At 43.7% G+C, this 805,866-nt stretch carries 800 protein-coding genes, 12 tRNA genes, 8 rRNA genes, 10 pseudogenes, 8 riboswitches and 4 other annotated features (2 of these 842 only partly in view); of the genes and pseudogenes, 225 read left to right on the forward strand and 605 right to left on the reverse strand.

Translation table 11 applies throughout. The features are described 5' to 3' along the window. The 12 genes from PGH26_RS12000 to PGH26_RS12055 all read right to left on the reverse strand — a co-directional run. A protein-coding gene (locus PGH26_RS12000) for a TolB family protein (RefSeq protein ID WP_323691293.1) crosses the window boundary here: on the reverse strand, positions 1-185 show its 5' end (the start). It extends 835 nt beyond the left edge of the window; 185 of the gene's 1,020 nt are visible here — the first part of the coding sequence; the start codon lies at positions 183-185; its stop codon lies off the left edge, out of view. Next, entirely contained in the window at positions 182-829 is a 648-nt protein-coding gene (locus tag PGH26_RS12005; protein ID WP_323691294.1) for a hypothetical protein, read from the reverse strand. The genes PGH26_RS12000 and PGH26_RS12005 overlap by 4 nt, the downstream gene beginning before the upstream one ends. A gap of 423 nt (positions 830-1,252) precedes the next feature. Continuing rightward, entirely contained in the window at positions 1,253-1,417 is a 165-nt protein-coding gene (locus PGH26_RS12010; protein ID WP_323691295.1) for a hypothetical protein, read from the reverse strand. Between the two features lie 143 nt (positions 1,418-1,560). Continuing rightward, positions 1,561-2,148 carry an ankyrin repeat domain-containing protein gene (locus tag PGH26_RS12015; protein ID WP_323691296.1) on the reverse strand — a complete coding sequence of 196 codons (588 nt, stop codon included), beginning with the start codon at positions 2,146-2,148 and terminating at the stop codon, positions 1,561-1,563. A gap of 94 nt (positions 2,149-2,242) precedes the next feature. After that, positions 2,243-2,659, reverse strand: a complete 417-nt coding sequence (locus PGH26_RS12020; protein WP_323691297.1) for a VOC family protein — start codon at positions 2,657-2,659, stop codon at positions 2,243-2,245. A gap of 66 nt (positions 2,660-2,725) precedes the next feature. After that, positions 2,726-4,651, reverse strand: a complete 1,926-nt coding sequence (locus PGH26_RS12025) for an FtsX-like permease family protein (RefSeq protein ID WP_323691298.1) — start codon at positions 4,649-4,651, stop codon at positions 2,726-2,728. Beyond that, a complete protein-coding gene (locus PGH26_RS12030) occupies positions 4,629-5,387 on the reverse strand; it encodes an ABC transporter ATP-binding protein (RefSeq protein WP_323693523.1) in 759 nt (252 codons plus the stop codon). Before PGH26_RS12030 ends, PGH26_RS12025 begins: the two co-directional genes overlap by 23 nt. A 414-nt stretch (positions 5,388-5,801) precedes the next feature. Next, complete coding sequence (locus PGH26_RS12035) at positions 5,802-6,824, reverse strand: sensor histidine kinase (protein ID WP_323691299.1); 1,023 nt, start codon at positions 6,822-6,824, stop codon at positions 5,802-5,804. Further along, a complete protein-coding gene (locus PGH26_RS12040; protein WP_323691300.1) occupies positions 6,824-7,525 on the reverse strand; it encodes a response regulator transcription factor in 702 nt (233 codons plus the stop codon). The genes PGH26_RS12035 and PGH26_RS12040 overlap by 1 nt, the downstream gene beginning before the upstream one ends. A gap of 16 nt (positions 7,526-7,541) precedes the next feature. Then, positions 7,542-8,063: a hypothetical protein gene (locus PGH26_RS12045; RefSeq protein WP_323691301.1), complete on the reverse strand. Its 522-nt coding sequence runs from the start codon at positions 8,061-8,063 to the stop codon at positions 7,542-7,544. A 36-nt stretch (positions 8,064-8,099) separates the two neighbouring features. Further along, complete coding sequence (locus PGH26_RS12050; RefSeq protein WP_323691302.1) at positions 8,100-8,594, reverse strand: GNAT family N-acetyltransferase; 495 nt, start codon at positions 8,592-8,594, stop codon at positions 8,100-8,102. A gap of 40 nt (positions 8,595-8,634) precedes the next feature. After that, complete coding sequence (locus tag PGH26_RS12055; protein WP_323691303.1) at positions 8,635-9,267, reverse strand: esterase/lipase family protein; 633 nt, start codon at positions 9,265-9,267, stop codon at positions 8,635-8,637. Positions 9,268-9,433: 166 nt separating this feature from the next. Here PGH26_RS12055 and PGH26_RS12060 point away from each other — a divergent pair, with 166 nt between their 5' ends. Both PGH26_RS12060 and PGH26_RS12065 read left to right on the forward strand, forming a co-directional pair. Then, positions 9,434-10,132 (forward strand): hypothetical protein, encoded by a 699-nt coding sequence (locus PGH26_RS12060; RefSeq protein ID WP_323691304.1) that lies wholly within the window; start codon positions 9,434-9,436, stop codon positions 10,130-10,132. Between the two features lie 110 nt (positions 10,133-10,242). Then, a complete protein-coding gene (locus PGH26_RS12065) occupies positions 10,243-10,458 on the forward strand; it encodes a hypothetical protein (RefSeq protein WP_323691305.1) in 216 nt (71 codons plus the stop codon). 45 nt (positions 10,459-10,503) lie between these two features. On the opposite strand, the gene PGH26_RS12070 is transcribed toward PGH26_RS12065, so the two are convergent. The 3 genes from PGH26_RS12070 to PGH26_RS12080 form a co-directional block, all read right to left on the reverse strand. Continuing rightward, positions 10,504-11,817, reverse strand: a complete 1,314-nt coding sequence (locus PGH26_RS12070; RefSeq protein ID WP_323691306.1) for a DUF4179 domain-containing protein — start codon at positions 11,815-11,817, stop codon at positions 10,504-10,506. Next, positions 11,810-12,328, reverse strand: a complete 519-nt coding sequence (locus PGH26_RS12075; RefSeq protein WP_323691307.1) for a sigma-70 family RNA polymerase sigma factor — start codon at positions 12,326-12,328, stop codon at positions 11,810-11,812. The genes PGH26_RS12070 and PGH26_RS12075 overlap by 8 nt, the downstream gene beginning before the upstream one ends. A gap of 143 nt (positions 12,329-12,471) precedes the next feature. Next, positions 12,472-12,927 carry a DUF1801 domain-containing protein gene (locus tag PGH26_RS12080; protein WP_323691308.1) on the reverse strand — a complete coding sequence of 152 codons (456 nt, stop codon included), beginning with the start codon at positions 12,925-12,927 and terminating at the stop codon, positions 12,472-12,474. A 160-nt stretch (positions 12,928-13,087) separates the two neighbouring features. On the opposite strand from PGH26_RS12080, the gene PGH26_RS12085 reads away from it, so the two are divergent. Next, positions 13,088-13,714 carry a YIP1 family protein gene (locus PGH26_RS12085; protein WP_323691309.1) on the forward strand — a complete coding sequence of 209 codons (627 nt, stop codon included), beginning with the start codon at positions 13,088-13,090 and terminating at the stop codon, positions 13,712-13,714. A 256-nt stretch (positions 13,715-13,970) separates the two neighbouring features. Here PGH26_RS12085 and PGH26_RS12090 read toward each other — a convergent pair whose 3' ends face one another. The 6 genes from PGH26_RS12090 to PGH26_RS12115 all read right to left on the reverse strand — a co-directional run bounded on the left by PGH26_RS12090 (position 13,971) and on the right by PGH26_RS12115 (position 17,465). Continuing rightward, on the reverse strand, positions 13,971-14,429 hold the full coding sequence (locus PGH26_RS12090) for a DIP1984 family protein (protein WP_323691310.1): 459 nt from the start codon (positions 14,427-14,429) through the stop codon (positions 13,971-13,973). Between the two features lie 95 nt (positions 14,430-14,524). Then, entirely contained in the window at positions 14,525-14,959 is a 435-nt protein-coding gene (locus PGH26_RS12095) for a hypothetical protein (RefSeq protein WP_323691311.1), read from the reverse strand. 131 nt (positions 14,960-15,090) lie between these two features. Further along, positions 15,091-15,747 carry a TIGR04104 family putative zinc finger protein gene (locus PGH26_RS12100; RefSeq protein ID WP_323691312.1) on the reverse strand — a complete coding sequence of 219 codons (657 nt, stop codon included), beginning with the start codon at positions 15,745-15,747 and terminating at the stop codon, positions 15,091-15,093. Continuing rightward, on the reverse strand, positions 15,734-16,243 hold the full coding sequence (locus PGH26_RS12105) for a sigma-70 family RNA polymerase sigma factor (RefSeq protein WP_323691313.1): 510 nt from the start codon (positions 16,241-16,243) through the stop codon (positions 15,734-15,736). The genes PGH26_RS12100 and PGH26_RS12105 overlap by 14 nt, the downstream gene beginning before the upstream one ends. Before the next feature lie 109 nt (positions 16,244-16,352). After that, positions 16,353-16,598 carry a hypothetical protein gene (locus tag PGH26_RS12110; protein WP_323691314.1) on the reverse strand — a complete coding sequence of 82 codons (246 nt, stop codon included), beginning with the start codon at positions 16,596-16,598 and terminating at the stop codon, positions 16,353-16,355. 216 nt (positions 16,599-16,814) lie between these two features. Next, positions 16,815-17,465: a GNAT family N-acetyltransferase gene (locus PGH26_RS12115; protein ID WP_323691315.1), complete on the reverse strand. Its 651-nt coding sequence runs from the start codon at positions 17,463-17,465 to the stop codon at positions 16,815-16,817. Positions 17,466-17,555: 90 nt separating this feature from the next. Between PGH26_RS12115 and PGH26_RS12120 the strand changes: the two genes are divergently transcribed. Then, positions 17,556-18,371: a MerR family transcriptional regulator gene (locus tag PGH26_RS12120; protein ID WP_323691316.1), complete on the forward strand. Its 816-nt coding sequence runs from the start codon at positions 17,556-17,558 to the stop codon at positions 18,369-18,371. A gap of 165 nt (positions 18,372-18,536) precedes the next feature. Further along, complete coding sequence (gene ric / locus PGH26_RS12125) at positions 18,537-19,235, forward strand: iron-sulfur cluster repair di-iron protein (RefSeq protein ID WP_323691317.1); 699 nt, start codon at positions 18,537-18,539, stop codon at positions 19,233-19,235. Between the two features lie 56 nt (positions 19,236-19,291). Here the strand turns inward: ric and PGH26_RS12130 are convergent, their stop codons facing one another. The 4 genes from PGH26_RS12130 to PGH26_RS12145 form a co-directional block, all read right to left on the reverse strand. Beyond that, positions 19,292-19,885 (reverse strand): class I SAM-dependent methyltransferase, encoded by a 594-nt coding sequence (locus PGH26_RS12130; protein WP_323691318.1) that lies wholly within the window; start codon positions 19,883-19,885, stop codon positions 19,292-19,294. Further along, positions 19,878-20,495 carry a class I SAM-dependent methyltransferase gene (locus PGH26_RS12135; RefSeq protein WP_323691319.1) on the reverse strand — a complete coding sequence of 206 codons (618 nt, stop codon included), beginning with the start codon at positions 20,493-20,495 and terminating at the stop codon, positions 19,878-19,880. The genes PGH26_RS12130 and PGH26_RS12135 overlap by 8 nt, the downstream gene beginning before the upstream one ends. Before the next feature lie 100 nt (positions 20,496-20,595). Then, entirely contained in the window at positions 20,596-21,882 is a 1,287-nt protein-coding gene (locus tag PGH26_RS12140; RefSeq protein ID WP_323691320.1) for a DUF4179 domain-containing protein, read from the reverse strand. After that, positions 21,875-22,420 carry an RNA polymerase sigma factor gene (locus PGH26_RS12145; RefSeq protein WP_323691321.1) on the reverse strand — a complete coding sequence of 182 codons (546 nt, stop codon included), beginning with the start codon at positions 22,418-22,420 and terminating at the stop codon, positions 21,875-21,877. Before PGH26_RS12145 ends, PGH26_RS12140 begins: the two co-directional genes overlap by 8 nt. 179 nt (positions 22,421-22,599) lie before the next feature. Further along, a riboswitch (purine riboswitch) is annotated at positions 22,600-22,699 on the forward strand. 53 nt (positions 22,700-22,752) lie between these two features. Between PGH26_RS12145 and PGH26_RS12150 the strand changes: the two genes are divergently transcribed. Further along, on the forward strand, positions 22,753-23,949 hold the full coding sequence (locus PGH26_RS12150) for an MFS transporter (RefSeq protein ID WP_323691322.1): 1,197 nt from the start codon (positions 22,753-22,755) through the stop codon (positions 23,947-23,949). Positions 23,950-23,995: 46 nt separating this feature from the next. Here PGH26_RS12150 and nadX read toward each other — a convergent pair whose 3' ends face one another. Next, positions 23,996-24,778, reverse strand: a complete 783-nt coding sequence (gene nadX, locus PGH26_RS12155; RefSeq protein ID WP_323691323.1) for an aspartate dehydrogenase — start codon at positions 24,776-24,778, stop codon at positions 23,996-23,998. A 35-nt stretch (positions 24,779-24,813) separates the two neighbouring features. Continuing rightward, a complete protein-coding gene (locus tag PGH26_RS12160; RefSeq protein WP_323691324.1) occupies positions 24,814-25,398 on the reverse strand; it encodes a TetR/AcrR family transcriptional regulator in 585 nt (194 codons plus the stop codon). A 96-nt stretch (positions 25,399-25,494) separates the two neighbouring features. Here PGH26_RS12160 and PGH26_RS12165 point away from each other — a divergent pair, with 96 nt between their 5' ends. Both PGH26_RS12165 and PGH26_RS12170 read left to right on the forward strand, forming a co-directional pair. Next, positions 25,495-26,043 (forward strand): hypothetical protein, encoded by a 549-nt coding sequence (locus PGH26_RS12165; protein ID WP_323691325.1) that lies wholly within the window; start codon positions 25,495-25,497, stop codon positions 26,041-26,043. Between the two features lie 84 nt (positions 26,044-26,127). After that, positions 26,128-26,391, forward strand: a complete 264-nt coding sequence (locus PGH26_RS12170; protein ID WP_323691326.1) for a hypothetical protein — start codon at positions 26,128-26,130, stop codon at positions 26,389-26,391. Positions 26,392-26,534: 143 nt separating this feature from the next. On the opposite strand, the gene PGH26_RS12175 is transcribed toward PGH26_RS12170, so the two are convergent. The 6 genes and pseudogenes from PGH26_RS12175 to PGH26_RS12200 all read right to left on the reverse strand — a co-directional run bounded on the left by PGH26_RS12175 (position 26,535) and on the right by PGH26_RS12200 (position 31,628). Continuing rightward, positions 26,535-26,861 (reverse strand): monothiol bacilliredoxin BrxC family protein, encoded by a 327-nt coding sequence (locus tag PGH26_RS12175; protein WP_323691327.1) that lies wholly within the window; start codon positions 26,859-26,861, stop codon positions 26,535-26,537. A 32-nt stretch (positions 26,862-26,893) separates the two neighbouring features. Next, positions 26,894-28,009 (reverse strand): annotated as a pseudogene (locus PGH26_RS12180) (flavin monoamine oxidase family protein). Between the two features lie 206 nt (positions 28,010-28,215). Beyond that, positions 28,216-28,437, reverse strand: a complete 222-nt coding sequence (locus PGH26_RS12185) for a small, acid-soluble spore protein tlp (RefSeq protein WP_323691328.1) — start codon at positions 28,435-28,437, stop codon at positions 28,216-28,218. 243 nt (positions 28,438-28,680) lie between these two features. Then, positions 28,681-30,324 (reverse strand): S-layer homology domain-containing protein, encoded by a 1,644-nt coding sequence (locus PGH26_RS12190; protein WP_323691329.1) that lies wholly within the window; start codon positions 30,322-30,324, stop codon positions 28,681-28,683. Between the two features lie 359 nt (positions 30,325-30,683). Further along, the gene (locus PGH26_RS12195; RefSeq protein WP_323691330.1) at positions 30,684-31,097 is read right to left on the reverse strand and encodes a GNAT family N-acetyltransferase; all 414 of its coding nucleotides are present in this window, start codon (positions 31,095-31,097) and stop codon (positions 30,684-30,686) included. A 111-nt stretch (positions 31,098-31,208) separates the two neighbouring features. Continuing rightward, on the reverse strand, positions 31,209-31,628 hold the full coding sequence (locus tag PGH26_RS12200) for an SWIM zinc finger family protein (protein ID WP_323691331.1): 420 nt from the start codon (positions 31,626-31,628) through the stop codon (positions 31,209-31,211). A 147-nt stretch (positions 31,629-31,775) separates the two neighbouring features. Between PGH26_RS12200 and PGH26_RS12205 the strand changes: the two genes are divergently transcribed. Then, complete coding sequence (locus PGH26_RS12205; RefSeq protein ID WP_323691332.1) at positions 31,776-33,476, forward strand: transglutaminase domain-containing protein; 1,701 nt, start codon at positions 31,776-31,778, stop codon at positions 33,474-33,476. A gap of 194 nt (positions 33,477-33,670) precedes the next feature. On the opposite strand, the gene PGH26_RS12210 is transcribed toward PGH26_RS12205, so the two are convergent. From PGH26_RS12210 to PGH26_RS12250, 9 genes are all read right to left on the reverse strand, one after another. Then, the gene (locus tag PGH26_RS12210) at positions 33,671-34,321 is read right to left on the reverse strand and encodes a DUF3885 domain-containing protein (protein WP_431312495.1); all 651 of its coding nucleotides are present in this window, start codon (positions 34,319-34,321) and stop codon (positions 33,671-33,673) included. 537 nt (positions 34,322-34,858) lie between these two features. Then, positions 34,859-35,443, reverse strand: coding sequence for a helix-turn-helix domain-containing protein (locus PGH26_RS12215; RefSeq protein ID WP_323691334.1), 585 nt, complete (start codon positions 35,441-35,443; stop codon positions 34,859-34,861). A gap of 100 nt (positions 35,444-35,543) precedes the next feature. Further along, complete coding sequence (locus PGH26_RS12220) at positions 35,544-36,146, reverse strand: class I SAM-dependent methyltransferase (protein ID WP_323691335.1); 603 nt, start codon at positions 36,144-36,146, stop codon at positions 35,544-35,546. Positions 36,147-36,670: 524 nt separating this feature from the next. Continuing rightward, a complete protein-coding gene (locus tag PGH26_RS12225; RefSeq protein WP_323691336.1) occupies positions 36,671-36,931 on the reverse strand; it encodes a hypothetical protein in 261 nt (86 codons plus the stop codon). A gap of 67 nt (positions 36,932-36,998) precedes the next feature. Next, the gene (locus PGH26_RS12230; protein ID WP_323691337.1) at positions 36,999-37,376 is read right to left on the reverse strand and encodes a DUF5412 family protein; all 378 of its coding nucleotides are present in this window, start codon (positions 37,374-37,376) and stop codon (positions 36,999-37,001) included. A gap of 468 nt (positions 37,377-37,844) precedes the next feature. Further along, positions 37,845-38,045 carry a cold-shock protein gene (locus tag PGH26_RS12235; protein ID WP_323691338.1) on the reverse strand — a complete coding sequence of 67 codons (201 nt, stop codon included), beginning with the start codon at positions 38,043-38,045 and terminating at the stop codon, positions 37,845-37,847. Positions 38,046-38,317: 272 nt separating this feature from the next. Next, positions 38,318-38,872: a GNAT family N-acetyltransferase gene (locus tag PGH26_RS12240; protein ID WP_323691339.1), complete on the reverse strand. Its 555-nt coding sequence runs from the start codon at positions 38,870-38,872 to the stop codon at positions 38,318-38,320. Positions 38,873-38,982: 110 nt separating this feature from the next. Continuing rightward, positions 38,983-39,441, reverse strand: a complete 459-nt coding sequence (locus PGH26_RS12245; protein ID WP_323691340.1) for a DUF4362 domain-containing protein — start codon at positions 39,439-39,441, stop codon at positions 38,983-38,985. Between the two features lie 194 nt (positions 39,442-39,635). Next, the gene (locus tag PGH26_RS12250) at positions 39,636-39,896 is read right to left on the reverse strand and encodes a DUF6199 family natural product biosynthesis protein (protein WP_323691341.1); all 261 of its coding nucleotides are present in this window, start codon (positions 39,894-39,896) and stop codon (positions 39,636-39,638) included. A 953-nt stretch (positions 39,897-40,849) separates the two neighbouring features. On the opposite strand from PGH26_RS12250, the gene ltrA reads away from it, so the two are divergent. After that, on the forward strand, positions 40,850-42,646 hold the full coding sequence (gene ltrA / locus PGH26_RS12255; RefSeq protein WP_323691342.1) for a group II intron reverse transcriptase/maturase: 1,797 nt from the start codon (positions 40,850-40,852) through the stop codon (positions 42,644-42,646). A 124-nt stretch (positions 42,647-42,770) separates the two neighbouring features. Here ltrA and PGH26_RS12260 read toward each other — a convergent pair whose 3' ends face one another. The 8 genes and pseudogenes from PGH26_RS12260 to PGH26_RS12295 form a co-directional block, all read right to left on the reverse strand. Further along, positions 42,771-42,893 carry a hypothetical protein gene (locus tag PGH26_RS12260; protein ID WP_323691343.1) on the reverse strand — a complete coding sequence of 41 codons (123 nt, stop codon included), beginning with the start codon at positions 42,891-42,893 and terminating at the stop codon, positions 42,771-42,773. 217 nt (positions 42,894-43,110) lie between these two features. Then, positions 43,111-43,710, reverse strand: coding sequence for a hypothetical protein (locus PGH26_RS12265; protein WP_323691344.1), 600 nt, complete (start codon positions 43,708-43,710; stop codon positions 43,111-43,113). A 47-nt stretch (positions 43,711-43,757) separates the two neighbouring features. Further along, on the reverse strand, positions 43,758-44,294 hold the full coding sequence (locus tag PGH26_RS12270; RefSeq protein ID WP_323691345.1) for a GNAT family N-acetyltransferase: 537 nt from the start codon (positions 44,292-44,294) through the stop codon (positions 43,758-43,760). Between the two features lie 100 nt (positions 44,295-44,394). Beyond that, positions 44,395-45,069, reverse strand: a pseudogene (locus PGH26_RS12275) (HAD hydrolase-like protein); the annotation flags it as partial. A gap of 79 nt (positions 45,070-45,148) precedes the next feature. Continuing rightward, a complete protein-coding gene (locus PGH26_RS12280) occupies positions 45,149-45,373 on the reverse strand; it encodes a hypothetical protein (RefSeq protein WP_323691346.1) in 225 nt (74 codons plus the stop codon). 133 nt (positions 45,374-45,506) lie between these two features. After that, the gene (locus tag PGH26_RS12285; RefSeq protein ID WP_323691347.1) at positions 45,507-45,917 is read right to left on the reverse strand and encodes a hypothetical protein; all 411 of its coding nucleotides are present in this window, start codon (positions 45,915-45,917) and stop codon (positions 45,507-45,509) included. Positions 45,918-46,051: 134 nt separating this feature from the next. Next, positions 46,052-46,207 (reverse strand): tRNA U-34 5-methylaminomethyl-2-thiouridine biosynthesis protein, encoded by a 156-nt coding sequence (locus PGH26_RS12290; RefSeq protein WP_323691348.1) that lies wholly within the window; start codon positions 46,205-46,207, stop codon positions 46,052-46,054. A gap of 74 nt (positions 46,208-46,281) precedes the next feature. Next, positions 46,282-46,938, reverse strand: a complete 657-nt coding sequence (locus PGH26_RS12295; RefSeq protein WP_323691349.1) for a tetratricopeptide repeat protein — start codon at positions 46,936-46,938, stop codon at positions 46,282-46,284. Between the two features lie 696 nt (positions 46,939-47,634). Here PGH26_RS12295 and PGH26_RS12300 point away from each other — a divergent pair. Next, positions 47,635-48,462 (forward strand): hypothetical protein, encoded by an 828-nt coding sequence (locus tag PGH26_RS12300; protein WP_323691350.1) that lies wholly within the window; start codon positions 47,635-47,637, stop codon positions 48,460-48,462. Between the two features lie 139 nt (positions 48,463-48,601). Here the strand turns inward: PGH26_RS12300 and PGH26_RS12305 are convergent, their stop codons facing one another. From PGH26_RS12305 to PGH26_RS12335, 7 genes are all read right to left on the reverse strand, one after another. Next, positions 48,602-49,660: a DUF4236 domain-containing protein gene (locus PGH26_RS12305; RefSeq protein ID WP_323691351.1), complete on the reverse strand. Its 1,059-nt coding sequence runs from the start codon at positions 49,658-49,660 to the stop codon at positions 48,602-48,604. A 338-nt stretch (positions 49,661-49,998) separates the two neighbouring features. Next, complete coding sequence (locus tag PGH26_RS12310) at positions 49,999-51,690, reverse strand: DUF262 domain-containing protein (RefSeq protein ID WP_323691352.1); 1,692 nt, start codon at positions 51,688-51,690, stop codon at positions 49,999-50,001. 291 nt (positions 51,691-51,981) lie between these two features. Further along, complete coding sequence (locus PGH26_RS12315; RefSeq protein WP_323691353.1) at positions 51,982-53,385, reverse strand: Sau3AI family type II restriction endonuclease; 1,404 nt, start codon at positions 53,383-53,385, stop codon at positions 51,982-51,984. A gap of 71 nt (positions 53,386-53,456) precedes the next feature. Next, the gene (gene dcm / locus PGH26_RS12320; RefSeq protein ID WP_323691354.1) at positions 53,457-54,719 is read right to left on the reverse strand and encodes a DNA (cytosine-5-)-methyltransferase; all 1,263 of its coding nucleotides are present in this window, start codon (positions 54,717-54,719) and stop codon (positions 53,457-53,459) included. Positions 54,720-54,805: 86 nt separating this feature from the next. Beyond that, positions 54,806-55,222 carry a very short patch repair endonuclease gene (locus PGH26_RS12325; RefSeq protein ID WP_323691355.1) on the reverse strand — a complete coding sequence of 139 codons (417 nt, stop codon included), beginning with the start codon at positions 55,220-55,222 and terminating at the stop codon, positions 54,806-54,808. A gap of 157 nt (positions 55,223-55,379) precedes the next feature. Next, complete coding sequence (locus PGH26_RS12330) at positions 55,380-55,571, reverse strand: helix-turn-helix transcriptional regulator (protein WP_323691356.1); 192 nt, start codon at positions 55,569-55,571, stop codon at positions 55,380-55,382. Further along, positions 55,572-55,874, reverse strand: a complete 303-nt coding sequence (locus PGH26_RS12335) for a hypothetical protein (protein ID WP_323691357.1) — start codon at positions 55,872-55,874, stop codon at positions 55,572-55,574. Positions 55,875-56,366: 492 nt separating this feature from the next. Between PGH26_RS12335 and PGH26_RS12340 the strand changes: the two genes are divergently transcribed. Continuing rightward, positions 56,367-57,353: a bile acid:sodium symporter family protein gene (locus PGH26_RS12340; protein ID WP_323691358.1), complete on the forward strand. Its 987-nt coding sequence runs from the start codon at positions 56,367-56,369 to the stop codon at positions 57,351-57,353. A 448-nt stretch (positions 57,354-57,801) separates the two neighbouring features. On the opposite strand, the gene tnpC (PGH26_RS12345) is transcribed toward PGH26_RS12340, so the two are convergent. From tnpC (PGH26_RS12345) to mntA, 7 genes and pseudogenes are all read right to left on the reverse strand, one after another. After that, positions 57,802-59,388, reverse strand: a complete 1,587-nt coding sequence (gene tnpC, locus PGH26_RS12345) for an IS66 family transposase (protein ID WP_323693489.1) — start codon at positions 59,386-59,388, stop codon at positions 57,802-57,804. 40 nt (positions 59,389-59,428) lie between these two features. Further along, entirely contained in the window at positions 59,429-59,782 is a 354-nt protein-coding gene (gene tnpB, locus PGH26_RS12350) for an IS66 family insertion sequence element accessory protein TnpB (RefSeq protein WP_323690673.1), read from the reverse strand. After that, positions 59,782-60,084: an IS66 family insertion sequence element accessory protein TnpA gene (tnpA, locus tag PGH26_RS12355; protein WP_323690672.1), complete on the reverse strand. Its 303-nt coding sequence runs from the start codon at positions 60,082-60,084 to the stop codon at positions 59,782-59,784. Before tnpA ends, tnpB (PGH26_RS12350) begins: the two co-directional genes overlap by 1 nt. Before the next feature lie 80 nt (positions 60,085-60,164). After that, positions 60,165-60,743: an RloB family protein gene (locus PGH26_RS12360; RefSeq protein WP_323691359.1), complete on the reverse strand. Its 579-nt coding sequence runs from the start codon at positions 60,741-60,743 to the stop codon at positions 60,165-60,167. Positions 60,744-60,762: 19 nt separating this feature from the next. After that, the gene (locus tag PGH26_RS12365) at positions 60,763-62,004 is read right to left on the reverse strand and encodes an AAA family ATPase (protein WP_323691360.1); all 1,242 of its coding nucleotides are present in this window, start codon (positions 62,002-62,004) and stop codon (positions 60,763-60,765) included. Between the two features lie 439 nt (positions 62,005-62,443). Continuing rightward, positions 62,444-62,917 carry a type VII toxin-antitoxin system HepT family RNase toxin gene (gene hepT, locus PGH26_RS12370; RefSeq protein ID WP_431312544.1) on the reverse strand — a complete coding sequence of 158 codons (474 nt, stop codon included), beginning with the start codon at positions 62,915-62,917 and terminating at the stop codon, positions 62,444-62,446. A 33-nt stretch (positions 62,918-62,950) separates the two neighbouring features. After that, a pseudogene (mntA, locus tag PGH26_RS12375) lies at positions 62,951-63,259 on the reverse strand (type VII toxin-antitoxin system MntA family adenylyltransferase antitoxin); the annotation flags it as partial. 182 nt (positions 63,260-63,441) lie between these two features. Here mntA and PGH26_RS12380 point away from each other — a divergent pair. Continuing rightward, positions 63,442-64,350, forward strand: a complete 909-nt coding sequence (locus PGH26_RS12380) for a D-alanyl-D-alanine carboxypeptidase family protein (RefSeq protein ID WP_323691361.1) — start codon at positions 63,442-63,444, stop codon at positions 64,348-64,350. Positions 64,351-64,421: 71 nt separating this feature from the next. On the opposite strand, the gene chrA is transcribed toward PGH26_RS12380, so the two are convergent. Next, entirely contained in the window at positions 64,422-65,606 is a 1,185-nt protein-coding gene (gene chrA / locus PGH26_RS12385; RefSeq protein WP_323691362.1) for a chromate efflux transporter, read from the reverse strand. A 355-nt stretch (positions 65,607-65,961) separates the two neighbouring features. On the opposite strand from chrA, the gene PGH26_RS12390 reads away from it, so the two are divergent. From PGH26_RS12390 to PGH26_RS12405, 4 genes are read left to right on the forward strand one after another with little or no spacing between them, the layout of a single operon-like run. Beyond that, complete coding sequence (locus PGH26_RS12390; protein ID WP_323691363.1) at positions 65,962-66,267, forward strand: antibiotic biosynthesis monooxygenase family protein; 306 nt, start codon at positions 65,962-65,964, stop codon at positions 66,265-66,267. After that, on the forward strand, positions 66,267-66,638 hold the full coding sequence (locus tag PGH26_RS12395) for a hypothetical protein (protein ID WP_323691364.1): 372 nt from the start codon (positions 66,267-66,269) through the stop codon (positions 66,636-66,638). The genes PGH26_RS12390 and PGH26_RS12395 overlap by 1 nt, the downstream gene beginning before the upstream one ends. After that, complete coding sequence (locus PGH26_RS12400) at positions 66,639-67,301, forward strand: cobalamin B12-binding domain-containing protein (RefSeq protein ID WP_323691365.1); 663 nt, start codon at positions 66,639-66,641, stop codon at positions 67,299-67,301. Beyond that, on the forward strand, positions 67,288-68,052 hold the full coding sequence (locus PGH26_RS12405) for an STAS domain-containing protein (protein WP_323691366.1): 765 nt from the start codon (positions 67,288-67,290) through the stop codon (positions 68,050-68,052). Before PGH26_RS12400 ends, PGH26_RS12405 begins: the two co-directional genes overlap by 14 nt. A gap of 302 nt (positions 68,053-68,354) precedes the next feature. On the opposite strand, the gene PGH26_RS12410 is transcribed toward PGH26_RS12405, so the two are convergent. Further along, on the reverse strand, positions 68,355-69,011 hold the full coding sequence (locus tag PGH26_RS12410; RefSeq protein WP_323691367.1) for a DUF4396 domain-containing protein: 657 nt from the start codon (positions 69,009-69,011) through the stop codon (positions 68,355-68,357). A 129-nt stretch (positions 69,012-69,140) separates the two neighbouring features. On the opposite strand from PGH26_RS12410, the gene PGH26_RS12415 reads away from it, so the two are divergent. Then, positions 69,141-69,821: a multicopper oxidase family protein gene (locus tag PGH26_RS12415; RefSeq protein WP_323691368.1), complete on the forward strand. Its 681-nt coding sequence runs from the start codon at positions 69,141-69,143 to the stop codon at positions 69,819-69,821. Between the two features lie 97 nt (positions 69,822-69,918). Here PGH26_RS12415 and PGH26_RS12420 read toward each other — a convergent pair whose 3' ends face one another. Both PGH26_RS12420 and PGH26_RS12425 read right to left on the reverse strand, forming a co-directional pair. After that, positions 69,919-70,251 carry a helix-turn-helix domain-containing protein gene (locus PGH26_RS12420; protein WP_323691369.1) on the reverse strand — a complete coding sequence of 111 codons (333 nt, stop codon included), beginning with the start codon at positions 70,249-70,251 and terminating at the stop codon, positions 69,919-69,921. Next, on the reverse strand, positions 70,248-70,739 hold the full coding sequence (locus tag PGH26_RS12425) for a hypothetical protein (RefSeq protein ID WP_323691370.1): 492 nt from the start codon (positions 70,737-70,739) through the stop codon (positions 70,248-70,250). Before PGH26_RS12425 ends, PGH26_RS12420 begins: the two co-directional genes overlap by 4 nt. A gap of 379 nt (positions 70,740-71,118) precedes the next feature. Between PGH26_RS12425 and PGH26_RS12430 the strand changes: the two genes are divergently transcribed. Beyond that, positions 71,119-71,622: a MepB family protein gene (locus tag PGH26_RS12430; RefSeq protein ID WP_323691371.1), complete on the forward strand. Its 504-nt coding sequence runs from the start codon at positions 71,119-71,121 to the stop codon at positions 71,620-71,622. A gap of 16 nt (positions 71,623-71,638) precedes the next feature. Here the strand turns inward: PGH26_RS12430 and PGH26_RS12435 are convergent, their stop codons facing one another. The 3 genes from PGH26_RS12435 to PGH26_RS12445 are packed head-to-tail and all read right to left on the reverse strand — an operon-like array spanning position 71,639 to position 72,703. Beyond that, a complete protein-coding gene (locus PGH26_RS12435) occupies positions 71,639-72,292 on the reverse strand; it encodes a M48 family metallopeptidase (protein WP_323691372.1) in 654 nt (217 codons plus the stop codon). 20 nt (positions 72,293-72,312) lie between these two features. Beyond that, the gene (locus PGH26_RS12440; protein ID WP_323691373.1) at positions 72,313-72,516 is read right to left on the reverse strand and encodes a hypothetical protein; all 204 of its coding nucleotides are present in this window, start codon (positions 72,514-72,516) and stop codon (positions 72,313-72,315) included. A gap of 16 nt (positions 72,517-72,532) precedes the next feature. Then, positions 72,533-72,703, reverse strand: coding sequence for a hypothetical protein (locus PGH26_RS12445; protein ID WP_323691374.1), 171 nt, complete (start codon positions 72,701-72,703; stop codon positions 72,533-72,535). 478 nt (positions 72,704-73,181) lie between these two features. Here PGH26_RS12445 and PGH26_RS12450 point away from each other — a divergent pair, with 478 nt between their 5' ends. Beyond that, the gene (locus PGH26_RS12450; RefSeq protein WP_323693525.1) at positions 73,182-75,149 is read left to right on the forward strand and encodes a methyl-accepting chemotaxis protein; all 1,968 of its coding nucleotides are present in this window, start codon (positions 73,182-73,184) and stop codon (positions 75,147-75,149) included. Between the two features lie 50 nt (positions 75,150-75,199). Here the strand turns inward: PGH26_RS12450 and PGH26_RS12455 are convergent, their stop codons facing one another. The 6 genes and pseudogenes from PGH26_RS12455 to PGH26_RS12480 all read right to left on the reverse strand — a co-directional run bounded on the left by PGH26_RS12455 (position 75,200) and on the right by PGH26_RS12480 (position 79,449). Further along, a complete protein-coding gene (locus PGH26_RS12455) occupies positions 75,200-75,781 on the reverse strand; it encodes a DUF4256 domain-containing protein (protein ID WP_323691375.1) in 582 nt (193 codons plus the stop codon). 67 nt (positions 75,782-75,848) lie between these two features. After that, positions 75,849-77,522 carry a beta-N-acetylhexosaminidase gene (nagZ, locus tag PGH26_RS12460; protein ID WP_323691376.1) on the reverse strand — a complete coding sequence of 558 codons (1,674 nt, stop codon included), beginning with the start codon at positions 77,520-77,522 and terminating at the stop codon, positions 75,849-75,851. Positions 77,523-77,816: 294 nt separating this feature from the next. Beyond that, positions 77,817-78,155 carry a DnaA N-terminal domain-containing protein gene (locus PGH26_RS12465; RefSeq protein ID WP_323691377.1) on the reverse strand — a complete coding sequence of 113 codons (339 nt, stop codon included), beginning with the start codon at positions 78,153-78,155 and terminating at the stop codon, positions 77,817-77,819. Between the two features lie 27 nt (positions 78,156-78,182). Further along, complete coding sequence (locus PGH26_RS12470) at positions 78,183-78,656, reverse strand: hypothetical protein (RefSeq protein ID WP_323691378.1); 474 nt, start codon at positions 78,654-78,656, stop codon at positions 78,183-78,185. Position 78,657: 1 nt separating this feature from the next. After that, positions 78,658-78,852, reverse strand: a complete 195-nt coding sequence (locus PGH26_RS12475; RefSeq protein WP_323691379.1) for a helix-turn-helix transcriptional regulator — start codon at positions 78,850-78,852, stop codon at positions 78,658-78,660. A 185-nt stretch (positions 78,853-79,037) separates the two neighbouring features. After that, positions 79,038-79,449: pseudogene (locus PGH26_RS12480) on the reverse strand (Lrp/AsnC family transcriptional regulator). An 11-nt stretch (positions 79,450-79,460) separates the two neighbouring features. Between PGH26_RS12480 and PGH26_RS12485 the strand changes: the two are divergent. Then, a pseudogene (locus tag PGH26_RS12485) lies at positions 79,461-79,865 on the forward strand (MBL fold metallo-hydrolase); the annotation flags it as partial. A gap of 436 nt (positions 79,866-80,301) precedes the next feature. Here PGH26_RS12485 and PGH26_RS12490 read toward each other — a convergent pair. From PGH26_RS12490 to PGH26_RS12545, 12 genes are all read right to left on the reverse strand, one after another. Further along, positions 80,302-82,713 carry a heavy metal translocating P-type ATPase gene (locus PGH26_RS12490; protein ID WP_323691380.1) on the reverse strand — a complete coding sequence of 804 codons (2,412 nt, stop codon included), beginning with the start codon at positions 82,711-82,713 and terminating at the stop codon, positions 80,302-80,304. Between the two features lie 132 nt (positions 82,714-82,845). After that, a complete protein-coding gene (gene copZ, locus PGH26_RS12495; protein ID WP_323691381.1) occupies positions 82,846-83,046 on the reverse strand; it encodes a copper chaperone CopZ in 201 nt (66 codons plus the stop codon). A gap of 76 nt (positions 83,047-83,122) precedes the next feature. Continuing rightward, a complete protein-coding gene (locus PGH26_RS12500; protein ID WP_323691382.1) occupies positions 83,123-83,410 on the reverse strand; it encodes a metal-sensitive transcriptional regulator in 288 nt (95 codons plus the stop codon). A 238-nt stretch (positions 83,411-83,648) separates the two neighbouring features. Further along, a complete protein-coding gene (locus tag PGH26_RS12505; RefSeq protein WP_323691383.1) occupies positions 83,649-84,131 on the reverse strand; it encodes an MFS transporter in 483 nt (160 codons plus the stop codon). A gap of 634 nt (positions 84,132-84,765) precedes the next feature. Continuing rightward, positions 84,766-85,323, reverse strand: coding sequence for a cysteine hydrolase family protein (locus PGH26_RS12510; RefSeq protein ID WP_323691384.1), 558 nt, complete (start codon positions 85,321-85,323; stop codon positions 84,766-84,768). Between the two features lie 124 nt (positions 85,324-85,447). Next, positions 85,448-85,732, reverse strand: coding sequence for a hypothetical protein (locus PGH26_RS12515; RefSeq protein ID WP_323691385.1), 285 nt, complete (start codon positions 85,730-85,732; stop codon positions 85,448-85,450). Between the two features lie 119 nt (positions 85,733-85,851). After that, complete coding sequence (locus tag PGH26_RS12520; RefSeq protein ID WP_323691386.1) at positions 85,852-86,163, reverse strand: hypothetical protein; 312 nt, start codon at positions 86,161-86,163, stop codon at positions 85,852-85,854. A 123-nt stretch (positions 86,164-86,286) separates the two neighbouring features. Beyond that, entirely contained in the window at positions 86,287-87,102 is an 816-nt protein-coding gene (locus PGH26_RS12525; protein ID WP_323691387.1) for an alpha/beta fold hydrolase, read from the reverse strand. Positions 87,103-87,187: 85 nt separating this feature from the next. Further along, complete coding sequence (locus PGH26_RS12530) at positions 87,188-87,472, reverse strand: hypothetical protein (protein ID WP_323691388.1); 285 nt, start codon at positions 87,470-87,472, stop codon at positions 87,188-87,190. A 92-nt stretch (positions 87,473-87,564) separates the two neighbouring features. Beyond that, a complete protein-coding gene (locus PGH26_RS12535) occupies positions 87,565-88,035 on the reverse strand; it encodes a GNAT family N-acetyltransferase (protein ID WP_323691389.1) in 471 nt (156 codons plus the stop codon). A gap of 97 nt (positions 88,036-88,132) precedes the next feature. Beyond that, on the reverse strand, positions 88,133-88,450 hold the full coding sequence (locus PGH26_RS12540; protein ID WP_323691390.1) for a hypothetical protein: 318 nt from the start codon (positions 88,448-88,450) through the stop codon (positions 88,133-88,135). Positions 88,451-89,524: 1,074 nt separating this feature from the next. After that, positions 89,525-89,737 carry a hypothetical protein gene (locus PGH26_RS12545; RefSeq protein ID WP_323691391.1) on the reverse strand — a complete coding sequence of 71 codons (213 nt, stop codon included), beginning with the start codon at positions 89,735-89,737 and terminating at the stop codon, positions 89,525-89,527. Between the two features lie 324 nt (positions 89,738-90,061). Between PGH26_RS12545 and PGH26_RS12550 the strand changes: the two genes are divergently transcribed. From PGH26_RS12550 to PGH26_RS12565, 4 genes are all read left to right on the forward strand, one after another. After that, positions 90,062-90,337 (forward strand): hypothetical protein, encoded by a 276-nt coding sequence (locus PGH26_RS12550; RefSeq protein WP_323691392.1) that lies wholly within the window; start codon positions 90,062-90,064, stop codon positions 90,335-90,337. A 172-nt stretch (positions 90,338-90,509) separates the two neighbouring features. Then, entirely contained in the window at positions 90,510-92,006 is a 1,497-nt protein-coding gene (locus PGH26_RS12555; RefSeq protein ID WP_323691393.1) for a phytoene desaturase family protein, read from the forward strand. Between the two features lie 87 nt (positions 92,007-92,093). Next, entirely contained in the window at positions 92,094-93,611 is a 1,518-nt protein-coding gene (locus PGH26_RS12560) for a phytoene desaturase family protein (RefSeq protein WP_323691394.1), read from the forward strand. A gap of 56 nt (positions 93,612-93,667) precedes the next feature. After that, positions 93,668-94,786 carry a glycosyltransferase family 2 protein gene (locus PGH26_RS12565; RefSeq protein WP_323691395.1) on the forward strand — a complete coding sequence of 373 codons (1,119 nt, stop codon included), beginning with the start codon at positions 93,668-93,670 and terminating at the stop codon, positions 94,784-94,786. A 69-nt stretch (positions 94,787-94,855) separates the two neighbouring features. Here PGH26_RS12565 and PGH26_RS12570 read toward each other — a convergent pair whose 3' ends face one another. The 5 genes from PGH26_RS12570 to PGH26_RS12590 form a co-directional block, all read right to left on the reverse strand. Further along, positions 94,856-95,590 carry an FG-GAP-like repeat-containing protein gene (locus PGH26_RS12570; protein ID WP_323691396.1) on the reverse strand — a complete coding sequence of 245 codons (735 nt, stop codon included), beginning with the start codon at positions 95,588-95,590 and terminating at the stop codon, positions 94,856-94,858. 152 nt (positions 95,591-95,742) lie between these two features. After that, complete coding sequence (gene rlmD, locus PGH26_RS12575; RefSeq protein WP_323691397.1) at positions 95,743-97,104, reverse strand: 23S rRNA (uracil(1939)-C(5))-methyltransferase RlmD; 1,362 nt, start codon at positions 97,102-97,104, stop codon at positions 95,743-95,745. Between the two features lie 561 nt (positions 97,105-97,665). Further along, positions 97,666-97,791, reverse strand: coding sequence for a cytochrome bd oxidase small subunit CydS family protein (cydS, locus tag PGH26_RS12580; protein ID WP_323691398.1), 126 nt, complete (start codon positions 97,789-97,791; stop codon positions 97,666-97,668). 12 nt (positions 97,792-97,803) lie between these two features. Continuing rightward, positions 97,804-98,829, reverse strand: coding sequence for a cytochrome d ubiquinol oxidase subunit II (locus PGH26_RS12585; RefSeq protein ID WP_323691399.1), 1,026 nt, complete (start codon positions 98,827-98,829; stop codon positions 97,804-97,806). Beyond that, complete coding sequence (locus PGH26_RS12590) at positions 98,826-100,175, reverse strand: cytochrome ubiquinol oxidase subunit I (protein WP_323691400.1); 1,350 nt, start codon at positions 100,173-100,175, stop codon at positions 98,826-98,828. Before PGH26_RS12590 ends, PGH26_RS12585 begins: the two co-directional genes overlap by 4 nt. Before the next feature lie 336 nt (positions 100,176-100,511). Between PGH26_RS12590 and PGH26_RS12595 the strand changes: the two genes are divergently transcribed. Together PGH26_RS12595 and PGH26_RS12600 are read left to right on the forward strand one after the other, a co-directional pair. Further along, positions 100,512-100,943 (forward strand): NUDIX hydrolase, encoded by a 432-nt coding sequence (locus PGH26_RS12595; protein WP_039044035.1) that lies wholly within the window; start codon positions 100,512-100,514, stop codon positions 100,941-100,943. A 155-nt stretch (positions 100,944-101,098) separates the two neighbouring features. After that, a complete protein-coding gene (locus PGH26_RS12600; RefSeq protein WP_323691401.1) occupies positions 101,099-101,695 on the forward strand; it encodes a hypothetical protein in 597 nt (198 codons plus the stop codon). Position 101,696: 1 nt separating this feature from the next. On the opposite strand, the gene PGH26_RS12605 is transcribed toward PGH26_RS12600, so the two are convergent. The 12 genes from PGH26_RS12605 to PGH26_RS12660 all read right to left on the reverse strand — a co-directional run bounded on the left by PGH26_RS12605 (position 101,697) and on the right by PGH26_RS12660 (position 116,057). Beyond that, on the reverse strand, positions 101,697-102,611 hold the full coding sequence (locus PGH26_RS12605; protein ID WP_323691402.1) for a diacylglycerol kinase: 915 nt from the start codon (positions 102,609-102,611) through the stop codon (positions 101,697-101,699). A 49-nt stretch (positions 102,612-102,660) separates the two neighbouring features. After that, complete coding sequence (locus PGH26_RS12610; RefSeq protein ID WP_323691403.1) at positions 102,661-103,227, reverse strand: thioredoxin family protein; 567 nt, start codon at positions 103,225-103,227, stop codon at positions 102,661-102,663. A gap of 187 nt (positions 103,228-103,414) precedes the next feature. Then, positions 103,415-104,845: an Asp-tRNA(Asn)/Glu-tRNA(Gln) amidotransferase subunit GatB gene (gatB, locus tag PGH26_RS12615; protein WP_323691404.1), complete on the reverse strand. Its 1,431-nt coding sequence runs from the start codon at positions 104,843-104,845 to the stop codon at positions 103,415-103,417. A 2-nt stretch (positions 104,846-104,847) separates the two neighbouring features. Further along, on the reverse strand, positions 104,848-106,308 hold the full coding sequence (gene gatA, locus PGH26_RS12620; protein ID WP_323691405.1) for an Asp-tRNA(Asn)/Glu-tRNA(Gln) amidotransferase subunit GatA: 1,461 nt from the start codon (positions 106,306-106,308) through the stop codon (positions 104,848-104,850). A gap of 24 nt (positions 106,309-106,332) precedes the next feature. After that, positions 106,333-106,623: an Asp-tRNA(Asn)/Glu-tRNA(Gln) amidotransferase subunit GatC gene (gatC, locus tag PGH26_RS12625; protein WP_323691406.1), complete on the reverse strand. Its 291-nt coding sequence runs from the start codon at positions 106,621-106,623 to the stop codon at positions 106,333-106,335. Positions 106,624-106,696: 73 nt separating this feature from the next. After that, on the reverse strand, positions 106,697-107,824 hold the full coding sequence (locus tag PGH26_RS12630) for a CamS family sex pheromone protein (RefSeq protein WP_323691407.1): 1,128 nt from the start codon (positions 107,822-107,824) through the stop codon (positions 106,697-106,699). 8 nt (positions 107,825-107,832) lie between these two features. Next, complete coding sequence (ligA, locus tag PGH26_RS12635) at positions 107,833-109,839, reverse strand: NAD-dependent DNA ligase LigA (RefSeq protein WP_323693526.1); 2,007 nt, start codon at positions 109,837-109,839, stop codon at positions 107,833-107,835. A 24-nt stretch (positions 109,840-109,863) separates the two neighbouring features. After that, positions 109,864-112,089: a DNA helicase PcrA gene (gene pcrA, locus PGH26_RS12640; protein ID WP_323691408.1), complete on the reverse strand. Its 2,226-nt coding sequence runs from the start codon at positions 112,087-112,089 to the stop codon at positions 109,864-109,866. Between the two features lie 48 nt (positions 112,090-112,137). Next, positions 112,138-112,836, reverse strand: a complete 699-nt coding sequence (pcrB, locus tag PGH26_RS12645) for a heptaprenylglyceryl phosphate synthase (protein ID WP_323691409.1) — start codon at positions 112,834-112,836, stop codon at positions 112,138-112,140. A 124-nt stretch (positions 112,837-112,960) separates the two neighbouring features. After that, a complete protein-coding gene (locus PGH26_RS12650) occupies positions 112,961-113,275 on the reverse strand; it encodes a YerC/YecD family TrpR-related protein (RefSeq protein ID WP_323691410.1) in 315 nt (104 codons plus the stop codon). Positions 113,276-113,293: 18 nt separating this feature from the next. Continuing rightward, the gene (locus tag PGH26_RS12655) at positions 113,294-114,328 is read right to left on the reverse strand and encodes a DUF3048 domain-containing protein (protein ID WP_323691411.1); all 1,035 of its coding nucleotides are present in this window, start codon (positions 114,326-114,328) and stop codon (positions 113,294-113,296) included. Positions 114,329-114,338: 10 nt separating this feature from the next. After that, positions 114,339-116,057: an adenine deaminase C-terminal domain-containing protein gene (locus PGH26_RS12660; protein WP_323691412.1), complete on the reverse strand. Its 1,719-nt coding sequence runs from the start codon at positions 116,055-116,057 to the stop codon at positions 114,339-114,341. Positions 116,058-116,193: 136 nt separating this feature from the next. Between PGH26_RS12660 and PGH26_RS12665 the strand changes: the two genes are divergently transcribed. The 5 genes from PGH26_RS12665 to PGH26_RS12685 all read left to right on the forward strand — a co-directional run bounded on the left by PGH26_RS12665 (position 116,194) and on the right by PGH26_RS12685 (position 121,044). Continuing rightward, on the forward strand, positions 116,194-116,886 hold the full coding sequence (locus PGH26_RS12665) for a class I SAM-dependent methyltransferase (protein ID WP_323691413.1): 693 nt from the start codon (positions 116,194-116,196) through the stop codon (positions 116,884-116,886). A 147-nt stretch (positions 116,887-117,033) separates the two neighbouring features. Next, a complete protein-coding gene (locus tag PGH26_RS12670; RefSeq protein WP_323691414.1) occupies positions 117,034-117,201 on the forward strand; it encodes a hypothetical protein in 168 nt (55 codons plus the stop codon). A 272-nt stretch (positions 117,202-117,473) separates the two neighbouring features. Next, the gene (locus tag PGH26_RS12675) at positions 117,474-118,838 is read left to right on the forward strand and encodes a spore germination protein (protein ID WP_323691415.1); all 1,365 of its coding nucleotides are present in this window, start codon (positions 117,474-117,476) and stop codon (positions 118,836-118,838) included. Continuing rightward, entirely contained in the window at positions 118,835-119,929 is a 1,095-nt protein-coding gene (locus PGH26_RS12680; RefSeq protein WP_323691416.1) for a GerAB/ArcD/ProY family transporter, read from the forward strand. Before PGH26_RS12675 ends, PGH26_RS12680 begins: the two co-directional genes overlap by 4 nt. Then, positions 119,926-121,044: a Ger(x)C family spore germination protein gene (locus PGH26_RS12685; RefSeq protein WP_323691417.1), complete on the forward strand. Its 1,119-nt coding sequence runs from the start codon at positions 119,926-119,928 to the stop codon at positions 121,042-121,044. The genes PGH26_RS12680 and PGH26_RS12685 overlap by 4 nt, the downstream gene beginning before the upstream one ends. Positions 121,045-121,098: 54 nt before the next feature. On the opposite strand, the gene purB is transcribed toward PGH26_RS12685, so the two are convergent. From purB to PGH26_RS12750, 13 genes are all read right to left on the reverse strand, one after another. Further along, complete coding sequence (gene purB / locus PGH26_RS12690; RefSeq protein ID WP_323691418.1) at positions 121,099-122,394, reverse strand: adenylosuccinate lyase; 1,296 nt, start codon at positions 122,392-122,394, stop codon at positions 121,099-121,101. Between the two features lie 32 nt (positions 122,395-122,426). Next, a complete protein-coding gene (locus tag PGH26_RS12695; protein ID WP_323691419.1) occupies positions 122,427-122,621 on the reverse strand; it encodes an NETI motif-containing protein in 195 nt (64 codons plus the stop codon). After that, positions 122,618-123,154 (reverse strand): DUF2179 domain-containing protein, encoded by a 537-nt coding sequence (locus tag PGH26_RS12700; RefSeq protein WP_323691420.1) that lies wholly within the window; start codon positions 123,152-123,154, stop codon positions 122,618-122,620. The genes PGH26_RS12695 and PGH26_RS12700 overlap by 4 nt, the downstream gene beginning before the upstream one ends. 532 nt (positions 123,155-123,686) lie before the next feature. Beyond that, a 5S ribosomal RNA gene (gene rrf, locus PGH26_RS12705) occupies positions 123,687-123,802 on the reverse strand. A gap of 79 nt (positions 123,803-123,881) precedes the next feature. Next, positions 123,882-126,813: ribosomal RNA gene (locus PGH26_RS12710) — 23S ribosomal RNA — on the reverse strand. Positions 126,814-127,106: 293 nt separating this feature from the next. After that, positions 127,107-128,658 (reverse strand): 16S ribosomal RNA (locus PGH26_RS12715). A 552-nt stretch (positions 128,659-129,210) separates the two neighbouring features. After that, a complete protein-coding gene (locus PGH26_RS12720) occupies positions 129,211-130,545 on the reverse strand; it encodes an NCS2 family permease (RefSeq protein WP_323693527.1) in 1,335 nt (444 codons plus the stop codon). A gap of 109 nt (positions 130,546-130,654) precedes the next feature. Further along, positions 130,655-130,756: riboswitch (purine riboswitch) on the reverse strand. Further along, on the reverse strand, positions 130,754-132,292 hold the full coding sequence (guaA, locus tag PGH26_RS12725; RefSeq protein ID WP_323691421.1) for a glutamine-hydrolyzing GMP synthase: 1,539 nt from the start codon (positions 132,290-132,292) through the stop codon (positions 130,754-130,756). It overlaps the preceding riboswitch by 3 nt. Before the next feature lie 136 nt (positions 132,293-132,428). Beyond that, positions 132,429-132,530: riboswitch (purine riboswitch) on the reverse strand. Positions 132,531-132,565: 35 nt separating this feature from the next. Then, positions 132,566-134,746 (reverse strand): DUF4129 domain-containing transglutaminase family protein, encoded by a 2,181-nt coding sequence (locus PGH26_RS12730; protein ID WP_323691422.1) that lies wholly within the window; start codon positions 134,744-134,746, stop codon positions 132,566-132,568. After that, entirely contained in the window at positions 134,743-135,948 is a 1,206-nt protein-coding gene (locus tag PGH26_RS12735; protein WP_323691423.1) for a DUF58 domain-containing protein, read from the reverse strand. Before PGH26_RS12735 ends, PGH26_RS12730 begins: the two co-directional genes overlap by 4 nt. Beyond that, positions 135,945-136,895, reverse strand: coding sequence for an AAA family ATPase (locus tag PGH26_RS12740; protein WP_323691424.1), 951 nt, complete (start codon positions 136,893-136,895; stop codon positions 135,945-135,947). Before PGH26_RS12740 ends, PGH26_RS12735 begins: the two co-directional genes overlap by 4 nt. Positions 136,896-137,042: 147 nt before the next feature. Further along, a complete protein-coding gene (nadE, locus tag PGH26_RS12745) occupies positions 137,043-137,870 on the reverse strand; it encodes an NAD(+) synthase (protein WP_323691425.1) in 828 nt (275 codons plus the stop codon). Positions 137,871-137,882: 12 nt separating this feature from the next. Then, positions 137,883-139,352, reverse strand: a complete 1,470-nt coding sequence (locus PGH26_RS12750) for a nicotinate phosphoribosyltransferase (RefSeq protein ID WP_323691426.1) — start codon at positions 139,350-139,352, stop codon at positions 137,883-137,885. Between the two features lie 282 nt (positions 139,353-139,634). Then, positions 139,635-139,742: riboswitch (SAM riboswitch) on the forward strand. A 101-nt stretch (positions 139,743-139,843) separates the two neighbouring features. Between PGH26_RS12750 and PGH26_RS12755 the strand changes: the two genes are divergently transcribed. After that, positions 139,844-140,593 (forward strand): cyclase family protein, encoded by a 750-nt coding sequence (locus PGH26_RS12755; protein ID WP_323691427.1) that lies wholly within the window; start codon positions 139,844-139,846, stop codon positions 140,591-140,593. Here the strand turns inward: PGH26_RS12755 and PGH26_RS12760 are convergent. Both PGH26_RS12760 and PGH26_RS12765 read right to left on the reverse strand, forming a co-directional pair. Beyond that, a complete protein-coding gene (locus tag PGH26_RS12760; RefSeq protein ID WP_323691428.1) occupies positions 140,492-142,279 on the reverse strand; it encodes an IS1182 family transposase in 1,788 nt (595 codons plus the stop codon). The two genes, PGH26_RS12755 and PGH26_RS12760, sit on opposite strands and share 102 nt — an antisense overlap. Positions 142,280-142,437: 158 nt before the next feature. Next, the gene (locus PGH26_RS12765; protein WP_323691429.1) at positions 142,438-143,013 is read right to left on the reverse strand and encodes an NADPH-dependent FMN reductase; all 576 of its coding nucleotides are present in this window, start codon (positions 143,011-143,013) and stop codon (positions 142,438-142,440) included. A 339-nt stretch (positions 143,014-143,352) separates the two neighbouring features. Between PGH26_RS12765 and PGH26_RS12770 the strand changes: the two genes are divergently transcribed. Beyond that, complete coding sequence (locus tag PGH26_RS12770; RefSeq protein WP_323691430.1) at positions 143,353-144,570, forward strand: glycosyltransferase; 1,218 nt, start codon at positions 143,353-143,355, stop codon at positions 144,568-144,570. Next, positions 144,539-145,267 carry an HAD family hydrolase gene (locus tag PGH26_RS12775; RefSeq protein ID WP_323691431.1) on the forward strand — a complete coding sequence of 243 codons (729 nt, stop codon included), beginning with the start codon at positions 144,539-144,541 and terminating at the stop codon, positions 145,265-145,267. The genes PGH26_RS12770 and PGH26_RS12775 overlap by 32 nt, the downstream gene beginning before the upstream one ends. Positions 145,268-145,345: 78 nt before the next feature. On the opposite strand, the gene PGH26_RS12780 is transcribed toward PGH26_RS12775, so the two are convergent. The 3 genes from PGH26_RS12780 to PGH26_RS12790 all read right to left on the reverse strand — a co-directional run bounded on the left by PGH26_RS12780 (position 145,346) and on the right by PGH26_RS12790 (position 150,273). Then, entirely contained in the window at positions 145,346-147,079 is a 1,734-nt protein-coding gene (locus PGH26_RS12780; protein ID WP_323691432.1) for a methyl-accepting chemotaxis protein, read from the reverse strand. 202 nt (positions 147,080-147,281) lie between these two features. Beyond that, complete coding sequence (proS, locus tag PGH26_RS12785) at positions 147,282-148,721, reverse strand: proline--tRNA ligase (RefSeq protein WP_323691433.1); 1,440 nt, start codon at positions 148,719-148,721, stop codon at positions 147,282-147,284. A gap of 68 nt (positions 148,722-148,789) precedes the next feature. After that, positions 148,790-149,012: a binding site (T-box leader), on the reverse strand. Between the two features lie 49 nt (positions 149,013-149,061). Next, positions 149,062-150,273 carry a CDP-glycerol glycerophosphotransferase family protein gene (locus tag PGH26_RS12790; RefSeq protein ID WP_323691434.1) on the reverse strand — a complete coding sequence of 404 codons (1,212 nt, stop codon included), beginning with the start codon at positions 150,271-150,273 and terminating at the stop codon, positions 149,062-149,064. A 226-nt stretch (positions 150,274-150,499) separates the two neighbouring features. Here PGH26_RS12790 and PGH26_RS12795 point away from each other — a divergent pair, with 226 nt between their 5' ends. The 6 genes from PGH26_RS12795 (at position 150,500) to PGH26_RS12820 (ending at position 155,516) form a co-directional block, all read left to right on the forward strand. Continuing rightward, positions 150,500-151,063 (forward strand): RNA polymerase sigma factor, encoded by a 564-nt coding sequence (locus PGH26_RS12795; protein WP_323691435.1) that lies wholly within the window; start codon positions 150,500-150,502, stop codon positions 151,061-151,063. Further along, on the forward strand, positions 151,056-151,811 hold the full coding sequence (locus PGH26_RS12800) for an anti-sigma factor (RefSeq protein ID WP_323691436.1): 756 nt from the start codon (positions 151,056-151,058) through the stop codon (positions 151,809-151,811). The genes PGH26_RS12795 and PGH26_RS12800 overlap by 8 nt, the downstream gene beginning before the upstream one ends. Positions 151,812-151,953: 142 nt before the next feature. Beyond that, positions 151,954-153,315 (forward strand): copper amine oxidase, encoded by a 1,362-nt coding sequence (locus PGH26_RS12805; RefSeq protein ID WP_431312496.1) that lies wholly within the window; start codon positions 151,954-151,956, stop codon positions 153,313-153,315. A gap of 61 nt (positions 153,316-153,376) precedes the next feature. Next, on the forward strand, positions 153,377-154,021 hold the full coding sequence (locus tag PGH26_RS12810; RefSeq protein ID WP_323691438.1) for a class F sortase: 645 nt from the start codon (positions 153,377-153,379) through the stop codon (positions 154,019-154,021). Between the two features lie 42 nt (positions 154,022-154,063). Further along, positions 154,064-154,969, forward strand: coding sequence for a catalase (locus PGH26_RS12815; protein ID WP_323691439.1), 906 nt, complete (start codon positions 154,064-154,066; stop codon positions 154,967-154,969). A gap of 124 nt (positions 154,970-155,093) precedes the next feature. Next, positions 155,094-155,516 (forward strand): YugN family protein, encoded by a 423-nt coding sequence (locus PGH26_RS12820; protein WP_323691440.1) that lies wholly within the window; start codon positions 155,094-155,096, stop codon positions 155,514-155,516. 71 nt (positions 155,517-155,587) lie between these two features. On the opposite strand, the gene PGH26_RS12825 is transcribed toward PGH26_RS12820, so the two are convergent. Next, entirely contained in the window at positions 155,588-156,046 is a 459-nt protein-coding gene (locus PGH26_RS12825; RefSeq protein WP_323691441.1) for a helix-turn-helix transcriptional regulator, read from the reverse strand. Between the two features lie 152 nt (positions 156,047-156,198). On the opposite strand from PGH26_RS12825, the gene PGH26_RS12830 reads away from it, so the two are divergent. Continuing rightward, positions 156,199-156,777: a YdcF family protein gene (locus PGH26_RS12830; RefSeq protein ID WP_323691442.1), complete on the forward strand. Its 579-nt coding sequence runs from the start codon at positions 156,199-156,201 to the stop codon at positions 156,775-156,777. A 148-nt stretch (positions 156,778-156,925) separates the two neighbouring features. Here PGH26_RS12830 and PGH26_RS12835 read toward each other — a convergent pair whose 3' ends face one another. Together PGH26_RS12835 and PGH26_RS12840 are read right to left on the reverse strand one after the other, a co-directional pair. Beyond that, a complete protein-coding gene (locus tag PGH26_RS12835; protein ID WP_323691443.1) occupies positions 156,926-157,363 on the reverse strand; it encodes a GatB/YqeY domain-containing protein in 438 nt (145 codons plus the stop codon). 173 nt (positions 157,364-157,536) lie between these two features. Beyond that, a complete protein-coding gene (locus PGH26_RS12840; RefSeq protein WP_323691444.1) occupies positions 157,537-157,770 on the reverse strand; it encodes a YkuS family protein in 234 nt (77 codons plus the stop codon). A 173-nt stretch (positions 157,771-157,943) separates the two neighbouring features. Here PGH26_RS12840 and PGH26_RS12845 point away from each other — a divergent pair, with 173 nt between their 5' ends. After that, positions 157,944-158,669: a hypothetical protein gene (locus PGH26_RS12845; RefSeq protein WP_323691445.1), complete on the forward strand. Its 726-nt coding sequence runs from the start codon at positions 157,944-157,946 to the stop codon at positions 158,667-158,669. A 37-nt stretch (positions 158,670-158,706) separates the two neighbouring features. Here the strand turns inward: PGH26_RS12845 and PGH26_RS12850 are convergent, their stop codons facing one another. Then, entirely contained in the window at positions 158,707-159,153 is a 447-nt protein-coding gene (locus PGH26_RS12850; protein ID WP_323691446.1) for a GNAT family N-acetyltransferase, read from the reverse strand. Positions 159,154-159,222: 69 nt separating this feature from the next. Next, a complete protein-coding gene (locus PGH26_RS12855; protein WP_323691447.1) occupies positions 159,223-161,175 on the reverse strand; it encodes an FUSC family protein in 1,953 nt (650 codons plus the stop codon). A 224-nt stretch (positions 161,176-161,399) separates the two neighbouring features. Here PGH26_RS12855 and PGH26_RS12860 point away from each other — a divergent pair, with 224 nt between their 5' ends. Next, the gene (locus PGH26_RS12860; protein ID WP_323691448.1) at positions 161,400-162,293 is read left to right on the forward strand and encodes a hypothetical protein; all 894 of its coding nucleotides are present in this window, start codon (positions 161,400-161,402) and stop codon (positions 162,291-162,293) included. A 47-nt stretch (positions 162,294-162,340) separates the two neighbouring features. Here PGH26_RS12860 and tatC (PGH26_RS12865) read toward each other — a convergent pair whose 3' ends face one another. Then, positions 162,341-163,261: a twin-arginine translocase subunit TatC gene (gene tatC / locus PGH26_RS12865; protein ID WP_323691449.1), complete on the reverse strand. Its 921-nt coding sequence runs from the start codon at positions 163,259-163,261 to the stop codon at positions 162,341-162,343. Positions 163,262-163,269: 8 nt separating this feature from the next. Beyond that, positions 163,270-163,467 carry a twin-arginine translocase TatA/TatE family subunit gene (tatA, locus tag PGH26_RS12870; RefSeq protein WP_317936188.1) on the reverse strand — a complete coding sequence of 66 codons (198 nt, stop codon included), beginning with the start codon at positions 163,465-163,467 and terminating at the stop codon, positions 163,270-163,272. A 621-nt stretch (positions 163,468-164,088) separates the two neighbouring features. On the opposite strand from tatA, the gene PGH26_RS12875 reads away from it, so the two are divergent. The 3 genes from PGH26_RS12875 to PGH26_RS12885 are packed head-to-tail and all read left to right on the forward strand — an operon-like array spanning position 164,089 to position 167,656. Next, a complete protein-coding gene (locus PGH26_RS12875; protein ID WP_323691450.1) occupies positions 164,089-164,838 on the forward strand; it encodes a DeoR/GlpR family DNA-binding transcription regulator in 750 nt (249 codons plus the stop codon). After that, complete coding sequence (gene pfkB / locus PGH26_RS12880) at positions 164,835-165,764, forward strand: 1-phosphofructokinase (RefSeq protein WP_323691451.1); 930 nt, start codon at positions 164,835-164,837, stop codon at positions 165,762-165,764. Before PGH26_RS12875 ends, pfkB begins: the two co-directional genes overlap by 4 nt. Then, positions 165,761-167,656: a PTS fructose transporter subunit IIABC gene (locus tag PGH26_RS12885; protein WP_323691452.1), complete on the forward strand. Its 1,896-nt coding sequence runs from the start codon at positions 165,761-165,763 to the stop codon at positions 167,654-167,656. The genes pfkB and PGH26_RS12885 overlap by 4 nt, the downstream gene beginning before the upstream one ends. A gap of 45 nt (positions 167,657-167,701) precedes the next feature. Here PGH26_RS12885 and PGH26_RS12890 read toward each other — a convergent pair whose 3' ends face one another. Continuing rightward, positions 167,702-168,403: an SDR family oxidoreductase gene (locus PGH26_RS12890; protein ID WP_323691453.1), complete on the reverse strand. Its 702-nt coding sequence runs from the start codon at positions 168,401-168,403 to the stop codon at positions 167,702-167,704. Between the two features lie 127 nt (positions 168,404-168,530). After that, positions 168,531-169,580, reverse strand: coding sequence for a permease (locus PGH26_RS12895; RefSeq protein ID WP_323693528.1), 1,050 nt, complete (start codon positions 169,578-169,580; stop codon positions 168,531-168,533). A gap of 437 nt (positions 169,581-170,017) precedes the next feature. Between PGH26_RS12895 and PGH26_RS12900 the strand changes: the two genes are divergently transcribed. Next, on the forward strand, positions 170,018-171,250 hold the full coding sequence (locus PGH26_RS12900) for an MFS transporter (RefSeq protein ID WP_323691454.1): 1,233 nt from the start codon (positions 170,018-170,020) through the stop codon (positions 171,248-171,250). A gap of 56 nt (positions 171,251-171,306) precedes the next feature. Here PGH26_RS12900 and speB read toward each other — a convergent pair whose 3' ends face one another. From speB to PGH26_RS12940, 8 genes are all read right to left on the reverse strand, one after another. After that, positions 171,307-172,188, reverse strand: coding sequence for an agmatinase (gene speB / locus PGH26_RS12905; RefSeq protein WP_431312497.1), 882 nt, complete (start codon positions 172,186-172,188; stop codon positions 171,307-171,309). Next, entirely contained in the window at positions 172,157-173,011 is an 855-nt protein-coding gene (gene speE, locus PGH26_RS12910) for a polyamine aminopropyltransferase (protein ID WP_323691456.1), read from the reverse strand. The genes speB and speE overlap by 32 nt, the downstream gene beginning before the upstream one ends. Further along, complete coding sequence (speD, locus tag PGH26_RS12915; RefSeq protein WP_317936180.1) at positions 173,008-173,442, reverse strand: adenosylmethionine decarboxylase; 435 nt, start codon at positions 173,440-173,442, stop codon at positions 173,008-173,010. Before speD ends, speE begins: the two co-directional genes overlap by 4 nt. Before the next feature lie 2 nt (positions 173,443-173,444). Further along, positions 173,445-174,935 carry an aminotransferase class I/II-fold pyridoxal phosphate-dependent enzyme gene (locus PGH26_RS12920; protein WP_323691457.1) on the reverse strand — a complete coding sequence of 497 codons (1,491 nt, stop codon included), beginning with the start codon at positions 174,933-174,935 and terminating at the stop codon, positions 173,445-173,447. Next, positions 174,935-176,116 (reverse strand): methionine adenosyltransferase, encoded by a 1,182-nt coding sequence (gene metK, locus PGH26_RS12925; protein WP_323691458.1) that lies wholly within the window; start codon positions 176,114-176,116, stop codon positions 174,935-174,937. Before metK ends, PGH26_RS12920 begins: the two co-directional genes overlap by 1 nt. A 511-nt stretch (positions 176,117-176,627) precedes the next feature. Further along, positions 176,628-177,071 carry a small multi-drug export protein gene (locus PGH26_RS12930; RefSeq protein ID WP_323691459.1) on the reverse strand — a complete coding sequence of 148 codons (444 nt, stop codon included), beginning with the start codon at positions 177,069-177,071 and terminating at the stop codon, positions 176,628-176,630. A gap of 353 nt (positions 177,072-177,424) precedes the next feature. Continuing rightward, on the reverse strand, positions 177,425-178,333 hold the full coding sequence (locus tag PGH26_RS12935) for an acetamidase/formamidase family protein (RefSeq protein WP_323691460.1): 909 nt from the start codon (positions 178,331-178,333) through the stop codon (positions 177,425-177,427). Between the two features lie 81 nt (positions 178,334-178,414). Beyond that, positions 178,415-178,951 carry a helix-turn-helix domain-containing protein gene (locus PGH26_RS12940; RefSeq protein ID WP_323691461.1) on the reverse strand — a complete coding sequence of 179 codons (537 nt, stop codon included), beginning with the start codon at positions 178,949-178,951 and terminating at the stop codon, positions 178,415-178,417. A 112-nt stretch (positions 178,952-179,063) separates the two neighbouring features. Between PGH26_RS12940 and PGH26_RS12945 the strand changes: the two genes are divergently transcribed. Together PGH26_RS12945 and PGH26_RS12950 are read left to right on the forward strand one after the other, a co-directional pair. Next, complete coding sequence (locus PGH26_RS12945) at positions 179,064-180,344, forward strand: MFS transporter (RefSeq protein WP_323693529.1); 1,281 nt, start codon at positions 179,064-179,066, stop codon at positions 180,342-180,344. Between the two features lie 13 nt (positions 180,345-180,357). Beyond that, entirely contained in the window at positions 180,358-181,347 is a 990-nt protein-coding gene (locus tag PGH26_RS12950) for an ornithine cyclodeaminase family protein (protein WP_323691462.1), read from the forward strand. Positions 181,348-181,417: 70 nt separating this feature from the next. Here PGH26_RS12950 and PGH26_RS12955 read toward each other — a convergent pair whose 3' ends face one another. Next, positions 181,418-181,858, reverse strand: coding sequence for an OsmC family protein (locus PGH26_RS12955; protein WP_323691463.1), 441 nt, complete (start codon positions 181,856-181,858; stop codon positions 181,418-181,420). 139 nt (positions 181,859-181,997) lie between these two features. Between PGH26_RS12955 and PGH26_RS12960 the strand changes: the two genes are divergently transcribed. Both PGH26_RS12960 and PGH26_RS12965 read left to right on the forward strand, forming a co-directional pair. After that, a complete protein-coding gene (locus tag PGH26_RS12960; protein ID WP_323691464.1) occupies positions 181,998-183,167 on the forward strand; it encodes an ABC1 kinase family protein in 1,170 nt (389 codons plus the stop codon). Beyond that, positions 183,168-183,623, forward strand: a complete 456-nt coding sequence (locus PGH26_RS12965) for a hypothetical protein (RefSeq protein ID WP_323691465.1) — start codon at positions 183,168-183,170, stop codon at positions 183,621-183,623. Positions 183,624-183,886: 263 nt separating this feature from the next. Here PGH26_RS12965 and PGH26_RS12970 read toward each other — a convergent pair whose 3' ends face one another. The 4 genes from PGH26_RS12970 to PGH26_RS12985 all read right to left on the reverse strand — a co-directional run bounded on the left by PGH26_RS12970 (position 183,887) and on the right by PGH26_RS12985 (position 187,642). After that, on the reverse strand, positions 183,887-184,474 hold the full coding sequence (locus tag PGH26_RS12970) for a histidine phosphatase family protein (RefSeq protein WP_323691466.1): 588 nt from the start codon (positions 184,472-184,474) through the stop codon (positions 183,887-183,889). Positions 184,475-184,561: 87 nt separating this feature from the next. Beyond that, positions 184,562-185,806 (reverse strand): amidohydrolase family protein, encoded by a 1,245-nt coding sequence (locus PGH26_RS12975; RefSeq protein ID WP_323691467.1) that lies wholly within the window; start codon positions 185,804-185,806, stop codon positions 184,562-184,564. Between the two features lie 15 nt (positions 185,807-185,821). Continuing rightward, positions 185,822-186,556 (reverse strand): peptide-methionine (S)-S-oxide reductase MsrA, encoded by a 735-nt coding sequence (msrA, locus tag PGH26_RS12980; protein WP_323691468.1) that lies wholly within the window; start codon positions 186,554-186,556, stop codon positions 185,822-185,824. A 111-nt stretch (positions 186,557-186,667) separates the two neighbouring features. Beyond that, positions 186,668-187,642 carry an aromatic ring-hydroxylating dioxygenase subunit alpha gene (locus PGH26_RS12985; RefSeq protein ID WP_323691469.1) on the reverse strand — a complete coding sequence of 325 codons (975 nt, stop codon included), beginning with the start codon at positions 187,640-187,642 and terminating at the stop codon, positions 186,668-186,670. Between the two features lie 183 nt (positions 187,643-187,825). On the opposite strand from PGH26_RS12985, the gene PGH26_RS12990 reads away from it, so the two are divergent. Beyond that, positions 187,826-189,175 carry a uracil-xanthine permease family protein gene (locus PGH26_RS12990; protein ID WP_431312498.1) on the forward strand — a complete coding sequence of 450 codons (1,350 nt, stop codon included), beginning with the start codon at positions 187,826-187,828 and terminating at the stop codon, positions 189,173-189,175. Between the two features lie 566 nt (positions 189,176-189,741). Here PGH26_RS12990 and PGH26_RS12995 read toward each other — a convergent pair. The 16 genes and pseudogenes from PGH26_RS12995 to PGH26_RS13070 all read right to left on the reverse strand — a co-directional run bounded on the left by PGH26_RS12995 (position 189,742) and on the right by PGH26_RS13070 (position 201,247). Further along, entirely contained in the window at positions 189,742-191,199 is a 1,458-nt protein-coding gene (locus PGH26_RS12995) for a WD40/YVTN/BNR-like repeat-containing protein (protein WP_323691471.1), read from the reverse strand. 137 nt (positions 191,200-191,336) lie between these two features. Further along, complete coding sequence (locus PGH26_RS13000) at positions 191,337-191,732, reverse strand: NUDIX hydrolase (protein WP_323691472.1); 396 nt, start codon at positions 191,730-191,732, stop codon at positions 191,337-191,339. A gap of 98 nt (positions 191,733-191,830) precedes the next feature. Then, positions 191,831-192,163: a DUF3221 domain-containing protein gene (locus tag PGH26_RS13005; RefSeq protein WP_323691473.1), complete on the reverse strand. Its 333-nt coding sequence runs from the start codon at positions 192,161-192,163 to the stop codon at positions 191,831-191,833. A 519-nt stretch (positions 192,164-192,682) separates the two neighbouring features. Continuing rightward, complete coding sequence (tnpC, locus tag PGH26_RS13010; RefSeq protein ID WP_323691474.1) at positions 192,683-194,254, reverse strand: IS66 family transposase; 1,572 nt, start codon at positions 194,252-194,254, stop codon at positions 192,683-192,685. 67 nt (positions 194,255-194,321) lie between these two features. Then, positions 194,322-194,675, reverse strand: a complete 354-nt coding sequence (gene tnpB / locus PGH26_RS13015; RefSeq protein WP_323691475.1) for an IS66 family insertion sequence element accessory protein TnpB — start codon at positions 194,673-194,675, stop codon at positions 194,322-194,324. Between the two features lie 397 nt (positions 194,676-195,072). Then, positions 195,073-195,426 carry a hypothetical protein gene (locus PGH26_RS13020; protein WP_323691476.1) on the reverse strand — a complete coding sequence of 118 codons (354 nt, stop codon included), beginning with the start codon at positions 195,424-195,426 and terminating at the stop codon, positions 195,073-195,075. A gap of 3 nt (positions 195,427-195,429) precedes the next feature. Continuing rightward, the gene (locus PGH26_RS13025; RefSeq protein WP_323691477.1) at positions 195,430-195,615 is read right to left on the reverse strand and encodes a hypothetical protein; all 186 of its coding nucleotides are present in this window, start codon (positions 195,613-195,615) and stop codon (positions 195,430-195,432) included. Between the two features lie 158 nt (positions 195,616-195,773). Then, complete coding sequence (locus tag PGH26_RS13030) at positions 195,774-196,382, reverse strand: CPBP family intramembrane glutamic endopeptidase (protein WP_323691478.1); 609 nt, start codon at positions 196,380-196,382, stop codon at positions 195,774-195,776. A gap of 143 nt (positions 196,383-196,525) precedes the next feature. Next, positions 196,526-196,951, reverse strand: a complete 426-nt coding sequence (locus tag PGH26_RS13035; protein ID WP_323691479.1) for a hypothetical protein — start codon at positions 196,949-196,951, stop codon at positions 196,526-196,528. A gap of 72 nt (positions 196,952-197,023) precedes the next feature. Further along, positions 197,024-197,431: pseudogene (locus PGH26_RS13040) on the reverse strand (stage II sporulation protein M); the annotation flags it as partial. Between the two features lie 465 nt (positions 197,432-197,896). Then, complete coding sequence (locus PGH26_RS13045; protein ID WP_323691480.1) at positions 197,897-198,274, reverse strand: LptM family lipoprotein; 378 nt, start codon at positions 198,272-198,274, stop codon at positions 197,897-197,899. 84 nt (positions 198,275-198,358) lie between these two features. Continuing rightward, positions 198,359-198,661 carry a DNA-binding protein gene (locus PGH26_RS13050; RefSeq protein WP_323691481.1) on the reverse strand — a complete coding sequence of 101 codons (303 nt, stop codon included), beginning with the start codon at positions 198,659-198,661 and terminating at the stop codon, positions 198,359-198,361. 112 nt (positions 198,662-198,773) lie between these two features. Then, positions 198,774-199,217 (reverse strand): GNAT family N-acetyltransferase, encoded by a 444-nt coding sequence (locus PGH26_RS13055; RefSeq protein ID WP_323691482.1) that lies wholly within the window; start codon positions 199,215-199,217, stop codon positions 198,774-198,776. A 218-nt stretch (positions 199,218-199,435) separates the two neighbouring features. Further along, positions 199,436-200,077 (reverse strand): DUF3885 domain-containing protein, encoded by a 642-nt coding sequence (locus tag PGH26_RS13060; protein WP_323691483.1) that lies wholly within the window; start codon positions 200,075-200,077, stop codon positions 199,436-199,438. Positions 200,078-200,106: 29 nt separating this feature from the next. After that, a complete protein-coding gene (locus PGH26_RS13065; protein WP_323691484.1) occupies positions 200,107-200,652 on the reverse strand; it encodes a hypothetical protein in 546 nt (181 codons plus the stop codon). 184 nt (positions 200,653-200,836) lie between these two features. Next, the gene (locus PGH26_RS13070) at positions 200,837-201,247 is read right to left on the reverse strand and encodes a hypothetical protein (RefSeq protein ID WP_323691485.1); all 411 of its coding nucleotides are present in this window, start codon (positions 201,245-201,247) and stop codon (positions 200,837-200,839) included. 255 nt (positions 201,248-201,502) lie between these two features. Here PGH26_RS13070 and PGH26_RS13075 point away from each other — a divergent pair, with 255 nt between their 5' ends. Then, complete coding sequence (locus tag PGH26_RS13075) at positions 201,503-202,417, forward strand: NAD(P)/FAD-dependent oxidoreductase (RefSeq protein ID WP_323691486.1); 915 nt, start codon at positions 201,503-201,505, stop codon at positions 202,415-202,417. A gap of 430 nt (positions 202,418-202,847) precedes the next feature. Here PGH26_RS13075 and PGH26_RS13080 read toward each other — a convergent pair whose 3' ends face one another. From PGH26_RS13080 to PGH26_RS13095, 4 genes are all read right to left on the reverse strand, one after another. Beyond that, positions 202,848-203,393, reverse strand: a complete 546-nt coding sequence (locus PGH26_RS13080; protein WP_323691487.1) for a hypothetical protein — start codon at positions 203,391-203,393, stop codon at positions 202,848-202,850. Positions 203,394-203,546: 153 nt separating this feature from the next. After that, the gene (locus PGH26_RS13085; RefSeq protein WP_323691488.1) at positions 203,547-204,512 is read right to left on the reverse strand and encodes a S66 family peptidase; all 966 of its coding nucleotides are present in this window, start codon (positions 204,510-204,512) and stop codon (positions 203,547-203,549) included. Positions 204,513-204,619: 107 nt separating this feature from the next. After that, complete coding sequence (locus tag PGH26_RS13090; protein WP_323691489.1) at positions 204,620-205,339, reverse strand: MerR family transcriptional regulator; 720 nt, start codon at positions 205,337-205,339, stop codon at positions 204,620-204,622. Between the two features lie 96 nt (positions 205,340-205,435). Then, positions 205,436-205,753 carry a hypothetical protein gene (locus tag PGH26_RS13095; protein ID WP_323691490.1) on the reverse strand — a complete coding sequence of 106 codons (318 nt, stop codon included), beginning with the start codon at positions 205,751-205,753 and terminating at the stop codon, positions 205,436-205,438. Between the two features lie 145 nt (positions 205,754-205,898). Here PGH26_RS13095 and PGH26_RS13100 point away from each other — a divergent pair, with 145 nt between their 5' ends. Beyond that, the gene (locus tag PGH26_RS13100; RefSeq protein ID WP_323691491.1) at positions 205,899-207,494 is read left to right on the forward strand and encodes an aspartate:alanine exchanger family transporter; all 1,596 of its coding nucleotides are present in this window, start codon (positions 205,899-205,901) and stop codon (positions 207,492-207,494) included. A gap of 24 nt (positions 207,495-207,518) precedes the next feature. On the opposite strand, the gene PGH26_RS13105 is transcribed toward PGH26_RS13100, so the two are convergent. From PGH26_RS13105 to PGH26_RS13120, 4 genes are all read right to left on the reverse strand, one after another. Continuing rightward, positions 207,519-208,700 carry an MFS transporter gene (locus PGH26_RS13105; protein ID WP_323691492.1) on the reverse strand — a complete coding sequence of 394 codons (1,182 nt, stop codon included), beginning with the start codon at positions 208,698-208,700 and terminating at the stop codon, positions 207,519-207,521. Positions 208,701-208,830: 130 nt separating this feature from the next. Next, entirely contained in the window at positions 208,831-210,522 is a 1,692-nt protein-coding gene (locus PGH26_RS13110; protein ID WP_323691493.1) for a DUF2207 domain-containing protein, read from the reverse strand. Between the two features lie 162 nt (positions 210,523-210,684). Further along, entirely contained in the window at positions 210,685-211,326 is a 642-nt protein-coding gene (locus tag PGH26_RS13115; protein WP_323691494.1) for an HAD family hydrolase, read from the reverse strand. A gap of 110 nt (positions 211,327-211,436) precedes the next feature. Beyond that, positions 211,437-212,570, reverse strand: coding sequence for an alcohol dehydrogenase catalytic domain-containing protein (locus PGH26_RS13120; protein WP_323691495.1), 1,134 nt, complete (start codon positions 212,568-212,570; stop codon positions 211,437-211,439). Positions 212,571-212,721: 151 nt separating this feature from the next. Between PGH26_RS13120 and PGH26_RS13125 the strand changes: the two genes are divergently transcribed. The 4 genes from PGH26_RS13125 to PGH26_RS13140 all read left to right on the forward strand — a co-directional run bounded on the left by PGH26_RS13125 (position 212,722) and on the right by PGH26_RS13140 (position 216,465). Next, complete coding sequence (locus PGH26_RS13125) at positions 212,722-213,381, forward strand: MOSC domain-containing protein (RefSeq protein ID WP_323691496.1); 660 nt, start codon at positions 212,722-212,724, stop codon at positions 213,379-213,381. A gap of 71 nt (positions 213,382-213,452) precedes the next feature. Beyond that, positions 213,453-213,562: riboswitch (TPP riboswitch) on the forward strand. A 92-nt stretch (positions 213,563-213,654) separates the two neighbouring features. Next, a complete protein-coding gene (locus tag PGH26_RS13130; protein WP_323691497.1) occupies positions 213,655-214,224 on the forward strand; it encodes an ECF transporter S component in 570 nt (189 codons plus the stop codon). Positions 214,225-214,310: 86 nt separating this feature from the next. Further along, the gene (locus PGH26_RS13135) at positions 214,311-215,723 is read left to right on the forward strand and encodes an ABC transporter ATP-binding protein (RefSeq protein ID WP_323691498.1); all 1,413 of its coding nucleotides are present in this window, start codon (positions 214,311-214,313) and stop codon (positions 215,721-215,723) included. Then, positions 215,701-216,465, forward strand: coding sequence for an energy-coupling factor transporter transmembrane component T family protein (locus tag PGH26_RS13140; protein WP_323691499.1), 765 nt, complete (start codon positions 215,701-215,703; stop codon positions 216,463-216,465). Before PGH26_RS13135 ends, PGH26_RS13140 begins: the two co-directional genes overlap by 23 nt. 630 nt (positions 216,466-217,095) lie before the next feature. Here PGH26_RS13140 and PGH26_RS13145 read toward each other — a convergent pair. The 4 genes from PGH26_RS13145 to PGH26_RS13160 form a co-directional block, all read right to left on the reverse strand. Further along, a complete protein-coding gene (locus PGH26_RS13145; RefSeq protein WP_323691500.1) occupies positions 217,096-218,409 on the reverse strand; it encodes an acetyl-CoA hydrolase/transferase family protein in 1,314 nt (437 codons plus the stop codon). Between the two features lie 113 nt (positions 218,410-218,522). Beyond that, the gene (locus tag PGH26_RS13150) at positions 218,523-221,138 is read right to left on the reverse strand and encodes a YfhO family protein (RefSeq protein WP_323691501.1); all 2,616 of its coding nucleotides are present in this window, start codon (positions 221,136-221,138) and stop codon (positions 218,523-218,525) included. Next, the gene (locus tag PGH26_RS13155; RefSeq protein WP_323691502.1) at positions 221,138-221,518 is read right to left on the reverse strand and encodes a GtrA family protein; all 381 of its coding nucleotides are present in this window, start codon (positions 221,516-221,518) and stop codon (positions 221,138-221,140) included. Before PGH26_RS13155 ends, PGH26_RS13150 begins: the two co-directional genes overlap by 1 nt. After that, complete coding sequence (locus tag PGH26_RS13160; RefSeq protein ID WP_323691503.1) at positions 221,496-222,467, reverse strand: glycosyltransferase family 2 protein; 972 nt, start codon at positions 222,465-222,467, stop codon at positions 221,496-221,498. The genes PGH26_RS13155 and PGH26_RS13160 overlap by 23 nt, the downstream gene beginning before the upstream one ends. Before the next feature lie 249 nt (positions 222,468-222,716). Here PGH26_RS13160 and yfkAB point away from each other — a divergent pair, with 249 nt between their 5' ends. Next, positions 222,717-223,829, forward strand: coding sequence for a radical SAM/CxCxxxxC motif protein YfkAB (gene yfkAB, locus PGH26_RS13165; protein WP_323691504.1), 1,113 nt, complete (start codon positions 222,717-222,719; stop codon positions 223,827-223,829). A 35-nt stretch (positions 223,830-223,864) separates the two neighbouring features. Continuing rightward, positions 223,865-225,226 (forward strand): guanine deaminase, encoded by a 1,362-nt coding sequence (gene guaD, locus PGH26_RS13170; RefSeq protein WP_323691505.1) that lies wholly within the window; start codon positions 223,865-223,867, stop codon positions 225,224-225,226. A 192-nt stretch (positions 225,227-225,418) separates the two neighbouring features. Here guaD and PGH26_RS13175 read toward each other — a convergent pair whose 3' ends face one another. Continuing rightward, entirely contained in the window at positions 225,419-227,365 is a 1,947-nt protein-coding gene (locus PGH26_RS13175) for a Na+/H+ antiporter (protein WP_323691506.1), read from the reverse strand. 171 nt (positions 227,366-227,536) lie between these two features. Here PGH26_RS13175 and PGH26_RS13180 point away from each other — a divergent pair, with 171 nt between their 5' ends. Continuing rightward, positions 227,537-228,031: a DinB family protein gene (locus tag PGH26_RS13180; protein ID WP_323691507.1), complete on the forward strand. Its 495-nt coding sequence runs from the start codon at positions 227,537-227,539 to the stop codon at positions 228,029-228,031. A gap of 73 nt (positions 228,032-228,104) precedes the next feature. On the opposite strand, the gene PGH26_RS13185 is transcribed toward PGH26_RS13180, so the two are convergent. From PGH26_RS13185 to PGH26_RS13195, 3 genes are read right to left on the reverse strand one after another with little or no spacing between them, the layout of a single operon-like run. Further along, entirely contained in the window at positions 228,105-229,229 is a 1,125-nt protein-coding gene (locus PGH26_RS13185; protein ID WP_323691508.1) for a DHHW family protein, read from the reverse strand. A gap of 38 nt (positions 229,230-229,267) precedes the next feature. Then, the gene (locus tag PGH26_RS13190) at positions 229,268-230,692 is read right to left on the reverse strand and encodes an MBOAT family O-acyltransferase (protein ID WP_323691509.1); all 1,425 of its coding nucleotides are present in this window, start codon (positions 230,690-230,692) and stop codon (positions 229,268-229,270) included. A gap of 58 nt (positions 230,693-230,750) precedes the next feature. Beyond that, positions 230,751-231,296 (reverse strand): DUF4358 domain-containing protein, encoded by a 546-nt coding sequence (locus PGH26_RS13195; RefSeq protein ID WP_323691510.1) that lies wholly within the window; start codon positions 231,294-231,296, stop codon positions 230,751-230,753. A 179-nt stretch (positions 231,297-231,475) separates the two neighbouring features. Between PGH26_RS13195 and PGH26_RS13200 the strand changes: the two genes are divergently transcribed. After that, complete coding sequence (locus tag PGH26_RS13200) at positions 231,476-232,006, forward strand: cupin domain-containing protein (protein WP_323691511.1); 531 nt, start codon at positions 231,476-231,478, stop codon at positions 232,004-232,006. A 22-nt stretch (positions 232,007-232,028) separates the two neighbouring features. On the opposite strand, the gene PGH26_RS13205 is transcribed toward PGH26_RS13200, so the two are convergent. The 7 genes from PGH26_RS13205 to hxlR form a co-directional block, all read right to left on the reverse strand. Further along, positions 232,029-232,868, reverse strand: coding sequence for a MurR/RpiR family transcriptional regulator (locus tag PGH26_RS13205; protein ID WP_323691512.1), 840 nt, complete (start codon positions 232,866-232,868; stop codon positions 232,029-232,031). A gap of 20 nt (positions 232,869-232,888) precedes the next feature. After that, the gene (locus PGH26_RS13210; RefSeq protein WP_323691513.1) at positions 232,889-233,800 is read right to left on the reverse strand and encodes an ROK family protein; all 912 of its coding nucleotides are present in this window, start codon (positions 233,798-233,800) and stop codon (positions 232,889-232,891) included. A gap of 100 nt (positions 233,801-233,900) precedes the next feature. Then, positions 233,901-235,394, reverse strand: coding sequence for a sodium:solute symporter family protein (locus PGH26_RS13215; RefSeq protein ID WP_323691514.1), 1,494 nt, complete (start codon positions 235,392-235,394; stop codon positions 233,901-233,903). An 82-nt stretch (positions 235,395-235,476) separates the two neighbouring features. Further along, positions 235,477-236,349 carry an N-acetylneuraminate lyase gene (locus PGH26_RS13220; protein ID WP_323691515.1) on the reverse strand — a complete coding sequence of 291 codons (873 nt, stop codon included), beginning with the start codon at positions 236,347-236,349 and terminating at the stop codon, positions 235,477-235,479. Between the two features lie 40 nt (positions 236,350-236,389). After that, positions 236,390-237,076, reverse strand: a complete 687-nt coding sequence (locus PGH26_RS13225; protein WP_323691516.1) for an N-acetylmannosamine-6-phosphate 2-epimerase — start codon at positions 237,074-237,076, stop codon at positions 236,390-236,392. Between the two features lie 216 nt (positions 237,077-237,292). Continuing rightward, on the reverse strand, positions 237,293-237,640 hold the full coding sequence (locus PGH26_RS13230; protein ID WP_323691517.1) for a hypothetical protein: 348 nt from the start codon (positions 237,638-237,640) through the stop codon (positions 237,293-237,295). A gap of 167 nt (positions 237,641-237,807) precedes the next feature. After that, positions 237,808-238,170, reverse strand: a complete 363-nt coding sequence (hxlR, locus tag PGH26_RS13235) for a transcriptional activator HxlR (RefSeq protein WP_323691518.1) — start codon at positions 238,168-238,170, stop codon at positions 237,808-237,810. Positions 238,171-238,358: 188 nt separating this feature from the next. Between hxlR and PGH26_RS13240 the strand changes: the two genes are divergently transcribed. After that, positions 238,359-239,345, forward strand: coding sequence for a Gfo/Idh/MocA family protein (locus PGH26_RS13240; RefSeq protein WP_323691519.1), 987 nt, complete (start codon positions 238,359-238,361; stop codon positions 239,343-239,345). A gap of 62 nt (positions 239,346-239,407) precedes the next feature. Here PGH26_RS13240 and PGH26_RS13245 read toward each other — a convergent pair whose 3' ends face one another. The 4 genes from PGH26_RS13245 to hxlA form a co-directional block, all read right to left on the reverse strand. Next, positions 239,408-240,220 (reverse strand): Cof-type HAD-IIB family hydrolase, encoded by an 813-nt coding sequence (locus PGH26_RS13245; RefSeq protein WP_323691520.1) that lies wholly within the window; start codon positions 240,218-240,220, stop codon positions 239,408-239,410. Between the two features lie 40 nt (positions 240,221-240,260). Next, the gene (locus PGH26_RS13250; RefSeq protein WP_323693530.1) at positions 240,261-240,878 is read right to left on the reverse strand and encodes a cyclase family protein; all 618 of its coding nucleotides are present in this window, start codon (positions 240,876-240,878) and stop codon (positions 240,261-240,263) included. A gap of 147 nt (positions 240,879-241,025) precedes the next feature. Next, positions 241,026-241,580, reverse strand: coding sequence for a 6-phospho-3-hexuloisomerase (hxlB, locus tag PGH26_RS13255; RefSeq protein WP_431312545.1), 555 nt, complete (start codon positions 241,578-241,580; stop codon positions 241,026-241,028). A 1-nt stretch (position 241,581) separates the two neighbouring features. Then, complete coding sequence (gene hxlA, locus PGH26_RS13260) at positions 241,582-242,223, reverse strand: 3-hexulose-6-phosphate synthase (protein ID WP_323691522.1); 642 nt, start codon at positions 242,221-242,223, stop codon at positions 241,582-241,584. 411 nt (positions 242,224-242,634) lie between these two features. Between hxlA and zwf the strand changes: the two genes are divergently transcribed. Genes zwf through gndA form a run of 3 tightly spaced genes read left to right on the forward strand, consistent with a single transcriptional unit; the run spans position 242,635 to position 246,959 of the window. Then, the gene (zwf, locus tag PGH26_RS13265) at positions 242,635-244,137 is read left to right on the forward strand and encodes a glucose-6-phosphate dehydrogenase (RefSeq protein WP_323691523.1); all 1,503 of its coding nucleotides are present in this window, start codon (positions 242,635-242,637) and stop codon (positions 244,135-244,137) included. Positions 244,138-244,172: 35 nt separating this feature from the next. Beyond that, a complete protein-coding gene (locus PGH26_RS13270; RefSeq protein WP_323691524.1) occupies positions 244,173-245,522 on the forward strand; it encodes a glucose-6-phosphate isomerase in 1,350 nt (449 codons plus the stop codon). 21 nt (positions 245,523-245,543) lie between these two features. Then, positions 245,544-246,959, forward strand: coding sequence for an NADP-dependent phosphogluconate dehydrogenase (gene gndA, locus PGH26_RS13275; protein WP_323691525.1), 1,416 nt, complete (start codon positions 245,544-245,546; stop codon positions 246,957-246,959). 66 nt (positions 246,960-247,025) lie between these two features. Here gndA and PGH26_RS13280 read toward each other — a convergent pair whose 3' ends face one another. From PGH26_RS13280 to PGH26_RS13290, 3 genes are all read right to left on the reverse strand, one after another. Then, positions 247,026-248,387, reverse strand: coding sequence for a dihydrolipoyl dehydrogenase family protein (locus PGH26_RS13280; RefSeq protein ID WP_323691526.1), 1,362 nt, complete (start codon positions 248,385-248,387; stop codon positions 247,026-247,028). Between the two features lie 198 nt (positions 248,388-248,585). Beyond that, positions 248,586-249,380 (reverse strand): YqhG family protein, encoded by a 795-nt coding sequence (locus PGH26_RS13285; protein WP_323691527.1) that lies wholly within the window; start codon positions 249,378-249,380, stop codon positions 248,586-248,588. A 25-nt stretch (positions 249,381-249,405) separates the two neighbouring features. Beyond that, complete coding sequence (locus PGH26_RS13290) at positions 249,406-250,926, reverse strand: DEAD/DEAH box helicase (RefSeq protein WP_323691528.1); 1,521 nt, start codon at positions 250,924-250,926, stop codon at positions 249,406-249,408. Between the two features lie 199 nt (positions 250,927-251,125). Between PGH26_RS13290 and PGH26_RS13295 the strand changes: the two genes are divergently transcribed. Continuing rightward, a complete protein-coding gene (locus PGH26_RS13295; protein WP_323691529.1) occupies positions 251,126-252,640 on the forward strand; it encodes an MDR family MFS transporter in 1,515 nt (504 codons plus the stop codon). 42 nt (positions 252,641-252,682) lie between these two features. Here PGH26_RS13295 and PGH26_RS13300 read toward each other — a convergent pair whose 3' ends face one another. From PGH26_RS13300 to PGH26_RS13330, 7 genes are all read right to left on the reverse strand, one after another. Continuing rightward, positions 252,683-253,528: a DUF817 domain-containing protein gene (locus PGH26_RS13300; protein WP_323691530.1), complete on the reverse strand. Its 846-nt coding sequence runs from the start codon at positions 253,526-253,528 to the stop codon at positions 252,683-252,685. Further along, positions 253,521-253,745 carry a helix-turn-helix domain-containing protein gene (locus PGH26_RS13305; protein ID WP_323691531.1) on the reverse strand — a complete coding sequence of 75 codons (225 nt, stop codon included), beginning with the start codon at positions 253,743-253,745 and terminating at the stop codon, positions 253,521-253,523. Before PGH26_RS13305 ends, PGH26_RS13300 begins: the two co-directional genes overlap by 8 nt. Positions 253,746-253,755: 10 nt before the next feature. Then, a complete protein-coding gene (locus PGH26_RS13310; protein WP_323691532.1) occupies positions 253,756-254,235 on the reverse strand; it encodes a DUF2975 domain-containing protein in 480 nt (159 codons plus the stop codon). A 228-nt stretch (positions 254,236-254,463) separates the two neighbouring features. After that, a complete protein-coding gene (glpK, locus tag PGH26_RS13315) occupies positions 254,464-255,957 on the reverse strand; it encodes a glycerol kinase GlpK (RefSeq protein WP_323691533.1) in 1,494 nt (497 codons plus the stop codon). A gap of 27 nt (positions 255,958-255,984) precedes the next feature. Next, positions 255,985-256,830 carry an MIP/aquaporin family protein gene (locus tag PGH26_RS13320; RefSeq protein WP_323691534.1) on the reverse strand — a complete coding sequence of 282 codons (846 nt, stop codon included), beginning with the start codon at positions 256,828-256,830 and terminating at the stop codon, positions 255,985-255,987. 178 nt (positions 256,831-257,008) lie between these two features. Next, a complete protein-coding gene (locus PGH26_RS13325) occupies positions 257,009-257,578 on the reverse strand; it encodes a glycerol-3-phosphate responsive antiterminator (RefSeq protein WP_323691536.1) in 570 nt (189 codons plus the stop codon). A 45-nt stretch (positions 257,579-257,623) separates the two neighbouring features. Next, the gene (locus PGH26_RS13330) at positions 257,624-259,267 is read right to left on the reverse strand and encodes a glycerol-3-phosphate dehydrogenase/oxidase (RefSeq protein ID WP_323691537.1); all 1,644 of its coding nucleotides are present in this window, start codon (positions 259,265-259,267) and stop codon (positions 257,624-257,626) included. Positions 259,268-259,709: 442 nt separating this feature from the next. Between PGH26_RS13330 and PGH26_RS13335 the strand changes: the two genes are divergently transcribed. Next, positions 259,710-260,351 (forward strand): metal-dependent hydrolase, encoded by a 642-nt coding sequence (locus PGH26_RS13335; RefSeq protein WP_323691538.1) that lies wholly within the window; start codon positions 259,710-259,712, stop codon positions 260,349-260,351. Between the two features lie 65 nt (positions 260,352-260,416). On the opposite strand, the gene PGH26_RS13340 is transcribed toward PGH26_RS13335, so the two are convergent. The 13 genes from PGH26_RS13340 to PGH26_RS13395 all read right to left on the reverse strand — a co-directional run bounded on the left by PGH26_RS13340 (position 260,417) and on the right by PGH26_RS13395 (position 268,519). Then, entirely contained in the window at positions 260,417-260,911 is a 495-nt protein-coding gene (locus PGH26_RS13340; protein WP_323691539.1) for a hypothetical protein, read from the reverse strand. Then, positions 260,901-261,116 (reverse strand): helix-turn-helix transcriptional regulator, encoded by a 216-nt coding sequence (locus PGH26_RS13345; RefSeq protein WP_323691540.1) that lies wholly within the window; start codon positions 261,114-261,116, stop codon positions 260,901-260,903. The genes PGH26_RS13340 and PGH26_RS13345 overlap by 11 nt, the downstream gene beginning before the upstream one ends. A 138-nt stretch (positions 261,117-261,254) precedes the next feature. Continuing rightward, positions 261,255-261,605, reverse strand: a complete 351-nt coding sequence (locus PGH26_RS13350; RefSeq protein ID WP_323691541.1) for a DoxX family protein — start codon at positions 261,603-261,605, stop codon at positions 261,255-261,257. 230 nt (positions 261,606-261,835) lie between these two features. Further along, entirely contained in the window at positions 261,836-262,948 is a 1,113-nt protein-coding gene (locus PGH26_RS13355) for a transposase (protein WP_323693531.1), read from the reverse strand. Then, positions 262,920-263,504: a transposase family protein gene (locus PGH26_RS16180; protein ID WP_431312499.1), complete on the reverse strand. Its 585-nt coding sequence runs from the start codon at positions 263,502-263,504 to the stop codon at positions 262,920-262,922. The genes PGH26_RS13355 and PGH26_RS16180 overlap by 29 nt, the downstream gene beginning before the upstream one ends. A 456-nt stretch (positions 263,505-263,960) precedes the next feature. Next, the gene (locus PGH26_RS13360; RefSeq protein WP_323691542.1) at positions 263,961-264,464 is read right to left on the reverse strand and encodes a hypothetical protein; all 504 of its coding nucleotides are present in this window, start codon (positions 264,462-264,464) and stop codon (positions 263,961-263,963) included. A gap of 46 nt (positions 264,465-264,510) precedes the next feature. Beyond that, on the reverse strand, positions 264,511-264,999 hold the full coding sequence (locus tag PGH26_RS13365) for a hypothetical protein (RefSeq protein ID WP_323691543.1): 489 nt from the start codon (positions 264,997-264,999) through the stop codon (positions 264,511-264,513). Positions 265,000-265,003: 4 nt separating this feature from the next. Continuing rightward, positions 265,004-265,315: a hypothetical protein gene (locus tag PGH26_RS13370; RefSeq protein WP_323691544.1), complete on the reverse strand. Its 312-nt coding sequence runs from the start codon at positions 265,313-265,315 to the stop codon at positions 265,004-265,006. 26 nt (positions 265,316-265,341) lie between these two features. Continuing rightward, positions 265,342-265,512, reverse strand: coding sequence for a hypothetical protein (locus PGH26_RS13375; protein ID WP_323691545.1), 171 nt, complete (start codon positions 265,510-265,512; stop codon positions 265,342-265,344). A 31-nt stretch (positions 265,513-265,543) separates the two neighbouring features. Then, entirely contained in the window at positions 265,544-266,293 is a 750-nt protein-coding gene (locus PGH26_RS13380) for a hypothetical protein (protein WP_323691546.1), read from the reverse strand. Next, positions 266,290-267,015: a hypothetical protein gene (locus tag PGH26_RS13385; protein WP_323691548.1), complete on the reverse strand. Its 726-nt coding sequence runs from the start codon at positions 267,013-267,015 to the stop codon at positions 266,290-266,292. Before PGH26_RS13385 ends, PGH26_RS13380 begins: the two co-directional genes overlap by 4 nt. 181 nt (positions 267,016-267,196) lie before the next feature. Continuing rightward, positions 267,197-267,592 (reverse strand): SET domain-containing protein, encoded by a 396-nt coding sequence (locus PGH26_RS13390; RefSeq protein ID WP_323691549.1) that lies wholly within the window; start codon positions 267,590-267,592, stop codon positions 267,197-267,199. 198 nt (positions 267,593-267,790) lie between these two features. Further along, the gene (locus tag PGH26_RS13395) at positions 267,791-268,519 is read right to left on the reverse strand and encodes a DsbA family oxidoreductase (RefSeq protein WP_323691550.1); all 729 of its coding nucleotides are present in this window, start codon (positions 268,517-268,519) and stop codon (positions 267,791-267,793) included. Between the two features lie 273 nt (positions 268,520-268,792). On the opposite strand from PGH26_RS13395, the gene PGH26_RS13400 reads away from it, so the two are divergent. The 5 genes from PGH26_RS13400 (at position 268,793) to PGH26_RS13420 (ending at position 273,646) form a co-directional block, all read left to right on the forward strand. Next, positions 268,793-269,875: an iron-siderophore ABC transporter substrate-binding protein gene (locus PGH26_RS13400; protein ID WP_323691551.1), complete on the forward strand. Its 1,083-nt coding sequence runs from the start codon at positions 268,793-268,795 to the stop codon at positions 269,873-269,875. Beyond that, complete coding sequence (locus tag PGH26_RS13405; RefSeq protein WP_323691552.1) at positions 269,868-270,908, forward strand: FecCD family ABC transporter permease; 1,041 nt, start codon at positions 269,868-269,870, stop codon at positions 270,906-270,908. The genes PGH26_RS13400 and PGH26_RS13405 overlap by 8 nt, the downstream gene beginning before the upstream one ends. Next, positions 270,905-271,936 carry a FecCD family ABC transporter permease gene (locus tag PGH26_RS13410; RefSeq protein ID WP_323691553.1) on the forward strand — a complete coding sequence of 344 codons (1,032 nt, stop codon included), beginning with the start codon at positions 270,905-270,907 and terminating at the stop codon, positions 271,934-271,936. Before PGH26_RS13405 ends, PGH26_RS13410 begins: the two co-directional genes overlap by 4 nt. Beyond that, entirely contained in the window at positions 271,936-272,754 is an 819-nt protein-coding gene (locus PGH26_RS13415; RefSeq protein ID WP_323691555.1) for an ABC transporter ATP-binding protein, read from the forward strand. Before PGH26_RS13410 ends, PGH26_RS13415 begins: the two co-directional genes overlap by 1 nt. Positions 272,755-272,992: 238 nt before the next feature. After that, positions 272,993-273,646: an SDR family oxidoreductase gene (locus PGH26_RS13420; RefSeq protein WP_323691556.1), complete on the forward strand. Its 654-nt coding sequence runs from the start codon at positions 272,993-272,995 to the stop codon at positions 273,644-273,646. A 267-nt stretch (positions 273,647-273,913) separates the two neighbouring features. Here the strand turns inward: PGH26_RS13420 and PGH26_RS13425 are convergent, their stop codons facing one another. The 3 genes from PGH26_RS13425 to PGH26_RS13435 form a co-directional block, all read right to left on the reverse strand. Beyond that, the gene (locus PGH26_RS13425) at positions 273,914-274,276 is read right to left on the reverse strand and encodes a hypothetical protein (protein WP_323691557.1); all 363 of its coding nucleotides are present in this window, start codon (positions 274,274-274,276) and stop codon (positions 273,914-273,916) included. A 281-nt stretch (positions 274,277-274,557) separates the two neighbouring features. Then, complete coding sequence (locus PGH26_RS13430; protein ID WP_323691558.1) at positions 274,558-276,330, reverse strand: GMC family oxidoreductase; 1,773 nt, start codon at positions 276,328-276,330, stop codon at positions 274,558-274,560. 8 nt (positions 276,331-276,338) lie between these two features. Beyond that, positions 276,339-277,142 carry a gluconate 2-dehydrogenase subunit 3 family protein gene (locus PGH26_RS13435; RefSeq protein ID WP_323691559.1) on the reverse strand — a complete coding sequence of 268 codons (804 nt, stop codon included), beginning with the start codon at positions 277,140-277,142 and terminating at the stop codon, positions 276,339-276,341. 408 nt (positions 277,143-277,550) lie between these two features. On the opposite strand from PGH26_RS13435, the gene PGH26_RS13440 reads away from it, so the two are divergent. Then, positions 277,551-278,435 carry a fructose bisphosphate aldolase gene (locus PGH26_RS13440; protein ID WP_323691560.1) on the forward strand — a complete coding sequence of 295 codons (885 nt, stop codon included), beginning with the start codon at positions 277,551-277,553 and terminating at the stop codon, positions 278,433-278,435. Between the two features lie 339 nt (positions 278,436-278,774). Here PGH26_RS13440 and PGH26_RS13445 read toward each other — a convergent pair whose 3' ends face one another. From PGH26_RS13445 to PGH26_RS13455, 3 genes are all read right to left on the reverse strand, one after another. Then, positions 278,775-279,188 (reverse strand): universal stress protein, encoded by a 414-nt coding sequence (locus PGH26_RS13445; RefSeq protein ID WP_323691561.1) that lies wholly within the window; start codon positions 279,186-279,188, stop codon positions 278,775-278,777. A gap of 152 nt (positions 279,189-279,340) precedes the next feature. Then, positions 279,341-279,631 carry a hypothetical protein gene (locus PGH26_RS13450; protein ID WP_323691562.1) on the reverse strand — a complete coding sequence of 97 codons (291 nt, stop codon included), beginning with the start codon at positions 279,629-279,631 and terminating at the stop codon, positions 279,341-279,343. A gap of 361 nt (positions 279,632-279,992) precedes the next feature. Beyond that, on the reverse strand, positions 279,993-280,931 hold the full coding sequence (locus PGH26_RS13455; protein ID WP_323691563.1) for a methyl-accepting chemotaxis protein: 939 nt from the start codon (positions 280,929-280,931) through the stop codon (positions 279,993-279,995). Between the two features lie 386 nt (positions 280,932-281,317). Here PGH26_RS13455 and PGH26_RS13460 point away from each other — a divergent pair, with 386 nt between their 5' ends. Then, positions 281,318-282,733, forward strand: coding sequence for an MDR family MFS transporter (locus PGH26_RS13460; protein ID WP_323691564.1), 1,416 nt, complete (start codon positions 281,318-281,320; stop codon positions 282,731-282,733). Positions 282,734-282,784: 51 nt separating this feature from the next. Here the strand turns inward: PGH26_RS13460 and PGH26_RS13465 are convergent, their stop codons facing one another. The 7 genes from PGH26_RS13465 to PGH26_RS13495 form a co-directional block, all read right to left on the reverse strand. Further along, complete coding sequence (locus PGH26_RS13465; RefSeq protein WP_323691565.1) at positions 282,785-283,315, reverse strand: GNAT family N-acetyltransferase; 531 nt, start codon at positions 283,313-283,315, stop codon at positions 282,785-282,787. A 453-nt stretch (positions 283,316-283,768) separates the two neighbouring features. Then, positions 283,769-284,080 carry a hypothetical protein gene (locus PGH26_RS13470; RefSeq protein ID WP_323691566.1) on the reverse strand — a complete coding sequence of 104 codons (312 nt, stop codon included), beginning with the start codon at positions 284,078-284,080 and terminating at the stop codon, positions 283,769-283,771. Positions 284,081-284,878: 798 nt separating this feature from the next. Next, positions 284,879-285,862, reverse strand: a complete 984-nt coding sequence (locus PGH26_RS13475) for a tRNA dihydrouridine synthase (protein ID WP_323693532.1) — start codon at positions 285,860-285,862, stop codon at positions 284,879-284,881. A 387-nt stretch (positions 285,863-286,249) separates the two neighbouring features. Next, positions 286,250-286,774, reverse strand: a complete 525-nt coding sequence (locus tag PGH26_RS13480) for a YceI family protein (protein ID WP_323691567.1) — start codon at positions 286,772-286,774, stop codon at positions 286,250-286,252. A 464-nt stretch (positions 286,775-287,238) separates the two neighbouring features. Continuing rightward, entirely contained in the window at positions 287,239-287,808 is a 570-nt protein-coding gene (locus PGH26_RS13485; RefSeq protein WP_323691569.1) for an SF0329 family protein, read from the reverse strand. A 335-nt stretch (positions 287,809-288,143) separates the two neighbouring features. Then, positions 288,144-288,845, reverse strand: a complete 702-nt coding sequence (locus tag PGH26_RS13490; protein ID WP_323691570.1) for a response regulator transcription factor — start codon at positions 288,843-288,845, stop codon at positions 288,144-288,146. Continuing rightward, positions 288,838-291,549 carry a sensor histidine kinase KdpD gene (locus tag PGH26_RS13495; protein ID WP_323691571.1) on the reverse strand — a complete coding sequence of 904 codons (2,712 nt, stop codon included), beginning with the start codon at positions 291,547-291,549 and terminating at the stop codon, positions 288,838-288,840. The genes PGH26_RS13490 and PGH26_RS13495 overlap by 8 nt, the downstream gene beginning before the upstream one ends. 266 nt (positions 291,550-291,815) lie before the next feature. Between PGH26_RS13495 and kdpF the strand changes: the two genes are divergently transcribed. From kdpF to PGH26_RS16210, 6 genes are all read left to right on the forward strand, one after another. Then, complete coding sequence (gene kdpF, locus PGH26_RS16185; RefSeq protein ID WP_431312546.1) at positions 291,816-291,896, forward strand: K(+)-transporting ATPase subunit F; 81 nt, start codon at positions 291,816-291,818, stop codon at positions 291,894-291,896. Positions 291,897-291,919: 23 nt separating this feature from the next. After that, positions 291,920-293,614: a potassium-transporting ATPase subunit KdpA gene (gene kdpA, locus PGH26_RS13500; protein WP_323691572.1), complete on the forward strand. Its 1,695-nt coding sequence runs from the start codon at positions 291,920-291,922 to the stop codon at positions 293,612-293,614. A gap of 15 nt (positions 293,615-293,629) precedes the next feature. Continuing rightward, positions 293,630-295,696: a potassium-transporting ATPase subunit KdpB gene (gene kdpB / locus PGH26_RS13505; RefSeq protein WP_323691573.1), complete on the forward strand. Its 2,067-nt coding sequence runs from the start codon at positions 293,630-293,632 to the stop codon at positions 295,694-295,696. A 13-nt stretch (positions 295,697-295,709) separates the two neighbouring features. Further along, entirely contained in the window at positions 295,710-296,348 is a 639-nt protein-coding gene (gene kdpC, locus PGH26_RS13510; RefSeq protein ID WP_323691574.1) for a K(+)-transporting ATPase subunit C, read from the forward strand. A 431-nt stretch (positions 296,349-296,779) separates the two neighbouring features. Continuing rightward, positions 296,780-297,109 carry a hypothetical protein gene (locus PGH26_RS13515; protein ID WP_323691575.1) on the forward strand — a complete coding sequence of 110 codons (330 nt, stop codon included), beginning with the start codon at positions 296,780-296,782 and terminating at the stop codon, positions 297,107-297,109. Further along, positions 297,075-297,152, forward strand: coding sequence for a hypothetical protein (locus tag PGH26_RS16210; RefSeq protein WP_488803658.1), 78 nt, complete (start codon positions 297,075-297,077; stop codon positions 297,150-297,152). Before PGH26_RS13515 ends, PGH26_RS16210 begins: the two co-directional genes overlap by 35 nt. Positions 297,153-297,300: 148 nt before the next feature. Here PGH26_RS16210 and PGH26_RS13520 read toward each other — a convergent pair whose 3' ends face one another. Together PGH26_RS13520 and PGH26_RS13525 are read right to left on the reverse strand one after the other, a co-directional pair. Continuing rightward, positions 297,301-298,281 carry a sensor domain-containing diguanylate cyclase gene (locus tag PGH26_RS13520; RefSeq protein ID WP_323691576.1) on the reverse strand — a complete coding sequence of 327 codons (981 nt, stop codon included), beginning with the start codon at positions 298,279-298,281 and terminating at the stop codon, positions 297,301-297,303. After that, the gene (locus PGH26_RS13525; protein WP_323691577.1) at positions 298,266-299,099 is read right to left on the reverse strand and encodes an alpha/beta fold hydrolase; all 834 of its coding nucleotides are present in this window, start codon (positions 299,097-299,099) and stop codon (positions 298,266-298,268) included. Before PGH26_RS13525 ends, PGH26_RS13520 begins: the two co-directional genes overlap by 16 nt. Positions 299,100-299,333: 234 nt before the next feature. On the opposite strand from PGH26_RS13525, the gene PGH26_RS13530 reads away from it, so the two are divergent. After that, positions 299,334-299,612, forward strand: coding sequence for a YrhK family protein (locus PGH26_RS13530; protein ID WP_323691578.1), 279 nt, complete (start codon positions 299,334-299,336; stop codon positions 299,610-299,612). A gap of 59 nt (positions 299,613-299,671) precedes the next feature. After that, on the forward strand, positions 299,672-300,469 hold the full coding sequence (locus PGH26_RS13535) for an arylamine N-acetyltransferase family protein (RefSeq protein ID WP_323691579.1): 798 nt from the start codon (positions 299,672-299,674) through the stop codon (positions 300,467-300,469). A 70-nt stretch (positions 300,470-300,539) separates the two neighbouring features. Here the strand turns inward: PGH26_RS13535 and PGH26_RS13540 are convergent, their stop codons facing one another. Next, on the reverse strand, positions 300,540-301,388 hold the full coding sequence (locus PGH26_RS13540; protein WP_323691580.1) for a helix-turn-helix domain-containing protein: 849 nt from the start codon (positions 301,386-301,388) through the stop codon (positions 300,540-300,542). A 93-nt stretch (positions 301,389-301,481) separates the two neighbouring features. On the opposite strand from PGH26_RS13540, the gene PGH26_RS13545 reads away from it, so the two are divergent. Continuing rightward, a complete protein-coding gene (locus PGH26_RS13545) occupies positions 301,482-301,634 on the forward strand; it encodes a hypothetical protein (RefSeq protein WP_323691581.1) in 153 nt (50 codons plus the stop codon). Positions 301,635-301,726: 92 nt separating this feature from the next. Here PGH26_RS13545 and PGH26_RS13550 read toward each other — a convergent pair whose 3' ends face one another. The 3 genes from PGH26_RS13550 to PGH26_RS13560 form a co-directional block, all read right to left on the reverse strand. Further along, positions 301,727-302,443: a toast rack family protein gene (locus PGH26_RS13550; protein WP_323691582.1), complete on the reverse strand. Its 717-nt coding sequence runs from the start codon at positions 302,441-302,443 to the stop codon at positions 301,727-301,729. A 265-nt stretch (positions 302,444-302,708) separates the two neighbouring features. Then, entirely contained in the window at positions 302,709-303,161 is a 453-nt protein-coding gene (locus PGH26_RS13555) for an Ltp family lipoprotein (protein ID WP_323691583.1), read from the reverse strand. 447 nt (positions 303,162-303,608) lie between these two features. After that, on the reverse strand, positions 303,609-304,319 hold the full coding sequence (locus PGH26_RS13560; protein WP_323691584.1) for a restriction endonuclease FokI C-terminal domain-containing protein: 711 nt from the start codon (positions 304,317-304,319) through the stop codon (positions 303,609-303,611). Positions 304,320-304,601: 282 nt separating this feature from the next. Here PGH26_RS13560 and tnpB (PGH26_RS13565) point away from each other — a divergent pair, with 282 nt between their 5' ends. Together tnpB (PGH26_RS13565) and tnpC (PGH26_RS13570) are read left to right on the forward strand one after the other, a co-directional pair. Next, entirely contained in the window at positions 304,602-304,955 is a 354-nt protein-coding gene (gene tnpB / locus PGH26_RS13565; protein WP_323691475.1) for an IS66 family insertion sequence element accessory protein TnpB, read from the forward strand. 67 nt (positions 304,956-305,022) lie between these two features. Beyond that, on the forward strand, positions 305,023-306,594 hold the full coding sequence (gene tnpC, locus PGH26_RS13570; protein WP_323691474.1) for an IS66 family transposase: 1,572 nt from the start codon (positions 305,023-305,025) through the stop codon (positions 306,592-306,594). Positions 306,595-306,659: 65 nt separating this feature from the next. Here tnpC (PGH26_RS13570) and PGH26_RS13575 read toward each other — a convergent pair whose 3' ends face one another. The 25 genes and pseudogenes from PGH26_RS13575 to PGH26_RS13690 form a co-directional block, all read right to left on the reverse strand. After that, complete coding sequence (locus PGH26_RS13575; protein WP_323691585.1) at positions 306,660-307,493, reverse strand: hypothetical protein; 834 nt, start codon at positions 307,491-307,493, stop codon at positions 306,660-306,662. Between the two features lie 631 nt (positions 307,494-308,124). Beyond that, positions 308,125-309,897, reverse strand: a complete 1,773-nt coding sequence (locus tag PGH26_RS13580; RefSeq protein ID WP_323691586.1) for a DUF262 domain-containing protein — start codon at positions 309,895-309,897, stop codon at positions 308,125-308,127. Between the two features lie 3 nt (positions 309,898-309,900). After that, positions 309,901-311,211, reverse strand: coding sequence for a DUF262 domain-containing protein (locus tag PGH26_RS13585; protein WP_323691587.1), 1,311 nt, complete (start codon positions 311,209-311,211; stop codon positions 309,901-309,903). Beyond that, positions 311,198-311,587 (reverse strand): annotated as a pseudogene (locus tag PGH26_RS16190) (DUF927 domain-containing protein); the annotation flags it as partial. The gene PGH26_RS13585 and the pseudogene PGH26_RS16190, both read right to left, overlap by 14 nt. Before the next feature lie 1,365 nt (positions 311,588-312,952). Further along, positions 312,953-313,927 carry an Abi family protein gene (locus PGH26_RS13590; protein WP_323691588.1) on the reverse strand — a complete coding sequence of 325 codons (975 nt, stop codon included), beginning with the start codon at positions 313,925-313,927 and terminating at the stop codon, positions 312,953-312,955. Positions 313,928-314,054: 127 nt separating this feature from the next. Next, complete coding sequence (locus PGH26_RS13595; RefSeq protein WP_323691589.1) at positions 314,055-314,564, reverse strand: helix-turn-helix domain-containing protein; 510 nt, start codon at positions 314,562-314,564, stop codon at positions 314,055-314,057. A 40-nt stretch (positions 314,565-314,604) separates the two neighbouring features. After that, positions 314,605-315,198, reverse strand: a complete 594-nt coding sequence (locus PGH26_RS13600) for an HIRAN domain-containing protein (RefSeq protein WP_323691590.1) — start codon at positions 315,196-315,198, stop codon at positions 314,605-314,607. 128 nt (positions 315,199-315,326) lie between these two features. Further along, entirely contained in the window at positions 315,327-317,294 is a 1,968-nt protein-coding gene (locus tag PGH26_RS13605; RefSeq protein WP_323691591.1) for a tape measure protein, read from the reverse strand. 1 nt (position 317,295) lies between these two features. Then, on the reverse strand, positions 317,296-317,619 hold the full coding sequence (locus PGH26_RS13610; RefSeq protein ID WP_323691592.1) for a hypothetical protein: 324 nt from the start codon (positions 317,617-317,619) through the stop codon (positions 317,296-317,298). Between the two features lie 40 nt (positions 317,620-317,659). Further along, the gene (locus tag PGH26_RS13615; protein ID WP_323691593.1) at positions 317,660-317,809 is read right to left on the reverse strand and encodes a hypothetical protein; all 150 of its coding nucleotides are present in this window, start codon (positions 317,807-317,809) and stop codon (positions 317,660-317,662) included. 58 nt (positions 317,810-317,867) lie between these two features. After that, positions 317,868-318,347, reverse strand: coding sequence for a phage terminase small subunit P27 family (locus PGH26_RS13620; RefSeq protein WP_323691594.1), 480 nt, complete (start codon positions 318,345-318,347; stop codon positions 317,868-317,870). Positions 318,348-318,566: 219 nt separating this feature from the next. Further along, complete coding sequence (locus PGH26_RS13625; RefSeq protein ID WP_323691595.1) at positions 318,567-318,716, reverse strand: hypothetical protein; 150 nt, start codon at positions 318,714-318,716, stop codon at positions 318,567-318,569. Beyond that, positions 318,713-318,994, reverse strand: a complete 282-nt coding sequence (locus tag PGH26_RS13630) for a hypothetical protein (RefSeq protein ID WP_323691596.1) — start codon at positions 318,992-318,994, stop codon at positions 318,713-318,715. Before PGH26_RS13630 ends, PGH26_RS13625 begins: the two co-directional genes overlap by 4 nt. Before the next feature lie 31 nt (positions 318,995-319,025). Then, positions 319,026-319,586, reverse strand: coding sequence for a hypothetical protein (locus PGH26_RS13635; protein ID WP_323691597.1), 561 nt, complete (start codon positions 319,584-319,586; stop codon positions 319,026-319,028). Between the two features lie 30 nt (positions 319,587-319,616). Beyond that, entirely contained in the window at positions 319,617-320,168 is a 552-nt protein-coding gene (locus PGH26_RS13640; protein WP_323691598.1) for a hypothetical protein, read from the reverse strand. Positions 320,169-320,182: 14 nt separating this feature from the next. Further along, positions 320,183-320,497: an RNA polymerase sigma factor sigma-70 region 4 domain-containing protein gene (locus PGH26_RS13645; protein WP_323691599.1), complete on the reverse strand. Its 315-nt coding sequence runs from the start codon at positions 320,495-320,497 to the stop codon at positions 320,183-320,185. Positions 320,498-320,501: 4 nt separating this feature from the next. Then, complete coding sequence (locus tag PGH26_RS13650; RefSeq protein ID WP_323691600.1) at positions 320,502-320,876, reverse strand: hypothetical protein; 375 nt, start codon at positions 320,874-320,876, stop codon at positions 320,502-320,504. Positions 320,877-320,882: 6 nt separating this feature from the next. Continuing rightward, entirely contained in the window at positions 320,883-321,158 is a 276-nt protein-coding gene (locus PGH26_RS13655) for a hypothetical protein (protein WP_323691601.1), read from the reverse strand. A 355-nt stretch (positions 321,159-321,513) separates the two neighbouring features. Beyond that, the gene (locus tag PGH26_RS13660; RefSeq protein ID WP_323691602.1) at positions 321,514-323,217 is read right to left on the reverse strand and encodes a DUF927 domain-containing protein; all 1,704 of its coding nucleotides are present in this window, start codon (positions 323,215-323,217) and stop codon (positions 321,514-321,516) included. Further along, positions 323,214-324,080, reverse strand: coding sequence for a bifunctional DNA primase/polymerase (locus PGH26_RS13665; protein WP_323691603.1), 867 nt, complete (start codon positions 324,078-324,080; stop codon positions 323,214-323,216). The genes PGH26_RS13660 and PGH26_RS13665 overlap by 4 nt, the downstream gene beginning before the upstream one ends. 184 nt (positions 324,081-324,264) lie before the next feature. After that, positions 324,265-324,573: a hypothetical protein gene (locus tag PGH26_RS13670; RefSeq protein ID WP_323691604.1), complete on the reverse strand. Its 309-nt coding sequence runs from the start codon at positions 324,571-324,573 to the stop codon at positions 324,265-324,267. A gap of 1 nt (position 324,574) precedes the next feature. Beyond that, a complete protein-coding gene (locus PGH26_RS13675; RefSeq protein WP_323691605.1) occupies positions 324,575-324,766 on the reverse strand; it encodes a hypothetical protein in 192 nt (63 codons plus the stop codon). Further along, positions 324,756-324,980, reverse strand: a complete 225-nt coding sequence (locus PGH26_RS13680; protein WP_323691606.1) for a hypothetical protein — start codon at positions 324,978-324,980, stop codon at positions 324,756-324,758. The genes PGH26_RS13675 and PGH26_RS13680 overlap by 11 nt, the downstream gene beginning before the upstream one ends. A gap of 19 nt (positions 324,981-324,999) precedes the next feature. After that, the gene (locus tag PGH26_RS13685; protein WP_323691607.1) at positions 325,000-325,344 is read right to left on the reverse strand and encodes a hypothetical protein; all 345 of its coding nucleotides are present in this window, start codon (positions 325,342-325,344) and stop codon (positions 325,000-325,002) included. 101 nt (positions 325,345-325,445) lie between these two features. Next, positions 325,446-325,754 (reverse strand): hypothetical protein, encoded by a 309-nt coding sequence (locus PGH26_RS13690; RefSeq protein WP_323691608.1) that lies wholly within the window; start codon positions 325,752-325,754, stop codon positions 325,446-325,448. A 163-nt stretch (positions 325,755-325,917) separates the two neighbouring features. On the opposite strand from PGH26_RS13690, the gene PGH26_RS13695 reads away from it, so the two are divergent. Further along, positions 325,918-326,418 (forward strand): helix-turn-helix domain-containing protein, encoded by a 501-nt coding sequence (locus PGH26_RS13695; protein WP_323691609.1) that lies wholly within the window; start codon positions 325,918-325,920, stop codon positions 326,416-326,418. Between the two features lie 27 nt (positions 326,419-326,445). After that, positions 326,446-327,618 (forward strand): site-specific integrase, encoded by a 1,173-nt coding sequence (locus PGH26_RS13700; RefSeq protein WP_323691610.1) that lies wholly within the window; start codon positions 326,446-326,448, stop codon positions 327,616-327,618. A 90-nt stretch (positions 327,619-327,708) separates the two neighbouring features. On the opposite strand, the gene groL is transcribed toward PGH26_RS13700, so the two are convergent. Together groL and groES are read right to left on the reverse strand one after the other, a co-directional pair. Then, entirely contained in the window at positions 327,709-329,343 is a 1,635-nt protein-coding gene (groL, locus tag PGH26_RS13705; protein ID WP_323691611.1) for a chaperonin GroEL, read from the reverse strand. Positions 329,344-329,395: 52 nt separating this feature from the next. Further along, complete coding sequence (gene groES / locus PGH26_RS13710; protein ID WP_025782799.1) at positions 329,396-329,677, reverse strand: co-chaperone GroES; 282 nt, start codon at positions 329,675-329,677, stop codon at positions 329,396-329,398. 188 nt (positions 329,678-329,865) lie between these two features. Between groES and PGH26_RS13715 the strand changes: the two genes are divergently transcribed. Further along, positions 329,866-330,618, forward strand: a complete 753-nt coding sequence (locus PGH26_RS13715) for a CPBP family intramembrane glutamic endopeptidase (RefSeq protein WP_323691612.1) — start codon at positions 329,866-329,868, stop codon at positions 330,616-330,618. Between the two features lie 74 nt (positions 330,619-330,692). Here PGH26_RS13715 and tatC (PGH26_RS13720) read toward each other — a convergent pair whose 3' ends face one another. From tatC (PGH26_RS13720) to PGH26_RS13730, 3 genes are all read right to left on the reverse strand, one after another. Continuing rightward, positions 330,693-331,532 carry a twin-arginine translocase subunit TatC gene (tatC, locus tag PGH26_RS13720; protein ID WP_323691613.1) on the reverse strand — a complete coding sequence of 280 codons (840 nt, stop codon included), beginning with the start codon at positions 331,530-331,532 and terminating at the stop codon, positions 330,693-330,695. 17 nt (positions 331,533-331,549) lie between these two features. After that, positions 331,550-331,747, reverse strand: coding sequence for a twin-arginine translocase TatA/TatE family subunit (locus tag PGH26_RS13725; RefSeq protein WP_039043679.1), 198 nt, complete (start codon positions 331,745-331,747; stop codon positions 331,550-331,552). 67 nt (positions 331,748-331,814) lie between these two features. Beyond that, entirely contained in the window at positions 331,815-332,465 is a 651-nt protein-coding gene (locus tag PGH26_RS13730; RefSeq protein ID WP_323691614.1) for a redox-sensing transcriptional repressor Rex, read from the reverse strand. A 128-nt stretch (positions 332,466-332,593) separates the two neighbouring features. On the opposite strand from PGH26_RS13730, the gene PGH26_RS13735 reads away from it, so the two are divergent. Then, a complete protein-coding gene (locus PGH26_RS13735) occupies positions 332,594-334,522 on the forward strand; it encodes an ABC-F family ATP-binding cassette domain-containing protein (protein ID WP_323691615.1) in 1,929 nt (642 codons plus the stop codon). A gap of 405 nt (positions 334,523-334,927) precedes the next feature. On the opposite strand, the gene tsaD is transcribed toward PGH26_RS13735, so the two are convergent. From tsaD to acpS, 29 genes are all read right to left on the reverse strand, one after another. After that, on the reverse strand, positions 334,928-335,950 hold the full coding sequence (gene tsaD / locus PGH26_RS13740; RefSeq protein ID WP_323691616.1) for a tRNA (adenosine(37)-N6)-threonylcarbamoyltransferase complex transferase subunit TsaD: 1,023 nt from the start codon (positions 335,948-335,950) through the stop codon (positions 334,928-334,930). Beyond that, on the reverse strand, positions 335,950-336,399 hold the full coding sequence (gene rimI / locus PGH26_RS13745) for a ribosomal protein S18-alanine N-acetyltransferase (protein WP_323691617.1): 450 nt from the start codon (positions 336,397-336,399) through the stop codon (positions 335,950-335,952). The genes tsaD and rimI overlap by 1 nt, the downstream gene beginning before the upstream one ends. Continuing rightward, positions 336,392-337,102 (reverse strand): tRNA (adenosine(37)-N6)-threonylcarbamoyltransferase complex dimerization subunit type 1 TsaB, encoded by a 711-nt coding sequence (gene tsaB / locus PGH26_RS13750; protein WP_323691618.1) that lies wholly within the window; start codon positions 337,100-337,102, stop codon positions 336,392-336,394. Before tsaB ends, rimI begins: the two co-directional genes overlap by 8 nt. Beyond that, positions 337,099-337,551, reverse strand: a complete 453-nt coding sequence (gene tsaE, locus PGH26_RS13755) for a tRNA (adenosine(37)-N6)-threonylcarbamoyltransferase complex ATPase subunit type 1 TsaE (RefSeq protein WP_323691619.1) — start codon at positions 337,549-337,551, stop codon at positions 337,099-337,101. The genes tsaB and tsaE overlap by 4 nt, the downstream gene beginning before the upstream one ends. Positions 337,552-337,686: 135 nt before the next feature. Beyond that, positions 337,687-337,762 (reverse strand) — tRNA-Asp (locus PGH26_RS13760). 18 nt (positions 337,763-337,780) lie between these two features. Then, positions 337,781-337,896, reverse strand: a 5S ribosomal RNA gene (gene rrf, locus PGH26_RS13765). Positions 337,897-338,043: 147 nt separating this feature from the next. Continuing rightward, positions 338,044-340,975, reverse strand: a 23S ribosomal RNA gene (locus PGH26_RS13770). A 394-nt stretch (positions 340,976-341,369) separates the two neighbouring features. Continuing rightward, positions 341,370-342,921 (reverse strand): 16S ribosomal RNA (locus tag PGH26_RS13775). 283 nt (positions 342,922-343,204) lie between these two features. Next, positions 343,205-343,278: transfer RNA gene (locus PGH26_RS13780), tRNA-Gly, on the reverse strand. A gap of 18 nt (positions 343,279-343,296) precedes the next feature. Then, a tRNA-Arg gene (locus PGH26_RS13785) sits at positions 343,297-343,373 on the reverse strand. Positions 343,374-343,395: 22 nt separating this feature from the next. Next, positions 343,396-343,482, reverse strand: a tRNA-Leu gene (locus PGH26_RS13790). A 90-nt stretch (positions 343,483-343,572) separates the two neighbouring features. After that, positions 343,573-343,648 (reverse strand) — tRNA-Lys (locus PGH26_RS13795). A gap of 90 nt (positions 343,649-343,738) precedes the next feature. After that, positions 343,739-343,813, reverse strand: a tRNA-Gln gene (locus tag PGH26_RS13800). 21 nt (positions 343,814-343,834) lie between these two features. Further along, positions 343,835-343,909, reverse strand: a tRNA-Glu gene (locus PGH26_RS13805). A 163-nt stretch (positions 343,910-344,072) separates the two neighbouring features. Beyond that, a complete protein-coding gene (locus tag PGH26_RS13810; protein WP_323691620.1) occupies positions 344,073-344,543 on the reverse strand; it encodes a SprT family protein in 471 nt (156 codons plus the stop codon). After that, positions 344,540-346,699, reverse strand: coding sequence for a Tex family protein (locus PGH26_RS13815; RefSeq protein WP_431312500.1), 2,160 nt, complete (start codon positions 346,697-346,699; stop codon positions 344,540-344,542). Before PGH26_RS13815 ends, PGH26_RS13810 begins: the two co-directional genes overlap by 4 nt. A 67-nt stretch (positions 346,700-346,766) precedes the next feature. Further along, positions 346,767-347,363, reverse strand: coding sequence for a PP2C family serine/threonine-protein phosphatase (locus PGH26_RS13820; RefSeq protein WP_323691622.1), 597 nt, complete (start codon positions 347,361-347,363; stop codon positions 346,767-346,769). Continuing rightward, positions 347,363-348,148, reverse strand: coding sequence for an RNA polymerase sigma factor SigB (gene sigB / locus PGH26_RS13825; protein WP_323691623.1), 786 nt, complete (start codon positions 348,146-348,148; stop codon positions 347,363-347,365). Before sigB ends, PGH26_RS13820 begins: the two co-directional genes overlap by 1 nt. Beyond that, positions 348,123-348,599: an anti-sigma B factor RsbW gene (gene rsbW, locus PGH26_RS13830; protein WP_323691624.1), complete on the reverse strand. Its 477-nt coding sequence runs from the start codon at positions 348,597-348,599 to the stop codon at positions 348,123-348,125. The genes sigB and rsbW overlap by 26 nt, the downstream gene beginning before the upstream one ends. After that, on the reverse strand, positions 348,586-348,924 hold the full coding sequence (locus PGH26_RS13835; RefSeq protein WP_323691625.1) for an STAS domain-containing protein: 339 nt from the start codon (positions 348,922-348,924) through the stop codon (positions 348,586-348,588). Before PGH26_RS13835 ends, rsbW begins: the two co-directional genes overlap by 14 nt. Before the next feature lie 88 nt (positions 348,925-349,012). Then, positions 349,013-350,014 carry a PP2C family protein-serine/threonine phosphatase gene (locus PGH26_RS13840; RefSeq protein ID WP_323691626.1) on the reverse strand — a complete coding sequence of 334 codons (1,002 nt, stop codon included), beginning with the start codon at positions 350,012-350,014 and terminating at the stop codon, positions 349,013-349,015. A 12-nt stretch (positions 350,015-350,026) separates the two neighbouring features. Continuing rightward, positions 350,027-350,428: an anti-sigma regulatory factor gene (locus tag PGH26_RS13845; RefSeq protein ID WP_323691627.1), complete on the reverse strand. Its 402-nt coding sequence runs from the start codon at positions 350,426-350,428 to the stop codon at positions 350,027-350,029. Positions 350,429-350,430: 2 nt separating this feature from the next. Then, a complete protein-coding gene (locus PGH26_RS13850; protein ID WP_040285620.1) occupies positions 350,431-350,793 on the reverse strand; it encodes an STAS domain-containing protein in 363 nt (120 codons plus the stop codon). A 1-nt stretch (position 350,794) separates the two neighbouring features. Continuing rightward, a complete protein-coding gene (locus PGH26_RS13855) occupies positions 350,795-351,622 on the reverse strand; it encodes an RsbT co-antagonist protein RsbRA (protein ID WP_323691628.1) in 828 nt (275 codons plus the stop codon). 141 nt (positions 351,623-351,763) lie between these two features. Next, positions 351,764-352,114, reverse strand: a complete 351-nt coding sequence (locus tag PGH26_RS13860) for a type II toxin-antitoxin system PemK/MazF family toxin (protein ID WP_323691629.1) — start codon at positions 352,112-352,114, stop codon at positions 351,764-351,766. 4 nt (positions 352,115-352,118) lie between these two features. Next, complete coding sequence (locus tag PGH26_RS13865) at positions 352,119-352,406, reverse strand: transcriptional regulator (RefSeq protein ID WP_431312547.1); 288 nt, start codon at positions 352,404-352,406, stop codon at positions 352,119-352,121. 146 nt (positions 352,407-352,552) lie between these two features. Beyond that, positions 352,553-353,677 carry an alanine racemase gene (gene alr, locus PGH26_RS13870; RefSeq protein ID WP_323691631.1) on the reverse strand — a complete coding sequence of 375 codons (1,125 nt, stop codon included), beginning with the start codon at positions 353,675-353,677 and terminating at the stop codon, positions 352,553-352,555. A 113-nt stretch (positions 353,678-353,790) separates the two neighbouring features. Further along, on the reverse strand, positions 353,791-354,798 hold the full coding sequence (locus PGH26_RS13875; protein ID WP_323691632.1) for a LolA family protein: 1,008 nt from the start codon (positions 354,796-354,798) through the stop codon (positions 353,791-353,793). 72 nt (positions 354,799-354,870) lie between these two features. Beyond that, a complete protein-coding gene (gene acpS / locus PGH26_RS13880; protein WP_323691633.1) occupies positions 354,871-355,236 on the reverse strand; it encodes a holo-ACP synthase in 366 nt (121 codons plus the stop codon). A gap of 66 nt (positions 355,237-355,302) precedes the next feature. Between acpS and PGH26_RS13885 the strand changes: the two genes are divergently transcribed. Further along, entirely contained in the window at positions 355,303-355,932 is a 630-nt protein-coding gene (locus PGH26_RS13885; protein WP_323691634.1) for a rhomboid family intramembrane serine protease, read from the forward strand. A 349-nt stretch (positions 355,933-356,281) separates the two neighbouring features. On the opposite strand, the gene PGH26_RS13890 is transcribed toward PGH26_RS13885, so the two are convergent. The 6 genes from PGH26_RS13890 to PGH26_RS13915 form a co-directional block, all read right to left on the reverse strand. Continuing rightward, positions 356,282-357,760: a PH domain-containing protein gene (locus PGH26_RS13890; RefSeq protein WP_323691635.1), complete on the reverse strand. Its 1,479-nt coding sequence runs from the start codon at positions 357,758-357,760 to the stop codon at positions 356,282-356,284. Then, positions 357,753-358,232 carry a PH domain-containing protein gene (locus tag PGH26_RS13895; protein ID WP_323691636.1) on the reverse strand — a complete coding sequence of 160 codons (480 nt, stop codon included), beginning with the start codon at positions 358,230-358,232 and terminating at the stop codon, positions 357,753-357,755. Before PGH26_RS13895 ends, PGH26_RS13890 begins: the two co-directional genes overlap by 8 nt. Before the next feature lie 132 nt (positions 358,233-358,364). Next, complete coding sequence (gene cshA, locus PGH26_RS13900; RefSeq protein ID WP_323691637.1) at positions 358,365-359,909, reverse strand: degradosome RNA helicase CshA; 1,545 nt, start codon at positions 359,907-359,909, stop codon at positions 358,365-358,367. 344 nt (positions 359,910-360,253) lie between these two features. Next, on the reverse strand, positions 360,254-360,964 hold the full coding sequence (locus PGH26_RS13905; protein ID WP_323691638.1) for an alpha/beta hydrolase: 711 nt from the start codon (positions 360,962-360,964) through the stop codon (positions 360,254-360,256). Positions 360,965-360,967: 3 nt separating this feature from the next. Further along, positions 360,968-362,347 (reverse strand): UDP-N-acetylmuramoyl-tripeptide--D-alanyl-D-alanine ligase, encoded by a 1,380-nt coding sequence (locus PGH26_RS13910; protein WP_323691639.1) that lies wholly within the window; start codon positions 362,345-362,347, stop codon positions 360,968-360,970. A gap of 12 nt (positions 362,348-362,359) precedes the next feature. After that, the gene (locus PGH26_RS13915; RefSeq protein ID WP_323691640.1) at positions 362,360-363,427 is read right to left on the reverse strand and encodes a D-alanine--D-alanine ligase; all 1,068 of its coding nucleotides are present in this window, start codon (positions 363,425-363,427) and stop codon (positions 362,360-362,362) included. A 214-nt stretch (positions 363,428-363,641) separates the two neighbouring features. On the opposite strand from PGH26_RS13915, the gene PGH26_RS13920 reads away from it, so the two are divergent. Both PGH26_RS13920 and PGH26_RS13925 read left to right on the forward strand, forming a co-directional pair. Further along, on the forward strand, positions 363,642-364,823 hold the full coding sequence (locus PGH26_RS13920; RefSeq protein ID WP_323691641.1) for an FtsW/RodA/SpoVE family cell cycle protein: 1,182 nt from the start codon (positions 363,642-363,644) through the stop codon (positions 364,821-364,823). Positions 364,824-364,920: 97 nt separating this feature from the next. Continuing rightward, entirely contained in the window at positions 364,921-366,102 is a 1,182-nt protein-coding gene (locus PGH26_RS13925; RefSeq protein ID WP_323691642.1) for an FtsW/RodA/SpoVE family cell cycle protein, read from the forward strand. A 40-nt stretch (positions 366,103-366,142) separates the two neighbouring features. Here PGH26_RS13925 and PGH26_RS13930 read toward each other — a convergent pair whose 3' ends face one another. Further along, on the reverse strand, positions 366,143-366,283 hold the full coding sequence (locus tag PGH26_RS13930; RefSeq protein WP_172643597.1) for an Lmo0850 family protein: 141 nt from the start codon (positions 366,281-366,283) through the stop codon (positions 366,143-366,145). Positions 366,284-366,490: 207 nt separating this feature from the next. On the opposite strand from PGH26_RS13930, the gene PGH26_RS13935 reads away from it, so the two are divergent. The 5 genes and pseudogenes from PGH26_RS13935 to cls all read left to right on the forward strand — a co-directional run bounded on the left by PGH26_RS13935 (position 366,491) and on the right by cls (position 369,361). After that, a complete protein-coding gene (locus tag PGH26_RS13935) occupies positions 366,491-366,643 on the forward strand; it encodes a metal-sensing transcriptional repressor (protein ID WP_431312501.1) in 153 nt (50 codons plus the stop codon). A 13-nt stretch (positions 366,644-366,656) separates the two neighbouring features. Then, positions 366,657-366,866, forward strand: coding sequence for a copper chaperone CopZ (gene copZ / locus PGH26_RS13940; RefSeq protein ID WP_323691643.1), 210 nt, complete (start codon positions 366,657-366,659; stop codon positions 366,864-366,866). Positions 366,867-366,991: 125 nt separating this feature from the next. Continuing rightward, entirely contained in the window at positions 366,992-367,372 is a 381-nt protein-coding gene (locus PGH26_RS13945; protein ID WP_323691644.1) for a copper ion binding protein, read from the forward strand. After that, positions 367,335-367,760: pseudogene (locus PGH26_RS13950) on the forward strand (HAD-IC family P-type ATPase); the annotation flags it as partial. The gene PGH26_RS13945 and the pseudogene PGH26_RS13950, both read left to right, overlap by 38 nt. Before the next feature lie 149 nt (positions 367,761-367,909). Then, positions 367,910-369,361, forward strand: a complete 1,452-nt coding sequence (gene cls, locus PGH26_RS13955; protein ID WP_323691645.1) for a cardiolipin synthase — start codon at positions 367,910-367,912, stop codon at positions 369,359-369,361. A 767-nt stretch (positions 369,362-370,128) separates the two neighbouring features. Here the strand turns inward: cls and PGH26_RS13960 are convergent. Further along, positions 370,129-371,775, reverse strand: a pseudogene (locus PGH26_RS13960) (IS1182 family transposase); the annotation flags it as partial. A 150-nt stretch (positions 371,776-371,925) separates the two neighbouring features. Beyond that, a complete protein-coding gene (locus tag PGH26_RS13965; protein WP_323691646.1) occupies positions 371,926-372,810 on the reverse strand; it encodes a M15 family metallopeptidase in 885 nt (294 codons plus the stop codon). Between the two features lie 187 nt (positions 372,811-372,997). On the opposite strand from PGH26_RS13965, the gene PGH26_RS13970 reads away from it, so the two are divergent. After that, positions 372,998-374,152, forward strand: a complete 1,155-nt coding sequence (locus PGH26_RS13970) for an MFS transporter (protein ID WP_323691647.1) — start codon at positions 372,998-373,000, stop codon at positions 374,150-374,152. 43 nt (positions 374,153-374,195) lie between these two features. Here the strand turns inward: PGH26_RS13970 and PGH26_RS13975 are convergent, their stop codons facing one another. From PGH26_RS13975 to PGH26_RS13985, 3 genes are all read right to left on the reverse strand, one after another. Then, positions 374,196-374,444, reverse strand: a complete 249-nt coding sequence (locus tag PGH26_RS13975; protein ID WP_323691648.1) for a hypothetical protein — start codon at positions 374,442-374,444, stop codon at positions 374,196-374,198. A gap of 90 nt (positions 374,445-374,534) precedes the next feature. Beyond that, the gene (gene yidC / locus PGH26_RS13980; RefSeq protein ID WP_323691649.1) at positions 374,535-375,389 is read right to left on the reverse strand and encodes a membrane protein insertase YidC; all 855 of its coding nucleotides are present in this window, start codon (positions 375,387-375,389) and stop codon (positions 374,535-374,537) included. A 301-nt stretch (positions 375,390-375,690) separates the two neighbouring features. Beyond that, positions 375,691-376,074, reverse strand: a complete 384-nt coding sequence (locus tag PGH26_RS13985) for a hypothetical protein (RefSeq protein WP_323691650.1) — start codon at positions 376,072-376,074, stop codon at positions 375,691-375,693. A gap of 180 nt (positions 376,075-376,254) precedes the next feature. Between PGH26_RS13985 and PGH26_RS13990 the strand changes: the two genes are divergently transcribed. Continuing rightward, a complete protein-coding gene (locus PGH26_RS13990; protein ID WP_323691651.1) occupies positions 376,255-376,752 on the forward strand; it encodes a GNAT family N-acetyltransferase in 498 nt (165 codons plus the stop codon). Between the two features lie 53 nt (positions 376,753-376,805). Here the strand turns inward: PGH26_RS13990 and PGH26_RS13995 are convergent, their stop codons facing one another. From PGH26_RS13995 to mntR, 5 genes are all read right to left on the reverse strand, one after another. Beyond that, positions 376,806-377,285 (reverse strand): DUF4064 domain-containing protein, encoded by a 480-nt coding sequence (locus PGH26_RS13995; protein ID WP_323691652.1) that lies wholly within the window; start codon positions 377,283-377,285, stop codon positions 376,806-376,808. Positions 377,286-377,412: 127 nt separating this feature from the next. Beyond that, a complete protein-coding gene (locus tag PGH26_RS14000; RefSeq protein WP_323691653.1) occupies positions 377,413-377,694 on the reverse strand; it encodes a GNAT family N-acetyltransferase in 282 nt (93 codons plus the stop codon). Between the two features lie 64 nt (positions 377,695-377,758). Continuing rightward, positions 377,759-378,643, reverse strand: a complete 885-nt coding sequence (locus PGH26_RS14005; protein WP_323691654.1) for a DUF1002 domain-containing protein — start codon at positions 378,641-378,643, stop codon at positions 377,759-377,761. A gap of 54 nt (positions 378,644-378,697) precedes the next feature. Then, a complete protein-coding gene (locus tag PGH26_RS14010) occupies positions 378,698-379,558 on the reverse strand; it encodes a CvfB family protein (RefSeq protein WP_323691655.1) in 861 nt (286 codons plus the stop codon). Between the two features lie 37 nt (positions 379,559-379,595). After that, positions 379,596-380,003 (reverse strand): transcriptional regulator MntR, encoded by a 408-nt coding sequence (mntR, locus tag PGH26_RS14015; RefSeq protein ID WP_323691656.1) that lies wholly within the window; start codon positions 380,001-380,003, stop codon positions 379,596-379,598. Positions 380,004-380,135: 132 nt separating this feature from the next. On the opposite strand from mntR, the gene PGH26_RS14020 reads away from it, so the two are divergent. Next, positions 380,136-380,291, forward strand: a complete 156-nt coding sequence (locus tag PGH26_RS14020) for a lmo0937 family membrane protein (protein ID WP_125101451.1) — start codon at positions 380,136-380,138, stop codon at positions 380,289-380,291. Positions 380,292-380,333: 42 nt separating this feature from the next. On the opposite strand, the gene PGH26_RS14025 is transcribed toward PGH26_RS14020, so the two are convergent. The 11 genes from PGH26_RS14025 to PGH26_RS14075 all read right to left on the reverse strand — a co-directional run bounded on the left by PGH26_RS14025 (position 380,334) and on the right by PGH26_RS14075 (position 393,523). Then, positions 380,334-381,440 carry a GNAT family N-acetyltransferase gene (locus PGH26_RS14025; RefSeq protein ID WP_323691657.1) on the reverse strand — a complete coding sequence of 369 codons (1,107 nt, stop codon included), beginning with the start codon at positions 381,438-381,440 and terminating at the stop codon, positions 380,334-380,336. Between the two features lie 27 nt (positions 381,441-381,467). Then, positions 381,468-383,576: a heavy metal translocating P-type ATPase gene (locus PGH26_RS14030; RefSeq protein WP_323691658.1), complete on the reverse strand. Its 2,109-nt coding sequence runs from the start codon at positions 383,574-383,576 to the stop codon at positions 381,468-381,470. Continuing rightward, entirely contained in the window at positions 383,569-383,925 is a 357-nt protein-coding gene (locus PGH26_RS14035) for an ArsR/SmtB family transcription factor (protein WP_323693533.1), read from the reverse strand. The genes PGH26_RS14030 and PGH26_RS14035 overlap by 8 nt, the downstream gene beginning before the upstream one ends. 880 nt (positions 383,926-384,805) lie before the next feature. Further along, on the reverse strand, positions 384,806-387,193 hold the full coding sequence (locus tag PGH26_RS14040) for a penicillin acylase family protein (RefSeq protein WP_323691659.1): 2,388 nt from the start codon (positions 387,191-387,193) through the stop codon (positions 384,806-384,808). Positions 387,194-387,708: 515 nt separating this feature from the next. Then, positions 387,709-388,110: a Na+/H+ antiporter subunit G gene (locus tag PGH26_RS14045; RefSeq protein ID WP_323691660.1), complete on the reverse strand. Its 402-nt coding sequence runs from the start codon at positions 388,108-388,110 to the stop codon at positions 387,709-387,711. Next, on the reverse strand, positions 388,088-388,372 hold the full coding sequence (locus PGH26_RS14050; protein WP_323691661.1) for a Na(+)/H(+) antiporter subunit F1: 285 nt from the start codon (positions 388,370-388,372) through the stop codon (positions 388,088-388,090). Before PGH26_RS14050 ends, PGH26_RS14045 begins: the two co-directional genes overlap by 23 nt. Beyond that, positions 388,372-388,854 carry a Na+/H+ antiporter subunit E gene (locus PGH26_RS14055; protein ID WP_323691662.1) on the reverse strand — a complete coding sequence of 161 codons (483 nt, stop codon included), beginning with the start codon at positions 388,852-388,854 and terminating at the stop codon, positions 388,372-388,374. Before PGH26_RS14055 ends, PGH26_RS14050 begins: the two co-directional genes overlap by 1 nt. A gap of 23 nt (positions 388,855-388,877) precedes the next feature. Continuing rightward, on the reverse strand, positions 388,878-390,374 hold the full coding sequence (locus PGH26_RS14060) for a Na+/H+ antiporter subunit D (RefSeq protein ID WP_323691663.1): 1,497 nt from the start codon (positions 390,372-390,374) through the stop codon (positions 388,878-388,880). Beyond that, entirely contained in the window at positions 390,367-390,705 is a 339-nt protein-coding gene (locus tag PGH26_RS14065; protein ID WP_323691664.1) for a Na(+)/H(+) antiporter subunit C, read from the reverse strand. The genes PGH26_RS14060 and PGH26_RS14065 overlap by 8 nt, the downstream gene beginning before the upstream one ends. After that, a complete protein-coding gene (locus tag PGH26_RS14070; protein WP_323691665.1) occupies positions 390,706-391,131 on the reverse strand; it encodes a Na(+)/H(+) antiporter subunit B in 426 nt (141 codons plus the stop codon). Continuing rightward, complete coding sequence (locus PGH26_RS14075; RefSeq protein WP_323691666.1) at positions 391,118-393,523, reverse strand: Na+/H+ antiporter subunit A; 2,406 nt, start codon at positions 393,521-393,523, stop codon at positions 391,118-391,120. Before PGH26_RS14075 ends, PGH26_RS14070 begins: the two co-directional genes overlap by 14 nt. Positions 393,524-393,878: 355 nt before the next feature. Here PGH26_RS14075 and PGH26_RS14080 point away from each other — a divergent pair, with 355 nt between their 5' ends. Next, positions 393,879-394,553, forward strand: coding sequence for a universal stress protein (locus tag PGH26_RS14080; RefSeq protein ID WP_323691667.1), 675 nt, complete (start codon positions 393,879-393,881; stop codon positions 394,551-394,553). 64 nt (positions 394,554-394,617) lie between these two features. Here PGH26_RS14080 and murB read toward each other — a convergent pair whose 3' ends face one another. Beyond that, positions 394,618-395,535, reverse strand: coding sequence for a UDP-N-acetylmuramate dehydrogenase (gene murB / locus PGH26_RS14085; protein WP_323691668.1), 918 nt, complete (start codon positions 395,533-395,535; stop codon positions 394,618-394,620). 219 nt (positions 395,536-395,754) lie between these two features. On the opposite strand from murB, the gene PGH26_RS14090 reads away from it, so the two are divergent. After that, positions 395,755-397,131, forward strand: a complete 1,377-nt coding sequence (locus PGH26_RS14090) for an FAD-dependent oxidoreductase (RefSeq protein ID WP_323691669.1) — start codon at positions 395,755-395,757, stop codon at positions 397,129-397,131. A gap of 132 nt (positions 397,132-397,263) precedes the next feature. Here the strand turns inward: PGH26_RS14090 and PGH26_RS14095 are convergent, their stop codons facing one another. Then, the gene (locus PGH26_RS14095; protein WP_323691670.1) at positions 397,264-398,190 is read right to left on the reverse strand and encodes a manganese-dependent inorganic pyrophosphatase; all 927 of its coding nucleotides are present in this window, start codon (positions 398,188-398,190) and stop codon (positions 397,264-397,266) included. 52 nt (positions 398,191-398,242) lie between these two features. Further along, the gene (locus tag PGH26_RS14100; RefSeq protein WP_323693534.1) at positions 398,243-398,689 is read right to left on the reverse strand and encodes an Rrf2 family transcriptional regulator; all 447 of its coding nucleotides are present in this window, start codon (positions 398,687-398,689) and stop codon (positions 398,243-398,245) included. Positions 398,690-398,850: 161 nt separating this feature from the next. Here PGH26_RS14100 and hmpA point away from each other — a divergent pair, with 161 nt between their 5' ends. Further along, positions 398,851-400,038 (forward strand): NO-inducible flavohemoprotein, encoded by a 1,188-nt coding sequence (gene hmpA, locus PGH26_RS14105; RefSeq protein ID WP_323691671.1) that lies wholly within the window; start codon positions 398,851-398,853, stop codon positions 400,036-400,038. Between the two features lie 52 nt (positions 400,039-400,090). Here hmpA and PGH26_RS14110 read toward each other — a convergent pair whose 3' ends face one another. The 7 genes from PGH26_RS14110 to PGH26_RS14140 form a co-directional block, all read right to left on the reverse strand. Next, a complete protein-coding gene (locus PGH26_RS14110) occupies positions 400,091-401,137 on the reverse strand; it encodes a YkvI family membrane protein (RefSeq protein WP_323693535.1) in 1,047 nt (348 codons plus the stop codon). A gap of 57 nt (positions 401,138-401,194) precedes the next feature. Then, a complete protein-coding gene (locus tag PGH26_RS14115) occupies positions 401,195-401,350 on the reverse strand; it encodes a hypothetical protein (RefSeq protein WP_323691672.1) in 156 nt (51 codons plus the stop codon). A gap of 149 nt (positions 401,351-401,499) precedes the next feature. Then, positions 401,500-402,015: a type 1 glutamine amidotransferase domain-containing protein gene (locus tag PGH26_RS14120; protein ID WP_323691673.1), complete on the reverse strand. Its 516-nt coding sequence runs from the start codon at positions 402,013-402,015 to the stop codon at positions 401,500-401,502. A gap of 74 nt (positions 402,016-402,089) precedes the next feature. Continuing rightward, positions 402,090-402,683 (reverse strand): DNA-3-methyladenine glycosylase, encoded by a 594-nt coding sequence (locus PGH26_RS14125; RefSeq protein ID WP_323693536.1) that lies wholly within the window; start codon positions 402,681-402,683, stop codon positions 402,090-402,092. A 173-nt stretch (positions 402,684-402,856) separates the two neighbouring features. Further along, positions 402,857-404,626, reverse strand: a complete 1,770-nt coding sequence (locus PGH26_RS14130) for an ABC transporter ATP-binding protein (protein WP_323691674.1) — start codon at positions 404,624-404,626, stop codon at positions 402,857-402,859. Next, entirely contained in the window at positions 404,616-405,332 is a 717-nt protein-coding gene (locus PGH26_RS14135) for a uracil-DNA glycosylase (RefSeq protein WP_323691675.1), read from the reverse strand. Before PGH26_RS14135 ends, PGH26_RS14130 begins: the two co-directional genes overlap by 11 nt. 94 nt (positions 405,333-405,426) lie before the next feature. Beyond that, positions 405,427-406,302, reverse strand: a complete 876-nt coding sequence (locus tag PGH26_RS14140; protein WP_323691676.1) for a MerR family transcriptional regulator — start codon at positions 406,300-406,302, stop codon at positions 405,427-405,429. Between the two features lie 229 nt (positions 406,303-406,531). Here PGH26_RS14140 and PGH26_RS14145 point away from each other — a divergent pair, with 229 nt between their 5' ends. From PGH26_RS14145 to PGH26_RS14165, 5 genes are read left to right on the forward strand one after another with little or no spacing between them, the layout of a single operon-like run. Then, positions 406,532-408,052: a phytoene desaturase family protein gene (locus PGH26_RS14145; RefSeq protein WP_323691677.1), complete on the forward strand. Its 1,521-nt coding sequence runs from the start codon at positions 406,532-406,534 to the stop codon at positions 408,050-408,052. 14 nt (positions 408,053-408,066) lie between these two features. Then, a complete protein-coding gene (locus tag PGH26_RS14150) occupies positions 408,067-408,924 on the forward strand; it encodes a phytoene/squalene synthase family protein (protein WP_323691678.1) in 858 nt (285 codons plus the stop codon). Positions 408,925-408,955: 31 nt separating this feature from the next. Continuing rightward, positions 408,956-410,461, forward strand: coding sequence for a phytoene desaturase family protein (locus tag PGH26_RS14155; RefSeq protein ID WP_323691679.1), 1,506 nt, complete (start codon positions 408,956-408,958; stop codon positions 410,459-410,461). Between the two features lie 52 nt (positions 410,462-410,513). Further along, complete coding sequence (locus tag PGH26_RS14160) at positions 410,514-411,641, forward strand: glycosyltransferase family 2 protein (protein ID WP_323691680.1); 1,128 nt, start codon at positions 410,514-410,516, stop codon at positions 411,639-411,641. A 24-nt stretch (positions 411,642-411,665) separates the two neighbouring features. Further along, complete coding sequence (locus PGH26_RS14165; RefSeq protein WP_323691681.1) at positions 411,666-412,157, forward strand: glycosyl-4,4'-diaponeurosporenoate acyltransferase CrtO family protein; 492 nt, start codon at positions 411,666-411,668, stop codon at positions 412,155-412,157. 50 nt (positions 412,158-412,207) lie between these two features. Here PGH26_RS14165 and PGH26_RS14170 read toward each other — a convergent pair whose 3' ends face one another. The 7 genes from PGH26_RS14170 to PGH26_RS14200 form a co-directional block, all read right to left on the reverse strand. Further along, positions 412,208-413,437 carry an MFS transporter gene (locus PGH26_RS14170; RefSeq protein WP_323691682.1) on the reverse strand — a complete coding sequence of 410 codons (1,230 nt, stop codon included), beginning with the start codon at positions 413,435-413,437 and terminating at the stop codon, positions 412,208-412,210. A gap of 94 nt (positions 413,438-413,531) precedes the next feature. Then, positions 413,532-415,478 carry a FapA family protein gene (locus tag PGH26_RS14175; RefSeq protein ID WP_323691683.1) on the reverse strand — a complete coding sequence of 649 codons (1,947 nt, stop codon included), beginning with the start codon at positions 415,476-415,478 and terminating at the stop codon, positions 413,532-413,534. Between the two features lie 206 nt (positions 415,479-415,684). Beyond that, on the reverse strand, positions 415,685-416,662 hold the full coding sequence (locus PGH26_RS14180) for a siderophore ABC transporter substrate-binding protein (RefSeq protein WP_323691684.1): 978 nt from the start codon (positions 416,660-416,662) through the stop codon (positions 415,685-415,687). Between the two features lie 22 nt (positions 416,663-416,684). Then, positions 416,685-417,446 carry an iron ABC transporter ATP-binding protein gene (locus PGH26_RS14185; protein ID WP_323691685.1) on the reverse strand — a complete coding sequence of 254 codons (762 nt, stop codon included), beginning with the start codon at positions 417,444-417,446 and terminating at the stop codon, positions 416,685-416,687. Continuing rightward, a complete protein-coding gene (locus tag PGH26_RS14190; RefSeq protein ID WP_323691686.1) occupies positions 417,443-418,393 on the reverse strand; it encodes an iron chelate uptake ABC transporter family permease subunit in 951 nt (316 codons plus the stop codon). Before PGH26_RS14190 ends, PGH26_RS14185 begins: the two co-directional genes overlap by 4 nt. Continuing rightward, the gene (locus PGH26_RS14195; RefSeq protein ID WP_323691687.1) at positions 418,386-419,336 is read right to left on the reverse strand and encodes an ABC transporter permease; all 951 of its coding nucleotides are present in this window, start codon (positions 419,334-419,336) and stop codon (positions 418,386-418,388) included. The genes PGH26_RS14190 and PGH26_RS14195 overlap by 8 nt, the downstream gene beginning before the upstream one ends. 262 nt (positions 419,337-419,598) lie before the next feature. Further along, on the reverse strand, positions 419,599-420,501 hold the full coding sequence (locus tag PGH26_RS14200; protein ID WP_323691688.1) for a DUF6612 family protein: 903 nt from the start codon (positions 420,499-420,501) through the stop codon (positions 419,599-419,601). A gap of 219 nt (positions 420,502-420,720) precedes the next feature. Here PGH26_RS14200 and PGH26_RS14205 point away from each other — a divergent pair, with 219 nt between their 5' ends. After that, on the forward strand, positions 420,721-422,439 hold the full coding sequence (locus PGH26_RS14205; protein WP_323691689.1) for an ABC transporter ATP-binding protein: 1,719 nt from the start codon (positions 420,721-420,723) through the stop codon (positions 422,437-422,439). 26 nt (positions 422,440-422,465) lie between these two features. Here the strand turns inward: PGH26_RS14205 and PGH26_RS14210 are convergent, their stop codons facing one another. The 4 genes from PGH26_RS14210 to putP form a co-directional block, all read right to left on the reverse strand. Beyond that, on the reverse strand, positions 422,466-424,178 hold the full coding sequence (locus PGH26_RS14210; protein WP_323691690.1) for an IS1182 family transposase: 1,713 nt from the start codon (positions 424,176-424,178) through the stop codon (positions 422,466-422,468). A gap of 159 nt (positions 424,179-424,337) precedes the next feature. After that, entirely contained in the window at positions 424,338-425,612 is a 1,275-nt protein-coding gene (hflX, locus tag PGH26_RS14215) for a GTPase HflX (RefSeq protein WP_431312548.1), read from the reverse strand. Positions 425,613-425,651: 39 nt separating this feature from the next. Next, a complete protein-coding gene (locus PGH26_RS14220) occupies positions 425,652-426,338 on the reverse strand; it encodes a VOC family protein (RefSeq protein ID WP_323691692.1) in 687 nt (228 codons plus the stop codon). A 90-nt stretch (positions 426,339-426,428) separates the two neighbouring features. Then, the gene (gene putP, locus PGH26_RS14225) at positions 426,429-427,913 is read right to left on the reverse strand and encodes a sodium/proline symporter PutP (RefSeq protein WP_323691693.1); all 1,485 of its coding nucleotides are present in this window, start codon (positions 427,911-427,913) and stop codon (positions 426,429-426,431) included. A gap of 160 nt (positions 427,914-428,073) precedes the next feature. On the opposite strand from putP, the gene PGH26_RS14230 reads away from it, so the two are divergent. Both PGH26_RS14230 and PGH26_RS14235 read left to right on the forward strand, forming a co-directional pair. Beyond that, positions 428,074-428,544 (forward strand): nucleoside deaminase, encoded by a 471-nt coding sequence (locus PGH26_RS14230; RefSeq protein ID WP_323691694.1) that lies wholly within the window; start codon positions 428,074-428,076, stop codon positions 428,542-428,544. Between the two features lie 22 nt (positions 428,545-428,566). After that, on the forward strand, positions 428,567-428,932 hold the full coding sequence (locus PGH26_RS14235; protein WP_323691695.1) for a DUF2188 domain-containing protein: 366 nt from the start codon (positions 428,567-428,569) through the stop codon (positions 428,930-428,932). Between the two features lie 34 nt (positions 428,933-428,966). Here the strand turns inward: PGH26_RS14235 and PGH26_RS14240 are convergent, their stop codons facing one another. Continuing rightward, a complete protein-coding gene (locus PGH26_RS14240) occupies positions 428,967-430,604 on the reverse strand; it encodes an AMP-binding protein (RefSeq protein WP_323691696.1) in 1,638 nt (545 codons plus the stop codon). A 150-nt stretch (positions 430,605-430,754) separates the two neighbouring features. Beyond that, on the reverse strand, positions 430,755-432,314 hold the full coding sequence (locus PGH26_RS14245; RefSeq protein WP_323691697.1) for an FMN-binding glutamate synthase family protein: 1,560 nt from the start codon (positions 432,312-432,314) through the stop codon (positions 430,755-430,757). Positions 432,315-432,387: 73 nt separating this feature from the next. Between PGH26_RS14245 and nfsA the strand changes: the two genes are divergently transcribed. The 3 genes from nfsA (at position 432,388) to PGH26_RS14260 (ending at position 434,963) form a co-directional block, all read left to right on the forward strand. Then, positions 432,388-433,119: an oxygen-insensitive NADPH nitroreductase gene (gene nfsA / locus PGH26_RS14250; protein WP_323691698.1), complete on the forward strand. Its 732-nt coding sequence runs from the start codon at positions 432,388-432,390 to the stop codon at positions 433,117-433,119. A gap of 45 nt (positions 433,120-433,164) precedes the next feature. Next, positions 433,165-434,325 carry a class I SAM-dependent methyltransferase gene (locus PGH26_RS14255; protein WP_323691699.1) on the forward strand — a complete coding sequence of 387 codons (1,161 nt, stop codon included), beginning with the start codon at positions 433,165-433,167 and terminating at the stop codon, positions 434,323-434,325. Positions 434,326-434,483: 158 nt separating this feature from the next. Then, the gene (locus PGH26_RS14260) at positions 434,484-434,963 is read left to right on the forward strand and encodes a hypothetical protein (protein WP_323691700.1); all 480 of its coding nucleotides are present in this window, start codon (positions 434,484-434,486) and stop codon (positions 434,961-434,963) included. On the opposite strand, the gene PGH26_RS14265 is transcribed toward PGH26_RS14260, so the two are convergent. Beyond that, positions 434,862-436,256 (reverse strand): L-cystine transporter, encoded by a 1,395-nt coding sequence (locus tag PGH26_RS14265; protein WP_323691701.1) that lies wholly within the window; start codon positions 436,254-436,256, stop codon positions 434,862-434,864. The genes PGH26_RS14260 and PGH26_RS14265 overlap by 102 nt on opposite strands. Positions 436,257-436,488: 232 nt before the next feature. On the opposite strand from PGH26_RS14265, the gene PGH26_RS14270 reads away from it, so the two are divergent. Further along, on the forward strand, positions 436,489-437,028 hold the full coding sequence (locus PGH26_RS14270) for a GNAT family N-acetyltransferase (RefSeq protein ID WP_323691702.1): 540 nt from the start codon (positions 436,489-436,491) through the stop codon (positions 437,026-437,028). A gap of 271 nt (positions 437,029-437,299) precedes the next feature. Next, positions 437,300-438,922 carry an MFS transporter gene (locus PGH26_RS14275; RefSeq protein ID WP_323691703.1) on the forward strand — a complete coding sequence of 541 codons (1,623 nt, stop codon included), beginning with the start codon at positions 437,300-437,302 and terminating at the stop codon, positions 438,920-438,922. An 82-nt stretch (positions 438,923-439,004) separates the two neighbouring features. On the opposite strand, the gene PGH26_RS14280 is transcribed toward PGH26_RS14275, so the two are convergent. From PGH26_RS14280 to PGH26_RS14320, 9 genes are all read right to left on the reverse strand, one after another. Beyond that, a complete protein-coding gene (locus tag PGH26_RS14280; RefSeq protein WP_323691704.1) occupies positions 439,005-439,580 on the reverse strand; it encodes a hypothetical protein in 576 nt (191 codons plus the stop codon). Between the two features lie 18 nt (positions 439,581-439,598). Beyond that, on the reverse strand, positions 439,599-440,261 hold the full coding sequence (locus PGH26_RS14285; protein WP_323691705.1) for a Dph6-related ATP pyrophosphatase: 663 nt from the start codon (positions 440,259-440,261) through the stop codon (positions 439,599-439,601). A 118-nt stretch (positions 440,262-440,379) separates the two neighbouring features. After that, entirely contained in the window at positions 440,380-440,886 is a 507-nt protein-coding gene (locus PGH26_RS14290; RefSeq protein WP_323691706.1) for a DinB family protein, read from the reverse strand. A gap of 284 nt (positions 440,887-441,170) precedes the next feature. Continuing rightward, a complete protein-coding gene (locus PGH26_RS14295; RefSeq protein ID WP_323691707.1) occupies positions 441,171-441,680 on the reverse strand; it encodes a PCYCGC motif-containing (lipo)protein in 510 nt (169 codons plus the stop codon). A gap of 84 nt (positions 441,681-441,764) precedes the next feature. Then, positions 441,765-443,147 (reverse strand): class II fumarate hydratase, encoded by a 1,383-nt coding sequence (gene fumC / locus PGH26_RS14300; RefSeq protein WP_323691708.1) that lies wholly within the window; start codon positions 443,145-443,147, stop codon positions 441,765-441,767. A gap of 129 nt (positions 443,148-443,276) precedes the next feature. Then, positions 443,277-444,599, reverse strand: a complete 1,323-nt coding sequence (locus tag PGH26_RS14305) for an ABC transporter permease (protein WP_323691709.1) — start codon at positions 444,597-444,599, stop codon at positions 443,277-443,279. Beyond that, positions 444,589-445,287: an ABC transporter ATP-binding protein gene (locus tag PGH26_RS14310; RefSeq protein ID WP_323691710.1), complete on the reverse strand. Its 699-nt coding sequence runs from the start codon at positions 445,285-445,287 to the stop codon at positions 444,589-444,591. Before PGH26_RS14310 ends, PGH26_RS14305 begins: the two co-directional genes overlap by 11 nt. A gap of 1,744 nt (positions 445,288-447,031) precedes the next feature. Continuing rightward, positions 447,032-448,585: a flotillin lipid rafts scaffold protein FloT gene (gene floT, locus PGH26_RS14315; RefSeq protein ID WP_431312549.1), complete on the reverse strand. Its 1,554-nt coding sequence runs from the start codon at positions 448,583-448,585 to the stop codon at positions 447,032-447,034. Between the two features lie 47 nt (positions 448,586-448,632). Beyond that, a complete protein-coding gene (locus tag PGH26_RS14320; protein WP_323691712.1) occupies positions 448,633-449,166 on the reverse strand; it encodes an NfeD family membrane protein in 534 nt (177 codons plus the stop codon). 253 nt (positions 449,167-449,419) lie between these two features. On the opposite strand from PGH26_RS14320, the gene PGH26_RS14325 reads away from it, so the two are divergent. The 4 genes from PGH26_RS14325 to PGH26_RS14340 all read left to right on the forward strand — a co-directional run bounded on the left by PGH26_RS14325 (position 449,420) and on the right by PGH26_RS14340 (position 453,702). Continuing rightward, on the forward strand, positions 449,420-450,040 hold the full coding sequence (locus PGH26_RS14325) for a DUF47 domain-containing protein (protein ID WP_323691713.1): 621 nt from the start codon (positions 449,420-449,422) through the stop codon (positions 450,038-450,040). A 12-nt stretch (positions 450,041-450,052) separates the two neighbouring features. Continuing rightward, positions 450,053-451,051: an inorganic phosphate transporter gene (locus PGH26_RS14330; protein ID WP_323691714.1), complete on the forward strand. Its 999-nt coding sequence runs from the start codon at positions 450,053-450,055 to the stop codon at positions 451,049-451,051. Between the two features lie 158 nt (positions 451,052-451,209). After that, entirely contained in the window at positions 451,210-451,410 is a 201-nt protein-coding gene (locus PGH26_RS14335; protein ID WP_025783780.1) for a cold-shock protein, read from the forward strand. 183 nt (positions 451,411-451,593) lie between these two features. Next, positions 451,594-453,702 carry an MMPL family transporter gene (locus PGH26_RS14340; protein ID WP_323691715.1) on the forward strand — a complete coding sequence of 703 codons (2,109 nt, stop codon included), beginning with the start codon at positions 451,594-451,596 and terminating at the stop codon, positions 453,700-453,702. Between the two features lie 46 nt (positions 453,703-453,748). On the opposite strand, the gene PGH26_RS14345 is transcribed toward PGH26_RS14340, so the two are convergent. Genes PGH26_RS14345 through PGH26_RS14355 form a run of 3 tightly spaced genes read right to left on the reverse strand, consistent with a single transcriptional unit; the run spans position 453,749 to position 455,078 of the window. Next, a complete protein-coding gene (locus PGH26_RS14345; RefSeq protein WP_323691716.1) occupies positions 453,749-453,919 on the reverse strand; it encodes a hypothetical protein in 171 nt (56 codons plus the stop codon). Further along, entirely contained in the window at positions 453,916-454,392 is a 477-nt protein-coding gene (locus tag PGH26_RS14350) for a hypothetical protein (RefSeq protein ID WP_323691717.1), read from the reverse strand. The genes PGH26_RS14345 and PGH26_RS14350 overlap by 4 nt, the downstream gene beginning before the upstream one ends. Positions 454,393-454,430: 38 nt before the next feature. Next, entirely contained in the window at positions 454,431-455,078 is a 648-nt protein-coding gene (locus tag PGH26_RS14355; protein WP_323691718.1) for a pentapeptide repeat-containing protein, read from the reverse strand. A gap of 342 nt (positions 455,079-455,420) precedes the next feature. Here PGH26_RS14355 and PGH26_RS14360 point away from each other — a divergent pair, with 342 nt between their 5' ends. Further along, positions 455,421-456,548: a CAP domain-containing protein gene (locus tag PGH26_RS14360; protein WP_323691719.1), complete on the forward strand. Its 1,128-nt coding sequence runs from the start codon at positions 455,421-455,423 to the stop codon at positions 456,546-456,548. A 44-nt stretch (positions 456,549-456,592) separates the two neighbouring features. On the opposite strand, the gene PGH26_RS14365 is transcribed toward PGH26_RS14360, so the two are convergent. The 9 genes from PGH26_RS14365 to PGH26_RS14405 all read right to left on the reverse strand — a co-directional run bounded on the left by PGH26_RS14365 (position 456,593) and on the right by PGH26_RS14405 (position 465,616). Beyond that, positions 456,593-457,147 carry a superoxide dismutase family protein gene (locus tag PGH26_RS14365; RefSeq protein ID WP_323691720.1) on the reverse strand — a complete coding sequence of 185 codons (555 nt, stop codon included), beginning with the start codon at positions 457,145-457,147 and terminating at the stop codon, positions 456,593-456,595. A 70-nt stretch (positions 457,148-457,217) separates the two neighbouring features. Next, positions 457,218-457,601, reverse strand: coding sequence for a hypothetical protein (locus PGH26_RS14370; protein WP_323691721.1), 384 nt, complete (start codon positions 457,599-457,601; stop codon positions 457,218-457,220). Between the two features lie 118 nt (positions 457,602-457,719). Then, a complete protein-coding gene (locus PGH26_RS14375; RefSeq protein WP_323691722.1) occupies positions 457,720-458,913 on the reverse strand; it encodes a class I SAM-dependent rRNA methyltransferase in 1,194 nt (397 codons plus the stop codon). A 291-nt stretch (positions 458,914-459,204) separates the two neighbouring features. Further along, positions 459,205-460,089, reverse strand: coding sequence for a DMT family transporter (locus tag PGH26_RS14380; RefSeq protein ID WP_323691723.1), 885 nt, complete (start codon positions 460,087-460,089; stop codon positions 459,205-459,207). Between the two features lie 101 nt (positions 460,090-460,190). After that, positions 460,191-461,678 (reverse strand): carbon starvation CstA family protein, encoded by a 1,488-nt coding sequence (locus tag PGH26_RS14385; RefSeq protein WP_323691724.1) that lies wholly within the window; start codon positions 461,676-461,678, stop codon positions 460,191-460,193. A gap of 132 nt (positions 461,679-461,810) precedes the next feature. After that, positions 461,811-462,542 carry a LytR/AlgR family response regulator transcription factor gene (locus PGH26_RS14390; RefSeq protein WP_323691725.1) on the reverse strand — a complete coding sequence of 244 codons (732 nt, stop codon included), beginning with the start codon at positions 462,540-462,542 and terminating at the stop codon, positions 461,811-461,813. Further along, on the reverse strand, positions 462,532-464,280 hold the full coding sequence (locus PGH26_RS14395) for a sensor histidine kinase (RefSeq protein ID WP_323691726.1): 1,749 nt from the start codon (positions 464,278-464,280) through the stop codon (positions 462,532-462,534). Before PGH26_RS14395 ends, PGH26_RS14390 begins: the two co-directional genes overlap by 11 nt. 86 nt (positions 464,281-464,366) lie before the next feature. Then, on the reverse strand, positions 464,367-465,386 hold the full coding sequence (locus PGH26_RS14400; protein WP_323691727.1) for an NAD(P)H-dependent flavin oxidoreductase: 1,020 nt from the start codon (positions 465,384-465,386) through the stop codon (positions 464,367-464,369). Between the two features lie 32 nt (positions 465,387-465,418). After that, on the reverse strand, positions 465,419-465,616 hold the full coding sequence (locus tag PGH26_RS14405) for a YwbE family protein (RefSeq protein WP_323691728.1): 198 nt from the start codon (positions 465,614-465,616) through the stop codon (positions 465,419-465,421). Between the two features lie 218 nt (positions 465,617-465,834). Here PGH26_RS14405 and PGH26_RS14410 point away from each other — a divergent pair, with 218 nt between their 5' ends. Further along, entirely contained in the window at positions 465,835-466,287 is a 453-nt protein-coding gene (locus PGH26_RS14410) for a MarR family winged helix-turn-helix transcriptional regulator (RefSeq protein ID WP_323691729.1), read from the forward strand. Then, positions 466,284-468,938 (forward strand): MMPL family transporter, encoded by a 2,655-nt coding sequence (locus PGH26_RS14415; RefSeq protein ID WP_323691730.1) that lies wholly within the window; start codon positions 466,284-466,286, stop codon positions 468,936-468,938. The genes PGH26_RS14410 and PGH26_RS14415 overlap by 4 nt, the downstream gene beginning before the upstream one ends. Positions 468,939-469,088: 150 nt before the next feature. On the opposite strand, the gene PGH26_RS14420 is transcribed toward PGH26_RS14415, so the two are convergent. The 6 genes from PGH26_RS14420 to PGH26_RS14445 form a co-directional block, all read right to left on the reverse strand. Continuing rightward, entirely contained in the window at positions 469,089-469,277 is a 189-nt protein-coding gene (locus PGH26_RS14420; RefSeq protein WP_323691731.1) for a DUF4083 domain-containing protein, read from the reverse strand. A 96-nt stretch (positions 469,278-469,373) separates the two neighbouring features. After that, entirely contained in the window at positions 469,374-469,700 is a 327-nt protein-coding gene (locus tag PGH26_RS14425; RefSeq protein ID WP_323691732.1) for a hypothetical protein, read from the reverse strand. A gap of 140 nt (positions 469,701-469,840) precedes the next feature. Further along, positions 469,841-470,419 carry a hypothetical protein gene (locus PGH26_RS14430; RefSeq protein ID WP_323691733.1) on the reverse strand — a complete coding sequence of 193 codons (579 nt, stop codon included), beginning with the start codon at positions 470,417-470,419 and terminating at the stop codon, positions 469,841-469,843. Between the two features lie 189 nt (positions 470,420-470,608). After that, positions 470,609-471,451: a tyrosine-type recombinase/integrase gene (locus PGH26_RS14435; RefSeq protein ID WP_323691734.1), complete on the reverse strand. Its 843-nt coding sequence runs from the start codon at positions 471,449-471,451 to the stop codon at positions 470,609-470,611. 302 nt (positions 471,452-471,753) lie between these two features. Next, entirely contained in the window at positions 471,754-473,709 is a 1,956-nt protein-coding gene (locus PGH26_RS14440; protein WP_323691735.1) for a PAS domain-containing sensor histidine kinase, read from the reverse strand. Positions 473,710-473,872: 163 nt separating this feature from the next. Continuing rightward, positions 473,873-475,447: an amidohydrolase gene (locus tag PGH26_RS14445; RefSeq protein WP_323691736.1), complete on the reverse strand. Its 1,575-nt coding sequence runs from the start codon at positions 475,445-475,447 to the stop codon at positions 473,873-473,875. Positions 475,448-475,544: 97 nt separating this feature from the next. Here PGH26_RS14445 and PGH26_RS14450 point away from each other — a divergent pair, with 97 nt between their 5' ends. The 8 genes from PGH26_RS14450 to PGH26_RS14485 all read left to right on the forward strand — a co-directional run bounded on the left by PGH26_RS14450 (position 475,545) and on the right by PGH26_RS14485 (position 485,727). Then, the gene (locus PGH26_RS14450; protein ID WP_323691737.1) at positions 475,545-475,985 is read left to right on the forward strand and encodes a YtoQ family protein; all 441 of its coding nucleotides are present in this window, start codon (positions 475,545-475,547) and stop codon (positions 475,983-475,985) included. A gap of 92 nt (positions 475,986-476,077) precedes the next feature. Beyond that, positions 476,078-476,890: a phosphate ABC transporter ATP-binding protein PstB gene (gene pstB, locus PGH26_RS14455; RefSeq protein WP_323691738.1), complete on the forward strand. Its 813-nt coding sequence runs from the start codon at positions 476,078-476,080 to the stop codon at positions 476,888-476,890. A 136-nt stretch (positions 476,891-477,026) separates the two neighbouring features. Then, a complete protein-coding gene (locus tag PGH26_RS14460; protein WP_323691739.1) occupies positions 477,027-479,834 on the forward strand; it encodes an ATP-binding protein in 2,808 nt (935 codons plus the stop codon). 13 nt (positions 479,835-479,847) lie between these two features. Continuing rightward, on the forward strand, positions 479,848-480,705 hold the full coding sequence (locus PGH26_RS14465; protein WP_323691740.1) for a ribosomal eL19 family protein: 858 nt from the start codon (positions 479,848-479,850) through the stop codon (positions 480,703-480,705). A gap of 155 nt (positions 480,706-480,860) precedes the next feature. After that, positions 480,861-481,826: a PstS family phosphate ABC transporter substrate-binding protein gene (locus tag PGH26_RS14470; protein WP_323693537.1), complete on the forward strand. Its 966-nt coding sequence runs from the start codon at positions 480,861-480,863 to the stop codon at positions 481,824-481,826. A gap of 36 nt (positions 481,827-481,862) precedes the next feature. After that, on the forward strand, positions 481,863-482,816 hold the full coding sequence (gene pstC, locus PGH26_RS14475) for a phosphate ABC transporter permease subunit PstC (protein WP_323691741.1): 954 nt from the start codon (positions 481,863-481,865) through the stop codon (positions 482,814-482,816). Position 482,817: 1 nt separating this feature from the next. Next, positions 482,818-483,702, forward strand: coding sequence for a phosphate ABC transporter permease PstA (gene pstA, locus PGH26_RS14480; RefSeq protein WP_323691742.1), 885 nt, complete (start codon positions 482,818-482,820; stop codon positions 483,700-483,702). A 333-nt stretch (positions 483,703-484,035) separates the two neighbouring features. After that, a complete protein-coding gene (locus PGH26_RS14485; RefSeq protein WP_323691743.1) occupies positions 484,036-485,727 on the forward strand; it encodes an IS1182 family transposase in 1,692 nt (563 codons plus the stop codon). On the opposite strand, the gene PGH26_RS14490 is transcribed toward PGH26_RS14485, so the two are convergent. The 14 genes from PGH26_RS14490 to PGH26_RS14555 all read right to left on the reverse strand — a co-directional run bounded on the left by PGH26_RS14490 (position 485,720) and on the right by PGH26_RS14555 (position 497,006). Next, complete coding sequence (locus tag PGH26_RS14490; protein WP_323691744.1) at positions 485,720-486,097, reverse strand: response regulator transcription factor; 378 nt, start codon at positions 486,095-486,097, stop codon at positions 485,720-485,722. The two genes, PGH26_RS14485 and PGH26_RS14490, sit on opposite strands and share 8 nt — an antisense overlap. A 31-nt stretch (positions 486,098-486,128) precedes the next feature. Then, a complete protein-coding gene (locus PGH26_RS14495) occupies positions 486,129-487,730 on the reverse strand; it encodes a diguanylate cyclase (RefSeq protein ID WP_323691745.1) in 1,602 nt (533 codons plus the stop codon). A 129-nt stretch (positions 487,731-487,859) separates the two neighbouring features. Then, positions 487,860-489,209, reverse strand: a complete 1,350-nt coding sequence (glmM, locus tag PGH26_RS14500; RefSeq protein WP_323691746.1) for a phosphoglucosamine mutase — start codon at positions 489,207-489,209, stop codon at positions 487,860-487,862. A 38-nt stretch (positions 489,210-489,247) separates the two neighbouring features. Further along, on the reverse strand, positions 489,248-490,609 hold the full coding sequence (locus PGH26_RS14505; RefSeq protein ID WP_323691747.1) for a CdaR family protein: 1,362 nt from the start codon (positions 490,607-490,609) through the stop codon (positions 489,248-489,250). After that, entirely contained in the window at positions 490,602-491,441 is an 840-nt protein-coding gene (cdaA, locus tag PGH26_RS14510) for a diadenylate cyclase CdaA (RefSeq protein ID WP_323691748.1), read from the reverse strand. Before cdaA ends, PGH26_RS14505 begins: the two co-directional genes overlap by 8 nt. Before the next feature lie 140 nt (positions 491,442-491,581). Next, positions 491,582-492,223 carry an anti-sigma factor family protein gene (locus PGH26_RS14515; RefSeq protein WP_323691749.1) on the reverse strand — a complete coding sequence of 214 codons (642 nt, stop codon included), beginning with the start codon at positions 492,221-492,223 and terminating at the stop codon, positions 491,582-491,584. An 11-nt stretch (positions 492,224-492,234) separates the two neighbouring features. After that, positions 492,235-492,798: an RNA polymerase sigma factor SigW gene (sigW, locus tag PGH26_RS14520; RefSeq protein ID WP_323691750.1), complete on the reverse strand. Its 564-nt coding sequence runs from the start codon at positions 492,796-492,798 to the stop codon at positions 492,235-492,237. A 207-nt stretch (positions 492,799-493,005) separates the two neighbouring features. Next, on the reverse strand, positions 493,006-493,914 hold the full coding sequence (gene rocF, locus PGH26_RS14525) for an arginase (RefSeq protein WP_323691751.1): 909 nt from the start codon (positions 493,912-493,914) through the stop codon (positions 493,006-493,008). 87 nt (positions 493,915-494,001) lie between these two features. Next, positions 494,002-496,110, reverse strand: coding sequence for a sensor domain-containing protein (locus PGH26_RS14530; RefSeq protein WP_323691752.1), 2,109 nt, complete (start codon positions 496,108-496,110; stop codon positions 494,002-494,004). A gap of 302 nt (positions 496,111-496,412) precedes the next feature. Beyond that, positions 496,413-496,487, reverse strand: a tRNA-Gln gene (locus PGH26_RS14535). A gap of 83 nt (positions 496,488-496,570) precedes the next feature. After that, positions 496,571-496,655, reverse strand: a tRNA-Tyr gene (locus PGH26_RS14540). 67 nt (positions 496,656-496,722) lie between these two features. Beyond that, positions 496,723-496,797: transfer RNA gene (locus PGH26_RS14545), tRNA-Glu, on the reverse strand. Positions 496,798-496,841: 44 nt separating this feature from the next. Continuing rightward, positions 496,842-496,917: transfer RNA gene (locus PGH26_RS14550), tRNA-Thr, on the reverse strand. A gap of 14 nt (positions 496,918-496,931) precedes the next feature. Next, positions 496,932-497,006 (reverse strand) — tRNA-Asn (locus PGH26_RS14555). A gap of 268 nt (positions 497,007-497,274) precedes the next feature. On the opposite strand from PGH26_RS14555, the gene PGH26_RS14560 reads away from it, so the two are divergent. Next, positions 497,275-497,847 (forward strand): hypothetical protein, encoded by a 573-nt coding sequence (locus PGH26_RS14560; protein WP_323691753.1) that lies wholly within the window; start codon positions 497,275-497,277, stop codon positions 497,845-497,847. 44 nt (positions 497,848-497,891) lie between these two features. Here PGH26_RS14560 and PGH26_RS14565 read toward each other — a convergent pair whose 3' ends face one another. Then, positions 497,892-498,569, reverse strand: a complete 678-nt coding sequence (locus PGH26_RS14565; RefSeq protein ID WP_323691754.1) for a KinB-signaling pathway activation protein — start codon at positions 498,567-498,569, stop codon at positions 497,892-497,894. A 139-nt stretch (positions 498,570-498,708) separates the two neighbouring features. Here PGH26_RS14565 and gerD point away from each other — a divergent pair, with 139 nt between their 5' ends. Next, positions 498,709-499,308: a spore germination lipoprotein GerD gene (gene gerD, locus PGH26_RS14570; protein WP_323691755.1), complete on the forward strand. Its 600-nt coding sequence runs from the start codon at positions 498,709-498,711 to the stop codon at positions 499,306-499,308. 17 nt (positions 499,309-499,325) lie between these two features. On the opposite strand, the gene PGH26_RS14575 is transcribed toward gerD, so the two are convergent. From PGH26_RS14575 to PGH26_RS14590, 4 genes are all read right to left on the reverse strand, one after another. After that, on the reverse strand, positions 499,326-500,381 hold the full coding sequence (locus PGH26_RS14575; protein ID WP_431312550.1) for an Mrp/NBP35 family ATP-binding protein: 1,056 nt from the start codon (positions 500,379-500,381) through the stop codon (positions 499,326-499,328). An 83-nt stretch (positions 500,382-500,464) separates the two neighbouring features. Next, positions 500,465-501,181 carry an N-acetylmuramoyl-L-alanine amidase gene (locus tag PGH26_RS14580; RefSeq protein WP_323691757.1) on the reverse strand — a complete coding sequence of 239 codons (717 nt, stop codon included), beginning with the start codon at positions 501,179-501,181 and terminating at the stop codon, positions 500,465-500,467. A gap of 102 nt (positions 501,182-501,283) precedes the next feature. Beyond that, entirely contained in the window at positions 501,284-501,580 is a 297-nt protein-coding gene (locus PGH26_RS14585; RefSeq protein WP_323691758.1) for a rhodanese-like domain-containing protein, read from the reverse strand. A 52-nt stretch (positions 501,581-501,632) separates the two neighbouring features. Beyond that, the gene (locus tag PGH26_RS14590; protein ID WP_323691759.1) at positions 501,633-502,484 is read right to left on the reverse strand and encodes a mechanosensitive ion channel family protein; all 852 of its coding nucleotides are present in this window, start codon (positions 502,482-502,484) and stop codon (positions 501,633-501,635) included. 252 nt (positions 502,485-502,736) lie between these two features. Between PGH26_RS14590 and hpaB the strand changes: the two genes are divergently transcribed. After that, positions 502,737-504,194 carry a 4-hydroxyphenylacetate 3-monooxygenase, oxygenase component gene (gene hpaB, locus PGH26_RS14595; protein WP_323691760.1) on the forward strand — a complete coding sequence of 486 codons (1,458 nt, stop codon included), beginning with the start codon at positions 502,737-502,739 and terminating at the stop codon, positions 504,192-504,194. A 118-nt stretch (positions 504,195-504,312) separates the two neighbouring features. Here hpaB and rpsI read toward each other — a convergent pair whose 3' ends face one another. From rpsI to PGH26_RS14920, 65 genes are all read right to left on the reverse strand, one after another. Next, a complete protein-coding gene (gene rpsI, locus PGH26_RS14600) occupies positions 504,313-504,705 on the reverse strand; it encodes a 30S ribosomal protein S9 (protein WP_116018306.1) in 393 nt (130 codons plus the stop codon). Between the two features lie 19 nt (positions 504,706-504,724). Then, positions 504,725-505,162 (reverse strand): 50S ribosomal protein L13, encoded by a 438-nt coding sequence (rplM, locus tag PGH26_RS14605; protein WP_025783833.1) that lies wholly within the window; start codon positions 505,160-505,162, stop codon positions 504,725-504,727. Positions 505,163-505,330: 168 nt separating this feature from the next. Then, positions 505,331-506,074: a tRNA pseudouridine(38-40) synthase TruA gene (gene truA / locus PGH26_RS14610; protein WP_323691761.1), complete on the reverse strand. Its 744-nt coding sequence runs from the start codon at positions 506,072-506,074 to the stop codon at positions 505,331-505,333. A 15-nt stretch (positions 506,075-506,089) separates the two neighbouring features. Next, on the reverse strand, positions 506,090-506,887 hold the full coding sequence (locus PGH26_RS14615) for an energy-coupling factor transporter transmembrane component T family protein (protein WP_323691762.1): 798 nt from the start codon (positions 506,885-506,887) through the stop codon (positions 506,090-506,092). Continuing rightward, positions 506,884-507,756, reverse strand: a complete 873-nt coding sequence (locus tag PGH26_RS14620; RefSeq protein ID WP_323691763.1) for an energy-coupling factor ABC transporter ATP-binding protein — start codon at positions 507,754-507,756, stop codon at positions 506,884-506,886. The genes PGH26_RS14615 and PGH26_RS14620 overlap by 4 nt, the downstream gene beginning before the upstream one ends. Further along, the gene (locus PGH26_RS14625; protein ID WP_323691764.1) at positions 507,732-508,577 is read right to left on the reverse strand and encodes an energy-coupling factor ABC transporter ATP-binding protein; all 846 of its coding nucleotides are present in this window, start codon (positions 508,575-508,577) and stop codon (positions 507,732-507,734) included. The genes PGH26_RS14620 and PGH26_RS14625 overlap by 25 nt, the downstream gene beginning before the upstream one ends. A 273-nt stretch (positions 508,578-508,850) precedes the next feature. Beyond that, complete coding sequence (gene rplQ, locus PGH26_RS14630; RefSeq protein ID WP_025783838.1) at positions 508,851-509,231, reverse strand: 50S ribosomal protein L17; 381 nt, start codon at positions 509,229-509,231, stop codon at positions 508,851-508,853. A gap of 32 nt (positions 509,232-509,263) precedes the next feature. Continuing rightward, positions 509,264-510,208, reverse strand: coding sequence for a DNA-directed RNA polymerase subunit alpha (locus tag PGH26_RS14635; RefSeq protein WP_323691765.1), 945 nt, complete (start codon positions 510,206-510,208; stop codon positions 509,264-509,266). 132 nt (positions 510,209-510,340) lie between these two features. Beyond that, complete coding sequence (gene rpsK, locus PGH26_RS14640) at positions 510,341-510,730, reverse strand: 30S ribosomal protein S11 (RefSeq protein ID WP_025783840.1); 390 nt, start codon at positions 510,728-510,730, stop codon at positions 510,341-510,343. A 24-nt stretch (positions 510,731-510,754) separates the two neighbouring features. Beyond that, on the reverse strand, positions 510,755-511,120 hold the full coding sequence (gene rpsM / locus PGH26_RS14645; RefSeq protein WP_039043301.1) for a 30S ribosomal protein S13: 366 nt from the start codon (positions 511,118-511,120) through the stop codon (positions 510,755-510,757). Positions 511,121-511,143: 23 nt separating this feature from the next. Beyond that, positions 511,144-511,257: a 50S ribosomal protein L36 gene (rpmJ, locus tag PGH26_RS14650; RefSeq protein WP_076758849.1), complete on the reverse strand. Its 114-nt coding sequence runs from the start codon at positions 511,255-511,257 to the stop codon at positions 511,144-511,146. Positions 511,258-511,296: 39 nt separating this feature from the next. Continuing rightward, positions 511,297-511,515: a translation initiation factor IF-1 gene (infA, locus tag PGH26_RS14655; protein WP_025783842.1), complete on the reverse strand. Its 219-nt coding sequence runs from the start codon at positions 511,513-511,515 to the stop codon at positions 511,297-511,299. A gap of 421 nt (positions 511,516-511,936) precedes the next feature. Continuing rightward, positions 511,937-512,590 carry an adenylate kinase gene (locus PGH26_RS14660; RefSeq protein ID WP_323691766.1) on the reverse strand — a complete coding sequence of 218 codons (654 nt, stop codon included), beginning with the start codon at positions 512,588-512,590 and terminating at the stop codon, positions 511,937-511,939. A gap of 49 nt (positions 512,591-512,639) precedes the next feature. Then, positions 512,640-513,932 (reverse strand): preprotein translocase subunit SecY, encoded by a 1,293-nt coding sequence (gene secY, locus PGH26_RS14665; RefSeq protein WP_323691767.1) that lies wholly within the window; start codon positions 513,930-513,932, stop codon positions 512,640-512,642. Continuing rightward, complete coding sequence (gene rplO / locus PGH26_RS14670; protein ID WP_025783845.1) at positions 513,932-514,372, reverse strand: 50S ribosomal protein L15; 441 nt, start codon at positions 514,370-514,372, stop codon at positions 513,932-513,934. Before rplO ends, secY begins: the two co-directional genes overlap by 1 nt. Before the next feature lie 32 nt (positions 514,373-514,404). Next, positions 514,405-514,587 carry a 50S ribosomal protein L30 gene (gene rpmD / locus PGH26_RS14675; protein ID WP_039043304.1) on the reverse strand — a complete coding sequence of 61 codons (183 nt, stop codon included), beginning with the start codon at positions 514,585-514,587 and terminating at the stop codon, positions 514,405-514,407. A gap of 13 nt (positions 514,588-514,600) precedes the next feature. After that, complete coding sequence (rpsE, locus tag PGH26_RS14680; protein WP_191688669.1) at positions 514,601-515,101, reverse strand: 30S ribosomal protein S5; 501 nt, start codon at positions 515,099-515,101, stop codon at positions 514,601-514,603. Positions 515,102-515,123: 22 nt separating this feature from the next. Next, positions 515,124-515,486 carry a 50S ribosomal protein L18 gene (rplR, locus tag PGH26_RS14685; RefSeq protein ID WP_039043306.1) on the reverse strand — a complete coding sequence of 121 codons (363 nt, stop codon included), beginning with the start codon at positions 515,484-515,486 and terminating at the stop codon, positions 515,124-515,126. 33 nt (positions 515,487-515,519) lie between these two features. Next, a complete protein-coding gene (gene rplF / locus PGH26_RS14690) occupies positions 515,520-516,059 on the reverse strand; it encodes a 50S ribosomal protein L6 (protein WP_323691768.1) in 540 nt (179 codons plus the stop codon). 30 nt (positions 516,060-516,089) lie between these two features. Next, a complete protein-coding gene (gene rpsH, locus PGH26_RS14695; RefSeq protein ID WP_025783850.1) occupies positions 516,090-516,488 on the reverse strand; it encodes a 30S ribosomal protein S8 in 399 nt (132 codons plus the stop codon). 28 nt (positions 516,489-516,516) lie between these two features. Then, entirely contained in the window at positions 516,517-516,702 is a 186-nt protein-coding gene (rpsN, locus tag PGH26_RS14700) for a 30S ribosomal protein S14 (RefSeq protein ID WP_025783851.1), read from the reverse strand. 20 nt (positions 516,703-516,722) lie between these two features. Further along, complete coding sequence (gene rplE, locus PGH26_RS14705; protein WP_025783852.1) at positions 516,723-517,262, reverse strand: 50S ribosomal protein L5; 540 nt, start codon at positions 517,260-517,262, stop codon at positions 516,723-516,725. A gap of 26 nt (positions 517,263-517,288) precedes the next feature. Then, on the reverse strand, positions 517,289-517,648 hold the full coding sequence (gene rplX, locus PGH26_RS14710) for a 50S ribosomal protein L24 (RefSeq protein ID WP_323691769.1): 360 nt from the start codon (positions 517,646-517,648) through the stop codon (positions 517,289-517,291). Between the two features lie 35 nt (positions 517,649-517,683). Continuing rightward, positions 517,684-518,052 (reverse strand): 50S ribosomal protein L14, encoded by a 369-nt coding sequence (rplN, locus tag PGH26_RS14715; RefSeq protein ID WP_039043309.1) that lies wholly within the window; start codon positions 518,050-518,052, stop codon positions 517,684-517,686. Between the two features lie 39 nt (positions 518,053-518,091). After that, entirely contained in the window at positions 518,092-518,355 is a 264-nt protein-coding gene (gene rpsQ, locus PGH26_RS14720) for a 30S ribosomal protein S17 (protein WP_025783855.1), read from the reverse strand. Between the two features lie 17 nt (positions 518,356-518,372). Then, positions 518,373-518,573: a 50S ribosomal protein L29 gene (rpmC, locus tag PGH26_RS14725; protein ID WP_025783856.1), complete on the reverse strand. Its 201-nt coding sequence runs from the start codon at positions 518,571-518,573 to the stop codon at positions 518,373-518,375. Next, positions 518,563-518,997 (reverse strand): 50S ribosomal protein L16, encoded by a 435-nt coding sequence (rplP, locus tag PGH26_RS14730; protein ID WP_323691770.1) that lies wholly within the window; start codon positions 518,995-518,997, stop codon positions 518,563-518,565. The genes rpmC and rplP overlap by 11 nt, the downstream gene beginning before the upstream one ends. Before the next feature lie 2 nt (positions 518,998-518,999). Further along, positions 519,000-519,656, reverse strand: a complete 657-nt coding sequence (gene rpsC, locus PGH26_RS14735) for a 30S ribosomal protein S3 (protein ID WP_323691771.1) — start codon at positions 519,654-519,656, stop codon at positions 519,000-519,002. Positions 519,657-519,659: 3 nt separating this feature from the next. Then, positions 519,660-520,004 carry a 50S ribosomal protein L22 gene (rplV, locus tag PGH26_RS14740; RefSeq protein WP_323691772.1) on the reverse strand — a complete coding sequence of 115 codons (345 nt, stop codon included), beginning with the start codon at positions 520,002-520,004 and terminating at the stop codon, positions 519,660-519,662. Between the two features lie 19 nt (positions 520,005-520,023). Then, a complete protein-coding gene (rpsS, locus tag PGH26_RS14745; protein WP_191688675.1) occupies positions 520,024-520,302 on the reverse strand; it encodes a 30S ribosomal protein S19 in 279 nt (92 codons plus the stop codon). A gap of 60 nt (positions 520,303-520,362) precedes the next feature. Continuing rightward, positions 520,363-521,193: a 50S ribosomal protein L2 gene (gene rplB, locus PGH26_RS14750; protein ID WP_323691773.1), complete on the reverse strand. Its 831-nt coding sequence runs from the start codon at positions 521,191-521,193 to the stop codon at positions 520,363-520,365. 27 nt (positions 521,194-521,220) lie between these two features. Beyond that, entirely contained in the window at positions 521,221-521,505 is a 285-nt protein-coding gene (gene rplW, locus PGH26_RS14755) for a 50S ribosomal protein L23 (protein WP_191688676.1), read from the reverse strand. Beyond that, on the reverse strand, positions 521,505-522,128 hold the full coding sequence (rplD, locus tag PGH26_RS14760) for a 50S ribosomal protein L4 (RefSeq protein WP_323691774.1): 624 nt from the start codon (positions 522,126-522,128) through the stop codon (positions 521,505-521,507). Before rplD ends, rplW begins: the two co-directional genes overlap by 1 nt. Before the next feature lie 25 nt (positions 522,129-522,153). Beyond that, positions 522,154-522,783, reverse strand: a complete 630-nt coding sequence (gene rplC / locus PGH26_RS14765) for a 50S ribosomal protein L3 (protein WP_323691775.1) — start codon at positions 522,781-522,783, stop codon at positions 522,154-522,156. A gap of 46 nt (positions 522,784-522,829) precedes the next feature. Further along, positions 522,830-523,138: a 30S ribosomal protein S10 gene (gene rpsJ / locus PGH26_RS14770; RefSeq protein ID WP_025783865.1), complete on the reverse strand. Its 309-nt coding sequence runs from the start codon at positions 523,136-523,138 to the stop codon at positions 522,830-522,832. Between the two features lie 1,240 nt (positions 523,139-524,378). Next, a complete protein-coding gene (gene tuf, locus PGH26_RS14775; protein ID WP_039043316.1) occupies positions 524,379-525,566 on the reverse strand; it encodes an elongation factor Tu in 1,188 nt (395 codons plus the stop codon). Positions 525,567-525,687: 121 nt separating this feature from the next. Beyond that, on the reverse strand, positions 525,688-527,766 hold the full coding sequence (gene fusA, locus PGH26_RS14780; RefSeq protein ID WP_323691776.1) for an elongation factor G: 2,079 nt from the start codon (positions 527,764-527,766) through the stop codon (positions 525,688-525,690). A 51-nt stretch (positions 527,767-527,817) separates the two neighbouring features. Further along, positions 527,818-528,288: a 30S ribosomal protein S7 gene (rpsG, locus tag PGH26_RS14785; RefSeq protein WP_025782820.1), complete on the reverse strand. Its 471-nt coding sequence runs from the start codon at positions 528,286-528,288 to the stop codon at positions 527,818-527,820. A 35-nt stretch (positions 528,289-528,323) separates the two neighbouring features. Next, complete coding sequence (gene rpsL / locus PGH26_RS14790; RefSeq protein WP_025782821.1) at positions 528,324-528,743, reverse strand: 30S ribosomal protein S12; 420 nt, start codon at positions 528,741-528,743, stop codon at positions 528,324-528,326. Between the two features lie 100 nt (positions 528,744-528,843). Continuing rightward, positions 528,844-529,092: a ribosomal L7Ae/L30e/S12e/Gadd45 family protein gene (locus tag PGH26_RS14795; protein ID WP_323691777.1), complete on the reverse strand. Its 249-nt coding sequence runs from the start codon at positions 529,090-529,092 to the stop codon at positions 528,844-528,846. Between the two features lie 121 nt (positions 529,093-529,213). After that, positions 529,214-532,810, reverse strand: coding sequence for a DNA-directed RNA polymerase subunit beta' (rpoC, locus tag PGH26_RS14800; RefSeq protein WP_323691778.1), 3,597 nt, complete (start codon positions 532,808-532,810; stop codon positions 529,214-529,216). A 100-nt stretch (positions 532,811-532,910) separates the two neighbouring features. Beyond that, positions 532,911-536,453, reverse strand: coding sequence for a DNA-directed RNA polymerase subunit beta (gene rpoB / locus PGH26_RS14805; RefSeq protein WP_323691779.1), 3,543 nt, complete (start codon positions 536,451-536,453; stop codon positions 532,911-532,913). A gap of 303 nt (positions 536,454-536,756) precedes the next feature. Continuing rightward, a complete protein-coding gene (locus PGH26_RS14810) occupies positions 536,757-537,359 on the reverse strand; it encodes a class I SAM-dependent methyltransferase (RefSeq protein ID WP_323691780.1) in 603 nt (200 codons plus the stop codon). Positions 537,360-537,457: 98 nt separating this feature from the next. Continuing rightward, positions 537,458-537,820 (reverse strand): 50S ribosomal protein L7/L12, encoded by a 363-nt coding sequence (gene rplL / locus PGH26_RS14815; protein WP_323691781.1) that lies wholly within the window; start codon positions 537,818-537,820, stop codon positions 537,458-537,460. 61 nt (positions 537,821-537,881) lie between these two features. Continuing rightward, positions 537,882-538,382 (reverse strand): 50S ribosomal protein L10, encoded by a 501-nt coding sequence (gene rplJ, locus PGH26_RS14820; RefSeq protein WP_323691782.1) that lies wholly within the window; start codon positions 538,380-538,382, stop codon positions 537,882-537,884. A 37-nt stretch (positions 538,383-538,419) separates the two neighbouring features. Continuing rightward, positions 538,420-538,568: a sequence feature (ribosomal protein L10 leader region), on the reverse strand. A gap of 42 nt (positions 538,569-538,610) precedes the next feature. Further along, entirely contained in the window at positions 538,611-539,309 is a 699-nt protein-coding gene (gene rplA / locus PGH26_RS14825; protein ID WP_323691783.1) for a 50S ribosomal protein L1, read from the reverse strand. Positions 539,310-539,426: 117 nt separating this feature from the next. After that, the gene (gene rplK / locus PGH26_RS14830; RefSeq protein ID WP_323691784.1) at positions 539,427-539,852 is read right to left on the reverse strand and encodes a 50S ribosomal protein L11; all 426 of its coding nucleotides are present in this window, start codon (positions 539,850-539,852) and stop codon (positions 539,427-539,429) included. A 175-nt stretch (positions 539,853-540,027) separates the two neighbouring features. Then, positions 540,028-540,564 carry a transcription termination/antitermination protein NusG gene (gene nusG / locus PGH26_RS14835; RefSeq protein WP_116018837.1) on the reverse strand — a complete coding sequence of 179 codons (537 nt, stop codon included), beginning with the start codon at positions 540,562-540,564 and terminating at the stop codon, positions 540,028-540,030. A 109-nt stretch (positions 540,565-540,673) separates the two neighbouring features. Next, positions 540,674-540,859, reverse strand: coding sequence for a preprotein translocase subunit SecE (gene secE, locus PGH26_RS14840; RefSeq protein ID WP_323691785.1), 186 nt, complete (start codon positions 540,857-540,859; stop codon positions 540,674-540,676). A gap of 54 nt (positions 540,860-540,913) precedes the next feature. Beyond that, complete coding sequence (gene rpmG / locus PGH26_RS14845) at positions 540,914-541,063, reverse strand: 50S ribosomal protein L33 (protein ID WP_191688690.1); 150 nt, start codon at positions 541,061-541,063, stop codon at positions 540,914-540,916. Between the two features lie 95 nt (positions 541,064-541,158). After that, positions 541,159-541,809, reverse strand: coding sequence for an RNA polymerase sporulation sigma factor SigH (gene sigH, locus PGH26_RS14850; protein ID WP_323691786.1), 651 nt, complete (start codon positions 541,807-541,809; stop codon positions 541,159-541,161). A gap of 69 nt (positions 541,810-541,878) precedes the next feature. Then, a complete protein-coding gene (locus PGH26_RS14855; RefSeq protein ID WP_323691787.1) occupies positions 541,879-542,394 on the reverse strand; it encodes an NYN domain-containing protein in 516 nt (171 codons plus the stop codon). Beyond that, the gene (gene rlmB, locus PGH26_RS14860) at positions 542,391-543,128 is read right to left on the reverse strand and encodes a 23S rRNA (guanosine(2251)-2'-O)-methyltransferase RlmB (RefSeq protein WP_431312551.1); all 738 of its coding nucleotides are present in this window, start codon (positions 543,126-543,128) and stop codon (positions 542,391-542,393) included. Before rlmB ends, PGH26_RS14855 begins: the two co-directional genes overlap by 4 nt. A gap of 10 nt (positions 543,129-543,138) precedes the next feature. Next, entirely contained in the window at positions 543,139-543,567 is a 429-nt protein-coding gene (locus PGH26_RS14865) for a Mini-ribonuclease 3 (protein ID WP_323691789.1), read from the reverse strand. After that, on the reverse strand, positions 543,564-544,964 hold the full coding sequence (gene cysS / locus PGH26_RS14870) for a cysteine--tRNA ligase (RefSeq protein WP_323691790.1): 1,401 nt from the start codon (positions 544,962-544,964) through the stop codon (positions 543,564-543,566). The genes PGH26_RS14865 and cysS overlap by 4 nt, the downstream gene beginning before the upstream one ends. After that, positions 544,964-545,629: a serine O-acetyltransferase gene (gene cysE / locus PGH26_RS14875; protein ID WP_323691791.1), complete on the reverse strand. Its 666-nt coding sequence runs from the start codon at positions 545,627-545,629 to the stop codon at positions 544,964-544,966. The genes cysS and cysE overlap by 1 nt, the downstream gene beginning before the upstream one ends. 44 nt (positions 545,630-545,673) lie before the next feature. After that, positions 545,674-545,897 (reverse strand) — a binding site (T-box leader). A gap of 64 nt (positions 545,898-545,961) precedes the next feature. Further along, positions 545,962-547,422: a glutamate--tRNA ligase gene (gltX, locus tag PGH26_RS14880; RefSeq protein ID WP_323691792.1), complete on the reverse strand. Its 1,461-nt coding sequence runs from the start codon at positions 547,420-547,422 to the stop codon at positions 545,962-545,964. A 65-nt stretch (positions 547,423-547,487) separates the two neighbouring features. Continuing rightward, entirely contained in the window at positions 547,488-547,964 is a 477-nt protein-coding gene (gene ispF / locus PGH26_RS14885) for a 2-C-methyl-D-erythritol 2,4-cyclodiphosphate synthase (RefSeq protein ID WP_323691793.1), read from the reverse strand. Further along, positions 547,964-548,656 (reverse strand): 2-C-methyl-D-erythritol 4-phosphate cytidylyltransferase, encoded by a 693-nt coding sequence (gene ispD / locus PGH26_RS14890; protein ID WP_323693538.1) that lies wholly within the window; start codon positions 548,654-548,656, stop codon positions 547,964-547,966. Before ispD ends, ispF begins: the two co-directional genes overlap by 1 nt. Positions 548,657-548,682: 26 nt before the next feature. Beyond that, entirely contained in the window at positions 548,683-549,783 is a 1,101-nt protein-coding gene (locus PGH26_RS14895) for a PIN/TRAM domain-containing protein (protein ID WP_323691794.1), read from the reverse strand. A gap of 136 nt (positions 549,784-549,919) precedes the next feature. After that, positions 549,920-551,293: a DNA repair protein RadA gene (radA, locus tag PGH26_RS14900; protein WP_323691795.1), complete on the reverse strand. Its 1,374-nt coding sequence runs from the start codon at positions 551,291-551,293 to the stop codon at positions 549,920-549,922. An 83-nt stretch (positions 551,294-551,376) separates the two neighbouring features. Beyond that, on the reverse strand, positions 551,377-553,824 hold the full coding sequence (locus tag PGH26_RS14905; protein ID WP_323691796.1) for an ATP-dependent Clp protease ATP-binding subunit: 2,448 nt from the start codon (positions 553,822-553,824) through the stop codon (positions 551,377-551,379). A 152-nt stretch (positions 553,825-553,976) separates the two neighbouring features. Beyond that, positions 553,977-555,062 (reverse strand): protein-arginine kinase McsB, encoded by a 1,086-nt coding sequence (gene mcsB / locus PGH26_RS14910; RefSeq protein WP_323691797.1) that lies wholly within the window; start codon positions 555,060-555,062, stop codon positions 553,977-553,979. Beyond that, entirely contained in the window at positions 555,052-555,606 is a 555-nt protein-coding gene (locus PGH26_RS14915; protein WP_323691798.1) for a UvrB/UvrC motif-containing protein, read from the reverse strand. Before PGH26_RS14915 ends, mcsB begins: the two co-directional genes overlap by 11 nt. Positions 555,607-555,636: 30 nt before the next feature. Beyond that, positions 555,637-556,107, reverse strand: a complete 471-nt coding sequence (locus PGH26_RS14920) for a CtsR family transcriptional regulator (protein ID WP_323691799.1) — start codon at positions 556,105-556,107, stop codon at positions 555,637-555,639. Between the two features lie 288 nt (positions 556,108-556,395). On the opposite strand from PGH26_RS14920, the gene PGH26_RS14925 reads away from it, so the two are divergent. Continuing rightward, on the forward strand, positions 556,396-556,983 hold the full coding sequence (locus PGH26_RS14925) for an N-acetyltransferase (protein ID WP_251661198.1): 588 nt from the start codon (positions 556,396-556,398) through the stop codon (positions 556,981-556,983). An 85-nt stretch (positions 556,984-557,068) separates the two neighbouring features. Here PGH26_RS14925 and PGH26_RS14930 read toward each other — a convergent pair whose 3' ends face one another. The 3 genes from PGH26_RS14930 to PGH26_RS14940 form a co-directional block, all read right to left on the reverse strand. Beyond that, positions 557,069-558,757 carry a hypothetical protein gene (locus tag PGH26_RS14930; RefSeq protein ID WP_323691800.1) on the reverse strand — a complete coding sequence of 563 codons (1,689 nt, stop codon included), beginning with the start codon at positions 558,755-558,757 and terminating at the stop codon, positions 557,069-557,071. Between the two features lie 129 nt (positions 558,758-558,886). Continuing rightward, positions 558,887-559,495 carry a biotin transporter BioY gene (locus PGH26_RS14935; RefSeq protein WP_323691801.1) on the reverse strand — a complete coding sequence of 203 codons (609 nt, stop codon included), beginning with the start codon at positions 559,493-559,495 and terminating at the stop codon, positions 558,887-558,889. Between the two features lie 125 nt (positions 559,496-559,620). Then, the gene (locus tag PGH26_RS14940; RefSeq protein WP_323691802.1) at positions 559,621-559,806 is read right to left on the reverse strand and encodes a histidine kinase; all 186 of its coding nucleotides are present in this window, start codon (positions 559,804-559,806) and stop codon (positions 559,621-559,623) included. Positions 559,807-559,945: 139 nt separating this feature from the next. Beyond that, positions 559,946-560,050, forward strand: a riboswitch (SAM riboswitch). 99 nt (positions 560,051-560,149) lie between these two features. On the opposite strand from PGH26_RS14940, the gene PGH26_RS14945 reads away from it, so the two are divergent. Continuing rightward, the gene (locus tag PGH26_RS14945) at positions 560,150-562,009 is read left to right on the forward strand and encodes a bifunctional homocysteine S-methyltransferase/methylenetetrahydrofolate reductase (protein ID WP_323691803.1); all 1,860 of its coding nucleotides are present in this window, start codon (positions 560,150-560,152) and stop codon (positions 562,007-562,009) included. Continuing rightward, the gene (gene metH, locus PGH26_RS14950) at positions 561,990-565,442 is read left to right on the forward strand and encodes a methionine synthase (RefSeq protein ID WP_323691804.1); all 3,453 of its coding nucleotides are present in this window, start codon (positions 561,990-561,992) and stop codon (positions 565,440-565,442) included. Before PGH26_RS14945 ends, metH begins: the two co-directional genes overlap by 20 nt. Before the next feature lie 62 nt (positions 565,443-565,504). On the opposite strand, the gene PGH26_RS14955 is transcribed toward metH, so the two are convergent. Continuing rightward, positions 565,505-565,834, reverse strand: coding sequence for a hypothetical protein (locus tag PGH26_RS14955; RefSeq protein ID WP_323691805.1), 330 nt, complete (start codon positions 565,832-565,834; stop codon positions 565,505-565,507). Positions 565,835-565,965: 131 nt separating this feature from the next. After that, positions 565,966-566,145, reverse strand: a complete 180-nt coding sequence (locus PGH26_RS14960) for a hypothetical protein (protein ID WP_323691806.1) — start codon at positions 566,143-566,145, stop codon at positions 565,966-565,968. A 220-nt stretch (positions 566,146-566,365) separates the two neighbouring features. On the opposite strand from PGH26_RS14960, the gene PGH26_RS14965 reads away from it, so the two are divergent. Continuing rightward, positions 566,366-566,758: a thiol-disulfide oxidoreductase DCC family protein gene (locus PGH26_RS14965; RefSeq protein ID WP_323691807.1), complete on the forward strand. Its 393-nt coding sequence runs from the start codon at positions 566,366-566,368 to the stop codon at positions 566,756-566,758. 35 nt (positions 566,759-566,793) lie between these two features. Here the strand turns inward: PGH26_RS14965 and PGH26_RS14970 are convergent, their stop codons facing one another. Next, a complete protein-coding gene (locus tag PGH26_RS14970; protein WP_323691808.1) occupies positions 566,794-567,150 on the reverse strand; it encodes a DUF779 domain-containing protein in 357 nt (118 codons plus the stop codon). A 24-nt stretch (positions 567,151-567,174) separates the two neighbouring features. After that, positions 567,175-568,716, reverse strand: a complete 1,542-nt coding sequence (gene adh, locus PGH26_RS14975) for an aldehyde dehydrogenase (protein WP_323691809.1) — start codon at positions 568,714-568,716, stop codon at positions 567,175-567,177. Between the two features lie 296 nt (positions 568,717-569,012). On the opposite strand from adh, the gene PGH26_RS14980 reads away from it, so the two are divergent. From PGH26_RS14980 to PGH26_RS15000, 5 genes are all read left to right on the forward strand, one after another. Next, positions 569,013-570,170, forward strand: coding sequence for a S1C family serine protease (locus PGH26_RS14980; protein ID WP_323691810.1), 1,158 nt, complete (start codon positions 569,013-569,015; stop codon positions 570,168-570,170). A gap of 121 nt (positions 570,171-570,291) precedes the next feature. Next, positions 570,292-570,987 (forward strand): response regulator transcription factor, encoded by a 696-nt coding sequence (locus tag PGH26_RS14985; RefSeq protein ID WP_323691811.1) that lies wholly within the window; start codon positions 570,292-570,294, stop codon positions 570,985-570,987. After that, on the forward strand, positions 570,984-572,396 hold the full coding sequence (locus PGH26_RS14990; RefSeq protein ID WP_323691812.1) for a sensor histidine kinase: 1,413 nt from the start codon (positions 570,984-570,986) through the stop codon (positions 572,394-572,396). The genes PGH26_RS14985 and PGH26_RS14990 overlap by 4 nt, the downstream gene beginning before the upstream one ends. Before the next feature lie 132 nt (positions 572,397-572,528). Next, positions 572,529-573,959 (forward strand): SulP family inorganic anion transporter, encoded by a 1,431-nt coding sequence (locus tag PGH26_RS14995; RefSeq protein ID WP_323691813.1) that lies wholly within the window; start codon positions 572,529-572,531, stop codon positions 573,957-573,959. 26 nt (positions 573,960-573,985) lie between these two features. Then, positions 573,986-574,405, forward strand: coding sequence for a universal stress protein (locus tag PGH26_RS15000; protein ID WP_323691814.1), 420 nt, complete (start codon positions 573,986-573,988; stop codon positions 574,403-574,405). A gap of 54 nt (positions 574,406-574,459) precedes the next feature. Here PGH26_RS15000 and wrbA read toward each other — a convergent pair whose 3' ends face one another. Both wrbA and PGH26_RS15010 read right to left on the reverse strand, forming a co-directional pair. Next, positions 574,460-575,071 carry an NAD(P)H:quinone oxidoreductase gene (gene wrbA, locus PGH26_RS15005; protein ID WP_323691815.1) on the reverse strand — a complete coding sequence of 204 codons (612 nt, stop codon included), beginning with the start codon at positions 575,069-575,071 and terminating at the stop codon, positions 574,460-574,462. A gap of 90 nt (positions 575,072-575,161) precedes the next feature. Next, positions 575,162-576,361 carry a DUF3238 domain-containing protein gene (locus PGH26_RS15010; RefSeq protein WP_323691816.1) on the reverse strand — a complete coding sequence of 400 codons (1,200 nt, stop codon included), beginning with the start codon at positions 576,359-576,361 and terminating at the stop codon, positions 575,162-575,164. Positions 576,362-576,451: 90 nt separating this feature from the next. Continuing rightward, positions 576,452-576,559: riboswitch (TPP riboswitch) on the forward strand. 117 nt (positions 576,560-576,676) lie between these two features. On the opposite strand from PGH26_RS15010, the gene tenA reads away from it, so the two are divergent. The 5 genes from tenA to thiW are packed head-to-tail and all read left to right on the forward strand — an operon-like array spanning position 576,677 to position 580,139. After that, the gene (tenA, locus tag PGH26_RS15015) at positions 576,677-577,366 is read left to right on the forward strand and encodes a thiaminase II (RefSeq protein WP_323691817.1); all 690 of its coding nucleotides are present in this window, start codon (positions 576,677-576,679) and stop codon (positions 577,364-577,366) included. After that, complete coding sequence (gene thiM, locus PGH26_RS15020; RefSeq protein WP_323691818.1) at positions 577,363-578,169, forward strand: hydroxyethylthiazole kinase; 807 nt, start codon at positions 577,363-577,365, stop codon at positions 578,167-578,169. Before tenA ends, thiM begins: the two co-directional genes overlap by 4 nt. Then, positions 578,166-579,005 (forward strand): bifunctional hydroxymethylpyrimidine kinase/phosphomethylpyrimidine kinase, encoded by an 840-nt coding sequence (thiD, locus tag PGH26_RS15025; RefSeq protein WP_323691819.1) that lies wholly within the window; start codon positions 578,166-578,168, stop codon positions 579,003-579,005. Before thiM ends, thiD begins: the two co-directional genes overlap by 4 nt. After that, entirely contained in the window at positions 578,992-579,645 is a 654-nt protein-coding gene (thiE, locus tag PGH26_RS15030) for a thiamine phosphate synthase (RefSeq protein ID WP_323691820.1), read from the forward strand. The genes thiD and thiE overlap by 14 nt, the downstream gene beginning before the upstream one ends. Beyond that, a complete protein-coding gene (thiW, locus tag PGH26_RS15035; protein WP_323691821.1) occupies positions 579,645-580,139 on the forward strand; it encodes an energy coupling factor transporter S component ThiW in 495 nt (164 codons plus the stop codon). The genes thiE and thiW overlap by 1 nt, the downstream gene beginning before the upstream one ends. Before the next feature lie 595 nt (positions 580,140-580,734). Here the strand turns inward: thiW and PGH26_RS15040 are convergent. The 10 genes from PGH26_RS15040 to PGH26_RS15085 all read right to left on the reverse strand — a co-directional run bounded on the left by PGH26_RS15040 (position 580,735) and on the right by PGH26_RS15085 (position 590,173). Further along, positions 580,735-581,277: a histidine phosphatase family protein gene (locus PGH26_RS15040; RefSeq protein WP_323691822.1), complete on the reverse strand. Its 543-nt coding sequence runs from the start codon at positions 581,275-581,277 to the stop codon at positions 580,735-580,737. A gap of 96 nt (positions 581,278-581,373) precedes the next feature. Then, positions 581,374-582,240 (reverse strand): dimethylarginine dimethylaminohydrolase family protein, encoded by an 867-nt coding sequence (locus tag PGH26_RS15045; protein WP_323693539.1) that lies wholly within the window; start codon positions 582,238-582,240, stop codon positions 581,374-581,376. Between the two features lie 159 nt (positions 582,241-582,399). Further along, positions 582,400-583,743 carry a D-serine ammonia-lyase gene (dsdA, locus tag PGH26_RS15050; protein WP_323691823.1) on the reverse strand — a complete coding sequence of 448 codons (1,344 nt, stop codon included), beginning with the start codon at positions 583,741-583,743 and terminating at the stop codon, positions 582,400-582,402. A gap of 34 nt (positions 583,744-583,777) precedes the next feature. Further along, on the reverse strand, positions 583,778-584,392 hold the full coding sequence (locus PGH26_RS15055) for a response regulator transcription factor (RefSeq protein WP_323691824.1): 615 nt from the start codon (positions 584,390-584,392) through the stop codon (positions 583,778-583,780). A gap of 7 nt (positions 584,393-584,399) precedes the next feature. Next, the gene (locus PGH26_RS15060) at positions 584,400-585,533 is read right to left on the reverse strand and encodes a sensor histidine kinase (protein WP_323691825.1); all 1,134 of its coding nucleotides are present in this window, start codon (positions 585,531-585,533) and stop codon (positions 584,400-584,402) included. Between the two features lie 86 nt (positions 585,534-585,619). After that, entirely contained in the window at positions 585,620-586,672 is a 1,053-nt protein-coding gene (gene desA, locus PGH26_RS15065; protein ID WP_323691826.1) for a Delta(5) desaturase DesA, read from the reverse strand. Between the two features lie 151 nt (positions 586,673-586,823). Beyond that, positions 586,824-587,564 (reverse strand): 3-oxoacyl-ACP reductase FabG, encoded by a 741-nt coding sequence (gene fabG, locus PGH26_RS15070; RefSeq protein ID WP_323691827.1) that lies wholly within the window; start codon positions 587,562-587,564, stop codon positions 586,824-586,826. 97 nt (positions 587,565-587,661) lie between these two features. After that, positions 587,662-587,985: a bacillithiol system redox-active protein YtxJ gene (gene ytxJ / locus PGH26_RS15075; protein WP_323691828.1), complete on the reverse strand. Its 324-nt coding sequence runs from the start codon at positions 587,983-587,985 to the stop codon at positions 587,662-587,664. A gap of 14 nt (positions 587,986-587,999) precedes the next feature. Continuing rightward, entirely contained in the window at positions 588,000-589,610 is a 1,611-nt protein-coding gene (locus tag PGH26_RS15080) for an aminotransferase class V-fold PLP-dependent enzyme (protein ID WP_323691829.1), read from the reverse strand. Further along, the gene (locus PGH26_RS15085; protein WP_323691830.1) at positions 589,607-590,173 is read right to left on the reverse strand and encodes a glycerol-3-phosphate acyltransferase; all 567 of its coding nucleotides are present in this window, start codon (positions 590,171-590,173) and stop codon (positions 589,607-589,609) included. The genes PGH26_RS15080 and PGH26_RS15085 overlap by 4 nt, the downstream gene beginning before the upstream one ends. A 103-nt stretch (positions 590,174-590,276) precedes the next feature. On the opposite strand from PGH26_RS15085, the gene PGH26_RS15090 reads away from it, so the two are divergent. The 4 genes from PGH26_RS15090 to PGH26_RS15105 all read left to right on the forward strand — a co-directional run bounded on the left by PGH26_RS15090 (position 590,277) and on the right by PGH26_RS15105 (position 592,482). Beyond that, complete coding sequence (locus PGH26_RS15090) at positions 590,277-590,933, forward strand: phosphatase PAP2 family protein (protein ID WP_323691831.1); 657 nt, start codon at positions 590,277-590,279, stop codon at positions 590,931-590,933. A 30-nt stretch (positions 590,934-590,963) separates the two neighbouring features. Further along, complete coding sequence (locus tag PGH26_RS15095; RefSeq protein WP_323691832.1) at positions 590,964-591,293, forward strand: MGMT family protein; 330 nt, start codon at positions 590,964-590,966, stop codon at positions 591,291-591,293. A 43-nt stretch (positions 591,294-591,336) separates the two neighbouring features. Further along, positions 591,337-591,780 carry a large conductance mechanosensitive channel protein MscL gene (mscL, locus tag PGH26_RS15100; protein ID WP_323693540.1) on the forward strand — a complete coding sequence of 148 codons (444 nt, stop codon included), beginning with the start codon at positions 591,337-591,339 and terminating at the stop codon, positions 591,778-591,780. Positions 591,781-592,092: 312 nt separating this feature from the next. Then, a complete protein-coding gene (locus PGH26_RS15105) occupies positions 592,093-592,482 on the forward strand; it encodes a VOC family protein (RefSeq protein WP_323691833.1) in 390 nt (129 codons plus the stop codon). A gap of 20 nt (positions 592,483-592,502) precedes the next feature. Here the strand turns inward: PGH26_RS15105 and PGH26_RS15110 are convergent, their stop codons facing one another. The 11 genes from PGH26_RS15110 to PGH26_RS15160 form a co-directional block, all read right to left on the reverse strand. Then, the gene (locus PGH26_RS15110) at positions 592,503-593,453 is read right to left on the reverse strand and encodes a hypothetical protein (protein WP_323691834.1); all 951 of its coding nucleotides are present in this window, start codon (positions 593,451-593,453) and stop codon (positions 592,503-592,505) included. Positions 593,454-593,568: 115 nt separating this feature from the next. Then, a complete protein-coding gene (locus tag PGH26_RS15115) occupies positions 593,569-594,045 on the reverse strand; it encodes an acyl-CoA thioesterase (RefSeq protein WP_323691835.1) in 477 nt (158 codons plus the stop codon). Between the two features lie 66 nt (positions 594,046-594,111). Further along, entirely contained in the window at positions 594,112-595,047 is a 936-nt protein-coding gene (locus PGH26_RS15120) for a C40 family peptidase (protein WP_323693541.1), read from the reverse strand. A 44-nt stretch (positions 595,048-595,091) separates the two neighbouring features. Continuing rightward, the gene (locus tag PGH26_RS15125; RefSeq protein WP_323691836.1) at positions 595,092-596,012 is read right to left on the reverse strand and encodes a S66 peptidase family protein; all 921 of its coding nucleotides are present in this window, start codon (positions 596,010-596,012) and stop codon (positions 595,092-595,094) included. Positions 596,013-596,155: 143 nt separating this feature from the next. Further along, positions 596,156-597,112 carry a DUF4003 family protein gene (locus tag PGH26_RS15130; RefSeq protein ID WP_323691837.1) on the reverse strand — a complete coding sequence of 319 codons (957 nt, stop codon included), beginning with the start codon at positions 597,110-597,112 and terminating at the stop codon, positions 596,156-596,158. A gap of 99 nt (positions 597,113-597,211) precedes the next feature. Beyond that, positions 597,212-597,994 (reverse strand): tryptophan synthase subunit alpha, encoded by a 783-nt coding sequence (trpA, locus tag PGH26_RS15135; RefSeq protein ID WP_323691838.1) that lies wholly within the window; start codon positions 597,992-597,994, stop codon positions 597,212-597,214. After that, on the reverse strand, positions 597,991-599,187 hold the full coding sequence (gene trpB / locus PGH26_RS15140) for a tryptophan synthase subunit beta (protein WP_431312502.1): 1,197 nt from the start codon (positions 599,185-599,187) through the stop codon (positions 597,991-597,993). Before trpB ends, trpA begins: the two co-directional genes overlap by 4 nt. A 2-nt stretch (positions 599,188-599,189) precedes the next feature. Next, entirely contained in the window at positions 599,190-599,807 is a 618-nt protein-coding gene (locus PGH26_RS15145) for a phosphoribosylanthranilate isomerase (RefSeq protein ID WP_323691840.1), read from the reverse strand. After that, on the reverse strand, positions 599,804-600,595 hold the full coding sequence (trpC, locus tag PGH26_RS15150) for an indole-3-glycerol phosphate synthase TrpC (RefSeq protein ID WP_323691841.1): 792 nt from the start codon (positions 600,593-600,595) through the stop codon (positions 599,804-599,806). Before trpC ends, PGH26_RS15145 begins: the two co-directional genes overlap by 4 nt. Next, positions 600,592-601,623 (reverse strand): anthranilate phosphoribosyltransferase, encoded by a 1,032-nt coding sequence (trpD, locus tag PGH26_RS15155; RefSeq protein WP_323691842.1) that lies wholly within the window; start codon positions 601,621-601,623, stop codon positions 600,592-600,594. The genes trpC and trpD overlap by 4 nt, the downstream gene beginning before the upstream one ends. Positions 601,624-601,676: 53 nt before the next feature. Continuing rightward, positions 601,677-603,053 carry an anthranilate synthase component I family protein gene (locus tag PGH26_RS15160; RefSeq protein ID WP_323691843.1) on the reverse strand — a complete coding sequence of 459 codons (1,377 nt, stop codon included), beginning with the start codon at positions 603,051-603,053 and terminating at the stop codon, positions 601,677-601,679. Positions 603,054-603,128: 75 nt separating this feature from the next. Next, positions 603,129-603,367: a binding site (T-box leader), on the reverse strand. Between the two features lie 214 nt (positions 603,368-603,581). On the opposite strand from PGH26_RS15160, the gene rluF reads away from it, so the two are divergent. After that, entirely contained in the window at positions 603,582-604,286 is a 705-nt protein-coding gene (gene rluF, locus PGH26_RS15165; protein ID WP_323691844.1) for a 23S rRNA pseudouridine(2604) synthase RluF, read from the forward strand. 45 nt (positions 604,287-604,331) lie between these two features. On the opposite strand, the gene PGH26_RS15170 is transcribed toward rluF, so the two are convergent. From PGH26_RS15170 to PGH26_RS15180, 3 genes are read right to left on the reverse strand one after another with little or no spacing between them, the layout of a single operon-like run. Further along, positions 604,332-605,057, reverse strand: coding sequence for an amino acid ABC transporter ATP-binding protein (locus PGH26_RS15170; RefSeq protein WP_323691845.1), 726 nt, complete (start codon positions 605,055-605,057; stop codon positions 604,332-604,334). A 14-nt stretch (positions 605,058-605,071) separates the two neighbouring features. Continuing rightward, positions 605,072-605,737, reverse strand: a complete 666-nt coding sequence (locus tag PGH26_RS15175; protein WP_323691846.1) for an amino acid ABC transporter permease — start codon at positions 605,735-605,737, stop codon at positions 605,072-605,074. 39 nt (positions 605,738-605,776) lie between these two features. After that, positions 605,777-606,610 carry a transporter substrate-binding domain-containing protein gene (locus PGH26_RS15180; protein WP_323691847.1) on the reverse strand — a complete coding sequence of 278 codons (834 nt, stop codon included), beginning with the start codon at positions 606,608-606,610 and terminating at the stop codon, positions 605,777-605,779. 310 nt (positions 606,611-606,920) lie between these two features. Here PGH26_RS15180 and mgtE point away from each other — a divergent pair, with 310 nt between their 5' ends. Continuing rightward, positions 606,921-608,303, forward strand: a complete 1,383-nt coding sequence (mgtE, locus tag PGH26_RS15185; RefSeq protein WP_323691848.1) for a magnesium transporter — start codon at positions 606,921-606,923, stop codon at positions 608,301-608,303. A gap of 59 nt (positions 608,304-608,362) precedes the next feature. On the opposite strand, the gene PGH26_RS15190 is transcribed toward mgtE, so the two are convergent. Both PGH26_RS15190 and scpC read right to left on the reverse strand, forming a co-directional pair. Further along, on the reverse strand, positions 608,363-608,980 hold the full coding sequence (locus PGH26_RS15190) for an NAD(P)-dependent oxidoreductase (RefSeq protein WP_323691849.1): 618 nt from the start codon (positions 608,978-608,980) through the stop codon (positions 608,363-608,365). Then, entirely contained in the window at positions 608,977-610,497 is a 1,521-nt protein-coding gene (gene scpC / locus PGH26_RS15195; protein ID WP_323691850.1) for a succinyl-CoA:acetate CoA-transferase ScpC, read from the reverse strand. Before scpC ends, PGH26_RS15190 begins: the two co-directional genes overlap by 4 nt. A gap of 354 nt (positions 610,498-610,851) precedes the next feature. On the opposite strand from scpC, the gene PGH26_RS15200 reads away from it, so the two are divergent. Beyond that, positions 610,852-613,272, forward strand: coding sequence for an EAL domain-containing protein (locus tag PGH26_RS15200; protein WP_323691851.1), 2,421 nt, complete (start codon positions 610,852-610,854; stop codon positions 613,270-613,272). A gap of 31 nt (positions 613,273-613,303) precedes the next feature. Here the strand turns inward: PGH26_RS15200 and PGH26_RS15205 are convergent, their stop codons facing one another. Next, a complete protein-coding gene (locus tag PGH26_RS15205; protein WP_323691852.1) occupies positions 613,304-613,909 on the reverse strand; it encodes a class I SAM-dependent methyltransferase in 606 nt (201 codons plus the stop codon). 19 nt (positions 613,910-613,928) lie between these two features. Then, positions 613,929-614,867, reverse strand: a complete 939-nt coding sequence (locus PGH26_RS15210; RefSeq protein ID WP_323691853.1) for a magnesium transporter CorA family protein — start codon at positions 614,865-614,867, stop codon at positions 613,929-613,931. Between the two features lie 273 nt (positions 614,868-615,140). Here PGH26_RS15210 and PGH26_RS15215 point away from each other — a divergent pair, with 273 nt between their 5' ends. Beyond that, positions 615,141-615,773 (forward strand): CBS domain-containing protein, encoded by a 633-nt coding sequence (locus PGH26_RS15215; protein ID WP_323691854.1) that lies wholly within the window; start codon positions 615,141-615,143, stop codon positions 615,771-615,773. 49 nt (positions 615,774-615,822) lie between these two features. Here the strand turns inward: PGH26_RS15215 and PGH26_RS15220 are convergent, their stop codons facing one another. Beyond that, the gene (locus PGH26_RS15220) at positions 615,823-617,007 is read right to left on the reverse strand and encodes an MFS transporter (protein WP_323691855.1); all 1,185 of its coding nucleotides are present in this window, start codon (positions 617,005-617,007) and stop codon (positions 615,823-615,825) included. Beyond that, positions 617,007-617,624 carry a TetR/AcrR family transcriptional regulator gene (locus PGH26_RS15225; RefSeq protein ID WP_323691856.1) on the reverse strand — a complete coding sequence of 206 codons (618 nt, stop codon included), beginning with the start codon at positions 617,622-617,624 and terminating at the stop codon, positions 617,007-617,009. The genes PGH26_RS15220 and PGH26_RS15225 overlap by 1 nt, the downstream gene beginning before the upstream one ends. A gap of 182 nt (positions 617,625-617,806) precedes the next feature. Between PGH26_RS15225 and PGH26_RS15230 the strand changes: the two genes are divergently transcribed. Beyond that, positions 617,807-619,480, forward strand: coding sequence for an ABC1 kinase family protein (locus PGH26_RS15230; RefSeq protein ID WP_323691857.1), 1,674 nt, complete (start codon positions 617,807-617,809; stop codon positions 619,478-619,480). A 161-nt stretch (positions 619,481-619,641) separates the two neighbouring features. On the opposite strand, the gene PGH26_RS15235 is transcribed toward PGH26_RS15230, so the two are convergent. Next, a complete protein-coding gene (locus tag PGH26_RS15235; RefSeq protein ID WP_323691858.1) occupies positions 619,642-620,670 on the reverse strand; it encodes a YeiH family protein in 1,029 nt (342 codons plus the stop codon). A 110-nt stretch (positions 620,671-620,780) separates the two neighbouring features. Between PGH26_RS15235 and PGH26_RS15240 the strand changes: the two genes are divergently transcribed. Further along, complete coding sequence (locus PGH26_RS15240) at positions 620,781-621,695, forward strand: LysR family transcriptional regulator (RefSeq protein WP_323691859.1); 915 nt, start codon at positions 620,781-620,783, stop codon at positions 621,693-621,695. A 340-nt stretch (positions 621,696-622,035) separates the two neighbouring features. Here the strand turns inward: PGH26_RS15240 and PGH26_RS15245 are convergent, their stop codons facing one another. Then, positions 622,036-623,412, reverse strand: coding sequence for an FAD-binding oxidoreductase (locus PGH26_RS15245; protein WP_323691860.1), 1,377 nt, complete (start codon positions 623,410-623,412; stop codon positions 622,036-622,038). A gap of 130 nt (positions 623,413-623,542) precedes the next feature. On the opposite strand from PGH26_RS15245, the gene PGH26_RS15250 reads away from it, so the two are divergent. Beyond that, positions 623,543-624,097: a YusW family protein gene (locus PGH26_RS15250; RefSeq protein WP_323691861.1), complete on the forward strand. Its 555-nt coding sequence runs from the start codon at positions 623,543-623,545 to the stop codon at positions 624,095-624,097. Between the two features lie 39 nt (positions 624,098-624,136). On the opposite strand, the gene ptsP is transcribed toward PGH26_RS15250, so the two are convergent. From ptsP to PGH26_RS15290, 8 genes are all read right to left on the reverse strand, one after another. Next, positions 624,137-625,846, reverse strand: coding sequence for a phosphoenolpyruvate--protein phosphotransferase (gene ptsP / locus PGH26_RS15255; RefSeq protein ID WP_323691862.1), 1,710 nt, complete (start codon positions 625,844-625,846; stop codon positions 624,137-624,139). Further along, positions 625,843-626,109 (reverse strand): phosphocarrier protein HPr, encoded by a 267-nt coding sequence (locus tag PGH26_RS15260; RefSeq protein WP_323691863.1) that lies wholly within the window; start codon positions 626,107-626,109, stop codon positions 625,843-625,845. Before PGH26_RS15260 ends, ptsP begins: the two co-directional genes overlap by 4 nt. Before the next feature lie 20 nt (positions 626,110-626,129). Next, a complete protein-coding gene (locus tag PGH26_RS15265; RefSeq protein WP_323691864.1) occupies positions 626,130-626,852 on the reverse strand; it encodes an SIS domain-containing protein in 723 nt (240 codons plus the stop codon). 5 nt (positions 626,853-626,857) lie between these two features. Next, complete coding sequence (locus tag PGH26_RS15270; RefSeq protein ID WP_323693542.1) at positions 626,858-627,580, reverse strand: GntR family transcriptional regulator; 723 nt, start codon at positions 627,578-627,580, stop codon at positions 626,858-626,860. 33 nt (positions 627,581-627,613) lie between these two features. After that, complete coding sequence (gene nagA / locus PGH26_RS15275) at positions 627,614-628,777, reverse strand: N-acetylglucosamine-6-phosphate deacetylase (protein ID WP_323691865.1); 1,164 nt, start codon at positions 628,775-628,777, stop codon at positions 627,614-627,616. A gap of 69 nt (positions 628,778-628,846) precedes the next feature. After that, entirely contained in the window at positions 628,847-630,754 is a 1,908-nt protein-coding gene (gene nagE, locus PGH26_RS15280) for an N-acetylglucosamine-specific PTS transporter subunit IIBC (protein WP_323691866.1), read from the reverse strand. Positions 630,755-630,958: 204 nt separating this feature from the next. After that, positions 630,959-631,501 carry a PTS sugar transporter subunit IIA gene (locus PGH26_RS15285; protein WP_323691867.1) on the reverse strand — a complete coding sequence of 181 codons (543 nt, stop codon included), beginning with the start codon at positions 631,499-631,501 and terminating at the stop codon, positions 630,959-630,961. Positions 631,502-631,565: 64 nt separating this feature from the next. Beyond that, positions 631,566-633,188 (reverse strand): M20/M25/M40 family metallo-hydrolase, encoded by a 1,623-nt coding sequence (locus tag PGH26_RS15290; protein ID WP_323691868.1) that lies wholly within the window; start codon positions 633,186-633,188, stop codon positions 631,566-631,568. 187 nt (positions 633,189-633,375) lie between these two features. On the opposite strand from PGH26_RS15290, the gene PGH26_RS15295 reads away from it, so the two are divergent. Next, the gene (locus PGH26_RS15295; protein WP_323691869.1) at positions 633,376-634,485 is read left to right on the forward strand and encodes a carbohydrate kinase; all 1,110 of its coding nucleotides are present in this window, start codon (positions 633,376-633,378) and stop codon (positions 634,483-634,485) included. Further along, positions 634,482-635,396 carry a pseudouridine-5'-phosphate glycosidase gene (locus PGH26_RS15300; protein ID WP_323691870.1) on the forward strand — a complete coding sequence of 305 codons (915 nt, stop codon included), beginning with the start codon at positions 634,482-634,484 and terminating at the stop codon, positions 635,394-635,396. The genes PGH26_RS15295 and PGH26_RS15300 overlap by 4 nt, the downstream gene beginning before the upstream one ends. A gap of 50 nt (positions 635,397-635,446) precedes the next feature. Here the strand turns inward: PGH26_RS15300 and PGH26_RS15305 are convergent, their stop codons facing one another. Next, a complete protein-coding gene (locus PGH26_RS15305) occupies positions 635,447-638,491 on the reverse strand; it encodes an efflux RND transporter permease subunit (protein WP_323691871.1) in 3,045 nt (1,014 codons plus the stop codon). A gap of 212 nt (positions 638,492-638,703) precedes the next feature. On the opposite strand from PGH26_RS15305, the gene guaC reads away from it, so the two are divergent. Beyond that, positions 638,704-639,687, forward strand: coding sequence for a GMP reductase (gene guaC / locus PGH26_RS15310; RefSeq protein WP_323691872.1), 984 nt, complete (start codon positions 638,704-638,706; stop codon positions 639,685-639,687). 96 nt (positions 639,688-639,783) lie between these two features. On the opposite strand, the gene PGH26_RS15315 is transcribed toward guaC, so the two are convergent. Next, positions 639,784-640,422, reverse strand: a complete 639-nt coding sequence (locus PGH26_RS15315; protein ID WP_323691873.1) for a YIP1 family protein — start codon at positions 640,420-640,422, stop codon at positions 639,784-639,786. Between the two features lie 76 nt (positions 640,423-640,498). On the opposite strand from PGH26_RS15315, the gene PGH26_RS15320 reads away from it, so the two are divergent. From PGH26_RS15320 to PGH26_RS15335, 4 genes are all read left to right on the forward strand, one after another. Then, the gene (locus tag PGH26_RS15320) at positions 640,499-641,452 is read left to right on the forward strand and encodes an alpha/beta hydrolase (protein ID WP_323691874.1); all 954 of its coding nucleotides are present in this window, start codon (positions 640,499-640,501) and stop codon (positions 641,450-641,452) included. A gap of 278 nt (positions 641,453-641,730) precedes the next feature. Next, entirely contained in the window at positions 641,731-642,228 is a 498-nt protein-coding gene (locus PGH26_RS15325) for a metallophosphoesterase family protein (RefSeq protein WP_323691875.1), read from the forward strand. Positions 642,229-642,295: 67 nt separating this feature from the next. Further along, entirely contained in the window at positions 642,296-642,646 is a 351-nt protein-coding gene (locus tag PGH26_RS15330) for a carboxymuconolactone decarboxylase family protein (protein WP_323691876.1), read from the forward strand. Between the two features lie 442 nt (positions 642,647-643,088). Further along, on the forward strand, positions 643,089-644,279 hold the full coding sequence (locus tag PGH26_RS15335; RefSeq protein ID WP_323691877.1) for a cation:proton antiporter: 1,191 nt from the start codon (positions 643,089-643,091) through the stop codon (positions 644,277-644,279). Between the two features lie 6 nt (positions 644,280-644,285). On the opposite strand, the gene PGH26_RS15340 is transcribed toward PGH26_RS15335, so the two are convergent. Together PGH26_RS15340 and PGH26_RS15345 are read right to left on the reverse strand one after the other, a co-directional pair. Further along, entirely contained in the window at positions 644,286-645,044 is a 759-nt protein-coding gene (locus PGH26_RS15340; RefSeq protein ID WP_323691878.1) for an ABC transporter permease, read from the reverse strand. Beyond that, on the reverse strand, positions 645,041-645,790 hold the full coding sequence (locus PGH26_RS15345) for an ABC transporter ATP-binding protein (RefSeq protein WP_323691879.1): 750 nt from the start codon (positions 645,788-645,790) through the stop codon (positions 645,041-645,043). Before PGH26_RS15345 ends, PGH26_RS15340 begins: the two co-directional genes overlap by 4 nt. 145 nt (positions 645,791-645,935) lie before the next feature. On the opposite strand from PGH26_RS15345, the gene PGH26_RS15350 reads away from it, so the two are divergent. Beyond that, on the forward strand, positions 645,936-647,267 hold the full coding sequence (locus PGH26_RS15350) for a TrkH family potassium uptake protein (protein WP_323691880.1): 1,332 nt from the start codon (positions 645,936-645,938) through the stop codon (positions 647,265-647,267). Between the two features lie 280 nt (positions 647,268-647,547). On the opposite strand, the gene PGH26_RS15355 is transcribed toward PGH26_RS15350, so the two are convergent. The 14 genes from PGH26_RS15355 to PGH26_RS15420 all read right to left on the reverse strand — a co-directional run bounded on the left by PGH26_RS15355 (position 647,548) and on the right by PGH26_RS15420 (position 663,004). Beyond that, complete coding sequence (locus PGH26_RS15355) at positions 647,548-648,252, reverse strand: CBS domain-containing protein (protein WP_323691881.1); 705 nt, start codon at positions 648,250-648,252, stop codon at positions 647,548-647,550. 99 nt (positions 648,253-648,351) lie between these two features. After that, entirely contained in the window at positions 648,352-650,175 is a 1,824-nt protein-coding gene (gene opp4A / locus PGH26_RS15360; RefSeq protein WP_323691882.1) for an oligopeptide ABC transporter substrate-binding protein, read from the reverse strand. A gap of 21 nt (positions 650,176-650,196) precedes the next feature. Next, on the reverse strand, positions 650,197-651,102 hold the full coding sequence (locus PGH26_RS15365) for an ABC transporter permease (RefSeq protein WP_323691883.1): 906 nt from the start codon (positions 651,100-651,102) through the stop codon (positions 650,197-650,199). 27 nt (positions 651,103-651,129) lie between these two features. Then, positions 651,130-652,098 (reverse strand): oligopeptide ABC transporter permease, encoded by a 969-nt coding sequence (gene opp4B / locus PGH26_RS15370; RefSeq protein WP_323691884.1) that lies wholly within the window; start codon positions 652,096-652,098, stop codon positions 651,130-651,132. A 3-nt stretch (positions 652,099-652,101) separates the two neighbouring features. Then, complete coding sequence (locus tag PGH26_RS15375) at positions 652,102-653,040, reverse strand: ABC transporter ATP-binding protein (protein WP_323691885.1); 939 nt, start codon at positions 653,038-653,040, stop codon at positions 652,102-652,104. Then, on the reverse strand, positions 653,027-654,046 hold the full coding sequence (locus PGH26_RS15380) for an ABC transporter ATP-binding protein (RefSeq protein WP_323691886.1): 1,020 nt from the start codon (positions 654,044-654,046) through the stop codon (positions 653,027-653,029). The genes PGH26_RS15375 and PGH26_RS15380 overlap by 14 nt, the downstream gene beginning before the upstream one ends. Positions 654,047-654,468: 422 nt before the next feature. After that, positions 654,469-655,074: a pyroglutamyl-peptidase I gene (pcp, locus tag PGH26_RS15385; RefSeq protein ID WP_323691887.1), complete on the reverse strand. Its 606-nt coding sequence runs from the start codon at positions 655,072-655,074 to the stop codon at positions 654,469-654,471. A 13-nt stretch (positions 655,075-655,087) separates the two neighbouring features. After that, positions 655,088-656,104 carry an ABC transporter ATP-binding protein gene (locus tag PGH26_RS15390; protein ID WP_323691888.1) on the reverse strand — a complete coding sequence of 339 codons (1,017 nt, stop codon included), beginning with the start codon at positions 656,102-656,104 and terminating at the stop codon, positions 655,088-655,090. A gap of 2 nt (positions 656,105-656,106) precedes the next feature. Continuing rightward, positions 656,107-657,225 carry a mandelate racemase/muconate lactonizing enzyme family protein gene (locus PGH26_RS15395; protein ID WP_323691889.1) on the reverse strand — a complete coding sequence of 373 codons (1,119 nt, stop codon included), beginning with the start codon at positions 657,223-657,225 and terminating at the stop codon, positions 656,107-656,109. 76 nt (positions 657,226-657,301) lie between these two features. Further along, positions 657,302-658,945, reverse strand: coding sequence for a peptide ABC transporter substrate-binding protein (locus PGH26_RS15400; RefSeq protein ID WP_323691890.1), 1,644 nt, complete (start codon positions 658,943-658,945; stop codon positions 657,302-657,304). Positions 658,946-659,178: 233 nt separating this feature from the next. Continuing rightward, positions 659,179-660,159 (reverse strand): ABC transporter ATP-binding protein, encoded by a 981-nt coding sequence (locus tag PGH26_RS15405; RefSeq protein WP_323693543.1) that lies wholly within the window; start codon positions 660,157-660,159, stop codon positions 659,179-659,181. A 134-nt stretch (positions 660,160-660,293) separates the two neighbouring features. Beyond that, positions 660,294-661,232, reverse strand: a complete 939-nt coding sequence (locus tag PGH26_RS15410) for an ABC transporter permease (RefSeq protein ID WP_323691891.1) — start codon at positions 661,230-661,232, stop codon at positions 660,294-660,296. Further along, positions 661,232-662,167 (reverse strand): ABC transporter permease, encoded by a 936-nt coding sequence (locus tag PGH26_RS15415; protein WP_323691892.1) that lies wholly within the window; start codon positions 662,165-662,167, stop codon positions 661,232-661,234. The genes PGH26_RS15410 and PGH26_RS15415 overlap by 1 nt, the downstream gene beginning before the upstream one ends. Before the next feature lie 12 nt (positions 662,168-662,179). Beyond that, a complete protein-coding gene (locus PGH26_RS15420) occupies positions 662,180-663,004 on the reverse strand; it encodes a M55 family metallopeptidase (protein WP_323691893.1) in 825 nt (274 codons plus the stop codon). A gap of 209 nt (positions 663,005-663,213) precedes the next feature. On the opposite strand from PGH26_RS15420, the gene PGH26_RS15425 reads away from it, so the two are divergent. Both PGH26_RS15425 and PGH26_RS15430 read left to right on the forward strand, forming a co-directional pair. Further along, positions 663,214-664,164 (forward strand): MJ1477/TM1410 family putative glycoside hydrolase, encoded by a 951-nt coding sequence (locus tag PGH26_RS15425; RefSeq protein ID WP_323691894.1) that lies wholly within the window; start codon positions 663,214-663,216, stop codon positions 664,162-664,164. Between the two features lie 299 nt (positions 664,165-664,463). Further along, positions 664,464-665,732, forward strand: coding sequence for an MFS transporter (locus PGH26_RS15430; RefSeq protein WP_323691895.1), 1,269 nt, complete (start codon positions 664,464-664,466; stop codon positions 665,730-665,732). Positions 665,733-665,849: 117 nt separating this feature from the next. On the opposite strand, the gene PGH26_RS15435 is transcribed toward PGH26_RS15430, so the two are convergent. Next, positions 665,850-666,914 (reverse strand): DmpA family aminopeptidase, encoded by a 1,065-nt coding sequence (locus tag PGH26_RS15435; protein ID WP_431312503.1) that lies wholly within the window; start codon positions 666,912-666,914, stop codon positions 665,850-665,852. Between the two features lie 72 nt (positions 666,915-666,986). Here PGH26_RS15435 and PGH26_RS15440 point away from each other — a divergent pair, with 72 nt between their 5' ends. Then, on the forward strand, positions 666,987-667,265 hold the full coding sequence (locus tag PGH26_RS15440) for a hypothetical protein (protein ID WP_323691896.1): 279 nt from the start codon (positions 666,987-666,989) through the stop codon (positions 667,263-667,265). Between the two features lie 8 nt (positions 667,266-667,273). On the opposite strand, the gene PGH26_RS15445 is transcribed toward PGH26_RS15440, so the two are convergent. The 12 genes from PGH26_RS15445 to fdrA all read right to left on the reverse strand — a co-directional run bounded on the left by PGH26_RS15445 (position 667,274) and on the right by fdrA (position 680,551). After that, positions 667,274-667,984, reverse strand: coding sequence for a hypothetical protein (locus tag PGH26_RS15445; protein ID WP_323691897.1), 711 nt, complete (start codon positions 667,982-667,984; stop codon positions 667,274-667,276). Between the two features lie 58 nt (positions 667,985-668,042). Then, entirely contained in the window at positions 668,043-668,825 is a 783-nt protein-coding gene (locus tag PGH26_RS15450; RefSeq protein WP_323691898.1) for a LamB/YcsF family protein, read from the reverse strand. Beyond that, entirely contained in the window at positions 668,822-669,832 is a 1,011-nt protein-coding gene (locus PGH26_RS15455; RefSeq protein WP_323691899.1) for a 5-oxoprolinase subunit C family protein, read from the reverse strand. Before PGH26_RS15455 ends, PGH26_RS15450 begins: the two co-directional genes overlap by 4 nt. Continuing rightward, complete coding sequence (pxpB, locus tag PGH26_RS15460) at positions 669,829-670,530, reverse strand: 5-oxoprolinase subunit PxpB (RefSeq protein WP_323691900.1); 702 nt, start codon at positions 670,528-670,530, stop codon at positions 669,829-669,831. The genes PGH26_RS15455 and pxpB overlap by 4 nt, the downstream gene beginning before the upstream one ends. Positions 670,531-670,697: 167 nt before the next feature. Continuing rightward, on the reverse strand, positions 670,698-671,954 hold the full coding sequence (locus tag PGH26_RS15465; RefSeq protein WP_323691901.1) for an MFS transporter: 1,257 nt from the start codon (positions 671,952-671,954) through the stop codon (positions 670,698-670,700). A 184-nt stretch (positions 671,955-672,138) separates the two neighbouring features. Continuing rightward, the gene (locus PGH26_RS15470; RefSeq protein WP_323691902.1) at positions 672,139-672,855 is read right to left on the reverse strand and encodes a response regulator transcription factor; all 717 of its coding nucleotides are present in this window, start codon (positions 672,853-672,855) and stop codon (positions 672,139-672,141) included. A 2-nt stretch (positions 672,856-672,857) separates the two neighbouring features. Then, on the reverse strand, positions 672,858-674,078 hold the full coding sequence (locus tag PGH26_RS15475) for a sensor histidine kinase (RefSeq protein ID WP_323691903.1): 1,221 nt from the start codon (positions 674,076-674,078) through the stop codon (positions 672,858-672,860). Between the two features lie 106 nt (positions 674,079-674,184). Further along, the gene (locus tag PGH26_RS15480; protein WP_323691904.1) at positions 674,185-675,474 is read right to left on the reverse strand and encodes a cache domain-containing protein; all 1,290 of its coding nucleotides are present in this window, start codon (positions 675,472-675,474) and stop codon (positions 674,185-674,187) included. 111 nt (positions 675,475-675,585) lie between these two features. Then, entirely contained in the window at positions 675,586-676,524 is a 939-nt protein-coding gene (arcC, locus tag PGH26_RS15485) for a carbamate kinase (protein WP_323691905.1), read from the reverse strand. After that, entirely contained in the window at positions 676,521-677,441 is a 921-nt protein-coding gene (locus PGH26_RS15490; protein WP_323691906.1) for an oxamate carbamoyltransferase subunit AllH family protein, read from the reverse strand. The genes arcC and PGH26_RS15490 overlap by 4 nt, the downstream gene beginning before the upstream one ends. Then, a complete protein-coding gene (locus PGH26_RS15495; RefSeq protein ID WP_323691907.1) occupies positions 677,441-678,703 on the reverse strand; it encodes a YlbE family protein in 1,263 nt (420 codons plus the stop codon). Before PGH26_RS15495 ends, PGH26_RS15490 begins: the two co-directional genes overlap by 1 nt. Positions 678,704-678,802: 99 nt before the next feature. Further along, complete coding sequence (gene fdrA, locus PGH26_RS15500; protein ID WP_323691908.1) at positions 678,803-680,551, reverse strand: acyl-CoA synthetase FdrA; 1,749 nt, start codon at positions 680,549-680,551, stop codon at positions 678,803-678,805. Between the two features lie 320 nt (positions 680,552-680,871). Here fdrA and PGH26_RS15505 point away from each other — a divergent pair, with 320 nt between their 5' ends. Continuing rightward, on the forward strand, positions 680,872-681,750 hold the full coding sequence (locus PGH26_RS15505; RefSeq protein ID WP_323691909.1) for an alpha/beta hydrolase: 879 nt from the start codon (positions 680,872-680,874) through the stop codon (positions 681,748-681,750). 31 nt (positions 681,751-681,781) lie between these two features. Next, the gene (gene allD / locus PGH26_RS15510; RefSeq protein ID WP_323691910.1) at positions 681,782-682,831 is read left to right on the forward strand and encodes an ureidoglycolate dehydrogenase; all 1,050 of its coding nucleotides are present in this window, start codon (positions 681,782-681,784) and stop codon (positions 682,829-682,831) included. A 308-nt stretch (positions 682,832-683,139) separates the two neighbouring features. Here the strand turns inward: allD and PGH26_RS15515 are convergent, their stop codons facing one another. From PGH26_RS15515 to PGH26_RS15525, 3 genes are all read right to left on the reverse strand, one after another. Then, the gene (locus PGH26_RS15515) at positions 683,140-684,372 is read right to left on the reverse strand and encodes a Zn-dependent hydrolase (protein WP_323691911.1); all 1,233 of its coding nucleotides are present in this window, start codon (positions 684,370-684,372) and stop codon (positions 683,140-683,142) included. 294 nt (positions 684,373-684,666) lie between these two features. After that, on the reverse strand, positions 684,667-684,912 hold the full coding sequence (locus tag PGH26_RS15520) for a glutaredoxin family protein (protein ID WP_323691912.1): 246 nt from the start codon (positions 684,910-684,912) through the stop codon (positions 684,667-684,669). Positions 684,913-685,147: 235 nt separating this feature from the next. After that, the gene (locus PGH26_RS15525; protein ID WP_323691913.1) at positions 685,148-686,401 is read right to left on the reverse strand and encodes a dicarboxylate/amino acid:cation symporter; all 1,254 of its coding nucleotides are present in this window, start codon (positions 686,399-686,401) and stop codon (positions 685,148-685,150) included. 269 nt (positions 686,402-686,670) lie between these two features. On the opposite strand from PGH26_RS15525, the gene PGH26_RS15530 reads away from it, so the two are divergent. From PGH26_RS15530 to pgeF, 3 genes are all read left to right on the forward strand, one after another. Continuing rightward, a complete protein-coding gene (locus tag PGH26_RS15530) occupies positions 686,671-687,099 on the forward strand; it encodes a hypothetical protein (protein ID WP_323691914.1) in 429 nt (142 codons plus the stop codon). Positions 687,100-687,112: 13 nt separating this feature from the next. After that, entirely contained in the window at positions 687,113-689,539 is a 2,427-nt protein-coding gene (locus PGH26_RS15535; RefSeq protein ID WP_323691915.1) for a molybdopterin-dependent oxidoreductase, read from the forward strand. A gap of 123 nt (positions 689,540-689,662) precedes the next feature. Beyond that, entirely contained in the window at positions 689,663-690,421 is a 759-nt protein-coding gene (gene pgeF / locus PGH26_RS15540) for a peptidoglycan editing factor PgeF (RefSeq protein ID WP_323691916.1), read from the forward strand. Positions 690,422-690,443: 22 nt separating this feature from the next. On the opposite strand, the gene PGH26_RS15545 is transcribed toward pgeF, so the two are convergent. Then, on the reverse strand, positions 690,444-691,529 hold the full coding sequence (locus tag PGH26_RS15545) for a CdaR family transcriptional regulator (RefSeq protein WP_323691917.1): 1,086 nt from the start codon (positions 691,527-691,529) through the stop codon (positions 690,444-690,446). A gap of 129 nt (positions 691,530-691,658) precedes the next feature. On the opposite strand from PGH26_RS15545, the gene PGH26_RS15550 reads away from it, so the two are divergent. Further along, positions 691,659-692,798: a glycerate kinase gene (locus tag PGH26_RS15550; RefSeq protein WP_323691918.1), complete on the forward strand. Its 1,140-nt coding sequence runs from the start codon at positions 691,659-691,661 to the stop codon at positions 692,796-692,798. After that, positions 692,799-694,145 (forward strand): GntP family permease, encoded by a 1,347-nt coding sequence (locus PGH26_RS15555; protein WP_323691919.1) that lies wholly within the window; start codon positions 692,799-692,801, stop codon positions 694,143-694,145. 156 nt (positions 694,146-694,301) lie between these two features. Here the strand turns inward: PGH26_RS15555 and dacB are convergent, their stop codons facing one another. Continuing rightward, complete coding sequence (gene dacB / locus PGH26_RS15560; RefSeq protein ID WP_323691920.1) at positions 694,302-695,825, reverse strand: D-alanyl-D-alanine carboxypeptidase/D-alanyl-D-alanine endopeptidase; 1,524 nt, start codon at positions 695,823-695,825, stop codon at positions 694,302-694,304. A 247-nt stretch (positions 695,826-696,072) separates the two neighbouring features. On the opposite strand from dacB, the gene PGH26_RS15565 reads away from it, so the two are divergent. Together PGH26_RS15565 and PGH26_RS15570 are read left to right on the forward strand one after the other, a co-directional pair. Continuing rightward, complete coding sequence (locus PGH26_RS15565) at positions 696,073-696,297, forward strand: hypothetical protein (RefSeq protein ID WP_323691921.1); 225 nt, start codon at positions 696,073-696,075, stop codon at positions 696,295-696,297. Between the two features lie 37 nt (positions 696,298-696,334). Further along, positions 696,335-696,595: a hypothetical protein gene (locus PGH26_RS15570; RefSeq protein ID WP_323691922.1), complete on the forward strand. Its 261-nt coding sequence runs from the start codon at positions 696,335-696,337 to the stop codon at positions 696,593-696,595. A 46-nt stretch (positions 696,596-696,641) separates the two neighbouring features. Here the strand turns inward: PGH26_RS15570 and PGH26_RS15575 are convergent, their stop codons facing one another. After that, positions 696,642-697,700 carry an LLM class flavin-dependent oxidoreductase gene (locus PGH26_RS15575; RefSeq protein WP_323691923.1) on the reverse strand — a complete coding sequence of 353 codons (1,059 nt, stop codon included), beginning with the start codon at positions 697,698-697,700 and terminating at the stop codon, positions 696,642-696,644. A 182-nt stretch (positions 697,701-697,882) separates the two neighbouring features. Here PGH26_RS15575 and PGH26_RS15580 point away from each other — a divergent pair, with 182 nt between their 5' ends. The 3 genes from PGH26_RS15580 to PGH26_RS15590 all read left to right on the forward strand — a co-directional run bounded on the left by PGH26_RS15580 (position 697,883) and on the right by PGH26_RS15590 (position 700,104). Continuing rightward, the gene (locus tag PGH26_RS15580) at positions 697,883-698,806 is read left to right on the forward strand and encodes an ABC transporter ATP-binding protein (protein ID WP_323691924.1); all 924 of its coding nucleotides are present in this window, start codon (positions 697,883-697,885) and stop codon (positions 698,804-698,806) included. Next, positions 698,775-699,719 carry an ABC transporter permease gene (locus tag PGH26_RS15585; RefSeq protein ID WP_323691925.1) on the forward strand — a complete coding sequence of 315 codons (945 nt, stop codon included), beginning with the start codon at positions 698,775-698,777 and terminating at the stop codon, positions 699,717-699,719. Before PGH26_RS15580 ends, PGH26_RS15585 begins: the two co-directional genes overlap by 32 nt. Before the next feature lie 220 nt (positions 699,720-699,939). Beyond that, positions 699,940-700,104, forward strand: a complete 165-nt coding sequence (locus PGH26_RS15590) for a hypothetical protein (protein WP_323691926.1) — start codon at positions 699,940-699,942, stop codon at positions 700,102-700,104. 137 nt (positions 700,105-700,241) lie between these two features. Here PGH26_RS15590 and bioB read toward each other — a convergent pair whose 3' ends face one another. The 3 genes from bioB to PGH26_RS15605 all read right to left on the reverse strand — a co-directional run bounded on the left by bioB (position 700,242) and on the right by PGH26_RS15605 (position 704,981). After that, complete coding sequence (gene bioB, locus PGH26_RS15595; protein ID WP_323691927.1) at positions 700,242-701,240, reverse strand: biotin synthase BioB; 999 nt, start codon at positions 701,238-701,240, stop codon at positions 700,242-700,244. Positions 701,241-701,439: 199 nt separating this feature from the next. After that, entirely contained in the window at positions 701,440-703,533 is a 2,094-nt protein-coding gene (locus PGH26_RS15600; protein ID WP_323691928.1) for a 5'-nucleotidase C-terminal domain-containing protein, read from the reverse strand. 236 nt (positions 703,534-703,769) lie between these two features. Continuing rightward, a complete protein-coding gene (locus tag PGH26_RS15605; RefSeq protein WP_323691929.1) occupies positions 703,770-704,981 on the reverse strand; it encodes a multidrug effflux MFS transporter in 1,212 nt (403 codons plus the stop codon). 46 nt (positions 704,982-705,027) lie between these two features. Here PGH26_RS15605 and PGH26_RS15610 point away from each other — a divergent pair, with 46 nt between their 5' ends. Beyond that, positions 705,028-705,456, forward strand: a complete 429-nt coding sequence (locus tag PGH26_RS15610; protein WP_323691930.1) for a hypothetical protein — start codon at positions 705,028-705,030, stop codon at positions 705,454-705,456. 68 nt (positions 705,457-705,524) lie between these two features. On the opposite strand, the gene PGH26_RS15615 is transcribed toward PGH26_RS15610, so the two are convergent. Then, positions 705,525-705,743: a hypothetical protein gene (locus PGH26_RS15615; RefSeq protein ID WP_323691931.1), complete on the reverse strand. Its 219-nt coding sequence runs from the start codon at positions 705,741-705,743 to the stop codon at positions 705,525-705,527. A 231-nt stretch (positions 705,744-705,974) separates the two neighbouring features. Then, a complete protein-coding gene (locus PGH26_RS15620) occupies positions 705,975-707,417 on the reverse strand; it encodes a protein adenylyltransferase SelO (protein WP_323691932.1) in 1,443 nt (480 codons plus the stop codon). A 149-nt stretch (positions 707,418-707,566) separates the two neighbouring features. Here PGH26_RS15620 and PGH26_RS15625 point away from each other — a divergent pair, with 149 nt between their 5' ends. Both PGH26_RS15625 and PGH26_RS15630 read left to right on the forward strand, forming a co-directional pair. Continuing rightward, the gene (locus PGH26_RS15625; protein ID WP_323691933.1) at positions 707,567-708,115 is read left to right on the forward strand and encodes a sigma-70 family RNA polymerase sigma factor; all 549 of its coding nucleotides are present in this window, start codon (positions 707,567-707,569) and stop codon (positions 708,113-708,115) included. Beyond that, positions 708,105-709,196 (forward strand): hypothetical protein, encoded by a 1,092-nt coding sequence (locus PGH26_RS15630; protein WP_323691934.1) that lies wholly within the window; start codon positions 708,105-708,107, stop codon positions 709,194-709,196. Before PGH26_RS15625 ends, PGH26_RS15630 begins: the two co-directional genes overlap by 11 nt. A gap of 60 nt (positions 709,197-709,256) precedes the next feature. Here the strand turns inward: PGH26_RS15630 and PGH26_RS15635 are convergent, their stop codons facing one another. From PGH26_RS15635 to PGH26_RS15670, 8 genes are all read right to left on the reverse strand, one after another. After that, on the reverse strand, positions 709,257-710,411 hold the full coding sequence (locus PGH26_RS15635) for a hypothetical protein (protein WP_323691935.1): 1,155 nt from the start codon (positions 710,409-710,411) through the stop codon (positions 709,257-709,259). Further along, positions 710,404-710,925 (reverse strand): sigma-70 family RNA polymerase sigma factor, encoded by a 522-nt coding sequence (locus PGH26_RS15640; RefSeq protein WP_323691936.1) that lies wholly within the window; start codon positions 710,923-710,925, stop codon positions 710,404-710,406. The genes PGH26_RS15635 and PGH26_RS15640 overlap by 8 nt, the downstream gene beginning before the upstream one ends. 114 nt (positions 710,926-711,039) lie before the next feature. After that, complete coding sequence (locus PGH26_RS15645; protein ID WP_323691937.1) at positions 711,040-712,173, reverse strand: ATP-binding cassette domain-containing protein; 1,134 nt, start codon at positions 712,171-712,173, stop codon at positions 711,040-711,042. Further along, positions 712,170-712,712, reverse strand: coding sequence for an ATP-binding cassette domain-containing protein (locus PGH26_RS15650; protein ID WP_323691938.1), 543 nt, complete (start codon positions 712,710-712,712; stop codon positions 712,170-712,172). Before PGH26_RS15650 ends, PGH26_RS15645 begins: the two co-directional genes overlap by 4 nt. A gap of 410 nt (positions 712,713-713,122) precedes the next feature. Further along, entirely contained in the window at positions 713,123-713,473 is a 351-nt protein-coding gene (locus PGH26_RS15655; RefSeq protein ID WP_323691939.1) for a rhodanese-like domain-containing protein, read from the reverse strand. 114 nt (positions 713,474-713,587) lie between these two features. Next, positions 713,588-713,743, reverse strand: a complete 156-nt coding sequence (locus PGH26_RS15660) for a hypothetical protein (protein WP_323691940.1) — start codon at positions 713,741-713,743, stop codon at positions 713,588-713,590. A 72-nt stretch (positions 713,744-713,815) separates the two neighbouring features. Beyond that, on the reverse strand, positions 713,816-714,499 hold the full coding sequence (locus PGH26_RS15665; protein WP_323691941.1) for a DUF1129 family protein: 684 nt from the start codon (positions 714,497-714,499) through the stop codon (positions 713,816-713,818). After that, positions 714,486-714,827: a PadR family transcriptional regulator gene (locus PGH26_RS15670; protein WP_323691942.1), complete on the reverse strand. Its 342-nt coding sequence runs from the start codon at positions 714,825-714,827 to the stop codon at positions 714,486-714,488. The genes PGH26_RS15665 and PGH26_RS15670 overlap by 14 nt, the downstream gene beginning before the upstream one ends. Positions 714,828-715,011: 184 nt before the next feature. Here PGH26_RS15670 and PGH26_RS15675 point away from each other — a divergent pair, with 184 nt between their 5' ends. From PGH26_RS15675 to PGH26_RS15710, 8 genes are all read left to right on the forward strand, one after another. Next, complete coding sequence (locus PGH26_RS15675; RefSeq protein ID WP_323691943.1) at positions 715,012-715,761, forward strand: GNAT family N-acetyltransferase; 750 nt, start codon at positions 715,012-715,014, stop codon at positions 715,759-715,761. An 80-nt stretch (positions 715,762-715,841) separates the two neighbouring features. Next, the gene (gene ytvA, locus PGH26_RS15680; RefSeq protein ID WP_323691944.1) at positions 715,842-716,612 is read left to right on the forward strand and encodes a YtvA family blue-light photoreceptor; all 771 of its coding nucleotides are present in this window, start codon (positions 715,842-715,844) and stop codon (positions 716,610-716,612) included. A 75-nt stretch (positions 716,613-716,687) separates the two neighbouring features. Beyond that, a complete protein-coding gene (locus tag PGH26_RS15685) occupies positions 716,688-717,179 on the forward strand; it encodes a hypothetical protein (RefSeq protein ID WP_323691945.1) in 492 nt (163 codons plus the stop codon). A gap of 61 nt (positions 717,180-717,240) precedes the next feature. Beyond that, positions 717,241-717,387, forward strand: a riboswitch (FMN riboswitch). 122 nt (positions 717,388-717,509) lie between these two features. Further along, the gene (gene ribD, locus PGH26_RS15690) at positions 717,510-718,625 is read left to right on the forward strand and encodes a bifunctional diaminohydroxyphosphoribosylaminopyrimidine deaminase/5-amino-6-(5-phosphoribosylamino)uracil reductase RibD (RefSeq protein WP_323691946.1); all 1,116 of its coding nucleotides are present in this window, start codon (positions 717,510-717,512) and stop codon (positions 718,623-718,625) included. Further along, a complete protein-coding gene (gene ribE / locus PGH26_RS15695; RefSeq protein ID WP_323691947.1) occupies positions 718,606-719,253 on the forward strand; it encodes a riboflavin synthase in 648 nt (215 codons plus the stop codon). The genes ribD and ribE overlap by 20 nt, the downstream gene beginning before the upstream one ends. A gap of 17 nt (positions 719,254-719,270) precedes the next feature. After that, on the forward strand, positions 719,271-720,464 hold the full coding sequence (locus PGH26_RS15700) for a bifunctional 3,4-dihydroxy-2-butanone-4-phosphate synthase/GTP cyclohydrolase II (protein ID WP_323691948.1): 1,194 nt from the start codon (positions 719,271-719,273) through the stop codon (positions 720,462-720,464). A gap of 12 nt (positions 720,465-720,476) precedes the next feature. After that, positions 720,477-720,944, forward strand: a complete 468-nt coding sequence (ribH, locus tag PGH26_RS15705; RefSeq protein WP_323691949.1) for a 6,7-dimethyl-8-ribityllumazine synthase — start codon at positions 720,477-720,479, stop codon at positions 720,942-720,944. A gap of 129 nt (positions 720,945-721,073) precedes the next feature. Then, positions 721,074-721,475: a GNAT family N-acetyltransferase gene (locus tag PGH26_RS15710; RefSeq protein WP_323691950.1), complete on the forward strand. Its 402-nt coding sequence runs from the start codon at positions 721,074-721,076 to the stop codon at positions 721,473-721,475. 56 nt (positions 721,476-721,531) lie between these two features. Here PGH26_RS15710 and PGH26_RS15715 read toward each other — a convergent pair whose 3' ends face one another. The 4 genes from PGH26_RS15715 to PGH26_RS15730 all read right to left on the reverse strand — a co-directional run bounded on the left by PGH26_RS15715 (position 721,532) and on the right by PGH26_RS15730 (position 723,619). After that, positions 721,532-722,038 carry a QueT transporter family protein gene (locus PGH26_RS15715; protein ID WP_323691951.1) on the reverse strand — a complete coding sequence of 169 codons (507 nt, stop codon included), beginning with the start codon at positions 722,036-722,038 and terminating at the stop codon, positions 721,532-721,534. 152 nt (positions 722,039-722,190) lie between these two features. Beyond that, positions 722,191-722,946, reverse strand: coding sequence for a 3-oxoacyl-ACP reductase (locus PGH26_RS15720; protein ID WP_323691952.1), 756 nt, complete (start codon positions 722,944-722,946; stop codon positions 722,191-722,193). A 55-nt stretch (positions 722,947-723,001) separates the two neighbouring features. Further along, on the reverse strand, positions 723,002-723,223 hold the full coding sequence (locus PGH26_RS15725) for a DUF2829 domain-containing protein (RefSeq protein ID WP_323693545.1): 222 nt from the start codon (positions 723,221-723,223) through the stop codon (positions 723,002-723,004). 21 nt (positions 723,224-723,244) lie between these two features. Then, positions 723,245-723,619, reverse strand: coding sequence for a winged helix-turn-helix transcriptional regulator (locus PGH26_RS15730; RefSeq protein WP_323691953.1), 375 nt, complete (start codon positions 723,617-723,619; stop codon positions 723,245-723,247). A 137-nt stretch (positions 723,620-723,756) separates the two neighbouring features. Between PGH26_RS15730 and PGH26_RS15735 the strand changes: the two genes are divergently transcribed. Further along, positions 723,757-724,383 carry a nitroreductase family protein gene (locus PGH26_RS15735; protein ID WP_323691954.1) on the forward strand — a complete coding sequence of 209 codons (627 nt, stop codon included), beginning with the start codon at positions 723,757-723,759 and terminating at the stop codon, positions 724,381-724,383. Positions 724,384-724,509: 126 nt separating this feature from the next. On the opposite strand, the gene PGH26_RS15740 is transcribed toward PGH26_RS15735, so the two are convergent. Further along, complete coding sequence (locus PGH26_RS15740; RefSeq protein ID WP_323691955.1) at positions 724,510-725,958, reverse strand: NAD(P)H-binding protein; 1,449 nt, start codon at positions 725,956-725,958, stop codon at positions 724,510-724,512. Positions 725,959-726,121: 163 nt separating this feature from the next. Between PGH26_RS15740 and PGH26_RS15745 the strand changes: the two genes are divergently transcribed. Genes PGH26_RS15745 through PGH26_RS15760 form a run of 4 tightly spaced genes read left to right on the forward strand, consistent with a single transcriptional unit; the run spans position 726,122 to position 728,076 of the window. Further along, positions 726,122-726,244, forward strand: a complete 123-nt coding sequence (locus PGH26_RS15745; protein WP_323691956.1) for a hypothetical protein — start codon at positions 726,122-726,124, stop codon at positions 726,242-726,244. Between the two features lie 16 nt (positions 726,245-726,260). Then, a complete protein-coding gene (locus PGH26_RS15750) occupies positions 726,261-727,016 on the forward strand; it encodes a GNAT family N-acetyltransferase (protein ID WP_323691957.1) in 756 nt (251 codons plus the stop codon). Between the two features lie 23 nt (positions 727,017-727,039). Further along, positions 727,040-727,486 (forward strand): hypothetical protein, encoded by a 447-nt coding sequence (locus tag PGH26_RS15755; RefSeq protein ID WP_323691958.1) that lies wholly within the window; start codon positions 727,040-727,042, stop codon positions 727,484-727,486. A gap of 50 nt (positions 727,487-727,536) precedes the next feature. Continuing rightward, positions 727,537-728,076, forward strand: a complete 540-nt coding sequence (locus PGH26_RS15760; RefSeq protein WP_323691959.1) for an ECF transporter S component — start codon at positions 727,537-727,539, stop codon at positions 728,074-728,076. A gap of 255 nt (positions 728,077-728,331) precedes the next feature. Here the strand turns inward: PGH26_RS15760 and PGH26_RS15765 are convergent, their stop codons facing one another. Together PGH26_RS15765 and PGH26_RS15770 are read right to left on the reverse strand one after the other, a co-directional pair. Beyond that, complete coding sequence (locus PGH26_RS15765; protein ID WP_323691960.1) at positions 728,332-729,966, reverse strand: hypothetical protein; 1,635 nt, start codon at positions 729,964-729,966, stop codon at positions 728,332-728,334. After that, the gene (locus tag PGH26_RS15770; RefSeq protein WP_323691961.1) at positions 729,959-730,753 is read right to left on the reverse strand and encodes an ABC transporter ATP-binding protein; all 795 of its coding nucleotides are present in this window, start codon (positions 730,751-730,753) and stop codon (positions 729,959-729,961) included. Before PGH26_RS15770 ends, PGH26_RS15765 begins: the two co-directional genes overlap by 8 nt. 70 nt (positions 730,754-730,823) lie before the next feature. On the opposite strand from PGH26_RS15770, the gene PGH26_RS15775 reads away from it, so the two are divergent. Next, the gene (locus PGH26_RS15775) at positions 730,824-731,294 is read left to right on the forward strand and encodes a hypothetical protein (protein WP_323691962.1); all 471 of its coding nucleotides are present in this window, start codon (positions 730,824-730,826) and stop codon (positions 731,292-731,294) included. Between the two features lie 4 nt (positions 731,295-731,298). Here the strand turns inward: PGH26_RS15775 and PGH26_RS15780 are convergent, their stop codons facing one another. Both PGH26_RS15780 and PGH26_RS15785 read right to left on the reverse strand, forming a co-directional pair. Next, the gene (locus tag PGH26_RS15780; RefSeq protein WP_431312504.1) at positions 731,299-731,808 is read right to left on the reverse strand and encodes a YoqH family protein; all 510 of its coding nucleotides are present in this window, start codon (positions 731,806-731,808) and stop codon (positions 731,299-731,301) included. A 58-nt stretch (positions 731,809-731,866) separates the two neighbouring features. Further along, a complete protein-coding gene (locus tag PGH26_RS15785) occupies positions 731,867-732,385 on the reverse strand; it encodes a methylated-DNA--[protein]-cysteine S-methyltransferase (protein WP_323691963.1) in 519 nt (172 codons plus the stop codon). 134 nt (positions 732,386-732,519) lie between these two features. Here PGH26_RS15785 and PGH26_RS15790 point away from each other — a divergent pair, with 134 nt between their 5' ends. Continuing rightward, entirely contained in the window at positions 732,520-732,864 is a 345-nt protein-coding gene (locus PGH26_RS15790; protein ID WP_323693547.1) for a DUF3889 domain-containing protein, read from the forward strand. A 153-nt stretch (positions 732,865-733,017) separates the two neighbouring features. Here PGH26_RS15790 and PGH26_RS15795 read toward each other — a convergent pair whose 3' ends face one another. Then, the gene (locus PGH26_RS15795; protein WP_323691964.1) at positions 733,018-734,613 is read right to left on the reverse strand and encodes a malate:quinone oxidoreductase; all 1,596 of its coding nucleotides are present in this window, start codon (positions 734,611-734,613) and stop codon (positions 733,018-733,020) included. 495 nt (positions 734,614-735,108) lie between these two features. Here PGH26_RS15795 and PGH26_RS15800 point away from each other — a divergent pair, with 495 nt between their 5' ends. Beyond that, positions 735,109-738,111 (forward strand): efflux RND transporter permease subunit, encoded by a 3,003-nt coding sequence (locus PGH26_RS15800; RefSeq protein WP_323691965.1) that lies wholly within the window; start codon positions 735,109-735,111, stop codon positions 738,109-738,111. 83 nt (positions 738,112-738,194) lie between these two features. Here the strand turns inward: PGH26_RS15800 and PGH26_RS15805 are convergent, their stop codons facing one another. Then, a complete protein-coding gene (locus PGH26_RS15805) occupies positions 738,195-739,934 on the reverse strand; it encodes an ABC transporter ATP-binding protein (RefSeq protein ID WP_323691966.1) in 1,740 nt (579 codons plus the stop codon). A 123-nt stretch (positions 739,935-740,057) separates the two neighbouring features. On the opposite strand from PGH26_RS15805, the gene PGH26_RS15810 reads away from it, so the two are divergent. From PGH26_RS15810 to PGH26_RS15820, 3 genes are read left to right on the forward strand one after another with little or no spacing between them, the layout of a single operon-like run. Further along, positions 740,058-741,479: an ABC transporter permease gene (locus PGH26_RS15810; protein WP_431312505.1), complete on the forward strand. Its 1,422-nt coding sequence runs from the start codon at positions 740,058-740,060 to the stop codon at positions 741,477-741,479. Between the two features lie 13 nt (positions 741,480-741,492). Continuing rightward, complete coding sequence (locus PGH26_RS15815; RefSeq protein WP_323691967.1) at positions 741,493-742,989, forward strand: ABC transporter permease; 1,497 nt, start codon at positions 741,493-741,495, stop codon at positions 742,987-742,989. A 27-nt stretch (positions 742,990-743,016) separates the two neighbouring features. Then, entirely contained in the window at positions 743,017-744,828 is a 1,812-nt protein-coding gene (locus PGH26_RS15820; RefSeq protein WP_323691968.1) for an ABC transporter substrate-binding protein, read from the forward strand. Between the two features lie 118 nt (positions 744,829-744,946). On the opposite strand, the gene PGH26_RS15825 is transcribed toward PGH26_RS15820, so the two are convergent. From PGH26_RS15825 to PGH26_RS15835, 3 genes are all read right to left on the reverse strand, one after another. Then, positions 744,947-745,120, reverse strand: coding sequence for an SDR family NAD(P)-dependent oxidoreductase (locus PGH26_RS15825; protein WP_323691969.1), 174 nt, complete (start codon positions 745,118-745,120; stop codon positions 744,947-744,949). Between the two features lie 146 nt (positions 745,121-745,266). Further along, entirely contained in the window at positions 745,267-746,253 is a 987-nt protein-coding gene (locus PGH26_RS15830; protein WP_323691970.1) for a LacI family DNA-binding transcriptional regulator, read from the reverse strand. Positions 746,254-746,431: 178 nt separating this feature from the next. Next, the gene (locus tag PGH26_RS15835) at positions 746,432-747,625 is read right to left on the reverse strand and encodes a DUF4317 domain-containing protein (RefSeq protein WP_323691971.1); all 1,194 of its coding nucleotides are present in this window, start codon (positions 747,623-747,625) and stop codon (positions 746,432-746,434) included. 230 nt (positions 747,626-747,855) lie between these two features. Between PGH26_RS15835 and PGH26_RS15840 the strand changes: the two genes are divergently transcribed. Beyond that, positions 747,856-748,278, forward strand: coding sequence for an organic hydroperoxide resistance protein (locus PGH26_RS15840; RefSeq protein ID WP_323691972.1), 423 nt, complete (start codon positions 747,856-747,858; stop codon positions 748,276-748,278). Positions 748,279-748,466: 188 nt separating this feature from the next. After that, positions 748,467-748,958 (forward strand): annotated as a pseudogene (locus PGH26_RS15845) (hypothetical protein). 67 nt (positions 748,959-749,025) lie between these two features. On the opposite strand, the gene PGH26_RS15850 reads toward PGH26_RS15845, so the two are convergent. The 4 genes from PGH26_RS15850 to PGH26_RS15865 form a co-directional block, all read right to left on the reverse strand. Further along, a complete protein-coding gene (locus tag PGH26_RS15850) occupies positions 749,026-749,775 on the reverse strand; it encodes an alpha/beta family hydrolase (RefSeq protein ID WP_323691973.1) in 750 nt (249 codons plus the stop codon). Positions 749,776-749,791: 16 nt separating this feature from the next. Then, on the reverse strand, positions 749,792-750,418 hold the full coding sequence (locus PGH26_RS15855) for an NUDIX hydrolase (protein WP_323693549.1): 627 nt from the start codon (positions 750,416-750,418) through the stop codon (positions 749,792-749,794). A gap of 152 nt (positions 750,419-750,570) precedes the next feature. Continuing rightward, positions 750,571-751,353 carry a TatD family hydrolase gene (locus tag PGH26_RS15860; protein WP_323691974.1) on the reverse strand — a complete coding sequence of 261 codons (783 nt, stop codon included), beginning with the start codon at positions 751,351-751,353 and terminating at the stop codon, positions 750,571-750,573. 11 nt (positions 751,354-751,364) lie between these two features. Then, entirely contained in the window at positions 751,365-752,429 is a 1,065-nt protein-coding gene (locus tag PGH26_RS15865) for a helix-turn-helix transcriptional regulator (protein ID WP_431312506.1), read from the reverse strand. Positions 752,430-752,664: 235 nt separating this feature from the next. Here PGH26_RS15865 and PGH26_RS15870 point away from each other — a divergent pair, with 235 nt between their 5' ends. Together PGH26_RS15870 and PGH26_RS15875 are read left to right on the forward strand one after the other, a co-directional pair. Beyond that, a complete protein-coding gene (locus tag PGH26_RS15870) occupies positions 752,665-753,849 on the forward strand; it encodes a YhgE/Pip domain-containing protein (protein WP_323691976.1) in 1,185 nt (394 codons plus the stop codon). Between the two features lie 46 nt (positions 753,850-753,895). Then, on the forward strand, positions 753,896-754,435 hold the full coding sequence (locus tag PGH26_RS15875; RefSeq protein ID WP_323691977.1) for a PadR family transcriptional regulator: 540 nt from the start codon (positions 753,896-753,898) through the stop codon (positions 754,433-754,435). Positions 754,436-754,515: 80 nt separating this feature from the next. Here the strand turns inward: PGH26_RS15875 and PGH26_RS15880 are convergent, their stop codons facing one another. Further along, on the reverse strand, positions 754,516-755,205 hold the full coding sequence (locus tag PGH26_RS15880) for a type 1 glutamine amidotransferase domain-containing protein (protein ID WP_323691978.1): 690 nt from the start codon (positions 755,203-755,205) through the stop codon (positions 754,516-754,518). A gap of 74 nt (positions 755,206-755,279) precedes the next feature. On the opposite strand from PGH26_RS15880, the gene PGH26_RS15885 reads away from it, so the two are divergent. After that, positions 755,280-755,615, forward strand: a complete 336-nt coding sequence (locus PGH26_RS15885) for a MerR family transcriptional regulator (protein WP_323691979.1) — start codon at positions 755,280-755,282, stop codon at positions 755,613-755,615. A gap of 66 nt (positions 755,616-755,681) precedes the next feature. Here PGH26_RS15885 and PGH26_RS15890 read toward each other — a convergent pair whose 3' ends face one another. From PGH26_RS15890 to PGH26_RS15910, 5 genes are all read right to left on the reverse strand, one after another. Beyond that, positions 755,682-756,512: a MetQ/NlpA family ABC transporter substrate-binding protein gene (locus tag PGH26_RS15890; RefSeq protein WP_323691980.1), complete on the reverse strand. Its 831-nt coding sequence runs from the start codon at positions 756,510-756,512 to the stop codon at positions 755,682-755,684. Positions 756,513-756,528: 16 nt separating this feature from the next. After that, positions 756,529-757,191 (reverse strand): methionine ABC transporter permease, encoded by a 663-nt coding sequence (locus PGH26_RS15895; protein WP_323691981.1) that lies wholly within the window; start codon positions 757,189-757,191, stop codon positions 756,529-756,531. Next, complete coding sequence (locus PGH26_RS15900; RefSeq protein WP_323691982.1) at positions 757,184-757,930, reverse strand: methionine ABC transporter ATP-binding protein; 747 nt, start codon at positions 757,928-757,930, stop codon at positions 757,184-757,186. Before PGH26_RS15900 ends, PGH26_RS15895 begins: the two co-directional genes overlap by 8 nt. A 144-nt stretch (positions 757,931-758,074) precedes the next feature. Then, complete coding sequence (locus PGH26_RS15905; protein ID WP_323691983.1) at positions 758,075-758,584, reverse strand: YehS family protein; 510 nt, start codon at positions 758,582-758,584, stop codon at positions 758,075-758,077. A gap of 192 nt (positions 758,585-758,776) precedes the next feature. Beyond that, positions 758,777-759,376 carry a VanZ family protein gene (locus PGH26_RS15910; protein WP_323691984.1) on the reverse strand — a complete coding sequence of 200 codons (600 nt, stop codon included), beginning with the start codon at positions 759,374-759,376 and terminating at the stop codon, positions 758,777-758,779. A gap of 378 nt (positions 759,377-759,754) precedes the next feature. Between PGH26_RS15910 and PGH26_RS15915 the strand changes: the two genes are divergently transcribed. Together PGH26_RS15915 and PGH26_RS15920 are read left to right on the forward strand one after the other, a co-directional pair. Beyond that, complete coding sequence (locus tag PGH26_RS15915; RefSeq protein ID WP_323691985.1) at positions 759,755-760,279, forward strand: RNA polymerase sigma factor; 525 nt, start codon at positions 759,755-759,757, stop codon at positions 760,277-760,279. A 139-nt stretch (positions 760,280-760,418) separates the two neighbouring features. After that, on the forward strand, positions 760,419-761,096 hold the full coding sequence (locus tag PGH26_RS15920) for a hypothetical protein (protein WP_323691986.1): 678 nt from the start codon (positions 760,419-760,421) through the stop codon (positions 761,094-761,096). A 117-nt stretch (positions 761,097-761,213) separates the two neighbouring features. Here PGH26_RS15920 and rlmH read toward each other — a convergent pair whose 3' ends face one another. The 3 genes from rlmH to PGH26_RS15935 all read right to left on the reverse strand — a co-directional run bounded on the left by rlmH (position 761,214) and on the right by PGH26_RS15935 (position 763,407). Continuing rightward, the gene (gene rlmH, locus PGH26_RS15925; protein ID WP_323691987.1) at positions 761,214-761,693 is read right to left on the reverse strand and encodes a 23S rRNA (pseudouridine(1915)-N(3))-methyltransferase RlmH; all 480 of its coding nucleotides are present in this window, start codon (positions 761,691-761,693) and stop codon (positions 761,214-761,216) included. Positions 761,694-761,772: 79 nt separating this feature from the next. Then, complete coding sequence (locus tag PGH26_RS15930; RefSeq protein ID WP_323691988.1) at positions 761,773-761,937, reverse strand: CxxH/CxxC protein; 165 nt, start codon at positions 761,935-761,937, stop codon at positions 761,773-761,775. A 165-nt stretch (positions 761,938-762,102) separates the two neighbouring features. Further along, positions 762,103-763,407: a S1C family serine protease gene (locus PGH26_RS15935; RefSeq protein WP_323691989.1), complete on the reverse strand. Its 1,305-nt coding sequence runs from the start codon at positions 763,405-763,407 to the stop codon at positions 762,103-762,105. A 183-nt stretch (positions 763,408-763,590) separates the two neighbouring features. Here PGH26_RS15935 and PGH26_RS15940 point away from each other — a divergent pair, with 183 nt between their 5' ends. Continuing rightward, positions 763,591-764,052 (forward strand): hypothetical protein, encoded by a 462-nt coding sequence (locus tag PGH26_RS15940; protein WP_323691990.1) that lies wholly within the window; start codon positions 763,591-763,593, stop codon positions 764,050-764,052. Positions 764,053-764,107: 55 nt separating this feature from the next. Here PGH26_RS15940 and PGH26_RS15945 read toward each other — a convergent pair whose 3' ends face one another. From PGH26_RS15945 to rpsF, 13 genes are all read right to left on the reverse strand, one after another. Beyond that, entirely contained in the window at positions 764,108-764,896 is a 789-nt protein-coding gene (locus PGH26_RS15945) for an MBL fold metallo-hydrolase (protein WP_323691991.1), read from the reverse strand. Between the two features lie 12 nt (positions 764,897-764,908). After that, a complete protein-coding gene (locus tag PGH26_RS15950) occupies positions 764,909-765,727 on the reverse strand; it encodes a two-component system regulatory protein YycI (RefSeq protein ID WP_323691992.1) in 819 nt (272 codons plus the stop codon). Then, positions 765,714-767,048 carry a YycH family regulatory protein gene (locus tag PGH26_RS15955; RefSeq protein ID WP_323691993.1) on the reverse strand — a complete coding sequence of 445 codons (1,335 nt, stop codon included), beginning with the start codon at positions 767,046-767,048 and terminating at the stop codon, positions 765,714-765,716. Before PGH26_RS15955 ends, PGH26_RS15950 begins: the two co-directional genes overlap by 14 nt. Continuing rightward, positions 767,045-768,874, reverse strand: coding sequence for a cell wall metabolism sensor histidine kinase WalK (walK, locus tag PGH26_RS15960; RefSeq protein WP_323691994.1), 1,830 nt, complete (start codon positions 768,872-768,874; stop codon positions 767,045-767,047). Before walK ends, PGH26_RS15955 begins: the two co-directional genes overlap by 4 nt. Before the next feature lie 4 nt (positions 768,875-768,878). Next, positions 768,879-769,589: a response regulator YycF gene (yycF, locus tag PGH26_RS15965; protein WP_323691995.1), complete on the reverse strand. Its 711-nt coding sequence runs from the start codon at positions 769,587-769,589 to the stop codon at positions 768,879-768,881. A gap of 234 nt (positions 769,590-769,823) precedes the next feature. Then, positions 769,824-771,113 carry an adenylosuccinate synthase gene (locus PGH26_RS15970; protein WP_323691996.1) on the reverse strand — a complete coding sequence of 430 codons (1,290 nt, stop codon included), beginning with the start codon at positions 771,111-771,113 and terminating at the stop codon, positions 769,824-769,826. Positions 771,114-771,237: 124 nt separating this feature from the next. Beyond that, positions 771,238-772,590 (reverse strand): replicative DNA helicase, encoded by a 1,353-nt coding sequence (gene dnaB, locus PGH26_RS15975; RefSeq protein ID WP_323691997.1) that lies wholly within the window; start codon positions 772,588-772,590, stop codon positions 771,238-771,240. 15 nt (positions 772,591-772,605) lie between these two features. After that, positions 772,606-773,052 carry a 50S ribosomal protein L9 gene (rplI, locus tag PGH26_RS15980; RefSeq protein ID WP_323691998.1) on the reverse strand — a complete coding sequence of 149 codons (447 nt, stop codon included), beginning with the start codon at positions 773,050-773,052 and terminating at the stop codon, positions 772,606-772,608. 2 nt (positions 773,053-773,054) lie between these two features. After that, complete coding sequence (locus PGH26_RS15985) at positions 773,055-775,025, reverse strand: DHH family phosphoesterase (RefSeq protein WP_323691999.1); 1,971 nt, start codon at positions 775,023-775,025, stop codon at positions 773,055-773,057. A 12-nt stretch (positions 775,026-775,037) separates the two neighbouring features. Further along, positions 775,038-775,976 carry a YybS family protein gene (locus PGH26_RS15990; RefSeq protein ID WP_323692000.1) on the reverse strand — a complete coding sequence of 313 codons (939 nt, stop codon included), beginning with the start codon at positions 775,974-775,976 and terminating at the stop codon, positions 775,038-775,040. A gap of 197 nt (positions 775,977-776,173) precedes the next feature. Beyond that, positions 776,174-776,410, reverse strand: a complete 237-nt coding sequence (gene rpsR / locus PGH26_RS15995) for a 30S ribosomal protein S18 (protein ID WP_323692001.1) — start codon at positions 776,408-776,410, stop codon at positions 776,174-776,176. Positions 776,411-776,452: 42 nt separating this feature from the next. After that, positions 776,453-776,974: a single-stranded DNA-binding protein gene (gene ssb / locus PGH26_RS16000; protein WP_323692002.1), complete on the reverse strand. Its 522-nt coding sequence runs from the start codon at positions 776,972-776,974 to the stop codon at positions 776,453-776,455. A gap of 44 nt (positions 776,975-777,018) precedes the next feature. Beyond that, positions 777,019-777,306 carry a 30S ribosomal protein S6 gene (gene rpsF / locus PGH26_RS16005; RefSeq protein ID WP_323692003.1) on the reverse strand — a complete coding sequence of 96 codons (288 nt, stop codon included), beginning with the start codon at positions 777,304-777,306 and terminating at the stop codon, positions 777,019-777,021. A 179-nt stretch (positions 777,307-777,485) separates the two neighbouring features. Between rpsF and PGH26_RS16010 the strand changes: the two genes are divergently transcribed. Next, the gene (locus PGH26_RS16010; RefSeq protein ID WP_323692004.1) at positions 777,486-778,058 is read left to right on the forward strand and encodes a DUF3267 domain-containing protein; all 573 of its coding nucleotides are present in this window, start codon (positions 777,486-777,488) and stop codon (positions 778,056-778,058) included. A 111-nt stretch (positions 778,059-778,169) separates the two neighbouring features. Here PGH26_RS16010 and ychF read toward each other — a convergent pair whose 3' ends face one another. Then, the gene (ychF, locus tag PGH26_RS16015) at positions 778,170-779,270 is read right to left on the reverse strand and encodes a redox-regulated ATPase YchF (protein ID WP_323692005.1); all 1,101 of its coding nucleotides are present in this window, start codon (positions 779,268-779,270) and stop codon (positions 778,170-778,172) included. Positions 779,271-779,362: 92 nt separating this feature from the next. After that, on the reverse strand, positions 779,363-779,566 hold the full coding sequence (locus tag PGH26_RS16020; protein ID WP_323692006.1) for a DUF951 domain-containing protein: 204 nt from the start codon (positions 779,564-779,566) through the stop codon (positions 779,363-779,365). A 131-nt stretch (positions 779,567-779,697) separates the two neighbouring features. Between PGH26_RS16020 and yyaC the strand changes: the two genes are divergently transcribed. Further along, entirely contained in the window at positions 779,698-780,339 is a 642-nt protein-coding gene (gene yyaC / locus PGH26_RS16025) for a spore protease YyaC (RefSeq protein ID WP_323692007.1), read from the forward strand. Here the strand turns inward: yyaC and PGH26_RS16030 are convergent. The 11 genes from PGH26_RS16030 to rpmH form a co-directional block, all read right to left on the reverse strand. Continuing rightward, positions 780,250-780,954 (reverse strand): DUF554 domain-containing protein, encoded by a 705-nt coding sequence (locus tag PGH26_RS16030; protein ID WP_323692008.1) that lies wholly within the window; start codon positions 780,952-780,954, stop codon positions 780,250-780,252. The two genes, yyaC and PGH26_RS16030, sit on opposite strands and share 90 nt — an antisense overlap. A gap of 63 nt (positions 780,955-781,017) precedes the next feature. Beyond that, positions 781,018-781,860, reverse strand: coding sequence for a ParB/RepB/Spo0J family partition protein (locus PGH26_RS16035; protein ID WP_323692009.1), 843 nt, complete (start codon positions 781,858-781,860; stop codon positions 781,018-781,020). Then, positions 781,853-782,614: a ParA family protein gene (locus PGH26_RS16040; protein WP_323692010.1), complete on the reverse strand. Its 762-nt coding sequence runs from the start codon at positions 782,612-782,614 to the stop codon at positions 781,853-781,855. The genes PGH26_RS16035 and PGH26_RS16040 overlap by 8 nt, the downstream gene beginning before the upstream one ends. Positions 782,615-782,760: 146 nt before the next feature. Beyond that, positions 782,761-783,624 carry a nucleoid occlusion protein gene (gene noc, locus PGH26_RS16045; protein WP_323692011.1) on the reverse strand — a complete coding sequence of 288 codons (864 nt, stop codon included), beginning with the start codon at positions 783,622-783,624 and terminating at the stop codon, positions 782,761-782,763. Between the two features lie 215 nt (positions 783,625-783,839). Then, the gene (rsmG, locus tag PGH26_RS16050) at positions 783,840-784,556 is read right to left on the reverse strand and encodes a 16S rRNA (guanine(527)-N(7))-methyltransferase RsmG (protein ID WP_323692012.1); all 717 of its coding nucleotides are present in this window, start codon (positions 784,554-784,556) and stop codon (positions 783,840-783,842) included. 56 nt (positions 784,557-784,612) lie between these two features. After that, a complete protein-coding gene (mnmG, locus tag PGH26_RS16055; RefSeq protein WP_323692013.1) occupies positions 784,613-786,502 on the reverse strand; it encodes a tRNA uridine-5-carboxymethylaminomethyl(34) synthesis enzyme MnmG in 1,890 nt (629 codons plus the stop codon). A gap of 56 nt (positions 786,503-786,558) precedes the next feature. Beyond that, complete coding sequence (gene mnmE, locus PGH26_RS16060) at positions 786,559-787,944, reverse strand: tRNA uridine-5-carboxymethylaminomethyl(34) synthesis GTPase MnmE (RefSeq protein WP_323692014.1); 1,386 nt, start codon at positions 787,942-787,944, stop codon at positions 786,559-786,561. Positions 787,945-788,340: 396 nt separating this feature from the next. Next, on the reverse strand, positions 788,341-789,129 hold the full coding sequence (jag, locus tag PGH26_RS16065; protein WP_323692015.1) for an RNA-binding cell elongation regulator Jag/EloR: 789 nt from the start codon (positions 789,127-789,129) through the stop codon (positions 788,341-788,343). Further along, positions 789,126-789,908: a membrane protein insertase YidC gene (gene yidC / locus PGH26_RS16070; protein ID WP_323692016.1), complete on the reverse strand. Its 783-nt coding sequence runs from the start codon at positions 789,906-789,908 to the stop codon at positions 789,126-789,128. Before yidC (PGH26_RS16070) ends, jag begins: the two co-directional genes overlap by 4 nt. Positions 789,909-789,982: 74 nt before the next feature. Further along, positions 789,983-790,327 (reverse strand): ribonuclease P protein component, encoded by a 345-nt coding sequence (gene rnpA, locus PGH26_RS16075; protein WP_323692017.1) that lies wholly within the window; start codon positions 790,325-790,327, stop codon positions 789,983-789,985. Between the two features lie 80 nt (positions 790,328-790,407). Then, positions 790,408-790,542: a 50S ribosomal protein L34 gene (rpmH, locus tag PGH26_RS16080; RefSeq protein WP_025784280.1), complete on the reverse strand. Its 135-nt coding sequence runs from the start codon at positions 790,540-790,542 to the stop codon at positions 790,408-790,410. Positions 790,543-791,062: 520 nt separating this feature from the next. Here rpmH and dnaA point away from each other — a divergent pair. The 9 genes from dnaA to PGH26_RS16125 all read left to right on the forward strand — a co-directional run. Beyond that, a complete protein-coding gene (gene dnaA / locus PGH26_RS16085) occupies positions 791,063-792,412 on the forward strand; it encodes a chromosomal replication initiator protein DnaA (protein ID WP_323692018.1) in 1,350 nt (449 codons plus the stop codon). 173 nt (positions 792,413-792,585) lie between these two features. Next, complete coding sequence (gene dnaN, locus PGH26_RS16090; protein WP_323692019.1) at positions 792,586-793,722, forward strand: DNA polymerase III subunit beta; 1,137 nt, start codon at positions 792,586-792,588, stop codon at positions 793,720-793,722. Between the two features lie 99 nt (positions 793,723-793,821). Continuing rightward, complete coding sequence (yaaA, locus tag PGH26_RS16095; RefSeq protein WP_323693550.1) at positions 793,822-794,061, forward strand: S4 domain-containing protein YaaA; 240 nt, start codon at positions 793,822-793,824, stop codon at positions 794,059-794,061. Further along, positions 794,051-795,175 carry a DNA replication/repair protein RecF gene (gene recF / locus PGH26_RS16100; RefSeq protein ID WP_323692020.1) on the forward strand — a complete coding sequence of 375 codons (1,125 nt, stop codon included), beginning with the start codon at positions 794,051-794,053 and terminating at the stop codon, positions 795,173-795,175. The genes yaaA and recF overlap by 11 nt, the downstream gene beginning before the upstream one ends. Before the next feature lie 79 nt (positions 795,176-795,254). Further along, on the forward strand, positions 795,255-797,177 hold the full coding sequence (gene gyrB / locus PGH26_RS16105; protein WP_323693551.1) for a DNA topoisomerase (ATP-hydrolyzing) subunit B: 1,923 nt from the start codon (positions 795,255-795,257) through the stop codon (positions 797,175-797,177). 80 nt (positions 797,178-797,257) lie between these two features. Further along, positions 797,258-799,810 (forward strand): DNA gyrase subunit A, encoded by a 2,553-nt coding sequence (gene gyrA / locus PGH26_RS16110; protein WP_323692021.1) that lies wholly within the window; start codon positions 797,258-797,260, stop codon positions 799,808-799,810. 111 nt (positions 799,811-799,921) lie between these two features. Next, complete coding sequence (locus PGH26_RS16115; RefSeq protein ID WP_323692022.1) at positions 799,922-801,034, forward strand: HD-GYP domain-containing protein; 1,113 nt, start codon at positions 799,922-799,924, stop codon at positions 801,032-801,034. A 448-nt stretch (positions 801,035-801,482) separates the two neighbouring features. Continuing rightward, positions 801,483-803,034, forward strand: a 16S ribosomal RNA gene (locus PGH26_RS16120). A gap of 394 nt (positions 803,035-803,428) precedes the next feature. Next, a 23S ribosomal RNA gene (locus PGH26_RS16125) occupies positions 803,429-805,866 on the forward strand (it continues 494 nt past the right edge of the window).

The raw sequence follows: 805,866 nt of genomic DNA on the forward strand, positions 1-805,866 counted from the left end.
ACGTATAGCGTCGGTTTCCCTCTTTCGTATGTGACATACGCGATATCTCCTTGTGCCGATACGTCAAATTGTCCCGTCAGCCCTTGCTGTTTTTCTTCATCTGGAATGCTGTAAGCGAAGCCCAGCAACAGACACGCTCCAGTTACGAGTACAATGATACTAGCAGGCAGAATCGTTTTCCTCAAAGTCCTCCCTCCCCTGCTACTGACTTCCAAATCAAAATCAGCAAAACTGGCATCAGAATCTGTATAACAGCAACCGTATACGCAATCCACCTGCGCTGTACTTTTAATGCCTTCATCTGAATGAGGTAAAGGATTCCATAAATCACAAGTGGGATAAACAACTTCCAAATCGAGCCGTTTCCATCTTCACTGAACAAAAAGAATATGTATAAGAAGTACAACGTACCCAATGTTACCGCAATGCCACTCGTAATGCTGAGAGCATGCAGCACCTTAGCAATAGTTGCCGATTCGGCACTCAGAGTTGTCTGATAGATGCCGAAGACGATACCAGCTAATAACAAATAACCAATGATCGTAAGAAAGCTTGAATACATATCATCCATACCAGATGCAAGAAATGTTCCGCAGCCCGCTGCTAAGCCCGTCAACACAAGCAATGTATTTTGCACTGCACGTGTGTTCATCCAACCCCTTGGATGGGTGGAGCTGAATAGAAGTGCGGAACTTATTAAAACACCAATGAGCAGCCACCTCATATAGGCATCTCCCAGTGTGAATAACCCAGCGAGATACACGGTGTACGTAAATAGAAGTGAACTGATGGACAGGCTAAATGGCAGCTTTAGTAAATAAGATCTCATGGATTGACCCCTCACAATACGTTGAACACATTTTTTTCAGATTACCATTACGTCCGGCTTGTGACAATGACACTTCTAGTTCAGCAAGCTGAATAAAATTGAATTCAAGCCAGTCGCTCTCTATCGGTGATTATCGAAATGCTGTTTCCGTTTATTTCTTCTAACAAGCAAAAATACAATTAAAACTATAATCATCACCGTGACACCTAAAGAAATCAGTGTGAAGATCATATCCCCTAAGTTAAACGTGCTATTTATGATTTCTATTTTTCTCTCCTCCTTTGATTGGACAAGGATTTTTATTTAATTGGATCAAGAAATTCTTTTATTGGTTAATATCTTTCACCAATTAGAGAACTAAATATTTTTCATTTTATCCATACTATAGCTTTCCTAAGTGAATGGAAGTTCTGCAAACTCATTTTACGACTGCTCATTGTCTTTATTATAGATCTTTTTGAGTGTCGTGTTGATGTTAATTAAAGCGATTAATATAAAGCCGAGCATGATGAACGTGACCAATTCCCCTGTAAAAAAGGATACAATCCCCAATAGTAAGGCATATGTTCCGTACCACTTGGTATTCATAGACAAACCCTCAATTCGTTTACTGACTGCAAAAACAATTGTAACATTTTTCTAAATAAACGTGAACTTCAATTTTCTATTGATTAATTGACTATAAAATCCCGTCGCCTGAAGTATCCAGGAGCAACGGGATTTCACGATAGTTACTGTGCTGATTCCAAAATATCCACGATTTCTAAGTATCCCTTATCCTTCGCATGTTGGAGAGGAGTGATGCCATCCTTATCTGTGATTGACGGATCCGCACCGTGTTTCAGCAGAATTTTAATAATTTCTTGATGCTGAATGCCCCCATCACTTAACACAATAGCTTCCATAAGGGCAGTCCATCCAAGATCATTCACATGATTCACATCCACCTTCGTCTCATTCAGCAGGGCATCTACCATTTCAACATGACCGCGCTCAGCCGCTGGAATGACGGCGACTCCGCCATACCGATTTGTGAGGGCAGCGTCCGCTCCTGCTTCGTTCGCAAAGCGCATAATATCGATATAGCCTTCTGCTCCTGCATAGAGGAAACAATTGTTTTGCATGTTGTCCTGTATGTCAACATCCGCCCCTGCATCCAATAGCGCTTTGACGGTGGGTGCGTCGTTATTGTACGTAGCAATCATAAGTGCGGTTCTTCCTTCGCTGTCTTGAGTATTCAACTCTGCATTTTGCTCTATCAGTTCCTTCACTTTCTTTGTATCCTGCTGATTGGCAGCATCTACTAGTTCAGTTGTCATTGAATCTCCTCCTTGTTTAGTCTCGGTATTCCCGTCTTTTCCGTCAGGCACCCATCCCGTGATGAGACTGGCTGCCAGACCTGCTAAGATAAGCCTACGCATCGGCAGTTCGAGATTCATTCGGAGCAACGATTTCTACCTTCATCCGGTCGGGATCTTCAAAATAGACTGCATAATGAGATTCACCGCCTGCAAACGGATGGGTATCCGGATAAAGAGTTCTCACGTTACGATTTTTCAGTTGACTGGTGATCAAGTCCACGTGCTCTTTCGACTCCGCATGAAATGCTAAATGATTCAATCCGGTACGGCACCGATGGTACGGAACATCCAGAAATCGCTCTTCAGTTTGAACAAAAACGAGATACGTTTCCCCAAGTTTCCAACTCTTCCCCTTCGGCCAATCCTGGTACACTGTGTAGCCCAGTTCTTCCAGCAGCCACCCCCAAAATTCCACAGAGCGTTCCAAATTCGAAACGTATAATTCAATATGATGAAGCACTCCTTTCACAAGCAGTTCCCCCTTTTGAAAAACGCCCGCTAATCTATTGAATAGCGGACGTTTTCGATATTTTTATTATAACGCAGCTTTGATCGTTTTCCGATAATAGCCGACGGTCAAGAACGCAAACACTAAATAGATTGCAATATATACAGACATTGCAATGACGGTCGGTACCGTAACATCACTCATGAAGATGAACGAAGCGGATTTCAATGCGAAAATCGAATGCACTAATCCTATCAGAAGTGGCAGTCCGAATACGAATAGTTGCTTCTTAATAACGCCTCTCATAATTTCCTGAACACTGAATCCTAACTGGCGCAACGTCGTGTAACTCGCTTTTTCTTGTTCTGCTTCCGTCATCTGCTTGAAGTAGAGAATACTTCCTGTTGAGATGAGGAACACGAGACCTAGGAATCCGGCAATGAAGATGAGCATGCCGCTAGACTGGAGCGTGTTTTGGTATTGCGTATAGTAGTCGAGTCTTTTTCCAGAACTTTCGATTTCATTGTAAAGTTCCGTTGCTTCTTTAAACTGTTCTTTACTTTGTAAATTGATTGCAACAGTATTGATTTCAGCGATTTCACCTGATTCTTTATATCCTGAACGGATCGTCTGGAATAGCTCATCTTTTACGACGATCATCGACGCAAAGTCATAATCGTTGAAGGCATTACCTTCTGCAAATCGTTCAATCGCAACGTTTTTGTTCAAACCTTCGGGTTCAAGTATAAGATTAACCGGAGTTTCCACAGACTTCAGCATCCAATGGGTGTAACCGGCCATCAAAACACCCGACTGAAGGTCATTCACTTCAATCGTCAACCCCGCTTTACTTAATTGACTTTCGCTTACGACTCGAAGTAGCACATCCTTATAATAAAGCATAGGATTCAGTTCCTTTTCATAGTCACCCTTTAATTCAATTCCTTCGATATCAGAAGCATGATATGAAATATCCGCCTTATCAAGCAATGTCAGAAACTGATCCGATGCGGAGGGATCACCGACGATCATATAATCGAACGGCTCCATTAAACGGCTTTCTTTTCCCGATGAATAGTAAGTTGAGTACGCAGCAGCAATCATGGTCAGCGTCATTGCAGATAACACCGTAATAATCGTCAACGAATTCGCATTGGCTTTCAACCGGTGAATCAATGGCGCCAGTGACAAACTGTTCGACAAACCGAGGTGTCCATTTTTGGATGTTCTGATTTGGAATAACGCCCAGCCAATCGTCACACGGAACAGCAGATACGTTCCGAGAATGACAGAAACTAATACGACAATTATATAGAAAAACAGCATGCTGTTAAGCATATGTCCAGATAGCCAATAACCGAAGCCAATTAAAACAATGCCTAAAATCCCGAATACAGCGTAAACAACTGTTTTCGGCTTTTTAATACGTTCTCCGGACTGATCCACCTTAAACAGCTCAAGCAATGTACTGCGTTTCACTGCGACTGCCATTTGCAGTGAGGTTAGCACGAGCAGCGTGACAAACACGAGGATCGTTTGCAGTATCGCAGCTCCGGAAAATGATAACGTCAACACGCCATCTATCCCTATAAGTTTCATCAACAGCAGTAAAAATACTCTGGAAACAAGCAAGCCGAGACCGATTCCAATAGCGAGTGCTCCTGTTCCAAGCAGCAAGTTCTCTGTCACCAACATCCGGGTTACTGTGAATTTCGACAAACCGATCAGCTGATAAAGCCCTACTTCACGACTCTTGCGTTTCAAGAAAATAGAATTTGCATACAGCAGGAATACGCCCGAGATGAACAGTAAGAGAATTCCTGCCGCTTTAAAGCCCGATGCCATTTTAAAAGAAGTATCCGTCTGCTCCAATACCGATGCGTCATGCTGCAGCGAAGCGAATACAAAATACAACACAACACTTAAAATCAACGCAAAAAAGTATAAATAGTAATGTTTCAGGTTTTTCCGCATACTGCGGACAACGAGATCAAAGAGCGTCAACGCTGTCACCTCCAAGAATCCCTTGCACTTTCAGGATTTCTTGAAAGAACTGCTGCCTCGTCTGTTCCCCGCGATACAGCTCGGAGTAAATCGTACCGTCTTTCAGAAATACAACACGGTTGCAGTAGCTCGATGCGACGGGATCGTGTGTCACCATCATAATCGTAACATCCCGCTCGTCGTTCACTTGTGCCAATGTTCCGAGCAGCGATGCGGCTGATTTCGAATCGAGCGCACCTGTCGGCTCATCCGCAAAAACAATTGAAGGTTCGTTGATCAAAGCCCGTGCAGCAGAAGTCCGCTGCTTTTGGCCGCCTGAAATTTCACCAGGGTATTTGCTCGCTAACTCCGTAATCCCTAAAGTACGAGCAATCGATTTGAAGCGATCTTCCGCCACGACACGTTTCACGTTCCCAACTGAAATTGGCAGTAAAATATTTTCTTTCACAGTCAATGTATCGAGCAGATTATAATCCTGGAAGATGAACCCGAGCTGATCGCGTCTGAACTGCGATAGTTTGCGGTCGTTCATTGATGAAATATCTGTTCCATTTATTTTAATCGATCCTTCCGTTGTCCGGTCGATAGTTGCCAAGACATTCAATAACGTCGTCTTTCCGGCACCTGAAGGACCCATGATTCCGACGAATTCGCCTTCCATCACACGGAAATCCAATCCTTTTAAAACCTGCTGCACTTGTCCGCGCGTTCCGAACGATTTCCGAATCGAAACCGCTTCTAACATAGTAGTTTTTTGTGACACTTAAAACGCCTCCTTGTTTCTATACACTTACTTTACGTCAGAAAATCAGTGGAGTCGTTCGATTTGAATGACAAACTGTACGCGCAACCTTACAGTTTTGTCACTTACGGGCTGCATCTAAGTTATTTTGCTTGAAGTATGCATAGTTATCCAAATTCTGGTGATGTCTAAGTATACTCTTAACCAAATAAAGCTAAATCCAGCTCATTAACCAGGAATTGTGATCATAAATCCCGGATTCCGCTCATAAACTAGGAAATGTGATCATAAATCTAAAATTCCGCTCATAAAACTGAAAATGTGATCATAAACCCCTATTTCCGCTCATAACCAAGAGAATGTGATCATAAATCCCGAATTCCGCTCATAAACCCGCGAGTGTAATCATAAACCACGTCACCTACGAGTTGCATCAAACTCATTCTCCGTTGGGAACGTCATAACCATCTGCGTCCCGGTTGCCCCGTCCGATTGTCCATACAGGTGAATCCCGATTTTTTGCGCCGCCTGTTTTGCTAAATACAAACCCAATCCGGTTGCGGCGTGTTGAATACGGCCCGCACTCCCCGTGAATCCACGGTCAAATATACGAGGCATTTCATGTGCAGGAATTCCCGGTCCTTCATCCGCCACAGTTATAGATAGATGCCCCGTTTCATCCACTGAAGTCTGGATGGCTATCGTTCCGCCGGCGGGGCTGTATTTCACCGCATTCGTTACTAATTGCCTGAGGATGAAGCGGCACCATTTTTGGTCTGTAATCACTTCCACAGATCCCTCTGCAATCTCAAACGCAATATTCTTCTCCAAACACCACGGCATCAGCTGGCGCACTTCTTCAGCAGCTATCCGGATCACGTCAGTTTCTTCCACTACGTAATCAGCTTCTAACGAAGGAAGCCGGGAAATGTAAAGCTGCTGGTCAATCAGCAAATGGACACGCAGCCATTCCGCTTCAATCTTCCTGAACTCTGGTACTTTGCGATTTGCGTCAATGATTAACTTCATTGCAGTTAGCGGCGCTTTCACTTCATGGACCCAAGCTGCGGTATCATTTTGTTCGGCAGACACAAATTCCTGCATGCGTGCCATCCGCTTTCGGTAAGAGGAATCGATGGATTGAAGCAGTTCAGACAGGATTTCCTCTTGGCGGAGCACTGCTTCAGGAAGTCCTTCTTGCCAGTCATCGGGCAGCTCATTTAACAGGTGACCAAGCGACTGCAAATAAGCCGTCTCTTTGCGGTAACGCCAACTGAAAAACACGATGAATATCGAAAGCAGCAGCACATTCAAATAGCCGATTGAAACAGGATTGACGGCCAGTCCTTTATCTAACACCAGCAATAAATCCGTTAAAAGCAGGGATCCTAAAAATAACGCAATCCAACTTTTCCGATCCGCAATATAGGCGCGCAGCATTACGTATTCTCCTGCAATGTAACTGCCATATAACCCATCCCTTTTTTCGTGACAATCGCTTCTCCCAGCCCTAGCTCACTGAGCTTTTGTCGTAGACGTGTCACGTTGACCGTAAGTGTATTGTCATTGACAAAGCGTTCATCGTCCCATAATTTCCGGATCAGGTCATCGCGTGAAACGATTTCATCATTCGCTTCGACTAATATGGACAGAATGAAAAACTCATTTTTCGTAAGCTCGATTTCTTGGGTTCCCCCTTGAATGACACAGCGTTTCAAATCGATGGTTGTTCCATTCCACTTCAACTCGTCCATCGGTTCCTCCGGTTCGGCATATGAATACGCACGGCGTAACGTAGCTTGAATCTTTGCGAGTAACACATCGGTATGAAATGGCTTTTGTATGTAATCATCCCCGCCCATATTCATCGCCATGACGATGTCCATCGGATGGTCTCTCGAAGAAAGAAAAATGATGGGCACATTGGATACTGCCCGGATTTCACGGCACCAGTGGAATCCATCATATGCAGGCAGTTGAATGTCCATAATGACGAGCTGCGGATTGAATTGCGTAAACGGCGTCATAATATCTTGAAAGTTTTCCGGACCTGCCACTTGAAATGACCATTGTTCTAAATGCTCTTTCAATGAAGAGAAAATTGCCGCATCGTCTTCTACAATGAAAATCTTTTCTTCCATGCCACGGCCTCCTTTGTTAGTGCTGCATACGATTCAACACATGCAGCGTATCAAGTACGTGCTCTAAAAACATCGATAATTCCTCCATATTTTCTTCAGTAAGCCTCGGTTTAAAAGCCGCTTCAATAGAAACCATCAGTTTTGGGTTCTCTTCCCCGTATATATACCGAATTGTTTGGGTGAGTTCAATATCTTGTTCCCAGATGGAGGCAATCACTTGTTCAATCCCTGCACATTCTGTTTCAGGATGCTGAATTCGTTTCTGAAAGCAAAGCGATAGGGAACACGCTGCATTCGCATTTGGACTTTCCATGATTTCTCCTGCAAGGTCGTGAACACTTGCACGTAAAATGACTTCAGCTTCAATTTCGGGATGACTGCGCAGGACAAAACGCAGTGCAAATTCCCGTGATAACACTGCGAAGTCCATCACATCGCGTCTGTTCTTAATTTCGATGTGTTCATCCAAATTATCTAAGTCATATAGTTGGTTTTCGAGAGCGACTTTCAGATTATCAAATATCGTTGGATCGTACATGGTCGTAATTTCCTCCTAATCGGATTAATAGCAAATTCATGATGACTTGTTTTCCCGGTCAATCCAAAACCTGCGGACCACTGTGCCATCTTCTTCAATCATACTAACGTCTTCCTTGCCGCCATTGTGCTGAATCGTTTTCGCGGATCCGATATTCTCTTCGTTACAAGTGACGAGTACAGATTTTATCCTCAGCGTATCCGTAACCTTCAACGCTTCTGCCAGCATCCGCGTCGCATATCCTTTACGGCGCTCTGACGGCCGGACTCCGTAGCCGATATGCCCGCCGAATTGGTGCAAATACTCATTTAAATCATGCCGGATATCAATCATGCCGACGACGCGCTCGGTGTCATCCACCAAGAAATAGTTCGTGCAGGGCAGCCATTTTCCATGACCGGCTTCTCGCTTGTGCAGCTCTTCCAAATAGTTTTCATAAGAAATCCCGCTGTCTAAATGAAAGCTGCTTGGGGTCATCCCCTCTTCATCCCACTCATCCATATACGCTTCATGTTCGTCTTTCCATTTCATACTCGGTCTTTCCAATCGCATAATAATCCCCATTCTCAGTCTAATGAAAACTTCCCGTGTTCAAAAATCGAGCTGTCAAAACCGCTGTTTCATAGTGATAGTGGATGTCTTTATGTCCAAATGGGAGTGTAGTGAAATCTGTTAGTTCGGGAATGTCCACAGAAGAAACTTCCACACGTCCATCATTTTCTCCTTTGATGAAACGCCCTAACCACAAATTACTAGTCGTGCCTGCAATCGCACCCATTTCAATTGCCGTATCATTTATTAATGATAGCTTTTCTATATAAGCTGTGTGTAAAGATTTTAACGTTCTGAACCAACTTGTGTACCCTTTAACGGTACCTGCTAACATAGCTAGTTGACTGCCTTTGTTCGGAGTCGCAAGTTGGACACAACGTCCGATGCGTTCTGCGGCACTGTGATCTGTCAGTAAATGCCGAATGAGTAAACCGCCTGTGCTGTGACCGACTAGATGAACTTTCCTTCCATTTAAACCTGCCAGTTCTTCCACCTCATTCACCACAAGTTGTGTAACACGATCGAATTCTTGTCTCGTTAATGGCAGTGTGAGCGAGTGACAGTGAAATCCGAATGTCTCCAGATACTTGGACAGCGCCGCCATATCTTTCGATGACTTATTAAAACCATGTAACAGCAGCACATGATCCATTTTATAGTCATACCTCCTCGTTGATTCACTTTTCAATTACCTATAGTGTATCATGCCAGTATCTGACGAATCGGGGATAATCCACAAGTTTTTCAATACACTTTTCCAAGACGGTTTTCACTTAAAATATGCTATAATTGTGGTACTGATGAAGGAGGTGAAAACAATGAGCGAGGTATTGCTGCAGCAAATACTTTCTGAGCTAAAAGATGTGAAAACAGGTCAAAAGCTTATGGAGAAACGGTTTGATAAGATTGATCAGAAGTTTATTGCGATTGATAAGCGGTTTGATGGGATGCAAGGTCAAATGGATATTATGCAGATTCAGATGAATGGCATGCAGGTACAAATGGACGGTATGGCAGGTCAAATGGGTGGCATGCAAGTACAAATGGACGGCATGCAGAGTCAGACGAATGGCATGCAAGTACAAATGGACGGCATGCAGAGTCAGACGAATGGCATGCAGGTACAAATGGACGACATGCAAGGTCAAATGGGTGGCATGCAGGTACAAATGGACGGCATGCAGAGTCAGACGAATGGCATGCAAGTACAAATGGACGGCATGCAAGGTCAAATGGGTGGCATGCAGGTACAAATGGACGGCATGCAGAGTCAGACGGATGGCATGCAAGTACAAATGGACGGCATGCAGAGTCAGATGGATGGCATGCAAGGTCAATTAAATCGTATCGAAAGTAAATCAGATGCCATTTTCAAACAAACAGGACAGCTAATCGAATTTCGTCAAGAGACACTTACAAAATTGGATGAAGTTGTCACGAAAGAAGATATGCATTACTTCGAAGCCAAAATGATGGAACACGACCGTGACTTATTTAATTTGAAGAAGCGGGCATAGCTGACTCCCCTATCACAGCTAGACAGGCCCGCCATTCCCCACTCCTAAATTTCTGCGAATGTATGATTCTCCCTCTTTCCACGCATCTTACCTATAGGAGGTGAGCCTGCATGGGGAACAAAAACAACCCAAAAACGATGAACGAACGAACGCACAACCCATTTGATACGTATCAAAACAAAGACCTAGATGCGAGTGCCAGCAACAGCAACAATCCGCTGGACAACGCAGATACGGAATTTGCTCCTGAATTTGATGCGAAAGTGAAGAACAAAAATAATAAAACCAATCACGACAAAAATCAGCAATCGAATAAGAAAAAGTAATTGTAAAAACCGCAGCGCTCTTCAAGAGAGCTGCGGCTTTTTCGATTACTTCACCTCGACTTTCACATCTCCTTCGATGTATGTCGGATATGCATGAAGTTCAAGACGGATTGGATTCGTATAGGAAGTTGTTTCAAATGCCGGACTCCAGTGAGTCGCGTCTCCTTCCCCATATAGGCTGAATGAAGAAATTGAAATTTCTTTTCCTTGAGCGTCTATTGCAGTGGTAAATGGATCATGATTAAAATCTTGTACCGATAGCAACAGGTCAATCCCATTTCGGTTCGCATCCACCAGCTGCAATTCTGGCCCATCTGGAAATGCCAGCAACTCTCTTGTATCCGTATTCACTTCGATAAAAGCTTGTTCTTGTTTGATTGCTTGCGCCTTATTGATTTGCAGATAAAGTTTTTCAGGTGTGGAGAAGTAGTTGCTCTGCAGGAAGAATGTGTGGGTCGTCTTTCCTTTTTCATTGCCAAAAGCTGTGACTCCGTTAGCAATTCTACCCCATACTTCTCCTTTTTCATCTACCAGCCGCATATCTTCAAATGACACTATTTTTTTCGTATTGTCCGGATCAAATGTTATTTGCACGCTTGCACGCATGGGAGAAATCACAATTTCATCGATGGTGAAGTGCTGTCCATCCAGTTCCATTACTTTGTTCAATACATAGGGCTTACTTGGTTTCGTTTGTTCAGGCACCTTAAATGGAATTGAAAATGGTTCTATTCTTCCATCAATCTTCATTTCCGCGTCTACGGTAAAATTCAGATCGTTAAAGACATTCCGTTTTGAAAATGTGATCTCCATATTTTCCTGATAAGAATATACATCATTTGCGTCCATCCCCCCATACGAGATCCCTGCTTCAGGCATAGGTCTTGAATTGGTGATTTCAATTGTATGGACACTCGCTGTTTTCATCTTTTTCCTTGATTCAATCGTATAATAGACATTCATCCCTGTTTCATCCAAAATAACGCCGTCAATGGTCATCGTGACATCCCCAACAGTTTGGGAGGCTCCGATTTCCTGATAATAGTCCTCTTTAAAAATCGCCTGCAGGCCTTTGTCTTGTTGAATCATGGCGACGAAAGGCTCCATTCCCGGAATAGACGCAACGGTGTTGGCAAACGCGGTAGACACTCGGATTGAAGTTACAAAGGTCAGGATCAGGATCGCTGCCAGTGCAGCCGTCCATGTGATTCGCTTTCTGCGTCGTTTCTGCTTGCTTCGATCAGCCTTTGCTTTTGCAATCCCAGCAAGAATCATTTGGTCGGCTTGTTCTAATGGGAGAGTCCCCTGTTCCATCTTGTGCTTCAATTCACGCAGTTTCTTTTCTTCCCGCTCATACATGCTCCTTTCCCCCTTCATCTTCAAAATAAGCTCGCAATGACCGCAGCGTTTTGTGCAGTCTGGACTTTACCGTGCCTTCCGGAATATTTTCGAGTATGGCAATGTCTTTAATTTTTACATCTTGAAAGTATTTAAGGTAGATGAGCTGTTGTTCTTTTTCAGGAAGGGCAGCAAGGGCTTCCTTTAGTTCAAGTTGTGAGGCATCTTCAATTCCCTGCTGGTCAATTGCAGTTTCTCTTGGATGAAACCGTTTTTGCCGTTTCAGCTGATCCTGACAATAATTCATCATGATCCGGATGAGCCACGTCTTCGCATACGCAGGCTCTTTCACAGTATGGATTTTATGGTAGGCTCGCACGGTCACTTCTTGAAGCGCTTCTAATGCATCGTGTTCATTTTTCAAAAATGCGAGGGCTGTTCTCAACAAATCCTCTTTATGCTGTCGCATAAGTGCAAGAAACGCTGTCTCATCCCCCTTAATTGCTTTACGACTGACTTCCATCTCATCCATGCCTTTACCACCTCGCTCCTGCTCTTGTTATTCATTAGACTCTGCTGCACGGAAATAGTTCATATTGAAAACCAATTTTTCAAAACCTTTTTATCGCACACAAAAAAGCACTGAACCCCGCGAACAGTTCAGCGCCTTTATGATTATTTCTTCCATGCCGCCTCATAATGGGCAATATACGCTTCAACTGAAATCTTCCTGCATAACTCAGCAATCAGCTCATATGGGATGTTTTCCATCTTTTTTAATCGAATGCAGCTTTTCCCCATATCCAGTTTTGTCTTCACGTACTTTGGATATTCTGCAACGAACCAATCATGCACTTCAGGAAATGCGTAGATCCCCATATGATAAAGACCGATGAAATCTTTCTGAGAGCCTATGCTTAGAAATGGCAGCGGTTCTTCCGGTTTGCAGTGATACCCATCCGGATAAATACGATGCGGGATAACATATCCAATCATGCCATAGGAGAGCGTTTCTTCAAATCCGACCGGCAAGTTTTCTTTAATCGTCAGACGCAGTTTTTCCATTGCTTGCTGTCGCTCTTCAGGAAGCTGTTCAACATATTCTTCAATGGTTTTCGCTTCAATTCTCATAGAAATCCTCATTTCTTTTTCTACCTGTTTATAGCTGCATTGGTACAACTTCATTAAGTTTTTCAGGCTTGCCATTTAATTAAGATTACGAAAATGTGAATCTTTCTGCAACCCGCTGTAGTACAGTAGAGAGTAGAGTTTAACAGAGAGGAGTTTTCCATTGAATCCGTTTTTATCCATTTGGAGTCGTCCGACAGAGACGATCCACTATGTACTCAATCATAAGACCCTATCGTATAGCTATCTCATTCTCATTTTAGCTTCACTTGCAATTGCACCGCTCACCATCACGCAGATGCTTTTCATAGAAGAGATTCCACTTTTAGTAATCCTTCCTATCGCGTTTTTCGGATTGTTTATCCTGACAACTGCCGGCTGGTTTTTGAATAGTGCACTCTATACATGGATCGGCAAGTGGCTGGGCGGTACAGGAACTTATAAAAAAATGCTTGCGGTTGTTCCGTTAGGTTCACTAACAGCGATCTACATTCTGCCTTTTTCCTGGGCTATGATGGTTGCGTTAATCATACTCAGATACGCAGAGTCCGATGCAGCTGCGACGGTGTTTGTCGTCCTTTTCGCACTGTCACCCATTCTATTTTTAGGATTGATGGGCCTATCCGTATATGGAACTGTGATCATGTCAAAAGCAATTGGGATTGTCCACAACTTTTCTGCCTGGAAAGGATTCGGAACGATTGGAATCCTGATGGGCATCGCTTTTGCACTAAGTTTCGTCGGATGGATCATCTTAATTGCCTTCTTCTTTATGCTAGCGTCCATATAGTGAAAAAAGCATCTGTTCCGCGTTCAACAGATGCTTTTTTTATGTATGCAGTCCCCGAACCCACCCTCGCGAAGAGCTGTAAATTAGTGCATGGTAGTTACATTGACAATCTAATTGTACTGGTGTCACTTTACTGGGCATCACTTTTCTGCGGTCATTAGCCGCAAAGCAGGCCCCGCTGCTTTTCGTGATCCAACTCTCCCTGTTGGCGGGTTTGCACTCACCTTTACAACCTCTCGCTACCGACTGTGTTGAGTTAGTTTAGTAGATCAATATTCCAGTTCATCCCCTGAATCTTCGTATCTATTTCCCGATAGGCTTTCGATAACTGATCGACTTGTTTTTGGAGTGCCTTTACGCTTACTGTACTAATGATTCGAATTTCAGACTGGCTGTATCGATCAACATGCTGGGATGCCTCTTCCACCACTTTTGCTAGGACCGATCGCTGATCAAAAAGCTGATCACGTTCAGTTAATGCATCCGCAAGTGTTCGGTCTTCATCAAATTTAATTTCGCAATTGGTTCGATTAATTCTTTTAATTAATGAGGTAAGCTCTTGACGGATTTCCGCGAGTTCCGATAGCATCTCATTCGGATCCTCATAAGGCGCATCGCCCTCTTGAACTTTCAAATTCATTAGAATTCGTTTTTTTAACTGTTCAATTCGTTTCTGATAATCCGCCCTTGCGATTAAAGCTTCTGCTAACTTCATGTTCGAAACCTCCTAAAGCCAATCTGTATAATATTGTTATTCTGCATCCAACTGATTACTCCTCTTTTTGGCACTATTCGTAAACGGAATCCGATCTAGTACTTGCTTCGACTCGTAAATCTGACGATCATTCCTGCCACAATCAGACTGAACACCAAATGACTCAATGTCCAGTAGAACCAAGCCATCCCGTCATCCGCAGCTGGAGGCTGATCGGTAAGCAGCGTCAAGAAATATAAAATACCGCTCCCTGCAGTATAGACCGCAACATACGGCCACATTTTGTATTGCCAGCCGAACAATTTCAATATGTAGAACAAACCGATGACACTCGCAATGCAAAAAACGAAGTGAAAGACGATGCCAAACCAGGTGCTGTCCTGCCAGATATGGATAATCGGAAAGTAGTCGACATTATACAGAAGGATATACGCTTCATTTCCTGTTAGTGTATAGACCAACTGCATGAGTGCCGCTAACACTGCGCCGCTTGCCAGTCCGATACCAATCAGCTGCATGAACTGTTTCATCCGCGTTCCTCCATCCTTTTCTTCCTGGTCATCTATTCCCTTTTCACCGGCCGCAGTAAACAGCAGCCCCTCCACTTTTGAAAAATAAAAACCATATCCATCTGTTTGGAATGGATACGGCCTTATCCTTCTCACCACAATGGTTCGTTCATCGGATCCTCCAGCTGCAATTCCACATAGAACGGAACCAAGCGGATGTTTAATAGAGTTAGGAATGCAAGGTAGATAAACACTCCATATATGCCATGTTCAAATAAGTTTGCTGCGATGATCATCACAGGAATGAAAAGTTGGAATAAGCTCATTTTTTTCCTGGACTTTCTCGTTTGGTAATTCATCTCACTGCAATTCGGACACGCAGTCTTTTCATTTCTGAATGCTTTTTTCAATGCCAGCTTCCGAGACCACCCAGCCCCGCAATTCGCACAGACAGGCAGCGTTCTTCCTTCTTTTCGAATACTGCGTTTACACAAGCCGTAGATGATGAGAAACGAGCTTGCCAGCAGCAGCGTCTTCACCGAGTCATATGCAAGTAAATCTATAATGGTCAGTGTCCCTCCGCCATCTGCTTGTGTAACGGTTGAAGGGTTCTCTTCGTTTCTGTTGATCCACACAAAAGCCATAGACAACAATACAAAGGACGAAAGCACAATTCGATATGTCCAAACAGAGCCGCGTGTTTTCGGTTTCCGGCTGTTTTTTACGTTGTGAATGAGCTCTTGTTTCCGTTTATTGTCGAAGATGATTCTTTGCAGCTCGATATTCAACTGTTCTTTAATCGAATCCATGAGAAAATCCCTCCTGTTCTTCTAATCGCTCTTTCAATTGAATGCGGGCACGTTGAAGCCGCGTTCGAATCGTTGGTTCAGGAGAATTTAACATCTGTGCAATTTCCACCGTTGACGATTCTTCGTAATAGTACAACACCAGCACTTCACGATAGATAAGTTTCATAGATAGCAGAGCAGTTAATACAGATTCCGTAGTTTCCTCTTCAATCAAACGTCTTTCCGGCGTTTTCATCGATTTCGTTCCAATAATCTTTTCTTTCAATAAAACTCGTTTATGTGTCCAGCTTCTTAAATAATCATGGCACCGATTCACAGTCATCTTAACCAAATAGGTTTTTAAAGAACTTTCTTCCCTAAACTGGTCTGACCGTTGGCAGTAACGAATGAGTACGTCTTGCACGATATCTTCTGCTGTACTTTTATTCTTAACATAGACATAAGCGACCCGAAGCAAATAATCGCTGTAATCGTCCACCACTTTTTCGATATTCACGAACGAATCCACCTGCCTTTCTTCTATAGACGGATGCCGCTTCATTTCCGATTCATTTTATTTCAAAAAAACCTGCAGCATCCCCTTCAGGATACTGCAGACTGCACGATTATGAACAAGAAGCGACTGCCATATCATGGTCCCGCTCTTGAATTAGAATATTCATTTGTGCATCCAGTTTAAACTCGATGCCCCTGTCGTCCAGACAATTTATTAAATAATCCCTGGATGTTTCACTCATGTTTTCATGGTTTCCATAGATGATAAATTCACTTGCCTCATCTGCACACGCACCTAAAGACATCAGCGTCACTAGAGTGACCAAAGGAATAAAAAACAACTCCTTTTTGTTCATATTGTTCTTCTCCCTTCACTAGTTTTCACTGACTCTCATTGTAAAATAGTGTCATGTATCTGCTGCTAATTTCAGTATACGAATAAACTAGATTTATAGCTATCTAATTTTGAGCATTTTTGACATTCTTCATGTTTATAAAGTAATTTCTTCACCTGTCTTCAATATGTAAAAACATGAAAATCCGGATCTCATTGTGAAATCCGGAAAATGCAGTTATGCCAGTTTTTCAGCTTTGGCTGACGCATGGTGTCCATATAAATAAAAGTTCATGTCCTCATCCACATACGGTTTCAAATTGCGGATTTCTTCCCCCATACGCACAAGGCTCTGATGCTCATAAAATCCAACATTGCAGTCGCTGTCGGTAAACAAATAATAATTTTCGATTCCGACGGCTTGTGTATATTGTAAAAATCTCTTGTACAGTTCGCCGCCGATTCCATTCCCCCGCTGATCACTGCCAACAATGAAAAAGGACAACTCCCCGTCAAATGTCAATTCACTCTGTTTCAACAGCTGCTGATTGAGCTTGTCAAAACCCTCAAAGAGACTTGCAATATGTCGTCCTTCTTTTGTTCGTTTTAAATTTCCGGTCGCAAACATCGCTTGAGTCGCATATCGCAATGGGGTTTGGAAGTTCTTTTCGACTTTTGCCATGATCACTCCAACCGCCACTCCATTATTTTCAGCAACACACGTGAACGTTTGGTTTGCGAGACAACCCGCAAGATAGAACGCCGCCATCTGTTTGGCGACTTGCGGTGAACAGTAGCTTTCATACTCCCACGTATCACTAATAATCTTCTCAAGAGATGGATAATCCTCTCGTTTAATTTCTCTAAATTGAATACTTGTCTGTCTCATGTTGACATCCTCCAAAAAGTTGTTGTTCCTCTTACTGATATTCATGATAAACTGTACAGTAACTGTAAGGTCAACAAGGAGGCTCCACTTATGAAAAAACAAGACCAGCTTCTGTTCACAGCTGGACAATTTGCGAAATTGCATAATCTTAACAAGAGAACACTCCATTACTACGACGACATCGGATTATTTTCTCCAATACATGTTGGAGAAAACGGCTATCGCTATTATAGTTATTCACAAAGCCCAACATTGGAAATGCTGCTGACGTTAAGAGAACTCAACATGTCCATTGAGGAAGTCACGTTGTTTATGAAGAACCGGTCTGCTCAATCATTTCAAGAAATCATCACAAGTAAAAAAAAGGAGATAGCTACCTCTATTGACCGTCTGCGCCAATTGAAAAGATTATTGACAAGCAAAGAAGAAATGCTCAACTTAGCCGCTCATTCAGAACTGACTCAAATTGAACTTATTGAATGCAAAGAAGAACTTCTAATTCTTGGTCCTTCCCTTTCAGGAGTTGAAGACGAAGACTATATGAGCATCCTACTCAAGGAATCAAAGAAGATTCGAGATTCCCGTTTCTTTAACAAAACCTATGGAACGATGATTTCCTCTGAGAAACTTAAGACACACAACTTTGATGATTATCATTGCTTCTTCACAAAAGTCGATAAGTTACCGAAAGATTTTAATGTGCACATCAAACCTGCAGGACGCTATATCCAAGCCTTTTGCAAAGGAAATTGGGACCATCTTCCTGAAACCTATGAACATATACTGAAATTCGCTAAAAAACAAGGAGTCACACTCACCGGATATTCATATGAAGTCGGGATTAATGAAATGGTCATCAATTCAATCGACGAATACGTTACACATATTCTTGTTCAATATGAATAACTGAACTGAACTAAACGATCTGAAAAGTAACGACAAAACGCAGTGAATCTCAGTCACTCGTATTCATTTTTAAAAGTAGGCATTTCCCTCATATGAAAACCTGCCAAGTATCAGTAAGATTAGATGTGAGAACGATTATCAATTAAACCAATAGGAGGAATTCCATTGTCACAAATAACGCTCGACCAACACGTCTCTGATATTGTCACGGCTATCCCGCAAAGTGCTGACTTGTTCCGCAGCTTACGCATCGATTATTGCTGCGGCGGTAAAATTTCATTGCAAGAGGCAGCTGCTCAGCGAAACCTAGATCCTTCCGACGTCTTAACACGTGTTCAAGAAATCGAAGAGAAACGAGAAACCCGTGCACAAATGGAGCCTTCCTCCTTTGGGGAGAAAACACTTATTGCACATATTCAAGAAAAATATCATACTGGCTTGCGTGAAGAACTTCCATTGCTTGCTCCGTACGTCACAAAAGTTGCACGCGTGCATGGAGAGAACCATCCGCATTTGCTGCGTGTGCAAGAAATCTTTAAAATACTGCGGACTGAACTGATTGATCATACAGACGATGAAGACCAAAATATCTTCCCGCTCATTCTTGAATTTTTAGCAAACCCGACACCCGAACTGAGAGAGCAGCTAAAACCTCATGTTACGGAACTGGAACAAGAGCACGATAATGCTGGCCGGCTCCTTCACGAACTACGGGAAATCACTGACAATTTCACACCTCCCGCGGAAGCCTGCGGCACGTACCGACTCGTGTATGCACGCCTTGAACAGTTTGAAAAAGATACCTTCCAGCATGTCCATTTAGAAAATAATGTGTTGTTTGACCGAGTACGCGAAGCAATTTGATGATTAAAAGCCGAGCACTGCGCAGTGTATAGCGCAGTGCTCGGCTTTTGCATTCCTTACTTTTTCCGTCCAACAAATTGAATGACTGAAGACAACCCGCTATGCCCGGCACCTTCTTCGCGCACGACTTCTTTCTTTTCAAAGTGTAAATGCTCCCAATCTGAGAACACATCAAAATCCGCCAGTTCATACAAATACGCAATATCTTTCGGTCCGCCTGTTCCGTAATCGATTTGCTCTTTTGCATAGACTTCCGTCACAAACAGTCCGCCCGGTTTCACGGCTTGACGAATGCCTTTCAATGTCTGCATCCGCAGTTCTGGATTGAAATGACCAAACACACAAATGACTGCGTCGTATTCATCTGTTGACCAATCCGCTTCCTGCAAGTCTTGAACCTTCGTCTTCAGCTGAACGCCCTTTTCCTTCGCAAGGGCCTGGGCTTTGTCTAATCCGGATTGGGCAAAATCCCAAATCGTGACGTCACACCCTTGTTCCGCTAAAAAGACTGCGTTCCTTCCCTCGCCTTCAGCAACCGCAAGCACATTCTTTCCAATTGTAAATCGCTCCGCTGCTTCTTGTATGAACACATTCGCCTCTTTGCCAAATACATACTCCGTCTGATTAAAACGCTCTTGCCATTTATTCATCATACTTCTCCCTTTCCGTCATTCCATTTATCCCTTCAATATACAAAAATAACTTTGCATAATATGATTCTATCTTCGCAACTTCAATCCCCGATTTTTTAATCAAATCCAGTGTATCTCGATTTAACTGGCATCCATCGCAAATCTTCTCCCACAAAGGATTCAAGAAATCTTGCGTCTTGCTGAGCAAGATGGGTTCCATCCGGACATGTTCGAAAAACAACAGGCGGGCTCCCGGTTTACTCACCCGCTGAATTTCCGCGAGTGCTTTCAACGGCTCCGGGATTGTGCAGAATACAAGTGTGGCAACGACAGTATCGAATGTATCGTCCGCAAACGGCAGGGATTCTGCACCGGATTCATGGATTTGAATCGGAACTTGTGCACATCTTAGCCGTTCATCCGACCGCTTGCTCATTGAGGGATTGGGTTCAATCGCATCCACTTGAAGCGCATTCTTGTAGTAGGGGAAGTTAATCCCCGTTCCTGATCCTATTTCTAATACCCGTCCTTCTGCCTTTTCAACGAGGTCCCTTCTAATTTTTTTAAACTGGGACGCTTCCAGCGGTTTCATCGCTGCATCGTATATTTTTGGAAACCAAGTTCCCATTGACTGAGCCTCCTTCTCACCGGCGTATGTCTTCCAATGTTTGCAACGCAATTCTATACATTATGGTAACACGAACAACAGAAAAAACCGTTGAAGGAATTTAGTTTCCTTCAACGGTTTTCTTATTGCCTATAATTTGAATGCGTTCTCCATACCTCTTAGCATAGTGCATGCCTTCAATCGAAAAAGTATCCGGCAATTTATCGGTATTAAAGAGCAAAACTCGCTCATTGTACGTTTCTCCATTTTCAACATCAAGAAGATCCGCCCGCAGTGTTGTCTGAAGAGGAGTGGATTTCCCTTTTGACTGGATGGAGACACCTTCTAATAAGATGTCTTGTTCCGTCGCAATCGTTACATGAATACCGTCCGTTCCTTTTTCGATTTTACGAATGATCAGCTTCTTACCATGGATTTCTTCAGATTGGTCATCGCCTCCGGATAACGCAATCGCTTCGTTGAGCGATTGGTAACCTGCAAATTTGTCCACCACTAACTCCAATGTGTCTAGATCCTTCGGCAACCGGTCATAGTAAAGTTCAAGATCTTGCCCGAAAATTGCAGACTTAGAGCTAGACCCAGTCAGATCAACCGGTTTTCCGTTCGCGAGTAATTGAACGCCTCCTCCCCCTAACTGAATGCGGTCAAAGTTATCCACATTCACTTTTGCTTTAATGGTAGTTCGGCTTGGTGTCGCTGTGATTGAGTCAAAACGGATCGTCCCCTGGTCAACGTGTACTTTTTTACGTATCGACTGTTTCAGTTCAGTTTGCATGGCTAGCTTAGGATTATAAGGAAAAGTAATTTCTTCCTGCTCAGTTCCTTCGTTGTATCTATACTCTAACGTTAGTTTTTTAGCAAACGGACTCACTGCTTCGAATGCTTGAATTCCTTTTATCTCTGTTCCATCTTCATTCTCAGAAGATGTACCATAAGTCGCAAACGCCTTGGTCCATGAACCGCGAATTAAGTCAAAATAAGATTCCTCCACTACCCCTTTTGGATTTTTCACTGTGTAATAGAGAATAGATTGGTTTTCATCTGTCAACAACCCATCCAAGTACAGCTCAGTCCCATCTGAGAGAATCACCTTTTTCTCGATCGCCTGGCCACTTCCTTTTTCATTCAATTGAGCTAGCGTTTCCGTCATTAATTCATCATAACCAAGCAATTTTTTGCCATAGTAAGCAAATGCATTGTAGTTATAGCTTACAAAAGAAAGGATCATGATCGCTGCCGCGAGAGCTATCCATTTGGGCGCTTTGGTTTTACGTCGCGGAGGTACTTGTTCTAATGCCAGGCGTAAACGCTCATTTAGTTCTTCAGGAGCTTTTCGACTCTCTAACTGTTCCTTTTCTTTTGCTAAATACTTTTCCACTTCATCCATTCCATTCACCTCCGAATTGGTCACGCATTTTCTTTAACCCTTGAAAAATACGGGATTTCACGGTTCCGATGGATACGTTTGTCATGTCGGCAATTGTTTGAAGGTCCAGATCATGCAAGTATTTTAATTCGATTGCTTCTTGCTGGCTCGCGTTAAGTGTACTCAGCATGTCTTTCAAATCCAGCCGCTGCTCAGCCTGTGTGAAAGAGTTAGTGTCATCGGAAAAGTTGATAGGTGTTTCTGAATTTTCTTCAGTGGTTTCCATAAGAATGACCCTGTTTTGCTGTTGCAGCAGTTTTTTGCAACGATTGACAAGAATCGTTTTGCTCCAGCTATAAAAGGATTCTTCTTTTTTCAGTTGGGGAATTGAATGATACAGGCTTACAATCATATCTTCCATGGCATCCATCGCGTCATGAGAATTGCCCATATACGATAAGGCCAGTCGATAGTAAGCATCTTGCTGCTCGCTAATAAGCTGCAACAGCGCTTCTTTACTTCCCTTTTTGGCTTTCTTGACCAACTTGACAATTCTCATTCGCTCACCTCTCCCTTATATGAGTTTCCAAGCGGATAAAAAGTTCATTTTTACACCTATGTATTTGCAACTTATACAAAAGAGGCCTTGCTTACGTGACAATCCAACATTTTTTAAGGTTGTCAGACGTCTTACCCTTGCCATCCACAATTTTTCGTGATAAATTAATGAGAAGGAAAAATTTCATACTAAAATCAATCTGTATAACCTCGATAATATGGTTCGAGGGTCTCTACCAGGATCCGTTAAGTCCTGACTACAAAAGAATTTTTGTAGTCGGGACTTTTTTGTATGACCAAATTTGATATTGAACAATAGCAGGAGGAGATCAGTTGGACATTCGCGTATTTTTATTGGCCATTTCGGCAATCACAGTGGGCTTGGTTGAGTTAGTTGTAGGCGGTATTTTGCCTGTAATTGCTGAAGACCTGCAAGTCTCGATTGCAACGGCCGGTCAACTCATTACAATATTCGCATTGGTCTATGCAATCGCAGGACCCGTGCTGCTGTCACTCACAGCTAAAATAGAACGGAAGAAGTTATATTTAGTAACATTATCGGTATTTTTCCTCGGAAACGTATTCACCTATTTCAGCACAACTTTTGCAATGATGATGACTGCAAGAATTCTGACAGCAGCAAGTGCTGCGTTAGTCATCGTGCTGTCGTTAACCATCACTGCCCGCATTTCTAAGCCGCATGTACGGGCAAAAGCACTAGGGTATATCTATATGGGAATCAGTTCATCCCTCGTACTCGGAGTTCCTATTGGAATTGTCATTACGAATGCATTCGGATGGCGCACGGTTTTCCTTGGTATCGCTATTTTAACCATCGGTACCCTTTTATTGATCAGCAAGTTTTTCGATAAAATCCCTACGGGTGACGTTCAGCCGCTTCGTGAACAGCTGAAAGCATTAGCGAACAAAAAAATCGTCTTTGCCCATTTAGCAACAATGTTTATGCTCGCAGGACATTATTCAGTATACGCCTATTTCACACCGTTTCTTGAAACGACGATGAACCTTAGCTCTTCATCCATTAGTGTGTTTTACTTCTTATTCGGAATCGCAGCAGTTGCGGGCGGAGCATTCGGTGGTGGACTCGCTACGCGAATTGGCTCTCAAAAGAGTATTTTAATCATCTTAGGTGCGTTCTCTATCAGCCTGTTCGTCTTGCCTTACTCAACATTTTCAATGCCTGTTTTCATCATCGTCATGATGATTTGGGGCGCGCTCAGCTGGGCTCTTGCACCAGCTCAGCAAGATTACATCATTCAAACGGATCCTGTATCTTCTGATATCCACCAGAGTTTTAACAATTCCGCACTTCAAGTCGGAATTGCGCTAGGCTCAGGAGTTGGCGGGATTGCATTCAGTCACACTGGAAGTGTTACGAGCATGCCGGCAGTCGGGGGGTTCATCGTCATTATCGCGTTTGTTTGTGCAGCCATTTCGTTATCCATGGCGGTGCACAAGAAAAAAAAGAACAACACTGCTGCTCAGCACGTTTCTGAAAGAACTCACTAAAAAAACCGTTCCATTTGCATATTGCAAATTGGAACGGTTTTTTCGTTCAGCTTCCGATTTTCACGGAATCCTCTTTGTTTTGCAGCGCTGCTAGAATACTTAAGGCTGCTAGCAGGCTCGTTTTTGGATTCGTCGGCATCGGATTATTCTCGACTTTCAGATGCATGTTGCCAAAACTTCCTTCCGCTTCGATCGTATGTGTATTTCGCGCGATTGCAGGATCTGCAATCACTCGCACTCTCGTCCTCTCAACACCGATACTCGCTAACGCTAAAACGAGCGCAACATTTACGTTTTTCGGGAATCGCTGTATAGCTTCACGAGCAGATCCTTCAAATAGTACCTCTTCCGGACAGTCCCCATCCATCCCGAGCGATGCAGGAGATTTCCGGGTTGTAATCTGGACACGCTTCAACCCGTTCAACGCATTGGCAGATTTCAGTAAATCCAAGCCGCCAATCGCCCCTGATGGAAGATACAAATGCCTGCCATTCTTTTTTGTAAGTGCGCTTATTTCGTCTAGAAATTGAATTTCGCTAAAAGCACCAACACTGCTGACAATTAAGTCTTTGTCACTTCCCAGAATGTCTTTTGCATATAATCTAACAGCTTCTCCTGTAGCTGCTTCAACGACAATATCCATTGGACTTTCCAAGAACTTTTCGAAATCCATATGAAACTCGACCCCGAAACGTTCACTCAATTGCATACCGGCTTCCTGATTCCGTCCAAAGATCGCAACAACTTCTCCATCAAAGTCGTTATTCTCTTTCACTTGATCCAGTAAAAACGTAGAAATGTTTCCGGTTCCAATGATTCCAATCTTCATCCGATTACTCCTTTCAACCTGTAATCCAGAACACCTTATCGACAAATCGAGTCAATATGATACTCAATCGTCTTCCTCACCCGATCCGGATCTAACCGGTCTGGATCCAATATGGCATGAATCGCAAGGCCGTCAATCAGGCCATATAACCGTTCTATCTCTCGTTCTAACTCACAATTCGGCTTCAATAACTGGTTCTCTTGTAAAAAGTACATCAGCTTTTCCGTCATTTGCAATATCTGATCGTCTGGCACAACAAGTGTATCGCTTCGATGTTTCACGTATGCGATAAATGCAAACCACACTTCCATCTCAATTCTTGTCGTTGTATTGACAGGCACAATTTCTAAAATCACGGCAATAACTAATTCACGGGGGGATAAAGACTGCTGCAGCACCGCTTCTATTCGTTTTGATGCGCGTTTTTGAACTAACTCCATCGCATATACGAGCAAGTCATCTTGGGTTTTAAAATAATACCGAAGCGCACCCAGTGAGAGTTTTGCTTCATCCGCTATATTTCGTACTGTCGCCCCTTCCATCCCTTTATCCAAAATGACACGCCACATTGCTTCAGCGATTGTTTTTTTCCGTTCATCATGATCTACAATTTTAGGCATATGTTTAGTTTATCAGTTTTTAAAAACAGTTGTACTAAAAAGAAGCAGCCTGTATAATTCTTTTTAATACAACTGTGCTATAAAGGAGAGTGACGCATGAACTGGATTGCGGCAATTATCATTGCGTGTGAAATTAGTTTTTGGGCAGTCATATTAGCAGGACTCGTTACCCGTTATCTATTTAAAAAGAAGAAACTTGGACTATTCATCCTGGCTCTGATCCCACTAATTGATCTCACGCTTTTTATCGTCACTGCAGCAGATCTATATCGCGGCGCCACTGCGACAGTCGCACACTCCATTGCACCGCTTTACATCGGAATTTCACTCGCATTCGGCAAAAGCATGATTCAGTGGGCAGACGAACGCTTTCAATACTATGTAACAAAGGAAGGGCCGAAACCGATTCGGAGAACAGGTTATGCCCATGCGATCCATTCCATGAAAGGTTCGTTACGGCATGTGCTCGCTTTCGCTATTGGAGCGCTCATGATTCTATTTGTTGTCTGGTATATCAACACTCCTGAACAGACAGCAGAGTACCAAAACACCTTGAAACTCTGGACTCTTATTTTAATCGCCGACATCATCATTTCGGCAAGTTATTTCATCTGGCCGCGAACCGCTAGAAAGCATTCGGAATGAACGATTTTTTACTCATACACTCCACTTCCTGTTGACGCAATAATCTAAAAACGTGATATACTGTTAACAGGAGGTGTATCCGTCATGAAAAAATTTTCGCTGTCACTGTTAGGCGGTGGTATGATTGGAATCATTCTTTCATTCCTATTTATGGATTACGACAAATCGAGTTATACCATCCTTGACCAAGCAGGGATTGCCAAACGGACCGTAAACGATATGGACTTTGAATTCGTATTTAACTCCTTCTTCTTGATTGCCGGTTTTACAATTGTCATTTATGTGGTTTGGACGTTTATCGAAAAAAGAAAAGATGATCGATTTTATAACGAGTTTGGCGGTAAATAATGATTCTGCTTGTTGTACGGAAGTCAACTAAATCCTTTACTATATCAAAAACCACTTAGCGCATTTCAAAGCTAAGTGGTTTCTTCGTTTTAAGTAGAAAGGCAGCAGTACTGGCATTCCCTCCATGATGCACTAGCGAATGCTCAACAATAAGACTCAATTGCATCTAGAACAATTGATTGTTTGATCTGATAGCGGGTCGCTTGCCAAATCGCTTTCTTATCTTGGATGATCAATACCTGCGGGGTTTCGTGTTTTACTCCTGTATCCGCTTCAACTGCATTGGAAACTTTCTTGTCCATTTGTACAATTACTACGTATCTCGGAAGGTCTGTTACTAAGGACTCCATTTCTTTCTTAGCTGTTACACTGCTTAAGCTCGTCACGCTCAATTTAAATAAAAGAAACGGCTGCTCATCGGAATTCTCCAATAACGCGTTCCACTCTTCTATAGATTTTAATCGGTTCATGATTAATTCCCCTCACGTATTGAAAATAATTTTCAAAGTTTTTCACGGATCCTATTTTTTTTAAGAACTTCAGCAACCGCCCTTTCTGCTGAACGTAATGCTCCTTCTATATGTCCGCCAGAATACGAACAATTTTCCGTACCTGCAAAGTGAATGGAGTCTCCCCATTCACCCGTGCTGCCCGGCGGTCCGTAAGCCGGGAAAAAATTTAACGGGATTGAATCCTCTTCAACAGACGTATTTGAATCGTTTGACCAATCTTTGAAAAAAACGGCAAGCGGATTTGCTGCTGCAGACCCGTACATTCTAGTCAGCTGCTCCACAACCATTTCGAGTATCTGTTCTTCTTCTAATTTCTGACGATTTTCTGGGGTCATACCGAAGAAGCCAAATAGTGCCCCGGCTCCAAGTTCAGGAGAAGCGTCATGTATCTCTTGCAGAGGCCCCACCCGGCTCATCCCTTGTCCCGATAACCCATCACTCCGTCAAAAAGGCTGTTCATAAATTGCAAGTGCCTTAGCTTGCCCTGCCATCCAAGTAGGCACACTCAACAGACTCGTTCTCAGCTCGTCTGAAAGTGCAGGTGAAAAAGTTATAGTACGGACTATAAGTCTAGGAGGAAGTGCAAAAATAACAGTTTCTGCTTGCAGATAATTTATACTTCCATCTTTTCGAATTACCTTCACCGTAATTTCTCCATTTTTTTCTTTTGAGATTTTAGTCACCTGAGCAGATAATTGAATGTTATTCGCCGGTATCTTTTGAGCGAGTGCTTCTGCAAGAGCCCCCATGCCGCCATGAATTCTAGTTGACTCTTCAATTGCTCCATCGGGTAATTGGTGACGTTGAACTAGCCCTGCTTCAGACTGTTCAAAAAGGATATCACCTTCTGTAAATTGTTCAAACGTCTCCAAATTGAGTTCATCTGCAAGTTTTTTAATAACAGGTTCCCGTTGAGGCCAAAACCAAGTCGGGCCCAGGTCAAACTGGCCCAGGTCAGGTCTTTGTTCAATTTCTTTACTAAGTATCCTTCCCCCAATACGATCTCTGGCTTCGAATACGATATATTCAACTCCCTGTGTTTGCAAGAGAGACGCTGCCCGCAAACCGCTTACTCCTGCACCTATTATAATAATTGGTTTGTTCATTTAAATGACCTCATTCATTTTTATAAGATAGCCGACTTATCTATGGGTAAGTTTGCACTATTGATCAAGGATTGTCACTCAAAACACCTAAACTTGCATGAAGATGCTCTTCGACAGCTTTCTTGCATTTTACCTATGTAGGATTCATTCGATGCTATTAAAAATGTGCGCATTTCTTAATAAGAAACGCGCACATTTCCTGACTTTCACGAATATCCATTAATACGTGACTGATCTTCTTCATGGATTTCATTTTTCAACTCTTCCATGCTTTCTTTTCTGCGTTCATTTTTCTCTTTGATTTTTTCAAATTCCTTACCTTCTGCAAACTTCATCGCTTCCACGGCAGCTTCCATATTGCCAATTGTTTTGTTGAGCCGTTTCTTATTGTCTGCAGGATCATTCGGTTTCGGATAGGTTCCAGTCATATCATACCCTCCATCTTTTTTTGTCATTCATTCGGAAGCTTTCCCTATATGCCAGCAATTATTTCAACAGAAACTTTTCTTAAGTTTTTTTACTTCCAGCGGCTATTCACAAAGCTGTTGTATAAGTTGAACTTGGTTCTCTAAGTGGCTACTGATTGCCAATCATCCTTTTCCACACAAAAATGCCCCCAGCGAGACGGTATATGACCGCTCATTGAGGGCAACAGCAGATGAGGTTCCATTCTACTGAAGGTACTTCGAATAACTAACAAGTATTTTTGCTGCTTGACCGCGAGTTGTTCCATCTCCAGGAAGGAATTTCCCGTTCGATCCATGTACAATGCCAAACTCATGTAACATCGCAATCGAATTTTGCGCTTCAGTACTATAGCCGGAAATATCTTTGTAGGGTGCTGGTGCTTTTGCAACGTATGGCTTCCCTTTCACCAGCGTATATGTTCTGTTCAGCATCGCTGCGAGTTGTACGCGAGTGACTGGATCATTCGGTTTCAACTCTCCGTTGACACCGTACACAATTCCAAATTGGGACGCTGCTGCAACTTCCGATTGAATCTGTTCTGAGAAATGACTAATGTCTTTAAATGGTGCTGGCGTTGTTGGTTTCAGACCAAGTGTCCGGACAATAATTGAAGTGGCTTGAACACGCGTTAACGTCTGATCCGGTTTGAATGTACCATCTGAATACCCCGAGACGATCCCTGCATCCACTGCTTTTTCTATATAGGACTTTGCCCAGTGATTTTGAATATCTTTAAAAAGAATCGGTCCTGGTGTTTCTGTTGCTTTCGTTGTAACCTTAGCCGTTGGTTTGTCAGCAGATGCAACCTTGTCTTCGTTTACAGCTACCACTTTAAACTGATAATCTGTGTTCGCTTTAAGATTCGGTACATCATAGGTGAGAACATCTGCGCCAACTTGGCCAATGAGTTCCTCATTCATATAAATGCCATACCCCATGATTTTTTTGGTATCCGTCGCTGGCTTCCATGTAAGTGCTGCTGTGCCATCGCCTTTAAGTTTTGCAGTTAATGCATCCTTAGGAACCCAAGAATAAGTTGCTTTCAGCTGAGTGCCAAACTCATCCGCAATCACTTTGTATCCGGCTTCGCTTAAGTGAATATTTGCTGGATTCGGCAGATACCTTTTGTAATCCTTAGCAATTTGCTCACTGGTTGGAACGAAAACAGCAGAAGTTCCTTGCATCCCTGCTTGAATCGATCCATTCAAACCTGCTAACAACTGTGCAAGTTGCGGCTGATAGTCTGCTGCAAGTGTTGGGAATGGATTGTAGTACCCCATGACATACACTTGAACGTTCGGGTTAATCTCATGAATTGCTTTTAAGATCTGATTATATTCCATTCCGACTTGTTGAATGGCACTTGTAATCTGTGCCATATCGAATTGCGGAACCCCTGTAGCAGGATCGATTTTAATATGCTTCAGCATATCGTTTGCACCGACACTAATTGTAATAAGGGTTGAATCCTGAATTGCTTGATGCAATGCGATGTTTTGGCCAGACTGATGGATGCCGGCACTTGGCTTAGTGACATTGTCATTTAAGTCTTTTAAAACATCTGTCGCAGTAAATCCAGGATAAGCAAATCCTTTGTTCGACGCGGACAGCATCTTCATGTCATCTAATGATTGTGCGAGAAAATCTGGATAGCCTTTCCCTGGCATTCCCTCAGATGATATACCATAAGCCAGCGAATCCCCCAGTGCTAAGTAATTCACTGGCTTGACCCAAGTAGGACCACCAGCGTCAGTTTCCGCCGCCTGGAATTGCAGAGGAAACGCAGTAAGCTGGAGCAATAAAGCTAAAACAAAAATAAAACCGAACTTCTTCATGAATCGATTCATAGACAACCCTCCTATTTTTTGTGATACTTTCGTACTGAACGATTCTAACTATTAGTATAGGTCACAAAATGAAAATAAGCTAGATTTATTATTGACATTTATGAATATTCTGTTACATTCGATTATTCTCTCCTTCCACAGTTTATATATGTTACAGCCATATACAAAAGCACTACCCGAGTTGTTTAAGAACTATTGTGTATAAATGCCAAAAACACACGATCCTAAAGTTGGAAAGTGTGTTTTACAGCTTACGCCCTATGCAGAGTAGTCTTCCAGACGAACTGTTTTTCTACTGTTTCCACAAAATTTGAAGGTGAAAATCCAGTTGAACTGGTCTCCTAATTTACCAGAGTACCTCAATAAGACTTTCTAAAACCATAAAACGTGCGATAGCCTTCATCTTCATAAAAGGTTCGGGATGATTCTGTTGCTAACAGCTCAATGCGCGTATTCGGATAAAGGTTATGTACAAAATTCAAGAATTCTGTACCAATACCCAAGCCTCTAAATTTCTTCTCTACAAGCATTTCACAAATAAATGCAGTTACAATAGTATCCGTATAACCTCTCAGGCACGCTACGGCTTCGTCCTCTTTTGTGACTGCTATGAACGCAATGGATGAATGGTTCCAAGCTGCTTTTGTATCCGAAACGTTTTCGGCGAGATTCCTCCATCCTTCTTCAATATACATTCTATGAATATCTGGATAGAAAGCTTCATCATAAGGAATAATTCTTATTCCACTATTTGCATCGTTGGAAGCTGCCATACTGTATACTTCCATTCATCTGTATACCATTAAATCAACTAAATGCCTCCGTTTGCTGACTTCAATAGGTATGTTAATTTCCTAATCATTTTGGAAGCTATTCGCTGACAATCAGCCTTCTAAAAACCGATGAATTTCCTTAAGTACTTGATCATCATTATCTCCTAGCGACAGCAGAAGGTCGACGAGGTCGGTTTTCGGCAAATCGAGCAATACACGGCGCATCCCGGACCCTGCTTTCTCTTCATCGTTTTTCACCACTTCAAGCGTGTCCCTTAAATAAAAATAGAACGCTACTTCGTGTTTGCAGACAGAACTCATATCATACGGACAGGTGCAGTATGAATAGATAATCGTTCCATTCGAATCCACTTTGCAGTCGACTTCATACACATCACTTCCTGCTACTTCGCCGGCGAATCGGTTTCCCGGCATTTCCACTACATCATCTACCCGGCCTTCGATGTAATAGGAGATTCCGCGTTCGAGAATTACCGACCTGACTTTCTTTTCAAACGTCAGCAGATTCATTGGGCATTCCTCCTGTTTGCTATCAAAGTTCCTATCAATTCATTGAAACTATTATACAACAGCTCTCGTATAGAGTTATAATTTGACAGAACATTTCTTTTTTCAGAACCATTCCTGGCAATCTTACTAAGGAGGGAATCCATTAACGTGAGAACTGTTTCTCTAATCCTGTCTTTACTAATCTCTTTCCTCATATTAAGCGCTTGTTCACCTGAGAACATAACTATCGGGGAGCAAACTGCAGATACTAAAGCACAACTTCTTGCACTGGAAACAGCGGTCAACTTAAAGAACGAACAACTTCAAGAAGAGCCTGTGTATCGCCAGCAATATGCAGATAAAATTGGAGTTGAGCTCACCCAGCCGGCCCATTCCAATTTTGCTGTAAACGGAATGCTTCACGTTGAAGGTATGATTGAAAGTAAGGAAAAGCTATCTGCTGATTACGCATGGATTCAAATCAGATTTTTTGATGAAAACTATTCAAGTCCCTTAGATGGCACGCAAGACCATTATGTCCCTTTAAAAGACGGAGCATTCAAACTCGAAACCCAGCTCTTCCGCGGAGAAGGCGAATATCGAGTAACCATTTCACTGCCTGCAAATGACCGCCCTGACGAATATTACTATGAAGCACTTAATTTCACAGTGTTTAACGTCAATCCGAGACAGCAGCGGGAAATTACGTATACTCCCCGAGCCATTCAAGCAGATTTAAAAATCTCGGAACCTGGAAGCGGACTGATAAGCGGAAGCAAGACAATTACGCTAAAAGGCAGTGTCAATTCTGATCAATTCTCCGTTCCGGATCTTCTATTCGAACTAAGAAAAGATGACTATCATTCGCTTCACTATGCTTCAGTCGAAAAAGGTAAGTTCTCTATAGAAATTCCGCTATGGTTCGGCAAGGGAATTCATGAATTGCTGGTCAGTCTTCCAGAGGACGATTATTACGAAATCGGTTCCGTTCTCTATATAGACAGCACGGACGATGAGGGTATTCAAACAGTCCAAAAAAGTTCCGTCTTCGACGAGTACGGCATCACCTTTAATTCACCGCAGAAAGGTGGCGAGACCGCAGATCTGTCTTATCGAATTTCTGGAACAATCGGAAAGTCTAAACCAGCTTCTGAAGAAATCCCAAACCTCTTTGTAACAGTGACGAAAGGAGTCGATTCCGCATCATCCGTCATTCCCATCACTGACTTTCAATTCGATGATGAAATCTATTTGCGGTTCGGCCCCGGGATATACACGGTGAACGTCTTGCTCCCGGATATTGAGAATTCGAACACGACAACCACTTCTTATTTTGAGATTGCACAATTTGTTGTAGAAAACACGGCTGCTGGAGATCAGCGTGATCTGCTTCCCTCTGTCAGCATACAGTCAGATGCTCCTGAAATTGAGTCATTGGTCAACAACCTCATAACGGACGGCATGTCTGACCTTGAAAAAGCTAAAGCCATCTATGAATATACAGCGAGAAACATTTCGTATGATGTAAACAAATCTCTCAACGTAGGAAACGAATGGGATGACAGTGCATTAAAAACGTTAGAGCTCAAAACAGGCATTTGTGTCGACTATTCTTATTTAGCCATCGCCCTCTTGCGTGCAGCAGGATTAGAAGCCCGATACATCATTGGAACAGCTGGAACTGAGTTAAACACCGAGAACCACGCATGGGTAGAAGTGAAAGTGGATCGGAAATGGCTGACCATGGATCCTACTTGGGGCGCTGGCTATGTGCAAAACGACGAGTTTGTCCCAGCATACACAGAAGATTACTTTGACCCGTCGCCAGAGAAGTTCAAAACCCATACACGAGGTTCTGTGCAATACTGAATTCATCTCGTTGAAGAAATACAGTCATTCTATAAATCGTAAAGTTCGAAAAGACTTTCAGCAGGGTTTAAGTTGTCCAATGTATAGCGGATTATAAAAGGAAAACAAAAAGCGGGCTCAACAAGTCATGGATCATGACGTTGCTGGGCTCGCCTTTTTGTACTGCAGTGTAGCGCATGTACACACGTTCTCTTTTAAGAACTGGCATCTGTCTGTTTAAATCTCGTGTCCATCAGCGTTCGATGATCATCTTCAATCCAATCCGTGTACATTTCATACAAAGGCCGAATCTGCTCAATATCAGAGGCGATAATGTCGCAGCCCCGTTCGCTGAACAAATGATAGATGATGTTGCGGGTTTTGTTCAGATAATAGAGTTGAAATCTGCTGTCAGGCTCTTTCATCAACCCCGTAATCGGTAATCTCTCCTGTTCAAAACATTTGGTTTCGAGCATGAGGTCATAGCGTAAATCACTTTTTCGACACGGTTGAAGAAAACGATGAGTGATCATCTCATCCCCATCCGAACTTCGCGGTTCTGTGATCAGTTCATGTCTCACCTGATCCAGCACTTCTTGAGTTTTGACAAACGTCCGATACGTCGTCAGCGGTCTCTTTTCAAAGAAATCATGACTTTTCTTTGTAAATACATCCGCCACAACAAGCAAGTCATCCTCATCCCGGAACACTTCATCAAATAGAGCAACTGAACGATGAATGGCTTGCTTCAGCCCGCTCGCATCATCTATGTGGGCTCCAGGTTCTGAAAGTTCAAACCTTAAGCCCTTATCCCATGCAGGAAACAAAGGTGATTGCAAAATTCCATTTTTGAAGTGCTGTTCCAAGTATGTTTCTAGAGTTACTATACGATTTACCCTCTTTCACTAGCTTTGTTACAGGTCTGCAAATTCAAACGAGTATCACCAGTTTATAAATTTGAAGCTTATATCATTCATGGTTCCTTATGTGTATAAGTAGTAATGATCAAGCATCTAAACCGAAATTTACCCGTTTTTCAATGAGTCGAATCCTATTTTGCCAGTGTTTTTGAGAAATATTTTAACATCATAGTTTATTCCAGTGAATAATTGGAACAAATGTAAGTCGCTATGAAAAAGAAGAGGAAATAATTGTGAAGGATAGAAGTAAAAGAGATGAGCGAAGCGATCTGGTTTAGCAGCTGCTGAGCAATCTTCGGAATGCAGAGCAGCTGTTATATGACTTATTTTAACGGCTCGGATTTCTGACCTGACGGGAAACGCGTGTCATTTTTCGAAAAGAGATTCTTTTCAATGTAGAAGGAGTTACTCTGAGACGAAAGAAGATGCCGAAATAAAGCTTTTTCCAGCAAGTCTTCCTATCTCTTCATAGCACATCTCCGTTTACACATGCTGATAAAACAAGCCATGCTCTGTGCAATAGGACAGCAGCATGCCATGTTTGCGATTTGCAATTCTTGCTTGCAGCGCCCATTCCGGGTACTGCTTGATCACTAGAACTTGGTCTCCGGTCGCAAATGCTAAGAAAGAAATATAATGATCCTTGTCCATTGGATGATCACTCGAAATATACAGTTCACCATCCACGGTTTCCGTGTTTAGCAAATGGGCATCTGAGGCCTTTTTCGCTGTTAACGGTGTGAGTTTTCTGCCGCAGCAAGAGACGGATGCGTTTCCAGTGTTCAATGAGATATTGCCGCATGAGTCGCAAACAAAGTAATTTGATTTTTTCATATTGCCTCCTACGAAGTCGTTAGCGTTTAGGTCGCCATCCAGAATTTCTTCGATATTCGCACCAAGAAGGATTGACAACTCAGTCAATAACGAGACATCCGGACATCCTGCCCCCCGCTCCCATTTTGAAATGGTCCGATCCGACAGATGCAGGCGATCCGCAAGTTCTTTCTGCGTCCACCCTTTTTCCTTCCGTAATGTTAAAATGACTTGTCCCACTTTCTCATAATCCAAGGCATGTCCTCCCCTTCCTGATAAGTTCATCTTACGCTCTGGTTTGTTTGACCCGCAACCAACGCTCCGTAGAGTCCGCTAAATAATGATTCTCATTGCTTCAGCCTGCTTTTACACAACTGCATAGGAACAAGGAGGCATCCTGGTTTACGAAAAGCTGACTGCCTTCATAAAACGTATGCCTCGAGATTGATGAGAACCCTGCTTGGGTCAACTTGTCATGCAGTTCTTCAGGTGTAAACCCATTGTGCACCTTCGGATGGCTAACTAACTCATTTTTGTCAAAATCGACGATGAGTAATGTGCCGCCATCCGATAAAATGGTATACAGCTGTTTCAATATCTTTTCAGTGTCCGGAATATGGAGTAGCACAAGTGACAGCAGCACAACATCCGCCTGAAGATCGGGCAATTCCTCCATGAAATCGGCATGTCGAACAGTTGCATTCGCAATTTCCCGCCGCTCGATTTTCGCTTCTGCCACTGCTAACATTTGTTTGGATGAATCCATCAGCTGCACCGACTCGGCTAAATCCGTCAGCTCCAGTCCGACCAGACCCGTTCCACTTCCATAATCGATAAGTGTCTTCGGTTGAACTCCCTCCAGCTCCGGACGTACTTCCTTCACAATCTCTTCCGCCAATTCTTTTCGAAAGGGCGTATCATATCTTTTCGCAAGCTCTTCAAAAACATTCGTTTCCATATAAGTCCTCCTCAGCTTTCGTTTCAAGTATTAGTGTATTAACATTCTCCTAGTCATCTGAACAACTGTCGTTCCATTTAGAAATAGCGACAGGAACAAGCTCCTCGACAGGTCTAGTATACAAATAGTGAAACCCATAAGCACAACATTGACTCTGAAAGTTTTTTCAAAATATAAAAACTCTCTCTTAACATAGAGAGAGTTTAAGTTGCTTATTCACTTGCTGTCTTTCACTAACTAGCCGCTCTGCCAGTGAAATTATTTATTGTGGTATGTCAATAGTATCAAACGGTACTTTCTCTATCAATTCCCTTGCCGCCAAAATGATTCCAACTATAATACGTTCCCCAGAAAGCAATGATCATCGCCAAAAGTGAGTAGAATTTATAACCAGCGGGTGTAAAAGAAACCAACAAGACACCTATTACAAAATAGGGCGGCAGCAGTATCCAAAATCGTTTGTTTTTAAAATGGCTAAACAACTGAAAAACTCCTTTCCTTTGCATTTCGGTAATTTGCCACAATTAAAAGTAGTATATAAGGAAAATCGCAACTGTAAGAATCGATAGTATCGATTTAATCCATAGTGCTTTTTTAGGTATGCCAGCTTTCTTTTCGAGGTAGTTTATATAAATCATGACTAAAGTGAAACCAAACAAAGTAAAACCGTAAGCCGTACTGCCCATAGCTTCATTGGCTTTCACGATCCCCCAAAAAATCATGAGCGGTCCTGCTGTACCAACCAACATATTTACATATAAAACGTCTTTATCTGTTTCCTCCAACATGCCACTTCCTATACGGGTGCATTTTTCACACAAAATCGTTTGTTAGTGCATCGACAAAAACGCTTCATTCATGTCTGTAATCATACGTATCGCCAGGCACTTTCAGTTTATGGCCATTTATAGTTACGAGACGATCATCAATCCATTCCACCGCTGCATGTTCTTCCATATCCCAATATATATTTTTACTCTTTTTGTCTTTTTCATTAAAAACAAGTTCCCCAATAATTCCGTCTTTGACGGTTGCACCATTCTTGCTTTTATACAAATTTATTGTGTAGCTGCCGTTCGGAGAAGTACTTTCAATCAATAATTCATCTTTACTGACTCTCTCTATATCATAAAATGCCCAGTTAACGATATAACTTCCCAAACATAGAAACAGGATGGCAAGAGCAGCCAGAAAGGATATGACGGGTCGTTTCTTTATGAATCCTACCACCCAAATCCCCCTTACATTTAATGTCCTTATCAACGCACAGATCTTATTCTCATTAGCAGTTGACTCACCAGAAGTTCAACTTGTTAACTCTACATATTAAGTATAACATTTCCATTTCTTAAACGTGTAACTTTTTCTCAATGTTCTTTTAATTCATTAGCGATATAGCAGATGTGAACCGCTGGTACAGTCCATAAACCTTAAAATTCTTACTCCCCTCTAAGGGATACAGCATAAACTAATTCCTTTTCATTTGCATGGCCTCAGGATGAAATCAATAAAAAACCCTTGCCAGCTGTTCCGGCAAGGATTCTTTTTTATTGATGAAATTGGAAGGATAACATGCATGCTGCACAGTGATCCATTAATTACAAAACGTTCCAAGAAAGATTTTTGACTCCAATCACACACGGAAAAATTTTGCGCAAAAAAAAGAGACCCTGCAAGCAGGATCTCTTTCCGCATTAATTATGCTTTTTGAACGTTTGAAGCTTGAAGTCCGCGTTGTCCTTGCTCGATATCAAATGTTACACTTTGACCTTCGTCTAAAGATTTGAAACCTTCGCTTTGGATAGCTGAGAAATGTACGAATACGTCTTCTCCTTCAGCGCGTTCGATGAATCCAAAACCTTTTTCTGCATTAAACCATTTTACTGTACCTTGTTCCATAGTTATTGCCTCCTAATGCGGATTTCCGCATAATTAGTTACTATACTTGCTCAAATACCTTAGACGAAAAACAAAATCTTTTTCTCAATCTGAAAAGAACAAAGATAATACTACCTAAAGAATAACATATGAATGTGGAAAAAGCAAATAGTTCTAAACTTATTTAAAATGATGTTTTTGTAATCTCTATTTTATCCTTATAATTGGCGTTATTAACATCTAGGAAAAAACGGACAATAATGCAGCCTTAATGCTTCAACTGGGACCGACCCTCAACTTTCCCTTCCCAGCCAGACATCCCTTGGTAAAGACATCAGGATCGAATTAATCCATTCTCCTTCAAATTCCAGATCATTCTCTTCAATTCCGCATTCGACGAATCCCAATTTTTCATATACGTGCCTCGCCCGAGGGTTAAATTCAAATACGCTTAACGTAATTCCGCACAGCGAAGTACTGAAAAACAGATAATCCAAGAACAGCTGGGTCGCTTCTGATCCTAATCCTCTATCTCTCCCACGAGGTCCAATCATGATTCTGAAGTTCATACTGTGATTTCCTGCATCGTAAGAATTGGCCACCGCTTCCCCTACTAAACAGCCTTGGACAGGGTCAACAATTGCCAGATCCAGACGATTGGTTTGTTCATTTCTTGTTGTATACCAGTGTAAAACGGTTTCGCGATTGTATACGGAATCGCTCCCGGTTAATTTCAATAGCTCCGGATCTTTCAAGCATTCTTCAATATAAGGAAAATCTTCGTCAACAAATGGTCTTAGAATTACTTTTCGTCCAACTATTGTGGGTTTTTGAAGTAAATCAATCATTTCCTTTGTACTCCTTTTTGGTCATCTGAACTGTCTGCCATACAAGTTCCATGCAGTTAAAAACCAATGCAAATTAAATTTTTCAAAAGGCCATCCCCATTTTTCACGCATTAAAATCCATGATCATGGTCATGCTCTTCCTCCTTAAAAACGTTAAGCAGATTGAAGGTGTCGGAACTATCACCTTGCTCGCATCCTTCTAGAGTATACGTGAATAATTGCTGCCCTTCCTCTGTTACCAGCTCCGTACAGGACATTTTCACTTTAGCAGGAGTATCTCCCCGCTTTTTATTTTTTGAGCTGTCGATTTCCAAATCAAAACCTGTCCCGTCAAACGTTAACTTATACAATGTCGGATTTCCCTCAAGTGTAAAATTGGAGATCTGAACAGCAGCGGAATCTTCTGCATGGACGCTTCCTAAAAACTGTTCAAATCGTTCAAAGTTATAAACAGGACCATTCATATTGATGACATCCCCATTTTCCATCGCTTTTTCACTGTCATACGAACAAGCAGCTAACAGGCATGTCCCAACAAGAATAAGTACAACGACTATACACTTTTTCATAAGATACCTCCTGGGGCGTAATAATGCTTCAGTTTCACTTTATGCAGCTCACTGTCATCTTATCCCAGCAAATCCTAATGGGGGGATGCCATCCATGCCTCGCTCTTCCGTAGACAAAAAAAATACCGTACGCTCCTATAAATAGGCGGGTACGGAAGGCATCTATAACTTCGGATGGGATTAGAAATTTTCCATTAGCGGCTCATGACTTGGATTCCAGGTAATGGAGGGTCAGGCGTAAAGGCATCAATAGCAGCACTAATCAATAATATGGTCCATACAATCATAATAACGATGCTCCCTATCCGAATCAGCTTGATTTGAATATCCGATAACTCCGGAATCTCTTTATATCTCCAGCGATCTAAAAAGAAAAAACTATCTTCCGGTTCATAAAGACTCCAAATAGAAAAGCCATACACAGGTATTGAAAATACTATAAAAATAAATAACATTAGTAGATTAGCACCTCTTCCGGCTGTCAAAATGACTTATTCGAAACTCCTGCAGACTGATTGACACAAACCCTTTATATCGTAAAAACTTAATTAAATTTGCATGGAGAAAATAATCCTTTTTTATAATGGAACTACCCAAACTTTATATCTAACAGATTCTCCAATTGTACTTTTGGTTAATACCCTAAACTCATTCATCTCAGCAAGTCGAAAGGCTAGGGAGACAGCGATTTTATAATCGGGTGTGCGCGACAAGTTCTGTGATAAATGCCTTCGGCATGAAAACACAGGGAATTTATAATACAAATTTCAACTTTACAACAGAAGATAGGAATGAGGAAACCATGTATTCCGAAACTATCTCACCGATACTCCTGCGTGCGTCATGAGTGACAGTTCATGGGGTTCGAAGCTCAGGTAGAGTCGGCAGAATGAAGGCTAGAGCCATTCGTTAGAAAAGGTATGCCAACGGATATGCCGGGTGGCTGAAAAACTAGATAGGGTGAGAATGTTCCAGTCTAAAGGAACTGACAAATTTCTGAAGGTACGGGTCTACAGATTGAACATAGTGAAAGCTATGGCCCATCCAACGATGGGGTGAGTGGTGTGGAGTAAAAGTGCGCCCTCTGAAATACGCTATACCGAACAAAGGCGGTATCCAGCTCACAGGCTTACAGGAAACACCTACGTCTAGAACGGAAAGCTATGTTGTAAGGGACTTGGAAAGCCAAGGAACGTTGAAATAAGGACTGTCATCTAAAACGGTTGCTATAAGGCGCAAGCCGAAATGCATTTATCCTTGTGAGGGTAGGGGCACGACTGATGAATCTTCTGTAATGGAAATGGAGGAACAGCCCCAAGTCTATCCATGAGAACGATTATTTTCTTCACGTGAATGACACCGATCGGGTAAGAATGTGGGAACATCACTCATTTGGAGGGATGCCACAGTGTCAACTTTGAGATATTGGGATTACTACAATATGACGGGAATCTTCACGGATTTATACGAAAGAGCTAGTCAACAGGATACGTTCAGTCGTCTTTACGAGACGGTGACTTCAAGAGAGAACATTCTCTTAGCTTTTCGAACGATTAAATCTAATAAAGGGTCAAAGACCCCTGGTACTGATGGGAAAACCATCAAAGATATTAAAGAGCTTTCGGAAAATGAATTGGTGAAAACCATTCAAACAAAACTAGAAAACTACCGACCTAAGAAAGTCCGAAGAGTATGGATTGAAAAGGAGAACGGTCAATACCGACCTCTTGGAATTCCATGTATTCTTGACCGCGTCATTCAACAGTGTTTTAAACAGGTTCTAGAGCCAATAGCTGAAGCCCATTTCTACAAACACAGCTATGGATTTAGACCATTAAGGTCTACTCATCATGCCATGGCTAGAGTACAACATTTAGTCAATACTGCTAATTTGCATTATATTGTGGATGTTGACATTAAAGGGTTTTTCGATAATGTGAATCATAAACTTCTAATCAAACAATTATGGAACTTAGGCATTCAGGATAGAAAAATATTGGCTTGTATATCCAAAATGCTGAAAGCCGAGATTGATAAAGAGGGCGTCCCATCTAAAGGTGTTCCTCAAGGTGGAATTTTATCGACTTTATTATCGAACGTGGTGCTCAATGACCTTGACCAGTGGGTTGCGGGTCAGTGGGAATTCTTCCCTCTTTCGAAAAACTATAAAACAAGAGAAGGTAAAGTGGTCGCTAAGAAGCGTACCGCTTTAAAAGAAGGATATCTTGTCCGTTACGCAGATGATTTTAAAATTCTTTGCCGAGATGGGAAAACAGCTCATAAGTGGTATCACGCAGTAAAGTTGTATCTCAAAGAGCGTTTAAAACTAGATATTTCACCTGAAAAGTCACAAATTGTGAACTTGCGGAAAAGAAAGTCTGAATTCTTAGGTTTTACAATAAAAGCGAATAAGAAAAGAAATAAAAGGGTTGCCCATACGGGCGTTAAAAAGAAAAAGCGGGAGAAACTCAAAGAACAAGCAAAAGTCCATATCTTACGGATAAAAGCCTCCCCAACCACTCAAAATGCTTTACGCTTTAATAGTTTTGTTTTAGGGATTCACAATTATTTTAAGGGAGCTACACATGTCAATCTAGAATTCTCACGTCTTGCTTACGATTTACAAGCCTTTCTGTATAACCGCCTTCGTCCTGTAGGGAAATACGGACGCCCAATCAGACCGAGTACTACTTATAAGAAGTACTTTAGCACAAGGTCTAAAACATTTGAGATTGCGGGGGTTCATCTTTTTCCCGTTGGAGATGTACGGACAGTAAATACGATGAATTTTAGTCCGACATTATCACTCTTCACGGAGGAAGGCAGAAAGAAAATTTACGATAAATTAAAGCCGGATGTTCGTTTGGAAATTAGTAATATAATGAAGGCTGTTCTTCCCAACCGAACGGTTGAATACATGGATAATCGCATTAGTCGCTTCAGTATGAAGATGGGGAAATGTGAACTTACAGGTTGGAATTTAACTGCTAGTGAAGTTCATTGCCATCATTATAGACCCAAACATCTTGGAGGAACGGATGAGTTTCGAAATCTCCGTATTCTTCATAAAGATATCCACCGGTTAGTTCATCGTATAGATACAGAAATCATCACATCTGAAATAAGGAAATTTGGTTTTACTTCTTCAATGATTAAGAAACTAAACCAATACCGAATGGAATGTGGGCTTGAAACGGTAGTATAATCTCACGTCAAAATGGAACGAAGAACTTATAATCAAGTATCCATCGATAGATGGAACGCAAAGTGCAAGGAAACTTGCACGCTTTGTGTGGAGCGGGGGAAAAGCTGGAGATGATTTCAAAGGCTTACCTATCGCAAACGTCATAGCCATCATACAATTTTGCATACATTTCATTTCCTATGGAGTCAGCCCAAACATCCGCTTCTTGCAAGCTATCGAATACAAAATTTTCTACTTTCCAGTTCAATGGAATCTCCTAACCTTCCTTTTCAAATCACTTACTGTAAAAACGATTAACTAACTCTCATTTAATCACTCTCTAGCATTATAATGGCCCGACTGCTATATCGTTTAATAATCCAGATACACACTTATACAGCAAAAAAACAAACGGTCTTAGCCAGGTAATTTGCAAAAGCTATCTAAATTCACGAACATTTCATTCCCTAGAATTCCCCCCTTTCTTAATCGGCCTTTAGCTTCTCGATTCGTTCCTGGTCAAGTGAAAAAGGAGTCGCACAAAAAAGCAAAAATCCCGCTAACAGATATAAAAAAATAATAAGTCCCAAGTTAGGATGTGCTTGTGTAAAGCGCAGCATTGCAGTGATTACAAGTCCCAACAGAACAATGACTGCAAGCACTTTCGGCAACTTGATGAGTTGCCTCCTTTTGCCGGGATTCACAAATACTGAAGTAATCCTCTCTTTCAATAAATGGCTGATTAAGAATAACAACACGGTACCAATCAGGAATGGCCAAAAAGCCAACGTGCCATATGTTGATCTAACAAAAGGCATCATTGCAAAAATAGAAGATCCGATAAGTGCCCAATACAATTGGAGGGAATTGTACCGCCTCGGTTCATACTTACTATACCGCTTCCATAATAGGAGAAGGCGGAAGATGATGAAAGTCTCAATTGCCAGATTGATGGGCAGCCAAAATAGAAAACGTCCTTCCGGTACGGCACTGGCACATAGCAGTAAAAAGACGTGCAGGAGAAAGGTAAAGAGAATAAGATTATCCGCTTTCACTGGCTTATTGGTATTTTGTTGTGAATTCATAGGATCCCCTACTTTTATATTTTACATAAGAAATAATAAAAAATAATTTAATTAATCAGCTGAAATATAGTCCTTATTTCATCCCAGCCATATACCAGTTCGGGAAGTTTCTTACCGCCTATCTCCACTTCAACTGTATCAATTTTTCTTCCGCCAAGTGATTCGTAAAACTTACGGGAATTAGTATCTTCCAAAACAAGAACAAGCATTGAGTTTATTCCAACGTCAATAATGTCTTTAATGATTGGCTTTACAAGGGCTGTTCCGATTCCTTTGCCCTGATACTTTTGTAAAATATAGATAGCGTATATCTCGCCATCATATCCTTTATACTTACAGCTTCTTTCTTTACCGCCTTTGGAAAATCCAACTATTTCTCCAATGCCGTTCTCCACTACATAAATATCGCCAAAAGGGATGGCATTGGTCCACATTTTTTCACGACTATCGTACGAAAGGTTAGATAAATATTCATCTGGAACTATATTGGAATATGTTGTTTTCCAACTATCGATGTGTACTGTAGCGATTCCGATAGCATCTGTTACAACTGCCTTTCTGATTTTAAAAAGGTCGTTATCCACTTATCTTCCCCCTTCGGATTCCTTAGTCTTGCCCGCTTCCTTAAGATCGGAAGCTGATTTTTGGTATAGATACGCCCCTGATAATTGAAGAACTGAGTAGTTAGATAGGTAAGTTAGGTAAAATTGTTTTTAATTCAATTAAATCATCTATGACTAGATTGGCCTGAGAAAGTTCATCTTCTTTCGCAAAATCAAAATTACATCCTATTGAAATTAACCCATTATCCTTAGCTGCTTTTATGTCTGATAGGCGATCCCCTACTACTGCTGCATTAGTAATCCCATACTTTTTTACAATACTCTGAACCAGGTCAGATTTATTTAATGATTCAATTTGCTGGATACTGAATGTCTCTGTAATCCAATTGTCCAAGTTATAATGACTCACTATGGCTTCTAGGTATACGGTTAACCCATTGCTTGCTATGTAGATTGAAAACTCATTCTCATGTAAATAACTTAAAACTTCCTTCGTATTAGGATACAAAGAACCGTTTCCATTTTTTATATTTCCAAGCAGTTTTTCAAGGAAATACGCATCTGTATATTCTCTTTCTTGAGTAGAGTGATCAGGTAACAGAGTTTCCCAAACTTGTGGCAAAGGAACTCCCATGATTTCACGATACTGCCGAATTGGCGTCGCTGCGTCCCATTTATCCATTGAACGTAAATGTTCAAAAGTATCATCCAGTGATATTTCTAATATTGTATCTGTTTGAAACAGTGTTCCATCCATATCAAAAATTACAGACTGTGACATTTCTTTTCCCCCCTTAACTATATGGCCTGATTCAGGCATACTGGATCTTCAATAACTGTCCCCAAGTGTGGAAGAAATAAAACTGATCTCACGATTAATTATATTCTACAAATCGTAACATTCCTTTTGATACAGATATAACATCCTCTTGATTGAAAATAAGACAAGCTATACCTCCAACATACTTCTCATGTTCAAATTCACCAAGAACTGTCACGTATCCTTTTTCAAAAAAGTAAATGAGTTCATGGTCATGTTCTTCAACAGCACTTAACGCATTAAACAGAAACGCTTTAAGTGGTTTATCGTAAAATCGCATTGCAAGATATCTCCTTTTCCTGGTCTGCTCTGTAAGATGGCCCGATAACAGAATACCAATTAGCTTACATCACCACAGTAAGACACTACGATTATGTACGAATGGCATCTTACGCCAGCAATCAAAATACGCGTTAGCCTTCTACAAGACCAGTGTATTTGATAAGCTTTCCGTCTGTTTCTACCAGTAAAATAGGTCCGCCAACTTCTGCTGACTCTTTAGCCGAAAATATTTTGGCTCCAACAGGTAATTGAGTCGCCATATTATTTTCAAAGTTTGTATGGGATTCATATCTTGCAGTTATTTCTCCAACCTGTTCGTTCTTTGTTAACGTCAGTTCTTCAATCCACTCAATTCCAGCTTGATAAATCATCCCTTCAAATTGAAATATGTCAGCATCAGGCTCTAAAGCTAAGACCTCTTCTGCATCAGGATTTTCAGTTGTATGAACTTCGAATGTATTTGTATCCAAGGGATTTGAACATCCCAAAGCATTCAATAAAATGACAGCAGTTCCACCAAGAATTACTTTCGACAGTTTCACACCATCGCCCCTTATAATCTGACATTATAAAGATTGGTCGTATTTACTTTATAAAACGTTTCATACCATGCCCCGATAAAAGTCATGTCCTTTTGCTGCAATTCTATGCTTAAAGCATAAAGCTCTGGACTGTGCTATTCTTTTCTCTCCGTTTTCCCGACACCATATCCTAAGAAAACGCCCAACAATAGAATGAGCAGGAAATCACCATCATAATTTTTTGTAAAGATACTAATCATGAACCAAGCAACTAAGATTCCAGCAACTAACCAGATTATATTTTTAGACATCTGTTATGACTACCTCATTTCGGAATAGAGAATTGTAACAAAAAAGGTCAATCTGTCTCTTTAAAAGTGCAGCTTTATCCATTACTTGAATCTGCTTGAAGAAGCAAGGAGCAGACGTCATTTACGCCAGCCTCATCATTCCCTTTTTCAAATGCTTTTTTAGATTTCAAGAAGTATAACTTCGCTTCTTCATTTTTATGCTTGGCTAAAAAAACCTCACCGAGCCCTCGATAGGCACATCCTAAACAAATCGCATCCTCGGACAATTTCGAGTTTTCAAGGGAGCTTGTCATAAGTGCTTCAGCTTCTTCTAACCTATGTCTTTTCAGCATGATAAAACCTTGTTCATAGAAATTCGCCGCAAAACCTAAGTGGAAATCAGGTTTGCAGTCTTCCAATAGTTTTAGTTCCTCATCGAAGAGCGCTTGTGCTTCGATAAAATTTCCAGCCATCCGCTCAACCATACCCAATTGGTGGATTGCTATGTGTTCCTCTTGTATGTCCGAATTTTCCCGAGCAATTTCCCTAAGTTCTTTGTAAACTTTCCGCGCCTTGTTATATTCCTTTTGTGACGCGTGAACAAAGCCTAATCCGTGTAAAGCAGTTTTGTATTTAGCAGATGATTTTTCAAGGGATTGAAGACAGTCTTTATAAAGTGCTTCTGCTTCCAAAAGCCTGCCCTCATCAAATAGCTCAAATGCGCGTGTCAACTTAATACGAATCGTTTCCAACCACTCCACCCCATTATGGCTGCATCATTTGGACTTGCTACAGCATGAAAACGGTGTTTCGAACTTATCATCTTCATATGTAAGTATAACATCTGGTTTTCTGAAAAGTACATCTATTTCCTTTAATTATCCAGTCGGTGCAAGAATGTAAAATTATACATCCTACTCTGATACCAGGTATTCCACTTTGTGGCATAACCAAGCCACGAGTCGTACTTTTCGTGGGAGGTTATCAGTAGCATACATGGTGCTCCGCCTGCCATCCTATCCAAACAATTTTGTTTTACCGTAATAAAAAAGAAGCATACCCATAAAACAGATATGCCTCCTATTCCCTTACCTATTCCACTTGACCTTGATTGGATCGAGTTTCATCTTTTCATATGCGCTGCCGGGTCACCTTAGAACTATTCCGCACGGTCTGACACAGAAAGAATCACCTTACTAACTACAACGAATGCCAGACTCCAGTATTCTCAACTAAAATTAAAACATCCCCTATACACTTGGTACAAGAGCTTCACTCAAAGAACTTCCAGGCGTTGCAGCGCCGCCATCAGACAAAGCAGAACAACCCCCATCACATTGTCTGCAAGACGATTGACAGCAGTTGCTTGTGCGAGTCAAAAAAATTCAATCCGACTGTCTACCTTTTGCCCTTTCGACTCTATATAGCGAGTAAAGGGGGATTTACAAATGACACACTACTTATCAAGCTACGCAAGATTCAGCAGTAAAGAAGAAATGGACGCAGCTGCAAGAATGCATCTCGACATCCACTGGAACAAGGTAAATAAAACCGATCGCGCGATACTTGAAATGATCCGTTGTTATTCAGTGAAATACTTAGCGGCACACTTGAAACACGAAACCATCGAAAAGAAATTAAACCTTTCCAATTCCACTGTACGCCGTACACTTCGCAAACTGGAAAAGCTGCAGATCATCGAACGAATTCATTATGTACGTCCTGTGATGAGTGGCCTTGGCGCTAACATTTACGTCATTTTGCCTGTAGATGACCAGGGGAATTTGGACAGGGGAACGAACGAGAAAGAAGCAGATGAGAGCGAGGATTCAAGGCCACATTTTGAAAACGAACCTTCTTTCTATCAATCTAAAAATCTTAAAGATCCTATAAAGACGTCTCAGCCTGCGGCAGAAAAGTTATCCACAACACTATTCGGGAAGATGAAATCCTTATTGTCAATCAGCGGAGATGCTTCCAAAGCACGAGAATTTTTCGGGATCCATCGAGTCCTATCCAGAAAAATGCTGAAGTTTGAAATCCATCAAGAGAAAGGTCCATTATTCGAGGAACTAGCTCACCGTGCCACTCGCATCGCGGTCATGGCACAGAAAACAAAAACAATCCGCAACTTGCCTGGATACTTCAAAGGTGTCCTCCGGCAGCTTATTAGTGATGAGCTGTTTTCGGATATCTATCAAGAGTATTCCGTTTCAGTTGATGACTTCTGTTTGCCTGGGAACCAGGATCTTTCGTTCACGGGAAATCTCCGATAATCCAGTAACGCTGTGTACCCCACAATTTAAACACGAATTCTATGAGTGCTGGTGTTGCGTGTTACACGGCTTTCGAGATTGAATACGCTTATTTCGATACGTCTGATTGAACTATCATGAAGTGATGAATTTAAACACTTCACTCCAACTCATCGACCAACCGGAATCCCTTCGTTTTCAAGTGATTCATATGATGTTCCATGCTTTCAATCAGTTTGGAAGCATCCATAATATCAAAAAGTACATCAGACAAATCTTCATGCGAAATTCTCGCAGAAACAATGCAGCCTTTTACAGGTGGCGCGTCGGCTTGGCTAACATCATAAGCATGGATAAGAATGCTGTCAGCTGGAAGGAGCGCAAATAGGTTTCTCGCAATTCCAATCATACAGCTGCACACATAATCTTGATAGAGTGCATAGTAATTAGTCTTGCCCATCTTTTTCCGGGAACAATTTCCTTTAGCGGTGAGGGACAACACTTCTTCAGGAACCGTTTTTTCTTCACCCATTTCCAGACTAAGGATCAGGGTTCCTTCACGAAACTGAACATGGACATGGTTGCCGAACTTCTCCACACTCTCAAAAGCGTCATAAGTTGTTAGTATTTCAAGCCATGCCTTTTCTTCATGTGCTAGCACCCTAGTCGTTAACTCATGAAGTTGCTGTTTCTCTGCGAGGAGCTTCTGATCTTTTACAATCGCCTCATTCAAGTGAATTGCTAACTCTTGTTTTTTCGCTTGTCCACGACGGAACAATCGATCCAACCAATTTGGTTCAAACTCCGCCAATTGCTGACGACTGTAGCGTGTATGAGGGCTCTCTTCTGTGAACTGCATAAGGTCCTCGTCCAAAATGGCTCCCCAATCCACCGGTTCTTTCGTATCCAGATGTATGGAGCGCAGCATTTGGACATAAGCATTGTACGCCTCCACTTCATGAGTGTCAGCCGAAGCAGGTAACGCATTCTTTGAACGGACGGGAGCCCTTGAACCTTGGGGACGTTTCGTACGCTTAGACGTCAATTGTTCTGAATACGAAATCCCAGTACCCGGTATGCCTACATTCGCTCGAACGCCGCGTTTCCCAACAGTAACGGATGCCCCGCGCGGACCAACGGAGGTACTAATTCCGCCTTTGCTAATATTTACACGTACCCCTGGAGCGATTTTGATGCGTTTTTGAAATCGGAATCCCATTGGTGGTCTCCTTTCGTTTTTTTGCGTAGTATAAAACGAGAACTCATTTAATAAGGGAGTCATAGCCTGTGTAAAAGAGAATTTTTCGCAGTTCCGAATGGTGTCCAAGTTGTATCTTACACAGGGAAATAAATATCTTTTCTTTCTGCTATATTTTTCAATGCGCCATAGCAATCAGAAACATTTTTTTGTGATCTTTTACGTATAATACGAATCACTGGCTACACATACAATATTATGGACAATGTAGCATTGTCCATTTGTGTAGTACATATATACCGAGAATTCCGAATAGTGTCAACCTTGTATTTTTACACAGAAAAAACATAAAAAAACATTTATCCTAACAAGTTGCGGATTCTTACTGCAAGTATGGATTTTCTTTCATTGTAAAACTTATCGAAGCTCTCTATTTCAAGCGAAATATTTTCTGGAATCATAGCTTGATTGTAAAAACTCTTTTTTTGTTCATCATTCATATCATTATAGTAGTCAACAAGTCTAATATCACTTTTACTACCGTTACTTCTTCCTTCAAGTAAATGAAGATTAGGTAGTCGATTACGTAAAGCCCTCCAATTTTTCCAATCCTCGATACTAACTGAGACTGGTTTCGCTTCACTAAATCTATTATCTGGATGTAAATGATCTTGCTCGTATTTGAAATTCCTGTTTGTCCAATCCAGATTCAAATAATAGAGAACCTCGCCTGCAACCCTACTACCTTTTTCCATGTTAAGAACGTCTTCAATTTTCCCCTCTGTGACTCTTAAATCATTCATCTGATCAAGCATTTCAACAGTAATTTTATAATCAAAGCTATTGATGTTACTTTTAATTTGTTGTAGTTTGCCCGTAGTACCTGACTGGAAATAAGTGAAGAATATCGCTCTTAACAAATAAGCACGTACTTCTTTAATATTATCTCCATATTCAGGATTGTAGTAAACGTAATAGATAATTGGCAGTAATACGTTCCAGCTACCTGAAAATCGGTTTACATCTATTTTCATTTCCCCGAGTAACAGTTCTGTGTTTTTTAAGGCATTTTTGAATCCGGTCCAATCATTTTTTAAATTCTCTGCAATTTTTTTATTAATACTTGATTTCACAACATCACCATATAACATAAGTGCCGCACGGATGATAAAATCTGTACCGAATTGAGCATAAGAGTCAACAAGAACTCGTCCAAACTCAGTTTTAGCACTCGGCCAGTACGCTTCAAGTATTGACATAGTTATTTCAGATTTCCGCAGTGCTTTACCACCACTATTAAATCTCACAAACATTTCAAGGGCGTCGTCTTGTTTCATATCCTTAATTTCAGTGTATCTGACTAACTTGTCTACAAATACTTTTTTATAAAGCTTCTCTAAGATATTTCTAGCATACTCTTTACTATCTGCTGGCACGTTAGTGATTGCGTCCTCAATCGCTTGTTGTCTTGTAGTATCGTCTCGAAATTTCTCATCGAGAATATTTTTAAGTTCAAATTGCGTAGGACTTAGTCGACCGACCTTTTCGCTAAACTTAATATCAAATTTTTTACTGTTGTATTCGTCCTCAACCACAGAAATCTTATTCTTATTTAATTCTATAAGTAGTTTTGTTATATGTTTACTACCAGTTTTCTTTCTTGCATAGTTCGGTCGGATGTAGGCTTCTCCAAACAAGGATAGAAATAATGAAGTTAAGCGCTGTTGTCCATCCAGTATTGCCGTGTTGGTATTCTTTACATCAATACTTGTTAATTCATAGTTCACACTGTCAGCCTGCTTTCTGCTGTCGAATGTCACCTCATGCAAAAAGCTACAAAAATATGTATCCCACGTCACGTTGGAATCATCTACATTCCAAAATAGAAAAGTAGCAATTGGATAATCTAACAAGATAGAATCCCATAGTTTTTCAATCTGTTCCATTCCCCACACAAATTGTCTTTGAAATGCGGGCATTACATATCTACCAGTCTTTATGTTCTCTAACGCTTCATATATTGATACGCTATTATCTTCTAACTTGCTCAATTTTATTCCTCCTAGTCATTTTCTGAACTATACCTTTCAAACGTTAGTTTTCAGAAGGGTTTGTAAATACATTGTATAGTACATATTACCACAAAGTTCTTATAACCCATAGGTCCCATGAAATCACTTCAAATAAATCCCGAGGCAATATTCGCCACAGGATAGTTATTATCCAATAATTGGACTGAAAACAGTTGCCTACGTGAAGTACATATTCATAGCAATTCCAAATAGTATCCTAGTTCTATCTTACATAGGCAAACATAGTATGGGATTACCTACCCATATCAGTTAATTGTTCCTAACATCCAGATTACTTGCTAATAATTCACCAATATATTCACGATCTAGCCAAAAACATTGCTTAGCAATCATTCTTCCATCTGGTAGTGGTACTTTATCTGAGCCATCGCGACCTTTTGGTCTGATATGGCAGAGCTGATTCGATTTGGCTTTAGGTAGGTTGTTCTTTACGACAATTCTTGTCTTTTGCTGAATAGGCGTTAATTCAATGCCATCACGAATCAAGTTCTGTACATCATGGAAAAACACTTTGAGTCTTCCTTCAATTTCAGATATCGGCATATTCCATAATTTGATCCCTTTAAAATACAGTTCCCTTGATTCATTTTCTTTTTTAGTATCTTTATATTCAAAGACAACAAATAACAGCTTTGTTTCAAGAAAATAATCATTCAGCCAACTATTTTCCCACTCTTCACACGCGAATTCCTGAAAATCTATATTCTTAAAAGACATATTCTCCTTAGGAATTCCGTTCGGTTCCAATCTCACAGTCTTCAATTGAATGTTAGCTTTTGCAAATTCATCGATATCATCCAATTTTGTTCCTCTGATGCCAAGAAGACCGCTTACAAACATCTGGAGGAAGTTTTTTGATTTCGGATTCAATTTAATTCCAGTCAATTCTGAAATTTCCTCCAAGGATTTCCCTTTAAAGGCATCGAACTTCTTATTTAGGATATCCAGCAGGCTCATACTTTTCAAATCGTCAGATGTAGCGATATGAGTCAAGTCTTCTTTAGAAATTATTTTACGTATCAAGGTGGTCATATAACTTTGCTTCAATGAATATGCACGTTGCATGGCTTGTATTGGACTATTCGGTTGATACCTTAGGGATCTACTATTGGCACCTTTTGTGCTGGCTGCCAGGTAGTTCGTGTCTGCTTCCGATAGTTCATGAGCTAATCCTTGACTTATTTTCTCATTGATCAATTCCCAATCCTGCTTGATGATTTCAAGATCTTCTGCGGCATAGGTATGCAAGTATGACTTGATAATCCTATAATCCGAACGCTTCACTTGTGGCAACCATTCATAGAACATTATCAGCAACTCTCTATTTTTGTGCCAAAAGCTGGAGTCCTCAAAACTCTTATTAACCTCTTCCATGTAATTAATAATATTCAATACTAACCGTTCTTTCGCAGACAACGTTCCGTTTTTATTCGATTTTACAGGCGTTACTTTAAGTTCGATACCTAAATTTGCAAAATCCGCTTCACTAGTGGAATTAATTTTATATTCAAAGAAACTCTCTTCCACTATTTGTCCTAATTGACCTTTTGCACGTTCGTTCTTAATCCTCCCGCTTTTATCGATTTCACCGAATGTCCGCCCCTCTGCTTGAGACGCTTTATCCATAAGTTCAGCTCTGCTCTTATAAATCATCTGCAACACTCTCCTAAATTCTTTACCAGAATTCTACCATATAAACAAAAAAACCGATACATAGGTATCGGTTAAATGGAGAAATTCATTTGTATTTCTGTCAGTTTGTCATTTGCTGTCGTTTCTATCTCTTCAATTCTTTTACCCATAATTTCAATTAAACTTACAACCAATGCATTTCCCATACAGAAATACCTCATGCGATCTGTCATCCCAGCAGTCCAATTATCAGGGAATCCGTTCAAACGTTCACATTCAATTGGAGAAAGTAATCTTTTCCTACCATTCACTTCAACAATGTGAGTACTTCTATTAATAGAGCCTTCACTTGTCAACATTGTACGACCCGGTTTGTCCAGCTCGTCAATGGGTGACATGCCACCTTCCGAGAAGTGGTACTTGTGACCATCCGCGGATGTCCGTTCAATTTTCTTAGGGCCTCTTAGATACTTGAACTTCGCTTCCGCCTCAGGAGCAAGATAATATTTCTCTTCAATCAAATCTTCGTCCAAAAGGATTTCTGATAGTGTAATGGGCTTTTTCAATTCCGGGACTAAATGCGCTGTATATATATAGCCTTTCCTCATTATTCCGGATGTATGGAAATTAAATGAGAATTCATCGGAAATCTTAACGATATCTTCAGGAAGATTTCCCATTTCAATACGGTTTTTGAATGGTTCTTTTTCAACTGGAAATGACTTCGCAAAGAATCCTTCCTTGAAAAGAATGCATGACTCGTCCAATTCCTTTTGTTGCTTCTCGAATGATAGTCCATTCTTATAAGCAAATATGAAAACTCTCCTGCGTCTTTGTGCAAAACCATATTCTGCAGCATTTATGACACGCCATTCAACTGTATAATCCAAATCACGGAATGTCGCAAGCATGACAGCGAAATCCCGTCCTCTTTGCTTTGATGGAGATTTAAGCAATCTATCTACATTTTCAAGTAGAACATATTTTGGATTCCCATTTTCAAGTATTCTTTTAATTTCCCAAAACAGGACACCTTTTTTCCCTTGAATTCCTTTTCCACCGGACAAAGATCGTGCAACCGAATAGTCTTGGCACGGAAACCCCCCTACAACGATATCTGGCGCAAGTTCCTGGAACGTATCATCGGGCACAGTGGCTATGTCCTCATTACTATGAATTCCTTTATCAAAATTCCGGACATAGCATTCAAAAGCATCCTGAGACTTTCGTGAAGGTTCCCATTGGTTACCCCAGACCACTTCGAAAAGGTCGGCATTGGCCTGTTCCAATCCACGACGGAACCCGCCAACGCCAGCGAATAGTTCAATTACTGATAGTTTGTTGCTGTCTGACATTTCCGAACATCCTTTCGGTCTATTTATTCCATTATACACTTTCAATAAAAAAATCCAAGGGGGAAAGATTGCTTATAATAGCAATATCATTCCTCCTTGGCCCGTGATATGAAACCTACCGTATCATCCACCGCTTTTTCTAAATCACTTCTTATTTCATGCTCCCAGACATGCTTCACATGCCACCCCTTGCACTTGTAGTAGTAATCTATTTCTCTATCTCTCTCCATATTCCTTTTGAACTTCTTATCCCAGAACTCTTGATTGGTTTTAGGCAGTTTAAAGTGTTCAGGACATACATGCCAAAAACAGGAGTCCACAAAAATCACTAATCTGTACTTTTTTATAGCTATATCCGGTGTTCCTTTCAGGGACCTGACATTCCTACGGAAACGTAATCCTCTTCTCCACAAGGCGCTTGCAAAAATGTCTTCCAGCTTTGACTTCGCCTTGATTTTACTCATGGTCTTACTACGTTGTTCCTTTGACATTATGTCGGCCATGGTAATCACCCTTTTATATAGGTATTCCCCGTTATAAATAGACAAAACCCTTCATATATAACAACTCTTTTCTAAGGTATACATATTTTTCAATGTAGATTTCAAGAAGGCAAGAAAGAGAGACAAATCAATTTCCAAATTCATATGTCTCTTTTGCTTACTCCTTTATAAAAAGTTCATCCACAGTAGTATTCAAAACTTCTGCTAGGTTAAAAGCTAACTGCAAGTTAGGATCGTATTTGTCATTTTCAATGGCATTGATTGTTTGCCTGCTTACTTTGCATCGGAACGCTAGCTCTTCTTGAGATAGCTTTGTCAGTTTTCGTAACTCTTTAATTCGGTTTTTCACTTAATCACCATATTTCTTTTTGAACGTCCGCAGCGTTACTAAATAGATCAGGGATACTGTAAATAGAAATGGGAGGGGGGTTATTCCGTAATCGAGGTCACCTTTAGCCAATGCCATATATGCTGATTTTGCTATATGGATAAGTATCATGAAAAAGACGACTATGAACGAAAACGATTGGGCTTTCATTTTAATTAGAGTTTTTCTTTCATCTCCGAGTTTGGTCAACGATATTAGTGTGAGTATAATAGCCAGTCCAAATAGTGCCAGCATGGCTATAAATAATACAACAATCCAATCCATTTCAACATCCCCTTTAAAAGTGTCAAATACTCTTTACATTTTAAATTATAACTTGCCATTCCGAGATGTCAAACTCTTTTTACATCTTTGAACGAGTCTCTGTTTGATGTTCTGATTTTCTCCGCTAAAATCTATCAGCGATATGAATTATCTGCAGTACAAAAAGCCATCGTGTGCATTTCAGATTAACTTATTGGTTAACTTTGCACATCTACTGCATAGCGCTTCAGCCCAGCGCTTTGCTGCCCTCGCTCGCAATTGTATTGAAATTCAATAACACGGCAATATGAAATATATCTTGTAATATTCAGATAGTTATGTATAATTGTTTTTATTGTTTCTAAATACCATATTTTTCACTATTTAGATTCCCCTTTAGAAACAAGGATAAGAGACAAAGATTAATTCTCGATAGTTAGCGAATGCTGCGCTGCATTCACTTAGGGATCGCTTTACCGACCACAAATCAAAATTAGCCAAGGGGGTTCTACAATGAAAGCACTAGAGTCAATTAGTTCATTTGCAGGAAAGTATTTTGCTGTATGGGTCATTGTCGCTGCACTTATGGCCTTTTTATTCCCCACACCATTCTTAGGATTAGGGGCTTATATTTCCATTTTGCTCGGGGTTGTCATGTTTGGCATGGGGCTTACATTAAAGGCGGTGGACTTCAAGATTATCGCTACGAAACCGTTGCCCGTAATTGTGGGCGTGGCTGCTCAGTTCCTGATTATGCCGCTTGTTGCGTTTGCGATTGCGTATGTCCTGAAGCTTCCGCCAGAATTGGCTGCTGGTTTGGTCCTTCTCGGATGTGTGCCAGGCGGGACTTCATCCAATGTGATGGTCTATTTGGCGAAAAGGAATTTGGCATTGTCTGTTGCGATGACTTCCCTTTCCACACTACTTGCGCCGGTTGTCACACCGCTGTTGCTGTTATGGCTTGCGGGACAGTGGATGCCGGTTGACCCGATGTCGATGTTTAAGTCCATCGTCCAAGTTATCATTGTTCCGATTGTATTGGGTCTGTTAATTCGCAAGTTTTTCCCGAAAGCTGTGGAGAAGAGTGTCTCTGTTGTTCCGCTTATTTCGGTTTTAGCGATCCTAATCATCGTGGCTGCGGTCACATCTGCGAATGCAGGCAATGTAATCTCTTCCGGTTTTGTCGTGTTTGCTGCTGTGTTCCTTCATAACGGCTTTGGCTTGCTGCTTGGCTACTTCACTGCTTTGATGCTCGGATTAAATGAGTCCGATCGACGAGCAATCTCCATTGAAGTCGGTATGCAGAATTCCGGTCTCGGGGTTGCACTCGCTACCGCACACTTTGGCCCGCTTGCTGCTTTGCCTAGTGTTTGGGGCGCGATTTGGCACAACATTTCGGGTCCAATTCTTGCGACGATTTGGTCGAAGAAACCTGCAGTAAAGTCTGAAGCTGAACAGGACTCAGATACGATTCCCGTTCGGACAATCGAGTCTCGATAATTAGGTCACGTTTTAGAGTGCTGTGAAAGATACTGGCATTCATCGAATAAAAGGAATAAAGAAAGAGAGCTGGAAATCATTTCTATTTCCAGCTCTTTTTATTGTTGTAACAGGTCACTATAGAACCCCTATATATAAACCACGCTCTGTTCGGGATGTTTGCAGTATACAACTGAGACTCACTAGACCAAGCATACGGTCTGTCTTACCTTCTAAGATAAGGTTTCATGTTTACTTTCAGTGCAAGATGCATTCGTGAATGTCTAAATATCAATTTTGGTTCTCGCACAAATTTCAATTTTGAGTTACACAAACCGATTTAATTCATTCACTAATTTATAAACAGTTGTACTGGGATTTCGCTTTGCAAAGTAAGCGTCCAATAAAGAACACCTGGTTTCTTAGAAAACAAAATGCCCTTCCGATTTTTTTTGGAAGGGCATTTTGTTCATTTTCTTTTCTGGATATAACAGTCCTTAGGAAGTTCTTTCGACCAAGGCATCAGATGATCGATTTGTAATTTGTCATTCATATCAAGCTGTGGAAGTTCTTCGAAAAGAAATTGCAGATAAAGAAATGGATTTAAGTTGTTCTCTTTGGCCGTCTCTACGAGACTATAAGCGATTGCGCTGGATTTCGCTCCAGTCGTCGAAACAGCGAACAGCCAATTCTTTCTTCCAATGACAAATGGTTTGATCGATCTTTCGGCACGATTGTTGTCGATTTCGATGCGCCCATCTTTCATAAAGGTCGTCAGTTTTTGCCATTGATTCAAGGAATACGTGATCGCACCGCCGGTTGCTGATTTGGGCGCAATGATTTCTTTCTGTTCCGTTAGCCAGACCAAATAAGCATCCAGCACAGGCTGACTGTCTTGTTGTCTAATTTTTAGGCGCTCTTCTGGATTTTTATCCTTGATCTTACGCTCAATCGCAAATAATTGATTACAGAAAGCAAGCCCCTTCTTCGCAATCGTCGAACGGTTCGAATCTGACGACGCACCTTTAGTTGCCTTGAGGGCTTCATCAAATTTCCGGCGTGCGTGCGCCCAACACCCCGAAAGTTCGACATTTTCCAGGGATTCATAACCCGCATACCCATCGACATGCAGATATCCCGTGAACCCGCTCAAGAACTTCTGTGGATTTTCTTTCGCGCGATTCGGACGGTAATCGAAGAGAACCATCGGTTTCTTTGAACTACCACTCGTGCGATAGAGCCACATGTAGGACTTGGATTGTGCCGACTTACCCGGCTCATCCAGTACTTGTACGCTGGTTTCATCAGCGTGAAGTAAGTCTTCCTGCATCAATTGCCGATGAAGGCACTCATAGACTGGAGTCAACCACCGTGTTGTGGCCGAGATCACCCAATTTGAGAGCGTCTGTCGATTCAACGGAATCCCCATGCGTTCCAGCTGCTTTTCTTGGCGATAAAGAGGCAGACCATCCGCAAACTTTTGGGTCATGATAAAGGCAATCGCTGAAGGAGAAGCCAATCCCTTCGGGATGACTGGATTCGGCATCTTTGCCTTCACGATCGGCGTCGTGATTGAATGGTTCTCGCAATGACGGCAACTGTAAATGTGCTGTATATGTTCGACGACCTTCACTTGTGCCGGTACAATCTTCAACTCTTGTCGAGTTTGAATACTCATTTCGTGGAGTTCGTGATCGCACGCCAAACAGACCTTCTCTTCGTCCAAAAGGTCATAATGAATGGTTTCAACCGGAAGATTCTTAAGTTTTTCTGCACGGTCGCCGACTTTTTTGCGTGCATAGCTAATCGTCTCCATTGTAGGTTCTGCCAACAAGACAGACGCAGAAACTTCAGCCTCGTTAAAGAGTGGAAGCGACAACTGATTGTCATCGGTCTTCTCACTCGATGAACCGAACCGTTTCTGCTGAGCCAGTTTAAACTGTTCTTCGTACCATTGCAGCTTCAATTCCAAGGTCTTCATCTTGTTCTCCAGCTGCGCGTTCTTTTTCTCAAGCTCTTCAATTGTGGGTGAGGTGTTTCCGTCCAGTGTTTTCATAGGTCTTAGAATAGCATAAATCTGCACGCTCTAATAGTATCTAAATAATTTTTTTCGCTGCCACAGAAGGATGCGCCTGGCGTTGGTTCAGTGGAAGACCATCAAGTAGCCAGTTCAACTGTCTGGATGTGATGGGAAGTGGTTGGCTAGAGCCAAAGTCTGGCCAATCAAACAATCCTTTTTCCAGCCGACGGTAATAGAGCCAAAAGCCATTGTGATCCCAAAATAAGATCTTGAGTTTGTCTTTCTTCCGATTACAGAACACAAAGAGCGCGTGAGAGAACGGGTCAAGTTCAAAAAGCTCTTGAACAATGACAGCCAGCCCATCGATTGATTTCCGAAGGTCAGTCGGTCCAGCAGCTAAATAGACCTGTTCGACTGTCCGCCCATTCATCATAGTTCTTCAAGTGTCCGAAGGACCCTGAGTAACAATTCGTCCTGGAAGCCACTCAATACTTCGATTTCTACATTTTTTATCTTTAGTGTAATAGAAGCACTTGAAGGTTCCTCGACCACGCAGGGAATCCAAGCAGTTTCTTGTGATTCGGCGGATACTGGCGACTGCTTCCGTAACCAGTATTTCATTGTGTAGATCTTAATTTCTTTCTTCTCGCACCACTCAATTAAGGATTCTCCACTTTGTCGATAGTCTTTTATTTGGTCTATCCAGTACAATTCTTTCTCTTTTCTTTTCAAAAAAACCCCTCCCAGAATTTAAATCTGGAAAGAGTATCTCATGCAAAACCTTCTATTAGTATGTGTTAGCTATTGGACGCTTACTTTGCAAATGGTAAGTCTTTCGTTTTCTCTTCTAACTTCATGGAATAAGAGATTGCTTGCTTTTCCTGACCGCCTGCTAGCATTAACCTATCATAAATAGCTGGGTCATTCTTACCGTAACTTCCTAGATACATTTTTAATTTAGCAATATATTGGTCACGATGAATAGCTGTTTGTAAATAATCAAAATGGAGCAAGTACCATAACTCAAAACTTTCAACGGAGTAAGCTAATTGAATACCTTCGTTTTGTGCGGCTTGGCACGCAGCATTAAATTGCTCATCTGAAAAGTCATCTTTGTCAAACACACACCACACTTGTGAGTAGTCGGGATTGGCCCTGTTTTTAAGACGAGTTGCTTCCCTAATCAGACTTTCCGTATTTTTCCCCTCACCAATTATTTCAATGTACACTGAATCTCTATGCTTTTGAATAATTTTATTTTTGAAATGATTAAAGTAGTTAGGTTCAGTTTTTGTCCCTTCACAGATAATTAAAAAACGGTCTGGCGCCACTTTTTTAGTAGCTTGCGTCCTTTTTAGCTTCCTTTTTTTAAAGAGATCATCTGAGCCCAAATCATCTCCCTCCTTTTCCTCATTGAATAAATGGAATGGCGTCAAACTTCCCTTGAAAATAATCTGTTTGAATTGTGGAATCTTTTCTCACACCTCTGCCATCTTCATCCTTATAGTCTGATAATGCATATAATGTGGAAGAGCCATCTTCTAACTTGTTAACAAACCAAATTTGGTCTCTTCTGAAAAAACGGAGTGACAACAACGTTGTATCGTGTGTGGCAAAGACTAATTGTGCATTGTTTGGATTCGAATCCACAGAATTGAATAATTGGACGATGTGTCTAGTGAGCAGTGGATGTAGTTTGGAATCTAGTTCATCTACTACTAGCACACCTCCACTTTCCAACGTATCCAAAATAGGCCCCGCCAATGCGAAATATTTTTTTGTCCCCTCGGACTCATCTGTTTCCATATTAAATTGCTTCAAGATACTAGTTCCGTCATTGGCAGTCGCTTTATGTGTTGTAAAAACTTCTAATTCATTCATTAGCAAATGACGCAATTCTTTGGGAAGAGACGTTGGTAAGTTATCCGCTTCAACATGTTTTGCGTCAATGGAGCAGATTCCCATATCTGCTTTTTGCATCATTTCAGATACTCTCATTTTAAACTCAGGGTCTTTCAAAATCTTTGATGCCGTGAATTCTCGGTAACCATCTGAGGCTAAACCAGAAATCGCATTAAAGTTTTGGAACCAGTTTAAAACGATAGCTGCTTGTTTACTGTTGAATTGAGCAGCAACTGTTAAAAATAATGCTCGTGTATTTGTTTTATCTTTAATTCCTTTAAATTCATCACTTGAATACTTTCCAAACTTATACACATCATTTGTTCTCTCAAACAATAAGGCTTCGCGACTATTTGGTACAAAATATAAATATTCTTTTGAAACTCGATCATTTAATAATTCAAATCCATATCTATACATTGTATTTTCAGCTGCAAAGATAACTTCAAAGATTGTAGGTTTCGTTTGCATTCTTTCATCTAAAGAGAAATGCCATGCTGGAAACAGTTCTTTTTGAGTAGAGTTTTGAACAGAGTTATGGACAAGATTTCTCATCACTTCTATAGCTGCAATAAAATTTGATTTTCCACTCGCATTAGGTCCGTAAATTACCGCACTTCGTAAGACGCGAAAATCTTGAAACGAAAAAAGGTTATCCTCTTCATGTCCTGTTAAATTTGCGGCAATCATGCTAAATGTTTGTTCCTCTTTAATGGATAAAAAATTACTTACACTAAATTGAAAGAGCATTTTCTCACACCTTCCTTAACTTTACTACTTAGTATACAATCTAATCATACTTTTATTCGATTTTATCACAAAAACACTTATTTCAGTGTTAAATATTACTTCTATCTATATAACGGAGGACGTATAGAATAAAAGTACTAAGTGACAAACTAATTCCTTTATACGTAACTTATAATTGAAGGAAAAAATTGCGACTCCATGGCAACTTAAATTCGTCGTGTTCTGCGGCAACGGCTGTATGACCTCCGTCTTTATGGCACGCGATTAGGGTAAGATCCAGCAATGAAGGGTGGCCGCCGAGGAGGCTAATGATACGCCCCAAGAAAGCGTGCCGAATGTAGACAATGTGTAATCCACTTCATTTCAAAACTCCCAGGGAGTCGACTTGGACTCCCTGGGGATTTGTCATTTCAATTTAGTGCAATCACACACCGTAGTTTCACATATATAAGATAATCTTCGAAAAACTTCTAAAATTCTCAATATGCTTCTCTAAAATCGCTTCTAAAATATCAAGATCGAGTTTCTGATAGTCATGTACAGCAATATTCCGGAAGCCGACCATATTCATTAAGGAACTAGCCAAGTCTTCCTCGATGAGATTCGCTTCCTGCAAGAATCTGAACGCCTCGCGACTTGCTTTTGGTACACCTAATTTACGTTCACTTACTACATGCATAGCTAGATCGATGCTCGCTTCACAAGCCCGCTGAATATTAAGAATGATACTGTCTTGTTTTGTATAATCCGTCAAGTTTTCTCGGTTTCCTTCGTATACTTCATGAATACGATTTAAACCTCGCTCAATGACAGCTGTTTTGTGAAGAATGACGTCATTCCTCCCCGAAGACACTCCTCTATTTTTAATACTCTCAATAACAGGAGCACGTTGCTCACTTAGCGCAGCGTACATGCTGTAAGCACGCATTTTCTGAAGCCTATATTCATTTTCATCTTGAGTATAAATCGGTATTCCCTGCTCGAAAATCTGCATCGAAAACACTGTATCGATTTGTCTAATATCTATTAAATCCACTTCATATCCTGTCATTTTTGCAAGCTCTGAAGCGAATATAAAACGTTCATAGGAGGACAGCTCTTTGTTACTGAGATATGCCAGATCAATATCGCTTCCTGCATGTGCTGTTCCCTTTGCAAAAGACCCGAATAGTACAATGAAAGACGGGTTCAGCCTCTCTATAATTTCATTGATTAAAAGAATTTTCATTTCTTCTTTAAGCATGTGTCTCACCATCCTGTTGAAATTACACTTTACTCGTTTTTAAGTTGTCCGGTTCGCTCGTTTATACCTCCACAAAGCAGTCTTAAGAAAAACTTCATTTTTTTCCTGTGCTTTCCTTCAGGTTTGTCCTTTATACTTAACCTCATAGAGAACGAAATGTGCGGAGTTGCCGCGGGATGAAAGGTAGATGCAAGATGAGGAAGTTGTGGGCAGTTTTAAAGGGATTGGTCCTTTTCACGGTCGTTCTGGTGATCGCTATGTATGTGACTGGTTGGAATTTACCCGATCCTGCAGAGATCACGGGCAGTCACCAGACGGATGACTACGTGAGTCCGTACATTTATATGGTCGACCGGGATACGGGAAAAGCGGTTTATGAGAAAAATGCGGATGAGAAAGCGTATCCCGCATCACTGACGAAAATGATGACAACGATTGTTGCGCTTGAGCATATTGAGGTTCTTTCTGCGAGTGCTCCGGTCGATACTGCGACATATCAGGAAATGGTCGCGAAAAATGCTTCGATGGCAGGATTCTTCGGCCGCGAAAAGGTCACGTACCGCGATTTGCTGTATGGCACGATATTGCCTTCGGGCGGTGAGGCATCCAACTCTTTGGCAATCCATGTGGCAGGAAGTACGAAAGCGTTTGTGAAACTCATGAACGATAAAGCGGCTGAACTTGGAATGACCCGGACTCATTTCGCGAATCCTGAGGGGCTGCATGACGCGGACCAATATACCACCGCTTCTGATATGGCCAAGCTGCTGGATTATGCCCTGGATAACCAGAACTTCAGAGCCATCTTTACGAAAGGGACCTTTCAAACAACGTCCACTGCGGATCATCCAAAGGGGATTGCGTTAAAATCGACCGTTCTTTCTTCATTAAATGCAGAAGTGCAAAACGGCTTCGAGATTCTCGGAGGAAAATCCGGGACTACGTACGAAGCCGGACAGTGCTGGGCCACGTTCGGCACTTCTGGAGACCGGGAATACATTAGTATTGTCATGGGAGCTCCGCTGGAAGACATTAGCCATCCCGACTATGCACAGAAAAAGGATACGCTGGAGCTGTTTGCAAACTTGAATACACTGCAGTGAGACAAGACGAGTTTACTTGTTCATCTGTGTATTACACCATTACTATGAATTATTTGGTGCGCAGCCGCAGCTTACAAAAGCATACCTCCAACAGCTCCCGCCACAACTGCCATCCAGGGGGGGAGTTTCCAGTATGTCAGCATACTGAACAACACCGCCGCTAAAGCAAAATCCGTTGCTTGTAAGACAGAACTGGACCAAATCGGGGTATAGAATGCAGAGATTAGAATTCCAATCACTGCTGCATTGACACCCATAATCGCCCCCTTGACCTTTAGATTGTTTCGTAACTGGTCCCAAAAAGGCAGCGCTCCTAGAATCAGCAGAAATGCGGGCAAAAACACAGAAAAAGTTGCGATGAGTCCGCCGGTCCATCCTTTCATGACCGTGCCTAAATAAGCAGCAAACGTAAAAAGAGGCCCGGGCACGGCTTGGGTTGCACCGTATCCTGCTAAAAAGGATTCTTTGCTAATCCAGCCGGTCGGGACAAATTCTTGTTCAAGTAACGGCAGCACAACATGTCCGCCGCCAAATACAAGTGATCCGGATCGATAGAAACTATCGATCATAGCAATCCAGACGGACCCTGTCAGTTCCCGGAGAATTGGCAGCAGCACTAACAATCCGACAAACAAGAGTAAGCAGATTGCAGAAACGCGCTTCGTAATGGGAAAGCTCGTTTTAGCTGACTCTTCTTCTTTATGCTGTTTGAACACTAAGAATCCAACGAGGGCTGCAATCAGGATAACCCCGACTTGAGTCCAAGCAGATGGCCACAGCAGTGTACCAATCAGCGCAAAAAGTGCCATCGTTTTCCTCGTGATATCTGGTGTCAGATTCTTAGCCATTCCGAGGATGGCATGGGCAACGACCGCCACTGCGACGAGTTTCAACCCGTGGATCCAGCCAGCGTTTCCGATATCCGTCGTCACTAGCAATCCAGCGAATAAGATAAGTGCGATCACTGACGGCAGTGTAAATCCGAGGAACGAAACGATGCCGCCAAGTACTCCTGCGCGCATAACTCCAATTCCGATCCCCACCTGACTGCTGGCCGGTCCTGGTAAAAATTGCGACAAAGCGACGAGATCTGCATAGCTTTTTTCGTCCATCCACTTTCTTCTGCGAATGTATTCCGCGTGAAAATAGCCCAAGTGCGCAGTGGGTCCTCCGAATGATGTGAACCCGAGACGTGTTGAGACTAGTAAGATTTCCAATAATGATTTCAATTTTTGTTTCAAATTTGCCGGCTTCATAGGAGCCTCCTTCTTTAAGAGTATCACTTAACTAATTTGTATCATTCATTTTCAAAGGTTCGTAACACCTATCATGAAGGTATCATGTCCCTCACTAGTTAGACAGCATCCCCAAAGAAATTTACAAAGTCTTAATAAAGTTTGTCCCATTGGGCTGCTGCTAAAGCAGAATTGTAAGCGGGAATTCACATAGGGTGGTGCACCATTAAGAGACCATGAATCCTAGGCAGAAGTCGCAATTCGTCCTTTTCCCGTCCGTACAGTGGATAGTTCAATGAATATTTTAATAGAGCAAATTATGATACACTTGCACAATACTACTTAGTCAATCGAACTACTTTTAAAGGAGTCTGCTATGTATATTGTCAATTCGACATTCCTCGTTCCGCAAGAAAAAGCTGAGGAAGTCATTCATATTTATAAAAGCCGCTCGAAACGGGTCGATCAGGCAGAAGGGTTTCATTCATTTCAATTGCTCCAAAACCACAAGCGCCCCGGCGAGCTTGTCGTCCATATGGAATGGGAATCACGTGAGCACTATCTCCAATGGGCACGCAGCGATGAATTCAAGGAAATCCACGAGCTTGAGAAGAAGTATCCCGATCAGGAACTCGCAGGAATCATTCCAAAAGTTGCCCAGTATAAGGTGGTGGCGGACTGATGGATCAGCAGATGAAAGAGCGTGCTGTAGAAGAAGTTGTCCAGCAAATATACGAAGCCTATCCTTGGTTGACGGAGAAATTCGGAGACAACGGACGGATGCGTACCGCTGAGGATAACTTCCATCATCTTGATCATTTGGAAACTGCTTTTCAAATGGACGACAGCGGATTTTTTATTGATTACACAAAGTGGCTCGAGCAAGTGCTTACGAGCCGGAACGTCGGGACAGAATTGATTGTCGATAATTTTGAACGATTGAGTGCGGTCCTTCCCGGTAAACTGGACGATGAAAGAGAAACCGCCTACATGGAGTATTTGCAGCTAGCACTTTCCGAGTTGCAGCAAGCAGGCGAACAAGGAGGGGTTTGAATGCAAAATCATGCTATCAAACTGGCGAACTTATTCTTGCACGGTGATGACCATGCAGCCATCGCTTATATAAATGAAGTCCTTTTGGAGAATAATCGGCTCATGCTGTATGAGGACCTTCTTACTCCAGCTATGATCCACATTGGCAAGCTGTGGGAGACGAACAAAATCTCTGTGGCGGATGAGCATCTGGCGACTGCTATTTGCGATTACGTCATTTCCGATTATGAGTTCCGTAGCGCTTCTTTAGAACCAACACACCAGAAAAAAGTGATGCTGTTCGGTGTGGAAGGCGAAGAGCATTATATCGGTTTAAAAATGGCAGCAGCGGTCTTCCAGGAGTTTTCTTGGAGTGTCCGATACTTAGGACCGAATCTGCCTCTGCAGCATGCAGAAACGGCTGTCAATGCGTGGAAACCTGACGTTGTCGCCATGTCTGCCGCTCTTTCGTATCGGCTCCCGATGCTTAAGAAGTCTGTTCAAGTTCTCGCCAGCACAGAGAATAAGCCAACGATCCTAATCGGCGGGCGTATGGCACCGCATGCCAATTTCGCTGAAGAGGCAGCCCCCGGTCAAGTCATTTCCATGCCCACATTACGCAATCTGCATGAGTGGTTGAACCATTCAGGAAAGGATACTGAAATCCGACATGTCATTTCCTAATTCATCTTTCCCACTGCCCATGTATGCTATAAATAAGGAGTTCGAAATCATTTCGGTCAATCAATCCGCCATAAATACGATGACTTCCGGAGTAAGCTTCCTTGAGCTATTTGAAACAGAAAGCCGCTCTAAAGTCGAAACTCATTTACGGTTATTCACAGCTGTTGAATCATTGGAAGTGAACGCAATTTCCTCATCGGGTGCTCTTTTACTTGTAGACCTTTATATATCCTGGACTGAAGAAGATATCGGAGAAGTAATCGTTGTCAGGAAAGACGATGCGATTGCAAGAGTCAGCGCGCAGCTGGACAAGCTGCGAACGCGCCTGGCTGATACCAATTTTGAATTGCTGACTGCGAAAGAAACTGCGGAGAATTTATTGAAAGAAAACATTAAACTGTCTTCTCCTTTTGTTGAAATTTCCGAAACGGCTGCCCTCGTACCGATTTTTGGCGAGCTGGATAGTGAAAAGTCGGATAGAATCGCGTTGACCTTGACCCAGCGCGCTTACAATTCAACTGTCGAATATGTAATCATCGATTTTACAGCAGTCGGCGAGATCGACCAGCAAGGTTTAAGCGGTTTTGAAAAACTCGTGAATATGTTGCAGCTGGTCGGTCTCACCGTTCTCGTTTCAGGACTGCACCCGAAACACGCAAAAGAATGGAGTACATTAGAGTCCGCTTCAACGATCAAGTTCGTGAACTCCTTACGATTAGCTGTCGAGAGTATTGTGAATTCGCCAAAGTAAGGAGCCAATCTGGGTAGTTGAGCGAGCAATGATAAGTGGTTTAACTGTACGTATCCAGTTGTTTTCGGCTCATAAACACCGGTCCACTATTACTAGCGTACGCTTTCTCATTGGAAGCCTGCAATTCCCCATTGCCTAAAAACAACACAAGCCGATTGTCCTGAATCGGACGATCAGCTTGTGTTGTTTTTTCATTTCATTTTGTATGATAACCGCTTGATTCTAGAAGCTGGTTCATCACCATCTAGTCACACTTTCTTCAGCTAACCGCATGCGTATCTTTTCTTTCAATCCGGTCAGGTTCACATCGCTTCCTTAATCCCTTTCTTTATCAGCCATGCATTCGCAGGATAACTCGTCAGGAATCCTAAAATCATCGCAATTTGCATCATGAACCAATAGACAGGACTTGTCGGTTCCGGCGGAGTTTGGAAGAGTACATAATGCACGATGGCCATCCAGCCGAACATTCCGATTTCAAAAGCAATGAGGGAGATGGTGTCTGCTTTGAAGGATTCAATGAGTGCGTGCATTTTACCTTTTTCTTTATTCATCGGGTAAATCGATGCAAATTGGAACAGGATGCCGAACAGATAGGCAAGTATGAATTCCACTGTGTAATGTGCAAACAGAACCGACCCTGCAACGGTAAGTCCAGTCAGCGCAACAATCGGGACACCCACTGCATCTCCGAATGAGCAGCCTGATGAACAGTGCGACGTGGATGTGAAGACTTTGGCTCCTTTTCCTCTCGTGTCCTCTTTCTTTGAGTCTTTTGTCTGGATACGTCCCCATTTGAAATAAGCAAACAACGCAATGGGTCCGAAAAACCAGCCGTTCAGCGGCCAGACGACGTTCATGATCGCCATTTTCTGTGGATGCCTTATGATATCCACTATGATAATCAGACTGCTGAGCAATCCGATTCCTAGTGCCATCCATGATATAATCTCGAGCATGTAAATCACCTCTATTTCGTGTATAACCTGTGTTTTTGCAGATGAAACTGCATAGTTTCTGCATATATAATGGAACTTTTCAGCTGAAATCCAAAAAGCACTGCACGTGGCAGCTCTTAGTTTGGTGAATTGCTGAACGGATCGAATGCCCGCAATTATTCCGTGTCCCTGAGCTCCGGGGATTCGTTCCAGCAAATCGCGACAGACGGCGGCATGCTGAACGAGCCGGTGGAAATGGAAACGCTGACGCTTACTCCTGCTGAACGTGCGGAAATTATCATTGACTTTGACCAGCTGCAAGATGTGCGCAATCTTGCGCTAGTGGATGAACAAGGAACAATTCTTCTGCCATTTGAAGTCAGCGAAAAGAAGACTTCCGATGAACTTTCTGCAGAGTTGAATTCGTTTAAAGTGACCGAGGAAGAACGAAATTTACCTGTGACAAAGCGACTTGAATTGTTCGGTATGATGGATATGGTGACGATTAACGGAAAGAAGTTCGATAAAGAACGCATTGACATGACTCAAAAAGTCGGTGAATCGGAAATCTGGGAACTGTCCAACAAGCCCGATCCGATGGGAGGCATGATCCATCCATTCCACATTCACGGCACACAGTTCAAAGTGCTATCGGTCAATGGCGAGGAGCCTGACGACAATCTGCAAGGCTGGAAAGATACAATTGCGCTGCATCCTGGAGATCGGGTGAGAATCGCGATTTCATTTGCAAATAAAGGGGTGTATATGTACCACTGTCATATTTTAGAGCATGAAGATAATGGCATGATGGGTCAGATTGAAGTGAACTAGACAACAGGAAAAGCCGTCCTGCTCATTTTGAGTGTGACGGCTTTTGCAATTTATTATAGTTGTTTCTTAAGTACAGTTAATAGATATATGCAACTGATCACCCCGTTGTGACAGAAAGCTCATCCTTACTTTTCTTTAGTTGAATCATGGCTTGGGCAATATCTTGAACGTCCAAATCTAAGGCATTGAATATCTTATCATAGGTTTCAGTAGAGAGATTATCAAATCCACCCTCGGCCCTAGAAATTGTTTTCAACCCTGTATGCGCTTTTCTGGATAATTGTTGTTGGGAAATTCCCAATTCCATACGTCGTGAAAAAATAATTCTTGCATATACAGGGGACAGTCCTTCTAATGACGCCTTTAATTCTGGGTGTCCTTCTTTTAACATACTGGTCGTCATATCTAAAAGATTTTTAGCTTTTCTCATGATTCCTCAACTCCTTCTATATAGTATTCAGGATTCCTTTTGACCCTCTCATACATTTCAAATGTTAAATCTCTCATCCTATCCGTGTCATCCACATTCGGATCTCTGGTCTTCAGAAAACATTTCACAAAGATGTAATTAGATTGTCCCTTATGTGCTATAGGAAAAAATAAAAATCGTAAATGTTCGTTACCGTTTACTGCATAGCGTAATTCATATATCGGCCTAACTCTCAGCGGCTTAATTAGTTGGTATGACTTCGTTCTTTCCTTTCCATCAATAGTAATTGTAATTTCAGTTTTTTCCTTCAGCAAATCTTTTAATAGATTCACACTCAATAAGTTGAAAGCACTATTAAGAAACATCAAGTGCATTTTAGCTTCCTTTGAAGTTTTTGATTTCTCCCCTAAACGAGTAAAGAATTCTTCTACTAAATTAATTCCATTTTCATCATCAATTGTTAGTATACTATGTTTTTGAATGTCCATTGTTCGATTACTATATCACGAATTGGTGTAATTATCTATCAATTGATGTCATATATGACATCAATAATAGAAATTAAGTCTATTCTTTTATCTTCGGTTCTATTCTTCGCATCACCGCTTTATCATACGTTTAGGGGCGGGATCAAAGTCTTCACTACTAACCTGATTCCTTATTAATTATTGCTCACTTGGTTAATACAACACTAATCCACAGACGTCAATCACTTGTCTGTTCGTCTCACAAAACTGTAAATTCCTGAGGCACCATCTTATACATGTCCCCACTTAATCTCATTGTATCTTGCAGTTCTTCCAACATACATATACAATAGAACAAATGTTCCGTACGGTAATTAATAAGTAGTTGAGGGGGAATAGAATGAAGGACTTTCACCGTTCCTTAACGTATGTTAATCGTCTTGTTTATCATCCGAATCATTTCACCATACAAGACATTCAAGAAGAGCGGCAGAACTCAGAATACGGGGCTGGCAGATTTCTTTTAAATACGAAGTCCATCCGTTTTCGGGTTGCTGCCATAACACCCAAAAAGATTGGTCAATTTGTCGCGTTGTGGGAAAAGGATGAAACCAATAAAAACCAGCCTTTCACTTATGACAACACCCCTGACTTCGTAGTCATCAATACCTTTACTGAAGATCATTTCGGACAATTCGTATTTCCAAAAGAAGTCCTGGCAGCCCGCAGCATTCTCAGATCAGATCATTCAAATGGAAAAATGGCATTCAGAGTGTATCCAAGCTGGGATACGCCTGCTAGTAAGCAAGCCATTGCTACACAAAGATGGCAGCTTCCGTATTTTATCGATTTAACCAATGCTCCCGCCGCAGCCTCAAAAAAAGTTTTAGAGATGTATGCTTGATCATTCTCTGAATTTCTTACAGCGTCATCAAGTGATTCATGCGTTCTAGATACGCTTCCTTCTCTTTATAATCCGGCATGATGCTGCCGACGCGGCGCCAGAAGGAACGGTCGTGATTCATGTGCGTTAAGTGGCAGAGTTCGTGAATGATGACGTAGTCGATTACGTCAACAGGTGCCATTGCAAGACGGTAGTTGAACTCTAGTTTTTTGTTGGAGTTGCAGCTTCCCCATTTCCGGTAGGACTCGATGATGTCGATGCTTTTAAATGTAACTTTAAGTTCTTTTTGATAGGGTTTAATGCGCGATTCGATGAGTGTTTTACATTGGGTGAAGTAGAACTTTTTCAAGTTGAGTTTCAACTGTTCTTCAGGTAATTGATCGGTGTGAATTAGTTCCTGTAAGGGGCGTTCTTCTCCAAGATAGAGGAATGTCCCGTTTGCCTCGTATTTACGGGCAAGCGGGCTTATCTTTTTATCATCCCGTTCTTTTTGTTTCTCAAGAATCCAGCTTCCCCACTTTTGAAGCTGTTCGGCAATCGTTTCTTCCGATGTTCCGTTTGGAGCTTTCACTGTGATGAAACCGCCTGCGTCAATCTGCAGTTGCAGCTTCTTCCCTTTTCCGTATTGCACGGTATAGTGGATTGTTTCATTGTCGATGATGATTTTCATGATGTCCCTCTTTTACTGGTTTATCTTCGCAGGAAATACTCAGAATACGTTCCTTGCAGCAGCAAGACGATCTCCCCGAATATCCCGATTGCTAGAAACAGAAAGTAATACGTTGCTTTCGTAATTTCTTTGCCAAATAGTTCTTTGAAGGCTTGGATGACGAGTTGTTCGAAGCTAAAGAGTGTCAAAAGCCAAGCGATGATGAGAAATGTAAGAATGGCCATATATAGTCTCACGCCCTTACTTAGGTTTCGGATTGGGTTTCAGTAACCAGATGATGAAAAGGAAAAATAGTGACATCACTGTTCGAATGATCATTTCCACAGTGAAACGATCTGTACTGATGAAATCATCCGGCAGTATATACGTCATCGCGAATCCTATGATGAATACAGCAATCCATCGAATCATCACAATCCCCTCCCGTTTTCGATTACTTTCATTATACCATGATTTCCAAGCATTCTTTGGTGCTTATTGGATAGCAAAAAGCAATTCCGCGGGAAGTATGGACCCTTGGAATTGTTTTTCAGGTTGGAGGTTACGTTCCGTCATCACTCCAATTATGCGCCAGTGATTATTTCTACAGATTGACTCCTATTCAAGATTTCCTTTAGGTTCCAGAGTTACGTGAGAACCAATGTCGATTTCCACTTGATCCTTTTAGAGGATCACACCAACTGCTCATTATCGGTAAAGGCGGCTCCGTATCCCTTTTAGAATAGTTGAAACCGATTACAAACTGAATTTATTGTCATCTAGTACTATTTTATCAATGTTAATAAAAGAAACTATCATTTCCTTGTTAAGACTAGTCCCATATAACCGAAGTAAGCATTAGGATAGAAAGTAACATAAAAATTACTTAGCAAGAGGGGATAGATTGTCTATGAGATTTCGATTTAAAAGCATTCGTACCAAACTGATTGTTGTATTCGCACTTATTTTAATTGTTCCTTCAGTCAGTGTCGGATGGTTATCGTATACATCTGCAAAAAATGCAGTAGAGAAGCAGATTATTACAGAAGCAAAAGACAGTACCGAAACATTGAATACAATTATTAATCAGACCATCTCTGCAAAAATTCATGATATCGAAACGTTAAGTAAACAGGTGCAAAAAAGTCAATATGACGGAAATGAAAGTCCTGAGTTAAGAAAAAAGCTGGAGCAGTATACGACACTCCATCCTGAAATTCTAAGTGTCTATGTCGGCACAAAAGACGGCTTTTTTGTACAAGATCCTGTCATTAACGATACGTCCACTTATGATCCGCGGACGAGGGATTGGTATAAAGAAGCACTGGAAAGTCCTAATGAGGTAATTTTGTCTAATCCCTACCCCGATGCGTCTGTCGATGCTCTGGTCGTAACCGTTTCGAGAATGACTGACGACCAATCAGGCGTCATCAGTGTAGATATTACACTGGACTATATTACTGAACTGACCGAGCAAGTGAAGATTGGCAAGGAAGGATATGCCTTTATGGTCGATGATGAAATGAACTTCATTTCTCATCCGATGCATGAAGCTGGTAGCGCAGCAGATGACGATTACTACAAGAAACTGAAAACCGAAGCGAAAGGCTACTTTAACTTTACGTCAAAAGGTCATGACCGTTTCACCACATTCTTGACCAATGACTTAACTGGTTGGAAAATTGGCGGCACGCTCGACTATGCAGAAGTAAAAGAGGCCGCTGCACCGATTTTAAAAACAACGATCCTCATTGTCATCATTGCGTTAGTTCTCGGTGCAGTGATTGCGTATTTCATTACCCATTCCATCATTCGGCCGATTGTTAAGCTGAAAGAGCAAGCTCAAACGATCAGTACAGGTGATTTGACCGAAACGATTGAAGTGAAGTCTTCAGACGAAATCGGTCAGCTAGGTGAAGCGTTCCGTTCTATTCAGGAAAGTCTGAAGAATCTCGTTGGCAGGATTGAGAAGAATACAGAGCTTGTCGCCGCTTCCTCAGAACAGTTAACTGCGAGTGCCGAACAAACGACATATGCAACCGAACACGTCGCAGATGCGGTACAAGAAGTCGCAGGAAATGCGGAAAACCAAATGAGCGCCGTTGAAACGAATTCAGAACTCATTCAACACGTATCAGATGGCATTGCGTCCATCAACGAATACTCAGCAAATGTATCGAAACTTGCTGTCCATATGACGGAGCAGGCAGAACATGGCGGACTTGCTGTGAATGATACAGTAAATCAAATGGCTTCTATTCAATCATCAGTCGCCGAATCCAATGATATGATCAGTTCTCTATCTGTGCGTTCTAAGGACGTCGGTTCCATATTGAATGTCATCACAGATATTGCTGAACAAACAAACTTACTTTCGCTCAACGCAGCCATCGAAGCAGCGCGGGCAGGGGAGCATGGAAAAGGCTTTGCGGTTGTTGCAGATGAAGTACGGAAACTCGCAGAACAGTCTCAGCAATCAGCTAAGGAGATCCACACAATCATCCAAGGCATTCAAGCAGATACCGATAACTCTGTGCAAATAATGGCGAAAGTAACGGAAGATGTGAAGCAAGGAATGACTATTTCGAAAGATGCCATTGAAAAGTTCGAACAAATCTTAACGAGTACGAAAGAAATCACTCCGCAAATGGCAGACATTTCAAGCATTGCGCAAAGTGCTCAAAAAGAAATCCACCAAGTGAACGAAACCGCGATTGCGTTAGAAGACATGGCGAAAAGCAACGCTGCTTCTTCCGAGGAAGTTGCTGCAACCACTGAAGAACAACTTGCTTCTATGGAAGAAATCACCGCTTCCGCTAAAACACTTTCTCATATGGCGGAAGAGTTACAAGAGTTAGTTTCAAGTTTTAAGCATTAAACCTAAAACAGTCTCCATCCTAAGTTAGGATGGAGACTGTTTTTTTGACCTTACACGTTCAGCAGACCACGGAATCCTCTGGCTGCATAATAAGACTCGACGCCATTGTGATAGACGAAGATGGTTTCGAAGCGGTAATCGCAAAATAAGCCGCCGCCGAGCTTCCGAATAGTTGAAGGGGTTTTGATCCATGTGGACGTTTTCTTATCAACCGTTTCGAGTTGCTGCAGTGCACGATACTGTTCTTCATCCAACAGTTCGATGCCCATTTCTGCCGCCATCCCGCAAGCGCTGTGTGCCGGTCTGTTCTTTTTGCGTGATTCGAGTGACTCAGGATCATAACATAGACTTCTGCGGCCTGAAGGGCTTTCTGCGGAACAGTCACAGAATGTAAACGTGTCAGTCTCGCTGTCATATCCAATGACATCGGGCTCTCCGCCGGTTCTTTCCATTTCGTTTAATGACCATAGTTTTTCCGTGTTGGCATCAAGCTTTGCCTGGACACTTTCCCACGTCACCCCTACATGCCGGTGCATATTATCTTCAAATCGAGTTTTCAAAATCGTTAGCAGTTCCTCGCATTGTTCCACTGGCAGCTCTTTTTTAGCAATGCTTTCACTTTTGTTTGTCATAGTAATTCCCCCTTATCGGTTCCCGGTTGTTGCATTAAATAATAGCATGGTTTGGCCGATTATAAAGTTATTTTTTTAACACACTGCAAATCTCTTTATTCAATTGTTCGACATTCACCTTGTGTGCAGGAGCATCAGACAGTTTGTATTTCAACTTCAGTTCCATAATCCTCATGACACTTTCGTCTATTCGCTGTTCGGTGATTTGTTTGGATGCTACCGCTTCTTTCAGCGCGTCAATGACTGCAATTGTTTTCGCCGGATCATGTGCGACGAGAATAACATCACTTCCAGCTTTTACTGATTGGACCGCAGCTTGCGCTATGCCGTAATGATTCGTAATTGCTTTCATCGTCATGTCATCGGTCATGATGAGGCCATTGTAGCCGAGCTGTTTGCGCAGCAGTCCGGTGATAATCGGCGCGGACATCGAGGCTGGATAGGTTTTATCCAACTGGGGCAGTAAAATATGCGCAACCATGACGACGTCTGCATGTTCTTCAATCGCTTTCTTGAATGGAATCAACTCCAATTGTTCAAGCTGCTGCAGCGTTTTGTTCACTTTCGGCAATTCCAGGTGCGAATCGACGGATGTATCACCATGTCCCGGAAAATGCTTGACGACAGGAATAACATGTTGTTTTTCGATCCCTTTCATCGTCTGGATACCGAGTGCGCTCACGACTTTCGGATTTGAGCTGAATGAGCGGTTTCCGATGACTGGATTGTTCGGATTGCTGTTGACGTCCAGGACTGGTGCAAAGTTCATGTTGAAACCGAATTGCGTCAACTGTTTTCCGAGTGTCTGTCCAATAGTGAAGGCGTAATCCGGATCGTTCGTTCTGCCAATTGCTGCTGCAGTCGGCAGCTTGGCGATTTGTTTTGGCAAACGGGCAACGCGTCCACCCTCTTGGTCAATACTTGTGAACAGCGGCAGCGGATTCGTTTGGTTGGCTGCTTTCAGACTGTTGACATAGTGTACGGTTTGTTCAGTAGTGTCCACGTTATTGGCATAGAAAATGACGCCGCCTATTTGATAATGTTCTATGAGCTGCCTGGATGCTTGGTTGATGGATGTACCTTCAATCCCCGCAATGACCAACTGACCGATTTTTTCTTCCAGTGTCATTTCAGACAGCATTTTCTCCTCCTTCGTTTCAACTTTTGTCCAGACCGCAATATGGTCAACTGTCGGATTTGGAGTCTTATCTGTCGGTTGAGGCAAGATCCATTTCAGCTGGTAATCGGGACTCACTTGATAGATCCAAATGACCCGGTCATGCGCAGCATCCTTAAACGTCTTGACTTTGTCTGGATTCCCCAGTTCTGCTTGAAGGTCTTCATAGTGAATCTCTTTCAGATCCTCTCCTGCATAACGCACGTCGAACACGATACCGCCGCGAGTGCCGATTGTTGCGTCATGATCAGGATAATTCGAATAGATTCCCGCTTCTGTTTCTGCAGGAGTGCCTGAAACGGCCCAATCTTCCCCGACTTCTTGAGATGTAGTTTTGCCTGCCGTGCCTTGGAAGGTCGGTGTTTTCCCTTGCTTCGCTTGTTCTACAATCATTGCGAGTTGCTCAGCGGTTGTGATGGAAGGTTCCTCTGGTTCAGTACTGTGTTCACTATTCGCAAGCGTATTTGACGCAGATTTCCTTCCTGAATTGTTTTTAAGTGTGAATCCCAGGATAACGAACGCTGCTATCATTATCGCGGTCACTATATAAAGTACTTTTTTCATCAGACATACCTTCTTTTCTAACGGCTGGATTGAATTAGCTGGATTGCGTGATACAGATTCCATCTAGTATGGACAAACGGTTCGCTTGCTAACACAGTTCATTGCTGACTCCTAGTGTTTCACCGATAAATAGAAAAAGCAACCGGACTGCAAGGTGAAATCTGCAGAAGGCTGCTTAACTAATCTAGGGCAATTCGGGAAATACTTGCTTGCATATTGTCCCGCTGCTTTTAAAGGTTCCACTTGGACCTCGCTTCCCTTTTCATAAAATTCTTCTTATGACGTTTCCACTCTCTATTCAACCAAAAAATCCAATTCAAATTGTTCCCCTGTTAATTCTTCCAGGATGTTTAGGATTAGCAGGCGATAGTGGGTTTTCAGCCATTCCACCTGAAAGCTATTGCGACACACAACACCAACATGCTGTCCCCCAAGTTGGATGGCAGTTGTATTTTTGAACCATGTTTTAAACTTTGTCGCACTCATTCCTCCTTGTACTTTCAACAATACATCATTCCAGAGCAAGAATTGGTCTTCCGCCTTAACAATTGCATCTGATTCCAGATTTCGCTGATTGGTTAGTTCATAGGCACAGATTCTAATGTTAGAAACGTCTTCAATTTCAGAATACACACATACAAAGTCACGATTAAAAATATGTTAGTCATCTAGCAATTCTCTGTTTTTACGATATGACTTTCTCAATGAAATATAACTTAAAAGAAAGAAGAATATTGCAGCTACTATCGCTGGCCCAATAACATCTATTACTTCTTGTAAGTTAGCTGGAATACCTTTAAAAACACCATAAACGATTATAAATAGAATTCCAAAACGTATCGATCCATAAGCTTTAGAACATTTTTCCTCTTTATACCTTGTCTTTGTCGCAATTTCAGGATATTCAATACCCGTCAAGGCAGATCTCAAAAGTATATATACACACAAAAACCCTAAAGTAATGAGTGCCATCATATCGCCAGAAACATTTAGATTAATAAAAAATGAATCAACTATTAAATATAGAAAGAGCAATGTACTTAGAATAAGTACTGACTCAGCTACAAAATACAGAAATCGTTTTTCTCTATACTCATCTGTCGATAATAAGTTAGCAATCCACGTTTTTTCCATTTCATTCTACCTCCCAAAATAATTCATCAAGTGTTTTATCCAATGCTTTTGCAAGTGCAATACAAAGATTCAGACTCGGGTTATAGTCACCCTTTTCGATTAAACCAATTGTCTGTCGTGTCACGCCAGTCACTTTTGCTAGTTCATCCTGTTTCATAGATACTTTTATTCGAGCTATCTTTACATTGTTTTTCATAGATACCTCTGCTTTCTTGTAATATATACATTCCATATGCAATTTATATATTACATGTTATTTTCTTAAAATCAATTTAAAAACGCTAAAGCGCACAGAATAATTTCTGTGCGTTTTAGCGTTTATAGCATTTTCTCGATAAACTGGCCCGATTTAAACACAAACGCTCAATTGTATGGAATTCTCTATTTTTCAATAACAATCGATAATTTATAGTTTGCATGCTCGTTTTTAGGCAGTCAAGAAATTATTTAATATTTCATTTGAAGGAAATTTGCATTCGAGAAGGTAACAACCTTCACCACTTATTTTATAATTATTGATTACGTATGGTTCTTGCGTTTTCACAAACGATAAATAAGGCTGGTGATAGGTGCTTTGTGTAATTATTGTAATGAATACATGTATAAAATATCCCAATTTAACTCGATTAACATTAATTGAATACCCCTCAATTACCCCATTATGCTCTAATTTCTCGACTCTAGATGAAACAGCTGGTCCAGTCAAATGGACTTTCTCCCCCAGTTCTTTCATAGTAATGCGACTATTCTTAGATAGTTCATCTAAGATACGCTTATCCGTTTCATCTAACATTTCTTTAACTCCTTTCAATAATAAAGTCAAAAGGACAGCATGGCAGAGGCGAGATTCTGCAACATGCGGGTCATACATGTGGGGTGATCTTTAAGCACGCAGGGGAGAAAACATTATACATTGCTGGAGATACAGTTTGGTATGATGCTGTGCAAGAAGTAATCGATACACATAAACCAGAAGTCATTGTCCTCAATGCTGGGGATAATAAATTCCTTGTGGGAGGTTCTTTGGTTATGGGTATAGACGACGTCTATGAGGTTGTGAAGGCTGCTCCAAATGCAAAAATCCTAACTGTTCATATGGAAGCTGTAAACCATTGGGGATTATCAAGAGCAGATTTAAAAAGCTTTATTAATGAAAAAGGAATTTCTAATGTATTCGTACCAGATGATGGAGAATCCTATTCATTTTAAGGAAATTGCTTAAGGAACTCTTCTATCCGCTTATTTTATCTTTGACGGTCAACGGACTGGTATCCCATTGTACAGTGTCCTTTCAACTGAAAAGACGCTATAGTTTCTCTTATGACTTTTATGTATTTCTGATGGTAACCTTATTGAGCAAAATCCTTTGTAGATGATGAAGACATCATACGACAACCAAAACTTTAATTTCAAATTGAATCGCATGGCCAGAGACCCTTTCTAGGGTTTCTTCTTTATATTCTCATTAAAATCTTCTACCATTGAAGCATTACTCCCCTATCAATTGCATCTTTGTCTTAAATCAACCAGTACTCTTCCCCTTACGCTTGCAATGCAGCTCATAAGAAGAAAGTGAGTTTCAAGTAAAAGCCCCCTCTCAAATTAAGATGAGAGAGAGTTTACCTATCTTTATTCAATTATATATTCAAAGTTTAACTCGCTGCAGTCTGAGTGCATTCAATACGACGGAAACTGAACTAAATGCCATCGCAGCTCCAGCTACCCAAGGAGCTAACAAGCCAAGTGCAGCGATTGGAATGCCAATTGTATTGTAGAAGAAGGCAAAGAACAGGTTCTGTTTGATATTACGCATTGTTTTCCGGCTCATGATGATGGCGTCTGCCACACTATTCAAATCGCCGCGCATGAGTGTAATGTCTGCTGCTTCTATTGCGACTTCCGTTCCGGTACCGATCGCCATTCCGATATCTGCAAGGGCCAACGCCGGGGCATCGTTAATGCCGTCACCGACCATCGCGACTTTCTTGCCTTGTGCTTGCAACTTCTTGATTTCATCGCTCTTTTGTTCAGGAAGAACTTCTGCGATGACATGACTCAGGCCGACTTGCTGACCGATTGCTTCTGCCGTCTGCTGATTGTCTCCAGTCAGCAGGATGACGTCCAATCCAAGTGCAGTCATTCGCTCAATTGCTTTTTTAGACGTTTCTTTTACAGTATCTGCGACTGCTACGATACCTGCAAGCTTTCCATCGACCGCGATGAGCATTGCTGTTTTCCCTTCGTTTTCCATTTTCTTCATTGCCAATTCAATATTCCCAATCACAACGGCCTGACTCCGCATAAGTTTCCGCGTTCCGGCAAGTATATGCCTTCCAGCAACCTCTGCTTCAATTCCATATCCAGGTAGCGCGTTAAATGACGTCGGTTCGATTAAATCGATTCCTTTTTCTTTGACGCCCGTTACAATCGCCTGTGCTAACGGGTGTTCAGATTGGTTTTCAGCGGAAGCTACCCATTCCAAAACCTCCCGTTCCACAAATCCTTCAGCTATCGAAACATCGGTTAACGCCGGTTCCCCTTTCGTTACGGTTCCGGTTTTGTCCAACACAACTGTGTCAATGGAACGTGTATTTTCAAGGTGTTCTCCGCCTTTGAAGAGCATTCCCATTTCAGCCGCTCTCCCCGATCCTGCCATGATGGAAGTAGGAGTTGCGAGACCGAGTGCACATGGACAGGCAATGACGAGAATGGAAATGGTCGGGATAAGGGATGATCTGAAATCTCCCGGAGTGACGACAAAATACCAGACGAAGAATGTCACGATCGCGATGCCGACGACAATCGGAACAAAGACGCCGGAGATCCTATCTGCCAAACGCTGAATATCCGCTTTTGAACCTTGCGCTTCTTCAACGACTTTGACAATTTGCGATAACGCACTATCTCTTCCAACTTTTGTCGCTTCGATCTGCAAGGATCCGTTTTTATTGATTGTTGCACCAATTACGGGATTTCCCGGTACTTTATCCACAGGGATACTTTCTCCAGTAATCATCGATTCATCGATTGCTGATTGACCTGAGACAATTTCACCGTCAACAGGAATTTTTTCACCCGGTTTTACTAAGATGATATCTCCTGTGACGACCTCTTCAATCGGAATTTCCTGTTCAATTCCGTCTTTCAACACACGTGCAGTTTTCGCTTGTAAACCAAGCAGTTTTTGAATCGCTTGGCTCGTTTTTCCTTTTGCTCGGACTTCGAATAATTTACCAAGCAAAATAAGGGTAATGATGACTGCCGATGCCTCAAAGTATAGCTCGGGCTCACCTGTGCTGCCGGCGTTCATCCATTCAAATGTCAAGAAGAGACTATAAAAGTAAGCGGCACTCGTACCAAGTGCTACTAGCACATCCATATTGGCACTTTTATTGCGCAAAGAGTTGTAAGCCCCTTTATAAAATTGAGCACCGACTATGAATTGAACAGGTGTAGCCAAAGCAAGCTGCACCCAAGGATTCATGAGAAACCCTGGTAAATAGATGAACGATGTGAACTCGAAATGCGCAACCATCGTCCATAAGAGCGGCAAGGTCAAAATTGCTGAGAAAATGAATTTCTGCGTTTGCTTTTTAATTTCCTGTTCTTTATGATCCATTTTATCGTTGTCATCTGTTTTGGGAATCAGCTCATATCCCATCTTTTTCACATTGGCGATCATTTCAGCAGAACTGGTTTGACTGCCATCGTAATGAACTGTCAGCGTCTCCAGCGCAAAATTGACAGCAGCATTCGAAACACCGTCCATTTTATTTATTCGTTTCTCGATTTTTGTCGCACAAGCCGCACACGTCATACCCGAAATATCGAATTCCACTTTATCTTCAATGACGCTGTATCCTATTTTTTCGATACGCGCCTTAAAATCTTCAACATTTGTTTGTTCGGGATCGTATAGGATTGTTGAACTTTCCAAAGCAAAATTGACATTCGCCTTTTCGACCCCTTCAATTTTCGATAACCCTTTTTCAATACGGTTTGCACATGCCGCACATGTCATCCCATTGATCTTCAATGTTTTTTCCGCAGTTGCCATTTGTATCCCTCCAATACTCAGTAGGGGTATGTTTTTTTGAAAAAAGAAGGATTATACGGTAGACGTATAATCACTTCTCAACCGCTCTATACCCCTACATGGTGTAAGCGGAAGACGATCTATCATTAGTAGTTAAGCAACTTCATAGCCTTGGTCTTCAATCGTTTCCTTTATTTGTCCCAATGTTGCTTCGTTATCGTATTCTACGGTTACTTCATTTCCCGCAAGATCCACTTTAACTGAAGAAACACCTTTTAGTTCACCGACGCTTGACTCGATTGAATTTACGCAATGACCGCAAGACATACCTTCTACTTTTAACACTTCTTTCATGATGAAAAACCTCCTGTTTTGTTGTTAATTAAAATATAATATACCCCATACCAGTATGTCAAGTAGAGTGCAGTGCTTATTTTGTCATTGTTTTCATGACGCTCATAAGCTCTTCTATAGCTGCCTCTCCATCTTGCCCTTTAATGGCATTGACGACACAGTGGTGGGTATGGTCTTCTAATAAGGCTAAAGAAACTTTGTTCATCGCGGATTGAATCGCGCTAATCTGATGGAGAATGTCTACACAATAGCGATCACTTTCCACCATTTGATGAACACCTCTTACTTGTCCTTCAATTCGTTTCAATCGATTTAATAACTGTTGCTTATTCGGCTGGACAGTTTTCTTTGCCGATTCAGTCATATGATCACACTCCCTCAATCTCAATGATACCCCGTACCCCTATATTAACACCTGCGAGTGAGAAGGGCAATGACCTTGTCTCGGCAATGCCCATACGCTACATAGCCAGCAACTTCTTCTTTTTGCGATGTCTGTGCACGAAACTTTCATGTTTGTTTGAACTTTCATGAGTGTTTTTTACAAAGGCACCTATCACTAATCATTCGAAGTGAAATGGCCCAACATCATTGGAACTTGTCTATTTTCCCCTCTTTGGTTTGCGGGTAAACAGGATTGCCAAGATAGCACCAACAAATGCTATGATGCCTCCCCAGAAAAATGCCTGTTGGAAACCATGATTCAGCGCAACTATCGGGGACTCTTCTGTACTAGAGGAAGTCGCTGCTCCTGCAATAGCAACAATTACAGCCAAACCAACCGCTGATCCTATTTGATAGAAAGTATTGTATAAACCTGATGCAATACCAGATCTATCTGGTTCAGCTTCCGACACTGACGCCGTAGTGGCTGGCAGGTAAGCAAGAGCATTACCTAAAGATGCTAGTAACGAAGCTAATAATACATTGGTCCAATAATTCCCGTCGACGGTAGCCGTTTGTGAAAATAAGACAGAACCGGCCCCAAGTAAGATAAAACCAGTAACCATCGTCTTTTTAATCCCGAATTTACCCATAACCTTTTCAGCTAAAAAGATCATGAAAAATGCCATGAATACAGGCATTGGGAGCATCCCCATAGCGCAGAGAAATGTGCAGTATCCACATGAAAACTGAGAATAAAGTGAAATTAGCGGTCAATGGTGGGATTTCAATCGGTGCAAAGTTAAATACTAAACAATTAATTGTCCTTGCTGACTGTATAGGTGATCCAGAGTTGGAGTTAACCACATTCCAATAATTATATAGAAGTATTAGAAAGCGATGTAGACTTTATCCAAAAGAAATTTATCGAGGTCGCACTATCATGCAACGCAGTAATGAATTACATAAAAAGCTTGCGTCATTTCAATTTTTGCAAAATGGGTTGGTCTAAAAGGAATATAAAAACTTGACCAGCCGTTATCTATCAATCCGATCCCTATCGAACAAAATGACCCAGATTGCGATATAGACGAAATCGCTTATAAAGCAATCGTACCCGTATCTAGAATAGCGTTCGGCACGTTGATTTGCGTTTCAGCCGTACGCTTTCCGGAGGGCGTGGCTTGAGCCGCTTCCTTCGCTTCGCTACGTCCAGGGTCTCAAGCGCACGCTAATCCTCTCGGAGTCGACGGCTTGCACTCCAATCAACTAAGTGAGTACATCAAATTTTATTCTTTAAACGCACCCGATTTGGGAAGATGATTTTATTAAAATTTATCGATAATCATCGTGATTAGGTATAAATAAATTTTCACTCACATTTCTAACCACTGAAAAATTATCGACATTGTAATGTCCATGTAGGACTTCATTATGATGGTCGATAATCTGCTCGGCAGTTATAGATTGGGAATCTGTTGTTGAGTGACCATCTCCAACTAAGGTCACGTCGAAACCATTTACTGTTGCTGTTCTAACTGCTGTATCAATACAATGCTCTGTTTTGCAACCCATAACAACCAGGTGTTTAACCACGTTATCTTGTAAAAAATCCAATAATGGAGTGCCGTAAAACGAATTTGTTGCCTCTTTATCAAATATCTTTGCCTCTTTAGGTATATCAATATCGGAATGAATCTCGAATCCTTTACCATGGCCTTCTGCAACATCTTTATCTCTTATGAAAATAACAAAACTATCTGAGTCTAATGCCTTTTTCAACACTGAATTAATATTATCTAACAGATTATCTGTATTCAAGACACTCTTCTCTTTTTCATTACCGTCAATCAATTCTTGTTGTGCATCAATGACTAGTAAAGCCTGTTTCAATAAAAAAACTCCCTTTGTATTTAGTATACTATTTTCGTTTATTCCCAAGATAATGGCCCTTTAACGGCATAATCCTTATTCAAGAATTGCGCCCGAATGTTGCAGACTTAATGGGCAAGCAATCTCATTCATCTTTTCTATTTTCCCTAAACAATACTTTGATAATGTAATCAATAATAACGCCATAGATTAACCACAAGAAAAAGTGCACCAAAAAACCTGGAAACAGGATTTTAAAATGTTCGTTATCATATAGAAAACCATTACTATCAAGCAATCCAAATATTTTTGCTAGCAAGGGATCGAAGGCGAAAATCATGTCTTTAACTGGGTTCCACAACAATTCAAATATGTAGTGAATGACTGCCATTACAGGTAACCAAAACGCAAAACGTTTTAACAGTGACATTAGATCCCCCCAACTTCTTGCATGATTTTTTCTAATAGCAATGGCATCGGTATTAAAGAAAATGGCCCTTTAACGGCATAATCCTTATTTCAGAATCGCCCCCGTTAGTTTCAATAAGATTACTCTTTAATAACCTTAATTTTGCTTGCAACATTCTGTCCTTCGATAACTTCTACCCACAATTTCACTTCTTGTCCGTTTTTAAAATTCACAATACTCTTGATTTTCCCTGTAACTTCCGTGTCTTTAGAGAAGTGAATTTCAGGAACATCATACTGTTTTGAAGGGTCAATTTTAATTGGATACAATACAAATTTACTTTCTTCTAAAAATTTTATTTCCCCATGAAAATCTGCTCTATTTAAATAGGGAATAGTTAAAGCAGTAATAATTGCTATTAGGATTAAAACCATTAACATCATTCTTTTCATTTTCACCCTCCAGTCATAGTTTTAAATAATTTAAAATCTTATTACCTGTTCAACTAACCTGCCCGTTAGTTTAAGTATGATTCCACAAAATGGCCCGTTTGCAGCAATAATCTAAATTTCTCGTTACAATTTACGGTTAATCCATTCATTTATTTTACAGGCTATTGTTTCCGGTGCATCCCGATAAATATCGTGGCTTGTGTTCGGAATTGCTTGAACCTCAGCTTGAGGGATATTCTTAACTAAATATTCGATTGCTGTTCTGCGGTCATCCTCTACTTCTACGGGAAGTGTACTACGAATTAACAACACTGGAAAAAGAACCTTAGGGAAAATGTTTGCTGTTTGCTCCTGATATATTCCTTTAGTTACTGCTTTGGCTGTAAAAGAAGATATAGCCAATCGGATTTCACCGTCAAATTCAATAACTTGTGCCAAGCGTCCTGCTTCAATCTCTTTGGACCAAGTCGGAGAATCCTCTTTTTCAGATTCAAGAAATGCCTCTCGCGAAGGATAGCGAACTTTCTCAGTGAATACATCAATATTTTCAAGTTGTTTTTCTAGGGAATCACCGACCGGATCTTGTTGAAAATACCCTCCGTCTAATAAAATCAGTCCTTTGACCTTTTTCGGATGAAGTCCAGCCAGATATAATGCAAGGTGTGCTCCCCATGAATGTCCGACGAGAATAACATTAGTTAAACCCAATGACTCAATTAATATACTTAAGTTTTCTACAATACTTGTTGGCAAATAATCTTTCTCATTAGGCAAAGGAGCTTTTCCACCATGTCCAGGTAAATCAAAAGAAACAATGTGATAATTATTCATTATAAGCTTTGCTAGTTCACCGAAACTCAGTCCCGCAGAACCCATTCCATGTAAAAAAACTAAAGTTTGATTATTTCTATTGCCCCACTCATAGTAATCTGATTCCATGACTTCATCCCCTTTAATCTGGCCCGTTTGCGATATTGGGGCGATTACTTGTGCGGCAAACGCCCCGATAATTGAACTTCATTGGTCAACCACCAAACTCATAACCAAAAATTATAACCAGATATAATATTAGTTCGATCACACCTAGAACAAGTACAACTAACGGTATGATTTTCTTATTTCCTTTTTCTTTCACAAGTCCTATTAAGCCAAATATAAAGAATATAGGCATTGTTATTAACGTTGTATAGAGAAGAACAATTATAGCGAGAAACCCATCTATAAAGCACACAACAATTAGTGAAATCACTTGAATCACAAAGAATATAAGCATTGCGAAAGAAACTTTACCCATAACTGTTCTTGGCAAATGATCACTCCTCTTAATTTAAATGGTCCGATTGCAGCGCAGTCCTTATGCCACAAATGCACCCTTTTGCAGAAGAATATTAACATCTATAGTTATTTACTTGCGCAGTCATACTTCATTTTCAAAAACTCAAAACGACTCCCATTTGTATCTTGCATAAAAGTTTCGCCAGGTTCAAATCCTGCTTTTTTATAGACCTTTATAGCCCTATCATTAAAAGTGGCAACGGAAAGTGTTATTTCATTAGGGGTGAATTGGGATATAGCAAATTTCAGCCCAGCTTTAAAGAACTCTAAACCAAGTCCTCGACCAGTCAATTCAGGTTGCATTCCTAACCCAATATCAACTGCGCCCGCCTTGTAATCAAAACTAAAGAACCCGATTTCTTCATCATCTTCCCTAACAATATAATAAATGTCCTCTCTTTGTTTCGGATCCAAAAATTCGATTAAATCCTCCTCATCAGCATCCACGTCATAAAAAGAGTATTCATCTTCATAGTGCCAATTTGATGCAATATTTTCCGCCTGCTGTTGTGACATTTTACTAAAGATAAAATTCATAATATCCCCCCCATAGTCTAGAACCAAGTCCACATAAAATGACCCGTTTGAAGCACAAACCTAATACCGTTAAAGCTTCTGATTCTAGAAGAACCTTTTACTTTTTTGGAAGAACTCCTTTTGTGATTTTCTTCATCACTTTATCCGATATAGTTCCAATAATAATAAAGACAAAGAATAATATGACCAGGAAAATAAAAGCTTCTAAAAAGGGACTAGGAAACTTTCCTTCAATCAATTTTTTACCGTAAACTATAAGGAAGGTTGAAGTACCTACTGTGAAAATAAAAGTTGTAATCACACCTATAAGTTGAGTTTTACCCAGTTTCTTATACGCTTTCAAATTCTCTCTATTTCTTACAAATGCACGTGTCATTAGTAGCACAAGTAATATAATTAATACATAGTCAACCAAGTTTAGCCTCCTCAAAATGACCCGTTTGAATCACAAGCCTTGCGCCGTTTAAGCGGAGAATACTTTAATGTCTATCATTAGTTGTTTTTAATTTTCTTTACATCAGAATATCCTAGGATTCCACAAATTAGGACCCCTAAGCCAAAGAATCCTACAAGTATCCAATTATTACCCAAGTTGATAATCATGCAATATAGACAAACTCCAGCCGTTATAAAGGCTCCATACTTATCTCGCCATTTATATGATTTTGAAGGAGTTCTATTGACTATGAACTTATCTCCTCTCTTGGAGGTATTTTTTGAAAAGCGAATTAATTCATGTTAAAAAATTGCCCGGTTAATGGAAGTTAGCAATCACTTGACTTTTTACGTCTTCTAAAGACTATAAAGATGAATAATGCATTAACGAATATAACTATGTAAGAAGTTAAGATAACTCCCAACCAGCCCAGATCCCTTCTTCAAAAAGGCTTACAACCCTTTTTGAAGATGGAATCAATCTGAACACAGTAAAGCTAAGAAAGCTCCCGATTCTAGTACAGCGTGTTATTTCATACGAAAAACAAAGAAAGTACTAACTATGAAATAATAAATGGCTAACATTGATAAAGAATCTGTTAACACAATCAATAAATCATTCATCCGAATAATAAATCGCCACACAAAGGAGCTAATCATAAAAATTGTTGGGAATAGCAGAAAATATCCCCCAAAATATTGCTTTGCTTTTGTCACTATAACTCACTCCCAGTGCTATGATTTGGCCCGGTCTGAAGCACAAGATTTGTGACGGTAAAGCCCACTTTCCAGGAACACAAAAAATCATTTATAGACTTTTTGAACTCCATCACACCTATGGTTAACATTGCTATAGCTGCAGGTATAAATAAAACAACAAAAAATTCATGGCTAATCTTCCTAGTAGATAATAAAAGTAGTACCAGAATCGTTATTACTGTAATAAAACTAAAGTATTTATTAGAAATATAAACCACCTTCTTCACATTTTTCTCAACGTCGAAACTTTCCATCATACAAGTGATCCCGATGATTGAAGTAGGAAAAGACAAAATCATTTGTTTTTATTATAGATAACCCGCTTTACATCAAAAAAACTAATTGTTCCACAGACTAAAACACCCAACCCTAAAATACTTGTAAAAGCCCAATTATTCCCCCAACCAATCATTACACCGATTAAGCAAGCGAATGCAGTAACCAAGGCTGCGTATTTCTCTCTCCATTTATCTAATGTTGAGGATTGTTTATTATCCGTTATAATCAACTCCTATTCTACTATCACTGTTAAATTTGCCCTTTTCAGGAGAATTCCTTTTTCTTGCTCAAAAATAACTGTTTCAAGGAAGGTCCTTCCAACTAACAGTATGAGATTTATCAATAACTTTAATGTGATACTCACCTTTTCGTTTGGCAGCACTCAACTTCATCAAGAGAATTGTGAACTGAACGTATAACTGGCAGACTCCTCAACTAATTCTGAATTATATTTGCTTTACAAGGAAAATCATACCATAATTAAAATATGGAATGAAAAGATTGTCAGTCCTAACTAGAACCTGTTTCTATACACATATCGATGAGGTGGACTATGTTTAGCTCCCAGGAAAGAGATGATTATTTCGATAGAACGCTTACCATGATTCATTCCGTGGCTGCAGTGGAAGGGATTGTGCAATTGGGTTCTGGTGTGACAGGCTACAAAGATGCTTATTCCGATATCGATCTTATGGTCTGTATCGCAAAAGAAAATGATACACAAACTGCAAAAGAACAAATTTACCAAGCACTCCTTACATGCAGCAAGATAATAGTAAGACTCGCCCGTTCCAGGTTCTTCTGGATTCGTATGTATCCGGTTCAGTAGTATTTGTTCTTCCCCCCTTCTTTATAAAGTAATGAAATCATAAAGTGCCACGGACGCATAGAACGAAACAGGATGCTATACTGAATTTTCTAACGGCTTTTATACTTTTTCGTTTACATAGTGACTTTTTCAATTGAATCACTTTCAAGAACTTACAAAGGAGATGGGATACATGGCAAATCGGAAAACTGTTTTAATCATCGGTGGCGGACTTGGAGGTTTGTCTGCAGCCATCTCACTAGCACAAAGTGGCTATAAGGTCTCGCTATACGAAAAGAATGGCCACATCGGAGGAAAATTGAACCGGTTGGAGTTAGATGGATTTGGGTTCGATCTCGGACCTTCTATCTTAACGATGCCGAAAGTGTTTGAACGATTATTTACCGGCAGCGGCAAACAAATGAAGGATTATGTGCCGACCGTTAAATTGAATCACCAGTGGCGCTCATTCTTTCCGAACGGGAACATCATTGATTTATATGAAAACCTGCATGACATGGAGTTTAAAAATCCTAATTTGAATAAAAAAGATATCCGTCAGTTCAAAAAATTGCTCAGCTATTCTGAGAATCTCTATAACACTATTGAAAAAGGGTATTTTAACAAAGGGCTGGACAGTACGAAAGAAATTGGAGAGTTTCACGGGGTCGCCAGCACATTTAAAAACTTCGATTTGTTTTCAACTGTTCACCAAGCTATCGATAAGCGGATCAGCAACAAACAATTCCGGGATATGCTGTCGTATTTCAGTAAATACGTCGGTTCCTCCCCTTATGATGCCCCTGCGTTACTCAATATGATGATTTTTATGCAGCAAGACCAAGGCGCCTGGTATGTACCCGGCGGGATGCATCTTCTTGGAAAAGGCATGGTACAGCTGGCTTCAGAAATCGGCGTGAATTTCCATACAGGACAAGCCATTACCCGGCTGACGAAAAACGATGGCAAGATTACGGGAGCGATTCTGGAAGATGGCACCACGTTGACTGCGGATTATTTCATTTCCAATATGGAAGTGATTCCTGTTTATGAACAGCTGCTGCAGGAAGACAAAAAGTATGTAAACAAACTGAAAAAGAAATTCGAGCCGTCCAGTTCCGGTTTGGTCATGCATTTAGGTGTTAAGAAAAAATATCCACAGCTGAGCCACCACAATTTCTTTTTCGCGAAAAATCAGAAGCGTGAAATGAAAAAGATCTTCCACCAGCACAAACTTCCGGATGATCCCGTCATTTATCTCGTGAATGTCAATAAAACGGATTCTTCACAAGCTCCTGAAGGGTGTGAGAATATTAAAGTTCTGCCTCATATTCCTCATATTCAAGAAAACCCATTGACTCAGCGCGATTATGAGAAGTTTGCGAACAGGGTGTTAGTTAAACTGGAAAAAATGGGGTTGACGGATTTACGCAAGAATATCGTGGCACAGGATATTTGGACACCTGAAGACATCAGAAGAATTTATGGATCAGATCGAGGAGCTATTTACGGAACGCTTTCAGATAAGAAGATGAACAAAGGATTCAAGCATCCTAAGCATAGTGAACGCTACGATAACTTGTATTTTGTCGGTGGAACGGTCAATCCCGGCGGCGGTATGCCGATGGTGACATTGAGCGGTCAGCAAGTACGCGACCAGATTGTTGAGAGAGATCAAAGATCTGACTGAATTCGGCGTGATTGAAAAACGCCAATGCTATGAATGCGTCTGATGACTTTTCTAAACGAATGGATTTGAAGAAAGGTGTGAAACGCGTTGGGGAAAAAGGTGATTGTGGTCGGTGCAGGTGCTGCCGGCCTGGCCAGTGCAATTCGGCTGCAGCATGCAGGATATCAAGTCGAATTATATGAAAAAGAAGCGACCCCTGGCGGTAAAATGAACCAGCTGGAAATGGATGGCTACCGATTCGATTTAGGACCGAGCCTCGTGATGATGCCAGATGTGTACCGGGAAGTCTTTCAACTATGCGGGCGTGATCCCGACGACTACATTCCTATGGAAAAGCTCGATCCGATGTACCGGGTTTACTTTAGCAATGATTCTTCTCGACCTATTAACGTTTCCAGTAATCTGGTTGATTGGACAAAAACGCTGGAGTCGTTCAGCCCGGAAGACGCGGAAGGCTTTTTCAGCTATCTGAGTGAAATCTACAAAGGGTTTAACATCGCTATGGACAGCATCATCCAGCGTCCTTTCCGTAAAAGCAGTGATTTTTATAATCTGTCCATGTTAAAAAAAGGGATGGGGATGAAAATCAGCGGAAGCGCCAATCAGTTCATCGGGAACTATATTAAAGATGAGCGGCTTAAACAGATTATTAGTTTCCAGACGCTGTACATAGGAATCTCGCCAATTAAAAGTCCTTCGTTTTACACGATGATTCCCATGATTCAATTCTTGTATGGAATTTGGTTTATCAAAGGCGGTATGTATACGATGGCGACAGCTATGGAGCGATTGTTCCAAGAACTGGGGGGGACAATTCATTACAACGCGCCTGTTGATGAGATCTTAATTGAACAAAAACAGGCCTTGGGGGTTCGAATAGGTGTGGAAGAAATCAAAGCTGACTATGTCGTCTGTAATGCGGACTTTCCTTATGCTATGAAACACCTGGTCCAGGACAAACGAGCTAAAGGCCGCTATACGGACCGTAAAATCGACAACATGAAATATTCTTGTTCCTGCATGGTCTTGTACTTAGGGATGGACCGTAAATACGAGACAATTGAACACATCCATAATTTTATCTTTGATGAAAACTTGGAAAAGAATATGCACGACATTTTTGAGGGAAATAAACTGACAAAGGCTTCGTTCTATGTCTATATCGCCTCAAAAATGGATCCATCCTTAGCCCCTGAAGGAAAAGACGGACTGTACATCATGATGCCTGTCTCAAATGCGGCCGATTCCAACTACGAATGGAACGAGGAAACGATTGCCGATTACCGCTCGTACTTGCTGAATACGCTGAAATCCATAAAGGGTTTTGAATCGATTGAAGACGAGATTGTTGTTGAAAAGTGCATGACTCCGCTCGATTTCGAATCTAAGTTCAATGCGTATAACGGTGCTGCTTTCGGGTTGCTGCCAACTCTGTTCCAGAGCAGTCACATGCGGCCGCAAAGCAAGGCGAAAGACTGTTCCAATCTATACTTTACAGGCAGCAGTACGCATCCCGGAGCAGGCGTTCCGATTGTTCTGCTGTCTGCAAAAATTACTGCACAAGAACTGATCAGTGACGATAAAGGGATTCTCTTTGGTTATTAACGGACATAACTAATGAGATGAAATCGTTAATCATGCATGTATGAGGGAGGGATGAGATGACGATTTCAGATGGAGTTAATCTTATAGCAGGTTTATTGGCTATTGTGATTGGCATACTCATGTTTTGGTCCCTGCCAGTTCCCCTGTCTCTGAAACGCAGTCAGACTCCTCTGCCATTCGTGTCTATTATCATTCCTGCGCGTAATGAAGCCCGTCGGATTCAACCATTATTGCATTCCTTGAAACAGCAAAACTTTCAAACATTTGAGCTCTTGGTGGTCGATGATGATTCATCCGACAATACGGCCGAAATTGCCGCTTCGTATGGAGCAGAAGTGGTTCGCAATCGAACGAAGCAAACCGGAGCTGGAAAGTCACTCGCTTGCTGGCATGGGGCCAAACAGGCAAAAGGACAATGGCTGCTATTTCTAGATGCAGATACGTTTTTCAGTGACGAAGACGGCCTTGAAAAACTAGTGCTTCTTTATCAAAAAAAAGGAGCGAAAGGGATTCTGTCGCTTCAGCCTTATCACACGGTCCATAAATTGTACGAAAACCTGTCTGCCGTATTTAACATCGTTGTCATTGTCGGAATGAATGTGTTTTCAGTCGGAAAACGATCATTTAAAACGGCGGGATCTTTTGGTCCTTGTATTCTATGCAATCGGGACGATTACTTTTCGACAGGTGGACATGAAAACATCCAGAGTGCCATTATGGATGACCTGGCACTTGGACAGGCTTTTCTGGACAAGGATTTACCGGTTCGCTGCATGGCAGGTAAAGGCACAATCTCTTTTCGCATGTATCCGGAAGGGTTTAAAAGCATGGTTGAAGGCTGGTGCAAGAGCTTCGCAATTGGATCGAAATCCACACACCCGGTCATTATGCTAATGGTCGTTATCTGGATGTCTGGCAGCTTTATCAGTGTTGGAGAGCTGATTTCCTCTTTACTTGCAGCAGAGCCTGTACGCATTCTGCTAAGCGGAGCGCTGTATATGCTCTTTGCTGTTCAAACTGGCTGGTTTGCACGAAGATGCGGAAATTTTAAGTGGCCGATTTTCATCGTTTTTCCTGTTCTGTTTTTATTTTTTACAGGCGTCTTTTTATATTCTTTGTTTCGCGTACATGTTTTGCGCTCGGTTAACTGGAAAGACCGTAAAATCAAGGTTTGACGTGCGTCTGTGACCTGCACAACTCTAGCTGACTTTTGAGTTGTGCGGTACACAGCCTGCACGCTCTACCTATTGTGATGAACCATAGATTGCAAACCATTGCTGCCAAACGGTAAACTTATGGCCATACCATTTTAATGTGTTAATGATATATCCAAACGCATCCGCGTGGTAAAGCCCGCTAATTTGCTGATACGCTTGGATTTCATAGACGCCATCCCGATCTAGGTCCACTGGATAAAACCCGCTGACCCCATCCGCCATTCCTGTAACCGGCTGCTTCAACTTTCCATTTTGATAATAGATTTGTGATAAATACTCTGCACCGCGATCACTGATATCCAGCAAATAAGATTTACCCGTTACAGGACTTTGAACGCTGACTTTGAAGAAGTCCAGATAATTGACGGTGTACTGGTTCTCCTGATTATATTGGTCAAAATCAAATAATTTCTTAGCTTCATTGTTCAGGAACGAATACACATAATCGAACGTAAATGCACCCGATCCTCCTGAATCTATGCTGACCAATATATCCGGAATGCGATCGCCCGTATAGTCCCCTAAAAAGATGGTCGGATTGTAACCCGAGTTCCCGTCTTCATTCAACGCAATCGTGTGTACTTGGTTCGTTGCCCCGTCTTGAATGTGCAGCGAAATTTGCTGCAAATAGGGACTGGATGGGTCAACTGACTTGACTCCCGTCAAATACACGACATCCACAATTCCATCTCCATTGACATCTCCATATGAACTTGTAATGATTTCCGGCTGTCTGTGCTGGTTGACATGGTTCAAATTCATTTTCTCCATCACTCCTACTTAGACGTTTGACTCAGTATATTCAAGCAGGCGAAGGAAGTGACTCGGATACATTTAAATCCCCTGCGTCATCGGGTTCTGAAATCGAAACAGACGCGGTTCACCAGTTGAACTGGAGAACCGCGTCTGTTTTTTTATATTTCCAGCCAAGCAACTGCTTCGATGTGTGTGGAGTGCGGGAACATGTCCACTGGCTGGACTTCTTGTGTTTTGTAGCCACCGTCTTCTAAGATACGGAGATCGCGTGCTAAGGTTGCCGGGTTGCATGATACGTAAACGACGCGGCCTGGTTTGTGCGTGAGAATCGTTTCAAGCAGCTTTTCATCGCAGCCTTTTCGCGGCGGATCGACTACTAGGACATCGAACGTTTTACCTTCGCTGTACCATTTCGGAATGATGTCTTCAGAAGCCCCTGTTTCAAAGCGGGCATTGTCGATGCCGTTCAGTGCAGCATTCCGTTTTGCGTCTTCGATTGCTTGCGGAACGATTTCAACTCCGTATACTTCTTTTGCCTGCTTTGCGAGGAAGAGCGAGATGGTACCGATTCCGCAGTACGCATCGATGACTGTTTCGGTTCCTGTTAGCTGGGCGAAGTTGAGTGCTTGGTTGTATAGCGTTTCTGTCTGCACAGGATTTACTTGATAGAACGAACGTGCCGAGATTTCAAAGTCAACGCCGCCGATTGAATCGATGATGACGTCTTTGCCATAGAGCGTTAAGGTTTCATTGCCAAAAATGACGTTTGTCTTTTGTGTATTGACGTTTTGCATGATGGACGTGACGTCTGGGACAACGCGTTTGATGGCTTGGATGACCTGCTCTGCTTCTGGGAATTTACGTCGTGCTGTAACGAGGACAACCATAAGTTCACCTGTTGCGCGGGCTTTTCGGACGACTAAGTGGCGCAAGAAGCCTTTATGTTTGTGTTCATCATACGCGTCGATTCCAAGTATTTGGAGTTCGCGCTTCAGCATCGCCATAAGTTCGTCAGCTTCTTCACTTTGGATGATGCAGACGTCAGTGTCGACGATATGATGCGTTTTCGAGCGATAAAATCCGGAGACAACTTGTCCATTGCGTTCGCTGAAAGGAATCTGGGATTTATTGCGATATCGCCATGGGTCTTCCATGCCAAGAACCGGATGCACCGGGACGTCCGGGAGTTTCGCAATCCGGTCGATGGCGTCGCGGACGGTTTTCTGTTTTTGAATGAGCTGCGCTTCGTACGTCAAGTGCTGGATTTGGCAGCCTCCGCATTCAGGATAGACGTGGCAAGGTCCTTCTATGCGCTCCGGTGAAGGTGTGATGATAGTGAGTAATTTAGCGAATCCGTAGTTTTTAAGGGTTTTGCCCACTTTGACTTCGACTTCTTCGCCCGGTAATGCACCGGGGATGAATAGCGGATAGCCTTGGACTTTTCCGACGCCCGAGCCGTCGTGCGTGAGATCTTCTATGTGAACGACTAAGCGGTCGTTTTGGTTTACTGCATAGGTCATGAGTTCGTGTCCTCCAGTTTTCGGTCTGTACTGTAGTTTACCATAGGTCAGGGCGAGTTGCTTGATCATATTACAGCTCGCTTGAGCGGATTCGCTGGTTGCTTGATCATATTACGGCTCGCTTGAGCGGATTCGCTGGCTGCTTGATCATATTGCAGCTCGCTTAAGCGAATTCGCTGGCTGCTTGATCACATTACGGCTCGCTTGAGCGAATTCGCTGGCTGCTTGATCACATTCCCAGCTTTAGTGGAATCTCCGCACGAAACTGCGACGCGAAGCGGCGCCACAAATTAATCTCGGTTTTCGTTCTTTGGCTGGGGAAGATGATCACTTTTCCCACTCGCTTGAGCTGAAATGAGGTGTCCTTGATCAACATGGATCGGTTAGCCCGGATAATGGATCGCTTAGCTCACATAATAGAGCGGATAGCCTGGCGATTGGATCGCTTCTCCAACACAATCGAGCGGTTCGCCCAAAGGATCGATCGCTTCCCCAACACAATGGAGCGGTTCGCCAGGATTTCATTCCACAAAAAAGAAGCTGCCTCGGCAGCCCCTTTCCTTATTTCTTCTTATCTTCTTTCTTCCGGTCAGTCACCCAGCCGTCCATTGGCGCGACGAAGAATGCGACGATGATTAACGCAATTAAGACAATGAATGGTGCGTAAAACATGATGAAGTTTTCCAAATGATCGCCCCCTTATGCATGATAATCTCCTTTGCCGCTCACGTAGTCTTTATCAAACAGGAATAGGCGCATGACGAGGATCAGTGACGGGATGAGCAGACAGAGCCCGAGTATGAACACCACGACGAGTGAGATGGCCATGGCCGGATTCGTGAAGCTGTCGTAAAGCGTCAAGTATGGATACAGCAAGTACGGATAATGCGATGCCCCGTATCCATAGAATGCAAACGCGAACTGACCTGCGAGCATTGCGAACGCCCAGCCATATTGGCGCTTTGTATAAAGCAAAATTACGGTACCGACAAACAGCAGGAATGAAATCAGGAACATTGGCCAGAAATTTTGGATGTTGCTGTAGTGCTCAGGCTGATGTCTTCTGAGTTCAACGATAATTCCTCCTGCTGCAATCATCGTCGGCAGTGCCCACGTGAGTGCATACCTTCTGAGCAGCCCCGTCGCTTCGCTGTCACGTGCTTTGTTCGCATACCACGTTAAGAACACGGCTGAAATATACAGTGTTGCGGAAATACTGAGTACTACGATGGACCATGTCAGCGGGCTCGTGAACAGTTTCCAATAGTCGAGTACCGGATTCCCGTCAATGAGTTCGATGAATCCTCCTTCGGATATCGTCAGCACGATGGATAAGGATGCTGGAATGAGGATCCCCGCAAGTCCGTACATGAACGAATACCCTTTATGGCCTCTGGATCCATACGTTTCAAACGCGTAGTAGGAACCTCGGATGGCCAGGAGAATTACTCCGAAACTGACAGGTACGAGTAAGGTCGTTCCGTAATAAAATGCGGTTTTCGGGAAGAACCCGATGATGCCTACGAAGAAAAACACGAGAAAGACGTTCGTGATTTCCCATACCGGGGACAAATAGCGCTGGATGACTTTTGTTAACACACGCTGTTTTCCAGTAATGACGGTGTAGGCATTGAAGAAGCCTGCCCCGAAGTCGATGGCGCCGACCATGATGTACCCAAACAAAAACGTCCACAAGACGGTGATTCCTAGTATTTCAAGGTTCATCGTACATCACGTCCCTTCATCGCATGACGGTCTTCCAGTTCTTTCTCCACTGGATTGCGACGGAACATGCGGCGTAATACTACGACACTTCCTACTCCGAGTACGAGATAAAGCAGACAGAACAATATCAGCATGGAACCCACTTGACCGCTTGTCGTTGCGGCTTCCGATACTTTCATAATGTCTCGTAAAATCCACGGCTGACGGCCTACTTCTGCAAACCACCATCCGAATTCAATGGCAAGAACGGATAATGGAGCTCCAAGCACAATGAGCCAGCGGAACCATTTCGATGCAATGAACTGCCATCCTCTCCACTTCCCGATTAGGAAAACGGCAGATAAGAATGCCATCCACATGCCGATGAACACCATCAAGTTAAATAAGTAGTGGATGTAAAGCGGCGGTACTTCATCCTCCGGGAACTGATCGAGTCCCGTTACTTCCGCGAACGGATTGTTTGCGGCGAGAATGGAAAGTCCGTATGGGATTTTGAGTGCATACTTGACTTCATTGTCCTCTGTCAGAATCCCCATTAAAATGAGCTCGGCTTTGTCGGTCGTTTCAAAATGCCATTCTGCAGCGGCCAGCTTTTCCGGCTGATACTCAGCTAAATACTTACCAGAGAAGTCTCCGATGATTGCTGCACCGATTGAGAAGATGAATCCGACTTTCATCGTAAGCAGAAGCGCTTTTTTGTGATAAACATGATCCGATCCGCGCAACAAACGGAACGCGGCAATTGCAGCCAGGATAAATGCAGCGGTCATAAATGCAGTGACGACAACATGCGCAACTTTCGTCGGCATTGCCGGGTTGAACATAGCAAGCAATGGACTGATATTAACGAGTTCTCCATTTACAATATCAAATCCGCGCGGCGCGTTCATAAACGCATTCACGATGGTAATAAATACGGCAGAGAACATCGCACCGAGTGCTACTGGGATGAGTAAGAGCAAATGCTTTTTCTGGTTTTCGAATCGATCCCATGTGTATAGATAAATGCCGAGGAAGATCGCTTCAAAGAAGAATGCGAACGTTTCCATAAATAACGGCAAAGCAATGACGTTACCGGCTAATTCCATGAAATTCGGCCATAATAACGATAGTTGTAATCCGATGGCGGTACCCGTAACGACACCGACGGCTACAGTGATAACAAACCCGCGGGCCCATCGTCTTGCGAGTAAAATATAGTGTTCATCATTTTTTCGGATTCCTACCCACTGTGCAATCATTATCATGAGCGGAACACCGACGCCAATGGTCGCGTAAATGATATGGAATGATAAGGTCGTTTCGGTCAAGACGCGCGAGAAAAATACCGCTTCTTCATTTCCCATCTGCGTTGCCTCCTTCTTCTATAAAGTATCTCGTTGGTGGTTGGGGGTTGGGTGCTAACCAAATATTCTTCCAACGATCGAGAGCAGCATTACGCCCGCGACGCCAAACGCCAACCACATGAGGACTCGCTCTTGTTTTTTGTACATCGGGACACATCCTTTCAAAAGTGGGATTTATCTTAACATCCATGATGTACTATCTACTTTCCCCACTTTGGATTAAATTACGCCTATTTGGGTAAATAAAAGTGATGGAGTTGTGACGGTTTATTACTTGAATACTTGAATTATTGTCAATTGTAGTGTATACTTGTACAATTAAGCGAGGTGAACGCAATGAAACTTAAACGGAAAGTACTTGCCTATATTACAAAAGGTGAAGAAGAAGACCGCCAACTTCTTGTGTTCGAGCATAGGGACTTCCCTGAAGCAGGACTACAAGTACCAGGAGGCACGATCGAGCGGGACGAACTATTGATCGATGCCTTATATCGAGAAATTGAGGAGGAATCTGGAATCCAACGGGATGAACTTGTGTTATGCGGTAAATTGCATAAAACGAACTTTTTCCCTAAAGATAAAGATGAAGTCCTCGAACGCAACGTCTTCCACTTCGATTATGTCGGTGATCACGAACGCGAGTGGGATTATAAAGTGCATGGAGATGGGAAGGATGAAGGATTGGTGTTCCAATTCAAATGGATTCCTGTTGAAGATCTTCCTAAACTTGCATCGAAACAAGATCAGGCTTTGGAGTTTATCGAATAACAGTGAGCGGTCAGCAGCGAGCCAAGTGCTCGCTGCTTTTTTTGTTGTGATGGGTGAGTGGGGATTTTTGAATGGAGCGGTTTGTGCGTGGTATGGAGCGGTTCGCTGCTCGAATGGAGCGCTTCGCCAGACGTATGGAGCGGTTCGCTGCTTGAATGGAGCGGTTCGCTAGCGGTATGGAGCGGTTCGCTGCTCGAATCGATCGCTTCGCCAGTGGGATGGAGCGGTTAACTTCTCGAATGGATCGCTTCGCCAGCGGTATGGAGCGGTTAACTTCTCGAATGGATCGCTTCGCCAGCGGTATGGAGCGGTTCGCTGCTCGAATGGATCGCTTCGCCAGGCGTATGGAGCGGTTCGCTGCTCGAATGGATCGCTTCGCCAGCGGTATGGAGCGATTCTCCTCCGGAACGGACGGGTACTCCCTCGGAACGAGCGGGTTCTCCTCCGGAACGAGCGGGTTCTCCTCCGGAACGGGCGGGTTCTCCCTCGGAACGAGCGGGTTCTCCTCCGGAACGGGCGGGTTCTCCCTCGGAACGAGCGGGTTCTCCTCCGGAACGGGCGGGTTCTCCCTCGGAACGAGCGGGTTCTCCTTCGGAACGAGCGGGTTCTCCTCCGGAACGAGCGGGTTCTCCTCCGGAACGGGCGGGTTCTCCCTCGGAACGGGCGGGTTCTCCCTCGGAACGGGCGGGTTGCTCCTCACCAAAACTCATCCCACGAAAAAAACTCCGCACAGTTCGGCGGAGTTTTCATAGATTACCAGGTACGATCTTGGTCGCGAAGCTTATCGAACGGTACATACATTTCGATATGGCATGAAAGGTTTTCGAAGACAGCTGGCGCTTTCCCGCCATATTCACCATCCAAATTCACGAGGACTTCTTCTTCAGATGTCACTTTGACGGTTTGGGCTTTGCATGAAATCACGAGCGGATCGTTTAAGTGTTCGCCTCGAACTGCGAGTGTCACGACACGGATGAATTCTGCGATGTTGCACTTTTTCAAGATCAGCAATGTGAATTTACCGTCGTTAATGCTCGACTCGGGGGCCAGCTTTTCAAAGCCGCCAACGGAATTTGTTAACCCAACTAAGAAGAGCATCGCTTCATCGTCAAATACTTGATCATCATATTCAATTTTCACGCGGCTAGCATGAATGGAAGGAAGCATCTCGATCCCTTTCAAGTAGTATGCGAGTTGACCGAGCATTGTTTTCAAACGGCTTGGGACTTCATACGTCAGTTCCGTCATTCGCCCGCCGCCCGCGATGTTGATGAAGAATCGGTCATTCATCTTACCGACATCGACTGGGATTTTTTTGTCTTCTAATATAATATCGAGCGCTTTGTTGATATCGCGCGGGATTCGAAGGGCGCGAGCGAAATCATTCGTCGTCCCCATTGGAATCAGACCAATCGGCGGACGCTCTTCGAAATCTGAAACGCCTGCGACGACTTCGTTCAGCGTACCATCTCCGCCTGCAGCGATGATTAAATCAAAACCGCGTTCCACAGCTGCAGCTGCAGCAGTTGTTGCGTCACCTTCGCACGTTGTTGCATGGGCAGATGCTTCGTACCCGCCTTGTTCAAGCCGCATGAGTACATCCGCCAAATTTTTGCGGAAAGCTTCTCTTCCCGCTGTCGGGTTGTAAATAATACGAGCACGCTTCATACGTTGTTTCCCTCTTTCTGTTCACTCAGCTCCAGGTGCACGAGCGCTTTTAAGCCTCTTGGACCACCGGCAGGAATGTAGTGCGAATGTCTTCATAAACCGTTAGCCAATGCTCAGGTTTCGTCGTGTACTCGGCTGTAATTTGTTTATGTACAGCACGTTGCTTTTCTTCAAAGTCCGGTGAATTTTTAGCCGGTATTTGTTGTTTCAATTCCATCACATGTTTTTGAATCGTTGCAGCACGAGGTCCCCATTTTGCAGAGACATTCCCATCCGCGTCAAGCAGTAAGTACACAGGAATTGAACGTCCTCCATTTGTTAAATGGCGGTCAATGAGTTCGGTGTCTTGATCCCGATACACAGCTCGAACGTCTAAATCCGCGGCTTCCGCAATTCTTCGTAAAATCGGATTGTTCATCATCGCGTCTCCGCACCAATCCTCAGTAATCACGAGAATTCGCGGCTTCACTTCTTTCAGTCGGGTAATGAATTCATCGTCTTTCGGCACGTCAAACTTTTCATAAATTGAAAAACTGCTGTCTTTCAGCTGCTCCATGCGATCCATATACTCTTTAAGTGAAATCGCTTGTTCAAAATACTCCAATTCAGTAGCCAACGAGCCTCACACTCCTTTTGATGATATAACTGATTCACCATAGTTTCAATGGAATCAAAATTACAAATTATCCTTTTACTCAGTGTACCTTTATCCGTACACGGAAATCAATTTCCGCGCAACACTCACGAAAACGCCCTGTGTAAGGAGCTTAAGCCAAGTCACAGGGCGTCTTCAAGGTGTCTAGTTATCGTTTGCTCATTTCATCGAGCAGCAGTTTGTTAACGAGCGGCGGGTTCGCCTGCCCTTTCGTTGCTTTCATGACTTGACCCACCAGGAATCCTACAGCACGGTCTTTACCGTTTTTATAGTCCTCGATGGATTGCTCATTTGCATCCAAAATCTCACCGATCACTTTGCGCAGCGTGCCTTCGTCGGAAATTTGGACAAGTCCTTTTTCCTTCACGATTACTGCAGCATCTCCGCCGTTTTCAGCAAGCTCTTTGAATACTTTCTTAGCGATTTTCGATGAAATCGTTCCATCTGATAGGAGCTTCACAAGACTCGCAAGCCCAGCAGGCGTAATAGGGGTTTCTTTCAACTCTTTGCCTTCAGCATTCAAGTATTCGGATACTCCGCCCATGAGCCAGTTGGATGCAAGTTTTGCATCCGCTCCAGCTTTCACGGTTTCATCGAAGAAATCAGACATTTCTTTCGTCAATGTCAGCACATGCGCATCGTATTCAGGTAAGTCCAGTTCATTAACGTAACGGTTTTTACGTGCATCTGGAAGCTCTGGAATTTCTGCGCGTACGCGTTCAATCCAATCTTCGTCGATAACAACTTCCGGCAGATCTGGATCATTAATGAAACGGTAGTCGTTCGCACTTCCTTTGATGCGCATTAACATCGTTTGACCTGTTGCTTCATCATAACGGCGCGTTTGCTGGACAATTTTCTCTCCGGAAAGCAATACCTTCTCTTGACGCTCGACTTCGTTAGCGATTCCGCGGCGCACGAAGTTGAATGAGTTCAAGTTTTTAAGCTCTGTTTTTGTTCCGAATTCCTCTTGACCATATGGACGCAATGAAATGTTAGCGTCACAGCGAAGTGAGCCTTCTTCCATTCGTACGTCAGAAACACCTGTGTATTGAATAATTGCTTTCAATTTCTCAAGGAAAGCATATGCTTCGTTCGGTGTACGAATGTCCGCTTCCGTAACGATTTCGATAAGCGGCGTTCCTTGACGGTTCAAGTCTACGAGAGAATATCCGTTATCAGAGTGCGTCAGTTTGCCTGCATCTTCTTCTAAGTGCACACGCTCAATGCGGATTTTCTTTTTATAGCCATCCACTTCAATTTCAATCCAGCCATTTGCGCCGACTGGACGGTCATCTTGTGAAATTTGGTACGCTTTTGGATTATCCGGATAGAAGTAATGCTTGCGGTCGAAGTTCATCACACGTGCAACGTCACAGTTTAACGCCATGGAAGCTTTCATCCCGAAATCGATTGCTTGTTTGTTCATCGTAGGCAACGTGCCTGGATACGCAAGGTCAGTCGGGTGAATGTTCATGTTCGGTGCCGCGCCAAAGTGGGCAGGTGCCGGTGAAAAGATTTTCGTATCTGTTTTCAGTTCTACGTGGACTTCAAGTCCGACAATCGTTTCAAAGTTCATAATCAGTTCCCCTCCCCAGCAGGCGGTGTCTGTTTGTGGAATTCTGTCGCTTGCTCGTAAGCATGCGCCACTTTATAGAGCATCGCTTCTTCGAAATGGTTTCCGATGATTTGCAAGCCGACTGGAAGTCCATCTGCAAAACCACACGGAACCGAAATTGCTGGAATGCCAGCAAGGTTTACAGGTGTAGTCAGTAAGTCATTTGCATACAATGTCAGCGGATCTTTAATGGTCTCGCCTAGTTTGTATGCGTTCGTTGCACTCGTTGGTCCAACGATGACATCATATTCTTTAAAGACATTTTGGAAGTCTTGAGCGATTAATGTACGTACTTTTTGTGCACGCTCATACAAGTCTTCATGATGACCGGCACTAAGCGCATACGTACCATAAAGAACACGCTTGCGCACTTCTTCTCCGAAGCCTTCAGAACGCGAACGCAAATAGATCTCGTTCAAGTTTTTAGCATCTGCCGGGTGGTAACCGTAACGGATGCCGTCAAAACGAGCCAGGTTTGAGGATGCCTCTGCAGACGAAATTACATAGTAAGTTGGCGCAGCATAGCGTGAATAGTGCAGGTCTACTTCATCCACATGTGCTCCTAGTGATTCAAGAACACCAATTGCCTTTTTAACAGCTTCGCGTACTTCTGGATCGACACCTTCACCTAAATAGCGGGCAGGGACGGCTATTTTCAAGCCTTTAATGTCTCCAGTCAATGACGTACGGAAATCTGGAACCGGCTTTTCAGATGCTGAAGCATCACGATAATCTGCTCCCGCAATTGCACCGAGCAGCATTGCGTTGTCTTCAACTGTTGTTGTAATCGGTCCGATTTGGTCTAAAGAAGATCCGAATGCCACAAGTCCAGAACGTGATACACGGCCGTATGTCGGTTTCATACCAACAACTCCGCAAAAAGCAGCTGGCTGACGGACAGATCCGCCTGTATCAGAGCCTAGTGAAAATAGTACTTGTCCAGCAGCAACTGCCGCTGCAGAACCGCCTGAAGATCCGCCTGGGACACGATCTAAGTCCCACGGGTTACGTGTAATCTTGAAGGCAGAGTGCTCAGTTGTAGAACCCATTGCGAATTCGTCCATGTTGAGCTTGCCAACGATAACCATTCCACTTTCTTTAACGCGTTCTGTCGCTGTTCCTTCATATACTGGTACAAAGTTTTCCAGCATTTTACTTGCACATGTTGTTTTGATGCCTTGAGTGATGATGTTGTCTTTAATTCCAATGGGCATACCGAATAGGCTGCCGCGTTTGTCATCAGGAAGGTTGTCCAACTGTTCGGCAGCAGCAAGAGCTTCTGGTCCAGTCACAGTTAGAAAGGCCTGAATGGTTTTATCTTTTTCTTCAATAGTTTGCAGTGTAGCTTCAGTTAGTTCTTTAACCGATAGTTCACGACTATGTAAAAGAGACTGAAGTTCAGACGCAGTTTTGTTTACTACCATAAGTCATTTCCTCCTCTATACAGGTCAATCTAGGATATTCGGTACTTTAATCAGACCATCTTCATGGTCTTCTACACTCTTCAGCATCTCATCACGGTCGAGAATGTCTTCAGGCGTGTCTTCGCGCAATACGTTTACGATTGCAAGCGGATGTGTCATCGGTTCCACATCTGCCGTATCAAGTTCCTTTAGTCGATCAGAAAACTCAAGCAGCGTGTCCAAACGAGTCGCGAACTTCTCCGCTTCTGCGTCTGGCATATCGATCCGTGCAAAATTCGCATAATACTGGATATCCTCTTTAGTAAAATTGGACATAGTCTCTCCTCCTGGCTTTTGTACAATACGATTAATCATAACACCTCAAGCAGATGATGAAAAGTTCCTATCCTCAATATGAGTAGATGTGTACAGTTGGTTCCTTTTCACCCGGCTTTTTCATAATTAATGCCTCCGGACCATTATTCGAAGTAATGCTTGCTTCGACTTCAATATCCGGATAATATTTCAACACTAGTGATGTCATATATTGCGTCAGTGCGACCACTTCGTTTTTGCCATAGAACTGGATTGGAATGCTGATTTTAAGCGATTTGAGATTGTTATCGCTATAAAATGCTGTTCCTACGATACTGACAAACCCCGGGAAATAATCGTTCACGTCTTGCTTTAAACTTTCAAACGTCAAGTTCGCATCGCGATAATTATTATCCGTCGATGCAGCAGGAAGCAGCACAAATTTCTCATTCACTTCTTTCCAGCCTGAAGGCGCATCTTTTCCTTTATCAACAACTGTGGTTGCGAAATACGTTCCAGGAACAATTGAACTGCGCGGCTGCTGTTTGAAGAGACCGATTGTAATCGGCACATCTCCTACTCCCTCAATCTTGCGCATTCGCTGGACAATGGTCTCAGCCATTTTCATCCCCTGCTCTTGAATCGTCTTGTCTGGAATTTTCGCTTCCGCGGCATCGCGCTGATAAAACACTGAGTTCATAGCAAGACCAATTGAAATGCCCGCCAGCCCCACTTTTTTATCACCCGTTTTCACGTAGTAGTCCTGCTCAACGATATGCGCCAAATAGACAGGCGCTTTTTCGCTAATATCTTGAGGGGACATCTTATCGTTGATCGGCGGGTTTAAGCCTTCATCGAACTTAGAACTTCTGGACAGCCAGCGAATCGCTGTTTTTTCATCAATGAACTGGCCTTCTTGGAAAAAGTGATCTTTTGGATCGAACTTTTTAGCTGACAATCGAAGGAGTCCCTCTTCAACCTCGCCAATATCATACTTGCTGTATACCTGGTTGACGATTAGTCCGCGGCTTGCACTCTTTTTAAATGGCAGCAGCGTTCGATAGTATGTCTCATTCAGCTGCACTTCTGGAATGAGGACGGTCTCTTGCTGGACGTCTTCATTTTCTTGAATGACTTCATCTTTTTCCGGTCCGATTGACGGGATGCACCCGCCAAGGAACAGGACAGAAGCGACTGCCGGTATTGTGAATAACCTTTTCATCTAGTTGTTTACTCCTTTACTTCCAGCACGTCAATGAGTTTCGCTTCGTCCCACACATCAATGCCGAGCTCTTCCGCTTTTGCAAGCTTAGATCCTGCGTCTTCCCCAGCAATTACGAGGTCCGTCTTTTTGCTGACACTTCCGCTCACTTCGCCGCCAAGCGCTTCAATTTTCTCTTTCGCTTCGCCCCGTGTCAAGATGGATAATTTCCCTGTTAAGACCACTTTTTTACCTACGAAAGGACCTTCATCCGGAATCTCCTGCTGGGTGCGGCCTTTGTAATCCATGTTGACGCCGTAATCTTTCAATTTCTGAATGACTTCTACTACGTCTTCGTTGGAGAAGTACGTTTCAATGGCATCTGTCACTTTTTCTCCGATTTCGTGAATCGCCAGCAGCTGTTCCGGTTCTGCCGCCATTAATCCATCTAACGAGCCAAACTCACGAGAAAGCAGTGTTGCCGCTTTCTCTCCAACGTGACGGATGCCGAAACCGAACAGCAGTTTCTCCAGCGAATTTTCTTTGGAAGCAGCAATCGCAGCGATAAGATTGGATGCCGACTTCTCCCCCATCCGCTCAAGCTGCAGCAGCTGTTCTTCTGTTAGTCCGTATAAATCCGAAAAGTCTTTGACAAGTTCCGCTGTATACAATTGGTCGACGACGCGCTCGCCTATCCCTTCGATGTTCATCGCATTACGCGAGACAAAGTGAATGAGCGCTTCTTTCAACTGGGCAGGACATTGCGGATTCACGCATCTGAGTGCGACTTCCCCTTCAATGCGCACGAGTTCCGAATCACAGACCGGACAATTTTCCGGCATGTCAAACGGCTCTTCATCCCCCGTCCGTTTGTCAACGAGCGGTCCGATGACTTCCGGAATGATGTCACCCGCTTTTCGAATCGTCACGTAATCTCCAATGCGGACATCCTTTTCATGGATTAAATCTTCGTTATGAAGTGACGCGCGTCCAACTGTCGTTCCTGCGACGCGAACCGGATCCAATATTGCAGTCGGTGTCACTGTTCCTGTACGGCCGACACTCAGCTCAATGTCGAGCAGTTTCGTTACAACTTCTTCCGCGGGAAACTTGTAAGCCGTTGCCCAGCGGGGGCTTTTCGCTGTATATCCCAGCTGTTCCTGATCTTCGAAACTGTCGACTTTAATGACAATGCCGTCAATCTCATAATCTAAATCGGAACGCTTCGCTCCCCAGCTGTTGACGTATTCAATCACGTCTTCGATCGACTTGCACCGTTTGCGTTCATGGTTTGTCACAAGGTCAAGCTTGTCGAGATAGTCGAGTGCTTCTGAGTGTGTTGCCTGACCGTATGCTTCACCGTCACCGCCAATTCCGTATAGGAACACAGCAAGATTCCGGCTCCCCGCAATTTTCGGATCGAGCTGGCGCAGTGAACCCGCTGCCGCATTCCGCGGATTCGCAAATGGTTCATCGCCCGCTTCGTCACGTGCTTCGTTCAAACGGACAAATGACTTTTTCGGCATGTAGGCTTCGCCACGCACTTCGATCTTGATGGCTTCACTCAGTTTCAGCGGGATGGAACGGATCGTTTTCAAGTTCGCGGTAATGTCTTCTCCAACAGTTCCGTCACCGCGAGTAGATCCTTGGACAAATCGACCGTTTTCATATTTCAATGAAACCGCAAGTCCATCAATTTTCAGTTCACATATATAAGACACTTTTTCGCCGACCGCTTCTTTCACGCGACGGTCAAATTCACGAATGTCTTCTTCGTTAAACACATTGGACAAGCTGAGCATCGGATAATCGTGCTCCACTTTTGTAAATCCTTCCAGCACGGTTCCCCCCACTCGCTGAGTCGGGGAATCCGGGTAGATTAAATCAGGGTTGTCTGCTTCAATCGCGAGCAGTTCCTGCATCAGTTTGTCGTACTCCGCGTCTGTAGCAACCGGTTTGTCGAGCACATAGTACGCTCGTCCATACTCGGTGAGCAGCTGATTTAATTCTTGCACACGCTTTTCAAGCTCATTAATATTGCTCACATTGCGTTCCTCCTCTTACACTTTTTCTATCGGTGCAAATTTCGCAAGCAATCGTTTAATGCCGACTTCCGGGAAGGCGATGTCGAGTTCAACGTCGTCCGCTGAACCTTTGACGCTGACAACCGTGCCTGTACCCCACTTTTTGTGCGCGGCTTTGTCGCCCGCTGACCATCCTAGCTTTTCCCCGCCTGTTGTTTTGTAGACAGGCTTTTTCACAGCCGCACGTTTTGGTTCATCATTGCGTGATCCGCCGATTGAGAAACCGCCAGAAGCGTTCTCTGTTTCGATGACTTCATCAGAAATCTCGTTAATAAATCGAGATGGATTGTTGTAACTGAATTTGCCGTACAGCATTCGGCTTGAAGCAGAAGACATGAACAACTTCTGCTCTGCACGTGTAATGGCTACATACGCAAGACGCCGTTCTTCTTCCATTTCCTCTTCGTTTCCAATCGAACGGGCATGCGGGAAAATATTTTCTTCCATACCAATTACAAAAACGACTGGGAACTCCAGACCTTTTGCAGAGTGTGTCGTCATTAAGACGATTTTTTCTGTCGATTGGTTCTCTTCTTTATCGAGAGAGTCGATATCTGCGATGAGTGCCAGATCCGTCAAAAACGCGACGAGTGATTTGTCGCCTTCATCTTCTTCTGCCCTTTTTTCAAATGCTTCTGTAACCGATAAAAACTCGTCGATGTTCTCTAAACGACTTTCCGATTCAATCGTTTTTTCGCGTTCGAGCATCGCGCGGTATCCGGTTTTATCCAACACTTGCTCCGTCAGTTCTTTGACAGACAAAAACTCCTGCATCTGGGTAAAGTTTTGGATCAAATCGCGGAACTTCGCTGATTCCACTGCTGCTTTTTTCGTCAGACCCATGAAGTCCAGCTCTTGCATCGCATCGAAAATGGACCGGTCGTTTTCAATCGCAAATCTGGCCATCCGTTCAAACGATGTGGCTCCAATGCTGCGCTTCGGTTCGTTAATGATCCGCGCAAGTGCAAGGTCATCTTCGTTATTCGCAATGAGCCGCAAGTATGCGAGCAAGTCTTTGATTTCTTTGCGATCATAGAACTTCGTGCCGCCGACAATCGTATATTCCAGATTCGACTTCACTAAGTATTCCTCAATCATCCGTGATTGCGCGTTCGTCCGGTAAAGAACCGCGAACTGGTCGAGTGAAAACCCCTGTTCCTGCTGCAGCTCAATGATTTTACGGACAACGTATTGCGACTCATCTTTCTCATCGGTCGCTTTATAAACGGTGATGAAATCCCCTTCATCATTATCTGTCCGCAGCCGTTTGTCATAGCGGCTTTCATTATTTTTTATGACATCGTTGGCTGCTTGTAAAATGTTTTGGGTCGAGCGATAGTTCTGTTCGAGTAAAATGACTTCTGCGTCTTTATAGTCTTTTTCAAACGACAGAATGTTGCCGATATCGGCGCCGCGCCACTTGTAGATGGACTGATCGGAATCACCGACGACACAAATATTGCGGAACTTCTCCGCAAGCATTTGTACCAGGCGGTATTGGGCATGGTTTGTATCCTGGTATTCATCGACATGAATGTACTGGAACTTGTCTTGATAAAACTCAAGCACATCTGGAACTTGCTCGAATAACCGCAGTGTCAGCATAATGAGATCGTCAAAATCGAGTGATTGGTTCTTCCGCAGTTTCTTTGTATAGCCATCAAAGACATCTGCGATGACACGGTCGTACGGGTTCGATTCGTTCACACCTGCCCGATATTCTTTTGCATCGATGCATTCGTTTTTTGCAGAACTGATAATGTTAAGCAATGTCCGCGGGTCGTATTGTTTTGGGTCTAGGTTTTGTTCTTTCAGGACTGATTTAATAGCAGATAACTGATCTGAGGAGTCCAAAATGGAGAATGTCTTGGAAAAGCCGATTCGGTCAATGTTGCGACGCAAAATCCGCACGCACATCGAGTGGAAGGTCGAGACCCACATGCGGTCGCCTGAACCTTCACCGAGTAATCCATCGATTCGATTACGCATTTCCCGACTCGCTTTGTTTGTAAAAGTGATGGCAAGAATCTTAGATGGATACACGTTTTTCTCAATGACGAGATACGCAATTCGATGCGTCAATACTCGTGTTTTCCCAGATCCCGCTCCCGCCATAATGAGCAAAGGACCTTCTGTTTTCTTCACCGCTTTCGCCTGTTCAGGGTTCATGCCCGTCAATAAATCTTGTGCGAGTTCTTTCATAATTTATAACCGCCTTTTAGGAACGTTTGTTCTTCATTATACACGAAATCACTTGGGACTGGTAACCGCTTTTACCGCGTCCACCGTTTCGAGTGCTTTCTTCAAATCATCATAGATAACATTGCCGATCACAACTGTATGGGCAATTGATGCCATTTCCGCGGCTTGTGCTGCAGTACGAATTCCTCCGCCATAAACGAGCCGGGTTTCATCCAGCACGGATGCTGCCGCACTGACAAGTTTAGGATCTCCATAGGTTCCGCTATACTCCAAGTAAAAAATCGGCAGTTTAAATAAATGCTCCGCCATCCGGGCGTATCCGACGACATCTTCCTTCGTTGGCACTTCTGTTGCCCCTGTCAGCTGGGCAGCTTTGCACTCCGGGTTCATGATGCAGTAGCCTTCTGTTGCGACTTCTTCCCATTTCATCATATGACCGAATTCTTTCAGCGCATCTAAATGGATGCCGTTCATCCACTTCACGTCAGTTGAATTTAAGACAGTCGGAATGAAGTAATAGTCAAAGCCGAATGTGACAGCATCCACGTCTGATACTTCCAGAGCCAGTGGCACTGCGTAACGCCGCAAGCGTGCGAGCAGATCGAGTACCCCTTCAAGCGTGATATTGTCAGTTCCCCCGATGATCATTCCATCTGTTCCCGATTCTGCGAGCTGCTCGAGCGCCTCGTCTGAAATGTCTTTTGCGGGATCTAATTTAAAGGCATGACGCCAAGTTCGATAGTCCATTTTCAGTCACCTGCATTTTCGTATTTATGTGTATTCATTATAGCAAAAAACACGTGCCGATTCTCGTTGGCGCCTATGACAAATGAAAAAACCGGTCAGCCAGTAGCTGTTCCCGGTTTTTTGGTTAGTTTTCTTCAGTTGTTTTTTCAGATTGCTCATTCATACGGTCGACAATTAAGTTATAGCCGCCTGATCCGTAATCGACACAACGCCGAATTCTTGAAATGGTAGCCGTACTCGCACCCGTCTCGTTCTGAATTTTGTCATACGTATGCTTCTTTTTCAACATGACTGCTACGTCCAGACGCTGTGCCAGGGATTGAACCTCTCCGATTGTGCACAAATCATCGAAGAACGCATAGCATTCATCCAAATCTTTTAACTCTAATATCGCGCGAAACAGCTGATCGGTCTGTTCGTCTTTTATTTTTTCCAGCATTAGAAACAGCCTCCGTCCTTAAGGGGTATAGGTCGTTGTATTGCCAATCGATTGTTCCCGAACGATATGGACCCACGTCTGACCAGGTACTAATTTTGCAGGTACCCCGTTCTGTACAGGTGTAATCACGCCATCAATCTGTTTCCACTCAAGTGTCAGCGCGACGCCATTCTGAAACAAAATCGCAGGACCGCCTTTTGTTAAATCCAGCGATTGTCTTCCTTCAGCATCTATGGTTGTATAAGGGGCTTCCATAACTAAAATATTTGCAGGAGTTACTTTTTTGTCGTCCGCCTTGTCTGTTGTAATGATTCCATTCACGGTACGCTCGTACGTTTTAGTTTCAGGGTCAAATGTATACGTGCTCGTGAAATTGGGATCCGGATGACCGACGACAATTGCAGTTGCAATCTCTCCTAGTTTAGCACTATCCGCATCAGGATGGAACGAAAGCGGCGGGACTTCTCGGAGCTCCGTGTCAATTGATAGGTCGTCCATTGCATCTTCGATATGCTCTTTTGAAATATAAGAGTTATGCGGCGCTTTCCGTTCTTTCGAGCGGATGAAATACGAGCCATCGTACTGCATGCCATTGATGTTGTCGACAACTCCCTCATTCAGCAATGCGTGAGCATCCGGACTATAGCCATGCGCGATATAGAACGCATCCAGTCCATCCGCAATTTCGATGAAATAATCACGGGCACTGCGAATCGGACCGATTTCTTCAGGAAGCTGGCTCTGATAAAGTGCAAGGAGCCGGGTAATATTCCCTTCAGCGAACACCTCATAGACAATATCCGCCTGGCTTAACCCCGACTGCGGACGTGCCAGCGGATGATTATTAACCGTCGCAAGAATTGGCCGCATATCCCCGGATTCCACTGCCATTCCAGAAAATGGAGCACTCGGTTGTGCGACAGTTTCTACTGTTTCGCTTGTTTCACCTGCTTCAACTTCAGTTGCGGGCTGCTCTTCTTGATCTTTTGAACAGCCGACGAGCATTATTTGTCCAACGAGTAAAGCGGTGAAAAGTACTTTCGATGCGTTCATAGCGGCTCTCCTATCGTTCTGTCATTGGTATTAAAACCTTGTTTCTCATTACATCTGCAACGCCTAGCTGCGTAACACGAACATATGGCAGATGGGTGGATTGAAGAAAGAGCAAGCTGTAAACTGCGTCTCCTTTTTCGTATCCTCTGTCGCTTAACGCCTGCTTGAATTCACGCTCTTGTTCACGAAGAACCTCAATAGGCTGATCGGATAGACTGCCGCCTATTGAAAGAGGCAGCTCGCATAGGACCTTTTCATCTTCAGCTAGAACGATTCCTCCGCCTATTTCTTTTAATTGGCGGAATGCTCGAAGCATTTCGTTCTTGTCCTTCCCGATTAAAATAATGTCTCCGGTATTGGAATACGAAGATGCAAGTCCTTGAACGGAGCGTGCGAACCCTTTAATGACAGCAGTCACCCGCCATTTTCCATTCCGGTCAATGAGCGCCAGAAACGATTCATCGTGAGCGTCTTCCAATTTCTCAGCGGACAGATCGACGGTAGTCTCGTATGGCTTCGTGATGACATCATTCAGCATATCGATGCCGATTGGTTCCGTTGCCGTTAAGTCTTCCTGGGTAAGCTCAAAATCTGGAGCGAAATTCAGGAAAACGGACCAATCCGCTTTGTTGAATTCCATACGTGCTTGTCCATCCCGCTTCAGCCAGACCCCTTTCGATAGCACGTCAGTCGGGTTCGGTTCCCGGATGTCGGATAAAAAGTTCAGTGTCGCAAAACGTCCAGGTGCTATTACACTATGTAAGTCATCGATATCATAGTACCTCGCGATATTATAGGATGCCATTTGGTAGGCATCAATCGGGTCTACGCCTGCTTCGAGTGCGATTCGGATGCATTTATCCATCACACCGTCCTCGTGAAACAGCGGCGGAGATCCATCTGTCGTCATCATAAGATGATCAAACACATTCAGTTCTTTTTCAAGAATGCCTTCAAGCAGCGGTTTTAAGTCCGGTCGAATAGATGATTCACGAAGTGTTACCGCGTAGCCTTGCAGCAAGCGTGCTTCCGCTTCATCTGCTGTCATCGATTCGTGGTCGCCGTTCACACCAAGCAGTCGCATCCGTGCAAGCGTGCGCTCGGACGCCCCCGGGAAATGTCCTTCAACTTTTTTCCCTAGTTGTTTCGCTTTTTGGAGCGATTCCGTCATGACAGGGTCGCCTTTTAGCAGGCGCGGCCATCCTGTTAACTCGCCACCCATAAGGACATCGTCGCGCTTAAGCCATTCCTCAACTTTTTCAGGCGCAAACACTTCCGCTTCGTTTTGCAAATTCGTCTGCGAATCCATACGCGCCCACCAGTAAAAGGAAAATGGCAATTCTTTCAATTCGTCAAGCAGCGTGAATGCTTGCTCCTGGCTGATGGACATCAGCAGCATTAAGTTATCTGCTAAAAAAGTTGTGGTCCCGTGCTGAGCCGCGAATTGCGCAAACGTTTCCGGGTTATACAGCTGAAACGGGTGTACGTGCGGTTCTATGTATCCTGGGACAATCCATTTGCCTGCTGCATCGATGAGTTCAGCGCCTTCAGTCAGCGGCGGCATGCGTTCACCAGTATAAAGAATGCGCCCTTGTTTAATCCAAATCGTACCGGTTTTCCATTGCTTTAAAATTGAATGTAAGTACGTGGCATTCGTGATGATTAAATCCGGCGCTTCTTTCCCGTCAATGACGGCAATCTGTGAAGCGATTTCTTCCGCGTTCCACATTAAGATCGTCTCCTTTATCGTCCTTTGCTACATTTATCCTACCATAGCTTGGAAAGTGTGAATAGATAGTGAATGAAGGAACTGCGGGGCTTCATAGCGAAAATGTAGAGCACTGAACTTTAGGGGAGTGATTTCATTGACAGAACGATTAACTTTCGATGCAGATACGGCAACCGAATACGATAGAGGCATTCGCAGAACACTGCCGACGTATGACGGACTCGTCCGGCTCGCGAATACGGCTCTTCGGATGCATACGAAAGAGAACGCTGAAGTTCTAGTGGTTGGCGCTGGCGGCGGCAATGAATTACTGGAGTTTGCCGAGAGCAATTCGGCTTGGTCATTTACAGCGGCGGATCCATCCGAACCAATGCTGAAAGAAGCGCGCGATAAAGTCCAGGGTCGATTTGGAACCGGGCGTGTGACCTATGTCGCGGGGAGTGCTGCGGATATACGTGCAGAGAACTTATATGACGCAGCATCGTGTTTGCTTGTATTGCATTTTATTGAGAGTGATGCGGCGAAATTGGAATTATTGCAGGAGATTCGGTTGAGGATGAAGCCCGGTGCACCTTTCGTAATCGCTTCTATGACAGGGGATCGGAATGATCCGTCATTCGATCAATTATTCGGATTGTGGCGGCAGAGTTGGATTGACCGATCTTCACTGTCCGAAGCTCAAGTGCTGGAAATGGAACAGACAGTTCGCGCGCTGTCATTCGTATCGCCTGGTGCGATTGAGGAATTGTTGCGCGAAGCCGGGTTCGGAAGGATTACTCGATTTTTCCAAACAACCTTTTTTAGTGCGTGGATGTGTATCGCAGAATGAGTCAGGATAGCGTCAGAAGAAAGTTACTCACGTCAATAAAACCATCTGGAAATCCCTTGCCCATTCGCGGACTGGGGAAATTTCCAGATGGTTTTTCTTTGTTATGATATAGGCGGTCAAAGCGGATCGAGCGCTGTGGAGTGATCGATGAATATGAACGAATCGTACCGGCTTCCGACACGGGAAGGAACAAAATTCCCACTTCTTCAGCTCCTTGACCGCTTCCTCGTTCTTCGCAACGAAGGCATTCATGGCGAAATTCAGATGCTCTTCATGATGCCGGTCGTACCTCTCCTGATTGCATTGGATCGATGAAAGCAGTGTCAATACTTCAGTGAAATACGCACTTGAAAGGGCGAAATGGTCGGGCAGCCGGTTATACGGTTCAAAACAGGATGCGGTTTATTGTTCCAGGGAATTCATGATGTTTTTTGCGTTTCAGAAGTTGTATCCAGCTTCCATAAGCAGAATATGTGGTTTATGAACTTTTTAATTTAGGTTTCCATCCATTCCCAGTCAGGAATAGATTCCCTGCTTTCTGGTTAAGCTGTGTACAGCATAAGCATGAAAGAACAGGAGGGATGGCAATGACAGACGGGAACGATACACAGGGAATGCCGGTTTTCATGAAAACATTGACTGAGGCACTGCCCTCTTCTTTCGATGTCCTGCACGTCCCGCTCGCAATTGAGGAAGCCAAAGCCCACCTGCTCTACATAAAAACAGTGGCCAACGGAGAGGTGCTTCAGCAAACGGTCATCAAACCCTTCTTCGAACTGGCCGATTCGAAAAAGTTCACAGCCTATATCAAAGGGCTGCCGAACCGTATTGACCTCCCTTCAACCGATGATGTCTTGACCATGCTCACTTCCGGATTCGTCCTGGTCTACGTAGAGGAAACATTCAACCTTCTCGAAATCCGCAGGCTCGGCAACACAATGCAAGGGCAGACCATCGCGGAAACAACCATACACGGACCTCAGCTGGCCTTAAGTGAAGACTTGGAAACGAATGTCAACATCATTAGGCAACACTACCATCAGCCCAGTCTTTTCGTCGAAAGCCAGCAGTTGAACGACAAGAGCAAAATGACAATCGCGATTATGTACGATGAAAAAGAAGTGAATATCGATGTATTGCGCCGCGTTAAGGAAAAGCTGGGTTCTCTGGATGAACCCCTTATTCAATCCGCAGGGGATTTAGCGGTCCGGCTGACAAGCCGTAAATTTTCGTTGTTTCCGATGTCGATCATAACCGAACGGCCGGACCGCATCGTCTATAACTTGACGGGCGGAAAAATCATTCTGCTCGTCGACAATACTCCTTTCGCCATCGTTCTGCCCGTAGTTTTTTTCGACTTCATGGTTTCCATGGAAGAAAACTATCATACTTATGCCGTTTCGGTGTACAACACGTTACTGGGCTGGGCCGGCCTGATGATGTGTCTGCTGCTGCCCGGATTATACGTGGCATTCACAGCCTATTCACCTGAAATCTTGCGCACTGAGCTGACCTTGTCGATTGCGGGCAGCCGGATCGGGGTTCCCTATCCTTCTTACATAGAAGCGATCATCATGCTGATTTTTGTGGAACTCTTAACCGAAGCCAGTGTCCGGCTACCGAGATCCATCAACGCCGCTGCCACTACGGTGGGGGGGCTGATTCTCGGTACGGCAGCAACAGAGGCAGCATTGGCATCCAATATCCTCATCATGGTAATTGCCATCGTTGCAATTTCCACGTTTGTCATCCCGATGATCGAGTTGGGGTCTGTCGTCCGGATCTGCCGGCTGCTTCTCATCTTTTTCACGACTTTCTTCGGTCTCATCGGACTGATTTCCGGCATGCTTCTGATTATTCTCCATCTGACGAATCTTGACAGCTTCGGTCAGCCTTATCTCCGGATTGGCTGGAGAAGCAAACGCAGTGAAAAGAAGGTGAGCAGTGAATGAGCCGTTTCCTGTACTATATGATCATCATAAATATGCTCGCCATCATCACGACACCTGTTCCGCGTCTTCTGTTGCTGCATTCGAACGATGGTGCCCTTACCGCCATCCTTCTCGGTGCTATCGCCGGGGTCCTTTTCACCTACATGACCGTAGCTTTCTTCATCCAGTTCCCTGGGCAGGACCTGATTGACTTATTGACGAAGCATACGTCCCATTGGGTCCGCATCCCTGTCACCATCTACTTAGCGGTCATCTGGTTCATCGCCGGGACGGTTACGCTGGTCATGACGGTGTTTTTACTGATTACATTCTTAACACCGCTCATGTCCATTTACATTATTACGTTGTCCATATTGGTCACCGTTTTCTTCGGTGTCCTCCTGAAGACGAAAAGTGTACTTTTCACGACGGAAATCATTTTCATTCTCATGCTGCCGATCGCCCTGCTGATGTTTTTCAAGCTATTCACAAGCAAGCAACTGGATTTTGATCAAGTCCGCCTGGCAGTTATGCACATCAATACGCTGCCGGACTACACATCATTCACGGCAAGCATGTTTCTGTTCATGGGATGCGCGAACCTGATTGTATACAACAAATACTTTAAAGAAAAACAGTACATTTCCAAGAGTTCCGTGGTTGTGATCAGTGCTGTCGGCATATTTATGCTGATCAATTCTTATTTCATACCTATCGGGTTTTCGGGGTTCGACCAAATCGATCAGCTCTTGTTCCCTTGGGCTTCGTCCGCTGATTCTGTCCGCATGAAATATGGTTTTGTGGAACGCGTCGTTTTCATCTTCATGTTCTTGTTCGTTACAATTGCATTCCTGAGCATCATCATCCATTGGCATGTCGCATATAGGCTGGTTTCGAGCCTTCTCAGGCTGAAAGTTTTACAATTCAAGCAACAGAACTTTACTCCTTTTCTGATTGTCACTATCTTCTGTGCACTCGGTCTTTGGATTACTGTCCAGCTAACGCAACACCAGCTATACCTCTATTCCATGTACTACTACAATACGCTCCCGATTTTTATCATTATCCTCTTTTTGACAATGCGGGCCATCAAGAAAGGAGCAGCCTCATGAAGAATGGAAGAAAAGGAGCCCTTCTGTTTTTAGCTGCGGTGCTTCTGTTCGTCCCCTTCCTGTCAGGCTGTGCATACAAAGGGGTCGATAAACGATCGTTTGTGGTAGGTATCGGGGTGGACCCGGGGGATGAGGATCCGGATAAATTCAAAGTGACTCTGAAAATCGCGAAACCCATAGCTTCTTTGAAATCGGTCACTAAAAACGAATATGCATTCATTACACATGAAAGCGACTCTGTAGCGGAAGCCATCCGTTATCTCGATACGAAAGCCGACAAAGTCCTGGACTTCAGTCAGACAAAGATTCTCGCATTGAACCCTGATCTCCTGTCCGGAGATCTGTTCCATTTGATGGATTATTTCGTTCGCCGCGGGGACGTCCAACCTCTCTTATATGTGATTGTTGCAAAACCAAACGCGGAAGAAGTGCTGAAAGTCCAGCCGACACTCGAATCTGCAGGCGAGAACTCGCTTTATAATTATTTTGACGGAACAGGAACCGAAAGTCCATTCGTCACGACCACGTTTCTGTTCGAATTCCGGAGGGATTATGATACGAAAGGTTTAAGCACCGTGCTTCCCATCGTTAAGAAGGATGGGGGCGGCACTGAATTAGAAGTGAATCATGCCCTTGTCCTGAAAAATAAACATGAACCTGTGGAGCTCAACCTCCTGGAGACCAAGTTATATAACTCACTGAAAAAAAATTCTGCCGGATATGGATATCAGATTGACAACGCCGGGTACAAATTCACCCTCACCATGGACCGAATCTCGATGAAAATCAAAATACAGGAGAAAGGTGTCCAAAAACCGCGTGCAGTCGTGAAGATAAAAGCGATAGGATCCGTCAATGAATCGAACAAGCTACTGTCCTTGAAAAAGTTGGGGACGTACGATAGAATCATCGAAGAAGAACTGTCCAAACAAGTGAAGACTCTCTTCAAGGACATGCAGGAGAAAAATATGGATCCCTTCGGTTTCGGTTTGAAATACCGGGCTTCTCGTTTGCACAATGAGCATGTGCTCGATGATTGGAAAGCGATTTACCCTGAATTGGAATTTGACGTGAAGGTTAAAATGGAATTGAAGTCCGTGGGTGCACTCCAATAAAAAAAAAAGTGGATTGGCTTTCGCCAGTCCACTTTTTCTATAAATTTCACCTCATCAGTTAAGTCCAATACGCTCAAAAATCAGATCGATCTTTTGCAGATGATAATTGTAGTCGAAGCACTCATCAATCTGTTCATCATTTAAATGGTCAGTAATCGTCTGATCCCCTTTAACAAGCTCTTTAAACGAACGCTGCTCGTCCCATGACTGAGCAGTCAAAGGCTGTACGATATCATAAGCGGCCTCGCGTGACATCCCTTGATCAATCAAAGACAACAGTACACGCTGCGAATAGATCAGGCCGTGCGTACGATCCATATTACGCTTCATATTCTCAGGATAAACCGTTAAGTTCTTCAAGATGTTGCCGAAACGATTAAACATGTAATTCAGCGTAATTGTCGCATCTGGGAAAATCACCCGCTCAGCAGAAGAATGGGAAATATCCCGCTCATGCCATAACGGTACGTTTTCATAAGCAGTCAACATATACCCGCGCATTAAGCGTGAGAGGCCTGCCATATTTTCAGAACCAATGGGATTACGCTTGTGAGGCATTGCAGAAGATCCTTTTTGGCCTTTCGCAAAGAACTCCTCAACTTCCCGAGTTTCAGACTTCTGAAGTCCGCGAACTTCGACCGCAAACTTTTCAATCGAAGTCGCAATCAATGCTAAAGTTGATAGGTATTGTGCATGGCGATCACGCTGCAGGGTCTGTGTAGAAACAGGTGCTGGCGTCAATCCCAACTTCTTACATACATACTGCTCGACAAACGGATCTACGTTTGCATACGTTCCCACAGCCCCAGAAATCTTACCTGCTTGGACAGAAGCAGCTGCTGCGTCAAATCTTTCTAAGTTTCGTTTCATCTCTTCATGCCACAATGCCAGCTTCAGTCCGAATGTTGTCGGCTCGGCATGGACACCATGCGTACGTCCCATCATGACCGTATATTTATGAGCTTTTGCTTTTTCAGCAAGAATATCGATGAATCTCACGAGATCCGCCCGTAAAATTTGGTTGGCTTGAAGCAATAAATATGAAAGTGCAGTATCTACAACATCCGTGGAAGTAAGTCCGTAATGAACCCACTTTCGCTCGTCCCCTAGCGTTTCAGAAACAGCACGTGTAAACGCGACAACGTCATGGCGTGTTTCTTTCTCAATTTCAAGGATCCGATCTACAGAAAAGCCTGCGTTCTGACGGATTTTCTCCACGTCTTCTTTTGGAACATCCCCAAGCTCAGCCCAAGCTTCACTTGCTAGAATTTCAACTTCCAGCCACGCATTGTATTTATTTTCATCCGTCCAAATCGCTCCCATTTCCGGGCGTGTATAACGTTCAATCATCGTCTAATTCCTCCTTGGATCCCTCGACTTAATCATTCACTATCCGTCAGAACACCCTTCAATTGGATGATCTGACGGATCGGCACATATTTGCCATCCTGCTCTTCAAATAATGGTTCTTCCCGCCGGCCTGCAGGCATGTAGCCTTCCGCTTTCATCCGGTCGAGACAATCTGAAATCGTCTCATGTTCTTCAACTTGAAACCACACTGTTTTTCGTTGACTCACTTAAATAACTTCCCTCTTTTAACAGACTTGACCAAAAATCCACCTCGTATTGTTTTAGGCTCATAGGAGATGATGAAAGCTTTAGGATCAAGCTCAGCAATCAAAGTATACAATTTCAGTTCATACTTACGCGGGGTCAAAATCTGCATCGCAGAACGATTCCCCCCTAGTCCATGGGCTGCCCAATCCGTTACACCATAACCTTTAGTGCGTAACGTCGATGCCAGTTCTTTATTAAGCTCATCTGTAATGACGTTAACGGTGATAAAGCCAAGTGCCATTTTCTCTTCAATTTTAGTCCCTACAACTACTCCTGATCCGAAACCGAGTGCATAGGCAACTAAGTTCTGTATCTGGTCAAGACTGTCTAATACTAAGCCCAGTCCAACTACGTAGACGACCACTTCAATCATACTAACGAGGGCTGCAAAATAGCGATATCCTTTTAACGTTAAAATCATACGCATGGTAGAAAAAGTTACATAAACAATATTAATTACAAAGATAATTAAAACCATTACCCAAGGATTCATGTGGCACCCCTCCATTCTACATGATTCATGGTACAGGGGAAACGTTGTGATTACAAGTGAATTCACCGTCTGCTGGTGAATCTATTGCCCAGCAGGCAGCTGGTCGGATTGGTTCTCCTGAAAAACGTCCTTTGTCAGGTGATTGGATTATGAATTGCGATTGGTGATCATAAGTCCGGGGATTCGCTCATAAGTCGTGATAAGTGATCATAACTCCAACATTCCGCTCTTAAATCACGGAATGTGATCATAAGTCCGAGGATTCTGCTCTTAAATCCTGCAATGTGATCATAAACGACTGGCTTCCGCTCATAACCCTACAATTATGATCAAAACCACGAAAATCCGCTCATAAACATCAAAACTCCATGAGAGAATTCTCAATCCAACACAACACATCAACGCCCTAAGTTTCACCCACTAATATTACCTACAAACAAAATACCGTCCAATCTATGTGTTCAGCAATCAACAAATGCTGCATGCAAAAAAGCGAGCCAAGGAATGAATTCCTCGACTCGCTTTATGAATTGCCCGGCAACGTCCTACTCTCACAGGGGGAAGCCCCCTACTACCATCGGCGCTGAAGAACTTAACTTCCGTGTTCGGTATGGGAACGGGTGTGACCTCTTCGCCATCATTACCAGACAACTTGAGCTTGTTCACTCAAAACTGGATAAAACCAACATTGAAACTCAAAACAATCACGCGATGCTTTAACTTATATTTGGGAAAGTCCTCGATCTATTAGTATCTGTCAGCTCCACATGTCGCCATGCTTCCACACCAGACCTATCCACCTCATCATCTTTGAGGGATCTTACTTACTTGCGTAATGGGAAATCTCATCTCGAGGGGGGCTTCATGCTTAGATGCTTTCAGCATTTATCCCGTCCACACATAGCTACCCAGCGATGCCTTTGGCAAGACAACTGGTACACCAGAGGTGTGTCCATCCCGGTCCTCTCGTACTAAGGACAGCTCCTCTCAAATTTCCTGCGCCCGCGACGGATAGGGACCGAACTGTCTCACGACGTTCTGAACCCAGCTCGCGTACCGCTTTAATGGGCGAACAGCCCAACCCTTGGGACCGACTACAGCCCCAGGATGCGATGAGCCGACATCGAGGTGCCAAACCTCCCCGTCGATGTGGACTCTTGGGGGAGATAAGCCTGTTATCCCCGGGGTAGCTTTTATCCGTTGAGCGATGGCCCTTCCATGCGGAACCACCGGATCACTAAGCCCGTCTTTCGACCCTGCTCGACTTGTAGGTCTCGCAGTCAAGCTCCCTTATGCCTTTGCACTCTACGAATGATGTCCAACCATTCTGAGGGAACCTTTGGGCGCCTCCGTTACTCTTTAGGAGGCGACCGCCCCAGTCAAACTGTCCGCCTGACACTGTCTCCTGCCCGGATCACGGGCAAGGGTTAGAAGTCCAATACAGCCAGGGTAGTATCCCACCATTGCCTCCTCCGAAGCTAGCGCTCCGGTCTCTCAGGCTCCTACCTATCCTGTACAGGCTGCACCGGAATTCAATATCAGGCTACAGTAAAGCTCCACGGGGTCTTTCCGTCCTGTCGCGGGTAATGCGCATCTTCACGCATATTATAATTTCACCGAGTCTCTCGTTGAGACAGTGCCCAGATCGTTACGCCTTTCGTGCGGGTCGGAACTTACCCGACAAGGAATTTCGCTACCTTAGGACCGTTATAGTTACGGCCGCCGTTTACTGGGGCTTCAATTCGAAGCTTCGCTTGCGCTAACCTCTCCTCTTAACCTTCCAGCACCGGGCAGGCGTCAGCCCCTATACGTCACCTTACGGTTTTGCAGAGACCTGTGTTTTTGCTAAACAGTCGCCTGGGCCTATTCACTGCGGCTCTCTCGGGCTATATACCCTACCAGAGCACCCCTTCTCCCGAAGTTACGGGGTCATTTTGCCGAGTTCCTTAACGAGAGTTCTCTCGATCACCTTAGGATTCTCTCCTCGCCTACCTGTGTTGGTTTGCGGTACGGGTACCTCCCACCTCGTTAGAGGCTTTTCTTGGCAGTGTGAAATCAGGGACTCCAGGGTATACACCCCTTGCCATCACAGCTCAATGTTAGAGAAACGGGATTTGCCTCGTTTCACACCTCACTGCTTAGACGCGCATGACCAACAGCGCGCTCACCCTATCCTTCTGCGTCACCCCATCACTCAAACGGTGGGGAGGTAGTACAGGAATATCAACCTGTTGTCCATCGTCTACGCCTATCGGCCTCGACTTAGGTCCCGACTGACCCTGAGTGGACGAGCCTTCCTCAGGAAACCTTGGGCATTCGGTGGAAGGGATTCTCACCCTTCTTTCGCTACTCATACCGGCATTCTCACTTCCAAGCGCTCCACCAGTCCTTCCGGTCCAGCTTCAACGCCCTTGGAACGCTCTCCTACCACTGACACCAAAGGTGTCAATCCGCAGTTTCGGTGATTCGTTTAGCCCCGATACATTTTCGGCGCAGCGCCACTCGACCAGTGAGCTATTACGCACTCTTTAAATGATGGCTGCTTCTAAGCCAACATCCTGGTTGTCTGGGCAGCGCCACATCCTTTTCCACTTAACGAATACTTTGGGACCTTAACTGGCGGTCTGGGCTGTTTCCCTCTCGACTATGGACCTTATCACCCATAGTCTGACTCCCAAACATAAATCATCGGCATTCGGAGTTTGTCTGAATTCGGTAACCCGGGATGGGCCCCTAGTCCAAACAGTGCTCTACCTCCGAGATTCTAACGTTTGAGGCTAGCCCTAAAGCTATTTCGGAGAGAACCAGCTATCTCCAGGTTCGATTGGAATTTCACCGCTACCCACACCTCATCCCCGCACTTTTCAACGTACGTGGGTTCGGGCCTCCAGTAAGTGTTACCTTACCTTCACCCTGGACATGGGTAGATCACCTGGTTTCGGGTCTACGACCCCATACTCATTCGCCCTATTCAGACTCGCTTTCGCTGCGGCTCCGCATTCTCTGCTTAACCTCGCATGGAATCGTAACTCGCCGGTTCATTCTACAAAAGGCACGCCATCACCCATTAACGGGCTCTGACAACTTGTAGGCACACGGTTTCAGGATCTATTTCACTCCCCTTCCGGGGTGCTTTTCACCTTTCCCTCACGGTACTGGTTCACTATCGGTCACTAGGGAGTATTTAGCCTTGGGAGATGGTCCTCCCGGATTCCGACGGAATTTCACGTGTTCCGCCGTACTCAGGATCCACTCTGGAGAGGATGAATTTTCGGTTACGGGGCTTTTACCCACTCTGGCGGACCTTTCCAGGTCGCTTCGCCTAACTCATCCTTTTGTAACTCCGTATAGAGTGTCCTACAACCCCAGGAAGCAAGCTTCCTGGTTTGGGCTTTTCCCGTTTCGCTCGCCGCTACTCAGGGAATCGATTTTTCTTTCTCTTCCTCCGGATACTTAGATGTTTCAGTTCTCCGGGTCTGCCTCGTATTTGCTATGTATTCACAAATACGTACCATCCTATTAAAGATGGTGGGTTTCCCCATTCGGAAATCTTCGGATCACAGCTTACTTACAGCTCCCCGAAGCATATCGGTGTTAGTGCCGTCCTTCTTAGGCTCCTAGTGCCAAGGCATCCGCCGTGCGCCCTTTCTAACTTAACCAAAAAGTTAACGTTCTTCTTTCAATCAGCGATGATTGAGAAGAAAGAACAAAAGAATCGCTGTTCGGCTCACAAAAATCGCGTCCGACTCGGTTGATTGTCTTGATTTGTTGCTTCAATGTTGTTTTATCCAGTTTTCAATGAACAAGTTTGAAGATATTTAGCACGCAATAAAAAACGCAACTATATAAACCTTCAAAACTGAACGCAAAATGTCAACGTAAGAACCAAAGGTTCTTTTCCGAATGTGCAGCTTCATCATCACGAGGATGTTCCACTGACATATATCCTTAGAAAGGAGGTGATCCAGCCGCACCTTCCGATACGGCTACCTTGTTACGACTTCACCCCAATCATCTGTCCCACCTTCGGCGGCTAGCTCCCCTAAGGGTTACCCCACCGACTTCGGGTGTTACAAACTCTCGTGGTGTGACGGGCGGTGTGTACAAGACCCGGGAACGTATTCACCGTGGCATGCTGATCCACGATTACTAGCGATTCCGGCTTCATGCAGGCGAGTTGCAGCCTACAATCCGAACTGGGAACGGTTTTCTGGGATTAGCTCCCCCTCGCGGGTTTGCAGCCCTCTGTACCGTCCATTGTAGCACGTGTGTAGCCCAGGTCATAAGGGGCATGATGATTTGACGTCATCCCCACCTTCCTCCGGTTTGTCACCGGCAGTCACCTTAGAGTGCCCAACTGAATGATGGCAACTAAGATTAAGGGTTGCGCTCGTTGCGGGACTTAACCCAACATCTCACGACACGAGCTGACGACAACCATGCACCACCTGTCACCACTGTCCCCGAAGGGAAAAACATGTCTCCATGCCGGTCAGTGGGATGTCAAGACCTGGTAAGGTTCTTCGCGTTGCTTCGAATTAAACCACATGCTCCACCGCTTGTGCGGGTCCCCGTCAATTCCTTTGAGTTTCAGCCTTGCGGCCGTACTCCCCAGGCGGAGTGCTTAATGCGTTAGCTGCAGCACTAAGGGGCGGAAACCCCCTAACACTTAGCACTCATCGTTTACGGCGTGGACTACCAGGGTATCTAATCCTGTTTGCTCCCCACGCTTTCGCGCCTCAGCGTCAGTTACAGACCAGAAAGCCGCCTTCGCCACTGGTGTTCCTCCACATCTCTACGCATTTCACCGCTACACGTGGAATTCCGCTTTCCTCTTCTGTACTCAAGTCCCCCAGTTTCCAATGACCCTCCACGGTTGAGCCGTGGGCTTTCACATCAGACTTAAAGGACCGCCTGCGCGCGCTTTACGCCCAATAATTCCGGACAACGCTTGCCACCTACGTATTACCGCGGCTGCTGGCACGTAGTTAGCCGTGGCTTTCTGACGAGGTACCGTCAAGGTACGGGCAGTTACTCCCGTACGTGTTCTTCCCTCGCAACAGAGCTTTACGATCCGAAAACCTTCTTCACTCACGCGGCATTGCTCCATCAGACTTTCGTCCATTGTGGAAGATTCCCTACTGCTGCCTCCCGTAGGAGTCTGGGCCGTGTCTCAGTCCCAGTGTGGCCGATCACCCTCTCAGGTCGGCTACGCATCGTTGCCTTGGTAGGCCATTACCCCACCAACTAGCTAATGCGCCGCGGGCCCATCCTGCAGTGACAGCCGAAACCGTCTTTCAGAGTTCCATCATGCGAAGGAACTGATTATTCGGTATTAGCCCCGGTTTCCCGGAGTTATCCCCATCTGCAGGGCAGGTTGCCCACGTGTTACTCACCCGTCCGCCGCTAATCAAAAGGAGCAAGCTCCAATTGATTCGCTCGACTTGCATGTATTAGGCATGCCGCCAGCGTTCGTCCTGAGCCAGGATCAAACTCTCCATAAGTTCTGAGCGGCGATGCAAGGCACATCACGTCGTCAGCTTCACTCTCTCAGTCGGTCACGTACCTGAGTACGCTCCCTTCCTCGATCGTTCGCTTCCTAGCGCTGCACCTTACCTCACCACTCAGACAATCACTCATCAAATGAATGAATTGTAGCAGAGAATTGATTGCTCAATTCGTACTGGCATCATTTAAGATGTCTATCAGATCGATTAAGATCTGTTGTGTTTGTTCCACCGGTAAAACCGGCTTCCCAAACGATAATTCGTTGACATTTCGCTGTTCAGTTTTCAAGGTTCATGGTGTCTGAAGCGTTTCAGTAAGTCTCGCTCCCGACTGCTTTATTACTATACCAAGCACGTCAATATAAGTCAACACATTTCGTCAATTAAATTACTAATCATTACTTTAACCCGCATACACGACATAAAACCTTAATTATCACATCTCCCTCCGCGCCTGTGGTTTCAAGGTTCATCACCCCTAATACTATCTATAAAGCAAAAGCAGCTGGCTTCCCTTGAAAGGAAAGCCAACTGCTTCAGAAGTCCAAGTTATTCAATGAAGATGAAGTACAGGATGAATAGCACCATCAAGATATACATAATAGGATGAATCTCTTTACGGCGTCCGCTGAGCAGCATCGTAATCGGATAGAAAATGAATCCAATCGCGATTCCTGTTGCGATACTATACGTCAACGGCATCGCGATGACAGTGAAGAATGCTGGAACTGCCATTTCGAAACGTGTCCACTCGATATTGCCCAAGTTCGAAACCATCAGTACTCCGACGATGATCAATGCAGGAGCAGTTACTTCCGGTGTAATAACAAACAATAATGGAGAGAAGAATAATGCTAGTAAGAACAAGAGTCCTGTAATAACAGAAGCAAATCCTGTTTTCGCACCAGCTGCAACGCCAGCTGTTGATTCAATGTAAGAAGTTGTTGTTGAAGTACCGAAGACCGCACCAGTAACAGTCGCCATGGAATCTGCTAATAATGCTTTACCTGCGCGCGGCAGCTTTCCTTCTTTCATCAAACCCGCCTGAGTTGCAACTGCCACAAGTGTTCCGGCTGTATCAAAGAAGTCTACGAACAAGAATGTAATGATGATGACAAGAAATTGTGTTGTAAACAACTCGCCTGGATTATTGAAGATTGCTTCAAATGCCGCACCAAAAGTCGGCGCCACACTTGGGACACTTGAAACGACTTTGTCCGGAACGTCAATAAGACTTACTAACATTCCCGCTACAGTCGTCAAGATCATTCCGTAGAAGATGGCTCCTTTAATTCCTCGGGTCATCATAATTACTGTAATTACTAATCCAAAGATCGCAAGTAAAACTGGCCCTTGTGATAAATCACCTAAAGCGACTAGCGTATTTGGATCTCCTACGATAATATTTGCGTTTTGCAGTCCCAGGAATGTGATGAACAAACCGATTCCCGCACCTACTGCATACTTGAGCTGCGCTGGGATTGCGTTAATAATCATTTCACGCAGTCCAGTTAATGAAAGAACAATAAAAATAAGTCCTGAGAATAAAACACCTGTTAAAGCGGTTTGCCAAGGGATTCCGTATCCAAGTACGACAGAGAATGCAAAGAATGCATTCAGTCCCATGCCTGGTGCTAACCCGATTGGATATCGTGCGATGAGTCCCATAAATAACGAACCGACTGCTGCCGCAAGCGCTGTAGCAACGAATACTGCACCTTTATTCATTCGCATTGCATCCGGAATATCCGGTACCCCGTCAAGAGATAAAACAAGCGGGTTTACAGCTAATATGTACGCCATTGCGAGGAATGTAGTTACTCCCCCAATGATTTCCCTGCGATAATTTGTACCTAGCTTTTCAAACTCGAAATACTTTTTCATCATCAACCGTCCTCATCATGTTTTGGATTTAAAAAGAGCATGCGACAATTTTTGTCGCATGCTCCTCCAAACTCTTCTAAATGGGGGACCCCTCTTGCACAATCTTTGCAAGAAGCGTTCCATTCATCGTAGTCAAAGCATTTACGGTGCTCTGGTAGAGACTTTTGGGCCTTATTCCCAAGGATATACGACAATCAGTTATTCTGTTTTATTCCCACTCGATTGTGCCTGGTGGTTTTGCAGTAATATCATAAACAACGCGGTTTACATGATCCACTTCTGCTGTAATACGTGAACTGATTTTCTCCAAAACATCCCAAGGGATACGAGCCCAGTCAGCACTCATACCGTCTGAAGAATGAACTGCACGAAGACCGATTGCGTGATCATACGAACGCTTGCCGTCTCTCACACCAACACTCTTGATGCCAGGAAGAATTGCAAAGTACTGCCAAATTGAACGGTCAAGACCAGCTAAAGCAATTTCTTCACGAAGGATATAATCCGCATCGCGTACAATGTTCAACTTCTCTTCCGTCACTTCACCAAGTACACGAACACCTAGACCTGGTCCAGGGAACGGCTGACGATTGTAGATATCTTCAGGCAATCCAAGCTCTTTACCGACATTACGTACTTCGTCTTTGAACAATGCTTTCAATGGCTCGATCAATTCAAAGTCCATATCTTCCGGTAATCCGCCAACGTTGTGGTGAGATTTGATGACTTCCGCAGTTGCTGTACCACTTTCGATGATATCCGCATAAATTGTACCTTGTGCAAGGAAATCAATGCCTTTTAGCTTCGCTGATTCTTCATCGAATACACGAATGAATTCGTTACCGATGATTTTACGTTTTTCCTCTGGATTTGTAACTCCTGCCAGCTTGTCCAAGAAACGTTTTGCAGCATCCACTTTGATGAAGTTCATATGGAATTTCGTGCTGAATGTATCGACAACACTTTCTACTTCACCTTTACGCAGCAAACCGTGATCCACAAAGATACATGTCAGCTGATCACCGATTGCACGGTGAATAAGTGTTGCAACCACTGAAGAATCGACACCGCCGCTAAGTGCACACAAAACTTTGCGTTCGCCGACTTGTTCACGGATTTTTTGTACTTCTGCTTCAATGAAGCTTTCCATTGTCCATTCGCCTGTCGGATTGCAGATTGTGCGAAGGAACGTGCGAAGAATCGTTTCTCCATTTTCTGTGCTGTCGACTTCTGGATGGAACTGAACGCCGTATAGTCCTTTATCAGCGTTTTCGATTGCTGCGATATGTCCATGCTCGTCTTTTACAGTTGCAGTGAAGCCTTCAGGAAGTTCTGTAATTTTTTCAGTACCGCCAATATGCGCTGCAAAAGATCCGCTGATTTCTGCAAATAATTTAGAAGATCCTTCAGCAGTTAGTGTAGACGCTGCACCATGTGCTTCCATAGATGCTGTCTTACCGCCAAATTGCTGTGTCATGATTTCTAAGCTTGAGCCAAGTCCAAGAACAGGGAGTCCTAATGTAAAGATTTCAGGATCAATATTTGCGTCCATTTTCGTATCTCCACCAGATAAGACAATGCCAGCTGCGTGCATGTTACGAATTTCTTCCGCTGTTACTGTGTGCGGATAAAGCTCGCTGTATACGCCTAAATCCCGGATAACTCGTGTAATTAGCTGGTTGTACGTGCTGCCTAAATCCAAAACTACGATTTTCTCTTGTTCTGACAATAATGGAGCTGCTGACATGAAATCCACCTCTTCTTCGTTTTATTTCAAGTATACCCTGTAAACAGAGAAAGACGCGTAAGAAAGTAAACTCTTTCTGCGCGTCTCCTGTTTCTATCGATATCTATGAAATAACGAAAACAGACCACGGATTTCCCGCAGCTGCATTCGCTATCATAGACAGGTCATTTGCGGTGACCAGGTAGAAACATCCGAACCCTATTATCGGACCTATATGAGAGCATTCAAGTATTTATATTCCTGGACTCATCTTACTGCGGCCTGAAGAAAAAATCAACCGGTTGTGTCAATGATTAAATCTTCCCAAATTTTACGTAATTCTGCCCAATCTTGATTTGTTTCTGTGCGCCCGTATAATCCTTTTTCATAAGCTGCCGTCAACGTACTCATTTGGGCATCCCCGCGCACTCGGTCTACTTCTTTTGCGAAGTTCATTAACGTCATCCCATCTGGTTTTTTAATCCCCACCCTGTTCAAGTGCTTCAATAATTGTTCATATTGAACAGCAAAGGTTTCCCAGCCTTCAGACTTATTCCGACTGTTACGTATCGCAAGGCGAGGCAGCCACTTTTTCCGTGTGACATAGAACCCTCCGGCAATCGCAACAACAGCGGCTCCGATAATGATACTGACAGCCGCCCAAGAACGCAGCCATTCCGGAATTATCCGAAGCAGCCAAGACTCCTGCTGGCTTTTACGTTTAGCAGCTTGTTTTTGTTGTTCTTGCTGCTTTTTCTTTTCCGGACGTTTGATTTGCTCCTGTTCTTTCACATCATCTTCTGCAGCTTCTATATCGAAATTGACATTCGATACGCCGTTAAACCCAATTGTCGGTTCGAAAGGCATCCAGCCTATACCAGGCATATACGCCTCCACCCATGAATGCGCCTGATTGTTGGTGATCGTGTAGTACTTCTGCCGATTATCATCACGATTCAACTCACCAGGTGCGAACCCTTTCACCCATCTCGCAGGTATTCCGACGGACCGAAGCATAACCACCATAGATGAACTGAAGTTATCACAGTAGCCGCGTTTCGTTTCAAACAAAAACTGGTCGACATAATCCTCATCCTCTTTCGGGACAGCCACATCTTCTCTCGCATAGACAAATCCGCTTCTTCCAAAGTACCGTTCAATAGCTTGTGCTTTTTGATAAACACTTGGCGCATCTTTCGTTAATTCATGCGCCAGTTCTTCTACACGTGACGGAACTTCCAGCGGTAACGTCAGATATGGATCCATTTCGTAACTTATAGAAGCGAGCTCACCCATTTCTGTTGCACGGAGTTCTTTCAAACTGTATTCCGGCTGAACGAATTCCGTCCGGTATGTCATATCTAACGGTTCACTGGAATTCAAAGACAGCTTCCCGGTATCCTCTTCCGTATTATACAAAAGTCCTTCTGCCGTCTGTAATTCTTCAAATCCATAAGGGTATGGCAAAATCGGCAGAGGTTCATACAGATCTACATCGGCACGCTGTCTTGGCGGGATTAATACCTGTCCTCCAATCAAGTTTGAAAAGCGTCCTTGGTGGTCTTGATAATCATCTCCAGAAGACTGGATCCATCCTTTCGTCGTATATGTATTCTTCGTCTCCATCTTCCAATATTGACGCGAGTCTACATAAGCTTCGAAAACGAGCGTATCATCTTGCTGAAACGCTCCTCCTAATTGCGTATCATCGGGATCATACCCAACTTTAGAAACTCCTTGTCCGCTTCCTGTGTTCCCTAAACCAGCTGCTGAGCGTATAAAGGGCACGGGATCCGGCCATACAGGCTCTTTAACAGGGACAAGAATTGCTACGATCGCAACCAACAGCAGTAAACCTCCTAAAGGAGCCAACACTTTAAAATAATTCGTAATCGGCAGCTTCGTATTCGTTTTCGCGGATAGCCGAAGCGGAAACAGCAGACCCATCAATAGCAGCCCGATCACCATTACGCGCACTATCGCAAAAGAAGCGTCAAACGGTGTAAATGTATCCACGACCGAGAGGAAGATTACCGTCATTCCGAAAAACAACATAATTGACTTGCGATATTCAATCCAAAATCGGATTAAATAAGCGAGCATCCACAGTAATATGAAGAATAATCCTGTTCGAAACAAATAGGAAATCTCCATCCACTCACCACTCCAAATGGATGCAAAGCTTTGCCCCACAGTTGACGCAGTCATGTTCAGCGCTTCTGCAGAAAGCCAGTCATCTCCATAAAAAACGTATTGGAGTGAGAGCGTTATATAAATAATCTTAATCGGAATGCCTATCCATCCTGGAAGACGGAACAAACCAAACATCAAGCACAATGCTATAAATCCATAGAAATGACTTATGTAACCCGTATCAGTCAGGTCCGCGACCGGTTTGAGCCACTCAATTGTCATGAAGAAGGCAAGCGTATACAAGAGAATTACGAGCCATCTATCCATTCGAATTTCTTTCACGCTTTAGCCACCCCCTGAAACGAGCGTTCAAACTGTTCATCCGTCAGCACTTGAACAGTCACACCCAGCGCTTTCGCTGCTTTTATGTTTTGATCAACAAAACTCGGTATCGGCTCCGATCCCTTTTTTACCACAAAGCAAAATACCGGCTGCGCTCGCGATGCGCTAAGGACAGCCCTCAAGAATAGTGCGTCTGGATTCCCCGAAATGACGACAATCGCTCCAGCGCCTTGCAAGGCAACCGAATAATTGGGCTGTTTCGCTAGTGTCTCATCAATTGGCTGCAGGCGGGCTAGCTGAGTAAGTGCTTTTCGAAGCTGCCCATCACCTGATATGGTGCGAATCACAGAATTGGCTGCATCTGTTGTTAAAAACGTTAAATCCGCCTTGCGCACAGAAGCTTCTTTTAAAATAGAGGCTGCGAATCGGATTTGTTCTTCAAATGCGCCTGATGACCTGGCATCCAGCAATAACGTGACATGCTCTCCCCGTTTGTTCTCGAATTCTTTTGTCATCAGATTTTGTGTCCTTGCAAATGACTTCCAATGAATCCATGACATTCGATCTCCCGGCTGGTAGTCCCTGACACTGGTCGCTACCGTCGTTTCTTTTATCAATGAAAACGGCGATCTGGTTGTCCCTTTGTCATGATAAGAACCGATTGGGACGTACTGAATCGACTTCGTCTCTGGGAAAATGAGCAGCGTGGATTCTCCTTCTGCGACAATCGTTTCACTCTTTTTCACCCACCCTAAAAAGTCTGCAATCTCAATTTGTACAGGAGGAAAGTTATGCTCTCCTCTTTGATTGCCTTTTAGTTCATATTGAAAAACAGCTTCTTTTCGAAACCCCATGACAAACAACCGGGAAGTTCCTCCTTGTGTAACGGAAGCAAACCCATCATTCACTGGTTCTTTAACGGAGAGGTACAGCAATGGATAGCGATTTGTACGCTCCACACGAATCTTCACGATTGTTGACTCGCCAATACCAAGCAGAGGTTGTTGGATCTCTCTTTTCACAGAGGTCTTATTTAAAGGGTAAAATACAATGGAAAGCGCATACAAAGAAAAAGGCACGATGAAGTAAAAAATCGTCCAGCTAACCATGCCGCCTTGAAACATTGCAAACGAATATGCTCCGCCTATTACGAGCAAAACAAAGAGCGTTTGAATGGTAAGTGTTGCACGTCTTCGTGTCATACAGAGTTCGCCCTTACAAACGGAACACGGACTTTCGCTAAGACGTCGATCAATACATCGTCTATGGAATGGCCACTATATTCAGCATCAGGATGCAGAATGATCCGGTGACTAAACGCATATGGGAGTAAATACTGCACATCGTCTGGCGTTGCATAATTACGCCCGCTGATGAGTGCATATGCCTGGCATGCCTTCATAAGACCGAGCGATCCTCGAGGACTGACACCAAGGTATACGGACGCGTGATTCCGTGTAGCCGTCGCGCAATCCACTATATACGATTTAACCGTTGCATCTACAATGACATTGGACGCAGCGACTTGCAGCCCAAGCAAATCCTCCAACGCAATAGCCGGTGCAGTGAGCTCAGGAGGGATTTGAGATTCTGAACGCGAGAGGACTTCAATTTCTTCATCCCTTGTTGGGTATCCCATTTTCAATTTGAATAAAAACCGATCCATTTGAGCTTCAGGAAGAGGATACGTTCCTTCATATTCAATCGGATTTTGTGTTGCCATCACGAAAAACGGCTGAGGAAGCTGCAAGGTCTTTCCATCAATCGTGATGGAGGATTCCTCCATCCCTTCCAGTAATGCTGCTTGGGTTTTTGGAGACGTCCGATTAATTTCATCCGCCAAAATAATATTGCCGACAATCGGCCCCGGTCTGAATTCAAATTCCATCTGCTGCGGATTGTAAATCGAAACTCCGAGCACATCTGAAGGCAGCAAATCCGGTGTAAATTGAATTCGCTTGAACTCAGCGCCAATGGAAGCCGCCAAGGATTTCACCATCACCGTTTTCCCTACACCCGGTACATCTTCGAGAAGTACGTGTCCACCTGCCAGCAGTGCTGTCAGACTAAGTTCGCTGATTTCCCGTTTTCCTACAATTGTTTGTTCGATGCGCGCTAGGATCGCATCGATTTTCTCTTTATATGACATCCTAATTCCCCCCATGCTCATTTGCTGGATGACTCTACAGTTCTTTCCATCATACCGGAATTCCTACAGTCCGACAAACAAATTTACAAAACAAACAGAATTAACCGGCAACAAAAAAACCTCTCAAGAAAAGAGAGGTTTCTACAATCATTTCCAAAAATCATCGAATACAGTAATTGGAAGATGCCGCTTGTGCTCGGAACGGAGGTAATGACGTTCGATCGTTTGACGGGTCGCGTCCGGTATTGACTTTCCTTCCAGATAGTCATCGATCTGTTCGTAAGTGACGCCAAGCGCTATCTCATCCGGCAACGCAGGCTTATCTTCTTCTAAATCGGCAGTCGGGACTTTGTTATACAAATGTTCCGGACATCCAAGCTCGCGAAGCATCTCCTTCCCTTGGCGTTTGTTCAAACGGGACAGCGGTGTAACATCGGCAGCCCCGTCGCCAAACTTTGTAAAGAATCCTGTAATGGCTTCTGCTGCATGATCCGTACCGATTACTGCGCAATGATGGAACGCCGCCATTGAAAACTGTACTTTCATGCGTTCTCTCGCTTTTTCATTCCCTTTTTCAAAATCGGATAAGGAAATGCCGGCTGCGTCCAATGCACGTCGGCTGGCATCTACTGCTTCTTTAATATTCACTGTATACGTAGCAGAAGGCTTTATAAAACGCAGAGCGTCTTGGCAATCTTCCTCATCGAATTGCGTACCGTATGGCAATCGGACTGCAACAAACTTATAGCGGTCAGTCGAGAGTTCTTCATTCAATTCATCAACTGCCATCTGCGCGAGCTTTCCAGCTAACGTTGAATCCTGACCTCCTGAAATCCCAAGAACATAGCCTTCTAAAAACGTATTTTTCTTTAAATACGCTTTTAGAAAATCTACAGAAACCCGAACCTCTTTTTGCGGATCAATCTTTGGCAGCACGTGCAACTCATGAATAATTTGCTGTTGTAATTCATTCATTTCCGGTCCCTCCTATTCGTGGATGAAGTCACTTACCATTTCCTGGACTTCTTGAATGTTTTTCATCTTATTGTCCCAGCATTTCTGACTCAAATCGACTGGATATTCTTCAGGGTTAAGTGAGCGTTTGTATTCATCCCATAACAGATCCAAGTTATCTTTTGCATACTGCCGGATTTCTAAAGTTGGCGGGACGTCATAGATGACTTGTCCGTGATCAACCACTTTTTCATGAAGGTTCCTAGCTTCAAAATTCGTTACAAACTTTGAGATAAACGTATGGACGGGATGGAACATTTTAATGCGCTTTTCGGCATTCGGATCTTCATCATACATAGTGATGTAGTCTCCTTCAGCTTTCCCATTTTCTTTATCAATAATCCGATACAATTTCTTACGTCCCGGTGTCGTCACTTTCTCTGCATTGGAAGAAATTTTGATGGTGTCGACCATTTCACCATTCTCTCCTTCAATCGCAACAAGTTTGTAAACAGCACCAAGCGCAGGCTGGTCATATGCGGTAATGAGTTTTGTGCCAATCCCCCAAATGTCGACTTGCGCCCCTTGTGCTTTCAAGTTAAGGATCGTGTACTCATCCAAATCATTCGATACCACGATTTTCGCATCTTCGAATCCTGCTTCGTCCAGCATACGGCGTGCTTCTTTCGATAAAAACGCGATATCCCCGCTGTCTAAGCGAATACCTATGAAGTTGATTTTGTCGCCGAGTTCTTTAGCCACTTTAATAGCTGTTGGAACGCCGATTTTCAGCGTGTTGTACGTATCTACAAGGAACACACAATCACGATGCCGCTTTGCATACGAGTGAAACGCTTTGTACTCGCTCTTATAGGCTTGTACCAGGGAGTGAGCATGGGTACCGCTAGCTTGGATGCCGAATAATTTACCCGCGCGGACGTTGCTAGTCGCTTCCACACCGCCAATAACCGCAGCACGCGCCCCCCAAACCGCCGCGTCCATTTCGTGCGCACGGCGGCTTCCGAATTCCATGACCATTTCATCTTTCACCACTTGCTTGATACGAGAAGCCTTAGTCGCAATTAACGTCTGGTAATTAACGATATTCAAGAGCGCTGTTTCAATAAGCTGTGCTTCAGCCAGCGTCGTTTCAACCCGCATGATCGGTTCGTTTCCGAATACCGCTTCTCCTTCTTTCATGGAATAGAGATCCCCAGTAAAACGAACGTCTTTCAAATACTCAAGAAAGTCCTCTTTATAATGCAATTCATTTTTTAAATAAGCGATATCGCTATCAGTAAATTTCAGATCACGTAAATAATCCAGCACGCGCTCAAGTCCTGCAAAAATGGCATACCCATTTCCGAATGGCAGTTTTCTGAAATACAGCTCGAAAATCGCCTTCTTGTTATGAATGCCTTCCGCCCAGTACGTTTCCATCATATTGATCTGATATAAATCTGTATGTAATGCCAAGCTATCATCCGTATAGTTTGTGCTCACACTAATTCGCCTCTTCCAAATAGGTTATGTAGATCGTTTATAACTGTGCTTTACCCGTTTTTCCAACAACTCTACCCTCAAAAAATTTTACTGCACATTTCTACCCGCAATCGCTTTCATTTGCAAGCGCAAATAAAAGCTCAGGTAACATCTTCTGAAGAATTTCCAAACTATAGACAAGTATATCAAATTCCCCAGAGAAAGAAATCATCAGAGCACTATTGCAATCAACATTCAAGCGTGATACTATCAGAATAATCACTTTACAAATAATTCAATACTTTCTTATCAAGAGAGACGGAGGGACTGGCCCTGTGATGTCTCAGCAACCTGCCCTAATGGCCGAGGTGCTAATTCCAGGAGGTGCATAAGCATCTCTAAAGATGAGAGCTGACTTCATGCGGATTGCATAGAAGGCCCTCTTAAGGTTTATCGAGGGCCTTCTTTTTGTATATAATAGCCGGAATTCGGCACAAAAAGGCGGGATTGAGATGACAACACAAACACAAACAGATTTGCTGGCTGCACTGACTGCATTGAAGGCAAAAGAATGGGTGGACCTCACTCATACATTCGGACCGGATTCTCCTCACTTCTTCATGTTTGAAGACGCTGAGTTCAAAACACTGTTTAACCATGACTATGGTTTCTTTGCACAGCAATTCAGCTTTGCAGGTCAGTACGGAACGCATATCGATGCCCCTATTCACTTCGTGCGGGATACACGCTTTTTAGAGGAACTGGAGTTAAAAGAGCTTGTGCTTCCTTTAGTCGTCGTAGATAAATCCAAAGAAGCAGAAGCAGACCATGACTTTACGTGCTCAAAGGATGACTTGCTGGCGTTCGAAAAAGAACACGGACCCATCGAATCGGATACATTCGTAGCACTTCGGACCGATTGGAGTAAACGCTGGCCCGACGCAGAACGTTTTTGCAACAAAGATGATGAGGGGAATAATCGAATTCCAGGCTGGGGCTTGGATGCCTTAACGTTCCTTTTTGAAGAACGCGGTGTAAAGGCAGTCGGCCACGAGACATTCGATACCGATTCTGCGGCAGACTTTAGAAAAAACGGTGCGCTCCATGGAGAGTACTATGTACTTGAACAAGATACGTATCAAGTGGAACTTTTAACGAATCTAGACAAACTTCCAGCAAAAGGCGCTGTCATTTTCAACGTCGTTCCAAAGCCTGAAAAGGCATCCGGATTTCCGGTACGCTCTTTCGCCATTCTTCCTTAACAAAAAAGAGGCTGGGACACAACCAGTCAGATTGAAGCAAAAAAAGCGAGTGTTCACCGATTTTTGGTGAGCACTCGCTTTTTTTCTCGTATTCTTTCCGTTTTCTGATGCCTGAATGTTGTTTATGGCCGTGTATTTCCTCAAATTCACGGCCATGAATGCGAAGCCCAGTTCATTTTTCACCTTATCATTTCCCCGCACAGAGAAACGAGTGAACGCCAAATTCGCCTTCAGAAATCCAAAAACTGGTTCTACGTCGATTTTCCGTTGACCGTAGAGTGAACCTGTTTTCTCTTCTGAAAGCTTCGCTCGAATGATTGTTTTATGCATTTCCCATTTTTCATTGATATACAATTTCCGGTTGTTGCCTTCCTGCGCTTTCGTACAAAGGGAGCGCAATGGGCAATCGGAACAATCGTCGCATTCATACGCTTTGTATTCGCGTGTGAATCCGTATTTGTCGGTTCGTTTTGAAAAATGGCTAAATCCTAGCCTGCGGCCATTCGGACAAGTGTAGGAATCCGCTTCCTCATCATAAGCCCAGTTCATTGTGTTGAACGGATCTTCTTTGTATTTCTTTGTCTTTTCCTTCCGATACTGATTATAGGTGATCAATGGTGTACGCTTTCTGTTTTCAAGGATATCTCCATAGTTCTGTTCACTGCCATAACCAGCATCTGCGACTATGTACTCCGGCAGCTCGAAATAGTCTTTCTCGATGAGATTAAGAAACGGGATGAGTGTTCGTGTATCCGTTGGGTTTGGGTAGATATCGTAAGCAAGCGCATACTGTCCTTCGGTTGCCACTTGCACATTGTAGCCTGCCTTGAGCTGGCCATTACTCATATGATCCTCCTTCATCCTCATGAAGGTGGCGTCATGATCCGTCTTGGAATAGCTGTTACGGTCTCCAAAAATCGCCATGTCGATCCGGTATTTCTCTTTGCGTTGTAAAAAATCCTGGAACTTTTTTCGATACTGTTTTGGTTCCTTGCGTTGCGACCGCAGCTCTTTTCGAACTTCTGTATCGTCGCTTTCTTCAATTTTTTCATCGTAGGTCTGTACCGTATCTTCCAGCTTGTTGAGGATGTTGGACAGTTCGTTCGTGGTAAGCTCGTCCGAACTTTCTCGTTCGATCTCCGGTATGATGTTCTTTTCCAAAAGCTCCTCATACATCTGATTCGATTTTTCGACCAGGCTCGCACTGTATCTTTCAACGGCTTTACGCCAGACGAAGGTGTACTTGTTAGCATTGGCTTCGAGTTTAGTCCCGTCTATGAAGATGGCTTCTTCTTCGATTTGCTTTTCTTCTACGAGTCGGCAGCGGAATTGTACAAAGCATTGGCGAAGAAGCTCTTTCACTTCGGGGTGGACCCGGAAGCGATTGATCGTACGATAGGTTGGTTCATATCCCTGAGCCAGCCACATCATCCGGACACTGTCTTTCAAAAGCCCTTCAATCTTTCTGCCAGAAAACACGGACTGGGTGTAAGCGCAGAGCAAAATCTTCATCATCATGCGCGGATGATAGGCAGGGCAGCCGGTTTCACGCAAAAAGCCTGTGAAGGCTTCTCCGGGGATCGACTCCACGAGCTCATTCACAGCGTAGGCAATATCATCTTTCTGTAGCTTCATTTCCATATCGAGCGGCAAAATTAGTTGATTCATGTTATACTCTTTAAACATAGGAAGACCTCCTTAAATGGTTTGTGGTGAATCTATTTTAACAGAGTGTCTTCCTATTTTCCTTTCTAAAATACCAAAAGAACGAATCCCTAGGATAATTCCTTAGGATTCGTTCTTTTTTAATTTACTGAGTTTTGTCCCAGCCTCTTTTTGCTTCCTTATGCTTTTTTCGCTGCATGCATTTCCGTCATGCGCTCATAGAAGTCAACGAAATTATTCACAACAGAATCCAAGAATGCAACTGTTGGTGCGTCAGTTAGTTCATCGTCATCGCTCAGTTTCTGATGAATAGAGCCAATGTACACTTCATTGTTTGGCAAAATCAATGGAGAAAGACCGGGATTGGATAGAATTTCACGTAAATGAATTTGAGCACGGACACTGCCGAAAACGCCCATTGACGATCCTACAATGAAAGCAGGCTTATCACGCAGCGTTGCTTCTCCTCCGCGTGATAACCAGTCCAACGCATTCTTCAAAGCGCCTGGGATGGAGAAGTTATATTCAGGAACTGCGAATAATACAGCATCCGAATCTTTTACATTTTCTTTAAATGCACGGACATTTGCCGGCGGTTCACTTTCATGATCAACGGAGAACATTTCTACATCATTGATTGAAACTAATGTAATGTCCAATCGATCAGCATAACGTTTTTTCATGAAATTCACTAATCTTCTATTGTAGGAAGTTGAACTTGTACTTCCAATGATTGCTTTTACTCGTATTGTCATCTTGAGGAACTCCTTTTATGTTCTTTTATTTCTTATACTTAGATAAGGATATCACTTTCATGCAGTTTGCTTAATTATTTTGCTCATAGTGATGTCCATTTCACCTTGCCTCCTTCTATCCTGCCCGCACTATTCCTTATCTGTTATTTACATAAGTACTTATTCATATGGTTCCCTGTTTTAAAAATGTATACCCGTAATAACCAGTCAGGTAAGTAATAGAAAGGTTTATAGATTTTTTGTACAGGGTAAATCCTAATCAAATCATTAAAATAGTTTATGAGATAGTTTACTAAATTACAGAGGTTATGAAAATATACTGAAAGAAGGAATTTATAAATGGAGAAAAAAATCTGTTTTATATCAGACCATGGTGATCCTTTAGCGCCTCTGGGGTCAAGTCAAGCAGGGGGTCAGAATAATTACGTGAAACAACTGGCACTGGCGCTGGAAGCTCGCGGACACTCTGTTGACGTATTCACTCATTGGTCAAATGCTGAAGCACCCCAAGTTGAAGGATTTGGTAATAAGTGCCGAGTTCTGCGTGTCCAGGCAGGACAAAAAGGTTTTGTTGAAAAAAATAAATTGTACCATCTTCTCCCGGCTTTTTATCGTGAAATGAAATTGCTTCAAGATTTTTCTCAATACGATATTCTGCATACACACTATTGGCTTTCAGGTCTGCTCGGTTTACAACTAACTAAAGACTTTGACTTGCCTTGGGTCCACACTTCACATTCTCTAGCTGCAGCTAAGCAGATGGCAACAGGAGTCAAAGAACCTCGCAGATTAAAAGCTGAGCAAATGATCCTGTCAAATGCCGATAAAGTGATTGCTACTTCTCTAACAGAAAAAGCTCTTATTCAAGCCTCTGTAAAACTTCCATCTTCTATTCGGGTGATTCCGATTGGTGTGGATTCACTATTTACTCCTGCTGCCAATCCCGTCCCTCAGCCCTTAACCATCACATTCGCAGGTCGACTAGAAAAGACAAAAGGAATCTATACCTTACTTAAAGCTTTTAAACTTCTTTGCAATTCCGAACTTCTTAAAACGCCCATACGCTTACAAATAATAGGCGGCGATTCTGATCAGGTAGATCCGATTAGAAACCAAGCCCTTTCTGCCGAATTGAGAAATGCAGTCAAAGGGATTGAAGAGCATGTAGACTTTCTCGGTTCTCTTCATCAAGAAGAGCTGGCTGCACATTTCAGAAACAGCTTGGCCGTCATTGTCCCTTCCTATTATGAATCGTTTGGGATGGTGGCAGCAGAAGCTCAAGCCTGCGGCAGTCCGGTGATTGCTTCAAAAGTAGGCGGATTAGGTGACATTGTCATTCACAAGAGAACTGGACTCCAAGTGGATCCAAAAAATATAAAAGATCTTGCCTCTGCAATTGGATTTTTGGCAAAACGTCCAGATATTGCAGAACAGCTTGGTAAACAAGCCGCTTCGTTCGCCAAGAAGAATTTTAATTGGAAAGTGATTGCAAAAAAAGTAGATACGCTGTATGAAGGAGTCAGTTATGAAGTTAAAGACGCATATGTTAGCAACTGATTTGGATAATACATTGGCAGGAAATGATTCAGATGTGAGAGACCTCATCACCTTGTTTCAAAATGCTCCTTATGATGTTGCTCTCGTATATGTGACAGGGCGTCATGCGGAGTCCGTCCGGCAACTCATTTCAGAAGCAAGCTTGCCAATACCCGATTTAGTGATCTCGGATGTTGGAACAAAGGTTTGGCATATGCCTGATTGGCAAGAGGATTTACTATGGAGTAAACAAATGGGAAAGGGCTGGCAGCCTGAACGGGTATTGGAAACAGCTTCCGGATTCCCAGGCCTGCACCGCCAAAAACTTCCTGAAGACTGTCGGATTTCTTTCACCCTGGAAGACGGCATCGATACGGTGAATGAGTTTAAAGATGCGTTATGCGCAAAACATATTCCTCACCATCTTGTTTTCAGTTCCAATAATGATGTGGATGTGCTTCCAAGAGGTTCGGGAAAAGGAAATGCACTTGAATATGTGATTCAACAATTCGCCCATCCCTCTGTCAATCTATTAGTGGCGGGCGATTCAGGAAATGATACAGATATGTTAAGCCGCGGCTGGCCCTCGGTAATTGTGGGAAATGCTTATGAAGAATTGAAGGGGATTCCGGATCACCCAAACCTTTATAGAGCTTCCCGCCATTATGCCGGCGGAATATATGAGGCTTGGCAGCATTTTTATGGGGCCTCTAATTAAGTTTTTTAAAATAAAAAAACAGCCGGACAACCATCCGCTTTAAGGATGCCGTCCGGCTGTTTTTAGTTTGACCGGTTGTTACAGTTGAAATTTCCGAACCGTTTCCTGCAGTTCTTCAGCCATATTAGCAAGAGTATCTGCAGCCGCTGCAATTTCCTCCATCGAAGCCGTCTGCTCTTCTGCCGTAGCGGCTATATTTTCAGTGTGGCTGGCCGAACTCATTGCAATCGCAGCTGTTTGCTCCATTACTTCCGCAATTCGTTCCGACTCTTTGCGGTTTCTTTCTGTACTGCTGGTTACTTCACCAATTTGTCCAGACATGCTGTTGATCGCATCAGTAATTCTTTGGAAGGTCTCACCCGTTTCCTGCACGAGATCAGCTCCTTCTTTTACTGCCTGATTTCCTTTTCCAATTGCCGACACTGAGTAGCCGATGTCTTTCTGAATTGCCTCGATGAGAGTTCCTACTTGAGTCGCTGCGTTCGATGATTGTTCTGCAAGCTTTCTCACTTCGTCCGCTACAACTGCGAAACCTCGTCCATTCTCGCCTGCCCGTGCAGCCTCAATTGCGGCATTAAGTGCGAGAAGATTAGTCTGTTCAGCAACATCCGTAATCATACCGGCGATTTTACCAATCTCTGCTGATTTTCCGCCAAGCTGATTGACATAATTGAATGCGGAATCCGTCTCTTGCTGAATGGATTCCATATGATTAACTACCCTGTTCACAGAGCTTGACCCTTCCTCTGCGAGCTGAACGGTTGTTCGAATCGTATTGCCGGCTGATTCCATTTCTTTCGTTACATGCTCCATGTCCATTGACAAATTGGCTGCTGCTTCATTGGCAGTTTCAGTCTGTTCCAGTTGGCCGTCGACTCCGCTCGCCAACTCTTGGATTGCCTCCGAAACGTGCTCCACTGATCTGCTCGTTTCTTCACTGCTTGCAGAAAGCTCTTCTGAAGTTGCAGCTACTTGCATGGATGCGTTCGATACTTGTTCAATCATATCTTTCAGATTTTCAGACATGCGGGTTGTATAAGATGCGAGTTCACCAATTTCATCCCGATTTTTCACTGGGCCGACCTCGCCGGACAAATCCCCTTCAGCTACTTGAGCGACATGATTCGTAATTCTTATAAGCGGCTTCGACAAATGGCCTGAGAACCAAATGATGACAACTGCGCCAGCCAGCAGTGAAACACCTAGAACTACCCCTAAAACCATCAGCAAAGTTTTAGATTCGCTATTGAAATCCATTAAGTACGAGCCAGCAACGACGTTCCATCCCCATTGCGGGAATACTTGGGCATAAACGATTTTAGGCGCAACCTTATCTGTTCCAGGAACAGCAAAATCGAATGTTAAAAACCCGCCGCCCTCTTGCGCTGTCTTTATTGTTTCCATTGTCGTCATCATGCCGTCTTTGGTCTTCGAACCGCTTAGGTCTTCCCCTTCTTTCACCGGGTGCGCCAGAGCCTTGCCATCATCCCCAAGAACGAAGAAATAACCATGCTCTCCCATATCCACTTCAGACTCAACGATTCGCGTTCCGTCTTCTTGAAGCGGACCTATCAGTTTTTCTTTCGCAACCTCTTGAGCTTCTTTAAGTGATATTGCGCCTTTGTCTACCTGTTCTTGTAAAGATTCCAATACATCGATTGCTAGTGACACATCATTTTTTAACCCTTGTGAACCAATATCATTTAAACTGTTTTTAGCTAATGTGTAGCCGCTCAGCCCAATAACCAAACTAGGTATTACTAACAAAATTGCAGATATAAGTATAAGTTTTGTACGAATTTTCATTTTCATGTTGATCCCTCCGTACTTCATATCGGTTGAAAAGGGAGAATTGTGACTAATTTAATGTTTTTGCAATACTCATCTTAAAAGAGTAAATCTAACTGTATTCCTTCTCAAACTGATCTATCTTCATTTATCGCGGAACTCTATATTTATTCGAATAAAAAACCCCATCGCATCCGAATTACGGACTCGATGGGGATTTATCATTTTAATAAGCGCGCGCAAACCAAACAGTATGCTTCGCGTCTTTGCCGCAGTTAATGCACGTATGCTTTTCAACTGGCGGGTTGAACGGAATGTTGCGTGTCGTGAACTTTGTTTCTTCTTTTACATGCTCTTCACACGCATCCTCGCCGCACCATCCAGCAAGGATCCAGCCAGGGATTACGTTGTTTTCTTGTGAAGTTGCAATATGTGCGCTGAGCTCTTCCAATGTCTCAATGTTTGTATGAGAGTTTTCATCACGGAATGTACGTGCTTTTTCCAACAAACGGCTTTGCATAGCAGTCAGCTGATTTTCAATTTCTGAAATCAATCCTTCCAATGCAAAGGCTTCTTTGCCTTCCTCGTCACGTAATTTCAACATTGCTTGTGCGTTCTCCAGATCACGCGGTCCAAGTTCAACGCGAACTGGCACGCCTTTTAGTTCCCACTCGTTAAATTTATATCCGGGAGATTGATCTGAATCGTCCAAACGAACGCGAATGCCTTTGGACTTCAACTCTGCATAGATTTCATCGAGCTTCTCCATAATCGCAGGATTCTTTTTCCAAGGACCTACCGGGATTAACACAACTTGAGTCGGTGCAACGCGTGGAGGCAGTACCAGACCTTGCTCATCGCCGTGAACCATAATGACAGAACCAATCAAACGAGTTGACGTTCCCCAAGATGTCGTGTGTACGAATTCATGTTTATTTTCTTTTGTCAGATATTTAATGTCGAATGCTTCCGCAAACTTCGAACCCAGATAATGAGACGTTCCGGCTTGGACTGCTTTTCCGTCCTTCATCATCGCTTCGATCGAATACGTATCCACCGCTCCTGCAAATCGCTCAGACGGTGTTTTTTGTCCATCGTATACAGGAATTGCCAGAAGCTCTTCAACGACTTCTTTGTAAATGTTCAACATTTGCATGGTTTCGTGACGTGCTTCTTCTTCATTCGCATGAGCCGTGTGGCCTTCTTGCCAGAGAAATTCAGACGTGCGGATGAATGGTAATGTCTTTTTCTCCCAGCGGAATACATTCGCCCATTGGTTGATAAGAACTGGAAGATCCCGGTAGCTTTTAATCCAGTCGGAGTACAAGTGACCAATCATTGTTTCCGATGTTGGACGAAGCGCAAGTTTCTCTTCAAGCGGCTCACCTGCAGCTTCAGTTACCCAAGGCAATTCAGGTGCAAACCCTTCGATATGATCTTTTTCCTTTTGGAAGAAAGATTCAGGTATTAACATCGGGAAATATGCATTGCGGTGTCCAGTCTCTTTGAATCGACGGTTCATCTCATCTTGAATGTGCTCCCAAATTTCAAAGCCATCCGGTTTGAACGCGATACACCCCCGTACTGGTGTATAATCCATCAAATCCGCTTTTTGAATCGTATCAATATACCACTTTGAAAAATCATTTTGCTGTGTGTTTGACATGTCTTTTCCTCCTGTTCAATGATTGGCCGCAAAGTCTTTATCCGCAAAAAAGCACAAAGACATCCTAATAAAAGGACGTCTTTGTGCTTTGGACGCGGTACCACCTAAGTTCGACTAATTAGCATAGATTGCAAATTAGTCCTCTATCGTTTCGTAACGGGACGAACCGGCCGTGTTTACACGGCATCTCGGTGGTAGGGTTCGAATAAGAAGAGGTGATAGAGCTTTCAGCAGTGCGCTCTATTTTCTGTTTCACGATTCCTATCTACTTAGCCACTTCATCGATCATTATTTCCTATACTATATCAAACAAACGAATAACCTACAACAGCCAATCATTTTATGTGTTATCACGAAGCTTCGAATTCGACGTGTTTAAAGAAAACATATAATTTGCCAGTCGTTCACAGTTGTTTCGATCTGTAAAGCTGAAGTAGTTTGATAAATCGGCAAAGCGGGGATTTTCTGTTTCGCCTTGTTCAAGTATCCTGGTTAGTGCATGTATAACCTCTGAAGCTGAATTCGCTTTCCATCCCAGTAAATCATGATTCAAATCCAAGTATGAACCCCGCATTTCCAAGAATTCCTTCTGGTCAAATGTATAGAAAACTACAGGCTTATTCATATAGACAAAATCCCAGAAAATACTGGAATAATCCGTGATCAGCATATCAGATTTTTGAATTTCATCTTGTATGAAGAGTTCTCCATATGTATAAAATTCGATGTTAGAGTGTATTGTACCCAGTTCAGTAAAGTAAGATTCAAATTTTTTCATGAAAGGATGCAAAATAATCTTTATCGTGACTTTGTTCACGCTCAGTAACTGATTCAGAACACTGTCAGTAATCAGCTTTTCGGTAGCTTGAAAATAAGAGCTCTCGATAAATTCAGTATCCGACAGTCCGAACAGTGTCTCACGCCAAGTCATCATCATTAGAATGGTTTTCACTTCTGAGACAGGCTGATTGTAAGTGAGATGGTCGAATCGAGCCATACCCGTAATCGGCAGCTTTTCTTCAGGCATCCCCCATTCATTTAATTTAATGTCTTTCTCGTAGGATGATGCGCAATTAAATACATCGCACCGCTCAAGTAAAGGGACATCCTCTGGCTGGATCAGTATTTTCTTAAAACATTCAATTCCGTGACTGATATGCACCATAATCGTATTTTTGTTCCAAAATATATACTTATCAATACTTGGCGCAATGTCATACATTAACGAATGTCCATGGACTGTGTAAGCCGCTTGAAAAAACAATACATAATTTTTAAAACTGCCCAGCATAACTGCGTTTTCGATTCTTTTTTCATGTACATAAGATGCAGATGGATCATACATCCAATGTACAGCATAGCTTTGCTGACAGTTTTTCATAAGATAGCTATGGAATGCAGCTGCATTATCTTCATATTTTTCACCTAAATTGCCGCCGATCAGAATAATCGGTTTGGACGGCGCAGGCAATACCTTAGACAGCAGACAAGCCACAACTACTTTCATCCAAGTTGTAATTCCTTGAAATGGTTTCTTCTTTTTTAACTCCATTATATCCTCCACCTAGTGATTTCTTATTACAGCTATACCCCGGCAGGCTAACAATTAAGCTTTAGGGATCCAATTTCAAACAGCAAAGAATAATGATTTTTTATAGATATAGTGATCGTTTATTCATTTCGTTTCGTTAGCTTAATATGAGTCTTCTGTTGTTCTAGAATACAGGTCTTGCGACTTATGGTATTCTTAGAAAAAAGCTTTTACAAAGGAGACTCGGATGAAACATACAGACGACGGAACCTTATATGCTCTTGCCGCCGCCAAAGATCGATCGGCTTTTGAAACGTTATATGATCGATACGAAAAACTAATCTTCTCCTTTGCATACCGATTAACGCAAGATCGTGAAATTGCAGAAGAAGTTGTGCAAGATGTATTTGTTAAGTTATGGAACGGCACGACTGCCTATCAAGAAGATAAAGGCTCTTTTTCGTCGTGGCTCCTCACTGTCACGCGAAACAAAGCAATTGACGAGATTCGCCGCTTAAAACGTCATGACCACGAACCGATGATTGAAAAGGATTCTCTCATTGAACAGCCGGGAAGTGTAGAGAATACGGTAGAATGGGGCGAACAGCGGAATGCGATACGCAGCGCAGTGCTCGAACTGAAACAAGACCAGCAAGAAATTATAGAACTGTTTTACTTTAAAGGGCTCAGTCAGCAAAAAATTGCAGATCAATGCGAGCTGCCTCTCGGGACTGTAAAAGGCCGTATCCGATTAGCACTGAAACACTTAAAAGGATTCATCACCCAGGAAGGAGGATACTCGAATGAATGAATCATGCATGCATCTCCTTGACTACTTCAACCGTTCTTTAACTGAGGAAGAAACACATGCCTTCGAACAACATCTCGAAGAATGTCCTTCCTGCCGTGCTGAACTTGAAGAACTCAATCTATTAACTGCAGATCTTCCTTATTTGACAGAGGAAATTGAAGTTCCTTCCGACTTAAAAGCTAAAGTCTTTGCAGCGATTGATGAGGAACCGATTTCAAAGGGCACTGAAACCAAACCTGCTATCAATAATGTGAAAACATTCCCGGAAAAGCCAAAAGAAACAAAACCAGCTAAACGAAAAGGCGTCGCTGTTCCAGTACTTGCAGCTGCACTCGTTGCTTCGTTAGTGACAAATGCTTATTTAGCAACGATGGATGGTTCTCCTCCAACTGAAGTCGCCGAAAATGACCTTCAACTCATCGGTAAAGCATTATTAGATCCCCAAGCTGGTATCGAAAATGCATCAGCCGTTGCGATGATGATCAAAGATAACAACGAAACTGTGTTATTAGTCGATGCGAGTAATTTGCCAAAGTTAAAAGATAACGAATTGTATCAGGTATGGGTAATCGAAAAAGATACCCCAAAACCAGCTGGATCCTTTAAACCGACAGATGAAGGCAGCGGATCAGTTTCACATCCGATGGATCAGCTAAAAGGTGAATGGGATACAGTAGCGATCACCATTGAAACTGAACCTGACTTGCCAGCTCCAGAAGGAACCTTGGTACTGGCAGGAAGTATTTAAGACCATAAAAACCCTTGAAGAATCGCTGTCATAGCGGTTCTTTTTCTATTTCATCCGAATCTTCCAAAGTTTTTTCGACAAAAAGTGATCCATTCTTTTTTTCGTTCCGTTAGCTTATTACAAAACCGAAAAGGAGAGATTCATGATGAACTACAAAAAACTCGCAGCAATTCCATTAAGTGTTTCACTGCTATTCCCAATGGGAGCCATCGCAAATGCAGCCGACCACTCAGGACACGGTACCTCTTCAATGGCCGTCTCTAACCCAGCTACAGATTTAAGAGCGACTCTGGATTCAATCCTTTCCGAACACGCATACTTAGCAATTATCGCAATGCAAAAAGGAATTGACGGTTCAAAAGACTTTGACGCGGCCGCTGCACAACTAGGAGAGAACACAGACGAGTTATCCGCAGCCATCGGATCTGTTTACGGGGACGATGCAGCAAATCAGTTCAAAGAAATTTGGGGCAGCCACATTGGATATTTCGTGGAGTATGTAAAAGCTACAGCCGCTAATGATGAAGAAGGACGAAAAAAAGCCGTTTCCCAATTAGATGGTTATCGAGTAACTCAAGCTAAGTTTTTGGACACTGCAACTGAAGGACGTCTTAAAGCAAAAGACTTAGAAGAAGGTTTAAAAATGCACGTTGACCAGTTAATCTGGGCATTTGACAATTACAATGCAGGAGAATATGAGAAAGCGTATGAAGGCATTACGGAGTCGATGATGCATATGTTTGGTACAGGCAAAGGGATCTCTTGGGCAATTACAGACCAATTCCCAGACAAATTCGATAAAATGTCTGTTGATACTCCCGCTGCAGACTTACGTGAGCAGCTGAATAACCAGTTCTCCACTCACGCAGCACTCGCTATCCTGGCCATGCAAAAAGGAATTGACGGTGCAAAAGACTTTGATGTATCTGCTGCAGAACTAAACGGCAATACAGAAGACCTTACTAAGTCAATTGAATCCGTGTACGGTGCTGAAGGTGCCAAGCAGTTTAACGAAATTTGGAGCAGTCACATCGGTTACTTTGTAGACTATGTTAAAGCTACAGCCGGAGAAGACGCTGAAGGACAAAAAGCAGCAATGGCAAATCTTGATGACTACCGCGTCAAACAAGCCGCTTTCTTAGAGACTGCAACAGAAGGACGTTTGAAAGCAGCTGACTTAGAAGAAGGATTGAAAGTTCACGTAGACCAGCTTCTAGCAGCTTTTAACAAGTATCACGATGGCGATTATGATGGGGCTTATGACGACATTCACGAAGCTTACAGCCACATGTTCGGAGTAGGTACTATGATGGCAGGTGCAATTGTCGACCAGTATCCAGACAAATTTGCAGGTTCAATGCCTTCAGATATGCCTAAAACAGGGTTAGGCGGCATGAGCCAAGAGTCGAATGATTCTACAGTTATGTGGATTTTAACTAGTTTGATACTGGCAATGGCTGCAGGGGCTGTTGTGATCCGCAAGACACGTACTGAAAACAACTAATTTGAAGGGGGCTAGTCCCCCTTCTTTTTCTTTACACTACTATTCCACGGAGGTGGTCACAATGAAAATTCCAGCACTCCTTACGTCAGGGCTTATCGCACTGTCTCTTGCCGGGTGCAGCAGTTCACAAGATTCTTCACCCCAATCAGAAGCTTCGCCGGAACCTCAATCTTCCCCGCCCTCAACACAAGAAGCTGCTGTTGAAAAACCTTCATCTGAAGGACTGTCACTAGCAGCAGAGCAAAAAGGGATTAAACCCGTCTCACTTGAAATACCTGCAATCGGGGTAACGTCTGACGTCGAAAATGTCGGAGAGTTAGAAAATGGACAGATGGGCGTTCCTGAAGGTGTTCATAATGTCGGCTGGTTCGAACCAGGTACATTACCAGGAAACCGCGGCAGCTCCGTGATGGCCGGTCATATCGATTCCCTTACTGGTCCTGCTGTATTTTATAAGCTTGACCAATTAAAAAAAGGGGATGAAGTTGTCGTGAAAGATGCCGAAGGGAAATCACTGACCTTCATCGTCACTAAAACCGAACGGTATCCTCGAAAAGATGCACCCATTGATGAGATTTTCGGGTTCTCTTATGGCAGTCGTTTAAATTTGATCACATGTACCGGAGAATTTAACCGTAAAGCTAAAACGCATGAAGAACGGTTAGTTGTCTATACAGAACTGGCAGGTCAAGATAGCGAAGGTTGACTTCACGGAGTGCGGGTATACTGCTACAAAGGAGTGAGATCTATGAAGTCATCACAACAGGAACCGTCAATTTCTCCAATTGAAGCTGTAGATATCATTGAACAAGTTGCCGGGACCCATAAGGGATACCGAAGAGCACACGCTAAAGGTATTGGATTCAATGCCGTATTTAAACCGAATAATAATGCGAAACCTTTCACTCAAGCATCCTTTTTACTTGGAAACGCGCAAAACGTCATCGTTCGTTTTTCTCATAGCTCCCCTATCCCAAACTCTTCTGAGCAACTGATCCCGATAAAAGGAATGGCCGTACAGTTTCCATCTTCTGACCACAATGCAATCTCTCTCGTAATGGCCAACGCACCAGTGTTCCCGACAAAAACACCTGAAGCATTCGTACGGCTTATCCAAGTATTCGGCGCAAAGAATCAGCCGTTAAAAGAAAAACTCGCAACCATTAGCAGCGATACCGAATTCAAAACCGTTCCTGCCCTGCTCAAGCAATTGAAAACACCTGCGAGTTTTGCCACTACCCGATTCTGGGCAATCCATGCTTATATTCTTACAACAGATTCAAGCGATCGCCAGGCGGTCCGTTTTTCCTTTGAACCTGCAGCAAAGGAAGACAAACTCCCCTTCTCAACAAAAGACATGGAGTTAGAATTATTGGAACGTATGATAGATTCACCAGTTCATTTCAGACTTCTTATGACTCTTGCAGCACCTGAAGATCCAATTAATGATCCTTCCATTTCATGGCCGGAAGATCGATTAGTGATTGATGTCGGTGAGTTGGTCCTAACTGAAAAACGAGAAGACCTTGCGGAAGATATTTTGTTTAATCCCACAAACGAAACGCCGGGCTTCAGCTGTTCAGAAGATCCAGTACTACATTATAGATCTGAAGTCTATGAAGAATCTTATCGCAGACGTTCATCTGGATTGTAGAGATACTCCTGACTGACATTGACCGATTATCGTAGATTCCCCTTTCTCGCGTTAACAGGTTTTGACAGAGTTTAATAGGGGTACCTATAGGTTAATTGAGCTATAAGAAGAAGGAGGAATTCCTATGATTGCTTTAAAAAGTAAGATTGAAGGAAAGACCGTCATATACGGAAATGCTTTGAAGCTTTTCAAAGAAGCAGGGATGGATATAGGCGGAGGATGGGAATACGATCACGGTATGTTTGATACGATTCTATATCAGCGCAAGGAAACGACCATCTATTTAAGAGTCCCTTTTCAAGTGCTGGAAGGCGAATTAGATTCTCCTAGAACCGTTATTCGTTTTCAAACGCCTTTCGTTATTAAGCATGTTATGAATATCGGCTTAGACGAAGAAGACAGCGCTGCGATGACCGTCGCGGGATTGGAGCAATTCCAGGCTCCACAAGATCCAGATGCTCCTATTGACCGGCAGCATGAATTTGCGCTGGATGCACAAACGAAACTCGACGAGATTACCGAAGACGTCATGTTTGCTTCTATCTAACCTCCAGCATACATACACTGCTACTTCCCTATGAAAACTGCCTGCTAATTTGGCAGTTTTTTTTTACGGAGTTATCTCTTGATTTGACTCAGTTCATGAAACCTCTCCAACACTTCTTGTTCGTCGAATGTACTGAACCAGACATAATCTTCTTTGTCTAATATTCTAAAATGCTGGCTAATCAGATTCTGCTGGATTCTAAACTCACTCTCGTTTTCTAGTTCCTTCCACCAAACTTTCCCGCCCAGTGTCTTTCCTTTTGGACGATCCAATCCATTATGGGCAATCGTACGGATCACCTCTAAAGGGGCATCTCCTAGAAGCGATTGAATGATTTCACTGTCCGAAAATAGAGCGATTATCGCTACAACAACAGTCCAGCTGGCAGCCGTCCGGTTTTTCTCTATTTGTACGAGCGTTTTTTTGGATATGCCAAGAATAGATGCCATGGTTTCTTGGGAATAGCCTGCTTCGGTACGTATGAGAATGGCACGCTGTGAGATTTGTTCAATGAGTTTTTCAGAATTCACGTGAAATCCCCCTTTCCTAATAGTGTAATACTACACTTCGAGAAGGAATTAAACAAAATAAATGATTGCTTCGGCAACTTGCATCTCCCATTTCCGTCTTGTTACTAACGGAGTAATAAGAAAAGTATGTACTAGGAAATGGAGCGACTTAGATGAAAAAGGGGAAACGTCTATTGTTTATAGGACTAAGCGGTTTGTTCATAGTTTTTGCGTGGTGGTTCTCAACAGGACATGCGATAAAAGAGGCTCAAAACAAGCGTGCTGATGGAACCTATACGATTGCAGTCGTTCTTGGCGCTAAAGTGAATGGAACTGCTCCGTCACTTGCACTCCGATACCGGCTGGAGGCAGCACTCTCCTACGCCAATAGCCATCCGGACGTAACGCTCGTTCTTTCTGGCGGACAGGGTCCAGATGAAGGAATTAGTGAAGCACAGGCTATGGTGAATTATTTATCAGCACACGGTTTCCCTGAAGATCGAATGATTGTAGAAGATCAGTCTACTTCCACATATGAAAACTTAGTCAACACCAGGAAACTGATCCCTGAAAGCATGACAGGAATCACCATAATCACTAGTGATTATCATGTCGCACGGGCCGGATACCTTGCTGAAAAAGAAGGCTATGAATGGGATGCCATTCCCGCCAAAACTCCAAAGGTTGTAGAAGCTAAAGTTCGATTCCGCGAGCGGCTTGCTCTATTGAAAACGTGGATTGCAGGAAAGTGAACAGGCGGATCATGCTTGAACGTTTGTATCAGTGGTCCTGCGAATTCAGTCGGATTCATTTCTTCCTCTCTGAACTAATAGCGTGCTACAAAAAGGACGATCCGAGAGTCATTTGACTCATCAGATCGTCCCTTTTATATAATTGACATTAGCTGTTCAGATATTCTTTCACAGCTTGTGACACGACTTTCCCTTCAGCGCTGCCAGCCGTTTCTTTCATCATCTGACCCACGACTTGGCCCATAGAACTTTCTTTGCTTATCCCAAGTTTGGCGATAAGTTCTTTTACTTCATCGACAGAAAGCTGTTTCGGTAAATAGTGTTCAATGATTGCAATTTTTTCAGTTTCTGCAGCAACAATGTCTTCGCGATTTGCTTTTTGACCTTCTTCGAGAGACTGTTTTGTTTGCTTTAACTCCCTCTGAACCACTTTCAACTCTTCCTCTTCCGTTAACTCGCGTTTAAGATCCAGTTCTTGGTTTTGAATCCCTGCACGCAATAAGTTAATAACACCTTTTTTGACAGTGTCCTTTTCTTTCATAGCTGTTTTCATATCAGCCATTAATGTCTTTTTAAGTTCTGACATTGCAATCCCTCATTTCAGAAAGTACGTTCAGTTCTAGTATACAAAAAAAATCTCTAATCCACACTCTCCATGCCTTCACGGTACCTCCCAGTTTAATGAACGTTGAAATTTCTACTCCCAGCACTCAAAAAAGAAGCCCGGACCTATTTTAGAGGCCGGGCTTCTTTTTGCTATTATCGAGCGAGTCTTTTTTCCACGTCATCCACGATATCTTGAACTGAGTTTCCTTCAATACTAACAACCGGAAAATCATATTTGTCCACATTGACATCACTTAACGCACGAACTACTCCGAAATCATAACCGCTAATGTTTTCATCGGATTCAAACATCTTCACTTCATGTCCTTTTTCCTCAAGCGCTTGTTTCACATCATCGAATGGTTTTTCAACTGCAATTTTAGCCAAAATAATTTCCTCCTTTTAGTAATAAAATCCTTGATGATTATATTATTATTATTCCCGACACCCCGCATCTTCAAACTAAACTTATTTAACTATTCCCCCATCCGAATCTCCTATAATCCGCCTCTATGCCCTAATAACGAGGTTCAAAGTAATTTTCTTGGGGTATTTCTAATATGACAGTACGTAAAGGAAGTGAAACAATTTTGTTTGGGATTTCAGATTTATTTGCGCTAATTATATCTTCTTTCATCATTATTCCTGTTACAGTTTTCATACGTGAATTTGGATATTTGCCTGTTACTTATTTATTTGGTGTGAAAAATCCCCGGATTACGATTGGTTCCGGGCCAAGTGTATACATGTTCGGAGTCTTTGATATTCGTAAATATTATCATATGTACAGCTGGTTCTCTTTCGATGATATAAAACGAAAAAGTAATTTTGCCTATATTATGGTATACGCTTCCCCTATTCTTACCAACACACTATTTGCTCTTACGTTGAACACGTTAATTGCAAATGGATTTTTGGAAGACCAAGCAAGGTTTTGGAACCGGTTTATATTTTACGCGTTTTTTTACGTTCTAATTGATGCAGTTCCTATGCTTATGACAAACGGCAAACCCAATAATGGAATGATTATCTATGAACTGATCCGCTATGGGAAACGTGTGGATTATTGTGAAGATGACATTATTCCTTCAACGACTCAAGTGGATAATGACTATGAAGAGGAAATGAAAATTATTGAAGAAAAGAAGGAGAAAATTGAAAAAGAAAAGCACGGAATAAGTGAAGAAACAAGTGAAAGTGTCGAAAAGGAGGCTGTACAGCGACAACTGGCAGAAGACGTTCAAGACGCTTCCGAAGAATTGTCAAAAGAAAAAGGATCTGACTAACAAAAAGGAAAGAGGTCCATTTCAGACCTCTTTCCTTTTATTGTGTTCTCATAATGTGTTCGCCGTTAATATCCCGTTCTTCAATGAACTTAAAACCTAGTTTCTGATAGAGCCGAACGGCATCTCCATTCTCAGGGTAAACACTTAAGTAAATGGGCTGCTCTCCGTATTCCATCGTTACTTTACTGATTAACATCTTCATGAATTGAGTCCCGTAACCTTTACCTTGGTATTGTTCATCAATCAGCAGCCGATCAATCCATAACCTGCCACTCGTACCTTCCGATTGGAAAAATCCATACATTGCAAATCCAACGAGCTCTTCATTCACATAGAGTCCGACAGGTTTGAACTGCTTCCATTCAACGGAATCCTCAAGACATTCATAAGGTGTTTCAATATACTCTTTTTGTGACTGGGCAACTTTCAACTGTAAGATATCACGATAATTCGTTGCCGTTACGTCATGAATTTCAAGATTCACGACTTTTCAACCCTTTCTGATGCACTGCATAAGAAATTCATGCTTACGTGCTTGTCAACAGAATTGACGTCATTTCATAATACTAGGTTTCATCTTTTCATCCTCTATACGGATTTGCTCAAATTCTTCAGCGATTTCCAGCAGCATACTCAGGATAATTTTATTTTCAAGAATCGGTTCATTTGCCAAGGTCAGATGTAACTGTCCAATCAACTCTGAGTAGGAAATGCCTGATAACCAGCATTCCTCCATATGATCTAAAATTGCGATTGACCTTAACGAAATTTCTTCTTTAATGCCATGGATTTCTTTCCACGACACTAGTTCGTAGAGTGTATTGCTTGCAAGACGTCTTGAAGCAAACAACTCGTCCGCCGCATCTGTACCCGCAGCCTGCAGGTTAACTCGCGCCCTCTCCTCTACCATCGTACTGATAATTAATAAGTTTTTCATGCTATGGCTGCCAATTGTGGCATTTCCGTTAATGGCATCCTTCGCTTCTTTTAGCATTTCAGTCAGTGTGTCATTCGACATTCTTCCTAAATTGACATTGGCATCGGTCAATTTATATGGAAGTACAAAGCGGTTAATGAGAAGAGCAATGCAAACTCCAGCCAGCACCATTACTAATCGTTCTACTGTTAGGAATTGAGTTTCTCCAGATATTAAGGCAACCGAACCGATTGCAGAGAAAGTTACTAAGATTGTACTGTAGCGATAGACTTTTACATAGCTCATCAAGTAACCGGCAAATAACAACAATCCTGTCCTAACTGCTGCTGCATGGAAAATAGAGAAGATTATCCACACAAGGGTGGCGCCTACAATTGTTGCAAATATGCGGTCTCGCATCTTTTTATGAGACTGTTCGTAAAACGGAATGATCACTGACAATACTGTGAACATCATCCATCTGCCTTCTGTTAAGTTAAAGAAGTCCATGATGAACCCTGAAATTGCAATACCCGTTGCCATACGAATCGCATAAGACATTTTCAAGGACGAGACGTGTCGAGGCGCTGACAATGTAAACTTCTTAAACTTCAATGGAATTTCTTCGATTTTACGAGTGATTTTACGTTTTTCAGGAGTTAACTGCTGCAAGGCAAGCAAGCTGTCAGTTAGATAGTCTACATTATTCAGCAGCCGTAACTGTGTGGAAGACTGTGGAGGTGCAGTGCGATAACTCTCCATCACTTCTTCAGACGCTTTACTTAGTTCTGCTGCATCTATTTCTTTGGAATCTCCTTCTATCGCTTTGTTTAGGATCATTCGTACATCCTGAATTACTCGGCCTTCTGCATGCCTTGGTTCCAGTGTATTTAAAAGTGAGTCAATTTTTTCAAGTGCAGCTGTGATATTTAACCGCAGCCGTCCTTCTTCAGTAAGATAATAATCTTCTTCTCGCTGATCATAAATCATCGAGCGGAGAGATCCAATCGATTTTCGGATTGCAGCGTCCATTTCAGATGTGTCTTCTCCCACTAGCTTCTTATCAATTTTCTCCATTAGTGACGTACAAACACTTTTCACTATAGGATCTCCATTTTTAGAAATCCGCTTCCGATTGACAATCATCTGCAATGCCATTATTGAAATCGCTCCAACTACAAGACCCGCTAAACGAAGCGGCAGTTCTGCCCCTGTTACAGGTATCGCTAGCAGAAACAAATATTGAAGTGAAAACGGCAGATATAGCGGGTTTTTTAAATTGAATATCAATGTGTAACTGATGATGAACATCATCACAAAGTGAATTGGAACAGCTGTCCACACCGAAAAGCCAGCAGTAAACGCAGCAATTCCCGTCAGTAAGTTCAACCCGGCAAATTTAACTGTGTTCTGTACTGGATGAATCGTCAGATCCCTTTCCAGCAGCATGAGCATTGCCGTGATTGTCGCAACACCGATTAAAATATTATTTTGTCCGAACAATGCCCCGAATAGTAAAATATAGGCCATCATCCCAACAAATAACAAGGTATTTCCAATTATATTCTTTTTAGTAAACGCTTCTTTCATTCATTTTCAAATCCAATCTGATAATTCAGAGTAAGTTTCATTTAATTATTTTAACACTAAATAATATCATTCACTAACAAATTCACTCAAAATGCGTCAATGAATTGCATGACTTTAGCCTGTCCGCAAAAACACTACAGAAGATTCATCTTCCATATTGTTGAAACCCCTATGGCGAAAATCCGTATCATACATAGCATACCCAATTAGGAGGTTCTTTACATATGAAGAAAACAACTCTTTTACTTCTTATACTTATTTTACTAACTGCATGCAGTTCAAAAAAGGAGGGTGCCCAGTTAGAGAACACCGGGGACACAAATGCGTCCACACAGAATCGCAAGGAATTGAGTAATCTCGAAGAAGAAAACACCCCGTCTTCTTCTGGAGGGACTATAGAAAGCGAAACATCTGATGAAGACGGCCAGTTGTATGATGAAGCGAAAATGCGGACTGTCAAGATTCCTTCCGTCTTTGACCAAGAAGGGAATTTTCCCAAGAATCTTACCCAAGAGGAATATGAACAACTTTCGAAAGAAAAAGGAATCGTTCGTTTTGCACTTGAGGATCATCCCGTCAGAGGCATTACGAGCCAGGGCGGCAAAGCGACAAATGTAACGAATCTAGCGGACGTCTTAATAGACATTACAGAAAGTTTAGCCTATCAATTGCCAGAGTCCGCAGTCCCTGAGGCCTATCAATTATTTCAGCAGACGCGAGCTGAGGAATTTAAAAACACACCAGATTCCGAATATCGTACTTGGAATGAAGCAACTAATTTAGAACGAAGTATTATGCAAATCGTCCTTTTAGCGGCTCCGTCTCTAAATGATCTTGGGTATCTCATTAAGAATGACGAATATGAGCACCCTGTGTTCCCGATTATTCAAGAAGACTTCTTCAACCTGGGTTCTCCAACTGTATTAGTCCCTGGTCCGCAGAGTGGCACAGATTTGGTGCTTTTCGATGAAATGATGAAGATAAAAACGATGTGGGAGGAAATCGGCAGGTTCGAAAGTCCTGCCGACCATAAAGAAGCGTTTGTAGAAACATATAATACACTTCGAAGTGAAACAAACAACTTAATCGTCCGTGTGAATTATGCACTTACTGAATAATGTATGAAAAAATCCCGTTTTGCACGCAATGTGCAAAACGGGATTTTTCAGGCTGCATCCGCAGCTGCCATACGTTTTTCAGTTCGTGTGACCAGGTATATACTTGCTTCGTATAACCCAATCATTGGAATCAGAATTATGAGCTGACTGAAAAAGTCAGGAGGTGTAATGAGTGCCGAGATGACTCCAAGCACTACATATGACCACTTTCTCACCTTTTTCATAGAACCTGATGTAAGAACTCCAATCGCGGATAAAAATAACGCAACGACAGGTAATTCAAACAGTAAACCAATCGGCATGGTTGTCAGTAAAAGAAAGCGTGCATACTCTTGTGCGGAAACCATCACGTCAAAGTTCGCCTTACCAAGTTCCACTAAGAAATTATAGCTTAGCGGATTTACCACATAGTATCCAAAAGCCAACCCCGCTACAAACAAAATCAGGATCGCCGGCGAGTAAAGACTTAGGAAGCGGCTTTCCCTTTCATTTAGACCCGGTTTGACAAATTGCCACAAGAAATGACAGAGGAATGGAACCGATAGTCCAAATGCAAGCGCAGCTGAAATGGTCGTGTAAAACGAAATCACTTCCATTGGGCTCAGAACAATCAGCTTGTGTCCCCGTGTAATATAAGGGAACCAAACATTAATAGTGCTGAATGCAGCTATGAAAAACAGCAGGAAAACAACAATACTCTTGATTAGCTGTTTTCGTAATTCAGTTAAGTGTCCAACCAGATTGGAATCTTCACCTTCAACGTCCTCTTCGACTGCTTCTTCTTTTTTTGACTTCTTTGGCGTGATATTCGTCGGATAACCGTTCTCATCCGTATAAGTTATTGGTGCTGGAGTCTTCAAGACTTCTTCATCGGCCGCATCAGACTTGGCTTCTAAAGATTTTTCAGCTTCAATTTTATTTGATTCATCCAATGGATTTATACTTTCACGATCACGATTAGGATCCATCTTCTCACCTACTTCTCTGTATCAGAAGTTTTTTTAGCTTCAGCTTTTTCATCATCATCCATGATGTCTTTTGCAGATTTCTTAAATTCTGCGAGTGTCTTCCCGACTGCTGAACCAACTTCAGGCAATTTACGAGGTCCGAATAAAATTAGTACAATCACAAGAATGATAATAAGCCCTGGTACTCCAATAGCTGCTAAGTTCATTTCTTTTATCCCCTTTCTAATTTGAAAGACTACTGCCAAGTTGACAGTGCAATTGACTGTTTACAGCAAAACGACGTACAAGTGGCTGACCTTTGCTGCAAGTGGCTAACCACCTTTGTAAGAAATCAGTCCCGCTCCATGACAAAAGAGATAGTTGTTTCTTGAATACCCTATTTCATAGGAATGAGAACCCTGTATGAAAAAAATTTCCGAACACTTCTAACATTTGTCTGGAGTTTGTACTAACGGCGGTTGAATACCTTCACTCACCTTCAGTTATGCCCAATCCCGTTACAAATAATCGAAGGCTGAAATTTTTTCACTATGAACTTAATCGTACAATTCACTGCTAGTCAGCAGTATCTTTGGCACGTTTTGTTAGCTGGTTGTGAAAACACAAACAAACACTGACAAATCCATGTCGAACATTGTCGATAAGACACCCTATTTTAGCAAAGCAAAATACAGCGGTCAATAACTATTTCGGATTTAGAAATAATTATCGTAAAATATAATCCTTTTTTAAATGAATTATTTTGAACGGTTTTGGAATGTTTTGATTGATATCAGAATACTCTAGGTATATGATGAAGGTAACGAGATTGGTTAGGAGTGAATCCGATGTTAGAAACCGAGCGCCATCACCTAATTTTAAAGATGCTGCAGCAAAATCAAACTGTACGTTTACAAGATATAACCGCTGAAACCGGTTCTTCAGAATCCACAATCCGGCGCGATTTAATAGAATTGGAGCGTCAAAGGAAACTGAAGCGAATACATGGGGGGGCTTCAAAACTTCAAGGAAAGCTTCAAGAATCTACCATGTCAGAAAAAACATCTAAAAACCTTCAAACGAAACAACAAATCGGTCAAGCGGCCGCTGCACTTATTGAAGAAGGCGACACTGTCTTTTTAGACGCCGGGTCTACCGTGTTTGAAATGATTCCATTTCTTCCTCCATCGATTACTGCAGTGACCAATGGAATCTCACATACAGATGCGCTGCTTGCACGGGGGTGCAAAACGATCCTTACGGGAGGAATTGCTAAACCTTCCACCAAAGCTTTAATTGGCAGAGGTGCTGTTCACAGTCTTCAACACTACCGCTTTGATAAGTGTTTTCTCGGTGTGAATGGGATTCATCCGGATTATGGGTTTACCACCCCTGATGAAGAAGAAGCTCACATCAAAGAACTCGCAATCGAATTAGCAAGAGAAGCTTATATTCTGGCAGACCATTCCAAGTTTCAAGAAGTGGCATTCGCAAAATTCGCGGACCTGTCCCAAGCACTTGTCGTGACTACGAAGGAAAGTTCCGAATCTTTACAAGCATTCCCGACTAATACGAAATTGAAGGTGATGAACGCATGATCTATACAGTGACATTGAATCCTTCTTTGGATTATCTACTGACTCTCGATTCCTTATCTCTCGGTGCGTTAAATCGTTCAACATCAGATCACTTTTTAGCTGGAGGCAAAGGAATTAATGTCTCTCAAGTATTAACGGAATTAGGTGTGCCGAGCAGCGCATTTGGTTTTACGGGAGGTTTTACCGGCCAGGAAGTTGAACGCCTTCTGCAGAAGAACGGTATTTCTACGAGTTTCATATCCGTTGAAGGTGAAACTCGGGTGAATGTAAAATTACGTGCCGCCGAAGAGACAGAAGTGAATGCAGCCGGCCCTATTATCGATGCACTTCGGTTTGAAAAATTGAAAGCACAAGTGAAAAACTTAGGAATACATGATGTCCTCGTTCTGTCAGGAAGTATTCCTGCTTCACTCCCTGAAGATACCTATGAACAATTTGCACGATTATGCAGCAAGTCAGGTATCCGTTTTGTTGTTGACGCTGAAGGTCCTTCTTTATTGAAAACATTGCCTTTCCGTCCGTTTCTTATAAAGCCGAATCATCATGAGCTGGCTGAGATGGTGGGTGCTGATATCCATTCGCTTCAAGATGCAGTGAAGCATGCGAAAACGCTAGTCCGTCTTGGTGCCGAACAAGTAATTGTATCGCTGGCCGGTGCGGGAGCCGTGTATGTAAGTGATTCCCTTTCACTCATTGCCAATGCACCTGAAGGCAGTGTTCAGGGATCTGTCGGGGCGGGAGATTCGATGGTTGCAGGATTCCTCGCAGCACTTGAACAGAACGCATCCATCGAACAGGCATTTCAAATGAGTATTGCTTCCGGAAGTGCCACGGCGTTTTCTGATCGATTGTGTACAAAACAGCAAGTTGAATCTTTGCTGCCTCAAGTCATAGTTACATCATTAGAAGGAGGGAACGAACAATGAGAATTACCGAATTGTTGACGGCTGAAACGATTTTACTGGGGCTTAAAGGTACTGACAAACCAACCGTTATCGATGAACTTGTTGATGTGCTCGATGCAGCTGGTAAACTGAATGACCGCTCTGCTTTCAAAGAGGCCATTTTAAACCGAGAGTCACAAAGCACAACGGGTATTGGAGACGGGGTCGCAATCCCCCATGCTAAAACGAGTGCAGTTAAAGTGCCTGCCATTGCATTCGGGCGGTCTGAAGTCGGTGCTGAGTATGATTCGCTCGATGGACAGCCAGCTCATTTGTTCTTTATGATTGCAGCTGAAGATGGTGCAAACCGAATGCACTTGAAAGCGCTCGCACGATTATCGACCGTTCTTATGAATGAAGACGTGCGTAAACAGCTGCTATCGGCTTCATCGAAAGAAGAGATTTTGTCTCTGATTGACGCGCATGATCAGCCGGATGAAGAACCCGTCAATTCAACGCCGCCGCCATCAGCTGATTCGTCTAAGCCATATGTAATTGCTGTAACTGCTTGTCCTACGGGGATTGCTCATACGTATATGTCCGCAGATTCGCTGAAAAACAAAGCCGCGGAACTTGGAATCCCATTCAAAGTTGAAACGAATGGTTCCGGCGGCGCGCAGAACGTGTTGACTGCTGAGGATATAGAACGGGCAACAGCTGTTATTGTCGCTGCAGATACGAATGTCTCAATGGGGCGTTTTGCCGGGAAGCATGTAATCGAAGTTCCTGTAGCAGAAGGGATCCGGAAGCCTAAGGAATTGCTTGACCGCGCGGTGAAACAAGACGCACCTGTGTATAAAAGCAGTTCAGGCACCAATTCAGAAGCTGGCGATGAATCAGCGACGTCCAAAGGAATTGGATCTACAATTTACAAACATTTGATGAGCGGCGTGTCGAACATGCTTCCTTTTGTCATCGGCGGCGGGATACTCATCGCCATCGGATTCTTGTTCGGACCAAACTCATTCAAACCAGATGACCCGTCCTATAATGCATTTGCTGCTGTATTGAATACGATTGGCGGCGGAAATGCGTTCGCGCTAATGGTTCCTGTACTTGCAGGATTCATCGCTCTCAGTATTGCAGATCGGCCCGGATTTGCACCTGGTATGGTCGGCGGATTAATGGCAGCATCAAGTGGCGCTGGATTCCTCGGCGGGATCATCGCCGGATTCCTTGGCGGCTATTTAGTCGTCGGATTGAAGAAGTGGCTCTCTGCACTTCCTCCTTCACTGGATGGCATTAAAACAATTTTGCTCTATCCATTACTCGGTATTGCCGGAACCGGACTTATCATGCACTATGTCGTGAACACGCCATTCAGCGCTCTTAATACCGCTATCTCCGCTTGGTTAACAGGTCTCGGTACTGGAAATGCAGTTATGCTGGGGGTTGTCCTTGGGTTGATGATGGCGATTGATATGGGCGGTCCTATCAACAAAGCTGCTTATTTGTTCGGTACGGGATTACTCGCTAGCGGAGTGTACGAACCAATGGCAGCCATCATGGCAGCTGGAATGGTTCCGCCTTTCGCGATTGCAATCGCAACAACAGTATTCAGAAACCGATTCTCCCTTCAACAACGGGAAGCTGGTAAAGTGAACTACATTATGGGGGCATCGTTTATCACTGAAGGCGCGATTCCATTTGCCGCAGCAGATCCGCTTCGCGTCATCCCATCAGTTATGGTAGGCGCAGGAATTGCAGGCGGATTATCAATGGCCTTCCATATCGGTTTACAAGCCCCTCATGGCGGGATCTTCGTCTTCCCTCTCGTTGACGGAAGTTGGATGCTCTATTTACTTGCCGTAGTAATTGGCTCGATTGTATCCGCGATTCTACTCGGAATTTTGAAGAAACCCGTAACGTCTTAACTAAAAAAGGCCGACTTCGTCTTATGCGAAGTCGGCTTTTTCTAGTTAAACAGGTCGTATAGTGATTTCATTGACGTTGACATAATCAGGCTGAGTGACGGCGTAAACAACCGCTTTTGCGATATCCGCGGTTTGAAGTTTCTTGCGATCGCCCCAGTCGTACTGTTCACCTAATCGAGTGTCGACCATTCCCGGTGAGATGTTGGTGACACGGACACCTGTTTTAGCCAGTTCTTTTTCAAGTCCCATAGAGATTGCGCGGACAGCAAATTTAGTTGCGCTGTAGACTGTGCTTGTTTTCGTCACTTCTGTTGCAGAAACCGAAGCGATATTAATAAGATGGCCAGCACCTTTTTCCAGCATAGATGGCAGGACGGCGTTGATGCCGAACAAAACGCCTTTAATGTTGACGTCAATCATTTGCTCCCACTCTTCCGTTTTACCGGAACGCACTTCCGCAGTGAGCACTTGCCCTGCATTGTTGACGTAAATATCGACGCCGCCAAAAGCATCTTTAGCTTTAGCCGCGAGTGCTTCGACATCTGATTGACTGGATACGTCTGTCTTCACAACGAGTACGGAGCCACCGTCGTCTGTAAGCTGCTTTGCTAATTCTTGTAACTTTTCTTCGTTGCGTGCGGCAAGAACAACGTTTGCTCCCTGTTCCGCAAGTTCTTTCGCAATCCCCGAGCCAATCCCGCTGCTTGCACCTGTAACAATTGCCGTTTTCCCTATCAATTGTTTCATCCAAAATCCCTCCTACTAGTCTTTGAAGTGAGTGTATCATACCCTGCAGCCACGAGCATGGTTGGCGATTTTTATTGTTGTTCAGCAAAAAAAGAACCGTTTCCAATTGGAGACGGTTCTTTTTGCTTCACAGTATATAATTCCCCGCAATCCCTGCAACAACGCCTAGTACAACGACAGATACACTGACGAAGACAAGTACGCGTTTTGGAAATGACTTTGAAACGAGCACTAATGATGGCAAGCTGACTGCTGGTAATGTTAGCAATAACGCAGCTGCCGGGCCACCGCCCATTCCGTACGCCATGAATGTCTGGATTATTGGGATTTCAGCCGCTGTTGGAATGACAAACAACATGCCGCCAATCGCAATAAGTACTAGTAACAGAATTGAACTTCCTGTCGCTTCCCCCAATTGAGGGAACAACCACCCTTTCACTGCACCCATCAACAAAACGGATAGGAAGTACGCCGGTAATATGAACAATGTCATTTTCCCTAGACTTTTCAGCCAACGTAGAAGGAACGAACCTTGCTCTTCTTGAGCAGCTTGCTGCAATAACTTTTCCGTATCCATCGGTTTAACCGCTGGTGCGAATCGGTTTGCTAAATAGCTCACGCCAAACGTCAAAATAATTCCGAACACTAGCCGAAGTGCAGTAAACTTCCAAGACAATACGAATGTCATGAACACGAGCGCCGCTGGATTTAACGTTGGATTTCCAATCCAGAATGCAAGCGCTGCACCAACAGATACGTTCTTTTTACGGAGTCCTACTGCTACAGGCGCCGCGCAACATGTACACATCATGCCTGGCACTGCAGCAAGGCCGCCCGCAGCTGTGCTTGCAAAAGAAGTTTTACCAAGGACACGAATGAGCCAATTTGCCGGCAGAAGCACTTGCAATAATGAGCCTAATAGAATTCCGAGTACGGCAGCTTTCCAGACGGAACCGAAATATGTCACTGCATACTCCCACGCTCCTGCAAAAGAAGCCGATTCCGCTTTGTCTGGATCCGTCCCCAAGATTGAATCTCCAATAGAATGTGTAGAAATTGCGGTCATGCTTTTATCCACATACGGCATCCATTTGACGTATGTCAGACCAATGACGGCAATTGCTAAAAAGATAATGATATATAGAAGAACTCGTTTAGACTGAGCCGGGTGATGCATTTCCTGCTGATTCACGATATAACCTCCATCTAAAAGCAAATGAACAACTGAATAATTATATCACTAATCGCGGTCCCATGTTTTTTAAATTATTAATCGAAAACTCTAACATTATTGTTACCAATAAAAATATCTTGTACAACTAAATTTCTTCTGGTAGGATAAAAACAATTAAATTGTTCCTTTAACACGGTCCAGAGAGGCCGGAAAGGGTACCGGATTGTAAGACTGGCTCTGCCGTGTCTTACGTGATTTGTCGTACTTTGCCCTGACTGTCCTCTTAGACGGTAAGGGCATTTTTTGTGCATATTTTGATACTGCACACTCTTTTAATAAGCGTTCTGTGAGACGCAAAAAGAGGATGGCAATCGCTGTGAATAACGGTTCCATTCTTCTTACGTTGAGCAACACCCTACAAAAGGAAGGCGGAACTTACGATGAATTATCAAAAGAAAACGGTGGTGGCTTCAGTCGCCGGTCTTACCCTGGAAGGCATGGACATTATGTTCATTTCCTTTGCAATGACGATGATCATTGCGGACTTCGGAATCGATTTTGCAACAGGCGGGCTGATTTCATCTGTTACAAATATCGGTATGCTCGTCGGTGGCGTGCTCTTCGGAATTTTAGCAGATAAATTCGGACGTGTTAAAGTGTTCACATATAGTATTCTACTGTTCGCACTTGGAACAGCCCTCACTGGACTTGCAACGAACATTGAACAAATATATATCTACCGCTTCATCGCCGGACTAGGAGCTGGCGGAGAATATGGAATCGGAATGGCGCTCGTGGCGGAAGCATGGCCGAAAAACAAACAAGGCCGCGCCTCTTCATACGTCAGTGTCGGCGCTCAATACGGAGTCATCTTAGCTGCATTGCTAAGCGCACTTATTTTACCGGCGTTCGGTTGGAGAGCATTGTTCTTCGTTGGAATCATCCCAGTCATCTTTGCATTCATCGTACGTCGTAATTTAGACGAATCCCCTGAATGGCTTGAGTCCCAGAAAGTGAAAAAAGCCGAGCAGAAAAAAGAGAATGCCGGGAAACTTCGGTTGCTCGTTGCTTCCCCTCGGATTGCTTTCACAACCATTACACTCGCCGTGATGGCGACTGTCCAAATCGCAGGGTACAACGGATTAATGATCTGGCTGCCATCGATGCTGCAGCAATCGCAAGGGCTTTCTGTTTCTAGCTCCGCTCTATGGACCATCAGTACTGCAGTCGGGATGATTGCCGGGATGCTCGTCTTCGGACAAATCATGGACAGACTCGGTGCGAAAAAAGCGTATGGTCTTTTCTTAATCGCATCAGCCATTGCCGTGTTCTTATACAGCTATGCAACAGGCAGTGCCGGAGTCTTAATCGGCGGGGCGATCGTCGGGTTCTTCTCTAACGGGATGTTCGCAGGATACGGAGCTTTGATCAGCAGTTTCTATCCGGTAGAAATCCGCAGTACTGCGACGAATACAATCTTCAACTTCGGACGGGCTGTCGGCGGATTCTCACCCATACTCGTCGGGTACATCTTGCAGCACTATGATATGACTGCCGCGATGATCTATCTCGCAATCCTGTTCTGCGTGTCGTTCGTCTTCATGTTGACACTGTCACATACACAGAAAGAAAAACCATCGAGTGTCAGCACACCAGCTGTCGACTTGAATTAATCCAAAAGAAAGCCGTCCCTCAACACTGGGGACGGCTTTCTTCTATTATATAGTGGTCACTCTGCAAGCGTCAGCAGCATCTCGCGAATGGTCTTACAAGCAACTGCTGTCGATGCACCTGACGGATCGTATTGAGGGGATAATTCCACGACATCCGCGGCAACGATGTTTTCAAGTGTTTGAAGGTGTCCAATCGCTTCCAGCAATTCCCGATACGTAATGCCGCCGGGCTCAGGCGTTCCGGTTCCAGGGAATGTGCCAGGATCCAGCACATCCAAGTCGATTGTGACATACACAGGGACGTCTTGCAGCGAGTTCACTACTTCAGGTAACGTCTCAAGTGTGAACTTTTCCAAGTGTGTATGCGTCTTTGCCCAGTCAAACTCACTTTTCAAGCCAGAGCGGATTCCGAACTGGAAGATCCGTCCGTCACCGAGAAAATCGTGGCAACGCCGGATGACGGATGCGTGTGATAGTGGCTCCCCCATATAGTCTTCACGCAAATCTGTATGTGCGTCAATGTGGATGACGTGCAGATTCGGGAATGTATCATAAGCCGCTCGGATGGAAGGCAAGCTGACTAAATGCTCTCCTCCTATCATGAGAAACTTCTTGCCATCCGCCAAGACTTGACCGCTGTACGTACCGATTTGCTGAAGGACCCGCTCTGTATTGCCAAATGGGAATTCCAAATCACCGTGGTCGAAAATACGAGCGTCCTCCAAGTCTTTCTCCAAATAAGGGGAATACGTCTCTAAGCCATAGGAGTCTGGACGAATGGCTTGACCCGCAAAACGAGTACCAGGCCGGAAGCTTGTAGTTCCGTCAAAAGGAGAACCGAATAATACGATTTCTGCCTCTTCGTACGCAGTTTCACAGCCTATGAATGCGTTCGTAGTCAATGCATTATTCTTCACTGTCAAGCGCCTCCCGTACATAACTCGGCAATGCAAATGCTCCGCGATGAAGGTCGGTATTGTAATACTTCGTCTTCAACCCAATTGCGTTCCACACGTCTGCATCTGCATCTTTTAACGGATCGAGTGACTTCGACGCAAATCCGAACAGCCAGTGGCCGGATGGGTACGTTGGCATATGGTATTGATAGACTTGTGCGATTGGGAAGATTTTTTTAATCTTTGTGCGCGCTTTCTTCATGTTCTCCGCATACTCCGAGAAATACGGTGACTCGTGCTGATTAATCAAGATTCCTTTGTCATTCAACACGCGATAGCATTCCTTGTAAAACGCAGTTGTGAACAACCCTTCGCCTACTGAAACCGGGTCCGTAGAATCCACGAGAATCAAGTCAAAAGAAGCGTCCGGTGCATTTTGTACATACGCAAGTCCGTCACCGAAAGCGAGTTCCATGCGCGGGTCTTCTTCTACACCTGCTGCTGTAATCGGCAAGTATTGCTGGCACAGACGGAATACTTGCTCATCTATTTCAGCAAGCACAACTTGTTCCACACCTGGATAGCGCAATACTTCACGCGCAGTTCCTCCATCCCCTCCACCGATCACGAGGACTTTCTTAATATCCGGATTCGTTGCGAAAGCCGGGTGGACAATCATGTCATGGTAGATGAATTCGTCTTTTTCGTTGACCATCATCAAGCCATCTAGCGTGAAAAACGTACCGAATTCTTTGCCTTCATAAAAATCGATTTGCTGGAACGGTGATTTTTCGCTGTGCAAGTGTTTTTCATATCCGACAGAAAACTTGCAGTCCTCACTCCATTGTTCTGTATACCAGCTCATGCGTTTGCACCTGCCAGTACGGGTTTCACAGTCACTTCTTCAATTTCTTTTTCTGCAAACTGACGGATCTTTTCGACCATGCCACGCGGCACTTCGAATGATTCAACTTTTTTCGCTTGCAGCTTTTCAGCTAAATAATCTGCCGCTTTCCAAGGGCTTACAGAATCACCGCATGTGTAAACATCTACAGAAGCAAAACCGTATTCAGGCCACGTGTGAATCGTCAAGTGAGATTCCGCGATGATCACAGCACCAGACACACCATACGGATTAAAATGATGGAACACCGATTCAACGATGGTAGCACCTGAATAATCTGCAGCCTCTTTCATGAACTGCTCAATCACTTTGTTGTTCTCTATAATTTCACTCGGGCACCCATAATATTCAATCAACACGTGGCGTCCAAGCGCCGATAATTCTAAACTCATCGTTAATATCCCCCTTTTACGACAGTCACGCTGCCTGTTTGTTTTGACTCTGCTAACACACTTCCAAATGCTTGCTCATAGTAAGCATAATGCTGAACCACTTCACACGTAATCCGTTCCCCGGGAATGACCAATGGAATCCCTGGCGGATAAATCATCAACGTATCTGCACTGATCCGTCCGATGGCCTCATCTATCGCAACCGACTCTTGTTCAGCGTAAAACGCATCCCGCGGTGTCATTGCAAGTTCATTGACTGAATCCACAACGGTCCATGCAGAGTGGAGAACGTTTGGCTTTGTACACGTTCGTTCGATATCCAGCAGAGCTGCTGTAAGACGGCCAATCGTGACTTCCGTATCCGGCGGTGTAATCACCGCCATCACTACATACCCTTCCGCAAGCTCCATCTGAATGCCGTACTGTTGTTTTAATAGTGAATAAACTTCGAAACCAGTCAGCCCGAGTCCATTCACTCGGATCACTAACTTCGTCCAGTCATGTGACTGAAGAAAGCGCGTGGTGACATCTTCATTTTTCAATACTTCATAATGACCGCCCGATTCGATTGTTTCGATTGCCGCTTCGACAATCGGCTTCAATCGCTGGAACGCATCTGTTCCATGAAGGACAAGTTCTCTGCGGGCTGCGTCCAAGGAGCTCATCAGCAGGTAGTTGGCGCTTGTCGTTTGCAGCATGCCGGTCACTTTCCGTACTTTATCTGCAGAAACTCGATCGCCTTGAAGCAATAAAAGCGAACTTTGCGTAAGTGATCCACCCGTTTTATGCATACTCGTTGTAACAAGATCTGCGCCTGCTTGTAGAGGATCGATCAGTTCATTTAACACTTTTAAATGTGCCCCGTGTGCAGCATCAACAAGTACTGTAACGTCATTTGCATGAGCCAGTTCACAAATCATCTTTAAATCCGTCATCGTTCCAAAGTATGTCGGATACGTAATGAGCAATGTTTTTGTCTCTGGATGTTCATGCAATGCTTGCACGACACTTCCAACCGAAACACCATGTGAGATCCCGAAATGGTCATCCACTTCAGGTTGCATGAATGCAGGAATAACACCACTTATAATCATTCCGTCGATGACTGATTTATGACAGTTGCGCGGTACTAGTAGGGTTTCACCTGGTTTACACGTTGCTAGAATCATTGCGTGGATGCCAACCGTTGTGCCATTGACTAGAAAAAACGCATGATCGGCTCCAAAACTTTGTGCCGCTAACTCTTGTGCATCTTTGATCACCGATTTCGGATGGCTTAACAAATCCAGCTCCGCCATCGAATTGACGTCCATTTTAAGCGCTTGTTCTCCGATTGCATCCCGAAACGGCGTATTCAATGCACCCATTTTGTGCCCGGGGACATCAAAGGAAACCGTTTCTGAGTTCGCATATCGAACGAGTGCATCGAATAACGGCGCATCCGTTTGGTGAGGGGTTTTTGTTGGAACTGTCGTCTCTTTGACGATGTTCATCAGCAGCCGGCTCCGACAGTGTCATAAACAGATTGCGTTAATGCATCGACTTTGTCTGTACGCTCCCATGGCAAATCCAGTTCCGTACGGCCAAAATGTCCGTAAGCAGCTGTCGCTTGATAGCGGGGAGTCCGTAAATCGAGCATGTCAATAATTCCTGCCGGCGTCAGGTTGAAGACTTCACGTATAGCACGAAGCAATTGCTCGTCTGCTGCCTTCCCTGTCCCGAACGTATCAATCGCAATACTGATTGGCTCACTGACTCCAATTGCGTAAGACAGCTGAATTTCACACTTCTTCGCGAGCCCTGCAGCAACAATATTTTTTGCGACATATCGTGCAGCGTATGCCGCGGAACGGTCGACTTTCGTGCAGTCTTTTCCAGAAAACGCTCCTCCGCCGTGACGAGCTGCGCCGCCGTATGTGTCAACGATGATTTTCCGTCCTGTTAACCCTGCATCTCCATGAGGACCGCCTGTTACAAATCGGCCTGTTGGATTAATGAGCACGCGGTATTGTCCTTGCAAGTTGAATTCCTCGACCGTGCTGAAGATGATTTCCTCTCTCACATACGCTTCGAATGCTTCTTTGTCAAAATCTCCATCGTGCTGGATGGACATTAAAATCGTATCGATCTTTGGCGTTTCTTTCGATGTATAGTCAATGGTTACTTGGGATTTCATATCCGGACGTGCCCAGCGGAACTGTCCGTTTTTTCGGAGGACAGACGCTTTCTTCACAAGCGCATGTGCGAGTTGAATCGGTAACGGCATGAATCCTGCTGTTTCATCCGTAGCAAACCCAAACATCAAGCCTTGGTCTCCTGCACCGATTTCTTTCGTATCACTTGAAGTATCTACGCCCATTGCAATATCCGGTGATTGTGTATGAACGAGAACTTGCACGTTGCATGAAGAGCCATCGATACCTAATTCATCATTCGTATACCCTATGTCAATCAGCGTTTGACGGGCGATTTTTTCAATATCCAACTCCGCTCCTGTTGTGATCTCTCCGCCAACAATTACGGTGTTCGTTGTCGTGAACACTTCACATGCAACCCGCGAAAATGGGTCCTGTGCGAGTGCTGCATCCAAAACTGCATCTGAAATTTGGTCTGCAATTTTGTCCGGATGTCCTTCTGACACTGACTCTGAAGTAAATAAAATCTTTTCAACCAATTAAATCCGCTCCTTACAAAAAATGTGTTTTGGAGCACAAAAAAAGCTCTCCTACAACCTAAGGAAAGCTTCGATCTGCATCAGCTGCTTATCCTCTTATTGTTCACAGTTCCATGACGAAACTGCGCTCAGGTTGGGCGCCCTATCCAGAAAAAATCACTGAATGGGTTTGCCACCGCATCGTCGACCCCTCGTCTCCGCGGCTACTAATAAGAATGACTTTATTCATGCTGAAAACAATAGTAAAGGATTGTGTTTTTCATGTCAATATATTTTCAAAATTTAATTGAATGAAAATTAAAATGGTTAAATAGTGTTATGAATTTATATATGAAATATGTCCAATTATGCTGGGCAAGAATCAAGATTCCATCATTGGCAGGCTGTGTACCAAGGTATTCTTGCCACCATGCAAGATGTTTAAGGTACACTAAATTCCAGCATACTTGCAGAGATTTTGTAATGGACAGCATTATTATCGAACTTTTACGTACATCCGTTTCAAAGTTGTTTAATCTTTAATAAAAAAAGTAAACCCCATTGCAGTGACGACACCAAAAACCAGCGACCATAGTGCGATACTGACTGTCATCCAAATGATCGTGTTCCGTTTGGATGCGCCGAAAAGAAGCGCAAAAAAAGCTGCAATGTGTGTACCGATTAGAATCGGCCCGGCTAATGCGAGTCCCGCCACTCCGTATTTATCCATAATCTTTCTGCCGCGAAGCTGACGTTTCGATTCCCCCTCCGCGTCTTCACCTTTTCGTCTTCTATACCATTGTTCAATTCGCTGGTACAAAAAGATCAGCAGCACTACGGTCAGCATATTCCCTGCAAACGCTAAAAGAATTACCCAAAACGGAGACAATCCTCTTACGATTCCAACAGGAATGACAATTGCAATTTCCAGTGCGGGTACAGCTGCTCCTAAAAATACAAGTATGTACTCAATCATTTTTTCTCCTTTCTGTCATGCAAATCTTATTTTTTTCGTTCGATTCTTTGGTCGAATCGTCTATCAGCATCACTTCAAGGCCGAGAACTGTTTTCCCTGAACCCGGAGGAGCCACTAAGTGAAGATGTTTGTTTTTTTAATGGGTATCCAACTCCTCTAGGATTCGCGCCTGATAGGATCGCCACGGATGGCAAAAGATTATGTTTTCGTCAAATACATTCATAAATTTGCCTCCTCTCCATTTACACTATCCTTAGTTATTATACGGAATCTTGCTATGAATAGTTTCAGCAATGTGTCCTGTTCCATAAGGAAAACCAGCTCCCTTCCTAGAAGCTGGTTTCGTTCCCTATCTATTCAGCTAAAAGTGCGGCACCGTAAGTTTCCAAGATGTAACGCGGAACAAAGAACCGGACGGTGACAAGGGGATCGACAACTTGACTCACTTGAACCTGCCCTACTGCGCTCAGCAGCATGGTCACTTCAGATAAACTGAGTTTGGTTCTTGCTGCCAATAAATCTGCTGTCTCTTCGACTGCAATCTTTACCGCTTCGTCCAATGTTTCCGCCGAAACTAAGAACGTGAATCCTTTTTCATTTTCAAGCAACGGATGATTAAGCGGCGTGTTTTTAATGACCTCCAGCGTGACGACAGCACTGCCCGGCACTTCAATTCCAGAAACACCGACTTCTCCATCTCCCATTGCCGCATGGAAGTCTCCTAGTGCAAACAGCGCACCTTCAGCGAAAACCGGGAAGTACAGGACGGCCCCTTCTGTGATCAGCTTCGTGTCCATATTCCCCCCATGCGTACCCGGAGTTCCGCACGAAATCGGTTCCCCTTCCGGAGCAACACCAATAACGCCAATCATCGGATTTAGCGGAATGGACAGCCGATTGTTAAATTTAGCAACACCGTTTTCGATTGGAATGATTTTAGATTCAAGCTCTGTTAGACGGTGCCCCATTACACCAAGATCCGGCCCTGTTGCCATAACGCCTTGGTCGCCAATGTTCAGCTTTTGGATGGTCACTTTCAAGACATCGCCAGCAGATGCGCCATTCACAAAAATGGGACCGGTTGCAGGATTAATGGCATCCCAGTCAATCCCGCTAATTTTCGTATCTGCTGACTGGACTTGGTTTTTAAAGCAGTCATATGTTTCAATTTCAATGGTTGTTCCGGAATCGATTCTCTTTACTGGCGGATGTGTTTTACTGAATGCGTAGATGACATCCTGGCACGACAATGTTTCGGTCACTATTCATCATCCTTCCGTTAGGTTTCATCCATTCTAGCAAAAGAGTCGGATAATTACACTTAGTAACCTTTTCTTATTGTGTTATATACCTGAACTAACACATAAGAACCGTGTTTCGTGTTCTCCATAGTTAAACCAATAATGCGGTCGTGCAGAAACATACATGATCCTTTCACCTGGCAGGAGCTCATGATCGATTCCCTCAATCTGAACGGTAAGTTTACCTTCAAGCACAAAAACGAACTCTTGACCTGCATGAACAATCGGACTTCCTTCCGTTTCACCCGGCTGCAGAGTGATAAGCATTGGAATGAAGTCTTTATTTACTAGATTGGTACCTAAATCTTCGTAAAAAATCCCGCTTTTTCTTCCTCTATTTTTAGTGATGTCAGAAGATGGCACCTCTCTTGCTTCTTGATTTTCTTCAAAAAAGCGGCTCGGGCTAACTTCAAGCGCAACCGCTATTTTTTTTATGGACTCAAGAGTAGCCGAAGATTTCCCTCTTTCCAATTGTGATAAAAAGCTGATTGAATACCCTGTTGATTCTGCTACATTCTTTAATGTCATTGCCTTTTCAATTCTTACTTTTTTAATTTCTTGTCCGATTTCCGTTGTCATTTGAAAGCGCTCCCAAAGTTTGTATTGACAGAATAATATCTTAACTCTATCATATTGGCAAGGGGAATTGAAGTGTCACTTCAATTATTAAAAAGGGGGAACATGTATGGAAATGAGTAAAAAGCAATTGAATAAAGTTCTGATTGCAAGTTTAGTAGGAAGTTCAATTGAATGGTTCGACTATTTCTTATATGGAACAGTAGCAGCACTCGTCTTCAACCAAGTCTTTTTTGTGAATGAAGATCCTACAGTAGGACTTCTTCTCGCTTATGCTTCCTTTGCATTAGCATTCTTCATTCGTCCATTTGGCGGAATCATCTTTAGTCATATCGGGGATCGTATCGGACGTAAGAAAACGCTTGTCATCACACTTAGTCTTATGGGAATTGCAACCATTGGCATGGGATTACTCCCTACCTACCAAGCCATCGGAATTTGGGCACCCATTTTGCTCATCACACTCCGTTTGATTCAAGGGTTGGGAATTGGCGGCGAATGGGGAGGCGCACTGCTGTTAGCTGTAGAATACGCACCAAAAGAGAAACGCGGTCTATTTGGGTCTGTCCCTCAAATGGGGATCACAATCGGTATGATGCTGGGAACTCTTGCACTATCTATCATCTCCCTGTTACCAGAAGATTCCTTCATGACTTGGGGATGGCGCGTGCCGTTTCTTCTAAGTGCCCTCCTTGTTGTGTTCGGTTTGTGGATTCGAAAAGGGATTGATGAAACACCATCATTTAAAGCGGTACAAGAGCGAGGGGAAATTCCTAAATTACCAATCGTGACCACATTAAAAACACATTGGCGGGAAGTCCTCATTGCAATAGGAGCAAAAGTAGTGGAAACAGCACCTTTCTACATATTCAGTACATTCATTGTATCTTATGCAACTACAAATCTAGACTACTCGCGCACAGCTACTCTAAATGCCGTTATGATTGCAACAATTGTTACAACGATTTTGATTCCAATAATGGGCAGCCTATCAGATAAAGTCGGCCGTAAAGTACTGTATATCTATGGGTCAGTAGCAATGATGCTATTTGCATTCCCCTATTTCTGGATGATTCATCAAGGGTCTGTTACGTTACTTGTAATTGCTACTATCATTGGACTGGGAATCATTTGGGCACCGATTACAGCTGTTCTTGGAACAATGTTCTCGGAGATTTTCTCAGCTGAAGTCCGCTACACAGGAATTTCACTGGGTTATCAAGTAGGTGCTGCCGTTGCAGGCGGTACTGCCCCACTAGTTGCAACTGCTTTGCTCGCGAAATTTAATGATTCTTACATCCCTGTGGCACTGTATATTATGTTTACTGCTGTCGTATCACTGATTGCTATTCTTGCTGTTAAAGATCGTCACAATCAAGATTTAGACGAATCATGAAAGGAAGATTTCTATGAAAATCATTAATGAAAACGAAATTAAAAATTGCTATCATATGAAAGACGCAATCCAAGATGTCCGAAATATACTCACTGCAATGGCTGCTTCAAAAGTTGAAAATCCACATCGTACAGTTATTGAGTTTCCTTCTAGAAGCGCGTCTGTTTTGTATATGCCCAGCGCGGATAAAGTCAGCGAAATCGCCTCTGTAAAGATTGTATCTATTTTCCCGGAAAATCCATCACAAGGAAAACCAACTACCCAAGGTGCTATGCTATTAACCGATACATCTGACGGAAGTCACCTTGCATTAATGAATGCCTCTTATTTAACAAGATTACGCACAGGAGCTCTTTCTGCAATCGCGACTGATTTGCTGTCTAAAAAAGATTCGAAAGTCCTTACGGTAATAGGCACGGGAGCTATGGCATTTGAACAAGTACTGGGTGTCCTTGAAGTACGTAAAATTGAAAACATCCATCTCGTGAATCCGACAATCGAAAAAGCAGAAGCGTTTAAAGAGCGCCTTCATACAATGGGCGTACAACCGGATATTACGGTCCACTCATTAGAAAGCTTATCTGCATTTGTTCAGCAGGCTGATATTATTTGTTGCAGTACCCGTTCAGAAACACCTGTATTCGATGGCAGCGACATTCAACCAGGTACACATGTCAATGGAGTCGGTTCCTATCTCCCTCATATGAGGGAAGTCGATTTCAATTTCATCGAACGATGCGACAAAATTGTTGTGGATGACTTTGCTGGAGTTAGTGAAGAAGCTGGGGAACTCATTCATGCAAACCAGCAAGATACATGGTCGTTCGACTCGCTCCACGGCGAGCTTAAGGAAATCGCATCCGGTGCAATTTCACCCCGTGAGAATGATGATGAAATTACATTTTTCAAATGTGTAGGGGCTGCTTACTTTGACCTGGCTGTTGGGCATGGGGTGTACAAAAAGGCAGACACTGCCGAAATTGGAACAGACATAGAACTCTAAGATCCATTTAAAAAGACGCATTCCTTCACAGAACGCGTCTCTTTCTAGTTCAATCCAAAGATATGGATCATTAGGATACTGTCGATTCAACTTCAATCTCCACATTGCCCTTAACTGCTTTTGAAATCATACAATTTTTTTCGGCTTCTACTATCAATACGTCTAGTTTTTCAAAATCAGCCGGGATCGCTTCTTGTTTAAGTGACACCATAGGCTTATGAATAATTTTCTTATACGTGAAGACACCCATTGTCACATCGACAAATCCGATAGATTCGAGCGACATGTTTTCGAGTGGCAAGCGGGCCCGCTCAATCATTGCTGCGAGTGTAATAATATAGCATGTAGCCGCTGCACCCAGCAGCATTTCATCGGGATTCGTCCCGACATTCGGCCCTTCCATCGCTGAAGGAATTGATATTTTAGTTTGGAGATTTCCCGCTTCAATATATCCTTCACTATTCCGGCCGCCTGGCCAAACCGCTTTCAAATGAAATTCATGTTCTGCCATGTTCACACCTCTTCTTCTGCAATTATACTTTAGGGCTTTACCCTATTGCACGTGCCTGTAATCCACTTTGTGACGGCAATGCACTATTCTCTGCTTTACGCCTCTTTCACAGTATACTAAGTAAAAAGGAGGCGTTCGAATGAAGCACCTTGCGCTATATCGATTCGCTCGAATTGTTTGGATGTCTATCGTATTTTTCGTTCAAGTAACTTTGTTCCAACGCCGTCACCGAGGAAGATTCACACCAGCCGTAAATGCAAAGTGGGAGCAGTTAGTAACGCGTCAAGCACGGATTTATAAAAAGACCGCATTGGAATTAGGCGGGCTGATGATTAAACTCGGACAATTTCTATCTGCACGGGCAGATATCATGCCTCCATCTTTCTTAGAAGAATTGGAAGGACTCACAGATCACGTGACTCCTGTTCCAACCGCGGAAGCGTTAGCCGTGCTGGATGAAGAATGGAATGCACCGCACAATGAACGTCTTTCTGAGATTAGCGACGCCCCCATTGCATCTGCATCGATTGGCGAAGTATACAAAGCGCGTCTGAACGATGGAACACAAGTTGCTGTGAAAATTCAACGGCCGAACATTGAACGGATTTTACGCGCGGATTTCAAGGCTGTCAAAATTGTAATTTGGCTCGCAAAGCGATTTACACGCTTCAGTAAACAAATAGACTTTGATTTGTTGTACACCGAGATGACAGATGTCATTGGCGCTGAGTTGAATTTTCTCCAAGAGATGAAAAATGGCCGCGGTTTCTCAAAACGTTTCCCCGAGATGAAGGGTGTTCGGTTTCCAGTCTATTTTGATGAATACACAACACGACGTGTGCTCGTGATGGAATGGATTGACGGAGTTCGCATTACAGATACTGATTTCCTTGAAGAACACGGCATTGATCGCCAGGAATTATCCGAGCGGCTATTTCTTCTGTTTTTAGAACAAGTGCTGGAAGGCGGCCAATTCCATGCCGATCCCCACAGTGGAAATTTGATGGTTCAAGCCGATGGAACACTTGTACTGATTGACTTCGGAATGGTAGTGACCATCAGTCCTTCCGAAGCAGATTCCATGTTTTTGATTGTCGAAGGAATTATATTCAAGCAGTATAATCGAGTACTGGATGGACTTGAGCAATTGAAATTTTTACTGCCAGACGCAGATCGCACTCTCCTGGCAGGTGCAATTGAACGTGTCGTCAAAGCCTATGAATCCGATGATTTAAATGATATGAACGGTTTCGTCGTAGAGCGGCTTCTTGAAGATTTGATGCAAATCGTCCGCACCCAGCCTGTATAAATGCCAGCTCAATTCGCCTTTTTAGGACGGGCTGTTTCTGTTTTTGTAGGGGTTCTGCATATTCTTGATCCGAACGTGGATTTACTCGGGCTCGGAAAAGAGCGAGTGGTGGAATGGGCAAAACAGAAAACTGGTGTTGGAGGAGGTAAACGTTTTTCTGGGAAAGACTTTTCCAATGCTGCTTTATCAGCAATTGGTCAAGTTCGTGCCCTGCCGCCTCGAATCTATGCATTTTTGGATGAACCTAAACGCATGCGCGAGTATACCGAACGGCATGATAAAGAAGTGGATCGTCAGAAAGTCCGCCTTCAGACGAGAGCCTTTGCAGGGGTTTTTGGTGCGATTTCTCTCACTGCTTTATTTTTCGGGATATGGGAGCAGCATATTCAGCTGCTTATTTTTTCGGGGTCTGTACTGATTGTTAGCTTTTGGATGTTTTGGAGGAAAGGGAAATGAGTTCGCAGAAGTCTCTTTTTATCTTTGTTGTGTAAGACTACGTGCGAAACGCCGCCAATTAACTCCTTAAAGCAGTTGAATTATGGGCTTTGGCTGATTCATGTGCTTATGTGGCCGATTGTTTGCGGTATATGGCCGATTCTTCCTGTCACGTGGCCGATTCACCCATCGATTTGGCCGATACTTCACACTATCTGGCCGATTCTCCATTGCCCTCCGTATCCCCCAACAAAAAAACCGGCTGCCCGAGAGGCTAGCCGGTTTTATGATTTCAATTGCTGTAAATGGTCGGTGCAGTTAAACAACTCACATAAGTTTTCATGTTCACCAATCTTAACAATCGTCAGTGACGTATTCCCAAGCGGTTCTTCGTACGTCGTTCCAGGCAGCAGCTCCGTCAATAAGCGTTTGATGAAGCCGCCGTGACTGACTGCGAGCACTCGTCCATCCGGATAGCGCTCCTGCATCTCTTCTATGAAAGACATGCCTCGCGTAATCACGCTTTCATGCGTCTCTCCTTGCAAATCCAGCTGCTTCCATTTCGGACCCCACTTCGCTAAACGATCCGCTTCAGTGGTCCCTTCGATCAATCCGCCTGCACGCTCTCGCAGTCGTCTGTCTTCAATCACTTCTGCATGCGTCATTTCCTGTCCAATCAATTCTGCAGTTCGTTTTGCACGCTGCCAAGGGCTCGTGTAAATGGCGTCCCAATTATCTGCTGCGAATCGTTCTGCCGCATGTACTGCCATCTGAATTCCCTCTTCATCCAACGGAATATCGGTACTCCCCTGCGCTCGTCCTTGTTTGTTCCAGGCGGTTACTCCATGGCGTACAAATCCAACTGTGGTCATCCAAGTCGCCTCCTCTTCAAACATTGTAATGTGTATTACTTTACCACATATCCATTAGTTTTCAAAACACTCTAACAATAATCTAAGTTATTCGACAGATTGCTGAATTGACTGTTCGACAATCACCCTGCCCGCTTTAATAACGAAGTTTGCAATCGGCTGATCTTGAATCACATCACTCAATTTCTTCGAATCAAATACAACCAAATCCGCATTTTTTCCTTCAGCTATCCCATACGTCTTTTCAATTCCCAAACACTTTGCTGCATTGTACGTAATCATATCGAGCACAGTGCGCTGCTGATCTGCAGATCCCATGAACTGCGTTTCCGCCAGCAGATACCCAATCAGCAGCAAATTCGCATTACCGAACGGCGTAAAGGCATTCCGGATATTATTCGATGCAAATGCTACATTTACCCCGTGTTCAAGCATCTGAAGAACAGGTGCCATGCCCCTGCGTACATTTTTTCCGTCTTTGCGTCCATTCAAATACACATCTGTTGCAGGCAGTGGCATAATCGTAATCCCAGCTTCTGCTATTTTCTTGAATAACGCGGAGGCTTCTTCAGGCTCAAGTGATCCAAGCGTCGTCACATGTCCGAGTGTCACCCTGCCCTGCATCGCACGTTCCACCGTCATATCGCAAATTCGCTCCGTCAGTAAATACCGGGGATCCTCCGTATGATCAGCGAAATCCACGTGTAAGTCGAGCGGCAAGTTATGCGTTATCGCTAAGTCAAAGACCAATTCTAAATGACGAATCGAGTCTTCAAGAGTCTTTTCATTATAGGGACATCCGCCAACAACGTCCGCCCCCATTTGAATACCTTGTTCCATTCGCTCAAGCGTTCCTTCTGATTTCAAAATTCCTTCTTGAGGAAACACGACAATTTGCAAATCGATTTGTTCCCTATAGACTTCTTTCAGCTCAAGTAGCACTTCCACACCCAGCAGCTTTTCAATATGATCGACATCAGGGTGTGCCCGCATGACAGTTGTCCCTTTCGCAATTGCCCATTTCAACACTTTCTCCGAACGTGCGTAGACGTCGTCATACGTGTATTCCGCTTTCAGTTCACCTGTATTTTTAATCGCTTCTTCAAGCGTCCCCGATACATTCGGTTTCCGTTCCTCTAAAAACGCTTTATCCGGATGAATATGCCCTTCCACCAAGCCTGGCAGAACAACTCTTCCTTCGCAGTCTATAAAACGGTCTGCAGGTTCCGAAAAGTTCATCCCGATTTTTTGGATGATCCCGTCTTCTATCCAGATGTCCTGCAATTCCTGATCATCCCGGATTCGTGCATTTCTAATCAGCAGCGTCTTCATCCAGTATTCCCTCCATTATTTCACAGCTTCGTCTTCTTGCGGTTTGCTCAACTGCTTTACAACCTCTTCATCTCGAATAATCGGCTGGATTTTCACATCATCTAGAGAATGCAGGTTGATATGGCAATACCCGTTCGGATTCTTCACTAAGTAATCTTGATGGAACTCTTCGGCATTGTAGAAGTTATCCAAGGGTGCCGCTTCCGTAACAATGTCTTTCTTATAGAACTGCTGTTCATCCTTCACGGCTTCTTTCACAATCTCTGCATCTTCTTCATCAGAATAATAAATTCCAGAACGATATTGAACCCCGGCATCATTTCCCTGCTTGTCTTTGGAAGTCGGATCAATCACTTGAAACAGATGGTCAATGAGGGATTCCAGTGATATCCGGTCAGGATCATACGTCAATTCTACAGTTTCCGCGAATCCCTGATCCCCATTTATGACGTCTTCATAACTCGGGTTTTCCCCAGTTCCGTTCGCATATCCTGAAACCGTATCTTGCACCCCGTAAAGTTTTGCAAAATAGGCTTCTACTCCCCAGAAGCAGCCTCCTGCAAAGTAAATCTTGTGCAATTCACTGTTGTCATAATTTAAATGTTCGTTAATATTGGTCACATCATCTTTCAATACGTATCCGTCCTCAGATTCTGGCTCCGTACTTGGTCTCCCAGCCTCAGCACCGCAAGAAGCTAGAAGAATACCTGTACAAATCAAAGAAAACAGCAGCATTCCACGTTTCATCATATTATCCCTCCTGTTCTGTCAATTTCATAACCTTCATATCGAACATTCTTTCTATTAGTTTATCACACAAAGCAAAAAGACTACCCAAAACGGGTAGTCGGATTCTCGCTATTAAGCTGTGCCGAGAACGACACCGCACTTTTTCAAATACTGACGATAGGCAATGCTGACTCTGTCTGAAATCAGAGATAGTTCCACTTGCAAATCGAGTGGCAATTCTTCAGGTTTCTGATTTTCAACAATCGGCTTGTCTTGAGCGAATATCAAATCCTGGAACGCTATAATCTCCTCATCTGACTGGCCTGTATCGTAGTTGAATGACAGGATTCCATAGGCAACCGAATGCGTTTCAGACATAGGACGAACCGTTAGTAAAATCGTCATCAGTGTATCATTCTCGGCATCTCGTTTCGTAAAACGAACTGTGAGCGGACGAACGATTTCATACGTATAGTAGACGTATTTCGCGACGCCGGTTCCGTCTGCATCCGGCTGGAAAATGCGGATTTCATCTGAATACATTCTTCCTTCTGCTTCATTCATCTTATACGGTTCAATTTCACGATGTGATTCTTCACCGAGATAACCTTGGTGAACGACCGCTAAATGACCGACATCCAAGAAGTTTTCAACAATTCTCGGCGGCAGAGCTTCTGCTTCTTGCGGCCCCCAAATCACATTTCTCCATTCATCCGATTCCATCTCTGGATACTTAAAGAACTCAGGTTCATTTCCTGCAAGGTTCACCCAGATCAGACCATATTTCTCGACACAAGAATAGGTAGTAGCTTTCGCTTTCTTCGGAATCGATTTTCCCTCAGGCAGCTGCGGGATTTTCACACAATCCCCTTTGTCTTCATACTCCCATCCATGATACGGACAGACAAGACAATCGTTTTTCACTTCACCGAGCGATAGGGCCGCTCCTCTATGTATACATAAGTCTTTAAATGCGTGAACGCCTTTGCTATTCCGGAAAATCGCCAGTCGTTCTCCCATTAGGATAACCTGAATGGGTGCTTCTTGAACGTCTTGCGACCGACATGCGACGAGCCACTCTTCTTGTAATGCCTGATCTTTCAACATGGATAGATCCCCTTCCACTTGTTTGATTACCACAAGTGTACGAAAGGAATTCATTTTGGTCAACCCAAAACACGAACTAAAATATAATTACTTTTAAAAACGTTCGTATTTACACTGTACAAACTAAATTTTATTCTTTATACTCCAATCTATACCGTAACAAAAACGAACTAGGGAGTGTTCATGTTGTCCAAGAAACGTCCAGATGGTCTGCTCATCGGTGTTGATGAGAAAGTAAGCTATCCTAAAGCAATCGCGCTAGGTTTACAGCACGTACTCGCGATGGATTTGTATATTGCGCCCATTATCGTAGCGGGCTTACTCTCGTTAAGTACAGAAAATACTTCGTTCTTCGTTCAAATGTGTTTCCTTGCAACTGGACTCGCAACACTCATACAAACTGGATTCGGTTTAAAACTTCCAGTTGTTCAAGGTCCTTCCTATGTACCAATCGGGGCAATTGCCGCAATTGGAGGCAAGCTCGGACTCGGCGCGATTGCAGGAAGTCTTATCCCAGGGGCAATCATGATTGCACTTCTCGGCTATCCATTAAAAGTTTTTGCAAAAACTGTCCGTAAGATTGTTCCGCCAATCGTTGGAGGAACAGTAATCATCATCGTAGGTATTGCGTTAATGCCTGTTGGCTTAAACAATATTTACTTTGCAGAAGGTACTATTGGTCAAAACGTAACAATCGCTTCAATCTCTGCAGGTATACTTGTCACGTGTATGGTTCTCGGTAAAAGATTGCCACGATTCGGCTCGTTTTTCCGACTCGTCTCTGTCATTCTCGCAATTGTTGGTGGTTCAATCGCTGCCAGCTTCTTTTATCCAATTGACTTTTCACCTGTAAAAGAGGCGGCATGGTTCTCGCTCCCGACACTGCTGCCATTCGGTAAGCCTGTATTCGATATGGGCGCTATCCTCACGATGATGCTTGTTTACTTAATCATCTTGCTTGAAACGACTGGAACATGGTTCGTCGTTTCAACGATTACAGAAGAAGAGTTGGATGAAAAGCGTTTAAATCGTGCATCATTTGGCGAAGGACTGGGATGTTTCGTAGGCTCTCTATTTGGAAGCACGCCACTCACTGGGTATTCTTCAAACGCAGGGTTACTTGCGATTACAGGAGTAGGAAGCCGGATGGTCATCATGGCGAGCGGTTTCATTCTAGTGTTGCTGGGGTTCATCCCCAAATTGTCTGCCATCATTATTTGTATTCCTGAATCCGTCATCAACGGGATATTCGGGATTGTCTGTGTGGCCATTGTCACCAATGGTATGAAAATCATTCAGCCGATTATTATCGACGACCGCAATATGATCGTCATCGGTGTTCCGATTTTGCTGACAATTGCAGTTACCGTGCTTCCAAAAGAAGTGCTGGCAACCGTCCCGAACTGGGCGAACTACCTTCTCTCTTCAGGAATTTCAGTAGGTGCACTAGCGACCGTGATTTTGAACTTAGTGATTCCTGTGGATAAATCTTTAGGACAACAACGAACACAAATTGAGCCGATTGAAAAATAACGACATGATTTCCACATCATGAAAAACCCGCGAATGAATAGATCATTCGCGGGTTTTTCCATACCTATATCTTTTAAAATCTACTTGGTTATGTTTACCAATCATTACCTGAATAGCATTTAGCCCATTGATTTACGTTCCAGCCAGACGCTTTCCGGAGGGCGTGGCTTCAGCCAAGCAAACAGCGAAGGGCTCGCTTTTCCGTATTTCTGAGAACTTCACAAAAATTAAAGCAGCTTTAACCCCAGGGCCTCAAGCACACGCTAATCCTCTTGGTGTCGACGGCTTGGAAGCCAATTAATCATAAGGGGATTACCAAAGAGTCGCAACCGTATTTAGAATAGCGTTAAGCACGTTGATTTGCATTCCAGCCATACGCTTTCCGGAGGGCGTGGCTTGAGCCGCTTCCTTCGCTTCGTGTCCAGGGTCTCAAGCGCACGCTAATCCTCTCGGAGTCGACGGCTTGCACTCCAATCAACTAAGGGTGTATTACCAAAGAATCGCACCCGTTAGTTTAAGTGACATGTTTCACAATATATTTTTTCATGGATATACACTTGCAGCTTTTATCGTCTCTGCAGAATCGGCATTTCTTCCCACGAATAATCTGGTGCTGTCGCAATCCATAACGTATCTCCCATGCTATCCATATCATAAATTACGATGGAATCCTCCGCATCAAACACTTTTTCAGATTTACTTTCACCTTGCTCGTTGATGGCATAAATCGCTACACCTCTATGTTGAATTCCGAATAATTTCTCTCTCTTTTTAACAAGTGCAACAATCGTTTCATCAACTTGAATTTTACTCCAATTCCCCTCTTGGAGATCCCGGATCCAAATTTCACTTTTCATAAGGATGAAGAGCCTATTATGAATCACTTTCATATTCCGGGGTACATCATTACGATCCGGCATGGTGATCTCGTTCCATCCATCATTTGTCTTCCGAAGTATTTTACTTTCTTCTGTAGATACCACCAAATCCCCATTATCCGAAATTTGAACATCATAAATTGGTTTGGGCACAATAGCTTGTTCCCAACTCTTCCCTTGATTGGTTGTATAATAAATCTTTCCATTTGCTAGCACCACTATATGGTTGTTCATTGAAGTATCGACTTTTTCGATTGGTTCTTCTAATGAAAGGATTTTTGTTCCTTTACTTTTTGTTGTCACACCTGCCCATAATTCTTTTTCCGTTGCTACGTATAATCGATCATTGCTGTCAAACCACGCATATGTGACATAAATATCGGCTTGGAGTTCTGTCCAGGTTTCTCCATTATTTTGGCTACATTCAATAAAGGGCTGCTTGGCTACACCAAATTGTGTTGGTTTTTTGTCACCCCATACGACTAGTGAACTGTTTCCAGCGACAACTCCCGTAATCGCCATCCCTTTTTTGGTCAGGTTATCGGTTCCATTCCGTTTAGATAGTAATCCCCCACCGTATGGCAATTTATGACCAGCGCTGACTACTTCTCCGTTTTGAGCATTGAATGAAACGGTAGCGAAACGGCTATTTGGGTCATTTCCAAACACTGTTAGAATGGGCTTACCATCGATACTATCGAGTGTAAAGTTATAACCTGTCGCCCAATCTTTTCCTTGTTGTAGGTCGTATATATCCTTTGCCCATTGGAGAACATCCGGGCTATCTAATTTAATCTCATCATAGGGGATTATCGTATCCGGCGTTTGCTGACCCGGTAGAAAAAATGCAATTTTCTTTTCAGAGATACCAATGATTACATAATCATCTGTACCTGGAACGATAAACGTCATTGTCCACCTATAGCGTTTCCCTGTTTCTCCTCTTGTACCTCCCATTTTTTCATCAACACTGGTTAATCTCGTTAATGCCGCATTTTCATTCCATTCTTTTGCCCTCTCCAATCCAATGTCAATCGCTTCTTTTAGTGTAACCTCACCATCTGAAGCACTTCCTTCATGACTGATCAAATTTATACAGATGAAAAAAACAACGAATGAACAAGCGATGATTTTAAAATACTTCAAATGACCACCATCCTATGCGTAATGAGTCTATTTAGGATGGAGTTAACGCCTCTTTATATACGCTCTTAGATCCAATATAACAAACAAAGCACTCCATTTATTAGATTATCCTTCTTGAACTAAAGCACCCGATTGCTCTATAACCGTTCAAGTTGTTCTAATATAAATATTAAGTCCTCTGGATAGGCGTGGCTAATTGTTTTAATTTCTGATATAGATTTCCAATCGGCTTCGGCTATAATTCCATCTGGATCATTTATTCCGGTACTTTCTCCAGTCTTTTCAACTTTAAAATAATAAGTCTTTACTTGTATACCGTTAATAATCGTTTCTTTAAGTTTTAATTGTTCAATGACTTTCACATCATATCCTGTTTCCTCTTTAACTTCCCTTACACAACATTCCTCTGGACTTTCACCTTCCTCAATACCACCAGAAGGTACTGCCCATCCCTCCGAATCGAAGCCCTTAATCATTAAAATCTTTTTGTGTTCATTGATACAAATCCCTGCTGAACCTGACCAACTATCCAAAATAATACCCCCATTTTATATAACTTGCTTTAAACTTAATGGTCCTTTAACGGCATAATCTTAATTCCAGAATTGCCCCCGATTACAGAACGGAAATATCATTGTTTCGGGTTTATAATTTCAATATTTAATGCTTGAGTGAATGCAGGTGAAGAAGTGTCTATTCCACCATCTACCCAAACAGCCACTTCTTGTCCTTCTTCATAATTTTTGATGTCATCATTTTCATGCAGTGCTACCCATGTTAAACCTTTTTGATTATCCTCAACCAAGATACTATTTTCAGTGCTATCTATTTCTACAATATTCCCCTTTATATCCATTTCGCCTTTAGCTTCTTCAACTTCGTTACTGCAAGCTACTAAAAGAAAACATAATAGGAATAGAAAAACAAAACCTTTTTTAAAAACAGTGTCATTCCACAGCTTCACGCAATTCACTCCTTTTTTTATTCACCCTAAGTACATCAATCTGGCCCGTTTGAAGCACAAACCTTATTCATGAAATCCATCTGAATATAGTTATGGTAGGCTTTCCAATCAAACTACATTACCTGAAATGAGCAACAATAAGATGAAGTTGTTATAAAAAATGCAAAAGTGAATTTTCACTTTTGCATTTTCAATATGAATACCTAAAGTCTACCGAATTGATTTGTAAAATAAAGTTATTCATCATCAAGATCAATTTCGAACGGTTTTTCTTCATATTTGGAAACATCGTATTTTCCAATCACTTGATAATTACTAGACGCTTCATCATCAGGCTTGAATTTATTGAATTCGACTATATCTAGTGCATCAGATATCATATTCAATAGATATTGTGGTTCTGGAGCTTCTTCTACTGTGGCAAGAACTAGTGCATTGTAAGCCCGTAATATAAAAAAGCACAGCCTTTCGGCATGCTCTACAAATAGCCCTTCTCTTCAATAATTTGAAGACGAAGGGCTATCTCAATTTACATGTTTCTTGAATTTGCGGCGACCACGGAAAATAAGCATCCAATAGTTCAGAAGTCTGCTGGAAATGAAGAGACGGCAAATCCGTTAATACTTTTTTCAAATATGCATAGAAATCGATTCCATGGATTTTTGCAGTCTCAGCCAAACTCAAACAGATCGCATTTGCTTGAGCACCTGCTTCACTGACAGAAAAAAGCCAGTTTTTCCGACCCAGAACATTGGGACGGATGGCATTTTCAGCTGGATTATTATCAATTTCAATCCGCCCATCGAAAAGAAAACGTTGGAGTTCATCTTTTCTTTTCAATGTATAGTCAGTTGCAGTGGCAATCGCATTCTTCCCATAGAAATGACTTTCTTCTATCCATTTAAAAAAGGCGGTCACAATCGGTTTGGAATACTTCTTTCGCATTCGTCGCCTTTTGCCAGGACGCATTTCTCTGAATTTGTTCTCAAGTCGATAGAGTTGATTGCAATAGTCGACGCCAATCCTACCATTCTTACTGTCGACTTTCAGCCAATAACGACGAACATGCGCCCAACAGTTGGCAAAGGTGACACCTGGTAAACCGCCGTATGCAGAATAGCCATCACAAATGATTGTTCCTTTGTAATCACCAAGGAAGTTCTTCAGAACTTCTCGTGCTCGCGATAGCGAACTATGGAAAAGCACCATCACAGGTCCTTGGCAGGGAACAGTTTTGTAGACCCAATTGTATGCCTTCGTGTTCCCAGGCTTTCCATCAGGCCGATAAATCACTTGCGCTGTTGTCTCGTCAACATGTAGGACAGTCCTTCGCATCGCTAGTGAAGTCATCCGTTGGTATAAAGGCAATAGCCACTCATTTGAAACCTTGATCACCCAGTTGGATAGATTTTTATCATTCGTTTCCAACCCATGACGAAGCCATTCTTTTACCTGACGATATAGAGGAAGATAAAGATTATATTTGTCTGATATGACCTTGGCTAGCACACTTGGACCTGCGAGACTCCGTTGAATCACCGGTTGAGGTGCCTTTCCGCGCACGATGTTGGCTGCTATAGAACTATCTAGTTTGCAGTGTTTGCATTCATAGGAGTGCTCCATATGCTGAATACGTTTCAGTTTGGCAGGGATGAATTCTGCTTCTTCTCGAACGACTATCCCACCGATTCTTGCCAAATCATTTTGACAACAGCTACAGGTGAGTAGGTCAGGATAATGATGAACAACTTCCGTTTCCACACCTTCATGAAAATGGTCATTCCGCTTCTTCTTCGATGCTTTACGAACAACAGTGTAAGAAATCACCTGTTGGCTTTGATCTTCTGTTTGCTCAGAATCGTGAAAAGGGTCCTCTTCCTCATCGAACAAAGAGCTTTGCCCGTCGGGCACATTGTATCTTGATTTCTCGGATTTTGATCCAAAAAGCATCTTCGTCAAGTGCTGAACCTGCTCAGTTAGTTTTTCGATTTGCTTGGACTGCTGTTCATTCTGTTGATTGGAATGCGCCAATTGCTCTTCCAACATACTGATGACTTTTTCCAATGCTTGTTCAGAGGTACGATTGGCCATTTCCTTCACCGCTTTCTTTCTTGTTGAACGTAGTATACCGGATAGCGGAGCCCATGAACAGAAGTTTTTAAAAGGAGCTTTTTAATGAAGGAGCAATCGCTCTTGGCTGCTGAATAGCTAACCCTTCGAGCAACCAACGAAGTTCTTGCTGCGTTAGATTTTTCACTTCCCGCTCACTACGTGGCCATTGAAGTTTTCCGGCATCGAGTCTTTTATACAACATAGCGAAACCATCACCATCGAAATATAGACATTTATATCGATCCTTTTTTCCACCTGCGAACAGAAAAATAGAATCACCATATGGATCTAAATCAAAGGAATCTTGAATGAGTGTAGCGAGTCCATCAATTCCTTTTCGCATGTCTGTTTTTCCGCAGACAATATAGATATTCTGAACATCTGTATAATCTTGCCTCATTGGTTCATCAGCTCCCGTATAATGACTTGGATAATCCGTTCATCCACGCCATTCTGGAGTGTGACTTCAGCGCTACCAATCTTGATTTGACAGTGACCGGAGGTCTTCGTTGGATTTGCTGGAGTTTGTTCACTTTTGGTGGGTTGTAAGGAAACGGGGACTATCGTTAAAGGGTTTAAAAACAAAGAAAGCACCTCCTGTTTGATACGAATATCGTACCAAGCGGGGTGCTGCGTTGCCTATGCGTTATTTAATTGGGGGCTTACAGTGCATTTCGTAAATATCCTGCATGTTGTGAAAGTAATTGAGCATTGAAGTCTAGCCTACTTGCTTCAGCAAAAAGCTTCATGAAGATCGAAACTGTTCTTGTATTTCCTTCGCGATAAGGATGAACGCGTCAAAGCTTTATCATAAATGCCGAAAAGACTTTCACGAGACTAGGATTGGAATAGCTCCATTGTTTAGATTCAGACCAACTGAAAACAGTTTTCAAATCAGATAGAATGTGATCTTTATCGCTATAAGTAACAGATAAACCGTTTAAAGCTTGTTCACTTTTAGATATATTGACTGTTCGGAATTTCCCAGCCCATGAATATAGCTCATGAAAAAGAAAGTGATGGATGATAGAAGTAATATCTACAATTGCAGCGATTAACAACTGTGCTTCAACATCAATTAATCTTTGTTCATCCCGAATGTCTAATTTGTTGATTAAAGTGTTAGTATTAGGATAAATATAAGGATCCATAAATTACTGTAAAGTCCTTGTATATTTTTCAACAATCGCTTGCTTCAATTGGCTGGATGTTACTTGACCATTTTCATATTGATTTAAGAGGTTCTTTGTAAATGCATTTGGTTTCCCACCGACAATTGCGGCCATTCCAACTGCAAATTCTACTTGCTTTTGGCGTTCTCGTCGTGAATTTTCATTCATAAATAACACCCCTCGTTTGTTGTTGCCTCTATTGTATCAGTCTTTATGTATCATAAGATAGTTCGTTCACATCATGAAATTTTTTAAAGTTTTATACAGGAGTTGGAACGATTCTAGGGGAAACTGTTACCAAACAAACGCACCCGTTAATGGAAAAATCATCTCTTAAAACTTATTAATTCATATTTAAATAATATCGTAATTCCGAAGTTCAATATAAAATGAACAAAAATCGGGACTAAAATATTGTTAGTTTTAAAATAGATCCAACCAAAAACTAAGCTTGGAATACAGATATTCAATAACATGATTGGCTTTTGAAAATATTGAATATGAAAGGCAATAAACAATAAAGCCGTTAATAGAATTGCAACCCATTGATGACCTGTAAATATCAAAAGTAGGTTTTGAATAATGCCTCTAAATAACGTTTCTTCAAATAATACAGCTACAAACATAAAAATGAAAACATCTGGCAATCTGTCATTTTGGTATGTTTTATTGGTGTCGTCAATGTAGTCCTCGGGAATAGTTAAAGTTAAAATGACTCCAAACAATAATAAAGCAACAGAAGCAACCCCTGAAATTATTATAGATTCTATTGGATTATCAAAAGAAAGTAAATTTGGGATTGCGAGTACATCGTAAACTACTAAAGCATAGATTACAGCAAAACAAATCAATGTAAGAGAAGAAAATGGGAAAATTGCGTTTTTTAATTTGAAATCGTGCTTTATATTTTTTGTTTTATCCTTTGCGTAATCCATATATGACTTCCCTATCTAATAATTTTAGTGTAATTTTTTTATTATTCAACTCGGCTAAATGGTCCGATTGAAGCACAAACCTTATACGAAAAATGCCTCCGAATCTGGAATAGTGTTAAATCAGTCAAATTATTGACATTGAATTATATTATTTTTTCATCACTCATAAATGTGCTAAATGCATTAAGCAATAAAATATATAAAGGATACAAGATTAAAAGTCCCAAAATCAGGAGTCCGTCACTAGGACCTCCTTTATCCGCAGGGTTATTAATTGGAAATAAAGAAGCGAATATAAAAGTAAATAGAACTAAATACGGCAACCATAGGAGAACAGACCAAAAAGATGATTTACGATTATTCATCCAAGTCTTAGTCAAGTAGCCAATAATTATGGAGAAAACTATAACGGAAATAATAGTGCTTATTCCTATAACTATAGCAGTAACATTAAAATTCCATCCTGTTAATCTACTTATGCGGGAACCATTTGTAAGAAGCTCCATAGGTATGAAAATCATTAAAGCATATAACACACTAATAACATTCAATCTCCAGAAAATAATCATTTATCCCCCCGTATATTTCATATTTCTGTCTCCTCAACAACTCTTTTAACTGGCCCGATTCTAGAAGACGAATTAAAATAGGCTTGATATAAAATCAGCGACATAAGTTTCTAGAAATGCAGCTAGTACGACTAAGGGCAAAGATAAAACAACATAAATACTTACTGTTTCAAAAACTTTTCTAAGAAGAGATACTTCTACTTTTTCCTTTTTAAATATATTCTTCATTTTTAGTCTTACAACTTGATTTAACTCGAAAAGAATAGCACCAAATAAACAAAAAGCAAAAATTTCAAATACATAATAAGGGGCAAAGGAAACTATTAACTCAAAAGCTGTTTTAGTATCGACCTGCAAAATAAGACCGAAAAGGATACCTGGCAATGAAACAGTAGAAATAATCATTACGAAATATAAAAATTGTATTGGAATTAAAGCCAGAATAAACATTTGTAACGGAACTTGAAACCCATTAATTACTACAAAAGCCCATACTTTCTATAAACCTACCGACTCACTCAGCTCAGTCGATGCTTTATTTTTTATTCCTTCGTGTATTCCTTGTAGCTCCGGGTTAACTATGTAAGTTATTATCAATGCAATAATTGTTATAGTTACTGCAATCAGGAAAAAGTTAATAGCTCTTTTGAATACAGCTTTATTCATTATATAAGGAATGGTATCACCTCACTAAGGATTAATTTATGTTCGTCAAATCGGCCAGATTCTAGAATACACTATTAATAACTACACTCCGTTGCTTGGAGCGCAAGACGGACGACTCCGAAGGGATCAGCGTGTGCCTTGAGACCCTGGACGGAGCGCAGCTGAGGAAGCGGCTCAAGCCACGCCCTCGGGAAAGCGTGCGTTGGAACGGATAGCAACAGTTCGTATGCTACTTTTTGGCCTGACGGCAGCACAAACATTCTGCGGTAAAAACCCGCGTTAGTTTATAATAGTCATAGGATATGGCGTTGATTCACCATTAACTTTGATATCAATTGTATCAACAGAATCGTCTGTTGTTAACGTGTATATATATTGCTTTAGTTCATTATCGCTTGCATCCTTTTCATCTAACTTGATAAGTGTTGTCTTATCCACGGATTCCAAACTGGCGTCAACATCTTCTTGTGATTGAAAAACAAAATAAGACACTTTACCATTTTTATTAATCATTTGAAGTTGATCATCAGGATTTATTGCTTCTCTTACTTTTTTAGGGACAGTATCCACTTCTTCAAAACTTAACTTTTTCTGTGCACATGCTGATAGAGATAAGAGTGCAAAAGCAGAGAATATTAGTAAAAATAATTTTTTCATCAATTTCACTCCCTCATCAGTTTAGTGTTATTTAAAGATTCTTGCACGTCACTGTAGGGTTCAAGCCTCCGAGTGCTGACTATCCTATTCTCCCAACTCAGATAACCATTTACGGAGTTTTGCTTTAGGATAATAAATTTTATTATTTATAAGAACATGTGGTATGTCTGGATGTTCTGAAATTAAGCTTTTTGTATCTTCTTTAGAAATCCCTATAAAGTAATGAACATTGTTTTCCTTTATCAATTCGTGTTCATTGTCATCATCTTCAAAAAGTTCACTAAGACTGTCTTTAGCATCAGGATTTTTAAAGTTTTTAAGCCCATTGCCTATAAAATACCCTGCAGCCGCAATTCCTATAGCAATCCAGATTAAATCAAACTCCATACTGACCTCCCTCCTGATTTTCTACAGAGTTCATTTGATTATTCGGCCAGATTAATGTACAAACCTTACGTGGCAAATGATCTCAAATACGGTAGATGCGATTAGATCCTAATTACATTAAACTTAATTCATAATGGAAAAATTGTGTATCTCGCTCATATCCGTTTTTTTCATATAATTTTTGAGCAGCATAGTTATCTGGTGCTGTCTCCAGAACAATACTTTTCGCACCAGTTTTAACAGCAAAGTCCTTCGCCTGATTTAAGAGCAGTTGTCCTATTCCTAGTTTTCGAGCTTCCAGGTCAACAAACATATCATTTAATATCCATGATTTTTTCATCGAGATTGAGGAAAACACGGGATAGAGTTGTGCGAATCCCAAATACTTTTGATCATTCTTCACAACAAGTATTACAGATTCTTCTTTTTCCATGCGCTCTTTTATATATTTCGCAGCACCCTCTAAATCTGATGGTTTTTCATAAAACATGCGGTATGAATTAAATAACTTTGATACCCCTTCTAAATCCTCAATCGCTGCTTGAAATGTTTCCATTTGAAATTCCCCTATTCGTTTTAAGTTATATTTTGTATCTCGTTTCGCTGAACAGCATTCCTTGAAATAGCCTGTGTGATGAAAGATTCATTTATCTATAAGAGGAAGAGCTTAAATTATTGGAGTGAAACCGGCACCGCCGATTGCTGTATTCCTATTCATTCAGTAACGCGTAATGATGTCCTAAACCAGCGCGGCAAAGTGTTCGTCTATCCAGGTTACTTAAACACCTCATCGATTTCTGTGCGGTCATAATCCAAAATCCAGGTGTTAAACTCGTTATACACTCGGCGAATTGCTTCCGGGTTCACTCCGAGCAAATCACAGCCTCTATCATCATAAACATAGTAGATTGTCCCCTTCGTTTCATTCACAAAGTAGACTGGAAAGTGAATGCTTGGACGTATTCCCATGTCCTGGTTGCAGATGGCCCTCAGAAGTGCCGCATACCGGAAATCCGAACGGCAGCATTTGAGACTGAAGCGATGTGTACGATAGGTCCCGTCTTCATCATCTTCGGGATAAATGTACGGCCGGTTCTCATGCCGCAGTCGGCGCAATGCCGAATTCTTTCCAACATATTTCGCGAACACATTTAACTTTCGCCGCAGCGCATGCCCTTTTCCAAAATCGTGGACATCGACCACAAGATAGAGCTCATCCTCAGGAGCATGCAAGGTTTCGAATAAATCGATTGCTCGTCGATAGACGCCCTGTAAATACAGGGGATTCTCATGAATACTGCCTGGGCTTTCATTTACTCCGAGTTCAAACCGAATGCTCGCATCCCATGAGTAGAACAGTGGCGATTGGAGCTCCAAGTCTGGAAAGTTATTTTTCATAAAATCATTTAGCGTCATCCTTCATCCTTCTTTCTGGAAACAGCCTCTCAAATTGTACGGACTTTCGCAGAGATACTGGCAATAAACATCACTTCTGCACCCAGCAAAATAATCATTAAGATGCTAGCAGCAGACGGCGCCGCAAAGAAGAGCACGCAATTCATCAATAATAGGATGAAGAGCATCACGGGCATCTTCTCAAGACTGCCTACTTCCGGAAATGCGGAACTGTCATCACTTCGGACTGCCGTGATTACCTCGTGGAGAATATAAAAAATCATTCCCATTCCCGCCACAGCAAGCAAAGCAAGCGATACCGCCAGAATAGCAGCCCAGCTGCCTGACAAGGAAATCGTCTGAATCGAATGGCCGGTGCCATTCAGAACAGCGAATCCGACACTATGCAGCACCATCACCAATACATATGGTGCAAGTCTTCGCAATGCCTGAAACTCTTCTCTCAACTGCCTGATCCCTGCATAGATCAGCAAATAGCCTGCAGCATTCGAGACATAGAAACACACACCCGTGTCCAACAACTGCAGATTTGTCTTTATGAAAACGAGAAATACTCCAAGAATAAATAGATTCAATAGATTCCCCCCTGTTCGCTCACCCAATATTCCTTACCATCCTGTCTGCGTTCCATGAATCGATAGTAATCATATCCCTGTGAATCAACCCAAAGTCCTTGTAGATCATTTGTATGTTCACATTCATTTACTTCCCAGAATACTGCACGTTTACGTCAAAATGCCCCGCGAACCGAAGGTCATTTTAGGCAGTATAGTTATTCGGTTTGAATCTCCTGAATATCCAACTGCACAGGCAAAAAAAAATCCCTGTGGTTGCAAAAAATGAGGTTGCCAGCGCAGATTGTTCCGAAAACAGCGCCTGACTGCCGAACGGAACAAAAATTAGAAACACTGGCAGAAATGAGATCAGAAGACAGGCTGCGGTAAAAAGAAGAAGCTTATTGCTGTTGAATCGGCGTTCAATCATGTAGACCGCGACAAAATAGACAGGTACCATGACCGAAAAAACCGCACTGCCCCAGAAGACAACCGTTCCTAATTCCGCACCAATCGTTTCATCCCATAACAGCTGAAGCATAAAACTGTATGACAGCAGTCCGCTGAGAAATGCGAGTACTGGTGTCAGCACGATATAACTTCCTGTCGCTATCATATGGATTCTTCCTGTAAGTAGTCTTACTATGCAATGGCAGTCAACTTGTAAAACTATCCATCCCAAAAGACTGAATTCTCTTTTCAATTATAACATGTTACGAAGATTCATCCATCTCTTTCCAGAAAAAATAGGTTGTCCCATTAAAAAATCTTTATGTTTCTTTTGTGTTTATCTACCATGCATGCAGACCTCATGCTTATTTGCAGTGCGTACGGGTAAAGTGAATGTATGTAGAAAGGATGAGTATTTAAGATGGACTATGACTGCATTATCATAGGCGGGGGACCGGCAGGATTGAACGCCGCGCTCGTTTTAGGAAGAGCCCGTAGAAATGTCATTTTATTCGATAGTAACGAAGCCCGTAATCATGTCGTCCGGGAATCGCACGGATTTTTAACACGTGATGGAATCCAGCCAGCAAAATTACGGCAGCTTGCATTGCAAGAATTGGAAGCCTACCCTTCCATCCAAGTGAAACACGAAAAGGTGTATTCCATTGAAAGATGTTCAGAAACACATTACGAAGTCACTGCAGAATCCAACAATGTCTATTCATGCACTAAGATTCTGCTGGCGACAGGGTTAAAAGATGAGCAGCCGAATGTACCGGGCATTGAACGATTTTACGGGACGAGCTTGTTCAGCTGTCCCTACTGTGACGGCTGGGAAGTTCGGGATCAGCCGCTCGCTGTCATTGCGGACAAAAATGTCTACAAACTCGCGAAAGAGATTTTCACATGGAGCCGCGATCTGATTGTTTTCACTAATGGAGAAGGCCGGCTCGAATTGGGAGATAGGGAGCGTCTGGAATCACATGGCATCCAAGTTGTCGAAGATATTATTTCCGGCCTTGAAGGTTCAAACGGTCAGCTGGAACGCATTCGTCTTGAAGACGGCACGCTCATTGAGCGATCCTATGGTTTCGTTACTCCGTTGTGGTCGCATCCAAATCATTTTGCCGAATACCTGGGCTGCACGTTAAACAAATACGGCGGAATCCAAACGGATGAATATGGGCGTACGAATATATGGAATGTGTACGCTGCTGGAGATATGGCAAATATCGTCCCTGCCCAGCTTATTGTCGCAGCAGGCAGTGGCAGTGCTGCAGCAATCGGGATCAATGGAGATTTAACGAACGAACTTTTTGACAAGACAATTGAATAGTCGTGTTTCATAAAAATGATAAGATCGAGAAGATTTCCACGCGAAAAGGCACTGCATGAAGCAGTGCCCGTCTGAGAATTAGTAAGTTCGTTAAAATCAGTTCAGTTCGATTAAATACCCTATATTAGCAAGATCTGCTGTGAACCATTTTTTCTTAACGGACTTCCAGCCGCCGAAAAGTTCTGCATACTTTTTTCTGGATATCTTCCATATCCCCATGCCTAGCAAAAAAAGATTGAGAAATATTGTTATATTTGTTTGATTCGATACAAAAAATCTGTTCTCAGTTCCTTTGAATGCCAATTCCACAGATTGAAAAAAGTTTGTTTCTCGTGTACAGCAATGGAATCTATAATTCCGGCTGCCATTCTAACAAGTTCACTATTTAACTTTGTTTAGACATCTTTTTAGAGCCGGTTCAGCAAGTCAGTTATAATTCTTCCCACGACACTGTCAGCTCAATAACACCGCCTGAATCCGTCAATGCTCCGCCGATCATGGACCAATACTCTGAGTAGGTTGGGCTTTCACCTTGAATGATGATATTTCTTTGATCTATAGTCTGGGCTGCGTCTTCCAGTTTTCTTTTTTCAAAATAATTCGTATACATGGAAGTGACAGAATCCATGCTTTCTTTAGAACGAATTCTAAAATAGACGTATTTTTTACCATCAGTCTGTTCTGAATGTATATGTGAAATTTCAGCATCAGAAGGCAATGGGAAATCTTCCGGCAAGTACTTTGGCAAATTGGATGCGGCTTCCCCATTACCATCTGTTGAATTTGCATTTGAAGACGTGTTCTCTTTTTCTTTAGAAGCATCTGTTTCAGAAGCTTCTGCTAAGCCTTCTGCACTCTTTTCTTTTTGAAACGCTTCTGTTTCACTCAATTCATTTGAACTGCAGGCACTTAACATGAAAGCGGCACCCAGTGCAACTCCACCAATGATCAGCCTGAATGTACTAAAATATTTCATGCACTCTGCTCCTCTTTTCTATAATTTTTTTGAACTTACATCAGACATATGTTGACTCCCGGGAAACTTGCTCAGTTAAGTTCACTTAAGCCATATACTATTCGTAATCAGCTGAGCTGTGAGGCAGTACTGAAGAATTCTATTTTTGCTTTGTCAAAAAACCTTTAAGTAAATCGATTTATCGTTACCATTCAGTTCTGCTACTCCACCAATCGGAAATGTGAACATCGGCTGGGTATGGCCAAAGTCAACGTCATGCAATACAGGGATGTTTTGAAGAATTGGATGCTTATCGAGTATATAGTGAAGTTGCTCATCCGTAATTTTGGAGCCGCGCTGAAAACGGCCAATCACGAGTCCATGAATTTCACTTGACGCTTGCAGCAGTGATGCAAGATCACGTGCAAACGTCTCAGGGATTGTCATATCATCGTCTTCTACGAATAGAATCGAACCTTGCAAGTCAGGCATGTATTCTGTTCCTTGAAGCAAGTTCAATGTACACAAGTTCGCCCCGAAGACTTGCCCTTGAGAGGTTCCTTCGTTGTAGACTTTCCACTCCGTCCTTTCAAACGTTCTGTTTTCCTGATCCAAATACCAAGGATCATCACTCCATTCAGCAGAAGCCTTGAGTGTAAAACCTTCCTTCTGCATCAGACACTTTTGAAAATACTCTGTCTGCCACTCCCGCCCGATATCCATCGAAAAGCTGGAAAAGTGAGGTTCCGAATACGTGACCATTCCCGTTTTAAATGTAATTGCTGTCGCAATTGCGGTAATGTCACTATATCCGCAAAATACTTTTGGATTATTTCCGATTAATTCATAATCCAGATACGGCAGCAATTCATTGCTGTTGAAGCCGCCGATTACTGTCAGAATCCCTTTGACAGAAGGATCTCTGAACGCTTCGTGAATATCCTCGATTCGATGTTCGATTGACGCAGAGTGATGAAGGTCTGACTCAAACGCATGCGTACCGAATGTAACGTGGAATCCAAGTGCTTCAATTCGTTTTGTTGCATTCTTCACTCCATCTTCAGACAATATTGCACCACTTCGACTCGGCGCGATAATACGAATTTCATCGCCTGTCTCTAATTTTGCAGGAACGATCATAGACTACCAACCTTTCATATGTCGTCAAACTATTTTGATTTATCATAAGGCAACTAGTTTGTTTGGTCAAACTAAAACAGGCACCCTGCATCGGTGCCTGTTCATCGTTAGTTCGATATTCGCGCGTACACTTTCATGGCATCGCACATGAAAGTTGCAAGCCCTCTCCCAAACTGATCAATGTTTGTTGTGAAACGCTCATCTGCAACATACAATTCTCCAAGACCTTCAAATGCATTTAACGAGTACGTACCAATCGTATTTAAAAACATATACCACTCAGCGATTGCTTTCTGAGCTTCCTTAGAATCCGGCGCGAGATGACGCACTTTCGCAAGTCTCCGGTAGATTTCATTCATCTTTTCCTGGTGTTCTTCCACCTTTTTGTTCGTTTCATCTACTGCTTCGTCCCCCCATCGATCACGGGCCTCTTGCTCATAAGGATTTTCGCTGAAATCAAAGCCTTTGAACCTTTCTTCGTGTGTCATCGTCCCTTTCCCCTTTCCTTCTTTTATAGTTCGTTCAATGGTTTCAATCATATCATCGAGTTGCGCTCGCTTCTGATGAAGCATCTGCCGCTGGCTCTTCAATGCTTCCATACGATTGAATGATGGATTCGCCAGCACTTCCTTAATTTGTTTCAATGAAAAACCAAGAGCTCTATAAAACAGAATCTGCTGCAGTTCTGCGAGGTTTTCATCTGAATACATCCGATATCCCGCTTCCGATGTCTCTGCTGGTTTCAACAGTCCAAGTTCATCATAGTGATGCAATGTCCGTACACTTATACCCGATAACGCTGCTACTTCTTTCACTTTCATACACATCCCCCTCTTCTGCATTCAGTGTAAAGGCTCACGTAACGTCAGAGTCAACAAAAATAAGACTGCTCAATGAAATAAGCAGTCTGGCTCCTTTTAAATTCATACTCCTGCAAACAAAAAGCCAAGTCCTCCTAATACAGAAACCGTTAAGAGTAACTTTCCAGCCAGTGCGTCCCGTTTTACAAAACTCACCGCTAAACCCGCGACCGCACTCATTCCAAGTATAAGTGAAATCACTTTCCCCGCAGTTTCATTTTCTCCTAACGAGGTGAACGCTATGTACCCAATGACTAGTCCAAGCACAGTATTTGCCGTACGAAGACCTAAATTCCTTTTGAATTGTTTCGTGTACATGACGCCTTGCAGAAGCAGTCCCGCTGCTCCTAATGCGACAAAGATGATTAATAAAATACTCACGTGAACACTCCTATCTTTTACAGCTGTTTTACGTTCATCGCATACCTCAATTATTCCCTTTTTTGCAGATCGACTAACCTTGAGACTGCACTCCGCCGATTGATTGCAGTATACTTGGGGTAGATTGTTTCTTAGAGGTGATTGGATGGAAGTACTGCGCTCGCTGCTCGACGAACCGCTGATTTTATTATTCGTTATCTTATTTCTGGGCTCTTGGTTTGGCTCTTTATCCATTAAAGGACTGAACTTAGGGGCGGCAGGAGTTTTGCTCGTTGCGATGGTATTTGGACATTTCGGCTATGCGATTTCGCCAGTGATCCAAAACTTCGGATTAAGTCTTTTCATTGTCGGGATCGGATTGCAGGCGGGTCCGAAGTTCTTCCGCATGCTGCGTTCCAGCGGCCTGATTTTCGGGATTTTGTCGCTGCTCATTATCATTTTTGCGGTCGCAACGACGATTCTAGTTGCGAAAGGGCTGGACCTCGACCCAGCACTCAGTGTCGGTCTCATGACAGGAGCCTTAACAAGTACGCCAGGTTTAGCCGCTGCCTTGCAAGCAACGCATGACCCGCTCGCATCAGTCGGTTATGGAATTGCCTATCCATTCGGTGTGCTGGCCGTTGTGCTGTTCGTCCAATTGCTGCCGCGTATCGGGAAAATCGACTTGCAAAAGGACTTGGAAGAAACCGCGAATCCAATCCGTACAGCAGGTTCACCTGTTCTAACGACACTTGAAGTGACGAATCCGATGCTTCATAAGAGCAGTTTAAGCGAGTTGAATTTTGCTCCTTATGACGCTGTTGTCAGCCGGGTTATCCGAGATGGACATACAATGATTGCACTTGGTGATACGGTTTTGCTGCATGGCGACAATTTGGTAGTTGTCGGCAATGAAACGAAGCTTGAAGGTTTGACCGCATACGTCGGTAAGCCTGTTGACACGGACTTAGAGAACCCGGACAATGTCCACCTTCGCAAAGTGACGGTCGATTCTGATGAAGTGATTGGGAAAACACTGAAGGAACTTCGATTACGCAAAGATCACGGAACCACTGTCACCCGTATTACACGCGAAGGGATTGAACTGACACAAAATCCGAACCTGCCGTTAATCCGAGGGGACGTCTTAACGATTGTCAGTACCGAACAACGGCTTGACGAAGTGGAAGAACTTTTTTCCCGCAAGAAACTCACCATCACAAATTTGGACATTTTCTCCATCAGTGTGACACTGTTGCTTGGAGTTTTGCTGGGGTTGCTTCCTATTCCGATACCAGGGCTTGGCACTATCAAGCTCGGAACTGCGGGCGGACCGCTTTTCGTGGCATTGATCATCGGACATTTTGGAAAGCTCGGTCCAATCCACGTCCGCTATTATGGTCCTTCCAATCACGTCATCCGCGAGCTTGGACTCGTCCTGTTCCTAGCAGGTGCCGGGACGACTGCAGGTGCCGGTATTGTCGAAGTGATTCAGACGGAAGGCGTGAAACTCATATTTGGCGGAGTGCTGATTACGTTAATCCCTATTTTCGCCGGCTATTTCGCTGCGCGTAAACTGTTGAAACTCAGTGTCGTTCACTCACTCGGAGGGCTTTCAGGAGGCATGACCAGTACTCCTGCACTCGGAGCGTTGAATCAGCTAATCGACTCAGAAGATCCCGCGATTGCCTATGCAGCTGCGTATCCATTTGCGCTAATACTAGTTGCCATCGCTTCCCAATTGATTGTGTTCTTCTTATAGAAAAAGACCCTGTACATCAGCCAATTACAACGGCTGGTGTATAGGGTCTTTTGTTACGTCAGGTCTGCGCATCCAGACGAATGCCAGTATAGCTCCTCCGATAAGTACAATCGTTGCGAAGTAAAACGGGTAGTCGAGGTCAATATCAAACAACATGCCGCCCACGATTGGGCCAATCATATTCCCAATGCTCGTAAACATGGAGTTCATCCCTCCGACAAAACCTTGCTCGTTCCCTGCAATTTTAGATAAGTAAGAAGTCGCCGCTGGACGGATCAAGTCAAATCCGACAAACACGACTATGGTAACTGCTAAAACCGCAAAGTAAGAATTTACTGCTGTCATCATTGCAACTAAAATTGCGGATAACACCAAACACAGGTAAATCAGCTTCTTTTCTCCCATCCGTTTTGCAAGCCGGTCGAATAGGACAACTTGTGCGACCGCTCCGACAATCCCGCTACCTGTAATAACGATAGCAATATCTGCAGGCGTGAATCCAAATTTGTGATCGACGAACAAACTGAAAATGGATTCGAACGATGCCAGTCCGAATGACAAGACAAAAATCAGAAGGAAAACGATGAAGTAGATGGGTGCAAAAATCCTTTTGAATCCAGGCTTTTTCGTACTCATCGTTTCTTCATAATTCCGCTCAGGTTCGCGTAACATGATCAGCGAGAAGATGGCTGCAAATAGCGCCAGGCCTGCTGCGAAGAAAAACGGAACACGAGTACCAAGAGTCGCGAGAAATCCGCCAACTCCCGGCCCCAGGATAAAACCGGTGGAAATTGCTGCGGACATATAGCCAAGTGCCTTCGCCCGAGTTTCATTGGTGGTGATATCCGCGATGAATGCTGTCACTGCCGGCATGATGAAAGCCGCACTGACCCCGCCGACAATACGGGATGCAAACAGGACTGATAGCGTTTGACCGACAGCAAATAGCAGTTCTGAGGCACTGAACATAAGCAGTCCAATGACAATCATTTTTTTACGGCCAATGGAATCGACCCATTTCCCTGATAATGGAGAGGCCAAAAGCTGGGCAACCGCAAAGAAAGCGACTAAGTAGCCAACTACTTTCCCCGATAGATGCAATTCGTTCATTAACGTTGGCATGACGGGAATTACAAGACCTATGCCTAAAAAGGCAATGAGCAAATTGGTTAGCAGCAACCATAAAGTTAGTGACGGTTTTTTCATTAAAATACGCTCCTACAGCCAGTATCGAACTAAAATAATATATTTCCTCATCTTATCACGGTTCCGGCAGGTTACCTAGCTAATTGTATTAAGGCAAGCATTGGTTGTGACCAACTTTTGTCATCGCATTTTAAAAGGCTCCGGCACCGCCGCCCCCGCCTCCGACTCCTCCTCCGCCGCCAGAAACGGATGACGAAGCTGTGCTGGAAGCGGCAACTGCACTATCCGCTCGATTCAATTGCGTATAGGCAAGCGTACCGATTGGGAAGTAGTACATAACCGGCGGAACGTATCCGCGTTCGTAAACGGACGGATCTGATGAAACCATCTTCTTTTCATCTAACGTCTTAGTACCAATTCCATAAATTACTGCACGCTTCTGCTCATCATCGAGCTGATCATTCAAATCTGATTCAGTCACGTCAGGCAATCGTTTTCTAAAAACATCCCACTGATTCTGGATTCCTAGCCCCTTGACTGTTTTCGGAGCGTACAAGAATCCAAATAGCACTAAAATCAAACTTGGGAAGATTAAAAACACTAACCACATCGGCTGATTATAAATTCCGAATACAATCATTGGGGCAATCAGTAAAAATCCTGCGATTATAGCTAGGATACGAACCCCCTTCGCTCCGCCTTTCAAATCATTCTGTCCTAATTCTTCTCTAATAGACTTCTCCCATGCACTTTGCAACGTATTGTATTTAGTGACTTCCTGCTGAACTGATAATTTGTCTCCTTCTAATACGTCTAAATCATTGTAAGAAAACGTTTCACCGTCGCCAAAACCGTCGAAGAGCCATTCAATGAGCAATCGTTCGTGCTCGTACTCCGTATCACGGCTGACTACGCGAAATGCATCTTCACCTTCTCTTTCAATGTATCCTTTTCGCAGTAAGTCCAATAATGCTGTTGTTTGAATTTGTGTGCTTTCTACATGAGGTACAGTGTATCTAAGTGTTGCAGGCAAACTCATACTTGCCTCTGGAACAAAATAGGCTTCTGGATAATCCATCGCTGCTTTCTCTCGGCGCTTGTTTTCTGTTCGCATGACATAAACACCTATTAGAAGCAACAGCAGTACAGCCCCGCCAACTATGAACGGCGCCGCCTTTCCAGACAACTTATGCATGTTGTCATAACGAGCTTGAGCAGCGGCAAGGGATGCTTGCTCTTTTTCCAATTCGGGCCGTATTTGCTGGTCATTTGTTTGTACGGCACCTGGAAACAGTGCTTCATCCACACCTATACGAACATCAGCATTCGTCCCGGCTGATACCTCCCCCAGCTTGTAGACTACAGTTCCTGCATCATCAGTCATTTCAGACCCTCGTGCTGCATCATACCCCATTGCAATTACATCGTTTGTTGCTTCAGGGGGGCGAATGGTAATGACCGTATTTCCAAAGTCTGTTTCGTTGCGATCGTCAAAAAATGGCCAGTAAAATTGCGCCATGTCAGCGTATTTTTCTACACCTCCAACAATCGTGTAGGATAATTCAATAGCGACAGTCTCATCTTTCGCTTTCCTATGAATTTTGTAACTCCCATTCTCCCCCTCGATTTTCAGTGACTTCCCATTCTCTTCTGCATGAAGGTCACTTATTTTACTGCCTTCTTTCGGAAAAATATCTCGGGTAATTCCATTAAATGAGCCATCAAATTCGTACGTTAACAGTTCCTTCACTTGTACATTCCCATCTGTTTCAAGTTGTGCATCAATCTTAAAATCCTTGATTGTAAAGTCATCTGCAAATGCTGGAATCGGAAAAACCATCAACAATACCAACATCACAGTACCTATCAATGTTTTTTTCACGTCAATCACTCCCTTCTTTCTAATACGAATGTTCCGTCATATAGTTTCAAAGTTCGAAAGACTTTTCTGTTTACAAGTCTCTTTCCCTAAATTCAAAAATCTAAAAGCGTTCCATCCATTTCGGACAGAACGCTTACTTATTTTGTATGGATTTGTGTTAAATCACTTCAGCAGCTCGTAGTCAAAATCAGCAAACGACTCAATGAGCTGCCCTTTTTCATGGAACGACAACGAACGTGTGACATCGTTCGGGATAATTAAGCAATGCACACCTGCGCTAATTGCCGCAATTGATCCGTTATAGGAGTCTTCCACTGCAATTGCTTCATCTGCCGTCACACCTAATCGTTTCAATGCTACGTTGTAAATGGCTGGATTCGGTTTTACTTCTTCAACATCTTCAGCAGACACAATAATGGGGAAGTACTCTATCAAGCCGTATTGCTTAAGAAACCCTTCAATCCAATTACGATTCGAACTGCTCGCAACTGCCAGGAGCATACCGCGTTCTTTCAACTCCTTCGCTGTTTCCAAAAACCCTTCACGCAACGCTAATTGTTCCCGAATGGTTTCAAATCTCGCATTGACTTGGTCATGAAAAGCAGTTCGATCCATTGGCACATCCAGCGATTGATCGATGAAGTCGAATAGGTCCCCATCTGTTGACCCTACAACTTTCACGAACTCCCCCAATGTTAAATTGAATCCATGCTGCTCTTTCAAAATTTCCTGATATATATCAAACCATGCTGACTCTGTATCGATGATCGTCCCATCAAAATCGAATATAACTGCCTTCTTCACAACTGATCCCCATTTCCTATACGTACTCTATCTTCTGTCTCATTATAGGGGGTGCGGCTCATTTGGTCGAACAAAAAAAGTGCGATGAGCAAACATCGCACTTTTCTAAATTATGGTTGGAATAAAACTTTGATACAGCCGTCTTCTTTTTTATCGAAAATGGAATACGCATCAGCGGCATCTTCAAGCTTCACTTTGTGTGTAATAATATCGGTTGGATCGAATTCGTTCTCTTCGATTTTTTTATAAAGCTCAGGCATCAAATGGATAACAGGAGCTTGCCCCATTTTAAGAGAAACGTTTCTAGTGAAGAAATCACCTAGCGGGAAATTGTTGGCGTCTGTTGCATAGACACCTGTAAGTTGGACTGTGCCGAACTTACGAACAACTTCTGAAGCCGTTACTATCGGGCTGATGGTTCCAAATTGGTTATCACCATTCGAACCGAATGTTTCACCCGGCTGAACAGTTCCATCCATTCCTACACAATCAATGACAACGTCTGCGCCGCCCTTCGTTTCTTCATGCAGCAGCTTACCGATTTCATCATGTTCTTTAAAGTTATAGGTTTCTACCTTGTTTGTCTTTTTGGCATGCTGCAAACGGTAATTCACATGATCTACTGCAATCACTCGTTTTGCACCTTTCATCCATGCAAATTTTTGAGCCATCAATCCAATTGGACCTGAGCCCATAATAATTGCCGTATCTCCCTTTTTCAATCCACTGTGGATGACACTCCAGTACGCTGTAGGGATGACATCTGAAAGCAGTGCGATCTGTTCGTCTTTCAGTTCGCTATTCTCCGGAACCTTAAAAGACGTAAAGTCTGCATATGGGACACGCAAGTACTCCGCCTGACCTCCCGGATAATTTCCATTCGGCTCCGCAAAACCGAAAAGACCGCCAACTTCTCCGTGAGGATTCGAGTTGTCACATTGACTCTCCATCTGGTGCTGGCAGAAAAAACATTCTCCACATCCGATATTAAACGGAATTACGACACGGTCGCCTTTCTTTAATGTTTTCACGTCCGAACCGACCTCTTCGACAATCCCCATAGGTTCGTGACCAACAACATAATCTTGTTCCGGTACAATTCCACCATGGTAAAGATGTAAGTCTGATCCGCATATTCCACTCGTCGTGATTCTGATAATCACATCGCTATTTTCTTGAATACTCGGTGCTTTCACTTCTTTTGTCACCATCGACTTTTTTCCTTGAAACGTCACTGCTTTCATATTTTCACATCCCTTTACTAAGTTGTTAAGTTTCTACCCTGCCGTTATGTGCATAAAACATAATGAAGAGAAAAAACTTTCATTCCAATGCTCAAACTATTCCTATTGTTTGCTATACTTAAAGGAAACTTTTGTGAAAGTAGGAATTCGGATGACGGCAGCTATACAGATGAGAACTCTCGCAACAGGTATCCCTCAAAAGATTGATACTGCTAAAGGAAGAGAATTGATTACGGGTATTTGTAAGGAAACAATCGAAGAAGTGTTATTGTCTGTTGATGGTTTCAGCGGGGATGATGTAGCGGATAAAAAACACCATGGCGGTCCGGATCGTGCAGTTTGTATTTATCCGCATGAACACTATGCTCTATGGAATAACGAATTTGAATGTGTGCTTCCGTCTGCTGCATTCGGTGAAAATATTACAGTTTCCGGAATGACAGAATCTGAAGTATGTATTGGTGATGTCTTCACACTAGGAGATGCTGTCATTCAAGTGACACAAGGAAGAATCCCTTGCAGCACTATTGATCAGCGGCTTGGTTTACCAGTTATGAAACATATGATTCAGACCGGATTTACCGGCTACTTATGCCGCGTTCTAAAGGAAGGGTTAGTTCGGTCAGATGACAGAATCGCTTTACACACAAGAGATCCCCTTGGAGTCACAGTACTTGAAGCCAATACAACGTATTTCCACAATCCTAAAGATGTGGAAGGGATACAGCGTGTGTTAGCGATTGAGGCTCTTGCTGACGATTGGCGCGACAAGTTCGGTAAACGGTTAGAAACAGCTGTGGCGACCAATTAATCTCTGAAACTAAAAGGTGTTAGAGAGGTTGCCAGAAAATTTCTACTGGTGTATACTCGAGTCACTTACATAACTGACCGTACGGGTGCTTGAGTGAATCAGGCTGAGATAGCAGACGAATCCGCTGCTGACCGCATCTGATCTGGATAATGCCAGCGTAGAGAGCCGTGATCTGAGGATCATTTGGGTACCCGGGAACCCACTCCTCGACCGTCTGCGCTTTCAGACGGTCTTTTTTTGTGAGAACAGAAGCAAAAAAGGAGTTGGAGTTCATTGAAAAAGTTAACATTCACCGATTTACTCATTACGATAATGGTAGGGGTCGTATTCGGGATTCTCATGAAGTTCTGGGATGATCTTTATACCGTCGTCAAACCGATGATTCCGGTTGCGAGACAGTTGCTTTATGGAATGTGGTTCATGAATGGTGTATTTGCATTCTTGCTTATCCGTAAGCCGGGTGTCGCATTGATTGCCAGTATTGCAGGTGCAGGTCTTTCTGCATTTATCGGACATGGCTTGGAAGTTCTGATTTATGGGTTTGCTCAAGGCCTTGCCGCAGAATTGCTGTTTGCCGCATTCCGTTATAGAAAGTTTTCGATGGTAATTGCGGGGGTTGCGGGAGTATTCTCATGTGCTGCAAGTTTCGGATTGGACATGTTTTACGGATATGCGGACTTGGAAACTTGGGCGCTCGTTGTAAAGTATGGGTTGCGTGTAATCAGTGCGTTCATCTTTACAGGGGTATTCGCAGTTCTGATCGTTCGTGCACTCGAAGCAACAGGTGTGACGCAATCCATACGACCCGTGGCGAAAGAAGAATATTCGCTGCTGGACAGGTGATTTGAATGGAAACTTTCATCACCCCACAACGAGAGGCTGCGTTCACTATAAGGAAGTTGCGATTGAAGTTTCCTGGAGAGGAATCCTTGTTATTCAAGGACCTCTCTTTCTCAGTCCGTAAAGGTGAAAAAGTGCTGCTGCTCGGTCCTAGCGGTTGCGGCAAGTCAACGCTGCTGCAAGTTGCCAGCGGCATCGTCCCGAATTCCTTTGAGCTGCCAATGAAAGCAGAAAAACTTGAACTTCCGGATTCATGGGGATTTGTCTTCCAAGATCCAGATACACAATTCTGCATGCCTTATGTAGATGAGGAACTTGCGTTTGTACTCGAAAACTTGAACGTCCCTCGCGAAAATATGCCAGAGTTGATTATTGACGTGTTGCAGCGGGTAGGGCTTCATCTGACAGACATTCACACGCCCATTCTCGAACTTTCGCAAGGCATGAAACAACGGTTAGCCTTAGCATCCGTATTGCTGATGGACCCTGAAGTACTATTTCTGGATGAACCATCTGCCCTTCTCGATCCTGAAGGAACAGAACAAATTTGGACCTCCATTCAAGCGGCAACAGCTGAGCAGACTGTTGTCATTGTGGAACACAAAATTGAACAGATTGCTGAGTGGATTGACCGTGTCGTTCTGTTTACGGATGATGGAATGATTTTGGCAGATGGTCCACCCGATTCGATTTTCAAAGTTTATAAGGAAGAACTCATTCAATATGGGATTTGGTATCCGGGAGTATGGGAAGACTATTTGGAGTCAAAAGCGTATAAGAAGTTGAATGAAAATCGTTCATCTACACGTACGTTTGAAGTTCTTCATGCCGAAGAATTTAACGGGTATCGCGGGCAGAAATCCGTTATTCACGTGCCAAGTGCATCGATCAGCCAAGGTGCTTGGGTGGCGATTCTAGGAGAGAACGGTTCCGGGAAGAGCTCGCTGCTGTTATCGCTTATGCAGTTATTAAAAACGTCAGGCGCGCTGCGTGTGAATGGCGAGCCCATTGTACAAAAGAAGCGCAGGAAAACCCTTCCTGCAGGGCTATCGCTCGTCTTTCAAAACCCTGAGCTTCAATTTGTCACGAATTCGATTATGGATGAGTTAACGATTTCGTTGCAAAAATCATCTTCGGCGGAAGCGAATCGCCATGCAGAGGAAATGATTGAGCTGTTCAACCTGCCCGTCTCAGGTGACCGCCATCCGTATCAGTTATCCGTCGGGCAAAAGAGACGATTGAGCGTTGCAACTGCGCTAACTTCTTCAACCGGCATATTGTTGTTGGATGAACCGACATTCGGGCAAGATGCACGTAATACGTTCGGGATGCTGGAAAAGTTGGAGTCGTTACGAAGGAATGGGATGACGATTGTGATGGTGACGCATGATTTAGAAATTGCATCGCATTTCGCGACAGATCATTGGACAGTTTCAGATGGCGAGCTCGTGTCATGCACGCGTCAAGGAGGTGTTGCGAATGCCCGCTTGGTTTACGCCTGATCGGGAAACATGGTTGTTTCGAGTGAATCCTGCGTTAAAATTCGCGCTATTCGTTTTGCTGCTGTTCATTACGCTATTTACTAGAAACTTGGCGTTTGTCACTTGGCTAGCTGTTCTATTCGGAATTCTGCTCTACGGATTCAGCGGATACCCGTTCCGAAAGTTAGCGTTGCTGTCGATTCCACTGGTTATCTCTTTTGCCTCTTCCGCATTCACCATGATGCTGTTCGGTAAAGGGGATACCGTAATCTGGCAATGGGGGCTTTTCAAGATTTCTGAAGAAAGCATCCAGCACGGATTGCTGCTCGGTACAAAGTCGTTAACATTCGGGTTTGTCGGGTTCACATTTCTACTCACAGTGCAGCCCGTACTGTTCTTTTATGCGATGATGCAGCAATTCCGGCTGCCGTCAAAGTATGCGTACAGTTTCATTGCATCGATTCGTTTGCTTCCTGTTGTAGTAGAGGAGATTCAAGTGCGGAGCAATGCACTGAAAGTCCGCGGCATTACGTTCTCCCGAGGGATAAAAGGGTGGGGCGAACGGATTCAAGCATACGCAGTCCCTCTGTTTGCCCAAAGTATTCGCCGTGCGCAAAGGATCGCCATTGCGATGGAGGCCAAACAATACCAGATGGGCGCCGCGCGAACGTACTTCTACCCGACTTCCTACAGTCGAATGGATGGGGTGTTTGTGGCTGTCCTTGCAGTGTGTATCGCAAGTATCGTCTTTCTTGCGGGTTGAATGAAATGCAAACAGGAGCCCCCGGCGCGGAGGCTCCAATTTTTGTGGTGGTGTTAAATCGAGTGCTTCGCGTCTGCGAAGCATTCCTTCTTATGACCTTAAGGGCTTGATTGGTCGCGAGATTGGGTGATGTGCGCGTTTTTTTCAGCTCCGCGGCAGGTGGAATGGGATCGCCGCACGCGTTTATGAGCGGATTTCCGCGGTTTATGATCACTATTTTTGGGTTATGAGCGCATTCGTGAGGTTATGATCACTTCTCGCGGGTTATGATCACTTTTCATGAGTTATGAGCGTATCCCCGATTTTATGATCATTCTTCCCGATTTATGAGCGCGGAGGCTCCTGTTTTTGTGGTGGTGTTTAATCGAAGTGCTTCGCGGCTGCGAAGCATTCCTTCTTATGACCTTAAGGGCTTGATTGGTCGCGAGATTGGGTGATGCGGGCGTTTGTTTAGCTCCGCGGCAGGTGGATTGGAATCGCCGCTTGCGTTTATGAGCGTATTTCCGCGGTTTATGATCACTATTTTTTGGTTATGAGCGCATTCGTGAGGTTATGATCACTTCTCGCGGGTTATGATCACTATCCATGATTTATGAGCGTATCCCCGATTTTATGATCATTCTTCCCGATCTATGAGCGGGCATCCATTTCTGCAGCTGCATATTCTTGTTCAGAAGGCAGTATTCCAGCAGCAATCGCTTCGCTGCGCAGCTCGTCCCGGAATTTCGGGTGAGCGATTGCGATTAAGGCTTCCGCGCGTTCGCGAAGTGACTTGCCGTGCAGCTTCGCAATCCCGTACTCTGTCACGATGCAATCGACTTCGTTTTTTGAAGTCGTGACGATAGATCCGGGCGAGAGACTCAGTTTGATGCGGGACATGGAATCATTCTTCAATGTTGAATACATGCAGATGAACCCTTTCCCATTTTTCGCGAGCTGGGCACCACGTGCAAAATCAGCTTGTCCCCCCGTGGATGAATAATAGTTTCCGCCAATCGTTTCAGAAGCACATTGTCCATACAAATCCACTTCGGTAGTGGCATTGATCGAAACCATGTTATCTTCTTTTGCAATCTCATAAGGGTCATTGACTGTACTTACAGGCAAAAATTCAACGCCTGGATTGTTATGGAGAAATTCATACAACCGTTGTGTTCCATATGCAAACGTCGTGATAATTTTCCCTTGGTGTGTGCGTTTATTCATCCCAGTCACAGCATCTGAAGCAACCAGGTCTACGATGCCATCTGTCAGCATCTCCGTATGGATACCTAAATTACGGTGATTTCTCAGCATACTCATCACCGCATTCGGGACCGCTCCGATTCCAACTTGCAGCGTATCCCCGTCTTGGATTTCTGATGTAATGTAGCTTGCAATCTTCTGGTCTTTTTCACTTATTACGGGACACTTCTCTTCTGTTAAAAGAATATCGTTTTCCACATAGCCTGCAATCTGGCTCATGTGGACTTGGTTCTTTCCAAATGTACGCGGCATATGCCGGTTCACTTCGAGGATGAACGGAATCTTGCCGATGAACTCTGAAACATAGTCTGCTTGAGTTCCAAGTGAAAAGTACCCATGTTCATCAGGCGGGGATGCTACCGCGATGACGACTGGATGTTTTAATGTGTCGCGAAGCAATCCCGGAACTTCGCTAAATACGTTTGGAATGAGATCGACAGCTCCGCTGCGAAAGGCATTTCGTGTGGCTCCGCTTAAAAAATAAGACATATGCGACAAGTGCCCTTTCATTTCCCCGCGGATATATGCACGTTCTCGCAAGGCAAGCATTTGATGAACAGTTACGCGATCCAGCTGTTCATAATTTGTTTCTAACAGGTCCAGTAACAAATGAGGTTCTCCATTTGCAATGGGGATAATGAGATCCGTGCCCGGGTGCATTAACGACATCAATTCTTGTTCACTCAAATGTTTCGTCATGGTTAGGTTAACAGCTCCCGCTCATATTGATACTCCGATTATAGCCCAGACTGAGCGCTCGCTCAACACGAAACTGACTGCATTTATTTCAATCCAAAAACAAACCTCCCGCATTAGTCTGCGAAAGGTTTGTTTCTTGTATTTCTCCACACCCATGCCAGCGTTCCGAATAACGCAAACACACTGATGATGAGAGATATCCATAAGTAGGGCGGCCGATATGTCATTTCAATCTGATTTGTGCCTGGTTCAATCGGTATTCCTGTAAACGCATAATTCGTTTTCAAAACGGATACTTTTTTGCCATTCACTTTTGCCGTCCAGCCCTTTTCAAACGGAATCGGCATCACAGCCAAGCTGTCTTCAGCTGGATTATCAAGCTGAACGTTTACATGACCGCCTTTCCATGCAACGGCAGATTCAGAACTTTGGTTGTTCTTCTGCTCAGCCTTTTTAAGTGTCGTATAATCTTCAGCGTAAAGCTGTAAATCACTTAATGTATAAGTTCCTTCTGGCACGCGTATCCGGATAACTTCTTCTGACGGCACCCGAATCGTTATATCATTAACACGTGTTCGATAAATCGAATCCCCGCGCTTACGGGTTGTTTTATAGTCATTTACTTTGAGATGAAATCCTATATCTGCAGTTGATCGTTCCAAGTAAAATGAAACATACGCGTCTTCTTTCAGCAGACGGACATCAGACACTTTCAAATCGATTCCGCCATTCTTTCCTGTAACGACTAGCTTGTCATCCTCATACACAGCCCGAACAGGTTGAACGGTTACTTGATCCATCAAATTTTCTTCAGCTGGTGACGGTTCTGACCGGCCATCCCAATCTTCTAACACCGCTCCAGTTAACATGGCGTGCTCGCGCGCAAGCACAGGACTATTTTTTAATTCTTTTTCTGTATAAATCTTATTCACAGTTCGAACAAACGGAAGACGGTGTTCGTTTTCATACGCTTTGAAGTCCCCGCTATCAGTAACTTCATCAAAACCAAACGGAATCGGATTTCCCTTCTCTGAACGAACCGCATACACTCCGTTCAGTAAGCTATAAAGGTTCGCACGTCCGCCGAATCCCGCATACCGACTGACACTCTCTCTTCCCATGTCAATTGATAAATCATCTAAGTAAAAATGCAGCAAATGCTGATTTAAAATGCTCGAGTAAATGCTCGTCCCTAAAAAGTCCTGGACAATCGGAGTGTTGTTGCGAGTACCAATCATCCAATCAATTCTTGCGAGAGGGTCTTTTTCAAGCGACGATACGCGGCGGACCAGTTCTCGTGACTCTTCCCCGTTGTAAGCATCGCTCGTGAAAAATGACTGCGGAATGCCTTGGCCCTGAACTTGCTCCACGTTCGGGTGATTTCCAGTAAGCTTCTCCTTTTGGAACAGGTTCACAGTCACTAAACTGGAACCGATGATCACGATCCACAGCGCGATATCCCAATGCTTAAATTGCCGAACGGCAGACAGAATTGCAACTGCACAAGTAATCAGTGCCATTACCACTAAACTGTCTGCATATAGACTCGGCTTTCCTTCCAATTCCATAATTGAAAAGAGATAGTAAACTGCGATTGTGCCGAGCACTGCAATTGCCGCATGCTTCAAGTGGATTGCCTTCCGATTCTGCAATGTGACCGCAGCCAATCCGCCCGCAGTCAGCATCAGCATGTGTTCCCATCGGAATTGCGGTGCAGATAACCCATTAAACACACTTCCAACCGCGGGGGATGCGTGAAGTACTGCCAGCACAACAGTCAGGATGGCAAACAACCGAAATCCTCTCTTTCTATACAGTGGAAATAGAAATAAGCAAAGGATTGCAATTGCAGGTAAGACCACCAGTTTCCCGTCGGATAAAATATTTTCCTTCATATCAAAAAAAGGAATGTCCCCTTCAAATGGAGGTCTGAAGTTATTCAAATACCCGTAAACAGCCGGAACGAAAAATGGACTGCTGATTGCTGCTCCAAGCAATCCGCCAGCTAGAAACTGTACAATCTGCTTCTTTTTCTTCAGCTCCCCTTTAACTAAAGGGATAAACCATCGGGCAATTATGTAACTAAATGTCAGCAAGAAGTTAATATAGGCAAAATAGAAATTGTCAATCATGCTGAGTGCGACTGCTGCAACGAACCACCCTGGTTTTCCATAACGCATAATCCGTTCCGCACCGATCAGTAATAGCGGTAAAAAAACCATCGCATCTGCAAAGAACTCCCAATACGTCACATGTCGGAAATATAAAATACTGATACTGTAAATAACTGCGGCGATGTAGGCAAATTGGGTTTTCAACCCGATTAAACGGAAAAAAACCGTGGTGATTAATAAAATTACAGTCACACGAATGATACTGACAAACACTGTTGCATCCGCCCAATATTGAAGCCCGGGAGCATTCAGAATCCCAATCCACCCTAACACCGCTGTAACTAAGGCGGTACCCAAGAAGATTATGGACGTTGAAAAATAATAGCCGAGCTGCGAAAACGTTCCGCCTCCTAAGCCAAAACGTTCTGAGTAGAAGAAATTTCCGTCACGCATGGATTCATAAAGAAAATGTTTGAAAGGAATCATTTGCGATAAGCCATCGTTCGGTCCTATTACGTAGCGTCCTTGTACCCACTCCGACAACATGAACCCGTGAGCCATGATAGCGGTGATTATACTTACGATAACAAGCCCAAGCCACTTTCTTTTCGTCATCACGCTGCCTTCAGCACCTTTCCAGTTACTATGAATGTCACAGGCACTGTAATGACTAATGCTCCGAGCGGCGCGATACTGCTGCTAATATGCAGCCCGTCTACTAAAATATAGAGCAAAACAGCAGTCACGATGATATTGACAAGTTGAGTGACAGGGTAGATTAAAAATTTCTTTAACGTCGGTTTCACTTTGTACGTTACATAGCTGTTTAAGAAAAAGGAAATGATCATGCTTAAAATGACTGCGCTGAAATGCGCAATCATATAAGCAAGGCCGATTCCTTTTAGTCCGAGCAAGTAGAACGCATAGTAGGTTCCTGTATTAATAACGCCGACAATGGCGAATGTGATGAATTCACGAATTTCCAATTTTGGCATGAGAGACTGGTTTTCCTTTCACCGCTGCGCTTGTCCTTCGAACTAAGTAGTGCGGGCGTTTTTTGGTTTCATTGTAAATCCGTCCAACATATTCTCCGATAATGCCGAGCGATAATAACTGAACGCCTCCAAGAAATAGAACTGCAGAGATGATCGTGAAGTATCCTGGGACCTCTACTCCGTTCCTAATAATTCCAATGAGTGTTATTGAAATATAGGCAATCGCAAGAAACAAACTGAGTAACCCTGCATAAAAGCACAGGCGCAATGGCTTGGTGTTGAACGATACAACTCCATCGACTGCATAATTCAGCAGTTGCTTGAATGACCACTTCGTCTCGCCATGCTGTCGTGTCACGTTCTCATAAGAAATCGTTTTCTGTTCCAGACCGATCCACGAATACAGCCCTTTCGAGAAACGATTTCCTTCACTGAGCTGCAGCAAAGAGTCGACAGCGCGGCGGCTGAGCAAACGGAAATCCCCTTCGCCGTCATGCAGCTCTACGTCAATCGTCTTGTTAACGCCCCAATAATATGCGCGCGACAACAAGGAACGAATGGGTGAGTCTCCTACTCGATTCCTTTTCGCAATAACTTGGTCATATCCCTCTTCATATCCTCGTATCAATTGGGGAATCAGTTCTGGCGGATGCTGCAAATCGGCATCCATTAATATGACTGCGTCCCCTTTTGCGTACTGCAGTCCAGCTAAAATAGCAGCCTCTTTACCAAAGTTCCGTGTAAAGGATACATATTCAACTTCTGGATAATCGATCAGCGCTCCTCGTATTTCATCCATCGTTTTATCATCGCTTCCATCGTCTACGAACAGCACTTCATAGCGAAGTCCACTTGGGGTCATCGTATCTTTCAACGCTTTCATCATAGTTAATATATTGCCTTCTTCGTTGTATGAAGGGATGACGAATGAAATAAACAAGTGTTTCATTCTGTGCACCTGCTTTCTGAATTTGTGCCAACGGCTCTCCTTCTAATACCCGTTTTCTACTGAAATATCACCTATCTGCAAGATAAATAGGAAACATAGTCATAAGTCTTTTAGTATAGCTGTAAGAAGACATGGAAATCCCCCTTCATGAAATTTTCAACGTGTTCTGCAAATTCCTTCTCTTATTGCAACGTCTTCTAATTCAGCGCATACTTAGTTACGTACATTCAGAAGACAGGAGTTTGACTAATGATTTCAACTAACGACATGATCTCCCAAGATCCTTGGGAAGCTTATTTAGACGTGGATACCCACGGACGCCAAGTTCTTTCGAGTATTGAATTTACAACGACATACTTATGCAATATGCGCTGTGAACATTGCGCCGTCGGCTATATGCTCCAGCCAAAAGACCCTGACGCTCTTCCAATAGAGCTGCTCATTCAACGTCTGGAAGAAATTCCTCATTTACGTACAATTAGTTTAACAGGCGGCGAACCGATGTTTTCGAAACGATCGGTGGAGCGATACGTTTTGCCTCTCCTCAAATACGCACATGACCGAGGCATTCGCACGCAGATGAATTCTAATTTGACGATGCCTCTTGAGCGATATGAAATGATCGCTCCTTACCTTGACGTTCTTCACATTTCCCATAACTGGGGGACCGTTGAAGATTTCGCGGAAGGCGGGTTCGCAAATATGGAACGCATGCCTTCATTTGAAAAACGCGCCGAACAATTTCAACGGATGATTGAAAACAGCCGTGCTTTAGCAGACTTAGGCGTAACGGTCTCAGCAGAAACGATGCTGAATCGCAGAACACTTCCGCACTTGCAAAAGATCCATGAACAAGTTGTAAACGAAATGAAGTGTGCACGACACGAAATTCACCCAATGTACCCGAGTGACTTTGCGTCAACACTTGAAGTCCTTTCGTTGGATGAAACCCGCAAGGCGATAAAAGAAATCCTTGAATTCCGCGACCCTTCCACATGGATGCTTTTCGGTACGCTGCCCTTCTATTCTTGCAGTCCAGCCGTTGCAGATCAGGAATTGCTGGCACAGCTTCAAGCGAGTCCTAACGTGTCTGTCCGCAATGATCCCGATGGAAGATCCCGCTTAAACGTCAATATCTTTACAGGCGATGTCATTGTGACAGATTTCGGCGATGTACCGCCGCTTGGAAATATCCAAGATGGAAATCTTCCGGATATGTATGATGCATGGCAGCAGCACTCACTCGCGAAGTCCGTTAGCTGTCACTGTCCCGCCGTACGTTGTCTCGGTCCCAATCTACTTGTGAAAAATGCGTATTATAAGAATATTGACTTTACAAATAGGAAAGCCGTACTGATATAACAGGCTCTATCACATAGATGAGGGGTATGAATGTTATGTATACAAAAGTTTTTTTAGCAACTGCTTTTTCAAGCACGTCACCAAAAGAGGTAGCCGTTTTGAAGGACTGCCTTTTCTGTATTGACGATAAAGGAATAATCGACCGTATTGTGCACCCTGAACATGATGATTACGATAGCATTCTCAACGAGTATGTGAATACGCATGCTTTCTATAAAATCGATGAAGGTTCCTATCTGCTTCCCGGATTTATTGACCTGCACATCCATGCGTCTCAATGGGCACAAGCTGGAACTGCACTGGATATTCCCCTTCATGACTGGTTAAGTACATATACATTCCCTTCTGAAGCGAAATTTGCAGACCTCGACTATGCGAAATTAGTCTATGAAGATGTAGTCAGCACGCTTCTCGCTAACGGCACGACGACTGCCCTTTACTTTGCTACGGTTCACAAAGAGGCGAGTGTTTTACTTGCAGACATTTGTGCGAAACAAGGCCAGCGCGGCTTGGTTGGAAAAGTTGTGATGGATTTAGCTCAAGAATGCCCTGATTTTTATCGAGACGCAGACACTCAGACTGCTTTGCAAGATACCGAGGAATTCATCCTTGAAGTAAAGAAAATTGCCGAAACGACGAAACAAGGCGTCTATCCGGTTGTCACTCCAAGATTCATCCCGACATGTACGGATGAAGTGTTAGAAGGTCTTGGCGCACTTGCCGCTAAATATGATACACACATCCAATCGCATTGCAGTGAAAGTGATTGGGCGCATCAGCATGTGCAGCAGCGTTTCGGAAAGAACGATGCGCAAGCACTGAATGACTTCGGATTGCTGCAAGATAAGTCCGTTATGGCTCATAGTAATTTCCTTTCAGATGAGGATGCAAAATTGTTCGCTGAAACCGGCAGCGCGATTGCCCACTGCCCTGTGTCAAATGCATACTTTGCGAACAGTGTAATTCCCATTGCAAAATTCGCTCGTATGGGCGTGGATATTGGTCTTGGATCAGATATTTCTGGCGGGTTTTCTCCTAGTCTATACGATAATTCACGGCAAGCAGTCATGTCTTCCCGCATGTTGGAAGATGGCGTAAATCCAGACTTGCCTACAGAAGAACGCGGGGTAAAAGATTCCCGCATTACGATTGCAGAAGCATTCCACTTGGTTACTGCTGGAGGCGGAGCAAGTTTAAGTTTACCGATTGGACGTCTGGAAGAAGGGTATGCATGGGATGTTCAGCGTATTGATACAACAATCCCAACTGCTAAGCTTCCATTGTTTGACCCTGACGAACCGTTACTCGATATTTTCCAAAAGATGATGTACTTGGTGCGTCCTGAAAATATTCGTGACGTTTGGGTGCAAGGTGAATTGGTCCATTCTCGGAACTAAAAACCGTGAATATACCGTTCAATTAATAAAACGGAATCGAACTGTGTCAAGTACTTGAAAGAACCTGATTTTCTGACACAGCCTAAAAAAGAAGGCGCAAAAGCTTAACCTATCTGATATAAAAAAGACTGCCGAGCAGCGATCGTTCGCAGTTCGGCAGTCTTTTTCATCATTTGTGCAACTGTCTTCCTTTTACAGCTGCAAGCTATTCTCAATCGCTAGAAGGTTTTCCCTGTATTGTTTCATTTCACTTCTTGTGATGTCTCCTTTTTCAAAAGCATTATGAATATACGTTCTCTCGGTTTGCAGTGCGTAGTCTATCCATTCATGCAAATGACCAAGTGCTTCCCTCTCAAGACCCTGTCCTCCCATCCTTTCATAATTCAGCAGGAAGGCTTCTACAAGCTCCGGTGAGAATTCGCCTTCTTCCAGTGCTTTCAGTTTCGCAGTGACGAACTGGCCATTACTCTGAAAAAGAATTCTTCTTTGTTCTCTCCTATGTTCTAAAGTGAGAGGTTTCAAATGCAAGTTTTTAAGCTGTCTCTTCAGCAATCTGCTGTAAAAAGAATTGAAACTATACTTCTTATCTTTAGTTATCCGATACAGTCTTTTATTTATCCTTCTCAGATAAGGAAACGCCAATTGTATACGTACAAGGCCTTGCTTAACTAATCTCTTTGTATTTTCCAATTGCCACTCTAAAATAAGTTGACGGATTTTGCGTTCACTTTTGTTCAAATCATTAAGACTCGTAAACGAAAAAATTCTGTCGTTGTACATTTTAATAACTCTCCCAATCACTTGTTTGTTTTCATCAGTCCGCTGTTTCCGCAATTCTTTTTTCACACTGCGCAACATGGCAATTTCAAACGTATGATCTTCTTTAAGCGAAACAGCTTCTGCTCTCGGTGCAAACAGATGCAGTGTGAAGTTTGCAAGCAGCAGCGTCAGCAATATGACGCCCGCGGCAATGAATAGCAGCAAGTTACGTTCTGCAAATGGTGTTCCATCTTTCAAAAATAGCGGGAGTGAAAGGACACTGACTAGCGTTATGGTTCCTCTAACTCCAGAGATGGTATACAGTAATGTGTCTACAATACGGCGCTTTCCACCAGACTCCGTCGTATTCTGGAAATTATTAAAGATTACAATCCAAGTAAATCTCAATGCTAATAGTGCGAATGTAATCGCAACAATATAACCAACGACAACAATTATCTGATTACTTGAATCATTAAGTATGGTCTGGACAATGTTAGGAAGCTGGGTTCCTAACAGCACGAAAACAATTCCGTTCAAACTAAACGTGATCACGGACCATGTGTTTCTAGATAGCAATCTTAACTGCGCAACTTCAGGATTGAATCGCTTATGGGTCATAGAGTGCACAATACCGCCGCTTACAACTGCTAAAATCCCATTCACCCCAACAGCTTCTGCGATAACGAAAATGAGAAAAGGCAGCAAAATTTCCATTAGAATGAACGATATACTATTTTCGATACCAAGCGTTCGCAGCCATCTCATCAGCAAAATTTTCAAGAAACTTAATAACGCACCGAGCAGAATCCCTCCGACTGAAATCAGCACAAACGTAGTACTCGCTTCTAACAGTGAAAATGTCCCTGTTAATAGTGCTGCCAATGCAAATTGAAAGGATACAAGTCCGGAAGCATCATTAATTAATGATTCCCCTTCAAGTGTATGCCGGATTTTATGGGGGACTTTCACTTTCTCGGCCAATGCGCTTACAGCCACAGCATCTGTCGGTGCAAGTGCCGCTGCTAAAGCAAAAGCAGCCGCCAGCGGAAGCGAAGGCAATAAAAGATGTATAAATCCGCCGAGCAGACCCACCGTTACAAATACTAGACCAAGGGAAAGGGAAAGAATCGACTTCCGTTCTTTCCACAAAGCATTCTTATCCACATTCACCCCATCGTTAAATAGAATGGGAGCAATGAATAGCAGTAAAAACAGTTCCGGACTCAACTTAATAGAATGATCCGTTAACGGGATAGCGAGTACAATACCAAGCACTACTTGAATGAGCGGCACTGCAATGGCTGGTAAAAAACGATTCAGCACGTTTGAAACAAAAACTGCACTCAGCATAAGTAATATGACTTCAAAAATTTCCACTTCTTCACCTTCTTGATGGTTGGATTACAGTCTTTTACAAAGTACCCTACTTAGTCAGTATGTACTCTGCATCCTACTATTATAAGGCTTCTCTGCTTCATAGCGATGCATAAAGGTTTGAAATCTTATATAGACGGTATAGTAAGGTATTAGGTATTAGGGAGTGAGTCGATGAAGGTCAATGAAGAAGCACGGGAAAAGTTATTAGAAGAAGTGGCTGGACTAACGGATGAAGAGGTAAATTGGAAACCCTCAGAGGAAAAATGGTCTGTAAGGCAAGTACTGGAACATTTATATTTAATGGAAGGCGGTATTGCGAAAACGATTCAATCTCAATTGCGTTCAGATGAGCATCATTCGACTCCGCACAAGCCAATTGAACGCACGGTCGACCGCACTCAAAAGGTTGAAGTTCCTGACTTCGCACGACCTGGAGATACATTTTATACATTGGATGAATTAAAAAGTAAGCTGCACGAATCTCATAACGCACTTCAAAAGATCGAAAATACAGTACCTGCTGATCAACTGGAAGTAAAGTCTTATCCCCATCCTGTATTTGGAGACATGAGTCTGGCTCAATACATTCCATTTGTGGGCTACCATGAGCTGCGTCATATCGAACAGATTCAAGAAGTAAAAGAAGCGATGATTGCTGCAAAATAAGCAACTGATTATGCAATCCAACGAGAAAAAGACCGAGATACTGTTAACGGTGTCTCGGTCTTTCTTTGCATTTTTATTGACGCAGCCAAATCAAGTTCTGGTCTTCAGCAAAATTAGCGATATTATACACAAACAACACGTCTTGAATGCCTTTCTCTTCAGCGACCCGGGCCATATTCCGATGGTCATATCTCAAATCGACCATATAGATTTCTTCAAAATGATTCGCTAAAAATGGAACTAACGCATGGGCGTATGAGTCTTTGATAATCATTAATTTCCGTCCATTTTCCACATTGGAATGGACCGTCACGGCGCGATGATTGCCGCCTAAAAACACTGAATACTGATCACGTTTTTTAAGAAACTCCCATGCATAGAGAGAATCCATTTTCGACTGGCCATCGTCAATATCGATATCATAGGATACATCGAAGTTCGGCTCGAATATGTTGATTTCATCTGCTGCCAAGAAAGGGTCATTCGCTTTCGCGTCATACGTTCCTCGGAAGTTTTCAGACACCTTTCGAATCGTAAACGCATCCAGGGAGTACGGCGTCATTCCCATTTTCTCCATCGCTGCCTGGTAAGCGATAAATGCACCATAAGGCGTCCAGTGATGATCTGTGTGAAAATAGATTTGCTTGTCTGTAGCTCCTTGTAATGCAGCTGCAGCATCTATCCAGTCGATATCCCCTTTCACTTGTTCTTCGACGCGTCGAATCGCTGCTGTTTCACTCGCTGTCGGGGCAAATTTCGGCAGTTTTTCAGGATACAGTTCGATAGAGGTCGGGGCAAGCAGCCCATACACTGAAATAATTTTTGTCTTCTGCAAGAAACGTGAAATACTTTCACTATTGGCATCGAGCTGCTCTGAAGGTTCTTCAAACTTCTCAAACAAATAGCCGTCTTCTCCGAAGTACACGCCATTGTTATCCTTTTTCAATACTCCTTTTTGAGCAGATGCTTTAATGCTTGTCCAAAACCGTTTATGGACGAACTGATCACTTAAGTACGTTTCTACATCTTTTGTAAATGCTCCTGAAGTAATCCTGTCCAGAGACACTTCGGGGAATTTCATCAACGGGCGGTTTTCAGCCTGAGAAAACGGCTGGTCTTCTGCCAGCAGATTCATACATGCAATCCCGGCAAGAAAAACGGCAAAGAGGACAATCATTATCATATTCAAGCGCTTCACAATTCTTCTCCTCCTGCCTTATTCGAATTCAATTGGTATTAAAAACGGAAGTAAAGGAATGGATTAAACGAATCATCCACTAAGAATGAAGTCGACAGGAACAGAATCGTCAAGAAAAAGAGCACTTGCAAAACTGTTTGAATCCACTCGTTTCGAACGATTTCACTTCGTTCCGCACACCGCTTCCAAAGTTTCTTAAACAGCGGAGTCGATAGAAGCCCGGCAATGAGCAGTAAAATACCATTCGTATAAACGTCATATAGAAATGCTGTATTGTAGAGCGGGCGGCCGCTCAAGCCGATCATCACCTGTGCGTACTGAATCCCTTCTCCAATATCTTCAAAGACGAAGAGCACCCAGCTGAACAGGATAATGATGAGTAAATACGCATGCTGAAGAAAACGCGGGAGCTTTTCAAGCCATTTCAGCAAGCCTGCACGTTCTATTCCTATGAGAACCCCGAAATACAAGCCCCACAGCACATAATTCCAACTGGCGCCATGCCATAAGCCCGTCAATCCCCAGACAATGAACAAATTACGATAGAGGATCAGCTGCCCTTTCCGATTGCCCCCAAGAGGAATGTAGACGTAATCACGAAACCAGGACCCTAGGGTAATATGCCAGCGCCGCCAAAACTCAGAAGCATTCTTCGCAATATACGGATAGTTAAAGTTCGTTGGAAAACTGAATCCAAACATTAGCCCAAGACCAATCGCCATGTCCGAATAGCCGCTGAAGTCAAAGTAGATTTGGAATGCAAATGCAATAATTCCCAGCCAAGCAGTTAATACGGTAAGGTCTGAAATCCCCTGGCTCTCTACACTAGCCCACAACTGACCGATTGTATTGGCGATTAAGACCTTCTTGCCAAGTCCAATGATGAATATCCTCACACCATCTGCAAATTGACTCAGTTGAAACGTCCGGTTCATCAATTCCTTCTCAATTATTTCGTAACGGACAATAGGTCCTGCAATCAGCTGAGGGAATAAGGAGACATAGAGTGCAAACGTAACGATATTTTTTTGCGGCCGCACTTTCCCCCGATACACATCAATTGCGTAAGACATCGTTTGAAACGTATAAAAGGAAATACCGATTGGCAGCGGTAACTCCAATGGTTCAATACCTGTCCCAATGAGGGAATTGACACTTCCAATGAGAAAATCTGCGTATTTGAAAAATGATAGAACGGCTAGATTTACAACGAGTGAAGATAGGAGTCCAAGCTTTGCATAAAGCGGCCGCTGTTCCCGGTACCGTCCGATAATGCGCCCATGTATGTAATCCGCCAGTGCAGAAAAAATCATTAACGCTATGTAAACAGGCTCTCCCCATGCGTAAAAGAATAGACTGACGCCAAGCAGTGTGACGTTTTTGATGGACCGCGGACTGATGTAATAGAGTATGAGTGCTAGAGGCAAAAAGAAAAATAGAAATGTTAAACTGCTGAATACCATGCATTGCCCCCCTTACTCATTCAATTAGAAAAAGGCACATAGTGTGCCTTTTCGTTTGTCAGAAGCTGTCGTTGAATGCTTTTTCAATTGCTTCTGGATTTGTATACGTCACATACAATAGGTATTTCCCTTTTGTGACGATTTTATTGTTCTTCACTTTTTCATATTGCTCCGGCAAGTATTGCTTCCATGTTTGATCTTGTGCAGCCAGTTCGTTTTCAAGCGTTGTCTTCAATTCATCGACCTGGTCTTCATTCTTTGCTTCCAGCAAGATGATCTCATCTGCATTGACGTTCATAAGCGCCGCCAGGACAGTCCCATTTGCAAGGAACTCCGGGTTTAACTTCATTTTTTCAATCCAAATATCCGCTGCAGAATCTTCTCCTTCTGGTTCCGTCAAGTTCGTTTCTTGATGGGTTTGACCCATATCATCGACGCCTTCATCTTTTAAATCTTCTGCAACTTGGTCCCTAATGTTCGACATAATATCTGCATACTCCACTTTTGAAACTTCATCCTTATTCGGTGCGTCCCCAGATTGAGTGCCGCATGCAGCCATCATAACTGCCATCATCATTCCTGCTAATCCTGCTAGCTTCTTCATAAAATCCCCTCAATTCACTAACTAATCGTTTCTATGAAAGTAGTCGGATGAACCCTGGAAAAGTTTCAATGCTATTTCGATAAAATGACTGACCAGCGAACGTTCAATAAGCGAGACGCATAACCTATATCGAGTCTATGAGAATAGAACATCATCTTCAGAAAGAAGGGGTGGAAAGAATGACTGCTGAAAATAAAAATAACGGGACTGCTGTTCATTATTTTGCAGACGTAACTAAAAATCCATTTTTTAAAAAAGACGATAAGAACTTCATTAATATCGTCAGCAGCGAGCAATTGAATTCACTGCAAGGCGTCTCGATGTTAGACATATATCTAAGCAAGGACAGTATTATCGAGCCGCATTATCATCCGAATGGTTCCGAGCTTACGTATTGCATCTCTGGTTCCGCCACCATTTCCATGATGAACATTCAGACAAAAGAATTTCAACATTACCGGATCACACCTGGTCAGGTCGTTAATATTCCCCAAGGCTGGTGGCATTACCAATTGGCAAATGAAGAGAACACGCACTTACAAGGGATATTCAACGTAGGAATGCCCGAAGTGGTCTTCGGATCAGATTTGTTAACTCAAACGCCCCCTGATGTAATTCCGTATGCATATGGTATTGATCGAAACCTCTGGGAATCCGTGATTTCAAATGTGAAACCGATGACCGTAATCGGCCCTTCTCCGATGAACTAACTTAGCGCGATTAAAGTTGTTATCAATAAAGCTTGTTAGAAATATTAGTGGAAATTTCAGTCTGAATTTCCTCTGCTTTTCCTACATCTTTCACGGCCAAACCAGTACACAGCACATCGATTAAAAACAATTGTGCAATTTTCGATACTAATGACCCGCTATCCAGCGGGTTTTCTTTCGCAGCTCCGAGGAGAATATGATCTGCATATTGGCTTAGCGGTGATTTCAAATAATTCGTTAACACAACAATAGCAGCACCTTTTTCTTTCGCGATTTTAACAGAATCCACGATATCTTTAGTCCCGCCAGATATACTGATTGCAATGACCACACTGTTTTCATTCAAGGAAGACGCAAGCATCACTTGAAAATGCGGATCGATGACTGCAGTTGCTTGGCGGCCAATCCGCATTAGTCTGCTTTGCATATCGAGCCCTGCAATACCCGATGATCCTACACCAAAGATAACGATATTATCTTTCTGTTTCATGACTTCTATCGTACGCTGAAGTTCTTTTTCATCAACAAGTCCTGCAGAGTCTTCTACAGCTCGTACCATATTCGTTCGAATTTTATCAAGATAGGTCCCTTGCTCTGGAACAGCAGTACCAGCTGAAAGCTCTTGTGCATAGGAATACTTAAAATCTTGAAACCCCTTATATCCAAGCTTCCTGAAAAAACGAAGTACAGTTGCCTCAGCTGCGCCGCTAGCCTCACACAGTTCTGTGAGCGATAGATAGATTACTTGGGTTTCGTTTGCTGTTAAGTACGTATAAATTTTATGCTCTGACTTTGTAAATTGAGGCTTATACTGTTCCATGAGGACTGAAGGTTTCATCCCTTTTAACGGTCCCGTCTGCATTCAAATCCTTCTCCTTTCTCTTAATCGTTTTGAACAGAATGGTTGTTCAAAAAGTGACGTACTGCTCCAAGCAGATTGGCATCATTCCCTTTTTCCGCAAGGGTAACAGTTAAACAGCTTTTGTGATTTGGCATGAGTTTTGAGTCAAGTGACGTTTGAATCGCTTCTAGTAAAAGAGAACCTTGTGCAGAAATCCCTCCGCCAATCACTACCATGGACGGGTTTAAAATGGTTACCAGTGACGCCAGTCCAGTTGTCAGATCATCCACCCATTTCTCAAACACGATGTTTGCTTCAACACTTCCCGAACGTATCATTTCAAAGAAGGCAGGAAGCTCCAACTCTCCAAACTTTTGATGAACAGCAACCGCAAGTGCTGCACTGGATGCATATCTTTCATAACACCCCGCTAAATTACAGGTACAAGGCTTTCCACCAGGATACAAGGTCATATGACCGATTTCACCGCCGGAAAAATTAAATCCTCTATATAAAAATCCGTTAATAAATAACGCTCCGCCAATTCCAGTCCCAAGTGTCACCGTTAAAAAGTCTGAGACATTCTTTGCGGCTCCTAACCATTGTTCGCCAAGTGCTGTACAGTTTACATCGTTATCCATCGTTGCTGGTATGCGGAATTTCTCAGTTATTTGCTCACATACATTCATTCCAGAATAGCCAGGTATTGTGTCATTCGCATAGATAATCGTTCCGGTCTCCGCGTCTACCTGCCCTGCAGAACTAATCGCAAATCCGCTCAGACTCTCTGCTGCATGCATCTCTTCACAGATCATTACAATTTTATTCATAAGATGCGCTCCGCCTTTTTCCGCTTCTGTCGGATACGCTTTAGCATTCGTCAACTGCCCATATTCATCTGAAATTGCAGTTTTGATAGATGTGCCGCCAATATCAATCGCACCAATATACACAGCGATTCCCCCTTATCTGTTCCATTTACTATATCATTTGAAATAGCGAAGGACAGCACCAATTATGCGGCGCTGTCCTTTCCTTTTATTTTTATAACTCTTACTTTTGATCGTAATAAGTAAGCCCTGCAGAACTATCCTCTGCCTTACTCTTTTCTTTGAACAGCAAGCTGAACAAGTAACCGAATACGAGAGAAGAGACGAGGTTAATAAGTGAATACGCCCATAGCGTCGTGTCCGTGAAATAAGAAACATAGATCGCGATAAGGGACGTCACGATGAAACCAGCAATCGCGCCTTTTGTATTCGCGCGTTTCGTCAACACGCCAAGTGTGAATGTACCACCGATAATACCAAGCACAAGACCCATCAGACCATTGAACCATTCATACGCAGAACTAACGTTAGAGTATGCGAGAACAATTGCAAAGATGATTGATAGAATACCTACTATGATGCTGACAGCTTTAGCTATTTTCGTTCCTTTTTCATCGGTCATATCCGGTCGCAATACTTTTTGAATATCCAATGTCCAACTGGTCGCGACACTGTTCAAACCTGTTGAGAGCGTCGATTGACCAGCCGCGAACAGACCTGCAATCAGTAATCCTGAGATCCCTGCCGGTAATTCAGTAACGATGAAATTCGCGAAAATGAGATCTTTTGCACCATCAGGCATCGCGCCGCCCGCTTGCTTGTAAAACACATAGAGAGACGTTCCGATAAAGAAGAACAGGGTTGCGGTACCAAGCGAAAGCACACCGTTCATGATCGTCATTTTGTTCATCTGCTTCAAATCTGTCGTAGTCAAATAACGCTGTACCATGTCTTGACTTGAAATGTACGAGAACAATGTAGACAAGCCAGCACCAAGGAAAATGATGAACAAGCTATCATTGAAAATATTCGGGTCAAAAATCACAGCTTCACTAAAGAACTTGTTGTCTTGGACACCGACCTTCATAATCTCCGGGAAGCCGCCTTTAACAGAAATTATAAGTACGATAAGAGCAAAAATCCCGCCGCCTATCAAGACAATCCCTTGGATGAAATCTGTCCATAGAACGGATTTAATCCCGCCAATTGAAGAGTAAATCGTTGCGATGACACCCATGAATAAAATGATAGCTACTGTATGAATGCCTGTTACCGCTGATAGTGCGAGTGCAGGCAAGTACATGATGATCGACATACGTCCGACTTGGTAGATGATGAAAAGAGAACTTCCCATAATCCGTAAGCCTTTGCCAAATCGTTTTTCTAAATACTCATACGCTGTATCGATGTTAAGATTGCGATATACCGGCAAGAAGAAGTAGATTGCCACCGGAACTGCGATGAACAATCCAATCTGACCTGCCCAAAGCTGCCAGTTTCCAAGATATGAATTTCCTGCGAGTGATAAGAATGATATTGGAGAAAGCAGTGTTGCAAATAGACTCACCGATGTGACCCACCACGGTATACTTCCATCACCTTTAAAAAACTCTTTGCCTTTCATTTCTTTCTTGGCAACCGCTATCCCGATATACAGAATCAGAAGCAAATACGCAACCAAAATCACGTAATCGATTACTGCAAATTTTCCATCCATCCCTTTTCCCCCTATCATCACTTTGTCTATAGGTAAGCGCTTACTTGCAAGCTAAAAGACTTCCGCAGAAGTCTTTCGTGCATCACTTAGTTAAGAAAGTTGCTGCAAGGTCTTGTGCCACTTTCACATTGTCTGCGGACAGCTGTTTCATTGGCTTGCGGCAGACTCCCGCTTCGACACCTTGAGTTTTCAACATTTCTTTGATTGTCTGGTAAAGGCCATTTGCCAAAATTCCTGAAATGAGATCATTTGTTACTTTCTGGATTTCACGCGCTTCTTCAATTTTCCCTTCTTGTGCAAGTTCAAAGATCGAACGGGCGCGTGCACCATTGACGTTAAACGTACTGCCGATTGCACCATCTACGTTCAAAACAGCTGCAGATAATAGCATTTCGTCGAATCCTGAATAGATCAGCTTCTCTGGGTATGCATGACGTAAACGCTCAAGTAAATAGAAATCAGGTGCTGTGAATTTAACTCCAATGATTTTCTCATTTTCAAACAGCTCACCGAATTGCTCCAGGCTCATGTTGACGCCAGTTAACGCAGGTATTGAATAGATAATCATCGTATTATCGACGCTGTTGATAATCGTATTGTAGTAATCTTTTACTTCTTCGAAATCGAATTTGTAGTAGAAAGGGGTAACGGCAGATAAAGAATCATAGCCAAGATCTGTCGCATATTTAGCGAGCTCAACAGCTTCATCAATGTTAAGTGCACCGACTTGAGCGATCAGCTTTACTTGGTCCCCGGCTTCGTCCTTGACGATTTCAAAGATCCGCTTTTTGTCTTCAGTTGAGATCAAGAAGTTCTCTCCTGTACTTCCGTTGACGTATAATCCGTCCACTTTAGAGACATCGATGTTGTGACGTACTAACTGGCGCAACCCTTTTTCGTGAATGTTCCCCTGCTCGTCAAATGCACACATTAGTGCTGTAAAAATACCTTTCATGCGAATCCGCTCCTCTTTTTCATATAGTGTTGTGCGTCTATTAGTTGTGATGAATAGCTGTTGCAAATTTTTCTGTGATTGTCATAGGTCGTGTAATAGCGCTTCCTACGACCACTGCATGGGCTCCAAGTTCAATGGCCTGCTTTGCCTTTTCAGGCGTATCAAAGTTCCCCTCAGCAATGACTGGGACGTTCACTTTTTCAACAAGCTGTTTCACTAGTTCCAGCGGTTTCACACCATGGGAATAAGGTGTATACCCTGCTAATGTCGGAGCGACAATGTCCGCGCCCGCTTCAGCAGCAAGCACCCCTTCTTCTAATGTAGACACATCCGCCATAAAGAGCTGTTCAGGATACTTCTGTTTTGCCTGGCTGAGAAGTTCTTTGAACGTCAGATGTCCGGGTCTCATTCGATCCGTGCCATCCAGCGCGATAATGTCGACACCTTCTTCAGCCAGTGCACTTATTTCTGTGATAGTTGGGGTAATGAAGACCGCCTCGTTCGGATAGTCCTTCTTAATGATTCCGATAATCGGGAGATTAACTTCTAGTTTAATCGCTTGGATATCTTCTACTGTGTTAGCCCGAATGCCAGCAGCTCCGCCAAGTTTTGCGGCGAGTGCCATTTTACTCATAATGAATGAACTGTGCAGCGGCTCATCCTCTAATGCCTGGCAAGAGACAATAAGCGAATGTTGTAATTGGTTTAGTAACTCTTGGCTGTTCATAAATAGTCTCCTTGCTGTTTGACGTTGAACGAGAAATAACTAGAAAGCGTTTTCAATCTAGTGGCACTATATCATTTATGAAAGTAAACTGTCAAATATTCATAATTAATGATTATTAAATTGTCATTATGTACATGTGCCGGCCAGTTTGGCAGATTCTGAACAAAACAAAAAAGCAATGACTCAACGCGGAGTCATTGCAAGATCGTGTTCTAGTCAGTTTTTGCGTGTAAGAAGAAACCCAGCGATTCCGGTAACGATTAACCCAATTGCGGCTAGCTTCCGATAATTATTTACTGGTTTGAAGCTGACGTGATCCGGTGTGATTTCATATACACCAACCGGTTTGACAGAAAAACTTCCGCCGGCCCCTTCTCCTCCGCCTCCAACAGCATACTTCATCTTAGCGACAGGAATTACTTTGTTTAGTCCTACTTCAACCGGTTCACCGTATATAAGCGATACATCTTTTTGAATCCCAAACTTTTTAAAGACCGCTTTTATCGGCGTTTCTTCAGAGTTCATGTCCAATTCAGCACGGTTATCGATTTCATTATAATTCACTTATTCTTCCCCTCATTTCTAAACAGAGTTTTGTGACGTGTTAGTATACTGTCTGTTACGGAGCGGCATGACACTTAGTTTCACTTCTGCCTTTTTCCACAAAAAAAGTCCTCATCTGCAAATTAAAATGAGGACGTTAGTTTTGTGAAATTCTCCTGCTTATACAATCAGTTTTCGTTTTTTTCTTCATCACTGGGTTCTAAATTGTTCGCAATATAGGTTTTCCCCCATTCGTACATCGCATCTAAAATTGGCATAAGCGTTCTTCCTTGTTCAGTTAATGAATACTCCACTTTTGGAGGAACCACTGGATATACTTCGCGATGGACAATCAAATGGTCTTCCAGTTCCCGTAATTGGTTAACAAGCATCCGCTGCGTAATTCCAGGCATCAGGTTCTTCAATTCCCCAAAACGCTTAGTTCCTTCTTTTCCTAAATGCCATAGGACTAACATTTTCCACTTTCCTCCGATAATCGACAGCGTTAATTCCTTTTCACAATTAAACTCTTTCTCACCTAACTTCGGCACGTTACCCCTCCTGAACCTTATAATTACCTATAGTATACTTTTCGACACTATGTATACTTTAATGTTGTAGTTTTAATTGGAACTTGTACACATTATAATGGAACTATCCCCATTCGTAAATTCTGTTGTTTTGAATAGGAATACATGGAATCGGAGGGTTTTTATCAACTAAAAACAGAGGTGACACAATGATTAGAATTGGTGTAGTCGGAACGAACTGGATCACAGAGAGATTATTGGGCGGAGCTGCACACGTGGAGACACTAAGCGTAACAGCTGTTTACTCCAGAACCAGTGAACGGGCAGAAGAGTTTGCGGGTAAGCATGGAATTCCCCATCAGTTTACGAATCTCGAAGAAATGGCGGGCAGCGACAAAATTGACGCGGTGTACATCGCTACCCCGAATTCTTTTCACGCAGAACAAGCTATCCTTTTCTTAAAAAATGGCAAACACGTTTTATGCGAGAAACCGCTCGCAGCCAATTCGAAGGAAGTCCAGCACATGTTTGAAACGGCGAAGAAACATAACGTTCTTTTAATGGAGGCTATGAAATCCACACTCATGCCAAACTTTAAAGTGATTCAAGACAATCTTCACAAGATCGGAACCATTCGAAAGTACTTTGCAAGCTTCTGCCAATACTCATCTAGATATGACCAGTACAAGGAAGGGATCGTGTTAAATGCGTTCAATCCAAAATTTGCAAATGGCGCATTGATGGATCTTGGGGTCTATTGTATTTATCCTTTAATTGCCCTGTTCGGAGAACCTCTTGAAGTGAAAGCGACGGGCACACTTCTAGCATCCGGTGTAGATAGTTCAGGAAGCGTTACATTAAAATACGAAGACAAGGACGCGGTGCTGATGTACTCTAAAGTTTCAAATTCCGCCTTGCCTTGGGAGATTCAGGGAGAAAAAGGCACTATGCTAATCACAAAAGTTTCATCTCCTGAGCAAGTGGAAATCCAGTATAACGATGGACGTGTTGAAACACTTACCGCCGAAATGCCTTATCCATCGATGGCCTACGAATTGCAGGAGTTTGCAGATTTGATTGACCAGGGTAAAACAGAATCGACTGTGAACACTTATTTCAATTCTTATACGACTATGAAAGTGGCGGATGCCATCCGGAAAGATATCGGTTTGGAATTCCCAAGCGATTTAGATTAACACAAACAAGGCTTGGGCTATGTGTACGCATAGTCCAAGCCTTGTCATATGAATACTGATCGTTAATTGTCATTTGTTACGGGGTTCAATACAAATTGTTCAAGTGCATGAAGCACACCCTCGTCATTGTTTGTCTTAGTAATGTAATCCGCGACACTTTTTAACGCCTCGACTCCATTCCCCATGACCACTCCTAAACCAGCTGTCATGATGAGCTCGAAATCATTATGATTATCGCCAATACCGATTATTTCAGAACGCTCGATTCCAAGTTGCTCAGCTAAGTAGAGCAGCGCCGTTCCCTTATTCGCTTCTGGGTTTGTAACTTCCAAGTAATGGGGTTTCGATTTCGCGATATGTGCACTTGCACCGAATTCCTGCTGTAACGTGATCTGAAAACGATCTAAATTCATCGGTTCTCCAATGAACAGCACTTTCGTAAAACCCTTTTCCGATAGGCTGTTTAAATCGTCTATAACAGTATAAGATACGTCGCCTTCTCTCGCGTATCCTTGTATCTCTTCGTTATCTACAGCTGAGTAGACGATATCGTCTTGATACACTTGAATGTGCACCTGATGCTCATGCGCTAACTCAATAAGCCTCTTAGAAATTGCTTCAGATACAGGCCGGTCAAACCAAACCTTTTTCTCTTCTGCATCTTTAATGACTGCCCCTTGATACGTAATGAGCGGGACATCCAATTTCAGCTGATCGGCAAACTTTTTTGCTGATGGAAACATGCGGCCTGTGGCTAACGTTACGACTACTCCACTTTCAATCACCTGTTGAATCGCAGTGATTGTATTAGGCGTAATCTCCAATTGATCCGTCAATAACGTTCCATCCAGGTCGATGGCAACTAATTTACACATAAAACTTCTCCTTTATCTCATGACCGTACTGCTGCTGCGGTTATTGAAGACCTTCAAATAACAATACTCTTGCAGGTGATGCGTCTGTTCCGACTAACTTCAGCGGAGCAGCAACCATGAAATAATCACCTTGCTCGACGTCTTTCAAACGAAGTCCTTCTATGATAATAATGTCATTTGCAAAAAGGGTTTTGTGCGTCGGGTGTCCTTCTTGGCTTCGTTCAATTCCAAGTGCATCAATTCCGATTCCACGCACTCCAATATCAGCAAGGTACTGCGCACCGTCAGCCGCCAAGTAAACAAAATCAAAGTCAAATTCTTCTTCAAAGGAGTTTTTAGTCTTCAATAAAACAAAATCGTTCTTCTGAAGGTTAAATCCTTCTAAGTCTGTTTTAGAAATACCAGACTCAACCGTTGTTACATCGATTACTTTACATTGCCCGACAAGATTCGTTAGCGGAAGTGTTTCAAAGGTATCGCCGTCTACGACCATATGAAGCGGGGCATCAATATGAGTACCTGTGTGGACATCAAGTTCCAAGCGCGTTTCTGACACGTATCCATTCGTCACCCGTTTCAATTCCGGCTGCTTTTCCGGCTTGTTTTTATAAACCGTCATTCCTTCATAAATCGAACTCGTTACATCATACATTTTCATCACTCATGACCACCATTCTGTATTAGGTTCTCTTTCAACTATACCGTCATCCTTGCATACTCGCCATCTCCCTGTCTACAGGCAGGACCTTTTAGGATAAAAAAGCCTGAGTCACCAAAATAATTGGGCTCAGGCTTTTCGACACTTCTATTCTAAATTCGCATGACGGCCGTACATGATATCGGAATGTGCGTCACTTTTCTCCATCACTCTCAAAATGAGTGCATCGTAAAATAGAAGCAGCGCCTGTTCAAAAAGGGATCCCATCGGCTGAATGGATTTTCCGCTCGCGCTGTCTGCCTTCGCTTGAGCATGGATTTCGATTGTATGATCCGCCAATCGCCCGATGGTTGAGGCCGGGTTCGTTGTGATAGCCGCGATCGATGCTCCAATGTTTTTTGCCTTTTCTGTCATGGACACTAGACTTTCCGTTTCTCCTGAACCCGAGCCTGCAATGAAAAGATCTTCGGATTCCAAGTTAGGCGTTACAGTTTCACCTACAACGTATGCATCAAGGCCGATATGCATCATGCGCATCACGAAGGCTTTGGCCATAAAACCAGAACGTCCCCCGCCAGCCACGAAAATCTTGTTCGCGTGAAGAATCGCCTCCACTAAGTTTTCAGCGGCTTCTTCTTTCACCATGGAAAGGGTGTGTTTCAGTTCATCCAGTATTTCCTGTGTGTAGGCAGCTGCGTTCATATTACACGACCGCGCCATGCTGGATCATCTGTTTGATTTGCTGCGCTGCTGCTTTCTTGTCAACCTTGCTAGTGATTCCGCCGCCTACAATGACGAGATCCGGTTGAGCTTGAATCACTTCTGCAAGTGTTTCTAACTTAATCCCGCCTGCGATTGCCGTTTTCGCATTTTTAACAACGCTTTTAATCGTACGGAGATCTTCAAATGAATCTTTTCCTTCTGCTTGGAGATCATATCCTGTGTGGACACAGATGTAATCTGCTCCTAATTGATCGAGCTCAGCCGCACGCGTTTTAATATCTTTGACTGCAATCATGTCCACTAAAATCTTCTTGCCTAGCTTTTTAGCTTCTTCAACAGCACCGCGAATGGATGAGTCTTCTGCTTGTGCAAGAATGGTAACGATATCTGCTCCTGCTGCAGATGCGTTCCCTACTTCATATCCTGCTGCGTCCATTATTTTCACGTCTGCAAGTACGTCCAAGTCAGGAAATGCCGCTTTCACTTCTTTCACTGCAGCGAGTCCTTCTTTGTTAATGACTGGCGTTCCGATTTCGACGATATCAATATACTCTCCAACTTCCTTCACCACTTCAATTGCTCCCGGGATATCGACAAGATCTAATGCTAATTGTAATTTCATATATGTGTTCTCCTTTTATATGTTTTTCAGTGCTCACTCAGTGTAAATCCTGAGTGATTATTTGAGAAGTACGCACTTTAAAATCACATACTGACAAGGAGTATACTGTGGAATGCAGTTATGCAGATGGGTTCTATTCCGCTTCATATATAGAGAAGTCAATCTGTATTGAAATTTTTAAAGTAAGGTTATCGAAACTATTCTAATGAATTTAATGCAGGTTCATGCGCACCCCTATAAATGGGTTACAACAAATCTGTTAGGGATCGTCGCCAATTGTTCACAGTATACTTTCAAACACTAACTGTTTTAAAACTGCGTACTTACATTTTTCACATGATAATCTTATACTAGGTACTGTTGCACTTTTAAATACACGAGTAATTATTCAACCAATTGGAGGGAAAACCTATGCAATTCAATAATTTCTCTTCACAACCAGAGGAGCACAGCGAACGAAATGCGCAAGGAATGACTGTTGTTTTGTTTGGTGCTACAGGTGATTTGGCCAAACGGAAGTTATTCCCTGCATTATATAATTTGTATCTTGAGAACAAAATGCCGGAAGCTTTTTCAGTTGTCGGCTTAGGCCGCACTCCGTATACCGACGACGTGTTCCAAACGAAGGTGGAACAATCGCTTCGGACATATTCACGGAGAACTGTTGAAGAAGAAGGATTGCACCAGTTCTTATCCTCTTTCCGCTACTGTACATTTGACGCAACAGAAACAACGTCTTATGTAAAACTAAATGGACTCATCGAACAACGGGAACAGGAATTGGAAATTCCGGAAAACCGGCTGTTTTACTTGTCCGTTGCCCCCGGCCTGATCGATGTCATCACATCTAATCTTAATACAAGCGGTGTCAGCCAGACGTCAGGATGGAAACGACTTATTGTAGAAAAGCCTTTCGGAAGTGATCTGGCCTCAGCCCGCGAGTTGAACCAAAAGCTGCGAATAGCATTTCATGAGGATGAAATCTATAGAATCGATCACTATCTCGGCAAGCCGATGGTCCAAAATCTCGAAACGCTGATCCTCGTCAACCCCGTATTGGATTCGCTATTCAATCACGAGCTGATCGCGAATGTCCAAATTACCGCCAGCGAAACTGTTGGAGTTGAGACAAGAGCCGCTTACTATGATCACGCAGGTGCGATTCGGGACATGGTGCAAAATCATATGCTGCAGCTCGTCATGATGACGGCTCTCCATCTGCCTAAGAAAGCACAGCCTGAAGAAATCCGCTCTAAAAAAGTTGAAATCATGGAAGCGTTACGTCCGATTCAAGGTGAAAACTTACAGACTGATTTGATCCGTGCGCAGTATGGTGAAGGCGACCTTTTTGGCATAGACGTTCCTGCCTATCGCGAAGAACCAGGCGTGCCCCATTCTTCCATGAACGACACATATATTGCAGCCCGATTATTTATCGATAACGAATTTTGGAAAGGGATTCCGTTCTATATTCGAACCGGTAAACGATTGGATAAAAAATCGACCCGTATTGTTTTTGAATTTAAAGAACGTCCTGCACAATTGGAAGACTACCGTCCAGAAGGGCTTGCCCCGAATTTGTTAATTCTTGAAATCAGTCCGAATGAGAGCATTTCGCTGCAAGTGAACATGAAAGACCCTTCTGCAAATAAATTCAAGCCTTCTACCATTACGTTCACAACGAACTCAAGCAATCAGCCAGAAGCTTACGAACTGCTGTTACATGACGCAATGCTTGGGAATGCGACGTTCTTTGCAAATTGGAAGGAAGTCGAATTGTCCTGGCAATGGATTCAGCCTTTGCTTGAGGCATTCGAGGAAAACCAATTACCGCTGGTCACATATGCCGCTGGCTCAACGGGACCCAAAGAAGCAAAACAGTTACTTGCAAATGATCACGCTAACTGGTGGTAATCAGACCATCTTTCAACTAAAAGGAGATACAGCACATGTCAGTTACATTTGAATACACAAACGCAATGTCTTTCATGAAGAGTACAGAGATGGATAACTTCAGTGAATTTGTAAAGTCCGCTCATAACCAGATACACGGCCAGCGCGGACCCGGATCGGATTATCTTGGCTGGGTCAATTGGCCAATAGAGTATGACAGAGAAGAATTCGAACGTGTAAAATCTGCGGCTTCACGAATTCAACAACAATCAGATGCATTAATTGTTATTGGAATCGGCGGCTCGTATCTCGGATCGAAGGCTGCAATTGAAGCTCTTTCCCATACATTCCATAACCAAATCGACGGCAATACGGAAGTATACTTTGCCGGGCAGAATATCAGTTCTATCTATATCGAGAACCTTCTTCATGTGTTAGAAGGAAAAGATATTTCTATCAATGTGATCTCGAAGTCAGGAACTACGACAGAACCTGCGCTGGCTTTCCGGATTTTCCGTGAATTCATGGAGAAAAAGTACGGAGAGGAAGAAGCACGGAAGCGAATTTACGTAACTACGGACAAAACAGAAGGCGCTCTTCGCACGCTCGCTACTGAAGAAGGATACGAAACGTTCGTAATTCCAGAGGATATCGGAGGTCGCTATTCTGTTCTCACACCGGTCGGACTTCTCCCAATCGCTGTTGCTGGACTTGATATTGACCAAATGATGGCTGGCGCTGAAGCGTCTTATCATAAGTATAATAATCCTGATATCGCGACAAATGGCAGTTATCAATATGCAGCCGTTCGCAATATTTTCAACAGTAAAGGGAAATCCATCGAGTTATTGGTTACCTACGAACCAGGCCTCCATTATGTTGCCGAATGGTGGAAACAACTATTCGGTGAAAGTGAAGGTAAAGATGTCAAAGGTCTCTTCCCTGCTTCTGTGAACTTCACGACAGACTTGCATTCAATGGGCCAATACGTTCAAGAAGGACGCCGTCTGTTCATCGAAACCGTACTGCAAATAAAGAAATCACCAGTTGAGCGGACAATTCAAGCAGACGCAAACAACATTGACGGACTGAATTTCTTAACTGGAAAAACAATGGACGAAGTAAACAAGATGGCAGCTCTCGGTACGACGCTTGCCCATATCGATGGAGACGTTCCGAACTTGCTGATCGAGTTAGATGAATTGAATGAATACACGTTTGGCGAACTCGTCTATTTCTTCGAAAAAGCGTGTGCGATCAGCGGGACCTTGCTGGGTGTAAATCCATTTGATCAGCCCGGGGTTGAAACCTATAAGAAGAATATGTTTGCACTCCTCGGTAAAGATGGATATGAGGAAGAACGCAAACAGTTAGAAGAACGCTTAGCAGAGATCACCAAACACTGAAAACCAGAACGGAGGATGACTATGAGCAATCAGCAAATCGGCGTTATCGGACTTGGCGTTATGGGCTTAAATTTGGCGCTTAACATGGAAAGCAAAGGATTCCCTGTTGCGGTCTACGACTATTGGACAGATCGTACGGATGAATTCATTGCGAATGAAGCCAGCGGAAAAAATATCATCGGGGCTTCCACTCTTGAACAATTTGTCGCATCCATCGCAACACCGCGCAAGATTTTAATGATGGTTAAAGCCGGAGAAACAACGGATTCGGTCATCCAATCCCTGCTTCCTCACCTTGAACCGGGAGATATTTTAATCGATGGCGGCAATACATTCTTTGAAGACACGAATCGTCGGACAGCCGAGTTGCAAGCTTCTGGTATACACTTCATCGGAACGGGCGTATCGGGCGGCGAAGAAGGGGCGCGCTTCGGTCCTTCTCTCATGCCGGGCGGGCCGAAGGAAGCGTATGAGCAGGTAAAACCAATCTTGGATGCCATTTCAGCAAAAGTGGATGGAACGCCTTGCAGCGCCCATATGGGGCCTGAAGGTGCCGGACATTATGTGAAGATGGTACATAATGGGATTGAATACGGGGATATGCAGCTTATTTCAGAAGCGTATTTCATTATGAAACACGCACTTGGGATGACAGCTTCCGAGCTGCATGACACATTTGCAGAGTGGAACAACGGCGAACTGAATAGTTACCTGATTGAAATCACTTCTGATATTTTTGCGAAGACCGATGATGAGACAGGTAAGCCGTTACTTGATCAGATTTTAGATAAAGCCGGGCAAAAAGGGACAGGCAAGTGGACAAGTCAAAATGCATTGGACTTAGGGATTTCACTGCCTATCGTGACAGAATCTGTTTTCGCACGGTTCATCTCTTCCATTAAAGAAGAGCGCGTTGCTGCGAGTCAATTGCTCACAGGACCTGAAGTTACTCCGTTTTCGAGCGATCGTACAGCGATGATCGAAGCGATTCGAAAAGCATTGTATATGAGTAAGATCTGTTCGTATGCACAAGGATTCGCTCAAATGCGAGCTGCTTCTGATGAGTATGGCTGGGACATTCCTTACGGCGAAGTGGCAATGATCTTCCGCGGAGGCTGTATCATCCGTGCGCAGTTCCTGCAAAACATCAAAGACGCGTTCGATCAAAATCCAGAGTTGCCGAACTTGTTAGTAGATCCTTATTTCACTAAAATTGTCGGGGACTATCAGTCAGCACTTCGTGAAGTATTGACACTTGCGATTGGGCAAGGTGTTCCCACACCTGCATTCTCCAGTGCACTCGCTTATTACGATAGTTACCGTACATCGACATTGCCTGCGAACCTGATCCAAGCACAGCGTGATTATTTCGGCGCTCATACATATGAGCGGATCGATCAAGAAGGTATGTTCCATACAGACTGGTCAAAGAAGTAATTTAAATTACCAGATAACCCCGCTCATCAATTAGATGGCGGGGTTTATTTATATGAAACTAAATCATTATTCGACTTCGTTCAACATGGAACCAATATCGGATGCTGCGGTAGGATAGGCAAAAATCGTCTTCTTCATTTCTTCAAACGTTAACTCCAGACGAATGGCCGTAGAGAAATGATTGATGAGATCATCTGCATTGTCGCCTAAAATATGCGCACCCAGGACTGTCCCTTTCTCCACATCAGTAATGAGTTTGAATGCGGCTGCCTGCTCGTTCGTCCGTTTAAATGTAAACCAATCTGTTATTTCTTGGTACGTCACCTTGGTTTTTTGTTTAGACTTTTTAGCTTCCTCTTCTGTCATGCCAACGGAACCGATTTTTGGGACCGTAAACGCAACAGACGGGACCACTGGATAGTCAATAGGCGTGCTGTTGTCATTGAGTAAGTTTTGGATGACTGCATCAGAATCTCTTGATGAAATCGGGGTCAGTGGAGGCGCAGAGGTTTCGGCTGAGTCACCCGCAGCATAGACATTCGAGTTGCTGACACTTTGCAGGTATTCGTTCACTTGCACGCCTCCCTTATCTCCAAGAGTAATGTTTCCTTTTTCAGGATTCACATCGAGTGCAGGAGCACGTCCCAATCCATGAACAACCAAATCAGCTGTAAAAGTTTGCTGCGTGTCGTCTTTACTGCCAGTTACAGTAAACGTATCTCCGTTTTTTTCTATGGACTCCACACGAGTGTTCAGATGCATGGTTATGCCAGCTTGTTCGGAACGCTTTACAAGCAAATCGACTAAATCGGGATCGAATTGCTCCAGAGGGCGTTCCCCGCCATGAATGATTTCCACTTCCGCGCCTGCACGGGCTGCAAGATGGGCAAATTCCATTGAAATATAGCCGCCCCCTGCAAAAATGATTTTCTTCGGCAATTCTTCAAGTTCAAGGAAGTCATCGCTATGAATCATCAAGTCCTCGCCCTCAAGCCCCAATTGTACAGGTTGTGCACCTGTTGCGAGTACGATTTTCCTGCCAGTAAGAACGTCTTTATCCACTTTAATTTGAGTTTCAGACTCAAACTTCGCTTCGCCATGATAACAATCGATGCCGAGTTCTTTGAATTTCTTCTCCGTCTGCTCGGGAACAGGTTCTGTGAAGGTTTTCTTGAATGCCATCAGCTCTTTCCAGTCAATATGGGCATCACCAGCGAGACCTTTCCCGCTCATTCGCTCTTTCCAATCCATCCACTCTGCAGCTCCGACCAATACTTTTTTCGGATCACATCCGCGTTGCGGACACGTCCCCCCGAACGTGCGTCTATCGATAATGGCAACATCCCATCCTGCTTTTTTACACGCTTGCGCAATACTGGAGCCCGCAGTTCCGGTCCCCACAACGACCAAATCATAGTTTTTTTCCATATGTAAATCCTCCTCTACTGATTATCTGGAATTCAATCACTACTTCTGAATTTACCCTTGTCCGGCGAATTTAATCTTGCAGAGGACAGGAATGTTCGTATGAAGACAGGATTGGATGGTTTGTGCCTGGAAACAGCTCATTTCAAACGTAAAAAGGATGCCGCACTGGCATCCTTTGGCAATTGTTTTTAAAAAATGTCATAGTAACGGCGTCTTCAAATAAAACAAACCGCCATTGATGATTTCAATTCGGATTGTCGTTTCATACTGTTCTTCAATCGCTTTTTTCTCTATATGATAACTTTCAGGTACATCCTCGACGCCCGTGTAAAAGTAATCCAGCACACGCAAATCTTTGACTTGGCGCTGCTTTGCTTCATCTACCCACGTATGATCATCCTGATTCACAACGTTTTCCATGACATCTTCTAGCCGGTCTAAGGCACGTACAGGCGGGATGATGTACGGCAGATAATACGTATTCGCGGATACGGACGGTGCTAACTCCAGTTTCCGGACAGATTCCTGAAACCCGTCAATCACTGCACCATTCATTAAATTCATCCCTAAGGAATAAAGGCTTTCTTTTGTCCGGTCACTGGAATACGTAATTTTATAATTTACACCAAGCCATGGCGTTAATGTTACTTGTGATGTCTGACCAGAACCGGGTTTTTCATAAAGCTGCACAAAAGCGCCTTGTTCTTTCGTCACTTGAAACAGCTGGTGAAGTCTTGGAGAACCGAAGTGGAGTCTTTCTCCTGCCATAGAGGTTGCGAACTGACTTGGATTGGTAATCAGCGTCAGCTTAGCAGGATTCGGTTCTACACCTCCGCTTTCTACATAACTCCAGTAAAACGGACGATTCATAATACGCTTGTCCATGTCGATCGTTAACTGGACCGTCAGATGTTCATCGCTTTCGTCAAGCACCCTGCATTTGTTTTCATTGAAAAACTGTTGGATGTACTGATGAATTTCTTGCTGACGCATAGACACCTTCCTTTCCCGGAAACACTTAAGAGATTGAACGCTTTTCATCGGTTAAAATATGATCCAATTCCCCGACCACTTTTTCAAACACGCCAATCTTCCGTTCGAGCAATTCCACCATTTTGTCTTCAACTGACTGTTCTACCGCTAAATTGTATATATGCACATCTTCGGTTTGTCCAAGTCTATGAACGCGTCCGATCCGCTGCTCTAACTTCATTGGATTCCATGGTAAATCGTAATTGATGACGTGGTGACAAAATTGCAGGTTAATCCCTTCACTTCCCGATTCAGTCGCGATCAGCACTTGCGCGTTGCCCTGGAATAACTGCTTCATCCACTCTCGTTTGTTTTTGCTGAACTTTCCATTGAACAGTACACTTGTGATGCCTTTCGCATGCAATACTGCTTGCAAATAGGCTTGTGTCGCGCGATACTCCGTGAAAATGATTACTTTGTCGTCCGCTTGTTGAATGAGTTCCACAGCTTTTTTTGCCTTTGAATGGATCCCGAGTTCCGTCAGCTTCAACAAAATCTCTTCTATCTGGAATCGGACTTCTGGTTGAGTCGCAGCCTGATGTAGCTTCTCTAATGTCAAGACTGCCGCCAGTTGACTGCTGCACATTTCACGCTGAAGGGTGAGCAGCGTAAACGAATCTGAAACTGGTAACTTTGAAATCATCGAGTAGACAGCTCGTTCTTGTTCTGAAAACTCCAGCGGCATAATTTGTACAAGACGATTCGTCCATTCAATTCCGGTCTCGTGTCTGATGTTGCGTACCATCACTTGCTGGATCAATTCTTTCAAAAACTCGTCTTCTTCTACATGATGCTTGCTCGCAGAAAACACACTTTGAAAAGTTTCTAAGTTCCCTAAATGGCCGGGCTTAAGTAAAGAGATCAAGTTAAACAGTTCGAACACATCATTTTGAATCGGGGTCGCAGTGAGGAGTAAGCAAAACTTTTTCTTCAATTGCTGAACGAACTCATAGTTTTTCGTTTTAGGGTTCTTGAGTTTATGGGCTTCATCTATAATGACCAAATCATATTCTTGTTGAATAATCATCTCTTTATGGGGGCTTCGCTTCGCCATGTCAATACTCATCACCACAATCGGGCAGTGATCTAAATTGTATTTTTTATTGTAAGCAATCGCAGGAATATAGAATTTCTGATTCAGTTCATCAATCCATTGATTCGTTAAAGATGCCGGGGCAAGTATGAGCGCTTTTTTCACAAGTCCGCGTATGAGGTATTCTTTTAAAACGAGCCCTGCTTCAATTGTTTTTCCAAGTCCCACTTCATCTGCTAAAATGGCTTTCCCGTTCATCCGCTCAATAACAGTTTCCGCAGCTTCCAATTGGTGTGCATACGGTGTAAGATTCGGTAAATGCTTCGGCGATTGAAGACCGTGAAATTCTGGAATCACTTTTGCTCTTTCCATGTCATAACACATTTGATAGAGCGTCCAATTGTCCCACTCCTTGCGATTCTCGAGACGTTCAATAAATCCTTCTTTCCATTCCGATGACCGCTCAATTCGCATACGTATCCCCTCATTCAACTTTGTCTTTTAAATTAGCATGCCCAAAGAATAGTGTTTTTATGTGTAGACTCTTTATAGTAAATCCTCTCCAGATTTCTTTATTTAAAATTCTAGATGCCAAGGCTTGAGAATAATGCTATTATAGGAAAGTTCATAAGCAGAAATGCTTGCGGGTACATGTGATTTAGGGGGAATTAGAATGGAAGAAAAACGTACATTAAGGCTTGTACTCGCTGGAATCTTGCTCGGTATTTTAATGTCTGCGATGGATAACACGATTGTCGCGACAGCATTAGGTTCGATTTTAGGAGATTTAGGCGGCGTCGACAGTTATGTATGGATCACTTCTGCTTACGCAGTAGCTGTTCTAGCGGGGATGCCGATTTTCGGTAAGCTCAGCGATATGTTTGGACGTAAACGCTTTTTCATATTTGGTATTATCGTATTCATGGTTGGATCCGCTCTCTGCGGTGTGGCACAATCCGTTCCACAATTAGCGGTCTACCGTGCAATTCAAGGAATCGGTGGCGGCGCATTATTGCCGATTGCCTTTACAATCGTCTTTGATGTCTTCCCTCCTGAAAAACGAGGAAAGATGACCGGCCTCTTAGGTGCTGTTTTCGGTGCATCCAGCGTCATCGGACCGCTGCTCGGTGCTTGGATTACGGAAACGTTCAGCTGGCACTGGGTATTCTATGTCAATATACCAATCGGGTTAGTGTCATTACTGCTCATCGTACGGTTTTACAAAGAAGCCACAAAACCTGTTAAGCAGGCAATCGACTGGCTTGGGGCAATCTCTCTTGTCACAGCGGTGGTCAGTCTAATGTTCGGCCTAGAATTCGGCGGGAAACAATTCGATTGGTCTTCATGGCAAATCATTTCCTTATTCAGCATTTTCGTGATCTTCTTCATCGTGTTCCTGTGGGCGGAAACACGAGCAAAAGAGCCGATCATTTCGTTCTGGATGTTCAAAAACCGTCTGTTTGCCTCTTCCCAAGTACTAGCCTTTCTTTACGGGGCAACATTCATCTGTTTGACGATTTTCATTCCAATATTCGTCCAGGCAGTTTACGGCGGATCCGCAACGAATGCAGGGATCGTATTAATGCCAATGCTGATTGGTACCGTTGTAGGGAGTGCACTTGGCGGAATTCTTCAAACGAAAACGTCTTATCGCAGAATCATGGTCATTTCTGTCATTGCCTATTCAATCGGGATGATTTTGATGAGCACAATCACTCCGGATACTGCACGTACGCTGCTTTCCATTTATATGATATTTGTCGGATTCGGTGTTGGTTTTTCATTTTCTTTATTGCCAGCAGCATCTGTTCACAAAATGGATTTCAGACATCGCGGTTCTGCCAACTCGACGAACTCGTTTTTCCGTTCTTTCGGTCTGGCACTCGGTATTACAATTTTCGGTGCAATCCAAACGAAATTGTTAGCAAGCGGACTCACCTCAGGATTTTCCAAAATGCCTGATAATGGTGCAGGCGGGGTTGAATCGTTTGGCAATATCCAAAACGTATTCCTGCCTGAAACGCGCAAATCCATTCCACCGGACATTTTGGACATCATCACGCATGCAATGTCCGCGTCCATTTCGACAACATTTTTATGGGCACTTATTCCAGTAGCGATTTCAATTATTGCTGTGTGCTACATGGGACCTGAGCGGTTAATCCCGAAAAAAGACGAAGAAAAATAACTAGTAAAGAGGCATCGACAGTGTTAACGTCGATGCCTCTTTTCAATTTCTGCCTTCATACTTCGAAACAGGCCGCTTTCGTTTTATCTGTTTTAGCGTTGCAACAATTAAAAAACTGACGATTACGAGCAATAACCAAGAACTCACTTTTCCTAAATGGACCAGACTCCATGTATCCGCCTGATTTGGATATTGCCAAGCGCCAAAAAACGTCGCGATATTTTCTGCAACCCATATGAAAAATCCAATGAGTGTAAAAGAAAGCGTAATGGGCATTCGGTATCGGCTTCCATTCACTTCGTAGGTTACCCATGAACGCCAAAAGATTACCAGGACCAGTGCAGATAGCCACCAGCGAATGTCTATCCAGAAATGATGTACAAAGAAGTTCAAGTAGATGGCCGCTGCAAGAGGGACTACCAATAGAAACGGCGGCCACTTTACCAGTTGAACATCGAGCCTTCTCCAGGCTTGACACAAATAACTTGCTACACTTGCATACATGAAACCGCTATAAAGAGGAACTCCAAGAATTTTCATATACCCTTCTTCAGGATACGACCAAGAACCCATATTCACTTTAAAAATCTCAAGAGCCAGTCCAATTAGATGGAACAATGTAATCACTTTCAGCTCATCTTTCGTTTCAAGTCCAGTGTGAACCATCCACCATTGCATCAGCAGGAAAATGAGAAGCAGCCAATCATATCTCGGCAGAAATGGCAGAGACAGGACTTGTGTCAGAGCCAATGAACCGAAAATGACGACTGGAAAAATGCAAGATAAGGCTTGCTCACGCCCAAAGTACAACAGTTGCGTGAGGAAACGCTTTAGAAGGATAAAATAACCAGCATCAAGAGACGGGACCTCTCTCCATCCATTAGCCATCTCGATGGTCCTTTTCACTTCGGTATTCTAAAATGTCGCCTGGCTGACAATCCAGCGCCTTACAAATCCCTTCTAACGTTGAAAACCGAACCGCTTTCGCCTTGCCGTTTTTTAAAATGGATAGATTCGCCATTGTGATGCCCACTTTCTCGGACAACTCCGTAACACTCATCTTTCTTTTTGCAAGCATAACATCGATATTTATAATAATTGACATAGAATTCACCTCACACCGTCAAGTCATTTTCAGATTTTATGACGATTGCATTCTGTAACAATCTCTGCAGGACAGCTGCAAAAACAGCGATGACTACGCAGCCAAAAATAATGCCCGTGCCAATTACGATAATTCCTGGCGCATCATCCGCATCCCCCATCTTGAAAAGCAGCGGCATGAATAACACATAAAGCGTTCCTATGGAGACCGCGCACAGTTTAATCTTTTTCAACACACTGACCGAAGCCTCTGAAAATGCAGTGTTCCTGTCGATGTAAGTTAAAAGTTTCATCGTCTGATAAAGTGCCGCGAAATAAATAAGAGCAGTTGCATACAATCCTACTAAAAAAGGATATTGCAAAACCGACCATTCCGGGACGAGTTCTACAAAGAATTTTGAAATCAGCGGCACTACAAAGATACAGAGTGCAAGAATAGGTAATGCCATAATCACAAGTGTCACCTTTAAAAATAACGTTTCTCGTTTCATAAAATACACCTCGTTTGTCTAGTATAGAAATAATAGATCCAGCTTATTTATCGAATATCAATAAATTATTACCGATTAATAATATAACATTACTTATTTAGACGATCAAGAGGCAAAAAAGCTCCTCAATTTTCGGAATAAAAGAGTGACTATATAATTGTTGACTTTTTGTTTCATAGACAGGTTAACAAAAAAGCAGCCGGAAGATTCTCCGGCTGCTTGCTCCATTTATTTAAACATAGTTGCCGCTTTAACAGCTTTCTGCCAGCCGCTATAAAGCTGGTCTCGTTCTTCTTGCTCCATCGCAGGCTCAAATGGGCGATCTAATGACCAATGAGCAGCGATTTCAGAACAGTCTTTCCAGAAACCGACCGCAAGTCCTGCTAAATACGCAGCGCCAAGTGCTGTTGTTTCGTTAATGGAAGGACGCTCCACTGGTACATTCAAGAGATCTGACTGAAACTGCATAAGGAGATTATTCTCAACCGCTCCGCCATCTACCCGCAACGTTTTCAATGAAATCCCCGAATCGATTTCCATGACATCCAATACATCCTTGGTTTGGTATGCAAGTGACTCTAATGTTGCACGAACGAAATGCTCTTTTGTCGTGCCGCGCGTTAACCCAAATACAGCACCGCGAACATCGCTGTCCCAATATGGAGTTCCGAGGCCTACAAAAGCAGGGACAACATATACCCCATCTGCTGATTCTACTCTTGCAGCGTACTGTTCGCTGTCTGAAGAATTACGGAACATGCGCAGTCCATCACGCAGCCATTGGATGGCAGAACCTGCAACGAAAATACTTCCTTCTAAAGCATATTGAACTTTCCCATCGATTCCCCAAGCAATTGTCGTCAGCAGTCCGTGATCTGATTTCACCGCTTTGTCTCCGGTATTCATCAACATGAAGCAGCCGGTGCCATAGGTGTTTTTCACCATGCCCGTTTCAAAACAGGCTTGACCAAACAAAGCAGCCTGCTGATCCCCAGCAATTCCTGCAATCGGGACAGCATGCCCGAAAAATTGTTCCGGATCTGCATGCGTATAGATTTCTGACGATGGCCGGACATCTGGCAGCATGGAAGCCGGAACCCCTAAAATTTCTAAAAGTTCTTCATCCCATTTCAATTCGTGAATATTGTACATTAACGTTCTGGACGCATTCGAATAATCCGTTACATGCGTCGTTCCTCCAGACAATTTCCAAACAATCCACGTATCAATTGTTCCGAATAACAGGTCCCCATTTTCAGCTTTTTCTCTGGCTCCTTCTACATTATCTAAAATCCATTTCACTTTTGTTCCAGAAAAATAGGCATCAATGAGCAATCCTGTCTTTTCTCTGAATAGGTCGTTGTAACCGCTTTCTTTCAACTCTTCACAAATTCCTGCCGTTTGACGTGATTGCCAGACAATCGCATTGTAAATTGGATTTCCAGTATGCTTGTCCCATACTACTGTCGTTTCCCGCTGGTTTGTGATGCCGATCCCTTCAATTTGTTCTGCTGAAATATTCTTTTCTGATAGAACACCAGCAATTACTGAAAGTATAGAGCTCCAAATTCCGTCAGCATTATGTTCCACCCAGCCTGATTTCGGAAAATGCTGTGTGAATTCCTGTTGTGCCGAGTGAAAGATTTTCCCCTTTTTGTCAAACAATATCGCTCGTGAACTTGTAGTCCCTTGGTCTAGTGCCATAATATATTTTTCAGTCATTGTCTCTTCCTCCTATACTTTTACTTCTTAAAACTTGTTGCTCGCCGCACGACTTGTTGACGTTTTGACATGCCCTGAAGTTGTCTCTTTACGAATTGAGTATTGTGCAGCTACTAACAATGCCAGCACAACAGCACCAACTACCCAGAATGCGATACTATTTTCGCCAATAAAGAATTGCTTATAAAATAGTGCCCCCATTGTTCCGCCTAAAATCGGGCCAACTACAGGAACCCATGCATAACGCCAGCCGGATGATCCTTTTTTAGGGATTGGCAGGAAAAAGTGTGCAATTCTCGGGCCAAGATCACGTGCCGGGTTAATCGCATAGCCGGTCGTACCGCCAAGAGACAGCCCAATTGCGATAATCAGCGCACCGACAATTAGAGGATTGAGTCCTTCAGTAAATTCATTGGCACCGATTGATAATAAACCAAGCAGCAAAATGAAAGTTCCGATGACTTCACTTGTCAGGTTGGATAGCGGATGCCGAATCGCTGGAGTTGTTGCAAATACATCCCGTTTTGCGATTGGATCTTCTGTTTCTTTCCAATGCGGCAGATATTGAAAATAAACCAATACAGCCCCAAGTATTGCACCGATCATTTGAGCAAGGATGTACGCTGGCACATCCGCCCAAGGGAAATCACCGATTGCTGCAAATCCAATTGTCACAGCTGGATTTAAGTGTGCCCCGCTTGCTTGGCCGACTGCATAAACGCCAAGTGCAACCGCTAATCCCCAGCCTACTGTAATCACAATCCACCCCGAGCCTTCTGCCTTGGACTTTTTCAGCGCAACGCCCCCGACTACACCGCCGCCGAACAAAATTAAAATCATCGTTCCAATCAACTCTCCTGCAAATGGAGTCATACAATTTCCCCCTAAATAATATTTGATAACATGGATCATTGAGGCAAGCGCACAAAAAAAGTCCACAATTAAAATCTTGCTGGGTGCAAGAAATTAACTGTGGACTCCTCAACTCAACCACGTTTTATGAACTTGTCCCCAAGTATAAAGCGGTTTCATGAGTCTGTCAACAATAGATTCAGAAAGTTCTCTTTTTCTTAAAAGACTTCCATAGTTCATGGTCTGAGGTCGTCACTGCAACAGCACCTGCTGCAAGCGCATCTTCGATATGCTTTTCAGTACGAATGAGACCGCCGTTAATAATCGGGATTCCTGTGCGTTCATAGACTTCTTCTATCAGTTCAGGGATAACACCAGGCAACATTTCAATGAAATCCGGCTGGGTCTGGTCAATCAGGGAATAACTTTTTTCCAAAGCAATCGTATCTAGCAAAAACATTCGTTGAATGGCAAGGATGTTTTTAGCTTTTGCCTTCATTATCATATTGGAACGAGTGGAAATAATACCTGCAGGCCGAATATCATTACACAAGAAGTCCGCAGCATAGTTATCTGTTTTCAGACCTTGAATAAGATCCGCGTGAATGATTAGCTTTTTGCATCTCTTATCTGCTTCACGCTTCACTGTTTTCAAATTACTAATATGCACTTCTAATAACACAACATATTCGAATGGACTGTCCAGCATCTGCTCAAACTGTTTTAACGTCCGGGCAGCTGGTAAGATTTTTTGATTGTGAAAAGGCATTTGTTAAAAACCCCCGTCTATCAGTATAGTATTATACTATCTTAATTAGACAACCGAAGTCGCTTTTATCATCTCTTCATCCAATTCTTTTTCATAATTTTGCTGCTCTATAGACGTCCAATTGAAAATCTGTGCCATCTCGTTAAGCACATCTTTCTTAGCATCTACAACATTTTTTATATTAAAATAAAGATCACCTGTCCGACGAATGAAGAAATCCGTTGGTTTCACGGTCATTTCCTTTTCAATGGCATAGCGCAGTTTCACGTACAAAATTCGCGGCATCGCCTGGTTTTCATCATACGGAATCATAAAGACCTCATCGACATTTGTGCCATATAATGCAGCCAAGTGTCTGCTTTCTCTTTCAGTAAATCCAAGCAGCTGTCCTCGCTTCACCGCTTGCTCCGTGTATCGATTATAATTAACAGATCCGCCGAAATCACCGCCAGAGATAGGAATCTTTTTCGTACTGCAACGTCTGAACGTCAACCCTTTTTCTTGTTGAAGGAGCTGGGCAATCTTGTTGACCACGGTCTCCGCCATTTTACGGTAGCCCGTCAGTTTCCCGCCGGCAATAGTAATTAACCCCCGTTCCGACTCCCAAATTTCATCTTTTCGTGAAATCTCAGAAGGATTTTTTCCATCTTCATGGATAAGCGGACGTACCCCTGCCCAACTCGATTCTACGTCTTTTTCAGACACTGATACTTCTGGGAACATGTAGTGGATCGCATCTAAAATGTACGTACGGTCTTCCTCCGTAATTTGCATTTCTTTTGGGTCACCGTCAAAAAATGTATCTGTGGTCCCGACATATGCTTTCCCATCACGGGGAACCGCGAAAATCATGCGCTTATCGGGGGTGTCAAAGTAAATTGCCTGATGCAGCGGAAATACACTTTGGTCGAACACTAAGTGGATACCTTTTGAAAGGATCAGCTGTTTTCCATTGGAATGTCCGTCAATTTCTTTCACTTCATCTACCCATGGACCTGCAGCATTGATCACTTTCGAAGCATGAATGGCTGTCAACTCTCCAGTCAGCATATCCCGCACTTGTACACCTTCAATTTTGTTGGTCTCGTCATATAGGAACGATTCCGCTTTTGCATAGTTAACAAGTGTCGCACCTTTGGAAGCTGCAGCTTTTGCCACTTCAATGGTAAGGCGTGCATCGTCCGTACGGTACTCAACGTAATATCCGCTGCCTTGAAGTCCCTGTCTTTTAATGAGCGGAGCTTTTTGAATTGTCTGGTCCAGGTTCAGCATTTTTCTTCGCTCTGAGCGTTTTACCCCAGCTAAAAAGTCATACACCTTTAGTCCAAGAGCTGTGGAATAAGGACCGAATGTGCCTCCTTTGTGGAAGGGCAGCAACATCCATTCAGGAGTTGTTACATGAGGTCCATTCTCATAGACAATTGCCCGCTCTTTTCCAAGCTCCGCTACTTCTTTGATTTCAAATTGTTTTAAATATCGCAGTCCGCCGTGTACTAGTTTTGTGGAACGGCTCGATGTACCTGATGCAAAGTCTTGCATTTCAACAAGCGCAGTTTTCATGCCCCGAGCGGCTGCATCTAATGCAATTCCAGCTCCTGTAATCCCCCCGCCGATTACTACCACGTCAAACTGATCTGAATTCAACTGGCTGAATTGTTCGTTTCGATTCAATGCTGAAAATGTTGTCATCTGTCTCGTCTCCTCTTTGTATGCGAGTTAAAACAACAAAAAAGAGACCCCAAGAAAATAATTGCATTAACTGCAATTATTTCTTGAGGTCTCTCAGTAGCTCAAACCCGATATATTAACTTGTTTACTAGTATAGCACATTAAAATTTAAATACAAAACGTCTGATTTACATGTATCTCTATATACTATTCCGTATTTCCTCAAACCCTAAGGCGCTATTGCTCTTGCAACTTTCTTTTACGCATAGACCTCATCGATAGAATCGATAATAATCTGCCATGGAATAGGTTGCAGTGCACCCCTTTTCCTTCTGCACGCTCCCATTTAGAAATTCCTTCTGGACTCTTTCAAATTATCGTTTATACTAAAAAAGCATCTTCATAGAATATACGTTCTATTACCGATTAGGAAATTCAAACTTACAGCTAAAGAGGGTTTCAGATGAAAGGCAGTTCACACTTAGGAATCGGGATTGCGGTTGGCGCAATCGCCGGGTACATCACACAACCAGACTTCATGACTGTCGCGATCTGCGCAGGCATCGGCGGCGCGTCTGGGGTGGCACCAGATTTAGATACAAATGGCCTCGCAACCAATCGCATCACCTTATCGAAAAAAGTGAGTAAAGTACTCATGGAAGTTGCCGGTATCGGGATTTTACTCATGCTCATTTATCAGGTGATGACTCAAGGAATGAGCCGTGAAATTTACATATACGGAGGAATCGGCCTGGTCCTGCTGATTGTCTCACGCGTTATTACCCAGAGACGGATGCTGACGATTACAGGAGTTCTAGTCATGTTGCTTGGATTTGTATTGGATAAATCCATTGGCATTTTGCTCGCGGGAAGTTATATTACTTTTGCTTCATTTTTGCCTCACCGGTCTTATACACATTCACTTATAGGGGTTGCATTTTATGCGCTGATTTTAAAGTATTTGTATATAGAATGGCCAATCGAAGGGATGATGGCTGCCGGACTGGCTGGTTACATTAGCCATTTAGTGGCGGATATGAAAATGCTTCCCGTGAATCGAAGAGGTGTGAAATGGTTTGCACCATTGTGGAAGCAGGTGTTCTGATTGACCAACAAAAAACGAGTATCCGTAATTAAAACGGCATACTCGTTTTGTGATCTATAACTTTGTCATACTGAAGATATAAACTTCTTAATGGTTCGATAGTAAATCCAGTATTGACCTGCTGCAAGAAGTAAAACCCCTACAGTCATCCACACCTTACCAATCGGAAGCATTAAATAGACACCCGCCATTATAGGTAACGCCCAAGCGAAATACGTGTAAACTTTTTTGGTCGCCTGTTTGGTTACATCTTGAAACAGCTCATCATCTTCTAAATACTCTTGTGGCTTATAGGTGGTCATTGAAATCTTGTGTTTAGGCATTCTTTCATTGTGTTTCTTGATGTTGTAAAAAAACAGAATCAAATAAAGGACGACTATCACCAACATTACATTCAGCAAGATGCCTGAATTCCCACTAATGCTAAATTCAAATCCAAATCCGCCATCTGAAAAAGTATTCACTGTAGCCGCATAGCCCACCAGCAAGACGAACCCCATAATAATAAAAATCCCAGCCATCTGCCAAAGCGGATAGGTAATTCGCATATCATTCTTCATGTTCTTCCTCCCCTTCCAGCCAAAAAATTTCATTAATATCACAGTTGAGCGCCTTCGCCAGCTTCAGTGACAGTGTAACGGATGGTGAAAACTCACCTTTTTCGATGAATCCAATCGTCTGTCTGGTTACACCGACTTGCTTTGCCAATTCTATTTGTGTGAAGCTGTAGCGCGCTCGCAGCTCCTTTAACCGATTTTTAAGCATCACGACACCTCTTCACTCAAATGTACACTATTCTTAACATAGTGTATAGTATTCTTAACATTATATTTCTAGTACATGCAAAAAACACTCAAATTGTCAGGGCATTTGAGTGTTTTTTGTATGTTAAATGTGATGTTACTATTTCCGAACTTTAAGTACCCACCAAATGAGCACAAGTTGCAATGGCAAACGAATCCATAACGCTGCTGGTGACAAATCAAAATTCTCAGGGGTCAGCGCCATATAGATGTTGACCGGAAACACAAGCACTAAAAAGATGGAGATTAACATGCCCGCTCGTTCCCGTGTTTGTTTTAGGAACAACCCAAGTGCCAGCAAGATTTCCATGATCCCTGAAATGTATACAATCGCAGGCCGGAACGGCACCCATTCGGGCATAGCCAAAATGAAAAATGAATCCAGTAAGAAGTGGCCAACTCCCGCAGCAGCAAAGAACAGACAAAATGCGTATAATGCAATTTTCTTCATTGATAAAACTCCTAACTTGGGTGCAAGTGAGTTTGTTAGTTGAGTTCCCCGGTTCAAGACTGGATTGTGCTCATAAATCACGAATTCCGCTCATAGGCCTGGACATACGCTCATAAATCCATAATTCCGCTCATAACCCTGGGATTACGCTCATAAATCCGGTTCTTACGCGAAAACGGGGAGTATCCCTCTAACCTATTACGTCTTAAATGATTACTTTTTGAAAATAATTACAGGTGATACAATACTCTCTTTTCCAAGACCCTAAAGCTTGCTCGACCATACATTAACCGCTTAAGTGTCTTTAACCGATTGACATTTCCCTCTGTCGGACCATTGCTCCAATGCAAACGTATCCCAAGCAGAATGGCATCTAAATCATTTTTCACTCCTTGGAAAAACGATTGGATAGATTTATTTTCAAAACCCTTATGATTTTCTATCCATTGTGGCAATTGGTCAGCTGCTTTTTCTTTGATCAATGATCGAAATGAATGAATCAATTTACTTAATTCTTTTATTTGAGGAAATGTAGACAAAAAATCTGGATGGAAGCTTTGTAGTTCTTCAAGAACGTCTTCATTATCAGGATTCCATAATAACCGTAAGGTCTTTTGCCGAAAAGACAGACCCGGGGTTTCCAAGTTAGCAGAGCGATTACGTGCGCTTGTAATCATTCCAGTCAATGTATCCAGGGATCCAGTATATCCTTGAGATCGGCATGTCTCCTCAATTTGGTCGGAACTCATTTTATCTTTCACCAGTGAAGAAACCAAGGGATAGTAGGCGGTATCGGGCGAAGCACGTTCCTCATAAGGAGACACTGTCTGATTTAAGTCGGAGTAGACAGTGTTCCTTACAACACCGAGTTTCCGTGCGATCGTTGCGACACGATATCCCTCTGAAAATAACTGCTGGGATTGTTGAATACGCTGCCATCTTTCTTCAGACCGGTTCCATGGAACCGAATCAGATTCTTGAGCTAAAGTCGTTTCAACTTTTTTATCCACGGTTATAGAAGATGCGTTCCACTTCCTAGGGATACACGAATAAATGGCTTTTTTTGACGCTTCGAACAGCTGATGAAGTACATGCCAGCGATCAGCCACCTGCTGAATAGTAGGCGAAGCATCATGAACTGCCTTGGCATACCCTCTTGATCCGTCCCGAGTAATAAGACAGATTTCCGGATGGCCTAAAAGCCACTTCGTTACTTCCGCTGAATCTCGTGTCGGTATCAACCCTAGCGGCTTGTTTGTCTCCAAATCAATAAAAATCGTTCCATAAGATAGACGCTTCTTGAACGCGAAGTCATCAATTCCTACAAAAGGGAGAGCCCTCAGGGTTCTCTGGGGTAAATGATTTGTTTTTTATGGATCGTAAAATCGTGTCATGACTGACTGGAATGTGAAGAGAGCGGCAGATCTTTTCCGCAGCTAGGCAACTCGTCGAAAAACCAATAGTCTCAATTACTCTTTCTAATCGTTCTGTTCTTCTGTGATAAGGTTGTAGCCATGGGATTCGCTCAGTGAAAACCCGTGCGTTACACTCGGTATTTTCGCAGAACCATTTACTTGTAATCACCTGAATTTCGACCGGAGTATCCGCATTAGCTAAATCTTTCACCAATCGAGTGTATCGGCTATGGCGACGATGGGAAGTTGCCTGGCACTTTGGGCATTTGGAAGAACTAGAACGAAGTTCAATAATAAGAAAAATCACATCATCTGTCTGTTTGAAATACAAGAGTTGATCTTTTTCTATGAACGGAAGTGTTAAATTCGTTAGCAATTCCATAGGGAGCCACCCTTTCGTTTTTTCTAAAACTATACCCAGAAAATGACGAAATGAAGCCTCCCCAAACCACCGTAAGAACCATAAATCCATAATTCCGCTCATAACCCTGGGATTACGCTCATAAATCCATGATTCCGCTCATAACCCCGGGCATTCGCTCATAAATCCATAATTCCGCTCATAACCCAGGGATTACGCTCATAAATCGATAATTTCGCTCATAACCCCGGGATTACTCTCATAAATCCATGATTCCGCTCATAACCCCGGGATTACGCTCATAAATCCATAATCCCGCTCATAACCCCCGGGCATACGCTCATAAATCCATGATTCCGCTCATAACCATGGGCATACGCTCATAAATCCATAATTCCGCTCATAACCCTGGGATTATGCTCATAAATCCATAATTCCGCTCATAAACCTGTGACGGTCACCTTTAAATTTCCCCCGTCGCACGCGGAACAGCTCAATTTGCGCAATCGGAACTCCCCCAAGCCATGATTATCCTACCCAATCACCAGTTCAACCGCTCTAACAAATCCCTCACTGCATTTATTCCCCTGCTCTAAACAGTTCCCTATCCATGTTTTCCGGAAACGTGCTCGTCACATACACCCTGAACACCGGACCGCTGGTAAGCCTCACATATACGTTCTCTAATTTAATAACGATTGATGTCAAAAATTCTTTTTCCTTATCTTTGTAACCATGCACAAACACACGTTGAACACGAGTATTTTCCAGATGAATTGACGAACTCACGATTACCGATTCACCAAACCCTTCCACTTGCTGGAATTGAGAAAGCGAGTCGGCATCATGCGTCTCGTCAATCAGCAATTGATCATCGCCTTCTTCTGTTTCTGCCCATGATAGAACCCAATATACCGGCCGCCCGAAATTTTTCAGGTGTTGAAAACGCAGAACTGGTTCTGAGCAGAGATATTCCCATCCCTCTCCTGTTTGATAAACCGTGAGCTGCTCCACTAGAATTGTTTTCAAATCCATTCCAATAATTGATTGCAGACTTGCTTTCTTCACCCGAGCACTTTCCATAAGCATCCCCCTTTATTTGTTATCCAGGAAAACGATTACTCACCAATCAGTCCAGCTCAACAACTTTACGCAGCGGAATTCCGAAGTATCGGTACTCAATATTCACGGTTTGAATCGGCAGATCATTCTTCACGGTCACCCCGTAAATCAAATCCTCTTTCGTAACCGTCCCCTCATCGTGTTTTGCAAATGTTTTGGCAGGAGACGTTCCTTTTTTAATCACAACATCTTTTAAATCACGAACCCCACAACCATTTAGCTCTTCTGTTCTATAATCGTCAGTAAGTGTGAATCCTGTTAGCGCATCACAGGTTTGAACTTTCGCTTCAGTTGGCGTTTCCTCCACATTCACGGTTACATTAACAAGTTGAATTGTACCCAGCCCACGGTTCCCGACTCCTACGAGGTACAATGTCTGATCTAAGTTTGAAGCGATTGTTCCTGTCTCTAATGGCGGATACAGCTTTAGAAAGGTATAGATTCCGGCAATCAGGACGAGTACGCTCACTATAGGTATCCATAGTTTTTTACTCATTCTTTCATCCCCCCAGCAAATAAGACAGCGCCGTCATTCCTAATGTAAGGAAGATTACTCCGAGAAACACTTCCCCGTAATACGTTTTAGGTCCTTCATACTCCGCTTTACTCATTCTCCAGCCAATGAACATTCCAATCAAAGTCCCCATCGCGCCATAGCGCAACACCGAAATCACATATTCATAAACTGGCAAGTACTCTTTCATTTCAACTCCATCTTCTAACGTAAGATGTTTGTAATTAGCAAAGAAAAGCCCCAGGGATAAGGAAATCATTAAACCATACAGTGCGCCATTGCGAATTCGTCTGTCCATCATCGCGCCTCCATTCTTTTTTAGTCTTAGTTCCACTTTAAATACCAATATAAAACGTCCGCACGTTCGCCTTTCAACCAATAAGTCGACTCAGCTGTCACTTTCGCCAACAGTCTTTCGCCTGAACGTAAAATCTCTATTCTTTCCGGCTGTAAATTATAGTTTTCACAGATCGCTGAAACTCTTTCAGTATTCATAATTCCTTCCTGAGTAATCATTTCCGTACACCTACTCTAATTCACGTTCGTTAATCACCATCATGAACTGATAATCACTTGATCCGTAAGAATATTGTGGACTCTTGAACAAGATTTCTTGTGAGACCGATTTACCATTTCCGTCCACTGCATCCCACCCGAATTCGAATTGCATAGCAGCTGACGAATAACCATCGAACCAAGAAAATGGTTCTGTCTCCTCTAGGCGAATAGCAGATTGCATCACTTCCAGCCAAGTTGGAGGAAGAGGCATTGCACCGAACGATTCTTCAGCTAACACGATTTCCCTGGACATTTGAACTCGCGGGCTGTAATAATTCTTCCCGTCCGTCATTCCATAATCTCTCCGACGGATGATATACGCATTCAATTTCTCTGCAGCTATTTCAGGCGCAATATTCCATGTTAAAAAATAAGAAGTCGGCTCGTTTCTGTCAATCATCCAGAGCCTGGGTTCTCCATTCGACTCCAAACTGGTTAACTCCCAATTCCACTTTCTCCAAGTCCAAGTACTCATCCCATAATTGCCATTCTCTGAAATATAAGGAACTGCAACGTGACGGCGATCTGCATGGATTACCTTTTGAATTTCAACTGCCTGGTCACTAGTCCCATATTGGTCCAGCGCGTCGTTCATTTCCCGCAGAAGCTGGCGCTCATCCGGAAACTGGGCAGGCGGAGAATAATTCCACCACATGAAGACTAAAAGGAGGACACTCGCTAAAGAACCCCATATCCACACTATGTGATGTCTGCTCATTTTTCCTCACCTCCCAAAACGAATGATTGAGTGGAACGGAAATACAGCGATTCAGACGGCGTTTGGATGAGCAGTCCTTTCCCGTCCTTTTCTACAAAAATCGCCGCACGTGCGCCACTTCCCCATTTCGGTTTCGCATCCAGTAACACGTATGGAAAACGTTCATATTTCGCTTTTTCTTGGTAAAACGTTTCCTCATACCAAGAATCATCGAAAATTTGTGACTGCTTCAATGTTTGAATTTCTGAATTCAACACCTTCACATTCAGTGCAGCATCCTCATTTCCAGTTGGATGAACAGATAGAATCGATGCTTCTCTCACATCCGATACAAACGTCTCCGCATGATCTGCCGGATAAACAAAATGTCCAATCATACTTGCCACGAGCGCGCTTAGTAAGAAAATATAATTTGCCCCGAACCCTAGCCATGCGAATTTACGATACCTCTTCCATCGCCCTTCTTTTCGATTAAGAATGAAATATAAAATCCATACACCCAGCGGTAAAACAGCAATTTGAATCGCTGTATTCGCCACCGTCCACGTGAATGAAAACGACAACAAGCCGATTACTAATATCAGAACGGCTTTCCAGCCAACCTGCTGGTCAGGATTTCTTCTATATAATTTGCAGGCAAGGGCAGCAATCACACCCCACGCTACAATGGTTGCTGCTGCAGATAAGAAATCAAAAGATCCATACTCGTCGATTTCGTTCACTCCTCTTCCTCTTTGTTCACTTTCACCTTTTTTAACTATAATTCAATTCAGTCAATTCATCCTATGATTATCATACACTATTTGGAAATCATTAGGGAATATTTTTTCAAATTGAAGAGACGCAAAAAAGCCACTTACAAACAGCGTGTAAGTGGCTTCTCTTCATCTATTCATTCAGTGCTTAATCTTCAGTCGGTGCATAATCTTTGTTAAACCACAATTGCTCCTGATCATCCACTTCACCATTGTAGTTGATGAAGATTTCTTCTCCGGCTGCAATTGCTTTATGAGCAAAGAAGTCAAATGTCTGGTTATCAAAGTTGATGTCATACCACGCATTCGGCTCATAGGAATGGTTGAACAGCATGCCATATCCTAAGAGGATTGCGGAGTGGTTCACTCCATATTCAAATGCGTAATCGCCAAGAATCGTTTTCTCAATATGCTCGTGCTGATCGTTCGGATAAGAAATGACTGGTGCCGCATGCAGCAACTGGCCTTTTTCAATATCACATGTGGCAAAAACGCCTCTGTTGAATTCGCCATCACTAATTTCTGAGGTTTTTACTTCTATCATTCATTCGCCTTCTCGCTTTTGTATTTACTGCCCCACTATAGCACAAGTGGTACATCCAATGCTTTGGATAGACACATATCCTGAATGGTTTTTCGTCTTCAAATAGTGATCTTTACCAAATAAGCAGAAAACATCGGCTTAACATCTCCTTTTAAAATAAACCGCCATCCGCTAGTAAAGATGACGGTTTCCTATGCATTACTTCTTTTCCTCAGGAACCGCACAACTGCCATCTGTACACGTTGCATCTACCCCATTATCAGGTGACAAGTTTTCAAATGCGGAAACTGGCTTTTCTTCTTCCAGGATTTTCTCCATTGTTTGTAAAAATGCTTCTGGGGGCTGCGCACCTGAGATTGCATATTTCCGATTGAACACGAAGAATGGAACGCCTGTGACACCCAGCTGTTTTGCTTCTTCGATGTCTGCCCGTACTTCATCAGCATAAGCTTCCGGGTTACTGGCAACAGCAAGTGCTTCCTCTTTGGATAAACCTGCTTCAACCGCAAGTTCAACAAGAATCACTTCGTTGCCTACGTCTTTGGATTGTGTGAAATTAGCATAGAGTAATTTCTCTGCGAGTACAGCATCTTTGCCGTGCACTTTTGCAAACTTCGTCATGCGATGTGCATCAAACGTATTTGTCGGTTTCATCGTGTCAAAATTGAACTCAAGACCGACTTCTTTCGCTTGATCAGTAATTGAAACCATCATCTGTTTCGCTTTCTCAGCACCGCCAAACTTTGCCCCCATACTTTCGTAGAAGTCCTGCCCGCTATATTTCGGAGAGTCCGGGTCCAATTGGAAACTTTTAAACTCGATCTCTATGCGGTCCTTCCCTCTGATTTCATCCAGCGCCAGTTCCAACTTTCGTTTTCCGATGTAGCAGAACGGGCATACAAAATCCGACCAAATCTCAATTTTCATGTGTGTTCTCCCCTTTTATTGAAGTTTGTTCATTGTGACAACTATACCACTCTATAATCTGGAAACGAATTAGTACGCCCCATGAATTTATACAATTAGCTGACTATGTATAGAGGATTATTTTAAAACGCTTTCAATTTTTCATTGACAATACCTTGAAACTATTTTAAATTAAAGAGAATGATAATCATTATCAGTTAGTTTAGGGGGCCATTGGTTCTACATGACTATCATGCAAACCCAAATATCAGATCAGAAAAGGAAGGTACAATCATGCATTCAAAACGCAAACTCTCAATTACCGCTTTACTCATTTCAGCTCTAGTAATGCTTATGCTGGCAGCATGTTCTGGAGGAAAATCTACAGATTCTAAATCCGATGAAAATGCAGCATCTGATAAAGACACAAATTCAACAGATTCATCTGCTTCAGAAAAAGGAGAATACCCAATTACTATCAAGCACGCTTTCGGAGAAACGGTCATTGAAAGTAAACCGGAACGAGTAGCTACTGTACAATGGGCAAATCATGATGTTGCTCTTGCATTAGGTGTGGTGCCTGTAGGTTTCTCAGCTGCCAATTACGGTGTGCAAGATGACAGCGGCATGCTGCCATGGACTGCTGAGAAGGTGAAAGAACTTGGTGAATCTGATCCGAATATCTATCAGGACACGGATGGTCTCGATTTTGAAGCCATTTCTGACTCTAAGCCGGATGTCATTCTGGCAGCATACTCAGGAATTACACAAGAAGACTACGATACTCTTAGTGAAATCGCTCCAGTCGTTGCTTACCCGGACAAGCCATGGGCTACCACTTGGCGTGAACAAGTCCTCATGAATTCTGAAGCAATGGGCATGAAAGCTGAAGGAGAACAGTTGATTAAAGACACAGAAGAGGAAGTTAAAAAAGCAGCAGAACAGTATCCACAGCTTGAAGGCAAGAAAGTTGCCTGGGTTAACTTCTCTGCACAGGATATGTCAAAACTGCACCTTTACACACCAGCTGACCCCCGCGGTGCGTTCCTGAACGAACTTGGCATGGAGTATCCTAAGAGCATCACGGATGAAATCACTGATCCTGCGAGCTACTCATTTGAATTCAGTGCAGAGAACGCAGATCTTTTGAATGATGCGGATATCATCGTCGGTTATGGCAGTGATGAGCTTTACAAAGCTGTAAAAGCGGATCCGCTGTTTGGTAAGATTCCTGCGATTGAACGCGGTTCTGTCGTATTCATCGGAGATAATACGCCACTTGCAGCATCTGGTAATCCGAATCCCCTATCCATCTCATACACTCTCGATGAGTATGTGAAATTATTAGGGGACGCTGCGGATAAGGTCAATGACTAATCCAGTCATTGCAAAGCAAAAGCCGCTCAATTTCCACTTCCCTAAATACTTTTGGGCCGTATTGGCAGGCAGCCTGGTTCTGATTGCATTAAGCTCTATCGCCTCCCTGGCCTATGGATCAAGATCAGTCGGCCTTCAGGAGATCATGGATGGTTTGTTCCATCCTGAAGTTCACTCTTACGGAGCGGATGTTGTCCGGAAACGAGTATCCAGAACTGTGTTCAGCTTATTCTGCGGCGCAGCTTTAGGCGTATCTGGTGCTCTCATGCAATCTGTCACTCGTAACCCTATTGCTGACCCGAGTATACTGGGCGTCAATACGGGCGCTTCCCTATTCGTTGTATGCGGAATTGCATTTCTGCACATCAGCACTGCAAGCCAATACATCTGGCTTGCGCTTGCTGGTGCTGCGATCACAGCGGCGTTTGTTTTCGGTATCGGTTCACTCGGAAGAAGCGGAGCCACCCCTATAAAGTTAGTCCTGGCAGGAGCCGCCACCAGCGCGGCCCTGTCTTCGCTCGTTTTAGCTATCCTGATTCCGAGATCGAACGTCATGGACCAATTCCGCTTTTGGCAGGTCGGAAGTGTCGGGTCCGGTTCATGGAGTGCAGTTTCCACTTTCGCTCCTTTTTTGATTGTCGGTTTGTTTCTTGCCATCATTTCAGGTCCGGCACTGAATGCCTTGGCACTTGGTGATGACGTTGCGACCAGTCTAGGTGTACGAACCGGATTCCTTCGAGTGATTGCGGCTCTGGGTGCAGTTTTGCTGTGCGGGGCCTCGACAGCGCTTGCAGGACCTATCGGTTTTATCGGACTGCTTGCTACTCACGTCATGCGGCTCATACTCGGGCCGGATCTTCGTTTTGTAATTCCGATGTCTGCCTTAGCCGGCGCCATTATTCTCACCTTTTCAGACGTCGCAGGCAGGCTGCTTGGAAGTCCGGGTGAGTTGGAGGTCGGTGTCATAACAGCGTTCATCGGCGCTCCGCTTCTAATTCTATTAGCTATGAAATCGAAAGTGCGGTCATTATGAAAAGTGAATCTTTGAAGTTCATACAAACAGGAAGAAAGAAAAGACAGCTTCGCTTCCGTCTCGTAACAGTCAGCCTTGCCGTTTTGGCAATTCTGCTGTGCGGAGCTATGCTGATGCTTGGAAATACAATTTATCCGGTTGGAGTAGTACTGCGCGCTTTGTCGGGTGAACAGATTTCCGGAGCTTCGTTCGCTGTATCGACAATCCGGCTGCCGCGTATGCTTGCCGGTCTATTCGCAGGCTTTGCTTTCGGACTTGGGGGCACCGTCTTCCAGACAATGCTGCGCAATCCTCTTGCCAACCCGAATGTGATCGGAATCACGTCAGGGTCCAGTGCAGCTGCAGTTTTCTTTATTGTGATTCTGCATACAAGCGGGGCGATCGTTTCTGCTGTGTCAGTAGCGGCTGGCCTTGTTACAGTTCTGATTATCTATCTTTTATCTAGAGGAAAATCGTTTTCAATCGGCCGGCTGATTTTGGTTGGAATTGGGATTCAAGCGATGCTCGATGCGATGATTTCGTACCTGCTGCTCATTGGAGCAGAGCAGGATTTGCCAGCTGCATTCCGCTGGTTAAGCGGAAGCCTGAACGGATCTAAAATGGACCAGCTGCCTCCTCTTTTCATTTCGGTTCTTATTTTGACACCCGTTGTGCTGATGCTCAGCAAGCAATTGAACATCTTGGAATTGGGCGAACAGGCCGCGACTTCTTTAGGCGTCAGAACGGACATGACTCGTGTGCTGCTCATCCTCAGTTCAGTCATTATGATTTCAATCGCTACAGCGATGACTGGCCCCATTGCATTTGTCGCATTCCTATCGGGACCCATAGCAAAACGACTGATTGGTGCCGGATTTTCAAGTGTCATTCCCGGCGGACTGGTCGGGGTGAACTTGGTATTAGCGGCAGATCTAATTGGCCAGTTTGCATTTACAGTACGATATCCAGCAGGCATCATCACAGGGATTTTAGGTGCACCTTATTTGATTTACCTGCTCATCCGCATGAATCGAAAGGGGGAATTATGATGAAACCCATACACCGTTTCCAAGCGGACCAGCTTCATGCTGGCTATGACCATAAAACCATTCTTCACGGAATCAGCTTGGAGATCCCAAGCAACAAAATCAGCGTAATCATCGGTTCCAACGCTTGCGGGAAGTCCACGCTTTTGAAAACATTGGCAAGACTCATCAAACCTTCAGCAGGCACTGTTCTGCTGGATGACGAACCCATCAGCAAGATGCCTTCGAAGCAATTGGCACGTGTCCTCGGGATGCTTCCGCAGTCCCCCATTGTCCCAGAAGGTATAACGGTTGCGGATTTAGTCGGCCGCGGGCGTTACCCTCACCAATCATTGCTTAGCGGATGGACAACATCGGACTATGAAGCCGTTGCAGAAGCGATGGATATTATGGACATTACCGAACTTGCAAACCGCAACATTGATGAACTCTCAGGCGGACAAAGACAGCGTGTCTGGATTGCCATGGCACTTGCACAGCAAACGGATATCTTATTTCTCGATGAACCTACTACTTTCTTGGATATCACGTATCAGGTTGAAATTCTCGATTTGCTGACAGATCTTAATCGGAAGCATGGAACGACGATTGTCATGGTTCTCCACGACATTAATTTGTCCGCGCGCTATGCAGATTATATTTTTGCACTTAAGTCCGGCAAACTGCTTTATGAAGGCGATCCTGAAGATGTCATCACTGCAGATTCCATCTTAGATATCTTCGGACTGGACTGTATGGTCATTAAAGATCCCATCTCAGGATCACCCTTCACTATTCCTAAAGGCCGATATCATGTGAATGAAGTTCCAGCGACTCGATAATCGCATACTGCAATCCCCTTCTTTTGCTTCTGGGCAATGAAGGGGATTTTTGATGGTCTGCATATCCTGTAAAAATGCTGCTAAATACGATTTTGCAGCTGTTCCCTATCCCCCTGTTAGGATAAAAAGGTTAGTTAGACTGTATTTCCGGGTATAGATTATATAGATATAATTTCTTCCCAGCTGATAGTGAACTGTGGAAGATTTTAAAACGTGATCTATAGAGAGGTTGGATAGTGTGAAAGTACTTGTTATTGGAGCAAACGGACAAATCGGTAAAGAACTGGTTTCATTAATTCAGAAGAGTGATTCATTGACAGCCAAAGCAATGATCCGGAAACAAGAACAGGCTTCTTATTTTGAAGACATAGGAGCCGAAACAGTTTTAGTGGATTTAGAAGACGACACGAAGAAAATTGCAGAAGCGGCTGAAGGCGCAGATGCGATTGTATTTGCAGCCGGATCCGGACCGAAAACCGGACCGGACAAAACGATGCTCATTGACTTGGATGGCGCAGTGAAGTCAATCGAAGCTGCAAAACAAGCGAACGTAAAGCGTTTCGTATTGATCAGTTCGTATGATACGACTCGTGAAGCAATCCAAGAAGCGGATTCTTCATTCGCTCCTTACGTTGCAGCGAAACATTATGCAGACGACTGGCTCCGCAGAACGGATTTAGATTATACAATCGTTCACCCAGGTATGTTAACGAACGATGACGCAACTGGTAAAATCGAAGCTGCTGAGAAAGTCGAAGCAAACAAAGTACCTCGGGATGACATTGCTCAAGTACTGCTTGCTTGTTTAGAAGACAACTCAACAATCGGTAAGGAGTTCCAAGTAATTGCAGGAGACACTCCTGTGAAAGAAGCGATTTCCTCACTTAAATAATTCACTTTAAAAGCCGTATTCCAAGTTCACAACTTTGGAATACGGCTTTTGAATGCTGACTTCTAAATTTCTATTACTCCCTGTACAGGTTCATTTCAATCACAGCGCCAGTTTCATAACAAAATCGAATGATTCCTGCATTGAAATCTCATTCTCGGTCGGCAGAATTCGTTTTAACGATTATCCCAACATCCACTTTCGGAGCAGTACTCTGTTTTTTGATAGTGACATTAACGGGCCTAACAGTCTCTTGAAATGGCTGGTATCTCACTCTGAGCTAGGAATAATATGCATGCTCTCTAACAGCGCCCTAGCGTCCTGATTCAAATATGTAAGTGTATCTTCTCTGCTGACTAGTCCTGCATGATCTTTTACCATCAGTTTAAAGGATCGAATGTTAAAGTGAATCGCATAATCATTAATCGCTTGGATTACTTTTATTTCTGATTGCGTCAATCGTCTTCCATCCGAATTCAAAACAAATTCCAATAGATCTTGTGAGTTCCGCTGAAGATGGTGCTTATGCGCTTTTACGACCTCTAAATTATCTTCCATATACTTTCTAGCAGTTATAAAATCCATCTCTTCCACACATTGATTAATCATTTTAAACAATTCATGAGAATTCATAAAACCGCTCCTTTACTTTGCCATCACTACCACTATACCATTTCACTATTAGTTATACGCAAATCCCACAATCTCATTGATATAATAGCTCTTTTTGTCTCTCATATAATAACCTCAAGATTGCCTGTATATCATGAAAACTTCTTTGTTTATAATTCCCCCCATAGAAAAACACTTTCGATTGCAGATACATTAAGTGTATCACTTCGAAAGTGTTTTAGGTTTGAATCATTTAAATCGACAATCATTTGACTTCTTATTTCGCCGTGCTCGCAGCATTCTTATGCATTTTTCTTAAGTTCTGCTTGTGTAAGCAAGCCGCCGGATTTCAGATACTTATTCATTCCTTCTGCTGCCAGATAGGCGAACGCCCCAATTGTTCCAGTCGGGTTGTAGTTACTGTTATGAGGGAATGATGAACCTCCCACAACAAACAGGTTTTCCATATCCCACATTTGTGAATACGTATTGACCGCAGAGTTGTCAGGACCATCTCCCATAATGGCACCGCCAAAGAAATGGTCTGTATAAAACTTATGATCGAACTCGATATCATCCTTTACTACATCGACGTTCATCGTATCAGCGCCCATTTCTTTCATAATTTCTGCACATCGAGCGACACCGGCTTTTGCTCGTTCACGATCCTGCTGATCATAAGTAACTGTTACCCGCAGAAGCGGATTTCCCAATGCATCTTTGTATGTGGGATCCAAATCCATATACGTATCTTTGTTCGGCAGGAACCCGCTTTGGGCGGTGATGAATAAATTACGATTTGCATATTTCAGCGATTTTTTTTTGAACTCTTTCCCCCAGGCAGGCGTTCCTTCTGGCACTTGGTTATTCGCAATGGGGCGAGTTCCCAGCTGGCCATAGTGAACTTCGTATCCATGCAGGAATTTCAAATCAGTATGATCTTCGTTATCCCCGCTAAAATCGTCAATCGTAGCACCCAATGCTCCAGTGCCCATAAAATTATTAAATTTCTTGTCCTCGAAGAAACCGCGCGCACCAATATAGGTCGATAAGTTATTATAATGGCCGGTAAAGTTTTTTCCGATGATGCCTTGTCCTGTTTTCGGATTATAAGGTTTCCCGATTTTTGAAACTAGCAGCAATTTGGTATTTGTGAATACAAATCCTGCAAGCACGACAATATCAGCAGGCTGCTCAAATTGCTCACCAGTCATCGTATCGGTATAAACCAGTCCTCTCGCACGTTTTCCATCATGAGTTACTTGCGTGACGTTCGAGTTATTCCTAAGTTCCAAGTTTCCTGTTCTCCCTGCAGTCTTAAGAACGGTTCCGATTGGATCGGCTTTTGCTCCAAAATCGCAGCCATATTCTTCACAAAAAGCACAGTAAACACAGCCATTTAATTTTTCCCCATCCGGATTTTCATAATTCTGAGAGAGATTTGCGGATGGCATATGATATGGATGATAGCCTAAATCAGTTGTCGCTTTTTTGAACAGCTTAATCGTCGGTGTCTCTTTCATAGGGGGGTTCGGATATTTATCGGATCGCGGTGGTCCAATCGGATTTTCCTCCCCTGAAATTCCTGCTGTTTTTTCATACTTGTCATAGTAGGGTTCTAACTCGTCATACGTAATGCCCCAGTCCTGCATGGTAGATCCTTTAGGTATTTTATCTTTACCATATCGTTCTACTGTCTTACTGTAAATTTCGAAATCATACGGCAGCCAGCGGAACGACATCCCATTCCAGTGGACACCCGCACCTCCCGTATTATTTCCCAATCTTGCCTTTGAATTGTTTCTAACGGGAAGTGCTGTCTTGTCCATGGAATTCCTGGAAGTAATGGTTTCCTTATTAAGATCTTGCATCAAGTCATAGCGTTTAGAATATCTAAGCTCATCTTTAGTTCCGATAAAGTCTTCATGTTTTTTATCACGGCCACGTTCAAGTATCACTACCCTATGTCCCGCTTTAGTAAGTTCAGCCGCAGCAATCCCTCCCGCCCATCCTGACCCTACAATAACCGCATCTACTTTAGGCAACGTTTTAACTAATGCAGTTCCTCCTCCCAATTTTTAGTTTAGTGTCCTTGATAGTCCCTTAAACTGACAGGTTCCAATTTCTTGAACTCATCTTGTTCGATATAGCCTGCGTAAGAAGCTTGCGCGCCAGGGAACTCTTTCATCTTCCATCCTTCCATATTTTTGTTTCCGCCATAAACCGGATCGGAGTATGCCCCTTCCAATGTGGATTGGATCAGCAATGCCATAAATTCAGATGCGACTAGTCCGGTCATTTTCACTTTATCGTTTTCAAAATCCTGTAATATTTCTATTTGCTGCTCTGCTTCAGCTTTGTCAAATGTCGTCTTAAACCGTTTTTGACTTTCATCATCCATCTTCCTCAATCCTTGAAGGAAAATGTCGCCCCGATCCAAAATGGATTGTTCTCCAGCAGGGCCTGCAGATTTATCAGTTGCATCTAAAACGGCTGTATATGGACCATGTCTGTAATCTCTTCCGTTGATTCCCCAACGGCCAGCCAATTGTTTGTCAATATAATAAGGGACATCTAATTTAATAGCCCCTGGTCCATCCTCGTCCTCAGGATAGATTTGTTCCGTTGCAGCCATCAATACCATAAAATCCTGATGCCGAGTAAAGAATTGCATCGCTTCATGTACGTCAATTTGTGCATCCTTACTCTGCGCAATCTGTTGTTCTTTTTTAGAATCAAAACTATTCGTCAGCAAGCCTCCAAATATGGAACCTCCGACTAATCCACCCGCCACTAAACCTGAATTCTTCAGGAACTTCCGGCGACTCATATCTTGCTGCTTTTGTTTTTCTGCATTCGCATCATCGCTTGGATTATTTTCCGCCATGTTAAGACCTCCCCAATTCTATGGTTTTTTGTACTTGTTAAGCATTTAATTTAATTACAATTCTGCAAATACAGACATTCACAAGTATGCATCCATAAAAAATAGTGAATTATGATTTCGAACAGAGTATTGACGAGTCTTAACAAAACTAGTCATTAATTTACAGCTAGCATTCACAGCATTCTAGGAACTTCATGGATATCCCATGTCGATCCTTTCGCTATTTTCTATAAGTGGACCTAACTGGTTTGTACTGCTGGCAAAGTCGTTTTTCCATCTGGACCCGTTTGCTTTATTAGCGCAAATGGCACAATTCATGATAGAGTATTAGATAATACGACTGGCTTTGTCAGTCCATCTTTATGATTTTTTCAGGAAGTTACACACTATGAAAGAGGAGTGAGTGGAATGAATGAAAAACAATTTGACAAGGTGAAAAACGGAAAAGGGTTCATTGCAGCGCTTGACCAAAGCGGCGGCAGTACTCCTAAAGCACTTGCAGCATACGGTGTGAATGAAGATGCGTATTCAAACGAAGATGAAATGTTTACACTGGTGCATGATATGCGGACAAGAATCATCACCTCATCCGCTTTTGACGCACAGCACATTCTAGGTGCGATTCTTTTCGAACAAACGATGGATCGTGAAATTGACGGTATGTATACCGCTGATTATTTAGCTGAAAAGAAAGGAATTGCTCCTTTCCTTAAAATTGATAAAGGTCTTGCAGATGAAGCAAATGGAGTCCAGCTCATGAAGCCTATTACTGATTTGGATGACACATTAAAACGTGCAAACGAGCGTCATATTTTCGGGACAAAAATGCGTTCTGTCATTAAAGAACCAAATGAAGAAGGCATTAAAGCTGTTGTCGATCAGCAATTTGAAGTCGGGAAGCAAATTATTGCTGCCGGTCTCGTGCCGATCATCGAACCGGAAGTGGACATTAACAGCGCAAACAAACCAGCTTGCGAAGAATTATTGAAAACGGAACTTCTTAATCATTTGGATCAGTTGAAAGATGATGAAAATGTCATGTTGAAACTGACGATTCCTACCGAGGCAAACTTGTACAGGGAACTGATTAAGCACCCTAGAGTGGTACGAGTTGTCGCACTTTCTGGGGGGTACTCGACTGATATTGCCAATGAAAAGCTGAAAGAGAATGAAGGTCTGATTGCCAGCTTCTCAAGAGCTCTCAGCCAGGACTTGAATGCGAACCAATCAGACGATGAGTTCAATGATGCTCTCGGAAAAGCGGTTCAATCGATTTACGAAGCATCTATTTAAGTGAAAAGCCTGTGCAAAGACCAATTCTTTTGGTTTTTGCACAGGCTTTTAAGGTTACTTTGTTCTTTTGATGAAACCAGCTATCTCGTATTCAGCGTCCCAAGCCTATTTCCAGAACCGTCGTTTGAAGCATCTTTTGTTGGATTCACTGTATTCCCTCCAGTTTTTAATCTTCCAAAATGTGACGAACTATTTTCCAAATTCAACGATTCATTTATTCGAGATTTTTTTAACCTTATAATAGTTTATCAAACGGATAGGAAAAAGATCCGCATCTGATAAGTTCAGCAGACTGCGAATCTTCAAGGGAACTATACAGGGATGACCATGGAGTCTCCTTTACTTCACAAGTGTCACAGGACAACTCATGCGCTTAACTACTTTCTCACTGACACTCCCAAATATAAGCCCTTTAAACGCCGTCAGCCCCCGGCTCCCGAGTATTAGCTGATCAACTTCACTTGCATTCACATATTTGATAATTGCAGGGCCCGTCTGCCCTTTCAACAACGTAACTTTCGGTTCTACCCCGGCTTCACGTGCTAATTTCACAACAGGCTGGATATTTTTCTTTTGATACGCAGCAAGATTTTTAGGACTTTGCGATAAAAGCCGTTCGTCTTCCACCTTACTAAAATCGGTTACAAAAATAATTTCCAAATGCGTCTCCGGCAAATACTGAACAAGCATCAGTGCGTGTTGCGTCGCACGTAATGCACTCTCCGAGCCATCCACAGCCACTGCAATATTCATAATCACCCTCCTAAAATTTGCTCGCTAGTCAAAGAGTCATACAAGTAATACCACCGATTCTACCAGACCTTAAACAGAATACAATGAATGTGCTAGTACTTTTTCAGTTTAACTTAAACTATTTGTTCAGACGGGGTGAGCGCTAAAAAATGTCATTGTACTTCTTCTGCACAAACAGCCAATGTTTTTCTAATTTCAGCACGCACATCATCTTCTTGATACTTTATAATCGGCATCGTTTCATTGGGGTCAATAAAGGCTTCCCGATTTTGCATTTCAATTTGTTTTCCTAAATGAATTGCAAGTTCTTTTCCTTTTGCTGCGACCCTTTTATCCATTTCCAGTGCTGAGGGTTTCAGTTGGTTTACTGGCACTGTCACGATTGTCGTTTCAGTTTGACCTAAGCTCTCCGCAATCATTTTATAAAATTCGTCATATTTCATATATTTGTTCATCGGTCATTTTATTAATGTCTCCGGTCTTTCACTCGTTCCGGCATTACATCCTCCATCACTTACTTGTTGCGTGAAATTGTAGTAACCTCGTAATATTTACGGAGCAACACTGTGATGGTTTCAAGCCCAAGCAACCCGGTCCGCCTAAAACAAATACTTTTTCCATTTTGAAAAACGTCCCTTCACACAGTGTCCAAGTATTCTACCCTTTCGCTGAACGGAGTAATCTATCTGCGAAATAGTTTCAAAGCATGGAGGGGATGAATAGGACCTTTCCATTAGAGATGAAAAACGTTCACAACGAAAAAAGACACGACCCGTTGATAGGATCGTGTCATCGATTACATGATTATTTTACAGACAATTGGCGAATACCGTTTTCAAGACGCTTGTCGACTTCCTTGGCATCTTCAATATGGTCAATGATGAGTCCATGTGCTTGTGAGAAGAGTGTTTTAGCATCCAGCAATTCGCTTTTCACTTCAGCAGATAATTGTTTTTGCTCTTCAATCATTTTCTGAATCGAACCTATATCGCCTTGGCTCTTTTCGATTGTAGTTAAAATACGTTCAATTTTCTCAGCTGTCGCGAGACTGACTTGAACGCCTTTATCTACAAGTTCAGCACTTGTTCTTGTAGAATCCAAAGCTTCTTTAATCTCTTCACGCAATGACGAAGTGAGCGTTTGGATGCTTGCTGTACTCTTCGCTGTACTTTCTGCCAGATTACGGACTTCCTGTGCAACAACCGCGAATCCTTTTCCAGATTCCCCGGCTCTAGCTGCTTCGATGGACGCGTTCAAAGCCAGTAAATTCGTTTGTGTCGCAATTCCATCGATAACACCTACAATCGATTGAATCTCATCCGAACGCTCACTTAAGTTGGTCATATTTTTCTCGGATGCCTGGATTTGTTCCCCAAGAGTTTTGATGACTTCTGCTGTAGCGTTGACTTCTCTTGTACCTTCAGTAGCTTCAGTAACCATCACATTCGATTGATCTTCCAAAGAACGGCCTTTTTCATATAGTTCAGTTGACTTTTGGGTCGTTTGTGCACTTAGCTGGTCAATGTTCTCAAACCGATCTTCGATTCGGCCAACCGCATCACCTAGTACATCATGCTGGCCATTTACTTTCTCATGCTGCATTACAGCAGCCGCTAACTCGTCTCTTAACTCCAGCAAACGGACCTGATCTTGCTCTTCTTTTAAAGCTTGGCTTTCTTTTAAGGCCGTTAACTCTTCTTGGAAATTATCTATTTCTGCTGGTCTGCTTTTACTTTTAAACATATGAATTCCTCCAAGTTATCTTTATGTTCATAATTATAGCACAGAATGACCTATTCTCTTTAACTATTTTAGGGTCAGAAGTCATGTTTCGGACTTTTTGTGAACGTTGACATCCGTAAATAGGTTCATGCTTGCAACGAGATACTGAACAAATTTCCCTGACACTGTTTTTTTGTCCAAAGAACGTTTGATATAATCATAGAAAGGTATGGTTTAAGTATGACTTTCAATTCATAAGGCAACACTTCAATAATAATCAGATTCATCAAACAGTAAAATTGAGATGAAGACGAGAAACCTCTATTATATAAAGAATGTCAGGTCCGGATTTCATTTTAAAACGTGTTTTAGGATTTGCTAATCCAAAATGAGGTGATGAGAAGCTAATGGTCAATTCACAAACGCTGGGTGATTCCCAGTCGTTCGATTTAAAAAAACATATCCCGCTGCTTGCTGTGTTATTGTCTGGTGCGTTCATTACAATCTTGAACCAGACGCTTCTGGCAACTGCACTCCCCCCGATAATGAGAGATCTCAAAATTAATGAAAGTACTGTTCAGTGGCTGCAGTCGATTTTCATGCTCGTGAATGGGATCATGATTCCGATAACAGCTTTTTTAATCGGGAAATTTTCTACTCGAAGTTTGTTCCTGACGGCTATGGGGACATTTGCCGCTGGGACACTTATTGGTGCCCTCTCCCCTAACTTTTCCTTCTTGTTAGTGGCGCGGGTGTTACAGGGCGCGGGCGCTGGAATTATGATGCCGCTCTTGCAGACCATCATGTTCCTTATCTTTCCGGTTTCACAACGCGGGAAAGCAATGGGGATGTTTGGCCTCGTAATTGCATTCGCTCCCGCCATCGGTCCAAGTTTGTCCGGCTATCTCGTCGATCACTACCCATGGCGCAGCGTATTTTACGTAGTATTCCCTATCGCTCTTGTGATTATCATCGCTGCATCCTTCTTGTTGAAAAACGTAACAAAGCAAACAAATCCAACAGTGGATTACCTGTCAATCGTTCTTTCCACATTAGGATTCGGCGGCCTTCTATACGGTTTCAGTGTTGCAGGCAACTTAGGCTGGCTAAGCCCTAACACACTTATTTCACTCGCAGTCGGCGCAGTTTCACTTTACCTGTTCATCACCAGACAGTTAAAACTGGATGAACCCATTCTTGAATTCCGTGTATTCAAATACAGCATCTTCTCACTTGCGACAGGACTCGGAATGATTGTATTCGCATCGATGATTGCAACAACTGTCATACTGCCGCTTTTCATGCAGAACTTACTTGGGTTCAACGCACTGCATTCAGGGCTTATGCTGCTGCCAGGTGCGATTGTAATGGGCTTCATGAATCCATTAACCGGTACATTGTTCGATAAGTATGGAGCAAAATGGCTTCTGCGCATTGGATTCACGATTTTAACCGTTACTACATTCTTCTTTGCGAATTTGTCGCAAGACACGACATTTACGTATTTGGCAGTTCTGAACGCCGTTCGTATGGTCGGAATAGCGATGGTCATGATGCCTTCAACAACACTCGGTCTGAATCAGCTGCCAAATCACCTGATTTCTCATGGTACGGCGATGAATAACACCTTCCGCCAAATTTCTGGAGCTGTCGGAACCGCAGTGCTCGTTACAATCACCATCACTGCAGCAAGCAGTAATTCAGTTGCCGGCGCTATTCACGGTGTCAATATCGCCTTCTTAGTAGCAGGCTTCATCGCAGCATTTGGATTGCTGCTGTCGTTTGCCATCCGCGATCCGAAAAAACAATCGGCGGATGCCTGACTTCACGCAAAAAGACTCCCACATCATTTGAATGCGGGAGTCTTTTTCGTTTCATAAGAATAACGCCATACTTAAGCTGTCATAGTAAGTTCCGCCGTCGTAAAAGTCTTTGCGGAAAAGCCCTTCCCGCTCAAATCCTAGACTCACATAAAGTGCGATGGCATGCTCATTATCAGCACGCGTGACAAGCGAAACTTTTTTTGTTTGTCCATTATCTTTGGACCAGTCAATCAGTGCATTCATCAGCATGCGGCCAAGTCCTTTTCCTGCATGCGATTGACTTATCACAATTCCTAAAGTTCCCACATGACGAAACCTGCTTTTCGAACTGGACTCAATCGTACCAATTCCAACGATTTCTTCTCCATCCATCATTAGAAGCATACAGTTTCCATGTGAATCTTTCATACCTTCTATGGTGTCAGCCATTTCTTCAGCGGATAGAGGGTATTCATCTTGACCGAAAGACAAGTAATCCGTCTCCCCGCCGACCTTATTGTAGAACTTGACAATCTGACTGGCATATAAGGGCTGGGCGCTTAGGATTCTAGTTCCTTCTATTGACGCTGATTGCATGGACATACTCATTCCTTCTTTCATAATCACGGGCAGTTCGTTTCAAAGTTCATTAAATGGACATGCCTTTAGTTGTTCTGCATTTGAAATCATCGTTATCTTCATCAAATTTCATTTGCAGCTACTTTGATTGCACTTTTAATTATATTAATTTAATCAAGTGAATTCACCTTACACATCTTACTGAATTGCGTATAATTAGAAACAGCTGCTCGTGTGTATTGCATAACTATTTTTAAGTACTGCAAACTACAGTACAGGGGGTGTTCAGATTGAACGAAATTTATGATTTTCATTGCGGGTACCGCATGGTCTGCGGTTCTTCTTGGAATGCTTTATCATCTATATGTTAATTTTAAAAGGTACCGTAAAATAGGATAAGATAAACTCCAACTTACCGCACATTAAGGAGTGCCAGGCATTATACAGGTTTCCGGGTTAACAGCATAACCGGATAGACTAGCCTCGGAACACTTTCACTTCCATTATCGCGAATTCAATGTTTGGATGATCATTGAGTTGAGGCAAGACCTTTCGCTGCAACGCTGTTTTCACACGTGTACCATGCTGGTAATCCACCAAATACCGTAAAATCAATACAATGCCTGCATCATTGGTATCTACTGAAAAAACAGGTTGCACTGCTGCTTGATCCCCTGGCAAATGACCATTGGTCTCATACAGAGTCTCTTCAAAATATGCCTGTCCAGCTTCAGTCATAACCTTTTCAGCTGCATGCCAGTCGCTATCGAAAGACAGTACGTACTTCAATTCATGCCAGACAAATGAATTCGTTGATGGCCTGAACCCATATAAACAGAAATGAAAGTAATGTCAGCGTTGACAGCGTATTTTTCAGTACTTTGCGCGTTCTAATCCGTCTTTTAAAATCTTTTTCATTTCTGGTTACAATCTTTTTCAAGATCATATATATGAGTACACCAATGAGAATCTGGCATACGGTCACACTCCTTGTAAATCCTTAGGTGTAGTATACCTTATCTACCGATACTATGACGGCAGATTCACTTGGTAGAAATCTAGATACATAACAGCAGGAGAGGAAGGTGTTTTTTGTGAAAATCATCGCTATGGCAATTTGGAGCGTTCTAGTTCTTTATTTATACAATACTCTTCATCTGGAAAAATCTATTTTTAATTATGTAATCCTTTTCCTGATTCTTTTAGTTGGATCATCTGCGATCGACTGGCTGGGTAATCGAAGTAAAAGAGACCAGAAGAAGTCCTGACACTGCGTTGAGTTTTTGAGAGGGTGCAGGGGAATATAAACAGAATCCTATTCACCCTTTAGCTTTCGCAGTCCAATTGACGAGAAAAATTCCCGAAAAGATACATAAACCGTCATTCATGAGTGTCGGTCCAATCGTTTCATTCAGCAGCAGCCAGCCTGTGAGAACGCCAAAAAATGGACGGATGTATTTGAGGAAGTATGGATTCAAAGTGATTCAGAAGAATGGATGAACTGATAATAAAAGCGCACTCGCAATGTTTAGGTAAACAGTGCGAGTGCGCTTTTTCGTTCCAAACTAAAGGCCGTTATAACCACCTTTATTCGGGTAGTTCTTCCGTATTCTGCAGCTCAAATTCATTGAGTATTTTACGTACTTCGTCGGTCGTTTCCGTGCTCATCAATTGGTTTCTCAATTCGCCTGCTCCCCGCATGCCTTTCACATAGATCTTAAAGAAGCGGCGAAGCGGTTTGAAAGGAAGTTCCTCGATCTCTTGTGAATATTTATCATGAAGGTCGAGCTGCAGCCTTAAGAGATCCATCAATTCCTTACTGCTGTGTTCTTTGGGCTCTTTTTCGAAAGCGAACGGATTTTTAAAGATGCCTCGTCCAATCATGACGCCATCGACACCGTATTTCTCGACAAGTTCTAATCCCATTTGACGATCGAGGATATCTCCGTTAATCGTTAATAACGTATCCGGGGCAATTTCATCACGCAATTTCTTAATTTCCGGGATAAGCTCCCAGTGCGCTTCGAAATTACTCATTTCTTTTCTTGTACGCAAGTGGATCGACAAATTGGCGATATCTTGTTCAAGTACATGCCGCAGCCACCCATGCCATTCTTCTATATCCGTGTAGCCAAGTCGTGTCTTCACGCTGACTGGCAATCCGCCTGCCTTCGCAGCTTGGATGATTTCCGCCGCGTTATCCGGATAATTGATCAGCCCGCTGCCTTTTCCTTTCGCAGCGACATTCGGGACAGGACAGCCCATGTTAATATCGATGCCTTTAAATCCTTGTTCTGCCATTCCGATACTCATGTCCCGGAAGTGTTCGGGCTTATTTCCCCAAATATGTGCAACCATTGGCTGTTCGTCTTCCGTAAACGTCAAACGTCCGCGCACGCTGAAGATTCCTTCAGGATGACAATAACTTTCCGTATTTGTAAACTCCGTAAAAAACACATCGGGTCTAGCTGCTTCCGCCACAACATGGCGAAACACAACGTTCGTCACATCTTCCATGGGTGCTAATATAAAAAACGGCCGTGGTAATTCACGCCAGAAATTCTCTTTCATGTTCAAATTCCAATCCTCTCATTGTGGAATGCCAGTCCATTCCTTTATCTAAACATCTTAGCGCAGTAATACTGGGAATCTAATCAGGCAAGTTTCATTTCCCAACTATCCATTATTTCTTACCGTTCACTATTTTACATGACTAAGGGATATGTGGGAAGAGACAGGTTCTTATTAGGCAGTATCCATAGAGAAACCATTTTAAGTTGGAGGCCGGTTCCAAAGTAAACCACTCTTAACAAAGTGAAGGTTTCGGGATGATACCTGGCTCATCTGCCTCTAATTCTAAGATACAAAAGCACGCCTGCTGATTCCATTTTTCGAAATCGGCAGGCGTGCTTTGCAGTGCTTAGGTTAAGTATCCTCTTATCTATTTCAACCTTCTATTTATACAGGATTTACTTCCAATTCAACTTTGATTTTGATGTCTTTGCCGACGAGTACCCCGCCAGTTTCAAGAGCAGTATTCCAAGTCAGACCAAACTCTTCTCGGTTGATCTTCGCTTCCGCTTCAAAACCATATACTTCTACACCCCATGGGTTTGTTCCTTTGCCGCCAAATTCCACGTCAAAAGTTACTGGTTTGGTGATTCCCTTAATTGTTAAGTCACCCGTTACTTTGTAATCGTCACCTTTTTTCACAATAGAACCAGATTGGAATGTGATGTTCGAGAAATTCTCTACGTCAAAGAAATCTGCTGCCTTCAAGTGATTATCCCGATCTGCTGAATGTGTATTAATGCTTGAAACGTCAAAATCGAAAGCAATTGAAGCCGTTGTAAGATCCGTTAAGTCGGCCGCTTCTACTGAAGCTGTGTACCCGTCAAACTGGCCTTTCACTTTAGATACCATCATGTGTTTCACTTCAAAACCTACTGTTGAGTGCGATTGATCTACTGACCATTTTGTCATTTGTATTTCCTCCAATTTATAGTTGATTCTCTTGAATCCTTACTGAAAAATTTGTTCATACCAAGGCTTTGCTGACTCTACTTCGACCATTCTCACCCAGTGAAATATCTCGAATTCAAGATATATAAGCAAAAAATAAATAGCTCGAATGTACAAGCTAATTTCTCTGATTATTTAACTCATGCACGCACAAATGGGTTGCCGCTCTTATGTGTAAGTAATTATCCAGCCAAATTTATACGAACTCGATGTGGAGGATGAATTACCTTGAATTCAAAGTAATAATAACACATCATTTTTTCTCGGTCAATTAGTTTGTTTACCTTGTTGCAGGGAGATAGTTTTCAGAAACTGGCCAGAAGCACAAAAAGCGTAACCCCCACAAAGGAGTTGACGCTTTTTAAGTTTGGACGGCTGACTTCCATCATCATCCTCCTGCTATGAAAGTGTGTACGAGCTGTTTATCACACCGCACTGAGCCGCAGCTCATAAAAATACTGCACAATTGGATGCTTGTACTTTATCTTCTCGGCCATGTTTATGATCCGTTTTTTTCCTACCCGTCTGTCCACCAAAGCTAAAATATTCAATAGGAGCTCATTGCTCTCTAAACTCTCCTCTATAGGAGTAGTTAAAAACGTATTCGCTGCAACAGTAAAATTAGATTTACTTAATGATGATTGAGCTGACATAAGCTCCTTAGCATATTCTGATAATTTTCTGCTCCTCGCAATTACTTGCAGCCGCTCTTCGGGAACCATCCCTTTCGTTTCGTTTCTTACCGCTTCAATCTCCTCAGTGCTGATTGGAATTTGGATAGTTGAATCATTCTTAATTTCCTGCTCTGTCTGATACCATCTGATTAAAGTAGTTCGATCACTCATTTTGAATACATTCTTTTTATCAACCGCAATATAACAAGTTCCCGATTTATCAGGTAAATAACGATAGCTGCTTGCACGGTATTCAACCCGGTCCTTTAATGCAGGGCACAGAAAACTCTCCAGATTTTTCTTCAATTTGCTCCAGGTCATGGTATTCCCCTTTACGTTCATATTAAAAATATTTATTTCGGCAGATGTTCTATTATCCATCTTACAATAACCGTCACAACGGGCCTACTAAATACATGGTTTAGGTGTAACTAGTTGCATAGGTACCTTTCAAATTCAATCCAGTTTGTAAGGATTGTGTGATGGATCATTTGTTGGTATCAGTGAATTCTGGAAATAAAGTTACGTATTTGTCAAAACTCACTGGTAAGTACCCTATTCTGTCAATTTATAGTTATGTACTGCTAGTGGATCCCCCAAACACCAAGTTAAACGAGCACGAAGTTATCCAAGATACCGGGATGTCCTCTCCTTTTTTATTCATCCCCATATCTCAACATACGATACCCCACACGTATATGCGTTTGAATAATTGTTGGCTTCGCGGGATCATCCTCTATTTTTTTGCGTAACGTGGCCATGAATACTCGCAAACTGGCTACGTCGGATTGTGATACATGTTGCCACACCTCCTTCAATAGGAAGTTATGTGTCAGAACTTTACCGACATGGTGTGACAGGGCAACCAATAACTTATACTCAATCGGTGTCAAGTGAATGATTACATCATGTTTAAACACCGTATTCGCCAAATAATCAATGCGTAAATCGCCGTTTATGAATACAGCCTCTTTGCTATCCAACTGGCTATCACTCGCAATTCTTCTGAACGCCACACGAATGCGCGCTAATAGTTCGTCTACACTAAACGGTTTCGTTACATAATCATCAGCCCCCGCGTCCAATGCGCTGATTTTATCGCGCTCCTCGTTCCTTGCACTTACTATAATAATCGGTACGTTCGACCAGCTGCGAATTTTAGCAATAACATCGATACCATCCATATCCGGTAACCCAAGATCTAAAATAATCACATCGGGTTGCATCGATAACGCATTTTGTAAAGCGGTTTGACCATCCAATGAAATCACATATTCGTACTGATTCATACTCAATGCCATCTTGATTAAGTTACCGATCGCGATATCATCTTCCACTACAAGAATGCGGTTACTCATTTACATGGACATCTCCTTTTTCTAGCGTAAAACTAAAGATCGCACCTGTTGGCACATTGTCTTCAACTGTGAGCTCACTGCCATGGACTTTGACGATAGCTTGGCACAGTGAAAGTCCGAGTCCAAGACCACGCCGACTGTCACTACGGTAGATTTTATCCGTTGTGAAGGGTTCAAACAATCGATCTTTTATTGTGTCACTAATTCCAGGTCCATTATCAGCTATTCTAATACGCACAAAGTTGCCTTCTTCCTGCGCTGTCATTGTGATTTCACTTCCAATAGGTGTATAGGTCAATGCGTTATTAATAATATTGATAATTGCCTGGATCATAAGCCGCGCATCCATCACCGCAAATATCAAATCAGGCTCAACTTGGCAGTGAATATGATGCGTTTTGTCGTTTTGGGTCACATGCAAAAGTGATTCTTGCAAAATCTCTTCAACTAGCTCCGGCTGCATTTCAATTGACAGTTCTCCTCCATCTAATCTCGATACAGCAAGCAGATTTTCGACCATCTGTAAAAGCCACTTTGAATTACTATTTATATCGCGATATAGCTGAACTTTTTGTTCTTTATTAATTTGATCCCCGCTAGTAAGCAACATATCCGAGTTACCTGAGATACTCGTTAGTGGTGTTCGTAAATCATGCGAAATCGCACGTAAAAAGTTGGCACGCATTTGTTCAAGCTCGGCTTCACGAACGACTTCTTCATTCGACTTTTGTAAATACCATTTATCAAGCGCAAATGAGAATTCATTAATGAGGGCATCTAGAATATTTCGTTCAAAAGATGGGATCGGATCACTTTTTGTTAGCATAATTCCAACAACCCCTTCAACGTTCCCACTTGATATGACAGGTATATAGTACGCACTTGCTTCGGGGAAAGTATCTGTCGAAACGCCGGCAGTCTGCTTGTTTTTTGCGACCCATGTTACTACGCCCCGTTCGTTTACATTATCAAACAGTGCTTCCATCGACATGTTTTCTGCAGAGGTCATAACAGTAGTTCGGAAATACACTTTCTTCATGATTAATTGATTGTCCAGATGAAAAAATACGGCTGGTTTTTCAACGAGTTTGACAATTTGTGTCATTCCTTCTGAAATGATTTCCTCAAGTGATTTCGCATGCTGTAATTTACGATTTGTCTCAAGTAGCACTTCCATCCGATAAGACTTGCGTACTGCACCAACAGCTTGCTGTTTTACTTTCCGTGCCAAGCTACTCGTAATTAACCCGGAGATGAACATGATCAGAAACGTCATAGGGTAATCCCAATGATAGGCTTCAAATGAAAACCTCGGTTCAGTGAATAAAAAATTGAAAATCAGCACCGCAACTAACGAACTAACAATGCTGATTTCCCATCCCGTCGACCATATTGCAAGTACAAGCACACCTAAAATATAGATAGTAACGATATTTGTTTCACTCACACCAAGCATAAAGAAGAACATTCCTATCAATGATGCTACGAAAAATATAATTGCCATTTTCAATAAGTCCATCCAATGGAACTTAGGTCGAGGGATCATTCCCTGAAAACGGAGCGGTTCGTTTTCCCTATCAGGCACAATGTACATTGCCAAGTTTGGCATGTACATACTAAGTCGATCACTTACTTTGGAATTCGACCTCCACCATTGAGATTTCGTCGCAGTTCTTCCGATAACTAGCTTCGTCACACCACTTATTCGGGCATAATTGGCTAGGGCAGCCGCTACATCTTCCTCCTGAACGCTTACGACATGGCCACCAAGTTGCTCTGTTAGTTTGATGTGCTGTTGCAATCTCTCTGAATTCGCATCACTACCGAGATTTATTCCTGATTTCTGTACATATAACGCTGTGAACTTACCGTGTAACGCTTGGGCCAGTCGTGCGGCGGTCCGGATAACTTTTGCATTTGTCGGTGAACTACTAATCCCCACTAGCAAATGATCCTCCACTTGTGTGCTTTGAGTTAGAGACATATTCTCTAGCGTTTTTTTGTGATAAATCGTATCAGCTGTTCGGCGTAATGCAATTTCGCGGAGCGCGACTAAATTCGATTTTTGAAAAAATTGTTCCATCGCCCTTTCGACTTGTGGTGCACGATATATTTTCCCTTCCTTTAAACGCTGGATTAAATCCTCCGGTTCAATATCAACGAGTTTAATTTGTGCTGCGTTATCTATTAAATAATCCGGTATATGCTCACGCACTTTCACGCCGGTGATTTCCTCCACCAAATCATGAAGGCTTTCAATATGCTGGATATTTACAGTTGTGTAAACGTGAAACCCTTTGGCAAGCAGTTCCTCGACATCATTAAATCTCTTTGAATGGCGCATTGACGGTACATTGGTATGTGCCAATTCATCAATCAAGACAAGTCCAGGTTTTCGTTCAAGCACTGCATCGATATCGAATTCTTCAAATGTCTTTCCTTTATAAAGAACTTTCTTAGTAGGTATCTTCTCAAGCCCTTCAAGTAAGGCCGTTGTTTCAGGGCGGGCATGTGGTTCAACATAGCCGACGACCACATCTATACCCAGTTTTTTTGCTTGTTGGGCAGCGTCAAGCATGGCGTATGTTTTTCCGACTCCTGCTACATACCCCAGAAATATTTTCAACTTGCCGATTCCGGCTCTTTTTTCTAACTGTTTAATTTTCTCTAAAATCGCATCTGGACTTGGACGACTATCTACCATGATCCCTCACCCCCACCTCATTATAGTCCCGATTCACATTAAGACGGCATTAAGATTTTCCGTCTTAATGCCACCTTTATAAGAATCCAATTTCTCTAATACTACATTAATCTAAACTTCATTATGATGAAACTACTCGCTAAACAGAAAGGATGGGACACATGATGGATGTAATTATGATTGGTGTATTAATCATAAGTTTTGCAAGCCTATACGGACTCACAATCTGGTGTTACAAACTAGTAAACAATTAAGGAGGAAACGTTATGTGGATCGTATTGTCGATTGTCCTAGTATTGTTATTTGGCTATCTAGTTCACGCATTACTCTATCCTGAAAATGATTAATAAGCCTGTAGGAGGTAACGGATATGTGGCAAATTGCCTTGGTGATTGGAATTTATCTACCGATAGTCATTGTTGCTGGTCATTATTTATACCACGTAACCATGCAACAAAAAACTTGGATTGATCCGGTCATGAACCGGATCGATCATGTCATTTACAACGTATGTGGCATTAAGCAGGGCAATATGACTGGGAAACAATATTTGCTGGCATTGATTTTATCAAATGCCATAATGGTGTTCATTGGATACATTATTTTACGTATTCAGTCAGCGCTGTTTCTTAACCCGAATGACGTCGGGAATATGGAGGCGACACTGTCATTCAATACGATTATTTCTTTTATGACGAATACAAATCTACAACACTACAGTGGTGAATCAGGGTTAACTTATTTAGGACAGATGCTTGTCATCACGTTTATGATGTTTACTTCAGCAGCAACCGGCTATGCGGCATGCATGGCGTTCTGCCGTCGTTTAGTTGCTAATACAGATACACTTGGTAACTTTTTTGTAGACTTTGTGCGTGTGACGACACGTGTATTGATTCCAATTTCTTTTATCGTAGCCCTGTTTTTAGTATCCCAAGGTTCGCCTCAAACGTTCCATGCAAACGAAACCATCCAAACAATAGAAGGGAATATGCAAGATATTGCACTCGGACCTGTTGCCTCACTCGAGTCAATTAAGCATGTGGGTACAAATGGAGGCGGTTTCAACGGTGCCAATTCATCAACACCTTTTGAAAATCCAACCGTCATTACAAACATCGTGGAAATGCTCTCCATGATGCTACTCCCTGGTGCTAGCGTTGTGACATTTGGTCTAATGGTCGTTAATCGAAGGAAGAAAGCACTTTTCGGCAAACAAGGATTCGTCATTTTTGCAGCGATGGGTATTCTTTTCCTTATTGGTCTAACGACTTGTTATCTTGCGGAACGTGCAGGAAACCCTATTATTGATGAGCTTGGTATTACACAAGATCTAGGCAGTATGGAAGGTAAGGAAATGCGATTTGGCGTACCACAATCTGCTTTATTCACGGTTGTGACGACAGCTTTTACGACAGGAACAGTCAATAATATGCATGATACCTTAACGCCGATTGGGGGCATGGTGCCCCTGTTCAACATGATGTTAAACGTCGTATTCGGTGGTAAGGGAGTCGGTTTGATGAACATGATGATGTACGTCATGTTAACGATTTTCATCGCTTGTTTAATGATCGGTCGTTCCCCCCAGTTTTTAGGGAAGAAGATTGAAGAAAAAGAAATGAAGCTAATTGCGCTTTGTATTTTAATCCATCCTGCCATTATTCTAGGGTTCTCAGCGCTCGCTGCTTCGACTGTTGCGGGAGTTCAAGGAATCACGAACCCTGGTTCACATGGATTATCGCAAGTACTTTATGAATACGCCTCATCATCAGCAAACAATGGCTCTGGATTCGAAGGGCTCTCTGATAATTCAACTTTTTGGAACGTCACGACTGGTCTGGCGATGTTCTTTGGGCGCTATTTATCAATCATTATTCAACTTGCCATCGCCTCCCTACTTGCGAAAAAGGTATGGCACAGTGAATCAGTTGGTACTTTGAAAACTGACAACGCGATGTTCACATTTTTGCTTGTCTCAATTGTATTAATGATTGGCGCATTGACATTTCTACCTGCGTTAGCACTCGGTCCGATTACAGAACATTTACAAATACGTTCTTGACGAGGAGATACGAAAATGGAAACCACATCAAAAAAAAGTTTAATAACCGGTGAAGTTATGAAAAGTTCAATCTTAGGAGCTTTTAAGAAATTAAATCCCGTCTACATGGTGAAAAACCCGGTAATGTTTGTTGTAGAAATTGGGTTCATCTTTGTCCTTTTGTTAGCCATTTTCCCAAATTTAATGGGCGATGGTACAGGGTCACATTTACGCCTATACAATTCAATTGTCGCTGTGATTCTGCTAGTCACACTTTTATTTGCGAACTTCGCTGAATCCATCGCGGAAGGCCGGGGTAAAGCACAAGTCCAGACGCTTAAGAAAACAAAAACTGTGACAGAAGCTCGTGTACTCCTTTCTGACGGAACTCAAATAATGAAACAGGCTAATGAGCTTGTTAAAGGGGACATCGTAATCGTTCGTACGGGCGAAGTCATTCCGAATGATGGTGAAGTGATTGAAGGAATAGCAACTGTGGACGAATCGCCAATCACTGGTGAATCAGCACCCGTCGTGAAAGAAAGAGGCGGTGACTTTTCTTCAGTCACGGGTGGTACTACGGTGACAAGTGACTGGCTGAAAATTGAAATCACCTCGCTACCTGGCGAATCGTTCTTGGATAAGATGATTGCGCTTATAGAAGGTGCAAGCCGTAAAAAAACACCAAATGAAATCGCCTTAAATACGCTATTAGTCAGTTTAACGATTATATTTTTACTAGTCGTTGTCACACTTTACCCTATGACTACGTATCTGAATGTAACCATTCCAGTTGCGACACTTATTGCATTGATAGTCTGCTTAATCCCTACCACAATTGGCGGTCTGTTGTCAGCTATCGGGATTGCTGGAATGGACCGTGTCACGCAATTCAATGTCATTGCAATGTCTGGAAAAGCTGTCGAAGCTAGCGGAGATGTGGATACATTGATTTTGGATAAAACAGGAACCATCACTTATGGTAACCGGATGGCAGAAGAATTCAAACCGATAAAAGGGGTAAAAGAAATTGACCTCATTCGTGCGGCATGGTTGAGTTCTTTAAAAGACGATACACCAGAAGGAAAGTCGATTTTATCGCTTGCCGTCAAATTAAACGTCGATTCAACTGATGAGAAAAGAATTGTCGAGACCAGTGAGGATATTCCATTTTCAGCCCAGACACGCATGAGTGGACTGGATATGCAGGACGGAACAAAAATCCGAAAAGGTGCTTATGATTCTATTAAAGATCGAAGTATCGCTGCAGGCCGGGCTTTACCAAAAGATTTGGAGGAGCTAGTGCATCAAGTATCATCACTTGGCGGTACACCTCTAGTAGTGGCTGAAGACGATCACATCCTTGGCGTCATTTATTTAAAGGATATTGTAAAGCCGGGTTTGAAAGAACGTTTTGAACTGCTTAGGTCGATGGGGATTAAAACAATAATGTGTACAGGTGACAATCCGCTAACTGCCGCAACAATCGCCAAAGAAGCAGGTGTTGACGGATTTATAGCTGAAAGTAAGCCGGAAGACAAGATTAATGTGATAAAAGAAGAGCAATCGCAAGGTAAAATTGTTGCTATGACTGGTGACGGTACGAACGATGCACCCGCCTTGGCTCAGGCAAACGTTGGTATGGCTATGAATTCTGGAACAAACGCAGCGAAAGAAGCGGCGAACATGGTCGATTTAGACTCAAACCCGACCAAAATCATTGAAGTTGTGGAAATCGGAAAACAATTGCTGATGACACGCGGTGCGTTAACAACATTTAGTATCGCAAATGATGTAGCTAAATACTTCGCAATCATTCCTGCGATGTTGATGGTAGGCGTACCTGAAATGAGAGCGCTCAACATCATGCATCTAAATTCACCGACAAGTGCCATTCTCTCGGCATTGATTTTTAACGCCATCATCATTCCGCTACTGATTCCAATCGCTATGAAGGGTGTTCAATACAAACCCATGGCCGCTTCGAAATTGTTGAATCAAAACTTACTAGTTTACGGACTTGGCGGGATCATCACCCCCTTTGTTGGAATAAAACTTATCGACATGATTATCGGGCCTATTTCACAGATGACAGGACTATAGGAGGGAACTTTGTATGAAGGGATTTTTCCAATACACGAAACAGGCAATGCTCGTTACTTGTACAATGTTCGTATTATGTGGTTTGATATACCCATTTGCGGTGACAGCGGTGGCAAAAATGGTATTCAACAAGCAAGCGAATGGCAGTTTAATAGAAGTGGACGGTCAAATTGTTGGATCTGAAAAGATAGGCCAACGTTTTAATGCCCCAGAGTATTTATGGGGACGGGTATCTGCCGTGAATTACAATACCTATACAAAAGAAGATATAGTAGCTGATGTAAATGGGAAAACAGCATACAGCGGAGTCAGCTCAGGTTCGTTCAACTACGCTCCTTCCAATCCGGAACTACTAACACGAATTGAAACAGATATTGAATCTTTCTTAAAAGCGAACCCAGATGTGAAACGTGAACAAATCCCGGCAGACTTGTTGACCGCCTCTGGATCAGGTCTTGACCCACACATCAGTGTAGAGGCTGCACGCATTCAGATGAACCGCATTTCACAAGCGAGCGGTATCCCGCTGGATAAGGTTGATGCAATTGTGAAAGCCAATACAGAAGACCGAGTATTTGGGGTGTTTGGCGAAGACAATGTCAATGTTTTGGGTACGAACCTTGCAATTTATGAAATAATGAATGAGAAATAACTGATAGATGTTGGATACTTAACAATCATGTGTCGTTAAGAAATATCGTTAAAGCTTTATTTTCGTGCAGAAGACTTTACTCTTTCACAAGACCGTTAATCGAAGTAGACGATAGCAATTCCGGAGCGGAGGAATTAGCGAAGATCCTGGACTGAGCGCAGCGAGGAAATCTGCTGAGGACGAACCCTTCGGAAACATACTAACATTAGTAGCACAAACCATGGCCATGGTTTGTGCTACTATTTTTTATGGTAGAAGTGAAGCGAAGTCATGCGGACGCTGGAATCTAAGAATTTGTTTAAGGAAATCGACTCACTTCACATCCTTAGTTGAAACAGTTTAGTATGTTGAATCTTCGAGATCGTGTATAAGAAAATGGAATCGATAAGGCGCTGTGAAGGCTTCTATAAACCAAATGAGGAGGAGACATATTGAATTATGTAATTGCGTTTAACGTAAGCATGGGGAAAAGTACAATGGTCATATATGATCACAGCCAGCGTTGTTTGTATGAAGGTGAACTGAAACCTACAGCGAATGGATACAGCTGGCTCAAAGAGAATAGTAAATTCATCAAAGGACAAGCCTGCCAATTATCTGAAATTGTATTCGAAGCGACGGGTATCTTTTGGCATCGGAAGATCACTAAGTATGAAAGGATGCCCGTACGACAATACGGTAGCAGAATCGATGTTCAATGCGGTCAAAATAGAGTTCATGAAGCATATGACCTTTTCTTCTATCAGCCAGTTAGAGCGTGAACTACAGGATTATGTGAAGCTTCGTCAATTAGTTGATTTTTAAATTCCTTGGTATAGGTCTACCTTACTCGTTTTTCAGTCATGTAGATTCTCCTCATCTCTATGGTTGTATTCTACAAGACCTTAATTTTATTGTCCAAGTAAGTGTAGCCTACACAAAAAGGATAAAGGTTGCTTCACGTTGGAAGACATTACCCTATCTCCTGATAGTGAATCGAGCAATTGCGGCCATTTTCTTTCGCCCTATAAAGCGCCAAATCCGCGCAATTTAAAATAGTGACTTCTGTGTCGCTTTCTGAGAATGTAGACGCTCCAATACTCACGGTTAATCGATCGATAATTTCCCAGTTGGCATTTTCTACTGCCTTATTAAGCTTAACAGCAAGTTTAAGTGCCTCTTCAGCATTTGTTTCTGGCAGAATGATGACAAACTCTTCACCGCCCAAACGTGCTACCCGATCGTCAGGACCCATTTCTTGTGTCAGCAGTCCCGCCAGTTGAACCAGAACGCTATCGCCAGCCAGATGCCCATATGTGTCATTGACCTTTTTGAAGTGATCAATGTCCACCATCAATAACGAAAATACACTTCCCTCTTTTGTATATCGATCAATATGACGTTCCAATTCTTCCTGGAAAAAGCGTCTGTTCGAAATATTCGTCAGCTTATCTGTATTGGATAATTTCAAGAGTTCATTATTCATCTCTAAAATCTCGTTTTGCTTCCTAGCAATTTCCGCATACACTTTTTCTAGTTGAACAAATGCCTCTTCCCGGTCTTGATACGCCTTTTCAGTTGTCTTCTGAAGCGAACGCAGTTCCAGTTCATAATCGATTCGCTGTTTCATCTGGATGAACATACAGTCAATGACAGCTAGACCCTCTTGCATATACCGTCTCGCATTTAAAAGAAACGGTATGGATTCACCCGCCGCCGTTGTTAGATTGATATAAAATTCTTCCACAGAGTTATGCAGCTGTATCGTTGGAAAAAAGTACGTATGGATGAACATACGATTGACTCGCGTTAAGAAAGTCTCCATGTGCTTTCCAACCACTTCATCTTCCTCATAGCCCATCCATGTAAGGAAGCGATTATTGACTTCAAGGACACAGCCGTTTTCATCAATACTAATAAAACCGCATGGTGCTTCTTTTAACCGTTCTTCCACTGCCATTCATCCTCTTCAGTATTAATTAGAAAAAATTCTTCTATCAGTTGTCTCGTTTCTGTCGGTTTGCTCATATGAGGGTAATGACCTTTTACTTGCATAACGTGCAGCGTGCTCGCTGGCAAATGGGCATGCAAGTAGTCGCCTACTTCGATAGGCACAATGCTGTCATCCGAACATTGAATAATAAGTGTCGGCACAGTCATCGATGCTAACCCTTTGCGATGATCGGACATAAATGTCATTTCAGCAAATTCCCGTGCAATTTGAGGATCTACTGAAACAAAACTCTGCTCCATGTTTTTTGTCAGCTGAGGATCTTTCGCCGGATCCGTTACGACAGGCGCTAAATAGTTTGCCCACCCGGTAAAATTCATCTCCATCATCGTCAGCAATTCTGCAATGTCACTCGCTTCGAACCCGCCCGTATACCCTGGCTCATTGATGTAGCATGGTGATGGACCAATCATGACAAATTTCTTAAAGCATTCCGGTCTTTCAATAGCAGCGAGCATGCCGATCATTGAACTTACTGAATGCCCCACAAAATGGATGTCCTTCAATTCCAACTCGTCAATGATGTCTAAGATATCTTTCTTATAGCCATGGGCCGAACTGTACTTTTCTGATTGATAAGCGGTAATATCAGAATCCCCTGCACCCACATAATCGAAAAGTATGACCCGGTAATTCTCTGCTAAAGCAGGGGCTATGTACTGCCACATACTCTGATCGCACCCAAATCCATGAGCTAGTAGGATGGTTTGTTCACCTTTCCCTATTACCTTCACGTTATTGCGCTGCTGAATGGTTTTCATAATAATCCGCTCCTTTACTAATCTCTACCCTCATTATAGATTTAAAAGTGATTAGTTGATAGATATAGATTGAGTGAAATACTGCAAAGACAGCCTATACCGTGTCTATCGGGTTCTTTGCTAATATTTCATATGGGATTTAGGAAGTTTTTATGATTGTTTGCAGGTGCTCGTGGAAAGAAGTTCGTTTACTTGGAATTGTGAAGGGAATGAGGGAATAAGAAGGAGATGGAGATGCCTAAGCTAGTGAATAAGCAGCAAGAATATGAAGTAAAAGTCGGCAAGCATATTATTTTCTTCAATAAAAATTATCAATATATCTTTATCGTCAATGAATTACTGCTGGGATTGGAATTCGTCCTCGGCAGTGTATTCTTCTTTTTCGAATCCCTTAAGACAGCCGGAATTATTCTCTTTATAATCGGAAGCACACAGCTTTTCATAAGACCTGTGCTGAAAATTGCACATGCAGTTTCCTTAAAAATCAGTTCGCAGCATTCTTCGGAGCAATGACAGGCGAGCATTTCCAGTATACTTTAGCGTATTTTTAAATAGAAAGGACGTTACGACATATGACCGACTCATTCATTGGACAATTGAAACTGAAAGGCTCCATGCTGGAAAAAATTAGCCACGTTCAGAAGTTCTTCGCACAGCAATTCGAATTTGAGAACCTTGACGTCTTGCTGGCGAACGAAGAAACGATTTCCGAGCAATACCTTCGAGATAAAATGCTCAAACAAGGTCGCGGCGGTCTCTGTTACGAGCTTAATGGGCTGCTTTTTATCGTTCTCAGAGATCTTGGCTTCCCTGTCCGGCTCGCCGCCGCAACGATTTGGGTACAGCCGCAAGAAAGCTACGCGCTTGACCGCACGCATGTCGTCAACTTGCTTGAACACGAAAATGTATGGTATCTGATCGATAGCGGTTTTGGCAACAATCTCGCGCTGCAGCCTGTCGCATTGGATGGCGATTCCGTCACTTCACCAGCCGGTACATTCCGCTTGCGGACGGAAAAGACGGAAAAAGGCAGGATGGTTTTCGAACAGCTGACGGACAGCGGTTGGGAACGCCGTTATGGCTTGTATCCGGATGAGATTGACTGGGCGCATTTAAATCATGTGAAACAGCAGATCCACCATAGCCCGGAGTCTTCATTCAACAAAGCGTTGCTCATTGCCAAAGTGACAGACGATGGCACGTATTCCATTAACGACAAACGCTACCACAGCAAGCATAGCGGCACTGAAGAAACGCTGCCGTTTCAATCCCCGGATGAATTGCTGGAACGAGTCAGGCAGCATTCGGCGCCTGCTGTGTATGAATCAGTCAAAGAATATGTCCAGCGACAAAAATCTACCCGCGACTAAATATTAGGTATCTTCGCAACAAACCTTTGTGTTTGGTCAACCATTCATAGTTGTTTGTTGTACAGGTGCCTTATATCACCTTGACATAAAGAGAACGAAAGATATCTTCCAGCCTAACCGCATCTGCCAATCTCATCGCTTGCAGCGCTTCATTTACCATTACGGTCCCTTGCTCGACTTTCCCACTTTTTAAGTTGACTAATCCTTTTGTAAATTTCAACAGCACTCTTTCCAGGATAAAAGTTTCGTCTATAGGAAGTTCATCTAGCACAATAATGAAATCTTCAGCAACTCTCACTCGCGCTTGCTGGATACAAACCAACGTTATGTTGATTAAGGTATTAATGAGTGTTTCAAAACTTTGTCGATCCTTATGGAACAGTTCTGTCTTTCTAATAAGTTCTTTCGATAAAACAATAGACGTTTCAATAGGAAGATAAGATATGGAATTTCCGAATAACACCAAGTCAAATTGTGTCCATAATTCGGACTGAAACGAGTAATCCGTTAAATAGTTAATATCACTTTCGTTTATTTCTTTCTTATTACCAGCAAGACTTTTGAAATGAGCGTCTAATACAATCGCGGACAACTTCGAATAACTGCTGCCGGTTTCGTTAAACTGCTCCCATTCTTCACGCGCTAGTTTCTGTAAGCCTTCCGAGTCATTATTTATTACAGCTTGGGGCAGCAGCTCTAACGAAGGGACAGTGCCCTCGACTGTATTCGTTAGAAATACAAATTCCCGCATCGAAACCTTTACTTTATCCAACATATGAATTAGTTTTTCTAACGTTATATCTGCTTCAGATCGTTCAAATCTAGATATTGTGGACTTGGATACATAGTCATCCGCCAAGTTTTGTATTGTAATCCCTCTCGCTGCTCGTATCTCTTTAAAAACTTTTCCACCCTCCACTCGCACACCGCCTTTCCCTTATACGGGAATAATTCTGTACTATCAGTTTACTTATGTAATGATGATAATACAACAATACTAAGGAGGAGAATTATGCTAAAACATTTGACGTCAGTGATTGGTTATATCTTTTCGCGGATTGAGATTATTAATCCGACGAATGCTACTAAGGATGAGATGTTTAAAGAGATGAAGAAAGAGTTGCAAGAAGAGGTTGCGGAGATTAAGCAATTAAAAGGGCGATAAATACTTTCGTGCAAGAGTGAATGTATGGCAACAAAAAACTCTCTCCTTTAATAATCAGGAAGAGAGGTAAAATAATTTCATCGTTTTCTTATTCAGTTTACAAGTTTAAACTTCAAATCGCCCACTCCAACATCAACTTTCATATCAATCATAACATCACTACTCGCATAAGCATCATTCACGTAAATGCCTTTTCCTTGTGATGTAAAACCTTTCGTCTCAAGGTCTGTAATCCCTTTTGAAACGAACAGTTTGACACCAGTATCAGCGGGAAGAAGGATCGTCGCATCGCCGACTCCAAGGTCAATATCTGCCTTGAAGCTATCTTTCCAGTCCCCACTTAAATCGATGGTTGCATCGCTTACACCTGCATCGATCGATAACTGGCTGAGTTGGATACCTGATAGGTTTAGTGTCGAGTCAGAGACGCCCATTTCAATATTCAAGTTAACAGGCACCTCATTTGTCAGCTGAAGGTTCCAATCGTTACGTACGTTTCCTAACCCTGAAAGCATTTTTCCTTTTTGCTTTATGTCAGCGGTGCCGACAGTTCCTTTCTTCTTATAAGAAACTGTCGGTCTCAATTTCTTCTTATTCGTATCAACTGTGCCTCTGATCCACGCATCCTGACCATCTTTAATAGTCACATCCCCGTAACCGGTCTGTATATTGGCATTTAGTGATTTCACGTCATCTTTTTCAATTAAAATGTCACTGACCCTATTCTCCGAAAAAAACCAATTATATCCCCAAACCCCAGCAGCACCTAGTATGCCCACTGCCATTATAACTACAATAATCTTCCGCATATAGAACACCCCTTTCCCTCTGACTTCATCATATCCAATTCCTTGCACAAATTTGCCAGTCGTTTGCCTGAAATTCAAATCAAACTTAAGTCTTAGTATACTTAGATCATGCAATTAAATGGAAAGTAGTTTTTGTGTAGACTTTGTTGTCCGCTGTTTTCCTGTAGCTGTGCAAAAACTTTCAAGATTGTTTTATGAACAGGTATCTAATATCCAGGACCCTATACCATATATAAAAAGACACCCTGGATAGGATGCCTTGGTGTTACTTATCTAAGTTATCAATCGCGTATTGTGCTTGCTCTTGTGTATACTTATCACCTGCGTCTGACGTAAGTTGATTTAATAGCTCTTGGTCAGACATTGGCATTATACTTTGATAGTTTTTAGCAGCTTTTAGCGCTTGCTCGTTATAGTCTACTTTTACGTTATCTATTGCATATTGTGCTGCATCATCCGGGTACTTGTCTCCAGCTTCAGAAGTGAGTTGTTGGTATAAACTTTTCTCCGAGAATGCCATGATGTTCAAATAGTTCTGTGCAGATTTCAAAGCGTTTTTATGTTCACGCGGTACATCATCTTTCTTTTCTTCTTTCGACACCGTCACTTTTTCCGTTGTATCCGCTTTAGTAGAAACATCTTCCTTCTTATTTACTTCATTGTCGCTACACGCGGTTAATAATGATGCTGCTATTATTATAAATATTATTCGTTTCATGTTTTCCCCTCCACTTTTCAGTATACTATTATTCCCTTTTTTTAATGAACCCAATTTTTCAGACCCGCCACATAATCTCATCACTCTTGTAACCGGGTGTTCTATCTTCATTGCTTATTGCCTGGTCTTGCATGAATGGCTGCTTGACGAAGTCTATAACCATATTTTTTACTTATCAGTAAGTCAAAATGTTGATATTGTTGAGCGCTACGGTGCCCGATTAGTTTATTAAATATAGCTTGACGATACCCTTCAAATTCTTTCATTATATCAGTGTCATATTGGATAAAATTTGTAATGACGATTCATTTCTTATCTTCCAATTTAATTAGTAACTCCTTGCGTTTCAGCACCAAGTACCTGAGCACCAAGCTTTCATGTTTGTTAAAACGTTCATAACTGTTTTACACACAACGTTTCACTAACCTCCCTTAACTTTATGTCCTATCATCTTTTCCCCATACCTTTAAGCGCCCACTCCATCCGACTGAGCAACATGTTCCTCGTTAATTCCCCTGTCATATTAAACACTTGTAAGCTGAATAAAGGCTGTTTTTGATCAGAGAAGTTCTCCCACTGATCAGCCACGTATTTTAAGTCTGAAGCTTTAATTAATGCTATATCTGTATCTTCTTCAGAAAAGGCTTTTAGTTTTTGAGCCTGTGCCACTGCTTCTTTCGTATAGTCTTGAACCACGATTAAAAACAATGTAACTCTCATTTTCTCTGAACGAATGTATCTTAAAAATTGATTGAAATGATTATCGGGAAAATGGTAAGGAGCCTCTGTACTTTTATTATCCCATAAGACCACTTCCTGTTTGCTAAATGGCAATTTTCCGTCGGCATGCCTGGTACCTTCCATAGGCAGAACATCTAATCCAAATTTCCGTTCAAAAATATAACGTGTCGCTTCCTCAAAGTAATTATCTACCTCAATATCTTTATCAATCACTTTATTTACTCGGAGTGTTTTATAATCTCTAGCCGCTAATTCTTCATAAAAATCAAATAATCGAGATCTGTCATCCGTTGGATCTGAAGACATAGGTGACGATAGCATTTCATAATAATCAATGATGTTCTGAATTTTTTCTTTCTTAGTGCCACTTACTTTTGCTCCTTCTAACTTTCTCAGTACATCTGATAACTCTTTCATACTAAAAACTTTTAAAGTAAGCCCCCAATTAAATAACGCATAGGCAACGCAGCACCCCGCTTGGTACGATATTCGTATCAAACAGGAGGTGCTTTCTTTGTTTTTAAACCCTTTAACGATAGTCCCCGTTTCCTTACAACCCACCAAAAGTGAACAAACTCCAGCAAATCCAACGAAGACCTCCGGTCACTGTCAAATCAAGATTGGTAGCGCTGAAGTCACACTCCAGAATGGCGTGGATGAACGGATTATCCAAGTCATTATACGGGAGCTGATGAACCAATGAGGCAAGATTATACAGATGTTCAGAATATCTATATTGTCTGCGGAAAAACAGACATGCGAAAAGGAATTGATGGACTCGCTACACTCATTCAAGATTCCTTTGATTTAGATCCATATGGTGATTCTATTTTTCTGTTCGCAGGTGGAAAAAAGGATCGATATAAATGTCTATATTTCGATGGTGATGGTTTCGCTATGTTGTATAAAAGACTCGATGCCGGAAAACTTCAATGGCCACGTAGTGAGCGGGAAGTGAAAAATCTAACGCAGCAAGAACTTCGTTGGTTGCTCGAAGGGTTAGCTATTCAGCAGCCAAGAGCGATTGCTCCTTCATTAAAAAGCTCCTTTTAAAAACTTCTGTTCATGGGCTCCGCTATCCGGTATACTACGTTCAACAAGAAAGAAAGCGGTGAAGGAAATGGCCAATCGTACCTCTGAACAAGCATTGGAAAAAGTCATCAGTATGTTGGAAGAGCAATTGGCGCATTCCAATCAACAGAATGAACAGCAGTCCAAGCAAATCGAAAAACTAACTGAGCAGGTTCAGCACTTGACGAAGATGCTTTTTGGATCAAAATCCGAGAAATCAAGATACAATGTGCCCGACGGGCAAAGCTCTTTGTTCGATGAGGAAGAGGACCCTTTTCACGATTCTGAGCAAACAGAAGATCAAAGCCAACAGGTGATTTCTTACACTGTTGTTCGTAAAGCATCGAAGAAGAAGCGGAATGACCATTTTCATGAAGGTGTGGAAACGGAAGTTGTTCATCATTATCCTGACCTACTCACCTGTAGCTGTTGTCAAAATGATTTGGCAAGAATCGGTGGGATAGTCGTTCGAGAAGAAGCAGAATTCATCCCTGCCAAACTGAAACGTATTCAGCATATGGAGCACTCCTATGAATGCAAACACTGCAAACTAGATAGTTCTATAGCAGCCAACATCGTGCGCGGAAAGGCACCTCAACCGGTGATTCAACGGAGTCTCGCAGGTCCAAGTGTGCTAGCCAAGGTCATATCAGACAAATATAATCTTTATCTTCCTCTATATCGTCAGGTAAAAGAATGGCTTCGTCATGGGTTGGAAACGAATGATAAAAATCTATCCAACTGGGTGATCAAGGTTTCAAATGAGTGGCTATTGCCTTTATACCAACGGATGACTTCACTAGCGATGCGAAGGACTGTCCTACATGTTGACGAGACAACAGCGCAAGTGATTTATCGGCCTGATGGAAAGCCTGGGAACACGAAGGCATACAATTGGGTCTACAAAACTGTTCCCTGCCAAGGACCTGTGATGGTGCTTTTCCATAGTTCGCTATCGCGAGCACGAGAAGTTCTGAAGAACTTCCTTGGTGATTACAAAGGAACAATCATTTGTGATGGCTATTCTGCATACGGCGGTTTACCAGGTGTCACCTTTGCCAACTGTTGGGCGCATGTTCGTCGTTATTGGCTGAAAGTCGACAGTAAGAATGGTAGGATTGGCGTCGACTATTGCAATCAACTCTATCGACTTGAGAACAAATTCAGAGAAATGCGTCCTGGCAAAAGGCGACGAATGCGAAAGAAGTATTCCAAACCGATTGTGACCGCCTTTTTTAAATGGATAGAAGAAAGTCATTTCTATGGGAAGAATGCGATTGCCACTGCAACTGACTATACATTGAAAAGAAAAGATGAACTCCAACGTTTTCTTTTCGATGGGCGGATTGAAATTGATAATAATCCAGCTGAAAATGCCATCCGTCCCAATGTTCTGGGTCGGAAAAACTGGCTTTTTTCTGTCAGTGAAGCAGGTGCTCAAGCAAATGCGATCTGTTTGAGTTTGGCTGAGACTGCAAAAATCCATGGAATCGATTTCTATGCATATTTGAAAAAAGTATTAACGGATTTGCCGTCTCTTCATTTCCAGCAGACTTCTGAACTATTGGATGCTTATTTTCCGTGGTCGCCGCAAATTCAAGAAACATGTAAATTGAGATAGCCCTTCGTCTTCAAATTATTGAAGAGAAGGGCTATTTGTAGAGCATGCCGAAAGGCTGTGCTTTTTTATATTACGGGCTTACCTTTTAAAGCAGTTGAAGGTAGGATGTTATGCTTAATAATTCTTGCAACTATAGCTTCTTTTACTCCACTTACGTTAAAATCGAGGTGAAGCAAAATTTCTCTTAGCTGGCTTACACTTAAATCATTCAACAATGTTTCGTATACTTCATTTCTTAGTTCTCCACCCATTTGGTAACGTAAAACACGAGCGATATCTGTTGGAATTATGTAGTAAGAGGCATCATCTTTAAACCTTAAAATAAGTCCGCGGGTCTGCAAGTTAATTAACGACTTACTAATTTGCTGGTGCGTATGCAATACATTATTCTTTTGTGGGAATCTGCCAATTCTGCTCTCTATTAAATAATGATCGCGCTTCGTTAAATCAAGCTCTCTTCTTAACACTTCCAAAATGTTAATCTCATGCTCATTTAAAGATTCATCTTTTTTCCATGCTTCATCAAGTACCGCACTGTAGATTCTATTGACATCTTGGGGGATAAACCGATTCATGTAACTATCATCTTTACTTTGTTTCAAAATCGCCTTTTCCATGTCTTCTACCTCTTTGTAGAGATTAGCTTCTGTTAGTAAATAGCCTTCCTTTTCCATTAACGCCATTAGTATAAGTTCATTTAACAATGCTAAGTCACGTGGTTCACGACTGAAATCCAAGTAATTTTTTACACGCTCTTTGTTTTGAAACTCATCAATATTCTTCAGAATCACTTCGCGCATTTCTTCCTCTGTCTCCATGTGGACATCTTTCAAAAAGCTATCTACAATCCTTCCTAGATAAAGCTTTGACATCTTTGGTAATATATCTTGTAAATACATTTTCCATCCCCCTCATTACATTTTTGCAAGAGACAAAATTGAGTTGTATAATTAAATAGATGATAAATAATTCAGATATTTCAAATCAATTATGTCACACAAATATTGGAACATGTAAAGAATGGATGAATTTGAATTGAAAGTTTAGTAAATCTTGAATATCAAGTGTTTTATCCAAATTTTTTCAGGCTTTTTACTATATTATTTAACAAAAAACGCCAACTCCATCTTCCGGAGTCGACGTTTTTCTATTTCAGACGGATGACTTACATCATGCCGCCCGTAAGGTGAAATCGTGTAATATCATTTACGAGAGTTGCAAAAAGTGCGGTACATCAACGTTTTCGGGGTTACGTTCTGTAACATCTTTAACGGGGATTTACCGCTTTTTATGGGATTGCGTTAGCAAAATGTTAGCGATTCATGCAGATAGTCTGCACGGATGTTCACGCTCTCATGGTGTGCGGTGTGTATGTGGCAACACATTGGTGCTGGTGGGTTTAATTATTTTGGCTCAAGTTCCAGTTTATATGGAATGAAGCCACCGATATGATTTTGACGATTACTCGAAAGGACTCAATGCTACTAAGCATCAATTGTATTACTCATCATTCACGCAAGTTCCTACCTGTTATTTTTTTAGAATTCTGAACATTTCCTGTTGATGTTTTTTAGCTTTGATTTTTGTCCAAGTATCTCCGTTCGTCATTGCTTTCATAATTTTCAGCTTTAAGCTTTGACTAACAATGTAATCATATTTAATTTTACCTTCAGGAGGCATATTAGAAAACTTAGAGTTCCCTGAAACTGTAATCAAAGCCAAATTTCCAAAGCAGTTTAAATCTTCGCTATCCCATACTTCAGTAGCATCTGGATGTTGAGGATAGAAATGTTCAATTGAACTTCTGAATTGGAACTGCCAATCATCACGCAATGGTGATATTATCTCTTTTCCATCAAAACTGTAACCATCACGATAGAGCAAATAATCTAAATATGAAAATACAATTCGTTCAATTCCAAAATCACTTTGATTTCGATAATCAGAAGCAATAACTTTTTTCTTACAATATCCTTCAAGTAAACAAATCAAATTTACAGATTCATTATTTAACAATTCAGCTAATAAAAAAGTTATCCAATGCATTGTTTTTGGTGACGTATAGGTGATACGTAACGCCGATTGTAATGTTCGAAGCTGCTTATTTATGCTGTCTTCATCGCCAAATGTGCCAACGTATTTAGGCTTACTCCCTTTTTTATCAGTGTATTTTTCCAAGCGTTGAAGTGACCATTTTCCTATTTCTTTATAATCACGTGCAAATTCGCGTTTCAAAATATATTTATCAAATAAAACTCTACATTTAAGCAAATAATATAAAAACTCTTTTGCTTTTTCAGTTGTTGACCACGCCCAGGATAAATTATCTAAAAAGTTTTTATCATCTAAACTAGAATCCTCTTCTCCTAATTCACGTACTACAGCACTGACCTGAAGTAAAAAGTTTGGAAATGAAACCGTTGATTCGAATCGTTCATTTTCCATATCGGTACCTTTGCTAGGATCATTTAAATTCAATAGTTTATTTTCAACGAGTATATCCTGTAAAGTCTTCTTATCTGAATTACCTCCATCACCAGTTATCTTTTCTTTGACTGCATCGAAGCCTTGCAATTCATTTTTTAAACTAGTCCAATCATTAGTAAACAAATTCATACGCACGGATGCATCAAAATTCATCTGTACGTATGAATTCATGTCAGAACACTTTTCCCAAATCTCTGCTGCCGCCTTCTTCTCATCATCGTTCGATAAGACTTCCAGAATTTTCGCTTTCGCAATTTCATGCAATTCCAACTGTTCACCACGCGTATTCATGATTTCAAAGTAATGATTCAAATCAATATTTTGTGGTACTTGAACCCTAATCAAAAATACTTTTTTCAACTTTTTAGCGAATTCCGTTTTATCAAATTGTTTATTGTTAAAGTAGTCATTTATAATTTGAAATCCTTTGGTAATCTCTTTTGCAGTCAACTCTTCCAATAAATCATTGTCACCAGATTCACTCACAATAGCTAACGTTCTTGCGTATTTTTCACGTGCTTCAAATTTCAAAGCCTCTTTCGCGAATGGCAACCCAAGAAATCTTTCGAGAAGATAAAGAGTGGTTAATCGTTGTTGCCCATCAATCACTTCATATAGATTGTTGTCGGTTTGATTTACAATTAAATTCCCCAAAAAATAGTTCTCTTTTCCGTGACCGATTGCTCCATCAATATCCTCAATCAGCTGATCTATTTGCTTTTCTTCCCAAGCATAATTTCTTTGATAGATTGGCACTATATAATTGTATTTCATAAAAATATCATAAACAGGTATTATTTTTAAGTCACTAGCCATTCTCTACCACCTATTCCAAATACAAAGCTTTTCGTATATTTTGTTGTATTTTTCTATACTCTTTTCATCAGCTTCTGGCCGTTCTAAAACAATTAGTTTCAATTCTTCAGGTCCCATCATCTCATTAATTTTTGAAAACATATCAAGACCTGCATTAATTCGGTGGTGATTTCCTCTGGCATATTTATTTATGGTTTGTGGATACACAGCATTCATAGACAGTCGCAACGAGTAACTCCAAGAATAAAACTGCTGTAATACTGGTTTTGTAAGACTATCTATGCCAAATCTGTCAGCAAAGAGAAGTAACACACATTTGTACAGCTGCTTAATATAGATGTCTCCAGATCGTTTGCTTGGCAATTCAGTTTCATCATGAAACTGATTAATCACCTTTTGGACTTTCTCAAGCAAATCTCCGTAATGCAATGTATAATAAAAAAATCGCTTTCCGGCAATCAACGGTTGCGTCAGTTGAAACTGATTTAACTCATTTGATGATAACAGCTCATTACTTCCGCTAGAATTGAACTGTTCTATAAATAAATTACTCGCCTTATGATAGATGGCATAATTGAAAATATTTGAGCTTTTAATTCCCTTAAAGGCATCAATTTTGTTTGATGAATAACCTAATCCTTCTTTACGCTTGTACCACTGAGTCACAGGGTATAAGTAATTTCTAAATAAATCTCTAAGATCATTCTGACTCAAATCTTCCCAACGATTAATTATTTTCATTTTTACATATTCATCGTCATTTACCATCTCACGCAAATGATAGGATTTTAATAAATCATGTGGATCTAATTCTTTTCCTCGAGAATTTTGCGAATCAAAGAATTGGAATGCTTCTTGTTCACCATCAGTTACAATTTGAACTGTCGTGCATTGATTCATAAGATATTCTTTATAGTTTTCAAGTTCATCTTTATCAAGTTCACCAGTACGCTTAGCTAAAATCCTATAATTCATTACAATGGCGTCATTGGACAATTTATTATATTTCTCTTGAAGCAGGCTTTGTGTTACGTCACCTAGACAGTACAACAAGATAGACAAAGATGTTAAACGCTGTTGTCCATCTACAATGTTGTACTTTGCACCTCCGCCTTTTATTTCCTTATGCAAGATTACAGATCCAAGTCTATATTCATTTGTACCTTCTTTAAATGCTCCATAGGTGTCTAAAAACAATGTGTTTGTTGATTGAACACTCCAACTGTATGGGCGTTGATATGATGGCAAGGTTAATTCTTTATCGAGCAATTCTTGGATTTTCACAATCTTTAGTTCTTCTTCAATTAATGGCATAGCCGCTCTCCCTCGAACCAAGTATTACTATAATTATATCATTAGATAGATGAATGAATTTTAAATTAGTCATCGGAATAACTCGTGCTGCACTTCCTTGTGAGCTCGTATATTCTAGGATGTTGTTTTCTCCAGTCGTAATGAACACAGATTGCCAGTTACTCGTACACCTACTACCGTCTAGACTGCCCCTCATCTTGCCTGTACCTTTGCCAAACATATAGATCATTTGCTGTAGCGCTTTTGGATCGTGCGCTGTATTCGTGTCATCAAGGATTAAGGGGAATACATTTAAAAATGCTGCCATTCGCTCAATCGCTATTTTTGTTGTTAACATAGAACTTATATATTCATTCGGCTTACCCCAAACACTCGCACATGCTTTTAAACGCTTGTTTTACCACTCGATGATACACCAGAAATATCTACAAGTACCGGCGTTAGATCATGCGGTTTGAAGAGAACAGATGCAAACGATGATACCTACAGGAAATAATGCTTTTGGATTGTCGGAAAGTGCCGCCATGACGTTTTCTATCCTCCCCTGAACACTACCACTTCATTGTATGGCATTTAATCGCTGTACTTCCCCCTCGTCTGGGGGAACAATACGAAAATTCGATTCCAATAAGGGATGAATGAAGTTCTTCCCTACATAACCAAGATGAACGACAACAAGAGTCTAGAAATAAATCGAAATACTTGGATTTCACATGCCCGTGCACAAAACTTTCGTGTTTGTTTAAACATTCATGTCTATCTCACAATTAGATACTGCTATCGTTAAAACTTATTTTAGTGTAAAAGACTTTAATCTCTTCTTAAATCCGTTGAACGAAGCGGAAGGTGGCGACTCCTGCGGAATAAGCGAAGCGCGAAGACCCCGCAGGAGCGAAGCGACGAGGAGACTGAGGGCGAGCCCGCGGAAAGCGTCCACCTGCAGCGCAGATCAACAACCGTCAACTCCCCCCCGATTTTATCCAAACAAAAAACGCCAACTCCCTCTTCCGGAGTTGACGTTTTTCTATTTATGGGGATGACTTACATCATGCCGCCCATTCATTAATTGGTTTTATATCATGTTATGACAGGTTTAAAACGTTGATTTAAAAGTATTCCCCAATTATTCACCATATAGTTTTATGCAATTCAGCAATTGATTGTTGCCCGATTGTTGCCCCACTCACGATGAGGTAGTTAGTAACGACCCCATCGCTATGTTCTAACTTCAATTCAGGAAAACCGGATGAGGTGATTAGTAATCACTCCATCGGAAGGACGTATGTGCCGCATACTCCCCTAGTGAGGACGTGATTAGTAGTCATCCCTTTTGCATGGAACTTTATCAGTATGTCCAAAATTGGACAGACCTTTGTTACTACAGAAAATTAAGCAGTGAGATCAGCTCAAAACTGGACACATCTTTTTCGCGGCTCACTTTTGAGCCGTCAGATTTCACTCCCGGATTTTCGGTAGTGAGGTTTCCTCATAATTGAGGACACACTTTCAAACCTCACACAAGCCATACAGTGAAGCAGTGAAGCGTTAGTTCTTTACCCAGCATTGAAACTAGTGTTACAACCGTAAAAAAACACCCCCTCCACAGTGGAGGGAGTGACGTATCGCATTTTTAAAAGGGAACCAGACGCATCCGGTTCCCTCAAGTGCTAGCCTAAGCTATGCACCGCTATTAGTTAACTTTATGTTAACACTTAACGTAGTATGTGTAAAGTATTTTTAACTATACATATCTCAACAATCTAGTTATCTTTGTTCTAAAATCCGTACCTAAAATTGCCGAGTATGCTTCGCGAGGAATAACTTCCCCAAAATGTTCACATTCTCTAGAGAAATCTTTAATGATTTTTTTCAGCTCTGTTTTAGTCGCTCCGAAATTCTTTTTTAAATAAATCACCAGTACCAGATAATCAACAATATTGTCGAATGTAACATCTCTTACACCTGTCTCGGAGGATAGAAAAGCTTTTAATTCGGCAGCTGGTTCCCCTTGTTTAAACCTACAATCAAAAATCACTGAGTTGTGTGCTACAGCATTTCTCAAGTCTTTAATTGCGAATACCATCTTTTCAACCAATCTACCATTATGATTATGATTAGTTGATTTGAGTCCTATTTCATTCGCTATTTCCAACCTAGTTTCTTCATTCAAACAATGGACGAACGATCCAAAACTCCCCAATGTAATAACTTCAAAAATCGCCCACAAGGGGATTGGTTCATTCTTGTGAAAGAAGTGCTGAATAACAGGCTTATCACTCGCAAAGCTTCTGGAAATAGTATCATATATATGATCTCGTAAATTCAACCTACTTTTCATCTTCTTCTTATATTTCTTGCTCCCCGCATTTTCTTTTTTATAGTCATTTAATAGATTCGTGAACACGTGTTCAAAATCGGCAGACCCTTTTTTTATAATAACTTCGAGTACATGGTTCTTCAATGCTGTTTCAAGCATCATTAAATTAGGATAAAAAATAGTTTTCAGCATCATATCAAATTCATATATAGCGACTACCTCACTGAAACTTTGAAACTCTATCGTATTTTGTGGAATTTTTATGTACCGATATCCCTTGTAACCGTGGTAATACCCCATATTCATGAGATTTTTCTTATCTTTGCTACCTTGGATATCTATATTATGGTTATCTCTTAAATGACGCATTAAACTATTCGTATTCTTTCCTTTTACCATTGCTTTCACCACCCCTGCATAATTCTTAGCAATAAATACATTATAACCTAAAATATGAAAGTATGTATGACACATAAAAATTAAACAAGAAAAACACCCTACCCATAGTGGATAGGATGCTATCTGTTTAATCATCCTGAAACAAGTCATTCAGCGTGCAGTTGAAGTATTCCGCTAACTTCTTTGCTTCACTGAGAGTGAAATCATGAACACCACGCTCTTTCCTTGAGTAACTTGTCCAGTGGATATTTAACAACTTCGCAAGCGCCTTTTGTTCTATTCCAAGCTCTCTTCTCGCAGCGTACAAATTAATAACATGGACTGGTTTCCCTGAAGAACCTCCCTCGTTCTTAACAGTACTCCCTTCATTAAATATTTTAAATTCATCACTACTTGAATCCACTGACCTGCGGGAGCTACCTAATTCCACAGCACCTTCTAACTTCTTCACATTGTATGGATCAGTTAAATCTTTTCCTGCATTCCTTTGTAAGAAATCCTCTATCTCAATAGTAGATACTTTCATACGACCAAGTTTTAATCCCATGAGCTGACCGCTTTTTATTAATTTGCACACGATATCTGGATTAACTTTCAGCAGCCTAGCCACTTCTGAAACTTCTAATAGTTCATGCATGGTTATCCTCCCTAATGGATAGGGTGTTAAAAAGGTTTTCTCAACTAAGAATAATAACAACAATCATAATCAAAATGAATACCATAAGTCCGCAGCCTAAACGGCCAGCCATTTTAGCTTTAGGTGATCCGTCGCCGGCTTTTAGGAATGGATTGTTCTCAGTCAGTTCCACAACGTCTACAGTGTGTAGAATAACTCCATAGTTTTCTGAGTAAGTGTCAATGTATTCATTCTCGTCATCATCAATATCTATTGCCTTGTATTGACCACCTGTAAACTCAACATCAATCCGGTTCAGGGTTTTCATAAGTCGTGATACTTCAGCAGTTTTCTCTTTGGGGATGTAACCAACATGGTGTTTCTTTCGTTCAGCATCAATTAGAATTACCTTAATTGCATTTGGATCATGGGGATTATTCGGTTCTTTCACTAATCGCGCAGCTGCTTTCACCACTTGATTTTCGTACTCATGCCCTTCTGCACCATCCGCTATAATTTGTTCATCCGTTAGGTTATCCCACGGTTTGAGTTTACCTTTGGATTTATAGGAGTTAATTACGTGTCGAATAACTTCTTGCCTGTTGGTTCCGTCTGGATTGTCGTAAATCACACCCACTACATTAAGTTCAGGCACAGCTTTACCTCCCTGATTCTAATTTTCAGATAATTATACCATGTGTTATCTATTTTGCGGCATTTAAACTGTGAATACTTGTAAGGAAAGGAATAAGCACCCGTCCATTTAGGATAGGTGCTTTTTTCTTATGCCATATTGAAGTTTGCTCTTTCAATCTTTCTTACCATCTCGTTCATGATTTGGTCAACTGTTAGATTGTGACCGTTTATATTGATGTTAAACACGTTGTTACTGCCTTTGCTGCTACTCGACTTAACTTGCACCGGTCGCACTGGACTTTCTTTCTGCTTGTCGATGTTGTTAATGTTTATACCTTGCTTACGAGCGTTCCGAGACTGTACGGCTGGTACAATCATTTCATCCTTGTGGATTTGCGCCACTTGGTCATGAGTTACACGGTTTGTACCCACGGCGAAAGAATCCATAGGCGCTCTACCGCCGGCGATACCTCTTACTTTTTCTGCTGCACCAGCTAGTGTTTTACCAATTGTGGCAACCCATTTAGGTAATACGAAATTCTTGATAGTCTCTTTGAACGCATTGAAAGTCGCCTTGATTTTGTCGAAGTTTTTATAAAGTGTTACACCAGTAGCAACAAGCACGCCCATTGGACCTAATGCGAGCGCCATTAGAGGGTTATCTTGCAACTTCTGCCATAATTCAGCGGTTTTCGCTTTGACGGTGTCCCAATTCTGGTAGAGTGCAATACCGGCAGCTACCACTCCACCAATAGCGAGCGCTACCCATCCCAATGGAGAGAGTGTCAACGTACCATTTAATAATGCTGTTGCGACTTCTACCGCGATGGTTGCGGCTTGCCACGCTTTCATTGCTCCCTCGACTAGAACGACTGCCCCCTTAAACGCCAGCACTGTGGTTGTGACACCAGCGACAATCGGAGTCAGAAGCGGCAAATTGTCTTTCACAAAATTATATAAATCCGTGAATCCTTCAACGACTGTTTTTGCGGCTTCCACAATCGCCGGGAATGCATTATCTTTAATCCATTCCAAAACCGGGCGGGATGTTTCAAACGCACTTTGCAATTCAGTTTTAATAGCCGGGAATGCTGTATCTTTCAACCAATCCAATCCTGGTTTAACAGCGGTGTACATTCCCACAATTCCACCGGATAGCAGAGGAATCTTATCAGAAGCACTCAAAAGTACACTTTCAAACTTCTTACCAAAATTACTTACCATCGAACGCATATCTGGCAATCCATTTGATACGAGCATTTTATCAACGTTCTTTATAATATCTTCCACTCCGCGAGTTACACTAGCCCGCATATTAGTCCATGTATTCCCCCATGATGCACCAGCTTCCTTGGCAGCACCGGCAACCTTCTGAACACCGTTCGTTCCTTCCATCATGGCTGTTCCAACAACATCGAAAAATTCTTCTGCGGAAATCTTACCTTTGGATAAATCCTTTGCTACAGATGTGGAATCTCGTCCAACTGCTTTCGCATACATATCTGTTGCGTTAATTCCTACGTCCGTCAATCGGTTTAATTGATCTAACGAAACTTTACCGGATGAATACATCTTACCAATAGCATCCGAAACAGTTTCAAACTGCTCGTTACTACCATCACCATAGAACGCTACTGCATCGCCCCATTGCGCGACTGTCTTCGTTGCCTTGTTTATATCCATCCCACGGGTTACGAAGTTCTGAACGCTTTGTGCCGCCGTATCTAGTCCGTATCCCGTACCTGTTACTGCATCACGAGTTGCTTCAAGTGCCGCCTTTACTTGCTCTGAAGAACCTGTGATAGTGGTCATAGTTCGTTCAAATCTTTCCATCGTATCGATTCGGTCAAACGCTGACGTAACCGAAGACCTCACCATATTGAACGCACCGGATAATGCTTTGGTAACTCCGATTGCAGCAACGATACTGCTCGCTCCAGCTGCTACGCCTTTCAAGCTAGCCGTTGCAGATTTACCAAATTTAGATATGGTGTTACCAGAGTGTTTCGTTTTACGTTCTAAATCCTTCATTGCTGATGCAGATTTCTGTGCGGTTGTTCCGAAGTCTTTATCTTTCAGCGTTAAAACTGCGGATATAACTCTGTTTCCTGCCATACTAACTCACCTCCTTCACTAATAATTTTTCTACCTGTACGAATATGTCATATGGAGAATGACCGACAAACTGTTTCATCCATGTTTTTGGCCGTTTAATCTTCGGATCAGCAGATTTTGCAAACGCCCAAACAATTTGCAATGCTTTGATGTGATATTTCCCATGGTCGAATGTACCCTGTGTTGCTTGCTCACCAAACTGCTGTAAGTCCTTGTCCAAACTGCGTTTAAAGTTTTTCTGATACAAGTACAGAGTTTCCATACCAAACGCGACTGGGAACTCTATACCTTCTGATTTCACTATGCCGATTTGCTTAGTTTCCATGTTCTCACCCCCTTTCTTGGAAAGTCCGAATAAAATAGTTCTATCTATTTTCCTTTTGTGTTTTGTTTTGTGCAGACAACATATACTTATCTCGTTTTAATCTTTGCATCATCAAGTAAACTTCATGCTTTTGGTTCTCTACTAAATTAGCTTGATGTGAGCCTGATCTAGTGCTTTTGATTTTAGCCACCATCTACACATCCTTTTTTATAAAAAGATAGAGGAAAGGTCGCCCAATCCTCATTAAATTAGTCCCCGCTTAACAGTTCAGCGAATGGATCCATTCTTTTATCGTCTTTAGGTAGAACAATCCGCATTCGACTGTCAATGGTTAACCCTAATCCTCCAGCTACTGAACGAAGATTACGTGCAGCGTCATTCATTGCGGTAAATTCGGGATTCACCTTTCTTCTGTCGTTACCTTGTGCATCTAATTCCGTGATAGTCCGTCCCTCTTCTTCTACTGCTATAGATGCCGCTTTGTATTTTGAATAGTAATCGCAATACATCGTTAGGGATGCAAGGTCCAAATCCGCAATGGGTAACTGATTGACTAATTGAATGATTCTCTTGTATTCCGCTTGCGCATCCTCACTCAACCAAGATGGAGGACGCTTAGAAATCTTTTTAAATTCATGTAATGCTGACTCATCTTTCTCTCGTTCTGCAATTTCCGCTTTTGTGTAGTTTTTCGTTGTTGCGCCTAATAGTTTTCTAGGTCTGGCCATATTTATCACCTCCTTCTTGTTTTGGCGAAATAGTTTAGGGAGAAACCCTCAAAAAAGACTGGCGAACGGTCAACGGCGTTTCCGTCCGTATGGGTCGTTTCGAGTCGGGGGGAGTTGTTTCTGATTTTTATTTTTCATTCTTCTTTGAGAAAGAACAGGACAATAAAAACAAAAATATTTTCCAGAAAAACTTACACCGCACATTCGCCAGCAATATAATTAAATTCCTTCGTGTTCAAGTATCATTGCCACCATTACCATTGCTACGCCCAGCCCTATCACGCCTAACGCCGAGTTTATAACGAACAGCCCTGCACAGATCAGCAGCAGACCGAATACAAAAAGAATTGCTTTCGCGTTCGCTATCACAGTAATAAACCCCTTGTTTCCCTTAATACAGAATTGATTTCATCAGCACTTAACTTCATCGTAGGTGTGGCCAGTCGTGCTATGCGCGGGTCAGGGTGTAGCATCATCCGTAGATGAATGCGCTCATCACACTCTCGGTCAGTCATTCCCTCGCGTTTCATCTGGTCCCTCTCCTTACCCTCATAGAACTTGAGCAGTGGATGATTCATCCGCGCAACCTCACGCTGCTCTGGTGTTATGGTTCCATGGTAGAACGCTCTCACTTCTTGGTTTCTCATATCATTCAACTCCTTTTATATATGTGTGTAATCAGTCACGCTCTTTGTACCCCAGCATCTTTGCCACGTTCACACCGCGGTCAGTCAGCTCCTTAATTTGTGTCTCTCCCCAATTCAGCATTGTTTCTAGTTGACGTTCAACTTTAGTAATGTATGGATCTATTGAGTTGTATTGATAAGTAGTTGAATTGGTAAACGTTCCTAGTGTTTGCTGGTCTGGATATTCATACTGGAATTGTTTATAAGGAAGAAAGATTCTTCGAATGTTTTGTTTTAAATCCAGTGCTGTTCGGTTTGCATGCGTGTACCAACTGGAGCTGTGCTTCTGTAAATACGTGAACACATCATTCTCTGTCTTAATTGCATGAGGATATTTGCTCTTAACGAGTTCAACCTCTTCGTTATAACTGAATGTATAATCATTGAACTCTTGAATCTTACTTAACATATCTTCAATCAGCGCCTTGTCAGTCTTAGAGATTAAAGGATGCTTTCTCTTCTTCTGCTCGATCTCTGCGTTGGCTGCATTCAGTTTCTCACGATAATTCTTTCTGAGTCGTTCACCTTGTTTGATGTCGTTGAGTGTGTACATAATTGCACTTCCTTTTTCTATTAGTAGTTGTCATGCCAGTTGTCCAATCAATCTTCCGCCTTGTAATACCATTAACCCTTTGGGTCTGTATGCTTGTCCTCTAGTAGCTTTCAATTGCTCTTGATACTCTTCATAAGCTTCAAAGTCTTTCGCCTTACCATTAGCCTCCTGGTAGCTGTCATGTAGTTCCCCTGCCTGTGTGAGTAAGCGGTCTATAGTCTGTATAGGTATTGGGTCACCATCTTCAAAGTAACGTATAAGTATCTCTGCATCAGCTTCCGAGAAGTCTTGCAAGTACCCACGCCATGTTTCATACTGTGCTTTCGCTTTAAAGATACGAGCATCGTAAGCGTCCTTCATATCTATAATCTTGAGTGCCTGGTGCGCTGTATCGGGATTGCCATTGCCAGGATCTAGCGGGTCAATCTTCACAGATGGATAGATAATATCGTCATACAGTGAAGCGAAGTAAGAAGACCGCCTATCAATTAGCCGCTGTGCTTCTTTCCGACTGCGTGCCAGTTGTTTGAGTTCGTAAGTATATAGGTTTAAACTCTCCTGCTTTGATTCAAAATGAAGCACTTTCCCCACCTCTTTCACACCCAGCTAATGCGTTCAGCTGTATCTGCAAGTAATGCCCGTTGCATCCGTCTTACTTTACTTACAGGCATGTGCAGGACAGCTGATACTTCACTTAGGTTTTTTCCTTCCCACCAATTCAGTTGAATGATTGTCTGCATATCCTCGCTGGCGTCATTGAATAGAAACTCGATCGATTCTGTTATTAGCTTCATTCGTTCTACACGATATGGATTAGGACTTTTCTTTGATTCCAATTCATGAATGAACTTACTGTAATTCTCCCAGTAGGTTCGTAGCTTGCCATAATCATATTCCTGTAGCGGAAACACCTTCTCACCCCACTTCTCTTTGTTTAATCCATTTCTCATTTGCCATATCAGGTATGGGCACATCTAAGATAATTTGTATTTGTTTCAGTCGAACAATCTGTTCTTCTTTCATGCGGTCAATTTCCACAAAGTCGAAATCGGCATATTGATCCGCGTCCATAAATCGAAGCAACTGTTCAAACTCGCTTATCATTCGTTCAAATTCATGATATTGGAGTACCATCGTTCTCACGGTTTCGGTCAAACTCTGCATTTGATATTCAATCTTCATGACTTTTGCTCCGAAGTGATTGGACAAATTCGACATTTTCCTTTGTTTGTGGGCAATTGAACGATAGATTATATTTAATTCCTCATTTGAATACTTGATCTCATACATGCAGCATCAACCTCTTTCAGAAATTAGTTTGTCATATCGCTGTTTCAATTTCTTATGAGCTGGAACAGACCAATCGATTTCTAAGTAGTAGCTGATTGACGCCATTTTCTTTCCTGTCTTTCGATTGAAGCAATCCGATACTCGCCACCCTTCTCCCGGACCATGATTGTGTCGCTGACCACATTTAGGACACTTCACAGTTAGTTGGATGTAGTCATTGCGTTTGGACGCCACGAGTGTTGGATGAACGATGTTCGGATTTGTGTGTACTTGTAATTGCATGGAAGCAACCCCCAATGTTTGTTTTTAGGCGGCTGTGCCAATGTAATTCCCCCGATTTGTTGCTTATTAATGTAATATGTCGTTACACTTTCAACATTTGTAACGACAGAGCGTTACACCCGAACCCTTGGTATATATGACTTTAAGACTGTTGTAACGAATGTAACGTGTAACGCAGTGAAACATACCTATTTATTTCAGGAAGAGTAATAGTGGTGTATTTATCATTCCTATGTAAGTATGTTTTTTTGTCGTTACATTCGTTACAGTGTTACAAGTACCTATAAATGCTATTACCATAAGGTTTCTAAGAATAAAAAGTGTAACGAATAGATTTTATAAATTGTTACGTTCGTTACACATGATTGTTTACATTAAAGTCAAAGCCCAATTCCTCTACAACATGTGGATGAATTGCCACCACTCTATGCACACTACCTTTATGTCGAAGTGTTCGTGAATCTGTTTTCTTGCCTTTCTCCAGACCGGATATTGAAATTTCTCTTCTTAGCCATTCACTTCTTATAGAACTTTGTTCCGTTTTAAGGAACTCTTTCAAATAAGACGGAAGCAGATAAAGCGTTTGGTCTTTATAGATAGCCTTTAGATCATGGAACACTCGATTATCAATTGCGATTGACTCCCTAGAGGAATCCAAGTCTGTTAGAACGGCTTCAAGCATCTGCATAGGCTTATCCACGGCTTTATTTTCGTCCATGATTTCGTTAAACATAACTTCTAACCAACCTAGATCTATTGGAGCATCAAAGAAGTCCATAACGAGTGTTCCGGCAAAATAGATAGCTGCATAATGTCTAGCAATCCTTGAAACTACTTCATTTCCTCTTGCCTTCTTCTGGAACATGGAATTGTATTCTTTGTACTTCGGAAGCAATTCGTGCTTACGTTCTTCCCATTGCTTAATAAATTCAAGCCCTATTTCTCCATGGTTGTGCTCCATTGCTTCATATAGTTCATCAAAGAACTCGTAATCTGCATCCTTAAAAGGTAGGCCTTTTACTGGAAGAATTCGTGCAGCTGCTCCACCTGCTCGCTCTGCGTATTCAGTGAGTGGTACTTCTCCAGTGGATAGCATCAGGTTGTTCCAAGTAAACTCGCGTTGCGAACCGGTAACAGATCCGCGTCCTTTACTGCGGCCGCCTGAGAAGTTATATACAAACCGCTGTAACTGTTTTTCGTCTGCTTTCATTGAATCGTCTAACATAAGCGGGAAACTGTTCAGAAATGCCGCCTTACGCTCGAAACTTACAGCAGTACCATTCCATTCAGAAACTAGATGGTCTGTCCCCCACACTGTAGCTGCTGTCTTCAAAACGGTTGTTTTTCCTTTAGAAGTCGCACCGGAAAGGTCAATTACAAATGGGCCAAGATTCAAGTCTTTCAGTAAGACCGAAGCGAATGATGCTAAGAGTATAAGTAACGCCTTCGGGTGTGCTTCAACCGGTTTTAACACACCGTTTATCCAACCTTCTATAGTTCCAGAGGATTCAAACGCTTCCAACATCTGCTTTTCCCCACCATCAGCAGGCAATATCTGAACCTCTTTAGAATAGAGCGGATGAATAAACCCACCTTCTATATGTCCAAGTCGTTCAACCATCTTTTCTCTCGGTATATCATTAATCATAAGTAACCTATCAAAAAAGTTAATAAGGTCACGTGCGTTTACATCATTAACAGCTAGCGAATAATCAGATAGGGAAATAATATCTTTGCGAGTCGAAACAAAGCCTGCAGTGACCACTTCCTCGTGTAAACGCCCGTCTGCTTTCCAAGACAATTCATAGTACAGTTGTGAGCGCTCAATATTGGAGAATGATTTTGTAATCAAAGGAACTTGTCTACATAGATACTTAGGAACTATTTCTTTGTTTTCACCGCTACCTTTTTCAACAAGTATATAAAGATTGTTGTTTTGAACTTCAAATCCACTTGGTAACTTAAATTCTTTCCCACTGGCGTGTGTGTACAATTGAGAAGAAGGGGATTTCTTCTTTTCAGATAACGCTATGATGTTGCTTGTCGGTTGTCGTTTCATCGTCTTCCCCCTCTTCTCATTTCTGTTGCTGCAATACTATCGATCACTTTGTCTAATTCCTCAACTGATAGAGGCGGATCGTTACGTTCAGCATTCCAAAGATGCATAATTTCATAGGCTAGTAATGGTTCAACTTTGCGAATCAGATAACCCGCGAGTGAAGCTGCTGCCGCATTCCGTCCACCTTCTGAAACTCCGTTCATAATGCCCTGCCAGTGCGAAGATGGTTTAGCTTTTGGATGTTCTCCTACAACAAGCAATGGTGTGATAATCATGCCCGTAAGCCACTGTGGCGCTTTAGCAATAGGTACATCCATGATGTGACTACTTAACTCGTATTCGTACCGCCTACCACTCAGATGAAGGCTAGGTGCCGCTACAATAAATCCGTTATCCCCTCGACTATCAAGAGAAGGAGCGAAACCAACTTTATTGCCTATACCTTCTTCATATTGAAAGAAGTAATGCAGCCCCTGTGATCCTGTTATAGCGGTCACTGTTTCCGGTAGTTTTCCATATGCGCGTTCTAGTTCCGTCAGGGTCTCTCGTCCGTCTGTGCCTTTTGTATCTACATCCAGCACCCAGATTCCTGATTCTTTCCCTGTGCGAATCCCAACATTTGAAAAAGGGTATTTTGCCCATAATGTACGGATCTCGTTAACATCAGAAGTTGAATCCTTTACGCCGTTTCGAGTGACTGGATGTTTCCCTGGTGAATTGCATTTAATATATCCGCAAGTACATTTACCGTTGCGTATCGAGTGCAGCGGTAACACCTGAAAACCAAATTTCGTTGCATATATAAGCGCTGCCTGTAACAGCTTGTTTGTTTTTTCGTTTTGTGGTAAAATTATATTAACCATATGGCTAAACAGTCCTTTCGAGTGTGTATGCCATACAGTCGCGTAATCTAGTTGTGCAATCGACTGTAAAGCGTGTTATTAGTTGAGCTTGCCATTGTGTAATTCCTCCCTTTGGTATATTGCTGGAACCCTTCCCCAACGATTCCAGCAGGGTATATAGATATAAAAGTCTTTCCTAGACGGGTTAGGCTTTTTTTGTCGTCTCGTTTCGGACAACCTCTTCAAAGATGTAATCAGATACTGTATCTAATCTTTCAAAATCTCGCTTCATATCAATCTCTGCACTTTGTAATAACTTCGCAAATATACGTAACTTGGACTGTACTTCCACCATAAAGAGTTGTGCTAGTTCAGGATGTGCATTGTCCGCGTACTCCGAGAACTGTGAAACCTCATTTACAATGTCAGAAACCAGAATCTTGCTTAACAGTGCGCCTCCCTTCGCATCGTCCAAACCATAGGCTGCGTCTCTCATGTTTTTAATATCTCTCATTTCATTCACCCTCCATTAATTCATTAATTTGTTGTATCGCTACCTCAATGTGGTGCTGGAGCATTTCTTCCCGGTTAACTTCACGGTCCCACGTCTTTAATCCGTCAGAAGTTGTCATGATATATGGTCCCTCTTCTTCTAGAACAATCTCCAGTGCTTCGGAAACCTTCTGCAATTCCTGTTTATTTATCATTTACAATTCCTCCCTTTCTTTTTTTCAAATCTGATAGATATTCTCTTTCAGCTTTTAATGCCTGTGTAATTGCAAAGCTAACTAAGTATTCAAGGTTCCTGTCATATACTTTGGAATCAAGTCCAAGTATCAAAGAACCTTCTTTAAGTATTTTCTTGTACTCTTCTAGTTCAGCTATTGAATCCTTATAGAGTAATAGATCCATAGTTTCCACAAGTAACCCCTCCTTTTTATTAAATCCAACCAAGCTTAACTGCAATACTTTCGATAAATTCCTTTTTGATTCGTTTAGCAGTGCTTAGACTAGTAAACGTCTGTTCAGCGGCTGCCTGTATAGTAGGCGTACGCCCTTCTAGGAACAGCGTGGCAATGAATTCCTGCTTGTTCTCTGCTAACTCATTGAACACTTGCTCTATCGCCTGTGTGATACGTTGCAACTCTCTTAGTCTTACGTCCTGGAGATAGAGCGTTCTGTTCATACCGCCCAGCTTAATATCCTTCTGAATTTCCTTCTGATAGTCTGCCAGGTTATAGATGTGATCCTCGATAACTCGTGATAGATGATTAGTTAGTTTCATTCAGCGTTCTTCCCATTCAATTGTTCCCACGTTCTACCAACACCGAATGCCAGCACAATTGCAACAGGTCCCATGAATGTCCAAAGTGTTGTGAAGTCCATTTACACCACCTCTTTCTTACGTTTGTAAATATCTCCGCCGTTTGCTTGCGCTTCAGTGAAGAATTTGTCCAGGTATAAATCTAGTTCCGCTTTATTGAACAACCATTTTGAGCCTAATCGGATGCCGGCTTTAAACGCTGGGTCATGCAGGATGTTTTCTTGAAAGCTGTTCCAAGACATATTTACATATTTCAAAACCTGTTTTGTGTTTAAAAAGTAAATACTTTCATCCATTGACTTCAGTTTTTCTTCAATCGCTTCACGTGCCATCTGTTCTACAAGTGCTTGGTCGATTTGAATATCAATCATGTGATTTCCTCCTTATATATTACTGACAGGCATATTTTATAACAAAAGTATTCCTGTTAGATATATTAAAACACATCTTCGGTTGTTATGCAACATAAATATTTCTAATAGATATATTTTAGTGTATACTGGGATATATTAAGATGAGGAATGAGGCGAGAAGATGGAGGAAGATATTACACTAGGTGGCGTTATACGTAGTAAACGTAAGGCTCAAAAATTAACGTTAGTGGAAATGGGGAAGAAAACAGGACTGACTCAGGGTTATTTATCCAATATAGAGAACAATGTAAGAACCCGGCCGTCTGTAGAAGTTTTAAAAAAAATTGCAGACGCTCTTAATGTTAGTAGAACAGCTTTAATGACCATTGCCGGTTATGTCGAAGAGTCCGAACTGGAAGTTCAAAAAAATATCATTTTGAGGGAAAGGGAAATGTTTGGGGCAGCAAATACAAGTGAATTAAATACCTCCACTATTGTGTTGAACGATGTCATTGACGCGGCATATCTAAATACCAAGTTTATCTATTCAGGAAAAGAACTCAACATATATGAAAAAACATACATTTCCCAAATTCTTTACATGATACTAGAAAACCCTATCCCTGAAGAATTGACCGAAAGAAAAAAGATTATTGAGTTGTTAGAGTTTCTTTTGAAATGATTCACCTTATAAAAGGAGTGATTCACAGTGGCCAGCTTTCGTGAAAAGAAAGGTAAATGGGAATACATCGTTTCTGCCGGTCTTGATCCAGTCACTAAAAAGTATATAAAGATAACCAAGTCTGGTTTCCGCACCAAAACAGAAGCACGTAATGAAGCCAGGCGTGTGGAAGAAGAATTAAAGCAAGGAACGTATATAAAGGAATCAAAAACTACATTCGGGGACCTTTTAGACGTGTGGATTAAGCATTATGAGAAACGCGCAAAAGTAAGCAGTGTCCGCGCACGCTCCATAGCTGCTAAACAACTATTGAAGGAATGGGAACACTACCCAATTAGTTCTATTACAATGTCGATGTATCAGCAACATTTGGACAACCTAAGTAAAAATGTCAGCCCCAACTATTTGGATAGCATTCACACCACTGGGAGAATGATTTTTACCCATGCTGAAAAACTGAAGTTGATTACGAACAATCCTACTAAGCACTTTGAAAAGCCACGCATGGTGAAAGATGAAGTTATCGAAGAAGTGGACGTGCTGGAGAACTTCCTGGAGCGTGAAGAACTTCAAGAGTTTCTGTTGCTTGTTAAGAATGAAGGTTTACGTGGGGACCTTGTTATATTCGCTACTCTAGCCTATTCCGGTTTGCGTATCGGGGAACTGCTCGCATTGAAGGAATCGGATATAGACTTTAAAACAAATGTAGTCCGTGTAAGTAAGACTTATTACAACCCCAAAAATAATAAACGTGAGTATTCGCTGCTAACACCTAAAACATCGGGTTCTTTACGTACTATAGAGTTAGATCCATTTGTTATCGGGTTATTAAAGAGCCATATTAAGCAGATTAAAGAAGAAAAGTTGAAGAATCGAATGATTTATCACGATAAAGGCTTTGTATTCGTTGATGTACAGGGTTATCCGATGCCTATAAAGATGGTAGCTATTCGGTTGCAACGTCTTATGAAGAAAATGAATACAACTAAGCACATTACACCTCATAGCTTCAGACACACGAATATCTCTTTATTGATTGAAGCGCAAGTTCCAATTGGTGAGATACAGCGTAGGGTCGGCCACAATTCAATTGAAACAACTATGAACATCTACGCTCACATGACGAAACAGACCAAAGATCAAGCGGCTAATTTGTTCAGTAGTCACTTATCCAGTTTGACGGATAAACTGCAAAATTGAAGACAAATCATTTTCATTGTTGCCCGATTGTTGCCCTAAAACAAAAATAAAAGCACTAAACCCTATTAGATAAAGGTTTAGTGCTTATTTTTACATCATGCCGCCCATGCCACCCATACCGCCCATATCAGGCATACCGCCGCCTGCTGGTTCTGGCAGGTTTGCAACTACTGCTTCAGTCGATAAGAACATCGCTGCAACAGATGCTGCGTTTTGTAATGCTGAACGCGTTACCTTCGTTGGATCCACGATACCCGCTTGGACCATGTTGACCCACTCGCCGTTTGCTGCGTTGAAGCCGATTCCGACTTCTTCACGCTTCAAGCGATCTACGACGATTGAACCTTCAAGACCTGCGTTTGTCGCGATTTGACGTACTGGCTCTTCAAGTGCACGAAGGACGATTTTCACGCCTGTTGCTACGTCACCTTCTACGCCTTCAAGCAATGTTTCTACTTTTTTGTATACATTGATAAGCGCTGTACCCCCACCAGAGACAATACCTTCTTCAACTGCTGCGCGAGTTGAGTTCAGAGCGTCTTCGATGCGAAGTTTACGTTCTTTCAATTCTGTTTCAGTTGCTGCGCCGACTTTGATCACTGCAACGCCGCCAGCAAGTTTCGCTAGACGCTCTTGGAGTTTCTCTTTGTCGAACTCTGAAGTTGTCTCTTCCAATTGTGCACGGATTTGACCCACGCGTGCTGAAATTGTATCTGCATCGCCAGTTCCTTCAACAATCGTTGTGTTGTCCTTTGTGACAACAACTTTAGAAGCGCGTCCAAGTTGTGCGATGTCCGTAGATTTCAAGTCAAGACCGATATCTTCCGTAATCACTTCGCCGCCTGTCAGGATTGCGATGTCTTCAAGCATTGCTTTACGACGATCTCCGAATCCAGGAGCTTTCACTGCAACCGCATTGAACGTACCGCGGAGCTTGTTCACAACGAGGGTTGCAAGTGCTTCGCCTTCTACGTCTTCAGCGATCATCAACAACGGCTTGCCTTGTTGTACGACTTGCTCAAGTACTGGAAGAATTTCTTGGATGTTGTTGATTTTCTTATCTGTAATTAAGATATATGGATTGTCGAGAACGGCTTCCATCTTATCTGTATCTGTTGCCATGTATGCAGATGCATAACCACGGTCAAATTGCATACCTTCTACAACGTCAAGCTCAGTTGTGAAGCCTTTAGATTCTTCAAGTGTGATGACGCCGTCGTTTCCAACGCGCTCCATCGCTTCAGCAATCAGATTACCGACTTCTTCATCGCCTGAAGAGATTGCAGCCACTTGTGCGATTTCCTGCTTGCTTGAGATTTCATCAGAAATACTCTTCAGTTCAGTAACTGCTGTCGCAACTGCTGACTCGATACCTTTACGGATGCCGACAGGATTTGCACCCGCAGTAACGTTCTTCAAGCCTTCACGGATCATTGCTTGAGCAAGAACCGTTGCAGTAGTTGTCCCATCACCAGCGATTTCGTTTGTTTTAGAAGCCACTTCAGCAACAAGTTTCGCACCCATGTTTTCAAATGCGTCCTCGAGTTCGATTTCTTTAGCAATCGTCACTCCGTCATTCGTGATAAGTGGTGACCCGAAGCTTTTCTCAAGAACTACGTTACGTCCTTTAGGTCCAAGTGTTACTTTTACAGCGTTTGCTAATGTATCAACACCGCGCATCATTGCGCTGCGTGCGTCTTCGTTGAATTTAATTTCTTTCGCCATAATGAATAAGTCCCTCCTGTTTTTGGTTTGATTGTCAAAGTGATGCACACCCTTAGATAGTTGCTAGAATGTCGCTCTCACGTAAAATTAAGTAGTCATTACCTTCATATTTAACTTCAGTACCTGCATATTTTGAGAAGATGATGCGGTCGCCTTCTTTTACTTCAAGCTCGACGCGCTGGCCGTTTTCGAGAACTCGGCCTGTACCGACTGCAATGACTTTACCCTCTTGAGGCTTTTCTTTTGCGGAATCTGGCAATACGATGCCGCTTGACGTTTTCTCTTCCACTTCGATTAGTTCAATTACAATACGATCACCTAATGGTTTCAACAAATGAAACACCCTCCTCTAACGGTTCTTCTATTTTTTAGCACTCACTAAACAGGAGTGCTAATACACTACATATCATAATAAATCGACGAATGAATTGCAAGTAAAACAAATCACTTTTACTTACTCTTTGCGCTTCTTTTCTAAAACCGATACACTTATGAATACTTAGATGGAAAGGATCGATTCCTGTGAAGCAAAAAACGATGAAACCATGGATGCTCTATTTGATCATCCTTCTTTTATACATTGCGATGCAGTTTGCCAGTCTCCCGATTTCTAAAGGGATGATTGCATTCTTCACCGCCAATGGCTACGAGCTGCAAGCTGCAAAATATAATGGATTTGCGTGGGGCTTGTTCGTCACGAACATTCTCGCGATTATTGCGATTTTCCTCGTTACCCAATCCGATAAGAAGTTTTGGACCGTCTTTAAAGGAAAGAAAGAATCGATTTGGAAATCCGTTGTTTGGGGAATTCTCGGTTTCTTCTTGGCACTGGGCGGTCAAATGATTGCGGGATACATTGAAAGAGCAATCGGCATTACAGAAGGTTCAGCGAGTACTGCACAACTCACGGAAATTGCTGCTGTCGCTCCGATTTTAATCATCTGTATCGTCCTGTTCGCTCCAATTTTAGAAGAAACCGTCTTCCGCCGCGTGCTATTCGGCGGTATCTATACAAAAACAAACTTCTGGATTGCGACGATTGTAAGTGCTTTGATCTTTGCTGCCGTTCATAACGAACTCGAGCACATCCTGACATACCTAATGCCCGGACTTGTATTCTCTTACGTCTACTACCGATCCAAACGCATCTGGACCCCTATGATCTCGCACATGCTGATGAATGGGTTCGTCATGATTGTCATGCTCAATCATGACAAAATACTGGAGCTCCAAAAACTCCAGCAATCCATTATCACCTTCTTCCATTTCTTTTAATAGGAGATGTTCAGACGACAAACAAAAAAAGACTTGCCAGACCGTTTCCCGGTCAGCAAGTCTTTTTCAATTGATCAATCTTGATGATTCATCCGTGCATTCACTTCGTCAATCTGCCGCTGCTGCTCAGCCTTAGCCTCTGCAAACAACCGCAGCCGTTCCGCCTCTTCTTCTTCCACACGCCGTTTCTCTTCCGCCTTCAAGAACTTTTTATAGCCGACGCGAGCAATGATGATACTCACCTCATACAGCAAGAACAGCGGAACCGTCACGAACAAGTGTGACACTAAATCAGGAGGCGTAATGAACGCCGCAATGACGAACAATATGAAGTAAGCGACTTTACGGAACTTCGACAGCACATTAGGATTCAAGAACCCGAGTCTTGACAAGAACAGTAGAACTACAGGAAGCTGGAACACGAATCCGAACGGCAGTAAAATCTGGAATAAGAACGAAAAGTACTGATTAATGCCGATTGTCTGCGTAATTCCTAAATCTGCCGATAACGTCTCCATGAATTTGATGACATACGGCAACAATACAAAATAAGAAAACGCGATTCCTGAGAGGAACAAGACAAACGCAAAAGGAATATAACTGAGCGTCACTCGTCGTTCCGTATCCAGCAAGCCGGGGGAAACGAACGCCCAAAATTGGTACATGATAATTGGCAAAATAATAATGATTCCGATGAACACAACCACTTTTAAGTAAATGGCAATCGGATCGATTACGTTAAACGCGTTTAGCGGTAAATCCGCTGCCGGTCCATTTGACTGCAAAAACTTAATGAGCGGTTTCGCTAGTAAAAAACCGCCAATGACTGAAACTGCAAAGAAAACGACGATCGTAATCAGCCGTTTTCGAATTTCTTCTATATGCTCAATAATGGTTAGCGTACGTTCTTCCATTAGACAGACATCCTAACTTATTGCACTTCTTTCTTATCTTCCACTTTTTTAACATCTGTTTTCGCGTCGTCGTCTTCTACAAGACCTTTAGTCGCGTTTTTAAATTCGCGCAGTGAAGAACCGAATGCTTTGCCGATTTCAGGCAACTTTTTCGGTCCGAAAATGAGAAGGGCAATGACAGCAATAATAAGCAGACTTCCAATACCTGGTGACATTCCGGACACCTCCCTTTGAATATGTCTATTCTACACCATATCACACGAAATGACTATTCGTGCAACCCTATAATTGTGAATCTTTTACGTCATTTTTTATGAAGTAAATAAGAGATTGCAGTTCAACAGACAAGTCGATTGTATGGACCCGAATCGATGGTGGAACGGTTAGCCGGATTGTTGTGAAATTGAGAATCCCTTTAACACCTACAGCCGCGAGCCGATCCGTTAATTGCTGAGCAGCACGGGAAGGCACCGTTAAAATGACAAGGTCAATTCCGAGTTCCGTTAACTTTTCTTCAATCATATCTGGATGATAAACAGGTATATCCGAGATGATTTTGCCGTCATGGGGCGCTTTAGGATCAAACGCTATGACGATGCGTGTATTATGATTCTTATGGAAATTGTATTTCATGAATGCATGTCCAAGACTGCCCACACCGATTAGCGCGACATCCGTGGCTTCATCTTGGTCGAGTGTTTTTCTAAAAAAGCTGACGAGGTAATCTACATCGTAACCATAGCCTTTACGGCCGAGTGCACCGAAGTGCGAAAAATCACGACGTATCGTCGCTGCATCGATCTTCATCGCCTCGCTCAGTTCGCTTGAAGAAACCCGTTTCTTCCCGCTATTCGCGAAATTTTGTAAGAACCGATAGTACAACGGCAAGCGTTTGGACGTTGCCTGGGGGATTTTAACCGTTTCTTCAGCCATCGTAAACCTCCTGCTGCTGTATCGAATCGCTTCTATCGTACAGGAGAAGCGTGCTGTTGTAAAGCCGGTGATTGCACCCTTCTCCCCATTCCAGTAAACTGAAGTAGAATGAAAATAGAGGTGAAACGATGATAATCTTGCAAGTGAACGGTGTAACGAAGTCGTTTTCAGGCACTGATATATTGGAGAATGTAAAATTAGAAGTGCAGCATCGTGATCGCGTAGCGCTCGTTGGCCGTAACGGCGCGGGTAAATCCACATTACTTAAAATCATTGCCGGGGAATCTGCTGCAGACACTGGCGACATTATTGTCCCTAAAGGAATCCGCATCGGGTATCTCGAACAGCATAGCGGCCTCGAAACAGAACTATCTGTGTGGGACGAAATGATGACAGTCTTCGAACCGCTCCAAGCCATGGAACGCCGGCTGCGCGGATTGGAAGCACAAATGGCAGATCCAGATGTCTATGGAGACCCCGCAGCTTCAGAACGTGTAATGGGCGAATATGATTCTCTTCAAGTCGAGTTCAAAGATCTCGGTGGCTATCAGTACGAATCGGATACCCGCTCCATATTGCACGGAATGCGGTTTTATCCCGCTGACTATGAAAAGCCTGTTGATTTACTATCAGGCGGACAGAAGACACGCCTTGCTTTAGCCAAAATGCTGTTAAGCAAACCTGATTTGCTGATTTTAGATGAACCGACGAACCATCTGGACATCGAAACACTTGGCTGGTTAGAAAACTATTTGAAGTCCTATGAAGGGGCTCTGCTAATCGTGTCGCACGATAGATACTTCCTCGACCAAGTAGTGACATTAGTATATGAGGTCTCACGACGCAAAGTCTCGCGCTTTACAGGCAATTACAGTGCGTATTTGGACGAGAAAGCAAAGAACTATGAGAAAGACCGTAAGATGTTCGAAAAAGAATCGAGTGAAAAAGCGAAGCTCGAAGATTTCATCCAAAAGAATATCGCTCGTGCATCCACAAGTAAAATGGCGAAAAGCCGCCGCAAGCAATTGGAGCGGACAGACTGGATGGACGCTCCTGACGGGGATGAAAAGTCCGCCAACTTCTCATTCACAATCGACCGTCCAAGCGGAAATGATGTACTTGCTGTGGAAAAGGCTTCCGTAGGGTATGATGGGAAGCCTGTCTCAACGAATATTGACATGCGTGTCTATAAACAGGACCGCATAGCCATCCTGGGTCCGAACGGTGTCGGCAAATCCACGTTATTGAAAACCATCGTCAAACGCCAAGAGCTGCTAGCTGGAGATATTCGGTACGGTACTCATGTACAGTTCGGCTATTATGACCAAAACCAGGCAACGCTTGTTGGTTCCGGTACTGTGCTGCAAGAAATCTGGGATGACTGGCCACTTATGAACGAAAAAGATATTCGAACGCTGCTGGGACGCTTCCTCTTTACAGGAGATGATGTCGGCAAGCCTGTTCAATCTCTTTCAGGCGGTGAAAAAGCCCGCCTTTCCCTGGCAAAGCTCATGCTTGAGAAGTCCAATACACTCGTACTGGATGAGCCGACGAACCATTTAGATCTTGATAGCAAAGAAGTACTTGAGAATGCATTGGACGACTTCCCTGGAACCATCCTCTTTGTTTCGCATGACCGCTATTTTATTAATCGGATTGCAACTAAAGTCTTCGATTTAAGCGAAAACGGAGCTGTAGAGTACTTAGGGGACTATGATTATTTTGTCGAAAAGAAAACAGAGCAAGCTGAGCTTCTTGCCGAATCTCTCGCTGCAAAACAATCCACAGCTGTTATTAAAAGCCGTCCTCAGGAAGTGGATAAAGAACGTCAAAAGGCGGAACGCCGTTTGAAACGTGCAATTGAACAAACTGAATTGAAGATGGCTGAGCTGGATGAGCAAATTGCGTCCCTTCAAGAAGAACTGATTAAGCCCGAGTACGCGGATGATCATGTGAAACTCATGGAATTACAAGCAAGTATCGATTCCCTTCAAGAGACCCACGATACGCACGCTGAAGATTGGCTGATGATGCAAGAAGAACTGGAAACTGTTTAACTTCTCGTGAAGCAGCGGAAATCTCCGCTGCTTTTTCTTGTGCTAAAGCTGTGGTGTCTTCCAATGAAAGAAGCGTTCCGCATTAGACTATAAAATCCGTCACCAGTCAACAGATGTCCACCTCAATTCGACATCGGTCTAAACTTGTTTTCCACAAACTTGTCCACACTAACAATCCCGGTTTTATCACTATTCACAAAGTTATCCACGTTGTCCACATAAAACATCTTTTTAATCCACAAAGTTATCCAAGTGCACATCCTAACTTATCAACTACACACCATCTTATACACATGTTATCCACAAATTGTGCATAAGTACGAATGTTCTCTATTGACAAACCAAATTCGCTGAGTATCAAAAAAACATGGAAATCGTCTGAATTTGACGAATTCCATGTTACTATTATTGGTTCCATGATACGAGCTGCATGCCAGGTCTTCCGTTCATCGATAGATCTCCCCGCACGTTACTTAAATACATCTGTGTGCCTGCAGCCGCAATCATTGCTGCATTATCTGTGCACAGCGCAATAGGCGGAACACTGAATGGGATATGCTCTTTGGCGAACGTCGACTCTAATGAATTTCTAAGCCCTCTATTCGCTGAAACACCGCCTGCTGCAATTACTTGCTTCACGTCATATTCTTTAGCGGCTCTTACTGCTTTCACTGTCAGAACTTCAACTACACTCTGCTGGAAACCTGCGGCAACAGCCTCAGCATCCAGTATACCGCCACGCTGTTCCAAGTTATGCTTATAGTTAATGACGGATGATTTCAATCCGCTAAAACTGAAGTCATAAGAGTCTGCTTCCAGCCAAGCTCTTGGAAACTCTACTGCGGACTCACTCGCAAGTGCCAGCTTATCAACGTGAGGGCCTCCCGGATATGGCAGTCCCAACACACGCGCCACTTTATCATACGCTTCACCTGCAGCATCGTCTCTCGTCTCGCCAATGAGCTCAAATGATCCATGCTCCCGCATAATTACCATTTCCGTATGTCCTCCAGAAACAATCAGTGCAAGGAGCGGGAATTCCATCGGCTGGACGAGCTGATTCGCATAAATATGCCCTGCGATATGATGTACTCCGATAATCGGCAGCGCGTTTGCGAATGCAAATGCTTTTGCTGCATTGATTCCAATTAGAAGAGCCCCGACAAGTCCTGGTCCTTCCGTGACAGCTACAGCATTTAACTGACTTGGAGCCAATCCTGCATCATCGAGCGCTTTCTCGATGACGAGTGTAATTTCCTCTACATGATGCCGGGAAGCAATTTCAGGTACGACCCCGCCGAAGCGCTTTTGACTTTCAATTTGCGAAGCAACAACGTTGGAAATGATCTCATTTCCATTCTTCACGATGGATGCTGCAGTTTCATCGCAACTCGTTTCAATCCCTAAAATATAAACGTCTCTTTTCATCATAACTCCACCCACATGACGAGCGCATCTTCATGGTCGTCAGAATAATAGTTTTTCCGAATTCCACCTTCTTGAAAACCTAGCTTGCGATACAAATTCTTAGCTGTCTCATTGCTCACCCGGACTTCAAGTGACATAGCTGTCACGCCATTATTTCGGCAAAGCTCCATTGCTTGGCGCATTAACGCTTCCCCAATACCTAATCCCTGACGATGTTTCCGGACAGCTACATTGGTAATATGACATTCATCAAGGATGACCCACATCCCTACGTGGCCAATCACTTCATTCTCACATTCAGCGACAATATAGGTTGCATAATCGTTGCCCGTCAGTTCATGGGCAAACACTTCTGCAGACCATGGTGTTGTAAAAACTTCGGTTTCAGTTGCCACAACGTCTTCAATATCTTTTGCTGCCATTTGACGATATACAATTGAGTCAATCATGGGACTTCACCTGTTTTTGCTCTTTAATCCAATTTGCTTCAGCTTCTGGAATTCGACGATAATTCGGAACAAACTGATGAACGTCTGAAGCAGGTATGCGTTGCTCTGCAAGACTGATTAATTGCGATGCACGTGGAAGTTGTTGTGGAAATGGTGCAAATACAGCTTGGTCTCCAAGCGTTGCACTGATTTTTGTTTTATGAATCTCTACATCTGCCCCTATAAACAAAACAGGCTGCTTGATAAAAGCAACGTCCTCTAAGAACTGTTCGAGAGTCCCGTGACGGTCTTCCCAAATGCGATGCAATCGATCCCCCTTTGACTGATAAAGACCGCAATAGACATTTTCTCTCCGCGCATCAAACAACGGGCAGATAACGCCTTCAAATGGAATTGCATTCGCCGCGATGACTTCCAAACTGGAAACGCCGACTAATGGAATCTTCAGCGTCCATGCAAGAGTTTTAGCGAGTGTTACACCGATTCGGACACCTGTATAAGAACCCGGACCTTCGGAAACGGCAATAGCCTCCAAATCGGAAGGCCGAAGATTCGCTTCATATAACAAACGTTCAATCGCTGGCATCGCCTGAATAGAATGAGTACGTGCAAACGTCGAAGTTTGCTCACACAAAATCCGGCCGTCTTCTACGAGCGCAACAGATAGAGGTGAATTCGCTGTATCAATTCCTAACCATATCATTGAGTAATCGCCTCACAAATCTTTATAAAATGACTTCCTGCCGGTTCAAGTTCAATCATTCGTTCCGTATCGCCTGTCCGTATAATACGGATTGCCAAGCGGTGATCTGGTAACTCGTCTTCAATAAATTGGGCCCACTCCACGATTGAAATGGCATCCCCATAAAATAATTCATCCCATCCTAGATCTTCATCGCTATTTTCTAAGCGGTAGACATCTAAATGGTTGAGCGGATAGATTCCTTCATATTGCTTAATAATTGTGAAGGTCGGGCTGCTGACCGTGCGACTCACCCCAAGCCCTTTAGCGAGGGCTTGAGTAAATGTCGTTTTCCCGGCGCCCAAGTCACCTTCGAGTGTAACGACGTCAGGCGGTGAAAGAAGTTTGGCTAATTGTTCTGCAAGTTGCACGGTTTCCGCAATCGAGGTGACATGTATGTGTTTCTTCATAAGATAATCCGATCCTTTTCAAGTGATGTACTTAGTGTACCGGAAATTGCGCAGAACCGCACACGGTACGCATAAAGACCATAAAAAAACCGACTCAGGGAAAATCCCCAAATCGGTTTGTAAGTTTAAATTAAATGGCGGTCCCGACCGGGGTCGAACCGGCGATCTCCTGCGTGACAGGCAGGCATGTTAACCACTACACCACGGGACCAATTAATTAGATGAAACTGCCTGGCAACGTCCTACTCTCACAGGGGGAAGCCCCCTACTACCATCGGCGCTGAAGAACTTAACTTCCGTGTTCGGTATGGGAACGGGTGTGACCTCTTCGCCATCATTACCAGACAATCAAACTAGTTTTTTAAGACCTTAATCATTATACAACAATCATTATGTATAAGCAAGACTTTTTAGTATGAACTTTTGTTCATTCAAAACTGGATAAAACCAACATTGAAACTCAAAACAATCACGCGATTCTTTAACTTATATTTGGGAAAGTCCTCGATCTATTAGTATCTGTCAGCTCCACATGTCGCCATGCTTCCACACCAGACCTATCCACCTCATCATCTTTGAGGGATCTTACTTACTTGCGTAATGGGAAATCTCATCTCGAGGGGGGCTTCATGCTTAGATGCTTTCAGCATTTATCCCGTCCACACATAGCTACCCAGCGATGCCTTTGGCAAGACAACTGGTACACCAGAGGTGTGTCCATCCCGGTCCTCTCGTACTAAGGACAGCTCCTCTCAAATTTCCTGCGCCCGCGACGGATAGGGACCGAACTGTCTCACGACGTTCTGAACCCAGCTCGCGTACCGCTTTAATGGGCGAACAGCCCAACCCTTGGGACCGACTACAGCCCCAGGATGCGATGAGCCGACATCGAGGTGCCAAACCTCCCCGTCGATGTGGACTCTTGGGGGAGATAAGCCTGTTATCCCCGGGGTAGCTTTTATCCGTTGAGCGATGGCCCTTCCATGCGGAACCACCGGATCACTAAGCCCGTCTTTCGACCCTGCTCGACTTGTAGGTCTCGCAGTCAAGCTCCCTTATGCCTTTGCACTCTGCGAATGATGTCCAACCATTCTGAGGGAACCTTTGGGCGCCTCCGTTACTCTTTAGGAGGCGACCGCCCCAGTCAAACTGTCCGCCTGACACTGTCTCCTGCCCGGATCACGGGCAAGGGTTAGAAGTCCAATACAGCCAGGGTAGTATCCCACCATTGCCTCCTCCGAAGCTAGCGCTCCGGTCTCTCAGGCTCCTACCTATCCTGTACAGGCTGCACCGGAATTCAATATCAGGCTACAGTAAAGCTCCACGGGGTCTTTCCGTCCTGTCGCGGGTAATGCGCATCTTCACGCATATTATAATTTCACCGAGTCTCTCGTTGAGACAGTGCCCAGATCGTTACGCCTTTCGTGCGGGTCGGAACTTACCCGACAAGGAATTTCGCTACCTTAGGACCGTTATAGTTACGGCCGCCGTTTACTGGGGCTTCAATTCGAAGCTTCGCTTGCGCTAACCTCTCCTCTTAACCTTCCAGCACCGGGCAGGCGTCAGCCCCTATACGTCACCTTACGGTTTTGCAGAGACCTGTGTTTTTGCTAAACAGTCGCCTGGGCCTATTCACTGCGGCTCTCTCGGGCTATACACCCTACCAGAGCACCCCTTCTCCCGAAGTTACGGGGTCATTTTGCCGAGTTCCTTAACGAGAGTTCTCTCGATCACCTTAGGATTCTCTCCTCGCCTACCTGTGTTGGTTTGCGGTACGGGTACCTCCCACCTCGTTAGAGGCTTTTCTTGGCAGTGTGAAATCAGGGACTCCAGGGTATACACCCCTTGCCATCACAGCTCAATGTTAGAGAAACGGGATTTGCCTCGTTTCACACCTCACTGCTTAGACGCGCATGACCAACAGCGCGCTCACCCTATCCTTCTGCGTCACCCCATCACTCAAACGGTGGGGAGGTAGTACAGGAATATCAACCTGTTGTCCATCGTCTACGCCTATCGGCCTCGACTTAGGTCCCGACTGACCCTGAGTGGACGAGCCTTCCTCAGGAAACCTTGGGCATTCGGTGGAAGGGATTCTCACCCTTCTTTCGCTACTCATACCGGCATTCTCACTTCCAAGCGCTCCACCAGTCCTTCCGGTCCAGCTTCAACGCCCTTGGAACGCTCTCCTACCACTGACACCAAAGGTGTCAATCCGCAGTTTCGGTGATTCGTTTAGCCCCGATACATTTTCGGCGCAGCGCCACTCGACCAGTGAGCTATTACGCACTCTTTAAATGATGGCTGCTTCTAAGCCAACATCCTGGTTGTCTGGGCAGCGCCACATCCTTTTCCACTTAACGAATACTTTGGGACCTTAACTGGCGGTCTGGGCTGTTTCCCTCTCGACTATGGACCTTATCACCCATAGTCTGACTCCCAAACATAAATCATCGGCATTCGGAGTTTGTCTGAATTCGGTAACCCGGGATGGGCCCCTAGTCCAAACAGTGCTCTACCTCCGAGATTCTAACGTTTGAGGCTAGCCCTAAAGCTATTTCGGAGAGAACCAGCTATCTCCAGGTTCGATTGGAATTTCACCGCTACCCACACCTCATCCCCGCACTTTTCAACGTACGTGGGTTCGGGCCTCCAGTAAGTGTTACCTCACCTTCACCCTGGACATGGGTAGATCACCTGGTTTCGGGTCTACGACCCCATACTCATTCGCCCTATTCAGACTCGCTTTCGCTGCGGCTCCGCATTCTCTGCTTAACCTCGCATGGAATCGTAACTCGCCGGTTCATTCTACAAAAGGCACGCCATCACCCATTAACGGGCTCTGACAACTTGTAGGCACACGGTTTCAGGATCTATTTCACTCCCCTTCCGGGGTGCTTTTCACCTTTCCCTCACGGTACTGGTTCACTATCGGTCACTAGGGAGTATTTAGCCTTGGGAGATGGTCCTCCCGGATTCCGACGGAATTTCACGTGTTCCGCCGTACTCAGGATCCACTCTGGAGGGGATGAATTTTCGGTTACGGGGCTTTTACCCACTCTGGCGGACCTTTCCAGGTCGCTTCGCCTAACTCATCCTTTTGTAACTCCGTATAGAGTGTCCTACAACCCCAGGAAGCAAGCTTCCTGGTTTGGGCTTTTCCCGTTTCGCTCGCCGCTACTCAGGGAATCGATTTTTCTTTCTCTTCCTCCGGATACTTAGATGTTTCAGTTCTCCGGGTCTGCCTCGTATTTGCTATGTATTTACAAATACGTACCATCCTATTAAAGATGGTGGGTTTCCCCATTCGGAAATCTTCGGATCACAGCTTACTTACAGCTCCCCGAAGCATATCGGTGTTAGTGCCGTCCTTCTTAGGCTCCTAGTGCCAAGGCATCCGCCGTGCGCCCTTTCTAACTTAACCAAAAAGTTAACGTTCTTCTTTCAATCAGCGATGATTGAGAAGAAAGAACAAAAGAATCGCTGTTCGGCTCACTATAAATAGTGTCCGACTCGGTTGATTGTCTTGATTTGTTGCTTCAATGTTGTTTTATCCAGTTTTCAATGAACAAGTTTGAAGATATTCATCATAATCCAGCTCCGACTCCCTGATGCTCGAGATCATAAGCCAACTCGTCTACGTGGCAAAAATCGCCACTTCGTCGATCTGTCTTATGCTTGTCGCATCAAAACGGTCGTCTCCGCTTTTTGATGAACCTTCAAAACTGAACGCAAAATGTCAACGTAAGAACCAAAGGTTCTTTTCCGAATGTGCAGCTTCATCATCACGAGGATGTTCCACTGACATATATCCTTAGAAAGGAGGTGATCCAGCCGCACCTTCCGATACGGCTACCTTGTTACGACTTCACCCCAATCATCTGTCCCACCTTCGGCGGCTAGCTCCCCTAAGGGTTACCCCACCGACTTCGGGTGTTACAAACTCTCGTGGTGTGACGGGCGGTGTGTACAAGACCCGGGAACGTATTCACCGTGGCATGCTGATCCACGATTACTAGCGATTCCGGCTTCATGCAGGCGAGTTGCAGCCTACAATCCGAACTGGGAACGGTTTTCTGGGATTGGCTCCCCCTCGCGGGTTTGCAGCCCTCTGTACCGTCCATTGTAGCACGTGTGTAGCCCAGGTCATAAGGGGCATGATGATTTGACGTCATCCCCACCTTCCTCCGGTTTGTCACCGGCAGTCACCTTAGAGTGCCCAACTGAATGATGGCAACTAAGATTAAGGGTTGCGCTCGTTGCGGGACTTAACCCAACATCTCACGACACGAGCTGACGACAACCATGCACCACCTGTCACCACTGTCCCCGAAGGGAAAGACATGTCTCCATGCCGGTCAGTGGGATGTCAAGACCTGGTAAGGTTCTTCGCGTTGCTTCGAATTAAACCACATGCTCCACCGCTTGTGCGGGTCCCCGTCAATTCCTTTGAGTTTCAGCCTTGCGGCCGTACTCCCCAGGCGGAGTGCTTAATGCGTTAGCTGCAGCACTAAGGGGCGGAAACCCCCTAACACTTAGCACTCATCGTTTACGGCGTGGACTACCAGGGTATCTAATCCTGTTTGCTCCCCACGCTTTCGCGCCTCAGCGTCAGTTACAGACCAGAAAGCCGCCTTCGCCACTGGTGTTCCTCCACATCTCTACGCATTTCACCGCTACACGTGGAATTCCGCTTTCCTCTTCTGTACTCAAGTCCCCCAGTTTCCAATGACCCTCCACGGTTGAGCCGTGGGCTTTCACATCAGACTTAAAGGACCGCCTGCGCGCGCTTTACGCCCAATAATTCCGGACAACGCTTGCCACCTACGTATTACCGCGGCTGCTGGCACGTAGTTAGCCGTGGCTTTCTGACGAGGTACCGTCAAGGTACGGGCAGTTACTCCCGTACGTGTTCTTCCCTCGCAACAGAGCTTTACGATCCGAAAACCTTCTTCACTCACGCGGCATTGCTCCATCAGACTTTCGTCCATTGTGGAAGATTCCCTACTGCTGCCTCCCGTAGGAGTCTGGGCCGTGTCTCAGTCCCAGTGTGGCCGATCACCCTCTCAGGTCGGCTACGCATCGTTGCCTTGGTAGGCCATTACCCCACCAACTAGCTAATGCGCCGCGGGCCCATCCTGCAGTGACAGCCGAAACCGTCTTTCAGAGTTCCTTCATGCGAAGGAACTGATTATTCGGTATTAGCCCCGGTTTCCCGGAGTTATCCCCATCTGCAGGGCAGGTTGCCCACGTGTTACTCACCCGTCCGCCGCTAATCAAAAGGAGCAAGCTCCAATTGATTCGCTCGACTTGCATGTATTAGGCATGCCGCCAGCGTTCGTCCTGAGCCAGGATCAAACTCTCCATAAAACTGGCAGTCGATCTGCAGCACATTACGTTGTCAGCTTCACTCTCTCAGTCGGTCACGTACCAAAGTACGCTCCCTTCTTCGCTCGATCGCTTCCTAGCACTGCACTACATCTCGCCAGCCAGCATGAGAATTGATTGCTCAATTCGTACTGGCATCATTTAAGATGTCTATCAGATCGATTAAGATCTGTTGTGTTTGTTCCACCGGCAGAACCGGCTTCCCAAACGATAATTCGTTGACATTTTGCTGTTCAGTTTTCAAGGTTCATATGGTTAAAAATTATGGAGCGGGTGAAGGGAATCGAACCCTCATCATCAGCTTGGAAGGCTGAGGTTTTACCACTAAACTACACCCGCGATATTATTATTATATTATGGCGCGCCCGGCAGAAGTCGAATCCACAACCTTCTGATCCGTAGTCAGACGCTCTATCCAATTGAGCTACGGGCGCTCGCTGAGATTTGAAATGTGTTTGGTGCGGTAAAGAGGACTTGAACCTCCACGGGTTATTCACCCACTAGGCCCTCAACCTAGCGCGTCTGCCATTCCGCCACTACCGCTTATTTATTATTTTTGCGACATCCTCTATTATACATGATAAGTAAAGTTTGTCAACACTTAAGTTTCGGAAAAATAATTTAAGTAGTAAATGGTGAGCCATGCAGGATTCGAACCTGCGACCCTCTGATTAAAAGTCAGATGCTCTACCAACTGAGCTAATGGCTCGTACAATTTCGAGATTAGATAGTGTTTAGAGTAACTCCAAACAACTTGCAATGTCTCGCGCTAAGTTTTTCAAACATCGTTTGAAAAACTTGGCTGGGGTAGCTGGATTCGAACCAACGAGTGACGGAGTCAAAGTCCGTTGCCTTACCGCTTGGCTATACCCCATTATTATTAAGTGAAAGAACATGGTGACCCCTACGGGATTCGAACCCGTGTTACCGCCGTGAAAGGGCGGTGTCTTAACCGCTTGACCAAGGGGCCATCTATAATGTATTGCTTTGTCGTTTGCTGTCGTTGTTTCTTGTCGACTTTTATTATTATAGACAGTCTTTCACTATTCGTCAACAGTTTTCTTGAAAGTTTTTTAAAAAACGTTCAACCCCTTGATATAACTAGGGTTGAACGTTTTGAAAAGCTAGCACTATTACGCTTCTTTAAGGCTGCCGTGACACTTCCCGCATCGAAATCGTTTTGTGTCTACTCGTCGTTTCCGATTATATTGAAGCCCACAATTTGTGCAAATGTATATACGGATCTTCCTAGTAGAAGTTTCACGGTCCTTCAGTGGTTTGCAATATCTTGGTGACTTTGTCTTTAGCAGAAGGTCTTTAAAATCACGATCACCGTGCTTATATCCTTTACCTTCTATATGAAGATGATAATGACACAACTCATGTTTCAAGACGCCTGCCAATTCTTCCAATCCATATATCTGTTCAACTCTTGGATTCACCTGTATGGAGTGATCCGAAAGCATATACCTCCCGCCAGTCGTTTGAAGACGGCTGTTGTAAACGGCATCATGAAGAAATGGTTTTTGAAACCACTGAAGAGATAGACTTTCAGTAAGTGCTTGCAAGTCTTCAACTGAAAGAATCGTCCCCTTCACTGTCATTTCCGGGCAGACGTCAGCATCGTCAAGGCAATTCTGCCTTTTGCTTTATCCACAGATTCTACCCAAACCGTTACGATGTCCCCTGATGCCACAACATCTAATGGATGCTTTACAAATCCTCTTTTTAACTTAGATATATGAACGAGACCATCTTCATGCACACCAATATCGACAAATGCTCCAAAGTCTACAACATTCCGAACAGTCCCTTGCATTTCCATGCCTTCATGAAGGTCTTTCATATCAAGGACATCTGCTTTCAGGAGAGGCTGCGGGTATTCATCACGCGGATCTCGATTCGGCCGCTTCAGCGTTTCAATCACATCATTAACAGTCACTGTTCCAACATCCAGTTTGTTTGCTAATTCTGTACTATTTAAAGCATCGAGTGCAGCAACCGCTTCTGCAGATCCAATTTGTTTCTTAGAAATTCCTGCTTCTCTTAAAATCTCTTCAGCAAGTGAATAACTCTCTGGGTGAATGCCTGTTCCATCGAATAATTCCTTCGCATTCGGAACTCGTAAAAATCCGATTGCCTGTTCATAGGTTTTTGCGCCCAATCGAGGTATTTTCTTTAACTGTGTTCTCTTTTCAAATTGGCCGTCTTCTTCACGCTTCTTGACAATATTTTCAGCAACTGTTTTAGAAAGCCCTGCGACATATTGTAATAGCGATGCGGATGCGGTATTAACGTTTACACCGACACGGTTAACTGCGGTTTCAACGACAAATGAAAGAGACTCTGCCAGTTGCTTCTTTGCCACGTCATGTTGATATTGCCCAACCCCTATCGATTCAGGATCAATTTTCACTAGCTCTGACAGCGGGTCTTGAAGTCTTCGCGCAATCGAAATCGCACTTCTTTGTTCTACTTGCAAGTCCGGGAATTCAGATCGCGCTTGCGCAGATGCAGAGTAAACACTTGCCCCTGCTTCATTAACAATGACATATGCTACATCTGAATCTACTTCTTTAATCGTTTCTGCGATGAACTTTTCAGTTTCCCTGGACGCCGTCCCATTCCCAATCGCAATTAGTTTAATATCGTATTTCTTCAGCAATTGTAAGACAGTCTGTTTAGAAGCCTCTTTTTGAGGTTTTGGCGGGTGCGGGTAAATGACTGAGATTTCAAGATTTTTTCCAGTCTCATCGATTACCGCTAACTTACAGCCTGTCCGAAAAGCCGGATCGACTCCAAGTACCATCCGTCCTTTCAGCGGCGGCTGAAGCAATAGGCTTTTCAAGTTTTCCGCAAACACATGAATTGCCTGCGCTTCTGCTTTCTCTGATAAGGAAGCACGGATTTCCCGTTCCACAGAAGGAGCGATTAAACGCTTGAACGAATCTTCCAATGCTTCTTTAACATACTGTGCAGCCGGAGAAGATTCTCGTTTAATGACGCCTCTTTCCAGATCCCCAATAATTCTATCTGCAGGGAATCCGACAGTAACACGGAGTACGTCTTCCTTTTCACCGCGATTTAAAGCTAGTACACGATGCGGAACAACCTTGGACAACGGTTCTTCATACTCGTAATACATTTCATAGATACTCTTTTCATCTTCAGCGTCTTTTCGCTTTGATGATATGAGTGTTCCTCTAGACCAGCTGATTTTGCGGATTTTATCGCGCAACGAAGCATCATCTGCAATACGCTCTGCAATAATGTCCTGCGCACCAGTCAACGCATCCTCAACTGTATTCACTTCTTTTTCTTGGTTGATGAACTCTTTGGCCAGACCTTCAACAGCATCATTTGTAAACTGCAGAAGTTTGTCAGCAAGCCCATTCAATCCTCTTTCAATCGCAATCATTGCCCGAGTACGGCGCTTTTGTTTATAAGGACGGTAAAGGTCTTCAAGTCGCTGCAAGACGTCTGCTGCTGCAATCTGCTGTTCCAATTCAGGTGTCAGCTTATCTTGTTCACCAATCAGACGAAGAACTTCCTCTTTACGCTGTTCCAAGCCTTTGCTGTATTGATATGCATCTTCAATATCTTTAATTTGAACTTCATCTAACGAACCGGTTGCTTCTTTCCGATACCGGGCAATAAATGGCACTGTATTGCCTTCATCCAATAATTCAATGACTTGTTTAGTTTGTTTCAACGGAAGTGCTGCACGTTTTGCGGTCATTTCTAAAATTCGTTCTGACATTTCCATTCCCCCATTCATTACATCTTAGTTTACCATGAAAGTGCATACAAAAAACCCCACTTCTAGGTTATAGAAGCAGGGTTCCTGCGATAAACGTCGCATCGTCGCCAGGTTTCACCGTTTCGCGCACCGTTTCAGCTAACGCTAGCGGATCATCACTTTGGCATAGATAAGATTTAGGACTTCTAAGTTCAACACCGTCTGAATGCATGAAGAACAGATCTCCATTTTGATAAGCATACTCTTGTGTCTTCATTTTTTGAGGACGACCGGATAAGTACCCCATGACGGGAAGCGGATAAAGCATTTTGCCGTCTTGCTGCCGGATATATAATCTGACATTCCCAACACAGCTATGCTGAATCGTTTTTTTAACATAGTCAACTTTTACAATTGCTACAGCTGCACCGCGTTTTTGCACCATATGCTCATTAATGCGGCTCAGTAATTCTTCAATCGATTCAGCATGATGCTCTTCTAATATACGCGGCATGACTTCTGCAGATTGGCGTGCGACGATTCCGCTGCCAAGTCCGTCTGCGATTGCACATATAAAGTAATCCTCTTCAGCGTGGAGAAAGTACACATCCCCAGAATCACGATTTCCACCTTTGGCCTGCTGATAAATATATGCCTCGATATGATCGTTTTTAAAAGCTTCCATCAAGAGATACCGCCCGCGGCGACTATGGCTTCTTGTAATTTTTTGATTGCTTTGCGCTGCAGTCTGGACACATGCATTTGAGAGATGCCAAGAAGTTCGCCGGTCTCCTTCTGGCTAAGTTGTTCAATATATGTATATTGGATAATCTGTTTCTCTCGGTCCGACAATACATCCAGCGCATTTGCAACGAGTAATCGCTGGTCCGTCTTTTCATAACCGTCATCTTTTGCTCCGATGATGTCAAATAGCGTGACCGTACCGCCTTCAGAATCTGCTTCGAGCGTATGATCCATAGAGAGCGCTTGATAACTGCGGCCCATTTCCATCGCTTCTAATACAGATTCCTCGTCCACTTCCAAGTACTCTGCAATTTCACTTACTAAAGGAGATCGCTGGAGTTCCGTAGTAAGAGTTTCAACCGTCGCTTTTATTCGCGGTCCAAGTTCTTTTATACGTCTAGGGACATGTACTGCCCATGTTTTATCGCGCAAGAATCGTTTGATTTCCCCGATAATGGTCGGCACTGCGAACGCTTCAAAACTGCGGCCGAATTCAGGATCATATCGGCGTATCGCTCCTAGCAGACCTAGCATTCCAACTTGTGCAATGTCTTCATGGTACGACTTGCCTTTAGAATATTTGCGTGCGATTGACTGAACAAGGCGTTCATAATGCATGACGAGATGAGTTTGTGCCTCATCATCCTCATTTTCCTGGTAGCGTCGAATCCATTCTAAAACTTGTTCCTGAACTTGCGGATCACGAGTAGGCTGTTTGCTTGACATCCGCTTCGCCCCGCTCTCTGCCCAGGTATTTGGTCATGAAAACAGTGACTCCTTCTTCATGATGGACTTTTACGTCATCCATAAGCGTTTCCATTAAATAGAGTCCAAGTCCTCCTTCGCGTAAAAGTTGAACGTCAGACTCTTGTTCTGTATAAGGACCAACCTGTTTTTTAGTTTCTTCAAAATCGAAACTCTGCCCATGGTCAGCTACCATAATTTCCAGCTTATCTTCATACAAAGCACACCCTACGATGATTTCACCCTCTTCATCTTCATCGTAAGCATGGCGTACGGCATTTGTAATGGCTTCGCTAGATGCAATCTTCAAGTCTTCAATTTCATCGTATGTAAAACCAAGGCGGCTTGCCAGCCCTGAAATTGTTAACCTCGCTACACCAACGTACTGCGGTTTGGCAGGAACTTTTATTTCAATGTAATCAAACGGTGCCATTCGGGTCCCCACTTTCCATTTCAATCTCAACCACGTCATCGAGACCTGTAATTTCAAATAGACGCTTCAGTCGTTTGTTCAAACCGACAATTTTAACTGAGCCATTGACAGCTTTCACTTTCTTATAGAATGCTACAAAAACACCCAGGCCGGTACTATCCATATAATTTACTTCCTTAAAATCAAGTACAGCTTGACACTCAGGCTGATTCGCAACCTTTTCGAGTTGTTCTTTTAATGTAGGGGCAGTAAATGCATCGATCTCCCCTATGATTTTAAATACATGGACACAGTCCTTCTCTTGTACATCAACTTGTAAATTCATTTATCCACACCCCATATTTTCTGTTGTAAACTGAAATTAGACCTCTAAAATTGTGTTTACCCAAATTCCGTGTGAACAAAACATCTTTTTAATCTTTCTTGAAAAGTACAAGTGTAAAGTCATCATGAAGCATGTAATTTTGCATCTTAAACAGTTGTGTATACAGGTGATCTGCGATTTGCTGCGCCGGTAAACGCTTTACATCCCGCAGCATATCCAAAATAACCTCTTCTTCGATGAACCCTTCAGCATTCCTGCCTTCAGTAACGCCATCCGTCATTATAACGATGAAATCACCTTCAGCCAGTTCTACTGATTTCTGCTGAAATTCTACGTCTTTGCGAATTCCAAGCAGAAGCCCTTTGGCATCTAATTCTATAAAACGATCCTCTGAAGCACGATAGAGCAATGCAGGCTCGTGACCTGCGGAGCCAAATGTAAATGTGCTTGTGCTTTGAGCATATTTTCCGTAAAACATAGAGATGAACATGGAATCATCCATGCTTTTCTCGACAATCTGGTTAATGACTTCTAATACGTGATGCGGCTCAGTGGCCTTTTCGCGCAAGCTATCCATTCCAAACTTAATCATTGACATACAAAGTGCAGCGGGTAGCCCTTTTCCCATTACATCAGCTACAGCAACGCAAGCTTCCTCGTTTCCTTGCTCGATAAAATAGACATAATCCCCGCTCATCTTTTTCGCCGGCTTACTCACGATTCCGATGTCCAGGCCATCCACTTCAGGTACAGTGGTCTCCAGGAGCATGTCTTGCACTTTCACGGCAACATCCATTTCGATTTGCATCGCCTCTTGTTTACGCACGAGGCTTTGATGCTCCATCAGTGCAAGCCCATAGTGGATCATTACTTCTATTAAAAAATCATAAGAGGGACCAATCCGTGAAGCAAGATCAGGAAAAATTTGCTCCACAGACGTTTTATGAAGACTAATCACATCTTCAGGTGATATTTTCTTCTCGATAAACTTCCGGCTGACTTGCTGTGCGGCATATAAATCGGTTTCATCCTCATGAGTTATATATTTCTGTAGCAGTTTCGAGTACTGCTTTCCAACTTCGTGCGGCATTTGTTACTCTCCTTATCGTAGCCATTTTGTTGCGGTTATTGTAGTTCCCTTGCCAACCTCTGACTCGACCTTGAAATCGTCCATCAAACGCTTTACTCCAGGCATTCCTGCCCCAAGTCCCCCCGATGTTGAAAATCCATCTTCCATTACTTTGCGCAGATCCGGAATTCCCGGCCCTTCATCTGATGCAATAATGGTCATTCCTTTCATACCATCAATCGACAGCCGTTCGATTTCTATCTTTCCTTTTCCAGCGTACAAATAAATATTACGTGCGAGCTCACTAATCGCGGTTGTAATTCGTGCTTGGTCCACTGTTCCAAACCCCGAGTTTTTCGCTTCATTACGACCAAGCTGTCGTGCAGCAACAATATCCCATTCCGTGAAAATCTCTACAGAAGACCGATTGTCCATATTCAGGCCTCCAATTCTTTTCGCAGCTTCGTAAGTCCGTTTTCAAGATCCAGGGCTGTCATTACATTTTCCAGACGGATGCCGAGTTCAATTAATGTAATTGCAACGGCAGGCTGGATTCCTGTAATGACCACTTTTGCTCCCATGAGACTTGACATACTGATTACGTCACCTAGCACTTTTGCGATAAATGAGTCAATAAAATCGATAGAGGTCAAGTCGATAACGACGCCCCTGGCAGTTGTTTCATGCATTTTGTTGAGCAGATCTTCTTGAAATTGAATCGCTGTCTGGTCATCTAATTCCCATTGGATAGAAACTATGAGTACTTCATCTAATTTTAAAATAGGTATCCGGACATTCATATTACTCTACCTCCACTATTTCTCGGTTAGTAAGACTTAATGCTTCCTGCATTCCTCTGCGCAGTGTGCTCGTTGTTGTGAAATCACTTAAGTTAATGCCCAGTGCAACAATTGTTTGTGCAATTTCAGGTCGAATTCCGACTAACATACATTTCGCGCCCACAAGCCTAACGGCATCTGCAGCCTGGATGATGTGATGAGCAACCATTGTATCGACAACAGGAACTCCTGTAATATCAAGCAATACAACTTCCGCTCGCTGCTGAACCACACCTTCAAGTAAATTTTCCATAATTAACTTCGCACGCTCAGTATCGATGGTCCCGACCAGCGGCATAATGGATACTTTGTCCACTACGGGGATGAGTGATGCGGAAAGTTCTTGTAAAGCTACTTTTTGCAGCGTATCAGTCTGCTCCCATTTGATGGCATAAGCTTCTATGATGCTTTCTCGCAAAGGGTTGATCCACCCTGTGAAAACGCCCATAAAGATTCTAAGATTCTGTTCTGTGATCACTTCTTCGTCTTCCAGCATTTCAAATACAACGGAAGCAAAATTGTCGATTGCTTTGTTGACGAACTTGATAGACCATCCGAAGCGAATCACTTTCTCCGTGAAGTCGTCCAAACGTTCATTGTTCACAGCGTTTTCACCCTCGTTAATATTAGAGGTCATTAATGCTGTAAATTCACGGCTTGTCTTTTCAACAAGGTGCTGAGGCATGAAATGGAAGAAACGCTCGCCCTTTTCTTCTTTCATTTGTTCAATCCATTGTTCTATGATGGCATCCATATGTTCGTTGACTACTATCCTCATTTTACTGTTCATAATAATGTATTTTCCTCCTTATGGTGAAAGCGCGACACAACTTTGTACTCTAGTATAACGGATTAATGGATATTGAGCATCTTTTCTGTACAAAAAATCCACTCCGTCGGAGGACAGAATGGATTTCTTTGCTATGTATGCCTATAAGTTAGTGAGACCGAAACTGACTTCCAGCGCTTCGTCCACTTTCTGCATGACGTGATGGTCTAAGTGAGTAATTTTATCTGTAAGCCTCGATTTGTCGAGTGTGCGGACTTGCTCGAGCAGGATTACGGAATCCCGCTCGAATCCGTGACGTGCCGCATCAATTTCGACATGTGTCGGCAACTTTGCTTTTTGTATCTGGGCAGTGATGGCCGCCACAATCACTGTTGGGCTAAACCGGTTCCCGATATCGTTCTGAATGACGAGAACGGGACGAGTGCCGCCTTGTTCAGATCCTACGACAGGCGACAAATCCGCAAAAAAGACATCTCCGCGTTTAATTGCCAACTTTTCATCCTCCGCTTACGATTCGTTCCACCGTATGCTGGGCTTCGAATTCCGCATGCAGACATTCAGCGGCAATTCCAAGATTGATTTGGGACATTTCCACGTATCCGCGCATCATCTCTTCTCTGATTGCATTTAACTCACAATCAGTCTTATACCGCGTAGCCGAGTAATATACGAAATCTCCCTGCTGCTCCTGATGGACGATCGTCTGTTCATTTTGTTTCAGCATTTTTGTGGGGATTTCCATTAGCAGTTCTCTTTTGTTTTTGTTAGCATCCAACTCTAGCACCTCCGACAAAACCCGATCCTCATTTCTATACATGTTTATCTTACCATTGGAGTTCGACAATGAAAAGACAAATAAGGTAATATAGCGACAAGTTGTGCAGTCAGGTTTGGTAGTTTGTCGAAAGTGCGAGAAGTGGAAGGTGCCGGCTAATCCCCAAAATACTGTCTTTGTACACGTCTGGCAATCGTTACGGTAATCTCATAAGGAATTGTACCGATACGAGTTGCCCATTCTTCCATCGTAATTTCTTCATTTCCTTGTTTCCCTAATAATACAACCGGTTCCCCTGCAGGGAGTTGTTCAGGCAAGCGGATCATGCACTGATCCATACAGATTGTTCCAACAATCGGGACGCGTTGTCCGCGAACCAATACGTGCTGATTGCGCAATCCGCGCTTCAATCCATCTGCATAGCCGATCGGCAGCGTCGCGATCCATTCACCAGGCCGTGACACATAGGTGCCCCCATAACTGATTGGTTCTTCCGCAACCATTTGCTTCACAAATGCAATCTCCGTTTCCAATCGCAATGCACGCTCGAGCGGAAATGGCAGTTCCCTTGCGACCACTTCAGATGGCGCTATGCCATACATACCGATGCCAAAACGAACAGCATCGAGCGCAAAATCCGGAAACCTCAGTGCCGCTGCGCTATTTGCCGCGTGAATAAGTTTCGGACGTTCCGGAAAGCATGCTGCCAGCCGATTAAATTTCCGGAATTGCACCTTCGTACTCTTCGTATCTTGTTCATCAGCAGTAGCGAAGTGCGTAAATATACCTTCCACTTCGATAGCGGAAGTTCCTTCAAGAATTTTGAGTAATTCAATTATTTCTTCTTCACTTCTTACTCCTATCCTACCCATTCCCGTGTCAATTTTTACATGAGTCTTCAAAGTTTCCTCATTTCCCTGAAGTTCGGCTGCAGCAGCTTGCGCCCATTGTACCCCTGGAATTGTCACGGTAATATCCTGTCGTATCGCTTCTTTCAAGAATGGGATAGGGACAGGTCCAAGCACTAGAATCGGTTGTTGAATACCTGAATCGCGTAAATCCAATGCTTCGTCAGGCGTTGCAACCGCCGCCATTATGGCACCCTCTCTGAAAGCAGCCCGTGCACTTTCAGCTGCTCCATGTCCATAACCGTCTGCTTTTACGACTGCTATTACACCGGTCTCTGCGGGCAGCTTCTTTCTTAACTTTCTAACATTCGTCCGAATCGCACTAGTATCTACTACAGCACGGGTCGGTCGGTAGTTCACTCTGCCTGTCACGCGGATCACCTCTTCAGAATAAGTAGTCCTATTATCATCCTGAAAGGCATCACACGTCAATTCAGATAAGAAGCGGGTACCCAATTGTTCGGCACCCGCTTGTTTCGTATCATTTACTTAACTACATCTGGCTGCATCGATCCAGCTACTTGAATGAGTTCACCCTTACTGAGCGATTCAGAAGCTACATAAAACGCAATTCCATCTTGCTCCCAGCGAATCGTATTACCTGAAAGTGCTGCGACAGCGAATCCTAAATCTACTGGATCTCCATCAATGGATACGGGCACTTGGCTATCCACTGCAGCTGCCGGTTCTTGAACAACGACGTACTCTTTTCCAGCACCGCCATAAGATAAGAAGAGACGCGTTCCAGTTTCTGTTGCGACCGGTTCTTCGCTTATCAATGTAACACCTTCAAAGGAAGCGGAAGGATAGAAGGTTTCAAGCTGCGCATTTTTGTCCTTTGGCTTTTCTTCTTTTTTCTCGTGATCCATATTTTCCGTCTCCACTTTATAGTCATCCGCTTTACGCTTTACGCCTAAAGTGATTTTCTTGAATGTCACACGGATTTTCTCTTCCTTGTTTTCATCTAACAACGAAACGTGCGTTGGAAGCAATGTCTTTTTGTCGATGTGAATCTGTTGTTTCGGCAATACTGCCTTATGATTATTTCGTGTTGCCGTTTCAAATACATACGTCTTATCTTTCTCTGTCATCGTTGACTTCTTATCTGCTTTAATATCATCAGATAGTGTGCTGATTAAGTACGCCTGGCTATTTTGTGCCGGCCAGTCACTTTGGAATTTGTACGTCTTGTTCAATGACGGTGTGACGACAAAAACTCCCTCTTCGTTGCGGACAATCATTTGAGACTCATCTTTCTCTTTTTGGGAAACGTCCACTTTGTAAAAATCAGGCTTCGTGTGCCAAACCGTCACGTCATAGAGACGCGGTTCTTCTCCGGTCTTAATCTCCATCGTTGCTTGAAGATCGTACCCGTTGGAATCATTCCATTTCCCACTCAGTTTCTTGACGACATCTTCCTTCGATGGTGCTCCGCAAGCAGTCAGTAACAATAGAACCGCACCCAACAACAGTAATCCAATTTTGCTTCGCATTCAGGTCATCCTCTCCTATTTCAATCGGGTAGGTCATCTTATGAGGAGGGACAGTCATTTATGCAAAGGTGTTTAGAAACGTTCCATTTTTTGAAGGATTACTTGCGCAGCAGCTACTGTCTTCGTATGTGTAATGGAAACAAACCCGTCCACGGGAAGTCCTTTAAAGTATAGAATCGGTGCGCCTTTTTCATTCGGTAAAATTGCAACATCCAGAAAACTGCATTCAGGCCCAATTCCCGTTCCAAGTGCTTTGGCGTAGGCTTCTTTCGCTGCAAAACGGCCGGCAAGGAACTCAATGCGGCGCTGATTCGAAAGATCTGCGTAAACGTGCTGTTCTTCAGTTGTAAGAATCCGATTCCGGAATTTATCGGATTTGCTGTCCAGTTCCGCGATCCGGTCCAATTCCGTAATATCCAAACCAATTCCTGCGATCACACAGTCACCTTCTTTCCATATAGTGTTGAAAAATTGTATACTTACTTTAAAGATCGGGGGAGAGACATGTTTATCCGTACTGAAAGTTTTTCTCAATACATTCGGCAATACCCAGTGGTGTCCACGCTTATCGCACTAAATGTGGTCATATATTTACTGTCATTATTGCCCTTCATAGGCGACCCTATCCGCAACTTCGGAGTAGGCTCGAATTACATGATTGCGCAGGGTGAATATTGGCGCCTAGTCACGCCCATGTTTTTACACGCCGGAATCATGCATTTGTTGTTCAATATGTTTTCCTTATTCATCTTCGGACCTGAACTGGAGAAGGTGGCTGGGAAAGCACGATTCCTAACTGTCTATTTCTTGGCAGGTATCTTCGGTGACATCGCGACGTTCTTCGTCTACGATTCCAGTTATTTGCACGTTGGCGCTAGTGGTGCGATCTTCGGGATTTTCGGTGCATTTGGAGCACTTGTGTATTATACAAAAAAGATGCTGCCTCAGCTTCGCCAAATTATCCTGCCCATTATCGTACTGAGCGTGGTCATGACTTTTATCGGGCCTAATATTAACGCAGCTGCACATATTGCGGGGCTGGTTGTTGGGTTCTTAATCGGATTAAGCATTTTCCATCCTAAGCGAATCATTAGCTGGCGCAAGCCGAAGCTCAAAGTTGTTCAGAAAAGATAAAGACTGCTAGAAAGTCAGTGTTGCTGACTTTCTGACAGTCTTTTTTTGGTTTATGGAGGGTGCTATTTGGTGGGTTATGATCACTTTGGGGGATTTATGAGCGCTTCCAGTGGGTTATGATCACTTTCCGCGGGTTATGAGCGTTGCCAGTGGCTTATGATCACTTTCCCTGGGTTATGAGCGTTTCCGCTGGGTTATGATCACTTTCCCAAGTTTATGAGCGCAACCCATCAGGTTATGATCACTTTCCCAAGTTTATGAGCGCAACCCATCAGGTTATGATCACTTCCCCCACAATGCATGACCAATCCTCACTCTTATAACCACTACCCCCAACCAATTACAGCACCTAGCCTTGCGAAGGTTCATACCAATCCAGCAGTTCCTCCGCTTCATCCACATCCATTTGCCGCAGTCGGACGTCGTGAACGCCTATACCTGACTTTACGTTCAAGTGAATGGATGCCACACGTTTGCGCCGCTGGAAAATGGTTTGACGCAAATGCGCGGATTGAATCCGTTTTCGCATCGTGTAAGAGGTTTCCAGACTAATGCCTCGCGAGCGCATGGTGACTTGATTTCCACTGATTCGATACGCCGCCGAGCGATGCTGCCACATTCCAAACACCATTACGATCGGCACAATGAGCAGCGACAGCAGTCCATATGGATAGAAAAACCAGCTCACTAGCGCAATCACGGGAATCATCCATAGAAAATCGATTCGATAGTAAAACTTGCGGCCGCGCTTCGGCAGTTTCTCCAGAGGTTCCCGCAAATCCAATTCCGGAAAAATTGCTTGAAGCGGTTCGTACAACTCTGACTTTTTCACAAGCGGGAACAGCTGGATTTTGGATCCATCTCCTGCAGCACCTGCGCTATGAACAAGGACACGGCCATATCCAAACATTTGCCGCAATGGATTCTCCACAAAACTAATGCTTTGAATACGGCTAAGCGGAATCGTTGTCCGTTTTTTCTCTAGCAGGCCGCGTGTAATGATCAGCTCTTCATCCGAAACACGAACTGTAAACCCGTAATAGGAAAAGAACGTCATTGCAACAGATACTAACCACGCCAAAAACAATCCTGCTAAAACTAAAATCACAATTATAAATACACCAAACTTAATAAGACCCGCGAGCTCATCGCTCACTTTATCAAGCGGTAAAAACTCACCGAACTGGGACAGGAAGATTGCAACCCCTGAGAAAATAACACCGATTCCCCCAGACGTCGTAGCAAGTAGAACGAGCTGTTTCGGGTTCAAAGAAAACACACGTTTCTCAACAGATTCTTCATCAATCGGTTCTGCACTTTCTATCCCCGCCTCAATTGCATCTCCTGTTTCCTCAACTTTTCGTTTCTTCCCATCGGCAATCCTTTTCTTGATCAAATCCGCATCTTCACGGGTGACAGCTGTTAACTCTGCCTCCGCTTGATCTCCAGAAGAAGCAGCGGTTTCCACTTGCACGTTTACAAGTCCGAATGGGCGATGAAAAATTCCTTCTGTATAATTCAAACTTTGAATGCGTTCAAAAGGGATATAGCGTTTCTTCCGAACGAACAATCCCGATTCAATCCGCAGCTCACCATCTTCAAACCAGTACGAAAATCGTCTCCATTTGATAAATCCGCTGAATAGTAAATAGACGACGAGCACTGAACCTATGATCATCGACCAATTATCGAGAAACCAGTTGCCGCTGTCGTTATTTCTGCTCCCCGAGATAAAGACGACCACTAAAGGCAGAATGGCTTCCTTTAATGTTTTCAGACTTTCCACGATAATCGTAACCCAATGCAATTTGTAACGCGGTTCAGACATCGTCTTCCGCCACCTTTGCCAGCGCCGAAATACGATTTCGCAGTTCATCTGCTTCCTCAGTTGCCAGTGCTGGGATTGAGTGAACCGTCGCTGCAGAAGAAATCGATATCGCGGACAAATCATATTTCTTCAATATCGGACCTTGAGCTGTATCCACATGCTGGACACGCACCATCGGAATTAGCGTCCGTGTGACGATGAAAATGCCATGCTGTAATTCAATTTCAGACTCTCTCACTTCATAGCGCCACCTGGACCATCTGATCTTAGGGAACAGATAGATGAATAACCATCCGTATAATACAACAACAGAAGCAGCAATTATGTATACCCACCAGGGCCAATCAAAGATAACAGTCAGCGTACCCGCACCGATTGCAAGCAGCAGCACAACAGCCGTTTGCAGCCACCCATAGAGACGCCAAACAGTTAAGCCTTTCCTCGATAGTCTGTTCGCAGGTTCTTTTCTCACATCGATTCCTCCCTATCTATTACTAGTGTATACGATTGAAGAAGATAGATGTTTCAATAAATTAAATAAAAAGCTCGGGAAATGCACATTTTCCTGTGCACGTCCCGAGCTTTCCATTTATATAGTTAGTGATTAGCGTTCAGACCGTCCGCCACGTGAGCGATCCCGGTTTCCGCCTTCACGACTGCCGCCGCTGCTGCGTCCATCGCGACTTCCACCGCTGCTGCGTCCGTCACGGCTTCCACCGCTGCTGCGACGCTGACCGCCGCTGAATCCGCGGCCGCCGCCGTGTGAGCGATTGCCGCCACTGCGATTGCCTTTGTATCCGCCACGGCCACCGCCGCTGCCACCGCGTGATGGCAATGGACGTTCTTCTGTAATGGATACAGGAGTAGCGTCCGGCTCATTTGTTAGGTGTTTCAAAGCAGCTGCAACTAGATCTGTTGCATCGTACTTTCCAAGTAAATCTGTTGCGAATTGAACGTAATCATTCAGCTCATTCTTTTGAACAGCTTCAGCAAGCGTCTCAACTGCAACTTTCTGCTGGCCAAGAAGTGCTTCGTCAGATGTTGGCGGCTGAAGTGGATTCATACGCTTTTTCGTTGTTTCTTCAACAATACGAAGGTAACCCATTTCACGTGGTGTTACAAACGTAATCGCCATACCGCTCTTACCAGCACGACCTGTACGGCCGATACGGTGAACATAGCTTTCAGGATCCTGTGGAATATCAAAGTTGTAAACGTGAGTTACTCCAGAAATATCAAGTCCGCGAGCCGCAACGTCTGTTGCAACTAGAATGTCGACTTTACCCTCTTTGAATTGACGCAAAACAGACATACGTTTTGCTTGAGTCAAATCACCGTGGATTCCTTCTGCAATGTATCCGCGAATGTTAAGTGCATGTGAAAGCTCGTCAACACGGCGCTTTGTACGACCGAAAACGATCGCAAGTTCAGGCTGTTGAACGTTCAACAAACGAGATAGAATATCGAACTTTTCACGTTCTTGTGATTTCACGAAGAACTGTTCAATGTTTTCAACAGTCATTTCTTTTGACTTGATCTTAACCATTTCCGGATTCTTCATGAATGTTTCCGCAATTTTACGAATCGGTGCAGGCATTGTAGCTGAGAATAGCAATGTTTGGCGCTCTGCAGGAACATTCTCAAGAATAGAGTTAATGTCCTCGATGAAGCCCATGTTCAACATTTCATCTGCTTCGTCCAATACAAGTGTTTGAACGCCGTCAAGCTTCAATGTTTTACGCTTAATGTGATCCAAAATACGTCCCGGTGTACCGACAACGATTTGTGGATTGTTTTTCAATGCACGGATTTGGCGTGAAATTTCTTGTCCGCCGAATACAGAAAGAATGCGTGCACGTTTTCCGTAACCGATTTTATAAATTTCTTCAGAAACCTGAATCGCAAGCTCACGAGTTGGCGCGATGACAAGTGCCTGAACTGCCGGGTTGCTTGTATCGATTTTTTCGATCATAGGGATACCGAATGCTGCTGTCTTACCAGTTCCCGTCTGTGCTTGACCGATGACGTCCTTGCCTTCCATTCCAAAAGTAACCGTACCTTCTTGAATTGGAGTAGCCTCTTCAAAGCCCATTCTCTTTAGAGAGTCTTGTGTAGATTTACTGATATTAAGTTCTGAAAATTTCGTCAAACTTCTCAATCTCCTTTGTGTTTTCCATTTGACAATTGGTTACATTTGCAAATGAAAGCGCGGCAAATCGGAGCCTTATGCTTCTGGGTATGTTTCCGAACGTATACAAATCTAATATAGGAAATCATCCTGATGATCTCGACTAGTTAGATGTAGTGGATGAAAGGAAAGCCCGGTCTTTGCCGAGCGGTTCGATAGAGGATTCTCCTCTTTAGCGGCAGTGCCGTCAAACCGTTTTATTCAAAAAAAAGCACTCTCCACAAAAGGAAGAGTTCTGCGTAAATGTATCCAATGCTCAGGCTAGTTTACCACAACAAAAACGACATCGCAAGCTATACACTCGCTTAAACAAGTCCGCGTTCATCTGTTTGACACATAAATGCGAGTACCTTTTCAAACCACTCCGCACAGTCATCGCTGTAACAAATATGATGTTTCCCTTTATCTGAAAAGATCAGCTGTTTCGTTTCGGAGCCAAGCGAATGGTAAAGCAAGTGGGCACTTGAGTAAGGGACAATTCCATCCAGCATGCCTTGTACAATACAAACGGGAACGGTGATCCTGCTATAATACGGTTCGACTTGCTGAACAATCCGTGTAAATTGGTACGCGGAACGGATAGGTGTATTGGCTAATTTATAACGATACAAATGATAGAACGTATTCGGCGGGAAGTGCCGAATGACTGGCTCTGCCAGTAAAATTGCCGCGTCAGCCAAAAGCAGCCTTGGTGAAATGTACTTTGCAGCAGCACTCAGTAAGACGAGCCGTTCAACTGGATACCTAAGCGCCAGGTATAGCGCAATCAGCCCGCCCATTGAAAATCCGACTACAAAAATTCGATCCACTTGCTTACTCATCCGTCTGTAGGCGAGTTCCGCTTCCATGAGCCAGGCTTCTGCAGTGATTTCAGCGAGTCTGCCTCCTGGTTCATGCCCAGGCAATATCGGAATATCGATCAGCCAGTTCGTCTTGTCCTTTATATACTGGACGAAAGGGCGGACTTCAAATGAGCCGCCCGTAAATCCATGCAGAATAATTACACCTGTTTTCACGGATTACGCCTCCGTTTCCAATACACCTTTCAACACGTTTTCAAGTGCCATCCCGCGTGAACCTTTCAACAGAATAATCGATTGATCATTGATGGATTCAAGCAATTTGCCGACGATAGGTGCATAGTCGTTCTCTGTCCAAATTAGTTCCACATCTGTTTTCCGTGCCAGAAGTTCGTCATATAACCAATGCATTCTAGGTCCGTATAAGGCTATTCCCTTCAACTGTAGGTTGGCAAGCTGGTCAGCAACTGATTCATGGAAATGTCGTTCATCTTGTCCAAGTTCCAGCATATCGCCCAGTACTACCCACTTATCATGACGGAGTTCTGTTTGGCCAATGAATGTCAATGCTGCACGCAGCGACGTAGGAGCGGCATTGTAGGCATCATTGATGAACAATGCTCCGCTTTTTGCTGTTACAGGCTGCATGCGCATCGGTGTTAATACCGCATTCAGCAGAGCACTCCGTATTGCATCTTCCGTCATGCCGAGCTTTTTAGCCACAAGCATTGCAGCCAGTGCATTTTTCACTTGGTGCTCTCCGTAGACCGGGATAACAAAATGACCCTCGATTTGACCTGAAACCGTAAATCGACTGCCTTGTTCAGTCACTTGGATATCTTTTGCCGACAAGTCACACGCATCTCCGCAGCCGAATGCATGCGCATCGAGTTCCGGATGTTGATTTACTAAGGCTGTCAAAAGCGGCTCGTCGCCGTCATAGTAAAACGTTCCATTCTGTGAAAGTCCTTCTATAATTTCAAATTTCGCCTTCGCAATTCCTTCCCGGCTGCCAAGATCTTGCATGTGGGCTTCACCGATATTTGTGATGATCGCTATATCAGGCTTTGCTAATTTAGAAAGAAATGAAATCTCTCCGAAACCGCTCATTCCCATTTCGAGAACCGCCACTTCCGTCTCTTCTTCTAGGGCTAGAATCGTCAACGGCATACCGAGTTCGTTGTTGAAATTCCCTTCTGTTTTACGGACCGTAAATTCTTCACCCAGCACACTTGCAAGCAAATCCTTTGTCGATGTCTTCCCGTTCGAACCTGTCACACCAATCACTTTGCATGTGAGCTGTTCACGATAGCTCCGAGCCAGCTGCTGCAACGCAATCTCTGCATCTTCCACAAATAGGAGCGGAATGTCTTCAGGCGGATTTGGTTCATCTGACAGCCAAAGGGATGCGGCTGCACCGTTTTCAAACGCTGAACGGACATACGCGTGCCCATTCGCATGTTCGCCACGGAATGGGATGAACAACTCTCCTTTTTTGATATTCCTCGAGTCAATAGTTGCACCTGTCACCGTGATATCTTCTAATAATTGGCCAGAAGCCTCCAGCCAGCTTGCCAGTTCAGTCAGTTTTCGTTTCATAAGTTATCCCACTCAATCCATTGTGTATTGTATCTGTTGTTTTTCTGCATGACGCGCAATGGCCAATTCAATTAGTCGGTCAATCAATTCTGGATAACTGACGCCAGTATGCTGCCAAAGCAGCGGGAACATACTCGTCGGTGTAAATCCAGGCATCGTGTTAACTTCATTGATCAGCACTTCATCGCTTTCTGTTACAAAGAAATCTGCGCGAACAAGTCCTGCACAGTCGAGTACTTTAAATGCGCGGTATGCCATGTCTTTCATATGGGTTGCGACGTCCACAGGGATATGCGCTGGAATGACTAATTCCGTGTTACCATCTTGGTATTTTGCTTCGTAGTCATAAAATGCCGCAACAGGCTTGATTTCCCCTGGAACGGAACACGCAGGCTCATCGTTTCCGAGCACACCCATTTCAATTTCCCGCGCAGTGACGCCTTGCTCTACAATGATTTTCCGGTCGAATTTCAATGCAAATGCAATCGCTTGTTTCAAACTTTCCCGATTGTCCGCTTTGCTGATCCCCACACTTGAGCCCAAGTTCGCTGGTTTTACAAACACAGGGTATTGAAGTGTTTGTTCTGCAGCGTCCAACAGCCGTGCTTCTTCTTTTTCCCACTCCGAACGTATGAAGTGGACATAAGGTACTTGCGCTAGACCCACTTGGGCAAACAGCTGTTTCATGACGACTTTATCCATCCCCGCGGAAGATGCGAGGACGCCATTTCCCGCGTATGGGATATTCATGACCTCGAATAAGCCTTGAACTGTGCCGTCTTCCCCATTCGTACCATGCAATAATGGCAAGATGACGTCCGGCTTATTTTCAAGTTGAAGGAATTGGGCAATGCTGTCAGGCTCACTGCTGCCCTGACCGTCCAAACGCAATTCCTCAATGGTATCCACAGGTGCCGTAAGTGATGTGCCGGTACGCCACTCTCCTTCAGGCGTTATGTAAATCGGCATCACTTCGTACGTGTCAAAATTGATAGCCTGTGCAGCAGCGCGTGCAGTAGATAAGGATACTTCGTGTTCTGCTGATTTTCCTCCGTAGACTAACCCTAGCTTTTTTTTCATAATAATCCCTCTCGATCCGTTAGTTTTCGTTTCACTAGTTTACCATGAACCGCGGGTGAAGCTAGAAAAAACCTTCCTTTTCATCTATCGTTACCGTAATAAGTTTTTCACTGAAGAAACTTATTATTCCGCAGTCACGTCTTATGAACTACGTGAACCTTTGACCTAACTACGGTATACTTTACCAATCATTTCCTTAGGGAGGAGAAACGCTTTGAAACTTTCAACCAAGTGGACAGATCGATTTGACTGGACACTTGCCTTTTATCTTTTATGTTTTTGCATCGTCAGTTTGACGGCGATTGGCTCAGCCCAAAACTCCGGACAGTACAATACAAATTTCATTCCCTTGCAAATCCGCTGGTATGTTCTTGGTGCATTCATAGTCTTTGTAATGATCCAGCTCGAACCGCAGCAATATAAAAAATTGGCATGGCCCCTTTATGGTTTCGGAATCTTCTTGCTGGTATTTCTAATGCTGGCACCGGGCGGACAAGACCAAATTGCCGAAACCCGTTTAGGTGCAAAGCGCTGGCTGCATTTACCTGTCATCGGAACCATTCAGCCTTCAGAGTTCATCAAAACGTTTTTCATCCTCGGATTAGCTCGTGCAGTTAGTGTTCATCATGAACGCTATCCAGTTAAGTCGCTTAAGATAGATCTGATGCTGCTTGGTAAAATCGGCCTGATGCTGCTAGTTCCGCTTGCTTTCATATTGAAACAGCCTGATTTAGGGACGTCTCTTGTATTCATCGCGATTACGGTAGCTGTTGTCATTGTGTCCGGAATCTCTTGGAAATTGCTCACCCCGTTAATCGCTGTCGGCGCGACACTTGGTGCAGCACTTTTATGGATGGCAATTTATGCACAAGATTTTTTGCAAAAGCTTGGTTTTGACCCCTATCAATTTAAGCGTGTCTATTCGTGGCTGGATCCTTATTCGTATCCAGGGGAAGAAGGATATAACCTGATTCAGGCGATGACTGCAATTGGTTCTGGGGAGTTCACTGGAAAAGGATTTAAAGAGAGCATCGTCTATATTCCCGAAAACCACACAGACTTCATCATCAGTGTGATTGGAGAAGAGTGGGGGTTTATCGGCACAAGCTTACTGATCACACTATTTTTCGTCTTCATTTACCATTTAACTAAAATTGCATTAACTCTTAAAGATACGTTCAGTGTATATGTGACAGCCGGTGTTATTGCAATGATTGCTTTCCATGTATTAGAGAATATCGGAATGAATATCCAGCTGCTGCCGATAACAGGAATCCCTCTTCCTTTCATCAGTTATGGAGGAAGCTCATTGTTTAGTAATATGTTTGCGATTGGCTTGGTTTTCAGCATGCGCTTCCACCAGCAAAATTACTTATTTGAAACAGAAGACGAGTAACCTGACAAAACAGGAACAATTCCTCTTGTGAAATCAGGTGCGTTTTCGGTTATAATGAGTGACTGTAACTCTTATGAAACGATAAAGGTGACATTATATGAAAATAGAACAAAAATCTGCTGATCGATTCGATTGGCCTTTAGCCTTTCTTTTGCTTATGTTTGGAGCCATCAGTCTAGTTGCCATCTCCTCTGCCCAGACCACTGGACAATATGGCATTAACTTCATACCTTCACAAATTCAATGGTATGTCGTAGGTTCAATTATTATCGCGATTACGATGTATTTCGAACCTGAACAATATAAGAAAGCGGCATGGCTCATTTATGGTGCCGGTATATTCGCCTTGTTCGTGCTTTACATCTTGCCGGAAAGCCTGGATTTAGTATCCCGCCGGAATGGTGCAAAAAGCTGGTTCCACCTGCCGGGTGCAGGAAGCATTCAGCCTGCTGAGTTCATGAAAACGTTTTTCATCATAGGACTTGCCCGGGTGATTACGAAACACCACGAGAAATTTTCTGAGAAAACATTGCAAACCGATTTCATGCTGCTGATGAAAATCGGGGTCGTACTGATTGTTCCATTATTCTTTATTATGATGCAGCCCGATCTTGGTACAGCATTAGTTTTTCTGGCAATCACTGCGGCTCTTGCTGTAGTGTCAGGGATAACCTGGAAAATACTGCTTCCGATTTTTGTAGGCAGTGCTTCAATTGGCGGTACCATGCTCTTTATGGCATTATATGCCCAGGATTTCTTAACGTCACTTGGATTTAAGCCCTACCAGTTCCAACGGATCTATTCTTGGCTCGATCCCTATTCGTATTCATCCAATGAGGGGCTGCATCTAATTACTTCATTGAACGCGATTGGTTCAGGAGAGATTTTCGGAAAAGGGTTTAAGGATCGTGAAGTGTATGTCCCTGAGAGTCATACGGACTTCATCTTCAGTGTGATTGGGGAGGAATGGGGGTTCTTCGGCGCTAGCGTCGTGATTTGCCTATACTTCTTCCTGATTTACCATTTGACGAAAATTGCATTGGAATTAAAAGATCCGTTCAGTACGTATATCGCTGCGGGGATTATCGCAATGATCACATTCCACGTATTCGAAAACATCGGAATGACGATTCAGTTGCTGCCGATTACAGGAATTCCGCTTCCCTTCATCAGTTACGGAGGAAGTTCTTTGATGGGCAACATGCTCGCTATCGGTCTGATCTTCAGTATGAAGTTCCATCATCGAACGTATATGTTCAAATCGGATGAAGAAGACTAAAAAACACGTCCACAGGATTTCCTGTGGACGTGTTTTTTAGTTATGGTTGGATTTGCGGGTCTTGCTGAGCAGGCGGTGTAAGGGCCTTCAGCATATCTAGACGCGATTTAGTCATTGTAGCGGAAACACCTAACTTCGCTAAGTTTGTGATGATCTTCTTCAAATCGATTTCTTTCGCCATCTGGTTCCACCTCAACCTTTCTATAGTGCAGGACGCACAAATTGGATGTAAGGTTCTATTTTGTTCAAAACGTGATGTTTTCTTTGTCTAACTTTATTATACCACAATTGTCAAGTTTTTAACCTTTCAATTATGTTACAAAATCACTTTCTTCGTAAATTTTATTTCACACGTTCGAATCATTTACATACCCCCATACAGTACATTATGTTTGCTGCTACGCAATCCGCATTGAATGACGCGGCAAAAGTATTGCTGGACGTTCACTTAAAAGGATGCGTGAAAGAACGGCTGGATGAAGGTGATGATGCCGTTTTGGATGAATTGCTCATGACCGTTTCGAAATTGATGAGAAAATAAGGAGGAATTTCAAATGGAACAAACACCATTAACAGTCAAAGGCATGTCTTGCGGGCATTGTGTGAAAGCGGTTGAAGATAGTGTCGGGAATCTTGCAGGCGTTGAATCCGTTTCCGTTAACCTTGACGCAGGAACTGTGCAAGTTTCTCATGACACGACTGCTGCAGACCATAAAAAGATTGAAGAGACGATTGAAGACCAAGGGTACGACGTCGTTCAGTAATTTTTCTGAAACCGCATGCCTAGGCTGTGCGGTTTTCTTCATATTATCCCAAAACACGATGGCAGCTGCCATTTTTATTTTCGTTAAAATATACCCCCGTCAGGTACTAGAGGAGGTCAAATCTGATGAGTGAGAAACGAATAGATATCCCGATCACCGGCATGAGGTGTGCCGCTTGTGCAAATCGGATTGAAAAAGGACGTTTCAGAATGGATGGCGTGAAGGAAGTCGCCGTCAATTTCGCAACGGAAAAAGCCGCTGTGACAGTCGAGTCGGACGCTGCTGATTTGCCTGCCATCCGAGCTAAAATTCAGTCACTTGGTTATGAAGTGACCGAACGTGATCTGCATTTACAGCTCACAGGCATGACGTGCGCAGCTTGCTCTGCTCGAATTGAAAAAGTACTTTCCCGTATGTCCGGTGTTTACAACGTGAATGTCAACTTAGCACTGGAGACAGGTCGCGTAAGTTGGGATCGATCGAATTATCACAGGTGTACTGCCTGACCAAAAAGCGCAAACGATCGCGGCATTGCAAGCTGAAGGAAAACGGGTTGCGATGGCAGGTGACGGCATTAACGATGCTCCTGCGCTGGCCGTAGCGGATATTGGAATGGCGATGGGGACTGCTACTGCAGTCGCGATGGAAGCAGTGGATATTACTTTGATGCATGGCGATTTGCTGCGTGTTCCAGATACGCTGAAGATGAGCTGGCTGACTGTAAGGAACATTAAACAGAACCTGTTTTGGGCACTTGCCTACAACTCAATCGGCATTCCGATTGCGGCGGGTGGCTTACTCGCTCCTTGGGTAGCAGGGGCGGCTATGGCATTCAGTTCTGTATCCGTCGTGTTGAATGCACTCAGATTGCAGCGGGTGAAATTGCGTTCATAATTACAATTACTTGCTGAGCCGAAAGAAACGGGTGGCCCCTGTTCTTTCGGTCTTTTTGCAGATTGACGAGCATTAGTGTTTTCAGGGACAAATTCCTTTGTTCATGTATACTATAGAAATACAATACATTCCCTGAAAGGCGGGATACAATGGCAGGAATCATCGGCTTTCTCACGATTGCATTACTTATTCTAAACATCCTGCTTGCGGGAGTTCTAATATTCTTGGAACGGCGTGACGCCGCATCTACGTGGGCTTGGCTGCTTGTCCTGTTTTTCATTCCTCTTCTTGGATTCATTATCTATCTGCTTTTTGGAAGACAGCTCAGGAAGCGTCACTTATTCCGCTGGTCAGGGCGGGACCGCATTGGAATCGAGTCTTTAATCGATTACCAAATGGAAGCGATTGAAGATGAAACCTTTGAATTCCAACTCGATGATACCGCTCATTACCATGATATGATTTATTTACATTTAAGAAATAATCATGCGCTGTTGACCCAGGATAACGATATGGAAATCTTTAATGATGGCGCTGCTAAGTTCGAGGCACTTATTGAAGACCTGGAAAACGCCAAGGATCATATCCATTTCCAGTATTACATTATGCGTCTCGACAAGCTTGGCAGCAGAATTATGGAAGTTCTCGTGCGAAAAGCGAAGCAAGGCGTAAAAGTGCGTGTACTTTTTGACGATATTGGATCTCGGGGATTGCACGTAAAACACCTGAAAGAACTGACAGATGCAGGTGGAGAAGCTGTATCCTTTTTCCCAGCTGTGTTACCGCTCATTAATCCGCGTATGAATTACCGTAACCACCGTAAAATCGTCGTGGTCGATGGGCGGATCGGGTATGTTGGCGGATTCAACGTAGGAGACGAGTATCTCGGAATGAGCAAGAAGTTTGGCTATTGGCGGGATACGCATTTACGTATTGAAGGCAGTGCCGTGCATCCGCTGCAAACCCGTTTCTTATTAGATTGGAATCAGGCATTGGCATCGAGTGAAGTTCAATACAACGACCGCTACTTCCCTGTCATTCCCCGTAAAGGTTCTGTGGGCATGCAAATTGTTTCAAGCGGACCCGATGCAGAATGGGAACAGATCAAAGACGGCTATTTAAAGATGATTTTCATCGCGAAAGAATACATTTACATTCAAACGCCCTATTTCATTCCTGATGTCAGTTTCTTGGACGCGCTGCGAATTGCGTGCTTGTCTGGAATCGATGTACGGATCATGATTCCGAATAAGCCAGATCACATGTTTGTTTATTGGGCGACGTATTCGAATATCGGCAGTTTGCTGAAGGCGGGGGCCCGCGTCTACATTTACGAAAACGGATTCATTCATGCGAAGCAAATTGTGGTGGATGATGAGCTATCGACTGTGGGGACTGCCAATATCGATGAGCGGAGTTTCCGTCTTAACTTTGAGATAAATGCATTCATCTACGACCGCGAGAAGTCACGTGAGCTCGCGGAGCTGTTTGAACAGGATATCCACTTGTCGACGGAACTGACGTACGATATGTATTTGAATCGTTCTCGTACGATTAAGATTAAAGAGTCCGTTTCACGGTTGTTGTCTCCAATTTTATAAATGGTTCAGTGTTGGGATATCTCCTTTTTGGGAGGTATCTTTTTTTGGGGTGGAGGTATGGGGGTGCTTGAGGGAATGAGCGGGTTGACCGACTGAACGGGCGGGTTCCTCGACGAAACGAGCGGGTTGACCGACTGAACGAGCGGGTTCCTCGACGAAACGAGCGGGTTGACCGACTGAACGGGCGGGTTTCTCACCGGAACGAGCGGGTTCACCGACTGAACGAGCGGGTTCACCGACGAAACGAGCGGGTTCCTCACCGGAATGAGCGGGTTGACCGACGAAACGAGCGGGTTCCTCGACGAAACGAACGGGTTGACCGACAGAACGAGCGGGTTCCTCGACGGAACGAGCGGGTTCCTCGACAGAACGAGCGGGTTGACCGACTGAACGAGCGGGTTCCTCGATGGAACGAGCGGGTTGACCCACTGAATGAGCGGGTTCCTCGACGGAACGAGCGGGTTGACCGACTGAACGAGCGGGTTCCTCGATAGAACGGGCGGGTTGACCGACTGAACGAGCGGGTTCCTCGATGGAACGAGCGGGTTCCTGGATGGAACGGGCGGGTTCCTCGACGAAACGAGCGGGTTGACCGACAGAACGGGCGGGTTCCTGGATGGAACGAGCGGGTTCCTCGACGAAACGAGCGGGTTGCCACACGAAACGTGCTCTCCCCCCTCCCTTAAGTCCCCACAAAACTCCCATTGCACCAGCGGAACTGTCGCGAATAAAAAAGAGGCTGGGACACAACCAGTCAGATTGAAGCAAAAAAAGCGAGTGTTCACCGATTTTTGGTGAGCACTCGCTTTTTTTCTCGTATTCTTTCCGTTTTCTGATGCCTGAATGTTGTTTATGGCCGTGTATTTCCTCAAATTCACGGCCATGAATGCGAAGCCCAGTTCATTTTTCACCTTATCATTTCCCCGCACAGAGAAACGAGTGAACGCCAAATTCGCCTTCAGAAATCCAAAAACTGGTTCTACGTCGATTTTCCGTTGACCGTAGAGTGAACCTGTTTTCTCTTCTGAAAGCTTCGCTCGAATGATTGTTTTATGCATTTCCCATTTTTCATTGATATACAATTTCCGGTTGTTGCCTTCCTGCGCTTTCGTACAAAGGGAGCGCAATGGGCAATCGGAACAATCGTCGCATTCATACGCTTTGTATTCGCGTGTGAATCCGTATTTGTCGGTTCGTTTTGAAAAATGGCTAAATCCTAGCCTGCGGCCATTCGGACAAGTGTAGGAATCCGCTTCCTCATCATAAGCCCAGTTCATTGTGTTGAACGGATCTTCTTTGTATTTCTTTGTCTTTTCCTTCCGATACTGATTATAGGTGATCAATGGTGTACGCTTTCTGTTTTCAAGGATATCTCCATAGTTCTGTTCACTGCCATAACCAGCATCTGCGACTATGTACTCCGGCAGCTCGAAATAGTCTTTCTCGATGAGATTAAGAAACGGGATGAGTGTTCGTGTATCCGTTGGGTTTGGGTAGATATCGTAAGCAAGCGCATACTGTCCTTCGGTTGCCACTTGCACATTGTAGCCTGCCTTGAGCTGGCCATTACTCATATGATCCTCCTTCATCCTCATGAAGGTGGCGTCATGATCCGTCTTGGAATAGCTGTTACGGTCTCCAAAAATCGCCATGTCGATCCGGTATTTCTCTTTGCGTTGTAAAAAATCCTGGAACTTTTTTCGATACTGTTTTGGTTCCTTGCGTTGCGACCGCAGCTCTTTTCGAACTTCTGTATCGTCGCTTTCTTCAATTTTTTCATCGTAGGTCTGTACCGTATCTTCCAGCTTGTTGAGGATGTTGGACAGTTCGTTCGTGGTAAGCTCGTCCGAACTTTCTCGTTCGATCTCCGGTATGATGTTCTTTTCCAAAAGCTCCTCATACATCTGATTCGATTTTTCGACCAGGCTCGCACTGTATCTTTCAACGGCTTTACGCCAGACGAAGGTGTACTTGTTAGCATTGGCTTCGAGTTTAGTCCCGTCTATGAAGATGGCTTCTTCTTCGATTTGCTTTTCTTCTACGAGTCGGCAGCGGAATTGTACAAAGCATTGGCGAAGAAGCTCTTTCACTTCGGGGTGGACCCGGAAGCGATTGATCGTACGATAGGTTGGTTCATATCCCTGAGCCAGCCACATCATCCGGACACTGTCTTTCAAAAGCCCTTCAATCTTTCTGCCAGAAAACACGGACTGGGTGTAAGCGCAGAGCAAAATCTTCATCATCATGCGCGGATGATAGGCAGGGCAGCCGGTTTCACGCAAAAAGCCTGTGAAGGCTTCTCCGGGGATCGACTCCACGAGCTCATTCACAGCGTAGGCAATATCATCTTTCTGTAGCTTCATTTCCATATCGAGCGGCAAAATTAGTTGATTCATGTTATACTCTTTAAACATAGGAAGACCTCCTTAAATGGTTTGTGGTGAATCTATTTTAACAGAGTGTCTTCCTATTTTCCTTTCTAAAATACCAAAAGAACGAATCCCTAGGATAATTCCTTAGGATTCGTTCTTTTTTAATTTACTGAGTTTTGTCCCAGCCTCTTTTCACTCCACTCCAAGGTATTCTTCGAGTGTGATATTTTTCTTGAAGATTTCTTCGGATAGCGGCTTTCCCACATAGCGGTAGTGCCAGGCTTCGTGCATATATCCTGTGATGTCTTCTTTGTGATCCGGGTAGCGCAAAATGAAACCGTACCGGTGCGCATTCGCAAGCAGCCACTTGCCTGCTTCTGTAGTACCAAACGAAGAGGACGCCCAGTGCTTTTCGTGATTTACTTCACCAATATCAAATGCTAGACCTGTTTGATGTTCAGAGTAGCCAGGTCGTGCGCTGTAGCGGTCTGCCGCCTCTACTCCATCCCGATCCGCATAGCGGTTGTATAGCGTCACTTGATAATCATAAGAGCGATATGTGCTGAACGCCGTTAAGTTAAAGCTGGACAGTTTCGCTTCTGCAGCCATTTCTTCAAATGCAGCACGTGCTTCCTTGCTCTCACCTGGGGCAAAGTCTTCTGGCAGCGGAAATTTTTTGTTGGCAATTAAGATGTTGTTCACATAGTGAGGTTGAGTTGGCAATTTCTGTCCCTCCACATATCCTCCATCAAAAGGCTGATTGCCGTTGCTTGGTTCTACGGGTTTTTCCGGAAGTGCCGGCTCTCCTTTTTCGACAGGAGGGAGATTTTGTTTATCGTTTTCTTTCTCTTCTGCACTCGGTTTAGATGGATCTTCTTCAGTCTCAGTCAAAAATTCTGTTGATTCACTGGAAGAATTCGAAATGCCTGCTTGCTGCAGCGTTTTCTCAACATCCCAATCATTAACCCCAACCCATACTGCCAGCCCTGCCATCGCGGCTGCGATTAATAATAGCGCCGCTTTGAGCCCCTTGGATTGTTTCTTACTCGCACGCCTTCTGTCTTGTCTTCGTTTCATTAGAGAATTGCCCTCTTTCATATCTATATCTTACTGTCTATTTTCAGTTTTTTGAATGTTACAGGATTATTACAAACAGTCCATTTCATAGTCTACCATCATTTCTGTCCCAGGACTACTGTGCCTTTTTAAAAGTGTGTGCTATGATTACTTTTTCAGCATGATTCTTTAACTAAGGATGATTTTAATGGCTAATCAACGATGGCTTTCTGCCAGTTTTTTTGTATTCTTCTTTACGTGGGGTATCTTTCTTCCCTATTGGACCGGATGGTTAACCATTGAAAAAGGTCTTGCTGTTTCTACAGCCAGCGTCATCATGGGAGTCGGAATGGCCGCAAGAGCGCTCACTACGTTCCTCGTCTTTCCTGTATTGACGAATAGGTCCGCTCTCAGAAGAGTGATCCAAGGGCTAGCAATTCTCTCCTTGCTGCTCACCATTCTTTATTTGCCCGATTCACCACTGTGGGTACTGGCAGCCATTACGATATTATTCAGCGCGGTCTATCCGATGGTATTGCCCGCTGTCGAGAGTGGTGCCACTCTATTAATGCAGTCTGAGCACATCCATTACGGAAAAAGCCGTTCTTTTGGGTCCATCGGATATACAGTCGCTTTACTGCTCGTCGGTGCAGCAACGTCCATTTGGAGCGAACAATCAATTTTGTATTTGATGATTGCCGGCCTTGCTGCTGCGGTTCTATTTTTCATGAGAAGTGCACCAGCTGTTCTTGATAAAACTCCTGAACGCACATCAGCTAGTATTTCTCAGACTAAGTTAAGGACGTTGTTCCAAACAAAAGGGTTTCTAGTCATAACACTGCTAGCCGTTTTACTGCAAGGGGCCCACGCTGCCTATTATAGCTTTGGGTTTATTTACTTAGATGATTTGAATGTTTCAGGTTTTTGGATTGGCGTAATTTTAAACGTTGCCGTGTTATTCGAGATTCTTTTCTTCCGCGTTTCAGACCGGATGCTGGCAAATGTAAAGATTTCAACGATGTTCTTAATTGCCGCAATTGGTTCAACAGTTCGCTGGATTGTTGTTTTTCTATTTCCGATTACGTCCGTATTTGTGGTTACGCAAATGCTGCATGCCATATCTTTTGGTATTGCACATTATGCTTTCATCCAATATATATCCACTCGTCTTCCAAAGCAGCAGATCGCTTCTGCACAAGGAATGTACGCAGCCTTCGCAATGAGCTTGAGTACCGCATTTTTGACGATTCCTGCAGGATATTTATACGACATCACTCCTGGACTTGCGTTTTTAGGAATGGCAGTGTGTACAGTTCCTGCTATCTTTATTGTACTTTTCACTCGACGAAAACTTGCATACTAAAAAAGGAAACGGTACTGCGCAATGCGCGCTGCCGTTTCCTTTTTTATCCTAGTAATCTTAAAAATAAGACGACCGCCAAGGCGATTGCAAATAACGTGGAAAGCCCTTGCATCCACCTTGCCTCCCGAATCATTCCTTGGCTCTTGAATTGTCTCGCTCGCGCACTGTTCGTAAGTGCAAACAGCGCAATCATGCCGATCAATGCATTTTGTAAATCTAGCTTGACGATAAAATAGAGTGAAAATGCGCCGGCTAAGACGATGCTTATTCCATAAATCCATTTACTGTTCATCAGCATATCCCTCCATTTCACGGTCAGGCCTATGTTCTATAGTTAAAAAAGAAGCCGGAGTAAGCTCTCCGGCTGGGGCAGTGACTATAATTACTTACCTTTTTTCTTGCTGTTCTTATGCTTTTCATCTTCCGGATCAACGATCTCTACATCGACATGACCGTCAGCTTCAACAGCAAGTTCTGCTGCTGTGTGTTTATAGTAGAATTTACGTCCAAGGTACGTTTGGAAGATCATGAACAGACCCCCTACAGCCCAGTATAATGGTAAGGCTGCCGCCACTCGATACGAGATGAACATGATCATAATCGGTGAAATGTAGACGAATAATTTCATTTGAGCTTTCTGCTGTTCCGGCATCGTCCAAAGTGAAACTCGCGCTTGAACGAAATACACAGCACCTGCAATAAGCATCATAATAATATCAGGTTTCCCTAGCTCAAACCAGAGAAATTGATGGCTTTTCACTACATCATCGGCATACAAAATCGCGAAGTACAGACCCATGATGATTGGCATTTGAATCACTAATGGAAGACATCCCATATTTAATGGATTCACATTATGCTTGGAATAAAGGCCCATCATTTCTTGCTGCAATTTCATCTGTTCTTCTTTGTTGCCTGATTCTTTAGCAGTTTTCATTTGCTTCTGAATCGTTTCCATCTCAGGTTTTAACGCATCCATTTTCACTTTCATCTCTTGCTGTGATTTGTAGTTCTTTAACATAAGCGGCATTAAGATTAAACGGATTCCCATCGTAATGACGATAATTGCAAGTCCATAACTTCCGCCAAATGCTTCTCCTAAATTGTGAAGCAGCCATTCCATCGGCTTAACAAACAGTCCGTAAAAGGTACCTGTTTTTTCTTGTACACTCGTACAGCCACTCAGTAACACGGCGGCTGTAGCCAACATCGTTATAAATCCAATTCTTTTTTTCACGAAATCCACCTTCACTATTTTTCAAACTATTAGCAACCCTGATTTTTTATAGAGAAAACATAGAGTGACTAACGGGATTTTTTCAATTACAGACGGTCTTCGTCTCTTCAAAAAGTATACCCTAATCCCCTTTACAATTACAATGAAACCTATTGTGAAAAATACGATTTCGTCGGGACAATATAAAAAAACCTGCATTTCGTGACAATTTAGACACTTTGCAGGTTTTAGTTTGCAGCACGTGTGTGCACACATGCAATTAAGTTTGATAGTCAAAGGTCAATGACCTAAGAGAAGACAGTTAATTCGTTTTCGATTTATCTGAGTCGGATTTTGCTTCTTTTGACTCCAGCTCGTCCGTGATTTCTTTGTCCACTTTTTTGTGATAAAGGCCATCGTCTTTTGCATCTTTACTCTTATCTTCGACTTCCTGGTTGTAGTAATGAACGCTCGTTTGCGCACCTTCACTCACCATCTTGTTGTCTTGGAAATCATAAGGGTCTGACATTCCTGTTTTTGTTTGATCTGAGTAATCTGCTTTTTTAGATTGAACGAAAGAATCGACTTTCGTAACTAAATTATTTACAGCTACTTGTGCTTTGTCACGATTCTCTTTTTTACTGAAATACGCATAAGCCCCAGCTGCAAGGGTTGCAAGTAAAATACCATTACGTTTTTTAGCCATGAAAATCAAACCTCCAAATTTTTACTTATGTTTTAGTATGTGTCCTTGTAACAAGTATACCCCACTTATTCATCGCCAAACGCTCATAACATTTCATTTTCATGACAAGTCTGACTATCGCTAGTTTTCAATACATGCATTTGTTATGATGAGAGAAAGGAATGATGAGGTGAAAGCGCAATGATTCGACAAATGATTGAGGAAGATATTGCTGCCGTTCAACACATTGCCCGTGAGACTTGGAAAGCAACGTATAAAGAACTTTTACCTGAAACTGTGCAACAGAAATTTCTCGATAGCGCTTACTCAGCACCTATGCTGTTGAAGCGAATGGAAAAGACGGAAGTTTTAATCGCCGAACGCGATGGCCGCGCTGTTGGATTCTTTAACATGACACGGATAGATGAAGATGGCGACTCGGAATTGACTGCACTTTATATACTCCCAGACTACCAGCGCCAAGGAATTGGCATGGAGTTATTTCAAGGTGCATTAACGCTGCTGGATGATGCTGTGAAACTATTTGTTTACGTTGATGACTTGAATGATCCTGCTAAAGCATTCTACGAGAAACTTGGTTTTGAGTTGCTTGAAGTGTTCGATGAAGACTTTGAAGGAGTTCCGGTTGAAACGGCACAATATGTTTATATGATTCGAGAAGCCGCATTATGCATCTGATACAAAAAACGTCCTGTTCAGCAACTTGCTGAACAGGACGTTTTTGCATTGTCTTACAATGGACGCATTCCGCCGTCTTCAGGCGGTGTGTCGGTGATAATTTGGTCATCCTGATACACAGTTGTCTGTTTCTTAGTCAGACAGAGAATACCAGCGATATAAAGCAGGATTGAAGTAAGAGATAGAATACCACCCGTTAATCCTCCAAGGATAAACATGATTCCTGCAAGTTTCGGATTTTTGTTCTTCCAAATGTTGACTAACCCAATGATCGTCAGCACTAAGCTGATAACTAAGAATATAACTCCTAACCATATGAAGCCGCCAATTCCATCAAAAATGTTAAAAATTATATCAATATCTGCAGGTGTCATTGTTGGATCTGAATAGAACTCCATTTCCATTTCTGTACGAAAATCTGGATTCGAGCTGAACATACTAAATAGAACTGCACCAAAGATGGATGCGATAACTCCTAATGCTGTAAAGACTAATCCTATGATTCCTAATACTTTCTCTGCCGTTCGGTTCAAATTACATCGCCTCTCTTTTCCTAGTTGATAGTCTACTATACGGCTGAATTCACGAAACGTTTCAACTTTTGATGATTTCGTAAAAAGAGCGGACCGCCTAAACGCTGCGTTCCGCTTTTAAATTTGGTTATGCTTTCACATCGTTATATTCTTCGTATCGATTGAACGCGGTTACTACGTATGAACAAACCGCTTCCATTTTCAAATTGTTCTCACGCGCATAATCAGCAGCACGATCTAGAAGTTTTTTCGCAACGCCTCCGCCGCGGAGCTCTTCAGAAACGTACGTATGGTCCATCACCATTACATCGCCAAGAAGTGTCCACGTAATTTCAGCCAGCGCTTTGCCATCTTTCTCATTGCGAAATGCATAAGCATCTCCGCCGAGATCTTTGAATTCAAATTCCATGAGAACAGCCTCCCTTTTAATTGGGTGATACGAATAGTTGAATCGTTCAACAATCCTTGCTTATTTATTGAAACACGGATTTAACTGAATCCACAAGTCCTTTGAAGAATTCTTTGACTTTATCCCAAAAACCAGGATCGATTTCGCCTAATTTGTCTTTAACTTTTGAAGCCATGTCATCCAATTGCTGGGAAAACTTCGAGAAATCGATATCGAGTTTACTAATTCTGTCCATCAGGTCAGTCAGTAGTTGACGATCTGCATCGCTCAGCTCAATTTTGTGTTTCTCTAATTGTTCTTTGACAATTTTTTCGACGTCTTCTTTAGTCGCAGGTTTTTTGTCTGAAATCTGTTGTTTAATATCGGTTAACAATTCAGCGACTTTATCTTTGTCTACACCTTTTTCAGACAGTTTCGTTGCAACGTCCAGTTCGTCATTGGCGACGTCAGTCCGCTCTTTATCCAACGTTTCACCGCTTACTTCATACGCTTTGTAGATCCCGACTAACGCAGAATGCCCTGTTACTTTTTTAGGTGCTGCCACTTCTACTTTAGCATCTTCAATCCCTGCAGTCAGCATTGCTGTTGCGTACATATCTGGAGTAACTTGAGTTATATTATCTTGCGTGACGATTGAAATCACGAGCCCTTTTCCCGCATCCTGTCTCATGATTTTCGCTGAAGAATACATACGGGCATTCGGATCACCGTCTTTGATATACGTAACCAAGTCTTTACCTGTCACTTCAATTTCTTCAACTTCCGCTTCCTCGTCAACTTTCAGACTTTTTTTCACGCTCGCCTTTTCGTCATCGGAAAGGTTGGCACCGTAAACTACAATTGGCACTCCCAGCTTCTCATTAATCGTTGAATCCGCTGAAGCAATGTTCGGTAATAGCAGTCCTACAGAGAGCATCAATGCAAGACTGGCAGTAAGCGTTCGTTTCATCGTCTAACCTCCTTGTTTCCAATACATACGAAATCTGCAGCAAAAAGGTTCCCGTTACACTTTGAGGGATGTCCAGCCATCACGCTGTTCGATTTTGCCGTCTTTCATCAAACGGCCTAAAGCACGTTTAAAAGCACCTTTGCTTAAGCTGAACATTTCCTCGATTTCCTCTGGTGACGATTTGTCGGTGAACGGCATTTTCCCGTTCGTCTCCTGCAAGTATGCAAAAATCATTTCTGCATCGTCACCCATGCGCTCTTGCTTTCGCGGCAGAAGCGATCCGTTTAACGTGCCATCTTCTTGTACATCAATGATTCGGACTTTCAGTTCTTCTCCAAGACGGGGCTCTGCAGCCATTTCGCTAGCGTGTATGAAGATCCGGAAATTATCCGGAACGCTCAGCAGGAAAGCACCTACAGGCAGCAGACGATACGGACGAGCGGTCAAGTTATCATTCATGCGCCATTGTTCAGCAACACCGATAACATCCAGTACGCGTTCTTCCGTTGCCAGACGTCCGAAAATCGTTCCAGCCGGATCCGTGCGCAGTGTCATATAAAGCGCATCATCAATCTTCGGCCATAGCTTGCGGACATGCGGCAGATCCGCTTTGTTCACAAGCACTTCAAAGGCTGCACCAATATCAACATATGCTCCGTATTGGTCGTCTACCCGCAATACGCGTGCCCATCCGTATGTTCCCATCGTCATGTGCGGCAATTGCATCGATGCGGCAAGTTCCCCGCGTCGGTTCATGAAGAGGAAAACATCCGGAGTATCTCCTGCTTGTAGTGTTTCAGGTGCTTCAGAAGCGTTCATATACAATTCGGTTCCATCTAAATCGAGTGACCAGCGTGAGCCTTCAAGCTCCAGTACGCGAACTTTTTGAACTGTTCCTGCAAGTGTATTTGTCATCTTATTCTCCCATTTCCTTAAATAATTGTTAGTAAACTTATTCGTTGCGCTGTTTGAGTGCAGTCACGAAGCCTTGGTCTTCGTTCATGGCCTGTACAAGATCGGTTATTCGATCCATCGCGTCCCAGCTCAGGTGATGTTCAATTCCTTCAACATCTCCATATATGTTTTCTTCCTTCACTCCGATAATCCGCAAAAATTGTTCCAGCAATTCATGCCGCTGCACGAGACGTTCACCAAAATTACGGCCGCGAACGGTTAAGCTGATATCTTTATAGCGTTCATAAAAGACGTAGCCTTCCTTATGCAAACGCTGCGCCATTTTTGTGACGGATGAAGGGAGGACAGCGAGTGATTCTGCGACGTCAGAAACTCTGGCCTGGCCTTTTGCTTCAATTTGCAAGTAAATTTGTTCAATGTAGTCTTCCATACTCGGTGTTGCCAATCCAAGCACCTCCGGTAACATTTTATAGCCCATTATCCTCAAATAATTTTTTCTGTGTTTAACACATTTTATTGCGGGGTATCTAAACAACATAACCAATTCAATCACAATCTCGAAAGGAGTGAACGACACATGGGTAAATTACTTTGGATTATCATTGTAGCACTAATTGCATTCTGGGTGCTCGGCCTAGTTTTCAAAATCGGTGGTGGACTTATTCATATCTTGCTCGTCATCGCACTAATCGTATTTATTCTTAATATGATTTCAGGTAGACGGTCAGTTTAAATAAAGGGATGTCGGGTTTTCTCCGACATCCCTTTATCACGTTTACTGGCTGATTTTTGCATAAACAACTGTGTTCCTCAAATGTGTGCCATCAGCCGACCGATCATCATTTTTCAATACAGCTTCCTGTTCAAAGCCCGACCGTTCTGCAACGGCACGGCTTTTTTTGTTGAGCTCATCGCATCTGATTTCTACGCGCCTGGCACCTAGTTCATCGAACGCAAACTCCGTAATCCGTTCTACAGCCTCTGTCATGTATCCTTTTCCTTCATATCCATTAGCTAACCAGTAGCCGATTTCAACTTTGGGAATGGTCCAATCGATTCGATGCAACCCCGATGATCCAACGAAGTCACCTGTTTCTTTCTCGAACAAATGCAGCCTTAGATCTTTTTTCATGATGAAATCTGCAATGCTCTGGCGCATCCGCTGTTCTGTGTCCGCCAGATTCTGCGGCTGATACGCCCACGCCATCCATTGCCGCAGAGTCGGCAGTGTCTGCAAAATTGCATTATTGACATCAGAGACGTCATTTAATGACGGCATGCGGATGAGTAACCGTTCCGATTCAAATTGGTCTGGGAAATCCGGAATTTCTTGAACTATATGAGAATCCTCGTGATCTTCCCAAACGACGGGTGTTTTCTTTCCGGCCATATAGTCTTCACGAGTGATTCCGTAAGTAATGGCATCATAAAAACGGTCTTCTTCAGGAGAAAACCATGCTTGCCGCAAGTGCCCCTCTTTTACAAATCCTGACCGTTCAAACGTTTTGCGCATCGCCAAATTGTCATGACGTGTATGTCCAGCCAATCGGTTCTTTCCTTCCGGCAGGCCGAATACATAGTCCGCCATAAGCCGTAACGCGCTGGCTCCATAGCCTCTCCCGCGATACCGGTCTGCGATACGCAAGTCGAATAAAGGGACATCGTCTTGTAAATCATGAATCTTTGCGATGCCCACTTTTTCACCATTGTCATTGACGAGCCAAAATGTTTTAACTTCATCTGACTCGTAACCGCCTTCTCGTATCGCCTTTTCAATCAATTCACGACCTGAGTTTTCTTGCATATGAAATGGCCATGTATTCGTTGTCATGAAGTGGATCAGCTGTTCCTGTTCCACCATTGTCCATTCTTTAAGTTGCATTAGGAAGTTCCTCCAAACGACTGCTTCTTACTTTTGAATTCTCATTAATCGAAGTGAATTCAACACTACTAACAGTGTTGCCCCCATATCTGCAAAGATTGCGATCCATAGCGTCAGCCAGCCTGGGATGACGAGAAGCAGTGCAGCAATTTTTAGTCCTACTGCAAACATAATGTTTTCTTTGATAGTACGCAACGTTTTTCTACTTAATTTCACGGTATATGGCAATTGTTCCAGGTCATCAGCCATTAGGGCAATGTCCGCAGTTTCAAGTGCCGCATCCGTTCCGGCACCTCCCATTGCGATACCCACTGATGCTGCAGCAAGTGCAGGGGCATCATTAATGCCATCTCCAACCATTGCCACGCGCTTTTTACCTTCACTCAATTCACGGATTGCAATGAGTTTATCTTCCGGCATAAGCCCTGCACGCACATCGTCAATTCCTAAACGGGCAGCAATTGCTTGCGCCGTTTTCGGGTCGTCCCCTGTCAGCATGACAGTTGTATCTACACCGATTTCTTTCAAACGGTCAAGGACGAGTTTACTTTCCACTCTAACGGGGTCCGCGACTGCAAATAATCCGGCAAATACACCGTCGATCACAGCGCCCATTACAGATTTACCTTCTGTCTGCATAGTAGCGGCAGTTGTTTTTGCATCTTTCGGCAGTTCTGTCAGTTCCTCCATCCAGCGGAGACTTCCGACAGACACTTTCTTACCACCTACATCCGCGACTGCGCCCTTACCTGTGACAGATTGGAAGTTTTCAGCTTGCATCACTTCGAGGCTGCGCGCCTCTGATGCATTGACAAGTGCACGTGCCAGGGGGTGCTGTGAGAGACGCTCTACTGCTGCGACTGACTGCAGAAGTTGCGCTTCTTCCACTCCATTTGCGGTGATAATATCCGTTACCTCTGGATATCCTTTCGTCAATGTACCGGTTTTATCGAACGCAACGGTCTTGATGTGACCCATTTCTTCTAAGTGGACGCCGCCTTTAATGAGCACACCTTGACGCGCTGCATTGCCAATTGCTGTGACGATCGCAACAGGGGTGGATACGACTAATGCACACGGACAACCTACGACTAGAACTGCCAGCCCTTGATAAATCCACGTTTGCCAATCCGCACCGAGAAGTGGCGGAATAACGGCTGTTAGCGCTGCGATAACGATAATCGCCGGCGTATAATATTTTGCGAATTTGTCGATGAATTGTTGCGAAGGCGCTTTTTCAGCTTGTGCATCTTCAACAAGATGAATGATTTTAGCAATCGTCGTGTCTTCGACTAATTTGGTTACGGTAACTTCAAGGGACCCTTCTTCGTTCAGTGTCCCTGCGAAAACGGTATCATCTATTTCCTTGATGACGGGTACAGATTCGCCGGTAATGGCGGCTTGGTTTACGGTAGAATACCCGGATTGGACCGTACCATCCATCGCAATTTTCTGACCCGGCTTTACAATTAGGACGTCTCCAACTCGAATATCTTCTGTTGGCAGCTCAAACGTTTCTCCGTTTCTTCTGATCGTTGCTGAAGGAGGCGCGATGTCCACTAAACTGCTAATGGATTGCCGGGCTTTGTTCATGGAATAGGATTCCAGTGCTTCACTAATTGCAAATAGAAGTACGACAACAGCGGCTTCGCGCCATTCCCCAATGATTGCGGCGCCGATAATTGCAATGGTCATCAGGGTGTTCATATCAAATTCCAGGCGTACGAGGTTTTTGAGCCCATCGATGAACATGGAAGTTCCGCCGACTACTATTGCGATTGCAAAAAGAGCGATTGCCGTTACGTTCGTTTCTCCGTATTTATTGGATAAAAATAAACCTGCCAGAAGAAACACGAGAGAAATAAGTGAAACAATGTTTTCTCTCCGTTTGAAGAATGGTGTTTTCTGAGTCGGTTTCCGCTGGGATACCGGGACAACCCGAATGCCGTCAAATGCACCAGCTGATTCAAGTTCACCGACGGTCGCGTCCCCTGCAAACGAAAGTTTACTGGCACCGAAGTTCACAGTCGCCGCTTCAACATGAGGAAGACGGCTGACGTTTTTTTCAAATTTCATCGCACAGTTCGCACAGCTCAAATTCTCCAGCCGATATTCTGTTCTGTCCGTTTCAGCCATTCTTTTCACCTTCCATCGTATGTTCGTGCGCAATTTTAACAAGCTGCAGTACGTGATCATCCGCGAGTGAGTAATAGACCATCTTACCCCTTCGTTCCGAGTGTGCTAATCCATTTTCTTTTAAATAGCGCAGATGATGAGAAGCGGTTGCGTTGGAAGCGCCGATGATCGCTCCCACGTCACATACACAAAGCTCTTGTTTCAATGTGAGTGAAAAAGCAATTTTAAGCCGCGTTTCATCTGCCAGCGCTTTAAAGAGCTGCACCATATCCCCAACACGCGGTAATTCTTCTTGAATTTCAACTACTAGCGAGTCATGAATTATCTGTTCATCGCACGTATCGATCATTTTCAATATCATCCGCCTCCTCATCATTCAAATGTCCGTTTGATTGTAAGGTTAGTATATGCGATATTCTGACGATTTGCAACTAATATCAAACGGCGGTTTGAATGATCGTGAATTCTGTTTCCACTTTCTGCACTGAATTGCTTCGCAAAGCGAAGCACACCAATTAAATCCTGGTTTTGATTGGTGAAGTGCACTTTTTTCGCGATTTTGGGAGTTGTGAGAGGAGTGGAGTGCCGCGGGCAGGATGGGGCTTGGTGGACACGGTGGGTGCGGTGTTTATGAGCGTATTTTAAGTTTTATGAGCGGAATCCGTTGGTTATGATCATATTTCATGGTTTATGAGCGCATTCCTGGGGTTATGATCAGTTTCGGGGATTTATGAGCACTATCTCTGTTTTATGAGCTTTTATTGAGTTTTATGAGCACATGGTAAGCCATGAGCCTTTTCTATCTCCGCCACTTGCAATCAACTACACTTTCGTCCCCACTTTCCGTACTGAATCGCTTCGCAAAGCGAAGCACACCAATTAAATCTTGGTTTTGATTGGTGAAGTGCACTTTTTTCGCGATTTAGTGAGGTGTGGGAGGAGTGGAATGCCGCGGGCAGGATGGGGCTTAATGGGCGCGGTGTTTATGAGCGTATTTTGAGTTTTATGAGCGGAATCTGTTGGTTATGATCATATTTCATGATTTATGAGCGCATTCTTGGGGTTATGATCAGTTTCGGGGATTTATGAGCGTTATCATAGTTTTATGAGCTTTTATTGAGTTTTATGAGCATCTGCTGTCATAAAGGAGGCCACAACTGCAGCACACTCGGTCGCTTATCCGAACCCAAACAAAAAACAGGGGCAACTAACACCCCTGCTTCATCCGCTTATTTCGCTTCCAGTGTCAACACGTGCCCGTCTTTCACATCACCCGTCAAAACAGTCTCATGGAAATCTCCTCGGACCCAATCATCCGCTTGGTCATGGAACCATTGCGACTTTACGTGGCCGCTTTGTCCTGGCCCTACAATATGGTAGGCCTTGGATAAGTCATCCATATCAGCAACGAAACGCCATGAAGCCCCGTGATTGGCACTGCCATCGTCTTTGAAAGAAGCAGCTTGAACGGTAATCCCTGATCCGCCAACAGGCTGCTTTTTCGGATCCAGGAAACGTGCTAATATCGGTGAAGCGCCAGATAACGGATGCGGGAATACGAGCTGATGGAAATCTCCCCACTTCCACTTCTCCGACTTATCTCCATACTCTTCTTTTAAACTTGCGATCGTCTTTTCAAATGCATCAAATACCCATTGGTCAACTCCTCCATACTCAGCCACCCAAGAAGAGGGGTCTCCTTTATACGCACTTCGAAGAAACTGATCCGTCAATTGCGGCTTCCCTGGCATGAATTCGTAAACGTCCGCAGGCATATCTGAGGCAAACATGGTAACTGGTAATTGTTTCATAAGTTTATGGAAGATTAAAGGCTGTGGTGCGTCTGCTGAATCCACTTGATCCCATTCTTTCATCTCATCTAAAACTTTCGTGTAACTCCCTTTTCGATCCAGCTTTTCAATGGATCCAATCAGTGAGTCTAAAAATTCTCCAGCATGTAAATTCTTTTGATCCATTTGTAAGTTCATCATGTCTTTTGCAGTAAAGTCATCCCCATCGCGAAGCACTTCTGCAATCCGCTCATAGCGGTAAGGCTGCGCCCAAAACTTCGTAATGTGGTACGGATATTTTTCATCTACAACTTCATTGTTTGCGGTAGCAATGAATCCTTCGTCAGGGTTCACTAGAGTTGGCAATTCATCATACGGAACATAGCCATCCCATCCGTATTCAGATGAATTCCCTGGAACCGGCAGCTGGGCATCGCCCTTTTTACGGATTGGGATTTTCCCATTCGCTTTGAATGCAATCGTTCCATCTGTTGAGGCGAAGACAAAATTTTGTGCAGGTGCACTGAACGATTCCAAAGCTGTTTCAAAGGACTCCCAATCGTCCGCTTTGTTCAAGTCCATAATCGCTTCAAGCTCATTACTCGGTTCCAGTGCCGTCCATTGCATCGAGAACACCGCATCCGGTTTTTCATCCTCATAAATGATGTCAGTAATGATTGGTCCGTGCCTAGTGACGACAACTTCGAATGGTACATCTTCTTCGTCTTTCACTCGGATGGTTTCGTCACGGACTTCGGCTTGCTCCCATTCATCATCGTATTGGAATTGAGTTGGATCGTCGGGATTTGGTATTTCGATATAGAGATCTTGAACGTCCGGACCCACGTTTGTTACGCCCCATGCAACTTTCTCGTTATGACCGAGAATGATGCCAGGAATCCCTGCAAAAATGACACCGCTGACATTCTGTTCCGGTGACTTCAAGTGAATTTGATGCCAAATCGACGGTGTACTGAGTCCTAAATGAGGATCATCCGCCAGCAGCGGCATTCCTGATTTTGTTTTATCCCCCGATACAACCCAGTTGTTGCTTCCGTTAAATTCATGTGGAAGTAATTCGGGGTCAAACTGCCCTGTCACTTGAACGGGATTTTTTAGATTTGCTTCCATAATGGATTCTGCATTTTCCGGATAGGTAATGAACAAATCTTGTGCTTTTTCTTCAGAATAATGATTAAGCGCCCAGTGTCTCATGGCTTGCGGCGTCCACTTTCCACCTAAGTCATATGCCATATACTTTCCAATCGTCAGCGAGTCAATCGGCGTCCATGGTTCTGGTTCATAGCCAAGCAACTTGAATTCATAGGACAACTTTCCATTGTCTTTGACTTCGTCCATGAATGCATTCACGCCATCTGCGTACCATTCCAACACTTGCTTGGCATCATCGCCGTATGTGTCAAATGATTTCTCGGCTGCGTTTCTCAGACTGAATGTGCGGAATTGTTTGTCGGTGTCAATCGCTTTCGCACCAACTACTTCAGAGAGTCTGCCACTCGCCTGTCTCCGCGCGAGATCCATTTGAAACAGTCGATCTTGTGCATGAACATACCCTTGCGCGCGATATAAATCGGCGTCGGACGTTGCCTCCAAATGAGGGACACCATTTTCATCTCGGGTCACGGTTACGTCTTCGTCCAGAACAGAGAGTTGAACGTTTCCTTCAATCAGCGGCTTCGATTTTCCTATGTAAACGTTTACAAAGATAAGTGCAGCTGCAACAATGACGACTAGTGCCGCGAGAATCCATAGAAGAATCTTCAGTGGTTTGCCCATTCTCTTTTGATGCTGTGCATGTTTTGCCATGGAACTCTCCCCCAATCCTAATTTTTCACAGTACTTTATCTATATTCGTTGCAAAACTAAAAAATCCCTTTCAAATTTGAAAGGGATTGCTTGGTGTGGATTGGATTAGGTATGAGCGGGTGTGCTTGTTTATGAGCGGATTCATGAGTTTATGATCACTTCTCGAAACTTATGAGCGGATTCCGCGGTTTATGATCACTTCTCACGTTTTATGAGCGTTTCCACTGGTTTATGATCACTTCTACAGCTTTATGAGCGTTTCCACAGGTTTATGAGCACTTCTCCAGCTTTATGAGCGTTTCCACAGGTTTATGAGCACTTCTCCAGCTTTATGAGCATTTCCACTGGTTTATGAGCACTTCTACAGCTTTATGAGCGTTTCCATTGGTTTATGAGCACTTCCCATGCTTTATGAGCGTTTCCACAGGTTTATGAGCACTTCCCACGCTTTATGAGCGTTTCCACAGGTTTATGATCACTTCTACAGCTTTATGAGCGTTTCTACACCTGTATGATCACTTAGCGTCGTCTATCCCGTTATCTTCCTGATCATCCCCCTTAAGGCGATCGCCATGAATGACTTCATACAATTCATCTTCCACTGAAATCTCCGCGAGTTCTACTTTTGAGCGATACGCGGCGCGGATAATCAGATGGCCTGCGACAGGGGCTGTTAGGAAAACGAAGACGATTCCCAGCAATACACGGACACTGACGAAATGGTCGTGGAACAAGAAATACAGGAACACGCCGATTAACGTCAGCAGCACTGATAGCGTTGAGCTTTTCGTTGCGGCGTGTGAACGCGTGTAGACATCTGGCAAGCGAATCAGCCCGAATACACTGATCACACTGAAAATACTACCGAAGAGGATGAGCAGGGCCCCAATGAATTCACCGATCTCGTTTTCGTTCAACGATAACCCCCCTCTCGATGTATTTGGAAAAGGCAATCGTACTGATGAACGACAAAATCCCTAGAATCAGAATGACTTCCAAATACGCTTTCGTTCCGTAAACAATTGACACGACTCCGATTGTCGCAAGCAGATTCACGCCAATGACGTCCATCGCGATTACACGATCCGGCATCGAAGGACCGATAATGAGGCGGAGAACTGCAATTGCAATCGTCACTGCAAACAGCACAACAGATATCGCAAGCATTGTTTGTATCATTATCGGGTCACCTCCATAATCGCTTTTTCGAAGTTCTTCAATTGTTTGATCAACCCATCACGGGATTCTTGGACATCCATCGCGTGTATGTATAACGCATCGCTTTCCGGCGTCACTTCCATGACGACCGAACCTGGCGTCAATGTCAGCAGCATCGACAGCATCGTGATCTCCACATCACTGCGCAATATCGTTTCGTACTTGAAAATCCCCGGTTCAATCTTCAATCGCGGACTTAAGATTTGACGCAATACGACCGCACTTGATTGGATCAATTCCGAAACGAAGATAAACAGTAATTTCACCACAGCATAGACACGGCGCAGATAGAAGCGTGTACCGAAAAAACGGTGCATGAAGAACAGGATTCCGATTCCTACGAGAAAACCTGCGTAGAACGTGGAAAAACGCAATTCGTCTTCATCGATAAGCAGCATCCATAAAAATGCGATGAACAAGTTCAATAACAGCTGACCTGGCATTCTCCTGTCCCCTTTCCTCCACGCTAGTTTTTGAGCAGCGCTTCTTTATCCAACACGGCATTGATATACGATTGCGGATCAATCAAAGTTGCAGCAGCATCATTCACAAACGGTGCAAGCACATCCGCACCGATTCCAATCGCGAGCGTCAAAATGCCAAGCAGCACAATCGGCAGCAGCGTCCGTTTCTTCAATACAGCTTGTTCCTCGCTTCCGATAATCGCTTCCCCCATGAAACAATTAAGGAAAATACGCAATAGCGAATACAGCACAAACAGACTCGACACGAACGCGAGGGTCAGCAATACAAACGTTTCCGCTTCAATCAGTCCTTCTCCGAGCAATACTTTCCCGATGAAGCCGCTGAACGGAGGAATCCCAGTCAGTGACAGCATGGCGACGAAGAACAGCCAGCCGAGTGCGGGATAGTTCCGCAGCAAACCGCTGATCTCTCCGATTTTCGCTTTTCCTGTCAATGAGATCATCAAACCGCCAGCGAGAAATAGCATCGCTTTGACCGCCATGTCATGCAGCACATAGTAAATCGAGCCTTGTAGCGCGACTTCATTGCCAGCTGCCAGTCCCACTAGGATGAAACCAACTGCAATGACAACATTATAGGCAATGATTTGCCGGATATCTCTTGATGAAAGTGCTCCGATGCTTCCGCCAATCAGTGTTAACGCCGCCATGATTCCGATAATCGACTGGGTAATCTCAGGAGAATGATGGAACACGAGCGTAAACATGCGGATCAGCGCATATATCCCAACTTTTGTGAGCAGCGCGCCAAACAATGCAGCAATGGCGGCTGGAGGTGCACTGTATGAACCTGGCAGCCAGAAGTAAAGCAGCAATCCCGCCTTCAAACTGAAAACAAGTAAGAAAATCAGACTGATCAGCGTCAGCACTGGCCCCTGGCCACTTTCAGTAACACGCACTGCGAGCTGCGCCATATTAAGGGTTCCTGTTGCGCCATAGAGATACGCAATCGCGAGCAGGAAAAACCATGAAGCCAGCACATTAATCGTAATATAAGTGAATGCTTCGACCAGCTGAACTTTGCGCCCTCCCAATATCAGAAGAGCGTAAGACGCGAGCAGCATCACTTCAAAGCAGACGAACAAGTTGAAGATATCTCCCGTTAAGAATGAGCCGTTGACGCCTGCCAGCAAGAAAAGCATGAAAGGATAGACATACATCCTTTCGAATGCTTCCCCAATTGTTGAAAATGCGTACAGCAGAATAATACTCGTCACGGTTGCAGCAGCTGTCACCAGCAGCAGTGCGAACGAATCTCCTACAAATAGAATGCCATATGGCGGCTTCCATCCCCCGAAGTCCAATCGCAAAATTCCTTCAGATTGAATTTTCAGCAACAAGTACACACCGATTCCCGCAGAACCTGCTGTCGCCAAGAAGCTGAGTGAACGCTGCATGATGAACGAATTGCGGAAGAATGTCAGCACAATCGCAGTAAGAAGAGGAATAAGAACAGGCAATACAAGAACATTAGTCATCGAACTCTCTCCTTACATCATCCAAATTATCAGCACCCGTTTCGCGGTAAATCCGGTAAGCCAGCACGAGGAGAAACGCCGTAACAGCAAAACTGATGACGATTGCAGTAAGGATGAGCGCCTGCGGAAGTGCATCCGAATACGTCGAACCTTCTTCTGTCAGCAATGGAGCATCTCCCTTTTTCAAACCGCCCATCGCGAGTATCAGCAAGTGAATGGCATGAGAAAGAATTGCGGTCCCTAAGATGATTCGCACAAAATTGCGGGAGAGCAGTAAATAGACTGCCACCATAACGAGAACGCCTACCAGTAATGTAATTAAGGTCTCCATTTAATTCACATCCTCACTGATCGTCAGCAGAATCGTCACGACGACGCCTACTACAGTTAGTGCGACACCTGCTTCAAACACCAGTACCATCGAAAGTTCGGTCATTCCGAAAACAGGTAACGCAAACTCCCCTTTTTCTTGTGTCAGGAATTGGTTACTGAATAACATAGGAACTAAACTGCTCCCTACAGCTAGAAATACACCGAGCCCGGCAATCTTTTTGAAATCGAATGGGATTCCTTTATGGACCGTTTCGATATCATACGTCATATACAGCAGCAGCAATGCTGATGCGAGGACGAGCCCCCCGGAGAATCCGCCGCCTGGATCGTTATGACCGGAGATGAAGAGCTCGACACCGAACGTCAGTATGATGAATACGACGATTTTCGTAACCGTGCGCAAGATGACGTCATTGATTTTCATTGCCGTCACCGTCCTTTTTATCTTTCAACTTGATGAGTACATACACACCGAGTCCGCCGATCAGAAGAACGACAATTTCGAGCATCGTATCGAACGCACGGAAGTCCCCTAGAATCGCGTTGACGATATTGCCTCCGCCGGTCAGTGTTTTTGCATCCTCAAAGTATTTGGAAATCGGTTCGAACAGCCGGTTTCCCTGTACAATCAGCGCTGTCACGATAACGATTAGTCCTGATGCAACTGCGATGAACGCATTCAGCGCTTTTACTGGACGGCGTGGTCTCTCTTTCTCCCAATCCGGCATGAAGCGGAATGTGAGCAAGAATAGAACAGTAGTTACCGTCTCTACGACGATCTGCGTCAATGCCAAGTCAGGGGCGCGCAAAACAACGAACAGGAATGCAACTGTAAATCCGAGGACCCCATTCAGCAGAATCGCAATCAACCGGGAATTTACGAATAGTATGGAGATCGCCGCAGCCATCATGACGGCGATGAGGATATACTCGTTCATAGTCACCGTTGCATCCCCCGAAAAGTTGAATGCGAGACGCCAGACAAAACTCAATGCAGTCCCCATCATGGCAATGAAAAACAGCAGAATGTACGTGAAATAACGATGCAAATGCCCCGTCATGTACTTATTGGTCAGATGATAGGAGTTCCCTTCCAGCTGAATCAGCAATAACGTGTAAATGTTATCAATCTTCCAGCTAAATGGAGATATCGTATAGATTCTTCTCCACTGATGAAGGAAAATGTACAGGATCGTACCCACTAGGATAATTCCGATCGTCATCCATAGAGCAGGACTCAGACCGTGCCAGGCGGCGATATGCGGAACAAGTGAATCAGAATCCCCAAACGATGGATAAACCGCAGCCATCGCTGGTTTTAAAATCCATTTGCCTAAAACGTTCGGGAAGAAGAACAATCCGACAATCAACACACCTAAAATAGATGGCGCAACGAGCATCCCGGGTTGAGGGTCATGCGCGCCGCGATCGACCCAGGCAGGCTGCTGCTGCTGGCGTCCGAAAAACGTTTGGAAAACGATGATCATGCAATAGACGAATGTTAAGACACTTGCTATCCAAGCGACAATCGGAATCCACACGTGGACACCCGGCAGCGCTAAGTGCTGGACAGCGAGACTTGCTTCTAAAAAGAGTTCTTTACTTAAAAACCCGTTAAACGGAGGCAGTCCTGCCATAGAAAAACTGCCTGCAAGCGCAATACTGAATGTAATCGGCATGAATACAGCCAGTCCGCCAAGTTTTCGAATATCCCGCGTCCCCAGTTCATGGTCAACAATCCCGATAATCATGAATAACGCGCCTTTGAATGTTGAATGATTGATCAAATGGAAAAGGCCTGCAAATGCGGCAGCGGTGTAAATGGTTTTATCCGCCCCTGAAATTTCTAACATCGCAGCTGAACCGATCCCTAGTAAACTCATAATGAGACCAAGCTGGCTGATGGTTGAATAGGCAAGCAGCGCCTTCAAGTCATTTTGACGGACCGCGTTGAATGATCCCCATAATAAGGTCAATAAACCGATGAACGTCACCGAATAGAACCAAAGTTCACTTTCTCCAAATACAGGAATGAAGCGTGCGACAAGGTAAATCCCCGCCTTAACCATCGTAGCGGAGTGTAAATAAGCACTGACCGGCGTGGGTGCTTCCATCGCATCCGGCAGCCAAATATGGAACGGGAACTGAGCAGACTTTGTGAAGGCACCTAGTAAAATAAGCAGCATCGCCGGGATGAAAAGATCGTACGCTGGCAGCGTTTCCGCCATACCGATCATCTCTTGAATGCTGTACGTCCCTGTCATATGGTGCATCATAAGAAAACCGACAAGCATACCGATTCCGCCGGTCACTGTAATCAGCATCGCCTTCTTTGCGCCAGCACGGGAGTTTTTCCGCTGATGCCAAAAAGCAATAAGCAAGAAGGAAGAAACACTTGTCAATTCCCAAAACACATAAAGGACCAGGATGTTGTCTGAGAAGACGACACCGAGCATGGAACCCATGAACAGCAATAGATACATATAAAAACGGCCAAGCGCTTCTCGTTCAGATAGATAATAGATGGAATACATAACAACGAGCGTCCCCATGCCTGTAATGAGCAAACCCAAAATCATGCTGAGGCCGTCTAAGTGGGTAGTGAAGTGGATACCGGCGGAATTCAACCACCGGATTGTGTGGAACAGATTCTCGCCTGAAGCGAGGTTTGGAATCTGAAGGCTGAGAATTACAAACAACATCAATGGAACCGGTAATACCATCCAGCCGATTCTCTTACTGCGTACATATGTATAAAGCAACGGAACAAAAAGCGATGCCAAAAAAGGCACCAGAATAAGTATTGGAATGATCATTTCGTCGTACCCCCTATCAAAAAAAGAAAACACGGGTCCTATCATCAGAGTCTTCACATGTATGGTTAATCCATAAATTGCAGCAGCAATACTGGTACGGGGATTTCACGAATCCGAAGATATTCTCTGTGACGGCTTGACTCGGATGGAAAAGCCGGCGATAATGAGTGCCATATGAGTACAGTGAACAAGCCCGAAACTTGTGTTTAGTTTCAGGATTAGCGTTCAACCATTGACGGTTGTGTTTTTGGATTCACTATAAAGTATACACAACATTTACTTCAATCGCACTTGAAGCGATACGGTCAAGCAGGTGATCGCCTGGTATTCGGATTCTCAGGAGGTGGAAGACTACATGGGTAAAGTGAAAGGACGCATGGACGAAAGCATCCTCGTCTGTGTATATTACGGACCTAACGGAGAGCGGCTCATTCGCAGAGGCCACCAGATGGCAAGCGCAATGGATTGCCCTCTATATATATTAACTGTGGATCCGCGGCCGCTTGATGATATGGATGCAGATAAATCGGATTACATCGATCGGTGGCGTGAACTTGCGGAGGAGTTGGAAGCGGATGAATTCATCGTACGCGATGACGAAAACAGACCCACCGCAAAAGTGATTAAACAAGTGGCGCACGATCGGAATGTCACTCAGATCATTATCGGACAAACCGCACAAAGCCGTTGGGAAGAAATTACGAAAGGTTCTTTCATGAATGTGTTGCTGCGTGAAATTACATTTGTCGATTTTCATGTAGTTTCCGTAGCACGTTCCATCAAGCATGATGTAGAAGGACTGTTCGAAAAAGGACTGCGCGCCTATTTGACGGATGACGGAGAAGGTTTCCGGATTACGTTCAACTACACTAAGGATGCCCGATTCGAGGGGATTTTCTTCAAAGAGACGGGGACCGATTTTAATAACGGCATCTTTAAATTCATGCATGACGGCAAAATGTGTCAAGTGAGAATCACAGATGACCGTGTTGAAGATCCGTCATTAGTCAGCTGCAAAATCGACGTTTAATGTTAAGTAAAAGCAGGAAGTGCCGAAGCACTCCCTGCTTTTTGTTTTGCTGCATGTTATACGATTACTCCGCTGATTCCCCGACAATTTTCACTTCACGTTCAAGATCTACACCGAAACGTTTTTTCACTTCTGCTTGAACCATCTCAATTGTTTGGATGTAATCCGTGGCAGTAGCGTGATTTTTGTTGATGATGAATCCCGCGTGCTTCGTTGACACTTCTGCGCCGCCGATTCCTTTTCCTTGAAGACCGCTGTCCTGAATCAGTTTCCCTGCGAAATAGCCTGGAGGACGTTTAAATACACTTCCTGCCGAGGGATACTCTAAAGGCTGCTTGGATTCACGTTGAAACGTCAAGTCGGCCATTTTGGCATCGATGGCCTCTTGGTCTCCGTATTCCAAGTTGAAGTCTGAAGAAATAACGAAATATCCTTCATCAGCAATAATACTTTTCCGATACCCGAGTTCCAGTTCGTCTTTCGACAAAACAAAGATTTCTCCCTTGCGATTCATAAGAGTGGACTTCACGATGATGTCGTTAATCTCTCCGCCATATGCCCCGGCGTTCATCGCCATTGCCCCGCCGACTGAACCCGGAATACCGCAGGCGAATTCAAATCCCGTAAGTCCGCCCGCTGCAGCAGCTCTCGAAACGTCGATAATATGTGCACCTGCTTCAGCATGGACATGCGTTCCATTCACAGAAATCATATCCAATTTAACAGGATGCAACACGATACCGCGGACTCCTCCATCACGAACGACCATGTTCGATCCATTCCCGAGCAATAATAAAGGGATATCGTATTCATATGCATAACGGACAGTCGATTGCATCTCTTCAACTGTTTCAGGGATCACCAGCAAATCAGCATGCCCGCCTAATTCTGTTTTTGTATAATTGGAAAGGGATTCATCCAGCAAAAGCTGCCCCTTAGTAATTGTTGTTTGTAACTCATTGAGCCATTGTTGCTTAGCCATTCCACCCAATCCTTTCGAATGTACGTACCACTATAACAGTATGCTGTGAATCTAGTGATTTGACAAGAGGTACGGACATGTTTTCTTTATCGTTTCATTCTACTTGCTGAACATTAACAATCCCTGAGAGTCCGTGTATTTTTAATCCGCTCTGTTAAATCTTTTGGTTTCTGGCGAAGATGGACATATATGAACTTAACGAACACGGAGGGATGCACATTGTTGAACTCACTCTGGCTAGAAACAGCCTATCCGCGTGACACCTATCCCCCGCCTGCTTCTGATACAATCTGCGATGTTTGTATTATTGGAGGTGGATTATGCGGTCTCACTGCAGCGTACTTACTAGCTAAAGCTGGTAAAAAAGTGTTATTGCTTGAAAAGGATCGTGTGCTTGAAGGTGCGTCAGGTAATACGACCGGAAAACTAACGACGCAGCATGATTTAGTCTATGCAGACATACTTAAGAAATTCGGCACAGAATCTGCAAAAGTCTATTATAGGACGAATGATGACGCGATTCGGTTCGCGCAGTCCATTGCCGAAGGAGACGAATTGCGCACAACGAATTCCGTGTTATTCGCACGCACCCCTGCAGGAGTGAACGCTTTAAGGGAGGAAGCCGATGCTTATCAAGCACTTGGAATTCCTTTCGATCGACGGTTGAATTGCGAATTACCTCTTTCTTTAAAAGAAACGCTTACGTTCACGAATCAGGCACAGCTTCATCCCGTTCGATTTGGTCAGCACATTTCAAAACTGGCTGTTTCTGAAGGCGCGCAATTATGTGAAAAATCCGATGTGCATTCGATGGATTTGAAAGCAAAGTCCCTCCAGCTTTCATCCGGCATCGTCATTCACTTCGACGAACTTCTATTATGTACACATTATCCAATTGAAGCGCTGCGGGGCATGAATATTCTGAAGCTGGAAGTGAAACGGTCTTATCTCTTATCTGCGCCTGCGGATATGCCGCTGCAGAATCAATACTTATCTGTGGATGAACCGAAACGCTCAATACGGACGGTATTCATCGACGGGCGACCGCATTTTTTACTCGGTGGGGAGGATCATAGAGCCGGTGTTACAAGCAATACCGACCTTCATTACAATCGCTTGGCCGAAGAGCTGCAATCCGTCTATCATCTCGGGGAACCGATCCATAGCTGGTCGGCGCAAGATCCGTCGACTCCGGATGTAATTCCTTATGCAGGCCCGATTTCAAGAGCGATGCCTTATGTCCATATTTGTACAGGTTTCCGCAAATGGGGCATGACGAATTCGCTCGCAGCCGCACAAATTGTTACGGACCAGATTACAGGCCAGCCGAACCCTGCCGCATCTCTATACGCACCTGACCGTACAGGCTTTGGTACATGCTTGTTCCAGGCTTTGAAAACAACGGGATTTGTGCTGAAGGAATTCGCAGGAGGTCATGTGACTCGGACAGGTGCACCTATTTGTACTCATATGGGATGTCGAACCCGCTGGAACAAAGGGGATGAAACGTGGGATTGTGCATGTCATGGTTCCCGTTTCAGGAAGGACGGTTCTGTGTTAGAGGGACCCGCTTCACGTCCTCTCGATTTACAGTAGAAGCCATGATGCAGCATTGTGGAATCAACGGTTTTAAGAAATGAATCGAAAACTGCGGGCAATTTGCAAGCCATTCCTATTAAAAAAGCTGCGAGGTGATTGAACAAATCACCCCGCAGCTTTTTATCATTTTTACTTAAATGCTTCTGTCAATACCGGAACGATTTGCTTTTTACGCGATACAATTCCGTTTAATATGGCCATGTCATTCGCTGGTACAACGTTGAATGCCGTCATTGCCGAGAATGCTTTTTCACCAATTGCAATGGCAATCGAATCATTGTTAATAATATCCGTGATCACAAACAAGAATAAATCAAGTTTCTTCACAGATACTACATTCGTCAACAGCTCTGTCAACTCTTCCTTGCGATTCAGGACGTCGCTCAGATCCACCGCGTTAACTTGCGCAATTTCCATCGTCACATCATTGACCTCGAACGTTTTCGCATCGAGTGAAATGAGCTCTTCCAATGTTTTGCTGCTAAGGTCTGCACCCGCTTTAAGCATGTCCAAGCCGTAAACATTTGGGTCTACGCCCGCGATTTCTGTAAGTTCGTCGGCTGCTTTTCGATCTTCTTCAGTAAATGTAGGAGATTTGAACAGCAGCGAATCGGAAATGATTGCCGATAGCATAAGTCCGGCAATATTTTTCGGTATCGCTACGCTATGTTCTTTAAACAACTTGTTCAAAATCGTTGCTGTACAGCCAACCGGCTCTGCACGATAGTAAAGGGGGTCGCTCGTTTGGAAATTAGCAATTCGGTGGTGGTCGATGACTTCTAACACTTGCACGTCTTCAATATCATCCACACTTTGTTGCTTTTCGTTATGATCGACTAAAATTACTTTTGACGCTTCAGATGCTGCGCGGTCGATTTGTCTAGGTGCTTCAAAACCGAATGTTTCCAATGCAAACGCAGTCTCTTCAGAAACACTGCCAAGTCTAACTGCTTCTGCATCCACTCCGATTTGTTGTTTCAAATATGCGTATGTAATCGCAGAAGCGATTGAATCCGTGTCAGGATTTTTGTGGCCAAATACAAGTACTTTGTTCATGAGTGAATTCCTCCTTAATGTCTTTACCTAATGCATCTTTCCTATCTTACCATCACGACTGGGGCCGCGGAAACAGAAGCAGCCCGATTTCATCTTTATTTTGTACAAAGTCTTCAATCGTATACCGGTCCAATACCGCAAGATACGCTTGCAAAGCTTCTTGCAACACCCCTTTTAAGCGACACGCGGGTGCGAGCACACACATATTGGATTCTCGATTAAAGCATTCCACCAATTGAAAGTCGTCTTCCGTTTTACGGACAACGTTTCCTACATTAATATGCTTTGGCGAAACCTTCAAACGGATCCCGCCGCCCCTGCCCCGGACCGTTTCAATAAAGTCTGCCTTGCCGAGTTCATGCACGACTTTTGTTAAATGATTTTTAGAAATCGTGAATGCCTCAGATATTTCTGCTATCGTCGATAATTCGTGTTCAGGCTTAGCAGCCAAAAATATCAAAACACGCAACGAGTAGTCTGTATAGAGCGTTAAACGCATCTCGTTCACCATTCCTTCTATGAGTTGCTGTATTTTTTGTCTAATCCTTGAATGAATTGTGACTAAAACTCGAACAGTCTTTAAAGATGTATTTTTTATATAGCTTTTTGAATTCATTAGGATTACGATTAATTCATCAACTACGAGAGGTCGTGTCAATTATGTTATCCCAAGAAAAAATTGATATTATTAAATCCACTGTACCTGTTCTCGAGCAACATGGCAAAACAATAACAACTGTGTTTTACAAAAATATGTTCGAGGCGCATCCTGAACTATTGAACGTGTTCAACCACGTGAACCAAGCACAAGGACGCCAGCAAACGGCATTATCTAATACTGTACTTGCAGCAGCAAAACATATCGACAATTTAGGAGCAATCATTCCTGCAGTTGTCCAAATTGCAAACAAACACGTTTCACTTGGTATCGTTCCAGAACAATATCCGATCGTTGGAAAGTACCTTCTTGGTGCCATCAAAGAAGTGCTAGGCGATGCAGCAACTCCGGAAATTCTTGGAGCATGGGAAGAAGCGTACGGCATCATCGCTGACGCATTCATCGGCGTAGAAAAGTCCATGTATGATGAGATGGAAGCTGAAGAAGGCGGCTGGAAGTTGTTCAAAGGTTTTGTCCTTGCTGATAAAATCAAAGAAAGCGATGTTATTACATCGTTCTACTTTAAACCAGTCGATGGCGGTAAAGTGCCAACATACAAACCAGGACAATTCATCAGCATTAAACTTGAAATTCCAGGCGAGAAGAATACGCTGATCCGTCAATACAGCCTTTCTCAAGCACCGAACGGCGAGTCATTCCGTATTTCTGTAAAACGTGAAGGAGAAAACAATCCGAATGGTAAAGCATCTGTTTTCCTTCATGATAAGTTAAACGTAGGAGATATCGTTGAGCTTAGCGCTCCTGCAGGAGACTTCTACCTAGACGTAGAGAATGCTTCTCCTGTCACACTCATCAGCGGCGGTGTTGGAGTCACTCCAATGATGGCAATGTACGAAACAATTGCTACAACTACACCAGAACGTCCTGTAGCATTCTTGCACTCAGCTCGAACTCGCAGTCATCAGGCATTCGACAAAGTCGTTCGTGAAATGGATGAATCTCTTGCAACTTCCAGCTATGCAGCGCTTTACTCTGAAGAGGGTGACGGGTTCATCAACCGTTCATTCCTTGAGAAGAATGTTTTAGAAGGAAGCGACGTATACGTCTGCGGTCCGACTCCGTTCATGCAAGCTGTTATCAGCGAATTGTATGCAATGGGCATCGACAAAGAAAAAGTACACTTTGAATTCTTTGGTCCTGCGGTACAACTTGAACTTGCACATGCTTAACTAACAAAAACAAGCCGTCATCGTTAGCGCGATGACGGCTTGTTTTTTAGTTTTATTTTGAACTTCGCATAGCTTTTTTAGGTAATTTAAACGATGCGATGAGCAGCGTAAGCATAAGGAACAATCCGATATTCCCGATGAATGGGTACATGAGGTCCAGTAACTTGGAGAAGCCGAAGAAACTGAGCCCGAACCCAATTACCAGTACGATGAATACAAACAAACGAAAACGCGATGTACCGCGCTGTACAAATCGTGCTCCAAATGAGTAAAACATACTGACTGCCGTATTAAAAATCATTCCGTATAAAATAATCGCCATCAGAATCGCCAAAATCGGTGAAATGTCATTGATGATTGCAAGCATTGGCAAGTCTGCATCTTTGACTACATCTATTTTCGAGAAGATGGCTAAATGACTGAGTAGTATCATGATTCCAAGCCCCAGCCCGCCAACAAGACCGCCAAGTGCTGCTGCTTTTTCATCTTTCTCAGCTCCGCCCATGACGAGCGCCATGGAAGCCCCCACAGCCATATTGAACGATACGTAGTTAATGGCAGAGAACCACCAATTCGGCAAAGGGGTTTGAACGGCTGTAGCAACACTATTCAAGCTTGAGAAAGATTCCGTCATAGTTGTCAGACAATAAACTGAAATGATGACAATCGCAAGTATGAGAAACGGTGTAATGCTTCCGATGACAGACACGACCCGATCGACTTTCAATAAGACCGTTAAAAATACCAAGACGACCATAAGCAGACTTCCTATGAATGGCGGCAGTCCAAATTGCTGATTCAAGTTGGATCCCGCACCAGCAATCATGACAACACCTACAGAAAACAACGTGATGACTATCACGGCATCGACAATGAACCCAAGGTATTTCCCGCTGATTGTATAGACCGCTTCTTTATGGGAAGTCGTTTGCATACGGCTCCCAATCCGAGTTAGAACCATACCGAAATACGCAAACAAAACAGTAGAAATGATTGCGCCTATGATTCCAAGCAGTCCGAAACTGGTAAAGTACTGAACAATCTCTTTCCCCGAAGCAAATCCAGCTCCGACGATAATTCCTATAAAAGCGCTTCCCATCTTTAAAACTTTCAAGCGTTTTCCCCCTAAATCGTAAACAAGCTAACACAAAACAGTTTATTTCATTCTCTTCAAATCTTCTGAAATCTCATCGAGTATTCCTTCGAGTCTTTTCAGTCTTGCTGAATTGTCAATTGCATTCCGCACCACGAAGTAGAGCATAAATGAAAATAGGACAAAGCTGATGACAAGCACTAATAACCATTCTCCCAATGCTTCAGCCTCCCATCCCGCCACTTTCCAGGCTATTCTCTATGTATATTGCTTTGTTTAATTTACCACTCCTTTAACGTGTTTTCAACTCACTCAAAAAAGAAGACCCGCATAAGGGGCCTTCTCAACAATACGTCAATTTTCATTAATTATGCTTCGAGTAACTTAAGGGCTTCCCGATTAAACGCAGGAATATCTTCCGGCTGCCGGCTTGTGACAAGCTGGTTATGACAAACTACAACTTCTTTGTCATGGAATTTAGTGCCTGCGTATTCCATGTCAACGCGAATCGATTTATAACCTGTTGCGTCACGGCCTTCTAATGCTTTCGCAGTGATTAAGAGCTGCGGTCCATGACAAATTGCGAAGACAGGTTTGTCTGCATCCATGAAAGCTTTTGCGAAGTTAACGAAACGTTCGTCAGCACGGAGCTGATCTGGTGAAAATCCGCCTGGAATGAAAAGCGCATCAAAGTCTTCCGGCTTCACTTCGCTAATCCCTTTGTCGATTCTGACAGGTGTGCCCTTTTTCATGCCTTTAACGACAGTACCTGCTTCGTTTTCTATAGTAACTACTTCATGACCGGCGTCTTGGAAAGCTTTTGCCGGATCTGCGTATTCTGAGTCCTCAAACATATTCGTAAGTACAGTTGCAATCTTAGCCATTTTCACATGCACTCCTTTTAATTAATTAAGTTTGTTTACCTTCATTATTTTCCACGTCCCTGCCAAAACTAAACCTAAGGACGGAATTTAGATACAAAAGCATTGTCCTTTTCAAAAAAGCGCCAAGGGTAATGAACTGCTTCACCAGCGTTCGAAATACCGATTCGGGGGCTTGTAACCACTTCACCTACAGCATCAGAATTTGCAATATACAGCGGTTGTTTTGTCCAATGATGACCATAGTACTTCATTGTAATGCCAAGTGCTTTTGTCAACTTACCCGGTCCGTTTGTCCAATCTTTCATCGCCAGGTTTTCACCGCGCTGCTCTCGCATGAACTCCAGTCCCTCCACTGGTTCCCCGGCGCGTATTAACACCGCATGCGGAGTACCTGCAGGTCCGCTGACAACATTCATAAGAGTATGTGTGTGCATTTGATACGTATAAACACTGCCTGGTTCACCAAACATCACTTCTGTCCGCTTGGTCCTTCTGCTTTTAAAACTATGGGCAGCTTGGTCCTCCGCTCCATGATAGGCCTCCGTTTCGACTATGCGGACAACGACTGTGCCTGTCGGGAGTTCATGAACAATCAGTTTCCCAATCAAGTCTTTCGCAAGTTCCAATACGGGACGCTCAAAAAATTGCTGTTCAACCGGCTGATGGATAGGGCATCCCTCCTTTTATCATTCAACAACTGCAGATTTCAATTCACTTTGTCAGCCAGCTGGAAATGGATTCATTGTATTTAAAGGTCTACCCAAGTTTCACAGGTTGCAATCCATTTAAGAATCAAAAGAGACAAAAGAAATAGGACCCTTCAAAACGAAAGGTCCTTTTCTTACAACAAATGATTTGCAGTAAGTCCCTGCCCTGCTGCAAATTCTTCATACATTTTATGTGTTTTCAATAATTCGGCATGCGTTCCAACGCCAGTAATTGACCCTTTTTCTAAAAAGATTAATTGGTCCGCATCGATAACTGTTGATAATCTGTGCGCAATTATTAGTGTCGTACGCCCCATCATTAGCCGCTGGAGTGCTTCTTGGACATGTGTTTCAGATCCACTATCCAAATTCGATGTCGCTTCATCCAGCAAAAGGATCGACGGGTTATGCAATAATGCCCGGGCGATAGCAATCCTCTGCCGCTGTCCGCCTGAAAGTTTCATGCCGCGTTCACCGACCAGTGTGTCAAAACCGTCTTCCATCTCTTCGATGAACCCAAGTGCATTCGCTGCGGCCGCAGCGTTCCGGATTTGTTCAAGCGATGGACGCACCGCCAGTCCATAAGCAATATTATCAACAATGGTACCGCTTAGTAAGGGACTCTCCTGCGAAACATAGCCTATTCGGCCGCGCCAGTCCGATAGTTCGATTTCTTCGACAGGTCGATCGCCAAGAAGGATCGAGCCTGATACAGGTTTGTAAAATCGTTCAATAAGAGAAAACAGCGTCGTCTTACCGCCGCCGCTCGGACCGACAAATGCAGTAACCGTCCCCGGAATGGCACGGAAGGTTACGTTTTTCAGAACAGGCTTCTCGCTCTCATAAGCAAACGATACCTCTTGAAAGGCAAGTGCCGATTCAGGATCGTCCGTTATCCCTTCGGTACGTTCACTGTTCATGCCTAATATCTGTTGAATGCGTTCCGTAGCTCCCACCGCTTTTTGGAATACTGTAAACACTTGAGCCATTTGAGCAAACGGGACAATAATCTGGAACATTAGAAAAATGATTGCGACCAGTGTACCTGCGGACAATGCACCTTTTGAAACTTGTGCTCCTCCATACCCTAGGATTGCGACTAAAATCCCCATCATAATCAGGGTCATAACTGGTGATATCACTGCTTGAATTTTAGCTTCCCGCAATCCAAAACCGAATAACGTGCGAATAGCAGCAGACCCTTTTTCCTGTTCGTACGGTTCTGCACGATAGGCTTTCACAAGACGTATATCCCCAAGCACACGACCTAAGAGCCCAGAGAATTTTGCCATTTCAGCTTGAGTCGCTTTGGCAATTTTGTGCATGACGCGGCCCAAAGGAAAAATGATTGCCATACTGATTGGAATGCTGATCAGCATGATGAGCGTCATCTTCCAATCCAAATACAAGAGAATCGCAATCGCTCCGATAATGGAAATGATTCCAGTAATAAGCGACACCAAATGATCGGAAACCAGTTGCTTCAAAATCGTAGTATCCTGAGTAATCCGGCTCATTGTTTCACCGGTTTCGGTTTCATCATAATAAGGGACTGGCAGACGCAGGACCTTTGCCCAGAGTTTTGTCCTCAGATCCGCAACAATCGTTTCACCGATATAGGCAAGCATGTAATAAGACATCCCGCCAAGCAGCGCCTGGATTAAAAATACAGCAAAGAGGAAAATAGCTGTTTTCCAATTAAACAAGTCGCTTGTCAATGAATCAACGAGTTGTTTGGTCACTAAAGGGATTGCCAGACTTGCCAGTGTTGAAAAGAGCGCCAATACTAATGCCGCAATTGTGACACCTTTCGGCCAGTCCAACTGTTTAAGTAATCTGGAAAACTCTTTCAATGATCCTTTTGTTTGTTTCGGTTCCTTAACTGTATCCAAGTTACGTCCCATCTATATTCCTGCTTTCACTTATAGTTTCACTAGATTGTTTTTGTTCGTTTCGTTCCTGAAGAATCCGTCCGATTTCGAGCCAATCTGATTCCAGTGATGGTCGATGGGAAGGCCGATAAAAAATAGAGGCTGGATGAAAAGTAGGGACAATGGTGTAGAGTTCATCCGTCAGTTCATACTTCACGTCCTCTAAATCACGTAAAAAATGCACAGATTGACTCAGCGGTTTCCCATGCATTTCCGTCACTTTAGCATGTTTGCCAACTAATCTTTGCAGACTGACATTCCCCAAAGTAACGATGAGTTCCGGCTGGACGTTCGCGATTTCATAATCCAAGAGAGGCGCATGTGCAAGAATTTCATGTTTTGTAGGAGGGCGATTGTATTTACGCTCAGTCAGGGTGCCGTCTCTCTCATTTCGATGACCATAACGATATGGCCGGCTTCTAACTGCACTTGTTATATATACATCTTCCCTTGTAAGTCCAATGGAGTCCAGTGATTTCATAAGCTCTTTTCCCGCTCTTCCTGTAAACGGAATGCCCCCAAGCGCTTCCGTCTCACCAGGCGCTTCACCAATTAGCATCAGTTTCGGATGACGGGGTCCTTCGCCATAAACAAAACCTTCCACAGGGAATCCTTCAATCCGTTTCTTTCCGAGATCTGCAACAAACTCCGGTATTCTGAATGGCTGACTATTGTCCATGTTCTTCACCTCTTTTTAGTTGTTCACAATCTTAGTGAGACTTAACAGTTCCCTTTACTACTAATACGAACTTCATCTCATCCTGTTTCAAGGTTCAATTTAAAACATCTTCCATGGAATATGCAATCCGGATTCTTTTAGGAGCTAAAAAAACTTCGTGACTAAATACACCATGACCTCCTATAAAAAACTCAGTGTATGGATTTCTCGCTGCAATTTCTTCCAGTTTCTCAAACAAGCATGGATCCTGTTCAAATGGAATGGTCGTTGTCGCTGATAATAACAGTTTTTTCGGTTTCAAACGCTGCACTAAGTATTCTATCGACGACAGCTTAGGGGAAGGTCCGGCTGCAATCGTTTGCCAGCCATGCATCATCGTTTGAAGCAAGATGATATGCAGCGGAATTTCATGCGTTTCGTTTGGCAAACAGCTGCCAAGTATAATCGGGGCGCCATCCTCCAGTTCAAAATTCCTTCGAATCTGAACTAGGAAATCACGAATCACCAGGCTCGTAATCGTCTCTTGGCTTTCATCCCACTCTCCGTTCTCCCACAACTTTCCGATTTCCAGCATTAGCGGCTGAATCGTATTACTCAAAAAGTTTTCCAATCCATGTCTGTGATGTGCTTGTTTTAAAAGCAGTATCAGGCCAGCTTCATCATAATTAGATCCTTTTTCCAAAAGCTCCAGGACATATTCACTTAACGGTTCTTTAGGAACAGCTTCTGGAATATGCTGAGAACGAACAAGATGCAGCGATTCTTTAAGTGTATGTCCTTTCTCCCGCAACCCGCAAATTTTCATAAGCGTTGAAACATCCTCAAACGTGTACAGCCGGTAGCCATTTTCATGTCGTTTAGGACATATGATCCCATATCGATCTTCCCATTTACGAATAACTTGTCTCGACAAACCGGTCATTTCAGAAACATCTTTTACAAGGAGCCCTTGTTGTTGATTTGTCTTCATTATGCGTGCCTCTTTCCCTAAAAATCATTTTGCAATGTTATTGCTAAACTATTATAAGTTTCAACGATAAACGTTGTACAAAATATATTCGTGTACAATGTTTAAAATCATGTATAATGGGAATTAAATCTTTAATTAAGGGTTTTTTATACAACTCTTGTACAATGTTATCACAAAACGTTATACAAGTAAATTTATTTACGACTAATAGAGAACTGGGGAGATAAATTTGAAGAAAAGCGTTATAGTCATCGGTGCCGGAGTTGCCGGATTAGCAAGCGCATGCAGGCTGCAGCATGCTGGGTACGACGTCACGCTCTATGAGAAAGAGAAGTTACCAGGCGGGAAAATGAATAGAATTCAACAAGACGGTTACCAGTTTGACTTAGGACCCACGATCGTAATGATGCCTGAACTTTATCAGGAAGTATTTCAAGTTTGCGGTGTGAATCCGAATGACTATATACCGATGCAGCGCCTGGATCCTATGTACAGCGTCTACTTTGGTGATCAAGACGATGACCACTATGAAATCAGTTCCGACCTCATCGAATTAACCAAAACACTCGAGTCTTTTGGTGATGAGGATGCTCAAGGGTTTCTGGAATATCTTCAAGTTATCTATAAACGTTTCTTAGTTGCTAAAGAACATTTTCTTCAAAAGCCCTTTCGTAAACCATCGGATTTCTACAATCCGTCCATGCTGCGTCAAGGTCTGAAATTGAAAACATTTGATAACGCAGATACATTCATCAGTAAATACATTAAGAACGAACGGCTGAAACAAATGATTAGTTTTCAAACATTGTACATAGGTGTGTCCCCTTACAGCGGCCCTTCGCTTTATACAATGATTCCAATGATCGAGTTCTTGTATGGAGTATGGTTCATCAAAGGCGGTATGTATACGCTGGCTCAATCGCTGGAACGGTTATTTAAGGAATTAGGCGGTACGGTTCATTACAATTCACCAGTTGACGAAATTGTCATTGAAAACGGTCAAGCGACAGGAATTCGGCTGAATGGAGAAATAATTTCATCAGACTTTGTTATGTGCAATGCAGATTTCCCTTATGCGATGAAAAATCTTGTTAAAGAACCAAAAGCTAAAGGAAAATATACCGATAAAAAGATTGATAATATGAAATATTCTTGTTCCTGTTTCCTTATGTACCTCGGAATGGATAAAAAATATGAAGAAGTGCCAAATGCACATAACTTCATATTCAACGAAGAGCTTGAACAGAACTTAAATGACATCTTTACCGGAAAGCGTCTCGATACCGCCTCTTTCTATGTTTACATCGGTTCTAAGTTAGACCCGACTCTTGCACCGGAAGGAAAGGACGGTCTTTACATTCTCGTTCCTGTGTCCGACAAATCTTGTTCCCAATATGAGTGGAATGATGAAACGATTCAACACTACAGAGGCCATATATTAGATGCGTTAGAAAAAGTCAAAGGGTTCGAAAATGTTAAACAGGAGATTGTCTCTGAATCGTATATGACTCCGCCTGATTTCGAACAGCGTTTTAATGCATATAATGGCGCTACTTTCGGCCTTCAGCCTACACTGGCACAAAGCAATCATATGCGCCCGCAAAGTAAAGCTACTCATTGTGAGAACCTTTACTTCACAGGAAGCAGCACACACCCTGGTGCTGGCGTTCCAATTGTCTTATTGTCTGCACGAATTGCCACGGAAGAACTTTTGCATGATGATAAGGGAATTCTGTTCCATACCCGTTGAAAGGGGGACTTTGCATGACTGCTTTCCTGTCTGTCCAAGACGATTTTGCGTATTGTGAACAGATTATTAAACGACATTCAAAAAGTTTTTACTATGCGTTTTCGAGACTTCCCGAAGAGAAAGCCCAAGCTGTCTACGCAATTTATGCATTTTGCCGGACAGCAGATGACAGCGTCGATGAAAACCGCGAAGGAACCGATCAATTAGTTGCATTGGACAAGTTAACAGAAGAGCTCAATCTCTTCTCGAGCAGACAAGAAATCGATCATCCATTGTGGCGTGCATTAAGGATAGTCTTTAACACGTACGAAATGGACTTAGAGCCGTTTTTCGACCAGCTGCAGGGCCAGCGCATGGATATCTCTTTTTCCACTCCGAAAACGCTGGATGATGTTGAAACGTACAGCTATTATGTTGCAGGTTCTGTTGGCCGGATGCTGCTTCCAATTATCGCTTCCAAATCAGAACGAGACTGTACAGATGCAGCGATCAGTCTGGGCGTGGCTATGCAATTGACGAATATTTTAAGAGATGTGGGAGAAGACTATCGCGAGAAAGGGAGAATCTATCTGCCTGCAGATGAACTTCAGCGGGCGGGATATCGCACAGACCAATTAGCTAACGCTCAGATTACTGATAGTTTCATTCAAGTGTGGGAGCTGCTCGCTAGTCGTGCTGAACACTTGTACGAAGAGTTTCTTAGCTGTATTTCAGACTTTGATAATGATAGCCAGTTTGCTGTTCTTGCCTCCGCACAGGTCTATCGGGGAATTTTAACAAGTGTGCGGCAAAATGACTACGATTGTTTTGCTCGGAAAAACTTTGTAACCAAACGGGAAATGATACGAATTTTAGCGGATTCGATTGTGTGAATAGAATTTTCGAAAGAAGGACGATGCGTGTATGATGAATGCTAACAAATCCGTAATCGTTATCGGGGGAGGACTTGGCGGATTGTCTGCTGCTATATCCCTCGCACAAAACGGTTACTCTGTTTCTTTATATGAAAAGAATACACATTTGGGCGGCAAATTAAATCGCCTCGAGCAAGACGGCTTTGGCTTTGATCTTGGGCCATCCATATTAACAATGCCGCATATTTTCGAGAAACTATTCCGCGGAAGCGGAAAACGGATGTCTGATTATGTTCCTATAACCCGGCTTAGCCGTGAATGGCGTTCTTTTTTTCCAGACGGTACAGTTTTAGATTTGTATGGGGACCTTCGTTTAATGGAACGCGGAAACCCTTCACTTACCCGTGACGATATAAAAGAATATTATTCGTTTTTAAAGTATGCAAAGCGTCTCTACGATACAACTGAACATGGGTACTTTGCTGAAGGTCTGGATACAACGAAAGAAGTCCTTGCACATCACGGCTTAATTTCGTCCTTAAAAGGATTCGACCTAACCTCTACGATGTATGAAGCGATTTCAAAACGAATTAGTGACCCGCATTTACGTGATATGCTTTCGTATTTCATCAAATACGTCGGATCTTCTCCCTACGAAGCCCCGGCAGTTCTTAATATGATGATTTATATGCAGCATGTTCAAGGCTGCTGGTATGTCCCTGGCGGTATGCATAAATTGGCGGAAGGTTTAACAAAACTTGCTGCTGAGACTGGAGTTCAATTACATACGGGGATGGGTGTTGTACATGCACGAACAGATAAAAACAGAAAAATAACAGGGGTTGAACTGGACGACGGATCCTTGAAGACAGCTGATTATTACGTTTCAAATATGGAAGTCATCCCTTTTTATAAAAAGATGGTCGATACTGACAAAAAATTTGTTCGCAAGTTGGAAAAGAAATTTGAACCATCCAGTTCAGGTCTCGTCCTGCATCTCGGTGTGAGCAAGTCCTACCCTTGCTTAAATCATCACAACTTCTTCTTTTCGGATAATCTGCATGAACAGATGGATAAGGTTTTCAAACAACATGAGCTGCCGGATGATCCAACACTTTACGTTGTCAACACAAACAAAACCGATCCTTCCCAAGCACCTCCTGGGCACGAAAACTTAAAGATTTTGCCGCATATTCCTTATATACAAGACAATCCATTTACAGCAGATGACTATTTGAAGCTGGAAGCACGCGTCCTGGATAAGTTGGAACGGATGGGCTTGCATGGATTGCGGGAAAACATCGTGACACGAGATGTATGGACTCCCCACGATATCGAGCAGACTTATGGTTCTGATCGCGGAGCCATTTACGGGACCGTCTCTGATAAAAAGAAAAACAGCGGTTTTAAGCACAAAAAACAGAGTGAACTATACGACAATCTTTACTTTGTCGGAGGTACAGTAAATCCTGGCGGCGGTATGCCGATGGTGACGTTGAGCGGCCAACAGGTAAGCGACAAAATCGTAAGGCGTGATCGGCTCCGTCAAAAATGACGAAATTAGTGTCAGTTGAGCGGACTTCAGGATTCAGAGAGGGGAATTACACATGCTAGACGCAGTTTTTGCAGTTGCAGCGCTCATTTCAACAGTCGGACTAGCAAGCGGTCTGCTTATGTTTTGGCGATTGCCGGTTCCTTCTACTGAAGGTTCCCTTAAACAGCAACCCTCGTCTTTCATTTCCATTATTATCCCAGCCCGTAATGAAGAACAGCGGATCGTTCCATTACTAGAGTCTCTCTCCCGGCAACAAGGTGTTTTGTTTGAGACAATCGTGATTGATGATGATAGTGAAGATCGGACAAGCGAGGTTGCCCGGTCGTTCAATGCACTCGTTATCCGGAATACTGAACCCGAGGACGGCTGGATTGGTAAATCTGCCGCTTGCTGGGCAGGTGTTCAAGCCGCTAAAGGCGACATCCTTCTATTCCTGGATGCAGATACAGCATTTGACCGGTCTGACAGTTTGCTGCGTTGTGTCAATTCTTACGAGAAGATGGGCGGGACAGGGATTCTATCGCTTCAACCCTATCACCAAATGAAGCAAGTATATGAGAACGCCTCTGCGATCTTCAATATTATTGTCATGGCAGGCATGAACGTTTTCACGCCATTCGGCGAGCGGCTGAAAAGCGCCGGATCATTCGGACCTTGTATTCTGTGTGCCCGCGCTGATTATAAAGCTTCAGGCGGTCATGCGGCAATTCGCGGAGCTGTCATGGATGACTTGGCACTTGGGGAAGCATTCCAAGAACAAGGACTCCCGGTTCACTGCTATGGAGGACGCGGACTCATACATTTCCGCATGTATCCGGAAGGTTTCCATCAGTTGCTCGAAGGGTGGACAAAGAACTTTGGAACCGCTTCAAAATCTACCCATCCATTCGTGATGATGCTCGTGAACTTTTGGATTACTGGCGGATTTGCGGCTCCTGTATTTCTGGTACTCTCCAGCCTATTCGGTTCTATGCCTTGGATTTTGGCTGCCGGAATTCTTTACCTGCTAAATGTCTGTGAGATGGCTTGGCTGGCACGGAGGACCGGTAACTTCTCGTGGTGGATTTTACCGTTCTATCCCGTTTTATTGCTTTTCTTCACCGTTATTTTTTTGTACTCACTCTATCTGACCCATGTTCGCAAAACGGTTAAATGGCGCGGACGTGACGTACAAGTATAATCTGACTGTCGAGGTGATTCTGAAGTGCCTTTAATTGAATTGCCTATCGTTTGGGTCGTCTTGTTAGATGCTGTTGCATGGACTTTTTTTCATCTTTCAATTTCATTCTGCACCGTTCGAATCCCTTACAACTGGTTCGTTCATCATGAGCGACTATTTCAACCTTTCCGTTTTGAGCGGCGCGGTGAGCTGTGGCACCAGCTCTTTCGAGTGAAACGTTGGAAACAGCTAATTCCAGACGGTACGATGTTCATCAAAAATGGATATAACAAACAGTCCCTTCATGGAAATGATCCAGCATCTTTGGATGAATTCATCATCGAATCCAGAAGAGCTGAATTGACTCATTGGGTATCGATAATCCCCGCAGCTCTTTTCTTTCTCTGGAACCCTTTATGGGCAAGCTGGTTGAACGTTGCGTACGCGATTCTATTCAATGGACCGATTATTATTGCCCAACGGTATAATCGTCCGCGTCTTGAACGGCTGGTCTTTAGAAAACAAAACAAGCCTTAATGGGAAGTATTTTCCGATTAAGGCTTGTTTTTGCATTCTCAAATGATGGGTTATTCCAGTTCCATTTGTTTCGTTTCTGTACCTAAAAATACAACCGCAAGTACACCTATTAAAATAGCACCGCAGAAAATACCGAATATCAGACCAAATCCGTAACCAGCTGTCAGCATGGATCCCACTAATAGCGGACCGAAGATTCCACCGATACGGCCAATCCCTGCAGCCATTCCAGTCCCCGTCCCGCGGATTGACGTAGGATATTGTTCAGGTGAATATGCATATAGCGCGCCCCATGCACCTAAGTTAAAGAACGATAGCAGTGCACCAAACAATAGCAGCATTGCCAATGTATCTGCATTCCCAAATGCAAATGCACTTAACGCCGTCCCGATTAAGTAGGTTGAAAGGACAAACTTTCGTCCGGTTCGTTCAATCAGCCAGGCTGCTGAGAAATAGCCAGGCAGCTGAGCAAGTGTCATCAGCAGGACGTAGCCAAAAGTTTTGATCATCGCGAAGCCTTTAATGACCATAACGCTAGGTAACCATAAAAACATTCCATAATAAGAGAAAACGACTGTAAACCATACAATCCAAAGCATTAATGTGCGTCTTCTATAAGGCTTCGCCCACAGAGCCGCCATCTTTTCACCGATGGATTGTTTCTGGACACTGGCTTCTAGAAACTTCGGCGAGTCTGGTAAATTGCGCCGCAAATAAATTGCGTAAAATGCAGGTAATGCTGTGATGATCAGTGCCGCCCTCCAGCCAAGAGACGGAATGACGAAGTATGCGATTAATGCTGCGATAAGCCAGCCCGCTGCCCAGAAGCTCTCTAATAGGACAACGATTCGTCCTCTTTCCTTTGCTTCTACACTTTCTGAAACTAATGTAGAGGCGACCGGAAGCTCACCCCCGAGTCCAGCCCCCACGAAAAATCTTAGTATAAGAAATGCTGCAAGAGTCGTTGTAAGTGCAGATAAACCGCTTGCCACAGAGAATAATACGAGCGTCAGCATGAACACTTGTTTTCTTCCGATTCGATCAGCTAATAAGCCAAATCCAATCGCACCGAACATCATTCCTAATGAGTTAATGCTTCCAACCCAGCCAATTGCTGCAGGGGCCAGATTCCACTCCACTGCAATTGCTGCAATCACAAATGATAAAATTCCTACATCCATTGCGTCAAACATCCAGCCCGTTCCCGATATGACCAATAATTTATTACGGGAAATCGTCTTCTGAGGTTTCGAAGCCATACGCTCCATAGTATTTGCCATTGTCTTTTCTCCCATTCTATCCAAACTACTGTCATGACACATGTCATTATACAGTTATTTAAGGATGGGGTAAAGAACAATTTAGAGAACACCTTTATCGGACAATCAGCATTCCATCTTGCAATTTAGCCGTGACTCCGATGAGCGTTTCCGATAAATGATACGATTGGTCACCCACTATGAGCACCGTTCCTGAATATGCAATTCCGATAACAATGGATCCTTCTTCTTTTGTACGGACAATCGTTTGCCCGCCTCGTTTCGAACCGCATTCGCGAATGGATACATGACGGTCAGCAGCAAGCTCCCCGCCTCGGCAAACCCCTTCAGCCAGGAGATCCAATTGTGCATGGACATTGCATTGAGCAAGGCCATTCCCAGTGATTTCAACCGTTCCTGCACAATTCAAAGTACTGTTTACAGCATATGGAATACGCAAACGTCCAGTAGTTAGTGTTGCTTTCGGAAGATGGCGCGCTGTCATCTCTTGGGCTTTGGAAATCAGTCCTAGGAACTCTACTCCGTCTTTCACCCCTGGATTCATCGTATTTACAAAAATACTGTACAGCGTTGTTTGTAACTCACTCCAGTCAGGATCCGTGGCAATCGGCTCTCTGCGCTGGGTAAATGTTTGAAGCTGTTCCTGGAAAGAAGAGTACTTTTCTCCGAACCCGATCCGGAACAGTTTTTTTAGTTCTTGTCCATCTAACGCTGACAATTCCACCTCACGAAATGCTCCAATATCTTGGATGAACGACCCAAGCTTGCAGAGAATAGGAAGCAAGGTTTCCAATTCAGCTGCATACTTCGCATCCGTTGTTAGCTGTTGGCCCACTACAATCGTCGAAGAAGAAACGTGGCCATTTGCAAACACCGCTTTCTGCGCATACACCTCAGCCTTACGAACTTCTCCTCCTATTTCAACAGCACCTGTTACTTCTAGAAGACAGCCATGGCTAACACTTCCTTTGACCGTTACATCACCGTCAAAATGGATATTGCCGCTTGAAAAATTCACTTCTTCTATTTCTAAGGTGTCAGCGATATCGATAAAAACCCCATTATCCGTACGTTCTAAAACAAGATTTCCAGAACAACTTGCAAAGATATGGTTTCCTGTTTGCGTGACATTCTTACCAAGACGGATTGCAGCCGTTTGCCCGTCTTCCGCAATAATTTCATTTCCGAACACGTCTTCTCCGGATTGTCCGGGAATCGGAGGAAGAACAGCTGCCACTAGTTGACCGTTCTGAACCAGCTGAACCGATGTTTGTTCCCGGTAATTCACTTTCCCCTCATCTGCGAGTGTGCTGCCGTCTACATCGATTTGAACTTCAACATCTCCATCAAGTCCAGGTTTCGGAAAAGTTCCCCGTGCTACAATCGCTTCATAAGGTACTACCGTCTCACACGCTTCCCACAGCACTCGTTTGTCTAAAGGAGTGCTGATTCCCAATTGCGTACAGGCATCCCGAATCATTCGTTGGGAACAATCATTTACAACCTCATGTATTTCTTCAGCCACCACCGTCAAATTGCGCTCATACTTCGTGTCTTTTACAGTTCTTGTAACCTTTTTACCCGGAGAAACAGTTAACAGCGCAAGCGCTCCTTGTTCACGAACCGTGATGGATAACTGTGCACGTGTCAGCTCGTCAATCGTTCGGATGTGTACAATATCCGATTCCGTAATCTGGCGTCTTCCATCTAATTTCTCACCATTTACAATTATGGACACGCCATTGCCCGCTTCAATTGTCGGGTACGAGTTTGCAGATGTTTCGTGAATCTCAACATGTCCGTCACGAATCCGGACACCCGCTTGTCCTGATTCTTCTACTTGCAAATCCAAAGTAGGCGCATGATAGCGGACTGGAGTTACTGTCACTTCTGCAAATCTAGAAGTTCCTGTAAAACTGCTGGACTCCGCAGTTCTATTTACTTGGATATGCACATCTGATAAATCAAGGCATAAGATATTAAGTGCTGTCTCTACAGCTTGTTCAACCGACTTCCCTCGCACTGTAATCGCTTTTCCCATACCATTTCCCACTCTCTTCGTTCTTGTGCTTACGCTTAATCACAATTATCTTTTTATAAGTTTATCCGTGGATTGGAGCGGAAAGCGTCCGCCTGCAGCGCACATCAACACCGTTTAACCGTTGCTTAAAGTGTAGCATAGCGGAGACTCATTCGGCAGACACCAAAAGACCGATTCCACGTATGGAATCGGTCTTTTTCATAAAATTATAGTCCTGCTTCAACCTCTTTGATCATTTCTTTCATTGACTTCAATCCGCCGCCAGAAAGGTACCAGTATTCTCCGTCAAGATAAACAATCTTACCATTCTTGAAAGCATTTGTTTTCTTTACAAGATCATTTTCAATTGTCTTTTTAGCATTCGCGCCTTTACCAATTGCAGCATCGCGGTCAATTACGAACAGAATGTCCGGATTTGTTTCTAGAATATATTCAAATGTAATATTCTGTCCGTGTGTAGAAGCCTCAATTCCTTCATCCGCCGGTGTAAAACCAAATACATCGTGGATCAACCCAAAACGTGAGCTTGGCCCGTATGCACTTACTTTTCCTTCAGTCGCAAGCGTAATCAATGCTTTGCTGTCTGTTTCAGAAGCTTTTGTGTGAATGTCTTCAATTAGCTTATCTACATCAGCAAGTTCTGACTTCATTTCATCTTCTTTATCGAAGATTTGAGCGATGATGTCCATGTTCTTCTTAAACGAATCCATGTAGTTTGCAGTGTCGATTCCCATGTAGATAGTCGGTGCGATTTCTTCAAATTGATCGTACAAGTCTGCTTGACGGCCAGAGATGAAAATTACGTCCGGCTTCATCGCATGAAGTGCTTCAAAGTCAGGCTCTTTCAAGCTGCCTAGGTTTGTGTAATCGTCACCAGCATATTTCTCTAAGTATGCAGGCATCGTTGCCTGTGGCACACCGGCAACTTCAACACCTAATTCGTCTAATGTATCAAGCACACCGAAGTCGAATACTGCAACTGTTTTCGGAGTATCTTTCAATGTTGCTTCGCCAAGCTCATGCTTGAACGTCATTTCTTTTGTTTCTGCTGCTTCACTGCTTTCAGATGCATTGTCTGATCCTGAGTTGTTTGCTTCTGGTTTCTTTTCTTCATCTTTAGATCCGCATGCTGCTAGAACGAGCATCAATGCGAATGCCATAAATAGCACTGTAAGTTTTTTCATGACTATCTACCATCCTTTTGTTTTATGAGTTGAAGTACACACAGATGCGACAATTGTTCATCTGCTGGATCGGGATATCCATGTCATAGATTTCCCGAAGAGATTCTGAGTTTATAATATCGTTCGTCGGACCATCTTTGACGACGCGACCTTCTTTTAAAGCGACAATACGATCTGAGTAAACAGAAGCAAAGTTGATGTCGTGAAGAACGATGACAACTGTTTTGCCTAGTTCATCTACAAGGCGGCGTAAAATCTTCATAATTTGGACGGAGTGCTTCATGTCCAAGTTATTTAACGGTTCATCCAGTAAGATGTAATCTGTATCTTGCGCGATGACCATTGCGATGAACGCTCGCTGTCTTTGACCGCCCGACAGTTCTTCTAAGTACATGTCTTGCATACTCATTAAGTCCATATAGTCGAGTGCTTGGTTTACGATTTGAATGTCTTCAGCTTGCAGACGTCCTTTAGAGTGCGGGAAACGGCCGAACGATACGAGTTCACGGATTGTTAAACGAACGTTCATGAAGTTCGATTGTTTCAAAATGGACACTCTTTTAGAAAAGTCATTGGATTTCATCTTTTTAACGTTGGTGTTGTCGACGAGCACTTCACCTGTATCTGCATCCAGCAGCCGGCTTACCATGGACAAAAGCGTCGACTTGCCTGCCCCGTTCGGTCCGATGAAAGAAGTAATTTTACCGGGATGAATATCCACGCTCACTTTTTCAACGACTGCTTTATTCCCGTAGGCTTTTGTCAATTCTCGAACCTGGATCATGCAGATCGACTCTCCTTTAATAGTAAGTAGATGAAGTATGCTCCACCAACGAAGTTAATGATGACGCTTAGCGTTGTGGAGAAGGTGAACACTCTTTCAACAACCCATTGTCCGCCAACCAGCGCAATGATACTCATGACGGAAGCACCCGCGATTAAAATAGAGTGCTTATATGTTTTGAAAGACTGATAAGACAGATTGGCAACGATGAGCCCGAAAAATGTAATCGGACCAACGAGCGCTGTCGATACAGCAATCAGAACTGAAGATAGGATGAGCATCGTTTTAACGATACTATCGTGATTGACACCCAGGTTAATGGCTGTATCACGACCGAGTGACAGTACATCCAATTCGTTGAACTTCCGCCATCCAATGATAAGTGTAATAATCAGGATCCCCAGGGACCACCAGACAAGATCTCCATTAATGTTATTGAAGCTGGCAAAGGATTTGTCTTGCACCCGCAAAAACTCGTTCGGGTCTATCAGTACTTGCAAAAACGTCGAGATACTCTGGAAAAAGGTACCGACGATAATCCCAACGAGTAACAGAAAGTAGATAGGACGCTTTCCTGCTTTAAATAAGAACTGATAAAGCAGCAGGGCGAAGACGACCATTGCACCGACAGATAACACAAAGTTCACTTGCTTATTTACAATTGTGACGTGAGTTGACCCAAGGAAAAAGATCAGCACGGTTTGCAGCAAGATATACAGGGAATCGAGTCCCATAATACTAGGTGTCAAAATGCGGTTGTGCGTAATTGTTTGGAAGATAACTGTCGAATACGCAATCGCTACACCAGTTAATGCCATGGCAACGACTTTAATTCCACGTCGCGGCAACGCATAATCATAACTCCCATTCAATCCTTGGAACAAATACAGTCCGCAAAACACTAAAGCAGCAACAGCGAGTATAAGCAATTTTGTACGATTACGCATAGACTTTCCTCCTAAACAGCATATAGAGGAAGATTGCGCTGCCGATAACGCCTACCATTAAGCTAATTGAAATCTCATAAGGATAAATAATGACCCGTCCGAGAATGTCACACACGAGTAAAAAAATCGCGCCTAGCATAGCTGTATGCGGCAATGTTTTTTCCAAATTGTCTCCTTTAATAATGGAAACAATATTAGGGATGATGAGTCCTAGGAATGGAATAACACCGACAGTCAAAACAACAGTCGTCGTAATTAATGCGACTAGTATCAGCCCGATGTTCACAATCCTTCGATAAGCCAGCCCCAAATTTTTAGAGAAGTCCTCCCCCATTCCCGCTACCGTAAACCGGTTTGCATAGAAATAGGTAATGATGAGAACGGGGATACTTATGTATAACAATTCGTAACGGCCTTTCATAATGAGGGAGAAATCTCCCTGAAGCCAGGAGGACATGTTTTGAATCACATTTGCTTTGTAAGCAAAAAACGTAGTGATCGACGATAATATATTACCGAACATGAGACCTACAAGCGGGATGAAAATAGCATCTTTAAATTTAACTTGGTCTAAGATTTTCATGAACAGCAAGGTGCCGCCTAGCGCAAACGCAAATGCGACGAGCATTTTCTCGATGGTTGATGTATCCGTAAATAACAACATTGAAACGAGAATTCCAAGCTTAGCAGCATCCAAAGTACCCGCCGTTGTCGGGGATACGAATTTGTTGCGGCTGAGCTGCTGCATAATCAGACCCGTAATACTCATTCCTGCACCTGCAAGCAAAATCGCAAGTAATCGCGGCAGCCGGCTAATGAGAAAAATTTCGGTTTCCTCAGAGCGGAAGTCCAGCAGGTCTTTCGGTGAAATATGGCTCACTCCCACAAACAAAGAAAGCAGCGAGAGGAGAATTAGCGCAACCATCAAATAACGTTTCTTCATGAAGAACTCCGATATCTAGATATTTGCGGACTTGAGTTGTTTAAATGAAAACAATTATCAGTTAGCCGCAAATCCCATTATAGCAAACGCAAATTGGAAGTCAACAGATAACTGACAATGATTCTCACTTAATCTCGAACAAGGCGGGAATGGGTTTGTAATGAGAATGAGGAAAATACTAGGTGTCCCAAAAGAAAAATCAGACGCAAAAAAACAGGAAGGAGAATCAATTATATTCTCCCAGCCTGTTTTATCAGTACCCTTATTCTCCGACCTTATTTCCAGACATATCATATGCGTTGCTGCGCACTTCGTCTGGAATTACGACTTCCTTCAGCTCATTGACTTTGCTCATCTTAGCATTGATATTCTGGATGGTCACTGTTCGATAGCCGGCTATATCCATAATCGCGTCCAGTTTCATGTCAAACGAATTCGTATAGTACGTTTCTTTGTCCAAGTGAAGAGTGAGGTCAATCTTTTTCACCTCTATGTTTTCAAGCGCTTCCTCATCTCCCATTTCCTGACCGGCTACGGAAGTTTGGTCCATGAGTTCTTTTAAGAGTCCGCTGAATTTCTCCCCTGCAGCGGATAAGTTCAAAATATATTCATCACCTGATTCTTCAAGCGTAAACTCTTCCGTAAAGTCTTTGAACACTTCCAAGTCCATCATTGCATTGGAGCTGTCCATCCCTGCAAGCATTTCTTCTTGCATTTCAACCGGAACGAAAATCCAATCACCCTCCATATCTGGTGTCTGAAGGTATAGTTCATCCCCCGATCCATACATTTCAAGATCCATGTTTTCCTCTGCATCTCCAACCATCTCCATTTTCTGATGAAGAGACATCGGCTCTGTTACCATATCCATCGTTATTGAAATAGTATTCTTCATGCTCATTGGTTCTTCATCGGTGGTCTTCAAATTTTGTTCGATTGCAAAATCTGCATGCATGCTTTTAATTGATTCAGCGGCTTCTAAAGACTTTTGATAAACTTCTTGAGCAGTGAGTTCATTTTTTTCAACTTCCTGACCCGTTTCTTTCCCCTTACTAGCCGTATCTGTATGTGCATCCGCTTTTACATTTGGCTCTTCTGCTGATCCACACGCACCAAGTGCGAGAACGAGCAAGCCCGCTGCAATTCCTTTTGTCCATTTTTTCATGAAATCTTCTCCTTTATTAGAAACTATATTACATATTAGTCTACGACAGTAACTGCGTTCAGTTTCAGAATTTTTTTAAAAGTCCTTAAAATCCTCCTTTTCATCCATACCCTATATTCCCAACAAAAGTCCCGGGTGGAAGAATATTCGGAGAGTTATGTCGAACTTTTCTATTAAACCATGTATACTAGCTCTAAAATTGCAAAAAGGACGGATATCATGCTGAAACAGTTTTTCTCCTATTACAAACCGCACAAAAGACTTTTTATAATCGATTTCTCGAGTGCTGTATTTGTCGCGCTGCTTGAACTGGCATTCCCTCTCGCCGTTCAAGGATTCATTGACATACTCTTGCCTGATCGTGATTGGGGCTTGATTACTACAATTGGTATTTTGCTGCTCGTCATCTATCTATTCAGCACATTCCTTCAATACATTGTCAGCTACCTTGGACACAAATTGGGCATTAATATTGAAACCGATATGCGCGAAAAACTGTTCAACCATGTTCAAAAGCAGTCGTTCCGATTCTTTGATAATACCAAAACGGGACATATTATGACGCGGATCACAACAGATCTCTTCGACATTGGAGAGCTTGCCCATCACGGACCCGAAGACGCGTTCATCGCAATCATGACCATCATAGGTGCGTTCATCCTCATGTACTCCATCAATCCAGAACTGGCTCTCATTGCAATTGTTATGGTGCCTTTCCTGATTGTCTTAGTCGCTTTCTGCAACAAAGCTATGAATTCAGCCTGGCTTAATATGTATGGGAAAATTGCAGAAGTGAACGGGCGTGTAGAAGACTCAGTATCAGGCTCAAGAGTTGTAAAGTCATTTACAAACGAAAGTTTTGAATTAGCTCGTTTCCAAAAAGACAACGGCAACTTCCGGATTGCCAAATTAGTCGCATATAACGTAATGGCTTGGACGACTTCTTCCATTTACATGATGACACGGCTTGTCACTCTCGTTATTTTGGTGGTGGGTGCGTGGTTTACAATCCAGGAGAAACTAACTATTGGAGAATTGGTCAGCTTCATTCTATTCGTCAATATCCTCATTAAACCCGTAGATAAAATCAGCGCATTGCTGGAGCTCTATCCGAAAGGGATGGCTGGATTCAGCCGGTTCCAGGACTTGCTGAACCAAGATCCGGAAATCATCGATATCCCTGACGCGATAGACGTCGCACACTTAAACGGAGATATCACATTATCGAATGTCACATTTGGTTATGATGGCGGAAAGCCTGTGCTTAACAACCTGAGCTTGTCGATACAATCTGGACAAACTATTGCGTTTGTCGGACCCTCCGGCGCTGGGAAGACTACGATTTGTTCATTGATCCCGCGGTTTTACGATGTGAATGAAGGACAGATTACAATCGACGGAATGGATATCCGCAATATGAGTCAGCGTTCGCTGCGCCGTCAAATCGGGATCGTCCAACAAGACGTTTTCCTCTTTACCGGCACCGTCAAAGAAAACATTGCGTACGGTGATTTAAATGCTCCGGACGAAGCAATCTATGAAGCTGCGAAGCGTGCCCACTTAGAAGAATTCATCTCCAATCTCCCTGATGGTTATGAAACGCAGATTGGTGAACGCGGGTTGAAATTGTCCGGCGGCCAAAAACAGCGTCTCGCAATTGCGCGTATGTTCTTAAAAAATCCTCCGATTCTTATTTTGGATGAAGCAACTTCCGCCCTCGATACAGAAACCGAGCGCATTATCCAAGAATCTCTTACAGAGCTTTCTGAGAACCGAACGACACTCGTCATCGCTCACAGACTTGCGACAATTCGCGATGCAGACCGTGTCGTTGTTGTCACACCTGAAGGGATTGCAGAAGATGGCGGGTACGCTGAACTCGTTGCTCAGAACGGAATCTTCTCAAAATTACACGCAAATCAGTTTCAGCAGGTTTAAGAAATCGGGAAGCGGGCATACTACTACTATCCCACCCCCTTTCTCTTATAAAAAAAGAACGAGGCTGGGACACAACCAGTCAGATTGAAGCAAAAAAAGCGAGTGTTCACCGATTTTTGGTGAGCACTCGCTTTTTTTCTCGTATTCTTTCCGTTTTCTGATGCCTGAATGTTGTTTATGGCCGTGTATTTCCTCAAATTCACGGCCATGAATGCGAAGCCCAGTTCATTTTTCACCTTATCATTTCCCCGCACAGAGAAACGAGTGAACGCCAAATTCGCCTTCAGAAATCCAAAAACTGGTTCTACGTCGATTTTCCGTTGACCGTAGAGTGAACCTGTTTTCTCTTCTGAAAGCTTCGCTCGAATGATTGTTTTATGCATTTCCCATTTTTCATTGATATACAATTTCCGGTTGTTGCCTTCCTGCGCTTTCGTACAAAGGGAGCGCAATGGGCAATCGGAACAATCGTCGCATTCATACGCTTTGTATTCGCGTGTGAATCCGTATTTGTCGGTTCGTTTTGAAAAATGGCTAAATCCTAGCCTGCGGCCATTCGGACAAGTGTAGGAATCCGCTTCCTCATCATAAGCCCAGTTCATTGTGTTGAACGGATCTTCTTTGTATTTCTTTGTCTTTTCCTTCCGATACTGATTATAGGTGATCAATGGTGTACGCTTTCTGTTTTCAAGGATATCTCCATAGTTCTGTTCACTGCCATAACCAGCATCTGCGACTATGTACTCCGGCAGCTCGAAATAGTCTTTCTCGATGAGATTAAGAAACGGGATGAGTGTTCGTGTATCCGTTGGGTTTGGGTAGATATCGTAAGCAAGCGCATACTGTCCTTCGGTTGCCACTTGCACATTGTAGCCTGCCTTGAGCTGGCCATTACTCATATGATCCTCCTTCATCCTCATGAAGGTGGCGTCATGATCCGTCTTGGAATAGCTGTTACGGTCTCCAAAAATCGCCATGTCGATCCGGTATTTCTCTTTGCGTTGTAAAAAATCCTGGAACTTTTTTCGATACTGTTTTGGTTCCTTGCGTTGCGACCGCAGCTCTTTTCGAACTTCTGTATCGTCGCTTTCTTCAATTTTTTCATCGTAGGTCTGTACCGTATCTTCCAGCTTGTTGAGGATGTTGGACAGTTCGTTCGTGGTAAGCTCGTCCGAACTTTCTCGTTCGATCTCCGGTATGATGTTCTTTTCCAAAAGCTCCTCATACATCTGATTCGATTTTTCGACCAGGCTCGCACTGTATCTTTCAACGGCTTTACGCCAGACGAAGGTGTACTTGTTAGCATTGGCTTCGAGTTTAGTCCCGTCTATGAAGATGGCTTCTTCTTCGATTTGCTTTTCTTCTACGAGTCGGCAGCGGAATTGTACAAAGCATTGGCGAAGAAGCTCTTTCACTTCGGGGTGGACCCGGAAGCGATTGATCGTACGATAGGTTGGTTCATATCCCTGAGCCAGCCACATCATCCGGACACTGTCTTTCAAAAGCCCTTCAATCTTTCTGCCAGAAAACACGGACTGGGTGTAAGCGCAGAGCAAAATCTTCATCATCATGCGCGGATGATAGGCAGGGCAGCCGGTTTCACGCAAAAAGCCTGTGAAGGCTTCTCCGGGGATCGACTCCACGAGCTCATTCACAGCGTAGGCAATATCATCTTTCTGTAGCTTCATTTCCATATCGAGCGGCAAAATTAGTTGATTCATGTTATACTCTTTAAACATAGGAAGACCTCCTTAAATGGTTTGTGGTGAATCTATTTTAACAGAGTGTCTTCCTATTTTCCTTTCTAAAATACCAAAAGAACGAATCCCTAGGATAATTCCTTAGGATTCGTTCTTTTTTAATTTACTGAGTTTTGTCCCAGCCTCGTTCTTTTCTGTTCAATGGCTGACGATGAATTCCTCAAGTTTCTTTCGCTCACGTTCGTCCATCTCCACAACCATCAAAGTGCCCTCTTCTTCATACTCTGTCGACTTCACATAGGTCTCTTCATTTAAATAAGATACCAAATCTCCACGGTCAAATGGAATGAGGAGTTTACACGTAATATGTTTTTGATAGACTTTGTGCTCGATCAACGTCACTAATTCATCAATTCCTGCACCAGTCTTCGCTGAAAGCCAAATCTGGTCATCTTGTACGCGTGGGAACTCCACGTCATTTGCTAAATCCGATTTGTTATAGACATACATCGTCGGGATGTCTTCCACACCAACTTCTTGAAGTGTCTTGTTCGTGATGTCAATCATATGACGGTACTCTGGATTTGAAACATCTACCACGTGCAATAGCAAATCTGCTTCACGGGCTTCCTCCAATGTAGAACGGAAGGCTTTTACGAGATGGTGAGGCAGCTTTGCCACAAACCCAACTGTATCGGTCAGGATGAATGGTTTCCGATCTATCAGCGTTACGCTTCTTACTGATGTGTCCAGTGTTGCAAATAACATGTCCTTCTCCATCACAGTTTTCGCTTCGTTTCCATCCGCTTCAGAAAGAATTCTGTTCATCAACGTGGATTTCCCGGCATTCGTGTAGCCAACGATTGAAACGACAGGTGTTCCGCTGCGTTTCCGCTGTTTCCGCTGGACATCCCGCTGTTGCTTCATACCTTCTAGTTCTCTTCTCAACTTCGCAATCTGTTCTTCAATTTTACGGCGATCAAGCTCTAATTTAGTCTCACCCGCACCTTTGTTTTGGAAGCCTCCGCCAGTGCCCCCGCCTTGCCGGCCGAGTGATGCTCGCAAGCCTACAAGTCTTGGCAATGTATATTGCAATTCTGCAAGCTCGACTTGCATACGCGCTTCGTGGGTTCTCGCTCTTCTCGCAAATATATCGAGGATGAGCATTGTCCGGTCTATGATCTTTACTTCCAGGTCACGCTCCAAGTTCCGTAACTGCGAAGGAGACAGCTCATCATTAAAAATGATTAAGTTTGCCCCGGCTTCATCTGCAAACAAACGCACTTCATCAATTTTTCCTTTACCGATATAGCCTGTCGGGTGCTTCCGCTCCAACTTTTGGACAACACTTCCAACAACCTTCACCCCTACAGCCGCTGCAAGATTGCCAAGTTCCTCTAACTCGTATTCAAAATGGTCATCGTTTTGCTCTTCTACCCCAACGAGTATGGCGATTTCTTTTAGTTGTTCCATTTCATCCATTCAAACACCTTCTTCCACTCATTTACCTTACTATTCAGCTTGCCCCGTCTTAACCGCAAGCATACGATTTCGTTCCCCGGGATTTTCCATGAAACGAAACCGGACATCATTTAATTTCAGACTATCTGTATTTTCAGGCGTGATACCAAGAATCGTGCACCATCGTTCAAGTGTCCGCTCAACGTCATTCGTTACTAGCACGCATTCCTCGATTCGCTCTGCATTCCTGTCATCCGTGATCGCACCTTCTGCACGCAATGAATCGCGTCTAGTTTCTTCACTTTCTTCCCATTGAATGAAAAACGGTGCCGGAAGATCTGTAAAATCCTCCTCAAGAATAAATAACATCTTCCACTTTTTCAGGTTGCCTGATGAGGTAAGTCGAGATGCGTCAAGCACGCCAGACGTCTTCATGTTCATGTCCAGAAGTCTGTCATTTAGCGCTAGTATATCATCTGTAGAAACACATAATGTGCCCCATCCTTCTCCAAATGTTGATAAGTCGTATTTCAACAGTTCGACTAACGGATGAGAGGAGGATTTAGCTTTATCTGCGTTTTCAATTGCCAGCCATTCCAGGTAAGCATTTTGCATGTATAGCAGCGCATTGTACGTACCCCATTGCTCGTGTCTCCCGCCAACAATTGCCCCTGGATTTTGTGAAGCCACTGCTTCAGGAGTGCGTTCTGTAAACCACACGACATGATCGAGTTTCATAACGAATTCCCCCTTTACTAGTATCATACCGTAAGAGCAGTAAGAAACCATGTAAAAAGCCGCCCACGTTAAATGGACGGCTTTCTAAAATCAGCTATCGCGTTTCAACAGGTCCAATGACTCTGTAAATTCGCGTTCGATTTCTTTGTTTTCTTTATACGTTGCAAGACTTACAAAGTACGTAACAAGCAGACAAACGATGAATCCAGGAATGATTTCATATAATGTGCCCGTAAGTGCTGGAACGTTGCCCCATACACCTACAACAATCGCACCCGCAACCATTCCGAACAATGCACCTTTAGCTGTCAGTTTACGCCAGTACAATGATAAGAGAATAATCGGACCGAATGCTCCGCCGAAACCAGCCCAGGCGAATGATACAAGTTTCAAGATGGACTCATTGTTAGGCCAAGCCAGCACCATTGCAATGAGGGAGACGACAAGTACCGCCATACGGCCAAGGAATACGTATTGCTTATCCGAAGCGTCTGTTTTATAGATCGCTTTATATAAATCTTCGATCAATGCAGAAGACGTTACAATCAGCTGAGAAGAAATTGTACTCATGACAGCCGCTAAAACTGCTGCAAGCATGATTCCTGCAATGAATGGATGGAAAATAATCTGCCCCAGTGCAATGAAGATTGTTTCTGAGTCTACTAACTCTGCTCCAGGATTCTGCTGATAGTAGGCAATCCCGACGAGCGCTGTTGCGACTGCGCCGAGCAAGCTTAAAATCATCCAGCTAATCCCGATGCGGCGGGCACTTTTTGTTTCTTTCACTGATTTAATCGCCATGAAACGCACGATAATGTGCGGTTGACCGAAATATCCGAGACCCCATGCAACCGATGATATGACACCAAGAACAGTGGCTCCTTTAACAAGACTGAGCATATCCGGATTTACTGCACGGATTGACTCAGCAGTTTCAGGAATTCCACCTGTTACAAACACAGCGACTACAGGAACTAGAATAAGTGCCAGGAACATGATCAAGCCTTGTACGAAGTCCGTATAACTTACAGCAAGGAATCCTCCGAACAATGTGTATCCTACAACAACGACAGATACTATAATCAGTCCAACGTGATAATCCAATCCGAATGAGCTGAGGAAGAACTTACCGCCTGCAACCATTCCAGAAGATACGTAAAATGTAAAGAAGATTAGAATAATTAGTCCAGATGCAATTCTCAATAGTCTCGATTTATCTTTCAATCGGTTTTCAAGAAAACTTGGAATCGTGATTGAATCATTTGTTACTTGGGTATATACCCGTAGACGAGGCGCTACAAAGTACCAGTTCAGATACGCTCCGGTAGTTAAACCGATTGCAATCCAAATCTCTGGCAGACCTTTGTCAAAGATTGCACCCGGCAATCCAAGCAGCAGCCAGCCTGACATATCTGCAGCTCCGGCACTGAGTGCTGTAACTGCTGGTCCAAGTGAGCGTCCACCCAGCATGTAATCTGTTAAGTTAGATGTACGGCGGAACGCGTACCACCCTATGAACACCATGGCCGCCATATAAAGTATAATAGAAATCAGTTTGTAAACATCAGCTGACATAGTTTAATCCCCCTTTAATTTGTTCTCTATAACCGCAAACGCTTTCATTAATATACGCGAGCCCGGTCAAATTCATTATAGGCAAGTTCGGTGTATTACGCCATACCTATTTTCGATTTATTTCCCGGGAAATAGCTACTATTCGACAGGAGGAATTGATTTGGATCACGAGAGGTTTTTAAATGATGCGATTCGACTAGCAACAGATAGTGTCTTACAAGGAGGAGGGCCCTATGGCGCCGTCATTGTGCGCGACGGAGAAATCATTGCGAGCGGGGTCAATTCTGTAGAGACAGACCACGACCCGTCAGCCCATGCGGAATTGGCTGCAATTCGAGAAGCGTGTCGAACTTTGGCTTCTACAGACCTATCGGACACCATTCTATATGCAAGCGGTGAGCCGTGTCCGATGTGTTTAGCGGCTTCTTACCAGGCACGCGTTGGAGAAATCTACTACGCTTGCAGCAAAAAAGAAGCGATGGAAGTTCTGCCAAAGCCTGATAAAACAGAGCACTTTTACAGTGACCAGGAAAAACCTGGTGCCATGCGGGATGTTCCCTTCATCCGTATTGAAACCAGACATAAGCTGGAACCCTTTATTACTGCTGCCAATCAGCAAACCCGTAAGTAAAACTGCAGAGGAGGATGTACACATGCCTTGGACAAAAAATGATTATCCGGATTCTTATAAAAACCTAGATGCGGATGTCCGCAGTAAAGCGATTGAAATTGCAAACGCCTTACTGCGAGAAGGTTATGAGGATGGCCGTGCAATTTCCATCGGGCTTTCCCAAGCCAGGGAATCGATTGAAGGCAACGCAGAAGACCGTCCGCACTTTGAAGTCCGCAAACGCGAAGATGACTGGGCTTTCAGTAAAAAAAACGCTTCATCTATTATTTATAAAGAAGAAACGAAGAGCGCCCTTCTTGATAAAGCAAAGCCATACACAACAGAGCATGATGGAGTGTTGACCATTTATCATGAAGACGGAACAAAAGAACAAACCCTTTATGAATGATTAAGACGCATGCCCAATTTGGACATGCGTCTTTTTAAGAATGGATCGCTTTTTCTTCAGACATTTCGCGCAGCTTGAACTTCTGAATTTTTCCTGAAGCGGTCATTGGATACTCATTCGTAAATTCAATGTAACGGGGTATTTTGTGGTGTGAGATAGCTCCCTTACAGAATGCTCGGATTTCGTCCTCATCCAATTTCGCTCCTTCTTTCGGGATGACCCACGCCATGAGCTCTTCTCCGTACCGCTCGTCTGGCACTCCTACAACTTGAACGTCAGAAACCCCGGGATAGGTGTACAAAAACTCTTCCACTTCACGAGGATAAATATTTTCTCCGCCGCGAATGACCATGTCTTTCATACGGCCGGTGATATCCAGATATCCATCTTCGTCCAGTCTCGCAATATCCCCCGTATGCAGCCAGCCTTCTGAGTCAATCGCTTCACGCGTTGCTTCAGGGTTATTATAATAGCCTTTCATGACATGATACCCTCGTGTACAAAGTTCCCCTGAATCTCCAATCGGAAGTTCATCGCCAGTTGCAGGATCTATAATTTTCACTTCTACATGAGGATGCGGTTTACCGACAGTAGACACCCGCTTTTCAATCGGATCATCTGTCTTCGTTTGAGAAATGACAGGTGAAGCCTCTGTCAATCCATAACAGATCGTAATTTCAGCCGCTCCCATTTCCTCAATCACTTGCTTCATCACTTCAATCGGACACGTAGATCCTGCCATAATCCCCGTTCGCAAGTTGGAAGTGTCATAGGTTTTGAAATCAGGATGATTCAATTCCGCGATGAACATTGTTGGGACGCCGTGCAATGCTGTACATTTCTCATCCTGAACTGCACGCAGCACGCCAGCAGCATCGAATTGCTCAACAATGACCATTGTCGCCCCATGCGTAACCGCTGCAAGCGTCCCTAAGACGCAACCGAAACAATGGAAGAATGGAACTGGAATGCATAACCGGTCGTTCTCCGTTAACTTCATCGTCTCTGCAATCATATTTCCATTATTGACAACGTTATTGTGAGTGAGCATGACCCCTTTAGGAAAACCTGTCGTTCCAGAGGTGTACTGGATATTAATCACATCGTCTGGATGCAGCGTTTGCTTGCGCTGCTCCAGCTCTTCATCCAATACCATTTCTGCGTGCTTCAGAAATTCAGACCAATTATAAATGCCCGCTTCATTTTTCTCGGTCATCAAAATCACACGTTTTAAATTAGGCAGCGCCGGACAATGGATATGCCCGCCATCACTTTCCCGTTGGGATGGACAAATGGAACGTAAAATTTCCAGATAACTAGTACCTTTAAATCCCTCGTCCAAAATGAGAGTAGTCGCTTCAGACTGCTGCAGTAAATACTTCAACTCTGCTGCCTGATAATTCGTATTGACCGTAACTAGAACAGCGCCCATTTTACCGGTCGCAAATTGACTCAGTAACCATTGTGGTTTGTTATCTGACCAAATCGCAACGTGTTCTCCTTTTTGAATTCCAATTCCCATAAATGCTTTTGCCAGGTGATCCGTTTCTTTGTCGAATTCGGCGTACGTTTTTCTTAAGTGTCTTTCCGGATACACATACGCTTCGTTTTCCGGGTGTTGAATTGCTTGCACACATAAAATTTCTCCGACTGTTTTGTTCATCAGCTCCATTTCTCCATCCCCCTATCTAATTCTAAGTTCCTTCTATACTATCACATTTTTCTGATTGAAATGAATAATTATTAAATTTAAAAAACTATTTTTTCGACAAAAAGCAAGCAAGGGATGACTCCCCTTGCTTGCACACTCTTGCTGCTGGAGTTACTCAATCGGAGTAACTCTTCCGCGTTCGTCTTTATAAAATACATGATGTCTTTCTAACTTCGTGGGCGAATCCAGTCCTGCTGCTGCGGCGATTCTGAATAACCCCTCACGCATGGTTAAAATATAATTGGTGACTCGATACTTTTTCTCTTCAACGACCAGACCGCGCTGTAAGTGAGGATCCGTCGTAGCTACACCTGCCGGACATTCATTGGTATGACAGCGCTGCGCCATAATACAACCGACCGAAATCATGAACCCGCGGGCAATTTGAACGAGATCTGCACCCATTGCAAGCGCAATCGCTGCTTTGTCTGGTGTGGTCATCTTTCCTGAAGCAATAATTTTCACTCGATCCCGTACTTCATACTTTCTTAAGGCATCGTCAAGAATGATTAAAGCAGACCGAATCGGAAGGCCCACTGAATCTGCTAAATCCTGATACGTCGCACCCGATCCGCCCTCTGATCCATCTACGGAGACAAAGTCCGGTCCCATACCCGTCTCTTTCATAAAAGATGCCAATTCTTCTGCATCAGAGATTCCGCCAATAACAATTTTAATGCCCACAGGTTTTCCTGAGTGGCTCCGAATTTGTTCGATAAATGAAAACATTGATGGAAAGTCATCAAACTGATGGAAACGGTTCGGACTATTAATCGTCTTAAATGGGGTCACATTACGAATCATGGCAATCTCTTCCGTCACTTTGGAACCTTCAACGTGCCCCCCGCGCATTTTAGCGCCTTGTGCCAGTTTCAGTTCAAATGCACGGACTTTTGGATTTTCCGCCTTCTCTGTCAGCAGGTTCCAATCGAATTCACCCTCACTTGTGCGGAATCCAAACAATCCGGAACCGATCTGTGCGATAATATCCGCATCTCCAGCTAAATGGTGGGGAGATAAGCCGCCCTCTCCTGTATTCATCCACGCACCCGTTGCCATACCAATTCCCTTGGAAAGCGCCGTAATTGCATTCTCACCAAGTGCTCCATAACTCATGGCTGATTGCCCAAGCAAGCTGTGGACACGAAAAGGATGCTTACAGTCCGGTCCGATGACAACTGCATCTTCATCAGGCAGCAGCCATGGGTCTGCCGCTACTTCTTCACGGTGTTCTCTGCGTGAGAATAACCCTTCTCCATCTACTATATAACGCATTGAATCGACTTTACGCTGGTTATCAACGCGCATTTCTTCGTTCTGTTTCGTAAACATCGAATTCCGCAAATAATAACCAGGCGCGTCAAAATCACGTTTTGAACCGAATCCGATAACGCTTTTTAAGTATTTTCCCGGTAAAACCATATGCAAATAATCTTCCCGGCTGAACGGTTTACCATCGTTATCGTTATCAAATAAATACTGTCTGAATTCCGGTCCCACTTTTTCAATCATATAGCGAATCCTGCCGAGTATAGGATAATTCCGCAAAATAGCATGCTGTTTCTGCTTTCGATCAAATAGGTATACATATAAAATAGCTAAAATTGGAATGACAATTACTGCAGAAATGATCAGCATGGTGGTGAGCGACAGTTCTTCTAAAAAACTCATAAGCTCCACTCCTTTTCTATAATCTCAATCTGGTGTACCATTAATCACAATCACTTGTTGGAGGCGATTCATAATGGTCATTGACTTACTTAAATCCCATTCGTCTGTTCGCTCCTATACAGACGAACGGTTATCAAAAGAAACAGTCCGCGAATTGGTTTCAGCCGGGCAGCATGCTGCAAGTTCACATTTTGTCCAAGCCTATTCTGTTATCCACGTAACCGATGATGCCATTCGTGAAAAACTTGGAGAGTATTCAAAAAACCCTCATCAATTTAATGGCGCCGGGGCGGCATTAGTCTTTTGTGCGGATTTCCACAGGTTAGAAGCTGCAGCCGCATTACATAGTCGGTCAATCGACTTTTCTCATGCAGAAGCTATGCTTGTCGGAACCATTGATGTGGCGCTGTTTGCACAAAATATAGCCATCGCAGCCGAGTCAAAAGGATACGGCATCTGCTATATTGGCGGCGTACGCAATAATCCGGCTGATATTAGCAAGTTGCTGAACCTTCCGAATGGTGTCGTTCCTATGTTCGGTATGACCATCGGCGTCCCTGCTAAAATTAATGAAGTCAAGCCGCGTCTGCCAATGGATGCAGTACTTCACGAGAATATGTATGATGCCAGCAACTATGAAAAGGTTCTTCGTGACTACGACGCAACAATGGCGGCCTATTATGAAACGAGAAGCTCCAATCAGAAGCTCGCCGGCTGGACGGAACAGATGGCCGACTTTTTGGAAGCTCCCCAGCGTCCCCATATGAAACAATTTTTAAGAGAACAAGGATTTAAGTTTGAGTAAGACAGCTCTTTCTTCCCTACCTCTCTTGTAAAGGAGTCAAACCTAATGGAGTTTGAAAATTTGATTACCGACTTAGCACACCGCCTCACGGATGGAACTTTTGTGCGTGCAACGTTCAGTCAGCCTCGCACGAAAGCTGATGGGCTCATGCGTATTAAGGCGAAGCCTATAGAGTTGAAGGGTGAATTGCACATCCAGTTTGAAGAACAGTTTGAGCGGGTGCTGAATCACCATAATATTTCCGCTGCAGGCGTCGAACTATTTTTAACGAATGTTTTAATGCGTTTCAAACAAGTTCAAGCTGAATTCACAGGTGAAACGATTCAAATACAGCTGACTAAGAAGTTTAAAGTTTCCTGGAAGTCCAGTGTCACAGAATCATCCCGGACTGCTGACTTATCTCACAATCGCAAAAAGAATTATTTGCTGGAAGAAGGCACTCCCTATCCGTTTTTAATTCGACTTGGCGTACAGACCGCAGATGGACGGGTTAAGAAACAAAAGCACGATAAGTTCAGACAAATTAACCGGTTTATCGAATACATCGACGATGCACTGAGTCACCTTCCAAAAGATCGGACTGTCCGGATTCTGGACTTTGGTTCAGGTAAGTCGTATTTGACGTTCGCCTTGTATCATTATCTTCATATTGAAAAGGGACTCGATATCCATGTAACTGGACTCGATTTGAAGAAAGAAGTCATTGAAGAATGCTCAGAGATTGCACGCGACCTAAACTACGATCGCTTGGAGTTTTTAGTTGGTGACATTAATGATTATGAAGATGAGACCTCAGTTGATATGGTAGTTACGCTGCATGCGTGCGATACGGCGACGGACATGGCGCTCGCCCGTGCGGTCCGTTGGGGAGCCAGTGTCATTCTAAGTGTGCCTTGCTGTCAGCATGAATTGTTCAGTCAAATCCAGTCCCCCGTATTGGATGTGATGTTGCAGCACGGACTCGTGAAAGAACGCTTTTCAGCGCTGGCAACAGATTCAATCCGCGCTGAGCTGTTGACGCTGGCCGGATATGAAACACAGTTGCTGGAATTCATCGACATGGCACATACCCCAAAGAACATTTTGATTCGCGCGTACCATTCAGGGAAACAACCCTCGCCGGAATCGATTGCGCGGTACAAAGCATTTCGGGATTTGTTGAATGCGAAACCGTTTTTGGAGAATGAATTGAAGTTGGATATATAGAGTGAATGAGTTAAAGGAAAGCACCTGCGTTTGCGGGTGTTTTTTTGTGGTGTTTTGGGTGGGGTGCTGCTGGCTTGAGCGGATTTACTTCTCGCTTGATCACATTCGCCTGGGCTTGAGCGGGTTCGTCTTACGGAACGAGCGGGTTGGCATCCGGATTGAGCGAGTCGCCTTCCGGAACGAGCGGGTTGCTCCTCGAATTGAGCGGGTCGCCTCGCGGAACGAGCGGGTTGCTCCTCGAATTGAGCGGGTTCCCTCGCGGAACGAGCGGGTTGGCGTCCGAATTGAGCGGGTCGCCTTCCGGAACGAGCGGGTTGCTCCTCGAATTGAGCGGGTTCCCTCGCGGAACGAGCGGGTTCACGTCCGAATTGAGCGGGTCGCCTTCCGAAACGAGCGGGTTGACCCTCGAATTGAGCGGGTTCCCTCGCGGAACGAGCGGGTTCGCATCCGGATTGAGCGGGTCACCTTACGGGTCGCTCCAATCCTCATCCACACAAAAAAACATCCGCCTCTCAATTCAAGAGGCGGACATCTGCTTACAATTCAGATACAGTTGTTTCCCGCGCCATGACTTCATCATACTTCGCGTTATCAAGTTCTCCTGTCACGCGTGCTGTTGTGACGCCCGCTGTCATTGATCCGCTGACGTTCAATGCTGTACGTCCCATGTCAATGAGCGGCTCGACAGATATCAAAATTCCTGCAAGTGCGATTGGCAGATTCAATGCAGATAACACAAGAATCGCTGCGAACGTTGCGCCTCCGCCAACACCTGCGACACCGAACGAGCTAATTGCAACAATCGCCACGAGTGTCAATATGAATTGAAGATCGATTGGCTGACCGACTGTCGGTGCAATCATGACAGCAAGCATCGCCGGATAAATCCCTGCACATCCATTTTGACCGATCGAGAGTCCAAATGACCCTGCAAAGTTTGCGATCCCGTCAGGTACACCCAATCGAGTCGTCTGTGTGTTGAGTGTCAACGGCAATGTCCCCGCACTGGACCGTGACGAGAATGCGAACAGCAATGTGTCTCCCGCTTTCTTCACGTACGTAATCGGGTTTAATCCGCTTACTGCAAGAATGACTAAGTGCACTAAGAACATGACGATCAGTGCAGCGTAAGAAGCTGCTACGAACTTACCTAAATTCACAATTGCTCCGTAATCCGAGAGCGCAACGGTTCTCGCCATGATTGCGAGAATTCCATACGGCGTCAGTCGCAATACAATTTTCACAACAGCCATGACCAATGAATATACGGCATCTATCCCTTTTTGTACGACTGCCGCTTGTTCAGGTTCTTTTCTTCGAATCGTCAAAAATGCGAATCCTAAGAACGCAGCAAAAATTACCACACCGATTGTCGATGTCGGACGAGCACCGGTAAAGTCAAGAAATGGATTGGCGGGCAATAAATCCAATAACTGTTCTGGCAGCACTTTATCTGACACACCTGCAGCCGTTTCCTCCAGCGATACTCCTCGGGAAATCTCTGCATCGCCCTGTACGATTTGTTCAGCGTCCAGACCGAACAAGAGTGCAGAACCGATTCCGATCAGCGCTGCAATGGCAGTCGTTCCAATGAGCAATCCTAAAATCAAGGCTGCCTGTTTTCCAAAGTTTTTCCCTGCTGCCACTTTAGTAAAGGCAGTCAAAATTGAAATGAAAACGAGTGGAACAACTATCATTTGAAGCAGTTTAATATAACCTGTGCCTAAAATGTTGAACCAAGGTACTGATTGCTGCAGTGCGCTAGACTCCGCTCCATAACTGACATGTAAAATAACCCCATATAAAATACCTAAACCTAATCCTGTGAACACCCGCTTTGAAAATGAAACATGTTTGCGGTTCATCCAAAACAATATTGCTGCTAAAAGAAGCAGCCCTGCCACATTCAACAAAACAAATCCTGTATCCATCCCAATGTCCCCCTTTGTAAGTAATCTATGATTTTTTGATTCACTTTAGTTTATGTACTTAATCCCGATATGTCAACTAGGGATTAAAGTTTTTTTAAAAAACAAGAAAAATTCTCGAGTCAGAATTCCTAAAACAACGCCATTACGCCAGTCTCTTTTGTTTAAACATATTCCAACGGGTCATAATTTTTGCTACAATAAACAAAATCTACTACGTAATTGGGGGACTTAGATGTTTACCTTACCTGTTTCAGAAACGGTTTCACTGAAGTTGCTAGAACAAGAAGATGCTGCAGAACTGTTCTTTCTGGTCAATGAATCAAGGACGCATTTAAGAGAATGGCTTCCATGGGTAGACGGCGCACTCTCTCCGGAAAGCTACCGCCCGGTTATTGAAATGTGGCTGAAACAGTTCGCAGAGCACAATGGCTTTCAGGCTGGGATTCTTTATAATGGAGAAATCGCCGGGATGATCGGATTCCACAAAATTGATTGGATGAATAAAAGTACCAGTTTAGGTTATTGGATCGGGGAACGTTTTCAAGGGAATGGCATCATGACAGACGCAGTTCGCGCAATGATTGACTATGCATTTTCAATCTATAAACTAAATCGCGTTGAGATTCGTTGCGGTACAGCGAACGCAAAGAGCCGTGCCATTCCAGAAAGACTCAACTTTCATCTTGAAGGAATACAGCGGGATGCTGAGTTTCTGTATGATCATTTTCATGATTTGGCTGTTTACAGTATTCTTGCGCGGGATTGGAACTAATCTATCTTTATCAGCTATTTCGCTTATACAGGAAGTAGCTGTTTTTTTATGTAATTTGTTTGAGAAACCGGGTTCATTCCTTATCGACTCGGGTATTTTAAGTACGTGTTACTGGTTTTTCAGAATCACCAGTTACCGAACTTTCCAACCATGCAAAACACGGACTGCATAGTTTAGTTCTGTCATCTTTAGTTCATGTAAAGTTCAGGTACTTAGGATACACTGTTTAAATAGTTTATTAACATAGACGTATTGTAAAGGAGGTCACACTATGGCAGCAGAAAAAACATCCAAAGTGAATATTGGCTTTGTTATTTTGTTGGTAGGTGTGTTCATGGCAGCACTTGATAACGGGATTATCAGTGCGGCGCTAACAACCATCAACACCTCATTTGACGTAAGTGCTACACAAGGATCTTGGGGGATTACTCTATATACGCTGGGTCTCGCTGTAATGACACCTATTGTCGGCAAGCTCGCTGACCGGTATGGACGAAAAAAACTTTTCCTCATCGAAATTGCGATTTTCACCGTCGGATCACTGGGAGTGGCACTTAGCCCGAACTTCGAGCTATTCCTCGCAGCCCGCTTATTCCAATCATTTGGAGGCGGCGGTATTTTCATCATCGCAAGTTCTCATGTACTAAGTACATTTACGAAAGAAAAACAAGGCAGCATGCTCGGACTTTTAGGAGGCATGAACGGGATCGCATCCGTTGTCGGACCTAACATCGGGAGCTTCCTTATCGATATCACAGGAAACTGGCATTGGCTGTTTATCATCAACGTTCCTATTGGAATCGCGCTTGTCATAGTCGGCTTCTTCTCATTGGAAGAAACAAAATCGTATGTAATGTCTAAAATTGACTTCCTCGGAATTTCGCTCTTGTCATTTTCTATATTGAGCGTCATGTTCGCCATTAATAACGTTGGCCGCGGGGGTTCCTTCACAGAAGCAATTGTAAAATGGAGTGTACTTGGACTTCTAGTTCTCGGCATCCTAATTTTCGCAGCGCTCATCTTTGTTGAAAAACGGAACGAACAGGGTGATACAATCGACCCGATCCTTCCCTACAGCTTACTTCGCAAGCCTACGTATGCGATGACTATGGTGATGGGATTATTATCAGGGACATTTATCGGTGCGATTATTTTCATTCCCTCATTTGCACAGCAGATTCTCGGGATTTCAGCGGCGAAATCAGGTTATTGGATGACACCGCTTGCTTTAGCGTCAGGGATCGGTGCAGGTGGCGGCGGTTATTTTGTGGATAAAAAAGGACCTGTTCCCACGCTGATATTTGCTGGAATTGTCGGGATCATCGGATTTGGCGGACTTGGATTTTTTGTAGATACTAAATTACTATTCATTGTATTCTCTGTCATTGCAGGGATTGGTTTCGGGTTTGTTCTCGGTGCTCCATTAACCGTCCTGACTTCGAATGCTGCAGGCAATCAAAAAGGTTCAGCGATTGGAACATTATCTGTAGCCAGGCAAGTCGGATTGACGATTTCACCGGCATTTTTTGCAGCCTTCATTCAAATGGGGTTCAGTAAAATTGGAGATCTCATTCCACAAAAATTGCAGGACCACGGAATTGACCCGAACACGCTTCCTGAAGGGGCACTGGAAGACTTGCAAGGTTCAAGTTATGGAGAACTTCAATCGAAAATCGATCAAATCCCTGCGCCAGAAGTTCGTGACGCACTTCATGAGGCATTCCAGCAAGCTGCCCATTCAGCCTACCAGCCAATCTATTTAACAACCGCTGTCATGGCACTGCTCATTATCATCATTGCCGTCGCATTCAGTAAGCAATATAAAAAAGATGCCATTGAAAGTGACCGGTTAGAAGAGCAATCTCAACACCCATCCGACACAGTTAAAAAATAAAATGTGAATGAAAAGCCGTTCTGGAATTTCCAGAGCGGCTTTTTTGCATAAAAAATCCTGAAGGCGACAAACAACCTTCAGGTTATTGAACCCATTCTGCTTTTAAAAGCAGACAGCGATCATACTCTTTCAGATGCTCCAGCTGTTCTTCTTCGTTCACTGGAAGTGCTTGCACTCTGCCGCTGGCTGAGACAATATAATACGCAAGATAGACGGCCTTCCCTTGTTTCAGCTTCAGTTCACCTTCAAATCCCGGCAGTAACGTAGAACCTCCCGGGACAGCTTCCAGTTCCGGCTGCAGCATTTCACCAGGCCCGCTGAATAGAATTCGATCTGCTGATTCCCCTTCCGTTGGCTGAACTCCAAAGGCAATGTGTGCGTGTGTGCCTTCTGCTGAACCGTTCCACGGCATTTCTGCCAGTGTACCGATAAACTCGCCCTGTTCAAACTGCTCAACGGAAAGCTGGATTGTTCTGCCAGCTGATAATGGATCCTTCGAGCTGAAATGCAGAGCGTCAATTCCGCCTGAACTGTAGATTAACTGCCGCTCATCTTCCGTCAATACCCGCTGCGTCAGCGTGATGGATTTACCGCCAAGACATCCTGAAAGCAAAAGTGCGACTAGTATCAGGATTCCACTTACACCTATTCGTTTCACGTGCATCCCCTTTGTCTGTCAGCGTTTTACCTCACAACTAGTTGGCAGAAAAACATAATTGTCTTTTTCAATTCGGTTTCCGAACGTTAATGGGACCCGTTCACTGAAAATCGGTCCATTTGCAACGACTGTATGGAATTCTCCGGACTCTCCACAACTATCGATTCCAAGAGCGTCAAGTTCATCCATCACTTCAATCGTAAATCGCTCTCCAAGGAATCGTTCCGGCATCCGATTCGTGTCGACTACAATAATATACGCTTCAAATCCTGCGGCGATGAATTCCTCAAGCAATTGTCTTCTTGGAATTAGCCATAGCGGATGCCACGCCGTCATGCCTGCCTTTTCGCACGCCTGCTGTACCCAAGTCCGATGGTCTTCTAAATCGATATCGCCAAAGACACCGCAGTCAATACCTGCTTGCGTGCTTTCTTTCATCGCTCCGATAAACTCTTGTTCATAGGTTGCCCAGGACGCTTGCCGCTTCATGAAAGGTACACCCATGCGCTCAGCTTGTGCACGGATCACTGATTCTGGCAGGGCATGCGATCTAGAACGATCGGCCTCTTCCTCAAACATCGTCCAGACCCGTGTGAGCTTGCCATCATTCTGTCCTGCTTTGTACACAGCCATCGCAGAGTCTTTCCCTCCGCTCCAAGAAGCTACGAATTTTTTGTTCATGCGATCCACTTCCCTTTTCATAGACTTGCAGACAGTATAGCATTTAAGAGTCGCCAACAAAAAACTCCCTAGGCGCACATGGCCTCAGGGAGCTGACTTCTAAACTGAATTTTCCAAGTTAGATTGCTTTTTTTAATTGCAGCGATTCAATCGTATCGCGCAACTGTTTCAGGTGGCGCTTCTCATGCAATCCTACGAATGGGAACCATTGACACAATGGAATTTGTCCAAAAATCGGATGCTTGAATGACTTTTTCATAAGTGATTCTTTGTTGCTGCTGTCATATACATCGAGTAAATATAACCGGGAATTGTGTAATTCCTGCTTCATCTCGCAAAGCGTCTTAAATGTATCAGAAGGAACTGTTCGTCCTGGAGCTTCTACTTTAATAATACGGTTGGTTGAAATGGAAATCGGCTTTTTCATCGCTTTTGGGCTTTCTGGATTCTTTAATTCCTTTGCCACATTTGAAGCGATGAGCGCTTCCATGAGCGAGAGATGCTCGAGGATTTGTTTCGGTGACCAGCCGCCATTGGCAGGTTTCCGATTGAGTTCCTCATTCGTCAGTCCTTGGACTGCTTGTAAAATTTTCTTGCGTATTTTATTATTGCCTTCAAAAACCATGGTACCCCTCCTACGCAGTTTTCGCGTCTGCATTCTCTCTGAAATATATTTGAATCATACGCCCATATTCTTGAAAAAGAAACCCTAAATCCAACTGTCAGAATAGTAAATTCCCGTCCCTTTTACACCTCATCTGACACCGATCATAGACCACCTTTCAAAAGAATACAACCTTTATGGGTTAATCCTATTGTGAAAGGGTTTCCAGCGGTTTTTCATGCAAAAATAATGAATGGTTTTATTCAAAAAAACAGGCCCTCCTAGGAGAACCTGTTTTCCTCATTTTATGATGGCATTGGCGTATCAGTTGGACGCGCGTACCCTGTTTTATAATCTGAATCGATTGTCGCTCGAATCTCTTTTAAAGATTTACCTTCTTGCGCCATCTTCACAGACTTGATTGCGATTTCTACACAGACGTCACAGCGCGTGCCATGGTCATCCCAGACGACAGAACCGTCTTTGCGGATTTCATCCACAAAACAGTTCAAGTTGTTGTCGTGATCTGCACTGTCTGCACACCCGCAATAGCAAGGCATGTATTTCAAAATATCTTCTGCATGACCTGCTACTTGATAAACAAGTTGAAGATTCTCCGATTTGTCATCGAGAAATTCAGGCTGTTGTTCTGCAGAAGCAGTGACTTGCTTTAAGTCACCATTGGGAAGCTGCTTCTCTTCACCTACAGCAAGCGCTGGAGATTCATCGTGGTGCTGTTCTGTAGCCGTTTTCCCACTGCATGCAGCGAGAACCATCATAAGTATCGCTAAGATCGGCATGAGACGTTTTTTCATGGGCATGTCGACTCCTTTTCTTAAAGGTTGTCCATTAAGCATACCCGATGGAGAGCGTACGCACCGTTACAATATTGTGACGACTTACAGGCCGGTCATTTTTGAAGGGTCAACCCACTCATTGAACTGATCTTCAGTTAGAAGTCCTGTTTTTAGTGCAGCTTCCTTCAAAGTTGTACCTTCTTTGTGAGCCATTTTCGCGATTTTCGCGGCATTTTCATACCCAATATGCGGATTCAGAGCAGTTACGAGCATAAGTGAGTTTTTCACTTTGTTGTCGATTTCTTCACGATTCGGTTCAATTCCAACTGCACAATTGTCATTGAAGCTGACCATACCTTCTGCTAACAATTTTGCTGTTTGCAAGAAGTTGAAGATGATGACCGGTTTAAATACGTTGAGCTCAAAGTTACCTTGGCTCGCTGCAAACCCGATTGTTGCGTCATTCCCCATGACTTGAGCAACGACCATCGTCAACGCTTCACTTTGTGTCGGGTTCACTTTACCTGGCATAATTGAACTGCCTGGCTCGTTTTCAGGAATCGTGATTTCACCGATACCTGAACGCGGACCGCTTGCTAACCAGCGAACGTCATTGGCAATCTTCATAAGATCCGCTGCGAGTGCTTTCATTGCCCCGTGTGTGTAAACGACTTCGTCATAGCTTGTCAATGCGTGGAATTTGTTTTCAGCTGATGTGAATTCAATCCCGACAGACTTGGAAATTTCTTCGGCTACTTTGTCTCCGAATCCTTTTGGTGCGTTCAGTCCCGTACCTACAGCTGTTCCGCCGATAGCAAGTTCTTTCATCGACTGCACGCTGTCTTTTAACATTTTCTCAGTTTTCACAAGCATTTGGTGCCAGCCGCTCATCTCTTGTCCAAGTGTAAGCGGGGTTGCATCTTGCAAGTGTGTACGACCGATTTTGATAATATCCATGAACGCTTCAGATTTATCGCCCAGCGTCTTTTTTAGTTTTTCGAGTGCTGGAATAAGTTCACGCTCCACTGCAATTACGCCTGACACGTGAAGGGCTGTCGGGAATGTATCGTTTGAACTTTGTGACTTGTTCACGTCATCGTTCGGATGCAAACGTTCTTCCTCGCCCCACTGTTCTAATAACTGGTTCCCGCGGTTTGCGAGTACTTCGTTCATATTCATGTTGGATTGCGTTCCACTGCCTGTTTGCCAAACGACGAGCGGGAAATGATCGTCCCATTTGCCTTCTAGTACTTCATTGGCTGCAGCTGCGATCGCTTTCATCTTCACTTCAGAAAGGTTTCCGAATGAGTGACTTGCAATGGCTGCAGATTTTTTCAAATGTGCAAAGGCTTGGATGACGCCAGTCGGAATGCGCTCTCCGCCAATTTTAAAGTTTTGTTTACTGCGTTGTGTCTGTGCGCCCCACAGTTTGTCCGCCGGGACTTGAATTTCACCAAACGTATCGTGTTCAATGCGGTATTCCATCCTGAAAACCCCTTTTCGCAATTAAATTCACTCTCTTCTAATCTATCATGACGGATTCCGCATGCAAAATCAAAGATATTTGAATTGATTGAATGAGAAAAGATCCGCCACATTGAGCGGATCTTCCTTTTACAATTCGCGGCGAAGCGCATCGATGACGTCAATTTGTGTTGCTTTACGTGCGGGACGCCAGCCGGAGACCATCGCAACGCCGATACTGATGGCTGATGCAATGACAACGAGTTGCCATGGAATGATGGAGAATGTGACGTTCAATTCCTCAAAATCTCCTTCTCCAAGCGCCGCTCCTACTATGAGCGGCAAAATGTAATTCGCAAGGATGCTGATGGCGTAAGACAGAATAACCGCGATTACGGTTCCAATGATTCCAATCCATGCACTTTCCAGTAAAAATAGACGCTGAATCAATTTCGGCTTCGCTCCGAGTGCTTTCATGACACCGATTTCACGCGTACGCTCCGTAACCGCCATCGTCATCGTATTGAATATACCGATGGATGAAATTAAAATTGCGATGGTTCCGACAAAGATCAGTCCCGCTTTTAAAGCTAGGAAAAAGACATCAATCTGTTCCAATTCTTCAGAAATGGAATAGACAGAATACCCATCGTTTTTGAGTGAAGTCGTGATGCCTTTTACATTTTGCAGTTCATCCGCGTAAACGTTCAGGTTCGAATTGAGCAGCGAGTCTTCGCTTCCTTCCGCCTTATGCCGGTCATAAATGGCTTCCAGCTCTGGAATTAATGAAGCATCTGCATATAATTTTCCGTCAGAGATGAAGTCTTTTGAAGGGGCCTTTGCTATTCCGACAATCGTGAGTTTGATCGGCTCTTTGTAAAATTCATTCGTTTCATAGCTTCCGAATTCATAGGTGATTTCCTTTCCTAGTAATTCGCCTTCATAGTGCGGCAACTCGGCTTCCGCTTGATCTTCATCGTTCGCTTGAGTGTCTCGTTGTTGATTTTGAAATTTCTCAACTTCTTCTTCATTCATTAAATTCTTAGCAAAATCATATCCAACTACGATTTCAGATTTTGTCTTTGGCAATCGTCCTTCTGCTAAAGCGAATCCTGCCTTTTTTTCCTCGTTAAAGTCAGTAACGAGAAGACCGCTCTGGCTCGTATATTTATCCAGCGCGGATTCCTGCGCAGCATTCACTTCTTGTCTGAGAACTACGGCTTTCACATGATCGAGTTTTTTCATCTTGTCCGCTTTCTCTATATCTAAATCTGCAGCGTAGACTTCCACTTGAGTCACAAGACGGTTATCGAGAATCTCTCTTTTCAATGTATCCTGTATTCCAAAACCGACAGAAGCCAGGATGATAAGGAAAGCCGTACCCATGGTTGCGGCTAAAATCGTCATGAAGACGCGAAGTTTATTCTTTTTAATGTGCTGGCTCACAAAGTCCAGCTGATCTTTAAATTGCATGATGCATACCTCCTGCTTTCAAAACGCCGTCATGCATTTGATAAATCTCATCTGCAATCGAAGCCACTTCATCGTCATGTGTAATAATGACGAATGTAATTCCGCGGGATTCGTTCAGTGAACGGATGAGCGCAAGGATTTCCTGTTCAGTTTCTGAGTCCAGACTGCCCGTTGGCTCGTCCGCAAAAATGATGGGCGGATTCGTAATCAGGGCACGGGCGATACTGACGCGCTGCTGCTGTCCGCCAGACAACTCATTCGGATAATGATCTTGCACTTCTTTCAAACCGACGTGCTGAACGAGTTGCCTTACGAGTTTTGTGCGTTCCGTTTTTGAGACACCTTTCAGTTTTAAAGGAAGTTCAATATTTTCGAATGTCGTGAGACCGGGCATAAGTTGAAAGTTTTGGAAGATGAATCCGAATTGGTCGAGGCGGAATTCTGCACTTTGGGTTTCAGTGAAGTCAGAAGTCACCGTCCCATTGACCGTAATCCGTCCGCTTTCAGGCTTCAAGAATCCAGCCATAATATGCAGCAGTGTTGACTTCCCTGATCCACTTCTGCCGACAATGGAGATGATGGATCCTTTTTCGACTTCGAATGATAGGTCTTTCAGGACGGGCACGGGGCGCTCTTTTCCTTTTTTACCGATTTTGAATGAATGCTGAATATGTTCTACACGAATCACGTTGTTGTCCTCCTCTAAATTGCTGATACGTTGAGTATGACAGCCAAATCTTTAGAAGAAGTGTATGAAAATATGAAGAGTTTCTTAAGATGTTGAATTTTTTCACAGAGAGGGCTTCGCAAGGCGAAGCACACCCATTAAATCTTGGTTTGGATTGGTTAAGGGCACTTTTTCGCGAGCGGGTGTGCTGCTGGCCTGGGAAAACGGTCCGCGGGCGGTGCGGTTATGATCACTTTTCGAGTTTTATGAGCGCGTATCCTGGTTTATGATCACTTTTCTAGATTTAAGAGCACATCTCAGGGATTATGAGCGATTTTAGAGTTTTATGAGCGCAATTCCGTTTTTATGAGCGATTCCACAGTTTTATGACCGCTCTCTCAACCCAATGGCTGCTTTAAGACCCCCCCAGCCTCACAACTCGCCGCACTAAATGCTTCGCATGGCGAAGCACACCCATTAAATCTTGGTTTTGATTGGTTAAGGGCACTTTTTCGCGAGCACGTGTGCTGCTGGCCTGGAAAACGTCCGCGGGCGGTGCGGTTATGATCACTTTTGAAGTTTTATGAGCGCATATTCTGGCTAATGATCACTTTTCCTTATTTATGATCACATCTCAGGGGTTATGAGCGATTTTAGAGTTTTATGAGCGCAATTCCGTTTTTATGAGCGGTTCTACAGTTTTATGAGCGCTCTCCCAACCCAATGGCTGCTTTAAGACCCCCCCCGGCCTCACAACTCGCCGCACTAAATGCTTCGCATGGCGAAGCTCACCCATTAAATCTAGGTTTGGATTGGCTAAGGGCACTTTTTCGCGAGCGGGTGTGCTGCTGTCCTGGGAAAACGTCCGCGGGCGGTGAGGTTATGATCGCTTTTTGAGTTTTATGAGCGCATATCCTGGTTTATGATCACTTTTCCTGAGTTATGAGCGTATCTCAGGGGTTATGAGCGATTTTAGAGTTTTATGAGCGCAATTCCGTTTTTATGAGCGATTCCACAGTTTTATGAGCGCTCTCCAACCAATGGCTGCTTTAATTCCCCCAGCCTCACAACTCGCCGCACTAAATGCTTCGCATGGCGAAGCACACCAATTAAATCTTGGTTTTGATTGGTTAAGGGCACTTTTTCGCGAGCGGGTGTGCTGCTAGCCTGGAAAACGGTCCGCGGGCGATGAGGTTATGATCACTTTTGGAGTTTTATGAGCGCATATCCTGGCTTATGATCACTTTTCCTGATTTATGATCACATCTCAAGGGTTATGAGCGATTTTGTAGTTTTATGAGCGCAATTCCGTTTTTATGAGCATTTCCACAGTTTTATGAGCGCTCTCCCAACCCAATGGCTGCTTTAAGACCCCCCAGCCTCACAACTCTCCGCACTAAATGCTTCGCAAGGCGAAGCTCACCAATTAAATCTTGGTTTTGATTGGTTAAGGGCCACTTTTTCGCGAGCGGGTGTGCTGCTGTCCTGGAAAACGGTCCGCGGGCGATGAGGTTATGATCACTTTTGGAGTTTTATGAGCGCATATCCTGGCTTATGATCAGTTTTCCTGAGTTATGAGCGTATCTAAAGGGTTATGAGCGTATCTAAAGGGTTATGAGCGATTTTATAGTTTTATGATCACAATTCCGTTTTTATGAGCGGTTCCACAGTTTTATGAGCACTCCCCTAAAGCCCGCCCACACACAACAAAAAAAACCGTTCTCCCCAGTCACCTGGAGAGGACAGCTATCTGTATTCAATATTATTACTCTTTACCCGAAGCTTCATCAGTTGCGGATTCTTCTGTAGATGCTGCAAGTGGCGAACGTGGTTTCTTGAGTTCTTCTGCAAGATTATCGAGGCTCGGGCGCAATGTCCCTTTGCCTGCGTAACTTTCCAGCATTTCTTTAATGTTAAGACCTGTTGTTGCGCCAAGCGATTCCTGCATCGTAGCCATAAGATCCGTTGCGTAGCCAGTTACTTTATTGGCACCGCCGCCTTCTCCGCTGCCTGTGTCCACAACTGTAATCTTATCGATATTCGCAAGTGGACTTGCAACTTGTTTCGCGTATTCCGGTAGCATGCCGACAATCATATCAAGCATTGCTGCCTGACCATAATGTTCAAATGCTTCTGCAATTTTGCGCTTCGCTTCTGCTTCCGCGAGACCTTTAAGACGGATGATATCCGCTTCAGATTCACCTTGGGCCCGCTGGGAATCCGCACGTGCCGTACCGTCTAAACGAACTTTTTCAGCGTCTGCAGCTGCACGGGCTTCAATGCGGTATTTCTCAGCATCCGCTTCAGCAAGCTGGCGGGACTTATCAGCTGCTGCATTTTGCTCAATTGCATAACGGTCCGCATCTGCCTTTTTCTTAACTTCAGAATCGTATTGACGTTCACGGCGTTGAATCTCTTTTTCTTCAAGTTCAATTTGTTTCTGACGCTCGATGATGCGGATTTGCATTTCTTGTTCCATAACTTCCTGCTTGGAACGGGCTGTTTGCAATTCGTACGCTTGGTCGGCACGGGCACGGGCTGCATCTTGCTCCAAACGGTACTCCGCAACTTTCAATTGGTTTTCTTTTTCGGCTTCTGCAATTTCAGTCGCACGCTCAATTTCAGCTTTTTGCGCTTCTTTAGAAGCCTCAGCGTTCTTAATCCGCGTTTCTTTTTCCGAAATGGCAGTTGCAATATCGGCATCCCGCTTCACTTGTGCGATACGCGGCTTACCTAGGGAATCGAGGTATCCGTTTTTATCACGAACGTCTTTAATCGTGAACGATACGATGACTAATCCCATTTTGGCAAGATCTTGTGACGCTACACGCTGTACTTCTTGAGAGAATTTGTCACGGTTTTTGTATATTTCTTCGACTGTCATTGACCCTAAGATAGAACGTAAATGACCTTCCAGCACTTCCTTCGCTTCATTCTCCCGGTCTTCTTTCGATTTCCCTAGGAATTGTTCGGCAGCTGTAGCGATTTCAGAGATTGATCCGCCTATCTTAATGATTGCTGTCCCATCTGCCATGACTGGAACCCCTTGCTCTGTGTACACTTCAGGCGTCGTTACTTCCAATTTACTGGAAAGCAGACTTAGTGGCGCTGCCTGTTGGAATACCGGCAAGACGAACGTACCGCCTCCGCGTATAATTTTGACTTTGTTTCCGGAGTCGTCAGTATGGACATTCTTCGTCCCAATATAGCTTCCTGTTACAATTAATGCCTCATCCGGTCCTACAGTACGGTATTTCGTCACGTACACAAGGATTACAGCTAATACAACAAATACCGCGATTGCAATGGCAATCCACATTCCTGGTAATTCAACTGGCATTTCATTTCCCCCTTATACTGGTAAGATTATTTGAAACGGAAAGGTTCATATTCTTTGACGATGAACGTTCCTGAATCGACTTCGATAATCAGTACTTCTTTCCCGTAGTCGATTGGATGATTCTCATAGCCTGATGCTCGCTTTGACAATATGCCGTTCACTGTTTCGATTACAATTTCACCAAATCCATCTGCAGGAATCGGGACGATGACTTTAGCCACTTTCCCGGCAAGCGAATCATCCGTATACGCAATTGAAACCTCCGCAGACTTTAGTGGCAGTAAAATGAAGAAGTATAGTAAAAAGTCGAGTATTGCGCCGGCAGCCAATGAAATAATTAGAATAAGACCGCTTCCAAGTTCTGTAGCGAGTTCCAGTACGTATCCCCACGTTGCCGTTAACGTAACGAATGGCAAGAGCACAGCTGGATCGAATAAAGGAAACAAATCGCCGGCTCCATCTGTTAAATCACTGAAGAATAAGTACAGCATGGTTGCAATTCCGGCGATAATCAATATTGGTAAATACAGTTCTTGAATCGTCATGCCGAACAGTTCCATTTCAAACACCCCCTTATGTCTATTCTATACGAATGACTGTTAGAAAGGATTCATTTAAAAGAATATTTTGTTACCTATTACGCAATTTGTATGGTTCTTCCTATAGTTGTGAACAATTGGTGGAGTGTAATCTGTTCAAAGTTACTTTTTTTGTCGATTCCGGTCAAAATATGTTCCTATTTTGCAATTGAATTTGCTATGATAGATAAGTTATTAACCAATACACTTTCCGTTAATCGGATGGAGGTCAATCATGTTCAGTCCAAGAAAAACAGATCCTTTTTTTGCAGCGTTGCTGACAATTGCAGAACACGTGCAAGAAGCGATGCATTACGCAAATGATTATAAAGTGACATCCGTTGCAGACTTAAAAGAAGTCAGCATTCGTTTAAAGAAATATGAGACGGATGGGGACGACCTGATTCACGAGCTGATTTCAAAGTTGAACACTTCGTTCATGACACCTATTGAACGTGAGGACATTTTACAGCTTGCTATTAAAATGGACGATATTTTAGACGGAATCGAACATTTCGCCGCTAATTTAGAAATGTTTTCATTGATAGAAATCGATGAATACGTTCAGACATTCATGGATAACATCGTGAAAAGTTCTGACGAAATTGTAAAAGCTATGAAGTTGTTAGAACGCAGAAAACTTGTAGAAATGCGCGATCATGCCGTTACCATCAAAGAATACGAACGAATTTGTGATGAAGTGCTGCGTACTTCCATTAAACAATTATTCATTCGCGAAACGGATCCAATCCGCATCATCCAATTTAAAGATATATACGAACTGCTGGAAGATATCGCAGATTACTGCCAGGACGTCGCCAACACGATTGAGACGATCATCATGCGTAACGCGTAAGGGGACAAACTGATGGATACAGTATTGCTTTTAACGATTTTGATCGTAGTTTGTGCACTTGCATTTGATTTCATCAACGGCTTCCATGATACAGCGAATGCAATTGCCACTTCTGTCTCAACGCGCGCGCTTAAGCCCCGTGTTGCCATTTTACTAGCAGCAACGATGAACTTTGCGGGTGCATTAACGTTTACCGGAGTCGCAAAAACCATTTCAAAAGACATCGTCGATCCATTCACACTGGAGAATGGATCGCTCGTCATTTTAGCCGCTCTTCTGTCTGCGATTATTTGGAACTTAGTAACTTGGTATTTCGGTATACCTTCAAGTTCATCACATGCTTTAATCGGTTCAATTGCAGGTGCTGCAATTTCAGCGGCTGGATTTGGAATTTTGAACTATACTGGTTTCATAAAGATTATGGAAGCACTTCTAATTTCACCGGTCATTGCCATTGTCGGCGGATTCATCGTCATGAATATCCTGCGTGCTGTACTGAAAAACCGAAATTTGTTTAAAGCAAACAAACGAATCCGGTATTTGCAGATTCTCACTGCGGCCATCCAATCGTTTACGCACGGAACAAACGATGCTCAGAAAGCGATGGGAATTATAACGATGGCTCTCATTGCTGCAGACCTTCAAACAGGCGATGATATTCAAATGTGGGTCCGCATTGCAGCTGCAACGTCAATGGGTATCGGGACATCAATCGGCGGCTATAAAATCATTAAAACCGTCGGCGGTAAAATCATGAAAATCCGGCCGATTCACGGCGCTGCTGCCGATTTGAACTCAGCGGCGATTATTTTCGGTGCCACGCTGCTTCACTTGCCCGTCTCGACAACACATGTCATCTCTTCTTCCATTATGGGAGTAGGCTCTGCGCAACGTGTAAAAGGCGTCAAATGGGGCACTGCAAAGAAGATTGTCATCACTTGGGTGATCACAATGCCGATCTCTGCATTGGTAGCTGCAGTGCTGTATCAATTGCTGGCCTTGTTTTCCTAATTTGAAGCGAATGGGTTGCTTTGCCAACAGCCCTCTGTTATGATTAAAGAGAATTATTTTTGTTCGACGCGATGGTTAAGTTCACTTAACACTTTCAAGATTTGAGCAAGGATAGTAACACAGTGTATGCGAAATCCGCATACGAGGAGGAAACAAACATGGAACATGGTAAAGTAAAATGGTTTAACGCAGAAAAAGGTTACGGCTTCATCGAACGCGAAGATGGCGATGACGTATTCGTTCACTTCTCAGCAATCCAAGGCGAAGGCTTCAAGACTCTTGAAGAAGGCCAGGATGTAACTTTCGAAATCGAGCAAGGCCAACGCGGTCTTCAAGCTACAAACGTTGAAAAGAACTAATTAACTTCAACCTTTCAAAACCGTTTCCTCCTAGGGAACGGTTTTTTTATGCCTTCTTTCCTCCTCCAATTGACATCGCTTCTATACTAAGAATACGAATTCTTCCAACGAAACAGTTCCATTCTCCCTGACTACCCGATATGATGAACATAATGAAACTTACATATGAAAGAAGGTCACGACATGAAAGCATTTTCCGGCTTCGTCGCCGCCCGGTATAAGTGGATCATCGCCTTCTGGCTCCTGATGCTAGTCGGCTTTGCTATTTTTGCTATCCGCCTCCCAGGCCTTCTAGAAGGTGATGGATTCCGAATGGACGGAGAACAAGAAGACGTCTCTAAGACGTTGACACAAGACTTTGATCAGCCTGACGAAACCATGTTTCTCGTCTTCGAAGGGAAAACAGACGACGAGATTTCAGATGCCCTAACCTCTATCGAAAAGCTCGATATCGCGAAAGATATCATTTCACCATTGGATGAATCAGGCCAATACAAGAACGATATCTCATATGCGATGCTTCAATTTGACGATAGTGAAAGCGACAAATCCGGTCTTGTCACTGAAATTCGTACAACGGTTGGAACAGATGACGGCATCACTCTAACTGGACAATCGCCGATTACCAAAGATATAAATGCAGCCAGTCAAAAAGATTTAATGGTCGCAGAAGCAATCGGTCTGCCGATCGCACTCATTGTACTCCTATTTGCATTCGGCACAGTAGTCGCTTCGATAGTTCCTTTACTTATCGGAGCAGCTACCATCGTGACATCGTTCGGGATACTCGCATTGTTCGGCCAAAAAGTGGATCTGTCCATCTTTGTACTGAATATCATTCCGATGCTTGGACTCGCACTCAGTATCGATTTTGCTCTTTTATTCATCAGCCGGTATCGGGAAGAACGTAAAATCCAGTCGATCCCTGAAGCAGTTCGCACCACTATTGAAACCGCTGGACGCTCTATTATTTTTTCAGCTTTTTGTGTATTTATTGGCCTTGGTGCGATGTTGCTCATTCGAGTGGATATCTTCCAAAACATAGCGCTTGGCGGCATGATTGTCGTTTCAATGGCTGTTCTTGCTTCGATTACGTTATTGCCTTCGGTACTACTGGTCCTGAAAGAACGGATTGACAAATGGAAAGTTCTTCGAGTTAAAACTGAAACAGACCGCTGGCGCACTTTTGCAGAGGGTGTCATTAAGCGTCCAGTCCTGATTACGATTGCAGCACTCGTGATACTTGGAATTGCGCTGATTCCCGTCCGCAATATGACGTTGACAATTCCTCAGATTGACTCTCTGCCTCTTTCCTATGACACGCGTTCTGCCTATGAACATATGGAAGACGCTTTCGGGATGCGGAACGAATCTACCGCATTTGTCATTGCCGAGCGTCCGGGCGGCTGGGAAGATGAAGACGGATTGAATGCCCTGAAAGAAGTACAAGATGCACTCGAAAAAGATCCACTCACTGGTAAAGTGACGACGGTTTTCTCTGAAAGCGGGATCGGCCAGCCTGAAGATTTTGCTCAAGCCCTTCAGCTGCCCGAGCAATCTGCACAGTTGCAGCCTTTGCTCGATGCGTTTATCGAAAAAGACCAGCTCATGATTCCTGTAACGCTTGAAGCAGACGGGGCATCCAGTGAAGCGCAGAAATGGGCACGAAATTGGTCTGAAAAAGAGACTCCGTGGAATTTACAAATCGGAGGGGAAGCAAAATTCAACCAAGAAATATTCGATGAAATTGCAGATAATATTGTCTTTGCTCTGCTCATTATCATCGTATCGACGTTCATTATCCTAATGATTGCGTTCCGTTCACTCCTTATTCCGTTGAAAGCGATTCTTATGAATATTATTGGACTGTCCGCATCATTCGGACTGCTCGTCTATATTTTCCAATACGGTCATTTCGGACTTCATCCTGGTACGATTGCATTGATCATTCCCGTTATCGTATTCAGCCTTGTGTTCGGATTAAGTATGGACTACGAAGTCTTTTTAATCTCCCGTATGCAAGAATCTTATTTAGCAACGGGTGACAATGACAAATCGACGGTCGAAGGTCTTGCTTCAACAAGTAAAGTCATCACCTCCGCCGCGCTCATCATGATTGTGCTGACAGGTGCATTCGCATTTACGGATGTTATGCCAGTAAAGCAAATTGGTGTTGGCATTGCGATTGCGGTAGCGATTGATGCGACCATTATCCGTTTGCTGCTCGTTCCAAGCCTTATGAAACTGTTCGGAGACTGGAATTGGTGGCTGCCGTTTCGCAAGAAGAATTAATCTCAAAAAAGAGACACACGCTCCGTTTTGGAGTGTGTGTCTCTTTTCATCGAACGATAACGGACTGTTCTTTCAGCTCAATAGAAACAGGGGCACCCATCGATGTATCTGCAGGATGCTGGTCGTGTTTAAATGTCGCCATAACTAGGAAGTAGATTGCTGCTACTGCTGCAATTGTCAGGACAATCACGGCAATCGCAATGGATTTCCCTTTCATCGGACGATCCCTCCGTCCTCCACTTTCTTAAATCCTTCTTCTCTCAAATAGTCCGCAGCTTCTTGGTAATCCCCGAAGCTGTCTTCTAAATTCAACCCGTGATAAATATTCCAAGCTCCGATCTCTTCTTTCAACTCAAGTTTAGAATTGTGTCCGTCTAACCAGACTTCTTCAACCGGTTCTGCTTCAGTCTTTTCTTCCGCCAGTCCTGCAATTGCATCTTCAATCGTCTTTCGCAATTCTGCTTCAGACGCTTCTCGCACATTCACGAGACCGCGGCTGTCCGGCTCATAACCAGGCACGTCCGCAACATAGATAAATGCGTTGCCATTCGGATGTAAATGTTGAACGACAACAGTTTTATCGAATTTACTATCCGCATAGTGATAGTTGACGCGCTTCATGGAAACGTCTTTACGCGACAATTCCGGGAAAGATTCAATGATGGTTTGTTTTTCTTCAAATGTAAGCATAGGTGACACACACTCCTCGTTTGGTTCGTTTCAGTATATCATGATTCTTCGTGTATCAATAACCCGAACATCCGTGCGAATCCGATTGCTTGTTCCTTTGAAACTGTGCACGCTGCAATTTTGGACGGGGTTACTTCCAATCGCTCGAACGTACACTCAGCTAAATTCACTCCCGCTAGATCCGTTTCTCTAAAATTCGCATTCTCCAATTGACTGCGGGTCAGCTTCATATCTTTTAATATGCATTCAAAGAAGTCCGACTCCGAAAACTGGGAGTCTTCAAGCTGAACCGCCTGCAGCTTACTGAAGCTAAAGCTGCTGTAACGTGCGTCGCATTCCTCGAATCGTACATGTTTGACCCCTGAATGATCGAAATTTGCTCCTGTCAGTTTACAGTTTCGGAATTCACATCGCAATAAGTCTGCATGTCCTGCCGCAACGTTCGAAAAATCACACCGTTCAAATACAGTGTCAACAAATGAGGCGCCGGATAAATCCATTTCCGCAAATGTACAATCGGTGAATACTGCATCATCCGCGGCAAGCTGCATTCCACTCGTAAAACGTAAATCTCCATACTCCATTTCAACACTGCGAAGCGTTCCGGGATCAGTTGGGATCTGCTCAGTGCTGAGCGGTTCCCTTCTCGCTGATAACTTAGGTTTCTGAATGACCATCTTTTTCATATCTGCACTCCTATCTCGTTTTCCATTCCGTGATTACTACAATTAAAATAACGACTGTAAATGCTATTAGATAAAACCAATTGGGGATTGTGCTTAGACCGCCAAACATTTCACCAGCTCCTCGTTATGTAAGTACCTTCAACTTTCCGTCCACCTAACCCTCTTTCCCAAAGTATACCTTCAATCCACTCTGCTGGAAACTATCACCCCTTTAACAATCTGCGGCATACATCAGAGGCTTTAACTTCATCGGACAGGAACTATCTGCCATATAAAGTTAAAGGGTTCACGCTGTATTCAATCGGCTTCAGCAAGGTATACTAAGAACAGGAGGCGAATTATTTGAAACGACTATTTCTATTCTTGCTGCTTCTCGTTGCCCTCTTTCTTTCAAAGCCTTACTGGGAAGAACCGGTCTCTAAGTATGTCGATCTATCCTTCTTAGATTCTATAGATGAAAAACTTGAAGACGTTGTGAACAAAGATACGATTGAATCGACAATCGATACATTACGAACTGCCACACATGATTTAGCAGGCATCATCTCGGATAAAACTGAAGGAATGCGGGATGCAAAACAAACTGTCGATAAGCCTGCCCTCGCAAAGCCAACTGCCACCCCCATCTCCATTAACAATCTAGAGATCGGGGCTTCTGCTGAACAAGTAACGGCTGAACTTGGTGAACCAAAGAGTCAATCTCTCAACGAATACGGAGCCGAATGGCAAACGTATCATACTGATTATCAAAACTTCGTCATGGTCTCACTCGACGAATCGAATCGCGTCGGTGCCATTTATACGAATGACGACCTGATCTCATCCACAATCGGAATTTCGTATGGCGCTTCAAAAGCAGATGTCAGAGCAGCACTCGGCCAGCCCCTGACTAAGATGCGAAAAGGGCTGAACGTTTTTGTCCTCCAAGATGATGAAGGCATGGATCTTTTCAAACTCGGAGACGTTTACGCCTATGTATTTTATGATATCCATCAAGATACTGCCGTAACCGCCATTGAACTTGTGTCTGTTGAGCTTGAAAACAGCAAAAAATCACTCTATGCAGATCGCAGCGAGGCACTTCGTAATGGGTTTGAACGCCAGTTGTTCGATCTTACGAATGCAGCTCGGGTGCGGCACGGCCGCTCCATCCTTTCTTGGGACAGTGCAGTTTCAGGAACCGCGCGGAAACATAGTACGGATATGGCAGACAACGACTACTTTAGCCATGATAATTTACAAGGGTTGTCCCCTTTTGATCGTATTAAGGAAGATGGGATTGGATTTAAGCGTGCAGGTGAAAATCTAGCCTATGGTCAGTCCAGCAGTATATTTGCACACGAAGGACTGATGAATTCGAAGGGCCACCGCGAAAACATACTTTTAAAAGATTATAGCAGCCTTGGTATCGGTGTGAGCTTTAACCAAGACATGCAACCGTATTATTCCGAAGAATTCTTGCTTAGATAAAAAACAGTCAGACTGCGCGAACAACGCTCAGCCTGGCTGTTTTTTCACTTATTTTTAAGTTCTGCGCATGCAATCCGTTCTCCTGAATTGCCCGAAGGATCTGTTTTATAATCATCAGGATCTGCGTGAATCACGAGAGCACTGCCATCCCCATCCATTAGTGAGTTGGGCTTCCCCGGCTGCAGTGTAAGATTATGCATGGTCACTTTTACTGCCACTTTCCCTTCGTCATCCACATCTAAATTCGGTAAATCTCCTAAGTGATACCCTTTCGGATTGTCAAAACCATGCTGCTTATCTGTCGGATTAAAATGACCGCCCGCTGATTTGAAATCTGGCGGTGTACAAACTGCCTTTTCATGAAGATGGATGCCATGTATCCCAGGATTCAGCCCTTCAGCTCTCAAACTAATCGTTAAGATTCCATCTGCATCTGTAAAATGTGCTTCCCCAATCTGCTTCCCCTTGGTGTTGATTAATCTCGTTTCAACTGTCTTCACAGTGTCTGCATTCACCGGGATTTTTTCATTCATTCCCCCGCAGCCGCTTAAGACCAGTAGCAGTGTCGCCATAATCATTCCTTCAAAAAGACGTTTCATATCGTTTTCAAACCTCCTTATGAGAAGGATGGCTGAAAACCGGTAAATTATGTGTCTTTATGTGATGTTTTCAAAGCTTGACTTCGTCGCTCATTTCAAACACGTCAAAAACATCACGCTGGATAATGAGCGACATGATTTTTCCGTTCTTTTTGAAGTAGTGGACATTCCCCACACGTTCATCCAGCATCTCGGTCCAGCCCCATTTTTCAATTTCCTTTAAATATTCAGGGGGCGGCGTGCCTTCTTCGTCACCAATGTTATTCATTTTATATTTTGCAGACTTCGCAATCTCTGTCGTGCAATCTTCCGGTTTTACTTCGTACGCATTGTTCGGTACAGGGAATCCTTCGTTAATGACCGCCATCCGGTAGCCGTCTTCGTGTGCAAATGTATACGAACATCCCGACAGCAGCCATACGCCTATGATGAGTATTCCGGCAATCCGTTTCATCCGATCAACCTCCCGAATCGTTCTGTTACTTCAAGAATACTTCATAAATTCAGTTGTGTCTTCAACGGTTTTGTGACAAAAAACGCCTAAGTGCACGAATGCACTTAGGCGTTTTCACTTATTTCAATTTCTGGATGATGCATACTTTCAAGTAGTTGAATTCAGGATAGTCCCGATTCGTACGGAAATCTTTTGGCAAAGAGGATTCTTCTAAAATTTTATATTTCGTACCTGTTGCTTTAAATGCTTCGTCGATGAATGTTTTAAACTTCTTCATGCTGAAGCTTGCGTTATTCGTCGACGCGACGATAAATCCTTTTTTCTCAGTAATTGCGATTGCGTCCTGCAACAATGCTGTATAGTCTTTTGCTGAGCTGAACGTGTACTTTTTAGAACGTGCAAAGCTAGGCGGGTCTAATACGACCACATCGAACTTCAGCTCATGGCGCTTCGCATAACGGAAGTAATCGAAGACATCCATTACTTTGATATCCTGTGCTTCATAGTCGATGCCGTTTACGCTGAATTGTTCAATCGTTTTCGCTAAACTGCGCTTTGCTAAGTCTACACTTGTCGTCTTCACAGCACCGCCGCTTAACGCCGCGACTGAGAACGCACCTGTGTAAGAAAATGTATTCAGCACGTGATTGCCTTCAGAATATTTGTCGCGCAGTGCTTCACGGACGTCACGCTGATCCAGGAATACTCCAGTCATGGCACCGTCATTCAAATCGACCGCAAAGTTCATGCCGTTTTCTTTGACGATGATTGGAAAATCTCCAGGAGTTCCTGATACGTAATCGTCTTGGTCGATATACTGACCCTTTGTGTCAAAGCGTTTTTTCTCATAGATTGCTTTTGCATTGACGATTTTGTCTAACACGCCATAGACGTGATGTTTCATCGAGTAAATCCCTTCGCTATACCAGCTTACCATGTAGTAGCCGTCGAAGTAATCGATGGTTAATCCGCCAATTCCGTCGCCTTCTCCGTTGAATAGACGGTATGCAGTGGTTTGGGTGTTCATTTTAAAGTTACTGCGGCGTTCAATTGCTGCGCTTATGCGGGATTCGAAAAATTTGAAGTCGATGGCTTCTTCTTCTTTTCTCGTTAATACCCAGCCGATTCCTTTGTTTTGGTTACCGTAGTAGCCTTTGGCAATGAATCGGCGGTTTCGGTCGATCAGACGAAGCAAGTCGCCTTCTTCTTTTAAGACTTCCGGGTTCATGACAGCGTCTTTTAAAATAAGCGGGTAGCCTTTCTTTAAAGCAATACCGCTTTTATCATTTACGAGTACATCAATTGTTTTCATGTTTTCATCCTTTTCTACGGATAGTTATGTCCGTTCGCGCATTTTCTTTATTATCGCACGTTTGGCTTCGAATTGCGATTCCTTCATAATATTAGTTGCAGCATAGCACATCTTGATACCGTTGTTTTACGCTTCAGGCGGACGCTTTCCGCGGGCTTGATCTCAGCCTCCTCGGCGCTACGCTTCTGCGGGGTCTTCGATCTTCGCTTATTCCGCCGGAGTCGCCGCCTTACGCTTCAAACAACTACTGAAATAAGGAAAATAGATTTACCACTTTAAATATATTAGAATTTACAAAATGGACTTGCGGATTTTTCTTTTCACTAAAAAAGAAGGCTTTGTTTCTGCGAGCAGGATGGCCAGTAAAATGAGTGCAGCGCCTGCGATCATCTGGCCTGTGACAATTTCGCGAAGCATGAGAATGGAGAAGATCATTCCCCACAGTGACTCCATTGAGAGCAGGATGGCTGCTTTTGTTTCAGAGACGTGCTTTTGTGCAACAGTTTGCAATAGGAATGCAAGAGTTGTCGAGAACACACCTAAATAGAGTAAAGAAGTCGCAGACGCTGTTGTGATGGGGAGGGCTGCTTCTCCTTTGACCCCGATAACAATCCAGGCAATCACAGCAGCAACGGTCATCTGAACAAGCGTCAGTGTAATTGCATCCTCTTTGCGGACAAATTGACCTGTGTAAAAAATATGGAATGCAAAGAACACCGCACACATAAGTGACAGCACATCCACCGGATTAATGGAAAGCGTCCCATTTAAAGATAAAAGCGCAATTCCAGCCATCGCAAGAACCGCACCGACGAGCTCAAACGGGCTTACTTTTCTACGATAGAGCACGAACGCAATGAAAGGAACGATCAGTACATTCACCGCTGTTAAAAAGGCGTTATTGGACGGCGTGGTAAATTGTAAACCGACCGTCTGAAACGCGAATGCTCCGTACAGAAACACGCCGAGCAAGCCACCCTTCAAAAGAACAGACTTTGATAGGTTCAATATTTTTTTATAAAACACAACTCCCAGCAATACGGCGCCAATCACAAACCGTCCTGCAAGAATTTGATAGGGACTAAAGTAGTCTAACGCAATTGCACTGACAGGAAATCCTGTACCCCAAATAACGGCCGTCACGAGCAAACCGATTTCCCCAATATATTTTCGCATTCAGCATCCCCCTGTCTAAGACTAGTATACAAGGGAAAAGAGTTTGACGTATAGAGGAACATGAAAAAGACCTCCGGAGTATTAGCCGAAGGTCCTGACTATTATTCTTTAGGTACGGACGCTGCAGTAGCTGCTCCTGCCAATGCATCATCCCAATCCGGAGCTGTGACTTCCAGCGGGATATTCTCTTTGCGTGCTTTGAGAGCTGCAAAGAAGAACAAAGCCACCAGGAAGATCGAAATCACACTCGCACCAATCAACGATACTTCCATCGGTAATCTAAAGCCTATTTGCGCATTTAAAATATAAGTCGTGGTTGCCATGAGCATAAATGTCCCAGGAACCAGTGCAATCCAGTAATTCTTTTTGGCAATGAATAAATACATGGCTGCGACAAAGAGTGCAATTACCGCAGTGGACTGGTTCGCCCAAGAGAAATATCTCCATAGGATATTGAAGTCGACAAATGTTAACGCGATAGAGACTGCAAATAACGGAAGTGCGATCCAAAGACGGCTTAGAATTTTCACTTGCGGCAGCTTGAAATAGTCAGCAATAATCATTCGGGCACTCCGGAATGCAGTGTCGCCTGAAGTGATTGGCAAGATGATAACCCCAAGGATTGCGAGCGTCCCGCCGACAGCGCCAAGCATTAAAACAGATGCTTCACTAACGATCATTGCAGGACCGCCAGCAGCAAGTAATTCGTTCAATCCAACTGGTCCATTGAACAGCGCCATACCAGCAGCTGCCCAGATCATTGCGATAACTCCTTCAGCAATCATCATACCGTAGAAAATTTTACGGCCTTGTTTTTCACTTTGTGTCGTACGTGAAATAATTGGTGTTTGTGTCGCATGGAAACCTGACAGTGCTCCGCAAGAAATCGTCAAGAATAGAAGCGGGAAGATTGGAATATTATCCGGATGCAAGTTTGCAAACGATAATTCAGGAATTGGAGCTCCTGTAAACAGCATCCCGCCTCCAACGCCCAATGCACTGATGATGAGCAGCAAACCGAAAATCGGATAGAAGCGCCCGATGATTTTATCAATCGGAAGCAGCGTTGCGAGAATGTAATAAATGAAGATTGCTGCGACAATAATGCCCATTGCAACCCAACCATTCATCAAGTTGTAAAGCAATCCTGCAGGAGCAGATACAAATACCGTTCCGACAAGCAGTAATAGTAAAATTGCGAAAGCGTTTACAAGATGCTTCATGAATTTACCCAGGAATTTACCTGCAAGTTCCGGTAAATGTGCTCCACGATTTCGAATGGAAATCATGCCTGTTAAATAGTCGTGTACTGCACCCGCAAAAATGGCTCCGAGTACAATCCACAGAAACGCAACAGGTCCGTAAAGCGCTCCCATAATCGGTCCGAAGATCGGGCCAACGCCTGCAATATTCAGCAGCTGAATCAATGAATTTTTCTTTGTGTTCATTGGTACATAGTCAATGCCGTCTGCGTTCGCATATGCAGGAGTCTGACGTTCTTCCTTCACCCCGAAAACGCGCTCCACGAATTTCCCATACGTGAAATAACCGACAACGAGCAACACTACCCCAAATAGAAATGTATACATGCATTTCCCACCCCTTTGTCTTTTTATAATCTGTTATCAGTTTAGATTAATTATTCTAACAAATGGCGGGTTCTGTGCTAACATGTCAGTTTTCGAGTGTAAGAAGCATGTCAGAGATATTAACGTGCTGTGTCAATGTTCAAGTTTTTTCCTTAATCCTTTTACATAGTTGCGGCTTACAGATAATTTCTCTTTGCTTCCATCAATTTCGAGCTGATAAGCACCGTTGAACCAAGGCGATAATCGGGTGACATGCAGCAGATTCACCAGATAGCTTTTATGGATGCGATAAAACGAAAAGGGAGTAAGTCGCGTCTCCAGCTCTTTTAACGTCAGTTTCACTTCATATTCTTCTGTCTTTGTTACGATTCGGGTCAAACTATCCTCACGGCAAATATATAAAATACAACTAATAGAGACGTAGACAATTTCGCCATCCCGTTCTATCGCTAATTTCCCAAGCTGATGAAAAGACTCTTGACCATTATCTGGTGTTTCTTTGACTTGAATTCTCTTTAATGTTTGCAGAATCTGATCCTCTTCATATGGTTTCAATAAGTAATCAATTGCATTTACCCGGAAAGCATCCGCTGCAAATTGAGGATAAGCGGTTGCAAAAACAATTTGGGGCGGATTCTTCAATTCTTTCAAAACGGCTGCGACTTCCATCCCGTTCATCTTCGGCATTTCTACATCTAAAAAAACAACGTCCGGCTGTAAACGGATCGCCTGCATGATTGCAGTATCCCCCGAATCTGCTTCTCCCACAATTTTCACATACGGATAACGTCCAAGCAGAAATATGAGTTCTTCGCGTGCATACCGTTCATCATCCACAATAAGTGCTTGAATGTTAGATGGCATGGTGACTCACCTCTTCTTTCGGAATCGCGAAACGCACAACTGTCCCTTCTCCGCTTGCTGTTGTAAATTGAAGTCCCGCCTGATCACCAAACGTCATCATTAAGCGGCGATGCACATTAAACAGTCCCATTCCAGTACCTGATTCCGATTCAACGGGATGTTCCCCTAACGTTTTCAAACGCTCTGTTGTAATGCCCTTGCCATTGTCCTGAACTGTAATGACGGTTTCTCCGTCTTGTGCAGCAATCATCACTTTCACGACACTTCCCCTCGCCATATCTGCGATACCATGTTTAACCGCATTCTCGACAATCGGCTGGAGCGTGAGCGGCGGGATGAGCTGCGAGAGCACAGTCGGGTCAACTTCAAAGTCAATTGTTAGTTTATCCACAAAACGAGCTTCTTCAATTTGAAGATACGCGCGGACGTGACCCAATTCTTGTTCAAGCGTAACCCGTGCAGCAGTCGTTCCCTCAACGTTTTGACGCAAGAATTTCGATAAAGAAGTCAACAGCTGCCGTGCCTGGTCAGGATCCGTTCGTATAAGAGAAATAATGACATTCAGTGAATTGAAGAAGAAATGCGGACTGATTTGTGCTTGCAATGCTTTTATTTCCGCGTCTTTTGCCAACTCGTGTGCTTGTTCCGCAGCTGCAATTTCCAACTGATCGCTCAATAAGGAACTTAGACCATCAATCAGTTCAATCGTGACATCTGTAATCGCTTTTTCAGAAGGATAATACAGTTTAAGAGTTCCGACCACTTGATCGCGCTGTTTCAGTGGAGCAATGACTGCGGCACCTAGCGGACAATCGGATTGAACGCAATGGATGGCCCGGTCATTGGCGACCACACGATTTCCATGATGAAGCACTTCTTTTGTTATATGTGTTTGAATCGGGCTGTAAGAACGGTGATGATCACTTGCCACCCCTACGTGCGCGAGAATTTCATTTCGATTTGTCATCGCAACCGCACTCGGGGAGAGCTCGTTGAAAAGAATCTGGCATACTTCACTGCACGTTTCAGGAGTCATGCCTTTTCTCAGGTGCGCCAGTGTTTGGTTCGCAATTCGCAACGTTTTTTGCGCTTGAAGGGCGGTTGCACGATCCTGCTCACTCATTACGTTGTATACAATTAGCAGAAATATCGCTGTGCCCACGCCGTTTGCGATAATCATTGGCAGACCGATAGCTTGAACGAGCGCCCAAGCTTCTGAAAAAGGTTTCGATAGCATAAGAATAAGACCCATTTGCATAGACTCCGCAAGTGCGCCGATTGCAAAAGCAGTGAGCGGTTTAACCGTTTTTCCTTTTTTATAGAAATAGCTCGCTAAAATACCGGACAAAATCGTAGATAGCCCGCAAGAAAATGCAGTAAATCCACCAAGGGTCATCCGATGAATCCCGGCAATTAGGCCGGCCCCGATACCGAAACGGTAGCCTCCCAGTAAACCAGCAACTACAATTCCAATAACCCGTGAATTGGCAATAGCCTCATCTCCGGCCAAATTCATCGTCACACTATTGAAATGGAAGGTTTCCGTATTAAAAGCAACGCCCAAATACGTCCCGATTATTCCAAAAAATCCAAAGAACACAATTGCACTTACAGTTTGACGGCGATCTAGAGTATCATGATGAACAAGCTGTTTGAAGAAACGAAACCGCGTCAGGATGAATGCAACCGCCACAATCGTACCTACGCGCTCCAGCATGATGATTAATAAGTCCAGCATGACACCATCCCTCCATCCCCTATTCTTTCAAGTATACTGTATTTTCCGTCATCTAAAAAGAGGAGAATGCACAAAGACATTCTCCTCTACTGCTCTTTCGATAATAATTGAGCTACAACACTATGAACCGTGCCTGCTTGCACAAGGTGGACAGCAGTTCCTGCCCACAGCGATAAAAACTCCGCATTGTTTTGGACAGCTGCTTCTTTTCTAATCCGCTTCGTTAAATCATTTTGATAAGGATAGGGTGCAATCGGAGACTGGTTCATCTGTTCAATGAATCGATTGTGAATCCCGCGTGCGGGTCTGCCTGAGAATACGTTTGTAATTACCGTATTGTCCGAATCCGCATTCAAAATTGCCTGTTTATAGGCATCCGCTGCTCCACTTTCTTCCGTCGCCAGAAGTGCTGTTCCAATCTGAATAGCAGACGCACCGCTTTTCAGCAGTTCGGTCATACGCGCATTCGTAGCAATCCCGCCAGCGGCAATGATTGGAATTCGAATAAGTTCCCGGACTTCCGCCAACAAGCCATCCATTGAAATCAACGGCCCGTCAGGATGAAATGAGCCTCTATGTCCACCGGCTTCTGAACCTTGGATGACAACCATATCCAACCCTGCTTGTTCCACCGCCATTGCCTCATCCACTGTGGTCGCAGTACCTATCAAAACGATTCCAGATTCGTGAAGTTTTTCAACAGACTCCGCATCCGGTATTCCAAATGTAAACGAACAGACTGCCGGCTTTTCTTCTAATACAACATTGATCTGGCTTTGTAAATCCGGTTCAGACAGCGGAGCTTTCCAGAACGGCATGCCAAGCTGTTCCCCTATTGGCTGAAGTGCTAAATAGGCTAATCGCAACTCTTTTTGATCAAACGGTGTATTGTCCGGTACAAATAGATTCACAGAAAAAGGTCTCTTTGTAAGTAACTTCACCTGCTGAATTGCGGTACGTGTGTCTTCAGCAGATAAATACCCCGCTCCAAGAGATCCTAAAACACCAGTTTCTGCACATGCCGCAACGAATTCAGGTGTCGTAACCCCTGCCATAGGAGCTTGAATAATTGGATGTTGAATACCTAGAGTTTGTTTGAACTCCATGATCTCCCTCCTATTCATAGTAATAGAGCTTTTTAGTTATCTAAAATGTCACATACTCTGCCGACTTGTCCATCCTCAAGACGAACTTTGATACCGTGAGGATGATGAGCTGAATTTGTCAGCAAGTCTTTGACAACGCCCTCTGTTTTCACACCGCTTCTTTGGTCTTTCTTTAAAATGACTGCCACTTTTAATCCCGGATGAATATCACTTCTGTTTTTACCGTCCATCGTTCCCACTCCTTTTCTATTAGTTTGTATACCAGTATGGATTTCCGCTGCAACCAGCGGAACTAATTAAAATATACACTACTCACATACGTGTCTCTGTAATAGTTTATCACATCTGAAGTAAGCACTAATATGGGCAGAACCAATTCAAAACTTTCTAGTTGACGTTCGATAGTTTATCCCCTAAACTAGTGAATAGTTTAGGGGGTGAACTGGTTATGAAAGAGACGTTATTAGAAGCGATTGAGTTATTCGAGGAAGTGATCATTTATGGAACTGAGCATTTCCTAAAATCAGTTCAATCGCCAATATGGAAAGAGTATTCTCCAGAGCAAATTCAAACATTGAAGTTTTTAGCTGCGTATGGCTCCTTGTCGAATAGTAAACTCGCTGATTTACAGGGTGTGCACAAAAGTGCTATTACAGCTCGATTGAAGAAACTCGATGACAAAGGATTAGTGCGGACAGAACGTTCCGAACAAGACCAGCGCGCAAAAGTGGTACGTCTGACAGATGCCGGCCAAGACATACTTGCTGCGTCCAATACGGCTATAAATGAAACAATCGCTAACCTATTTACGGATGAAATTTCGGAAGAGGAATTGGTTCAATTCGTTAGCACGTTCCGCAAACTGAAAGATATTTTACAAATGAGGGAGTATGACCAATGAAAACGATATTGAAATTCAGATGGCCGATCTTCATCGTCCTGCTCGGTCTTGCGATCGGATTACTGTTCGTTGCTCCAGATCTTGCGAAACAGGCAGAAGAAGCCGGCTCTTTCCAATTGGCCGATGACGCCGATTCACAAAAAGCTGCGGATATCTTAGAAAAAGCAGGTGCTTCAGAAGATACGCTTTCACTCGTCTATGACTTTGACAAAGCCGTTTCAGATGAAGACAAGAAAGCAGTCCAGACCACAGCGAAAGAGATTTCAGATTTAGGAAAGCCCGTGACTGCTGTCATGGATCCGTTTGAAAGCAAAGAGATTGAAGACCAACTCGTCTCTGAAGATAAAAAGACGGTGCTCGTTCCGATTACAGTAGATGGTTCAGAAGAAGAAATCATCGATCTGAGCGATAAAATCCGTTCTGAAATGCTGCCGAAAGACACAACTGTCTATTTAACGGGCGAAGCCATTATCAATAATGATGTGAACGACAGCGCGCAAGAAGGATTGAAGAAAACGGAAGTCATTACCGTTGTCCTCATCTTTGCTTTGCTGCTTATCGTGTTCCGTTCAATCGTGACCCCAATCGTTCCATTGATCGCAGTTGGGATTACCTACTTACTGAGCCAATCTCTCGTAGCATTCTTTGTGGATTGGTTCGGATTCCCGGTCTCCAACTACACGCAGATTTTCCTTGTTGCGATTCTATTCGGTCTCGGAACCGATTATTGTATCCTGCTCTTGAGCCGGTACAAAGAAGAATTGATTGAAGGGCATGAAATCCAGGAAGCGATTGTGAATACGTACAAAACCGCTGGCCGAACATTGTTTATCAGCTCACTTGCGGTATTCATCGGATTTGCCGCAATCGGATTCGCGGATTTCCCAATCTTTAAATCCGCAGTTGCGGTTGCAGTCGGAATTGCGGTTCTGATCATCGTGTTATTCACAGTTGTTCCATTGTTCATGATGCTGCTGAAAGACAAATTGTTCTGGCCAGCAAAACAAGCTACGACTCACAATGACAGTAAATTGTGGATCCGTTTCAGCAAGCTGTCGGTTTCACGTCCATTGCTCTCGATGGCAATCGTCGCTGTCATCACAGTGCCATTATTGCTGACATACGACAACGACCTTTCTTTTAATACTGTGGATGAAATTGATCAGTCGAAAGAATCCGTGAAAGGGTTGAATTTGATTTCAGAAGGATTCGGGAAAGGGGATTCTCTTCCAGTTCAGGTCATTTTGAAAGACAAAAATTCAATTGTTGATGAAAAAGACATCCCTTACTTAGAGACAATCAGCCGTAACTTGGAGAAAGTGGATGGAGTGAAATCCGTCCGTACGATTACTCGTCCAACGGGTGAACAGATCGATGATTTAAATGTCGATAAGCAGTTAGGGTTAATCTCCGATGGCTTAAAAGAAGCGAACGACGGCATTAAAAGCGTTCAAGACGGATTGGGTCAAGTCGAAGGTGGTCTGAACGATGTTGCAAGCCAGCTGCCGTCTGGAACTGAAGCATCGTCAGGCGGTGCCGGATTACGTCAGGCTGCACAAGGGATTGGGCAAATCAACGACCAGCTCGGACAAATTGCTGGAGGACTGTCGCAAGGAATGCCGGCTGCCCAGGCTGCAGGCGGTTTGAACGCACTAAGTACAGAACTCGGTAAGATTTCATCAAGTTTGAATGGTGCTGCAGGCCAGATTGAAGGGTCCGGTTCTCAGATCGGGCAGCTGAGCGAAGGACTTGGTCAACTTGCCAAAGGCGTCACTGATTCTAAAAATGGTCTCACTGAAATCAGCAAAGGCCTCACAGAAGTGACAGATATGCTGAAAGATATGAGTGAAACACCAAGTATCCGCGATACAGGAATCTACATTCCCGCAGGCACACTCGGCGAAGAAGAGTTCCAACCAGTCATCGATCGGTATACGTTTGGCGATGAAACCGGAATTCTCATGGAAGTCATCTTGAAAGATGATCCTTATGCCCGCGAATCGATTGCAACCGTACATGCGATCAAGGACAGCGTAAGAACTTCTGTCATCGGCACGCCATTTGAAGATACGGAAGTTGCATTCGCAGGGATTTCCAGCATGAACTCAGACCTTGATGATATTTCATCACAAGACTTCACCCGGACTGTGGTTATTATGCTGGTCGGACTGTTCGTCGTATTGACGATTCTATTCCGCTCCGCAATCATGCCGCTGTATATGATCGGGTCATTGCTGCTCACATACTACACAGCAATTTCCGTGACGGAATTGATTTTTGTGAATGGTCTCGGTTATGACGGCATCAGCTGGGCAGTTCCATTCTTCGGATTCATCATGCTAATTGCTCTCGGTGTCGACTATTCGATCTTCCTGCTCGACCGTTTCCGTGAAGAGAGCATCAAAGGAAGTACGATTGCCGATGCATTGAAGATTTCCATGGCGAAAATGGGGACAGTCATCATCACCGCAGCTGTCATCTTGGCCGGTACGTTCGGTGCAATGATGCCATCCGGCGTCTTGAGCCTCGTGCAGATTGCAACAATTGTCATTACAGGTCTCTTGCTGTATGGCCTCATCATTCTGCCGCTTCTGATTCCGGCGATCACCGTATCGTTCGGCCGTGGTGTCTGGTGGCCATTCCGCGGGTGATGAATAGTTAGAACATCAAAAGAATCCATTCTGAACAGTTCGTGTTCAGAATGGATTCTTTTTGTTGATTCATAGCTGGGCTATAGAAAATTCGATCATGTTGGCAAATCGATGTTCCACAAACGCGCCCGATAACTGCATTAAGCGGTTTTACTTACTCACTTTTTCGTTCTCTAACAGTTCAATAATTCTATCTAATTTTTCTTCCATATTTGCACTTTGATTTGCTTTAGTTCCCGAATTTATTAAAGTTCTTCTGATAAATAGCATAAACGATATGAAAAATAATAGTATTAGCAGAACCACAATTCCCATTAAGACAATGTTTCCTATACCCATTTGATTTCTACCTCCTACACAGTCTTTACTTCTCAAATTGGCCCTTTTGCGGTATTTGAGCGATTACTTGTGAAGCAATCACTCCTGTTAATGGATTTACTGCTTAATTAAATGGCCGTCTAATAATTGATTGCACAGTTCCACACAAAAGCCTTGTGTTTTATATCTAATCAATACTTCATTTATATCAATAAATATTCCGTTATCACATAACAAACTCTCAAATTGCAAAAATGTTAAATTCGGATCAATTTCGGCTTTTTTGTCAGGGAATGACTTGTAAACTGTTTGATTAATCTCCGTCAATTTATTACCAAGAATTTTAGCAGTAGATGTAGAAGTTAGTATTGTCTCAATAAAATCAATTTCTGTATAAGATAATCCTTTATCTTCCAACCATTCACTAGCAGTTTTGTGCGTCATATTATCGCCCCTTTTGGATGTAGATCTTAATCAATTTGGCCAGATTCTGCAATAATGGGCGCAGATCCTAATTCAAGAAAAGCGCCCGATTGCTAAAATTTTGCCCAACTAGCAAGCGACGCTTATTCATAATCAAACAACTATAAACTGGAAGATATAGATATTTTTCCTTTCGTTGCTTTAGATATATTTTTAAGCATTTCCATTACTTTATCATTTTGCAACAAACTTATTATTTTCGGATTTTCTTTATTACTAGAAGGGTTTTCTTTATTAGTGAAATCAATTACTACCTTATCTTTAGACAAAGTTTCTTCTTTATGTTTTTCGTACTCTTGCAAGTGATCTAGAAGTGTCATTTGTGATCTTTTCGCTGCTGCCTTTTCTTCCTCACTTAATGGAGTTTCAAAACGTTGTCCATTTACAACTATCCAACGCTTTTCTGAATCAACTCCTATTTCACTCCACCGACAATCAGGATTATTTGTAGTATATTCTGCGATTCTTTCAAAAGTAGATCTATCCACATAAAGCGTTGTGTCAGCCGCTGTCCCCTTATCTATGCTCAATATGTTTGTACTAATTTTATTCTTATTAGAAATTTCCACCTTATCCATTGGTGAATTTTTACTCCCGTTAGATTCCTTCGTATTATGATACATGGTATTTACATTTAGTTTATTATAATTCACGGTACTTCTCTCAGTATTAATATACATATTATTCCCCCTATGTAGTAAGAAATTATCTAGAATTGTTCGATATAAAAACTAAAATTATTCTTTGATCTGGCCCGTTTGCGGTATAGTGACTCCTTAAAGTTCTACACCGCAACCGTCATTTATACTATTCATTCAATTTTAACACATCTGCCAATAATTGAAATACTCTCCAGGTAAAAATACCCTTTAAAAGTATTTGGTGTAGAGATCGTAACTCAGTTTCCCACTTAGTTGAGCATATATTCTCGTGGTTTCACTTTTTTCGTGCCCCAGCAGGCTTTGAATCACTTCAAGCGGAGCCCCGGTATCGATCATATGCGTCGCATAGCTGTGGCGCAACTGATGGGGATGAATCGTCTTTTTAATGTCCGCCCGATTCGATATCTGTTTCACTACGTATCTTAACGAATCTATGCTCATTCGCTTAATCGGATTCCGTTCTGTAGCAAATAAGCAGGGATCCTCGTCTTTGCGTTCGTCTAAATATCGCTTTAACCAGATGGCACAGCGAACATTAAAATACACTTCCCTCTCTCTGTCCCCTTTCCCATGGACAATGACCGAGTTTCCCGCGAAGTCAATATCATCCCGGTTCAATTTTGCCACTTCACCGATTCGACAGCCGGTCGAGTAGAAAAATTCAAATAAGGCATTCTCCCTGGATGTCTGGCAGCTTTCACGGAGATGTTCAATTTCATGTTTGGTTAGGAATCTCGGAACACGCTTTCCTATCTTTGGCTCCTTTAACTTAGACGCCGGATTTTTCACAATATAGCCTTCTTCATGGGTCCATCTGAATAGTGATTTTACAAATCGTACACGGTGGCCTAAACTGGATGGTTTCAAATGTTCCGCAGCTTCTCCTAAATACTGTTTCAAGTTATCTGTTGTGATCTCTCCCATGTGGACATCTCCCAAATAGCGCGTTAACAGATCATATTGATACCCGTATGTTTTCAACGTTAAAGTTGAATAGCCTTCAATTCTTTTATCGGATTTGTATTTTTGCCACGCTTCCGATAGTAACATCGTAACCACGCTCCCCGATTATGAATTAGGTATGAATGTGTTCAAGCTGTGAAGCAATGACACCTTTTCTTTTCGGCCACATTGCATGTATGATTGCTTTGAATTATTTCCGATTATGCTCCCTCATCTTTTTAGCTTAATCCAAAATCTCTGCCATGACCATCCGGCTTGTCCATAGATGATGCTTTGTCTGAGATTTTAAAAACACTTGCAAACGGAATTCTCATGGCTGCCTCTCATACATGTCCACTTTGTAGCTGCTGCATTCCTATCAGGTCTTCTATTACACATCACACTTTCTTTTATAAATAAATATCTGAGAACTCATATTTTATCAATTCATCTCTATCCATGCTGCTCTTTCGGAATTGAGTATCATTTCTCTTATCGAATCTCTTAATAGGAAGTTCTACGGTGAATGTACTCCCTACGTCTAAAGTACTCTCTACACTTAAATTGCCTCCATGAAGTTCGGCTAAAGATTTAGCTATGGGCAACCCCAGTCCGGTCCCTTCCGCTATACGATTTAAGTTCCTATTCAGTTGCGTGAATTTATCAAAAATCGCTTCTAAATTCTCTTGCTCTATTCCTATGCCTTCATCTGTTACTGAGATCCTTACAGTGTGGTTGTCTTTTTTCACTAGCCTTATTAATATAGCTTTACCCGGAATCGAGAATTTAATTGCATTGGAAATCAGATTAAGCAGAATCCTATCAAATATATAAACATCTACTGCCATAATCAGCTCTTCGATGTCGGGGTCAAATATAATTTTTATACCTTTCGACTTTGTGTATTCTGAAACTGATTCCACAATATCATCTACAATTTCGACTACGTTGTAATTAGTTACGTTTAATTCATGAAGTCCGGAATCTAATTTTGCAATGTCCAATATATTATTTATGAGTCTGGTCAGCCTATAGCAATTTCGTATTGTGCTTTTATTAATAGATAGAATATCTTCTTTACAGTCGTCTAACGTATCATTTTCCAAATATAAATTTAACAATTGAGCACCACTGAATATTACAGTTAAGGGGGTTTTGAGTTCATGAGAGGTATTGATGAATAGTTCTTCTTGAGCTTTCAGGAGTTTCCCCATACTTTTGTTCGCTAGTTCTTCATCCGATATATCGATTCCTAAAGCAATGATCTTTTCTACCTCATTATTTTGATTGATAATTGGCTGAAAAATTGTTTTCGTATGATAGGTGATTCCATCTTTAATAAACTCTAATTTGTGCAGATACGAGGATTCAGCTTCAATCGATTTATTAATATCGCGGATTAAGTCCTCTAAATCCTCGGCTCTGTAGTAGTTAAAAAAGTTTTTACCGATTATATCCGACTCTGTTTTTATCTCTGGCCATTCTTCTTTAAATGCTTGAAATGCAAACTGATTGAGATAATTTATTTTATAGTCCTTGTGAGAAAATGACGCATAGTACATAGAAATTTCTTCTACACTTTCTTGCACCGCTTTATATTCTTCTACTTTCAATTTACCATCCTTATCTATACCATTTACGACATCTGACATATTGTTTAATATGAATTCCATTTCGCTTTTTTGCTTTTCGAGAAGTTTTCTTTCTTGAGTTTTCTCCGTAACATCATAAAAAGAAGTGACTGCATATCGTTTGGTTTCATCTTCCTTTATCACTTTTACATGGATGTCCCAATAAGTCGCTGATCCGCCAGGTCCGTTTGATTCCACCTCAAATTCATGAAATGAAGTCCCTTGTTTTAGTAAGTCCGAAATATTTGATGGGAAAGTTGGACAGTTCCCTATCGGATTCGGAGAGTCAATATCCATTAAACGCAATGTTGTGAGGTAATTTTCATCATGGCTGAGCAGTATACAATCTGGATAGCTATAGATTGCTGTAGATCCATTATCATTTGTTCCGCTGCCGCTATAATTAGTCAACAAGAATTCTAGCGCTGAATTATTCTGTTCTTCAAAGTAATAAACTTTATGGTTTTCTTCATCTAAGGTTTTAACACTGACGTTAACTTCGATTGGCATATTATCGTTATTAAAAATATAAAAATAATGTTGATTTTTCAGGTTCTGGAATGATAGCTGATGTTCAGATTTTAATAACTCGTCTAATTCTATTAGAGATATCCCTTTTAGTTCACACTCGTTATATCCTGTTAAATCCAGTAACCTTTCGCTCACTTGATAAATTTTGTTGTTTATCGTATAGAAAAATAATTTCTTTGATAAACTCTCCAAACTTTTTATCATCATAGATCACCTGCATATTTTTATTTTTTAGTTCTAGGAAAAAATAATATAGACTGCTTTTACTTATCATACCACCTCGTTTGAACTATCTAATAGTAACCAAAGAACTTAATAGTAAAAACTTCTAGTCTCATTTAAAGGCATGAGTCTAGAAGTTCAAGTTTTATTTCCCTTTATACATGATCTCTCCCGCCACAACAGTCATAACGGTTTTCGCTTTCAGCATGTCTTCACTGTCCACAGTTAACAGATCACGATCTAAAATGGTAAAATCGGCATCGAAGCCTTTTGCGATTTTCCCGCGGCTGTCTGCTTTGTCCATGGTTGCTGCACTTCCTGAAGTAAACAGTGCCACAGATTCATAACGGCTCAATTTCTCTTCCGGCAAATAGCCTCCGTGCGTTTCTCCTGGCTTGCGCCGGTATGCAGCTGCATAGATTCCGAGCAGCGGGTCCACTTCTTCAACTGGGGCATCTGATCCCCCTCCGCAGATAAAGCCGCGGTCGATTAGCTTTTTCCATGCGTATGCCCAGGCCATCCGTTCTTCTCCGAGACGGTCTTTGACCCATGGGAAATCAGATGGCACAAATACTGGCTGAATGTCGAGAATGACCGGAAGTTTCTCCAGGCGATCGACCAGCTCGTCACTCAGTACATTGACATGGATGATTCGGTCCCGCTTCCCTGCTGCCGGCGGGTTTACTTCAATTACATCCAGCAACTTTTCCAATGCTTTATCACCGATTGTATGCACGGCGACCGCTTCACCATAATGCCGTGCAAGCTCAACGTTTTTCCGGATTTCTTCATCTGTCAGTACTGCCATCCCTGAATTCTCTGGGTCATCTGAATACGGCTCGTTCAACAGTGCTGTTCGCCCCCCAAGCGCCCCGTCGATGAAGAATTTCATTTCCCCGCCGTGAATCCAAGGTTCATCATACGTCGCTTCGTCTTCCATTAGTAATTGAAAGACTGTGGAACGACGCAGCAAATGTGCACGGAATTTCAGCTTGTCCTCACCGATCACATTCCGAAACGCCTGAAGCGGGTTGCGATAGTCTTCATAATACCCAAGGTCATCCGTCACAGCGCCTGTAATTCCGCGAGCTAGCAAGTCTTCAACGGACGCCTGTAATGCACGAGTGAGTACCGCTTCATCCGGCACCGGAATAACTGCTTCTACCAGATCCGCAGCCCCTTCAAGTAATAGTCCCGTCGCTTCTCCCGACTCATCCCTCACAATCGTACCGTTACCCGGATCAGGTGTGTCTTTCGTAATACCCGCCAGTTCTAACGCTTTCGAATTGGCAAGAGCAGCGTGACGGCATGTGCGCTTTAAAAACATTGGAGACGTACTGATTGAGTCCAACTCTGAGCGGGTCACAATCCGACGGTCTAAGAAGTTATTTTCGTTCCATCCGTCCGCAGTGAACCACTCGCCTGCCGGATGATCTGCACTTGCCTCTTTCAGTCTGCCAAGCATATCTTCCGCAGAATTCACATATGACAGGTCCAATTGCAGCAGCCGGCTCCCATGCCCAATCATATGCATATGGCTATCGATGAACCCCGGATACATGACAGCCCCATGCAAGTCCACTTCATTATCTGCCTGCGTTCGTAACGTATCGAAGCTCCCTGCTTCAACAATTGTCCCATCTTCCGTTAATACAGCGTCTACCGTCTCACCCACTTTTTCCATCGTATAAATCATGCCATTATGCCAGATTGTTTTCATATCCCCATCGCACTCCTTTTCCTTATTGTACTCGCCGCGACAATTTGAGGCAATATTCTGCTACAATGAAATCACTAGACTCAAGGGGGAGATTCAAATGGAATTATCGATTTACTTAGCAGGTGAAATTCACAGTTCGTGGCGTGATGAGATTAAGGAAAAAGCAGCGGCTCTGAAGTTGCCTGTCACATTTTACGGACCTATGGAAGACCACGACCGTTCGGACAATATCGGTGAAGAAATCCTAGGCAAGCAGCACGATGCCGTTGCTAAAGATGCTGCAGCCTCGAGCTTCAATAACTTGCGGACTGAATTGCTGCTTAAGAAAAGTGACTTGGTCATCGCGTTATTCGGTGAAAAGTATAAGCAATGGAACACAGCCATGGATGCAAGTACAGCAGTTGCACTCAACAAACCATTGATATTAATACGTCCGCATGAGCATCATCATGCACTTAAAGAACTTTCTAGAAAAGCTCATGCGACTGTAGAAACACCCGACCAAGCATTAAAAGCTCTCAAATACATTTTCGAGTGATTCAACTTTACACAATCTTTACATTGCCTTCACACGCTCTCAACAATTCTTCTCTATACTGATGGAGAAGTTACAAGAGAGGGGCAGCGAGCATGACAACATTAACGAATTACCGACCCACCACTCGGTTGCGGGTTGTTGAACGAACTGAAGCGCCCGCAGCGATTTTTACAACGGCAGATTTGAATGTTTGGTATGGAGACACTCACGCACTGAAAAATATCGATTTGACCATCTTTCAAAACGAAGTAACGGCAATCATCGGACCATCCGGATGCGGGAAGTCCACGTATTTAAAAACGCTAAACCGCATGGTGGAAACCAATCCTGCTGTACGTATTTCCGGATCTGCCCAGTTTAAAGAAATGGATTTGCTGAATGCCACCGTGGAACGCTTGCGATCTGAAGTTGGTATGGTATTCCAAAAGCCAAATCCGTTTCCAAAATCAATTTATGACAATGTAGCCTATGGACCCAAATTACACGGGATTCGTAAAAAGGCGATGCTGGATGAAATCGTAGAAAACAGCTTAAAAAAAGCTGCACTTTGGGATGAAGTCAAAGATCGTCTTTCTGCCAGCGCATTCGGGTTATCCGGCGGCCAGCAGCAGCGGCTTTGCATTGCCCGTTCACTTGCAATTGAACCTTCTGTCTTACTCATGGACGAACCCACTTCCGCACTGGACCCTGTATCGACGAACAAAGTGGAAGAATTGATTGGCGAGTTAAAAAAAGATGTCTCTATTGTCATCGTTACGCACAATATGCAGCAAGCTGCACGGATTTCCGATCGCACTGCCTTTTTCCTGCATGGAGAAGTCGTCGAATATGACCGGACCGAAGTCATTTTCGAGCGTCCTTCCAGCCGCTTGACCGATGATTATGTAAATGGAAGATTTGGATGAATGATGAACAGGCTGTTCCCTTCTTACGTGAGGGAACAGCTTTTTTTATATTTTTAATTTGCAGAAAAATTCCCTACGCAAAACGTACTAGCATGGTAGAATAGGAATATCAAATTAGAAGATGACGAGGTGTACCGTGCGCAAGAAGAGCATTCGTACCTATTATATGAGAATCATTGCAGCACTTTCGATCGGATTGCTGCTATTACTTGGGGCAGCGTATTTCTACAGTACCTCCATGTTCGAGCAGCGCAGTGAAGAACTCGTTGCACAAACTGAAAAAGCAGAGGTCATCAGCGAACTCTCCGACAGCATCTCGAACCTCTTTTTTCGCACACGGGGATTTTACGCATTTAAATTCGAGCATGAATTGAAATTGGCCCATGAAGAACTTCGTAAAATCGATGCCTTAAACAATCGATTGAATTCGATTGAGTTAACAGAGGAGGAACAGCAATTCACCACGGAGATTCATGGATTCATTTCCAACTTTGAAAAGGTTGTCCTTCCGAAAGCCATAGAATTTGTAGACAACGACGACTACGAAGGCTTGCGGGAATTGTCTGGGGCTGGAACTAACCTTTCAGTCAATCAGTTCATTAAGTATGCAGACCAGTACGAACAGCAAGCACAGAACGCTCGAGATGACTTTTATCAAAAATCTGAGCGGCAGCTAAACCAGCTTTATGCAGCCATTCTATTTGTAGGCATCGCTGCACTTCTGTTCCTGATTTTCTTTAACTGGCGAGTCGTCCGTAAACTTATTTCTCCCATTGAATCCATGACAACTGCAACAGAACGCTATATGACCGATCAGGACGTCAATTACGAACCCATAGTCCGTGAAGATGAGCTCGGATCACTATCCCGTTCATTTGCTGGAATGATGGGAACAATTCAAGTGAAAGAACAAGAATTGCTGGCGCAAAACGAGGAGCTTTTGTCTCAACAAGAAGAATTGCTATCCCAGCAGGATGAATTATTCGTTCAGAAAAATCAACTTGAAGAAGCGCTCGCTGAAGCGAAACTGGCTAAAGTCCGGTTGGAGCGCTATAACGGACTGAGTCATCAGTTATCTTTCTCAGACGATGCAAAAGGAATTGCAACCTCAACTCTCAACTATTTGGATACATTGTTTGTCATTGACCAAGGCATGATCTATCTGCCTTCGACAGATCAGCACGTGTTACAAGGGTTTTCAGAAGAGGCTTATGCGAGTTATCCTGATGACCTTGCCAAAGAAGCACTTGAACGATTAAAGACAGAACCTTACTTCCAGATTGAACGGGAAAGTGAAGACGGGACGATTGCTTATGACTTTTACACAGCACCCCAGTTTACTGGACATACCTTTAAGGCCTTGTTTGTTCTAAGCAGCTCAACACGAGAATTTTCACCGGAAGATCAGGCGGATTTGTTTGCGCTTGCGAATCGAGTTTCGTTTGCTATCGACCGAATCGATCAGCATGAACTCATTAGCAGAGAGCGCCAATTGAATCAGACAATATTGGATAACCTGGAAGAAGGCATTCAATTCATTTCTATGGAAAGCAGACCTGTCCAAGTGAATCAGGCCCTTTCATTCTTAATTAATCAGCAGGCTGAAACACTTGAACAGCAGGACTGGAAAGAACGTATGGCTGAACTATCTACGAATCCAGAAGCCCTTACAACCTTCATCAATGCTTCACTCGAAGACGAGAGTACTGGGCTTGCTGAAACTGTCTATACAGTTGAAGGATCAGAGCCAAAAGTAATTACACTCTACGGATCTCCTGTACATTATGAAGGACAACGGATTGGAACGCTGTTTGTCCACCGGGATATCACCCAAGCTTTTGAAGTCGATAAAATGAAAACAGAACTCGTCTCAACAGTCAGCCATGAATTGCGCACACCTTTATCAAGTATTCTCGGATTTACCGAATTGTTGATTGGCAAAGAAATGGATAACACTCGGCGCTCCCGATATCTGGATGCAATTTATAAAGAAGCAAAACGTCTCACCTCTTTGATTAATGACTTTTTAGATGTGCAGCGCATGGAATCTGGAAACCAGGAGTACACGATGCAAGAAGTAAATATTGCAGATATTGCTCAACAGACGATTCACAATTTCCCGAACCACGAGAACCATTCGATTACGCTAGAGGCAAACGAGCATCATCCTATATGTATGGGGGATCCCGACCGTCTCATCCAAGTCTTTACGAATTTACTGAGCAACGCCATTAAATTCTCTCCTGACGGCGGGGATGTTCTTGTAAAGCTTAGCGAACAAGGGGATCATTTAAAAGTCACCATCCAGGATCAAGGTATTGGGATACCCGCGGATGAATTGAAGCATATGTTTGAAAAGTTTTATCGGTTTGACAATACGTATAGAAGAAAAATCGGAGGTACAGGATTGGGGCTTGCGATTTGCCGTAAAATCGTTGAAAAACATGGCGGCGAGATCACGGTGGAGTCGGAAGAGAATGTGGGGACTGCAGTGAGTTTTACAATTCCTATAAAGCCTGTTCAGAACCGATTGCCTGAGCGCTCTGACTTACCCGCCATCGTGGTGGTCGAGGATGATCCAAGTATCGCTTTGTTGTTAGAAGAAGAATTGAAAGCACATGAGTATGAAGTTTTCCAATTCCAAGATGTAGCCAGTTCGTTTGCCTACGCGAAAAAGAATAAGCCCGATTGTATGGTTATCGACTTAATGCTGAAAGAAGAATTGAAGGGCTGGGATTTAATCGGCATATTGAAGGATGATGCGGAGACACGCCATATTCCGATCATTATCTCTTCCGCGTTGGAACGAGAAGAAGAATTGACACGCAAGTTCGGGATCAGTCATTATATGACGAAGCCGTATCCGCTTCGTACGCTTTCTGAAACTGTTGCAACGACGTTGAAAGCAGAAGACGGGCGAATTTTATATCCAACCGTTGAGTAACGTGAGTCACTGGGTGTGCAGGAAGTTTCCTGCATCGCCTGGCGGCTTTTTTTGTGGTCGGTTACCGCGCGGGACGGGCGGGTTCGTCTCGGGAACGAGCGGGTTTGCCGCGGGAACGGGCGGGTTCCCTCCCGCAACGAGCGGGTTCGGCCCGGGAACGGGCGGGTTCCCTCGCAGAACGAGCGGGTTCGTCCCGGGAACGGGCGGGTTCCCTCGCAGAACGAGCGGGTTCGACGTCGAAACGGGCGGGTTCCCTCCCGCAACGAGCGGGTTCGGCCCGGGAACGGGCGGGTTCCCTCCCGCAACGAGCGGGTTCGTCCCGGGAACGAGCGGGTTCCCTCCCGCAACGAGCGGGTTCGTCCCGGGAACGGGCGGGTTCCCTCCCGCAACGAGCGGGTTCGGCCCCGGAACGAGCGGGTTCCCTCCCGCAACGAGCGGGTTCGTCTCGGGAACGGGCGGGTTCCCTCCCGCAACGAGCGGGTTCGTCCCGGGAACGGGCGGGTTCCCTCCCGCAACGAGCGGGTTCGTCCCGGGAACGGGCGGGTTCCCTCCCGCAACGAGCGGGTTCGTCCCGGGAACGGGCGGGTTCCCTCGTGCAACGAGCGGGTTCGTCCCGGGAACGGGCGGGTTCGGACCCGGAATGAGCGGGTTCGACCCCGGAACGAGCGAGTTCCCTCCCGCAACGGGCGGGTTCCCTCCCGCAATGAGCGGGTTCGTCCCGGGAACGGGCGGGTTCCCTCGCACAACGAGCGGGTTCGTCCCCGGAACGAGCGGGTTCCCTCCCGCAACGGGCGGGTTCGTCCCGGGAACGGGCGGGTTCCCTCCCGCAACGAGCGGGTTCCCTCGCACAACGAGCGGGTTCGTCCCCTGAACGAGCGGGTTCCCTCTCGCCGCACACCCCGGCTCCCCACCTCCCCCTCATCTTTACACAGTCTTTACACTTCTCCCATACTGCCTTTACACTCCATCCCTATACTAAAAGTTGAAAGGCACACAAAACATAAACAAAGGGGAGAACATTCATTGATCAAATCCATTAAAAACTCCATTCTTATCGGAGTGGCGGCTCTCACACTTACTGCTTGTAACGCAAAGAATGAGGAAAGCGGCACAGCTTCCGCCAATGCATCTGCGGAACTTGAAGGCAGTGTTCTCATCGATGGCTCTGGAACGGTTTATCCGCTCATGGCGAAACTCGCTGAAAACTACATGTTAGAAGAACAAGAGGGTGTATCTGTAGAAGTGAGCCGTGCTGGAACAAGTGCTGGATTCAAGAAATTCCTTGTGAAAGATGGAACAGATTTCAATGATGCTTCTCGTAATATAAAAGATGAAGAGACTCAAGCGGCAGAGGATGCGGGAATTGAAGTGAAAGAACTCAAACTCGCACTGGATGGTCTCACATTCGTTGTCAACAAGGACAATGACTGGGTGGATCAGCTGACACCTGAACAACTCATTAGCATTTTCACAGCAGACAGTGACATCACTAAGTGGTCGGATCTGGACCCTTCTTGGCCAGACGAAGAAATTAAAGCCATGGGACCTAATGAAAACCACGGAACTTACGAATTCTTCTATGAGAAAGTTTTAGAAGAACAAGATTTAAAGCCTTCTGTCAATTTGCAGCAAGACTACTCGACTCTCGTCACACTTGTCTCTGAAGACAAGAATGGTATCGCATTCTTCGGATTTGGATACTATGCAGGCAACCAAGAGAAGCTTCAAGCAGTACCTGTCGACTTTGGGAACGGTCCCGTTGAACCATCCCTTGAAACAATTGCTGAAGATGGCGATTATGCAACTTTCACTCGCCCCGTCTTTACGTATTTGAATGTAGGGCATGCAAAAGAAAAGCCTCAAGTACTTGATTATGCTAAATATGTGTTAGAGAATGCCAACAAGATGGCTGGGGAAACTGGGTTTGCTCCAATTCCTGAAGCTGAAAGTAAAGAGAACTTGGATTTCTTGAATACACTGGGTGATAAGTAAGATACCGCCATTCATCGCAGAAAAGGAGGAGAGGCTATGACATCTCCATTCCCAGCAGGCTCAAGCAGCAACAGTATCCGTGACCTCATCCGTCACAATCAAAACCAGAAGACCTTCAGAAAAACGCTTGAAACGTATATTCCGCGATTTCTGTTCTTGCTTGCTTCCCTATCCGTCTTTACGACGGTAGGGATTCTCATCATTCTGATGACCGAAACCATTGAGTTTTTCAAAGCAGTTCCGATAATCGAGTTCTTTACAGGAACTGTGTTGAAACCACTGAGTCAAACACCGGAATACGGGATACTCCCGCTTGTAATGGGGACCCTTGTTTCATCTGGAATTGCAATCTTGGTTGCAGGACCAATCGGTCTTATGGCAGCCATCTATTTGAGTGAATATGCGTCTAAACGAGTTCGAAGCATTCTAAAGCCTTCACTAGAACTATTGGCCGGCGTCCCTACGATCGTCTACGGATTCTTTGCATTCACATTTGTTACGCCTTTGCTCCGTCAATGGATTCCCAGTCTTGAAGCAACGAATATCTTAAGTCCCGGTTTGGTAATGGGTGTGATGATCATACCGATGATTGCTTCGCTTTCAGAAGATGCGATGCGGTCTGTACCTGAAGCTATGCGTGAAGGTTCTGCAGCACTTGGTGCCACTAAATTAGAAACGGCAGTGAAAGTAGTCGTGCCGGCTGCGCTTTCCGGTATTATCGCTTCCTTCGTTCTCGGTATATCACGTGCACTCGGGGAAACGATGATTGTTGCCATTGCCAGCGGCAGTTCCAAGAACTTTACGTTCGATATTACAGAGTCCATGCAAACGATGACCGCCTATATCGTTGAAGTCACTAGCGGTGATGCAGCAGCAGGTTCTACTGTTTACTACAGTCTTTATGCGGTCGCAATGACTCTATTTGCAACAACATTACTGATGAATTTACTTGCAGGAAAAATCGCACGCAAGTTTCGGGAGGTCTATTAAAATGCTCCATACCCGACAGCCGTCCAGTCCATCCAGAATTCGTTACCGACTGCTCGCAGACCGTTCGGCTAAAATTCTCTTTGGTGCAGCTGCTCTGTTTGGAATCCTCATCATGGGGATCTTGCTGGTCAGAATCACATCTGAAGGATTAAACTGGCTTTCACTGGATTTTCTAACAGGACGTTTTTCCACCTCTCCTGAAAAGGCAGGAATTATGGGAGCCGTACTCGGTACATTTTGGCTGCTTGCCGTTGTTGTTCCTGTAACCATGGTGGTCGGAATCGGTTCAGCCGTTTACTTGGAACTCTATTCAAAAAGCGGCAGGATCCGAACGTTTATACAAACCAACATCGGCAATCTCGCAGGCGTCCCTTCCATCGTCTATGGAATTCTAGGATTAACCGTTTTTGTGAGAGCCCTCGGGTTCGGAAGTGTTGTGCTAGCGGGAGGACTGACTTTATCACTGCTGATTCTTCCAATCGTTATAGTCGCCGCACAAGAAGCGCTTCGGTCTGTACCCAGTCAGCTTGGTGATGCCTCTTATGCGCTGGGGGGATCGAAGTGGCAAACCATCCAATCCGTCATTTTACCCGTTGCACTGCCTGCTATTCTAACTGGAGCCATTTTAGCCCTATCCAGAGCCATAGGAGAGACGGCCCCACTTGTCGTTCTTGGCATACCGGCGTTACTCATTCCGTTTCCAGGAGGAATTTTAGATCGATTCACGGTGCTGCCGATGCAAATCTACTACTGGACTTTGGATGCAGCACTCGTCGCAGATTATGCGCATCTTGCCGCAGCTGCCAGTATTGTATTGCTCATCAGCTTATTCATTTTGAATGGATCTGCCATTTACTTAAGAAACAAATACAGTATGAAAGCATGAAAAAAACGAGGCTGGGACAAAACTAAAATATAGTCCGTTCCCCTGCGCTCCAAAAGGCACGCTTTCCGCGGGGCGCGCTTGAGCCTCCTCGTACGCTATCGCTTCCTGCGGGGTCTCAACATTCGCGCTAAATCCCACAGGAGTCGGCCTTTTTCTGCTCCGGTACACTCTGATGGTCTAAAAATAGTTGCTAACAACTGATATAGTAAAATAAAAAAGAACGAATCCTAAGGAATTAACCTGGGGATTCGTTCTTTTGGAATTTTAGATAGGAAAATAGGAAGACACTCTGTTAAAATAGATTCACCACAAACCATTTAAGGAGGTCTTCCTATGTTTAAAAAGTATACCATGAATCAATTAATTTTGCCGCTCGATATGGAAATGAAGTTACAGAAAGATGATATTGCCTACGCTGTGAATGAGCTCGTGGAGTCGATCCCTGGAGAAGCCTTCACAGGCTTTTTGCGTGAAACTGGCTGTCCCGCCTATCACCCACGCATGATGATGAAGGTTTTGCTCTGCGCTTACACACAATCTGTGTTTTCCGGTAGGAAGATTGAAGGGCTATTGAAAGATAGTGTCCGGATGATGTGGCTAGCTCAGGGATACGAACCAACTTATCGCACGATTAATCGCTTTCGGGTTCACCCCGAAGTGAAAGAACTTCTACGTCAATGCTTTGTGCAGTTCCGCTGCCGACTTGTCGAAGAAAAGCAAATTGATGAAGAAGCCATCTTCATAGACGGAACGAAGCTCGAAGCGAATGCGAATAAGTATACGTTTGTTTGGCGCAAAGCCGTTGAAAGATACAGTGCGAGCCTGATGGAAAAATCAAATCAGATGTATGAGGAACTTTTGGCAAAGAACATCATTCCGGAAATCGAACGAGAAAGTTCGGACGAACTTACCACGAACGACCTGTCCAACATCCTCAACAAGCTGGAAGATACGGTACAGATCTACGATGAAAAAATTGAAGAAAGTGAAGATACAGAAGTTCGAAAAGAGCTCCGGTCGCAACGTAAGGAACCAAAACAGTATCGGAAAAAGTTCCAGGATTTTTTACAACGTAAAGAAAAATATCGGATTCACATGGAAATTTTCGGAGACCGTAACAGCTATTCCAAGACGGATTATGACGCCACCTTCATGAGGATGAAGGAGGATCATATGAGGAATGGTCAGCTCAAGGCAGGCTACAATGTACAAGTAGCAACAGAAGGACAGTATGCGCTAGCTTACGATATCTACCCAAACCCAACAGATACACGAACACTCATCCCGTTTCTTAATCTCATCGAGAAAGACTACTTCGAGCTGCCGGAGTACATCGTCGCAGATGCTGGTTATGGCAGTGAACAGAACTATGGAGATATCCTTGAAAACAGAAAGCGTACCCCATTAATCACCTACAATCAGTATCGGAAAGAAAAGACAAAGAAATACAAAGAAGATCCGTTCAACACAATGAATTGGGCTTATGATGAGGATGCAGATTCCTACACTTGTCCGAATGGCCGTAGGCTAGGATTTAGCTATTTTTCAAAACGTACCGACAAATACGGATTCACACGCGAATACAAAGTATATGAAAGTGATGATTGTTCCGATTGTCCATTGCGCTCCCTTTGTACGAAAGCGCATGAAGGCAACAACCGGAAATTATATATCAATGAAAAATGGGAAATGCATAAAACAATCATTCGAGCGAAGCTTTCAGAAGAGAAAACAGGTTCACTCTACGGTCAACGGAAAATCGACGTAGAACCAGTTTTTGGATTTCTGAAGGCGAATTTGGCGTTCACTCGTTTCTCTGTGAGGGGAAATGAGAAGGTGAAAAATGAAATGGGCTTCGCATTCATGGCCGTGAATTTGAGGAAATACACGGCCATAAACAACATTCACGCATCAACAAATGGAAAGAATACAAGAAAAAAAGCGAGTGTTCACCAAAAATCGGTGAACACTCGCTTTTTGTTTCAATTTGACTGGTTATGTCCCAGCCTCGTTTTTTTCAGTTAGATGGACTATCCAATACTTGTTTAACCAGCGTCACAAGTTCAGAAGGGCTGAAGGGCTTCGGCATGAAGTAATCCGCTCCGAAATGGGCAGCTAAATCACGATCTGATTGTTGCGCTTTGGCAGTCAGCATAATAATCGGAATTCCAAGATTGAGCGGCTGTAAGCGTTCCAAGACCTCTGGCCCTGTTAACCTCGGCATCATATAATCTAGCAAAATGGCATCGAATTGGCCAGTTGCCGCCTTATCAAACCCTTCCTGTCCATCTTGAGCTTCTTCCACCGTATACCCTTCAAAAGCGAGCGTATCAGCGATTAACATCCGTAAAATTTCTTCATCATCGACCACCAATATCTTCTTGCCATCTTCCATGAGCAATCCCCCTGGTGCAGTCAATTTTGTATTAAAACATTCTGGATGATAAGTTTTGAATCCGAGATAGAATCTCATTATTTTGGAATGGCTTCATCATATAGTCATCGGCACCAAGCCATAGCGCAGACTTAATGTCTTCATCGCTTGTTCGGGCAGTCATCATCGAAACCAGGATATTATTCGTATCAGGCCTGCGCTTTAAGCGCTCCAATACTTCCAGTCCATCCATACCTGGCATAATACCGTCTAGCAGGATAATGAAGTTTGTATCCGGATCATACCAATCTGCAGCTAAAAACGTAACCCCATCCTCAAACAGTTTGATGGATAACTCAATATCTGGAATATCCCATCCGCTCAGTTCTTCTTCCAGCATGGTCCGAATCAGTAGATCATCGTCGACAATGATCACTTGCAGTTTACGTTTTACTTGTACAAGATTCTTATCAAACAGGATGCTTTGATTACGCCCAGTGCGTTTTGCCTGATAAAGTGCTTGGTCAGCCTCCATCAGCAGCGTTTCCGTTCTGCTGTCATACTCTGCGATTCCGGCAGAGAACGTAACTGAAAACGTACGATCTCCTTCTTCAAAAACAATTTCATTAAACGACTTATGCACTCTATCCACTAAGGTATAAGCTTCATCCTTATCACCGGAAATGACCATGACAAACTCTTCTCCGCCATAACGGAAGATATGATCCGTTTCACGTTTTTCTTTAAGTGCAACTTGGCTGAAGGTCTTCAGCACTTCATCTCCTGCAGGATGTCCATATGTATCATTTACACTTTTAAAATGATCCAAGTCCATCATAACGACAGAGAATGGAATCCCAGAGCGCTTCGTTAACCGTTCACTATATTTAAGTATCTCATCTAAACGTTTCCGATTGCCTACGCCTGTTAAACCGTCCGTCGTAATGGATTGGCTAATCGACTTCTGCAGCTTATCCCGATTGAATAAGTAAGGCAAAAACAAATCTAATTCAAATGGCTTCTGAATGAAATCCATCAAACCTGCTGCATACGCTTGTGCAACGACCTCATTCGTTTGGTGACTGCTCATTAAAATGGAGATGACATGACGATCACTTGCAGTATCTTTGATTTTTTCAAATACATCCAACCCTGTCATATCCGGAAGCTGAAGATCGATCAATACGATATTGGGCTGCATGTCGTAAAATTGCTGAATCCCTCGCGTACCATTCATCGCTACAAGTACTTGGGCCCCCAATTGTTCCAGCAATTCTTTGACAAACGACACAAATTCCAAATCATCATCTATGATTAAGATGAAGGTCTCTTGATCGAACTTATTTACATATAATTCCGGCAGCACGAGGTCCCGCCTTTTCTTTTTGTTCCCGTTGGCAAGTAATCGAATGTTCTTTTTAAAATTCTTTAATGATGAGATAGGAATACCGGCTTCATCATCTGGAGACAAAATTTCTAAATGTGCACTGCAAAACTCCGCCAGATCACCGAGACCAATCGTGCCTGCAGTTCCCTTCAATGTATGAAGAAACGCATAGAGTTCGGACTCCTTCACCATTCTCTGATGGTCCCATTGCGTAAAAGCATTTCCTATTTTTTCGATGAGCAGCTTTTGATACTTATCATAGTCCACCCCTACACCTCCCCATTCCCAACTACGGACGAACTTCTCTTTATCCCCAGCAACCCTTCAATTTCTTACTTTTGAAAAAGAACTGAAGTCCTTTATAATCCAGGAACCCCAGTTCTTCATAAGTTGCTGTCAGTCCAGTCCCATTTCTTGTGTGACCACATTGACAATTCGCGTGCTATAACTTTCACATGCTTCAGTTGTAGGTGCTTCGACCATTACCCGAACCAATGGCTCAGTACCGGAAGGTCTTACGAGAACACGTCCTTCTCCAGCCATTTCAACTTCCACTTCTTTGATAATTTCAGCGACTTTTGCATTGTCCGTTACTGCATGTTTATCCGTCACTCGGATATTAACAAGTTTTTGCGGATAAATCGTCATGCCGCTCGTAAGTTCGGACAGTTTCTTACCTGTTCGCTTCATAATATTGACAAGCTGCAGCCCCGTGATGAGGCCGTCGCCTGTTGTATTGTAGTCCAGTAAAACAATATGTCCTGACTGTTCGCCGCCAAGATTGTAGTTTCCTTTACGCATTTCCTCAACAACATAACGATCACCCACTGCTGTTTGAGCACTCTCGATTCCTTGTTCTTCTAACGCTTTATAGAATCCGAGATTACTCATTACCGTTGAAACAATCGTGTCTGAATTCAATGCGCCTTTAGAGTGAAGATAACTTCCGATTACATACATAATCTGATCCCCATCTACAATTGTTCCTGTTTCATCAACTGCGATTAAGCGGTCTCCATCCCCGTCAAATGCAAGTCCGATCTGCGCATTTTTCTCAAGGACAAGTTTAGCAAGTTCTTCAGGATGTGTAGAACCAACGCCATCATTGATGTTTAAGCCATTTGGAGATGCCCCCATTGTTGTGAGGTCAGCTTCTAAATCTGCAAATACATGTGTCGCAATTGTAGAAGTTGCACCGTGAGCACAATCGAGTACAACGTGCATCCCTTCAAAATCACCATCGATTGTCTGTTTCAAATACTGATTGTATTTTTGGCAGCCTTCGAAGTATTCTGTAATGGTTCCTACGTCCCCGCCAGTTGGACGCGGTAATGTATCTGTTTCTGAATTGAGCAGCTGTTCAATTTCGGATTCAAGATCATCCGACAGCTTAAAGCCATCTGCTCCAAAGAACTTAATGCCGTTATCTTCGACTGGATTATGTGAAGCTGAAATCATTACACCCGCTTGAGCATTCATAGCTCGAGTCAAGTAGGCAACACCTGGTGTACTGATAACTCCCAACGTCATCACTTCGACTCCTGTTGATAAAAGCCCTGCTATCAGTGCACTTTCAAGCATTTGGCCTGAAATACGAGTATCTTTTCCAACAAGTACACGTGCTACATCCGTTGAATGCTGCGTGAGGACATGACCGCCGAAACGACCTAACTTAAACGCCAATTCCGGAGTCAATTCTGCATTTGCAACGCCTCTTACACCATCCGTACCGAAATACTTAGTCATTTTCATTCTCCCTTTCGATCCTATCCATTCTGCGTAATTTACGCTTGTTCAACCATTACTGTAATATCTTTAAAATTCACTTCATACTGAACGTCCGGAGGCACCCGCACAAAAATTGGTAAAACGTGTTCTCCTGAGTGGTTCACACTTTTTGCATCAGCAAAAACCTTAACGTCCGACTCAGTAAGTGCATCGATAACTTTTTCTTCACCTGTTAACGTAATTGCCGCTAAACCATCTGAAGGTTTTATGATATTCCCTGTAAAGCTCTTATCTAGATCTTGTAACCCAATCATTATACCAGTGAATTTACGAGTCTTTTTAGTAACGGTTGCAGGTTCCTGTCCATTACTGGAAGGCTCCTCCGCTGCATTGTCAGAATTTGAACCGCTCTCAGAAGGCGGCAGACTGGCTTGATCATCATCCTGTTTCTCGTCAGTAGTATCGGTTTCTGCCTCTGAAGATACTTTGACGTCAATATTAACGTTCACTTTGTCCACCGACATTTTCAAAATTCCTTTAGGTTTAGGCAATTCAACCGATTGCTTCCCGCTTCCAGATAGCTCACTTACATCTACATCCACGTTTAGCTGATCAATTGCATCCACCGTTTTGCGGGGTCCATATAACGTAACCATTTTTTCGTCAGATGTTAAGGAGTTGACGGTAACTCCATCTTTCGTTTTTCCTTTTTGCTTTACCGAGATGGGTACTTCTTTATGATACGCTTCTACATCCACTTTTACAGTGACTTCTTCTGGTTCAATTGAAACATTCAACTTATTCAAGTCCCGATCGAGTACCCGAACTCTTCCTTTTTGCTCAAACGACTTATCAATTCCATTATCGCCGGTGACAGAGACTTTTACAAAACTGATAGCATCTACAATACTTTTAGCACCTGTTACTTCGATCGTCGATGGATTCACTTCCATCTTCACGAGTTCGTAATCTTCAGCCAGCAGCTTATCGTTCATTTCCGGATCGACTCTAAACGACTGTGTAATTTTTTCTTCTATATTTACCTCAATTGTTGCTGGATCCAGTTCGACATTAATTTTATCTGAAATGTTTTCTGTTTGAATTTGAACTGTGTGGCTTCCCATCGGCATACTTCGCAAATCAACTTTTAAAGTAAAGTCTTTTATCAACTTTGTTGTTTGAACTAGATTAGCCGGTCCTGAAATCGTCATGTTGACAGTTTCAGGAACTCCCGTAACCACCAGGTTCTCGTTGTCGTAGTAAACTTCAACAGGCACATCCCGAATGATCCCCATTGAGTCTCCTACATTTGCAAGAGATGATTTGTCTTGGTCTGCACGGACAGAAAAGAAGAGAAATAGTGCAAGTGCGAGTGCTGTCAGTCGCAGAAACCAAGGACTATCCATAAATTTATCCATTTTTTCTCTTCCCCCATTTCCAAATGGAGTTTACAGCGCTAACGGCTGCAGTGTCTCCGAACCATGCGAGACGTACAATCTGTTCAAATTCTTCCATTGTGACATTCCGATTGATATCACCGTCAATTGTCACACTCACTGCTCCAGTTTCTTCTGAAACAATAATTGTAAAGGCATCTGTCACTTCACTAATTCCCAGTGCTGCCCTGTGTCGGGTTCCTAGTTCCTTAGAAATGAATGGGCTTTCGGAAAGCGGTAAATAACATGCTGCTGCAGCAATTTTATTTTTTTGTACAATGACTGCCCCATCATGCAGCGGTGTGTTCGGAATAAAGATGTTAATAAGCAATTCGGATGAAATATCCGAATTCATGGCAATCCCAGTCTCAATGTATTCACTGAGTCCAGTTTCTTTTTCCACTGTGATCAGCGCACCGATTCGTCGTTTCGCCATATAACTCACAGATTTAGTAAATGCACTGATTAAGCGGTCCCGCTCTTCTTCCTCCTGCATTTGAGTCCGAGCAAACAATCTTCCGCGTCCAAGTTGTTCGAGCGCTCTGCGCAGTTCCGGCTGGAAGATAATGATAACCGCCAGGAAACCAAACGTCAGCACTTGTTCTACCATCCATTTCAACGTATCCAGACCAAGCAGTTCAGTTAGAATCCGGACAATTAAAATGACAAAGATTCCTTTTAACAGCTGTACAGCTTTTGTACCTTTAATAATTGTGATCAGTTTATACACAACAAACCAAACGAGAAGCACATCCAAAATGGCTTTCAAGACTTCAACGGCATTCATATTTGTAATTATTCCCCAATCAGGCATGCGCTTCCCCTACCTTTACAGACAATTTTTCGCTTATTTAAGTATACCATAGAGCATACTTTACATGCTGTACTTAGACGGGAACAGATCCTTTCAAGTTCCCGTAACAGCTGAAAAAGCGATCGCCATATGCGCGTCGCTTACTCAGACTCTTCTTTTTCAGTTTTATCAGGGGTGAGTCCTTTAAATGCGGTTTTAATCTTATACCACATCCAGTCGAACAGCTCATCAATTTCCTCAATATTCCCCGTTACTACCGCTGTAGAAGCCATGTACTTTTCTCCTCGGATAACGGTTACGTTCCCATCCACCTGTCCTTCGATACGCAGATCTCCGTTCTTCACAACGAGGTCTCCCTTAATCACTTCACCAGCTGGGACAACAACTGTATCGCCTTCAATGATAAGGTTCGGCTGCATGGTCACTGAAAATTGTTCGTTTGTATTGTAACTTGAAAAAAGTGCCGCACTCATCAAAATGAGAAATAGCGCTGCTGCAGACAATAACGGATGTTTGCGTAACCAGCGATTTACACCTTTTTTCTTTTTTTGCTGTATGCTTTGCGGCAAACGTGCCATTACTCCTTCTGCAAAACCATCAGGTGCCTGCATGGGTTCTGCATGTTCGAGAAGCGCGACCGCATCACTTAATTCATCGAATAGCTTTTGACATTCCCCACATGATTCTAGATGCTCGTTCAATACCTGTTCTTCGTCAGGAGAGATTTCTCCATCCAGGTATTCGTGCATATATTGGACAACTTCAATTGGACAGTTAGTCATCCTTACCCCTCCTACATAGTACCTATCTGTTTTCGTAAAGCATCCCGCCCTCGATGCACACGTGTTTTAACGGTGCCAAGCGGAAGATCTAATATGTCGGCAATCTCTTGGAGTGGCAGTTCTTCCATATACCTTAATGTGATTACGGAACGGTACTTTTCTGGCAGACGTCCGATTTCGTATTGAACACGTTCTTGCGTCTCCATGCGTTCGACTTCCTCTTCAGGCAAATCTTCAGCAGCTGCAATTTGTGAGTACATGTCGAGCCCTTCCGTACCAGGAACTTGCGCATCCAAGGAATAGTCTGGTTTCTTTTTCCGGATCCTGTCAATACATAAGTTCGTTGCAATTCGAAAAATCCAAGTTGAGAACTTACGCTTCTGGTCAAACGTATGCAAATTTGAATACGCTCTTACGAAAGCTTCTTGCGCGATATCTTGCGCCTCCTCCCGACTGCCGAGCATTCGGTAACAGACATGATATAAGCGGTGCTGGAACAGTATTACAATCTCCTCAAAAGAATCTTGATTCCCTTTCAGCACTTCATTTATTCGTTTATTAATCAATTCATCCAAAGACTCTCATCCTCCGCTTCTGCTGCGGCTGTCCCTTCTATACGGATGAAGGGGTCTACAGGTTTCATTAAATATAAATTCATTTTACCAAATTACTGAAAATATTGCCCTACTTTTAAAAATACATTTAAAAAAGAGGCATGCAACGGGATGCATGCCTCTTTTTCCTTACAATATATTCGTTTCAAACACTTCGATTATTCCCTATCACAGTAGTTTTTCGCCGAATAATGAACCAATCAGACCGACTGCTACGTCAGCTGTTCCATTCTTATCGTCCAGAATTGGATTCACCTCTACAAACTCCGCAGAAGTAAGCAAACCGGAATCTTGAAGCATTTCCATCGCTAAATGACTTTCGCGGTAACTGATTCCACCTGGAACCGGTGTCCCAACTCCCGGCGTATAGAGCGGGTCTAAGCCGTCTAAGTCCAATGACAAATGCAGGCCGTCAATATTTTTAGCTGTTAAGTATTCAATTGCCTGGTTCATGACAGACGTCATTCCATCGCGGTCGATTTCATGCATCGTGAATACTTTAATCCCCAATTCTTTAATCAATTCACGTTCCCCTGGATCGACAGAACGCGCTCCGATAATCACAACATTTTCGGGTTTAATTTTTTTACCGTCTTTGTAAATGTTGACTAACTGCTCGTGTCCCATTCCAAGACTGACTGCAAGCGGCATCCCGTGAATATTGCCCGAAGGAGAAGTTGCCTCTGTATTGATATCTGCGTGTGCATCATACCAGATGACACCTAGATTATCGTATTTCTCCGAAAGCCCTGCGAGTGTACCGATAGCCATACTATGATCACCGCCGAAAACAAGCGGAAACTCTTCAGCTTTTGTTAACGAAGCCACACGTTCAGCAAGATCTGTGCATGCGTTCGTAACTTCATCTAAGTTTTTCAAACCTTCTTGGTCTTGTCCAACCCGTTCCCCCGTTGGAACAGCAATATCACCCGTATCCGTTACTTGGTGGCCAATTGCTTCGAGACGAGCTACCGCACCTGCATAGCGGATTGCACTTGGCCCCATATCAACGCCTCTGCGGCTCTGTCCATAGTCAAGCGGAACCCCTACTAATGAAATATTTAAATTCTTCTCCATATCTTTTTCCCCCTGATGTTTTCAATTTCTACATTCCTATTGTATCCGCTTTAAACTAATGGCTCAACTCAGCAATATACTGAATATTTATTCACCCTGTCTTCGTGTTCCCGTAAACTTTTCAATCAGTTCTGGAATGTCAGTTGCCGGGATCGGCCGGCTGTAATAATAGCCTTGTCCTTCTCTGCACCCTAACCGTTTAACGATTTCAGCCTGCTCAGCATTTTCAATTCCTTCTGCTATCACATTCATGCCCGCAATGTCCGCCATTGTAACGATTGCTTTAATGATAGCTCGACTATTTTCACTTGTTTCAATATCCCGGACAAACGACATATCAATTTTCAGTGTTTCTGCAGGGAATTCTTTTATATAGCTGAACGAACTGAATCCTGTCCCAAAGTCATCAATCGATACAACAAATCCAAGATCCCGCAGCCTGATTAGTGCAGCACTCATCTCTAACCGATCCGCAAAAGCACTCTCTGTCACTTCCATTTCAATGGTTGCAGGATCGATTCTTGTCTTGTCTATAAGAGATTGAACAAACGGAATGAGATCAGGACTCTCTAACTGGACCGCTGAGAGGTTTACTGCGATTGTTGTCGGCAACACTCGTATAGCCTGAAGCTGCTTTGCCTTTTTAAATGCCTCTTCTAAAATCCATTCACCTAAAGGAATGATAATTTTCGTCTCTTCTGCAAGAGCTATGAATTTGTCAGGAGGTATTCTTCCTAGATCCGGGTGCTGCCATCTTACTAATGCTTCAAACCCGACGATTTCTTCTTTCGCTAAATTCACTTTTGGCTGATACTCCAATAAGAAATGACCTTCTTTGACGCTTTTGCGAAGCTCATTTTCCAAAATTATTCTATCCAGTGATTTAGAGTACATATCCGGAACAAAAATAGCGCTTCCTGAACCGCCTTGTTTTTTCACGTACTGCATCGCCTGCTCTGTTGTTGTGATCCAGCCAGGCACTTCAGTAGCATGGAGCGGATATACAGACAGTCCGCAGCTGACGGAAGGATTATACAATTGTCCGCCCACTTCAATAGGTGTTTCGATTATTTTTTGCAGTGCGCACGTACATTCGAATAGTTCATCTGCTGACTGTCCGCTCTTTATTACAAAAGCAAACTCATCTCCAGCGATTCTTCCGCATATCTTTCCATCTAGATACTCAGTAAGGCGCTCAGCAATCTTTCCTAGGATTTCATCGCCGCGATCATGACCAAACGTTTCATTGGCATAGCGCAGCTTGTCAATGTTGAGGTGCACTAACCCTAATAATTCATCCGTATTTTTCGCACGATCGATTTCAACAAACAGCTTTTTTAAAAATGCTCTTCGATTGAGTAAGCCCGTCAGCTGATCAATAGATGACAAATCCATAATGAGTTGTTCTTGCTCTTTCGCAGCAGTGTTATCCTGCATAACTAAAACACTGTACCCTGCAAATTCGCCCTCTGTCGTAATTCGAGAGATGCTACCGCTCATCTGCAGCACACAATTTTGGTTCACTTTTAAACTGAATTCCACAGATACTTCGTGTTCATCCGTCTGATTGACGAGTCGAAGAGCCTCTTTCATCTTCACTTGGTCTTCATCTGTCATGGCATCCAAAACGTTTGGACTTGGTCCGCCCATCAGCTTTTCTACCGAAGGTGATTGGTAGTGGACGATGCCTTCAGCATCCGCCACGGCTATGTAGTCACCCGAGTTTTCCGTAATGAGCCGATACAATTCCGCCTGCTTTCGCAAGGATGCTTCGATGTTCTTCTTTTCAGTTAAGTTGTGTCGGATGGAAATATATTGTTCCGGAATTCCTTTGTCATTTAAGAACGGAACAATCGTTGTATCCACCCAATAAAGGGAACCGTCCTTAGCACGATTGCAGATTTCACCCCGCCAAATCTGTCCCTTGCCAATCGTTTTCCACATTTCTTTAAAAAATGTTTTTGGATGAACGCCTGAATTGACAATTCGCTGGTTTGCACCGATAAGCTCCTCTTGAGAGTACTTGGAGAGGTCGGAGAAAAACTCATTTGCATACGTAATTTTCCCGGTTTTATCGGTAACTGCCACAATAGCAGAATTATCAATCGCAAAAACAATGTCGTTCAATAACTGAGAGACTTCTAAGTGCTGTTGACGATTCGCTAGGTTATGAATCATATCTCGATGGTTCGTCATAGGTCACCTCTTTCATCCCGGGTCTGCCCGGGCATTCTGCTACTGCATACAAACAAAAAAACCCTTTCCCTAATTCAGGGAAGGATCAAGAAGGTTCTATATAAAGTTATCGGTTCATTCTTTTACGTATTTATTAAAGCATTTTTTCGGATTATTCGATTGAAAGTTTTTTAGGTTAGATGTTTTTAATAGTAGCAGGTTTCAAGCTTGCATTTCCAAGCAGTGTTTTCTTTTCTTGCATGGTATTGCTCCAAATACCTTGCGGTATTTCTCGCAAATTTTTCAAACAAAGTTTGAAAAATTGGCTGGGGTAGCTGGATTCGAACCAACGAGTGACGGAGTCAAAGTCCGTTGCCTTACCGCTTGGCTATACCCCAGTAATTAAAAAAATCGGCTCATCTCTGCGCCGGAGTCCTACTAATTATACTAACCACTATTATAAAAATCTATACATAAAAAATGGTGGTGGGGGACGGATTCGAACCGCCGAACCCGGAGGGAGCGGATTTACAGTCCGCCGCGTTTAGCCACTTCGCTACCCCACCATTGGTTTATGATTGATAAGCGTGCATGGCGACATCGCTTATCGACTATGTATTACTGGAACAAACATGGTGACCCCTACGGGATTCGAACCCGTGTTACCGCCGTGAAAGGGCGGTGTCTTAACCGCTTGACCAAGGGGCCATTTATAACTGCTAAACTGTCGCCTGCTGTTCAGCACAGCTTACTGGAGCTTCCAACCGGATTCGAACCGGTGACCTCTTCCTTACCATGGAAGCACTCTACCTACTGAGCTATGGAAGCATAGGCATGGAAAATGGCTCCGCAGGTAGGACTCGAACCTACGACCGATCGGTTAACAGCCGATTGCTCTACCACTGAGCTACTGCGGAATACTAGTATTTGCTTTTATCGAACATCAAAAATTATACCATAACTTTAAAAGATAGCAATAGTTTTCATAAAGATGTTCTTTCGTCTGTTGACGACTTTTACATAATAGCATGGGGTGCGCATAATGGTCAAGCCTTCATCATAAAGTACAGTAAACATGTTTGAAAGGAGCTTTTTGTGCTAAAAAAAATCGGTTCGATTCTCATCATCTGCACGCTAATTCTCGTATTATGGCCATCTTCCATTACAGCTCCTAAAATCTTAAGCGTGTTCAAACTGACACAAGAACCTGATGTGGTGGTCAGGGGCACTTCCGGTTCAGCACTGACTTTGGATATTTCGTTTGGTGATACTGCTCTTGAAGATTGGATTGCAGAAATTGAAGCACCTTACCCTTTGTTACTGGTGGATACCGCATGGGCAAAACGCTTTCCTGACTCAGCTGAGCTCATTCAAAAAAAGAATATCCCGGTTGCTCTTTTAGGAAATGAAGGCGCCGCCTATGAAAAAGATGCTGAACTCTTCACGAAGCAGCTAGAAGATTTCACACTTTTATTCAAGAAAAAACCTCTTTGGTTCCGTACAAGCGATGAAACTTTTCCAAAAAAACTCCAAGAGACCTTATGGAAGTATGAAATAAATGCCCTTGGTTCCACTTTACGCTGGAAAGGCGGGAAGCTGCCGCCTCATAAGAGAGGTGAAATTTTGACCGTTTCCCTGGAACGAAAGGGAAAAACTACCTTGGATGATATCGATCGCTTACGAGCCAGCCGTGAATTCCAATCCGTAGAAGATGTATTATTCGCGACAGACGTTAAAACCAAAAAAATTCCTGAATAACAAAAAACGCACAACTAACGATTTTCGCTAGTGTGCGTCTTTTGTTATTTTGCATTCGCAGCTTTTTGCTTTCTGCGCTCTGCTTTTCGTGCATCTAATTTTACCTTGTCCTCATCTGACTTCCGATTGTACTTCGGCAAGGCGAGCAGTTGATAAGAATTCACTGCAATAAGCGGGAATAACATAATTGTCACCCACGTGTCGACATCTCCATTACGGACCATCAAAGCCGGCAGCCATTCAATTGTTGTAATGACAATCATGAAAAACAATGCTGAGATTAAAATATGTTTTTTTGTCCACTGCGCTTTGAACCAAGCCGTTACTGCTGCGGTACCAACTAGTATTGCAAGCAGCACCATATAGAGAACAGTCCGTCCTGTATCCTCAGAGGTCAGGCGGAACCTGAAGAATACGAGGTCAAAAAGAACAACGACAATTAACAGCAACTGTATCCAATTCCAGAGTGTCAACGTTCTAAACAAATTGACTCCGAACTGATGAATGGTCAAATACGCGAAGAATCCCATTTGTGCGATTACACTCATCGTAAATCCTAGGAATACCATCCATAAAAAAGCACCTAAAAACTGAAAATATTCTCCTGTTGATAAGTACGAGTAAAAAAAGTTCCAACGAACAATCAGTCCGACAATTCCAGTAATGGCCCCGCCTAAAAGCAGAGCGCGTATGAAAAATTTCATCCAATTTCGTATAGTCACAGCAGAGTTCCTCCGTTTTAATTACTGCTTCTAGTGTAACAGCCATTTATCGAAAAATCTATTTCATTCAACAGTCTTTGCATAATCCGCGCAAAGTTGTGAACAATAATTGAAAAGCCAGTGGAGGGATTCCAAATTCATGAAAAAATTAGCGATGTATCTGCTCCCTGTCCTATTCGTCTTATCTGCATGCAGCAACGGACCAAATGCAGCTCCTTCTTACGATGAAACAAAAAAGATGATGACTGATGCAATACAAACGGAGGAAGGAAAAAAGGCAATCAGACAGCTGCTGACAGAAGAAGAATTTCGTAAACAGCTTGTCCTCGAACAGCCTGAAGTAACTTCCGCTATTGAATCGACGCTGCTTTCAAAAGAGGGGAAAGACTTCTGGAAAGAAACGTTCGATGATCCGAAGTTCCAAAAAACGATTGCAACGAGTATGAAGGATCAGCAAAAAGAAATTATGAAAGCTTTGATGAATGACGCCTCATTCCAAAAAGAGCTTGAAGAATTTTTTGGGACGCCAGATATGCAAAAACAGTTAGAAAACATCTTACACTCGGGTTCTTTGAAGAAAGAATTCGAAAAAGCGATTGAAGAAACGATTAGCAGCCCACTGCTCCAAGCAAAGTGGCAAGAACTTATTTTGCAAGCGGGTGAAGTGAAGCCTGTTGAAAAAGATGATAAGAAAAAGAAGAAGGACGATGAAAAAGAAGAAAGCGGAGGGGGCAAATAACCCCACTCCGCTTTTTCTTATTTCTGGATTTTATCCACAACGTTTTGGGCGATTTCCAAGTAAATTTTTCCGATCGGGTGATCCTCTGCATATACAGAAGGCGCGAAGTCCTCTTCATCCCAATCCGGCTGGCCTAGTGGAATTTGTCCGAGTAATTCTGTGCGAAGTTCTTCTGCAAGCCGCTTTCCACCGCCAGAACCGAAAACAAATTCTTTCTCGCCCGTTTGTTTAGACTCAAACCAAGACATGTTTTCAATAACTCCGAGCAACGCGTGATCTGTTTGCAATGCCATTGCACCTGCACGAGCCGCTACAAATGCAGCTGTTGGGTGCGGTGTCGTCACAACGATCTCTTTAGAAGCTGGAATCATCTGATGAATATCGAGCGCCACATCGCCTGTACCCGGCGGAAGGTCAAGAATCATATAATCCAGATCGCCCCACTCGACGTCTCTGAAAAACTGATCGAGCACTTTACCGAGCATCGGTCCGCGCCAGACAACAGGTGCGTTGTCTTCAACGAAGAAGCCCATTGAAATGACTTTAACGCCTTTGCGCTCAACTGGAATTATCCGATCCCCGCGGATTACAGGTGATTCTGTAACTCCCATCATATCTGGAACGCTGAAGCCGTAAATATCTGAGTCGATCAGACCGACTTTTTTACCAAGACGCGCCAGACCCACTGCCAAGTTAACGGAAACTGTCGACTTTCCGACTCCGCCTTTACCGGACGCAACAGAGATGAACGTCACGTCATTAATTGGAGAAAGTAAATCTTGTGCTTCTGCAGCTGTTGCAGTTCCACGGAATTTCTCCAATGTCTCTTGCGGCAATTCTTCAAATCGAATGCCGACTGAATCAGCACCCGCAGCCTTCAGCACTTCAACGATCTTGGTTTGAAGTGTCATTTGTTCAGCTGTGTTCACTTTAGCGATCGCTATTTTCACGCTTACATGCGCTTTTTCAGGCTTGATGGTAATGCCGACGATCCCATCTGTCTCTGCTAATGTTTTATGTAAAAATGGATCGCTCATACCGCCTAGTAATTCGCGTACTGTTTCTTCATTCATCACAACGGAACACTCCTTAGAGGTTTAGTAAATTCACCTCCAAGTATAGCATAGTACACCTTTTGCGTAAGGGGATGCGCTTATCACTTTTGTTCCATAAGCTGGTGTCTTACTACTCCTTCAACAATTGCATCTGCCACCTTCTTGCGATATTTCGGATCCGCCAGCAATTTGTGTTCCTCGGGATTGGAGATGAACCCTGTTTCTACAATTACAGAAGGAACTTGGATATTTTTCAATAAATATATTCCTTTAATCTTCATGGCTTCACGGTCAGTATTCTTTAGCTGGTCTTTAAACGCACCCTGAATCGATTTTGCGAGCGCTTCCCCGCCTTCATGACCTTCTGGGTGATAAAACACTTGGGCACCCCTCCATTGCGTCTGCGGTATTGCATTCACGTGGACACTTAAGAACAAATCAGGCTCTTCGTTTTCTGCAATTTGAACACGCATCTTCAAATCTTCAAACTTCCGTTCACGCATCGATGAAAATTCCTTGTCTGGCGCATGTTCAGCCATTGCATCTCCAGGTTTTGTGCGCGTCATGACAACGGTAGCGCCTTTTTGTTTCAGCTTCTTTTCCACTTCTTTTGTAATAGCAAGATTGACGTCACTTTCAATAAGCTCATCCGTAGAGGCGCCGCCATCTTCTCCTCCATGGCCTGCATCCAGCAGCACTTTAACCCCCGCGAGCTCAGCCGGCATGAAAAATGCTCGATCCGAAGCATTCACTCCATACCAGACAACACTTAAAGAACACACTAGTAATAAGGTAATAATCATTACACGCTTCTTCATATGACACCGCCTTTTTCATCCACTATACGCGGAGACAGTTTTGAATATGACCAAGCATAAAAAAGACGCCTTCCCTAAGCGGAAGACGTCTTTAGCATTCAATTATTCGATGGGTCCCTGCCAGCTCAGCATGCCGCCGGTCATATTGGTTACATCATAACCTTCTTCTTCTAAAAACTCAGCTGCTCGGCCGCTCCGGCCTCCTGATCGGCAAATGAGCGTATAAGGCTTGGTTTTATCAAGCTCGTCTAGACGGGCTGGTATTTCCCCAAGTGGAATGTGGATTGCACCGATAACTTTACCTGTCGCAATTTCATCGTCTTCCCGAACGTCAATCATGTTGACGTGCTGACCTTCATCCAACCGTTTTTCCAATTCACTAGCAGTAATTTCTTTCATCTTGTACGCCTCCTGTACGCTTGGCTTTCTAAGGGTATCATATACGTCTAACTCACTTACGTCCATTGCTTTCGCCTATTTGCTCAGGTTGATGGATGACTTGATAATTCAGAGGAAGCTCAATATTTGCATCATCGAACGCGACCTTGACGGCTTTACGGATATCCCGTTCACATTCCCACTGAAGGCCATTTTCCACTTGCCCAATTATGCGGAGCACAACATTTGTACCGTCGATGTTTTGGACACCAATCGCATTCGGACCGTCTTTAAATCGTTCGTCTTGCTGAAAGTCTTCGCATACCCTTTCCAACACATGAATGGCCTGGTCCACGTCATTATAGTAACTGATCCCGATATCGACAAGGGCACGCATATTGCCGCGTGTATGGTTCGCTACATTTTCAATAATCCGGTTCGGCAAGTAATTGAGCGTACCATCAAACGCCCGTACTTTCGTCGTGCGCAGCCCGATTTCTTCTACGACTCCGTCAATACCTGCTACCGTTACATAGTCATCCACTTCCATCTGCTGCTCAAGGAGAATGAAAAACCCGGTTACAACATCACTTACAAGGCCCTGAGCCCCAAATCCGATGGCAAGGCCGACAACACCAGCACCTGCAATGAGCGGACCAATGCTGACACCGAATAGCGACAGCAGTGTACCGATGAATATGAAAATCATTACATACGAAAAAATATTCAGAAGTAATTTGTCCAGTGTCTTAATACGTCCCGGTTTTGTTTTTCTAGTCAGGGACATCTTATGGATCGTCGCACTGATCATTTTCTTTCCTAATGGAAGGAAAATTGAAAAAGCAACAATCAACGTGAGCAGTCTTAAAACCAGCTTAATTATTTTCTCAACTTCAATATCAAAATGCAAACCGAAAATGTCCATTTATAATTTTTACCTCTCTTTCATTCACCTGCATTGCAATAGCATAACGTATATGAAAACGCAGTTTCAAGCAATCCGATGCCGTGTTAATAAGATAGAAGATTACTTTCAACTTGAAGATTTCACCTATATAGATAAATGAACTAGAAGGCTTTCTGAATTCATCATTCTGCCTGACAAACTTTTTCTAGGCAAACACATTTGATGGGCGATTAATAGACTATACAAAACAGCAAATGTAGGAGGAGTTCTATGGGAGCTAAAAACGGTCAGGAATTCATTAGCCGTATTGATCAGTTGAAACCGGAAATATGGTTGGATGGCCGTCAGTTGGAAGGGCCTCTATCCAAATGTCAAGAATTTAAGGGGCTGTTAAAAACAAAAGCGGCCTTGTACGACTATCAGACGCTGCCCGAAAATAGTGCTGAAATGACATACCGTTCTCCCGTATCCCGTGAAAAAATAGGGATTTCATTTTTACAGCCGACAACAAAAGCGGACTTAACAAAGCGGAGAACGATGATTGACAAGTGGGCACGCCAGACTTGCGGACTGATGGGCAGAAGCCCGGACTATTTAAATACAGCACTTATGAGTTTTGCAAGCTCTGCATCATTTCTAGAGGGAAAGGAAAATTGCTTCCCTGAGAATATTCAATCTGCATATGAACGCGCAAGAGAACAAGACTTAACCTTTACTCACACCTTTATCACTCCCCAAGTCAACCGTGCAAAATTCTACCTCGAGTCTTCTGAAGAGCCGATCTCTGCGAAAATCGTTAAAACGACAACAGAAGGGCTCGTTATTAAAGGGGCGAAATTGCTTGCGACACAAGGCGGACTGACAGATGAAATCCTTGTGTTCAGTGCGCCAAAGCTGCTTCCCGATCCGGATGAAGCCTTTGCATTCACTCTTCCTTCAGATACAGAAGGGGTACGTTTCATATGCAGAGAATCCTTTACAAACGGGGCTTCCACCTTTGACTACCCCCTAAGCTCACGGTTTGAAGAGATGGACTCCATTGTCGTGTTCGATAACGTACTCGTGCCATGGGATCGGGTATTTTTTTATCAAAACCCAGAAGCAGCTTCTCAATTTTTCTCTATAAGTTCGTTCCATCCATTCACGCTCCATCAAGTGATTACGCGTCAAGTAGTCAAAACTGAATTCATGCTAAGTGTTGCGAAACTACTTGTAGAAACCATCAATATAGGCGAGTACTCGCACATTCAAGGTAAGGTTTCGGAAATTATCATTAGTTTAGAAACGTTAAAAGCGTTATTGGAGAAATCCGAGCATGATGCACAACCCGATCAATGGGGCTATATGCGGCCCAGTATAATCCCGCTTCAAGTAGCGAGCAACATCTACCCGGCAGTCTATCCGCGTTTCAGCGAAATCATTCAGTTAATAGGAGCCAGCGGAATGGTCACCATCCCTACAGAAAAAGCGTTCCAATCGGACATTCAACAGGACTTAGCACAGTATTTGCAAAGCGCTACTAAATCGGCAGAGGACCGCGTGAAAATCTTCAGACTGGCATGGGATTTGACAATGAGTTCTTTCGGCACCCGGCAAACTCAATATGAGCGGTATTTCTTTGGAGATCCTATCCGCTTAGCCGGTCAATTGTACCGGTCCGTCTGTTCTGACAGTTCCTACTGCATGATTGAGTCATTGCTGGGTCCCTTAGAAAAATGTCCAGAGTAATCACCCATAGAATGCTCAATCTTCATAGAGAAAAGAGCCGAATCATTTTCAAAGATTAATTTTCTCCAAACAAAAACAGTCCACTCCGGTAAGGGAATGGACTGTGAATAGTTGATGATTAACGCTTCGAGAACTGTGGTGCACGACGTGCGCCGCGAAGACCTGGCTTCTTACGTTCTTTCATACGTGGGTCACGTGTTAGAAGTCCTGCAGCTTTTAGAGCTGGACGGAAATCAGGGTCTACAGTAAGCAATGCACGAGCTACGCCGTGACGGATTGCGCCTGCTTGGCCAGTGTATCCACCGCCATTAACGTTTACGTGAATGTCATAGCTTCCAAGTGTATCAGTTGTTACAAGTGGCTGCTTAATGATTTCGCGAAGTGTTTCGAATGGTACGTATTCTTCTGCATCACGTTTGTTGATGATGATTTTACCTTCACCAGGAACTAAACGTACACGAGCTGTTGAACTTTTACGTCGGCCAGTGCCGATATATTGTACTTGTGCCAAAAGTGTTTCCTCCTCTTAATTACCCGCGAAGCTCAAATGCTTCAGGTTTTTGTGCTGCATGAGTGTGCTCTGCTCCAGCGAAAACGTGAAGCTTTTTAGCTGTTTGACGACCAAGTGGACCTTTTGGAAGCATTCCCTTGATAGCTAGTTCAAGCATTTTCGTTGAATAGTTTGTGCGCATTTCAAGCGCTGTACGAGACTTAAGGCTACCAGTGTAACCAGAGTGACGGTAATATTTCTTGTCTTTCAACTTGTTACCTGTAAGTTGAATTTTTTCAGCATTGATGATGATCACGTGGTCACCAGTGTCAACGTTTGGTGTGAATGTCGGTTTATGTTTACCGCGAAGCAATGTAGCGACTTCTGAAGCAAGACGTCCAAGCGTTTGGCCTTCAGCGTCTACTAGGAGCCATTTTCGCTCTACTTCGTGGCCTTTAGCCATGAATGTTGTACGCATAGTTTCATATCCTCCTAAATGAATATCAGTCTGTTCCGTTTTCTCTATCCCTAAACACAAATAAACTTTCGGGGCTTTTTGTGGGGTTATTGAAATACCAAAGATTATCTTACCGGTTATCATCGAGAAAGTCAAGCAGTTTTCATAAAAACACCTGGAAAAGTTGCTTTACTCTCCGTACGTAACACTCATCAAATACAAACCGTGTGATGGCGCGGTTTTTCCAGCTCGTTTGCGATCTCGGGCTTCTAGAATTTCAGCAACTTGGCAAGGCTCATCCCAACCGATACCGACTGCATAAAGAACACCTGCAATCGTACGGACCATGTTATATAAAAAACCATCCCCTTCGATGGTCAGAATGAGGTCATCGTTTTTTTCTTCGATTTCAAGCATACGAATCGTCCGTACTTTGTTGGATGTTGCAGTTTGAGATGAACAAAAGCTGGTGAAGTCATGTGTACCCAGCAGATGCACTGCACCTTCCTGCATCCGCTTAAGATCCGGATTCCATTTTCCTAAATGAACCGAATAATTACGTTCAAATGGACTTTGGATGGGTTTCCTTGTCCAGCGGTATTGATACGTTTTCCCTTTTGCTGAATAACGGGCATGGAATTCTTCACTCACCGGATGTGCAGAAAGGATTCGTATATCCTTAGGCAGCAATACATTCAATGCCATTAGCCAGCTATCTTCTGTCAGATTAAGCGGCGTGTCAAAATGGATTACTTGTCCCCATGCATGCACCCCGGCATCGGTTCTCCCGCTTGCTACACTATGAATTGAATCATCTTTATGCATCTTACGAAGTGCCTTGTCGATCTCTGACTGCACGGTGCGCATTTTAGGTTGGGATTGATAACCGGAAAATTGAGTACCGTCATACGAAACGGTAGCTTTAATACGCATTTAATGTGTCCTCCTTTACCCTCTGAAATACAGCATGACAGCTGAGAGTACGCCTAACAAAACAAGAACCATTGTGTCGCTCGTCCGCCACTGCAGCTTCCGGAACCGTGTCCGGCCCTCTCCGCCGCGATAACCGCGAACTTCCATCGCAACCGCTAGATCTTCAGCTCGTTTAAACGCACTGACAAACAATGGAACGAGTAAAGGGATCACAGCTTTCACACGTTGTTGAATACTTCCTGAACTTATATCCGAACCCCGTGCGAGTTGAGCTTTCAAGATTTTATCCGTTTCATCCATTAATGTAGGAATGAATCTCAAAGCAATTGACATCATCATAGCAAGCTCATGCACGGGGAGCTTAAATCGTTTTAACGGATTCAGCAGCGTTTCCACGCCATCTGTAATCGATATAGGCGAAGTCGTCAATGTAAGTACAGTTGTCATCAGTACTAAAATCAAGAATCGCAGCGAAATGTAAATACCTTGCCGCAATCCTTCTTCATAAATCGTGATGAACTTCCAGTGGAAAAGGACAACCCCTTCACGCGTGAGAAATAAATGCATGAGCAGCGTAAAGACAACGAGAAATAGGATCGGTTTCAGTCCGCCTAACAAAAAAGGAATCCGGATTTTTGACAACAGAATAACGAATACTGTAAATCCAAGTAAAATCGCATAGGTCACCGTATTATTCGCAAGAAAGACTGCGAAGATGAACAAAAATATGAAAATAAGCTTGGATCTCGGATCTAGACGATGCGTAATGGAATTTCCGGGTAAGTAGCGGCCAAAAATCATCTTCTCCATCATTTCGGCTCACCCGCTTCTTTAGCAAGCGCTGCAATCATTTCAGCAAGCTTTTCTTCCGTAAGAGCAGGTTGCGGCAGCTGTTGATGGACCAATCGTTCAAAGTCCTTTTGGAATCGCACAGAACGAGGTAATTCCAAGCGGTACGCTGAAAGTTGCTCAGCATCCGTCAAGACCTCTTCAGGCGGCCCTGCAAGCACCGCACTGCCTTCATGCATCACAATGACATGCTCTGCATAGCGTGCAGCGTCTTCCATGCTGTGGGTCACTAAAATCGTTGTCAGGCCCTCTTCTTTGTGGAATCTCTCAAAAAGCTCCATAATTTCACGGCGTCCTTGAGGATCAAGGCCCGCGGTCGGTTCATCTAAAATTAAAACGGATGGTTTAAATGCAAGCACACCTGCAATCGCAACCCGTCTCATCTGACCTCCAGATAGTTCAAACGGTGATTTGTTCGCTACATCAGCCGGCAAGCCCAGCATTTCTATCAGTTCGTGTGCACGTTTTCTAGCTTCGTCTTCAGGGATGCCAAAGTTCAACGGACCGAACATAATATCTTTCTCCACCGTTTCCTCGAATAATTGATGCTCAGGAAACTGAAAAACAATCCCGACATTACGACGTACATTTCGCAGTGCTTTCCCTTTAGTTTCAGACGTAATGAGCGTGTCACCAATTCGTACCGTGCCTTCAGTTGGTTTTAATAACCCATTCAAGTGCAAAAGCAATGTGGATTTACCTGAACCGGTATGACCAATTACCGCTGTATAAGAACCCGTTTTAATCGAAACATTGATATCATGCAAGGCCTTTTTTTCAAAAGGAGTATTCGGTGCATATGCAAAATTTACTTGCTGAAATGAGATGTCCATAACTCGTTCACCAACTCTTTTTCTGACATATGGTCGCCGGCTAACGGCAATCCTGCATTCCTCAGTAACTGTGAAAGACGAAGGGCAAATGGCAAATCGAGTCCATGCTCTTGAAGTTTACTTCCTTGTTCAAAAATAGAAGTCGGCGTTCCAGAGGCAGCAAGCCTCCCCTGGTTCATGACGAAAACACGATCTGCTAGAAGCACCTCTTCCAAGTCATGTGTAATGGAAATGACAGTAAGTCCAGTAGTACGTCGCAACGAAGTAATCAATTCAATAACTTCACTGCGGCCTTGGGGGTCCAGCATCGATGTCGCCTCGTCTAATATTAAAATCTTTGGATTCATCGCTAGAGCCCCTGCAATAGCAACACGCTGTTTTTGCCCTCCCGATAAATGATGGGGTTCATGACTGTGATAGGAAGACATCCCGACATCAGAGAGTGCCTGCTTTACACGTGTCTGCATTTCATCATAAGGGACTCCATTGTTCTCTAAGGCAAATGCAACATCATCTTGCACCGTTGCACCGACAAACTGATTATCCGGATTTTGAAACACAACACCAAGCTGTGAACGGACATCCCATAGATTATCTTCCGTCAATGGATCCAAAAAGACATTTACGATTCCATTAGCAGGAAAGAGCAGCCCGATCATCAGTTTGGCAAGCGTCGATTTGCCTGAACCGTTATGTCCGACAATCGAAACCCACTCTCCGTCACGGACTGTGAAGGAGACGTCTTGGACGGCTTGTACGAAAACATCTTCTTCTGTTTCATAAGCAAATGATACGCCGTCCAACGACAAAACTTCCTTCATACACGACCGCCTCTTTTCTTGTGAACATATGTATGGATAACTAGAAACCCTAAATAGATTTCTATAAATAAAAAAAGCGCGCATCTCATCCGAAGAATGCGCAGCAAAATGTTTCGATGCCGGGTGCTCAAGCCGTCATCGCGGATGAGATGCGTAGAGCTAGACCAATCAGAAACAATGTCTGTCGATCGTAACACTCAGCTTTTCATATTGTCGTATAAATCATTATGTGGAAAGAGGGTGTGGCTGTCGCCAGTCACACCCCCAAGTTCCTTACACGAGTTCGATGACTACAACAGGTGCTCCGTCTCCACGGCGCGGTCCCATCTTCATGATTCGTGTGTATCCGCCCTGGCGTTCTGCATAGCGCGGTGCAACATCGTCAAACAATTTCTGAATGGCAAATGTCTTTGTTTCTTTACCTTCATCATCAGTGCCAAGAATTACTTCACGGCGGATGAATTCAGCTACCTGACGGCGTGCATGCAAGTCCCCACGCTTACCAAGTGTGATCATTTTTTCAACAACTGAACGAAGCTCTTTCGCACGTGCTTCCGTTGTTTGGATGCGTTCGTGGATGATTAGGTCTGTTGCCAGGTCCCGCAGCATCGCTTTACGTTGTGAACTTGTGCGTCCAAGTTTTCTGTAACCCATAGAAGATTCCCTCCTTCAATCTAATTCTGCTTTCAATCTTCAGAGCGTAATCCTAGATTCAACTCTTCCAACTTCAGCTTTACTTCTTCAAGTGACTTTCGGCCAAGATTTCGCACTTTCATCATTTCGTCCTCGGACTTGTTAGCAAGTTCCATAACGGTATTGATGCCTGCACGCTTCAAGCAGTTGTAAGAACGAACAGAAAGATCTAATTCTTCGATAGTCATCTCAAGAACTTTTTCTTTTTGGTCTTCTTCTTTTTCTACCATGATTTCTGCAGTTTGGGCTTCATCTGTCATGCCGACAAAAATATTTAAATGTTCCGTAAGGATTTTAGCACCCAATGAAACAGATTCTTTAGGACCAATACTACCATCTGTCCAAACATCCAGTGTTAACTTATCAAAGTTCGTGCTTTGACCAACCCGAGTATTTTCAACTTGGAAGTTTACACGAGATACAGGTGTGTAGATAGAATCGATTGGAATTACACCAATCGCAAGGTCATCACGTTTGTTTTGTACCGAAGGAGCATAGCCTCTTCCTCGTACTGCATACATGCGCATGCGGAGGTGACCGTTTTTCCCAAGTGTCGCAATATGAAGATCCGGATTCAATACTTCAACATCACTATCATGAGTAATGTCAGCAGCAGTTACCTTCCCTTCGCCCTTAACATCTATTTCAATAACTTTTTCGTCATCCGAATAGATTTTAAGTGCTAATTGTTTCACGTTTAGAATAATAGTCGCTACGTCTTCTACGACACCCTCGACTGTTGAGAACTCATGAAGAACGCCATCGATTTGAATCGATGTTACGGCAGCTCCAGGCAGAGAAGACAACAAGACGCGGCGTAATGAATTCCCTAAAGTATTTCCATACCCTCGTTCCAATGGTTCGATAACAAACTTACCAAACATGGAATCATCAGCAACCATAACGGTTTCAATCTTCGGTTTCTCAATCTCGATCATTCATTTACCCTCCTTCAAAACGTCTGTGTGGGTCGTTCCTTATTGAAATCGATTTTTATAGACAGCAAAATGCAATCGCACAATTCATTCTTACCAAAAATTGTGTTTCTCAATCAATTGGAATAGAAACCATTAAACACGACGACGTTTTGGAGGACGGCATCCGTTGTGCGGAACAGGCGTTACGTCACGGATTGCTGTGACCTCAAGACCAGCAGCTTGCAGTGAACGAATCGCAGCTTCACGACCAGCACCAGGACCTTTAACAGTAACTTCCAAAGTTTTAAGACCGTGTTCCATTGAAGACTTTGCAGCTGTTTCTGCAGCCATTTGAGCCGCAAAAGGAGTCGATTTACGTGATCCGCGGAAACCAAGTGCACCAGCACTAGACCATGAAAGTGCGTTTCCGTGAGTGTCAGTAATCGTTACGATTGTATTGTTGAACGTCGAGCGGATATGTGCAATACCGGATTCAATATTCTTTTTTACACGACGTTTACGAGTTTGTTGTTTACGTGCCATGTTCGAAAATACCTCCTTTACCTATTATTTCTTTTTGTTTGCTACAGTCCGCTTAGGACCTTTACGTGTACGTGCATTGTTTTTTGTGTTTTGTCCGCGTACGGGCAATCCACGACGGTGACGGATTCCACGGAAGCTTCCGATTTCCATCAAACGTTTGATGTTAAGAGAAGTTTCACGGCGAAGATCCCCTTCTACTTTCAATGCATCTAGTTGTTCACGGATTTTGTCGAGTTCCGCATCAGTTAAATCACGAACGCGTGTCTCTTCTGAAACGTCAGCTGCAGCAAGAACTTTCTGTGCTGTCGTTTTCCCAATTCCGTAGATGTAAGTCAATGAAATTACAACGCGCTTATCGCGCGGTACGTCTACACCAGCAATACGTGCCATATAGGTTGCGCACCTCCTTTATATTATCCTTGACGCTGTTTGTGCTTTGGATTTTCACAGATTACCATTACTCGGCCGCGTCTGCGAATAACTTTGCATTTTTCGCAGATCGGTTTTACAGATGGTCTTACTTTCATCTTACCCAACCTCCTTCATTAGTCCGGAGTTGCAAAATTTTATTTGAAACGGTATGTGATGCGACCACGTGTTAAGTCATAAGGCGACAATTCGATTGTCACTTTATCACCAGGCAAAATGCGGATGAAGTGCATACGGATTTTACCGGATACATGTGCAAGCACAGTATGTCCGTTTTCCAATTCCACTTTGAACATCGCATTCGGCAACGTATCTATTACAGTACCTTCAATTTCGATTACGTCATCTTTCGCCATCAGCTCAGTCTCCCTTCTATATCCTATAAAGGCCCTCACCTTCCGAGCGGCATCAGTCGCTTTACAAGCTCCTTCAACATATGTCCGGTATGCGCGAGTGATGTTCGAAAAGACGCAAATCACAATTCATGCCAGTTTGCCGGTCCCGAAATGTTGTTTGGAACTTCAAATCGGATCAAACATCACCGACAGTGCGCTTCTGATCTGTCTGTCCTAAGACAACAAACCCACTCACAACAACACATTATACTCCGAAGAGCCACAAAATGCATGCGTGAAGTACCGAGCGTTTACCTGCCGACTGTTACCAATTTCCACTTAGCATCAACTGCTTTTGCAGCTCAATCTAATCAATTGCTCCTTCCGTACAGCAGAACGCTGCCGGACGTGATGCCCTGACGTCTGCATGCTTCGGAAAGGCTTAGTGAACCTGAGTTGTTAACACAGCATCCACGTCGTGAAATACGTCATTAATGTCTTGTTGACCATCAATGTTTGTCAGCACGCCTTTTCCATCGTAAAACGACAGCAGCGGTGCAGATTGTTTCATATTTACTTCCAGACGGTTTGTGACAGTTTCCGGATTGTCATCAGCTCTTTGATAGAGTTCGCCTCCGTCTTTATCACATACGCCTTCAACCTTTGGCGGGTTGAATTCGAGGTGGTAAGACGTTCCGCAAACTTTACAGATCCGGCGACCCGTCAGCCGAGCAACAAGGAGTTCTTTGTCTACCTGGATATTGAGTGCATGTTCGATTTTCCTAGACATTCCTTCGAGTATGCCGTCAAGCGCTTCCGCTTGAGGAACAGTACGCGGGAAACCATCTAATAGAAAACCGTTATCACAGTCAGGTTTGCGAAGACGCTCACTGACAATACCGATCGTAACTTCATCAGGAACAAGTGCGCCCTGATCCATATACGATTTAGCTTTGACTCCAAGTTCCGTGCCTTCTTGAATCGCAGCACGGAACATATCGCCTGTAGAAATATGAGGGATTCCGTACTTTTCGACAATTTTGTCGGCCTGAGTTCCTTTACCGGCACCAGGCAGACCCATTAATACGATGTTCATACGCCTTGCCCTCCATCGATATTCAAGTGGAGAAAGTCTTCACTTAAATTTATTTCATAAATCCTTTGTAGTGACGCTTAACCAATTGTGATTCAAGCTGCTTCATCGTTTCAAGGGCAACCCCGACAACGATCAGCAAGCTGGTACCACCGATTTGAGCGGACTGCGGCAGATTTGCAATTTCAATAATAATAATCGGCAGAACTGCGACGGCAGCAAGGAATATCGATCCAACAAATGTGAGTCGATAAAGCGTGCTTGTCAAATAGTCCTGTGTATTCTGACCAGGACGAATCCCGGGGATATAAGCCCCTTGTTTCTTCAAGTTATCTGCAACATTCTCAGGATTAACCTGAACAAATGCATAGAAGTACGTGAAGGCAACGATCAGACCGATATACAGTGCCATGCCGGCTGGATGCGAGTAGTTGAGCACTCGTGTAACAGCTGCAACAGTACTGTTGTCACTGAAGAACGTGCCAAGTAATTGCGGCGTTGTAAAGAACGCAACCGCAAAAATGACTGGGATAACCCCTGCAGCGTTCAGTTTCAATGGGAGGTGCGTTTGTTGTCCGGCAGAAGTCTGCCCGCGACCCGTCACCCGTTTTGCATATTGAATCGGAATTTTACGCAATGCTTCCTGGAAGTAAATCACGCCAACTGTAATTGCAATTACTGCAACCAGTAACAGAGCCATCATTGCAATACGGATGAACAAAGCATCCCCTGCATCTTGGATCTGTGATACATACAATTGGTTGACTGCATTTGGAATAGCAGCAACGATTCCGGCGAAGATAATGATTGAAATACCATTACCGACACCTTTCGCTGTAATCTGCTCACCCAGCCAGAGAAGGAAAGCGGTACCTGCTGTTAACACAAGAGCAATGACAATATATGTCGAAACTCCATTATCTTCAACAAGTCTTCCTTGGAACATTTGGTTAAATCCAAATGACATTGCGATCGCTTGGATAAACGCAAGAATCATGGTGAAGTAGCGAGTGAATTGTGCAAGCTTCCGTCTTCCGACATCCCCTTGTTTCGCCCACTCTGCAAACTTCGGCACGACGTCCATCTGCAAAAGCTGCACGATGATTGACGCTGTGATGTACGGCATGATTCCCATGGCGAAGATTGAGAACTTAGAAAGTGCTCCTCCACCAAAAATGTTCAAAAATCCAATGAATTGATTGTCCGATTGCTGGAGCGCAGTCGCATCCACGTTCGGTACCGTTATAAACGTTCCGAGACGGAATACGATGAGCAATAGCAGTGTGAAAATTATTTTAGACCGTATCTCTTTTACTCGCATGAAGTTTGAGATTGTCTGAAACATTAAACCACCTCGACTTGCCCGCCCGCTTTCTCGATCGCTTCTTTAGCAGAAGCAGAGAATTTATGAGCTCTGACAGTAATCTTCTTCTCAAGAGTCCCATTACCAAGAATCTTAATACCGGATTTTTCATTGCTCACGATTCCTGTTTCAATCAACAATTCTGGTGTTACTTCTGTGCCTTCATCAAAACGATTTAACGTTTCAAGGTTTACGATGGCATATTCTTTACGATTAATGTTCGTAAATCCGCGCTTAGGCAGACGTTGGAATAGTGGAAGTTGTCCACCTTCGAATCCAAGACGTACACCGCCGCCTGAACGTGAGTTTTGACCATTGTGACCTCTACCAGACGTTTTACCTGATCCAGATCCCATACCGCGACCAACACGTTTGCGTTCTTTACGAGCACCTTCTGCAGGTTTCATTTCGTGTAATTTCATCTTTCGGCACCTCCTTATTCAAGAATAACTAATTATTGTTCGTTTACAGTAACCAAATGGCTGACTTTGTTGATCATGCCGCGAATAGCGACATTATCTTGGTGCTCAACCGTTTGGTTCATTTTGCGAAGCCCAAGAGCTTCAACTGTTTTACGTTGTGCTGGCTTAGCGCCAATCACGCTTTTAGTAAGGGTGATCTCAAGTTTATTTGCCATTGTGTTTCCCCCCTTAACCTAACAGTTCTTCTACGGATTTACCACGCAGCTGTGCTACATCTTCAGCACGCTTCAAATTCGTCAATCCCTGGATTGTAGCACGAACCATATTGATTGGTGTGTTAGAACCTAGTGATTTAGAAAGGATATCCGTGATTCCTGCAAGTTCAAGTACCGCACGGACTGGTCCGCCGGCGATAACTCCTGTACCTGGTGCAGCCGGTTTGATGAGAATGTTGCCTGCTCCGAAATGTCCGATGATCTGGTGAGGCGTTGTGCCTTTGACCATAGGTACTTCGATAAGGTTTTTCTTCGCATCTTCGATTGCTTTACGGATTGCATCTGGAACTTCTTGTGCTTTTCCAGTACCGAAACCAACGCGGCCGTTTTTATCACCAACAACGACTAGAGCAGTAAAACGGAAACGACGTCCGCCTTTTACAACTTTAGCTACGCGGTTGATGGTAACTACGCGCTCTTCGAATTCACTTTTGTTTTGTTCATTACGACGCATGGAATATGTCCCTCCTTCTTAATTAAAATTCAAGTCCATTTTCACGTGCAGCGTCAGCTAGTGCTTTGACGCGGCCGTGGTACAAATAGCCTCCGCGGTCGAATACGACAACTTTGACATTCTTTTCTGCACCTTTTTTCGCAATCATCTCGCCCACTTTAACAGCAGCGTCTGCATTAGAAGAAGAATCCGTTGAGAATTCTTTATCCATTGTAGATGCGCTAGCAAGTGTTACACCGTTTGCATCATCAATAAGTTGTGCATAGATGTGTTTGTTTGAACGATATACGTTCAAGCGAGGACGCTCAGCAGTACCGTTGATCTTTGTACGGACACGTGCATGCCGCTTTCTGCGGGTAGCATTCTTATCTTGTTTTGTGATCACTCGAGGTCACTCCTTCCGGATGCCTATGCGGCATTATTTACCTGTTTTACCTTCTTTGCGTCGAACAACTTCGCCTTCGTACTTAATACCTTTACCTTTATACGGCTCAGGCGGGCGTACTTTGCGGATGTTAGAAGCAAGAGCACCAACGCGTTCTTTGTTAGTACCGCGAACGATAATTTTTGTGTTAGCAGGCACTTCAACTTCAATGCCCTCTTCCGGTGTGAATTCAACCGGCTGTGAATAACCGACGTTCAATACAAGTTTCTTACCTTGCATTTGAGCACGATATCCAACACCAACTAGTTCAAGCGCACGCTCGAAACCAGCTGATACACCAGTGATCATGTTCGCTAAAAGCGAACGTGTCGTACCGTGCATCGAACGGTGTTCTTTCGATTCAGATGGACGTGTCAATGTGATCACGTTACCTTCTTGTTCGATCTTTATGTCTTTAATAAATGTATTTGTAAGTTCGCCTTTCGGTCCTTTAACAGTAACGAAGTTATTCTCATCGATTGTAACTGTTACGTTTTCAGGCACCTCAATTGGACGTTTACCAATTCGGGACATTTGTTTGCACCTCCATTCAATTGTTACAGATTACCAAACGTAAGCGACGACTTCTCCGCCAACTTGTTTAGCACGAGCTTCTTTATCAGTCAAAACACCATTAGATGTTGAAACAAGGGCGATACCTAGTCCGTTCAACACTCTTGGTACTTCTGTTGATTTAGCATAAACACGAAGACCAGGCTTAGAAATACGCTTGAGTCCAGTGATTACGCGTTCTTCGTTTTTACCATATTTGAGGAAAATGCGGATGATGCCTTGTTTGCTGTCTTCCACATATTCTACGTCGCGGACGAAACCTTCACGTTTGAGGATTTCTGCGATCTCTTTTTTAAGGTTTGAAGCAGGTACTTCAAGCTTCTCGTGACGCACCATGTTGGCGTTACGGATGCGAGTAAGCATATCTGCGATCGGATCACTCATTGTCATTACATTAACCTCCTTCCCAAAATAGGGTTTACCAGCTTGCTTTTTTAACGCCAGGAATTTGTCCTTTGTATGCGAGTTCGCGGAAACAAATACGGCAAAGTTTAAACTTCCGATATACTGAGTGCGGACGCCCACAGCGCTCACAACGTGTATATTCTTGAACTTGGAACTTTGGCGTACGTTTCTGTTTTGCGATCATTGATTTTTTAGCCACGTTTTACGCCTCCCTTATGTTTACTTTTGGAACGGCATGCCGCACTGCGCTAGCAACTCACGAGCTTCCTCGTCTGAGTTGGCAGTCGTAACGATGACGATATCCATTCCGCGTACTTTAGACACTTTATCGAAGTCAATTTCCGGGAAAATAAGTTGCTCTTTCACACCAAGTGTGTAGTTTCCGCGTCCGTCGAATGATTTATTCGATACGCCACGGAAGTCACGTACACGTGGAAGTGATACAGCGATCAATTTGTCCAGGAACTCATACATGCGTTCTCCACGTAGAGTAACTTTTGTTCCGATAGGCATTCCTTCACGAAGACGGAATCCAGCGATAGATTTCTTCGCTTTAGTTACGACTGGTTTCTGACCTGAAATAATTGTCAAGTCTTCAACAGCAGCATCAAGTGCTTTTGTGTTTTGAACCGCGTCGCCAACACCCATGTTGATAACGATCTTATCAACTTTCGGTACTTGCATTACAGATGTATAGTTGAACTTGCTCATTAGAGCAGGAGTAATTTCTTTTTGATATTTATCCTTTAATCGGCTCATTCAGAAGAACCTCCCTTCTTAGAGAGTTATTTTTTGAGTTCTTTTTTGCTAATTTCATCGATAACTTCGCCAGACTTCTTCGCAACACGGGACTTAATACGGAATGTCTTATCGCCCTCGGTTTTTTCTTCGAACTTGTAACCGATACGTGTTGGTTCGCCAGACTTAGGATCAACAAACATTACGTTAGAAACGTGAATTGCAGCTTCAAGGCTTACAATACCACCTTGCGGATTCGCTTGGTTCGGCTTTGTATGCTTTTTGACGATGTTCACGCCTTCAACGAGGATTCGTTCTTTGTTCGGGAAAACTGAAAGGATGACACCTGTCTTTCCTTTGTCTTTCCCAGAGATAACTTTTACTTTATCGCCTTTTTTAATGTGCATTCTGTTGCACCTCCTTGATTGGCACTGCTCTGTAATTAAAGTACTTCTGGAGCAAGAGAAATGATTTTCATGAAGTTGCTGTCGCGTAATTCGCGTGCAACTGGTCCGAAAATACGTGTTCCACGAGGGCTCTTGTCGTCTTTAATGATGACACAAGCATTCTCGTCGAATGAGATATAAGATCCGTCTTTACGACGCATACCGCTCTTAGTACGAACGATAACCGCTTTAACGACTTCACCCTTCTTAACAACGCCACCTGGTGTTGCTTTCTTAACTGTAACAACGACTACGTCGCCGATGTTTGCAACTTTACGGCCTGAACCGCCAAGAACTTTAATTGTAAGCACTTCACGTGCGCCAGAGTTATCTGCGACTTTCATGCGGGATTCCTGTTGAATCAATTTGGTTACCTCCCCTCGGATACTGTGTTCCGAACGTTATTAGATGATGACCGCTTTTTCGACTACTTCAAGAAGGCGGAAACGCTTTGTAGCTGACAACGGACGAGTTTCCATGATACGGACTACATCGCCAATCTTAGCTTCGTTCATTTCATCATGTGCTTTATATTTCTTAGAATACTTTACACGCTTGCCATACAAAGAATGCTTTTTGTGTGTTTCTACCATTACCGTTACCGTTTTGTCCATTTTGTCGGATACAACACGGCCTGTGTATACTTTGCGTTGGTTACGCTCAGTCATGGGTGCAACCTCCTTCATCAGTTATTTGCACTGATTTCTCTTTGACGTATTACTGTCTTCATGCGCGCAATCGATTTGCGTACTTCACGGATGCGTGCAGTGTTTTCTAATTGTCCTGTCGCTAACTGGAAGCGAAGGTTGAAAAGCTCTTCTTTCAGTGATTTCACTTTTTGCTCGATCTCTGCAGTTGTCAAGTCACGGATTTCATTAGCTTTCATTAGATTCACCACCAATTTCTTCACGTTTTACAAACTTACACTTAACAGGAAGTTTGTGTTGTGCAAGGCGGAGTGCTTCACGAGCGACTTCTTCAGAGACGCCTGCGATTTCAAACATAACTCGGCCAGGTTTTACTACTGCTACCCATCCCTCAACAGCACCTTTACCAGAACCCATTCGAACTTCGAGAGGCTTCTTAGTATACGATTTGTGTGGGAAAATATTGATCCAAACTTTACCGCCACGTTTCATGTAACGTGTCATTGCAATACGTGCTGATTCGATTTGACGATTCGTAATCCATGCAGCCTCAAGAGACTGAAGGCCGAACTCACCGAATTGAACCGTTGCGCCGCCTTTTGTCTGTCCGCGCATTTTGCCGCGGAATACACGACGATGTTTTACTCGCTTTGGTACTAACATGATTAGTTGCCTCCTTCCCCAGAGTTCTTCTTCACTGGAAGGACTTCTCCACGATAGATCCATACTTTAACTCCAAGTTTACCGTATGTTGTATCGGCTTCAGCATGTGCATAATCGATATCTGCACGAAGTGTATGAAGTGGAACAGTTCCTTCGCTGTAATGTTCTGCACGTGCGATGTCGGCTCCACCAAGACGTCCGGATACTTGAGTTTTGATACCCTTTGCTCCAGAACGGATTGTGCGTTGGATCGCCTGTTTTTGTGCACGGCGGAATGAAACGCGGCTTTCTAGTTGACGTGCGATTGATTCTGCAACCAATTTCGCGTCAAGATCAGCACGCTTAATTTCAACGATGTTAATGTGTACACGCTTGCCAGAGATATCGTTTAGTGATTTACGAAGTGCTTCGACTTCAGTACCACCTTTACCGATAACCATACCAGGCTTAGCAGTGTGAATTGTAATGTTTACTTTTTTCGCAGCGCGTTCGATTTCTACTTTAGAAACTGATGCATCTGCTAGACGTGTTTCGATATATTTGCGGATTTTAAGGTCTTCGTGCAAGAGAGTCGCATAGTCTTTTTCTGCATACCATTTCGAATCCCAGTCACGAATTATACCGACCCGCAGACCGTTAGGATGTACTTTTTGACCCACGAATTATCCCTCCTTCTTTTCAGATACCACTACAGTGATGTGGCTTGTGCGTTTGTTGATTGCGCTCGCACGGCCTTGTGCACGTGGACGGAAACGTTTCATAGTAGGACCTTCATCAACGAATACTTCGCTAACAATTAGGTTCTCTAGATCCATTTCGTAGTTGTGCTCAGCGTTTGCGATAGCTGAATTCAATACTTTTTCTACGACTGGTGATGCCGCTTTCGGCGTCAAACGTAGAATCGCTACAGCTTCACCGATTTTCTTGCCCCGGATAAGATCAACGACTAATCGGACTTTACGAGGAGCAATACGGACTGTTTGCGCAGATGCTTTAGCTTGTTGCATCAGAAATTCCTCCTCTCAATTAGCGTTTCGTTTTCTTATCATCGGCACCGTGGCCTCTGTAAGTACGGGTAGGTGCGAACTCACCTAGTTTGTGACCGACCATGTCTTCAGTGATGTAGACAGGTACGTGTTTGCGTCCGTCGTATACAGCGATTGTCAATCCGATGAAGGATGGGAATACTGTAGAGCGGCGTGACCAAGTCTTAATGACTTGTTTCTTTTGTGCATCTTTTTGAGCATCAACCTTTTTAAGCAAATGATCATCTGCGAAAGGTCCTTTTTTCAAGCTGCGGCCCATTTCGTTACCTCCCTTTGTGTTCGTACTACGGCCCAATCATTGAACCGCAGTGCAATCACATTATTTTTTGCGACGACGAACGATAAGTTTGTCGGATTTGTTTCTCTTAGAACGAGTTTTGTAACCAAGAGTTGGCTTGCCCCAAGGTGTAACTGGGCTTGGACGACCGATTGGAGTACGTCCTTCACCACCACCGTGTGGGTGATCGTTCGGGTTCATGACAGATCCACGTACAGTTGGGCGTTTACCCATCCAGCGTGAACGTCCTGCTTTACCGATGTTGATGAGTTCGTGCTGCTCGTTACCAACTTGACCGATTGTAGCGCGGCAAACTGACAAGATCATGCGAACTTCACCAGATTGCAAACGGATGATGACATACTTGCCTTCACGACCGAGCAATTGTGCAGATGTACCAGCTGAACGAACTAATTGTCCGCCTTTACCAGGCTTCATCTCGATGTTGTGGATTGTAGAACCCATTGGGATGTTTTCAAGTGGAAGTGCGTTCCCTACGCGGATATCCGCTTCAGGTCCTGACATAATTGTCATTCCAACTGTCAATCCTTTAGGAGCTAGGATGTAACGTTTTTCTCCATCAGCATAGTTAATCAATGCGATGTTAGCAGAACGGTTTGGATCGTATTCGATCGTAGCAACGCGTCCTGGTATGCCATCTTTCCGACGTTGGAAGTCGATGACACGGTATTGGCGCTTGTGACCGCCACCTTGGTGACGAACTGTAATCCTACCTTGGTTGTTACGGCCGCCTTTACGTTTGACTGGCTGAAGCAAAGATTTTTCTGGTTTGCTAGCAGTGATTTCCGCGAAATCAGAAGTCGTCATGTTACGGCGTCCGTTGGAGGTAGGTTTGTATTTCTTAATCGCCATTTGTGTTCCCTCCTTCGTTTATTGTAATTAGATCTCGAATAATTCGATATCTTTAGAATCAGCTGTTAGTGTAACAATCGCTTTACGGCGCTTATTAGTATAACCAGCATGTTTACCCATGCGCTTGAATTTACCTTTGTAGTTCTGGACGTTCACTTTTTCCACTGTTACTCCGAAGATTTCTTCGACAGCTTGTTTGATGTGCGTTTTGTTAGCACGAGTGTCGACTTCGAAAGTGTACTTGTTGAATTCCATTGCTTCAGAAGATCGCTCGGTAATGACCGGACGCTTCAATACATCACGTGCTTCCATTAACCAAGCACCTCCTCGATTTTTTTGACAGCATCTTTAGTTAAGATTAGCTGATCGTGACCAACTAAATCTAAAACGTTAATACCGTTAGCTGTAACTACGCTGATGCCAGGGATGTTACGAGCAGACAAAGCTACTGTTTCATCAAGGTCAGCTGTTACGAATAATGCTTTTTTGCTGATTGACAAGTCTTTCAGCACTTTTGTGAATTCTTTTGTTTTTGGTGCATCGAAAGCTAACGCTTCTAATACGACCATTTCTTCGTCACGTACTTTTGAAGACAAAGCAGAACGAAGTGCAAGACGACGGACTTTTTTCGGCATCTTGTAGCTATAGCTACGAGGTGTTGGTCCGAATACGATACCGCCTCCACGCCATTGTGGAGATCTGATTGAGCCCTGACGAGCACGACCTGTTCCTTTTTGACGCCATGGTTTGCGACCACCGCCAGCTACTTCAGCGCGTGTTTTTACTTTATGGTTCCCTTGACGCAATGACGCGCGTTGTTGAACCAATGCTTCGAATAGGACTGCTTCATTCGGCTCAATTCCGAATACAAGTTCACTCAATTCGATTTCGCCTGCTGCAGATCCTGTTTGATTCACTACGGATACTTTTGGCATTAGTGTTTCCTCCTTCCTTCGTTAATTAGTTCCCTTTAATCGCGCTTTTCACTACTACTAGTGATTTGCGTGATCCTGGAACGTTACCTTTTACTAGCAACAAGTTGCGCTCTGTGTCAACTCGTACAACTTCAAGGTTTTGGATTGTAACTGTTTTGCCACCCATACGGCCTGGCATTTTTTTACCTTTGAATACACGTTGAGCATCAACCGAACCGATTGAACCTGTTGAACGGTGGTGTCGAGATCCGTGGCTCATTGGTCCACGTGAGAAACCGTGGCGCTTAATTACACCTTGGAAACCTTTACCTTTTGATACTCCTGTGATATCGATGATTTCGCCTTCTGCGAATGTATCGACTTTGACTTCCTGACCAACTTCGTACCCAGCTACGTCGACTCCGCGGAATTCGCGAATGAAGCGCTTAGGTGTTGTTTCAGCTTTCGCAGTATGTCCCATTTCTGGTTTGTTTGAAAGCTTTTCACGTTTGTCTTCGAATCCAAGCTGAATTGCTTCATAGCCGTCTGTTTCGATTGTCTTCTTTTGAAGAACCACGTTTGGAGCAGCTGCAATTACAGTTACAGGGATTAGATCGCCGTTTTCAGCAAAGATTTGCGTCATACCGACTTTTCTTCCTAAGATTCCTTTGGTCATTTGTCACACCTCCTGGTTAATTTGTTTTTAGTTTTATAGTTTGCCATTAAAGTTTGATTTCAATGTCAACGCCTGATGGTAAGTCAAGCTTCATCAATGCATCAACAGTTTGTGGTGTCGGATTGACGATATCGATCAGACGCTTGTGAGTACGCATTTCGAATTGCTCACGTGAGTCCTTGTATTTGTGGACCGCACGAAGAATTGTGTACACCGAACGTTCTGTCGGCAATGGAATCGGACCTGAGACACTAGCTCCGGAACGCTTTGCAGTTTCAACAATCTTTTCAGCTGACTGATCAAGCACGCGGTGATCATAAGCTTTCAAACGGATACGAATCTTTTGTTTTGCCATTATTTTCCCTCCCTCTCGCCTATTTTCTAGACATTCTCCACGAAAATTTTCCCACACACATGCCATGGCAAAGCGGCCGGGTGTGTCGGTAACCTCTCGCTTCATCGCAGTCAAAGACCAACACTAAACATTATACACATAAAAAAAGAATGTCGCAATAGGTTTAGCGATATTCTTTAACAACTTTTATAGTATAGAACGAATTGGAGATAGATGCAACTAATTTGTGGTGAATGTTTGCAAGTTTTTTGGATTATTTTTGAGTGATGTTTCAGGAACTAGGTTCGGAAATAAAAGAATTTAATTTTGATATTCTGTTTTTGTGCTCTTTATATTTTAAGTGGAGTGGTGTTTTGCCGGGGTGGATTTTTCGCCGGGTTGTACTTTGTGTAAATTAATTTGATATAGGTTTCTACTGCACTGGAATGTTTTTTTGCGGAGTTTGTGATTAGTTGTATAGAGTCTATGAACAAAATGCAGAGTCAGGGAATCAATCTTTGCTTAGCGGGGGTGATTCTTAGCGAATGTCATTCCGCTGCAGTTAATGGGTTTGTGAAACAAAGCAGACAAATTCATCTTGGTTTTGTTTGTTGGATTAGAATTGAGCGGACTTTGCAGCAGCGGCAGGGATAGCAGTTGAATCATATAATTACGAGGTTTCTTTGGGGTTATGATCATTTCTATATGGTTATGAGCGGTTCTTCGGGGTTATGATCATTTCTACACGGTTATGAGCGGTTCTTTCGGGTTATGAGCGGTTCTCCGAGGTTATGATCATTTTCACACGCTTATGAGCGGTTCTCTGCGTTTATGATCACTTCTTCACGGTTATGAGCGGTTCTCCGAGGTTATGATCACTTCTTCACGCTTATGAGCGGTTCTCCGTGGTTATGATCATTTCTACACGGTTATGAGCGGTTCTCCGAGGTTATGATCACTTCTTCACGTTTATGAGCGGTTCTCCGAGTTTATGATCACTTCTTCACGCTTATGAGCGGTTCTCCGAGGTTATGATTACTTCTTCACGTTTATGAGCGGTTCTCCGAGTTTATGATCACTTCTTCACGTTTATGAGCGGTTCTCCGAGTTTATGATCACTTTCACATGGTTATGAGCGATCTCCAGAGTTCACGACCGCTACTACACGTTTATATTCATTCCTAAAGATTCACAGGACGCTTGGCCGACCTGGCAATTAAAAGACATAAAAAAACCCGCCACAAGGGCGGGTTTAAAGGTATTACTTAACGATTGTAGCTACAACGCCAGCTCCAACTGTACGTCCACCTTCACGGATTGAGAATTTAGTACCTTCTTCAATCGCGATTGGAGAGATCAGTTCGATAGTCATTTCAACGTTATCGCCAGGCATAACCATTTCTACGCCTTCTGGAAGAGAGATGATTCCAGTTACGTCAGTTGTACGGAAGTAGAACTGTGGGCGGTAGTTTGAGAAGAATGGAGTGTGACGTCCACCTTCTTCTTTTGATAGAACATAAACTTCAGATTTGAAGTTTGTGTGCGGCGTGATAGTACCTGGCTTAGCAAGTACTTGTCCACGCTCGATGTCTTCACGTGCTACACCACGAAGCAATGCTCCGATGTTGTCGCCAGCTTCTGCATAGTCAAGAAGTTTACGGAACATTTCTACACCTGTTACAGTAGTAGCTTTAGGCTCTTCAGTCAAACCAATGATGTCAACAGTATCGCCGACTTTAACTACTCCACGCTCAACGCGTCCAGTAGCAACTGTACCACGTCCTGTGATTGAGAATACGTCCTCAACAGGCATCATGAATGGCTTGTCAGTGTCGCGCTCTGGAGTTGGGATGTAGCTATCAACTGCGTCCATAAGCTCAACAATTTTTTCTTCCCATGCTTCTTCGCCTTCAAGTGCTTTAAGTGCTGAACCTTTGATAACAGGAATGTCATCGCCAGGGAAGTCGTATTCAGAAAGAAGATCACGAATTTCCATTTCAACAAGCTCAAGAAGCTCTTCGTCGTCTACCATGTCACATTTGTTCATGAAGACTACTAGGTAAGGTACACCAACTTGACGTGAAAGAAGGATGTGCTCACGAGTTTGTGGCATTGGGCCGTCAGCTGCAGAAACAACAAGGATTCCGCCGTCCATTTGAGCAGCGCCTGTGATCATGTTTTTAACATAGTCGGCGTGTCCTGGGCAGTCTACGTGTGCGTAGTGACGAGTTGCTGTTTCGTATTCAACGTGTGAAGTATTGATTGTGATACCGCGTTCTTTTTCTTCTGGTGCGTTATCAACGTCAGCGTATGAACGTGCTTCACCGCCGCCTTTTTTTGCAAGTACTGTTGCGATTGCAGCAGTCAAAGTTGTTTTACCGTGGTCAACGTGACCAATTGTTCCAACGTTTGCGTGTGTTTTGGACCGATCGAATTTTTCTTTAGCCATTTTGGAGTTCCTCCTCTAAATTGAGTATGATTTTAGTTTTATAGATATGGAACGAAGGCCGCGCGACCTCCGATTCCATAGCTTACAAGGTAGTTATACTTGATTGAAAGCCAAATTTCAATTATTGGCCTTTATTTTTCTTAATGACTTCTTCAGCAACTGATTTCGGCACTTCTTCGTAGTGGTCGAAAGTCATTGAGAAGACGCCGCGTCCTTGTGTGTTCGAACGGAGAGATGTCGCATAACCGAACATTTCTGCCAAAGGAACCATAGCACGAACGACTTGTGCATTACCGCGTGCGTCCATTCCTTCTACGCGACCGCGACGAGAAGTGATGTCACCCATAATATCTCCCATGTATTCATCTGGGATGATGACTTCAACTTTCATTGTTGGCTCGAGAAGAACTGGATCACATTTAGATACTGCATTTTTCAAAGCCATAGATGCTGCGATTTTGAAGGCCATTTCGTTTGAGTCAACATCATGGTAAGAACCGTCGAATAGACGAGCCTTAATGTCGATCAAAGGATAACCTGCAAGAACACCGTTATTAAGGGAGTCACGCACACCTGCTTCGATTGCTGGAATGTATTCACGAGGAACTACACCACCAACGATGTTGTTCTTGAATTCAAATCCTGCGCCCTCTTCGTTTGGTTCGAATTCGATCCAAACGTGTCCGAATTGTCCGCGTCCACCAGACTGACGTACGAATTTACCTTCGACTTCAGCGCCTTTGCGGAACGTTTCACGATACGATACTTGAGGAGCACCAACGTTTGCTTCCACTTTGAATTCACGGCGCAGACGGTCAACGATGATATCCAAGTGGAGCTCACCCATACCTGCGATAATGACTTCACCAGTTTCCTGGTCAGTGTGTGCACGGAACGTTGGATCTTCTTCTTGAAGTTTACCTAGAGCTTGTCCCATTTTGTCTTGGTCAGCCTTTGTTTTCGGCTCGATCGCAACAGAGATAACCGGCTCAGGGAATTCCATAGATTCAAGAATGATCATAGCTTTGTCGTCACAAAGCGTATCGCCAGTTCCTGTATCTTTTAGTCCAACAGCAGCAGCAATTTCTCCTGCGTGAACTTCGGAAATTTCTTCACGGTGGTTAGCGTGCATTTGCAGGATACGACCTACACGTTCACGCTTGTCTTTAGAAGAGTTCTTGATATAAGAACCCGACTGCAAGACACCTGAGTAAACACGGAAGAATGTAAGTTTACCGACATAAGGGTCAGTCATAACTTTGAACGCAAGTGCTGAGAATGGTGCTTCATCGCTAGCTTTACGCTCTTCTTCTTGTTCAGTTTCAGGGTTGATCCCCATCATTGGCGGTAGATCAGTTGGAGCTGGCAAGTAGTCGATGACAGCATCTAGTACAAGTTGAACTCCTTTGTTTTTGAAAGCAGTACCACAAACAACTGGGTAGAATTCTACAGCCAATGTTGCTTTACGGATTGCATTTTTAAGTTCTTCGACTGAGAGTTCTTCTCCGCCAAGGTATTTTTCCATGAGAACTTCATCGAAATCTACAATAGCTTCAACCAAACGCTCGCGAGCTTTTTCTGCTTCCGCGCGGTATTCTTCAGGAATTTCTCCGACTTCAACATTCATACCAGTATCATCTGGATAGAAGTTAGCTTTCATTTCGACTAGGTCGATGATTGCTTCGAAGTCATCTTCCGCACCAATTGGTAATTGGATTGGGTGTGCATTCGCTTGAAGACGCTCTTGGAGTGTGCCAACCGAATAAAGGAAGTCAGCTCCAGTTTTGTCCATTTTGTTGACAAATACGAGACGTGGAACGCCGTATGTTGTCGCTTGACGCCAAACTGTTTCTGTCTGTGGCTCAACACCAGATTGTGCATCAAGAACCGTTACAGCACCATCAAGTACACGAAGTGAACGTTCAACTTCAACTGTGAAGTCTACGTGTCCTGGAGTATCGATGATGTTAACACGGTGGCCTTTCCAACTTGCTGTTGTCGCAGCTGAAGTGATCGTGATTCCACGCTCTTGCTCCTGCTCCATCCAGTCCATCTGAGACGCACCTTCGTGCGTTTCTCCGATTTTGTGGATACGACCTGTGTAATAAAGGATCCGCTCAGTCGTTGTTGTTTTACCAGCATCGATGTGAGCCATGATACCAATGTTACGAGTATTCTCTAAGGAGAACTCTCTACCCATTTTGTATTGCTCCCTCCATATAGGAATAACGAATTGATGAACGAGTGGATTTTACCAGCGGTAGTGAGCGAATGCTTTGTTCGCTTCTGCCATCTTGTGCATTTCTTCACGACGCTTAACAGATGCGCCTGTGTTGTTTGATGCGTCAAGAATTTCGTTCGCAAGACGTTCTTCCATTGTCTTTTCACCGCGAGTACGTGAATAGTTCACAAGGTAACGAAGACCAAGAGTCGTGCGTCGCTCTGGACGAACTTCAACTGGTACTTGATAGTTAGCTCCACCTACACGGCGTGCGCGAACTTCAAGAACTGGCATTACATTGTTTAGTGCTGCTTCAAATACTTCAATCGGATCATTTCCAGAACGTTCTTTAACAAGTTCGAACGCACCGTATAAAATTTTCTGAGAAGTACCTTTCTTACCGTCTACCATCATTTTGTTGATGAGGCGGCTGACAAGCTTCGAATTATAAATCGGATCTGGCAAAACGTCACGTTTTGCTACTGGACCTTTACGAGGCATGGTGTGTTCCTCCTTTCAAAATAGTTGCTGATTTATTATTTTTTCTCTTTTGGTTTTTTCGCACCGTAGTGTGAACGGCTTTGCATACGGCCAGTTACACCAGCAGTATCAAGTGCTCCACGTACGATGTGGTAACGTACACCCGGTAAGTCTTTTACTTTACCTCCACGGATTAGAACAACACTGTGCTCTTGAAGGTTGTGACCTTCACCAGGGATATAAGCGTTAACTTCCAATGTGTTTGTCAAACGAACACGAGCATATTTACGAAGAGCCGAGTTTGGCTTCTTCGGAGTCATTGTGCCCACACGTGTGCAGACACCTCGTTTTTGTGGCGAGTTGACATTCGTCATTGACTTTTTGAAACTGTTATACGTTTTTCCAAGTGCCGGGGCTTTTGAACCGCTAGTATTCGACTGGCGAGGTTTGCGGACCAATTGGTTAATTGTAGGCATCGGTTTTTCCTCCTTCCAACTTCTTTTTAAGACCACACATCCAGGTGGTTCATTTTTTGGGTAAAAACAAAGGCTTTGCACATTTTTTGCGCAAAAACCGTTAATCAGTGATGACGACCACTGATGCAGCTACTTGAATGCCACATGCTTTTCCAAGTTCATCCCGAGAATCAACATATGATAATGGAACTCCTTGACGAGCTGCTTCTTCAATTACAGGAGTGGTTACCCGCTCTTCTGCATCTTGTGCAATGAAGACTTCATGCGCCTTATTCAGACGAATCGTTTTCACTGCTTGCTTTGTACCGATGATCAGCTTCTTTGCCTGAATGACTTTATCATAAGACATAAGGACATCCTCCAAAGTACAGACATTCAACTATCAACCTTTTGTATAGTACCATCTGCAAGACTGCATGTCAACAGTAAAAAGAAAAACGGAAGGAGAACTTCCTCCCGTTTTAGTTTTATTACTCTGCTGGTACTGCATCCTCTTCTACTTCGTCGCGATCCATTTCAATTCCGCGATAACGCTGCATGCCCGTTCCTGCTGGAATGAGCTTACCGATGATAACATTCTCTTTCAAGCCGAGAAGATCATCTGTTTTACCTTTGATGGCAGCATCCGTCAATACACGTGTTGTTTCCTGGAACGATGCAGCAGATAGGAATGATTCTGTTTCTAGCGACGCTTTTGTAATACCAAGGATTACAGGACGCGCTGTCGCTGGAAGTTTGTTGGCTTTAAGAACTTTTCCGTTGGCATCCGCAAACTGATGGATGTCGAGCAGTGAGCCTGGAAGCAAGTCTGTGTCGCCCGCTTCAATGACGCGGACTTTACGCATCATCTGACGAACCATCACTTCAACGTGCTTATCCCCAATTTCAACACCCTGCATCCGGTATACTTTCTGCACTTCTTTCAGAAGGTATTCTTGAACAGTTGAAACGTCTTTTACAACAATCAATTCTTTTGGATCAATCGAACCTTCAGTCAATGCTTGACCGCGTTCAATCTCATCTCCTACCTCAACTTTCAAACGACCATTATATGGAGCAAGGTATTTACGTGTCTCCACGTCACCTTTAATCGTCATTTCTTTCTGTCCTTCACGGATCTCATCGATATCTGTAACGATACCTTTGATTTGTGAAATAACAGCTTGACCTTTAGGGTTACGAGATTCGAAAATCTCCTGGATACGCGGAAGACCTTGTGTAATGTCGTCTCCTGCTACACCGCCTGTGTGGAATGTACGCATTGTAAGCTGTGTTCCTGGTTCCCCGATTGACTGAGCCGCAATAATACCAACTGCTTCTCCAACTTCAACCGCTTCTCCAGTAGCCAGGTTAATGCCGTAACATTTCTTACAAACACCGTGTTTTGTATTACAAGTGAACGCCGAACGAATCGACATAGTCGTAATACCTGCACCGATGATCGCCTGAGCGATATCCGCTGTAATAAGCTGGTTTTTCTCTACTAAGACTTCTCCCGTTTCAGGATGAAGCACTTTCTTCTTAGCGTGACGGCCTTCAATACGCTCATCTAGCGGTTCAATCATTTCAACGCCTTCAGTAAGGGCTGAAATTTCAAGTCCGCGGTCTGTGCCACAGTCGTCTTCACGAACAATGACATCTTGCGCAACATCAACGAGACGACGTGTAAGGTACCCTGAGTCAGCAGTTTTAAGGGCTGTATCAGCAAGTCCTTTACGCGCACCGTGAGTGGAGATGAAATATTCGAGAACTGTAAGTCCTTCACGGAATGATGACTTGATCGGCAATTCAATGATACGTCCTGCCGGGTTGGCCATCAGTCCGCGCATACCTGCGAGCTGTGTAAAGTTAGACGCGTTACCACGGGCTCCAGAGTCACTCATCATGAAGATTGGATTTGTGTTTTCCAAAGAGTCCATCAGCTTGCCCTGGATGACATCTTTTGCATGGCTCCAGTAAGAAATAACACGATCGTAACGTTCTTCGTCTGTAATCAGACCGCGACGGAACTGCTGTGTCACTTTATCTACTTTCGCTTGTGCCTCTTGCAAGATTTCATGCTTATCCGGAAGTACCACGATATCAGCGATACCAATCGTAATTCCTGCACGTGTCGAGTATTTGAATCCAAGGTTTTTCATGCGGTCAAGCATTTTTGAAGTTTCAGTAATGTGGAATCTACGGAAGATCTCAGCAATGATTTCACCAAGGATCGCCTTCTTGAATGGTGACACGACTTCTGCGGCTTGGATGTACTTAGGAATATCCGTTGTGCCTGGCACAAAGTATTTAGCAGGTGTTTCAATTTGAAGATTGTTCATTGACGGCTCGTTAATATAAGGGAATGACTCAGGAAGAATCTCGTTAAAGATTACTTTACCTACTGTCGTAATTAACAATTGGCTATTCTGTTCTTCTGTAAACGTAGGGTTCTTGAGAGAGCTTGCCGCAATCGCAATACGGGAGTGCAAATGCACATGTCCGTTTTGATACGCAATCAATGCTTCGTTCATATTACTGAACGTTTTACCTTCTCCAACAACACCTGGACGTTCAAGAGTTAAGTAATAGTTACCAAGTACCATATCCTGTGAAGGAGTTACAACCGGCTTACCATCCTTAGGATTCAAGATGTTCTGTGCAGCAAGCATTAGAAGACGCGCTTCCGCTTGCGCTTCTGCTGATAAAGGTACGTGTACAGCCATTTGGTCACCATCGAAGTCAGCATTATATGCTGTACATACAAGTGGGTGAAGCTGAATAGCGCGACCTTCAACAAGCATGGGTTCGAACGCCTGAATACCTAGACGGTGAAGCGTAGGGGCACGGTTCAAGAGAACTGGATGCTCCCGGATGACTTCTTCAAGAACATCCCATACTTCCGAATGCAATCGCTCGATTTTACGTTTCGCGCTCTTAATATTGTGCGCAAGACCGCGTTCAACGAGTTCTTTCATAACAAATGGCTTGAATAACTCAATCGCCATTTCTTTAGGAAGCCCGCACTGATACATTTTCAAGTTAGGTCCTACGACGATAACTGAACGACCCGAGTAGTCAACACGTTTACCAAGTAAGTTCTGACGGAAACGCCCTTGCTTACCTTTCAACATGTGAGAAAGTGATTTCAACGGGCGGTTACCCGGTCCAGTTACAGGACGTCCGCGACGGCCGTTGTCCACGAGAGCATCAACAGCTTCTTGAAGCATACGTTTCTCGTTTTGAACGATGATTCCCGGCGCACCAAGATCCAATAGACGCTTCAGACGGTTGTTCCGGTTAATAACTCGACGATACAGGTCATTCAAATCGGAAGTCGCAAAACGGCCGCCATCTAATTGAACCATCGGACGCAGTTCTGGAGGAACAACAGGAAGTACTTCAAGAACCATCCATTCAGGATGATTTCCAGAGTTACGGAATGATTCCACAACTTCCAAACGACGGATCGCACGTGTACGGCGCTGTCCTTGAACTGTCTTGAGCTCTTCTTTCAAGCTCTCTGTTTCCTTATCCAAATCTATAGCAGATAGAAGTTGTTCAATAGCTTCAGCACCCATAAGTGCTTGGAACTTGGAACCGTACTTTTCGCGGTACAACCGATACTCTTTTTCAGAAAGCAGCTGTTTGCGCTCAAGTGGCGTATCCGCTGGATCAACTACTACGTAAGATGCAAAGTAAATTACTTCTTCAAGTGCGCGTGGAGTCATATCCAGGATAAGTCCCATTCGGCTAGGAATCCCTTTGAAGTACCAAATGTGTGTTACTGGCGCTGCAAGTTCGATGTGGCCCATACGTTCACGGCGAACTTTCTGACGTGTGACTTCTACGCCGCAGCGATCACAAACGACACCTTTGTAACGAACACGCTTATACTTACCGCAATGACATTCCCAGTCCTTTGTAGGTCCGAAAATACGTTCACAGAACAACCCATCTTTTTCAGGCTTCAATGTACGATAATTGATTGTTTCAGGCTTCTTTACCTCACCATAAGACCAAGATCGGATCTTATCAGGAGAAGCTAGCCCTATTTTCATATACTCAAAATTATTAACATCTACCAAGGAGCCTACCTCCCTCTTGTCTAGTCGCTGACTTGCCGGCCCTGTTATACCATTTAAAAAAGGGGGACAGTGCCCCCATTTATTAACTTTCGCTTACGAATCAGACTGGCTGGTCTTCCTTCATAAGGTTTAACGCATCCGTTGGCTGCATATCATCGTCTTCTTCTAAGTCACGTAATTCAATTTCCTCGAAGTCTTCGGATAGCATTTTAACATCCAATCCAAGACTTTGAAGTTCTTTAATTAGAACTTTAAAGGATTCTGGTACGCCTGGTTGTGGAACGCTGTCGCCTTTTACAATAGCTTCATACGTTTTCACTCGACCCACCACGTCATCCGACTTCACAGTCAAAATCTCTTGTAGTGTGTAAGCTGCACCATAAGCCTCGAGTGCCCAAACTTCCATCTCTCCGAAACGCTGTCCGCCGAACTGGGCTTTACCGCCAAGTGGCTGTTGCGTAACCAGTGAGTATGGTCCCGTAGAACGGGCGTGAAGTTTGTCATCAACCATGTGGGCAAGTTTGATCATGTACATGATTCCGACAGAAACACGGTTGTCGAACGCTTCACCAGAACGACCGTCATAAAGAACAGTCTTTCCGTCACGATCCATTCCCGCTTCTTCCATCGTATCCCATACATCTTGTTCGTTCGCACCATCAAATACAGGAGAAGCCATGTGAACGCCCAGCGCACGGCCAGCCATTCCAAGGTGCATCTCAAGTACCTGTCCGATGTTCATACGTGATGGTACACCCAGCGGGTTAAGCATGACATCTACTGGTGTTCCGTCAGGCATGAATGGCATATCAGATTCAGGTAGAATCCGTGAGATAACCCCTTTGTTACCGTGACGACCGGCCATCTTATCTCCGACAGAGATTTTACGTTTCTGAACGATGTAAACACGAACCAGCTGGTTCACGCCAGGTGCGAGTTCATCGCCATCTTCACGATTGAACACTTTCACATCAAGAACAATTCCGCCCGCTCCGTGTGGTACACGAAGTGATGTATCACGAACTTCACGCGCTTTCTCACCGAAGATCGCATGCAGGAGCCGTTCTTCTGCAGTTAGTTCCGTTACACCCTTAGGCGTTACTTTACCAACCAAGATGTCTCCATCATGTACTTCAGCACCAATACGGATAATACCGCGATCATCTAAGTTGCGCAGTGCATCTTCACCGATGTTCGGAATATCACGTGTGATTTCTTCAGGCCCAAGCTTTGTATCACGAGCATCTGATTCATATTCTTCAATATGAACAGAAGTGAAGACGTCATCCTTAACCAAACGTTCGCTCATGATGATTGCATCCTCGTAGTTGTAACCATCCCATGTCATGAATGCAATTAGGATATTTTGACCAAGGGCCATTTCTCCTTTTTCCATTGACGGTCCATCTGCGAGAATATCTTTCTTAGAAACCCGGTCCCCAACGCTTACGATTGGACGCTGGTTGTAACAAGTTCCTTGGTTTGAACGAATGAAGTTCGATAGACGATAGACGTCAAGGTCACCCTTAACTTCTTTTCCTTCTACCATGTTGATACGGCGAACGCGGATTTCTTTCGCTTCTACGTGTTCAACGATTCCTTCATGCTTCGATACTACAGCAGCTCCTGAGTCACGTGCAGAGACGTGCTCCATTCCCGTACCTACGAAAGGTGATTTCGGGTTTAGAAGAGGTACTGCTTGACGTTGCATGTTCGCTCCCATAAGCGCACGGTTTGAGTCATCATTTTCCAAGAATGGAATACATGCTGTCGCCGCAGAAACAACTTGTTTAGGAGAAACGTCCATGTAGTCAATTTGCTCGCGCTTGAATACAGTGTTATCCCCTTGGAAACGACCTACTACCTCTTCGTTAACAAACGTACCATCATCGTTTAAAGGCGCATTGGCCTGTGCAACGACATAGTTATCTTCCAAGTCAGCAGTTAGGTAATCGATGCGTGACGTAACTTTTCCCGTATCCGGATCTACCTTACGATAAGGAGTCTCAATAAATCCAAACTTATTTACTTTCGCAAATGTAGAAAGGGTGTTAATAAGTCCAATGTTCGGTCCCTCTGGAGTCTCGATTGGACACATGCGGCCATAGTGGGAGTAGTGAACATCACGTACTTCCATTCCAGCGCGCTCACGTGTCAAACCGCCTGGTCCTAATGCAGATAGTCTGCGCTTATGCGTTAACTCTGCTAAGGGGTTCGTTTGGTCCATGAACTGAGATAGCTGGGAACTGCCAAAGAACTCTTTAATAGACGCGATAACAGGTCTGATGTTAATCAATTGTTGTGGAACAATCGATTGCGTGTCATTAATAGACATACGTTCCTTAACTACACGTTCCATGCGTGACAAACCGATACGGAACTGGTTTTGCAGAAGTTCACCGACAGAGCGGAGACGTCTGTTGCCTAAGTGGTCGATGTCGTCTGTATCGCCCACTCCATGCAGCAAGTTGAAAAAGTAGCTGATGGAAGCAATAATATCAGAAGGTGTAACGTGTTTAATGGAATCGTCAATAACGCCATTAGAAATAACATTAATGATTTGTCCTTCTTCACCTTTAGGAGCATAGATTTTTACAGATTGAATACGAATGTCGTCTTCTAACACTCCGCCTACCTGTTTCAAATCTTCTACTCCAATGCCCTGTTCGAAATAAGGAAGTAGTTTATCCAACGTACGGCGATCGATAAGCTGTCCCTTTTCAATCAGAATTTCTCCTGTTTCAGGGTCTGCAATTGTCTCTGCAATCGTTTGGTTGAATAAACGATTTTGGAGGTGAAGCTTTTTGTTCATTTTATACCGGCCGACATTTGCTAAGTCATAACGCTTCGCATCAAAGAAACGAGAAAACAGCAAGTTTTTCGCGCTATCTAATGTTGGTGGTTCTCCTGGACGTAAACGCTCATAAATTTCAAGAAGTGCTTTCTCCGAGTTTTCCGTGTTATCTTTTTCAAGAGAGTTTCGAAGGTATTCATTATCACCAATTAAATCGATAATCTCTTGATCAGTTGAAAAGCCAAGTGCACGTAAGAGGACTGTAATTGGCAGCTTGCGCGTACGGTCAATACGAACGTGGACAACATCTTTTGCGTCCGTTTCGTATTCAAGCCAAGCACCGCGGTTAGGGATGACAGTTGCACCAAATCCGCGTTTACCATTTTTGTCTGTCTTATCGTTGAAATATACGCTAGGTGATCGGACGAGCTGAGAAACAATAACTCGTTCAGCACCATTAATAATGAAAGTACCATTTTCCGTCATTAACGGGAAATCACCCATAAAGACATCTTGTTCTTTAACATCATCTGTTTCTTTATTGTGTAAACGGACTTTCACCCGAAGTGGCGCAGCGAATGTTACGTCCCGTTCCTTTGACTCATCCACAGGATATTTAGGTTCGCCAAGCTGATAATCGACAAATTCCAATGACAGATTTCCGGTGAAATCTTGAATAGGAGAAATATCGTGGAACATTTCTCGCAATCCCTCTTCCAAAAACCACTCATAAGATTCCGTCTGAATTTCAATCAGATCCGGCAGATCTAGTACTTCGCTAATTCTCGCGAAACTTCTGCGCTGACGGTGTTGACCATAGTGAACTAACTGCTTTGTCAACTCTTTCACCCCTCATAAGACATTAATAGAGCTCGTTTGGACTCCTGGCAATTTCAGGCCGGCATGAAATTAGCGCCACGCGTGTCCAAGCATCTCATAAAAAGTCTTTCCGAAATCAAAAAAATAGTGTATGATATCGAAAAAACAAAAAGAAAACGAGTTCCGGCTAGAGCTCATTTTCGATTTACCAATCTTTTATCCAACGTCAGTATACCTAACATTTCCATTACTTATGCAAACGCATAAAAAGGCACACGAATGCAGTATATTTATTGTTGCATTTTATAATGCTATCACAACGCTTTAACGGAGTCAATGTTTTTTTGATTTAATAATATAATACCCCTTGCTTTTCTCTACAATTTCTGCATTGCCGAATAATTCCTCGAGTCTCGCAATTGTTGAAGGGGCTCCCTGCTTTTTCTGAATAACCACCCAGAGATCTCCGCCGACAGCTAAGTGTTCATATGCTTGGTTGTAAATTTTAAAGACTGTTTCTTTTCCTGCCCGTATAGGAGGGTTTGTCAGTATTGACGCGAACTCTTTTGTTTCAACTTCATCTAAAGCATCACTGGCATAGATCACGACGTTTTCAATATTATTTTTTTGGGAATTGGTCCGAGATAGAGCTAATGCACGTTCGTTCACATCCACCATCTGGATTGTCCGTTCTTTTAACAATGAAGCTATGGAAAGCCCTACAGGTCCGTATCCACATCCCACATCAAGAATATCTCCTTCAACATCCGGAGCTCGGAATGCATCGATGAGCAGACGTGAACCAAAGTCCACTTCCCCTTTACTAAACACACCTGCATCTGTAACAAAAACAAAGCTAGTCCCGCGCAAATTCGTTTGCCATTGTTTCGGCTCACTTTTCACATCGGGATTTTTCGAATAGTAATGCTCTGCCACACGAAAACCCCCTACTGTTCACTTAATTAAATCCAGGTATAAAAAAAACGAAGAAAAACCCGTCGACAAAGACGAGGTTTTTCTTCGCAGTTTACGAATTACTTAACTTCTACAGAAGCGCCTACTTCTTCAAGCTTAGCTTTAAGTTCTTCAGCTTCAGCTTTTTCTACGCCTTCTTTGATAGCTTTAGGTGCGTTATCAACAACTTCTTTCGCTTCTTTCAAGCCTAGGCCAGTGATTTCGCGAACGACTTTGATGACTTTGATTTTTTGGTCTCCAGCAGATGCTAGAACTACGTCGAATTCAGTCTGCTCAGCAGCTGCTTCTCCGCCACCAGCGCCAGCCATAGCTACAGGAGCTGCAGCAGTTACGCCAAATTCTTCTTCGATTGCTTTTACTAGGTCGTTAAGTTCAAGAACTGTCATTTCTTTGATAGCGCCTAAGATTTGTTCGTTAGTCATTATAGTTCCTCCTAATGGGTATGTTTTGCGAGTTAACTCGCTGATTGGTCAAGATGCGATATTACGCGCCTTGTTCTTCTTTTTGGTCTGCAACGGCTTTTGTAGCCAATGCGAAGTTGCGCATTGGAGCTTGAAGCACGCTGAGCAGCATAGAGAGAAGTCCTTCGCGTGAAGGAAGAGTCGCCAATGCTTTCACTTCTTCAACAGAAGCAAGTGCACCTTCGATGACACCGGCTTTGATTTCCAAAGCTTCGTTGTCTTTAGCGAAGTTGTTGATGATTTTTGCGGGTGCGATTACATCTTCAGTTGAGAACGCAATTGCGTTCGGTCCTGTAAGATGTTCGTTAAGTCCTTCAAGACCTGATGCTTCAGCCGCACGGCGAGCCATCGAGTTTTTGTAGACTTTGAATTCCACGCCTGCTTCACGAAGTTGCTTACGAAGTTCAGTTGCTTGTGCAACGTTAAGACCACGATAGTCAACAACGACCATTGAAGCTGATGCTTTCATCTTGTCCGCGATTTCAGTTACTACTGCTTGTTTCGCTTCTAATACTTTGCTCATCTTGACACCTCCTGTTAAGTGTAGGGGCATTTATACCATATGCATAAAAAACCCTCCGATCTGACTAGCAGACGGAGGGTTGGAAAGTCGTCATCTTTTTACTGTTAAAAAGAGCGTCTTGTCCCTCGGCAGGATTATTAAGTGGTCACCCACTCCTGCTGTCTGCGGTACAAATCGTATATTGCAACAAACGTTATCCTACCAAAAGATAGGGCGCGTGTCAACTAATTATTTTACGTTTACTGAAGAAGGGTTGATCTTTACAGCAGGTCCCATTGTAGTTGTTAAGTTAACAGACTTCATGTAAGTACCTTTAGCTGCAGCCGGTTTAGCCTTCTGAATTACTTCAAATACAGTTGTAAGGTTTTCTGCAAGCTTTTCGTTATCGAAAGAAACTTTACCAATTGGAGCGTGGATGATTCCAGCTTTGTCCGCACGATATTCTACCTTACCTGCTTTGATTTCTTGAACTGCTTTTGTAACGTCGAATGTCACTGTGCCAGTTTTCGGGTTCGGCATAAGACCTTTTGGTCCAAGTACACGTCCGATTTTACCAACTTCACCCATCATGTCCGGTGTCGCAACGATTACATCGAAGTCAAACCATCCTTGTTGGATTTTAGTGATGTATTCTGCATCGCCTACAAAGTCAGCGCCTGCTGCTTCAGCTTCTTTAAGCTTCTCACCTTTAGCGAAAACGAGAACGCGTTGTGTTTTACCAGTTCCGTTAGGCAGTACTACTGCTCCACGAATTTGCTGGTCGTTTTTGCGCGTGTCGATTCCAAGACGGAAAGCCACTTCTACTGTTGCATCAAAGTTTGTTGTGCTTGTTTTTTTAGCGAGTTCGATCGCTTCTGTTAAGTCGTATGCCGCTGTGCGGTCGACAAGCTTTGCAGCTTCTACGAACTTCTTACCTCTTTTAGCCATCAGATATTTCCTCCTCGATTGTGGTTTTAGCGGAATAAACCTCCCACGATTAAGGGTTGCGTGTTCTATAGAACGACCGCAACCCCCATAAAAACATACAATGAATTAGGTTTCAGATCAGTCTTCGATCGTGATTCCCATACTGCGAGCAGTACCTTCAACCATTGCCATCGCTGCTTCAACTGATGCAGCATTCAAATCCTGCATTTTTTGTTCAGCAATTTCTTTAACTTGATCACGCTTCACGACAGCAACTTTATTCTTGTTCGGTTCGCCTGAACCCTTTTGGATTTTAGCTGCAACCTTCAACAATACTGCTGCTGGCGGAGTTTTTGTGATGAATGTAAATGAACGATCTTCGAATACAGTGATTTCAACAGGAATAATAAGACCTGCTTGGTCAGATGTACGCGCATTGAATTCTTTACAGAATCCCATGATATTGACACCTGCCTGACCGAGCGCCGGTCCGACTGGCGGTGCTGGATTTGCTTTTCCTGCTGGAATTTGCAATTTCACAAGCTTGATTACTTTTTTAGCCACGAGACACACCTCCTTAAGTCCGTGATGTGGTATTTGGGTTGCCCCTCCCACTCAATATGTGCCTGCCGGCAAATGCCGGTAGAATTTTGTTAAGACGTTCAGACATTTCTATGTCTGACCTTTGAAATAATATCACTATTTCACATGTTTTGCAAGAGGGAACGAATTAATTTTTTCAGCTCGTTCTTTCAACTTGTTCAAAGTCAAGTTCCATATTCGTTTCGCGGCCGAACATGTCTACAGATACTTTAACTTTCCCCTGGTCCAGTTCAATCTCTTCAACTTTACCCTGGAATCCAGCGAACGGTCCCTCTAACACTTCCACCATTTCGCCGATTTCGAAGTCCACTTCCAATTTGCGATCCTTCATACCCATTTGCTTCAGGATGAACGTCACTTCTTCAGGAAGAAGCGGCGTAGGTTTTGCTCCGCCGCCCGAAGAACCGATGAATCCAGTGACGCCCGGTGTATTGCGGACGACATACCATGAATCATCTGTCATGATAATTTCAACTAGGACGTAACCAGGAAACGTTTTCCGCATCACTGTACGTTTTTTACCTTCTTTGAAATCCGTTTCTTCTTCTTCTGGAACAATCACGCGGAAAATCTTGTCTTGCATACCCATCGTTTCCACGCGTTTTTCAAGGTTTTCTTTCACCTTGTTTTCGTACCCTGAGTACGTATGGACGACGTACCAATTTTTCTCCATTTCCATATCGATGAGGACTGCGCGTCCGTCCCTCCTTTTTTGTTCAAATGAAAAAACCCGCTCTTTCAGTTAGACGGGATATTTTCAGTATGCGATTCAACGTGCTCTATTATAACGAAACATACCATTCCATTACTCGTGATAAGCCAAGATCCACAAGACCAAAGTATACGGCCATGAATACTACTGTACTAAGAACCACGATTGTGTAGCGGGTCAGTTCTTTACGTTTCGGCCAGCTGACTTTCCGCATTTCCGTGACAACATTTTTAAAGAAACTTGTTATCTTGCCCATTCTTTTGCAAACCTCCGAATAGTAGATATGACGGCCTAAAGTCTAGCCAGACCCTCACGCTGTTTGTCTGTGTAACGTATGCTCATTGCAATGACTGCAGTGTTTCTTCAGGACCAGCCGTTCAGTTGTTTTGTTGCTGCCAGCTGGTAGTGAATAGTTTCTGGAGCCGCATTTTTCACAGCTTACTACAATTTTTTTAGACATATCTAGTGAACACCTAGTCTTTCCATAGTCTTGATAAAGAGTACCACCTAACCTATTACCTGTCAATGCAAGGATAGTCAGAAAATTGCTATGCTTTACGTAACGACATCTACTTGCATATACCTTTCAAGCTTTCGTTTAATGCGCTGCAATGCATTGTCTACGGATTTAACTTGACGGTTCAGTACTTCAGAAATCTCCTGATAGGACTGCCCGTCCAGATAAAGGCCAAGCACTTCCTTTTCAAGACTGCTTAAAACTTTGTTCATTTCTACTTCCATTTGAACAAAGTTTTCTTTATAAATCATTAAGTCTTCCGGATCATCATTGGCAGAACCCGTAAGCACATCTAACAAAGTACGGTCGGATTCCTCGTCGTAAACAGGCTTATCCAGCGATACAGATGAATTAAGCGGAATATGTTTTTGCCTGGTGGCTGTTTTGATAGCCGTGATGATCTGCCGCTTAATACACAGCTCTGCAAACCCTTTAAACGAGCTAAGCCGGTCTTCGCGGAAATCGCGAATGGCTTTATATAATCCAATCATGCCTTCTTGAATTATATCTTCCTTGTCCCCGCCCATCATGAAGTAAGAACGCGCCTTCATTCTAACAAATGATTGATATTTGGTAATGAGAAAGTCGAGTGCATCTGTGTTTCCTTCTTGAATGATTCCGATTAGCTGTTCATCGGAAAAGGTACTGAAGTCTGCTGTTCTAGGTGCATAAGCTGTCTTTTCCGCCATTCCCCATCACTCCGGTTTATCATACTAGTTAGTCAATTATAGCTTAAGGAATTTTTTTGCGTCAACCGCTCACCTGTTCCCCCTGCGCCATTTCTCGAAAACTTCCGCTACTTCTTGTGATAATTGTATTTTGGAAAAGGAACGATTCTCCTGAATTGCCCGCACTTTTGCAGATATAATCTTGTCGATTTCCTGCATTTCAATCTCTAGTTCCCGTGCAGAAATTCTTAATGCCCCTTGTCCAAAAATAATCCATTGTTCAGTAAGATCTGAAGTCGCGACATGAAGTTGCACAGTACGTTTCGATAGTTCTGAAACCAGCTTCTCAATACGTTCATCTGCCGTTTCGTTTTCCCTCGTAAACACAATTTCAACTTGAGAACGCTTCTCTTTATTTTCAATCCCCGGAACCAGGTATGCATCGAATACAAGAATCACGCGCCACCCCTTGAAAGCTTGATATTCTGCCAGCTGATCAATTAAACGGTCCCGCGCCTCGGCAAGTTTAAGTCGTTTTAACTCCCTCAGTTCCGGCCATGCACCGATAATGTTATAACCATCGACTAGCAGGATGTCTTTTTTCATGGTGTGGAAGGATTCGGCAGCCGCTTGCGCAATACTTCATACATAAGCAGCGAAGCCGCGACAGAAGCATTAAGTGACGTGACATGGCCACGCATCGGCAAGTGGTACAGAAAATCACATTTCTCTTTCAATAGTCGCGACATTCCTTTTCCTTCACTGCCTATAATGACAGCGAGCGGAAGCGTTGCATCCATTGTCCGATAATCAGCAGATCCTTTTGCATCTGTTCCAGCGATCCAAACGCCTTTTTTCTTCAATTCATCGACGGTTTGACCCAAGTTCACCACGCGAACAACGGGAACGTGTTCAATCGCACCTGTAGAGGCTTTTGCAACCACACCTGTAAGTCCTACCGAACGTCTTTTTGGAATGATAATTCCGTGTACGCCGACAGCGTCTGCAGTACGCAGGATCGACCCAAGATTATGGGGATCTTCGAGTTCATCCAACAGCAGGATAAACGGATCTTCTCCGCGTTGTTCTGCAACCGCAAAAATATCGTCCAGCTCCGCATACGTATAGGCTGCTACAGACGCGACGATGCCCTGGTGATTTACATCGAGCAGCTGGTCCAGCTTCTTTTTAGGGACAGCTTGTACAACCACACCCGCCTTTTTAGCAAGTGTTGTAATCTCTCCGATACTTTGCTTATTCAATCCTTCGGCAATCCAGATTTTGTTCAATTCTCTTCCTGAACGCAGTGCCTCGACAATTGGATTTTTGCCGCCAATCATTTCAGTTCCTTCAGTTTCTGACACGGTCTTCTCCTCCTTCAATACATTCAATCGCTTTACGGATGAATTCAGCCGTTCTCTCGCTATCTTCTAACAAATACAAATAGCCTACGACTGCTTCGAATGCCGAACTGTGATTGTAAGTTAATACGTCTGTGTTTTTCGGCACGGAACCAGATTTTGCATTTCTGCCGCGTCTCATAACAGCCATTTCTTCTTCAGTTAAAAAGTCTTCATCTATCATCGAGCGCAGTATCGACGCTTGCGCTTTGGCGGAAACGAATTGCGTCGCTTCCTTATGAAGGATATTCGGTTTCACGCGTCCTGATCGCAGGAGATGCTCTCGCACCGCCTGCTCATAGACCGCATCCCCCATATAAGCCAGGGATAGTGCTTTTAGTTGCCGGACGTCAGCTGGACGCAAGCTGTATTCACTCATGCTCGTTTCCACCGAACCCCTTGTGCAGTATCTTCCAGCAAGATTCCTTGCTCCTTCAATTCACCACGTATTGCATCCGCACGGGCGAAGTCACGATTTTTACGTGCTTCTAAACGTTCTTCAATCAACTGATCAACCGCTTCATCGTTCAATTCATCCTTCTCTTTGAACGGCAATCCCAGAACATCCATCAACTGATTGAATGTTTTCAAAAATGCTTCCAACACTGCTTTTTCTGTATTCTTTTCGAGCAGATAAACATTCGCTAAGCTTGCTAACTCAAAAATTACCGCAATCCCATTAGCTGTATTGAAATCGTCATCCATTGCTTCTTCAAAAGCTGTCTGCTGCTCTTGGATTTTATGAAGCCATATATCGTGCTGGTCTCCATTATCGGCAGAAACCTCTAGACGGTGTTCGATATTTTGATAAGCGGTACGGATACGATCCAATCCATTCGATGCACTCTCTACTAAATCCTGAGAGAAGTTGACTGGAGAGCGGTAGTGAACGGAAAGCATGAAGAATCGCAGCACTTGCGGGTCAATCTGCTGAATGATGTCGTGAACTGTTACAAAATTCCCAAGTGATTTAGACATTTTTTCATTATCAATATTGATATAGCCATTGTGCATCCAATAGCGTGCAAACGTTTCGCCGGTCAGCGCTTCTGACTGGGCGATTTCATTTTCATGGTGCGGAAATGTCAAGTCCTGCCCGCCAGCGTGGATATCAATTGTATCGCCCAGCAATTGCCTCGCCATCACTGAACACTCGATATGCCAGCCCGGACGGCCTTCTCCCCAAGGACTGTTCCATGAAATCTCACCAGGTTTCGCTGCTTTCCATAAGACAAAGTCAAGCGCATCCTGCTTGCGTTCACTCGCTTGGATACGGGCTCCCACTTTTAGTTCGTCTATTGATTGGTGCGATAACTTTCCATATCCATCAAACTTTCGAGTACGGAAATAGACATCCCCTTCTGACTCATAAGCATATTCTTTTTCGATCAATAAAGAAATGAAATCGATCACGTCTTGAATATGATCGGTTACGCGGGGATGCATATCCGCTTTCTTACAGCCAAGCGCCCCTACATCCTCAAAAAATGCTTGAATAAAACGTTCCGTTAACTCCGGCACTTCCTCGCCAAGTTCGTTCGCCGCTTTAATGATTTTGTCATCCACATCTGTAAAGTTAGAAACGTACGTCACGTGATAGCCCCGGTAATCCAAATATCTGCGGACTGTATCAAAAACGATGACTGGACGGGCATTTCCGATATGAATGTAGTTGTAGACAGTCGGACCGCACACGTACATTTTCACTTCTCCTTCAGTAATTGGAACAAACGGTTCTTTCTTGCGTGTCAGCGTGTTGTATAACTGGATTGTCATTAGAGTTCATCCTTTTCATCACGAATTTGTTTTTCTATTTTCAAATCACTTAGCTGCTGTTCTAATTGCAGAATCCGGGCTTCCATCGAAGAACACATTTCCGAGACAGGGTCAGGCAAAGTGTGATTCAATCGGTCTTTTACACGAACGCCGTTGGAAATAACAACTTTCCCGGGGATTCCGACAACAGTGGATTCTGCCGGCACATCTTTCAACACAACAGAACCCGCTCCCACTTTGCTGTTTTCACCAATAATAATATTCCCAAGTACTTTAGCACCTGTAGCGACCAGAACTTTATCATGAAGGGTCGGGTGTCTTTTCCCTTTTTCTTTTCCCGTTCCGCCTAACGTGACACCTTGGTAAATGGTGACGTCATCACCAATTTCACATGTCTCCCCAATTACAATACCCATTCCATGGTCGATAAATAGACGTCTCCCTATTTTAGCCCCGGGGTGAATTTCAATCCCAGTGAAGAATCGGCTCATTTGGGAAAGCACCCTGGCTGCAAAGTGCATATTCTTTTTAAACAGTACATGCGCAATACGGTGTGACCAAATGGCATGTAATCCTGAGTAGGTCAGCACGACCTCAAACGTACTCCGTGCGGCGGGGTCTTGGTCGAAAATACAACGGATGTCTTCTCTCATTCTTGAAAACACGTCAATCCCCCCTTTTCTGTAAAAAAAATACGCCTCTGTCTAATGACAGAGACGCATTTGAAGCGTGGTTCCACTCTTTTCGAAAGGGATTAAAAAAATCCCCTTTCACTCGACGTCTGTAACGCAGACGATACGTCCGGCTTACTCAATTTCAGCCTGGCGCTCAAAGGTGCATTTCTGTAAAACGGATGACCCAGATCTCTTTCAGCCGGTGGAGATCCTCTCTGAAGGGCGTGTTTTACATACTTCTCCTCTTCAACGCTTTAGTTATAAGTGATACGTTCTTAGATTACTCTTATTGTACACGGCTGTATCCGCTTGTCAACAAAGGCTTACTGAACGAACTTCTCAACGCGCGCAATGATCTTTTCGCGGCCAAGCAATGCAATGGATTCCGGTAATTCCGGACCGTGCGCCTGACCAGTTGCAACTACGCGAATCGGCATGAACAAGTTCTTTCCTTTGTGCCCTGTTTCTTTTTGAACCGCCTTGATTGCTCCTTTGATGGATGGCGCATCGAACGTTTCAAGGTTCTCAAGCTGCTGCTTGAAAGAAGTCATGACTTCAGGAATTTGTTCCCCAGCCAAGATTTCTTTTGATTGTTCATCATACTCAACTGCATCACTGAAGAATTGGGCAGACAACTCAACAATTTCAGCACCATAGCTTAACTGGCTATGATAAAGTGCAATCAAATCATGAATCCAAGCGCTTTCTTCTGCCGTCATGTCCTCACTCACGCGACCCGCTTTTACGAGGTGCGGCAAAGTTAACGCAACAACTTCATCAAGGCTCAATTTTTTAATGTATTGGTTATTCATCCACGTCAATTTCTGCTTATCGAACATAGATGGTGATTTGGATAGACGGCTCACGTCAAACTGTTCGATGAGTTCCTCTTTTGTGAACAACTCTTCTTCCCCGACAGGAGACCATCCGAGAAGCGCAAAGAAATTGAACATAGCTTCCGGTAAGAACCCAAGCTCCTTATACTGGGAAATGAACTGGATGATGGACTCATCACGTTTGGATAACTTTTTGCGATCCTCGTTAACGATGAGCGTCATATGTCCATAACGCGGTGCTTCCCAGCCAAATGTATCGAATACCATAAGTTGTTTCGGCGTATTCGTCAAATGCTCTTCCCCGCGGAAAACGTGAGACATTTTCATCATATAGTCGTCAATAACTACCGCGAAGTTATATGTCGGAATGCCATTCGCTTTCACAAGCACCCAATCACCAATGTCTTTAGATTCGAATTGGACACTGCCGCGAACAAGATCGTCAATTGTGTACGTTACGTTTTCAGGAACACGCATACGAATTGTAAATGGAATGCCTGCTGCTTCTTTTTGTGCAACTTCTTCTGCGCTTAAATGACGGCAAGTCCCGTTGTACATAGGAGCTGCAATTCCTGATACTTTTTGCTTTTCACGCTCTGCTTCGAGTTCCTCAGACGAACAGAAGCACTTATATGCTGCGCCTTTTTCGAGCATTTCTCCTGAGTACTTTTTGTACGTATCGAGACGCTCCATTTGGCGATATGGACTATAAGGCCCTCCGATATCTACAGATTCGTCGTGCTCGATACCAAGCCACTTCAAGTTTTCAAGTTGGGATAATTCACCGGCTTCGATATTGCGAACCGTGTCAGTATCTTCAATCCGCACTATGAATTTACCTCCGTGATGGCGAGCGAACAAATAATTGAATAATGCGGTACGAGCCCCCCCGATATGTAAATGACCTGTTGGACTCGGCGCATAGCGCACACGTACTTCTGCTGTCATGACTAGACATCTCCGTTCTGTTAGTTCAAATAATAAATACTTGTATAGACTAGTTTACCAAAAATTTAAGCTTTCACCAAAAGAATTGTCGCAAGAGAGGCAATCCCTTCTTCTCTTCCAACAAACCCTAACTTTTCTGTAGTAGTTGCTTTAACATTTACTTGACCGGGCTCTGCATGCAATAAGTCAGCTATGCGCTTTTTGATTGTTTCAATATGAGGTGCCATCTTTGGCTGCTGTGCCATAATCGTACAATCTACATTACCTAAGACAAATCCTTCTTCTTCAACTAGCTTCCATACATCTTGAAGCAGCACTGCTGAGTCTGCGTCTTTAAACGCTGCATCTGTATCCGGGAAGTGATGTCCGATATCCCCTTTACCGATTGCTCCTAAAGCAGCGTCAGTAATCGTATGCAATAGGACATCTGCGTCCGAATGGCCGACTAAGCCTTTTGTGTGAGGAATTGTAATTCCGCCAATGATTAAAGGGCGACCTTCTGCAAATTCATGTACGTCAAAACCTTGTCCAATTCGTATCATCATACCGTCTCCTCTAGCCTTTTTTTCAGCAAGTATTCACCATAAGCAAGATCCTCTGGTGTTGTCATTTTAATATTATCGTACGTACTTTCAACGATCCGGACTTCAAAGCCTGCATGCTCTGCAAGCATGGCCTCGTCGGTTCCTAAAAAGTTTTCTTGTTCTGCTAGTTGAGAAGCCTCTTTTAAAACTTCATAGCGAAACGCTTGCGGCGTCTGGATGACCCATAAGCGTTCTCGATCTGCCGTTTCTTCAATAACCCCATCCGTGACATATTTCATCGTATCTTTTGCCTTCACGCCAGCAACTGCCCCGCCGTGACGAGATGCATTAATTACAAGTTCGTGAATGACATTTTGTTTGATGAAAGGACGAGCTGCATCATGCACGAGAACAATCCCTCCGGCTTCACTTGCCTGCAGACATGCTTTCACACTGTGCTGACGTTCAGTTCCACCTTCAGGCAGCGCGCATACTTTCGTAAGTTGTTCTTGCTGAATGATTGTTTTAATTTTAGTGCGCTCTGAATCTTTCACAGCTAAAATGATCCCTGTACACCAAGGATCCTGCTGGAACACCGCAAGCGTATGGGCTAAAATCGACTTCCCTTCAAGTTCAAGAAAGAGTTTGTTATGCCCTGCTCCCATCCGCGTTCCGCTTCCGGCAGCAGGCATCATTACCGTATAGTCCATCATGACTCCTTTCCACTGAATGTTTTTCAGTGGGCTTTGGTTTGTTTACCGTTTTTAGGCTTCGCAAAAATCATACGGCCTGCGGAAGTTTGCAATACACTCGTAACCACAACTTCTATAGCATTTCCAATATAATTGCGACCATCTTCAATAACAATCATTGTACCGTCATCTAAGTATGCAACGCCTTGATTGTGTTCTTTCCCGTCTTTAATGACGACTACATGCATTTCTTCACCTGGAATGACAACAGGTTTGACAGCATTGGCCAGATCATTAATATTCAATACGGACACGCCGTGCAAATCTGCAACCTTGTTTAAGTTGAAGTCATTTGTGACAACGAGTCCGTTCATCTTTTTAGCAAGTTTTACTAGCTTCAAATCGACTTCTGCTACATTTGGGAAATCTTCATCCGTAATGAGGATTTTCTTTCCATCCCCTTCTTGCAAACGGCGAAGCACATCCAGACCGCGTCTTCCTTTTGTCCGCTTCAGCGTATCCGCAGAATCGGCAATGTGCTGAAGCTCAGTTAAGACAAACTGAGATACGACCAACACACCTTCCAAGAAGCCCGTATCAACAATATCCGCAATTCGTCCGTCGATGATGACACTTGTATCGAGCACTTTATATACCGCGTCTGATGAGGCATCCACATCTGTTTCAGGCTCTTTTTTCCGGCCTACATTGCGGATAGAGAAGATAGCCGTCAAAAACTCATCTCGTTTTTTAAACCCGACTTGGAATCCTAAGTAACCAAACAACGCGGATAACAGGATTGGCAGTACAGATGTGACAACGGGGATTTGAATATTGCTTAATCCCCATCCCGCTAAGAATGCGACGAATAAACCGATAATCAGCCCAATTGAACCGAATAGTAAATCCAGTATGGGTGCTTTCAAAAGTAAATCTTCCAACCATTTTATGAAATTAACAATTGGATCTGTTAAAAACGTGCTGAACACGAAGAGGAATAGTGCTCCTAAAATGGCTGCGACATATGGGTTATTAATGAACGGGGTTGCTGTGAAGGAAGATAATTGGAATAAGTACGGAAGAAACAATACACCAAGTGTCCCACCAACCAATAAGAACATAATTTGCACAACTCTTTTCAGCATTCAATCCACCTCCTTTTAGTAGTCCCAGTATACATGTATTCCCTATTGATTGCTTTCTTGAACCTTAAAATAAGGGAATCCCGGACCTATAGAACAGGACTCCCAAAAACACATAAAAGTTCCTATCTTTGCAAGTTTACTGCGGCAAACAAAGATCGAGTGCATCTCGGACAGTTTCAACTCCGACGACTTGGATTCCTTCCGGATAGTCCCATCCGCCAATATTGGAGGCTGGTATGACTGCCCGCTCAAATCCAAGCTTCGCCGCTTCTGCCACTCGTTGTTCGATACGGGAAACTCTTCGGACTTCACCAGTCAGCCCTACTTCCCCCATATAACAGTCTGAAGCCCTGACAGCGACATCACGGTAACTGGAGACGATGCTCATAAGGACTGCCAGGTCTATCGCCGGCTCATCCAGTTTCACGCCTCCGGCTACTTTAATATACGCATCCTGGGCCTGTAATAGCATGCCCATTCGTTTTTCCAATACGGCCATCAGCAGCGAAACTCTGTTTTGGTCCAGCCCCGTCGCCATCCGTTTTGGATAATTAAAACTAGATGGTGTAACCAGCGCCTGAATTTCCACTAAAATCGGACGCGTCCCTTCCATGGATGCAACGATTGTTGATCCCGCACCGCCTTGCGAACGTTCTTGGATGAACATCTCCGATGGATTTAGCACTTCCTTCAATCCCGCTTGCACCATTTCAAAAATCGCAATTTCATTTGTTGAGCCAAAACGGTTTTTCACACTGCGCAAAATCCGGTACGTATGATGGCGCTCCCCTTCAAAATAGAGCACTGTATCTACCATATGCTCGAGTAATCGCGGTCCCGCGATTTGGCCGTCTTTCGTTACATGACCGACCAAGAAGATTGCAATTCCTTGCGTTTTCGCGATTTTCATCAGCTCTGCTGTACATTCTCTAACTTGCGAAACACTCCCAGGCGCAGAAGCCACTTCCGGGTGATGAATCGTCTGGATTGAATCCACAATGACAAACTTCGGCTTAACATTATCAATCGTGTCGTGAATGAGGGCAAGATCCGTTTCAGCGTAAATGTAAAGTTCATCCGACAACACACCCAGCCGCTGTGCACGAAGCTTCGTTTGACGGATGGACTCTTCTCCTGAAATGTATAAAACGCGCTGCTGCTGGTTCGCCAGGAGTGCGGATACTTGAAGTAACAATGTAGATTTACCAATCCCCGGGTCTCCGCCAATTAGCACTAGTGATCCCGGAACAATTCCGCCGCCTAACACACGGTTCAATTCTTCCATTTCAGTATGAACTCTCGGTTCATCCTCTACGGCAACATCATTGATAGGCATCGCTTTCTGTTTCACAGCATCGGAATGCTGGAATGCTCCGCGCGGTCCTTTTTGTACAATTTCCGTCTCTTCATCCATTGTGTTCCATTCACCGCAGCCCGGGCACCGTCCCATCCACTTAGGCGACTCATATCCGCAAGTTTTGCACATGAATTTCGTTTTCTTTTTCGCCATGCATGTCCTCCAAACGACGAAGAGGACAGCCCCTCCCTATTTTTTATAACTAGGGATGGACTATCCTTTTCCTCTGCTTCTTATTAATTTTCGACCATTTCTTCTTGCTGTGTATTTACCGTGAATTCACCATCTGCATAGTCGACCGTCACTTTTCTTCCTGCAAGTGCAGTCCCTTTCAGCAGTTCTTCTGACAAGCGATCTTCCACATGTTTTTGAAGTGCGCGGCGAAGCGGACGTGCTCCATATTCAGGATCGTATCCTTCATCCGCAATTTTCAACTTCGCCTCTTGAGTTAATATCAGTTCGATATCTTGTTCAGCGAGGCGTTTGCTCAACTCATCTGCCATCAACGAAACGATTTGCTGCAACTGGTCTTTCTCAAGTGAATGGAAGACGATCATTTCGTCTACACGGTTCAGGAATTCAGGACGGAAGGCTTTTTTCAGCTCTTCCAGCATCTTTTTCTTCATGTCTTCGTAGTCCTGTTCACCATCTTGAAGATTGAATCCGACGTATTTGTTCTTTCTTAGCTCTTGTGCACCTACGTTCGAAGTCATGATGATTACCGTGTTGCGGAAATCGACCGTACGACCTTTCGAATCGGTCAAGCGTCCGTCTTCCAGTACTTGCAACAGAATGTTGAACACATCGGGGTGCGCTTTTTCAATTTCATCCAGCAGGATAACAGAGTATGGTTTTCGGCGTACTTTTTCAGTCAACTGTCCGCCTTCTTCATAACCTACGTATCCTGGGGGTGAACCGACTAAGCGTGATGTCGTATGTTTTTCCATGTACTCTGACATATCGATACGGATCATCGAATCATCGTCACCGAACATCGTTTCTGCAAGTGCTCTTGCAAGTTCAGTTTTACCAACTCCAGTAGGTCCAAGGAAGATGAATGAGCCAATTGGACGTTTTGGATCTTTCAAGCCTGCTCGCGCACGTCGTATTGCCCGGGAAATAGCGGCAACTGCTTCTTTTTGTCCTACAACACGGTTATGCAGCTCTTCCTCCATGTTCAACAACTTCGAGGATTCTGTTTCCGCAATCCGCGCAACTGGAATTCCAGTCCACATCGCTACAACTTCCGCTATGTCATTTACCGTTACTTCAGACTCTGTTTTTCCTTGCTTTTCTTTCCATTCCGTTTTCGTTGTTTCAAGCTCTTCTTTCATCTTTTGCTCTTTATCGCGATAAGATGCTGCTTTTTCAAATTCCTGACTTTGAACCGCTGCATTCTTCTCGGAACGGATGGCTTCAAGCTTTTTCTCAAGTTCCCGCATGTTTGGCGGTGTCGTATATGAACGTAATCGAACTTTTGAACCCGCTTCGTCAATCAAGTCAATCGCTTTATCAGGTAAAAACCGGTCCGAGATGTAGCGGTCGGACATTTTAGCTGCTGCATCAATTGCTTCATCCGTAATCTTCACGCGGTGATGTGCTTCATAACGGTCACGCAATCCTTTAATGATCTGAACCGTTTCATCAACGGATGGTTCATCCACTTGAATCGGCTGGAAACGACGCTCAAGTGCAGCATCCTTTTCAATATATTTACGATACTCATCGAGTGTGGTTGCCCCAATACATTGCAACTCTCCGCGAGCGAGTGATGGTTTTAAAATGTTAGATGCATCGATTGCACCTTCTGCACCGCCAGCGCCAATGAGTGTATGCAGCTCATCGATGAATAGAATGATGTTGCCAGCCTGGCGAATCTCTTCCATCACTTTTTTCATGCGGTCTTCGAATTCACCACGATATTTTGTACCGGCAACGACAGTACCCATGTCGAGTGTCATCACACGTTTGTCACGCAGGATTTCGGGGACTTCGTTGTTAACAACTTGCAACGCAAGACCTTCAGCAATTGCTGTTTTACCAACACCCGGCTCACCAATCAAAACTGGATTGTTCTTTGTGCGACGCGCTAACACTTCGATCACACGTGTAATTTCTTTACCGCGTCCAATTACAGGATCGAGTGTTCCTTCACGTGCGATTTCAGTCAAATCACGAGCTAAACCGTCCAATGTCGGAGTCGCAGCTGATGCTGATGCATTTTGACCGCTTGCGTTTGCAGCGTCGTTACTTCCAAGAAGCTGCAGCACTTGTTGACGCGCTTTGTTCAAGCTGACGCCTGCATTATTAAGTACTCGAGCAGCTACGCCTTCTCCTTCGCGGATTAACGCAAGCAAAATGTGTTCTGTTCCGATATACGAATGGCCGAGTTTACGGGATTCATCGACAGAAAGCTCAATAACCTTCTTTGCGCGCGGTGTGTAATGTACGATTGGTCCGACTTCTTTACTGCCTGTTCCAACAAGTGTTTCTACGCCTGTTTCAATTGTCTCGAAGCTTACGCCGATTGCTTCAAGTGCTTTGGCTGCAATGCCGCCGCCTTCACGTATTAGTCCAAGTAGAATATGTTCTGTTCCAATTGCTTCGTGTTTCAAACGGATAGCTTCCTCTTGAGCGAGTTGGAGTACTTTTTGTGCGCGTTGTGTGAATCGATTAAACATCATTAACATTCCTCTCCTTCTGCAGAGAATAATTTTCATCGTACTACTTCTATCTATATTCTTCGGAACCGTTAAACAATCGGTTTCCGGGTGAATTGATTTTGACCATCTTTGACCATTTTACCGAATGGGTTGCACAGACGCAAAAGAGATGCTCAAGGACGGTCTGTCTGTTCATCTGCTTTTGACGGTCCATTTTTCAATCGTTCTCTAAAAAGTTTAGCGCGGCTAATATCTAATTCTTCAGACGTTAGCTCTTCTCCTTCATAATGTTGGAGAAATCCGGACTGCATGAAAATCATCAGCTCATTTAAGATCGACATTTCCACGTCTTCGATCAATTCAAGATCGATGCCAAGCCGGACGTCTGATAGACATCGTGCCGCTTCTGCGGAAGGGAGCAGCCGAGCATACGAAATTGTTCCAAGTGAACGGAACACCCGATTTTCAAGTGCAATTCGAGACTTTTCGAGAAGCAATTCACGAGACCTGCGTTCATGCGCAATCAGTCTGGAGACGATATTTGCAAGTTCCGCTAAAATCTCATTCTCAGATTTACCGAGCGTCAACTGATTGGATACTTGATAAACGTTCCCTGGTGCCTCACTGCCTTCTCCGTAACTTCCTCTAACGACCATTCCAAGCCTTGAAACGGCTGGGATAATCCGGTTAATCTGCCGCGTAATCGTGAGCGCCGGTAAATGAAGCATGACAGACGCGCGCATTCCTGTTCCCGTATTTGACGGACAGCTTGTGAGATAACCAAACTCTTCATCGAATGCATAAGGAAGTTTCTTTTCCAGTGCACTATCGGTTTCATTCGCCTTTTGATAGGCATTTTCGAGCTGCAAGCCCGGATAAATGCACTGGATTCGCAAGTGATCTTCTTCATTGACCATAACGCTGATTGTTTCATCTTCAGATAGGAATACCGAACCGAATTGTTCCGCATCTGCCAGCTGCGGGCTGATCAAGTGTTTTTCAACGAGAACTTGACGGTCCAGTTGAGGTAATTCTTTCATTCTCGTATAGGAATACCCTTTTTCAACCTCGCTAAGCAATGCTTCTGAAACAATTTCCCCCACTTCCTCAGCCTGTTCATCAGAAAAGGCAATCGGGAATCGAAATTCACGAAGGTTACGCGCAAGCCGGATCCGAGTCGACATCACGATATCGGCGTGCTCTCCATGGGGCACCATCCAGCCTGTGACAGCGTTCTGCATAAACCGCTTATTCCCCATGCGCACTTCCCCCTTCCTCTATTTCAGCTGCCAGCTTTTGTTTCCAGTCTTTTATTTCATCCCGCAGCACAGCAGCTTGTTCGAACTGTTCTTCTTGAATGGCTTCTTGCATGTTTGTCCGAAGCTCTTCTATTTTCTTTTTAATGGTCATCTTTTCATTGAAAGATGCAGGGATTTTACCTTTGTGGTTTGTATTGCCATTATGCAATTTCCCAAATACTTTCGGCAGCCGCTCACGGAATGTTTCATAGCATGTCGGACATCCAAACTTCCCGATTTCTAAAAAACGATGGAAGGTCAGACCGCACTCTGGACATTCCGGCATTTTCTGAACCTCGCGCGTTTGCTGATGCAGCGATTCGCTCCCGCTCAGCCATTGCGACAAGAATTGTTGAATGGACATCGGTTCCTGATTCGGACTGATTGAAAACGTCTGTAAATTAAATGCGCACTTCTCACACAGATTTCGTTCAATCGGTCCATTTTGTGTATCTTGCATCAAGATAACGGAAGCTTGACGCTCTTTACAGTTTTCACATAGCATCCTTTACCACCCCATCGTTTAGATAACTAGTTACTCCGATTGTTCGTACAGGAGCGAGAATAACATGGCCTGCAAGATTCGCGCACGAATCAAATCTCTCTCCGGCAACGGATAATTTAAAACAGCCGGCTCGACAGCTGCTAGCATTAGTCGGGCTTCCCTTTTGGAAATCACTTGTTCTGCTATCAATCGATAGATCACATCTTCTGCCATCGTAAACGAAGCACCTTGCTGTACGCTTTCTAAAACATGATCCAGCAGCTCCTTGCGGGAATTCGTTTGAACCCGATAAATACGGATATACCCGCCGCCGCCGCGCTTCGATTCCACTGCATAGCCGCGCTCCAATGTAAATCGTGTTTTAATGACATAATTAATCTGCGAAGGAACACATTGGAACTTTTCCGCCACTTCGTTGCGCTTGATTTCCACGATTCCATTATCTTCATGTTCGATAATCGATTTTAAATACCCTTCTATGATGTCGGAAATATTACGCATCCTCTCACCTCTTTTATTGGCACAGTCACCGTGTTGACTTTGACTATCTTTGACTTAATTGTACCGTATTAAACAATACCCGCGCAAGAAATTTGCAAATCGGCCATTCAGTCGTTTAGCAAGGTAGAAAAAAGTAAAATAGTTGAATCTTTTATGTTTAGTATGTTTATAATAGGGGTATAGAATAAAGTCGAGGATTTTTTTCTGACCTCTTTTTTCCTCTCTCTACGTTTGACCCCCAAACAAAAAGCTCCGGGTACACCCATACCGACGGAGGAGATTAAATTAATGAACTGGTACGAGAAACTAAGTGAGTATTTTCCCATCGAAGAAATGAAGTCAAAAGAGCATATGGATGCGCTTTTAAAGGATAAACACAATGTTTATCGTAAAGACGAAGGTCCAAAACACGTGCTCATGTACGTTGAGACAGAATCGTTTGTGTTTGTAGATTATTTGTTCGTGTCGTCCGCTTCACGAGGTGAAGGTCTTGGAAAAAAACTGCTGACACAGCTGAAGGAAAAAGGTAAGCCGATTTTGTTAGAAGTGGAACCCGTCAATTATGAAGACACAGATACTGAAAAACGCTTGCGCTTCTATGCTCGTGAAAATTTCCACCACGCATCTCGCATTGGCTACAGCCGTCGTTCACTCGCAACTGGAGAACAAACTGACCTCGAAATCCTTTACTGGTCTCCTGAAGATGCAGAAGAAGAAACGGTATATGATGCCATGAAAATGACGTATGAAGAGATCCATACGTATAAGGATGACGAATTTTACGGTGAATCATACGACCCGATTGACAAAGTATTGACATTCCGTACAGAAGGTAAAACAAATATCCTAAAACCTTTTGCTACAGTTAGTGCTTAATCAGTCATATCCCTCATTTAAATCAGAACAAAAGCGGAAGCCGCTACTATGGCTTCCGCTTTTTTCTGGTTATGCACTCAATTCGTTAATCCGCAATCGAGAGGTTTGTGAGTTCCTTAACAGGCAGGAACAGCTCCCCTGTTTCTATATACATAATCGATAATTTGTCGTCTTCTTGAATATAAACTGCTTCCGGAATTGTTTCAGATGAAATCAGGAAGTTCCGTCCGTCCTCTGCTTTTACAGAAACAATTGTAAAGTCCCCTGCCCGTTCTTTGTACACACGTTTGACCGTGATCGCGGCTTTCACTTCTTCAGCTCCTGAGCTTCCGTCCACAGAACTGCCTCCGCGCTGCAACGCTGTTTTATACAATTTCAGCGCATCATTCGGAGAATTGCCAAACACTGAGATTTCCGGATTTGCAGCCGAGACGATGAAGTAGTTTTGCAAGAAACCATTCGAATCTAACACGGGTGTCAGCCAGCTTGCTTCTCCGTAGAAGTTATAGAGAACAGGCATTTCACCAGACCACTTTTTCTCGATGAATTTCTTTTCGATAATTTGCAAGGCTCCTTGTGAGTCCATGTAGGATTCTTCCAGGTCTCCCGTGTAGTACGTCGCTTTTCCCGTGCGCCCGTCTGTCAGCGCATACCCCAGCATCGAATCGACGCCTTCTTTCGGACTTGTAAAGTCTGTGAAGTAATACATATGACCGTTTTCATCGAAAATTGGACTGACGTTTGCCTCCGTTCCTTCATCAGATGGCAGTTTGACATCTTTTTTACCAACAAACGAATTCCAGAACCCATGAACGTACTTTCCGAAGTAACTGTTTTGCAGACTGACGGCCTCCGGAGACACAGCTCCATCGATGTAATCAGGAATATCGGCAAGCGCGAACTTTTCTACTTTCCCTGTCATCGGATCCGTCATGACAATTCCTTTTACGTCGAATCCGTTGCGTGCAGATATGAATTTCCCGTAAGAACGAATGTAGTGCGGATTTCCTTCATCGTCAATTTCCAACTGGACGTCTCCATAAAAGATCAGTTCAGGAAATTGCAGGCGCATATGGCGATCTACCTGTTTGTTGAAGTAGGAGGTCTCCGTGTAAGTCATTTCCGACGCAATGAATTTTGGATTATCCGCGGAATCCGTAGCGCTCATTCGAAAATAGCCAGGTGTCGTCTTGCCATTCCACCACTTGAAAAACCCTGAAAACTCGACCGGCGCTATATACACATAGTCGTCTTTAACTTTTTGAATTTGCAGATGCCCCAAATCGTAGTAACTCGTATTCGGAACTTGCCCGAATGCTTTTTTCATTTTGTTGCGGGCAAATTTCGGCGGTACGCTGGCAGGCGTCTGAGTTTCGTCAAAAGCCTCGATTTCAACTTGCTGATCCATTTCAACCGCTTTAAATTTAGTGTTCGCATTTAATAGAGGTGCGGATAAAATGTAAATCCCTGCGAGGACTGCAATTGCGGCTGCAGCAATTTTACCCTTTCTGAAAACACCTCCGTCTAAAATAGCTCCTAGTATCGCGGCTGCGAGTAACAGGACCCATACGGAAGACCAATGCTGATCTAGGTTCGTTGTGTAATAAAAAACAGCTGTCCCTAATGCAATTACTATAGCAGTACTGATGACAGCAGCTGCCCTATAATCGGAGTTGCTTTCTTTTTCTTCTCCAAGGCCATTTTTGTGCAGCGGCACCGCTAACAAGGATGCCGCAATCCCGGCAATTAGAGAAAACAAGAGTAAGTGAATCATAATAAAGCCATCCTTCCTTTTGTTAAGTACTTACCTCTGTATACGGATGAGGGGACAGAAATGTTTCAGCTTTTTAAACCGGACATAGAAAAACCGATTTCCCTTTTCGAGAGAAACCGGTTTAATGAATTAAATAGAACGGCGTGTTCTAAGAATGCGCGCCATTCGATGGCCGAACACTCCCGCCAATACAGAAAGAATAATGTCTTTCGGTAATGGCGGCAGCATCCAAATCCATGCTATTTTGTACGTGAACGCATCCGGTGCTGCTGCCCATAGCTTGTACGCAGCAAACATCCAGTTTGTCCCGATGAGATAATTGACGGCACATCCGACAAGTGCTGCGATTACAAATCCTGCCACGGTGCTGTTTTTTTCAATGATTTTTCCGACGATATATGCAACGAAAATAAATGATAAAATAAATCCGAACGTCGGGCTGACGATTGCACTGATGCCACCGCTGAACTTCGCAAATACTGGTGCACCTGCAAGACCGATAGCCATGTAAACTGTCATCGAAATTGCTCCATAACGGCTTCCCAGCAGCAGTCCTGCTAAAACCGCAAAAAATGTTTGCAATGTAATCGGCACGCCGCTTACTGATAAAGCCGGTAAGAAATATGTAATATTTGCTCCAATCATCATTAATGCAGCGAACATCGCTGAGTAGACAAGCCCAAGCGTTCCGTTGATTGTTTTAGAACGGTTTGGTTTCAAAGTTGCTGTTGCTCCCATTTATAACACCCCTTTTAACTATATAGTTATAGAATAAAAGGAAGGAGCCATTGTGTCAACCTCATTATATTTTCGGTTAACACAAATATAAGCAATAATAAAACTGACAGCTGATTCCTGTCAGTTTATTGTCTTTTCCCTTCATCTTTAGGGAAGAGGAAAAAGGAAATAACTCCACTTAAAAACATTGCGCCAAGTGTAATATAAAAACGAGACATGACAGGCACATCTGTAAAGTTTTTGTTGAGCATAACCCAGGCCACTCCGCCGACTAATAACACCATCGGGATAACAAATTTGAACGCCCTCATAGCAATCCCCTTTCTTTGCATGTCCTAACAGTTTACCACATACACTTAGTAACTCACAGTTCACCAGTTACATTGTCTATTGACGGAACTATCAAACAACGGTATGATGTGTTAAATTATTCACACAACTTAATAGTCATTCTTATCAAGAGAAGCGTAGGGATCTGGCCCGTCGATGCTTCAGCAACCAGCCATATGGTCAGGTGCTACTTCCAGCGGATTTTTATTGTCCGGCAGATGAGGAGGAGACAATCATTTAGATGACAAAGCCTTCTTCGTACGTTAGAAGGCTTTTTTATTATTCTCTGCTTCATTGCTCTGCCGCAAGAAAGGATGATTGAAAATGAAATTACTGGAACGATTAAAAACAGAAGTCCTGACAGCGGATGGTGCAATGGGGACGCTTCTTTACGCTGAAGGACTGGACTTTTGCTATGAACAATTAAATGTTGAAAAGCCGGGTGTCATTCAAGGGATCCATGAACAATATATACAAGCCGGAGCGGATATTATCCAAACCAATACTTATAGTGCTAACTCCTATAAACTTGCTCGCTACGGTCTGGAGCATCGAGTACAGGAATTTAACGAGGCTGGTATTCAGATTGCTAAACAAGCTGCAGCAGCTGGCGGTCAATACGTGCTCGGTACAATCGGAGGAATCCGGAGTATCCGTAAAAGCGATGCAACGATTGATGAAGTGCTATCGATTGTTCAACAGCAGGCGGAACCGCTGCTTGCAGGTGATCCAGACGGATTATTACTGGAAACATACTACGACTTTGAAGAGCTGTCTGCAGTGGTGAAGCACCTTCGAAACCAAACGGATATTCCACTTATTGCCCAAGTCTCCATGCACGAACCTGGTGTCTTGCAAAATGGGCTGCAATTGAACGATGCCCTGCACCGATTGGACGATTTAGGAGCCGATGTCGTCGGGGTAAATTGCCGACTTGGTCCATATCATACAATTCAAGCATTTGAAGGCGTTGAACTTCCCGAGAAGGCATTCTTATCTGCCTTTCCAAACGCTAGTTTGTTAGATGTCGAGGATGGCAGGATTGTTTATGTATCTGAAACCGATTACTACGGGCGAGCAGCTCGATTGTTACGGGACGAAGGTGTCCGGCTGATTGGAGGATGCTGCGGAACAACCCCTGCCCACATTGTCGCCGTGAAATCTCAATTGGCTAATCTGCCGCCCATTACTAAGAAAACTGCAGTTCCGCATAAACCGATTGTTATTCGGGATGCCGAACCGGCACGTTATGAACCTTTGCACACAAAGGCAAAACGTGAGCGCACAATTCTCGTTGAGCTGGATACACCGCGTCACTTGGAAACTGAAAATTATTTTGAGGGGGCTCGTCAGCTTCAAGAAGCGGGAGCGCATGCTGTGACAATGGCTGATAATTCTCTCGCTTCCCCGCGGATTAGCAATCTGGCGATGGCGTCTATTGTGAAGCATCAAGATGATATTCGGCCACTCGTCCACATTACATGCCGGGATCATAATTTGATTGGATTGCAGTCTCACTTGATGGGATTGGACGCATTAGGAATCCACGACATTTTAGCAGTGACTGGCGACCCTACTAAAATCGGAGACTTTCCCGGGGCAACAGACGTTTATGATGTTTCTAGTCTTGAACTCTTCCAGCTGATTAAAAAGCTGAATGAAGGAATTTCATTTTCCGGCCGTCCATTACGCAAAAAGGCAAACTTTTCAGTCGCGGGTGCGTTCAATCCGAATGTCCGAGTCGTAGAACGCGCGGTGAAGCGTCTTGAGAAAAAGATCGAATGCGGTGCTGATTATTTCATAACACAACCGGTCTATACAAAAGAGAAGATTATTGAAATCTATGAAGCCGTCAAACATTTGGATACTCCCATTTTCATCGGCATTATGCCGTTAACAAATATTCGAAACGCCGAATTCCTGCATCACGAAGTTCCTGGTATTAAGTTATCTGATCAAGTGCTCGAACGCATGAGAGCCTGCGGGGATAATCGGCAGGCATCGACTGCTGAAGGGATTCGAATTGCTCAAGAATTAATTGATACAGCTGCATCTTTATTTAATGGCATTTACTTGATTACCCAATTTTTACGTTATGACATGACGGTAGAGCTTGTACATTATATTAACCAGATTGATGCTGAAAGAGAAAGAGAGGTGCACCATGTCACAACAACTTATTAAAGATGAACTAAAGAAACGAATTCTCGTGATGGATGGTGCGATGGGAACGATGCTGCAAAATGCAAATCTAACGGCAGAGGACTTCGGCGGTGAAGCATATGAAGGATGCAACGAATATTTGAATCTGACAAAACCCGACGTTTTGACTCGGATTCACCATGAATATCTTGAGGCAGGTGCTGATATTATCTGCACGAATACCTTCGGCGGTACGCCTGTCGTGCTGGACGATTACGACTTAGGCAGTGAAGCGGATATCATTAACCGACGCGGTGCAGAACTTGCACGCGTTGCAGCGGATGAGTTCTCGACAGCTGAACATCCACGATTCGTCGCAGGAGCAATGGGTCCAACGACCAAAACACTGTCTGTAACAGGCGGAATTTCGTTTGACCAACTGGCAAATGATTTCTACGTCCAGGCGAAGGGATTAATCGACGGCGGCTCGGATCTTCTATTAATGGAAACCAGCCAAGACATGCTGAATGTTAAAGCTGGCACGATTGGGATCCGCCGGGCTTTTAAAGAAACTGGCCGGGAACTTCCAGTGATGATTTCTGGAACGATTGAACCGATGGGAACAACATTGGCTGGACAAAGTATTGAAGCCTTCTACGTTTCCATCGAGCACATTAACCCTCTTTCAGTCGGTCTTAACTGTGCAACGGGACCTGAATTCATGACGGATCATTTACGTTCTTTATCAGAACTCGCAACAGGGTTTGTCAGCTGCTATCCAAACGCCGGGTTGCCAGATGAGGAAGGTCATTATCACGAATCTCCGGAATCGCTTTCGAAAAAACTGGAAGGTTTTGCGGACAAAGGCTGGCTCAATATAGTCGGCGGCTGTTGTGGAACAACGCCTGCTCATATTCAAGCAATCCGCTGTGCTGTGGATGGAAAAACTCCACGTCCTCTCCCTGCAGTAACTCATGGACATACCGTCTCAGGTATTGAACCGCTTTTGTATGATCCGAGCATGCGTCCGATTTTGATTGGGGAACGGACCAACGTTATTGGTTCACGTAAGTTCAAACAGTTGATTGTCGATGGGAAAGTGGAGGAAGCGGCTGAAATCGCACGGGCTCAAGTTAAAAACGGCGCCCATGTCATTGACGTTTGTCTCGCTAATCCAGATCGTGATGAGTTAACAGATATGACAGATTTCATGAAGGAAGTTGTGAAAAAGATCAAAGCGCCTCTGGTCATTGACTCGACCGACGAAAACGTTATAGAAGAAGCACTGAAGTACTCCCAGGGCAAAGCAATTATCAACTCCATCAACTTAGAGGATGGCGAAGAGCGCTTCGATGCAGTAATGCCGATTGTTAAGAAGTACGGAGCAGCAGTCGTGGTAGGGACAATAGATGAAGTCGGTATGGCTGTTACACGGGAACGTAAATTGGAAATCGCCAAAAGATCGTATGATTTACTTACAAACAAGTGGGGACTCGCACCTGAAGATATTATTTTCGATCCGCTTGTATTTCCTGTGGGAACAGGAGATGCACAGTATATCGGCTCTGCTGTTGAAACGATTGAAGGAATCCGGCTGATTAAAGAACACTTGCCGCGGGCACTCACCGTCCTAGGTGTCAGTAACGTTTCGTTCGGACTGCCTCCTGTAGGGCGTGAAGTATTGAACGCTGTCTATTTGTATCACTGCACGCAGGCCGGACTGGATTATGCCATTGTAAATACCGAAAAGCTTGAACGCTATGCGTCGATCCCTTCAGAGGAAAACGATATGGCAAATGCGCTGTTATTTACAACAACCGATGAAACACTCGCAGCCTTCACTGATTTTTACAGAGGAAAGAAGAAAGAAAAAACAGAAGATGATATTCCGAAAACCGTTCCTGAACGTCTTGCTTATTATGTTGTGGAAGGAACGAAAGAAGGACTGATTCCCGATTTAAATGCCGCACTGAGCCAGTATGATGAGCCTCTCGACATTATAAACGGTCCACTTATGAAGGGAATGGCAGAAGTCGGCAGACTGTTTAATACGAATCAGCTGATTGTTGCTGAAGTGCTTCAAAGTGCTGAAGTCATGAAAGCCTCCGTGTCTTATTTGGAACAGTTCATGGAGAAAAAAGAAGACGACAATGGGAAAGGAAAAATTGTGCTCGCAACTGTAAAAGGGGATGTCCACGATATTGGGAAAAACCTTGTGGAAATCATATTAAGCAACAATGGGTTCAAAGTTGTGGACATTGGAATCAAAGTAACACCTGCACAGCTGATTGAAGTCATCCGGAATGAGAAGCCGGATATTATCGGACTTTCCGGATTACTCGTCAAGTCAGCCCAACAAATGGTGCTGACTGCTCAAGACTTCAAGTCTGCAGGAATTGATTTGCCGGTAATGGTAGGCGGCGCTGCACTCACTCGTCGATTTACGGATACTAAAATCGCACCGGAATACGATGGACCTGTCATTTATGCAAAAGACGCGATGCAAGGATTGGACCTTGCGAACCGTTTACAAGGCGGGGAAAAAGATGCGCTTCTTCTTGAACTAGATCAACAGCTGGAAAAGCGGGCCGCAAATGATGCTATTAAAGCAGCTAAGGCTGCTGATAAGGAAACCTCTGCGGTTGCGGTTGCAATCCGTCCTGTGAAAACAGTCCGTTCAGATGCTCCTATTTTCATTCCGAATGATTGCAGAAAGCGAGTGCTGCGGGATTACTCCATCTCCCACCTCTCCCCTTACGTCAACATGAGGACACTGATTGGACATCATCTGGGACTTCGCGGGTTTACGGATTCGACATTGAAAAAGCGGGAACCGCGCGCAGTGGAACTGCATGAAATGGTGACTGGATTTTTAGAGTCTGGAAAACTAGGAGCGTCCGGCTTGTACCAATTCTTCCCTGCTCAAGCGGATGGAGATGACGTCATCATTTATGATCCGCGAAACCAAAAAACTGAAATTGAGCGATTTACATTCCCTCGACAACAGCAAGATCCATTTCTTTGTTTGGCTGATTACTTGAAGCCGGTGGATAGCGGTGAAATGGATTACGTTGCGTTCATGCAAGTAACGGCTGGCCACGGAGTCCGTGCAGAAGCGGAACGGTTGAAAGCAGAAGGTAAGTTTTTGGAAAGCCACGCGTTTCAAGCGACTGCCCTTGAGCTTGCAGAGGGCTTTGCAGAACGGGTTCATCAGGAAATCCGTGATCAATGGGGATTCCCAGATGCCACTGATTTCACGATGAAAGACCGGTTTGCAGCAAAATATCAAGGACAGCGATTCTCCTTTGGCTATCCTGCCTGTCCAAACTTGGAAGACCAGGCGAAACTGTTTGGGTTATTGAAGCCAGAGGACATTGGAGTTCACTTAACAGAAGAATTCATGATGGAACCTGAAGCTTCCGTATCCGCAATCGTCTTTGCTCATCCAGATGCACGTTACTTCAATGTTGAATAAAGAACGAAAAAGATCCTGCAGGAGAGTGAATTCAGTCTCCTGCAGGATCTTTTGTTACATTATCATCTTCCCCAAGGCATTGGTCCAGGTCCCATCGGAGGTCGTTGAGAACCCCATTGCCCCATTCCCGGTCCTGGTCCGAAACCAGGTCTAGCTTGAACCGTCTGCCCCATCATTGTTTCATTCACTTCTGTGTAATAATGGCGAGGGATTTGAACGGTATGTTGGCGGTTTACGTTGACGAACGGATGAACTACTGGCAACTCCTGCGGCGAGAACGTATCGTGGTAGCGGTACTGCGTCGGACAGATTACCGGCTGTGCCTGATTATTGCAAGGTTGCATGGGTGGCATTGGTTGTGGCTTCATGCAGCGATTGTGATTTTGTTGCATCATCTTCATCACCTCCTCCCTCCATTACATGCAAGTTCCCGTGTATAGAACGGGCTCTCGCCTTGAAGGGAAAAAAATTGATGAAAGACTTTTCTGCTTTAAAACAAAAAACCTTCCAAATCGGAAGGTTTTTACTGATAATCCCGAGGGAGTTCGTGCTCGTCAAACCCCATTTCCGACGGGTGTTCTGGGGAATGGTCTAGAAATCTGCTAAGGTCTGGAGCACCTTCTCCAATCATGTGCAGCATGGCGATGTAATCCATGTTGCTCCGTAAACTCATTTCATCTGGATGAATGTTTTGACGTTCCACTTCGATCACCTTCCCTTAATGTAATTACAGATGGGACTTTCCACGGTGAAGCGTATAGGACCAAACAGACAACGTTTTCTCACCTACAGTCTATCATATGTTCAATAGATTGTAAAGATTATTCAGTCTACTCAACCACTGCATTAACAGAATTGTATTGTTTCAGCAGTTTTGTTTTCGGATATAGTATAGATACGAAGTTATTTAAGGAGGTTCCCACATGAAGCGAATAGTACTATTCGACGGTGAATGCAACTTTTGTGATGCGAGTGTTCAATTCATTATTAAACGTGATCCATATGAGTATTTTCAGTTTGCTTCCCTTCAAAGTGAAACTGGCGCGCAACTTTCTAAAGACTTCGGGGTCCCGGATGATGTAGACAGCCTCGTACTCATTGAAAAAGGAAAAGCGTATACGAAATCAGGCGCCGCACTCCGAATTGCCAAGAAACTGGATGGACTTTGGCATCTTGCCTTTTTGTTCATCATTGTGCCTGCTCCCATACGAGACAGTGTTTATGACTTTGTTGCTCGCAACCGATATAAATGGTTCGGAAAAAAAGAAGAGGCTTGTATGCTTCCAACTCCTGCAGAGCGCAAGCGTTTCATATAACAAAGACGGCACCCGGATAACGGGTGCCGTCTTTGTTATGTTTGGAGCTGTTCCACCTCTTCATTGGTAAATGCACGTGAACGGGTGAGAAATCTTTTGCCTTCTACCCCTTCGAGTGAAAACATCCCGCCTCTTCCGTCCACAACATCTATAATCAGCTGTGTATGCTTCCAGTACTCAAATTGACTTCGTAACATGTAAAATGGAACGCTGCCAATAAATCCAAGAAGCACATCCTGATCACCTATTAGTAAATCACCTTCCGGATAACACATGGGTGATGAGCCGTCACAGCATCCTCCTGATTGATGAAACATCAACGGACCGTGTTTCTGTTCGAGTTGCTTGATCAGTGCCAGCGTTGCTTCTGTCGCAATAACCCGCTCTGTCATTTGCTGCTCACCTCTCTAATTCGCTTAAAAGAATCCTTGTTTCTGTTCACTGTAGCTGACGAGCATGTTTTTCGTCTGCTGGTAATGCTCGAGCATCATCAAGTGGTTTTCCCGGCCGATTCCGGATGCCTTATAACCGCCAAATGCAGAGTGCGCCGGATAAGCATGGTAACAATTCGTCCAAACGCGGCCCGCTTCAATACCGCGTCCGAAACGGTATGCCGTATTCATATCACGTGTCCAGACACCTGATCCAAGTCCGTACAGTGTGTCATTTGCGATTTCCAGTGCTTCTTCTTTTGTCTTGAACGTTGTAACTGCAACCACTGGTCCAAAAATTTCTTCTTGGAAGATCCTCATCTTATTGTGACCTTTGAAGACTGTCGGCTTCACGTAATATCCATCCGCCAAGTCGCCCTCCAGCTTATTCTGCTCGCCGCCCGTCAGACACTCAGCACCTTCTTGCTTTCCGATGTCGAGGTAAGACAAAATCTTCTCGAGCTGTTCTGTAGATGCTTGTGCGCCCATCATGACTGTTGGATCGAGTGGATTACCAACTTTGATAGCTTCAACACGCGCCAATGCTTTCTCCATAAATTTGTCGTAAATGGATTCTTGGATTAGCGCACGGGAAGGGCATGTACATACTTCTCCCTGATTCAATGCAAACATGACAAACCCTTCTACCGCCTTATCCAGAAAGTCATCGTCTTCTGCCATAACATCTTCAAAGAAGATATTCGGTGACTTTCCGCCAAGTTCAAGTGTTACTGGAATGATATTTTGGGAAGCATACTGCATAATCATCCGGCCTGTAGTAGTTTCTCCTGTAAATGCGATCTTACCAATTCGCGGGTTGGATGCAAGCGGCTTCCCTGCTTCCAGACCGAATCCGTTCACGACATTCAATACACCTGCGGGCAATAAGTCTTCAATCAATTCAACAAGTACTAGAATCGATGCTGGAGTTTGCTCCGCTGGCTTAAGAATCACACAGTTTCCTGCAGCCAGTGCAGGTGCGAGTTTCCAAACTGCCATAAGGATTGGGAAGTTCCATGGAATAATTTGTCCGACAACGCCAATAGGCTCGTGGAAATGATAAGCAACCGTATCGTTATCAATCTGGCTGACACCGCCTTCTTGAGCACGAATTGCCGAAGCGAAATAACGGAAGTGATCAATAGCTAATGGCAAGTCCGCATTCAGCGTTTCACGAACGGCTTTCCCGTTTTCCCACGTTTCTGCTACGGCGAGCATTTCCAAGTTCTCTTCCATCCGGTCTGCAATCTTCAATAAAATGTTAGAACGCTCCGTTACTGATGTCTTCCCCCAAGCATCCTTGGCAGCATGTGCAGCATCGAGTGCAAGTTCGATGTCTTCTGCAGTGGAGCGTGCCACTTGCGTAAATACCTTCCCCGTAACTGGAGTCGGGTTGTCAAAGTATTCTCCATTAATTGGAGCTGTCCATTTACCATTTATGAAATTATCGTATCGTTCCTTGAAATTCACCTTTGCGCCTTCTGTGTTCGGGTTTGCGTAAGCTGAGTTCTCGACTTTTTGTACCATTTCCATTCCTCCCATTTCTGCAAGTTTAGTAGAAAATCAATGCATGTACTTTGCACACATGAACACTCTATGCCGGGTTGTCCTCGAGCATGAATGATGTATGCGCTTTCATTCAAAAAAACAAGAAAATTTCATTTCACTTCAACTATATCTGACTAGTTTGATTATTACAATTTTATTCTACTATAGAATTCATTCTTCTAACTATTAATAACTTGTTAACGTCTCGGTAATAATTTGTTCATAATTTCGATTTACACTTACTTTATCAACAATAGATAAAGGAGCGATGGACAATGAATACATCAAAAAGCAAATGGCTTTTATCCACAGTCGGCGCAGGAGTTCTTGGATCTGCATTAACACTTGGTGCAGTTACAAATACTGATATTTTAAAGCAAGATAGTGGAACTCGAGCGGCAGTGCAGTCAGACAACACTGCCCCTTACAACGTCCAAACTACCGGTTCAACTTCTCAAAGCACGTTGTCCGATATGGTAGCGGATGCATCAAAAGCTATAGTCGGTGTGGATAACTATCAATCGGCTGGAAATCGTTTTGCGGGTTCCTCCGAATCTCAAAAAGTAGGAACAGGTTCAGGAGTCGTCTTTAAAACGGAAGGGTCCGATGCGTATATTATTACGAATAACCACGTGATTGAGGATGCCTCTAAAATTGGAATTACAACAGCAAGCGGTAAAGAGACTGAAGCTGTTCTAGTCGGTACAGATCCTTTAACAGATCTAGCTGTTCTCAAGATGGATAAAAAATATGCGGAAGGTACATTGGCTTACGGAGACTCTGAACAACTGCGTGCCGGTGACGCAGTTGTTGCAATCGGCAATCCGCTCGGACTCGACTTCTCAGGTACCGTGACACAGGGAATTGTAAGTGCACCTACCCGCTCCATTGACGTCGATACATCTGCTGGAAAATGGGAGATGGACGTGATTCAGACAGATGCCGCCATTAACCCTGGCAACAGCGGCGGCGCACTGTTAAATGCATCCGGTGAATTGATTGGCATTAACAGTTTGAAAATCGCTCAAAATGGCGTTGAAGGTTTAGGTTTCGCAATCCCAAGTAATGATGTCAAACCGCTGGTTGAAAAACTAATGAAGGATGGCAAAATCACACGTCCTTATATCGGCGTTGGTCTCGTAGACCTTGCAGATGTTCCTGAAATGTACGTACGTGATATACCGGACAGTGTAAAAGGCGGTGTTATGGTCGGGAATGTAGACCCTGATTCTCCCGCTGGAAAAGCTGGTTTCAGAGAAGAAGATGTCATCACTGAGGTCAATGGGAAAGCTATCGATTCTTCAACTGCTTTGCGTAAAATTCTATACACAGATTTGAAAGTTGGAGATCAAGCGAAGTTCACTATCTACCGGGAGGGCAAACAGCAAGTTGTGAATATAACACTCACAAGTAATGCGGATGTCAAAAAGTAAGTGTGAGTTCAGCTGTCCGGACACCTGTTAGTTGGGTTCTGGACAGCTTTTTGCATTGGACAAATGAGTTGCATGAATAGACATTTCCCGATAGCTTTAAAAGCAAAGGAGGCGGACTTCGTTGAAGATTCTTGTCATTGAAGACAATGAGAGTGTGTCACAGATGATTGGGTTGTTTTTTGAAAAGGAAGGTATTGACGGCGAATTCGTCTTGGACGGAAAAACTGGCTTAGCACGAGCCGAACAAGATACTTGGGACTGCCTGATTATCGATTGGATGCTGCCTTCGATGGATGGCGTCACAATATGCAGATCACTCCGCAAAGCCGGAGATGACGTCCCGATTATTATGCTCACGGCAAAAGATGGCGAGTCGGATCAGGTGCTCGGGCTGGAAATGGGAGCTGACGATTACGTAACGAAACCTTTTAGTCCTCTTGCGTTAATGGCACGTATTAAAGCGGTCACACGCAGACGTCCGGCAAAAGAACTCACAGTGAATCCTATGCTTGAAACTGTGCATTTCCGTGTAGATGAAAGCTCCCGTGAAGTGTTTGCAGACGGGATGGCCATCGAGAACTTAACACCGAAAGAATATGATTTACTCGTCTTCTTCATCCAGCATCCGAAACAAGTTTTCTCACGGGATCAGCTTCTGGAACATGTCTGGGGATTCGATTTTTATGGCGACGATCGGACGGTAGACGTTCATATTAAACGGCTTAGAACGAAGATAGCTGGTATTGGAACGTCAGTACTCCACACTGTTTGGGGAGTCGGATACAAGTTTGATGAATCAGAAGAGGCATCCTCATGAAAGTTAATTACTTTACTCAGCAGTTAGTCAGTCACGTGAGTGTGATTGTTGCTGCAATTCTTTTAGTCGGGCTGCTTTTCTCCCACTTTTTCGAGCAATACGTATATGATACGAAAACCGATGAGCTCGCACAATATGGACATGCCCTTCTGACTGACATCGATCGCAGTCCCAAGCCTTCGCAGCAAACGCTTCAATCGTTCGGACAAGTGCTGAACAGCCGGGATATCCAGTACAGTCTGTTCGATGAGGAATCGAAAATCATCTACTCCACTGGACTTAAGACTCCACTCATTGAACTTAACGAATCAGAGTGGGCTCAGCTTCAAAGCGGGAAAGCCGTTTCTGTGCGCCAGGAGCAAAGCCGCTTCGATCAGGCAGTGACATTTGTGCTGCTCCCTTATTTCCAAGGTCCTCAGTTCGTCGGCGGTATTCTCTTAACCTCCCCGATTGAAGGTCCAAGGGAAATCATTTCACAGATGAATCGATATTTAGTCTACGCTGCCCTTACTGCACTTGCGGTAGCTATTGTTCTTAGTGGATTACTTTCCATCTATCATGGACGGCGCATTAAGAGATTACGCCTGGCAACTGCCGCAGTTTCTGCTGGTGATTATACCATTCGTATTCCGGAAAGCGGCCGGGATGAAATCGATGCATTGGCAACTGATTTCAACACAATGGTTCGCGACTTGTATACTTCGCACGAAGAGATTGAGAACCTGGAAAACCGGAGACGGCAATTCATGGCCGACGTTTCTCATGAACTTCGTACGCCGTTAACGACCATTCGCGGAACGATTGAAGGGTTGCGGAGTGATTTGATTTCAGAAAAAGAAAAAGACAAAGCACTGCAACTTGCGAGCGGAGAAACGAAACGGCTGCTGCGCCTTGTTAACGAAAACCTGGATTATGAAAAAATCAGATCGAACCAAATTACGTTGATCAAACAGCCGATTCGGATTATAGAATTATTCGAGGTCATTCGCGAGCAATTAGAACCCGCAGCACAACAGCGCGGAACAGCAATTCGTTTAGAGTCTCCTGAGACACTAACAGTTTTTGCTGACTATGATCGTCTCACACAAATCTTGCTCAACATTACGAAAAACAGTATCCAGTTTACGGAAAGAGGAGAAATTTCGTTACTGGCGAAAACAGATAGTCAGCACGTCATTTTAGAAATTCAAGATACCGGTATCGGAATGGATTCGGAAGAGGTCGAAAAGATTTGGAGCCGTTTCTATAAAGCAATCGATTCCCGCACGTCCAATCCATACGGAGAATTCGGACTTGGGCTTTCCATTGTTCGCCAGCTGGTGACGATGCATGGAGGAACAATTGAAGTCTCCAGTCAAAAAGGGCATGGAGCATTGTTTACAATTCAACTTCCTAAAGAATCGATCTAATTCGAAAATGTGTTGAGATTTATTGTACAGATTTATGAATACCCATTTATTGTCGTGACTCCCCGTGATACACTAAAACGATGCAGTACACCAAGAAACTCTGCAACTTTTTATATAAGGGAGTCCACAATAATGGCAACATACTTAAAACAGCATTGGTTCTCGAATGTGCGGGCTGATGTACTCGCAGGTATTGTCGTAGCCCTCGCACTCATTCCTGAAGCCATTGCGTTTTCAATCATTGCAGGCGTTGACCCAATGGTTGGGTTATATGCTTCATTCATCATCGCTGTTGTCATTTCTTTTACAGGCGGGCGCCCTGGCATGATCTCTGCAGCAACCGGTTCCATGGCATTGCTCATGACTCCGCTCATTCGTGACTATGGGCTCGATTACTTACTAGCCGCCACAATCCTAACGGGTGTGATACAAGTTATCTTTGGCGTCTTCAAAGTTGCGAAGCTGATGAAGTTCATTCCGAATGCTGTCATGATTGGGTTTGTAAATGCCTTAGCCATTCTTATCTTTATGGCGCAAGTTCCCCATTTTCTGGGCATTTCTACAATGACGTATGTTTTTGTTGCCATCACATTGCTTATTGTTTATATCTTACCTAGATTTTTCACAGCAATCCCTGCGCCGCTTATTGCGATTGTAATTTTGAGTATCGTCGCAATCTACTCAGGTGCAAACTTACGAACTGTAGGTGATCTCGGTACAATTACAAAATCATTACCGAACTTCATCATTCCTGACGTGCCTTTTACACTTGAGACTTTGATGATTATACTGCCTTATTCTGTTGCTTTAGCAATTGTCGGTTTGCTGGAAACTCTTCTAACTGCCACGATTGTAGACGATATGACCGCTACAGATAGTGAAAAAAACAAAGAAGCCCGCGGACAAGGAATTGCCAATTTCATTAATGGCTTTTTCGGAGGAATGGCTGGCTGTGCAATGATCGGTCAATCGGTCATTAACGTCAAATCAGGCGGCAGAACGCGACTGTCAACGTTTGTGGCAGGAGCGTTCCTAATGTTTTTAATTATCGTGCTGGGCGACTTAGTTGTTCAGATTCCGATGCCTGTTCTCGTCGGGATTATGATTATGGTTTCAATTGGAACATTCGACTGGGGCTCTTTCACATATATTAGAAAAGCACCTAAAGCAGACGCTTTGGTCATGCTCACAACAGTCGTTATTGTGGTAGCAACAAATGATTTGTCTAAAGGGGTCATTGCCGGAGTTGTATTGAGTGCTGTTCTGTTCGTTGCTAAAATCTCCAAAATCCATGTAGATCGCATCGTTGAGGATGATTCCATACGCTACGCTGTGAAAGGTCAATTATTCTTTGCATCCGTTGAGAAATTCCATGATTCGTTTCATATGGATGAAACCACTGGTACCATCATCCTCGATTTTACAGATTCACAAGTATGGGATGATTCGGCAGCTGTCGCTGTTACGAAAGTGACGGAATCCTATCGCAGCAAGGGTTTGAATGTAACAATTATCGGATTAGGGGAATCCAGCAGGCGTCTGCTCAACGAGCTCATGACCTGACTCTATTGATCAATGAGGTGGCAACGATGTATCAGACAATCATGCTCGCTGCAGATGGATCTGAAAACTCCATTCGCGCAGCTAGAGAAGCTGCCCGGCTTGCTAACTGTTCAGATGACTGTACGATTACAATTGTATTTGTCGCTGATTTTGACAAGGCTAAAGAATCTGTCCTGCACGCAGAAAGTAAGGACTCGCTGGACCTGACACGCCGAAAGCAACTAAAACCTGTGGAATTGGTCCTTCGTGAATACGATGTCCCTTACAACGTACAAATTCTGCATGGCGAGCCTGCACCTGCGCTGATCGACTATGCGCATTCAGAGTCGTTCGACCTTGTTGTAATCGGAAGTCGAGGGCTTAGTTCTTTCCAAGAAATGATTCTCGGCAGCGTCAGTCATAAAGTGATGAAGCGCTTAAGATGTCCTGTATTACTCGTGAAATAGCAAAACCGTCACCCGGGTGGGTGACGGTTTTGTTATTTTCTAGAACGATCTAACTCATTCCATATGCTGAAGTGCTTTAGCAACAGTAACTGTTCTCTTCGCTTGATAGTCCACTGCCGCTTTAATGGCTTGTCGATCTGTTTTCATTTCGCCGTCTTGTGCAACCGCAACACTTGTTCCGTAAGGGTTTCCTCCCGCTGCAAATAACACTGGATCTGTATAGCCCGGTGCCGCGACAATTGCTCCCCAATGGTACATCGTCGTATAAAGCGATAAAATTGTTGCCTCTTGTCCGCCGTGTTCGTTTTGTGCGGACGACATTGCACTCACTGCTTTGTTTGCAAGTTTGCCTTGAGCCCATGATCCCCCAACAGTGTCGATAAAACTTTGTACTTGTCCAGGAATATTTCCAAATCGTGTTGGCACACTAAAAATAATCGCATCTGCCCATTCCAGATCTTCCGGGGTCACTTCTGGAATATCCAGCGTCGCGTCATGATGTTTTTTCCATGCCGCGTTGGATTCGATTGCCGCTGCAGGAGCCGTTTCCTTCACTTTTAATAACTTTACTTCAGACCCCGCTTCTGCTGCCGCTGCTGCCGCCCATTCTGCCAGCTGATGATTCGTACCTGTTGAACTGTAATAAACAATCGCTGTTTTTGTCATATTCGTCCCTCTCCCTTTTATCTTGAATTCAAGATAAATATAATTGATTACCCTATCATTGTCAAAAGTGCTGCCTAAACACGAGTTGCCTTAATTGATATTGGAAAAACGCCAATACTGATATGCTGTAACACCGCTCATATAAGCAAGTCCTTCACTGCGACTTTGGTGAACAGGAATCCATCGATGGGTCTCCCCTTTTTTTAGATAAATTTCATGATTTGGAGACTGGTCATGGAAACCCGTGAGGTCAAACGTACCATTCCTCCTCAATACGGCCATCACCTCGTAGTTGATATCGGGTGCAGTTGTAAGAGGATTGCCAACAGCGTGTTCCAAAATGAATCGCGACTCGTTTCGATTATAATTTGACTGCTTTAAAAAAATCCCTTCATCTGTAGCTGTTTCAGAATCCCGAATTTCTTTATCTAATCCATAAGCAACACTTTCTCCGACCTTCTTTGTGAAAGTGATAGGCTGATCCGGATTGTTTGCAGTGATCTCTATATCTACAAATGTCCGATAGTTATCTGATTCGGGGTCGAACTTTCGATTATCCCCTTTAAAATATCGATTCGGGGATAGGACGTTCGGATTCTCAAGGATGTCATCTTCCAGAAAAGTTTTGTAACGGAAAGACCAATGGTTAACTGGTTCAGGTTTATGATAATCACGAATTGAAGCCAATAATGCTGTGGGCTTGTCAATAGATTTCATTATCGTGAAACCTTCAATATTAGCAGGCCGTTCATTCTCTTCTGGCAAGAAGACCCCTAACGCTTTGGCGATGAAAGAGCGGGCGTTGTTAAAAGTTTCTTCAGATTGAGCAATTGGTCTTTCACAGTAAACTGCGTACGTAATTGGCTCATCTATATTGAAATCCCGATCGATGTATCGATTTGAATCCACTTGAGCAAGCTGTTCACCATTACGATAAATCGTATACGTTTCAGTATTACTCAGTCGTTCCCAAGACAAAGCAATCTGTGTACGTGCGATGATGGTGGTCATGACAAGTGATTGAAGAGGATTGCTTTTGTTCTTCTCCACGGAAAACGTGGACGTCTGCATGACGATTACATCTTTCACTTCATCATTTACATGCCGTTCAATTGTATATTTATAAAATGTATCCGCTAAAATGTCTGTATCTTGAAAGTCAGGGGATGTACCTTCGTAGATGTGCTCGCCGTCTTTATACACATGATACGTTCCGCCTGCATCGTCCCAATCAAACGCAATCCGCCCAACTTCGTGGGTAACAGATGTAATTTCAAAACGCTGCGACATTACATAGCCTCCTTTTTACGTAGTAATTGTATTTTGCCCTTATTGCCAATTTTTAAAACTATGGTATAGTGAGGGGGAAAACTGAAAACGATTGCCCACTGGGGGAGTCTTTGTAAAAGACTGAGACGCGTATAGATATGCGGACCCTTGGAACCTGATCTGGCTCATACCAGCGGAGGGAAGTGGATCGCAAATGGACACGTCTTTTTTCGGGCAGATCCCTGAAAACTTCCTATAACGCGAGCCGCTCCTTCGACTGATGAGTCGATTGGGGCGGCTTTTTTTCGGTTCATTCATCGAAAGGGGCGGTTTTAAATGACATTTTGTGAAGAAGTTCGTAAGCTTTGTAATGAAAGCTGGGAGGCTAGTTTCAATCATCCATTTGTCCAGCATTTAGCGGCAGGGACACTGCCTGAAGACATTTTCAGATTTTACGTTCTTCAGGATTCCTATTACTTGAAGCATTTCGCAAAAGTCCATGCACTGGCTGCAGTCCAAGCGAAAGATTTACCGACCACACAACGCTTTGCGCAACACGCTGAAGAAACATGCGGTGCTGAAATTTCACTTCATGAAGGGTTCTTTGAATTGCTTTCTGTTTCGGATAAGGATCTCTCATCTTTTCAGGCTGCGCCAACAGCGTATGCCTATACTTCACACCTCTATCGAACCGCAATGACTGGAAATCTTGCGGATACACTAGCGGCATTACTTCCTTGCTATTGGCTGTATTACGAGATTGGTGAACGATTGAAAAACGCTGAGCCGAATCATCCGATCTACGATAAATGGATTGCGACTTACGGGTCAGAATGGTTTGAACAAGCCACACGCGAACAAATTAACCGCATGAACGAGCTGGCGGATTCTGTTTCTGCTGAACACCGTGAAGAACTGAAAGCACATTTTGTGAAAAGCAGTCATTACGAGTTGCAATTCTGGGAAATGGCTTGGACGAAACAACAATGGGAAACAGATGGTGTAACGGAGGTTTCAGTTTCATGAGACAACAAACTATTCTTAAGAACCTCAGACAGACAAAACCATTAGTCCATTGCATGACAAATAGTGTAGTTGCTAATTTCCAAGCAAATGGCTTATTAGCTCTTGGAGCTTCTCCCATCATGGCCGATTCCTTGGAAGAATCTGCGGAAATTGCTGCCATTTCTTCTTGTACTCTTTTGAATATAGGAACACTGGATCCAACAACAGTCAATTCCATGATTGCAGCTGGAAAGAGTGCAATCCAACATGGTCACCCTCTCATTCTCGACCCTGTTGGAGCAGGCGCTACTGCGTTTCGCAAGCAAACTGTGAATCATTTATTAGATACCTTGGACTTTTCGTTAATTCGAGGAAATGCGGGCGAAATTGCAGCTATTGCTGAAGTTGCATGGAATGCAAAAGGAGTTGACGCTGGAAGCGGTGACGTTGATATTACAGATGCAGCGAAGCAAGTTGCTCTGCGGAATAACTGTTTAGTCGCTGTTACTGGCGAGACCGACCTAGTTACGGATGGAGAGCGTGTGATTCGGATATCAGGCGGACATGAACTAATGCCGCTCGTTACCGGTTCCGGGTGTCTTCTAAATGCTGTCGCCGGAGCGTTTTTAGCAGTTAGTCAGGCGGATGCTCTTCATACAGCAGCGGAAAGTCTTGCGTTTTATAAAAAGGCTGGTGAAATCGCAGCAGAGCAATCATTTGGACCTGGTGATTTTGCTATGAATTTCTTAAATACGCTTCATTCCACAGAATCCTCTGATGTTACCGATGATCAATTCCAGTACGAACAGGAAGTGATGTCATGACATCAGCAGCGTTAACGATTGCCGGTTCCGATAGCGGGGGCGGTGCGGGAATTCAAGCGGACTTGAAAACGTTCCAGGAACTAGGTGTATTTGGCACATCGGCATTGACGGCAATTACAGCTCAAAACACATTAGGCGTCCATGCTGTACAGCCTGTGGATGCAAGAATTGTTGCAGCTCAAATACAGGCGGTTCTCGATGATTTACCCGTGAAAGCGATTAAGACCGGAATGTTATTCTCCGCGGAAATCATTCAGTCCGTTGCGCATGAACTAAGAGCATATTCAGCAATCCCGCTTGTTATCGACCCCGTCATGATTGCAAAAGGCGGAGCGTCATTATTGCAAAACGAAGCCGTGGCTGCTTTGAAAGATCAGCTGCTCCCTGCAGCGACACTGATTACACCAAACATTCCTGAAGCTGAAGTATTAACCGGTCAACTGATTCGTTCAGAACGCGACATGGTACTTGCCGCAAATACGCTGCTGTCCATGGGGTGCTCTGCAGTTCTATTAAAAGGAGGGCATCGTGAAGATGTCCCTTATGCAGAAGATTTGTTCTTGACGGCAAACGGTGAGCACTTTCTAATGCGATCAAAGCGAATTGAAACACGACATACACATGGAACAGGATGTACATTTGCTGCTGCGATTACTGCCGAGTTGGCGAAAGGTCATTCATTGGAAAAAGCAGTTGTGACTGCAAAACATTTTATACAACTGGCAATTGAAAACGGAATTGAACTTGGGCAAGGTCACGGTCCTACCAATCATGGTGCTTTCAGGAACAGCGGCTATTTGAAGACACAGGAGGTAGAACTCATTGAAAGACGTTGATGTACGTGTGTATTTCATAATGGGGTCGTTTAACGCAGCATATGGAGAGCCCTTAGAAGTGTTAGAACAAGCACTGCGCGGAGGGATTACGTGCTTTCAGCTGCGGGAAAAAGGACCGAATGCATTACAAGGGGATGAAAAGCTGGCGTTCGCAAAAAGCTGTCAGCAATTATGTCAGGCATTTGGTGTTCCCTTCATAGTGAATGATGATGTTGAGCTTGCATGTCGGATTGACGCGGACGGGGTACATGTCGGTCAGGATGACTTGTCTGCTGCGGAAGTGCGCAGACAAATCGGTGAAGACAAGTTGTTAGGCGTTTCTGTACATTCTATCGAAGAGGCAACCGCCGCGCTTGCCGCGGGTGCGGATTACATAGGGATGGGACCCGTGTATCAAACCGGTTCCAAGCCGGACGCGAAGCCCGTGGCAGGAACTTCCCGGATTTCTGAAGTAGCTGCACTTTTCCCCGAACTCCCGATTGTTGGGATTGGCGGGATTACTGCTGCTAATTTGGATAGTGTGATCAAAAGCGGCGCGGACGGAGTTTCCATCATCTCGGCAATCGCGGGAGCTGGAAATCCCGAAAAGACGGCTCGCTCGATTGTTAAAGCAGTTCAGTATATTGGGGTGAATCTATAATGGGGACACGTAAACTTGCAATTATGGCGTTGCTCGTTTCAATCGCCGTGGCAGGATCCGTATTTGTTTCCTTCCCTGCTGGAATTGCACGGGCCTATCCGATTCAGCATGCGGTTAACGTGGCTGCTGCAGTGTTTCTCGGCCCAATCCCTGCAATTATGATTGCTTTCGTGACTGCAGTTATACGAATTTTAACAGGCACAGGATCATTGCTCGCTTTTCCAGGCGGGATGATTGGTGCAGTTTTTGCTGGACTGCTGTTTCAAAAAACAGGTAGAGTTTGGACAGCAGCTTTAGGGGAGATGATTGGAACCGGCCTAATTGCTTCCTTGTTCGCAGTTCCATACGCGGCGCTTTTAATGGGGACATCGGTCGGGGCGTTCTTCTTCCTCCCGCCTTTCCTTGTTTCTAGTGTGAGCGGAGCGTTGATTGGCGGGGTTCTGGCTGCCCGATTACTGCATCACCCTGTGGGAAGACGATTGCAGCATATGTGATGTATGGACTGTAGGGCTGTGGCTGGTGATTCTGCAGTTTGGCGGGTTTTTTGAGGCTGGCGCTTGGGGGTATGAGTGCTTTTTGTGAGTTTATGATCATTTTGCTAGGGTTATGAGCGCTTTTTGTGAGTTATGATCACTTTGCCTGGGTTATGAGCGCTTTCAGCAGGTTTATGATCACTTTGCCTGGGTTATGAGCGCTTTTCGTGAGTTATGATTACTTTGCCTGGGTTATGAGCGCTTTTCGCGAGTTATGATCACTTTGCCTGGGTTATGAGCGCTTTTCGCGGGTTTATATCACTTTGCCTGGGTTATGAGCGCTTTTCGCGAGTTATGATCATTTTGCTAGGGTTATGAGCGCTTTCCGCGGGTTTATATCACTTCGCCTGGGTTATGAGCGCTTTTCGCGAGTTATGATCACTTTGCTAGGGTTATGAGCGATTCTCACAGTTTATGATCACTTCATCTGAGTATAAGCAACCCAGATGATTTATGAGCACTTCCACTGCCCAACAAATGTTCCCTTACGCTCTCCCTGTGACCATCACCCAATATTAAAAGCGTCCATGAAACCCCATGGACGCTTTCATTTGTTTTATTCATGTTCCCACAAATGGGTGATTTCTGCACCCGCATCGGTCATGCGCATCTCGTAGACGTCTGGATGCTTAATGGCCTGCCACTCTTCAAATCCAATGCGTTCATTAAAACAGCGCATGAGCAGTACGAGTAACAAGCTGTGTGTTACCAATACCGTGTGACTGTTATCGGGGAGCTCATCAATGACTTCACATGCCCGCTGCATCGCATCATTTGATGTTTCACCGTCTTCATAAGAAAGATTCAAATCTAAAAATGTATCTTCCACTTTTAATAACCAGTCCTCGAAAACTTGTGAACTCATTTGCCGCTCCGCCAACCTGCTGTCTTCTTCAGTATGAATTCCTAGTTTGTCCCCAATCGCATTTGCCGTCTGACGTGCGCGCATGAGCGGACTTGTGATCACCCGCTCAATTGGATAACGTTCTAAAAACTGCGCAAGCTCGGATGCATGCAAAACACCTTCAGCCGTTAATGAGTCCTGCGCTGTAAATCCTTCCGCCTCACCATGGTTTATGAGATAAATTACTTTCTCCATAGAATACCCTCCTCTTCACTAGTACTGATTATTAACCTATATAATCAGGTAGAAATTGAAAAAGCCGCTTCTGTAAATAAGCAGCGGCTTCATCAATTAATCGTTTCGTACTACTGGCATCGAACAGCAACGGAACGAGCCGCCGGATTTAATAATTTCTGAGAAGTCGACTTCAATTACATCGAAACCATTACTGCGCATCGCTGCATTGACTTGGGGATTCTGCGGCAAACTAAACAGCTGTCCTCTTCCAATCGACAATACATTTGTACCCATTGTGAATTGTTCTTCTTTGTTAACTTCAATCAGTTTATACATCGACTCTAATTTGCTGCGGGTTTCATCATCAAATGCTTCAGGGAAGTACAATCCGGTATCAGGGGATAGTACGTTAAATACACAATCTAGATGTAAGTATTTTTCATTAAAAGGAACCTTGATCACTTCGTGGTCAGGGAGAGACTGTTCTAAATGTTTTACAGACTCTTCACTCGTACGGCTGCTAATTCCAACAAACACACGATTTCGGTCTACAATCACATCTCCGCCTTCAACTCTGCTTTCTGAGACACGGAAAGGGATGTTTTCTTTTAGCAGCCAGTTTTGAAGGGCTGCTTCTTCTCCTTTACGAATATCACTTGCCATATCCGCAAGAAATAACCTATCTCCAAGTGTAAAACCGATGTCTCTAGTGAATACCTGCTCTGGGTAACGCTCGGAAGAAGGTAACTTTATCACTTCCACATTGTGCTCTCTCAGTTTTCTTTCAAATTCCTCATGTTGCTTCATAGCTTTTGTACGGTCAATATTTTCATCTTTATATTTCTTTTGTACATCATTGATTATATCTTTAATCGCCATATACTTAGGTTCACACAAAACGACCCGGCGTAATGTACCATATTCTGTTGCACATTTTGCTGCTGGTGTCGAAGAATGGGATTGATCTTTCTGGTTGTCCATTGCTTGAGTAACAGGGGAGTTCATAGTTGTTCATCCTCCAGTTAATTGAGTATCTGCTTTAAATATTCCCCTTACGTAAACCTTTCAAACGGATTCTCGGCGCTAATATCCATTCAATTTGATGAATAAAAAAACAGCATAATAAATGAATCCGTTAAATTACTCTGCACTTTTTGTCGATTTCCCGGGAAATAATTCGACATTTCTGCCTTTCTCATAATACTCGTTCATCACAATATCCGGCACCATTCCGCCGCCCGTGGACCAAACCAGATGCCGCGCATCCGCAGAATTTGCTACATTCATACCTGAAGCTGCTGTATGAAGTGCCCCCATCATCCCTGCAAGTGCAGATGGTTCCGCATATATCGACTCTGCATCTGCAAGCTTGCGCAGCAATCCAAACAATGTACGATCTTTCACCGTGTATATCCCTTCGAGTAAAGGCTTCATCACAGTCCCAACAAAGCCTGAAGGCCGGCCGACAGCTAGCCCGTCCGCTGCGGTTTTGTTATCCAGTCCAATTTCCTGAACGCTGATTTTCTCCTGCAGACCTGTCATCATACCAAGCAACATGCATGGTGAACTCACTGGCTCTGCAAAATAGCAGTGTACGGCATCTCCAAAAGCCATCTTCAGACCAAAGGCAACGCCGCCTGGTCCTCCGCCAACTCCGCATGGCAAGTAAACGAAAAGCGGGTGCGCTGCATCGATTGTGATATCTTGGTCTGCAAACTGTTCTGCAATTCTCTCACCTGCAACCGCGTAGCCCAGGAATAGATCCCGGGAGTTTTCATCATCCACAAAATGGCACTTTGAATCCTGTTCTGCTTCACGCCGCCCTTCTTCCACCGCCTTACTGTAGTCATCCTCATATTCAATGACGGTGACACCTTTACTGCGAAGCAATTCCTTTTTCCAGCGCTTTGCGTCCGCTGACATATGGACAGTTACCTCAAATCCAAGTACAGCACTCAAAATCCCAATGCTTAATCCTAGATTTCCTGTTGAACCTACAGCTATTTTGTGAGAAGCGAATAACTCTTTGAACGCTTGGTCTGAAAACTGACGATAGTCACGCTGTTCTTGAAGAAGGTCGTGGTCCACGGCCAGCCCTTCTGCATGTTTTAATATTTCATGGAAGCCGCCGCGGGCTTTTATTGAGCCCGATACAGGTAACGCATTGTCTTGTTTGATAAGCAAAGTGCCTTGGAAATCGATACTGGATGTATCGATTAGCACCCGCTTCATATTCGGAATTTCGGTAAGGGGAGATTCAATAAGGCCGTTGTTAGTTCTCGTTTCAGGAAATACCTCTGCAAAAAATGGTGCAAATCGCTTTAAGCGATCTGATGCGTCTTTCACATCAGCTGCCGTCATTCCAGACGCACGAATGCCTTCGTCTGAAGCGGAAAGATCCGGATTCATCCATAAAACTTCTTCCTTGTCTGCCATCTTTTTGATTAGCGGAAAGTCAGCTATCAATCCCTCCATTTTCTGCATGAAAACTCCTCCTCTATCTGATTTCAATGGATGATTATCTCTTTGACCAGCCTTTTTCCTGGAATTTTTTCACCGCTTCAATTCGATTGCCTGCAGACATTTTGTCTAGAATAATAGAGATATAATTTCTAACTGTTCCAGGGGTCAAATACAGGACACTGGCTATTTGTTTTGTTGTTTTCCCCTCTGCAATCAATTCCAGGACCTCTGCTTCCCGATCCGTTAAAGGATTTTCAATTTCCCGATTATCGCCATATGCAATATCTACAAGTTCAGGCGCATAAATACGGCGTCCTGACATAATTGAGCGAATCGAGCTTACGAGTTCTTCAATTGGACTATCTTTTAACAAGTATCCGCGTACTCCCGCTTTCCGTGCACGCTCAAAATAGCCTGCCCGTGCAAAGGTCGTTAAGATTACAATTTTGCATTGTTCCGTATGTAATTTTTCCGCGGCCTCAAGACCTGTAAGCACTGGCATTTCAATATCCATAATACAAATGTCAGGTTGTAATTCTTGGACAAGCGTTACCGCTTCATCTCCGTTTCTTGCCGAACCGACAACCTCCATATCATCTTCTAAACTAAGTAACGAACCGAGGGCTCCTAATAACATGCCCTGATCTTCAGCTAATACAATCCGTATCATGTACCGCTCACTCCTTTACAATATTTTTCAAGATAGATGGGATAATAAATGTCATTGCCGTTCCGCCGTCCGATTCCTTTTGGATTTGAAGTTTTCCGTTTACAAAATCCAGTCGCTCCCGCATGCCATTTAACCCGTTTCCGGGCAGTGCATCCGTCCCTTCTAATAATCCGATCCCATTATCTGCAACTGTAATCGAAAAGTTTTCTGATACCGGATGGAACGTAATTGTGCATTTAGAAGCGAAACTGTGCTTGACTACATTGGTGACCGCTTCTTTCAAACACATGCTCAGTACATTTTCTACGATTGGCGTAATCTGTTGATACCTTGTCTCTCCTTCAACCGTAAGTTCAATTTCAGCTGCACGCAAAACTTGCTGCACTCGCGCCAGCTCTTCTGGAAGACGCACTGCTTTCATATTGGAAACCAATTCTCGAACTTCATTCAGTGCAACGCTAGCCGTTTGACGAATATCCTGTAATTCTTTTGCGGCGCGTTCAGGGTCACGTGTAATCAGCTTCCCGACCAAATCACTTTTCAGTCCAATGAGGGATAGTTTTTGGCCAAGGGTATCATGAAGATCACGTGCGATTCGCTGCCGTTCTGCCACCACGGTCAATTCAGAGATCCGTTCTTGCGCGTAAACCAGCTGTCCTTCAAGCTTCTCTTGCTTGTTGCGATTATACAAATTGAACGGAAGCAGGACAACACCAATTAACGTAAGGATTAAAAAATGTACTTGAGGCAGGAACAACTCTATTTCAATGAAGAACCCTGCAACAATTGCTCCGATAGTCAGTGCGATATGAATGCCATACATTATGAAAAAACCAACTGGACGCCGGATATTCCCGATAAAAAACGCTGTAAATAAAGACATATAGACATAACCAAACAATAATGTCAGCCCAATATTAAGGGCCATTTCAAAGGCAAGCCACATATAGACTAGACCGCTCTTGGATTTAAATGAATAGCGATAGCAAAGTAAAAATAGGAACACCATGACAATACCAATTGCGATATTAATCGGTTCAGATGTCCGGAAGATAAAGAAAAATGGCAGGACACAAAAAATAACCCAAATATAAGTGCTGATCCATGGATTACGGGGAAATAAATTATACCAGCTGCTCACCCGCACACCTCCCATTCCATTTCTTTCTAGTGTACCGGTTCAAAAGTAAAAAAGCCATCTCTCAAAGAGACGGCTGCTGGCCTTAATTATTCTGTGTCAAATGAAGTCTTTTTCGGTTTCAAATCGATCGAAACATTTTTCAGCTTAGCTGCTTTTTGAATACCGCGGAACGTTACAAATGTTTTATGTTCAGGATCATACAACTTATATCTCAGTGACTCAAAACTCTTTTTCATGTTAATTGTCGTCGCTTGCTGGAGTGGCGGCGTCAATTCATGAGCCATTTCTAAGTTATAGTTTGGTACACGCGGAGCTAAGTGATGAACGTGGTGGAAACCGATGTTTCCTGTTGCCCACTGAAGAACTTTCGGCAGTTTGTAATAAGAACTGCCTTCAACTGCCGCTTTTACATAATCCCATTCAGTTTCCTCTTCGAAATATGAATCTTCAAATGTATGCTGGATGTAGAATAACCAAATACCGAGAGCACCCGCTGTAAACATTGTTGCCCCTTGGACAATGACGAATGCCTTCCAGCCAACTAGTAAAATCATTCCTGTATATAGAACGACTAAACAAACGTTAATAAGGTACGTATTCATCCGTTCTTTTTTACGTGCATCTTTTCTATTGAATCTGCTTGATATGAGGACAAGATACAATGGGCCAAATCCAAACATGACTAGTGGATTGCGGTAAAAACGATAGGCCAAACGTGTCCAGAAAGATGATTCTTGATACTCTTGAATTGTCATGACCCAAATGTCACCAACGCCTCGCTTGTCGAGGTTTGAGCTAGTCGCGTGATGGATCGCATGTTCACGTTTCCATTTTTCATAGGCAAACAAAGTAAGAACTCCTGTAACCGTTCCAACAATGTCATTTGCTTTTTTATTCTTGAAGAATGAGCCATGTGTGCAATCATGGAATATAATGAATGTCCGAACGACAAATCCTGATGCTACCACACAAATCGCTAGTGTTAGCCATATGGATACTGACAGCGCTTGATACGCAGCGAACCATAGAATGAGTAGCGGCGGTACGGTATTAACAAGTTGAATTACGCTTTTCTTTAAATCTGATTTAGCAAATGGGGCAACATTTTTGTGTAGCTGTTTTGTTTTTTCTTTACTCATGACAGCCTCCTGATAAGCGGTCCGAATTACTCGGCCGTTACTTAGTACATTAATCGTACAAGGAAACTGTCCGCTTAAATAGGCATGAATGTCATGACTTTCAACATGATAAATGTCACATTATGTGAAGTGGTTCACAAGGATATGCAAATTATTTAAGCATTCCACCATCTACTTCCAAAACGGTTCCGTTGATGAACGATGCTTCATCAGACGCCAAAAACAAATACGCATTTGCGATATCTTCCGGTTTCCCGAATCGTGGATATGGTGTCAGCTGGCGAATCTGCGCAATTACCTTTTCCGGGATTGTTTTAATCATTTCGGTTTCAATGAATCCAGGCGCAACAGCATTTACAGTAATTCCTTTAGGACCGAACTCTTTTGCCCACGTCTTCGTCATGCCAATAATAGCTGCTTTTGAAGCGGCGTAATTTGCCTGCCCTACATTTCCTCCTGTGCCTGCAATCGATGATGTGCTGATTATGCGGCCCGCGCCTGCTTCGACCATACATGGCAAAAATGCTTTCGTACAATTGAATACCCCTGTCACATTCACATCGAGTACACGGCGGAATGCACTGGTTTCCATCTTTAACGTCATCGCATCCATCGTAATTCCTGCATTATTAACTAGAATATCAATCTTTCCAAATTGCTCAATAATCGTTGAAGCTACAGTATTCACATCATTTTCATCTGCTACATCCGCTTTAAAAAAAGCGGCGTCATACCCTTCCGCGTGGAGCTGTTGAGCTAGCGCTTCACCGGCTTGCTCATCGAAATCGATGATGACAACTTGAGCCCCTTGTTCACAAAATATGCGTGCGGCTGTCGACCCAATTCCTTTTGCTCCGCCTGTGATTACAGCTGTTTTTCCGGATATTCGCAAACACAGCACCCTCTTCCTTTTAGACTATCTGAATACTCATATCGTATCACAGTTAAAGAAAACAGGCATCGCTATTTGCGAGTGCCTGTTCGTAATTTCAATTTGCATTGACTGCTGTTTCCAAGGAGGCTTGCTGGATATCATAGTGTGAAGCATTCCAGACAGCTTCCCCATTTTTTATGAACATTGCCTGTGGAGATTCGTGCTTCACTCCGGTATCTTCAGCAATTTTCTGAGACACATCTTTACTTGTCTGGACGATTACACAGTATTTCGGAATGTCCGTTTCAAAAGATTGAAATTCCTTATATCCTGCTGCACTGATCGGACATGTCGTGCTGTGCTTAATGACAAGCACAGGTTCAGTACTTGACTGTTCAACGATACGATTCCAGTCGTCTATTGAATGAAGTTCTTGCATGTAATCCACTCCTCTTAGTTATATATGTTCATTTCCCCCATTTGTTCCCGGTTAAACGATGTCAAACACTCCAGCACGTGCAAAAAACGTTTCACTTCAATGTCTTTCATATCGTTCATCGCAGCAAGTTGAAGCCAGTTCCGTTCACGTAAATACTTGCTTTCATAATGAGTTCGATATCCATTTAAAAATAAATCTTCTCCCAACTGCAGTGCAGATTCGCCCGCTTTTGGTACGATTGTTAAAATTCCAGGACTCGCATCCGTTTCGATTGCCAGGATTGGATAGCCCATTTGCTCGATCGCAGACCGAAGCATGTCCGATCGTTCACGAATGGCTGCGAAATGACTTTCGGGATTGGCTGTTATCCGTTGAACCGCCTTCTCCAGAGCTTGAAGAAGGTTTGAAGATTGTGTATAGGGTATTCCTTTTGCAGCGGTATAATTGCCAAGGTCCAGATAACGCGGTATTTTGCCATCGGGTTGAACATCCTGTTTATGGAACACAAGTGCCAATCCTGAAAAACTGCCCAGACCTTTTCCGCTGCCTGATGAAGCAAAGTCAATGTTCTTTAAGTTAATAGGAACAGTTCCAAGTGAACTCGCACAATCGATTGCAATACGGATACCCCGCTCCATACATAGTTCACGCATCAATTCCATATCGTTCAGCATGCCTGTGGAAGTCTCACAATGAACAAACCATACCCAGGAAACTTTCTTATCTTCTAACAAAACTTCTATTTCATCGCTGTTAAACGGCTTCCCCCACTCCGTTGCCAGGGTGTTATATTCCAATCCGAATCGGGAAGCATGATCACAGAGACGCTCACCAAATTCTCCATTCACTAGAATGAGTCCCTTACCAGATAGTCGACTGAGTTGTGCGGCTACCACGTCATTGGCAAGTGTCCCTGTTCCTTGCAGCACTTGTACGTACTGGGCTTTTGTCAATAGCTTCAGTTCGTTTTGTACAGATTCCAGTGTACGGGAATGGGCTGCTGATCGATGAGATACTGAATCTAAAGTTAAGGCCTTACGTACATTTTCTGAAATCTCCGTCGGTCCGGGGAGGAAATTTAACATCTGTTTTGCAATTCGGCCTGCTATCCCATCTTCATAGGTTTTCTGCGTCAATATCATTGGTACATAACCCGCTTCAGCTGTTCCGGTTTTTTCGGCAAAAGGAACAAAACCAAGCTGGCCATATAATTTCAACTCCCGGACAGTGCCAGAAATGACCGCAGCATCATACCCTTCTTTCAAACACCAATTCACGAGTGCTTGCAGCATCCCCAGAAAAGGCCGCCCCGTACGATATTGTGCTTCTATGGACAGCAATCTGATTTCTACTGGATATCGTGGAGGATCAGATAGTTTATCTTCTACGGGACCAATCTTTTTATCTAAAGAAAACGGTCTGGTTGAACGTACAGCAATCATGCCTATAACTTTGGAATCTTTCATGCATAATAAATACGTATTCTCGTGATGGAATTGATCCGTCAATTGCCTGGTATCGTTCGGACGATGTTGAGGAATTTCTTCCACGAACGTCGCGTAATTCAGCCTATGTATTTGTTCTTCGTCTTGTTTTGTTCTAGCCATTCTGTAAAAGTAAGTCATCTGGTTTGTTTCCTTCCTTTTGAGGTTTGCAGATTTTCGCGATGCGTCCATAGCAATAATGCAACAATGCCTAACGCAATCAGTGTTTCCTTTATGTCATATAGCCAAAAACAGCAAGGAATAATTGTAATTGTTGAAAGAACACTCGCCGCCGTGAATCTCTTGACTGCCGGATATAGGACGGCAAAACCTAACAAAATAGGAAGCAGTAATACGGGATTAAAAATGAGCAATCCCCCTATGAACGTTGCAGCTCCTTTACCTCCTTTAAAACGATGAACGATCGGATAACAATGACCGAGCATCACGGCTGCTAAAGACATCAGCTGGATAGCAGCGCGGCCATCCAGAGAAAGTGCAGCCCATACGGCCAGCGCCCCTTTACCTGCGTCAATCAGGAACACGAACACAAATGCTTTTTTTCCAAATACTCTTCCAGCATTCCTAGCCCCTGGGTTCCCACTGCCATTGGCTGAAATTGCCGCACCAGAGCGTTTGCCTATTTGCAATGCCGGCAGATAGTTCCCTGCTATGTAAGAAGTAAGCAATAATAAAAGAGTCATTCAACTGCTCCATTTCTAGAAATTCAGCTATATTGCTTGCAATTCATAATCAGCTTCGTGAAAATCAATAAGAATGTACTTGATAAAGAAAGGTTTGAAATCTATGCGTGAATTATCAGGTCGATTGATAACGGCCCTCGTTTCCTGTCTCGTTCTTGCTGCTGTTTTTGGATATGTTGCTTCCTCCATTGGAAATGGAAGCATTGTTCAGTTTGATACACCGATTATTAACTTCGTTCAAGGTGCAGAAGCCCCTTGGCTCACCAATGTCATGAAACTATTTACTTTCATCGGCTCGACGAAAGCCGTTCTGGCGATTTCCCTAATCACGCTGGGTTTATTATTATACTTTCGACAAAAGGCACAAACAATCCTGTTTCTTATTGTGATTAGTGGTACCGCTGCACTCAATTTAGTGTTGAAGTTATTCTTCCAGCGGGCACGTCCGGATTTGAACCGGCTAATCGAAATCAGTGGTTACTCGTTTCCTAGCGGACATACGATGATGGCGACTAGTTTGTACATCATTCTTGCATTCATTTTATGGAGAAATGCAAAAAACTCCGGCCGTATTCTCTATGTAATTGCTTCATTTTCCATGATTTTCATGATTTGTGTAAGCCGCATCTATCTTGGTGTACATTATCCAAGCGATATTGCGGGTGGAATATCCGCAAGCACATTTTGGTTGCTCCTTGCAACAAGTGTCTACACGATTTACATGAACAAAAAACAAGCTGGATCTCATTCCGTTCGCTGATTATCCAATTGCAGTCAAGGAGGACAAGCCGTGAATCCATTTACTGAAAAAGCGATAAAAGCCATTCAATCCATTCCGCCGGGATACGTCATGACCTACGGACAAGTAGCTGCTGCTGCAGGAAATCGCCGGGGTGCACGCCAAGTTGTACGTGTGCTCCACTCCATGAGTGGAAAGCATAATTTGCCTTGGCATCGGATTATCAATGCTAAAGGCGGAATCTCGGCCCCCGCAGATGCAAAAGAAAAAGGAAATCGTCAGCGCCAGTTGCTTGAAGCAGAAGGAATTCGATTTCTGCCTAATGACACAATTGACTTGTCTACCTATAGATGGTTAGGCTTCGATGGAGAAGAGGAATAAAAACATGAACAAAGCTATTTTCAAAAAGGAGTGTACAACTAGTATGTGGAAAGACTTTAAAGAGTTTGCATTCAAAGGCAACATCTTCGACTTGGCAATTGCTGTCGTTATCGGAGCTGCATTTGGAAAGATTGTTTCTTCACTTGTTGAAAACATTATTACTCCTTTAATCGGTTTAATATCTGGCGGAATTGACTTATCCAGTATGAAATATCCTGTGCCTAATACGGACACAGTCATTACTTATGGTGTTTTCATCCAATCTATTATTGACTTCCTCATCATCGCTTTTTCGATTTTCATGGTTATTCGGCTGCTGTCAAAGTTTAAAAAGAAGGAAGCTGATCAGCCCGATGAAACACCTTCAATTGATCCTAAAGAAGAACTGCTGAAAGAGATACGTGACTTGCTGCAAACACAGCAATCCGGAACACTCGATACATCTGCTGCAGAAAAACACTTGCCGCCAAATGACTCTGCTCGGTAAAGGAGATCAACCCCTAATCCTTCTAGGTAAATTGACATTGCTGTAAACTACCCAGCATGGTACAGTAATGGCATGACATGGTAAAGGAGGGGCTTCTTCATGTGGTTCATTTATATTATGTTTGCGTTGTTTGCGTTCGTTCTAGTTGGCAGCGTTGCCGGAGTAGCGCTATCATATACAAATCATAAATAAGTACTTCAGCCACTTCTGAATATGGAGTGGTTTTTTTATGGACATTCGGTCATTGGAAAAACCAAACACCTGTCTTTGAATACTCCGACTATTCACCCCTTAGATAGAGAGGTATAGTAAATGAAAGGAGATGTGATGGCGATGATCCCGATAATTAAAGGGATTGACCATGTGCAACTTGCAGCACCTGAAGGTTCTGAAGAAGAAGCTCGTTTGTTTTATGGAGAGCTGCTGGGTATGCAGGAAATTGAGAAACCTGAAAATTTGAAAGCACGGGGCGGCTGCTGGTTCCTCTGCGGCTCACAAGAAATTCATATTGGGATTCAGCAAGACTTCATCCCGTCTAAGAAAGCACATCCCGGTTTTATGGTTGAACACCTTTCCGTATTGAGACGCCAATTGGAAAATGCAGCATATCCGATCAGTGAAGAGCCTCCTATTGCAGGACGTGCCCGCTTTTTCACTAACGATCCATTTGGAAATCGGATTGAATTCCTTGAATACGCGTGAGTGCTGTTCCAGTTCCTTTGTTAGGACAGCAGGATCCCCTTCTCCTGTGCATCTAGGGCTTCACATTCAGCCTCCGCCTCTTCCAGTTTCCGATTCAGCTGCGCTTGTGTATGGCGAACGTCTTGGAGTACTCCATTCAACTTACTTTTTCCTTCTGTAATACGTGAGTGGACTGCAAAATCCGAAAATATATTATCGAAGAACAAGTCTGTGAATGTGAAGATATCGTTTTTGTTCACTTGGAACGATGCAGTGGCAGCTTCTTGTACATCTGATAATTCCGTTTCATAATGCCGCAGTGCTCGCTGCGCTTGGTGAACGAGGTCATCTGAGCTGTTCACTTCAGAATACTTAAGTGCCGAGACGAGCAGACCGCCCCCGAGAAAGGTATCCCACATCGACAATCCTTCCGCGCTGCTTAATTTATCGATTGCTTTATCAAGTGCACGAATCGCTTTTTCTCCTGCATCTCTTGCTTCCTTCACTTCTCGGATCATGGAACGGACTCGCACTCGGTCATCTGCGATTTTTTGTAAAGTTGCTTGAGAGGCCGAGTCATTCTGTCGGATCCACAGCTCCTTTTCTTGCAGGAATTCATCCCAATCTTCTTGGAGGTGCACATAATCCGGGTTGAGAGATGCTTCTTTTAAAATAGCTACTTCCTCTTTTAAATCCTCTGCATGCTTTTGGGATTCATTAAATGCGACTTCTGCTGATGCAGCTTCTGAAATTTCCTTTTCCATCTGCTGGTCCCATGATCCCGTTAGTTCTTTGAATTTGTTTAAAAACGAAAACTTGCCAAGCTTCATGACGTCCTGCTGCTCTTTTGTCAGCTGGAGTTCCAGTCGATTGCGCTCAGCAGTCGCTTTTTGCAAACGTTCTTCTGCATCTTTCAGTCTCCTGCTAATCCGGTTCGATTCGTTTTTCAGTAGGGTAAGCGCCATTTGACGCTGTTGCATCATTTCTTTCATTGTAAAAATCCCCCTTTTTCTGTTTATACGGATTCGTTTAACAGAAGGTTTCATTGTTTCGGGGGTTTAACTAAAGACACAAAAAAACGACCGCCAAAAAGAGCGGTCGCTGTGATTAGTGTTCCAATTGAATACGTTGTTTACGGTGAAGACGGCGTGCCGGCGCGGAATCGAACAATCTTTTTTCGCCTTCACTCTCTGGTACAACACTTGGTACAGGAGTCGGACGATTATCGGGCCCAATTGCGACCATCGTTAAGAAGGATTCCGTTGTGAGTTTACGCTCATTTGTCAATAAGTTCGCAGAGTGCACCATGACAAACACTTCCATCGACGTACGACCCGTTGATGTAATATTTGCTTCTAGCTCTAACACATCCCCGACGACCGCAGATGATAAAAAGTCAACTGAATCTATGGATGCTGTTACTACAGGCATTTGCGCGTGTTTCATTGCCGTAATTGCTGCAATTTCATCTATATATGCGAGAACTTTACCGCCAAAAATTGTTTCCATATGATTGGCGTCTGGAGGAAGTACCAGCTTTGTTTGAATCGTTCTCGACTCACTCATTTTTCTTGATTCGATCATCTTAATCTTCCTTTCCGTGACTGCTTTCGATTACTGCGTATTTATTATACACCTATACACCATGTCTTACAGGCTTCCCGCTTCTTCACTGTATCGGCGGACGGCACATAATCGGTTCCCGTAGGACGTTTCTGAAAGGGTACACAACTCGATGGCACCCTTTTTGGAAGCAGTCGCGTGTATCATCTGTCCCTCTCCATAGTAAAACCCTACATGATCGACATTGCCCGATTGTTCATCTGCAAAAAACAATAAATCACCGCGCTTCCAAGCAGCCGGATCATCCAGTCGAATACTTTCACCTTCAGCTGCTTGCTCTCCTGCATCTCTTGGGATGAAAAATCCGCATGCTTTAAACATGTTATATGTTAATCCGGAACAATCATACCCGTATGAAGACATTCCGCCCCAGAAATACGGTAAATCCAGAAACTCTATAGCTCGTTCAGCCGCTGCTGAAGCGGATTGTTTTTTAAAGTGATGAATAGATGATGCTGTACACACATCCTGTTCTCTCACAAGCCGTTCGCCGTCAGGGGTCGCAGCGGAAATCCAGTTTCCTTCTTTTTTAATCATCGGTAAAGTGGTGTTGAACGGGACAACTAAAGATGCCGGCGAACCGTCCGGATGCCATAATTGACACTTTGGCACATCAATTCGAACGACTCCTTCAGCATTATCCAAAGGCTGCGATTCTTTTAGCTGTGCAAGCGGAACCCATCCCGGATAACCGCGCACATCCTTATCAGTTTTCTGCCACACTGCAAGGATGCTTGCCCAGCCGTTTTTGACAGACTCTACAATTACTGGCTCTCCGTACAGAAGCTGACTTTGTATCCGCTTCTCCTTACACAACGCGAACCGTTCATCAACTGTCATCGCTGCGATCCATCTGTTCATACTTAACGGATTCGCTGTTCCTTCTTCATCCAGTTCTCTAACAGACTCAGGTGATGTCCAGATTGTCGCAACTGGCACTGCACATACATACATTGACTCCATCTGCTCCACTATTCATCGATCCCCTTTCTGGTTTGTACTGCTTTTCACTCAACACCCGGTAAAATCGTCAATGTTTTCTGGTCTGCGTCCAGCCGGGCATCCGCGCCAAGAGGAACTGCAAAATGAGGCTCACAATGACCGATTTTAAAACCACTCACAACAGGCTTTCCAAGATCTGCTGTATAATGCTGGAATACCTCATCGAGCGTTAAAGAAATCTCTTTTTTCGGTTCTGCTTTTGCAAAGTCCCCGATGATGATACCTGCAGCATCCGAAAACTTCCCCGCGAGCCGCAGCTGATTCATCAAATTATCGACCCGATACGGTTCTTCTCCCACATCTTCAATGAGGAGCAGTTTACCTTTTGTATTCACTTCAAATTTCGTTCCAATGCTGCTGGCAAGTAACGATAAATTCCCGCCTGTCAGTTCGCCAGATGCAAATCCGGGAGAAAGGGTTTCAAGGGGACTAATCGCTTCAGAATAATGCAATTCCATCGGTTCAAATAGCTGGCGGAACATTTTTGCTGATAACTCGTGAAATGTTTCTTTCCCTACACACGACGCAAGCATCGGACCATGAAACGTTATTAAATCCGTATAGTTTGCAATGGCGGTATGAAGGTATGTGATGTCACTGAATCCCCAAAACACTTTAGGGTTTTCTTGAATAAGCTGGTAGTCCAATCTTTCTGCGAATCGTGCAGATCCGTAACCTCCGCCTGCACAAATAATTCCGGCAATTTCCGGATCAGCAAACATTTCTTCCAAATCCGCCAGCCGGTCTTCATCTGTTCCCGCAAGATATCCATTGACATCTTTCACGTGCTTCCCTAGTTTCCACTTCAATCCCAAACTTTCTAAAAATGCAAACGAACGGATTAAACTTTCCTGATTAGGCGGACTCGCCGGTGCAACAATTCCAATCGTATCTCCAGCTATTAGTCGTTTAGGTGAGATTTTCAACAAATTTTCCTCCTCGTAATTCCTTCTGTTTCTTTCAGTCTATCACACTCTGTACAGCATGAAGTATGGGACCGATTATTGGGTAGACGACACGCCAAAAACCCAGCAGATACAGCTGCCGGGTCCGTTAACTATGTAGTGAATCAAGAGAGGGCTGATGTAGTTTTGGAGGCAATCGTTGCAATCGTAGCAGCCATAATGGCTTGCTGGATTAGAACCGTCAATTCTCTGGAAAATCCAGGAACCCCTCTATTATCAATCATTTGCTGCAAAAAGTATCCTGAAGCAAAGGAAAATGCCAAGGTTTTATGCCACTTAAACAAATCACTTTTAGCAATGAAGTTTGAGAAGCCAATCAGCTCTTCTACTTGGTCGTCTTCGCATCCAAGTATGGCCAAGAAGCCTATTACAGGGTAGTGCATCGGTTTTAAATTGACACGTTTACGAATATGGGTCATCAGCTGCTCTGCACGAGTTACTCTCTCGTTTTTATATGAGCAGCAATCCATCGTCAATACTTGAGATAACCACTGCAGCTCGTTACCTGACTTAAATCCAACTTTGTTTAATTCGTCAAAGTAACGGCGCATGAGTGTTGCTTGATGGACTGGATCATTATTTGCTTTGCCTAACAGCATGGCATAGGAATAATCCTCATCCGACGTTAGCAGAAAGTGCTGCTTTTTCATAGCATCGTACAACCGCTTCGCTTGTTTGGCTTCGACTTTGGAGGTTGCAGGATCAGACGTCATTAACATCGCTGCTAAATAAGAATGCACAGTATTTTTAAAACCTGTCTTTCGGATTGTCTGCTGCTTTGTGAACAAGAGTTCAACGGCATCATCCGCTGAAAGTGGTAAACTGTCCAAAAACGAAGCAAGCATCGGCACAAAGTTCCCGCGAACCGGCGATAGCCATCCTGTACGGCTTGTCAGTGCATCCATTGTGCGTAAAAAACTTTCTGGATTAAAGTCTTTTTGCGAGAGAACATAATATACTGCAATCGTAAGAACTGTTTCTTCATCCACAGACCAGCCAGCTAACGACGTTACCTTTTCATGTGTCCATTCCATTTCTATGTTAACGGTTTCCCAATCCATCCCGCATCCCTCCCTTCATCAGTTGTACGTTTTCTAGAGGTAAAAGTTTCAATTGCATGCACAATTGACCAATATTCCTTATTCGCAAATGAATTCAAATTACTGACGTACAGTGGTTCTTCCCGCCTCAATTAGAGGTTGTATCGTTTCAAGATTCCCTTCATGAAAAGCTGAGACAATTGCACTTCCTACAATCACTCCGTCTGTAATTTGACTGAATTCACGGACTTGTTCAGGCGTTGAAATTCCAAAACCAGCCAGTACCGGCACATTGGATACTTGCTTCAAGTCTTCTAAATGATTCATCAAATTCGAATCGAATCCGTTCCTGACACCTGTTATGCCATTGACCGTCACTGCGTAAATGAACCCTTCAGCAGCCTGCGCAATTTTTTCAATCCGCTCGTTTGAACTTGTTAACGATATCAAAGGGACGAGCGCAATATCTTTGCCAATGAGCCCATCGGATAGCAAACCGCGTTCCTCATGCGGCAGGTCCGGGATGATCAAGCCTTTAACGCCTGCTTGTTCACACACCTCTGCAAATCCAGAAATTCCATAAGCTAAAACCGGATTCAAATAAGTCATTACGATTAAAGGGACTTCGTGCGGCCGGGCCTGCAATTCGCTCATCACTTTACGCAATGTAACACCTATTTCAAGCGCCCGGCTCCCAGCCTCCTGGATCACTTCGCCATCAGCAACAGGGTCAGAAAAAGGAATGCCAATCTCAATCGCATCCGCCCCTGCCCTTGCGAGGAAGGAAATGCGTTTATGCAGGATATCCAGCCCGCCATCCCCCGCCATCATGTACGGGATAAATGCCGGCTGATTTTTTTCATTCCGTTCACGGATGACCGCTGTCAATGTGAATTCGTTCATTGAACGCCGCCTCCTAACGCATCGCGCACCGTCTGCACGTCTTTATCTCCCCTGCCCGAAAGACAAACGACGAGAATTTCTTCAGGACTCATCTCTTTCGCCAAACCGAAGGCAAAGTGAATCGCATGTGCACTTTCAAGCGCTGGGATGATTCCCTCTTTCTGTGCAAGCAGCTGTACTCCTTCGAGCGCTTCAGCATCCGTTGCAGATGTATAGTGAACCCTTCCTATATCATGGAGATGGCAGTGTTCTGGACCGACGGCAGGGTAATCGAGACCTGCAGAAATTGAATGCGCTTCTTGAATAAACCCATCATCATCCTGCAGCACGTACATATATGCCCCGTGCAAGACGCCCTCTTTTGCTTCAGCAATCGCAGCCGCGTGCTGCCCCGTCGAAATACCCCCACCTGCTGCTTCTACTCCATATAGTGCAACGTCAGCCTCTTCTATAAATGGGTGGAACATCCCGATTGCATTACTGCCGCCGCCAATACACGCAACAACCGCGTCAGGCAGACGACCCTCTTTATCCAGTATCTGACGCTTCGTCTCTTGTCCGATCACTTGCTGAAAGTCCCGGACAATTTTAGGGAATGGATGCGGTCCAAGTGCAGATCCGAGAATATAATGCGTATCTTCCACATGTGCAACCCAGTACCGCAGCGCCTCATTCACTGCATCTTTCAACGTTCCCGCACCTTTATCGACAGACTCTACCCGTGTACCAAGCAGTTCCATCCGGAATACGTTCAGCTCCTGACGGCGAATGTCTTCTTTCCCCATAAACACCACACATTCCAACCCAAGCAGCGCGCACGCAGTAGCTGTCGCGACACCATGCTGCCCTGCTCCTGTTTCCGCGACAATTTTCTGCTTACCCATACGTTTTGCAAGTAACGCCTGGCCGAGCGCGTTGTTGATTTTATGGGCTCCTGTATGGTTCAAGTCTTCACGTTTCAAGTAGATTTTTGCTCCGCCTGCAGCTTTTGTAAGCCTCTCTGCATAGTAAAGCGGATTCTCTCTGCCAACGAAATCTTTTAAGTATCCATTCAACTCTTCTATGAATGCAGCGTCCTCCATTGCTTCCCCGTGTGCTTCCTCCAGTTCCGATAACGCACCCATCAATGTCTCGGGGACGTACTGCCCGCCAAATCTTCCATACCTTCCTTTACCCTCTACTGCCTGAATCATGCTCATCTCTCCTCACTTTTCAGCTTAACCGTTTTGATGAATTCTCGGATCAGCTGCTCGTCTTTTCTCTTCTCAATCTCAACACCACTCGAAACGTCAACCATTACCGGCTTTACTTGATTAATCGCTTCTCCTACATTTCCTGCATTCAACCCGCCGGCTAGTATGAAAGGGCGCTCTTTAAATCCTGATTGCGTTAAGATGTCCCAGTTGAACGTTTTTCCGCTCCCCCCTTTAAATTCAACGCCAGGTGCGTCAAACAACGGAGTCACATTATAACTAGCCGCTCTATGGACATCTTCCGAACCTTTGATTGAAAAAGCCTTAAAGGCAGGCAAACCGACTTTTTCGATGAATTCCGGGGTTTCATCTCCATGGTATTGCACAATGTCTAGTGGAACTGCTTCATAGATCTCTTGAATATCAGTCGGAACCGCATTGACAAACACACCTACTTTCAGAACGGATGAAGGGACATGAATCGCCAGCCTTGCGGCCTGGTCTATAGATACTTGTCTGCGCGAAGGGGCGAAAACGAAACCGATGGCATCGGCTCCTGCATCCACGGCCGCTCGCACATGACGTGCTTCCATCAGACCGCATATCTTCACTTTTGTCATTGTTCATTCACCTCAATGTCAACTTGAATTGAATGAATTGCCTGATTGGGTGAGGTACTTCTCATGAGGGTTTCGCCTACTAGCACGGCCCTTGCACCTGCTGCAGATACACGCTGTGCATCAGCTGTCCCGCCAATTCCACTTTCACTTATAAGGACCCGATCGGATTCAAATGGAAACAGCGAAGCGATTTCCTCAGTCTTCGCCAGGTCAACTTGAAACGTCCGTAAATCTCTATTATTTACTCCAATCAGCTGTGCGCCTGCTTCTATAGCTCGGTTTAACTCGTCAGCATCATGAACTTCGACCAGTACTTCCAATCCAAGTGAGGCAGCATAGACATGCAGCGCTTTCAACTCCACATCGGGCAGTGCTGCAACAATCAGCAAGATAACGGATGCCCCTGCAACTAGCGCTCGGTCGACTTGTATGGGGTGAATGATAAAATCTTTACAAAGCACCGGGATGTGAACCGCTTCCGCCACCATTTTCAAATCTTCAAATGATCCTTTAAAAAACGGCGTATCCGTCAAAACGGAAACACATGCAGCGCCTGCATGTTCGTATATCCGGGCTTGTTGGACAGGGTTTACGGTTTCTTGAATAACTCCTTTCGATGGCGATGCCCGTTTTATTTCCGCAATCACTTGGAGCTGATTCGAATTTTTAATGGTATCCAACAATGAAGGCCGGGCTGCGATTGTTGGAGTCGGTTGTACAGCCGTTTCTGCTAACAATCGGGAAACTTCCTGTTCCTTCTTGCGCAAAATATCATCGAGAATAGTCATAACACCACCACCCTATCCGTGCACTGTTGACAAAAGGCAGCCGTTTCTTCTAATTTATGTTTGGCTCTCCCTGTAAGAATGCTGTCTTCTGCAAGCCGAACTCCCTCTTGAACGGTTCTAACGATGCCTTCTGTAAATAATCCAATGCCTGCGTTGAGGGCAACCGTATCGAACTGCGGCCCGCGCTGCCCCTTCATAACAGAACGAATGATGGCAGCATTACATGCTGCATCGCCACCACGGATTGCTTCCAGACCAGCTGGCTGCAGCCCGACATCTCCGGCTGTTAACGTAAACGGAATCAGGTCACCGCGATCTGCAAGGACGAGTGTATTTCTGCCTGCAAGTGTTGCTTCGTCAGGACCTCCTGCCCCCGCAACAACTACTGCCCGCTTCCTGCCAAGCATCGTTAGAACAGAAGCATACTCCATAACGAAATCCTTACGATTAATGCCCGTGTATTGTGCGTGCAGCGGAATGGGGTTTGTCAACGGACCGACTAAGTTAAAGATTGTCGGACTGCCAATTTGTTTGCGTATCGCTCCAATACGTTTCATCTTCGGATGCACGTTCGGCGCGAACAGAAATGCAATGCCACACTGCTCCATCATGGCAGTTGTTTCATTCGCTGTCAGATCATTTCGTATTCCCAGCTCTTCGAGTACATCATGGCTTCCAGCAGCGCTTGAAATTTTACGGTTGCCGTGTTTTGCAACACGCACTCCGGATGCTGCCATAACGAACGCGGATGCTGTGCTGATATTGAAACTGTTGGAACCGTCCCCTCCTGTTCCACAGTTGTCAATATACGATACTTCAGGAAACTCGGGGCGAATTGCATTGGCAGATATGACAGAAGCCAATGCCGCCACCTCCTCTGCAGTTTCTCCTTTTTGTGCAAGGGATTTAAGAAAAACGGCAATCTCCTTCTCATCTGTCTTATCATTAAACAGCAGACCTGCTGCACCTTCCATCTCCTGAAACGTTAAATTCTGATTTGCTTGAACGGCTTGTATATAGCTCTTCATAACTGATCTCTCCTCTTCTCTACTGTTCTCGTCTCTTTTTCATCTTACCTATTCTAGTGTGTTTCCTCCATGAGGCTAGTTAGTGATTTGGCTTTATTAACGGTCTCCAAGAATTCCGAATGCGGATTGGACGCTTCCACAATTCCGGCGCCTGACTGGACACTTACAACGCCATCTTTCACGACCATTGTGCGGATTGTCAAAGCAAAATCGATATTGCCGTTCAAGCCGATATATCCGATTGCTCCGCCGTAGATTCCTCTCGGCTCTGGCTCTAGTTCATCAATCATTGCCATCGCCACAGGCTTTGGACTGCCAGTGACTGTTCCCGCTGGTAAACTCGTTTTAAGAGCATCTAACGCGTGCAATCCTGGCGCAAGATTACCTGCTACTTCTGATACAAGATGCATCACATGTTCATATCTGACCGTTTCCTGATACGCAGTTACTTCAACACTATCCGGATCACAGAACTGCTTCATTTCACTTTTACTCAATTCAACAAGCATGTCATGTTCCGATAACTCTTTTGGATCTGCCCGCAGTGATTGTTCCAGCCTCTCATCTTCTGCCAGAGTGATCCCCCGTCTGCGCGTTCCTGCAATCGGATTCGTTTGCACTCGCCCCTCTTGGACACGTACTAGACTTTCAGGAGATGCACCAATAACAAGGTGATCATCAAATTCCATATAATACATATAAGGTGATGGGTTCCGTTCACGTAATCGTCGATACAGCTGGAAAGGATCTCCTTCAATATTCGCTGTTAATTTACGGGAAAGGACGACTTGCTCTGCTTTTCCTTGCCGTATGTCATGAATTACTTGCTGTACGTTTTCTTCAAAGGCTTGTTGCGATACCTCACTGCGATATTCGGAAACCATTACATCTGTTTCAACATCGGCAAGACCTGTTAACAGTGTTTCAGCGAGTTCATCTAAATCAGGTGATTGATTAGTAGGATGAATTTCTGTATGCAGCAATGTTACTTCCTCTATCTGGTGGTCATATATAACGATTGTGTCGTAAATATTAAAGGCTGCATTCGGGAAATCCGGGTTTGGTGCGCTGACTCCTTTTCTTCCTGAGTCATACCCGAAATAGCCGACAGCCCCTCCAGTAAACGGGAATTCACTTTCGTCTGTCACCCTCGGCATAAGCCGCTTCAGCAGTGTAAACAACTCTCCTTCATGAACAAACGAAGTGCCGTCCATATAATTGGTTTCTTCCACACCTTCCGGATGTCCTTTGTACGATTTCAAAGGATTCGCGCCTATGAACGAATAGCGGCCATTTTTCGCATGGCCTGACGAACTTTCCAACAAAAATTTATGGGTACTTTGCAATCTTTGAAAAAGTAAAGCAGGTGTTAACGTTTCTCCATTGAACCGTTTAGCGGTTACTCGTAATCCCATTTTCTCGATTGTCATTCGATTCTCTCCCATCTCGTATAAGTTCCTGAAAACGACAAAAAGCCCCCTGCATCCAGACAGGAATGTCCGGTTGCAGAGGACGGAAAAATCCGCGTTGCCACCTCAATTGGGATAGAATGATATCCCCACTTCGCGTGCGGTCAAACCGCACTTCCCGTAACGCGGGAATGGCGTCCTTAAGAAACCTGTTACAGGTTTCCATTAGGCTCTCATAAGTCCATTCACACCGCGAGACAGGCCGGTTCTCACCATCCACCGGCTCTCTGGATCTGTCTAACGCGATGCTACTCTTCTTATTTCAAAGATTTCTCAGCTATGCTCTTCTCGTCTCATCTCTGCTCTCCGCGGGCGGCGTCGCTCTCGACACCAGCTACCCATCTGAAAGTTGTATCCAATCTTACAACCTATCGTTCCTCGTGTCAATCATTATCTTTTCTGAAAACTAATTTTAATTTTAGAAGCTTTGATTGGCAGCTAAAAAGAGGCTACAATAAGAAAAACGGTATTCAGACAAGGTGGGACCTCATGCGTATTAACAAATTTCTAAGTGAAGCAGGAATTACTTCACGGCGCGGTGCTGACAAATGGATAGAAGCCGGACGTGTCGTCATTAACGGGACAACCGCAGAACTTGGCAGTAAAGTGGAAGACGGCGATCTCGTTGAAGTAGACGGAAAACCGGTATCAGTGGAAGAACAGCTCGTCTATCTGATGTTGAACAAGCCTGTTGGAATCACAAGTACAACAGAACGTCATGTCCAGGGGAATGTCGTCGATTTTGTAAATCACCCATTGCGTATATTCCACATCGGGCGATTGGATAAAGATTCCGACGGCTTACTTCTTCTTACGAATGACGGCGACATTGTGAATGAAATTTTACGTGAAGAACATGGTCACGAAAAAGAGTACATCGTAACCGTAGATCGCCCGATTACAGATCAATTCATACGCGAGATGGAACAAGGCGTTCCGATCCTCGATACTGTAACGAAACCTTGTAAAGTACGAAAACTCGGATCAAAAAAGTTTAATATTATATTGACCCAAGGGTTGAATCGTCAAATACGCCGCATGTGTACGGCACTCGGTTACAACGTCGTCAACTTACGAAGAATGCGCATCATGAATCTGACGCTCGGTAATCTCCCAGTGGGGCAGTGGCGAGATCTAACAGACAGCGAGCGGAAGGGTCTGTTCAAGGAACTGAATTATACACCTAAACGTTAAAAAACCTCTATCCTGTCGATTTTGACGCGGATAGAGGTTTTTCTATTACACATTCACCATTTCTAAGAATTGACGCGTTCGTTCGTTTGTAGAGTGATTGAAGAATGTGTCAGGGTCAGCGTCTTCAATAATGACACCTTCGTTTAGCATGATGACGCGGTCTGCGACTTCTTTGGCAAACTTCATCTCATGAGTAACGACAACCATCGTCATTCCTTCGTCTGCCAAGTCTTTCATAACTTGCAGCACTTCACCAACCAGCTCAGGATCCAGAGCGGATGTCGGCTCGTCAAACAGCAGTGCCTTTGGTTCCATTGCAAGCGCCCGGGCGATAGCAACCCGCTGCTTTTGACCGCCCGATAACTTATTTGGATAGACGTCTGCTTTGTCAGACAGTCCTACTTTACTCAGAATTTCAATTGCTGTTTTTTTCGCAGTGGCTTTGGCTACTTTTTTGACCATGATCGGCGCTTCCATCACATTTTCAAGAACCGTCTTATGAGGGAATAAGTTGAAATGCTGAAACACCATTCCAACTTCAGCACGGACTTTTGAAAGATCATCTTTTTTCTGATCCACCTGTTTCCCATCGATCGTAATCACGCCTTCATTGGTCAATTCCAAAAAGTTCAAACACCTGAGAAACGTACTTTTCCCCGATCCGCTGACACCGACAAGCACAACAACTTCTCCTGGATGCACTTCCATGTCAATCCCTTTTAACACTTCAAGTTTTCCAAATGACTTATGAACGTTTTCTGCTTTGATCATCGTATCTGCCTCCATTATTTATCCACGTCCAATTTGTTCTCATACCACTTCAGCAGCGCAGTAAAAATCAGGACGAGAATGAGATAGTAAAGACCAACTACGAGAAACGTTTCAAATTGCTTGAAGTTTGAGGCAGCCACACGATTGGCCAGACCGAACAATTCAGATACACCAATCACATAAACGAGTGATGAATCTTTCAATGTAATGATGAACTGGTTGCCAAGTGGAGGGATTGCGCGCCGTAATGCTTGTGGAAATACAATACGTCTCATTGTCTGTGAGCGATTCATCCCTAAAGCAAGACTCGCTTCTCGTTGACCTCGGTCAATTCCTTGAATCGAGCCACGGAAAATTTCTGCAATATAGGCTCCATTATGGACACCTAGTGCAATTGCACCTGCCCAGAAGTTTTCCAGGACTATAATCGAGGTAATACCGAAATACAAAAACATAATCTGAACAATTAGCGGCGTTCCTCTAATCAGTGTAATATACAAGTTTGCAATGGTTTGTAAAATTTTAGAATTGGAAATCTTCATCAGTGCGAAGATGATCCCAAGAACGGTTCCTATTACGACTGCAATTGCTGTAATTTCTATGGTCAATAGACCTGCTTCTAAAAATCCTTTATAGGTCTGGATGAATACGTCGTAAAAAGTTTTAAAGATTTCAGGCACCGGCACACCAACTTTCCATTAAATAGGTGGGAAGTTCACTCATTCTAATAACTCGACACCTTCCAAATCAATGTCAAGAAGGTCGCGGCCAAACCACTTCTCTGAAATCTCTTTGTACGTTCCATCGTCAATCAGTTCTTGGAGTGCCTTATCCAGCGCTTTTGTCAATTCGGGATTGTCTTTGTTCACGGCAATCGAAGGTTGTTCCACCCACATCGGTTTTCCAACTTCTTTTACTTCAAACCCATTATCAATTGCTTCAAATCCAACGATATCTGCTGTGATGACCGCATCCAAACGACCCTTCACCGTTAAATCTTTGAGTGCTACTACGTCACTGCTGTAGTACTGGATGTTATCGGAAAGTTCTTTTGCAGGTGCTTCATATGTGGATTGTGCAACAACACCTATTTTTTTCCCTTTCAGATCGTCTGGTCCTTTGACTTCGTCATTGTCCTTAGCGACAAAAATCATTCCGCCAGAATAGTAGTAAGGCTCTGTGAAATCTGCTTGTTTTGCACGTTCTTTCGTATATGCCATGGATCCGATAATTGCATCAAACTTTTTGCCGACCAGCCCTTGCAAGATGGTTTCGAACGGGTTTGTTACTGGGTTTGGCTCGAGATCCATTTTTTCAGCTAACGCTTTGCCAATTTCAATATCGAAACCTGTCAGCTCTCCGTCTTCTTCAAAACTGAATGGTTTATATACACCGCTTGCTGCGTATGTGAATTTCCCTTTTTTAACTAAATCGTACCCGGAATCCCCAGTTTCCCCGGCACTGCCTGATGACTTTTCATCATCCTTACCGCATGCTGCCAACAGTAATACTGATGCAGCAAGCATCAACAACATCATCTTCAATTTTCCCATTCTATAAAACTCCCCTTTTGTGTTAGCCGATTGGCTATTTTTTTAACCCTACTATACCCACTTTCCCTAGTAGAATTCATTTAAACATGAAAATTGAAAAAACGTAATGAGACTGTAATATTTCTCTTTTTTCAATACAACTCCTTTTTTAGTGTGAGTCGTTCTATTAAAACACAAGTTTGATAAAAAGTGAATATTTAATCTACAAAGTGTATAAATATTAATTCTCCTGCAATTAGATGAATTTTGTTTCTGACAGCCCCAGAGAGGGCATAACGGTAAGTAGAATGAACAATCGTGAGGTGAGGACATGGCATTGCTGCACAAAGAGAAGAAAAAAGAGAAGTTGGATAAAGCAAAAATGGAAAGAGCGATAATCAGAGTTTTGAACGAAGGGAAAAAAGAAACGTTTTGCGAGATGGTAAATGAGCTGGAGAAACACGAGCTGGCCGACCAGTATAAAGAGCTTCCAAGAAAACGAAAGTCTTTATTTTTAGCATGGTTATCGATCGATGAGCTGACTGAATTACTGAGATACCTAAACAAAGACGAACAACTTTCCGTGCTGGAAAAAATCGGTCCGGACCGCTCCACTGAAATCTTACATAAAATGCAAAATAACGATTTGGCTTTTTTACTGACGGGGCTTTCCAAAAGTAAACTGGATGACTTAATTGCAAAGATGCGCCGGGAAGAAATGCAGTCTATTTTGCATATCATGGATTATCCGCCAAAAACAGCTGGCCGCGTCATGACGGATCGTTACATTCCCGTCTCTCCTGAACTCTCTGTCATCGAAGCGGAGCAAAAGCTGAAAACTTTTGAAAACCTGGCTCACTATATCAATTACTTATATGTCATTGATGAAGGCCGGCGGCTAATCGGAGTCGTTACGTTCAGAGATTTACTGCTGGCGGATGATGATCAGCAAATTACTGACATTATGAGGACAGAACCGGTTCACGTCGATGCGCTCACCAAGCAAGAAGACGTTGCTAAACTAATTGGACGGTACGATTTTGAAGCGATTCCAGTGACAACAGATGATCGTGTTCTGGTTGGAACCATCTCTGGTGATCAAGTGCTCGATATTATCGTTCGGGAGGCAGATGAAGATATTGAAATGCTGCTGGCTTCAGGAAAATCCATAGATTTCAGAACAAAACCCTTTGTCGCAGCACGCAGAAGGCTGCCCTGGCTCATTTTACTATTGTTCATAGGTCTTGTTTCAGGCAGCATTATTTCAAAGTTTGAAGAGACATTGAATGCAGTTGTTGCTCTTGCATTTTTCATGCCAATGATTGCAGGAATGACCGGGAATACAGGGACTCAGTCATTAGCGGTTGTTGTACGCGGACTGGCCGCTGAAGAAATGACTTGGAAGAAAGCACTTAAATTAGTAATGCGCGAAGTTTTTGTAGGACTGGTTATTGGGGTGACTTGCGGCTTGTTAATCGCAATCATCGCATTCTTTTGGCAAGGAAGCATGGTACTTGGATTTGTAGTAGGTGTTTCTCTGCTGGCAACACTCATTATCGGAACCATTGCGGGTACAATAATTCCTTTGGTTCTCAATAAATTCAATGTCGATCCGGCCGTTGCTTCCGGACCGCTAATTACTACTCTGAACGATATATTGTCGCTGCTCATTTACTTCGGCATCGCGACGATGTTCCTGTCACAACTGAGTTAACGTCAAAACCCCGATTCCTCAATAATTATTGGGAATCGGGGTTTTCTTCGTGAAACTTTTTAATAGGAGAGTCCTACACGTGCTTGAAGATGATTGCATGCAAACAGCTCATGTTCTGCAAAGTGTGCAGTATCTCCTGTAGAGATTTGTTTACCATCAACCGGAAGCCAATTTTCTTCCGTCCGATAGATGCCCGTTATTTCTCCGTCCGGCAAATACGTTGGGCAAACGATCGTCCAGTCCAAGTTCGAAGCGGAAAGTGCACGGAAAGCAGCATGATGCTCTTCGGCTGCTGTCGTTAATTTACGATTCGAGTCGCCCGCTTCATAACGAAGATGCTCAGGCTCATTCCGACTTTGCAAAATACCTGCTGTACCTATCGTCAGGATTCTTTTAATACATTCATCTTTCATAGCCTCGATCATATGGGGAATTGCTTCACTTAATGTTGTTGTCTTATCTGTACCAAGTGCGCTCACCACTGCCTCACTCCCGAGTATGGTCGCAGCAATAGCCGCTCCCTCCTTCGCGTCACCTTGAATGACGGTCAGGTTTGGGTGTACTGGCAACTTTTCAGGGTTGCGGGCTAGTGCCGTTACTCGATGGCCCCCCTCCAGCAATTGCTGCAGCAAAATTGAACCTACACGGCCTGTACCGCCGAATAGTGAGATTCTCATGATTGCATCACTTCTTCCTTCGATTCTCTCATAGTTCCGGTTTCCGACAAACGGATGTGCCAGCTCAATGCTTTTTCTAAAATGTGAGGGGTATGGCCGCCGCGAAGCGCTGCTTCATTGTAATAGGCACATAATTCCTCACGATAAGAAGGATGTGCGCAACGGTCGATAATGAGTTCAACACGCTCTTTTGGAGCAAGTCCTCTTAAATCCGCATAGCCTTGTTCCGTTACTAATATATCCACATCATGCTCTGTGTGATCGACATGTGAAACGAACGGTACGCAGCTTGAGATCGCCCCTTTTTTCGCAAGGGACTTCGTAACAAATATCGCCAAGCGCGCATTACGAGCGAAGTCTCCTGATCCGCCGATTCCATTCATCATTTTTGTGCCTGTCACATGGGTGGAGTTCACATTTCCATAAATATCAAATTCAAGGGCCGTGTTTATAGAAATTGTACCGAGACGGCGTATAAGCTCCGGGTGATTCGAAATTTCTTGTGGCCGCATAACAATTTTCTTTTTATAAAAAGGAAGGTTATTCCTTAATATATCCATTCGTTCTTCAGTTACAGTAATGGACGTGCACGAAGCTGACTTCACTTTGCCTGCATCAATGAGCTCGAAAACCGAGTCTTGAAGAACTTCGGAGTAGACTTCCAAATTTTCAAATTCTGAATCCAACAGCCCATGAAGCACTGCGTTCGCTTGAGAGCCAATTCCTGATTGTAAGGGAGCCAGCTCTTTTGTTAATCGGCCAGCAGCGATTTCAGATCGTAAAAACTCCAGCAAATGTCCTGCCATGACTTCAGTTTCTTCATCTGGCTGGTCAATTGTTGAAAACGAATCATATTCCTCCGTTAACACGATGCCGACAATCTTGTCTGGATCGACTGGGATTCCAAAGGTTCCAATGCGTTCGTCCGGATGCATCAACGGAATCGGCTCCCGATCTCCCAGGACTCCAGGATCATAAATATCATGTACGCCTTCCCATTCCTCTGAATGGGCAACGTTAATTTCTACGATAATTGATTTTGCGTGTTCTGCAAAAATCAACGAATTTCCAATAGAAGTTGAAGGGATGATGGACCCATCTTCCGCAATCGCAACCGCTTCCAAAACTGCGATGTCTACCTGAGGTAAAACACCGCCCCGTATCAGTTCAGACGTATTCGATAAGTGATGATCCACAAAGAGCAACTCGCCGTTATTAATGCCTTTTCGCATTGTCGCATCTGCCTGAAACGGAAGTCTTTTATTCACAATTCCCGCTTCCGTAAAGAGTTTATCAATATCATGACCAAGCGAGGCCCCAGTAAAAACATTTACTTTGAATGATTCTTTTTGTGCTCGTTTCACAAGTGCTTCCGGAATTGCTTTAGCATCTCCTGCTCGCGTAAATCCACTTAATCCAAGTGTCATTCCATCCTTAATCCAAGATGCGGCTTCTTCTGCTGAAACTACTTTCTGTTTTAATGATTCCCGTCTAATTCTGTCCAACTGTCCATTCATTTTCGACAGCTCCTTAATGAAATTGTAATGTATGGATTTTTGATTTTTCTGTGTAAATAGATTTATGTACGCCGATATAATTCTTGATAGACGATTCATCTTATATGATACCTTCGCCGTCAACTCCCTGCAACCTGTCTTGAAATGTGTCAAAAAAACGAGAACTATTGGTATATTCTAATGGTGCAAATAATTATCTTTTTAAAAGGCTAGAAGGTCTAAAGATACAGTGCTATAATCATCCTATATGAACTAGGAACTTATGCTCACATTTTTTTCAAATCACGACATGAACCATAGTATCAAACATGCTGATATATCTAAATTACCTATCCCAGAAAGGATTCTGACACCATGGTGTTAACAGAGGCAAGAAATATACATTCCTTATCAAGGTTGCTGGACGAAAAGTTCTGTGTCTCTATTGCAGATACAAACGGAACGATAACTTATGTCAACAAACGCTTTTGCGAACTAACTCAATTTAGTGAAGAAGAACTCGTAGGGAACACCTATCAAGTGCTGGCTCCAAGTCATGACCCGCAAAAAATTATAGATGAAATGAATCATTCAGATAATCAGCACCTGGTCAAACAACATATTGTTGAGGGACTAACGAAAGACCAAACGCCCTATTGGGTGAGCGCAACCGTTGTACCTGTTATGGACAATGAACAGAAAACTACTCATTACATTTCTATAGATTTAGATATCACGGCAGAGCAATTGACATCTGAAAGATACAACCAAACGTTAAAAGTACTGCATAACTTGGAATCGGCTCTGGATCATGCCTCTGTAATTGCAGCTACAGATGCAGCAGGCGTCATCAAGTACGTGAATGATAAGTTTTGTGAACTGTCCATGTATGCTGAAGAAGAATTGGTTGGCAGGACACATCGACTTATTAATTCCGGGCATCATCCAAAATCGTTCTTTGAGAATATGTGGAAGACCATCAAGAAGGGCGGAGTTTGGCGTGGAGAAGTAAAAAACCGCGCCAAGGATGGATCCTTCTATTGGATGAACACAACAATTGTACCTTTCTTAGATGAACACGATCAACCTTTTGAATACATCTCAATTCGGACGGATATTACTGCCCGGATTGAAGCGGAACAAGCGCTTGAAGCCGCGTTAAAAAATGATTTCCGGACGACTGTGAAGAACTTGCAAAATGCGATTTTTAAATACGAAGCAGATGAAAACGGACGAATTCTTATTACATTATTAGAAGGTCAGATTTGTGAAAAATTAGGGCTCACGAGCAAACTGTTAAATACTAGGGGGAATTCTAACCCCTTTAGCAATACGGAACTCAAACAGCTTCGTCCTTACGCATACGCGGCGCTCAACGGTGAACCTTGCCAATTTGAGCTCGATTACTTGGATCATTCATTTATCATTTATTTGTCTCCCGTAAGTGACAATGGAACTGTTATTGAAGTTGTGGGGACCTGCGTCGAAATAACAGAGCGTAAAACCGCTGAAAAACTAGTTGAGCATATGGCTTTCTATGATGCGTTAACAGGACTCCCGAATCGAAGATTATTTAAGTCTGAAGTTATCGAAAACATCAATCGAGCTGAAAACGACTTTTCAATTATGTATTTGGATTTGGATCGATTTAAGAATATTAATGATTCCCTGGGTCACTATATTGGTGATGAAGTATTGAAAGCCGTTGCAGAACGGCTCACACTTTGTCTTGGACCAAATGATTTAGCCTGCCGTCTTGCTGGTGATGAATTTGTCATTATGCTTCGTGAGACGGATAAGGAGAAAGTGAACGACATTTCTCTGCGGATTATTGAAGAAATTTCAAATTCTTTTATATTTAAATCGATTGAAGTTTACATCACTCCAAGCATCGGCATCAGTCGCTTCCCAACAGATGGTGAAGACTACGATACGCTCATGCGCAACGCAGACACAGCGTTATTTCTTGCTAAGGACCAAGGCAAGAGCACGCATCGTTTCTTCACACAGGAATTGAACAACGACATGATTGAAAAGACGTTGCTGGAGATGGATTTACGGCAAGCAATCAGCCGTGATGAAATAGAGCTGCATTACCAGCCTCAATATGACATGAAGACTGGCCGCATGACAGGCGTTGAAGCGCTGGCGAGATGGAATCATTCCAAAAAAGGATTGATATCGCCAGGACAATTCATACCCATTGCGGAGGAAAGCGGACTGATTCTGCCAATCGGATTATGGGTCTTAGAAACTGCGTGCAAACAAGCAAAACAATGGCAAGAACAAGGCTTGCTGACAATCCGCATGAGTGTGAACGTTTCAATTCGTCAATTCAAACAGCCTACTTTCATAGCTGATGTGCTTGGTGTTTTGCAAAGAACAGGATTGGATCCTGCTTATTTAAACATTGAAATCACTGAGAGTATGACGACAGACGTGCAGTATTCGCAAAAGATTTTGCAGCGGCTTCACGATGAAGGTATTCACGTCAGTATCGATGATTTCGGAACAGGCTATTCTTCATTAAGTTACTTAAGCAAATTCCCAATCACTCATTTAAAAATTGATCAGATTTTCTTGCAGGATCTAAGCAGCAGCAATACCGCGATTATTAAAACGATTATTGAGCTTGCAAAGAATCTGAGCATCGATGTCATTGCTGAGGGCGTCGAAACAGAGGAACAAGCCATTTTCTTAAGCACGCTGCGCTGTGATGAAGTTCAAGGATTTCTTTACTCGCGCCCATTGCCCAAGCTAGAAGTCGAGAAACTTCTGCAAACAATACCTGTTTAAAAAGCCAGCTCACTGTGTGGGCTGGCTTTCATTATTCATATCGATAGATTAAAATACGTTCATCGTCATTGTCGATTGATAACGCAGGGATTGGCAGTTCTTCAATTCGTTCAAACGGAGTCTGTTCTTCAAGATAGTATACGAACGCCGTCGTCGGATAATAAAGGATGATGTCTACTGGACGCTTATCACGCTCAACAGAATCTAATACGTTCCCAATGACTGTTTTAAAAATCTCCACAGAGAATGGGTTGAAAAAGTAGAACACATTTTGTTCAGCTTGAATCTCGTACGTTTCTGCTGTTGTTTGTTCAAATTCAATTGAGCCGCGAAAACGTTTCCGTGAAGCTCGAAAGTCCGCCAGGTTAATAAATGCTTCTTGCAGCAATCGACCATTCAAATCGATTCCTGTAACGAAATTCCCAAAACGGTATACGCTATAGATTGGCACACGCCCTTTTCCGCATCCAAAATCGACAAGATGGTCAGTTGAACGCAACGGATAGATGTCAAATAATGCATCCAGCACACTGTAGGGCGTTGCTTCATACCGGTTATAGTGAGCTGAACTTTGTAAAATTTCAATAGTTCCTTCCGTTCGTATGTGAAGGAGCTTGTCTGTTTCTTGATCAGTCATTGTTCTGCCCCTCTCTCATTCACTTAAACATAGACTGTTTCGATTTGGTTTTCAGAATTTCTCCCATCCAGCCCTTCTTTTTTAAGTAGAAGTAAAGACCGAACGTGGAAGACAGAATGACGGTAAGAGCAAAGGCATATCCATGTGCCCACTCAAACTCTGGAATCGACTTAAAGTTCATACCCCAGATCGCCCCAAATACTGCTGCAGGTGTAAAGATTGTCGTTATCACGGTAAGCGTCTTTATAATTTCATTCCCCCGCTGATTAGACACGAGCGTTTCCATGTCCGTTAGCGCTTCCACTTCTTTACTGTACTCGCTTATTAGCATCCGGATACGTTTTAATCTGATACATAACCTTTCATGTTCAATTGTCCCAAGTTGTTCATCTTCAAAAGTTTCTTCTATCGTCATATGAGTTTCCACTAGCGGAATGACTAAGTTATTCCAAATGATTAATTCATGTCTGCTCTGTGCAATGCGTTCCAGCAAATCCAAGTTATTATTGTCTTTGATTCCCCAAATCAGCTCTCGTAATCGATATTCGAACTGATCAATCTGTTCGAGGAACTTATGCAAAACGGCATTCAGAAGTACGATAAACGCTTGAACTGCATTTTCCGATACATCCAGTTTTTGTTCCATCTCCTTACGCGCTTCCTCTGGAAAAAGATTCTGATTCAACTGTGACGTTAACAGTGTATCTTTCGTTAAGAAAAATGAGAACGTTTTATTTTCATCTTTACTGCGCATGCTTTGTTCGTACGTTAGTCTTCCCCAAAGTGCTTCTTCACCTGAAACAGCCGTTGAGTTGCCGATGACGTCCTGCTTGTTCTTTTCAAGAGTTTCCAGCCACTTGCTGCTCATATGGGATTGATGGGAAAGTTCTGCTTTCAAGTCGGTTTGCTGCTCAACTTCAATCCACTCCCAATTGTTATGCTTAAAAGAAAAATACACACGGATTCCTCTCTTTCATACGGGTCTTACCTATAGTTTACCTGTTCTTTCTATTGAAGCAAACTTAGCAAAGAGGATTTACTTCCAAAGAAAACGGGAAGAAATAGATATCGTGTGACAACTTAGCTGTCAGCAAGACTTTTCCATATCAGTGTTATACAATAGAAGGTGAACAGCGCGACTGAAAATACCTTGCTCAATGCTTTCTGTTTCACTTATAATGGTATTTACAAAACATTTAGAAATGATTGAAAACAACTGGAGGGATTATGAATGCGCGTACGTGACTTACTTGTTTCAAGAAATTATGTAACGACAGTTAATGATCAAGATACCGTAACCGAAGCACTCGATAAAATCAGGAAAAGCGGCTTTCGCTCCGTCCCTGTCGTGGATGCAAATGACAATTACAAAGGTATGATTTACAAAATCCACCTCATTGAATATTTGTACGAACAGAATGGCGACGCTGATGCGACGCTGGATATGATTGTGAAGCACCAAGAAGATTCCATTGAGGAGACTTCATCCTTCTTGGATGCGCTCTTAAAAATCAAAGCACTGCCTTTCATCTCAGTAACCGATCATGGAAAACTCGTCGGTATTCTGACACACAACAAAATTGAAGGTGTGTTCCAAGATGCGTTTGGCGTTAACACAGGCGGGTTGAATCTAACAATCTCCTCTACAGAAGCACGCGGGATGATTGAAAAGCTGGCGCGCACACTGCGCGGTGAAAACATTGAAGGTATGCTGACACTTGATAACGGTTCTGTTCTCGTAAGACGTGTTGTGCTGACACTTGAAGGTGAAAAGTCAGAAGATGAAATCGAAACACTTCGTGCGAAACTTGAGAAAGCAGGCTTCCGTATCCTTCAGATGGAACGTCTCGAAAAACAAATTTAATGAAAGAAACGGACACGGCCCAAATAGGGTCGTGTCCGTTTTTTTCTCATTACGCTGCTGGATCTTCTGCTTTAAGTAAAGGTCCATTTTTTGATTTCAATATTATCGATACAATCGCTATAATGACCACACTTAGTACTAGCGCCGAACCAATAAAGAAATACTGGAAACGGATTGTCGGATGGCCCATGGAGCGGGCAATTGAATCCAGTACGAGCGGCGAACTGAATTGGCCTATGTAAATACAGCTGGATACGACTGCGATTACCCGATCACTGTTCAATGGATTGACTAGGCTGAGTGCTTTCACATTGATAAGCGGGAACATGATCCCTTGCCCGAGACCAACGAAACAAACAGCTGCCAGAATCACGGGAATAGATGATGTTAATGCAAGACTTCCGAACGCCAAACCCATAAACAATAGACTTACAGGAATAAGATATTTCTTTAACGCGTCCTGAAGCTGTGCGAGAGTTAAACTCGTAATCATTCCGCCAATCGTCGTAAATGATATAACAGCTCCCGCGACACTAGAGCCCCCAAGTTTTCCTTGTTCCAGGAATAATGCCATATTGGTCGCTATTCCATAATAGACGAGCATAATACTTCCTGAAGCAAGTGCATATCCATACACAGAAAGAGGCAGTTTCTTTTTAGGACCTGTTCCGTGAGGCTTGATAGGTTCATTTTTCGGTAAAAAGAAGTAAACCAACAGGAAGATAATTGCTCCCATCCAATAGACATTAAAAGGAACCTTCCAGCCAAACGTTGCCAGGAATCCTGCAAGCGTCATTGTGACAATTCCCCCGAGATTACTGAATGCAGAACTATACCCCATCATCTTCACTTGTTCTCTGCCTACAAAGTGATCACTTATAAGTGAAATGGATAGCGGCATGACGAGTCCGACTCCAGCACCAAGTACAAATCGGAAAGCGAGTAACGTCTCAATTGTGTTTGTAAATTGAGCTCCTACACCGCTAATGATATATATAGTCAAACCGATCATGACAATTGCCCGCTTAGAAATTTTGGTCGTTAAGTAACTGGATACAAATGAAAAAGGAATAATAATTAACGAAGGTGCTGTTAAAATCAGCTTAATAAGAATTGGATCTGCATCTGGGAAGTTTGAAGCGATTAATCCGACCGCTGGTGAGATTGCGGCACCTGCCATTACAGTTGCCATTGCAATCGAAATAATCGTTGGTGCTAACATTCTTTTGTTCATTAACAGGTTCCTCCATTCTCTGTTTTTTTCAGCTGTCTTAATACTTTATCTGTAGACAGCTGTACAGGTTTTTCTGTCCGCGCATTCCATAAGAGTAAACCGTGGGCTAATGACAAGTGATAGGTTGCCAGTTCTTCAGGATCCCCTTCTACGAATAGCCCTTCTTGCTGCCCTGTTTTAATAATGCTGCCAATCCCATCTACAGCTTCTTTGTACAGTGCAACAATTTCCCGTTTAGCGAGCTCATTCAAATGATCTGAATACAAAGCTTGCAATACTAGAATATGCCGATAAACTCCTTCTTTGATAGAACCGGAATGTGTCGCTTCTGTCAGCCACTCCATTTTCCCAAGTGCTGTCATTTCGAATTCAGCTGCTTGTTCTACCAAGTCAATGAAGTCATATAGAATATCCCGGATTACCTCTATATACAACTCTTCTTTTGAAGCAAAGTAGTGATAGAAAAGCCCATGGCTAAGTTGGGCATTTGAAGTGATGTCACTGATTTTTGCAGACGCAAAACCTTTTTGACTGAACATCTGAATTGCGGAGCGTCTCAATTCCTGCTGACGCTGATCGCGAATTTCCTTAAATTGCTCCTTATTTCTAGGGCTCATTTAGCGTATTCACCATCTCTTTCTTATTGGTTGACTGACTGACAAGTCAATGTTGAACAGTATATGTTTTAGAAAACTTGGCGTCAAGGGGATTCTTATAATTTCCATGTGAGCTTCCTTGGAAAAAGCGTTTAACAGAGAGGATTGCAGGGTACTTTAAGAGGTTGAATGGAGGTGTTGGAGTGATTAAGATTTCCATCAGGAGGACATATCGATTCCAAGAGATTGTAAATACGTTTTTAAAAAACGGCTTCAGCCATGTACTGTTTAGACTGGGCATTACAGAACGCAGGGCCGCTGCAACAATGAAAAACGAACCAATGGATATGAACCTTCAGCACATTGGACAAAAATTGAATCGGACTTTGCAAGAACTCGGTCCGACATTCATAAAGTTAGGTCAGATTGCAAGTACTCGACGTGATTTAGTGCCTGCTGAAATCATACGTGAACTGGAAAAGCTTCAAGACCATGCAGAGCCTTTTTCGTTTGAGGAAGTTCAGCAGATTATAGAAAAAGAGCTTGGCAAACCATTGAATGACCTGTTTGAATCATTCAATGACAAACCATTGGCAACCGCATCCATCGGCCAAGTACATGAAGCTTTTTTATATACTGGTGAGAAAGTTGCTGTAAAAGTTCAACGACCCGATATCCGGCAAACAGTGGACACAGATTTGTCCATCCTGAAAGAAATAGCGTCACTAATTGAAAACAACACAGACTGGGGTAAGTTATACGGTGTCCGCTCTATTATTAATGAGTTTGCGGATTCGCTGCTTAGTGAACTCGATTACGAAAATGAAGGCAGAAATGCCGAACGCATTGCCCGCCAAGCAAAAAAAGACTCTTCTGTATACATTCCAGAAATCCATTGGGATCTGACATCTAAGAAAGTGCTGACGATGGAGATGATCGAAGGAATTAAGTCTAATGATATTAATACTCTCGATGAACGAGGATACGATCGTAAATTACTTGCGCGAAGAATTGTAAATTCAATGTTTAGCCAAGTACTGGATCATGGTTTTTTCCACGGAGATCCCCATCCGGGAAATATATACATAATGCCCGGCAATGTAATTTCATTTATCGATTTTGGAATGATTGGAGTTATGGATGATGATCTCAAACTTCAATTCGCCAAACTTATTATGGAATTGGAACGCGGCAGCACAAAAGGAATTATAAAAGTGATGGATTCAATGGGGATTTTATCGGATGAAACCAATATCAAAAGTCTCCAAAAAGATTTAGGCATGCTCAAAACTAAATACTATGACGTTCCTTTGCAAAACATGAGCCTGGGAGAAATCTTCATGGATTTGTTCGGCGTTGCCTATCGCCATCAAATAAAAATTCCAAATGAAATCACAGTACTAGGAAAAACCATTTTAACGCTGGAGGGACTCATATCGAAATTAGACCCAGCAATGAGCATCATGGACGGCGTGGAACCTTTCGGCAAGAAACTCATTAAAGAATATTACAGTCCCTCTTCCCTTCTTAAAAATGCTTGGGAAAGTGTCAGTGAAAACGCAGAAATTCTAGCAAATATCCCGCGTGATTTTAAAGATATCAGTACAGCCGCGAAAAAAGGAAAACTGAAACTGGACATTAACTTGAGGCAAACCAGTTTCATACTCAGAAGAATGGATATCATTAGCAATCGGCTCGCTTTCAGTGTCATTCTTCTTGCTTTCAGCATTCTCATGACAGGACTGATTATCGGATCTGCAATCGCTGGAGAAAATAATATGCTGCTGAATCTGCCTGTCATAGAAATTGGTGCGATTGTTGCATTTTTGATGTTTGTATTTCTTCTGTTTTCGATTTTCAGATCCGGAAGAATGTAACGGCTGGTCTAGCTAATTAGATCTGGCTGCTATTCTGGATGCTCTGGCAAGCACTCGATTTGCCGACTTCTTTAAACCAAAATACTATTGATTAATTTATAAAAAAACCACGTAAAAGGGGGAATTCCTCTTTACGTGGTTTTTATTAGATAAGCATTCAATTAAACGATGAAGTATGCGATGACGGACAGTAATATCGATGTGACTGTCATTGCTGCAAGCGGACGAAGTGCCCGTGAGCGCAAATCACGCAAGCTTACATTCAACCCCAATCCAACCATAGCGGCTGTAAGGAACCAAGATGTTACAACGGCAATAACGTCATACACACCATCCGGAACAGGAATGATTGGTCCAAAAACGTAACTTCCCAGTACACTTAAGATGATAAAACCGACCAAGAACCAAGGGAATTCGATTTTCGCATCTGATTCTTCTGTCCCTTTACTTTTACGTTTCATAATTGCAATGAAAATAAAGCAAAGCGGAACGAGCAAGAACACACGGCCAAGCTTAGCAAGCAATGCGATGGCAAGACCATCTTCACCTGCAGGTGCTCCTGCCAGCGCAACGTGTGCAACTTCATGCAAGCTGATTCCTGACCACATACCGTAGTGGATGGCATCGAGCGGTAAGAAAGGACGTAACACAGTATATCCGACAGCAAAGACTGTACCCATCAATGCAATGATTCCTACACCAATTGCTGTATCTTCGTCTTTTGATTTTACGATGGGTGCGATCGCCGCAATCGCAGCCGCCCCACAAACTCCAGTTCCAACGCCGAGTAGTAGTGAAATATTTTTATCTGCCTTAAACATTTTAGCAAGCCATAGTGTCATGAAGATGGCAAAAATGATAACGCCAACGTCACGGGCTAGCAATCCGAGTCCGTCACTGAGTACGGTGTCGATGTTCAGTTTAATACCGTACAAAATTATAGCCGTTCTCAATAATCGTTTGGACGAAAATTGAATCCCAGAACGGATTGCTTCTGGATAACCAAAAAATTGCCGAAATACAACAGCGATGATGATCGCAGAAGCCATTTGTCCAATATGATCAAATCCCGGTAACTTCGCGAGTAAATATCCTAAAAGTGCAATGAAAAATGTAAATGCAACCCCGCCGATCCAAGCAGTCGATTTTGACAGCTTCTTAGGAGAGGGTGCTTGTGATGATGCATTCATGTGGAACACCTCCTGTCATTAAGTATACGCTCCGAGTTTTCATAAGGAAAATAACAATATATAATAGCTACCATAAGTAAATGCATATATGAGAATGGTGGGGACAGCAAATGGATCAAAGCTTAAACGTCTTTGTGACCGTCGCTGAAAAGAAAAACTTTTCGCGAGCGGCTGAAGAACTGCACATGACACAGCCCGCGGTAAGTCAGTATATCCGATCCTTGGAAGAGACGATGGATGTACGCCTGCTTGAAAGAACCAACAAATATGTACGGCTGACTAAGGCTGGAGAGATTGTTTACCACCATGCGAAAGAAATTGTCGGGTTATATGGACGCATGCATCACTTAGTGAACGACTTATCCCACGAGGCCAGCGGACAGCTGTCGATCGGTGCCAGTTACACATTTGGTGAATATGTACTTCCTCATATCTTGGCTCGTTTACTGGAGATCTATCCCCTCATTAAGCCTGACGTACGGATTGGCAATACTGCGGAAATTGCAGATCTCATTATGAGCCGGCAACTAGATGTTGGCATTGTAGAAGGGCGATTTAAGGAAAACCGGCAATTGACCGCCCAAGCATTTGCAGAGGATCAGATGATACTTATAGCGTCAGCAAAACATCCGCTCACGTTAAAAGAAGGAGCGATTAATTGGCAGAGGTTAGCAGAACAAACATGGATCATCCGCGAAGAGGGCTCAGGTACTAGAGAAGCTGTGGAAGCTGTCTTTGACCGTTATTCGATTTCTCCTGTTCGATCTATGCAATTCAGCAGTACTCAGCCCATCAAAGAAGCCGTAGAAGCAGGGTTAGGAATTAGTCTGTTGTCCAAGTGGGCAGTTCAAAAGGAAATTCGTTATGGTGATTTAGTCCAATTACCCGTAGAAGGCTTACCTTTTATCCGCCAATTTTCAATTGTAACCAGTTCGCAGTACCAGACAAAGGCGCTAAAAGTCTTTTTGGAGCTGCTGCTCAATAATCGGGAATTGACGTTGTTTCGGAAGAGTAATGGGATATGATTTCAATGCGTTAAGTGACTAATTGGAAGTGCTTCGCTTGTTGACTCGTTAGGAATTAGCTAATAGAAGGGTTTCTATGGTTTTAGATGGGTATTCTAAGGCAGTAAGGTGGACTTATGAGCGCAAATTGAGTTTTATGAGCGCGATTTATAGTTTATGAGCGTTTTTTTCTGGTTATGATCACTTTGCTGTGTTTATGAGCGGATCCCCTTGTTTATGATCACATTTCGAGTTTTATGATCACCTATCGAGATTTATGAGCATACTGCCAAACGCGTGAGCGTCATACTGTTTCATTCCAAGTAAAAAAGGGCTTTGCAAAAGCCCTTTCCACTTTCCATCACTTGATTAACTTCCCTGGATTCAATACATTGTCAGGATCCAGTACGTGCTTGATTTTCAACATGACGTCATATGCTTCCCCGTGCTCATCGCGCTGGTATTTCTGTTTACCTACACCGACTCCATGCTCGCCGGTACAAGTTCCGCCACATGCGAGTGCCCGACGGACAATCGTTTCGTTGTATTCGTCCGCGGTTTTGAGTTCTTCTTCATTTTCATGATCAATCATCAGCAGCACGTGGAAATTACCATCTCCAACGTGTCCAACGATTCCTCCTTCGAGTCCTGTACGGTCAAGTTCCTCACGTGCAAAGACAACAGCTTCTGCCAGTTTGGAAATCGGAACACAGACATCCGTCAGCATCATCTGTTTACCGGGGAATCCATGCGTATAGGCGTATGCGGCATTGTGGCGTGCTTCCCACAAACGATTGCGGCTAGCAGTTTCTGTTTCGAACAAGATTTCTTTGCATCCGAAATCAGTGACGATTTCTTCTGTGAACGCAACGTCCTGTGCAAGACCGGCTTCGTTGCCATGAAACTCTAAAAACAGCGTTGGCAGTTCCGCATAGTCCGTCTCGCTGTACGCATTCACTTGTCGGATGGATTCGGTATCGACCAGTTCCACGCGCGCAATGGGAATGCCCGCCTGCAAAATTGCCGGCACCGCTTCAATGGCATTCGTGATGGACGTGAAGGTTGCGCGGGCTGCAGTGGTCACTTCCGGTATTCCGAACACACGAAGTGTCAGTTCCGTAAAACATCCCAGCGTCCCTTCTGACCCGACAAATAATCCATTCAGATGATAGCCTGATGACGATTTAGCTGCTTTATTCCCCGTGTGAATCACAGTCCCGTCTGCTAACACCACCTCTAAGTCACGTACCTGATCACGCATAACGCCGTATTTTACGGATGTTGTACCACTTGCATTGGTTGCAGCCATGCCTCCGAGAGTGGCGTCAGCTCCAGGATCTACAGAGAAGAATAATCCATGCTTTTTTAGCTCTTTGTTTAAGACGGAACGTGTCACTCCGGGCTGTACAGTCACCAGCATATCGGACGGATTCACTTCGATGATTTGATTCATCTCAGTGAAGTCAATCGTTATCCCATGATCATATGGAATAACGTGTCCTTCCAGACTCGAACCGACTCCGAAGGGAATCACGGGTACATTTAGACTCCCCGCCGCCTTTACAATTCGGCTAACCTCGTCTGTCGATCGGGGATATACTACAAGATCGGGCAGGCTTGGCGTATGATAAGATTCATCCTTGCTATGTAGGTCACGTACTGTTTCGTTTTGCGTCACTTGTTCTTGGTCTAAAAATCCAGTCAGCTGGACATAAAGCTGGTCAATTGAAGCATTCATCCGATCAATCCCTTTCCAACTTAGTCTATTAACAATTCTTACAATTATAACTCATTCTAAACCCGTTTGGTATTCGATTTGCGGGGAACACTATAAGAAACACTAAGAAAAACAATAGGAGGTCTTCATCTTGAGAAAATCAGCATCTATAGCTGGAAGCGTTCTTGCGACAGCCCTGCTGTTAGGCGCATGCGGCAGCAATGATACCAGCACAGACAAAGACACAACAGGCACAACTGCGGAACCTGGTACCGTTACAGATGATTCTGCAGACACTAACACAAATGCCAATTCAAGCGATTCCACGAGCACGAATGGCTCAATGGACTCTGACAGCGATCAGGATTACATGAAAGAAAAAATGGATAAGCTGACCTACGATGAATTTGAGCTGGAAGTCGATTATGGAAAAGACAAGGAATATGAAATTGAAATCGAACAAGACAACGGCAAGGTGGAAGCGACTGTTGAGGACGAATTATCCAATACGGATTTAAAAGGCCGTGCAGCTTTTGATGAAATCTATCCTAACCTAGAGAAACTGGACATTACAGAAACCACATCAAAAGAACAAGCGATTCAACAAACATTAGACGCGTTTGGATTGAAAGATGACTACATGAAATTTGGTATTGAAATCACGATGCCGGATGGTCAAAAAATCGAGTTTGAAGACAAGAAATAAGTAAAAGCGGAACCGTTAATCGGTTCCGCTTTTCTATTTTCAGCTATGCGTTTTTACGAACTCGATAATCTTTTCAGACGTTTCCATCTGCAGAATTTCTGGGATATAGCCTTCCCACTCCGCTTTAGATAGGTCTGCAAACTGAGCTCGTGCTTTCAAAATGCTGGATGGGCTCATTGAGAACTCATCAAGTCCCATGCCAAGCAGCACAGGGATGGATAGCGGATCTCCTGCTACCTCACCGCACATGCCTACCCATTTTCCTTCTTTATGAGCAGCTTGAATCACATTGTGTATCAGACGCAAAATAGACGGATGATTCGGCTGATATAAATAGGAAACGGTTTCGTTCATACGATCAGCTGCCATCGTATATTGGATTAAATCGTTCGTACCGATTGAGAAGAAATCAACTTCTTTTGCAAATAAGTCTGCAATGACCGCTGCTGCCGGGATTTCAAGCATCATCCCAACTTCATACGTATCACTGACTTTAATACCTTCAGCTTGCAACTTCTCTTGTTCTTCCAGCAACATGCCCTTGGCACGACGGAATTCTTCCAATGTTGCAATCATCGGGAACATGATCTTCAAGTTTCCGTGCACACTTGCGCGCAGCAATGCACGTAACTGGGTACGGAACATTTCAGGGTGCTCGAAACAAAGACGAATGGCACGCTCGCCAAGGAACGGGTTCATCTCTTCAGGCGTGCTGAAATAGCTTAGCTCTTTGTCCCCGCCGATATCGAGTGTGCGGACAACTGTTGGACGTTCTCCCATTGAAGTGAGAACGGTTTTATAAGCATCGTACTGCTCTTCTTCCGTAGGGAAATCACTTTTACCCATGTAAAGGAACTCTGTACGGAACAGGCCGACACCTTCTGCACCATTTTTATCTGCTAATGGCAGGTCATCCGTCGACGCAATATTCGCGCCCACTTCAACATGATGCCCGTCCCTTGTAACCGTAGCCTCAGAAACAAAACGCTTCAACAATTCCTTGTCTGACTCGAACGACGTCTTCTTCGTTTCATAAGCCTGCGTTTCTTCATCAGTCGGCTCCAGTACTACCGTTCCGTCTGTTCCGTCAACAATCAGAGGAGTCCCCTGTTCAATCGAAGCCATAGCAGTCTTCGTTCCGACTACTGCTGGAATCTCCAGCATTCTGCCTAGAATTGCAGAGTGCGAAGTGCGCCCTCCAATGTCTGTGACAAATCCTTTGACGAATTGCTTATTCAGCTGGGCTGTTGCAGAAGGGGTTAAATCATCTGCAATAATAATCACTTCTTCATTAATTGTAGAAGGATCTGAAACATGAACGCCTAATAATTTTGCTAGAAGACGTTTCGTTACGTCACGAACGTCTGCAGCACGTTCTCTCATATATTCGTTATCCATCGCCTCGAACATTGCCGTGAACGTATCTGCAGCCTGCTGCAAGGCGAATTCTGCATTGACGCCCTGTTCAATACTGCCTTTAACGCTGCTCTCAAGCTCAGGATCATTTAACACGAGTAAATGCGCGCTGAAAATCGCTGCTTTGTCTTCTCCGAAGTTTTCGGCTGCTTTTGCTCGAATCGCTTCAAGTTCGACCGCCGCTTCAGCTTTCGCTGATTCAAATCGGACAATTTCCAGTTCCGGCTGCTCGACAGTTCGTTTTTCGACTGTTAGGTCTGGCGTTTCCAAACGGTACGCTTTGGCGATCGCTATGCCGTCGGATACACCGATGCCTGTAATGGTTTGTTTCACTCGCCGATACTTTCTGATTTCATAATGTCTTCCACTTTTGCGATCGCCTCTGACTCGTCAGCGCCGTCTGCTGCAATTTCAACTTGCGCACCGGATTCAATCCCCATGCCCATAACACCCATGATGGATTTCAAGTTAGCAGTTCGTTCTTTATACGTAATGGTTACGTCTGATTTGAAAGGCGTTACTGCGGATACGAGCATTGAACACGGACGTGCGTGCAACCCTTCGCTGCTTGTGATTGTGAATGTTTTCTTTTCCATAACTAAATCTCTCCTTTTAGTCAAAACTGGATGCGATCGCTGTAGTTGGCGACAAGAGCATCATTGTGTTGTTCGTTGCCTTCTAGATTACCGCTTTTGAATACAGGCGGTTCCATTCCATTCTCACTCATTCGTACGACAACCTCGCAGAACAAGGCGTGCAGCAATGCATTTCCGATCACTGAGGATGCCGGACCGCATTGAATTCCTTCCATGTCCATGATTCCATCGCCTGGAGGGACTTTTGTATCCAGCACAGCGGACACGGCCGATTCCAGTCGCTTGCCTGAAGAATGACGAGAAGGATGTTCTCTTTCAGTATACAATAAAGACTGGATGGAAACCGTATATGCGCCTTGTGCATTTGCATATTCCGCCATATCAATCGGAACCGGGTTACGTCCTGAATTTGAAATAATGATTACGGCATCTTCCGGCCGTATATCAAGGCTTGTTAAAAAGGTTTTGCTGAAGTCAGGATCTTTTTCGTTTTTAGATGAAAGCAGCGCTCCTTCGTGCAACATTAGCGGCCCAATAGAAATGGGCTGTACACACGCCAGACTTCCCGCACGGAAAAAGCCTTCCTGCGCCAGCAATTGAGAATGGCCTGATCCGAAAAGATGGATGATGCCGCCTCGCGTTATTCGATCAGCGAGCTGCCCGGCTGCCCGTTCCACTGTTTCTTTTGCTTCATGACCTGCTTCTGTTAAGAGAGTTGTGATCTCGCTGATATATGAATTCATGGCATTCACCTTCCGATTTCACTAATGAATTTATATCGATCTGCCCGATATGTGCTCCGGACGACTTCAAAGATGCGACCGTCCATAAGGGCACTCACTCTTTCAATAAGGACAACTGCTGCAGGAAGTGCGATTTGCAAATAACCTGCATCCTCAGTTTTAGCAAGAGCTGCCTCCATCCGCTGTGTTGCCTGCCCGATCACCAGCTTTTCCTGTTTTTCTATGAATGCATACAAAGAACCTTGCAATGCTTCTTCAGTGAGCGTTGGAAACAATTCCACAGGTAAATAAGATCGTTCAATCGCCATTGGCGTGTCATCCGCATAGCGGATACGGACCACCTTATAAACAAGTTCATCTGGAGAGATTCCGAGTCGGGCAGCAATCTGCGGTTCCGGATGGATTTTACTAAAGCTGATCAGTTTCGTCCCAGGCACCAATCCCCGCTCTTTCATGTCTTCAGTAAAGCTCGTTAACCCATTAAGCGGTTGTTCCATCTTCTCTTCCGCCACAAACGTACCGCGGCCTTTTTCACGATAAAGAAGTCCGTCCTTGACTAAGTTCGTAAGTGACTGACGAACAGTCATGCGACTCACACCGAACATGTCCGTCAATTCCCGCTCAGATGGAATTAAAGATTTTACAGGATACACGCCTTGAGCGATTTGCTCTTTTAAAAAATCTTCAATTTGAACGTAAATCGGGATGGCGGATTGCTTATCTAGCATGAGTGCCACCGCCAATCGCTTCCGTTGCACACGTTACGACTTCCCATTATGTTCATACCCGATTACACCGCCACAAATCGTATGCATAACCGTCCACTCTTTATCGAGAATGACGATATCTGCATCATTCCCAGCAATCAGACTGCCTTTTTTCGCAAGCCCCAGCTGGCGGGCTGCGTTCCCTGAAGAAACTTTCGCAACGTCAAGCGGGCTGATTCCTAATGTACGGACGACATTTTTGACCGCATGTTCCATTGTGAGGATACTTCCCGCAAGAGTACCATCTGAAAGGCGGGCATCCGTTTCAGTTACGTGAACAGGCTGTCCTCCCAGATCATATTCACCCGGTTCAAGTCCTTTCGCACGCATTGCATCCGTAATGAGGATAAGTCTATCCGCCCCCTTGACCCGGTAAGCGAGTTCAACTGCTTTTGGATGACTGTGGATGAAGTCTGCGATTACTTCTGCACATAATTCATCTACAAGAAGAGCCCCGCCAATCGCACCTGGCTCGCGGTGATGGAAGGGAGACATCTGGTTATATAGATGCGTAGCCTGTACAGCTCCTGCTTCTGCAGCTTCTTCCATTTGAGCAATTGTCGCATTCGTATGACCCATGGACGCAACAATGCCTTCAGCTGCCAGCTTTCGGATGAACGACATTCCGTTTTCTTCTTCCGGTGCGAGTGTAACCATGCGGATTTTGCCTTCTGCTGCCTTCTGCCAAGCATCAAACTGTTCTGCATCAGGAGGGCAAATGTATTCAATCGGTTGTGCGCCTGCACGCTTTGGCGATACGAATGGCCCTTCAAGGTGAACGCCCAGCATCTGTGCTTGTCCAGGTTTCGTTGTGAAGGCCGCTGCATTTTTTAATGCCGCTTCAATCGCCCCAGGAGCTTGTGTCATCGAAGTTGCTAAAAATGATGTTGTTCCTTCTTTAGGAAGGACATCGGCCATTGTTTGTAACGCCTCTTCCGTCGCATCCATCACATCCGCTCCAGATGCTCCGTGAATGTGCATATCGATGAACCCAGGCAATACATATCCGCCTTGGGCATCTATTTGTTGATTGGCTTGGCGCTTTATGGAAGTCCCGACTTCTTGGATCATCCCATCTTCTATGAACACTTCACCTTTTTCAAGAATTCCTTCTGGTGTTACAACGGTTCCGTTTGTCAGTAAAATTGTGTGTGCCATTGCTGTCCGCTCCTTAAGAAAATACGCCGGAAGAGTGACTGTCGTCTCTCCCGCCGGCGTAATCATTTATTATTCATCAACTTTAACAATTGAATCTGTTCCTTTACGTTGGAACCCTTTTTTCAAGATGTGCAGGTTGGCTTTTTCTACGTTTGTGAAAATGACCGGTGTTACAACGGACGGAGCATTTGCTTTGATGTAGTCTAAGTCAATGTTCAACAACGCATCGCCCCGCTGAATGAGCTGACCGTTTTCTACAAGCAATTCAAATCCTTTACCGTTCAACTTCACTGTATCCAGACCTACGTGAATGAGAACTTCTACGCCAGTGTCTGTTTCAAGACCGATTGCATGATTTGTCGGGAAGACACTCACGACTTTACCGTCAATTGGTGAATGAATCGTTTTCCCTTTCGGCATGATTCCGAAACCAGGCCCCATCATTTCCTTCGCAAACACTTCATCTGGAACTTCTGAAAGCTCAATGATGTCTCCGTCGATTGGCATATGGAAATCAGATTCAGGTAATGCTTTCACACTGTGCGGCTGTGTATCCAGTTCCATAGACTCTTCTGTTTTCGGAGCTGGATTACCGTTCTTCATACGTCGTTTCATCGCTTCAGCTAAGAATTCAACAGCTGTTCCGATGACAACTTGAACGTTTGTTTTACTAATTTTCATGTAACCCATTGCGCCATAACGCTTCAATTCTTTTTCATCGACAACATCAGAATTTTTAACAGTTAGACGTAAACGAGTTGTACAGTAGTCAATGGCTTGAATATTATCAAGACCTCCAAGCGCTTCAATCGTATGATACGCCTTAACTTCAACGATATCGTCGCTGTAGACAGCAGTATCTTCTACCATATCTTCGTCATCTTCACGACCCGGTGTTTTCAAGTCGAGCTTCACAATAAGGAAGTAGAAGACTACAAAGTAGATGACACCGAATACGAGACCTATCACTAACAAGGTCAATGGATTTTGCGCCAATCCATAGTTGAGGACATAGTCAATCGCACCTGCTGAGAATCCAAATCCGTGATGGACGTCAAACATATACGATACGATCATCGAAGCACCTGTTAACAATGCGTGAACTACATATAGAACTGGTGAAAGGAACATGAACGCAAATTCGATTGGCTCTGTAATACCAGTAAGGAATGAAGTGAATGCGATACTGAATAACATACCGCCGACAATTGCTTTCTTTTCCTTTTTAGCTGCCGCATACATTGCGAGACACGCTGCAGGCAGACCGAACATCATAATCGGGAAGAAACCAGACAAGAATGGTCCTGCTGTTGGATCTCCCTTAAGGAAACGGTTGATTTCCCCTTTAACTACTTCACCGCTTGCATCCGTGAATGTACCAAAGTCGAACCAAACCACTGTGTTAATAACGTGGTGAAGACCTGTAGGGATCAATAGACGGTTCAAGAATCCGTACGCGCCTACTCCAAGTGTTCCTGCACCGAGTACCCAGTTACCGATGCTGTCGATAACGTGTTGAATTGGCGGCCATGCAAAGAAGAGTACACCCGCAAGTACAGTCATTGCAGCTGCTGTAACGATAGGGACGAATCTTCGTCCTCCAAAGAATGCTAAGAAATCCGGTAATTTAATATTATAAAAGCGATTATAAAGAACGCCGGCTACAATACCGGAAATGATACCGCCGAATACACCCATATTAATGGATTCATCGACTGCTTTTAAAGCACTAGTCAGTACTAAGAAACCGACAGCTCCGGCTAATGCCGCACCGCCACTATTGTCATGCGCAAATCCCATTGCAATACCAATGGCAAAGATTAAAGCCAAGTTACCAATAATTCCATCTCCCGCTGCCGCGATTAGAGGAACGTTCAGCAGATCTGGCTGCCCGAGTCGCAAAAGCAATGCAGCTGCCGGCAAGGTCGCAATCGGAAACATTAGTGATTTACCGATGCGCTGAATAAAGTTCATCATCTTCTTCTCACTCCTTTTTAGTTATCTTACTATTCACTATACCGCTATACCGGTCTAGTTGTCTATACCAATTAAACCAGAAAACGAGAAGGAATGTAAGCGTTTTTATGAATTTATGTTGAAAAGTTTGCGATTATGCATAAAAAAGCGATTGCAGAGAGATCTGCAACCGCTCTAATTAGTGTTTCAACCTATTAAATAGACTTATGCATCAACACGAACGAGGCCAGTAGTCCCTTTCGTCAGCTGACCTTCTTTCAGCAAATGGATTTTCTCTTTTTCAGTGTTTGTAAAAATGACGGGTGTGATTGCGGACGGTGCATTTGCTTTGATGTATTCAACGTCAATTTTCAACAGCGCATCTCCGCGGCGAATTGCCTGCTCGTTCTCAACCAGTAAATCGAAACCTTCCCCGTTCAATTTCACCGTATCCAATCCGACGTGAATCAGAATTTCAACACCTGTTTCAGATTCCAGTCCAATTGCATGTTTCGTCGGGAATACGCTGACGACCTTACCGTCGACAGGTGAGCAAATTGTATCTCCTGACGGGTCAATCGCAAACCCCGGGCCCATCATTTCCTGCGCGAATACGGGATCCGGCACTTCGGATAAAGGAAGAACAGTCCCCTCAATCGGCATTGCGAAACGTTCTTCTCCAATTCCTTTTTCTGCAGATGTCTGCTTCTCTTCAGCCGGGCTTTCTCCTTTTAACGACTGGGCCATCTTTTTAAAGAAATTAGCCATTCTTCCACTCTCCTTCTATCCTGTTCATGTGTATTGTTCACTGAATTCATCTACACTATCCAAGTTACTTCCCGCAAAAGTGCATAGCAAGCGTCTCCAGCATTTGAGGAAGGCGCACAAAAGCACTTTCGATATGCAGTCTCTCTGTACGCTGGTGAGCATCCTTACCAAATGGACCGACGTTCAGAACTGGAGCGTCCAGGGCCTTCATTTCTTCAAATGGCATCCAATAGGTTGAGCCCCATACAGGTGTATTCCGTTCAAATGATTTCCAGCCTGTTCCTTCGTCTTCATAATGAACATAGCTCAAATCACTAATTCCGTTGAAATAGTGGATTTGTGATACTTCTGTCCCAAGTGAAGTTGCTTTGTCTTGCATCAGCTGTACAAGTTCCTGAACGAGTGCATCGTCCGACGTATTTACGGCAGGATAATAAGGCGGTGCAAACAATAGAACTGTTGCAGGAGCCAGCTCTTGGCATTCAATCATCAGGGTATCGACGATTTTGAACGATTTGTCGCGATCGTCAAGCTCCCAATCACCGGAAACTTCGGTAATAATCCTTTTTACTTCAGCTTCGCCCAATTTGTTAGTAGCGTAATCCATCAGCTCTTCAAATTTGAGAAGTTTGATTTCACCAATTTTAGAAATCCCTTCACGTTCACTCACTTCGGTATAGGCGGATTCACATGCACGGACTGCTTCTTTAGCAATGCCTTCAAATAATTCCATAACTTCCGCCGCAGTGCGTCTCATTGTGAAAACGTTATAAAGCGCGGTGGAACGATATGGTGTTTGCACAGAATAATGTGCTTTTAAATCTTTTTGCTGCAGCGTCACGGGCAGCGGTGTGGTTTCGCCATGATCCGTTTCTTCAAATACATTGTTCCATTCCATACGCTGTGTTAAAAAAGAAGCCATGAACGTTGATGTAATTCCTTTCAACGGTTCCCCTACATGTGTTTCTCTTCCATAAAACAAAGCAGCAGGCATAATCTTACCGATGGATCCCGAGTAAATGTATTCTCTTAGATCACCCGGCTCCTGAGAGAAAACAGGTTCGCCATTTAAAAACAACGTATACGTCAGATCATGTTCTTGCTTCATGCGAACGAGTGATTTCACCGCGGTACGCATACCGGCAGAGCTCACTTCTTCGTCAGGAACAGCTAGCAGCACTAAGTTTACTGGCCATTGTTCCGATGCCGCTTTTTCAATTAAGGACATATGCAATGCAAGTCCCATTTTCATGTCCATAGTTCCACGGCCAAACAAATATTCCCCAGATTCTAAATCGGTCAATGCCTCTTCAGGAAGCTCGTCTTTATATTCATGTAATTTCACGGTCAGCTCTTCAGGATGGAACGCAAATGGCTCAAGTGCGCCATATTCTTCTGTCCACACTGTGTCAAAGTGGCTAATCAGCACAATTGTATCCTGTGCTTTATGGTTTTTATACAATGCAGTGACTGAATTACGTCCAAGACCTGCATCATGCAACTCCAACTGTTCGGGATGTGCTTCGAAGTAAGGAACACTTTTCAACTTTTCAGCGAGTCGATGCGGGAAAGCTTTTTCTCCTTCGGTTGTTGTCCGACTCTCCCAATTCACAAGTTCGCACAATAGTGCGCGTAATGTTTCAGGTGTATTCCATTGCAGTTCTGTTTCAGTATGTTGGTTTGCCATGTAAAACCCTCCCCCTTAAATACGTACTGATGTACTGACATCCTGACAGCATAAACCTGTCATTTTTGAGTGTACGCTTTTTGTCGAAAAGAGTCACCCCTTACAGGTTAATCGTTTGACTTGCATACATTAAAACTTTTGTTTAAAATATAAACATAAGTTTATATTCCATTAAAAAGAACGGGAGGTGTTTACGCTGAACGAAAAAGAACAGCAGCTGATTTCATTAATCCGGCAAAATCCATACTGCTCCCAGCAAGAGCTGGCTGAAGGTCTTGGGCTATCACGTCCTGCTGTTGCCAATTTAATATCCGCACTGACGAAACGCGGATATATTTCAGGCAGAGCTTATGTATTAGCGCCAGAAGATGAAATAATTTGCATCGGCGGTGCAAACGTCGATCGTAAGTTTCATGTCACCGGACCGGTAGCTGCGGGAACCTCAAATCCAGCTGAACAGTCGGTTACGATTGGCGGCGTCGCTCGTAACATCGCTGAAAACCTTGGCCGTCTGGACCATCCCGTTCGGTTGATTACTACAGCGGGAAAAGATGCAGACTGGGACTTGATTGCGATGCATTCATCCCCTTATATGGACTTGACTTCGGTACGGTTACTGTCCAATGTCTCAACTGGCTCGTATTCTGCGGTTTTGGACAGTCAGGGTGAACTGGTGATTGCGATGGCAGTTATGGAAGTGTATGAGTCGCTGAACACCGAGTACATCGCTTCCCTCGAACGGCATTTGGCTCGCGCGAAGATGATTGTCATGGATCTTAATGTCTCAAAAGAAACAGCAGAAGCAATTCTTGATACAGCGGTCCGACACCAAGTTCAACTTGCAATCGTTCCCGTATCAGGACCTAAAATGGCACATTTGCCAGATACGCTTGACGGGCTGACATGGTTCATCTGCAATGAAGATGAAGCTGAAACGTTAACTGGAATTACGATTCAAAACGATGAGGACTGGAAGACGGCAGTTCATGCACTCTTAGACTCTGGAGCTGAACATGCGATCATTACTCGCGGAAAAAGAGGAATCATGGCTGGTGATCGAACTGCACGGATGATTCATCATCATGCGGCGATTCCTGGAGTTGCTGTAGAGGACGTGACCGGTGCAGGCGATGCGTTTGTGTCGGGAGTACTGCACGCAGCCGTAATGGAACGTACACTTAACGATGCAATTTCTTATGGCCTTGTGAACGCAGCTAAAACGTTAGCATCTACTTATACAGTCAGACCTGAACTGACCGCCAATGGACTAGAAAATGAACTGGAGGAATACAAATGAAATCTTATATCGTCTTCTCAGAAGAAGTTTTAAATGCTAAAGCCGCTGGACAACCAATCGTGGCATTGGAATCGACAATCATCTCCCACGGCATGCCGTATCCGCAAAACGTGGAAACCGCTCGTGCAGTAGAACAAATTATCCGTGATAACGGTGCGGTTCCCGCAACGATTGCCTTGATTGACGGGCAGATTAAGATCGGATTGTCTTATGACGAGCTTGAAATGTTCGGTAAAAGCGACAATGTAGCTAAAGTTTCGCGCCGGGATATCGGATACTTGCTTGCAACGAAACAATTAGGTGCGACTACCGTTGCCGCAACTATGATATGTGCAGATCTCGCTGAAATCCGTATGTTTGTAACAGGTGGAATTGGCGGCGTACACCGCGGTGCAGAGACTACGATGGACATTTCTGCAGATCTCGAGGAGCTTTCAAAAACAGATGTTGCTGTCGTTTGTGCGGGTGCAAAATCGATTCTCGATATCGGTTTGACAATGGAATACTTGGAAACGAAAGGCGTGCCGGTCATTGGGTACGAAACGGATGAGCTGCCTGCATTCTATACACGTAAGAGCGGATTCGGAGTAAACTTCCGTGCAGACAATCCTGAAGTAGTGGCTGAAACTCTTGCTGTAAAATGGCATCTTGGACTTGCAGGCGGAGCCGTCATTGCAAACCCGATTCCTGAAGCAGATGAACTGGATCCTGAAATGATCAATGGAATTATCGAGCAAGCGTTAACGGAAGCAAAAGAAAAAGGCATCAAAGGAAAAGACGTAACACCGTTCATGCTTGGGAAAGTTAAAGATCTTACAGATGGCAAGAGTCTAGTTGCCAACATCGCACTTGTGAAACATAATGCAGTTGTTGGAGCTAAGATTGCTGTCGCGTTAAGTAACGCACGTTAAATTGAATACAAAAAAATCCACAGCTGGATGGCTGTGGATTTTTCATTCTATTATACACGTTCTGCTTTCCGTCCAATTAGTTTGTAATACACCAGATACAACGAGGGAATCATCACCAATGTAAACAAACTAGAGAACGCCAGACCTGCAATGATGGTAATTGCCAGCGCTTCGAACAATGGGTCACCCGAGACAGCCACTGGAATCAAAGCTACAATTGACGTAAGAGTCGTCAAAATGATTGGTTTGATACGCGCGTAGCCTGATTCAATAATCGCTTCAATGACATCCATGTTGCCTAGGAGACGGCGCGCTTCTACGAAATCGATTAACACCACCGCGTTTCGCACAACAATCCCCGTCAATGAGACAATCCCCATGACACCCAGGAAGCTGAGAGGCGTCTGTGTGATGAACAATCCAAGTATCGCCCCAGAAATACCAAGATACACTGCGAACAGCACAAGGAACGGCAGACTGAACGACTTGAATTGGAACGCAATAACTAAGTACACGAGCAACAGAACGACTAAGAACAGAATACCGATTTCAGCAAAGAATGCCTGCTGATCTGAATTCTCTCCGCCAGTCGAGATTGTATAACCTTCAGGGAGATCTTTCTTTTCTGCATCCGCTGCGTCTAACATATCTGCTTTGAATCCGTCTGCATCGCCATAGGCTTTCAGCGTAATCGCACGCTCTCCTTTTTCATGAGGAACTTGAGCAATAAGAGATGTTTTTTCTGAAGAAAGCAATTCATCCAACGGAACGAGTTTAGGCGGGCCTTGAGTCGTCATGGAAGGAACAACACTTTGTGAAAGGTCGACTGCCTCCCCTTCGTTTACACCTTTTTCTTTTAATACGACTTGCTTTGAAATATCGCCTTCATACAACTTGAACAAAGGAACCCCCTGCGTCAGCAGTTGCAGCTGATTCGTCACTAAGCTTAAGGAAATTCCATTGTCCTCAAGCGCTTGACGATCCGGGACATACTGGATTGCCGGGATGGGTTCTCCTAAGTTATCCGTTACAATGTCGGCACCTTTTTTAAGCAAACGGTCTTTCAAATCATCTCGCAGCTGAGCGAGCTGATCGATATTATCCCCTTTTATCGTCACGGTCACCGGTGCACCCACAGGCGGTCCTTGAACAATTGTATCCAAGAAAATCTCCGCATCTCCAAAGCGGCTGCGTAATTCCGGTTCCCACTTGTCAATGAATTCAGAAGCACTTGTATGCTCTTTCTTAATGCGGAATACGGCTTGCCCGGTATTTTCGCCAGTATTATCCATAGAAGCAGCAAACAAATTCGGTAACCCGCTGCCTGTGAAAATTGCAGTTTCTTTTACATTTTTATCTTCACTTGAAACTTCGTCAATCATCTTTTGGATTTCGTTATTCGTTTCATCTATTGTCGTACCTGCTGCGAGTCGGACGTTCATGGTTACTTCTTCTTTATCCGCAGCCGGGAAGAATTCGAACGGTGTCAGCATCGCTAAGAATAACAGTCCTGTCGCGATAACCAACCCGCCTATTCCTACGAGTAAGGGTCGTTTTAAAACAGTGCGCAATACTTTTTCTGAATAGAATACAGCGATTTTCTCCAAAGGCTTTCCTAAGAATCCTGGAGTATCTGATATTTTTTTATTGCGTTTTTTTGTTTTGATGAATTGAAGCATGGGAACGAGCGTTACCGATAATACAGTTGAAGCAATGATGGTTGTGATTAATATACTTGGCAGTGCTTTAATGAATGCACCGTTTCCCCCCGAAAGCAATAGCAGCGGTGAAAACGTGACAACAATCGCCAAACTGGAAGAGATAATGGATGTATAAACTTCTTTAACGCCATTGACAGCCCCGTCCAGAGGTGAATCTCCAAGTTTGTACCGCCGCTGAATGTTGTCATTCACGACGATGCTGTCATCGACCAGAATCCCGATGGCGATAATAAGCCCGATTACTGAAATCTGGTTCAAGTCAACCCCCATCAATGGAATTGGAATGAGTCCGACAAGCACAGACGCGAGAACGGTCAATGCAACTGCAAACGAACCGTACAGTGTCAGTCCCGCTGTTGTCACTACAAGAACAGCAATAACTGCGATGAGTAATGAGATATACAAACTATTGAATATTGAGTTCACGTTATTGGCTTGAGATTCATACGTGTGCGCTGTTACTTCATTAGGGAGATCTTCAATATATTGATCCATCTTCTTTGCAATGGTTTTATCCATGGAAGGAATATCTTGACCCGGCTGAAGGAAAACCGTGTAGGAAATTGCAGATTGGCCTTCGAACGTGACAATGTCCTTTGCCTCTTTGGCTGCTTCTCCAATATCCGCTAACTTAGCGAGGGGAACTGCAGCATCTCCAATTTGTAATTGTTTCAGCTTTTCAATGCCCTCATCTTGTTTCACTGTCAAGACGAGACGTTCCTTGCCGTCATCGTGTGTACCGAGCGAAAGCGGCTGATTGGCTTGCTGCAGCACACTGAGTACGTCAAATGGCTGCAATCGATTTTCAGCTAATTTGGCAGGATCCAGCGTAATCATCACTTGCTTTTCTGCAAAACCTTTGACGGTTGTTCCCGCAACTCCTTCTATAGACTGAAGCTCATCTGACAATGTGCCAAACGAAGTTTCTAACTCTGCAAGAGCTTTTTCGTCCCCTGTGAACATGTACGAAACGAGCGGAAACGCCAAATCGAGTTTTTTCACTTCAGGTGTCTGTGCGTTTTCCGGCAACTCACTGGCTGATCGCTGAACTTCCTGCTGCAATTTGTTAATCGTCTGCTCGGAATCAATCCCATCTTTTAATGACAGGGTAATAATTGAAGCAGAGTTGGCAGAAACGGACTTCATCGTATCAATTCCATCTACTTTTTTCACAGCCCGCTCTAATGGATTCGTTACGCTCCTCTCCACTTCTTCCGGTTCTGCTCCTGGTAGAATGGAAGATACCATTACCAGATCTACAGGCGTTTCAGGAATTTCACGTTTCGGCAGCGTTAAGAACGTATAAACTCCAACTAGCATGAGAATGAAAATAAGGAAAATAAATAACTTGCTCCGTTTTAATAGATAGGCCATGGTTTTTCTTCCTCTCTTAATCCGATAGCGCTTACAGTGTATTATTGCTTCTTTCCTTTATCATGACATAGCCGTCTATCAATCACAATTGTGGAAACTCTGAATGAAGACCAATAATTGTTTGACAATGACTTTGTAATCTTGTACATTACATAAGGACGAACAATTACAGTTCGGCCAAACAAATTATTCGCTTTTAGGAGTGTTCAATAATGGATGTAGTATTCGATTATGAAGATATTCAACTGATTCCCGCAAAATGCATCGTTGACAGCCGTTCTGAATGTGATACTTCTGTCACACTGGGTAAGCATACGTTCCGTTTACCGGTTGTCCCTGCTAATATGCAAACAATCATCGATGAAAAGATTGCTATTCAACTCGCTGAAGGCGGTTACTTCTATATTATGCACCGTTTTGACCCTGCATCACGCCCGGCATTCATCCGTGACATGCATAGCCGCGGACTGATTGCTTCAATTAGTGTCGGTGTTAAAGAAGACGAGTATGGATTTGTTGAACAGCTCGCTGCAGATTCATTGATTCCAGATTATATTACAATCGATATCGCACACGGTCATTCAAACGCCGTGATTCGTATGATTCAACATATAAAGAAGCATTTGCCTGAGAGTTTCGTAATCGCAGGCAACGTCGGTACACCAGAAGCCGTTCGTGAACTTGAGAACGCTGGCGCTGACGCAACGAAGGTCGGAATTGGACCTGGTAAAGTTTGTATCACTAAGATTAAAACTGGTTTCGGTACAGGCGGCTGGCAGCTTGCTGCACTTCGCTGGTGTGCAAAAGCGGCATCGAAGCCGATTATCGCAGATGGCGGAATCCGTACACACGGCGACATCGCGAAGTCTGTCCGTTTTGGTGCAAGCATGGTCATGATCGGTTCACTATTTGCAGGTCACGAAGAGTCACCTGGGCAAACAGTAGAACGTGACGGCGAACAGTTCAAGGAATACTTCGGTTCTGCTTCAGAGTTCCAAAAGGGCGAGAAGAAAAACGTTGAAGGTAAAAAAATGTTCGTGGAATACAAGGGTCCTCTCCAAGATACGCTGACAGAGATGGAACAAGACTTGCAGTCATCGATTTCTTATGCAGGCGGCAAGAAGCTGGACGCGATCCGTACGGTGGATTATGCAATCGTGAAAAACTCTATCTTTAATGGAGATAAAGTTTATTAATAAATGATTTACTGTGCTGATTTGCCCTTCAGGTAAATCACTTGAATCATTACAAAAACCGGAATCCCTTTAAGGGGGGCTCCGGTTTTGTTGTGGTTATAGAGAGAAGATTGAGATGAAAATGATTCCGATTGTTAATGAAAGGACGACTGATAGGATAATGGCGATAACGACCGTAACAAGAACAACGCCAAGACCGCGCCATGCAGAGAATCCATGCACTAGACCGATTCCTTTGCATGAAATTACTGTACTGTAAATCCCGATTGCAAATGTCAGGAACATAGAGATTAAGTACACACCCATTGGCAAGTTCGTAATCGCAAATGCTTCAGCAGGCGGCGCTTCGAATGCTAATTTTCCGTAACCTAAAATGACTAGATAATTGACGGGTGCCAGCCAAATTGTTGGCAACGTGGTGCCCGGGACTACGCGGAGCATTTCAGCAAATGTACCAGTTCCCCCGAACATCCCTTTCCCTATCCAATGGTAAATGGCTGCACCAATCACCCATGAAATGAGGGCTCCGACAAATGTGAATAAGATGAACAGCGGAATGAGTGCACCTAGCGGTAAATTGCTAAGTAACCCCGAACTTCCCGCTTGGTATCCTCCCGAAGCAAGGGCGGCAATGGCAAAAATCAGGATTGCATAGCCTGTGGTTGTCTCGTCCCTCAAGTACCGTAACGTTTCAGTTGGTTTGCTCCAAATTGTTAGCAATGGTTTTAAATTCATGAATTGTCCTCCTTAGAACTTGTCACTCCCCTTTGATAGAAAAGATGGTACACTGACTTTTAGGGGGTGGAATTTTTTGAAAAGAAAAATTGCAATTACACTCAGTACGCTCATTGTTGTACTGCTTGTTGCGCTCGTTTTTGCAGGCAATTATTTTTACGACCAAGGAATTAAGCGCGGTACCGAGGTAAAACTTCATAGCGAATCCGAAGCTGTCAATGAACTTGCCAGTGAGTCGGACCAAGCGCTGCTAAGAGAAGCAAAAATCTGGTATGCCGAGCAGCCTAAAAACACGATTACGATGCAATCCTACGATAACTTAAAGCTGAAAGCTCAATTTATCAAAAACAATAAAAACACGAATCACAACGCTGTCATTCTGGCCCATGGTTTCCGCAATACCGGTGAAGATATGGGGAAATATGCGAAGTTTTACTATGACCAAGGATTTGACGTCTTGCTCCCTGATGCGCGCGGCCATGGAGACAGTGAAGGCGATTACATCGGCTATGGCTGGCACGAACGCCTCGATTACAAAGACTGGATTAAGTATCTCATTCAACAGCATGACGCGGAACAAATCATTTTGCAAGGAAATTCCATGGGGGCCGCGACTGTTTTAATGACGAGCGGCGAGCAATTGCCGAAGCAGGTGAAAGGAATTATTGCAGACAGCTCCTATAGTACGGTAAAAAAAGAACTTGCCCATCAGCTGAAGTCCATATACGGGTTGCCGGCATTCCCTTTACTTGATGTGACAAGTGTCATCGCTAAAATCCGTGCAGGCTATACGCTTCAAGAAGCGTCCGCGGTGGATCAGGTAAGGAAAACAGAGATCCCGCTCCTTCTAATTCATGGGGATGCAGATGATCTGGTCCCAACGGAAATGGCAACTGAATTGTACGATGCAGCCAAGGGCGATAACGAGTTATGGATTGTTCCGGAAGCCGGGCATACGAAAGCATTTGACAATATTACAGGTGAGTACGAAACAAAGCTCACACAGTTTCTTGAGAAAGTACTTAATTGAATATCGGATCGCTCTCCAAATTAGGAGGGCGATTTTTTATAATAGTTTATTCTATACCTTCTATTACGATAGCATCGCTAAAAGGTTTCATTGATTGGTAGGTTACTTTTCATTCTCTGCCATTCAGGGTACGCTACGAGTAATTAAAGAATTACAGAGCAAGTGATTATAAATGATTTATATGCAGGCAATGGTCGGTTACAACGTCTGGCAGACGTTCACGATGAACCGATCACCTGGACCATCTTGTCTAGTTGAACTCGAAAGGATGGATGCAGATGAAAGTAATCATTACAGGAGATACACATATCCCGGGCAGAGGAAGTAAATTGCCGGACCGTTTACTGAATGAATGCAAAGATGCAGACTGCATCATCCATACGGGGGACTGGCGCTCTCCTGAGGTTTTTGAATCGCTCTCTGCATTAGCGGACGTAATCGGGGTTTATGGAAATGTAGATGGCGATGAAATGCGTGCTCTTGTGCCTGAGCGGCAGCTGCTGGATCTGGGTGGAATGCGGATCGGCATCGTTCACGGTCATGGAGACAAAAAGACGACCGAACAGCGTGCAGTGGACACATTTTCCGATGAGCACGTGGATGCGATTATCTACGGCCACTCCCATATTCCCGTTATCAAATACTACAAAGGACTTCTCCTGATGAACCCTGGTTCGCCAACAGATAAAAGAAAGCTGCCGTTTTATTCGTTCATCACACTGGATATCGGAGACGAAATTCTCCCTGAGCTTATTCTATTTCGTGATAAATCATAATGCGGCTCACTGAATGATTCACGCTTCGATACATATACTACTGGCGAATTGAACAGGAGGAGTTTGAATGATGGAAGAGTATTCAGCAGATGGGGTACTACAAAGTTATAAAGAAAGCATAGGCCAGTTCACTGAACAAATGCCCGAGATTGGGAGCGGGTTCCACTCCTTTACCGAGAGCTGCTTTGCAGATGGAGCGCTGGACGGGAAACAGAAACAGCTGATTGCACTGGCAGTGAGTGTTTACGCAAACGATAAAACCTGTATGACTTTCCATGCAAAGGGATGTGTCGATGCTGGCTGCACCGAACAAGAAGTGTTAGAGGCATGCAGTGTAGCCGCTGCATTAGGAAGCGGTGCCGTGATGAGTCGGACGGTTACTTGTTTAAGCGGGATGTTCCAACAATTTCAGAAGTGATGATGATTGCTGCTCGTCGGACAACTTTACAGTTGTTGGCGGGTGGTTTTTTGTTGTTGGCTGCAGGGGTATGGGTGCTTTGTGAGGACGGGTTAGCGTTATGAGCAGTTTTTCGGGGTTTATGATCACTTTCCTGGGGGTTATGAGCGGTTTCCTTGGTTTATGATCACTTCCCTGCGGTTATGAGCGGTTTCCTTGGTTTATGATCACTTCCCCGCGGTTATGAGCGGTTTCCTTGGTTTATGATCACTTTCCTGTGGTTATGAGCGGTTTCCTTGGTTTATGATCACTTTCCCATAGTTATGGGCGGCCTTGGGGTTATAATCACTTTTCAAGAGTTATCATTAATCTGCATAGCTACCTTCCCCTCTCCAGCTTCAGCTGTTTCAATACGTGCCGCCTGTGGTACTAGATGGAGTAGGTATGCGAAAGGGTGAGGGCATTGATTGCTATACAAATTACAATTTTACTTGCGATTGGGTACACAGCACTCACAATTGACCGCTGGCAGAAGAACTTCCCGCTGCCCGTATTTCTTGTGCTCGTCGGCATCGGCTTGTCTTTCATTCCTTACTTCGCTGCTATGTCCGTCTCAAAAGACATAATCTATGATGTTTTTTTACCTGGACTTCTATTTATCTCAGCCTATCAGTACTCTGCAAGGGCTTTAAACGCTCATAAAGGTGTAATTGGGGTTCTGAGTACTCTTGGTCTCATCTTGACGGCCGTAGTGCTCGGAGCTTTCGTCTATGCGTTTGGCGGCCTGTTCATCAGCATTTCCTTTGTAGGCGCGCTTTTGTTTGCATCCATCCTGACCCCAACAGATCCTGTGTCCGTCGTTTCTATATTGAAGCAATCTACAGATGATCCCGCCATTGCTGAAATTGTGGATGGCGAATCGATGATCAACGACGGAACAAGTGTCGTGCTGTTCGGGGTTTTGATGGGGATGTTTACAATTGACAAATCGTTTCACCTTTTTTCATTTCTGGGAGAGTTCCTTTATGTATCTATCGGTGGTGCCGGACTTGGGTTACTCATTGGCTGGCTCTTTAGTAAAGCTCTCCACCTGGCTCCCCAAAAAGAAAACCAAGTACTGCTCAGCATCGTTATTGCGTACGGAGTTTTTCATCTAGCAGAGTTCTTCGAGTTTTCCGGTGTTCTTGCAACGGTGTCTGCCGGAATCATGTTATCTGCTGAACTTGAGCGCACAACGAACGAAAAAGAGTATCGGGCTGCACTTAACGGCTTTTGGGAAGTCGTTGAACCTGCATTGCTCTCCTTGCTATTCCTATTGATCGGCATTACATCTGCGAAGTACCTGCTATTTAATCATTGGATTCTGGCAATCGTCATCTTTGTTGTATCCATAGTTATTCGATTTTTGGTTATCGCCGGAACCATGCAGGTTTTTGATGGATTAAAACAGCGCATCAGCTTTAGCGACGCTTTCCTTCTCTCGTGGTCAGGCATTCGGGGTACGATGTCCGTCTTCCTGCTGCTCAGTTTGGAAGCAGAAGCTGATGGTCATGCTGACATCATCATTTCACTGGGATTTGCAGTCGTCTTTCTGTCTCTCGTTTTTCAAAGTATCGGGATTTATCCACTATCGAAACGATTGGCCCGTCACTAACTTCTGTTAGTCAGATTCTATTTTCAGCAGCTGCATTCGTTCTGTAAACAAACTTCTATAGGACAGGAAGCCAAGAAACACACTCGTCATCGCTGCTGTCGCAAGCAATAAAAACACAACGAGCAGTTGAAATTGAACCGCCTGGATTGGATCTGCTCCTGCAATGATTTGGCCGCTCATCATCCCTGGCAGCTGAACGATCCCAATTGTCTTCTGGCTTTCAATGGTAGGGATCATGCTCGCCTGAATTGCTTTCAATAATTGACGATTGATGGATTGTTTCGGGGTACCGCCCAATGATAAAATCAATTCACTTTCGTCTCGATGTGCTTCGACTTCTGCAGTGAAACGGTTTAAAAACAAGATTGCCAGCACCATCGAGTTGCCGATCACCATTCCGCTAAGTGAAATAATGTATTGAGCTGTTGCGGGAACAATATGTAATCCAAGCAATACGGTTTGCGTCAGCACTTCAATCGCAGCAAATGTGACAAACAGTTTCCAGGTGATTCCTTTAATCGCTTTCCCTTTATGGCGCGCATTCTGGACCGCTGCTACAATCATGAGCAGCACCATTAATAGGATGAATACAGGATGTTCGGAATCGAATACAAACTTTAATACGAATCCTACTGCTATGAGCTGAATCGTCGATCGAAGCGTTGCAACAATCGTATCCCGTTCCAGTCCCAAGTTCAGCGTTTTCGACAGCAATAATGGGATGAATACAAAGATCAGCGTTAAACTTAATGTCATCCAGCTCATGACAGCGCTCCTTTCACAAATCGCTTCACATGCACGTCTTCTGACGCATTAATCTCTTCTTTAGTACCGGCTTCACGCAATTCCCCATCAACCATTACCCAGTAATACTCCCCTATCCGACTTGCCTGTTCCAAATTATGAGTAATCCAAACGATGGTAATTTTCCCGGTATCATTCAATTTGACAATTAACTCTTCAATTTCCTGAAGCGATGCAGGATCGAGAGAAGCTGTGATTTCATCTAATAATAAGATTTTCGATTGATTTAATAGCGTGCGTGCAATGGATACTTTTTGCTTCTGCCCCCCTGAAAGTTCTCGGGCATCGCGTGCTAGAAGCGATAAGGGCAGGCCAACCTGTTCCATCGTGGCTTTTGCTTGTTCATCTGATAAGATTTGTCCGCGCAGTTGTAATGGAAGTGCTAAATTATCGCGGACCGTTCCCTGAACCATCGGAGAACTTTGCAGCACAATACCAACATGCCTTCTAACAGAAACTGGGGACTTTTCTTCAATTCGCTTTCCATCTATGTAAATTTTACCTTCTGTCGGACTAATAAGACCGTTGCATAACTTTAACAATGTCGTTTTTCCTGCTCCTGAAGGTCCGATTAATGCTGTGATTTTACCAGCAGGAAATTGACCGCTCACATCTTTAATAATGTCGGTATGATTGACACCATAACTTACATGATTTAACTCAAGAGCGATTGGTGAAGGTGGAATACTTCGCTTTTCTTGACTCATATGATTCAACTCCTAACGTATTGAATTGCCTATTCTTACACAACCTGATTCTTCCGATTTATTCCATCCAATGACCTATTGTAATTTTACCATTTCGATCAATAATCAAACCATACCATATCTTGTTCTCTAAGGAGGTCACACGATGTACATCTCGTTCATACACAAAAAAAGACGGGTTACCCCGCCGGTTCTCATTGCAAGCAGTTTTTTAGTTACGATAGTCATCGGGACCTTGCTGCTTAAACTTCCTTTTGCAACAACCATTCCAATCACTTGGACAAATGCGCTGTTTACTGCCACATCCGCGACAACGGTTACAGGATTAAGTGTATTTGATGTGGGTTCTACTCTTACGCTATTCGGCGAAATAGTACTTCTAGCTCTCATCCAAATAGGCGGCGTTGGATTAATGGCTTTCGCGGTTGCACTTTTAATGGTTCTTGGACGAAAAGTGGGGATGAAAAACCGGATATTTCTTCAAGAATCATTCAGTCAGCAATCGCTCGGAGGAACGGTTAAATTTTTGAGAAGCATTCTGGCATTCGTATTCGTAACAGAAGGTATCGCATTTATTTTATTATCATTTTTTTGGATCCCAGAGTTCGGTTTGAAACATGGTCTTTACTATAGTCTATTTCATGTCATTTCCGCTTTTAACAATGCGGGATTCTCTTTATTTCCTGATAACTTAATGGGATTTGCGGGCAGTCTACCTGTAACGCTCATTTTATCTTCACTTTTCATCATCGGGGGACTTGGTTTTACAGTAGTCATGGAGGTTATCGCAAAACGCTCTCCAAAACAATGGTCTCTTCATACGAAAATGATGCTGGCCGGAACACTCACGGTTAACCTGATCGCTGCATTTTTGCTGTTCGCGTTGGAATATCACAACACGAAAACTATCGGCAGCATGTCTTTCGGGGACAAAGTGCTGACCTCCTATTTCCAAGCTGTCACACCCAGGACAGCTGGATTCAACATGGTATCCATCGGTGATATGGAGAGCAGTTCCCTCCTTCTTACATTGTTGCTCATGTTCATCGGAGGGGGCAGCGCTTCTACAGCGTCAGGTATTAAACTGACAACGTTCATCGTCATTGTAGTGGCCACGCTCGCTTATTTCAGAGGGATGACAGAGCCCCACTTATTTAAGCGCACGATTAAATCGGAAATCATCTTCCGCTCACTTGCAATTGCGGCTGTTAGTTCTATGCTCGTATTTACAGCGTTCTTCTTGTTGACTGTTACGGAAAAAATGCCATTCATTGATTTGTTAATGGAAACGGTATCCGCATTCGGAACAGTTGGCTTGTCAGTTGGGATTACGGGTGATTTGAGTCCCGTGGGAGAATGGATTATCTGCGGAGTTATGTTTTTAGGCAGAATCGGCCCCCTCACACTATTCTTCATGCTGATCCGGCCTAAGAAAGAGACCTTCAAGTATTCTTACGACCGTGTTCATACAGGATGACAAAAAGATACCGCCCTGAGTCTGCCAGTGCAGATGCAGAGCGGTATTGTGTTAGGCATCGATTATTCAGACGGGGTTGAATGGTAACTTTTTAGTTATGATCACTTTTTAAGTTTTATGATCACTTCTCTCGAGTTATGATCGTCTTTACAGACTTATGATCATATTTCTGGTGTTGTGATCACATTCACAGGGTTATGAGCACTATTTGGCATTTATGATCATTTCCCTGTGTTTATGAGCAGATTATCACCTTTGCACGCCCCTCATTGCGATCCCGTTAGTCAATCTTCAATAAATCATAAGGAGTGATAATCCCGATCAACTTTTCATTATGTCCGGCATTCTCCGTAATTAGCAGCGCTTCGAGACGTGATCCTTTTGTAATTGCTCTCTTGAAATAATCTTCCGCTTCGTACACAGATAGATCTCTTTTGACAAATTCGAACGATTCCTTACGTTTTTCATAGTTGTAGACGTCAGAGAGTGTCGGTATTTCCCGGGAAATAGAATCTTCTGTCGATTGGCCAGCGAGCCAGTGAGTAATACCGGCAGCTGTAATGAGTCCTTTGAACTTTTCATTTTCGTAAATCGGAACCTGGCCAAATTTATTATCACGCATTAGCCTAAGGGCAGATGTAAGGGGATCTGATGCTTGCAATGTATGTACCTTACAACCGAACAAGGCACCCACATTCAACGGATTGCTTACTTTGCGTTCAATCAATTCAATCAGTTCCACGATATCATCATGCGGTTCGGCAATCACGTAGTCCAGCCCGGTTCGGTGATGAATAATCGCATTCCGTAAATCACCAAACTCCCGCAAGTCCTCTTCATAATTACGGACTACCGAGTTTTTGATTTTCGCTTTTTCAATGAGACGATAAAAAGGCAGAAAACCACTCTCATCTACTTTTTTAGAAAGTGTTTTTTCAATACGATTGTAGGCAATAATAAAGCGATCTGAATTTTTCACAGACATGTCTTCATCAACTCCTTACAATGAGTATACCCATTAAATTCGATTGAATCGCAAAAAAAGCCGTCCCTGTAGAAAGGGACGGCTTCTCCATTTGGTTGCTTATTCAGCAACTCCCCACTTATAACGATCAGATTCTGTACCTGGCTCGATTGAGTAGTTTACAACGCGCTTATTAGCTGCTTCAAGAGCGTAACGGTATACAGTTGGTGCAACCGGAACGTCTTCATACATTAGCTCTTGCCATTGATTGTAGATATCTTTACGGTACTCTAAGTCAAATGCTTTTTCAGAAGTACCAGCTTTCAACAACTCATCGTTCTTTTCGCTAGTATAGCGAGTGTAGTTGAATGATGCTGTACGGCCATATAGACCAGATGGATCTGGGTCAGAACCAGTTCCCCAAGCACCTTGGTAGATGTCAATCTTAGGATCATCATTTTCAACCATGTCGTAGAATGCGTTGAAGTCGTGCAGACGACCGTCAACTAGTTCAACTTTCAAACCAATGTCAGCCCAGTTTTGCATGTAAGCTTTTGCGATTGGCTCAGCAGTTTCTCCACCTGACATAGAAGCGAAGTTGATAACCAATTTTTCACCGTTCTGATCTTCACGGAATCCGTCGCCATCTTTATCTTCAAAGCCAGCGTCGTCAAGAAGTTGTTTTGCTTTTTCCGGGTCAAACATGCGTCCTTCAACGCTCTTATCGTGGAAGCTTTCAAATACAGGAATGATTAGTGATGTTGCTGGGAAACGAAGACCGTGGTAAAGTTTTTCACCGATTGTCGCGTTATCCATTGCATACCACATTGCCTGACGAAGTTCTTTGCTTGCCATTTTTGCATCTGGATCTGTTACGTTTTCTTTCTTAGCTGCATCCCACTTACCTTGTTTGAAACCGATGTACGTGTATGCATAGTCAACTTGAGCAAGAAGTTCAATATTATCTACGTCTTTTACTGTTTCATACTGGTCAGCAGGGATCGTAGCAATATCCACGTCACCTTTTTTGATTGATTCAACAATTGTTGCTGGACTTACTACTTTTTGAACGATTGACTTAAGAGCAGGCTTGCCTCTCCAGTAGTCGTCGTTACGAGAATAAAGAACTGACTCGCCTGGTACGATTTTGTCAATTTTGTAAGGACCGAAACCAATTGGATTTACACGGATTTTGTCTGAAGACTCAAGATCCTTAATCGTTGTTTCACCAGTCATAATATCTCCAACGTGGTGACGAGGAGTTGCATATGACCAGAATCCTGAAAGGATTGAAGGTGTTGCTTCAGTGAACGTAAACTTCATCTCTTGATCGTCAATGATTTCGATACCAGAGATTTCTTTTGTTTTACCTTCGTGATATTCAGGCATACCTACTACGTTTTCAATCATGAAATCATAACGGTTTCCTGCGTAATCAGGATGGCCGAGTAGTTGATAAGAGTAAAGAAGGTCGCTTGTTTTGACAGGCTCCCCATCATGCCATTTTACGCCGTCTTTGATTTTTAAAGTTAGTGTTTTGTTATCTTCTGAAAGTTCATATGTTGCAGCACCCTCGTTAGTGATCAAATAGTCACCATCTGTGTCAAGAAGTCCTTCATCGAAGAAACTAAGGATTTCCGCATCATACGTACCTGAATAGAAGTTACGGTTCAATGTTCCTTCGAATGGCTCTCCGGCAACCATGGCTACTGTCATTTCGCCATCTTCCATTGCTTCAGCGTCATTAGACACTGAAAGTGGAAAATCGATATCTGCTGCATTTTCACCAGAGCCTTGTTCTGTTTTTTCGTTATCTTTTCCTTTATCTTTCCCTTTGTCCTTGTCTTTTCCGCCATCAGCACTATCGTCGCCATTACAAGCAGCCAGGAACACGCTGAGGACGAGCATTAGACTTGCCAGCAACATAAAACTTCTTTTCTTCAATTGTCTTACCTCCCCTTTTTTTTAAGCCAATCTTTGTCTTGCATCCGACGCGCGTTTCACCGCTTGCCCGATGTAATTTATACACAGCATCATTACTAGAATCAGTAATGCTGCGGGTAACCAAACCCACCATTTGTTTTGAACGATATCCGGATTCGTCGCAAACGCGATCAATGTCCCAAGAGACGGTGTACTTGCCGGAAGTCCAAAACCTAGAAATGTTAAACTGGTCTCAAGACCGATGTTGATAGCGAGCGTCAACGTCATATTTACAATGACAAGTGAGCTAAGGTTAGGGAACATTTCAAAAACCATGATCTTCCAATTTGGGGTGCCGAGTGTTTTGGATGCATTGATATAATCCAATTCCCGTTCGGCAAGACCTTTAGATCGGATGAGTCTGGCCTTTCCAAACCAGGCGAACGCACTCATTATTAAGACGAATGTGAACACTGAGTAATCCGGAACGATTACGATAAATACAATGATGAACATCAAACTAGGCAATACCATTAAGAAGTCTATTATTCTCATAATGATGTTATCTACAAAACCGCCAAAATATCCTGCGATTAGACCGATTGTTAAACCAAACAAACCGGCAATAAGTGTCACGCTGAGTCCAATTGTAAATGAGTTTCTCGTTCCAAGAAGTAATTGGCCGAATACATCTCGTCCGCCATCATCCGTACCAAGCAGATGAGTTTCGGATGGTCTCTCCCATGTTTCTAAGAAATTAACACGCTGCAGTTGTTCCTGATCAATAAATAACGGTGAACTATACGCGGTGATAATAATACCAAGTAGTAAAACTAACGAAACCAGTGCCAGCTTATCGTGTCTAATTTCCCGCCAAATCGTTTTTAAAAGTGACGGGTTACTCGCTTTTTCTTTAGCGATTAATTCTTTTTGATTTACTGTAACCATCTCTTATTCCCTCCTCATCTGCTTTTTTTATTCAATTCGAATACGCGGATCGATGGCGCTCAATATGACGTCTGAGAGCATAGTTCCGACAATAACAGCCGCACCAGAAATCATGACGATAGCTGTTACGACGGTAAAGTCGCGTCCTGTAATCGATTGTATAAAGAGCTGACCGAGGCCTGGATAACTAAAGATGGTCTCTAAGAAAATCGAACCGCCAATCAATCCTGTTATTTCGTACCCAAGGAACGCAGCGATTGGCAATAACGAGTTACGCAAAATGTGCCGTGTGTAAACTTTACCTTCAGGAACACCTTTTGAACGCGCCGTTTTAACAAAGTCTTTTAACTTTGTATCGATAATATCATTCCGTAAATATTGAATTGTTCCGAAAGTTGCAAGCAGTGCACCGGACAATCCTGGCAGTACTAAGTGATGTAATTTACTCATGAATTGTGCAAAGGTGCCTGATTCGATTCGGATATCGACACTGCCGCCCGTTGGGAACCAGCCAAGTATGAAACCGAATACGAACAACATGAGTAATGCAAATACAAATAATGGGGTAGCGAACGAAAAGTAATTATAGGTGACAATCAATTTGTCCACCCAGGTGTCCGACCACCTTCCCGCTATAATGCCAAGCGGTATGGCGACTGCATAGGAAACAATCAGGACAAAAAGTGATAGAGTTATCGTGTTTGCTACACGACCTGCTAGCAATGATGTAACAGGTTGCTTGTGAGTATAAGATTGTCCTAAATCGCCTTTGACAGCTTTTCCAACCCATGCTCCGTACTGTACGTACCAAGGATCATTGAGTCCATATTGCTCACGTATCTTCTCCACTTGTTCAGGCGTTACGTTCGGATTCCCCATGAAGGCTCCTGTTACCGCATCACCCGGCATTTGCTTCGCCAATACAAAAATGATAAGACTTAACAAAAAGAGCTGTGGAATCATAACTAGCATACGACGCAAGATAAATTTAACCATCGTTTACATACCCCCCTGATGCACAGCTACCGAATGTGTGGGAGTAAGCGGTTTCAAGTCGAACATCCGACCGTCTTTATCGAAGTAGCTATCGTATTCCGTTCGATAAGCAACATTGATTTGTTCGCGCAATTCCATTTTCTCGAAACGTTTTACGGGGTCCATCTCGGGAATTGCTGCGATCAATCGCTTTGTATATAGATGCTGAGGATTCGTGTAGACATCTTCTGCAGTGCCTTCTTCGACAAAACGACCTTTATACATGATTCCGATTCTGTCGCAGATATGTTTAATAACACCAAGATCGTGGGATATGAATAAGTAAGTCAATCCGAAGTCTTTTTGAATTTCTCGCATGAAGTTCAATACTTGAGCCTGTACTGAAACATCCAGAGCAGATACAGGTTCATCCGCAATGATCAGTTTAGGATTAAGCATCAACGCCCGAGCAATCCCGATTCTCTGTCGTTGTCCCCCAGAGAACTGGTGAGGGTACTTGTAAATAGATTCTGGACTCAATCCGACACGCTCGATCATATTTTGAACACGTGTCAGCTCTTCTTTAGGAGACAGGCGCTCAAAGTTCCGCAAGGGTTCTGCAATAATATTTAAGACGTTCTTTCGACCATTTAATGAAGAGTAGGGGTCTTGGAAAATCATTTGAATATCACGAATATGTTTTTTACGATCATATCCGTTCATAGTCGCAAGGTTTTCTCCATTAAATAGTACTTCCCCGCCAGTTGCTTTGTTGAGTCCGATAATCGCGCGGCCTGTTGTTGTCTTTCCACACCCGGATTCACCAACTAGACCGTATGTTTCACCAGGCTCCAGTTCAAAGCTGACCCCATCCACCGCACGCACTTGATCGACCACTCGACGGAAGAAACCACCTCTAATTGGAAAGTGTACCTGTAAGTCTTTTACATTAAGTAGTGACATAGTTTTCATCCTCCACTCGTTCTTCGGGGAAGTGGAATTCCTTGTGACATGTACAGCGTACAAAGTGACCTGGTTCCACTTCATGGAGCGTCGGATTGTCTTCATGCGCATCCTCAGAAATCCACGGGATCCTAGGAGCAAATCGGCATCCTCCGCGATCTAGTTTTTGAATCGATGGCACAATACCTTCAATAACATGCAGTTCTTCTTTGTCTGTCATATTCGAAGGGATTGAGCTCAGCAGCGAGCGTGTATATGGATGCAAAGGATTCGCAAATAGTGTATTTACATCTGCAATCTCTACAAATTCACCTGCATACATAACTGCAACCCGGTCTGCCATCTCAGCAACTACACCCAAATCGTGCGTGATGAGGATAATTCCTGAATCCGTAATACGCTGAAGCTCTTTCATCAAATCCATAATCTGAGCTTGGATCGTCACGTCCAATGCTGTTGTTGGTTCATCCGCAATGAGCATTACTGGATTGCAGGCAAGTGCAATGGCAATGACGATACGCTGTCTCATACCCCCTGATAATTCATGGGGATATTGTTTGTAAACGCGTGGTCCATTTTTAATACCGACCTGTTCAAGTAACTCTAAAACTCGCTTTTTCTTTGCAGACTTGGATAGTTTCATATGGTAATCCATCGGCTCTTCAATTTGGCGGCCAACTGTTGCAAGCGGGTTCAGAGCTGTCATTGGATCTTGAAAGATCATGCCCAGGTCTTTTCCGCGGATTTTGTTCAACTTTTCCACCGGCAGACTTAGCAGATTCTGCCCTTTCAAGTTCACTTGACCTTCCAGTTTTGTCGTCTTCGCATTATGAAGACCTATGATGGATAGTGCGAGTGCACTTTTTCCACATCCTGATTCACCGACAATCGCCACGACTTCATTTTTATGAACAGTAAGTGAAACACCGTCCACAGCTGCGTAATAGTTTCCCTTGATGTTGAATGATGTTCGCAGGTTCTCAATTTCCAAAACTGTCTCAGCCAACGTAGTTCCTCCTTGCCTTTGGTGATATGTACAAAAAAAGGTTGATGTAATTTTCAGACTTTATAAGCTTTTTCAACTATACTACACAACTTTTAAGTTGGCAATACTATTTTTGCAGAATACCAAATACATAGACTATTTCAACTGTGACAAAACAATGACAAACTCTGTAACAAAGCGGATTCGGAACATTTAATTTCCGAATGCTTTTTTTAATTTTTTTAAACTCGAATAGAAATCCCTTCGCATCGCTAGTTATAAATCATGCGCACTTCGTTTTCATGATCCCACGCTACTGGAAATTGCCCCATTACTTTAGAAGCATATTCTCGGAAATCCTATTCCATCCAATTCATTTGCTCTCTATTTTACGACATTTCGCGACACGAAAATCCACTCTACTATAATAACTGGTGCAGTTTTTAGTCGGAAAGAGTTTCAATACAGAGCGTCACGCCTTTTACAAGATCATCTAACGGCCACCCTGGTATTTTGCCATGCTGAACAGCCAGCTCAAACGAAGCAGGGATGTGTAAAAACCCTGATGGCATATCCGGTCGATGCTGTGAAGCCCAATGAAGCCCCGCATACATGACGTTATTACACAAATAGGTTCCCGCTGAATTGGAGATTGCTGCAGGCAGTCCCGCATCTGATAATCGGTTCACCATCTCCCGAATAGGAAGCGTAGAAAAATAAGCAGGCGGTCCTCCTTCTTCAATCGTTTCATCAATCGGCTGGTGACCTTCATTATCGGGTTCGCCATCTTTCACATTGAGTGCAACTCTTTCCGGAGTCACTTTATAACGTCCTCCTGCTAGACCTAATGACACCACTGCATCCGGTTTTTCTTCATTAATATAAGTGAGCAGTTCTTCTCCGGATGCATTAAAATTCACCCATAGAACCTTTCCGCACACCTTATAATCTCCGATGACTGTTCCATCTAATCTTTCAACAACTTGCATCGTCGGATTCACTGGAAACGCAAGAAACGGTTCAAATCCTGTAAGCAGTAATTTCTTCAATTTTAAAACTCCTTTATACGTGTACCTGTTCTGCCTGGCTGCTAACTTCTTTCATTATCGAGTCATCGTGCAAGTGACACGCGACAAAGTGACCCTCATCTTTTTCAAGCCATGCGGGTTTCTGTGCAGCACATACGTCCATTGCATACGGACATCTCGTTCTGAACACACAACCTGAAGGAGGGTCAATCGGACTTGGCAGTTCCCCCTCTAATAGAATGCGTTCTCTCGATTCCTCAATATCGGGATCTGGAATCGGGATTGCAGAGAGCAACGCTTCTGTGTAAGGATGCAAAGGTTTTCCATAGAGCTGATCACTTGTCGTTAACTCTACTAAATGACCTAAATACATAACGCCAATCCGGTCCGATAGGTATTTCACCATCGATAGATCATGTGCAATGAATAGATAGGTCAGTCCTTTCTCGCGCTGCAGCCGCTGAAACAACATAACGACCTGTGCCTGCACGGACACATCCAGTGCAGAAATAGGTTCATCTGCAATAATGAACTCCGGGTCAAGTGCCAGCGCACGAGCAATTCCAATTCGCTGTCTCTGTCCGCCAGAAAACTCGTGAGGATATCGGTTTGCATGGTCACGATTTAACCCCACATCTTCCAAAAGCTCATTTACGCGTTCCCGCAATTCCTTTTTGGACTTGTACATTTTATGAATTTCCATCGGTTCAGCAATGATTTCATAAACGGTAGAACGCGGATTGAGAGATGCATAAGGATCTTGGAAGACCATTTGCATTTTCTTAAGAAAATGCTGGCGCTCTTTATCATTCATATCGTGAACGTTTTGCCCTTCATAAACGACCTCGCCATCTGTCTTATTATAAAGCCCTAAGATGGTACGACCTGCCGTAGACTTACCGCAACCCGATTCTCCTACGAGACCAAACGTCTCCCCTTTATAGATATCAAAGCTGAGTCCATCCACCGCTTTCAGCGTCTTCCCCTTGCCAACGTCAAAGTGCCGTTTCAAATCCTTTACAGATAACAATACTGATTGGGAATTAGTCATCGTTATTCCTCCTCGTTTCCAGACGTTCTATGATGAGTAAGCCTTGATGGGTCTATCTGTACACCGAGTCCAGCCCCCTCAGGAAGCCCAACGGTTTGACCGGAATACGTAACGCCGCCTATTACAGGATCGCCGCTTAACATGAGCGGTGCATCAAAATCACAGCGCGTAATATTCGGCTGGCTCGCTGCAAAGTGTGCGGCAGCCGTAATCCCAAGCTTTGTTTCAATCATACTGCCTGTCATACATTGCACTCCGTAACTCTCCGCAAGTGCATTTATTTTAAGGGCCTCATGGATTCCGCCTGATTTCATTAACTTGATGTTGATCAAATCTGCTGCGCCGCATTGTAAGACTCTTAACGCATCGCGCGGTGAAAAAACACTTTCGTCTGCCATAATAGGCGTTAATGTATTCTGAGTTACATACAGCAATCCATCGACATCTTCGGCATGGACAGGCTGCTCGACGAGTTCAATCGCGAGTCCGGCATCTTCCATTGCCCCAATTGTCCGGATTGCTTCTTTAGGATGCCATCCTTGGTTCGCATCCAGGCGGATTTTCACTGTATTGCCGACCCGCTTTCGAATTGCTTTGACACGCTCTATATCAAGCTCGGAGGAACCAATACCTACCTTTACTTTCAGCGTAGTAAATCCATCTTCTGCGTATTGGAATGCATCGTCCGCCATTTCCATCGGATCATTCACGCTCACGGTAAAGTTTGAATCGAGCTTGCATTTGTTTCCGCCTAGGAATTGATAAAGCGGCAGTTCTGCAAGTTGACCAAGTAAGTCATGGATTGCCATGTCAACTGCAGCTTTCGCGCTGGTATTTCGCACAATTGTTTTATGTAGAACAGCGAAAAGTCCGGTTCGGTTCCGAATATCCATCCCAATCAGTTTAGGCGCCATTATTTCCTCAATCACATAGGCTATACTTGCCATGGAATCACCTGTGATCACATGAGTTGGCGGCGCTTCCCCCCACCCAATTCTGCCATCGTCTGCCGTAATCTTTACATAAGTTGAATAGGCAGTATGGACAGTGCGCAACGCTGTTTTAAATGGTTTCCGTAACGGAACAGCGACAGTTGCCAGCTCAATCGATTGAATCTTCATAGACACCTTCTCCTTTCTCGCCTAAAACGAACAAAACTGTGTGCGTCGAACACTCGGCGCACACAGTCTCCCCTGCTTATTCTTTGTCAGCGTATTTCAGGTCGAGATAGCCGACTGGGTGACGTAGAATCCCTGTAACACCAGGCTTTTCTAATGTTGATTGATTGTAGTAGTAAAGTGGAATGACCGGCATTTCGTCCATAAGCATCTTGTCTGCATCTTGTAACAAACTCCAACGAGTGTTTTCATCTGTTTCGTTTTTAATCTTTTCGATTAGCTGATCATATTCAGGATTTGACCAAGTTGTACGGTTCATCGATGAATCTGTAATGAAACTTTCCAGCGCATTGACAGGGTCTGCGTAGTCATGCAAGAACGAAGAACGTGAGAACTGATACTTAAATTCTTTCTGATCTGCAAGGAATACTCCGGCTTCTACGTTTTGCAACTCGATATCGACACCAAGATTTTCTTTAAACATCGATTGCAACGCAACTGCAATTTTTTGATGAGAATCACTTGTTGAATACGTTAACGTTACTTTTGGAAGTTCTGTATAGCCTTCTTCTTTCATACCTTCTTCTAGCAATTTCTTAGCTTCTTCAGGATTAAATGAAACTAAGTCTCCTGCAGACTCACGGAACTCTTTGCCATCCGGACCAATGAATCCGTAAGTAACAAAACCATGTGCAGGCTTTTCTCCGTTTTTCGTAACAAATTCTACTATATCCTCTTGATTAACCGCTTCACCAAACGCTCTGCGGATTTTTTTGTTTGTAAAGGGTTCCATAGATGTGTTGAATCGGAAGAAGTAAAGTCCAGCCTGGTCTTCCATTTTAACTTCTGGATTGTCTTTCAAATCTTCTGCAATTTCAGATGGTACATCCGTGCTGTCTAGCTCATCAGACTGATACATTTGGTAAGCCGTTGTTGACTCACTCACCATTTCCCAGTTCACTTTGTCGAGCTTCACTTTGTCTGCATCCCAATAGTTTTCGTTCTTTTCAAAGACGAACTTTACGTCATGATCCCATGAAGCCAGTTTAAACGGTCCATTGGAAACGAAAGAGTCGGCTTCTGTAAACCATTTCGGGTTGTCTGTCGCAACTTTTTCATTGATTGGGAAGAAGCTTGGGTTGGTAATGATATTCAAGAACGCTTCGTTTGGAGCAGTCAGTTTTACGACAAATGTTTTCTCATCAGGTGCTTCGATTCCAATGTCTTCAACAGTGCCTTCACCGTTGTTGTAGTCCTCTGCGCCTTCAATAAAGTATGCAAGGAATGCCGCAGGAGATGCTGTTTCCGGGTCAAGCATATGCTGCCATGCAAATAAGAAGTCGTTTGCTGTGAGCGGATCTCCGTTTGACCACTTTGCGCCGTCGCGGATTGTGAATGTGTACGTCAATCCGTCTTCAGATACATCAATTTTTTCCGCAGAAGCTTCTTCTGCCAAATGATCTTCTGACAAACGAGTGAGTCCTTCCATTAAGTTGTTAAGCGCACTCCAAGAAACTGCGTTAAAGCCGACGGACGGGTCAAACGACGTTGGTTCTTCACCGTTGTTCAAGTAGAGAACTTTTTCTGCTGCAGGCTTGTTATCCTTGCTGTCTTTACCCCCTGTTTCGGCTTCCGGCTTCTTGCCTGCGTCTTCGTTTGCCGTACAAGCTGCGAGTACTGCGATTAGTGCAGTAAATAAGACAAATTTGATCCACTTCTTCAATGTGATTCCCCCTTTTATATGATGAAACCATTGATACCATATACACACTCTAGAGATGAACAGTGTTGACTTCCGCTACAGGTGGACGCTTTCCGAGGGGCTTGATTTCAGCCGCTTCCCTCGCTTCGCTCAGTCCAGGGTCTTCAATCTGCGCCGATCCCTCCGGAGTCGCCACCTTTCGCTTCACTCAACGAATATCACTGTAACTGCGGATATTTAATAAAGACTGGCGATCAAGACAATACCGCTTGTGCTCGCGGGTCTTGGAGCCAGCAGTCTACGGTATGCTGGCTGGTGAGCTGGGTAGTTGCTGGGTAAACGCGGTCACACACTTCCATAGCAAAAGGACATCTCGCTGCAAATGGACATCCTTCTGGCGGGGCGAATAAGTCTGGCGGTGTACCTTCAATCGGTTTTAACTCTTCTTCTTGCAGATCGAGCCGCGGCACTGAGTTTAGAAGGCCTTGCGTATATGGGTGCTGCGGGTTGTAGAAAATCTCCCGCTTATTCCCGATTTCAATGATTTTCCCTGCATACATGACGGCAATGCGATCTGCAATTTTCGCGACAACGCCAAGATCGTGAGTGATGAGAATAATCCCTACGCCGGTTTTACGTTGGATTTCATCAAACAATTCCAGAATTTGTGCTTGGATTGTGACATCCAATGCAGTTGTCGGTTCGTCCGCGATAAGTAATTCAGGTTCACAGATCAGAGCAATTGCAATAACAATTCGCTGCCGCATTCCGCCTGAAAATTGGTGAGGGTATTGTTTAAGACGCTCTTCCGGATTGGAAATCCCGACTAGGCTGAGCATTTCCACTGCTTTTCTCTTTGCTTCAGTACGTGACACCTTATGATGCGTTCGTAATCCTTCTATTAGCTGCTCTCCAATTTTCAATGTTGGATTCAGGGCAGTCATCGGATCCTGGAAGATCATCGAGATATCTACGCCTTGAATGTCACGCAGCGCTCTTTTGTTCAGTTTGGTTAAGTCCCGATTTTTGAATAGGACCTTCCCATTCCGAATTCTCCCTGGCGGTTGCGGGATAAGACCCATTATCGTGTTTGCTGTCACACTTTTTCCGCAGCCTGATTCTCCAACGACTGCAAGGGTTTCCCCTTTGTATAAATCGAACGAAACACCGCGGATTGCCTGTACTTCCCCTCCAAATGTTTTGAAGGAAACTTCCAAGTCACGAACAGAGAGCATTATTTCTTGTGAGATTGTTTTCTTCTGTTTTCTTTTCTCTTCTGTGGCAACGCCTGAACCAGAGTGATGCGCCCTTTCTAGAGTGGCATCTCCAAAGCTTGACGCATGTGCCAACTGTTGTCCTGTCACATCCATTACCCCCTCAATTTCGGATCGAGCGCATCCTGCATCCCATCTCCTAGTACGTTAAATGCAAACATCGTAATCGAGATGAAGAAGGCTGGGAAGAATAATCGCCACCAGTCACCAGATAGAATTACCGGGAGAGCGTCATTCGCCATTACCCCCCAACTTGCATATGGCGCCTGAATACCAAGGCCGAGAAAGCTCAGAAAAGCTTCTGCAAAGATCGCGCTAGGTACAGTAAGTGTCATTTGAACAATGATTGGACCCATTGTGTTCGGAAGCAGGTTTTTACGTATAATCCGAGGTGTTCGTGCACCAAATGACTTTGATGCGGTTACGAACTCAAAGTTTTTAATTTGCAGTACCTGGCCGCGAACAATTCGGGCCATTCCTACCCATCCCGTAATCGTCAGTGCAACAATGATGGTTGTCAGGCTTGGACCCATTACAACCATTAACAAAATAACAACGAGTAAATGCGGGAGTCCATAAAGAATTTCAATGATCCGCATCATGAATGAATCCGTACGGCCGCCTTTATAGCCGCTGACGCCTCCATAAACGATTCCAATGAAAAAGTCGATAAGCGCCGCCATTACACCTACAAACAATGAAATTCGGGCGCCATACCAAGTTCTTGTAAAGACATCCCTGCCCATTTCATCCGTTCCAAACCAATGTGCTGCACTGGGTGCCATGTTTTGGTTTCGTAAATCTGTTGCTGTTACTTCGTAAGGTGAGAATACAGGACCGAATATTGCAAGAAGTGTGAGGAGAACTAAAAATACTAATCCGCCCATTGCAAGCTTATTTTTCCTTAATCGTCTCCAAGCATCTTTCCAATAAGAAAGGGATGGACGCACCACGGCCTCTGCCTTTTCATGATCTTCTCCTTTTTTCCGAAACCACTCATCGGGTATGGAGACTCTCGGGTCTTTGGCTACCATTACACTTCACCTTCCTTTTTGTGAAGCTTAATGCGCGGATCTAAGAATCCGTATACGATATCCACTAAAAACAGCATGAACACTAAAAATGCACTGTAAAATACGGTAGATCCCATAATGACTGGATAATCTCGATTGTTAATGCTCTCTACGAAGTACTTTCCCATACCAGGGATTGCAAAGATTTTTTCAATAACAAACGTCCCTGTCAAAATCCCCGCAAGCATCGTTCCCATGATGGTAACTACAGGCATAAGCGCATTCCTAAGCGCATGCCTCGCTACAATTCGAAAAGGGGTTAATCCTTTTGCACGCGCCATTTTAATGTAGTCCTGGGTCAAGACTTCCAACATGCTGGCACGGGTGAGACGTGCAATAATAGCCGTCGGTCCTGTAGCGAGTGCAATCACTGGCAGAATCATATGTTTCGGACTGCTCCAGGTAGCTGGAGGCAGGATATGCCAGTTCACTGCGACTTGCTGAATGAGAAGTGTTGCTAACACAAAGTTCGGAATGGATATCCCTACTACCGCGAAGGTCATGGCTCCATAATCGATGATTCCATTATGCCGAAGTGCAGCAAACGTACCGAGAATAATTCCAGAAATGACAGCAACTATAATTGTTGCCATCCCTAGTTCAAAGGAAATCGGGAATCCTCGTGCAAGTAACGTATTTACAGATTCATTCGGCTTTTTTATGGAGGGACCATAGTCGAATGTCACAATAGATTTCAAGTAGTTCAAGTATTGAATCGGCATCGGCTGATCCAACTTATAAAACTTCTCCAAGTTCGCTTGGATGGTCGGATTGGACGTGCGCTCTTCATCAAACGGTGAACCTGGGATCGCCCGCATGAGCACAAATGTAAGCGTGGCAATTATTAAAACGGTGACAATCATCATGATGAAACGCTTCAATATGTATAGCGGCACACTGCTTCCTCCTTAACAAAACTTCGTTTGCATCGCGAGCTCCGTCATGACAAGCATTGCACGGTATGCTTCAACAATATCTTTTGCCTCGTAACGAACAATTGTCGTTCCTTCTTCCAGTACACACCCTGGCATCATAGCGGCCCACTCCGCTTCTCCATAATTCGTAAATTCGATACGCATAGTGGGGTTATCAGGTGCTTTGAGCGGTTTAATCTCGTTACGTTTTTCAAGTGCTTCTGCCATTTTTTCTTTCAGCAGCGCCTGCGCCTTTTGAGGATGCAATGTCCGGACGGATGAACGGGAAATGGACTGTTTCACTGCAGCTGTTACGACTCCAGGGATGAGTGCTTCCGCTTCACGGCACGCACCATCGTCACCTGCTACTAACAGGACTGGTACATCAAAATGACCGGCAACATAGGCATTGAACCCCAGTTCTCCGATAACTGCATCATTGATAAAAATGTTGCGAACCCCAAAGATCATCGTGTGACTCATGACTCCAGGTTGTCCCGCACGCGCGTGATACCCCGCAAAAACAGCACCTGTATAAGATTCGTCCAAAGACTGAACCATTGAAAGCGGTTTCACCTCTCCGGTTATTAACTCAACGTCTGGATGCATCTCTTCAACTAGTAAGTTATTCATTTTTGAATGACTATCATTTACTAGTACTTCTTGTACACCTGCTTCAAATGCTGATGACGCAATTGCATTTGCTTCCTCTGTCATAATACGTCTGGCACGCTCATAATTATGCCGGTGAGAGTCAACAAACGACTCGTCTGGCAAACCCGTAATACCTTCCATGTCAACGGAAATAAATAATTTCATAAAAACCTCCACATGCTTATCAGAAACTATATTTCTGATTTTATTGTCAATTAACAATACCAAAATATTTTCAAAATAACAAGATAATTTAGTATAATGAAATTATGTTTACTCTTTTTTTATGTTTTAGCAATACTATTGTGCCAAAAGTGAGAAATTCAAAGTCCAATAGTATACTAAAACCACTTTTATGAAAGAGGTGGTGCTACGTGAACAAGCGGCTGTTAATCGGAGGTATGGCTGCACTGTCAATTTTGCTTCTGTTCGCTGCTTATTTCCGTCTCAATGATGGACAACCTACATGGGTCTATCAACTTCAGGATGCTTCTATCGAAAGAATCGCACAGCTTCCCGTTTCCTATGCGGTGATCGATGCAACAAAAGACGGCCAAGAAAGATACAGCATAAAAGACATTACAACCCTGCGAGACAAAGGAATAAACCCAATTTCTTATTTAAGCATCGGAGAAGCAAGCAGTTACCTCCCCTACTGGCAACCAGAATGGGGATCCAAGCAAAAAGGAGTGTTAACGGTCACCGATTCTGCCCCTGAATGGGCAGGCAACGTCGCAAATCCCGATTGGCCGGAAAGTGTGAAAGTACGTTATTGGAATCCGGAATGGCAACAATATATGTTTGAGGAATTGAAAAAAATTCAAGACGCAGGGTTTAGCGGGGTATACTTAGACATCATTGATGCTTACGTTTACTGGGGAGATCCCACTACGTACGAAGAAGGCGGCGAACAATCAGTGCCGTTTGATCCTGTATCCGAAAAAGAAGCAGCAGAACGCATGATTTCTTTCGTCCGGACACTATCTGCCGTTGCGAAGGAACGTGATCCTGATTTCCTGATTATCCCTCAGAACGGTGAAGAATTATTGCAATTTGATAAGGGATCCTATCTGGATGCAGTGGATGGAATCGGTGTAGAGGACATTTGGTTCAATGGAAATGAAAAGAACCCTTCAGACGAAATTGAAGCGCGACTTAAGTGGCTGCGGCAGTTTACCGAAGCAGATAAACCTGTATTTTCAGTTGACTATGCAAAAGGCCGTTTCTCCATCAATCGATATTATAGAGCTTGCAGAAACGAAAAGTTTTACTGCTTTGCAGCTGCCCCGGATCGATCACTTTCTTCTATTAAAGCATTTGACTAGAAAACGTGCTATATGACGTCAAATTTAACGTCAAACAATTGTACACTCAAATCTGAAGGTTTAATCTTAAATAGTTTCTATTGACACATAACTGTCGATTAAGTATGCTCGATTAGTAGTTGATTTTCTCGCAGGACTCTGCTAGCCGATTATTCATACAAACTGATCTTCGTGAAATACCTCCTGATTTAGGTAGTACTTATAGATTGCAGAGGACGTATTGACGTTCATAAATCGTTATGACAGAGACCCACAAGATATTGATTGCAAAAATATAATAAAGAAAGCAGTGGGAATAAATGGCGACAGCTAAGAAGAAAATCCACTACGCTTGGTGGACGCTTGTAGCACTTTGTATTATTGTTGGTCTTGCAAAGGGTGCATTAAATAACTCTGCAGGACTATTCATACCTGGAGCTACAAAAGAGTTAGACATTTTGACTGGAAACTTGACACTATATTTCAGCATTTCTTCAATTATAACAATGATTTTCCTTCCTATCGGTGGTAAAATTCTGGCAAAATATGATATTCGTACAGTATTAATCACCGCGATTATTTTACAAGCGGGTGCATTTATTGCCTTTGGTTTCAGTAACTCAGTATGGGGCTGGTACATTTTCTCTATTCCATTAGCAGTAGGCGGGGTCTTTACAACGGTTATCGTAGGACCTGTTCTAGTTAACCAATGGTTTAAAAAGAAAAACGGAATGGCACTTGGTATTATTGGAGCATCCGGCGGCTTACTTGGTGCAATCGCCCAACCGATTGTTGGTCATACGATTGCAAACGAGGGATGGCGTACTGGTTATATTTCACTCGGAATAGCAATTATTATAATTGTAGTTCCTACCGTACTTCTACTAATTCGCAAATCTCCACAGGCTATTGGTTTAACACCCTATGGAGCAGAACTAGATTCAGCGTTAGGCGATAACGGCATGAAAAATGATTCTGATAAAGGGGTCACGCTTGCAATAGCACGTAAGTCTTCTGCATTCTACTCTTTATTCTTGTTCTTCTTGCTCATAACATCTATCGCCAGTTTCTCCATCCATATCCCTTCTTACATCCAATCTCGCGGATATGATGTAGGATTCGCAGGTAATGTCATGGGTGCTTATATGATTGGTGTTCTTTTAGGTGCTTTGGTTCTTGGTTATCTCGTCGATAAAATAGGCTCTCGAAATACTGTCTATTTGGCTATGGTGCTAGCAATCATCGCTGTTTTAGTACTTTTATTTGCTGCGAATAGTAAGTTAGCACTTACTCTTGCAACAGGATTGTTCGGATTTACTGTGTCCAACTCCGTCGGTACTCTTGCTCCCGCAATGACTACTAGTCTATTCGGCAGCCGTGAGTATAGTCAAATCTACTCTACTGCATCGCTTGGACTAGCGATTGCCGGGATAATAGCACTTCCAGCGTACGGATATATCTTTGACTTCACTGGCAGCTACACACCAGTATTATACGTAGTCTTAGTACTCCTCATTTTAAATATTATTCTTGTGACATACGCGTTTGAAGGCAAGAAAAAGCTTCAAAAAGATGGTCACTGGAACTAATTTCATGAATAACAAAAGCTGTTTCAGTACTAGTAACCCTGGTATTGAAACAGCTTTTTTAGTTGTTATCTTTCTGCCTATGTCGAAATCAGTCGGAAATTGTTTCACATGGAACAGTTAAGAAAATGGTGCTGGATAGACCGTTAAGCCCTTCCTCCCTGTCGTTTCAACCGCTTGGGACAGCGAATTTAAGATGGCTTCTTCCGTAACTTCAGCTGTTGCTTGGAATAGCTCATTCAATGCAGGATCACTATCCCGAAGTAAGTGAACACATTCTAAAGAGGCCGATTTCTCATGCGGGAATTTGTGAGCAGTTGAAAATGCAATTACGATATCTCCGCTTCCATTGCTGTAATGACTGCCAGTTCTAGCGAGTCCGATTCCCGCACGTTTTGCTACTCGTTTTAATTGACGATGATCCAAAGGCGCATCTGTTGCCAGGACGATCATGATAGACCCGTCGGCAGGCTTTGGCGCATTAGGCTGCGTGTCAGAAGCGCCTTTTATATATCGGGAGCTTTCGAATTCTTCCCGCTTGCCAAAGTTGCTTAGTACCAAGCAGCCTATCGTAAACGATTCGTTAGATTGTTTTGTGTGAATCACGCGTGAAGATGTCCCGATTCCGCCTTTATAACCAAAGCAAACCATGCCTTTTCCAGCACCCACTGCCCCTTCTTCTGACGGGTGTGCGGATGCTTTTTTGATTGCCTGCCCGGCATGATCGGCTGTAACAGACAGTTCTCTAATGGAGTTAAGCCGACTGTCATTGCACTCTCCAGTAACAATGTTAACAGTCCCTGTTGTGTCACCGATTTCTGGCGTCTGATCGAGCAGCCACCTAAGGGCTCCTTCAGTTACAGCTGGAACACCGAATGTATTTGTCAACATGATTGGTGACTCCAGAACTCCAAGTTCATCTAACTGAATGAGTCCTGTCGTCTTACCGAATCCGTTAATCACATAACTTGCTGCTGCTACTTTTTCTCGAAAAGGATTCCCTGAATGGGGCAAAATCGCAGTGACCCCTGTTGCAGCATACTCTCCATTCTCCAACGGTTCATCGAGAGTTACGTGGCCAACCCGTACATTGGCTACGTCTGTAATACAGTTGTTTTCACCCGTGGAAAGTGTGCCGATCTGAATACCGCGTGCTCTGACTTTCATTGGTTGTTGCTTCGACATTTTTCATGGCTCCCGTCTATGTATAGTCTTTCACAAAAGTTTCCACACTACGCAGTAAAAGGAGTGATCATTATGCTGACGGAGTTTCCAACGATTCACACCAATATATGGGATGCATTTTGGGCGGTCCCTGTGACATTTGTTGTCGTTCTAATTGCTAAATGGGTTTTTCGAGTACGGCCAACGTGGCTTTCTACAGTTGCCACAGTGGTTGCTCTCATTTTATCCATTTTCATCAGTCATCCTCATAGTCTTTCCGCGGGTATCTTTATGGGGTTTTTCTATAGCGGTGCAGCTATGGGCGTCCTGTATTCAATGAAGCAATCCTATTTAGCATTTCGGTCAAAATGAGGAACGTTCTACACTTTCAGCGGACAAAATCCACATTGCATGAGTCCTGGAACGTCTTTTGAAAGGCAACAAGTTTTTCTCACAGTTGTGTTTAGTAAATCTGCGGGTTCACTTCCATTCAAATAAGAAGAAAATCGCGAGTGCGAAGAGATTCCCGTCCAAAACGAATCGTCCTTAAGGTGATTGAAAACAATTCTAGCCTCGTCTGAACAGGTTGGATCATTCAGCATGACGTGAAACTGCCAAAGCCAGAAGCCAAAAACGTTTTCCCACAGCACATTCGGAGAAATCGAAGCTGCCGACCGGAGCGCCTCAATCACCATCTGGATTTGGACAAGGAGATTCCGAACGACGTCCGCAGCGTCTTTAATCGGGACATCTATCCAACCTTTGCTGTCTGGATAAGTACTGACGGTCATATTGCCATATTCATGAACAGCTCCGAATGTTAACTCGTTGTCCCCGCCTCGCCACAGCTCCTCATATTGGATGAACTGAAAAAGCTGCATAGCTGTAAACATTCCATAACGACGCATGAAAAAAGAGGCAGCCACTGTCGTATTCGGACTTTTGCTTACGGTTTGAAGAACGGTTAATAGCCTTTCTTTATCACTTGCAGATGTTAAAATATGCAACGTGAATATGGGATGTCCGGGTCGTGTCGTATACACACCATTACTATGAAGTTGACTGATTTGGTTTCCTGTAAGTGTTGTCATGAGATTAGTATATCAAAGATTCCGTCTTCATTCATGGTCCGCTTTTACTGAAAAGAAATTAGTACATCCGATGAATAAAATCCCCTGCTTTCGTGACCGAAATCCCTTTTAGTTTTAGATCGTTACTCATTCTTTTAACGAATGCCAATGATTGTTCATGATCTCCATGTATGCAGATTGTCTCCGCTAAAATCGGCGTCTCTTGCTGTATACCGGTACGGACAGTTCCATCATTCACCATATTCATTACTTGCGTAATTACTAAATTATAGTCTTGAATGACCGCGCCTCGTTGATTTCTCGGTGTTAGCGATAAATCGGATTCGTAAGTGCGGTCTGCGAATACTTCACTGGCAGTTAAGAGCCCCTGCGATTCACCTGCATGAATCAGTGCACTTCCAGACAATCCATATAAAATCGCTTCAGGCGACACTGCAGCAACTGCACGTGCGATCGCTTCGGCGGCTGCTTCGTTGTTAGCTGCCATATTGTACAGGGCCCCATGAGGCTTCACATGGTGGAGCGGTACGCCTGCTGCCTTTAAAAACCCTTGGAGTGCACCTATTTGATAAACCATCAAATCATATATCTCACGTTGCGTCAGATTCATTTCCCGTCTTCCAAACCCATTTAAATCCGGCAACCCGGGGTGAGCACCAATCGCAACATTATGCTGGGAGGCAAGATCAATCGTTGCATGCATTGTATTTGGATCACCTGCATGAAAACCGCAGGCGATATTCGCTGATGTAATGTACTTCATGACTTCCTCATCATTTCCGATCGTGTAGGCGCCGAAACTTTCTCCTAAGTCACAGTTGATGTCTATATGTACAGTCATTGAATCCCTCCATTGATAAACTTAAGTTTTATCCCTATACGCAATTCATTTATAGTTTCTTCAACTTGCTGCAAGAGCTTCTGTGCAGTATGTATAGAGACTTCCCTAAACTGAATAGAATCCCCTGGCTTCGCTTGAGCTAATAATGGCAGGTCTGCTGTTATCACTTGAGCAATTTTAGGATAGCCGCCAGTCGTTTGATGATCCGCCATCAGTATAATGGGTTGTCCATTCGATGGGACTTGAACAGAACCGAATGTGACGGCTTCAGATAAAAGCTCTTGAGGTTCAGATAGCTTAAGAAGCGGACCCTGTAATCTATAGCCCATGCGATCGGATTTCGAGTCTACCTTAAAGATAGAGGCTGCAAAGTCCTTTTGGCTTTGTTTGGTGAAAAGATTTATTTGAATACCTGGCAGCACCCGAATTGTGAAGGGCTCTTCTGCTAACGGCCGCAGTTTTTTGGCCACAGACCAAGTCACAGTTAAAAAAGGAAGCCGACCCTGCATCATATGCTCCATTCTCATAGGAGACGTTTCCCAGGGTCTTTTTACGGGCAACAGATCGTCTTTTTCTAGGCTTCTTCCCTGGAATCCCCCAAATCTTGCATTTATGTATGTGGAATGACTGCCCAGCGCTTCAGGCAAGTCAAATCCTCCAGCAACAGCCATGACAAGACGACATCCACGTGTTGCAGGACCAATCGTTAATACCGAGTTTTTCTTTATTGCGACAGGTCTCCACAACGGAACTGGAACCCCGTCTATTTCCGGGGTGAATTCGCCCCCGCATAAAGAGAGGAGCACATCTTTCTCGAACAGAAGCCTGGGCCCAAGGAGCGTCATTTCGAGAACGGCTTCACCTTCTGCATTCCCTACAAGGAGATTCGCAATTCGACTAGAAACGGAATCCATCGTTCCGCTATGGATGACACCAAATTGCTGGTAGCCGCTTCTGCCGCTGTCCTGAATCGTGTCTGACAAACCAGCCTTCACTACTCGAATCATACATTCCCCTCCTTATAGACATCATATTGCTCTTTCGTAATGGCAAAAAACTCGAGCTGATCACCCGCACGCAACAAACTAGGCGGCGTTTCGTCCGGCAAAAACAACTCAATTGGCGTCTGTCCGATTAGCTGCCATCCCCCTGGTGTTTCAATCGGATAGATACCGGTTTGCCCCCCTGCAATCCCAACAGATCGGGGCGGTATCCGCAGCCTTGGATCTTCTCTGCGAGGTGCCGCAATTTTTTGCGACATCCCTGCTAAAAATGGAAATCCTGGGGCAAAGCCTAACATTTGTACAGTGTAGACAGCAGACGTATGAATAGTGATTACTTCATTTATTGTCAGTTCGTTCAGTTCAGCAACACTTTGCAAGTCAGGGCCGTGGTCGCCGCCATACAATACTGGAATTCTAACCGTACGCCGTTCGGTTATCTTAATCGGTTCCAGACTGTCAAATAACTTTCGAATTTCCAAACAAACTTTTTCATAAGGAAACACATCTCTTGGAAAACAGTGAATATCATAAAGAATGGTAACGGACGTATAGGATGGAATGTATTCAATGAACCAAGCCGGCTGTTGTTCATCAAATACAGCAGTCACGGTTCTGATCTTTCTTTCCGTTTCTTCAAGATATGGTTCCCCGAATTCGAGGAGAACTGCCCGATCTCCTAAAGGAGAAATGATAAACTCCATTCCGCTCCTCCTTTACACGTTTTGTTTAGTATAAGGAAAAAACACTGTTCAGACAATTCTCGACTTGATGCAGTCAGACTGGATATAATCAGCATCCATTGTATAGTTCGATTTTCAAGTTAGAAAAACAGGCTGCCCTCACTAAGAGGACAGCCTGTCTAGATCACTTATTCAGTTACTGCTTTCGTGTCTGTTAATTTTGGTTTGTTATCTTCCTTAATCAACGCTGCGGCAATTGTACCGATGATAAGTAGGAAACCTGCAAAGTAGAAGCCCATATCCAGATTACCAGTTACATCAGCCAAGTAACCTGTGATGTATGGTGCAAGGATGGAACCACACATTCCGATGAAGTTGTACACACCGAATGATGTACCATATGCATTTTTAGGAGCGTTGTCTGCGACAACAGCAACCAAGACAGGGTTTGTACTGATTTTACCAAAGATCCCGTAACCGATTAGTGCTGCATAGAGAACATACATGTTGTCGAATGCAACGATGGAAACGAGAGAAATCAATGAAAGTGGAAGCATAACAAGCAGTACTGGACGGCGCTTACCAAGACGGTCAGCAATCCAGCTGAAAAGAATCGAACCTGGTACAGCTGCCCATGGCACTAGTGAAGATACAGTTGCAACCGCGCTGCCTTCAATCCCGCGTGCGTGCTGCAAGTAGTAAGGCATCCATGTTACGACTACAAAGAATCCGTAAATTGCACAGAAGATTACGATGTAAGACATAAGCAAGTTGCGGTTTTTGAACAACACACTGATCTTGAATGGCTCTTCATTCTCAATTTCAGCTTTAGCTTTCTTGCCATATGGATTTTCTTTAACAAGCCACCACATTAGCAAACCAATGAGTACGACCGGAATTGCTACAATGTAGAATGGTGCTCTCCAAGACATTCCAGCTTCAATTGTATAACTGGATAAGAAGTAACCAGCGGATAGACCGAACGCCATACCACTGTTGATAATTGCTGAACCGACTGTGATGTGTTTCTTAGGAATCGCTTCTGAAGATAAACCATACTGAGGTCCATAATAGAATCCTTGGAATACACCAACCATTAACCACATCAGTACGAATAAGAAGAATGTCGGCATAGACCCTGCAATTGCTGCAAAGATACCGAACATAATAATCCCTGGTACAAGCACTTTCTTTTTACCGATTTTATCACCGAGAATACCGGATGGAATGTTCAATCCCGCATAACCGATGAAGAAGATACTGCTGATCATACCGAGTTGACCAGCGGATAAGCTGAATTCATTTTGAATATCATCCATGACAGGGTTTAAGATTGCACGCGTTCCATAAATTGCAACCCAACCTAAGAAGAATACGATAACGGCTTTGATCCAATAAGGAATGAGTTCTTTTTTCTGGCCATTATCTTGTATTTGTTTCGCCATCGTTAGTTCCTCCTCAATTTTTTTATAATAGGTACTTAAGTGAAATGATCATTTACCTTACACTTGTATAATACTGCAGCTGGCATTGCAGACGAATAAAATCAAAACAGCTAACATTGCCAAAACATTAAATATCTAAAAGAATGTTTTCTGCCCTTCCTGACGGCGGTTCTTCAGGTACATTCTATTCACTAAGAGCGGCAACACTTTTCAACATGTACCCTAGACCCGGGTACGTAACAATGTACTCTTCCGGCTCTTTCAATCGCTCTTTGATTTTCCGTCTGATTCTTGCAATACCAACGCGCAGATACTCGACATCGTCTCGATATTGGGGACCCCATACTTCTGAAAGCAGCGATTCATGCTGCACGACTTTGTCTAGATTCAATGCAAGAATCTCCAATAATGAAAACTCGGTTTGCGTCAATTTCAATTCTTCATCGTCAATCCAAATCCGTTTACCCCCAACATCGACTTGCAGGGCTCCCGTCTGGATAACAGACGATGCACCCGCAGACGCATCTGTAAGGCTTGGCTGACTTCTGCGCAAAACCGCGTTGACGCGTGCGAATAACTCGTCTAACGAAAACGGCTTCGTCAGGTAATCATCAGCCCCTAAATTCAACCCATTCACTTTATCTTTTGGATTACTTCTAGCGGTTAACATAATAATAGGCGTATGAGAAAACTTGCGCAGTTCCTCCAAAACATAAAACCCATCTTTTCCTGGCATCATGATATCGAGTAATATTAAGTCCGGTGAAATGAGATCATACTTCTCCAGCAGTTCTTCCCCTGAGTCGGCAGTCACCACTTCATATCCAACAGATCGTAAATTCGCAGAGATAAAACGCAAAATCTTTGCCTCATCATCTACGACACATATTTTTTGTTTCATCTTCAGGACCCCTTTCGTATCGGAAAGTAAAGTGTAAATGTACTGCCTTCTCCAGGTTTGCTATCGACTTCGATTCTGCCTTCATGCGCTTCCATAATCCCTTGGCAAATCGATAATCCTAAGCCCGTTCCGCCTGATCGCCGGGTTGCAGTGACATCGACTTGGTAAAAACGGTTAAAGATTTTCTGTAAATGCTCTTTCGAAATTCCAATACCATTGTCCGTGACTGCAATCGTCAAGAAGTCGTCTTTTTTCTCCAACGTGATATCAATCTGCTTATGTGGGTGGTCGTTATAACGAAGTGCATTTGTAAAAAGATTCACCAGCACTTGTTGTACACGTGTTTTGTCCGCATAGAAGAATAAGTAATCCTCCGCTTTGTTGTGGAACGACAAAGTCGCCTCTTCTTTCAGGCTAATCGGGACAAGTTCGATGGACTTCTCGATAACGTGATCTGCCCGCACCATATTACGCTCAATGTACATGGATCCCGATTCGATTTTCGAGATATCCATCCAGTCATCGACTAAGTGCTGGATTCGCTCAATGTCCTCATGAACGCCTTCCAGCAATTCCTCCTGAAAGTCCGGTTCCCACTCCACGTCATCCCGCAGTAAAGTTTCAACACTTCCTCTAATGTTGGTAATCGGTGTTTTAAATTCATGGGAAGTTAACGATATCAAGTTGTTTTTCAACGTATCGATTTCTTCTTCTTTTGTGATATCACGGATTAGCAGTCCCTCACCGATTTGTTTCTCGTCTGATATAACCGAGAATTTATGAAGCATATAAAAATCGGCATTTCCTGATTTTGTTTTGTATTCAAGTTTCAAATCACTGGCTTCTCCTTCAAAAAATGAAGTAAGTTCCTCCGCTGTGCTTTCAAACAGAACATTAATCCGGTTAAGAACTTCAGACAGGCGCCCAAGGGGGACGTTTGTGCCGTCTCCGTCAATTACATTCAAGAAGAATTCATTTACATACTCGACTTCGTGATCGTTATTCAAAAGCATGACACCTTCAGACATGCTCTCGAGAACCGCATCCAGTTCAGCATGCTTATTACGATACCGTTCAAATAATAATTTGTTTTGCAGCATAATCGCGAGAGAACGAGAGAACGTTTGAAGAAATGCCTGTTCTTTCGCTTTGATGGTTTGACCGTCTTCTAAGTCCACAATCAGGTATCCGTTCGGCAGGCCATCCAGTACAATCGGTTCCATATGGTGATTCGTTCCTTGAACATTCGTCTTTAAATACTGTTGTAGACTGCTTTCCGGGTAAATTGCATTTCCTGTCACAGCCAATTCACGGAACCAGATGTGTACGTTAAACGGACTGTTTAATATTTTGCAGACACAGCTGTATGAAATGCGGTAAGTCCATCTTGGACGAAACTGGTGTTATCAGCTGGTTGACCGCTTGCAATTCTGAATTTCGCTGCTCCAAGTTTGCCGTCCGCTCTTGTACACGCGCTTCTAGTTGTGTATTCAATTCCATGAGCTCCACTCGATTTTCTTCAATTTCAGACATCATGTCATTAAAATGAGTAAGCAGATCTGTCATTTCTTGAGGTCCTTGAATATGGTCAGACAATTTTACGGGATGGTTCGTCTTATAACTCGCCGTATAGCTTTTTATTGTGTCCAGCAAATTACGAATTGTCCGTTCAAGGCGATTTGTTAAAAAGAAACTCGCCAGTATGACAAACAGGGCGGTGATTGGGATGAACCATAAAACTGTATTCGCTGCACTTCTTAGGGGCTTGTTGATCAAAGTGGATGGATTTGCTATCCACACAGTCCAGCCAAGCTCTTGAATTTTAGCGTACGTTATAAATTCTTTTCCGCTGTTATCCTCTTTGACGGTCAAGCTATTCATGGGCCGGTTCTCTTGCTTGGTAATCGTTTGTACAATTTGGGAGTTGGTTAAGTTGACCATTTCCGTTCGAGTATCCACATCTGGATGAACGATTACATTATTGTCCTGATCAAGAAGGACGGCATAACTGGCTTCACCGGAAATTCTGGTGGACACGTACTTTTCCAACGCATTTAAATCGATTGCACCTAAAATATAGCCTTGCATCTTGCCTTCACTGCTGAAGATTGGTGAAACAATTGCTACTAGGAGCGTATCCGTTCCTCCTCGTCCACGGAATACAGGTGAGATTACTTGTTCGTTCGTTTCCAGCAGTTCTTTGTAATACGAGCGATCGCTGAAATCTAAATGTTCCCGTGTCGCGCCATCCGTATAAGAAGCTGGAAAGAAGACGAGTGACTTTCCGTCTTTATCGCCCACATACAAGTTGACGAAACCAGGATAATTGAGTTTAATATCCCGAAGTTTCTCTTCAATTGCCTCTGTTTGATTATTTTCCAATAACGGTGCAATACTTGCAGACATCGTTTCGATGATTCTTCCATGCTGTTCCATATAGCCTTCAATATTGTCTTCCAAAAACTCGGTTACTTTCGTCTGACTGTCCTGATTGCCTTCAATTAACGAAGAGAGCTGGAAGAATTGAAAAAAACCGAGGAGGATAATTGACGAGAGCCCAATGGTAAGAAATGAGTAAATGAGTTCTTTTTTAAAGGAACGGGATCGTCTATTTTTCATCCGTATTCTCTCCTTCCATTTTCGCCCTTTTATGTAACTCGAAATGCCTGTGTACATACCAAAACGGTATTGGCTTGTGTTATAACACCATAGCCAATACCATCCAGTAGATTACTTTTTAATTTGTGTTCCAGCTTTTCCTTCAACTGCAAGGTCAGCCTGTCCGAGTGAACAAATAATTGCACGTCCGCCCATTTCAGCAAACTTCATCGCAGCTTCAACTTTAGGACCCATGCTGCCCGCAGAGAATTGACCTTCATCTGCATAGCCTTTTGCTTCTTCAAGTGTAATTGTGCCAAGTGCTTTTTGATCAGGTTTTCCGTAGTTAACAAATACGTTATCCACGTCAGTCAAAATCATAAGAACATCCGCTTTTGCCTCTTCTGCTAGACGGAACGCACTGCGGTCTTTATCAATAACCGCTTCAATGCCTGTTAAGCTGCCATCTTTTTCACGTACGACTGGAATTCCGCCGCCGCCTGAAGCGATAACAATAACCTTGTTATCTGTCAGCAGTTTAATTGTATCTGAGCTTAAGATTGACTTCGGATTTGGTGAAGCAACAACGCGTCTCCAGCCACGGCCGGCATCTTCTTTAACATCCCAGCCTTTTTCTTCTGCCAATTGCTTTGCTTCTTCTTCTGAATAGAAGACACCGATTGGCTTAGAAGGATCTTCAAAAGCAGGATCATGACGATCCACTTCTGTTTGCGTCAGCATGCTGACTACTTGGTTGTTAAGACCAAGCTTATTCAATTCGTTCTTCAATGTCTGTTCCATCATGTACCCGATGAATCCTTGTGATTCTGCGCTACATACGTCTAGTGGAAGTGCGGGAACAACATCTTTAGCTTCTTCGTTCTGACGAAGAATGTTGCCTACTTGCGGGCCGTTGCCATGCGTCACGATGACTTCATGACCGTTCTTGACAATTTTCGCAATGATTTCAGTACTAATCCGTACGTTTTCACGCTGATTCTCGTAAGTCGCTTCCTGCTTTGGCTGCAAGATTGCGTTTCCCCCAAGTGCAATTACTACTTTTTCTGTCATTCTGTTTTCCTCCTTAGCGCTAGTAAGCCGAGTAACATGCCAAAAACCGTATCTGTTCCAGAACTATGCCCCATTTCGAGCAATTCCAAAAGCAGTGGTTTTAGCATATAAATATCTGTCTTCCGTGTCAATGCCGAAGTTGCTTCTACTACTGTTGAACTGAAATGTCCATTCAATGCGTAAAGCAAGTACTCGCGGCCGATATCAGTCGTCAGAGCTTCTTGCACAACGAGCTGTCTTAAGGTATCCGTAAATGGATCCGATAAAATTCCCGTCGCTTCATGGATAGCAAGTAAACCGACCAAATGATCATCACCAGACGGGGTAAGTCCTTGTCCCCGTCCAATGATATATCTTAGATGCCGTTCAATTTCGTTCGTGTTTGAGGAATTCATTGATTCTAATAAAGCAGAAAGATGCTGCTCTGTCAGGCCATTAGCAAGACTTCCTTCCAACTGTCGGGTCAACCATAATTCAATATCGATGTCTAAGCCAGTCACTCGCGGTTCTTCGAGTAAGATGGATGCAAACATCGCTAAATTATCCGCCAGCCGCTCACTCGTTACGAGTTCTCGGGAAACCTTACAGTCAAAAGGGTCACCTCCAACTAGACTCACAACTGTTTCCGTCTCTCCAAATGACAGACTTCGATCATTTGGTTCCCAAGAGACGGCAGAATTCTCATTGATTCCATTTAACAGCCGGTCCAAATCCTCTTGTGACAGATGAATACCAAATGGCAGCCGGCCATTTTTTACCGTTCCGATGAAAAATAGACGATCACCGCTTTTGATATTTAACCCATTCTGAAACGTGCTGTGGACGGTGCACACTGGATGCTTTGCCAGATGGAAAGGTATTTGCTGCTGGTATTCTGTCGCATGCAGGATGGTTCGTCTTGCTTGCGGCCGAGTCATTAGATCAAGCCTAACTTCACAGCGTATGCTTCAATTGCTTTTTCAAAACATTCTTTTGGTGCACGAACTGTACCTGCACCTACTTGTCCCATACCAGCCTTTTTGTTCGCAATTCCTGTGTTGATAATTGGTTCGATACCAGTTTCAACAACTTTACGAGCATCGATTCCCAGACAAGCCCCTTGGAAATCCCAAGTAGGAATTGTAAAGTTACTGTTTTGAGAAACACAGATTTCTGTCATTTCGTTACTAGTTGCAAGTGCATCATCGAAACCGCCAGCACCCACGAAACGTGTTACACCAGGAGCAGCAATCATCGCCATACCGCCAACACCGAATGTTTCAGTAATTGCGCTGTCGCCGATGTCCGGATTCGCATCTTCCTGAGAGAATCCAGTGAAGAATAAGCCTTGTGGCGTATTTACTGGAGCTGTAAACCACTCATCTCCCATACCGCTAATGCGGATACCGAAGTCTTTACCGTTACGGCACATTGCAGTAACGACTGTTCCGTCTTGAATTGTACGGGCAGCATCCATAACAGCTTTACCAGTTGCCATTGCGATGTTCAAGAAGAACTGATCTGTATCGGCTAGGAACTGAATTACATCTTTACGATCGTTCGCATCCATATCCAGCTGGACGATGTACGGGCTGATCTCTTTTAGGAAAATTAATGATGCTGCAATGTTGCGCTGGTGGAATTCGTCACCCATTGTGATCGCTTTTGCAATGATAACGTTCAGGTTCAAACCATCTTCAGTAAGAGCGAGCGCTTTTGCGATTGTTGGTCCAAGAATATCTTGCATCCATTTTAAGCGATCAATTACTTCTTGTGAATTTGCTCCGAAACGAAGAACTTTACCGATTCCTTCGTTCATAATGCAATATGCCTCGTTCCCTTCTGAACGATTTTCTACAACGAATACTGGCATATTTGCTGATGTGATTCCGCCCATAGGTCCAACCGCATTTACATGATGGCAAGGAATAAATTTTACTTCTCCGCCAGCTAATTGCTTTTCAGCATCTTCTTCAGATGCTGCCCATCCTTCATAGATTGCAGCACCAATACATGACCCCTGCATTGGACCTGTCATGTCACTCCACTGAATTGGAGGGCCCGCATGAAGGATTACTTTCCCCTCGTTAAGCTCTTTGATTTTTTCTTTTGCTGGTACAACGTCGACTAGAAATGGAGCTGATCCGCTAATTTTATCGATAACTGCTTTGTTTGCTTCATCCATTGACTTGTAGTTCATAACGCACACCTCATTCGTCATATTTACAGATGTCTCCATCTGCATAGTAAAGGTCCAGTCCAGCGCGGATCTGGACCTTTTATCTTGATCAGTCTGAAATTACTTCAGTAAGCTTAAGATTTTTGCCATGCGTGCATTTCCGCCAGCAACTGGACGCCAGTCATATTGAACAAACTGTGTAGCAGTGTCTGAAAGTGCATCTGTAAAGCCTTTCAATCCGACGTTAATGACACGCGGACGTTCTGAAACGAGTGACGCGATGTCTTCAGAGACAGTGAGATCGAATTTCTTATCTGATTTTGTTCCTTCAACATGTTTCTTCTGGTTATCTTCCACTTTGAGCCCAACAATGCTGAGAGCAGTACGGACTGCTTCGTTGTTAGTTTCTTTTACAATCACACCAGCTTCTCTCAGCTGTTTCACGTGACCGTCATAGCTTTGCGGATCGTTTTTAGTACCGCACACAGTTGCGACGACATGCAATGTACGTCCGCTTTCTTTTGCCTGTGCAACCGCTTTGTTGATAGATGGCAGCAATGCGCTAGCCATGTCGTCATGTGAGCCATATCCAAGAACGAAGTCGAGCAAGATAACAGCCGTTGTTTCATCAGCTCCTGCTTGTTCGATGAACTTCGAACGAGTTTCCGGATCGATCATTGGGTGTGGTTTCCCTTGCGTATACTTATCATCTCCAAGGTCCACGATTTCTTGACCTTCGTGCTTCAAGACATAGCCTTCTTCGTTTTTAATATGTGTACCTAGACCTAATGCGTCAGAAATCAGAACAGCTGCTTCAGAAGCGAGTGTACCGCCTGAATACAATCCTTTAAGCGTCTTCTGTCCTTCTTTCAAGTCAGCATTCTCAACAGAGAAGTCTCCTGCATTATAGTCAGGTTTCACTTCGTTGCCGCGAGCGAGGTCCACTGCAATATGTGCAGTTTCTGCAAGGGTATATGCTTGGTACACATTGCCTTCGTACTGTTCAAGCTTTTCACCCAGGAATACAGCTACTACTGGCTTCGTCAAACTTTGAAGAAGTTCCATTACTTCGTTACGCACGTGTTCTGCAGGCGGCTTCGAAATAATTGTGATAATTTCTGTCTGACTATGGTTTTCAAGAGCGCGGATTCCATCCATCATCGTAATCGCACCAATCGGATCTTTCAGGTCACGTCCGCCTGTACCGATTGCGTGGCTTACACCTTCTCCTAAGCGATCGATAATTGTAGATACTTCCTGAATTCCTGTTCCTGATGCACCGACAAGTCCGATTCGGCCTTTGTTTACAACGTTTGCAAATGCCAAAGGTACACCGTCAAGAATTCCAGTACCGCAGTCTGGACCCATAACAAGCAACCCTTTGTCATGTGCTTTTTGCTTTAAGCGCAACTCGTCTTCTACTGAAACGTTATCACTGAACATGAACACGTGAAGACCGCGGTCCAAAGCTTTGTCCGCTTCATCTGCTGCATATTCACCTGGTACTGAAATCATGGCAACGTTTGCATTTGGCAGTGCATCCATTGCTTTGTCCCACGTACGAACAGTTTCAAATCCTTGCTTTTTGTTGCTGATGGATTGGTCATTCAAGTACTGCTCCACTTTTTCAAGAACCGTATCCATCATTTCTGCACTGTCAGTGTCGACAACAATCGCCATGTCGTTCGATTCTGCAGCTTCAAGTTCTGCTGTATGCAATCCTGCATCTTTAAAGATATCTTTATTTGCTGGTGTAGCCATCATGATCTGTACTTTGTTGAGACCTTCCATTGTTGCAATTGAGTTCGTCAGCAACATTAGGTTAATAGAGTCTTGGTACGAGTTCTTCTTGATAATCGTATGAAGCACAAAAATCACCCCTGTAAGTTTTTTAAAAAATCAGCACGCTAGCTCTTGCATGTGTTTCCCTAATCGGGATACTCAAAACTTGTGCGAAAGCTGTTTTTATTTAATCCAAATTAATTGTAACGCAATTTGCATTACAGACGAATAAAATACCGGAGCCTAACATTACAAAAACATAAAAGTATGAATCGAAAGCTGTATTCTTGACGTTTCGTGTCGTAAGATAGTGGCAGAAACGGTTTTCTTCAGAGTTTTTTTCGCCCATTAGACTCTGCTGTTTGTTTTGATGTACCGACAGATACTCGAGGAAAGAGGATGCAATTATGGCGGATACTTTTGTTTATAAAAAGACGGATGGTTGTGAAATTCAAGGGGTGCTTCATGAAACTGATGGAAAACAAGCACCTTTACTTGTCTACATTCACGGCGGCGGACTGATTTGGGGCACACGCGACGATATGAATCGGGAACAAATTCGTCGATACAATGAGGCTGGTTTCAATGTGTTCTCTGTGGATTATCGCCTTGCACCTGAATCTAGACTTCCTGAAATCCGGGATGATATTCAGGACTTGATGGTTTGGCTCAAGACAGACTCACCTGCTCACTTCGATTTTGACCGTGAACGGGTAGCTGTAATCGGCAGCTCGGCGGGAGGTTATCTAGCACTTTTATCAGGGACGTTTGACGTGAAGCCGGATGCGATTGTCTCGTTTTATGGATATGGACAAGTTACAGGCGATTGGTACCGCAATCCAAGTCCTCACTTTACTTCAATGACGACAGTGCCTGAAATACTTGCGAAACAACTGATTCAGTCAACTCCGATTTCATCCGCTCCAATCGAACGCCGGTATGCGATTTACTTGTATTGCCGTCAGCAAGGTACTTGGCTCGACTGGGTGACTGGTTCTGATGCTGCCGTTAAAGGCAGGCTGGGACATTATGCACCCGTTGAAACAGCGGATACAGAATTTCCAGCAACTCTTCTTATTCACGGGGATGCGGATGAGGACGTGCCTTATTCTGAGTCTGTAGCCATGAAAGAAAAGCTGGATTCCCTTGGTGTTCGAAACGAACTAATGACAATCACAAACGGAAAGCATAACTTTGATGCCAACATGGACGACCCCGATTCCGTACGTGCAGTGAATCACGGGATTAGGTTTCTGCAAGAACAGTTTCATATGAAGTCGCTTTAAATTACTAGTGAAGCCAAAAGGAGTGTCAGGGATGAATATATCGATTAATGAATTGAAAGAATTGATGGCGAACAAACTTACACAAGCGGGGCTGAAACGAGAAGATGCCGGTGTAGTGGCAGACGTACTTGCTCACGCAGATGCTCGCGGGATTTTTTCACACGGAGCAATGCGGACGGAGTATTATGCAGAGCGAATTGCGAAAGGCGGCATTACGGTAAACCCAGACGTTCAATTCAAGCAGACCGGTCCGGGTACCGCAGTGCTGGATGCTGATAACGGTGTTGGGCATGTTGCTGCAAAAGATGCGATGACCCGTGCGATAGAGATGGCTCGGGAGAATGGTACTGCCGTTGTTGGCATTCGCCGGATGAGCCATAGTGGAGCCATGTCGTATTTCGTTCAACAAGCTGCAGAAGCTGGAATGATTGGAATTTCAATGTGTCAGTCTGATCCAATGGTTGTTCCTTTTGGCGGAGCTGAGCCGTATTTTGGCACAAACCCCATTGCATTTGCCGCGCCTGGTGAAGGTGACGATAAAATCATCTTTGATATGGCGACAAGCATTCAAGCATGGGGGAAGATTTTGCACGCACGGTCGAAAGGTGAAACCATTCCAGATACGTGGGCAGTTGACAAAGATGGTGTTCCGACAACAGATCCTTTCAAAGTGACAGGGCTGCTTCCAATTGCCGGGCCTAAAGGATACGGTCTAATGATGATGGTAGATATCTTGTCCGGTGTGCTGCTGGGACTTCCGTTTGGCAAGCACGTTTCCTCGATGTACCATGACATGACTGCAGGAAGAGAGTTAGGGCAGCTCCACATCGTTATCGATCCAGGTGCCTTCACCAGCACTGACCTGTTCCGCGCCAATATTTCAGGCATGATGAAAGAATTGAACGAAGTGAAACCTGCTCCAGGATTCGACCAAGTGCTCTACCCCGGTCAAAACACTACGCTTCAAGAGAAGGAGTCTTTGAAAAATGGCGTTGAGATTGTGGATGAAATTCTCGACTACTTACGGAGTGATGTTGTTCATCATAACCAGTATGATCATAAAGATCCTTTTGCAAAATAAACTAGAGGACCCACTACGAGTGGGTCCTCTTTTTTGATGACTTTTCTACTTGTCGATCAGATTATGGGGATTGACCTTCATCTGGGAGGTTTTCTCCATCACTCGCGCGCGTTTCTCCTACACTTGGAGCGATTTCTCGATAACGGGGCACAATTCAAGTTCGTTAAGGGAGTTAATTAGCGGCGCTTTCCAGGCCTTTCGACGAGGTAACTCATCGATGGATGTATTTTAGAGGGAATGAGCAAAATCATATCCGCAAAAAAGCAGCGCAGCTAGACAATTTCTGTCCCACTGCACTACTCGGGTAGTTAAATCATTTTCGCTTGTCTTAACATGAATGCGCGTAACACTTCTGCCCCTTCAAGCAATTCTTCCATGGATGTGTATTCCGCAGGGTTATGACTAAGTCCGTCTTTAGATGGCACAAAAATCATACCTGTCGGACAGAATGCCGCCATATTCATGGCGTCGTGTCCCGCACCGCTTGGCATTTCCAGCCACTTCACGCCGCGTTCTTCACATACAGCTTTGAATTCGTTCACGATACCAGCGTCCATTTGAACCGGTTCTTCACTGGAGATGGCGTCCATCCAAACGTCTAACCCGCGCGCTTCAGCTACTTCTTTGACTGCCTTTTCAAGTGCAGAAACGACGCGGTGCCGTGATTCTGTGTTCGTTCCTCGAATGTCGACGTCCATTTCCGTTGCACTTGGGACAACATTCATCGCTCCAGGTTTTATTGAAAAAACGCCTACCGTACCAACTGTGCCATACTCAAGCTCTTCTAGTGCAGCTTGCTCAACAGCTAATGCAATTTCAGCACCGCCAAGTAATGCATCATGGCGATAATCCATTGGAGTTGTCCCTGAGTGGTCTGCGGTTCCCCCGACATGAACATGGAATCGAACAGGCGCTGCAATAGCTGAGACGACCCCGATGGATGCGTTTTGCTTTTCTAAAACCGGGCCTTGTTCGATGTGCAGTTCTACAAATGCTTTGAACTCATCTTGAAAACGCATCGCTAAATGGACTTCTTCTAAATCGAGTCCATTTTCTTCAAACGCCTGCATAAGGGTGATGCCGTTTCGATCCGTCAGTGACCGGGTGTATGCAGGATCCAATCGTCCGGACATGGCTTTGCTGCCAAGGGTGGAAGCTCCAAAACGTGATGATTCCTCGCATGCAAAGATAATGACTTCCATCGAATGCTCTGTTTTAATGTTTTCGTCTTCGAGGGAACGCATTACTTCAAGTGCAACAAGCACACCAGCTGTTCCATCAAACTCTCCTGCTGCGTAGACCGAGTCAATATGAGAACCCGTTGCTACGACAGGCAGCTCAGCGGTCATTCCTTCACGGCGTGCGATCACATTTCCCGCGTAATCTGTACGCACAGTAAGACCCGCATCTTCAAACTGGCGGATCATATACTCTCGAGCATTGCGCTCTGTTTCCGTGTAAGCAAGCCGGTTGATGCCTTCTCCTTCGTCTGTAAACTTCGCAAGTTCTTCAAATGACTGACGCAATCGATCCAGCTTCATGGCAATTCCCCTTTTCATATAAGTAGCGTGATGCAAAATAATTCACGAAAAATTCGTTCACTCCTACTGTAAAGTATCGCAATTTCATAGAAAAAAATCAAACCGGCGTTCCCTTTTCACTGCAGGGAACGCCGGTTTATCAGTTCATCCATTCCATAATCACAAGAAAAATACCAGTTGCAAAAAGTGCTGCGTGTCCTATGCAAAATTTCGGAAAGAGTTTTCGTGTCATTTCTTTCTCCGCATCTGTTTCATTCGAACATGTCATACAGCGGAATTTGTAAATAAAATGTTTCACTGAGATTCTCCACGAAGCGCTTTTTGAATACCCTCGGGATCAAAACCTAAAATCCAAACGTCATTCAATTTGGTTTGAGGCACCCCCATCTGTCCAGTCGTTTTTACAAGACGTTTTCCTGCTTCCGGATCTTGTGAGACATTAATTGTTTCATAGGTAATCTCTTGTTCATCCAAGTAATTCGTCATCATTGTGCAATAAGGGCACGTATTAGAAACATAAACGGTAGCTTGAGTTGTCATAACATACACTCCTTATGATGTGATTGACTTCATCATATACCCCCAAAGGTATTAAATCAATTATTCAGCTCTCTACTATTCCTATTCCTTTAACACCTCACTAAAAGTCTAAAACCTCAGATGGTTGTGAATGGACGTAACCTATCAGGCAACTTTGTTTCTTATAAAAAAGGCAGCTAACAAAGACGAAAATCTGTCTTTGTCCACTGCTTTTAGTAATCTATATGCAACTATTTTAAGATTGTGCGGCCGTTTCTTCTTGTTCTTTTAAAGTACTCTTTCGTTTTTCAGTCCGGCTGATAAGCGTCGTTCCTACAAGGTCACCTGTGACGTTCAGTGCTGTTGCACCCATGCCAATTAACGCGTCAATTGAAGTCAGCAAAGCGACCGCTTCGATAGGCAAACCGAGTTGTACAAAAACTGTCGCAATCATGACAATCCCTGCACCGGGAACCCCTGCAGTGCCAATGGAAGCTAGTGTCCCGATTAAAACCACCAATAACATATCCGTCAAGGACAAAGGGTTACCGGATATATTAGCTGCAAAGACGGCAGATACCGCGATTCGTATCGCAGCGCCATCCATATTGATCGTAGCGCCGAGCGGTAAACTGAATCCATATAAACTGCGCGGCAATCCTAAATCATGCGCAGCTGTTAACGACAAGGGCAATGCACCCGCACTGCTTTGTGTAACGAATGCTGTCGCAATCGGGCTCCGAGCGTGCTTGAAAAATGTAAGTGGATTTACTTTAAACAGCAGCATGGCAACAACATATAAAACAATTTGTGCAAACAAAGCCGCGTAGAGTACACCAATCATTCCTCCTAATGAGAGGAGTGTGTCTATCCCCTGGCTTCCCACTGTTTTCGCCATAATTGCAAATACACCAATCGGAACATATTGCAAAATCCCTTTTAGGATGAATAATGAAGCTTCGTTCAATGCACTGACCGTTTTCATCAGATGATTGCCAAGTTCGTTCAATCCTTCTGAACTGCGCATCGCAGAAATTGCAATCCCAAAAACGAGTGCTGTAAAAATAATTCCAAGCAAGTTCATTTCCGTAAAGGCAGTGACAATATTCGAAGGGACAATATTCAGCAAGACATTGACAATGCCAGGATTATCCGGCACATCGAACGACGCATTCCCATCCAGCTTCATGCCAGACCCAGGCTGGAATAGCGTGGCAACTGCGAGTCCTACCGTAATCGCGATTGCAGAACTGACCGTATAATAAATGAATACTTTCCCGCCCATGCGGCCCAGATTCGATAGTGTCGTTTGATTTACACCGACGATGAGTGTAAAGAGGATAAGAGGAATGATTAAGAACGTCAAAAGACGGATCAGCAGATCACCTAGTGGCGCAAACACTGCTGCTTGCTCGCCCATAAGCAATCCAACCACTATTCCAAGTATTAAAGCTATCGTTATTTTAAGGATTAAAGATGCGTTCGCATATCGGTTCCAGAGCGCTTTCATTGTATGTCGGCATCCCCTTTTCTCTATATTTCTGATTAATTCCTATCTGCATACTAGGGAATATAATAGTCTACAATAATGCACAAAAAAAAGCTTGTCAATGTCTCTGCTTTTACAAGCTAGTCATCTCCTTCATTATTCCCTAACGAGTCACCGCTTACACCCTAATCTTGATACTTCCGCATAAGTTATTGGAATTATTGTTTTACTCGCACGCAAGAGTGGTAGTTTACATATTAGTGAAGACATTTTATAAGGAGGGAAAACTAGTGACCACCCACTTGAAGAACCTTTTTTCAGAAGTTCAGTGTGAAAGCGCGCAAGCTATTGCTGCGATTGGCTCATATGACCATCCCCTGCTGGTATTGCTCAAGCAAACGCTTACAGATCAACAAGCGTCCCTTCGCCTGTTGCTGGATGAACTGACGGATCAGTCAAACCCGCCACTTTCATCCTTTAAAAAAGAGTGCACTCATGTTTATCATGCAAACGAAGTGGCTATGCCGTTCTATGAATCTTGGGCACGGGCTGTAAACTGGGTTCCAGATGAATCCGCGAAGATCGAACAGAAACTCGGAAACTCCATGCATGTGATCCATACAAAATTAGAAGAGGCTGCTGAAGTCCTTGAAAAGGATTATGGCCATATGGAAGTAAAATATGTGATTCCAACATTTTATCTACCCGCTACTAAATAAGGAGGAGAACACTATGTCCTGGCAAGAAGAACGGATTGACCAAAATGTTTACAGTCAAGGAGATCCCGATAAATGGGTGTACAGCACCTGCAATATTTGCTCCGTAGGCTGCGGCTGCTATATAGCTATAAAAGATGAGCAAATTGTAGGAATCAAAGGAAATGGAGATCATCCAACAAATCGCGGCAGACTAGGTCCTAAAGGCGAAAACCAATGGCAGGCCAACCAGGCTCCCGACCGGATCACTTCTCCCCTGATCAGGAATGCTCAAGGACTGCTTGAGAAGGCCACGTGGGATGAAGCTTTTGATTTGATCATCCATAAGGCAAAAGAGACCATCAAAGAACTAGGACCGAACAGTATAAGCATCTATTCGACAGGACAAGGCTTCTTGGAGGATTATTACACAACCGCTAAAATCGGACGGGCCGGATTACAAACACACCTTCTCGATGCGAATACACGTTTATGTACAGCAACAACCGAGTTTTGCCTCCTGCAATCATTCGGTGCAGATGGCACACCTGCTTCATACGATGACATTGACGAAACCGAAACACTCATGCTTTTCGGCCATAACGCTGCAGAAACCGGAACGGTCCTATTTGAACGGATCATGGATCGAAAAAAGCGAACAGGGAAACCGTACCTGATTGTTGTGGACCCGCGTGAAACGCTTACTGCCAAGGAAGCAGATCTTCATATTCCGGTGAAACCCGGTGCAAACCTGCCATTACTTAATGGGGTTGTTCGTGAGATACTGCAGAACGGCAAGCTCGACCAGTCATTCATCGATGAACACACTGTTGGATTTGAAGATATGAAGGATTCTGTCCAGGACTGGACACTGGAACGAGCAGCTAAAGTTACGGAAGTGCCAATTGAAAAATTACAAACGCTCGCAAACGTCCTCGGTTCCACGCCTTCTCTTGTCACGACTACGCTGCAAGGCGTTTATCAAAGTGCTGAAGCGACTACTTCGTGTGTCGCCATTAATAACCTGCATCTGATACGGGGTCTAATCGGAAAACCCGGATGCGGTCCTCTTCATATGGCGGGTCAGCCAAGCTCTTCAGCGAATCGCACTGCTGGCGGAGTGGGAACTTACCCCGCTCATCGGAATCCTACGAATCCTGTCCATATTAAAGAAATGGCAGAGCTGTGGAATGTGGAGGAAAAAACTTTGCCTGCTGGACCGGAAAAAGGGATTGAAGATATTCTGTCTTTGATTGAAAAGAAGAAAGTCGGTCTATTCTGGAATATTGGAACAAACCCTATGGTTTCCCTGCCAAATCGCGAAAGAGCACGCAAGGCCCTGGAAAGCACGTTTGTCATTGTCCAAGATCCATTTATGACCGAAACTTCTGCTGTTGCGGACGTCATATTGCCTGCAGCATTGTGGGGCGAAAAGGAAGGAACCATGGAGAATGCCGACCGAACCATCAATCTGTTGAGGAAAGCGGTGAACCCTCCTGAAGGCATCAAAACCGACTTTGAAATCTTATTGGAGTTTGCAAAACGGATGGACTTCAAGGACAAAGATGGACAGCCATTAGTGGCATACAATACGCCAGAAGAATGCTTCGAGGAATTCAAGGTTATTTCAAAAGGACGTCCATGTGACATGTCGGGAATCACCTATGAGCGTCTCGAGAAAGAAAACGGACTTCGCTGGCCTGTACCTGATGAACAATCTAAAGGTACACCGCGCCTTTACTCGGATTTCAAATTCCATACAAAACCGGATGATGCCCAAACATTCGGGAAGGACCAATTCACTGGCCGTGCCCTCTCCAAAGAGGAATTTGAGGATATCGGAGCAGATGGACGCGCAATCTTGCGTCCGACCCGCCACGTTCCTCCATTTGAGCAGCCGAATGATGAGTACCCATTATGGTTGACGACGGGCAGGCTCGTTTGGCATTGGCACACTCGGACAAAAACCGCTCGATCTCCAATTCTCCATATGGCTGCACAGCACGGTTATGTGGAAATCAATGAGCAGGACGCATCTGCACTCGGAATTTTGGAAGGTGAAGTTGTCCGTATTACGTCTCCGCGCGGTGTCATTGAAGTGCCCGCTCGTATCGGAACGGTTGTTCAAAAAGGACTGATTTTTGTCCCATTCCATTTTGGGAACTGGGATAAAAAAGAGGCGGCAAATGAGCTTACCATCGACTTAGTCGATCCACTTTCCAAACAGCCGCTGTTCAAACAGGCTGCCTGCAAAGTGGAAAAGTTGCGTGATACCCATCACGTCCAAAAAGATGAATCTTTAGAGTCCATCGCGGCAAATTACGGAATTACTGCTGCTGAACTATTGGCAGCAAATCAGGTGACAACACCTTATGAAATTCAAATGGGGACTTCTTTGGAAATTCCTGCTTCCATTATCAATACACCGATCCAGCCTTATTTGCCATATCGGAACAAGATGTAAATGTACGAAAGGGTTCGTCCTCAGGGCGGACTCTTTTCATTAACCTTTTCTTTCACTGCCATCCCGGCAGATTCTCCTTCAATTAGATGCCGGATTTCGGTATAGTGAAGTCAGGTGATGATTATGAAAAAAATGATGATCCGGACAAACGGAAATTGGTTCGGCGGGATAACGATGAAAGACATTGATGCTTGTGAACAAAATAACATGGCACTGCATGCCTGTCTTGATCGGACCGATGTCCTTAGAAATCGGAGAATGCTCGCAACATCCCTTGGTTATACAGCAGAGGACTTGGTATGCGCAAACCAAACCCACAGTGCTAACTTCTACAAAGTAACAGCTGCTGATAGAGGGAGAGGCGCATTAGACCAGGCAACTGCAATCCCGAATACAGATGCACTCTACACTAGCGAACGGGACATCGTTCTTGCCGGCTTCATGGCGGATTGTGTTCCCGTACTTCTTTCCAACGAACCCGCGGGCATCGTCGGTGTCGTCCATTCTGGCTGGCAAGGCACTGTCAAAGAGATTACGCCTAAATTGCTGAAGCATTTAATCGAGATGGAGATGTGCAGACCGGAAGATTTCCAAGTCTTTATCGGGCCCGCACTGAGCCAAGAAAAGTTTGAAGTGGACCGTGACGTCTACGAAAAGTTTCATAGTCTTGGCTACGCGGAACCGTGGATTTCGTTTAACGAAACTACCGGTAAATATCATATTGATAACCAGCAGACTGTGAAAGCCCAATGTGAACTTGCGGGCATTCCAAGTACTAATATTGAAATCAATCCAACATGTACATTTCAAAGTGACGATGGGTTTTCGTACCGGCAGGACAAAATGGCAGGGCGCCATTTGGCATTCATCGGATTAAAGTAACCGAGCAGATAGCGCTCGGTTTTTAAGTTTGTGCTCCTTCTTTAAGCACGATCGCATAATACAATTGGACCGCTGAGTTAAATCGAGTCGGGTCCAGCCCGGTGAGTTCAGAAATGCGTTTAAGGCGGTACGAGAGTGTGTGCCGGTGGATCCCAAGCTCTTCTGACGTCTTTTTTGCATGCTGATCATGGTCTAAATACGTTTTAAGTGTTTCCAGCAGCTGTTCATTCAGACTGCCCAATACCCTCTCGATGTATTGCCTATGCAAAGCTTGTTGATATGCTCCCATCAACGCCTGAACTTCTATTTTTTCAAAATCACTGATGAGTACTTCCGCTTCCCCGAATTGGATTGCCTGGCGGGCAGATTCATAGGCCAAAACGATATCCTCTTCTCCGCAAACCGTCTTACCGATTCCAATCTTCAGAATCGAACCCCTTTGCTGTTCACAAGCCCATTTCACTCTTTTGTTCACGTGTTCCCGATCCAACCCCCATATTAGAAATGGAATGGTATTCCCCTGGTCAGCTCCAGCCAAAACTGAACGAACTGCCAGCGTTTCTGCCAGCCAATCCGCTAGATGATTCGGCGTGCCCGTTGTCTTATTTTGATGAACGATCACAATCGTAAACGGGCCTTTCAGGGAAATCGATAACATGTTCATCCGATCCCGTGTAACACCTGAAATGGGAAGCCCGCTGACTACCTCTTTAAATACCAATTCTCCAGCCGTCCTTTTCCACTCCGATTCAGAGGTCAATAAAGACTGGTGAACCATCATTTCCGTCGTCAACTGGACGAGAGTCGCTACATCGCGCAACTCTTTTTCAAATCCAGATATTCCAATTACACCGACCAGTCGAGATTGATAGTGAATTGGTAAATTTACGCCAGGCTTGGAGCCCGGCCAATCCCTTAGATTAGTTGCGTCAATCCAAAGCGGCGTTCCCGTTTTTGCAACATGGGCCGCTCCTTCATGAATTCGATTCACCCGTTCTCTTTCACCTGAAGCCAAAATCATTCCGTTTGTATCCATCACATTCAAATTACGCGCCAATCTAAACATTGTCTGTTCTACGATATCCTCCGCAAGCCGTTTCGTCAGCACAACTCCACCCCAATGTATAAAAAATTCTTCAAATCTAATAGATTCTTATACACCAAGTCTAATGTATTTTGACTATTCTGTACATATAATGATAGACATCAACTACTACTTGATAGGAATGATGCATTCATGAAAATACTCGTAGCACCAGACTCTTTTAAAGGAAGTTTGTCTGCTCTGCAAGCAGCTGAAGCTATGGCTGAAGGTATCCGAGCGGCAGACCCGGACAGCACATCTGTTTTATTGCCTGCCGCTGATGGCGGAGAAGGGACGATGCAAAGTTTAGTCGATGCAACGAATGGGAAATTTGTATCTCTGCTCGTTGAAGGACCACTTGGCCGCCTCATCCCCGCACGCTACGGAATGCTCGGGGATTGCGCTGCCTGCGTTATTGAATTAGCAGAAGCTTCCGGTTTGATGCGTCTGACTGATCAAGAACGAAATCCACTTATGACCTCATCATTTGGAACCGGGCAATTACTCGTCCATGCGCTTAATGCAGGTTTCCGTGACTTTATAATCGGCCTTGGCGGAAGTGCCACAAATGATGGCGGCGCAGGAATTTTACAAGCCTTAGGCATGAGGTTGCTGGATTCGAATGGGGATGAACTTCCTAAAGGCGGGGGCGCGTTGCAAAGTCTGCATGCCATTGATTCTGCCTTTTTTGACCCGCGAATCGCTGAAAGCAAGTTTTTAATTGCGGCAGATGTTACAAATCCATTCATAGGACCAGATGGAGCTTCAGCCGTTTTCGGACCGCAAAAAGGGGCTTCCAGCGCTGATGTTGAACTTCTCGACAGCAGTCTTACCAACTTTGCAGACATTATAGAAAAGCATACAGGAATCTCTCTGCATCATGCTCCTGGTGCTGGTGCTGCTGGCGGAGCAGGAGGCGTGTTCCAAGTCTTTTTCTCGAGTACTTTCCAGCCAGGCATAAACGTCGTTCTGGAAACACTCCATTTTGATAAATACTTAAAAACCGCTGATCTCGTTATTACAGGGGAAGGCCGTTCTGACAGTCAAACATTCTCAGGGAAAACGCCTTACGGAATCGCACAGGCGGCTCAACAAAAAAGTGTCCCTGTACTGCTTGTATCTGGAACAATCATGCCGGAAAGTCACACCGCACTCGCTGACTTATTTGCAGGTGTGCACGCCCTCACTTCGGATAGCATTACAGCAGCTGATGCGATGTCGAATCCGTATAGTTTGTTAAAAGAAACCACTAAACAGGCAATTCTGCACTATAAAAATAAGGAGGAATGTTAAATGTTGTTTGCCATGATTATTTTAAGTGTCGTTCTTATTATCTTTTTAACAGCCGTTTTGAAAGTCCATCCATTCTTATCACTTCTTGCAGGTGCATTTTTCATTGGAATTACATCGGGAATGCCGCTATTGACTGTTGTAGATACAGTGAACGAAGGATTTGGCGGGCTCATGAAAGGAATCGGAATTGTCATCGTTGCTGGTACTATCATTGGTGTCATCCTTGAGAAATCCGGTGCCGCTTATAGAATGGCTGAAGTTGTTTTACGTGTTATTGGGGAAAAGCGCCCTCAACTTGCCATGTCACTCATCGGTTATATCGTCTCCATTCCTGTATTTTGCGACTCAGGATTTGTCATTTTAACAAGCCTAAAGAAAGCGCTTGCAAAACGTGCTGGGGTGACAATCGCATCTATGTCTGTTGCACTGGCGACAGGATTGTTCGCGACACATACTCTTGTCCCCCCTACTCCCGGTCCGATTGCAGCTGCCGGGAATATCGGAGCCGAAGGTTATTTAGGGGTTATTATTTTAATCGGTCTAATCGTTGCAATTCCAGCAACTGTTGTCGGATACTTATGGGCTGTAAAGGTCGGATCAAAGATTACTGTTCCTGAGGACGAAGAATCCGTTACATTCGACTATGATGAAATTGTAAAGTCTTTTGGGGAAATGCCTTCAGCGTTTAAAGCATTTCTTCCGATTGTCTTGCCAATTATCTTAATTGGAGCGGGTTCTGTTGCAAAGCTCACAATGGGAGAAAGCAGCTTCAGCTCATTCTTACAGTTCATTGGTTCCCCTTCCGTTGCATTGCTGTTTGGAGTGCTTGCAGCGTTCCTGCTGTTGCCAAAATTGAACGAAGAAACACTTACCGGCTGGATTGGCGAAGGTCTTAAGGAAGCAGCTCCTATCTTACTGATTACTGGGGCCGGCGGGGCATTTGGTAAAGTGATTGCCACTTCAGGTGTCGCTGAACTGATTGGTGAAATGAACTTCACTGCGCTTGCAGGCGGTGCGTTATTCCTACTCGTTCCGTTCTTCATATCCGCAGCTCTGAAAACCGCGCAAGGTTCTTCCACTGCTGCATTGGTTATTGCTTCCACCTTAGTAGCACCGCTGCTTCCTGCAATGGGGATTGAAGGAGCGATTCCGCTTGCACTGGTTGTGATGGCTGTAGGAGCCGGTGCAATGACCGTGAGTCATGTAAACGACAGTTTCTTCTGGGTCGTGACAGAATTCAGCGGCATGAAAGTGACAGACGCCTATAAAGCTCAAACGATGGCGACTTTACTGATGGGTGTTACGACCATTGCCGTTACGATGTTATTATGGCTGGTTCTTGTATGATTGAAATCTGAACAGCGAATGGAACATGGCGGGAGCGTTACTCAGGAATTCGTATTTATTAACTCTCGTAGATTCGATCTCGAAGACATAGTGACTCGCTTCCACTGAAAAAAACAGACCTGCTGGAGTTTACACTCCAGCAGGTCTGTTTTTTGATTATAAATCTGATTCTGCAAGTGCTGTGGCAATAGCGTCTTCTATTTGAGTTACGGGTCCCATAATGTAATTGTTTATTATAATCGAGAAAACCAGGGGTGTTCCTTTTTTAGTCGTTACATATCCCGACAGCGTGGAGACACCAGTGATGGAGCCTGTTTTTGCAGCCACGTTTCCTTTCGTAGAATCCCCTGTCATACGATTGCGGAGTGTTCCGCCAACCATGCGATCCCCTTCACCCGCGAGCGGCAGTGATTCTCTGAAAGCCGGATACCAAGGTTCGTCTTGAGCGCGTACGAGAAGTGTCGTCAGCGTTTCAGATGAGACTAAGTTTTTGTGGGACATCCCGGAACCGTCGCGCAGCAGAACCGTCCCCTTTGTGATTCCGAGCCTCTCAAGTGTTTCAGACATCACTGAGAGGCCTGCGTTCCAGCTGCCTTCGCCCTTTTCCACTCTTCCCATTTCTTTCACAAGCATTTCCGCATGCCCATTGTTACTCAGTTTCATGAATGGAATATAGATTTCATTCAACGGCATAGACTTTTTAGTTACAAGGGCTTTCGCATTTTCAGGGGCAACTCCACGCTGAAGTCCGCTTTTTCCAAGCACTTGAATTCCTTCTTTTTGCAACGCACTTCTAAATACATCAAGTACCAGCTCCGATGGCTGCCAAACGGCCGTCCATGAACGTGAACTTGAAGCACCTACTGGAATGGTACCTTCTACAATAATTCGATTCGTCCCATGTTCCCTATGGATGGAAATCTTCTTTTCTCCATCTTTCCCAACTGTTTTCGCCTCATTTACAATTACGGACGTTTCGGTTTTTGGCGTTAACGTGACAGCCGGCAGCTCACCCTTTTTTGCTCCCGGCTTCACTTCGACTATAACGGTTCCTGTATCATAATCTTCGTTCGGAGATAGCGTGAGAGCCGATACTTGTGCGCCAACATAGTTGAATTCATCCGACCAATTCAAGTCCTGGGAGTACCGATCATCATCATACCAGCTGTCATCTGCAAACAAATTTCCTTTGATGGTTTTAATGCCTTGTTGCTTCAACTCTTCAGCAAATTTCACGAGGTCACTTTGAAGAAGTGCAGGATCTCCTTTGCCCACTAAATAGACATCCCCTTGAAGAGCAGAACCCTTCTGCTTACTCGCAGTTACCACTTCGGTTTGGAATCGATAGTCAGATCCAAGAACATCTAATGCAGCAGCGCCCGTCAGAAGTTTCATGTTAGAAGCAGGTCTCAATCGAATATCCCCCATATGCGAATAGATCGATTTTCCAGTATCCGCCTTTCGAACACTGACTCCCGTTATTCCGCCCTTCAATTTTGGATCTGCTAGGAGGACGTCCAATTTCTTAGACAACGTTACGGATGCATTCGCTGGCGGCGTGATGAAAGCCGCTGAGGCAGCGAGTGCAGGGATGGTTTGTTCATAAGCGATGGGGAGATATGCAACGGCGAGTAAAATGGCAACTAAGAGTAGTTGTTTTCCAGTTCGTTTGTTCAGCATTCAATACCATTTCCCTTCAATTTTTCTTTAGTATATCAATTATCGAGTGGAATAAACTGTTATAATAGAGAATAATCAGAATTTGATGGGTTAGTTACAGAACCCTCGCATAGGTCGCCTGTCCCATAATATCAACTACCGATATAGTTTATGTATGTCAGTAAAGGTATATAACCCGGTTAAAAAATGATTTAGGTTGTGGAAAGACGGTTGAGCTACAGGTTAAACGGGCGGGTTCTGATGCTTAATGAGCGGGTACCAGATCTTAACGGGCGGGTTCTCCTCTGGAATGAGCGGGTTCCGACGCTTAACGGGCGGGGTCTCCTCTGGAATGAGCGGGTTCCGACGCTTAACGAGCGGGTTCTCCTCTGGAATGAGCGGGTTCCGACGCTTAACGGGCGGGGTCTCCTCTGGAATGAGCGGGTTCCGACGCTTAACGGGCGGGTTCTCCACTGAAACGGGCGGGTTCTAGCTCATGTACGAGCAGAGCTATGAAAGGGGCGTTTATAATGAGAGAAACAACTCAAGACGAAACCGTCAACGAACCTAACGACGGGATACATTTGGTTGTTATACTGGTCATTGCAAGTATTGGCGTGTGGCTGCATTTATCTGAATGGATTATTGGCTCAATTGAGGCAGCTTATTTTTCAATCATTTTCCTATTTGTTGATAAAAAAGGGTGGGGCAAATTTTTGAAACTAGCAAGTCTTCTACTCATTCTGTGGATTGTGCAGAAATGGCTAGTTAGTTTTTCATTCCTATCTTAACCCCCCCAAAAAAGAGCGGCAGTGGTTAACACCCTGCCGCCCTCTTTTATTCACCTCTAGATTCTGTTTCCCATTGCGCAATCGCTTCCCGTACTCTTGGTGCTACTTCTGCACCGAGCAAACGGATTGCACTCATCACTTCGTCATGCGGCATAGACCCTACTGGGACGTGGAGTAAGAACCTCGTAATTCCTACTTCTTTCCGCAACTTGATAATTTTTTTGGCTACATAATCTGGATCGCCTACATATAAAGCCCCTTCTGGACCTCTTGCATCATCGTATGCATCACGAGTATAAGGTGTCCAGCCGCGCTCTTTGCCAATTACATTCATGGCATATTGGGTAGACGGGAAAAATGCATCCGCAGCAGCCCGCGTTGTTTCTCCAACGAACCCATGGGAATGAGATGCAATTTTCAATTTTGATACATCGTGTCCTGCGGCTGCGGCTGTTCGCTTATACAATTGTACCAGTGGCGCAAATTGTGTTGGCTGTCCTCCGATAATTGCCAGCACGAGCGGCAATCCTAACTTCCCTGCGCGTACGACTGATTCTGGATTCCCTCCGCTGCCTATCCAGACTGGTAATGGTTCTTGCACAGGCCGCGGATATACACCCCTGCGATCGATTGCAGGTCGATGCTTTCCATCCCAAGAAACCACTTCTGACTCACGTAAATTCAATAACAAGTCCAATTTCTCATTGAACAACTCATTATAGTCCGATAGATCTTGTCCGAATAACGGGAACGATTCGATGAATGACCCTCGGCCAGCCATAATTTCAGCACGTCCATTTGAAATTCCGTCAAGTGTGGCAAAATCCTGAAACACACGCACTGGATCCGCAGAGGATAATACAGTAACTGCACTGGTTAGGCGAATATTAAAGGTTTGAGAAGCCGCTGCAGCCAGTAAAACGGCTGGGGAAGATGCCGCGTAATCTGCCCGATGATGTTCACCGACACCAAACACGTCAAGGCCAACACGGTCTGCCAGCACAATCTCCTCGACCACTTCACGCAGCCGTTCTGCATGACTTTTAATCTCTCTGGTTTCCGGATCTGGCGTTGTTTCAACGAACGTACTAATTCCTATCTCCATCGTTTGTTCCTCCTAAGCGCATTGTTGGTTTCTCTATTGTACTCGTGAATGCACAGAAATGGGGAAAGAATGATCTCATCATTTTTAGTTTTCAAAAATACGAAACTATACACACTTCAAAACGTATACCTTATTATGGACATTATTTTATTAATCACGTACGAACTAAAGGGGGAAATACCATGGAACCCACTCCAATCGTGGAACTGAAGAATTTAACAAAAGTCATCAAGGGAAAGAAGATTATCGATGATTTGAGTTTACAGCTTTACCCTGGTCAAATCACCGGCTTTCTCGGTCCGAACGGTGCCGGTAAAACGACAACCATTCGAATGATGGTCGGTCTGATGAAAAAAAGCGGCGGCGAAGTCGTAATCGACGGGCAAACGCTTTCCGCAGACTTTGAAGAAGCCCTTTCTAAAGTTGGGGTCATTGTTGAAAACCCGGAAATGTATAAGTTCATGTCGGGGTACAAAAACTTGCTGCACTTTGCACGAATGCAAAAAGGGGTAACGAAAGAACGTATCGATGAAGTCGTGAAACAAGTCGGGATGCAAAACCGTATCCATGAAAAAGTTGGGACTTATTCACTTGGGATGCGTCAGCGCCTGGGGCTGGCACAAGCTTTGCTGCACAGACCTAAGTTTTTAATTTTGGATGAACCGACAAATGGTCTGGATCCTGCTGGTATTCGTGAATTCCGTGACTATTTACGTTTAATCGCAAAAACAGAAAACGTTTCTGTTTTCGTATCCAGCCACATGCTTTCAGAAATCGAGCTCATGTGTGACCGGATTGCTGTCATTCAAAACGGTAAACTTGTTGATCTAAGGGATATGCGTGAAACTCAAGAAGCTCATTATTACGTAGAAGCTTTTCCTGCTGATCAAACCTTTGAACTTCTTGGAACTCTTGGATTCAAAACAGAGAGCGTTAATGAGGGATTTGTGATTCAAGCAGAAAAAACTCACATTCCAGAACTCGTTAAAGCTCTGGCAGCAGCAGGACTTGAACTATATGCAATCCAGCCGCATCGGAAAACACTTGAGGACCAATTCCTCGAATTGACAGGAGGTGGCCAGCTTGCTGAAACTGCTTCAAAATGAATGGATGAAACTGTGGTCCAAAAAAGGTACCTGGATTATGGCGGGCTTGGTAGTTGTACTCATTCTTGGAATGGCGGGAATCGTGAAGTGGTCTGATAGTCTAACAGGCGATGAACCCGACTGGAAAGTCAGCGCCAAAAGCGAATTGGAAATGGACAAAAACTCATTAGAAATGGATGTTCTAAAAGGAGAAAGTAAACGGCAGGCTGAAGAGAATGTTCAAATCCTGGAATATAGACTTGCAAACAATGTCGCTCCGCTGAAAGACACTAGTCGCGAGGGAATGATTTATAATCCATCAGTCGGCAGCATCGCATTGTTACTCACTGTTATTGTGGCAGCAGGAATCGTGGCAACCGAGTTTTCTCAAGGAACAATAAAAATGTTATTAACGCGTCCCGTTAAACGTTGGAAAATCATGACGTCCAAGTATCTGGCCATCTTGCTATTCGGTGTCTTGCTGATGATAATTGGCTTTGTAACGACGATTCTAAGTGCTTTCATTTTCTTCCCATCAGGGGGCGGGCAAGCCCTTGCGATATCAGGCGGCAACGTGGTGGATGTTTCGATTTGGGGCCACGGGCTATACATGTTACTGCTCTCGTTCGTCAACGTCATCATTACCGCAACGTTTGCATTCATGATTGGCAGCGTGTTCCGCTCAAGCGGTATGGCAATTGGATTATCCTTGTTCATCTACTTTACGGGTAACGTAATTGTTGTACTGTTAAGCCGCTTCGAAGTCGTTAAGTATTTACTTTTCACGCACATGGATGTGACCATGTACGAATCTAATTTCGTCATAAATGACGACATCACTTTGCCATTCTCGTTAGCCGTCTTAGCTGTGTATCTAGTTGTTTTCTTAATCGTCAGCTATTCAGTGTTTACTAAACGAGATATTACTGCTTAACTTATAAACACCAACTCTAATGGGCATCCTGTCTAAGAGTTGGTGTTTTTTTGTTTTGTAAGTTCCCAATACGTCCTTTTTGGATCAATGGGTTGAACGTTATTGCACGATATCAGTCATTGCTTTGTAACAAATATTACAGAATTTTACCTTGAATTCTTGGAAATTAGTTTATACCTTGCATCTACCGGGTAAAATTGCTTAAGAGGAGGGACAGAATATGCAGACAGAAAGTGAAAATTATGTGATGGTTCGTGAGTTACATCACCTCAACCAAGAATATCAACTTGCGCCCACTCCATTGAAATCCGTTATCCTCACTGACATCCGCCTGATTGAAGATGCCCTCAGCCTATTGAAAGTTGACATCACACCACCTATGTAAGTATTTCTTGATCCTTTTATCTCGGAAGCTAATGAAATGAGTACTATACCCCTTGCACAATTATAGAGTTTGGGGATTTTCATAAAAAACCAGCTCATTCGGTATTGATTAAGCCGACATAAGCTGGTTTTAATGTTTTATAAATGAGCAGCCAGCGCTTGCTTTTCAGTGAGCTCAATTTCGAATCCGAGATCTTCCAGCATATGAAAATCCGAATTGCGTTCCTGACCATCCGTTGTTAAATAATCCCCAACAAATATGCTATTGGCAGCGTACATTCCCATTGGTTGGAGCGATCGTAAGTTAACTTCACGACCGCCTGAAATTCGAATTTCCTTTGAAGGATTCATGTAGCGGAAAAGCGCTAACACTTTCAAGCAATACCGTGGATTCAGTTCATTCGTACCTTCAAGTTTTGTTCCATCGATCGCATGCAAGAAGTTTACTGGAATAGAGTCTGCATTTAACCTGCGCAGTGCACGTGTAATGTCAACGACATCTTCTTTTGTCTCTTTCATTCCGATTATCGCACCAGAGCAAGGAGAGATCCCATACTTTTTCGCAATTTCTACGGTGTCCACACGATCTTTGTACGTATGTGATGTTGTGATGAAATCATGATGACGCTCGGATGTATTCAAGTTATGGTTATACCGGTCAACCCCTGCAGTTTTTAGCTGCTCTGCTTGCTCTTCTTTTAAAATCCCCAAACACGCACAAACGGTTAACCCGTACTTTTCCTTGATCTCTTCAACGGCTTCGCTGACAACGCGTACGTCTTTTCGTGTGGGTCCACGTCCGCTTGCTACGATGCAGTACGTCCCGATATTGTTGTCAAATGCCCGTTTAGCCCCTTCTAGAATTTCCTCTTTGGAGATGAATGGATATTTTTCTATCGGAGCTGTCGATTTCGAAGATTGCGAACAATACCCGCAGTCTTCCGGACAGAAACCACTCTTAGCATTCATAATCATATTCAATTTCACTTTTTTCCCAAAATAATGTCGCCTGATGTCATAAGCCCCGTCCAGCAGCGCTAAGACATCGTCATCACTTGTGTTCAAAATCGACAGTGCTTCTTCATTTGAAATTTCTTTTCCTTCAATGACTTCTTGTGCAAGTGTTTTCCAGTTCATTTTGTCCGCCCCTTTTAATCCCTTTTTGCGTCAACCATTTTAAAAGTAATGTTAACACAAATACACCAACTAGTATACAATGTTAAAGAACTTTGATTTAAGCGTGGTTAATGCTTTAAAAGGTAGAAAAAAGTTTCCATTAGGCAAAAAAAAAAAACCAATCCCATTAGACTAACTCATGGGTTGGTTTTCTAATTATTTACTTCTTAACTGATATCAATCGGTCATCTAGAACTGCAGATGCATCAATTGTTGTTCCTGCAGCTTTCATTGCACGGAAATAGTCTGCGAATAATTCGCGTTGGAAGTCAGGCGTTGACGTCCATTCTACTTCCCCGAATGTATCAAAACCGTCCCCTTCACCAGTTCCAAGGAAGTTGTTTGTTACAACTTTCACCTTCGATTCTGAGAACTTACCATCTTTGTATAAAGATGTTCCATCATTGAGAGTAACGGATAGAATGCGATCACCGTGAGCTCGTTCTGCATCAAAGACTACTTTTAGTCCGCCATATTGAATCGTTAAGAAGTTTGATCCATCTTTCAATGGTCCCTCTAAAATCATCTTAATTTGCTGCGGCGTCATCTCAGAAACGACATTGTAGTTATCAAACGGAATGACACTGAATACGTCTCCATATGTGATATCGCCGCCTTCCATGTTTGCACGGACGCCTCCAATGTTTTGGAATGCCACTTGTGCATCTGCTTTTTGCATCATTGCGTCACTGATTAGGTTCCCTAACTGGCTCACGCCGTACTTCCCTTCTGAAGGTGTGCGTGTCAAATCTCCAGTTGTTTTGCTTACAACTTCTGCAGCAATTTCTTTAACTTGTTCTTGATAACCAGATACAATTCCTGCTACTGCATCGTCTTCCTTTGTAAGCCCAACTTTAGTTTCCAAGATCCCAGACTCAGAAGAGTAAACTTGCTTCGTCTTTTTGTCGATAAATAACTGGATATGTCCCATAGCTGCCGTATAACTTTGTGCTTCTACAACTGGAATATTGTTAACATGACCAGATACCCGTTTATGAGAGTGCCCGCCAACAATAGCATCCAAACTTCCCTTTGACTCCATTGCAAGATCCGTTAGCTCTCCAATGATTTCATCGGAATCTTTCGCATGCTCTCCCGGTAAATGTGATGTCACAATAACAAAGTCGGCTCCTTTTTCACGGAGTTCAGCTGCGAGTTCTTTCGCAATTGGTGCTGGCGTTGGGAAAGACAACCCTTCTACGTGCGTTGCAAGTGTTGTAGCAGGGGTTTGAGGAGTCGCAAATCCGATGATTCCGATTTTGTAGCCACCCTTTTCAACCATTGTATATGGTTCTGCCCAATCTACACGCTTGTTCGTTTTTTCATCATAAACATTGGCACCCATTACAGGGAATTTAGCCTGAGCAATCCGATCCTTCAGAACGTCTACGCCCCAATCGAATTCGTGGTTCCCGATTGCAGCCGCGTCATATTGAATCGCATTCATCGTATCAAATGTAGAAGCTCCTTCAAATGAGTTTGAAATGAGTGTTCCTTGGAAAATGTCTCCGCCATCTACAACAACTGTGCCATCCGGGTTCACTGAACGGAATGCATTCACCAAACCGCCAATGATAGCCATGCCTCCATTTTGGTACTTTTCGTTAAACTCAATGTTTCCGTGAATGTCGTTAGTTGTTAGGAAATCAATTACGTCAAAGACAACAGGCTTAAATGCTTTAGATGCCTCTGCACGTGTAATCTCTTTTTCGTACTCGAACGGTTTGCCATATTCGACATCAAAGGCACCGCCAAGTATCGCGTACGCAATATATGGCTTTAAATATGTTGGTATTTTTGATGCATCTGTATAGTTATTAAGAATGGATAAGTCGACTGAAGGTACTTTCCCGCCTGTTTCACTCAATGTGAAAATCGTAGCGAATTGTCCTTTTGTCAGAGAATGATTCGGTTTGAATGATTGCTTGGTAAAACCGCTTACTAACTTTGACTGTACTGCTTTTGACACAACGTCTTGATATTTTCCAGGTACATCTGTAAAGGACAGTTTAGCTTTAGATCCTTCAAGTTTCCCCGCACGATCTAACATCATCAACAACTCTACACGTTGAAGTGCGTCATTCACTTTTAGATCACCATTAGGCAATCCTAGTAAAATTCCTTGGTCCCGCATAAGTTCAGCAGGATCCTTCACTACCATATCGAAGTTAGTGTTCGCCTCTGCCTGTCCAGCCCCAAGTAACGATAATGCAGCAACTGGTGCCACTAACGCAGCAAGAACTTTTTTCTTCATTCCCTCTCCTCTTTCCCTTATAGGTTTGAATCACGCCATTGTCTATCTTATACACTTTTCAACATTGTAATTATGTAAGGGCTTACACAATATGCTGTATATACGGAAGAAAAGACAGTGGGCTATCCTGTTAACAGTACCAAGTATTCTCATTTTCGGCAATGAGATTATTTTAAATGAATACAAATGAAAAACACCCCCGGCCCTATAGAACCAGGGGTATTAGTAATTGTATTTTATTTTGCTTCAAATGGCTTTCGAACCAGCCCCATATAAATGATGAACGCCATTAGACTGCAGCTAGTAATAACAATTCCCAATGGCCACGCAGTTTGATCGCCTGCAATTCCGACAAGCGGTGAGACGATTGCGCCTGCGGCAAATGGCAATAAACCGAGGAATGCCGATGCACTCCCCGCTGCCTGACTTTGTCGATGCATCGCTAGTGAAAATGCTGAAGTTGAGACCATTCCCACACTTGAAACGACTAGGAAAAAGGCTGTTGCAACAATGAACAATGATCCTTGCTGCCAGATGGCAATCAGCAACACTATACTCCCTGCTAATGAAATAAGTACACCCGTCATGAGGAAGTTCATTTCAGATACTTTATGCGATAAACGCCCCGTAATTTGCGCGGCTAAAATTATTCCAATACCGTTTAACGCGAAGAATAAAGAAAATTGCTGTGGTGTGACGCCATACATGTTTTGCAGGACAAAAGGGGAACCTGCGATATAGGCAAACATAGACGCCATGACAAATGCTTGGGTGAGTGCAATCCCCATAAATTGACGATCCTTAAGTAACCGTGCGAACGTCTTGAATACCGATAAAATTCCCTTTTCTGCACGGTTCTCAATGGGCAGTGTATCCGGTAAAAAACCAGCCGTGCCAACGAACATCAGTAATCCAATTCCGCCAAGTACAAAAAACACAACGGGCCATGAGGCAAAGCTTAAGATGGCACCGCCAGCAATCGGTGCGAGAATCGGGGCTGCCCCATTGACGATGGAGAGCAGTGCCATGAATTTCGTAAGTTCATGCCCTGCATACAAATCACGGGCACATGCTCTTGCGATGACAATCCCTGCTGCGCCCGTTAACCCCTGAACAAAACGCAGGAGAATGAATGGCCATATCGATGTCGTGAACGCACACAGAACCGAAGCAACAGCATAGACAACAAGCGTCAGAACGAGTGGACGCCGTCTTCCGTAAATATCACTCAGCGGACCAAATACGAGCTGTCCCGCACCAAGTCCGATAAGACACGCGGTCAAACTTAATTGAACAAGCGAAGTCGATGCACTCATATCTGATGCTACTGCCGGCAATCCCGGTAAGTACATATCCATCGACAGCGGGCCGAATGCCGTCAACGTGCCGAGCAGCACGACGAGCCAAAGTGTGGGCAGTGGTTTCTTTATAGTGATTGCTTTTGTCATTTCCCCAAATCCTTTTCTATTAAATTCTACGGTGGAGTATAACATATTGAGATGGAATTGGGTTCGGCGGTTTGATGGAATGAGCGGGTTCCTCGTTGGAACGAGCGGGTTCTCCGATGGAACGAGCGGGTTTCTCGTTGGAACGAGCGGGTTCTCTGCCGGAACGAGCGGGTTCTCCGATGAAACGAGCGGGTTCCTCGCTGGAACGAGCGGGTTCTCCGATGGAACGAGCGGGTTTCTCGTTGGAACGAGCGGGTTCTCCGACGGAACGAGCGGGTTCTCTGCCGGAACGAGCGGGTTCTCCGATGGAACGAGCGGGTTCTCTGCCGGAACGAGCGGGTTCTCCGCTGAAACGAGCGGGTTCTCCGCCGGAACGAGCGGGTTCTCCGCCGGAACGAGCGGGTTCTCCGACGGAACGAGCGGGTTCTCCGCTGGAACGAGCGGGTTCTCCGCTGAAACGAGCGGGTACAAATAAGGAATTAATCCAACACTCAAAAATGCCTGACTCACCCTGAAATAGGATGAGTCAGGCATGGAAATCACTTACAGTTCACCAGCTTCAAAGTTCTCGGCATTGATTTCAGTGTCATTTATATTACTAATCACGAATTCGACGTAAGTATCTGAGTCCTTTGTGAGCAACTTGAACTTGTACTTCTTCCCATCTGATTTGTCTGTCTGATCCGTTTGATCATTCCCACACGCAGCAAGTGCCAGCACAATCAGTAATCCTTTGAACAATCCAGTCCATTTCTTTAACATATGTATCCAACACCTGTCAGTCATTTTTTCAACTTCCTCACTATAACTGCCAGATAGACTATAATATACTGTTTTTTAATGAAATGATCACTATTACCAAGTTACTAGAATTTCTTTTGATCCTCGTCACTAGAGTAAACATGGCTCCCAGTAGGTAATGGATCTTTCCTGCTTATTTTTTACCACAAAAAGACGAACGCCTCACTAGCGTTCGCAACTTTTATCATAAAATTATGTTCCACAATACGTTTGATAAGGTACCGACGCAGTCGACGGTGCCGTATAAGGAATCTGCTCTTTAGAATTAGAGTATGGCTCAGTGAGAACTTGGTTCAACTTGTGCAGCACACTAAAATCACCATTTTCTGCTGCTTCAATTGCTTCTTCCACCCGATGGTTGCGCGGAATCACTGCGGGGTTGCTAAGTCGCATTACTTCATTGGACTCTTCTATGGATTCAGTCTGTTGGCCCCTGCGAACCTCCCACTTATTCTTCCATTCGTTAAAAGCATCTTCTGCGAACCAACTTGGCTGTTCGGCACTGGCATCTGTTAATGCTCTGAATGTATTCGTGTAGTCCGCTTTCTTATCTTTCATGATCAGCAGCAACTCTTTCGAAAGGGCTTCATCTTCAGGCTTTTCATCCAGCAAACCGAGCTTTGCACGCATGCCATTCAACCATTCACGCTCGAAAACCTTACCGAATTGAGCTAGCTGTTTTTCCGCTATTTGTATAGCTGCATCCTGACTTTCATCAAGCAGCGGCAACAAAGCTTCTGCAAACCGCGCCAAGTTCCAAGATGCAATACCTGGCTGGTTGCCATATTTATAACGCCCATTTACATCAATGGAGCTGAACACGGTCGCTGGATCGTATACGTCCATAAATGCGCATGGACCATAGTCAATTGTTTCCCCGCTAATCGTCATATTATCGGTATTCATGACTCCGTGGATGAACCCAACAAGCTGCCACTTGGCAATCAATGCTGCTTGCCTCTCAATAACATTTCTGAGCAGAAGTTCATATCGATTTTCTTCAGATGCAACGTCTGGATAATGCCGTTCTATGGCGTAATCAGCAAGCATCATCAAATCCTCAGTTACTTGACGGGCAGCTGCATATTGGAATGTACCTACCCGCAAATAACTGCTTGCGGTGCGGACGAGAACTGCGCCTGGCAATGCGGCTTCCCGATGCACGTCATTCCCAGTCAGCGTAACAGATAGGCTTCGCGACGTAGGTATGCCTAATGCGTACATCGCTTCACTAATGATATACTCACGCAACATGGGACCGAGCGCCGCCAGACCGTCACCGCCTCGTGAAAATGCTGTAGGGCCTGATCCTTTTAATCCGATATCAATTCGCTCACCAGAAGGGGTTATTTGCTCTCCCAATAGAATTGCTCGTCCATCACCCAGCATCGTGAAATTCCCAAACTGATGTCCCGCATAGGCTTGTGCTATTGGCAAAGACCCATCCGGAATTTCATTTCCAGAAAGTGTTTCGGGGTTCAATTCTTCAACGTTCAGTCCAAGTGATTGCGCAAGACCATTATTCACCAATATCACTTTTGGAGAAATTGCCTTTTCAGGAATCGCTTCTGCAAAAAACACTTCTGGCAGCCGACTGTAGCTGCTGTCCAAATTCCATCCTGATTCTAAGACCACGTGATCACTCCCTTTACCTGTATACTACCCCTAGCTTGATCAAAAACGTTAGAAAAATGAATTCTTTGACTGATAAATGAAACGACAGTGCTTTTGCACTCGTCTTTAAGGTACACCCGGGTGGGGCTACTTGAGAAAGGATGGTTGGCATGCCTAGTGAGAACAAATCCTTTCCAGATCGGAAGCAAGAGGAATGGCTCGAACAATTGATGGACCAATACGGAAACCGGTTGACGAATCTTGCGTTCAGTTACCTCAAAGATTGGGGTCGAGCGCAGGAAGTTGTCCAAGATGTATTCGTGACATGTTTTCAGCGAGCGCATCAACTGGAGGAAATTCGTTCCATAGAAGCTTGGCTGTATCGGATTACCATTAATCGATGTAAAGATGTGTTGAAAAGTTCGTGGATTAAGCGTGTGATTGTGGGGAGTACGCTTTTTCAGTTTCTTCGATCTAAAGAGCCGACCCCACAGGATTACATGCTTCAAAACAGTAACGATGAACAGCTGGCGCAATGCGTGCTCGCACTTCCACTTACGTATCGAGAAGTCATTTTGCTCTATTATTACGAGGATCTGACAGTACCCGAAATTAGCGAACTGCTGAACGTCAACCAAAACACTCTTCGGACCCGGTTAAAAAGGGGCCGGGAAAAATTAGCGCAATTGCTGGAAGGCGGGGATCCGAATGAACGATAAGGAAAAAAAAATCCGTTCTGCTTTAGATAAAACCGTATTTCATAAAGAGTCATTTACCCAACAGGACAAACAAACTGTCAGACGAAAAATACAGCGCACACAACGTCCAGCGCGATTCATTCCTGCTATTGTCGGTACACTCTTCGCTGCGTCCTTAGTTTTCATTGGAATGTTTTTAATAAATGATGAACTGTTGAATTCCGCAAAACAAAACGGCCTATCCACTGAAGATTTGAATAGCACAGGGGAGTTTACGATAGCAAACCTTTCTTCAGGGCCTTTTCACTCCAATGAAACCTATTATATTGTCTTGCCACTGACTTGGAACGGGAACAGCACTGCAACCATTAAAGAGGTTGAATTGGTTAAAGTGAATGAGCAATCTCTACAGACGACCGATGGAATTTCTTATACATTCTACGGGGGGAACGCGACAAAAAAGTCCGGCGTTTATGCACGGAACAAAATTGGAAAAACTTTTGATATTCATGACTTTGTGATTGAAGATGAAAGCAGTTTAATTTTGAAAGCGCTACTGACAAATGTAGTCCCTGACAAAACCCGTGCCATTAAAATTCGATACTCTGTGAACGGTGAAGAAAAGGAACAGCTCTTGGCAGCAGGTATCATCCAAGGCTTGGAGACGTTTGCTGAAGATACGTCTAATGATCAGGCTGCTGTAAAGTTAAATACAGCTGAACAAAATGTATATACTGCATTTGAGGAAGATTTAGATACTCAACATTTAGTCGGGTTATCCCCTATGAGTGTTGCAAAGCTATACATTCACGCCTCTTATTCGGGAAATTACGAGGCAGTCTATGCACTTTACACTGACCGCAAAGAGTATATCCAATGGAGTAAAGAAGAGGACCAAGCGATTCCTGAAACTGACCGCGGTACCGCGGAACAATTGGCGCAGGAATTTCAAGATTTTGAACAGGGTCGTTTTCTTCAGACAAGTAAAATTGAAGGGTACATTGAATATTATCCAACTGGCAAAAACGAACCGCCTGCTGGATTCCAATTAATCAAAAACGAAGACGGCATTTGGCAAGTTGCATTCATGCCGACTCAGTAACAGAGAAAACCAGTGAATTGTCACGGAAGAGCCCTATACCCGCCGTCCAATCCACTGGTTTTAGTTATCCTGCAGGTTTTTGGTGTCTATAATGTAAAGTGGTGTTTTCTGTCCTTCTCCGTTTACAATGAGTTTTCCGGAGTCATTAAAACGCGGTTTCACAAGTCTTTCACCGACACCGTTCAACGTCTTAATCTCTTCTGCAGTGTCCTCTTTCAAGTGGAATAGCTTGACGGTATCGCTATCTCTCTTATTCACACTGAGCGCCAAAAAATCATCATAGATTGCATACGCGCTATTTCCAGGGACATCCAGCATATGAACTTTACCAGTATCTAAGTCAAGATAACCAAGTGAAAAATCGTTCCCATTATAAGAAAATTGACCATACATTCGATCGTCCTCCAATGTTAGATAAGAAACACTCTTATAAGGTATCTTGTAGGTTTGCCACAGTTTTCTGCTCTCAAGATTATAAATGGATACGTAAGCCGATGAGCCAGTTTCTCCTTCTAACTCTTCCACCATAGCTGTTCTGCTATTCCGTACATCCGTTACACTGATTCCATTCCCATTAATATCATGAAGTTTAATTTTAAAATTGGTTTCCAAATCATAAAGATAATAGACTGGATGGTCGGTGATCGCTAGATATAGAATTTGGTCACCTATCAATTGAACCTCTATATAATCCTCTAGCAGCACATGTTCTTTACCTGTTTTCCTATTTAAAATGTGAATTTCACTATTGCCCCAGACCACCCAGTTTTCACTTGCCTCTAGTGACACACTGGAGAATTCAATAGTCTCTGAAGGCGGCACCAGTACAGTCTCTGTTTTATCATTGATGGAATACGAATATATACCTCTTTCATCCGTGTGGATGATTTCATTATTCTCTTCAACATAAATGGAATTGATTAAATTCGGGTAAGCTACATTTGGTACGACAACTTTTTGGATTGTTTCCTCATAAAGGGCTTCCTGAAAAGCATGTTCTTGCTGCCCTTGCTCCACGTAAGGGACTGCGAGAACACCTGCCACAACAACAAAAGCCGCAGCCGTCATGAGGGGCTTCAGCGTTAATCCCTTCGGCACCGCTTCAGCATCGAGCCGTTGGTGAGCTTGATGAAGAATCCGTTGCTTTAACGCGTCTTCCAAAATTAGTCTTTCTGGCAATACTGCGTCTAATTGGTCCTGCATTTTATTAGTCATCGGTGTTCTCCTCCCTCAGAATTCCTTTTACAAGTTTTCGTGCACGCGCTAATCGGGTTTTCACTGTATTGACAGAACACCCCAGTACCTCTCCTACTTCAGAAACCTTCATTTCTGCATAATAAAACAGCCAAATTACTTCTTTGTACTTTAACGGAAGACGATTAATTAGCCGTTTTAGCTCTTCACTCGATTCCTCATTTAACACCTGTTCCTCCGTATTTTGAAGGGACACTAGTAATTGTCCAACTTGATAGGAAAGCTCTAGCTTTCGATAATGCCAGCTTTTAAAAAGATTGTGGCATTGGTTTATCGCAATTCGATATAAATACGTTTTAACGGAGGAACGATGCTCGAACTCTTCGATATGTATGTAGTATTGAATGAAAACCTCTTGGACGATATCTTCTGCTTTGGTCTTTTCTTTAACGATTGCGTACACAACCCGCAGAAGATAATCGCCATGTAGATCCATCGCTTCAACAAGCAGCCGGTCACGTTCATCTCTTTCCAATCCGCCACCTCCACTTTCTCTCTATCTGTTAGACAACACATAATGGAATACGGTTTCATTTTCATTCTACGGCAAACAAAAAAGCAGAGCACGGTGTCTCTGCTTCTTCTCATTCTAGCTTTTCAGCTGTCTTAACTGTCGGGATAGCTCAAAAAATCGCTGATCTAGTTTGCTGTATTCTGGATTCCCCGGTGTCAGCAGGCTCAACTTCCCTAATACTTCCTGCAATTGGGTTTCAATCCGAAGTTTTTCTTGTTCAGATGACGGAACGGCGGGAGAGGACTTTCTACTTTCCCACTCCTTCAAACTATACGGCACTTTACAAACTGTCCCATTTTCAAACAACAGCAGTCCGTCTGCTAGACGCTCCGTAAAATACCGATCGTGCGATGCAAATAACAACGTTCCCGGATACGTTTCCAACGTCCGCTCCAGTTCTTCACGTGAAGGAAGATCCAGATGATTCGTCGGTTCATCGAGCAAAAGTACATCTGTTTTTCTGCGGATGAAATCCAGCAGCTTCACTTTCAACCGTTCGCCTTGACTAAGTGCCCCGAGCGGAAGCTGCCACTGACCGGCCGAGAATCCTAAATTCGTCAGCTGAATTCGAAGAAACCCTTGTTCCTCGTAAGAAGGTGAATAAAAATATTCGCCCATCGTTTGCTCATCTGGTAAATCGAATGCGGTTTGACGCAAGTATCCGACAGTCAACCCTTCAGACAACCAGACCCCACCTTCAAAATCAGTCTCTCCTAAAAGCATACGGAACAGTGTCGTTTTACCGGAGCCATTTGGTCCGAACAGCGCAAGTCGTTCACCTGACTGTACTGTAAATGCAGCGTGATGAAAAAGTTGTCTATCACTAAAAGCTTTGCCAGCATCTTTCAGTTCAAGTACACGCTTTCCTTTCTTACGCAGCCCTTCCAGTTCGAACGAAACTGACGTCTCTGCCTCAGGTGCTTCTATTCGACTTTTTTCCAGTTCAGCTTCTAATCGAGTTCGTTTCGAACGGATTTGTACATTCCGCTTCTTTACTTTCTTTCGATAATATTCTTTAGCTCCCATGGCTCGGCCGCCTTTTTTCGCAGACTCAGCATGCCCTTTCTCAGACCACGTATCCAGCTGCTCAATTTGGCCTTCTATTTCGGCGATGTACTGCTGCTGCTCTTCATAATGTTTTTGCTGAACGAATCGCGCGTGGTCTTTCTGCTTGCGATAATCTGTGTAATTGCCTTCATAGACTGTCAATTCTCCGTTTTCGATTTCGAAAACGGAGTCCGCGAGACGGTCGATGAAATACCGGTCATGGGAGACAAACAGTACTGTTTCCTTACGTTCTTAAGTGTTTCTATGAGCCGCTCCACACTTTCAGCGTCCAAATGATTGGTCGGTTCATCCAACAGCAAGACTTCACGGTTTTCAGCGAGCGTAGCTGTAAGTCTCATTTTGACTCTTTCCCCACCGCTTGCATGAGCGTATTGTGCATCTTTCGGCACATGCCAGTGACTGCGATTTTGAAGGAGTCCGGCTTGCGTCCAATCCACGGCGTCCACTGTTTCAGCCTCTTGTTTGTAATATGAAATGGATGGCGTTCGACCAATCCAATCAATTCCTCCAGAAGAAGGTTCTCGTTCACCTGCCAGAATTGATAAAAGAGTGGTTTTCCCTGCCCCGTTCGGCCCGACTATTGCTATTCTTGCTCCTAAAGAAATTTCTGCGCTGAGTCCGTTAAAAATACTAACATCCCCATATCCAGCTGATACCTTGTTCACTATTCCACGTAACATCTGCATTCCTCCAGTTGGAAGGGAACATAAAAAAGATCCCTCCGTAAATTAATCGGAAGGATCGGTCCTGTCAGCATCTCAAAAAAGCCTCAACTCTATTGGTGAGCATCGTTGTATCGACTCAGCAAAGGTTGAAAGTGGCAATTATAAATGGACAGACCAATCCCGTTTTTCTACATAACGAATCATTCGTTTTGAGAATTTAGGAATTAGTTATCCATCAGCCACCCTCAGCCCTTTCTGTCAGTTAGTCTATTCATTATAGCAAGGATTAAATTGTTCGCAAGTGATTCCAATCACTATTTCCCGACAATTCTCCATTATTTCCCCGGAAATAATGGATATTCCGACAAGATATTTCCCGAAAGTTCGCGGTGAAACGGATCAGTTAAGCTGGTTTATTACTACCTTTACCGCCAGGCGGACATTCCGCCTTTAACATTGATCACATCACTGAATCCTTGTCTTTTCAGTATTCCAGCTGCACGCGCACTGCGCATCCCGCTTTGACAAATCACATACGTTTCTTTGTTTTTGTCCAGCTCTTCTAATCTCTTACTTAGATCGTTTAAGGGAATATTTTTAAATTCTTTTACGTGACGGCTTTGGTATTCGCCGAGTGTTCGAACATCTATAAATTGCTTCGATTTCTCTTTCGTTAATGCTTTTACCTCAATCGCAGACATCGTCCGAATTCCTTTTGCAGGTTTCATGCGCCACACAAAGACTGCCGCAATTAATAGGATTATGATCCAACTCATCGGTAACTCCTCCACTTGTTTTCTATTTTCTTAAATATACCTGTACGGGTATATAAAATCAATAAATTAGCCCATGTAAAAACGCAGATACTGAGGATCTGCGTTTACATAGGTTTACTTTTTCTCGGATAATGCTAGAAAGAAAGTCGCAACTGGTCCAAGCAAGAGTGAAAGCAAGAACCAGTTAAGACCCGATCGATTTTTCCCTTGTGCTAATACGGCATTGATCAACATAAGTGTTCCCCAACCAACAAAATAGCTTTCATCCATAGTGTATACCTCCCGATCCGTCGAGACTTCTATCTATACTACGTATCGAAAGTCTATTCGGTTTCATTTCCATCAAGAAGCTCCATCATTTTTACGGGCAATCCATTGACTCACAAGTAATAGGACGAACCCTGCCAGTAAAGAGGCTACCCAAGGTAATTCAATAACGGGGCCTTTATCTTTAAAGAAAAATGCTATTCCCATAAACAAACCAAATACCACTATTCCGGAAAACCCTCCGGCAATTGCAACTTTCCAAGTACTTTTCTTCTTTTCAAATGCAGTTTTGTTTACTACTTTCATAAGCACTATCACGCCTACTGCGACTATTAAAAGTACTGCTGCTAGCAAAGTGGCAGTTGAAACCAGATAGAGATGTTCGTCAACTGGTTGGAAAAATGACAATACGCCCAAAACAGCACCGCGTGCGAGAACCATCCAACTTAACACACTGATTGCTAACTGTATCCCAAACAACACCTGGTTTTTCTTTTTCTCTTTCGGCATCTGTCCAATCAATTCATCTGCATATGCTCTTGGATCTCCACCGAATATTTCTTCTGCGCTTTTTCCATCCTGTTGACCTTCTAACAGATGTTCAAGCATTTCCATAAGCAGCTCTTCCGTTGCCCGTTCAGAGAGGAGAAACTTTGAACGGATGTAAACGAGGATGTTGGAATAGTACTTTTCGTTTGCTTCAGTCAAGTGTTCACGTTTTTCATTATTTTCCTGAATCAATTCTTTAGTTGTCACCATGGTTTACCTCCCCTTTCAATAATGTCGTTACCGGTACTGCGAGTTTCCCCCATTCGGCGCGAATAAGTTCCAACGCCACTTTGCCGTCTGGTGTTAACGTATAATATTTCCTTCTTGGTCCAGATTCGGATGCACGCATTTCCCCTGAAATCCAATGATTCTTCTGTAATCTCAGCAAAACAGGATAAATAGTGCCTTCACTCACATCATCAAGTCCGACTTTCTGCAGTTTAGCGGAAAGCTCATACCCATACACTGTCTCGTTTTCAATGATGGCAAGAACACAGCCATCTAGAATCCCCTTAAGCAGTTCACTTCTAACTGACACGAGACCACTCTCCATTTAGTATATTGCCATACAAGGTAGCATTTCGAAAAAATAGCTACCTTGTGACGCAAAGTAGTAATAATGTTAGTGTATTCCCGCCAAATTAATATGTCAACCGGAATGTTCAGAAAAGTAAATTGCATTCTTGCATTATATGTTAGGATAGCAGAAGGAGGGATTACCAATGAATCCGGTCACATTCGAAGACATTTATAATGCTGGGATTGTCGCCTCATCTTCTGAGACATATATCCATTATCATCTGCCCGATATGCCGCTTTATTATGACAGTAATTATATTGCATTTAAAAGGATGCCTACAATCCGTGAGTTTCAAAAAGCAGAACAGGCTTTGAAAGTCTATCATACCGCACGAGATCAACATCACTTGAAATTCACATTCCCTCAGGATGAGCCTATTTCAAAAGAAGTGAACGCTTATTTGAACAGGAATGATTATGACACTGGCTTTCTAGAATTATATGTACTAAATCCAAAAGACTTTCCCGACGTTCCTCCATCTTCAGGTATTCAAGTGTCACCAGTAACTGAGAGCAATCTTGAAGACTTCCTCCACTTACAGCAAACAATTGATGAGCAATTCGGGAAAGAGTTTGCAGTTCAAAAACGGCTGCAGCATAAGAAGAATTTCTTTGATCCTCATGTTGTGCAGCTCGTCGCAGCCTTTGACGATGAATTAGCAGGCTCTGTAGATTTGATTGTTAATGAACAAACTGTCGAAATTGACGGATTACATGTATTAGAAAAAATGAGACATAAAGGTATTGGGAGTCAATTGCAGCGGTGGCTGATGGAACAGTATCCTGACAAACTAGTTATTCTCGTCGCTGACGGTGAAGATACACCAAAAGAAATGTACTTGCGACAAAACTATAAGTTTGCTGGCTACCAATACGAGACGGTAAAAGCGTAACTGTCATTTTGGAAACTATTGCCTGCCTCATGCTAAACTAATGATAGACAGTATTCTAAATAGGTCAGGACGTGAAAGTAATGAAAGATCTTGCACAATCTATACAGACTCAACTATTAGTTTCGATGTTGGATGGCAGTCGAGTAGCAACCCTAGTTACAGACCCCTCCCAACCGGACAATCCGATTATTTATGCGAATCGGACGTTTGAAACAATGACGGGGTACCCATTAAGCGAAACAATCGGTCAAAATTGTCGTTTTCTTCAAGGTCCGGGCACTGATCAGTTAGCAATTCAGCAACTACGCGATGCTATACGTAAAAAAAATGAAATTACCATAACACTAAAAAACTATAAAAAAGATGGGACATTATTCTGGAACCGCCTTTCGGTGACGCCCGTCCAAATTGAAGGGCATTCTTTCTTCATCGGGACCCAAACCAATGTCTCCGTTGAATACAGGCAGCGTGCCGAATTAACGAACAAGGAATCAGAAATCGAACAACTGATGCTTCCAATCATGACAATTCATGACAATATTGCTGCCGTCTCCCTTATCGGAGAAATGAGTCCGCAGCGTTTCAATTTATTGACACAAAAACTTAGTGAATTTGTTCAAAAAAGTGGTGTGGATCATGTCATTATCGACATAACAGGACTGTATTGGAATCATGAGTCCCCGCTAACCAGTTTGTTAGCTGTCCAAGATGTGTTAAGACTCATGGGAGCCCAGCTCTATATCACTGGTATCTCTCCAAAAGTAGCGCTGTCATTAACAGGAACGAACGTATCTGATGAGCAACTACAAACATTTTCAAGTATTCAGCAAGCACTTGCCAAAATCCAATAGACAATAGATTGAAGTATGAATTCCAGAAATATCTGCCGCTGATAAGTATCTCCATTCGATTTAAGGAGACTCTGGATGTTATCAAGAAAAATCTTGGCTGCTTCTGGTTCAGGAGTACTTTTTTTCATATTGCTCGGCTTCTTTATCCCTGTTCCTTTCGGGAAAACAATCACGTCAGTGCCCCAATATTTCGAGTCCGTGTTCCTGAGTATTTCCGGTTATTTGCTTTACGGTACTTCAATTATACTTTTTTACGGTATTACGTGTTCAATAATCAGTGAAAAATCAGCTGTGTTAATTAGTAAAAAAGTTAAATCTAACCGATTAGATTTACCTATTTCAGGATTGCTCCACGCAAGCTTCGGGTTCGTTTTTTCAGGATATGGACTCATTGCATCGTTGTTATTTTATGCTGTAGATCACTTGATTAAAAGTAGAAAAATAACCGTTTCACGGAAACAGCTAGTAACGGCTTTAGTGCTTCCCATTGCACTATATGTCCTCTGTATGGGAACACTTGCAACCGCAGATTTCTTATCAGGCGGATGGAAAGACCTGCTCGTTTAAAAATGAACATGCAGGTTGCAAGCTCACTAATAGCTGTGCTAGACTTTGAGACAATCGAATAATATTCCTTCGGGGCAGGGTGAAATTCCCTACCGGCGGTGATGAGCTTTGATGGCTCTTAGTCCGTGACCCGGATGCAATTTTGCAGACGGTGGATTTGGTGAAACTCCAAGGCCGACAGTTAAAGTCTGGATGGGAGAAGGAATGGTGCGTTTTTCAAATTTTTCTTTTGACTGACGCTTATTTTGTCATGCTTACCCAGCCCCGCACATCTGTTGCGGGGCTTTTTTTGTTACATGAGGAATCTATGATTCAGGAGTGTTGTTATCGTTGGAAATTGAACACTATATGCAAATTGCTTTTTCACTTGCACGAGGTGCAGCAGGTCAAACTTCACCCAATCCACCCGTCGGTTCTGTAATTGTGAACCAGGGAAGGGTTGTCGGAATGGGGGCTCATTTGCGCGCTGGCGAACGTCATGCAGAGCGGGTTGCTCTGGATATGGCAGGCAAAGAATCTGCTGGTGCAGATTTGTACGTCACTCTTGAACCATGTTCGCATACCGGAAAAACACCTCCATGCGCAGAAGCGATTTTGCAAGCAGGCATCTCTCGTGTCTACGTTTCAGCGTTAGATCCGAATCCGTTAGTTGCAGGGTCTGGAATCCAGCGGCTTCGAGATTCAGGTGTCGAAGTACAAATCGGAGTCTGTACAGATTTAGCACGCGAATTGTATGAACCTTTTTTTCATTTCATTCAAACCAAACAACCTCATGTAACGTTAAAAACAGCTATGACATTAGACGGTAAAATCGCAGCATTTTCAGGACACAGCAAATGGGTGACAAGCGAGCAAGCTCGACTTGACGTCCATCGTCTTCGCTATGTCCATGATGCCATTTTAACCGGAAGTAAAACGATTCTTCACGACAATCCCCTTCTTACCACCAGATTGCCCCAAGGTGGACTCCACCCTATTCGAGTTATTTTAGATACACACTTATCTACACCTGTTGCGAGTCAGGTTATTCAAAACACGGACGCCCCTACCTGGATTTTTTGTGGCAGCGCCGCTTCAAAAGAACGCGAATTGAGTTTCTTGCCGTATAATCACGTCGAAGTTTTTCGTATGGAGAAGCCTGCCATTGCAGTGTCTGACGTACTAGATCAACTTGGCGCGCGTGGCATCATGACCCTTCTTGTAGAGGGAGGATCTTCTGTAAATGCTTCTTTTTTACAAGGGGATGCTGTCGATCGGATCATTACGTACATTGCTCCAAGAGTACTTGGCGGTACAGATTCTCTCACACCAATCGGCGGGGAAAATCCTGCCTTGATGAGTGACGCGAAAGATTTTATTTTCGTAAAAACGGAACAGCTTGGTCCAGATTTAAAGGTAACGGCTGTACCAAAAGGATGTGATTCTAATGTTCACAGGAATCATTGAGGAAATTGGGACTGTACGAACAGTCCGCTCATCAGGTCACTCGATGGAACTTACTGTGGCAGCTGCAGAAATACTGAAAGATGTCCGTTTAGGAGACAGTATTGCTGTTAACGGGACTTGTCTGACCGTGACATCATTTACAACGGGTCAGTTTACCGCAGACGTGATGCCTGAAACGTTTCGAACGACGTCGTTACATAACGCAAAAGCCGGTACTTCAGTAAATTTGGAACGCGCTCTTCGCGCGGATAGTCGTTTGGGCGGTCATTTTGTTTCCGGTCATGTCGACGGAACTGCGATTGTCCAAAAGTGTCAGCACATCGAGAATTCGCTTGTCATGCATTTATCACTCCCGCCTGGCGGATTGAACTACGTGCTACCGAAAGGCTCGATTGCACTCGACGGTACGTCTTTAACAATTTTTGACGTGACTGATGAAAGCATTTCGATTTCACTCATTCCGCATACTCAAAAAACAACGGTTCTCGCGGCGCGCAAGCCGGGTGACTGTGTCAATGTGGAATTTGACATGCTCGCAAAATACATGTTCAACATGCTGCAGCGACGTACTCCTTCCGAAAAACGAACTTTGAACGAGGACTTTTTACAGCAAAATGGATTTTTATAAGGAAAGGGTGTTTGCTCATGTTTGATACGATCGAAGAAGCGATTCAAGACTTAAAACTCGGGAAACCGATTATTGTTGTGGATGATGAAAACCGTGAAAACGAAGGCGACTTCATCTGCTTAGCAGAACACGCGACCCCTGAGATGATCAATTTCATGGCAACGAAAGGACGCGGACTCATCTGTACGCCGATTACTGAATCGAAAGCGGTTCAACTCGGGCTCCCGATGATGACCATGCACAATACGGATGCACATGGAACGGCTTTCACAGTGAGCATCGATCATGCAGAATCCCATACAGGTATTAGTGCCTTCGAACGTTCGGAAACGATTTTAAAAATGCTTGAGCAGCGAGCAGCGCCAAGTGACTTTAAGCAGCCAGGTCATGTCTTTCCACTGATTGCAGAAGCTAACGGAGTGCTCAGCCGAGTAGGTCATACCGAAGCTTCCGTCGATTTAGCCAGACTTGCAGGAAGTGAACCTGCTGCGGTCATTTGTGAAATCATGAGCGAAGATGGTTCGATGGCTCGGGTTCCTGAGTTACGAAAGCTTGCAGACTCGGAAGGGCTGAAATTGATCAGCATCGAGGATCTGGTGCATTACCGTCTTGCCAATGAAACACTCATTACACGTGAAGCTCAGGTCATATTGCCGACGTCTCTTGGTCTATTTAAGATGATCGGCTATACCGAAAAAATGACTGGTAAAGAACACGTCGCTCTTGTTAAAGGTGATCTGACGAACGCAGAACCTATACTGGTCAGAGTCCATTCCGAATGCTTAACCGGGGATATTTTCGGTTCTACCAGATGTGACTGCGGTCCGCAGCTCCACGCAGCTTTGCAGCAGATTGAAGAAGCGGGGCGCGGCGTCCTGCTTTACATGCGTCAAGAAGGACGGGGAATCGGACTTATTAATAAGTTGAAAGCGTACGAATTGCAAGAGCAAGGACTAGATACTGTCGAAGCAAATAAAGCGCTTGGATTCCCTGACGATTTGCGTGACTACGGAATCAGCGCACAAATCTTACAAGACTTAGGGATTGCTGACGTGAGATTGCTGACGAACAACCCTAGAAAGTTAGATGGACTAGCGGAGTATGGACTCACAATTACAGAACGTGTTCCAATTGAGCTCCCTGCACTTCCTGAAAACAAACGTTATATGGAAACAAAAGTAGAAAAACTCGGTCATTTATTGACACTATAGGAGGCAGTCACAATGGGAACTGTATATGAAGGTCATTTAGTTGGTACAGGATTAAAAATCGGAATTGTAGTCGGCCGGTTTAATGAATTCATCACAAGTAAGCTGCTTTCTGCTGCACAAGATGCATGCAGACGCCATGGCGTTTCTGAAGAAGACATCGACCTGGCGTGGGTGCCGGGTGCTTTTGAAATTCCGATGATTGCTAAAAAGATGGCAGACTCTAGTAAATACGATGCGGTCATCACACTCGGCACCGTCATCCGTGGAGCAACCCCTCACTTTGACTATGTTTGCAGCGAGACCGCTAAAGGTGTAGCGGCAGCTGGCTTGCAATCAGGAATTCCCGTCATCTTTGGCGTACTGACAACGGATTCTATTGAGCAGTCGATTGAACGCGCAGGAACAAAAGCTGGCAACAAAGGCTGGGATGCGGCGGTCTCTGCAATAGAAATGGCGAACTTGAATAAGCAATTTTCTTAAGAACATCTGCTAGTTTCTTTTAAAGGTGGGTTAAGTTGTTCTGAAGTAGGATATAGGAATAACTAGAGGGATTGGTGCTTATAGAAATTGAGGTACTTATCCGCCGCTTGCTGAAGGAGGAATTCACAGATGTCACTCACATATACATTTAAAACAGATCAGTTAACGAAAGAAAATATCCAACAATTATTTCTGTCTGTAGAATGGGAATCTGCTTCTCATCCAAATGATTTGTACAATGCTATTCTTAACTCTCATTCTGTTGCAACTGCATGGGACGGCGGCCGGCTGATTGGACTTGCCAATGCAATGTCTGATGGATCTATGGCTGTCTACTTCCATTACGTCCTCACAGATCCAGACTGTCAAGGGCAAGGTGCAGGTAAAGAGATTATGAAGATGATGCTGGAAAAGTATAACGATATGCACACGAAAGTACTCGTTTCTTATCCAAAAGCGGTTGGATTTTATGAGTCTCTTGGCTTTGAACCAGAAGAAACCAGTACACCGATGTATGTATTTTCAAGCTAATTCTATTCATAATTAATGAATAAAAACGCATCCCTGTACAATCGGGATGCGTTTTTTCATTTTGTGAAATCTATTTTTTTCGCTAAAACGAGCATGATACTGCCGCCGACGGTCATTGACACAAGTTCGCCAGCGCCTACCGTAAACCACGTAAACCAAAACGGAGCGCCGTACAATAGGGTCAGCTGTCCTGCAACGGTGAACATGGAAACAGCAAAAATTACGGCAGTCCAGACAAATTTCATTTTGTCTGACTTCAGCTTCTTTGTAGCAGCCCGGCTAATAAGCAGCACAAGAAACGTGGCTACTCCGCCAATTGGCACGTCCAGGAACCACGTAGGTGAGAAGAAGTTCGCAAGTACCACTCCGGCAGTCACAGCGATAATATAACGCTTGTGGAACAACGCCAAGTAGTTGAACATCTCCGACAGTCTTAACTGGACTGCACCGAAACTGATGACTGCAAGCGTGAGCGTGACAGCGACATATAGTCCTGCCACTACCGCCATTTTCGCAAGCTCTCCGACCGCAATCCGCGGACGCTCTTTTGCGAGTAACGTCATGTATAGTCCTCCTTTGTAAAACAGCAAGCTGCTGTTTTAGTAATAACTGCGACCAAAGGAAGAAGAAGCCGATTGCTTCGTCAAAAAGTGCCGCAGTGCAGGTTAAAAACCTGCTTGCCTAGTATAGCAGAATACATGTGTCCTGAAAATGGTTACTTAGCCGTCCAGCCGCCGTCAATGGGAATGACCGTTCCATGAATGTAATCGGAAGCAGCTCCTGCTAAATACAGTGTCAACTTCGCGACTTCTTCAGGCTGTGCCCAGCGGCCTGCGGGTGTTTCGTCCGCAACCCACTCTGCTATTTTCCCATCGCCTTCAAAATCAGCAGCATTCATCGGAGTTTGAATCGCACCGGGCGCAATCGCATTGGCACGAACTCCTTCTCGGCAATAATCGAGATCCACTTGTTTTGTATAACCGACCACTGCATGTTTAGAAGCGGTATATGCTGCCCCTCCACCGCCTCCTACCAAGCCGGCAATGGAAGCCATATTTACCAACACGCCGGATTTCCTCTTGAGCATATAGGGCAAAATCGTATTCGTCACGAGGAACATTCCTTTTATATTGGTGTTCATTATTCGATCCCATAGCGCTTCATCAGTATCTAATGTTTTTGCAAATCCATCAAGCACGCCAGCTGTATTGCACAGTATGTCAATGTGTTCAAAAGCATCGGTTGCTCGTCTTACTGCTTCAGTAACATCCCTCTGGTTACTCACACTTCCTTTGCTATATCGAAAGCTTTCCGGATACTGAATTGCTAGTTTTTCCAGTCCGGCTTGATCAACATCTAAGCCGTAGACTGATGAACCCTTTTCTAGAAATGCATTTGCTTGGGCGTACCCAATTCCTGAAGCCGCGCCTGTGATGAAGGCTGTTTTCCCTTTAAATTCAATTTGTGCCATTGTTGGATTCCTCCATTCAAAAAGCTCATGATTGCTCATGAGCTTGTGTGTTCACTTATTCTACAATCGACCAGTCTTCTGCTAACAAATCGCATACTGTCGGTGTAAACATCGTATAGCCTTCACCAGTTACATTGATAACGAAATATGGATTCATCTTTTCCCCATCTAGCTCTTCAGCTTCTACGAGTTTCACATAAAGTTCAGCACCGCCCCATCCATTCCGAATGACGTTGTCGCCTGCTTTTAGACGCGGTAAAATCTCTTCAAATGTCATCATACATTCATCCTTCCAGATTTAAGATTCGTTTTCTGCTTTCGACTGTTTACAGCCGCCATTCGCTTTCACCCACGTTAAAATTGAACGGATGACCGGATCGAATGCTATTCCTTGTTCCGTTAGCTCGTATTCGACTTTGCGGGATGCCGGTAATGTACGCTTCACTGCAAAACCATGCGCTTCTAATTCTTTTAAGCGTTCAGTCAGCAGCCGGTCTGATATGCCTTCAATCTCCCCAGCTAATTCATGATAACGTTTCGGTCCATCCAATAGATGATAAATGATGATGCCCATCCATCGTTTCCCGATAAATTCGATCGTTGCGTGAAAACTGTCACAAGCTGCTTGTCCATTTTGCTGAGTCGATTGAATAAGTTCGCCGGTTTTTTTCATCATCAAAACCCCTATTCTTTAGTTATTTCCACTTTACCATAGTCATAGTTGACAAACAAGCTTACCAATAGTAAGCTGAATTCTGTACTTACTAAAGGTAAGTTGAATTCAAATGAATCCACAAAGGAGTTTTTCATATGACAGAACTATTTGCACCCCTATCAGAAGTCATTCACGCTCGTAAATCCGTACGGAAATTCGATTCGGACTATCAGATTGCACCAGGAGTGATCGAAGAGATGCTGCAAGAAGCAACACTTGCTCCTTCTTCAAGTAACCTGCAGCCTTGGCGTTTCATCGTCATCCAAGACGAAGAAGCGAAAAAGAAAATTAAAGAATTCTCATTCAACCAAGAGCAAATGGAAACTTCCTCTGCTATCATCGCAGTCGTTGGGGACACAGAAATGTATCACAATATCGATGAGATCTATTTATCAAATTTAGAAGCCGGCAACATTGATGAAGTGAATGTCCAGCGACAAATTGATAATGCTAAAGCGCTTTATCCGAATGCTCCTGCAGACGCACGTTTAACGATTGCTGCGTTCGATGCCGGGCTTGTTTCCATGCAATTCATGCTGATTGCAAAAGCAAAAGGCTACGACACAGTTCCTATGGGCGGGTTCGATAAAGCACAATTTGCTAAAGAATTTAACTTAGAAGACCGTTACGCTCCACTCGTGCTGATTGCGCTTGGTAAAGCCGCTGCACCTGCATATGGGTCAACGCGCTTGCCTCTTGAGAAAATCACCTCATTTGTATAAGTATTAGATTAAACGCACCCATAACTTGGGTGCGTTTTTGTATGGACTCATTAATCTCCTTCTCTCCATCATTTTCACCTGAAAAAATAGCCTGCATCGCCAACTGACGATGCAGGCTGTAACTAATTATGGAGTATCTTCAACTGTTAAATTACGTACATACTGACGATCTCGTTCACTGACACTCAGTCGGTTCATATGTTTTCGGAATGCACTCATAACAAATGCATGCATATTTGCTTGAGTAACGTAGTAGACAAACCACGGAAGTGATGGCAAGTAGTCGTGAATTGCGACAATGGCTTCATTTGCACCCGGGATTTTACGGAACTCCATTCGTCCCCGTTCATTCGCTTGGTCATCCAGCAGGAAACCGCCTGTTATATAATACAGTGCGCGGTCTTCTGTGCTGCGTTCGCCGGAATACGATAATTCCAGCAGCGTTCGATTGCCCAGAAATCCTATTTTACAATTTAAATCACTATCTACCGTTGTATGCACCCAAGGATTTAAGAACGTCTCTAACCATTTTACGTAATAACGTGCAGCCTCATCTGCCGTCCATCCATGCGGCAATTTAATCCGCTGAACTGAGCGGACGTCCTGCTTCAACGGACCTAATGCTGGCAATAACGGCATGGCTTTCTTTTCTTTCTTAGCATCTGCATCTAAGGCGAGTTGTGCCGCTGCTTTAAACGGGGTTTGCCCATTACTAATACCTTCTACAGTATGACTTTTATGGACGATCATCGGATGCTTTAAGCTTTCCACAAGTGGATACACCATCTCTTTTGGAGTATTCGTGACGAGTCTAAGCCACAATCTTGAAAGGGTTAACGAGAAAAATGGCACGTTGAGCATCTTCGGGTTTTTTCCCATCACGTTAGCGGTCGCTTTCATCATCGTTCGATACGTCATCACATCTGGCCCTCCGACATCTATCGAGCGGTCTTTCAAATCAAAGTCCATAATAATAGACGTTAATGCCGTTAACACGTCTTTCAGTGCGACTGGCTGAGTTTTTGTGCTCGTCCACTTCGGCAAGATCATAATTGGCAGTCGTTTCACAAGCTTCGACAGGATGGGAAATGACGAGCCTTTTGGTCCGACTATCAAGCCTGCCCGCAGTGCGGTCACTGGAACATCATAAGCACGCAAAACCCGTTCCACTTCCAACCGGCTTCTTAAGTGCTGGGAGAGTTTCGATTCGTGTTCCTCAGGAATGATCCCGCTCAAATAGACGATTTGCTGAATACCTTGACGTTTTGCGGCTTGCGCAAAATTATCCGCCAAAATTACGTCCATGTCTTCAAAGTTACCTTGCGTCAATTTTGCGGATTTCATCATTGAATGGACTAGATAGACTGCAATGTCTGCCCCTTCTAACCCCTTTTCCGCATCTTTCATCGAAAACAAATCACACGAACGCCATTTTACATCATCTGTATCTTTACGGCTTCCCCCATTTCGAGAGAGTCCAATTACAGTTGCTTTCCCTTTTAAACAATCTAACAAGTTATGGCCAATATATCCGCTTGCTCCCGCAATTGCTATGACCGGTTTTCTTTCTGCCACATAATCCGCCTCCTTGGTCAATCAATCTATTTCTCTGTACCCCTGCACCCGTCTCTTTAAGCCTTCATCCCTTTAGGGTCCACTTGATTTAATTCCAAAATAACAGATTGAAAGTTCTTACTTCTTTAAGTATACTCAATTCATTATGAGAAGGGGTGTCTCTATGAAATTATTGACGTACGATGATCCGTTAGCATTTGCTTGTAAAGCAGAACCGATTTTATCTGAAGGAGAGGACGTATACAGTCTGTTCAATGGGGTCTTGCAAGCCATTAAAGTGGGGTAAGGTGAAAGACCCGTTCATGGCTACAGCAGAACTGGATGGCCGCGTAATTGCGCTGTTCCAAATGACGCCCCCCTTTCCGCTCAATATGATTTTTACGGATGAACAGCACATGGATTCAGCAATTGACAGTCTAGCAGAGTATTTACTGTCCAATGAAATTGAACTGCCTTCCATCATTAGTCTAAAGCCGTGGGCAGAGCGATTCGCAGATAGTTGGACAGCTAAGACCGGTCAGTCCTCCAAAGTTATTATGGATCAAGGGCTTTATCGGCTGGATAACGTGAATGAGACTCTTGAAAAAAGTTCCGGTAAATACAGGCTGGCTGAAGACTCAGACAGCGCCTTGCTGGAAGAATGGTATGTCGGGTTCATAGGGGATACGAATATGCCGGAAGCCACTCCTGACCAGGCAGCGGAGTGGGTGGCACGGGCTGTCGAACTTCAGGAAATTGTACTGTGGGAAGATAATGGAGTCCCTGTTGCTTGTGCCAAACGGGCAAGACCGACCCAGAACAGCATCACTGTCTCTTTCGTCTACACCCCGCCCGAATTCCGTCGAAAAGGGTATGCGCGGACACTTGTTGCTGATTTTTCCAAGGAATTGTTAAACGACTATCAATTCTGCATGCTCTATACAGATATGATGAACCCTACATCTAATAAGATCCATCAAGAAGTCGGATACCGGAAGATTGCGGATTCTGCACAATTAGAGTTTGAGGGGAAGGGTTACATTATGAAGTCAGCTAGAGAGAGACTGGCAATTAACTGATATGAGTTGATTCCTGGGCAGGCATGTTGTGCGTCGAAATGAGCGGGTCGCTGGCGTTAACGAGCGGGTCGCTGGTGGTAATGAGCGGGTTGTCAGCCGAAACGAGCGGGTTGCTCGTGGTAATGAGCGGGTTGCCAGCCGAAACGAGCGGGTTGCTCGTGGTAATGAGCGGGTTGTCAGCCGAAACGAGCGGGTTGCTCGTGGTAATGAGCGGGTTCCTGGCCGAATCGGGCGGGTTGCTCGCGTTAACGAGCGGGTTGTCAGCCGAAACGAGCGGGTTGCTCGTGGTAATGAGCGGGTCGCTGGCCGAATCGAGCAGGTTGCTCGTGGTAATGAGCGGGTTGCCACCCGAAACGAGCGCATCACCGGTCCAATCGAGCGCTTATCGTAACTCGTCACTCCACTCAGACAATCTGACCCCTTCATTTTGTTCAAAATTGACACTTTCTATTAGACCAGTTATTTGCTAAAGTTTAGCAATACTGCAACAACCGCAGAAATGATGAGGGGGTCATGATTGATGAAAGCTGTTGCTTCAACAACGAGAACCAGATCTACTACGTTTGATATGATTTTATCCGCTATGGGAATTGCACTTGTATTTGTCGCTACACTCTTATTGAATATTAAATTGCCCATTACAGCCAATGGAGGACTTGTACATCTGGGTACAGGGATGCTCTTTACCTTTTCAATTCTGTTTGGTCCGAAAAAAGGAGCCATTGCGGGGGCATTCGGAATGGGCTTGTTCGACTTAGTTTCCGGATGGACGCTATGGGCGCCAATTAGCCTTATAGCTCGAGGTCTGCAAGGATATATCGTTGGGAAAATCGCTTGGTCCAACGGCCGTAAAGGACGCAGCACCACCTTTAACGTAATTGCCATGGCTGTTTCTGTTCCTGTCATGCTTGTTGGATATTACGCAGGAGAAAGTATTATTTTCAAAAGCTGGGCAGTTCCACTCGCTTCAATCCCGGGAAATCTTGTACAAAATGCTGTCGGGATTGCTATTGCTATTCCTGTTTGTGCATTACTTAAGAAAGTCACAGTGTTTAAATAAAACCTCAAAAGCCAAACTCCATTTGAATCGGCGTTTGGCTTTTTTATTGGAATAAATGGATTGTCAATATACAGCGTTCTTCAACATCTCATGGAGTATGAAAAAGCTATCGAATTAAAAAACTCTGCTAAAAGTTTCACGTTGTCATTAAACACTAATCTCGATAAAAAAACAGCAAGGGGAAGGTTTGATTAAATAAAATTCTTAGAGCTTAGAAAACAAACTGCCTAGCAGAATGCGCTAGGCAGGTCTATTTTACGTATATACACGCTGCTGCTTTGTCGGAAGCAGCATTTTCCAGCCAACTAGACATCCAACTGCAATTACGACTAAATAAATCGGAGTTCCATATGAAATCTTGGACATCAGGAGATGAACGCCTGCAAAAACTCCGATGAGCAGCATAAAGATGATTTGCTTTGCTGTTCCGGATTGCACGGACTCACCCATTGGAAGTGAAAATGGCCATGTTCCTTTTGATCCTATCGCATAACAGATGACTGCATAGAATACAGCCGAGAGCAGGATGATTATCAGATCCGGAACCACACGCCATCCAAACAAGAATGTGAAAATTACTGACTGCAAAATGTACACAGGTAAAAACAACTGAGCCAAGCTCGCTTTCAGAGCAGCGCGTTTCACACGGGACGCACTAGTTATCGGAGAGACCGCATAGATCCATGCTCCCTTGAATTTACCCGAATAACTCAGCATGATCACGAGTGGCGCAATGATGATAAATCCAAAGTAAATCATAAAATAAGTGTTGGAGTTGATCATGTCTTCCCATGTTCCATCTGATAAAAAGATATAAAGAAAGAGAAAAGGTGCAATGAATCCGATTCCTAACGACGGATACACTTTCAGTTTAAAATCACGTTCGCGTTTCATTAATTGCCATGAAAATCGAAAGCTTGCACGCTCTTCCTTGTTCCTGCACAGGACTGCCTCCCAAAACTTCATCAACAGAGCACGAGGCTGCTTCCCGCCTCGCGCTTCAGCCATTAGCTTCTGTAAATCACGCTCAAATAAAGGCATCTTACGGATGTACATCCAAATCGCCAAAACGGGAATAATAATGGCGGCTGCCGAAAGTACTACGAGAGGCTGACTAGTATTTCCTCCAAGCAGCCATTCAAATGGTGCCGCGAACCATAGCGGCGGCATTAAGAGGTGCCACCAATTGAACTCGTACGTGACATTGAGACCTACAAGATCAAACGAACGAATGACTACTTGATAGCCAACAAAGACTCCTACTGATAAGAGAATCTGTACGTAATTGATCATATCTTTTAGTCGTTCGCCATCAAAAACACGCAGCATAATCATGTATGTAATTGCAGTAAGTGCAATAATAAGCAGCATCATGAAGAGCAGCATCACAAGGAACAACAAGAAAAATAAAATTCCTTTAAACACCAGGATAACGATGGAAGGAATACCGAGTAGTGATAGTGCAATCAGCGTCATGTAAATGCTGATATGAACTAATTTAGCGGCGTTCAGCGTTCTATCATCTACTGGCGCAGCAGCTAGCAGAATCCGATCCCTTACATCCAGGAGTACGCTAGAAAAGTCCGCAATTAGGGATGTCATGATCATAAACATTGCAATGCCGAATACAATTCCCATCTGCAGCATCACACTGTCGCCAAAGAACAGGAAAGGGATTGTTGCGAGCCCATATAGCACATACAACGCTAGCGACTTTAGAAACTGGTTGCCTTCTTTTAACTTGGTTTGTGAAAACACAACAGGAATGCGCCGTTCATCCATTGTTAATTTCAATCCGACGATTGCCCGCATTGAAGGATAGTCAATTCCAAAGGCTTGGAAAATCCCTTTAAACACGTCCAGCACGCGCAGCGAACGGAAGTTACCCATCCGTCTCACCGCCTGTAACAAGTTCTACAAAGCGCTTCGCTGTTTGCTGATGTTCATCAAAACCTGTCAGCTGATTGAAAATCATTTCAAGCGATCCTGCTTCACTCTGTCCTTTTAATTCATCAAATGACCCATCAGCCGCTATTTTCCCGTTGTACAAAAGCACGATACGGTTACTGATTTTCTCGACCACATCCATAATGTGTGATGAGTAAAAAATGGTCTTCCCACTCGCTGCAAGCGCCGCTAAAATATCTTTAACGACCATGACACTATTCGCATCGAGCCCACTCAGTGGTTCATCTAAAAATAAAATATCAGGATCATGAAGTAAACTTGAGATAATCAGCACCTTTTGCTTCATCCCTTTAGAGAAAGAAGAAATTCGTGTGTGCAAGACTTCTTCCAATCCCAGTACAGTCAGGAGTTGGCTTGCTTTTTCTTCAACGGCCGTTCGATTCATCCCATACAGTTCACCCACGAACGTCAAATATTCCATAGGTGTCAGCGTATCGTAAATTTCTGCATTCTCCGGCACATAGCCGATTCTGCGTTTAACGTCCTGGTTTTCGTTCCGTAAATCATTTCCGAAAATTTCGACGGTCCCTTTGTAATCTTGAAGCAGACCCAGCAGGATTTTCAACGTTGTACTCTTCCCGGCACCATTCGGCCCGATGTAACCTATGATTTGTCCTCTAAAAACATCAAGTGAAATTCCATCCAGTACTCGTTTTCCAGGAAATTCCATCGTGAGGTCACGCATTGAAATAATTGGTTCTGTTGGCATCCATTAGTTCCCCCAAACCGCTCTATTTGTCTAAGCGTAACAAGATGCCAGGGAAATTCCAAATGTTTTTTTGAATAATGGGGAATATAGAGATAGTTTTAAGGGGAGTGGGGTTGGAACGAGCGGGTTCTCCGCCGGAACGAGCGGGTTCTCCCTCGGAACGAGCGGGTTCTCCGACGGAACGAGCGGGTTCTCCCCCGGAACGAGCGGGTTCCACGCAGGAACGAGCGGGTTCTCCCCCAGAACGAGCGGGTTCTCCGACGGAACGAGCGGGTTCTCTGCCGGAACGAGCGGGTTCCCCCCCAGAACGAGCGGGTTCCACGACGGAACGAGCGGGTTCCACGACGGAATGAGCGGGTTCCACGATGGAACGAGCGGGTTCCACGCCGGAACGAGCGGGTTCCACGATGGAACGAGCGGGTTCTCCCCCAGAACGGGCGGGTTCTCCCCCAGAACGAGCGGGTTCTCCGCCGGAACGAGCGGGTTCCACGATGGAACGAGCGGGTTCCACGCCGGAACGAGCGGGCCGGTATCCCATTGAGAAATCAGTGACAGTTACTAACCGAGTTGCTTAATACGCTAGGACCAAGCCTGCCTGTTTTAGTATTCGAGAGACGTACTTGAACTACCGCATCCTGCATTTCCGCGGTAATTAAGTCAAACCTTCCCGCCCAGCTGGGACCATTCATCTCAGGGGTGGGATATAGGTTAAATCTCCAGCTGATTTCTCCTGGTATATAGGCAAATCCTTCATAGCTGTCGTAGTCGCCGTAAGTGGAAGGTTCAGGGAGATGAACAGCCAGAATACTGACGTTCGTCCGTGCAAAACTGGGCGGATTCAATTGCACTTTGTATACTAATGCTGCACCTTTCGCGTTCTTCAACTTTTTGTCAACCGGCTCCAAAACCACACTGCATGGCTCTGGAATCCCATCTGAAGAATTACCATTCGATTTAATAAGCGCCTGTACCTCAGATGGTCTTTCCATAGTTACAACAAATATAGCCATTAAACTGAACATCAGCATCAAAAACACCACATGGCCAGCTTTCATCTACTTACACCGCCCCATTTTTAGAGGTAGTATTTACTTTTAACTGAATGCTATGCGCTTAAAAAATCAAATCTGTATGTTTTTGTTCATGTGCAAGCAGCCATTCTTTTCTCCACAAACCGCCTGCGTATCCCGTCAACGTTCCATTCGATCCGATAATCCGATGACATGGTATGATAATACTCAATTTGTTTTTACCATTAGCCGTACCGACTGCGCGCACTGCTTTCTCATTGCCGATAAAACGTGCAATATCGCGATAGGATGCAGTTTGTGCGTAAGGAATCTCCGTGAGTGCCTGCCAGACATTACGTCTAAACTCAGTCCCTTCGTTTTCATAAGGAACCGTAAACTCCTTGCGTGTTCCACTAAAGTATTCATCCAGTTCGTCGTAGCAGTCTTTGACTACTTGAAACGTTAAATCGGTTAGACCATTTTTGACAACGTCTGAATCCGTGAACAGAATTGAAACAATTGCTTCTTCAGTCCCCACTATTTCAATTACGCCAATAGGCGATTGATATTCCACTTTTGACGTGACGGTACTAGCTTCTTCATGATGAATCGATGGTTGCATAATGACGATCTCCTCCCCGATTTTCATTTTCTATAGTGTAACGAAAAAAGAAACTTGACGCTACTTCACAACGATAAGCTCTGTATAAGTCAAAAAAAAAAACGCATCCTATCTAAAAGGAGTGATGCGTTTTGATGATTAAAATTGCGATTGCCATCGGACTTTTCATCGCCTCTTATTCCCCTCATTCACCAATTGCTGAAGTGGTGCAGGAAGGGACGCCTGCTTATGCAAAGTGGTCCAGGCTGGCCATTAAACAAACGCAAGCGAACTATCCGCAAGCGAGCATTATTGACTACTTGTATATGGGCAGCGCACAGAATGATGGTGCCACGATTGCTACCTTTCGTCTCTGGCTGCGTGAAGGGAAACGGGAATACGGCGTTGTCGTTCGAGTGACGTATATAACGGAAACTGAAAAACTGGAGAGTGTAAAATTTCACGAGATCCTGCCGCCGGGTGGAAGTGAGAAAAACTGACTCTCACTTTCCATTTCCCCCTGTGCAAATGCTTGCAAACCTGAATACAGCGAGGACCCCGATAACCCGGCGTCTATAACAGTTACATACCCGCCATGCGCGACTACCTTCAAAACCCCCTCACAGACCGACTGTAAGGGGGTTTTGAAGGTTTCAGTTCTTTTCAGTTTCTATCACGATTACTTCAGGGATTTCATCAACTTCCAGTTCAGCATCGAGTTTCAGCGACTTGGCAGTAGCTGCTTTCACATCACGAAGCATTTCTGGATTGTCTACCAATGCTGTTCCGTATGAAGGAATCATTTCTTTGAACTTTGCTTCCCATTCATTTTTCCGATCCGGGAAACACGTGTTCAAAAGATTAATCATAACGTGAACCGCAGTTGATGCACCAGGGGATGCCCCGAGTAATGCAGCAATTGAACCGTCTGCTGCGTTGACCAATTCGGTTCCGAATTGGAGCGTTCCTTTTCCGCCAGCCTCAGTTTCTTTAATCACTTGTACGCGCTGCCCTGCAACAACAACATCCCACTCATCAACCTTCGCATTCGGGATGAATGTGCGTAACTCTTCAACTTGCTGTTCTTTTGATAGCATAAGCTGTTGAACGAGATACTTTGTCAGTGACATCTCTTTCATACCGGCAGACAACATATTGACGACGTTGTTCGGCTTTACTGAAGAGAGCAGATCCATCATTGAACCTGTTTTCAAGAACTTCGGTGAGAAGCCTGCAAACGGGCCGAACAGTAAAGACTTTTGGCCATCAATATAACGTGTATCCAAGTGAGGAACTGACATCGGCGGTGCCCCGACTGATGCTTTACCATATACTTTTGCGTAATGTTTTTCTGCAACTTGCGGGTTGTTGCATACTAAAAACAGTCCGCTGACTGGGAACCCGCCAATTCCTTTTCCTTCAGGAATTCCCGACTTTTGCAGCAAGTGAAGGCTGCCGCCGCCACCGCCGATAAAAACAAACTTCGCAGTGTGACGTTCGATTTCTCCGCTCACTAAATTTCGAACTTTCAGCTCCCAGCGTCCATCGCTCTTCTGTTTCAAATCCTCTACACTGCGACGGTATTGAAGTTCTACGTTTTCACGCTGCAGATGGTCAAATAACATATTTGTCAGCGCACCAAAATTGACGTCTGTCCCCGCATCAATTTTAGAAACCGCCATCGGCTCAGTAGTTGTCCGATCTTCCATCATCACCGGAACCCACTCTTTTAACGTGTCACGATTTTCCGTGTACTCCATATCTTGAAACAGCGGGTTTTGCTTCATCGTTTCATAGCGCTTCTTTAAGAACGTCACGTTGTCCTTACCTTGCACATAACTCATGTGAGGGAGTGGACGGATAAAGTCTTCAGGATTTTGAATTCTTCCGTTTTCCACTAAAAATGACCAAAACTGCTTAGATACTTGAAATTGTTCGTTGATTTTAATCGCTTTGTTAATATCAATGGAACCGTCTGCCTTTTCCGTTGTATAGTTCAGTTCACATAATGCAGCGTGACCTGTACCGGCATTATTCCATTCATTCGAACTCTCTTCCCCTGCACGGTTAAGCTTTTCAAACACGGTAATATTCCACTCTGGAGCTACCTCTTTCAGCATTGCTCCAAGCGTAGCACTCATAATGCCGGCGCCAATCAAAATAACGTCTGTATTCGTATCTCTGTTGCTCATTTGACCCATCCTTACACACTGAATTTGCAAAAAAAATGACAGCATACATACCTGCACCTTTTTCGTCTAGTTATTCCTTGTCAAAATCTATACGATTGAATTCATTAATAAATAAACATGCTTTACTCTCCCAATTATAGACTAATTCAAAGAGATACAAAAGAGAGATGTTTGGAATAACGGCATAACTTCCTTTACGCATAAGTTCAAATAGACCGTTCCCTGTTGCAACTATTATAAGGAAGATCGTATTGGATACTCGACTTCTGCATAACTTGAAATAAATGGTAAACCAATTAGTGACATTTGTAATGAATAAAACCCGCACGTCACCTACTATTCTTAGGTGATGTGCGGGTTTTCTAATTCCCACGAAAAAGTATGTACGGTATGAGTACTGTTTCAACATCCTAAAGAATAGTTTTGAGAATAAGCACAACTGTGTCTTCAACTACATCCAAAGACTGAGTCAAAATCAGACTTATTGTTGCCTGAATTTTCCAACATTAATGTTATGTTGTTAATAGTTAGAAATTAAAAGGAGGTTTTGCTATGCGCATTTTAGAATATATCGTTAGAAAAAAGGTATTGGTCAGTCTGCTCTCTGTACTGATTATCGCTCTTGGTGGAGCAGCTGTACTTCAATTGGACAAGGAAATTATGCCATCTATCGGTATGGATGGTGCCTTTGTCAACATCGATGCTGGTGAATTGTCCGCAATCGATGTTGAGCGAACGATTACCTCACCACTTGAACAAAAGATCCAAGTTATCGAGGGCATACAGGAGGTTCAATCCAAGACCCACCGAGGAGAAAGTTCTTTACAGATTACTTTTGAACGCGGACGGGGAGAAGAATTATCTAAAAAGGTCCATCAAGCGGTGACTGAACTAAAAGCCGCTCAACCTGAGATTAAAGACGTATATTCAAGCCAGTACGGTGTGAACCAAGGCTATGAGTTTTACATGGATATAACAGGCGGAGATATGGAAATGATGCCTGACTTTGCAAAAGACGTCTTAAAACCGCGGCTTGAAGGTTTACGTGAGGTCGCTGACGTGAATCTGTCGGGACTGCCAGAGTCTGAAGTAGCCGTTCAGTTTAAGCGCGATGAATTGATCAAACACGAATTGGATATTTCACAGGTGACCAGCATAATTGCTGAGGCCAATTCTGAAGCAACACTCGGAGAATTGACGAGTGATTATGACAACGCAACGGTTAGATGGAATACAAAGTTGGAGAGCGTGGCATCACTTAAACAACTTGAAATTCCAACAATTGCTGGAACAATTCGATTGGATGATATCGCAGCGGTTTCCTTAGTACCTCTGGAAGGTTCATCATTCGTCTGGAAAAACGGAACGCAAGACTTAGTGTTCGTACAAATTAGTCGTGCCTCCAATGTTAACCAAATCGACATGGCAAAAGCCATTCGAGCAGAAGTCGAAAAAATTCGAGAAGAAGGTTTTATTGACGGCTTCACATTAAATGAAATGGTTGCTCAAGCAGACTTTGTTAAAGAATCTATTGACGGAATTACTGTCAATATACTTATAGGAAGTATTGTCGCAGTTGCTATTCTATTGGTTTTTCTGAGAAATATCCGAGCGACGCTTATTATCGGGGTTTCCATTCCCACTTCTGTTCTTCTTACTTTTCTAACCGTCTATCTATTAGGCTATAGTTTGAATGTACTGACACTTATTGGGCTAGGGTTAGGGATCGGAATGATGGTGGACTCTTCCATCGTAATCCTGGAATCGATTTACCGGCAAAGAGAGCTCGGTCTCGGAAATCTGGAATCCGTGCTCACCGGTACAAAGGAAGTTGCTGGTGCGGTGTTTGCATCCATGTTGACGACCATTGTCGTGTTCTTACCCATAGGTTTCATTGGCGGTGATCTTGGCAGGCTCATGATTATCCTATCAATCGTTATTGCTATTACACTGATCAGTTCCGTTATTGTCGCTTTTACGGTCATCCCAACGTTATCCGAAAAATTCTTGCGGTTCAAAAAGAAGGATCCGGTTGCTAAGGAAGGCTTCATAACAAAAGGTTACAGTGCCGCTGTTTCTTGGATTGTCCGAAAAAAGAAACGCAGCGTACTCATCATTGGCCTTTTTTCTGCACTCTTTGTCGGCTCTCTCTTCCTAGTTCCGATCATCCCGATGACCGTGATGCCTGACATTTTCAACCGTTATACAGAAGTCGTGATTGAATTGGAGTCAGGTATTCACGAAAAAGACAAAGCGGAAGTGATGACAGCTGTGAATGAACGTTTAGAATCCATTCAGGATGTTGAATCCAATTATCTATTGGATACCGACGGGTTGCTCATTGGCATCATTAATATGACAAAAGGCGATGACATTCACAAGAACCAAAAAGAGGTTAATGAGGAGATTTTAAAAAGGTTGCGCGAATTAGTACCTTCCACGCCGATTACAAGTGTTCAAAGTGCTATGGACGGCTTGGCCGGGTCCCCTGTTCAAGTGATCATTAAGGGAGATGACTTCGACACCTTACAAACCCTTTCAGATAAATTCAAACAAAAGCTTGATGCCGTTGACGGCATAGTAGGAATTACGGATACTATGCAGCATGCAACACCAGAGCAAGTCATTGTTTTAAAGGAGAAAGCAATTCAGGACGCAGGCTTGTCTGCGTTACACGTGAAACAATTCCTGGAACAAACCTTTTTTAATGCACCTATCGGACAAATCACAATTGCAGATCAGGCAGTTCCAATAATCGCAAGTTGGGACGCGAAAACAACAACTGCTGATGCCTTGCTCAATTTAAGGATTCCGACAACCGATGGCGAAAAGAAATTGTTTTCATTCATAGATTTAAAGACCGTTCAGACGCCAAATGAGATTATGCATAAAGACGGTGATCGCTATATTACTGTTTCTGCAGATATTGAAAAAAGGGATTTAGGAGCCATCCATCGCGATGTCCAAAGGGTTTTAAAAGACTTCAACACCCCTAATGGATATACCGTTGGGGTCGCTGGAGATATCGAGCAGCAACAAGAGCTGATGATGGAAATGATAGTGGTATTGGCCATTGCATTATTTCTTGTGTACTTTGTTATGGCTGTGCAGTTCAATCACTTAGGGCATCCCTTCATCGTCATGTCCATCATCCCAATGGCAATTATCGGTGTCATTATCGGATTGGTCGTCACACAAAGAGAACTGAATCTCTTGTCGGGCATGGGGATTATCATGCTCATTGGAATCGTTTTGAACAATGCTATTTTGCTCATTGACCGGACAAATCAGTTGCGTACGGAAGGTCAATCTGTTGATGAAGCACTCGTTGCAGCAGGTAAACAGCGAATACGTCCCATCCAAATGACCACATTAACAACGGTTGGAGGTATGTTGCCTCTTGCTCTTGCATCGGGTGTGTCCGGCAACTACCAAGCACCTCTTGCAACAGTACTCATTTTTGGACTGCTATTTTCAACCATCATTACGTTGTTGCTAATTCCTGCGGTTTACCGGGTGTTTACTGTTAGTAAGATTAAATCTAAAACGGAATAAATTTAAAACCGCATTCAGTATTAAGCTGAATGCGGTTTTTGAAGAATCTGCATCAATTAAGTATCTCAGATGCTCTGTGGATTTCATTCGATTACTTTTGCCACCCAATGCCCCTCCGTTACCTCTACCAACTTTGCATTTGTTACATCAAACTTTTTATCTGTTTCTCCCTCTTTATGAAGCTGACGATGCTTATTTGTGCCTGCTCTAGGGTCCGGGATAGGAATAGCGGCCAGCAAAGATTTTGTATAGGGATGCAGCGGGTTATTATACAACTCTTCGCTATCTGCCAGCTCAACAATCTTCCCTGCGTACATAACCGCTACACGATCACTGATGTGCTTTACCATCGATAAGTCATGGGCTATGAATAAGTATGTAAGGCCCAGTTCGTGTTGCAGGTCTTCTAGAAGTTTTACAATTTGTGTTTGGATGGAAACATCAAGTGCTGACAATGGTTCATCACAGACGATGAAATCCGGCTCCACAGCCAACGCACGTGCAATTCCAATTCTTTGGCGCTGGCCGCCAGAGAATTCATGAGGATAACGCATCGCATGCTCGGGCTCCAAACCGACCATCATCAGCAACTCTTCAACTCTTTTCTTACGTTCAGTTTTGTTCTTGCTTATCTGGTGAATATCTAATGCTTGCCCGATAATATCGAGTACCTTAAAACGGGGATTCAGAGAGGAATATGGATCTTGGAAAATCATTTGCATATGTCTTCTCATGCGTTTCATCTCTTTTGAAGTAAAACGGTTGATGGCCATTCCTTGGTACAACACTTCCCCATCCGTCAGTTCGTCCAATCGTAAAATTGCACGGCCTGTTGTGGACTTTCCGGATCCTGATTCGCCTACAAGGCCCAATGTTTCACCCGGTCGAATGTGAAAACTAATATCGTCAACTGCCTTCGTTAATCCCTTTTTCCCACTATCAAAGTACTGTTTTAGAGACGTCACTTGAACAAGGGGAATCGACTGATCAATTCCTTCTGGAAGTTGAGATACACGCTTTTCTTTTTTCTTTTCATCCAGGCGCGGCAGTGCGTTTAATAATTTTTTAGTATACGGATGTTTGGGACTTTCAAATACCTCAAATACTGATCCTGTCTCCACAATCTTACCTTTCTTCATAACTGCGACACGATCACACATTTCCGCTACTACGCCTAAGTCGTGGGTGATCAATATTATAGAAGTACCAAACCGTTGTTGAAGGTTCTTCATCAGATCTAGAATCTGAGCTTGAATGGTTACGTCTAGGGCTGTTGTAGGTTCATCTGCAATTAGTAACGAGGGCTTACAAGCAAGCGCAATTGCAATCATGACACGCTGACGCATACCGCCAGAAAACTCATGGGGATACTGATCATACCGAACTTCACTATCCTTGATGCCAACCATCTTTAAAAGTTCAAGAGTTTCCTTCTTCGCTTCTTTCTTTGATACGTTCATATGTTTTAATATACTTTCACTAATTTGTTTCCCTATCGTTTTAGTGGGGTTTAAAGAAGTCATTGGATCCTGAAAGATCATACCAATTCCTTTCCCTCTAATCCCCTCCATCTCTTTCTCTGTTTTTATAGTTAAATTTTCTCCTTGGAATTCTATAGTTCCTTCTTTCATATACGAAAGAGGTGAAGGCAATAACCGCATAATGGAACGGGCAGTTACACTCTTCCCACTACCAGATTCCCCTACAATACCAAGGGTTTCTCCTTTTTTAACATCAAAACTCACACCGCGTACCGCATCGAGATTTTCATCCCCCATCGTAAAGGAAACGTGTAGATCTTTTACTTTTAAAATAGGTTCCACTGGAAATCCTCCTTTTTTGTCATGTTTATTTTGTTTCAAGAATAGAATTGACAACTATTATCTATTTGACTATAGTCTAGTATACCAATCGGAATTAAACAATATAAAAAGGTGGTGGAATAATTGGTACTGAATATCGCTTCGCTTCTTCAAAAGTCGTACAAAGAGAATCAACCGAAAACAATGGTTCAAGTTTTACTGTTTCTAGCAGGGTTACCTGTTCACCTAGTTGTTTATTTTATTTACTTGATGAAGAAAAAAGACCAAACTCTCATTGCTCAGTTGGACGGCATACGCAGCGAGCTATCAAAAAAACACTGCACGGATCAATGGCATTCTGAGTATGCAGACCAGCTAGTTCGTAAGCGGAACTTCCTTCAGGAGGATGTTAGCGACAAAGAAATACATAAATTGTCTGAAAAGCTAGCGGGAAATAGGCTGGAAGAAGAGATTTTACGTTGCACAGAAGAATACTTAACACAAAATCGAGTGCGAAAAGAAACTTATTCAGTCTACTTTCATTCTCTGCTAAAACGTCCGGAATTTTTACTCTATACGTTGCTCCCTGGTGCTCTGATGTACGCACTGTTACTGCTGTTTAGCAATCCATTTCTAACCTATATTGCAGAAAGACTCGTACAAAGTGTACTTGTCATTGTTGGGGTCGCAGTGCTGGTATTTACGATTCTTTATATCTCTCCATTTGATCCGGCTTCTAATATTCTTGGCGAATCCGCCACAAAAGAACAAATTGCAGCATTCAACCAATTACACGGTCTCGACCTATCCTATTGGCAGCAGCTATGGAATGCGGTGAAAGGAATCGCTACATTCGATCTCGGCACTTCATTTGCGGGGAATGAAGATGTAGCAACAAGTATCGCCAACAAATTCCCGGTTACGTTAACGATTGCGCTGTTCTCGGTCATTATGGCAGTTGTCATAGCGATTCCAGTAGGCATTCTTTCCGCAACTCGACCCAATTCGTTCTTGGATTACTCGTTCATGTTTATTGCGCTAATCGGCTTATCGATTCCGAACTTTTGGCAAGGTCTAATCTTCATTCTTAATTTCTCGATCAAATTCAATTGGCTGCCTGCGACATATAGTCCTAGTAATCACTTATCCATGATTATGCCTGTTGTGGTTCTTGGAACTGCGCTAACTGCTTCTATAGCAAGAATGATGCGCTCGTCCTTACTTGAAATTATTCACGAAGACTACATCATTACAGCACGGGCGAAAGGTCTAACCAAAATTCAGATGTTATGGAAACACGCTGTAGGCAATGCGATGATTCCCGTCATTACCGTTATTGGCCTCTTGTTCGGAGGAATGCTTGGGGGAGCTGCTGTGACAGAAAAAGTCTTCAATATAAGAGGGATTGGCAGTTACATCGTTGACAAGCAATTCATCCCTGACATCCCAGCCATCATGGGCGGTGTTGTTTATATCGCAATCACAATCTCGATAGTCAATCTACTTATTGATATTTTGTATGCGTTCCTAGATCCACGAATTCGCTCTAAGATAAACCAATCGTAAGGTAGGTGAAATCATGAAAAAATCTTTTAACAATCGCCATGCATTGATAATATCAAAAGATTATCCCCAAGCTAATTTCACATGGGTTCTATCGTTAGCTATCGCTGTAATCTTCTTGTGGAACAGTTTTTCAACTAAAACTGATGGGTTAAACCCCGTTGTATTCACCTTGTTCTGCGCCTACACGTTGACTTCCATCTTCCAGCTATTCATCGCCAGGAAGATGAAGAAGGATCTGCTTGATACTGGTGAAATCAGCAAAATGACGAGACGTTTAGGTTATGTACAATTAGTCAGTTTACTAACTGGAAATATTTTTACGGCTGCGTTTGCTTTCAACTTAATTAACAAAAGAAAGACCCCTGAGTACACGTTTGCAGTGTATATGTTATTAACACAAATCGCTGTCCTCGCCATAAGCTCTGTGAATCTATTTAAGCCTTATGTCAGCGATACGTTCCTAATCGCTATGGGGATTCTTTTACTCTTTGCTTTGTTTTACCTAGTGGTCCTGATCCTGTCGGTCCTTTATGTAAACGAGTATTCTGCTCCACGCTGGATGTCTATACTTTCTATCGTTTTAATGGTAACTGCTGCTACAGGTAACTTATTTGCCTTACTTCTAGGTTGGAGCTTGTTCATGAAGTCTAGACGCTTCGATTCTTCCCGTCTGATGAAGTGGAATGTGATGTGGGAGAAAATCACCCGAAACTCCACTGCCGTACTAGGTATGTTTTTCATCCTTCTCATGCTTGTCATTTCCATCACGAGCCGATTCACATTCGACTATGCACTTGCTGTAGAAAATAATTACGGAGCTATCTTACAAGCTCCAAGCCTTGCATATCCATTTGGAACGGATAACTTTGGACGTGATGTGTTTTCGAGAATTGTGTTTGGAGCGAGGATTTCATTACTCGTAGGTTTGGCATCGACACTATTACCCGGACTAATTGGAGGGTTCTTAGGAGCCATTGCTGGATATTACAGTACTCGCATCGACAACTGGATTATGCGTCTTCTTGATATTTTATACTCGATTCCTGGAATTTTACTTGCAATCGCTATTATCGCTGCTTTTGGAGCAAATACGGTTAATTTGATAATTGCGCTAAGCGTTGGATCCATTCCTACTTATGCCCGCACCATGCGTGCGAATGTACTTATGGTTTCCAACTACGATTTTGTCGATTCTGCTAAGGCACTAGGTGCATCAGACTTTTCAATTCTATTTAGACAAATCGTTCCGAACTCACTTGCTCCTATGATTGTAAAATCCACGTTGACAATTGGCGGGGCAGTAATTGCAACGAGCAGTTTGAGTTACCTTGGCCTTGGTGTCGAGCCTCATATTCCAGAATGGGGAAATATCTTAAAAGTCGGAAGTACCTATCTGGAGACTAATTCGTATCTGGCAATTTTCCCGGGACTTGCAATTATATTGCTCGTTCTCTCATTCAATTTCCTTGGCGACGGACTTCGGGATGCACTGGATCCAAAACTAGACTGACAACTAAAAACTTGGAGGGATTCATCAATGAAAAAGAAATTATTAACACTTACTCTTCTGCTCATCCTTGTGCTTGCAGGATGTGTCAAAACTAAATCAGAGGTTGAGAGTGATGGAAAAGACACTGATGCCAAAGGAGACGGAAATGGGAAAGTAAAAATCGAGGTCCTGGGAATGGGATCAGGTGAAGAGGACTTAAATATTGTGCGAGACCAGCTTATCAAAAATGGTTTTGACGTCAAACTGAACATTCAACCTGATTATGGAACCTTTTCAGCACAGAAAGATGCTGGCAACTTCGATCTTGCACTCTCTAGCTGGACGACAGTTACTGGTAACCCCGACTATGCGGTACGCGCGTTATTCAAAACAGACGGTGCAAATAGTCTTGTTGAAGATGCTAAAGTGGATGAATTGATTGACAAAGCAAGCAGAGAAACAGCTGAGGAATACACTAAAACGTACAAAGCACTAGAACAGCAGCTCGTTACAGACAAGGCCTACATTGCACCTCTTTATAACTCATTTAAAGCACAGGGAGTAAACAAAGACGTGTTAAATCCAGACACTGTTAGACTTGCAAAATCTCGCGCGATTGCATGGGAAACTATTGACTTCAATGATGCTGCAAAACGCGCTGCTACGCCTCTTGTGACGCAACAAGCAATTGGTGATTTGACTTCTTTGGATCCCATTAAGGGGAATGATGGTTCGATTAATACACTAAACACAAATATGTATGTCCGCCTCGTCAACTTGACGGACGAAGATGAAGTCGTATCAGACGGCTCACTTTCTTATAACTATGCCATGGCTGATGGGAATTCAGACTACTACTTCCTTCTCCGTGATGACATTAACTTTGCATCTGTATCGAATGACAAAGCAATTGATACTGGCGAACGTGTGGGAGCAGAGGATGTTGTGTTCTCTCTGGATCGAGCAAAAGATAAAGACTCTGTACCAGATCACCGAACGTATAGTTTACACGAGCAAATTAAAAGTACTGAAATCGTGACTGATCTAGCAGAGTTACAAAAAACAAAGCAATCCGGCAGCGAGGAAACAATTCTTGAAGCATTGGAAAATGGACTCGAGACAAAACTATCTAGAGTCGTTGACAGTAAAACAAATGCTGACAACAGTAAAGGTAACTATCAAGTAGTTAAAGTAACAACAACTGAACCATTTCCTCAAGTTTTGAACTACTTGGCTCACCAATCAGCTGGAATTGTCTCAGAGAAACAAGTGAAAAACATAAACACATATGACGTTGCATCGTTTAACGTGGATAAAGATATTCCATATGGAGACCAGCGTACTGTAACTGACGGTGCTAGTTACGACAATCAGCTTTATGCAAGCGGACCTTATATTCTCGTGAAGAAAAATGATTATCAAGCAGACTTTGTGAAAAACCCTGGATACCGTACTGGAAGTAATTTTGACCCTAAGATTTCAAACGTAACTGTACGTTTCATTGATGATGCAGATAGTGCTCTGTCGGCATTACGTAACGGTGAAATTCATCTCTTTAATGGGGTACCGGAAACTAAGTACGATCTTGTTGAAAAAGCGGATAACTTACTTCTGCAAATGAGCGATAGCAATGCCGTTACTTACTTGCAATTCAATACAGCCGGCCGAGAAGTTTCAGAAAGTGAAAACTTACGTAAAGCTGTACTATTCTCCATCAATCAAGACGAGTTTTTGAACTATTACCAAGGCAACAAGAAAAAAGCCTATTCAACGGTTAGCCCGCTTGTAGATACAGGTAACGAGCTCACAGCTGATTCTAGTAAAGTAAAAGAGTTCTTGAAAGCCTATCACGAAGAATGACAGAAAACCGTACGCCAACCTGACTTTCTTCGGCTGGCGTACGGTTTTTAACTTTGAATATCTATTCCTTCTTGCGAGTTCGATCTAAGTTAAGCATGTACCCTGTGATGTCGTTTATTCAAAACTCCATTACTGAGCCGTCTCCGTTTAACTGAGAAACGGCTTCATCGACCGCATCCTGACTTAGATCTGAAAGAACCACTTTCGCTCCTGCTTCTGAAAAAGCGTTAGCAATATCAAACCCGATTCCTCGCGCTGCTCCTGTAATGAATAAAACGCTGCCTTCTGCCATTTCTTCATCCCCCTAATTTAAAATTACTGGCCGCTTCTTTTTAAAAGTTATTTACTGATTCGTATCTGGTTTACATATAGTTTTTTGCATACGTATTCAAATGAGTTAATGGGAAAAACGACTTCCCCAGTTTGTTAGTCGTACTTTCATGTCGTTTTTCTTTCCATGAACTTTCCATCCACTTCAATATCTTGCACGAATCCAGTATAGGACGCGATTTCTTCCAGTAAATAGTTTACGGTCTCTTCAATCATTTCTTCAATGGGCTGCTCCCATGTGGTCAGTTCGTATGCTGGCCAAGAAGCCATGGCGATATTATCGAACCCGACAACTTTTGTGTCTTCAGGAATACGAACATCATTTTTACGAAGCGCATCGATTACTCCAAATGCCATGATGTCATTCGCAACAAAAAATGCTGACGGCAATCGCTTTTCTTCTAAAACTGTCATCGCTGTCTGATAGCCGCCTTCATACGTGTAATCCGAATTATACTTCCGATAGGATACTTTCTGTTGATCGAGCACTTCACAAAAGCCTTTTTCCCGCTCGATGCTCGTAGAGGTATGAACATTCCCCGTGATTAGTACCAGTTCCGACGCACCTTTTGAAAGAAGATAATGTGCAATCGATCGGCTGCCGTCTATATTATTGCAGCATACTGAATAGAAGCTTCCCGTATTTGGTTTTCTATTGAAAAAGACAAGTGGAATATGATTTTTTTTAAATTCTTCTCCTACGGAAAATAACATTGTGGCATCGGTGACAACCACACCTGCCACATTATAGTTTAGTAAGGTTTCAACGTCCTCTTGCTGAATTTCATCATTGTTTGTATAGACAAACAAGATGCTGTATCCGTGTTGTTTAAATATTGAACTGAATCGCTTCAGCACTTGTGCATAAAATGGATTTTGGACACCTTTCATGACAAGGCCAATGATATTGGACTGATTCGTTATGAGACTTCTAGCGTAAACGTTAGGACGGTACCCAAGTTCTTCTGCAGCATCAAGAACCCGTTTCTTTGTTTTTTCAGAAACAGTTGCTCCTTCAAAATATACTCTTGAAACAGAGGATTGGGATACCCCCGCCAGTTTAGCAACGTCCTTTGCAGTTACTGTCTCTCTCATTGTGCTCAGTCCTTTGAATTCAATTTCAGTTCTGTACCTTTACTCTATAATACTAGTTTCACATCTTCAAGGGGTCAAAAATCAAAAAAGGCTGATCACATTCAAGCAACCAGCCTCTTTAATACTGCCATAACTTATCGATAGTTATTAGTTGAATTGTGATGCGATGCAAACACACTTACGACTCAAACAACTCTTCTTCCATCAGGGTAAACCCTTCAATCATCGTATCTTCTTCTACCTCTATCAAAATACAGCGTTTGCCGTTGTAATTGACTTGTTTCACATATTTCAAGTCTTGGGGGCTGATTGCGATATTCGCAACTTTTGTGCTGATTTTAATCGATTTCGAGGTATAACTTGGTACCACGTGGCGTGCTTTTAATTCATAGGATTCATCGTCTACAACGGATTGAAATGCTTGCTGCACTTTCTCAGTGTCTACATCTTCCGCGCCGCTCATCTTTAGAACCCGTTCCAGCTCTTTTGTGTCTAACGTTGGGATGTATTCTTCGTCTTCCCCTTCTTCTTCTACTGTGTTCATGCGGTTGATTTCATCATAAACACTTGTCAGCATCTGGGTATTCACTTCGTCCCCAACGACATGCTTGACGATTTCTTCGAAGACCGCTTTGTCGTCTTCAGCCGTCATAATTTCTTCTCCATCGAGTACGTTTTCAATAAATTGATAGTCCGGCTTATTCGCCTTGCCCGCTGCATACAAAATGTGATTGACGTCTGCTGCGTTATCCGTAAAGCATGGGAAAAGGAATCCGCCAATCGGTGATGCGAGTTTCACAACAGGATCCGCCATCTCACTCGACTTAAATTCACGTTCGATAAAATCAAAGATGAGTGACGGCTTCGGAAGTTCCGTATAGTTCATGCTGCAAAGGATGAATGGTGTTGTATATGCCTCGTCCCCTTCAGCCATCTCCAGCTCCTCCAAATTCTTTTTCGTCGGCTTATAATACTTCCCGCGAATGAACGTAATAACTAAATCTTTTTCGTACTGAGCGGACTGTACCATTTTCTGTGCAATCCCCTGCATGTTTTCTTTCCAGTCCTCGACTTCCCTGGTGTTAAGTCCTGCGTACAACAACCGCTGGGTATTATCCGACTGCTCTTCTTTCGGTTCTGCAAACCGAACCTCAAACAGCTTCATATCTAATTTTCCGCCGAGCACTTTCTTAAAATTAGCTAAAAATAATTCCTGTTGTTCCCGCTCCATTAAGCCGAAAGCCTGGCTCTCTTCATGATAGATTTCATCACTTTCCTGCCGAACATATACGTTGTAAATGTCCGTGATCATCAGTAAGTCCGTATCCAATTTAAATTGCTTGCGAATTGCAGCAATGTCTTTTTTATTCATTCTAAGTCCCTGCTTTCTATCCATAAAATCAATCTTTTCAAAAGAAGGGTTTGTCCATTCCCTTTTGAATCTCATTCATTATACCAATTTTTCCAATCAGGAAGAAACGTTGTTCATTTTACTCGTATTCATTTTTCTCACATAAAAAGTCATCATCCGACGCTTAAAAGAATTCCATTAGGGTAAACACGATGTATGAGACAAAATCAAGATGAGGAGAAGTGATATTTATGTCAGAAACACTATTCACATCAACAGCAACTGCAAAAGGCGGCCGTGAAGGACACGTTCAATCATCAGACAGTGTTGTCAGTTTCGATACGGCAATGCCAGGAACTCCTAGAGCTAAAAAGCTTGAGAGCGCAACAAATCCTGAACAATTATTTGCCGCTGGCTACGCAGCATGTTTTGACGGTGCACTGCAATTGGTTGCGGGCAAAGAGAAAGTGAAATTCGATTCTGAAGTAACTGCAAATGTCAGCCTTCAGAAAGACGAAACAGACCAAGGATTCAAGTTAGCTGTGAAGCTGCAAGTGAAAGGCACAGGCATTGAAAAAGACCAGCTGCAAGAGTTAGTCGAGAAAGCACACCAAGTATGTCCATACTCAAAAGCAACGCGAGACAATATAGAGGTTACATTGGAAACCCTTTAATTCAAAAAGCGTTCAATTAGGTTACCCCAACGTTTACAGACGTTGGGGTTTTAGCATTCTTTAAAGAAGGAATCAATGGTACATGAGGTCCCATTAAACTCATAATCGCTAAGTGGTCTTTTAACTGTCACCATAGGCAAGAACGACATAGGCTATATAGACAGGAGATACAAACAGGAGGAATCGGTATGATTAATTATCAACCCTTTGCAGGCATCGTGACTGCCATTAATGACTTTTCAATTGGACAATAAAATGAAGCAGGCTGTTATAAGTTAATGTCTGTTGACAATGGTTATGGAAACACAGTGAATTTCGTAGTTGCTCCAACCACTTATTTTGTCGACCAAGAAGTCATATCCGTCGGAGATCAAGTAACTGGATTTTATGATGCAAATGCTCCTGCTCCGCTCATTTTCCCGCCACAATTCAATGCTCTAATCATGTGTAAAAACACTTCCGGACAATTTGTGAAAGTGGACCATTTTGACGACCAGTTAGTGAGCAGTGATCACACGTTACAGTTAACTATGAATCCCGCCACTAAAGTTGTTCTGAAAAATGGGCAGCCTTTCACTGGAAACCTGTCCAACCGGGACCTGCTCGTCGTATATGGTGCAACCACTCGCAGTATCCCCGCGCAGACAACACCCTATCAAATCGTTGTGTTATGTTTGTAATTGAAAAATTCCCCGCATGCAGATGAACATTTTGCATGCGGGGAATTTCGCATTGTGTACAGCATTTTCACTCATTCAGTCGTTCTAAAAACGCTGCAACATATCCGATGGTATCCTGAATCTGCTGATTACCAGGGAGTGAAGATTCTCCATCGCCTTTTTGATGGCCGTATTCTCCAAAACCGCCGTGATTCCCGCCTTTTATTTCGATAAATTCAGCATCACTGGGCATGGACTTCTTCGCATTTTTCACTTTCTCCAGATCTGCTACTTCATCATTGCTCCCCCAAATGGACAACACGTTCAAAGAAGTCTTGCTCAAATCGGTTTTACTCTGCGGATAAGAGGCAAGTAACACAAGGCCTTCTACATTTTCATGACCCAGCGCATAATCCGAAGCCATCACCCCTCCGAGCGAGTGGCCGCCAATGATCCACCTTTTAATCTCCGGATGATCATGGATAATTTGATCTGCATGATTCGGGGAAAGAATCGCTAAGTTAAAAGGGAGATCCGCAATAAAAACAGGGAATCCTTTTGCCGCAATTCCCTTTGCCATCGCGGCATAAGCAGATGCCTCAACTTTTGCCCCCGGGTAGAAGATAAAACCAATGTCACTGGCATCGGAAGCCGGTTCAAACGCAATGTCTCCATCCTCTTTTACTGTCACCAGGTCATCAGATTGTAAGCTTTTCAGTGCAGAGGGGTTAGCCTCATATGAAGAGCTGGCGAAGACGAAAAACCCTGCTGTTGCAATCATCAGTAACACCAGAATTCCGATTAGAATTTTGACTGCCCATGATTTCTTTTGTTTCATCTTCATCACTCCTTTGTTATTCTATCTGCTTCATGATCTCTATAAAGTACTTTAAGATTCTAGCGGTCAATCCCCAGACGGTGTAATTTTCATACTCGTAAAACCACTCCTCCTGTGAACGTTTTCCCCATTGATACTTCTCACCATTGAAAATTTTGTCAAATGGAAAGTCGGGCAGCGGTGCGGGTTGAACGGGCACACGATGCAATACAGGTTCATGCTCCATGAGCCAACGCAGCGGAATCGAAAAAACCTCTTCGACTTCATCTTTATTATAAGAATGAATTATTTCATGATAATCACATACGGCTACAAACGGATACACAACGAACGAAGGAGAGGCAATATACGGACTCAGCTTCCCTATAATCTTTACCGTATTTCGGTCAATCCCTAATTCTTCTTCTGTTTCCCGCAACGCTGCTGCCATCGGTGAAGCATCTTCTGCGTCAATTCGACCGCCCGGAAAGCTGATATCTCCTGGTTGCTTCCGCATCGTAAACGCACGTACTTCAAATACAACATGCCACTCGCCTTCGTCTTGAACAAGCGGTAACAGCACTGCAGATCGAAATGCAGTCTCTTCGCCGATAAATAACGAATTATTGTCTTCCAATTGCTTTTTCAACTCATCTAGGAACATAAAGTTTTGCACCCCCAGGTCTTCTATACCTTTATCGTATCATTGAATGAAAATTGCTGAAAGATAGAGTCCATCCAATCGATAGATCTGACTCAGTACAAGTAAAAACACCAAAATCAGCAATTGTCAGCTGGTCTGGGTATCCTCTATGTTTATGCTTTAATCCGATAGAATGCTTTTGTCGTTTCATAAAGCTGGCGATAGGTTTCCCCAAGCTCTATCCCCTTTAACTCTGCAATGCTTTGAACACTGTCATGCATCATTGCGGGTGATGTCATTTCTCCTGTAAAACGCCCTTCAAAAGGCCAGGGCCCATCCGTTTCCACCATGAGCTGTGATAATGGCGTCTGCTTCACAATGCGATGTATTTTCGGCTTATACGTAACGTCCGGTGTGACGGAAACGACATACCCATTCGAAAGAATCCGCTCCAGCACCCGGTCACTTCCTTTAAACCAATGGAAGTGTGCGTGAGTCACTTGATGTTTTTCCAACAGGTCACAAGCAACTTCGGCATCTTCATAGACCGCATGCAGCACAATCGGCAAGTCATATGCCGCTGATTTCTGGATGAACCTTTCTAATAACTCTACATATGGCTTCAACTCCAATCCGGGTGTTTCCTGTCTTAAATAATACGGAAGCCCGACTTCCCCGATTGCAATAATCTGATTCCGTTTGTCATCAATGAGCTGCAAGATTGACTGAAGTTCTTCCTCTTCTGGCAATGCTTGCTCAGGATGGTATCCGATCGCAGGCTTGATCCGACTATCCAGTTGGGCGAGCTCCAACTGACGATAGGAAGACGCCAAATTATTTGATACAGAAATTAAAGCTTCTACTGACGAATTTCCTAACTCTTGTATGAGACGCGAACGATCTGGTTCTTCATACATATCCAGATGAATGTGTGCGTCGATTAACTGGTTACACATGAGCAGTCCCCCTACTTTGCTTTTTCGATTAGTTCTATATATTGTGTATCGCCATATCCGATCATTGGGAAGACCACAAATAACCGCTTCAACAATTCAGATTGCGATAACTGCTGGTTGTTCAGGATGAATTGAGTGACTGCATTATTTTCACTTTGCATCTCTAAAAATAGCTTTACTGCCTGGTACATCACTGGCATTAGTTCTTGCGAAGGATTTACATGACTCACCAACACGTCTTCATATACAGAGGAATAGTTCCCTAACGTAAGCTCCACTTGATTCACTTTAAATTCATCTTCCCTAAAGCTATTTAAAAATACCTTTCCGCCATAGTTGGATCTCTCGAGATAGGCTAGAAGGGTCAGCAGATTCATCTGACAGAACATGTCTTCTCCAAACCACAAAACGATATAGTTATACCGTTTGTTGAACAAACTGCTCAACGGTTTGATCACTGTATTGCAGTAACTTTCTTCAGACACATGATGTCCTGACGCCCTGGTCTGTATGAATGCTGTATCAAAAATGGTGGAAGTTGTTGCATGAACACACATTGCTTCATTAAATGGGGCATAATCGGAATCACCCATCAGCTTTTTACTTTTAAATTCTTCATACATCATTTGTCCATTTAATAAATTCAATACATCCCGATCAAATAGTTCACGATTTGTCCTTTGTAATTGTGCAACCTCAGTCTCTCTGTTTGTCATAGCAATCCCGTCCTTTCCCTGATGAATAGTAAGTTTAGTAAATGATTGAATTGGCATCTTGTGCTGCTGAAACTCTTTTGGGCTAACTCCGAACACCTTCTTGAATGCCCTGCTGTAGGCTTCTTGTGATGAGTATTCATAGTCCATAGCGATATCGATGATTTTCCGCTGTTTTTTTAAATCTTCCGTTGACAAATATAATCTTCTAAGTAAAACATATCGTCGAATGCTCATCCCTGTTGCTTGATGAAACTTAAACGAACAATAGTATGGAGAATAACCTAAATGACTTGCCAATCCAGCTAAAGAGAATTCCCCTTGTAAGTTGTCTTCTATCCAATCAATCAGTTGCTGTATCAATGACATCACTCCTGATAAACAGTATAAGCTGCAGCTGTTTCATTCATTTGATAGTTGTTGTGCTGACTTAAAACTTTCACATTAACCTTTCTTCAACCTTTAAACTAACCTTCCTTAGAACAAATCAGTTGACTTTCTATGTAAAAAGAATAAAATGATTAGATACTTTGAACAAAGTACTTTTCTAAAAGTCCAAAAGTTAAAGTGTATATTTAAGTGGAGAGAGGAAAAACACATGAAATTCACCCAATTTCTAAAAACAAGAGGTTCTATTGCCGCCATCATTATGGGGGTCTTCTATGCAATTGCCATGCTAGGAATCTTCTTGCCAGGCTATACTGCAATTCCAGGAAATATTGACAGATTACCGATTGCGATTGTTAATGACGACGCAGGCGAATACGGTGCAAAGATTGCTGATCAACTACAAGAAAATTTACCTTTTAAAGACATAGAAACAGATATACAAAATAAAAAGGCTTTAAAAGAACTTGAAAAAAATGACTTGGCACTAGTCGTTCACATACCAGAATCATTCTCTTCGGATATGCAAAATGGTGAGACATCATCTAGTATCGACTTTACAATTAATGACGCAGGAGCAACAGTCATCTCTTCCTCCATGAAGTCGGTTGTTACAGAAATTAATAATCAGCTCAGTGAGCAGTTCTCTCAACAATCTGCAACAGGTGTATTGATGAACTTTAATGTACCTGAAAAGCAAGCCGCTGAATTAGCTGAGAAGATTGAAACGGCTTATGTAGGAAACGTGGTCACCATCAACAAAATACCAGATGGCATGCATAACAATATGCTTCCTATGTTCCTGACCATGGCGAGCTATATCGGGGCTATGATTGGTTCCATGCAACTAGTAGAAGCTTTTAAAGAAAGCCGTGGAAAAGCAAGCAAAACTCGGCTCTTCATTTACTTACAATTGACTGCGCTTTTGATAGCAGTGTTATCTTCCCTAGCGGCGACCGGAATCACCTATTTAGTGAACCAGCCTGACGGAAGCATGTTCTTAAGTATCGTAGGTCATCAAACCCTGATTTACATGGCAAGTTTCAATTTCACTGCGATCCTGATTTTCTTACTTGGATCCGCTGGTATGATTCTCAATATCCCGCTAATCTTCGTACAGACTTTAGCAAATGGAGCAGTAATCTCACGGGATATGATGTACGCACCTTATGAATGGGCAAGTCACATCACACCTATGTATTACTCTGTCCAGGGCTATATCGCTGATCTATATGGCAGCATTAGTCCAACTCCGTTTGTTTGGGCTTTGGCAGCAGTTGGCCTGGCAGCAATGGTTATAAATATTGTTATCGTAGCAACTGTTCATAAATCTAAGTCCTCAACCAAGTCCGCGGTAAAATCTGAAATAGAAGAGATAACAAAAGTGTTACCTTAATCATGGTATAATAAGAATAATTATTCTTATTAAAGGGGCTTTGTGAATGAGCATTCAAGTGTTTATATTAAGCAAACTAATGATAGGAAAAACCTATCCTTATGAGCTCAAGAAACAAATGGCTGAACCCATTCCTTTAGACGAATTAGGTGGAATCACAGAGAGTAAACTGTACTATCACTTCGATGCCTTGGCTAAAAAAGGGTTAATTGAACCTGTCGAAATCATAAAAGAAGAACATCGGCCTGATAAACAAGTATTCGGGATTACCGCTAAAGGCCGTGAAGAGCTCCCTAAAAAGATTTATAAGCTGTTTGAATCAGCAAATGATATTAATGACATCGTAATTGGACTGGCCAATATCAAGTATGTAGATCCTGAAAAGGTAGTGGATCTTTTAAATGTACGATTGGCCGACTATAAAGCCCATTGGGATCGTATCATGAACTTCGAAAACACTTCACATAGAGACAAAAAAAGTGAAAACCTCAATGAATTGCTTGTTGGCTATTTCACAACTAAATCTGATCATACAATTTACTGGCTAGAAGAAGCCATTAAACAAATTGAGCAGGGCAATCTATAAAATCGAAATCTATTCAAAAACAAAGAAGCATGGTTGGGATTAGAATGCCCCCAACCATGCTTTTAGTGATTAGAATCCCATTAGTTTGCTGTATTCAGAACAGCTAAAACCTCAGCTGCGACTGAACCGCCAGAAGCGGGATTCTGTCCAGTAACAATGCGATTGTCTGCAACAGCGTACGCTGCCCAATCATCGCCTTTTACGTAATTGGCACCTTTACTTACTAACGCATCTTCTGTTAAAAATGGAACAGTATTCTCTAATCCTAATGCAGCTTCTTCTGTATTCGTGAAGCCAGAAACTTTTTTGTTCGCGATTAACGGCTGCCCGGATGCATCTTTAATGTTCACTAGCCCTGCAGATCCATGACAAACCGCTGAAACAATCCCGCCGTTCTGATAGATCGTGCTAGCGATTTTTTGTAAACTTTCATTCTCTGGGTAATCCCACATAACCCCATGTCCGCCAGTGTAATAGATTGCATCGTAATTTTCGGCATTCACTTCAGCTGCAGCTAACGTTGTACCCAGCTTATCCATAAACGTCTGGTCTTCATAATACTTCCAGTCAAGCTCTGTCATCTGATCTGCTTGTAAACTATGCGGGTCAATCGGTGTGTAACCGCCTTTAGGGCTTACATAGTCTATCTGGTGTCCTTCTTTTTGCATTGCATCTACAAAATGTACTGCTTCACCTAACCATAATCCTGTCGCTCGTTCCAGATTGGGATACTTCGATACATTCGTTGTGACGACTAAAATCTTTTTCATTTCAATCACTCCTCATTCTTTGATATGATTCACTTTAAAGGTTAAACCTAACTTTAAGTCAAGGAGGATGCTCCATGTATCCCATTCAGCAAGCAAGCACGCTAGCTCAAATTCCATCCAGTACAATCAGATATTATGAAAAGATCCAACTGATTCCTCCAATTACAAGAAACGCTCAAGGCAACCGTACATTTGAAGATAAAGACATCGAAGTTCTGAACTTAATACGATGCTTCAGGCACCTCGGTATGTCGTTAGAAGATATTCGAAAGAGCCTCGCCGATATCAATGGCTCGTATGAACATGTGAATACCAACGCGATTCTGTTCCAGCATAAAGAGAAGTTAGAGGAACAAATCCTAATTTTAAATTCATTCATCCGTGAGATTGATGATAAAATAATGGCATGACTGTAAGCAGATAAAAAGGCTTTAAGAGACAGAGGTTACTGCTCTTAAAGCCTTTTTATATTTAGATCAGAATGCCGGAATTGCTGTTTCGTCATAGTTGTCTTCCAAAAACTTACGAACCTCATCTGAAGTCATCACTTTTGATAACTTTTGAATCGGTTCGGAATCTGCATTATCTTCACGAGCAATCAGTGTGATGGCAAAGTCATTTTCAACGCCTTCAGTGAGCAGTGCATCACTTTTCGGTGTTAAGTTTAAAGGCGCCGCATAAGCAGGTGTCATAATGACAGCATCTGCATCATCATACATTCTCGCAAGCATTAGCAAATCCACTTCTTTAAACTCGTAGTTCATCGGATTTTCTAAAATATCGGCGGTTGTATAATAAGGTCCTTCTTTTTCTTTTAATGAAATGACGTCTTGCTGGGCTAGTAATGCAAGTGAGCGGTCAATATTGGACACATCATTCGCGATTGCGATACTCGCACCCTTCGGCAATTTGTCCATGGAATCATAGTCTTTTGAATAGACGCCGTAATTGGCAAAGTAAATAGGAGTTATCGGAACTAGGGTTGCATCATTATTGCGGTTGAACTCTTCCATGTACGGAACGTGCTGGAAAAAGTTTGCGTCTACTTCCTTCGCAGCAAGTGCGCTATTCGGTTGAACGTTATCTCCTAATACAACGATTTCAAGGTCAACGCCTTCTTCTGCAAGGGCCGGTTTCACAAGTTCAAGGATCTCCGTCATAGGCGGAATGAGTGACGCGACTTTCAACGTAACAACATCGTCTTCTTTTGCCGGAGCCTTTTCGGGTTCATTGGCAGAATCTGATTTGTTACAGCCTGCCAATACTAAAATAATACTCATCGTTAAAAGTAAAAGAATTTTTTTCATTGTTTTCTCCTGTCTATTATCGTTTGTCGATCCATCTAGATACAGTCGTACCCGAGAATTGGATGAATTGTACTAAGATGATCATGATCACAATCATATAAACCATTAAATCTGTCTTAAACTGCTGATAGCCATACCGAATCGCAAAATCACCGATTCCCCCGCCGCCTACTACACCCATGATGGTTGAATAAGAGATGAAGCTAATAATGGAAGTCGTCAGGCCAAGGACGAGTCCTGAACGTGCCTCTACGTAAAGGAATTTAAAGATAAGTTCTTTTAAAGAAGCTCCCATGGAAATTGCCGCTTCCATCACACCTTTTGGGACATCCAATAATGCTTGTTCCACGAGTCGTGAATAATGGGCAATCGCAATAATCGAAAGCGGCACAGTTGCAGCTGCAGTTCCAATTGCGGTTCCAATCAAAACCCTGGTAAAAGGAATTAAAAAGACGACTAACAAAAGAAACGGGAAAGAGCGAATCACATTGATGAATAAGTTCATGACCGAAAAAACAACTTGGTTTTCAAAAGCCTGTCCTTTCCTGCAAAGGAATAACACAGTTCCTGCAGGAAGCCCGATTAAAATAGCGGCTAAAATAGAAACCCCAACCATAATGAACGTTTCTCCGATCGCCTGCCAAATTTCAGCTTGGTATTGAACAAGTACTTCAGGCATCCTGATCACCGTCTCTCATGAGCTGTTGTACAAAGTGATTTGCAGAGCGGTCTGTCGCCTGAATGCCTTTAGGTACAATGTCTAACGTTTCATGCACCGTTCCTTCTGTCAGCACGGTGACGCGATTGCAAATACTTTTAATGACTTCCATCTCATGACTGACGAGGACGATCGTGACCCCAAGTCTTTGATTGATATCCGCTAACACGGTCAGAATTTCAGCTGACGTATGCGGATCAAGGGACGACGTGGGCTCGTCGCACAACAATACATGTGGATGATTCGCAAGCGCTCTTGCAATGGCAACGCGTTGCTTTTGTCCGCCGCTAAGCTGTGCTGGATACTTTGCTTGGAAGCTTTCCAGCCCAACAAATTGCAGACATTCCATCGCTCGTTTTCGGCAGTTATCTTTGGGATATTTTGCGAGTTCAAGCGCGACCGCCACGTTTTCATACACAGTTTTATTGGCAATTAAGTTGAAGTGCTGAAAGATCATTCCGATGGACTTACGTGCTTCCCGAAGTTGTTTTGAGTTAAGAGCGGTCAGATTTTGGCCATTCACTTCTACTGTTCCTGCATCTGGCGTTTCCAACAAGTTCATGAGACGCAACAACGTGGACTTTCCCGCACCGCTCGCTCCGATGATGCCATGAATATAACCTCGTGCAATCGAGAGTGAAATACTCTGAATGACTGGAACACCGGTAAAACTTTTACTGACTTTATGTAATGAAATCAAATAGAATCCCTTCTCTCGTGTTGAAAGGCGGCTGCAACCTTCATGATTATAGCGTATCGTGTATACGCTGTCATATGTTCTGCAGAACAAGTTGAAAAAGCAGGCTCCGAGTTTTTTCGGAACCTGCCTGGATTGTCCTATCCGTTATGGACGATAGATGTGCGCTAACCCTTTTAGGAAGTTTCTAGCGTAGCGATCCCCGCACTCTTTATAGTTTCGATGGCCTTCTTTTCGAAGAACCGCACTTAATTCACTTTTTGACACTGTAACCCCTGCATCATTTAAGATATCAATCATTTCCTCACTCGTTAAAGAAAGTGCAATTTTCATCTTCTTGAGTAAAATATTATTCACGTTTCTATTGTCGGCTGTCATGAGGAATTGGTTTTTAATAGTCTCCGGTGTTTCCTCTTGCGGCCCTCTTTTTAACGTAACGCACCCATTCAAAAACGACTCTAGCGTTGTATTGTCAATCATGTTCCTATACTCTTCGTTCGGTGCTTCACCATCTGCACCCGCTTTTGACTTCGACAGCATGTCCTGTACTTCTGCTTTCGTTGTCTCAATTCCGCCCAGTTTAAAAATCTCAACCATTTCATGATCTTTTATGTCGAGTGCATATCTTAACCGAGTTAATATGTCGTTATTATTCATGCCGTTCACCTGCCCTTTCTACAGTAAGTATTAGTATAATGCTTTTCATGAATTAATGTACGAACTTGTTATTGGTTTTAATACAATGTGTTGTGTTGTAACTCTCATTATACAGGATTCGGAGAGGTGCTATATTTTATCATTAGAGATGCAAGGGCTCAGAGTTTTGAAATTGATTCACTTAAACTACAATTAATTTGTGGTCATCAGGCTTTTCATAGACACTTTAAATTGATCAATCCATTCTTTGAAATACGTATTCTTCGATACAAACTTCACTCCATAATACCCCAGAACCCCTCCGAGCGTATTCGCAATCAAGTCATTCACATCCACGCTTCTGGCACTATTCGTAAGGATGTAAAGCAACAACTGCAGTACTTCTATCGATAGACTGAACAGCAAACTCCTCACCGCTACGAGCTCCCACGAAATCTTTTCCTGCTTCACTAATAGCCACTGATAGACCCCAAACGGAGCCAACATAATGATGTTCAAAATAAATGTCGCTATATCAATCGTCAAAATTGGAATCGGATTGATTCGGCTATACCACGGTGTCTGATTTTTATACATCCCCCAATTCACTTCAATCGGAAACGTTGTCAATGCCACCACCGAAAATACATATATCCCCAGGGAAATTAACGTAATGTATTGAAAAATACTATAGGTCCTACTCTGTCTTTTCAACTTCATTATCACCATTACCAAATACACTATAAATAATGGACCTAAAATATACCCTGCATCAATCGTCCTCATAAACGACCATGATTCTTCTGTTGTCATGCCATTCCACCCCTCATCTTCAAGTGATACACTTATTATTTCATTGAAATCTGAAGAAGCACGTATGGCAATTCTTAATGTATTCTTAAGGTTTCTTAGGGATTGGTGAGTTTTGGGATGCGCTGCTTCTATTAACGACGAATTCATTATAAACACGTCAATCAAACTACTCTGCTTAAGGCGTTTGAAACAATTTGGCAATTGCTTTTTGCATTATCCAGACAGTTTCCCCTTCTATTACCCATTAATAGAACAACTTTTCACTGAATATTTCACTTCACTAGCGTTTAGAAAAAAACTTTTCGCGCCATTTTTTGACACAGTATGAAATAAAAATCGTCTAATAAGCAGAGACCTATAAAGGGAGGATCAAAATCAATGCAAAACGAAAAAGAGATTGTTTCCAATTGGTTTCATCTCTATAGCCAAGATGTTTTTAATTTTTTAGTTTACTATTCAGGAACTCGTGATGTAGAAGATCTCGTACAAGAAGTGTTTATTAAGGCAGCTAAAGGTATGAGCACTTACCGAAACCATGCGACACCCAAAACTTGGCTCTTTAGCATTGCCCGTAATCTAGCCATCGACAATGCGAGAAAGAATAAAACGAAGATCAGTCGAATGAATGTAGCTTTCCATGAGGAAAATTTGGATCAGCACATCGGATTTTCTCCTGAGCAGATTCTGATAGGCCAGGAGGAGAAACGTGAATTGTACAATAGGATTAATCAGCAAAAAAAAAAATATCGGGATGTGCTAATTTTAAGGGGCATTCAAGGATTGTCCGTAAGTGAAACAGCACAAATACTAGGATGCAAAGAAACCGCCGTTCGAACCAACTATCATCGTGCAGTCAAGGCATTACAAAATGAACCAAATTGGAGGGAATCTCATGAAGGATAATCTAAAAAGTGTCCAGGAGAAATTAAATGAATTTCCGACATATCACATGAGCCCGTCTACTCAAGCTCTCCTTCATCAAAAATTGATGGACACCCTTGAAGACTCTGAAATCCAACAAAAAAGAAAAGGAGTGTTTCTCATGAAAGTCAAAGTAGGGATTATTACAGCAGCGGCTATCTTAACCATTGGTATTCTTTCTGTAAATCTATTAAATGATAATCCAAACTCATCCGGCGGAGAGAATCCTATACCTAATAATCAGGACGTTAACCAAGACATCGAACAGAAGCGCGGCGAAGAAGAGGACAACAATTCGTATGATCCCATCATGCTCAAGCAACAAGCTACAGAGGTTCTTCAAGCGATCCATGGCCGTGATATGGATGTACTATCCAGTCATGTACACCCTGAGAAAGGGTTACTGTTTTCCCCTTACTTATCTGTGACAGACGAAACAGTAAAATTTGAAAAGAATGAGATACCATCACTACTAGAAAATGACGCAACGTATTTGTGGGGCTATGGAGAAGCGAACACTGAAATACAATTGACGTCAGCGGACTATTTCGACAAGCACCTGCAAGTAAAGCGATTCTTTGAATCCGATGAAATCTTTGTCGATACACAAAATCAAGAAGCGGACCCAACCAATTATTTAAAAACAGTTTTTCCTGATTCAAAAATTATTGAGTTTTATCATGCTGGCACCGAACAATATAGTGGAATGGATTGGAGAAGTCTCAACCTGGTTTTCGAACAAGATGAAGAAGGCGCGTGGCGTCTAGTAGCAATAATCAACAATCTCTTTACTCCTTAACCGTGCGTATGCAAATCAGATAGCTGCTTTAGAGTTTGTTAACATCAAAAGTAAAACATGAAACAAGCCATCAGACTAGGAACAGTACTAGTCTGATGGCTACATTTGTATTTATTATTACTTGTGATACGGTTCATTTCTCATAATTCTAAACCCGCGATACACCTGTTCTAGCAAAATCAGCTTCATCAGCTGGTGGGGGAAGGTCATCTTCGAAAACGATAGCAGCTCGTCCGCACGCTTATAGACATCTGCATGCAATCCTAGAGATCCTCCAATCACAAACGTGACTTTGCTTTTTCCATAAGTCATAAGTGATTGCAGATTTTCTGCTAACTGTTCGGATGTTTTCTGTTTCCCTTCGATTGCAAGAGCAATGACATGGGCGTCCGGTGAAACTTTTGCAAGAATGCGATCTGCTTCTTTTTTCTTGACGATTTCCATATCAGCTTCGCTAAGTTGCTCGGGTGCTTTTTCATCTGCCACTTCGATTAGCTCTATTTTGGCATAAGCACCGAGTCGTTTTGTATATTCCTCGATGCCCATTTTCAAATACTTCTCTTTTAGTTTTCCTACAGTCACAATTGTAATATTCACAGCGTTGTCCACCTTTTTTGAAAAGTTATACACGGAAGTTATACACATATCCACAGATGCATCTAGATGTTGTGTCCGATTATGTGTTCGTCACAAGATAGACAGCAAGCAGTTCACAGTAGTCGCACGTTGTGGATAACTTCTCCTCTTCCGTTACGGGTTCCATGTTTGGAAATGTCTCTTCTTTTGCAACAAATTCATCAAGTGCCCGGTTTATATGGGTTTCACAGCTATTAATTTTCAAATTATTCACCTCTTTTTCATTTTAAATTAACCACAGAGTTATGCACAAATTTTCAGTCTTATCCACAAACATAGAATTGTTGATAAAAAAAGCAGACACAATAGCTGTTTTTCTGCTATCGTGCCTGCTGTGGATAACTAAGTGGTTATTTTATGCACATGTGTATTAGAATGAGTTGCCATCTTTCAGAACCATGTCAATTGTGACAGGTTTTCCTTCACGATAGACTTTCATCGTCATACTATCGCCGACTTTCTTTTCGTTGTACAAGTGTTTGCGCAACGTCACCATGTCTTCTATCGGCTCTCCATCCATTTCTACAATTGTATCATATTTTTGGACACCTGCGGTTTGTGCTGGCGTATTCCGGAAGACCTCTGTAACTACTACGCCATTTTTAACGTCTTCTGGTAATTTCAGTACGCTCTGCTGTTGAACAGGTATATCTCGTAAATCGAGTAGTGAGACGCCCATTGTCGGACGGTTCACTTCACCTGTCTGTTCAAGCTGTTCAATAACTGGCAAGGCTAAGTTAATAGGAATGGCAAGACCAATTCCCTCTACAGTTTCCTCTGTAATTTTCATGGAGTTGATTCCAATCAGCTGGCCCGCCATATTGATAAGCGCTCCTCCTGAGTTTCCAGGGTTAATGGCAGCATCCGTTTGCAGAACGTCCGCTTGCCAGTCTACACTGCCGTCTTGGTTAATATCAATTGGAATCGAGCGGTCTTTACCCGATACGACACCGACTGTAACAGAACCAGAGAAGCCAAGACCTAGCGGGTTCCCGATGGCAATGACGGTTTCACCGCGTTTCAGCGCATCTGAATCTCCAAACTCCATAGTGGATGTTATGTCTTTGTCATCGATTTCGACAACGGCAAGATCTGTCCAAACGTCGCTTCCGATTAATTTTCCTTGCATCTTCGTACCGTCATCAAGTGTGACTTCGAGTTCTTCTGCATCTTCCACTACGTGATGATTCGTAACAATATACGCTTTCCCGTTTTCTTTCTTGTAAAGGACACCTGAACCTGTTCCTATCGCTTGCGGAGTATCCGATTGTGACCAGAAGTCCTGTCCACGTTGTAAATTCGTAATACCCACAACTGCGTCAGTCGATTTTTCAACGACTCCTGTCAAATCACTATCAATGTCGACGCTCACTTGTTTAGAATTTCCAGAATCCTTTACGATCCCCGTTGTCTTGTTATCATTGTCGTCAGATCCGCCTGTGGCAAACATAAGCAGCCAGACTAAGAGGCCTCCAATTATTGCTCCAAATAATGCTGGTAAAAACCCGCCTCGGTGTTTCGGCGGTTTTGGGGGAGGCGGCGGCGGTGCAGCTGTTCGTGTTCTGTAAGCGGGCTCACTTGGCGGAGTGTCGTAACTTTCTGCAGGCGTCTGTTCCTGCTGTGGATCCGTTGGCCGCTGCTGATCCTCTTCCCGATCCCGGTTGTAGTCGTCCATGGCTCTCGTCCTTTCGATTCAATACTCTCCTTACACTTTACCCCATTCTGTACAATTTAAAAGAAATATGAGGACTTCCATAAATTTGACGTTGGAATGAAGTAAATCGTTCCCATTTCGGGAGCTGTCATGAATGAACGAATGTGCTTATGTGACTGGGTGTGAAGCGTGTGGTTGTGTGGAATGGGCGGGTCGCCTGTTGGAACGAGCGGGTTGGACGGGGAAACGAGCGGGTTCCTCAGCGAAACGAGCGCGTTGCCCATGGGAACGAGCGGGTTCCTCCGCGAAACGAGCGCGTTGCTTGGGCAAACGAGCGGCTTCCTCGGTGAAATGAGCGGGTTGCCCAAGCAAACGAGCGGCTTCCTCAGCGAAACGAGCGCGTTGCCCATGGGAACGAGCGGGTTCCTCAGCGAAACGAGCGCGTTGCCTGGGAAAACGAGCGGGTTCCTCCGCGAAACGAGCGCGTTGCTTGGGCAAACGAGCGGCTTCCTCGGTGAAATGAGCGGGTTGCCCAAGCAAACGAGCGGCTTCCTCGACGAAACGAGCGGGTTGCCCAAGCAAACGAGCGGCTTCCTCGACGAAACGAGCGGGTTGCCCAAGCAAACGAGCGGCTTCCTCGGCCAAACGAGCGGGTTGCCCACATGAATTTATTCTAATCAACAAAAAGACCCGCATCGCCAACAGCGATACGGGTTTCTCATTAAACTGTGATTAATTCAGTGGGTTCTTCTGCATCTGTATCATGCAAATGCACGAACTCTCCAGCGACAATGCCGCACGTTTGCAGTGTCTGCTCAACGCTCATACGTGCCAGGTCTTTCATATTATTGTCGCGGCTTAAGTGAGACAAATAAATCTGTGTCTCTTTTTGCTCAATAACGTCACTCATTGCAATCGCTGCATCTTCGTTTGATACGTGACCAACATCACTCAATATACGTCGCTTAACACTCCATGGATAACGGCCCATTTGGAGCATGCCGACATCGTGGTTGGATTCAAACACGAAAGAGTCCGCACTTTTTATAATACCTTTCATGCGGTCACTGACGTATCCAGTGTCTGTAATGATCGCGAGTTTACGATCACCCTCATGAAACACGTAGAACATCGGGTCCACGGAGTCATGTGAAACGGCGAACGATTCAATCGAAATTGAACCGAAGGCGTGGACTGTTTCCATGTCGAACTGAAACCGCTGTTCAAGTGCGATGTCACCCACTAGACCATCCATCGCTTGCCATGTTTTCTGGTTCGCGTAAATTGGTATTCCATGCTTTCTTGCTAAAACACCGACACCTTTAATATGATCGCTATGCTCATGCGTAACGAAAATGGCGTTGACGTTTTTCATTGAACGACCGATTTTTGCAAGCTGTGCTTCGACTCGTTTCGCCGTTAAGCCTGCATCTACTAGATAGGCCCCCAAATCATTTTCTATATAAACTGAATTACCAGTGCTTCCACTGGCCAGTATGCTGAATCGCATCGTAAAAACTCCTTATTCGGATTGCTCTTCGTCTTCTTGCTGGTTCTCATCAAGTTGGAACTCGATTACTTTACCTTCGTTCGCACTGAGGAAATGGTGCTCTTTATCCCCATTCTCTAATTTTACTTGAACATCCCACGTTGGAGCAAACACTTGAGTTTCCGTTAACCGTACAAGCGTGGAATACCCCATTTTAACATTCGTCACTTCCGACTTCTGTTTTAGAAGACCGCGGGAGGCGAGTGATCCAATAATCTCTAGCGGAGACAGCAGATCCTTCTCATTGAAATTCGCAAAGTCCTTCAACATCCGCTGTTCGTAGGATTGAATATTTTCATCTATATCCCATGACACTACAAGCATAGCACTAGGACTGTAATAGATCGGACGGCCCTCGAATTGCTGGAAGAAGAATGCTTTATTTTTTTCTTCCGATACTTCCCACAGAACGTATTCCGTTCCGTTCAACACATATTGAGAGAGGAATGATTTAAAGTCATCTTTCTCCGCTTCTTCCAGTGTAACTTTATCGGTGAGTACTGACTTTAATGAGTTATCACTCATGATTGAAGTCTTCTGGCCCTTCAAATCTTTCAGTGATTCTTTGTTAAAGTCGACGATGTCTGCAGAAACAAATGATGCTTTTTTATCTACAAATGGAGGCAGCTTGTATGTGATGTTTTCTGACTTCAAGACATCTTCCATCGAAGTCTTTCCCGCAACTTCCAGGTTTTCAATTGTAGCATTCCGATTCAAATACATGGAATACAACAGGACGTTCAGTATTGAAAACACGATGATGAAGATTGTTTTAGTTTTACTCCAATCCAAGAAGGCCGCCTCCCTTCCGATTTAACTCTTGCTCATACATTTCCCAATTGCCTTTGACGTAATAGAACCAATGCGGTTCGAACTTCAATACACCTACATCGGTGTCATGAATGAGTAAATAGCCTGGTTTTATTTCCTCAATTGCTGTGAAGTCGAGATCTTCCGATGCTTGTAGCTGACGTGCAACCTCTGTTGCTGGAGGAAGCGTTACCTCATAGGTTTTGATAGGCGAGTTCAGAGTGAAATAGGGTCGGATATATTTGTATACTCGATTCTCTCCAAGTTTTTCGGTAATCTCTGCACCATCCGGAACATCACTAAAGACCGGGAGCCCATTGTCGTGGAGCTGAAACTTAATATACCGTGAAACTGGGTTCATGTAAGAGTAGCGGTAATCATCTGTCCAGCCGCTGTGATCATTTACAAAATCGATAGTTGCCGTCATCAATTCAGATGGAATCGCTAGTTCCAGACTTTCAGGAGGATACGCGAAGTTCAGCACTTTCGTTTTTGTATTTACATTCATCAGCGCATGATCGTCCCCATATTCTTCCGTATTAGTTCCCAACGAATTCTTTCGAACTGCATTTGGGTCATTAAATAATGCATCTTTAAACAAGGAAGGGTTAATCTCTTCTTCAATATAAGTTGAGTGGATTGCTGTGATAGGTTCACTCGAAACTGCTATTGTCCTAGTTTCATTCACTTGAACTTCTTTGTACTGAGATAACCTTTTGCCTTTATCGATAATCGATTTTTGGAAGCGCTGGGTGTCTTCCATTTTCACTTTAGCTTTATAATGCGTCATACTGACGGTACTGATAAAGTGGACTTCCGGTAAACTGTCTTCAGGGTTCCAATTAACGATAAGTCGATTAAACAGAATCTCCGGAATGTTTTTGTCCTCAATTTCTAATACATCCTCATAAACGGAAACGGGTACTTCTCCCGAATAATAGAGACTACACTGATTTCCTTTTGTGAGTAAACTATGCAGTTCTTCAGGGGTCAGCTCCTGATTCACCGAAGTAAGGCCGAACACTTTCCAGCGCATCATTTCTTCAAGAACCGGTTGAATTACAGTCGTGTCTGTCGTACCAAATAGTTCGTCGTTGTTAAATTTAAAGACCCATTTGTAAGGAAGTACAATATCGGATATTGGTTTCTTATTGTGGACGCTTGTGATCGATCCATCAACTGACTGATCCGGGTCAATTGAATCGAACTTTGGTGCGTACGACCATATTGAAAATGTAAACGTAATGCTGAGAAGAACGAGCAGCAACAGGACGACAGATTTGATTGTCTCTATATGCCTCACCTATCCCACTCCCCATCATCATGTTGTTCGTAAGGCAATGTGAAGAAGATTGTTGTTCCTTCTCCTTCAACACTATGTGCCCAAATTTTCCCGCCATGTGCATTAATCATTTCTTTCGCAATTGCGAGACCCAGACCGGTTCCGCCCATTGCACGAGAACGGGCTTTGTCTGCGCGGAAGAAGCGATCAAAGATCCGGTTCACGTTAGCTGCCGGTATGCCAAGACCTTCATCTGAAATACTCACTCGGATCGAGCCATCCAATACCGCTACATTGAAACGAACAATTCCGCCGTCAGGAGAATACTTCAGCGCATTTGAAATAATGTTGTCAATTACTTGCGTCAATTTATCTGTGTCGATTTCAACAAACAAATCGACAGGCGGCACAATTCTCCTGAAACTCACTTCTTGTGACTTAGAGAACTCAAAGCGATCTATGATGGAATTGAAGAATGTATTAAAATCCACCCACTCTGTATTGAGTTCATATTCGTTGCTGTCCATTCTTGAAAGCTTCAGTAAGTCATTTACAAGACGTATCATTCGTTCCGTCTCCGTTTGTGTCACATTCAAGAATGCAGGTGCGATATCTTCATTTCTCCAAGCACCTTCTGCAAGTGCTTCCAAGTAACTGCGCATCGTTGTAAGCGGTGTTCGCAGTTCGTGTGAAACGTTAGACACAAATTCACGACGCTCCATTTCGATTTTTTCTTGCTCCGTGTTATCGTGCAGAACAATGATCAATCCATTTACAAATCCTGTTTCACGCTGCGTTACAGAAAAAGTTGCCCGTAAAATAGACGGTTCATCTTCCGTACTGAAGTCCAGTGGAATCGATTCACGCATCTCTATCAAATCTTCAAAGGAATATTCTTTTTCAATTCCTAGAATGTTATTAATCGGCCGGTTCAATACGAGATCGCTTGTCATTCTAAGCATACCGAGGGCCGAGTCGTTGATGAGACTTACACGTCCTTTTCGATCCGTTGAAATAACACCGTCTGTCATATTTTCAAGGACAGAAGCCAGCTTTCGTCTTTCTGCTTCAGTGGTAGATTGTGATTCTAATAATTGGTTAGTCAAATGGTTAAATGCAATCGCGAGCTGACCCATTTCATCATTTCCGTAGACGCGCACTTTTCTTGAATAATTACCCTTTGCCATCGCCTGGGCTTGTCTGCGCATATCCGAAATTGGCCGGGTAAAGGTTTGTGCAATGAAGATACCGATGATGATTGTAATGGTTAATGAGACCGCGGCTGCCCCTGCAAGAATGCGATTGATTTGATCAATCTGCATAAAGACTTTTTCAATATTGGACTCTACATATAGTGCACCGATGACTTCACTGCCATTCATAATGGGATGCGTACTCTTTTGCACCCTGCTCTTTGTTTTTTCGTTGAAGTAAATGACACTTTGAGGACTTTCAGATACGATTGCGCGCTTGACAATGTCGTCCATAGTCTTTTGACCAACCAACATTTTCTGATGGTCCGATACAGATGAGGCTAAAATACGATACTTTGCATCGATTACCCTCACTTCATTAATATCATCCGAACTAAAACCCGAAAGGACGGTCCGCAAACTCGATTCGAGTGACGGATCGTCTGAGGGTCGTTCTTTCAGCATTTCCTCTCGCACACTAAATTCAACAAGATTAATACGGTCTTTAATCGAGTTTGAGAAGTTGGTTTTTAAGGTTTGTTCCAGCTGCTGTGAAAAATACAGACCAATAATCTGCAGCGCAAGGAGTATCAGCATAACGTATATCAACACGAACTTAACATGAATGGAATTGAAAATCCCTACTTTTCTCATTCTGTTACTCCTGTTCCGGGTCTCGCAAGTAGTAGCCAACACCGCGGCGTGTTACTATCCATGTAGGATGGCTTGGTGTATCTTCAATCTTCTCACGAAGTCTTCGAATCGTAACATCCACAGTTCGAACATCACCGAAGTAATCATAGCCCCATACCGTTTGCAGCAAGTGCTCCCGTGTCATGACTTGTCCAATATGATTGGATAAGTAATGCAGCAGTTCAAATTCACGATGAGTGAGTTCAATCGTTTCTCCGCGCTTTTGGGCAAGATACGCATCTGGCTGGATAATAAGTGCACCGACAGTGATATCATTTGTTGCTTCTTCTGCTTCATCCGCTGAAGTTTTTTGATGACGGCGCAAGTTTGCTTTCACTCGGGCAATAAGCTCCCGCGTTCCGAATGGCTTCGTCACATAATCATCTGCACCTAACTCCAAACCTAATACCTTATCAATTTCCGAGTCTTTGGCTGTCAACATGATAATGGGGAAATCATACTTCTTGCGTACTTCACGACATACCTCCATACCATCCTGTTTTGGAAGCATAATATCGAGCAGCATAATATCTGGCTGAACCTCTTCTACTTTTGCCAGAGCTTCGTCTCCATCATAAGCTGTGTAAACAGTGAAACCTTCCTTTTTTAAATTAAATTCCAATATATCCGCAATGGGTTTCTCGTCATCTACAACGAGTATCGTTTTGTTTTGCATGAGTTCTACCCTTTCCGGCCGAGTCGGCACATTTTACTTGGTATCCTTTAACTCTACCATTCTTCAGGCATTTTCGCACGTTCCAATCGTTTATGGAATCGCATGAAAAGAGCGTTTGTCCTCCATTATTTCCCGGGCAATATTCCCCGGTTTTTGTCGAAATTCCACGCAATCAAAAACGCTTCCTCACTCCGCCCGCGGGCAGAAACTGAGGAAGCGTTTTATACGTGTTACTTATGCACGCCAAACGCTTTTTACAACGTTTGTTTGTGTACGATCCGGTCCTACTGAGAAGATCGAAATTGTAACGTCTGTTAGCTGTGAAACACGCTCTAAATAGTGACGCGCATTCGCAGGAAGTTCATCAAGTGACTTACACTTAGTAATGTCTTCCGTCCAGCCGGGCAGTTCTTCATAAATCGGTGTACATTCAGCAAGCATACGTAAGTTTGCAGGATACTCTGTAATGGTTTCACCTTTATATTCATAAGCAGTACAAATCTTAACTGTGTCCAACCCTGTTAATACATCAATTGAGTTAACAGACAGATCTGTTAAACCGCTGACACGGCGTGCGTGACGAATGACAACACTGTCAAACCAGCCGATTCGGCGCGGACGGCCTGTCGTTGTTCCGAACTCTTTACCTACGATACGAATCTGATCGCCAATCTCATCAAATAGTTCCGTTGGGAAAGGACCGTCGCCTACGCGAGATGTATAGGCTTTACATACACCTACAACGTGATCGATTTTTGTCGGGCCAACACCTGAACCGATTGTAACACCGCCTGCAACTGGGTTGGATGATGTAACAAATGGATAGGTTCCCTGGTCGATGTCGAGCATAACACCTTGTGCACCTTCAAATAGGACACGGCGTGCTTGATCAAGTGCATCATTTAACACTTTAGAAGTATCTGTTACGTACTTCGCAAGTTCCTGACCGTAACCGTAGTACTCTTCTAAAATGTCTTCAATTTTGAATCCTTCTGTATCATACATCTTTTCAAACAGACGATTCTTTTCTTTCAAGTTCATGCGCAGCTTCGTTTCAAATACTTCTTTGTCCAGCAAGTCTGCAATACGGATACCGATTCGGGCAGCCTTGTCCATGTATGCTGGTCCAATACCCTTGCCTGTTGTACCGATCTTATTTTCCCCGCGGCTCTCTTCTTCCACAAGGTCTTGCTTCAAGTGGTAAGGTAAGATGACATGAGCACGATTTGAAATACGTAAGTTATCTGTATTGACGCCTCGGTCTTGAAGGCCTTTCAATTCACTGACGAGTGCTTTAGGATCGACAACCATGCCGTTTCCGATAACAGACGTCTTCTCTTTATAAAAAATGCCGGATGGCACGAGGTGAAGTTTATATGTTTCCCCGCCGAAAATAATCGTATGACCCGCGTTATTTCCGCCTTGGTATCGTGCGATTACTTCTGCATTTTCTGAAAGGAAATCTGTAATCTTTCCTTTCCCTTCGTCTCCCCACTGTGTTCCAACAACTACTACTGATGGCATTATCAGCACCTCCGCTGGATGCATAAGCATCCTCATTCAAACAGCTATTATTGTACCAAGTTTTGTGATCCGCGTCAAGAAAAAACACGAACGTTAGAGAACTACTATTCTCCTACATTCGTGTTTAAGCACCAAAGGACTCATGTTGTGACCAATCGATGTTCAAGAACTTATTGTATTCCTTAGCAAAGGCTAACGTCACCGTTCCAGTTGGACCGTTACGCTGCTTAGCAATGATAATCTCAATCATATTCTGGTTTTCAGTTTCTTTGTCATAGTAATCTTCACGATACAAGAACGAAACGATATCCGCATCTTGCTCAATACTTCCAGACTCTCGTAAGTCAGACATCATTGGCCGTTTGTCTTGACGCTGCTCAACTCCACGGGACAGCTGTGACAAGGCGATTACTGGGATTTTAAGTTCACGAGCGAGTGCTTTTAATGAACGGGAAATTTCCGATACTTCTTGCTGTCGGTTCTCACCCGATCTGCCGCTCCCCATAATAAGTTGCAAGTAATCGATCATAATCATTCCCAGCCCGTGCTCTTGTTGCAAACGACGGCACTTTGACCTGATCTCATTAATACGAATACCTGGAGAATCATCGATGAAGATTCCGGCATTGGATAGACTTCCCATTGCCATCGTCAACTTGCGCCAATCCTCAGCCTCGAGATTACCCGTTCGCAGTACAGATGCATCAATATTACCTTCTGCACATAGCATACGCATGACGAGCTGTTCAGCACCCATCTCCAGACTAAAGATTGCAACGTTTTCATCTGTCTTAGTAGCAACGTTCTGGGCAACGTTCAAGGCAAATGCGGTCTTACCAACGGAAGGCCGTGCTGCCACAATGATTAAGTCATTGGGTTGGAAACCAGCAGTTATCTTATCTAGATCGGTGAAACCTGTTGGAACGCCTGTAACGTCTCCCCTGCGCGTATGCAAAACTTCTATGTTGTCATACGTATCCACCAGTACATCTTTAATATGACGGAAGTCTCCGGCATTTTTACGGTTCGCAACTTCCATCATTTTCTTTTCAGCTTCTGATAGAAGTGCTTCCACTTCGTCTTCCCGTGTATAACCGTCTTCCATAATTGTTGAAGCAACCGAAATTAGACGTCTAAGCAGCGACTTCTCTTCCACGATGCGGGCATAGTGTTCAATGTTCGCTGCAGTTGGTACGGAGTTTGCTATTTCTGTTAAATAAGAGATCCCGCCAACGTCTTCCAATTCCTTTTTCGCAGACAGTTCTTCCGTGACAGTGACCACATCGATCGCCTGCCCCTTATCACTCAGGCCGATCATAGTTAAGAAAATCTTATGATGTGCAGTACGGTAGAAATCCTCAGGGATCAAAACCTCCGCCGCTGTTATTAGCGCTTGAGGATCCAAGAAAATTGCACCGATGACGGACTGCTCGGCTTCGTTATTATGAGGGGGGATACGATCTATCATTTGATCCATCAGACTATCTCCTTATCATTCTTCAGTTACGTGGACTTTCAATACCGCATTGACCTCGTGATGCAGCTTCACAGGGACATTCGTATATCCAAGCGCACGAATTGCATCAGGCAGGTCCATCTTACGTTTATCCAGTTTAATACCGTGCTGCTTTTCTAAAGCTGACGCAATTTGTTTTGAAGTGACTGATCCAAATAATCGGCCGTCTTCACCAGACTTCGCTGTCAATTCAACTGTCAGCTCTTCGATGTGTGCTTTTAGTTTTTTTGCATCATCCAATTCTCCAGCAGCATCTTTTGCCTGACGATTCTTTTGTCCTTCTAACTTGCTGAGAGCTGCTGGTGTTGCTTCAACAGCCACATTATTCTTTAATAAGAAGTTTTGAGCATACCCTACAGAAACCTCTTTCACATCACCTTTTTTACCTTTGCCTTTTACATCCTGCAGAAAAATAACTTTCATTTTCAATCTCCCCTTTCCTGATCATCCAAAATTACTTGTTTCAATTGTTCTTCCGCTTCTTCCACGGTATCTAACGTAAGCTGTGTAGCAGCATTCGTCAAATGTCCTCCACCGCCAAGCTGTTCCATTACTCGCTGGACATTCAGTTCACCGAGCGAACGGGCACTTATTCCAATCTTACCATCTGAGCGCGGTGCGATGACAAAGGAAGCAGACACGCCTTGCATCGTTAACAAAATATCTGCAGTTTGTGCAATCAGTACAGAGTTATAAGGTTCGCCATTATCACCTTTAGCAATAGCGACACCGCCATCCATGATCTCTACCGTTTCAATCAGTCTTGAACGTTCTACATACGTTTCAATATTCTCTTTCAGCAAGCGCTGTACAAGAACCGTATCCGCACCATTCGTTCGTAAGTATGAAGCAGCTTCAAACGTACGTGAACCCGTTCGTAATGTAAAGCTCTTCGTATCGACCACAATACCCGCAAGCATGGCTGTCGACTCAAGCATTGTTAATTTCTCATTTTTCGGCTGATACTCAATAAGCTCTGTCACCAGTTCGGCTGTAGAGGATGCGTATGGCTCCATATAAACAAGCATCGTATTTTGTACGAACTCTTCGCCTCGGCGATGGTGGTCGATCACAACAAGCTTTTCAGCCTTATCAATCACTCTTTCATCGATGACCATGCTCGGTTTATGTGTATCCACTATGACCACTAATGATTTATCAGTCATCTTAGCTAATACCTCGTCCGGATGTATGAAATGATCATACAAATCAGGGTCTTGTTCAATCTCGTCAATCAGTCGATTTACGCTCGCATCTAATTCATCGAAATTCACTACCACATATCCTGGAACGTTGTTCATCCGGGCCATTTTACGAACGCCGATCGCTGCACCAATTGCATCCATGTCCGGCATCTTATGACCCATGACAAAGATTTGATCACTGCCTTGGATTAAGTCACGCAACGCATGAGAGATTACACGGGCACGCACTCTCGTCCGCTTCTCCACAGGGTTCGTCTTACCCCCAAAGAATTTCAGTTTTCCGTCCGACCGCTTAATTGCGACCTGATCGCCTCCGCGCCCAAGTACAAGATCCAAACTGGATTGAGCAAGTTCACCTAATTCAACCAGTGACGGAGATCCAGCGCCTACACCGATACTCAGCGTAAGACCATTGCTTTGTTTTGCCGTTTTTTCTCGAACATCGTCAAGAATGGCAAATTTAGTTTTTTCCAGGTCATTGAGCATGGATTCATTGAATACAGCTATGAAACGATCTGAAGAAACACGCTTCACGAAGATTCCATTGTCCGTCCCCCAGCTATTAATAAGCGAGGTCACAAGAGAGTTCAGCTGGCTTCTTGTCTGATCATCCATCGTCTGTGCCAATTCGTCATAGTTATCAACGAGTAAAATACCAATTACTGTTCGATCTGCGTAATACAATGATTCAATTTCCCGCTTTTTTGTTACATCAAATAAATAGATGAGACGGTCCTCTGGTTTATATGCCAGTCTGAAGGAACGATCTCCCACCGTCATCGTCAAATCATCCGGTACATCGTCTTTTAAAAACGAACGAAATTGTTCAGACAGCTCAAAAAGCTCTTCTCCAATTAACGACTCTTCTTCAAAGATCTGTGCCGCGTATGGGTTGGCCCACTCAATGATTTGCTTCTCATTGAGTAAGATAATTCCAATCGGCAGTTCAAGCAATGCTTCTTCTCCAACCTTTTTCATGCGGTACGACATGGTTTCAATATGTTTTTCAGTATCCACATACGTTTGTTCTTCAATCTTCCATGAAGAACCGATTAATGCAAAAAAGATAACCGTATAAAGAAGCCCGATCCAAAAGTTAAACATAAACAAAAATACTGCCGCCAGAACGCCGAGGAGTGAGACGGCAGCAAGCGGATAACGAATCGCTCTCTTTCTAAAAAAAGATGTCATTGTCTCATCCTCCTAGTTCACCTTGTCTTTTCCTATCCATGCCCGAATGTTAATGGCCGTGTCCAGTGTCCCAAGCATTATCGTCATCGGATTCAGCATAATCGCAAAAACTGTAGTAATTATAGTTATGAAGCGAGGCAGCTTTCGTTCGTGTAAAAAGTAGTAGATCAACGAAAGTCCTTGCAGCAAAAATGCAAATCTCAAAATAACCACAGCATTGATGTAGAACAAGTAATACGTAGACGTTGTATCATTTGCCATTAAGAATGAAGAAAGAATAATCACCGCATAAATGACAATCGTCATAAATGGAAGTTTCATTTCCCGGAATGGCGGGAACTTCTGAATTTTTGCCCCTACCCTGCCTGCTGTATAAAAGCTTGCAGCAACAAACAAATATCCTGCTAATAAGGAGCCGAGTATCACCATTGCAGGTATTGTTGACTTGTAGTATACAAATGTATCAGAAATGATTTTTTCATAATCCTTCGGGAGTGCTCCAAAGTCTGATAAGAACTCCGTCATTCTTTGCTGAGCATCTTGGAAAGTATCCATCATCACATCAATTGCATTGAATTCAAAAAGCAACACGCCGCCAACATACGTAGCTGTCATTGAAATGAGGACAGTCATGCTGACAGCCATGACCGTATAAAACTTGGACTTCCCCAGTTGTATGGTCTCGCCCATGACAAACCCAATAAGAACAAGTGAAATTGCAGCAGGGATAGACAGTAAACCGCCTAGTAATGAAGAAACTAAAATGGCCGCAACAGCGACGAGTAAACTTGCACTTCGATCATAGCGAAGTCTGTAGAGTAAAATGGGGAGCGGTATAAAGAACAGTGATACACTGCCAAGCAGCGGTATATACAGGCTGACCGCGAACAAGACTGCAAACAGTGCAATCATCATAGCTCCATACGTCAGTTTTCGTGCATTGTCTTGCATAATTGGGATTCCTCCGGTTCGTAGTACATCATCCTCGTGAAAAGCTCTATTCAATTCATCCGGATGTCCTCCCCTAATTGTATCACGATTAGAGTACAGACACCAAAGCCACACAGTTGTTCCCTGTATTCTTCCCTGGAATAAAAAATCCACCTTGTGCCCGAGGATATCCCAGGCCAACAAGGTGGATCTTGTAATTATCTTTCTTCTGCTACGAATGGTAGAAGTGCCATGATACGTGCGCGTTTGATAGCGGAAGTCAGCTTACGCTGATACTTCGCGCTTGTACCTGTAACGCGACGTGGCAAAATTTTACCGCGCTCTGAAATGAATTTCTTGAGCAAGTCTGCATCTTTATAATCGATGTGTGTAATGTTGTTAGACGTGAAATAACATACCTTACGACGTCTTTTTCCTCCACGACGTGGTGCCATAATCGTTTCTCCTCCTTTTTATCCGCATGAGAGAAATCCGAATCAGAACGGCAAATCATCGTCCGATACTTCAATCGGACCGCCGCCTGATTGAAACGGATCTTCATCAGTGCGTGTATAGTTTTGCTGGTTAGGCTGATAAGATGGCTGATTCTGTTGCTGATTCTGATTATACGGACGGTCAGACTGCTGATTTCCGTAAGCAGGTGCTCCGCCTTGCGAGCCAGACCGCTCAGAGTTTGCATTACGGGGTTCTAAGAATTGCACGCTATCTGCCACAACTTCTGTCATGAAGACACGCTTGCCATCTTGTCCTTCGAAATTGCTTGTCTGAATACGTCCGTCTACACCAGCCAGACTGCCCTTACGTAAGAAATTCGCAGTGTTTTCCGCCTGTTTTCTCCAAGCTACACAGTTAATGAAATCAGCTTCACGCTCGCCGGACTGACTTGAGAACGGTCTGTTCACAGCCAGTGTAAAGCGAGTGACCGCAATTCCACTTTGTGTATATTTGAGTTCAGGATCTTTTGTCAATCGGCCGACCAATACGACACGGTTAATCATCAGAATTCAGCCTCCCTCATCGTTTTTACGTTGTATTTTATAGATTATGCGTCAAGACGAACAGACATATGACGAAGGATACCTTCGTTGATGTTCGCAAGACGTGTAAATTCGTCGATTGCTTCTGTACCTGCGTTAAGAGTTACCAATTGGTAGAATCCTTCACGCAAATCGTCGATTTCGTATGCAAGACGGCGCTTGCCCCACTCTTTCGACTCGATGATCTCCGCACCGTTCGAAGTCAAGACTCCGTCGAAACGTTCGATCAATGCTTTCTTCGCATCGTCATCTAGACTTGGGCGAATGATGTACATAATTTCATACTTTCTCATCTGTAGTCACCTCCTTATGGACTTGGGCCCTGCTGCAAGCAGCGGGCAAGGAGTAAGTAAACTTGTTTACTCACATCAATACATACTATCATAAGTCCTGTCGTAATTCAAGTGTTTCTCCTGTATAGTAAAGAAAAACTTAGCAAGTGAAGTTTGTGATTGTAGAAAGAGGTGTTTGAATGCGTGCTTCTAATGAACCCGCACACATCGTCGACTTGGACTTACGAAAAGTAGCAAAAACGGGGCTATGGGTAACTTTATGGGTAACTGTTGGATTGTTTGCACTTGATGTGTTCATTCAGCTAGCCGTTCTTCATAAGTTTTCCATTTCGTTCTCGTTTTGGAACGTTCTTTTTGCAGTCATCGGATATATCGTCCTGATTGTAGTTCATGAATTGTTTCATTTATTAGGCTTCCGCATTTTTGCGGGAGTTCCGTGGCGAAAGATGATTGTCGGTGTCAATTTAAAACTTGGCATTGCGTATGCCACAACAGATGAGTGGATGACCAATGCCGCCATTCGAAAAGCGTTACTTATGCCATTTTGGACTACGGGCGTTATTCCTGCACTTGTTGGTTTATATCTATCCAACGGTGTATGGCTATTCCTTGGGGGTCTTCTTATTGGAGGAGCAGCCGGTGACTTCGCGATGTACAAAGAACTGAAACAGTTTCCAGATGAATGGCTCGTAAAAGACGATCCAGAACGTCCGCGACTCTATTTGCATGAGCCTGTTCATTCCGTGGAGTAAAGCGTTCCTTCATTCTTAACAAGACATGTGGTTGACTATTCATATTAAGAAAAAAGCCAGACATGAAGGATTCTGCATCCTTGCATGCCTGGCTTTTTAATAAAATTGTGCTTACACATTAAAACGGAATAGCATTACGTCTCCATCTTTAACGAGGTATTCTTTTCCTTCAAGTCGTACTTTTCCAGCTTCTTTTGCAGCAGCCATTGAACCTGCTGCCATTAAATCATCATACGCAACTGTTTCAGCGCGGATGAATCCACGCTCAAAGTCCGTATGGATGACACCAGCACATTGAGGCGCCTTCATGCCCTTACGGAATGTCCATGCACGAACTTCTTGCACACCCGCCGTAAAGTACGTTGCCAATCCGAGCAACTGATACGCAGCACGGATTAATTGATCAAGACCGGACTCTTCGATACCAAGCTCATCTAGGAACATTTGCTTTTCGTCATCATCGAGCTCCGCCATCTCTTCTTCAATCTTCGCACAGACAACAATAACTTCCGCATTGTCTTTTTCAGCGAAGTCACGAACGGCTTGCACATACTCGTTGTTCGCTGCATCCGCAATTTCATCTTCTGAAACATTTGCTACGTAAAGCATCGGTTTAATGGTCAGCAAATGCATACCCTTTACAACCGCTGTTTCTTCAGGAGTAAGCTCTACAGAACGTGCAGACTCTCCTGCTTCAAACGCATCTTTCAATTTAAGAAGAACCGGCTCTTCAATCATAGCTTCTTTATCTTTCTGCTTTGCCATTTTTGTAACACGCTGAAGACGCTTGTCCACGCTTTCCATATCTGCAAGAATCAATTCAAGATTGATGACTTCGATGTCTGACAAAGGATCTACTTTACCACTTACGTGTGTAATATTATCATCTGCGAAACAACGAACAACCTGACAAATTGCATCGGTTTCTCGAATGTGAGACAAAAACTTATTTCCAAGTCCTTCTCCTTTACTCGCTCCCTCAACAATTCCTGCTATGTCTGTAAACTCAAAAGCAGTAGGCACTGTCTTTTTCGGTGTGACAAGTTCAGTCAGTTTTTGAAGACGCTCATCAGGTACTTCTACGATTCCTACGTTCGGATCGATTGTACAGAACGGATAGTTCGCAGCTTCCGCACCAGCCTTTGTAATTGCGTTGAACAACGTGGACTTTCCAACGTTCGGAAGTCCGACGATACCAGCTGTCAATGCCATAACTTTCCCAACCTTTCATCTATACCAATTTATTATGTTCAATTATTCAATGCAGCTCTTCCATTATAAGGAGAGAACGCCTTTCTGTCCATTCAGCTTTCTGTATCCCCTTGCTGGATCACACGCTTCATTTTTTTTGTAAATTCGTTACGTGGAATCATGATACTATGACCGCATCCTAAGCACTTAATGCGTATGTCTGCCCCCATACGAATGACCTTCCAGGAATTCGTTCCGCATGGATGCTGTTTTTTCATCTCTACGACATCATTTATACCAAATTGTTTTGCTTCCAATCTATTCACTCCGATCATTCATTCTCATACGTTCGCTTGAGATTAGTTATTTACGTATAATCTGGCTTTGTTTTGAGTATACTTCAGGACAACGCACATTCCTACTACTATTCCTAGACAGGAGCCTGATTATGCAAAAACTTGAACAAGCCGAATTGAACTCTCGTATTCACTACAAAGAAACTGGTGCCGTTTGGAAATTGAGCACGTTGTTCTTAGAAAATATTCCTTTTACAACACGTGAAATCCTGTTCCTATGTATTGGAACAGATCGGTCAACTGGTGATGCACTAGGTCCGCTCGTTGGCTCATTACTCACAGAAACTCGATCATTCCCTTACCGTGTTATCGGTACGTTAGAAGATCCTCTTCACGCACTTAATATTGAAGAGAGAGTTACTGAGCTTGCTGTAACTCATCCCGATGCATACTTTGTTGCAGTTGACGCGTGCCTTGGAAAAAGTGATTCAGTGGGGCATCTGCTTGTACAAGACGGGCCATTGCAGCCGGGAAAGGCAGTTGGCAAAGAGCTTCCTTCAGTTGGTGATATTGCCATAAAAGGTGTCGTCAATATCGGAGGCTTCATGGAGCATTCCGTTCTTCAAAGCACACGGCTTCATCTATCTTATGAAATGGGACGAACTATTTCGCGCGCACTGCAACTTGCACATGGCCGTCTAAAGTCAAAACGCGTATATGATACTTACAATCAGAGCCACTACCGGAATAGCGGGAATGAAGTTCGCTACTCGGATCTTAGTCAAGCCGATTAAGTTCAGTCCGATCGCCAAAATCATAAGGCCCCCTGTTGCAGTCATTTCCGATATGAAAAGCTCAAGAAGCTCATCTGGAACAAAACGGCTGATTTGTGTAGAAAATAATGTGATCAGTCCCTGGTATAGTAATACGGGCACTGCTGCAAAAATGACTCCAATTCCGAGCGTTGAGCTCAGGATGATTGATGTAAATCCATCGATTACCCCTTTCATCATCAGCACATCATGATCGTTCCGCAACCCACTGTCGATTGCCCCAATGATTGACATAGAGCCAATGACAAAAATCATTGTTGCTGTGATGAATCCTTGAGAAATGCCTTGTCCGCTTTTTTGGGCAGGCATTTTTGATTCCAGCCACTTCCCTGCTTGTTCCATCATTTTATCGACATTTATCCATTCCCCAATTACAGAACCAATTACGATGCTGATAATAACAATAAGCAACTGTGTAGTTGCAAAGGTCATCTGAATACCAATTGCCATGACAGCCAGCGCAATTCCATACATAACTGTCTGTTTCATACGGTCAGGGATATTTTTAAATATCCTGCCGATTAAAGAACCTGCGATAATTAGTGCTACGTTCACTAACGTGCCGTAAAACACCATGTAAACCACTTCCCGACCATTAAAAAATAGTACCTATTCCGCTAGTGCGAAATAGGTACACGTTCAATCATTCAGTAAATCAAGTATCCGTTCAAAGTCTTCTTCAGAGAAAAATTCAATTTCAATTTTCCCTTTGTTTTTCGTCTTTTTAATAGATACATTCGTACCAAAGTGTTCACGCAGTGTTGTCTCCTGTTCAACTAGAAACAAATCTTTCTTTTCTTTCTTCTTATTTGTTTCACGTGAAACATGTTCGTTCAGCTTTTGAACTAATGCTTCTAATTGACGAACGTTTAATCCTTCTTTCATCGTCTTCTCAGCGATAATAGAAATCTGTTCTTTTTTACGCAACCCAAGCAGCGTACGGCCATGCCCCATAGACAGCTTGCCTTCCGTAATATCTTTACGGACCTTTTCAGGAAGTGCCAGCAATCGAATGTGATTGGCAATATGAGGCCGGCTTTTTCCTAAACGAAAAGCAAGTTGCTCTTGAGTTAGACCTAAGCTGTCCATTAAGTTCTGGTAGGCTTCCGCCTCTTCAATCGGAGACAAGTCTTCTCGCTGAAGGTTTTCAAGTATTGCAAGTTCCATTGACTCAGTATCTGTTAGCTGACGGACTACTGCAGGAATCTCTCTCAATCCTGCAAGTTTTGCCGCTCTGAATCGACGCTCTCCTACAACAATTTCATGTGCAGATCCGACTTTGCGTAAAATGATGGGCTGCAATACACCATGTTCTTTAATGGAAGCACTGAGTTCTTGAATTGCGTTCTCATCAAAACGCTTCCTCGGTTGATACGGATTTACAGTGATACTTTTAAGATTAATCTGTTCCACTGATTCTGCTTTTACAAGCGACTCTCCTGGAAACAATGCATTAATCCCCTTACCAAGACCTTTAGCCATTGTGAACCACTTCCTTTGCCAGCTCTAAGTAAACTTCCGCTCCTCGTGAACGCGAATCATATAGAATGATCGGTTCTCCATGACTCGGTGCTTCACTCAACCTTACATTTCGTGGAATAATTGTTTTATATACTTTGTCTTGGAAGTACTTTTTCACTTCATCAATTACTTGAATTCCTAAATTTGTACGTGCATCAAACATCGTCAGCAGCACGCCATCTATTACTAGATTATCGTTCAAATGTTTTTGTACAAGACGAATCGTGCTGAGTAACTGACTCAACCCTTCCAATGCGTAATATTCACATTGTACTGGGATGATAATGGAATCTGACGCAGTCAGAGCATTAATTGTTAACAGCCCTAATGAAGGCGGACAGTCAATAATAATGTAATCATAATCAGCTTTTACTTCCTGGATGGCATGTTTCATACGGACTTCTCTTGAAATCGTGGAGACTAGTTCAATTTCCGCGCCTGCCAATGAAATCGTTGCGGGAATGCAATCCAGCAAAGGCACTTTCGTTGGCAAAATAACGTCTTTCATAGGCACGTCATCAATAAGGATGTCGTATATACAATTTTGGACATCACCTTTGTTAATACCTACCCCACTCGTAGCATTTCCTTGTGGATCTGTATCAATTAACAAAACTTTTTTTCCAATATGTGCAAGACAGGCGCTGAGGTTTACCGAGGTAGTTGTCTTTCCAACGCCGCCTTTTTGATTGGCTATTGCGATAATTCTTCCCAAACGAGCACCTGCTTTCTTCCTTACATGCTGTTCGATCCTTGCATAATTGTTCTATCTATCAGTTTACCAAAAAAACATTAAGAATGGTACGAATAACAGAACAAAAACTCTTGCCAACTGAAAGCAAGAGTCAATTTACACTGTATTTATTTAGATTTCGGGATTTTCACCGTGAATGTGTAAAAGTCCTCGGAGTCTTCCTCTTCCGTTGTCAGGTCAATTCCGCTTTTCGTTACCATCGTTAACGATTGACGGATTGTATTGACTGCAATGCGGACGTCTTTGCTGACTGACTTCCTGCGTGGGGCTGTCTTCTTTTCTTTTGGTTCAGGAGGCGTCAGCACTTCTTTAATTCTAGCTTCTAATTGTTTTACATTGAGTCCGTTTTCGATTGCCTCTTGGAAAACTTGTTTCTGAATTTCAGGGTCTTTCAATGCAATGAGTGCTCGGGCATGACGCTCAGATAACTCTTTCGATAATATTGCTTGTTTTATTTCATCAGGCAATTTAAGCAATCTCATTTTATTCGCAATAGTAGACTGGCCTTTTCCTAAACGCTGAGCTAATGCCTCTTGTGTTAATGCATGAAGCTCCAGCAACTTTTCATACGCATAGGCCTCTTCAATTGCAGTAAGTTCTTCCCGTTGTAAGTTCTCTATCAAAGCAATTGAAGCTGTTTCTTTATCGTCTAAGTTACGTACGATTGCAGGAACTTCTTCCCACCCGAGTTTTTTCATTGCTCGGTAACGCCGCTCGCCAGCGATGATTTCATAACCGTCTTCTTCAGTCTGTCGTATGACAATTGGCTGGATAATACCGTGTGTATGAATGGTACGAGCTAACTCTTCAATTTTCTCTTCTGAGAAGATGGTGCGCGGTTGAAAACGATTGGGTACAATAAGATCGATTTTAATTTGTTCTACGGATTCATTTACCATAGGTTCCGCCTCTTCTATCGGGGGGAGTTCTTTTTCTCCATTCCCAAAAAAACGTGAAAACGTATTTTTCATTCCAGACACCACCTTTTTAAGACTATCCTCTGTTGTGAACACATTCAGTCGCTGCAGAGAGGATGATTTCTATCCGTCATTAGTTCAACTTCTTTTCCATTGAAACAGTTGACGGCAGTCCACTTCCTTTGAATTGGACTGAAAACCTATGTAAGAAAGAGAGCAATTCACTCACTCTCTTTCTTTCTGGCCTACAATGTTCCACGTGAAACAGTTCAACAGATTGGCGTCTTATTTGGCATGCCCGGTTTTCGTGGATACTTTTTAGGAGTTTTTTTAACTTTAGAGAATACAAATACAGTCCGTTCACTCTCTTCAAGCGGAAGAGAGAATGTATGTTTATCTTCTAACACAACGCCAAGAGTTTCAAGTGCTTTTTTTGCATCTGTCATTTCATCAGCTGCAGCAGCGCCTTTCATTGCTATGAATCGTCCTTCTACTTTCAATGCTGGGACACATAACTCTGCTAAGACACTGAGCCGTGCAACTGCTCGTGCTGTTACGATATCAAATTGTTCACGGTATAACGGGTTTTGTCCAAAGTCCTCCGCACGTGCATGCACGAAGCGTACATTTTTCAATTCCAATTCGCTTGCAAGTTCATTAAGAAAATTAATACGTTTGTTTAATGAATCCACAATTGTCACATGGAGATTCGGGAAGCAGATTTTCAACGGAATGCTTGGGAATCCTGCACCTGCTCCTACATCACAAAGTGTAAGTTCCTGCGTTAAATCCGTGAAAAACGCAGCTGAAATTGAGTCATAGAAGTGTTTTAGATAGACAGACGGAGCGTCAGTAATTGCCGTCAAATTCATCTTTTCATTCCATTCAACAAGCAGTTTGAAATATAGATTAAACTGCTCCACTTGCTTCTCAGTCAGGGATATTCCCTTCTCTCGAAGTGCTTCTATAAATTGTTCTTCGTTCACTGGGATCCACCTTTCAAAAAAGCTAATACGGACTTTATATCCGTATTAGCTAGGGGTTAGCCGGATATTTTAGCGATTTTACCTTGTTCGATGTAGACAAGAAGAATAGAGATATCAGCAGGATTCACTCCTGAGATCCGTGAAGCTTGAGCAATCGACAAAGGCCGCACATCGCTTAAATTCGCTCTAGCTTCTTTTGCAAGACCTGTAATTGCGTGATAATCAATGCCCTCTGGAATCTTCTTATTCTCCATTTTCTTCATACGATTCACTTGTTGCATCGCTTTTTCAATGTACCCTTCATACTTAATGGAGATTTCAACTTGTTCTGCAACATCTGGAGTACACGCGGTTTCTAGAGGAATGACCTTACTAATCTCGTCATATTTCATCTCCGGGCGTTTCAACAAATCTGCAGCTTTCATAGGTTCACGAAGTGGTGTTCCGCCAGCTGCTTCTATAATCGCTTGAACTGCTTCTTCAGGCTTTACAGATACTTTACGTAACCGTTCAATCTCTTCTTCAATTTGCTGCTTCTTCACAATGAACTTTTCATATCGTTCTTCTGAAATCATTCCAAGTGAATGACCAATTTCAGTTAAACGCAAGTCTGCGTTGTCATGACGCAGCAACAGACGGTATTCTGCCCGTGAAGTAAGTAAACGGTAAGGCTCGCTCGTTCCCTTCGTCACTAAATCATCGATCAGGACACCAATATATGCATCCGCCCGTCCTAGAACAACTTCTTCTTTTCCAAGAACGCGGCTTGCTGCATTGATGCCTGCCATGATGCCTTGTGCTGCAGCTTCTTCGTAACCGGATGTTCCATTCAATTGACCTGCTGTATATAAATTCTTAATCTTTTTCGTTTCAAGTGTTGGCCATAACTGGGTTGGTACAATCGCATCGTACTCAATTGCATAACCAGCACGTAACATTTGAGCTTTTTCAAGTCCTGGAACACTTTCAATCATTTTACGCTGTACGTGCTCAGGTAAACTTGTAGAAAGACCTTGTACATACATTTCACGTGTATTACGTCCCTCTGGCTCAAGGAAAATCTGATGTCTTGATTTATCAGCAAAACGGACAATTTTGTCCTCAATTGATGGACAATAACTTGGTCCTTTTCCTTTGATGACTCCTGAATACATTGGCGATAAATGAAGATTATCATTTATAAGCTGATGCGTTAACGGTGATGTATATGTTAACCAGCAAGGCAGCTGATCTGTAATGAATTCAGTTGTTTCGAAGCTGAATGCACGCGGTGTATCATCGCCAGGTTGAATTTCAGTTTTGCTATAATCCACTGTATTACTATTGACACGCGGAGGTGTACCAGTTTTAAATCGTACTGTGTCAAAGCCAAGTTCGCGGAGGCTATCCGCTAATTTGATAGAAGGCATCTGGTTATTTGGACCACTAGAGTATTTCAAGTCCCCGATGATGACTTCTCCCCGTAAAAACGTCCCTGTTGTAACAATGACTGTTTTTGCACGGTAGATGGCTCCAATTTGCGTGAGCACACCTTTTACTTCTCCATCTTCTACAATTAGTTCTTCCACGACACCCTGGTGAAGAGATAACGTCTCTTCATCTTCTAGCATGCGCTTCATCTCTTGCTGATAAAGGACTTTGTCTGCTTGCGCGCGAAGTGCACGAACTGCAGGTCCTTTTCCTGTATTTAACATTCGCATCTGAATGTGTGTTTTGTCGATTACTTTACCCATCGCTCCGCCAAGTGCATCGATTTCCCGGACAACAATTCCCTTTGCAGGTCCTCCAAGTGATGGATTACATGGCATGAAGGCAATCATATCCAAGTTCATGGTAAGTACGAGCGTACTCGCCCCCATTTTTGCTGATGCATATGCTGCTTCTACGCCTGCATGGCCGGCGCCGATTACGATAACATCGAACGTGCCTGCTTCAAATTGTGGCATGCTCGTTCATCCTTCCTATATGTGAATCACATGGCTGCAGCCACGTGTTCAATTGATTATTTCCCGAGGCAAAATTGAGAGAATAGCTGGTTAATGAGACTATCTTGAACGGTATCTCCAACAATTTCACCGAGCAGTTCCCACGTTCGTGTAATATCGATTTGAATCATATCGATTGGAACACGTGCTTCTGCTGCTTGAATAGCGTCTTCAATAGACGTTTTTGCTTGATGCAGCAATGCAATATGACGCTCGTTTGAAACATAAGTCGGATCTTCTGCTTCGATTCCACCGCCAAAGAATAAGCTCGCAATGGTTTCTTCCAGCTCATCTATGCCTTCATCTTGAAGGATAGATGCAGTAATAACGTGCTTTTGACTCGCCAATTGGTTGACGGTCTCTATATCGATTTGCTGAGGAAGGTCTGTCTTGTTAACGACAATAATTGCATCCATTGGACGAATCGTTTCAAGTAGCCGTTCGTCTTCAGGCGACAGTGCTTCAGAACCATTCAACAACAGGATCACGAGGTCTGCTTCTTTTAGGACTTGTCGAGAGCGTTCTACACCAATTCGTTCCACTAAATCTTCCGTTTCCCGAATCCCTGCTGTGTCGACTAACTTTAATGGCACGCCTTTAACGTTCACGTACTCTTCAATAATATCACGAGTTGTCCCCGCTATGTCAGTTACAATTGCTTTATTTTCCTGGACAAGGCTATTTAGCAAGGATGATTTCCCTACGTTTGGCCGTCCGATAATAACTGTCGAAAGCCCTTCGCGAAGAATTCTTCCTTGTGAAGAAGTTGAAAGGAGACGAATAATTTCGCTTTGCACCCATTTCCCCTTCTCTATCATTAGTGGAATGGTCATTTCTTCTACATCATCATACTCCGGATAATCGATATTCACTTCAACTTGTGCAAGCGTCTCAAGAAGCGCTTGACGTAATTCACCTATTAAACGCGATAACTTTCCGTCCATCTGGTTCAGCGCAACATTCATCGCACGATCAGTCTTTGCCCGTATTAAATCCATTACGGCTTCTGATTGAGACAAGTCAATTCGTCCGTTTAAAAAGGCGCGTTTTGTAAATTCACCGGGCTCCGCTAAACGCGCCCCATACTGGAGAACTAGACGAAGCACCCGATTCACGGAAACGAGTCCGCCGTGACAATTCAGTTCAATGACGTCTTCCCGAGTAAATGTTTTTGGTGCCTTCATAAGGGAAACCATAATCTCCTCTACGGTTTCATCCGTCGAGGGATCGACTAAATGACCGTAATGTATCGTGTGGGAGGATGAATCTACTAAACGCTTCCCAGATGGTGACCGAAACAGCCGGTCCGCAATTTCAACAGCTTCATCTCCGCTGATTCGGACTATCGCAATTGCTCCTTCTCCCATCGGCGTTGAAATTGCTGCGATTGTATCAAATTGCACGCTGACTCACCTTCCTATTTCTCGTTATCCACATGTGTACAACCGTTTTTCAGGCGTAACTATCTAACAGTAAATTTTATCACAAATCGTTCTGTTGTCCTAGCATGTGGAACGAAAAAATGTGGATAACTTGAAAACTTTGTGGCACCGTCTTCTATAATGTCGATACAACAGCTTTCGGACAAAGGTGATTTGTATAAGATTGTCACTTTTTATGACTGGTTAAGCGAAGACATTTTGAAGTTTTATGCGCGGATTCAAGTTACAGCTGCTTCCTTTCTGGCAGCTTGTCATGACTACTTTCAGAGGATTTTGGCAGCAAAACTTACGGGTTTTACACTCTTTTTAGAGGATTCGGGCTAAAAAAGGCATAAAAAAAAGGGCTTTTCAGCCCTTTTAAACAATTGGTTCAATCACTAGGTAACGACGCGGGTCTTTACCTTCTGAGTATGTTTCAATGTCGAGACGATCCGCTAATGCATGATGCAAGACTTTGCGTTCGTTAGAAGGCATCGGTTCGAGCTGAACCTTTTGCCCGCTTCGAATCGCTTTATCTGCCATTCGCTCTGCAAGTTGCTCGAGTGCTTGTTCTCGACGAATTCGGTAATCACCAACATCTACGCGGACTACCTTATACGTTCCAGTACCTTTGTTCGCAACCAATTGAGCTAATTGCTGCAGCGCATTAAGCGTACTTCCTCTTTTACCAATCAAATATGCTGCCTTTTCACTCTCTAATTGAAAGTGAATGACTTTCCCATGTGTTTCATAGCTGATTTGCAGATCTTCCACACCCATGTCTTTAGCAATCTGACAAATATATGCACTCGTTTCTGCAATAATTTCATCATCTGTTAAAGCAGGTTCAGCTGACTCTGCTACTTCTGGAATATCTAATTCCTCGATTTCTTCTGCAACGAATTCGCTGTCAGAAACTTGAACGGACACCTGTTCTTTTACAAGTTCTTCTTCCTTTACATCTGAAATGGATGAAAAACTTGGAACTGGTTCTTCAGGAATAGGTTTAACGATTACTTCGGCAAGTACTGCACCGAAGCCGAGAAAACCTCTTTTTCCTTCGGTGATCACTTGGACATTGACTTGGTCCCGCAAAGTATTCAATTTCTCTAACGCAGAGGTGATTGCGTCTTCAACGGTCTTGCCAGTCTGTCTGATCTCACTCATTTCCGCTTAGTTCCCCCTTTACCTTTAGGTTGCTCAACAACGACTTCTTTTTTCTTAAATGGTTTATAGATGAAGAAGTTTTGGACGATCGAGAATGTATTTCCGACAACCCAATACAATGCTAGTGCTGCTGGTAAGAATGAACCGAATATCATTATGAAAAACGGCATGATGTACATCATAATCTTCATTTGGGGATTATCCATTGCTGGTCCCGTACGTAATACGAGGAATTGCATAATCCCAGCAAAAACAGCCAAAGTAATACTTGGAGCAGCTAAATCGAACACCAGGAACTTACCTAGTGGAATTTCTGGCGTTGCATTCATACGGCTTATTGCATGATAGAAACCAATCAATATCGGCATTTGAACAATTACAGGGAGACATCCAGCTACTGGATTGACTTTGTTTTCCGACATGACTGCTTGCATTTCTTCACGATATTTCTGTTGGGTTACTGCATCTTTTGACTTGTACTTCTCTTTTAAAGCAGCCAATTTTGGTTGAATCGCTTGCATTTGCTTTGAGCTTTGAGTTTGCTTCAATGTCAGCGGCAATAAGATGAGACGAATAATAATCGTTACTGCAATAATACCAAGCCCATATGTGCCAAGTAATTCTTTAAACGTTTCAATTAAGGAAACGAGTGGCCATACAATATATTTGCTCCAAAACCCTTCACTAGCAGCAGATATTGGCTCTTTAAAATCTGAACAGCCCGCTAAAAAAACGGACATTGCTGTTAACATGAACAGCAATCCTGCCTTTTTCTTCAATATAGTTCCCCCAGACCTTCATTCTTTTTCTAGTTATTCGTAGTGTCAGTGTATCACGAACGCTAATTTCAGTTCTACTTCTTCTTTAAAACGCGTGCAATCCGCAACACGTGCTGTAAACTCTTTTTGGTTTCATGGAAATCTAAAGTGGCCGCCGGATGTCTGGCGATAATGACATAATCCTGATCCTGTCGAAGATCATCTTTCATCTCAAAAAATGCTTGCCGTATACAACGCTTGATGCGATTTCGCATAACTGCATTTCCGATCTTTTTGCCGACAGAAAGTCCGATTCTAAATTCTTGCTGATCTTCTGCTTTACACACATAAACTACGAATTGTCGGTTAGCGAATGACTTTCCTTGTTTAAATACTCGTTGGAATTCTTCATTCTTTTTAATCCGCTGTCTCTTTTTCATTGGGCACCTGCTTCACTCGCGTGGGTAGTAGTAATAATGTAACTATGGCATAAAAAAAAACCACTGAATGTGTCAGTGGCTTACGCTGAAAGAACTTTTCTTCCTTTTCTGCGACGGGCTGCAAGGACTCTGCGTCCGTTTTTCGAGCTCATACGTGCACGGAAGCCGTGGACTTTTGCGCGTTTACGTGTATTTGGTTGGAATGTACGTTTCATAGTTAGAAGACACCTCCTGCTTTGCTGACTCAATTACATGTTACATATAACAGTCTTGACAAGTATAGCTGTCTGAAGTGTCAATGTCAAACGGTTTTTATGGGGAAGATTGAGTTCTTCTCCAAGATCCAGTTCTGCTCCTCCTATTTTCATCATTTCAGTTATCCACAGTTTCTTCCCAAAATGAATTTCTGTTCTGTGCATCTTTGTCTTTTTGACTTTTTCAAAAACCAACATTTGTCGACAGCTTTTTCACATATACCTGCTTGTGGATAACAATTCTGTCCACATTTGCCCGTAATGTGCATAACTCATGCAATCCCTTGCGATGAAAGAGAATTGCTGATACAATGAGAAAGATTTTGTTGTGTATATAATTTCATACGTCTACCCTTATCCACAATTGTTAATAAGTTGTGGATAATTTTTTCAACAACTTTTAATAATAGTTACCCACAAGCGTGGAAACTGTGTATAATACATACTTCCGGGTTTAGTTCGGCGAAAAGGAGGTTCACTTGTGGAGCATTTAGAAAACCTTTGGCAGGAAGTTCTGTCGAAAGTAGAAGAAAAAATCTCCCGGCCCAGTTTTGAAACGTGGCTGAAATCGACAAAACTTTTATCGTACGGATCTGAAAATGTAACAATTGCTGTTCCAAATTCATTTTCTAAAGAATGGCTGGAGAGTCATTACGTACATCTAATAACGGGAATTCTTTCTGAGTTGACTGGTGAAGACCGGTTGATTCAATTTGTAGTTCCTGAAGATATGGCTGAAAAGGACTTTGCTGTGCCAAAACCAGTCGTAAAGAAGGTAGAGAAATCACCTGTTGCTACGACTGCTGCGATGCTGAATCCTAAATATACATTCGACACGTTTGTTATCGGATCAGGCAATCGCTTTGCACACGCTGCATCACTTGCAGTTGCAGAAGCGCCTGCAAAGTCATACAATCCGCTATTCATCTATGGAGGCGTCGGTCTGGGAAAAACCCACCTTATGCATGCAATCGGACATTATGTATTGGAGCAAAACCCTGCACTTAAAGTCGTTTATCTATCGAGTGAAAAGTTCACCAATGAATTCATTAACTCGATTCGTGACAACAAAGCAGGGGAATTTCGTGACCAATACAGAAGCGTAGATGTGCTGCTAATTGATGATATTCAATTTCTTGCCGGAAAAGAACAAACGCAAGAAGAATTCTTCCATACCTTTAATACGCTGCATGAAGAGTCCAAGCAAATTGTTATCTCCAGTGATCGACCTCCGAAAGAGATCCCTACATTGGAAGATCGGCTTAGATCTAGGTTCGAATGGGGTTTAATCACCGATATTGCACCGCCAGACTTAGAAACACGGATTGCAATTCTTCGAAAAAAAGCAAAAGCAGACGGTCTTATTGATATCCCAAATGAAGTAATGCTATACATTGCCAACCAAATTTACACGAACATCCGCGAGCTTGAAGGCGCGCTGATTCGTGTTGTTGCGTATTCTTCACTCGTCAATATGGATATCACGCCTGACCTGGCTGCAGAAGCATTGAAAGATATCATTCCAAATGCGCGGCCAAGAATGGTAACGATCGTAGATATTCAAAAAACAGTAGGTGAGCATTTTAGTGTGCGTTTGGAAGATTTCTCAGCTAAAAAACGAACTCGTGCCATTGCATTTCCACGTCAAGTTGCGATGTACCTTTCTCGTGAATTGACAGATGCTTCGTTGCCTAAGATTGGTTCGGAGTTTGGAGGCCGGGATCACTCAACAGTCATCCATGCCCATGAGAAGATATCTAAAATGGTTAAAGAGGATAAATCACTCCAACAAGACATTCAAGATATTAAGGCTGCGCTGGGAAGAAGTTAACGAGACTGTGGATATCCTAGAATAACTAATGCACGTTCACACACAAGTTATACACATGTGGAAAACCTTATCTGGTATTCTCTCAAAAGGCTTTTCCACATATCCACAGCCCCTACTACTATTACTACTATTCTTTTAAGTACTTTAATTCATTATATAAGCGAGGGATTCCTATGAAATTTGAAATCATGAGAGACAAATTGCTCGAAGGTTTGAGCGATGTCATGAAAGCAATTAGTCAAAAGGTGACGATTCCGATTCTCACAGGTATCAAAATCGAAGTGACTGAAAAAGGATTAACAATGACCGGCAGTGATTCGGATATTACAATCTGTACATCCATTCCTGTAGAACAAGATGGTGAACAGATCATTCAAGTCATGGAAAGCGGTATGATTGTTCTTCAAGCAAAATTCTTCAGTGAAATCATACGTAAACTTCCAACTAATGAAGTTGTGATTGAAGTAACGGAAGGCATGCACACACATATCCGTTCTGGAAAATCGGAATTCCATCTCATTGGATCTGATCCATATGAATACCCAGTACTTCCTGAAGTTTCGGATGAACACCGGATGTCACTGCCATCTGACCTCATCAAGTCCGTAATTCGTGAAACCGTATTTGCAGTCTCTCAACATGAGACACGTCCTATACTTACTGGCGTACATTGGGAGTTAAAAGAAGGTGAACTCGTTTGTGTAGCAACAGACAGTCATCGTTTAGCAAGTCGAAAGACAAGCCCAGAACAAGTTCCAGAACAGCCATTCAGCATTGTGATTCCTGGTAAGAGCCTGCAAGAACTGAACAAGATCCTTCCGGACACACAAGAACCAGTCGAAATCATTTTTGCTGATCAGCAAGTGTTATTTAAAACACGGAATGTTTTATTCTATTCACGATTGTTAGAGGGCAACTATCCAGATACATCTCGATTAATTCCTTCTGAATATAAAACATCTGTAACGGTGAACGGCAAGCAGCTTCTCCAAGCCATTGACCGTGCATCTCTGCTTGCTCGTGAAGACCGCAACAATATCGTTCGTTTTTCTGCAGAAGGTGGAAAAACGTTAGAAGTTTCCTCAAACTCACCTGAAGTTGGTAAAGTTGAGGAATTGATAGAGGCACAAGAAGTAACAGGCGAAGAGTTGAAGATTTCGTTTAGCGCTAAATATATGATGGATGCTTTGAAAGCTATTGATGGACAAAATATCGAAGTCCATTTCACTGGAACAATGCGTCCGTTCATCCTAAAAGCGACAGACAATGATTCTATTCTCCAACTCATTTTGCCAGTTCGCACATATTGAACAAAAAAGGATGGCCGTAAAGCGGCTATCCTTTTTACTTATAGTCAAAAGTCCGGTAAAATAGAAATACAAACTAACTTTATGAGGGAATGAATGCAGATGGAAGAAATCCATTTCAATACGGAATATGTAACACTCGGTCAACTCTTGAAAATGGCTAATGTAATTAGCTCAGGAGGAATGGCAAAATGGTATCTCAGTGAAAACGTACTTTACGTGAATGGTGAAGAGGAACAGCGAAGAGGCCGAAAACTGTATGATGGAGATCTCGTTATGGTACCAGGTGCCGGTAAGTATAAGCTGATCGCTGATCCCTATGGAACTCGGGATGCACATTGATCGCCTCGCGTTAAAGGACTACAGAAATTACGCCTCCCTCGATTTATCATTTTCTCCGCACATTAACGTATTCATTGGCGAAAACGCACAAGGGAAGACCAATGTCATGGAAGCAATTTATGTGTTAGCTATGGCAAAATCGCATAGAACGTCAAATGATCGTGAACTTATCCGCTGGGGCCAGGAGTATGGTAAAATAGAAGGTGATGTGGAACGCAAGTATGGACATCTTCCCATTGAGCTAGTAATTTCCAAAAAGGGAAAAAAGGCTCGTGTGAATCATATAGAGCAAAACCGGCTGAGTTTGTATATCGGGCAGGTAAACGTTGTTATGTTTGCGCCTGAAGATCTCAATCTTGTAAAAGGAAGCCCCCAAGTCAGAAGGCGTTTCCTGGATATGGAGATTGGTCAAATTTCGCCGGTTTATCTGCATGACTTGCTGCATTATCAAAAACTCTTGAAACAGAGAAATGCGATTTTAAAAGACAACCGTGGAAAACGGCAATTCGAAGATGTCATGTTTGACGTCTATACCGAACAATTTGTCGACAAAGCGGTGCAAATTATAAAAAAGAGATACTACTTTTTAGAGCTGCTGCAAAAGTGGGCAGGCCCAATTCATCACGGTATTTCCCGCGGATTAGAGAACTTGGAAGTTTCTTATAGTACGTTAAAAGAGTTATCACCCGGGCAAACTGATGATGAGATGAAGGAAATCTTGATGAGTAAGCTTGCGGAAGTTAAAACACGCGAGCTGGATCGAGGGATTACTCTGATTGGACCGCATCGTGATGATTTAACGTTTACAGTGAATGGTTATGATATTCAAACATATGGCTCTCAAGGTCAACAACGCACGACAGCGTTATCGCTAAAGCTAGCTGAAATTGAATTGGTAAGACAAGAAGTTGGAGAAGCGCCTATTTTGCTGCTCGATGACGTGTTAAGTGAATTGGACGACTATCGTCAGTCACATTTACTGAATACCATTCAAGGGCAAGTGCAGACGTTTGTCACAACAACGACCGTTGCAGGAATCGAACACGAAACCATTCGTCAAGCCGCTATCTATGAGGTCGAGGATGGCACAGTAACAAGACGAGACAACGTGTGAGATCTGTTTATGGATAGATACCGGAAAAACAAGACCGGGATGCCGGCGTGTTCGGAAAGGGAAGGTGAACGGTTTGGCCATGGAAGAAAAAGAGTTGCAAAACGCATATAATGCCGATCAGATCCAAGTGCTGGAAGGATTAGAAGCAGTTCGTAAACGACCTGGTATGTATATCGGGACAACGAGCGGAAAAGGTCTTCACCACTTGGTCTGGGAAATTGTTGATAATAGTATCGATGAGGCGTTGGCGGGTTATTGTGACCACATCGAAGTTACGATTGAAAAAGGGGATTGGATCCGAGTCGATGACAATGGTCGAGGTATCCCTGTAGGTATACAAGCTTCTACTGGACGGCCTGCAGTTGAAGTTATTATGACTGTGCTGCATGCCGGAGGTAAATTCGGCGGTGGCGGATACAAAGTTTCAGGTGGATTACACGGTGTAGGAGCTTCAGTCGTGAATGCCTTGTCTATAGAAACAGAAGCTTTTGTTAAACTTGATGGCAAGCTGTATTCGATTAAGTTCAGCCAAGGTAAAGTAGTTCAGGAATTGAAAGAGATTGGTGTATCCGATGAAACAGGCACTACAATCCGGTTCAAGGCAGATCCAGAGATTTTTCAAGAAACAACTGTATATGAATACGGTATTTTGGCGCACCGTCTTCAAGAGCTTGCTTATCTGAATCGTGGTCTTCGAATTACGATAACAGATGACCGCGGCGAAGAAGCACGCAAAGATACGTATTATTATGAAGGCGGCATTAAGTCATATGTCGAACATTTGAATGAAAACAAAGAGCCGATTTATCCTGAACCAATTTTTATTGAAGGAGAAAAGGACGGGATTTCAGTTGAAATCGCGATGCAGCACAACAGCGGTTATGCTGATAACTTGCTCTCCTTTGCAAATAATATTAATACGTATGAAGGCGGTACACATGAATCTGGTTATAAAACAGCCCTGACTCGTGTGATTAACGACTATGCACGTAAGAATGGTTTATTGCGCGAAGCTGACCAGAACCTCACAGGGGATGATGTACGTGAAGGATTGACAGCAATCGTCTCCATTAAACATCCGGATCCGCAGTTTGAAGGGCAGACAAAGACGAAACTTGGAAACTCTGAAGTGAGCACAATTGTGAATTCATTGTTCTCAGAAGGGTTCCAACGCTTCATGCTGGAAAACCCTCAAGTTGCACGAAAAGTTATTGATAAAAGCTTGATGGCAGCTCGTGCGCGTCTTGCTGCAAAAAATGCACGCGAATTTACGCGCAGGAAGTCTGCATTGGAAGTTTCAAGTTTACCAGGTAAACTTTCTGATTGCTCTTCACGTAATCCGGCAATTAGTGAACTATATATCGTTGAGGGTGACTCAGCGGGAGGGTCTGCAAAAGGGGGGCGTGATCGTCACTTCCAAGCAATTTTACCTTTGCGAGGTAAAATCCTGAACGTTGAAAAGGCCCGTCTGGATAGAATTTTAAGTAACGAAGAAATTCGTATGATGATTACAGCACTAGGTACAGGAATTGGCGAAGAGTTCAACTTAGAAAAGGCACGGTATCACAAAATTGTGATCATGACCGATGCCGACGTTGACGGTGCGCACATTCGTACATTGCTTCTAACTTTCTTCTTCCGTTTCATGAGACCATTAATCGAAGCTGGCTATGTTTATATTGCACAACCGCCTCTTTATCGGGTCAAACAAGGGAAGAACGAAGAGTATTGTTATGACGAAGAAGCACTAAAGGAAATACTGGGCCGCTTGTCATCGACACCTAAACCAATCATTACCCGCTATAAGGGTCTTGGTGAGATGGATGCTACACAACTATGGGAAACTACGATGAATCCTGACCAGCGAACGCTGCTTCAAGTACACCTTGAAAATGCAATCGAAGCGGATGCGATTTTTAATCGGCTAATGGGTGACGAAGTAGCTCCAAGACGGAAGTTCATTGAAGATAATGCAATTTACGTGAAGAACTTAGATGCTTGATTGCCAAGCAGTTTGACTGTTATGGAGAGCCCCCCTTGTTTACTCATAAATAAGGGGCAGGCTGAAAGGAGTATGACAACATGGCAGATCTGCCAAAACGCGGTGTGCAGGAAATCAATATAAGCAAAGAGATGGAGACGTCATTCCTTGACTACGCAATGAGTGTAATCGTCTCACGAGCACTTCCTGATGTGCGCGATGGACTGAAACCAGTTCACCGTCGTATTTTGTATGCAATGCAGGATCTCGGAAATACGGCAGACAAGGCTCATAAAAAGTCTGCACGTATAGTAGGGGACGTTATCGGTAAGTACCACCCGCATGGTGATACAGCTGTTTACGACACGATGGTACGGATGGCACAAGACTTTAACTATCGCTATATGCTTGTAGATGGACATGGGAATTTCGGTTCTGTGGACGGTGACTCTGCAGCAGCAATGCGTTATACGGAATCACGGATGTCCAGGATTGCAATGGAACTCTTACGCGATATCAATAAAGACACCATTGATTACAAAGACAATTATGATGGTCAAGAAAGAGAACCTATTGTCTTGCCAAGCCGTTTTCCAAACTTGCTCGTCAACGGTACATCTGGAATTGCGGTAGGAATGGCAACCAACATTCCGCCCCATCACTTAGGTGAAACAATTGACGGAGTTCTTGCACTTGCAGAGAACCCTGCAGTGACAACAGAGGAATTAATGGAAATCATTCCTGGGCCGGACTTCCCAACAGGAGGAATTATCTTAGGCCGAAGCGGAATCCGCAGAGCTTATGAGACAGGCCGGGGATCTTTGTTAGTACGCGGTAAAGTTGAAATTGAGCAAGCTTCCAACGGGAAAGAAACAATTATCGTCTATGAGCTGCCTTATCAAGTAAACAAAGCCCGTTTGATCGAAAAAATTGCTGACCTTGTACGGGAAAAGAAAATTGAAGGAATCACACACCTCGCGGACGAATCCGACCGTACAGGTATGCGTATTGTCATTGAAGTACGAAGAGATGCGAATGCCCACGTGTTGTTAAATAACTTATACAAGCAAACTGCACTTCAATCAAGCTTTGGTATCAATATGCTTGCCCTTGTTGATGGACAACCAAAAGTCCTCGCATTGAAAGAGATTTTATATCATTATTTAGAGCACCAAAAAGTTGTGATTCGACGCAGAACACAATATGAACTAAAGAAAGCAGAAGACCGTGCACACATTCTTGAAGGATTAAGAATTGCCCTTGATCATATCGATGAAATAATTGCACTTATCCGTGGTTCAAAAACTGCAGATGAAGCTAAAAGCGGGTTAATGGAGCGCTACAGTCTATCGGATCGTCAAGCACAAGCGATATTAGATATGCGTTTGCAGCGGCTGACTGGACTGGAACGTGACAAAATTGAAGATGAGTATCAACAATTGGTACTGCTAATCAATGAATTACGAGCTATTTTAGCTGATGAACTCAAAGTAATTGAGATTATTAAAGAAGAACTGCTCGAAGTTAAGCAGCGCTTTGCGGACAAACGCCGTACAGAAATTACTCTTGGCGGTACGGATATGCTTGAAGACGAAGACCTGATTCCTGAAGAAAACTCAGTCCTAACACTTACGCATCACGGATACGTGAAACGCTTGCCGGCAAACACATACCGGAGTCAGCGTCGCGGCGGCCGTGGAATTCAAGGAATGGGCACAAACAATGATGACTTCGTGGAACACTTGTTAAATACATCCACTCATGACACGATTTTGTTCTTTACGAGCAAAGGCCGGGTATTCCGGAAAAAAGGTTACGAAGTTCCGGAGTTTAGCAGAACAGCTAAAGGATTGCCGTTAGTGAATCTATTAGATGTTGAAAAAGATGAAAAAGTAACAACGATGATTCCGATTAATAAGTTTGAGGAAGACCAATACTTGTTCTTCACAACCCGAGACGGTCTCGTCAAACGAACTTCTGTCATGGCGTTTGCTAACATCCGTTCTAACGGGTTGATTGCCTTGCGTCTGCGTGAAGAAGACGAACTTATTAACGTGAAGTTGACGGATGGCAGTACGACAATTGCGATCGGTACAAAGGATGGTATGCTCATTCAGTTCACTGAAGAGTCCATTCGTCCGTTAAGCCGGACAGCAAGCGGAGTGATTGGAATTCGTTTACGTGAAGGTGATCATGTCGTTGGCATGGATATCGTCAAAGAAGAGGACGAGATTCTTGTGGTAACGGAAAACGGATTCGGTAAACGAACTCCAGTTTCTGAGTATCGTTTGCAGTCACGCGGCGGATTTGGATTAAAGACATTAAACATCACTGAACGTAACGGTAAGATGGTTGCGATGAAGTCTGTAGATGGTACAGAAGATCTCATGCTGATCACTCTCCACGGTATTTTAATACGCATGGATATCCATGATATTTCTATAATCGGCCGAAGTACTCAAGGCGTACGATTAATTCGTTTAGGTGACGAAGAGTTTGTTGCCACTGTAGCGAAGGTCGAAAAAGAGACATTAGAAGAAATGGATGAAAGTGAAGAAGATATGATGGAAGATGGCCCATCTATCGACACAGAAACTAATGAGAAAACTGATGCAGCTGGTGATCATTCATCAGAAACAGAATCTGACGAATAATATTTTCAGTACCGGTTTGGATAAAATTCCAAACCGGTATTTTTTTGATGTTTGGAATAGAGTATGATGAGAAGAGAACAATCATCTGAAAAAGAAATGCGGTGACTAAGAATGGAAAACTACAGAAATTTAAATGAACTTCGACCAGGGGCAATCATTGTGGAAGATATTTATGCAAATACAGCATTCCCAATCATACGTAAAGGAACGATGCTTGAGATAGAGCATCTTGAAGTGCTTGACCTATTCAATATCAAAAGGGTGAAAATTGAGGAAAGAATCGCTAATCGGGTTCAAACTGAACAACGTGAAGAGGAAATAACCAATACAATCTCCAGTGATATAGAGCAGCTGCTTGAAAATAAAATTAGCAGGACTTCAGATTTGCATACCATGTATAAAAAAGCAGTGAACGATTATAAAAGGGAATTCACGTCATGGAGATCTGGTGTAAAACTGGATATTGCCAAAGTGCGTTTGCTTATAATGCCGTTACTTGAAACGTATATGGAACATAAAAAAATGCTCGTTGTGCTAAATGAGTATTCGAATCGGAAAGAATACCTATTCCATCACGCGGTATCGGTCGGTGTGTTAACTTCAGCACTGGCAAGCGAATTGGATTATCCAAAAGGAACAACGCTTCAATTAGGGCTTGCTGGGACACTTATAGACTGTGGGATGGCAAAGGTGAATGCTGGATTGTTAGAAAAGGCAGCATTTCTAACTAAGGATGAATTTACTGAAGTAAAAAAACATCCAATACTCAGCTACCAAATGATGCAAGACTCTCCTTTGTTACGCCAAGAAATGAAGCTTGCCGTATTGCAGCATCATGAAAGAATGGATGGAAGCGGATATCCTCGCGGGGACCGGGGGGAAAAGATTTCTCAGCTATCTCAAATACTTGCCGTTGCAGATGTATTTCATGCAATGACATGTGAACGCGTGTATCGTGCAAAAGAATCCCCTTATAAAGTTGCAGAAATGATGAAGGAAGAGGACTTCGGAAAGTTTGATCCGGCTATACTGGATGCATTGTATGCAGTGATAGGAATGCCGGACGTCGGAGATAAAGTACTTCTAACAAATGGTAATGTAGGAGAAGTAGTCTCAGTAAATAGTAATAAGCCGTTGCGGCCGAACATTAAATTGCAAGGCAGGGACGATATTTTAGACTTATGCGCCAATCGTTCAGTTGCGATTGAGAAAGTAGTAAACTAATTCAATAGAAGAACATGTTTCAAATAGGTCTGTCATTGGATGATAAACATCGAATGGCAGGCTTTTGGTTATGTAATGAACTTTTATTTTAAAAAAGATTAAATAGGGGTTGCACTATTATTCTAGGCATGGTATTATATAAAAGTTGCCAAAACAACTTGGCACACAAACGAAACACTATGAACCTTGAAAACTGAACAGCAAAATGTCAACGAATTATCGTTTGGGAAGCCGGTTCTGCCGGTGGAACGAACACAACAGATCTTAATCGATCTGATAGACATCTTAAATGATGCCAGTACGAATTGAGCAATCAATTCTCATACTGGCTGGCGAGATGTAGTGCAGTACTAGGAAGCGATCGAGCGAAGAAGGGAGCGTACTATGGTACGTGACCGACTAAGAGAGTGAAGCTGACGACGTAATGTGCTGCAGATCGACTGCCAGTTTTATGGAGAGTTTGATCCTGGCTCAGGACGAACGCTGGCGGCATGCCTAATACATGCAAGTCGAGCGAATCAATTGGAGCTTGCTCCTTTTGATTAGCGGCGGACGGGTGAGTAACACGTGGGCAACCTGCCCTGCAGATGGGGATAACTCCGGGAAACCGGGGCTAATACCGAATAATCAGTTCCTTCGCATGAAGGAACTCTGAAAGACGGTTTCGGCTGTCACTGCAGGATGGGCCCGCGGCGCATTAGCTAGTTGGTGGGGTAATGGCCTACCAAGGCAACGATGCGTAGCCGACCTGAGAGGGTGATCGGCCACACTGGGACTGAGACACGGCCCAGACTCCTACGGGAGGCAGCAGTAGGGAATCTTCCACAATGGACGAAAGTCTGATGGAGCAATGCCGCGTGAGTGAAGAAGGTTTTCGGATCGTAAAGCTCTGTTGCGAGGGAAGAACACGTACGGGAGTAACTGCCCGTACCTTGACGGTACCTCGTCAGAAAGCCACGGCTAACTACGTGCCAGCAGCCGCGGTAATACGTAGGTGGCAAGCGTTGTCCGGAATTATTGGGCGTAAAGCGCGCGCAGGCGGTCCTTTAAGTCTGATGTGAAAGCCCACGGCTCAACCGTGGAGGGTCATTGGAAACTGGGGGACTTGAGTACAGAAGAGGAAAGCGGAATTCCACGTGTAGCGGTGAAATGCGTAGAGATGTGGAGGAACACCAGTGGCGAAGGCGGCTTTCTGGTCTGTAACTGACGCTGAGGCGCGAAAGCGTGGGGAGCAAACAGGATTAGATACCCTGGTAGTCCACGCCGTAAACGATGAGTGCTAAGTGTTAGGGGGTTTCCGCCCCTTAGTGCTGCAGCTAACGCATTAAGCACTCCGCCTGGGGAGTACGGCCGCAAGGCTGAAACTCAAAGGAATTGACGGGGACCCGCACAAGCGGTGGAGCATGTGGTTTAATTCGAAGCAACGCGAAGAACCTTACCAGGTCTTGACATCCCACTGACCGGCATGGAGACATGTCTTTCCCTTCGGGGACAGTGGTGACAGGTGGTGCATGGTTGTCGTCAGCTCGTGTCGTGAGATGTTGGGTTAAGTCCCGCAACGAGCGCAACCCTTAATCTTAGTTGCCATCATTTAGTTGGGCACTCTAAGGTGACTGCCGGTGACAAACCGGAGGAAGGTGGGGATGACGTCAAATCATCATGCCCCTTATGACCTGGGCTACACACGTGCTACAATGGACGGTACAGAGGGCTGCAAACCCGCGAGGGGGAGCCAATCCCAGAAAACCGTTCCCAGTTCGGATTGTAGGCTGCAACTCGCCTGCATGAAGCCGGAATCGCTAGTAATCGTGGATCAGCATGCCACGGTGAATACGTTCCCGGGTCTTGTACACACCGCCCGTCACACCACGAGAGTTTGTAACACCCGAAGTCGGTGGGGTAACCCTTAGGGGAGCTAGCCGCCGAAGGTGGGACAGATGATTGGGGTGAAGTCGTAACAAGGTAGCCGTATCGGAAGGTGCGGCTGGATCACCTCCTTTCTAAGGATATATGTCAGTGGAACATCCTCGTGATGATGAAGCTGCACATTCGGAAAAGAACCTTTGGTTCTTACGTTGACATTTTGCGTTCAGTTTTGAAGGTTCATCAAAAAGCGGAGACGACCGTTTTGATGCGACAAGCATAAGACAGATCGACGAAGTGGCGATTTTTGCCACGTAGACGAGTTGGCTTATGATCTCGAGCATCAGGGAGTCGGAGCTGGATTATGATGAATATCTTCAAACTTGTTCATTGAAAACTGGATAAAACAACATTGAAGCAACAAATCAAGACAATCAACCGAGTCGGACACTATTTATAGTGAGCCGAACAGCGATTCTTGTGTTCTTTCTTCTCAATCATCGCTGATTGAAAGAAGAACGTTAACTTTTTGGTTAAGTTAGAAAGGGCGCACGGCGGATGCCTTGGCACTAGGAGCCTAAGAAGGACGGCACTAACACCGATATGCTTCGGGGAGCTGTAAGTAAGCTGTGATCCGAAGATTTCCGAATGGGGAAACCCACCATCTTTAATAGGATGGTACGTATTTGTGAATACATAGCAAATACGAGGCAGACCCGGAGAACTGAAACATCTAAGTATCCGGAGGAAGAGAAAGAAAAATCGATTCCCTGAGTAGCGGCGAGCGAAACGGGAAAAGCCCAAACCAGGAAGCTTGCTTCCTGGGGTTGTAGGACACTCTATACGGAGTTACAAAAGGATGAGTTAGGCGAAGCGACCTGGAAAGGTCCGCCAGAGTGGGTAAAAGCCCCGTAACCGAAAATTCATCCCCTCCAGAGTGGATCCTGAGTACGGCGGAACACGTGAAATTCCGTCGGAATCCGGGAGGACCATCTCCCAAGGCTAAATACTCCCTAGTGACCGATAGTGAACCAGTACCGTGAGGGAAAGGTGAAAAGCACCCCGGAAGGGGAGTGAAATAGATCCTGAAACCGTGTGCCTACAAGTTGTCAGAGCCCGTTAATGGGTGATGGCGTGCCTTTTGTAGAATGAACCGGCGAGTTACGATTCCATGCGAGGTTAAGCAGAGAATGCGGAGCCGCAGCGAAAGCGAGTCTGAATAGGGCGAATGAGTATGGGGTCGTAGACCCGAAACCAGGTGATCTACCCATGTCCAGGGTGAAGGTAAGGTAACACTTACTGGAGGCCCGAACCCACGTACGTTGAAAAGTGCGGGGATGAGGTGTGGGTAGCGGTGAAATTCCAATCGAACCTGGAGATAGCTGGTTCTCTCCGAAATAGCTTTAGGGCTAGCCTCAAACGTTAGAATCTCGGAGGTAGAGCACTGTTTGGACTAGGGGCCCATCCCGGGTTACCGAATTCAGACAAACTCCGAATGCCGATGATTTATGTTTGGGAGTCAGACTATGGGTGATAAGGTCCATAGTCGAGAGGGAAACAGCCCAGACCGCCAGTTAAGGTCCCAAAGTATTCGTTAAGTGGAAAAGGATGTGGCGCTGCCCAGACAACCAGGATGTTGGCTTAGAAGCAGCCATCATTTAAAGAGTGCGTAATAGCTCACTGGTCGAGTGGCGCTGCGCCGAAAATGTATCGGGGCTAAACGAATCACCGAAACTGCGGATTGACACCTTTGGTGTCAGTGGTAGGAGAGCGTTCCAAGGGCGTTGAAGCTGGACCGGAAGGACTGGTGGAGCGCTTGGAAGTGAGAATGCCGGTATGAGTAGCGAAAGAAGGGTGAGAATCCCTTCCACCGAATGCCCAAGGTTTCCTGAGGAAGGCTCGTCCACTCAGGGTCAGTCGGGACCTAAGTCGAGGCCGATAGGCGTAGACGATGGACAACAGGTTGATATTCCTGTACTACCTCCCCACCGTTTGAGTGATGGGGTGACGCAGAAGGATAGGGTGAGCGCGCTGTTGGTCATGCGCGTCTAAGCAGTGAGGTGTGAAACGAGGCAAATCCCGTTTCTACAACATTGAGCTGTGATGGCAAGGGGTGTATACCCTGGAGTCCCTGATTTCACACTGCCAAGAAAAGCCTCTAACGAGGTGGGAGGTACCCGTACCGCAAACCAACACAGGTAGGCGAGGAGAGAATCCTAAGGTGATCGAGAGAACTCTCGTTAAGGAACTCGGCAAAATGACCCCGTAACTTCGGGAGAAGGGGTGCTCTGGTAGGGTGTATAGCCCGAGAGAGCCGCAGTGAATAGGCCCAGGCGACTGTTTAGCAAAAACACAGGTCTCTGCAAAACCGTAAGGTGACGTATAGGGGCTGACGCCTGCCCGGTGCTGGAAGGTTAAGAGGAGAGGTTAGCGCAAGCGAAGCTTCGAATTGAAGCCCCAGTAAACGGCGGCCGTAACTATAACGGTCCTAAGGTAGCGAAATTCCTTGTCGGGTAAGTTCCGACCCGCACGAAAGGCGTAACGATCTGGGCACTGTCTCAACGAGAGACTCGGTGAAATTATAATATGCGTGAAGATGCGCATTACCCGCGACAGGACGGAAAGACCCCGTGGAGCTTTACTGTAGCCTGATATTGAATTCCGGTGCAGCCTGTACAGGATAGGTAGGAGCCTGAGAGACCGGAGCGCTAGCTTCGGAGGAGGCAATGGTGGGATACTACCCTGGCTGTATTGGACTTCTAACCCTTGCCCGTGATCCGGGCAGGAGACAGTGTCAGGCGGACAGTTTGACTGGGGCGGTCGCCTCCTAAAGAGTAACGGAGGCGCCCAAAGGTTCCCTCAGAATGGTTGGACATCATTCGCAGAGTGCAAAGGCATAAGGGAGCTTGACTGCGAGACCTACAAGTCGAGCAGGGTCGAAAGACGGGCTTAGTGATCCGGTGGTTCCG

It is taken from the genome of Sporosarcina jeotgali, assembly GCF_033304595.1.
Taxonomy (GTDB): Bacteria; Bacillota; Bacilli; order Bacillales_A; family Planococcaceae; genus Sporosarcina; species Sporosarcina jeotgali.

Excerpts from the sequence above, each read along its gene's own strand:
- PGH26_RS14410 (WP_323691729.1), top strand. The coding sequence starts at position 465,835 with ATGAAAGAGACGTTATTAGAAGCGATTGAGTTATTCGAGGAAGTGATC.
- PGH26_RS15040 (WP_323691822.1), bottom strand. The coding sequence starts at position 581,277 with ATGGAGAAAGTAATTTATCTCATAAACCATGGTGAGGCGGAAGGATTT.
- ychF (WP_323692005.1), bottom strand. The coding sequence starts at position 779,270 with ATGGCATTGACAGCTGGTATCGTCGGACTTCCGAACGTTGGAAAGTCC.
- PGH26_RS14210 (WP_323691690.1), bottom strand. The coding sequence starts at position 424,178 with ATGTTTAAAGAGTATAACATGAATCAACTAATTTTGCCGCTCGATATG.
- PGH26_RS14010 (WP_323691655.1), bottom strand. The coding sequence starts at position 379,558 with ATGACAAATACACTTGCAGGAACAGTTCAAAAAGTTCGCGTACTGGAG.
- PGH26_RS12520 (WP_323691386.1), bottom strand. The coding sequence starts at position 86,163 with ATGAAAAGAATGATGTTAATGGTTTTAATCCTAATAGCAATTATTACT.
- PGH26_RS15515 (WP_323691911.1), bottom strand. The coding sequence starts at position 684,372 with ATGAAGCTGGATCGATTGCGTCAGTCATTTGAAGAACTTGCGAAGTTT.
- PGH26_RS15590 (WP_323691926.1), top strand. The coding sequence starts at position 699,940 with ATGCAGACAGAAAGTGAAAATTATGTGATGGTTCGTGAGTTACATCAC.
- PGH26_RS12450 (WP_323693525.1), top strand. The coding sequence starts at position 73,182 with ATGAGATTTCGATTTAAAAGCATTCGTACCAAACTGATTGTTGTATTC.
- PGH26_RS14060 (WP_323691663.1), bottom strand. The coding sequence starts at position 390,374 with ATGACTAATGTTCTTGTATTGCCTGTTCTTATTCCTCTTCTTACTGCG.
- PGH26_RS12365 (WP_323691360.1), bottom strand. The coding sequence starts at position 62,004 with ATGCTCTTTCAATTTAGTGTAAGTAATTTTTTATCCATTAAAGAGGAA.
- PGH26_RS14325 (WP_323691713.1), top strand. The coding sequence starts at position 449,420 with ATGTTCAGTCCAAGAAAAACAGATCCTTTTTTTGCAGCGTTGCTGACA.
- PGH26_RS14025 (WP_323691657.1), bottom strand. The coding sequence starts at position 381,440 with ATGCAACTTAAAGAATGGACAATGGTGGAACAGGAACAGCTGATCCAC.
- PGH26_RS12990 (WP_431312498.1), top strand. The coding sequence starts at position 187,826 with ATGTTGTCCAAGAAACGTCCAGATGGTCTGCTCATCGGTGTTGATGAG.
- PGH26_RS13735 (WP_323691615.1), top strand. The coding sequence starts at position 332,594 with ATGATAATCTTGCAAGTGAACGGTGTAACGAAGTCGTTTTCAGGCACT.
- rsbW (WP_323691624.1), bottom strand. The coding sequence starts at position 348,599 with ATGGCACCGTTTGATTACATTGAAATAAAAGTTCCTGCCAAACCGCAG.
- PGH26_RS13020 (WP_323691476.1), bottom strand. The coding sequence starts at position 195,426 with ATGGATCCTTATATTTATCCTAATACTAACACTTTAATCAACAAATTA.
- rpmH (WP_025784280.1), bottom strand. The coding sequence starts at position 790,542 with ATGAAACGTACATTCCAACCAAATACACGTAAACGCGCAAAAGTCCAC.
- PGH26_RS12390 (WP_323691363.1), top strand. The coding sequence starts at position 65,962 with ATGTATATTGTCAATTCGACATTCCTCGTTCCGCAAGAAAAAGCTGAG.
- PGH26_RS13395 (WP_323691550.1), bottom strand. The coding sequence starts at position 268,519 with ATGAAAATTGAGATTTGGTCGGATTTTGTATGCCCGTTCTGCTACATC.
- PGH26_RS12525 (WP_323691387.1), bottom strand. The coding sequence starts at position 87,102 with ATGGAATCAGATTACTATGAGTGGGGCAATAGAAATAATCAAACTTTA.
- PGH26_RS12060 (WP_323691304.1), top strand. The coding sequence starts at position 9,434 with ATGAGCGAGGTATTGCTGCAGCAAATACTTTCTGAGCTAAAAGATGTG.
- PGH26_RS13545 (WP_323691581.1), top strand. The coding sequence starts at position 301,482 with ATGCTAAAACATTTGACGTCAGTGATTGGTTATATCTTTTCGCGGATT.
- PGH26_RS14150 (WP_323691678.1), top strand. The coding sequence starts at position 408,067 with ATGACTGCTTTCCTGTCTGTCCAAGACGATTTTGCGTATTGTGAACAG.
- PGH26_RS13915 (WP_323691640.1), bottom strand. The coding sequence starts at position 363,427 with ATGAAAAAAAAGCTAGGGTTAGTCTACGGAGGAAAATCAGCAGAACAC.
- PGH26_RS12985 (WP_323691469.1), bottom strand. The coding sequence starts at position 187,642 with ATGTTGAAAGATCAGGCATTACAAGAAGAGTGGCTCGTCGCATGTCGG.
- PGH26_RS13620 (WP_323691594.1), bottom strand. The coding sequence starts at position 318,347 with ATGGCCAGACCTAGAAAACTATTAGGCGCAACAACGAAAAACTACACA.
- adh (WP_323691809.1), bottom strand. The coding sequence starts at position 568,716 with ATGGTACAAAAAGTCGAGAACTCAGCTTACGCAAACCCGAACACAGAA.
- gatC (WP_323691406.1), bottom strand. The coding sequence starts at position 106,623 with ATGTCCAATTTTACTAAAGAGGATATCCAGTATTATGCGAATTTTGCA.
- PGH26_RS14265 (WP_323691701.1), bottom strand. The coding sequence starts at position 436,256 with ATGGATACAGGATTTGTTTTGTTGAATGTGGCAGGGCTGCTTCTTTTA.
- PGH26_RS12765 (WP_323691429.1), bottom strand. The coding sequence starts at position 143,013 with ATGACAATACGAGTAAAAGCAATCATTGGAAGTACAAGTTCAACTTCC.
- PGH26_RS14220 (WP_323691692.1), bottom strand. The coding sequence starts at position 426,338 with ATGAAACTCGATCATGTCGTGTGGTTTACAGAACGCACTCCTGAAGCA.
- PGH26_RS15130 (WP_323691837.1), bottom strand. The coding sequence starts at position 597,112 with ATGGATTGGGAAACCGTTAACATAGAAATGGAATGGACACATGAAAAG.
- PGH26_RS13360 (WP_323691542.1), bottom strand. The coding sequence starts at position 264,464 with ATGGAAAGTGCTCGGGTGAAGAAAGCAAGTCTGCAATCAATTATTGGA.
- PGH26_RS14155 (WP_323691679.1), top strand. The coding sequence starts at position 408,956 with ATGATGAATGCTAACAAATCCGTAATCGTTATCGGGGGAGGACTTGGC.
- rplV (WP_323691772.1), bottom strand. The coding sequence starts at position 520,004 with ATGCAACAAGCTAAAGCATCTGCGCAAACAGTCCGTATTGCTCCTCGT.
- pstB (WP_323691738.1), top strand. The coding sequence starts at position 476,078 with ATGACAACATTAACGAATTACCGACCCACCACTCGGTTGCGGGTTGTT.
- PGH26_RS13085 (WP_323691488.1), bottom strand. The coding sequence starts at position 204,512 with ATGATCGTTCCTGCAAAATTAGAGACAGGCGATGAAATTCGTATTATC.
- speE (WP_323691456.1), bottom strand. The coding sequence starts at position 173,011 with ATGAGCTGGTATACAGAACAATGGAGTGAGGACTGCAAGTTTTCTGTC.
- PGH26_RS15815 (WP_323691967.1), top strand. The coding sequence starts at position 741,493 with ATGAAAAAATCTTTTAACAATCGCCATGCATTGATAATATCAAAAGAT.
- PGH26_RS15635 (WP_323691935.1), bottom strand. The coding sequence starts at position 710,411 with ATGACTAATAAAATGCAGGACCAATTAGACGCAGTATTGCCAGAAAGA.
- PGH26_RS13890 (WP_323691635.1), bottom strand. The coding sequence starts at position 357,760 with ATGTCTGAACCGCGTTACAAATTGCATTGGGTTACGATTATCGTGGAA.
- tsaB (WP_323691618.1), bottom strand. The coding sequence starts at position 337,102 with ATGATATGGTTAGGAATTGATACAGCGAATTCACCTCTATCTGTTGCG.
- pcrB (WP_323691409.1), bottom strand. The coding sequence starts at position 112,836 with ATGGACTATCGAACTTGGCGTCATGCCTTTAAATTAGATCCCGCAAAA.
- PGH26_RS12860 (WP_323691448.1), top strand. The coding sequence starts at position 161,400 with ATGAAGAAAACAACTCTTTTACTTCTTATACTTATTTTACTAACTGCA.
- dacB (WP_323691920.1), bottom strand. The coding sequence starts at position 695,825 with ATGCTGAACAAACGAACTGGAAAACAACTACTCTTAGTTGCCATTTTA.
- PGH26_RS14990 (WP_323691812.1), top strand. The coding sequence starts at position 570,984 with ATGAAAGTTAATTACTTTACTCAGCAGTTAGTCAGTCACGTGAGTGTG.
- PGH26_RS14400 (WP_323691727.1), bottom strand. The coding sequence starts at position 465,386 with ATGGAGTTCAAACAAACTCTAGGTATTCAACATCCAATTATTCAAGCT.
- PGH26_RS12500 (WP_323691382.1), bottom strand. The coding sequence starts at position 83,410 with ATGACTGAATCGGCAAAGAAAACTGTCCAGCCGAATAAGCAACAGTTA.
- PGH26_RS15115 (WP_323691835.1), bottom strand. The coding sequence starts at position 594,045 with ATGATCGAATCAAGAAAAATGAGTGAGTCGAGAACGATTCAAACAAAG.
- hxlA (WP_323691522.1), bottom strand. The coding sequence starts at position 242,223 with ATGAAATTACAATTAGCATTAGATCTTGTCGATATCCCGGGAGCAATT.
- PGH26_RS12945 (WP_323693529.1), top strand. The coding sequence starts at position 179,064 with ATGAGTAAAAAGCAATTGAATAAAGTTCTGATTGCAAGTTTAGTAGGA.
- PGH26_RS15355 (WP_323691881.1), bottom strand. The coding sequence starts at position 648,252 with ATGTCTGTGAAAAATTCAGATCGCTTTATTATTGCCTACAATCGTATT.
- PGH26_RS14440 (WP_323691735.1), bottom strand. The coding sequence starts at position 473,709 with ATGATAAAAAGTTTGGAGAGTTTATCAAAGAAATTATTTTTCTATACG.
- PGH26_RS15330 (WP_323691876.1), top strand. The coding sequence starts at position 642,296 with ATGATGGAAGAGTATTCAGCAGATGGGGTACTACAAAGTTATAAAGAA.
- PGH26_RS13405 (WP_323691552.1), top strand. The coding sequence starts at position 269,868 with ATGACTAATCCAGTCATTGCAAAGCAAAAGCCGCTCAATTTCCACTTC.
- PGH26_RS14585 (WP_323691758.1), bottom strand. The coding sequence starts at position 501,580 with ATGAAAGAAATTACTGCTAGTGAATTGGAAAAACGGTTGGATGAAGGT.
- PGH26_RS12855 (WP_323691447.1), bottom strand. The coding sequence starts at position 161,175 with ATGAAAGAAGCGTTTACTAAAAAGAATATAATTGGAAATACCTTGTTA.
- PGH26_RS12315 (WP_323691353.1), bottom strand. The coding sequence starts at position 53,385 with ATGATTTATAAGAGCAGAGCTGAACTTATGGATAAAGCGTCTCAAGCA.
- PGH26_RS14935 (WP_323691801.1), bottom strand. The coding sequence starts at position 559,495 with ATGGGAGCAACAGCAACTTTGAAACCAAACCGTTCTAAAACAATCAAC.
- PGH26_RS13605 (WP_323691591.1), bottom strand. The coding sequence starts at position 317,294 with ATGGCAGGAAACAGAGTTATATCCGCAGTTTTAACGCTGAAAGATAAA.
- PGH26_RS13580 (WP_323691586.1), bottom strand. The coding sequence starts at position 309,897 with ATGGCTAGTGACTTAAAAATAATACCTGTTTATGATATTTTTATGAAA.
- putP (WP_323691693.1), bottom strand. The coding sequence starts at position 427,913 with ATGTCAGCTGATGTTTACAAACTGATTTCTATTATACTTTATATGGCG.
- PGH26_RS12070 (WP_323691306.1), bottom strand. The coding sequence starts at position 11,817 with ATGTATGAGCGGGAAGAAAAGAAACTGCGTGAATTGAAGCACAAGATG.
- PGH26_RS15675 (WP_323691943.1), top strand. The coding sequence starts at position 715,012 with ATGAATCCGGTCACATTCGAAGACATTTATAATGCTGGGATTGTCGCC.
- PGH26_RS14505 (WP_323691747.1), bottom strand. The coding sequence starts at position 490,609 with ATGGATAAATTTATGGATAGTCCTTGGTTTCTGCGACTGACAGCACTC.
- zwf (WP_323691523.1), top strand. The coding sequence starts at position 242,635 with ATGCAATTCAATAATTTCTCTTCACAACCAGAGGAGCACAGCGAACGA.
- PGH26_RS12515 (WP_323691385.1), bottom strand. The coding sequence starts at position 85,732 with ATGTCACTGTTAAAACGTTTTGCGTTTTGGTTACCTGTAATGGCAGTC.
- PGH26_RS12425 (WP_323691370.1), bottom strand. The coding sequence starts at position 70,739 with ATGGACATTCAAAAACATAGTATACTAACAATTGATGATGAAAATGGA.
- PGH26_RS13985 (WP_323691650.1), bottom strand. The coding sequence starts at position 376,074 with ATGGCTAAAAAACGTAATGGTATTTTACTTGCAACCCTTGCAGCTGGG.
- PGH26_RS12200 (WP_323691331.1), bottom strand. The coding sequence starts at position 31,628 with ATGAATCTGCTGACGTTTGAAAAGAAAGTCAGGTCGGTAATTCTCGAA.
- PGH26_RS13290 (WP_323691528.1), bottom strand. The coding sequence starts at position 250,926 with ATGCGAATTGAGCGGTCATCGGAATGGAAAGAAGGATTTATTGAACGT.
- PGH26_RS12045 (WP_323691301.1), bottom strand. The coding sequence starts at position 8,063 with ATGTACGATCCAACGATATTTGATAATCTGAAAGTCGCTCTCGAAAAC.
- PGH26_RS13120 (WP_323691495.1), bottom strand. The coding sequence starts at position 212,570 with ATGAAAGCAGTGACGTTTCAAGGAAAAAAGTCGATGGTGACAAAAGAA.
- PGH26_RS16115 (WP_323692022.1), top strand. The coding sequence starts at position 799,922 with ATGGAAAACTACAGAAATTTAAATGAACTTCGACCAGGGGCAATCATT.
- PGH26_RS13910 (WP_323691639.1), bottom strand. The coding sequence starts at position 362,347 with ATGAAACGAAAACTGACTGAACTGGCAAGCTGGCTGGAGGCTTCTGGC.
- PGH26_RS13850 (WP_040285620.1), bottom strand. The coding sequence starts at position 350,793 with ATGAATGTCCGGATACCTATTTTAAAATTAGATGAAGTACTCATAGTT.
- PGH26_RS12240 (WP_323691339.1), bottom strand. The coding sequence starts at position 38,872 with ATGATTGATTTACTTCAAAAACCCACAATAGTTGGACGAAAAGTAATT.
- PGH26_RS13440 (WP_323691560.1), top strand. The coding sequence starts at position 277,551 with ATGAATGAAAAACAATTTGACAAGGTGAAAAACGGAAAAGGGTTCATT.
- PGH26_RS13465 (WP_323691565.1), bottom strand. The coding sequence starts at position 283,315 with ATGTCCATGCAATCAGCGTCAATAGAAGGAACTAGAATCCTAAGCGCC.
- PGH26_RS12325 (WP_323691355.1), bottom strand. The coding sequence starts at position 55,222 with ATGGCCGACATAATGTCAAAGGAACAACGTAGTAAGACCATGAGTAAA.
- PGH26_RS14485 (WP_323691743.1), top strand. The coding sequence starts at position 484,036 with ATGTTTAAAAAGTATACCATGAATCAATTAATTTTGCCGCTCGATATG.
- PGH26_RS13400 (WP_323691551.1), top strand. The coding sequence starts at position 268,793 with ATGCATTCAAAACGCAAACTCTCAATTACCGCTTTACTCATTTCAGCT.
- PGH26_RS12090 (WP_323691310.1), bottom strand. The coding sequence starts at position 14,429 with ATGAAGTTAGCAGAAGCTTTAATCGCAAGGGCGGATTATCAGAAACGA.
- PGH26_RS12585 (WP_323691399.1), bottom strand. The coding sequence starts at position 98,829 with ATGAACCTTGAAATACTAGGAATCACCGTCTTGTGGACGTTTTTGTTT.
- rpsS (WP_191688675.1), bottom strand. The coding sequence starts at position 520,302 with ATGGGCCGCAGCTTGAAAAAAGGACCTTTCGCAGATGATCATTTGCTT.
- PGH26_RS13060 (WP_323691483.1), bottom strand. The coding sequence starts at position 200,077 with ATGACGCTAAATGATTTTATGAAAAATAACTTTCCAGACTTGGAGCTC.
- PGH26_RS14940 (WP_323691802.1), bottom strand. The coding sequence starts at position 559,806 with ATGAGGGCGTTCAAATTTGTTATCCCGATGGTGTTATTAGTCGGCGGA.
- PGH26_RS12120 (WP_323691316.1), top strand. The coding sequence starts at position 17,556 with ATGAAAAAACAAGACCAGCTTCTGTTCACAGCTGGACAATTTGCGAAA.
- PGH26_RS13080 (WP_323691487.1), bottom strand. The coding sequence starts at position 203,393 with ATGAAATATTTTAGTACATTCAGGCTGATCATTGGTGGAGTTGCACTG.
- trpD (WP_323691842.1), bottom strand. The coding sequence starts at position 601,623 with ATGAAGAGCTATATACAAGCCGTTCAAGCAAATCAGAATTTAACGTTT.
- gatA (WP_323691405.1), bottom strand. The coding sequence starts at position 106,308 with ATGGTAGTAAACAAAACTGCGTCTGAACTTCAGTCTCTTTTACATAGT.
- PGH26_RS13450 (WP_323691562.1), bottom strand. The coding sequence starts at position 279,631 with ATGAAATATGACGAATTTTATAAAATGATTGCGGAGAGCTTAGGTCAA.
- mnmG (WP_323692013.1), bottom strand. The coding sequence starts at position 786,502 with ATGCCACAATTTGAAGCAGGCACGTTCGATGTTATCGTAATCGGCGCC.
- tuf (WP_039043316.1), bottom strand. The coding sequence starts at position 525,566 with ATGGCTAAAGAAAAATTCGATCGGTCCAAAACACACGCAAACGTTGGA.
- PGH26_RS13590 (WP_323691588.1), bottom strand. The coding sequence starts at position 313,927 with ATGGTAAAAGGAAAGAATACGAATAGTTTAATGCGTCATTTAAGAGAT.
- PGH26_RS13535 (WP_323691579.1), top strand. The coding sequence starts at position 299,672 with ATGACCGACTCATTCATTGGACAATTGAAACTGAAAGGCTCCATGCTG.
- PGH26_RS14580 (WP_323691757.1), bottom strand. The coding sequence starts at position 501,181 with ATGAAGAAGCGTGTAATGATTATTACCTTATTACTAGTGTGTTCTTTA.
- PGH26_RS13490 (WP_323691570.1), bottom strand. The coding sequence starts at position 288,845 with ATGAGTAACCGCATTCTTGTAGTGGAAGATGATATCGCGATCGGTAAC.
- PGH26_RS14995 (WP_323691813.1), top strand. The coding sequence starts at position 572,529 with ATGGCAACATACTTAAAACAGCATTGGTTCTCGAATGTGCGGGCTGAT.
- nadX (WP_323691323.1), bottom strand. The coding sequence starts at position 24,778 with ATGAAGATTGGAATCATTGGAACCGGAAACATTTCTACGTTTTTACTG.
- PGH26_RS14190 (WP_323691686.1), bottom strand. The coding sequence starts at position 418,393 with ATGCGTAATCGTACAAAATTGCTTATACTCGCTGTTGCTGCTTTAGTG.
- PGH26_RS14855 (WP_323691787.1), bottom strand. The coding sequence starts at position 542,394 with ATGAAAAAAGACATCCTGCTAGTCGATGGTTATAACATTATCGGTGCA.
- rpmD (WP_039043304.1), bottom strand. The coding sequence starts at position 514,587 with ATGGCAAATAAACTTGAGATCACCCTTACTAAAAGCGTGATTGGCGCT.
- PGH26_RS13340 (WP_323691539.1), bottom strand. The coding sequence starts at position 260,911 with ATGAAGAATGATATGCGAATTACCTATCCGCTTTGGCAGATGGCTGGG.
- PGH26_RS15745 (WP_323691956.1), top strand. The coding sequence starts at position 726,122 with ATGAAATTATTGACGTACGATGATCCGTTAGCATTTGCTTGTAAAGCA.
- copZ (WP_323691381.1), bottom strand. The coding sequence starts at position 83,046 with ATGAAAGAAGTGTTAAAAGTAGAAGGTATGTCTTGCGGTCATTGCGTA.
- PGH26_RS13310 (WP_323691532.1), bottom strand. The coding sequence starts at position 254,235 with ATGAAACGAGAAACGTTATTTTTAAAGGTGACACTTGTGATTATGGCA.
- PGH26_RS13665 (WP_323691603.1), bottom strand. The coding sequence starts at position 324,080 with ATGGTTAATATAATTTTACCACAAAACGAAAAAACAAACAAGCTGTTA.
- ispF (WP_323691793.1), bottom strand. The coding sequence starts at position 547,964 with ATGATACGAATTGGACAAGGTTTTGACGTACATGAATTTGCAGAAGGT.
- PGH26_RS14100 (WP_323693534.1), bottom strand. The coding sequence starts at position 398,689 with ATGCGTTTAACGCTCTATACAGACTACTCGTTGCGTGTTTTGATATTT.
- PGH26_RS13380 (WP_323691546.1), bottom strand. The coding sequence starts at position 266,293 with ATGAGCAGACATCACATAGTGTGGATATGGGGTTCTTTAGCGAGTGTC.
- scpC (WP_323691850.1), bottom strand. The coding sequence starts at position 610,497 with ATGAATGGACAGTTGGACAGAATTAGACGGGAATCATTAAAACAGAAA.
- rplI (WP_323691998.1), bottom strand. The coding sequence starts at position 773,052 with ATGAAAGTTATTTTTCTGCAGGATGTAAAAGGCAAAGGTAAAAAAGGT.
- PGH26_RS15090 (WP_323691831.1), top strand. The coding sequence starts at position 590,277 with ATGCGTGAATTATCAGGTCGATTGATAACGGCCCTCGTTTCCTGTCTC.
- PGH26_RS13415 (WP_323691555.1), top strand. The coding sequence starts at position 271,936 with ATGAAACCCATACACCGTTTCCAAGCGGACCAGCTTCATGCTGGCTAT.
- tatA (WP_317936188.1), bottom strand. The coding sequence starts at position 163,467 with ATGAACTTAGCAGCTATTGGAGTACCAGGGCTTATTATCATTCTTGTG.
- PGH26_RS13480 (WP_323691567.1), bottom strand. The coding sequence starts at position 286,774 with ATGACAAAATGGTCAGTAGATCAATCGCACTCAACAGTAGGTTTTGAA.
- PGH26_RS12475 (WP_323691379.1), bottom strand. The coding sequence starts at position 78,852 with ATGAAAAACAATGTAAAGATAGCTCGAATAAAAGTATCTATGAAACAG.
- yycF (WP_323691995.1), bottom strand. The coding sequence starts at position 769,589 with ATGCAAAACAAAACGATACTCGTTGTAGATGACGAGAAACCCATTGCG.
- rlmD (WP_323691397.1), bottom strand. The coding sequence starts at position 97,104 with ATGACCTATGCAGTAAACCAAAACGACCGCTTAGTCGTTCACATAGAA.
- PGH26_RS15055 (WP_323691824.1), bottom strand. The coding sequence starts at position 584,392 with ATGATACGGATTGTATTAGCTGAAGATCAGGGCATGTTATTAGGAGCC.
- tnpB (WP_323691475.1), top strand. The coding sequence starts at position 304,602 with ATGAGGCAAGATTATACAGATGTTCAGAATATCTATATTGTCTGCGGA.
- PGH26_RS12790 (WP_323691434.1), bottom strand. The coding sequence starts at position 150,273 with ATGGAGTTAAAAAAGAAGAAACCATTTCAAGGAATTACAACTTGGATG.
- rplX (WP_323691769.1), bottom strand. The coding sequence starts at position 517,648 with ATGCACATTAAAAAAGGCGATAAAGTAAAAGTTATCTCTGGGAAAGAC.
- pgeF (WP_323691916.1), top strand. The coding sequence starts at position 689,663 with ATGAAAAAAATGATGATCCGGACAAACGGAAATTGGTTCGGCGGGATA.
- PGH26_RS14375 (WP_323691722.1), bottom strand. The coding sequence starts at position 458,913 with ATGAAAACAATTGATGTACTCGTAAATGATAAAAGCGGTATTGCTTTA.
- PGH26_RS12800 (WP_323691436.1), top strand. The coding sequence starts at position 151,056 with ATGAATGAATCATGCATGCATCTCCTTGACTACTTCAACCGTTCTTTA.
- PGH26_RS14050 (WP_323691661.1), bottom strand. The coding sequence starts at position 388,372 with ATGATACAAACAATGCTTGCGATATCTGTTGTGCTGTTTGCAGTGACG.
- PGH26_RS13550 (WP_323691582.1), bottom strand. The coding sequence starts at position 302,443 with ATGCGGAAGATTATTGTAGTTATAATGGCAGTGGGCATACTAGGTGCT.
- PGH26_RS15490 (WP_323691906.1), bottom strand. The coding sequence starts at position 677,441 with ATGACTCGGCCGCAAGCAAGACGAACCATCCTGCATGCGACAGAATAC.
- PGH26_RS13125 (WP_323691496.1), top strand. The coding sequence starts at position 212,722 with ATGACGGCAGCTATACAGATGAGAACTCTCGCAACAGGTATCCCTCAA.
- hflX (WP_431312548.1), bottom strand. The coding sequence starts at position 425,612 with ATGGAACAACTAAAAGAAATCGCCATACTCGTTGGGGTAGAAGAGCAA.
- PGH26_RS14270 (WP_323691702.1), top strand. The coding sequence starts at position 436,489 with ATGTTTACCTTACCTGTTTCAGAAACGGTTTCACTGAAGTTGCTAGAA.
- PGH26_RS12245 (WP_323691340.1), bottom strand. The coding sequence starts at position 39,441 with ATGAAAAAGTGTATAGTCGTTGTACTTATTCTTGTTGGGACATGCCTG.
- PGH26_RS12760 (WP_323691428.1), bottom strand. The coding sequence starts at position 142,279 with ATGTTTAAAGAGTATAACATGAATCAACTAATTTTGCCGCTCGATATG.
- PGH26_RS13835 (WP_323691625.1), bottom strand. The coding sequence starts at position 348,924 with ATGAATTTACAAGTTGATGTACAAGAGAAGGACTGTGTCCATGTATTT.
- rpsQ (WP_025783855.1), bottom strand. The coding sequence starts at position 518,355 with ATGACTGAGCGTAACCAACGCAAAGTATACACAGGCCGTGTTGTATCC.
- rplD (WP_323691774.1), bottom strand. The coding sequence starts at position 522,128 with ATGCCAAAAGTATCCGTAGTGAATCAAACAGGATCTGCAGCAGGCGAA.
- rpmG (WP_191688690.1), bottom strand. The coding sequence starts at position 541,063 with ATGTCTAAAAAAATTGTAGTAAGCTGTGAAAAATGCGGCTCCAGAAAC.
- PGH26_RS15455 (WP_323691899.1), bottom strand. The coding sequence starts at position 669,832 with ATGATTCGAGTAGTGAAGGCTGGTTTGTCAGACACGATTCAGGACAGC.
- PGH26_RS15395 (WP_323691889.1), bottom strand. The coding sequence starts at position 657,225 with ATGAAGATTCAATCGATTGAGCTGGCAACTGTCGCTGTTCCGTTACGG.
- PGH26_RS15915 (WP_323691985.1), top strand. The coding sequence starts at position 759,755 with ATGCAAAACGAAAAAGAGATTGTTTCCAATTGGTTTCATCTCTATAGC.
- PGH26_RS15470 (WP_323691902.1), bottom strand. The coding sequence starts at position 672,855 with ATGAAACAAAAAATATGTGTCGTAGATGATGAGGCAAAGATTTTGCGT.
- rplO (WP_025783845.1), bottom strand. The coding sequence starts at position 514,372 with ATGAAATTACACGAAATGAAACCTGCAGAAGGTGCTCGTAAAGAACGC.
- PGH26_RS13195 (WP_323691510.1), bottom strand. The coding sequence starts at position 231,296 with ATGAAGAAGCTAGCAGGATTAGCAGGAATGATGATGGCAGTTATGATG.
- kdpC (WP_323691574.1), top strand. The coding sequence starts at position 295,710 with ATGAAGGGATTTTTCCAATACACGAAACAGGCAATGCTCGTTACTTGT.
- PGH26_RS14275 (WP_323691703.1), top strand. The coding sequence starts at position 437,300 with ATGGCAGCAGAAAAAACATCCAAAGTGAATATTGGCTTTGTTATTTTG.
- PGH26_RS15665 (WP_323691941.1), bottom strand. The coding sequence starts at position 714,499 with ATGGTGACAACTAAAGAATTGATTCAGGAAAATAATGAAAAACGTGAA.
- PGH26_RS12030 (WP_323693523.1), bottom strand. The coding sequence starts at position 5,387 with ATGTTAGAAGCGGTTTCGATTCGGAAATCGTTCGGAACGCGCGGACAA.
- tnpC (WP_323691474.1), bottom strand. The coding sequence starts at position 194,254 with ATGGCCAATCGTACCTCTGAACAAGCATTGGAAAAAGTCATCAGTATG.
- PGH26_RS12830 (WP_323691442.1), top strand. The coding sequence starts at position 156,199 with ATGAAAAAGGGGAAACGTCTATTGTTTATAGGACTAAGCGGTTTGTTC.
- rplQ (WP_025783838.1), bottom strand. The coding sequence starts at position 509,231 with ATGGGTTACAGAAAACTTGGACGCACAAGTTCACAACGTAAAGCGATG.
- PGH26_RS12435 (WP_323691372.1), bottom strand. The coding sequence starts at position 72,292 with ATGAAAATCATCATCGACAATGAAACAATCCACTATACCGTGCAATAC.
- PGH26_RS14305 (WP_323691709.1), bottom strand. The coding sequence starts at position 444,599 with ATGCAATTTAAAGATCAGCTGGACTTTGTGAGCCAGCACATTAAAAAG.
- rpsE (WP_191688669.1), bottom strand. The coding sequence starts at position 515,101 with ATGCGTCGTAATGAACAAAACAAAAGTGAATTCGAAGAGCGCGTAGTT.
- PGH26_RS12770 (WP_323691430.1), top strand. The coding sequence starts at position 143,353 with ATGGAGAAAAAAATCTGTTTTATATCAGACCATGGTGATCCTTTAGCG.
- PGH26_RS12335 (WP_323691357.1), bottom strand. The coding sequence starts at position 55,874 with ATGGATTGGATTGTTGTATTATTTATAGCCATGCTGGCACTATTTGGA.
- PGH26_RS14590 (WP_323691759.1), bottom strand. The coding sequence starts at position 502,484 with ATGGACATTTTCGGTTTGCATTTTGATATTGAAGTTGAGAAAATAATT.
- PGH26_RS13375 (WP_323691545.1), bottom strand. The coding sequence starts at position 265,512 with ATGAATACTGAAAGAGTTTCAGCGATCTGTGAAAACTATAATTTACAG.
- kdpF (WP_431312546.1), top strand. The coding sequence starts at position 291,816 with ATGTGGATCGTATTGTCGATTGTCCTAGTATTGTTATTTGGCTATCTA.
- PGH26_RS15420 (WP_323691893.1), bottom strand. The coding sequence starts at position 663,004 with ATGAAATTATTTATTTCCGTTGACATGGAAGGTATTACGGGTTTGCCA.
- PGH26_RS13030 (WP_323691478.1), bottom strand. The coding sequence starts at position 196,382 with ATGGATTACGCAAAGGATAAAACAAAAAATATAAAGCACGATTTCAAA.
- PGH26_RS14340 (WP_323691715.1), top strand. The coding sequence starts at position 451,594 with ATGAAAGCATTTTCCGGCTTCGTCGCCGCCCGGTATAAGTGGATCATC.
- PGH26_RS14425 (WP_323691732.1), bottom strand. The coding sequence starts at position 469,700 with ATGACGCACAAAACTGCTAGTGAATGGTTGGAAGATAAAGGATTATCT.
- ribE (WP_323691947.1), top strand. The coding sequence starts at position 718,606 with ATGTTCACAGGAATCATTGAGGAAATTGGGACTGTACGAACAGTCCGC.
- PGH26_RS12380 (WP_323691361.1), top strand. The coding sequence starts at position 63,442 with ATGAGGAAGTTGTGGGCAGTTTTAAAGGGATTGGTCCTTTTCACGGTC.
- PGH26_RS13560 (WP_323691584.1), bottom strand. The coding sequence starts at position 304,319 with ATGAAAGAGTTATCAGATGTACTGAGAAAGTTAGAAGGAGCAAAAGTA.
- bioB (WP_323691927.1), bottom strand. The coding sequence starts at position 701,240 with ATGAACTGGAAAACACTTGCACAAGAAGTCATTGAAGGAAAAGAAATT.
- PGH26_RS15615 (WP_323691931.1), bottom strand. The coding sequence starts at position 705,743 with ATGTTAAAGAAATGGACTGGATTGTTCAAAGGATTACTGATTGTGCTG.
- PGH26_RS15305 (WP_323691871.1), bottom strand. The coding sequence starts at position 638,491 with ATGGCCTATCTATTAAAACGGAGCAAGTTATTTATTTTCCTTATTTTC.
- PGH26_RS14490 (WP_323691744.1), bottom strand. The coding sequence starts at position 486,097 with ATGGAAGATGGCAAGAAGATATTGGTGGTCGATGATGAAGAAATTTTA.
- PGH26_RS14660 (WP_323691766.1), bottom strand. The coding sequence starts at position 512,590 with ATGAACATCGTATTAATGGGTCTGCCTGGTGCCGGTAAAGGAACTCAG.
- noc (WP_323692011.1), bottom strand. The coding sequence starts at position 783,624 with ATGAAAAATACGTTTTCACGTTTTTTTGGGAATGGAGAAAAAGAACTC.
- PGH26_RS14140 (WP_323691676.1), bottom strand. The coding sequence starts at position 406,302 with ATGAAGACAAATCAACAACAAGGGCTCCTTGTAAAAGATGTTTCTGAA.
- PGH26_RS15260 (WP_323691863.1), bottom strand. The coding sequence starts at position 626,109 with ATGGAAAAGAAAACATTCACAATCACAAGCAGCGAAGGGTTGCACGCA.
- PGH26_RS12590 (WP_323691400.1), bottom strand. The coding sequence starts at position 100,175 with ATGGGAAATGAAGAAGCGGTATTTTTCTCGCGCGTCTTGACCGAAACG.
- PGH26_RS14355 (WP_323691718.1), bottom strand. The coding sequence starts at position 455,078 with ATGAAAAAGATGGTCATTCAGAAACCTAAGTTATCAGCGAGAAGGGAA.
- PGH26_RS15835 (WP_323691971.1), bottom strand. The coding sequence starts at position 747,625 with ATGAATAAAAAAGACATTGCTGCAATTCGCAAGCAATTTAAATTGGAT.
- PGH26_RS14915 (WP_323691798.1), bottom strand. The coding sequence starts at position 555,606 with ATGCTATGTGAAAACTGTAAAGAGCGTCAAGCTTCCGTTATCTTGATG.
- PGH26_RS12835 (WP_323691443.1), bottom strand. The coding sequence starts at position 157,363 with ATGTCAGAACTTAAAAAGACATTAATGGCTGATATGAAAACAGCTATG.
- PGH26_RS14195 (WP_323691687.1), bottom strand. The coding sequence starts at position 419,336 with ATGAAGAAACGTTATTTGATGGTTGCGCTAATTCTCCTCTCGCTGCTT.
- PGH26_RS13690 (WP_323691608.1), bottom strand. The coding sequence starts at position 325,754 with ATGATTGATATTCAAATCGACCAAGCACTTGTAGAACAGATGGCACGT.
- PGH26_RS12565 (WP_323691395.1), top strand. The coding sequence starts at position 93,668 with ATGACGATTTCAGATGGAGTTAATCTTATAGCAGGTTTATTGGCTATT.
- hmpA (WP_323691671.1), top strand. The coding sequence starts at position 398,851 with ATGTTATCCCAAGAAAAAATTGATATTATTAAATCCACTGTACCTGTT.
- kdpA (WP_323691572.1), top strand. The coding sequence starts at position 291,920 with ATGTGGCAAATTGCCTTGGTGATTGGAATTTATCTACCGATAGTCATT.
- PGH26_RS15300 (WP_323691870.1), top strand. The coding sequence starts at position 634,482 with ATGAAATCTTATATCGTCTTCTCAGAAGAAGTTTTAAATGCTAAAGCC.
- nagA (WP_323691865.1), bottom strand. The coding sequence starts at position 628,777 with ATGGCACACACAATTTTACTGACAAACGGAACCGTTGTAACACCAGAA.
- ytxJ (WP_323691828.1), bottom strand. The coding sequence starts at position 587,985 with ATGCAAGAACTTCATTCAATAGACGACTGGAATCGTATCGTTGAACAG.
- PGH26_RS15410 (WP_323691891.1), bottom strand. The coding sequence starts at position 661,232 with ATGGTAGCCAAAGACCCGAGAGTCTCCATACCCGATGAGTGGTTTCGG.
- PGH26_RS15855 (WP_323693549.1), bottom strand. The coding sequence starts at position 750,418 with ATGTTCCTAGATGAGTTGAAAAAGCAATTGGAAGACAATAATTCGTTA.
- PGH26_RS14980 (WP_323691810.1), top strand. The coding sequence starts at position 569,013 with ATGAATACATCAAAAAGCAAATGGCTTTTATCCACAGTCGGCGCAGGA.
- PGH26_RS15000 (WP_323691814.1), top strand. The coding sequence starts at position 573,986 with ATGTATCAGACAATCATGCTCGCTGCAGATGGATCTGAAAACTCCATT.
- PGH26_RS14430 (WP_323691733.1), bottom strand. The coding sequence starts at position 470,419 with ATGTATATTAATACTGAGAGAAGTACCGTGAATTATAATAAACTAAAT.
- tnpC (WP_323693489.1), bottom strand. The coding sequence starts at position 59,388 with ATGAAAACACTGGACGGAAACACCTCACCCACAATTGAAGAGCTTGAG.
- gyrB (WP_323693551.1), top strand. The coding sequence starts at position 795,255 with ATGGAAGAAAAAGAGTTGCAAAACGCATATAATGCCGATCAGATCCAA.
- PGH26_RS13650 (WP_323691600.1), bottom strand. The coding sequence starts at position 320,876 with ATGTATGAGATCAAGTATTCAAATGAGGAATTAAATATAATCTATCGT.
- tnpB (WP_323691475.1), bottom strand. The coding sequence starts at position 194,675 with ATGAGGCAAGATTATACAGATGTTCAGAATATCTATATTGTCTGCGGA.
- fusA (WP_323691776.1), bottom strand. The coding sequence starts at position 527,766 with ATGGGTAGAGAGTTCTCCTTAGAGAATACTCGTAACATTGGTATCATG.
- rpsJ (WP_025783865.1), bottom strand. The coding sequence starts at position 523,138 with ATGGCAAAACAAAAGATTCGTATCCGTTTGAAAGCTTATGATCACCGC.
- PGH26_RS14205 (WP_323691689.1), top strand. The coding sequence starts at position 420,721 with ATGCTGAAACAGTTTTTCTCCTATTACAAACCGCACAAAAGACTTTTT.
- PGH26_RS16180 (WP_431312499.1), bottom strand. The coding sequence starts at position 263,504 with ATGAGCGGAATTATGGATTTATGGTTCTTACGGTGGTTTGGGGAGGCT.
- PGH26_RS13460 (WP_323691564.1), top strand. The coding sequence starts at position 281,318 with ATGGTCAATTCACAAACGCTGGGTGATTCCCAGTCGTTCGATTTAAAA.
- nusG (WP_116018837.1), bottom strand. The coding sequence starts at position 540,564 with ATGGAGAAAAATTGGTACGTCGTCCATACGTACTCAGGGTACGAAAAC.
- PGH26_RS13365 (WP_323691543.1), bottom strand. The coding sequence starts at position 264,999 with ATGAGTAAAAAACTATGGATACCTATAGTGAGCGTACTCGTCCTGATT.
- rocF (WP_323691751.1), bottom strand. The coding sequence starts at position 493,914 with ATGGAGAAGAATTTAAATATTTCATTAGTAGGGGTTCCGCTTGACTAT.
- PGH26_RS14020 (WP_125101451.1), top strand. The coding sequence starts at position 380,136 with ATGGGTAAATTACTTTGGATTATCATTGTAGCACTAATTGCATTCTGG.
- mscL (WP_323693540.1), top strand. The coding sequence starts at position 591,337 with ATGTGGAAAGACTTTAAAGAGTTTGCATTCAAAGGCAACATCTTCGAC.
- cdaA (WP_323691748.1), bottom strand. The coding sequence starts at position 491,441 with ATGCCTGATTGGGGAATAATTACAAATATGAATGCCGTTGAAGTCTTG.
- PGH26_RS13845 (WP_323691627.1), bottom strand. The coding sequence starts at position 350,428 with ATGGACAATCGGTCTTCTGTAGAGATTTTCACGGAATGGGATATTGTT.
- PGH26_RS14420 (WP_323691731.1), bottom strand. The coding sequence starts at position 469,277 with ATGGGTATAGGAAACATTGTCTTAATGGGAATTGTGGTTCTGCTAATA.
- PGH26_RS14895 (WP_323691794.1), bottom strand. The coding sequence starts at position 549,783 with ATGCTGAAAAGAGTTGTGCAAATTATGTTCTTATTGGTTGGTGGGACA.
- rplW (WP_191688676.1), bottom strand. The coding sequence starts at position 521,505 with ATGGAAGCACGTGATGTATTGAAGCGTCCGGTCATTACCGAGCGATCT.
- PGH26_RS12395 (WP_323691364.1), top strand. The coding sequence starts at position 66,267 with ATGGATCAGCAGATGAAAGAGCGTGCTGTAGAAGAAGTTGTCCAGCAA.
- cls (WP_323691645.1), top strand. The coding sequence starts at position 367,910 with ATGGCAGGAATCATCGGCTTTCTCACGATTGCATTACTTATTCTAAAC.
- PGH26_RS12405 (WP_323691366.1), top strand. The coding sequence starts at position 67,288 with ATGTCATTTCCTAATTCATCTTTCCCACTGCCCATGTATGCTATAAAT.
- tatC (WP_323691613.1), bottom strand. The coding sequence starts at position 331,532 with ATGGAAGAACGTACGCTAACCATTATTGAGCATATAGAAGAAATTCGA.
- PGH26_RS12010 (WP_323691295.1), bottom strand. The coding sequence starts at position 1,417 with ATGAATACCAAGTGGTACGGAACATATGCCTTACTATTGGGGATTGTA.
- pcrA (WP_323691408.1), bottom strand. The coding sequence starts at position 112,089 with ATGAAAGAACTCGCACAAGATTTATTGACGGGCATGAACCCTGAACAG.
- PGH26_RS14380 (WP_323691723.1), bottom strand. The coding sequence starts at position 460,089 with ATGCGAAAATATATTGGGGAAATCGGTTTGCTCGTGACGGCCGTTATT.
- PGH26_RS15495 (WP_323691907.1), bottom strand. The coding sequence starts at position 678,703 with ATGAACTACAAGTCAATGGATGAAGCAAACAAAGCAGTTATCGATAAA.
- PGH26_RS13930 (WP_172643597.1), bottom strand. The coding sequence starts at position 366,283 with ATGGCGAAAGAAATCGATTTGAAGAAGATCATCACAAACTTAGCGAAG.
- PGH26_RS13575 (WP_323691585.1), bottom strand. The coding sequence starts at position 307,493 with ATGTATTTACAAGATATATTACCAAAGATGTCAAAGCTTTATCTAGGA.
- PGH26_RS15555 (WP_323691919.1), top strand. The coding sequence starts at position 692,799 with ATGTTGTTTGCCATGATTATTTTAAGTGTCGTTCTTATTATCTTTTTA.
- PGH26_RS12095 (WP_323691311.1), bottom strand. The coding sequence starts at position 14,959 with ATGAAACAGTTCATGCAGCTGATTGGTATCGGACTGGCAAGCGGCGCA.
- proS (WP_323691433.1), bottom strand. The coding sequence starts at position 148,721 with ATGTCAAACACACAGCAAAATGATTTTTCAAAGTGGTATATTGATACG.
- PGH26_RS14970 (WP_323691808.1), bottom strand. The coding sequence starts at position 567,150 with ATGACAGAGCGGGTTATTGCGACAGAAGCAACGCTGGCACTGATCAAG.
- ytvA (WP_323691944.1), top strand. The coding sequence starts at position 715,842 with ATGAAAGATCTTGCACAATCTATACAGACTCAACTATTAGTTTCGATG.
- rnpA (WP_323692017.1), bottom strand. The coding sequence starts at position 790,327 with ATGAAAAAGAGACAGCGGATTAAAAAGAATGAAGAATTCCAACGAGTA.
- PGH26_RS13675 (WP_323691605.1), bottom strand. The coding sequence starts at position 324,766 with ATGATAAATAAACAGGAATTGCAGAAGGTTTCCGAAGCACTGGAGATT.
- PGH26_RS15885 (WP_323691979.1), top strand. The coding sequence starts at position 755,280 with ATGTATCCCATTCAGCAAGCAAGCACGCTAGCTCAAATTCCATCCAGT.
- PGH26_RS14055 (WP_323691662.1), bottom strand. The coding sequence starts at position 388,854 with ATGCCAGGTCAGCTGTTATTGAACTTGTTCATCGCATTTTTATGGATG.
- PGH26_RS13525 (WP_323691577.1), bottom strand. The coding sequence starts at position 299,099 with ATGAAAACCATTCAGCAGCGCAATAACGTGAAGGTAATAGGGAAAGGT.
- rpsL (WP_025782821.1), bottom strand. The coding sequence starts at position 528,743 with ATGCCTACAATTAACCAATTGGTCCGCAAACCTCGCCAGTCGAATACT.
- PGH26_RS13390 (WP_323691549.1), bottom strand. The coding sequence starts at position 267,592 with ATGATAGAAGTAAAAACCTCAGAAATTAGTGATGGCGAATTCAACAGA.
- PGH26_RS13180 (WP_323691507.1), top strand. The coding sequence starts at position 227,537 with ATGAAGGTCAATGAAGAAGCACGGGAAAAGTTATTAGAAGAAGTGGCT.
- tnpC (WP_323691474.1), top strand. The coding sequence starts at position 305,023 with ATGGCCAATCGTACCTCTGAACAAGCATTGGAAAAAGTCATCAGTATG.
- PGH26_RS15145 (WP_323691840.1), bottom strand. The coding sequence starts at position 599,807 with ATGACAAAAGTGAAGATATGCGGTCTGATGGAAGCACGTCATGTGCGA.
- PGH26_RS14330 (WP_323691714.1), top strand. The coding sequence starts at position 450,053 with ATGGATACAGTATTGCTTTTAACGATTTTGATCGTAGTTTGTGCACTT.
- PGH26_RS12890 (WP_323691453.1), bottom strand. The coding sequence starts at position 168,403 with ATGAAACAATTGATAGGGAAAACGGCAATTGTTACAGGTGCAAGCAGC.
- infA (WP_025783842.1), bottom strand. The coding sequence starts at position 511,515 with ATGGCGAAAGATGACGTAATCGAAATTGAAGGTACTGTAATAGATACG.
- PGH26_RS12265 (WP_323691344.1), bottom strand. The coding sequence starts at position 43,710 with ATGAATTCACAACAAAATACCAATAAGCCAGTGAAAGCGGATAATCTT.
- pxpB (WP_323691900.1), bottom strand. The coding sequence starts at position 670,530 with ATGGAGTTTATCATTTCTCCTTTAGGAGATCGGGCAGTTCTCCTCGAA.
- rplF (WP_323691768.1), bottom strand. The coding sequence starts at position 516,059 with ATGTCCCGAATTGGTAAACGTCCAATTGAGGTGCCTGAAAACGTAACA.
- PGH26_RS12445 (WP_323691374.1), bottom strand. The coding sequence starts at position 72,703 with ATGATTCGATGGATTGCTGTATTCATCATAGGATTCGCGATGACGTAT.
- PGH26_RS15575 (WP_323691923.1), bottom strand. The coding sequence starts at position 697,700 with ATGGAGATAGGAATTAGTACGTTCGTTGAAACAACGCCAGATCCGGAA.
- PGH26_RS12755 (WP_323691427.1), top strand. The coding sequence starts at position 139,844 with ATGACAACACAAACACAAACAGATTTGCTGGCTGCACTGACTGCATTG.
- PGH26_RS13725 (WP_039043679.1), bottom strand. The coding sequence starts at position 331,747 with ATGTCACCAGGTATTGGAAGTCTGCTTATTATTGCTGTCATTGCCCTT.
- PGH26_RS15110 (WP_323691834.1), bottom strand. The coding sequence starts at position 593,453 with ATGAAAGAAATGATGCAACAGCGTCAAATGGCGCTTACCCTACTGAAA.
- PGH26_RS14295 (WP_323691707.1), bottom strand. The coding sequence starts at position 441,680 with ATGAAAAAACGTCTCATGCCGATCTTAGCGATACTTATGATGGTTCTC.
- PGH26_RS13670 (WP_323691604.1), bottom strand. The coding sequence starts at position 324,573 with ATGAGAGATATTAAAAACATGAGAGACGCAGCCTATGGTTTGGACGAT.
- PGH26_RS15735 (WP_323691954.1), top strand. The coding sequence starts at position 723,757 with ATGACAGAACTATTTGCACCCCTATCAGAAGTCATTCACGCTCGTAAA.
- PGH26_RS15655 (WP_323691939.1), bottom strand. The coding sequence starts at position 713,473 with ATGAGTTGGATCATAATCCTATTAATTGCGGCAGTCTTTGTGTGGCGC.
- PGH26_RS15765 (WP_323691960.1), bottom strand. The coding sequence starts at position 729,966 with ATGGGTAACTTCCGTTCGCTGCGCGTGCTGGACGTGTTTAAAGGGATT.
- PGH26_RS15710 (WP_323691950.1), top strand. The coding sequence starts at position 721,074 with ATGTCACTCACATATACATTTAAAACAGATCAGTTAACGAAAGAAAAT.
- PGH26_RS13655 (WP_323691601.1), bottom strand. The coding sequence starts at position 321,158 with ATGCAATTACAAGTACACACAAATCCGAACATCGTTCATCCAACACTC.
- PGH26_RS13300 (WP_323691530.1), bottom strand. The coding sequence starts at position 253,528 with ATGGCTAATGGATGGAGAGAGGTCCCGTCTCTTGATGCTGGTTATTTT.
- yfkAB (WP_323691504.1), top strand. The coding sequence starts at position 222,717 with ATGATTTCAACTAACGACATGATCTCCCAAGATCCTTGGGAAGCTTAT.
- tnpB (WP_323690673.1), bottom strand. The coding sequence starts at position 59,782 with ATGAATGGGCGGACAGTCGAACAGGTCTATTTAGCTGCTGGACCGACT.
- PGH26_RS12195 (WP_323691330.1), bottom strand. The coding sequence starts at position 31,097 with ATGGCAGCTTCCAACGATGCAAATAGTGGAATAAGAATTATTCCTTAT.
- PGH26_RS12050 (WP_323691302.1), bottom strand. The coding sequence starts at position 8,594 with ATGAAATGGAAAGACGAACATGAAGCGTATATGGATGAGTGGGATGAA.
- PGH26_RS14435 (WP_323691734.1), bottom strand. The coding sequence starts at position 471,451 with ATGTTACTATCGGAAGCGTGGCAAAAATACAAATCCGATAAAAGAATT.
- PGH26_RS15785 (WP_323691963.1), bottom strand. The coding sequence starts at position 732,385 with ATGCAACCATCGATTCATCATGAAGAAGCTAGTACCGTCACGTCAAAA.
- guaA (WP_323691421.1), bottom strand. The coding sequence starts at position 132,292 with ATGTCAGCAGCTCCATTATTGTCAGAACAAGAGAAAATCGTAGTTTTG.
- gndA (WP_323691525.1), top strand. The coding sequence starts at position 245,544 with ATGAGCAATCAGCAAATCGGCGTTATCGGACTTGGCGTTATGGGCTTA.
- PGH26_RS15905 (WP_323691983.1), bottom strand. The coding sequence starts at position 758,584 with ATGAATAATAACGACATATTAACTCGGTTAAGATATGCACTCGACATA.
- PGH26_RS13975 (WP_323691648.1), bottom strand. The coding sequence starts at position 374,444 with ATGAACAGTAAATGGATTTATGGAATAAGCATCGTCTTAGCCGGCGCA.
- arcC (WP_323691905.1), bottom strand. The coding sequence starts at position 676,524 with ATGACAGAAAAAGTAGTAATTGCACTTGGGGGAAACGCAATCTTGCAG.
- cysS (WP_323691790.1), bottom strand. The coding sequence starts at position 544,964 with ATGACAATCCAGTTATACAACACGCTGACACGCAAGAAAGAACCGTTT.
- PGH26_RS15880 (WP_323691978.1), bottom strand. The coding sequence starts at position 755,205 with ATGAAAAAGATTTTAGTCGTCACAACGAATGTATCGAAGTATCCCAAT.
- rplE (WP_025783852.1), bottom strand. The coding sequence starts at position 517,262 with ATGAGCCGATTAAAGGATAAATATCAAAAAGAAATTACTCCTGCTCTA.
- PGH26_RS13840 (WP_323691626.1), bottom strand. The coding sequence starts at position 350,014 with ATGCCGCACGAAGTTGGAAAGCAGTACTCGAAACTGCTACAGAAATAT.
- PGH26_RS15480 (WP_323691904.1), bottom strand. The coding sequence starts at position 675,474 with ATGAAAAATAGACGATCCCGTTCCTTTAAAAAAGAACTCATTTACTCA.
- PGH26_RS15890 (WP_323691980.1), bottom strand. The coding sequence starts at position 756,512 with ATGAAAAAAATTCTTTTACTTTTAACGATGAGTATTATTTTAGTATTG.
- dnaN (WP_323692019.1), top strand. The coding sequence starts at position 792,586 with ATGAAATTTGAAATCATGAGAGACAAATTGCTCGAAGGTTTGAGCGAT.
- thiW (WP_323691821.1), top strand. The coding sequence starts at position 579,645 with ATGGGGACACGTAAACTTGCAATTATGGCGTTGCTCGTTTCAATCGCC.
- PGH26_RS15860 (WP_323691974.1), bottom strand. The coding sequence starts at position 751,353 with ATGTGTAACCAGTTAATCGACGCACACATTCATCTGGATATGTATGAA.
- PGH26_RS15790 (WP_323693547.1), top strand. The coding sequence starts at position 732,520 with ATGATTAAAATTGCGATTGCCATCGGACTTTTCATCGCCTCTTATTCC.
- PGH26_RS14000 (WP_323691653.1), bottom strand. The coding sequence starts at position 377,694 with ATGGAATTTGAATTCAAAGATCTCGGCGGAGATGCTTATGCATTTCGC.
- PGH26_RS14350 (WP_323691717.1), bottom strand. The coding sequence starts at position 454,392 with ATGCTTACATTTGAAGAAAAACAAACCATCATTGAATCTTTCCCGGAA.
- PGH26_RS12875 (WP_323691450.1), top strand. The coding sequence starts at position 164,089 with ATGTTAGAAACCGAGCGCCATCACCTAATTTTAAAGATGCTGCAGCAA.
- PGH26_RS14445 (WP_323691736.1), bottom strand. The coding sequence starts at position 475,447 with ATGAAAACAATCTGGCATAATGGCATGATTTATACGATGGAAAAAGTG.
- rplB (WP_323691773.1), bottom strand. The coding sequence starts at position 521,193 with ATGGCGATTAAGAAATACAAACCTACCTCCAACGGACGCCGTAACATG.
- PGH26_RS15770 (WP_323691961.1), bottom strand. The coding sequence starts at position 730,753 with ATGCCAACAGAACCAATTATTTCAATGCGTGACCTCACGATGGAATTT.
- thiM (WP_323691818.1), top strand. The coding sequence starts at position 577,363 with ATGAGACAACAAACTATTCTTAAGAACCTCAGACAGACAAAACCATTA.
- PGH26_RS12975 (WP_323691467.1), bottom strand. The coding sequence starts at position 185,806 with ATGAAGACGCTGCTGATTAGAAATGCACGAATCCGGGATGATCAGGAA.
- PGH26_RS12780 (WP_323691432.1), bottom strand. The coding sequence starts at position 147,079 with ATGAAAATGAAAATTCGTACAAAACTTATACTTATATCTGCAATTTTG.
- PGH26_RS15820 (WP_323691968.1), top strand. The coding sequence starts at position 743,017 with ATGAAAAAGAAATTATTAACACTTACTCTTCTGCTCATCCTTGTGCTT.
- PGH26_RS13970 (WP_323691647.1), top strand. The coding sequence starts at position 372,998 with ATGGCTAATCAACGATGGCTTTCTGCCAGTTTTTTTGTATTCTTCTTT.
- PGH26_RS15715 (WP_323691951.1), bottom strand. The coding sequence starts at position 722,038 with ATGACGTTACTCGCAAAAGAGCGTCCGCGGATTGCGGTCGGAGAGCTT.
- PGH26_RS14390 (WP_323691725.1), bottom strand. The coding sequence starts at position 462,542 with ATGCCATCTAACATTCAAGCACTTATTGTGGATGATGAACGGTATGCA.
- PGH26_RS14095 (WP_323691670.1), bottom strand. The coding sequence starts at position 398,190 with ATGAACAAAGTACTTGTATTTGGCCACAAAAATCCTGACACGGATTCA.
- PGH26_RS15215 (WP_323691854.1), top strand. The coding sequence starts at position 615,141 with ATGCGCGTACGTGACTTACTTGTTTCAAGAAATTATGTAACGACAGTT.
- PGH26_RS15685 (WP_323691945.1), top strand. The coding sequence starts at position 716,688 with ATGTTATCAAGAAAAATCTTGGCTGCTTCTGGTTCAGGAGTACTTTTT.
- PGH26_RS15825 (WP_323691969.1), bottom strand. The coding sequence starts at position 745,120 with ATGGCAGAAGGCAGCGTTTTATTCATTACAGGAGCAGCGCGAGGAATC.
- pstC (WP_323691741.1), top strand. The coding sequence starts at position 481,863 with ATGACATCTCCATTCCCAGCAGGCTCAAGCAGCAACAGTATCCGTGAC.
- PGH26_RS15430 (WP_323691895.1), top strand. The coding sequence starts at position 664,464 with ATGGCGACAGCTAAGAAGAAAATCCACTACGCTTGGTGGACGCTTGTA.
- PGH26_RS13070 (WP_323691485.1), bottom strand. The coding sequence starts at position 201,247 with ATGATAGCGACAGGAAGTTATATCGTGCTGACACCAGTACTCGCATTT.
- PGH26_RS12595 (WP_039044035.1), top strand. The coding sequence starts at position 100,512 with ATGAAACTTAAACGGAAAGTACTTGCCTATATTACAAAAGGTGAAGAA.
- PGH26_RS13190 (WP_323691509.1), bottom strand. The coding sequence starts at position 230,692 with ATGGTATTCAGCAGTTTAACATTTCTATTTTTCTTTTTGCCTCTAGCA.
- PGH26_RS15105 (WP_323691833.1), top strand. The coding sequence starts at position 592,093 with ATGAAAGGAGATGTGATGGCGATGATCCCGATAATTAAAGGGATTGAC.
- PGH26_RS15345 (WP_323691879.1), bottom strand. The coding sequence starts at position 645,790 with ATGAGTCAAGAAAAGCGAAGTATTCCACCTTCACCAATCGCTCTTGAG.
- desA (WP_323691826.1), bottom strand. The coding sequence starts at position 586,672 with ATGAGTAAAGAAAAAACAAAACAGCTACACAAAAATGTTGCCCCATTT.
- PGH26_RS16210 (WP_488803658.1), top strand. The coding sequence starts at position 297,075 with ATGACCTTTTCTTCTATCAGCCAGTTAGAGCGTGAACTACAGGATTAT.
- PGH26_RS13205 (WP_323691512.1), bottom strand. The coding sequence starts at position 232,868 with ATGCAGACGGGACCGTTAAAAGGGATGAAACCTTCAGTCCTCATGGAA.
- fumC (WP_323691708.1), bottom strand. The coding sequence starts at position 443,147 with ATGGAATACCGCATTGAACACGATACGTTTGGTGAAATTCAAGTCCCG.
- gerD (WP_323691755.1), top strand. The coding sequence starts at position 498,709 with ATGAAAAAATTAGCGATGTATCTGCTCCCTGTCCTATTCGTCTTATCT.
- PGH26_RS12805 (WP_431312496.1), top strand. The coding sequence starts at position 151,954 with ATGATGAACTACAAAAAACTCGCAGCAATTCCATTAAGTGTTTCACTG.
- PGH26_RS12015 (WP_323691296.1), bottom strand. The coding sequence starts at position 2,148 with ATGACAACTGAACTAGTAGATGCTGCCAATCAGCAGGATACAAAGAAA.
- PGH26_RS12250 (WP_323691341.1), bottom strand. The coding sequence starts at position 39,896 with ATGTTATTTATTTTTATAGTATTTTCAATACCTGTGTATGGCTTTTCT.
- PGH26_RS12950 (WP_323691462.1), top strand. The coding sequence starts at position 180,358 with ATGAAAATCATTAATGAAAACGAAATTAAAAATTGCTATCATATGAAA.
- PGH26_RS13610 (WP_323691592.1), bottom strand. The coding sequence starts at position 317,619 with ATGGAAACTAAGCAAATCGGCATAGTGAAATCAGAAGGTATAGAGTTC.
- PGH26_RS15570 (WP_323691922.1), top strand. The coding sequence starts at position 696,335 with ATGAGAGAAACAACTCAAGACGAAACCGTCAACGAACCTAACGACGGG.
- trpA (WP_323691838.1), bottom strand. The coding sequence starts at position 597,994 with ATGAACGAATTCACATTGACAGCGGTCATCCGTGAACGGAATGAAAAA.
- PGH26_RS15720 (WP_323691952.1), bottom strand. The coding sequence starts at position 722,946 with ATGGCACAAATTGAATTTAAAGGGAAAACAGCCTTCATCACAGGCGCG.
- PGH26_RS13280 (WP_323691526.1), bottom strand. The coding sequence starts at position 248,387 with ATGGAAAAAAACTATGATTTGGTCGTTGTGGGGACCGGAACTGCGGGC.
- dcm (WP_323691354.1), bottom strand. The coding sequence starts at position 54,719 with ATGTCAGACAGCAACAAACTATCAGTAATTGAACTATTCGCTGGCGTT.
- PGH26_RS14130 (WP_323691674.1), bottom strand. The coding sequence starts at position 404,626 with ATGGGACGTAACTTGGATACAGTTAAGGAACCGAAACAAACAAAAGGA.
- PGH26_RS13320 (WP_323691534.1), bottom strand. The coding sequence starts at position 256,830 with ATGACTCCATTTGCAGGAGAGTTGATTGGAACGATGATTTTAATTTTG.
- PGH26_RS12065 (WP_323691305.1), top strand. The coding sequence starts at position 10,243 with ATGGGGAACAAAAACAACCCAAAAACGATGAACGAACGAACGCACAAC.
- PGH26_RS12535 (WP_323691389.1), bottom strand. The coding sequence starts at position 88,035 with ATGAATTTTATCTTTAGTAAAATGTCACAACAGCAGGCGGAAAATATT.
- PGH26_RS15970 (WP_323691996.1), bottom strand. The coding sequence starts at position 771,113 with ATGCCATCAGTAGTAGTTGTTGGAACACAGTGGGGAGACGAAGGGAAA.
- PGH26_RS12655 (WP_323691411.1), bottom strand. The coding sequence starts at position 114,328 with ATGAACGCATCGAAAGTACTTTTCACCGCTTTACTCGTTGGACAAATA.
- PGH26_RS13965 (WP_323691646.1), bottom strand. The coding sequence starts at position 372,810 with ATGAAACGAAGACAAGACAGAAGGCGTGCGAGTAAGAAACAATCCAAG.
- PGH26_RS15920 (WP_323691986.1), top strand. The coding sequence starts at position 760,419 with ATGAAAGTCAAAGTAGGGATTATTACAGCAGCGGCTATCTTAACCATT.
- PGH26_RS13435 (WP_323691559.1), bottom strand. The coding sequence starts at position 277,142 with ATGGCGGAAAATAATCCAAGCGATGATGCGAATGCAGAAAAACAAAAG.
- PGH26_RS12170 (WP_323691326.1), top strand. The coding sequence starts at position 26,128 with ATGAAAAAATTTTCGCTGTCACTGTTAGGCGGTGGTATGATTGGAATC.
- PGH26_RS15750 (WP_323691957.1), top strand. The coding sequence starts at position 726,261 with ATGGCTACAGCAGAACTGGATGGCCGCGTAATTGCGCTGTTCCAAATG.
- PGH26_RS13820 (WP_323691622.1), bottom strand. The coding sequence starts at position 347,363 with ATGGAAGCTTTTAAAAACGATCATATCGAGGCATATATTTATCAGCAG.
- PGH26_RS14795 (WP_323691777.1), bottom strand. The coding sequence starts at position 529,092 with ATGTCTTATGATAAAGTCATTCAGGCAAAGAAGCTGATCATCGGTACA.
- PGH26_RS12290 (WP_323691348.1), bottom strand. The coding sequence starts at position 46,207 with ATGTCTAAAAATATAATCTGGTTAGTTGCTGGAATCTTAGTTGCTTGG.
- gltX (WP_323691792.1), bottom strand. The coding sequence starts at position 547,422 with ATGACAGCAGAAGTACGTGTGCGCTATGCGCCGAGTCCAACAGGTCAT.
- rplC (WP_323691775.1), bottom strand. The coding sequence starts at position 522,783 with ATGACCAAAGGAATCTTAGGAAGAAAAGTCGGTATGACGCAAATCTTT.
- PGH26_RS15350 (WP_323691880.1), top strand. The coding sequence starts at position 645,936 with ATGTACATCTCGTTCATACACAAAAAAAGACGGGTTACCCCGCCGGTT.
- PGH26_RS12815 (WP_323691439.1), top strand. The coding sequence starts at position 154,064 with ATGAAGTCATCACAACAGGAACCGTCAATTTCTCCAATTGAAGCTGTA.
- secE (WP_323691785.1), bottom strand. The coding sequence starts at position 540,859 with ATGGGCAAGATAACAAGTTTCTTTAAAAATGTTGTCACGGAAATGCGG.
- PGH26_RS12340 (WP_323691358.1), top strand. The coding sequence starts at position 56,367 with ATGAAAGCACTAGAGTCAATTAGTTCATTTGCAGGAAAGTATTTTGCT.
- PGH26_RS14865 (WP_323691789.1), bottom strand. The coding sequence starts at position 543,567 with ATGAGTGAATACAGCTTGCGTCCAGCTGACGTCCGGCAACTAAAAGCA.
- PGH26_RS13595 (WP_323691589.1), bottom strand. The coding sequence starts at position 314,564 with ATGCATGAACTATTAGAAGTTTCAGAAGTGGCTAGGCTGCTGAAAGTT.
- PGH26_RS12280 (WP_323691346.1), bottom strand. The coding sequence starts at position 45,373 with ATGCGATTTTACGATAAACCACTTAAAGCGTTTCTGTTTAATGCGTTA.
- PGH26_RS15830 (WP_323691970.1), bottom strand. The coding sequence starts at position 746,253 with ATGAGAGAGACAGTAACTGCAAAGGACGTTGCTAAACTGGCGGGGGTA.
- PGH26_RS15205 (WP_323691852.1), bottom strand. The coding sequence starts at position 613,909 with ATGACTGATCAAGAAACAGACAAGCTCCTTCACATACGAACGGAAGGA.
- hxlB (WP_431312545.1), bottom strand. The coding sequence starts at position 241,580 with ATGAACGCAGCTGCCTACACACAGGAAATACTGGATGAACTGAAACAC.
- PGH26_RS13295 (WP_323691529.1), top strand. The coding sequence starts at position 251,126 with ATGGAAGAAAAACGTACATTAAGGCTTGTACTCGCTGGAATCTTGCTC.
- PGH26_RS13150 (WP_323691501.1), bottom strand. The coding sequence starts at position 221,138 with ATGACGAAAAGAAAGTGGCTTGGGCTTGTTATCGTAAGTATAATCACC.
- PGH26_RS14395 (WP_323691726.1), bottom strand. The coding sequence starts at position 464,280 with ATGCTGGACTTATTAATCATCATGCTGGAGCGCGTAGGTACGATTGTG.
- PGH26_RS13025 (WP_323691477.1), bottom strand. The coding sequence starts at position 195,615 with ATGAATGAAAATTCACGACGAGAACGCCAAAAGCAAGTAGAATTTGCA.
- PGH26_RS12075 (WP_323691307.1), bottom strand. The coding sequence starts at position 12,328 with ATGGATGAGATGGAAGTCAGTCGTAAAGCAATTAAGGGGGATGAGACA.
- PGH26_RS12920 (WP_323691457.1), bottom strand. The coding sequence starts at position 174,935 with ATGAACATCGTCAAAGAGACGACAGTTCCAACAAAAACCCCTCACCAA.
- PGH26_RS15580 (WP_323691924.1), top strand. The coding sequence starts at position 697,883 with ATGGAACCCACTCCAATCGTGGAACTGAAGAATTTAACAAAAGTCATC.
- PGH26_RS12960 (WP_323691464.1), top strand. The coding sequence starts at position 181,998 with ATGAAGCACCTTGCGCTATATCGATTCGCTCGAATTGTTTGGATGTCT.
- PGH26_RS15200 (WP_323691851.1), top strand. The coding sequence starts at position 610,852 with ATGGTGTTAACAGAGGCAAGAAATATACATTCCTTATCAAGGTTGCTG.
- PGH26_RS15660 (WP_323691940.1), bottom strand. The coding sequence starts at position 713,743 with ATGGATGAAAGCTATTTTGTTGGTTGGGGAACACTTATGTTGATCAAT.
- PGH26_RS15625 (WP_323691933.1), top strand. The coding sequence starts at position 707,567 with ATGCCTAGTGAGAACAAATCCTTTCCAGATCGGAAGCAAGAGGAATGG.
- PGH26_RS14320 (WP_323691712.1), bottom strand. The coding sequence starts at position 449,166 with ATGGAACTGTTCGGCATGACGATTCAAGAACTGTATTTACCAATATTG.
- PGH26_RS15895 (WP_323691981.1), bottom strand. The coding sequence starts at position 757,191 with ATGCCTGAAGTACTTGTTCAATACCAAGCTGAAATTTGGCAGGCGATC.
- PGH26_RS12300 (WP_323691350.1), top strand. The coding sequence starts at position 47,635 with ATGACACACTACTTATCAAGCTACGCAAGATTCAGCAGTAAAGAAGAA.
- PGH26_RS13335 (WP_323691538.1), top strand. The coding sequence starts at position 259,710 with ATGAAAGGCAGTTCACACTTAGGAATCGGGATTGCGGTTGGCGCAATC.
- thiD (WP_323691819.1), top strand. The coding sequence starts at position 578,166 with ATGACATCAGCAGCGTTAACGATTGCCGGTTCCGATAGCGGGGGCGGT.
- PGH26_RS12130 (WP_323691318.1), bottom strand. The coding sequence starts at position 19,885 with ATGAATAAATGGCAAGAGCGTTTTAATCAGACGGAGTATGTATTTGGC.
- floT (WP_431312549.1), bottom strand. The coding sequence starts at position 448,585 with ATGTGGATTGCCATTGCAATCGCGGTATTTGTTGTATTAGCTGTAATC.
- PGH26_RS16035 (WP_323692009.1), bottom strand. The coding sequence starts at position 781,860 with ATGGCTAAAGGTCTTGGTAAGGGGATTAATGCATTGTTTCCAGGAGAG.
- PGH26_RS15850 (WP_323691973.1), bottom strand. The coding sequence starts at position 749,775 with ATGAAACAAAAGAAATCATGGGCAGTCAAAATTCTAATCGGAATTCTG.
- PGH26_RS15910 (WP_323691984.1), bottom strand. The coding sequence starts at position 759,376 with ATGACAACAGAAGAATCATGGTCGTTTATGAGGACGATTGATGCAGGG.
- nagZ (WP_323691376.1), bottom strand. The coding sequence starts at position 77,522 with ATGAAAAAAGTACTTTATATAGTGACCGCGATAATGATAGCAGCGTTC.
- walK (WP_323691994.1), bottom strand. The coding sequence starts at position 768,874 with ATGAGAAAAGTAGGGATTTTCAATTCCATTCATGTTAAGTTCGTGTTG.
- PGH26_RS12005 (WP_323691294.1), bottom strand. The coding sequence starts at position 829 with ATGAGATCTTATTTACTAAAGCTGCCATTTAGCCTGTCCATCAGTTCA.
- yaaA (WP_323693550.1), top strand. The coding sequence starts at position 793,822 with ATGGAAGAAATCCATTTCAATACGGAATATGTAACACTCGGTCAACTC.
- PGH26_RS13635 (WP_323691597.1), bottom strand. The coding sequence starts at position 319,586 with ATGTACACACTCAACGACATCAAACAAGGTGAACGACTCAGAAAGAAT.
- PGH26_RS13630 (WP_323691596.1), bottom strand. The coding sequence starts at position 318,994 with ATGAGAAACCAAGAAGTGAGAGCGTTCTACCATGGAACCATAACACCA.
- PGH26_RS12970 (WP_323691466.1), bottom strand. The coding sequence starts at position 184,474 with ATGACCACAGTTGGATTTGTACGCCATGGAGTAACCGCCTGGAACAAA.
- PGH26_RS14040 (WP_323691659.1), bottom strand. The coding sequence starts at position 387,193 with ATGGCAAAACATGCACAGCATCAAAAGAGAATGGGCAAACCACTGAAG.
- PGH26_RS12235 (WP_323691338.1), bottom strand. The coding sequence starts at position 38,045 with ATGGAACAAGGTACAGTAAAATGGTTTAATGCAGAAAAAGGTTTTGGA.
- PGH26_RS12900 (WP_323691454.1), top strand. The coding sequence starts at position 170,018 with ATGAATTATCAAAAGAAAACGGTGGTGGCTTCAGTCGCCGGTCTTACC.
- PGH26_RS14615 (WP_323691762.1), bottom strand. The coding sequence starts at position 506,887 with ATGATGGAGAAGATGATTTTTGGCCGCTACTTACCCGGAAATTCCATT.
- PGH26_RS15700 (WP_323691948.1), top strand. The coding sequence starts at position 719,271 with ATGTTTGATACGATCGAAGAAGCGATTCAAGACTTAAAACTCGGGAAA.
- rpsF (WP_323692003.1), bottom strand. The coding sequence starts at position 777,306 with ATGAGAAAGTATGAAATTATGTACATCATTCGCCCAAGTCTAGATGAC.
- PGH26_RS13140 (WP_323691499.1), top strand. The coding sequence starts at position 215,701 with ATGCCCGCTTGGTTTACGCCTGATCGGGAAACATGGTTGTTTCGAGTG.
- PGH26_RS12140 (WP_323691320.1), bottom strand. The coding sequence starts at position 21,882 with ATGGATGAAGTGGAAAAGTATTTAGCAAAAGAAAAGGAACAGTTAGAG.
- PGH26_RS12675 (WP_323691415.1), top strand. The coding sequence starts at position 117,474 with ATGACAGACGGGAACGATACACAGGGAATGCCGGTTTTCATGAAAACA.
- PGH26_RS14120 (WP_323691673.1), bottom strand. The coding sequence starts at position 402,015 with ATGGCTAAGATTGCAACTGTACTTACGAATATGTTTGAGGACTCAGAA.
- rplM (WP_025783833.1), bottom strand. The coding sequence starts at position 505,162 with ATGCGTACAACATTCATGGCTAAAGGCCACGAAGTAGAGCGAAAATGG.
- PGH26_RS15525 (WP_323691913.1), bottom strand. The coding sequence starts at position 686,401 with ATGAAAGCGCTCTGGAACCGATATGCGAACGCATCTTTAATCCTTAAA.
- PGH26_RS13410 (WP_323691553.1), top strand. The coding sequence starts at position 270,905 with ATGAAAAGTGAATCTTTGAAGTTCATACAAACAGGAAGAAAGAAAAGA.
- PGH26_RS13145 (WP_323691500.1), bottom strand. The coding sequence starts at position 218,409 with ATGACGAAACATTTGAGTGAACAAGAATTGATGTCGTTAATGCACCCG.
- tsaE (WP_323691619.1), bottom strand. The coding sequence starts at position 337,551 with ATGAAGAAACACATACATGTCACCTCGATTGCGGAAACCGTGCAACTT.
- gatB (WP_323691404.1), bottom strand. The coding sequence starts at position 104,845 with ATGAACTTTGAAACGATTGTCGGACTTGAAGTCCACGTAGAACTGAAA.
- PGH26_RS12110 (WP_323691314.1), bottom strand. The coding sequence starts at position 16,598 with ATGAACAAAAAGGAGTTGTTTTTTATTCCTTTGGTCACTCTAGTGACG.
- tenA (WP_323691817.1), top strand. The coding sequence starts at position 576,677 with ATGACATTTTGTGAAGAAGTTCGTAAGCTTTGTAATGAAAGCTGGGAG.
- PGH26_RS14245 (WP_323691697.1), bottom strand. The coding sequence starts at position 432,314 with ATGAGTTTTTTAGAAGAACTGTCGCTCACCACCATGCTGATCATTTCT.
- mgtE (WP_323691848.1), top strand. The coding sequence starts at position 606,921 with ATGGCATTGCTGCACAAAGAGAAGAAAAAAGAGAAGTTGGATAAAGCA.
- PGH26_RS12505 (WP_323691383.1), bottom strand. The coding sequence starts at position 84,131 with ATGCCTGTATTCATGGCATTTTTCATGATCTTTTTAGCTGAAAAGGTT.
- PGH26_RS14035 (WP_323693533.1), bottom strand. The coding sequence starts at position 383,925 with ATGATCGATACGTGCGATGAACAGATAATTCATGACTCGCTAGTAGTT.
- PGH26_RS15875 (WP_323691977.1), top strand. The coding sequence starts at position 753,896 with ATGAGCATTCAAGTGTTTATATTAAGCAAACTAATGATAGGAAAAACC.
- pstA (WP_323691742.1), top strand. The coding sequence starts at position 482,818 with ATGCTCCATACCCGACAGCCGTCCAGTCCATCCAGAATTCGTTACCGA.
- PGH26_RS12735 (WP_323691423.1), bottom strand. The coding sequence starts at position 135,948 with ATGACACGAAGACGTGCAACACTTACCATTCAAACGCTCTTTGTTTTG.
- PGH26_RS14905 (WP_323691796.1), bottom strand. The coding sequence starts at position 553,824 with ATGATGTTTAATCGATTCACACAACGCGCACAAAAAGTACTCCAACTC.
- guaC (WP_323691872.1), top strand. The coding sequence starts at position 638,704 with ATGGATGTAGTATTCGATTATGAAGATATTCAACTGATTCCCGCAAAA.
- PGH26_RS15225 (WP_323691856.1), bottom strand. The coding sequence starts at position 617,624 with ATGAGCCCTAGAAATAAGGAGCAATTTAAGGAAATTCGCGATCAGCGT.
- PGH26_RS14370 (WP_323691721.1), bottom strand. The coding sequence starts at position 457,601 with ATGAAACGGATTGCCGGAATACTCATCATAGGCGTATGGCTGCTGTCG.
- PGH26_RS12455 (WP_323691375.1), bottom strand. The coding sequence starts at position 75,781 with ATGACAAACAAAAGTGAAAGCATTGCTAAAAAAGAGCTGCCAGTGGAA.
- guaD (WP_323691505.1), top strand. The coding sequence starts at position 223,865 with ATGTATACAAAAGTTTTTTTAGCAACTGCTTTTTCAAGCACGTCACCA.
- dnaB (WP_323691997.1), bottom strand. The coding sequence starts at position 772,590 with ATGGATCAAATGATAGATCGTATCCCCCCTCATAATAACGAAGCCGAG.
- PGH26_RS12740 (WP_323691424.1), bottom strand. The coding sequence starts at position 136,895 with ATGTCATATAAAGAGAAAATCGATGCGATCCTAGCGCGCATCGAACAA.
- PGH26_RS14620 (WP_323691763.1), bottom strand. The coding sequence starts at position 507,756 with ATGGACATCTCATTTCAGCAAGTAAATTTTGCATATGCACCGAATACT.
- rpsG (WP_025782820.1), bottom strand. The coding sequence starts at position 528,288 with ATGCCTCGTAAAGGTCCAGTAGCAAAACGTGACGTTTTGCCAGATCCG.
- radA (WP_323691795.1), bottom strand. The coding sequence starts at position 551,293 with ATGGCGAAAAAGAAAACGAAATTCATGTGCAAAACTTGCGGATATGAG.
- PGH26_RS12895 (WP_323693528.1), bottom strand. The coding sequence starts at position 169,580 with ATGCATCACCCGGCTCAGTCTAAACGAGTTCTTCTATATATCATTATC.
- PGH26_RS12555 (WP_323691393.1), top strand. The coding sequence starts at position 90,510 with ATGGCAAATCGGAAAACTGTTTTAATCATCGGTGGCGGACTTGGAGGT.
- PGH26_RS15220 (WP_323691855.1), bottom strand. The coding sequence starts at position 617,007 with ATGAACAAAAGAATGTTAGCACCAACGATTATTTCGATTGCAATGGCA.
- PGH26_RS12440 (WP_323691373.1), bottom strand. The coding sequence starts at position 72,516 with ATGGCCATTCTTACATTTCTCATCATCGCTTGGCTTTTGACACTCTTT.
- opp4B (WP_323691884.1), bottom strand. The coding sequence starts at position 652,098 with ATGGTTAAATTTATCTTGCGTCGTATGCTAGTTATGATTCCACAGCTC.
- PGH26_RS15010 (WP_323691816.1), bottom strand. The coding sequence starts at position 576,361 with ATGTCGCAGCGTTTTGAAATTACATCTGTTACCCACGAAGTTGGGCGG.
- PGH26_RS12410 (WP_323691367.1), bottom strand. The coding sequence starts at position 69,011 with ATGCTCGAGATTATATCATGGATGGCACTAGGAATCGGATTGCTCAGC.
- PGH26_RS15235 (WP_323691858.1), bottom strand. The coding sequence starts at position 620,670 with ATGAATGCATCATCACAAGCACCCTCTCCTAAGAAGCTGTCAAAATCG.
- PGH26_RS16010 (WP_323692004.1), top strand. The coding sequence starts at position 777,486 with ATGCGTGCTTCTAATGAACCCGCACACATCGTCGACTTGGACTTACGA.
- PGH26_RS12820 (WP_323691440.1), top strand. The coding sequence starts at position 155,094 with ATGATTGCTTTAAAAAGTAAGATTGAAGGAAAGACCGTCATATACGGA.
- PGH26_RS13530 (WP_323691578.1), top strand. The coding sequence starts at position 299,334 with ATGCCTAAGCTAGTGAATAAGCAGCAAGAATATGAAGTAAAAGTCGGC.
- PGH26_RS12080 (WP_323691308.1), bottom strand. The coding sequence starts at position 12,927 with ATGAGAATTGAAGCGAAAACCATTGAAGAATATGTTGAACAGCTTCCT.
- PGH26_RS13075 (WP_323691486.1), top strand. The coding sequence starts at position 201,503 with ATGGACTATGACTGCATTATCATAGGCGGGGGACCGGCAGGATTGAAC.
- PGH26_RS13105 (WP_323691492.1), bottom strand. The coding sequence starts at position 208,700 with ATGAAAAAACCGTCACTAACTTTATGGTTGCTGCTAACCAATTTGCTC.
- rplL (WP_323691781.1), bottom strand. The coding sequence starts at position 537,820 with ATGACTAACGAACAAATCTTAGGCGCTATCAAAGAAATGACAGTTCTT.
- PGH26_RS14180 (WP_323691684.1), bottom strand. The coding sequence starts at position 416,662 with ATGAAAAAACTTACAGTGCTATTTATGGCATTCGCATTGATGCTCGTT.
- PGH26_RS14625 (WP_323691764.1), bottom strand. The coding sequence starts at position 508,577 with ATGAAGGAAGTTTTGTCGTTGGACGGCGTATCATTTGCTTATGAAACA.
- PGH26_RS13730 (WP_323691614.1), bottom strand. The coding sequence starts at position 332,465 with ATGGCTGAAGAAACGGTTAAAATCCCCCAGGCAACGTCCAAACGCTTG.
- PGH26_RS15240 (WP_323691859.1), top strand. The coding sequence starts at position 620,781 with ATGGATCAAAGCTTAAACGTCTTTGTGACCGTCGCTGAAAAGAAAAAC.
- PGH26_RS13215 (WP_323691514.1), bottom strand. The coding sequence starts at position 235,394 with ATGGATGGAAAATTTGCAGTAATCGATTACGTGATTTTGGTTGCGTAT.
- pfkB (WP_323691451.1), top strand. The coding sequence starts at position 164,835 with ATGATCTATACAGTGACATTGAATCCTTCTTTGGATTATCTACTGACT.
- PGH26_RS15945 (WP_323691991.1), bottom strand. The coding sequence starts at position 764,896 with ATGCGATTCAGCATACTGGCCAGTGGAAGCACTGGTAATTCAGTTTAT.
- PGH26_RS15180 (WP_323691847.1), bottom strand. The coding sequence starts at position 606,610 with ATGGGAAAATTGAAGATGATGTTGTTGATGCTTGCTGCATCAGTATTA.
- PGH26_RS12845 (WP_323691445.1), top strand. The coding sequence starts at position 157,944 with ATGACAGTACGTAAAGGAAGTGAAACAATTTTGTTTGGGATTTCAGAT.
- PGH26_RS14235 (WP_323691695.1), top strand. The coding sequence starts at position 428,567 with ATGCCTTGGACAAAAAATGATTATCCGGATTCTTATAAAAACCTAGAT.
- PGH26_RS13285 (WP_323691527.1), bottom strand. The coding sequence starts at position 249,380 with ATGCGTCAGCAAGAAATTCATCAGTACATCCAACAGTTTTTCAATGAA.
- sigB (WP_323691623.1), bottom strand. The coding sequence starts at position 348,148 with ATGTCAAGCAAACAGCCTACTCGTGATCCGCAAGTTCAGGAACAAGTT.
- PGH26_RS14160 (WP_323691680.1), top strand. The coding sequence starts at position 410,514 with ATGCTAGACGCAGTTTTTGCAGTTGCAGCGCTCATTTCAACAGTCGGA.
- PGH26_RS12885 (WP_323691452.1), top strand. The coding sequence starts at position 165,761 with ATGAGAATTACCGAATTGTTGACGGCTGAAACGATTTTACTGGGGCTT.
- PGH26_RS14240 (WP_323691696.1), bottom strand. The coding sequence starts at position 430,604 with ATGGAGCTGATGAACAAAACAGTCGGAGAAATTTTATGTGTGCAAGCA.
- PGH26_RS14515 (WP_323691749.1), bottom strand. The coding sequence starts at position 492,223 with ATGACTAACTGTCCAATTGAAGTTGTCCAATATATGCACGAATACCTG.
- PGH26_RS15270 (WP_323693542.1), bottom strand. The coding sequence starts at position 627,580 with ATGCTAGATAAGCAATCCGCCATCCCGATTTACGTTCAAATTGAAGAT.
- PGH26_RS13815 (WP_431312500.1), bottom strand. The coding sequence starts at position 346,699 with ATGTCAGAACGAATTTTAGAAATGACCGCAAAACGTGCAGCACTTCCG.
- PGH26_RS13250 (WP_323693530.1), bottom strand. The coding sequence starts at position 240,878 with ATGAAAATGTATGATGTAACGAGTTCGATTTATGAAGGAATGACGGTT.
- PGH26_RS13660 (WP_323691602.1), bottom strand. The coding sequence starts at position 323,217 with ATGAAACGACAACCGACAAGCAACATCATAGCGTTATCTGAAAAGAAG.
- PGH26_RS14575 (WP_431312550.1), bottom strand. The coding sequence starts at position 500,381 with ATGAATGAAGAAACAGTACGCGAATTACTAGGCGGTATGAGCGATCCA.
- PGH26_RS12630 (WP_323691407.1), bottom strand. The coding sequence starts at position 107,824 with ATGAAAAGGTTATTCACAATACCGGCAGTCGCTTCTGTCCTGTTCCTT.
- PGH26_RS14635 (WP_323691765.1), bottom strand. The coding sequence starts at position 510,208 with ATGATCGAGATTGAGAAACCGAAGATTGAAACCGTTATGGTTGCTGAT.
- PGH26_RS15045 (WP_323693539.1), bottom strand. The coding sequence starts at position 582,240 with ATGGACAACCAGAAAGATCAATCCCATTCTTCGACACCAGCAGCAAAA.
- PGH26_RS13160 (WP_323691503.1), bottom strand. The coding sequence starts at position 222,467 with ATGAAACACTTGTTTATTTCATTCGTCATCCCTTCATACAACGAAGAA.
- PGH26_RS15390 (WP_323691888.1), bottom strand. The coding sequence starts at position 656,104 with ATGACTAATTCCCAATCAGTATTGTTATCTGTAAAGGATTTGAAACGG.
- PGH26_RS15435 (WP_431312503.1), bottom strand. The coding sequence starts at position 666,914 with ATGTCGAAGCAACAACCAATGAAAGTCAGAGCACGCGGTATTCAGATC.
- PGH26_RS12605 (WP_323691402.1), bottom strand. The coding sequence starts at position 102,611 with ATGAAGCGTGCTCGTATTATTTACAACCCGACAGCGGGAAGAGAAGCT.
- PGH26_RS16030 (WP_323692008.1), bottom strand. The coding sequence starts at position 780,954 with ATGGTGTTTTACGGCACGTTAGTGAACGTAGCACTAATTATCGCAGGT.
- dsdA (WP_323691823.1), bottom strand. The coding sequence starts at position 583,743 with ATGCAGAAAATGGAGGGATTGATAGCTGACTTTCCGCTAATCAAAAAG.
- PGH26_RS14065 (WP_323691664.1), bottom strand. The coding sequence starts at position 390,705 with ATGGAGACCTTAATTACATTACTGGTAGGCGTTCTCGTTATGGTGGCA.
- PGH26_RS14945 (WP_323691803.1), top strand. The coding sequence starts at position 560,150 with ATGAAATTACTGGAACGATTAAAAACAGAAGTCCTGACAGCGGATGGT.
- PGH26_RS13475 (WP_323693532.1), bottom strand. The coding sequence starts at position 285,862 with ATGAAAGAGAATTTCTGGCGTGAATTACCACGGCCGTTTTTTATATTA.
- PGH26_RS14405 (WP_323691728.1), bottom strand. The coding sequence starts at position 465,616 with ATGGACGGTAAAAACAGAAGTGATATTCATCCGGGATTAAAAGTGGCA.
- mcsB (WP_323691797.1), bottom strand. The coding sequence starts at position 555,062 with ATGGGGAATAAGCGGTTTATGCAGAACGCTGTCACAGGCTGGATGGTG.
- speD (WP_317936180.1), bottom strand. The coding sequence starts at position 173,442 with ATGAGTTTAGAATTATCGGCGCTTGGACGCCACGTGTTGATTGAATAT.
- PGH26_RS15800 (WP_323691965.1), top strand. The coding sequence starts at position 735,109 with ATGCGCATTTTAGAATATATCGTTAGAAAAAAGGTATTGGTCAGTCTG.
- PGH26_RS12775 (WP_323691431.1), top strand. The coding sequence starts at position 144,539 with ATGAAGTTAAAGACGCATATGTTAGCAACTGATTTGGATAATACATTG.
- PGH26_RS15190 (WP_323691849.1), bottom strand. The coding sequence starts at position 608,980 with ATGAGAATCTCACTATTCGGCGGTACAGGCCGTGTAGGTTCAATTTTG.
- PGH26_RS12055 (WP_323691303.1), bottom strand. The coding sequence starts at position 9,267 with ATGGATCATGTGCTGCTGTTACATGGTTTTAATAAGTCATCGAAAGAT.
- PGH26_RS13220 (WP_323691515.1), bottom strand. The coding sequence starts at position 236,349 with ATGAAAGGTATTTTTACAGCACTAATGTGTGCATTTGACGAGCAGGGG.
- metH (WP_323691804.1), top strand. The coding sequence starts at position 561,990 with ATGTCACAACAACTTATTAAAGATGAACTAAAGAAACGAATTCTCGTG.
- PGH26_RS14530 (WP_323691752.1), bottom strand. The coding sequence starts at position 496,110 with ATGACGAACCATCGAGATATGATTCATAACCTAGCGAATCGTCAACAG.
- nadE (WP_323691425.1), bottom strand. The coding sequence starts at position 137,870 with ATGAATGAATTACAACAGCAAATTATTCATGAGTTGCACGTGCTGCCA.
- rpmJ (WP_076758849.1), bottom strand. The coding sequence starts at position 511,257 with ATGAAAGTAAGACCATCTGTAAAACCGATCTGCGAAAAATGCAAAGTT.
- PGH26_RS15755 (WP_323691958.1), top strand. The coding sequence starts at position 727,040 with ATGTTGTGCGTCGAAATGAGCGGGTCGCTGGCGTTAACGAGCGGGTCG.
- speB (WP_431312497.1), bottom strand. The coding sequence starts at position 172,188 with ATGTACGGGAGGCGCTTGACAGTGAAGAATAATGCATTGACTACGAAC.
- rpsK (WP_025783840.1), bottom strand. The coding sequence starts at position 510,730 with ATGGCACGTAAACAACAAACTCGTAAACGTCGTGTAAAAAAGAATATT.
- PGH26_RS15840 (WP_323691972.1), top strand. The coding sequence starts at position 747,856 with ATGTCAGAAACACTATTCACATCAACAGCAACTGCAAAAGGCGGCCGT.
- rluF (WP_323691844.1), top strand. The coding sequence starts at position 603,582 with ATGCGTATTAACAAATTTCTAAGTGAAGCAGGAATTACTTCACGGCGC.
- PGH26_RS12670 (WP_323691414.1), top strand. The coding sequence starts at position 117,034 with ATGAATATGAACGAATCGTACCGGCTTCCGACACGGGAAGGAACAAAA.
- copZ (WP_323691643.1), top strand. The coding sequence starts at position 366,657 with ATGGAACAAACACCATTAACAGTCAAAGGCATGTCTTGCGGGCATTGT.
- PGH26_RS14255 (WP_323691699.1), top strand. The coding sequence starts at position 433,165 with ATGGAGTTTGAAAATTTGATTACCGACTTAGCACACCGCCTCACGGAT.
- PGH26_RS12795 (WP_323691435.1), top strand. The coding sequence starts at position 150,500 with ATGAAACATACAGACGACGGAACCTTATATGCTCTTGCCGCCGCCAAA.
- PGH26_RS12810 (WP_323691438.1), top strand. The coding sequence starts at position 153,377 with ATGAAAATTCCAGCACTCCTTACGTCAGGGCTTATCGCACTGTCTCTT.
- wrbA (WP_323691815.1), bottom strand. The coding sequence starts at position 575,071 with ATGACAAAAACAGCGATTGTTTATTACAGTTCAACAGGTACGAATCAT.
- yyaC (WP_323692007.1), top strand. The coding sequence starts at position 779,698 with ATGCAAAAACTTGAACAAGCCGAATTGAACTCTCGTATTCACTACAAA.
- PGH26_RS13935 (WP_431312501.1), top strand. The coding sequence starts at position 366,491 with ATGTTTGCTGCTACGCAATCCGCATTGAATGACGCGGCAAAAGTATTG.
- allD (WP_323691910.1), top strand. The coding sequence starts at position 681,782 with ATGAATATATCGATTAATGAATTGAAAGAATTGATGGCGAACAAACTT.
- PGH26_RS13585 (WP_323691587.1), bottom strand. The coding sequence starts at position 311,211 with ATGCCATTAATTGAAGAAGAACTAAAGATTGTGAAAATCCAAGAATTG.
- PGH26_RS15265 (WP_323691864.1), bottom strand. The coding sequence starts at position 626,852 with ATGAATTCATATATCAGCGAGATCACAACTCTCTTAACAGAAGCAGGT.
- rpsH (WP_025783850.1), bottom strand. The coding sequence starts at position 516,488 with ATGACAATGAGTGATCCGATCGCAGATATGCTTACTCGCATCCGTAAC.
- PGH26_RS12470 (WP_323691378.1), bottom strand. The coding sequence starts at position 78,656 with ATGGAAAAAACGTGGATTGCTAACTTATTATCGACAGATGAGTATAGA.
- PGH26_RS12550 (WP_323691392.1), top strand. The coding sequence starts at position 90,062 with ATGTTTAGCTCCCAGGAAAGAGATGATTATTTCGATAGAACGCTTACC.
- nagE (WP_323691866.1), bottom strand. The coding sequence starts at position 630,754 with ATGATGAACTTTATTCAGCGCATCGGTAAATCACTAATGTTTCCGATT.
- PGH26_RS13225 (WP_323691516.1), bottom strand. The coding sequence starts at position 237,076 with ATGAACAGCCAAGAGTTACTAAACCAATTACAACATTCGCTTATTGTC.
- PGH26_RS15315 (WP_323691873.1), bottom strand. The coding sequence starts at position 640,422 with ATGAATTTAAAACCATTGCTAACAATTTGGAGCAAACCAACTGAAACG.
- PGH26_RS14070 (WP_323691665.1), bottom strand. The coding sequence starts at position 391,131 with ATGAAAATCAATGACGTCATCTTGCGCACGGTTACGAAAATCGTCGTA.
- PGH26_RS15605 (WP_323691929.1), bottom strand. The coding sequence starts at position 704,981 with ATGACAAAAGCAATCACTATAAAGAAACCACTGCCCACACTTTGGCTC.
- glmM (WP_323691746.1), bottom strand. The coding sequence starts at position 489,209 with ATGACTAAGTATTTCGGTACGGATGGTGTAAGAGGCGTTGCAAATGCA.
- PGH26_RS12165 (WP_323691325.1), top strand. The coding sequence starts at position 25,495 with ATGAACTGGATTGCGGCAATTATCATTGCGTGTGAAATTAGTTTTTGG.
- PGH26_RS12660 (WP_323691412.1), bottom strand. The coding sequence starts at position 116,057 with ATGTGGAACGCGGAAGAAATCGCTTCACAGATTGCCGTCATTGACGGG.
- PGH26_RS12430 (WP_323691371.1), top strand. The coding sequence starts at position 71,119 with ATGAAGGACTTTCACCGTTCCTTAACGTATGTTAATCGTCTTGTTTAT.
- PGH26_RS12305 (WP_323691351.1), bottom strand. The coding sequence starts at position 49,660 with ATGGGATTCCGATTTCAAAAACGCATCAAAATCGCTCCAGGGGTACGT.
- PGH26_RS15940 (WP_323691990.1), top strand. The coding sequence starts at position 763,591 with ATGGGCGGGTCGCCTGTTGGAACGAGCGGGTTGGACGGGGAAACGAGC.
- PGH26_RS15475 (WP_323691903.1), bottom strand. The coding sequence starts at position 674,078 with ATGGAACCGATTGTACTGGATGGCCTGCCGAACGGATACCTGATTGTG.
- PGH26_RS14450 (WP_323691737.1), top strand. The coding sequence starts at position 475,545 with ATGGAATTATCGATTTACTTAGCAGGTGAAATTCACAGTTCGTGGCGT.
- ribH (WP_323691949.1), top strand. The coding sequence starts at position 720,477 with ATGGGAACTGTATATGAAGGTCATTTAGTTGGTACAGGATTAAAAATC.
- PGH26_RS15440 (WP_323691896.1), top strand. The coding sequence starts at position 666,987 with ATGCTGACGGAGTTTCCAACGATTCACACCAATATATGGGATGCATTT.
- PGH26_RS15550 (WP_323691918.1), top strand. The coding sequence starts at position 691,659 with ATGAAAATACTCGTAGCACCAGACTCTTTTAAAGGAAGTTTGTCTGCT.
- PGH26_RS15285 (WP_323691867.1), bottom strand. The coding sequence starts at position 631,501 with ATGGCTAATTTCTTTAAAAAGATGGCCCAGTCGTTAAAAGGAGAAAGC.
- PGH26_RS13485 (WP_323691569.1), bottom strand. The coding sequence starts at position 287,808 with ATGACCTGGAGCAAATTGAAGAAAAATCTGGAGAGTTTTCTGTGCCCT.
- rpsM (WP_039043301.1), bottom strand. The coding sequence starts at position 511,120 with ATGGCACGTATTGCTGGTGTAGACGTACCGCGCGATAAGCGCGTTGTA.
- PGH26_RS12490 (WP_323691380.1), bottom strand. The coding sequence starts at position 82,713 with ATGGCAACTGCGGAAAAAACATTGAAGATCAATGGGATGACATGTGCG.
- PGH26_RS14955 (WP_323691805.1), bottom strand. The coding sequence starts at position 565,834 with ATGCAACAAAATCACAATCGCTGCATGAAGCCACAACCAATGCCACCC.
- kdpB (WP_323691573.1), top strand. The coding sequence starts at position 293,630 with ATGGAAACCACATCAAAAAAAAGTTTAATAACCGGTGAAGTTATGAAA.
- PGH26_RS12940 (WP_323691461.1), bottom strand. The coding sequence starts at position 178,951 with ATGACAACGGAAATCGGACAAGAAATTAAAAAAGTAAGAATTGAAAAG.
- recF (WP_323692020.1), top strand. The coding sequence starts at position 794,051 with ATGCACATTGATCGCCTCGCGTTAAAGGACTACAGAAATTACGCCTCC.
- glpK (WP_323691533.1), bottom strand. The coding sequence starts at position 255,957 with ATGACTGAAAAATATATTATGGCACTAGACCAAGGGACTACAAGTTCA.
- ispD (WP_323693538.1), bottom strand. The coding sequence starts at position 548,656 with ATGGACTATACGGTAATGATGCCTGCTGCCGGAAGCGGAACGCGGATG.
- PGH26_RS15535 (WP_323691915.1), top strand. The coding sequence starts at position 687,113 with ATGTCCTGGCAAGAAGAACGGATTGACCAAAATGTTTACAGTCAAGGA.
- PGH26_RS14030 (WP_323691658.1), bottom strand. The coding sequence starts at position 383,576 with ATGGCTGAAACGGACAGAACAGAATATCGGCTGGAGAATTTGAGCTGT.
- PGH26_RS13330 (WP_323691537.1), bottom strand. The coding sequence starts at position 259,267 with ATGACAACATTTTCAGCATTGAATCGAAACGAACAATTCAGCCAGTTG.
- PGH26_RS15170 (WP_323691845.1), bottom strand. The coding sequence starts at position 605,057 with ATGATCAAAGCAGAAAACGTTCATAAGTCATTTGGAAAACTTGAAGTG.
- PGH26_RS12400 (WP_323691365.1), top strand. The coding sequence starts at position 66,639 with ATGCAAAATCATGCTATCAAACTGGCGAACTTATTCTTGCACGGTGAT.
- trpC (WP_323691841.1), bottom strand. The coding sequence starts at position 600,595 with ATGACTATTCTCGATGATATTTTGCGCAAGAAGGAACAGGAAGTTTCC.
- PGH26_RS14965 (WP_323691807.1), top strand. The coding sequence starts at position 566,366 with ATGAAGCGAATAGTACTATTCGACGGTGAATGCAACTTTTGTGATGCG.
- PGH26_RS13455 (WP_323691563.1), bottom strand. The coding sequence starts at position 280,931 with ATGTTTAAAAGTAAAAGCAGACCAGCAGAAATAGATAATTTCCAAGAA.
- PGH26_RS14925 (WP_251661198.1), top strand. The coding sequence starts at position 556,396 with ATGAACTGGTACGAGAAACTAAGTGAGTATTTTCCCATCGAAGAAATG.
- PGH26_RS15290 (WP_323691868.1), bottom strand. The coding sequence starts at position 633,188 with ATGGCAAACCAACATACTGAAACAGAACTGCAATGGAATACACCTGAA.
- PGH26_RS13090 (WP_323691489.1), bottom strand. The coding sequence starts at position 205,339 with ATGTGTATGAAAGTGAAAGAAGTAGCAGCGTTATCGGGTATAAGTGTA.
- PGH26_RS15365 (WP_323691883.1), bottom strand. The coding sequence starts at position 651,102 with ATGGTTACAGTAAATCAAAAAGAATTAATCGCTAAAGAAAAAGCGAGT.
- PGH26_RS15160 (WP_323691843.1), bottom strand. The coding sequence starts at position 603,053 with ATGACAATCGAGAAAATGGGATTACGAGTAACCGCTAAACGGTTCAAT.
- rplA (WP_323691783.1), bottom strand. The coding sequence starts at position 539,309 with ATGGCTAAAAGAGGTAAGAAGTTCGTAGAAGCTGCAAAGCTTGTCGAC.
- ssb (WP_323692002.1), bottom strand. The coding sequence starts at position 776,974 with ATGATTAACCGTGTCGTATTGGTCGGCCGATTGACAAAAGATCCTGAA.
- PGH26_RS13425 (WP_323691557.1), bottom strand. The coding sequence starts at position 274,276 with ATGAATTCTCATGAATTGTTTAAAATGATTAATCAATGTGTGGAAGAG.
- rlmB (WP_431312551.1), bottom strand. The coding sequence starts at position 543,128 with ATGATTGGCGGCAAAAATCCAATTGTCGAGGCACTGCGTTCAGGAAGA.
- rpsR (WP_323692001.1), bottom strand. The coding sequence starts at position 776,410 with ATGGCACCACGTCGTGGAGGAAAAAGACGTCGTAAGGTATGTTATTTC.
- murB (WP_323691668.1), bottom strand. The coding sequence starts at position 395,535 with ATGGCTAAGCAACAATGGCTCAATGAGTTACAAACAACAATTACTAAG.
- gyrA (WP_323692021.1), top strand. The coding sequence starts at position 797,258 with ATGGCAGATCTGCCAAAACGCGGTGTGCAGGAAATCAATATAAGCAAA.
- PGH26_RS14135 (WP_323691675.1), bottom strand. The coding sequence starts at position 405,332 with ATGGACAATAGTCAGCCATTCAGAATACCGGAGTTTGTTGCAGATCTC.
- PGH26_RS15990 (WP_323692000.1), bottom strand. The coding sequence starts at position 775,976 with ATGCAAGACAATGCACGAAAACTGACGTATGGAGCTATGATGATTGCA.
- hpaB (WP_323691760.1), top strand. The coding sequence starts at position 502,737 with ATGGGAGCTAAAAACGGTCAGGAATTCATTAGCCGTATTGATCAGTTG.
- PGH26_RS12700 (WP_323691420.1), bottom strand. The coding sequence starts at position 123,154 with ATGAATCCTTGGGTAATGGTTTTAATTATCTTTGTAATTAATATTGTT.
- PGH26_RS13270 (WP_323691524.1), top strand. The coding sequence starts at position 244,173 with ATGTCAGTTACATTTGAATACACAAACGCAATGTCTTTCATGAAGAGT.
- PGH26_RS14345 (WP_323691716.1), bottom strand. The coding sequence starts at position 453,919 with ATGAAAGGGAAATCCATTGCGATTGCCGTGATTGTCCTGACAATTGCA.
- rpmC (WP_025783856.1), bottom strand. The coding sequence starts at position 518,573 with ATGAAAGCTAATGAAATCCGTGACTTGACAACTGCAGAGATCGAGCAA.
- groL (WP_323691611.1), bottom strand. The coding sequence starts at position 329,343 with ATGGCGAAAGAAATTAAATTCAACGAAGACGCACGCAGCGCAATGATG.
- PGH26_RS12685 (WP_323691417.1), top strand. The coding sequence starts at position 119,926 with ATGAAGAATGGAAGAAAAGGAGCCCTTCTGTTTTTAGCTGCGGTGCTT.
- PGH26_RS13945 (WP_323691644.1), top strand. The coding sequence starts at position 366,992 with ATGAGTGAGAAACGAATAGATATCCCGATCACCGGCATGAGGTGTGCC.
- PGH26_RS13035 (WP_323691479.1), bottom strand. The coding sequence starts at position 196,951 with ATGATTATTTTCTGGAGATTGAATGTTATTAGTGTGTTATATGCTTTA.
- PGH26_RS13855 (WP_323691628.1), bottom strand. The coding sequence starts at position 351,622 with ATGAACAGTAAAATGAGGATAGTAGTCAACGAACATATGGATGCCATC.
- PGH26_RS15650 (WP_323691938.1), bottom strand. The coding sequence starts at position 712,712 with ATGTTACGTGGAATAGTGAACAAGGTATCAGCTGGATATGGGGATGTT.
- PGH26_RS13240 (WP_323691519.1), top strand. The coding sequence starts at position 238,359 with ATGATTAGAATTGGTGTAGTCGGAACGAACTGGATCACAGAGAGATTA.
- PGH26_RS12185 (WP_323691328.1), bottom strand. The coding sequence starts at position 28,437 with ATGACTGGAACCTATCCGAAACCGAATGATCCTGCAGACAATAAGAAA.
- PGH26_RS14335 (WP_025783780.1), top strand. The coding sequence starts at position 451,210 with ATGGAACATGGTAAAGTAAAATGGTTTAACGCAGAAAAAGGTTACGGC.
- PGH26_RS13245 (WP_323691520.1), bottom strand. The coding sequence starts at position 240,220 with ATGTGTAAATTAGTTGCCATCGACCTGGATGGAACGTTATTGACGGAT.
- nfsA (WP_323691698.1), top strand. The coding sequence starts at position 432,388 with ATGGTCATTGACTTACTTAAATCCCATTCGTCTGTTCGCTCCTATACA.
- purB (WP_323691418.1), bottom strand. The coding sequence starts at position 122,394 with ATGATTGAACGTTATACACGCCCGGAAATGGGAGCGATTTGGACGGAT.
- PGH26_RS14200 (WP_323691688.1), bottom strand. The coding sequence starts at position 420,501 with ATGAAAAAATGGACAAAAGGAATTGCAGCGGGCTTGCTCGTTCTCGCA.
- PGH26_RS12955 (WP_323691463.1), bottom strand. The coding sequence starts at position 181,858 with ATGGCAGAACATGAATTTCATTTGAAAGCGGTTTGGCCAGGCGGCCGG.
- PGH26_RS12965 (WP_323691465.1), top strand. The coding sequence starts at position 183,168 with ATGCCAGCTCAATTCGCCTTTTTAGGACGGGCTGTTTCTGTTTTTGTA.
- PGH26_RS13045 (WP_323691480.1), bottom strand. The coding sequence starts at position 198,274 with ATGAAAAAATTATTTTTACTAATATTCTCTGCTTTTGCACTCTTATCT.
- PGH26_RS13050 (WP_323691481.1), bottom strand. The coding sequence starts at position 198,661 with ATGGAGTTTGATTTAATCTGGATTGCTATAGGAATTGCGGCTGCAGGG.
- PGH26_RS13695 (WP_323691609.1), top strand. The coding sequence starts at position 325,918 with ATGGAGGAAGATATTACACTAGGTGGCGTTATACGTAGTAAACGTAAG.
- jag (WP_323692015.1), bottom strand. The coding sequence starts at position 789,129 with ATGAGTGAGATCAGACAGACTGGCAAGACCGTTGAAGACGCAATCACC.
- PGH26_RS15405 (WP_323693543.1), bottom strand. The coding sequence starts at position 660,159 with ATGCTCTCTGTTCGTGACTTGGAAGTTTCCTTCAAAACATTTGGAGGG.
- PGH26_RS15465 (WP_323691901.1), bottom strand. The coding sequence starts at position 671,954 with ATGGCGAAACAAATACAAGATAATGGCCAGAAAAAAGAACTCATTCCT.
- PGH26_RS15080 (WP_323691829.1), bottom strand. The coding sequence starts at position 589,610 with ATGACTTACTTTTACAGAATGGCTAGAACAAAACAAGACGAAGAACAA.
- PGH26_RS15630 (WP_323691934.1), top strand. The coding sequence starts at position 708,105 with ATGAACGATAAGGAAAAAAAAATCCGTTCTGCTTTAGATAAAACCGTA.
- secY (WP_323691767.1), bottom strand. The coding sequence starts at position 513,932 with ATGTTTCAGACAATCTCAAACTTCATGCGAGTAAAAGAGATACGGTCT.
- PGH26_RS15725 (WP_323693545.1), bottom strand. The coding sequence starts at position 723,223 with ATGACATTTGAAGAGATTTTACCGCGTCTAAAAGCAGGCGACAACGTC.
- PGH26_RS13875 (WP_323691632.1), bottom strand. The coding sequence starts at position 354,798 with ATGCGAAGCAAAATTGGATTACTGTTGTTGGGTGCGGTTCTATTGTTA.
- rimI (WP_323691617.1), bottom strand. The coding sequence starts at position 336,399 with ATGATTGACTCAATTGTATATCGTCAAATGGCAGCAAAAGATATTGAA.
- PGH26_RS13350 (WP_323691541.1), bottom strand. The coding sequence starts at position 261,605 with ATGAAGAAAATTGCATTATACGCATTTTGTCTGTTCTTTGCTGCTGCG.
- PGH26_RS12035 (WP_323691299.1), bottom strand. The coding sequence starts at position 6,824 with ATGCTGCGCGCCTATATTGCGGATCGGAAAAGTTGGATTGCGTTATTT.
- msrA (WP_323691468.1), bottom strand. The coding sequence starts at position 186,556 with ATGATGAAACGTGGAATGCTGCTGTTTTCTTTGATTTGTACAGGTATT.
- PGH26_RS15325 (WP_323691875.1), top strand. The coding sequence starts at position 641,731 with ATGAAAGTAATCATTACAGGAGATACACATATCCCGGGCAGAGGAAGT.
- PGH26_RS13305 (WP_323691531.1), bottom strand. The coding sequence starts at position 253,745 with ATGTCAATTATTATAAATATCGATGTTATGCTTGCAAAAAGAAAGATG.
- PGH26_RS13100 (WP_323691491.1), top strand. The coding sequence starts at position 205,899 with ATGGAAGTACTGCGCTCGCTGCTCGACGAACCGCTGATTTTATTATTC.
- rplP (WP_323691770.1), bottom strand. The coding sequence starts at position 518,997 with ATGTTAGTACCAAAGCGAGTAAAACATCGTCGTGTATTCCGCGGCAAA.
- PGH26_RS13555 (WP_323691583.1), bottom strand. The coding sequence starts at position 303,161 with ATGAAACGAATAATATTTATAATAATAGCAGCATCATTATTAACCGCG.
- PGH26_RS12145 (WP_323691321.1), bottom strand. The coding sequence starts at position 22,420 with ATGAGAATTGTCAAGTTGGTCAAGAAAGCCAAAAAGGGAAGTAAAGAA.
- PGH26_RS15520 (WP_323691912.1), bottom strand. The coding sequence starts at position 684,912 with ATGACAACTCAAGCTACCGTTTATGTTTCTAATACGTGCCCTTATTGC.
- PGH26_RS12220 (WP_323691335.1), bottom strand. The coding sequence starts at position 36,146 with ATGGAAACGAATGTTTTTGAAGAGCTTGCGAAAAGATATGATACGCCC.
- PGH26_RS14930 (WP_323691800.1), bottom strand. The coding sequence starts at position 558,757 with ATGATTCACTTACTCTTGTTTTCTCTAATTGCCGGGATTGCGGCATCC.
- PGH26_RS15505 (WP_323691909.1), top strand. The coding sequence starts at position 680,872 with ATGGCGGATACTTTTGTTTATAAAAAGACGGATGGTTGTGAAATTCAA.
- PGH26_RS12570 (WP_323691396.1), bottom strand. The coding sequence starts at position 95,590 with ATGAATTTGAACCATGTCAACCAGCACAGACAGCCGGAAATCATTACA.
- PGH26_RS15120 (WP_323693541.1), bottom strand. The coding sequence starts at position 595,047 with ATGGAGTCAATGTATGTATGTGCAGTGCCAGTTGCGACAATCTGGACA.
- PGH26_RS15730 (WP_323691953.1), bottom strand. The coding sequence starts at position 723,619 with ATGAAAAAAACCGGCGAACTTATTCAATCGACTCAGCAAAATGGACAA.
- PGH26_RS14170 (WP_323691682.1), bottom strand. The coding sequence starts at position 413,437 with ATGGCAAATACTATGGAGCGTATGGCTTCGAAACCTCAGAAGACGATT.
- PGH26_RS15780 (WP_431312504.1), bottom strand. The coding sequence starts at position 731,808 with ATGAAAGCTGGCCATGTGGTGTTTTTGATGCTGATGTTCAGTTTAATG.
- PGH26_RS13055 (WP_323691482.1), bottom strand. The coding sequence starts at position 199,217 with ATGGAAACATTTCAAGCAGCGATTGAGGATTTAGAAGGGGTATCAAAG.
- tsaD (WP_323691616.1), bottom strand. The coding sequence starts at position 335,950 with ATGAAAAGAGACGTTTATATTTTAGGGATTGAAACGAGTTGCGATGAA.
- PGH26_RS12720 (WP_323693527.1), bottom strand. The coding sequence starts at position 130,545 with ATGAAAAAGTATTTCGAGTTTGAAAAGCTAGGTACAAATTATCGCAGG.
- PGH26_RS12175 (WP_323691327.1), bottom strand. The coding sequence starts at position 26,861 with ATGAACCGATTAAAATCTATAGAAGAGTGGAACGCGTTATTGGAGAAT.
- chrA (WP_323691362.1), bottom strand. The coding sequence starts at position 65,606 with ATGAAGCCGGCAAATTTGAAACAAAAATTGAAATCATTATTGGAAATC.
- PGH26_RS13495 (WP_323691571.1), bottom strand. The coding sequence starts at position 291,549 with ATGGTAGATAGTCGTCCAAGTCCAGATGCGATTTTAGAGAAAATTAAA.
- PGH26_RS15245 (WP_323691860.1), bottom strand. The coding sequence starts at position 623,412 with ATGAATGCTTCAATTGACCAGCTTTATGTCCAGCTGACTGGATTTTTA.
- PGH26_RS12040 (WP_323691300.1), bottom strand. The coding sequence starts at position 7,525 with ATGGAAGAAAAGATTTTCATTGTAGAAGACGATGCGGCAATTTTCTCT.
- PGH26_RS14285 (WP_323691705.1), bottom strand. The coding sequence starts at position 440,261 with ATGAACAAAAAATTCGTAGCTTCTTGGAGCGGAGGGAAAGACTCTGCG.
- trpB (WP_431312502.1), bottom strand. The coding sequence starts at position 599,187 with ATGATTCAGGCAGTAGAGGGTAAAGGAAGGTATGGAAGATTTGGCGGG.
- PGH26_RS15085 (WP_323691830.1), bottom strand. The coding sequence starts at position 590,173 with ATGACTCTTTTATTATTGCTTACTTCTTACATAGCAGGGAACTATCTG.
- PGH26_RS15600 (WP_323691928.1), bottom strand. The coding sequence starts at position 703,533 with ATGAAGAAAAAAGTTCTTGCTGCGTTAGTGGCACCAGTTGCTGCATTA.
- PGH26_RS15445 (WP_323691897.1), bottom strand. The coding sequence starts at position 667,984 with ATGACAACACTTACAGGAAACCAAATCAGTCAACTTCATAGTAATGGT.
- PGH26_RS13990 (WP_323691651.1), top strand. The coding sequence starts at position 376,255 with ATGATTCGACAAATGATTGAGGAAGATATTGCTGCCGTTCAACACATT.
- PGH26_RS14075 (WP_323691666.1), bottom strand. The coding sequence starts at position 393,523 with ATGATCATTCCAATACTTATTCTGGTGCCTTTTTTGGCATCGCTTTTT.
- PGH26_RS14185 (WP_323691685.1), bottom strand. The coding sequence starts at position 417,446 with ATGATCCAGGTTCGAGAATTGACAAAAGCCTACGGGAATAAAGCAGTC.
- PGH26_RS12160 (WP_323691324.1), bottom strand. The coding sequence starts at position 25,398 with ATGCCTAAAATTGTAGATCATGATGAACGGAAAAAAACAATCGCTGAA.
- PGH26_RS15760 (WP_323691959.1), top strand. The coding sequence starts at position 727,537 with ATGAAAGCTGTTGCTTCAACAACGAGAACCAGATCTACTACGTTTGAT.
- PGH26_RS14415 (WP_323691730.1), top strand. The coding sequence starts at position 466,284 with ATGAAAACGATATTGAAATTCAGATGGCCGATCTTCATCGTCCTGCTC.
- PGH26_RS15870 (WP_323691976.1), top strand. The coding sequence starts at position 752,665 with ATGAAATTCACCCAATTTCTAAAAACAAGAGGTTCTATTGCCGCCATC.
- PGH26_RS13810 (WP_323691620.1), bottom strand. The coding sequence starts at position 344,543 with ATGACAGTGAAGGGGACGATTCTTTCAGTTGAAGACTTGCAAGCACTT.
- PGH26_RS14080 (WP_323691667.1), top strand. The coding sequence starts at position 393,879 with ATGGGTAAAGTGAAAGGACGCATGGACGAAAGCATCCTCGTCTGTGTA.
- sigH (WP_323691786.1), bottom strand. The coding sequence starts at position 541,809 with ATGGCGGAAAAGACAGCTTATGCACCTAGAACAGCAGACTTCAGTACC.
- PGH26_RS12135 (WP_323691319.1), bottom strand. The coding sequence starts at position 20,495 with ATGGGAACTTGGTTTCCAAAAATATACGATGCAGCGATGAAACCGCTG.
- tatC (WP_323691449.1), bottom strand. The coding sequence starts at position 163,261 with ATGGATCCTAATCGTGATCGTGAAAGTATAAATCCATTGGATGAATCA.
- PGH26_RS13155 (WP_323691502.1), bottom strand. The coding sequence starts at position 221,518 with ATGCCAAAATTGGAAATTCGTGAATTCATCACATTCGCCATTGTCGGC.
- PGH26_RS15985 (WP_323691999.1), bottom strand. The coding sequence starts at position 775,025 with ATGACATCTTTTTTTAGAAAGAGAGCGATTCGTTATCCGCTTGCTGCC.
- PGH26_RS12420 (WP_323691369.1), bottom strand. The coding sequence starts at position 70,251 with ATGAGAAAAGCTAAAAATCTTTTAGATATGACGACCAGTATGTTAAAA.
- PGH26_RS13345 (WP_323691540.1), bottom strand. The coding sequence starts at position 261,116 with ATGCTTAAAAATCGGTTAAAGGAGCTGCGAGCGCGCTACAGCTTCACA.
- PGH26_RS14175 (WP_323691683.1), bottom strand. The coding sequence starts at position 415,478 with ATGGGAAAAGCGATTACAGTGCGAGGGAAGTCGGTTGAACAAGCTGTA.
- PGH26_RS12650 (WP_323691410.1), bottom strand. The coding sequence starts at position 113,275 with ATGCTGGAAAAAATAAAAGACGAACAGACCGATCAGCTGTTTCGCGCG.
- PGH26_RS12100 (WP_323691312.1), bottom strand. The coding sequence starts at position 15,747 with ATGGATTCGATTAAAGAACAGTTGAATATCGAGCTGCAAAGAATCATC.
- PGH26_RS15935 (WP_323691989.1), bottom strand. The coding sequence starts at position 763,407 with ATGGACGACTACAACCGGGATCGGGAAGAGGATCAGCAGCGGCCAACG.
- PGH26_RS13445 (WP_323691561.1), bottom strand. The coding sequence starts at position 279,188 with ATGAATATTGCAGTGGCTGTGGATGGCTCGGAGAGTGCATTACGTGCG.
- PGH26_RS12930 (WP_323691459.1), bottom strand. The coding sequence starts at position 177,071 with ATGATTGAGTACATACTTGTATTTTTAGGAGCAGCTGTACCCGCACTG.
- rplJ (WP_323691782.1), bottom strand. The coding sequence starts at position 538,382 with ATGAGCAAAGTATTAGAAGCGAAACAAGCAGTAGTAACTGAAATCGCG.
- PGH26_RS12190 (WP_323691329.1), bottom strand. The coding sequence starts at position 30,324 with ATGAATCGATTCATGAAGAAGTTCGGTTTTATTTTTGTTTTAGCTTTA.
- PGH26_RS12115 (WP_323691315.1), bottom strand. The coding sequence starts at position 17,465 with ATGAGACAGACAAGTATTCAATTTAGAGAAATTAAACGAGAGGATTAT.
- PGH26_RS15450 (WP_323691898.1), bottom strand. The coding sequence starts at position 668,825 with ATGACTGTACATATAGACATCAACTGTGACTTAGGAGAAAGTTTCGGC.
- PGH26_RS14290 (WP_323691706.1), bottom strand. The coding sequence starts at position 440,886 with ATGGTTTTTGAAGGCAATAATAAAATACGCAAGAAAATTTTACAAGCA.
- PGH26_RS13200 (WP_323691511.1), top strand. The coding sequence starts at position 231,476 with ATGACTGCTGAAAATAAAAATAACGGGACTGCTGTTCATTATTTTGCA.
- hepT (WP_431312544.1), bottom strand. The coding sequence starts at position 62,917 with ATGTACGCTGCGCTAAGTGAGCAACGTGCTCCTGTTATTGAGAGTATT.
- truA (WP_323691761.1), bottom strand. The coding sequence starts at position 506,074 with ATGCGTATTAAAGCTACCGTTTCGTATGACGGTACTCAATTTTCCGGT.
- PGH26_RS12680 (WP_323691416.1), top strand. The coding sequence starts at position 118,835 with ATGAGCCGTTTCCTGTACTATATGATCATCATAAATATGCTCGCCATC.
- PGH26_RS14385 (WP_323691724.1), bottom strand. The coding sequence starts at position 461,678 with ATGTATACATTTCTATTTGGGGTAGTGTTGCTCGTTGTCGGTTATTTC.
- PGH26_RS13925 (WP_323691642.1), top strand. The coding sequence starts at position 364,921 with ATGAAAATAGAACAAAAATCTGCTGATCGATTCGATTGGCCTTTAGCC.
- PGH26_RS14005 (WP_323691654.1), bottom strand. The coding sequence starts at position 378,643 with ATGAAACGAACGCTTACTGCCAGTCTTGCATTGATGCTCTCTGTAGGA.
- PGH26_RS12600 (WP_323691401.1), top strand. The coding sequence starts at position 101,099 with ATGGAGCGGTTCGCTAGCGGTATGGAGCGGTTCGCTGCTCGAATCGAT.
- PGH26_RS15565 (WP_323691921.1), top strand. The coding sequence starts at position 696,073 with ATGAGCGGGTACCAGATCTTAACGGGCGGGTTCTCCTCTGGAATGAGC.
- PGH26_RS14920 (WP_323691799.1), bottom strand. The coding sequence starts at position 556,107 with ATGCGTAATATTTCCGACATCATAGAAGGGTATTTAAAATCGATTATC.
- PGH26_RS15375 (WP_323691885.1), bottom strand. The coding sequence starts at position 653,040 with ATGTCACTACTTAATGTAAAAGACTTACAGGTACACTTTCCAATTAGA.
- PGH26_RS14365 (WP_323691720.1), bottom strand. The coding sequence starts at position 457,147 with ATGAAACGTCTTTTTGAAGGAATGATTATGGCGACACTGCTACTGGTC.
- PGH26_RS13370 (WP_323691544.1), bottom strand. The coding sequence starts at position 265,315 with ATGGACAGACGAATTCGCAATGGCGCACTGTATGGTTTAATGATTTCC.
- PGH26_RS15340 (WP_323691878.1), bottom strand. The coding sequence starts at position 645,044 with ATGAGCTGGATGACATTAAGTTTAACGCTGATCTTTGTATTCATCCCA.
- PGH26_RS13685 (WP_323691607.1), bottom strand. The coding sequence starts at position 325,344 with ATGAAACTAACTAATCATCTATCACGAGTTATCGAGGATCACATCTAT.
- PGH26_RS13325 (WP_323691536.1), bottom strand. The coding sequence starts at position 257,578 with ATGCCTTTTCACAATCAAAAAATCTTACCAGCTGCCCGGACGTTAAAA.
- PGH26_RS14110 (WP_323693535.1), bottom strand. The coding sequence starts at position 401,137 with ATGGGAAGCGCTTTTATAGGAATTATCGTCGGAGCTGGATTTGCTTCG.
- PGH26_RS13885 (WP_323691634.1), top strand. The coding sequence starts at position 355,303 with ATGTTTATCCGTACTGAAAGTTTTTCTCAATACATTCGGCAATACCCA.